824 protein-coding genes, 1 tRNA gene, 2 pseudogenes and 4 riboswitches (2 of these 831 running past the window's edge) are annotated in these 884,210 nt (G+C 69.3%); of the genes and pseudogenes, 416 read left to right on the top strand and 411 right to left on the bottom strand.

Going from position 1 to position 884,210, the window contains the following annotated elements:
* On the top strand, window positions 1–84 hold the 3' portion of the coding sequence (locus tag QWJ38_RS04835) for a c-type cytochrome (protein WP_290358061.1). The gene continues 366 nt to the left of window position 1, outside the view; 84 of the gene's 450 nt are visible here — the last part of the coding sequence; its start codon lies beyond the left edge, outside the window; its stop codon occupies window positions 82–84.
* A 140-nt stretch (window positions 85–224) separates the two neighbouring features.
* Here the strand turns inward: QWJ38_RS04835 and QWJ38_RS04830 are convergent, their stop codons facing one another.
* The 7 genes from QWJ38_RS04830 to QWJ38_RS04800 form a co-directional block, all read right to left on the bottom strand.
* Window positions 225–836, bottom strand: coding sequence for a glutathione S-transferase family protein (locus QWJ38_RS04830; RefSeq protein ID WP_290357903.1), 612 nt, complete (start codon window positions 834–836; stop codon window positions 225–227).
* On the bottom strand, window positions 833–1,549 hold the full coding sequence (locus tag QWJ38_RS04825) for an alanyl-tRNA editing protein (protein ID WP_290357902.1): 717 nt from the start codon (window positions 1,547–1,549) through the stop codon (window positions 833–835). The genes QWJ38_RS04830 and QWJ38_RS04825 overlap by 4 nt, the downstream gene beginning before the upstream one ends.
* Window positions 1,546–2,136, bottom strand: a complete 591-nt coding sequence (locus tag QWJ38_RS04820) for a VOC family protein (RefSeq protein ID WP_290357901.1) — start codon at window positions 2,134–2,136, stop codon at window positions 1,546–1,548. The genes QWJ38_RS04825 and QWJ38_RS04820 overlap by 4 nt, the downstream gene beginning before the upstream one ends.
* Window positions 2,136–2,978: a PhzF family phenazine biosynthesis protein gene (locus tag QWJ38_RS04815; protein WP_290357900.1), complete on the bottom strand. Its 843-nt coding sequence runs from the start codon at window positions 2,976–2,978 to the stop codon at window positions 2,136–2,138. Before QWJ38_RS04815 ends, QWJ38_RS04820 begins: the two co-directional genes overlap by 1 nt.
* 84 nt (window positions 2,979–3,062) lie before the next feature.
* On the bottom strand, window positions 3,063–4,271 hold the full coding sequence (locus QWJ38_RS04810) for an aminotransferase-like domain-containing protein (RefSeq protein WP_290357899.1): 1,209 nt from the start codon (window positions 4,269–4,271) through the stop codon (window positions 3,063–3,065).
* Between the two features lie 35 nt (window positions 4,272–4,306).
* Complete coding sequence (locus QWJ38_RS04805) at window positions 4,307–5,011, bottom strand: aspartate/glutamate racemase family protein (protein ID WP_290357898.1); 705 nt, start codon at window positions 5,009–5,011, stop codon at window positions 4,307–4,309.
* The gene (locus QWJ38_RS04800; RefSeq protein ID WP_290357897.1) at window positions 5,008–5,934 is read right to left on the bottom strand and encodes a DMT family transporter; all 927 of its coding nucleotides are present in this window, start codon (window positions 5,932–5,934) and stop codon (window positions 5,008–5,010) included. Before QWJ38_RS04800 ends, QWJ38_RS04805 begins: the two co-directional genes overlap by 4 nt.
* A gap of 73 nt (window positions 5,935–6,007) precedes the next feature.
* On the opposite strand from QWJ38_RS04800, the gene QWJ38_RS04795 reads away from it, so the two are divergent.
* Both QWJ38_RS04795 and QWJ38_RS04790 read left to right on the top strand, forming a co-directional pair.
* Window positions 6,008–7,483: an aminotransferase-like domain-containing protein gene (locus tag QWJ38_RS04795; protein WP_290357896.1), complete on the top strand. Its 1,476-nt coding sequence runs from the start codon at window positions 6,008–6,010 to the stop codon at window positions 7,481–7,483.
* 53 nt (window positions 7,484–7,536) lie between these two features.
* The gene (locus QWJ38_RS04790) at window positions 7,537–8,340 is read left to right on the top strand and encodes a fumarylacetoacetate hydrolase family protein (protein ID WP_290357895.1); all 804 of its coding nucleotides are present in this window, start codon (window positions 7,537–7,539) and stop codon (window positions 8,338–8,340) included.
* A gap of 106 nt (window positions 8,341–8,446) precedes the next feature.
* Here QWJ38_RS04790 and QWJ38_RS04785 read toward each other — a convergent pair whose 3' ends face one another.
* The 4 genes from QWJ38_RS04785 to QWJ38_RS04770 form a co-directional block, all read right to left on the bottom strand.
* Window positions 8,447–10,318: an ATP-binding cassette domain-containing protein gene (locus tag QWJ38_RS04785; protein ID WP_290357894.1), complete on the bottom strand. Its 1,872-nt coding sequence runs from the start codon at window positions 10,316–10,318 to the stop codon at window positions 8,447–8,449.
* 37 nt (window positions 10,319–10,355) lie between these two features.
* Window positions 10,356–11,324: an HDOD domain-containing protein gene (locus tag QWJ38_RS04780; RefSeq protein ID WP_290357893.1), complete on the bottom strand. Its 969-nt coding sequence runs from the start codon at window positions 11,322–11,324 to the stop codon at window positions 10,356–10,358.
* Between the two features lie 132 nt (window positions 11,325–11,456).
* The gene (locus QWJ38_RS04775; protein ID WP_290357892.1) at window positions 11,457–12,437 is read right to left on the bottom strand and encodes a Bug family tripartite tricarboxylate transporter substrate binding protein; all 981 of its coding nucleotides are present in this window, start codon (window positions 12,435–12,437) and stop codon (window positions 11,457–11,459) included.
* A 44-nt stretch (window positions 12,438–12,481) separates the two neighbouring features.
* A complete protein-coding gene (locus QWJ38_RS04770; protein ID WP_290357891.1) occupies window positions 12,482–13,009 on the bottom strand; it encodes a MarR family winged helix-turn-helix transcriptional regulator in 528 nt (175 codons plus the stop codon).
* An 80-nt stretch (window positions 13,010–13,089) separates the two neighbouring features.
* Between QWJ38_RS04770 and QWJ38_RS04765 the strand changes: the two genes are divergently transcribed.
* Window positions 13,090–14,340 carry a flavin-dependent oxidoreductase gene (locus QWJ38_RS04765; protein WP_290357890.1) on the top strand — a complete coding sequence of 417 codons (1,251 nt, stop codon included), beginning with the start codon at window positions 13,090–13,092 and terminating at the stop codon, window positions 14,338–14,340.
* Window positions 14,341–14,351: 11 nt separating this feature from the next.
* Here the strand turns inward: QWJ38_RS04765 and fghA are convergent, their stop codons facing one another.
* Window positions 14,352–15,185, bottom strand: coding sequence for an S-formylglutathione hydrolase (fghA, locus tag QWJ38_RS04760; RefSeq protein WP_434063940.1), 834 nt, complete (start codon window positions 15,183–15,185; stop codon window positions 14,352–14,354).
* An 11-nt stretch (window positions 15,186–15,196) separates the two neighbouring features.
* On the bottom strand, window positions 15,197–16,306 hold the full coding sequence (locus tag QWJ38_RS04755; protein ID WP_290358060.1) for an S-(hydroxymethyl)glutathione dehydrogenase/class III alcohol dehydrogenase: 1,110 nt from the start codon (window positions 16,304–16,306) through the stop codon (window positions 15,197–15,199).
* A gap of 172 nt (window positions 16,307–16,478) precedes the next feature.
* Between QWJ38_RS04755 and QWJ38_RS04750 the strand changes: the two genes are divergently transcribed.
* On the top strand, window positions 16,479–16,997 hold the full coding sequence (locus QWJ38_RS04750) for a cupin domain-containing protein (protein WP_290357888.1): 519 nt from the start codon (window positions 16,479–16,481) through the stop codon (window positions 16,995–16,997).
* Here QWJ38_RS04750 and QWJ38_RS04745 read toward each other — a convergent pair.
* Genes QWJ38_RS04745 through QWJ38_RS04735 form a run of 3 tightly spaced genes read right to left on the bottom strand, consistent with a single transcriptional unit; the run spans window position 16,994 to window position 21,274 of the window.
* On the bottom strand, window positions 16,994–19,135 hold the full coding sequence (locus QWJ38_RS04745; protein WP_290357887.1) for an FUSC family protein: 2,142 nt from the start codon (window positions 19,133–19,135) through the stop codon (window positions 16,994–16,996). The genes QWJ38_RS04750 and QWJ38_RS04745 overlap by 4 nt on opposite strands.
* On the bottom strand, window positions 19,132–20,082 hold the full coding sequence (gene gshB, locus QWJ38_RS04740) for a glutathione synthase (protein ID WP_290357886.1): 951 nt from the start codon (window positions 20,080–20,082) through the stop codon (window positions 19,132–19,134). Before gshB ends, QWJ38_RS04745 begins: the two co-directional genes overlap by 4 nt.
* Before the next feature lie 19 nt (window positions 20,083–20,101).
* Window positions 20,102–21,274 carry a benzoate/H(+) symporter BenE family transporter gene (locus QWJ38_RS04735; protein ID WP_290357885.1) on the bottom strand — a complete coding sequence of 391 codons (1,173 nt, stop codon included), beginning with the start codon at window positions 21,272–21,274 and terminating at the stop codon, window positions 20,102–20,104.
* A 67-nt stretch (window positions 21,275–21,341) separates the two neighbouring features.
* Here QWJ38_RS04735 and QWJ38_RS04730 point away from each other — a divergent pair, with 67 nt between their 5' ends.
* Window positions 21,342–22,115 carry a class II glutamine amidotransferase gene (locus tag QWJ38_RS04730; RefSeq protein WP_290357884.1) on the top strand — a complete coding sequence of 258 codons (774 nt, stop codon included), beginning with the start codon at window positions 21,342–21,344 and terminating at the stop codon, window positions 22,113–22,115.
* Here QWJ38_RS04730 and QWJ38_RS04725 read toward each other — a convergent pair.
* The 6 genes from QWJ38_RS04725 to QWJ38_RS04700 all read right to left on the bottom strand — a co-directional run bounded on the left by QWJ38_RS04725 (window position 22,104) and on the right by QWJ38_RS04700 (window position 29,075).
* Entirely contained in the window at window positions 22,104–22,838 is a 735-nt protein-coding gene (locus QWJ38_RS04725; RefSeq protein ID WP_290357883.1) for a PEP-CTERM/exosortase system-associated acyltransferase, read from the bottom strand. The genes QWJ38_RS04730 and QWJ38_RS04725 overlap by 12 nt on opposite strands.
* A 155-nt stretch (window positions 22,839–22,993) precedes the next feature.
* Window positions 22,994–24,877, bottom strand: coding sequence for a potassium transporter Kup (locus tag QWJ38_RS04720; RefSeq protein ID WP_290357882.1), 1,884 nt, complete (start codon window positions 24,875–24,877; stop codon window positions 22,994–22,996).
* 140 nt (window positions 24,878–25,017) lie between these two features.
* Entirely contained in the window at window positions 25,018–26,313 is a 1,296-nt protein-coding gene (gene gshA / locus QWJ38_RS04715) for a glutamate--cysteine ligase (RefSeq protein ID WP_290357881.1), read from the bottom strand.
* A gap of 107 nt (window positions 26,314–26,420) precedes the next feature.
* Entirely contained in the window at window positions 26,421–27,947 is a 1,527-nt protein-coding gene (gene amt / locus QWJ38_RS04710) for an ammonium transporter (protein WP_290357880.1), read from the bottom strand.
* A 30-nt stretch (window positions 27,948–27,977) separates the two neighbouring features.
* Complete coding sequence (gene glnK, locus QWJ38_RS04705; protein WP_290357879.1) at window positions 27,978–28,316, bottom strand: P-II family nitrogen regulator; 339 nt, start codon at window positions 28,314–28,316, stop codon at window positions 27,978–27,980.
* Between the two features lie 24 nt (window positions 28,317–28,340).
* Window positions 28,341–29,075, bottom strand: coding sequence for a TorF family putative porin (locus QWJ38_RS04700; protein WP_290357878.1), 735 nt, complete (start codon window positions 29,073–29,075; stop codon window positions 28,341–28,343).
* Window positions 29,076–29,392: 317 nt separating this feature from the next.
* Here QWJ38_RS04700 and QWJ38_RS04695 point away from each other — a divergent pair, with 317 nt between their 5' ends.
* On the top strand, window positions 29,393–30,910 hold the full coding sequence (locus tag QWJ38_RS04695; protein WP_290357877.1) for a YifB family Mg chelatase-like AAA ATPase: 1,518 nt from the start codon (window positions 29,393–29,395) through the stop codon (window positions 30,908–30,910).
* Window positions 30,911–30,971: 61 nt separating this feature from the next.
* Here QWJ38_RS04695 and QWJ38_RS04690 read toward each other — a convergent pair whose 3' ends face one another.
* Both QWJ38_RS04690 and metH read right to left on the bottom strand, forming a co-directional pair.
* The gene (locus tag QWJ38_RS04690; RefSeq protein ID WP_290357876.1) at window positions 30,972–31,580 is read right to left on the bottom strand and encodes a glycine zipper 2TM domain-containing protein; all 609 of its coding nucleotides are present in this window, start codon (window positions 31,578–31,580) and stop codon (window positions 30,972–30,974) included.
* Between the two features lie 95 nt (window positions 31,581–31,675).
* Complete coding sequence (gene metH, locus QWJ38_RS04685) at window positions 31,676–34,408, bottom strand: methionine synthase (RefSeq protein WP_290357875.1); 2,733 nt, start codon at window positions 34,406–34,408, stop codon at window positions 31,676–31,678.
* A 56-nt stretch (window positions 34,409–34,464) separates the two neighbouring features.
* Window positions 34,465–34,563, bottom strand: a riboswitch (S-adenosyl-L-homocysteine riboswitch).
* Window positions 34,564–34,668: 105 nt separating this feature from the next.
* Between metH and QWJ38_RS04680 the strand changes: the two genes are divergently transcribed.
* Window positions 34,669–35,871, top strand: coding sequence for an HD-GYP domain-containing protein (locus QWJ38_RS04680; RefSeq protein WP_290357874.1), 1,203 nt, complete (start codon window positions 34,669–34,671; stop codon window positions 35,869–35,871).
* Between the two features lie 3 nt (window positions 35,872–35,874).
* Here QWJ38_RS04680 and QWJ38_RS04675 read toward each other — a convergent pair whose 3' ends face one another.
* On the bottom strand, window positions 35,875–36,936 hold the full coding sequence (locus QWJ38_RS04675) for a homocysteine S-methyltransferase family protein (protein WP_290357873.1): 1,062 nt from the start codon (window positions 36,934–36,936) through the stop codon (window positions 35,875–35,877).
* A gap of 24 nt (window positions 36,937–36,960) precedes the next feature.
* Here QWJ38_RS04675 and QWJ38_RS04670 point away from each other — a divergent pair, with 24 nt between their 5' ends.
* Both QWJ38_RS04670 and QWJ38_RS04665 read left to right on the top strand, forming a co-directional pair.
* Complete coding sequence (locus QWJ38_RS04670) at window positions 36,961–37,356, top strand: rhodanese-like domain-containing protein (RefSeq protein WP_290357872.1); 396 nt, start codon at window positions 36,961–36,963, stop codon at window positions 37,354–37,356.
* Between the two features lie 93 nt (window positions 37,357–37,449).
* Window positions 37,450–38,289, top strand: a complete 840-nt coding sequence (locus tag QWJ38_RS04665) for a prohibitin family protein (protein ID WP_290357871.1) — start codon at window positions 37,450–37,452, stop codon at window positions 38,287–38,289.
* A gap of 6 nt (window positions 38,290–38,295) precedes the next feature.
* Here QWJ38_RS04665 and QWJ38_RS04660 read toward each other — a convergent pair whose 3' ends face one another.
* From QWJ38_RS04660 to QWJ38_RS04645, 4 genes are all read right to left on the bottom strand, one after another.
* Window positions 38,296–39,153: a ProQ/FINO family protein gene (locus QWJ38_RS04660; protein WP_290357870.1), complete on the bottom strand. Its 858-nt coding sequence runs from the start codon at window positions 39,151–39,153 to the stop codon at window positions 38,296–38,298.
* A gap of 69 nt (window positions 39,154–39,222) precedes the next feature.
* Window positions 39,223–39,897: a DUF4197 domain-containing protein gene (locus QWJ38_RS04655; RefSeq protein ID WP_290357869.1), complete on the bottom strand. Its 675-nt coding sequence runs from the start codon at window positions 39,895–39,897 to the stop codon at window positions 39,223–39,225.
* Window positions 39,898–39,908: 11 nt separating this feature from the next.
* Window positions 39,909–40,856, bottom strand: a complete 948-nt coding sequence (locus QWJ38_RS04650) for a nucleoside hydrolase (protein ID WP_290357868.1) — start codon at window positions 40,854–40,856, stop codon at window positions 39,909–39,911.
* A gap of 1 nt (window position 40,857) precedes the next feature.
* Window positions 40,858–41,853, bottom strand: a complete 996-nt coding sequence (locus QWJ38_RS04645; RefSeq protein ID WP_290357867.1) for a fumarylacetoacetate hydrolase family protein — start codon at window positions 41,851–41,853, stop codon at window positions 40,858–40,860.
* 48 nt (window positions 41,854–41,901) lie between these two features.
* Here QWJ38_RS04645 and QWJ38_RS04640 point away from each other — a divergent pair, with 48 nt between their 5' ends.
* The 3 genes from QWJ38_RS04640 to QWJ38_RS04630 all read left to right on the top strand — a co-directional run bounded on the left by QWJ38_RS04640 (window position 41,902) and on the right by QWJ38_RS04630 (window position 45,792).
* Window positions 41,902–42,885, top strand: a complete 984-nt coding sequence (locus tag QWJ38_RS04640; protein WP_290357866.1) for a DUF3108 domain-containing protein — start codon at window positions 41,902–41,904, stop codon at window positions 42,883–42,885.
* Window positions 42,886–43,057: 172 nt separating this feature from the next.
* On the top strand, window positions 43,058–43,351 hold the full coding sequence (locus QWJ38_RS04635) for a BTH_I0359 family protein (RefSeq protein WP_290357865.1): 294 nt from the start codon (window positions 43,058–43,060) through the stop codon (window positions 43,349–43,351).
* Between the two features lie 140 nt (window positions 43,352–43,491).
* Window positions 43,492–45,792 carry an ATP-binding protein gene (locus QWJ38_RS04630; protein ID WP_290357864.1) on the top strand — a complete coding sequence of 767 codons (2,301 nt, stop codon included), beginning with the start codon at window positions 43,492–43,494 and terminating at the stop codon, window positions 45,790–45,792.
* 142 nt (window positions 45,793–45,934) lie between these two features.
* On the opposite strand, the gene QWJ38_RS04625 is transcribed toward QWJ38_RS04630, so the two are convergent.
* A complete protein-coding gene (locus tag QWJ38_RS04625) occupies window positions 45,935–46,354 on the bottom strand; it encodes a VOC family protein (RefSeq protein WP_290357863.1) in 420 nt (139 codons plus the stop codon).
* Window positions 46,355–46,386: 32 nt separating this feature from the next.
* On the opposite strand from QWJ38_RS04625, the gene QWJ38_RS04620 reads away from it, so the two are divergent.
* From QWJ38_RS04620 to QWJ38_RS04595, 6 genes are all read left to right on the top strand, one after another.
* Entirely contained in the window at window positions 46,387–46,893 is a 507-nt protein-coding gene (locus QWJ38_RS04620) for a retropepsin-like aspartic protease family protein (RefSeq protein ID WP_290357862.1), read from the top strand.
* Complete coding sequence (locus tag QWJ38_RS04615; protein WP_290357861.1) at window positions 46,890–47,825, top strand: TraB/GumN family protein; 936 nt, start codon at window positions 46,890–46,892, stop codon at window positions 47,823–47,825. Before QWJ38_RS04620 ends, QWJ38_RS04615 begins: the two co-directional genes overlap by 4 nt.
* A 67-nt stretch (window positions 47,826–47,892) precedes the next feature.
* Window positions 47,893–48,567 (top strand): MarC family protein, encoded by a 675-nt coding sequence (locus QWJ38_RS04610; RefSeq protein WP_290357860.1) that lies wholly within the window; start codon window positions 47,893–47,895, stop codon window positions 48,565–48,567.
* A gap of 21 nt (window positions 48,568–48,588) precedes the next feature.
* Window positions 48,589–49,308, top strand: coding sequence for a PhaM family polyhydroxyalkanoate granule multifunctional regulatory protein (locus QWJ38_RS04605; protein ID WP_290357859.1), 720 nt, complete (start codon window positions 48,589–48,591; stop codon window positions 49,306–49,308).
* Window positions 49,309–49,321: 13 nt separating this feature from the next.
* Window positions 49,322–50,503 (top strand): FIST signal transduction protein, encoded by a 1,182-nt coding sequence (locus QWJ38_RS04600; protein WP_290357858.1) that lies wholly within the window; start codon window positions 49,322–49,324, stop codon window positions 50,501–50,503.
* Complete coding sequence (locus QWJ38_RS04595; protein WP_290357857.1) at window positions 50,500–50,922, top strand: hypothetical protein; 423 nt, start codon at window positions 50,500–50,502, stop codon at window positions 50,920–50,922. Before QWJ38_RS04600 ends, QWJ38_RS04595 begins: the two co-directional genes overlap by 4 nt.
* A gap of 109 nt (window positions 50,923–51,031) precedes the next feature.
* On the opposite strand, the gene QWJ38_RS04590 is transcribed toward QWJ38_RS04595, so the two are convergent.
* Genes QWJ38_RS04590 through QWJ38_RS04570 form a run of 5 tightly spaced genes read right to left on the bottom strand, consistent with a single transcriptional unit; the run spans window position 51,032 to window position 55,980 of the window.
* A complete protein-coding gene (locus QWJ38_RS04590; protein ID WP_290357856.1) occupies window positions 51,032–51,922 on the bottom strand; it encodes an EamA family transporter in 891 nt (296 codons plus the stop codon).
* Between the two features lie 14 nt (window positions 51,923–51,936).
* Window positions 51,937–52,911, bottom strand: coding sequence for an SDR family oxidoreductase (locus QWJ38_RS04585; RefSeq protein WP_290357855.1), 975 nt, complete (start codon window positions 52,909–52,911; stop codon window positions 51,937–51,939).
* Entirely contained in the window at window positions 52,908–53,831 is a 924-nt protein-coding gene (locus QWJ38_RS04580; RefSeq protein ID WP_290357854.1) for a bile acid:sodium symporter family protein, read from the bottom strand. Before QWJ38_RS04580 ends, QWJ38_RS04585 begins: the two co-directional genes overlap by 4 nt.
* Window positions 53,828–55,141, bottom strand: coding sequence for a flavin-containing monooxygenase (locus tag QWJ38_RS04575; protein WP_290357853.1), 1,314 nt, complete (start codon window positions 55,139–55,141; stop codon window positions 53,828–53,830). The genes QWJ38_RS04580 and QWJ38_RS04575 overlap by 4 nt, the downstream gene beginning before the upstream one ends.
* Before the next feature lie 5 nt (window positions 55,142–55,146).
* Complete coding sequence (locus tag QWJ38_RS04570; RefSeq protein WP_290357852.1) at window positions 55,147–55,980, bottom strand: SDR family oxidoreductase; 834 nt, start codon at window positions 55,978–55,980, stop codon at window positions 55,147–55,149.
* 71 nt (window positions 55,981–56,051) lie between these two features.
* On the opposite strand from QWJ38_RS04570, the gene QWJ38_RS04565 reads away from it, so the two are divergent.
* Window positions 56,052–56,828: an IclR family transcriptional regulator gene (locus QWJ38_RS04565; protein ID WP_290357851.1), complete on the top strand. Its 777-nt coding sequence runs from the start codon at window positions 56,052–56,054 to the stop codon at window positions 56,826–56,828.
* Between the two features lie 62 nt (window positions 56,829–56,890).
* On the top strand, window positions 56,891–57,178 hold the full coding sequence (locus QWJ38_RS04560; protein ID WP_290357850.1) for a hypothetical protein: 288 nt from the start codon (window positions 56,891–56,893) through the stop codon (window positions 57,176–57,178).
* Window positions 57,179–57,191: 13 nt separating this feature from the next.
* On the opposite strand, the gene QWJ38_RS04555 is transcribed toward QWJ38_RS04560, so the two are convergent.
* The 5 genes from QWJ38_RS04555 to QWJ38_RS04535 form a co-directional block, all read right to left on the bottom strand.
* Window positions 57,192–58,697, bottom strand: a complete 1,506-nt coding sequence (locus tag QWJ38_RS04555; RefSeq protein WP_290357849.1) for a CYTH and CHAD domain-containing protein — start codon at window positions 58,695–58,697, stop codon at window positions 57,192–57,194.
* Between the two features lie 70 nt (window positions 58,698–58,767).
* Window positions 58,768–59,400 (bottom strand): LysE family translocator, encoded by a 633-nt coding sequence (locus QWJ38_RS04550; protein WP_290357848.1) that lies wholly within the window; start codon window positions 59,398–59,400, stop codon window positions 58,768–58,770.
* A 50-nt stretch (window positions 59,401–59,450) separates the two neighbouring features.
* The gene (locus QWJ38_RS04545; RefSeq protein ID WP_290357847.1) at window positions 59,451–59,909 is read right to left on the bottom strand and encodes a Rid family detoxifying hydrolase; all 459 of its coding nucleotides are present in this window, start codon (window positions 59,907–59,909) and stop codon (window positions 59,451–59,453) included.
* A gap of 87 nt (window positions 59,910–59,996) precedes the next feature.
* Window positions 59,997–61,526, bottom strand: coding sequence for an aminotransferase class V-fold PLP-dependent enzyme (locus QWJ38_RS04540; protein WP_290357846.1), 1,530 nt, complete (start codon window positions 61,524–61,526; stop codon window positions 59,997–59,999).
* Window positions 61,527–61,689: 163 nt separating this feature from the next.
* Window positions 61,690–62,322 (bottom strand): pre-peptidase C-terminal domain-containing protein, encoded by a 633-nt coding sequence (locus QWJ38_RS04535; protein WP_290357845.1) that lies wholly within the window; start codon window positions 62,320–62,322, stop codon window positions 61,690–61,692.
* A gap of 320 nt (window positions 62,323–62,642) precedes the next feature.
* Here QWJ38_RS04535 and QWJ38_RS04530 point away from each other — a divergent pair, with 320 nt between their 5' ends.
* From QWJ38_RS04530 to QWJ38_RS04475, 12 genes are all read left to right on the top strand, one after another.
* Complete coding sequence (locus QWJ38_RS04530; protein ID WP_290357844.1) at window positions 62,643–63,023, top strand: hypothetical protein; 381 nt, start codon at window positions 62,643–62,645, stop codon at window positions 63,021–63,023.
* 99 nt (window positions 63,024–63,122) lie between these two features.
* Window positions 63,123–65,210, top strand: coding sequence for a tetratricopeptide repeat protein (locus tag QWJ38_RS04525; protein ID WP_290357843.1), 2,088 nt, complete (start codon window positions 63,123–63,125; stop codon window positions 65,208–65,210).
* Between the two features lie 307 nt (window positions 65,211–65,517).
* Entirely contained in the window at window positions 65,518–66,279 is a 762-nt protein-coding gene (locus QWJ38_RS04520) for an ABC transporter substrate-binding protein (RefSeq protein ID WP_290358059.1), read from the top strand.
* A 93-nt stretch (window positions 66,280–66,372) separates the two neighbouring features.
* On the top strand, window positions 66,373–67,329 hold the full coding sequence (locus tag QWJ38_RS04515; protein ID WP_290357842.1) for an HlyD family secretion protein: 957 nt from the start codon (window positions 66,373–66,375) through the stop codon (window positions 67,327–67,329).
* Window positions 67,326–68,273 (top strand): ABC transporter ATP-binding protein, encoded by a 948-nt coding sequence (locus QWJ38_RS04510; protein WP_290357841.1) that lies wholly within the window; start codon window positions 67,326–67,328, stop codon window positions 68,271–68,273. The genes QWJ38_RS04515 and QWJ38_RS04510 overlap by 4 nt, the downstream gene beginning before the upstream one ends.
* Window positions 68,270–69,406, top strand: a complete 1,137-nt coding sequence (locus QWJ38_RS04505) for an ABC transporter permease (RefSeq protein ID WP_290357840.1) — start codon at window positions 68,270–68,272, stop codon at window positions 69,404–69,406. Before QWJ38_RS04510 ends, QWJ38_RS04505 begins: the two co-directional genes overlap by 4 nt.
* 2 nt (window positions 69,407–69,408) lie before the next feature.
* On the top strand, window positions 69,409–70,833 hold the full coding sequence (locus tag QWJ38_RS04500; RefSeq protein WP_290357839.1) for an efflux transporter outer membrane subunit: 1,425 nt from the start codon (window positions 69,409–69,411) through the stop codon (window positions 70,831–70,833).
* A 72-nt stretch (window positions 70,834–70,905) separates the two neighbouring features.
* A complete protein-coding gene (locus QWJ38_RS04495) occupies window positions 70,906–71,550 on the top strand; it encodes a glutathione S-transferase family protein (RefSeq protein WP_290357838.1) in 645 nt (214 codons plus the stop codon).
* A 90-nt stretch (window positions 71,551–71,640) separates the two neighbouring features.
* Window positions 71,641–72,567, top strand: coding sequence for a LysR family transcriptional regulator (locus tag QWJ38_RS04490; protein ID WP_290357837.1), 927 nt, complete (start codon window positions 71,641–71,643; stop codon window positions 72,565–72,567).
* Window positions 72,568–72,640: 73 nt separating this feature from the next.
* On the top strand, window positions 72,641–74,053 hold the full coding sequence (tcuA, locus tag QWJ38_RS04485; RefSeq protein WP_290357836.1) for an FAD-dependent tricarballylate dehydrogenase TcuA: 1,413 nt from the start codon (window positions 72,641–72,643) through the stop codon (window positions 74,051–74,053).
* Window positions 74,040–75,218, top strand: a complete 1,179-nt coding sequence (tcuB, locus tag QWJ38_RS04480; protein WP_290357835.1) for a tricarballylate utilization 4Fe-4S protein TcuB — start codon at window positions 74,040–74,042, stop codon at window positions 75,216–75,218. The genes tcuA and tcuB overlap by 14 nt, the downstream gene beginning before the upstream one ends.
* Window positions 75,219–75,296: 78 nt before the next feature.
* Window positions 75,297–76,271: a Bug family tripartite tricarboxylate transporter substrate binding protein gene (locus QWJ38_RS04475; RefSeq protein ID WP_290357834.1), complete on the top strand. Its 975-nt coding sequence runs from the start codon at window positions 75,297–75,299 to the stop codon at window positions 76,269–76,271.
* 70 nt (window positions 76,272–76,341) lie between these two features.
* Here the strand turns inward: QWJ38_RS04475 and QWJ38_RS04470 are convergent, their stop codons facing one another.
* Window positions 76,342–77,997: an FAD-dependent oxidoreductase gene (locus QWJ38_RS04470; RefSeq protein WP_290357833.1), complete on the bottom strand. Its 1,656-nt coding sequence runs from the start codon at window positions 77,995–77,997 to the stop codon at window positions 76,342–76,344.
* Window positions 77,998–78,173: 176 nt separating this feature from the next.
* On the opposite strand from QWJ38_RS04470, the gene QWJ38_RS04465 reads away from it, so the two are divergent.
* The 6 genes from QWJ38_RS04465 (at window position 78,174) to glcF (ending at window position 84,556) form a co-directional block, all read left to right on the top strand.
* A complete protein-coding gene (locus tag QWJ38_RS04465; protein ID WP_290357832.1) occupies window positions 78,174–78,734 on the top strand; it encodes a hypothetical protein in 561 nt (186 codons plus the stop codon).
* 85 nt (window positions 78,735–78,819) lie between these two features.
* Window positions 78,820–79,926 carry a calcium/proton exchanger gene (gene cax / locus QWJ38_RS04460; protein ID WP_290357831.1) on the top strand — a complete coding sequence of 369 codons (1,107 nt, stop codon included), beginning with the start codon at window positions 78,820–78,822 and terminating at the stop codon, window positions 79,924–79,926.
* 78 nt (window positions 79,927–80,004) lie between these two features.
* Complete coding sequence (locus QWJ38_RS04455; RefSeq protein WP_290357830.1) at window positions 80,005–81,513, top strand: FAD-linked oxidase C-terminal domain-containing protein; 1,509 nt, start codon at window positions 80,005–80,007, stop codon at window positions 81,511–81,513.
* 4 nt (window positions 81,514–81,517) lie between these two features.
* Window positions 81,518–82,612: a glycolate oxidase subunit GlcE gene (gene glcE, locus QWJ38_RS04450; RefSeq protein WP_290357829.1), complete on the top strand. Its 1,095-nt coding sequence runs from the start codon at window positions 81,518–81,520 to the stop codon at window positions 82,610–82,612.
* Complete coding sequence (locus QWJ38_RS04445) at window positions 82,603–83,289, top strand: class I SAM-dependent methyltransferase (protein ID WP_290357828.1); 687 nt, start codon at window positions 82,603–82,605, stop codon at window positions 83,287–83,289. Before glcE ends, QWJ38_RS04445 begins: the two co-directional genes overlap by 10 nt.
* Before the next feature lie 16 nt (window positions 83,290–83,305).
* The gene (gene glcF, locus QWJ38_RS04440) at window positions 83,306–84,556 is read left to right on the top strand and encodes a glycolate oxidase subunit GlcF (RefSeq protein WP_290357827.1); all 1,251 of its coding nucleotides are present in this window, start codon (window positions 83,306–83,308) and stop codon (window positions 84,554–84,556) included.
* Window positions 84,557–84,777: 221 nt separating this feature from the next.
* Here glcF and QWJ38_RS04435 read toward each other — a convergent pair whose 3' ends face one another.
* Window positions 84,778–85,698 (bottom strand): hypothetical protein, encoded by a 921-nt coding sequence (locus tag QWJ38_RS04435; RefSeq protein WP_290357826.1) that lies wholly within the window; start codon window positions 85,696–85,698, stop codon window positions 84,778–84,780.
* A 54-nt stretch (window positions 85,699–85,752) separates the two neighbouring features.
* Between QWJ38_RS04435 and QWJ38_RS04430 the strand changes: the two genes are divergently transcribed.
* The 3 genes from QWJ38_RS04430 (at window position 85,753) to QWJ38_RS04420 (ending at window position 88,166) form a co-directional block, all read left to right on the top strand.
* Entirely contained in the window at window positions 85,753–87,426 is a 1,674-nt protein-coding gene (locus tag QWJ38_RS04430) for an alkaline phosphatase family protein (protein ID WP_290357825.1), read from the top strand.
* Window positions 87,427–87,507: 81 nt separating this feature from the next.
* Window positions 87,508–87,696: a hypothetical protein gene (locus tag QWJ38_RS04425; RefSeq protein WP_290357824.1), complete on the top strand. Its 189-nt coding sequence runs from the start codon at window positions 87,508–87,510 to the stop codon at window positions 87,694–87,696.
* Window positions 87,693–88,166: a hypothetical protein gene (locus tag QWJ38_RS04420; RefSeq protein ID WP_290357823.1), complete on the top strand. Its 474-nt coding sequence runs from the start codon at window positions 87,693–87,695 to the stop codon at window positions 88,164–88,166. Before QWJ38_RS04425 ends, QWJ38_RS04420 begins: the two co-directional genes overlap by 4 nt.
* Window positions 88,167–88,425: 259 nt before the next feature.
* Here QWJ38_RS04420 and QWJ38_RS04415 read toward each other — a convergent pair whose 3' ends face one another.
* Entirely contained in the window at window positions 88,426–89,352 is a 927-nt protein-coding gene (locus QWJ38_RS04415; protein WP_290357822.1) for a GGDEF domain-containing protein, read from the bottom strand.
* 106 nt (window positions 89,353–89,458) lie between these two features.
* Between QWJ38_RS04415 and ypfJ the strand changes: the two genes are divergently transcribed.
* Entirely contained in the window at window positions 89,459–90,349 is an 891-nt protein-coding gene (ypfJ, locus tag QWJ38_RS04410; protein ID WP_290357821.1) for a KPN_02809 family neutral zinc metallopeptidase, read from the top strand.
* 18 nt (window positions 90,350–90,367) lie between these two features.
* Here the strand turns inward: ypfJ and QWJ38_RS04405 are convergent, their stop codons facing one another.
* The 5 genes from QWJ38_RS04405 to QWJ38_RS04385 form a co-directional block, all read right to left on the bottom strand.
* Window positions 90,368–91,180: a substrate-binding periplasmic protein gene (locus QWJ38_RS04405; protein ID WP_290357820.1), complete on the bottom strand. Its 813-nt coding sequence runs from the start codon at window positions 91,178–91,180 to the stop codon at window positions 90,368–90,370.
* 78 nt (window positions 91,181–91,258) lie between these two features.
* Entirely contained in the window at window positions 91,259–92,356 is a 1,098-nt protein-coding gene (locus QWJ38_RS04400) for a nucleotidyltransferase domain-containing protein (protein WP_290357819.1), read from the bottom strand.
* A complete protein-coding gene (locus QWJ38_RS04395; protein WP_290357818.1) occupies window positions 92,349–93,278 on the bottom strand; it encodes an HprK-related kinase A in 930 nt (309 codons plus the stop codon). The genes QWJ38_RS04400 and QWJ38_RS04395 overlap by 8 nt, the downstream gene beginning before the upstream one ends.
* Window positions 93,275–93,556, bottom strand: a complete 282-nt coding sequence (locus tag QWJ38_RS04390; RefSeq protein WP_290357817.1) for an HPr-rel-A system PqqD family peptide chaperone — start codon at window positions 93,554–93,556, stop codon at window positions 93,275–93,277. Before QWJ38_RS04390 ends, QWJ38_RS04395 begins: the two co-directional genes overlap by 4 nt.
* Before the next feature lie 44 nt (window positions 93,557–93,600).
* Window positions 93,601–94,254, bottom strand: coding sequence for a hypothetical protein (locus QWJ38_RS04385; protein WP_290357816.1), 654 nt, complete (start codon window positions 94,252–94,254; stop codon window positions 93,601–93,603).
* A gap of 389 nt (window positions 94,255–94,643) precedes the next feature.
* Between QWJ38_RS04385 and pssA the strand changes: the two genes are divergently transcribed.
* Complete coding sequence (gene pssA, locus QWJ38_RS04380) at window positions 94,644–95,261, top strand: CDP-diacylglycerol--serine O-phosphatidyltransferase (RefSeq protein ID WP_290357815.1); 618 nt, start codon at window positions 94,644–94,646, stop codon at window positions 95,259–95,261.
* Window positions 95,262–95,264: 3 nt separating this feature from the next.
* Here the strand turns inward: pssA and QWJ38_RS04375 are convergent, their stop codons facing one another.
* Window positions 95,265–96,227 (bottom strand): DMT family transporter, encoded by a 963-nt coding sequence (locus tag QWJ38_RS04375; protein ID WP_290357814.1) that lies wholly within the window; start codon window positions 96,225–96,227, stop codon window positions 95,265–95,267.
* A 113-nt stretch (window positions 96,228–96,340) separates the two neighbouring features.
* Between QWJ38_RS04375 and QWJ38_RS04370 the strand changes: the two genes are divergently transcribed.
* Window positions 96,341–96,865 carry an outer membrane protein assembly factor BamE gene (locus QWJ38_RS04370; protein ID WP_290357813.1) on the top strand — a complete coding sequence of 175 codons (525 nt, stop codon included), beginning with the start codon at window positions 96,341–96,343 and terminating at the stop codon, window positions 96,863–96,865.
* Here QWJ38_RS04370 and QWJ38_RS04365 read toward each other — a convergent pair whose 3' ends face one another.
* From QWJ38_RS04365 to glpD, 9 genes are all read right to left on the bottom strand, one after another.
* Window positions 96,866–97,648 carry a substrate-binding periplasmic protein gene (locus tag QWJ38_RS04365; RefSeq protein ID WP_290357812.1) on the bottom strand — a complete coding sequence of 261 codons (783 nt, stop codon included), beginning with the start codon at window positions 97,646–97,648 and terminating at the stop codon, window positions 96,866–96,868. It lies immediately after the preceding gene.
* Window positions 97,645–98,163 carry a YgjV family protein gene (locus tag QWJ38_RS04360; protein ID WP_290357811.1) on the bottom strand — a complete coding sequence of 173 codons (519 nt, stop codon included), beginning with the start codon at window positions 98,161–98,163 and terminating at the stop codon, window positions 97,645–97,647. The genes QWJ38_RS04365 and QWJ38_RS04360 overlap by 4 nt, the downstream gene beginning before the upstream one ends.
* A gap of 296 nt (window positions 98,164–98,459) precedes the next feature.
* A complete protein-coding gene (locus QWJ38_RS04355; RefSeq protein WP_290357810.1) occupies window positions 98,460–100,199 on the bottom strand; it encodes an ABC transporter substrate-binding protein in 1,740 nt (579 codons plus the stop codon).
* A 105-nt stretch (window positions 100,200–100,304) separates the two neighbouring features.
* Window positions 100,305–100,613 carry a DUF2160 domain-containing protein gene (locus QWJ38_RS04350; protein ID WP_290357809.1) on the bottom strand — a complete coding sequence of 103 codons (309 nt, stop codon included), beginning with the start codon at window positions 100,611–100,613 and terminating at the stop codon, window positions 100,305–100,307.
* Window positions 100,614–100,623: 10 nt separating this feature from the next.
* Window positions 100,624–101,439: a carbohydrate ABC transporter permease gene (locus tag QWJ38_RS04345; protein WP_290357808.1), complete on the bottom strand. Its 816-nt coding sequence runs from the start codon at window positions 101,437–101,439 to the stop codon at window positions 100,624–100,626.
* Window positions 101,432–102,319: a carbohydrate ABC transporter permease gene (locus tag QWJ38_RS04340; protein ID WP_290357807.1), complete on the bottom strand. Its 888-nt coding sequence runs from the start codon at window positions 102,317–102,319 to the stop codon at window positions 101,432–101,434. Before QWJ38_RS04340 ends, QWJ38_RS04345 begins: the two co-directional genes overlap by 8 nt.
* Window positions 102,316–103,404, bottom strand: a complete 1,089-nt coding sequence (locus QWJ38_RS04335; RefSeq protein ID WP_290357806.1) for an ABC transporter ATP-binding protein — start codon at window positions 103,402–103,404, stop codon at window positions 102,316–102,318. Before QWJ38_RS04335 ends, QWJ38_RS04340 begins: the two co-directional genes overlap by 4 nt.
* On the bottom strand, window positions 103,404–104,447 hold the full coding sequence (locus QWJ38_RS04330) for an ABC transporter ATP-binding protein (protein ID WP_290357805.1): 1,044 nt from the start codon (window positions 104,445–104,447) through the stop codon (window positions 103,404–103,406). Before QWJ38_RS04330 ends, QWJ38_RS04335 begins: the two co-directional genes overlap by 1 nt.
* A complete protein-coding gene (gene glpD, locus QWJ38_RS04325; RefSeq protein WP_290357804.1) occupies window positions 104,444–106,051 on the bottom strand; it encodes a glycerol-3-phosphate dehydrogenase in 1,608 nt (535 codons plus the stop codon). Before glpD ends, QWJ38_RS04330 begins: the two co-directional genes overlap by 4 nt.
* Before the next feature lie 116 nt (window positions 106,052–106,167).
* Between glpD and QWJ38_RS04320 the strand changes: the two genes are divergently transcribed.
* Both QWJ38_RS04320 and glpK read left to right on the top strand, forming a co-directional pair.
* The gene (locus QWJ38_RS04320) at window positions 106,168–106,932 is read left to right on the top strand and encodes a DeoR/GlpR family DNA-binding transcription regulator (RefSeq protein WP_290357803.1); all 765 of its coding nucleotides are present in this window, start codon (window positions 106,168–106,170) and stop codon (window positions 106,930–106,932) included.
* A 23-nt stretch (window positions 106,933–106,955) separates the two neighbouring features.
* A complete protein-coding gene (gene glpK, locus QWJ38_RS04315) occupies window positions 106,956–108,449 on the top strand; it encodes a glycerol kinase GlpK (RefSeq protein WP_290357802.1) in 1,494 nt (497 codons plus the stop codon).
* A 22-nt stretch (window positions 108,450–108,471) separates the two neighbouring features.
* On the opposite strand, the gene QWJ38_RS04310 is transcribed toward glpK, so the two are convergent.
* The 3 genes from QWJ38_RS04310 to QWJ38_RS04300 form a co-directional block, all read right to left on the bottom strand.
* The gene (locus QWJ38_RS04310; protein WP_290357801.1) at window positions 108,472–111,225 is read right to left on the bottom strand and encodes a TonB-dependent receptor plug domain-containing protein; all 2,754 of its coding nucleotides are present in this window, start codon (window positions 111,223–111,225) and stop codon (window positions 108,472–108,474) included.
* A gap of 149 nt (window positions 111,226–111,374) precedes the next feature.
* On the bottom strand, window positions 111,375–111,962 hold the full coding sequence (locus QWJ38_RS04305) for a TMEM165/GDT1 family protein (protein ID WP_290357800.1): 588 nt from the start codon (window positions 111,960–111,962) through the stop codon (window positions 111,375–111,377).
* A 28-nt stretch (window positions 111,963–111,990) separates the two neighbouring features.
* Window positions 111,991–112,189: riboswitch (yybP-ykoY riboswitch) on the bottom strand.
* A gap of 4 nt (window positions 112,190–112,193) precedes the next feature.
* Complete coding sequence (locus QWJ38_RS04300; protein WP_290357799.1) at window positions 112,194–112,649, bottom strand: DUF1801 domain-containing protein; 456 nt, start codon at window positions 112,647–112,649, stop codon at window positions 112,194–112,196.
* Between the two features lie 75 nt (window positions 112,650–112,724).
* On the opposite strand from QWJ38_RS04300, the gene QWJ38_RS04295 reads away from it, so the two are divergent.
* A complete protein-coding gene (locus tag QWJ38_RS04295; protein ID WP_290357798.1) occupies window positions 112,725–113,111 on the top strand; it encodes a VOC family protein in 387 nt (128 codons plus the stop codon).
* Between the two features lie 8 nt (window positions 113,112–113,119).
* The gene (locus QWJ38_RS04290; RefSeq protein ID WP_290357797.1) at window positions 113,120–113,731 is read left to right on the top strand and encodes a DinB family protein; all 612 of its coding nucleotides are present in this window, start codon (window positions 113,120–113,122) and stop codon (window positions 113,729–113,731) included.
* Here the strand turns inward: QWJ38_RS04290 and QWJ38_RS04285 are convergent.
* Window positions 113,629–114,987 (bottom strand): NAD(P)/FAD-dependent oxidoreductase, encoded by a 1,359-nt coding sequence (locus tag QWJ38_RS04285; protein WP_290357796.1) that lies wholly within the window; start codon window positions 114,985–114,987, stop codon window positions 113,629–113,631. The two genes, QWJ38_RS04290 and QWJ38_RS04285, sit on opposite strands and share 103 nt — an antisense overlap.
* A gap of 49 nt (window positions 114,988–115,036) precedes the next feature.
* Here QWJ38_RS04285 and QWJ38_RS04280 point away from each other — a divergent pair, with 49 nt between their 5' ends.
* Together QWJ38_RS04280 and QWJ38_RS04275 are read left to right on the top strand one after the other, a co-directional pair.
* A complete protein-coding gene (locus QWJ38_RS04280) occupies window positions 115,037–115,732 on the top strand; it encodes a helix-turn-helix transcriptional regulator (protein ID WP_290357795.1) in 696 nt (231 codons plus the stop codon).
* A gap of 7 nt (window positions 115,733–115,739) precedes the next feature.
* On the top strand, window positions 115,740–116,663 hold the full coding sequence (locus tag QWJ38_RS04275) for an FUSC family protein (RefSeq protein WP_290357794.1): 924 nt from the start codon (window positions 115,740–115,742) through the stop codon (window positions 116,661–116,663).
* Window positions 116,664–116,686: 23 nt separating this feature from the next.
* Here the strand turns inward: QWJ38_RS04275 and QWJ38_RS04270 are convergent, their stop codons facing one another.
* The 7 genes from QWJ38_RS04270 to QWJ38_RS04240 form a co-directional block, all read right to left on the bottom strand.
* A complete protein-coding gene (locus tag QWJ38_RS04270) occupies window positions 116,687–117,760 on the bottom strand; it encodes an acyltransferase family protein (RefSeq protein ID WP_290357793.1) in 1,074 nt (357 codons plus the stop codon).
* Window positions 117,761–117,893: 133 nt separating this feature from the next.
* Window positions 117,894–118,448 carry an SRPBCC family protein gene (locus QWJ38_RS04265; protein WP_290357792.1) on the bottom strand — a complete coding sequence of 185 codons (555 nt, stop codon included), beginning with the start codon at window positions 118,446–118,448 and terminating at the stop codon, window positions 117,894–117,896.
* The gene (locus QWJ38_RS04260) at window positions 118,439–119,608 is read right to left on the bottom strand and encodes a vWA domain-containing protein (protein WP_290357791.1); all 1,170 of its coding nucleotides are present in this window, start codon (window positions 119,606–119,608) and stop codon (window positions 118,439–118,441) included. Before QWJ38_RS04260 ends, QWJ38_RS04265 begins: the two co-directional genes overlap by 10 nt.
* Window positions 119,601–120,452 (bottom strand): AAA family ATPase, encoded by an 852-nt coding sequence (locus tag QWJ38_RS04255; protein WP_290358058.1) that lies wholly within the window; start codon window positions 120,450–120,452, stop codon window positions 119,601–119,603. The genes QWJ38_RS04260 and QWJ38_RS04255 overlap by 8 nt, the downstream gene beginning before the upstream one ends.
* A gap of 44 nt (window positions 120,453–120,496) precedes the next feature.
* Entirely contained in the window at window positions 120,497–121,285 is a 789-nt protein-coding gene (locus tag QWJ38_RS04250; protein ID WP_290357790.1) for an FAD binding domain-containing protein, read from the bottom strand.
* Between the two features lie 14 nt (window positions 121,286–121,299).
* Entirely contained in the window at window positions 121,300–123,654 is a 2,355-nt protein-coding gene (locus QWJ38_RS04245; RefSeq protein ID WP_290357789.1) for a xanthine dehydrogenase family protein molybdopterin-binding subunit, read from the bottom strand.
* A gap of 15 nt (window positions 123,655–123,669) precedes the next feature.
* Window positions 123,670–124,146: a (2Fe-2S)-binding protein gene (locus QWJ38_RS04240; protein WP_290357788.1), complete on the bottom strand. Its 477-nt coding sequence runs from the start codon at window positions 124,144–124,146 to the stop codon at window positions 123,670–123,672.
* A gap of 173 nt (window positions 124,147–124,319) precedes the next feature.
* On the opposite strand from QWJ38_RS04240, the gene QWJ38_RS04235 reads away from it, so the two are divergent.
* Window positions 124,320–125,318, top strand: coding sequence for an XdhC family protein (locus QWJ38_RS04235; RefSeq protein WP_290357787.1), 999 nt, complete (start codon window positions 124,320–124,322; stop codon window positions 125,316–125,318).
* Between the two features lie 13 nt (window positions 125,319–125,331).
* Here QWJ38_RS04235 and QWJ38_RS04230 read toward each other — a convergent pair whose 3' ends face one another.
* Window positions 125,332–125,586 (bottom strand): hypothetical protein, encoded by a 255-nt coding sequence (locus tag QWJ38_RS04230; protein ID WP_290357786.1) that lies wholly within the window; start codon window positions 125,584–125,586, stop codon window positions 125,332–125,334.
* Window positions 125,587–125,691: 105 nt separating this feature from the next.
* Here QWJ38_RS04230 and QWJ38_RS04225 point away from each other — a divergent pair, with 105 nt between their 5' ends.
* From QWJ38_RS04225 to QWJ38_RS04205, 5 genes are all read left to right on the top strand, one after another.
* Window positions 125,692–126,234, top strand: a complete 543-nt coding sequence (locus QWJ38_RS04225; RefSeq protein ID WP_290357785.1) for a hemerythrin domain-containing protein — start codon at window positions 125,692–125,694, stop codon at window positions 126,232–126,234.
* Between the two features lie 83 nt (window positions 126,235–126,317).
* Entirely contained in the window at window positions 126,318–126,587 is a 270-nt protein-coding gene (locus QWJ38_RS04220; protein ID WP_290357784.1) for a GlsB/YeaQ/YmgE family stress response membrane protein, read from the top strand.
* A 92-nt stretch (window positions 126,588–126,679) separates the two neighbouring features.
* Window positions 126,680–128,224 (top strand): DUF7125 family protein, encoded by a 1,545-nt coding sequence (locus QWJ38_RS04215; protein WP_290357783.1) that lies wholly within the window; start codon window positions 126,680–126,682, stop codon window positions 128,222–128,224.
* Window positions 128,221–129,798 carry a hybrid sensor histidine kinase/response regulator gene (locus QWJ38_RS04210; protein WP_290357782.1) on the top strand — a complete coding sequence of 526 codons (1,578 nt, stop codon included), beginning with the start codon at window positions 128,221–128,223 and terminating at the stop codon, window positions 129,796–129,798. Before QWJ38_RS04215 ends, QWJ38_RS04210 begins: the two co-directional genes overlap by 4 nt.
* 33 nt (window positions 129,799–129,831) lie before the next feature.
* Window positions 129,832–130,080, top strand: a complete 249-nt coding sequence (locus tag QWJ38_RS04205; RefSeq protein WP_290357781.1) for a DUF3820 family protein — start codon at window positions 129,832–129,834, stop codon at window positions 130,078–130,080.
* Here the strand turns inward: QWJ38_RS04205 and QWJ38_RS04200 are convergent.
* Entirely contained in the window at window positions 130,061–130,750 is a 690-nt protein-coding gene (locus QWJ38_RS04200; protein ID WP_290357780.1) for a VIT1/CCC1 transporter family protein, read from the bottom strand. The genes QWJ38_RS04205 and QWJ38_RS04200 overlap by 20 nt on opposite strands.
* A gap of 22 nt (window positions 130,751–130,772) precedes the next feature.
* Window positions 130,773–132,164 carry a DcaP family trimeric outer membrane transporter gene (locus QWJ38_RS04195; RefSeq protein WP_290357779.1) on the bottom strand — a complete coding sequence of 464 codons (1,392 nt, stop codon included), beginning with the start codon at window positions 132,162–132,164 and terminating at the stop codon, window positions 130,773–130,775.
* 157 nt (window positions 132,165–132,321) lie between these two features.
* Between QWJ38_RS04195 and QWJ38_RS04190 the strand changes: the two genes are divergently transcribed.
* The 4 genes from QWJ38_RS04190 (at window position 132,322) to QWJ38_RS04175 (ending at window position 136,157) form a co-directional block, all read left to right on the top strand.
* Complete coding sequence (locus QWJ38_RS04190; RefSeq protein WP_290357778.1) at window positions 132,322–132,990, top strand: glutathione S-transferase family protein; 669 nt, start codon at window positions 132,322–132,324, stop codon at window positions 132,988–132,990.
* Between the two features lie 4 nt (window positions 132,991–132,994).
* Window positions 132,995–133,630, top strand: coding sequence for a histidine phosphatase family protein (locus QWJ38_RS04185; protein ID WP_290357777.1), 636 nt, complete (start codon window positions 132,995–132,997; stop codon window positions 133,628–133,630).
* Window positions 133,631–133,644: 14 nt separating this feature from the next.
* Window positions 133,645–134,754: an NADP-dependent oxidoreductase gene (locus QWJ38_RS04180; RefSeq protein ID WP_290357776.1), complete on the top strand. Its 1,110-nt coding sequence runs from the start codon at window positions 133,645–133,647 to the stop codon at window positions 134,752–134,754.
* 116 nt (window positions 134,755–134,870) lie between these two features.
* Complete coding sequence (locus QWJ38_RS04175) at window positions 134,871–136,157, top strand: DUF3422 family protein (protein ID WP_290357775.1); 1,287 nt, start codon at window positions 134,871–134,873, stop codon at window positions 136,155–136,157.
* A 42-nt stretch (window positions 136,158–136,199) separates the two neighbouring features.
* Here the strand turns inward: QWJ38_RS04175 and QWJ38_RS04170 are convergent, their stop codons facing one another.
* From QWJ38_RS04170 to QWJ38_RS04115, 12 genes are all read right to left on the bottom strand, one after another.
* Complete coding sequence (locus tag QWJ38_RS04170) at window positions 136,200–138,587, bottom strand: penicillin acylase family protein (RefSeq protein ID WP_290357774.1); 2,388 nt, start codon at window positions 138,585–138,587, stop codon at window positions 136,200–136,202.
* A 51-nt stretch (window positions 138,588–138,638) separates the two neighbouring features.
* Window positions 138,639–139,208 (bottom strand): response regulator, encoded by a 570-nt coding sequence (locus QWJ38_RS04165; protein ID WP_290357773.1) that lies wholly within the window; start codon window positions 139,206–139,208, stop codon window positions 138,639–138,641.
* A 68-nt stretch (window positions 139,209–139,276) separates the two neighbouring features.
* A complete protein-coding gene (locus QWJ38_RS04160; RefSeq protein ID WP_290357772.1) occupies window positions 139,277–139,921 on the bottom strand; it encodes a glutathione S-transferase in 645 nt (214 codons plus the stop codon).
* Window positions 139,922–139,938: 17 nt separating this feature from the next.
* Entirely contained in the window at window positions 139,939–140,514 is a 576-nt protein-coding gene (locus QWJ38_RS04155; RefSeq protein WP_290357771.1) for a sugar O-acetyltransferase, read from the bottom strand.
* Window positions 140,511–141,890, bottom strand: coding sequence for an amidase (locus tag QWJ38_RS04150; protein ID WP_290357770.1), 1,380 nt, complete (start codon window positions 141,888–141,890; stop codon window positions 140,511–140,513). The genes QWJ38_RS04155 and QWJ38_RS04150 overlap by 4 nt, the downstream gene beginning before the upstream one ends.
* Window positions 141,891–141,898: 8 nt before the next feature.
* Entirely contained in the window at window positions 141,899–143,389 is a 1,491-nt protein-coding gene (locus QWJ38_RS04145; protein WP_290357769.1) for an ABC transporter substrate-binding protein, read from the bottom strand.
* 16 nt (window positions 143,390–143,405) lie between these two features.
* On the bottom strand, window positions 143,406–144,254 hold the full coding sequence (locus QWJ38_RS04140) for an ATP-binding cassette domain-containing protein (RefSeq protein ID WP_434063939.1): 849 nt from the start codon (window positions 144,252–144,254) through the stop codon (window positions 143,406–143,408).
* Window positions 144,202–145,170: an ABC transporter ATP-binding protein gene (locus QWJ38_RS04135; protein WP_290357767.1), complete on the bottom strand. Its 969-nt coding sequence runs from the start codon at window positions 145,168–145,170 to the stop codon at window positions 144,202–144,204. Before QWJ38_RS04135 ends, QWJ38_RS04140 begins: the two co-directional genes overlap by 53 nt.
* Window positions 145,167–145,991 (bottom strand): ABC transporter permease, encoded by an 825-nt coding sequence (locus QWJ38_RS04130; protein WP_290357766.1) that lies wholly within the window; start codon window positions 145,989–145,991, stop codon window positions 145,167–145,169. The genes QWJ38_RS04135 and QWJ38_RS04130 overlap by 4 nt, the downstream gene beginning before the upstream one ends.
* Window positions 145,975–146,943, bottom strand: coding sequence for an ABC transporter permease (locus tag QWJ38_RS04125; protein ID WP_290357765.1), 969 nt, complete (start codon window positions 146,941–146,943; stop codon window positions 145,975–145,977). Before QWJ38_RS04125 ends, QWJ38_RS04130 begins: the two co-directional genes overlap by 17 nt.
* Window positions 146,940–147,746 (bottom strand): GntR family transcriptional regulator, encoded by an 807-nt coding sequence (locus QWJ38_RS04120; protein ID WP_290357764.1) that lies wholly within the window; start codon window positions 147,744–147,746, stop codon window positions 146,940–146,942. The genes QWJ38_RS04125 and QWJ38_RS04120 overlap by 4 nt, the downstream gene beginning before the upstream one ends.
* Window positions 147,747–147,789: 43 nt before the next feature.
* Entirely contained in the window at window positions 147,790–148,344 is a 555-nt protein-coding gene (locus QWJ38_RS04115) for a peroxiredoxin (RefSeq protein ID WP_290357763.1), read from the bottom strand.
* A gap of 205 nt (window positions 148,345–148,549) precedes the next feature.
* Here QWJ38_RS04115 and QWJ38_RS04110 point away from each other — a divergent pair, with 205 nt between their 5' ends.
* Genes QWJ38_RS04110 through QWJ38_RS04095 form a run of 4 tightly spaced genes read left to right on the top strand, consistent with a single transcriptional unit; the run spans window position 148,550 to window position 153,413 of the window.
* Window positions 148,550–149,431: an N-acetylmuramic acid 6-phosphate etherase gene (locus QWJ38_RS04110; RefSeq protein WP_290357762.1), complete on the top strand. Its 882-nt coding sequence runs from the start codon at window positions 148,550–148,552 to the stop codon at window positions 149,429–149,431.
* Window positions 149,432–149,453: 22 nt separating this feature from the next.
* Window positions 149,454–150,746 (top strand): MFS transporter, encoded by a 1,293-nt coding sequence (locus QWJ38_RS04105; protein ID WP_290357761.1) that lies wholly within the window; start codon window positions 149,454–149,456, stop codon window positions 150,744–150,746.
* Window positions 150,743–151,879: an acyltransferase family protein gene (locus tag QWJ38_RS04100; protein WP_290357760.1), complete on the top strand. Its 1,137-nt coding sequence runs from the start codon at window positions 150,743–150,745 to the stop codon at window positions 151,877–151,879. Before QWJ38_RS04105 ends, QWJ38_RS04100 begins: the two co-directional genes overlap by 4 nt.
* A 4-nt stretch (window positions 151,880–151,883) precedes the next feature.
* Window positions 151,884–153,413 (top strand): glycoside hydrolase family 10-like protein, encoded by a 1,530-nt coding sequence (locus QWJ38_RS04095; RefSeq protein ID WP_290357759.1) that lies wholly within the window; start codon window positions 151,884–151,886, stop codon window positions 153,411–153,413.
* Here QWJ38_RS04095 and QWJ38_RS04090 read toward each other — a convergent pair.
* The gene (locus QWJ38_RS04090) at window positions 153,398–154,939 is read right to left on the bottom strand and encodes a hypothetical protein (RefSeq protein ID WP_290357758.1); all 1,542 of its coding nucleotides are present in this window, start codon (window positions 154,937–154,939) and stop codon (window positions 153,398–153,400) included. The two genes, QWJ38_RS04095 and QWJ38_RS04090, sit on opposite strands and share 16 nt — an antisense overlap.
* 204 nt (window positions 154,940–155,143) lie before the next feature.
* Between QWJ38_RS04090 and QWJ38_RS04085 the strand changes: the two genes are divergently transcribed.
* The 8 genes from QWJ38_RS04085 to QWJ38_RS04050 all read left to right on the top strand — a co-directional run bounded on the left by QWJ38_RS04085 (window position 155,144) and on the right by QWJ38_RS04050 (window position 160,695).
* Window positions 155,144–155,281 (top strand): hypothetical protein, encoded by a 138-nt coding sequence (locus QWJ38_RS04085; protein WP_290357757.1) that lies wholly within the window; start codon window positions 155,144–155,146, stop codon window positions 155,279–155,281.
* Entirely contained in the window at window positions 155,278–156,120 is an 843-nt protein-coding gene (locus tag QWJ38_RS04080; protein WP_290357756.1) for an N-acetylmuramoyl-L-alanine amidase, read from the top strand. The genes QWJ38_RS04085 and QWJ38_RS04080 overlap by 4 nt, the downstream gene beginning before the upstream one ends.
* 19 nt (window positions 156,121–156,139) lie before the next feature.
* Window positions 156,140–157,150, top strand: coding sequence for an ABC transporter permease (locus QWJ38_RS04075; protein ID WP_290357755.1), 1,011 nt, complete (start codon window positions 156,140–156,142; stop codon window positions 157,148–157,150).
* Window positions 157,150–158,058 (top strand): ABC transporter permease subunit, encoded by a 909-nt coding sequence (locus QWJ38_RS04070; RefSeq protein ID WP_290357754.1) that lies wholly within the window; start codon window positions 157,150–157,152, stop codon window positions 158,056–158,058. Before QWJ38_RS04075 ends, QWJ38_RS04070 begins: the two co-directional genes overlap by 1 nt.
* Window position 158,059: 1 nt before the next feature.
* Window positions 158,060–159,001 (top strand): ABC transporter ATP-binding protein, encoded by a 942-nt coding sequence (locus tag QWJ38_RS04065; protein WP_290357753.1) that lies wholly within the window; start codon window positions 158,060–158,062, stop codon window positions 158,999–159,001.
* On the top strand, window positions 158,998–159,960 hold the full coding sequence (locus QWJ38_RS04060; protein ID WP_290357752.1) for a peptide ABC transporter ATP-binding protein: 963 nt from the start codon (window positions 158,998–159,000) through the stop codon (window positions 159,958–159,960). Before QWJ38_RS04065 ends, QWJ38_RS04060 begins: the two co-directional genes overlap by 4 nt.
* Before the next feature lie 49 nt (window positions 159,961–160,009).
* Window positions 160,010–160,357, top strand: coding sequence for a hypothetical protein (locus tag QWJ38_RS04055; protein ID WP_290357751.1), 348 nt, complete (start codon window positions 160,010–160,012; stop codon window positions 160,355–160,357).
* 62 nt (window positions 160,358–160,419) lie between these two features.
* Window positions 160,420–160,695 carry an HU family DNA-binding protein gene (locus QWJ38_RS04050; RefSeq protein ID WP_290357750.1) on the top strand — a complete coding sequence of 92 codons (276 nt, stop codon included), beginning with the start codon at window positions 160,420–160,422 and terminating at the stop codon, window positions 160,693–160,695.
* A gap of 59 nt (window positions 160,696–160,754) precedes the next feature.
* Here the strand turns inward: QWJ38_RS04050 and QWJ38_RS04045 are convergent, their stop codons facing one another.
* A complete protein-coding gene (locus QWJ38_RS04045; protein WP_290357749.1) occupies window positions 160,755–161,642 on the bottom strand; it encodes a DUF2145 domain-containing protein in 888 nt (295 codons plus the stop codon).
* Between the two features lie 14 nt (window positions 161,643–161,656).
* Window positions 161,657–162,133, bottom strand: coding sequence for a hypothetical protein (locus QWJ38_RS04040; RefSeq protein ID WP_290357748.1), 477 nt, complete (start codon window positions 162,131–162,133; stop codon window positions 161,657–161,659).
* Window positions 162,134–162,330: 197 nt separating this feature from the next.
* Here QWJ38_RS04040 and QWJ38_RS04035 point away from each other — a divergent pair, with 197 nt between their 5' ends.
* The 4 genes from QWJ38_RS04035 (at window position 162,331) to QWJ38_RS04020 (ending at window position 166,634) form a co-directional block, all read left to right on the top strand.
* The gene (locus tag QWJ38_RS04035; RefSeq protein WP_290357747.1) at window positions 162,331–163,950 is read left to right on the top strand and encodes an ABC transporter substrate-binding protein; all 1,620 of its coding nucleotides are present in this window, start codon (window positions 162,331–162,333) and stop codon (window positions 163,948–163,950) included.
* A gap of 6 nt (window positions 163,951–163,956) precedes the next feature.
* The gene (locus QWJ38_RS04030) at window positions 163,957–164,859 is read left to right on the top strand and encodes a LysR family transcriptional regulator (RefSeq protein ID WP_290357746.1); all 903 of its coding nucleotides are present in this window, start codon (window positions 163,957–163,959) and stop codon (window positions 164,857–164,859) included.
* Window positions 164,860–164,962: 103 nt separating this feature from the next.
* On the top strand, window positions 164,963–165,565 hold the full coding sequence (locus QWJ38_RS04025) for a M15 family metallopeptidase (protein WP_290357745.1): 603 nt from the start codon (window positions 164,963–164,965) through the stop codon (window positions 165,563–165,565).
* 25 nt (window positions 165,566–165,590) lie between these two features.
* On the top strand, window positions 165,591–166,634 hold the full coding sequence (locus tag QWJ38_RS04020) for a S66 peptidase family protein (RefSeq protein ID WP_290357744.1): 1,044 nt from the start codon (window positions 165,591–165,593) through the stop codon (window positions 166,632–166,634).
* Window positions 166,635–166,910: 276 nt separating this feature from the next.
* On the opposite strand, the gene dacB is transcribed toward QWJ38_RS04020, so the two are convergent.
* Window positions 166,911–168,359 carry a D-alanyl-D-alanine carboxypeptidase/D-alanyl-D-alanine endopeptidase gene (gene dacB / locus QWJ38_RS04015; RefSeq protein ID WP_290357743.1) on the bottom strand — a complete coding sequence of 483 codons (1,449 nt, stop codon included), beginning with the start codon at window positions 168,357–168,359 and terminating at the stop codon, window positions 166,911–166,913.
* On the bottom strand, window positions 168,356–169,279 hold the full coding sequence (locus QWJ38_RS04010; protein ID WP_290357742.1) for an ornithine cyclodeaminase family protein: 924 nt from the start codon (window positions 169,277–169,279) through the stop codon (window positions 168,356–168,358). Before QWJ38_RS04010 ends, dacB begins: the two co-directional genes overlap by 4 nt.
* Before the next feature lie 332 nt (window positions 169,280–169,611).
* Between QWJ38_RS04010 and QWJ38_RS04005 the strand changes: the two genes are divergently transcribed.
* From QWJ38_RS04005 to QWJ38_RS03990, 4 genes are all read left to right on the top strand, one after another.
* On the top strand, window positions 169,612–172,470 hold the full coding sequence (locus QWJ38_RS04005; RefSeq protein ID WP_290357741.1) for a TonB-dependent receptor domain-containing protein: 2,859 nt from the start codon (window positions 169,612–169,614) through the stop codon (window positions 172,468–172,470).
* Window positions 172,471–172,875: 405 nt separating this feature from the next.
* On the top strand, window positions 172,876–173,304 hold the full coding sequence (locus QWJ38_RS04000) for a VOC family protein (protein WP_290357740.1): 429 nt from the start codon (window positions 172,876–172,878) through the stop codon (window positions 173,302–173,304).
* Window positions 173,294–173,656, top strand: a complete 363-nt coding sequence (locus QWJ38_RS03995; protein WP_290357739.1) for a hypothetical protein — start codon at window positions 173,294–173,296, stop codon at window positions 173,654–173,656. The genes QWJ38_RS04000 and QWJ38_RS03995 overlap by 11 nt, the downstream gene beginning before the upstream one ends.
* A gap of 38 nt (window positions 173,657–173,694) precedes the next feature.
* The gene (locus QWJ38_RS03990) at window positions 173,695–174,153 is read left to right on the top strand and encodes a cupin domain-containing protein (protein ID WP_290357738.1); all 459 of its coding nucleotides are present in this window, start codon (window positions 173,695–173,697) and stop codon (window positions 174,151–174,153) included.
* A gap of 40 nt (window positions 174,154–174,193) precedes the next feature.
* On the opposite strand, the gene QWJ38_RS03985 is transcribed toward QWJ38_RS03990, so the two are convergent.
* The 4 genes from QWJ38_RS03985 to QWJ38_RS03970 form a co-directional block, all read right to left on the bottom strand.
* Window positions 174,194–175,099, bottom strand: a complete 906-nt coding sequence (locus tag QWJ38_RS03985) for a S66 peptidase family protein (RefSeq protein ID WP_290357737.1) — start codon at window positions 175,097–175,099, stop codon at window positions 174,194–174,196.
* 4 nt (window positions 175,100–175,103) lie between these two features.
* Complete coding sequence (locus QWJ38_RS03980; RefSeq protein WP_290357736.1) at window positions 175,104–176,276, bottom strand: serine hydrolase; 1,173 nt, start codon at window positions 176,274–176,276, stop codon at window positions 175,104–175,106.
* Complete coding sequence (locus QWJ38_RS03975; protein WP_290357735.1) at window positions 176,273–177,529, bottom strand: D-amino acid dehydrogenase; 1,257 nt, start codon at window positions 177,527–177,529, stop codon at window positions 176,273–176,275. The genes QWJ38_RS03980 and QWJ38_RS03975 overlap by 4 nt, the downstream gene beginning before the upstream one ends.
* A gap of 129 nt (window positions 177,530–177,658) precedes the next feature.
* On the bottom strand, window positions 177,659–178,846 hold the full coding sequence (locus QWJ38_RS03970) for an amino acid aminotransferase (protein ID WP_290357734.1): 1,188 nt from the start codon (window positions 178,844–178,846) through the stop codon (window positions 177,659–177,661).
* A gap of 115 nt (window positions 178,847–178,961) precedes the next feature.
* Between QWJ38_RS03970 and QWJ38_RS03965 the strand changes: the two genes are divergently transcribed.
* The gene (locus tag QWJ38_RS03965; protein ID WP_290357733.1) at window positions 178,962–179,420 is read left to right on the top strand and encodes a DUF3597 domain-containing protein; all 459 of its coding nucleotides are present in this window, start codon (window positions 178,962–178,964) and stop codon (window positions 179,418–179,420) included.
* A gap of 68 nt (window positions 179,421–179,488) precedes the next feature.
* Entirely contained in the window at window positions 179,489–179,758 is a 270-nt protein-coding gene (locus tag QWJ38_RS03960; RefSeq protein ID WP_290357732.1) for a DUF2277 domain-containing protein, read from the top strand.
* 1 nt (window position 179,759) lies between these two features.
* On the opposite strand, the gene QWJ38_RS03955 is transcribed toward QWJ38_RS03960, so the two are convergent.
* From QWJ38_RS03955 to QWJ38_RS23960, 3 genes and pseudogenes are all read right to left on the bottom strand, one after another.
* Complete coding sequence (locus tag QWJ38_RS03955) at window positions 179,760–180,836, bottom strand: DUF2332 domain-containing protein (RefSeq protein WP_290357731.1); 1,077 nt, start codon at window positions 180,834–180,836, stop codon at window positions 179,760–179,762.
* Window positions 180,833–181,327 (bottom strand): glutathione peroxidase, encoded by a 495-nt coding sequence (locus QWJ38_RS03950; protein WP_290358057.1) that lies wholly within the window; start codon window positions 181,325–181,327, stop codon window positions 180,833–180,835. The genes QWJ38_RS03955 and QWJ38_RS03950 overlap by 4 nt, the downstream gene beginning before the upstream one ends.
* Window positions 181,328–181,822: 495 nt before the next feature.
* Window positions 181,823–182,227 (bottom strand): annotated as a pseudogene (locus tag QWJ38_RS23960) (EamA family transporter); the annotation flags it as partial.
* Window positions 182,228–182,417: 190 nt separating this feature from the next.
* On the opposite strand from QWJ38_RS23960, the gene QWJ38_RS03940 reads away from it, so the two are divergent.
* Window positions 182,418–183,344, top strand: coding sequence for a hypothetical protein (locus QWJ38_RS03940; protein WP_290357730.1), 927 nt, complete (start codon window positions 182,418–182,420; stop codon window positions 183,342–183,344).
* Window positions 183,345–183,490: 146 nt separating this feature from the next.
* On the opposite strand, the gene lplT is transcribed toward QWJ38_RS03940, so the two are convergent.
* Window positions 183,491–184,771: a lysophospholipid transporter LplT gene (gene lplT, locus QWJ38_RS03935; protein WP_290357729.1), complete on the bottom strand. Its 1,281-nt coding sequence runs from the start codon at window positions 184,769–184,771 to the stop codon at window positions 183,491–183,493.
* 231 nt (window positions 184,772–185,002) lie between these two features.
* On the opposite strand from lplT, the gene alr reads away from it, so the two are divergent.
* From alr to arfB, 3 genes are read left to right on the top strand one after another with little or no spacing between them, the layout of a single operon-like run.
* Window positions 185,003–186,112, top strand: coding sequence for an alanine racemase (alr, locus tag QWJ38_RS03930; protein WP_290357728.1), 1,110 nt, complete (start codon window positions 185,003–185,005; stop codon window positions 186,110–186,112).
* 4 nt (window positions 186,113–186,116) lie between these two features.
* The gene (locus QWJ38_RS03925; protein WP_290357727.1) at window positions 186,117–186,605 is read left to right on the top strand and encodes an acyl-CoA thioesterase; all 489 of its coding nucleotides are present in this window, start codon (window positions 186,117–186,119) and stop codon (window positions 186,603–186,605) included.
* A gap of 15 nt (window positions 186,606–186,620) precedes the next feature.
* Window positions 186,621–187,034, top strand: coding sequence for an alternative ribosome rescue aminoacyl-tRNA hydrolase ArfB (gene arfB, locus QWJ38_RS03920; RefSeq protein ID WP_290357726.1), 414 nt, complete (start codon window positions 186,621–186,623; stop codon window positions 187,032–187,034).
* On the opposite strand, the gene QWJ38_RS03915 is transcribed toward arfB, so the two are convergent.
* Both QWJ38_RS03915 and QWJ38_RS03910 read right to left on the bottom strand, forming a co-directional pair.
* Window positions 187,015–187,905: a DMT family transporter gene (locus QWJ38_RS03915; protein WP_290357725.1), complete on the bottom strand. Its 891-nt coding sequence runs from the start codon at window positions 187,903–187,905 to the stop codon at window positions 187,015–187,017. The two genes, arfB and QWJ38_RS03915, sit on opposite strands and share 20 nt — an antisense overlap.
* Window positions 187,906–188,034: 129 nt before the next feature.
* Window positions 188,035–188,664 (bottom strand): LysE family transporter, encoded by a 630-nt coding sequence (locus QWJ38_RS03910; RefSeq protein WP_290357724.1) that lies wholly within the window; start codon window positions 188,662–188,664, stop codon window positions 188,035–188,037.
* A 76-nt stretch (window positions 188,665–188,740) separates the two neighbouring features.
* Here QWJ38_RS03910 and radA point away from each other — a divergent pair, with 76 nt between their 5' ends.
* Together radA and QWJ38_RS03900 are read left to right on the top strand one after the other, a co-directional pair.
* The gene (gene radA, locus QWJ38_RS03905; protein WP_290357723.1) at window positions 188,741–190,105 is read left to right on the top strand and encodes a DNA repair protein RadA; all 1,365 of its coding nucleotides are present in this window, start codon (window positions 188,741–188,743) and stop codon (window positions 190,103–190,105) included.
* A 1-nt stretch (window position 190,106) separates the two neighbouring features.
* Window positions 190,107–190,484, top strand: a complete 378-nt coding sequence (locus QWJ38_RS03900) for an antibiotic biosynthesis monooxygenase family protein (protein ID WP_290357722.1) — start codon at window positions 190,107–190,109, stop codon at window positions 190,482–190,484.
* Between the two features lie 69 nt (window positions 190,485–190,553).
* Here the strand turns inward: QWJ38_RS03900 and QWJ38_RS03895 are convergent, their stop codons facing one another.
* Entirely contained in the window at window positions 190,554–192,620 is a 2,067-nt protein-coding gene (locus QWJ38_RS03895) for a PKD domain-containing protein (RefSeq protein WP_290357721.1), read from the bottom strand.
* Window positions 192,621–192,888: 268 nt separating this feature from the next.
* Window positions 192,889–192,984, bottom strand: a riboswitch (cyclic di-GMP riboswitch).
* 132 nt (window positions 192,985–193,116) lie between these two features.
* Here QWJ38_RS03895 and QWJ38_RS03890 point away from each other — a divergent pair.
* Window positions 193,117–193,512 carry a hypothetical protein gene (locus tag QWJ38_RS03890; RefSeq protein WP_290357720.1) on the top strand — a complete coding sequence of 132 codons (396 nt, stop codon included), beginning with the start codon at window positions 193,117–193,119 and terminating at the stop codon, window positions 193,510–193,512.
* Between the two features lie 12 nt (window positions 193,513–193,524).
* On the opposite strand, the gene QWJ38_RS03885 is transcribed toward QWJ38_RS03890, so the two are convergent.
* The gene (locus QWJ38_RS03885) at window positions 193,525–194,112 is read right to left on the bottom strand and encodes a PEP-CTERM sorting domain-containing protein (RefSeq protein WP_290357719.1); all 588 of its coding nucleotides are present in this window, start codon (window positions 194,110–194,112) and stop codon (window positions 193,525–193,527) included.
* Between the two features lie 227 nt (window positions 194,113–194,339).
* Between QWJ38_RS03885 and QWJ38_RS03880 the strand changes: the two genes are divergently transcribed.
* The 5 genes from QWJ38_RS03880 to QWJ38_RS03860 all read left to right on the top strand — a co-directional run bounded on the left by QWJ38_RS03880 (window position 194,340) and on the right by QWJ38_RS03860 (window position 197,624).
* Complete coding sequence (locus tag QWJ38_RS03880; RefSeq protein WP_290357718.1) at window positions 194,340–195,263, top strand: branched-chain amino acid transaminase; 924 nt, start codon at window positions 194,340–194,342, stop codon at window positions 195,261–195,263.
* Between the two features lie 39 nt (window positions 195,264–195,302).
* Window positions 195,303–195,524, top strand: a complete 222-nt coding sequence (locus QWJ38_RS03875; RefSeq protein WP_290357717.1) for a zinc-finger domain-containing protein — start codon at window positions 195,303–195,305, stop codon at window positions 195,522–195,524.
* Between the two features lie 45 nt (window positions 195,525–195,569).
* Window positions 195,570–196,019 (top strand): YybH family protein, encoded by a 450-nt coding sequence (locus QWJ38_RS03870; RefSeq protein ID WP_290357716.1) that lies wholly within the window; start codon window positions 195,570–195,572, stop codon window positions 196,017–196,019.
* Between the two features lie 90 nt (window positions 196,020–196,109).
* A complete protein-coding gene (locus tag QWJ38_RS03865) occupies window positions 196,110–197,084 on the top strand; it encodes a YheT family hydrolase (RefSeq protein WP_290358056.1) in 975 nt (324 codons plus the stop codon).
* Between the two features lie 18 nt (window positions 197,085–197,102).
* Window positions 197,103–197,624 (top strand): DUF2946 family protein, encoded by a 522-nt coding sequence (locus QWJ38_RS03860; protein WP_290357715.1) that lies wholly within the window; start codon window positions 197,103–197,105, stop codon window positions 197,622–197,624.
* Between the two features lie 10 nt (window positions 197,625–197,634).
* Here QWJ38_RS03860 and QWJ38_RS03855 read toward each other — a convergent pair whose 3' ends face one another.
* Both QWJ38_RS03855 and QWJ38_RS03850 read right to left on the bottom strand, forming a co-directional pair.
* Window positions 197,635–198,444 carry a type 2 periplasmic-binding domain-containing protein gene (locus QWJ38_RS03855; RefSeq protein ID WP_290357714.1) on the bottom strand — a complete coding sequence of 270 codons (810 nt, stop codon included), beginning with the start codon at window positions 198,442–198,444 and terminating at the stop codon, window positions 197,635–197,637.
* 49 nt (window positions 198,445–198,493) lie between these two features.
* Window positions 198,494–199,381 carry an MBL fold metallo-hydrolase gene (locus QWJ38_RS03850; RefSeq protein ID WP_290357713.1) on the bottom strand — a complete coding sequence of 296 codons (888 nt, stop codon included), beginning with the start codon at window positions 199,379–199,381 and terminating at the stop codon, window positions 198,494–198,496.
* Between the two features lie 64 nt (window positions 199,382–199,445).
* On the opposite strand from QWJ38_RS03850, the gene QWJ38_RS03845 reads away from it, so the two are divergent.
* Entirely contained in the window at window positions 199,446–199,886 is a 441-nt protein-coding gene (locus QWJ38_RS03845; RefSeq protein ID WP_290357712.1) for a YeeE/YedE family protein, read from the top strand.
* Entirely contained in the window at window positions 199,883–200,317 is a 435-nt protein-coding gene (locus tag QWJ38_RS03840) for a DUF6691 family protein (protein ID WP_290357711.1), read from the top strand. The genes QWJ38_RS03845 and QWJ38_RS03840 overlap by 4 nt, the downstream gene beginning before the upstream one ends.
* Before the next feature lie 51 nt (window positions 200,318–200,368).
* On the opposite strand, the gene QWJ38_RS03835 is transcribed toward QWJ38_RS03840, so the two are convergent.
* On the bottom strand, window positions 200,369–200,926 hold the full coding sequence (locus QWJ38_RS03835; protein WP_290357710.1) for a c-type cytochrome: 558 nt from the start codon (window positions 200,924–200,926) through the stop codon (window positions 200,369–200,371).
* A 132-nt stretch (window positions 200,927–201,058) separates the two neighbouring features.
* Between QWJ38_RS03835 and QWJ38_RS03830 the strand changes: the two genes are divergently transcribed.
* Window positions 201,059–201,134 (top strand) — tRNA-Arg (locus QWJ38_RS03830).
* Between the two features lie 139 nt (window positions 201,135–201,273).
* On the opposite strand, the gene QWJ38_RS03825 is transcribed toward QWJ38_RS03830, so the two are convergent.
* The 3 genes from QWJ38_RS03825 to QWJ38_RS03815 are packed head-to-tail and all read right to left on the bottom strand — an operon-like array spanning window position 201,274 to window position 206,721.
* Complete coding sequence (locus QWJ38_RS03825) at window positions 201,274–202,680, bottom strand: TniQ family protein (protein ID WP_290357709.1); 1,407 nt, start codon at window positions 202,678–202,680, stop codon at window positions 201,274–201,276.
* A complete protein-coding gene (locus QWJ38_RS03820; protein ID WP_290357708.1) occupies window positions 202,673–203,890 on the bottom strand; it encodes an ATP-binding protein in 1,218 nt (405 codons plus the stop codon). Before QWJ38_RS03820 ends, QWJ38_RS03825 begins: the two co-directional genes overlap by 8 nt.
* Before the next feature lie 11 nt (window positions 203,891–203,901).
* Window positions 203,902–206,721 (bottom strand): TnsB C-terminal domain-containing protein, encoded by a 2,820-nt coding sequence (locus QWJ38_RS03815; protein WP_290357707.1) that lies wholly within the window; start codon window positions 206,719–206,721, stop codon window positions 203,902–203,904.
* Window positions 206,722–206,862: 141 nt separating this feature from the next.
* On the opposite strand from QWJ38_RS03815, the gene QWJ38_RS03810 reads away from it, so the two are divergent.
* The 3 genes from QWJ38_RS03810 (at window position 206,863) to QWJ38_RS03800 (ending at window position 209,023) form a co-directional block, all read left to right on the top strand.
* Complete coding sequence (locus QWJ38_RS03810) at window positions 206,863–207,177, top strand: DUF6471 domain-containing protein (RefSeq protein WP_290357706.1); 315 nt, start codon at window positions 206,863–206,865, stop codon at window positions 207,175–207,177.
* A 199-nt stretch (window positions 207,178–207,376) separates the two neighbouring features.
* Window positions 207,377–208,036, top strand: coding sequence for a hypothetical protein (locus tag QWJ38_RS03805; RefSeq protein WP_290357705.1), 660 nt, complete (start codon window positions 207,377–207,379; stop codon window positions 208,034–208,036).
* A 105-nt stretch (window positions 208,037–208,141) separates the two neighbouring features.
* On the top strand, window positions 208,142–209,023 hold the full coding sequence (locus QWJ38_RS03800; RefSeq protein WP_290357704.1) for a TniQ family protein: 882 nt from the start codon (window positions 208,142–208,144) through the stop codon (window positions 209,021–209,023).
* Window positions 209,024–209,473: 450 nt separating this feature from the next.
* On the opposite strand, the gene QWJ38_RS03795 is transcribed toward QWJ38_RS03800, so the two are convergent.
* Genes QWJ38_RS03795 through QWJ38_RS03780 form a run of 4 tightly spaced genes read right to left on the bottom strand, consistent with a single transcriptional unit; the run spans window position 209,474 to window position 214,133 of the window.
* Window positions 209,474–210,454, bottom strand: coding sequence for a tripartite tricarboxylate transporter substrate-binding protein (locus tag QWJ38_RS03795; protein WP_290357703.1), 981 nt, complete (start codon window positions 210,452–210,454; stop codon window positions 209,474–209,476).
* A 22-nt stretch (window positions 210,455–210,476) separates the two neighbouring features.
* Window positions 210,477–211,736 (bottom strand): hypothetical protein, encoded by a 1,260-nt coding sequence (locus QWJ38_RS03790; RefSeq protein ID WP_290357702.1) that lies wholly within the window; start codon window positions 211,734–211,736, stop codon window positions 210,477–210,479.
* A gap of 24 nt (window positions 211,737–211,760) precedes the next feature.
* Window positions 211,761–213,005: an MBL fold metallo-hydrolase gene (locus tag QWJ38_RS03785; RefSeq protein ID WP_290357701.1), complete on the bottom strand. Its 1,245-nt coding sequence runs from the start codon at window positions 213,003–213,005 to the stop codon at window positions 211,761–211,763.
* Window positions 213,006–213,047: 42 nt separating this feature from the next.
* Window positions 213,048–214,133: a tartrate dehydrogenase gene (locus QWJ38_RS03780; protein ID WP_290357700.1), complete on the bottom strand. Its 1,086-nt coding sequence runs from the start codon at window positions 214,131–214,133 to the stop codon at window positions 213,048–213,050.
* A 96-nt stretch (window positions 214,134–214,229) separates the two neighbouring features.
* On the opposite strand from QWJ38_RS03780, the gene QWJ38_RS03775 reads away from it, so the two are divergent.
* The 3 genes from QWJ38_RS03775 (at window position 214,230) to QWJ38_RS03765 (ending at window position 217,568) form a co-directional block, all read left to right on the top strand.
* Window positions 214,230–215,150, top strand: coding sequence for a LysR substrate-binding domain-containing protein (locus QWJ38_RS03775; protein WP_290357699.1), 921 nt, complete (start codon window positions 214,230–214,232; stop codon window positions 215,148–215,150).
* Window positions 215,151–215,561: 411 nt separating this feature from the next.
* Entirely contained in the window at window positions 215,562–216,878 is a 1,317-nt protein-coding gene (locus QWJ38_RS03770; protein WP_290357698.1) for an MBL fold metallo-hydrolase, read from the top strand.
* 135 nt (window positions 216,879–217,013) lie between these two features.
* Window positions 217,014–217,568, top strand: a complete 555-nt coding sequence (locus QWJ38_RS03765; protein WP_290357697.1) for a DUF3299 domain-containing protein — start codon at window positions 217,014–217,016, stop codon at window positions 217,566–217,568.
* 631 nt (window positions 217,569–218,199) lie between these two features.
* On the opposite strand, the gene QWJ38_RS03760 is transcribed toward QWJ38_RS03765, so the two are convergent.
* The 24 genes from QWJ38_RS03760 to QWJ38_RS03650 form a co-directional block, all read right to left on the bottom strand.
* The gene (locus QWJ38_RS03760) at window positions 218,200–220,539 is read right to left on the bottom strand and encodes a hypothetical protein (RefSeq protein ID WP_290357696.1); all 2,340 of its coding nucleotides are present in this window, start codon (window positions 220,537–220,539) and stop codon (window positions 218,200–218,202) included.
* A gap of 96 nt (window positions 220,540–220,635) precedes the next feature.
* Window positions 220,636–220,956 (bottom strand): LysR family transcriptional regulator, encoded by a 321-nt coding sequence (locus QWJ38_RS24005; protein ID WP_350340433.1) that lies wholly within the window; start codon window positions 220,954–220,956, stop codon window positions 220,636–220,638.
* A 199-nt stretch (window positions 220,957–221,155) separates the two neighbouring features.
* Entirely contained in the window at window positions 221,156–221,929 is a 774-nt protein-coding gene (locus tag QWJ38_RS03755; RefSeq protein ID WP_290357695.1) for an HpcH/HpaI aldolase family protein, read from the bottom strand.
* Window positions 221,926–222,642 (bottom strand): alpha/beta fold hydrolase, encoded by a 717-nt coding sequence (locus QWJ38_RS03750; RefSeq protein WP_290357694.1) that lies wholly within the window; start codon window positions 222,640–222,642, stop codon window positions 221,926–221,928. The genes QWJ38_RS03755 and QWJ38_RS03750 overlap by 4 nt, the downstream gene beginning before the upstream one ends.
* A complete protein-coding gene (locus tag QWJ38_RS03745; protein WP_290357693.1) occupies window positions 222,639–223,772 on the bottom strand; it encodes a cupin domain-containing protein in 1,134 nt (377 codons plus the stop codon). The genes QWJ38_RS03750 and QWJ38_RS03745 overlap by 4 nt, the downstream gene beginning before the upstream one ends.
* A gap of 143 nt (window positions 223,773–223,915) precedes the next feature.
* A complete protein-coding gene (locus tag QWJ38_RS03740) occupies window positions 223,916–225,106 on the bottom strand; it encodes a LacI family DNA-binding transcriptional regulator (RefSeq protein ID WP_290357692.1) in 1,191 nt (396 codons plus the stop codon).
* On the bottom strand, window positions 225,103–225,879 hold the full coding sequence (locus tag QWJ38_RS03735) for an SDR family NAD(P)-dependent oxidoreductase (RefSeq protein ID WP_290357691.1): 777 nt from the start codon (window positions 225,877–225,879) through the stop codon (window positions 225,103–225,105). Before QWJ38_RS03735 ends, QWJ38_RS03740 begins: the two co-directional genes overlap by 4 nt.
* A 5-nt stretch (window positions 225,880–225,884) precedes the next feature.
* Window positions 225,885–227,204 carry a histidinol dehydrogenase gene (hisD, locus tag QWJ38_RS03730; RefSeq protein ID WP_290357690.1) on the bottom strand — a complete coding sequence of 440 codons (1,320 nt, stop codon included), beginning with the start codon at window positions 227,202–227,204 and terminating at the stop codon, window positions 225,885–225,887.
* Window positions 227,205–227,287: 83 nt separating this feature from the next.
* A complete protein-coding gene (locus QWJ38_RS03725) occupies window positions 227,288–228,355 on the bottom strand; it encodes a nuclear transport factor 2 family protein (protein WP_290357689.1) in 1,068 nt (355 codons plus the stop codon).
* Complete coding sequence (locus QWJ38_RS03720) at window positions 228,352–229,986, bottom strand: MFS transporter (protein ID WP_290357688.1); 1,635 nt, start codon at window positions 229,984–229,986, stop codon at window positions 228,352–228,354. Before QWJ38_RS03720 ends, QWJ38_RS03725 begins: the two co-directional genes overlap by 4 nt.
* Window positions 229,910–232,723, bottom strand: a complete 2,814-nt coding sequence (locus QWJ38_RS03715) for a TonB-dependent receptor (protein ID WP_290357687.1) — start codon at window positions 232,721–232,723, stop codon at window positions 229,910–229,912. The genes QWJ38_RS03720 and QWJ38_RS03715 overlap by 77 nt, the downstream gene beginning before the upstream one ends.
* A 49-nt stretch (window positions 232,724–232,772) precedes the next feature.
* Window positions 232,773–233,477, bottom strand: a complete 705-nt coding sequence (locus tag QWJ38_RS03710; RefSeq protein WP_290357686.1) for a hypothetical protein — start codon at window positions 233,475–233,477, stop codon at window positions 232,773–232,775.
* Complete coding sequence (locus QWJ38_RS03705; RefSeq protein ID WP_290357685.1) at window positions 233,474–234,589, bottom strand: nuclear transport factor 2 family protein; 1,116 nt, start codon at window positions 234,587–234,589, stop codon at window positions 233,474–233,476. Before QWJ38_RS03705 ends, QWJ38_RS03710 begins: the two co-directional genes overlap by 4 nt.
* Complete coding sequence (locus tag QWJ38_RS03700; protein WP_290357684.1) at window positions 234,586–235,680, bottom strand: nuclear transport factor 2 family protein; 1,095 nt, start codon at window positions 235,678–235,680, stop codon at window positions 234,586–234,588. Before QWJ38_RS03700 ends, QWJ38_RS03705 begins: the two co-directional genes overlap by 4 nt.
* A gap of 832 nt (window positions 235,681–236,512) precedes the next feature.
* Window positions 236,513–237,541 carry a UDP-glucose 4-epimerase GalE gene (galE, locus tag QWJ38_RS03695; RefSeq protein ID WP_290357683.1) on the bottom strand — a complete coding sequence of 343 codons (1,029 nt, stop codon included), beginning with the start codon at window positions 237,539–237,541 and terminating at the stop codon, window positions 236,513–236,515.
* Window positions 237,542–237,563: 22 nt separating this feature from the next.
* Window positions 237,564–238,562: an aldose epimerase family protein gene (locus tag QWJ38_RS03690; RefSeq protein WP_290357682.1), complete on the bottom strand. Its 999-nt coding sequence runs from the start codon at window positions 238,560–238,562 to the stop codon at window positions 237,564–237,566.
* A gap of 5 nt (window positions 238,563–238,567) precedes the next feature.
* Entirely contained in the window at window positions 238,568–239,725 is a 1,158-nt protein-coding gene (galK, locus tag QWJ38_RS03685) for a galactokinase (protein WP_290357681.1), read from the bottom strand.
* Window positions 239,722–240,777 (bottom strand): UDP-glucose--hexose-1-phosphate uridylyltransferase, encoded by a 1,056-nt coding sequence (locus QWJ38_RS03680; protein WP_290357680.1) that lies wholly within the window; start codon window positions 240,775–240,777, stop codon window positions 239,722–239,724. The genes galK and QWJ38_RS03680 overlap by 4 nt, the downstream gene beginning before the upstream one ends.
* Before the next feature lie 7 nt (window positions 240,778–240,784).
* Window positions 240,785–241,681, bottom strand: coding sequence for an alpha/beta hydrolase (locus tag QWJ38_RS03675; RefSeq protein WP_290357679.1), 897 nt, complete (start codon window positions 241,679–241,681; stop codon window positions 240,785–240,787).
* 218 nt (window positions 241,682–241,899) lie between these two features.
* On the bottom strand, window positions 241,900–244,290 hold the full coding sequence (locus QWJ38_RS03670; protein ID WP_290357678.1) for a polysaccharide lyase 8 family protein: 2,391 nt from the start codon (window positions 244,288–244,290) through the stop codon (window positions 241,900–241,902).
* Between the two features lie 11 nt (window positions 244,291–244,301).
* Window positions 244,302–246,602 (bottom strand): TonB-dependent receptor, encoded by a 2,301-nt coding sequence (locus QWJ38_RS03665; protein WP_290357677.1) that lies wholly within the window; start codon window positions 246,600–246,602, stop codon window positions 244,302–244,304.
* A gap of 383 nt (window positions 246,603–246,985) precedes the next feature.
* On the bottom strand, window positions 246,986–248,155 hold the full coding sequence (locus QWJ38_RS03660) for a glycoside hydrolase family 88 protein (protein ID WP_290357676.1): 1,170 nt from the start codon (window positions 248,153–248,155) through the stop codon (window positions 246,986–246,988).
* A gap of 42 nt (window positions 248,156–248,197) precedes the next feature.
* Window positions 248,198–248,959: a 2-dehydro-3-deoxy-D-gluconate 5-dehydrogenase KduD gene (gene kduD / locus QWJ38_RS03655; protein WP_290357675.1), complete on the bottom strand. Its 762-nt coding sequence runs from the start codon at window positions 248,957–248,959 to the stop codon at window positions 248,198–248,200.
* A 38-nt stretch (window positions 248,960–248,997) separates the two neighbouring features.
* On the bottom strand, window positions 248,998–250,041 hold the full coding sequence (locus QWJ38_RS03650; protein WP_290357674.1) for a LacI family DNA-binding transcriptional regulator: 1,044 nt from the start codon (window positions 250,039–250,041) through the stop codon (window positions 248,998–249,000).
* A 214-nt stretch (window positions 250,042–250,255) separates the two neighbouring features.
* Here QWJ38_RS03650 and QWJ38_RS03645 point away from each other — a divergent pair, with 214 nt between their 5' ends.
* Window positions 250,256–251,638, top strand: a complete 1,383-nt coding sequence (locus tag QWJ38_RS03645) for an MFS transporter (protein ID WP_290357673.1) — start codon at window positions 250,256–250,258, stop codon at window positions 251,636–251,638.
* Window positions 251,639–252,087: 449 nt separating this feature from the next.
* Here the strand turns inward: QWJ38_RS03645 and QWJ38_RS03640 are convergent.
* Together QWJ38_RS03640 and QWJ38_RS03635 are read right to left on the bottom strand one after the other, a co-directional pair.
* A pseudogene (locus QWJ38_RS03640) lies at window positions 252,088–252,342 on the bottom strand (Y-family DNA polymerase); the annotation flags it as partial.
* Window positions 252,343–252,351: 9 nt separating this feature from the next.
* Window positions 252,352–252,795 (bottom strand): LexA family protein, encoded by a 444-nt coding sequence (locus QWJ38_RS03635; protein WP_290357672.1) that lies wholly within the window; start codon window positions 252,793–252,795, stop codon window positions 252,352–252,354.
* 78 nt (window positions 252,796–252,873) lie between these two features.
* Here QWJ38_RS03635 and QWJ38_RS03630 point away from each other — a divergent pair, with 78 nt between their 5' ends.
* Entirely contained in the window at window positions 252,874–253,107 is a 234-nt protein-coding gene (locus QWJ38_RS03630; RefSeq protein ID WP_290357671.1) for a hypothetical protein, read from the top strand.
* Between the two features lie 63 nt (window positions 253,108–253,170).
* On the opposite strand, the gene QWJ38_RS03625 is transcribed toward QWJ38_RS03630, so the two are convergent.
* Window positions 253,171–255,705, bottom strand: coding sequence for a S8 family peptidase (locus QWJ38_RS03625; RefSeq protein WP_290357670.1), 2,535 nt, complete (start codon window positions 255,703–255,705; stop codon window positions 253,171–253,173).
* Window positions 255,706–255,756: 51 nt separating this feature from the next.
* On the bottom strand, window positions 255,757–256,740 hold the full coding sequence (locus tag QWJ38_RS03620) for an AAA family ATPase (RefSeq protein WP_290357669.1): 984 nt from the start codon (window positions 256,738–256,740) through the stop codon (window positions 255,757–255,759).
* Window positions 256,741–256,828: 88 nt separating this feature from the next.
* Here QWJ38_RS03620 and QWJ38_RS03615 point away from each other — a divergent pair, with 88 nt between their 5' ends.
* Window positions 256,829–257,116, top strand: coding sequence for a helix-turn-helix domain-containing protein (locus QWJ38_RS03615; RefSeq protein ID WP_290357668.1), 288 nt, complete (start codon window positions 256,829–256,831; stop codon window positions 257,114–257,116).
* A 449-nt stretch (window positions 257,117–257,565) separates the two neighbouring features.
* Here the strand turns inward: QWJ38_RS03615 and QWJ38_RS03610 are convergent, their stop codons facing one another.
* A complete protein-coding gene (locus QWJ38_RS03610; protein ID WP_290357667.1) occupies window positions 257,566–259,116 on the bottom strand; it encodes an EAL domain-containing protein in 1,551 nt (516 codons plus the stop codon).
* 265 nt (window positions 259,117–259,381) lie between these two features.
* Here QWJ38_RS03610 and QWJ38_RS03605 point away from each other — a divergent pair, with 265 nt between their 5' ends.
* The 4 genes from QWJ38_RS03605 (at window position 259,382) to QWJ38_RS03590 (ending at window position 264,393) form a co-directional block, all read left to right on the top strand.
* Complete coding sequence (locus QWJ38_RS03605; protein ID WP_290357666.1) at window positions 259,382–260,374, top strand: SDR family oxidoreductase; 993 nt, start codon at window positions 259,382–259,384, stop codon at window positions 260,372–260,374.
* Window positions 260,375–260,388: 14 nt separating this feature from the next.
* Window positions 260,389–261,231 carry a non-homologous end joining protein Ku gene (gene ku, locus QWJ38_RS03600; RefSeq protein WP_290357665.1) on the top strand — a complete coding sequence of 281 codons (843 nt, stop codon included), beginning with the start codon at window positions 260,389–260,391 and terminating at the stop codon, window positions 261,229–261,231.
* Between the two features lie 3 nt (window positions 261,232–261,234).
* Window positions 261,235–263,754, top strand: coding sequence for a DNA ligase D (ligD, locus tag QWJ38_RS03595; protein WP_290357664.1), 2,520 nt, complete (start codon window positions 261,235–261,237; stop codon window positions 263,752–263,754).
* Window positions 263,755–263,979: 225 nt separating this feature from the next.
* Complete coding sequence (locus QWJ38_RS03590) at window positions 263,980–264,393, top strand: DUF1801 domain-containing protein (protein WP_290357663.1); 414 nt, start codon at window positions 263,980–263,982, stop codon at window positions 264,391–264,393.
* A gap of 30 nt (window positions 264,394–264,423) precedes the next feature.
* On the opposite strand, the gene QWJ38_RS03585 is transcribed toward QWJ38_RS03590, so the two are convergent.
* The 5 genes from QWJ38_RS03585 to QWJ38_RS03565 form a co-directional block, all read right to left on the bottom strand.
* On the bottom strand, window positions 264,424–265,869 hold the full coding sequence (locus tag QWJ38_RS03585; protein WP_290357662.1) for a cytochrome P450: 1,446 nt from the start codon (window positions 265,867–265,869) through the stop codon (window positions 264,424–264,426).
* A 96-nt stretch (window positions 265,870–265,965) separates the two neighbouring features.
* Entirely contained in the window at window positions 265,966–266,766 is an 801-nt protein-coding gene (locus QWJ38_RS03580; protein WP_290357661.1) for an isocitrate lyase/PEP mutase family protein, read from the bottom strand.
* 106 nt (window positions 266,767–266,872) lie between these two features.
* Complete coding sequence (locus tag QWJ38_RS03575) at window positions 266,873–267,196, bottom strand: plasmid stabilization protein (RefSeq protein WP_290357660.1); 324 nt, start codon at window positions 267,194–267,196, stop codon at window positions 266,873–266,875.
* Window positions 267,197–267,251: 55 nt separating this feature from the next.
* A complete protein-coding gene (gene nadC / locus QWJ38_RS03570; RefSeq protein ID WP_290357659.1) occupies window positions 267,252–268,118 on the bottom strand; it encodes a carboxylating nicotinate-nucleotide diphosphorylase in 867 nt (288 codons plus the stop codon).
* A gap of 13 nt (window positions 268,119–268,131) precedes the next feature.
* On the bottom strand, window positions 268,132–268,833 hold the full coding sequence (locus QWJ38_RS03565; protein WP_290357658.1) for a fumarylacetoacetate hydrolase family protein: 702 nt from the start codon (window positions 268,831–268,833) through the stop codon (window positions 268,132–268,134).
* A 118-nt stretch (window positions 268,834–268,951) separates the two neighbouring features.
* On the opposite strand from QWJ38_RS03565, the gene QWJ38_RS03560 reads away from it, so the two are divergent.
* The gene (locus QWJ38_RS03560; protein ID WP_290357657.1) at window positions 268,952–269,869 is read left to right on the top strand and encodes a septal ring lytic transglycosylase RlpA family protein; all 918 of its coding nucleotides are present in this window, start codon (window positions 268,952–268,954) and stop codon (window positions 269,867–269,869) included.
* A gap of 10 nt (window positions 269,870–269,879) precedes the next feature.
* Here the strand turns inward: QWJ38_RS03560 and QWJ38_RS03555 are convergent, their stop codons facing one another.
* Window positions 269,880–270,629 carry an SDR family oxidoreductase gene (locus QWJ38_RS03555; protein ID WP_290357656.1) on the bottom strand — a complete coding sequence of 250 codons (750 nt, stop codon included), beginning with the start codon at window positions 270,627–270,629 and terminating at the stop codon, window positions 269,880–269,882.
* Between the two features lie 57 nt (window positions 270,630–270,686).
* Here QWJ38_RS03555 and QWJ38_RS03550 point away from each other — a divergent pair, with 57 nt between their 5' ends.
* Window positions 270,687–271,904 carry a GGDEF domain-containing protein gene (locus tag QWJ38_RS03550; RefSeq protein ID WP_290357655.1) on the top strand — a complete coding sequence of 406 codons (1,218 nt, stop codon included), beginning with the start codon at window positions 270,687–270,689 and terminating at the stop codon, window positions 271,902–271,904.
* Between the two features lie 5 nt (window positions 271,905–271,909).
* Complete coding sequence (locus QWJ38_RS03545) at window positions 271,910–273,109, top strand: GGDEF domain-containing protein (protein WP_290357654.1); 1,200 nt, start codon at window positions 271,910–271,912, stop codon at window positions 273,107–273,109.
* A gap of 4 nt (window positions 273,110–273,113) precedes the next feature.
* Here the strand turns inward: QWJ38_RS03545 and QWJ38_RS03540 are convergent, their stop codons facing one another.
* Window positions 273,114–274,742 (bottom strand): GGDEF domain-containing protein, encoded by a 1,629-nt coding sequence (locus QWJ38_RS03540; protein ID WP_290357653.1) that lies wholly within the window; start codon window positions 274,740–274,742, stop codon window positions 273,114–273,116.
* A 112-nt stretch (window positions 274,743–274,854) separates the two neighbouring features.
* Window positions 274,855–276,375, bottom strand: a complete 1,521-nt coding sequence (locus QWJ38_RS03535; protein ID WP_290357652.1) for a CoA-acylating methylmalonate-semialdehyde dehydrogenase — start codon at window positions 276,373–276,375, stop codon at window positions 274,855–274,857.
* A gap of 89 nt (window positions 276,376–276,464) precedes the next feature.
* Between QWJ38_RS03535 and QWJ38_RS03530 the strand changes: the two genes are divergently transcribed.
* From QWJ38_RS03530 to QWJ38_RS03520, 3 genes are all read left to right on the top strand, one after another.
* On the top strand, window positions 276,465–277,388 hold the full coding sequence (locus QWJ38_RS03530) for a LysR family transcriptional regulator (protein ID WP_290357651.1): 924 nt from the start codon (window positions 276,465–276,467) through the stop codon (window positions 277,386–277,388).
* A 280-nt stretch (window positions 277,389–277,668) separates the two neighbouring features.
* Entirely contained in the window at window positions 277,669–278,010 is a 342-nt protein-coding gene (locus tag QWJ38_RS03525) for a PRC-barrel domain-containing protein (protein WP_290357650.1), read from the top strand.
* Between the two features lie 37 nt (window positions 278,011–278,047).
* Entirely contained in the window at window positions 278,048–278,803 is a 756-nt protein-coding gene (locus tag QWJ38_RS03520) for a YecA/YgfB family protein (protein ID WP_290357649.1), read from the top strand.
* Between the two features lie 5 nt (window positions 278,804–278,808).
* On the opposite strand, the gene QWJ38_RS03515 is transcribed toward QWJ38_RS03520, so the two are convergent.
* Window positions 278,809–280,119 (bottom strand): Hsp70 family protein, encoded by a 1,311-nt coding sequence (locus QWJ38_RS03515; RefSeq protein WP_290357648.1) that lies wholly within the window; start codon window positions 280,117–280,119, stop codon window positions 278,809–278,811.
* 136 nt (window positions 280,120–280,255) lie between these two features.
* On the opposite strand from QWJ38_RS03515, the gene QWJ38_RS03510 reads away from it, so the two are divergent.
* Entirely contained in the window at window positions 280,256–281,131 is an 876-nt protein-coding gene (locus QWJ38_RS03510) for a serine hydrolase (RefSeq protein WP_290357647.1), read from the top strand.
* A gap of 57 nt (window positions 281,132–281,188) precedes the next feature.
* Here the strand turns inward: QWJ38_RS03510 and QWJ38_RS03505 are convergent, their stop codons facing one another.
* The 3 genes from QWJ38_RS03505 to QWJ38_RS03495 all read right to left on the bottom strand — a co-directional run bounded on the left by QWJ38_RS03505 (window position 281,189) and on the right by QWJ38_RS03495 (window position 283,711).
* Entirely contained in the window at window positions 281,189–281,629 is a 441-nt protein-coding gene (locus QWJ38_RS03505) for a hypothetical protein (RefSeq protein ID WP_290357646.1), read from the bottom strand.
* 146 nt (window positions 281,630–281,775) lie between these two features.
* Window positions 281,776–283,065, bottom strand: a complete 1,290-nt coding sequence (locus tag QWJ38_RS03500; protein ID WP_290357645.1) for a D-amino acid dehydrogenase — start codon at window positions 283,063–283,065, stop codon at window positions 281,776–281,778.
* A 13-nt stretch (window positions 283,066–283,078) separates the two neighbouring features.
* Window positions 283,079–283,711, bottom strand: a complete 633-nt coding sequence (locus QWJ38_RS03495; RefSeq protein ID WP_290357644.1) for a LysE/ArgO family amino acid transporter — start codon at window positions 283,709–283,711, stop codon at window positions 283,079–283,081.
* A gap of 76 nt (window positions 283,712–283,787) precedes the next feature.
* Between QWJ38_RS03495 and QWJ38_RS03490 the strand changes: the two genes are divergently transcribed.
* Window positions 283,788–284,717: a LysR family transcriptional regulator ArgP gene (locus QWJ38_RS03490; RefSeq protein ID WP_290357643.1), complete on the top strand. Its 930-nt coding sequence runs from the start codon at window positions 283,788–283,790 to the stop codon at window positions 284,715–284,717.
* Here QWJ38_RS03490 and QWJ38_RS03485 read toward each other — a convergent pair.
* A complete protein-coding gene (locus tag QWJ38_RS03485) occupies window positions 284,714–284,944 on the bottom strand; it encodes a hypothetical protein (protein ID WP_290357642.1) in 231 nt (76 codons plus the stop codon). The two genes, QWJ38_RS03490 and QWJ38_RS03485, sit on opposite strands and share 4 nt — an antisense overlap.
* Before the next feature lie 255 nt (window positions 284,945–285,199).
* Here QWJ38_RS03485 and QWJ38_RS03480 point away from each other — a divergent pair, with 255 nt between their 5' ends.
* Window positions 285,200–285,415, top strand: coding sequence for a hypothetical protein (locus QWJ38_RS03480; protein WP_290357641.1), 216 nt, complete (start codon window positions 285,200–285,202; stop codon window positions 285,413–285,415).
* Window positions 285,416–285,449: 34 nt separating this feature from the next.
* On the opposite strand, the gene QWJ38_RS03475 is transcribed toward QWJ38_RS03480, so the two are convergent.
* The 4 genes from QWJ38_RS03475 to QWJ38_RS03460 form a co-directional block, all read right to left on the bottom strand.
* The gene (locus tag QWJ38_RS03475; RefSeq protein ID WP_290357640.1) at window positions 285,450–285,875 is read right to left on the bottom strand and encodes a universal stress protein; all 426 of its coding nucleotides are present in this window, start codon (window positions 285,873–285,875) and stop codon (window positions 285,450–285,452) included.
* A gap of 61 nt (window positions 285,876–285,936) precedes the next feature.
* Window positions 285,937–286,731 (bottom strand): metallophosphoesterase, encoded by a 795-nt coding sequence (locus QWJ38_RS03470; protein ID WP_290357639.1) that lies wholly within the window; start codon window positions 286,729–286,731, stop codon window positions 285,937–285,939.
* Window positions 286,732–286,735: 4 nt separating this feature from the next.
* A complete protein-coding gene (locus tag QWJ38_RS03465; RefSeq protein ID WP_290357638.1) occupies window positions 286,736–287,506 on the bottom strand; it encodes a UPF0149 family protein in 771 nt (256 codons plus the stop codon).
* Window positions 287,503–288,474, bottom strand: coding sequence for a LysR family transcriptional regulator (locus tag QWJ38_RS03460; protein ID WP_290357637.1), 972 nt, complete (start codon window positions 288,472–288,474; stop codon window positions 287,503–287,505). The genes QWJ38_RS03465 and QWJ38_RS03460 overlap by 4 nt, the downstream gene beginning before the upstream one ends.
* Window positions 288,475–288,603: 129 nt before the next feature.
* On the opposite strand from QWJ38_RS03460, the gene QWJ38_RS03455 reads away from it, so the two are divergent.
* The gene (locus QWJ38_RS03455) at window positions 288,604–288,840 is read left to right on the top strand and encodes a hypothetical protein (protein ID WP_290357636.1); all 237 of its coding nucleotides are present in this window, start codon (window positions 288,604–288,606) and stop codon (window positions 288,838–288,840) included.
* A gap of 91 nt (window positions 288,841–288,931) precedes the next feature.
* On the opposite strand, the gene QWJ38_RS03450 is transcribed toward QWJ38_RS03455, so the two are convergent.
* A complete protein-coding gene (locus tag QWJ38_RS03450; protein ID WP_290357635.1) occupies window positions 288,932–290,800 on the bottom strand; it encodes a phosphoenolpyruvate carboxykinase (GTP) in 1,869 nt (622 codons plus the stop codon).
* A gap of 418 nt (window positions 290,801–291,218) precedes the next feature.
* Between QWJ38_RS03450 and QWJ38_RS03445 the strand changes: the two genes are divergently transcribed.
* The 3 genes from QWJ38_RS03445 to QWJ38_RS03435 all read left to right on the top strand — a co-directional run bounded on the left by QWJ38_RS03445 (window position 291,219) and on the right by QWJ38_RS03435 (window position 294,591).
* Window positions 291,219–292,361, top strand: a complete 1,143-nt coding sequence (locus QWJ38_RS03445) for an AI-2E family transporter (protein ID WP_290357634.1) — start codon at window positions 291,219–291,221, stop codon at window positions 292,359–292,361.
* 64 nt (window positions 292,362–292,425) lie between these two features.
* Window positions 292,426–294,012: an MCP four helix bundle domain-containing protein gene (locus QWJ38_RS03440; protein ID WP_290357633.1), complete on the top strand. Its 1,587-nt coding sequence runs from the start codon at window positions 292,426–292,428 to the stop codon at window positions 294,010–294,012.
* A 3-nt stretch (window positions 294,013–294,015) separates the two neighbouring features.
* Window positions 294,016–294,591 carry an MOSC domain-containing protein gene (locus QWJ38_RS03435; protein ID WP_290357632.1) on the top strand — a complete coding sequence of 192 codons (576 nt, stop codon included), beginning with the start codon at window positions 294,016–294,018 and terminating at the stop codon, window positions 294,589–294,591.
* Window positions 294,592–294,595: 4 nt separating this feature from the next.
* On the opposite strand, the gene QWJ38_RS03430 is transcribed toward QWJ38_RS03435, so the two are convergent.
* Window positions 294,596–295,675, bottom strand: coding sequence for an alkene reductase (locus QWJ38_RS03430; protein WP_290357631.1), 1,080 nt, complete (start codon window positions 295,673–295,675; stop codon window positions 294,596–294,598).
* A gap of 116 nt (window positions 295,676–295,791) precedes the next feature.
* Between QWJ38_RS03430 and QWJ38_RS03425 the strand changes: the two genes are divergently transcribed.
* The 5 genes from QWJ38_RS03425 to QWJ38_RS03405 all read left to right on the top strand — a co-directional run bounded on the left by QWJ38_RS03425 (window position 295,792) and on the right by QWJ38_RS03405 (window position 299,941).
* On the top strand, window positions 295,792–296,985 hold the full coding sequence (locus QWJ38_RS03425) for a right-handed parallel beta-helix repeat-containing protein (RefSeq protein ID WP_290357630.1): 1,194 nt from the start codon (window positions 295,792–295,794) through the stop codon (window positions 296,983–296,985).
* Window positions 296,986–297,014: 29 nt separating this feature from the next.
* The gene (locus QWJ38_RS03420; RefSeq protein ID WP_290357629.1) at window positions 297,015–297,875 is read left to right on the top strand and encodes a 23S rRNA (adenine(2030)-N(6))-methyltransferase RlmJ; all 861 of its coding nucleotides are present in this window, start codon (window positions 297,015–297,017) and stop codon (window positions 297,873–297,875) included.
* A gap of 33 nt (window positions 297,876–297,908) precedes the next feature.
* Window positions 297,909–298,493: a GNAT family N-acetyltransferase gene (locus QWJ38_RS03415; RefSeq protein ID WP_290357628.1), complete on the top strand. Its 585-nt coding sequence runs from the start codon at window positions 297,909–297,911 to the stop codon at window positions 298,491–298,493.
* A gap of 3 nt (window positions 298,494–298,496) precedes the next feature.
* Complete coding sequence (locus tag QWJ38_RS03410; protein WP_290357627.1) at window positions 298,497–299,129, top strand: lysozyme inhibitor LprI family protein; 633 nt, start codon at window positions 298,497–298,499, stop codon at window positions 299,127–299,129.
* A gap of 131 nt (window positions 299,130–299,260) precedes the next feature.
* The gene (locus QWJ38_RS03405; protein ID WP_290357626.1) at window positions 299,261–299,941 is read left to right on the top strand and encodes a CAAX prenyl protease-related protein; all 681 of its coding nucleotides are present in this window, start codon (window positions 299,261–299,263) and stop codon (window positions 299,939–299,941) included.
* Here the strand turns inward: QWJ38_RS03405 and QWJ38_RS03400 are convergent.
* Entirely contained in the window at window positions 299,916–300,086 is a 171-nt protein-coding gene (locus tag QWJ38_RS03400) for a hypothetical protein (protein WP_290357625.1), read from the bottom strand. The two genes, QWJ38_RS03405 and QWJ38_RS03400, sit on opposite strands and share 26 nt — an antisense overlap.
* Window positions 300,087–300,343: 257 nt before the next feature.
* On the opposite strand from QWJ38_RS03400, the gene QWJ38_RS03395 reads away from it, so the two are divergent.
* Entirely contained in the window at window positions 300,344–302,236 is a 1,893-nt protein-coding gene (locus QWJ38_RS03395) for an MFS transporter (protein ID WP_290357624.1), read from the top strand.
* Between the two features lie 15 nt (window positions 302,237–302,251).
* Here QWJ38_RS03395 and QWJ38_RS03390 read toward each other — a convergent pair whose 3' ends face one another.
* From QWJ38_RS03390 to tgt, 3 genes are read right to left on the bottom strand one after another with little or no spacing between them, the layout of a single operon-like run.
* On the bottom strand, window positions 302,252–303,103 hold the full coding sequence (locus tag QWJ38_RS03390; protein ID WP_290357623.1) for a type 2 periplasmic-binding domain-containing protein: 852 nt from the start codon (window positions 303,101–303,103) through the stop codon (window positions 302,252–302,254).
* Between the two features lie 30 nt (window positions 303,104–303,133).
* On the bottom strand, window positions 303,134–303,658 hold the full coding sequence (locus tag QWJ38_RS03385) for a hypothetical protein (RefSeq protein WP_290357622.1): 525 nt from the start codon (window positions 303,656–303,658) through the stop codon (window positions 303,134–303,136).
* Window positions 303,659–303,665: 7 nt separating this feature from the next.
* On the bottom strand, window positions 303,666–304,793 hold the full coding sequence (tgt, locus tag QWJ38_RS03380) for a tRNA guanosine(34) transglycosylase Tgt (RefSeq protein WP_290357621.1): 1,128 nt from the start codon (window positions 304,791–304,793) through the stop codon (window positions 303,666–303,668).
* Window positions 304,794–304,859: 66 nt separating this feature from the next.
* Here tgt and QWJ38_RS03375 point away from each other — a divergent pair, with 66 nt between their 5' ends.
* The 5 genes from QWJ38_RS03375 (at window position 304,860) to cutA (ending at window position 307,611) form a co-directional block, all read left to right on the top strand.
* Complete coding sequence (locus QWJ38_RS03375; RefSeq protein ID WP_290357620.1) at window positions 304,860–305,462, top strand: IMPACT family protein; 603 nt, start codon at window positions 304,860–304,862, stop codon at window positions 305,460–305,462.
* Window positions 305,463–305,530: 68 nt separating this feature from the next.
* Window positions 305,531–306,109: an isochorismatase family protein gene (locus tag QWJ38_RS03370; RefSeq protein ID WP_290357619.1), complete on the top strand. Its 579-nt coding sequence runs from the start codon at window positions 305,531–305,533 to the stop codon at window positions 306,107–306,109.
* A gap of 152 nt (window positions 306,110–306,261) precedes the next feature.
* Complete coding sequence (locus QWJ38_RS03365) at window positions 306,262–306,660, top strand: DUF1761 domain-containing protein (protein WP_290357618.1); 399 nt, start codon at window positions 306,262–306,264, stop codon at window positions 306,658–306,660.
* Between the two features lie 34 nt (window positions 306,661–306,694).
* A complete protein-coding gene (locus QWJ38_RS03360; protein WP_290357617.1) occupies window positions 306,695–307,240 on the top strand; it encodes a DUF7010 family protein in 546 nt (181 codons plus the stop codon).
* 14 nt (window positions 307,241–307,254) lie between these two features.
* Window positions 307,255–307,611, top strand: coding sequence for a divalent-cation tolerance protein CutA (gene cutA / locus QWJ38_RS03355; RefSeq protein WP_290357616.1), 357 nt, complete (start codon window positions 307,255–307,257; stop codon window positions 307,609–307,611).
* A gap of 24 nt (window positions 307,612–307,635) precedes the next feature.
* On the opposite strand, the gene QWJ38_RS03350 is transcribed toward cutA, so the two are convergent.
* The 4 genes from QWJ38_RS03350 to QWJ38_RS03335 all read right to left on the bottom strand — a co-directional run bounded on the left by QWJ38_RS03350 (window position 307,636) and on the right by QWJ38_RS03335 (window position 311,446).
* Window positions 307,636–308,118, bottom strand: coding sequence for a carboxymuconolactone decarboxylase family protein (locus tag QWJ38_RS03350; protein WP_290357615.1), 483 nt, complete (start codon window positions 308,116–308,118; stop codon window positions 307,636–307,638).
* Window positions 308,119–308,165: 47 nt separating this feature from the next.
* Entirely contained in the window at window positions 308,166–309,116 is a 951-nt protein-coding gene (locus QWJ38_RS03345; RefSeq protein ID WP_290357614.1) for an RNA polymerase sigma-70 factor, read from the bottom strand.
* A gap of 36 nt (window positions 309,117–309,152) precedes the next feature.
* Window positions 309,153–310,211, bottom strand: a complete 1,059-nt coding sequence (gene queA, locus QWJ38_RS03340) for a tRNA preQ1(34) S-adenosylmethionine ribosyltransferase-isomerase QueA (protein ID WP_290357613.1) — start codon at window positions 310,209–310,211, stop codon at window positions 309,153–309,155.
* 83 nt (window positions 310,212–310,294) lie between these two features.
* Window positions 310,295–311,446 carry an aminotransferase class V-fold PLP-dependent enzyme gene (locus tag QWJ38_RS03335; protein WP_290357612.1) on the bottom strand — a complete coding sequence of 384 codons (1,152 nt, stop codon included), beginning with the start codon at window positions 311,444–311,446 and terminating at the stop codon, window positions 310,295–310,297.
* Window positions 311,447–311,498: 52 nt separating this feature from the next.
* On the opposite strand from QWJ38_RS03335, the gene recG reads away from it, so the two are divergent.
* From recG to QWJ38_RS03320, 3 genes are all read left to right on the top strand, one after another.
* Entirely contained in the window at window positions 311,499–313,565 is a 2,067-nt protein-coding gene (recG, locus tag QWJ38_RS03330; protein WP_434063938.1) for an ATP-dependent DNA helicase RecG, read from the top strand.
* A 124-nt stretch (window positions 313,566–313,689) separates the two neighbouring features.
* Window positions 313,690–314,775, top strand: coding sequence for a glycosyltransferase (locus QWJ38_RS03325; RefSeq protein ID WP_290357610.1), 1,086 nt, complete (start codon window positions 313,690–313,692; stop codon window positions 314,773–314,775).
* Window positions 314,768–315,739 carry a glucosamine inositolphosphorylceramide transferase family protein gene (locus tag QWJ38_RS03320; RefSeq protein WP_290357609.1) on the top strand — a complete coding sequence of 324 codons (972 nt, stop codon included), beginning with the start codon at window positions 314,768–314,770 and terminating at the stop codon, window positions 315,737–315,739. The genes QWJ38_RS03325 and QWJ38_RS03320 overlap by 8 nt, the downstream gene beginning before the upstream one ends.
* Here the strand turns inward: QWJ38_RS03320 and QWJ38_RS03315 are convergent.
* From QWJ38_RS03315 to panB, 3 genes are all read right to left on the bottom strand, one after another.
* Complete coding sequence (locus tag QWJ38_RS03315) at window positions 315,732–316,421, bottom strand: peptidylprolyl isomerase (protein ID WP_290357608.1); 690 nt, start codon at window positions 316,419–316,421, stop codon at window positions 315,732–315,734. The two genes, QWJ38_RS03320 and QWJ38_RS03315, sit on opposite strands and share 8 nt — an antisense overlap.
* An 82-nt stretch (window positions 316,422–316,503) precedes the next feature.
* The gene (gene panC, locus QWJ38_RS03310; RefSeq protein WP_290357607.1) at window positions 316,504–317,337 is read right to left on the bottom strand and encodes a pantoate--beta-alanine ligase; all 834 of its coding nucleotides are present in this window, start codon (window positions 317,335–317,337) and stop codon (window positions 316,504–316,506) included.
* A 4-nt stretch (window positions 317,338–317,341) separates the two neighbouring features.
* Window positions 317,342–318,148, bottom strand: coding sequence for a 3-methyl-2-oxobutanoate hydroxymethyltransferase (panB, locus tag QWJ38_RS03305; RefSeq protein WP_290357606.1), 807 nt, complete (start codon window positions 318,146–318,148; stop codon window positions 317,342–317,344).
* A gap of 109 nt (window positions 318,149–318,257) precedes the next feature.
* Here panB and QWJ38_RS03300 point away from each other — a divergent pair, with 109 nt between their 5' ends.
* The 3 genes from QWJ38_RS03300 (at window position 318,258) to QWJ38_RS03290 (ending at window position 322,109) form a co-directional block, all read left to right on the top strand.
* Window positions 318,258–319,178 (top strand): hydrogen peroxide-inducible genes activator, encoded by a 921-nt coding sequence (locus tag QWJ38_RS03300; protein ID WP_290357605.1) that lies wholly within the window; start codon window positions 318,258–318,260, stop codon window positions 319,176–319,178.
* A gap of 132 nt (window positions 319,179–319,310) precedes the next feature.
* Complete coding sequence (gene katG, locus QWJ38_RS03295) at window positions 319,311–321,464, top strand: catalase/peroxidase HPI (RefSeq protein WP_290357604.1); 2,154 nt, start codon at window positions 319,311–319,313, stop codon at window positions 321,462–321,464.
* Window positions 321,465–321,590: 126 nt separating this feature from the next.
* Window positions 321,591–322,109: a Dps family protein gene (locus QWJ38_RS03290; RefSeq protein WP_290357603.1), complete on the top strand. Its 519-nt coding sequence runs from the start codon at window positions 321,591–321,593 to the stop codon at window positions 322,107–322,109.
* A gap of 103 nt (window positions 322,110–322,212) precedes the next feature.
* Here the strand turns inward: QWJ38_RS03290 and QWJ38_RS03285 are convergent, their stop codons facing one another.
* A complete protein-coding gene (locus QWJ38_RS03285) occupies window positions 322,213–324,024 on the bottom strand; it encodes an OPT/YSL family transporter (protein ID WP_290357602.1) in 1,812 nt (603 codons plus the stop codon).
* Between the two features lie 50 nt (window positions 324,025–324,074).
* On the opposite strand from QWJ38_RS03285, the gene QWJ38_RS03280 reads away from it, so the two are divergent.
* Window positions 324,075–324,689 carry a type 1 glutamine amidotransferase family protein gene (locus QWJ38_RS03280; protein WP_290357601.1) on the top strand — a complete coding sequence of 205 codons (615 nt, stop codon included), beginning with the start codon at window positions 324,075–324,077 and terminating at the stop codon, window positions 324,687–324,689.
* 23 nt (window positions 324,690–324,712) lie between these two features.
* Here QWJ38_RS03280 and QWJ38_RS03275 read toward each other — a convergent pair whose 3' ends face one another.
* Window positions 324,713–325,366: a glutathione S-transferase family protein gene (locus QWJ38_RS03275; RefSeq protein WP_290357600.1), complete on the bottom strand. Its 654-nt coding sequence runs from the start codon at window positions 325,364–325,366 to the stop codon at window positions 324,713–324,715.
* Between the two features lie 127 nt (window positions 325,367–325,493).
* Window positions 325,494–327,074 carry a methyl-accepting chemotaxis protein gene (locus tag QWJ38_RS03270; RefSeq protein WP_290357599.1) on the bottom strand — a complete coding sequence of 527 codons (1,581 nt, stop codon included), beginning with the start codon at window positions 327,072–327,074 and terminating at the stop codon, window positions 325,494–325,496.
* A 211-nt stretch (window positions 327,075–327,285) separates the two neighbouring features.
* Between QWJ38_RS03270 and QWJ38_RS03265 the strand changes: the two genes are divergently transcribed.
* Window positions 327,286–327,984, top strand: coding sequence for a winged helix-turn-helix domain-containing protein (locus QWJ38_RS03265; protein ID WP_290357598.1), 699 nt, complete (start codon window positions 327,286–327,288; stop codon window positions 327,982–327,984).
* A gap of 14 nt (window positions 327,985–327,998) precedes the next feature.
* Here QWJ38_RS03265 and QWJ38_RS03260 read toward each other — a convergent pair whose 3' ends face one another.
* The gene (locus QWJ38_RS03260) at window positions 327,999–328,388 is read right to left on the bottom strand and encodes a BLUF domain-containing protein (protein WP_290357597.1); all 390 of its coding nucleotides are present in this window, start codon (window positions 328,386–328,388) and stop codon (window positions 327,999–328,001) included.
* A gap of 126 nt (window positions 328,389–328,514) precedes the next feature.
* Here QWJ38_RS03260 and QWJ38_RS03255 point away from each other — a divergent pair, with 126 nt between their 5' ends.
* The 4 genes from QWJ38_RS03255 (at window position 328,515) to QWJ38_RS03240 (ending at window position 332,105) form a co-directional block, all read left to right on the top strand.
* The gene (locus QWJ38_RS03255; protein WP_290357596.1) at window positions 328,515–330,161 is read left to right on the top strand and encodes a peptide chain release factor 3; all 1,647 of its coding nucleotides are present in this window, start codon (window positions 328,515–328,517) and stop codon (window positions 330,159–330,161) included.
* Between the two features lie 95 nt (window positions 330,162–330,256).
* Window positions 330,257–331,360, top strand: coding sequence for a PQQ-dependent sugar dehydrogenase (locus QWJ38_RS03250; protein ID WP_290357595.1), 1,104 nt, complete (start codon window positions 330,257–330,259; stop codon window positions 331,358–331,360).
* Between the two features lie 142 nt (window positions 331,361–331,502).
* Window positions 331,503–331,778 (top strand): DUF3303 domain-containing protein, encoded by a 276-nt coding sequence (locus tag QWJ38_RS03245; RefSeq protein ID WP_290357594.1) that lies wholly within the window; start codon window positions 331,503–331,505, stop codon window positions 331,776–331,778.
* Between the two features lie 138 nt (window positions 331,779–331,916).
* Window positions 331,917–332,105, top strand: coding sequence for a hypothetical protein (locus QWJ38_RS03240; RefSeq protein WP_290357593.1), 189 nt, complete (start codon window positions 331,917–331,919; stop codon window positions 332,103–332,105).
* A gap of 87 nt (window positions 332,106–332,192) precedes the next feature.
* Here the strand turns inward: QWJ38_RS03240 and QWJ38_RS03235 are convergent, their stop codons facing one another.
* Together QWJ38_RS03235 and QWJ38_RS03230 are read right to left on the bottom strand one after the other, a co-directional pair.
* Window positions 332,193–333,176 carry an MBL fold metallo-hydrolase gene (locus tag QWJ38_RS03235; RefSeq protein ID WP_290357592.1) on the bottom strand — a complete coding sequence of 328 codons (984 nt, stop codon included), beginning with the start codon at window positions 333,174–333,176 and terminating at the stop codon, window positions 332,193–332,195.
* Window positions 333,177–333,265: 89 nt separating this feature from the next.
* Window positions 333,266–335,455, bottom strand: a complete 2,190-nt coding sequence (locus QWJ38_RS03230; RefSeq protein ID WP_434063947.1) for a 3-hydroxybutyrate oligomer hydrolase family protein — start codon at window positions 335,453–335,455, stop codon at window positions 333,266–333,268.
* 104 nt (window positions 335,456–335,559) lie between these two features.
* On the opposite strand from QWJ38_RS03230, the gene QWJ38_RS03225 reads away from it, so the two are divergent.
* Complete coding sequence (locus QWJ38_RS03225) at window positions 335,560–336,129, top strand: helix-turn-helix transcriptional regulator (RefSeq protein ID WP_290357590.1); 570 nt, start codon at window positions 335,560–335,562, stop codon at window positions 336,127–336,129.
* Between the two features lie 13 nt (window positions 336,130–336,142).
* Here the strand turns inward: QWJ38_RS03225 and QWJ38_RS03220 are convergent, their stop codons facing one another.
* Entirely contained in the window at window positions 336,143–337,972 is a 1,830-nt protein-coding gene (locus QWJ38_RS03220) for a DUF885 domain-containing protein (RefSeq protein ID WP_290357589.1), read from the bottom strand.
* Window positions 337,973–338,205: 233 nt separating this feature from the next.
* On the opposite strand from QWJ38_RS03220, the gene QWJ38_RS03215 reads away from it, so the two are divergent.
* The 5 genes from QWJ38_RS03215 (at window position 338,206) to QWJ38_RS03195 (ending at window position 342,967) form a co-directional block, all read left to right on the top strand.
* Window positions 338,206–338,982, top strand: coding sequence for an ABC transporter ATP-binding protein (locus QWJ38_RS03215; protein WP_290358055.1), 777 nt, complete (start codon window positions 338,206–338,208; stop codon window positions 338,980–338,982).
* The gene (locus QWJ38_RS03210; RefSeq protein WP_290357588.1) at window positions 338,982–339,692 is read left to right on the top strand and encodes an ABC transporter ATP-binding protein; all 711 of its coding nucleotides are present in this window, start codon (window positions 338,982–338,984) and stop codon (window positions 339,690–339,692) included. Before QWJ38_RS03215 ends, QWJ38_RS03210 begins: the two co-directional genes overlap by 1 nt.
* Window positions 339,693–339,729: 37 nt before the next feature.
* Window positions 339,730–340,938 carry an ABC transporter substrate-binding protein gene (locus tag QWJ38_RS03205; protein ID WP_290357587.1) on the top strand — a complete coding sequence of 403 codons (1,209 nt, stop codon included), beginning with the start codon at window positions 339,730–339,732 and terminating at the stop codon, window positions 340,936–340,938.
* A 149-nt stretch (window positions 340,939–341,087) separates the two neighbouring features.
* Entirely contained in the window at window positions 341,088–341,975 is an 888-nt protein-coding gene (locus QWJ38_RS03200) for a branched-chain amino acid ABC transporter permease (RefSeq protein WP_290357586.1), read from the top strand.
* A 2-nt stretch (window positions 341,976–341,977) separates the two neighbouring features.
* Window positions 341,978–342,967 (top strand): branched-chain amino acid ABC transporter permease, encoded by a 990-nt coding sequence (locus tag QWJ38_RS03195; protein ID WP_434063937.1) that lies wholly within the window; start codon window positions 341,978–341,980, stop codon window positions 342,965–342,967.
* Window positions 342,968–343,096: 129 nt separating this feature from the next.
* On the opposite strand, the gene QWJ38_RS03190 is transcribed toward QWJ38_RS03195, so the two are convergent.
* The gene (locus tag QWJ38_RS03190; protein WP_290357584.1) at window positions 343,097–343,813 is read right to left on the bottom strand and encodes a YebC/PmpR family DNA-binding transcriptional regulator; all 717 of its coding nucleotides are present in this window, start codon (window positions 343,811–343,813) and stop codon (window positions 343,097–343,099) included.
* A 140-nt stretch (window positions 343,814–343,953) separates the two neighbouring features.
* Between QWJ38_RS03190 and QWJ38_RS03185 the strand changes: the two genes are divergently transcribed.
* From QWJ38_RS03185 to QWJ38_RS03175, 3 genes are read left to right on the top strand one after another with little or no spacing between them, the layout of a single operon-like run.
* On the top strand, window positions 343,954–344,724 hold the full coding sequence (locus QWJ38_RS03185; protein ID WP_290357583.1) for a substrate-binding periplasmic protein: 771 nt from the start codon (window positions 343,954–343,956) through the stop codon (window positions 344,722–344,724).
* Window positions 344,725–344,741: 17 nt separating this feature from the next.
* Window positions 344,742–345,659, top strand: a complete 918-nt coding sequence (ubiA, locus tag QWJ38_RS03180) for a 4-hydroxybenzoate octaprenyltransferase (RefSeq protein WP_290357582.1) — start codon at window positions 344,742–344,744, stop codon at window positions 345,657–345,659.
* A gap of 23 nt (window positions 345,660–345,682) precedes the next feature.
* On the top strand, window positions 345,683–346,072 hold the full coding sequence (locus tag QWJ38_RS03175; protein ID WP_290357581.1) for a DUF1801 domain-containing protein: 390 nt from the start codon (window positions 345,683–345,685) through the stop codon (window positions 346,070–346,072).
* Window positions 346,073–346,078: 6 nt separating this feature from the next.
* Here QWJ38_RS03175 and QWJ38_RS03170 read toward each other — a convergent pair whose 3' ends face one another.
* From QWJ38_RS03170 to QWJ38_RS03115, 12 genes are all read right to left on the bottom strand, one after another.
* Window positions 346,079–346,534 (bottom strand): MOSC domain-containing protein, encoded by a 456-nt coding sequence (locus QWJ38_RS03170; protein WP_290357580.1) that lies wholly within the window; start codon window positions 346,532–346,534, stop codon window positions 346,079–346,081.
* Between the two features lie 57 nt (window positions 346,535–346,591).
* Complete coding sequence (locus QWJ38_RS03165) at window positions 346,592–347,500, bottom strand: ATP-binding cassette domain-containing protein (protein WP_434063936.1); 909 nt, start codon at window positions 347,498–347,500, stop codon at window positions 346,592–346,594.
* 29 nt (window positions 347,501–347,529) lie between these two features.
* Window positions 347,530–348,333: an aliphatic sulfonate ABC transporter permease SsuC gene (ssuC, locus tag QWJ38_RS03160; protein WP_290357579.1), complete on the bottom strand. Its 804-nt coding sequence runs from the start codon at window positions 348,331–348,333 to the stop codon at window positions 347,530–347,532.
* 11 nt (window positions 348,334–348,344) lie between these two features.
* On the bottom strand, window positions 348,345–349,514 hold the full coding sequence (gene ssuD, locus QWJ38_RS03155; protein ID WP_290357578.1) for an FMNH2-dependent alkanesulfonate monooxygenase: 1,170 nt from the start codon (window positions 349,512–349,514) through the stop codon (window positions 348,345–348,347).
* A 38-nt stretch (window positions 349,515–349,552) separates the two neighbouring features.
* Window positions 349,553–350,572 (bottom strand): aliphatic sulfonate ABC transporter substrate-binding protein, encoded by a 1,020-nt coding sequence (locus QWJ38_RS03150; RefSeq protein ID WP_290357577.1) that lies wholly within the window; start codon window positions 350,570–350,572, stop codon window positions 349,553–349,555.
* A gap of 10 nt (window positions 350,573–350,582) precedes the next feature.
* Window positions 350,583–351,542 carry a sulfonate ABC transporter substrate-binding protein gene (locus tag QWJ38_RS03145; protein WP_290357576.1) on the bottom strand — a complete coding sequence of 320 codons (960 nt, stop codon included), beginning with the start codon at window positions 351,540–351,542 and terminating at the stop codon, window positions 350,583–350,585.
* 128 nt (window positions 351,543–351,670) lie between these two features.
* A complete protein-coding gene (gene ssuE, locus QWJ38_RS03140) occupies window positions 351,671–352,255 on the bottom strand; it encodes an NADPH-dependent FMN reductase (protein ID WP_290357575.1) in 585 nt (194 codons plus the stop codon).
* Window positions 352,256–352,353: 98 nt separating this feature from the next.
* Window positions 352,354–353,136, bottom strand: a complete 783-nt coding sequence (gene fabI, locus QWJ38_RS03135; protein WP_290357574.1) for an enoyl-ACP reductase FabI — start codon at window positions 353,134–353,136, stop codon at window positions 352,354–352,356.
* Window positions 353,137–353,153: 17 nt separating this feature from the next.
* A complete protein-coding gene (locus QWJ38_RS03130) occupies window positions 353,154–355,457 on the bottom strand; it encodes a DUF3141 domain-containing protein (protein WP_290357573.1) in 2,304 nt (767 codons plus the stop codon).
* Between the two features lie 35 nt (window positions 355,458–355,492).
* The gene (locus QWJ38_RS03125) at window positions 355,493–356,668 is read right to left on the bottom strand and encodes an acetate/propionate family kinase (protein ID WP_290357572.1); all 1,176 of its coding nucleotides are present in this window, start codon (window positions 356,666–356,668) and stop codon (window positions 355,493–355,495) included.
* 3 nt (window positions 356,669–356,671) lie between these two features.
* Window positions 356,672–357,610, bottom strand: coding sequence for a phosphate acetyltransferase (locus tag QWJ38_RS03120; RefSeq protein WP_290357571.1), 939 nt, complete (start codon window positions 357,608–357,610; stop codon window positions 356,672–356,674).
* Window positions 357,611–357,766: 156 nt separating this feature from the next.
* Complete coding sequence (locus QWJ38_RS03115) at window positions 357,767–358,285, bottom strand: GNAT family N-acetyltransferase (RefSeq protein WP_290357570.1); 519 nt, start codon at window positions 358,283–358,285, stop codon at window positions 357,767–357,769.
* Between the two features lie 96 nt (window positions 358,286–358,381).
* Between QWJ38_RS03115 and QWJ38_RS03110 the strand changes: the two genes are divergently transcribed.
* Window positions 358,382–358,711, top strand: coding sequence for a hypothetical protein (locus tag QWJ38_RS03110; RefSeq protein ID WP_290357569.1), 330 nt, complete (start codon window positions 358,382–358,384; stop codon window positions 358,709–358,711).
* 7 nt (window positions 358,712–358,718) lie between these two features.
* Here the strand turns inward: QWJ38_RS03110 and QWJ38_RS03105 are convergent, their stop codons facing one another.
* Window positions 358,719–359,780 carry a serine hydrolase domain-containing protein gene (locus QWJ38_RS03105; protein ID WP_290357568.1) on the bottom strand — a complete coding sequence of 354 codons (1,062 nt, stop codon included), beginning with the start codon at window positions 359,778–359,780 and terminating at the stop codon, window positions 358,719–358,721.
* Window positions 359,781–359,819: 39 nt separating this feature from the next.
* On the opposite strand from QWJ38_RS03105, the gene QWJ38_RS03100 reads away from it, so the two are divergent.
* Window positions 359,820–360,329: a GFA family protein gene (locus QWJ38_RS03100; RefSeq protein ID WP_290357567.1), complete on the top strand. Its 510-nt coding sequence runs from the start codon at window positions 359,820–359,822 to the stop codon at window positions 360,327–360,329.
* Here QWJ38_RS03100 and QWJ38_RS03095 read toward each other — a convergent pair.
* The 3 genes from QWJ38_RS03095 to QWJ38_RS03085 all read right to left on the bottom strand — a co-directional run bounded on the left by QWJ38_RS03095 (window position 360,314) and on the right by QWJ38_RS03085 (window position 363,151).
* A complete protein-coding gene (locus tag QWJ38_RS03095; RefSeq protein ID WP_290357566.1) occupies window positions 360,314–361,354 on the bottom strand; it encodes a Gfo/Idh/MocA family protein in 1,041 nt (346 codons plus the stop codon). The genes QWJ38_RS03100 and QWJ38_RS03095 overlap by 16 nt on opposite strands.
* Complete coding sequence (locus QWJ38_RS03090; protein ID WP_290357565.1) at window positions 361,351–361,899, bottom strand: hypothetical protein; 549 nt, start codon at window positions 361,897–361,899, stop codon at window positions 361,351–361,353. Before QWJ38_RS03090 ends, QWJ38_RS03095 begins: the two co-directional genes overlap by 4 nt.
* A gap of 94 nt (window positions 361,900–361,993) precedes the next feature.
* The gene (locus tag QWJ38_RS03085) at window positions 361,994–363,151 is read right to left on the bottom strand and encodes an HPP family protein (protein WP_434063935.1); all 1,158 of its coding nucleotides are present in this window, start codon (window positions 363,149–363,151) and stop codon (window positions 361,994–361,996) included.
* Between the two features lie 147 nt (window positions 363,152–363,298).
* Here QWJ38_RS03085 and QWJ38_RS03080 point away from each other — a divergent pair, with 147 nt between their 5' ends.
* Complete coding sequence (locus tag QWJ38_RS03080) at window positions 363,299–363,733, top strand: DUF6678 family protein (RefSeq protein WP_290357564.1); 435 nt, start codon at window positions 363,299–363,301, stop codon at window positions 363,731–363,733.
* A gap of 76 nt (window positions 363,734–363,809) precedes the next feature.
* Here the strand turns inward: QWJ38_RS03080 and QWJ38_RS03075 are convergent, their stop codons facing one another.
* From QWJ38_RS03075 to QWJ38_RS03055, 5 genes are all read right to left on the bottom strand, one after another.
* Entirely contained in the window at window positions 363,810–364,394 is a 585-nt protein-coding gene (locus QWJ38_RS03075; RefSeq protein ID WP_290357563.1) for a histidine phosphatase family protein, read from the bottom strand.
* 62 nt (window positions 364,395–364,456) lie between these two features.
* On the bottom strand, window positions 364,457–364,990 hold the full coding sequence (locus QWJ38_RS03070; RefSeq protein ID WP_290357562.1) for a chorismate--pyruvate lyase family protein: 534 nt from the start codon (window positions 364,988–364,990) through the stop codon (window positions 364,457–364,459).
* 142 nt (window positions 364,991–365,132) lie between these two features.
* Entirely contained in the window at window positions 365,133–365,948 is an 816-nt protein-coding gene (proC, locus tag QWJ38_RS03065) for a pyrroline-5-carboxylate reductase (protein WP_290357561.1), read from the bottom strand.
* A 121-nt stretch (window positions 365,949–366,069) separates the two neighbouring features.
* Window positions 366,070–366,675 carry a DUF4136 domain-containing protein gene (locus tag QWJ38_RS03060; protein ID WP_290357560.1) on the bottom strand — a complete coding sequence of 202 codons (606 nt, stop codon included), beginning with the start codon at window positions 366,673–366,675 and terminating at the stop codon, window positions 366,070–366,072.
* 126 nt (window positions 366,676–366,801) lie between these two features.
* Window positions 366,802–370,323 carry an L-glutamate gamma-semialdehyde dehydrogenase gene (locus QWJ38_RS03055; protein WP_434063934.1) on the bottom strand — a complete coding sequence of 1,174 codons (3,522 nt, stop codon included), beginning with the start codon at window positions 370,321–370,323 and terminating at the stop codon, window positions 366,802–366,804.
* Window positions 370,324–370,416: 93 nt separating this feature from the next.
* Here QWJ38_RS03055 and QWJ38_RS03050 point away from each other — a divergent pair, with 93 nt between their 5' ends.
* Both QWJ38_RS03050 and QWJ38_RS03045 read left to right on the top strand, forming a co-directional pair.
* Window positions 370,417–370,887, top strand: a complete 471-nt coding sequence (locus QWJ38_RS03050; protein ID WP_290357559.1) for an Lrp/AsnC ligand binding domain-containing protein — start codon at window positions 370,417–370,419, stop codon at window positions 370,885–370,887.
* A 147-nt stretch (window positions 370,888–371,034) separates the two neighbouring features.
* Complete coding sequence (locus tag QWJ38_RS03045) at window positions 371,035–371,292, top strand: hypothetical protein (protein ID WP_290357558.1); 258 nt, start codon at window positions 371,035–371,037, stop codon at window positions 371,290–371,292.
* Here QWJ38_RS03045 and QWJ38_RS03040 read toward each other — a convergent pair.
* The 4 genes from QWJ38_RS03040 to QWJ38_RS03025 form a co-directional block, all read right to left on the bottom strand.
* Window positions 371,257–371,931: a phosphatase PAP2 family protein gene (locus tag QWJ38_RS03040; protein WP_290357557.1), complete on the bottom strand. Its 675-nt coding sequence runs from the start codon at window positions 371,929–371,931 to the stop codon at window positions 371,257–371,259. The genes QWJ38_RS03045 and QWJ38_RS03040 overlap by 36 nt on opposite strands.
* A gap of 89 nt (window positions 371,932–372,020) precedes the next feature.
* Window positions 372,021–372,248: a YgdI/YgdR family lipoprotein gene (locus QWJ38_RS03035; protein WP_290357556.1), complete on the bottom strand. Its 228-nt coding sequence runs from the start codon at window positions 372,246–372,248 to the stop codon at window positions 372,021–372,023.
* A gap of 124 nt (window positions 372,249–372,372) precedes the next feature.
* Window positions 372,373–374,700, bottom strand: coding sequence for a putative bifunctional diguanylate cyclase/phosphodiesterase (locus QWJ38_RS03030; protein ID WP_290357555.1), 2,328 nt, complete (start codon window positions 374,698–374,700; stop codon window positions 372,373–372,375).
* Window positions 374,701–374,855: 155 nt separating this feature from the next.
* Complete coding sequence (locus QWJ38_RS03025) at window positions 374,856–376,928, bottom strand: NADPH-dependent 2,4-dienoyl-CoA reductase (RefSeq protein WP_290357554.1); 2,073 nt, start codon at window positions 376,926–376,928, stop codon at window positions 374,856–374,858.
* Window positions 376,929–377,068: 140 nt separating this feature from the next.
* Between QWJ38_RS03025 and QWJ38_RS03020 the strand changes: the two genes are divergently transcribed.
* The 4 genes from QWJ38_RS03020 to QWJ38_RS03005 all read left to right on the top strand — a co-directional run bounded on the left by QWJ38_RS03020 (window position 377,069) and on the right by QWJ38_RS03005 (window position 381,179).
* On the top strand, window positions 377,069–378,388 hold the full coding sequence (locus QWJ38_RS03020; RefSeq protein ID WP_290357553.1) for a DUF4397 domain-containing protein: 1,320 nt from the start codon (window positions 377,069–377,071) through the stop codon (window positions 378,386–378,388).
* Between the two features lie 170 nt (window positions 378,389–378,558).
* Window positions 378,559–379,431, top strand: a complete 873-nt coding sequence (locus QWJ38_RS03015) for a double zinc ribbon domain-containing protein (RefSeq protein WP_290357552.1) — start codon at window positions 378,559–378,561, stop codon at window positions 379,429–379,431.
* Window positions 379,432–379,477: 46 nt separating this feature from the next.
* Entirely contained in the window at window positions 379,478–380,479 is a 1,002-nt protein-coding gene (locus QWJ38_RS03010) for a TAXI family TRAP transporter solute-binding subunit (RefSeq protein ID WP_290357551.1), read from the top strand.
* A gap of 127 nt (window positions 380,480–380,606) precedes the next feature.
* A complete protein-coding gene (locus tag QWJ38_RS03005; protein WP_290357550.1) occupies window positions 380,607–381,179 on the top strand; it encodes a hypothetical protein in 573 nt (190 codons plus the stop codon).
* A gap of 3 nt (window positions 381,180–381,182) precedes the next feature.
* Here the strand turns inward: QWJ38_RS03005 and QWJ38_RS03000 are convergent, their stop codons facing one another.
* The gene (locus QWJ38_RS03000) at window positions 381,183–381,866 is read right to left on the bottom strand and encodes a DNA alkylation repair protein (protein WP_290357549.1); all 684 of its coding nucleotides are present in this window, start codon (window positions 381,864–381,866) and stop codon (window positions 381,183–381,185) included.
* A gap of 61 nt (window positions 381,867–381,927) precedes the next feature.
* Between QWJ38_RS03000 and QWJ38_RS02995 the strand changes: the two genes are divergently transcribed.
* Complete coding sequence (locus tag QWJ38_RS02995) at window positions 381,928–382,485, top strand: DUF1697 domain-containing protein (RefSeq protein ID WP_290357548.1); 558 nt, start codon at window positions 381,928–381,930, stop codon at window positions 382,483–382,485.
* Between the two features lie 131 nt (window positions 382,486–382,616).
* Complete coding sequence (locus QWJ38_RS02990) at window positions 382,617–384,197, top strand: thioredoxin family protein (RefSeq protein WP_290357547.1); 1,581 nt, start codon at window positions 382,617–382,619, stop codon at window positions 384,195–384,197.
* On the opposite strand, the gene QWJ38_RS02985 is transcribed toward QWJ38_RS02990, so the two are convergent.
* Both QWJ38_RS02985 and gstA read right to left on the bottom strand, forming a co-directional pair.
* Window positions 384,172–384,759, bottom strand: coding sequence for an NUDIX hydrolase (locus tag QWJ38_RS02985; RefSeq protein ID WP_290357546.1), 588 nt, complete (start codon window positions 384,757–384,759; stop codon window positions 384,172–384,174). The genes QWJ38_RS02990 and QWJ38_RS02985 overlap by 26 nt on opposite strands.
* A complete protein-coding gene (gene gstA, locus QWJ38_RS02980; protein WP_290357545.1) occupies window positions 384,756–385,364 on the bottom strand; it encodes a glutathione transferase GstA in 609 nt (202 codons plus the stop codon). The genes QWJ38_RS02985 and gstA overlap by 4 nt, the downstream gene beginning before the upstream one ends.
* Window positions 385,365–385,500: 136 nt before the next feature.
* Here gstA and QWJ38_RS02975 point away from each other — a divergent pair, with 136 nt between their 5' ends.
* The 5 genes from QWJ38_RS02975 to QWJ38_RS02955 all read left to right on the top strand — a co-directional run bounded on the left by QWJ38_RS02975 (window position 385,501) and on the right by QWJ38_RS02955 (window position 390,053).
* The gene (locus tag QWJ38_RS02975; RefSeq protein ID WP_290357544.1) at window positions 385,501–385,971 is read left to right on the top strand and encodes a MaoC family dehydratase; all 471 of its coding nucleotides are present in this window, start codon (window positions 385,501–385,503) and stop codon (window positions 385,969–385,971) included.
* Window positions 385,968–386,387: a DUF5329 family protein gene (locus tag QWJ38_RS02970; RefSeq protein ID WP_290357543.1), complete on the top strand. Its 420-nt coding sequence runs from the start codon at window positions 385,968–385,970 to the stop codon at window positions 386,385–386,387. The genes QWJ38_RS02975 and QWJ38_RS02970 overlap by 4 nt, the downstream gene beginning before the upstream one ends.
* 218 nt (window positions 386,388–386,605) lie before the next feature.
* Window positions 386,606–388,078: an alpha/beta hydrolase gene (locus tag QWJ38_RS02965; protein ID WP_290357542.1), complete on the top strand. Its 1,473-nt coding sequence runs from the start codon at window positions 386,606–386,608 to the stop codon at window positions 388,076–388,078.
* Window positions 388,075–388,875 carry an ABC transporter ATP-binding protein gene (locus QWJ38_RS02960; protein WP_290357541.1) on the top strand — a complete coding sequence of 267 codons (801 nt, stop codon included), beginning with the start codon at window positions 388,075–388,077 and terminating at the stop codon, window positions 388,873–388,875. The genes QWJ38_RS02965 and QWJ38_RS02960 overlap by 4 nt, the downstream gene beginning before the upstream one ends.
* Complete coding sequence (locus QWJ38_RS02955; protein WP_290357540.1) at window positions 388,872–390,053, top strand: ABC transporter permease; 1,182 nt, start codon at window positions 388,872–388,874, stop codon at window positions 390,051–390,053. Before QWJ38_RS02960 ends, QWJ38_RS02955 begins: the two co-directional genes overlap by 4 nt.
* A gap of 389 nt (window positions 390,054–390,442) precedes the next feature.
* On the opposite strand, the gene QWJ38_RS02950 is transcribed toward QWJ38_RS02955, so the two are convergent.
* Complete coding sequence (locus tag QWJ38_RS02950) at window positions 390,443–391,147, bottom strand: helix-turn-helix transcriptional regulator (RefSeq protein WP_290357539.1); 705 nt, start codon at window positions 391,145–391,147, stop codon at window positions 390,443–390,445.
* A gap of 105 nt (window positions 391,148–391,252) precedes the next feature.
* Between QWJ38_RS02950 and QWJ38_RS02945 the strand changes: the two genes are divergently transcribed.
* Both QWJ38_RS02945 and QWJ38_RS02940 read left to right on the top strand, forming a co-directional pair.
* Window positions 391,253–391,639, top strand: a complete 387-nt coding sequence (locus QWJ38_RS02945) for a DUF4902 domain-containing protein (protein WP_290357538.1) — start codon at window positions 391,253–391,255, stop codon at window positions 391,637–391,639.
* 194 nt (window positions 391,640–391,833) lie between these two features.
* Entirely contained in the window at window positions 391,834–392,088 is a 255-nt protein-coding gene (locus QWJ38_RS02940; RefSeq protein ID WP_290357537.1) for a DUF2061 domain-containing protein, read from the top strand.
* Here QWJ38_RS02940 and QWJ38_RS02935 read toward each other — a convergent pair.
* Together QWJ38_RS02935 and QWJ38_RS02930 are read right to left on the bottom strand one after the other, a co-directional pair.
* Complete coding sequence (locus QWJ38_RS02935; protein WP_290357536.1) at window positions 392,024–393,007, bottom strand: Bug family tripartite tricarboxylate transporter substrate binding protein; 984 nt, start codon at window positions 393,005–393,007, stop codon at window positions 392,024–392,026. The two genes, QWJ38_RS02940 and QWJ38_RS02935, sit on opposite strands and share 65 nt — an antisense overlap.
* Before the next feature lie 83 nt (window positions 393,008–393,090).
* The gene (locus QWJ38_RS02930; protein ID WP_290357535.1) at window positions 393,091–393,345 is read right to left on the bottom strand and encodes a YkgJ family cysteine cluster protein; all 255 of its coding nucleotides are present in this window, start codon (window positions 393,343–393,345) and stop codon (window positions 393,091–393,093) included.
* A 113-nt stretch (window positions 393,346–393,458) separates the two neighbouring features.
* Here QWJ38_RS02930 and mnmG point away from each other — a divergent pair, with 113 nt between their 5' ends.
* From mnmG to QWJ38_RS02910, 4 genes are read left to right on the top strand one after another with little or no spacing between them, the layout of a single operon-like run.
* Entirely contained in the window at window positions 393,459–395,444 is a 1,986-nt protein-coding gene (gene mnmG, locus QWJ38_RS02925; RefSeq protein ID WP_290357534.1) for a tRNA uridine-5-carboxymethylaminomethyl(34) synthesis enzyme MnmG, read from the top strand.
* 10 nt (window positions 395,445–395,454) lie between these two features.
* Window positions 395,455–396,114, top strand: coding sequence for a 16S rRNA (guanine(527)-N(7))-methyltransferase RsmG (gene rsmG / locus QWJ38_RS02920; RefSeq protein ID WP_290357533.1), 660 nt, complete (start codon window positions 395,455–395,457; stop codon window positions 396,112–396,114).
* 58 nt (window positions 396,115–396,172) lie between these two features.
* A complete protein-coding gene (locus tag QWJ38_RS02915) occupies window positions 396,173–396,943 on the top strand; it encodes a ParA family protein (RefSeq protein ID WP_290357532.1) in 771 nt (256 codons plus the stop codon).
* A 6-nt stretch (window positions 396,944–396,949) separates the two neighbouring features.
* Window positions 396,950–397,717 carry a GNAT family N-acetyltransferase gene (locus QWJ38_RS02910; protein WP_290357531.1) on the top strand — a complete coding sequence of 256 codons (768 nt, stop codon included), beginning with the start codon at window positions 396,950–396,952 and terminating at the stop codon, window positions 397,715–397,717.
* A gap of 9 nt (window positions 397,718–397,726) precedes the next feature.
* On the opposite strand, the gene QWJ38_RS02905 is transcribed toward QWJ38_RS02910, so the two are convergent.
* Together QWJ38_RS02905 and argC are read right to left on the bottom strand one after the other, a co-directional pair.
* Window positions 397,727–398,164: a GNAT family N-acetyltransferase gene (locus QWJ38_RS02905; protein ID WP_290357530.1), complete on the bottom strand. Its 438-nt coding sequence runs from the start codon at window positions 398,162–398,164 to the stop codon at window positions 397,727–397,729.
* On the bottom strand, window positions 398,161–399,102 hold the full coding sequence (gene argC, locus QWJ38_RS02900; protein ID WP_290357529.1) for an N-acetyl-gamma-glutamyl-phosphate reductase: 942 nt from the start codon (window positions 399,100–399,102) through the stop codon (window positions 398,161–398,163). Before argC ends, QWJ38_RS02905 begins: the two co-directional genes overlap by 4 nt.
* Before the next feature lie 53 nt (window positions 399,103–399,155).
* On the opposite strand from argC, the gene QWJ38_RS02895 reads away from it, so the two are divergent.
* The 6 genes from QWJ38_RS02895 (at window position 399,156) to QWJ38_RS02870 (ending at window position 406,827) form a co-directional block, all read left to right on the top strand.
* The gene (locus QWJ38_RS02895) at window positions 399,156–399,692 is read left to right on the top strand and encodes an RBBP9/YdeN family alpha/beta hydrolase (RefSeq protein WP_290357528.1); all 537 of its coding nucleotides are present in this window, start codon (window positions 399,156–399,158) and stop codon (window positions 399,690–399,692) included.
* 14 nt (window positions 399,693–399,706) lie between these two features.
* Entirely contained in the window at window positions 399,707–400,618 is a 912-nt protein-coding gene (locus QWJ38_RS02890; protein ID WP_290357527.1) for a ParB/RepB/Spo0J family partition protein, read from the top strand.
* A gap of 423 nt (window positions 400,619–401,041) precedes the next feature.
* Window positions 401,042–402,964, top strand: coding sequence for a PrkA family serine protein kinase (locus QWJ38_RS02885; RefSeq protein ID WP_290357526.1), 1,923 nt, complete (start codon window positions 401,042–401,044; stop codon window positions 402,962–402,964).
* A 14-nt stretch (window positions 402,965–402,978) separates the two neighbouring features.
* Window positions 402,979–404,259 (top strand): YeaH/YhbH family protein, encoded by a 1,281-nt coding sequence (locus QWJ38_RS02880; protein ID WP_290357525.1) that lies wholly within the window; start codon window positions 402,979–402,981, stop codon window positions 404,257–404,259.
* Window positions 404,260–404,345: 86 nt separating this feature from the next.
* Complete coding sequence (locus QWJ38_RS02875) at window positions 404,346–405,854, top strand: SpoVR family protein (protein ID WP_290358052.1); 1,509 nt, start codon at window positions 404,346–404,348, stop codon at window positions 405,852–405,854.
* Window positions 405,855–406,053: 199 nt separating this feature from the next.
* Window positions 406,054–406,827 (top strand): PEP-CTERM/exosortase system-associated acyltransferase, encoded by a 774-nt coding sequence (locus tag QWJ38_RS02870; protein ID WP_290357524.1) that lies wholly within the window; start codon window positions 406,054–406,056, stop codon window positions 406,825–406,827.
* A gap of 127 nt (window positions 406,828–406,954) precedes the next feature.
* Here QWJ38_RS02870 and QWJ38_RS02865 read toward each other — a convergent pair whose 3' ends face one another.
* The gene (locus tag QWJ38_RS02865; protein WP_290357523.1) at window positions 406,955–408,385 is read right to left on the bottom strand and encodes an FAD-binding oxidoreductase; all 1,431 of its coding nucleotides are present in this window, start codon (window positions 408,383–408,385) and stop codon (window positions 406,955–406,957) included.
* 99 nt (window positions 408,386–408,484) lie between these two features.
* On the opposite strand from QWJ38_RS02865, the gene QWJ38_RS02860 reads away from it, so the two are divergent.
* Window positions 408,485–408,688: a hypothetical protein gene (locus QWJ38_RS02860; protein WP_290357522.1), complete on the top strand. Its 204-nt coding sequence runs from the start codon at window positions 408,485–408,487 to the stop codon at window positions 408,686–408,688.
* A 41-nt stretch (window positions 408,689–408,729) separates the two neighbouring features.
* Window positions 408,730–409,317: a cob(I)yrinic acid a,c-diamide adenosyltransferase gene (locus tag QWJ38_RS02855; protein ID WP_290357521.1), complete on the top strand. Its 588-nt coding sequence runs from the start codon at window positions 408,730–408,732 to the stop codon at window positions 409,315–409,317.
* On the opposite strand, the gene QWJ38_RS02850 is transcribed toward QWJ38_RS02855, so the two are convergent.
* Window positions 409,293–410,285 carry a helix-turn-helix transcriptional regulator gene (locus tag QWJ38_RS02850; protein ID WP_290357520.1) on the bottom strand — a complete coding sequence of 331 codons (993 nt, stop codon included), beginning with the start codon at window positions 410,283–410,285 and terminating at the stop codon, window positions 409,293–409,295. The genes QWJ38_RS02855 and QWJ38_RS02850 overlap by 25 nt on opposite strands.
* Before the next feature lie 76 nt (window positions 410,286–410,361).
* Between QWJ38_RS02850 and QWJ38_RS02845 the strand changes: the two genes are divergently transcribed.
* A complete protein-coding gene (locus QWJ38_RS02845; RefSeq protein ID WP_290357519.1) occupies window positions 410,362–411,447 on the top strand; it encodes a hypothetical protein in 1,086 nt (361 codons plus the stop codon).
* A 4-nt stretch (window positions 411,448–411,451) separates the two neighbouring features.
* On the opposite strand, the gene QWJ38_RS02840 is transcribed toward QWJ38_RS02845, so the two are convergent.
* The 6 genes from QWJ38_RS02840 to QWJ38_RS02815 form a co-directional block, all read right to left on the bottom strand.
* Entirely contained in the window at window positions 411,452–411,670 is a 219-nt protein-coding gene (locus tag QWJ38_RS02840) for a hypothetical protein (protein ID WP_290357518.1), read from the bottom strand.
* A gap of 51 nt (window positions 411,671–411,721) precedes the next feature.
* A complete protein-coding gene (locus tag QWJ38_RS02835; RefSeq protein WP_290357517.1) occupies window positions 411,722–412,162 on the bottom strand; it encodes a PIN domain-containing protein in 441 nt (146 codons plus the stop codon).
* A complete protein-coding gene (locus QWJ38_RS02830) occupies window positions 412,159–412,488 on the bottom strand; it encodes an AbrB/MazE/SpoVT family DNA-binding domain-containing protein (protein ID WP_290357516.1) in 330 nt (109 codons plus the stop codon). Before QWJ38_RS02830 ends, QWJ38_RS02835 begins: the two co-directional genes overlap by 4 nt.
* A 174-nt stretch (window positions 412,489–412,662) precedes the next feature.
* On the bottom strand, window positions 412,663–413,181 hold the full coding sequence (locus tag QWJ38_RS02825; protein WP_290357515.1) for a GNAT family N-acetyltransferase: 519 nt from the start codon (window positions 413,179–413,181) through the stop codon (window positions 412,663–412,665).
* Between the two features lie 123 nt (window positions 413,182–413,304).
* A complete protein-coding gene (locus QWJ38_RS02820) occupies window positions 413,305–413,970 on the bottom strand; it encodes a 3'-5' exonuclease (protein ID WP_290357514.1) in 666 nt (221 codons plus the stop codon).
* Window positions 413,971–413,982: 12 nt separating this feature from the next.
* Window positions 413,983–414,297 carry a nucleotide pyrophosphohydrolase gene (locus QWJ38_RS02815; RefSeq protein WP_290357513.1) on the bottom strand — a complete coding sequence of 105 codons (315 nt, stop codon included), beginning with the start codon at window positions 414,295–414,297 and terminating at the stop codon, window positions 413,983–413,985.
* A 505-nt stretch (window positions 414,298–414,802) separates the two neighbouring features.
* Here QWJ38_RS02815 and QWJ38_RS02810 point away from each other — a divergent pair.
* The 4 genes from QWJ38_RS02810 (at window position 414,803) to QWJ38_RS02795 (ending at window position 418,804) form a co-directional block, all read left to right on the top strand.
* Window positions 414,803–415,918 (top strand): SGNH/GDSL hydrolase family protein, encoded by a 1,116-nt coding sequence (locus tag QWJ38_RS02810; RefSeq protein WP_290357512.1) that lies wholly within the window; start codon window positions 414,803–414,805, stop codon window positions 415,916–415,918.
* Window positions 415,919–415,942: 24 nt separating this feature from the next.
* Window positions 415,943–416,614, top strand: coding sequence for an OmpW/AlkL family protein (locus tag QWJ38_RS02805; RefSeq protein ID WP_290357511.1), 672 nt, complete (start codon window positions 415,943–415,945; stop codon window positions 416,612–416,614).
* Between the two features lie 142 nt (window positions 416,615–416,756).
* Window positions 416,757–418,076 carry a dicarboxylate/amino acid:cation symporter gene (locus QWJ38_RS02800; RefSeq protein ID WP_290357510.1) on the top strand — a complete coding sequence of 440 codons (1,320 nt, stop codon included), beginning with the start codon at window positions 416,757–416,759 and terminating at the stop codon, window positions 418,074–418,076.
* 2 nt (window positions 418,077–418,078) lie between these two features.
* On the top strand, window positions 418,079–418,804 hold the full coding sequence (locus QWJ38_RS02795; protein ID WP_290357509.1) for a DUF1223 domain-containing protein: 726 nt from the start codon (window positions 418,079–418,081) through the stop codon (window positions 418,802–418,804).
* Window positions 418,805–418,816: 12 nt separating this feature from the next.
* On the opposite strand, the gene queE is transcribed toward QWJ38_RS02795, so the two are convergent.
* The 5 genes from queE to QWJ38_RS02770 form a co-directional block, all read right to left on the bottom strand.
* On the bottom strand, window positions 418,817–419,452 hold the full coding sequence (gene queE / locus QWJ38_RS02790) for a 7-carboxy-7-deazaguanine synthase (protein ID WP_290357508.1): 636 nt from the start codon (window positions 419,450–419,452) through the stop codon (window positions 418,817–418,819).
* Entirely contained in the window at window positions 419,449–420,573 is a 1,125-nt protein-coding gene (locus QWJ38_RS02785) for a 6-carboxytetrahydropterin synthase (protein ID WP_290357507.1), read from the bottom strand. Before QWJ38_RS02785 ends, queE begins: the two co-directional genes overlap by 4 nt.
* Window positions 420,574–420,992: 419 nt before the next feature.
* On the bottom strand, window positions 420,993–421,319 hold the full coding sequence (locus QWJ38_RS02780; protein WP_290357506.1) for a BON domain-containing protein: 327 nt from the start codon (window positions 421,317–421,319) through the stop codon (window positions 420,993–420,995).
* A gap of 49 nt (window positions 421,320–421,368) precedes the next feature.
* Window positions 421,369–421,953 (bottom strand): ferritin-like domain-containing protein, encoded by a 585-nt coding sequence (locus tag QWJ38_RS02775; RefSeq protein WP_290357505.1) that lies wholly within the window; start codon window positions 421,951–421,953, stop codon window positions 421,369–421,371.
* Between the two features lie 131 nt (window positions 421,954–422,084).
* Window positions 422,085–422,489, bottom strand: a complete 405-nt coding sequence (locus QWJ38_RS02770; protein WP_290357504.1) for a response regulator — start codon at window positions 422,487–422,489, stop codon at window positions 422,085–422,087.
* 214 nt (window positions 422,490–422,703) lie between these two features.
* Here QWJ38_RS02770 and QWJ38_RS02765 point away from each other — a divergent pair, with 214 nt between their 5' ends.
* Entirely contained in the window at window positions 422,704–423,522 is an 819-nt protein-coding gene (locus tag QWJ38_RS02765; RefSeq protein ID WP_290357503.1) for a beta/gamma crystallin-related protein, read from the top strand.
* 49 nt (window positions 423,523–423,571) lie between these two features.
* Window positions 423,572–424,135, top strand: coding sequence for a hypothetical protein (locus tag QWJ38_RS02760; protein ID WP_290357502.1), 564 nt, complete (start codon window positions 423,572–423,574; stop codon window positions 424,133–424,135).
* A 67-nt stretch (window positions 424,136–424,202) separates the two neighbouring features.
* Here the strand turns inward: QWJ38_RS02760 and QWJ38_RS02755 are convergent, their stop codons facing one another.
* Window positions 424,203–425,021, bottom strand: coding sequence for an alpha/beta fold hydrolase (locus QWJ38_RS02755; RefSeq protein WP_290357501.1), 819 nt, complete (start codon window positions 425,019–425,021; stop codon window positions 424,203–424,205).
* A 165-nt stretch (window positions 425,022–425,186) separates the two neighbouring features.
* On the opposite strand from QWJ38_RS02755, the gene QWJ38_RS02750 reads away from it, so the two are divergent.
* Both QWJ38_RS02750 and QWJ38_RS02745 read left to right on the top strand, forming a co-directional pair.
* The gene (locus QWJ38_RS02750; RefSeq protein WP_290357500.1) at window positions 425,187–426,020 is read left to right on the top strand and encodes an endonuclease/exonuclease/phosphatase family protein; all 834 of its coding nucleotides are present in this window, start codon (window positions 425,187–425,189) and stop codon (window positions 426,018–426,020) included.
* 65 nt (window positions 426,021–426,085) lie between these two features.
* Window positions 426,086–426,574, top strand: coding sequence for a hypothetical protein (locus tag QWJ38_RS02745; protein WP_290357499.1), 489 nt, complete (start codon window positions 426,086–426,088; stop codon window positions 426,572–426,574).
* 12 nt (window positions 426,575–426,586) lie between these two features.
* Here QWJ38_RS02745 and QWJ38_RS02740 read toward each other — a convergent pair whose 3' ends face one another.
* The gene (locus QWJ38_RS02740) at window positions 426,587–428,842 is read right to left on the bottom strand and encodes a helicase-related protein (protein WP_290357498.1); all 2,256 of its coding nucleotides are present in this window, start codon (window positions 428,840–428,842) and stop codon (window positions 426,587–426,589) included.
* Between the two features lie 50 nt (window positions 428,843–428,892).
* On the bottom strand, window positions 428,893–429,636 hold the full coding sequence (locus tag QWJ38_RS02735) for a hypothetical protein (RefSeq protein ID WP_290357497.1): 744 nt from the start codon (window positions 429,634–429,636) through the stop codon (window positions 428,893–428,895).
* A gap of 92 nt (window positions 429,637–429,728) precedes the next feature.
* Between QWJ38_RS02735 and QWJ38_RS02730 the strand changes: the two genes are divergently transcribed.
* Window positions 429,729–430,877, top strand: a complete 1,149-nt coding sequence (locus QWJ38_RS02730; protein ID WP_290357496.1) for a DSD1 family PLP-dependent enzyme — start codon at window positions 429,729–429,731, stop codon at window positions 430,875–430,877.
* 9 nt (window positions 430,878–430,886) lie between these two features.
* Here QWJ38_RS02730 and QWJ38_RS02725 read toward each other — a convergent pair whose 3' ends face one another.
* Window positions 430,887–431,252: a DUF1428 domain-containing protein gene (locus tag QWJ38_RS02725; RefSeq protein ID WP_290357495.1), complete on the bottom strand. Its 366-nt coding sequence runs from the start codon at window positions 431,250–431,252 to the stop codon at window positions 430,887–430,889.
* A 175-nt stretch (window positions 431,253–431,427) separates the two neighbouring features.
* Here QWJ38_RS02725 and QWJ38_RS02720 point away from each other — a divergent pair, with 175 nt between their 5' ends.
* From QWJ38_RS02720 to QWJ38_RS24075, 16 genes are all read left to right on the top strand, one after another.
* Window positions 431,428–431,826, top strand: coding sequence for a hypothetical protein (locus QWJ38_RS02720; RefSeq protein ID WP_290357494.1), 399 nt, complete (start codon window positions 431,428–431,430; stop codon window positions 431,824–431,826).
* A gap of 43 nt (window positions 431,827–431,869) precedes the next feature.
* Window positions 431,870–432,766, top strand: coding sequence for a LysR substrate-binding domain-containing protein (locus QWJ38_RS02715; RefSeq protein WP_290357493.1), 897 nt, complete (start codon window positions 431,870–431,872; stop codon window positions 432,764–432,766).
* A gap of 86 nt (window positions 432,767–432,852) precedes the next feature.
* A complete protein-coding gene (locus QWJ38_RS02710) occupies window positions 432,853–434,064 on the top strand; it encodes a CaiB/BaiF CoA transferase family protein (RefSeq protein WP_290357492.1) in 1,212 nt (403 codons plus the stop codon).
* The gene (locus tag QWJ38_RS02705) at window positions 434,061–435,038 is read left to right on the top strand and encodes a hydroxymethylglutaryl-CoA lyase (RefSeq protein ID WP_290357491.1); all 978 of its coding nucleotides are present in this window, start codon (window positions 434,061–434,063) and stop codon (window positions 435,036–435,038) included. The genes QWJ38_RS02710 and QWJ38_RS02705 overlap by 4 nt, the downstream gene beginning before the upstream one ends.
* Window positions 435,039–435,058: 20 nt before the next feature.
* On the top strand, window positions 435,059–436,021 hold the full coding sequence (locus QWJ38_RS02700) for a Bug family tripartite tricarboxylate transporter substrate binding protein (RefSeq protein ID WP_434063933.1): 963 nt from the start codon (window positions 435,059–435,061) through the stop codon (window positions 436,019–436,021).
* Between the two features lie 180 nt (window positions 436,022–436,201).
* Window positions 436,202–436,957 carry a metallophosphoesterase family protein gene (locus tag QWJ38_RS02695; RefSeq protein WP_290357490.1) on the top strand — a complete coding sequence of 252 codons (756 nt, stop codon included), beginning with the start codon at window positions 436,202–436,204 and terminating at the stop codon, window positions 436,955–436,957.
* A gap of 25 nt (window positions 436,958–436,982) precedes the next feature.
* Window positions 436,983–437,336 (top strand): GFA family protein, encoded by a 354-nt coding sequence (locus QWJ38_RS02690; RefSeq protein ID WP_290357489.1) that lies wholly within the window; start codon window positions 436,983–436,985, stop codon window positions 437,334–437,336.
* A 5-nt stretch (window positions 437,337–437,341) separates the two neighbouring features.
* A complete protein-coding gene (locus tag QWJ38_RS02685; protein ID WP_290357488.1) occupies window positions 437,342–437,839 on the top strand; it encodes a GFA family protein in 498 nt (165 codons plus the stop codon).
* The gene (locus tag QWJ38_RS02680) at window positions 437,836–438,462 is read left to right on the top strand and encodes a 3'-5' exonuclease (RefSeq protein WP_290357487.1); all 627 of its coding nucleotides are present in this window, start codon (window positions 437,836–437,838) and stop codon (window positions 438,460–438,462) included. Before QWJ38_RS02685 ends, QWJ38_RS02680 begins: the two co-directional genes overlap by 4 nt.
* A gap of 41 nt (window positions 438,463–438,503) precedes the next feature.
* On the top strand, window positions 438,504–438,860 hold the full coding sequence (locus tag QWJ38_RS02675) for a YciI family protein (RefSeq protein WP_290357486.1): 357 nt from the start codon (window positions 438,504–438,506) through the stop codon (window positions 438,858–438,860).
* A gap of 96 nt (window positions 438,861–438,956) precedes the next feature.
* The gene (locus QWJ38_RS02670; RefSeq protein WP_290357485.1) at window positions 438,957–439,355 is read left to right on the top strand and encodes a YciI family protein; all 399 of its coding nucleotides are present in this window, start codon (window positions 438,957–438,959) and stop codon (window positions 439,353–439,355) included.
* A 24-nt stretch (window positions 439,356–439,379) separates the two neighbouring features.
* Window positions 439,380–439,910 (top strand): SRPBCC family protein, encoded by a 531-nt coding sequence (locus tag QWJ38_RS02665; RefSeq protein ID WP_290357484.1) that lies wholly within the window; start codon window positions 439,380–439,382, stop codon window positions 439,908–439,910.
* A gap of 20 nt (window positions 439,911–439,930) precedes the next feature.
* Window positions 439,931–440,323: a VOC family protein gene (locus QWJ38_RS02660; RefSeq protein WP_290357483.1), complete on the top strand. Its 393-nt coding sequence runs from the start codon at window positions 439,931–439,933 to the stop codon at window positions 440,321–440,323.
* A 13-nt stretch (window positions 440,324–440,336) separates the two neighbouring features.
* On the top strand, window positions 440,337–440,756 hold the full coding sequence (locus QWJ38_RS02655; RefSeq protein WP_290357482.1) for a VOC family protein: 420 nt from the start codon (window positions 440,337–440,339) through the stop codon (window positions 440,754–440,756).
* Window positions 440,749–442,065, top strand: coding sequence for an RNA polymerase sigma factor (locus QWJ38_RS02650; protein ID WP_290357481.1), 1,317 nt, complete (start codon window positions 440,749–440,751; stop codon window positions 442,063–442,065). Before QWJ38_RS02655 ends, QWJ38_RS02650 begins: the two co-directional genes overlap by 8 nt.
* Window positions 442,066–442,129: 64 nt before the next feature.
* Window positions 442,130–442,276: a GFA family protein gene (locus tag QWJ38_RS24075; protein WP_491572018.1), complete on the top strand. Its 147-nt coding sequence runs from the start codon at window positions 442,130–442,132 to the stop codon at window positions 442,274–442,276.
* A gap of 54 nt (window positions 442,277–442,330) precedes the next feature.
* On the opposite strand, the gene QWJ38_RS02645 is transcribed toward QWJ38_RS24075, so the two are convergent.
* Window positions 442,331–442,504, bottom strand: coding sequence for a hypothetical protein (locus QWJ38_RS02645; protein WP_290357480.1), 174 nt, complete (start codon window positions 442,502–442,504; stop codon window positions 442,331–442,333).
* Between the two features lie 154 nt (window positions 442,505–442,658).
* On the opposite strand from QWJ38_RS02645, the gene QWJ38_RS02640 reads away from it, so the two are divergent.
* The gene (locus tag QWJ38_RS02640; RefSeq protein WP_290357479.1) at window positions 442,659–443,693 is read left to right on the top strand and encodes a ligase-associated DNA damage response exonuclease; all 1,035 of its coding nucleotides are present in this window, start codon (window positions 442,659–442,661) and stop codon (window positions 443,691–443,693) included.
* Entirely contained in the window at window positions 443,690–445,369 is a 1,680-nt protein-coding gene (locus tag QWJ38_RS02635) for an ATP-dependent DNA ligase (RefSeq protein ID WP_290357478.1), read from the top strand. Before QWJ38_RS02640 ends, QWJ38_RS02635 begins: the two co-directional genes overlap by 4 nt.
* A 130-nt stretch (window positions 445,370–445,499) precedes the next feature.
* On the opposite strand, the gene QWJ38_RS02630 is transcribed toward QWJ38_RS02635, so the two are convergent.
* The 3 genes from QWJ38_RS02630 to QWJ38_RS02620 form a co-directional block, all read right to left on the bottom strand.
* A complete protein-coding gene (locus tag QWJ38_RS02630) occupies window positions 445,500–445,838 on the bottom strand; it encodes a hypothetical protein (RefSeq protein WP_290357477.1) in 339 nt (112 codons plus the stop codon).
* Window positions 445,839–445,845: 7 nt separating this feature from the next.
* Window positions 445,846–446,574 carry a DUF3047 domain-containing protein gene (locus QWJ38_RS02625; protein ID WP_290357476.1) on the bottom strand — a complete coding sequence of 243 codons (729 nt, stop codon included), beginning with the start codon at window positions 446,572–446,574 and terminating at the stop codon, window positions 445,846–445,848.
* A 64-nt stretch (window positions 446,575–446,638) separates the two neighbouring features.
* The gene (locus QWJ38_RS02620) at window positions 446,639–447,208 is read right to left on the bottom strand and encodes a DUF2242 domain-containing protein (protein ID WP_290357475.1); all 570 of its coding nucleotides are present in this window, start codon (window positions 447,206–447,208) and stop codon (window positions 446,639–446,641) included.
* Between the two features lie 126 nt (window positions 447,209–447,334).
* On the opposite strand from QWJ38_RS02620, the gene QWJ38_RS02615 reads away from it, so the two are divergent.
* The 8 genes from QWJ38_RS02615 (at window position 447,335) to QWJ38_RS02580 (ending at window position 457,847) form a co-directional block, all read left to right on the top strand.
* Window positions 447,335–449,140 (top strand): DUF885 domain-containing protein, encoded by a 1,806-nt coding sequence (locus tag QWJ38_RS02615; protein ID WP_290357474.1) that lies wholly within the window; start codon window positions 447,335–447,337, stop codon window positions 449,138–449,140.
* A complete protein-coding gene (locus tag QWJ38_RS02610; RefSeq protein WP_290357473.1) occupies window positions 449,140–450,192 on the top strand; it encodes an ABC transporter substrate-binding protein in 1,053 nt (350 codons plus the stop codon). Before QWJ38_RS02615 ends, QWJ38_RS02610 begins: the two co-directional genes overlap by 1 nt.
* A gap of 147 nt (window positions 450,193–450,339) precedes the next feature.
* Window positions 450,340–452,223 carry an FAD-dependent oxidoreductase gene (locus tag QWJ38_RS02605; protein ID WP_290357472.1) on the top strand — a complete coding sequence of 628 codons (1,884 nt, stop codon included), beginning with the start codon at window positions 450,340–450,342 and terminating at the stop codon, window positions 452,221–452,223.
* Window positions 452,220–454,043: a 2-oxoacid:acceptor oxidoreductase subunit alpha gene (locus tag QWJ38_RS02600; RefSeq protein ID WP_290357471.1), complete on the top strand. Its 1,824-nt coding sequence runs from the start codon at window positions 452,220–452,222 to the stop codon at window positions 454,041–454,043. Before QWJ38_RS02605 ends, QWJ38_RS02600 begins: the two co-directional genes overlap by 4 nt.
* Window positions 454,044–454,048: 5 nt before the next feature.
* Entirely contained in the window at window positions 454,049–455,101 is a 1,053-nt protein-coding gene (locus tag QWJ38_RS02595; RefSeq protein ID WP_290357470.1) for a 2-oxoacid:ferredoxin oxidoreductase subunit beta, read from the top strand.
* A 181-nt stretch (window positions 455,102–455,282) separates the two neighbouring features.
* Complete coding sequence (locus tag QWJ38_RS02590; RefSeq protein WP_290357469.1) at window positions 455,283–455,888, top strand: TetR/AcrR family transcriptional regulator; 606 nt, start codon at window positions 455,283–455,285, stop codon at window positions 455,886–455,888.
* A 127-nt stretch (window positions 455,889–456,015) separates the two neighbouring features.
* A complete protein-coding gene (locus QWJ38_RS02585) occupies window positions 456,016–456,843 on the top strand; it encodes an oxidoreductase (protein WP_434063946.1) in 828 nt (275 codons plus the stop codon).
* Window positions 456,844–456,845: 2 nt separating this feature from the next.
* Window positions 456,846–457,847: an NADP-dependent oxidoreductase gene (locus QWJ38_RS02580; RefSeq protein ID WP_290358050.1), complete on the top strand. Its 1,002-nt coding sequence runs from the start codon at window positions 456,846–456,848 to the stop codon at window positions 457,845–457,847.
* A 336-nt stretch (window positions 457,848–458,183) separates the two neighbouring features.
* Here the strand turns inward: QWJ38_RS02580 and QWJ38_RS02575 are convergent, their stop codons facing one another.
* Complete coding sequence (locus QWJ38_RS02575) at window positions 458,184–459,143, bottom strand: 2-hydroxyacid dehydrogenase (protein ID WP_290357467.1); 960 nt, start codon at window positions 459,141–459,143, stop codon at window positions 458,184–458,186.
* Window positions 459,144–459,345: 202 nt separating this feature from the next.
* On the opposite strand from QWJ38_RS02575, the gene QWJ38_RS02570 reads away from it, so the two are divergent.
* The 7 genes from QWJ38_RS02570 to QWJ38_RS02540 all read left to right on the top strand — a co-directional run bounded on the left by QWJ38_RS02570 (window position 459,346) and on the right by QWJ38_RS02540 (window position 464,803).
* A complete protein-coding gene (locus QWJ38_RS02570; RefSeq protein WP_290357466.1) occupies window positions 459,346–459,819 on the top strand; it encodes a nuclear transport factor 2 family protein in 474 nt (157 codons plus the stop codon).
* A 121-nt stretch (window positions 459,820–459,940) separates the two neighbouring features.
* A complete protein-coding gene (locus QWJ38_RS02565) occupies window positions 459,941–460,546 on the top strand; it encodes a hypothetical protein (RefSeq protein WP_290357465.1) in 606 nt (201 codons plus the stop codon).
* A gap of 139 nt (window positions 460,547–460,685) precedes the next feature.
* Window positions 460,686–460,841, top strand: a complete 156-nt coding sequence (gene napE / locus QWJ38_RS02560) for a periplasmic nitrate reductase, NapE protein (RefSeq protein WP_290357464.1) — start codon at window positions 460,686–460,688, stop codon at window positions 460,839–460,841.
* Window positions 460,842–460,861: 20 nt separating this feature from the next.
* Window positions 460,862–461,149, top strand: a complete 288-nt coding sequence (locus QWJ38_RS02555) for a chaperone NapD (protein WP_290357463.1) — start codon at window positions 460,862–460,864, stop codon at window positions 461,147–461,149.
* Complete coding sequence (gene napA, locus QWJ38_RS02550; protein ID WP_290357462.1) at window positions 461,130–463,622, top strand: periplasmic nitrate reductase subunit alpha; 2,493 nt, start codon at window positions 461,130–461,132, stop codon at window positions 463,620–463,622. Before QWJ38_RS02555 ends, napA begins: the two co-directional genes overlap by 20 nt.
* A 61-nt stretch (window positions 463,623–463,683) precedes the next feature.
* Window positions 463,684–464,127: a nitrate reductase cytochrome c-type subunit gene (locus QWJ38_RS02545; protein ID WP_434063945.1), complete on the top strand. Its 444-nt coding sequence runs from the start codon at window positions 463,684–463,686 to the stop codon at window positions 464,125–464,127.
* A gap of 22 nt (window positions 464,128–464,149) precedes the next feature.
* The gene (locus tag QWJ38_RS02540; RefSeq protein ID WP_434063932.1) at window positions 464,150–464,803 is read left to right on the top strand and encodes a cytochrome c3 family protein; all 654 of its coding nucleotides are present in this window, start codon (window positions 464,150–464,152) and stop codon (window positions 464,801–464,803) included.
* A 9-nt stretch (window positions 464,804–464,812) separates the two neighbouring features.
* Here the strand turns inward: QWJ38_RS02540 and QWJ38_RS02535 are convergent, their stop codons facing one another.
* From QWJ38_RS02535 to QWJ38_RS02490, 10 genes are all read right to left on the bottom strand, one after another.
* Complete coding sequence (locus QWJ38_RS02535) at window positions 464,813–465,787, bottom strand: tetratricopeptide repeat protein (RefSeq protein WP_290357460.1); 975 nt, start codon at window positions 465,785–465,787, stop codon at window positions 464,813–464,815.
* Complete coding sequence (locus QWJ38_RS02530) at window positions 465,771–466,142, bottom strand: cytochrome c-type biogenesis protein (RefSeq protein ID WP_290357459.1); 372 nt, start codon at window positions 466,140–466,142, stop codon at window positions 465,771–465,773. Before QWJ38_RS02530 ends, QWJ38_RS02535 begins: the two co-directional genes overlap by 17 nt.
* On the bottom strand, window positions 466,135–466,668 hold the full coding sequence (locus QWJ38_RS02525) for a DsbE family thiol:disulfide interchange protein (protein ID WP_290357458.1): 534 nt from the start codon (window positions 466,666–466,668) through the stop codon (window positions 466,135–466,137). The genes QWJ38_RS02530 and QWJ38_RS02525 overlap by 8 nt, the downstream gene beginning before the upstream one ends.
* Window positions 466,665–468,650, bottom strand: a complete 1,986-nt coding sequence (locus QWJ38_RS02520) for a heme lyase CcmF/NrfE family subunit (protein ID WP_290357457.1) — start codon at window positions 468,648–468,650, stop codon at window positions 466,665–466,667. Before QWJ38_RS02520 ends, QWJ38_RS02525 begins: the two co-directional genes overlap by 4 nt.
* The gene (gene ccmE / locus QWJ38_RS02515) at window positions 468,647–469,090 is read right to left on the bottom strand and encodes a cytochrome c maturation protein CcmE (protein ID WP_290357456.1); all 444 of its coding nucleotides are present in this window, start codon (window positions 469,088–469,090) and stop codon (window positions 468,647–468,649) included. The genes QWJ38_RS02520 and ccmE overlap by 4 nt, the downstream gene beginning before the upstream one ends.
* Window positions 469,087–469,263, bottom strand: coding sequence for a heme exporter protein CcmD (gene ccmD, locus QWJ38_RS02510; protein WP_290357455.1), 177 nt, complete (start codon window positions 469,261–469,263; stop codon window positions 469,087–469,089). Before ccmD ends, ccmE begins: the two co-directional genes overlap by 4 nt.
* 7 nt (window positions 469,264–469,270) lie before the next feature.
* A complete protein-coding gene (ccmC, locus tag QWJ38_RS02505) occupies window positions 469,271–470,038 on the bottom strand; it encodes a heme ABC transporter permease CcmC (RefSeq protein WP_290357454.1) in 768 nt (255 codons plus the stop codon).
* Between the two features lie 7 nt (window positions 470,039–470,045).
* Complete coding sequence (gene ccmB, locus QWJ38_RS02500) at window positions 470,046–470,726, bottom strand: heme exporter protein CcmB (protein WP_290357453.1); 681 nt, start codon at window positions 470,724–470,726, stop codon at window positions 470,046–470,048.
* Complete coding sequence (gene ccmA / locus QWJ38_RS02495; protein ID WP_290357452.1) at window positions 470,723–471,343, bottom strand: cytochrome c biogenesis heme-transporting ATPase CcmA; 621 nt, start codon at window positions 471,341–471,343, stop codon at window positions 470,723–470,725. The genes ccmB and ccmA overlap by 4 nt, the downstream gene beginning before the upstream one ends.
* A gap of 138 nt (window positions 471,344–471,481) precedes the next feature.
* Window positions 471,482–471,865: a hypothetical protein gene (locus QWJ38_RS02490; RefSeq protein ID WP_290357451.1), complete on the bottom strand. Its 384-nt coding sequence runs from the start codon at window positions 471,863–471,865 to the stop codon at window positions 471,482–471,484.
* Between the two features lie 727 nt (window positions 471,866–472,592).
* On the opposite strand from QWJ38_RS02490, the gene QWJ38_RS02485 reads away from it, so the two are divergent.
* The 5 genes from QWJ38_RS02485 to QWJ38_RS02465 all read left to right on the top strand — a co-directional run bounded on the left by QWJ38_RS02485 (window position 472,593) and on the right by QWJ38_RS02465 (window position 477,710).
* Window positions 472,593–473,822 carry an RtcB family protein gene (locus tag QWJ38_RS02485; RefSeq protein ID WP_290358048.1) on the top strand — a complete coding sequence of 410 codons (1,230 nt, stop codon included), beginning with the start codon at window positions 472,593–472,595 and terminating at the stop codon, window positions 473,820–473,822.
* A gap of 91 nt (window positions 473,823–473,913) precedes the next feature.
* Entirely contained in the window at window positions 473,914–474,333 is a 420-nt protein-coding gene (locus QWJ38_RS02480; protein WP_341850473.1) for a hypothetical protein, read from the top strand.
* 67 nt (window positions 474,334–474,400) lie between these two features.
* On the top strand, window positions 474,401–474,820 hold the full coding sequence (locus QWJ38_RS02475; RefSeq protein WP_290357450.1) for a VOC family protein: 420 nt from the start codon (window positions 474,401–474,403) through the stop codon (window positions 474,818–474,820).
* Between the two features lie 142 nt (window positions 474,821–474,962).
* Window positions 474,963–476,978 (top strand): winged helix-turn-helix domain-containing protein, encoded by a 2,016-nt coding sequence (locus QWJ38_RS02470; RefSeq protein WP_290357449.1) that lies wholly within the window; start codon window positions 474,963–474,965, stop codon window positions 476,976–476,978.
* Window positions 476,979–477,098: 120 nt separating this feature from the next.
* Window positions 477,099–477,710: a PEP-CTERM sorting domain-containing protein gene (locus QWJ38_RS02465; RefSeq protein WP_290357448.1), complete on the top strand. Its 612-nt coding sequence runs from the start codon at window positions 477,099–477,101 to the stop codon at window positions 477,708–477,710.
* Window positions 477,711–477,719: 9 nt separating this feature from the next.
* Here QWJ38_RS02465 and QWJ38_RS02460 read toward each other — a convergent pair whose 3' ends face one another.
* Together QWJ38_RS02460 and QWJ38_RS02455 are read right to left on the bottom strand one after the other, a co-directional pair.
* Window positions 477,720–480,908 carry a ligand-binding sensor domain-containing diguanylate cyclase gene (locus QWJ38_RS02460; RefSeq protein ID WP_290357447.1) on the bottom strand — a complete coding sequence of 1,063 codons (3,189 nt, stop codon included), beginning with the start codon at window positions 480,906–480,908 and terminating at the stop codon, window positions 477,720–477,722.
* A gap of 134 nt (window positions 480,909–481,042) precedes the next feature.
* Complete coding sequence (locus tag QWJ38_RS02455; RefSeq protein WP_290357446.1) at window positions 481,043–482,179, bottom strand: NAD(P)/FAD-dependent oxidoreductase; 1,137 nt, start codon at window positions 482,177–482,179, stop codon at window positions 481,043–481,045.
* A 65-nt stretch (window positions 482,180–482,244) separates the two neighbouring features.
* On the opposite strand from QWJ38_RS02455, the gene QWJ38_RS02450 reads away from it, so the two are divergent.
* Entirely contained in the window at window positions 482,245–483,579 is a 1,335-nt protein-coding gene (locus tag QWJ38_RS02450; protein ID WP_290357445.1) for a peptide MFS transporter, read from the top strand.
* Between the two features lie 4 nt (window positions 483,580–483,583).
* Here QWJ38_RS02450 and QWJ38_RS02445 read toward each other — a convergent pair whose 3' ends face one another.
* Entirely contained in the window at window positions 483,584–484,339 is a 756-nt protein-coding gene (locus QWJ38_RS02445; RefSeq protein WP_290357444.1) for a helix-turn-helix domain-containing protein, read from the bottom strand.
* Window positions 484,340–484,531: 192 nt separating this feature from the next.
* Between QWJ38_RS02445 and QWJ38_RS02440 the strand changes: the two genes are divergently transcribed.
* The 3 genes from QWJ38_RS02440 (at window position 484,532) to QWJ38_RS02430 (ending at window position 490,305) form a co-directional block, all read left to right on the top strand.
* On the top strand, window positions 484,532–486,787 hold the full coding sequence (locus QWJ38_RS02440; RefSeq protein WP_290357443.1) for a TonB-dependent receptor: 2,256 nt from the start codon (window positions 484,532–484,534) through the stop codon (window positions 486,785–486,787).
* Between the two features lie 19 nt (window positions 486,788–486,806).
* The gene (locus tag QWJ38_RS02435) at window positions 486,807–488,747 is read left to right on the top strand and encodes a serine hydrolase domain-containing protein (RefSeq protein ID WP_290357442.1); all 1,941 of its coding nucleotides are present in this window, start codon (window positions 486,807–486,809) and stop codon (window positions 488,745–488,747) included.
* Window positions 488,748–488,850: 103 nt separating this feature from the next.
* Window positions 488,851–490,305, top strand: a complete 1,455-nt coding sequence (locus QWJ38_RS02430) for a M81 family metallopeptidase (protein WP_290357441.1) — start codon at window positions 488,851–488,853, stop codon at window positions 490,303–490,305.
* On the opposite strand, the gene ilvB is transcribed toward QWJ38_RS02430, so the two are convergent.
* On the bottom strand, window positions 490,290–492,116 hold the full coding sequence (gene ilvB / locus QWJ38_RS02425; protein ID WP_290357440.1) for a biosynthetic-type acetolactate synthase large subunit: 1,827 nt from the start codon (window positions 492,114–492,116) through the stop codon (window positions 490,290–490,292). The genes QWJ38_RS02430 and ilvB overlap by 16 nt on opposite strands.
* Before the next feature lie 99 nt (window positions 492,117–492,215).
* Here ilvB and QWJ38_RS02420 point away from each other — a divergent pair, with 99 nt between their 5' ends.
* Window positions 492,216–492,674, top strand: a complete 459-nt coding sequence (locus tag QWJ38_RS02420) for an Lrp/AsnC family transcriptional regulator (RefSeq protein ID WP_290357439.1) — start codon at window positions 492,216–492,218, stop codon at window positions 492,672–492,674.
* A 25-nt stretch (window positions 492,675–492,699) separates the two neighbouring features.
* Here QWJ38_RS02420 and QWJ38_RS02415 read toward each other — a convergent pair whose 3' ends face one another.
* The 5 genes from QWJ38_RS02415 to dnaA all read right to left on the bottom strand — a co-directional run bounded on the left by QWJ38_RS02415 (window position 492,700) and on the right by dnaA (window position 500,849).
* Entirely contained in the window at window positions 492,700–494,214 is a 1,515-nt protein-coding gene (locus tag QWJ38_RS02415; RefSeq protein ID WP_290357438.1) for a M48 family metalloprotease, read from the bottom strand.
* A gap of 127 nt (window positions 494,215–494,341) precedes the next feature.
* On the bottom strand, window positions 494,342–495,205 hold the full coding sequence (locus QWJ38_RS24000; protein ID WP_350340432.1) for a GIY-YIG nuclease family protein: 864 nt from the start codon (window positions 495,203–495,205) through the stop codon (window positions 494,342–494,344).
* 292 nt (window positions 495,206–495,497) lie between these two features.
* Window positions 495,498–498,002 carry a DNA topoisomerase (ATP-hydrolyzing) subunit B gene (gene gyrB / locus QWJ38_RS02405; RefSeq protein ID WP_290357436.1) on the bottom strand — a complete coding sequence of 835 codons (2,505 nt, stop codon included), beginning with the start codon at window positions 498,000–498,002 and terminating at the stop codon, window positions 495,498–495,500.
* 112 nt (window positions 498,003–498,114) lie between these two features.
* Window positions 498,115–499,239: a DNA polymerase III subunit beta gene (gene dnaN, locus QWJ38_RS02400; protein WP_290357435.1), complete on the bottom strand. Its 1,125-nt coding sequence runs from the start codon at window positions 499,237–499,239 to the stop codon at window positions 498,115–498,117.
* 158 nt (window positions 499,240–499,397) lie between these two features.
* Window positions 499,398–500,849: a chromosomal replication initiator protein DnaA gene (gene dnaA / locus QWJ38_RS02395; protein ID WP_290357434.1), complete on the bottom strand. Its 1,452-nt coding sequence runs from the start codon at window positions 500,847–500,849 to the stop codon at window positions 499,398–499,400.
* A 493-nt stretch (window positions 500,850–501,342) separates the two neighbouring features.
* Between dnaA and rpmH the strand changes: the two genes are divergently transcribed.
* From rpmH to QWJ38_RS02355, 8 genes are all read left to right on the top strand, one after another.
* The gene (rpmH, locus tag QWJ38_RS02390; protein ID WP_054021782.1) at window positions 501,343–501,477 is read left to right on the top strand and encodes a 50S ribosomal protein L34; all 135 of its coding nucleotides are present in this window, start codon (window positions 501,343–501,345) and stop codon (window positions 501,475–501,477) included.
* Between the two features lie 14 nt (window positions 501,478–501,491).
* Window positions 501,492–501,950: a ribonuclease P protein component gene (locus QWJ38_RS02385; protein ID WP_290357433.1), complete on the top strand. Its 459-nt coding sequence runs from the start codon at window positions 501,492–501,494 to the stop codon at window positions 501,948–501,950.
* Between the two features lie 4 nt (window positions 501,951–501,954).
* Window positions 501,955–502,287 carry a membrane protein insertion efficiency factor YidD gene (yidD, locus tag QWJ38_RS02380; protein WP_290357432.1) on the top strand — a complete coding sequence of 111 codons (333 nt, stop codon included), beginning with the start codon at window positions 501,955–501,957 and terminating at the stop codon, window positions 502,285–502,287.
* On the top strand, window positions 502,284–504,008 hold the full coding sequence (yidC, locus tag QWJ38_RS02375) for a membrane protein insertase YidC (RefSeq protein ID WP_290357431.1): 1,725 nt from the start codon (window positions 502,284–502,286) through the stop codon (window positions 504,006–504,008). The genes yidD and yidC overlap by 4 nt, the downstream gene beginning before the upstream one ends.
* 275 nt (window positions 504,009–504,283) lie before the next feature.
* The gene (mnmE, locus tag QWJ38_RS02370) at window positions 504,284–505,651 is read left to right on the top strand and encodes a tRNA uridine-5-carboxymethylaminomethyl(34) synthesis GTPase MnmE (RefSeq protein WP_290357430.1); all 1,368 of its coding nucleotides are present in this window, start codon (window positions 504,284–504,286) and stop codon (window positions 505,649–505,651) included.
* 185 nt (window positions 505,652–505,836) lie between these two features.
* Complete coding sequence (locus QWJ38_RS02365) at window positions 505,837–507,060, top strand: tyrosine-type recombinase/integrase (RefSeq protein WP_290357429.1); 1,224 nt, start codon at window positions 505,837–505,839, stop codon at window positions 507,058–507,060.
* Window positions 507,061–507,152: 92 nt separating this feature from the next.
* Window positions 507,153–507,392 carry a helix-turn-helix transcriptional regulator gene (locus tag QWJ38_RS02360; RefSeq protein WP_290357428.1) on the top strand — a complete coding sequence of 80 codons (240 nt, stop codon included), beginning with the start codon at window positions 507,153–507,155 and terminating at the stop codon, window positions 507,390–507,392.
* Window positions 507,393–507,803: 411 nt separating this feature from the next.
* Window positions 507,804–509,279 (top strand): hypothetical protein, encoded by a 1,476-nt coding sequence (locus QWJ38_RS02355; RefSeq protein ID WP_290357427.1) that lies wholly within the window; start codon window positions 507,804–507,806, stop codon window positions 509,277–509,279.
* 129 nt (window positions 509,280–509,408) lie between these two features.
* Here the strand turns inward: QWJ38_RS02355 and QWJ38_RS02350 are convergent, their stop codons facing one another.
* The 9 genes from QWJ38_RS02350 to QWJ38_RS02310 form a co-directional block, all read right to left on the bottom strand.
* Window positions 509,409–509,678 (bottom strand): hypothetical protein, encoded by a 270-nt coding sequence (locus tag QWJ38_RS02350; RefSeq protein ID WP_290357426.1) that lies wholly within the window; start codon window positions 509,676–509,678, stop codon window positions 509,409–509,411.
* Between the two features lie 413 nt (window positions 509,679–510,091).
* Window positions 510,092–510,463 carry a hypothetical protein gene (locus tag QWJ38_RS02345; RefSeq protein ID WP_290357425.1) on the bottom strand — a complete coding sequence of 124 codons (372 nt, stop codon included), beginning with the start codon at window positions 510,461–510,463 and terminating at the stop codon, window positions 510,092–510,094.
* Between the two features lie 418 nt (window positions 510,464–510,881).
* Entirely contained in the window at window positions 510,882–511,082 is a 201-nt protein-coding gene (locus tag QWJ38_RS02340) for a hypothetical protein (RefSeq protein WP_290357424.1), read from the bottom strand.
* Between the two features lie 65 nt (window positions 511,083–511,147).
* Window positions 511,148–511,336: a hypothetical protein gene (locus QWJ38_RS02335; RefSeq protein WP_290357423.1), complete on the bottom strand. Its 189-nt coding sequence runs from the start codon at window positions 511,334–511,336 to the stop codon at window positions 511,148–511,150.
* Window positions 511,337–511,619: 283 nt separating this feature from the next.
* Window positions 511,620–512,069: a DUF3293 domain-containing protein gene (locus QWJ38_RS02330; protein WP_290357422.1), complete on the bottom strand. Its 450-nt coding sequence runs from the start codon at window positions 512,067–512,069 to the stop codon at window positions 511,620–511,622.
* Window positions 512,070–512,139: 70 nt separating this feature from the next.
* Window positions 512,140–515,337, bottom strand: coding sequence for a type I restriction endonuclease subunit R (locus tag QWJ38_RS02325; RefSeq protein WP_290357421.1), 3,198 nt, complete (start codon window positions 515,335–515,337; stop codon window positions 512,140–512,142).
* A gap of 172 nt (window positions 515,338–515,509) precedes the next feature.
* On the bottom strand, window positions 515,510–516,907 hold the full coding sequence (locus QWJ38_RS02320) for a restriction endonuclease subunit S (RefSeq protein WP_290357420.1): 1,398 nt from the start codon (window positions 516,905–516,907) through the stop codon (window positions 515,510–515,512).
* Window positions 516,897–518,465: a class I SAM-dependent DNA methyltransferase gene (locus tag QWJ38_RS02315; protein ID WP_290357419.1), complete on the bottom strand. Its 1,569-nt coding sequence runs from the start codon at window positions 518,463–518,465 to the stop codon at window positions 516,897–516,899. Before QWJ38_RS02315 ends, QWJ38_RS02320 begins: the two co-directional genes overlap by 11 nt.
* 22 nt (window positions 518,466–518,487) lie before the next feature.
* The gene (locus QWJ38_RS02310; protein ID WP_290357418.1) at window positions 518,488–519,264 is read right to left on the bottom strand and encodes an NYN domain-containing protein; all 777 of its coding nucleotides are present in this window, start codon (window positions 519,262–519,264) and stop codon (window positions 518,488–518,490) included.
* Between the two features lie 113 nt (window positions 519,265–519,377).
* On the opposite strand from QWJ38_RS02310, the gene QWJ38_RS02305 reads away from it, so the two are divergent.
* Complete coding sequence (locus tag QWJ38_RS02305; RefSeq protein WP_290357417.1) at window positions 519,378–519,674, top strand: hypothetical protein; 297 nt, start codon at window positions 519,378–519,380, stop codon at window positions 519,672–519,674.
* Between the two features lie 224 nt (window positions 519,675–519,898).
* Here the strand turns inward: QWJ38_RS02305 and QWJ38_RS02300 are convergent, their stop codons facing one another.
* From QWJ38_RS02300 to QWJ38_RS02260, 9 genes are all read right to left on the bottom strand, one after another.
* Window positions 519,899–520,093, bottom strand: a complete 195-nt coding sequence (locus tag QWJ38_RS02300) for a hypothetical protein (RefSeq protein WP_290357416.1) — start codon at window positions 520,091–520,093, stop codon at window positions 519,899–519,901.
* A 139-nt stretch (window positions 520,094–520,232) separates the two neighbouring features.
* Window positions 520,233–520,466, bottom strand: a complete 234-nt coding sequence (locus QWJ38_RS02295) for a DUF2805 domain-containing protein (RefSeq protein WP_290357415.1) — start codon at window positions 520,464–520,466, stop codon at window positions 520,233–520,235.
* A 14-nt stretch (window positions 520,467–520,480) separates the two neighbouring features.
* Window positions 520,481–521,737: an AGE family epimerase/isomerase gene (locus QWJ38_RS02290; RefSeq protein ID WP_290357414.1), complete on the bottom strand. Its 1,257-nt coding sequence runs from the start codon at window positions 521,735–521,737 to the stop codon at window positions 520,481–520,483.
* The gene (locus QWJ38_RS02285) at window positions 521,734–522,282 is read right to left on the bottom strand and encodes an adenine phosphoribosyltransferase (RefSeq protein ID WP_290357413.1); all 549 of its coding nucleotides are present in this window, start codon (window positions 522,280–522,282) and stop codon (window positions 521,734–521,736) included. The genes QWJ38_RS02290 and QWJ38_RS02285 overlap by 4 nt, the downstream gene beginning before the upstream one ends.
* A gap of 88 nt (window positions 522,283–522,370) precedes the next feature.
* On the bottom strand, window positions 522,371–523,051 hold the full coding sequence (locus QWJ38_RS02280; RefSeq protein ID WP_290357412.1) for a PEP-CTERM sorting domain-containing protein: 681 nt from the start codon (window positions 523,049–523,051) through the stop codon (window positions 522,371–522,373).
* A 185-nt stretch (window positions 523,052–523,236) separates the two neighbouring features.
* The gene (locus QWJ38_RS02275) at window positions 523,237–524,736 is read right to left on the bottom strand and encodes a GGDEF domain-containing protein (protein WP_290357411.1); all 1,500 of its coding nucleotides are present in this window, start codon (window positions 524,734–524,736) and stop codon (window positions 523,237–523,239) included.
* 104 nt (window positions 524,737–524,840) lie between these two features.
* On the bottom strand, window positions 524,841–526,103 hold the full coding sequence (locus QWJ38_RS02270; protein WP_290357410.1) for an acyl-CoA dehydrogenase family protein: 1,263 nt from the start codon (window positions 526,101–526,103) through the stop codon (window positions 524,841–524,843).
* Between the two features lie 104 nt (window positions 526,104–526,207).
* On the bottom strand, window positions 526,208–527,287 hold the full coding sequence (locus QWJ38_RS02265) for a cyanophycinase (RefSeq protein WP_290357409.1): 1,080 nt from the start codon (window positions 527,285–527,287) through the stop codon (window positions 526,208–526,210).
* Between the two features lie 89 nt (window positions 527,288–527,376).
* The gene (locus QWJ38_RS02260; RefSeq protein ID WP_434063931.1) at window positions 527,377–529,380 is read right to left on the bottom strand and encodes a monovalent cation:proton antiporter family protein; all 2,004 of its coding nucleotides are present in this window, start codon (window positions 529,378–529,380) and stop codon (window positions 527,377–527,379) included.
* Between the two features lie 95 nt (window positions 529,381–529,475).
* On the opposite strand from QWJ38_RS02260, the gene QWJ38_RS02255 reads away from it, so the two are divergent.
* The 3 genes from QWJ38_RS02255 (at window position 529,476) to QWJ38_RS02245 (ending at window position 533,349) form a co-directional block, all read left to right on the top strand.
* The gene (locus QWJ38_RS02255) at window positions 529,476–530,306 is read left to right on the top strand and encodes a trypsin-like serine protease (RefSeq protein ID WP_290357408.1); all 831 of its coding nucleotides are present in this window, start codon (window positions 529,476–529,478) and stop codon (window positions 530,304–530,306) included.
* A gap of 126 nt (window positions 530,307–530,432) precedes the next feature.
* Window positions 530,433–531,926: a YncE family protein gene (locus QWJ38_RS02250; protein ID WP_290357407.1), complete on the top strand. Its 1,494-nt coding sequence runs from the start codon at window positions 530,433–530,435 to the stop codon at window positions 531,924–531,926.
* Between the two features lie 151 nt (window positions 531,927–532,077).
* On the top strand, window positions 532,078–533,349 hold the full coding sequence (locus QWJ38_RS02245) for a Glu/Leu/Phe/Val family dehydrogenase (protein WP_290357406.1): 1,272 nt from the start codon (window positions 532,078–532,080) through the stop codon (window positions 533,347–533,349).
* Between the two features lie 48 nt (window positions 533,350–533,397).
* Here the strand turns inward: QWJ38_RS02245 and QWJ38_RS02240 are convergent, their stop codons facing one another.
* Complete coding sequence (locus QWJ38_RS02240; protein WP_290357405.1) at window positions 533,398–534,132, bottom strand: phosphatase PAP2 family protein; 735 nt, start codon at window positions 534,130–534,132, stop codon at window positions 533,398–533,400.
* A gap of 124 nt (window positions 534,133–534,256) precedes the next feature.
* Here QWJ38_RS02240 and QWJ38_RS02235 point away from each other — a divergent pair, with 124 nt between their 5' ends.
* Genes QWJ38_RS02235 through QWJ38_RS02210 form a run of 6 tightly spaced genes read left to right on the top strand, consistent with a single transcriptional unit; the run spans window position 534,257 to window position 539,275 of the window.
* Entirely contained in the window at window positions 534,257–534,916 is a 660-nt protein-coding gene (locus tag QWJ38_RS02235) for a response regulator transcription factor (RefSeq protein WP_290358045.1), read from the top strand.
* Window positions 534,917–534,918: 2 nt separating this feature from the next.
* Window positions 534,919–536,196, top strand: a complete 1,278-nt coding sequence (locus tag QWJ38_RS02230) for a sensor histidine kinase (RefSeq protein WP_290357404.1) — start codon at window positions 534,919–534,921, stop codon at window positions 536,194–536,196.
* A gap of 40 nt (window positions 536,197–536,236) precedes the next feature.
* Window positions 536,237–537,226, top strand: coding sequence for a KpsF/GutQ family sugar-phosphate isomerase (locus QWJ38_RS02225; RefSeq protein ID WP_290357403.1), 990 nt, complete (start codon window positions 536,237–536,239; stop codon window positions 537,224–537,226).
* Window positions 537,226–537,807: a KdsC family phosphatase gene (locus tag QWJ38_RS02220; RefSeq protein WP_290357402.1), complete on the top strand. Its 582-nt coding sequence runs from the start codon at window positions 537,226–537,228 to the stop codon at window positions 537,805–537,807. The genes QWJ38_RS02225 and QWJ38_RS02220 overlap by 1 nt, the downstream gene beginning before the upstream one ends.
* Complete coding sequence (lptC, locus tag QWJ38_RS02215; protein ID WP_290357401.1) at window positions 537,807–538,496, top strand: LPS export ABC transporter periplasmic protein LptC; 690 nt, start codon at window positions 537,807–537,809, stop codon at window positions 538,494–538,496. The genes QWJ38_RS02220 and lptC overlap by 1 nt, the downstream gene beginning before the upstream one ends.
* Window positions 538,493–539,275 (top strand): SDR family oxidoreductase, encoded by a 783-nt coding sequence (locus tag QWJ38_RS02210; RefSeq protein WP_290357400.1) that lies wholly within the window; start codon window positions 538,493–538,495, stop codon window positions 539,273–539,275. Before lptC ends, QWJ38_RS02210 begins: the two co-directional genes overlap by 4 nt.
* Before the next feature lie 63 nt (window positions 539,276–539,338).
* On the opposite strand, the gene rbp (QWJ38_RS02205) is transcribed toward QWJ38_RS02210, so the two are convergent.
* Window positions 539,339–539,830 carry an RNA-binding regulator gene (rbp, locus tag QWJ38_RS02205; RefSeq protein WP_290357399.1) on the bottom strand — a complete coding sequence of 164 codons (492 nt, stop codon included), beginning with the start codon at window positions 539,828–539,830 and terminating at the stop codon, window positions 539,339–539,341.
* Window positions 539,831–540,076: 246 nt separating this feature from the next.
* Between rbp (QWJ38_RS02205) and QWJ38_RS02200 the strand changes: the two genes are divergently transcribed.
* From QWJ38_RS02200 to QWJ38_RS02170, 7 genes are all read left to right on the top strand, one after another.
* Window positions 540,077–540,979: a hypothetical protein gene (locus QWJ38_RS02200; RefSeq protein WP_290357398.1), complete on the top strand. Its 903-nt coding sequence runs from the start codon at window positions 540,077–540,079 to the stop codon at window positions 540,977–540,979.
* Window positions 540,979–541,749, top strand: coding sequence for a helical backbone metal receptor (locus QWJ38_RS02195; protein ID WP_290357397.1), 771 nt, complete (start codon window positions 540,979–540,981; stop codon window positions 541,747–541,749). Before QWJ38_RS02200 ends, QWJ38_RS02195 begins: the two co-directional genes overlap by 1 nt.
* Before the next feature lie 37 nt (window positions 541,750–541,786).
* Window positions 541,787–542,428, top strand: a complete 642-nt coding sequence (locus QWJ38_RS02190; protein ID WP_290357396.1) for a MarC family protein — start codon at window positions 541,787–541,789, stop codon at window positions 542,426–542,428.
* Window positions 542,425–543,108, top strand: coding sequence for a two-component system response regulator CreB (gene creB, locus QWJ38_RS02185; RefSeq protein ID WP_290357395.1), 684 nt, complete (start codon window positions 542,425–542,427; stop codon window positions 543,106–543,108). Before QWJ38_RS02190 ends, creB begins: the two co-directional genes overlap by 4 nt.
* Window positions 543,109–543,114: 6 nt before the next feature.
* Window positions 543,115–544,554: a two-component system sensor histidine kinase CreC gene (creC, locus tag QWJ38_RS02180; protein WP_290357394.1), complete on the top strand. Its 1,440-nt coding sequence runs from the start codon at window positions 543,115–543,117 to the stop codon at window positions 544,552–544,554.
* Between the two features lie 83 nt (window positions 544,555–544,637).
* Complete coding sequence (gene creD / locus QWJ38_RS02175; protein ID WP_290357393.1) at window positions 544,638–545,990, top strand: cell envelope integrity protein CreD; 1,353 nt, start codon at window positions 544,638–544,640, stop codon at window positions 545,988–545,990.
* Between the two features lie 43 nt (window positions 545,991–546,033).
* On the top strand, window positions 546,034–547,707 hold the full coding sequence (locus QWJ38_RS02170) for a GMC family oxidoreductase (RefSeq protein WP_290357392.1): 1,674 nt from the start codon (window positions 546,034–546,036) through the stop codon (window positions 547,705–547,707).
* A gap of 3 nt (window positions 547,708–547,710) precedes the next feature.
* Here QWJ38_RS02170 and QWJ38_RS02165 read toward each other — a convergent pair whose 3' ends face one another.
* From QWJ38_RS02165 to QWJ38_RS02155, 3 genes are all read right to left on the bottom strand, one after another.
* Complete coding sequence (locus tag QWJ38_RS02165; RefSeq protein ID WP_290357391.1) at window positions 547,711–548,166, bottom strand: DUF2214 family protein; 456 nt, start codon at window positions 548,164–548,166, stop codon at window positions 547,711–547,713.
* Window positions 548,167–548,265: 99 nt separating this feature from the next.
* A complete protein-coding gene (locus QWJ38_RS02160; protein WP_290357390.1) occupies window positions 548,266–549,645 on the bottom strand; it encodes a leucyl aminopeptidase family protein in 1,380 nt (459 codons plus the stop codon).
* Window positions 549,646–549,713: 68 nt separating this feature from the next.
* Complete coding sequence (locus QWJ38_RS02155) at window positions 549,714–550,067, bottom strand: thioredoxin family protein (protein ID WP_290357389.1); 354 nt, start codon at window positions 550,065–550,067, stop codon at window positions 549,714–549,716.
* Between the two features lie 195 nt (window positions 550,068–550,262).
* Between QWJ38_RS02155 and QWJ38_RS02150 the strand changes: the two genes are divergently transcribed.
* Entirely contained in the window at window positions 550,263–550,424 is a 162-nt protein-coding gene (locus QWJ38_RS02150) for a hypothetical protein (RefSeq protein ID WP_290357388.1), read from the top strand.
* Between the two features lie 26 nt (window positions 550,425–550,450).
* Here QWJ38_RS02150 and QWJ38_RS02145 read toward each other — a convergent pair whose 3' ends face one another.
* Window positions 550,451–553,318: a DEAD/DEAH box helicase gene (locus QWJ38_RS02145; RefSeq protein WP_434063930.1), complete on the bottom strand. Its 2,868-nt coding sequence runs from the start codon at window positions 553,316–553,318 to the stop codon at window positions 550,451–550,453.
* Window positions 553,319–553,419: 101 nt separating this feature from the next.
* Between QWJ38_RS02145 and QWJ38_RS02140 the strand changes: the two genes are divergently transcribed.
* A complete protein-coding gene (locus QWJ38_RS02140; protein WP_290357387.1) occupies window positions 553,420–554,412 on the top strand; it encodes an MBL fold metallo-hydrolase in 993 nt (330 codons plus the stop codon).
* The gene (locus QWJ38_RS02135; protein ID WP_290357386.1) at window positions 554,409–555,281 is read left to right on the top strand and encodes a LysR family transcriptional regulator; all 873 of its coding nucleotides are present in this window, start codon (window positions 554,409–554,411) and stop codon (window positions 555,279–555,281) included. Before QWJ38_RS02140 ends, QWJ38_RS02135 begins: the two co-directional genes overlap by 4 nt.
* On the opposite strand, the gene QWJ38_RS02130 is transcribed toward QWJ38_RS02135, so the two are convergent.
* The gene (locus QWJ38_RS02130; RefSeq protein ID WP_290357385.1) at window positions 555,259–556,590 is read right to left on the bottom strand and encodes an APC family permease; all 1,332 of its coding nucleotides are present in this window, start codon (window positions 556,588–556,590) and stop codon (window positions 555,259–555,261) included. The genes QWJ38_RS02135 and QWJ38_RS02130 overlap by 23 nt on opposite strands.
* Window positions 556,591–556,634: 44 nt before the next feature.
* On the opposite strand from QWJ38_RS02130, the gene QWJ38_RS02125 reads away from it, so the two are divergent.
* The 6 genes from QWJ38_RS02125 to QWJ38_RS02100 all read left to right on the top strand — a co-directional run bounded on the left by QWJ38_RS02125 (window position 556,635) and on the right by QWJ38_RS02100 (window position 563,110).
* Window positions 556,635–557,906: a hypothetical protein gene (locus QWJ38_RS02125; protein WP_290357384.1), complete on the top strand. Its 1,272-nt coding sequence runs from the start codon at window positions 556,635–556,637 to the stop codon at window positions 557,904–557,906.
* 123 nt (window positions 557,907–558,029) lie between these two features.
* The gene (locus QWJ38_RS02120) at window positions 558,030–559,034 is read left to right on the top strand and encodes a sulfate ABC transporter substrate-binding protein (RefSeq protein WP_290358043.1); all 1,005 of its coding nucleotides are present in this window, start codon (window positions 558,030–558,032) and stop codon (window positions 559,032–559,034) included.
* Between the two features lie 195 nt (window positions 559,035–559,229).
* Complete coding sequence (locus tag QWJ38_RS02115) at window positions 559,230–559,724, top strand: hypothetical protein (protein ID WP_290357383.1); 495 nt, start codon at window positions 559,230–559,232, stop codon at window positions 559,722–559,724.
* A gap of 35 nt (window positions 559,725–559,759) precedes the next feature.
* Window positions 559,760–560,377, top strand: coding sequence for a tRNA-uridine aminocarboxypropyltransferase (locus QWJ38_RS02110; protein ID WP_290357382.1), 618 nt, complete (start codon window positions 559,760–559,762; stop codon window positions 560,375–560,377).
* Window positions 560,378–560,387: 10 nt separating this feature from the next.
* Window positions 560,388–562,478: a protein-disulfide reductase DsbD family protein gene (locus tag QWJ38_RS02105; protein WP_290357381.1), complete on the top strand. Its 2,091-nt coding sequence runs from the start codon at window positions 560,388–560,390 to the stop codon at window positions 562,476–562,478.
* Between the two features lie 11 nt (window positions 562,479–562,489).
* A complete protein-coding gene (locus QWJ38_RS02100; protein ID WP_341850472.1) occupies window positions 562,490–563,110 on the top strand; it encodes a redoxin domain-containing protein in 621 nt (206 codons plus the stop codon).
* 15 nt (window positions 563,111–563,125) lie between these two features.
* Here QWJ38_RS02100 and QWJ38_RS02095 read toward each other — a convergent pair whose 3' ends face one another.
* Entirely contained in the window at window positions 563,126–565,834 is a 2,709-nt protein-coding gene (locus tag QWJ38_RS02095) for a patatin-like phospholipase family protein (RefSeq protein ID WP_290357380.1), read from the bottom strand.
* A 95-nt stretch (window positions 565,835–565,929) separates the two neighbouring features.
* Window positions 565,930–566,820, bottom strand: a complete 891-nt coding sequence (locus QWJ38_RS02090) for a dienelactone hydrolase family protein (RefSeq protein WP_290357379.1) — start codon at window positions 566,818–566,820, stop codon at window positions 565,930–565,932.
* Between the two features lie 80 nt (window positions 566,821–566,900).
* On the opposite strand from QWJ38_RS02090, the gene QWJ38_RS02085 reads away from it, so the two are divergent.
* A complete protein-coding gene (locus QWJ38_RS02085; RefSeq protein ID WP_290357378.1) occupies window positions 566,901–567,572 on the top strand; it encodes an ion channel in 672 nt (223 codons plus the stop codon).
* 30 nt (window positions 567,573–567,602) lie between these two features.
* Here the strand turns inward: QWJ38_RS02085 and QWJ38_RS02080 are convergent, their stop codons facing one another.
* The 6 genes from QWJ38_RS02080 to QWJ38_RS02055 all read right to left on the bottom strand — a co-directional run bounded on the left by QWJ38_RS02080 (window position 567,603) and on the right by QWJ38_RS02055 (window position 575,247).
* A complete protein-coding gene (locus QWJ38_RS02080) occupies window positions 567,603–569,027 on the bottom strand; it encodes a M16 family metallopeptidase (RefSeq protein WP_290357377.1) in 1,425 nt (474 codons plus the stop codon).
* Window positions 569,024–570,406 (bottom strand): M16 family metallopeptidase, encoded by a 1,383-nt coding sequence (locus tag QWJ38_RS02075; protein ID WP_290357376.1) that lies wholly within the window; start codon window positions 570,404–570,406, stop codon window positions 569,024–569,026. Before QWJ38_RS02075 ends, QWJ38_RS02080 begins: the two co-directional genes overlap by 4 nt.
* 107 nt (window positions 570,407–570,513) lie before the next feature.
* A complete protein-coding gene (gene pepF / locus QWJ38_RS02070) occupies window positions 570,514–572,388 on the bottom strand; it encodes an oligoendopeptidase F (protein WP_290357375.1) in 1,875 nt (624 codons plus the stop codon).
* A gap of 98 nt (window positions 572,389–572,486) precedes the next feature.
* Window positions 572,487–573,653 carry an ATP-binding protein gene (locus QWJ38_RS02065; protein WP_290357374.1) on the bottom strand — a complete coding sequence of 389 codons (1,167 nt, stop codon included), beginning with the start codon at window positions 573,651–573,653 and terminating at the stop codon, window positions 572,487–572,489.
* 2 nt (window positions 573,654–573,655) lie between these two features.
* The gene (locus QWJ38_RS02060; RefSeq protein WP_290357373.1) at window positions 573,656–574,411 is read right to left on the bottom strand and encodes a response regulator; all 756 of its coding nucleotides are present in this window, start codon (window positions 574,409–574,411) and stop codon (window positions 573,656–573,658) included.
* Window positions 574,412–574,422: 11 nt separating this feature from the next.
* Window positions 574,423–575,247: a dioxygenase family protein gene (locus tag QWJ38_RS02055; RefSeq protein WP_290357372.1), complete on the bottom strand. Its 825-nt coding sequence runs from the start codon at window positions 575,245–575,247 to the stop codon at window positions 574,423–574,425.
* A gap of 158 nt (window positions 575,248–575,405) precedes the next feature.
* Between QWJ38_RS02055 and QWJ38_RS02050 the strand changes: the two genes are divergently transcribed.
* The 3 genes from QWJ38_RS02050 (at window position 575,406) to rbp (QWJ38_RS02040) (ending at window position 578,199) form a co-directional block, all read left to right on the top strand.
* Window positions 575,406–576,977 carry an ABC transporter substrate-binding protein gene (locus QWJ38_RS02050; protein WP_290357371.1) on the top strand — a complete coding sequence of 524 codons (1,572 nt, stop codon included), beginning with the start codon at window positions 575,406–575,408 and terminating at the stop codon, window positions 576,975–576,977.
* Window positions 576,978–577,553: 576 nt separating this feature from the next.
* The gene (locus QWJ38_RS02045; RefSeq protein WP_434063944.1) at window positions 577,554–577,763 is read left to right on the top strand and encodes a hypothetical protein; all 210 of its coding nucleotides are present in this window, start codon (window positions 577,554–577,556) and stop codon (window positions 577,761–577,763) included.
* An 88-nt stretch (window positions 577,764–577,851) separates the two neighbouring features.
* The gene (gene rbp, locus QWJ38_RS02040) at window positions 577,852–578,199 is read left to right on the top strand and encodes an RNA-binding regulator (protein ID WP_290357370.1); all 348 of its coding nucleotides are present in this window, start codon (window positions 577,852–577,854) and stop codon (window positions 578,197–578,199) included.
* A 150-nt stretch (window positions 578,200–578,349) separates the two neighbouring features.
* On the opposite strand, the gene QWJ38_RS02035 is transcribed toward rbp (QWJ38_RS02040), so the two are convergent.
* From QWJ38_RS02035 to QWJ38_RS01975, 13 genes are all read right to left on the bottom strand, one after another.
* The gene (locus QWJ38_RS02035) at window positions 578,350–579,363 is read right to left on the bottom strand and encodes a serine protease (RefSeq protein ID WP_290357369.1); all 1,014 of its coding nucleotides are present in this window, start codon (window positions 579,361–579,363) and stop codon (window positions 578,350–578,352) included.
* Window positions 579,364–579,454: 91 nt separating this feature from the next.
* Window positions 579,455–579,667 carry a transcription antiterminator/RNA stability regulator CspE gene (gene cspE / locus QWJ38_RS02030; protein ID WP_290357368.1) on the bottom strand — a complete coding sequence of 71 codons (213 nt, stop codon included), beginning with the start codon at window positions 579,665–579,667 and terminating at the stop codon, window positions 579,455–579,457.
* A gap of 928 nt (window positions 579,668–580,595) precedes the next feature.
* Entirely contained in the window at window positions 580,596–580,778 is a 183-nt protein-coding gene (locus QWJ38_RS02025; protein WP_290357367.1) for a hypothetical protein, read from the bottom strand.
* 151 nt (window positions 580,779–580,929) lie between these two features.
* Window positions 580,930–582,546, bottom strand: a complete 1,617-nt coding sequence (gene groL, locus QWJ38_RS02020) for a chaperonin GroEL (protein WP_290357366.1) — start codon at window positions 582,544–582,546, stop codon at window positions 580,930–580,932.
* Between the two features lie 58 nt (window positions 582,547–582,604).
* A complete protein-coding gene (locus tag QWJ38_RS02015; protein WP_290357365.1) occupies window positions 582,605–582,925 on the bottom strand; it encodes a co-chaperone GroES in 321 nt (106 codons plus the stop codon).
* Window positions 582,926–583,092: 167 nt separating this feature from the next.
* Window positions 583,093–583,734 carry a diguanylate cyclase gene (locus tag QWJ38_RS02010; RefSeq protein WP_290357364.1) on the bottom strand — a complete coding sequence of 214 codons (642 nt, stop codon included), beginning with the start codon at window positions 583,732–583,734 and terminating at the stop codon, window positions 583,093–583,095.
* A gap of 180 nt (window positions 583,735–583,914) precedes the next feature.
* Window positions 583,915–584,445, bottom strand: coding sequence for an Hsp20/alpha crystallin family protein (locus QWJ38_RS02005; RefSeq protein WP_290357363.1), 531 nt, complete (start codon window positions 584,443–584,445; stop codon window positions 583,915–583,917).
* A 16-nt stretch (window positions 584,446–584,461) separates the two neighbouring features.
* Window positions 584,462–584,854: an Hsp20/alpha crystallin family protein gene (locus QWJ38_RS02000; protein WP_290357362.1), complete on the bottom strand. Its 393-nt coding sequence runs from the start codon at window positions 584,852–584,854 to the stop codon at window positions 584,462–584,464.
* Between the two features lie 25 nt (window positions 584,855–584,879).
* Window positions 584,880–585,329 carry an Hsp20/alpha crystallin family protein gene (locus tag QWJ38_RS01995; protein ID WP_290357361.1) on the bottom strand — a complete coding sequence of 150 codons (450 nt, stop codon included), beginning with the start codon at window positions 585,327–585,329 and terminating at the stop codon, window positions 584,880–584,882.
* Window positions 585,330–585,886: 557 nt separating this feature from the next.
* Window positions 585,887–586,411 (bottom strand): hypothetical protein, encoded by a 525-nt coding sequence (locus tag QWJ38_RS01990; RefSeq protein ID WP_290357360.1) that lies wholly within the window; start codon window positions 586,409–586,411, stop codon window positions 585,887–585,889.
* A gap of 182 nt (window positions 586,412–586,593) precedes the next feature.
* Window positions 586,594–587,775: a trans-sulfuration enzyme family protein gene (locus tag QWJ38_RS01985; protein WP_290357359.1), complete on the bottom strand. Its 1,182-nt coding sequence runs from the start codon at window positions 587,773–587,775 to the stop codon at window positions 586,594–586,596.
* Window positions 587,772–589,166 carry a cystathionine beta-synthase gene (locus QWJ38_RS01980; RefSeq protein WP_290357358.1) on the bottom strand — a complete coding sequence of 465 codons (1,395 nt, stop codon included), beginning with the start codon at window positions 589,164–589,166 and terminating at the stop codon, window positions 587,772–587,774. The genes QWJ38_RS01985 and QWJ38_RS01980 overlap by 4 nt, the downstream gene beginning before the upstream one ends.
* Window positions 589,167–589,262: 96 nt before the next feature.
* A complete protein-coding gene (locus tag QWJ38_RS01975) occupies window positions 589,263–591,128 on the bottom strand; it encodes a B12-binding domain-containing radical SAM protein (protein ID WP_290357357.1) in 1,866 nt (621 codons plus the stop codon).
* A 130-nt stretch (window positions 591,129–591,258) separates the two neighbouring features.
* Here QWJ38_RS01975 and QWJ38_RS01970 point away from each other — a divergent pair, with 130 nt between their 5' ends.
* The 3 genes from QWJ38_RS01970 (at window position 591,259) to QWJ38_RS01960 (ending at window position 595,574) form a co-directional block, all read left to right on the top strand.
* Window positions 591,259–593,574, top strand: a complete 2,316-nt coding sequence (locus QWJ38_RS01970) for an FdhF/YdeP family oxidoreductase (protein WP_290357356.1) — start codon at window positions 591,259–591,261, stop codon at window positions 593,572–593,574.
* Window positions 593,552–594,598: a formate dehydrogenase accessory sulfurtransferase FdhD gene (gene fdhD, locus QWJ38_RS01965; protein ID WP_290357355.1), complete on the top strand. Its 1,047-nt coding sequence runs from the start codon at window positions 593,552–593,554 to the stop codon at window positions 594,596–594,598. The genes QWJ38_RS01970 and fdhD overlap by 23 nt, the downstream gene beginning before the upstream one ends.
* A 157-nt stretch (window positions 594,599–594,755) precedes the next feature.
* Window positions 594,756–595,574 carry a glycosyl transferase gene (locus QWJ38_RS01960; RefSeq protein WP_290357354.1) on the top strand — a complete coding sequence of 273 codons (819 nt, stop codon included), beginning with the start codon at window positions 594,756–594,758 and terminating at the stop codon, window positions 595,572–595,574.
* A 148-nt stretch (window positions 595,575–595,722) separates the two neighbouring features.
* Here the strand turns inward: QWJ38_RS01960 and QWJ38_RS01955 are convergent, their stop codons facing one another.
* Genes QWJ38_RS01955 through QWJ38_RS01945 form a run of 3 tightly spaced genes read right to left on the bottom strand, consistent with a single transcriptional unit; the run spans window position 595,723 to window position 598,118 of the window.
* The gene (locus QWJ38_RS01955; protein WP_290357353.1) at window positions 595,723–596,922 is read right to left on the bottom strand and encodes a hypothetical protein; all 1,200 of its coding nucleotides are present in this window, start codon (window positions 596,920–596,922) and stop codon (window positions 595,723–595,725) included.
* Window positions 596,923–596,955: 33 nt separating this feature from the next.
* Window positions 596,956–597,501, bottom strand: a complete 546-nt coding sequence (locus QWJ38_RS01950; protein WP_290357352.1) for a hypothetical protein — start codon at window positions 597,499–597,501, stop codon at window positions 596,956–596,958.
* On the bottom strand, window positions 597,498–598,118 hold the full coding sequence (locus QWJ38_RS01945) for an RNA polymerase sigma factor (protein WP_290357351.1): 621 nt from the start codon (window positions 598,116–598,118) through the stop codon (window positions 597,498–597,500). The genes QWJ38_RS01950 and QWJ38_RS01945 overlap by 4 nt, the downstream gene beginning before the upstream one ends.
* A 226-nt stretch (window positions 598,119–598,344) precedes the next feature.
* Here QWJ38_RS01945 and cysT point away from each other — a divergent pair, with 226 nt between their 5' ends.
* The 6 genes from cysT to QWJ38_RS01915 all read left to right on the top strand — a co-directional run bounded on the left by cysT (window position 598,345) and on the right by QWJ38_RS01915 (window position 603,936).
* Window positions 598,345–599,229, top strand: coding sequence for a sulfate ABC transporter permease subunit CysT (gene cysT, locus QWJ38_RS01940; RefSeq protein ID WP_290357350.1), 885 nt, complete (start codon window positions 598,345–598,347; stop codon window positions 599,227–599,229).
* Window position 599,230: 1 nt separating this feature from the next.
* The gene (cysW, locus tag QWJ38_RS01935; RefSeq protein ID WP_290357349.1) at window positions 599,231–600,106 is read left to right on the top strand and encodes a sulfate ABC transporter permease subunit CysW; all 876 of its coding nucleotides are present in this window, start codon (window positions 599,231–599,233) and stop codon (window positions 600,104–600,106) included.
* Entirely contained in the window at window positions 600,103–601,113 is a 1,011-nt protein-coding gene (locus tag QWJ38_RS01930; protein ID WP_290357348.1) for a sulfate/molybdate ABC transporter ATP-binding protein, read from the top strand. The genes cysW and QWJ38_RS01930 overlap by 4 nt, the downstream gene beginning before the upstream one ends.
* Entirely contained in the window at window positions 601,110–602,033 is a 924-nt protein-coding gene (locus QWJ38_RS01925; RefSeq protein WP_290357347.1) for a CysB family HTH-type transcriptional regulator, read from the top strand. The genes QWJ38_RS01930 and QWJ38_RS01925 overlap by 4 nt, the downstream gene beginning before the upstream one ends.
* Before the next feature lie 282 nt (window positions 602,034–602,315).
* A complete protein-coding gene (locus QWJ38_RS01920) occupies window positions 602,316–603,077 on the top strand; it encodes a sulfite exporter TauE/SafE family protein (protein ID WP_434063929.1) in 762 nt (253 codons plus the stop codon).
* Between the two features lie 40 nt (window positions 603,078–603,117).
* Window positions 603,118–603,936: an HDOD domain-containing protein gene (locus QWJ38_RS01915; protein WP_290357346.1), complete on the top strand. Its 819-nt coding sequence runs from the start codon at window positions 603,118–603,120 to the stop codon at window positions 603,934–603,936.
* Here QWJ38_RS01915 and QWJ38_RS01910 read toward each other — a convergent pair whose 3' ends face one another.
* Complete coding sequence (locus QWJ38_RS01910) at window positions 603,937–604,998, bottom strand: GGDEF domain-containing protein (RefSeq protein ID WP_290357345.1); 1,062 nt, start codon at window positions 604,996–604,998, stop codon at window positions 603,937–603,939.
* Between the two features lie 148 nt (window positions 604,999–605,146).
* On the opposite strand from QWJ38_RS01910, the gene QWJ38_RS01905 reads away from it, so the two are divergent.
* The 10 genes from QWJ38_RS01905 to QWJ38_RS01860 all read left to right on the top strand — a co-directional run bounded on the left by QWJ38_RS01905 (window position 605,147) and on the right by QWJ38_RS01860 (window position 613,666).
* Window positions 605,147–605,521 carry an ArsR/SmtB family transcription factor gene (locus QWJ38_RS01905; protein ID WP_290357344.1) on the top strand — a complete coding sequence of 125 codons (375 nt, stop codon included), beginning with the start codon at window positions 605,147–605,149 and terminating at the stop codon, window positions 605,519–605,521.
* Between the two features lie 16 nt (window positions 605,522–605,537).
* Window positions 605,538–606,887 carry a sulfite dehydrogenase gene (soxC, locus tag QWJ38_RS01900; protein ID WP_290357343.1) on the top strand — a complete coding sequence of 450 codons (1,350 nt, stop codon included), beginning with the start codon at window positions 605,538–605,540 and terminating at the stop codon, window positions 606,885–606,887.
* Window positions 606,871–607,920, top strand: a complete 1,050-nt coding sequence (locus QWJ38_RS01895) for a c-type cytochrome (protein ID WP_290357342.1) — start codon at window positions 606,871–606,873, stop codon at window positions 607,918–607,920. Before soxC ends, QWJ38_RS01895 begins: the two co-directional genes overlap by 17 nt.
* 30 nt (window positions 607,921–607,950) lie before the next feature.
* Window positions 607,951–608,418: a thiosulfate oxidation carrier protein SoxY gene (soxY, locus tag QWJ38_RS01890; RefSeq protein WP_290358039.1), complete on the top strand. Its 468-nt coding sequence runs from the start codon at window positions 607,951–607,953 to the stop codon at window positions 608,416–608,418.
* A gap of 156 nt (window positions 608,419–608,574) precedes the next feature.
* A complete protein-coding gene (soxZ, locus tag QWJ38_RS01885) occupies window positions 608,575–608,886 on the top strand; it encodes a thiosulfate oxidation carrier complex protein SoxZ (protein ID WP_290357341.1) in 312 nt (103 codons plus the stop codon).
* Between the two features lie 42 nt (window positions 608,887–608,928).
* Window positions 608,929–609,729 carry a sulfur oxidation c-type cytochrome SoxA gene (gene soxA / locus QWJ38_RS01880; RefSeq protein ID WP_290357340.1) on the top strand — a complete coding sequence of 267 codons (801 nt, stop codon included), beginning with the start codon at window positions 608,929–608,931 and terminating at the stop codon, window positions 609,727–609,729.
* 13 nt (window positions 609,730–609,742) lie between these two features.
* The gene (gene soxX / locus QWJ38_RS01875; RefSeq protein WP_290357339.1) at window positions 609,743–610,396 is read left to right on the top strand and encodes a sulfur oxidation c-type cytochrome SoxX; all 654 of its coding nucleotides are present in this window, start codon (window positions 609,743–609,745) and stop codon (window positions 610,394–610,396) included.
* A 94-nt stretch (window positions 610,397–610,490) separates the two neighbouring features.
* Window positions 610,491–612,221: a thiosulfohydrolase SoxB gene (gene soxB, locus QWJ38_RS01870; RefSeq protein ID WP_290357338.1), complete on the top strand. Its 1,731-nt coding sequence runs from the start codon at window positions 610,491–610,493 to the stop codon at window positions 612,219–612,221.
* A 100-nt stretch (window positions 612,222–612,321) separates the two neighbouring features.
* Window positions 612,322–613,143, top strand: a complete 822-nt coding sequence (locus tag QWJ38_RS01865; protein WP_290357337.1) for a 2-keto-4-pentenoate hydratase — start codon at window positions 612,322–612,324, stop codon at window positions 613,141–613,143.
* A 28-nt stretch (window positions 613,144–613,171) separates the two neighbouring features.
* A complete protein-coding gene (locus tag QWJ38_RS01860) occupies window positions 613,172–613,666 on the top strand; it encodes a hypothetical protein (protein ID WP_290357336.1) in 495 nt (164 codons plus the stop codon).
* A 32-nt stretch (window positions 613,667–613,698) separates the two neighbouring features.
* Here QWJ38_RS01860 and QWJ38_RS01855 read toward each other — a convergent pair whose 3' ends face one another.
* The 6 genes from QWJ38_RS01855 to QWJ38_RS01830 form a co-directional block, all read right to left on the bottom strand.
* Window positions 613,699–614,529, bottom strand: coding sequence for a hypothetical protein (locus QWJ38_RS01855; protein WP_290357335.1), 831 nt, complete (start codon window positions 614,527–614,529; stop codon window positions 613,699–613,701).
* A 107-nt stretch (window positions 614,530–614,636) separates the two neighbouring features.
* Window positions 614,637–615,080 carry a GNAT family N-acetyltransferase gene (locus QWJ38_RS01850; protein WP_290357334.1) on the bottom strand — a complete coding sequence of 148 codons (444 nt, stop codon included), beginning with the start codon at window positions 615,078–615,080 and terminating at the stop codon, window positions 614,637–614,639.
* Window positions 615,081–615,178: 98 nt separating this feature from the next.
* The gene (locus QWJ38_RS01845; RefSeq protein WP_290357333.1) at window positions 615,179–616,099 is read right to left on the bottom strand and encodes a pseudouridine synthase; all 921 of its coding nucleotides are present in this window, start codon (window positions 616,097–616,099) and stop codon (window positions 615,179–615,181) included.
* Window positions 616,100–616,110: 11 nt separating this feature from the next.
* Window positions 616,111–617,052 carry a hypothetical protein gene (locus QWJ38_RS01840; protein ID WP_290357332.1) on the bottom strand — a complete coding sequence of 314 codons (942 nt, stop codon included), beginning with the start codon at window positions 617,050–617,052 and terminating at the stop codon, window positions 616,111–616,113.
* Window positions 617,049–617,876 carry an oxygen-dependent tRNA uridine(34) hydroxylase TrhO gene (gene trhO / locus QWJ38_RS01835; RefSeq protein WP_290357331.1) on the bottom strand — a complete coding sequence of 276 codons (828 nt, stop codon included), beginning with the start codon at window positions 617,874–617,876 and terminating at the stop codon, window positions 617,049–617,051. Before trhO ends, QWJ38_RS01840 begins: the two co-directional genes overlap by 4 nt.
* A gap of 4 nt (window positions 617,877–617,880) precedes the next feature.
* Window positions 617,881–619,425: an aminotransferase class V-fold PLP-dependent enzyme gene (locus QWJ38_RS01830; protein ID WP_290357330.1), complete on the bottom strand. Its 1,545-nt coding sequence runs from the start codon at window positions 619,423–619,425 to the stop codon at window positions 617,881–617,883.
* A gap of 120 nt (window positions 619,426–619,545) precedes the next feature.
* Here QWJ38_RS01830 and asd point away from each other — a divergent pair, with 120 nt between their 5' ends.
* The gene (gene asd, locus QWJ38_RS01825; RefSeq protein ID WP_290357329.1) at window positions 619,546–620,388 is read left to right on the top strand and encodes an archaetidylserine decarboxylase; all 843 of its coding nucleotides are present in this window, start codon (window positions 619,546–619,548) and stop codon (window positions 620,386–620,388) included.
* On the opposite strand, the gene QWJ38_RS01820 is transcribed toward asd, so the two are convergent.
* Window positions 620,382–622,661, bottom strand: a complete 2,280-nt coding sequence (locus QWJ38_RS01820) for a putative bifunctional diguanylate cyclase/phosphodiesterase (RefSeq protein WP_290357328.1) — start codon at window positions 622,659–622,661, stop codon at window positions 620,382–620,384. The two genes, asd and QWJ38_RS01820, sit on opposite strands and share 7 nt — an antisense overlap.
* Before the next feature lie 148 nt (window positions 622,662–622,809).
* Here QWJ38_RS01820 and QWJ38_RS01815 point away from each other — a divergent pair, with 148 nt between their 5' ends.
* From QWJ38_RS01815 to QWJ38_RS01780, 8 genes are all read left to right on the top strand, one after another.
* Window positions 622,810–624,120, top strand: coding sequence for a tryptophan--tRNA ligase (locus QWJ38_RS01815; protein WP_290357327.1), 1,311 nt, complete (start codon window positions 622,810–622,812; stop codon window positions 624,118–624,120).
* Window positions 624,121–624,182: 62 nt separating this feature from the next.
* Window positions 624,183–625,874: an AMP-binding protein gene (locus QWJ38_RS01810; protein ID WP_290357326.1), complete on the top strand. Its 1,692-nt coding sequence runs from the start codon at window positions 624,183–624,185 to the stop codon at window positions 625,872–625,874.
* A gap of 3 nt (window positions 625,875–625,877) precedes the next feature.
* A complete protein-coding gene (locus tag QWJ38_RS01805; RefSeq protein ID WP_290357325.1) occupies window positions 625,878–626,267 on the top strand; it encodes a DUF1232 domain-containing protein in 390 nt (129 codons plus the stop codon).
* Window positions 626,267–626,818 carry a GNAT family N-acetyltransferase gene (locus QWJ38_RS01800; RefSeq protein ID WP_290357324.1) on the top strand — a complete coding sequence of 184 codons (552 nt, stop codon included), beginning with the start codon at window positions 626,267–626,269 and terminating at the stop codon, window positions 626,816–626,818. Before QWJ38_RS01805 ends, QWJ38_RS01800 begins: the two co-directional genes overlap by 1 nt.
* A gap of 22 nt (window positions 626,819–626,840) precedes the next feature.
* On the top strand, window positions 626,841–627,491 hold the full coding sequence (locus tag QWJ38_RS01795; protein ID WP_290357323.1) for a LysE family translocator: 651 nt from the start codon (window positions 626,841–626,843) through the stop codon (window positions 627,489–627,491).
* A complete protein-coding gene (locus tag QWJ38_RS01790; protein WP_290357322.1) occupies window positions 627,488–627,817 on the top strand; it encodes a DnaJ family domain-containing protein in 330 nt (109 codons plus the stop codon). The genes QWJ38_RS01795 and QWJ38_RS01790 overlap by 4 nt, the downstream gene beginning before the upstream one ends.
* 10 nt (window positions 627,818–627,827) lie before the next feature.
* A complete protein-coding gene (locus tag QWJ38_RS01785) occupies window positions 627,828–628,382 on the top strand; it encodes a DUF2939 domain-containing protein (protein ID WP_290357321.1) in 555 nt (184 codons plus the stop codon).
* Window positions 628,383–628,416: 34 nt separating this feature from the next.
* Window positions 628,417–628,875 carry a DsrE family protein gene (locus QWJ38_RS01780; RefSeq protein WP_290357320.1) on the top strand — a complete coding sequence of 153 codons (459 nt, stop codon included), beginning with the start codon at window positions 628,417–628,419 and terminating at the stop codon, window positions 628,873–628,875.
* 61 nt (window positions 628,876–628,936) lie between these two features.
* Here QWJ38_RS01780 and gshA (QWJ38_RS01775) read toward each other — a convergent pair whose 3' ends face one another.
* Window positions 628,937–630,475 (bottom strand): glutamate--cysteine ligase, encoded by a 1,539-nt coding sequence (gene gshA, locus QWJ38_RS01775; protein WP_290357319.1) that lies wholly within the window; start codon window positions 630,473–630,475, stop codon window positions 628,937–628,939.
* 445 nt (window positions 630,476–630,920) lie between these two features.
* Between gshA (QWJ38_RS01775) and QWJ38_RS01770 the strand changes: the two genes are divergently transcribed.
* Complete coding sequence (locus QWJ38_RS01770; protein WP_341850471.1) at window positions 630,921–632,252, top strand: NRAMP family divalent metal transporter; 1,332 nt, start codon at window positions 630,921–630,923, stop codon at window positions 632,250–632,252.
* Between the two features lie 4 nt (window positions 632,253–632,256).
* On the opposite strand, the gene cadR is transcribed toward QWJ38_RS01770, so the two are convergent.
* Window positions 632,257–632,715: a Cd(II)/Pb(II)-responsive transcriptional regulator gene (gene cadR, locus QWJ38_RS01765; protein WP_290357318.1), complete on the bottom strand. Its 459-nt coding sequence runs from the start codon at window positions 632,713–632,715 to the stop codon at window positions 632,257–632,259.
* Window positions 632,716–632,725: 10 nt separating this feature from the next.
* Window positions 632,726–633,682: an MBL fold metallo-hydrolase gene (locus QWJ38_RS01760; protein WP_290357317.1), complete on the bottom strand. Its 957-nt coding sequence runs from the start codon at window positions 633,680–633,682 to the stop codon at window positions 632,726–632,728.
* An 82-nt stretch (window positions 633,683–633,764) separates the two neighbouring features.
* Here QWJ38_RS01760 and QWJ38_RS01755 point away from each other — a divergent pair, with 82 nt between their 5' ends.
* Window positions 633,765–636,368: a PAS domain-containing protein gene (locus tag QWJ38_RS01755; RefSeq protein WP_290357316.1), complete on the top strand. Its 2,604-nt coding sequence runs from the start codon at window positions 633,765–633,767 to the stop codon at window positions 636,366–636,368.
* A 9-nt stretch (window positions 636,369–636,377) separates the two neighbouring features.
* Here the strand turns inward: QWJ38_RS01755 and QWJ38_RS01750 are convergent, their stop codons facing one another.
* From QWJ38_RS01750 to QWJ38_RS01720, 7 genes are all read right to left on the bottom strand, one after another.
* On the bottom strand, window positions 636,378–638,018 hold the full coding sequence (locus QWJ38_RS01750; protein ID WP_290357315.1) for a SulP family inorganic anion transporter: 1,641 nt from the start codon (window positions 638,016–638,018) through the stop codon (window positions 636,378–636,380).
* 72 nt (window positions 638,019–638,090) lie between these two features.
* On the bottom strand, window positions 638,091–639,104 hold the full coding sequence (locus QWJ38_RS01745) for a Bug family tripartite tricarboxylate transporter substrate binding protein (RefSeq protein ID WP_290357314.1): 1,014 nt from the start codon (window positions 639,102–639,104) through the stop codon (window positions 638,091–638,093).
* Window positions 639,105–639,170: 66 nt separating this feature from the next.
* Entirely contained in the window at window positions 639,171–641,243 is a 2,073-nt protein-coding gene (locus QWJ38_RS01740; protein WP_290357313.1) for a diguanylate cyclase, read from the bottom strand.
* Window positions 641,240–643,336: a GGDEF domain-containing protein gene (locus QWJ38_RS01735; RefSeq protein WP_290357312.1), complete on the bottom strand. Its 2,097-nt coding sequence runs from the start codon at window positions 643,334–643,336 to the stop codon at window positions 641,240–641,242. Before QWJ38_RS01735 ends, QWJ38_RS01740 begins: the two co-directional genes overlap by 4 nt.
* Window positions 643,337–643,713: 377 nt before the next feature.
* Window positions 643,714–645,405: an ABC transporter ATP-binding protein gene (locus tag QWJ38_RS01730; protein WP_290357311.1), complete on the bottom strand. Its 1,692-nt coding sequence runs from the start codon at window positions 645,403–645,405 to the stop codon at window positions 643,714–643,716.
* Between the two features lie 6 nt (window positions 645,406–645,411).
* Complete coding sequence (locus QWJ38_RS01725; RefSeq protein WP_290357310.1) at window positions 645,412–646,464, bottom strand: ABC transporter permease; 1,053 nt, start codon at window positions 646,462–646,464, stop codon at window positions 645,412–645,414.
* On the bottom strand, window positions 646,461–647,399 hold the full coding sequence (locus QWJ38_RS01720) for an ABC transporter permease (RefSeq protein ID WP_290357309.1): 939 nt from the start codon (window positions 647,397–647,399) through the stop codon (window positions 646,461–646,463). The genes QWJ38_RS01725 and QWJ38_RS01720 overlap by 4 nt, the downstream gene beginning before the upstream one ends.
* Window positions 647,400–647,771: 372 nt before the next feature.
* Between QWJ38_RS01720 and QWJ38_RS01715 the strand changes: the two genes are divergently transcribed.
* The 6 genes from QWJ38_RS01715 to QWJ38_RS01690 are packed head-to-tail and all read left to right on the top strand — an operon-like array spanning window position 647,772 to window position 658,712.
* Window positions 647,772–649,613 (top strand): ABC transporter substrate-binding protein, encoded by a 1,842-nt coding sequence (locus QWJ38_RS01715; protein WP_290358037.1) that lies wholly within the window; start codon window positions 647,772–647,774, stop codon window positions 649,611–649,613.
* 36 nt (window positions 649,614–649,649) lie between these two features.
* Window positions 649,650–651,452 carry an ABC transporter substrate-binding protein gene (locus QWJ38_RS01710; RefSeq protein WP_290357308.1) on the top strand — a complete coding sequence of 601 codons (1,803 nt, stop codon included), beginning with the start codon at window positions 649,650–649,652 and terminating at the stop codon, window positions 651,450–651,452.
* 25 nt (window positions 651,453–651,477) lie between these two features.
* Window positions 651,478–653,301 (top strand): ABC transporter substrate-binding protein, encoded by a 1,824-nt coding sequence (locus QWJ38_RS01705; protein ID WP_290357307.1) that lies wholly within the window; start codon window positions 651,478–651,480, stop codon window positions 653,299–653,301.
* Window positions 653,298–655,118: an ABC transporter substrate-binding protein gene (locus QWJ38_RS01700; RefSeq protein WP_290357306.1), complete on the top strand. Its 1,821-nt coding sequence runs from the start codon at window positions 653,298–653,300 to the stop codon at window positions 655,116–655,118. Before QWJ38_RS01705 ends, QWJ38_RS01700 begins: the two co-directional genes overlap by 4 nt.
* On the top strand, window positions 655,115–656,926 hold the full coding sequence (locus QWJ38_RS01695; protein ID WP_290357305.1) for an ABC transporter substrate-binding protein: 1,812 nt from the start codon (window positions 655,115–655,117) through the stop codon (window positions 656,924–656,926). Before QWJ38_RS01700 ends, QWJ38_RS01695 begins: the two co-directional genes overlap by 4 nt.
* Window positions 656,927–656,936: 10 nt before the next feature.
* Window positions 656,937–658,712, top strand: a complete 1,776-nt coding sequence (locus QWJ38_RS01690; protein ID WP_290357304.1) for an ABC transporter substrate-binding protein — start codon at window positions 656,937–656,939, stop codon at window positions 658,710–658,712.
* 10 nt (window positions 658,713–658,722) lie between these two features.
* Here QWJ38_RS01690 and QWJ38_RS01685 read toward each other — a convergent pair whose 3' ends face one another.
* The 4 genes from QWJ38_RS01685 to QWJ38_RS01670 all read right to left on the bottom strand — a co-directional run bounded on the left by QWJ38_RS01685 (window position 658,723) and on the right by QWJ38_RS01670 (window position 662,701).
* On the bottom strand, window positions 658,723–659,652 hold the full coding sequence (locus QWJ38_RS01685; RefSeq protein WP_290357303.1) for a transporter: 930 nt from the start codon (window positions 659,650–659,652) through the stop codon (window positions 658,723–658,725).
* 41 nt (window positions 659,653–659,693) lie between these two features.
* Window positions 659,694–660,455: a glutathione S-transferase family protein gene (locus QWJ38_RS01680; RefSeq protein ID WP_290357302.1), complete on the bottom strand. Its 762-nt coding sequence runs from the start codon at window positions 660,453–660,455 to the stop codon at window positions 659,694–659,696.
* Between the two features lie 393 nt (window positions 660,456–660,848).
* Entirely contained in the window at window positions 660,849–662,156 is a 1,308-nt protein-coding gene (locus QWJ38_RS01675; protein ID WP_290357301.1) for a M16 family metallopeptidase, read from the bottom strand.
* On the bottom strand, window positions 662,156–662,701 hold the full coding sequence (locus QWJ38_RS01670; protein ID WP_290357300.1) for a SixA phosphatase family protein: 546 nt from the start codon (window positions 662,699–662,701) through the stop codon (window positions 662,156–662,158). The genes QWJ38_RS01675 and QWJ38_RS01670 overlap by 1 nt, the downstream gene beginning before the upstream one ends.
* Window positions 662,702–662,784: 83 nt before the next feature.
* Here QWJ38_RS01670 and QWJ38_RS01665 point away from each other — a divergent pair, with 83 nt between their 5' ends.
* Together QWJ38_RS01665 and QWJ38_RS01660 are read left to right on the top strand one after the other, a co-directional pair.
* On the top strand, window positions 662,785–664,854 hold the full coding sequence (locus tag QWJ38_RS01665; RefSeq protein ID WP_290357299.1) for an acetoacetate--CoA ligase: 2,070 nt from the start codon (window positions 662,785–662,787) through the stop codon (window positions 664,852–664,854).
* A gap of 81 nt (window positions 664,855–664,935) precedes the next feature.
* A complete protein-coding gene (locus QWJ38_RS01660; protein WP_290357298.1) occupies window positions 664,936–665,727 on the top strand; it encodes a S1/P1 nuclease in 792 nt (263 codons plus the stop codon).
* On the opposite strand, the gene QWJ38_RS01655 is transcribed toward QWJ38_RS01660, so the two are convergent.
* Window positions 665,702–666,967 carry a cyanophycinase gene (locus tag QWJ38_RS01655; RefSeq protein WP_290357297.1) on the bottom strand — a complete coding sequence of 422 codons (1,266 nt, stop codon included), beginning with the start codon at window positions 666,965–666,967 and terminating at the stop codon, window positions 665,702–665,704. The two genes, QWJ38_RS01660 and QWJ38_RS01655, sit on opposite strands and share 26 nt — an antisense overlap.
* A gap of 133 nt (window positions 666,968–667,100) precedes the next feature.
* Between QWJ38_RS01655 and QWJ38_RS01650 the strand changes: the two genes are divergently transcribed.
* From QWJ38_RS01650 to QWJ38_RS01630, 5 genes are all read left to right on the top strand, one after another.
* Complete coding sequence (locus QWJ38_RS01650) at window positions 667,101–667,580, top strand: MgtC/SapB family protein (protein ID WP_290358036.1); 480 nt, start codon at window positions 667,101–667,103, stop codon at window positions 667,578–667,580.
* Window positions 667,581–667,634: 54 nt separating this feature from the next.
* The gene (locus QWJ38_RS01645; protein WP_290357296.1) at window positions 667,635–668,093 is read left to right on the top strand and encodes an SRPBCC family protein; all 459 of its coding nucleotides are present in this window, start codon (window positions 667,635–667,637) and stop codon (window positions 668,091–668,093) included.
* Between the two features lie 68 nt (window positions 668,094–668,161).
* A complete protein-coding gene (locus QWJ38_RS01640; RefSeq protein WP_290357295.1) occupies window positions 668,162–669,718 on the top strand; it encodes a sensor histidine kinase in 1,557 nt (518 codons plus the stop codon).
* Window positions 669,715–670,395, top strand: coding sequence for a response regulator (locus QWJ38_RS01635; protein WP_290357294.1), 681 nt, complete (start codon window positions 669,715–669,717; stop codon window positions 670,393–670,395). The genes QWJ38_RS01640 and QWJ38_RS01635 overlap by 4 nt, the downstream gene beginning before the upstream one ends.
* Before the next feature lie 34 nt (window positions 670,396–670,429).
* Window positions 670,430–672,355: a potassium transporter Kup gene (locus QWJ38_RS01630; protein WP_434063928.1), complete on the top strand. Its 1,926-nt coding sequence runs from the start codon at window positions 670,430–670,432 to the stop codon at window positions 672,353–672,355.
* On the opposite strand, the gene QWJ38_RS01625 is transcribed toward QWJ38_RS01630, so the two are convergent.
* A complete protein-coding gene (locus QWJ38_RS01625) occupies window positions 672,352–672,861 on the bottom strand; it encodes a flavin reductase family protein (protein WP_290357292.1) in 510 nt (169 codons plus the stop codon). The two genes, QWJ38_RS01630 and QWJ38_RS01625, sit on opposite strands and share 4 nt — an antisense overlap.
* A gap of 68 nt (window positions 672,862–672,929) precedes the next feature.
* Here QWJ38_RS01625 and QWJ38_RS01620 point away from each other — a divergent pair, with 68 nt between their 5' ends.
* Window positions 672,930–673,847: a M48 family metallopeptidase gene (locus tag QWJ38_RS01620; RefSeq protein ID WP_290357291.1), complete on the top strand. Its 918-nt coding sequence runs from the start codon at window positions 672,930–672,932 to the stop codon at window positions 673,845–673,847.
* A gap of 7 nt (window positions 673,848–673,854) precedes the next feature.
* On the opposite strand, the gene QWJ38_RS01615 is transcribed toward QWJ38_RS01620, so the two are convergent.
* From QWJ38_RS01615 to QWJ38_RS01585, 7 genes are all read right to left on the bottom strand, one after another.
* Window positions 673,855–674,490, bottom strand: a complete 636-nt coding sequence (locus tag QWJ38_RS01615; protein WP_290357290.1) for a Crp/Fnr family transcriptional regulator — start codon at window positions 674,488–674,490, stop codon at window positions 673,855–673,857.
* Between the two features lie 79 nt (window positions 674,491–674,569).
* Window positions 674,570–675,229: a helix-turn-helix transcriptional regulator gene (locus QWJ38_RS01610; RefSeq protein WP_290357289.1), complete on the bottom strand. Its 660-nt coding sequence runs from the start codon at window positions 675,227–675,229 to the stop codon at window positions 674,570–674,572.
* Between the two features lie 247 nt (window positions 675,230–675,476).
* Entirely contained in the window at window positions 675,477–677,012 is a 1,536-nt protein-coding gene (locus tag QWJ38_RS01605; RefSeq protein WP_290357288.1) for a peptide MFS transporter, read from the bottom strand.
* A 149-nt stretch (window positions 677,013–677,161) separates the two neighbouring features.
* Entirely contained in the window at window positions 677,162–677,821 is a 660-nt protein-coding gene (locus tag QWJ38_RS01600; protein ID WP_290357287.1) for a peroxiredoxin, read from the bottom strand.
* A gap of 79 nt (window positions 677,822–677,900) precedes the next feature.
* Window positions 677,901–678,851, bottom strand: coding sequence for an alpha/beta fold hydrolase (locus QWJ38_RS01595; protein ID WP_290357286.1), 951 nt, complete (start codon window positions 678,849–678,851; stop codon window positions 677,901–677,903).
* Between the two features lie 15 nt (window positions 678,852–678,866).
* On the bottom strand, window positions 678,867–679,682 hold the full coding sequence (locus QWJ38_RS01590) for an SDR family NAD(P)-dependent oxidoreductase (protein WP_290357285.1): 816 nt from the start codon (window positions 679,680–679,682) through the stop codon (window positions 678,867–678,869).
* Window positions 679,679–681,196 (bottom strand): flavin-containing monooxygenase, encoded by a 1,518-nt coding sequence (locus tag QWJ38_RS01585; RefSeq protein ID WP_290357284.1) that lies wholly within the window; start codon window positions 681,194–681,196, stop codon window positions 679,679–679,681. Before QWJ38_RS01585 ends, QWJ38_RS01590 begins: the two co-directional genes overlap by 4 nt.
* Before the next feature lie 296 nt (window positions 681,197–681,492).
* On the opposite strand from QWJ38_RS01585, the gene QWJ38_RS01580 reads away from it, so the two are divergent.
* Window positions 681,493–682,590 (top strand): HD-GYP domain-containing protein, encoded by a 1,098-nt coding sequence (locus tag QWJ38_RS01580; protein WP_290357283.1) that lies wholly within the window; start codon window positions 681,493–681,495, stop codon window positions 682,588–682,590.
* 148 nt (window positions 682,591–682,738) lie between these two features.
* Here the strand turns inward: QWJ38_RS01580 and QWJ38_RS01575 are convergent, their stop codons facing one another.
* The gene (locus QWJ38_RS01575) at window positions 682,739–682,861 is read right to left on the bottom strand and encodes a hypothetical protein (protein ID WP_290357282.1); all 123 of its coding nucleotides are present in this window, start codon (window positions 682,859–682,861) and stop codon (window positions 682,739–682,741) included.
* Between the two features lie 127 nt (window positions 682,862–682,988).
* Between QWJ38_RS01575 and QWJ38_RS01570 the strand changes: the two genes are divergently transcribed.
* Window positions 682,989–683,510 carry a hypothetical protein gene (locus QWJ38_RS01570; protein WP_290357281.1) on the top strand — a complete coding sequence of 174 codons (522 nt, stop codon included), beginning with the start codon at window positions 682,989–682,991 and terminating at the stop codon, window positions 683,508–683,510.
* On the opposite strand, the gene QWJ38_RS01565 is transcribed toward QWJ38_RS01570, so the two are convergent.
* Window positions 683,500–684,300: an exodeoxyribonuclease III gene (locus QWJ38_RS01565; RefSeq protein ID WP_290357280.1), complete on the bottom strand. Its 801-nt coding sequence runs from the start codon at window positions 684,298–684,300 to the stop codon at window positions 683,500–683,502. The genes QWJ38_RS01570 and QWJ38_RS01565 overlap by 11 nt on opposite strands.
* Window positions 684,301–684,484: 184 nt before the next feature.
* Here QWJ38_RS01565 and QWJ38_RS01560 point away from each other — a divergent pair, with 184 nt between their 5' ends.
* The 3 genes from QWJ38_RS01560 to QWJ38_RS01550 all read left to right on the top strand — a co-directional run bounded on the left by QWJ38_RS01560 (window position 684,485) and on the right by QWJ38_RS01550 (window position 688,191).
* A complete protein-coding gene (locus QWJ38_RS01560) occupies window positions 684,485–686,737 on the top strand; it encodes a TonB-dependent receptor (protein ID WP_290357279.1) in 2,253 nt (750 codons plus the stop codon).
* 72 nt (window positions 686,738–686,809) lie between these two features.
* Complete coding sequence (gene pyrE, locus QWJ38_RS01555; RefSeq protein WP_290357278.1) at window positions 686,810–687,484, top strand: orotate phosphoribosyltransferase; 675 nt, start codon at window positions 686,810–686,812, stop codon at window positions 687,482–687,484.
* Window positions 687,484–688,191 carry a hypothetical protein gene (locus QWJ38_RS01550; protein WP_290357277.1) on the top strand — a complete coding sequence of 236 codons (708 nt, stop codon included), beginning with the start codon at window positions 687,484–687,486 and terminating at the stop codon, window positions 688,189–688,191. The genes pyrE and QWJ38_RS01550 overlap by 1 nt, the downstream gene beginning before the upstream one ends.
* A 212-nt stretch (window positions 688,192–688,403) precedes the next feature.
* Here the strand turns inward: QWJ38_RS01550 and gatB are convergent, their stop codons facing one another.
* From gatB to gatC, 3 genes are read right to left on the bottom strand one after another with little or no spacing between them, the layout of a single operon-like run.
* On the bottom strand, window positions 688,404–689,852 hold the full coding sequence (gene gatB, locus QWJ38_RS01545; protein WP_290357276.1) for an Asp-tRNA(Asn)/Glu-tRNA(Gln) amidotransferase subunit GatB: 1,449 nt from the start codon (window positions 689,850–689,852) through the stop codon (window positions 688,404–688,406).
* A 3-nt stretch (window positions 689,853–689,855) separates the two neighbouring features.
* A complete protein-coding gene (gene gatA, locus QWJ38_RS01540) occupies window positions 689,856–691,358 on the bottom strand; it encodes an Asp-tRNA(Asn)/Glu-tRNA(Gln) amidotransferase subunit GatA (RefSeq protein ID WP_290357275.1) in 1,503 nt (500 codons plus the stop codon).
* Window positions 691,355–691,654: an Asp-tRNA(Asn)/Glu-tRNA(Gln) amidotransferase subunit GatC gene (gatC, locus tag QWJ38_RS01535; RefSeq protein WP_290357274.1), complete on the bottom strand. Its 300-nt coding sequence runs from the start codon at window positions 691,652–691,654 to the stop codon at window positions 691,355–691,357. The genes gatA and gatC overlap by 4 nt, the downstream gene beginning before the upstream one ends.
* A gap of 291 nt (window positions 691,655–691,945) precedes the next feature.
* Here gatC and QWJ38_RS01530 point away from each other — a divergent pair, with 291 nt between their 5' ends.
* The 5 genes from QWJ38_RS01530 (at window position 691,946) to rodA (ending at window position 697,912) form a co-directional block, all read left to right on the top strand.
* Window positions 691,946–692,989 carry a rod shape-determining protein gene (locus tag QWJ38_RS01530; protein ID WP_290357273.1) on the top strand — a complete coding sequence of 348 codons (1,044 nt, stop codon included), beginning with the start codon at window positions 691,946–691,948 and terminating at the stop codon, window positions 692,987–692,989.
* Window positions 692,990–693,069: 80 nt separating this feature from the next.
* Window positions 693,070–694,077, top strand: a complete 1,008-nt coding sequence (gene mreC, locus QWJ38_RS01525) for a rod shape-determining protein MreC (protein ID WP_290357272.1) — start codon at window positions 693,070–693,072, stop codon at window positions 694,075–694,077.
* Window positions 694,074–694,595, top strand: coding sequence for a rod shape-determining protein MreD (mreD, locus tag QWJ38_RS01520; protein WP_290357271.1), 522 nt, complete (start codon window positions 694,074–694,076; stop codon window positions 694,593–694,595). The genes mreC and mreD overlap by 4 nt, the downstream gene beginning before the upstream one ends.
* 147 nt (window positions 694,596–694,742) lie before the next feature.
* Entirely contained in the window at window positions 694,743–696,764 is a 2,022-nt protein-coding gene (gene mrdA / locus QWJ38_RS01515; protein ID WP_290357270.1) for a penicillin-binding protein 2, read from the top strand.
* Window positions 696,761–697,912, top strand: coding sequence for a rod shape-determining protein RodA (gene rodA / locus QWJ38_RS01510; RefSeq protein WP_290357269.1), 1,152 nt, complete (start codon window positions 696,761–696,763; stop codon window positions 697,910–697,912). Before mrdA ends, rodA begins: the two co-directional genes overlap by 4 nt.
* Before the next feature lie 62 nt (window positions 697,913–697,974).
* Here rodA and QWJ38_RS01505 read toward each other — a convergent pair whose 3' ends face one another.
* Together QWJ38_RS01505 and QWJ38_RS01500 are read right to left on the bottom strand one after the other, a co-directional pair.
* Window positions 697,975–699,483, bottom strand: coding sequence for a sensor histidine kinase (locus QWJ38_RS01505; RefSeq protein ID WP_290357268.1), 1,509 nt, complete (start codon window positions 699,481–699,483; stop codon window positions 697,975–697,977).
* 63 nt (window positions 699,484–699,546) lie between these two features.
* Window positions 699,547–700,218, bottom strand: coding sequence for a response regulator (locus tag QWJ38_RS01500; protein WP_290357267.1), 672 nt, complete (start codon window positions 700,216–700,218; stop codon window positions 699,547–699,549).
* 223 nt (window positions 700,219–700,441) lie between these two features.
* Between QWJ38_RS01500 and recA the strand changes: the two genes are divergently transcribed.
* Both recA and recX read left to right on the top strand, forming a co-directional pair.
* Complete coding sequence (recA, locus tag QWJ38_RS01495; protein WP_290357266.1) at window positions 700,442–701,485, top strand: recombinase RecA; 1,044 nt, start codon at window positions 700,442–700,444, stop codon at window positions 701,483–701,485.
* 72 nt (window positions 701,486–701,557) lie between these two features.
* Window positions 701,558–702,073 carry a recombination regulator RecX gene (recX, locus tag QWJ38_RS01490; protein ID WP_290357265.1) on the top strand — a complete coding sequence of 172 codons (516 nt, stop codon included), beginning with the start codon at window positions 701,558–701,560 and terminating at the stop codon, window positions 702,071–702,073.
* A gap of 58 nt (window positions 702,074–702,131) precedes the next feature.
* Here the strand turns inward: recX and QWJ38_RS01485 are convergent, their stop codons facing one another.
* Window positions 702,132–703,061, bottom strand: coding sequence for a hypothetical protein (locus tag QWJ38_RS01485; RefSeq protein WP_290357264.1), 930 nt, complete (start codon window positions 703,059–703,061; stop codon window positions 702,132–702,134).
* A gap of 359 nt (window positions 703,062–703,420) precedes the next feature.
* Here QWJ38_RS01485 and QWJ38_RS01480 point away from each other — a divergent pair, with 359 nt between their 5' ends.
* The 12 genes from QWJ38_RS01480 to QWJ38_RS01425 all read left to right on the top strand — a co-directional run bounded on the left by QWJ38_RS01480 (window position 703,421) and on the right by QWJ38_RS01425 (window position 715,638).
* Window positions 703,421–704,017 (top strand): DUF2889 domain-containing protein, encoded by a 597-nt coding sequence (locus QWJ38_RS01480; protein ID WP_290357263.1) that lies wholly within the window; start codon window positions 703,421–703,423, stop codon window positions 704,015–704,017.
* A gap of 25 nt (window positions 704,018–704,042) precedes the next feature.
* On the top strand, window positions 704,043–705,203 hold the full coding sequence (gene sucC / locus QWJ38_RS01475; protein ID WP_290357262.1) for an ADP-forming succinate--CoA ligase subunit beta: 1,161 nt from the start codon (window positions 704,043–704,045) through the stop codon (window positions 705,201–705,203).
* Between the two features lie 20 nt (window positions 705,204–705,223).
* Complete coding sequence (sucD, locus tag QWJ38_RS01470; protein ID WP_290357261.1) at window positions 705,224–706,120, top strand: succinate--CoA ligase subunit alpha; 897 nt, start codon at window positions 705,224–705,226, stop codon at window positions 706,118–706,120.
* A gap of 167 nt (window positions 706,121–706,287) precedes the next feature.
* A complete protein-coding gene (locus QWJ38_RS01465; RefSeq protein WP_290357260.1) occupies window positions 706,288–706,992 on the top strand; it encodes a TerC family protein in 705 nt (234 codons plus the stop codon).
* A 63-nt stretch (window positions 706,993–707,055) separates the two neighbouring features.
* The gene (locus tag QWJ38_RS01460) at window positions 707,056–707,790 is read left to right on the top strand and encodes a TerC family protein (protein ID WP_290357259.1); all 735 of its coding nucleotides are present in this window, start codon (window positions 707,056–707,058) and stop codon (window positions 707,788–707,790) included.
* Between the two features lie 21 nt (window positions 707,791–707,811).
* Window positions 707,812–708,921, top strand: coding sequence for a serine/threonine-protein kinase (locus QWJ38_RS01455; RefSeq protein WP_290357258.1), 1,110 nt, complete (start codon window positions 707,812–707,814; stop codon window positions 708,919–708,921).
* Window positions 708,918–709,706 carry a Stp1/IreP family PP2C-type Ser/Thr phosphatase gene (locus QWJ38_RS01450; protein ID WP_290357257.1) on the top strand — a complete coding sequence of 263 codons (789 nt, stop codon included), beginning with the start codon at window positions 708,918–708,920 and terminating at the stop codon, window positions 709,704–709,706. Before QWJ38_RS01455 ends, QWJ38_RS01450 begins: the two co-directional genes overlap by 4 nt.
* A 121-nt stretch (window positions 709,707–709,827) precedes the next feature.
* Window positions 709,828–710,478 (top strand): FHA domain-containing protein, encoded by a 651-nt coding sequence (locus tag QWJ38_RS01445; protein WP_290357256.1) that lies wholly within the window; start codon window positions 709,828–709,830, stop codon window positions 710,476–710,478.
* A 164-nt stretch (window positions 710,479–710,642) separates the two neighbouring features.
* The gene (locus QWJ38_RS01440) at window positions 710,643–711,419 is read left to right on the top strand and encodes an MBL fold metallo-hydrolase (RefSeq protein WP_290357255.1); all 777 of its coding nucleotides are present in this window, start codon (window positions 710,643–710,645) and stop codon (window positions 711,417–711,419) included.
* A 200-nt stretch (window positions 711,420–711,619) separates the two neighbouring features.
* A complete protein-coding gene (locus QWJ38_RS01435) occupies window positions 711,620–712,066 on the top strand; it encodes a pilin (RefSeq protein WP_341850470.1) in 447 nt (148 codons plus the stop codon).
* A 29-nt stretch (window positions 712,067–712,095) separates the two neighbouring features.
* The gene (locus tag QWJ38_RS01430; RefSeq protein ID WP_290357254.1) at window positions 712,096–713,856 is read left to right on the top strand and encodes a PglL family O-oligosaccharyltransferase; all 1,761 of its coding nucleotides are present in this window, start codon (window positions 712,096–712,098) and stop codon (window positions 713,854–713,856) included.
* 252 nt (window positions 713,857–714,108) lie between these two features.
* Window positions 714,109–715,638, top strand: coding sequence for a PglL family O-oligosaccharyltransferase (locus tag QWJ38_RS01425; RefSeq protein WP_290357253.1), 1,530 nt, complete (start codon window positions 714,109–714,111; stop codon window positions 715,636–715,638).
* Window positions 715,639–715,645: 7 nt separating this feature from the next.
* Here the strand turns inward: QWJ38_RS01425 and moaC are convergent, their stop codons facing one another.
* The gene (gene moaC / locus QWJ38_RS01420) at window positions 715,646–716,131 is read right to left on the bottom strand and encodes a cyclic pyranopterin monophosphate synthase MoaC (protein WP_290357252.1); all 486 of its coding nucleotides are present in this window, start codon (window positions 716,129–716,131) and stop codon (window positions 715,646–715,648) included.
* A gap of 79 nt (window positions 716,132–716,210) precedes the next feature.
* Between moaC and QWJ38_RS01415 the strand changes: the two genes are divergently transcribed.
* Complete coding sequence (locus QWJ38_RS01415) at window positions 716,211–717,806, top strand: M48 family metalloprotease (protein ID WP_290357251.1); 1,596 nt, start codon at window positions 716,211–716,213, stop codon at window positions 717,804–717,806.
* Window positions 717,807–717,812: 6 nt separating this feature from the next.
* Here QWJ38_RS01415 and QWJ38_RS01410 read toward each other — a convergent pair whose 3' ends face one another.
* Window positions 717,813–718,169: a phage holin family protein gene (locus QWJ38_RS01410; RefSeq protein ID WP_290358034.1), complete on the bottom strand. Its 357-nt coding sequence runs from the start codon at window positions 718,167–718,169 to the stop codon at window positions 717,813–717,815.
* A 181-nt stretch (window positions 718,170–718,350) separates the two neighbouring features.
* Here QWJ38_RS01410 and QWJ38_RS01405 point away from each other — a divergent pair, with 181 nt between their 5' ends.
* The 9 genes from QWJ38_RS01405 to QWJ38_RS01365 all read left to right on the top strand — a co-directional run bounded on the left by QWJ38_RS01405 (window position 718,351) and on the right by QWJ38_RS01365 (window position 726,155).
* Window positions 718,351–719,109 carry an energy transducer TonB gene (locus tag QWJ38_RS01405; protein ID WP_290357250.1) on the top strand — a complete coding sequence of 253 codons (759 nt, stop codon included), beginning with the start codon at window positions 718,351–718,353 and terminating at the stop codon, window positions 719,107–719,109.
* Between the two features lie 9 nt (window positions 719,110–719,118).
* A complete protein-coding gene (locus QWJ38_RS01400) occupies window positions 719,119–719,868 on the top strand; it encodes a MotA/TolQ/ExbB proton channel family protein (protein ID WP_290357249.1) in 750 nt (249 codons plus the stop codon).
* An 18-nt stretch (window positions 719,869–719,886) separates the two neighbouring features.
* The gene (locus QWJ38_RS01395) at window positions 719,887–720,306 is read left to right on the top strand and encodes an ExbD/TolR family protein (protein ID WP_290357248.1); all 420 of its coding nucleotides are present in this window, start codon (window positions 719,887–719,889) and stop codon (window positions 720,304–720,306) included.
* 112 nt (window positions 720,307–720,418) lie between these two features.
* Window positions 720,419–722,737: a TonB-dependent receptor gene (locus QWJ38_RS01390; protein ID WP_290357247.1), complete on the top strand. Its 2,319-nt coding sequence runs from the start codon at window positions 720,419–720,421 to the stop codon at window positions 722,735–722,737.
* Window positions 722,738–722,791: 54 nt separating this feature from the next.
* Window positions 722,792–723,475, top strand: coding sequence for a Fe2+-dependent dioxygenase (locus QWJ38_RS01385; RefSeq protein ID WP_290357246.1), 684 nt, complete (start codon window positions 722,792–722,794; stop codon window positions 723,473–723,475).
* Window positions 723,472–724,587, top strand: coding sequence for an alpha-hydroxy acid oxidase (locus tag QWJ38_RS01380; protein WP_290357245.1), 1,116 nt, complete (start codon window positions 723,472–723,474; stop codon window positions 724,585–724,587). The genes QWJ38_RS01385 and QWJ38_RS01380 overlap by 4 nt, the downstream gene beginning before the upstream one ends.
* Before the next feature lie 38 nt (window positions 724,588–724,625).
* Window positions 724,626–724,910 carry a PepSY domain-containing protein gene (locus QWJ38_RS01375; RefSeq protein WP_290357244.1) on the top strand — a complete coding sequence of 95 codons (285 nt, stop codon included), beginning with the start codon at window positions 724,626–724,628 and terminating at the stop codon, window positions 724,908–724,910.
* A 14-nt stretch (window positions 724,911–724,924) separates the two neighbouring features.
* The gene (locus QWJ38_RS01370; RefSeq protein WP_290357243.1) at window positions 724,925–725,476 is read left to right on the top strand and encodes a cytochrome b/b6 domain-containing protein; all 552 of its coding nucleotides are present in this window, start codon (window positions 724,925–724,927) and stop codon (window positions 725,474–725,476) included.
* A 244-nt stretch (window positions 725,477–725,720) separates the two neighbouring features.
* A complete protein-coding gene (locus QWJ38_RS01365; protein WP_290357242.1) occupies window positions 725,721–726,155 on the top strand; it encodes an SWIB/MDM2 domain-containing protein in 435 nt (144 codons plus the stop codon).
* Window positions 726,156–726,233: 78 nt separating this feature from the next.
* Here QWJ38_RS01365 and QWJ38_RS01360 read toward each other — a convergent pair whose 3' ends face one another.
* On the bottom strand, window positions 726,234–726,629 hold the full coding sequence (locus QWJ38_RS01360; protein ID WP_290357241.1) for a response regulator: 396 nt from the start codon (window positions 726,627–726,629) through the stop codon (window positions 726,234–726,236).
* 312 nt (window positions 726,630–726,941) lie between these two features.
* Here QWJ38_RS01360 and QWJ38_RS01355 point away from each other — a divergent pair, with 312 nt between their 5' ends.
* Window positions 726,942–727,778, top strand: coding sequence for an MHFG family PEP-CTERM protein (locus tag QWJ38_RS01355; RefSeq protein ID WP_290357240.1), 837 nt, complete (start codon window positions 726,942–726,944; stop codon window positions 727,776–727,778).
* 79 nt (window positions 727,779–727,857) lie between these two features.
* On the opposite strand, the gene uvrA is transcribed toward QWJ38_RS01355, so the two are convergent.
* Window positions 727,858–730,752, bottom strand: coding sequence for an excinuclease ABC subunit UvrA (uvrA, locus tag QWJ38_RS01350; protein ID WP_290357239.1), 2,895 nt, complete (start codon window positions 730,750–730,752; stop codon window positions 727,858–727,860).
* 166 nt (window positions 730,753–730,918) lie between these two features.
* Here uvrA and QWJ38_RS01345 point away from each other — a divergent pair, with 166 nt between their 5' ends.
* The 4 genes from QWJ38_RS01345 (at window position 730,919) to QWJ38_RS01330 (ending at window position 737,791) form a co-directional block, all read left to right on the top strand.
* On the top strand, window positions 730,919–732,955 hold the full coding sequence (locus tag QWJ38_RS01345) for an alpha/beta hydrolase family protein (protein ID WP_290357238.1): 2,037 nt from the start codon (window positions 730,919–730,921) through the stop codon (window positions 732,953–732,955).
* A 134-nt stretch (window positions 732,956–733,089) separates the two neighbouring features.
* Window positions 733,090–733,344: a hypothetical protein gene (locus QWJ38_RS01340; protein ID WP_290357237.1), complete on the top strand. Its 255-nt coding sequence runs from the start codon at window positions 733,090–733,092 to the stop codon at window positions 733,342–733,344.
* A 131-nt stretch (window positions 733,345–733,475) separates the two neighbouring features.
* Window positions 733,476–734,708: a hypothetical protein gene (locus QWJ38_RS01335; RefSeq protein ID WP_290357236.1), complete on the top strand. Its 1,233-nt coding sequence runs from the start codon at window positions 733,476–733,478 to the stop codon at window positions 734,706–734,708.
* A gap of 77 nt (window positions 734,709–734,785) precedes the next feature.
* Window positions 734,786–737,791 carry an AAA family ATPase gene (locus tag QWJ38_RS01330; RefSeq protein WP_290357235.1) on the top strand — a complete coding sequence of 1,002 codons (3,006 nt, stop codon included), beginning with the start codon at window positions 734,786–734,788 and terminating at the stop codon, window positions 737,789–737,791.
* Window positions 737,792–737,797: 6 nt separating this feature from the next.
* Here the strand turns inward: QWJ38_RS01330 and QWJ38_RS01325 are convergent, their stop codons facing one another.
* The 6 genes from QWJ38_RS01325 to QWJ38_RS01300 all read right to left on the bottom strand — a co-directional run bounded on the left by QWJ38_RS01325 (window position 737,798) and on the right by QWJ38_RS01300 (window position 745,564).
* Window positions 737,798–741,265, bottom strand: a complete 3,468-nt coding sequence (locus QWJ38_RS01325; RefSeq protein WP_290357234.1) for a Dyp-type peroxidase — start codon at window positions 741,263–741,265, stop codon at window positions 737,798–737,800.
* 101 nt (window positions 741,266–741,366) lie between these two features.
* Window positions 741,367–741,981: a CHRD domain-containing protein gene (locus tag QWJ38_RS01320; RefSeq protein ID WP_290357233.1), complete on the bottom strand. Its 615-nt coding sequence runs from the start codon at window positions 741,979–741,981 to the stop codon at window positions 741,367–741,369.
* 63 nt (window positions 741,982–742,044) lie between these two features.
* Window positions 742,045–743,319 (bottom strand): amidohydrolase family protein, encoded by a 1,275-nt coding sequence (locus tag QWJ38_RS01315; RefSeq protein ID WP_290357232.1) that lies wholly within the window; start codon window positions 743,317–743,319, stop codon window positions 742,045–742,047.
* 1 nt (window position 743,320) lies between these two features.
* On the bottom strand, window positions 743,321–744,409 hold the full coding sequence (locus QWJ38_RS01310) for an AI-2E family transporter (RefSeq protein ID WP_290357231.1): 1,089 nt from the start codon (window positions 744,407–744,409) through the stop codon (window positions 743,321–743,323).
* A gap of 101 nt (window positions 744,410–744,510) precedes the next feature.
* Window positions 744,511–745,434 (bottom strand): YihY/virulence factor BrkB family protein, encoded by a 924-nt coding sequence (locus QWJ38_RS01305; protein WP_290357230.1) that lies wholly within the window; start codon window positions 745,432–745,434, stop codon window positions 744,511–744,513.
* Window positions 745,406–745,564, bottom strand: coding sequence for a hypothetical protein (locus QWJ38_RS01300; protein WP_290357229.1), 159 nt, complete (start codon window positions 745,562–745,564; stop codon window positions 745,406–745,408). Before QWJ38_RS01300 ends, QWJ38_RS01305 begins: the two co-directional genes overlap by 29 nt.
* Before the next feature lie 137 nt (window positions 745,565–745,701).
* Between QWJ38_RS01300 and purB the strand changes: the two genes are divergently transcribed.
* A complete protein-coding gene (gene purB / locus QWJ38_RS01295) occupies window positions 745,702–747,069 on the top strand; it encodes an adenylosuccinate lyase (RefSeq protein WP_290357228.1) in 1,368 nt (455 codons plus the stop codon).
* 6 nt (window positions 747,070–747,075) lie between these two features.
* Here purB and QWJ38_RS01290 read toward each other — a convergent pair whose 3' ends face one another.
* Window positions 747,076–747,594 (bottom strand): GNAT family N-acetyltransferase, encoded by a 519-nt coding sequence (locus QWJ38_RS01290; protein ID WP_290357227.1) that lies wholly within the window; start codon window positions 747,592–747,594, stop codon window positions 747,076–747,078.
* 62 nt (window positions 747,595–747,656) lie between these two features.
* Between QWJ38_RS01290 and pyrF the strand changes: the two genes are divergently transcribed.
* The 3 genes from pyrF to QWJ38_RS01275 all read left to right on the top strand — a co-directional run bounded on the left by pyrF (window position 747,657) and on the right by QWJ38_RS01275 (window position 752,946).
* On the top strand, window positions 747,657–748,481 hold the full coding sequence (gene pyrF / locus QWJ38_RS01285; protein ID WP_290357226.1) for an orotidine-5'-phosphate decarboxylase: 825 nt from the start codon (window positions 747,657–747,659) through the stop codon (window positions 748,479–748,481).
* Window positions 748,482–748,635: 154 nt separating this feature from the next.
* Window positions 748,636–751,929 (top strand): PAS domain-containing hybrid sensor histidine kinase/response regulator, encoded by a 3,294-nt coding sequence (locus QWJ38_RS01280; RefSeq protein ID WP_290357225.1) that lies wholly within the window; start codon window positions 748,636–748,638, stop codon window positions 751,927–751,929.
* Window positions 751,930–752,235: 306 nt separating this feature from the next.
* On the top strand, window positions 752,236–752,946 hold the full coding sequence (locus tag QWJ38_RS01275; RefSeq protein WP_290357224.1) for a queuosine precursor transporter: 711 nt from the start codon (window positions 752,236–752,238) through the stop codon (window positions 752,944–752,946).
* A 7-nt stretch (window positions 752,947–752,953) separates the two neighbouring features.
* Here QWJ38_RS01275 and QWJ38_RS01270 read toward each other — a convergent pair whose 3' ends face one another.
* The 3 genes from QWJ38_RS01270 to QWJ38_RS01260 all read right to left on the bottom strand — a co-directional run bounded on the left by QWJ38_RS01270 (window position 752,954) and on the right by QWJ38_RS01260 (window position 756,000).
* Window positions 752,954–753,175 carry a hypothetical protein gene (locus QWJ38_RS01270; protein WP_290357223.1) on the bottom strand — a complete coding sequence of 74 codons (222 nt, stop codon included), beginning with the start codon at window positions 753,173–753,175 and terminating at the stop codon, window positions 752,954–752,956.
* An 81-nt stretch (window positions 753,176–753,256) separates the two neighbouring features.
* Complete coding sequence (locus QWJ38_RS01265) at window positions 753,257–755,533, bottom strand: xanthine dehydrogenase family protein molybdopterin-binding subunit (RefSeq protein WP_290357222.1); 2,277 nt, start codon at window positions 755,531–755,533, stop codon at window positions 753,257–753,259.
* Window positions 755,530–756,000, bottom strand: a complete 471-nt coding sequence (locus tag QWJ38_RS01260) for a (2Fe-2S)-binding protein (protein ID WP_290358033.1) — start codon at window positions 755,998–756,000, stop codon at window positions 755,530–755,532. Before QWJ38_RS01260 ends, QWJ38_RS01265 begins: the two co-directional genes overlap by 4 nt.
* An 80-nt stretch (window positions 756,001–756,080) precedes the next feature.
* Here QWJ38_RS01260 and ypfH point away from each other — a divergent pair, with 80 nt between their 5' ends.
* Window positions 756,081–756,782 (top strand): esterase, encoded by a 702-nt coding sequence (gene ypfH / locus QWJ38_RS01255; RefSeq protein WP_290357221.1) that lies wholly within the window; start codon window positions 756,081–756,083, stop codon window positions 756,780–756,782.
* Between the two features lie 19 nt (window positions 756,783–756,801).
* Window positions 756,802–757,311 (top strand): DinB family protein, encoded by a 510-nt coding sequence (locus QWJ38_RS01250; RefSeq protein WP_290357220.1) that lies wholly within the window; start codon window positions 756,802–756,804, stop codon window positions 757,309–757,311.
* 4 nt (window positions 757,312–757,315) lie between these two features.
* Here QWJ38_RS01250 and QWJ38_RS01245 read toward each other — a convergent pair whose 3' ends face one another.
* The 6 genes from QWJ38_RS01245 to QWJ38_RS01220 all read right to left on the bottom strand — a co-directional run bounded on the left by QWJ38_RS01245 (window position 757,316) and on the right by QWJ38_RS01220 (window position 765,772).
* Entirely contained in the window at window positions 757,316–759,019 is a 1,704-nt protein-coding gene (locus tag QWJ38_RS01245) for a M14 family metallopeptidase (protein WP_290357219.1), read from the bottom strand.
* A 97-nt stretch (window positions 759,020–759,116) separates the two neighbouring features.
* Window positions 759,117–759,863, bottom strand: a complete 747-nt coding sequence (locus QWJ38_RS01240; protein ID WP_290357218.1) for a LytR/AlgR family response regulator transcription factor — start codon at window positions 759,861–759,863, stop codon at window positions 759,117–759,119.
* Window positions 759,860–760,951 (bottom strand): sensor histidine kinase, encoded by a 1,092-nt coding sequence (locus QWJ38_RS01235; RefSeq protein ID WP_290357217.1) that lies wholly within the window; start codon window positions 760,949–760,951, stop codon window positions 759,860–759,862. The genes QWJ38_RS01240 and QWJ38_RS01235 overlap by 4 nt, the downstream gene beginning before the upstream one ends.
* An 84-nt stretch (window positions 760,952–761,035) precedes the next feature.
* Window positions 761,036–761,794: a class II glutamine amidotransferase gene (locus tag QWJ38_RS01230; protein WP_290357216.1), complete on the bottom strand. Its 759-nt coding sequence runs from the start codon at window positions 761,792–761,794 to the stop codon at window positions 761,036–761,038.
* 9 nt (window positions 761,795–761,803) lie between these two features.
* Window positions 761,804–763,042, bottom strand: a complete 1,239-nt coding sequence (locus QWJ38_RS01225) for an NAD(P)/FAD-dependent oxidoreductase (RefSeq protein ID WP_290357215.1) — start codon at window positions 763,040–763,042, stop codon at window positions 761,804–761,806.
* A 57-nt stretch (window positions 763,043–763,099) separates the two neighbouring features.
* Window positions 763,100–765,772, bottom strand: a complete 2,673-nt coding sequence (locus QWJ38_RS01220; RefSeq protein ID WP_290357214.1) for a TonB-dependent receptor plug domain-containing protein — start codon at window positions 765,770–765,772, stop codon at window positions 763,100–763,102.
* 667 nt (window positions 765,773–766,439) lie between these two features.
* Between QWJ38_RS01220 and QWJ38_RS01215 the strand changes: the two genes are divergently transcribed.
* A complete protein-coding gene (locus QWJ38_RS01215) occupies window positions 766,440–769,388 on the top strand; it encodes a TonB-dependent receptor plug domain-containing protein (protein WP_290357213.1) in 2,949 nt (982 codons plus the stop codon).
* A 151-nt stretch (window positions 769,389–769,539) separates the two neighbouring features.
* Here the strand turns inward: QWJ38_RS01215 and QWJ38_RS01210 are convergent, their stop codons facing one another.
* Both QWJ38_RS01210 and QWJ38_RS01205 read right to left on the bottom strand, forming a co-directional pair.
* Window positions 769,540–772,320 (bottom strand): TonB-dependent receptor plug domain-containing protein, encoded by a 2,781-nt coding sequence (locus QWJ38_RS01210; protein ID WP_290357212.1) that lies wholly within the window; start codon window positions 772,318–772,320, stop codon window positions 769,540–769,542.
* A 233-nt stretch (window positions 772,321–772,553) separates the two neighbouring features.
* On the bottom strand, window positions 772,554–774,731 hold the full coding sequence (locus QWJ38_RS01205) for a malate synthase G (RefSeq protein ID WP_290357211.1): 2,178 nt from the start codon (window positions 774,729–774,731) through the stop codon (window positions 772,554–772,556).
* A 130-nt stretch (window positions 774,732–774,861) separates the two neighbouring features.
* Here QWJ38_RS01205 and QWJ38_RS01200 point away from each other — a divergent pair, with 130 nt between their 5' ends.
* Complete coding sequence (locus tag QWJ38_RS01200; protein ID WP_290357210.1) at window positions 774,862–775,782, top strand: LysR family transcriptional regulator; 921 nt, start codon at window positions 774,862–774,864, stop codon at window positions 775,780–775,782.
* 46 nt (window positions 775,783–775,828) lie between these two features.
* Here the strand turns inward: QWJ38_RS01200 and QWJ38_RS01195 are convergent, their stop codons facing one another.
* Window positions 775,829–776,146 (bottom strand): PsiF family protein, encoded by a 318-nt coding sequence (locus tag QWJ38_RS01195; RefSeq protein WP_290357209.1) that lies wholly within the window; start codon window positions 776,144–776,146, stop codon window positions 775,829–775,831.
* A 208-nt stretch (window positions 776,147–776,354) separates the two neighbouring features.
* Between QWJ38_RS01195 and QWJ38_RS01190 the strand changes: the two genes are divergently transcribed.
* On the top strand, window positions 776,355–777,569 hold the full coding sequence (locus QWJ38_RS01190) for a PEPxxWA-CTERM sorting domain-containing protein (protein WP_290357208.1): 1,215 nt from the start codon (window positions 776,355–776,357) through the stop codon (window positions 777,567–777,569).
* Here the strand turns inward: QWJ38_RS01190 and QWJ38_RS01185 are convergent.
* Window positions 777,566–778,930: a serine/threonine-protein kinase gene (locus tag QWJ38_RS01185; RefSeq protein ID WP_290357207.1), complete on the bottom strand. Its 1,365-nt coding sequence runs from the start codon at window positions 778,928–778,930 to the stop codon at window positions 777,566–777,568. The genes QWJ38_RS01190 and QWJ38_RS01185 overlap by 4 nt on opposite strands.
* Before the next feature lie 39 nt (window positions 778,931–778,969).
* Between QWJ38_RS01185 and argS the strand changes: the two genes are divergently transcribed.
* The 8 genes from argS (at window position 778,970) to QWJ38_RS01145 (ending at window position 787,066) form a co-directional block, all read left to right on the top strand.
* On the top strand, window positions 778,970–780,679 hold the full coding sequence (gene argS, locus QWJ38_RS01180; RefSeq protein WP_290357206.1) for an arginine--tRNA ligase: 1,710 nt from the start codon (window positions 778,970–778,972) through the stop codon (window positions 780,677–780,679).
* Window positions 780,676–781,329, top strand: coding sequence for an SPOR domain-containing protein (locus tag QWJ38_RS01175; protein WP_290357205.1), 654 nt, complete (start codon window positions 780,676–780,678; stop codon window positions 781,327–781,329). Before argS ends, QWJ38_RS01175 begins: the two co-directional genes overlap by 4 nt.
* Before the next feature lie 79 nt (window positions 781,330–781,408).
* Window positions 781,409–782,074, top strand: coding sequence for a thiol:disulfide interchange protein DsbA/DsbL (locus QWJ38_RS01170; RefSeq protein ID WP_290357204.1), 666 nt, complete (start codon window positions 781,409–781,411; stop codon window positions 782,072–782,074).
* A gap of 73 nt (window positions 782,075–782,147) precedes the next feature.
* A complete protein-coding gene (lptA, locus tag QWJ38_RS01165; protein WP_290357203.1) occupies window positions 782,148–782,789 on the top strand; it encodes a lipopolysaccharide transport periplasmic protein LptA in 642 nt (213 codons plus the stop codon).
* The gene (lptB, locus tag QWJ38_RS01160) at window positions 782,786–783,562 is read left to right on the top strand and encodes an LPS export ABC transporter ATP-binding protein (RefSeq protein WP_290357202.1); all 777 of its coding nucleotides are present in this window, start codon (window positions 782,786–782,788) and stop codon (window positions 783,560–783,562) included. Before lptA ends, lptB begins: the two co-directional genes overlap by 4 nt.
* 8 nt (window positions 783,563–783,570) lie before the next feature.
* Complete coding sequence (locus tag QWJ38_RS01155) at window positions 783,571–785,076, top strand: RNA polymerase factor sigma-54 (protein WP_290357201.1); 1,506 nt, start codon at window positions 783,571–783,573, stop codon at window positions 785,074–785,076.
* A 16-nt stretch (window positions 785,077–785,092) separates the two neighbouring features.
* On the top strand, window positions 785,093–785,629 hold the full coding sequence (locus QWJ38_RS01150; RefSeq protein ID WP_290357200.1) for a hypothetical protein: 537 nt from the start codon (window positions 785,093–785,095) through the stop codon (window positions 785,627–785,629).
* 147 nt (window positions 785,630–785,776) lie between these two features.
* Window positions 785,777–787,066: a THUMP domain-containing class I SAM-dependent RNA methyltransferase gene (locus QWJ38_RS01145; RefSeq protein ID WP_290357199.1), complete on the top strand. Its 1,290-nt coding sequence runs from the start codon at window positions 785,777–785,779 to the stop codon at window positions 787,064–787,066.
* On the opposite strand, the gene QWJ38_RS01140 is transcribed toward QWJ38_RS01145, so the two are convergent.
* The 7 genes from QWJ38_RS01140 to QWJ38_RS01110 all read right to left on the bottom strand — a co-directional run bounded on the left by QWJ38_RS01140 (window position 787,055) and on the right by QWJ38_RS01110 (window position 794,948).
* Window positions 787,055–787,783: a 16S rRNA (uracil(1498)-N(3))-methyltransferase gene (locus tag QWJ38_RS01140; RefSeq protein WP_290357198.1), complete on the bottom strand. Its 729-nt coding sequence runs from the start codon at window positions 787,781–787,783 to the stop codon at window positions 787,055–787,057. The two genes, QWJ38_RS01145 and QWJ38_RS01140, sit on opposite strands and share 12 nt — an antisense overlap.
* 32 nt (window positions 787,784–787,815) lie before the next feature.
* On the bottom strand, window positions 787,816–788,328 hold the full coding sequence (locus QWJ38_RS01135; RefSeq protein ID WP_290357197.1) for a hypothetical protein: 513 nt from the start codon (window positions 788,326–788,328) through the stop codon (window positions 787,816–787,818).
* A gap of 72 nt (window positions 788,329–788,400) precedes the next feature.
* Window positions 788,401–790,086: a long-chain-fatty-acid--CoA ligase gene (locus tag QWJ38_RS01130; RefSeq protein WP_290357196.1), complete on the bottom strand. Its 1,686-nt coding sequence runs from the start codon at window positions 790,084–790,086 to the stop codon at window positions 788,401–788,403.
* Window positions 790,087–790,239: 153 nt separating this feature from the next.
* Complete coding sequence (locus tag QWJ38_RS01125; protein ID WP_290357195.1) at window positions 790,240–791,928, bottom strand: hypothetical protein; 1,689 nt, start codon at window positions 791,926–791,928, stop codon at window positions 790,240–790,242.
* A gap of 160 nt (window positions 791,929–792,088) precedes the next feature.
* The gene (locus tag QWJ38_RS01120) at window positions 792,089–793,513 is read right to left on the bottom strand and encodes an NAD(P)(+) transhydrogenase (Re/Si-specific) subunit beta (protein WP_290357194.1); all 1,425 of its coding nucleotides are present in this window, start codon (window positions 793,511–793,513) and stop codon (window positions 792,089–792,091) included.
* Window positions 793,510–793,824, bottom strand: coding sequence for an NAD(P) transhydrogenase subunit alpha part 2 (locus tag QWJ38_RS01115; RefSeq protein ID WP_290357193.1), 315 nt, complete (start codon window positions 793,822–793,824; stop codon window positions 793,510–793,512). The genes QWJ38_RS01120 and QWJ38_RS01115 overlap by 4 nt, the downstream gene beginning before the upstream one ends.
* Before the next feature lie 5 nt (window positions 793,825–793,829).
* On the bottom strand, window positions 793,830–794,948 hold the full coding sequence (locus QWJ38_RS01110) for a Re/Si-specific NAD(P)(+) transhydrogenase subunit alpha (RefSeq protein ID WP_290357192.1): 1,119 nt from the start codon (window positions 794,946–794,948) through the stop codon (window positions 793,830–793,832).
* Window positions 794,949–795,041: 93 nt separating this feature from the next.
* On the opposite strand from QWJ38_RS01110, the gene QWJ38_RS01105 reads away from it, so the two are divergent.
* The 5 genes from QWJ38_RS01105 to QWJ38_RS01085 all read left to right on the top strand — a co-directional run bounded on the left by QWJ38_RS01105 (window position 795,042) and on the right by QWJ38_RS01085 (window position 799,193).
* Complete coding sequence (locus QWJ38_RS01105) at window positions 795,042–795,536, top strand: NUDIX hydrolase (protein WP_290357191.1); 495 nt, start codon at window positions 795,042–795,044, stop codon at window positions 795,534–795,536.
* A gap of 103 nt (window positions 795,537–795,639) precedes the next feature.
* The gene (locus QWJ38_RS01100; protein WP_290357190.1) at window positions 795,640–796,029 is read left to right on the top strand and encodes a hypothetical protein; all 390 of its coding nucleotides are present in this window, start codon (window positions 795,640–795,642) and stop codon (window positions 796,027–796,029) included.
* Between the two features lie 53 nt (window positions 796,030–796,082).
* Window positions 796,083–797,210, top strand: coding sequence for a tRNA 2-thiouridine(34) synthase MnmA (gene mnmA / locus QWJ38_RS01095; protein WP_290357189.1), 1,128 nt, complete (start codon window positions 796,083–796,085; stop codon window positions 797,208–797,210).
* 64 nt (window positions 797,211–797,274) lie between these two features.
* The gene (locus QWJ38_RS01090; protein WP_290357188.1) at window positions 797,275–798,528 is read left to right on the top strand and encodes a sensor histidine kinase; all 1,254 of its coding nucleotides are present in this window, start codon (window positions 797,275–797,277) and stop codon (window positions 798,526–798,528) included.
* On the top strand, window positions 798,525–799,193 hold the full coding sequence (locus tag QWJ38_RS01085) for a response regulator (protein ID WP_290357187.1): 669 nt from the start codon (window positions 798,525–798,527) through the stop codon (window positions 799,191–799,193). The genes QWJ38_RS01090 and QWJ38_RS01085 overlap by 4 nt, the downstream gene beginning before the upstream one ends.
* A gap of 9 nt (window positions 799,194–799,202) precedes the next feature.
* Here the strand turns inward: QWJ38_RS01085 and QWJ38_RS01080 are convergent, their stop codons facing one another.
* A complete protein-coding gene (locus QWJ38_RS01080) occupies window positions 799,203–799,709 on the bottom strand; it encodes a CAP domain-containing protein (protein ID WP_290357186.1) in 507 nt (168 codons plus the stop codon).
* Between the two features lie 59 nt (window positions 799,710–799,768).
* On the opposite strand from QWJ38_RS01080, the gene QWJ38_RS01075 reads away from it, so the two are divergent.
* The gene (locus tag QWJ38_RS01075) at window positions 799,769–800,212 is read left to right on the top strand and encodes a hypothetical protein (protein ID WP_290357185.1); all 444 of its coding nucleotides are present in this window, start codon (window positions 799,769–799,771) and stop codon (window positions 800,210–800,212) included.
* A gap of 65 nt (window positions 800,213–800,277) precedes the next feature.
* Here QWJ38_RS01075 and QWJ38_RS01070 read toward each other — a convergent pair whose 3' ends face one another.
* Complete coding sequence (locus QWJ38_RS01070) at window positions 800,278–802,935, bottom strand: S8 family serine peptidase (protein ID WP_290357184.1); 2,658 nt, start codon at window positions 802,933–802,935, stop codon at window positions 800,278–800,280.
* A gap of 398 nt (window positions 802,936–803,333) precedes the next feature.
* Here QWJ38_RS01070 and QWJ38_RS01065 point away from each other — a divergent pair, with 398 nt between their 5' ends.
* On the top strand, window positions 803,334–803,834 hold the full coding sequence (locus QWJ38_RS01065) for a PEP-CTERM sorting domain-containing protein (RefSeq protein WP_290357183.1): 501 nt from the start codon (window positions 803,334–803,336) through the stop codon (window positions 803,832–803,834).
* Window positions 803,835–803,914: 80 nt separating this feature from the next.
* Here QWJ38_RS01065 and QWJ38_RS01060 read toward each other — a convergent pair whose 3' ends face one another.
* Window positions 803,915–804,352, bottom strand: coding sequence for a DUF8738 domain-containing protein (locus QWJ38_RS01060; protein WP_290357182.1), 438 nt, complete (start codon window positions 804,350–804,352; stop codon window positions 803,915–803,917).
* Window positions 804,353–804,626: 274 nt separating this feature from the next.
* Here QWJ38_RS01060 and ppk2 point away from each other — a divergent pair, with 274 nt between their 5' ends.
* Complete coding sequence (ppk2, locus tag QWJ38_RS01055) at window positions 804,627–805,493, top strand: polyphosphate kinase 2 (RefSeq protein WP_290357181.1); 867 nt, start codon at window positions 804,627–804,629, stop codon at window positions 805,491–805,493.
* On the opposite strand, the gene QWJ38_RS01050 is transcribed toward ppk2, so the two are convergent.
* Window positions 805,487–807,157, bottom strand: coding sequence for a SulP family inorganic anion transporter (locus tag QWJ38_RS01050; RefSeq protein WP_290357180.1), 1,671 nt, complete (start codon window positions 807,155–807,157; stop codon window positions 805,487–805,489). The genes ppk2 and QWJ38_RS01050 overlap by 7 nt on opposite strands.
* An 89-nt stretch (window positions 807,158–807,246) precedes the next feature.
* Complete coding sequence (gene ssb, locus QWJ38_RS01045; protein WP_290357179.1) at window positions 807,247–807,780, bottom strand: single-stranded DNA-binding protein; 534 nt, start codon at window positions 807,778–807,780, stop codon at window positions 807,247–807,249.
* A 158-nt stretch (window positions 807,781–807,938) separates the two neighbouring features.
* On the opposite strand from ssb, the gene QWJ38_RS01040 reads away from it, so the two are divergent.
* The 3 genes from QWJ38_RS01040 to QWJ38_RS01030 are packed head-to-tail and all read left to right on the top strand — an operon-like array spanning window position 807,939 to window position 810,561.
* A complete protein-coding gene (locus QWJ38_RS01040; protein ID WP_290357178.1) occupies window positions 807,939–809,090 on the top strand; it encodes a sensor histidine kinase in 1,152 nt (383 codons plus the stop codon).
* Entirely contained in the window at window positions 809,087–809,842 is a 756-nt protein-coding gene (locus QWJ38_RS01035; protein WP_290357177.1) for a LytR/AlgR family response regulator transcription factor, read from the top strand. The genes QWJ38_RS01040 and QWJ38_RS01035 overlap by 4 nt, the downstream gene beginning before the upstream one ends.
* A complete protein-coding gene (locus QWJ38_RS01030; protein WP_290357176.1) occupies window positions 809,839–810,561 on the top strand; it encodes a head GIN domain-containing protein in 723 nt (240 codons plus the stop codon). Before QWJ38_RS01035 ends, QWJ38_RS01030 begins: the two co-directional genes overlap by 4 nt.
* Window positions 810,562–810,744: 183 nt before the next feature.
* On the opposite strand, the gene QWJ38_RS01025 is transcribed toward QWJ38_RS01030, so the two are convergent.
* From QWJ38_RS01025 to QWJ38_RS01015, 3 genes are all read right to left on the bottom strand, one after another.
* Window positions 810,745–810,966 (bottom strand): hypothetical protein, encoded by a 222-nt coding sequence (locus tag QWJ38_RS01025; RefSeq protein ID WP_290357175.1) that lies wholly within the window; start codon window positions 810,964–810,966, stop codon window positions 810,745–810,747.
* 199 nt (window positions 810,967–811,165) lie between these two features.
* A complete protein-coding gene (locus QWJ38_RS01020) occupies window positions 811,166–811,708 on the bottom strand; it encodes a Swt1 family HEPN domain-containing protein (RefSeq protein WP_290357174.1) in 543 nt (180 codons plus the stop codon).
* Window positions 811,709–811,751: 43 nt separating this feature from the next.
* On the bottom strand, window positions 811,752–812,393 hold the full coding sequence (locus tag QWJ38_RS01015) for a DUF5343 domain-containing protein (RefSeq protein ID WP_290357173.1): 642 nt from the start codon (window positions 812,391–812,393) through the stop codon (window positions 811,752–811,754).
* 418 nt (window positions 812,394–812,811) lie between these two features.
* Here QWJ38_RS01015 and recQ point away from each other — a divergent pair, with 418 nt between their 5' ends.
* Window positions 812,812–814,686 (top strand): DNA helicase RecQ, encoded by a 1,875-nt coding sequence (recQ, locus tag QWJ38_RS01010; RefSeq protein WP_290357172.1) that lies wholly within the window; start codon window positions 812,812–812,814, stop codon window positions 814,684–814,686.
* A gap of 15 nt (window positions 814,687–814,701) precedes the next feature.
* Here recQ and QWJ38_RS01005 read toward each other — a convergent pair whose 3' ends face one another.
* From QWJ38_RS01005 to QWJ38_RS00995, 3 genes are all read right to left on the bottom strand, one after another.
* Window positions 814,702–815,604: a hypothetical protein gene (locus tag QWJ38_RS01005; RefSeq protein WP_290357171.1), complete on the bottom strand. Its 903-nt coding sequence runs from the start codon at window positions 815,602–815,604 to the stop codon at window positions 814,702–814,704.
* 172 nt (window positions 815,605–815,776) lie between these two features.
* Complete coding sequence (locus tag QWJ38_RS01000) at window positions 815,777–816,055, bottom strand: hypothetical protein (RefSeq protein WP_290357170.1); 279 nt, start codon at window positions 816,053–816,055, stop codon at window positions 815,777–815,779.
* Between the two features lie 239 nt (window positions 816,056–816,294).
* Window positions 816,295–816,576: a hypothetical protein gene (locus QWJ38_RS00995; protein ID WP_290357169.1), complete on the bottom strand. Its 282-nt coding sequence runs from the start codon at window positions 816,574–816,576 to the stop codon at window positions 816,295–816,297.
* Window positions 816,577–816,757: 181 nt separating this feature from the next.
* Between QWJ38_RS00995 and QWJ38_RS00990 the strand changes: the two genes are divergently transcribed.
* Window positions 816,758–818,056, top strand: a complete 1,299-nt coding sequence (locus tag QWJ38_RS00990; protein ID WP_290357168.1) for an MFS transporter — start codon at window positions 816,758–816,760, stop codon at window positions 818,054–818,056.
* A gap of 37 nt (window positions 818,057–818,093) precedes the next feature.
* Here the strand turns inward: QWJ38_RS00990 and QWJ38_RS00985 are convergent, their stop codons facing one another.
* Window positions 818,094–818,333 (bottom strand): hypothetical protein, encoded by a 240-nt coding sequence (locus tag QWJ38_RS00985; protein ID WP_290357167.1) that lies wholly within the window; start codon window positions 818,331–818,333, stop codon window positions 818,094–818,096.
* A gap of 270 nt (window positions 818,334–818,603) precedes the next feature.
* Between QWJ38_RS00985 and QWJ38_RS00980 the strand changes: the two genes are divergently transcribed.
* On the top strand, window positions 818,604–819,227 hold the full coding sequence (locus tag QWJ38_RS00980) for a glutathione S-transferase family protein (protein ID WP_290357166.1): 624 nt from the start codon (window positions 818,604–818,606) through the stop codon (window positions 819,225–819,227).
* Window positions 819,228–819,327: 100 nt separating this feature from the next.
* Here the strand turns inward: QWJ38_RS00980 and QWJ38_RS00975 are convergent, their stop codons facing one another.
* Complete coding sequence (locus QWJ38_RS00975; RefSeq protein WP_290357165.1) at window positions 819,328–820,014, bottom strand: response regulator; 687 nt, start codon at window positions 820,012–820,014, stop codon at window positions 819,328–819,330.
* A gap of 155 nt (window positions 820,015–820,169) precedes the next feature.
* On the opposite strand from QWJ38_RS00975, the gene sppA reads away from it, so the two are divergent.
* The 6 genes from sppA (at window position 820,170) to QWJ38_RS00945 (ending at window position 826,111) form a co-directional block, all read left to right on the top strand.
* Entirely contained in the window at window positions 820,170–822,056 is a 1,887-nt protein-coding gene (gene sppA / locus QWJ38_RS00970) for a signal peptide peptidase SppA (protein WP_290357164.1), read from the top strand.
* A gap of 63 nt (window positions 822,057–822,119) precedes the next feature.
* A riboswitch (SAM riboswitch) is annotated at window positions 822,120–822,195 on the top strand.
* Between the two features lie 51 nt (window positions 822,196–822,246).
* Complete coding sequence (gene metX, locus QWJ38_RS00965; protein ID WP_290357163.1) at window positions 822,247–823,377, top strand: homoserine O-succinyltransferase MetX; 1,131 nt, start codon at window positions 822,247–822,249, stop codon at window positions 823,375–823,377.
* A complete protein-coding gene (gene metW, locus QWJ38_RS00960) occupies window positions 823,374–823,958 on the top strand; it encodes a methionine biosynthesis protein MetW (RefSeq protein ID WP_290357162.1) in 585 nt (194 codons plus the stop codon). The genes metX and metW overlap by 4 nt, the downstream gene beginning before the upstream one ends.
* A gap of 52 nt (window positions 823,959–824,010) precedes the next feature.
* Window positions 824,011–824,826 (top strand): substrate-binding periplasmic protein, encoded by an 816-nt coding sequence (locus QWJ38_RS00955; protein ID WP_290357161.1) that lies wholly within the window; start codon window positions 824,011–824,013, stop codon window positions 824,824–824,826.
* Window positions 824,827–824,937: 111 nt separating this feature from the next.
* The gene (locus QWJ38_RS00950) at window positions 824,938–825,306 is read left to right on the top strand and encodes a VOC family protein (RefSeq protein ID WP_290357160.1); all 369 of its coding nucleotides are present in this window, start codon (window positions 824,938–824,940) and stop codon (window positions 825,304–825,306) included.
* A 70-nt stretch (window positions 825,307–825,376) separates the two neighbouring features.
* Window positions 825,377–826,111, top strand: coding sequence for a substrate-binding periplasmic protein (locus QWJ38_RS00945; protein WP_290357159.1), 735 nt, complete (start codon window positions 825,377–825,379; stop codon window positions 826,109–826,111).
* A 9-nt stretch (window positions 826,112–826,120) separates the two neighbouring features.
* On the opposite strand, the gene QWJ38_RS00940 is transcribed toward QWJ38_RS00945, so the two are convergent.
* Both QWJ38_RS00940 and QWJ38_RS00935 read right to left on the bottom strand, forming a co-directional pair.
* A complete protein-coding gene (locus tag QWJ38_RS00940; RefSeq protein ID WP_290357158.1) occupies window positions 826,121–827,080 on the bottom strand; it encodes a M14 family metallopeptidase in 960 nt (319 codons plus the stop codon).
* A complete protein-coding gene (locus tag QWJ38_RS00935) occupies window positions 827,077–827,913 on the bottom strand; it encodes an enoyl-CoA hydratase-related protein (protein WP_290357157.1) in 837 nt (278 codons plus the stop codon). Before QWJ38_RS00935 ends, QWJ38_RS00940 begins: the two co-directional genes overlap by 4 nt.
* A gap of 90 nt (window positions 827,914–828,003) precedes the next feature.
* On the opposite strand from QWJ38_RS00935, the gene QWJ38_RS00930 reads away from it, so the two are divergent.
* Genes QWJ38_RS00930 through QWJ38_RS00920 form a run of 3 tightly spaced genes read left to right on the top strand, consistent with a single transcriptional unit; the run spans window position 828,004 to window position 831,378 of the window.
* Window positions 828,004–828,870: an alpha/beta hydrolase gene (locus tag QWJ38_RS00930; RefSeq protein WP_290357156.1), complete on the top strand. Its 867-nt coding sequence runs from the start codon at window positions 828,004–828,006 to the stop codon at window positions 828,868–828,870.
* A gap of 34 nt (window positions 828,871–828,904) precedes the next feature.
* Window positions 828,905–830,380 carry a M20 family metallopeptidase gene (locus tag QWJ38_RS00925; protein ID WP_290357155.1) on the top strand — a complete coding sequence of 492 codons (1,476 nt, stop codon included), beginning with the start codon at window positions 828,905–828,907 and terminating at the stop codon, window positions 830,378–830,380.
* A gap of 14 nt (window positions 830,381–830,394) precedes the next feature.
* Window positions 830,395–831,378 (top strand): LysR family transcriptional regulator, encoded by a 984-nt coding sequence (locus QWJ38_RS00920; protein WP_290357154.1) that lies wholly within the window; start codon window positions 830,395–830,397, stop codon window positions 831,376–831,378.
* 2 nt (window positions 831,379–831,380) lie between these two features.
* On the opposite strand, the gene QWJ38_RS00915 is transcribed toward QWJ38_RS00920, so the two are convergent.
* Window positions 831,381–832,094 carry a hypothetical protein gene (locus QWJ38_RS00915; protein WP_290357153.1) on the bottom strand — a complete coding sequence of 238 codons (714 nt, stop codon included), beginning with the start codon at window positions 832,092–832,094 and terminating at the stop codon, window positions 831,381–831,383.
* A 165-nt stretch (window positions 832,095–832,259) separates the two neighbouring features.
* Here QWJ38_RS00915 and QWJ38_RS00910 point away from each other — a divergent pair, with 165 nt between their 5' ends.
* The 3 genes from QWJ38_RS00910 to rsmA all read left to right on the top strand — a co-directional run bounded on the left by QWJ38_RS00910 (window position 832,260) and on the right by rsmA (window position 836,961).
* Entirely contained in the window at window positions 832,260–834,671 is a 2,412-nt protein-coding gene (locus tag QWJ38_RS00910) for an LPS-assembly protein LptD (protein ID WP_290357152.1), read from the top strand.
* The gene (locus QWJ38_RS00905; RefSeq protein WP_290357151.1) at window positions 834,664–836,043 is read left to right on the top strand and encodes a peptidylprolyl isomerase; all 1,380 of its coding nucleotides are present in this window, start codon (window positions 834,664–834,666) and stop codon (window positions 836,041–836,043) included. The genes QWJ38_RS00910 and QWJ38_RS00905 overlap by 8 nt, the downstream gene beginning before the upstream one ends.
* Window positions 836,044–836,190: 147 nt before the next feature.
* A complete protein-coding gene (rsmA, locus tag QWJ38_RS00900; protein ID WP_290357150.1) occupies window positions 836,191–836,961 on the top strand; it encodes a 16S rRNA (adenine(1518)-N(6)/adenine(1519)-N(6))-dimethyltransferase RsmA in 771 nt (256 codons plus the stop codon).
* A 234-nt stretch (window positions 836,962–837,195) separates the two neighbouring features.
* On the opposite strand, the gene QWJ38_RS00895 is transcribed toward rsmA, so the two are convergent.
* The 3 genes from QWJ38_RS00895 to QWJ38_RS00885 form a co-directional block, all read right to left on the bottom strand.
* Window positions 837,196–837,591, bottom strand: a complete 396-nt coding sequence (locus QWJ38_RS00895) for a barstar family protein (protein ID WP_290357149.1) — start codon at window positions 837,589–837,591, stop codon at window positions 837,196–837,198.
* A 46-nt stretch (window positions 837,592–837,637) separates the two neighbouring features.
* The gene (locus QWJ38_RS00890; protein WP_290358032.1) at window positions 837,638–837,979 is read right to left on the bottom strand and encodes a guanyl-specific ribonuclease; all 342 of its coding nucleotides are present in this window, start codon (window positions 837,977–837,979) and stop codon (window positions 837,638–837,640) included.
* 329 nt (window positions 837,980–838,308) lie between these two features.
* The gene (locus QWJ38_RS00885; protein WP_290357148.1) at window positions 838,309–840,603 is read right to left on the bottom strand and encodes an NADP-dependent malic enzyme; all 2,295 of its coding nucleotides are present in this window, start codon (window positions 840,601–840,603) and stop codon (window positions 838,309–838,311) included.
* Window positions 840,604–840,745: 142 nt separating this feature from the next.
* Between QWJ38_RS00885 and QWJ38_RS00880 the strand changes: the two genes are divergently transcribed.
* The 7 genes from QWJ38_RS00880 (at window position 840,746) to QWJ38_RS00850 (ending at window position 849,179) form a co-directional block, all read left to right on the top strand.
* Window positions 840,746–842,788: a PAS domain-containing sensor histidine kinase gene (locus QWJ38_RS00880; RefSeq protein WP_290357147.1), complete on the top strand. Its 2,043-nt coding sequence runs from the start codon at window positions 840,746–840,748 to the stop codon at window positions 842,786–842,788.
* Window positions 842,785–843,453 (top strand): response regulator transcription factor, encoded by a 669-nt coding sequence (locus tag QWJ38_RS00875; RefSeq protein WP_290357146.1) that lies wholly within the window; start codon window positions 842,785–842,787, stop codon window positions 843,451–843,453. The genes QWJ38_RS00880 and QWJ38_RS00875 overlap by 4 nt, the downstream gene beginning before the upstream one ends.
* A gap of 36 nt (window positions 843,454–843,489) precedes the next feature.
* Window positions 843,490–844,455, top strand: coding sequence for a thiamine-phosphate kinase (gene thiL / locus QWJ38_RS00870; RefSeq protein WP_290357145.1), 966 nt, complete (start codon window positions 843,490–843,492; stop codon window positions 844,453–844,455).
* Complete coding sequence (locus QWJ38_RS00865; RefSeq protein ID WP_290357144.1) at window positions 844,452–845,003, top strand: phosphatidylglycerophosphatase A family protein; 552 nt, start codon at window positions 844,452–844,454, stop codon at window positions 845,001–845,003. Before thiL ends, QWJ38_RS00865 begins: the two co-directional genes overlap by 4 nt.
* A gap of 84 nt (window positions 845,004–845,087) precedes the next feature.
* Window positions 845,088–845,588, top strand: a complete 501-nt coding sequence (locus QWJ38_RS00860) for a CinA family protein (RefSeq protein ID WP_290357143.1) — start codon at window positions 845,088–845,090, stop codon at window positions 845,586–845,588.
* Window positions 845,588–846,472, top strand: a complete 885-nt coding sequence (locus tag QWJ38_RS00855; RefSeq protein ID WP_290357142.1) for a 2-hydroxyacid dehydrogenase — start codon at window positions 845,588–845,590, stop codon at window positions 846,470–846,472. Before QWJ38_RS00860 ends, QWJ38_RS00855 begins: the two co-directional genes overlap by 1 nt.
* 7 nt (window positions 846,473–846,479) lie before the next feature.
* Entirely contained in the window at window positions 846,480–849,179 is a 2,700-nt protein-coding gene (locus QWJ38_RS00850) for an ATP-binding protein (RefSeq protein ID WP_290357141.1), read from the top strand.
* Here QWJ38_RS00850 and QWJ38_RS00845 read toward each other — a convergent pair.
* The 9 genes from QWJ38_RS00845 to QWJ38_RS00805 all read right to left on the bottom strand — a co-directional run bounded on the left by QWJ38_RS00845 (window position 849,176) and on the right by QWJ38_RS00805 (window position 859,175).
* Window positions 849,176–851,599 carry a putative bifunctional diguanylate cyclase/phosphodiesterase gene (locus QWJ38_RS00845; RefSeq protein WP_290357140.1) on the bottom strand — a complete coding sequence of 808 codons (2,424 nt, stop codon included), beginning with the start codon at window positions 851,597–851,599 and terminating at the stop codon, window positions 849,176–849,178. The genes QWJ38_RS00850 and QWJ38_RS00845 overlap by 4 nt on opposite strands.
* A gap of 8 nt (window positions 851,600–851,607) precedes the next feature.
* The gene (locus QWJ38_RS00840; RefSeq protein WP_290357139.1) at window positions 851,608–852,240 is read right to left on the bottom strand and encodes a methylamine utilization protein; all 633 of its coding nucleotides are present in this window, start codon (window positions 852,238–852,240) and stop codon (window positions 851,608–851,610) included.
* Window positions 852,241–852,371: 131 nt separating this feature from the next.
* On the bottom strand, window positions 852,372–853,442 hold the full coding sequence (gene holA / locus QWJ38_RS00835) for a DNA polymerase III subunit delta (protein ID WP_290357138.1): 1,071 nt from the start codon (window positions 853,440–853,442) through the stop codon (window positions 852,372–852,374).
* Window positions 853,443–853,455: 13 nt separating this feature from the next.
* Entirely contained in the window at window positions 853,456–853,944 is a 489-nt protein-coding gene (locus tag QWJ38_RS00830) for an LPS-assembly lipoprotein LptE (RefSeq protein WP_290357137.1), read from the bottom strand.
* A gap of 78 nt (window positions 853,945–854,022) precedes the next feature.
* Window positions 854,023–856,659 carry a leucine--tRNA ligase gene (leuS, locus tag QWJ38_RS00825; RefSeq protein WP_290357136.1) on the bottom strand — a complete coding sequence of 879 codons (2,637 nt, stop codon included), beginning with the start codon at window positions 856,657–856,659 and terminating at the stop codon, window positions 854,023–854,025.
* Window positions 856,660–856,718: 59 nt separating this feature from the next.
* Window positions 856,719–857,135, bottom strand: a complete 417-nt coding sequence (locus QWJ38_RS00820) for an ExbD/TolR family protein (RefSeq protein WP_290357135.1) — start codon at window positions 857,133–857,135, stop codon at window positions 856,719–856,721.
* Between the two features lie 5 nt (window positions 857,136–857,140).
* Window positions 857,141–857,785: a MotA/TolQ/ExbB proton channel family protein gene (locus QWJ38_RS00815; RefSeq protein WP_290357134.1), complete on the bottom strand. Its 645-nt coding sequence runs from the start codon at window positions 857,783–857,785 to the stop codon at window positions 857,141–857,143.
* Window positions 857,785–858,618 (bottom strand): 4-hydroxy-tetrahydrodipicolinate reductase, encoded by an 834-nt coding sequence (gene dapB / locus QWJ38_RS00810; protein WP_290357133.1) that lies wholly within the window; start codon window positions 858,616–858,618, stop codon window positions 857,785–857,787. Before dapB ends, QWJ38_RS00815 begins: the two co-directional genes overlap by 1 nt.
* On the bottom strand, window positions 858,618–859,175 hold the full coding sequence (locus QWJ38_RS00805; protein ID WP_290357132.1) for an outer membrane protein assembly factor BamE: 558 nt from the start codon (window positions 859,173–859,175) through the stop codon (window positions 858,618–858,620). Before QWJ38_RS00805 ends, dapB begins: the two co-directional genes overlap by 1 nt.
* A 105-nt stretch (window positions 859,176–859,280) precedes the next feature.
* Here QWJ38_RS00805 and fur point away from each other — a divergent pair, with 105 nt between their 5' ends.
* Window positions 859,281–859,706 (top strand): ferric iron uptake transcriptional regulator, encoded by a 426-nt coding sequence (gene fur, locus QWJ38_RS00800; RefSeq protein WP_290357131.1) that lies wholly within the window; start codon window positions 859,281–859,283, stop codon window positions 859,704–859,706.
* Between the two features lie 39 nt (window positions 859,707–859,745).
* Here the strand turns inward: fur and hprK are convergent, their stop codons facing one another.
* From hprK to hpf, 3 genes are all read right to left on the bottom strand, one after another.
* Window positions 859,746–860,708 (bottom strand): HPr(Ser) kinase/phosphatase, encoded by a 963-nt coding sequence (hprK, locus tag QWJ38_RS00795; protein WP_290357130.1) that lies wholly within the window; start codon window positions 860,706–860,708, stop codon window positions 859,746–859,748.
* A 100-nt stretch (window positions 860,709–860,808) separates the two neighbouring features.
* The gene (locus QWJ38_RS00790; protein WP_290357129.1) at window positions 860,809–861,279 is read right to left on the bottom strand and encodes a PTS sugar transporter subunit IIA; all 471 of its coding nucleotides are present in this window, start codon (window positions 861,277–861,279) and stop codon (window positions 860,809–860,811) included.
* Window positions 861,280–861,546: 267 nt separating this feature from the next.
* Entirely contained in the window at window positions 861,547–861,888 is a 342-nt protein-coding gene (hpf, locus tag QWJ38_RS00785) for a ribosome hibernation-promoting factor, HPF/YfiA family (RefSeq protein ID WP_290357128.1), read from the bottom strand.
* A 476-nt stretch (window positions 861,889–862,364) separates the two neighbouring features.
* Between hpf and corA the strand changes: the two genes are divergently transcribed.
* Together corA and QWJ38_RS00775 are read left to right on the top strand one after the other, a co-directional pair.
* Window positions 862,365–863,354 carry a magnesium/cobalt transporter CorA gene (gene corA / locus QWJ38_RS00780; RefSeq protein WP_290357127.1) on the top strand — a complete coding sequence of 330 codons (990 nt, stop codon included), beginning with the start codon at window positions 862,365–862,367 and terminating at the stop codon, window positions 863,352–863,354.
* Between the two features lie 450 nt (window positions 863,355–863,804).
* Window positions 863,805–864,668: a ferritin family protein gene (locus tag QWJ38_RS00775; RefSeq protein WP_290357126.1), complete on the top strand. Its 864-nt coding sequence runs from the start codon at window positions 863,805–863,807 to the stop codon at window positions 864,666–864,668.
* Between the two features lie 65 nt (window positions 864,669–864,733).
* On the opposite strand, the gene QWJ38_RS00770 is transcribed toward QWJ38_RS00775, so the two are convergent.
* The 3 genes from QWJ38_RS00770 to QWJ38_RS00760 are packed head-to-tail and all read right to left on the bottom strand — an operon-like array spanning window position 864,734 to window position 866,864.
* Window positions 864,734–865,621, bottom strand: coding sequence for a hypothetical protein (locus QWJ38_RS00770; RefSeq protein ID WP_290357125.1), 888 nt, complete (start codon window positions 865,619–865,621; stop codon window positions 864,734–864,736).
* An 11-nt stretch (window positions 865,622–865,632) separates the two neighbouring features.
* Window positions 865,633–866,514: an ABC transporter ATP-binding protein gene (locus QWJ38_RS00765; protein ID WP_290357124.1), complete on the bottom strand. Its 882-nt coding sequence runs from the start codon at window positions 866,512–866,514 to the stop codon at window positions 865,633–865,635.
* The gene (locus tag QWJ38_RS00760; protein ID WP_290357123.1) at window positions 866,511–866,864 is read right to left on the bottom strand and encodes a GntR family transcriptional regulator; all 354 of its coding nucleotides are present in this window, start codon (window positions 866,862–866,864) and stop codon (window positions 866,511–866,513) included. Before QWJ38_RS00760 ends, QWJ38_RS00765 begins: the two co-directional genes overlap by 4 nt.
* A 109-nt stretch (window positions 866,865–866,973) precedes the next feature.
* Between QWJ38_RS00760 and QWJ38_RS00755 the strand changes: the two genes are divergently transcribed.
* Window positions 866,974–870,147: a hypothetical protein gene (locus QWJ38_RS00755; protein ID WP_290357122.1), complete on the top strand. Its 3,174-nt coding sequence runs from the start codon at window positions 866,974–866,976 to the stop codon at window positions 870,145–870,147.
* A gap of 59 nt (window positions 870,148–870,206) precedes the next feature.
* On the opposite strand, the gene QWJ38_RS00750 is transcribed toward QWJ38_RS00755, so the two are convergent.
* The 5 genes from QWJ38_RS00750 to rrtA all read right to left on the bottom strand — a co-directional run bounded on the left by QWJ38_RS00750 (window position 870,207) and on the right by rrtA (window position 876,443).
* Entirely contained in the window at window positions 870,207–872,504 is a 2,298-nt protein-coding gene (locus tag QWJ38_RS00750; protein WP_290357121.1) for an immune inhibitor A domain-containing protein, read from the bottom strand.
* Window positions 872,505–872,761: 257 nt separating this feature from the next.
* Window positions 872,762–873,442, bottom strand: a complete 681-nt coding sequence (locus QWJ38_RS00745; protein WP_290357120.1) for a glutathione S-transferase — start codon at window positions 873,440–873,442, stop codon at window positions 872,762–872,764.
* A 30-nt stretch (window positions 873,443–873,472) separates the two neighbouring features.
* A complete protein-coding gene (locus QWJ38_RS00740; RefSeq protein WP_290357119.1) occupies window positions 873,473–874,363 on the bottom strand; it encodes a DMT family transporter in 891 nt (296 codons plus the stop codon).
* Window positions 874,360–875,823, bottom strand: coding sequence for a peptide MFS transporter (locus tag QWJ38_RS00735; protein WP_290357118.1), 1,464 nt, complete (start codon window positions 875,821–875,823; stop codon window positions 874,360–874,362). The genes QWJ38_RS00740 and QWJ38_RS00735 overlap by 4 nt, the downstream gene beginning before the upstream one ends.
* A gap of 23 nt (window positions 875,824–875,846) precedes the next feature.
* On the bottom strand, window positions 875,847–876,443 hold the full coding sequence (gene rrtA, locus QWJ38_RS00730) for a rhombosortase (RefSeq protein WP_290357117.1): 597 nt from the start codon (window positions 876,441–876,443) through the stop codon (window positions 875,847–875,849).
* Window positions 876,444–876,518: 75 nt separating this feature from the next.
* Between rrtA and QWJ38_RS00725 the strand changes: the two genes are divergently transcribed.
* Window positions 876,519–879,590, top strand: a complete 3,072-nt coding sequence (locus tag QWJ38_RS00725; RefSeq protein ID WP_290357116.1) for a ligand-binding sensor domain-containing diguanylate cyclase — start codon at window positions 876,519–876,521, stop codon at window positions 879,588–879,590.
* On the opposite strand, the gene glnE is transcribed toward QWJ38_RS00725, so the two are convergent.
* Complete coding sequence (gene glnE / locus QWJ38_RS00720) at window positions 879,583–882,405, bottom strand: bifunctional [glutamate--ammonia ligase]-adenylyl-L-tyrosine phosphorylase/[glutamate--ammonia-ligase] adenylyltransferase (protein ID WP_290357115.1); 2,823 nt, start codon at window positions 882,403–882,405, stop codon at window positions 879,583–879,585. The two genes, QWJ38_RS00725 and glnE, sit on opposite strands and share 8 nt — an antisense overlap.
* Before the next feature lie 119 nt (window positions 882,406–882,524).
* On the opposite strand from glnE, the gene QWJ38_RS00715 reads away from it, so the two are divergent.
* Window positions 882,525–884,210, top strand: the 5' portion of a protein-coding gene (locus QWJ38_RS00715) for a YhdP family protein (RefSeq protein ID WP_290357114.1). The gene runs 2,484 nt beyond the window's last position; 1,686 of the gene's 4,170 nt are visible here — the first part of the coding sequence; it begins with the start codon at window positions 882,525–882,527; its stop codon lies beyond the right edge, outside the window.

Here is an 884,210-nt window from a genome sequence, read left to right as displayed (position 1 = left end):
GGCAGCTTGGACCAGATCAAGGTCGCCGTCGGCGAGGTGGGCAAGAGCTGCAAGGCCTGCCACGACAACTACCGGGAGAAGTGAACCCCTCGCCTGTGCCCTCGTGCTGAACGCCGAGGGCGCAGTCGGTCCCCCGAGGAGACGGCGATGCTTGCCGGATCGACCGGCAAGCGCATCGCCAGGCGGGCCGGCTTGGGAGCGGCCCGGCGCTCGGCCCGAAGAATTCAAGGTCCGCCGTTCAGGCCCCAGCGGACAAAACCCTCTCGCTCGCCCAGTCGCTCAAGATAGCGTTCGAGCGCCGGCAACGCCGGCCGCTCGGGCAGCGGCGCGGCGCGCCAGCGGTGCACCGACAGACCCAGCACCACGTCGGCCAGCGTGAAGCGCTCCCCGGCCGCATAGGCGCCGGTTTCATCCAGCCGGCGCGCCAGGATCGCCGCATGGCGGTGCCAGCCGGCGACGCCGGCGGCCAGCAGGGCCGGGTCTTGATGGGCGGGGCTTTGCCGCACCAGGCTCATGAAGGCATAGCGCCAGCTGTTGTTGAACTCGCCGGCCTGCCAGTCCATCCACTGCTCGACCCGCGCCCGCTCGCGCGGCTCGCTCGGCAGCAGATCGCTGCGTCCCGCGCGGCCGGCCAGATAGCGGCAGATGCTGTTCGACTCCCACAGCACGAAGTCGCCATCGAGCAGCACCGGCACCATCGCGTTCGGGTTCAGCGCCCGGAAGGCCGGCGCGGCCAGATCGGGTTGTTCCTCGCGCTCGGGCGCCAGGCCCAGTTCGGCACAGGTCCACAAGACCTTGCGGACATTGATCGACGCCGACTTGCCGATCAGTTTCATGACGCGAAGCCCAGCACGACCCTGCGGGTCATCGCACTCTTCTTCTCAATCTTGGTGACCACGACCGAACCGATCTCGGCGGTATTCGACACATGCGTCCCGCCACAAGGCTGCAGATCGACGCCGTCGATCTTCAGCACACGCACCCGGCCCATGCCGCGCGGCGGTTGCACGCTCATGCTGCGCACCAGGCCCGGATTGGCGTCGAGTTCCTCCTCGCTGATCCAGCTGTGGCCGACCGGATGCGCCTCGGCGACCAGGCGCGCGAGGCCGGCGCTGAGCTGCTCCTTGTCCAGCGCCTCGCTCATATGGAAGTCCAGCCGCGCATAGCCGGCCGTGATCGAGCAGCCGTCGACCGGATGCGGCACCAGCGCGCACAGCAGATGCGTGGCCGTGTGGAAGCGCATATGGGCAAAGCGGCGCGACCAGTCGATGCGCGCGCGCACGATGGCGCCGGTCTGCAGAGCGCTCAGGTCCTGGCCGCCGGCGGGCAGGTGCAGGATCTCGCCGCCCTCGCCCTTCCTGGTATCGGCGATGACGATCAGCCGGCCGTCCGCCAGCTCCAGCACGCCGGCATCGCCGGCCTGGCCGCCGCCCTGCGGATAGAAGACCGTGCGATCGAGCAGCAGGCCGCGCTCGTCAGCGCGCAGCAGCTGCGCCCTGCATTCGCGCAGCTGCGCATCCTCGCGGAACAGGTCCAGGGTGGCCGTCATGCCAGCAGCTCCAGCCGCAGCTCGCCGCCTGGCGTCGCCAGCCGGGCCGACAGGCCGTCGCGCGCCTCGAAGCTGAGCAATTGCACGCCGCAGGCCGGCAGCGTGTCGCTCGGATGCGCGGCGCCCCATTCGATCAGCAGCGGCAGGCCCTCGCGGCGCAGGCGCCGGCCATCGGGCCGCAGCGCGATGCGCCAGCTCAAGCTCCCGCGCGAGGCCGCGACCGGCTCGCCGCCGTCTATGCCCTCGCCCTGCCATTGCGCCAGGCTCGCGTCAAGGCTGGCGACGCGCGAGACCCAGTGGATCAGGCCCGGCCCGCGCTCGCGCAGCGCCGCCTGCAGCGCCGGCTGATCCAGATCGAACCAGCGCGCGCGGCCCTGCGGCCCGGGCGCCTCCGGATCGATCGCGATGATCTCCAGATAGGTGCGCGGATAGGCCGGTGCGCTGATGTTCAGCAGCCGGTTGTGCGTGCCCATCAGCGCATGCCGGCCGCCTGGCGCGGGCGTGACGCCCAGCACCCGTTCGCACCAGGCAATGCCTTCATCGAGCGTGGCGGCACCGACGACCAGATGATCGAGCTCCATCACCATCAGAGCCTCAACTGGCCATGGACCAGCGGCTGCACGTCGCCGCCTATCCAGCAATGCCCGCCCTCGCGCAGCACATGCACCTTGCCGGCCCGGCCCAGCGCGGCACCCTGGCCGGCGATGTAGCGATCGGGCGCAAGACCCGCCCCCTGCAGCCACAAGGCCAGACCGGCGTTCAGGCTGCCGGTCACCGGATCCTCGGGCACGCCCAGGTCGGGCACGAAGGCGCGCACCTCGAACTGCTCGGGGGCGCCGGCCGGATAGGCGCCGACGACGCCCAGCTTCAGCCCCTTCATCGCGACGAAATCGGGCTGCAGCGCCAGCACCGTCGCCGCGTCGCGCAAGCGCGCGGCCATCCAGCCCGGGCCGTTGTCGACCCAGACCAGGTCCAGCAGCTCGTCCTCGGCCAGGCGCAGCGAGCGCGCCGCCTGCGCGCGCAGCGCCGCGTCCTCGACCGGGCCGCTCCTCTTCAGCGGCGGCGCGTCGAAGGCCAGGCGCGCGCCCTCGCGCCGGATCGTCACCAGGCCGATCGCGCATTGCTGGACCAGGCGGCCCGGCTTCTTCGCATCGCCACCGCTGGCGATGAAGGCATGGGCCGAGCCCAGGGTCGGATGGCCGGCAAAGGGCAGCTCGCCGCCCGGCGTGAAGATGCGCACGCGGTAGTCGGCCGTCGGATCGGTCGGCGGCAGCAGAAAGGTGGTCTCGCTGAGATTGGTCCAGCGCGCGAATGCGGCCATCTCGGCCTCGCTCAGGCCTTCGGCATCGACGACGACGGCCAGCGGATTGCCCTTCAGCGGCTGATCGGTGAACACATCGACTTGCAGGAAACGGCGCAGCTGACTCATCACGACCTCATGGAAGATTCGTTTGCAGAAAAGGCAGCGGCCGGGCAGTCTCTCTGCTGGATATCGCCCGCGCCGCCGCCCTCATCACGGGGTCGGCTCTTGCGGCGCGTTCAGCGCCTCGCGCAGCACGCGGCCGAGGATGGCGACGCCGTCGCGGATCAGTTCGGGCGTCAGCGTGACGAAGGACAGGCGCATCGTGCGCAGATCGGGCTGCTGCGCATAGAAGGCAGCGCCGGGCACGAAGGCGATGCCGGCATCGACGGCCTTCGGCAGCAGCGCCATCGCGTCGAAGCCCTCGGGCAGGCGGATCCAGAAGAACATGCCGCCGCGCGGGCTCTGCCACTCGCAGCCCTCGGGCAGATGCTGACGCAGCGCCTCGGCCATCGCGTCGCGATTGGCCTTGTAGAGCGCGCTGATCTTGGGCACATGCTGGTCGAGGAAGCCGCTCTTGACGACCTCGTGCACGACGCGCTGGTTGAAGCCCGGCGTGTGCAGATCGGCCGCCTGCTTGGCCTGCAGCAGCTTCGGGTACAGCTCGGTCGGCGCGATGATGTAGCCGAGGCGGAAGCCCGGCGTCAGCACCTTGGAGAAAGAGCCCAGGTAGATGCTGCCCTCGGGCCACAGCGAGCTCAGTGCCTGCGGCGGTGCCTCGTCGAACCACAGATCGCCGTAAGGGTTGTCCTCGACGATGGGCACGCCGGCGGCCCGGGCCGCGGCCATCACGGCCTGGCGGCGCTCGAGGCTCATCACGCGGCCGGTCGGGTTCTGGTAGTTCGGCAGCAGGTACATGAAACGCGTGCCCGGCGCATCGTGCGGCAGCTTGCCGATCGCCTCGGGCAGCGGGCCCTGATCGTCGCTAGCGAGACTGGTGAAGATCGGCTCATAGGGCGTGAAGGCCTGCAGCGCGCCGAGATAGGTCGGCGTCTCGACGGCCACCGGCGCGCCGGCGTCGCACAGCACCTTGCCGACCAGATCCAGGCCCTGCTGCGAGCCGGTGGTGATCAGCACCTGATCGGGCGAGACGTTCAGGCCCAGCGCCTTGACGCGCTCGGCCACCCATTGGCGCAGCGGCGCGAAACCCTCGCTGGCCGCGTACTGCAGCGCCTCCTTGGCGTTCTGGCTCAACACCTTGTCGCAGGCCGCCTTCAAGGCCTCGACCGGGAAGGTGTCGGCCGAGGGCAGGCCGCCGGCCATCGACAGCACGCCGGGCTTTTCGGTGACCTTGAGGATCTCGCGGATGATCGAGGGGTTCATGCGCGCGGCGCGGCGGGCTTGGGTCCAGGGTGAGCTCATACGGTTCTCGTTCACTTCGTGGCGGGTATCAAAAATCAGTCGTTCTTCAGCATCCAGTCGACGGCGGCCCGCGCATGCAGGGCCGTGCCGTCGAACAGCGGCAGCGCGCTGCCCTCATCGGCGGGGTCCAGCAGCAGGCAGATCTCGGTGCAGCCGAGGATCACCGCCTGCGCCCCGCAAGACGCCAAGTCTCGCACCGTCCGGCGGTAGAAGTCGCGCGAGGCCGCGAGGATGCGGCCGCGGCACAGCTCCTCGTAGATGATGCGGTGCACCTCCGCGCGCGCCGGCGGCTCCGGCGTCAGCAGCTCGATGCCATGGCGCTCGGCCATGCGGCGGCGGTAGAAGTCCTGCTCCATCGTGTAGCGGGTGGCCAGCAGGCCGGCACGCGTGACGCCGGCCGCTTTCAGGGCCGCCGCGGTCGCATCGACGATATGGATCAGCGGCAGGCCGGCGATGGCCTCGACCTCGTCGGCCACCTTGTGCATGGTGTTGGTCGCGATCAGCAGCCCCTCGGCGCCGGCGGCGCGCAGGCCGCGGCCGGCCTCGCCGAGCAGGCGCGCGGCCTCGGCCCAGTCGCCGGCGCGCTGCAGCGGCTCGATCGCGCCGAAGTCGACGCTGCGGATCAGCAGGTCGGCGCTGTGCAGGCCGCCCAGGCGCGCGGCGACCTCGCGGTTCAGCAACCGGTACAGATGGGCGGTCGATTCCCAGCTCATGCCGCCGAGGATGCCGAGTCTTTTCATGGCTGCGTCTCCACCGGCATCTTCTTGCCCACCCAGACGACCGCGATGACGGCACAAGCGAACAGCAGGGTGGTCGGGTCGAGCCGCTCGCCCAGCAGGGGCACGGCCAGCAGCATCGAGGCGAAGGGCTGCAGCACCTGCACCTGGCTGACCCGCACGGTGCCGCCGATGGCCAGCGCGCGGTACCAGGCAAAGAAGCCGATCCACATCGAGAACAGCGAGACATAGGCGAAGCCGGCCCAGGCACTGAAAGCGACCGGCCGCGCGGGCCAGTTGAGCGCGGCGATCGGCAGGGTCAGCGGCAGGCTCAGCACCAGCACCCAGCAGATCACCTGCTCGGCCGTCAGCTGCTTGCTGATGCCGGCGCCCGAGACATAGCCGGCCGAGGCGCTCAGCACCGCCAGCAGCAGCAGGGCATCGGCCCACTGGAAGCCGGCCGCGCCGCGCCACCATGCAAAACTCAGCACCAGGGTCAGGCCCAGCAGCGCGCAAAGCCAGAAGCCCAGCGAGGGCCGCTGGCGCAGCACCAGCGCGGCGATCACCGCCGTGGCCAGCGGCAGCACGCCGGAGATCACCGAGGCATGGATCGCATCGACATGGCGCACCGCCCAGCCCAGGAACAGCGGCCAGCCGAACACGACGCCGGCGGCGGTCAGCGCCAGCACGCGCAGCTCGGCGCGCGTCGGCCGGCGCGCGCCGGTCGCCCACAGATAGACGATGGACAGCAGGCCGGCCAGCGCCGCCCGGCCCATGGCGACAAAGACCGGATCCAGCTGCGGCGCCTCGGCGCTGCCGCCGGCCAGCCGCGTCATCGGGATGCTCAGCGCGAAGATGAACACGCCGACGGCACCCAGCAGCAGGCCGCGACCGGCATCGGTGGCCGGGCTCGTGGGGCCGGTCGGGCGGGTGGCAAGGCTGGGCATCGGCCCAGTCTAGCCGCCACAACCAGTACAGAACCAGTACACTTTTCCATACAAACACGCGATCTGTATTGGCATGGATACCGGCACAAGCGTCCCCTCCCCCACCCGCGCGCCCAGCGGCGCCTCGGCCGGCAGCGCGCTGTCGCGCGCGTCCAGCGAACCGCTGGCCCAGCAGCTGGCGCGGCGCTTTGCCGAGCGCATCGCCCAGCGCCTGATCCTGCCCGGCACCCGCCTGCCCTCGGTGCGCGAATGCGCGCGCCACCATGGCGTCAGCCCCTACACCGTGGTCGCCGCCTACGACCAGCTGCTGGCCCAGGGCCTGCTGGAAGCGCGCAAGCAGCGCGGCTTCTTCGTGCGCGAGCTGGCCCAGCCGGCGCGCCGCCCTGTGCCCGCGGCGAGCAGCGCGCCGCCGGCGGCGCTGGCTTCGCGGCCGGTCGACGCGACCGCGCTGATCCGCGGCATGTTCCAGGCCGATGCGCGCAGCGCGCCGGGCCTGGGCACCCTGCCGGCCGACTGGCTGGACCTGCCGATGCTGCAGAGCGCGATGCGCAAGGTGCTGACGCAAAGCGAGGGCCCGGACCAGCTCGCCCAGCATTACGGCGAGCCCGGCGGCGACGCGCGGCTGCGCGAGGCGCTGGCCCGGCGGCTGGCGGACCTGGGCGTCGCCGCGGCACCCGAGCAGTTGGTGACCACCGTCGGCGCCACCCATGCGCTGGACCTGATCACCCGCAGCCTGCTGCAGCCCGGCGACGCGGTGCTGGTCGACGACCCGGGCTGGGCGATCGAGTACGCGCGGCTGAGCCAGGCCGGCATGCGCCTGCTGCCGGTGCCGCGCGCCGCCGACGGGCCCGATCTGGCGGTGATGCAGAGCCTGATCGAGCAGCACCGGCCGCGCATGTATGTGACCGTCTCGGTGCTGCACAACCCGACCGGCAACAGCCTGACCCTGGCGCAGGCGCACCAGATCCTGCGCCTGGCCGAGGCGGCCGATCTGACCATCGTCGAGGACGACACCTATGCCTTCATGGCGCCCAACCATGCGCCCCGGCTGTCGGCCCTGGACGGACTGCGCCGCACCGTCTACGTGTCCGGCTTCTCCAAGATCATGACCCCGGCCTGGCGCGTCGGCTATCTGGCCGCCAGCGCCGACCGGGTGCAGAAGCTGACCGATCTGAAGCTGCTGTCGACCTTGACGACCAGCCCGCTGACCGAACGGGCGGTGGCGCTGTGCCTGGAGCAGGGCCAGCTGCGCCGCCATGCCGAGCGGGTGCTGGGCCGGCTCGACGCGGCGCGCCAGCGCGTCGTGCGCCTATGCCACGAGGCCGGCTGCCGCTTCGTCACCCCGCCGCAGGGCCTGTTCGGCTGGATCGACGTCGGCCTCGACACCGAGCGCCTGGCCCAGCGCCTGCTCGACGCCGGCTGGCTGACCGCGCCGGGTCTGCTGTTCAGCGCGACCCGCCAGGCCGGCAGCCTGATGCGCATCAATTTCGCGACCTCGCAGGACGCGCGCTTCTGGGCCCTGCTGCAGCGCCTGCGCGACGGCGGCTGAGCCAGGCACGGCATCCGGCTACGATCGCTGGCCTGACTCGCGAATCGATGACCATGTCCGTCCCATCCTCAGCCCATCCCGCCCCCGATGCCCGCCTGGTCGAAGCGCTCAGCGAGGCCTGGCGCCTGGGCCGGCGGCTCGATGCCGAGGCCTTTGCCGGCAGCGTGCCGGACGAGGCGGCCGCCTATGCGGTCCATGACGGTCTGGCCGCCGCGCTCGGCTGGCTGCCGGCCGGCCAGCCGCAGCACTGGAAGTCCGGCGGCGCCTCGCGCGCGGCGGCCATCCTGCATGCGCCGCTGGCGCCGAAGGGCGTGCGTGGCGCCGTGGACGGCGGGGCCGTCGAGGTCGCCGATCTGCGGCTGCACGCGCCGGCCATCGAGGCCGAGATCGCCTTGCGCCTGGGCTCCACAGTGACGGCCGAACAGGCCGCCGCGCTGACGCGCGAAGAGGCGCTGGCGCTGATCGACGCGATGACCGTTTCGGCCGAGCTGGTCAGCTCCCGCTGGCAGCAAGGTGGCGAGGCGCCGGCCCTGCTGCGCATGGCCGATGCGCAATCGCATGGCGCCTTGGCGCTGGCGCCCTGGTTGCCGCTGCGCCGCGATGTCGACTGGTCGGCGCAGCGCTGCTCGATCGCGATCAATGGCGCCGCCGCGCAGAGCGCTCGCGGCAGCCACGCGCTGGGCGATCCGGGCTGGCTGGTGCTGGACTGGCTGCGCCACGCGAGCCGCCACGGCCAGGCGCTGCCGGCCGGCAGCGTGGTCACGACCGGCGCCTGGCTGGTCGTCAAGGGCCTGCAGGCCGGCGATCGCGCGCGCGTCGCCTTCGACGGCATCGCGGCCGTCGAAGTCCGGATTTGAACTCGAGTCGTTCGCCGGGCAGTCCCAAGAACGACTTGATCGACCGACCGGCGGGCGGCCGAGTCCCCTCGGGGGACCGCCCGGGTAAGCCCTGGGCGAGGGGCTGCTACTTCGCCTCGAGCACTTCCCAGCGCTCCATCAGCGCCAGCAGCTCCTCGTCGATCTGGCCGGCGCGTTCGGTCACCTCGGCGATGCGGGCCGCGCCCTGGGTGTAGAGCTCGCTGCCGTTCAGCAGCGCATTGATCTGCAGCTGCTCGGCCTCCAGCGCGGCGATCTTGCCGGGCAGTTCGTCCAGCTCGCGCTGCTCCTTGTAGCTGAGCTTCTTCTTGGTGGCGACGACCGGCGCAGGGACGGGAGCCGGCGCGGGCGGCGGGGCCGACGCGGGCGCCGGCCTGGCCTGGATGGCCGCGGCGCGCTTGCTCTGGATCAGCCAGTCCTCGATGCCGCCCTCGTACTCGCGCCAGCGGCCCTCGCCCTCGCTGACGATGGTCGAGGTGACGACGTTGTCGAGAAAGCGCCGGTCGTGGCTGACCAGGAAGACGGTGCCGTCGTAGTCGGCCAGCAACTCCTCCAGCAGCTCCAGGGTCTCGATGTCCAGATCGTTGGTCGGCTCGTCCAGCACCAGCACATTGGCCGGCCGCGCGAACAGGCGCGCCAGCAAGAGGCGGTTGCGCTCGCCGCCCGACAGGCTCTTGACCGGCGAGTCGGCGCGCGCCGGCGAGAACAGGAAGTCGCCCAGATAGCTCTTCACATGCTTTTTCTGCGTGCCGATCTCGATCCATTCGCTGCCGGGGCTGATCGTGTCGGCCAGGGTCGCCTCCAGATTCAGCGCGTCGCGCATCTGATCGAAATAGGCAACGGCCATCTTGCTGCCCAGCTTGACCGTGCCGCTGTCCGGCGCCAGCTCGCCGAGGATCAGCTTCAAAAGCGTGGTCTTGCCGGCGCCGTTGGGGCCCACCAGGCCGACCTTGTCGCCGCGCAGGATGGTGGCCGTGAAGTCGCGCACGATGTCGCGCTCGCCATAGCGCTTGGACACCTTGTCCAGCTCGGCGACGATCTTGCCGCTGGCCGCGCCGGTGTCGATGTCCAGCCGCACCTTGCCCTGCACATCGCGGCGCGCCGCGTGCTCGGCCCGCATCTGCTGCAGGCGCTGCACGCGCGCGACCGAGCGGGTGCGTCGCGCCTCCACGCCCTTGCGTATCCAGACCTCCTCCTGCGCCAGCAGCTTGTCGAAGCGCGCATTGGCCAGCGCCTCGTTCTCCAGCTCATAGGCCTTGGCGGCCTGGAAGGCGGCGAAGTTGCCCGGGTAGCCGCGCAGCTGGCCACGGTCCAGCTCGACGATGCGGTTGGCCACGTTGTCGAGGAAGGCGCGGTCGTGGGTGATCAGCAGCAGCGAGCCCTGGAAATTGTTCAGCAGCTCCTCCAGCCAGCGGATCGCCTCCAGATCGAGGTGGTTGGTCGGCTCGTCGAGCAGCAGCACGTCGGGCTGCGCGACCAGGGCGCGCGCCAGGGCGACGCGCTTCTTCAGCCCGCCGGACAGCGCGCCGACGATGCGCGCGCCGTCCAGGCCCAGGCGGTGCAGGGTCTCGTCGACGCGCTGTTCCCAGTTCCAGGCGCCGATATGCTCGATGCGCTCCTGCACCCAGGCCAGATCGTCGCCTTCCTCGTGGCGCTCGTAGCGCGCGCGCAAGGCCTTGTGCTCGGCCACGCCCTCGCTGACGACCTCGAAGATCGTCGCCTCGGCGCGCAGCGCCGGCTCCTGCGGCACGTAGACGCTGCTCAGGCCCTGCTGCAGCTGCAGCAGGCCGTCGTCGAGCTTCTCGAGGCCGGCCAGGATCTTCAGCAGCGAGGACTTGCCAGTGCCGTTGCGGCCGATCAGGCCGACGCGCTCGCCGGTCTCGAGCGCGAAATTGGCGCCATCGAGCAGCGGCACATGACCGTAGGCGAGATGGGCGTTGGAGATGGAGAGGACTGCCATAGCCCTCCATTGTCGTTGAGGCCGCCGGAAGCCGGCCTCAGGGGCTGAAGACCCGCTGCAACTCCTGCCAGCAGCGCTGCTCGTCGGCCGCCAGCGACGCCGGTGCCGGCAGGCCCAGCAGATGCAGCTTGGCGAGCCGGTCGGCGCGCAGCAGGTCGGCGGCCAGGCTGCCGGGACGCGGCGGCGCCTCGCGGCGCGCGCGCAGCTGCAGGGCCTCGACCACGCTGGGCGGGAAGTCCCACAGCCCGGCGATATGGACCGACAGCCGCGCGGTCACCTCGATCAGCGCCGCATGGAACTGCGGCGAGCTCGACAGCACCGGCGCGAGGTAGTCCTGGTCCAGCACGCGCAGCGCGGCGATCAGGCCGGCATTGGCCAGCATGCCGGCCAGATAGGCGTCGAAATGATCGGCCTGGCCCAGGCGCAGAAAGGCGCAGGCCAGCGCGCAGCGTTCGGCATGGGCCCACAGATGGGTGCTGGCGCTGCGGCTGAAATGGCCTTGCTGGCGGTTGAACACCGGCCCCATCAGCACGCGGCTGACCAGCTGCTGCAGGCCGCTCTGGCCCAGCAGCTGCACGGCCGCCTCCAGATTGGCGATGCGGCCCTGGCCGCGGTAGCGCGGCGAATTGGCCAGGCGGATCACCTCGCCCAGCAGCGCGGTGTCGCGCGCCAGATGGGCGGCCAGCTCGCGGTTGGAGACATCGTCGCGGCGCACCAGGGTCAGCAGGCGCGGCAGGGTCACGGGCAGCCGCGACACCAGGCCGCTGGCCAGACCGGCGCGGTTCAGGTCCTCGAGCCGGGTCAGCAGCGCCCGCTCGGCGCGGGCGATCTCGGCCGGATCGGCCAGCTCGACGTCCAGCAGCCGGGCGCTGAAGCGCGCATCGAGATCGGGCTCGGCCGGCAGCGGCATGGCGGCAAGAGCTGCGGCCGCCGGCGCCGGGATGAGCGGCGCGGCGGCATTGGCGTGGGCGCCGCGCGAAGCGCGACGCGAGAAGAAGTTCCACATGGCCGGGCGAGGGATGCCAGATTGACGCGAGTTTGCTCTGCCTGCTGTTGCAGGCGCCGCGATGATGCCCGGACTCGCGCGGCCTAACCGTTAATTTCGTCGCACCACGGCCCGAATGTGATTGTTCACCTGTCAGTCATCCGAGGAGAAACCCGAGGCCTTGACGATGGGCCCCCATTGCTCGCGCTCGCTGGCCAGCCGGCGCGCATAGTCGGCCGAGCCCATCTGGAAGGGCTCGAAGCCGAGCTTGGCCAGGCCCTCGGTGACGGCGCTCTCGCGCAGCGCGACACGGGCCAGATCGGCCAGACGATCGACCAACGGCTGCGGCGTCTTGGCCGGCAGGAAGAGGCCGTAGCTCTCGACCCCGTCGATGCCCTTGAAGCCCTGCTCCTCGAAGGTCGCCGCCTCGGGCGCGAAGCGCGAGCGCTTGGCATCGGTGACGCCCAAGAGGCGCACCCGGCCGCCGGCCAGATGCGGCAGGAAGTCCCCGATGCTGAAGCAGCCGGAGGCGATCTGGCCGCCCATCAGGTCCTGCATGCCGGGCGCCGCGCCGCGGTAGGGCACATGGGTCAGCTTCATGCCGGCCGCGCGCTCGAACTGGTTGCCCAGGAAATGCGGCATCGCGCCGGCCGCCGGCGAGGCATAGGCGGCGCTCTGCGGATTGGCCTTGGCCCAGTCGACGAACTGGGCCAGGGTCTTCACCGAGGCCGGCACCATGGGCCCGACGCCGAAGCCGCAGGTCGACAAGGCCAGCGGCGCGACCGGGATCACATCCGACTCCGGCTTGTAGGCCAGCTTGCGGTAGGCATGGGGGTAGATCGTGAACATCGAGGACGGGCTCAGCAGCATGGTCTGGCCGTCCGGCGCCGCGTCCTTCAGCGCGCCGATGGCCAGGCGGCCGCCGGCGCCGACCTTCTGCTCGACGATCACCGACTCGGCCATGCGGCCGCGCCAGGCATCGGCGACGCGGCGCGCCGTCGTGTCCACCGAGCCGCCGGCCGGAAAGCCGACCAGGATGCGCGGCAGCCCGGCCTGGGCCGCCACGCGGCTGCCGACACCGGCCAGCAAAGCGGCCAGGGCCAGCGATACATCGCGTCTGTTGATCATGGTCATCGTCGTCTCCTGTTGTGGTTGGCGTCTCGATTCGTCCCGTGGGCTCAGCCGGCCCGGTTGGTCTGCGCCGCCGTGGCCACCCAGGCCAGGCGTTCCAGATCGGTCTTCAGCCCGGCGCCGCGCTCGCCCAGGCCGAGCAGCAGCGCCTGGTCGTGCGCGCGCACCGCCTGCTCCAGCTTGCTCAGCGCGCGCCGGCCGGCGGCGGTCAGGTGCAGGCCCCAGCTGCGCGCGTCGGCCGGGTCGTCGCGGCGCTCGACCCAGCCCTGCTCGGTCAGCCAGTCGGTCAGGCGCAGCGCGCCGCTGCGGTGCAGGCCCATGGCCTGGGCCAGCAGGCCCTGGCGCATGCCGGGGTTGTTGGCCACCAGCACCAGGGCGGCAAAGCGCTGCGGGCTGACCTCGGCCGGGCCGCCCTGCTGGGCGATCGCGCGGTAGAAGTCCAGATAGAGCGCGTTCTGCGCGCGCCGCAAGGCATAGCCCAGCAGCTGGTCCAGCACGCCATAGGCCAGGCCGGGCACCGGCAGCAGCAGGCCTTCGGGTGCCGGGCCTTCGGTCGAGGGAGTCTTGCTGGCCATGCTGCCAGCTTAGATACCGTTGCATAGCGCAACAATCTCGCTTACCCTAGGCCCGCCCTCCACTCACCGGCTCCAGCTCCATGAACATCCTGATTTCCGGCGGCGGCATCGGCGGCCTGACGGCCGCGCTGGCCCTGCATGCCCGCGGCCACCAGGTCACCGTCTGCGAGGCCACGGCCCAGCTGCGGCCGCTGGGCGTGGGCATCAATCTGCTGCCGCATGCGGTGGCGGTGCTGGCGGAGCTGAGCCTGCTGCCGGCGCTGAAAGCGATGGCGGTCGAGACCTCGGCCCTGGTCTTCGCCAACCGCCATGGGCAGACGATCTACAGCGACACCCGCGGCCTGGCCGGCGGCTACAGCCATCCGCAGCTGAGCATCCACCGCGGCGAGCTGCAGCTGCGGCTGTGGGACGAGGCGGTGGCGCGGCTGGGCGCCGAGCGCCTGCGCGCCGGCCGGCGCATCGTCGCGGCGCGCATGGATGGCGGGCAGGTGCTCGCCGAGGTCGAGCGCAGCGAGGGCGGCCGCGAGGAGCAGCGCGCCGATCTGCTGATCGCCGCCGACGGCATCCATTCAGCGCTGCGCCGCCAGTTCTATCCGGACGAGGGCGCGCCGCGCTGGAACGGCATGATGATGTGGCGCGGCACCAGCTGGGCCAGGCCCTTTCTGGACGGCCGCACGATGGTGCAGGCCGGCCACCGGCGCGCCAAGTTCGTCGTCTATCCGATCGCGCCGCCGCGCCCGGACGGGCTGCAGCTGATCAACTGGATCTGCGATCGCCGCCTGCGCGAGGACGGCATCGGCGGCGGCCTGACGGCGCCCAGCCGCGAGGACTGGAGCAAGCCCGGCTCGCTCGACGATCTGCTGCCGACCTTCGGCGGCTGGCGCTTCGACTGGCTGGACGTGCCGGGCCTGATCAAGAGCGCGACCCAGCTGCTGGAATGGCCGATGGTCGACCGCGACCCGCTGCCGCGCTGGGCCCAGGGCCGCATCACCCTGCTCGGCGACGCCGCCCATCCGATGTACCCGATAGGCTCGAACGGCGCGACCCAGGCCATCCTCGACGCGCAGGCGATCGCCGCGCGCCTGGGCGAGACGCCCTCGGTCGAGCAGGCGCTGGCCGCTTACGAGGCCGAGCGCCTGCCGCTGTGCGCCCGCATCGTCGAGATGAACCGCCAGGAGGGGCTGGACGCGATCCTGGACATGGTCGAGGAGCGCGCGCCGGACGGCTTCAAGCGCCTGGAGGACGTGATCGACCCGGCCGAGGTCGCCGCCTTCGTGCAGCGTTACAAGGCGGCCGCCGGGCACCGGCAGCAGCAGCAGCCCCCGCGCTGAGGCGGCCGGGCTCAGCCCAGCAGCTGGTGCGCGTGGTGCTGCAGATGATCGTCGACGAAGCTGGCGACGAAGTAGTAGCCGTGGTCATAGCCCTCGTGCCGGCGCAGCGTCAGCGGCTGGCCGACGGCGGCGCAGGCGGCCTCGAAGAGCTCCGGCCGCAGCTGCTCGGCGAGGAATTTGTCGGCCAGACCCTGGTCGATCAGGATGCCGCCCGGATAGGGCGGCCGGGGCTGCACGCGCATCAGCAGGCTGGCGTCGTGCGCGGCCCAGGCCCTCTCGTCCGCGCCCAGATAGCCGGCGAAGGCCTTGCGGCCCCAGGGGCATTGCGTCGGTGCGCAGACCGGCGCAAAGGCCGAGACGCTGCCGAAACGGCCCGGATGGCGCAGCGCCAGGGTCAGCGCGCCATGGCCGCCCATCGAATGGCCGAACAGGCCCAGCGGCAGCGCGGCCAGACCGAACTCGGCGCCCACCCGCGGCAGCAGTTCCTCGAGCAGATAGCTTTCCATCCGCCAATGGCGGTTCCAGGGCGGCTCGGTCGCATCGAGATAGAAACTGGCCGCCAGGCCGAAGTCCCAGCTCTCGGCCTCGCCGGGGATGTTGGCGCCGCGCGGGCTGGTGTCCGGCATCAAGAGCGCCAGGCCCAGCTCGGCCGCCATCTGCTGCGCGCCGGCCTTCATCGTGAAGGTCTCCTCGCTGCAAGTCAGGCCGGCCAGATAGACCAGCAGCGCGCGCGGCCGCGGCGGCAGGAAGAGCGCGAAGCGCATGGGCAGGCCGATCTCGCGCGAGTCGTGGCGGTAGAAGCGCTGGCTGCCGCCGAAGGCCGCGTGCTGGCTGAGCAGTTCCATCATCGCCATCGTCAGAACTCGACCACCGAGCGGATGGACTCGCCGCGCTCCATCAGCGCAAAGCCCTCGTTGATGTCCTCCAGCCGCAGCTTGTGCGTGATCAGCTCGTCGATCTTCAGCTTGCCGTCCATATACCAGTCGACGATGCGGGGTACGTCGGTCCGACCGCGGGCGCCGCCGAAGGCGCTGCCTTCCCATTTGCGGCCGGTAACCAGCTGGAAGGGCCGCGTGCTGATCTCGGCACCGGCCGGCGCGACGCCGATGATGATGGAGCGGCCCCAGCCCTTGTGCGTGCATTCCAGCGCCTGGCGCATCAGCGGCGTATGGCCCACGCATTCGAAGCTGTAGTCGGCGCCGCCATCGGTCAGCTGGACGATGTGGTCGACCACATTGCCCACCTCCGTCGGGTTGACGAAATGCGTCATGCCGAAGCGGCGCGCCATCGCCTCGCGCGCCGGGTTGATGTCCACGCCGATGATCTTGTCGGCGCCGACCATCCTGGCGCCCTGGATCACGTTCAGGCCGATGCCGCCCAGGCCGAAGACCGCGACGGTGGCGCCGGCCTCGACCTTGGCCGTGAATAGCACCGCGCCGACGCCGGTGGTCACGCCGCAGCCGATGTAGCAGACCTTGTCGAAGGGCGCGTCCTCGCGGATCTTGGCCAGGGCGATGCCGGGCACGACGATGTGGTTGGCGAAGGTCGAGGTGCCCATGTAATGGAACAGCGGCTGGCCGTCGGCCGACTTGAAGCGCGAGCTGCCGTCCGGCATCAGGCCCTTGCCCTGGGTGGCGCGGATCGCCTGGCAGAGATTGGTCTTGCGCGACAGGCAGAACTTGCACTGCCGGCATTCCGGCGTGTAGAGCGGGATCACATGGTCGCCGGGCTTCAGCCAGGGGACGCCTTCGCCCACCTCCAGCACGATGCCGGCGCCCTCGTGGCCCAAGATGGCCGGGAACAGGCCTTCCGGGTCGGCGCCGGACAAGGTGTAGTGGTCGGTATGGCAGATGCCGGTGGCCTTGACCTCGACCAGCACCTCGCCGGCGCGCGGGCCGTCCAGATGAACCTCCTCGATCGTTAGCGGGGAGCCGGCCTTCCAGGCGACGGCGGCACGGGTCTTGATCATCGGGGACTCCTGTTCGGATGGATACGGCCGCGGCCGTGCACCGAACATAGCCGAGATCGGGCCGCTGCGCAGCGGGGCGGGTCCGGACAGGCTCGATCAGCGCACGCCGCGCCGTGGCAGGTCGTTCATTAAGCTATCGTTCCATCGCCATCATCCGACGGAGTCCGCCATGCGCGAAGCGATCAAGCCGCTGATGAACCTCGACGAGGTCGAGTTCGACGATATCGAGGACAACGGCTACTTCACATCCCGCCGCGGCCAGATCAGCGACCATATCGGCGCGCGGCGGCTCGGCTACAACCTGACCGAGCTGCCGCCCGGCAAGGCGCAATGCCCGTTCCACAACCACCATGGCGAGGAGGAGATGTTCCTGATCCTCGAGGGCGAGGGCGAGCTGCGCTTCGGCGACCAACGCTTTTCCGTCCGCCGGCACGACGTGATCGCCTGCCCGACCGGCGGGCCCGAGACCGCGCACCAGATCATCAACACCGGCAGCACGACGATGCGCTATCTGGCGCTGTCCAATGTGGTCGACATCGAGGTCTGCGAGTACCCGGACTCCGGCAAGCTGCTGGTGGCCTCCGGCCCGCGCGGCCAGCGCGGCCTGCGCAAGATCTACCGCGCGGAGGACGAGGTCGACTATTACGAGCGCGAGAGCAATGTCGCGCCGCCGCGCGACGCCGGCTAGGCTGCCGGCGGCAGCCGCAGCAGCGCCGCGCTGAGCGCGCGCGCCTCGCGCCGGCACAGGCGCAGGCGGCGCAGCAGCCAGGGCGTCAGGTCCTGCTGGCCCAGGTGCTCGGGCCAGACGCCGGCATCGGCATCGGGCTCTTCGAGCAGCTCTCGTGCCTCGCCGGCGACGGCCGCCGCCGGCATCCCGGCTTCCTGCTTCAAGGCCGCCACGCAGTCGCGCAGTGCCGGACCCAGCGCCGCCTGCGCCTGCTCGGCGTCGAGCTTCTCGCCGCGCCGGCCCATCAGATGCTGCAGCGCGCCCAGCAGCGCCATCAGCCGGTAGCCATGGCTCAGCACGGCCTCGATGCGGTCCTCGGGCAGGCGCACATGGGCGGGCTCGACGCGAGTGCGCTGGGCTGCCGCGGCCAGCGCCGCCAGCGCCGCATAGGCCTGCTGGCGGCTCAGGCGTGCGCTCAGCTGCTGCTCGGGCGTCGGCGCCCAGCGCAGCATGTTCGCCGCATGGCGGGCCAGCGCGCCGCGCAAGAGCGGGACCAGGCGCGCCAGCGAGCGCCGCTCCCAGGACGGCAGCACAAAGCAGAAGGCCCAGGCCAAGAGCGCGCCGATGACGGTGTCGGCCAGGCGCTCGGCGATGGCCGGATTGCTGCCCGGCGCCAGCATCAGCGGCTGCAGCAGGGCCATCAAGGTGGCGGCGGTCGCGGCCACGCGGTAGCGCCGGTTGACATAGGCGTGGGCCGTGCCGACGGCGGCAATGAAGACGAGGCTCAGCAGATGGCGCTCGTGCACCTGCGCGATCAGCAGCACCAGCAGGCAGCCGAGCACGGTGCCGATGATGCGCTCGTTGCGGCGGGACAGCGTCTGCTCCAGATTGCCGCGCAGCACGACGGCGACGCTGAGCATCAGCCAGTAGGGGTGCGCGGCCCAGGGCAAGACATGGCCCAGCGCATAGGCCAGCGACAGTGCCAGGCCGGCCCGCAAGGCATGGCGCATCACCGGCGAGCCCAGGTTCAGATGCGCTTTCAGCGCCGCCAGCGGCCAGCCCTCGGGCGAGACGAACATCTGCAGCTGCTCGGCGCTCCAGGCGCTGCTGGCAAGTTCATCACCGGCCAGGCGCCGGCCCATCGCCTCGACATCGTCCAGCATATGGCCGAGCCGCGCCTGCAGGGCGTCGACCAGATGGTGGCGCGCATCGTCGGCCGGCGCCGCCACGCCGGCCAGCCGCGCGGCCAGCTCCTCGCGCCAGCGCGCGGCCGAGACCTGGCACAGCGGCGCGCCCAGGGCCACCGCATCGGCAAAGCCGGCCAGCGCATCGGCCAGGTGCAGAAGCGTCGTCGCCAGCGCCGCGCGCCATTGGCGGCCAGGCTCGTCGGCGCCCAGCAGCTCGGTGTCCAGCCGACTGGCCAAGAGCAGATCGCGCAGCTCGATCAGGCCCAGCAGCGCCTCGGTCTGGCGGCGGCTGCGTGGCGAGGGCGGCGCGGCAAAGACCTGGTCGCGCGCCGCCTGCAAGGCCTCGGCCAGCAGCACGTCGTCGGCGATCGAGGCGCGGATGCTGGCCTCGGCCGGCGTCACCGTGCCGGCGATGCGCACGGCGCGCGAGCGCAGCCGCCGCTCGGTCGCACGCAGCGCGCCGGCCAGCGCCAGCTCGCCGTAGCGCCGCTGCAGCAGCAGCGACATCGCGCGCGCCCACAGCGCATAGACCAGACCGCCCAGCAGCACCCAGCCGGCATGGGCGGCGATCGCCGCCGCATCGGCCGGCGCGTGCCAGGCCATCGCGAACACCATGGCCAGCACGGCGCTGAAGGACAGCGGGCCGGCGCGCGGACCCCAGGCCATGCTCAGCAGCGACACAAAGCTGATCAGGGCGACCAGGGCGATCATCAGCGGCAGCGAGCGCTGGCCGAAGCCGATCAGGGCGGTGACCAGGGCGGCGGCGAAGGCGGCCGGCAGCACGCGCGGCCAGATGCGGCGCGGCGGATTCGGCAGATCGGGCAGGCTGGCGCAGACGGCGCCGCCGACGGCGGCCAGGCCGGCCGGCATGCCGAACAGCGCGGCGATCAGCGCCTGCGTCAGCGCCACACCCAGGGCGACGGCGATGCCGTTCAGCTGCGCCGCGCTCAGGCGCCGCCAGGGCCGGCTCATTGCAACTGGCGTTCCAATGCGTCGATGAAGAGCGCGGCAACGTCGATGCCGCTCTGCTTCGTGATCTCCTGGAAGCCGGTCGGGCTGGTGACGTTAATCTCGGTCAGGCAGTCGCCGATCACGTCCAGGCCCATCAAGAGCATGCCGCGCGGTGCCAGCTTGGCGGCGACGCCCTCGGCGATCTCGCGGTCGCGCGCGCTGATGGGCTGGGCCACGCCCTTGCCGCCGGCGGCCAGATTGCCACGGATCTCCGTGCCCTGCGGGATGCGCGCCAGGCACCATGGCACGACCTCGCCGCCGATCACCAGCACGCGCTTGTCACCCTGGACGATCTCGGGCACATAGCGCTGCACCATCACCGTCTCGGCGCCGTCCTTGTTGAGCGTCTCGATGATGGAGCCGAGATTCAGCGCGTCGGGGCCGACGCGGAAGATGCCCATGCCGCCCATGCCGTCCAGCGGCTTGAGGATGATGTCCCGGTGCTCGGCGTGGAAGGCCTTGATCGCCTCGGCGCTGCGCGTCACCAGGGTCGGCGCGATGAATTGCGGGAACTCCATGATGGCCAGCTTTTCCGGATGGTCGCGCAGCGCGGCGGCCCGGTTGAAGACGCGGGCGCCCTCGCGCTCGGCCTGGCTCAGCAGATGGGTCGCGTAGAAGAACTCGCTGTCGAAGGGCGGGTCCTTGCGCATGATGACGGCGTCGCTGCCCACGGCCAGCACCAGATCCCGGGTCTCCTCGACCTTGAACCAGTCCTGTGCGTCGCCGGTCAGGCTCACGCGGCGCGCCGCCCGCGCCGTCACCTGGGCGCCGCGCACCCAGACCAGATCGGCCGGGTGGCAGGCCCACAGCTGGTGCCCGCGCCGCGCGGCCTCGCGCATCATCGAGAAGGTCGTGTCCTTGTAGGTCTTGAAGCCCTCGAGCGGATCGGCAACGAACAGCAGATTCATGGATGGGTGTCTTTCGTTCTCAGTGTCTGGCCCTGAAGTGTTGCACCGTTAGCGCAATCGTGCCGGCGACGACGCCCCAGAAGGCCGAGCCTATGCCCAAGAGCGAGACGCCCGACAGCGTGACCAGAAAGGTCAGGATCGCCGCGTCGCGGTGCCGCTCCTCCTTCAGCGCGGCGGCCAGGCCGCCGGCGATCGTGCCGAGCAGGGCCAGGCCCGCCACCGCGGCGACCAGCTCGCGCGGGAAGGCGGCCAGCAGGCCGACCACCGCGCCGCCGGCCAGGCCCACCGCGATATAGAAGACGCCGGCCATGGCCGAGGCGGTGTAGCGCCGCGCCGGATCCTCGTGCGCCTCGCGGCCCATGCAGATCGCCGCGGTGATCGCCGCCAGATTGAAGGCATAGCCGCCGAAGGGCGCCAGCAGCACGGTGGCAAGACCCGTCACCGAGATGGTCGGCGAGACCGGCGTCTGGTAGCCCGAGGCACGCTGGGCCGCCACGCCGGGCAGGTTCTGCGAGGCCATCGTCACCAGGAACAGCGGCAGCGCGACGCCGACCAGGGCCGCGATGCTGAAGCTGGGCGTGGTCCACACCGGCAGCGCCCAGCCCCAGTCGACGGCGGACAGCCGCAGCCGCCCCTGAGCCGCCGCCACCGCGATGCCGGCCGCCAGCACACCGGGCACCGCATAGCGCGGGAAGAAGCGCTTGCCGAGCAGGTAGCCGGCCGCCATCGTCAGCACCAGCAGCGGCGCGCTTTTGACCGTCAGCACCGCGTCCAGGCCGAAGCGGGCCAGCACGCCGGCCAGCAGCGCCGAGGCGACGGCCAGCGGGATGCGATCCATCAGCCGCTCGAACCAGCGGGTCAGACCGAACAGCAGGATCAGCGCGCCGCAGACCAGGAAGGCGCCGACCGCCTCCGGCATGCTGACCCCCGCCGTGCCGGCCAGCAGCGCGGCACCCGGCGTCGACCAGGCGGTCAGCACCGGCTGGCGGGTCCACAGCGACAGGCCCAGGCTGGTGATGCCCATGCCCAGGCCCAGCGCCCACATCCAGGAGCTGGTCTGCGCCGGCGTCGCGCCGAGCGCCTGGGCGGCCTGGAAGACGATGGCGACCGAGCTGGTGAAGCCCACCAGCACGGCAACGAAGCCGGCCACGGCGGCCGACAAAGACAGCTCGCGGAGCCAAATCTTGCGCATTTGGCAAGCATAGCCGGCCCTTCTTCGCTTGCTGGGCGCGCTGCGCAAGGCTTAAGCTCGCCGGCGCATGTGCCGTTTTCTCGCCTATCTCGGTGAAGCCATCTTTCTGGACGACTTGGTCTGCGCGCCGCAGCGCTCGCTGGTCAAGCAGTCGCTGCGCGCCGAGGAGGCCAAGGCCGTCACCCATGGCGATGGTTTCGGCATCGGCTGGTATGGCGAGCGCGAGGCGCCGGGCGTCTACCGCGAGGTGATGCCGGCCTGGTCGGACGAGAACCTGCTGGGCCTGTGCGCCAGCGTGCGCTCGCGGCTCTTCTTCGCCCATGTGCGGGCCGCCACCGGCACGGCAATAGCCCGGCAGAACTGCCACCCCTTCCGCTACGGCCGCTGGCTGTTCATGCACAACGGCCAGATCGGCGGCTATGGTCAGCTGCGCCGCGCGCTGGAGGCGCGCCTGCCCGACCATCTCTATGCCGAGCGCCGTGGCGCCACCGACTCGGAGCTGCTGTTCCTGCTGATCGTGAACCGGCTGGAGATCGGCGACACGGTGGCCGAGGCGGTCGCCCAGGTGCTGCGCGAGACGCGGGCGATGATGCAGGTGCTGCAGATCACCCAGCCGCTGCGCTTCGCCGCGGCGCTGGCCGATGGCGAGCGGCTTTACGCGGTGCGCTATTCGAGCGACAAGCGCGCGCCCTCGCTGTACCTGCACCGGCATGCGCAGCAGGGCCTGGTCGTCGCCTCCGAGCCGCTGGAGGACGAGCACAGCGGCTGGGAGCCGATCGCGCCGGGCACGCTGATGCGCCTGGACGCCGGCGGCTGCAGCAGCGAGCCGCTAATGCAATAGCCGCGAGCGGATCGCCTCGGGGTGCGCCTCGAAGGCCGCCTCGACCCCATCCTCGATCACCTCGTACAGCGGCTGGATCAAGGGCCGCAGGCCGGCGACCACCTTGCTGGAGCTGAGCACCGAGGGCACGCGCGCGCCGCGGTGCTCGATGCCCGAGCCGATGCTGCGGATGTCGAAGCCGATGCGCTCGAAATGGCTGGCCAGGCGCGGCTCGGTCAGCACGAACACATACTCGACCTGCAGATGGCGCGCGATCGCGGCCGCACCCAGGTAGAGACTCACCGGGATGAAGGGAAAGCGGCGCGTATGGCCGGCGCGCGGCACGAAATCCTCGCCGGCGACGGCTGCCGCCTTGTCCTCCTCGCCGCGGCGCTGGCGGAAGCGGTGCAGCACGGCCAGGCGCGAGACCTCGCCCAGCGCATGGCGCGGCAGCCGCGCCGGATCGACGACCGAGCGGTCGATCACGTCGCGGCAGCTCTGCTCGAAGGGCAGCGGCGCGCCCGGCGCATCCGGGCGGGTCAGGATCAGGCGCGTGCAGCCGACCGGCTCGCCGCTGCCGCGCCGGCGCAGCAGGCAATGGACCGAATGGCGGTCGTAGACGTCGCACTCGAGGCCGTTCTCGCGCACCGGCTCCCAGCCGAGGTCGCGGCAATAGACCTCGTGGCGGATGCGGTAGACCGATTCGACGCTGGCCTCATCCAGCGCCGGAACCAGCTCGAACATCTCGCGAAAGGTCCGGCCCAGATTGCGTCGGTTCGGAACCGGTGAAGAAGAAGCTGGATCCACGCGCGCTCCTCGGTGGCTGGGCGGCGGCCCCCGCCGCCTCCGGCTGCGAACCATAGACCAATTCGACCAGCGCTGCCAAGGGGCGGCGCCGCCTAGATCTCCACCTTGGAGCCCAACTCGACGATGCGGTTCGTCGGCAGGTGCAGGAAGTCGGCCGCGGCGGCGGCGTTGCGGTGCATGCTGGCGAACAGCTTCTCGCGCCACAGCGCCATGCCCTCGCCGACGGTCGGGATGACGATGTCGCGTGACAGGAAGTAGCTGGTCTCCATCTCGTCCAGATGGACGCCGCGCGATTCCAGCAGCTTCAGTGCCTCGGGCACATCGGGCTCGTTCTTGAAGCCGAAGTTCAGCGCCACCGCCCAGCAGTCGTTGCCAAGCGCCTCGACCTTGACGCGGTGTTCGTAGCCGACCCAGGGCACCTCGTGGTGCTTGACGCTCACGAACAGGTTCTGCTCGTGCAGCACCTTGTTGTGCTTCAGATTGTGCAAGAGCGCATTGGGCGTCATGCCGGCCTCGGCCGAGAGGAAGACGGCCGAGCCGGGCACGCGCACCGGCGGGCTGACGAAGACCGCGTCGAGAAAGCTCTTCAGGTCGATCGCGTCCTCGCGCAGCTTGTTGCTGAGCTGGCGGCGGCCCTGCTTCCAGGTCAGCATCAGCATGAACATGCCGATGCCTATCATCAGCGGGAACCAGCCGCCATGCAGCAGCTTCAAGAGGTTGGAGGCCAGGAAGGTGACGTCGATGATGAAGAAGAAACCGGTCACCAGCGCGCACAGCGCCAGCGGATAGCGCCAGCCATAGCGGATCACGAAGAAGGTCATCACCGTCGTGATCGTCATGTCGATGGTCACCGCCACGCCGTAGGCGCCGGCCAGGCGGCTGGACGAGCCGAAGAACACCACCGCCATCACGACGAAGACGAACAGGCCCCAGTTGACGAAGGGCACATAGATCTGGCCGGTGTCGCGCTCCGAGGTGTGCAGGATGCGCATGCGCGGCAGGATGCCCAGCTGCACCGCCTGCTTGGTGACCGAGAAGGCGGCCGTGATCAACGCCTGCGAGGCGACGATGGCGGCCAAGGTCGCGAGGCCGAACAGCGGCATCTCGGCCCAGCCCGGCGCGATCAGGAAGAAGGGGTTCTTGATCGCCCCGGGGTCCTTCAGCAGCAGCGCGCCCTGGCCGAAGTAGTTGATCACCAGGGCCGGCATCACGAAGCCGTACCAGGCGATGCGAATCGGCTTCTTGCCGAAGTGGCCCAGATCGGCATACAGCGCCTCGCCGCCGGTGACCACCAGCACGACGGCGCCCAGCGCGACAAAGGCCACCCACTGATAGTGCAGGCAGAACTCGATCGCATAGAGCGGGTTGACCGCGCGCAAAACCTCCGGATTGGCGGCAATCTGCGGCAGGCCCAAGAGGGCCAGGCAGGAGAACCAGACCAGCATCACCGGCCCGAAGGCCTTGCCGACGCCGCCGGTGCCGAAGCGCTGCACGCCGAACAGGCCGGCCAGCACGACCAGGGCCACCGGCACGATCGCATCGTCGTACTGCGGCGCATAGACGTCGATGCCCTCGACCGCGCTGAGCACCGTCATCGCCGGCGTGATCACCGCATCGCCGAAGAAGATCGCCGTGCCGAACAGGCCCACCAGCATCAGCGCGCGGCGCAGCGGCGGCTTGTCGTTCACCGCATTGGTGGCCAGCGCCAGCATCGCGATCAGGCCGCCCTCGCCGTTGTTGTCGGCGCGCAGGATCAGCAGCACGTACTTCAGCGAGACCACCAGCGTCATGGTCCAGAACAGCAGCGACAGCACGCCCAGGATATTGGCCTGGGCCAGCGGCACATGGCCGCCGTGGAAGACCTCCTTCAGCGCATACAGCGGGCTGGTGCCGATGTCGCCGTAGACGACGCCAAGGGCGCCGAGGGTCAGGCCCGCCAGCGCCGAGGGGCTGCGGGCCGCATTGGAAGAACTCACGGGAAGCTGCGGCCGGTCGGGGTCGCGGGAGCCAAAACCGCTATTTTGCGCCGCGATTTGTGCAGCGCGTCAAGACGCTTACCCGGAGCTCGGGGGGCGTTGCGGCCGCCCCACCGCGGCCGGCTTGACGCGCGGGCGGCTTATTCGTAGACCTCGGCCTCGGGGTCGGTGACCTCCAGCTCGTAGCTGGCGGCCAGCATCGCCAGCCGGGCGATCACGCCATACATATAGAAGCGGTTCGGCGCGCTGGCGCCGGGCTTCTCGCCGCGGCGCGGCAGATGCGGCGACTCGGCAAAGGCCAGCGGCACAAAGCTGGAACCGGGCGCATTGAGGTTCTCGTCGGCACCCCGGTCGGCGTGCACCCGGTAGAAGCCGCCGACCACATAGCGGTCCATCATGTAGACAACCGGCTCGGCGACGGCGTCATTGACCCGCTCGTAGGTCGGCACGCCCTCCTGGATGATGACCTCGGTGACCTCCTGGCCGTCCTTGATCACGCTCATCTTGTTGCGCGCGCGGCTGGACAGCTCGGCCAGCTCCTTGGCGTCGCGCACCATCATGATGCCCATGCCATAGGTGCCGGCATCGGGCTTGATGACGACGAAGGGCTTCTCCTGGATGCCGTATTCCTTGTACTTGCGCCGCACCTTGGCCAGCAGCGCATCGGCCTGGGTCTGCAGCGCCTCCAGGCCCTGGCCCTCGGCGAAGTCCAGTTCGCCGGCGCTGGCGAACATCGGGTTGATCAGCCAGGGGTCCATGCCCATCAGCTTGGAGAACTTCTTCGCCACCTCCTCGTAGGCGCGGAAATGCTGGCGCTTGCGGCGCAGCGCCCAGCCGGCATGCAGCGGCGGCAGCAGGTACTGCTCGTGCAGGCCCTCCAGCACCGAGGGGATGCCGGCCGACAGATCGTTGTTCAGCAGAATGGTGCAGGGATCGAAGTCCTTCAAGCCCAGGCGGCCGCGGTTGCGCACCAGCGGCTCGACGGTCAGGCTGCTGCCGTCGGCGAGAGCCAGCGGGGTCGGCTCGGCGATCGCCGGGTCCAGCGTGCCCAGGCGCACGTTCAGGCCCGCCTGGTTGAAGATGCGCACCAGGGTGCCGACATTGCTCAGGTAGAAGCTGTTGCGCGTGTGCTTCTCGGGCACCAGCAAGAGGTTCTTGGCCTCCGGGCAGATCTTCTCGATCGCCGCCATCGCCGCCTGCACCGCCAGCGGCAGCATCTCGTTGGTCAGGTTATTGAAGCCGCCCGGGAAGAGATTGGTGTCGACCGGCGCCAGCTTGAAGCCGGCATTGCGCAGGTCGACCGAGCTGTAGAAGGGCGGCGTGTGCTCCATCCATTCGAGCCGGAACCAGCGCTCGATCGCCGGCGTCGACTCCAGGAGACGCTGCTCCAGTTCGTTGATCGGGCCATTCAGGGCGGTGATGAGATGGGGGACCATGGCGTGCTCGGTTTTGTCTTCTGATTCTATGGACTCCTTAGATAGGGTCGGACACGGCAATAAAAAGAGCCGCCCGAAGGCGGCTCCGAAATGAGGCAAGTGCCCGTTTACTTGTGATACGCGGTCTCGCCGTGCGAGCTAATGTCCAGGCCCTCGCGCTCGGCATCCTCGCTGACGCGCAGGCCGATCACCAGGTCGACGATCTTGTAGGCGATCAGCGAGACGACGCCGGACCAGACGATGGTCACCAGCACCGCCTTCAGCTGTGTCCAGACCTGGGCGCCGATCGAGTAGGCGTCCGGCGCGATCATCGCGGCCGTGACCCAGTCGCCGACGGCGCTGGGGCCGCCCAGCGAGGGCGAGTTGAACACGCCGGTCAGCAGGGCGCCGACGATGCCGCCGACGCCGTGCACGCCGAACACGTCCAGCGAGTCGTCCGCGCCGAGCAGCTTCTTCAGGCCGTTGACGCCCCACAGGCAGGCGAAGCCGGCGACCGCGCCGATGATCAGCGCGCCACCGATGCCGACATTGCCGGCGGCCGGGGTGATCGCCACCAGGCCGGCGACGGCGCCCGAGGCCGCACCCAGCATCGAGGCCTTGCCCTTCAAGAGCGCCTCGCCGACGCACCAGGCCAGCACGGCCGCGGCCGTGGCGACGAAGGTGTTGATGAAGGCCAGCGCGGCGAAGCCGTTCGCCTCCAGCGCCGAGCCGGCGTTGAAGCCGAACCAGCCCACCCACAGCAGCGAGGCGCCGACCATCGTCAGCGTCAGGCTGTGCGGCGTGAACGCTTCCTTGCCGTAGCCGATGCGCTTGCCGACCATGAAGGCGCCGACCAGGCCGGCCATCGCGGCGTTGATGTGCACGACGGTGCCGCCGGCGAAGTCCAGCGCGCCCCATTGCCAGATCATGCCGGCCTTGCTGTTCATCTCGTCGACGACGCCGGCGGCCGTGTAGGCATCCGGACCCATCCAGAACCAGACCATGTGGGCGATCGGCAGATAGCTGAAGGTGAACCACAGGGCCAGGAACAGCAGCACGGCCGAGAACTTGATGCGCTCGGCGAAGGCGCCGACGATCAGGCAGGCGGTGATGCCGGCGAAGGTCGCCTGGAAGGCGGCGAACACGATCTCGGGGATCACGACGCCCTTGGAGAAGGTCGCGCCATTGGCGAAGCTGCCGGCGACGTTGTCCCAGATGCCCTTCATCAGGATGCGGTCGGTGCCGCCGATGAACTTGTTGCCCTCGGTGAAGGCGAAGCTGTAGCCATAGATGACCCACAGCACGACGATCAACGAGAAGGCCACCATCACCTGCATCAGCACCGACAGCATGTTTTTGCTGCGCACCAGGCCGCCGTAGAACAGCGCAAGACCCGGCACCGTCATCATGATGACCAGCAGGGTCGAGACCATCATCCAGGCGGTGTCGCCCTTGTTGGGCACCGGCGCCGGCGCGGCAGCGGCCGAGGCGGCATCCGCAGGGGCCGAGGCCGCAGCGGCGGCCGGCGCGGCCTCGGAAGCGGCGGTGGCCACCGCCGCGGCGGCGGCCGGCGCCGAGGCCGCCGTGTCCTGCGCCCAGGCAGCCGGCGCGAACACCGCCACGGCCAGGGCCAGAGAGGCAATCAGTTTCTTCATTGCTTGATCTCCAGGGGTTTCGTTCTTGGTTTACAGGGCGTCCTGGCCCGTTTCACCGGTGCGGATGCGCACCACCTGATCCAGCGGCGAGACGAAGATCTTGCCGTCGCCGATCTTGCCGGTGCGGGCGGCGGCCTCGATCGCCTCGATCACCTGCTCGACGACGGCGTCGCCGACGGCCGCCTCGATCTTGACCTTGGGCAGGAAGTCGACGACGTATTCGGCGCCGCGGTACAGCTCGGTATGGCCCTTCTGGCGGCCGAAGCCCTTGACCTCGGTGACGGTCAGGCCCTGCACGCCGATCGCGCTGAGGGCTTCGCGCACTTCGTCAAGCTTGAAGGGCTTGATGACGGCGGTGATCAGTTTCATGGCTCTCTCCTCGTTGTCCGTAAATCAGAAGACCTTCTTGACCGCGACGACCACGGAGGTCTTGCCCAGGTCCTTGCCCTTGGCGGTGTAGAAGCCGTCGGCATCGGTGCCGACGACGGCGGCCGAGAAGCTCAGGCCCCACCAGTCCTTGGTGACGGCCAGCGAGTAGTCGGTGTAGGACGCCGCGCTGTTGTTCTTGACCGTCTGGTGGCCCACGTGCGGCACCAGATTGAAGCCCTCGCCGAGCTCGAAGGTGGCGCTGACGTCGAAGTAGCCGCTGCCCTTGCTGTCGGCAAAGCCGAACAGATTGGTCGTGCTGTGCGAGTACTTGGCCGTCACCGGGCCGAAGCTCAGAGCGCCGTAGACCTCGAAGGTGTTGGGGCTGGGATTCAGGTCATGGCTGGGGTAGTAGTACTGCAGCACGCCGACGTCGACCGTCAGGCCCTTGGCGATCTCGGTCTTGTAGCCACCGTAGAAATCCCACTCGAAATTGGCATTGCCGCCGCCGTCCTTGATCCAGGTGATCGTCGAGGCCCAGCTGCCGATGTAGAAGCCGCTCTCGTGCGCGTAGTCGACGCCGCCCTGCAGGGCCGGCTTGAGCCGGCTCTGCGAGATGCCGCGATAGCGGTAGTCGGTGGTGCCGCTGATATTGAAGGACAGCGGGCTGGCGGCCTCGGGGGCCGCCTCCTGGGCCTGCGCCGGCAGGGCGGCGCCGACAAGACTGAGGGCCAGGGTCGCAAGAATCGACTTCATGCTCATACGGATTTCCTCGATGGTTTGTTCGATGGCGGGCGGCGGTCCGCGAAGACCGCCGGGGGTCGCTGAGGCTTTGCAGCTTCCGTGCCAGCGGCGTCTCGGCCCAAGCCGGGGCATGGCGGCGCAGGGCGCGCACCAAAGCCCGGAGACGGCCGCGGGCCGCGCGCGACTCGCACCATCTTGGTTCCGGACGCCGGCCGGGCCGCGCCGCACACGTGCACCGCTTTCGTGCACGATCAGCGATGGCGCCGCGCCGGCCGCGCCTGCACAATCGGGCCGGGCCCGTCGATGCGGGCCGATCGGGGAGTGGGGTAACGCACATGTCCTTGGCCATCGTTCACAGCCGCGCGCTGGACGGGCTGGCCGCCGCGGCGGTCAGCGTCGAGGTGCATCTGGCCAATGGCCTGCCCTCCTTCACCCTGGTCGGCCTCGCCGAGACCGAGGTGAAGGAATCGCGCGAGCGCGTGCGCGCGGCGCTGCAGAACAACGGCCTGTCCTTCCCGCACAACAAGCGCATCGTGGTCAATCTGGCGCCGGCCGAGCTGCCCAAGGAGGGCGGCTGCTTCGACCTGCCGATCGCGCTGGGCATCCTGGCCGCCAGCGGCCAGATCGATGCGGCGGCGCTCGCCGGCTTCGAATGCGCGGGCGAGCTGTCCCTGGCCGGCGAGCTGCGGCCGGTGCGCGGCGCGCTGGCGATGGGCCTGGCGCTGCGCCGCGAAAGCAGCGCGCGCCGGCTGATCCTGCCCGAGGCCAGTGCGGCCGAGGCGGCGCTGGTCGACGGGGTCGGCGTGCAGTTCGCCAAGCACCTGCTCGATCTGGTCGCCGCGCTGCAACCGGGCAGCGAGCAGCCGCTGGCCGCGGCGGTCGCATTGCCGCGGGCGGCGGCGGCCGAGGCTTCCGATCTGCGTGACATCCGCGGCCAGGCCGGCGCCAAGCGGGCGCTGGAGATCGCCGCCGCCGGTGCTCATTCGCTGCTGCTGGTCGGGCCGCCGGGCACCGGCAAGTCCATGCTGGCGCAGCGCCTGGCCGGGTTGCTGCCGCCGCTGACCACCGAGGAGGCACTGGAATCGGCCGCGGTGCTGAGCCTGGCCGGCCAGTTCGATCCGGCGCGCTGGGGCTGGCGCGTGCTGCGCAGCCCGCATCACAGCGCGTCCAGCATCGCCCTGGTGGGCGGTGGTTCACCGCCGCGGCCGGGCGAGATCTCGCTGGCCCAGCATGGGGTCCTGTTCCTGGACGAATTGCCCGAATACAACCGCGCGGCGCTGGAGGCCTTGCGCGAGCCGCTGGAGAGCGGCCGCATCCTGATCTCGCGGGCGGCGCGGCAGGCCGAGTTCCCGGCGCGCTTCCAGCTGGTGGCGGCGATGAACCCCTGCCCCTGCGGCCATCTGGGCAATCCGCTGCGCGAATGCCGCTGCACGCCGGATCAGGTGGCGCGCTATCGCGGCCGGCTCAGCGGCCCCTTCCTCGACCGGCTCGATCTGCAGATCGAGGTGCCGGTGATCGCGCCGGCGGCCCTGGCCGGCGTGCCCGATGGCGAGGCCAGCGCGCGGGTCGCCGAGCGGGTGGCCGCCGCGCGCGCGCGGGCGCTGGCGCGCCAGGGCTGCAGCAATGCCTTGCTGCCGGCGCAGGCGCTGGACCGCCAGGCGCGCTGCGACAAGGCCGCGATGGATCTGCTGCTGAAGGCCGCCGCGCGGCTGGGCTGGTCGGGCCGCAGCTACCACCGCGTGATGCGGGTCGCGCGCAGCATCGCCGACCTGGCCGGCAGCGAGGTGATCGCCCCGGCGCAGATGGCCGAGGCGGTGCAGCTGCGCCGCGGCCTCGGCGGCGGGCTGGTCTAGGGCCTGTTAACACTACGGCAATGGGCCGCGTTGCCGTAGTGTTAACAGGCCCTAGCTTGTCCTAGCGGCGCTCGAGCCGGCCGTCGCGGATCACGACGATGTCGCCGGCGCGCAGCTGCGGGTCGCTGGCCTGCTCATGGCGCTGCGTGACGCCATCGCGGTTGGTCAGGCTGACGATCCAGACCTGCGAGCTCTTGCTGCGCTTCTCGACCTCGTTGCCGGCAAAGCCGCCCGCCACGGCGCCGCCGACGGTGGCGATCTTCTTGCCGGTGCCGCCGCCGATCTGGTGGCCCAGCACCCCGCCCAGCACCGCGCCGCCGACGGCGCCGAGGCCGCTGGCCTGGCCCTGGCGCGCCTCGCTGTGCACATTGCCGACGCGCCAGCATTCCTGGCAGAGCTGCGGCGCGGCCGCTGCATGCTCGACGGCCGGCTTGGCTGCCGGGGCCGGTGCGGGAGCCGGGGCCGGCTTGGCCTCGGGCGTCTGGGCCAGCACCGTTGCCGGCTTGCCGGTCGGCGCCGGCGCCTCGGTGGCAGCGACTGCCGGCGGCTCAGCCGGCGGGCTCGCCTTCTCGGCGCCGCCGACGCGGCCCAGGGCATAGGCGCCGCCCAGCAGGGCGACGGCGATCGCGACAACGGCGATGGATTGGCTGGAATTGAGCGGTAGTTTCATTGTTCGTGGGGCTCCGGTCGAAAGCATGACATCGAAACGGCTGGCGCCGCCCGCCGGCCGACCGTCAGATGTAAGCGAGCGTCAGTGGCAGCCGTTCAACCCAGCAAGGGCGCCAGCGCCCGCCCGGCCGCGGCCGGGTCCAGCGCCATCCGCGCGGCCCAGTCCTGCAGCTGGTCCTCGCCGATGCGGCCGACGTTGAAATAGCTGGCCTCCGGGTGCGCCAGATAGAAGCCGCTGACGCTGGCGGCCGGCGTCATCGCCATCGCCTCGGTCAGGCCCATGCCGATCTCCTCCGGCGCCAGCGCCCGGAACAGCTCGCGCTTGGCCAGGTGGTCGGGGCAGGCCGGATAGCCGGGCGCCGGGCGGATGCCGCGGTACTGCTCGGCGATCAGCTGCTCGTTCGTCATGTGCTCGTCCGGCGCATAGGCCCAGAACTCTTGGCGCACGCGCTGGTGCAGGCGCTCGGCAAAGGCCTCGGCCAGGCGGTCGGCCAGGGCCTTCAGCATGATGGCCGAGTAGTCGTCCAGATCGGCGATGAAGGCGGCCTCCTTCTTGTCGACGCCCAGACCGGCGGTGACGGCGAACAGGCCGATGTAATCCGGCACCGTGCCCTTGGGCGCGATGTAGTCGGCCAGCGCGCGGTTGGGCCGCATCTGGCCGTCGACGACCGGCCGCTCCGACTGCATGCGCAGGCCGCGCCAAGTCATCAAGACCTCGCTGCGCGATTCGTCGGTGTAGATCTCGATGTCGTCGTCATTGACCTGGGCGGCCGGATAGAGGCCGAACACGCCATTAGCCTGCAGCCAGCGGCCCTCGATCAGGCGCTGCAGCATGCGCTTGCCGTCGCTGAACACGCGCTGCGCCTCGGCGCCGACGATCTCGTCCTTGAGGATCTGCGGGAAGGGACCCGCCAGGTCCCAGGTCTGGAAGAAGGGCCCCCAATCGATGTGCTGGGCCAGCTCGGCCAGGTCGTAGTTCTTGAACACGCGCCGGCCGATGAACTTGGGCACCGGCGGCGCATAGGCGACCCAGTCGATCGCCACCTTGTTCGCCCGCGCGGCGGCCAGGCTCACCAGCGGCGTCTGCTTCTTGTTCGCGTGCAGCTGGCGCACCTTCTCGTAATCGGCCTTCAACTCGTCGATATAGGCGCTGGCGCGCTCGTCGCTGAGCAGCTCGGTGCAGACGCCGACCGAGCGCGAGGCATCGGGCACGTAGACGACCGGGCCCTCGTAATGCGGCGAGATCTTGACGGCCGTGTGCACGCGGCTGGTGGTCGCGCCGCCGATCAAGAGCGGGATCTTCTTGACGCGGAAATAGTCGTCGCGCTGCATCTCGGCGGCCACATGCTGCATCTCCTCGAGGCTGGGCGTGATCAGGCCCGAGAGGCCGATGATGTCGGCGCCCTCGACCTTGGCGCGGGCCAAGATGTCCTGGCAGGCCACCATCACGCCCATGTTCACCACCTCGTAGTTGTTGCACTGCAGGACCACGGTGACGATGTTCTTGCCGATGTCGTGCACATCGCCCTTGACGGTGGCGATGACGATCTTGCCCTTGGGTTTCACGTCGCCGCCGGCCGCCTCCAGCTGGCGCTTCTCTTCCTCGATATAGGGCACCAGATGCGCGACGGCGGACTTCATCACGCGCGCGCTCTTGACCACCTGGGGCAGGAACATCTTGCCGGCACCAAACAGGTCGCCGACGATATTCATGCCGGCCATCAGCGGTCCCTCGATCACGTGCAGCGGCCGGCCGCCACCGGCGCTGATCTGCTGCCAGGCCTCCTCGGTGTCCGCGACGATGAAGTCGGTGATGCCATGCACCAGCGCATGCGAGAGCCGCTCGTTGACATTGCCGGCACGCCAGGCCAGGCGGGCCGAATCATCCTTGGCCATGCCCTTGGCGCGCTCGGCGATCTCGATCAGGCGCTCGCCGCTGTCGGCGCGGCGGTTCAGCACCACGTCTTCGACCCGCTCGCGCAGCTCGGCGTCCAGGTCGTCGTAGACGCCGATCATGCCGGCGTTGACGATGCCCATGTCCAGGCCCGCCTGGATCGCGTGGTAGAGGAAGACGGTGTGGATGGCCTCGCGCACCGGCTCGTTGCCGCGGAAGCTGAAGCTGACGTTGGACACGCCGCCGCTGACCTTGGCGCCGGGCAGGTTCTGCTTGATCCAGCGCGTCGCCTCGATGAAGTCGACCGCGTAGTTGTCATGCTCCTCGATGCCGGTCGCGATCGCGAAGATATTCGGGTCGAAGATGATGTCCTCGGCGGGGAAGCCGACCTCGTCGACCAGGATGCGGTAGGCGCGCTGGCAGATCTCGATCTTGCGCTCGAAGGTGTCGGCCTGACCCTTTTCGTCGAAGGCCATCACGACGGCGGCGGCGCCGTAGCGGCGCACCAGCTTGGCCTGGCGGCGGAATTCCTCCTCGCCCTCCTTCATCGAAATCGAGTTGACGATGCCCTTGCCCTGGATGCACTTGAGGCCGGCCTCGATCACGTCCCATTTTGACGAGTCGATCATGATGGGCACGCGGGCGATCTCGGGCTCGGAGGCGATCAGGTTCAGGAAGCGCACCATCGCCGCCTGGCTGTCCAGCATCGCCTCGTCCATATTGACGTCGATGATCTGGGCGCCGTTCTCGACCTGCTGGCGAGCGACGGCCAGCGCCTCCTCGAACTGGCCGTTCAGGATCAGGCGGGCAAAGGCCTTGGAGCCGGTGACATTGGTGCGCTCGCCGATATTGACGAACAGGGTGCCGGCGCCGATCTGCACGGGCTCCAGGCCCGACAGCTTCATCGGCGACATCAGGGGGGTGGCGAGGGTCATGGCGGCCTTGGGTCTCGAGCGGGCCGCAACTCACCGCGGCCACGAAGGGATTCATGGATCGGTGAGCGCCGTTGTCGCAGCGCCGCTCCGGTCGGAGAACGGCCCTGATCGTCCGAGCCTGGCGGGTCTTTTCCGTCGCAGCGCTCCTCGAACTGTGAGGATTTTACGGGCTGAGCGGGCGGCGGCCTCAATCCGGCGCGGAAGCGGTCGACAATGCTTCTGGTTGCAAGCGCTTACAACGGCAAACGACGACAAGAAACTTGGAACTGCTTCCCCTGCCCCCTCACAGCCTGCGCGTCGGCCAGCTGCTGAACTTCTCGGTCCGCGATGCCGACGGCACCCTGCTGATTGCCAGCGGCCAGCTGCTCGGCGACACGCCGCTGGTGCATGCGCTGATCCAGCGCGGCGCCTGGGTGCAGGCGCACGAGACGCCGGCCTACCAGCGTGCGCTGGTCCACAAGATGGACACCATGCTGCACCAGGGCGCGACGCTGGGCGCGATTGCCAGGGTGCAGGCCGACAGCAGCCTGCCGCCCGAGCGCCCACGGCCGCTGCTGCCGCTGGAGCTGCACCGGCGCTGGGCCGATCTGCAATTGCGCGCGCACAGCCTGCTGCGCGAGCCGCGCGCCGAGGATTTCCTGCCGCGGCTGGAGGCACTGCATGCGGAGGCGCTGGCGCGGCTGCAGGGCCAGCCGGACGCCAGCCTGACCCTGCTGATCTTCGAGGCCAGCCAGGCCTACCAGCGCTACAGCGCCGGCCACGGACTGCTGAGCCTGGTGCTGGCCGAGCTGTGCGCGCGCCAGCTGGGCTGGAGCGAGGAATGGCGCGGCGCGCTGAGCCGCGCGGCGCTGACGATGAACATCAGCATCAGCAGCCAGCAGGACAAGATGGCCGCCCAGGCCGAGCGGCTCAGCGAGGCGCAGCGCCTGGCCCTCAACCAACATGGCCGCGACGGTGCCGAGCTGCTGATGCAGCTGGGCGTGCGCTCGGGCCTGTGGCTGCACACGGTGCGGCGCCACCACGAGGCCGGCCCGGGGCCGCTGGACGGCCGCGAGCCGGCCGAGCAGCTGGCGCGCCTGCTGCGCCGCATCGACATCTTCGGCGCGCGCCTGAGCCCGCGCCGCGGCCGCCGCGCGCTGGCCGGCGCCTCGGCCGCCCGCGCCGTCTATCTGGACGAGAACCGGCAGCCCGACGAGGCCGGCGCCGCGCTGGTGAAGGCGGTCGGCCTGTATCCGCCGGGCAGCCTGGTGCGCCTGGCCAACGAGGAGGTCGGCATCGTCTTCAAGCGCGGCCACAGCGCCAACGAGCCGATGGTGGCGGCGCTATTGGGCAGGAGCGGCGCGCCGCTGTCCGAGCCGGTGCCGCGCGACACGCGGCTGGCGATGCAGGCGATCGTCGCCAGCCTCGCGCCGCACGAGATGAAGCTGCTGCTGAATGTGGAGAAGCTGCTGAAGCTCTACTGAGCTTCAGGCGGCGTCCGGCAGCAGATCGCTGAGGAACTTGCTGCCGCAGGGGCGCGGGCGGTAGGCCGAGACCTGCTGCGCGATCGCGGCGATATGGTCCGGCGTCGTGCCGCAGCAGCCGCCGGCGATATTGAGGAAGCCGCTGGCGGCGAATTCCTCCATCAGGCGGCCGGTCACGTCCGGCGTCTCGTCGAAGCCAGTCTCGCTCATTGGATTCGGCAGGCCGGCATTCGGATAGCAGCTGATCGCGGTGGCGCCGGCCGCCTTGGCCAGCTCCTCGATATAGGGCCGCATCAGCGTCGCACCTAAAGCGCAGTTCAGGCCCACGGCCAGCGGCCGCGCATGGCGAACCGAATGCCAGAAGGCCGTCACCGTCTGGCCCGAGAGAATGCGGCCGGAGGCATCGGTGACGGTGCCGGAGATGATCACCGGCAGGCGCTCGCCGCTGTCTTCCATCAGCTCGTCCAGCGCGAAGATGGCCGCCTTGGCGTTCAGGGTGTCGAAGATGGTCTCGACCAGGAACAGGTCGACGCCGCCGTCCAGCAGGCCCTTGGCCTGCTCGTAATAGGCGGCGCGCAAGGTGTCGAAATCGACATTGCGCGCGCCCGGATCGTTGACGTCGGGGCTGATCGAGGCGGTGCGCGGCGTCGGGCCCAGCGCGCCGGCGGCAAAGCGCGGCTTGTCGGCGGTGGCGTACTTGTCGCAGGCCGCGCGCGCCAGCTTGGCCGCGGCGACGTTCATCTCATAGGCGTATTCCGCCAGGCCATAGTCCTCCTGCGCGACCGAGGTCGTGCCGAAGGTATTGGTCTCGATGATGTCGGCGCCGGCGGCCAGGTACTGCTCGTGGATCTCGGCGATCACCTCGGGCTTGGTCAGCACCAGCAGGTCGTTGTTGCCCTTCAGCTCCCGGCCATGGCCGGCAAAGCGCGCACCGCGGTAATCGTCCTCGCCAAGGCGGTAACGCTGGATCATCGTGCCCATCGCGCCGTCCAGGATGGCGATCCGATGTTGCAGAATGCCGGGCAGCGCGGCAGCGCGCGTATAGGAAATGGGAGCGACCTTCATGCGCCCATTGTAAGAAGCCGATCGATGAAGCACCTAAGCCCCAAGGAAACCCACGCCTATCTGCAGGCCCATCCGGAGGCTCTGTTCGTGGACGTGCGGATGGAGCTCGAGTACCTCTATGTCGGCCACCCGCCCGGCATCGTCCATGTGGCCTGGTACGAATACCCGGAGATGCAGCCCGATGTGCCGCGCTTCGTGGCCCAGGTCCGCCGCGAGGCCGGCGGCGACAGCGAACGGCCGGTCGTGCTGCTGTGCCGCTCCGGCACGCGCACGCTGGCCGCCGGCGAGGCGCTGGAGGCGGCCGGCTTCCGCAATGTCGTCAATGTGCTGCACGGCTTCGAGGGCGACACGGACGCGAACTTCCAGCGCGGCAAGCTCAACGGCTGGCGCCACGACGGCCTGCCCTGGGAACAGATGTAGCGCGCCCGCCGCACCACCCTTCGGTGCCATGTCCATCCGGCGGCGGCGCTGCTAGCCTGCGTTCGCGGTCGGCTTGACCGCTTGAGGAACGCTATGAACTCGAGTGTCATTTCCTGGCTGCTGAAGGTCGTCGCCCTGCTGATCGGCGCCTTGCTGCTGCTGTCCCTGATCAACCCGGTGCGCATCGTGCAGTCGGGCACGCGCGGCGTGATCACGACCTTCGGCAAGGTCGATCCGCAGCCGCTGGACGAGGGCATCCATTTCGTCGTCCCGCTGGTCAACAGCGTGCACATGATCGACGTGCGGCTGCAGAAGAGCGAGGGCAAGGGGGTGGCCGCCTCGCGCGATCTGCAGCAGGTGGCCGTCTCGGCGGCGCTGAACTGGCGGCTGGAGCCGGCGCTGGTCGCCCAGACCTACCAGGCGATCGGCGACCAGAATGCCGTCGCCGCGCGCGTGATCGAGCCGGCGGCCCAGGAGTCGACCAAGGCGATCACCGCCCAGTACACGGCCGAGGAACTGGTCACCAAGCGCACCGAGGTCAGCGGCAAAATCCGCGACGCGCTGGAGCAGCGGCTGAAACGCCATGGCGTCATCGTCGACTCGCTGGCCGCCGTCAACTACGACTTCTCGGCCGTCTTCGACAAGGCAATCGAGGCCAAGGTCGAGGCCGAGCAGAAGAAGCTGACGGCCGAGCGCGATCTGGAGCGCATCAAGGTCGAGGCCGAACAGGCGCTGGCCAAGGCGCGCGGCGAGGCCGAGGCGCTGAAGGCCAAGCGGCTCGAGATCACGCCCGATCTGCTGCGGCTGAAGCAGCTGGAGAACGAGTCGGAAGCGATCCGCAAATGGGACGGCCGGCTGCCGCAGTACACCGGCGCCGGCACGCCCTTCGTCCAGCTGTCGCCGGCCGCGGGGGCCAAGTCCCGCGGCGACTGAGAGCGATCAGCCGCGCGGCGGCTGCGGCTTGCGCGGCGGCCGCTGTTGCTGCTGCGGTCCGTCCCTGCCCTCGGGCCGCGCGTCGCGGCGCTGGTTGGGGCGGCCCTCGGGTCGACCCTCCGGCCGGCTTCCGGGCCGGCCACCGCGGTCGTCGCGGCGCGGCTCCGGTCGCGGCGGCTGCTCGGCGCGCTCCTGCTTGGCGATCTCCAAGAGGCCCGGCAGCTCTTCGGGCGTCACGCCCTTCAGCACGCAGAAGTTGGCCAGGGTCAGCGTCGTGCGCTCGTAGTCGTAGAGCAGGCCCGCGCGATTGCGGCGCTGCTGCTGGGCCAGGGCCATCTGCTCGCGCTCGGCATGGATGCGTTCCTGCTGCAGGCCCTTGCGGCGCGCCAGCTCCTCGCGGGCGGCGTTGCGGTGCTCCTCGCTGAGCTCGCCGGCCTCCTGGCCGTCGAGATCGAAGCGCTGCGTCGCCTTGCCCAGTGCGATCAGGTAGCCGGTATTGCCGGTGTAGCGGCGCAGAAAGGCCGAGAGCTGGGCGCGGCTGAAGATGCCCGGCGCGCGCTGCTGGATATCGGCCTGCACGCGCAGCTTCAGCGGCTTGAAGCCCGGGCCGCCGAACAGCGCCGGGAACAGCTCTTTCAGCTTGGCGGCGACGGCGGCCGGCGACATCTCGGCCGGGGCTGCGGCATCGGTGGCAGCGGCCTCGCCGGCCTCGCCGGCCTCAGCGGCCTCAACGGCCTCGGCGGCAGGCGCAGCCGCCTCTTCCGCGGCCTGCGGCGCGTCGGCCGGGCTCTCGATCAGCGGAGCCGGGTCCTGCGAAGTCGTCGTCGGTGCCGGCTCGCCGGCCGGGGTCGGGGTCTCGTTCATGGGCGTGCGCACGGGGGTGGCGCGAAAGAAAGAATCAGCACGTATTGTCCACCGGAGTCCACCGGACGCTCAGAAGCCGCCGAACACCTTCTTCAGCAGCGCGCTGCCGGTGCCGACCGGGTCCTTGCGGATCTTCTTTTCTTCCTCGGCGATCATCAGGAACAGGCCGTCCAGCGCCTTGCCGGTCACGTACTGCTGGATGTTGGCGTCTTCCTTCTTCACCAGGCCGAAGCCGGCTGCCTTGCCGGCGACCGCGTTGTACTTCTCGGCCAGCGAGACCTTCTCGGTCGCCCGGGTGACGATGGGCAGGAACTGCTCGGCCAGCGGTGCGCGCGTCTTGGCGGCGAAGAACTGCGTCGCCGCATCGTCGCCGCCCTGCAGCAGGCGCAGGCCGTCCTCGACGCTCATGTTCTTGATCGCATTCACCAGCAGCGGCTTGGCGGCCGGCACGGCGCCTTCCGCCGCGCGGTTCATCGCCAGCAGCAGATCGTCGATCTTCTTGCCCTGGCCGGTCGCCTTCATCAGCTTGGCGCCATCCTTCAGATAGCCGGGCAGCTCGATGCGCACGGCCGGATTGCCCAGAAAGCCGTCCTGGCGGCCGAGCAGATCGACGGCCGCCGCCGCGCCGCGCTCCAGCGCCACGCGGATGCCGGAGACCGCATCCGCCTCGCCGACCGCGGCGCGCGCCAGCGGCCCCGCCAGCAGCAGGCCGCCGCCCAGCACCAGATCCCTGCGTTTGATCATGCTCTTCTGCATCACAAGTCCTTCCGCAAACGCGCCAGGCGCTCGGCTATTAGCGCATAAAAACCATCGGCATCGATGCCGCCCAGCACCAGCGCATTGGCCGGCTTGCCGGTCACGCCCCACCAGTCGATCACGCTCATGCCCATGGTCAGCTCGCTCTGCGTCTCGATCGCCACATGGCAGCGCCGGCCCGTGAACAGCTCGGGCCGCAGCAGCCAGGCGACCACGCAGGGATCGTGCAGCGGGCCGCCCTCCTGGCCGTACTTCTGCTCGTCGAAGCGCTCGAAGAATTCCATCCACAGCGCGACCGCCTCGGCCACCGGCGTGCGCAGCGCCCGGATCGCCGCCACGCGCGCGCGCGTGGTCAGCGCCTGGTGCGTGACGTCCAGCGGCGCCATCGTGATGGGCACGCCCGAGCGGAAGACCAGATCGGCCGCCTGCGGATCGACATAGAAATTGAACTCGGCCGCCGGCGTGATGTTGCCGCCCTCGAAGCAGCCGCCGCCCATCAGCACGATCTGCTTGATGCGCGCGGCAATCCGCGGCTCGCGCTGCAGGGCCAGCGCGATATTGCTCAGCGGGCCCAGCGGGCACAGGGTCACCGTGCCGGGCTCGCGCTGCATCAGCGTGTCGACGATGAAGTCGACCGCATGGCCATCGGTCAGCGCCAGCGTCGGCTCGGGCAGATCGGCGCCATCGAGCCCGGTCTTGCCGTGGACGAACTCGGCCGTCACCAGGGGGCGCTGCAGCGGCCGCTCGGCACCGGCAAAGACCGGGACATCGCGCCGGTCCGCCAGCTCCAGCACGATGCGCGCATTGCGGCTGGTCAGCGCCAGCGGCACATTGCCGGCCACCGTCGTGATGCCCAGCAGCTCCAGCTCGGGGCTGGCCAGCGCCAGCAGGATGGCGATCGCATCGTCCTGCCCGGGATCGGTGTCGATGATGATGGGCTGGCTCATCTCAGGCCTGCGGCTCGTGCAGCGGCGCCACGTCCTGGTCGATGGCGCCGAAGATGCTCTGCCCGTCACGGCCCTTCATCTCGATGCGTATCGTGTCGCCGAACTTCATGAACTCGGTCTTCGCTTCGCCCGCTTCGATGGTCTCGATCGCGCGCTTCTCGGCGATGCAGCTGTAGCCGTTCTTCCAGTCCTTGTTCGAGACGGTGCCGGAGCCGACGATGGAGCCGGCGCGCACATGGCGCGTCTTGGCGATATGGGCGATCAGCTGGCCGAAATGGAAGGTCATCTCGGGCCCGGCCTCGCATTGCCCGACCTTGCGGCCGTTCCACATCGATTGCAGCGCCAGCTCGACGCGGCCGCCGACCCAGGCGCCGCCCAGCTCGTCCGGCGTCACCGCGACCGGGCTGAAGGCCGTGGCCGGCTTGCTCTGGAAGAAGCCGAAGCCCTTGGCCAGCTCGGCCGGGATCAGATGGCGCAGGCTCCAGTCATTGGCCAGCATCAGCAGGCGCACGCCCTCCAGCGCCTGCTCGGGGCCGGCGCCCATCGCGACGTCGCCGGTGACGACGGCGATCTCGGCCTCGAAGTCGATGCCCATCGCCTCGCTGACGAAGCGGGCCGGCTCGCAGGGGCCGAGGAAGTCGTCGCTGCCGCCCTGGTACATCAGCGGGTCGGTGTAGAAGCTGGCCGGCACCTCGGCGCCGCGCGCCTTGCGCACCAGCTCCACATGGTTGATGAAGGCCGAGCCGTCGGCCCATTGATAGGCGCGCGGCAGCGGCGCCATGCATTGCTTGGGATCGAAGGCAAAGGCATGGCGCAACTTGCCGTGGTTCAGCTGGACGTAGAGATCCTCCAGCTGCGGCGACAGAAAGCCCCAGTCGTCCAGCACCTGCTGCAGCCGCGTCGCGATGCCGTTGGCGTAATGGGCCTGGCTCAGGTCGCGCGAGACGACCAGCAATTGGCCGTCGCGCGATCCGTCCCGGTAGGTGGCGAGTTTCATCGTGGATTGAGGGCTGCAAAGCCCGTTGTGCAATGGCAGCATTGTCCAATGAGCAGCGCCGCGCCTCCCGCCCCGCCCGCCCGCCGCGGGCTGGCCTGGCTCGCCGCGCTGGGCCTGAGCCTGCTGCTGCATGCGGCACTGCTGTGGCCGCGGTCGATCCCGCAGCCGTCGCCGCGGCCGGCCGGCGTCGCGCTGCAGACGCGGCCGATGCCGCTGCCATCGACCGCAGCGGCCTTGCCCCCCGAGCCGGTCGCGATCGCCCGGTCGCCGCCTCGACGCGCGGCCGCCCGCATGGCTCCCGGGCTGCCGGCAGCCACCGCGCCGCCGCCGGCGGCCGAACCTGTCCCGCCCGCGCCGCCGCTGGCCATCGCCCCGCCGCTGGAGTGGCTTTATCTGCTGAGCCAGCAGGGTCGGCAAGGCCTGGCACGACTCAGCTGGCAGCCGCAGCTGGAGCGGGGCGCCTATGTGCTGAGCCTGGAGCGCGAGCTGGACGGCCGCGCGCTGCCCGGCTGGCGCAGCCAGGGCGCGCTCGATGCGCAGCAGGGCCTGAGCCCGCAGCGCTATGCCCTGCAGCGGCCCGGGCGCGACGGCCTGCCGCGCGATCGGCAGGCGACCAATTTCCGCCGCGACGAGGGCCTGATCAGCTTCTCGGCCAGCGCCGAGCTGGTCGCGCTGCCGGCCGGCGTGCAGGACCGGCTCAGCAGCTGGCTGCAGCTGGCGGCCCTGGTCGCCGGCGCGCCGCAGCGCTTCGGACCGGGCAGCGAGATCCGGCTGCCGGTGGTCGGTCTGCGCGGCGAGGCGCGCGAACAGCTGTTCGAGGTGGTCGGCGAAGAGGCGCTGACGCTGCCGCGGCAGCTGCTGGCCTCGACCCTGCATCTGCGCCGCGCGCCGCTGGGGCCTTATGAAAGCGGGCTGGAGCTCTGGCTCGATCCGGCGCGCGGCCATTTGCCGGTGCGCCTGCTGGCCAGCGGCGGCCTCGAGGGCGCGCCCGGCTGGGAGCTGCAACTGATCGAGGATAACGGCAAGCGCTGAGCGATGGGGCGGGCGCGTGATCTTGTGACGCTTCCACCACAAATCGGCGCCGCGGAGGCCCCCAACAGCGGGGCGTTCTGAGACTATTTGTCCAGGGCCGGTGCCGCGCACAAGCCGCTGGACTTGAAGCGAAACCGCCCGCCCCCAGATGGAACTGAAAGGAGCGAGCCTCATGCACATGCTTTACAACTCCAGCAGTTTCGTCGTCGTCCAGTTCGAAGTTCAGGTCGACGAGCCGCGTCCCGGCGAGCTGCTGAAGGCGAACCCGGAGCTGCAGCTGCACCGCGGCGGCTTCGAGATCGTCGACAAGTTCGCGCGCAAGGAGATCTTCATCGAGGGCGCCTTGGCCCAGCAATTCCAGGACGGCGTCGAGGCCTTGATCGAACAGGACCCGTCCGAGGAAGACCTCGACGACTTCATCGAACACTATGCGCGCATGGGCCACCAACCGGTGGTGATGCACTAAACCCTCAGCAACGCCCTCCGGGGCGTTTTTCATTTCGGCCAGCGCGGCGCGAGACCCTGCACCGCGCAGGGCTTGTTTCTCGCGCCCGGCTGCGACAAGATCGGGCGGCGCCATGCAGGCAGTGGCGCGAGGAGTCGCCCATGGTCAAGCGTTTGGCTGCCGAGCCGAGAGTGCTGCCCTCACCGGGTCTGAAGGACGCACCGGTGCTGGACCGTCTGTGCTCGCAGTTCGTGCTGACCCTGACCGTCAAGCATGCCGGCCGCTTCAATCTGCGTCGCGACTTCAACGGCCTGCTGTCCTTCACCGGCCGCCATCTGGTCTGGCCGCTGCGCGTGCTGGCGCGGCTGCGTGCCTATCTGGCCCTGCGCTGTCAGGGCAACGAGTTATGGGCCGGCCACGAGGCGCTGGACGACGCCGCCTTCGTCGCCCGCCATGGCGTCTGGAACGGCCCCTTTGCCGAGGCGACGCTGTTCTTCTATCTGGACGAATACGCGAAGGACGCGCCCAAGGACATGCTGGCCCTGCTGGCGACCACCAGCGAATGGCTGGACCGCGAGCTCAAGCGCGAATCGACCCTGGTCGAGAAGAACATCGCCGCCCTCGGCACGCTGCTGCAGCTGAACCCGGCCGAGCGCGCGATCCTGCTCTACGGCACGCTGGCGCGCTACCAGCGCGAGCTGCGCGGCGCCCTGGTCGAGTTCAAGGTCAACACGGCGCAGGAGGCCTTCGCGGCGATCGCCGCGGTGGCCGGCGTCAACGAGCAGGAGGTCGCCGAGGCCCTGCGCGCGGGCTCGCGGCTCGAGCGCATCGGCATGGTCGAGAACCTGATCTCCGAGCACAACATCACCGACCTGGCCGATCTGATGAAGGTCAGCGATCAGCTGCCGCCGGTGCTGATGCGCGAGTACCAGGGGCCGCACGATCTGATGGCCGTGTTCACCCGGCCGGCAAGCAAGAGCCCGCTGAGCACCGCCGACTTCCAGTTCGTCGCCGAGGACCTGGGCGTGCTGTGCACGCTCTTGCGCGAGGCGGTGTCGCGCCACGAGGCCGGCGTCAACGTGCTGCTCTACGGCCCGCCGGGCACCGGCAAGACCGAGCTGGCCAAGGTTGCCGCGGCGGCCGCCGAGCTCGATCTCTACGAGGTCGAGTATGCCGACCGCGACGGCAACTCGCTGTCCGGCCGCGACCGCTACCGCTCGCTGCAGATCAGCCAGGTCTTCCTGAAGGCCAGCGAGAACGTGGCGCTGCTGTTCGACGAGGTCGAGGACGTGTTCCCGCCGCTGTCCAGCGACACCGCGCATCTGATCGCGCGGCTCGATTCGGCGCTGGAGGCGCCGGCCAGCTCCTCGGTCAACGGCAAGGCCTGGGTCAACCAGATCCTCGAGACCAATCCGGTACCAGTGATCTGGATCACCAACCGCATCGAGCAGATCGACCCGGCCTTCCGCCGCCGCTTCCAGTACCACCTGGAGCTGAAGTCGCCGCCGCCGGGCGCCCGCCTGGGCCTGGTGACGCGGGCGCTGGCCGATGTGCGGGTCTCGCCCGAGTTCAGCGCGCGTCTGGCCGAACGGCGCGGCCTGACGCCGGCGCAGATCCGCACCGCGGTGCGCTTCTCGCAACTGGTGATCCAGTCCGGCGGGCCGGAGGAATGCGAGCGCCTGATCGAGCGCCAGCTGCTCAATGCCGACAAGGCGCTGGGCCATCTGGCGCACGAGCGCGGCGCGCGCGCCGTCGTCACCCAGTACACGCTGGACCTGCTGAACTGCGAGTCGCGCTTCGAGATCCCGCGCATCGTCGCCGCCCTGCGCCAGCGCGGCGTCGGCAATCTCTGCTTCTACGGCCCGCCGGGCAGCGGCAAGACGGCGCTGGCCGAGCACATCGCGCAGGCGCTGGGCCGGCCGCTGATGATCCGCCAGGCCAGCGATCTGGCCAGCAAATTCGTCGGCGAGACCGAGCAGAACATGGCCCGCATGTTCGAGAGCGCCGCCAACGAAGGCGCGGTGCTGCTGCTGGACGAGGCCGACAGCTTTCTGCGCAGCCGCCGCATGGCCGAGCGCAATTACGAGATCTCCGAGGTCAACGAGATGCTGGCCGGCATGGAGCGCTTTGCCGGCGTCTTCATCTGCACGACCAATCTGTTCGAAGACCTGGACGAGGCGGCGCTGCGCCGCTTCGCCTTCAAGATCCGCTTCAAGCCGCTGCGCGCCGAGCAGCGCCTCACCATGTTCGCGCGCGAGGCCGGCGCCGAGCCCGATGCCGCGCAGGCGGCCCGGCTGGCCGAGCTGGACCAGCTGACGCCGGGCGATTTCGCCGCCGTGCGCCAGCAGGTCGAGATTCTCGGCGAGTCGCTGGGCCCGGATGAATTCCTCTTGCAGCTGGAGGCCGAGCACCGCATCAAGCCCGAGGTGCGGGCCAGACGCTCGATTGGCTTCCGGCACTGATTGATATCAGTGTTCCCTTGCGGGCCGAGCGCCGGGCCGCTCCCAAGCCGGCCCGCCTTGGGCGTGTGCTTGCCGGTCGATCCGGCAAGCATCGCCGTCCCTCGGGGACCGGCCAAGGTACGCCTTGGACGAGGGGCTCAGTTCATGCACTGAAGACGGTCGCCAGCGACTTGAAACCCTTGATCTCGAGCGGATTGCCGCTCGGATCGAGCAGGAACATCGTCCACTGCTCGCCCGGCTGATCCCTGAACCGGCATTGTGGCGGCATGACGAACTCGGTGCCGGCCGCCTCCAGCCGCGCCGCCAGCGCCTGCCAGGCCGGCAGCTCGAGGATCACGCCCAGATGCGGCATCGGCACCAGGGCGTCGCCGACCTTGCCGCTGCGCGTGGTCGCGAAGGGCTCGCCCAGGTGCAGCGAAATCTGGTGGCCGAAGAAGTCGAAGTCGACCCAGCTGGCGGTGCTGCGGCCCTCGCGGCAACCGAGCAGCCGACCATAGAAGCGACGCGCCTCGTCGAGGTCGCGGACGTGGAAGGCGAGATGGAAGATGCTGGCTGCGCTCATGACGGGACCCTCTTTCGTGGCATCGTAGCGGCATGAATGATGCAAACAAGGCGAACCGGGAGCTGCCGGGCGCTCTGAAGATCGCCACCGTCTGGCTGCTGATCGGCCTGGCCGTCTTTCTTGCCTTCCAGGCCTGGGAGCGCCAGCGCCTGCAAAGCCGCTTCAGCCTGAGCCCGCAGGGTCAGATCGTGCTGCAGCGCGGGCCCGACGGGCATTTCCACTGGCCCGGCACGCTCAACGGCATCGCGGTCGACTTCCTGGTCGACACCGGCGCGAGCAGCAGCGCGGTGCCGGAGGCGCTGGCGCGCCGCGCCGGCCTGCGCTCCGAGGGCGATTCGCTGTCGCATACGGCCGGCGGCGTCGCCCGCGGCTGGCTGGCGCGCGGCGATCTGGCGCTGCAGGGCGGGGTCGGGGTCGAGCGGCTGCGCCTGACCGTGCTGCCGCAGCTGGGCGCGCCGCTGCTGGGCATGGACGTGCTGGCCAAGCTGCAGTTCACCCAGCAGGGCGGCGAGCTGCGCATCGAGGCGGCGCGGCCATGAAGGCCCTGGCCGCCTGGGGGCTGGCGCTGGCCCTGCTCGTGGGCCCGGCGCCAGCGCGCGCCGACTGCCCGCCGCCGGTCGCGGCGCCGACGGCGGCCGAGTTGCAGACGCTGGCGGCGACGGCCGTCGACCACGGCTTCCTGTGGCGGCTGCGGCGCGACGGCCACGAGTCCTGGCTGTTCGGCAGCCTGCACCTGGGCCGGCCGGCCTGGGCGCTGCCGGGGCCGGCCCTGCGCGAGGCCTGGCGCCGCAGCGAGCTGCTGGCGGTCGAGCTGGACGCCGGCGACCCGGCCACGCTCCAGGCGCTAAGAGAGGCTGCGCGTCCCGCCGCGCCGCTGAGCCCGGCCCTGCAGCAGCGCCTGGCGGCGCAGGCGCGTGCCGCCTGCCTGCCCGAGCAGGCGCTGGCCGCCCTGCATCCGATCCTGCAGCTGAGCGCGCTGACCATGCTGGCGGCGCGCCACGATGGGCTGGACGCCGGCTTCGGCCAGGAGGCGGTGCTGCTGGCGCTGGCGCGCGCCGAGGGCCGCCCCATCGTCGCGCTGGAAAGCGCGGCCGAGCAGATGCGGGCGCTGATCCCGGCCGACCCGGCCGAGCAGCGGCGCGCGCTTGCCGCCGGTCTCGAGCAGCTGGAGCGCGAGGCGGTGCGCGCGCCGATGCGGCGCCTGGCCGAGGCCTGGGCGCGCGGCGACCTGGCCGAGCTGCAGGACTATGCGCGCTGGTGCGACTGCGTGCACGACGAGGAGGACCGGCGCTGGCTGAAGCGCGTCAACGACGATCGCAATGGGCCGCTGGCCGCGCGCATCGCCGCCCTGCATGGCGGCGGCCAGCGCCTGCTGGTCGCGGTCGGCGCGCTGCATATGAGCGGGCCGCAGGCGCTGCCGCGGCTGCTGGCCGAACTCGGCTTCGAGGTCGAGCGGGTCAAGCCGCACTGAGAAGCTGTGAGCGGCGGCCGCGCATGCGGCACACTGCAGCATCGACACGAAGCCCCGAGCGCCCGGCATGGAAATCCAGCCTTCCTCCATCCTGCAATCGCTGCTGCTGGTGCCGCTGACCCTGCTGCCCATCATGAATCCGCTCGGCACCGCGCCCATCGTGCTGGACGCGGCGCGCGGCAAGGACCATGTGCTGAAGCGGCTGTCGCGCCAGGTGGCGATCAACTGCTGGTTCCTGATCGTCGGCTCGATGCTGATCGGCACCTATGTGCTGGACCTGTTCGGCATCTCGCTGCCCATCGTGCGCGTCGGCGGCGGCCTGCTGGTCGCCTCCAGCGCCTGGCGCCTGCTGCAGGGCCATGACAGCGACGAGGTCACCGACGCGGTGGCCGAGGCCTCCAGCCCCGACCTCAGCGAGACCGAGATCGCGCGCCGCAGCTTCTTCCCGCTGACCTTTCCGCTGACTACCGGCCCCGGCTCGATCGCGGCGGCGATCGCGCTGGGCGCGCAGCTGCCGCGCACGCCGCTGCTGTACGTGACCGGCGCCGGCATCGCCGCGCTCGGCGCCGCGCTGACCGCGGCGGTCGTCTACCTGGTCTACCGCAACGGCGGGCGGCTGATGATGCGCCTGGGCGAGGTGGGCACGCTGGTGATGATGCGCATGATGGCCTTTGTGCTACTGTGCATTGGCATCCAGATCATGTGGACCGGCTGGGCGGAACTGAACCATCTGAACCCCTGAACGACAGCGAGGAGACGCGCAATGGCCGACAACAGCTTCAGCAAATTCGTCCCAGGTTTCGAGTTCCTGCAAGGCCTGGTCAAGAACGCCGGCGCCGCCCTGCCCGGCATCGGCCAATGGGTGGCGCCGACGCTGAACCCGGAGGAGCTGAGCAAGCGCATCGAGGAGTTGCGCACCGTGCAGTTCTGGCTCGAGCAGAACGCCCGCATGCTGGGCGCGACGATCCAGGCGCTGGAGGTGCAGCGGATGACCTTGTCGACCCTGCAGACGATGAATGTGCCGCTGACCGAGCTGCGTGACAGCCTCAAGGTGGCCACGCCCGATCCGGCCGCCTGGCCGGGCGTCGCCGAGGCCCAGTCGGCGGCCCGGTCCGAGCCGGCGATCAAGCCGCCGGTCAAGGCCAAGCCGGCGGCCCAGAGCGCCAGCAAGGCCGGCGCCGCCAAGACGGCCGAGGCACCGGTCGCGCCGCCCATCGACCCGCTGCAATGGTGGGGGGCGCTGAGCCAGCAGTTCACCCAGCTGGCCACCAATGCCATGAAGGACACGGCCACCGACGCGGCCAAGAACCTGGCCGGCACCCTGGTCAAGCAGTCCTTCGACGCCGCCGGCGACACCTTGCGCAAGGCCGCCAGCGGCGCCGGCACCCTGGCCGGCAATGTGGTCGGCACGGCCGCCAAGGGCCTGGCACCGAAGGCCGCGGCCAAGCGCGCCGCGCCGCGCAAGCGCGGCAGCAAGAGCTAGCCCGGCCCCAGCAATGAAGGCTTTCGCGCACGCCCACGCGACCCACCCGGACGCCCATCTGGCGCTGGCGCTGGCGGCGGTGCAGATCGAGGCGCAGCGCGTCGACAGCGGCCTGCAGCCGACCCTGGGCTGGCTCTATTTCACCGAGGCCTATCTGCCGCAGGCCGAGGCGCTGCTGGCCGAGGTGCGCCAGCGCTGGCCCGGCGTCGCCTGGCTGGGCGCCAGCGGCGTCGGGATCTGCGCCGGCGGCGTCGAGTACTTCGACGAACCGGCGCTGGCGCTGATGCTGGCCGAATTGCCGCGCGAGCAGTTCCGGCTCTTCTCCGGCGCGCGGCCGCTGGGCGGCTGGGGCGCCGAACTGGCCCAGGTCCATGCCGATGCCGGCACGCCCGATCTGCAGGAGCTGCTGCAGGAGCTGGCCGGCCAGACCGGCAGCGGCTATCTGTTCGGCGGCCTCGCCTCGGGGCGCGCCGACAGCGTGCACCTGGCCGACGGTATCTGGCGCGGCGGCCTGTCCGGCGCCGCCTTTGCCGGCGACCCCGCGGACTGGCGCCTGCTCTCGCGCGTCAGCCAGGGCTGCCGGGCGCTGGGCCCGTTGCGCCGGGTCAGCGCCTGCGAGGGGCCGCTGCTGACCGGGCTGGACGACCGGCCGGCGCTGGATTGCCTGCTGCAAGACCTGGCCCTGCCGGTCGGCACGGCGGCGGCCGAGCAGGGCCTGCGCGAGGCGGTGCCGCGCCTGCGCCGCACCCTGGTCGGCCTGCATGCGGAGGGCGCGGAATCGGCAGGAACGTCGGCGCGCGACTACGGCGAGCAGGTGCGCGTGCGGCATCTGATCGGCGTCGACCCGAGCCGGCGCGGCATCGCGGTCGCCGAGCGCCTGCAGCCGGGCCAGCGCCTGAGCTTCTGCGAACGCAATCCGGAGGCGGCGCGGCGCGATCTGCTGCGCATCTGCACCGAGCTGCGCGGCGAGGCCGAGGACGCCGGCCAGACCATTGCCGGCGCCATCTTCGTCAGCTGCGCCGGACGCGGCGGCCCGCATTTCGGCCACCCCTCGGCCGAGCTGCAATGGGTGCAGCACGGGCTGGGTGCCGTCCCCCTGGTCGGCTTCTTTGCCGGCGGCGAGATCGCCCATGCCAGCCTGCATGGCTATACCGGCGTGCTGAGCGTCTTCCTGGCGGCGACCGCCGCCTCATGATCGGGCGCCGCGCGCTGATCGGCGGAGGCCTGGGTTTCGCCGGCCTGGCGGGCGCGGCCGCCGGCGAAGCCGACAGCGTCGTCTATCCGCGCCACGAATCGCTGCAGGACGCACGCAGCGGCTATATCCAGGCGCTGATGCTGATGCATGCGGCGCTGGCGCGCAGCGGCCGGCGCTACCGCACGCGGCAGTCGGAGAGCTTGATGGTGCAGAGCCGCGCGCTGATCGAGCTGGCGCGGCCCGAGCCGCCAATCGATCTGTTCTGGACCATGACCAATCCGGAATCTGCTGCTGCAGTACCCGGCGGCGCTGTACTTCTTCGTCACGCCGACACGGCCGCGCCTGGCCGAGGACCTGCGCCTGGGACTGGAACGCATGCAGGCCGACGGCAGCTTCGAGCGCCTGTTCGCCAGCATTAGGCCGCGGTGCTGGAGCGCTCCGATCCGGGCCAGCGCCGCATCCTGCGCCTGCGCAATCCGCTGCTGCCGCCGGCCACGCCGGTGCAGCGCAAGGAACTGTGGTGGATGCCTAGGCTCTGAGCCGGCGCGCGAACCAGGCGCCGGCCTGGTTGATCAGCAGGCCGGCCAGCACGGCGGCCGTGCCCAGCCATTGCAGCGGCAGCGGCCGCTCGCCGAAGGCAGCGGCCGCCGCCCACAGGCCGACCACCGGCACCAGCAGCGACCAGGGCACGACGCGGCCGGCCGGGTGGCGTTTCAGCAGCCGCGTCCAGAGGCTGTAGGCCAGCAGGGTCGCCAGCAGGCCCAGATAAAGCACCGCGGCCGCGCCGCGCGCATCGATCTGCAGGATCTGCGCGCCCACTTCGCCGGCGCCCTGCTGCCATAACGCCAGCGCGAAAAAGGGCCCGATGGGCACCAGGCTGGTCCAGACGATGAAGTTGAAGGGTTCGTAATCGGCCACCCGCGCGGCCAGGCGCCCGACCAGATTGGAGACCGCCCACATCAGCGCCGCGCCCAGGGTCAGCACGAAGCCGATCAAGCTCATCTGCCCCGGCCCCTGGCCATGCGCGCTGGCGATGGCGATCAGGCCGGCCAGCGCGACCGTCAGGCCCAGCCATTGCGCCGGCCGCGTGCGCTCGTGCAGCAGCGGCATCGCCAGCAGCAGGGTGAAGAAGGCCTGGGTCTGCATGACGACCGAGGCCATGCCGGCCGTCATGCCCAGCTGCAGGCCCATGAAGAGCAGGCCGAACTGGCCCAGGCCCTGGGCCAGGCCGTAGGCCAGCAGATAGCGCCAGGGCAGGCGCGGCGGCCGGACCAGCAGCAGTGGCAGCGCGGCGACGCAAAAGCGCAGGCCCCCCATCACGAAGGGCGAGAGGCCCTGCAGCCCCAGCTTCATCACGACGAAGTTCAGGCCCCAGATCAGGATCACCGCGGCCAGGCGCAAGGCGTCGCCGCGGCTCATCGCCGGCGCCGCGCTCACAAGGGCCGCCCGGCAGCGGCGCGCGCGGCGATGAAGGCGAGCAAGGCCTCGCGGCTGGTCTTGGACGGCACATAGCCGAGTTCCTGCTTCAGCCGCCGGTTCAGCAGCACCGGCCGGTAGCGCAGGAAGTCCAGCTGCTCGGGCCCGTAGCGGCTGATGCCCAGCCGCGAGCCCAGCCACAGCAGCGCCGTCAGCAGGCCAGCCGGGAACCTCGTCGTCCGCTTGCCCAGCAGCGCGGCGATCTCGTCCATCGTCAGGGCGCCGTCGCCGGCCAGATTGAAGATGCCCTGCCCCCGCTCCGGGCCGCTGCGCAGCGCGTGCAGGAAGGCGCCGGTCACGTCGCGGTCCCAGACGAAGACAAAGGGGCTGTCGCTGCCGCGGATGGCAATCAGCTTGCTTTTCTCGAACAGCGCGGTGATCTGGTTGTCCACCGTCTCGCCCAGGATGGTGCCGATGCGAAAGATGGTCTGCTTCAGCTGCGGCTGCACCTGGCGGTACAGCGCCAGCGTCTCCTCGACCAGGCGCTTGTGGTGCGAATAGGCGAAGACCTCGTTGCCGCGCAGCGGATCGGTCTCGACCAGCCAGTCCGGGTTGTCCGCGTGATAGCCATAGGCGGCGCCGCTGCTGCTGACCAGCAGGTGCCGGACACCGGTCGCGACGCAGGCCTGCAGCAGGTTCTGCGTGCCCAGCACGTCGACCGAATACTCGAACTCGCGGCTGGAGCCGCGGCCCGGGGTGACGATGGAGGCCAGGTGGACGACGGTGTCGATCCGGTGCCGGCGCAGCGTCTCGACCAGATCGGCCGCGCGCACGTCCTGCCGCTCGTAGACGACGCCTTGCAGCCGCCGCTCGGCCGGCACCTCGCGCACGTCCTGCGCGAGCAGCAGCTCGCACTCGCCGCTACCCGCCAGCGCGGCCACCAGGCTGCGGCCGAGAAAGCCATCGGCGCCGGTGATCAGAATTCTGCTCATTCGCCGACGCCCTCGAAGCGCGTGCGCGCGGCCGGCCGTCGCGCCCACCAGCCGGCCAGGGCCATGCCGGCAATGATGTCCCAGAAGCCCCAGACGCCGGCGACGACCGCCATGCCGCCCAGGCCGCCGAAGAAGCCGAAGATCAGCACCAGGCCCAGGCCCGCATTGCGGATGCCGACCTCGACCGAGACCGCGCGGCGGTCGTATTCCTTCAGCCCCACCGCCTTGGCGGTGAAATAGCCCAGGCCATAGGCCAGGCCGTCGTGCAGCACGACGGCCAGCAGCACCAGGCCGACATAGTCGATGAAGTAGCGCCAGTTGCCGGCGATCGCGGCGACGATGAAGACGACCAGGCAGACAAAGCTCAGCGTGCGCGCCGGCTTCTTGATGCGCTCGGTCAATGCCGGCCAGCGACGCGCGAAGGCGATGCCAAGCACGAAAGGAAGGCCGATGATGATGACGATGTGCAGGCCCATCTCCAGCGGGTCCAGGGCGATCGTCTTCAGCAGCGGCGCGGCCGTCGGATGCAGGCTGCCCCAGAAGGCCAGGTTCAGCGGCATCAGCACGATGGCCAGCGCGTTCGAGATTGCCGTCATCGACACCGACAGCGCGACATTGCCGCCGGCGCGGTGCGTGATGATGTTGGAGATATTGCCGGGCGGGCAGCAGGCGACCAGGATCATGCCCAGCGCGATGCTGGGCGAGGGCTTGAGGACCAGCGTCAGCACGAAGGTCAGCGCCGGCAGCAGCAGGAACTGCGCGGCGATGCCGGCGCCCATCGCCAGCGGCATCTTCAGCACGCGTTTGAAATCGGCGATGCGCGTGTCCAGCGCGATGCCGAACATCAGGAAGGCCAGCACCGCGTTCAGCGCCTGCAGCGAGGCCGGGTTGAAGTTGAGGCGGACCTCGTCGACGTTCATGCCAGCGCCTTCGCCGCCGCGCGCACGGCGCCGCGATAGCTGTCCTTGTGGACGTAGTAGGCCATGCGCTCGAGCTTCAGGTACTTGTAGCCGCCGCTCAGATCGGGCGGCGGGCCCGCCTTGGCCTTGGCGAACTCGGTCGCCTTGGCCGTGCCCTGCGCCTTGAACACGCGCGCGATCAGCTCGCCCTGCTCGTAGCGGCCCTGCCAGCCGATGCCGCTGGCCTCGATCATGCCCATCACCGCCAGGTTGTCGAACAGCGGCGCGAAGATGTTCAGGTAGAGCTGCGGCGCCATGCCCTGCCAGTTCAGCAGCTCGGGCGCGATGAAGGGGTAATGCAGCTTGTAGCCGGTGGCGGCCAGCACCAGGTCGTAGTCCTGGCGGCGGCCGTCCTTGAAGACGACCGTCGAGCCCTCGAAGCGCTCGATGTCCGGCTTGACCTGGATGTCGCCATGACCCAGGTGGTGCAGGATCAGCGAGTTCACCACCGGGTGCGACTCGTACATCTTGTAGTCCGGCTTGGGGAAGCCGAAGCGCACCGGATCGCCGGTGAACCATTGCAGCACGGTCGAGTCGATCTTCTGCTTCAGCCAGGCCGGCAATCGGATCTTGCCGCCTATCGTGTCGGCCGGCTTGCCGAACACATACTTGGGCACGAAGTAGTAGCCGCGCCGCACCGAGATGTCCACGCTCTTCGCGTAATGGACCGCATCGACGGCGATGTCGCAGCCCGAGTTGCCGGCACCGATGATCAGCACGCGCTTCTCCGAGAACTGGCGCGCGCTCTTGTACTGGCTGGTGTGCAGCAGCTCGCCCTCGAAGCGGCCCTTGAAGCGCGGCATGCTCGGCTCGGCCAGGGTGCCGTTGGCGATGATCACGCCCTTGTAGATCGCCTCGCGCTCGCGGCCCTCGGCGTCGCGCCAGCGGACACGCCACAAGGGGCTGGTGCCCTCGCCCAGCGGCTCGATCCGCAGCACCCGCGCATTGAAGAGGAAATGCCGGCGCAGATCGAAGTGGTCGGCGAAACGGCCGAAGTAGTCGTTCAGCTCGCGATGGCTCGGGTAGTCGGCCACCTCCTCGCCCATCGGGAACTCGGCGAACTCGGTCGTGCGCTTGCTCGAGATCAGATGCGCCGATTCGTAAACCGTGCTGCGCGGGTTGCCGATATTCCACAGCCCACCGACATCGGCATAGGCCTCGAAGCCCTGGAAGGCCAGGCCCTCCTTCTGCAGATTGCGCGCGGCGGCCAGGCCCGAGGGCCCGGCGCCGATCAGCGCGTATTGTTCTTCGCTCGCGATCGTCGTGCTCATCGTCATCAATGCTTTGCTTCGTCAAGTCCCGGCACCGGCGTGGCGCCCGGTTCGCCGGGCCGCGGCTTGCGTGGCTGGCCCAGCAGGATGCGGTCGTGCATCGGCGCCGGCAGCAGCGCCAGTGCCCGCGCCAGCCAGCCGACCCGCCGCGGCAGCACCACCTGCTCGGCGCCGCGGGCCACGCGCGCCAGCAGGGTTGCGGCCGCCACCTCCGGCGCCATCAGGCCCGGCATCGCGAAGCGGTTGCCGGCCGTCATCGCGGTGCGCAGATAGCCGGGGCTGACGGTGCTGACTTGCAGGCCGCTGTCGCGCAAATCGGCGCGCAGGCTCTGCAGATAGGCGATCAGCCCGGCCTTGCTGGCGCAGTAGGCGCCATTGCCCGGCATGCCGCGCCAGCCGGCCAGGCTGGCCACGCCGACCAGCGCACGGCGGCGCTGCGGCTCGGCCCGGCGCGCCGCCAGCATCGGCGCCAGAAAGGGCTGGAAGGTGCTCGCCACACCCAGCAGATTGATCTCCAGCGCGCGGCGGAAGAAAGCGAGATCGGCCGCCTCTTCGGTGCGATAGCCGCCGGCCACGCCGGCATTGGCGATCACCAGATCGGGCGCGCCCTGGCGCGCGATCCAGTCGGCCGCGCAGGCCTGCATCGCCGCCGTGTCGCTGACATCGGGCGTGTAGACGGTCGTGCGCCCGGGCGCCAGGCGCTGCAACTCGTCCAGCGCGCTGCGGTTCAGCCCTAGCAGCGCGACGGCCGCGCCCTGGTCCAGCAGCCGCCGCGCCAGCGCCTGGCCGAAGCCGCCGCAGGCGCCGGTGATGACGGCGTTGGCAAACATGGTTTTCATTGCGGTCAGCTTAATCGGCGGCGACAATCATCTCGATTTCTTTCGTTTGTTCGTCTCGTATTTCGAGATTCATGCCCGCCGATCCCGATTCCACCACGCCCGGACTGCGCCTGCTCGAACTGCTGGAGCTGATGGCCGGCCTCGGCCGCCCGCAAAGCCTGGCCGAGCTGCAGGCGCGGCCGGAGATCGCCTGGCCCAAGCCCACCCTGCACCGCATGTTGCAGCAGCTGGAAAGCGCCGGCCTGCTGCAGCGCGAGCCGGACGGCCGCCGCTATGCGCTGGGCGGCCGCGCACTGCGCATGGCCGAGGCGATGCTGGCCGGCAGCGCGCAGCAGGGCGTGCGCCATGCGGTGCTGCGCAGCCTGGTCAACGACATCGGCGAGAGCTGCAATCTGACCGCCCTGTCCGGCGCCGACGTGATCTATCTCGACCGGGTGGAGGCGGCCTTTCCGCTGCGCATGGAATTGCGTGCCGGCACCCGCGTGCCGCTGCACGCCTCGGCCAGCGGCAAGCTGTTCCTGGCCTTCATGCCGGCGCGCCAGCGCCGGCAGCTGCTGCAAGGCCTGACGCTGAGCCGGCATACGGCGACCACGCTGGCCAGCGCCGCCGCGCTGGAGACCGAGCTGGAGCGCATACGCCGCGAGGGCTATGCGGTCGACGACCAGGAATTCGTCGAGGGCCTGAACTGCGTGGCCGTGCCGGTGCGCGAGCCCGGTGCCGGCGAGCAGCAGCCGGTGCGCTGCGCGGTCGCGCTGCAGGCGCCGGCCGCACGCCTGCCGCTGGCGCAGGCGCTGGGCCTGGTGCCGCGCCTGCGCGAGGCGGCGGCGGCGTTGGCACGCAGCCTGTAAGCGGCTGCGCCGCTCGGCTTGTCACAGCCGCGCCATCTGCGTCGCCGATGCTGGGGGCCATCATGATTGCAAGCACCGACCAGGCCGCGCGCTGGGCCGAACTGGCCAGCACCCTGACCCTCGCCGGCTTCGAACCGGCCGATTTCGAGTTGTCCGGCGGCGCACCCTCGGCCGATCTTGGCGCCCTGGGCCTGCCCGACCGCCTGATCACCGTGCGCCGCCGCTCGACCGGCCACCGCCAGCTCTATGCGCTCGCGCCCGGCTGCCCCTGGTTGTTCACCGCCTTCGCCGACCTGACGGCCGGCCGCTTCGGTGCACCCAGCCGCGAGCGGCGCTACGGAAAGGGTTGAAGCGCAGGATCCGCTAGGCCTTGGGCCTGCCGCGCCAGAAAGGCCGGGCGTCGGCGGCACGCGCCAGCGCCGCGGCCGCCGCAGCGACACCCGGCCGGTGTTGCGCGGCCAGCCAGCCGATCGCGAACCATTGGCCCGCCGACTCGCCAGCCAAGCCGCGGCAGGCATGCAGCGCGACGACGCGGTCGTTCAGCGCGCCCAGCGCCTCCTGTGCCGGCTCCAGCGCCTGCAGATAGCGGGCGACCGCCTTGCGCCGGAACAGCGGCGCGATGAACTCCGCCAGATAGCGCAGGCGCTTCAGGCGCTTGCGCGCGCGGTGCTGCTTCGCGGCGGGCGCCGCTTCGAAGCGCCGGGCCGCGCGCCGGACCCTGCGGTGCAACTCGTCGAGCCGCGGCGTCAGCGCCTCGAGCACCGAGCCCTCGAAGGCGGCCTGCCCGGCCTCGTCCTCTTCCTCGCCATGGGCGAAGGCCGCGATCGCCAGCAGCAGCGACTGGAACCCGGCACGTCGGACGCACTCGCCGGCATCGTCCGCATCGTCCGGCCCAGGCCTCGCCCTCATCATTGCCGGCGGCAGCACCGGCGCGCCGGCGGCCTGCAGCAACTGCTGGCGCGCCAGCCGGGCCAGCATCGCCGCATCGCGGCCGGCACCGAGCCGGCGGAAGGTCTCGGCCAGCAGCGGCGCCCAGTTCGGATCGATGCCGCTGTTCAGCTCGGCCAGTTCCTCGATCGCGATGCGCAGCCGGCGCAGGCCGATGCGCAGCTGGTGCAGATGCTCGTCCTCGGCGTGGTGGCGGCCGGCGGCGACGCAGGCCGCATTGGCCAGCACCTGCTGCAGGCAGCCGGCGATCACGCGGCGGGCGAAGCGCGCGGCCGGCATGCCGGCCTCCACGGCCGGCGCGACCGCCCGGGCCGGCGGGGCCTGATCATTGCCCTGTTCGGCCAGGCGCGTGCCGCGCGCCGACTTGGAGCCCGGATCGAGCCAGAGCCCGTGGCGCTGCTGCCGGCGCGCGGCCTCGGCGAACAGCGCGCGGGTCGGCCCCTGCTTCAGCTCGATCTCCAGCTCGCAGATCGTCAGCGGCTCGCGGGCGGCGCCCGCGCGCAGGGTGCCGAGGTCGTAGGCCAGCTCCAGCTCGGCGCCCTCGCGCCGCAGCGTCAGGATGCGCCGCTGGACCTCGATGCAGAAGCGCTCGCGCAGCCGCTCTCCGGCGGCCGCCAGCGCGGCGTGCAGCGCCGGGCAGTCCGCGCGATGGCGCTCGATGTCCAGCCGCGGCGGCTCGGGCGAATGTCCCAGCTCGACGTTGTGCTCGATCCGGTTCGGAAAGCCGCCGCCCTTCAGGGTCTGCACCCAGCCCGCGGGCTCCAGACGCAGCCGCAGCGCGATGGCCTGGCGCGCCAGCGCGCCGTCCTCGGTGTCGAAGTAATGCGCGCGCAGCGGCGCGCGGCGGGCCTTGGCAAAAGCGGCCTGCAGCGCCGCCCGCCGGGCGGCCGGCACCTGGAACTTCAGTTCGATTTCGCGCATCGTCTTTTTTCCTGCTGCTCGCTCGACCCGGCGCAGGGCGAGTCGTGACGCTCTTTATCGATCTGTCTCGTCAGGAGGCGCGCGCGCGCCACTCCTGCAGCGTCGTGGCGAGCAGGCGTGCGCCGAAGGCGCCGACGATGGCGGCCGAGAGCTGGTTGAGGCGCTGGAAGTGGCGCAGATAGGCGCGCTGGACCGTCGGCTGCGACAGCGCATAGGCCAGCGAGGAATGCCAGACCACCGAGTTGACGAAGACCAGCGCGACCGCGCCGGCCGACATTGCCAGGCTCGGCTGCGCCGGCATTGCGGTGGCGAAGACGCTGCCGTAGAAGAGCGCGATCTTGGGGTTCAGCATGCTGGTGAAGAAGCCGGCGCGAAAGGCGCCGGCATGCGACAGCGCCCGCTCGTTCGCCGCCACCGGCTGCTTGCGCGAGACCCACAGCTTCCAGGCCAGCTGCAGCAGGTAGAGGCCGCCGGCCAGCTGCGCCAGCTGGCGCAGCGCCGGCTGCGCGGTGAACACGACGCCCACGCCCAGCACGGCCAGCAGCGCCCAGCTGAGCGTTGCCAGCGTCATGCCGCCGACCGCCGCCAAGGCCTTGGGCCGCGCCCCGCCCGCCGCCAGCTGGCCGATCAGCACGAAGTTGAAGCCGGGGATCAGCAGCACGGCCCAGTGCAGAACGGCGATGGTGGCGAGCGTCGCGAGCATGATGCCCGGACTCTACAGCAGGGCTGCCACCGGCGCGGCGCCGGGCTGCGCTACTTGACCGCGATCACCGCGATCTCGATCCTCACGTCGCGCGGCAGACGCGCCACTTCGACGGTCGCGCGGCTGGGCGGCGCGCTCTTGAAGAACTCGCCGTAGACCGCGTTCATCTTCGCGAACTCGTTCAGGTCCTTCATGAAGACATTGGACATCACCACGTTCTCATGGCTCATGCCCTGCGCCTTCAGGATCTCGCCGATATAGCCGAGCACCAGCCGCGTCTGCTCCTCGATGCTGCTGCCTTCGACGGCATTGCCGGCCTTGTTCAGCGGAATGACGCCGGACAGGTAGTAGGTATTGCCGGATTGCACCATCTGCGAATACGGGCCGATGGCCGGGTAGACGTTGCCGGTGGTGTGCACCGTGCGTCCGCCCGTCGGGGCGGCACAGCCCAGCAGCGCCACCGAGGCCGCCGCCGTCACGATCGTCAGGCCGATGCTGCGCAGACTCATCGCGTCTCCTTTCATGGTTCGTTTGGTCGGGCGGGTGATGGCTCCCCTGCACCGGGGCCGGCAGCAACACCCGCCGCCCTTTCTTTCTCAGGGATGCGGCACCACCAGCAGCAGCTTGGCGACCAGGTTGTCCACGTCAGCCATGTTGTGGAACAGATGGGTCGAGATGCGCAGCGGATGCGACATCGTGGTCGGGTCGGCATTGGCGGCCGGATTGCCACGCAGGCTGTGCGGGACGGCCGTGTTGCGGACCACCACCGCATGCGTGTCGCGCAGCGTGGCCACCGCCGCGTTCGATGCCGCGGTCTGCGCCGTCGCCTGCGCCGGGCTCAGCACCGCGTTGTAGTCGTAACCCGGCGAGAACGGATTGAACGAGGTCAGCGCGATGCGCGCATGGTGCGGCGTGTTGGCGTCGTACACGGTGGCCAGGCAGCGGCTGCCCCAGATCGCGGTCAGCCGGCTGCGCAGGTATTGCGCCAGCGCGACGATGTAGTTCTCGATGTTCTGGCGGCCCCAGCTGTCCCACATCGAGCAGCATTCCTGCAGCGCGCGCAGCGCCGGGTAGGAGGGGTTGCCGATGCTCATCAGGGTCGCCGCGACATTGTCGGCCGGATCGCGCACGCCACCTTGCAGCGTGCTGCCCGCGACCATCGAGTAGCCGCCCGATATCGTCGGCCAGAACGGCCGCAAAGCCGTCGTGTTGGTGTAGCCGGGCAGCGTCAGCGTGCGGGTCTCGCCGCCGATGGTGACGCTCTTGGTGTAGGTCGTCGGCGCCGCGGGCGTGGTGTTGTTGCGCACGTACAGGATGCCGGTCTGCCCCGGTCCGCACTGCCACTTGTGGCCGGCGCCGGCATAGAAGTCGCAACCGATGTCGTGGAAGTTCAGGGCCAGCATGCCGGGGCCGTGGGCGCCGTCGATGACCGAGGCCAGGCCCTGGGCGGCGGCCCACTGGCAGAGCATCTTCTCGGGCAGGCGGATGCCGGTCAGATAGGGCGGCGACGAGAACACGATCGCCTTGGTATTGCCGGTCAGCAGCGCCTGGAAGCGCGCCAGCACGGTGGCGTCGCTGTAGGCGTCGTTGGTCGGCAGATTGATGCGCTTGAGCACCACGCCCCGGCGGTCGGCGGTGATCGCCATCGGCGAATTGCCGCCCGGGTGCTCCATATTGGTGGTGATGATCTCGTCGCCGGCATTGAACTGCATGCCGTTGAGGATCTTGCTCATGCCGTCGGTCGTGTTGAAGCTCATCACGAGCTCGAACGGATCGGCACCGAAGCCGGGCGCGATGATGTTGCGCATGTCCTGCGTGTTGAAGGTCATCGTCGGATCGCGCGCGATCAGTGCGTTGTTGGCGGCCAGCGCCTTCAGCACCGCGATCGGGGTCGAGCCGGTGGTGCCGATGTTCATGAAGGTGCGGCCAGGATCCAGCCCGAAGGCGGCCGCGTAGGGGCCGCCATAGGCGAGCGCCGGCGTGCTGTGCAGCGCCGCGCCGAGGCCGCTGGCGGCGGTGGCGCCGACGCCCAGCACCTTGAAGAAATTGCGGCGGCCCTCGTGCAGACGTTCCTGCGCGTCGAGCACCGCATCCCTGGCTTGCGATTCACTGAAATTTGAGCTCATGGCCTTGAAATCCTTCCATGTGATTGCCGGCGCGGAGCACGCGGCAAAGCCGCGCCCAGGGCCGCCCGCGCCGGCGGGACGGCCTCCGTTCTAACTTGTCAATAACTGCTTCGATCAGCGGGCCTGAAACGCAGGCCGCCGACCGGACGCCGCCGCCTCGCCGTCAGCGCGCGGGGTCCCGGCGCCTTCGCAGCAGGGCCAAGGCGGCCAGTCCGGGCAGGAACAGCAGCGCTGCTTGCGGTTCGGGCACGAGTGCCACCCCGCTCAGCGAGATCCGGTAATCCCAGCCGGTGCTGCCACCGGCACCACCGCCGGCGACAAAGGTATCGAAGACGAGGTCGTTGTCGGTGTCGTAGCAGCTTGTCACCGTGCCGGTGCAGCTCAGCAGGCCCGGGTTGTAGCCGGAGAAGCCGATGGAGTAGGTGCCGGGAGCGCTGATATTGAACACGATGGTCGACATCGACCCGCTGCCATCGTCGTTCGAGGCCAGCAGCGTGCCGCCGGAGTTGAACAGGCCCATGATCGAATCGGCGGCAGCATCGCTGCTGCTCGATTCGATTCGCAGCACACCGCTGCCGCGGACCATGAACGAGAAGAAGTCGTCCGATGGATTGGCAAAGCTGCGACTGCCGTCGATGACGAAGTCGCCGCTGGCATTGACGAGGGACTGCGCCGCAGCCCAGGCGTCATTGGGTTCTGTCTCGTTGACAGCCCAGGCGGTGCCGGACAAGCCGGCGAGCAAGGGGACGATGGCGGCCAAAGGTCGCCGCATCCGCGATCCGAGAACGGGGGCCATATTGTCTCCAATCTTTTTGATTTGCGAGCAGCGAATGCCCAGAAGAAGTCATGCTGCGAGACCAGTATTGGTCGGCCCCGTCGGCCACGAAAATCCCTAGCAAGACCCGGCGATCGGCACGTCGATTGCTCAATGGCCGAATGAATTTTTTAGCACGTGCGGCTTGCGCACAAGGCTCGCGGCCAATAGACATAACTCCACAAGTAAGCGTCATATTGTCGACATCTCCGAAGCTTCGACGATGCCGACCTTGCCGGCGCATCGGCGAGCGCTCGGCACCGCGCTTTAGTTCGTGCGCACCGCGGTCGCCTTGGACAGCCATGCGCGCCGCCGACATCTATCGCTTCCCGGTTCGAAGCTCACCGTTCGACTACGACCCGATCCGCGAGCATCGCCGGGCGGCCCAGGCGGCGCTCGCGGCCGGTCCGCAGCCCGAGCTGCGCCTGGACACGACGATGTTCACGTCCTCGCCGCTCCGGGACTTCGCGGACGCCGCGCTGCGCGATGTCCGGCTCGGGCTGAAGCCCTTGGGCCGATCGGCCGAATCGGTGAAGGCCGTCCATACGCCGGCTTATTCGCGCGGCAGCTTCACGCTCTTCGCCAGCGACGAGCTTCGGATCTCCGTCGACCTCGGGCCCTTGATGTGGCATCACACGCAGCGGGGCCGCGGCATCGGCGGACTGGTGGACACCTACGCCTAGGGCGCCGGTGAGGCAAATTGCACGGCGGGCGGCCATCGCCTCGAGGGCCATGAGAAAGCCGTCGGTAGACTGGCTTGCAAAGTCCCTCTCCCTACCGAAATGAACCGACAAACGGCACTTCCGCGCGCATTGCTGATCGCATCGCTTCTGTTGGTGTCGTATGGCCCGGGCCCGGCGCTGGCCTCTGATGGGCCGTCGATGAAGGAGTTGCTGCGCAGGAGCATGAACAAGGTGCTCGACGAGGAACACGCGAAACTGACGGTTCGAATCGCAGCCGGGGACATGGATGCGCGCCTGGAACGAGCGCTACTCTTCAGGCAGGCGGGGCAGTTCGAGGCTGCGCAGGCCGAGCTGCGCGCGGCCGACGATCTCGGTGACGCCCGCGCCCACTGGCAGCTCGTCAAGGGCTACGAGTACGGAACTTGGCCCCATGAGCCGACCGCGGAATCGACCGCGATCGAACAGGCCGCACGCCAAGGGAAGGCCGCCGCCATGTTCCACCTCGGGCTCATGCTCGAGCATGGGCTGGGCCAGAAGCAGGACCTGGCCGCTGCGCGGAGCTGGTACCAGCAGGCGGCGGAGCGCGGCGACAAGCGGGGCCTGGCCTTTGTCGGCCGGAGCTATGACCCGGATACCAGCAAGCTGACGCCCAATCGGGAAACGGCACTGGCCTGGTACGACAGGGCGGCGGCCGCCAACGATGCACGCGGGCTGTACAACTGGGCGATCACCATGAAGGTGGACCTGAAGGCGCCCGCGGACCAGTACCTGCCCAGAATGCGGAAATCGGCCGCGCTCGGCTACCCGCCGGCGCAGTCCGCCCTCGCAGCGCTTTATTTCGAAGGCACGGCGCTTGCGCGGTCGGATGCGCAGGCGCTGGAGCTCGCGGAGCGTGCCGCGAAGGCCGGCGATGCCAAGGGCTTTGTCGTCATGGCCCAGGTCCACCAGCGCAACGGCAAGCTGGCCGAGGCCCGGGACGCCCTCGACCAAGGCTCCCGTTTGCCCTTCGGCTGGGGCGAAAGCGCGCTGCGCCTGGGCCGCCTGCTGGTGACCGAGGACAGCTCCGAGCTCGCGCGCGACTGGAAGCGAAAAGTAATCCGTCGCCTCGACGAGTTCGCGGTGCAGCAGCCGGACAACAAGGAGATCGCCGAGGTGCTGCTGAAGCTGCGCATCGTGGAAACGATGCAGCGGGCGAAGGCGGCGCGCTTCGACACCGGCTTGCAGGGCCGGGCCGCCGCGCAGCAGTTGATCTGCCTGCAGGCCGATTTGCCGTCCATGGAGAAACCGGTGATCGAGGAGGACCTGTTCAGCCTGTTCGCGACGGTCGAGTCCCATGGCGTGAAGCTCGAGGAAGTCATTGCTTCCACCGTATGCACCTGGTCCATGGAGGAATCCGGCAACGCGCTGGTGGTGGCCTTCGATCAGGCCCAGGCCTCGCAGACCTGGGCGCTGGCTGCGAACTGGTTTCCTGCTCTGGACCGCTACTTCACCAGGACACGCGGCACGAACGCGCCCATCGACGAGCTGCTGCAGCTGCGAAACAAGGAGGGCCAGACGGAGCTGGCCGTCCTCGACGAGGAAATGCGCGAATCGGTGAAGCGCTTGCTCGATGCCGAACGGGGGTACAGGAAGGCGTTTCGCTCGGCACCGACGAGCGTGACGAATGCGTTCGTGGTGAACGAGTCGCGGCTCCAGCTCGATACGGCGGCGGCCTCCCGCGCCCTGGGTGTCGACGACGATCCGGTCCTGTGGCGCTCCTGCTCCTGGTTCGTGCAGCCTCGAATGCGCGAGCTCTGGACGAAGAATTCCGATCTCGAGCGGCAGGGGAAGTGGCGCGGCAATATCGGCGATTCGATGATGCTGGCGGATATGCAGAAGTGCGAGGCCGTGCCGAACTGGCGCGGCAAGCTGGATCGGATCGCGCCCTATGTGGTGCTCGACAAGCAGTTGCAGCGCTACAGCGAGATTGCCGACAAGGCAGTCCGCAACATCAGCTTCCTGCAGCGAAAGCATGGGCAATGGTGCAAGTTCGACGGCCGCAGTTCGCCGCGCTCCGCCGCCTGCAAGTTCGACATCGGCAAGGCCTCCAATTTCGCCGTGCAGTGGACCGACAACAGGAAATCCGGAACCTCGCTTGAGCAGTTCGAGGCGGCCGCCAGCGAGCTCCAGAGCTGGTCGAGTCCCTGAGCAAGCAAGCTGGCAGTCGAATCCCCAGCTCAGGGCGAGGCGCCTGGCTTGGCGTTCTGACGCCGACGGCGCCGGGCCTTGGGCCGCGTCGGGCACGGGTTTTGCTCCCACCGACAATCGATCGACCAAGTGTTGACACCCGGCCTGGCATCAACCAACACTGCAGCGACCGGACTTGAGGAGCGACGCGATGAGCAGTAGCAGCAGCCGAACCCGCAGCGCCAAGCCGATCTTCGATACCGACGCCGAGCAACGCCGCGGCCTCTGCGCCGCCGGCCTGGCCGCGCTGCTGCTTCCGGGCTGCGCGATGAGCCCGCATCCCGGCCCGGCCGATCCGAAACGCGATGCGGCGATCAGCGAGCTCGGCGGCCGGCTGCGCGCCGCGATCAATTACGGCAACCCGATCCTGGCCCGGCGCGGCGAGGGCAGCGGCGAGCCGCAGGGCCTGTCGGTCGATCTGGCGCGCGAGGCGGCACGGCGCCTGGGCCTGCCGGTCGAGCTGGTCGCCTTCGAATCGGCCGGCAAGGTCGTCGAGGCGGTCAAGGGTCGGCAGATCGACATCGCCTTCGTCGCGATCGACCCGGTGCGCGGCGCGGACCTCGACTACACCCCGCCCTATGTGCTCATCGAAGGCGCCTATCTGGTGCGACAGGACTCGGCGCTGCAGCGCATGGAGGAGGTCGACCGCCCCGGCACCCGCGTCGTCGTCGGCCGCGGCAGCGCCTACGACTTGTACCTGTCGCGCGCGCTGAAGTCCGCCAGCCTGGTGCGCGCACCGAGTTCGCCGGCGGTGACCGATCTGTTCATCGCCGAGCGCCTGGACGTCGCCGCCGGCGTCCGGCAGCAGCTGGAGGCCGACGCGCAGCGCCTGCCGGGCCTGCGCCTGCTGCCGGGCCGCTTCATGGTGATCGAGCAGGCGATGGCGATGCCCAAGTTCCGCAGCGGCTCGCAGGCCTGGCTCACCGCCTTCGTCGAGGAGATGAAGGCGAGCGGCTTCGTCGCCGACAGCCTGCGCCGCCACGGCATCGAAGGTGCGACGGTGGCGCAGCCCGCCGGCCGGCCCCTCTAAGCACGCAACACCCGGCACTGGACGCCGGTCGCCAATCGGCCAAAATCCGCGCAGCCGCTCGTCCCGCGATCGGGGCGCTGGAGGACAAAGCTGATGCGAACAATCATCGGGCCCGCGCTGTCCGTCGCGGCCCTGCTGTGCTGCAGCGCCTGCTCGGACAGCGGGCCGCCGGGCTACCAGGGCTATGTCGAGGGCGAGTACGTGCACATCGCCGCACCGATCGGCGGCCGCCTGCAGAAGCTGCAGGTGCAGCGCGGCCAGACGGTGGCCGCGCGGGCGGCGCTGTTCAGCCTCGAATCGGACGAGGAGCAGGCGGCGCGCGCCCAGGCCGAGCAGCAGCTGAAGGCCGCGCAGGCGCAATTGGCCGATCTGCGCCAGGGCCGGCGCAGCCCCGAGCTGGAGGTCGTGCAGGCGCAGCTGGCGCAGGCCCAGGCGGCCGAGGCCCAGGCGGCGCAGCAGCTGAAGCGCGACGAAGACCAGTTCGAGGCCGGCGGCATCGCCCGCGCGCAGCTCGACGATGCGCGCGCAAACCTGGCGATCCGGCAGGCGCGGGTGCGCGAGCTGGCCGGGCAGCTGCAGGTCTCGCGGCTGCCGGCGCGCGAGGAACAGATCCGCGCGCAGGACGCGCAGGTCGCCGCGGCGCGCGCGGCGCTGAGCCAGCTCGACTGGCGGCTGGGCCAGAAGCAGCTGCTGGCGGGCCAGGCCGGCCTGGTCGTGGACACCCTGTACCGCGAGGGCGAATGGGTGCCGGCCGGCAGCCCGGTGGTGCGCCTGCTGCCGCCTGGGCATGTCAAGCTGCGCTTCTTCGTACCCGAGCCGCAGCTGGGCGGGCTGAAGCCGGGCGCCCGGCTGCGCATCCAGTGCGAAGGCTGCCCGGCCGAGCTGGCGGCCCAGGTCAGCTATGTGGCCAGCGAGGCCGAGTACACGCCGCCGGTCATCTACAGCAAGGACACGCGCGCCAAGCTGGTCTTCATGGTCGAGGCGCGGCCCGCCGAGGCCGATGCGGCGCGGCTGCGCGTCGGCCAGCCGGTGACGGTGACGCTGCCATGAACGTCGCTGCCGACGCGCCGGCGATCGATGTGCAGGGCCTGAGCAAGCGCTTCGGCGACAAGCAGGTCGTCAGCGATCTGTCGATGCGCGCGAACCGCGGCGAGATCCTCGGCTTCCTCGGCCCCAACGGCAGCGGCAAGACCACCTCGATCCGCCTGATGTGCGGGCTGCTGACGCCCGACGCCGGCTCGGGCACCTGCCTGGGCTACGACATCCGCACCCAGAGCGACCTGATCAAGCAGCATGTCGGCTATATGACGCAGCGCTTCTCGTTCTGGGACGATCTGTCGATCCGCGAGAACCTGGACTTCGTCGCCCGCATGTACGAGATGCCCGGCCGGCGCGAGGCGGTGGCGCGCGCGCTGGCCGATCTGAATCTGACGGCGCGCGCCGACCAGCTGGCCGGTTCGCTGTCGGGCGGCTGGAAGCAGCGGCTGGCGCTGGCCGCCTGCATGCTGCACCAGCCGCAGCTGCTGCTGCTGGACGAGCCGACCGCCGGCGTCGACCCGAAGGCGCGGCGCGAGTTCTGGGCCGAGCTGCACGAGCTGGCCGCGCGCGGCATCTCCATCCTGGTCAGCACGCACTATATGGACGAGGCCGAGCGCTGCCACAAGCTGGTCTATATCGCCTATGGCCGGCTGATGGCCCAGGGCCGGGCCGCCGACATCATCGCCGCGCAGGGCCTGAGCACCTGGGAGGTCACCGGCGGCGATCTGCGCGCGGTCGCCGAGCGGCTGGAGGGCGCGCCGGGCGTCGAGCAGATCGCGCCGTTCGGCTCGGCCCTGCATGTGACCGGCCGCGACGGCGCGGCGCTGGAGGCCGCGCTGCGCGGCGCCACCGCCGACGGCGGCAGCCGCATCGCGCCGGCCGAGACCGGGCTGGAGGACGTGTTCATCCACCTGATGAGCCGCTCCTCGGACAATTACGGAGCGCCGCCCCCGTGAGGCGCTTCTCGCCGAGCCGCTGGTGGGCCGTGGTGCGCAAGGAATTCATCCAGCTGCGCCGCGACCGCATCACCTTCGCCATGGTGGTCGGCATCCCGGTCGTGCAGCTGCTGCTGTTCGGCTACGCGATCAATACCGAGCCGCGCCATCTGCCGACGGCCGTCGTCGTCGCCGAGCCCAGCGAGTTCAGCCGCAGCTTTCTGGCCGCGATGCGCAACAGCGGCTATTTCGAGATCGTCGAGGAGCTCGACAGCGAGGCGGCCGCGCGCGCGGCGCTGCAGCGCGGCCGGGTCAAGTTCCTACTGACCGTACCGGCCGATTTCAGCCGCCGGCTCTTGCGCGGCGAACGGCCGGCGCTGCTGATCGAGGCCGACGCCACCGACCCCGCGGCCGCGGGCGCCGCGCTGGCCAGCGTGCGCGAACTGGGCACGGCGGTCGCGAAGAAGGATCTGCAGGGCGCGCTGGCGCCGCTGGCCGGCGCCGCCGCGCCGCCCTTCGAGCTGCGCGTGCACCGGCTCTACAACCCCGAGGGCCTGACCCAGCACAATATCGTGCCGGGCCTGATGGGCGTGATCCTGGCGATGACCATGGTGATGATGACCGGGCTGGCAATGACGCGCGAGCGCGAGCGCGGCACGATGGAGAACATGCTGGCGATGCCGCTGCGGCCGCTGGAGGTGATGACCGGCAAGCTGGTGCCCTATGTGCTGATCGGCCTGGTGCAAGCCTCCATCATCCTGCTGGCGGCGCGCTGGCTCTTCGACGTGCCCTTCCTCGGCAGCGTGCCCCTGCTCTACGCGGTGGCGCTGATCTACATCAGCGCCAATCTGACCGTGGGCATCACCCTGTCCTCGCTGGCGCGCAACCAGCTGCAAGCGATGCAGCTGACCTTCTTCTACTTCCTGCCGTCCATCCTGCTGTCGGGCTTCATGTTCCCCTTCGAGGGCATGCCGCGCTGGGCGCAGGCGATCGGCTCGGCGATCCCGGCCACCTACTTCATGCGCGCGGTGCGCGGCATCCTGCTCAAGGGCAATGGCTGGGTCGATGTCTGGCCCCATGTCTGGCCGATGCTGCTGTTCGCGACCCTCGTGATGGGGATCGCGTTGCGCTTCTACCGCCGGACCCTGGACTGATGATGAGGTACCACCCCCTTGCCCTTGTCACGCTGCTGGCCGGCTGCGCCGGCGCGCCGCCGCCGCTGCCGCCGCCGCCGGCGCCCAGCGCCTATCTGGCCCGGCCGGCCGAGCTCGGTGAGGCGCAGCGCCTGCTGCCGGGCCAGGACATCCCGGCGCAATGGTGGACCCTGTTCCGCTCGCCGGCGCTCGACGCGCTGCTGCGCCAGGCGCTGGCCGACAGCCCCAGCCTGGCCCGCTCCAGCGCCCGCCTGCGCCAGGCCGAGTACGAGCACGCGGCACAGGCCGGCGCCAGCCGCTATCCGCGCGTCGATGCGCGGCTGTCGGCCAATCGCATCGATGTCGAGCCGCAGGCGCTGGGCGCGCCGGCGCTGCCGCTGCAGACGCCGTTCAATCTGTTCCTCGCCTCGGTCGGCGTGTCCTACCAGTTCGATCTGTTCGGCGCCAATCGCCAGGCCTTGGCGGCGCTGCAGGCCGGCGTCGACCAGCAGCGTTACGAGCTGGAGGCGGCGCGGCTGATGCTGGCCGGCAATCTCGTCACCGCGGCGATCCGCGAGGCGGCGCTGCGCGAGCAGATCGCCGGCAGCGAGGCGCTGTTGGCCCTGCGCGAGCGCCAGCTGGCCATCGTCGAGCGGCTGGAGCAGCTGGGCGGGGCCGCCCGCGACGAGCTGGCCCGGCAGCGCCAGGAGCTGGCCCAGCAGCGCGCGCAGCTGCCCGAGTTGCGCCGCCAGCTCGAACAGCTGCGCCACCGGCTCGCGGTGCTGAGCGGCCAGACGCCCGGCGAGGCGCGGCTGCCCGAGTTCCGCCTCGCCGATCTGCAGCTGCCGGCCGAACTGCCGCTGAGCCTGCCCTCCGAGCTGGCGCGCCAGCGGCCCGATATCCGCGCCGCCGAGGCGCTGCTGCAGCAGGCCGGCGCGCGCCTGGGCGTGGCGACGGCGAATCTGTATCCGCAGATCACGCTGTCGGCGAATCTCGGCTCATTGAGCCCCCATGCCGGCGATCTGTTCGGCGCCGGCAGCGCCTTCTACCTGCTCGGCGCCTCGCTGACGCAGCCGATCTTCCGCGGCGGCGAACTGCAGGCGCGGCGCAGCGCCGCCCAGGCCGGCTGGGAACAGGCCGGCGCCGCCTATCGCGAGGCGGTGCTGCAGGGCCTGCAGAACGTCGCCGACGTGCTGCGCGCGCTGGAGGCCGACGCCCAGCGCCTGCGCGAGCGCGAGGAGGCCGCGGCGCAGGCGCGCCGCCACCGCGAGATCCTGGTCGCCCGCCAGCGCGCCGGCGGTGTCAGCCAGCTGGCCCTGCTGGACGGCGAGTGGCGGTTGCAGACGGCCCTGCTGGAACGGAGCCAAGCCCTGGCCGATCGCCATGCCGACAGCGCCGCCCTGCTGCAGGCGCTGGGTGGCGGCTGGTGGGCGGCGCCGGCCCCATGACAGCGAATGCCTGAGAGACGTCGATTCGGGCCGGCCTCGAACGTCGAGGCCATGAGCGATCAGGAGCTTGCCATGACGACTTCCGCCCTTCCCGTCCTCACCGCCTTCGAACAATCGCCCGACGGCGGCCGCGGCCTGGCGCGCGATATGCGCGTGCGCTGGGCGCTCGAGGAAGTCGGCCAGCCCTACGAGCTGCGCCCGCTGTCCTTCGCAGCGATGAAGTCCGCCGCGCACCGGGCCCTGCATCCCTTCGGCCAGATCCCGACCTATCAGGACGGCGAGCTGCGGCTGTTCGAGTCGGGAGCGATCGTGCTGCACCTGGCCGAGCGACACCCGGGCCTGCTGCCCGCCGAGGCGAATGCCCGCGCCCGCGCAATCGCCTGGATCTTCGCCGCGCTGAACACGGTGGAGCCGCCCATCCTCGATCTCTTCAACGCCAAGGTGCTGGAGCGCGAGCAGCCCTGGCACCGGCAGCGCCTACCCCTGGTCGAGGAGCGCGTGCGCCAGCGCCTGGACGATTTGTCCGCCCGGCTCGGCGGGGCCGACTGGCTCGAGGCCGGCTTCAGCGCCGGCGATCTGATGATGATCTCGGTGCTGCTGAGGCTGCGGCCCTCGGGCCTGCTGGACGGCAATCCGGCGCTGGGCGCCTATATCGCCCGCGGCGAGTCGCGGCCCGCCTACCAGCGCGCCTTTGCCTCGCAAGCGCTGCCCTCATAGCGCGCCAGGGCGATGGTTGCCGACCGCATCGATACTGAGGTGCTCAAGGCCGCGTCAAGCACGCCCAGATCAGCCCTATACGGAGCCCGCATGGAACTGCGACAGTTGCGCTACTTCGTCCGCGTCGTCGAGCTCGGCAGCATGGGCCGCGCCGCCGGTGACCTCGGGCTCGTGACCTCGGCGCTGAGCCAGCAGATCAGCCGGCTCGAGGGCGAGCTGTCGACCCGTCTGCTGCAGCGCGGTGCCGGCGGCGTGGTTCCGACCGACGCCGGCGTGGCCTTCTTCCGCCAGGCGCAACTCGCGCTGCGCCATGTCGACGACGCGGCGCGGGCGGCGAAGCAGGCGCGCCTGGCCGGGCATGTCAGCGTCGGGCTCCCACCGTCGACCTCCGCCGTGCTGGCCCTGCCCTTCCTGCGCGCGATGCGCGAACGTTATCCGGATGTGCGCCTGCATCTGGTGGAAAGCCTGTCGGGCAATCTCGTGGCCATGCTCAACGCGCGCCAGCTCGATCTGGCGGTCCTGTTCGAAACCGGCTCGGCTCGACGGCTGAGCGTGCAGCCGCTGCTCGACGAGCGCCTGTTCGTGGTCGGCCGACGCGATCTGGCCGGCATGCCGGGCGGCAAGACGGTGGCGATCGCGCGCCTGGCCGAGCTGCCGCTGCTGCTGCCCAGCGCCGGCCATGGCCTGCGCGAGATCGTCGACGCGGCCTTCGCGCGTGCGCAAAGCGTGCCGCGCATCGCGCTCGAGATCGACGGGCTGGCGGTGCTGATGGACGCGGTGCGCGCCGGCGTCGGCGCGACGATACAGCCCGGCGCGGCGACCTCGCGGGTGTCCGACGAGGCCGTCGCGCTGGTCGGCATCAGCGATCGGGGCGCACGCCGGCGCAACGTGCTGGCCAGCCTGTCCGACGACGAGCTGGCCCCCGCTGCGCTGGCGGCGCGGGTCGTGCTGAAGAGCGTCGCCGCGACGCTGGTGGGCGAGCAGCACTGGCCCGGCGCGACTCTTCACGAAGCCTGAACACCGCTTGCCGCTTGGAGCACTACCGCGGCCGCAGCACGCGGCCTAGAGTCGTCGCCAGCAAGGAGACGATATGGTGGACGTTCTGGTCATCGGCGGCGGCAACGCCGCCCTGTGCGCCGCGCTGATGGCGCGCGAGGCGGGCGCGTCGGTGCTGCTGCTCGAAGCCTCGCCGCGCGAATGGCGCGGCGGCAACTCGCAGCACACGCGCAATCTGCGCTGCATGCACGACGCGCCGCAGGACGTGCTGGTCGATGCCTACCCGGAAGAGGAGTACTGGCAGGATCTGCTGAAGGTCACCGGCGGCGCCACCGACGAGGCGCTGGCGCGGCTGGTCATCCGCGCCTCGTCGCGCTGCCGGCCCTGGATGCGCAAGCACGGCGTGCGCTTCCAGCCCTCGCTGTCCGGCGCGCTGCACACCGCGCGCACCAATGCCTTCTTCATGGGCGGCGGCAAGGCGCTGGTCAACGCCTACTTCCGCAGCGCCGAGGCGCTGGGCGTGCGCATCCGCTACGAGGCGCCGGTCCAGCGGCTCGAGCTGCGCGAGGGCCGCTTCGTGGCCGCGTTCGTCGGCGACGAGCGCATCGAGGCCCGCGCCTGCGTGCTTGCCGCGGGCGGCTTCGAGTCCAACCGCGATTGGCTGCGCGAGGCCTGGGGCGTGAATGCGCGCGGCGAGCACCCGGCCGACAACTTCCTGATCCGCGGCACGCGCTTCAACACCGGCGTGCTGCTGAAGCACATGATCGATGCCGGCGCGGACACTATCGGAGACCCGACCCAGGCGCATATGGTGGCGATCGACGCGCGCGCGCCGCTCTACGACGGTGGCATCTGCACGCGCATCGACTGCGTCTCGCTGGGCGTGGTCGTCAACCGCGACGCCGAGCGCTTCTATGACGAAGGCGAGGACTTCTGGCCCAAGCGCTATGCGATCTGGGGTCGCCTGGTCGCGCAGCAGCCCGGGCAGATTGCCTGGTCCATCATCGATGCCAAGGCGGTCGGCCGCTTCATGCCGCCGGTCTTTCCGGGCACACAGGCGGGGACGCTGGGCGAGCTGGCGCGCGGGCTGGGGCTCGATGAAGCGCGCTTCGTGCAGACGATCGAGCAGTACAACGCCGCCTGCCGCGGGGGCAGGTTCGACCACACCGCGCTCGACGACTGCAGGACGGTCGGCCTCGCGCCGGCGAAGACGCATTGGGCGCGCCCCATCGACACGCCGCCCTTCTACGGCTATGCGCTGCGGCCCGGCGTGACCTTCACCTACCTCGGACTGAAGGTCGACGCGCGCGCCAGCGTGCACTTCGGCGGCCGTCCCAGCTCCAACCTCTTCGTCGCCGGCGAGATGATGGCCGGCAATGTGCTCGGCAAGGGCTATACCGCCGGCGTCGGCATGTCGATCGGCACCGCCTTCGGCCGCATCGCCGGCACGGAAGCCGCGCGGGCGGCGCGCACCCCACAAAAGGAGCCCGTCCATGCAGCAGCTTGAGGCCCTGAGCCGCGAGGCCGCGGCACTTGCCGGCGGCGGCCCGCGCGTGATCCCTATCCGCGCCATCACCGCCGAGGAGTCCGAAGTCGCGCGCGTGATGCAGATCTGCAATGCCTGCCGCTATTGCGAGGGCTTCTGCGCCGTCTTCCCGGCGATGACGCGGCGGCTGGACTTCGGCAAGGCCGACGTCAACTTCCTGGCTAATCTGTGCCACAACTGCGGCGCCTGCCTGCATGCCTGCCAGTACGCGCCGCCGCACGAGTTTGCGGTCAATGTGCCGCAGGCGATGGCCAAGGTGCGGCTGCAGACCTATGCCGAATACGCCTGGCCGCCAAAGCTGGGCGCGCTGTACAAGCGCAACGGGCTGACGCTGGCGCTGGCGCTGGCCGGCGGTCTGGCGCTGTTCATGGCGTTGGCGGTCGCCCTGCACGGCAGCCTGTGGCGGCAGCTGCCGGCCGGCGACTTCTACGCCATCTTCCCGCACAAGCTGATGGTCGCGCTGTTCGCGCCGATCTTCCTGTTCGCGACGCTGGCGCTGGCGCTCGGCGTGCGCCGCTTCTGGACCGACGACACGCCGGGTCCCGTGACCGCCGCGGCCGGCGCCGAGGCGACGCAGGACGTGCTGCGCCTGAAATACCTGGACGGCGGCCACGGCGACGGCTGCAACAACGAAGACGATGCGTTCACACGCTCGCGCCGCCGCTTCCATCACCTGAGCTTTTACGGCTTCATGCTGTGCTTCGCCGCCACCGCCGTGGCGACGCTGTACCACTACGTCTTCGGCTGGAGCGCGCCCTACGACTTCAGCAGCCTGCCCAAGCTGCTCGGCACGGTCGGCGGCCTGTCCCTGATGGTCGGCAGCGCCGGGCTGCTGCGGCTGAACCTGCGGCGTCATCCGCTGCAGCAAGACCTGACCCAGCGGCCGATGGACCGCGGCTTCATCGTGCTGCTGTTCCTGGTCGCGAGCAGCGGCCTGACCCTGATGCTGCTGCGCCAGACGCCGGCGCTGCCGCTGCTGCTGTGCCTGCACCTGGGCTGCGTGATGGCACTGTTCGCGACGCTGCCCTACGGCAAGTTCGCGCACGGCATCTACCGCAGCGCGGCGCTGCTGAAGTGGGCGGTCGAACGGCGCCGGCCGAGCCGCCTGCAGCTCGCAGACGACTGAGCCCTATTCCCCGTACCCCGATCAACCCGTCGGGCAAGGCAGCGCCGTGCCCGCCCCGAGAACCCAAGGAGACTTTCCATGCAAGCCCGAGCAATGTTGGCCGCCTGCCTGGCCGCCGCCCTGCTGCCTGTTACCGCCACCCCGGCGTCGGCGCAGCAGCTGCCGAAGAAGACGCTGACCCTGGTCGTCGGCTTCGCCGCCGGCGGCGCGGCCGATGCCGCCGCGCGCATCATCGCGAAGAGGCTGCAGGACCAGCTCGGCCAGACCGTGGTGGTCGACAACCGTGCCGGCGCCGGCGGCAATCTGGCCCACCAGTACGTGGCCGGCGCGCCGGCCGACGGCTCTGTGATCCTGCTCGGCTCGATCGGGCCGCTGGCGATCGCGCCGCATCTGATGAAGCTCGGCTATGACCCGCAGAAGGACCTGGCGCCGCTGACGATGGGCCTGAGCTTCCCGAACGTGCTGGTGGTTCACACCGGGGTCGGCGTCAGGACGCTGGCCGAGTTCGTCGCCAAGGCGAAGGCCAAGCCCGGCTCGCTCGACTTCGCGTCCACCGGCAGCGGCTCGGCCTCGCACCTAGCGGGCGAACTGCTGAACCAGCGCGCCGGCATCGACACCGTGCACATCCCGTACAAGGGCGGCGCGCCGGCCCTGCAGGACCTGCTGGGCGGGCGCGTCGCGGCCTACTACTCGACGCCGGCAACGGCCGCGCCGCATATCGAGGCGGGCAAGCTGATCGCGCTGGCCACCACCGGGCTGACACGCCCGGCCTTCATGCCCAAGGTGCCGACCATCGCCGAGTCCGGCTATCCCGGCTTCAACGCGAGCAACTGGTACGCCTTCGTCGCGCCGGCCAAGACGCCGGTGCCGGTGCTCGAGCGCTGGAACGCCGAGCTCGTCAAGGTGCTGAACGCCGAGGACGTGAAGAACGAGCTGAACAAGCACGGCCTGACACCGGCACCCGGCACGCGCGAGGAGCTGGCCAGCTTCATCGACGCCGAGTCGAAGTCCTGGGGCCGGCTGGTCAGGGAGCGCGGGATCAAGGCGGACTGAGCGCAGCGGCCGCTCGATCCATGGGTGAAACGCATATCCGCTTGGGGCCGAAAGCGCCCCCGCAACAGCGCTAGCTTCGGCCCGCCTGCGCCAGGAACTGGTGGACGAAGGCGATCGCCATGCTGCCCTCGCCGACCGCCGCCGCGACCCGCTTGACCGGGCTGGCGCGCACATCGCCGCAGGCGAAGATGCCGGGCACGCTGGTCTCCAGCAGATAGGGATCGCGCTCCAGCGGCCAGCGGCCCGAGCGCGCCGCCGCCTCGCCGGTGTGCAGATAGCCGCGCGCATCGCGGGCGATGGCCTCGGGCAGCCAGCCGGTCTCGGCATCGGCGCCGATGAAGACGAACACGCCCCCACTGGCCAGGCGCTGCACGCTGCCGCCGGCCCGGTCGGCCAGGTCAATCCCGGCCAGCTGCTTGTCGCCATGCAGGGCCTGCACCTCGCTGTGCAGGGCGACGGCGATGTTCGGCTTGCCGCGCAACTGCTCGATCAGGTAATGCGACATGCTTTTCTCCAGCGCATCGCCGCGCACGACCAGGGTCACGCTCTTCGCATGGTTGGCGAAGAACATCGCCGCCTGGCCGGCCGAGTTGCCGGCGCCGATCAGGTGGATGTCCTGGCCCTGGGTGCGGCCGGCCTCGCTGCGCGAGGCGCCGTAGAACACGCCCTTGCCCAGCAGGCGCTCGAAGCCTGGCGTCGCCAGCCGCCGCCAGCTGACGCCGGTGGCGACGATCAGGGACCGCGCGCGCACCGTCTCGTCGCCATCCAGCGTGATCGTCTTCGTCTGCGGGTCGATGGCGGTGACGGTGCGCGTCACCATCACCTCGGCGCCCAGCCGGCTGGCCTGCTGCAGCGCGCGGCGCGCCAGTTCGTCGCCGGAGACGCCGGTCGGAAAGCCCAGGTAGTTCTCGATCCGCGACGAGGTCTCGGCCTGGCCGCCGGGCGCCTCGCGCTCGATCACCAGGGTGCGCAGGCCCTCGGACGCGCCGTAGACCGCGGCGGCCAGGCCGGCCGGGCCACCGCCGATGATGACGGTGTCGTATTCATGGCTGCGCGCTCGCGTCTGCAGGCCCAGGTGCTCGGCCACATCGCGGCTGCAGGCGCGCCTGATCAGGCTGCCGTCGTCGCAGGCCAGCGCGGGCAGTTCCTCGTCGGCCAGCGCCGGGCCGCTCCAGCGCGCGGCGCGGTCGGGCGCGTCGGGGCGGATCCACTCGTGCGAGATCTGGTTGCGGCTCAGGAAGGCGCGCAGCGCCTGCGCGCCGGCATCGTCGGCATGGGCCAGCATCAGCGCCCGCGCCTTCGGCGGCGCCGTCGCGATGCCGCGCAGGCCGCCGATGCGCTCGGCCGCCAGCGTGGCGATCTCGGTCAGCACGGCCGGCCGCGCGGCCGCCAGCGCATGGAACTGCCGCGCCGTGATGTGCATCAGCCGCGTCGGCACGGTCGCGCGGTAGCTGCCCTGGTAGGGCGTGCCGAAGGTGATCGGGATCTCGCCGAAGACCTGGCCCGGCAGGCGCTGGCCGATCGCGCGCTCGATGCCGTCGATGATCTTGGTCACCTCGATGCGGCCGGCCAGCACGACGAAGAGCGAGCGCTCGTCGCCCTCGTGCACCGCATAGTCGCCGGCGGCCAGGCGCACGTCGCCGGCCGACTGCGCCAGCCGCGCCAGCTCGTCCGGCGGCACCGAGGCCAGCACGGCAATCGCGGGCAGGTCTTCGAGCGAGATCATCGGGACTCCCAGGCAATGCGGACGACGCCGAGCGCATCGTCGGCCAGCCGGGCCCGGTGGCGTAGCTGGGGCAAACCCGCGCCAGGCGCCCGTTTCCCCTTCTTCACCGTCGCTTCACACAGCGCTCCCGCTGCGCTCACCGGCCGCCCGCACAATGGGCCCATGGAGGTTAAGCGATGAAGCATCGGGAGCAAATGCTGCGCGTCGGCGGCCATCATCAGCGACGCTGGCGGATCGCCGTCTGGGGCCTGGCGGCGGCCCTGCTGGCCCTGCCGGGGCTGGCGATGCAGTTCAGCAGCGAGGTGCGCTGGGGCGTCTTCGACTTCATCGTCTTCGCGCTGATGCTGCTGTGCGCCTGCGGCGGCTACGAGCTGGCGCAGCAGCTGCGGCCCGGCAATGGCAGCCAGCGGGCGGCCGTCTGCGTCGCGATCGCGGGCGGCTTCCTGCTGGTCTGGATGAATCTGGCCGTCGGCCTGATCGGCGAGCCCGATGATCCGGCCAATCTGATGTTTGCCGGCGTGCTGCTCATCGGCCTGCTCGGCGCGGCACTGACGCGGCTGCGGCCCGGGGCGATGGCCGGCGTGCTGCTGGCGATGGCGGCGGCGCAGGCGCTGGCGGCCGGGGTGGCGGCGCTGGCCGGCTGGCGGCTGCCGCCACTGGCGAGCCTGTTCTTCATTGCGCTGTGGCTGCTGTCGGCGCAGCTGTTCCGGCGCGCGGCGGCGCGGGCCGCGGTGTAGCGAGAAACGCAAAGCCGCCGTTGCCGGCGGCGGGCCCGCCGTGACAAGATGGTGTCGACCTGACCCCATCAAGGACCGGCAGCCCATGAATTCACTGCTCGCGGAAATCCGCCACAACCGCATGCTCTGGTTGCTGGTCTTCGTGCCGATCACCTTCATCGCCAAGCAGCTCAACCACGAGGCGCACACGCTGCTGTTCATCCTGTCGGTGCTGGCCATCGTGCCGCTGGCCGCGCTGCTGAGCCATGCGACCGAGTCGGTGGCGGCCAAGACCGGCGACGCCGCCGGCGGCCTGCTCAACGCAACCTTGGGCAATCTGACCGAGCTGGTGATCGCGCTGACCGCCCTGCGCGCCGGCGAGTACATGCTGGTCAAGGCCTCGATCGCCGGCGTCATCGTCACCAACACCCTGTTCATGCTGGGCATGTGCTTCCTGCTCGGCGGGCTCAAGCACCATGTGCAGGAGTTCAACCGGCTCAGCGCGCGCACGCAGGCGGGCCTGCTGTTCCTGGCGACGATCGCGCTGATGCTGCCCTCGGCGATCGCCGGCGTCGATGCGATCGACACCGTTGCGCAGGCCGGCTATATCCGCGAGCTGAGCCTGGGCCTGGCCGTCGTGCTGATCGCTGCCTACGCGCTGGGCATGCTGTTCTCGCTGAAGACGCACCGCGATCTGTTCGCCAGCGCCGCGCACGGCGAGGAGGACGGCGAGGCGCCGCTGCCGATCGGCGTCGCGCTGGCGACGCTGGCCGGCGTGACGGTGCTGGTCGCGCTGACCAGCGAGGTCTTCGTCGAATCGGTCCAGCAGGCGGCCGAGGACTTCGGCATGAGCCAGGCCTTTGTCGGCTTCATCGTCGTCGCCCTGGTCGGCGGCGCGGCCGAGATGGCCTCGGCCTTCTCCGGCGCGCGCAAGAACCGGCTCGATCTGAGCGTCGGCATCGCCCTGGGCAGCGCCTCGCAGATCGCGCTGTTCGTCGCGCCGGTGATGGTGCTGCTGAGCTATTTCATTGGACCGGCGCCGATGGATCTGCAGTTCTGGCCCGGCGCCGTGCTGATGATGTTCGTCGCGACGCTGGCCGCCGCCTTCATCACCGTCGGCGGCCGCTCGGCCTGGTTCGTCGGCGTGCTGCTGCTGATGGTCTATCTGGTGTTCGCGATGACGCTGTACCTGCTGCCGCCCAAGGTGGCCTGAGCACGCATTTCCCCGCACGGCGGCGAGCCCGCCTCAGGCTACAGTCGGTCCTGAGCCTCGAGGAAAGAACCGCCCGCCGTGAACGCCGCCGTCGCCAGCCCTGCCGCCACCGATCCCGCCCAGCGCCGCCATGCGCAGACACGCCTGGTCCAGGCCCTGCAGGCGGCCGGCCTGCCGGCCCATGCGCTGCTGTGGCAGCAGGAGGACACCATCCCCTATGAGTGCGACGGCCTGACCGCCTACCGCGAGCGGCCGCTGCTGGTGGCGCTGCCGGAGGACGAGGCCCAGGTCGCGGCGGTGCTGCGGACCTGCCATGCCATGAGCATCCCGGTCGTCGCGCGCGGCGCCGGCACCGGCCTGTCCGGCGGCGCGATGCCGCATGCGCAGGGCGTGACGCTGGCGCTGGCCAAGTTCAGGCAGATCCTCAAGATCGACCCGCTGGCGCGCACGGCCACCGTGCAATGCGGCGTACGCAATCTGGCAATCTCCGAAGCGGCCGCGCCGCATGGGCTCTATTACGCGCCCGACCCGAGCAGCCAGATCGCCTGCACCATCGGCGGCAATGTGGCCGAGAACTCGGGCGGCGTGCACTGCCTCAAATACGGGCTGACCCTGCACAATGTGCTGCGCGTGCGCGGCTTCACCGTCGAGGGCGAGGCGCTCGAGTTCGGCTCCGAGGCGCTGGACGCGGCCGGGCTCGATCTGCTGTCGGTGATCGTCGGCAGCGAGGGCATGCTGGCCGTGATCACCGAGGTGACGGTCAAGCTGGTGCCCAAGCCGCGGCTGGCGCGCTGCATCATGGCCAGCTTCGACGATGTGCGAAAGGCCGGCGACGCGGTCGCCAACATCATCGCCGCCGGCATCATCCCGGCCGGCCTGGAGATGATGGACAAGCCGATGACGGCGGCGGTCGAGGACTTCGTCCACGCCGGCTACGACCTCAGCGCCGAGGCCATCCTGCTCTGCGAGAGCGACGGCACGCCCGAGGAGGTGGCCGAGGAGATAGCGCGCATGCTCGCGGTGCTGCTTGAGAGCGGCGCGACGCAGTGCGAGGTCAGCGAGGACGAGGCGCAGCGCCTGAAGTTCTGGAGCGGGCGCAAGAACGCCTTCCCCGCCTCGGGCCGCATCAGCCCCGACTACATGTGCATGGACTCGACCATCCCGCGCAAGAAGCTGGCCGACATCCTCTTGGCCATCACCGAGATGGAGAAGAAATACGGCCTGCGCTGCGCCAATGTCTTCCATGCCGGCGACGGCAATCTGCATCCGCTGATCCTGTTCGACGCCAAGGACCCCGATCAGCTGCATCGCTGCGAGCTGTTCGGCGCCGAGATCCTGGAGACCAGCGTCGCGCTGGGCGGCACGGTCACCGGCGAGCATGGCGTCGGCGTCGAGAAGCTGAACAGCATGTGCGTGCAGTTCTCCCAAGCCGAGCGCGAGCAGATGCTGGCGCTGAAAAGCGCCTTCGATCCGGCCGGCCTCTTGAACCCCGGCAAGGTGATCCCGACCCTGCACCGCTGCGCCGAATACGGCCGCATGCATGTCAGCAAGGGGCTCTTGGCCTTTCCCGAGCTGCCGAGGTTCTGAGCCGATGACATTGCAGCAATTGCAGGACCAGGTCCGCGACGCCGCCGCGCGCGGCGCCCAACTCGACATCCGCGGCCACGGCAGCAAGGCCTTCTACGGCGAGGCGCCGCGGGGCGAGCCGCTGTCCACCCTGGGCTTTGCCGGCATCAGCAGCTACGAACCGAGCGAGCTGGTCGTCACCGTCAAGGCCGGCACGCGCATCGCCGAGCTGGAACAGGTGCTGGCCGCGCAGGGCCAGCACCTGCCCTTCGAGCCGCCGCGTTTTGACAATGGTTCGGGAGGCCGCGGCACCGTCGGCGGCATGGTCGCCGCCGGCCTGAGCGGCCCGGCGCGCGCCGCGGCGGGTTCGCTGCGTGACCATGTGCTGGGCCTGACCCTGCTGAACGGCAAGGCCGAGGCGATGAGCTTCGGCGGCACGGTGATGAAGAACGTGGCCGGCTACGACGTCGCCCGGCTGATGGCCGGCGCCCTGGGCAGCCTGGGCCTGATCCTGGAGGTCTCGCTGAAGGTGCTCCCGCGGCCGGTCGCCGAGGCGACCCTGCGCTTCGAGCTCGACCAGGCCCAGGCGCTGGCCCGGCTGAACCGCTGGGGCGGCCAGCCGCTGCCCATCCATGCCAGCGCCTGGTGGGACGGTGCGCTGGTGCTGCGCCTGGCCGGCGCCCAGGCGGCGGTGCAGGCGGCGACCGCCCAGCTGGGCGGCGAGCTGATAGCGGATGCGCTGGCGCGGCCCTTCTGGGAGGGCTTGCGCGATCAGCGCGACGAGTTCTTCCAGGGCGCCGAGCGCGCGGTGCAGGGCGGCGCTTCGCTGTGGCGGCTGTCGCTGCCGCAGACGGCGCCGGCCCTGCAGCAGCTGCATGGCGAGCAGCTGATCGAATGGGGCGGCGCCCAGCGCTGGGTGACGACGCCGCTGCCGGCCGCGCAGATCCGCGAGGCGGCGGCCCGAGTCGGCGGCCATGCGACGCTGTTCCGCGCGCTGGACAAGCAGCCGGGGGCCTTTGCACCGCTGGCGCCGCCGCTGGAGCGCATCCACCGCGAACTGAAAAACGCCTTCGACCCGCAGCGCCTGTTCAACCCGGGGAGGTTGTACCGATGGATGTGAGCAATCCGCCGCCGACGCCGGCGGCCGATATGGTCGACTACTACCGGCGCCGCGCCGCCTACTACGAGCGGGTCTATCAGAAGCCGGAGCGGCAGGCCGATCTGCGCGCGATGGAGGCCTGGGTGGCTGAGGCCTTTCGCGGCCGGCGCGTACTCGAGCTGGCCTGCGGCACCGGCTGGTGGACGCCCCATGGCGCGCGCCATTGCGAGCATTGGCTGGCCACCGATCTGAACCCGGAGACGATGGCGCTGGCGCGCGAGAAGCCGCTGCCGCCCGGCAAGGTCGAGTTCGCGATCGCCGATGCCTATGCGCTGGCCGGCCTGGGCGAGCGGCGCTTCGACGCCGGCTTTGCCGGCTTCTGGTGGAGCCATGTGCCGCTGGGGCGGCTGTCGGCCTGGATCGATACCTTGCACGCGCGGCTCGAAGACGGCGCGCGCGTCGTCGTGATGGACAACCGCTTCGTGCCGGGCAGCAGCCTGCCGCTGGACCGGCTCGACGCCGAGGGCAATAGCTACCAGACCCGCGAGCTCGACGACGGCAGCCTGCACGAGGTGCTGAAGAACTTCCCGACGCGCGAGCAGGTGCAGGCGCTGCTCGGCGCGCGCGCCAGCGACTTCGGCTGGACCGAATGGACCCATTACTGGGCCGCGTCCTGGCGCGTCGCGCCGCGCGGCTGAAGCGACCGACGATCCGATGCAAACCCAACTCGCCCCCGAATTCCAGTCCACACCCGAGGGCGCGCAGGCCGAGGCCATCCTGGGCCGCTGCGTGCACTGCGGCTTCTGCACGGCGACCTGCCCGACCTACCAGCTGCTGGGCGACGAGCTCGACGGGCCGCGCGGCCGCATCTACCTGATCAAGCAGGTGCTCGAAGGTGCCGAGCCGACGCGCAGCACCCAGCTGCATCTGGACCGCTGCCTGACTTGCCGCAACTGCGAGAGCACCTGCCCCTCGGGCGTGCAGTACGGCCAGCTGGTCGAGATCGGCCGCAATGTCGTCGAGGCCAAGGTGCAGCGCCCGGCCGGCGAGCGCGCGGTCCGCTGGCTGCTGAAGGAAGGCCTGCCCTCGCCCGCCTTCAAGCCGGCGATGAAGCTGGGCCAATGGCTGCGGCCGCTGGTGCCGGCGGCGCTGAAGGACAAGCTGCCGGGCCCGGCGCCGAAAGGCGCGCACGACTGGCCGACCCGCACGCATGCGCGCAAGGTCGGCCTGCTGCTGGGCTGCGTGCAGCCGGCGATGCTGCCGAACATCAACAGCGCGACCGCGCGCGTGCTCGATGCCGCCGGCATCCAGACCCTGGTCGCCGACGAAGCCGGCTGCTGCGGCGCGATCCGCAGCCATCTGAACGACCACGAGGGCGGCCTGGCCGATATGCGCCGCAATATCGACGCCTGGTGGCCGCTGGTCGAGGGTCTGACCGCGGCCGGCAAGGTCGAGGCGCTGGTGATGAACGCGTCCGGCTGTGGCGTGACGGTGAAGGACTACGGCCGCGCGCTGGCGCATGACCCGGCCTATGCGGACAAGGCGGCCAAGGTCAGCGCGCTGACGCGCGACCTGAGCGAGCTGCTGCCGGAGCTGGTACCGCTCCTCAAGCCCCGGCTGGCCGGCCACCCGCGCGGCGGCCAGCTCGCCTACCACCCGCCCTGCACCTTGCAGCACGGCCAGCAGCTGCGCGGCCAGGTCGAGGCGGGGCTCACCGAGCTGGGCTTCGCGATCGCGCGCGCGCCCTGCGACAGCCATCTGTGCTGCGGCTCGGCCGGCACCTATTCGGTGCTGCAGCCGGCGCTGGCCAAGCAGCTGCGCGAGCAGAAGCTGCAGGCACTGGCACCGCTGCAGGCCGAGGCCATCGTCTCGGGCAATATCGGCTGCATCCAGCATCTGCAAAGCGGCACCGAAACGCCGGTGCGCCATTGGGTCGAGGTGCTCGACGAGGCGCTCCGCGCCTGATCTTCAGCGTTCGCATAGCGCCCAATCGAGGGCAAATGCGTAGCGCTGACTATGAAACACTTTTTCACAATAGCGCCCAAACCATAACAGGAGGAGGAGTTGCGAGACTCCTTGACCGGCCCGGGCGTCCGCCACCGAGCGAGCGGCACGCCCCAGCCTCGGTCCGCTCGGGTCGCCGGCCTAGCCGCCGGCCCGTTTTTTTTGGCCGCGCCGGCCCCGCCTCATGCAGGCGGGCGCCGCAACGCGCCGCCGGCCGGCGCCGGCTGGTAGGCATTGTTCAGCCGCTCGAAGCGCTGCAGGCGATCGGATTCGGTCAGCGCGCGCAAGGCCTCGATCTGGAAGGGCTGCAGGCTGGCGTCGTGCAGCAGCACCAGCTCGGCCAGCAGCGCCCAGTCGGCATCGAGCTCCCCGATCCACAGCGGCGCCGTCGCCGGCACCGCCTGCTGCAGCAGCAGCTGGGCGGCCGCGACCGACTGCTGCGCCGGCAGCAGCATGGCCCGCTCGGGCCAGCGGCTCAGCAGCGGCATCTCCAGGCCCTGCGGCGGCCAGACGGCCAGCAGCCATTGCGGTGGCCGCGTCTCGACCAGCGGGCCCTGCGGCGTGCTGACCAGCTCGGTGCTGGCGCCGATCAAGCGCCGGCGCACACCGACCCAGGCGCCCGGCCGCCACTGGCGCAGCAGGCGCGGATCGGCGCTGGTCTCGGCGCGCGCGCTCAGCGGCAGGTCGATGCGCGGTTCGGCAGCGCCGCGGCCCTGCTGCTGGGCGATGCCGGCGGCGGCGCTGAGCGCCTGGTCCAGCCCGGCGGTGTCCAGCGCCGGCGTGGTTTCAACGATGGGCATGACGATCTCGGGCAGTTCGACGTCCTCGATATCGTCCATCTCGAAGCCGCGCTTCTTCAGCCGCGCGAGGCGCTCGGCATCGAGCCGCGGCTCGGGCGGCCGCTGCCGCGGTTCGGCATGCAGGGCCGACAGATCGAGCTCCGGCGGCGCCACCGGCCGGGCCGGCTCGGACGGCCGCCAGCCGTCGAGCAGATGGGTGGGATCGAAATCGTCCTTGCGCGCGTCCTGCATGATGCGGGGCGGGCCGTCGCCGCGGCGCGGCAGGCGCGCCATTCGCGCCGAGGCCGCGGCCAACAGGCCCATCGGTGATGCTGTTCGGCTAATCTTGCACCCCTCCTCGCTGATCCGCAACCGACCATGAACAAGAAGCCCATCGCCATCACGATCGCCATCGCCGCGCTGCTGCTGGCCGGCTGCGCCGGCACGCCCTCGACGCCCGCGCCGGTTGCCACGACGGCGGCCACGGGCAGCGCCGCCCCGCCGCCGAAGCTGCTGGTCTTCATCGTCATCGACGGCCTGCCGATGCGCCAGGTGCTGGCCTATCGCGATCAGTTGCAGCCGGACGGCTTCAAGCGCTTCCTGGACCGCGGCCGCTGGTACGCGAACGCGCATTACGGCCATGGCCACACGGTCACCGCGGCCGGCCACGCGACCATGCTGACCGGCGCCTACCCGCAGCGCAGCGGCATCATCAGCAACGAGTGGCGCGACCCCAAGACCGGGGCCGAGGTCTACAACACGCAGGACGAGACCGCGCATTACCTGGACAACGAGACCAAGCCGCTGTCGGGCACCAGCCCGCGCATGCTGCTGGCCGAGACGGTCGGAGACGTGCTGCGCTCGGCCGATCCGGCCTCCAAGGTGATCGGCATCTCGGGCAAGGACCGCGGCGCCATCCTGCCGGCCGGCCACAAGGGAACGGCCTATATGTATATGAGCGAGTCGGGCCAGTTCGCCTCGAGCAGCTACTACATGGCCGCCCATCCGGCCTGGGTCAAGGCCTTCAATGCGGCCAAGCCGGCCGACGCCTTCTTCGGCAAGGTCTGGTCCCCGCTGCTGCCGGAGTCTGCCTATGCGCGCTCGGTGCCGGACGGCCAGGCCTGGCAGAGCAATAGCGGCAACGGCAACCGCCTGCCGGCCAAGCTGGGCGACCAGATGGAGGCCCCCGGCCCGCGCTTCTACGCCAACATCCTGCCCTCGCCCTTCGGCGACGAGCTGACCCTGGCCTTCGCGCGCGCGGCGATCGAGGGCGAGCAGCTGGGCGCCGATGCGAAGCCGGACATCCTGTCGGTCAGCCTGTCCAGCCACGACTACATCAACCATGCCTTCGGCCCCGAGTCGCGGCTCTCGCACGACCATTTCCTGCAGCTGGACCGCTATCTGCAGGGCTTCTTTCAGTATCTCGACGCCACTCTCGGCGCCGGCAACTACCTGGCCATGCTGACCGCCGATCATGGCTTTGCCGACACGCCGGAATGGGCGAAGACCCAGGGCCGGGACGCCGCCCGCCTGAACCCCTCGACCCTGCTGAGCCAGCTGAACGCCGGCCTGGTCAAGCAGTACGGCGAGGGCAAGTGGGCGACGGCGATGTCGGCCTCGGGCGTGCTGTTCGACGAGCAGCTGATCGCCGCGCGCGGCCTGAAGTCGGCCGATGTCTACCAGCAGGCCAAGACCCTGCTGCTGCAGCAGGACGGCGTGGCCGCCGTGTTCACCCAGCAGCAGCTGCAGGGCAGCGACACCTCGACCCCGTACCTGGAGCAGATGCGCAAGTCCTGGCACCCGGCCCGCTCGGCGCCGCTGATCGTCGTCATCAAGGAGAACTGGCTGTTCGGTTCGCGGCCGCTGGGCAGCTCGCATGGCACGCCCTATCCCTACGACACCCAGGTGCCCATCCTGACCTGGGGGCCGCAATGGGTCGGCGCCGGCGAGGTGACGCAGCGCGTCGAGGTCGCCGACATCGCGCCGACCCTGGCCGCGATCCTGCAGATCCGCACACCGGCGCAGGCGCAGGGCAAGCCGCTGCCGCGCTGACGCCGGGGCCGGGCCGGAACTCCGCAACAAAGAGGAGCCCGGCTCTATCGGCGGCCGCGAGCCGCTTCTAGAGTCGGCAGCATGAAGCCCCTCGCCGAGCTCGTTCGCAGCATCGACACCGCCCTGACCGGCCTGCCCAGCGCAGGCCTGGGCCTGGCGCTGGCGCTCGCACTGATCGCCGCGGATGAACCGCCGGCGCCGCGCGATGCCGCGCCGGCGGCCGTGCATTGCTTGCCGGCCGCAGCCCCCGGCCCTAGCATCGGCGAGTGAATCAGCACAGCAACGACAGGAAGCCGGCGAAGAAGCGCAGCATCGACGCCTATGCGAGCAGCGCCTTTCGTCCGCATGGGCGCATCGAGTTCTGGGCCGAGGGGCCGGTGATCCGCATCGCCGCCGAGGGACCGTTCAACCGCGAGGCGGTGCAGGCCGTCGGCCTGGCGATGCGCGATCTGTTCGCGACCATGCCGCCGGCGCCGCGCTTTGCCGACCTGCTCGAATTCCGCGGCAGCCTGCTGGCCTCGCCCGATGCGCTGGCCGCCTTCGGCGACTTTCTCGCCGCGATGAGCGCGGCCAAGACGGCGCCGATCGCCGTCGCCTTTGTCGTTGCGCCCGAGGTCGAGGGCCGCAGCCTGATGCTGCCGATCTTCGCCAAGCTCTATGCCGAGCACCGCCGCCAGTTCAGCGCCTTCGAGACCAGCGAGGCGGCCGAGGCCTGGCTGCGCGAGCGCCTGGGCGCCTAGGAGTCTGGGCGGCAGAGCGCATGGTCCGCGTTGAGCCTGGCAAGGGCGCAGGCAAGGCGTGAGGAGGCCGCGGGCTCGTGCCCGCAACGACGAGCAACGCCGCATGCGCCCTTGCCAGGCCCAACCCGAAGGGCCGGGACGATTTGCGTGCCATGCGGCGTTGCCGGCTCGTTGTGGGTCCCGACCCACGCTTCGCCGGCGCCTTACCTGGCCCCGCAACTCGTCCCGGCGCGGGCCATGCGCGCTGCCGCCCAGACTCCTAGGCTTCGGCCAGCACGCAGCGATCGCGCCCCTCGTCCTTGGCGCGGTGCAGCGCCGCCTCGGCCCGCCGCAGCAGGGCGCCGGCCTCCTCGCCCCAGACCGCCTCGGCCAAGCCGACCGAGCAGCTGTAGCCCCGGCCGGGCTGCTCGGCGAGCGGCCGCGCGCGCCGCACGCGGGCCAGCAGCCGCTCGATGATGGCGCCGGCCTGGGCGGCAGCGGCGGCCGGCAGGATCAGCAGGAACTCCTCGCCGCCGACGCGGGCGCAGCCATCCTCGCGGCGGATGCTGGCCTGCAGCTGGCGGGCGAAGTCGCACAGCACCGCATCGCCGGCCGCAGGGCCCAGGCCGTCGTTGATCTGCTTGAAGTGGTCGATGTCCAGGGTGGCAACGCACAGCGGCCAGCCCTCGCCGTGCCGCAGCGCGCGCTGCAGCAGCTGCATGCCGTGCTGGCGGTTGCCGATGCCGGTCAGCGCGTCGCTGTGGGCGGCGGTCAGCGCTTCGGCGCGGGCCTGGCGCAGCGCGCCTTGGTCGCGGCGCAGGCTGCTGATGTCGCTGGCGACGCACAGCAGCCAGCCCTGCGGCTGCGCGGTCTCGGTGACCCAGAGCCAGCGGCCGTCGCTCAAATCGGCTTCGAAGGCGCGGAAAGGCTTCTTGCGGCGGTGCGAACTGACCGAGTGCAGCCAGGCTTCGATATCGTCGGCCTCGACGCAGGCGCCCTCGCCGCTGGCATGGCTTTGCCGCATCATGTCGGCCCAGGTCTGCCGGCCGTCGGGCTCGACCTTGTAGGCCTGGCAGAAGGCCGGGTTGGCATAGCGCAGCATGTCCTGCGGGTCGTACAGCGCAACCAGCTGCTGGCTGTGCTGCTGCAGCGCCAGCAGGGTCTCGGCCAGGCCGGCCGGCATCGCCTCGTCGTCTCGCTTGCTCATCGATCCCTTCTCTTTTGCGCGTGCTTGCATTCTGCTGCAGCGCCGGGCGGCCCGGCGGCTTACGATAGTCCACGATGGGCGGCACGCAGCCGCGAAGGAGTTACCAATGAAATGGGAAGGCCAGCGCGAGAGCGACAACATCGAGGACCGCCGCGACAGCGGCGGCGGAGGCGGCTTTCCGGGCCTCGGCGGCCTGGGCGGTGGCCGCGGCCTGGGCATCGGCGGCATCGCGATCGCCTTGATCGCCTCCTGGGCACTGGGCATCAATCCGCTGACGGTGCTGGGCCTGCTGGGCGGTGGCGGCGGCCCGGCGCCGGTGCCGCAACAGCAGCAGGGCCCGGGGCCCAAGCCGCAGGATCCCGGCGCGCGTTTCGTCAGCACGGTGCTGGCCGATACCGAGGACGTCTGGGGCGCCTATTTCGCGCAGCGCCAGCAGCGCTACCAGGCACCGCATCTGGTACTGTTCCGCGGCCGCTACCCGACCGGCTGCGGCACCGGCGAGGCGGCGATGGGGCCGTTCTACTGCCCCGCCGACGCCAAGGTCTATATCGATCTGAGCTTCTATGACACCTTGAAGACCCGCCTCGGCGCGCCCGGCGACTTCGCCCAGGCCTATGTGATCGCGCACGAGGTCGGCCACCACCTGCAGAACCTGATGGGCACGACGGCCAAGATGGACGATGCCCGACGGCGCGTCTCCGAGCGCGAGTACAACGCGCTGAGCGTGCGGCTGGAGCTGCAGGCCGACTGCTTCGCCGGCGTCTGGGCCATGCATTCGCAGCAGGGCAAGGGCTGGCTCGAGCAGGGCGATATCGAGGAGGCGCTGAACGCCGCCTCGCAGATCGGCGACGACACCTTGCAGCGCCGCTCGCAGGGCACCGTCGTGCCGGAGAGCTTCACCCATGGCAGCAGCGCGCAGCGGGTGCGCTGGTTCAAGCGCGGCCTGGAGAGCGGCGAGCTGAAGAGCTGCAACACCTTCGGCGGCGAAGCGCTCTAGCGGAGCGCCGCGCCGGGCTCAGTCCGGCAGATTGACATGCGGATGGCGGGCGGCGGTCGCGGCCACCGTGCCGTCGCGCTTCATCGCTTCCCAGGCACGCAGCAGATTCGCGTGCAGCGCCTCGCCGCTGCCGCGGCTCAGCGCCATGAACAGCCGCGTCTCCGAGATCTTGACCAGCGGCTCGATCTGGTTGAAGTCGTAGCCGAACTGGGCCAGGGTCGCGGCCGCCACCGTGCTGTTCAGCGCCGCCAGATCGTCGCGCTCGGCGAACAGCTTGCGCAGCATGGCCGCATGGTCGGGACTGCGGTCCAGATGGGTGCCAAGCTCGAAACCGCGCGCCAGCAGATCGCGCTCGGCCGCGTCGTCGCGGATCACCGCGATCCGGTAGGCCTTGGCCGCCTCCAGGCTGGAGGCGCGAACCTCGGGGCGTGATTTCAGCCGGTACAGATAGGCGCGCCGCGCCGCCGTCGGGCCGATCCAGAAGAAATGCGGCTCGCGCTCGTCCAGCCGCGCCATGCTGACGACCAGCACCCGGGCATCCTTGATCGCGCGCTGGTAGATGCGGGTCCAGGAATTGAATTCGATGTTTGCCTTCAGATGGCAGCGGCGCAGCATCTCCTGCGCCAGCTCGACCGCATAGCCGGCCGGCTTACCGTCGGCGTCCTGGTAGGAAAACGGCGGCACCGGCTCCAGCAGCACGGTCAGCGGCTCGCCGCCCGGGGCGCCCGCCCCGCCGCCTGCAGAGGCGGCCGCGCCGACCGCTGGCGCTGCCACGGCCCAGGGACCGGACAGCAGGCCTAGCGCTGCAAGCAGTTTCCTACGGTCCAGCATCCTTGTTCTTCCTCTCCGGACGGCCCCCACGGCCGCCCGCACGCAAGCCGCGATTATCGGCGACACCCGGCGTCCGGCTCAGGCCGGCGGCTGCGGTAGCGCGGCAACGGCGGGAAAACGACTCATATATGCCTTGCGCAGCAGATGCGGCAGCAGCAGGTGCAGCGGCATGCGCAAGCGGTGCGAGCGGACATAGAGCAGCCAGCGCGCGGCCCGGCTGGCGGCATCGTCGCAGCTCGGGTGATGCGGTCGCAGCGCCAGCCGCAGCAGCCGCCCGAGGGCCCAGCGCCGCAGCGGCCCTGGGCGCAGCGCGGCCAGGGCCGGCGTGCAGTCGGCCGGCGGTCGGCGGCCGAACAGGCGGCAGCGCTGATCCAGCAGCAGGAACAGCGGCTCGCCCAGGCCCAGCTCGGCCGCGCGGGCAAGCAGGCCGGGCCAGAAGCCCGGCTCGCGGCCGAAATGCTCGAGCAGATCGTCCAGGTCGAGCAGATCGCGCAGGCCGCGGTCGAACTCGCCCTCCTGGTACAGATGGGCGGCGCTGTGCAGCACCATGTCCTCGGGCGCCAGCATGTGGAAGCCGCTGGCGCCGATCGGGCGGATCCGCTCGAACAGCTTGGCGGCGTCGATGCGAAAGCGCGAGGTTGGCGGCGCGATCGTGTGGTGCAGATCGACGACGCTGTGCCGCTGCACATGTTCCAGCGGCGGGATCTCGTGCATCCACTGCCGGTAATAGCGCTGGTTGTAGGCATCGCGCTCCTGGCTGATCCAGCCGGCCGCAAACAGCAGGCCCTCGGCCCGCAGCAGATGGCTGCGCTCGACCAGCAGATCGACGTCGGAGAACAGGCGGCCGCGCGCCGGCGGCAGGCCGGCCAGCTGGTAGGCCGCGCCCTTCAGCAGCACCACCGGGCCATCCAGCCCGCGCAGCGCCCGCCGCAGCTGCGCCAGCTCTGCCAGCACCTCGTGGCGCTGACGCTCGACGATGGCCAGCGAGGCGCGCAGCAGGCGCGCGGGCGCTTCCGGCAGCGCCGCCAGGCCGCCGTCTGCCGCCTCTAGCCGCAAGGCCAGCCGGGCCAGCAAGCCGGCGCGGCGCGCCTGACCCAGCAGCAGCTCCCAGTCGCGCGGGCGTAGCGCCGGCCGCGCAGGCGCGCCGGACCAGAGCCCGCTGAGCAGATCAGCCATGGCCCGCCTCCGCCGCCGCGCGCGCCAGCTGGTCGAAGACGGCGATCGCATCGTCGAGCCGGCTGTAGTCGAAGCGGTAGCAATCGCAGGCCGACACCACCCGGGCCAAGGCCTCGAAGCCCTGCAGACCCAGCAAGGTGTAGTTGAAGGAGTTGGCGCCCAGATCGAGCATGCTGCGGCCGCGCGGCTGCGGCTGCAGGCTCGGCGCCGCGCCAGCGACGTATTTGGGAAAGACCACCCAGCGCGGCCGGGCCGATTCGTCCATGCGCGCCAGCTGCGCGCCGGGCACGCGCAGATGCGCGACCGATCCCTTGCTGGTGCCATGGGTCACCGGGCTCAGCACCGCCTCCGGCGCATAGGCCTGCAAGAGCGGAATCGACTGGTTCTTCAGGCCGATCGGCCGCACGGCCGGCGTGATCAGCGCTTCGTCCAGCGAAATCAGCGCCAGCTCGTCCGACAGCAGGCGCCAGCCGCGGTGTACCAGGGCCGCGCACAGGGTGCTCTTGCCGGAGCCCGGCGGCGCCGGCAGGATGGCGGCGAAGCCCTCGCGCTCGACCACCGCCGCATGCAGCATCAGGTAGTGATGCGCCTGCGTGGAGACGCACCAGTTCATCGCCCACTCGAGCTGCGCGTAGGCATGGCCCTGCGGCAGCGGCTCGAAGGGGTAGACACCGTCGCTGCTGAAGCGCACCTGGCGCCGCCACCAACGGTGCAAGCCGGCGCCCTCCTCCATCTTCAGCGAAAAGTCCGCGAACTCGTCCGGCTCGGCGAGCGGATAGTCGGCATAGAGCAGCGCCAGACCCTGCTCGATGCCGGCGAGCCGGCTTTCGATGCGGTAGCGGAAGGGGCCCGCACGGATCACCAGCTCGCCCTGCGCGAGCCGCTGGCGGCGCTCCCGCGCGCTCAGTTCGCCGAGCTTCATGAAGCAGGCGGCTCGACCAGACCCAGCTCGGCCAGGAAGCGCAGGCTCTGCTCAACCCGCTGGTCCAGGGCCGCCGCGTCGCCGATCTGCAAGTCGGCGGCGACCTGCTCGAGCAGCGCGGGCTGCGCCAGGCCGCCAGCCTCGAGCGCCATCAGGCTTGCCGCGGCGACAGCGTCGATCGAAAAGGTCTGGCCCGATCCCTCGTCAAAGACGACCCAGTCGTCGGCGTCCCATTGGCGCCAGTGCAGTGCCGCCAGGGCGTTCAGTTGCCATTGCATCGGTGGGAACGAGGGCGCTCAGCGGCGAGCGCCCGTCTCGGGCGTCACGGCAGGTTTTCCATATAGGTAGTGAAGAAGGTATAGGCCTTGTCACGAGTGACGCCTGGGAAAACGCCGTTGTACATGTCCACGACCTGACTGGCCGAGTAAGGGAAGGTTCCCAACGGATAGAACTTCAGGGCGTTCAGGTAGGCGACGGTCCAATGCGCTTCGGCGCTGGCAGACCGGGTGCCCAGCAGACCCAGCATGGTGTAGTTGCCATAGGCCGAACCGGCGGCCCAAGGCAGGGTCGTGTTCTTCAGCTTGGTCGACGGCAACAGGCCCGTGGGCCAGGCATTGGCCGGCGTCATCGACAGGCTGCTGCAACTGCCACCACTGCAGGAGCCGTACCAGGACACCTTCTTGCCGCCGGCCGGGACCTGGGTGACGTTGAGAAAGGAGTGCGCCGCCGAATTGGTGCCGGACACCGAGCACAGCCCGACCTTGCCGCCGACGCCGGTGCAGGTCAGCACGGTCGAACCGCCGGTGCCGGCAGCGCGCGCGCCCAGCGGCGTCAACGCGGCCAGGGCGCTGGCACCGCCGGTGGCGCCGCGCAGCAGCAGTCGCCGGCGGGCCAGCGCATCGCCGGCCAAGGTCCGCTGCGGCGACAAGGGGTCGCCACGCTGGGAGTTTTCCGATTCCGATGACTGTTTGTTCATTTTGAACCTCAACCTGACCGACTGTGAACGGACCTGCTCCGGCACCACGCTGCCGGCGAACGCGGCAGATCCTGCCAGTCGCTTGCATACAAAGCATCGTAGCAAGGTCCGGGCCCACCGGACAGACGGCATTTTCATCAACAATATCAACTGCTTGCCGACGGCCCAACAGCGGCCTCGGATGCCCCGGGCGGTGACTGTCAAGATTCCCGACAGGTCGGCGCGGCGGCGCGAGTCCGCAGTGATCGCCCGGCCATTTGAACTCATTGCGCCGCGTTTGCGGGGCTCCGCGCCCCCCTGCCTCAGGGGATCGGCGGTGGCGATTGCGTCCGAGCCCGCCGTCGTTCAACAATTCCTCCCTATCGACGATCAGCAATTCATCGCTCGCCATGAACCGCCCCAAACCGTTTTCGATGATCCGCGAGTTCCATCTGGCCGACTGGTTCACGCTCGGCAACGCCTTTGCCGGCGTCGGGGCGCTGTTCTCGGTGATGACCTATCTGCAGGAACAGGCGATCGTCCATCTGTACTACGCCTGCTGGCTGATTCCGCTGGCCCTGATCTTCGACGTGCTCGACGGTCGCATCGCCCGCTGGCGCCAGAAAAGCTCGGCGATGGGACGCGAGCTCGATTCGCTGGCCGACGTGATCTCCTTTGGCGTCGCACCGGCGGCAATCGCCTATGGCTGCGGCATGCAGGGTCTTTACGACCGCATCGTGCTGGTCTTCTTCGTCGCCTGCGGCGTCTCGCGGCTGGCGCGCTACAACGTGACGGCGGAGAAGCTGTCCGAGGGCAGCGACAAGGTCAAGTACTTCGAGGGCACCCCGATCCCGACCTCGCTGGTGCTGGTCGCGATCCTGGGTGCCGCGGCGGCGCAGGGCGCGATCGGCGAGCGCCTGTGGGGCGGCGTTATCACGCTGGGCGGCTTCCAGCTGCATCCGCTGGTGCTGCTGTTCGCGCTGTCCGGCTCCTTGATGGTCAGCCGGATCCGCATCCCGAAGATCTGAGCCTCAGGACGGTGTCGGCTGCGGCTTGATGCGCAGCGCCCACAGAACGCCGGCCACCAGCAGCGCGATGCCCAGCAGGCTCAAGGGCTGCGGCGGACGCCCGCTCAGCACGAAGGCATAGGCCAGCGCCGACAGCGTCTCGAACACGATCAGCTGGCCGACCAGGCTGGTGGGCAGGCGCTGGCTGGCCTCGTTCCAGCACAGCGTGCCGAGCCAGGAGGCGAACAGGCCGACGGCCAGCATCAGGCCGGTGAAGGCCAGCGGCCGCGGCCCCAGCGGCAGCTCGAAGCCGGCCGGCAGCAGCCAGCGTTGCAGCAGCGTCAGCAGGGCCAGGCCAAGCAGCGCCATCGGCAGGGTGACCAGGCCCTGGGCCGTCGCCCAGACGCGCGGGCTGCGCTCGGCATGCGCGCGCAACCAGTCGGCATTGCGGATCGGATACCAGGTCCAGCAGGCGACGGCGGCGACGGCCAGCGCCGCGCCCTCGGCATAGCGGCGCAGTTCGGCGCCGCTGCGCTGCGCCTGCAGCAGCGCGGCCAGCTCGACCTGGTTGACGCAGGCGATGCCGGTTGCAATCAGCAGCAGCGAGGGCAGCAGGCGCAGCCAGGGCAGGCGGCCGTCACGGCGGTGGTCGCGCAGATTCGAGCTGATCGCGATGACGACCGGCAGGGTGCCGATGATGACGGTCGGCAGCGGCCCGCCGGCGCGCTGGATCGCCGCCGCCAGGCAGAGGTAGTAGAGGAAGTTGCCGATCGCGCTGAGCTTGCAGGCCTCGCGCCAGTCGGCGGCGGCCAGCTCGCGCAGCGCACGCCTGTCGATCAGCGCCAGCGGCAGCGCGATCAGGCCGAAGGCCAGATAGCGACCGACGGCCAGCAAGGCGGCCGGGTAGTCGGGCAGCAGCAGCGGCGCAACGAAGACCAGGCCCCACATCAGGCCGGCGGCCAGGGCAAATAAGAGTCCGAACCACATCGCCCACACTATCGCAGAGTCCGTCGCGGCTCCCGTCCGCCGCGGGCGGTTTGTGTCGGCCACGGCGCTTTGCTAAGGTAGCGGTGCATGCCTATAGCCAGGAGCGGGACATCATGGTCTTCATACGCAAACTCGATTGGCGCCTGATGCTCGCCGCGGCTGCGCTGGCGCTGTCGGCCTGCGCCAGCGACCCGGGCCGCGACCGCAGCCTGCAGCCCGGCGTCAGCGGCGAGGCCGAGGTGCTGAGCCGTTTTGGCAAGCCGGTCCAGGTCTGGGACGACGGCGGCGGCGCGCGCACGCTGGAATATTCCTCGCAACCGTTCGGCCAGACCTGCTACATGATCCATATCGGCGCCGACGGCAAGCTGATCGGCATCGAGGACACCCTGCTCTACGCCAGCCGCTTCGCGATCACGCCCGGCATGACGCAGGAGCAGGTCAGCCGCCGGCTCGGCAAGGAACGGCGCCGCGTCAGCTATTCGCTCAGCGGCGAGGAGGTCTGGGACTGGAACGTCGAGCCCGACCAGACCGGCAGCAGCTATCTGCTGCGCTTCAATGTGCACTTCAAGAACGGCGTCGTCGTGCGCCTGAGCCAGAGCATGGTGTTTCCGGACCGGATGGGCTTCGGCCGCGATTGACTAGGCCTGCACGCCATAGCGACGGAAGACCTCGCCGTATTCGGGCCCCTGCTTGAAGCGCCGCAGCGCCCGGCTGAAGTCCGGCAGCATCGGCAGATGGGCCGAGGCCCGGCTGACAAGCAGCTGGAAATGTGCCTGGTCCATGCGGTTCGGCAGCATGCGGATCTCGTCGCCGCCGGTCAGTCGCCGCAGGCTGTACTGCATGGTCAGCGCGTTCTCGATCATCAAGTCGCCGCGCCGCGCGACCAGCATCTTCAGCGAGCTCTGGAAATCATTGCCCCACAGCACATTGAAGCCGCCCAGCCGTTCGCGCGCCCAGCCATTGGCCGCATAGGACAGCACCGAAGGCTGCAGCTCGCGCAGCTCGGCCAGATCGCGGGCGGCGCTGAAGGCGGCCAGGCGTGGATGGTCGGCACGCACGAACACGGTGGTCGGCGCGGTCACCACCGGCTCCTCGGCCGCCTGCGCATACGCGAGCCGCGCCGGCGTCGCGATCGTGCAGATCGCATCGCGCTCGCCGCGCTGCACCAGCGCCTGCGCGCGCGGCCAGGGGAAGCCCTCGTGGCTGCGCGGCAGACCGAGCCGGCGGTGGATCACCTCGTCCAGCACGTCGACGAGGATGCCCTTGATGGCGCCGGCCTCGGTGAAGCTCAAGGGACTGTAGGTTTCGAAATAGGCAATGCGGAACGGCGGTGCCGTTTCGGCGCGTGCCTCAAGAGTTAAGGCCGCGCCCAGCGCCCAGGCCGCTGCCGTCTTGATCGCATCGCGCCGCTGACCGTTCATTGCTTCACCAGCATAGAGCCCCGCCCCATGCGCCAGATCGTCCAGCCATTGACGCCGGCCGCCACCAGCTCCAGCAAGCTGCCGCCGACCGAGCCGACGCAGAGATTATTGAGCACCCACAGCAAGGTGCCCAGCAGCATCAAGAGTCGCATCCGCAGGCCCTTCAGCAGGAACAGCGCCGTCGTGCCGATGCAGGACGCCGCGATCGGCAGCAGCGACACCCAGCCGCTCGCCAGCCAGGCGCCCAGGCCCAGACTCAGGCCGACGAAGAACAGCGCCACCCAGGGCGAACGGCTGCGCATCGCGGCCAGCGAGCGCCCCAGCGAGACCAGATTGCTGGCCACCGCCGTGGGCTGGCCAAGCAGCCAGAAATGCAGCACATAGCTCAGGCATTCCAGCGCCATGAAGGTCTTGAAGCGGCGGTCGTCGGTCTGCAGAAAGCAGCCAACGCCGAAGATCAGCGCCAGATAGCCGAGCAGTTGGGCCGGCGACAGCAGTTCTTGAACGAGGGGCATGGACAGGATGAGCACGAGGGCCGCTATTGTGGCCGCCCGAGGCGGCCTGGGACCCGTGCTTCGTGTGCCGCGCATTAGGCGGGCATGGCAGCCGCGTAGAGATCAGCGGAAGCTCACCCCCGCCGGCCGCTGACGCCAGGCTCGATCAGCTTCAATCACCGACCAGCGTCTGCTCCGAGGTCAAGAGAATGGTGTCCGGCACCATCGCCCGCCGAGCGAGGCGCGCGCCCAACCAGACGCGCAGACAAAGAACCGCGCCTAAAAGGCGCGGCCTCTATAGGCAGGCTTCGCGCCGCTCAGCGCACCCGCCCCTCCTTCCAGGCATTGAGCAGCTTGTCATAGGCGATCGTCTCGCCCTTGGGCTTTTCGTTGGCGAGCTTCGCCCAGGGCGCGCCCTTGTCGGACAGCCACTTCTTCGCGTCCTCCTTCTTGTTCAGCTTGGGCGCGCAACGCGCCATGCCGGCGCGCTCCAGCCGGGCCAGCACCTGGTCCATTTCCTCGGCCAGGCTGTCCATTGCCGCCTGCGGCGTCTTCTCGCCGGTCACCGCCTGGGCCACGTTCTTCCACCACAGCTGGGCCAGCTTCGGGTAGTCGGGCACATTGGTGCCGGTCGGCGTCCAGGCGACGCGCGCCGGGCTGCGGTAGAACTCGACCAGGCCGCCGAGCTTGGGCGCCAGATCGGTCATCGCCTTCGAGCGGATGTCGCTCTCGCGGATCGGCGTCAGGCCGACGATGGTCTTCTTCAGGCTCGTGGTCTTGGCGGTGACGAACTGCGCGTAGAGCCAGGCGGCGGCGACCTTGTTCGGGTCGTGGTCCTTGAAGAAGGTCCACGAGCCGACGTCCTGGTAGCCGTTCTGCATGCCCTGCTTCCAGTAGGGGCCGTTCGGGCCCGGCGCCATCCGCCACTTGGGCGTGCCGTCGGCGTTGACGACCGGCAGACCCGGCTTGGTCATGTCGGCGGTGAAGGCCGTGTACCAGAAGATCTGCTGCGCGATCTGGCCCTGGGCCGGCACCGGGCCGGCCTCGCCGAAGGTCATGCCGGTGGCTTCCTTGGGCGCGTACTTCTTCATCCAGTCGACATACTTGGTCAGCGCGTAAACGGCGGCCGGCGAGTTGGTCGCGCCGCCGCGGCTGACCGAGGCGCCGACCGGCGTGCACTTGTCGTCGGCGACGCGGATGCCCCATTCGTCGACCGGCATGCCGTTCGGGATGCCCTTGTCGGCCGTGCCGGCCATCGACAGCCAGGCATCGGTGAAGCGCCAGCCCAGGCTCGGATCCTTCTTGCCGTAGTCCATATGGCCGTAGATGGGCTTGCCGTCGATGGTCTTCACGTCGACGCTGAAGAACTCGGCGATATCCTCGTAGGCGCTCCAGTTCAATGGCACGCCGAGCTCGTAGCCGTACTTGGCCTTGAACTTGTCCTGCAGGTCCTTGCGCGCGAACAGGTCGGCGCGGAACCAATAGAGATTGGCGAACTGCTGATCGGGCAGCTGGTAGAGCTTGCCGTCCGGCGCCGTCGTGAAGCTGGTGCCGATGAAGTCCTTGACGTCCAGGCCGGGGTTGGTGAACTCCTTGCCGGCGCCGTTCATATAGTCGGTCAGCGCGAGGATCTTGCCGTAGCGGTAATGCGTGCCGATCAGGTCCGAATCGCTGATCCAGCCGTCGTAGATCGACTTGCCCGACTGCATCGAGGTCTGCAGCTTCTCGACGACATCGCCCTCCTGGATCAGGTCGTGCTTGACCGTGATGCCGGTGATCTCGCCGAAGGCCTTGGCCAGCGTCTTGCTCTCGTACTCGTGCGTCGTGATCGTCTCGGAGACGACCGAGATTTCCTTGACGCCCTTGGCCTGCAACTTCTTGGCCGCCTCGATGAACCACTTCATCTCGGCCATCTGCTGGTCCTTGCTGAGCGTCGAGGGCTGGAACTCGCTGTCCACCCATTTCTTGGCCTCGGCCTCGCCGGCCCGGGCCGTCTGGCCCGCCAGCAGCAGCATCGAGGCCAGGGCCAGCGGCGTGTAGCGCAGATAACTCGTCATCGCTTGTCTCCTTGTCGTACCCCCCAGCAGGTCGTCGGCGGATCACGCGGCCCCGGGGAGCTTCTGGGCCGGATCGGTCAGTAAACTGTTCTCTGTTTCGTGGGCTCAGCCCTTGCGCATCAGCAGGGCCAGCACGGCCATCGAGATCGCGAAGCTGATCCAGACGCTGGGCTCGACGTCCAGCTGCAGCCACTCCATCAGCCGGCCCGACAGGCCGACGAAGGCGAGGTTGATATAGGCGGCCACGAGCAGGCCGATGAACAGCCGGTCGCCGCGCGTCGTCGCGATCGGCAGCCAGCCCTTGCGCAAGGTCGTCGGCGACCTCAACTCCCACAGCGTCATGCCGATCAGCATCAGCACGATGCACGCGAAGAACACGGCCACCGGCGTCGTCCAGGACATCCAATCGAACATCGCGGCGCTCCTAAACGCGTCCCATCGCGAAGCCCTTCGCGATGTAGTGGCGCACGAACCAGATCACGACGGCACCGGGCACGATGGTCAGGGTGCCGGCGGCGGCCAGGGTCGCCCAGTCCATGCCGGAGGCACTGACCGTGCGCGTCATCGTCGCGACGATGGGCTTGGCATTGACGCTGGTCAGGGTGCGGGCCAGCAGCAGCTCGACCCAGCTGAACATGAAGCAGAAGAAGGCCGTCACGCCGACCCCTGCCTTGATCAGTGGCAGGAAGATGGCGACGAAGAAGCGCGGGAAGGAATAGCCATCGATATAGGCGGTCTCGTCGATCTCGCGCGGCACGCCGCTCATGAAGCCCTCGAGGATCCAGACCGCCAGCGGCACATTGAACAGCAGATGCGCCAGCGCGACGGCGATGTGCGTGTCCATCAGGCCCAGCGTCGTGTAGAGCTGGAAGAAGGGCAGGAGGAAGACCGCCGGCGGCGTCATCCGGTTGGTCAGCAGCCAGAAGAACACATGCTTGTCGCCCAGGAAGGAATAGCGGCTGAAGGCATAGGCGGCCGGCAGGGCGACCAGCACCGAGATCAGCGTGTTGATGCCCACATAGATCAGGCTATTGATATAGCCCGAGTACCAGGCCGGGTCGGTGAAGATGGTGCGGTAGTTGTCCCAGGTCCAGTGCTGCGGCAGGAAGCTGAAGCTGGACAGGATCTCCTGGTTGGTCCGGAAGCTCATATTGACCATCCAGTAGATCGGCAGCAGCGCGAACAGCAGATAGGCGATCAGAAAGATCGTCCGCTTCCTGAAGCGCCGGGTCTCATCCATGGCTGGCCTCCTTCTCGCTCTGCCCCAGCGCCTGCATCCAGTTGTAGAGGATGAAGCAGAGCAGCAGGATGATCAGGAAATAGATCAGCGAGAAGGCGGCGGCCGGGCCGAGGTCGAACTGGCCGACCGCCTTCTGCGTCAGGTACTGGCTGAGGAAGGTCGTCGCATTGCCGGGCCCGCCGCCGGTCAGCACGAAGGGCTCGGTGTAGATCATGAAGCTGTCCATGAAGCGCAGCAGCACCGCGATCATCAGTACGCCGCGCATCTTGGGCAGCTGGATGTAGCGAAACACGGCGAACTTGCTCGCGCCGTCGATGCGCGCCGCCTGGTAATAGGCATCGGGGATCGCGCGCAGGCCCGCATAGGCCAGCAGCGCGACCAGCGGCGTCCAGTGCCAGACATCCATCACCAGAACGGTCAGCCAGGCATCGGTGGCGTTGCCGGTGTAGTTGTAGTCGACGCCCAGCGCCTGCAGCGCCGCGCCGAGCAGGCCGATGTCGGCGCGGCCGTAGATCTGCCAGATCGTGCCGACGACGTTCCACGGAATCAGCAGGGACAGCGCGACGATGACCAGCACCAGAGAGGCGCGCCAGCCCTGCGCCGGCATGGACAGCGCCAGCGCGATGCCCAGCGGGATCTCGATCGCCAGCACGGCAAAGGAGAAGCCCAGCTGCCGCCACAGCGCCGCATGCAGCTCCTCGTCGCGCATCACGCTGGCGAACCATTCGGTGCCGACGAAGACGCGGCGCTCCGGCGAGATGATGTCCTGCACCGAGTAGTTGACGACCGTCATCAGCGGCAGGATGGCCGAGAAGGCGACGCACAGGATCACCGGCAGCACCAGCAGCCAGGCCTTCTGGTTCAGCGGCTTGGCCGTCATCGCAGCAGCTCCTCGTTCTCGCCATAGAAGCAGGTATGCGGGCCCAGCACCTGCAGCCAGACCGCCTCGCCGGGGGCCGGCGGCCGCGCGCCGGCCGGCAGGCGCAGCTTGAGCAGCTGCTCGCTGCCGCCCTCGCCGACGCTGGCGCCGATCAGCCAGAAGGTGCCGATGTCCTGCACCCGCCGCACGGTGGCGCGCAGCGCGCCGGGCCCGGCCTCGCCGCGCAGCTCCACATATTCGGGCCGCACGCCCAGCGTGAAGCGCTCGGGCAGCGCCGGCCCCGGCGGCAGGGCCAGGCCTTGCCCGGCCACCTCGATCCCCTCGCCGGCGCGGCGGCCGGGCAGGAAGTTCATGCCCGGCGAGCCGATGAACAGGCCGACGAAGCGGTGCTGCGGCCGCTCGAACAGCGCATCGGCCGAACCGGTCTGCACCGCCCGGCCCTGGCTCATCACGACCGTCTGCTCGGCGAAGGTCAGCGCCTCCACCTGGTCATGGGTCACGTAGATCAGGGTCAGCTTCAGTTCCTGGTGGATCTGCTTGAGCTTGCGGCGCAGCTGCCATTTCAGATGCGGGTCGATCACCGTCAGCGGCTCGTCGAACAGCACCGCCGACACGTCCTCGCGCACCAGGCCGCGGCCCAGCGAGATCTTCTGCTTGGCGTCGGCAGCGAGGTTGGCCGCGCGCTGCTGCAGCTGGCCGCTGAGCTCCAGCATCTCGGCGATGCGCCCGACGCGCTGGCGGATGCGCTCGGCCGGCAGGCCGCGGTTCTTCAGCGGAAAGGCCAGGTTCTCGGCCACCGTCATCGTGTCGTAGATGACCGGGAACTGAAACACCTGGGCGATATTGCGCGCCTGCGGCGACAGCGCGGTGACGTCGCGGCCGTCGAAGGACACCGTCCCCTGCGAGGGCCGCAGCAGGCCCGAGATCAGGTTGAGCATCGTCGTCTTGCCGCAACCCGAGGGGCCCAAGAGGGCATAGGCGCCGCCGTCGTCGAAGCTCATCGCCAGCGGCAGCAGCGCATAGTCGCTGTCCTGCCGCGGATCGGCCTTGTAGGAATGCGCCAGGCGCAGCTCGATGCGGGCCATCAGCCGGCCCTCCGCAGCGCCGGGGCGAGCAACAGCCGGCCCTGGGCATCGAAGGCATAGGCCTCGGCCGGGTCCAGATGCAGCTCGATCGCGGCGCCGAGCTCGAAGTAATGGACGCCGGCCAGCTGGGCCACCAGCGGGCCGACCGCGCTGGCCACATGGACGAAGCTGTCCGAGCCCGAAATCTCCGACAGCTCGACCCGCCCCGCGATCGCCAGATCGCCGGGCCGCGCCTGCGGCCGCAGCGCATGCGCGCGCAGGCCCAGCGTCGCGGCGGCGGCGGGCAGCGAGGGCAGCGGCAAGGCCCCGGCCGGCAGCAGGTTCATCGGCGGATCGCTGAAGGCACGCGCGACGCGCAGCGAGGCCGGCCGGTGGAAGACCTCGGCCGTCGGCCCGTATTGCAAGAGTTCGCCCGCATCGAGCACGGCCGTCCAGCCGCCCAGCAGCAGCGCCTCGGCCGGCTCGGTCGTCGCATAGACGACGGTGGCCTCGCCGCCGGCAAACATCTCGCCGAGCTCCTCGCGCAGCTGCTCGCGCAGCTTGTAGTCCAGGTTCACCAGCGGCTCGTCCAGCAGCATCAGCGGCGCGTTCTTGGCCAGCGCGCGGGCCAGCGCGACGCGCTGCTGCTGGCCGCCCGAGAGCTGGGCCGGCAGCTTGTCCAGATGCGGCTCGATATGCAGGCGCTCGGCCAGCTGCTGCACGCGCTGGCGCAGCGCCGGGCCGGCCAGGCTGCCGCGCAGGCGCAGCGGCGAAGCGATGTTGTCGAACACGGTCATCGACGGGTAGTTGATGAACTGCTGGTAGACCATCGCGACATCGCGCCGGCGCACCGGCCAGCCGGTCACGTCGACGCCATCGACCTGGATCTGGCCGCCGCTGGGCCGGTCCAGCCCGGCCATCAGACGCAGGAGGCTGGTCTTGCCGGCCTGCGTCGCACCGAGCAGCACCGTCACCGCGCCCGGCTGCGGCTCCAGCGTCAGCGGATACAGATGCTGCTGCGCGCCGACGCGCTGGCTGACGCCCTGCAGACTGAGGCGCGTCATGATGATCGCTCCGCCGCGATCCAGCGCGCCACCGCCGCGCGCTGCGCCGCGTCGTAATGCAGGCCCAGCTTGGAGCGCCGCCACAGCGCGTCGTCGGCCTCGCGGACCAGCTCCTCGCGCATCAGATAGCGCAGCTCCGCCTCGTAAAGCCCCGGCGCCAGCTGCGCCCCCAGATCGGCCAGCGAGTGCGCCGCGCCGAGCAGGCGGCCGATGCGGCTGCCATAGGCGCGCGCCAGCCGCCGCGCCAGCGCCGGCGGCAGCCAGTCATGGCGCGCCTGGACCGCCTCGACCAGGCGCTCGAAGTCCTGGTCGGGCCGCCCGCTCGAACCGTTCGCGCCCAGCCATTCGCTCAGGTCGCCGCCGGGCAGCCGGGAACCCTCGGTCCAGGCCTGGCGCTTGTCGCCCAGCATCGCGCCGACCAGGTCGGCCGCGTCCTCGGCCAGCTTGCGAAAGGTCGTGATCTTGCCGCCCCAGACGCTCAGCAGCGGCGCGCCGCCATCGTCCTCATGCGTCTCGAGCAGGTAGTCGCGGGTGACGGCCGAGGGGTCGCCGGCCGCATCGTCCAGCAGCGGCCGCACGCCGGCATAGCTCCAGACCACGTCGCCGCTTCGCACCGGCCGCACGAAGTAACGGCTGGCCTGCTCGCACAGGTAGTCGATCTCCTCGTCGTCGATCTGCGCTTTCGACAGGCCGGCCAGCGCTTCGGGCGGCAGTTCGATGTCGGTGGTGCCGATCAGGGTGTAGTCGCCCTCGTAGGGGATGGCAAAGATGATGCGCTTGTCCGGGTTCTGGAAGATATAGGCGTGGTCGTGCTGGAAGCAGCGCTTGACGACGATATGGCTGCCCTTGACCAGGCGCAGGCTCTTGGTCGCCAGCGCCTCGCCGCGCGCCGGCCGCGCGACCCCGCGCAGGAAGGACTCGGCCCAGGGCCCGGCCGCGTTGACCAGCGCGCGGGCGCGCACCCGGCGCTCGCCGCCAGCGGTCGCGATCGTCGCCGTCCAGCCCTCGCCGTCCTGAGCCGAATGGCGCTGCGCCGCCACCACCTCGCTGCGCGTCAGCAGCTCGGCGCCCTTGTCGCGCGCATCGAGCGCGTTCAGGACCACCAGGCGCGCATCGTCGACCCAGCCGTCCGAATAGACAAAGCCGCGCGTGTAGCGCTCCTTCAGCGGCTCGCCCAGCGGCGAGGCGCGCAGGTCGACGCCGTTGGAGCCCGGCAGCACCTCGCGCCGCGCCAGATGGTCGTAGAGGAAGAGGCCGATGCGCACCATCCAGGCCGGCCGCATCGCCGCATCGTGCGGCATCACGAAGCGCAGCGGCCGGATGATGTGCGGCGCGCTCTTCAAGAGCACCTCGCGCTCCTGCAGCGCCTTGCGCACCAGCGAGAACTCGTAGTACTCCAGATAGCGCAGGCCGCCATGGATTAGCTTGGTCGAGGCCGAGGAGGTGTGCGAGGCCAGGTCGTCGCGCTCGGCCAGCAGCACCTTCCAGCCGCGCCCGGCCAGGTCGCGCGCGATGCCGGCGCCATTGATGCCACCGCCGACGACCAGCACGTCGACATGGTCGCGTTCGCTCAGTGGCGCGGCGGTGGCGTTGGGCGGCAGCAAGGCAGGCGTCTCCAGAAAGCGAATACGCAGCGCGATCTTTTTAGCGCGTTTCGGCGCGTTTATAGCAAGGGTTAACCCGTTGTCATTTTCGTTTTCATTCGCTTTAGTCTCGCCGCATGATCCCGAACCCGCGTCAGAACGAGCTGCTGCAGGAGGTGCGCGTGCGCGGCTCGGTCAGCGTCGAGGCGCTGGCCGAGCAGTTCGGCGTCACCCTGCAGACGGTGCGCCGCGATGTGCAGCGCCTGGCCGAGGCGGGCCTGGTGGCGCGCTTCCATGGCGGCGTGCGCGTGCCGGCCTCGACCACCGAGAACATCGCCTACCGCCAGCGCCAGGCGCTGCAGGCCGAGGGCAAGGCGCGCATCGCCCGCGCGATCGCCGCGCGCGTGCCGGCCGGCTGCTCGCTGATCCTCAATCTGGGCACGACCACCGAGGCGGTCGCCCGCGAGCTGCTGCACCACAAGGGCCTGCGGGTGATCACCAACAATCTCAACGTCGCGATGATCCTGGCCGACAACCCGGACTGCGAGCTGGTGATGGTGGGCGGCGTCGTGCGCTCGCGCGACCGCGGCGTCGTAGGCGAGGCGGCGGTCGACTTCATCCGCCAGTTCAAGGTCGACATCGGCCTGATCGGCATCTCGGGCATCGAGGAGGATGGCTCGCTGCGCGACTTCGACTACCGCGAGGTGATGGTGGCGCGAACCATCATCGAGCATTCGCGCGAGGTCTGGCTGGTCGCCGACCACACGAAGTTCAACCGCCCGGCGATGGCCGAGGTCGCCCGCCTGCCGCAGATCGACCGGCTGATCACCGATGCCGTGCCGCCGCCGCCCTTCGGTGCGCTGCTGGCCGAGGCGGGTGTGGAACTCGTCGTCGCAGAATAGAAGCGCGACCACGGAGACACGCGATGACCTATCTGCTCGCCCTTGACCAGGGCACCTCCAGTTCCCGCTCCATCGTCTTCGATGCCGAGGGCCGCATCGTCGCGATGGCGCAGCGCGAGTTCCGCCAGCTCTATCCGCAGCCGGGCTGGGTCGAGCACGACGCGATGGAGATCTGGCAGAGCCAGCTGGCCACCGCGCAGGAGGCGCTGGCGAAAGCGAATCTGCAGGCCGCCGACATCCGGGCGCTGGGCATCACCAACCAGCGCGAGACGACGGTGGTCTGGAACCGCAAGACCGGCCAGCCCATCCACCATGCGATCGTCTGGCAGGACCGGCGCGCCGAACCGGCCTGCGCGGCGCTGCGCGAGCAAGGCCTGGCCCCGCTGGTGCAGCGCAAGACCGGCCTGGTCATCGACGCCTATTTCTCAGGCAGCAAACTGAAGTGGATCCTCGACCATGTCGCCGGCGCGCGCGAGCAGGCCGCGCGGGGCGAGCTCGCCTTCGGCACCATCGATAGCTGGCTGGTCTGGCGGCTGACCAAGGGCGCGGTCCATGCGACCGATGTCAGCAATGCCTCGCGCACCATGCTGTTCAATGTGCGCGAGAACCGCTGGGACGAGGAGCTGCTGGCCGCGCTGGACATCCCGGCCGCGATCCTGCCGGCCGTTCATCCGTCCGCCCACGACTACGGCCGCGTCGCGGCCGAGCACCTGGGCGGCGCGATCGCCATCGGCGGCATCGCCGGCGACCAGCAGGCCGCGCTGTTCGGCCAGGCCTGCTTCAAGGCCGGCATGGCCAAGAACACCTATGGCACCGGCTGCTTCATGCTGATGCACACCGGCGCGCACTTCCAGAGCTCGGCCAACGGCCTGATCACGACCAGCGCGGCGCAGCCCAGCGCCACGCCGGAGTTCGCCCTGGAGGGCAGCGTCTTCATCGGCGGCGCCGTCGTGCAATGGCTGCGCGACGGCCTGCAGGCCATCCATGCCAGCGGCGAGATCGAGGCGCTGGCGCGCAGCGTGCCCGATGCCGGCGGCGTGATGTTCGTGCCGGCCTTCACCGGCCTCGGCGCGCCCTATTGGGACGCGCAGGCGCGCGGCACCATCACCGGCCTGACGCGCGGCTCGACAGTCGCCCATATCGCCCGCGCGGCGCTGGAGTCGATCGCCTTCCAGAGCGCCGCGCTCTTGCAGGCGATGAGCCGCGATGCGCTGGCCGCCGGCGGCGCGGCGGTCAGCGAGCTGCGCGTCGACGGCGGCGCCTGCGTCAACAACCTCTTGATGCAGTTCCAGGCCGATCTCCTGGGCATCCCGGTCGTGCGGCCGCAGGTGATCGAGACCACGGCGCTGGGCGCCGCCTGCCTGGCGGGCCTGGGCTGCGGCGTCTACAGCGGCGTCGAGGAGCTGGCCCGCATCTGGCGCGCCGAGCGCGTCTTCCATCCGACCCTGCCGCGCGAGCGCGCCGAGGCGCTGATGGCGGACTGGGAGCGCGCGGTGCGGCAGGCCACCGCGCGCTGATCATCGCCAGGGAACCTGCCGCCTACTTGAACTGGTAGGTGGCGGTCACGTACCAGAAACGGTCGCGCGGATCGACGAAGGAGCCGGCGAAACCGGTCGCGTGCGAGCCATAGCTCGACACGGCCGTGAACGGCGCTGCCTGGTCGAAGAGATTGCGCGCGCCGAGCCGCAGGGTCAGACCCTTCAAGGCCTTCCAGCTGACCGAGGCATTCCAGCGGCTGCTGTCCTTGACCTTGTGCTCCTGGGCCACGCCGACGTTCGCCTCGACCAGGCCGGCCGATTCGGTCCAGCCCTTGACATAGACGTTCTCCAGCGCGAACACCCAGTCGCCGAAGCCGTAGTCGAAGCCCAGCGTGTGCTGCCAGGTCGGCACCGGCTGCACATTGGCGCCGTCGCCGGCCGTGCCCTCGTAGCTGGTGAAGGGCTCGCCCTTGCCGTTCTGCTGCTTGCGGTCGAACACATAGGTGCCGGTGAAGCTGGCGCCCAGGCGCCCGCCGCCGAGCGGCCAGTTGCCGCGCACCTCGAGGTCCAGGCCCGAGGTCTTCAGGTCGCCGAGGTTCTCGACCGGCGTCTCGATATAGCTGATGAAGCCGTTGGCCAGCCGGTGGATGCGGCTCTTGTACTTCTCGTACAGCACCGGGTCGGCCATGATCGCGTCGCCGCCTATGGTGCCGATCTGGTCGGTCTTCTCGATATACCAGTAGTCCAGCGAGGCGGTCACATTGCGCGAGGGCTCGACGACGATGCCGGCGGTGGACTGGCGCGACTTCTCCGGCTTCAGGTTGGGGTCCGAGGACAGGCGCACATTGAACTGCGTCTCGCAGCGCGGATCGCCCTCGAAGCCGGCCGGGCAGTCCGGGTCGACCAGCGAGTTGGCCGTGTTGGTGAAGGCGGTCGGGCTGTTGACGTCCCACAGCGTCGGCGCGCGGAAGCCCGTGCCCACGCTGCCGCGCAGCAGCACTTCCTTGGTCGGCTGGAAGCGCAGCGAGGCCTGCGGATTGAAGGTGCCGCCGAAGTCGCTGTACTTGTCGTAGCGCGCCGCCAGGGTCGCCTCCCAGCCCTTGGCGAAGGGCATCGACAGCTCGCCGAATACCGCATAGATATTGCGCGAGGCGACGGTGCGCGGCACCGAGCCCTCGCCGCCGATATGCAGTCCGGCCTCGTAGTCGGCGTTGACCGGGATGTCCTCGGCCTTCTCGCGGCGCAGGTCGGCGCCGATCGCGATGGCCATATTGCCGCCGGCCATCGCCATCAGCTCCTTGCTGATCTTGCCGTCCCAGGCGATCGTCGTGCTCTTGGACTCGCGCATCCGGCCTTCCATGCGGGCCGCATCGAGCAGGGCGATGCCGGCGGCGTCGTTGGGCCCGAAGGGGTTGACGTTGCCCGTCGCCAGGGCGGCGATGTAGCGGCCCTCGTGCAGGTAGTTGAAGTAGTCCAGCGAGCCCTTGGCCTGCGCCAGATTGATGGCGGTGTCGTAGTCCCAGCCGGACACCAGGCCGGTGGCGCCGACGGCCAGGCGCATCTGGTCGTTGGTGTTCTCGTTGGTGCGCGGACCCACATCGACCGAACGGGTGGCGATCTCGGTGAAGCCATTGCCCAGGGAGTTGAAATCGGCCGGCGTGTAGCCGAGGCTGCTCAGCAGCGCGCTGGGGAAGTACTTGCTGGTGATCGGCAGGGCAAAGGACGGGTAGGTGCCGTCGGGCTTCACATGGCCGGCGGTCGAGTCGATCGGCACGGCGGCCGTGCGGCCGATGCTGTGGTTGCGCGCGAAAGAGGCCTCGACGAAGAGCTGGTGCTCGGCGTTCAGCGCGACGTTCAGGCGGCCGAACAGATCGTACTTGGTCGAGTCCGGCAGGTTCTCCTGCGCGGCCGGGTAGATGTACCGGCAGCGCATCTTCGTCGTGCCGTTCGGCGTCGTCTGGCCCGTCAGCGTCTGGATGACGTTGTAATTGGGGTCGCAGGGTGCGAAGGCGGCGCCGGCATTGGCAAAGGCACCCGGCGTGATGTTGAAGTCGACCAGGCGGCCAGGGAAGGAGCGGCCCGAGGTCGGGGGATCGGAGCCGGGCACTTCCTCGGCATTGCGCAGGTAGAGCTTCTGCTCCAGCGCGCTGATCTTGGTCAGCTTCCTGAAGTTGCCGGTCAGCAGCAGGTTGTAGCGGTCGGCCGAGAGGTCGCCCATGCCGAAGGCGATCGAGGCGCCGGTCTCGCGGCCGCCGATGCCGTCCTCGGTATCGCCATAGCGCGCGGTGATCTCGCCGTTGCGGTAGTCCTTGCGGGTGATGAAGTTGATCACGCCGGCGACCGCATCGGTGCCATAGATCGCCGAGGCGCCGTCGCGCAGCACCTCGATGCGCTCGATCGCCGCGAAGGGGATGCTGTTCAGGTCGACGGCGATATTGCCGCCGATCGAGCCGAAGGGGTGGTTGGCCAGGCGGCGGCCGTTCAAGAGCACCAGGGTCGAATTGGCGCCGAGACCGCGCAGATTGGCATTGCTGGTCGCGTAGCCGGCGCCCTGCGTGCTGTCCGAGACCATGGCGGAGCTGGCCGAGACGCGGCGCAGGATGTCCTCGACATTGACGGCGCCGCTGCGCTCGATCTGTTCGCGCGTGATCACCGAGACCGGCAGCGCCGTCTCGGCGTCCAGGCGCTTGATCGAGGTGCCGGTGACGGTGACGCGCTGCAGGGTCTCCTGCGCCAGCGCCGGCGTGCCGGCCAGCATCGCCAGGCCGCCGAAGGCCAGCGTCAGCGCCGTGCCGAGGGTCGATGTCTTGTGCATGGTGAGCCTCCTTGTGCGGGGTGTCTGCGGCCATCTTTCGACGCCGCATGCGCCCAAGTCGACTCTGGGTAAACCCTCGCAGTTGCGCCCCGGCATCGCCGCGGCGCCGCTGTCACCTTTGACACTTGCGCTCGGTTTTTGCGCCTCGCTCAGAAGCCCAGACGCGCGCCGGCGCCAAGCAGGGTGGCCAGGCCCAGGGCCGCGAAAATCGCCGCCGCCACCCCGTGCACCAGGCGCAGCGGGATGCGACCGGCAAGCCGCTCGCCGATCAGCACCGCGGGTACGTTCGCGATCATCATGCCCAGCGTCGTGCCGGCCACAACGGCCGCAAAAGCATCGAAACGGGCCGCCAGCGCTACGGTGGCGATCTGGGTCTTGTCACCCATCTCGGCGATGAAGAAGGTCACGATGGTCGTGCCCAGCACGCCCAGGCGGCGCCAGCGGCCCTGCGCCTGGACCTCCTCGTCGTCGATCTGGTCCGGCACCAAGGTCCAGGCCGCCATCGCCAGAAAGCCCAGGCCCAGCACCCAGCGCAGGGTCTGCGGGCTCACCATCGAGCTGACCCAGGCGCCGAAAGCGCCGGCGCCGGCATGGTTGACGATGGTGGCGATGAAGATGCCGGCGCAGATCGGCCAGGGCTTGCGAAAGCGCGCCGCCAGCAAAAAGGCCAGCAGCTGCGTCTTGTCGCCGATTTCGGCCAGCGCGACGAGGCCGGTGGAGACGAGGAAGGCTTCCATGATTTCTTCTGACGCGGCCGGCAAGAACAAGAACCGATGACCACGCACACGCCGGCCGCGAAGCAGGTGTGGGTGGTCAAAGGTCTTGCCAGGCGCCGATGGACAGCGGCTTGCGCTCCATCGGTACTGCCCGCGCCATGATCGAAGACCGATCAAGTGTGTTGACGCGGGCCCGCGCGAAGGCCTGATGGCCTCTCGTGCGGCGGCTACTCCCCAGTGACGGACCGCATTTTAACCCGGGCCGCCGTGGCGGCCCCGCAGCGCGGCGATCGAGCCGGCGATCAGCGCCTGCAGCACGCCGGCATCGAGCTCGGCCAGGCGCTTGAAGTAGAGGCAGGACTTGCCCATCCGGTAGCTGCCCAGCCGGGCCAGCAGCGCCTGTTGCGCCTCGCCCTCGGCGTCCAGATAGACGACGGTCTCGCGCCCGCGCAGCGCGAAGCCGACCAGGCACATCTCGCCGCTGCGCCCGCTCTCGTAGACGTAGCGGTAGCGGCCGTAGCCGACGATGCTGGGGCCCCACATCAGCGGAGGCTCGCCCGTCAGCCGGGCCAGCATTTCCATCAGCGCCGCGCAGTCCGCCCGCTGCGCCTCGCTGGCGCGCGCGGCGATATAAGCCTCGACAGGGGCGTCGTTGGCCCGGGTCTTGTTTTCTGCCATCGCCCACAGCTCCAGCCGATCTGCTGCCATCTTGCCTTGCTGCCAGCACGCTGTCAGCAGACCACGCGGAGCATCGGCCCATCCGGAACCCGAGGAGCGCTCGCCATGCAATTCGCCTACACCATCGTCTACGTCGCCGACGTCGCCGGCTCGCTGGCCTTCTACGAGGCGGCCTTCGGCCTGCAGCGCGCCTTCCTGCACGAGTCCGGCGCCTATGGCGAGCTGGCGACCGGCGCAACCAAGCTGGCCTTCGTCGACCATGCGACCGCGCGCGACAGCGTCGGTCTCGACTATGTGGTCGCCGCCGACAGCGCGGCGCCGCTGGGCATGGAGATCGGCCTCGCCACGGCCGACGTGCCGGCCGCCTTTGCGCGCGCCGTCCGGGCCGGCGCGACCCCGCTGGCCGAGCCCGTCACCAAGCCCTGGGGCCAGACGGTGGCCTATGTGCGCTGCCCCGATGGCAGCCTGGTCGAGTTGTGCACGCCGATGTGAGGGCGGCGATGCCTGCGCTGGCCCACCATCTGCTGACCCAGGCCTACAACAATGCCTGGGCCAACCACCGCCTGCTGGGCGCCTGCGCGCAGCTGAGCGCCGCCGACTTCGGCGCGCCGCGGGTCGGCTTCTTTCCCTCGCTGCGCGCGACGCTCAACCACATCCTGACGGTGGACTGCTTCTATCTCGGCGCGCTGGAGCGCGAGCTGCGCGGCGAGGCGCCGGATCCGCAGGCTTACGAGGATTGCTTCGCGGTCGATCAGCCCTTCCAGGACTGCGCCGGCCTGGCCGCCGCGCAGCGGGAAGCGGACCGCCGGCTGCTCGCCTATTGCGCCGCCCAGCGCAGCGATGCCGAGCTGCAGCGACCGGTGACGGTGCTGCGGCCCGGCGGGCGGGTGCAGGTGGACACGCGCTTGCGCCTGCTGGCGCATCTGTTCCAGCACCAGATCCACCACCGCGGCCAGGTCCACGCGATGCTGGCCGGCACGCCACTCGCGCCGCCTCAGCTGGACGAGTTCTACTGCGCCGGCGAGGCCTCGCTGCGGGCGGCCGACTTCGCGGCGCTGGGCTGGACCGAGGCGGCGATCTGGGGCGCCGGCTCCGACACCACGCGCGCATAGCGCTGGAAGCTCCAGTAGGCCCAGGCCCAGTCCATCAGCACGACCAGGCGGTTGCGGAAGCCGATCAGGAAGTAGATGTGGACGAAGAGCCAGAACAGCCAGGCGAAGTAGCCGCTGAAGCGCAGGCGCCCCACATCGGCAACCGCGGCCTTGCGGCCTATGGTCGCCAGCGCGCCATAGTCGATGTAGCGGAACGGCGCCGGCTCGGGCCGGCCGGCCAGGCGGGCGACGAGGGTTCGCGCCGCGTGCCGGCCCATCTGCTTGGCGCCGGGGCTCACGCCGGGCACCGGGCGGCTGCTGCCGTCGGGCTCCAGGCTTTGCGCCGCGGCCAGATCGCCGACGACGAAGATCTCCGCATGGCCGGGCACGTTAAGCCGGCCATCGACGATCACGCGGCCGGCGCGATCGAGCGGCACCTCCAGCGTGCGGCCCAGCGGCGAGGCGGCGACGCCGGCGGCCCAGACCACGGTGCGCGCGGCAATGCGCTCGCGCCGGCCGTCGGTGTTCTCCAGCTCCACCCCCTCGGCATCGATCGCGACCACGCGCGCCTCGCAGCGCACCTGCACGCCCAGGCCCTCCAGCTGCGCCTGGGCCCGGGCCGAGAGCTCGGGCTTGAAGGCCTGCAGCACCCGCGCCGAGCCCTCCAGCAGCAGCACCTGGGCGCGGCTCGGGTCGATGCGGCGGAACTCGTTCTTCAGAGTGTGGCGGGCGATCTCGGCCAAGGTGCCCGCCATCTCGACACCGGTCGGGCCGGCTCCGATGACGACGAAGTTCAGCCAGGGCCGGCGCTCCTCCTCGCGCTGCAGCAGCTCCGCCTGCTCGAAGGCCAGCAGCACCTTGGCGCGCAGCTTGAACGCGTCGGCCAGGGTCTTCAGCCCCGGCGCATGCTCGGCCCAGTCCTCGCGGCCGAAATAGCTGTGCGTGGCGCCGGTGGCCACGATCAGCTGGTCGTAGTGCAGTGCCTGGCCGTCCGCCAGGCGCACGCAGCGCGCCGCCTTGTCGATGCGCTCGACCTCGGCCATCAGCACGGTGACATTGCGCTGCTTGCGCAGCATGTGCCGGATCGGCGCGGCGATCGAGGGCGCCGACAGGCCGGCGGTGGCGACCTGGTAGAGCAGCGGCTGGAACAGATGGTGGTTGCTGCGGTCGATCAGGGTGATGCGGACCGGGGCGCGGGCCAGGCTGCGGGCGGCCTCCAGGCCGCCGAAGCCGCAACCGATGATCAGGACATGGGGAAGATCGCTGGCGGTTTGCATCGGACCATTGTGGCCGAGCCCCGCGCGCGCTGCCGCACAATGCTCAGCCATGCGCCGCGCCGACCGCCTGTTCCAGCTCGTCCAGTTGATCCGTGGACGCCGTCTGTCCACCGCCGAGTTCCTGGCCCAGCGCCTGGAGGTGTCGGCGCGCACCGTCTATCGCGATGTGGCGGCGCTGCAGCAGCAGGGCGTGCCGATCGAGGGCGAGGCCGGCGTCGGCTACCGGATGCGGGCCGGCTTTGACCTGCCGCCGCTGATGTTCACCAAGGACGAGGCCCAGGCCCTGGTCGCCGCGGTGCGGCTGGCCCAGCCGCAGCTGGACCGGGCGCTGGGCGCGCAGGCCGAGGGCGCGCTGTCCAAGATCCTGGCCGTGCTGCCGCCGGCCGCGCGCGCCGCCGCCGAGAGCCTGCCGATCTATGCGCCGCTGGGCGGCATGACGCCGCAGATGAGCGAGCGCATGGTGCAGCTGCGCGAGGCGACCGAGAGCCGCCACAAGCTGCGCCTGCAGTATCTGGACCTGAACGAGGTGCCGACCGAGCGCGTGGTGCGTCCGCTGGCCTGCTTCTTCTGGGGCCCGGTCTGGACCATGGCCGCCTGGTGCGAGCTGCGCAGCGACTTTCGCAGCTTCCGCGTCGACCGTATCCAGGCGCTGGCGCTGCTGGACGAGCGCTTCCGCGACGAGCCCGGCAAGACCCTGGCCGATATGAACCGCGCGATGGCCGAGCGCGAGGCCGCGTCGAATTGAGGCGCCGATGCCGCGCCGGCTAGGCTGGAAATGGCCGCGCGACAGCGCGCTGCTGTACTGCGCCAAGGTCGCCGCGGCGACGCTGCTGGGCTATCTGCTGGCCGTGGGCGAGGCCTGGTACGCGGTCTACGCCGCCTTCAGCGCCGCGCTGATCGTCGGCCCCAGCCGCGGCGAGGACACCGGCGGCGCGGCCAACCGCGTGCGCGGCAGCCTGGCCGGCATGCTGATCGGCGTGCTGTTCAGCCATCTGGGCGTGCCGCCGGCGCTGTCGGTGGCGCTGAGCATCGGCACGGTCGCCTATCTGTGCATGGGCATGAGCTGGGGCATCCCGGCCGTGCGCGTCGGCGCCTCGCTGGCGGCGGTGACGGTGCTGACGCATCGCGGCGATGCGCTGGACTATCTGGCGATGCGCGCGCTCAACACGCTGATCGGCATCGCCGCCGGCCTGGCGGTCAGCTATCTGCTGCTGCCGGTCGGCGGCCAGGCCGCGCTGGCGCGCAGCCTCGAGCGTGCGCTGGCCGCCGTCGAACGCCTGCTGACGGCGCTGGTCCGGTCCGCGCCGCCGCCGGATGAGGACGACTACCTGGCCGTCATCGAGGCGCTGGCCGATCTGGAGAAGGTCGTGCGCGACGCCGACAAGGAGATCGGCGGCGACCCCGGCGCACTGCGCAACACCGCCCGCATGGCCGCGCTGGCCTGCGCCGGCGCGCTGAGCGCGGCGCTGGCGCATCGGGAGCTGCTCGAATCGATGGGGCCGGCGCAGGCCGCCCTGCACTGCGGGCGGGCGGCCGAGCTGGCCCGGCGCGCCGGCGGCAAGGCAGCGCTGCCGCCGTCCGGCGAAGAGCCGGAACCGGCCGATCAGGCGGCGCTGCAGGCCTTCGCGCTGGCCCTGCGCAAGATCGACGAGGCGCTGCGGGCGCTGGGCCGTTAGGCCCCGTTAGGCGCTCACGGCGCTCAGGCCGAGGCCGTCGACACGCGCTTGCGGAAGAAGCGCAGCCGGCCGGCCGGCGCCTCGATCCAGCGGTAGAAGGGCAGCGAGGCCAGATTGCTCAGCGCCCAGGCCAGTGCCATCGCGGCGACGGCCAGCGGCGCGCTGTCGGCATCGCCCTTGCGCTCGAACAGCGCATTGACCAGCAGGCAGATCGGGAAATGCACGAGGAAGAGCGCATAGGAATGCGTGCCCGCCTGCGCGACCAGCTCGGCCAGACGCTCCGGCAGCAGCAGGGGTTGACCCTGCTGATGGCGGCGCTGCAGCCAGGCCAGCAGCAGCGCCGTCGCCGCCGCCAGCAGGATGCGGCCGCGGAATTCGTAGACCAGCGCGCCCAGCACCAGGGCGACCAGCAGCAGGCCCCAGCCCCAGCGTCGGCGCGTGCCCAGGTTCAGCCAGTGCACCAGCGCACCGAGGCCGTAGGCGCCAAAGAAATAGGGGGCGTAGTTGTCCAGCTCGGCATCGAGGTTGAACACCCACAGCGAGGCCACCGCCAGCACCAGCACCAGCAGCGGCGCCAGCGCGCGCGGGCCGCGCCGCGCGATCCACAGCAGGCCGACCAGCAGCGCGAACAGCTGCAGATCGATGGCCACATACCAGGCGCCGACGGTCAGCGCCTCGTAGCCCAGCACGCCGTGCAGCAGCAACGCATGCGAGAGCAGTTGCGGCAGGCTGACCGAGGCCGGCACCAGTTCGGGCAGCCAGCGTTCCACCAGGGCCGAGCACAGCAGGGTCAGGCCCACCGCGGCCATGAAGGGCAGTGCCAGACGCAGCCAGCGCCGCAGCAAGAGCGGCAACGCCGCCTCCTGCAGCGGCCGGCCCTGCGGCGCCAGCGCGCGCGCGCTCAGGAAGCCGCCCAGCACCAGGAAGATCTGCACCGCCATGCGGCCGTAGTCGAACAGCGCGGCGATCAGCAGCGGCCACAGGGTCTGGACGGTTTCGGCGATCGGGCCGTAGGCGGCCAGGTGATGCAGCACGATGGCCTGGGCCGCCAGCGCCTTCAGCGCATCGATATGCAGCAGTCGGGAATTCGGTTTCATCGGCGGGGCCGGCGGGGAGCCGGCGGGGGCAGCAAAGGCCCGAAGGAGCGGATTTTAGCGTTTGTGTCGATTCGATGACCATGGCCGCCGCGTCAGCCAGGCCTGCCGGTCATCGGCCCGGTCTCGCGCCGGCTCAAGGCGCGCTCTTGAAGATCCGGCCCAGCCAGCCCAGATACCAGTCCAGAAAACGCCGGCCCAGCGGCTTCTTCTCCGGCGGCGGCTCGGCCGGTGCCGGCGCCGCATGGCGCTGGCGCAGCGCCTCGGTGAAGCTGGCGAAGAAGTCATTGGCCATCTTCTGCGCGGCCATGTCCACCAGGCGCGAGCCGAGCTGGGCGATCTTGCCGCCGACGCTGGCGACCACCGTGTAGTGCAAGAGCGTCTGCGCCGGGCCCAGGGTCTCCAGGCGAACCTGGGCCGAGCCCTTGCCATGGCCGGCCGCGCCGCCGCTGCCCTCGAAGGCCAGCTGGTAGCCGCTGGGCGGCCGCAGGTCCGACAGCTTCAGCTTGCCCTTGAACCGCGCCTTGACCGGGCCGATCGAGACGGCCAGCAGCGCCTCGTACTCGTTCTCGCCGCTGGCGACCAGCGATTCGCAGCCGGCGATCGAGGCCTTCAGCATCTCGATATCGTTCAGCGCCGCCCAGGCCTGGGCCTGGGAGACGGGCAGGGTTTGCTGGCCGTTCAGTTGCATAGCAGTTCGCTCAGATGTTCGAGGCTGGCCAGATTGTGCGCCGGCAGGTGCAGGCTGACCTCGGGCAGCAGGGCGCGCACGCCGGCCGCCTTAGCCTCGAAGCCCTGGTAGCGCAGCAGCGGGTTCAGCCAGATCAGGCGCCGGCAGGCCAGGCGCAGGCGCCGCGCCTCGAAGCCCAGGCGCTCGGCCTCGTCCGCGCCCTGCTCCAGCCCGTCGCTGATCAGCAGCACCGTCGCATCGCTGCCCAGCACGCGGCGCGCCCAGTGTCGGTTGAACTCGTGCAGGCAGGCCGCCAGCCGGGTGCCGCCGGACCAGTCGACGACCCGCCGCGACACCCCCGCGACGGCCAGGTCCGGATCGCGCTGGCGCAGCAGCCGGCTGATCGGCGTCAGCCGCGTGCCGAAGACGAAGCTGTGGACCCGCGGCGCATGGCGGCGCTCGGCCGGATTCGCCAGGCCATGGGCCAGGTGCAGCAGCATGCGCGAATAGCGGCTCATCGAGCCCGAGATGTCGGCCAGCACGATCAGCGGCGCGACGCGCCGGCGCGGCCGCTCGAAGCGCAGCGCCGCCGCCTCGCCGCGCCCCTGCGCGCGCAGGCTGGCGCGCCAGGCGACGCGGCCGCGCGTAGCGCGCTCATGGCGGCGCGTCGGCCGCAGGTCGAAGAAGGGCCGCAGCCGCGCCAGCACCTGCTTGGCCTGCGCCCATTCCTCGGCCGTCATGGTCTCGAAGTCGCGCCGGAACAGGCGCTCGCGCTCGCTCCAGCTGAGCGTTGCGTCCAGTTCGAGCCGCTGCTGCGGCGCCGGCGGCGGCCGCACCGCGTCCGGCCCGTGGGGAAACAGCGCCCCGGCCAGGCGCCGGTTCTCCGGCGGCGGCGCGCCGACCCGGCCCTCGGCCCGGGGCAGCAGCATGGCCATCACGCGGCCCAGCAGGTCCGGGTCGCGCCAGAAGATGTGGAAGGCCTGCTCGAACAGCGGCCGGTGCTCGGCGCGGTCGAGCATGCAGGCGGCCAAGGTCGCCTGGAAATCGCGCCGCGAGGCCAGGCCGGCCAGCTGCAGCGCCTGCAGGCTCAGCAGCACCCGGTCGGTGCCGACCGGCATGCCGGCCTCGCGCAGCACGCGGGCGAAATGCATCACATTGGCGGCCAGCCGGTCCTCAGCCATGGCCCTGCTCGGCCCGGATCTGCGCCAGCAGCCGGGCCGCCTCCGAGCCCTGCACGCGCGCGATATCGTCCTGGTACTTCAAGAGCACGCCCAGCGTCGACTGCACGGTCTCCGGATCGAGCTCCAGCGCATTGAGCTCCAGGAGCGCGCGCGACCATTCGATCGTCTCGGCGACGCCCGGCAGCTTGTACAGGTCCAGCGCGCGCAGGCCCTGGATGAAGGCGACGATCTGGCGTGAAAGCCGCTCGGGCGCGCCGGGCACGCGCAGGCGCAGGATCTCCAGCTCGCGCGCGGCCGAGGGGAAGTCGACCCAGTGGTAGAGGCAGCGGCGCTTGACCGCGTCGTGGATCTCGCGCGTGCGGTTGGAGGTGATGAGGACGATGGGTGGCTCGGCGGCCCGGATCACGCCGAGCTCGGGGATCGTGATCTGGAACTCGCTGAGCACCTCCAGCAGATAGGCCTCGAAGGGTTCGTCGGCGCGATCGAGCTCGTCGATCAGGAGCACCGGCGGGCCCGGCTGCTGCAGCGCCTGCAACAGCGCGCGCGGGATCAGAAAGCGCGGCGCGAACAGATCGTCGCCGGCCAGCTGCCCGAGCTTGATCTCCAGCATCTGCCGCGCATAGTTCCACTCGTAGGCCGCGCCGGCCAGGTCCAGGCCCTCGTAGCACTGCAGGCGAATCAGCGGCCGGCCCAGCAGCGCGGCCAGCGTCTTGGCGATCTCGGTCTTGCCGGTGCCCGGCTCGCCCTCGAGGAACAGCGGGCGCTGCAGGCGCAGCGCCAGAAAGGCCGCCGTCGCCAGCTCGCGCTGGGCCACATAGCCCTGCGCCAGCAGGCCGGCGGCCATCGCGTCGATCGAGGCCGGCAGCGGCTGCGGTTCGGGCGTGGCCGTCAAGTCGCCGCCGCCACCGCGCGCGCGGCCAGCACCGGGATCAGCGCCGCGCGGTATTCGGCCGAGCCGTGCAGATCGGTGTTGAGGCCCTCGGCCGAGATCGCCACCTTCTGCGCCGCGGCCGCGCTCCAATCGGCCGCCAGCGCCGCCTCCAGCGCCGCCGCGCGGAACACGCCGGGCCCGGCGCCGGTGACGGCGACGCGCACGCCGGAGCTCGTTTGGGCGACGAAGACACCGACGATGGAGAAGCGCGAGGCCGGCTGCTTGAACTTCTGCCAGCCGGCCTTCTGCGGCCGCGGGAAGCTGACCGCGGTGATGATCTCGCCGTCCTGCAGCGCCGTCTGGTACAGGCCGAGGAAGAAATCGCCGGCGTCTATAGCCCGGCGGTCGGTGCGTATGGTCGCGCCCAGGCCCAGCACCGCCGCCGGATAACAGGCAGCCGGGTCGTTGTTGGCCAGGCTGCCGCCCAAGGTGCCGCGGTTGCGCACCTGGCGGTCGCCGATATGGCCGGCCAGATCGGCCAGCGCCGGGATCGCCTGCTGCACGACGCTGGACGCGGCCACCTCGGCATGGGTGCTCATCGCGCCGATGACGACGTTGTCGCCCTCGAGCTTGATGCCCTTCAGCTCGGCCAGGGCGCCCAGGTCGACCAGGGTCTGGGGCGCGGCCAGGCCCAGCTTGACGGCGGCCAGCAAGGACTGCCCCCCGGCCAGGATCTTGGCATCGGGCCCGCCGGCGGCGCGGGCGGCATCGGCCAGCGAGCCGGCCTGTTCGTATGCGAATGTCATGCTCGTCTCCCCGCTCAACGTGTCGATTGGATCGCCTGCCACACGGTGTGCGGCGTCGCCGGCATCGGCAGGTCCTTGACGCCCAGCGCGTCGCAGATCGCATTGATCGCCGCCGCCGGCGAGCCGATCGCGCCGGCCTCTCCGCAACCCTTGACCCCCAGCGGGTTGTGCGTGCAGGGCGTGCCCTTGGCGGTGCGCACCTGGAAGCTGGGCAGGTCGTCGGCGCGCGGCATCGCATAGTCCATATAGCTGCCGCTGAGCAGCTGGCCGCTGTCGACGTCGTAGATGCCATGCTCCAGCAGCGCCTGGCCCAGGCCCTGGGCGATGCCGCCATGGACCTGGCCCTCGACGATCATCGGATTGACGATATTGCCGAAGTCGTCGACGGCGCTGAAGCGGTCCACGCGCACCGCGCCGGTGGCCGGGTCGACCTCGACCTCGCAGACATAGCTGCCGGCCGGATAGGTGAAGTTCGTCGGGTCGTAGAAGGCGTTCTCGTTCAGGCCCGGCTCCAGCTTGTCCAGCGGGTAGTTGTGGGGCACATAGGCGGTCAGCGAGACCGAGGCAAAGGGCACGGCCTTGTCGGTGCCGGCGATCTTGAACTGGCCGTTCTCGAATTCGACATCGCCCTCGGCCGCCTCCAGCAGATGGGCGGCGATCTTCTTGCCCTTGGCGATCACCTTGTCGACCGCCTTCAGGATCGCCGTGCCGCCGACCGCCAGCGAGCGGCTGCCATAGGTGCCCATGCCGAACAGCACCTTGCCGGTGTCGCCATGCTGGATGTCGACATCGTCCAGCGGGATGCCCAGCTTGTCGGCCACCAGCTGGGCAAAGGTGGTCTCGTGGCCCTGGCCATGCGAATGGCTGCCGGTGAAGATGGTCACCTTGCCGGTCGGGTGCACGCGCACCTCGCCGGCCTCGAACAGGCCGGCGCGCGCGCCCAGGGCACCGGCGATGTTCGACGGCGCCAGGCCGCAGGCCTCGATATAGGTCGAGTAGCCGAGGCCGCGCTTGAGCCCCTTGGCCTCGCTGGCCGCACGGCGCGCCGGGAAGCCCGCCACATCGGCCAGCTCGATCACGCTGTTCAAGGTCGCCTCGTAGTCGCCGGTGTCGTAGCTGAGGCCGACCGGCGTCGCATAGGGGAAGCTCCGGATGAAATTGCGCCGGCGCAGCTCGGCCGGGTCGATCTTCAGCTCGCGCGCCGCCGTCTCGACCAGGCGCTCGACCACATAGGTCGCCTCGGGCCGGCCGGCGCCGCGGTAGGCATCGACCGGCGCGGTATTGCTGAACACGCCGGTCACCTCGGCATAGATGGCCGGCGTCGTGTACTGGCCGGCCAGCAGGGTCGCGTAGAGGATGGTCGGCACGCTGGAGGCGAAGGTGGACAGATAGGCGCCCAGGTTCGCCGTCGTCGTCACCCGCATCGCCAGGAACTTGCCGTTCGCGTCCAGGCCCAGCTCGGCCAGCGTCGCATGATCGCGGCCATGGGCGTCGCTGAGGAAGGCCTCGCTGCGGTCGGCGGTCCATTTGATCGGCCGGGCCAGCTGCTTGCTGGCCCAGACGATGGCCGTCTCCTCGTTGTAGAGAAAGATCTTGGAGCCGAAGCCGCCGCCCACGTCGGGCGCCACGACGCGCATCTTGTGCTCCGGGATGCCCAGCACGAAGGCGCACATCAGGAGCCGCGCCACATGCGGGTTCTGGCTGGTCACATAGAGCGTGTAGCTGTCCTCGGCCGGGTTGTAGCTGGCGTTGGCCGCGCGCGGCTCGATCGCGTTGGGGATCAGCCGGTTGTTGCGGAACTCCAGCCGCGTCACATGGGCGGCCCCGGCCATCGCGGCGTCGGTCGCCGCCTTGTCGCCGCAGCCCCAGGTGTAGCAGACGTTGTCGGGCGCCTCCTCGTGCACCTGGCCGGCATGGCCCTTGGCGGCGGCGGTGTCGACCGCGGCCGGCAGTTCCTCGTAGTCGATCTCGATCAGCTGCGCCGCGGCCTTGGCCTCGGCATAGCTCTCGGCGACGACCAGGGCGACCGGATCGCCGACATAGCGCACCTTGCCGTCGGCCAGCACCGGATGCTTGGGCTCGCGCATCGGCGTGCCGTCGATGCTGGTGATCAGCCAGCCGCAGGGCAGGCCGCCGACGGCGCGGAAGTCCTCGCCGGTGTAAACACCCAGCACGCCCTCGGCCGCCGCGGCGGCGCTCTTGTCCAGGCTGCGGATGCGCGCATGCGCATAGGGCGAGCGCAGGAAGAAGGCATAGCTCTGGCGCGGCAGCACGATGTCATCGGTGTACTGGCCGCGGCCGGTCAGGAAGCGGGCGTCCTCGCGGCGCTTGATCGATTGGCCGATCAGGCCTTGTTGCGGAGCATTCATGGCTTGCGTCTCCCCTCAGGCCTTCATGGCGTTCGCGCCGGCCTGCACCGCGCGCACGATGTTCTGGTAGCCGGTGCAGCGGCAGAGATTGCCGTCCAGGCCCTCGCGGATCTCGGCCTCCGAGCCGCAGCGGTGGTGCTGCACCAGATCAACTGCACTCATCACCATGCCCGGCGTGCAGAAGCCGCATTGCAGGCCGTGGCATTCCTTGAAGGCCGCCTGCATCGGATGCAGCTCGCCGTTCGCGCCGGCCAGGCCCTCGATCGTCGTCAGCTCGGCGCCCTGGGCCTGCACGGCCAGCAGCGAGCAGCTCTTCACCGCGCGCCCGTTCAGGTGCACGGTGCAGGCGCCGCACTGGCTGGTGTCGCAGCCGATATGGGTGCCGGTGAGCGCGAGCTCCTCGCGCAGGAACTGCACCAGCAGGCGGTCCGCCGCGACCTCGCGCGTGACCGTCTTGCCGTTGACCTTGAGCGTGATTCGATGGCTGCTCATCTCGTCTCCTGGTGTTGTCTGTCAAGGACCGAGTCCAATCCTCGCGGCAGCGCCGCTCAGGCGCCATCTCAGGGTTTCCCGCATGTATGCCCATACATAGAAAGCCGGCGACCCGGGTTCGGAAAAGCGCGGCGCCGGGCAGGCCGGCGGCAAAGCCCTTAAGCTGCCACCCCATGGACAATGTCGACCTGAATGTGCTGCGCCAGGTGGCCAGCTGGTTGCGCGAGGAGCGCCGCGTCGTGCTGGGCACCATCACCCGCACCTGGGGCTCGGCGCCGCGGCCGATCGGTTCGGTCGTCGCGGTGCGCGACGACGGCCAGATCGCCGGCTCGGTGTCCGGCGGCTGCATCGAGGACGATCTGATCGCCAAGGTGCGCGAGGGCGCGCTGCGCCTGCGCAAGCCCGAGCTGCTGCGCTACGGCGTCGGCGCCGAGGAGGCGACCCGCTTCGGCCTGCCCTGTGGCGGCACCTTGGAGCTGATGCTGGAGCCGCTGACGCCGGCCTCGCAGATCGAGGAGCTGCTGGCGCGCCTGGACCGCGGCGAGCGCGTGCAGCGCGAGCTGGAACTGGCCAGCGGCGCGGTGCGGCTGGCCGCGCCGGCGCGCGATGCCGACGTGCTGCGCCTGAGCGACACGCATCTGAGCACCCACCATGGCCCGCAATGGCGCCTCCTGATCATCGGCGCCGGCCAGATGACGCAGTACCTGGCCGGCATGGCGCTGGCGCTGGACTACCAGGTGCTGATCTGCGATCCGCGCGAGGAATATGCCGACGGTTTCGCCGTCGCCGGCGTGCAGCTGACGCGCGAGATGCCGGACGACGTCGTGCTGCGCTTCGCACCGGATGGCCACAGCGCCGTCATCGCCTTGACCCACGATCCCAAGCTCGACGATCTGGCGCTGATGGAGGCGCTGAAAAGCCCGGCCTTCTATGTCGGCGCGATCGGCTCGCGCGTCAACCAGGGCAAGCGCAAGGCGCGCCTGGCCGAGCACTTCGGCCTCGGCGAGGCGGAGCTGGCGCGGCTGCACGGCCCGGTGGGCCTGCATATCGGTGCGCGCACGCCGCCCGAGATCGCGTTGGCCATCCTGGCGCATATGACGGCCGAGCGCTACGGCGTGCAGATCGGCGCCACGCCCAGCGGCTACGGCGCCGACGGCGGCTGCGCCGTCTGATCGGGCCGCGGCGTCAGCTTTCCGCGCCGCGGCTCGCCAGCAGCGCATCGATCGCCGCCTGCGCCCCCTCGCTGGCGTTGGTACGGGCCTCGTTCTCGGTCGCCCAGGCCGGCTCCAGCGGCACCCATTGCAGGCGCGCCTGATCGGCCGCCTCGGCGGCCTCGGCCTCGGACAGGCCCAGCAGCAGGTAATGGCCGACCCAGGCCGGCCCGGCGCGCCGCGCCTCGACGCGGTAGCGCATGCCGCGGTATTCGCTCGTCTCATCCATGCCCCGGCGGGCGGCAAGGGACATGCCCGTGTCGGGCAAGGCCGCGGGAACGGGCCTTGCCGGGTTGCTCCACCCTTTTCACCCAGCAACCAGCAAGGAGAAACCATGGCGACCGCAAAAAAGACCACCGCTCGCAAATCGAGCAGCAGCAGCGAGTCCGGCTCCGAAGACGCGATCAAGCTGCTGACGCAGGACCACAAGGAAGTCGAGGCGCTGTTCAAGCAGTATGAAAAGCTCGTCGACGAGGAGGCCGAGGACGAGGAGAAGCAGGAGATCGCCCAGCAGATCTGCATGCTGCTGAGCGCGCACGCGACGGTTGAGGAGGAAATCTTCTACCCGGCCGCGCGCGAGGTGCTCGGCGAGGACGAGGACCTGGTCGACGAGGCCGAGGTCGAGCATTCGACCGCCAAGGACCTGATCGCCCAGCTCGAATCGGCCTCGCCGGCCGACGAGCTCTACGACGCCAAGGTCAAGGTGCTCGGCGAATACATTCGCCACCACGTCAAGGAGGAGGAAGGCGAAATGTTCCCGAAGCTGAAGAAGCTCAAGGACGAGGACTTCGACCTGGCCGCGCTCGGCGACGAAATTGCCGCACGCAAGGAGGAATTGCTGGGCGAACAAAGCGATGAGGAGGCCGAAGAGGCCTGAAACCCGACCCCCGCCCCGGCCGGCCATGGAACACCGATTGCCGCAGCCAGGGGACCATTTCCATCATTATTAGGAGGCCTTTCATGAATCTCGTCATATGGCTCGTCGTCGGCGGCCTGATCGGCTGGGTCGCCAGCATGATCATGCGTACCGATGCGCAGCAGGGCATCGTCCTGAACGTGGTCGTCGGCATCGTCGGCGCGCTGCTGGGCGGCTGGCTGCTGGCACCGCTGTTCGGCATCGGCACGATCAACCAGGGCGACTTCAGCGTGGCCGGCCTGGGCCTGTCGCTGCTGGGCGCCATCATCCTGCTTGCCATCGTCAATCTGTTCCGCCGCGGCACCGCCCGCTAGCGGCGCGGATCATCCCAGTCCTACAAGCCGGCGGCCGTCGCACTGACGGCCGCTTCGGCGCGCCTGTCTGAAGATCGCCCGCAGAACGATCGATGGGATTTGCCATGGAGAACATCCACCAGACGCCGCCACCCGCCCTGCAGCCCGAAGCGCCCGAGCAGGCCGGCGCCGAGCAGGTGCTGCAACTGGGCGTGCCGGGACTGGATGACGTCCTCGGCGGCGGCCTGACCGCCGAGCGGCTCTATCTGCTCGAAGGCTCGCCCGGCACCGGCAAGACGACGATCGCGATGCAGTTCCTGTTCGAGGGACGGCGGCGCGGCGAGTCGATGCTCTACGTCACCCTGTCCGAGACCATCGGCGAGCTGCGCGGCGTCGCCCGCTCGCATGGCTGGGACCTCGCCGGCATCCATGTGCGCGAGCTGCTGCCGTCGGCCGAAGCGCTGGAGCCGGACGAGAACTACACGATCTTCCATCCGTCCGAGGTCGAACTCGGCGAGACGACCCTGAAGATCCTCAGCGAGGTCGACCAGATCAAGCCCAGCCGCGTCGTCTTCGATTCGCTGTCCGAGCTGCGCCTGCTGGCCGGCAACTCGCTGCGCTACCGCCGCCAGATCCTGGCGCTGAAGCAGTTCTTCGCCGGCCGCCAGTGCACGGTGCTGCTGCTGGACGATATGACGGCCATGGAGCATGACCTGCAGGTGCAGAGCATCGCCCATGCGGTGATCCGGCTGGAGAGCCTGAGCGTGGACTACGGCACGGCGCGGCGCCGGCTGATGGTCTGCAAATACCGCGGCCGCCAGTTCCGTGGTGGCTTCCACGATTACAAGATCCTGCGCGGCGGGCTGCAGGTCTTTCCGCGCCTGGTGGCGGCCGAGCATCCGATGCCGGCGTCGCAGCAGCGCCTGGCCAGCGGCCTGCCGGCACTGGACGAGCTGCTGGGAGGCGGCATCGAAGAAGGCACCAGCACCTTGCTGCTCGGCGCGCCGGGCACCGGCAAGTCCTCGCTGGCCGTGCATTTCGCGCTGGCCGCGGCCGAACGCGGCCAGGCGGCGGCGCTGTTCATCTTCGACGAGAGCAGCCAGACGCTGCGCAGCCGCGCCGCCGGCATGGGCATGGACCTGGCGCCGCAGATCGCCGCCGGCCGCATCACCGTGCGCCAGGTCGACCCGGCCGAGCTGTCGCCGGGCGAATTCGTCGACGCGATCCGCCGCTCGGTCGAGCAGGACCGGGTCAAGGTCGTCGTCATCGACAGCCTGAACGGCTATCTGAACGCGATGCCCGACGAGCGCTTCCTGATCGCGCAGCTGCACGAGCTGCTGACCTATCTGGGCCAGGCCAGCGTCGCCACCCTGCTGGTCGGCGCCCAGCACGGGCTGATCGGCATGCAGATGCAGACCCCGGTCGACGCCAGCTATCTGGCCGACGGGGTGGTGTTGTTGCGCTATTTCGAGCATGCCGGGGAGGTGCGGCAGGCGATCTCGGTGCTGAAGAAGCGTGGCGGCGCACACGAGCGCAGCATCCGCGAGTTCTCGCTGACCGCGCAGGGCGTGCGCGTCGGCGAACCGCTGCGCCATTTCCGCGGCATCCTGACCGGCGTGCCGACCCCCACCAACGGCACGCCGCCGTCGCAATCGTGAATGCCCGCAGCGGCGAGCAGGCGCCCGAAACCCGCATCCTGCTGCGCACCGCCACCAGCCGCGACGCCTTGATGGCCTGCGCGGTGCTCGAGCACGCCGGCCTCCAGCCGCGGGTCTGCGCCGATATGGCAAGCTTGCTGCAGCAGTTCCAGGACGGCGCCGGCGCGCTGATGCTGGCCGAGGAGACCCTGGCCGACGATGCCAGCGCCGGCGCGCTGGGCCAGCTGCTGGCCGCGCAGCCGCCCTGGTCCGATGTGCCGGTGCTGGTGCTGGCGCGCAGCGGCGCCGATTCGCGCGCGATCACGCGGGCGATGGCGCAGCCGGCCAATATCACCGTGATCGAGCGGCCGGTGCGCGTCGCCGCCCTGGTCAGCGCCGCGCGCAGCGCCCTGCGCGCGCGCAGCCGCCAGTACGAGGTGCGTGCGCTGCTGCGCGACCTGAACGAGGCCGACCGGCGCAAGACCGAATTCCTGGCCACGCTGGCGCACGAGCTGCGCAATCCGCTGGCGCCGCTGAGCACCGCGCTGGCACTGCTGACGCGGCGCCAGATCGACGCGGCCGACAGCGCCCATTACTACGCGCTGATGCAGCGCCAGGTCGAGCATATGGCGCGCCTGGTCGACGACCTGATGGAGGTCTCGCGCATCACGCGCGGCAAGATCGAATTGCGCATGGACGCGGTGCCGCTGGAGGCGGTGCTGAACGACGCGATCGAGCAGAGCCGGCCCTATATCCGCGGCGCCGGCCACCAGCTCGACCGGCAGCTGCCGGCGCGCCCGCTGCTGCTGCGCGGCGATGCGGTGCGGCTGACCCAGATCTTCGCCAATCTGCTGAACAACGCCGCCAAGTACACGGCGGCCGGCGGTCGCATCGGGATCGCCGCACGCGAGCTGGACGGCGAGGCCCGCATCGAGGTCAGCGACACCGGCATGGGCATCGAGCCCTCGATGCTGGACTCGGTCTTCGATATGTTCGTGCAGGCCAACGGCAGCGCGCGCAGGGCCCAGGGCGGCCTCGGCATCGGCCTGACCCTGGTCAAGAGCCTGGTCGAGCTGCATGGCGGCCGCGTCGCCGCGCGCAGCGCCGGCCTCGGCCAGGGCAGCACCGTGGTCGTCCACCTGCCGCTGCTGGAGCCGGACCAAGCCGGCGCAGCGCCCGCGCCGCTGAACGGCAGCGCCGCAGGGCCGGCGCCGGAACCGGGCGATCAGACGGTGCTGATCGTCGACGACAACCACGACGCCGCCGACACGCTGGCCGAGCTGCTCGGTGCGCTGGGCGCGCGCCCCGCTATCGCCTACAGCGGCGCGCAGGCGCTGCGCCTGGTGCACGAGCAGATGCCGCGGCTGGCCATCCTCGACCTGGGCATGCCCGATATGGACGGCTACGAGCTGGCCCGCCGCCTGCGCGAGCTGCCGCGGGGCGCCGACATCCTGCTGGTCGCGCTGAGCGGCTGGGGGCAGGCCGACGACCGCGAACGCGCCGCCGCCGCCGGCTTCGACCGCCATCTGCTGAAGCCGGCCGAACTCGAGCAATTGCGCGCGCTGCTGGACTGGCACGCCAATGCGCTAAGGTGATCGCTCTCCGAAGCCACCGAGCCCGCCACCCCGATGAGCGCCCCACAAGCCGACGATCTGCAAAAACTCGTCACCATGCCCATGCCCTTCGGCAAGCACCAGGGCACGCTGCTGGCCGACCTGCCGGGCAACTACCTGAACTGGTTCGCCCGCGAAGGCTTTCCCAAGGGCGAACTCGGCCGCCTGCTGGCGCTGATGCACGAGATCGACCACAACGGCCTGGGCGAGCTGCTGCGGCCGCTGCGCCGCGGCGCCCGGCCGCTCAGCCCCCCAAGGCGATGATCGCCGCCGTCAGCCCGCAGCCGAGCAGGATCATCGTCAGCCCCGACTTCCAGCCGCCGCCGCCGGCGTAGCGGCCCAGGGCCAGGCCGCAGGCGAACAGCATCGCCAGGGTCAGCACGCGCGAGACCAGCAGGGCCGGCTTGGGCTCGAAGATCAGGAAGGGCAGCGCGACCGGGAAGGTGCCCAGCACGACGATCACGAACACCGCGCCGGCGGCCTGGAAGTCGCGCAGATTGAGCCGCGCGCGCGGCGGCAGCTCGGGCAGGCCGATCAGGCGCCGGCGGATCGCAGCGAGCTCGGCGTTGCCGACCAGATTGCGCATCACGCCGCTCAACTCGCCGCGCAGGCTGTCGATGCCGCGCGCCTCGTCGGCCTCGGCACGGATGGCGGTCGCCAGCCAGAGCCGGCGCGCGCGCTCGGTCAAGGTGCGCACCAGGTACATCACGCCGTCGGCCAGGCCCCAGGCCAGATTGCAGCCCAGCGCGGTGTAGAACATCAGCTGGCCGGCCTCGCGCTGCTCGGCATGGGTGGCGGCCGACACGGCGCCGACGAAGGTCAGCGCCATGAAGAGGCCGAAGCACAGCTCGCAGACCCGGTCGATCGGGCTCAGCACCGGCTCGCGTGTCTCTGCGGCCGATGCGATGCCCGGCAGTTCAGCGGTGGCGTTCATTCGATGGTCCCCCTCGTTCGGTTCAGAAATTGACGCGGGTCGAGAACTGGAAGCGGCTGTCGATGGCGCTGGCGCCGTCCTTGTTCTCGCGCCGGCCCCAGATGTATTCGCCGCCCAGGAGCACATGGGTGTTCAGCGCGTAGAGCAGGTTCGCCGACGCATAGCTGCCTGTGTGCAGCGCATTGCCGGCCTGGCCGGCCGTGTTGTCCTGGCGGTGCTGGCTGACGCCGATCGAGCTCGTCAGCTTGTCGTCCCAGGCGCGGCCGTAGTAGACGAAGTAGCCCAGCGAGCCGACCGCCTGCGCGCGCAGCCGGGCGTCCGGCGCCAGATCGGTGCCGCCGTCGCTGATATAGCTGGCGATCGCCTTGCCGCCGGCCAGGTCCCAGCCGAGCGTGCCGCGCTCGGACAGCTTCAGCGCACCGCTGAGGTTCAGGCCGTAGCCGGTCTGCTCCTTTGCCGGCTGGCCGTTCGGCGTGGTCGTGGTCTGGAAGCCGACCCGGCGCAGGATCGCGGCCGCCTTCAGATGCCCCCAGTCGCCCTCGATGCGCAGCGAGCCGGTCAGGTCCGGCAGGCGGTTGTGCGGCGCGATGCCGCTGCCCAGCGCCGGATCGAGCTGCGAGAGCTTGCCGGTGTCGATGACCGAGTTCGGCGCCTCCAGTGACACGGCCCAGACCCGGCCCTCGCCGGCCGGGGCGGCATAGCGGACCTGCGGGTTGCGCAGGAAGACGGCACCGGAGGGACCCCAGTAGTCGATCACGCTGGGGAAGGCGTCGATGTTCATGAAGTTCGAGTCGTTCTGCCCGACACCCCAGCGGCCCAGCTCGGCCCAGGCGCGCTGCCAGTGGATATTGGTGCCGCCATCGGTGCCGAACAGGTCGAAGAACAGATCGGTCTTCAGCTCGCCCCATTCGGTCGGCAAGCTCGCGCGCAGGCCCAGCGAGGACTGGCGCACGCTGGCGACGAAGGCACCGTCCTGGCCGCAGCCGGGATCGGCCGGGCAATTGACCGGGATCTGCGAGGGCCGCATGGTCGCCTGGTAGGCCGGGTTCATTCGCCTGGCGTCGTAGATGGCGTCCAGCATCACCTGGCCATAGGGCTCGAGCCGGGTCTTGGCGGCGGCAACCGTGGTGTCGGCGGCCGAAGCGGCGGGCGCGGCTGGCGCGGCGGCGGCGGCGACCGCTGCGGCCGGCGGCGGGGTCAGGACTTGCGCCGGCGGCGCTGCGCTGGCGGCGGCGGCCGGTCTGGCCGGCGGCTGCTGCGCCGCTTCGAGCGCCTGCACGCGCGCCTGCAGATCCTGGATCGTGCGCAGCGCCTGTTCGAGCCGCTTGCTCAGTTCCTCACTGCTCGGCTGCGCCTGCGCGCCGCCGGCGGCCAAGGCCAGCGCCAAGGCGATCGAGCCTCCCATCTGCCTCATCGAGCTGCTCCCCGTGCGTGTTTCGTTCGGGCCGCGAGCCCGTCAAAGAAAAAAACCGGCGCCGCCCCGCGCTTTTACCTCAGGGCCGCGCCGGCCGGCCCGATCGTCGCGCCGCCGCGACGCCGGGGCTCGGCGGCGTGCTTGCAATAATGGCCCGATGAGCAGCCCTACCCCGCCCACCATCACCCTGCACTACCACCCCAGCAACGCCAGCATGGCGCCGCACATCGTGCTGGAGGAGCTGCAGCGCCCCTTCCAGCTCGAGCTGGTGCGCCGCGATGTCGGCGCGCACAAGTCGCCGGCCTATCTGGCGATGAACCCGAACGGCCTGATCCCGGTGCTGGTCGATGGCGGCCAGGTGCTCTACGAGACGGCCGCCATCCTGCTGCACCTGGCCGACACCCATGCCGACGCGAATCTGGCGCCGGCGCTGGGCACGGCCGCCCGCGCGCAGTTCTACAAATGGCTGGTCTGGCTGACCAACACGCTGCAGCCGCTGCTGATCGCCTACTACTACCCCGAGCGCTGGGTCGACGAGGGCAATGTCGAGGGCGTGGCCCAGGTGAAGCAACATGCCGAGGCGCGCATCGCCCCGCTGCTCGATCAGCTCGAGGCGCAGCTGGCGCGCAGCGGCGGCCCCTGGCTGCTCGGCGCTCAATACACGGTCGCCGATCCGATGGCCTTCATGCTGTGCCGCTGGACGCGCGGCTTCGCCCGCCCGGCGCGCAGCCTGCCGGCCATCGCCGCCTATCTGCAGCGCATGCTGGCCCGGCCGGCCGTGCAGCGCGCGATCGCCACCGAGCAGCTGCCGCAGCCCTGGATCTGAACCCTTGTTGCCGACGCCGCCCACCGAGCTGCTGCTGATCCGCCACGGCGAGACCGACTGGAACCGGCGCCCCTGCTTCCAGGGTCAGATCGACACCGCGCTGAACGCGCAGGGCCTGGCCCAGGCGCAAGACCTGGCCCGGCGCCTGCTCGATGAGCATGGCCGAGGACCGATAGACGGCCTGGTCGTCAGCGATCTGTTGCGCGCCCGCCAGACGGCCGAGCCGGTCGCGCGGGCGCTGCGGCTGCCGGCGCAGCTCGCGCCGGCGCTGCGCGAGCAGGCCTTCGGCATCCTCGAGGGCCTCAGCTTCGAGGAGATCCGTGCCAAGCACCCGGCCGAGTTCGAGCGCTGGGCGCGGCATCAGCCGGACTACGCCTTGCCCGGCGGCGCCGAGAGCCGGCAGGCCTTTCATGCGCGCGTCTCGGCGGCGCTGGCGCAGCTGGCCGCGGCCTGGCCGGGCCGGCGCCTGGCCGTCGTCACCCATGGCGGCGTGCTGGACATCGTCTGGCGCCTGGCCCATGGGCTGGACCTTCAGGGACCGCGCGTCTGCGCGATCCCGAACGCCGGCATCAACCGCGTGCAGGTCCGCGGCGAACGCTTCGAGATCGTCGACTGGGCCGACGAAAGGCAGCCGGGCTAGCAAAGGCTTGTTTCATGGGCGGCAGCCCCCTGCTGCAGGCCTGCGCCGATCGGGGTAACCTCGCGGCGCGGGGCTGGCTTTCACATCCTTCCATTCACCATGAGGCACGGCTGATGCGCGCGTTGATGCTGACCCGCTACGGCGGACCCGAAGCCACCGAATTGCGGGACGACGTCCCCCCTCCTCGGCCCGGGCCTGCCGAGGTCCTGGTCCGCGTGCGGGCGGCGGGCCTGAACCCGGTGGACTTCAAGACCAGGGAAGGCCAGCTCAAGGTGATCCGGCGCTATCCGCTGCCGGCGGTGATGGGCAACGAGATCGCCGGCGTGGTGGATGCGGTGGGCAGCGACGTCAGGCGCTTTTCGCCTGGCGACCGCGTCTATGCCCGCCTCGACAAGGACCGGATGGGCGGGCTGGCCGAGTGGGCCTCGGTGCATGAGGACCATCTTGCAAGAATGCCGGCCTCGCTGAGCTTCGAGGCGGCCGCCGCCGTTCCGCTCGCGGCCCTGACCGCCCTGCAGGCACTGCGCGACGAGCTGCGACTCGCGAAGGGGCAGCGCGTCTTCATTTCCGGCGGCGCGGGGGGTGTCGGCACCTTCGCCATCCAGATTGCCAAGCACCTCGGTGCGACGGTGGCGACCACGGCCTCGCCGCGCGGCGAGGCGCTGGTGCGCCGTCTCGGTGCCGATCTGGTGGTCGACTACACGCGGGAGCGATTTCAGGACCTGCTCCACGACTACGACGCGGCCTTCGATCTGCTCGGTGGACCCACCCTTGCCAGCAGTTTCTCGGTGCTCAAGCGCGGAGCGACGGTGGTGTCGATTGCAGGCCTGCCCGAACCGGAGACGGCGCGGCGCGACCTCCGGCGCGGCGCCGCTCTGACCGCGCTTTTCTGGCTCATCAGTTTCGCCACGCGACGCACCGCGGCCCGGCACGGCGTTCGCTACCGCTACCTGTTCATGCATCCGAGCGGCGCCGATCTGGAAACGATCGCCGCCCTCATCGACGGCAAGGCGATCGAGGTCGTCGTCGACAAGATATTCCCCTTCGACCAGGCCAAGGAGGCGCTCGGCTATCTGGAGGGGGGCAGGGCGAAGGGGAAGGTCGTCGTCAGCGTGTCGAGCTGAAGCGTCTGCGGCGGCTGGTCGTGATCCCAGGCCTTGGGGTGCGTGCACAACAGCAAGGTCCCCAGAACGCTCGCCTTGGGCTATGCTGCAATGCAACATAGCCGAAAGGGGTTTCGATGTACGGTGCGCTGACCCAGCACGCGCAGAGGATACGGCTGCACAACGAGGTCCATGAGCGCCCTCCGGAGCCGCTGAGCGCGCCCCTGTCGATCTCGCACATCGTGATGCTCTGCGACCGCGAGCAATTGCTGGCCAGCCGCGAGCATCTGGCCCGGCTGCTGCGCGATCAGCACCTGGCCGAGCCGGGGCCCGACACGACCCACCTGCGCATGGACCTGGGCAGCTACCGGCTGCGCTGGGAATTGCATACCGAGTTCGTCAGCTGGACCTTCTCGCGCACGTTGGCCGACGAGCGATTCGATGCGCAGCAGCCGGCCACCGCCTTGGCCGTGCTGCCGCAAGACTGGCTGGCCGCCCTGCCCGGTGCCTGTCTGGTGGGCCTGCATCTGTGGCTGCTGGCGGACGGCCGCTGGGCGGCGCAGGATCTCGCCCGCGGCCTGTTGAGCGAGGACAGCCTACTGGGCTCCGCGGTCGCCGGCGGCGAGGGGCAGGTCTTCACCGATTTCGCCACCCATGCCGATGGCTTCTCCAGGATGCTGGTACTGCCCGGCAAGATGGCGCCGCGCCGCCTGGGGCGGCTGGTTCAGCGCCTGCTGGAGATCGAGACCTACCGGATGGCGGCCCTGCTGGGACTGCCCGTCGCGCGTGAGGCCTCGGCCATGCTGGGCGCGGCGGAGCACGAGCTGGCGGAATTGGCGCAGGCGATCCGCAGCGCCCGGCGCGAGCAGGAGCCGGAGCTGCTCGACCGCCTGACGCGACTGGCGGCCAAGGTCGAGGGCGGTTATGCCGCGACACATTCGCGCTTTTCCGCCAGCACCGCCTACTTCGAGCTGATGGAAAAACGCATCGCCGACATCGCCGAAACGCGGCTGCCGGGCCTGCAGACGATTGCCGAGTTCATGGAGCGCCGGCTGACGCCCGCCAAGAGCACCTGCGAATGGGCGGCGCGCCGGCAGACCGCCTTGTCGGAACGCATCTCGCGCGTCAGCAACCTGCTGCGCACACGGGTCGAGATCGAGCAGCAGGTCGGCATCCAGGCGCTGCTGGCGGCGATGAACCGGCGCCAGGATCTGCAGCTGAAGCTGCAGGCGATGGTGGAGGGCCTGTCGGTCGCCGCGATCAGCTACTACATCGTGGGGCTGATCAGCTATCTGGCCAAGGGGGCGCAGAAGATCGGCTGGCCCTTCGGCGTCGAGACGACCAGTGCCGTGGCCGTGCCCGTGGTGGCGCTGGTCGTCTGGGCCCTGGTGCGACGCGCGCATCGCGTGATCGTCGGGCATTGAGAGCGCGGGGCGACAGGAGGCCCGCGACGCCGCGGCGCCGACTCAGGGCCTGAGCTGCAGGCGGCTGCGCGTGTGCGCCGCCACATCGGCCTCGTCCAGATACTGCTGCCGGTATTGGCCGCTCACATGGCGCTCGGCCTGGTCGGCGTAATGCGGGTCGCCCCAGACGCCGCTCTGGCCGACCGGGTTGATGCCCAGCGCCTGCCCGGGCGCGGCGAAGTCGATGATGCGCCGCGTTGACGGCCCGTAGACCACCGTCCAGGGCGCCGGTCCGAGCCGGGCGGCCAGATTGTTGGGCATCTCGTGGGAGCCCGGCGCGGCAAAGGGGCCGACGTTGAAAATCTTGTCCAGCGGCGCCTGCTGGCCCAGCGGATGGCCATGGGTCAGCGTGTGGGCGCGGCCCCAGGTCCAGTCCTTGGGCTCGGCACCGAAGCTCTGGCGCAGATGATCGATCGTCCGGGCCCAGGCCTCGGCGACGATCTCCGCCTGCGTCTCCACCTGCGGCGTGCCGCGCTTGTCCCACCAGGGCGAGGCCGCGTCGGCCATCAGGCGCGGCAAGGCATGGTCGAGCGCACGGGTGCGGCGCAGATTGTCGAACCAGGCCTCGCCGAGCTCGTCGGCCATGGCCGCGCGAGCCAGCTCGTAGTGCAGCTGCTGGAACAGCACCGGCGCGCGCTGCTCGATCGTGTAGCGGCCGTTCCAGGCGATCAGCTCCTCGATCAGCAGGCGGTCCTCGTCGTTGCGCGCCGCCTGGCGCAGGGCCGCCAGCAGCGGCCGCAGGATGCGCCGGCTGTAGCCGCTCTCCACGTCCAGCTGCAGGGCCTTGCTATTGGCCGTCGCCCACTTGATCGCCGGGTCGCGTAGGACCGAGTCCAGCCGCTCGGCGCGGTCCCAGAGGTTGTAGTAGCCGGGCACCGGCTCGCTGCCGGCCGGCTGGTGGTTGGCCGAGACGATGTAGCCGCGCGCCGGGTTCTCCTCCTGCGGATTGCGCTCGAAGGGCGCGAAGCCGAGCTTGTCCGACTCGGCGCTGGCGCCGTCGAGGATGAAGCTCGGATCGACGCCGGCCGGCCGCAGCGGCAGCTTGGCCGCGGCCCACCAGCCGATGTCGCCGGCCGCATTGGCCCAGACGATGTTCAGCCCCGGCGCATGGACCTTGGCCGCCGCCGCGCGCGCCTTGTCCAGCGTGTCGGCGCGGTTCAGCTCGTAGAAGGCCTGCAGCACCGGGTTCTCGGTCTCGGCAAAAGCCCACCACATCGCGATCGGCGTCCTGCCGGCGGCGCCGGCCAAGGCGTCGTTGACGATGGGCCCGTGCGGCGAGCGGCGCAGCGCCAGCCTGACCGGCGCCGCGCCCTTGACGGCAATCTGCTCCTCGCGCGTCTGCAAGGCGACCCAGCGGCCTTGGTACCAAACCTCGTTGGCATTGGCCGGGTTGAGCTTCTCGGCGATTAGGTCCAGATCGTCGTTCTGGAACATCGTCAGGCTCCAGCCAAAGGCCTGGTTATGGCCCAGCAGGGCCATCGGGTTCAGCGCCTGGTAGTGGCCGTAGAGCTCGAAGCCGGGCGCCTTCAGATGCGCCTCGTACCAGACCGCCGGCACGCTGAACTGGATATGCGGGTCGCCGGCCAGCAGCGCGCGGCCGCTGGCCGTGCGGCTGCCCGAGACCGCCCAGGCATTGCTGCCCTCGAACAGCGGCTGGCCAGCGGCTTCCAGCGCGTCCTGGCTCAGCCGCGCCAGGCGGCCGAGGTCCTGCCAGTCGCCCGGGCGCAGATCGCGGCGCACGACGCCGTCCGGGTGCCAGGCCAGGTCGAAGATCTTCAGATAGTCGGCGCCCAGCTTGTCGCGCAGCTCGCTCAGCGCCGGCTCGGTGCGGAAGGCCGCGGCGAAGCTGTAGGCCAGATAGCCGGCCACGCTGACCGTGTCGGCCGGCGTGAACGGCCGCTTGGGGATGCCGAGGAGGTCGAACTCCAGCGGCGCCGGGCGCGTCGCCTGGTACTGGTTGATGCCGTCCAGATAGGCCAGCAGCGCGCGCTTGGCCGGCGTGTCGGCGTTGGCGAACTCGCGCGCCGCATAGGCGTCGGCATAGGCACGGATGCCCAGGGTGCGGAACAGCCGGTCGGTGTCGACCAGCTTGGGGCCCAGCACCTCGGCCAGCTCGCCGCGCGACAGGCGGCGCAGCATCTCCATCTGGAACAGCCGGTCCTGCGCATGGAGATAGCCGAGCGCGCGGTACAGATCGGCCTCGCTGCGCGCCTCGATATGCGGCACGCCGGCCTCGTCCCAGCGCACGCCGACGGCCGCGCTCAGGCCGGCCAGCCGCAGCTCGGCGTCGCGCTGCGGGCGCTTGCCGTGCAGATACCAGGCCAGCACGGCCGCGGCAAGCAGAAACAGGGCCAGCAGCCCGGCGATGAGGATCTTCAGCAGGCGTTTCATGCGGCCGAAGCATAGCGACAGGCGGGCCCGCCGGGGCCTGGTCTTGAGCCGCTAGTGGCGCAGATGCGCCAGCGCCTCGACGCGCTTGAGCAGCTCGCGGTCGTTCCAGGGCTTTTTGAAGATGCCGTAGACGCCCTGGATCTGGTGCACCCGCGCCTGCAGCTCGTCGTGGCCGGTGATCGCGATGATGGGCAGGTCCTCGGTCTCCATCGCGCCCTGGACGGCGGCGATCAGCTCGAAGCCGTCCTTGTTGGGCATCTCGAGGTCGGTGACCATCACCTGGAAGCGCTGCTCGGCCAGGCGCTCCAGCGCCTCGACGCCATCGCGCGCCAGGGTCGTGCGGTAGCCGGCGCCGTCGAACAGCCGGCCCAGCTTGGCGCGTGCGACCGCCGAATCGTCGACCAGCAGCACGGCGGCCGGCTCGACGGCGGCGGTCGGCGCGGGAGCAGCCGCGGCGACGGGCGTCGGCGCGGGCACCGGTGCCGGCGGGGGCAGCTGCTCCTCGGGCTCCTGGCGGCGGCTGATGAAATAGACCAGCAGCGCCAGCGGCACGGCGATCAGCAGCGGCAGCAAATAGATGCTCAAGCCATCGGGCAGCTCGATGAACATGATGGAATTCATTCTCCTCCGGTCGTCTTCGGCCGGCCGGCGCGTCCGCTTGAGCGGAGATCGACCGGCAACGGCGTGAATTATGGTGCCGGCCAGTGGCGCGCGAACAGCGGGGCCAACCTGGGGTGCTGCTCGACGCGCTGCAGCAGCGCATGGAAGCCCGGCCGCTGCTGCTGCAGATGCTTGCGTGCGCCCGACCATTTGGAGACCACCGTGGCGAGCAGATCCAGCGCGCCGGGCTGCTCGCCGCCCAGGAAGGGGCGCCCTTCGGCAAAAAACTGGTCGGCGAAGATCTCCCAGTGCTTGTGCAGGCGCGCGCGCGAGCCGGCAATGATGCGCTCCTGCACCGGCTTGTCCTCCTCGGCATCGGCGCACCAGCGCTGCGGGTAGTCGATGATGCTGATGGCCGAATAGCAGTTGGCCGCGATGAAGACCAGGCCGCGGATCGCCAGCGCCCGCGCCGAAGCCTCGGCCGGCAGCAGGCCGGAAGCCGGATGCGCCAGCCCCAGATGGATCAGGATGGCCGCGCTCTCGGTCAGCACCGTGCCGTCTTCCAGGCGCAGGGTCGGGATCTGCTGCAAGGGGTTGACCTGGGCCAGCTCGTCCAGGCCCGGGCCGGGCTTCCAGGACGCGGCATCGACGAAGCGGACGGGCAGGCCGGCCCATGCCAGCGCGGCCTCGACCGCGGCCGAGCCCGAACCCTGGGTGCCATAAAGCGTGAGCATCGCGAATCTCCTTGTGTTCAGGCCGACGCGTCGCCGAGCCGGCGTATCACCCGGCAGGGATTGCCGGCGGCGAAGACGCCGGGCGGCACATCGCGGGTGACGACGCTGCCGGCGCCGATCACCGCGCCCGCACCGATGGTCACGCCGGGGCAGATCACCGCCGCGCCGCCGATCCAGACATCGTCGCCAATGGCAACCGGCGCGCCGGACTCGACGCCGGCGCGGCGCCGCCGGGCGTCCAGCGGATGCAGGGCGGTGTAGATCTGCACCGCCGGGCCGATCAGCACATGCTCGCCGATGGTCACCGGCGCGACGTCGAGCACGGTGCAGCCGGCGTTGAAATAGGCGCGGGCGCCCAGCTTCAGGTGCAGGCCGTAGTCGCAGAAGAAGGGCGGCGTGATGAAGGCGTCGCTGCTGTCGACGCCCAGCAGCTCGGCGGTCAGCGCCTGCTGCGTCGCGGTGTCGGCCGGATCGAGCGCGTTCAGGCGCTGGCAGAGCCGGCGCGCGCGCTGGCGCAGCGCGAGCAGTTCGGCATCGCCGGCGTCGTAGTCGGCGCCGGCCAGCATCTTCTCGCGCTCGCTGCCGTCGCTCATGGCTGCGGCCAGGGCTGCTGCGGCGCACGCAGGCGCTCGAACTCGGCCGACAGCTGCAGCACGCCCAGGTCGTCGAAGCGCCGGCCGGTGATCTGCAGGCCGATCGGCAAGCCGGTCGCGGTGTAGCCGCAGTTGATGCTGGCCGAGGGCTGCTCGCTCATATTGAAGGGCAGCGTGAAGGCAATGTGCTCGAAGGGCCGCTGCGGATCGTTGATCGGACTGGCCCATTCGGCCTTGAAGGCCGGCACCGGGCTGACCGGCGAGAGCACGAAGTCGAAGGGCTGGCAGGCCGACACCGCCGCCTCGCGCAGCGCCGCCATCTGCGCATGGCCGTGGAACAGCTCGGCGGCGCCGATGCCGGCCGCGCCGGCGGCCCAGTCGCGGATATAGGGGAGGATGCGGTCCTGCCGCTCGGCCGGCAGCGCGGCGATGTCCAGCCAGCAGCGCAGGCGCCAGAAGCGGTCCAGGCCCTCGATCATCGAACGGGTCGTGAACGCTTGCAGCGGCTCGACGATGGCGCCGGCCTGCTCGAACAGCCGCGCCGCCGCCTGCACCGCCGCGGCCGTCTCGGGCTCGACCGCCAGGCCCCAGCCGGCGTCCATCTGCAGGCCCAGCCTCAGGCCGCGCAGCTCGCGGCGCAGCGCCGTCCAGGCTATGTCCTGCGGCGGCAGGCTGGTCGGATCGCGCCAGTCGGGCCGGCTCAAGGCCCCCATCATCAGCGCCGCATCGGCCACCGTACGCGTCATGGGCCCCGCCACGCGGCCGGCATAGGCCGGCTTGATCGGAATGCGGCCCAGGCTGGGCTTGAGGCCGAACACCCCGCACCAGCCGGCCGGCAGGCGGATCGAGCCGCCGATATCGGTGCCCACATGCAGCGGCCCGTAGCCTGCCGCGGCCGCCGCGGCGGCACCGGCGCTGGAACCGCCCGGGTTCTTGTCCAGGTCCCAGGGATTGCGCGTCAGCGGGTGGAAGCTCGACAGGCCCGAGCTGAGCATGCCGTAGTCCGGCATCGTCGTCTTGGCCAGCAGCACCGCGCCGGCCTCGCGCATGCGCGCCGCCGGCGGCGCGTCCTCGGCGGCCGGCTGCAGCACGGTCGCGGCGCTGCCCAGCGGCGCCGGCGTGCCGCGGCTGGCGATGTTCTCCTTCAGCGTCAGCGGCAGGCCATCCAGGGCCAAGGCCTCGCCGCGCCGCCAGCGCGCCTCCGATGCGCGCGCCTGGGCCAGCGCCGCCTCGGGATCGAAGGCATAGAGCGCGCGCAACCGCGGCTCCCAGCGCTCGATATGGGCCAAGGTGGCCTGCAGCACCTCGACCGGCGACAGCGTCCGCGCGCGATAGGCCTGCAGCAGTTCGACGGCGCTCAGTTCATGGAGGCTCATGCTCATCCTCATTCCCAGCTCAGTGCCGACAGATCGTTGACGAAGATCGGCATCTCGGTCCACAGGCCTTTCACCGATTTCTTCGCCACCGTGATCCACAGCGGCTGGTACAGCCAGACATTGACCGCGTCGCGCGCCAGCAGGCGCTGCGCGTCGCCGAGCAGGCGCAGGCGCTCGGCCTCATTGGGCGCATTCAGGGTCTTGGCGTAGAGCGCGGCGAACTCGGCGCTCTCGTAGCCCCAGTAATAACCGGGCTTGGCGTAGTTGCCGAGGTCCAGCGGCTCGACGTGCGAGATCAGCGTCAAGTCGTAGTTGCGGTTCGCGTAGACGCCGGACAGCCATTGCGCCCACTCGATGTTCTCGATCTTCAGCTTGATGCCGACCTGGGCCAGCTGTGCCGCGATCAGCTCGCCGCCCTGGCGCGCATAGGGCGTCGGCGGCAGCTTGAGGCTCAGCTCTAGCGGCAAGCCCACCCCCGCCTCCTTGAGCAGCGCCCGGGCCGCGGCCGGGTCGTAGCGATTGAGCGCCGTCAGGTCCACATAGCCGGGGGCGCCGGGCACATAGTGGCTGCCGATCGGCACACCGAAGCCGTCGGCCGCGACCTCGATCACCGCCTTGCGGTCGATCGCGGCCGCGATCGCGCGCCGCACGCGCACATCGTCGAGCGGCCTGCGCTTGTTGTTGAGCGCCAGCATGGTCTTCGCCCGCGAGGGATTGCTCAGCACCTGGAAGCGCTGCGGCTGGTTCTTGAACTGCGCCAGGCTGCGCGCCGCCGCCACGCGCGGGAAGGCGTCGACATCGCCGGACAGCAGGGCCGCAACCTGGGCCGCCGGCTCGGCGATGAAGCGGAAGCTCACCCGGGGGATCTTCACCGCCGCAGCGGCGCGGTAGCCGGGCCAGGCCTTCAGGCTCAGCGCGGCGCCCTTGGCCCAGTGCTCCAGCTGGTAGGGCCCGGTACCCACCGGCGCCGTCGCATTGCCGGCCGCGCTCTTGGGCTCGACGATGGCCGCCGTCGCCTGGCCCAGCAGGAACAGCAGGTCCGGCTCCAGCTCCTTGAGCGTGATCACGACCGTCCCGGGGTCGGGCGTTGCGATCGCCTGCATCGCGGCGAACACGCGCCGGTCCTTGTTGCTGCTCTGCGCGCCGGCCGCGCGCTCGAAGGAGAACTTCACCGCCGCCGCGTCGAAGGGCTCGCCGTTCTGGAAGCGCGCATCGCGGCGCAGCCGGAAGGTGTAGGTCTTGCGGTCGGGCGAGATTTCCCAGCTCTGCGCCAGCAGCGGCTGCACGCCGCCCGAGGGCGTGATCTTGGTCAGCGTCTCGAACACGTTGTAGTGCACGACCTCGGCGATCGCCGAGGCCGCGCCGGCGGTCGGGTCCAGGCCCGGCGGCTCCAGGGTCATGCCGAGCACGAGGTTCGGCTTGGCGGCCTGGGCGAGCGCGGCCGCCAGCAGGCCCAGGGTCAGCAGCAGGCCGCGGAGGGCCGGTTCGATCCAGGTCATGAGGGCGATGATGACATCAGGGCATGGCTGCCACCAGCCGGCGCGTGTAGGGATGTTCCGGCGCGCCGAACACCTGCGCCGGCGTGCCGCGCTCGACGATGCGGCCCTGGTAGAGCACCAGCACCTGGTCGGCCAGGTGGTCGACGACGGCCAGGTCGTGGCTGATCAGCAGATAGGCCAGGCCGTACTGCCGCGCCAGCTCCTGCATCAGATTCAGCACCTGGGCCTGGATGGAGACGTCGAGCGCGCTGACCGGCTCGTCGGCGACGATCAGCTTGGGCCGGCTGACCAGGGCGCGCGCGATCGCGATGCGCTGGCGCTGGCCGCCGGAGAATTCGTGTGGATAACGGTTCATGTCGGCGGCACGCAGGCCCACCGCCTCCAGGCTGTCGCGCACCCGCTCGTGGCGGCCGCGCGGGCCCAGGCCGCCGTGCAAGGCGGCCAGCGGCTCGGCGACGATGCGGCCGATGCTCATGCGCGGATCGAGCGAGGCATAGGGGTCCTGGAACACCATCTGCATGTCCTGGCGGGCGCGCCGCAAGGCCTTGGCGTCCAGCGCCTGCAGGTCCTGGCCCTTCAGCAGCACGCGGCCGGCGTCGTGCCGGCGCTGTGGCCGGTCCAGCGCCAGCACCGCGCGCGCCAGGGTGCTCTTGCCCGAGCCGGACTCCCCGATCACGCCCAGGCATTGGCCGGCCTCGATCTGGAAGGCAATGTCCTGCAGCGCCTGCAGCCGCGGCGGCGCGCGAAACAGGCTTTGGCGCGGCAGCGCATAGCTGCGGCTCAGGCCCTCGACGCGCAGCAGCGGTGCCTGTTCAGCCACGGTGCAGCGCCTCCCCGGCCCGCAGGCAGCGTATCCAGTGCGCATGCCCCTCGACGGCGACCGGCGCCGGATCCTGCCGGCAGATCTCGGCCGCCAGCGGGCAGCGCGGCCGGAAGCTGCAGCCGGCGCCGGCGCGCAGCTCGCCCGGCGCGGGCACCTGGCCCGGCAGCGCGGCCAGGCGCTGGCCGCGGCCGACGCCGAGCCGGGGCCGCGCCGCCAGCAGCGCACGCGTGTAGGGATGAGCCTGGCGCGTGAGCACGGCGGCCGTCGGCCCGCTGTCGACGGCCTGGCCGGCATACATGACGACCAGGCGCTGCACCTGGCGCGCGATCAGGGCCATGTCGTGCGAGATCATCAGGAGGCCCATGCCGCGCTCGGCCACCAGGCCGGCCAGCAACTCCAGCACCTGGCCCTGCAGGCTGGCGTCCAGCGCGGTGGTCGGCTCGTCGGCGATCAGCAGCTGCGGCCCGGCCGCCAGCGCGATCGCGATCATCACGCGCTGGCGCTGGCCGCCGGAGAGCTGGTGCGGATAGCGCTGGGCCGCCTGTTCGTCCAGGCCCACGCGGGCCAGCAGTCGCCCCGCCTCGGCCTGCGCCGCCGCGGCCGGCAGCCGGCGCTGCAGGCGCAGCGGCTCGGCCACCTGGCGGCCGACGCGATGCAGCGGGTTCAGCGCCGTCATCGGCTCCTGGAACACCATCGCGATGCGGCCGCCGCGCAGCGCGCACCAGCCGCGCTCGTCGAGCGCCAGCAGATCCTGGCCGGCGAAGCGCAAGCGCCCCGCGAGCTCGGCGCCCTCCGGCAGCAGGCCCATCAGGGCCAGCGCGGTGAGCGTCTTGCCGCTGCCCGACTCGCCGATCAGGCCCAGGGTCTCGCCTGGAGCCAGCGAGAAGCTCAGGCCGCGCAGCAGCTCGAGCCCGCCGAGGCGGATGCGCAGGTCCTCGACCTCCAGCAGCGCGCTCATCGCCGCGCCCCCCGCCGCTTCGGATCGCTGAGATCGCGCAAGCCGTCGCCGAGCAGGTTCAGGCCCAGCACGGCCAGCATGATGGCCAGGCCCGGGAACACGGCCAGCAGCGGCGCGTTGAACAGCTGCGTCTGCGCCTCGGCCAGCATGCGGCCCCAGGAGGCCTGCGGCGCCTGCGTGCCCAGGCCCAGGAAGGACAGCGCCGCCTCGGCCAGGATGGCCAGCGCGAACTGGATCGTCGCCTGCACGATCAGCAGCGGCGCGATATTCGGCAGCACATGCTGCAGGCTGATCGCCAGGGCGCTCTTGCCGCAGGCGCGCGCGGCCAGGCAGTAGTCGCGCGCCCAGGCCGCATGCGCGCCGTTGCGGGCGACGCGGGCGAAGGTGGGCACATTGTGCAGGCCGATGGCGACGATGGCGCCGACGATGCCGGGCCCCCAGACCGCGGCGATCAGCAGCGCGGTCAGAATGGCCGGAAAGGCGAAGCCGAGGTCGGCCGCGCGCATGATGACCTCCTCCACCCAGCCGCCGCGCGCCGCCGCCAGCAGGCCCAGCGCGACGCCCAGCACGAGGCCGATCGCGACGGCGATCACGCCCACTAGCAGGGAGACCTGCGCGCCGGCCAAGAGCAGGCTGGCGACATCGCGGCCCAGGCTGTCGGTGCCCAGCCAATGCGCGGCGCTGGGACCCTTCAGCTTGGCGGCCAGGTCGATTTCCTGCACCGGCCAGGGCGTCCACAAGAGCGACAGGCCGGCCGCCAGCAACAGGGCCAGGCTCAGCACCAGGCCGATCGCCAGGCCGCGCTCAGGACGCCGCCGCATGCAGGCGCAGCCTCGGGTCGATGACGGCGGCCAGCACGTCCACGCAGAAATTGACGAGCACCACCAGGCCGGCGAGCAGCATCACGCAGTTGCGCACCACGACCAGGTCGCGGTTGGCGATCGCCTGGAAGATCAGCCGACCCAGGCCCGGCAGGGTGAACACGTTCTCGATCACGATGGTGCCGGCCAGCAGATTGGCGAACTGCAGGCCCATCACCGTCAGCACCGGCGGCAGCGCATTGCGCAGCACATGACGCCACAGCGCCTGCCGGCACGTCAGGCCCTTGGCGCGCGCGGTGCGGACGAAATCCTCGCCCAGCAGGTCCAGCACCGCGCCGCGGGTGACGCGCGCCAGGATGGCCGCCTGCACCAGGGCCAGCGCGAGCGCCGGCAGCAGCAGTGCCTGCAGCGCCGGCCACCAGCCGCCGCCGGCGGCTTCGTTCCAGCCGGGGAAGCCACCGGCCGGCAGCCATTGCAGGCCGACCGAGAAGGCCAGGATCAAGAGGATCGCGAACCAGAAATTGGGCACGGCGATGCCCAGTTGCGTCAGGCCCATCACCGCCCAGTCCCCGGCCCGGCCCTGGCGCGCGGCGGCATAGACGCCGGCCGTCAGCGCCAGCAGCGTCGTCAGCGCCATCGCCAGCAGGGCCAGCGGCACCGTCAGCGTCAGCCGCTCGGCGATCAGCGCGCGCACCGGCGTGCTGTAGGCATAGCTGTCGCCGAACTCGCCCTGCGCCATGCCGGCCAGCCAGCGGCCGTAGCGCAGCAGGGCGCTCTCGTTCAGGCCCAGCTTCTCGGCCAGCGCGGCCACCGCCTCGGGCGCGGCCTCCGGGCCCATCAAGGCCTGCGCCGCATTGCCGGGCAGCAGCTCCAGCACGCCGAACACCAGGGCCGAGGCCGCCAGCAGGGTGGCCAGCAGGGTGAAGGCGCGGCGGAGCAGGAACAGCGTCATGCCGCCCAGGCGGGGGGCGCGGCGGGCGCAATCGTCGCGGCGGCGCCGCGCCCGGCCAGCAGGCAGGCGATGGTCTCGCGGATGTGCTGGCGGGCCAGGCGCTCGGCCGCCTCGCCGTCGCCGGCGGCGATCGCCTGGACGACCAGCGCATGCTCGTCGACGGCCGGCCGCGCGCGGTCGCGGCTGACCAGCACCGCCGGCGCGAACACGGTCGAGGTCAGGCGCACGACCGCCATCTGGCCGCTGAGGAATTCGTTGTCGGCCAGCTCGATGATGGCCGCATGGAAGTCGACGTTGAAGCGCACATAGTCGGCCGGCGACCAGGGCTCCAGCGTGCCCAGCTGCTGCTCGATCAGCGGCATCAGCCGCGCCCGCGCGCGCGCCGCCTGGCGCTCGGCCGCCTGGCGCGCGGCCAAGCCGTCGATCATCTCGCGCAGCGCATAGGCATTGAGCAGGCGCTGGCGGTCGGCGCGGGCGACGCAGACGCCGCGCGGCCCGTCGGCCTCCACCAGGCCCTCGCTTTGCAGCATGCGCAGGGCCTCGCGCAAGGGCGTGCGGCTGACGTTGAGCTGCTGCGACAGCTGCACCTGGCGCAGCAGCTCGCCGGGCGCATGGGCGCCGCTGTAGATGCGCTGGCGCAGCACATGGGCGACCTCGTCGACCAGGCGCACGCGGCCGGCTCCGTCGCCCACCAGCTCGTCCAGCGCGCCGGGCAGGGTGTCCTCGGCCACGCGCCGCCGCACCGGCCTGGTCGACAGCGGCGGCGATGCCTGCCCGTGGTGATCCTGCTGCTGCTTGCTCATCGGGCTGGATTGTTCCAGATCGCCGGCGTGATTCCCTGCGCGCTCAGCGCTTGGCGCCGGCCTTCCATTGCTCGACCGCCTTCAGCATCGCCTCCACATGGCCGTCCGGGTTCAGGCTGGCGAAGACGGCGCCGACCTTGCCCTCCGGCGTGATCAGGTAGGAGATGCGGTCGGCGACGCCCGGGTACTTCAGCAGCGCCGCGTCATAGTCCTTCATCACCTTGGCGCCGGCATCGGCGGCGACGGCGAACTTGTTGCGGCAGGCCTCGACCGAGAACTTCTTCAGCGTGTCGATATCGTCGTTGGAGATGCCGATGACGGTGGCGCCCATGGCCTTGAACTTGTCCGTCGCCTCGGCGAAGTTGTGCGCCTCGACGGTGCAGCCGCTGGTGAAGGCCTTGGGATAGAAGTACAGCACGACCGGGCCCTGTTTCAGGGTGCCGGCCAGATTGAACTTGAAGGGCTGGCCGCCGACGGCGGCATCGGCCGAGAAATCGGGCGCCGCGGCGCCGACGGCCAGCGCGGCCAGCGCCGGGGCGCTGACCAGCGCGCCGCTCAGCGCTGCAGCCAGCAGGAAACGGGTGTTGATACGGGGCATGGGGTGCAACTCCGGACGGTGAGGTTCACATCATGCCCGCGTCGCGCCCGCGCCGCATCCTGGCTTGTGCCGATCCATGCGCGGCGGACGGAAGCCGCGGGCATGCCCAGGATCACCTGCAGTTATGGGGACAATGGCGCTCGTCATTGGCCGCCTCCGGCCGAGACCCCTAGAGTCGCTCCGTCCGCCCGTCCCTGGATTCCCCATGCTCAAGACCGAAACGCCCAGCAGCCGCCATCCCGATCTCGACCAGTACGAGCTGCCCGCGCTGATCGGCGCCTTCGTCGAGGACCAGGTGGAGGCGGTCAATGCGGTGCGCGCGGCCGCGCCGCAGCTGGCCGAGGCGGTCGCGCGGGCGCTGCCGCGCATCGAGGCCGGCGGCCGCATCCTCTATGCCGGTGCCGGCACCTCTGGGCGGCTGGGCGTGCTGGACAGCGTCGAGCTGTACCCGACCTTCTCCTGGCCGCGCGAGCGTGCGCTGGCCATCCTGGCCGGCGGTCAATCGGCGATGTTCGTCGCCGTCGAGGGCGCGGAGGACGATGCCGTGCAGGGCCAGGCCGACCTCAATGCGCTGCAGCCCGGCCCGAACGACGTGCTGCTGGCCCTGGCCGCCTCGGGCGGCACGCCCTATGTGCTGGGCGCTATTCGCGCCGCCCGCGCCGCCGGCGCGCTCGTGATCGGCTTTGCCAACAACGCCGACGCGCCGGTCACCCGCGAGGCCGAGGTCGGCATCACGCTGGACACCGGCCCCGAGGTGATTTCCGGCTCCACGCGGCTGAAGGCTGGCAGCGCACAGAAGATGGCGCTGAACACCTTCTCCAGCGCGCTGATGGTGAAGATGAACAAGGTCTACGGCAATCTGATGGTCGATCTGAAGGCCACCAATGCCAAGCTGGTGCGGCGCGCGCTGGCGCTGACCATGCGCGCCAGCGGCGCCGACGAGGCGACGGCCCAGGCGGCGCTGCAGGCCTGCGACCACCATGTGAAGACGGCGCTGGTGATGATCAAGAAGGGCGTGGACGCGGCGGCCGCGCGCGCCCTGCTCGACGCCGCCCGGGGCAGCGTGCGCCAGGCGCTGGCCGCCTGAAGGCCTGCTAGGCTCGCGCCGCATGACGCACCCCATCGCCGCCGAAACCCCGCAACGCAATCCCTGGGCCTGGATCCCGACGCTCTACTTCGGCCAAGGCATTCCCTATGTGGTCGTGATGACGCTGTCGGTCATCATGTACAAGAACCTCGGCATCTCGAACACCGAGATCGCGCTCTACACCAGCTGGCTCTATCTGCCCTGGGTGATCAAGCCGCTGTGGAGCCCGCTGATCGAGCTGCTGGGCACCAAGCGGCGCTGGATCTGGGCGCTGCAGTTTCTGATTGGCGCCGCGCTGGCCGGCGTCGCGCTGACCATTCCCGGCCCCAAGGCCTTCCAGATGACGCTGGCCGTGTTCTGGCTGATGGCCTTCGCCTCGGCCTCGCACGATATCGCCGCCGACGGCTTCTACATGCTGGCGCTGCCGCAGCACAGCCAAGCGGCCTTCGTCGGCGTGCGCTCGACCTTCTACCGGCTGGCCAATATCGGCGGCCAGGGCGGCCTGGTCTATCTGGCCGGCGAGCTGCAGGAGCGCACGGGCAGCATGGCGATGGCCTGGTCCATCGTGTTTGCCGTGCTGGCCCTGCTGTTCGTCGCCATGGCCGCCTACCACCTGGGGGTGCTGCCGCGGCCGAGCAGTGACACCCGCGGCGAAGGCAAGGCCGGCCATCTGGTGGCCGAGTTCTTTGCCGTCTTTGCCGAGTTTTTCAGGAAGCCCGGCATCTTGGTGATCCTCGGCTTCCTGCTGCTCTACCGCTTTCCCGAGGCGCAGCTCTTGAAGCTGGCCACGCCCTTTCTGCTCGACAAGCTGGAGGCCGGGGGCCTGGGCCTGACGACCAAGGAGGTCGGCATCGCCTACGGCACGGTGGGCCTGATCGCCCTGACCCTGGGCGGCCTCTTGGGCGGCTGGATCGTCTCGCGCATCGGCCTGAAGCGGGCGCTGTGGCCGCTAATCCTCGCCATGCACCTGCCCAATATCGTCTTCCTGCTGATGGCCTGGCAGCACCCGGGCAGCCTGTGGATCATCTGCAGCGGCCTGGCCGTCGAGCAGTTCGGCTATGGCCTGGGCTTCACCGCCTATCTGATGTACATGATCCATGTGGCCGAGGGGCCGCACAAGACCGCGCACTATGCGATCTGCACCGGCTTCATGGCCCTGGGCATGATGATCCCGGGCATGTGGAGCGGCTGGCTGCAGCAGCAGCTCGGCTATCTGCACTTCTTCGGCTGGGTGCTGCTGGCGACCCTGCCCTCCTTCCTGATGACGGCGCTGATCCGGGTGCCCGAGGGCTTCGGCAAAAAGGCCGCGGCATGAACGGCCAGCGCCTGCTCTCGCTCGACGCCTTCCGCGGCTTCACCATCGCCGCGATGCTCTTGGTCAACAACCCGGGCGACTGGGGCCATCTCTACGGCCCGCTGGCCCATGCGGCCTGGCATGGCTGGACCTTCACCGACTGGATCTTTCCCTTCTTCGTCTTCATCAGCGGCATCTCGATGACGATCAGCCTGGGCCGCCGCGCGGCGCTGGGCGATTCGAAGCGCTCGCTGCTGCTGCAGACCTGGCGCCGCGGCCTGATCATCATCGCGATCGGTCTGGCGCTGAACCTGATTCCGAGCTTCAGCTTCGAGACGCTGCGCATCCCCGGCGTGCTGCAGCGCCTGGGCTTGTGCACCCTCCTCGCCGCGCCGCTGGTGCTGTGGTTCAACTGGAAGCAGCAAGTGGCCTGGATCGTCGGGCTGCTGACGGCCTATAGCGTGCTGATGCTGTGCGTCACGGTGCCCGATGCCCTGGGCGTGCTGCACACCGGCTCGCTCAACAAGGGCGAGGACACCGGTGCCTGGCTGGACCGGCTGCTGATGAACGGCCATCTCTGGGCGCAGGCCAAGACCTGGGATCCGGAGGGCCTGCTGTCGACGCTGCCGGCCGTGGCCAGCCAGCTGACCGGTGTGCTGGTCGGCCATTGGCTGGCAAGCAAGCGCCAGCCGATCGAGAAGGCGATGTGGCTGATGGTGGCGGGTCTTGCCTGCCTGTGGCTGGGCCAGCTCGGCGATGCCTGGCTGATGCCGATCAACAAGAGCCTGTGGACGCCGTCCTACGTGGCGCTGATGGCCGGCTGGTCCTGCCTGGTCTTCGGTGTCTTCTTCTGGCTGCTCGATGCGATGCCGCTGCCGCTGGCCCGCCAGCGCGTCGCGCGCTGGTCGCTGCCGCTGGTGCAGTTCGGCATGAATGCGCTGTTCCTGTTCGCGCTGTCGGGCCTGGTGGCCAAGATCTTGGGCTTCATCAAGCTGGGCGATGGCCGCAGCCTGAAGGCGGCGCTGTACGCGCCGATTCAGGCGCTGGACATCGCGCCGGTCAATGCCTCGCTCTTGTTTGCCATCGCTTTCCTCGCCCTGATGTATCTCGTCGCCTGGGCCATGTGGCGCAAGCGCTGGTTTGTGAGGGTCTGAACCCATGGTCCTGTCCCGTCGCACCCTGCTGGCCGCACCGCTCGCGCTGAGCGCCTGCGCCGAGCGCCCTCTCTTCGGCCCGAGCCTGAAGCCGGCGCCCGAGCTGGCCGCGCTGGCGCCGGCCGCGCCGCGCGAATTCCGCGCCGCCTGGGTGGCGACGGTGGCCAATATCGACTGGCCCAGCAAGAAGGGTCTGAGCACGGCCGAACAGCAGGCCGAGATGCACGCGATGCTGGACCGCGCCGTCGAGCTGAAGCTCAACGCGATCATCTTCCAGGTTCGCACCAGCGCCGACGCGCTCTACGACTCGAAGCTTGAGCCCTGGAGCGAGTACCTGAGCGGCAGCCAGGGCCAGGCGCCGGAGCCCTTCTACGACCCGCTGGCGCTGTGGATCGCCGAGGCCCACAAGCGCGGCCTGGAGCTGCATGCCTGGTTCAACCCCTTCCGCGCCCGCCAGAGCGGCGCCAGGAGCGCGCTGGCCGCCACACACCTGGGCAAGACCCGGCCCGACTGGGTCAAGTCCTATGGCGACCAGCTCTGGCTGGACCCGGGCGAGCCCGGCGCCGCCGAGCACAGCCTGGCCGTGTTCAAGGACGTGCTGCAGCGCTACGACGTCGACGGCATTCATATCGACGACTATTTCTATCCCTATGCGGTCAACGACCCGGCTACCAAGCAGGAGATCGACTTTCCGGACGAGCCATCCTGGCAGCGCTATCTGAAGAGCGGCGGCACGCTGGGCCGCGCCGACTGGCGGCGCCAGAACGTCGACACGCTGATCGTGCGCATCTACAAGATGGTCGCGGCGACCAAGCCGCAGGTCCGCTTCGGCATCAGCCCCTTCGGCATCGGCAAGCCGGCGCTGCGCCCCGCGGGCATCGCCGGCTTCAGCCAGTACGACAAGCTCTATGCCGACGTGGAGCGCTGGCTGGCCGAGGGCTGGCTCGACTATCTGGTGCCGCAGCTCTACTGGCCGCGGGCGCAGCAGGCCCAGGCCTTCGGCCCCCTGCTCGATTACTGGCATGGACAGAACGCCAGGGCGCGCCATGTCTGGCCGGGGCTGTACACCAGCAGGATCACCGACAAGCCCGAGAGCTGGCCGGTCGACGAGATCACCGGCCAGATCGCCCTGCAGCGCCAGCGGGCACCGGCCAACGGCACGGGCGCCGGCCATGTGCACTTCAGCATGATCGCCTTGCAGCAGAACCGTCGCGGCCTCGTCGATGCGCTGAAGGCCGGCACTTACACCGACGCAGCCCTGGTGCCGGCCACGCCCTGGCTGGCCGCCGCGGGCAGCGTGCCGCCGGCCGCGCCGCAGCCGGGCCTGGCCAGGCAGTCCAATGGCCAGTGGCAGCTGAGCCTGGCGGCCGGCAGCGGCCAGCGCTGCGCCTGCTGGCTGCGCTATGGCGAGCGCTGGGAGTTCCGCGCCGGCAGCGAGCTGCTGCTGTCGGCACAGGGGCTGGACGCCATCGTCGTCTCGGCGATCGACCGGCTGGGCATCGAGGGGCCGCGGGTCGCCTACCGCTTGGCCTGAACCTTGGCCGCCTGGGCGCGCTGCTGCAACACGCGCAGCTGGCAGCGCAGGCCAAAGAGGCTTTCGGCCATCGCATAGGTGAAGGGATCGGTCTCGGCAAAGTTCAGCAGCTCCTTGATCCGATCGCCGAGGCGCGCACAGCCGCGCTCGGCCAGCGCCTGGTCCTCCTCGTCGAGCTGCATCTCGGCGCGCGTCGAGCAGGCGGCCAGGGTCCAGGGATACCAGAGAAAGCTGCTGCCCTCCAGCAGCACGCGCGCGCCGGGCAGGTGGACGTCGCTGTCGTGCGTGCGGTCATTCGCGTCGATGCGGCGCTGCGCGAGCTCCTGCGTGTCGCCGGCGCCGGCGGTCTCGATCCCTATCAGGAACTCGCGCCGCGCATTCAGATAGTGCTGAGTCTGCAGCGCATTGGCATAGGGCCGGGCCCGCTCCAGCACATAGAGCACCTGGGCACTCAGGCCCGCATAGCGCTCGGTATTGCCGCTGCGCTTGGGGTTCGGCACCCAGCTGCGCAGCGCGATCTGATAGGTACCGATCAGCCAGCCGACGCCGTTGCGGATCTTCGCCAGCGCGAGATCACGCTGCTCGGGCGCCAGCAGGCCGGCGCGCTGCGCCTCGACCAGCGCCCACAGCGCGATCGCGCTCGAATAGCTGCGCTGGTGCTCGGCCTCGCGCTCCTTCAGCTCCTTTTTCTTCGCCGCATCGTCGCCCAGCATGCCCGCGTCGCCGAGCGGGCTCCAGGCGCCGCTGTCCAGCTGCTGAGCGATCAAGAGCTGCACATCGCGCTGCAAGCGCGCCCGCGCCTGCGCCTGCTGATCGCCCCAGATCGCCCCGGCCACCGCCGGCCGCAAGGCCGCCACCTGGGCCAGCACCACCCAGCCGTTGACCTCGGTGATGCCGTAGTCGAGCTGGCCCATATAGGCCCAGCCCTCGTCGCCGGGCAGGCGCTTGCCCTCGATATAGGTCAGCGCCGCGCGCATCGTCTTCGCGTCGGCGGCGGTCGGTGGCGCTCCGCCCTCGGGCAGCATCGCCCACAGCCCCTGGGCCGTGCTCCAGACCTGCGGCTTCACCGCCCGATCGAGCCGGTTGTAGCGCAGGCCCTCGCCCGCCACCCCGGCCTCGGCCTTGCCCAGCTCCAGCAGCAGGCGATCCCAGTTCTGCGCATTGCGCTGCAGCTCGCTGGCGTCGGGCGGCTTGGGCAGCGCCACATAGATGCTGCAGCCGGTGATCAAGAGGCCGACCAGGACCAGGGCCGCCAGAAACAGATGGCGGCGCCGGTGCCTTGCCAGATAGCGCCGATAGAGCCAGACGCCCAGCGCCGAATAGCCGGCGACGAACAGCAGCGTGACGAGGGCGCTGACGCCGATCTGCAGCGAGCGGATCCAGTCGGGGCCGACCAGCGAGGTCAGCGCGTTATGGACCTCGGCGGCATGGACCAGCCAGCCCAGCAGCACGGTGACCGCGCCGAATCCGGCCGAGGCACCGCGCCAGGCACTGCCTTTCTCGGGCTCCTGTTTGCTGGTGATCATGTCGCGCCCTCCACAAGCCAGCCCGCAGCCTAGAGGGAGGGCGGCAGCGCCGGAATCCTGCGCCCTGGGGATCGGGGTTCGCCCCGGCTTCAGGGTTAACGCGAGGATTTCGGGCCAAACAGGGCCCGGGCCGCAAAAAAAGTTATGCCCCGCGGCGGCATTGACATTTGCCGGCCGCGGCCGCTGCGCCCAAACTGCCGCGCAATGACGATGATGAAGTCCGCCCCGGTCGCCGCGGCCGCCGGATCGGTGGCCGGCCAAGCCTGCAACAATGGCACCCTCGCGCAGCGCCGCCCCGCCGGCCGCGCTTTCCGCTTTCCTGCGAGCCTCGACGACGAATGAATCACAAGCTCTTTCTAGGCGCCGCCTGCGCGCTGCTGCTGAGCGCCTGCGCCACCGGACCGCAGACGCCGGTGATCCGCCATGACTACGTCTCGCAGAACCAGGACAGCCGCAGCCTGTTCATCGTGCTGCACTACACGGTGCTGGACTGGGAGAAGTCGCTGAAGGTGCTGACCACCGGCGGCCAGGTGAGCGCGCACTACCTGGTGCGCGAGGAGCCGGCCGAGATCTACCAGCTGGTCGACGAGAACCGCCGCTCCTGGCATGCCGGCGCCAGCTACTGGGCCGGCAACCAGAACCTCAATTCCTCCTCGATCGGCATCGAGATCGTCAACGCCGGTTGGGTGGACACGCCGGGCGGCCGCGTTTACGCGCCCTTCCCGCAGAAGCAGATCGAAGAGGTGATCAAGCTGGTGCGCGACATCCAGAAGCGCCACAACGTCAAGCCGGAGCGCATCATCGGCCATGCCGACATCGCGCCTGGCCGCAAGCAGGACCCGGGCCCGATGTTCCCCTGGAAGCAGCTGCACGAGGCCGGCCTGATCCCCTGGCCGGACCCGGTGCAGGTTGCGGCCAGGAAGACCGCTTACGAAGCCGTGCCGGCCGACATCGGCTGGGCGCAGGACCGCCTGGGCCGCTATGGATTCAATATCGCGCGCAGCGGTCAGCCGGACAAGCTGACCAGCGACGCGATCGCGACCTTCCAGATGAAGTACCGCCCGGCCGACTACGGCGGCGTGCTGGACGCCGAGACGGCCGCGCTGATCGACGTCGCGACGACGCCCGGCGGCATGCTGATGGCGCCGGCGCCGGCGCCGACGGGCACCGGCAAGCCCTGACCCGATTTCCTCCTTTCCCGTGCTGACCTTTCTGCTCAAGAAACTGGCGACCCTGATCCCGACCCTGGTCGGCATCACCATCGTCGCCTTCGGCCTGATCCGCCTGGTGCCCGGCGACCCGATCGAGGTGATGATGGGCGAGCGCCGGCTCGACCCCGAGGCCCACGCGGCCCTGGTCAAGCGCATGGGCCTGGACCAGCCGCTGCCGGTGCAGTACTTCGACTATGTGGCCAAGCTGGCCCAGGGCGACCTCGGCCAGTCCCTGGTCAGCCGCGAGCCGGTGGCCAAGGAATTCGCCGCCCTGTTCCCGGCCACCGTCGAGCTGGCGCTGGCCGCGCTCTTGCTGGCCGTCACCCTGGGCCTCTTGCTGGGCATGATGGCCGGGCTCAAGCGCGGCTCGCTACTGGACCAGGGCGTGATGGGCATGGCCACCGTCGGCTATTCGATGCCGGTGTTCTGGTGGGGCCTGATCCTGATCATGTTCTTCTCGGTCAATCTGGGCTGGACGCCGGTCTCGGGCCGCATCGGCATCGAGTACGACGTCGCCCGCGTCACCGGCTTCCTGCTGGTCGACGCCTGGCTGTCCGGCGAGGAAGGCGCCTTGGCCTCGGCCGCCGCGCATCTGCTGCTGCCGGCCCTGGTGCTGGGCACCAGCACGATGGCCGTCGTCGCGCGCATGACGCGCTCCTCGATGCTGGAGGTGCTGCGCGAGGACTACATCCGCACCGCGCGCGCCAAGGGCCTGGACCCGAAGCGCGTCGTCATCGTCCATGCCTTGCGCAATGCCTTGATCCCGGTGCTGACGGTCGTCGGCATGCAGACCGGCAGCCTCCTGGCCGGCGCGGTGCTGACCGAGACCATCTTCTCCTGGCCGGGCATCGGCAAATGGCTGATCGACTCGATCGCCCGCCGCGACTATCCCGTCGTGCAGGCCGGCATCCTGATCTCGGCCGCCACCTTCATCGGCGTCAATCTGGTCGTCGACATCCTCTATGGCGTGGTCAATCCGCGCATCCGTTCCCAGCACTGATGTCCAGCGCCGTCGCAGAAACAAGCCCCGTCGTGCCCGACCACCCTTCGCCGCTGCGCGAGTTCTGGTCGGGCTTCAGCGCCAATCGCGGCGCCCTCATTGCGCTGATCGTGTTCGCCCTGATCGCGCTGGCTGCCATCCTGAGCCCGCTGATCGCGCCGCACAGCCCGATCGAGCAGTTCCGCGAGCACATGCTGCAGCCGCCGGTCTGGGCCGAGGGCGGCAGCTGGCGCTTCATCCTCGGCACCGACGAGCTGGGCCGCGACATCCTCTCGCGCCTGCTGCACGGCGGCCGCGTCTCGCTGGGCATCGGCCTGGCCTCGGTCTTTTTGTCGCTACTGCCCGGCGTGCTCTTGGGCCTCTTGGCCGCCTTCTACCAGCACAGCTTCTCGCCGGTGATCATGCGGGTGATGGACATCATGCTGGCCCTGCCGGCCCTGCTGCTGGCGATCTGCGTGATCACGGTGCTGGGCCCGGGCCTCATCAATACCGTCATCGCGATCGCTATCGGCGCGCTGCCCGGCTACACGCGCCTGACCCGCGCCGCCGCCCTGGCCGAGATCGGCCGCGACTATGTGACGGCCAGCCGCGTCGCCGGCGCCGGCGTCTGGCGGCTGATGTTCATCACCGTGCTGCCCAACTGCATGGCGCCGCTGATCGTCAACGCGACCTTGAGCTTCTCCTCGGCCATCCTCGAGACCGCCGGTCTCGGTTTCCTGGGCCTGGGCGTGCAGGCGCCGACGCCCGAGTGGGGCACGATGCTGTCCGCCGCGCGCGACTACATCGAGCGCGCGCCCTGGGTCGTCACCCTGCCCGGCCTGACCATCCTGGTCAGCGTGCTGGCGATCAATCTGATGGGCGACGGCCTGCGCGACGCGCTGGACCCCAAACTGAAGCGCGTGAGCTGAGATGGCCCTGCTCGATATCAAGAATCTGCGCGTCGAGTTCGGGCGCTTCCCGGCCGTCGATGGCGTCGACCTGACGCTGGAGGCCGGCGAATTGCTGGGCATCGTCGGCGAATCGGGCTCGGGCAAGTCGGTGACCATGCTGGCCCTGATGGGCCTGATCGACGCGCCGGGCAAGGTGACGGCCGACAAGCTCGAGTTCCAGGGTCAGGACTTGCTGAAGCTCAACGCTAAGCAGCGCCGCGCGCTGATCGGCCGCGATATGGCGATGGTCTTCCAGGACGCCCTGTCCAGCTTGAACCCAAGCTATACGGTCGGCTACCAGATTGCCGAGGTGCTCAAGGCCCATCTGGGCCTGCGCGGCGCGGCAGCGGAGAAGCGCGTGCTGGAGCTGCTGGAGCTGGTCGAGATCCCCGATGCGAGGAACCGCATGCGGGCCTATCCGCACCAGCTCTCGGGCGGCATGAACCAGCGCGTGATGATCGCGATGGCGATTGCCTGCGGGCCCAAGCTCTTGATCGCCGACGAGCCGACCACCGCGCTGGACGTGACCATCCAGGCCCAGATCATGGACCTGCTCTTGCGCCTGCAGCGCGAGCAGGGCATGGGCCTGGTGATGATCACGCACGACCTGGCCATCGTCGCCGAGATGGCGCAGCGCATCGCGGTGATGTACGCCGGCCAGATCGTCGAAACGGCCGCCGTGCCGGCGATCTTCGACGCGCCGCGCCACCCGTACACCGAGGCGCTGCTGGCCGCGATCCCCGAACACAACAAGGGCACGGCCCGCCTGGCCGCCCTGCCCGGCATCGTGCCCGGCGCGCTGGACCGCCCCGGCGGCTGCCTGCTGTCGCCGCGCTGCCCCTATATGCAGCCGCGCTGCCGCAACGAGCGCCCGGCGCTGGCCGAGGGCGTACGCTGCTTCTTCCCGAGGAGCGCCGCATGAGCGCCGCACCGCTGCTGCAAGCGCAAGACCTGGCCCGCCATTACAAGGTCGGCCAGGGCCTGTTCAAGCCCAAGGCGACCGTCAAGGCCTTGAATGGCGTCTCCTTCACGCTGGAGGCCCGCAGGACGCTGGCCGTCGTCGGCGAATCGGGCTGCGGCAAGTCGACCCTGGCGCGCCAGCTGACCCTGATCGAGGCGCCGACCTCGGGCGCGCTGCGACTTTCGGGCACCGATGCGGCCCATGCCGACAAGGCGCAGCTGAAGGCTCTGCGCCAGCAGGTGCAGATGGTGTTCCAGAACCCTTTTGCCTCGCTAAACCCGCGCAAGAGCATCGCCACGACCCTGGACGAGCCGCTGCTGATCAACACGAGCCTGACGAAGGCCGAGCGGCGCGAGCGCGTCGAGGCCCTGGTCGCCAAGGTGGGCCTGCGGCCCGAGCATCTGCGCCGCTATCCGCACATGTTCTCGGGCGGCCAGCGCCAGCGGATCGCGATCGCGCGCGCGATGATCCTGAACCCGAAGATCGTCGTCGCGGACGAGCCGGTGTCGGCGCTGGACGTGTCGATCCAGGCGCAGATCCTGAACCTGTTCATGGACCTGCAGGCCGAGTTCGGCACCGGCTATGTGTTCATCTCGCACAACCTCAGCGTCGTCGAGCACATGGCCGACGATCTGATGGTCATGTACCTGGGCGCGGCGGTCGAGTACGGCGACAAGAAAACCATCTTCGCCCGCCCGCTGCACCCCTACACGCGCGCGCTGATGAGCGCGACGCCGGCCCTGCGTGCGGCCGACCGCCGCGAGCGCATCAAGATTCACGGCGAACTGCCCAGCCCCCTGAACCCACCGAGCGGCTGCGCCTTCCACAAGCGCTGCCCGCTGGCCGTCGAGCGCTGCAAGGTGGAGACGCCGCGACTGCGGGAGGTCGAGGGCCGGCAGGTCGCCTGCCACGTGGTTTGAGCACCGGGCCGCTAAATTAGCGGCAACCCCTATCCACCGGAGTCCGACCATGCGCATCCGCCGTCTCCTGTTTCCGACCCTCGTCCTGGGTCACGTCCTGGGCCTCATGCCGGCGCTGGGCCTGGCCCAGAGTTCCGCGCCACCGTCCGCGCGCGAGGAAAACATCCGCCGCATGATGGAAAGCACGGCCAGCCCGGTGGTGCCGAATGCGGCGCGCATGGCCGACGCCATCCTCGATGCCGAGCTGCGATTCGCCGAGCGCCCGGAGACGGCCGCGCGCATCGCCAGCTTCAAGCGCAATCTGTTCGAGGCCCTCGTGAAGAAGGGCTTCAGCGCCGAGCAGGCGCTGCAGATCGTGCTGCACACGCCGCTGCCCTCGGCGGCGGGCGACCGCTGAGGCGCCGGAAGCCGCGATAATCGGCGCCCCTTCGGGGAACTCCCTGTTTCAATGGATCACTGATGAACAAAACCGAACTGATCGAAAGCATCGCCAGCAAGGCCGGCGTCACCCGCGCCGTCGCCACCACGATGCTGGATGCCACCCTGAGCACGATCACCGAAGCCCTCGCCGCCGGCGACGCCGTCGCCCTGGTCGGCTTCGGCACCTTCAAGACCAGCGCGCGCGCCGCCCGCACCGGCAAGAACCCCGCCACCGGCGAGGCGCTGGAAATCGCCGCCTCGACCGCGGCCAAGTTCAGCCCCGGCAAGGCGCTGAAGGACGCGCTGAACAAGTAAGCAGGCCGGTCGCAAGACCCGACCCCGCCAAGAGACGCTCGCGCGTCTCTTTTTTTTGCCTATTGCTGGAGCGCGATCACCTCGTCGCCGTCGCCGGCGACGCAGCCGTCCGCGAGCGGCTGCCAGCCGTGGCGCACGACGATCCGGCTGTCGGTGTGGCAGAGCTCGATCCGCCTCGCGCCGGGCAGGCGCTCGCGCACGAAGCCCTCGATGGCCACCGGCAGGCTGAGGCGGTAGCGACCGGCGGCAATATCGTCCTGCGGATGGTCGGCCATATGCACCCAGGGCACGAACAGGCTGGCCAGCATCAGCACCGGGCCGAGCTCGATCTCGCTGGGCCGGTAGCGCTGCTCGCGCAGCCATTGCTGCGCGGCGGCGCGGTCGGCTGCGGCGCCCCAGGCGCTGGCCAGCAGCTCGACCAGCCATTGATTGCAGTTCTGGTAGCGCAGGCCCCAGGCATGGGCGTTGGCGCTGTAGTCGCCGCCCAGCAGCGCCAGCGCGCGGCGGTCGTCCAGCGCGGTGCGCTCCAGCGCCGCGGCCGCCTCGGCCGGCAGCAGGACCAGCGAGACATAGCCCAGCGCCGGCTCGCTGGTTCCCATCACGAAGCCGGCCATGCCCTGGTCGAACAGGCGCGGCCGGCCCTCGTCGCAAGCGTAGTAGAGCTGGCGCACCGACCAGGGCGTGTTGCCGCTGGCCCGCAGGCTCAGGCCGGCATGCGAATAGCGCTGGCCCAACCGTTCGAGGTCCAGGCCGGAGCGGGCGATCAGCGCGCTGTCGGCACCGGAGCGTTCGAGCTCCTGCTTGACGACGGCGCCGAAGCGCAGCATCCGGTCCTGCTCGGCGGCCGTCAGCGCGGCCGGCTTGTCGCAAAAGCGCAGCGAGGCGGCCTGGGCCGCCGCCAGGCCGGCGCCGAGCAGCAGCGGCAGTGCCGGCAGCAGCCGGCGCAAGGCCCGCCGCGGCCTCAAAGCAGGACCGGGCGGCTGTCCAGTTCGCGCTGCCATCCGTCCTCCAGCACCAGGAAGAAGGTGGTCCGCGTGTCGGCGGCGGCGAATTCGAGGCCGTAGGGGCGCTGCTGCGCGCTGACGATCTTGCCCTCGGCCAGGCGGCCGACCTGGGCCGCCTCGCGCGGCAGCAGCAGGAAGAACTCGTCGCGCTCGCCGGCCAGCGCCTGCAGCCGCAGGCGCAGCAGGCCCGGGCGCCCGGCCGCCTCGGCCATCTCGATCAGCTGGTAATCGCCGGCGGCGACCTTCTTGTCGCCGGTGGACGAGGCGCTGGACTTCTCGATCGAGGTGGAGGAACTGCCCACCGAGGTGGAGGCGCTGTCGGAGGCCGAGGAGGCGGCCGAGCTGCCGGCCAGCGCCGGCAGCGCGGGCAAAGCCGTCGCCAGCGCGGCGGCAAACACGAGGGAAGTCTTGACCAGCTTGTCGTTCATCATCATCAGGGGAGCGGGCTTCGCGGCGCGAAGCGGGAGGGGGAAGAAGAGGCCGAAACCGGCGCAGCCGGAAGGATAGCGCGTCGAAGCGGGTCTTCCATAAGCAGAAGTTATAGACTCCACCGGACTTCTCAGTTGTGGGCCTTGATGCGCGTTTCAAAATGCGCTTCATTGTCCCGCCAAGCCCCGCTGCCGCCGCCACGATGAAAACCACGCCCACCCTGCTGCTCCCCCTGCCCCGCTTGGCCGCCCTGTCGGCCGCCGCCCTGGCGCTGACGACCCTGCCCGTGCTGACGGCCCAGGCGGCCGGCAAGCCGCTGGTCTATTGCGCCGACGCCAGCCCCGAGGGCTTCGACCCCGGCATGTGGGACAGCGCCAGCACCAACAACGTCAGCCGGCAGATGTTCCAGGGCCTGCTGGACTTCAAGCGCGGCACCACCGAGCTGGTGCCCAAGCTGGCGACCGCCTGGACCATCTCGCCGGACGCGAAGACCTTCACCTTCACCCTGCGCCGCGGCGTCAAGTTCCACAAGACGCCCTACTTCACGCCGACGCGCGAGCTCAATGCCGACGACGTGCTGTTCACCTTCCAGCGCTTCGTCGACCCCGAGCACCCGTTCAACAAGGCCTTCCCGGCCAACTTCGTCTATCCGAACAATCTGGGCCTGGCCAAGCTGCTGGACGGCATCGACAAGGTCGACGACTACACGGTGCGCTTCCGCCTGAAGGCGCCCAACGTCACCTTTGCCGCCAATTTCGCGATGGCCTGGGCCGGCATCCATTCGGCCGAGTACGGCGCGCAGCTCTTGAAGAAGGGCGAGGCCGGCCAGATCAACAATCAGCCGGTCGGCACTGGGCCCTACCGCTTCAAGTCCTATGCCAAGGACGATGTGATCCGCATGGAGCCCAACCCCGACTACTGGGGCAGCAAGCAGCAGAGCTCGGCCCTGGTGTTCAGTATCAGCCGCGAGCCGAATGTGCGGGTGCAGAAGCTGGCGGCCGGCGAATGCCATGTGACGGCGGCCATCCGCGACGTCGACGTCGCCGCGCTGGACGGCAAGCCCGACATCAAGGTCGAGAAGATCCAGGCGCTGAACATCTCCTACCTGTCCTTCAATATGAAGAACGCGCCGACCGACAAGCGCGAGGTGCGCGAGGCGCTGGACATCTCCATCGACCGCAACGCGATCTTCAAGGCGCTGTTCCCGCGCGGCGACGCGATGCAGGCGGTCAGCGCCTTCCCGCCGGCCATCCCCGGCTACAACAAGAAGCTGAAGAACGAGTACAACCCCACGCGCGCCAAGGAGCTGCTGGCCAAGGCCGGCTACAAGGACGGGCTGGAGCTGGACCTGTGGGCGCTGCCGGTGACGCGGCCGACCAATCCGAACGGCCAGCTGATGGCCCAGCTGATCCAGCAGGACTGGGCCAAGATCGGCGTCAAGGCGAACATCAAGACCTATGAGTGGGGCGAGTACCTGAAGCGCGCCAACAACGGCGAGCACAGCGTCTATATGAGTGGCTGGTCCGGCGAGACCGGCGACGCCGACGAGTTCCTGACGCCCAACCTCAGCTGCGCGGCCAACAAGAGCGGCGTCAAGTTCTGCAACAAGGATTTCGAGAAGCTGATCGACGAGGCCCGCGCGACCACCGACACCAAGAAGCGCCTGGCCCTGTACGAGCAGGCGCAGGAGGTCTTCAAGCGCGAGCGCCCCTGGATCACGATGGCGCATTCGACCGTCTACATCCCGGTGCGCAAGGACGTGGTCGGCTTCATCATGGCGCCGAACGGCTCGGTCGACTTCGAGAACGTCTACCGGAAGTAATCGGGCATGAGGCTGCGCCATATCGAAGTCTTCCACGCGATCATGCAGGCCGGCACGATCAGCGGCGCGGCGCAGCTGCTGCATATCTCGCAGCCGGCCGTTACCAAGGTGCTGCAGCATTGCGAGCTGCAGCTGGGCATGCCGCTGTTCGACCGCGTGCGTGGCAAGCTCTACCCGACGCCGGAGGCGCAGCGCCTGTTCGTCGAGATCGACAAGCTGAACCGCGATCTGGTCGGCATCCGGCGCCTGGCCGCCAATCTGCGCAGCGGCGAATCGGAGCAGGTGCGCCTGGTCGCGACGCCGACCCTGGCCGCCGCCGTCGTGCCGGCGGCGATGACGCAATGGTGCCGCGCCTTTCCGCTGGGCCACTGCTCGCTGGCCACCAACCACACGCGCGAGATCGTCGCCGCACTGCTGCTCGGCGAGGCCGATCTGGCCCTGTCGCTGCAGGACCCGCGCCATCCCGGCATCAAGGCCGAACCGCTGGCCAGCGGCACGATGATGGCGCTGTGCCCGGTCGGCAGCCCCGAGGCGCAGGGCCAGGGCCCGCTGTCGATCGCCGAGATCACCAGCGAGCTGGTCGGCCTGGCCGGCGACGACCCGCTGGCCAATGTCGTGCAGAACGCCAGCGAAGCCCAGGGTGCGCCGCTGCACAGCCGCATCAGCGTGCAGACCTACCAGCTGGCGCGCGCGCTGGTCGAGGCCGGCGTCGGCATGACCGTCGTCGACCCCTTCACCGCCGCCTCGGCCGACCGCGCGCGCGTGCGCCTGCGGCCGCTGGCGCCGGCGATGCCGGTGCATCTTTACCTGCTGACCGCGGCCAGCGCGCCGCTGGCGCAGACGGCGCGCCGCCTGGTCAAGTACCTGGGCGATGCGGCACGCGAGAACCTCGAGAGTTTGAACACATGAACGCGAGCGCAGCGAAGCGCCGGGCCGCCGCGCCGGGCCGCCCCAAACAAGGCCCGTCCCTCACGGAGGGTCGATCGCCGTACCCGGCGAGCGGGGAGCCAACATGATTCCTTGCGAAGACGTGCCGTCGCATCCGGACTTCCGTTCGCTGCTGAGCATCCCCGGCATCAGCGTCGAGCTGCGCTACGCGACACCCGACAACTTCGTCGGCCATGACGTCTATGGCGGCCTCGACTGCGCCTGGCTGCGCCGCGAGGCGGCCGATGCGCTGGAGCGCGCCGCCGCCTGGCTGGCCGAAAAGCGCCCCGGCTATTCGCTGCGCGTGCTGGACGCGCTACGGCCGCAGCGCGTGCAGGAAGTGCTGTGGGCCGAGCTGCAGGGCACGCCGCTGACCATGTACCTGGCCAACCCGGAGCGTGGCTCCATCCACTCCTTCGGCATGGCCGTCGACGTCACCGTCATCGATCCCGAGGGCCGCGATGTCGATATGGGCTCGGGCTTCGACGAGATGAGCCTGAACTCGCACCCCGACCACGAGGTCGAGCATCTGGCGCTGGGCCTGCTGCAGCCGCAGCATCTGCTCGAGCGCGGCTGGCTGCGCGCGGCCATGCGCCATGCGGGCTTCCAGAGCATCAGCACCGAATGGTGGCACTTCGACTTCGGCGACCGTGTCGCCGTGCGGCGCGATCTGCCGCGCGTGATGTAGAAAAAAGAAATCCGCACCGAACTCCATGACGACTTCCCGACGCCATTTCGGCCAAGCCCTGCTGGCGGCCGCTGCCGCCGCGCCCGCTCTTGCCCACGCCGCCGCCGGCCCCCGGCCTGCGATCCACGCCAGGCGCCTGCGGCCCGGCGACACCATCGGCCTGGTCAGCCCGGCCAACGCCACCTATGAGCGCGAGCCGCTGCAGATCGCGATCGAGCTGCTGCAGGCGCTGGGCTTCAAGGTCAAGCTCGGCGCCAGCGTCGCCGCGCGCTACGGCCAGTTTGCCGGCACGGATGCGCAGCGCGCGGCGGACATCAACGCGATGTTTGCCGACGACGCGGTGGCCGGCATCATCGCGATGACCGGCGGCTCGGGCTGCAACCGCATCGTCGACAAGCTGGACTACAAGCTGATCGCTGCCAAGCCCAAGTTCTTCGGCGGCTTCTCGGACCTGACCTCGCTGATCAACGCGATCCACACGCAGACCGGCCTGGTCACCTTCCACTGCCCGGTCGCGGGCTCGGAATGGAACGGCTTCAGCCTGGCCAGCTTCCGCGCCATCGTGATGGAGGGTCAGGCCTACACCTTGCGCAACCCCAGCGGCGAGCGCGGCGACAACCTGGTGCAGACGCAGGACCGCATCACGACGATACGCGGCGGCAAGGCGCGCGGGCGCCTGCTCGGCGGCAATCTGGCCGTGCTCAGCTCGCTGGCCGGCTCGGCCTACTACCCGGACTTCCGCGGCGCGGTGCTGTTCCTGGAAGAGATCAACGAGTACATCTACCGCTGCGACCGCATGCTGTCGACCCTGCGCCTGGCCGGCTCGCTCGACGCGCTGGCCGGCGTCGTGATCGGCAAGTTCACCAAGTGCGAGCCGGGCGAAGGCAATTACGGCACCCTGACCCTGGACGAGGTCTTCGACGACTACTTCAAGGGCCTGAACGTGCCGGTGTTCCGCGGCGCGATGATCGGCCACATCAAGCGCAAGCACACGCTGCCGGTCGGCGCCGAGGTCGAGATCGACGCCGACGCCGGCACGATCGAGCTGCTGCGCCCGGCGACCGTCTGAGCTGAAGCCCCTCGTCCAAGGAGTACCTTGGCCGGCCATCGGCGGCACGCCGATGGCGCTCGTGCCGTCCAATCCCGCGCAGGCGGGATTGGAGCCGCGGCACTCGCTCCCCGTGGGGACCGAGAGCGGACACAAACAGTCCTGAGGACTGTTTGTGCCAGCGAGGGCCATCAGCCTCTGGCTGATGGCGGCGATGCTTGCCGGATCGACGGGCAGGCACATCGCCGAGGCCGGCCGGCTTGGGAGCGGCCCGGCGCTCGGCCCGCAAGGCGCCGCTCAGCGCTGGCGCGCCACCCAGTCGACCAGCGCGTCGATCACCGGTCGGCCGTTCTTCGAGGCCAGTTCGTCGTTGAGCATGGCGACGACGATCCAGGGCCGATCGGCGGCGTCCGGTACATAGCCGGCCAGCGCGACGGCGCTGTGCAGGGTGCCGGTCTTCAGGCGCGCGCGGCCCTCGGCCGGCGTGCCCTTCAGGCGCCGGCTCAGGGTGCCGTCGACGCCGGCGATCGGCAGGGTGCCGAGCAGCTCGGGCGCCTGGCGGCCGTCCCAGGCGACGGCCAGGAGCCCGGCCAGCTGCGCCGGCTTGATCTTCTCGATGCGCGACAGGCCCGAACCGTTCTCGAGCACCAGGCCCTCGGCGTCCAGGCCCTTGGCCGCGAACCAGTCGCGCACGACGCGCTCCGAAGCGGCCAGCGTCGTCTCCTCGGCGCGGGCAACGGCGGCACCCAGGCGCAGATAGGTCAGCCTTGTTGCCGGGTTGTCCGAGCTCTTCATCATGCCGCGCAGCACCTCGGCCAGCGGCCGGCCGCGGTGGCTGGCGACGATGCGGGCCTGCTCGGGCGTTGCCGCCTCGCGGTCGCCGCCGGCGATCGTGCCGCCCAGCTCGCGCCAGAGCTGGCGCACGGCGGTGGCGGTCAGCCATTGGCGCTCGACCAGGTTCAGCTCGGGCTTTTGCGTGCAGTTGCGCGGGAAGGTGCCCAGCAGGCGCACGCGCTGGATGCCGCCCGCCGTCTCGGTGACCGGCACCCGCCACTCGTTCTCCCAGTCCTTGCAGGGCAGCTCGTTCAGCGTCAGGCCGCGCGCATCGATCTCGATGCCGGGCCAGGCCGGGCTGACCCGGGCGCTGATGCCCTTGGCGTCGGCGCTGATCGTGTAGTCGAGCACGCTGGTGTTCAGCTGCAGCGCGTCGGGGATCACGTTGTACTGGAACTCCGGCTGCTCGTCGAAGCGCGGCACGCCGATGTCCATGCGCGCCGGGCGGAACAGCGTGCGGTCGACCACCAGGCCGCCCCGGATCTCGCGCAGGCCCGCTTCGCGCAGCTGGCGCAGCAGCATGTGCAGGGCACCCCAGTCCAGATCGGTGTCGGCGCCGCCGCGCAGATAGAGCGCGCCGGGCAGCACGTCGCCGACCGGCGTGCTGTCGATCAGCAGATCGGTGCGGCCGCGCGCATTGGCTCCCAGGCGATCCAGCGCGACGATGCTGGTCAGCAGCTTCATCGTCGAGGCCGGCTGCATCGGCCGCTCGGCGTTGAAGCGCAGGCCGCGATCGCGCTGGTGCAAGGGGAAGGCGACGATGCCCAGCACGCCCTCGCTCATCTGCGCCTTGTCCAGCGCCTGCCGGACCTCGGCCGGCAGCGGCGAAGCGGTCGGCGGCGTCGTCGCCTGCTGGGTCGCACAGCCGGCCAGCAGCAGGCCGGCCGCGAGCAGGCTCAGCGCGGCCCTCATGCCGCGGCTCCGCCCTGCAGGCGGCGGTAGATCCAGTGCGCGATCGCGACGTCCTCGAGGCCGATGCCGACGCTCTTGTAGACGACGATGTCCCGCTCGCCGCGCGGCCGCGGCGCGGCCAGCAGCGCGCCCAGCTCGGCGACGCGTGCCGGGTCGATCACGCCGGCGGCAGCGCGCTTGAACTCGCCCGCCTCGCCCTCGGCGGCCGGTTTCCATTCGACGGCGATCAGCGCAGCGCGCGCCAGCAGCGCATCGTCCAGCTCGCGCGCGACCGGCTTGCTGGAGCCGACCGCGGCGACGAAGCTGCCCGGCTTGACCCAGGCGCCGTCGAACAGCGGCTCGGTGGCGCGGGTGCAGGTGGCGATCACCTCGGCCTGGCTGGCGGCCGTCTGTGCGTCGACCGCCTGCGCCGGCAGGCCATGGGTGGCGGCGAGCTCGGCGGCAAACTCTCCCGCGCCGCTGCGCGCGCAGACCAAAACGCGCTCGAACTTGCGCAGCGGCAGCAGCGCCTGGGCATGCGCGCGGGCCTGCGTGCCGGCGCCGAAGATGGCCAGCGTCTTCGACTCGGGCAGCGCCAGCGCCTCGGCGGCGACCGCGGTGGCGGCGGCGGTGCGCAGCCGGGTCAGCTCGTTGGCCTCCAGCGTCGCCAGCGGCGCGCCGGTCTTGCTGCAGAACAGCGTGATGACGAACTGGAACTGGCCGTTCAGGGTCGAATAGACCTTGGTGCCCAGCACCTCGGGCAGCACGGCGCCCATCGCGCTGACCATCAGAGCCCGGCCGTCCAGGGTGGCGGCGGCGCGGCCGCGCGCCAGCACGCTGGCCAGGCCCTGGCCCTGCTGCAAAAAGGCCTGGCGCAGCGCCTGCACGGCGGCGTCCAGGGTGAGGGTCGCGCGGACTTGCGCTTCGGTGATCAGTTGCATGGCGGGCTGCGCGGCTGGGACGATGTGGCCCGCACTGTATCGGCCCGCGGGCCCGCGCGGCAGGGGGCCGGCCCGCAGCGGCCATAACTGTTTGAGCGCCTTGCCAGCAGCGGCGGAATGGGCGCTTCGACTGGGCGAAGGGCGCGCCGGCATCGCGCGCATTCCCCCAGGTTATGCATGCCCGACAAGCATTCATTGCGCGCGCCGCAACAAATGCGGTCCGCCCCTATGGCTTCGTGCCGGATTCCTCACCGATCATGCTGCAAAGCTATGCAAAGAAATGCTGCCTGCGCTTTGCGCCGCCCCACAACGTCGTTGAAGGAGATACTTCCGTGAAACTGAAGAAACTGACGCGCAGTCTGGCCCTGGTCGGCCTCGGCTCGCAATTGCTGGGCGTGGCGCTGGCGCAGACCACCCCGACCGCGCCGGTGCAGAAGGTCGAGAGAGTCGAGGTCACCGGCTCCAGCATCAAGCGCCTGGCCAACGAGGGCGCGGTGCCGATCCAGGTCATCACCGCCAGCGACCTGAACGCCAAGGGCATCACCTCGGCCGAGGAAATGCTGCGCCAGCTGGCCGCCAACGGCGTCGGCGCCGACAACGCGACCTCGAACAACAATGTCTTCGGCTCCGACACCGACCGCCTGACCGGCGGCGCCTCGAACGCCAATCTGCGCGGCCTGGGCCCGAGCAGCACGCTGGTGCTGCTGAACGGCCGCCGCATCGCCGCCCAGGGCATGAGCGGCGGCGCGGTCGACCTGAACGCGATCCCGATGGCGGCCGTGTCCCGCATCGAGGTGCTGAAGGACGGCGCCTCGGCCATCTACGGCACCGATGCGATCGGCGGCGTGATCAACTTCATCCTGAAGAAGGACATGGAGGGCGTCGACGTCAAGGTCGACTGGGCCCAGCCGCTGGAAAACAGCGCCGGCACGACCCGCCGCGCCAGCATCACCGGCGGCATCGGCTCGCTGGAGCGCGACAAGTTCAATCTGATGGCCAGCCTGACGCTGGACAAGAACGACATCCTGCGCGGCAGCGACCGCGAATGGGCGAACGGCTTCCAGCCGGATCGATTCCTGTCGCCGGATTCGTCCAGCCACCCCTTCGCCAACGTCCTCGGCAACTCCTCGACCGTGGCCGGCACCGCCCTGGGCGGCGCCAACGGCACGACCGGCTCCACCGTCGGCACCGGCGACCCGCTGAAGTACACCCGCATCAACCTGCTGGCGCTGGCCGGCCAAGCCGGCTGCGATTCGATCGACACCGGGGTGAAGTACCAGCCGCAGCTGTGGAACGCCACCGTCACGCCGGCGGTGAACGCCTCGACCAAGTACCTGTGCAACACCGACTACGGCGCGCAGTACATGCTGGCCCCGGCCAAGGAGGCCTACAACCTGGTGACGCGCGGCAATCTGCAGATCGCCGACAACCATACCGCCTTCATCGAGCTGAGCGCCTCGCGCAGCGAGGTGACCGCCGAGCTGGTGCCCAGCCAGTTCAGCACCACCAATGCCTCGGGCACGCATTACCCGGTCAACGGCCCCTACTACCTGAACCTGAAGAACTACGGCGTCAACGAGTTCGACCCGACCAAGCCGATCGCCTACCGCTGGCGCATGCAGGACTTCGGCTACCGCACGCAGGAGCAAGTGGCCGAGAACGCCCGACTGCTGGTCGGTGTCGACGGCACCGTCGGCGAATACGATTACAAGCTGGGCCTGTCGACGGCCAAGGGCGAGGCCTGGACCAATCTGGTCGACGGCTACGCCTATCTGGGCAAGCTGGTCGACGCCTTGAAGACCGGCACCATCAACCCCTGGGTCAAGCCGGGCGAGAAGCAGACGCAGGCCGCGATGGACCTGATCGAGTCGACCAAGGCGCGCGGCAAGCTGCAGGGCGGCGAGACCACGCTGCAGCAGTTCGACGGCGCGATCTCGGGCAATCTGATGAAGCTGCCGGCCGGCCCGCTGGACTTCGCCGTCGGCTTCGACCTGCGCAAGGAAAGCTTCAAGTTCGCGCCCGAGACCGGCAGCTTCACCTGCAGCGACAGCCTCGCGCCGACCATCAACGCCGACAACCCCGTCTACGCCAACATCGTCTACAACTGCCCGGGCAACACGGCCATTCCGAAGATGTCGCGCGACGTCAACGCGCTGTATGGCGAGCTGGCCGTGCCGGTGATGAAGGGCCTGGACCTGCAGCTGGCGATCCGCTATGACAAGTACAGCGACTTCGGCGGCACGACCAACCCCAAGATCGCCTTCCGCTACCAGCCGAACGACGTGATCCTGTTCCGCGGCTCGGTGAACACCGGCTTCCGCGCCCCGAGCTTCCAGCAACTGGCGCTGAACACCGCGCCGCTGCTGGACACGGCGGACTTCTCCGATCCGGTGCTGTGCCCGACCGATCCGACCCAGTGCGCGATCCGCCTGAACTACACCAACTCGGGCAACCCGGGCCTGTCGGCCGAGAAGTCCAAGCAGGGCACCTTGGGCATCGTGCTGTCGCCGGTGCGCGACCTGACCATGTTCGCCGACTACTGGCGCGTCGACCTGGACGAGCGGATCAAGAAGCTGACGCTGGGTGAGCTGAAGGCCAACTACAACCTGTTCGCCGAGCATTTCCTGCGCGACCCGGCCACCAACAAGATCCGCCTGGTCGAGGCCGGCTGGATCAACGCGGCCGACAGCTCGACCCAGGGCCTGGACTACGGCGCCAGCTACGCGCTGAAGCTGTCCTCGGGCCTGTGGACCGCCAAGCTGGACGGCACGCACATGATCAGCCACAAGGAGCGCGCGATCGCCAGCCAGCCGCTGCAGCAATATGTCGGCGCCTTCGGCCTGCGCACCCTGTACCTGAAGGACAAGTTCAGCTTCGACATCGGCTGGGCGGGCGATGCCTGGGCCACGACCTTCAGCACGATCTACAAGTCGGGCTACAAGGACCAGGACATGACGCGCTTCAACATCCCGCTGCGCGACATCCCGAGCTACACAACCTTCAATCTGTTCGGCAGCTACACCGGCGTCAAGAACCTGACGCTGACGGCCGGCCTGCGCAATCTCTTCGACAAGGCGCCCAACTTCACCTACCACAACGTCGACGACGTGGTCGGTGCCGGCTGGGATCCGCGCGTCGCCGACCCCTTCGGCCGCACGCTGGTGCTGTCGGCCAGCTACAGCTTCCGCTGATCCGGCAGCGGCACCCGGGCTGCGGCCCGGGTGGCCGTCGATACCCAAAGCCCCGCGGCGAGAACCAGCGGGGCTTTTTTTTGCGCTCGTGCGCGGCGCTGTGCGGGGCCGGGTCTTGCCGCGCGGCTCTTACCGTGTATTTGCCGTGTATCTTTAGTACGCTAGCAATGCGCACGCTGCCTTGTCATACGGACGGATCCGGTATCAGAGCGACAGCAGCGGTCTCTCGGATTTCAAGCCAGCATCATGATCGTCAGACGCCATCAAGTCCCCACGGGATCAATCCGGCCACTAGGTCTCCGATCCGGATGTACCGGTCGCGAATGATGTCTAGGCCCGCCGCCAAGGGGACGCGCCTGCGGCCAGCCCCTTGCCGACCCTAGGCCGCAGTGAAGGCGTCATGCCATGGAATCCAATCGCTCCATGCCTCGGTCCCAGATCATTCCCGAGCTTGCCTACCCGGACGTCCACGCCGCAACTCAATGGCTGATCGAGGCCTTCGGTTTCTCCGTTCGCCTGCGCATCGGCTCTCATCGCGCACAACTCGAGTTCGGCAGCGGTGCCCTTGTGCTGAGAGCCGGTCCCGCCCCCACGGCAGCGGAAAGCGCCTGCCACTCGATCATGGTCAGGGTCGACGACGTCGACGCGCATTACGCCCGGGCCGTGGCCGCAGGGGCCAAGGTGTTCGGCATCCCCACCACCCATCCCTACGGAGAGCGCCAGTACGCGGCGCAAGACCTGGCTGGGCATTGCTGGGTCTTCTCTCAGTCGGTGGCGGACGTGCCGCCCAGCGAGTGGGGCGGCGAGCTGGTGAGCAAGCCGGATGCGGATTAAGCGGATCGCGATCTGGGCCCTGGCGCACGCCGCCCTGAGTGCCCTGCTTTGGATCTGGTCGCTCGGCGTGGCCATGGGGCTGGGCTTCAAGGATCGCGCGCTGTGGACCGTCTGGGACCAGGTCCAGTCGGCGGTCGTGCCGGCGCTCGCGTTCACGCTGACGCTGCCGGGACGCTTGTGCTTCGACCTGGACCTTGGCTGGGCCGGTTTCCTGCTCGCCTGGGCAAGCAACAGCCTGCTGTGGGCGACTGTCTTGACGAGTGTCCACTCAATGGTGCGAAGGCGGCGCCATGCGAGACAAGCGGTCGATCGACACGCAAGCCTTGTCGGCGAGCGTTCATCTTCGCCTTAGCCCGCAGCAAGCATCGCGCAACGATGCCGGAGGACCCCATGCCCAAGCTCGATGTCAGTCGATGGACGGAGCACGCCGGCGCCGTCAATCGCTTGTCCGGCCAGAATGACGGGCCGTTTTCCGAACTGGTGCTCGGCGAGCAAGAGAGGCTCACGCAGTTCGGCGTGCGCCTGGAGCGCCTGCCGCCGGGCTCGCGTTCTTCGCATCGGCATTGGCATGAGACGGAGGACGAGTTCGCCTATGTGCTGGCCGGGGAACTGGTGCTTGTTGAAGACCAGGAGACCGTGCTGCGCGCCGGCGATGCCGCGGCCTGGGCCGCCGGCGATGCGCTTGCGCACTGCCTGGAGAATCGGTCGAGCGAGGATGCCGTCTACCTGGTCATCGGTGCAAGAGCCCACAGCGGCGTCGTGCACTATCCGGATCACGGCATCGTCTTGCATCACGAGGGCGAAGTCCGCCGCTTCACGAGGACGGACGGTTCACCGATCGAGCCCTGAGCCCGGTGAGCCCCGGGCCTCCCGTCCGGCACCAGCAGCCTCAGCGCGGGGCCATCGGCAAGGCGAGCCGCCTTTGCGCCACATCCATCACGAGCCGCAGTCCCAGCGGCAGCGGCTCGTTGGGTCGGCAATGGCCGGACGGCCAGCCGGCCAGGATGGGCTTGCCCAGCGGGCGCAGATAGTCGGCCAGCACCTCGTCCGGCGCCTCGGCCTCGCTGAAGCTGCCGACCAGGAAGCCGGCCGCCTGGTCCAGCACGCCGACCAGGCGCAGCTGGGCCAGCATGCGGTCGACGCGGTAGGGGTCCTCGCCGATGTCCTCCATGAAGAGGATGGCGCCGCGCGCGTCGGGCAGCCAGCGCGTGCCGACCAGGGCGGCCAGCACGGCCAGATTGCCACCGATCAGCCGGCCCTCGGCGCGCTCGCCCTGGCTCAGCGTATGCGGCGCCATCGCCGGCGCGATCACATCGCCGGCCGCGTAGCCGCGCCGCAGGCGCTCGAACAGGGTGCGCGCGTCGGCCGCGCCCTCCGGCGCCAAGAGGTCCGAGGTCGGCATCGGCGCATGCAGGCCCGGCAGGCCCAGCGTGTCCAGCAGGCCGTGCAGCGAGGTGATGTCGCTGTAGCCGATCAGCAGTTTCGGATGGCGGCGCAGCAGTTCGGTGTCGATGCGGTCGAGCAGGCGCGCGCAGCCATAGCCGCCGCGCAGGCACAGCACCGCCTCGACCTCGGGGTCGGCGAAGGCGGCGTGCAGATCGGCCAGGCGCTGTGCGTCGTCGGCGGCCAGGAAGCCCAGCCGGGACGGGCCGGCGCAGCCGGGGAAGACCCTCGCCTTGAAGCCATGCGCCTCGAGCAGGGCCGGCACCTGCTCCAGCTGGCCCGGCTTGGGCGGGCCGGCCGGCGCGATCAGGCCGAGGGTGGCGCCGGGGCGCAGGGCGGCGATCCGGGTCATCGCATCAGTCTCCGAGGAATTCGCGCAGCCGCGCATCGACGGCCGCGCCCAGCGCCGGCAGGCGCCAGTCGGCGACGCAGCGGCCCGAAGAGTCGGCCGGTGCGTAGCGGCTGCCCAGATTGCTGGTCAGCGCGATCAGGTAATGGCGCCGCGCCGGGGCAATGCCCTGCACGATACCGGCATCGGCGCTGTAGTTTTCGGTATTGCCGGTCTTGTGGGCGAAGCGCACATCGCCGCCGCTGGCCGCGCCGGGCATGCGCGCCGGCAGGCCCGCCACCCAGCCCGGCAGCTCGGTGATCGCGCTGCTGGAGAGGATCTGGTGCAGGCGTTGCTCGGCCAGGCAGTGCAGCACATGGGCGCGGCTGGCGCCCAGCAGCGGTGGCGCATCGGCGGGCCGCCAGGGCGCGGGGGGCGCCGCCGGGTCGAGCAGCCACAGCAGGCGCACCGTGTCCCAGGCCGTCATCTGCAGCTGGCCGACGCCGGCGCCGGCCGCATTGCCCCAGCCGCCATCGGGCTGCGTATTGGCCAGGCGCAGGCCCGGCAGGCCCAGCGCCTCGAACAGGCCGTGCAGCTCGTTGTGCGTCTCGATGCCGTCGGCGCGGCGGATCGCGCCCGTGGCGTGCAGGAGCGTGACCAGGGCCGAGGTCGAGCGGTTGCAGCTGATCACGGTCATGTCGAAGGCCCAGTCGCCGACCGGGCGTTCGCTGCCGTCATAGCTCAGCGCCTGCTCCCATCTCGCGCGGCCCTGGTCCACCAGGCGCGCAATGCCGACCAGCACCATCAGCTTCAGCAGCGAAGCCGGATAGGGCGCGACGAAGCGCCGCGGGCCGTTGCCGAACAGCGGCTTCCAGTCCATGCGCGTCCAGTCGGCGCCGGGCAGCCAGGCGATCGAGCGGCCGTCTCCGTCCTGCTGGTCGGCCAGAAAGGCGATATTGCGCACCGGCCCGGCCTCGGCGCCGATGTCGGCGATCAGGCCGTCCGGATGCTCGCGCGAGAACAGCACATTGGCGAACAGGGGCCGCCCGTCGGCCGGGAAGGCGGCGACGGCCAGGTCGATGCTCGGATGGACGCCGACCGGCGCGCCGCCCTGCATCGAATCGGGCACCCGGGTGAAGCGCTGCGCGCGCACGGCGCCGAGCAGCGCCTCGGCCAGCACGGCCTGCAAGGTCGGCGTCATGACTGCGGCAGCCTCAGGCCGTCCAGTGCCACCGGGCTGGCGCGACCGGCGATCAGCTCGGCGACGATCTCGGCGGTGCCGAAGGAGAAGGTGAAGCCCAGAGCGCCATGGCCGACATTGAGCCAGAGATTGGGCAGGCCGGAGGCGCCCAGGATCGGCGCACCGCTGGGCGTGGCCGGCCGCAGCCCGGCCCAGGCGACGGCCTGGTCATAGTCGGCCGCCTGCGGAAAGGTCGCGCGCACCGCGCGCTGCAGCGAGGCGATGCGCTGCGGATCCAGGCGCAGGTCGTCGCCGACCAGATCGACCATGGCCGCCACGCGCAGCTGCTCGCCGATGCGGGCGTAGAGGATCTTCTTTTCGAAATCGGTGACGCTGACGACCGGTGGCCGGTGAGCGGCGGCTATCGGCGCGGTCAGGCTGTAGCCCTTGAGCGGATAGATCGGCAGCTCGATGCCGGCCGTCTGCGCCAGCGCGCGGCTCTGCAGGCCGGCGGCGATGACGAACTCGTCGGCGGCGATCTCGCCGGCCGAACTTTTCAGCGCCACCACGCGGCCCTGGCGCTGCACGAAGCCCTGCGCCTCGGCCGTGACGAAGCCGCGGAAATTTCCATGCTCGCGCAAGGCTTTAGCCAGCTGCAGGCAGAGCTTGTAGCAGTCGGCGACCGCCTCGCCCTCGGTGAAGATACCGCCGGCCAGCGTCGCCTCGGTCGACTCCAGCGCCGGCTCCAGCGCCACGCATTCGTCATGCGACAGCGCCCGCTCGGGACCGCCGGCGGGGCGGCGCTGCAGCTTGGCGGCGACGCGGGCGAACTCGGCCGGCTTGCGGTAGACGACCAGCTTGCCTGGCGTGCGCAGCGAGATGCATTCGAGCCGCGCCGCCTCGTTCAGCTTGCCGAAGGCGGCCTGGCTGTAGGCACCCAGCTCCAGGAGGCGAGCCGTCATGCGCTGGTTGACCGGCCCGCGGCAGGCGCGCAGGAAGGCGAACAGCCAGGACCACTGATGCAGGCTGAACTCGGGCTTGAAGCGCAGCGGGCCGTCCGGATCGAGCAGCCAGCGCAGCGCCTTCAGCGGCACGCCCTCGTCGGCCAGCGGCGAGACATAGCGGTAGCTGAGCTGTCCACCGTTGGCGCGGCTGGCCCCGGTGGCCACCTCGGCTTCGCGCTCGACCAGCGTCACCGCATGGCCACGCTCGGCCAGGGACCAGGCCGTCGTCAAGCCGACGACCCCTCCCCCAATCACCACACAATGCTTCATCCTGAATCTTGGGCTTCAACCGATTGCCGGCAGCGTAAGGATGAAGCGGCCGCCTCGCCAATGAAAGCGGCGCTGGCAGCCATAACCCTGTCGAATGCCCCCCGGGGGGCCTGGCAGGGTAGGCGCTCGCTAGCCCAGCACGGCGGCCATCGCGACCGCGGTCGTCTCGACATTGCGGCTGTTCAGGCCGGCCACGCACATGCGGCCGGAGCGCACCAGGTAGACGGCGAACTCGTCCTTCAGCCGGTCGACCTGGGACGCGGCGAGGCCGGTGTAGCTGAACATGCCGCGCTGGGTCAGGAAGTAGTCGAAGTTGCGGCCGGGCAGCTTGGCCGACAGCACCTCGTGCAGGCTCTTGCGCATGGCCTGGATGCGCTCGCGCATCTCGGCCACCTCGCTCTCCCATTGCGCGCGCAGCGCCGGGTCGCTGAGCACGCGCGCGACCAGCTGGCCGCCGTGCAGCGGCGGGTTCGAGTAGTTGCGCCGGATCATGAACTTCAGCTGGCCCAGCACATTGGCGGCCTGCGCCGCGTCGGGGCAGACCACCGACAGCGCGCCGCAGCGCTCGCCGTACAGGCTCATGCTCTTGGAGAAGCTGTTGGCGACGAAGAAGGACAGGCCGGCCGCCGCCAGTGCGCGCACCGCGAAGGCATCCTCCTCGATGCCGTCGCCATAGCCCTGGTAGGCCAGGTCCAGGAAGGGCAGCAGCTCACGCTGCTTCAAGACCGCGATCAGCTCGGTCCACTGCGCCTGCGTCAGGTCGACCCCGGTCGGGTTGTGGCAGCAGGCGTGCAGCAGCACGACGCTCCTGGCCGGCAGCTGGGCAATCGCCGCCAGCATGTCGGCAAAGCGCACACCGCCGGTGGCCGGGTCGTAATAGGGATAGGTCTTGACCGCGATGCCCGAGCCCTCGAAGACGGCGCGGTGGTTGTCCCAGGTCGGGTCGGAGACGTAGATCGCGCTGTCGGGGAAGTAGCGCTTGATGAAATCGGCGCCGACCTTCAGGCCGCCGCTGGAGCCGACGCTCTGGATCGTCACCGTGCGTTCGCGCACCGGATTGTCCGCGCCGAACAGAAGCGCCTGCACGGCGCTGCGGAAATTGGCCGCGCCCTCCATCGGCAGATAGGGCCGGGCGCCGGCCTCGGCGACCACGGCCAGCTCGGCGCGGCGCACCGAGTCCAGCATCGGGATGGTCCCGGCGTCGTCGAAATAGATGCCGATCGAGAGATTGACTTTGCCGGCGCGGGGGTCCTTCTGGAAGGCCTCGTTGAGACTCAGGATGGGATCGCCGGCATAGGCGTCAACGTGCTGGAACATGGGCGGGAACTCCGAAAGCTGCGGACGGTTGCGTGGCCCATTATCGGCGCGCCGCCCGGCCCGGGAACGGCGCCTGCCCCGCGGGAGGACTTCCACTCGACCACGGAGCGATGCCATGAGCATCTTCAGCAAGATCCTGTCCAAGCTAGGTTTCGGCGCGGACGCGGCGGCCACGCCGGCGGCCACTCCCGCCAACACCACCACACCCACGGCCACGGCCGCGCCCGGCACCCCGGCCGCGGCGCCACCGGCCGGCGCGGCGCCGGCAGCTGCACCGGCACCGGCGGCCGCCGCACCGAGGCCGGCGGCGATCAGCGAGGTCGACGTCGTCGCCAAGCTCGAGGGCCTAGCCGCCCAGCATGCCGAGCGGCTCAACTGGAAGACCTCCATCGTCGACCTGATGAAGCTCTTGGGCCTGGACAGCAGCCTGGCCGCGCGCAAGGAGCTGGCCGCCGAGCTCGGCTGCCCGCCGGAGAAGATGGCGGATTCCGCGCAGATGAATATATGGCTGCACAAGACGGTGCTGACCAAGCTAGCCGCCAATGGCGGCAACATCCCGCCGGAACTGCTCTGAGCTTGCGCGGATCGAGCGGCGCGGCCGGCGCCCGAGCGTAGGATGGCCTCAACCCTGGAGGCGTACCCATGTGCAGGAATATCCGCACCCTGTTCAATTTCGAACCGCCGGCCACCGAGCTCGAGATCCGCGACGCGGCCCTGCAGTTCGTGCGCAAGCTGAGCGGATTCACCGTGCCGTCCAAGGCCAACGAGGCGGCCTTCGAGCGCGCGGTGGCCGAGATCGCCGCCTCGGCGCGCGTGCTGATCGCCGATCTGAAGACCACGGCCGCGCCGCGCGACCGCGAGATCGAGGCGGCCAAGGCGCGCGAGCGATCGGCGCTGCGCTTCGGCAACTAGCTCATCCGAGCCACTGCAGCCAGCGCCCATGCGGGTGCGACCAGGCCAGCGCGCGGACGCCCGTGGCCGACTGCAGGGTCCACAGCGTCGAGGGCTCGGCGCCTGGGGCCAGCGGCGGCAGTGCCAGGCCCGGTGGCCGCTGCGCCGGCGATTCGGCGCTGAGCCAGAGCAGGCCGCGCTCGCGCACCAGCCGCCCCAGCCGCTCGCGCAGCCGCGTCAGTTCCTCCGCCGAGAAGTAGTACAGCACCCAGCTGTTGAACAGCAGCGGCTGCACGCCGGCCGGCAGACCGTCGAGCCAGGGCTCGACCGCCGCCAGGCAGTCCTCGGCCTGCTGAACCCGCCAGCCGGCCCGCCGCGCCAGGGCCAGCGCCTGGTCCAGCCGCAGCGCGCGCTCGCGGTCATGCGGCCACAGGCAGGCGCGCAGCCAGCGCACGGCCGCCTCATCGCCCACATCGATCGGTGCCGGATCCAGGCCCGCGCGGGCGGCCAGTCGCCAGGGCCGGGCCGGCGGCGGCGCTGCGTCGCCGAGCCAGTCGCAGGCAATGGTCGGACGCCCGGCCGCGGCCGGCGCGCCGAGCGCGAAGCGGCCGTAGTCGTAGCGGTACTCGTCGACGCCCAGGTTCAGGCCGGCGCTGGCGCCGAAGTCCAGCAGGGCCAGCTCCTGCCGGCCCGTCAGCACGGCGATCTGCTGCAGCGCCGGCCACAGCACCGCGCAGCGGCCGATCTCGTTGGTCTGCGTGCTGCGCTGGCGCAGATGCTCGATCAGGCGCGGCCGCTCGAGGCGGGCGAAGTCCAGCAGCGCGGCCGGCAGCGCGGCATCCGGCAGGCGCGTTCCGCCGACGCTGGGGTAGTAATCGCGCAAGGGATGCGCGACGCCGGCCAGCACCCCCTCGTGCAGCGCCGCCAGCAGCAGGTTCGGCTTGCGCTGCGTCGCCGGCGCCTCGGCCATCAGCGCCAGCAGCTCGGGCGCCTCGGCCACCGCCTGGCAGATCGCCACATAGAGCGGGTCCTGCGTGCAGTCGACGGCGGCGAAGCGGCGGAAGGGCGCCGCCAGCGCGGGCCCGGCGCCGGCGCTCAAGCCTGCAGCGCCGCCTCGATATCGGCGCGCATCTTTTCCGGCGCCTCATTGGGCGCATAGCGCTTCAGCACCTGGCCGTCGCGGCCGACCAGGAATTTTGTGAAGTTCCACTTGATCGCCTCGGTGCCGAGGAAGCCGGGCTTCTCGCCCTTCAGCCATTTCCACAGCGGATGGGCATCGGCGCCGTTGACCTTGACCTTGCTCATCATCGGGAAGCTGACACCGTAGTTCAGCTGGCAGAAGGAGGCGATCTCGTCGTTGCTGCCCGGATCCTGGGCGCCGAACTCGTTGCTCGGGAAGCCGAGGACGACCAGGCCGCGCTCGGCATAGTCCTTCCACAGCTGCTCCAGCCCGGCGAACTGCGGGGTGAAACCGCAGGCGCTGGCGGTGTTGACGATCAGCAGCACCTTGCCGCGCTGGCTGGCCAGATCGGCCGGCTGGCCCGTGATGGAAAGGGCCTGGAAATCGTAGACGCTGGGACTCGAACTCATTGCTGACGCTCCTTGACGTGCCCGCGATGGTAGCGCCGCCAGCAAGGCGGCGCCGAGGATGCAGGCGCCGCCGGCCGCGGTGCGTGCGTCGAGCGCGCCGCCGCCCAGCCAGATCGCCGACAGCGCCGCCGCCGGCACCTCGGTCAGCATGACCACCGCCGTCACATTGGCCGGCAGCCGGCCGGCGCCGTACTGCAGCGCCAGATTGGACAGCAGGAACAGCAGCGCCATCGCCGTCAGCGGCAGCAGCCACAGCGTGCCCGGCAACGCCGGCCAGCCGATCAGGCCGCCGGCGGCCATTGCGCTGGCGGCCGCGCCGGCGACCAGCACGCCGCCACCGAACATGGCCAGCGCGCGGGCGCCGGCGCCGCGTGCCGCCTCGCGACGCAGCATCACATTGTTGAAGGCGAAGCTGAAGCCGCCCAGCACGCCCAGCCAGTCGGCCAAGCTGGCCGGCAGCGGGAAGCCCCCGCCGGCGGGCGCCAGCACGATGGCCGCGCCGGCCAGGGCCAGCGCCATGCGCAGCGCCGCCGCGGCGCCGAAACGCTCGTGCAGGATCAGGCGCGCCAGCAGCACCGCCCACAGCGGCATCAGATAGAACAGCAGCACCACGCGCACCACGTCGCCGATCGCCACAGCCCAGTTGAAGGCGGTGTTGGTGATGCCGGCGGCGGCCATGATCAGCCACAGGCTGGGCGTGCGCAGGAATTCGAGCCAGGCAGCGCGCTGGCGCAGCGAGATCACGGCCAGCGAGATCAGGTAGAGCACGACCGTGGTCCACAGCGGATGCAGGCCGCCGGCCTGAAACTGGCGGAACGGCCACCAGGACAGGCCCCAGACCAGGGCGTTGAACATCAGGGCCAGGATGGCCAGTGGCGGCGCAGACGAGCGGGAGGACATCGAGCGGGAGACGGGGCCGCGGTTGGCCGGCCGCAACACCCCGGGGCAAGTTCACTGCCCGGGAAAGCCCGTCGACTTGCCCTGGGTTTATAGCATGGCACACTGCGCCGGCCGGCCGTCCAATGGCACGCAGCCCGGGCGGCCGGCCGCCCGTGAAACCAGTTGTTCATCGACAAAGGGAGAGCCGCTCTTGGATCATCTGGCCTGTTTCACCCCGGGGGACCTGCAATCGGCCCGGGCGCCCGACCTGTCCAGCTATCACTGGCGCCTGCTGGCCCAGGGCGACTCCTGGTTCTCGAACGCGACGGCCAAGCTGAATGCCCATGCGAATCTGCTGCAGGAGCTGGTGCTGAAGGAGAAGGCCTGCGTGGTCAACTGCGCCGGCACCGGCGAGGCGCTGGCCCATATGGTGGATCTGGAATCGGCGCCCGACTTCGTGCGCCTGCTGTCCAGCCCCGAGGCGCCGGTCTGGGACGGCGTGCTGCTGTCGGTGGGCGGCAACGACCTGATCGCCGCCGCGCAGACGCCGGCGCACACGGCCGACGGCAAGGAAGTGCCGCTGCATCTGCGCCTCCTGCGCCGCCAGACCGAGTGGGGCCCGCCCTCGGCCGGCGTCGCGCGCTATTTCTCCGAGCCGGGCTGGGCCACCTATGCCGACTATCTGCGCAGCAATGTCCGCCATCTGCTGACGCTGCGCGACCAGGGCCCCTCTGCGGCTAAGCCGGTCTTCATGCATTGCTACGCGGTGCCGATGCCGCGCCCGGCCGGCTCCGAGGACGGCGGCCTGGGCAGCAGCGGGCCCTGGCTCTATCCGGCGCTGAAGGCCTATGCCCTGCCCGGCGCCGACTGGGCAGCGATCAGCCGGCTGATGGTCTTCCACCTGGCCCAGCTGCTGAAGGCGATGGCGGCCGACAAGGCGCAGTTCCCCGGCCTGCATGTGTTCGACTCGACCGCCGTGCCGCTGGCGCTGGCGACGCCGGGCTCCAGCGGCAATAGCGGCGACTGGCACAACGAGATCCACCTGAACCACAGCGGCAGCTTCAAGATCGCCCGTGCCTGGTCCGAGCACATCCAGAACGTGCTGGCGCCCCCCGCGCCGGTCGGCAAGCAGCGTTAGCCCCTCGCCCAGGGAATACCTGGTCGGTCCCCCGAGGGGACGCGGATGATCGCGGGGGGTGCCCCGCGATCACATCCGCTCAAGCCGCCCTTGGGGCGGCCCGGCGGGCGGCTTGAGTTGAATGCATTGAGCCCTGCGGGCTCAAGTCAATGCATCTCGTCGCTGCGCGCCAGCAGCAGCAGGCGCTCGACTTCCTCGCGGTGCTCGACGCAGTTGCGCTGATGCCAGCGGCGGATCGCCCACATGGTGCCGGCGACCAGGGTGCCGAAGACGGCGATGCAGATATAGGCCGACAGGCCCAGCCGCGTCATGCCGGTGTAGAGCGCGCCCAGGCCCAGGATGCAGGCCTGCTCGTTGAAGTTCTGCACGGCGATGGAGCGGCCGGCGCCCATCAGGTTGTGGCCGCGGTGCTGCAAGAGCGCGTTCATCGGCACGACCAGATAGCCGCCGACCAGGCCCAGCATCATCAGGAAGGGCGCGGCGATCCAGACGTTCTGCATCAGGTTTAGGCCGACGATCAGCACGCCCATCACGATGCCCAGCGGGATCACCCGGGTCGCCTTGTCCAGCCGCATATAGACCGAGGCGGCCACCGCCCCGAAGGCGGTGCCCAGCGCGACCACGCCGCTGAGGTTGGAGGCCTGCGTGGTCGTGTAGCCCAGCGCCACCGCGGCCCAGGGGAAGACGATGATGCGCAGATTGCCGGACACGCCCCAGAACAGCGTCGTCGTGGCCAGCGAGATCTGGCCCAGCTTGTCCTGCCAGAGCCGCGAGTTGCAGGCGGCGAAATCGCGCACCAGGCCGGCCGCGCTGTGCGCCACCGGCTGCAGCGGGGTGTCGGTGCGCGGGATGTAGAGATTGAAGCCGGCCGCAATCACATAGAGCAGCACCAGCGTGGCGATCGCCGCCTCGGGCGGCGTGTCGATGCTGGTCGTGATCAGCGGGAAGTCCAGGCCCAGCAGCTTGGGCGCCAGCACCGGGCCGACCAGATTGCCGCCCAGCAGGATGCCCAGGATGATGGAGGCGATCGTCAGGCCCTCGATCCAGCCATTGGCCTTGACCAGCTGCGAGGGCGGCAGCAGCTCGGTCAGGATGCCGTACTTGGCTGGCGAGTAGGCCGCGGCGCCCAGGCCGACGATGGCATAGGACAGCAGCGGATGCGTGCCGAACAGCATCATCAGGCAGCCGACCACCTTGATGAGGTTCGAATAGAACATCACCTTGCCCTTGGGCACCGCGTCGGCGAAGGCGCCGACGAAGGGCGCCAGCACCACGTAAAAGAGCGCGAACATCGGGCCCAGCGCCGGGATCTGCCAGGCCGGCGCCCCGGTGCTCTTCAGCAGTTCGATCGCGCCGACCAGCAGGGCTTGATCCGCCAGCGAGCTGAAGAACTGCGCCGACATGATGGTGTAGAAGCCCTTCTTCATGACAGCGTGCGCGGCAATGAGGGGCGCCATGCGAGGGCCGCATGCAGCCGGCCCGGCATCGTGGAGAAACGCGCTAGAAGTCTGTTCATGTACCCGATAGCTACTACTGACAGCGCCCGCCGGCGGGGCGCCAAGCGCAGGAGCACTGCGGCGGGTTTATAGCATGCACCCCCTTTGGGGGACAGCCATCAGGCAGGGCGGTGAGATTGCTGCAATGCCACAATTCAAGCCATGCCACGTCCGATCGAAGCCCTGATTCATATTCCCGCGCTGGCCCACAATCTGGCCCGCGCGCGCGCCTGCGCACCCGACGCCAAGGTCTGGGCCGTCGTCAAGGCCAATGCCTACGGCCATGGCATCGCCAACGCCTTCGAGGGCCTGCGCGCCGCCGACGGCTTCGCGCTCTTGGACCTCGACGAGGCTAAAGTCCTGCGCGAGCTGGGCTGGCGCGGCCCCATCCTCTTGCTGGAGGGCTGCTTCGAGATGCGCGACCTCGAGCTGTGCTCGCGGCTCAAGCTCTGGCACGCGGTGCACTGCGAGCAGCAGATCGACTGGCTGGCCATGCACAAGACGCACGAGCCGCACCGGGTCTTCCTCAAGCTCAACAGCGGCATGAACCGCCTCGGCTTCACGCCCTCGGCCTTCCGCGCCGCCTGGAACCGGCTGAACGCCCTGCCCCAGGTCGACGAGATCTCGTTGATGACGCATTTCTCGGATGCCGACAGCGAGCGCCTCGGCGCCGACGGCATCGCGCACCAGCTGGAAGCCTTCGAGGCCGTCGCCGCCGACCTGCCCGGCGAACGCTCGCTGAGCAACAGCGCGGCCATCCTGCGCCACAGCGCCCGCGTGCGCAGCGACTGGGTGCGCGCCGGCATCATGAGCTATGGCGGCATCCCCGACTTCCCCGAGCACGACCAGGCCTTCTGGGATCTGCGCCCGGCCATGACCCTGCGTTCCAAGCTGATCGCGACCCAACAGCTGCAGCCGGGCGACACGGTCGGCTACGGCAGCAGCTTCACTGCCGACAAGGCCATGCGCATCGGCATCGTCGCCTGCGGCTATGCCGACGGCTATCCGCGCCATGCCGGCAGCGGCACGCCGGTGCTGGTCGACGGCCGGCGCACGGCGACGGTGGGCCGCGTCTCGATGGACATGCTGGCCGTCGATCTCGACGGCCAGCCCGAGGCCGGCTTCGGCAGCGAGGTCACGCTGTGGGGCCAGGGCCCGCGCGGCTCCGTGCTGCCGATCGACGAGGTCGCGCGCGCGGCCGGCACGATCGGCTACGAGCTGATGTGCGCGCCGACGCGGCGCGTGCCGGTCACCGCGCTGCACCAGGACTGAAGCGATGGACATGCCCGCCCACCAGCTGAGCATGACGGTGCTGATGACGCCGGACATGGCCAATTTCTCCGGCAATGTGCATGGCGGCACGATCCTGAAGCTGCTCGACCAGGCCGCCTACGCCTGCGCCAGCCGCTATGCCGGCCGCTATGTGGTCACCCTGTCGGTCGACCAAGTGATGTTCCGCCAGCCGATCCATGTCGGCGAGCTGGTCACCTTGCTGGCCTCGGTCAACTACACCGGCACCTCCTCGATGGAGATCGGCATCAAGGTCGTCGCCGAGAACATCCGCACCCAGGTCGTGCGCCACGCCAACAGCTGCTTCTTCACCATGGTGGCCGTCGACGAGGCCGGCAAGCCGGCCAAGGTGCCGGCGCTGCGACCGCAAAGCGCGGACGAGCAGCGCCGTTATGCGGCGGCCCAGCTGCGCCGGCAGCTGCGCGCCGAACTCGAGCAGCGCTACCAGCAGATCCGCCAGCCGGGCGCCGTCTAGGCGGCCGCCACGGCGATGCAGCTCGACTGGCGGCCGGCCGACTGGGAACTGGACTTCGGCTTCGTGCGTGCCCAGGGCGCAGGGGGCCAGAACGTCAACAAGGTCGCCAGCGCCGCCCATCTGCGCTTCGACATCGCCCGCTCGACCCTGCCCACCGTCATCAAGGAACGGCTGCTGCGGCTGAACGACCAGCGCATCAGCAAGGACGGCGTCGTCGTCATCAAGGCGCAGGAACACCGCAGCCAGGAGATGAACCGCGCCGAGGCCATAGCCCGCCTGGTCGCCCTGGTGCAGAGCGTCGCGCACGTGCCCAAGGCCCGCAAGCCCACCAAGCCGACCTGGGGCTCGCAGCAGCGGCGGCTCGAGGGCAAGGCGCAGCGCAGCGGCGTCAAGGCCGGGCGGGGCAAAGTCAGCGGCTCGGACGCGTAGCGATATAGATGCTGCCCAGGCACAGCGCCATGCCGGCCAGCGCCAGGCCGTTCGGCCGCCAGCCCTCCAGCGCCGCCGAGATCGCCAGCGCGATGACCGGGATCACCACGCCGGTCAGCGCCGCGCGCGCCGGCCCCTGGGCTTGAGCCAGATTGAAATACAGCACGAAGGCGATCACCGAGCCGAACACAGCCAGGTAGAGAAGCGACAGCAGATAGGGCGGCCGCGCATCGATGTGCAGGCCGGCGCCGCTGGCGAGGGACAGGCCCATCAGGAACAGCGCGCCATAGCCCATGCTCCAGGCCAGGATGGGCACCAGGGGCAGGCCGCGGCGGGTCAGCGTCAGGGTCAGCACATTGCCGATGCAGGCGGCCAGCACGGCGGCCAGGCCCAGCGCCAGGCCGTAGGCGGCGGTCGGCCGCGCGCCGGTGGCGGCGATCTCGGGCCAGAAGATCAGCACCACGCCCAGCACGCCGCCGCTGGCCGCCAACAGAAAGCGCCGCGTCACCTGCTGGCCGAAGAAGATCCGGCCCGACAGCGCATTGCCGAACACCATCAGGCAGAACAGCACCGCGACCAGGCCGCTGGGGATGTGGCGCTCGGCCTCGTAGACGCTCCAGTAATTGCCGCTGTACTGGACGATGCCGGTGGCGGCCATCAGGCCGTGCGCCCCCCAGGGCAGGCCCAGTGAATCGCCGCGCCAGCGGGCGAAGGCCAGCAGCAGCAGCGCCGCCAGCGCAAAGCGCCAGGCGACCGAGTTCAGCACCGGCACGCCGGAATCCAACTGGTAGAGGATCACATGCCAGGTGCTGGCCCAGATCAGGGTCGGGCCCCAGAACAGCCAGCGGGTCGAGAGAGCTTGCGTGGTCATTTGTATTTTTCTTGTGCCGCTCGCCGGGCCGCTCCAAAGGCGGCACAAGTCGATGTCATTGCCGGCCTTCGTCGGCAATGATCGACATCCCCGCGGGGGATCGCCCAGCTACGCCTGGGCGAGGGGTCGTCAGGCAGCGCGCTTGAAGGTCGCCAGCAGCGCGCCGGCGGCGATGAACAGGGAACCGAAGCTGCGGTTCATGATCCGGATCTGGCGTGCCGAACGCAGCATCGACAGCACGCGCGCGGCCAGCGCCGTGTAACCGGCCATCACGACGGCATCGGTGAAGGCCAGGGTCGCACCGATCACCAGGTATTGATGGGCGAGGCTGGCATGCAGGTCGAGGAACTGCGGCACGACGGCCAGCAGGAAGACCGTGCCCTTGGGGTTGACGGCATTGATCGCCCAGCCGCGCAGCACCAGTTGGCCGCGCGTCACCGTCGGCTGGTCGGCATCGGCCGCCACCAGCGGCTTGGCCGGCGCGCGCCATTGCTGGATGCCCAGATAGACCAGATAGGCCACGCCCAGCCATTTGACGATCAGAAAGCCCAGCGAGGAGGCGGCGATCAGCGCGCCCAGGCCGGCGCCGACGACGACGATCTGGGTCAGGATGCCCAGGATCAGGCCCACCGTCGTGAAGTAGCCGCGGCGGAAGCCATGGTTCAGGCCCGAGCTCATCGCGGCGATCGCGCCGGCGCCGGGGGACAGGCTGATGGCCCAGGAGGCGGCAAAGAAGGCCAGCCACACCGATATTTCCATGCTCGAACTCCAAAACTGCAGGCCGGTGTTTTAGCACAGCGGCCGGGCCGCACCGCCGCGGCCCGACAATGCCCCCATGGCCAAGGAAAAATCGAACTACACCTGCTCCGAATGCGGCGGCGTCAGCCCCAAGTGGCTGGGCAAATGCCCGGCTTGCGGAGCCTGGAACACGCTGGTCGAGGGCATCGCCGAGCCCAGCGGCGGCGCCGGCAAGAACCGCTACCAGGCGCTGGCCAGGAGCCAGCCGGTTTCGACGCTCTCGGAGATCGAGGCCACCGATTTCGAGCGCACGCCGACCGGCCAGGAGGAACTGGACCGGGTGCTGGGCGGCGGCATCGTCGCCGGCGGGGTGGTGCTGATCGGCGGCGATCCCGGCATCGGCAAGTCGACCCTGCTGCTGCAGGCAATCGACGAGCTCTCACGCAAGCTGCCGGTGCTCTATGTCAGCGGCGAGGAAAGCGGCGCGCAGATCGCGATGCGCGCGCGCCGCCTGGGCCTGCCCGGCAATCAGGTGAGGGTGCTGCCGGAGATCAATCTGGAAAAGATCCTCGCGACGATCGAGGCCGAGAAGCCGGCCTTCTGCGTGATCGACTCGATCCAGACCCTTTATTCCGAGCAGCTCAGCTCCGCGCCCGGCTCGGTGGCCCAGGTGCGCGAATGCGCGGCCCAGCTGACGCGCACGGCCAAGGCCGGTGGCTGCGCGATGGTGCTGGTCGGCCATGTGACCAAGGAGGGCGCCTTGGCCGGCCCGCGCGTGCTGGAGCACATCGTCGACACGGTGCTGTATTTCGAGGGCGACACGCATTCGAGCTTCCGCCTGGTGCGCGCGATCAAGAACCGCTTCGGGGCCGTCAACGAGATCGGTGTGTTCGCGATGACCGAGAAGGGGCTCAAGGGCGTCGCCAATCCGAGCGCGATCTTTCTGTCCACCCACGGCGAGCCGGTGCCGGGCAGCTGCGTGCTGGTGACGCTGGAGGGCACGCGGCCCATGCTGGTCGAGCTGCAAGCCCTGGTCGACAGCGGCGGGCCCAGCCCGCGGCGGCTGTCGGTGGGCCTGGACCGCGACCGGCTGGCGATGCTCCTGGCCGTGCTGCACCGCCATGCCGGTGTCGCGACGATGGACCAGGACGTGTTCGTTAACGCGGTCGGCGGCGTGCGCATCGGCGAGCCGGCGGCCGACCTGGCCGTGCTGCTGGCCATCCAGAGCTCGCTGCGCGGCCGGCCGCTGCCCAAGGGCTTCATCGCCTTCGGCGAGGTCGGCCTCGCCGGCGAGGTGCGGCCGGCGCCGCGCGGCCAGGAGCGGCTGAAGGAAGCGGCCAAGCTCGGCTTCAGCGTTGCCGTCGTGCCGAAAGCGAACGCGCCGAAGAAAGCGATCGAGGGCCTGACCGTGCATGCGGTCGAGCGCATCGAGGAAGCGATGGATTTGCTCAGAGGGCTTTGACATGAACGATCGGGACGCATTGCCCGGCCTCGCGCCGCTGTTCGAGCCGCCCTATTACGCCGTCATCTTCACCAGCCTGCGCACGACCGTCGACGCGGGCTATGGCGAGATGGCCGAGCGCATGGTCGCGTTGGCGGCCGAGCAGCCCGGCTATCTGGGCGTCGAGAGCACGCGCGGCGCCGACGGCCTGGGCATCACCGTGTCCTACTGGCAAAGCCTGGAAGCGATCCAGGCCTGGCGCGCGGTCGCCGAGCACCGCGCCGCGCGCGACCAGGGCCGCGCCGACTGGTACCGGCATTACGCGCTGCGCATCGCCCGGGTCGAGCGCAGCTACGGCTGGTCGCGCGCGGACGGCGTCGAGGATCCGACGCTGCGCTGAAGAAAAGAAAAAGCCCCGGCAGTGATCTGCGGGGGCTTCGGGCTTCAGCGCCAGCGCCTGGCGCGCCGGTCAGCGGGCAATGGAGTCGCTGGTCTCGGTATTCGTCGCCGGTGCGTAGCTGTAGCCGTTCAGGCTCACGCCGGTGACGCCGAAGACGAAGCTGCCGCTGCGGACGCGCGTGCTGGGCGAGCCGAAGCGGGCGACGCCGCTGGCGTCGGTGACGGCCGTGGCGCCGCTGCGCGAGACGATGCCGCTCCAGTTGCCGGTCACCGTCGCGCCGACGACCGGCAGGCCGTTGGCGCCCAGCACCTTGACCGCCGCGCCGGCCTGGGCATTGCCGTTCCTGTTGACCGTCAGGCTCATCGCGATATCGCTGACGCGCATCGCGATCACGCTGACGGCCGGGTCGACGACGACGGTCACAGCGCTGGACGAGCTCAGGCCGCTGTTGTCGGTCACGCGCAGCTGCGCGCTGTAGCTGCCCGGCGTCGCATAGGCATGCGCCAGGGTCGCCCCGCTGCCGCTACCGCTGTCGCCGAAGTTCCAGTCATAGGCGACGACGCTGCCGTCCGCATCGCTGGAGCCGCTGCCGCTGAAATTGACGGTCAGCGGTGCCGTGCCGCGCAGCGTCGAGGCGGCGATGACGGCCTTGGGCGCCTGGCCGGCCGCGCCCGGATAGCTGGCGCTGAGCGTGTACTGGCCGAGGCTGCCGTAGTTCGAGTAGCCGGTGCTCAGCGGATCGCCCTTGCCGGTGCCCTGCACGGCCAGGTAGTAGGTGCCGGCGGCCGGCAGCGTGAGGCTGAGGCTGGCGTCCAGCGCGTCGGCCGGGTTGGCGGTGGCCAGCACGCTGCCGGCGGCGTTGCGCAGGCTCAGCACGGCGTCCAGATTGGCCGAGCGGGCGGCCGGGCTCAGCTTGAAGCTGGCGGCGCCGGCGGCGGCCGTGAAGGCAAACATATCGATGTCGCCGGGCCGCTCGATCACGCCGGTGGCGGTGGCCGTGCTGATGCCGCCGCTGCTGGTGGCGACCAGCACCGTCGCCGTGGCCGGCGTGTTGCCGTGGTCGTCGGCGCGCAGCGGCAGGCCATTGCTCTGCATGACGGCATAGTCGTCCTGCACATTGTTGGCGCCGGCGTACTCGCCCTTGCTCCACTGCGTCAGTGGCTGGTAGTAGCCGACGCCCATGATGGGCGCCCAGCCGGTCGCGCCACTGCCCTGGCCCTGGTAGTAGCCGACGGTCGAGGTGCCGTCGTGCGAGAGGCCCATATTGTGGCCAGCCTCGTGCGAGATCGCCTCGGCCACGTACTTCTCGTTGCCGCTGCCCAGCGCGTCGTAGAAGACCAGGGCCGGCTTGTAGAACTCGCTGCTGTCGTCGAAGACGCCGACATAGGCGATGCCGCCGCAGCTGCAGCTGTAGACGCCGGCCCGGGTGGTGATCACGACCGTGGTGCCGAAGACCTGGTCGGTGGAGCCGGCGCGCGCAATCAGCTCCAGCGGCACGGCCTCGGTCGTCACGTCGACGTCGAAGGGCGCGTAGTCCTCGGCCACGCGCTGCCAGATGTACTGGATGCGCTCGAGCTCGGCCTGCGAGAAGCTGTAGGGCAGGCCGTCGGTATCGAAGGGCGGCGCGATGATGCTGCCGCCGCTGCCGTTCCAGGCGGTGCCGGTCAGCGTCGCGCCCTTGAAGTTCAGGTAGATCGTGCGCTTGGCACCGGCGCGGCTGTGCAGGAGAAAGGTCTGGTCCAGCGGCGCCAGCGTGCCGTCGAGCAGGCCGGTGGAGGCCGCCGAAGCCGGTGTGGCCGGCAGCGGCTGGTCGAGCTCTTCGACGACGAACAGGCGGCCGCGCTGGTCCAGGCGCATGCGCTTGTCGTTCAGCAGCAGCGCGCGGAATTCGTCCGGCGACTTGCCGTACCAGTCTGCGACCTCGGGCAGGCGGCTGCCCAGCGCATCGAGCGCGCGCTGGCCGCCAAGCTGGCGCTCGGGCAGGGTGATCTGCGGGAAGGGGCGCTTGACCCGGTGCGGCACGACCTCGGCCGCCGGTGTGCCGGGCGGCGCGGCATGGGCGGTCGAGACATGGGCGGCCGTGGCCGCAGCCAGCGCCAGCAGCAGCGGGCGGATCAGCTTGGAATTCAATTTCATCGGAGAGCCCCTCGAGGGATTGAATGAAACCGTCCGTGCGCGGGACGGCACGCGTCGGTCAAACCTGGATCGGACAGAAAGGTGGTCGAGGGGAGCCCCCTAAGGCGGCGCGGCGCAGGCTCGAGCTCGGGACGGGCGGTGCGGGCGGCGTCGGTACGAGCGCCGCGGCAATGCGAGGAGGCGGATGCTGCATATCGAACTGTCCTTGCCGACCGGATGAGCAGAGCTCAGCGGGAGCGACAGCCGACGCTTGCCCATGCTTGCGTCCGCAGGCGGCCCCGCTGTCCTGGCCGCGCCGAACGGGCGCGCTGTAGACCGGGAACTTTGCGACCCCGACTTTCGTACGGGTGTGCCAAGGGACCGGATGGTAGGGGCGGCCGGGCGCTTCGGGGCGGCACCTTACCGGAAGTTACCCCGATTAACCATCGGTGGTGGCGCGGGGGTGTGGGGCCGGAGCGATTCGACCGAGGCGGCGCTTCGCTTAGGATTCCGCCCCATGAACAAATGGATTGGTGGCGCGCTGGCGCTGGCCGCGCTCTTCGTCGGCGGGCTTTTCTATGGCTGGCAGGGCGTGATCCTGGCGCTGACGGTGATCGTCTTCTGGCTGCTCTTGCAGTTCTCGCGCCTGATGCGGGTGATGAAGGCGGCCGGCGAAAAGCCGGTCGGCCGGATCGACAGCGCGGTGATGCTCAACGCCAAGCTGCGCGAGGGCATGCGCCTGGTGGAGGTGATCCCGCTGACACGCAGCCTGGGCGAGAAGATCGCGGCCGAGCCGGAAACCTATCGCTGGACCGATGCGGGCGGCGTCAGCGTCGAGCTGCAGCTGGCCGACGGGCGGCTGCAGCGCTGGCAGCTGCTGCGGCCGGCGGAGACGCCCTCAAGCGAAGCCTGAGGCCGCGCCTGTTCAGCCGCGGGCGCGGCGGCGGGCAATGAAGCCGATGGCGCCGAGACCGGCCAGCAGCAGCGCATAGCTCTGCGGCTCCGGCACGGCCTGGGGCACGACGCTCAGCGCATTGCCGATATAGACCGCATGGCCCAGGTCGCCGAACTGGCCGCCGAGCTTGATCTCGCCGATGCCGGCCGTGCCGCCATCGAACAGGTAGAAGCTGTAGCGGTTGGCCTGCTTCAGGCCGATGACGAACAGGCCGGTCGCCTTGGCACCATTGTCGAAGGACAGGCTCAGGTCCTTGCCGTTGTCGCTGAACACGCCGAAATCGGCGGCGTCGCTCTTGCTGTAGAGCATCTGGGACTGGTACTGGAAGCCCTGGGCGCCGAACTCGCTGTTCAGCAGCTCGATCTGCCCGGTCGTCAGGCTGCCGCCCAGATTGCCGCTGAAGGAGCCGGCGCAGTCGCTGAAGGCGACGCTGGTCGAGGTCAGGCCGCAGGCGGGCGAACCGGCCGTCGGCAGCTCGTCGCTGTTCTTGGCCGCGGCGTTCTGTCCCAGGGCCATGGCCAGAACGGCGCTCAGTGCGATGCAGACTTTCTTGTTCATGACGGGGCTTCCTTGCTTTGCGGGCTACGGCTTGAACTTTACCGAGGCCGGGCCCGCCGCCGGGCCTGCCGCACCCCCGCGGACGGGGGGCGGCGCGACAAGGCGGGCGCGGATCGCGTGAACTTCATCACGCCGATCGGCCCGCCCATGACGGCCGCGATGGATAGTCCCGGCTTGCATAAAATCGTCCGTTCCGCCGAGACGGCAACAATCATCAGGAGTTCCTCATGTCCATGGACGACCGCGACGGCAAGATCTGGATGGATGGCGAGCTGGTGGACTGGCGCGACGCCAAGATCCATGTGCTCTCCCACACGCTGCACTATGGCTGCGGCGCCTTCGAGGGCGTGCGCGCCTACAAGACCGACAAGGGCACGGCCATCTTCCGCCTGCGCGAGCACACCGAGCGCCTGTTCAACAGCGCCAAGATCCTGCGCATGAAGATCCCCTTCTCGATCGAGCAGGTCGAGCAGGCGCAGCGCCAGGTCGTGCGCGAAAACAATCTCGAGAGCTGCTACCTGCGCCCGCTGACCTGGATCGGCTCCGAGAAGCTGGGCGTCTCGCCCAAGGGCAACAAGATCCACCTGATGGTGGCCGCCTGGGCCTGGGGCGCCTATCTGGGCGAGGAAGGCATGCGGCGCGGCATCCGCGTCAAGACCAGCAGCTACACCCGCCACCACGTCAACATCACGATGACGCAGGCCAAGGCGGTGTCCAACTACACCAACTCCATCCTGGCCAATATGGAGGCGCTGGACGACGGCTACGACGAGGCCCTGCTGCTCGACGCCGCGGGCTTCGTCTCCGAGGGCGCCGGCGAGAACCTGTTCGTGATCAAGAACGGCGTGGTCTACACGCCCGATCTGTCGGCCGGCGCGCTGAACGGCATCACCCGCAACACCATCTTCCACATCTGCCAGGACCTGGGCCTGAAGCTGGTCGAGAAGCGCATCACCCGCGACGAGGTCTATATCTGTGACGAGGCCTTCTTCACCGGCACCGCCGCCGAGGTGACGCCGATCCGCGAGCTGGACCGCATCGAGCTGGGCAGCGGCAGCCGCGGCCCGATCACCGAGAAGATCCAGGCGGCCTTCTTCGACATCGTCAACGGCCGCAATCCGAAGTACGCCGAATGGCTGAGCCTGGTCTGAGCCGGCCGCAGCACGCAACAAGAAAGAAAGAAGCAAGCCATGAGCGAAGCAACGACAAAGAAGCCCGCCGCGGTCGTCGAGGTGACGGCCGCCGATGTGCAGGACAACGGCACCGTGTTCTGCCCCAACCCCAAGATGCCGCTGTGGAGCTCGCATCCGCGCGTCTTCATCGACCTCAGCCACGAAGGCCAGGGCAAGTGCTCCTACTGCGGCACCGTCTACAAGCTGAAGGCCGGCGAAGTGCTGCACGGCGGGCATTGAGGCGCGCCGATCCCGGGGCCGTCGCGCCCTTTCTACAATAGCGGCATGCACCGTCCCAAAGCCCAGACCGCCGCCCTGCTGGCCTCGCCCGAAGACACCGAACAGCAGTTCTACGAAGCGCTGCAGCATGCCGATATGCAGCGACTGATCGAGGTCTGGGCCGACGAAGAGGACATCTGCTGCGTCCATCCGGGCGGCCCGCGCCTGATCGGCCTGGCGGCCATACGCGCCAGCTTCGAGACCCTGTTCGCGCAGGGCGCGCTGAATGTGCATCCGGAGCGGGTGCGCAAGCTGCGCAGCGGCGACAGCGCGATCCACCAGGTGCTCGAGCGGGTGCAGGTCGGCGGCGCCGACGGCCGCCAGCAGGCCTGGGTGGTCGTCACCAATGTCTATCTGAAGACCGCGCAGGGCTGGCGCCTGGTCGTCCATCACGCCAGCCCCGGCAGCGCACAGGACCTGCCGGACGTCGCCGACGAGCCGGCCACTTTGCACTGAGATGAAGCGCCTCCACGCTCTCTTCGATCGCTGCCCCCCGTGGGGGCGCTCAGCCGCCTTCGGGCGGCCGGATGGCGGCTGATGCCCAGGATGACAGCCATGCAGTACCAAGCCCCCTACTGGCTGCCCGGCGGACAGGCGCAGACCATCTGGCCGGCGCTGTTCTCGCGCAGCCGCGGCGGGCCCGAGCTGAGCTTCCGGCGCGAGCGCTGGAACACGCCGGACGGCGATTTCGTCGACGTCGACTGGATAGACGGCGCCGACGCCGAGGCGCCGCTGCTGGTGCTCTTTCACGGCCTGGAGGGCAGCTCGCAAAGCCATTACGCGCAGGCCTTCGCGACCATCGCCCGCTCGCGCGGCTGGGCGATTGCGATCCCGCATTTCCGCGGCTGCTCGGGCGAGCTGAACTTGGCGCCGCGCGCCTACCACTCGGGCGACTTCGAGGAAGTCGGCTGGATGCTGGAGCAATGCCGCGAGGCGCACGAGGGCCCGCTGATCGCGGCCGGCGTCTCGCTGGGCGGCAATGCGCTCTTGCGCTGGGCGGAGGAGCATGGCCAGAGCGCCGCCGCCACCGCGCGGGCGGTCTGCTCGATCTGCTCGCCGGTCGACCTGGCCGCCGCCGGCCATGCGATCGGCCAGGGCTTCAACCGCCTGGTCTACACCCGCATGTTCCTGCGCACCATGGTGCCCAAGGCGCTGCGCAAGCTGGCCCAGCACCCGGGCCTGTTCGACGGCGAGCGGCTGCGCCAGGCGCGCGATCTGTACGAGTTCGACAACCTGTTCACCGCGCCGCTGCACGGCTTCCGCAACACCGAGGACTACTGGTCGCGCTGCTCGGCCAAGCCGCATCTGAAGCGCATCCGCATCCCCGCCCTGGTGCTGAATGCGCGGAACGACCCCTTCGTGCCGGCCGCCAGCCTGCCGCGCGCGCAGGACGCCGGCTCCTATGTGACCCTGTGGCAGCCGGCGCATGGCGGCCATGTCGGCTTTGCCGACGGGCGCCTGCCCGGCCATGTGTTCAGCATGCCGGAGCAGGTCTGCGACTGGCTGGGCAAGGCGCTCTAGCAGCGCACGGAGGCCGCCATGGATGAGATCGTCAAGGCTGCGCTGAAGAAATGGCCCAATGTGCCGCATTGCTACGGCTGGCTGGCGCTGGACGCGCGCGGCGACTGGTATATGCGCGACGAGCGCATCCAGGCCGCCGGCCCCTTCCCGCAAATCAAGGGCAGCCGCATCAACCACGAGAAGCTGCGCGAGTTCATAGCACGCAATTACGCGGCCGACGAGGCCGGCTGCTGGTTCTTCCAGAACGGCCCGCAGCGCGTCTATCTGCAGCTGGAGGCCGCACCCTGGATCTGGCGGCTGGACGAGCAGCTGCGCCTGCAGAGCCACACCGGCCTGGCGACCGAAGTCGAGGCCGCCTGGCTGGACGAGGCCGATCGCCTCTTCCTCTCGACGCCGCTGGGCCTGGGCCTGGTGCACACGGCCGATATGCATCTGGCCGCGCGGGCGGTCGAGCAGGGGCTGTGGCAGCCCGAGCCCACCACCCACGCCGAGCTGCTGCGGCGCCACGGCGTCGTGCTGGAGCCGCGCCCGGCCGGCTGAGCGCCCGCGATCAGCGGACGCGGTACTCGGGCGACTCGCGCAAGCGGCCGATCGCCGTCCACCAGGCCTCGACCTTGTCCTGCAGCTCCGGCGCCAGATGCGGGCGCACGGCCGCGTAGTAGTCGCTGCTGGAGAAGGCGCGCGGCAGCACGACCAGCGACTTGACCCCGACCTCGCTCAGCGCGAACTCGACCTCCTCCTGCATGCCCACGGCCAAGTCGACGCGCCGCGCCGCCACCTTCATCAGCAGCTGGCGCGTGCTGATCGCCGTGTCGTCGACCTCGAAGCCGCGCGTGCGCAGCGGCTCGATCACCGAGTTCATGACCGCGCGCGTGCCGACCAGCGGCGGCTTGCCCGGCGACACGCCGGTCAACGCCGTGCCGTCCCAGTTGAGCGTCGCATCGGCGCGCCGCACCCAGACCAGATTGACGCGCGCCAGCCGCCGCGCCGCGTCGACGGCGCCGCCCCTGCTCTGCGGGAACTGCATGGCCTTGGCCTGGTTGCGCGCGACCGGCGAGGCCAACATCGCGTCGACGCCCTCGCCGTCCAGCATCGCAGCGCAGCGCCGCACCGGATAGCGCAAGAACATCACGCCCAGGCCCGCCTCGCGGCCGGCATCGAGCAGGATGCGCTCGGCCACGCCCAGGCGCTGCGGATCGTTGTTCAGATAGGGCGGCACCGCCAGATCGGTGATGCAGACGCGCCAGATGCGCGCCGGCTCGGGCTGGGCCGGCGCCGGCCCGGCCGCCAGCGCGAGCGCGGCCAGCAGCAGACGCAGGGTCAGCGAGCGCGGGCGGCGACAGCGCGGCGGCTTGTCCATGGGCCCAGCATAGCGCGCAGCCGGCCGGCGCGGCGGCGCGCCGGCCCGCTCAGTTGCGGGGCAGCGTGTTCAGCGGGATGCGCAGGTAGGCGATGCCGTTGTCGTCCGCCGGCGGCAGCCGGCCGGCGCGCACATTGATCTGGATCGCCGGCAGGATCAGCGTCGGCACCTCCAGCGTCGCGTCGCGCGCCCGGCGCATCGCGACGAACTGCGCCTCGTCGATGCCATCGCGCACATGGATGTTGGCGGCGCGCTGCTCGGCCACCGTCGTGCACCAGCGCGCCTCGCGGCCCGGCGGCGGGTAGTCGTGGCAGACATAGATGCGCGTGGCGGGCGGCAGCGCGAGGATGCGCCGCATCGAGCGGTAGAGCTGGTGCGCGTCGCCGCCGGGGAAATCGGCGCGTGCGCTGCCGACATCGGGCATGAACAGGGTATCGCCGACGAAGACATCACCCCCATCGACGACATAGGCCATATCGGCCGGCGTGTGGCCGGGCACCAGCATCGCGATGGCCTCCAGCGCGCCGATATTGAAGGCCTCGCCGTCCTTGAACAGATGGTCGAACTGGCTGCCGTCGGGCAGGAAGCTGCGCTCGAGGTTGTAGATCTTCTTGAAGGTGGCCTGCACCTCGCGGATCCGCTCGCCGATCGCGATGCGCCCGCCCAGGCGCTGCTGCAGATGGCGCGCCGCCGACAGATGGTCGGCATGGGCATGGGTCTCGAGGATCCAGTCGACCGCCAGCCCCTGCGCGCGCACATGGGCCTCGATGCGGTCGGCCGACTCGGTCGAGGTGTGGCCGGACTTGAAGTCGAAATCCAGCACCGGGTCGACGATGGCCGCGCGGCGGCTGCCCGGATCGGCCAGCACATAGCTGACCGTGCCGGTCCTTGCGTCGTAAAAGGCTTCAACCGAGAGGCGGCGCGCGTCAACATCCATGGCTCGACAATGTAGCCTCAATCGGCCGCCCGCCCGGGGCGCCACGCCAACAAGAGGACCTTGGATGCTCACGATCGACTGGCCCGTCTTCACCCCGCTGGCCGCCCTCGCCGGCGGCGCGCTGATCGGCCTGGCGGCCGTGCTGTTCGCGCTGCTGAACGGCCGCATCGCCGGCATCAGCGGCATCGTCGGCGGCCTGCTGCGGCCGCGCCGCGGCGACATCGGCTGGCGCCTGGCCTTCGTGCTGGGCCTGGCCGCCGCGCCGCTGGCCTATGCCTTGCTGGCGCAGCTGCCGGCGCTGCACATCGAGGCCGGCTATCCGGCCCTGATTGCCGCCGGGCTGCTGGTCGGCATCGGCACCGGCTATGGCTCGGGCTGCACCAGCGGCCATGGCGTCTGCGGCTTGTCGCGCCTGTCGCCGCGCTCGCTGGCCGCGACGCTGGCCTTCATGGCCGCCGGCTTCGCCAGCGTCTTCGTGCTGCGCCATCTGCTGAGCGCGGCATGAAGGCGCTGTTTGCCGCCCTCGCCGGGCTGATCTTCGGACTGGGCCTGCTGGTCTCCGGCATGGCCGATCCCGCCAAGGTGCTGGGCTTTCTGGACCTGGCCGGCGCCTGGGACCCCTCGCTGGCCCTGGTGATGGCCGGCGCCATCGGCGTCGGCAGCCTCGGCTTCGCGCTGGCGGGTCGGCGGCCGCGCTCGCTGCTCGGCGAGGCCATGCAGCTGCCGTCGAGGACGCAGCCGGTCGACCGCCGCCTGCTGCTGGGCAGCGCGCTGTTCGGTGTCGGCTGGGGCATCGCCGGCTTCTGCCCCGGTCCCTCGCTGGTCGCGCTGGGCCTGGGCGAGCCGAAGGCGTTGGTCTTCGTGCTGGCCATGCTGCTGGGCATGGCGATCTTCGAATGGCGCGAGCGCCGCGGGCGCCGATCGCAGCAGGCATAAAAAAACCGACCCATCGGGTCGGTTCCTGCGGAGCGTGAAGCGCTCGGCTTCTTAGTTGGCGGCCGAGGCGGCCGGGGCCGGAGCCTTGGGCTCGTCGAACTTGGCGCCACCCTGGTTGGCCATGTAGACGACCGCGCGGGCGATCTCGAAGTCGTTGAAATCGCCGCCACCCTGCGGGCCCATATTGCCCTTGCCCTTCAGCGCCGAGTGCAGCAGCGTGTCGAAGCCGCTCTTCACGCGCGGGCCCCAGGCCGCGGCATCGCCGAGCTTGGGAGCGCCGGCAGCGCCGGTCGCGTGGCAGGCCGAGCATTGGGCCTGGAACACCTGCTCGCCGGTCTTTAGCGAGCCGAGGTCGTTAGCGTCCTTGATCTCGATGCTGCCGACCGGCTGGATGCGGCCGGCCAGCGCCTGGCCCGCCAGCGCATCGCTGCCGGCGGCCGGCTTGGTTTCGGTCGTCACATAGCTGGCCAGCATGACGATCACCAGCACCGGCACCACGAAGGCGAAGAACACGGCCCAGGCCAGTTGCTTGGGCGTGCGGATCGGGCCTTCATGGGCGTCGTCGTGCGAAACGTCGTTGGAATGCGCGTGATCTGGGGTTCCGCTCATGAAATCCTCTTGGCTTGGCTGGCTCGGCAGAATGAAAATTCAGCAGCGCCCCATTCGCGAGGCGCAAAACCGCGGGATTATATCTAGCCTCAAACGAAGGCCCGCCGCGGCGCTGCTAGAATGCACCGCGCTGCGCCCGTAGCTCAATGGATAGAGTACTGCCCTCCGAAGGCAGGGGTTGCTGGTTCGATCCCAGCCGGGCGCGCCAAGGACATCAAGACATCAGCCACCTCCCGGTGTGGCAAGTAAGGCGATAAGTGGCCGTTGTGCAAGCTAATGCTTGAATACAGACTTCGCCACGTATTGCTTGAACTTTGTCGTCACGGCCGTGCGCTGCTCGCGCCCCCTCAAGCCGCAACAAATCCCAGGGTCGTCCGCAGCCGTTCAGCGCTCAGGGCCAGCATGTTGCGGTACTCCCGACTGGAGACGAACATCCTGGGCGGGATCGATACACGCTGATCGCCCAGCCTGTAACGCAACATCATCAGCGACTGCGCACGCAGTTGGGACGGGTACCATTTAGTTCCCGTCAGCTCGGAGGCCTCGCGCAACGACGGCGTGATCCCCGCCGGCACAAGCACCTCAAGCACAACTTCAGCCTCCTGCACGGCCTTCTGGCGGCGCTCGGTGGCCTCGGCGTCGAGTCCATCCTGGGTACGCTCGCGAATCTCCATGTAGAGATCCTCGTGCTTGGCCACCGTCGAGATGTCGACGCCCGCATCCTGGGCCACCTCCGATATCTTCTTGCCCTGGACCAAGGCGGCCTTGAGGCGCCAATGAAGCTCCTGGTGATCGACGTGGTGGCAATGCCGCTTCACCCGGCATGGCTCACGGCTCCCGGGAACAGGCTCCTTCTGCAGGGTGCCCAGGAGCAACTGAGTCAGGTCGAACTGCTCGACACGCGCAATGTCCAGCATCTGAGCAATTGACGTCCTCGCCGGCTTTGTTCGAAGCCAATAGCTCATCTGCGATTTCGTCATATTGGCCCTTTGCGCCAGCGCCCCGCGGCCATCTCCCGCCGCGCAATAGTGCGCAAGCTGATCCTTCATATGCAGGTGGTCGGCCTCAGCGATGCGAGGCAGGCTGGCGATCAGTTCGCGCACCTGGCGCGCAGCCCAAAGATCCTCTTGCGTTGGAAGGGGCGTGTTCTGCTCGCCATGACACTCATGCCCGACCGATCCGCAGGTCGAACACACCCCAGGGTGCTTGGGGAACCAGACCGCCGATTTCTCGGGCGGTTGCTTGCACTCGGGTTCGACGAGCTGGCAGATATGAATCGGGCAGCACTTCACGGCAGCTACACGCCACCAAAGCCGCTCGTAGGGCATCTCGCCGGCGGCGGCATCGTCGGAGAGACAAGCCAGGCAGACGCGCGGACGGTGAGCGACGAGCCCGATGCCGCAGATGAATCGAGACAGCCCGGACAGTGTGCAGCGTTCCAGCCCCTCTACGCCCGTTGCCGCGGTAAGCAGTGACGCCCAGCGGCGGCTGACATTGCAGACGCCAACGAGATCCGCTCCATGGCGGCTATCCCAATAGCGCCCCAGCGAATGCCCGAGGTCGCCCCACGCTGGTAGCTTGGACATGTGCTCAAGCAGCGCTCGCATCGGAACTGAGTGCTCATGCCGTAATCTCAGCAAATAGCTGTAGAGGCTCTCCACATCGGCACTTTCCTCGCCTCGTGGCCTGAGCCGGTAGAGCGCAGAGGGTTGTCCACGCTGCAGCGGCAGCGAGAGCATTTCGAGGTTAGACATTTGCCGGCGCCTCCGTCGGCTGCTGCGCCTGGGCGGCAGGCGCGTTGGACGGGGCTGGTGGGGCTAAGAGCGACTTCAAGAGGCCATCAAAGTCCGCACCGAGCCGCGATTCTCCATAGCAGGCGTGGGCCAAGGTTTCACGACCGCGCTCCAACTCGATAGACAGCTTGTCCAGCGCCTTCATGCTCTTGCCGGCCTTTTTGAACATTGCCTCGGTCACCTTCCCAGAGGCGCTTTCCATCTGGAGTGCAGCCAGGCGCAGGAGATACATCTTCAGCAGACCAATCGAGCCGAGACACACCTTCATCAGTTGCCACCAAATCGGCAAAAGATTGGGTGCCGATTCGGACGGCCACATGTCGAGGTTTTTCTGAAGCGCGCAATAAAACTCAACCGCATCCGTCGACTGCGAGCAGTTCTTGGGGTTCTTCGGAACGTCCTGCTGCACCTGTTCTGAGCCGACATGCGGCGGCGTCACATAGGGCTGAAAATGCACGATCTCGGATCGCCGAGCGACCTGGCCGTACTCCAGCATGAGTTCCGCGATGTCGTAGGAACCGATGATGATGATCTTCAAACCGTTGATGTCCGACAGGCTCTTGAAGGTGTCCATGACTGCGTCGTTCATCTTGAATCGCATCAGATGCAGCGCTTCGTCGATGATGATGGCGCGTACGCCACGATTGCGAACCATGGTCTCAATGAACTCCCGGAGTTCGGCAACTGCAGCCCGGCCGTGGCTGGAGATCAGCCGCCCATTGACCACTCGTGCTTTACGCATCGACGGCACCGCGAACTCGCCCCCGGCGTGAAGGATGCGCTGGAAAACTACCCGCCAGGACAGCGAGCCAGGCCCGTTTGCCGGGGCCTCGACATACAGCACGGGGAGATCCCCTTCCGCCGCTTCATCCTTGTATCTGACCAACAGATTTCCGCGGATAAGCTTTGACGCCGTGGTCTTCCCCACGCCGGACAGCCCAATCAGCGAGATGATGCTGACGTCGTTGTTTGGCTCCGCCAGTTCCAACACATCGCAGGTAACCCGATCCAGCTCGCGGTGCCTAATGGGCCGAAGGTAGAACCAGCGCAGGCGCGTCTTGGGCCGAAGCTTCAGCACATCCTTCCGAGCCATGTTCTGGAGCTGTTGGTCTTCGAGGCCGGTCTCGACACGCGTGGCATCGCTCACCATGTCATCGGTCTTGGTGGTCATTTCCGATCTCCTTAGAAGAAGCCAGTCGTGACAAGCGTGCGCGTCGGCGCTTCGGACATGTTCTCCTGATTGGCTGCCGCCATCGGCTGCACAACCGGAGCCGCAGCCATCGGTGTCGCGGTAGGCTCCGGCGGCGGCTGAGTCACGGCGGGTTCCGTCTTATTGGCCTCTCGTGCGGGTGACAGCTCAGGCGCGCGCATGATGTCGAAGGCCTCCTCACCGTCCAGCAGATCAGGATCCACCTTGATGGCGCCGAGAAGGCCCAGCTGATTCAGCAGTTCCTTCACTTCTGCCTGTTGCGCGCGAAGACGATGGTCGTAGTCCTCTGGCCGCAGGCTACGCGGGTTGCCGTCCTTGGTTCCCCCATAGATGCGCGTCTTTCGCGAGTTGTTAGCAGCTTCCTTCGCGTTCTTCCGGCGAGCCATCTCGGTCTCTCGGACGGTCCGACCATCCATTACGCGGGAGTTCCTGCCGACGGCCGCATGCCATCGCCCCTTCACCTCGACATAAACAACTCGCGAAGCGAACGGCTCGATTCGAACCCGGACCTTGGTGTCCTTCGGCAAACCGCGAAGCTGAGGATGCCGATACCACATGTTGTCCACCCAGACGCCGCGACGAGGGCAGACCAAGTGAAGGACTCGTGTGGCAAACGGGCTCGTGGCCAGCATCAGGTTGTCGTCGTAGCGGACATAGGTATGGAGCCGTTCGCCGCAGTTCGCAAACCCTTCCAGCTCCAGTTCGTTCGGTGTCTTGTTCAACGTGGGATGCGGACGCTCATTGCGGTCGACGAACAGGTACTGTTCGATGATCTTGTAGGCGCTGATCAGCGTGTGCTCGGCGCGATTGAAGCCGTTGACCGATTTCGTGACCAGCCGCGCGTTCTTGAGCAAGATCGTGTTTCCCTTCATGCCGGACACGACTTCCTTTTCGATGGCACCAATGAGGCTCTCAACAGGCGCCCCGCCGCGCGGCTGGCCGGGAGCCCGAAATCGCAGGTCGATTCCAAACATCTCGCAGAAGGCTCGCAAGCCACTGCCCCGGAACTCCTTGGCATTGTCGAGCGACAGCATCGTGGGCAGGCGCTTGTAGCGACGCACGTAATCGCGCAGGATCAGCAGTACCGTAGTCGTTGACGGCGGGTCGTAGGTCAAGATCAGCGCACGAGCCTGTGTGGTGTACCCGTCCTGCGCCACCGAGAGGTAGGCCTTGCCCAGGTCGATCTCCTCCTGGCCGCTCGTCAACGCCAGATTCATGGTGGTGTGGTCGATGTAGCAGATCTCATGCGGTCTCACACCATGAACCGGATAGGGATCGCTGACCGTTGAGATGATGGGTTTCTGCTGATAGCCGATCCGCTTGCCCTTGCGCGCTACGACGTCTCCTTGGACCCTGGCTCGCAGACAGAAGGTCGTGAAGGAAACCCGCGTCGGCTTGGGCTTCTCAGGATGGTTGCTTTCGTAGGCCTGGCAAAGGTCGTTGTAGTCGCTGAAGGCCTTGGTCAGAGAGCACCCCTCCGGCTGGTTGTATTTCTCCTCGATAGCCTTGGAAATGAGTTCCTCATCGGCCTCGGTAAAGCGCGGCCGCCGGTGCCCGCGATTGCGGACCTGATCGACCAGTGCCATCAGTTTTCCGAAGCGCGTAGGGATGTTCTCGGTCTTCAACCTGTATCGGCTGAGACTGCGCTCCGAATAGAAGCTGGTGTCGTTCTTGTCCATGGCGTTGAGACGCCGAAGGGCGTCTGTCAACTCCAGCTCGGAACAGTCGGCCAACGCGCGCGCGCCTGCGGCGGGCATGATGCCGTCAACTTCGATCTCCTTTCTGTCGAACGCCATCTTCAGAAAGTCGATTGAGAACGTCCTGGCATTGCCGTCGGAATCGCGCACCTCGATATCGCGCTCGCCGCACAGCACGACGTAGTGCTCCCTTCCTTGCAGTACGAACCGCGTGCCCGTCCGCAGATGCATCGAGCCCGGAATCGGTTCAATCGGACCGAGCTCCTGCAGCTCTTTGACGCGGAAAACCTCGCGCACCTGCTTGTTCTCGTAGATCGACAAAGCGTCCGCCCGGTCGACGCGATCCGTCGTCAGGTCGACATACACCAGCTGATTCGCTATGGCGTAGAGGACCTGATCGGCGGTGAGCTTGTAGTCGTCGATCGCACGGAAGTAGCTGATGCGCTTCTCGCTCGCGAGGGCATTGCGCAGCCGTTGCAAAGCCAGGTCGTCGATCGCTTCGGCTTTGTCCGACAAGAAGTCTTCAAGGAACCGGGTGTTGTTGACCAGCGTGCTGTCGATCTGCCGATTGGCAATCAGCTGGAACTCGATGCCCATCGCCGCGAAATGATCTTCGGCGGCGCGATAGCTCCACCGGTCGGACTTGCCGTCGTAATGGAATTGTTCGGGGTTTTTGGCGTAGAGCGCTGTCAACACGCTCTCGTCACGGGTCTCAATGGCGACGATCTTGTCCTTGCGCACGACAAGAAAGTCGAGAGTGTACGGGGTCCGGGCATAGCGTGTACCGTCGGGACGCTTGAAGTCCAGCGTCTGCTGCGGGGCCTGGCACAGCCACATCACCACGTCCGGATCGTTTTCGAGCAGGATGGCCTGGGGATACTCGCCACTGCGGCTTTCCAGTTCCATCGGGCGATGGTTCTTGCCGCTCATGAACTTGAACATCACGTTGCCGCGATGGTTGTCCACAGGTCGGCACGGACTTAGTCGAATCGTCTCGTTGACGAAGACTCGCCCCTCTTGCGGCATGTTGAGCCGGATGAAGAGGTTTTCCAGGTGGGCCTCTTGCGCCTGTGTAGGCTTCCATTCTTGCGACATGACCATTGCTCCTTGATTCAGTAGGGGCGAACGCGCCCATGCGGATGAAGTGATTCACCGCATAAACTTCGGAAACGTGTTTAATAAACTGAATACCGTTTATTCAAGAGGGCGTGAACTTGTCCTCATTAGCCTGTGTCGATGACCATCGATCGACAGGGAACTGCCGCGCAGAGCGAGCTGACAGGCCGGGATTCGGAGCCGTTTGCCGAGGAGGCCAAGCGGATCCTGAAGGCGGAGATGGTGCGGCGAGGCTTCAGCTTCAAGCGACTGGCCGCCGTCCTCGCCACACAAGACGACGGGCCCACCGAGTCGACACAGACCTTGATCAACAAGGTCAATCGCGGTCGCTTCTCCTTCGCGTTCTTCATCCGGGTTTGCCGAGCCATGGGCATGAAGACCGTGGACATCGCTCCGTTGAAGTTCGCGCCCGAGCAGTCGGAGCCCAGCGAGTAGCTGGCCTGCGACTGGCGTTGTCTGCTCGCTGTCGATACTGGCCTGGAGTTCATTGCGAGGTCACTCGATGGTTGGTTGACGTGCAGCGCAGGTCATAGCGCCCTGAATGCACATTACGCTGCGAGACTTGACCCCTTGTTTCGTTCTTAGAACGGAGGCCGCCAATGGCAGTGAGTCGATTGACGCCATGGAGCAGTACATGACGGAGAAGAAGAAGCAGTCGCCGCCAGTGAAGACGCAGAAGCCACCAGCGAAGACGGCAAAAGAGCGCAAAGATGACTATGTAAATCGCATGCGCAATCGAGGCGGCTCCGCCGATCCGACCAGACCTGAGCGCTGGGCTGTCGTTGTTCACCTCACGAAAGAGGCCAAAGACCGACTGAAGTCGCTAAGAACGCAGAACACTCTGGATGGTTCGGACCCAACAACCAACGACGCCATCGTCGAAGAACTGCTGCTGTCGGAACGATCATCGACAGCAACGGCAGCGGTTGCTCCTCGCGATCTCACTCCTTCGCAAGCAGCAAGGATCACAAAGCTGCTAGAAGCTTTGGAAGAGAAGCTACCGGCACCAGCCCAGCTCCTTCAGGTGCTCATTGATAACCACAGGGCAGCGATGCTGCGCGCGGCCGGCGAGATCACCGAGACCGCGAGGTCGATGTTCGCGGAAGGCGTCGCGGCTTCCGACCTCAAGTGGACCGTCAGCGACCTGCTCGACAAGTATGTTCATGACCTCGTGGACGGCTTGATCGACGATTTGGAACCAGCGATCGACGGCAACAAAGTCATGCTGCTGAAGGCCTTGATCGCCCACATCAAACGGCAGCACCAGCGGCAGCATCCGGTCGCCAACAGGTAATTAGCCATTTCGACGGCTGTGCGCTCGCGAGAAAGTGTTCGCCGCTTAGTGGGGGAGGCTCCATCAGCACTCTAGGAAGACCCAAACCCTTCCGACGGAGCTGACGTGGACCACCCTCAAGTACCTCGCTTTGCCACCACGCTATCGGTGGTGAATGCATGGGGCCGTGCTGGCCACTTTGGGAACGCGAGGGTCGCCAACGAGCGAGCCGGCTTCCCCCGACATTTCGACCATCAGTTCGGTTGGGCTGCCGATCAGCTGAGCAAGTTCGCCTTCGCGGGGCGCATCTCGGGAGACGCGCTGATGGATCAACATAGCCATCTTCCGCTCCAGCTCTCGATCATGGCGGCCAACGATGCCGTCGAAATGCGCAACGGCATGCGCTCCGCCGACATGCACAAGTACCATCAGCTCAACCAGTTTTTCGCGTGGGACCCTCTCGAAGCGCCGAATCTGCGTCGCTGCCCCACGTGCGTCGAAGAAGACCTCGCACGCTACGGCGTCGCGCACTGGCGCCTACATCACCAGTGGCCGTTCACGCGCCATTGCGCCGAGCACCGAACGCCGCTGCAGCAAGCATGCGTGCGGTGCAAGAAGTCGCCGTTCGTAGAGAAGGTCGCCATTCAGTTGGCACACGACGACTGCCTACTATGTGGGCACCACGCCCACTTCACGCCGTTGATTGACGAGTCGCCCGTCAAGGGTCCTGCTGAAGCGTACTGGTCGCTCCTGGACCTGGCTTTTCGGGCGCTCAAAGGCGAGGCGCTCGAAATCAGAAGCTTCGACGAAGCGGCCTTGCGCCGCCGGGGCATCACGATGGATCACGTGGTCTCGAAGACACTGACCCGCTGGAACTGCCGTTCCGGCGTTGAGCTGGCTGCCAAGCTTGACATCGTGGTGCAGGAGGACAACGGCGCTCGCAAGCTGAAAAACGCCTCGCCGCTGATGATGAAGCTGGCCGTGCTGAACTGCGGTCTGGAAATGTGACGCGGCCCGTTTCACGGTTCCGCATCCCCTCGATCCTGTTCCGCCGGATAGAGGATCCGAGTGCGGTTGGCGGCTCTAGAACTACGCGCTCAAGGCGTCTAACCGCCCAGATCGAGGCGCTTCGGCTGGCGTCCAGTTTGTCTGGCCACCCCCACTGACCTTTCTACTATGCAACCGCTGTGAAAGGAGGAAGGGCGGCCTCCCATGTGAGACCGCTAAGTAGTGCTTCTTCGTACTCACGCATTCGGCCACAAGCAGCCGTAGACGAGCGGCAGCTTTCCGACCATCTCGACGCTAGCGTCTGCTGTTGGGGAAACTCACACTGAAAGTCAACCTCGGCAGCCTGTCAATTTTGCAAACGTAAATGGACTCGCCGAGCACTGCCTTTTCGGCCGTGCTCGGCGGTGCTAGCTCTCGCCCTCCAGTAGTGGAGAACAGCACTGCTCTTGGTCAGTCTGCGTAGGTGCCGGCTTGACGGATAAGCGCGCCCCAGCGATCGATCTCCGACGAGAGCTGAGTACGCAAAGCTTCCGGCGTCTGCAACGATTCCTTCACGACTTGAACTCCAACCTCATCGAGCTTCCCGATGAGCGCTGGATCCTTCAATGCCGCTCTGAGCGCCTTGTTCAGCGTCGCCAAGGCCGCCGGAGGCGTACCCTTCGGCGCATAGAGGCCGTGCCAGACCACTACCTCGAAGTCCTTCAGTCCCGCCTCTCGCATGGTCGGAGCATCTGCCAGCGGCTTGAGCCGGTCCCGCGTTGTCACGCCATAGAGCTTGACCTTGCCGGCCCTGATGTGCGGCACCGTTTGCATCGTCTGATCGCACATCACATCGACCTGACCTCCAATCAATGCTGTGAGTGCAGGGGCCGTGCCCTGAAAAGGCACCGTCGTACTTTCCGCGCCTACAGCTTGCTGGAGCAGCATGCCGCAAAGCTGCGATGCTGCGCCGAGGCCCGCATGAGCAAGGTTCACTTTATTACCCTGTTGCTTGAGGTAGCTCAGGAGCTCTTGTGGCGACTTTGCAGGAAGGTCCGGCCTGCCGATCACAGTCATCGGAACATCGGCCACCTGGCCGAGATACTCGAAGTCCGCAAGCGGGTTATAGGGCAGTTTGCGGTAGAGCCCGGGCGCTGTCGACATACCGATGTGATGCAGCAGCACCGTGTACCCGTCCTTGTTGGCGCGCGCCACGAAGTTGCTCGCCAGCGTGCCACCTGCGCCGGCACGGTTCTCGACCACCACCGTCTGGCCGAGAGACGCGCCCATGGATTGAGCGAGCACCCGGCCGAGGAGGTCGGTAGGCCCACCGGCCGCGAACGGAATCACCAGTGTTACCGGCCGCGAAGGAAATGTTTCTGCCTGAGCCGAGAGCGGGGCTGCAACTGCAGCGCCAATAGTCAGGGTGGCAATGATTCGATGAAGTTTCATGTTTAGCCTTTCTTCAGGTCAATTAGCTGCAGGCCGCTGCTGTGGGCTTGTCGCCGGTTTGATTCCATCCCGCAGCCGCGGGATCGAAGGTCATGTAGTGGGGGCGCAGGTAATCGGTTGGGTCGAAATTGATGCGCAAGATGGGCGATTGGGCAATGCCAACGTTGGCGATGGCCGTCTCCAGCGCGCGTCTCATCAACTCGCCGGTATTGAAGGCCCCGGCGCGCTGGGAGGCGGCGTCATGACCTGCGGCCACGAACAGCTTGGGCTTCACCGCCTCGATGTAGAGCGCCGCGTCGCGCAGGCCGTTGGATGCCGCATTGCCGACATCGACCGAACCGATATGGACGTCCGTCTTCGGAAGCGCCCGTAGGAGGGATGCGACTGTGGGCGCAAGCTCCTTTAGCGATCCAACTCGGTCGTTCCAGACCAGTCCGAAGCTTCGGCCCTGGCCGATGGTGAGGTGGTAAGCCACGGCCGCGCCCGTCGCGGCACCCGTAGTCGTCACACCGTCAGTAGCCGCAGTGCCGACGGGCCACCATTTCGCGTCACGCGGGTCGCTGAGCTTGCTCCAGTCAAAGCTTGCCTGTGCCAATGTCGGATCGGGTGCTGTGACAGCCTGGTCGGTGTTCTTCACCGCGCGCAGACAGACATTCAGATCCGGGAAGTTCACCGCAGCAACGCTGGCGCCAACGGCATGGTCTTTGGGCACGACGGCTTGGCACTTCAGCAGCTTCGCGCTGCCGGTCCAGTTCTTTTGGCGACGGGCGTCGGCTTCCACCGCGTCGCAGTGTTCCTGCGCGCCCACCACCGTCGCACCCGTCCTGAAGGCGATGTCCGCTGCCAGATCGGCATGGCCGGGCGCGGCCTTGCCGAGCAAGACGTACGACGGCATCAGGGCGACCATCTCGGTCAGCGTGGTTGGTGTACGGCCCGGCGCCTGTTCACGCCGCACGAGCGAAGCATCCATCAGCACTACCTTGCCGTTGATAGCAGCGGCATAGGTCGTGTTCGACGCCCAGGACATGATGACGAGATCTGTACGCACCTCGCCGGTTGCAGCGTCCACGTTCTCGGCTCCGAAGTAATGAATGCGTGCAGCGATTCGCTCTGCGAGCGCTGGTGCCGGCGGCGCTGCAGGCGCCTGCGGCTCCTGCGTGACCGGAGGCGGCGGCGCACTTTCGCCATCGCTACCCCCGCAGGCCACCATCGTCGCCGCTAATGCGGCACTCATTCCACTCAATGCAATCAGCCGACCGCCGAGCTTTTTGTTCCAACGCATGGTTGTCTCCTTTAGTGTTATTGCTCAGTTGCAGCCAGGGTTCGTCCGCGCACTGCTCTTTGCCCATCGGGCAGAAGACGGATCGAACGTCAGCAGAGAAGGACGCACGTAGTCGTAGGGATCGTTCAGCCAGCGCACCTCGGGCTGCTCGGCGGCCGGGATTCCGATGCTGGTCATCGACGTCATGAGGTTGCGCTTCCACCATTCGCCGGAGTTGCCCGCCGCACCGCGTCGGCGCTGGGATTCGTCGTGGTGGCTTGGGACGAAGACCTTGGGCTGGATGTCGCGGATGTAGATCGCGGCGTCTCGCATGCCGTTGGTCGGGTTGTTTGCGCCGCTTACGGCGCCGATCAGCACGTCGGTAGCGGGCCAGGCCTTCAGGGCCGGGATCAACTCGGGAGCAAGTTCCTTGTAGGGACCGACGCTGTCGTACACGGAGAACGAGAAGGCGCGGGAACCAGGAACCGTGAACTGGTACAGAAGGCTGAGGCTGCCGCCGCCACCGGATGCTCTTACCTGCGGATAGGCCGCCGGCCCTGTGCCCCAGAGTTCGAACTCTCGTGGATCTTCCCCGTCGCGGAACTCGATGCCGTTGGGCGGGATCGATGTGTCGGCCGGAGTTGCAGCACCATGCAAGTGACGCATGACATTGAGGCACAAAGCGGGCTTCAAGTCAGGCAAGTTCATCGCCGTCGTCGCGATGGGAACGCCGGCGGCCAGCACTGCGGTGCACTTAACCGAGGCGCCACTGCCAAACTGCGTGCGGGCATCGACCTGCATGCCGGCGCAGTGCTCTTGAGCGCCAAAGATCATCGCTCCGGTTCGGTAGGCGACGTTGGCGACGTAGTCGGTATGGTCGCCGTGCCCGTGACCGATGAAGATCCACTCCGGCTTCAGATCGACCAGTTCCTGCAGACCGGTCGGCGTGCGCTTGCGGGCTGGGGGAGTGACGATATCGTCGTCATTGATGAAGGCATCCAGTAGGAAGACCTTGCCGTTTGCAGCGACGGCGAAGGTCGTCGTGGTCAGCCAGGAGATCACGACGCGGTCCCGTCGCACATCACCATTAGCGGGATTGACGTTCTCAAGGCCGAACATGTGCTGCCGTGCCTTGATGGTCGCCGCGAGGGACGTTGGGCCGCCCGTCGGAATGCCAGCCGCCTGAGCCGCCGCGACGGACGGCGCGACCACGGTCGCGGTGGCCAGACTCACGGCGGCAAGGCTCCGCCATCCCGCGGCCGCCGGCCGCGTTTTCTTGCTCGATTTCATGTTGTCTCCTTTGAGTGTTTTTGCAGAGCTTTGAAGGGGCGATTACGAGGAGGCCGTCCCTTCAAGGACCAGTTGCTCGATGGCTCTGCCGATTTGCTCGGTAGAAGCCTTCCCTCCCAGGTCCGGGGTATGGGGGCCGTCCCTCAAGACGGCCTCGATGGCGCGCAGGATCGCGTCGTGAGCCTGCCGATGCCCGAGGAAGTCCAGCATCAGGGCGCCGGACCAGATCATTGCTATTGGGTTCGCGATCCCCTTGCCGTAGATGTCGGGCGCTGAACCGTGAACCGGCTCGAACAGAGACGGGAAGTTGCGCTCCGGGTTCAGGTTTGCCGAGGGCGCCAGGCCGATGGTGCCGGTGGTCGCCGGTCCGAGATCGGAGAGGATGTCACCAAACAGGTTGCTGGCTACGACGACGTCGAAACGACCGGGTTGCAGGACGAAGCGCGCGCTCAGAATGTCGATGTGCTGTTTGTCCACGGCCACTGTCGGATAGTTGTCGCCGACGGCATCGGCGCGGCTGTCCCACCACGGCATGGAGATGGCAATGCCATTGCTCTTGGTCGCCACCGTCAGGTGCTTGCGCTCACGACCCGCGGCCAGCTCAAACGCATACTTCAACACCCGATCTGCACCGTAGCGGGAGTAGACCGATTCCTGAATCACGATCTCGCGGTCCGTGCCTGGATACATCACGCCACCGAGATTGGTGTATTCGCCCTCGGTGTTCTCTCGCACCACAAAGTAATTGATGTCACCCGGCTTTCGATTGGACAGGGGGCAAGGCACGCCTTCGAAGAGGCGGACGGGACGCAGGTTGATGTACTGATCAAACTCGCGGCGGAACTTCAGCAGTGAGCCCCACAGTGAGATGTGGTCCGGCACCGTTGCAGGCCAACCCACCGCGCCAAAGTAGATCGCGTCCATGGACTGCAACTGGCTCTTCCAGTTGCTCGGCATCATCGAACCGGTCGCCGCGTAGTAGTCGCAACTTGCCCATTCGATGTGCTCGACCGACAGGTCGATATCGAATCGCGTGGCTGCCGCTTGTACGACCCGCAGCCCTTCCGGCATCACTTCCTTGCCGATTCCGTCGCCTGGAATCGCAGCAACTCTTAGCAGCTTGCCCATCTCTGTCCTCGATTCAAAAAGCTTGATGGGGTGGGATGCTATCCAGACACGATCTACATACAATCCATCCAAATGTGAACTCGCTATGCACATATCATGAATAGTGATCCTTTGCCGGAAGACCTGCGGGTATTCAGTGCAGTGGTGAGAAAGGCCAGCTTCTCTGGCGCGGCAGAGGAACTGGGCGTCTCTGCCTCTTACGTGACCAAGCGAATACGTATCCTTGAGGAGACGCTGACCACACGGCTATTCCACCGCACAACGCGGCGCGTGGTCGTGACCGAAGAAGGGGAGCGCGTTTACCACTGGGCTCTCAAGATCCTCGATGATGTCGATCACCTGGTCGAAGAGATCGGCATCACGCGCTTGGCGCCCCGAGGCTCGCTTCGCGTGTGCAGCAGCTTCGGATTTGGCCGGAGGGTCGTCGCTCCGGCGCTTGCAGCTCTCGTGGAGGAACATCCATCGCTGCGGGTGCGGTTCGAGGTCTTTGACAGGCTGGTCGACGTGGCCACTGAAGGCTTTGACCTCGACGTGCGGGTCGGCGACGAAATTGCGCCTCACCTGATCGCAAAGCGCCTTGCATCGAACCACCGTGTGCTGTGCGCAGCCCCGTCGTATTTGGAGAAGCACGGCGTTCCCGGCACGCTATCGGACCTTGCGGCACATGACTGTCTGATCATCAAGGAACGCGATCATCCTTTTGGGGTTTGGCGTCTGCGGAATGGCAAGCAGGAGAGCACCATAAAAGTTCGCGGCCCGCTGTCATCGAACAACGGAGAGATGGTTGTGAACTGGGCCGTGAAGGGCCGTGGTGTCGCGTTGAGATCGACCTGGGATGTGGGGTCGCTTATCGCCGGTGGCAAGCTGGTTCATATTCTTCCGGAATACTCGCAGGAAGCGAACGTCTGGGCCGTATACCCGTCCCGCCTGAGCACCTCTGCGAAGGTGAGAGTCTGCGTCGACTACCTCCAATCTCACATCGGCGAGTTTCTGCAGCACGCCGAGGAATGGCACTAGTCGTGTGCCGTGAAAGCAGCACCGCTGATCCGGCCTTTGAACACCAGGGAGCCCTGCGTTAACACCAGCAGGACCCACGACTTGTCTCCGGATGGCGGCGCTGCCTTCGTCACGTAGCCAGGTGGCGCCGTATCTTGGGCAACCAGTGTGGACCGCCAACACCTGAAGTAAGGCCGGAACCCTCGCCGGCGCAGAGGTTCACATAGCCTCGCGATGCTCCGCTGTAGATTATTTACGAACCGTGCATTTCATATTCCCAATTGCGTCCATTGTGGGCGGCATGGCATGAAGCGAAGATCAGCCGCAAATAACAACAGACGTGCCAGCTACCGCTCCTGAGCGCTGCGTCTCTGGGCCGGTCCAAGCACCCTCACGGGAGTCACGGTTTACCCGCCACCATAGGAGACGACAGTGAAGCATTTGAAGAGATTGATCCGGCTAACCGCGCTGTTTGGCGCGGTCAGCGCTGCAGCGTTAAGTTCAGCGCAGCAAACCCAGGCCGACTTGCACATGGAAGCGACCCGGTTGAACACCGGCGACATCGCACAGATGACCTTTCCCTGGCGAGCCTTCTATTGCAACCTGGCCGATAACAACAATCAGCTCATCATCAACGAGCGCACCAAGAACAGCATCCGCGTTCCGCTGACCAAGATCTACGACGACATCTGGTACATCGGGTCCGAATATGTCGGTCAGTACCTCGTGCGTACCGACACCGGCTGGGTGATGGTCGATGGCGGCAATAACTCGGCCGAAATGCTCAACTACAACATCCCGGCGTTGCAGTCGTTGGGCATGGGGCCGGCGGCCCCGTTGCACGGTGTGTTGGTCACTCATGGTCACGGCGATCACGACGGCGGCGCGGCACAGATGAAGGCGAGCACCGGCGCGCCGATCTACTTGGGCTCGGGCGACGCGAACAACAAGTCGTATGCGCCCATCCCGTTGGATTCCACTGCTACCGCGCCCTTCGACCTGCAGGTGGGTGGCCGTACCTTCACCGTGCTGCCAACGCCCGGCCATACGGCAGGTGCAACCGGCTTCGTCGTTCGCGGCCATGACGGTGGGAAGGAAGTGAAGTTGTTCGTGGCCGGCGGCTCTTCGTTGCCGGGCAGCCTCACCGGAATAGCCAACTACCTGACCTCCAGCGAGCGCACATACAACATGATCAAGGCGCTGAAGGTGGACGCGACGTCGAACCCGCATATCTCGTGGGACGGTTCGCGCGACCGCATCAAGCAAATTCAGACCGAAGGGCTGAGCTCACCGAGCCAGTTCACGATTGGCAATGAGTTGCTGCTGCGCGGCTTCGCCATCGTGCGCGAGTGCACGGCTACCCGACTTGCGCAGCTTGATCCCACCTTCTCAGCGCCGGTCTGGCGCGTCAGCCAGATCGAGTTCATGCCGGGCAGTCCATCGACGAGCCAGATCTCGGCCAAGCTGAAGAACGGCTGGGGACCGATGGCGGATCGCACCGTGACCTTCTCGCTGGACGGCAGCGGCGCAGCCTGTACCGCCACGACTGACGCAGAGGGTGTGGCCACTTGCTCAAGCCGGTTCGGGCCGTTCCGTCCGCGCGTTGATACGATCACGGCGACGTTCGCTGGCGGCACAAGCCCGGGTATCGTCGATCTAGGTGCCGAACGCACGGCAAAGGTGAGCAGCGGGTGCAGCGACCTTGCGCACGCAAAGTCGATTCCGCCAGGACAGAACTGCAAACCCTGAACTGGACCTCGCTTCCGCGGCTAGGGGGCTCAAGAAAAGGCTCCCTGGGTGCGGAAGCGGCTTGCTTGATGGCTTCCATAGTTCGAGACGTTTGCTGGATGGTCGCTGTGCCGATCGTCCCATGAGGAGCAACGGATGAGCACCCATGAACGCCAACTGAACCAAGTGCGCCGGGCGCTTGTGATGAGCTGGATCGCTGCGGCCGTCATACCAGCGCAAGCGCGCGCTAACGCGTATCGGGACATCGGCTGGTCAGCCTTATCGCCACCGGGGTGGAACCACATGGAGGGACTGAGCGACTTGGTTGCCGAGGCGGAGGACCTGCCGGACGACGATCCGCGGGCGAAGGCGTTGATGGACAAGCTTCGGGCAGCGGGCAATCAATCGCCGACCGTGGATGCGATGAATGGAGTCGATGTGATGCTGCCAGGGTACGCGGTGGCGCCTGACGACGCGGTCATGCCCGGCCTGAGCCAGTTCTTGCTGGTGCCCTACTTAGGCTCCTGCATCCATTCGCCTCCACCGCCTTCCAACCAGACCCTGAACTGTCGTGCGACCGAACCGATCATCGGGCTGCGCTCCATGGACGCCATTTGGGTGTTCGGGCGACTCCGCATCGAGCGGACCGTTTCACCGACCGGGGTGGCAGCATATTCTTTGCAGGTCGCCCGAGTCGAAAGGCAGAGCTAGTCAAGCAACCTCGATGTAGACGTCGAAGACCGCTCGAGCAGCCTTGCACAACTGACCCTGGCTGCAGTTTGCAGTATGCGGCGCGTGCTGCGCGGCGGGCCGGACCCACTGCGGCTGCTGTTCAATGCTGAGCGGGACTCCTTCGGGTACCTGTTTGCGAGTTGAGATGGCAGCTTTGAGGCGCCGGGATCAGGACAGCGAATGTCTGAATAGGGTCGAGATGTTGAGCTCGACGCCTCGAAGACCGGACGTTCAATGAGCGTCCGACCGAATGACCGCTGTCGGCGGTGGCTGCGAGCGGGCAGTCCCGGCCACAAGCGGGTATAGACGAGCGGCGGCTTTGTGGTGGCGCAAGCGACAGGGCTCTAGAGCCCCCGGTAACCGCCAGCGGGTTCAATTGCAGATGGGTTGCAGAACTCTTCTGAATCGAAAATCCGCTTGCTGTCTGCAGCTGAGTGCCGAACGGCCGAGCGAGCTGCGGGAGCTTCCTGCGTGGGAAGCGTCTGCATCACTTCTGTGAGCTTCGGCGCTATGCGTCACAAAGCGCCGATGCCTGGCACTCACAACGGCCTCAGAGGTTCGCTCGCGGGTGTCAGGACTTGGTCCGTCCGCCCTCCTTCGCGCATGCGGCTCACCTCTTGCAATGCAACAGCTCGCTGCCCTGAGGCGGCAGGTCCAGCCGGATCTGCGCGGTGCCCACGGCGACAGGCATCACAGCTCCATCCGGATGCCAACGACAGGCGCGCCAGGACTGCGGCAGGCTCAGCGTCATTCGTCGCGAGCGATCGGCGTCGTCGCGAAGTCCTTCCTCCAGATTTCCGGCCAGCATGCGCACGCTACCATCACGCCTGATCCACGCCGATACAGTCCCTGACTGCGCCAGGTCAACCTCAGCCGCGGCGAACGCCCCAGCTCGTGCAAGCTGTGCGTTGAGCGTGGCCGCCACGACCGCATAGGGCGTAGGGTCGCCGTTGAGCAGATCCTTGAGCGGCCGATACCAGTAGTCGAAAAAGGGCACCGGATCCCAGAGGGCCAAGTTGCGCCCTCCCGCCTGATCCAGCACCAGTCCTGCCGTCTCACCGAAACCATAGACCACGGCCGCGGCTGGGGCCCTCACCTGTGTGGCGGGCGGCGGCGCATTGAACGCCCCCGCGTTGGCGAGACGCGTCGGCCAGGCGGCGCCGGGCGTCGCGCGCAGCATGCGGTCCTGAAGCCGGGGCTTGTGCGGCAGGCTCGTAACGCCCAGCAGTCCCGACAGCTTTGGATGGGTGCCACTTGTCACCGACCCGAAGAAGGCCAGTGCCTGCCCTTGTTCAGCCAGGTGCTCGATAGCGGCGAGTTGGGCGGGCGGCAGGTCGGTGGAGGCGCCGAACACAAAGAGGTCCGACTTGACCTGCGGCAGCCATTCAGCGCGCGTCGCCGACAGCACGGGCAGCGGCCACTTGATGAGCGTGCCCACCTGCTCGTCGAGGCGGTCACGAGGATCGAAGCCCGGCGCGAGACGAGACATCTGACCGGCAGCGGCATCGCGCGAGTAGACGAGCGTCGGGCCTGCGATGTCGACGGTCTGCGCTGCGTCCTCCGCGGCGGCGTCGAGTTCGCTACTGAGGAAGGCGACGTCTTCTTCGCCCAGAAGATCCTCCCCGTGATGCGCCCAGGCAATATAGGCGCCCTCCGCCATGCGCAGGCCCTTGGGCGTCTTGACTCCGGCATGCGAGTACGCCCAGATCGCCCATCGCAGCCGCTCGGGCGCCGTGTGGATGGTGTCCCAACTCTCCCAGGCGTCGAATGTCTCGATCACCGGGTAGTGCCGCACCGGTGTGTCCGCAAGCACCGCAGCATGCATCAGCAGCGTTCCGAGCTGGTAGGTCCAGCCCAGGATCGGCGCATTCCAAAAGGTCTGCTCGCGCACACCGACCTCGCCCCAGGCCCCGGCCCAGGTCTGGTCCACAAAGATATCAAGGTGGCCGTCTCGGGCGACGCGCTCCAGGTCGATGCCGTTGGCGCGCCAGTCCGACGTGGCTGACCCGGCCGTCGACCACATCATCGTCAGGGTTCGCGGGCTGGCCTTTTTTACTCCGCGGAGCAGCGCCGCCAGTCCTTCGGTGTTGCGCTCGGCGCGGGTGGCGTCCGGTACGTAGACGCCCCAGGGCCCGTACCGAGTGAAGGCGCGCGGGAAGCTGAGAAAGTCGCGCAGCATCAGTGCGTCGAAGCCACTGTCCCTGGACAAAGCGCCCCACTGCGCCGCAAATAGCGCATGAACAGGCAAACCCTCGGGGATGCCCTGAGGCAGTGCGGCGAGGGCCTCGGGATGGGCGTGCAGCAGGTTGGATGGGTCCAAGTGGCTGCTCGATCCCAAGGCGCCGGGGGCCTGTTCGCCCCAGCGCGTGAAGGCCTCAGGATGCCGCCGGGCGAATGGCATCTGTCCGCTGTAGGCACCGTCGCCCCCGACGCTGAACGCCCCTACGCGGAAGTCCTCGATGCCTTCGCGCCTCGCGCGTTCGCGCAGTGCGTCGGTCAGTCGACGGAGGTCGCCGTAGCGCCACGGGGCGTAGCCCACCTTGCGCTTGGCCGAAGCAGGCCCCTTGGATGCGAAGCGCTCCCGCCAGCCAAGCTGACGTTGCGCCGTATCGCCATCGAGCTGCCCCCGCAGGGAGTGACCAATCTCCTGCTCGGCAGCCTGCGGTAGCGGGACTTCCTGCATCGGATCACCGCGATAGGACACGATGTAGTCCGCCGTGAACCCGATTCCGAGCACCAGGCCCTTGTAGCCTGACACGCCGCGGTAGAGCGGTGCAAAGCGGGCCCAGAAGCGATCGGCAGAGCGTTCGGGATGAGCGCGATCGAACCAGTACAGGTCCATCTCCAGCCATCGGTCGGAAGCTACCGTGGGTACGGTGGCGGACCAAGCGGGCATCGCGCAAGCGATGAGAAACACAAGCGCCGCCGCGATACGGAACAAAGTCGTCACTTGAAGGTCCTCCGGATTTCTGGGGTACGCGGAATGGCAAGGTGGCTTGACAACTCACCTTTCAGCTAGATGGCATGCCGCTACAAAGTGTTTGCATCAGCCCTCAGGGCGGCCGCCCTCGGCGTGGGCGCGAGCAGTCCCGTAACGCACTGACGAGTGCTGTGCAGCCTCACGATTGAAGGCGTCCAGTCCCGATCGAATCGTCTGAATGTGTCCAAGCAGCGATCGACAGGCTTCCGTAGGCTCAACGCCGCGAGCTTTTCGGATAAACAGATTGACCCGAAGCCGGGCTTCCATGTCCGTGATGCGCCTGCTGGCCGCTGCAACGGCAAGATGAACTGCTTCTGCCCCGCGGGTGACGGAGCGTTCCTGTGCCACGGCAAGCAGAAGCTCCAGCGTAATCAAGTCATGACGCATGTCAGCGATATGAGTTCTCGGAGGTGAAGCTGGTGCGGCTGGTCCAGCAGCCGGAGCGACGAATGGTCTTGAGGGAAGGTCCGCACCCAACAGCTCGTCGGCGCGCAGAGAGGCCGGTCGGCGGGGCACCTTGTCGCCAATGCGAACCGACGCCAAGTCGGCTGAGCGGCCGGCTTTTCGCGCCAGCGCGGCAAGGTGGCTAGTCTTGCGACCGGAGAACGGCCAGCCGGCGCGCGATCTCGGCCTTGAGCCAGATCGCGTCGTGCCCCGGCACCACGAGATCCATGCCCTGGGCCCGCATGGCGCGCGCCATCTCGGCCGTGGAGCACCAGATGCAGGTCACCTTGCCGGCCGCGCGAGCGGCCTCCTGGATGCGCCGGATGGCGTTGGCAAGCACCGGATGCTCGTGATTGGCGCCGGGACCGAGGCCAAGCGCGATTCCAAGGTCGCTGGGCCCGATGAAGAGCCCGTCGATCTGCGGCACGGCGGCGATCGCTTCAACCGCGTCCAGGCCGGACAAGGTCTCGATCATGGCCAGCGCCAGGATCTGCTCGTTGGCGTGCTGCGGGTAGTCGGCGCCACCCACCAGCAAGCCGCGGGCCGGACCGAAGGAGCGGTCGCCCTCCACACCGCCCAGCGGATAGCGACAGGCGCGACCGAAGGCCTGGGCTTCAGCCGCCGAGTTCACCAGCGGGCAGATGATGCCGTAGGCCCCCGCATCGAGGGCACGATTGATCTCCGCGAGACTGTTCTGGCTGACCCGCACCAGCGGTACGGCAGGGGTGTGCGACAAGGCCTGCAGCATGGCGACCATCTGGGCATGGCCAGCCATGCCGTGCTGGCAGTCGACGACCACCGAATCGAAACCGCTGCAGCCCACCAGTTCGGCGGCGTAGGCCGAGTCGATGCTCATCCAACCGGCCACGGCGGTCTTCCGCTGGCGAAAGATCTCGAGCAGATGGTTGTTCTTCATATGACGCTTTCTTCGATTGAGCTCAGGAAGCGGCGCAGGTGTTCCGCCACCCGGCCGGCCTGCTGCATCGGAAACAGATGGCCCACGCCGTCCAACATGTGATGGGCGGCGTGGCCTGGCGGCTGCATCAGGGCGAGGATCTCGTCGCTCTGCACGGGCGGGCACAGCGCGTCGAGTTCTCCGCTGAGCACCAGCGCCGGGCAGGACAGGTGCTGCGGAGGCTCCATCAGGCCGGGACGCTGCCGGGCATAGCCGAGCTGATGGGCGAATCGCTGCAAGCCGACGGCCTCGGCCTGTTCCACCAGCGATGTCAGCAAGGCATCTTCGATGCCGCGCTCGGCCAGACCGTAGCTCGGCGCCAGTTCCTTGCGCACCAGCGTGTCCAACCCTTCCTCCTGTGCGACCGCCCATTGCGCGGCACGTCTCGTCTCGTTGGTCGTGTAGCCCGCGCGCGCGTTGGTGCCCAGCAGCACGAGCGCCGCCACGCTGGCGGGATGCCGCCGTGCAAGATGGAGGGCCACGATGCCGCCCAAGGAATGACCGACCCAGATCGCCGGCACCGGCGCTTGTGCCGCCAGGCGATCGACTTCCTCGTCGAGGCTGGCAGCCTCGCCAAGGATCAATGTTCGGGGCTGCAGACCGGCCAGCGCTTCCGTCAGGCTTCGGCCGTCGAGCAAGGTGCCCGGCAGCGCGATCAACGGCGAGGCGTTCACACGCCCATCGCAGGCGGCAGCAGACTCTTTCGAGCCAGTCGACCGCCAGCATCCAAAGTCATGTCGACGCGCTCCGCCGCCGCGTGCACGCTGGCGTCGAAACGCGGCGTCTTGCGACCATCGCCGGCCACCACGAGCAGCGCATGGGCGTCCCGGCTGCCGTGGTTGACGAACTGGCGCGAGCAGCCGGCCGGCATTGATAGCGTGTCCCAGGCGCCCAATTCGGTGCGCACCACGTCCGCGTCCCGGTTGAAGTCCACGGCCAGCGGCCCGTCGGCGTGCAACAGCACGGCGGCCTGCTCAAGCTGGAAGACTGCGCTGCGCTGCCCCGCCGGCACCTTGATCCATTCGACGGAGAAGCCCAGCGGCTCCGCGACGGCCGGGCGATGGTCGCGGTGCTGGCTGATGCCCCAACCGATGAAGGGCGCCAACTGCCAGGCGTGGCCCGGCAGCGCGCTGTCCAGCGTCGCGGGCCGGAAGTCCCGCTGTGCGGGCCGAATGCAGCGGTGCAAAAGCTCTTCCTTTGACCAGCGCCGCAGCGCCGCCACCTCCTCGGCGGGCATCAGCGGCAGCAGGTCGTCCTCGGCAGGCGGCGCGGCGCCCGCGGGAACGTCGATGAGCTGATTGTCCCGTCCGAGATACAAGCCGGTGGCGCGCGCGCGGCGTATCACCTCGGGGCTCCAGATGATGCCGCCGGTGTCATCGCCGCCCAGCACCGTCATCAGGAAACCATGGCGGCTGCCGCTGTTCGAGAAACCGCGGAACATCCAGGTCGGCATGCAGATCACGTCGCCCTCTTCCAGCACCGCCTCGCCTTCCTCCCCATCGGCGCCCCAGCGCAGCGTGAAGCGGCCCTCGCAGGCGATGAAGACCTCGGCGGTGAAGTGCAGGTGCAGGCTGTTGGTGATGCCCGGCGCCATGCCGGCCGCGCCGATGTTGAAGCCATGCGCCTCGCGTAGGTTGACGACCTGGTTCGGGTTCTGCGTCACGCCCGGCCCGACGATGGAGTAGTTCTCCTTGGGCGTGCTGCCAGGCAACCGGACGTCGATGAATGCCTCGTTGCAACTCACATAGTCCGCGCGGCGGATGTGACGTCGTTGGACATCTTGCCGAGTCAAATCCTTGTTCATTTATACCTTTCGTCGCTGCCGGCCCTGTTCGGCCCGGGCAGCAAGTGAATGAGCGCGGCAGCCGCAGATGCAGCATCTGCCGGCCCTCCGATCCTCTTTGCTTCATTCGACGGCTCGATACCGTCGATAAAGAACTTCGCGATTCAGCGGCTGGACTTCCTTCGAGCGGGCGCCGGCCCCTGGGTATCGCCGGTCGCCGGCGCCGTAGCGGATGCAGCAGCGCCCTCGCCGCGAGAGGCCTTCGTTGGCGAGCGGTTCGCCTGCGGCCCGTCCGTCCCAGGCTGCGGCAGCCGGGCCGATCCCCGCACGACCAAGCGCGTTGCCACCGTCACGTGATCGCGGGTGACGACGTCGTTCTCCAACTGCTGCAGCAGCATCCGCACCGTGGCGTCAATCATGCTGTCCACGTCCTGCTCGACGGTGGTCAACCGGTACGCCCCCCAGTCGGCTTGGGGGACGTTGTCAAAACCGACCACAGAAACGTCCTCGGGCACCCGCAGACCCAGCGCACCACGCAAGGTGTCGATGGCGGCAAAAGCCATGTGATCGCTGGCGACGAACAAGGCGTCGGGCCGGTCCGACTCGAGGCCGTGCGTGAACATCTCCAGCGTGGCCTGCGCGGCCCGTTCGAAGTTGTAGTTTCCGTTGGCGCGAGCGGCAATGCGCAGACCGCGCTCGGCCAGGCCATCGATCAGGCCGCGCTCGCGGTCGCTATTGGTCGACGAATCTTCCGCGCCGGCCAGGTAGGCAACGCGCCGATGGCCGGTGTCGGCCAGGTAATGCGCGACGGCGCGCGCGCCGCCATGGTTGTCGCTGCTGACCGTACTGATGCTGCCGGCGCGGCTGACGCGGTTGAACATCACCACCGGCACGCGAGCCTCGGCAATCTGCTGCGCCAGCCCCGAGGAGAGCTGGGTCGAGGCCATGACGATGCCGTCGACCTGGTAGCGCATCAGCTCGACCAGCAGCTCGTCGGCGTCCTCGGTGTCGGTGATGAACAGCAGCACGTGGTAGCCGTTGCTCTGCAGCTGCTTGGACAGGCGCTCGATGACGACCGGGTAGAACTGATTCTGCAGGTCCGACACCACGACGGCGATCATGCGGGAGAGCCGGGTCGACAAGGTGCGGGCGATCGCGTTCGGGCGATAGCCGAGTTTGCGAGCGGCCTCCATCACCCGCTCGCGCGTCTCCGGAGAAACGCTGGCGCCGGGGGTGAAGGTGCGGCTGACCGCCGACTGCGACACCTCGGCCAGGCGAGCCACGTCGTTGGAGGTCACACTGTTCTTGCTCGGGGGCATGGTCGGTCGGCGTGCTGGTTTCGAAGTCTTCATCATGCCGCCGTCCAGCCACCGTCCACCATCAGGGCCGAACCCGTGACCAGGGCCGAGGCATCGCAGGCCAGGAACAGCACCGCGCCCATCACGTCTTCCACCCTGCCAACCCGACCCAGCGCAATCTTGCCGAGCACCTGATCCCGAAAGGCCGGCGTTGCCAGCCAGTCGTGGGTCATCGGCGTTTCGATGAAGGTCGGGCAGATCGTGTTGACGCGGATGCCCTGCGGCCCGAGCTCCAGCGCCAGGGCCTTGCTCATGCCTTCCAGCGCGTGCTTGGTCGTGCAGTAGATGCTGCGGTTCACGCCGCCCACATGGCCCATCTGCGAGGACATCTGCACGATGCTTCCCGGCAGCCCGGCCTTCTTGAGCCCGCTGGCCACGGCCCGAGCCACGAAGAAGGCCGCCTTGGTGTTCAGCGCCAGCAGGGTGTCGACATCGTCTTCGGTGACTTCCTCGAGCGGCTTGGGCCGGTTGGTGCCGGCGTTGTTGACCAGCACCTGGAACGGCCCGTGTTCGGCCACCGCCTTGTCCACCGCGGCGGTGTCGGTCACGTCCAGCAGCAGCGCGTGCGCACGATCGCCACGTGCCCGCAGTTCCGCCGCCGCGGCCTCGACCTCGACGGCGCTGCGGGCCGCCAGCCATACCTCGGCCCCGGCCTCGGCCAGGGCCGCCGCACAGGCAAGGCCGAGCCCCCGCCCGGCGCCGGTGACCAGCGCGCGTCGGCCGTCCAGGCGCAGACTGGGGGTGCGCGGCAGGGTGGCTGAGTGGGTCATGGCGTTCAGCCCTGCGCCGGCACGGGCTGGTACCAGGGCAGATCCGGCTGCTGGCCATAGCGGCGCACGCGGATATTGGCCTGCTCGCCGTGACCGGCGAAGTTTTCCATATGGCACAGGCGCGAGCACACGGCGCCGATGGCCGCGCTGGCCGCGTCGGTCGTGACACGCTGGTAGGTGCAGGTCTTCATGAACTTGCCGACCCACAGGCCGCCGGTGTAGCGCGCGGCCTTGTTGGTCGGCAGCGTGTGGTTGGTGCCGATGCACTTGTCGCCAAAGCTCACGTTCGTGCGCGGGCCGAGGAACAGGGCGCCGTAGTTGGTCATGCGCTGCAGGAACCAGTCCGGGTCGCGCGTCATCACCTGCACATGCTCGCTGGCGATGCGGTCGGCCTCGGCCAGCATCTCCTCGTCGCCGTCGCAGACGATGACCTCGCCGTGCACGGCCCAGGCCTGGCGGGCGATGCCGGCGGTGGGCAGGCGCTCGAGCTGGCGCTCGACCGCGGCCATCGTGTCGCGGGCCAGCTTCTCGCTGGTGGTCAGCAGCACGGCCGGCGTCGTCGGACCATGCTCGGCCTGGCCCAGCAGGTCCACCGCGCAGATCTCGCCGTCCACCGAGTCGTCGGCAATCACCAGGGTCTCGGTCGGGCCGGCGAACAGGTCGATGCCGACGCGACCGAACAGCTGCCGCTTGGCCTCGGCCACAAACATATTGCCCGGGCCCACCAGCATGTCCACCGGCTTGACGCTCTCGGTGCCGATGGCCATGGCGGCCACGGCCTGCACGCCGCCGAGCACCAGGATCTGGTCGGCACCGGCGAAGTGCATGGCGGCCACGATGGCCGGGTGCGGCGCGCCCTGGTAGGGCGGCGCGGTGGCGACGATACGTTTCACGCCGGCCACCTTGGCCGTCAGCACGCTCATATGGGCCGAGGCGATCAGCGGGTATTTGCCACCGGGGATGTAGCAGCCCACGTTGTTGACCGGGACATGCTTGTGGCCCAGCACCACGCCGGGCAGCGTCTCGACCTCGACCTCCTTCATCGAATCGCGCTGGATCTGCGCGAAGCGGCGCACCTGGTCCTGGGCGAAGCGGATGTCCTCCAGTTCGCGCGGGCTCAGCTGCTTGACGGCGGCCTCGATGGCGGCCTGCGACAGCGTGAAGTCGGCCGGATCCCACTGGTCGAACTGCTGCGAGTAGCGGCGCACGGCGGCATCGCCATTCGCCTCGACATCCTTCAGGATGCCTTCGACGGTGCTGCGGACCTTGGCATCGGCCTCGGCAAGAGCGGTGGCGCTGGCGCCGCGCTTGAGATAACGGATCATGGGGTACTCCTAAGTTGACCAAGACGCGGCCGCGGCCGCGTGCAGAAAAATGAAGGGGTGGGCTGGCCTGCGGTGGCCGGCGCTCAGCCGGGCCAGCGGTTCAGGCTCGGGTCGGCGATGTAGCGGAGGTCGTCGAGGACGTCCAGGCCGGCCTGGTGCAGGATGTGCAGCACATCGATCATGACCCAGTTGTCGATGATCTTGCCGTCGCGGTCGGTGCGGTACCAGTCGGCCACGCGCATCTCCACCCGCTTGCCCGACGGCGCCATGCCCAGCCACTGGCCGCCCAGATGGGTGCCATAGAGCGAGGGCCAGCCGGCGGTGACGGCATAGTGGCCGTCACCGACGCGAATGTAGTGGCCGGGGCCGTCTTCCGGGCCGTTGTGGTCGCGCACGATGCCTTCCCGGTCGGGGAAGGCCTGGATGAACAGGGCGCCGTGGAAGTCCAGGAAGCCCTTCTGGCCGCGGCTGCTGCCGATGCCGGCGGGGCCGTACCACATCATGTTCTTGTGCCAGTGCGGGCTGTGCTTGCTGCGCGTGCCGGCCAGGTTCTTCAGGTCGTCGCCCTTGGCGAGACCGGTCTGCATCTCGCGCACATGCGTCAGCGTGATGGCGCCCAGCTCGTGATCCACGCTTTCGGCGGTGGCACCACTGTCGCAGGGCGGGAAGGCCCAGGCCTCGGCCGAACCGGGCATGCGGCGGAAGGGATAGACGCCCGCCTGGCGCATCAGGTCAGGGATGTCCAGGAGCACATAGACCTTGACGATACGGCCTTCGCGGAACACCACGTTCAGGCCCAGACGCAGCGCGCACAGGCCATGCGTCGCCGGGATGCTCAGCCAGGGTTTAGTCAGATTGCCCATCAGCACGCCCCAGCTGCTGACGCATTCGCGGCCCTCGTACTCGCCGCCCAGGAAGAAGGCCATGCGCGCCTCCCAGTCGGGGAAGGCCTCGCGCAGCGGTGCCCACAGCTTGTCGGCCGCTTCCGCATTGCCCTTCAGATCGTTGAAGGGGTGGAAGACGCGCCAGACGGTGTCGGGCGCGCAATGCGCATCGAGCACGCTTTCGATGCCGGCGCCGTTCGCTTCGGAGAGTTCGTTCAGAAACGCGGCCAGGCGGCGCTTGTTCGCAGCAAGGTCAGTGGTGTTCATGGAATGCTCAGCTCGTTGTCGGCCCTGGGGCCGGTGGTGGTGGTTGCGCCGGTTGCGGCGGAGGTATTCGCGGCAGTTGCCACCCGCTTGCGGGCGTCGATGGCTTCGCGCGTGGCATCGTGGGTGGCACGGGTCACTTTAAGCATCCCGTAGAACACGCTGGCCACGATGCCGGGAATGACGGACAGCATGAAGGCTAGCGCCAGGCCCTTCAGCACCGAATCAGGCACCTGGCCGGGGGTGGCCTTGGCCGGGAATGCAACGATGGACAGCACCCAGCCGGCCAGCCCTGTGCCGAGCGCCTGGTCGACCCGCGAAAAGAAGGTGCGCGTCGCATACAGCGTGCCTTCCTGCCGCAGACCGTACTTCAGCTCGCATTCGTCGGCGATGTCGGCCAGCGCCGAGTACACGGTCGTCGTCATGATGCTGTAGGGCGCATGCTGCAGCAGCGAGAAGGCGATCAGGATCACCAGCAGCCCCGGCGTCTGCGCCGACAGGATGCCGAAGTAGCCCAGCGCCAGCGGGATCGCCGGGCCGATGCAATAGACCAGCAGGGCGACCATGCCGGTCCAGCGCTTGTCGAAGCGCGCATGCAGCCGCTTGACGCAGAAGGCGGCGAACAGATAGCCGAACAGGCTGCCGACGGCAAAGAAGGCCAGCTGGTCGTTGCTGAGTTCCCAGAAGTAAGTCGCGTTGTAGATCCAGAGCCCGCCGCGCACGCCGGTCATCAGCGACAGGAAGAAGAAGCCGATCAGCAAGACCACGTAATTGCGGTTGCGCAGCACGCGCCAGATGTCCCGAGCCCATTCGCGCGCGCTGAAACCGGGCGTGGCGGCAGCCGGTTGCAGCAGGTAGGGAATGCGGCGCTTGGTGACCTGGCTCGAGAAGAACAGGCACAGCAGGACAAGGCAGGCAATGGCGACAGAGAACAGCGGCCAGCGGCTGGGATCGAGTGCGCCGTTGGGGAACTCGGCCGTGGCACGGAAGAACAGCAGGAAGCACAGCAGCCAACCGGTCGTGTCGCCGATCCACAGAAAGAACGTGTTCACGTTCATGATGCTGGTGCGCTCGAGATAGTCCTCGCTCATCTCGCTGCCGAGCGCCAGGTGCGGGGTGTGGAACACCGTCATCGCCTGCAGCAGCAGCACGTTGAAGGCGGTCAGCCACACCAGTTGGCCGGTGCTGCTCAGCGATTCGGGCGGATTGAAAAGCGCATAGAACAGCAGCGCCGCCGGCAGGATCGACGCAAACATGAATGGATGCCGACGCCCCCATCGGCCGCGCGTCCGATCCGACCATGAGCCGACCAGCGGATCGAAAACGGCGTTGACGGCCAGGCCAATGGCCAGCGCAATGCCGATCATGGCCGGGTCAAGTCCACGCACCTGGTTGTAGAACAGCATCAAGAACATGCTGGTCGTCGTGATGACGATCGACTCGGCGGTGCTACCGATCCCGTACGCGTACTTCATGCGCCAGGTAATCGGCGGGGCAATGGCGCTCGTCATGCTGCGTGGCTCGACATGGGTGTACCGGCCTTGTGCCCGCACTCGCTCAGAAGCGTGCCGACAAGCGCGCGCCGTAGCTGCGCGGCGGCGCGTAGCTGACGAGCAGCGAACGGTGGTTGCCATACACAGCCCGCGAGATGGTGGCCTCGTCCTCGACGTTGTTGACATAGAGCTGGACGGTGTAGTCGCCGTCGGACGTCTGGTAGGTCAACCGCAGATCGGTCTTGGTGAAGGCCTCGTTGTTGCCGTAGCCCGGTGTCAGGTCGGTGAGGATGTAGCCGGAGTTGTAATAGGTCTGGAACTCGGGCGTCAGCGTGCCATAGCCACCCAGTTGCAGGGTATAGGCCATGCCGAACTGGAGCGTGTGCTTGGGCGAGAACGCGCGCTGGGCGGTGTACTTGGTGCCGTCACGCCCGGTGCCGGCCAACACGTAGCGGTACTGCGGAACGCCGCCCGAGACCACCTGGTTGCCGTTCGCATCGAGCACCGGCACGAAACGATTCGGATCGGTTCGCGAGTTCGGGAACGGCGTGCCTTGCACCGTGTTCTGCTCGCCGCTGCCCGGCACGCAGCTCGGCGTGATGCCGCAGAAGCTGGCCTCGCCGCCGAAGTTGAAGGTGTTGACGCCGTAATCTAGCTGTTTGGCGTTCAGGTAGTTATAGGCAAGCGACATGCGCAGCTCACGCGTCGGACGGAAGCCCGCTTCGATGTCAAAGCCATAGGCCCGGTCCTTGCCAACGTTCTGCACCAAGGCGATGACCGAGGTCTGAGGTGCATTCGGATTGGGGATCGAGGTCTGGGCGTGCAGATCGCGGTAGTCGTTGACGTAGGCCGCGGCGTTCAGCGTCAGCTTGCGATCCAGCAGCGTGCTCTTGAAGCCCAGCTCGAAGGCCTTGACCTTTTCGGGGGCGAAAGGCAGCAGCGTGGGCACGCCGCCAATCGTCACTGCGCCGGAGTTGAAGCCGCCCGCATGCGTGCCCGTCGAGTAGCTGGTGTAGCCCATCAGATCGGCGTTGAACTTGTAGTCGGCTGCCACGCGGTAGTTCGTGTAGCTGTAGACGTTGCCGGCACAGACAAAGTTGTAGGCTTGGTCAATCGCCGTCTGGGACTGCGACACCGAAGCGGCGTTCGCCGCGATGAAACCGCCACAGGCGTAGTTGACCGGGTCGTCGATGCTGTGCACGAAGTAAGCGCCGGGGCCGGTGGGGCTGGTGTTGAAGCGCGCCGACAGCACATTCTTCTCGTCGCGTGTGTAGCGCAGCCCGCCGGTCAGCGTGAGCTTGTCGAACAGTGTGTACGACAGTTGTCCATAGCCAGCCGTCGACCGCGCCTTCTGCTGGTAAGCGCTGAAGCTGTCGAAGGCGGTGCTCTGGTTGAGTCCGGTTCCGGACGGCAGCAGCGTGAAGCCGAACGGGTAGTACTGTTGCCCGGGAGGTGCTGTGGCCGCGACGTAGGCGCGGTTGACGTTCGTGACGCTGCGATCCGTCGCGGTATCGTCAAAGAAATACGCGCCAACGATCCAGCGCAGCGCGTCCGCCTTGTCGTCATTGGACAGCAGCTGGAACTCCTGCGTGTAGGTCTTGGCCAGCGTCTGTTGGTAGGAGTAGTTCAGCAGCACCGGGGTCAGGCTGTTGCCGGTGCGGATCAGGTCGAAGTCGGCAAAGCTGGTGATCGAGCGAAACCGGACCGGGCCGTTGCCGTAATTGAGGGTGGCGCCAAAGTTCTTTTGCGAGCCGGTCCGGAAGATGTCGCCCGCGAAATTCACCTGGTAGGGGTCTTCCGACACCGGAATGCCGATATCGGCGCCGTTGATGTCGGGAATGCCATCGCGGTAGCGCGAGTCGACCGGCAGCGGCGTGCCGGTGAAGCTGTTGCCGTTGAAGCCCTTGGGCAGCTGGTAGGTGATGCCGTTGTAGGTCAGCGACTCGCCCGGCGCGCGTATCAGGCTGGCATCGACCAGTGTGCCCTTGTACTTCTGTCCAAATCCACCCTGGCCCGCGCCGCCGAGGTCTTGATAGCTGGCGCGCAGCAGGACCTCCAGGTCGCGGACCGACGGCGGCGCGATGCGCAGCGTGCCGCGAATGTACTTCTGCGACTCGCCGCCAATGTCGTTGCCACTGCCGACGTTCTCGACATAGCCGTGCGTGCGCTCGGAAAGCGCTGCAATTCGCATCGCGATGCCCTTGGAAAGCGGCACGTTGACGAAGCCCTCGGCCCGGTGCTCGAGGAAGTTGCCGAAGCCCAGATCGATGCCGCCTTCGAGCTCGTCCGTTGGCAGCGCGGAGTGGAAGACCAGGTTGCCGCCAAAGCTGTTGCGGCCGTAGAGCGTGCCTTGCGGGCCCTTCTGAACCTCGACGCGCGCCAGGTCGATCATCGGCGGGACCTGACTGGTGCGCGACTGGTAGATATCGTCGACATAGACGCCAAAACGCGGGTCGCTGGTGGCCGACACGTTCTCGGTGTAGGTGCCGCGCATGGCGGGCCGCACGTCGGAGCCGGAGCGTCCCATCCGCAGGCCGGGAACCAGCTGCTCCAGCCGTTCCGGCGAATTCACGTTCGCGTTTTTGATCTGTGCGCCCGTCAGGGCGGTAACCGAAAGCGGTACCGACTGCAGGGTCTCGGCGCGGCGCTGCACGGTGACGACCACCTGATCAAGAGACACCGGGACCTCGCGTGGCGTGGACGATGCCGCTGCCGCTTGCGCCGCACTCGGGACAGCCGCTTGCTCAGCAGGCGCACCCGCGGGTGCCGCAGGCGGCGCTACCGTCTGCGCTGCCAGCGGCAGGCCGAAGGTCGTCAACAGAATCGATGCGAGCGCGGTCGGGCGCAGGCGGGAATGGCGTGCAATGGAGCGGGGCATGGCTTTGTCTCTGTGTCTCTGTTTATGGAATCAAGCGCTGCAGGTTTCGTCAGAAGAACACGTGCGCAGGCACGGGCCAGGCATCCGAGACCGCGATCCGACGGTGCAGCAGGGCACCATCCGCGCCGATGCGGCCGACCGCCACCGCCCAGCGGCGGTGAGCGACTCGGGGAACTTCGGGCGACAGCACCCGCAGTGCGTACAGCACCGCAAAGCCGTCACCACTGCTGAACGCGCGTACGACAACCGCGCGGCTGCTGCTGGCTGCCGCAGGCTCGGCGACCGTCTGCAGCGCCTCCGCTGCGCAGGCCTGCACCTGAGGCCAGGCCAAAGCATCCAGCGATGGGAAATCGATCGGATCACCGGCACAGTGCGTGCGGTCCTGGGTCAGGAAGTCGTCGCTGGCCACCGGCACGCCGGGCTCGGTCGCAGCGTCATCGACCACCGGGCCGGCGACCCACAGCCGGGCGAGCACGCCATCCATCACATCGGCGAACACCCCGACCGGGCGCCCCTCCGGCGTCACGTCCAGCACGGCCAGCGCCCCCGGAGCGCTCAGCACATGCGGCGAGGGCGACAAGGCCAGCGGGTGGCGCGCGAGCAGATCCACCGCGTCGGTGCGCCCGAAGACTTGGAAGCCCATGGCCTGCACGGTGAGTGCATTGGCCAGTGGCGCCGCGCTGCCAGGCAGCCCCCGCAGCAGACCGCTCAGTTCGGCCAGCAGCTGCGGTGTCGATTTGCTTGCGGCGTTCATTGCGCCCCTTTCGTCGGCGCGTCGGCGCCCAGACCACCCAGGATCTGGCGCAGAACGGCCAGCTCGTCGAAAACCGTCTGATCACGCACGATGCGGCCCTGGCGCAGAACGTAGTGACTGCTGCCCGCAACGAGGATCCGTCGCCCGCTGGCCGGTCCCCACGCGCCCTGGCTGGCATGCACGCCACAGGCGGCCCAACGCAGCGCCACCGCCACTTCGTCGTTGGGCAGCGGGCGGGCCGCCCAGTGTTCGATCGTGAAGCTGAAGTCGTGCAGCTGGGCACGCAGCTGCACCAGGCAGCCGATCAGGTAGCCGCGACCCCAACCCCGGCGCCCCGTGGGCCAGCGCACCTCGACGCTTGGCGAGACCGTGGCCATCGCCTCTCCATACAGGTCATCTACCAGGGCCGCGCGCAGCATGCGCATCGGCACTTCGGCCGGGTCCCCGGCTTCGGGCCAGGCTTGCGCGGCGTTGCACACCTGATCCATCCACTGCTGGCGCCAGAGGTGGCGTTGCGGATCGCCGGCGCGGTCCGCCTCGGCCTGGGCCAGCGCCACCGCGCGGGGCGAATGCCCCATCTGCAGGGCCGCCCTGGCGTTGTCGCGGTACAGCCATTCCTCGACGATCAGGTTGTCGCGCACCAGGCAGTCCGCCACCGTGGTGGCCATCTGCGCCGCGCCGTTGGCCGCGCCATACAGGGCATCGCTGCCTTCCAGCGTCGAGCGGCTGGTGATGCGGTGCGAGGAATAGAACAGCGCCGGGGCGTCTTCGCTCCAGATCACATCCTCGGCCACCACCTGCCGATCGGCATAAGCCGCCAGCGCACCCAAGGTGCCCTGCACGACCGCCTCGCGCCCGCGGCTGGGGCCGGCCAGGGTGTGCATGACCACGTCGTCGGCATAGTGGGTGCGGCAAAGGCCGATGTCCTTCTCCTCCCAGATGCGATGGGTGCAGCGGACGATGTAGTCGACGAAGTCGCTGTACACCTCATCGAAGCCGTCCAGCGGCTGCTGCCGCGGACGCGTTGCCAGCAGGTCGCCGATGGTTCGTCCGACCGGCGACAGCACCTGCGGGTGCTGGTTCCAGGGAATGGGTTTCAGGGCTGCATTCATGCGCGGTAGACGCCGGCCAGGGCGCCGATTTCGTCAAAAATCATCCAGTGCTCGACCACCTGCGCGCCGTTCAGGCGCAGATGGCTCATGCCATTGAGCAGCACCGGCTTGTTCACGGGGCATTCGCCGAACAGCGCGCCGGCCTGGCTGCTGCCCTCCAGCCGCCAGCGCACGGCCACGATGACGCCGTCGGTCTCGTCGGACCAGCTCACCTTGTCGATCTGCATGACGGCGTCGGGCATGGCACCGAGGATCAGCAGCATCAGCGCCTGCTGGTTGCGCAAGCCCTCGGCGACACGGCCGCCGCCCGCATGGCAGATGGAATCGGTGCTGAAGTAATGGCCCAGGCGATCCAGGCGGCGCTGGTTCCACAGCTGGTCGAACATCACGCGCACCCAGCTCTCCACGCCATCGTCGACCGGCTGCAGGCTCGGCCGCGGGGCCTGGCCAAGCAGAGCGGTAGGGCTGGAATGCACGCGCTGGCTGGTCGGCTGGCTGTCCGCGATGCGGCGCGCCACCACATGCGGGTCGAGGCCCAGCTGGCGCACCGCGGCGCCGTTGTCCCGCACCAGCCATTCGGTATGCACGAAGTTGCCGCGCGTCACGCAGTCGGCGACGAAGTGAACGCCGATGCGCCGCCCGGTGGCCGGCCCCCAGTTGGATGCACCGAGATTGGTCGAGCGGCTGAAGCCCAGGTGAGAGGTATAGAAGCCCTGCGTCTCGTCGCCATCCCAGGCGACGTTCAGGTGGTGCAGCTCACCATCGGGAAAGCCGTTCAGCGTCGTCACCGTGGACGCCACCACTTCCTGCACCGAACGCACGACGCCGTAGGGCGAGTAGATCGTGCAGGCGTGGTCATAGGTCTCGTAGATGCGCCCGATGGCGCGGTCGACCCAGATCTCTTCGGTAATGCGGACGATGTAATCGACGATGTCGGCATAGCCTTCGTCGAAGCCTTCCATCGGCTGAAGCCGTGCCGGCTTGGCTGCGCGCAGCGCGAGCGGATCGACCTGGCGCACTCGTGTGACCTGCGGGCGCTGCGGCAACTTGAAGGGCAGACCTTCGTGCCTCGAACGTGGGTTGATTTCCATCATGTGTCCAATAATAGAAAAAACATTGCATACGTATGCATAAGGAAAACCCTTAGCAGAGGATCATCGGTGTAGCGTTGATTTACATCACGTTTGTCTCCTTTCAAAAACGGCGACGAATCGGACTTACATCGCACATTGCATTCGAATGCAAGCTTGCTGCTCGGAACGCTCGTCGCCGACGATTGAGCAGTGTCGACCTTTCATACCGTTGTCTGGTACTGCCGGAGCAATGCCTGCATGAAAGCCGCAAGATCGCAAGGAAAAGGAGATGAGCACTCCGTTGGCCTTACGGCACCATCGCCAGTGCCAGTTGTAGGCTCCGACCATCGCCGATGGGCGCAAATTGGCGACAAGACTCCGTTACGTGGCTCTGCGCAAGGATCTGTCAGAACTCATCGGTGCCCATGAGGCGTTCGAATTCAAGCGGGCAGCTCCGCTAATCAAGTTCAGCAGGGAACTCGAGTTGCCGCCTTCAACTCTTCGAGTGGAGCGGTAGGGCGCCACAGGCCGGGTGCCGCTTGGCCCTGGTTGCATTGGCTCGGCGGCCCTACCTGAATGGCGGCCGTCCTCTTCCCGGCGTCGAGAATGGCGAGGTGCAGATCAGCAAAGGATCGCGAGGCGGCCGTTCAATCGACGTCGGATCGAAAGGCAGCTGTCGGCGTTAGGCGCGAGCTGGCAGTCGCGGCCATCAGCAGACACTCCCGACAGACTGCTCTAGGGAAGCGAATTTTCCATAGGGCGGCCGACCAAGGCGGTTGTAGCAAGCCAAGCTGGATCAGTGCACGGCTGGACCCGGCGTGCTAGCTGCGAGCGAGCAATGCCGGTTGTTCTAAAGGCTAGTCGCCCGGTCAACCGACGCCCTTGGATTGGCGGACTGCCAGCGCCAGCTGTCGGCGCACATCTGCGCCAAGCCAAGCTCGGCACGCCAGCCCAGCACCCGCTGCGCGCGGCTTGGATCGGCCCAGCTCATCGCGACATCGCCCGGACGACGGGGCGCGAACTCGCGCGGGACCGGCTTGCCGCTGGCCGCCTCGTAGGCCGCCACCATCTCGAGCACCGAGTGGCCGCAACCGGTGCCAAGGTTGAAGACATGCCAGCCCGGGCTGCCATGCACATGCTTCAGCGCCGCAAGATGGCCCCGCGCCAGGTCCTGCACATGGATGTAGTCGCGCACGCCGATGCCGTCGGCGGTCGGATAGTCCTTGCCGAAAACCTGCAGGAAGTGGCGCCGTCCGACCGCGACCTGGGCGATATAGGGCATCAGGTTGTTCGGGATGCCTTGCGGATCGTCGCCGAGCTGGCCGCTGGGATGGGCGCCCACCGGGTTGAAATAGCGCAGCGCACACAGCGACCAGGCGGGATCGGAGGTCGCCAGATCGGCCAGTATCTGCTCGACGATCAGCTTGCTGCGGCCATAGGGGTTGGTGGCGCCGGTGGCCGCATCCTCGTGCAGCGGCATCGCGTCGGCTTGGCCGTAGACCGTGGCGGACGAGCTGAACACCAGCGTGCGTGCGCTGCCCGCCTGCATCGCGCGCAGCAGACTGAGCGTGCCCTGGACGTTGTTGTCGAAGTAGTCCAGCAGCAACCGAACGGAATCGCCGACCGCCTTCAAGCCGGCGAAGTGGACGACAGCCTCGATCGCATGCTCTTGCATTAGTCGATGCAGCAGCGCGGTGTCGCGCACATCCCCTTGCTCGAAGGTGGGTCGTCGTCCCGCGAGTGCGGCGATGCGTTCCAGCACGCCGGGCTTGGCGTTGCAGAGGTTGTCGAGGACAAGAACCTGGTGGCCCGCCTCGAGCAGCTGCAAGGTCGTGATGCTGCCGATATAGCCGGCCCCGCCGGTCACCAGAATGCGCATGATCGTTTTACTCCTGTCGCTGCTACCGCTGCTCGAAGCGGATGCGGATCCAATGGCGCTGCGTCTGCCCGGGGCGCAGCACGAAGCCCGCCTGAGGCCAGTCAGGCTCGCCGAGGTGATGCACGGTGTCCGGCGGGTACTGGGCTTCGATCGCCAGGCCGGCACGGGGCGCGAACGGTCGGCCCAGGCGGTCGCGGCTGCGGTCCAGGTACTGGCCGCCATAGATCTGCAGCGCCGGGTAGCTGGTGTCCAGGCAGAGCGAGCGCCGTTCGTCGGCAGACACGAGCTGCAACGCGGGGCCGAGGCCCGGCTGCAGCAGCCAGCAGTGGTCGTAGCCGCCGGCGCGTTGCAGTTGCTCGTGCTGCATCGCCAGCCCTTCGCCTAGGCTGCGAGGCTGCCGGAAGTCGAAGGGCGTGCCCGCGACGTTCATGAACTCCCCCGTCGGCAACAAATCGGGGCATACCGGCAGGACCTTGTCGGCCTGCAAGCACAGCGTTTGCCCCAGCACACCCTGCTCAGGTCCATCGAGACCGAAATAGGCGTGGCTGGTCAGCCCGGCGACCGTGTCGATCGCCCCCAGGTTCTCGACCTCGAAATGGATTTCGACCTGCTGAGCCGCGGTGATGCGGTAACTCGCCGTGGCCCGCAGCCTCGAAGGAAAGCCCTGGTCGCCATCGGCGGAGTCGAGCGTGAAGTCGACCCGCGTGGACGAATGCCGCAAGCCGCGCCAGGCACGGTTATGGAAGCCGCCGGGGCCGCCGTGGAGCTGGTTGACGCCCTCATTGGCGGCCAAGCGGTGCTGGCGCCCCTGCAGCGAAAAGGCGGCCCCGGCGATGCGATTGGCGACGCGTCCGACGATGGCCCCCATATAGGCGGACTGTTCCCGATAGGCTGCCGGATCCGCATGACCAAGCAGCAGTTCGCGGCCGTGCAGGCGCGCGCTGAGCCAGCTGGCGCCCCAGTCCATCAGCTCCAGTTGCAGGCCGCATCCGTCGTCGAGCGCGAAGCGCTGGATCCGCACAGCACTCACGCCCGGCCAGCCCCGTCGGCGGCGCCGGTCAGGTGGATACGCGCCGGTTCGCCCTGGGCATTGCGATAGTTGCGTGCCAGTGCGTCCTTCATCGCCGGCACGGCGTCGAGGGGCCCCAGCGCGACGACACAGCCGCCGAAGCCGCCACCGGTCATCCGTGCGCCGCCGGATCGGCCCAGGACCTGGTTCAGCAGCTCGGCAATGCGGTCGGTCTGCGGGACCGTGACCTCGAAGTCCTCGCGAAGCGAGGTGTGCGAGGTCCGCATCAGCTCGCCCATCTGCACCAGGTCGCCCGCCTGCAGGGCGTCGGCGGCGGCTAGTGTGCGCGCGTTCTCGCTGACGATGTGACGGGCGCGACGCGCGATCACCTCGGGCAATTCATGCCAGCGCTGCTGCAGCGTGGCCATGTCGAGGTCGCGCAGCATGGGCACGCCGAAGTGGCATGCGGCGGCCTCGCAATGCTCGCGGCGAAGGTTGTATTCGCTGTCGGCCAGGCCGCGCGACACCCTGGAGTCGACGATCAGCAGGGCGGCGCCGGCCGGCAGCGGCACCAGGCGGGACGACAGGCTGCGCATGTCCAGCAGCATCGCGTGGCCGGCACGTCCGGTGGCGATCGAGAGCTGGTCCATCAGCCCGCACATGCAGCCGGCGAACCGGTGCTCGGCGCTCTGGCCGGCGCGCGCCAGCTGTTCCGGCGTGACCGGCAGCTGGTAGAGCAGCTTGAAGGCCTGACCGATGGCCAGCTCCAGGGCGGCCGAGCTGGACAGGCCGGCACCCAGCGGTACGTCACCGGCGATGGCCAGCTCGGCGCCGCCGAACTGCAGGCCCTGGGCCTGCAGCGCCGCCAGCACGCCGCGCACATAGTTGGCGAATTGCGGCTGCTTGACCGGCGCAAGCGGTGTGTCCAGCGTGAAGCGGTCCTGCTGGTGCTGCTCGTCGGCGGCGACCACATGGACGATGCCGTCGCGCCGCGCCCGGATCGCGACGACGCAGTCACGTTCGATGGCGGCCGGCAGGCAGAAGCCCTCGTTGTAGTCGGTGAACTCGCCGATCAGGTTGACGCGGCCCGGGGCACGCGCCAGCATCTGCGGCTCACCGCCAAAGAACTGGGCGAAGGTCGCGCTTGCACGCTGCGCCGCGGACATCGGCTTCATGCGGCCTCCTCGGTGTAGTGACGGTCGTCGGGAACGGCGCGCAGCATCGCCGCCGCCTGCTCGGGGGTCAGGTCGCGCTGAGCCTCGCCGAGCATCTCGAAGCCGACCATGAACTTGCGCACGCTGGCGGAGCGCAGCAGCGGCGGATGGAAATGGGCATGCAGGGTCCAGGCCTGCGGGTCAAGAGCGTCGAAGGGCGCGCCATGCCAGCCCATGCTGTAGGGGAAGCTGGTCCGGAACAGGTTGTCGTAGCGCGTTGTCAGGCGCTTGACCGCCAGCGCCAGGTCGCTTGCGCGGGCCGGGTCGAGTTCGGACATCCGGGACAACGGGGCCTTGGGCAGCAGCAGGGTCTCAAAGGGCCAGGCGGCCCACCAGGGGACCACGGCCAGCCAATGCGCCGTCTCCACGACAGTACGCTCGCCGGCCTCGATCTCCGCCTGCACATAGTCCAGCAGCAGCGGTTGGCCGCGCTGGGCGAAGTAGGCGCGCTGTCGCTCGTCCTCGCGCGCCGGCTCGTCCGGGATGAAGTCGCTGGCCCAGACCTGGCCGTGCGGGTGGGGGTTGCTGCAACCCATCATCTCGCCCTTGTTCTCGAACACCTGCACCCAGGCCCATCGCATCCCCAGGTCCAGGGTCTGGTCGCGCCAAGTGCGGACGACATCGGCGATGGCCGCCACCGGCAGTTCCGGCAGGCTGAGCGAATGGTCGGGCGAGAAGCAGATCACCCGCGCCTCTCCGGCTACGGGCTCGCTGGTGAAGAAGGCGTTGTCCGCCAGGGGCGCTTCGGCCGCATCGGCCAGCAACGCCGGGAAGTCGTTGGGGAAGACATGGGCGCCGCGGTAGTCTGCGTTGTGCTGCCCGCCTATGCGCGCGTTGCCCGGGCACAGGTAGCACTGCGGGTCGTGGCGGGCACCGTTGCGTGGCTGGGGCGGGTGCTGGGCGCCTTGCCAGGGGCGCCGGTTGCGTTGCGGTGACACCAGCACATGGGTGCCCGTCAACGGGTTGAAGCGCCGGTGCGGGTGCAGATGGGGTTGGAACAGAGGTGCATCCATGAGAGGGTCAGACATCAGGAGGAGGTGAAAGACGGGCCTCGCGCAGCAGCTGGCCGGCCCGGGCCAGCGCCTGCCGGCCTTGCGCCAGCTCGGGGTAAAAGCTGGGCCAGACGTGGAGCATCTCGGGCCAGACCTCCAGGTGCACGGGCACGCCGGCCTGCTCCGCGACGCGGGCCAGGGCCAGCGAGTCGTCCAGCAGCGTCTCGGCGTCGCCCACGAAGATGGTCAACGGCGCAATGCCGGCTAGATCGGCGAACACCGGCGAAGCCAGCGGCAATTGGCGCGGAAGCGGCCCGAGGTACTGCGCGGCCAGGAACTCGATGCCTTCGCGGCTGATGATGGGGTCGCGCTCGGCGTTGTGGCGGTAGCTGTCGGCCGTGGCCGTCATGTCCACCCAGGGCGAGAACAGCAGCGCGCCCGCGGGCTGGGGCAGGCCCTGCTCGCGCAGCCTCAGCAGCAGGGCCATAGAGAGCCCGCCGCCGGCACTGTCCCCGACCACCGTGATGCGGCGCGGGTCGTAGCCGGTCTCCAGCAGGAAGCGGTAGCCATCCACGGCGTCTTCCAGCGCACAGGGGTAAGGGAACTCCGGCGCGAGCCGGTAATCCAGTGCCAGTGTCTTCATGCCCGCCTGGCGGCCCAGTTCGCTGGCGAAGTGGCGATGACTCTTGAGCGAGCCCAGCACGTAGCCGCCGCCGTGCAAGTAGAGGATCACGTCACCTTCGCCGGCGGCGGGCGTGGACGTCCATTCCGCGGACACGCCGCGCGCCGAGACCGGCTCCACGCGCACGTCCGCCGCCACGGGGTAGCGCTCGCTGGTGGCGTCGACCCGGGCCCGGCGCTCGCCGATGTTGAGGCCCTGCGGCAGCGCGCGCAGCATGGCAATCACTTGCTGAAGTTCGTTCATCGCCACGCTCAATAGTTGAAGGCTGCAACGACGTTGCGGCCACGCGCGCGAGCCATCACGCGCGCAGTTGCGGCCAGCGCGCCATTCAGAGTGGTGAACCAGAACTTCTTCATCAGCATGACAGATATCTCCACCTTGTTTTCCATGAAAGTCCAGGCAAGGGCCTGCCGCTGGCGCTCGCCTTCGGCAGCGGCGCCATGGGTCTCGGGGTTGGGTGTTCAGCCGCCGCAGGCGGGGTCGGGCAGTCTCGATGCTTTGAAGCGCGCAACGACGGACGCTCCCGCCAGCCCGTCGAAGCGCACCGCGAGGCGCAGCGTGGGCTGGGTCTGCTCCACCGTGATGCGCGGGTCGGCCGCGAGCGTCTCCAGCACCGCTTCGCCGAGTTCGATGTGCACGGCTTGGGTGATGCGTTGCGTCGGGTCGGCCAGCGCGAGCTCCAGCACATCGCCCTGGCGCCGCAGCACCAGCGCCAGTGCGCTGTCGGCCCGCAGCCAGTCGTGGCCGGCGATGCGCAGGGGCGCCTTCAGCGGGGCCCAGACGTTGGCACCGGTCGCATGGGTCTCTGCATCGCAGGCGACCGCGGCCTCGGCCGTGTTCAGCAGAACGGCGACGGAGGGCTTCTTCGCAAAGGCCTCGGTCTGCGCCGCCGAGCGGCCGGGCAGGATGGCGTAGGCATAGCTGGCCTGCTGCGGTGCATCGCCATGGTCGATGGACAGGCCCGCGAACTGGCGCGTCAGCAGCTCGTCGTTGGCAGGGTCTGGCGCGAGGCCGGGGCCTACGTCGCTCCAGCGGCCCTGGCGCTGCTCGCGCCAGGCGGTGAGCTTGGCGCCGCCGGGGAAGACATAGCCCACGCCGGCATCGAAGCCGCCGCCGCCCCTGTGCGCCCAGCGCGCAGCGTCCAGGTTGCGCGTCCAGCCGATGGTGTCAGGCTGTGTCTTGCCGTCCACCTGCAGCAGGCGCGGATGCGCGGCATCCAGCATGCGGTTGTCGACGATGGTCTCCACCGCCGCCTTGTCCGGCGTGGCGATGCCAGAACCCAGGGCCAGGACCTTGTCGCCGAACAGGAACCAGCTCTTGCGGCCCTGCAGCCGGCTGCCGGTCACCTGCGCCGTCGAAAACTCCATGCCCAGCGCCGCAACCTGGCCGCCCAGCACGGCACCGCCCACCCAGGCGCTGGTGTTGGGCTGCATCGTGAACGGCTTGGGCACGCCCTGGCCGCTGTGGTCTGTCGTGGTGCCGGGCAGGCGCTTCATGTCCACCGTGGCCCAGTAGCTGTCGCCCTGGGGCGAGGGGCCGGCCTGGTAGAGCTGGGCCGTGCCCATGCCCACCCACCAGCCGCGCAGGTTCTCGCCATTGCCCGAGCTGAAGGCGGAGATGCGGTCCGAGAACAGGCTGAGCTGCCAGACGAAGCCAGGCCCACGCAGTTGCGCCCGGTCCTGGCTCGCGAACAGGCGCACACCCTGGGGCTCGTCGGCCGGGCGGATGCTGTCGTCGCTGGCAATGGCCTGCAGCGACGGGCTCAAAGGCTGCGCCGGGCCGGCCTCGCGCAAAAGCCAGCCCTTGACAATGGCGCGCAGTTCCTGGGCCTTGGCCGGCGGCGCCACCTCGGCCAATCGCGCCACGGCGCCAACCACGCCGCGCCCGGTGGCCCGCTCGTCCTCGGTGCGCCGCGTGATCTTCCTGCCACTGACGGCGTCGAGCATGATGCCGTTGAAGACGAAGGGCCGAAAGCTGTTCTCCACCCAGTCGTAGACGTTGGCGAGTTGGGGGTCGCGGATGGCCCAGCTCGTGCCGTTGAGCAGGTACATCAGCTGCGCCATGTCGTTGAGCGCGACGACGCCGTAGCCGCCCGCATAGGGCACGGCGTGGTGCTGGATGAAGCTGCCGTCGCGGTAGAAGCCGTCGTCGCGGTCCACGTACTGCAGGACCTGGCTGACGGCGTCGCGCCCGGCGGCGATCTTGTCGGCGCGCTTGCCCAGCACGCCGCGCAAGGCCACCACCATGGCCTTGTCCAGGCGGTTGGCGCCGGTTTCCTCGATCAAGCGCCCGTCGGCCAATTGCTTGTGGGTCGGGTCGGGCACGAAGTGGTCGATGGCGGCGAGGTAGCGCGCGAGGCGCTCCTCGCCCAGCTCGGCATGCAGCAGCACGCCGATGTCGGCCAGGATCAGCGGGCTGCCGATCTGCCAGTCCCACCAGTTGCCGAAGTCGCGCCCTGACGGGTTGTAGTGATGCTGATACAGCCAGTCGAGCCCGGCGATCACGTCCCGCAGCAGCTCGGCGTTGCGGTAGAGCGGGGAGCCTGGCCTGCTGTAGGCCAGGGCCAGGGCGCGCAGGCGGCGGTAGCTTTCAGTCATGCGGCCCGAGGTGGTGGGGACCAGTTCGGGCCAGAGCGCCTGCCGGGCGACGGTGCGCTCCATGCTGCGCCAGCTGCGCTGGGCTGCATCAATCGGCCTTGCCTCGCCGTCAGGGCGCACCGTGGTGGGCCCTGCGGTCAGGCGCGACAGCCAGCGCTGACGCAGCTCGTCGTACTCGTCCGCGCGGGCCAGGGTGGCCACCAGCGCGAGAGCCCCGGCTGCAGCCCGTGTCCAGTCGAAGATTGGCCGTCCCATGCCTGCCCCGCTCAGAAGCTCAGGTCGAGGCGCGCGCCGAAGTAGCGGGCGTAGTCACGCGGCGGGGTCCAGTTCTGCGAGGCCACGTTCACCGTGCTGCTGCTCCATTGGCCGTTGCGCGGCGCGTACTGCAGGTCCGCCGCGTAGAGCTTGTCGAGCAGATTCTTCGCGAAGATCGTGAAGGTGTAGTGGCGCTTCTTGTCCTTCAAGCCGAAGCCGGCGTCGAGGATGCCATAGGCTTTCTGCGTGACCCCGATCGGATCCTGGTTGTGACGGAACAGGACGTCGTCCTGCCAGCGGTAGGCGCCGTTGACGAAGAGATCGAAGCTCTGCTCGGCCAGGGCGATGTCGTAGTTGCCGCCGACATTGAATTTGTACTTCGGTGCATTCGGCAGTGGCAGGCCCTTCATGTCGCGGACGCTGGCGGTGCCGCCGCCGGGGGCGGTCACAGTGACGCAGCCTGGGCCGAGGACCTGCCCGGTGCCGGCGGCGTTCAGCGTGTTGTAGCAGGGGCCGTTAGCGAAGTCCGTGTAAATGGCCTTGGTGTATGCGAAGCTGCCGTTAAGCTGGAATTCACGGCTGACGCGGAAGCTGCCGTCCACCTCGACGCCCTTGGTCTGCATGGCAGGGATGCTGGACAGGAAGGTGACGAAGCGGCCGGTGGCAGAGTCGATATAGCTGGCCGATTGCTGGAAGTCCTCGAAGTCGGTCTTGAACAGCGCCACGCTGATCGACGCACGGTTGTCCAGCAGCATCGCCTTGGCGCCGATCTCGAAGTTCTTGGCGCTTTCGCTGGGGATCGGGAAGGTGGCGGCCTGCTGGGCCGTGAGGCCGCTGACCAGGTCATAGGCCACGCCCTTATGGCCGGTCGAGTAGAGGCCGTAGGCCATCACGTCCTTGTTGAAGCGATGCTCGAGGCCCAGCTTGCCGGTGTGGCTGCTCTCCGAGTCGTCGCGGCTGGACACCAGCGTGCCGACACCGTTGTTGGTCTCGGTCCGCGCGTAGTCGTAGCCGGTGTTCTCCCGATTCAAGCGCAGTCCGGCGACCAGGCTGGTGCTTGCCGTGAGGTCGTACGTGGCCTGGCCGAACAGGGCATAGGACTGGTTGTAGGAGGTGGTCGCGTAGTTGGTCGCGTAAGGGATGCCGAAGGGCTCGCGGACCAGGCTGCGGCTCAGATCGTTCTTGGCGTACCAGAAGCCTGCCACGTAACGCAGGGCCTGACTTTCCGGAGAGACCAGGCGGAACTCCTGAGTGACGGACTTCACGCCGAAGCTGCCGTACTGGATCGGGCCATTCGCATAGTTGCGCACGCTGGCCGTGTTGGAGTGCTGCAGGATGTTGTAGTCGAAGGCGTCGCCATCCTGGAAGTCGTTCGCCTCGTACTTGCTGTAGGACGTGATCGAACTGAACAGGTGCTTGGCCAGCGGACCACTCTCGGGCGCATAGTCGACGCGGAAGCCGACGCCGTAATCGGTCGATTCGGCACCCGCGGCATAGTTGTTGCGCACGGAGACGTTGCGCGGACCGATCGGGATGCCGCCCAGCAGGTTGTTGTTCGAGAGCGCCGGGTTCGTGTTGGCGGGAATGTTGAACTGGGAGTTGCTGTAATACAGGGGCGTGCCGGCGGCGGCATTGGTGGGGGACAGCAGCGACAGGGGCTGCACGCAGCAGTTCTTCTCCTGACGGTTGTAGCGCGGAGCCAGCGTAAGCGTTACGTCGTCCGCGGGCGCCCACTCGAGCTTGGCCATCACCGTCTGGCCCTTGCTGCCGTTGAGATTCCCGCCATCGCTCAAGTTCCTGACAACGCCGGGGTAGTCGGTGGTGCTGGCGGAGATGCGCATCCTGAATTGGTCGTTCACCACGGCTCCGTAGGAGGCGCCAAGCCGCGTCTCGCCGTCGCTGGTGAGCAGCAGGCTGGCCTTGGCCTCGTCCGTGATCGGACGGGTCGTGATGTTGAGGGCGCCGGCGATGGCACTCTTGCCAAACAGCGTGCTCTGCGGGCCCTTCAGCACTTCGATGCGGGCCACGTCCGCCAGGTCCTTGAAGGCATTGGCCTGCAGCGCTAGCGGGATGTCGTCGATGATGACGGACACATCGGCCTCAACGCCGATGCCCAGCGAGAAGGTGCCGATGCCGCGCATATTGATGCTGAAGTTGCCGGGCTGGGTGCTGTACGAGATGGTCAGTGCGGGCGACAGGTTGGGCAGATCGTCCATTTCCTTGACGTTGGCCCGCTCCAGCGTGGCCTCGTCCAGCACCGAGATGGCGGCCGGCACCTCCATCAGCTTTTCCTTGCGCTTGTTGGCCGTCACCACAACGGCTTCAAGCTTGGCCGGCTCTGCCTTCTGAGCCTGGGACGCCTGCGGGGCTTGCTCGACCTCAGGGGCTGGAGCCTGCTGCTGCCCCCGTTGCGCTTGCTCCTGCGCCAAGCAGGTGGCCGGCAGCGCCAGCGCGATGGCCGAGGCCAGGGGGCTGAGCCGATGAATTTGTGCGAATTGAAAAGCCCTCATCTTGTCTCCAGTCTGGATTGAATCAAAGTTCTTCGGTCTTGCAGCGCCCCGGGAGGCTCATCAGTCGTTTTGAGGAAACGTTACCATGGATACGTTTCCATAATAGTGATCGCTGCGATTGGCGTAAAGGTGTTTATGAGCCAAGCAGCTGGGTTTAAACCCTAGGTCGGCCGGCGTTCAGCGACTTACCAATGCCCGTGCCAACCGCGTGCCACGCGGGCCAGCGCCTCGAGATAGAAGTAGTCGCCCCACAGCGACGCTTCGTCGACGCCCTTGCCACAGGGCTTGCTGTAGACGCCATGCAGCAACAGCGCATTGGACGTTGTGCCCGCGCCCTGGCAATGCAGGACCAACCCTTCCAGGATGCGTAGCGCCTCGTGGCGGTAGTGCGCACCTTCGCCGGCCGGCAGATGGGACGCCAGTTCGAGCAGACCGCACACGGCGATCGCTGATGCTGAGCTGTCCCAGGGCTCGCCGCTGCCTTCCACGTAGGCCAGGTCCCAGTAGGCGATGCCGTTCTTTGGCAGTCGGGCGAGGAAGTAGTCGGCCTGGCGGCGCGAGACAGCCAGCAGCCCGAGGTCAGGTGCAAAGCGATGATTCAGCGCGAAGCCGTAAATGCCCCAGGCCTGGCCCCGCGCCCAGCAGGAGTCGTCGGCCGCGCCCTGGGCCGTGCTGCCGCGCAGCGGCTCTCCGGTTTCGACGTCGAAGTGAAACGTATGAAAGCTGGACGCATCCGGGCGGACCAGATGGTCGCGGGACTTCAGCAGATGGCTGCGTGCGACATTGCGGTACGCGGAATCGCCGCTCACCTCGCAGGCCCAGGACAGCAGGGGCAGGTTAAGCAGGCAATCGATGATGATGCGACCACGCTGTGCGAGGTCCTGCAGGTCGCCCCAGGCCTGGATGATGCCGGCCTGCGGCAGGTAGCGCTGCATCAGCAAGTCGGCCGCGGCCAGAGCAGCATCTTGCGCTGCCCCATCCGCCGTCAGCCGCCATGCCGCCACGCACGACGGGGTGTAGAGGAAACCCATATCGTGGTGATCGACCTGGATCCGGTCGCGAATGCGCTGGGCGAAGCTGCCGACGTGCCGAGCCGCCGACATCCGGCATTCGACATCGCCGTCAAGCTCGAAGGCCAGCCACAGGAGTCCGGTCCAGAAGCCGGTGGTCCAGCCAACATTGGAGCCGGGCGCGAATCCGTCCAGGTCTCGCGTCAGGTAGCGATTGCTCTGGGTCCAGCCATGGGGAAAGACTTCGGGGAATTCGTCGCGTAGGCGGCGAACCTGGCCCAGTGCTTGCGCCAGCGGTGCTTCGAACCGCGCGGCGACGGAAGGGGCGATTGCTGGAGATTTCATGTAGGATAACGTTTCCATATTGGAGCCAAAAAAAGGATCTCATCAGCGGGCCAACCAGCCGCCATCGACCGCCAGGACATGGCCGTGCACATAGGCGGCCGCTTCCGACGCCAGGAAGACGGCAGCGCCGCCGAGGTCGCTTGCTTGCCCCCATCGGCCGGCCGGAATGCGATCCATGATTTGTCGCTGCCTGGTCGCATCGGCGCGCAGCGGGGCCGTGTTGGCTGTTTCGATATAACCCGGCGCGATGGCGTTGACGTTGACGCCCCGGCAAGCCCATTCGTTCGCGAGCGCGCGGGTCAGGCCCAGCACCGCATGCTTGGCCGCTGTATACGACGGCACCCGGACGCCACCCTGGAAGCTCAGCAGCGATGCAATGTTGATGATCTTTCCACGCCCGTGCCGCAGCATGTGGCGCCCGGCCTGCTGCGACAACTGCCAGACCGCGTCCAGATTGACGTTCAGGACCTCGTCCCAGTCGCTTGTGCGGTGTGCATCGGCCTCGGCGCGCCGGATCACGCCGGCATTGTTGACAAGAATGTCCAGCCCGCCAAGTGCTTCGATCGTCTCGCCGATGACGGATGCGGCCGCACCGGGCTCCGTCAGATTGCCTTGGACAGCAATGCAGCGACCGCCTGCGTCCTCAACGGCAGCCAGCGTGCTATTGGCTGGCTGGCTATTGAAGGTGATGGCCACATTCGCCCCAGCCTGAGCAAGGGCCACAGCAATCGCCTGCCCGATGCCGGTTGCCCCGCCGGTCACCAGCGCGGAGCGTCCTTCCAAGGAAAAGAGTTGAGCTGTCATGGAATCAATGCCTCACTGTCAAGGAACCACGATCGACTTCAAGCGAGCCCGGCCGTCGGGGCAGGGCCGCAGGAGTCACGAATCACGAGCGCGCTGGGCAACTCGATCAGAGAATCGTCGGCGACCGGCTGCGCAGCCTCTGGACGGATGCGGCGCATGATCAGGCGAACTGCCTGCGTGCTGATCTCCGCCAGCGGCTGCCGCACTGTCGACAGGCGCGGATAGACATGGTTGGACGCCGGAATATCGTCAAAGCCGATGACTGATACGTGGCCAGGGATCTGCAAACCCCTTTCCTTCAGGGCATCCATCACGCCAAAGGACATCGAATCATTGGCGGCAAAGATGGCCGTCGGCGGCTTGGGCAATGCCATCAATTGCTGCGCGGCGTTGAACCCGCTCGACTGCGAGAAGTCGCCCTGCACGATGAGCCCCTTGACCGGTCGGATACCAGCCTGCTTCAGTGCGTCCTGATAGCCGCGTTGGCGCTCGTGGCTTTGCCCTGTGTAGCTGGAGCCGGTGATGAAGGCGATTCGGTTGTGGCCCAGACCGATCAGATGCTCGACCGCAGCACGCGCGCCGTGATAGTTGTCGGCCCGCACCGTGGGCAGCCCCGTCTGATTGCGCCAGTAGTTGAGCAGCACGACGGGCACCTTGCTCGACTCGAACTCAGCGAGTTGCCCCTCTTGTGCCGTTGGCAGCGCCAACAGAATGCCCTCGCATAGGCTGCCGAGCACCCGGTGAATGTCCTGCTGCTTGGTCACGCCGAGCTCGGTGCTGGCGTTGTAGATGATCAGGTCTAAGCCAGCCTGTTTCACCGCCAGGCTGACAGCGGCAATGACCTCGATGATCGGGGCTGAATGCAGGTTGCTGACCACGAGCCCCAGCAAATTGGTGCGGCCGCCCTTCAGGATCTTCGCGGTCAGATTGGGCGAATAGCCCAAGGCCTTCGCAGCGGCGACAACCTTATTGCGCGTCTCGTCGGAAACGAACCCCGTGCCGTTCAATGCGCGCGAGGTGGTCACCAGCGCAACGCCTGCCTTCTTTGCGACGTCGACCAGGGTGACAGAGCTTTTTGGCATGCGTGTTCCTCTAGAGGTTCGTTGGAGCCCGAGATTTTGTCTGCAATCCAAAGTCGGGTCCGACCCCGCCCGGGATGCAAACGACTACGGTGAAACCTCTGTTTGACAAGTGATAGGGAAACGTTACCATCAATCGCGACCACAATCAACCCTGACAACTCCGATCAATCCTTGATGGCGCTCAAGCGGACATTAAAGGTGGGGCACCACAGACATGACAACGACTGAAATCCCTCGTGAGTCTCCGGTCCTCATCGAGGCCAGTCTCGGTGGACGCCGGTGGAAGCGGGGCACTCTCATCTACAGCGCCGGTGGCCTGTTCACGCTGTTCATATTTCTGCTGATCGGCGACTTCGCCTGGAGCGTCAAGGAAAGAGCAGTCATGCCAGTGGCGCAGGTCTTCCTCAAACAACAGGAGGCGAGCAACTTCTTCGTTGCCCTGGTCGTTGGCTCGCTTCCATGGGCGCTGAGCATGCTGCTGGGGCCCATCATCAGCGTGCGCTCCGATCGCCATCGCGGCCGGTGGGGACGACGAATTCCCTTCCTGCTGCTGCCGACGCCGGTGCTGGTGCTGGGCTTGCTCGGCATGGCCTTCACGCCTCAGGCCGGTGAGCTACTGCACGCATTGCTGGGCACCACATCGCCGGGCCAACGTTGGTGCACGCTGGGATGGTTCGCCATCATGTGGTGCCTTTTCGAACTCGCCTCGGTGACGGCGAACGCCGTGTTCACCGGCCTGATCGCCGACGTCGTCCCCGACAGCCTGACAGGCCGCTTCTACGGCATGTTCCGGGTCATCAGTCTGCTGGCCGGAATCGCCTTCACCTACGGCATTGTCGGCAAGGCCGCGCAGTATTTCGCGGCGATCTTCATCGGAGTCGCCGTGATCTACGGGCTCGGATTCCTGTTGATGTGCTGGCGCGTGCGCGAGGGCAGCTACCCGCCGCCCCCGCCAGCTACCACCGAGGGATCCGCGGAGATCAAGCGCTATATGCGCGAATGCTTCAGCCACCGCTTCTACGTCGGACTGTTCCTTGCGATGATGCTGGGACTGATCTCGTTCAGCCCGGTCAACAACTTCGGCGTCTTCTATGCACAGAAGATCGGGCTGGGGCTCGATGGCTATGGCAAGGCCTTGGCGCTCACCTTTACTTGCTCGCTGGTGTTGGCCTTGCCGGTTGGCTGGTTGGCGGACCGCTGGCATCCGCTGAACGTCGGTTTGGGCAGCATTGCCCTGTATGCCGCCACCATGATTCCGGCCGGATTTTTGGTCCGCGATGCGTCGCAGTTTGCTGTGGCCTTCGTCGCGCACGGCGTGCTTTCCGGCTTGTATGTCACAGGCGTGGCCGCAATCGGCCAATACCTGTTCCCGCGTGATCGCTTCGCGCAGTTCCAATCGGCAGCGAACCTTCTCTCGGCGCTCGGCTACACGCTGGTGCCGCCGCTGATGGGAGGCTGGCTGGACCTGACGGGGCAGTCCTATGAGCACACCTTCATCGCCAGCGGCGCACTGGCCGCGGCCTCCGCCCTAATCTATTGCTGGCTGCTACGCCCATTTAGGGCGCTGGGCGGCCGGCGGGCCTATAGCCCGCCGTGATCGCGGCCCCGTCGAGGGGCCCGCTGAACTTGGAAGTTGAACGACTGCTTTCCGGACGCGAGTCCCGCGAACTGAAGGTCAGCAGTGGGTCGGCTGCGTGAGTTCCTGTCGGCAGGAAGCGGTCATCAATGCGCGGGGACGCCGTTGAGCCAGTGGCGTCACTCACGGCCTCCGCACCACCTTGCCTCCCGGCGCGCGAAGTCGCGGCATACATCCGGCTGTATCAGGCGCTGCGCCAACCTTGAATGGGTGGCCTTGTAAGCAGCGGACACGCGTGCCGAACGCGAAATTGGAAGAGTGCCGCCGAAAGCTACGGGATGAAGCCCGGGCCCGCATGGGTGGGGCCGGTGGCGGCCACTGGACGCGCGCGGAGCTCGAGGAAGACGCTAGGCTACCGAACACCGGCTGAAATGTTCAGCCTCTCTGTTGCGTCGACCGATTGAATCCGCACTCATCATGCGGTCGCTGAGGTCGCCGTACAGCTCGAAGTTCGCCGACAGAGCCACCAGGCCCTTGGCCTCCAGCCCCTTGCATTGGAACCAGGGCTCGCCCATCTTGACGCCCATGGCCTTGGCCTCGTTGCTGCGCGCGATGGCGCAGCCGTCGTTGTTGCTCAGCACGATCACCGGCCGGCCGTTCAAGGACGGGCGGAACACCCGCTCGCAGCTCACATAGAAATTGTTCCCATCGACCAGCGCGTACACGGCATCGCCTCAGACCGGCATGGGCTTGATGCAGTGGCGCACGACACCCCAGATCTCGATCGTCTGGCCGTCGCCGGGCACGATGTCCGGGTAGGTCGGGTTGGCGGCCTGCAGCTTGATCCGGCCATGCCGCTGGAACAGGCGCTTGATGGTGAACTCGCCGTCGACGACGGCCACCACGATGTGCCCGTGGGCAGCCTTCACGGCGCGGTCGACGAGCACGACGTCGCCGTCATCGATGCCAGCGTCTCGCATCGACTGGCCGCTGACGCGCAGGGTGTAGGTGGCCAGCGGGTGCTTGATCAGGATCTCGTTCAGGTCGATGCGCTTCGCCCCCAGGTCCTCCGCCGGCGAGGGGAAGCCGGCCGACACTCCGTTGGGCAGCGCGAACACCAGCGCCGGTGCCAGATTCAAGATCGGCGTCGGTGCGCTCGACGGCAATACACTGTACATATATACAGTTTAGTGCATTGACGAATTGGTTCTAGGATCAGATGGCTGTGCCCCGAGCCTTTCGGATGGAGACGCCCTATGAGCCGATCGCCCGCCCAGATCCTCGATTCCATCCGCCGAGCCACGGAGTTGAGGGCCGCGTTGGAACTCCGCGCATCGAACCCGAGCATCGCTGACAAGGCGGAGTACTCGGTGCTCGGTACGACGATTCGCAGGATCGAAGAGTTGCTGCAGATCGCCAGCGAATATGACGAAATCCTGCGGCGGCAGGTGGCCGCCACCAGCGCACGCATCGAGGCGGAGTCGCGATGATGTGTACCGCTCGACCAGTCATACTGGGGAGAACCAGATGACGATGCTCCATGAGCGACTGTCTTAGGGCTGCGTATCGATCTCGATTTCGTTGGCTACAGCGATCGCCGTCCGTATCGGGGTGTACAGATCGATCTCGGCCGCGATGGCATCCACGGGGCGTATCGAAACGATCAGCGAGTACCCGACGGGGACGCCGGCGCGATTGCTTCCGCTCCAGTCCTTCCACCACCCACCGACTGGGAACACCGCGACGTGGGACTTCTCCGCCAGGGCCGCGGCTGTGCCGGTCCAGACGTCGGAATGCAGCGATCCGCGAGACCGCAACTGCGCTCCGACCTCCCAGGCCGTGCGATCCGGGTCTGGCATTGATTCGTCACCGTCGAGTTCCGCCTCCTCGCGATCTACCTTGTTGATCCGCTGATTGAATCGAGCCTCAGTCTCGGTCGCGCCCTTAACGGCAAATCGCAGCCCATGCGACTGGTAACGGAATTTGCTCTGCCAACCGCGCCGACTCGGGTTCGGCTCGATGAAGTACGAGAGCGTGATACGCATCTCGACGGTCGTACCACCCAGCGCCCGCAGCACATCCGCCGGCCAGGGCAATTCATGCAGCTTGAGTTCGTTCAGCTGAATGGCGCTGCCCACGGCCTTGTACGGGACGATGGTGTCCTGAATCACCAACGTAGGCGCGTGCTCGCTGGAGTACAAAGAGTTGGGTAACGAGACCTTGCCGAACCCGAAGGTCCTCAGCAGATTCTTGATATCCGCCTTGTCGTGATTGAGCGGCAACTGCGCCCGCATCAGAGGGGTGTGCCTGGCGCCGTGGACAACCAGCGCCCTGATGGTCGACTCCGAATACGTCGGGTACTGGGCGCGCAGGTGGCCGCAGATGCGTCCGACCTCGGCAGCTGCGGCGCTCGTGTCGCCGCTTTCAGCGAACGGTGAGTCATGCTGCTGATGGGATGTCGTCAGCACGCGCAGACTCTCCGGCCCGACGGTGACATGGGGCAGCGGATCGAGTGAACCGTTCCCGCCCTCGGCCACCACATCCGGCTTGATCGGCCACGAGTTCGCCCATAGCAGTGAGGTGGTCGATGCGGGGCTTAGTCCGCCTTCTTGGGCAATCGGCACCGCAGTCGGCCATTTGACACGATCCACGTCGGTGAAGTGGGTGCAAGCGCCGACGGTCAGCGCATTCCACGATTGCCCTGGATCTTCGACCGAAGTCCGTTGGTTAATGGTCGGATAGGCGTTCCAGCCCACCCACGGCACGTTGCCTGTCGACAGGACGAACAGCCGCGGACGCAGGCCACCAGGCGACCAGTCGACGCCGTTGGCATACGGCACCAGACCGTTGAGACCGAACGCCATCTGATCAATCGCGGCCGACCATTCGCTGGGCTTGCCCGCTCCCGGACCAATCGCGGTCGTCATAGTTGCGAATACGCGCTGCCTCTGCGGGCGGTGCGTCTCTACGATGTCAACCGCCTGCGCGAGGACCCAGCCGTACAGGTGCGGCGGGTTCACACCTTGAGGCGGGAAGATGTTGACCGACTCCAGTCGGTGGGGAATCGCGATTCCGCCGGTGGCAGCCAAGGCGTCCATCAAATTGCCGTGGCAAACAAGGCCGGCCATCTCGGTCCCATGCCCGTCGTGATCGGCGCCGCCCCATGCAGGCATGACGGCATGAACATCCGCAGCGGAAAGTGCATCGCGCAGCAGCAGGTGGCCGTGATTCACGCCCGTGTCCAACAAGGTGACATAGGGGCCTGCATCGGGCACCTCGAACGTGCAGCGGCCGTGCAAGTCCTGCGTCCAGTTCGCCTGTTCACGCGGTGCCAGATTGGAGAGGAAGAACTCGGCGCTGGGCTGAACTGATCGTATCTCCGCGATCACGTCGAGAAGCGTCATCGCCTGCTCCAGTGCACGCCGCGTGCTGCGAACCGCCAGCACAACGCGGCCGGGGAAGTTCACGTATCCAGGCTCGACCTCGATCTGCAACGGCTCGGCCGCGGCCGCAAAGTCCATGGCGACGTCGCGGGCGATCCGACCTCCATGGCGGATCCAGAGCTGATACCAGCGCACCTCGTCAAGCTGCACCGGTGCTGGCTCGTCTTCAGTCCAAAGCTGCTCGAAGGCGGCCCGGCGAATCCCATCGATCGAGTTCACCAACTTGGCATTCTTCGGCTTGCCCGTCTTGGTGTCCTCGTTGAGGTATTCCCGAACACGCTTCTCTAGTGCGGTCAGCTTGCCATCGGGCACATAAACGGCGACAACGGGGCCGGCCCCCGAGTCGACGACGCTGAGCACCTCCACGCCATCACGCTTCCACTCCAACAACATGTAGTCGTAGTCGGCGGCTGGCGAGAACTGGATCGCGATCGTCATCCCTGCGGCTTCATCGAAGCCCCGCTCTCTGCGCTCTCGAGACAGTTGCTCGGAATTCAGGCGCATCAATTCGAGCTGGCGCAGCAGTGCGTTCCCATGCGGACCACGGTTTCGCTGCGGCGATGCACCGCTGCGCCCTGACAGATTCGACCTGAACGGTCGGTCCTGGGTGAAACCAGAGACGAGCAAATGGTCGAGGTCTGCCATGTCGGGTTAACGCGTTATGTCGTTAACCCAATGTAACGCAAGACCTGCCCCTTATTGGTGCAACTGACTCGCCGCCCGTTCCTTCAGATGCAGTACGACGCTTTGCTCGCTGACCTGGTCCTGCTCCTCAAGGACGGAGTCCTTGATGGCGTCCTCGCACGCGCGCACGATGTCGGAGTGCGCCAGGCCACGAGCATGCGCGACCAAGCCAGCGTAGGACATGTTCGGCGGCGCCATCAGCGTCAGGCGATTGCGGAGTAGTTCCTCGATCTGCAGATCATCGGGGGCGGTATATCGAATGACGTCGTCGAAGCGGCGGAACAGGGCCGAGTCGAGCGACGCGCCGTGGTTCGTCGCCGCCACGATCACGCTGTCGGAAGCGTCCTGCTCAATGAGCTGGAGGAACATGTTCAGCGTACGCCGCATCTCGGCCACGTCATGCTGGCTGCCTCGCTGCAGGCCTAGCGAGTCGAACTCGTCGAAGAGGTAGACGCCGCGGGTGGACTTCAGCGCCTCGAACACCAGGCGGAGCTTCGAAGCGCTCTCACCCATGAACTTTGTGATGAGGCTGTCAAAACGCGCCGTGAAGAGCGGAAGCTTCAGCTCGGTCGCCAGAACGGCGGCCGTCAGCGTCTTGCCAGTACCTGGCGGCCCAACCAGAAGCAACTTCCGCCGCGCGGACAGTCCATGGCCAATGAGGCGTTCGTGCTGACGTTGCTCCCGCAGGACGCGCTGGAGCTTTTGCTCGACCTCAGCCGACAGCACCATTTGCTTCAGATGCTGCTGCGGGTAATGCGCCGTCAGTAACTCGGCAAGTTCGCCCCGAGGCTGAACAAGCGGCAACGTCCTGGCTCTGGCGCGGGGTGCTGCAGGCGCGCGAGCTGTTTCGATCAGTTCGCGAAGTTCGGCTGCAAGCTTTGAGTGTCCACGTCGCGCCTCCTCGGCGGCAACCTGCAGTGCGACCGAGATGAACTGCGCATCTTCATTGCCGGCGTAGGCCCTAAAGAGCGCCTTGATCTGTTCGGCTCGTGCCATGTTCTCTCCCGTCGCGCATGTTAGGGCCGAGCCCTGGGACATATGTGCTATTGTTGCACTATTGTTCGATAGTAGCAACAATGATTCGATGAATAGTTCGACCTTTCCAACCCGGCAAGGTGAGTTGATCAAGCGGGCCCGCGGCACCAGGGCGCAGGCGGATTTCGCTGAGGCTTTGAAGATCAGCCGCTCATGCCTGTCGCGCTACGAAAACGAGAAGCTCGGCGCACCTACCAAGGTGATCAACCACTGCCTAAGTGCGATAGCTGCACAGTTGGCCGGCATTGATCCAGCCGATCCGATAGAGACGGCTTTGAATCTCAGCAGAAGCACCACGCGCCAGCTGGAACTAGCCAAGTCGAAGAGGAGCGGCTGAAGCAATGCCGCCACAGCCCACCGAGAAGATGGTCGCATCGCGCTCGCTCACGAAGTGAGCCAGCGCGATCAGCCGCGGCCTGGAGCGAATTCAATCTCTCGACAGCTGGGAGCGGCTCAGAAGTTCGATCCGTCAGTCCCGAACGCGCGCTGGTAGGGATACTTGGCGGGACTTGCTAGCCCGTAGAGGCTGGGGTCGAGAACCGATTAAATGGCTGCCGCGAACTTGACACCGACCTCATTGGAGAAACGCTCGGTGCTCCAAAATTCGCCACTTACTACTGCACAGGCTTCAAGCGGTGCCACTTATTGGGTGAAATCGTCGCGGAAGGGGTGAAGGATCCGGCCAAGTTTCGCCAGCAACTGCCTTACTTCCGGTCAGGACATGCCGGAACTTTCACGGTGGCTTTTTGTTTTACCCCTGCACCTCGCCGCCGCCCCGGGGCCGGCCTAGCCCCGGCGCAGATAGGCAATGAACTGCGGCGCCGGCATCGCCTTGGCGAACAGCCAGCCCTGGCCGCCGTCGACGCCCTGCGCGCGCAGATAGTCGAGCTGCGCCTGCGTCTCCACGCCCTCGGCAATGATGGCCAGGCCCAGGGTCTTGGCCATGCTGATGATGTGCGGGACGACCGAGCTGGTCACCGTTTCGCGGCCCAGCACGTCGACGAAGGACTTGTCGATCTTCAGCGCGTCCAGCGGCAGGCCCTGCAGGTATTGCAGGCTGGAGAAGCCGGTGCCGAAATCGTCGATCGCCACCTTGTGCCCGCGTCGCCGGGCCTGCTCGATCACGCTGCTGGCGGAGCTGACGTCGACGAAGCCGCGCTCGGTCGCCTCCAGCCAGACCTGCTGCGGCGCGATGCCGCTGTCTTGCAGCAGCCGGTCCAGCACCGGCAGGAAGCGGCCGCTGCGGATGTCGTCGGCCCCCAGATTGATCGCGATATGCACGTTCGGATCGCTGCGCAGCAGCTCGCCCAGCTCGGCGACGACGGCCGCCATCACCTGGTCGGTGATGGCCTGGATCAGCCCATGCTCCTCGGCCAGCGGGATGAAGAGATCGGGCCGCGTCAGGCTGCCGTCGGAGCGCCGCCAGCGCACCAGCGCCTCGGCGCCGACGCAGCACCGGCTGGCCAGATCGATCAGCGGCTGGTACTCGACGACGAAGGCCCGCGCCTGCACCGCGCGGCGCAGCTGCGCCAGCTCCGACAGCTGGCGACGCGACAGCCAGACCGCCAGCCAGCTCATGCCTATCGCCAGCGCCGCCCCGACCGGCAGCAGCAGCGCCTGCTGCGCCCGCAGCCGCTCGACCGCCGCCGCGCGCGAGGCGCCGACCAGCGCGATCCAGCCGTCGCCGCGCGCCACCGCATACATCAGGTCGCCGTCGATGCCGCGCTCGGGGCGCTGCGGGATGCCGCTCAGCAGCGCCGGCGCCGCCTCCTTCGAGGCCTGGATCACCCGCCCCTGCTCGTTGGCGACGACCAGGCTCAGGTCGCGGCGGCCGACGATCAGGTCGACCAGGCGCTCCGGATCGAACAGGGCGTTGTGATGGCCCCAGCGCAGCTCCATCATCGAATTGCCGCCCGAGACCCTGGGCCGCGCCGTCACCTTGACGCCGATGCCGTCCGCGCGCTCGAAGTCGACCGGCGTGCGCGCTATCCGCCGATCCGTCGGCCACCAGGAGGTGCAGCGCAGCAGGCCCTGTGCGTCGAAGTAACCGATTTCTTCGATCGTACGGACGTTCATCGTCAGCAGCCGCATGCGCGCGATGTGCTCGCTCGAGCAGGGGGTGAAGCCCGCGACGTCGATCTCGCGCAAGGCCGCCTCGGAGGCCTCGACCGAGCGGCTGGCGCGGCGCAGCAGATGGCCGGCCGTCTGCGTCAGCACTTCCATCTCGCCCTGCAGGGCGATCTGCCAGGAGGCATAGAGCAGCACCAGCCGGGCGAGCAGCGTACTGCCGATCGCCAGCATGATGCCCAGGGCAACGATACGGATGCGGCGCCGCATAGACCCCCTTTCCTCAAGCTTTCGCAGCCTCATGCCGGCGCATGGAGTTTTCCGGCGGGCTCGTACAGAGGGCGCGGCGTGGGCGCTGGCGATGTCAGCGGATCGCACCGGCCGGCTCTAAGGCCCGCCGGCGCGGCCTGCGGGCGCCCTGCGCGCGGCGCAAGCCCTGACCCTGCGCTGCGCCGGCCTCGTCTGACAGCGGCCCGGCCGCTCGTCCGACCGGCATGCGGCTTGCCCCACGAATGGTCGAAAGGACGGGACAGCCATGAGCAAAGCGCAAGATTCCGAGGCCACGGCCGAGCAGCAAAGGGCGATCCAGAGCCGGCAGGACCAGCGCGACGAAGCCGCGCCGAAGCAGGGCGAGAAGGAGGACGAGGGCAAGCCGGCCGTGCAGGCCGGCGACCGTCCGCATCCGGACCGGCTGCCGCCGCAGCACATCGCCAAGCCGGGCAGCGAGGCGCAGCTGCGGCCGCGGCCGCAATTCCTGGCTCCCGGCTACCAGGGCAGCGGCAAGCTGCAGGACATGGCGGCGCTGATCACCGGCGGCGACTCGGGCATCGGCCGCGCGGTGGCGGTGCTGTTCGCGCGCGAGGGCGCCGACGTGGCGATCGCCTATCTGAACGAGCACGAGGACGCCGAGGAGACGCGGCGCTGCATCGAGGCCGAGGGCCGGCGCGGCCTGTGCATCGCCGGCGACGTCAAGGATCCGGACTTCTGCCGGCAGGCGGTGGAGCAGACCGTCGAGGCCTTCGGCAAGCTCGACGTGCTGGTCAACAACGCGGCCTTCCAGGAGCATGCGAAGTCGCTTGAGGACATCAGCGAGGAGCGCTTCGACGAGACCCTGCGCACCAATGTCTACGGCTATTTCCATATGGCCAAGGCGGCGCTGCCGCATCTGGGCCGGGGCGCCTCCATCATCAACACCGGCTCGACGACCGGACTCAAGGGCAGCGCGCAGCTGCTGGACTATTCGACCACCAAGGGCGCGATCCATGCGTTCACCAAGGCGCTGGCGCAGAACCTCTTGCCCAAGGGCATACGCGTCAACGCGGTCGCGCCGGGTCCGGTCTGGACGCCGCTGAATCCGGCCGACGCGCCGGCCGAGAAGGTCGCCGAGTTCGGCAGCAAGACCGATATGGGCCGGCCGGCCCAGCCGGAGGAGCTGTCGCCGGCCTATGTCTTCCTGGCCGCGCCGGTCTGCTCCGGCTATATCAGCGGCATCGTGCTGCCGGTGACCGGCAGCGTCGGCGAGATCTGAGCCGGAGCGCGGCCATGGCACGCATCATCTGGAAGGGCGCGATCAGCTTCGGCCTCGTTCACGTCCCGGTGGCGCTGTACCCCGCCACGCGCGAGGACGATATCGACTTCGACTGGCTGGACAAGCGCTCGATGGACCCGGTCGGCTACCAGCGCATCAACAAGCGCACCGGCCGCGCGATCAAGAAGGAGGACATCGTCAAGGGCGTCAAGCAGGATGACGGCGACTATGTGCTGATCAGCGACGAGGAGATCAAGGCCGCCTATCCGCAAACGACGCAGACGATAGAGATCGAGGCCTTCGTGACCGCCGCCGAGATTCCCTTCCTCTTCCTCGAGCGGCCCTTCTATCTGGAGCCGCTGGGCAAGGCGGCCAAGGTCTATGCGCTCTTGCGCGAGGCGATGCTGGCCGACGGCAGCATCGGCATCGCGCGCGTCGTCATGCACAACAAGCAGCACCTGGCCGCCCTGATCCCCAGCGGCCCGGCGCTGCTGCTGAACACCTTGCGCTGGCCGGACGAGATCCGGCCCTGGGACGAGCTGAAGTTTCCGGCCGAAGGCAAGAGCGCCGCCGGCATCAAGGACGCCGAGCTGAAGATGGCGCGCCAGCTGATCGAGGAGATGAAGACGCAGTGGCAGGCCGACGATTACCACGACGAGTTCAAGGCCGCGATCGGCACGCTGATCGCCGCCAAGGCCGAGGCCGGCCAAACCAAGCGGGTGACGCCGCTGGAGGCCACGCCCGGCGAGGAGAGCGGCTCCAATGTCGTCGACCTGACCGATCTGCTCAAGCGCAGCCTGGCGGCCGGCAAGAGCGGTTCAGGGGGCGCGGGCGGCAGCAAGCGCAAGAAGGCCTGAGCGATGGCGGCCGAGAAGCGCTCCGATGGCCTGCAGGAATACCGCCGCAAGCGCGACTTCGCGCAGACCCGCGAGCCGGCCGGCGGGCCGCCGGCCAAGGCGCCGCGCGGCCAGGCCGGCCAGGCACTGAGCTTCGTCGTGCAGAAGCATGCGGCGCGCGCGCTGCACTACGACTTCCGGCTCGAGCTGGACGGCACGCTGAAGAGCTGGGCCGTGCCCAAGGGGCCCAGCCTCGATCCGCAGGACAAGCGCATGGCGGTGCAGGTCGAGGATCATCCGCTCGCCTACGCCGGCTTCGAGGGCGTGATCCCGCCGGGCCAGTACGGCGCCGGCACGGTGATCGTCTGGGACCGCGGCGTCTGGCTGCCGCAGGGCGATCCGCGCGCCGCCTACGCGGCCGGCAAGCTCAAGTTCGAGCTGCGCGGCGAGAAGCTGCAGGGCCATTGGACCCTGGTGCGCATGCACGGGCGCGCCAGCGAGCGCCAGCCGCCCTGGCTGCTGATCAAGGAACGCGACGACGACGCGCGGCCGGCCGCCGACTACTCGATCGTCGAGGCGCTGCCCGACAGCGTGCTGGGCAAGGCCGCCACCCCAGCAGTGAAGCGGAAGAAGACAGCGAAAAAGGCCAAGCAGGACGCGCTGCCGCTGAGCCTGGCGCCGCAGCTGGCCACCCTGGTCGAGGCGGCGCCGCGCGAGGCCGGCTGGCAGTGGGAGCTGAAGTTCGACGGCTACCGCCTGCTGGCCCGCGTCGAGGGCGAGGATGTGCGCCTGTTCACCCGCAACGGCCATGACTGGACGGCCAAGCTGAAGCCGCTGGCACGCGCGATCACGCGGCTGCAGCTGGGCACGGCCTGGCTGGACGGCGAGATCGTCGTGCAGGACAAGGAGGGCGCGCCGGACTTCCAGGCGCTGCAGAACAGCCTGGAGGCGGCGCGCAGCGGCGACATCCTCTACTACCTGTTCGACCTGATGTTCCATGCCGGCCGCGACCTGCGCGAGACGCCGCTCGCCGAGCGCCGCGCGGCGCTGCGCGAACTGCTCCGCGAGGCCGCGCCGCCGCTGCGCTTCAGCGAGGACTTCGCGGTCGCGCCCGAGCATCTTCTGCACACCGCCTGCCAGCTGCGCATGGAGGGCCTGATCGGCAAGCGCGCCGATGGGCGCTACCAGTCGCGCCGCAGCAGCGACTGGATCAAGCTGAAGTGCACCCAGCGGCAGGAATTCGTCATCGTCGGCTACACCGACCCCAAGGGCAGCCGCCAGGGCCTGGGCGCCCTGCTGCTGGCCGTGCACGACGAGGCCGGCGCGCTGCGCTATGCCGGCAATGTCGGCAGCGGCTTCGGCAACACCGCACTGCGCGAGCTGGCGCAGCGGCTGCAGGAGCTGGCCCAGGCCAAGCCGACCCTGAACCCGCCGCCACCCGACCAGCGCGGCGTGCACTGGGTGCGGCCCAAGCTGGTGGCCGAGATCTCGTTCTCGGAATGGACGCGCGAGGGCCGGGTGCGGCATGCGGTCTTCCACGGCCTGCGCGGCGACAAGCCGGCCGCCGCGATCACGCGCGAGCGGCCGCAGCAGCCGGCGCCGGCAGGCAAACGCGCCGCCGCCGCGGCGCCGGCCAGGGCCGCGCTGCCGGCCGGCCTGCGCCTGAGCCATCCGACGCGGGTCATCGACGCGTCCAGCGGCATCAGCAAGCTGGAGCTGGCCGAGTACTACGCGGCGGCCGCCGCGCGCATGCTGCCGCATCTGAAGCAGCGGCCGGTCTCGCTGGTGCGCGGGCCCGATGGCGTCGGTGGCGAGCTGTTCTTCCAGAAGCATGGCGACACGCTGAAGATCCCGGGCCTGAAGCAGCTCGACCCCAAGCTCGACCCCGGCCACGCGCCGCTGCTGGAGATAGACAGCGCCCGGGCCCTGCTCGGCGCGGTGCAGATGAATGTGCTGGAGTTGCACACCTGGAACGGCCGCAGCGACGCGATCGAGCAGCCGGACCGCATGTTCTTCGACCTCGACCCCGGCGAGGGCGTCGCCTGGCCGCAGATCCAGGAGGCGGCCTCGCTCTTGCGCGCGCTGCTGCAGGAGCTGCAGCTGCAGGCCTTTCTGAAGACCAGCGGCGGCAAGGGCCTGCACCTGCTGGTGCCGCTGCGCCGCGGGCCCGGCTGGGCCGAGGTCAAGGGCCTGTCGCGCGCGATCGTCGCGCACCTGGCCGCCACCCTGCCGCAGCGCTTCGTCGTCAAGAGCGGGCCGCGCAACCGCGTCGGCAAGATCTTCATCGACTATCTGCGCAATGGCCGCGGCGCGACGACGGCCTGCGCCTGGTCGGCGCGGGCAAGACCCGGCATCGGCATCTCGGTGCCGGTGGCCTGGGACGAGCTCGACGCCCTGACGAGCGGCGCCCACTGGCATCTGCGCAATATCGGCGAGCGCCTGGCGCTGAAGAGCGATCCCTGGGCCGAAATGAAGGCCGTCGCCGGGCGGCAAGGCCTGGCGACGGCGATGCGGGTGCTGGACTTCGTGCCGAGCGCTCGCTGAACGGGCGAAGGAACGCCCTCAGTGGAAGATCAGATAGGCCAGGATCAGCAGGCCGGCGGGAACGCCGAGGATCCAGGCGAACAGGTACTTGCCCATAATGCCTCCGGTTAACAAGCTATCGAAGCTAACGGTCACGCGACAAGCTTAGGCAGGCGAGCCGGGCCCGGCTGCGGGCCGAGCGCGCGTTGCCGCGTAGGACGAGGCGCTGGCCCTGGAGGACGACGGATGAGCAGGACGACGGAATCGAAGGACCCGACCACGGCCACGGCGCAGATCGACCGCAGGATCGCCGAGCTGGGCGACTGGCGCGGCTCGACGCTGAGCCGCATGCGCGCGCTGATCCACGAGGCCGATCCCGGCATCGTCGAGGAGCTCAAGTGGATGGGCACGCCGGTCTGGTCGCACGAGGGCATCGTCTGCACCGGCGAGTCCTACAAGGCGGTGGTCAAGCTGACCTTCGCCAAGGGCGCCTCGCTGAGCGACCCGAGCCGGCTCTTCAACGCGAGCCTGGACGGCAACACCCGGCGCGCGATCGACATCCGCGAGGGCGAGCAGCTCGATGCCGAGGCCTTCAAGGCGCTGATCCGCGCCGCGGTCGCCCTCAACGGCGCGAAGGCGAAGAAGCCCAAGGCCAAGTAGCGCCGCGAGGGCCTCAAAACCCGCGGCGGCTCAGCGCTCCCGCAGCCTCATCGTCAGCCCCAGCGGCGCCATGGTGAAGGCCAGGCGCTCCTGCGGCTCGGCACCGTCGGGCGTGTCGACCGCCGCGATCTCGAAGCGGCTCAGCAGGGTCGCCATCGCCAGCTTGATCTCCAGCAGGGCCAGATAGCGGCCCGGGCAGATGCGCGGGCCGGCGCCGAAGGGCATCGCGATGCGCTTGGCCGCATGGGCGCGGGCGGCCACGCTCTCTTCGCCGAGCAGCCAGCGCTGCGGCTCGAACCTGCCCGCGTGCGCGCCCATATGCGCGTCGCTGACGCTGTCGCGGCGCAGCAGGCAGATCACGACCGTGTCGGCCGGGATGCGCACATCGCCGACGGTGATCTCGTGGAGCGACTGCAGCGGCAGCACCGGCGCGACCGGCTTCAGCCGCATGGTCTCGTGCGCGCAGGCCTCCAGATAGTCGAGCCGGCCCAGCTGCTCCTGCGTGATCGGCGCGCCCTCGACGATCAGGCCGCGCACCTCGGCGGCCGCGCGGGCCAGCGTTTCCGGATGACGCCACAGCAGGGCCGTCATCCAGGCCAGGGTGTTGGCCGTCGTGTCCTCGCCGGCCAGCAGCATGGTCAGCACATTGCCGGCCACGCCCTCGTCGTCGATGCCGCTGCCCTCGGCATCGGCGGCGGCGATCATCGCCTCCAGCAGGTTCTCCGGATGCTCGCGGCGCTGCGGCTGGGCCTGCATGCGAGCGCGCGCCTGGGCGATGAAGCCGGCCACGGCGGCCTTGACCTCGACGATCGCGGCCTCCAGCTCGCGGTCGGCGGCCGATCGATGCCAGCGCCACAGCGGGATCGGCGACAGGATGCGGCGGAACAGGGCCGGAAAGATCTTGTCCAGATGGCGCTGGATCACGTCCTCGTCCGACTGCAGGGTGTTGACCTGCTCGCCGAAGGCCAGGCCGGCGATCGTGTCGACCGTGTAGCGCATCAGATCGGCCTGCAGATCGATCGCCCGGCCGGCGCGCGCGGCCGCCTGCCAGCGCGCGCCGAGATTGGCCGCGACGCGCTGCATGGCCGGGTAGTAGCGCCGCACATGGGCCGGGTCGAAGCCGGCCATCACCATGCGGCGCTGGCGCGCCCAGGTTTCGCCATGGGCGCCGAAGACGCCGATCGGCAGTCCCATCTCGACCCAGATGCGCTCCATCTTGCTGGTGCGGCGAAAGCCCTCGGGCCGGTCGCGCAGCACCGCCGCGACCTGTTCATGGTCGCCGACGACCAGCAGGCGGCGCTCGTTCAGCCGCAGCTTGTACAGCGGGCCGAAGTCCCGCGCCCACTGCTCGAGCTGCTGGTGAAAGCGCAGCGCCCGGACCTGCAGCGCATTGCCCAGCAGCGGCAGGCCGCGCGGGCCGGGCAGATCCTCCCAGCGGCGCAGCGCGGTGGCGGGGGCGACTTCGGTGATGTCCATGAGCGGCCTCCATCGGGCTTGCGGTCGGGCGGCCCGATGATGCGCCGCGCCCCCGCGGCCGGCAAGCCGCTGTCCCTCAACAATGGGGACGGCGGCTCAGCCCGACATCAGGGCGTTCAGCTCGCCATAGGGCAGCGCCTGGCGGGACAGCGCCGCGCCATCGCCCTCGCGCAGGAAATCGCAGCCCAGCTCGGCGATGCGCGCATAGACCGACTCGGCGATGCCCGAGCCGGCGCTGAGCCGCCGCACGCCCAGCCGCGCCAGCTCGGCCGCCGGCGGCACGCCGGCCAGGGCCAGCACATTCAGCGGCAGCGGCGTGCCGGCGACCAGGGCGGCGATCTCGTCCGGCGCCCGCGCGCCGGCGGCAAAGAAGCCGTCGGCGCCGGCCGCGCGGTACAGCGCGGCACGGCGCAGCGATTCGGCCACGCGCTGCTCGGGCGGCGCCAGACCCTTCAGATAGACGTCGCAGCGCGCATTGATGAAGAGTCGCACGCCGGCGCGCTCGGCCGCCGCCCGCGCCTGCTCGATCTTGCGGCACAGCAGCGCCGGCTCGGCGCGACCGTCCTCGATATTGATGCCGACCGCGCCGGCGCCGATGAGGGCGGCGACCGTCTCGCCGACGGCCGCCGGGTCGTCCGAGTAGCCGCCCTCGATGTCCACGCTCAGCGGCGCCGTCAGCCGGCGCGCGATGGCGCGCACGCAGTCGAGCAGGCGTGCCACCGGCAGCTGGTCGCCATCGCCATAGCCCTGCGCCCAGGCGACGGCGGCGCTGCTGGTCGCGACGGCCGGCGCGCCCAGGCTCTGCATCATCAGCGCGCTGCCGGCGTCCCAGCAGTTCAGCAGCAGCAATAGGCGGTCGGTGCCCCGGTGCAGCGCATGAAAGTCCTGGTCACGCATCGTCGTCTCCTTGTTGCGGCCGGCCATCCTGCCACGGACCGGGGCCGGCCGCTGGACGTTTGCGGACATCTGAGCGCCGGCCGGGGGCCAGGACTTGCCGCTGCGCTCAGCGCTTCAGGGCCGCCTCCAGCTGGGCCTTGTTCATCGTCGAGCGGCCCTTGATGCCGCGCTGGCGCGCCTCGTTCCTCAGCTGGGCCAGCGTGCGGCCGCCGGGCCCCCGATGCGCATGCAGGCCGCCGCGGCGGCCGGCCGGCATGTCCTCGACCGAGCTGCGGCTGGCCTCCTTGGCCTCGCCGTGCTGGGCGCGCTCCTTGTTGACGGTGCGGGCGGCGATCTCCTCGGCCAGCTGCTCCGACTTGCCGCTTTTCTTCAGGCCCGATTTGATGTGCTGGTACTGGCGTTCGCGCTTGGCGCTCCATGACTGAGGCATGCGGGTCTCCGGTGGACGGGACCCGGGGGCGGGCAAGCGCGATGCCCGCCGCGCCTCAGACCGGGCCCAGCACCCGCATCGAGTAGTCGACCGCCTTGACGTCCTTGGTCAGGCGGCCGATCGAGATGCGGTCGACGCCGGTGGCGGCGATCCATCGCAATTGCTCCAGTTCGACGCCGCCGGACACCTCCAGCAGCGCACGGCCGGCGTTCAGCGCCACCGCCTCGACCATCATCGCCTCGCTGAAGTTGTCGAGCAGCACGCTGCCGGCGCCGGCGTCCAGCGCCTCGCGCAACTCGGCAATCGACTCGACCTCGATCTGGATGTCGACGCCGGCGTTCAGCGCCTGCGCCGCGCGCAGCGCCGCGGCGACGCCGCCGGCCGCGGCGATATGGTTTTCCTTGATCAGGATGCCGGCGTAGAGGGCCAGGCGCTGGTTGGCGCCGCCGCCGACGCGCACCGCGTATTTCTGCGCCAGGCGCAGACCCGGGAGGGTCTTGCGCGTGTCCAGCACCGCGCAGCCGCGCGGATTGGGGCTGGCGCCGGCGATCGCCTGCACATGGCGGTAGGTGACCGTCGCCGTCGCCGACAGCAGCTGCAAAAAGTTCAGCGCCGGCCGCTCGGCCGAGAGCAGCGCCCGGCCATCGCCCTCGATGTCGCAGACGATGCTGTCGGCGGCCATGGCTGCGCCCTCCTCGTAGCGCCAGGCGATGGTCGCCGTGGCGTCGAGCGCGGCAAAGACGCCGTCGAACCAATGCCGGCCGCAGAGCACCGCGTCCTCGCGCACGCGGACCTGGGCACGCACGCGCCGGCCGGCCGGCACCAGCCGCGCGGTCCAGTCGGCGACGCCGATGTCCTCGCTCAGCGCGTCGCGGATATTGCGCTGGCGCGCCTGGTCTAGGGTCTCGTTGTGCTCGAACATGGTCGGGGGAAAACTATTCCGGGGCCCCGATTGTCAGGCTCAAGTCGCCCAGGCCCTCGATCCGGCCGCTCAGCAGGTCGCCGGGCTGGACCGCGCCGACGCCCTCGGGCGTGCCGGTGTAGATCAGATCGCCGGGCTGCAGGTGGTAGTACTGCGAGAGATTGGCGACGATCTCGGCCTGGCTCCAGATCATGTCCGACAGATCGCCGCGCTGCTTCTCGACGCCGTTGACGGCCAGGGTGATCGCGCCAGCCTCCAGCAGGCCGATATCGGCGACGCGCGCCAGCTCGGTGATGACGGCCGACTGCTCGAAGCCCTTGGCCGTGTCCCAGGGCCGGCCGGCCGCCTTGGCCTCGGCCTGCAGATCGCGGCGCGTCATGTCCAGGCCCGCCGCATAGCCCCAGATGGCGGCGCGCGCCGCCTCGGGCGTCGCCTTGAACACCGGCGCGCCGATCGCGATCACCAGCTCCATCTCGTAGTGGTAGTTCTTGGTGCCGGGCGGATAGGGCACCGTCGAGCCCGAGGGCACCAGGGCGCTGGGCGGCTTGGTGAAGTAGAAGGGCAGCTCGCGATCGGGGTTGCCGCCCATCTCGCGCGCATGGGCCGCGTAGTTGCGGCCGACGCAGAAGATGCGCGCGACCGCGTAGCGCGCGCTGCTGCCGCGCACGGCGACGCTGGGGATCTCGGCGGGCGGGAAGATATAGCTGCTGCTCATGGCGTCCAAGGCTGGGATGTGAGCGCCCAGCATACGACCACGCGCCGGCCGTGATGTTGTGGGCATTGCGGATCGGGGCGTTTTGCGGCGGCCGCGCGAATCGTTTAGGGTGGCGGCCATGCCGCCGAACCGATCCCTGCTCGCCGCCCTTTTTCTCGCCGGCCTGGCCCTGCTGGCCGGCTGCGCCAGCCGCCCGGCGGAACCGGCCGGCGGCAGCGAGCGCGACGGCCCCGAGCTGCAGGTGCCGCCCGATCTGCACCTGACCCCGAATGCCGAGCCGAAGCTGGAACCGATACGCAAGGGCGGGCCGAACAAGCCCTACGAGGTGCTGGGCCAGCGCTACGAGCCGCTGACCGAGGACCGGCCGCTGGCCGAGCGCGGCCTGGCCTCCTGGTACGGCAAGAAATTCCACGGCCGGCCGACCTCCAGCGGCGAGGTCTACAACATGTACGCGATGACGGCCGCGCACGCGACCATGCCCATTCCCAGCTATGCGCGGGTGCGCAACCCGGCCAATGGCCGCGAGGTGATCGTGCGCATCAACGACCGCGGGCCCTTTCATTCGGGCCGCATCATCGACCTCAGCTACACGGCGGCGTTGAAGCTCGACGTGCTGCGCGGCGTCTCGACGGTCGAGGTCGAGCGCATCACCTACGAGGAGATCCGCAGCGGGGCCTGGCAGCGCAACGGCGATCCGCCGGTCTACGCCGCCGCGCCCGCCGTCGGCGCGCCGCCGCCGCTGACGACGGCGCAGATCGCCGCCACGCCGGTGCCGGACACGCCACCGCCGCCCTATGCCGCGGCGGGCTTCTGGGTCCAGCTGGGCGCCTTCAGCCGGCTCGACGGCGCCGAGCAGATGCGCGCGCGCCTGGTGCGCGAGCTGGACTGGCTGGCGCCGATGATGGCGATCTTCAAGGACAGCCGCATGCACCGGCTGCAGGCCGGCCCCTACCGCTCGCGCGAGGAGGCGCGCCAGGCGGCGACGCGGGTGCAGCAGGCGGTGGGGATGAACGCCGTGGTCGTCGAGCGCAAGTAAACGCCGCGACTCAGCGCCCGCCGGCCACGTCCAGCATCGCGCCGACCGTGTAGCTGGCGGCATCGGACAGCAGCCACAGCACGGCCGCGGCAACCTCGTCGGCGCGGCCCAGGCGCCCGATCGGGATCGTCCTGACGGCGGCGGGCAGCATGTCGCCCATGCCGCCCGAAGCATGGATCTCGGTGTCGATGATGCCGGGCCGCACGCCGTTGACGCGGATGCCCTCCTCGATCAGCTCGCGCGCCAGGCCGACGGTCAGCGTATCGATCGCGCCCTTGCTGGCCGCATAGTCGACATAGAGGCCCGGCGAGCCGAGCTGGGCCGCGCGGGACGACAGGTTGACGATGGCGCCGCCGGCGCCGCCGTGGCGACGGCTCATCCGCCGGGCCGCCTCGCGGCTGCACAAGAGCGTGCCCATCACATTGACGTCGAACAGGCGATGCCAGCGCGCGAGGTCCATATCCTCCAGCCGCGCGGCCGGCGCGACGATGCCGGCGTTGTTGACCAGGGCCGTCAGCGGCCCCAGCTCGGCATCGATGCGCGCGAACATCGCCAGCACCTGGGCCTCGTCGGCCACATCGGCCTGCATGGCGATCACGCGCCGGCCGGTCTCGCGGCGCAGGCGCCCGGCCAGCGCCTCGGCGGCGCCGGCGTCGCGCGCATAGTTCAGGGCCAGGTCGTAACCGGCGCGCGCGCAGTCTTCGGCGATGGCGGCGCCGATGCCGCGGCCGGCGCCGGTGATCAGGGCAATGTGGTGCATCGGCCCATTGTGTCAGCCCCGGTGCTCGGGGATGATGGGTCCGCCGCCTCGTCCTCCATGAACGCCCTCGACGCCCCGACCCTGCTGATCGCGAACGCCATCTTCAACGGCTTCGCGAGCTTTTGCTGGGTGCTGCTGGCCGGCCTGTTCCGCATCGCGCCGCGTGCCAGCTGGCTGATGGCGGGCGCCCATCTGTGCTGCATGGCGGCGGCGCTGCGCTGCGAGGACTGCGCGCCGCTGCCGATCGAGGGCTTCGCCGATCTGGCGGCGCTGGCGACAGTCGCCCTGCTGGCGCTGGCCCTGCGCCGCATGCTGCGGCTGCGCCAGCACTGGCTGGACATCGCGCTGATCGGCGGCGCCGGCGCGCTGGCCGTGCTGTGGCCGCTGCCGGGCCGCTCGGCGCCGCTGATCGCCACCTCGGCCTGCATGAGCCTGCTGGCGCTGCGCGCAACGCGCGACGTCGTCTCCGGCGCGGGGCCGGGTCTTGCGCGCCCGGTGACGGTGCTGATCGCGCTGCCGCACCTGCTGCTGGGCCTGGCGACCGGCGCGCGCGCCGCGGTGCTGCTGTTCGCGCCGCAATGGACCGGCCTGTTCCAGGTCGACGGTGCGGCCAGCGGCCTGCTGGCCGGGCTGTGGCTGGCGCTCAGCGGCGCGATCGCGATCAGCCTGATGGCCCTGCTGCTGTGGCGGCTGATCGCGCGCATCCAGCATCTGTCGCACCACGATTCGATGACCGGCAGCCTCAACCGCCGCGCCTTCGATGCCGAGCTGCGCAAGCTGCAGGCGCTGCGGCGGCGCGGCCACGAGCATGCGATCGTGCTGATCGATATCGACCATTTCAAGCGCATCAACGACCGGCTCGGCCACGCCGCCGGCGATGCGGCGCTGATCCATGCGGTGAAAGTGCTGCGCGGCTGCCTGCGCGATCTGGACCTGCTGGGCCGCCTCGGCGGCGAGGAGTTCTGCGCGCTGCTGCCGCACACGCCGCTGGCGCCGGCGGCCCAGGTCGCCGAACGGATGCGCGCCGCGCTGGAGCAGCGGCCGCTGGCCTGGCGGGGCAGCGAGACGATCGCGCTGACGGCCAGCTTCGGCGTCGCGCCGGCGCAGGGTGACGACCCGCTCGGCACGGCCGGCCTGGCCCTGGCCGACCGCCTGGTCTACCGCGCCAAGGCCGAGGGCCGCAACCGCGTCTGCGTGGCCGACGCAGCGCCGGTGCCGGCCGCCGCGGCGCCCTCGTTTTCCGCCTCCTCTTCTTCCGCCCGCCCGGCGGTCTGACGGCAATGCTGACCACGACGCTGCTGCAGCAGACCGACGTGCCGACGCTGATGCTGGCGATCACCCTGATGTTCTTCGCCGCCGCCCAGGTCTGGTGGGCGCTGGCCGTCGGCGCGCGGCTGACGCGGCGCGCCTCGCACTGTCTGGCCCTGGGCAATGCGCTGCTGGGCGGCTCGCTGGCCGCCGATGCCTTGCGCGGCCAGATGCTGCCGCTGCTGGCCTTCTGGGGTTCGGACGCGATGGCGATCACCGCCTTCGCGCTGCTGCGCGCGGCGGTGCCGGCGATCGCCGACCGACCGCTGGCCTGGCGCTCGGCGGCGGCCATCGCCGTGCCGGCCCTGCTGCTGCTGGCCGCCATGCCCTATGGCGGCGACACGCGCTGGCATGTGCGCTGCGTCTACTTGTGCCTGAGCCTGCTGGTGCTGCTGGCCGCCGGCGACGGCTGGCGGCAGCTGCGCGAACGCACGCTGCGGCCAGCCGTCGCCGCCCTCCTGGTGAGCCCGCTGTTCGCGATCGCGGCGCTGCTGCTGACGCGATTGATCGAGTCGCTGCTGGCGCCGTCGAACGCCAATCGGCTCAGCCAGGCCAGCGACTTCAACATCGTCTGGCTGTGGTCGGCGATGCTGCTGTGCCTGCTGCTGAACGCGACCATGGGCCTGCTGGTGCTAATGAAGCTGATCCTGCGCATCCAGCGGCTGACGCGGCAGGATCCGCTGACCGATGTCCTGAACCATGGCGCACTTTGCGCGGCCATCGAGCTGGAGCATGCGCGGCGGCAGCGCGGCAAGCCCTATGCGCTGGTGATGATCGATATGGACCGCTTCAAGCAGCTGAACGACACGCTGGGCCATGCGGCCGGCGACGCGGCGCTGCTGCGCCTGATCGAGGTGCTGCGGCCCTGCGTGCGCGAGATCGACCGGCTCGGCCGCCTCGGCGGCGAGGAGTTCTGCGCGCTGCTGCCGCTGACCGATCTGGCCGGCGCCGGCGTCGTCGCGGAACGGATGCGCGCCAGCCTGGAGGGCTGCGAATTCGACTGGGACGGCGAGCGCTGGCCGCTGACCGCCAGCTTCGGCGTCGCCGAGGCCCGGCCGGACGACGCCAGCGCCGATGCGGTGCTGGCCCGCGCCGACGCGGCCATGTACCGGGCCAAGGAGCTCGGCCGCAACCGGGTGCAGGCTCAGGCGGAGCGCCTGGCCCTGCCCTAGCCGGCTAGGCGAGTGCGACGCGGTTGCGGCCCAGATGTTTGGCGCGGTACATCGCGCTCTCCGCGCGCGCGACCAGCAGATCGGTCGAATAGGGCGGCGCGTTCGCCAGGCCTATGCTCAGCGTCACGTCCAGGCCCGGCGCCAGCTCGTCCCAGCGGAACAGCTCGACCGCCTGGCGCAGCCGTTCGCAGACTTCGAAGGCGCGGTCGGCGACGGTGTCGGGCAGCACGACGAGGATCTCCTCGCCGCCCCAGCGCATCAGCAGATCGCTGGCGCGGGTGTTGTCGAGCAGCATCTGCGCCAGCACCTGCAGCACGCGGTCGCCGACCGCCTGGCCATGCTCGTCGTTGATCGCCTGCAGGCGGTCGATATCGATCAGGGCCACGGTCAGCGCGGCGCCGCTGCGCTGCGCCGCCTGCATCAGCGCCGGCATGCGCGCCTCCATGCAGCGGCGGTTGCCCAGGCCGGTCAGCGGGTCGCGGCGCGCCTGCTCCTCGCTGCCGCAATCGGCGCGCGCCAGGCCGCCACCGGGCGCCGGCGCGACGCGCTGCTCGGCCTCCAGCCGGCTGACGAAGAAGCGCGCCTGCGCCATCAGCTGGGCGACGCTGCGCGCGCGCTCCAGCGCCTGGTACTGCTCCAGATGGGCCAGCGCCAGCGCGGGGTCGCCCAGCGCCTTGCCGGCCCGGTAGGCGGCATGGCGCAGGCGCAGGCCGGTGGCGCCCAGATTGCGGCCGGCCGTCTCGGCCAGCAAGGCGTTCAGCTCGGCCAGCGCGTCCTGCGCCTGGCCGCGCGCCAGCCACAGCTCGGCCAGCGAGCAGCGCACGCGCCAGCCCAGCATCACGAAGCCCGCGCGCCGGTCCAGCGCCAGCGCCTCGTGCAGCACCGCCTCGGCCTCGTCCAGCCGCTCCAGATGCAGCAGGATCTCGCCGCGGTTGCCGTCGGTCAGCGCCAGCGCGAACGGGTCGCGCAGCGCCAGCGCATGCGGCCGCGTCTGCAGCGCATGCTGCAGCGCGCGCTGCAGCGCCTCCGCACATTCGCGCTCGTGGCCGCTGTGGCGCAGCAGATGGAAGGTGTCCAGCGCGACGGTGGCCAGATTGTTCGAATTGACGACGCGCTCGTAATCGGTCGCCTGCTGGCCGATCAGCGCGGCCGCCTCGTTCATCAAGCGCTCGGCCTGCCAGGGATCGCCCATGCGGTCGAAGCAGGCGCCGACCGCATTCAGCGCGACGCTGGTCAGGCGCAGGTCGTCCAGCTCGCGGGCACGCGCCAGGCCCTCGTTGACGCAGGCCAGCGCGGTCTCGAAATCGCTCAGCTCGGCCGCCGCGAGGCCCATGCCGCGCAGCAGCTCGCACAGCGCCGCATGACTGCCCTGGCCGCGCAGCAGCGGCAGCAGCTGCTGGCCGATGGCCAGCATCTCGGCGAATTCGCCGCGGCGCAGATGGAAGAAGGTCAGCAACCGCCCGGCCTCCAGCTGCTCGCTCAGAAAGCCCTGGGCGATGGCCGCGTCCCAGACCTGGCGCGCGGCCGCCAGCCCCAGCGGCAGATTGCCATGGCGCTCGGCTCGCGCGGCGTCCAGCGCCGCGGCGAGGGTCGTCTCGCCGCTCGCAGCTTCGCTGGGCTGGGTGTCTAGCATCGGTTTCGCCAAGGGCGCGAACAGAACGGGGAGCGCAAGATTAGCCCATCCGCCCCGGGGCGGCGAGCACTTGGATGCGGGTGTTGCGCGGGCGCCCCTGCGCCCGCGCGACTCACTGGCTGGTCGGCATCACGAACTCGGCGCCCTTGGCGATGCTGGAGCTCCAGCGCTGCATCACGCTCTTCTGCTTGGTGTAGAAGCGCACGCCCTCCTCGCCATAGGCATGCATGTCGCCGAACAGGCTCTTCTTCCAGCCGCCAAAGCCATGCCAGGCCATCGGCACCGGGATCGGCACATTGATGCCGACCATGCCGACCTGGACCCGGCGGGCGAACTCGCGCGCGACATTGCCGTCGCTGGTGAAGCAGGCGACGCCATTGCCGTATTCATGCCCGTTGACCAGCTGCAGCGCCTCGGCAAAGTCGTGCACGCGCACGCAGACCAGCACCGGGCCAAAGATCTCTTCCTTGTAGATGCGCATGGTCGGCTTGACCTGGTCGAACAGGGTGCCGCCGGTGAAGAAGCCGTTCTCGAAGCCGGCGACCCGGTGGCCGCGGCCGTCGACGACCAGTTTGGCGCCCTCCTCGACGCCCAGCGCGATGTAGTTCTCGATGCGGTCGCGCGCCTCGCGGGTGACGATGGGCCCCATCTCGGCATCGGGCTCCATGCCGTTCTTGATCTTCAGCGCCCGCGCGCGCTCGGCCAGCCTGGGCATGATCTTGTCGGCCACGTCGCCGACCAGCACCGCCACCGAGATCGCCATGCAGCGCTCGCCGGCCGAGCCGTAGGCGGCGCCGATCAGCGCGTCGACCGCCTGCTCGATGTCGGCATCGGGCATCACCACCATATGGTTCTTGGCGCCGCCCAGCGCCTGCACCCGCTTGCCGTGGCGGGCGCCGGTCTCGTAGATGTACTGCGCGATCGGCGTCGAGCCGACGAAGGACAGCGCCCGCACGTCCGGATGGTGCAGCAGCGCGTCGACCGCGATCTTGTCGCCCTGCACGACATTGAAGATGCCGTCCGGCAGGCCGGCCTGCCTGAACAGCTCGGCAATGAACAGGCTGGGCGAGGGATCGCGCTCGCTGGGCTTGAGGATGAAGGCATTGCCGGTGGCGATCGCCAGCGGCGCCATCCACATCGGCACCATGAAGGGGAAGTTGAAGGGCGTGATGCCGGCGACCACGCCCAAGGGCTGGCGCAGGGTCCAGTTGTCGATGCCGGTCGAGACCTGCTCGGTGTAGTCGCCCTTCAGCAGCTGCGGCACGCCGCAGGCGAATTCGACGATGTCGATGCCACGCATCACCTCGCCCTGGGCATCGCTGAACACCTTGCCATGTTCGGCGGTGATCATGGCGGCGATCTCGTCCTTGTGGCGGTTCAGCAGCTGCAGAAAACCCTGCATCACCCGCGCGCGGCGCAGCGGCGGCGCCTCGGCCCAGGCCGGGAAGGCCGCCTGGGCGGCGGCGACGGCAGCGTTGACGTCCTCGACGCTGGCCAGCTGCAGCTGGCGCGCGACGGCCCCGGTCGTCGGGTTGTAGACCGCCTGGCTGCGGCCGGACGTGGCGGCGACCGGCTTGCCGCCGATGAAGTGGGTGAGGTCTTCGCTGCGGGTATAGGGGCTGGCGCTGCTCATCGTGCTCTCCTGTGATCCGCTCAGTCTAGGCATCGCTGCTCGCGCTGCCAATCGGCTTTCGACGATTTGATTGTTCGTTAATATGAACAATGGCCACGACACCCGAACTCCGCCACGAGCTGCTCTGGGGGCAGCTGCATGCGCTGACCGTGATCGCCCAGCTGGGCAGCTTCACCAAGGCGGCGCAGCGGCTTTCGCTGTCCAAGGCCGCGGTCAGCCAGCGCATCGCCGAGCTCGAGCGGGCGATGGGCACCACCCTGGTCCTGCGCACGACGCGCTCGGTGCGCCTGTCCGAGGCCGGCCGCCGTCTGGTCGAGGAGACCGAGGCCAGCTTTGCCCACATCACCGAGGCGCTCGGTGCCGCCCGCGACGCGGCCGGCCAGCCGCGCGGGCTCTTGCGCGTCACCGCGCCGGTGGCGCTGGGCCGCCAGCACCTGGCGCCGCTGCTGAGCGGCTTCTTTCTTGCCTATCCGGAGATCCGCATCGAGCTGGACCTCAGCGACCGCCTGGTCTCGCTGGCGCCGGAGGGTTTCGATCTGGCGATCCGCCACACCAGCGCGCCGCCCGACAACCAGGTCGCGACCCGGCTGTGCGCGTCCCGGACCCTGCTGGTCGCCAGCCCGGCCTATCTGGCGGCCCAGGGCGGGCCGCGCCATCCGGACGAGCTGGCCCGCCATGCCTGCCTGCCCTATCTGCGGCCGGGGCCGGCGGTCTGGCTGTTCGAGAAGGCGCGCCAGCGCCTGCGCATCCCGGTACAGGGGCCGCTGCGCGCGGGCAATAGCGAGGTGCTGCGCGACGCGGCGCTGGCCGGCCTGGGCCTGGCCCTGCTGCCCGACTTCAGCGCCGCCACCGCCTTGCGCGAGGGCCGCCTGATCGAGGTGCTGCCCGACTGGCGGCCGGTCGGCTTCTTCGGCGACGCGGTCTATGCGATCCACCGCTGGAGCACGACGACGCCGCGGCCGCTGCGGCTCTTGATCGAGCACCTGCGCGAGCACCTGGCCGGCGGCTTCTAGGGCCCTATCGGCCGCGCGAACCAAAAAAAACGCCCACCCGGAGCGGGTGAGCGTCGAAAGTCCTCGGAAGGACGTCGTTGGGACTTTGGACTCTAGGGACTCGAAGGGCTACGGGATATCCCCAGGAAGAGGGATCGCCAGCGCGCGGGCGGCAACCGTAGGGCAGGTCCTACAGCGCGGTCCTGCCTGGGCTGATATTCGCCGCCGCCGCGAAGACCGATAAAGAAGTCCAGGCCGGCCGGCATATCGCCAGCCGCAGCACATCTCAAGGAGTTTCACGATGAGCAACCCCTGCATCTCCTCCGACAAGGTCGAAGGCACCAATGTCTACAACGGCAACGGCGACAAGCTCGGCTCGATCGACAACCTCGTCATCGACAAGCGCTCGGGCCAGGTCCGCTATGCGGCGCTGGAGTTCGGCGGGTTCCTGGGCATGGGCACCGATCGCTATCCGATCCCCTGGAGCATGCTGAAGTACGACACCAATCTGGACGGCTATGTCGTGCCGCTGACCGAGAGCCAGCTCGAGAAGGCGCCGCGCTATGCCGAGGACGAGCGTCCCGAGTACGGCGAGGACTATGGCCGCAAGGTCTATGACTACTACGGCGTGGCCTGGCTCTGAGCTTTAAGCCCGCCCCGAATGGCGGGACAATCGCGGCATGAGCCATGACCCGCGCCGCAGTCCCGCCAAGAAACACCCCGCCCGGTCGGGCCCCTCGTCCGCCAGGACGACGCGGCCCACCGCGGCTTCCCAGCCCAAGCCCCAGCCCCAGCCCAAACCGGCCGAGCCGCTGAACGAGCAGGAGCTGGGCGAGCTCGAAGCGCTGCTGGATGCGCTGCCCGCGCCGCTGGAACCGCTGGACCTGAGCATGCTGGACGGCTATCTGGTCGGCGTGCTGCTGCAGCCCAAGCAGGTGCCGGCCTTTCGCTGGACACCGCATGTGCTCGATGCCGAGGAGGGCCGCAGCCCGCCCGAGGGATTCGACACGCGGCCGCTGCTGGCCCTGGTCAAGCGCCGCTACAGCGAGCTGAACCAGGCCATCGTCGAGCGCCAATGGTTCGATCCGCTGGTGTTCGAGCTCGACGATGCCGACAGCCCGTCCGAGGTGGTGCTGCCCTGGGTGGCCGGCTTCGCGCTGGCGGCCGAGCTGTTCCCCGAGCTGATGCAGCAAAAGGCCGCCGAGTTGCTGGAGCCGCTGGCCTCGCTGTACATGCATCTGGACCCGGACGATCTGGAAGACGCCGACGAGTTGCTCGAGGAGATCGAGACGCTGGAGCCGCCGGCCGACGTGGCCGAGGCGGTCGAGAGCCTGGTGCGCTCGACCCTGCTGCTGGCCGACATCACGCGGCCGCAGCCGGCCCGGCATGCGGCGCCGCCGGCGCGCCGCGGCCCGCCGCAGCGCAAGCGCTACTGAACCGGCTAGCGCGCGAACAGCCGCGCCGCATGCAGGCCCAGGCCGGTCGCCACCGAGGCGAAGCGGTCGCCGCGCACCTGGGCGGCACGCGGGTAGTCGGCCGCGATGCGCTCGGCCAGCAGGCGCAGGCCGGTCGAGCCGCCGGTGAAATAGAGCGCGTCGATCTGCTCGGGCCGCAGGCCCGCCTGGGCCACCGTCTCGCGGCCGGCGGCGACGATGCGGCCGATATCGCCGTCCAGCGCCTCGACGGCGACCCGCTCGCCCAGCGCGATCTGCAGGCCGGTCTCAACGGCAGCCAGATCGATGACGGTGTCGCCGCCGCCCGAGACGGCGATCTTGGCGGCCTCGGCGCGCCCGGCCAGCTCATGGCCCAGGCGCTCTTCCAGCACCGTCATCAGCCGCTGGTGGTGCAGCGGATTGCCGTAGAAGCTCTTCATCTGGCGCAGCTCGGCAACGCGCGCCGGGCTGTAGACGGTGTTGATCAGATGCCAGGTGGCCAGGTCGAAGTAGATGCCGCTGGGCACCTCGCGCGCCGGCGCGCCGGCCCGCTCGGGGCCGAAGCTGCGGTAGCCGAACTCGCGCAGGATGCCGGCCAGCTCGATATGGCGGTCGAAGTCGGTGCCGGCGATGTGCACGCCATGGTTGGCCAGGATGTCGTCGCGGCGGTCCAGGCGCTGCATGCGCTCGGGGCCGACGCGCACTACCGAGAAGTCCGAGGTGCCGCCACCGATATCGGCGACCAGCACGATGCGCTCGCTGTCGATCTGGCTCTCGTAGTCGAAGGCGGCGGCGATCGGCTCGAACTGGAAATGCACCTCCTCGAAGCCGACCGCGCGCGCGGCCGCCTCCAGCGAGCGCTGCGCGGCCGCGTCGCGCTCCGGCTCGCCGTCGACGAAGAAGACCGGCCGGCCCAGCACCGCCTTGTTCAGCGGCGCGGCCGCGCCGGCGGCCAGGGCCGACTGGCGCAGCCGCTTCAGATAGCCGGCCAGGATGTCGAAATACTTGGCGCCGCGGCCGCCGCCGACATCGGTGGTCTGCTCGATCAGGCCGGAGCCGAGGATGCTCTTCATCGAGCGCATCAGCCGCCCGTCGGTGCCCTCGACATAGGCGGCGATCGCGGCGCGGCCGAAGGCACGCGGCGGGCCGTCGGCATCATGGCGGCCCTCGGCGAAATAGAACACCGCGGTCGGCATGGTCAGCTGGCCGGGCTCCAGCTCGACCAGGCGCATGCGGCCGGCCCCGGCGGGGATGGCGATGGCCGAATTCGAGGTGCCGAAGTCGATGGCGCAGAAGGAGGCAGGGAAAGAGGCGGTCATGGCGGCACAGGCTCGAAGGGGCGCGGATTTTATTTAGTTTTGCAAAAGCGCCGGCAAGCCTCTATGCTCGCGGCCGCCAAAAACGACGGGGGCCGCCACCGCGGCGAGCCACCCGTCCTGTCCATCGGGGGATTGTTTGTTCTCGTTCCATCGCATCGAAAGAGCCGCCCGTCAGCCGCTGCTGGCGCTGTCGTTGGCCGCCGCCAGCCTGTTCGCGCAGGCGGCCCCCCCCTCGTCCGCCACCGGTGCCGGCACGGCCGCCGGCCCCCGCCTGCCGGCGCTGAATGCCCGCCATGTGCTGGTGCTGGAGGACGGCAGCGGCCGCGTGGTGCTGGCCAAGGATGCCGACGCGGTCGTGCCGATCGCCTCGCTGACCAAGCTGATGACGGCGATGGTCGTGCTCGATGCCAAGCTCGATCCGCTGGAGAAGCTGACCATCGAACGCGATGACGTCGACACGCTCAAGCACAGCGCCTCGCGCCTGCGCGTCGGCGCCGAGATGTCGCGGCTCGACGCCCTGAAGCTGGCGCTGATGGCCTCGGAGAACCGCGCGGCGGCGGCGCTGGCGCGCACCTTCCCGGGCGGCAGCGCCGCCTTCGCGCTGGCGATGCAGGCCAAGATCCGCAGTCTCGGCCTGAGCCGCACGACGCTGGCCGACCCGACCGGCCTGTCGCCGGCCAATCTGTCGACCGCCACCGAGGTGGCCAAGATCACGGCCGCAGCGGCTCGCTATCCGGAGATCGTCCGCATCACCAGCGACAAGACGACCAAGGTGCCGATCAGCGGGCGACCGCGCGAGCTGCACAACACCAACCGCCTGGTCGGCGCCAAGGGCTGGGACATCCAGCTCTCCAAGACCGGCTACACCGAGGAGGCCGGCCGCTGCCTGACGATGCGCATGGAAAGCCGCGGCCGCGGCTTCACCGTCGTGATGCTCGACGCCGACGGTTCGGCCCAGCGCCTGCGCGATGCGCTGCGGATCCGGCAGTCGCTGACCAATCTTCCGCTCTGAAAACGAATCGGCGGGCGCCCGGGCCCGCCGATGACCACAGCGCAGCGGCATCGCGATCTACTTGAACTTCAGCTCCTGCAGCAGCTGGCTACCCTCGATCTCGCGGATCTCGAGCCGGTCGCCGGACTCCTTCTGCATCTGGGCCGTGCTCTTTTTTTTCCAGGCCATGTACTCGTCGTCGCGCTTCTCGGACTCGGCGCCGGTCACCAGCCGGTCGGTGATGGTGACCAGATAGAGATCGGGCTCGCCCTTGCGGTTGTAGACGTTGCTGAGCACCGCATAGCCCTTGATCCAGCCCTTGGACTTGGCGAACTCCTGGTTGGCCTTCCACTCGCCGGCCAGGAACTTCGCGTAGCCCAGCGCGCCGCCGTCCTTCAGGCGGACGCCGGTCATCTCCCAGTAGTCGCCCGGGCTCATCGGCCAGTCGCTGGACCAGGCCGGCGATGCGGACAAAAGCGCGGCCATCGACAGCAGTCCGCTCATCAGCGCCTTCTTCATACCGTTCTCCTTTGCAGCCACCATGGCTGCGCCCCAAGCTAGCACCGGGGTCCGGTGCAAACAATGGCGGGGCGGGTGCGCGGCGGCCAGGGCGGCGGCACGTCGTCCTCTCGATTGAGGAGGAGCGGAGAAGGGCCCGGAGCGGCTCAGGCCGCCGCGGCGACCTCGCCGTAGAAATCGAAGTCGATGCGCGGGCGGCGGCCGGCCATCAGCTCGGCCAGCGCCAGACCCGAGCCGGCGCCATGGGTCCAGCCCAGCGTGCCGTGGCCGGCATTGACCCAGAGATTGGCGGCCTTCTTGCTGCGCCCGATATAGGGGATGTTGCTGGGCGTGCTGGGCCGCAGGCCGGTCCAGTAATTGCGCTCGGACAGGTCCGCAACGCCGGGGAATAGTTCCTCGTAGCGCTTGACCAGCGCATCGCAGCGCACCTTGGCGGTCGGCGTGTCCAGGCTCAGGTCAAAGCCGCTCAGCTCGGCCGTGCCGGCGATCCGGATGTGGTCGCCCAGCCGGGAAATGGCGATCTTGCGGGTGTCGTCGAGCAGGCTGACGACGCTGGCCGCCTCGGGCTTTTTCAGCCGCAAGGTGGCCGAGTAGCCCTTGGCCGGATAGATATTGAAGAACTCGCCGACCTGCTTCATCAGCGCCGGCGTGTAGGAACCCATCGCGACGACGAAGGCGTCGGCCTTCAATGTCTGCTTCTGGCCAGTCGCGCGCGAGGCGACTTGCACGCCGTCGATCGCCTGGCCGCTCCGGGACAGCGCCAGCACGTCGTGGCCGTAGAGGAAGGTAGCGCCGCGCTCGGCGCAGCGCTGCGCCAGCTTCTGCGTGAACACGCGCGCATCGCCGCTCTCGTCGCTGGGCGTGTAGGTGCCGCCATAGACGCGGCCGCCGAAGTTGGCCAGCGCCGGCTCGATCTGCAGCACCTCGTCGTGGTTGAGGATGCGGCGGTCGACGCCGTGGCGGCGCATGATCTCGGCGGCGACGACGCCGTTGTCGAAGTCCTGCTGGCTGGAGAAGAAATGCAGGATGCCCTTCTCGAGCCGGTCGTATTCGATGCCGGTCTGCGCGACCAGCGCCTTCAGCGCCGCATGGCTGTAGCGGCCCAGCTGCACCAGCTCCTCGACATTGCGCTCGAAGGCGGCCGTCGTGCACTGCGTCAGGAAGCTCAGGCCGTAGCGCCATTGGGCCAATTCCAGGCGCGGGCGGAACAGCAGCGGCGAGTCGTCGCGCAACAGCCATTTGGCCACCTTGAAGGGCGCGCCGGCATTGGCCCAGGGCTCGCAGAAGCAGACCGAGATCTGGGCGCCGTTGGCGAAACTGGTCTCCAGCGCCGCGTCGGCCTGGCGGTCGACAACGATGACCTCATGGCCCTGCTCGAGCAGATACCAGGCGGTGCTGATGCCGATGATGCCGGCTCCGAGGACGACGACTTTCATTCTTCTTGCTCCATCAGGCCGCCAGCGGACCCGTCAACAGTTTGAACCCCAGCGCGAACATCAGCAAAGCGATGGCCGCATCGATCGCACGCCAGATCTGCGGCCGGCGCAGCGGCCCCGCCACCGCCGCCGCGCCAAAGCCCAGCAGCGAGAACCACATCGTCGAGGCCAGCGAGGCGCCGGCCGCAAAGGCCCAGCGCTGCTCGGCCGGGTGCTGGGCGCCCAGGGTGCCCAGCAGCACGACGGTGTCCAGATAGACATGCGGATTCAGATAGGTCATTGCCAGCGCCGCCAGCAGCGTGGCGGCCAGGCCGGCCGAAGCGGCTTCGGGCTGCAGGCCGGCGCTGCCGGTCCAGGCCCGCTGCGCGGCGCGCAGGCCGTAAAGCAGCAGGAACAGCGCGCCGCCCCAGCGGAAGGCTTCCATCAGCAGCGGGCTGGCGGCAATCGCATGTCCCAGGCCGAACACGCCCAGGCAGATCAGCAGCACGTCGGAGACGGTGCAGACCAGCACCACCGGCGCCAGATGGCCGCGCAGCAAGCCCTGGCGCAGCACCAGCGCGTTCTGCGCGCCGATGGCCATGATCAGGCTGGCTCCGCTGAGCCAGCCTTCGGTCATGGTGCTGAGGGTGAGGGGCGACGCGAGCATGGGCGCCGGATTGTCGGCAGCAGCGCGGCAAACAAGAAGGGCAATTCATATTTCTCGTCGTACATTAGTGTTTCTTATGAAAGACCTGGATCCCGCCGGCCTAGACTGCCTGGCCGCCCTGGCCGACGAGCGCGGCTTCGAGCGCGCCGCCCAGCGGCTGGCGATCACGCAGAGCGCCGTCTCGCAACGCCTGCGCAGCCTGGAGGCGCAGGTCGGGCAGCTGCTGGTCGTGCGCTCGCGGCCCTTGCGGCTGACCGAGGCGGGCAAGGTACTGCTGCGCTTCGCCCGCCAGCTGCAGGCGCTGCGCACCGATGTCGCGCGCGAACTGGGCGCCCAGGTCGCGCCGAATGAGCGGATCGCGATCGCCGTCAATGCCGACAGCCTGGCGACCTGGGTGCTGCCGGCGCTCGATCCGGTCGTGCAGGCCGGTCTGAAGGACGGTTTCGGCCTGGAACTGGTCGTCGACGACCAGGATTTCACCCACGATTGGCTGCGCCAGGGCGAGGTGCTGGGCTGCGTCAGCACGGTGAAGCAGGCCTTGCGCGGCTGCCTGGTGCGGCCGCTGGGCGTGATGCGCTATGTGGCGGTGGCCAGCCCCGCCTTCATGGCCAAGGTGCTGCCCGAGGGGCTGAACGGCGGCAATTTCTCCACGACGCCCTTCCTGGTCTTCAACCGCAAGGACGACAGCCAGGCGCAATGGGTGTCCAAGGCCTTCGGCGTGCGCGCGCCGCGGCTGCAGGAACGCTATGTGCCGTCGAGCGAAGCCTATGTGCGCGCGGTCTGCAGCGGCTGGGGCGTCGGTGTGGCGCCGGAGCTACAGGTTCGGCCGCTGATCGCCAGCGGCGCGCTCGTGGCACTGCGGCCCGAGCTCAGCGTGGACGTGGCGCTGTACTGGCATCAGTGGAAGCTGGTGTCTGAACTGAGCGGGGCACCGGCGCGGGTCGCCTTGCTTGACCAGATCGGCCAGGCTCTGGCAGCGGGTGCCAGCGCAGCGCTGGAAAGTTAGCGCACGCCTACGGTGCGAACAAGGGAAGCCGAGGCGGCGCGCTCGGCCGGCAGGGCTGCGACCAGCAGCATCGGCTTGCCGCTCTTCTGCGGCACGGCGGTGGGTGCCGCCACCAGGCGCGGCGCGGACGGGCGGCTCGTCTGCAGCGAACCGGCCAGCCAGACGGCGCTGGAGACTGCCAGCGCGATGACGCCGACGGTGGAGGTCTTCAGGACTGCTTCGTTCATGGGAAAGCCGGGCCGGCAGGGCGGGGCTGTTAAGGAAGGCCGGAGCATAGCGAGGGCGTCAAAAAGTCTCTATCCACCTTAAGTTGGGCCTAGGGTTATTACTAGACGTAACGGTTGTTGCCAAAGGTGGCCAATGCGTGCGTTTCTTGCAACTGGCCCCGTATTTCCACTTAGTTCGGGGATCCACCCTGTACCTTGATCGCGCACACTTGGCTCATACCGCTACGCAACAGGCGGTCCTGCTCGAGGTCTGATATGCGATTCGCTCCCGCACTGCGCTTCTTCCGCCGCGACCCCGCCGCCGCCCATCCGCAAGATCCGGCCGATCTGGGCACCGCCTTCGGCATGGAGGCCAGCCTCGACGACAGCGACTTCTACCGCGCCAGCGTGCCGCAGACCGAGCTGGAGTCGCAGCGCACGCAGGCGACGCAGGAGTCCCCGCTGGCCTGGCTGTCCCGGCGCAGCAGCTGACAGCAAGCCCCGGACGGCGCCCCGCCGTCGACCCTCAGCGCACCAACAGCACCGGCACGCCGCAATGTGCCATCACCTTGGTGGCGACCGAACCCATCACCAGATTGCCCAATGAGCTGTGGCCATGCGAGCCCAGCATCAGCAGGTCATAGTGCTCCGCCTCGGCCGTCGACGAGATAACGCTGGCCGGTGAACCGACCTTGCAGACGAACTCGGCCTCGAAGCCATGCTTGGCGAAAAACTCGCGCGCCGGCTGCAAGACCTTCTCGCCCTCTTCGCGGTAGTAGTCCTTCAGCAGGTTCCGGTCGAGCATCGAAGCCGCGTGCGGCGGCACCGGCAGCACCGCATGCAGCAGGGTGCAGCGATTGCTACTGCCCAGCCAGGCCTCGCGGTTGGCGGCCAGATAGTCCAGCAGGCGCTGGCTGTAGACGCTGCCGTCAATGGCGACGAGTATCTTCATGGCGGGCTCCGCGGCGGTGTTCGATACCGATGTCCGGAGTCTGACACAGGCCCCGGCCCGCTCACTGCGCCTGATCAAAGACCTCGATCAGCGAGCTTGGCTGGAAGCCGGCCGGCTCGCCCTTGCGTGCATGGCCGCGCGCATTGCAGACCACGCGGGTGCTGCGACCGTCGGCCTGGGCGACGCGGTAGTCGTGCTGGCAATGCAGATGGCCGTGCAGCCACAGCCGCGCGCCACCCAGCAGGGCCTCGTCGTCGTTGCAGAAGCTGGCCGTGCCCGGCTGGCGGCCGTAGCGCGGATCGGCACTGCGGAGGCTGGGCGCGAAATGGGTGATGACGACGGTGGCGTCCCAGTCCTCGCCGCTCTCGCCCAGGGTCAGGGCTTGCGCCAGCCATTCCCGGCAGCGCAGCCCCTCCTCGCGCACGGCGGCCGCATCGAAGGGCCGGCCATGGCGGCTGGCATTCATCACGCGCTGGAAATAGCCGGCCGCGCGCATCGCGCGCTCGCGCTCCTTCTCGCCGAACAGATCGAAGTCGCTCCAGCGCGTGCTGCCCAGCAGGCGCACCCGGCGGCCCGCCGCATCGCTGCGCACGCAGGCCGCATCGTCCAGCATGGTGAAGCCGAGCTCGGCCGCCCACGCATGCAGGCCGGCACGCGCCTCGTCGATGTCGCGGCCGTCGTATTCGTGGTTGCCGGGCACGAAGACGACCGGCACCGGCCAGTCGCGAAAGCGCGCCAGGCCGTCCCAGCGGCTGTCGACGTCGCCGGCCAGGATCAGCAGCTCGGCACCCCGCGCCGGTTCGGGATCGAAGGCCTCGGTCTCCAGATGGAGATCCGAGAGCAGTTGCAGCTTCACGCCTTCAGTTGGCGCCGTGGCACTGCTTGTACTTGCGGCCCGAGCCGCAGTGGCAGGGATCGTTGCGGCCCAGCTTCGGACCCTCGCGCCGGATGGTCTCGACCGCGTAGCGCCGCTCCTGGGTCAGGTCGGCCAGATCGGCGACGCTGACGATCAGCTCCTCGATCGCGTCGTCCAGATCCTTCAGCGGATGTTCGCGATCCAGGGTCGCGACGACTTCCTTCTCCTCGTCCGTCTCGGCCGGCAGGTGGCGGTACAGCCGTGCCAGCGCCGCCATCACGGCCTGGTCGTCGATCTCGGACAGCTCCGGGAAGCACAGGCAGGCATGCTGGAAACCGGCCACCCAGGGCATCAGGGTGCGCGAGATCGGGCTCATCGCCGCATAGGTCTGGCGCGCCTGCGCCGCCTCGGCGTCCTCGTCCGCCGGCGGCGGCTCCTCGGGCTCGGCCGAGGGCTCGTCCAGATCGAGCACGACCGGATCGAACCAGCCGTCCTCGACCAGCGAGCGGTTCAGCGCCGCATGACGGCGCTCGACCAGCTCGCGGATGCGGGCCAGCCAGGCGGCGTCGACATCGTCGGGCAGCACGCCGCCGTCGTAGTCGAAGATATTCGGCAGCCACTCGTCGCTGTCGATCAGGCGCGGCTGGACCAGCACGCCGCACAGATAGCCGTCCAGCATGGAGGCATCGAGCGCTTGCAGCGGCGCCGGCGTCGTCGCCAGCAATTCGTCGAGTTCGGCGAACTCGGCGTCTGTCAAATCATGGGGGGTGCTCATGGCGCGATTGTCGCCGCTGTTGCGCGGGCCACGCCAGCCTTGGCCCTTCTGGCGGCCTCGATCAGGCGCTCGCGCATCCAGGCGTCGGCGCTGCGGCCCTCGCTGCGCAGATGCCAGAGCATGTCCACATGCACCGTGGACAGCGGCATCGGCAGCGGCCGCTCGAGCAGCTGCGATTTGTAGCCGGTCGCCTCGACAAAGGTCGCCGGCAGCACCGTCAGCAGGTCGGACTGCGCCACGATGCGGCCGGCGGTGAAGAACTGGTTGACGGTCAGCATGATGCGTCGGCTGCGCTTCAGCGCGCTGAGCGCCTCGTCGACGAAGCCATGCGGCCGGCCCGAGAAGCTGACCAGCAGATGGTGGGCCGCGCAGTAGCTGTCCAGGTCCAGCTCGAGCTCGGCCAGCGGATGGCCGCGCCGCATCACGCAGACATATTCGCTGTCGTAGAGCCGGTGCTGGCGGATCGAGGACAGGCTGCCCTGTGCCTGCAGCGCCGCGACCGCGCCGGGAAAGTAGCCGACGGCGAGATCGGCCTCGCCCTGCTCCAGCAGCGCGCGGGGGTCGCGCGTGGTCAGCGGCAGCACATGAACATTGGCCAGCGCCCGCTGCTCCTCCAGTTGCGCCACCAGGGCCGGCAGCAGCAGCGCCGCCGTGGCGTCGGCCATCGCGACGCGGAAGGTGTGTTCCTGTACCTCGGGCCGGTAGTCGCCGGGGTCGAGCAGGCTCTGCAGCCGCGCCAGGATGGTTCGCACCTCGGGCCACAGGCTTTCGGCGCGCGGGCTGGGCTTCATGCCGAAGGCCTGGCGCTGGAACAGCTCCTCGCCCAGCGCCTCGCGCAGGCGCTTCAGCGCATGGCTGACGGCCGGCTGCGTCATCGCCAGGCGCTCGGCCGCGCGGGTCAGATTGCGCTCGGCCATCACCGCGTCGAACACCTTCAGCAGATTCAGGTCGATATGGCGGAAGTTCATCCTCGTGGCCGCAAAGATATTCTCTTTGTTTATACAACAGATTCAATCAATTCATTGGCATCATTTCTAGGGTTTACCCGATACTCTCGTCATCGACTCCACAAGAGTGTCTGCACAAGGAAAAAAGCCATGAGCGTTGCCACCCAAACCTTCGGTCTGCCGCTGAGCCGTCGAGGCTCCAAGGGCAGCTACTTCTCCGTCACCGGCGCCCGCGTCTGGTCGCTGCTGATCGCCTCGATCAAGGCCCGCATGGCCGCCGCCGCCGAGCGCCGCGCCGAGCGCGAACTGCTCGAGCTGGCCGCCCAGTACGACCAGAGCATGCCCTCCTTCGCCGCCGAGCTGCGCGCCGCGAACTGCCGCCGCTGATAACCGTCAGGCGCATACGGCGCTTCGAGCGCCGCGCCGACGGCAATGAAAAAGCCCGCTGCAAGCGGGCTTTTGTTTGGGCAACCGGACCTCAGAGCGCCGCCAGGCGCTGCTCGATCTTGGCCTTGGTCGCCGGCAGCTCGGCCGGCAGATGGTGGGCCAGCTGCTGGAACAGCTCCGCGTGCAGGCCCATCTCGGTCGCCCAGGCGGCCTTGTCGATGCCGGTCACCTGCTCGTACTGCTCGGCGCTGAAGTCCAGGCCGCTCCAATTGATGTCGGCATAGCGGGGTGTCACGCCGAACACGTTCTCGCTGCCCTGGCCCCGGCCCTCGACGCGGTCCAGCATCCACTTCAGCACGCGCATGTTCTCGCCATAGCCGGGCCAGACGAACTTGCCGTCGGCGCCCTTGCGGAACCAGTTGACGCAGTAGATCTTGGGCAGCGTCGCGCCGCTGGCCTGCAGCTGCTTGCCCAGATCGAGCCAGTGCTGGAAGTAGTCGGCCATGTTGTAGCCCATGAAGGGCAGCATGGCGAAGGGGTCGCGGCGCACCACGCCCTGCTGGCCGGCGGCCGCGGCGGTCGTCTCCGAACCCATGGTCGCGGCCATGTAGACGCCCTCGGTCCAGTCGCGCGCCTCGGTCACCAGCGGCACCGTGGTCGAGCGGCGGCCGCCGAAGATGAAGGCGTCGATCGCCACGCCGGCCGGGTTGTCCCACTCGGGGTCCAGCGCCGGGTTGTTGGTCGCGGCCACGGTGAAGCGGGCGTTCGGGTGCGCGGCCTTGGCGCCCGTCTCCTTGGCGATGGCCGGGGTCCAGTCCTTGCCCTGCCAGTCGATCAGGTGCGCCGGCGGCGTGTCCGTCATGCCCTCCCACCAGACGTCGCCGTCGTCGGTCAGCGCGACATTGGTGAAGATCACGTCGCGGCCCAGGCTGGCCATGCAGTTGGCATTGGTCAGTGCATTGGTGCCCGGGGCGACGCCGAAATAGCCGGCCTCGGGGTTGATCGCGTACAGACGGCCGTCCTTGCCCGGCTTGATCCAGGCGATGTCGTCGCCGATCGTCGTCACCTTCCAGCCCTCGAAGGCCTTGGGCGGGATCAGCATCGCGAAATTGGTCTTGCCGCAAGCGCTGGGGAAGGCGGCGGCGACATGGTGCTTCTTGCCCTCGGGGCTTTCGACGCCCAGCACCAGCATGTGCTCGGCCAGCCAGCCCTGGTCGCGACCCATGGTCGAGGCGATGCGCAGGGCGAAGCACTTCTTGCCCAGCAGCGCATTGCCGCCGTAGCCCGAGCCGTAGGACCAGATCTCGCGCGTGGCCGGGTAGTGGACGATGTACTTGGTCTTGTTGCAGGGCCACTTGACGTCGGCCTGTCCGGCTTCCAGCGGGCTGCCTACCGTGTGCACGCAGGGCACGAAGTCGCCGTCGATGCCCAGCACGTCCAGCACCGCACGACCCATGCGGGTCATGATGCGCATATTGACGGCCACATAGGGGCTGTCCGACAGCTCGACACCGATGTGCGCGATCGGCGAGCCCAGCGGGCCCATGCTGAAGGGCACGACGTAGAGCGTCCGGCCGCGCATGCTGCCCCTGAACAAGGCCTTGTCACCGGTCTGCAGCAGGCTGCGCATCTCGGCCGGGGCCATCCAGTTGTTGGTCGGGCCGGCGTCTTCCTTCTTGTCGGTGCAGATGAAGGTGCGGTCCTCGACGCGGGCGACGTCACTCGGGTCCGAGCAGGCCAGATAACTGTTCGGGCGCAGCGCCGGGTTGAGTTTCTTGAAGGTACCGGCGGCCACCAGTTGCTGGCAGAGCCGGTCGTACTCGGCCTGGCTGCCGTCGCACCAGTAGACCTCGCGCGCCTCGGTCAGCGCGGCGATCTCGGCGACCCAGGCGATCAGGCGCGGGTGCTTCACATAGGCAGGCGTATTCAAGCGCAGCCCTTCCATCACGGGTTGGTTCATGGCGGTCCCATTCAATATAAAAAGCGGAATTGGGCAAGCCTCGAGAGCGGGCGCCGGGACTGCGCGCGCGGGCCGGGGCTGGCCCAATGCCGCTCGTTGCCGCCGCCGGGGCTTGCCGGTCGGCTTGATCGAGCACTCGCCATGCCGCGGTCGGCATGGCCCCCAGGAACGGCCCGATGGGGCCAGGGGGATTGATTGTCGATCCAATGTAACCACGCCGTAACCCGGCCTGGAGCCAACACTATGCAAAACATGAATAAAGTCATGCGGCAAACGGCCGGGCCGGGCGCTGCATGAACGCGGCGGCATTTGCGTGATTCCGACATGGATCCGGCCGGTTCGCAGGCACACTGCGAAAGTCCGGCCGGGCGCGCAGTTCCGAACAAGCTTGGGGCCGGTTCATCCAGAGGGGCTGCCGATGAACGAGCACAGCGCTTACCGACCCAATCTCGAGCTGGAGACGCGCCTGTCCAAGCGCCTGCTCGACGTGCTGATCCGCGCGGGCCTGCTGGTCGTGCTGGTCACGCTGTGCTACCGGATCTTCTCGCCCTTCATCGCCCTGATGTCCTGGGCCCTGGTGCTGGCCGTCACCCTGTATCCGGCGCAGCAATGGCTGGCCCGGCGGCTGGGCGGGCGTTCCGGCCTGTCCTCGACGCTGCTGGTGCTGCTGATCGTCGTCGTGCTGGTGCTGCCGACCGCGGTGCTAATGTCCTCGGTGGCCGATTCGGTCCATCTGCTGCTGGCCGAGCTGCAGCAGAACACCCTGCAGATCCCGCCGCCCCATGCCAGCGTCGCCGGCTGGCCGCTGGTCGGCGACAAGCTCTACGCGCTGTGGGAGCTGGCGCACAACGACCTCCCGGCGGCGATCGCCAGCCTGCAACCCAAGATCGGCAATCTGGCCAAGACGGCACTGGCCCTGGTCGCCGGCGTGGCCGGCGCCGTGCTGTCCTTCCTGGCCTCGGTCATCATCGCCGGCGTCTTCATGGCCTATGGCGATGCCGGCGAGCGGCGCGGCCGCTCGATCTTCAACCGCATCGTCGGCGGCCGGCGCGGCGACGAATTCGCCCAGCTGTGCTCGGCGACGATACGCGCGGTGGCGCTGGGCGTCGTCGGCGTTGCGCTGATCCAGGCCATCGTCGCCGGCCTGGTGCTGCTGGTCGCCGGCGTGCCCTTCGCCGGCGTGCTGGCCGCGCTGGTGCTGGTGCTGGCGATCGCGCAGCTGCCGGCGCTGCTGATCACCCTGCCGGCGATCGCCTATATCTGGTGGTCCGGCATGCATGGCACGGCGCTGGCCGTCGTCTACACGGCGCTGCTGCTGCTGGTGGGCGTGATCGACAATGTGCTGAAGCCGCTGCTGCTGGGCCGCGGCGTCGATGCGCCGATGCCGGTCATCCTGCTCGGCGCGATCGGCGGGCTGGCCGGCGCCGGCATCCTCGGCATGTTCGTCGGCGCAGTGCTGCTGGCGCTGGGCTACCAGGTGCTGATCTGGTGGGTCGACTCGAACCCGGATCTGGAGGTGGTGACCGAGCTGCCGCCGGCGCCGCTGCAGCCCCCGGAATGAGTCCGCGCCTGCGACACAATCGCGACATTGCCCTAGCCAGGGCTCGATTGCCGCCCGCGACTGGATGGATCTGCCGAAGAGTTTCACGCTGAAGACGCGTCTGGCGCTGCTGGTCGGCCTGGTGCTGCTGCTGATGGCGGCGACCGGGCTGCTGACCCTGCTGCAGCTGCACGGCCTGTCGCGCTCGGTCGACTCGCTGTACCAGGACCGGCTGCGACCGATGCAGCAGTTGCGCCTGGTGTCGAAGTCCTTCAGCGTCGATCTGCAGTCCAGCGCGCAGCGCCTGGCCGACGGCCGGCTTTCCGCCGTGCCGGCGCGCAGCGAGCTGGACGCCATCGAGCGCCAGGTGCGCGCGCAATGGGCGGCCTACAAGGCCACCTTTCTGGTCGAGGCCGAGCAGCGCCTGATCGCACGCGCCGAGCCGCTGCTGGCCACCGGCCTGCAGCGCCTGGCCCAGCTGCGCGAGCTCAGCGAGCGCGGCGACACCGAGGCGCTGCGGCGCTTCCCGGCGCTGCAGCTGCAGCCGGCCGCCGAGGCGATCGCAAACGTGATCGGCGAGCTGATCGAGGTGCAGCTGGACGTCGGCCGGCGCGAGGCCAGCGCCGCGCGCGAGGCCTTCGAGCTGGCGCTGTGGCTGGTCCTGGGCCTGCTGCTGGCGACCCTGGCGCTGGCGCTGGGCTTGGCCGCCTCGGTGGCGATGCTGCACCGGCGCGAGCAGGGCAGCGCCGAGGCGGCCCGCGCGCGGCTGCAGCGCTTTTATGTGGCGCTGTCGCAGACCAGCCAGCTGATGGTGCGTGCCCCCGCATCGGCGCAGCTGCTCTATGAGGGCCTGTGTCGCATCTGCGTGGACAGCGGCGGCGCGCTGCTGGCGGCAGTGGTGCAGTCCGACGGCGAGCAGTTCGAGCGCGTCGCCGTTCATGGCCCGGTCGAGCGGCTGATGCCCGGCGTGCCGACGCGCTGGCAGCTGGACTCGGCCTTCGCCCAGGCCTCGCTGAGCACCGAGGCGGTGCGCAGCGGCCGCCATGCGCTGAGCAACCGGGTGATGGACGACGCCAAGCTCTCGCAATGGCGGGCCGGTGTGATCCCGCCCGGCGTCGAGGCGATGGCGGCCTTCCCGCTGCGCCGCGGCGGGCGCGTGATGGGCGCGCTGACCCTGCTGGCCGGCGAACGCGATTTCTTCGACGCCGAGATGACCGCCCTGCTCGACGAGATGGTCGACGACGTCTCCTTCGCGCTCGACAACCTCGACCGCGAACAGGCGCGCCGCCAGGCGCTGCGTGAGGCCGAGGACGGGCGCGCGCTGTTCCAGCTGCTGTTCAATGCCGCGGCGGTCTCCTGCGCGCTGACGACCCTGGCCGAGGGCCGCGTGGTCGAGGTCAACGAGACCTTGTGCCAGCGCTATGGCTACAGCCGCGAGGAACTGCTCGGCCGGCGCTTCGGCGAGCTCCGTGTCGGGCTGGGCAAGCTGGCGCGCGAGCGCTTCTACCAGCTGCTGCAGACCGAGGGCCGGGTCCGCAACTTCGAGACCGAGATCCGCAACCGTGCCGGCGAGCCGCTGCGCTCGCTAGTCAATGCCGATGTGATCGACTACCGCGGCGAGGTCTGCGTGCTGTCGAGCAGCATCGACATCAGCAGCATGCCCAGGGCCTGACCCATGCCTCATCTGATCAGCCTCAATACCGCCGCCGCCGCCCCGCTGCAGACCGAGCAGGGCCCGGTGCCAAGCGGCATCCGCAAGCGCGCCCGCGACGGCGCCATCACCGTCGGCCCGCTGGGCCTGGCCGGCGACGAGCAGGCCGACCTCAGCGTGCACGGCGGCCCGGCCAAGGCCGTCTATGCCTATCCCAGCGAGCATTACGCCTTCTGGCAGACGGTGCGCGCGCAGGCGCGCGCGGCCGGCTGGGACGAGGCCTTGCCGCCCGGCAGCCTGGGCGAGAACCTGACGATCGCGGGCCTGCTGGAGAAGCAGGCCTGGGTCGGCGACCGCCTGCGCTTTCCCGACTGCGAACTGATCGTCAGCGAGCCGCGCTTCCCCTGCTTCAAGTTCAATGCGGTGATGGGCTTCAAGCAGGCCGCCAAGCTGATGGTGCAGAGCGGCTGGTGCGGCTTCTACCTGTCGGTGCTGCGGCCCGGCAGCCTGGCCGCCGGCCAGGACTTCGAGCTGCTGCCGGGCCCGCGCGAGGTCGGCATTGCCGAGCTGTTCCGCGCGCGGATGGCCGGCAAGGGCTGAGCCCTCACGCCGTGGCCAGCGCGGGATAGTCGGTATAGCCCTTGGCCTCGCCGCCGTACAGCGTCGCCTTGTCCAGCGGCTGCAGCGGCGCGTTCAGCCGCAGACGGCGCACCAGGTCCGGGTTGGAGATGAAGTCGCGGCCGAAGGCGACCAGGTCGGCGCGGCCCTCGGCCACCGCCTGCAGCGCCATCTCGCGGGTGTAGCCGTTGTTGGCGATCCAGGCGCCCTGGAAGCGCGCGCGCATTGCCGCGTAGTCGAAGGGCGCGATATCGCGCGCGCCGCCGGTCTGGCCCTCGATCACATGCAGAAAGGCCAGCTTCAGCGGCGCCAGGCGCTCGGCCACATGGTTGAACAGGGCCTGGGCGTCGCTGTCCTGGCCGGCATCGTTGACCGGCGTCACCGGCGAGAGCCGCAGGCCCGTGCGATCGGCGCCGATCTCGGCGGCGATGGCCGTCATCACCTCGATCAAGAGGCGGGCCCGGTTCTCGATGGCGCCGCCGTAGGCGTCGGTCCGGTCGTTGATGCTGTCGCGCAGGAACTGGTCGATCAGATAGCCGTTGGCGCCATGGACCTCGACCGCATCGAAGCCGGCCTCGACCGCGCAGCGCGCGGCATGGGCGAAGGCGGCGACGACGCTGGGAATCTCCTCCAGCGCCAGCGCGCGCGGCGCCGAGATGTCAACAAATCCGTCCGCGGTGAAGGTCTTGCCCTTGGCCGCCCGGTCGGTCGAGGACAGCGGCGCGCGGCCCTCGGGCTGGAACTGGGTGTGCGAGATGCGGCCCACATGCCAGAGCTGCACGGCGATCTTGCCGCCCTCGGCATGGACGGCGTCGGTGACCTTCTTCCAGGCGGCGATCTGCTCGGGCGTGTGGATGCCCGGCGTGTCCAGATAGCCCTGACCCTCGCGGCTGATCTGCGCGCCCTCGCTGATGATCAGGCCGGCGCTGGCGCGCTGGCGGTAGTACTCGACGGCCAAGGGGCCGGGCAGAAGGCCGCGCGAGCGGCTGCGCGTCAGCGGCGCCATGACGATGCGGTTGGCGAGCTGCAGTGCGCCGATCTGGAGAGGGTCGAACAGGCTTGGCATGGTTCTTTCTTGTTGGTGGAAGCAGGGATGCGAGCCTAAACGCTGCGCCGCTAAGCTGCTGTCCGCTGGCGGACAGCCCCACGACCGATACAACTTGGGCGGGAGTTCAAGCACAGATGGACGAAAACCGTTATGGCGACCCGGCGCCGCACGGCTGCACGCGGCGCCAGGGCCTGCAATGGGGCGCCGCGCTGGCCGCCGGCCTGGCCCTGCCGACGGCCGCGGCGGCCGAGGCGCCGGCGACGCTGCGCGTCGGCCGCACGCTGCCGATCAAGACCCTGGCCGGCGCGGCCCGCCAGGCCCGCGACGGCATGGTGATCGAGGTGGAGACCGGCGACTATGTATCCGATGTCGCCGTCTGGACGCAGAGCGACCTGACCCTGCGGGCGGTCGGCCGCGTGCGCATGGTGGCCAATGGCCCGCTGGCCCAGGGCAAGGCGATCTTCGTCTGCAGCGGCGAGCGCATGCGCATCGAGGGCTTCGAGTTTGTCGGCGCCAAGACGCGCGACCGCAATGGCGCCGGCGTCAGGCTCGAGTCCGGCTCGCTGCGCCTGGTCGACTGCGTATTCCGCGACAACGAGACCGGCCTCCTGACCAGCAATGACAAGAACGCCCGGCTGGAGATCGAGAACTGCGATTTCGGCGCCATCGTGCGGCGCGAGGGCCAGACGCACAATCTCTATGTCGGCGAGATCGCCCAGCTGAAGGTCAGCGGCAGCTATTTCCACCATGGCCAGCTGGGCCATCTGCTGAAGAGCCGGGCGGCGGTCAACCACATCTTCTACAACCGGCTCAGCGACGAGATCGGCGGCGAGGCCAGCTACGAGCTCGAGTTCCCGAACGGCGGCCAGGCCCTGGTGGTCGGCAATCTGATCCAGCAGAGCTCGACCACGCAGAACCCGCAGCTGATCTCCTTCGGCTCCGAGGGCTACACCTGGCCGCGCCAGGAACTGCAACTGATCAACAACACCCTGGTCGACCGCCTGCCCAGCGGCGGCATCTATCTGCGCGTCGCGCCCGGGCCGGCCCAGGTGCGGGTGCTCAACAATGTGCTGGCCGGCAATCCGTATTTCGCCAGCAATGGCTACTGGGAGCAGCGCAACAACTTCATCGTCGACTGGGACGCCTTCGTGCTGGCCGCGCGCGACGACTACAGCCTGCGGCCCGACTCGCCGCTGCGCGGCAAGGCGATCGACCCGGGCCGCAGCGGCGAGCTGGCGCTGCTGCCCAGCCGCCAGTACAAGCACCCCTGCGGCACGCTGGCGCTGAGCGGGCCGGCGCGGCATCCGGGCGCCTTCCAGCAGCCCTGAAGGCGGCGGCGACAGGCGACAATCGCGCCATGCTCGCCTACCGACACGCCTTCCACGCCGGCAACCATGCCGATGTCCTCAAGCATCTGGTGCTGACCCAGGTGCTTCGCTATATGGCGGAGAAGGACAAGCCCTACACCTTGATCGACACCCACGCCGGCGCCGGCGGCTATTCGATCGAGGGCCGCTATGCGCAGAAGAAGGGCGAGTACTCGCTGGGCGTCGCGCGGCTGTGGGACGAGCGCGAGCTGCCGGCGGCGCTGGCCGAGTACATGAGCCTGGTCAAGGCCTTCAACCCGGACGGCCAGCTGCGCCAGTACCCGGGCTCGCCGGCGCTGGCCAATATGCTGATGCGCGAGGAGGACCGGCTGCGCGTCTACGAGCTGCACCCGACCGACCAGCGCATCCTGGCCAGCTATCTGGAGACCCGGCCCAACACCCAGGTGGCCGACAGCGACGGCTTCGCCAGCCTGCGCGCCGAGCTGCCGCCGCCGGCCTCGCGCCGCGCCGTCGTGCTGATGGACCCGAGCTATGAACTGAAGACCGACTACGCCAAGGTGCTGGCCGCCCTGCGCGAGGGCCTGCAGCGCATGGCCGAGACGGTCTTCATCGTCTGGTATCCGCAATTGCAGCTGCTCGAATCGGCCCAGCTGGCCAACCGCCTGAAGGCGGCCGCCGACACGGCCGCCAAGAAGGGGTGGCTGCACGTGCGGCTGACGGTGCGCCAGCAGGACAACGAGCGCGGCGTCGGCATGCTGGGCAGCGGCATGTTCGTCGCCAATCCGCCCTTCACCCTGCACGACGAGCTGCAGGAATGCCTGCCGCTGCTGGTCGACAAGCTGGGCCAGTACGACGGCGCGAACTTCGTGCTGGAACAGAAGGCGGTCTAGGGCCAGGCCCGCGATGCCCCGGCGGAGTTGGCCATGTCGCTGCAGATCCATCCGCTGACGCCGGCGCGCTGGCCCGATCTGGAGGCGATCTTCGAGGCGCGCGGCTGCAGCGTCGCGCGCGGCTGCTGGTGCATGTACTACCGCGTCAGCGGCAAGGGCGCGCTGACGCGGCCCGGCGAGGAGCAGCGTGCCGGCGCAAAGCGGGCGCTGCGCGCGCTGGCCGAGCAGGACCCGCCGCCGGGCCTGCTCGGCTATCGCGCCGGCCTGCCGATCGGCTGGATCGCGCTGGGCCCGCGGCAGGACTTCGCCAAGCTGGCCCGCTCGCCGGTGATGAAGCCCGTCGACGCGCGGCCGGTCTGGTCCATCGTCTGCTTCGTCGTGCCGGCCGCCTATCGACGCCACGGCGTCGCGCGCGAGCTGCTCGCCGGCGCCGTCGACTATGCGCGCTCGCGCGGCGTCGAGCTGCTCGAGGCCTATCCGGTCGACAAGCAGGCGCCCGGCGCCGCCGAGGCCTCCTGGTTCGGCTCCAAGCGCATGTTCGACGAGGCCGGCTTCGAGGAAGTGGCGCGCCGCCGCGCCGACCGTCCCATCGTGCGCCTGCAGCTGCTGCGCGACTGAGCGATGCGGAAGCCCCTGTCACGAACGCCGCGAACGCCGGGCTGGATCGCCGCGCTGCTGCTGGCGCCGCTGGGCGCCGCCGCGCTGGACTGCGCCAGGCTGGCGGCCGCCACCGAGCCGACGCTGCGCCTGATCTGCGCCGAGCCCGAGCTGCGCGCCGCCGACGATCTGCTCAACCAGCTCTATCGCGCCGCCCTCGCCAAGGCCGGCCCGGCGGCGCCGCTGCGGGCCGAGCAGCTGAGCTGGATCCGCTCGGCCCAGGCGCCCTGCCGCGACGCCGCCTGCCTGCGCGAAGCCTATGCCCAGCGGATCGCCGCGCTGCGCCGCGCGCTGTCGCCCTGGTGCGCGACCCAGCGGGGGGCCATCGTCGGCGACTGGGCGCGGGCCGGCGAAGCGGGTTTCTTCGAGGAGTTCTCGGCCGGGCCCCAGGGCGAGTTCGACTCCTGGCAACAGCAGCGCCCGCAGATCAGCGGCGGCCGCTGGATCTGGCGGCCGGACTGCGGCATCACCATCGCCAGCGAGGTCGGCCTCGGCGTCGAATGGATCCTCATCGATGCCAAGAAGAACGCCGAGTTCAGCGTGCTCGAGCCCGGCGTGCCGGGCGTGGCGCGCTATCGCCTGCTGAAGGCGCCCTGAGGGTGCTTGCGCCGGCCCGGGGGAAGGCGGACCCTGGACAGGCGGCCGCGGGCTGGTAGGCTGGAGGGGCCGGCGGGACAAGCGCTGCGCCGGCCACGAGAACAAAGACTTCGAGACAAGCCCACCGCCGCATGACCGTCGCCGCCTCGCTCAGCCCCGCCGCGCTCGCTCGCATCATTCCCTTCGCCGCCTTCATGGCCCTGCTGGCCCTGCGGGGCTTCATGCCCGACAGCGCACAGCTGGACACGCGCTGGATCTACGGCGCCAGCGTCGTGCTGGTCGGCGCCCTGCTGATCTGGTACTGGCGCGGCTATGGCGAGCTGGCGCGGCAGAACTGGCCCGAGCGCGAGGAACTGCTGCTGGGCATCGTCGTCGGCACCGCGGTGTTCGGGCTCTGGATCCTGCTCGATGCGCCCTGGATGCAACTGACCGAACCGACCGCCAGCTTCGTGCCGCTGGACGAACAGGGGCGGCCGATCTGGTCGCTGATCGTGCTGCGCTGGATCGGCGCGGCGCTGATCGTGCCGCTGATGGAGGAACTGTTCTGGCGCAGCTTCCTGATGCGCTGGATCGAGCAGGCCAGCTTCGAGCGCGTGGACCCGCAGCGCGTGGGCCTCAAGGCCATCGTGCTGTCGACCTTCATCTTCATGCTGGCCCACACGCTGTGGCTGGCCGCCATCGTCGCCGGCCTCGCCTATGCCTGGCTCTACCGCCGCAGCGGCCGCCTCTGGACCGCCGTGATCGCCCATGCGGTGACCAACGGGCTGCTGGGGATCTGGGTCGTCGTCACCGGCCGCTGGGAATTCTGGTGATTGCAGGCGCGGCTGCAGCCGGTCGCTGCAGATGGCGGAAGGCTTCGAACACCGAGGAACGCATACCCATCACCAGCGTATAGGGCTTCTTCTGCTCGTCGGGCAGGCTGTGGGTGCTGGTCGCCAACGCATTCAGCGTGGCCATCGCCTTCGCGAGTCTATGGATTTGGCCCGTCAGTTACTGAGTCGGGCTGGACCCGGCGACTCCGATCGCGGCCGATGACAGGAGCAGGAGATGAAAGCGAGGAACCCGCAGGTGTTAGCACTGACGCGCGCCGCCACCTTGAAGGCATGGGCCGTCGGCTCACCGTCGACTCGGTGTTTGCCTGGATGCCGCGCGCCGGCCTGCGGCAGCGCGCGATACTCGTGCGGCAATAGCCGCGCCGCCTTGAAAGCCCGCCGATGACCCACGCCCAGCCCAGCAGCCAGTTCCAGCTGCTGACCGAACGCCGCTTCGCGCCCTTCTTCTGGACGCAGTTCCTCGGCGCCGGCAATGACAATCTGTTCAAGTTCGCCTTCACCGTGCTGGTCACCTACCAGCTGCAACTGGCCTGGCTGCCGCCGGCGATGGCGGGGCTGGTGATCGGCGCGCTGTTCATCCTGCCCTTCGTGCTGTTCTCGGCGACCAGCGGGCAGCTGGCCGACAAGCACGACAAGGCGCGGCTGATGCGCCTGGTCAAGAACCTCGAGATCGTCATCATGGCGCTGGCGGCCTGGGGCTTCGTCGCCCGGAACGTGCCGCTGCTGCTGGCCTGCGTGTTCCTGATGGGCCTGCACTCGACCCTGTTCGGCCCGGTCAAGTTCGCCTATCTGCCGCAGCAGCTGAAGGAGAGCGAGCTGACCGGCGGCAACGGCATGGTGGAAATGGGCACCTTCGTCGCCATCCTGCTGGGCAATGTGGCCGGCGGCCTGCTGATCGCCGTGCCCGAGGTCGGCGCGCGCTATGCGGCGCTGGCCTGCGTCGGCGTGGCCCTGCTGGGCCGGCTGACGGCGCAGGCGATTCCGGCCTCGCCCCCGACCGACCCGGGCCTGAAGATCAACTGGAACCCGGTCAGCGAGACCTGGCGCAATCTGAAGCTGGCCCACACCCAGCTGGCGGTGTTCCGCTCGCTGCTGGGCATCTCCTGGATGTGGTTCTTCGGCGCCGTCTTCCTGGCCAGCTTCCCGGCCTTCGCCAAGGAGGTGCTGCATGGCGACGAGCAGGTCGCCTCGCTGCTGCTGGTGGTGTTCTCGATCGGCATCGGCGTCGGCTCGCTGTCCTGCGAGCTGCTGTCGCGGCGCCATGTGGAGATCGGCCTGGTGCCGCTGGGCGCGATCGGCATGAGCGTGTTCGCCATCGATCTGTACTTCGCCTCGCGCGCGCTGCCGGCGGGCCCGAGCGTGGGCCTGGCGGCCTTTCTCGGCGTCGCCGCGCATTGGCGCGTGCTGGCCGATCTGTGCCTGCTGGCGCTGTTCGCCGGCCTGTACAGCGTGCCGATGTATGCGCTGATCCAGCTGCGCTCGCAGCCGACCCACCGCGCCCGCATCATCGCGGCCAACAACATCCTCAACGCGCTGTTCATGATCGCCAGCTCGCTGCTGGCCGGCGCGCTGCTGGGCGCCGGCTTCAGCATCCCGCAGCTCTTCCTCACCGTCGGCCTGCTCAATGCGGCGGTGGCGGCCTATATCTTCCTGGTCGTGCCCGAATACCTGCTGCGCTTCGTCGCCTTCATCGTCTCGCGGCTGATCTACCGTTTCCGCATCGAGGGCGAGCAGCACATCCCGCTGCAGGGCCCGGCGCTGCTGGTCTGCAACCATGTGTCCTTCATCGACGCGGTGCTCTTGATGGCGGCCAGCCCGCGGCCGATCCGCTTCCTGATGGACCACCGCATCTTCGCGCTGCCGCTGCTGGGCTGGCTGTTCCGCCTGGCCAAGGCGATTCCGATCGCGCCGCAGAAGGAGGACCCGGCCGCCTACGAGGCCGCCTTCGTCCAGGCCCGCGCCGTGCTGGCCGAGGGCGAGCTGCTGTGCATCTTCCCCGAGGGCGGCATCACCCGCGACGGTCGGCTGCAGCCCTTCAAGGGCGGCGTGATGAAGATCCTCGACGGCCAGCCCGGCGTGCCGGTCGTGCCGCTGGCGCTGCTGAATCTCTGGGGCTCCTTCTTCTCGCGCATCGAGCAGGGCACGGCCATGGTGCGGCCTTTCCGCCGCGGTCTGTTCAGCCGCGTCGGCCTGCGCGCCGGCGCGCCGCTGGGGCCGCAGGAGCTCAGCCCCGAGCGGCTGCAGACGCGGGTGTCGGAGCTGCTGGCCGGCTGAGCCGCCGGCCGGCGCTCAGCGCGGCCGCAGCGATTCGCTCAGCCGCTCGTCCGGGTAGTGGCGCTGGAATTCGCGCCAGGCCGCACCCGAGCGGCCCATCTTCTGCAGCCACTCGCGCAGCAGCGCCCTATCGTCCGCGCCGAGCTCGGCGCGCGAGGAGATGTAGACGCCGCTGTCGCCCCAGGCCAGCTCGTCGACGGCCTCGTAGCGCAGCCGGGCCAGCAGCGGCTGCAGCTTGGGATCGCCGCGCAGGCTGCCGTTCAGGACGGTCGGCGTGATGATGGCCAGATCGGCGATCGCGCCCTCCAGCATGCGCGCCAGCGAGATCGGATTCGGCGCCCACAGCAGCCGGCCCTGGACCTCCAGCGTCTTCAGCGCGGCCTGGTAGGCCGCGTCGTAGTCGTAGCCGCGCACCACGACGACGCGCAGCTCGCTGCGCTTGAGCAGCTCGGCCAGGCTGTGCACGCCGGCCCGCTCGGAGGGCAGCGAGACCAGCATCGCGCGGCTCTGGATCATCGGCACGAACTGGCCCAGCTTGTCGCGCCGCGCCGAGCGCCGCGCCGGCAGCAGCAGATCGGCCTGGCCGGTCTCGAACATCATCTCCTGCCGCGCACGCGGCACCACCGGGAAGTTGATCCAGCAGCCGTCCCGGGCCGCCGCGCTGCGCAGCAGATCGGGATAGATGCCGCCGACGCGCTCGCCCTCGCCGACGGTGACGGCCATGCCGATCGGCGCCACCGGCACCTCCAGCACGCGCGAGCATTTGGCCGGCGCAGCGGCCGGCGCCAGCGCGGGCAGCAGGCCGGCCAGCAGCAGGCCCGCGATTCGAGTCGGCAGGCGGCGCGCGGGCTTCGGGCTGGTCGGCATCGGCAGCAACTTACACCATTTGCCCATCATTCAATAGCGATGCGGCTGCTCGCGCACCGCCTCGCGGCGCCAGAGCCGGCGCAGGCGCAGCTTCAGCGCGCGTGCCCCGCGCCAGGCCGCGCTGGCGCGCAGCCAGTCGAGCAGACCCTGCTTCCAGGCCGACCAGCGCGCATACAGCCGCGCGAACCAGGCCAGGCGCAGCAGCGCCGGCTGGGTCAGCTGGAACAGGCGCGCGACGACGGCCGTGCCCAGCAGCTTGGCCAGCACGATCAGGGCCAGGCCGAGGCCGGCGCGGCCGATGCCGATCAGCCACAGCGCCGCCAGCTTGACCGGCAGCAGCAGCAGGCCGGGCAGCAGAAACAGCAAGAGCGCCGCATAGGGCGGCAGGCCACGGATCAGCGGCCCCAGCCGGCGCAGCGGCGGCAGCGCGCCGATGCGTGCCATCAGCCGGGCCAGCGGCTCCCAGCCCCATTCCTCGAACAGGATGATCAGCGCCAGCAGCAGGCGCAGCCCGCCGCGCAGCAGCGACCAGAGCCAGCGCAGCGGCGCCTTCATGCCATTCCTAGACGCCGCGCGCCCGATCGGCGGCGAACTTGGCACGGAAGGCCTCGAAGCCGCCGGCATCGAGCGCCTCGCGGACTTCCTTCATCAGGTTCAGGTAGTAGTGCAGGTTGTGCACCGAGGTCAGCATCGGGCCCAGCATCTCGCCGCAGCGGTCGAGGTGGTGCAGATAGGCGCGGCTGAAATTTGAGCAGCAGTAGCAGGAGCAGGTCTCATCGACCGGGCGCTCGTCGGCCTTGTAGCGCGCATTGCGCAGGCGCAGATCGCCGAAGCGGGTGAACAGATGGCCGTTGCGCGCATTGCGGGTCGGCATCACGCAATCGAACATGTCGACGCCTTTGCCAACGCCCTCGACCAGATCCTCCGGCGTGCCCACACCCATCAGATAGCGCGGCTTGTGCGCCGGCAGCTGGTGGCCGATATGGGCCAGCACGCGCTGCATGTCCGCCTTGGGCTCGCCCACCGACAGGCCGCCGATCGCATAGCCGGGCAGGTCCAGCGCGGCCAGGCCCGCCAAGGATTCGCTGCGCAGGTTCTCGAACATGCCGCCCTGCACGATGCCGAACAGCGCGTTCGGGTTCTCCAGCCGCGCGAATTCATCCTGGCAGCGCCTGGCCCAGCGCAGGCTCATCTCCATCGACTTGCGCGCCTCGAGCTCGGTCGTGATATGGCCCTTGGTTTCGTAGGGCGTGCACTCGTCGAACTGCATGACGATGTCGCTGTTCAGGATGGTCTGGATCTGCATCGAGATCTCGGGCGTCAGGAAGAGCTTGTCGCCGTTGACCGGCGAGGCGAACTTGACGCCCTCCTCGCTGATCTTGCGCATCTCGCCCAGGCTCCAGACCTGGAAGCCGCCCGAGTCGGTCAGGATGGGCTTGTCCCAGCTCTCGAATTTATGCAGGCCGCCGAACTGCTTCATGATGTCCAGGCCCGGCCGCATCCACAGATGGAAGGTGTTGCCGAGGATGATCTGCGCGCCCATCTCCTCCAGCGAGCGCGGCATCACGCCCTTGACCGTGCCATAGGTGCCGACCGGCATGAAGATCGGCGTCTGCACGAGGCCATGGTTCAGGGTCAGCGTGCCGCGGCGTGCGCGGCCCTCGGTCTTGAGCAGTTCGAACTTCAGCATGATGGGGCGATTGTCGCAGGCGGGCGATTTCGGAGCTGGCAACTCGGCCGGACAATCGGGCCCACGATGGCTTCACCGTCCTGCCTGGCCCGCGCCGCCCATAGCGAGCTGATCATCAAGAAGAGCCGCTTCATCGGCTGCGTCGAGCCCTGCGCCGACCGCGCGGCGGCCTTGCGCCGGGTCGCGGAACTGCGCGCACAGCACCCGGGCGCCGTTCACGTCTGCTGGGCGCTGCTGGCCGGAGGGCAGTCGGCCGCCAACGACGACGGCGAGCCCGGCGGCACGGCCGGGCGACCGATGCTGGAGGTGCTGCGCCACCAGGATCTGGAAGGCGTGCTGGCCACCGTCGTGCGCTACTGGGGCGGCGTCAAGCTGGGTGCCGGCGGCCTCGTGCGCGCCTATACCGACGCGGTGGCCCAGGCACTGATCGGCGCCGACAAGGTAGCGCTGGTTCGGCAGACGCTGCTGCGCTGCACCCTGCCCTATGCGCTGGAGGGCCTGCTGCGGCGCGAGCTCGAGCTGGCCGGCGCGCGGCTGCTCGACTCGCGCCACGGCGCGCAGGTGGAACTGCGCTTCGGCCTGGCCGAGGATGCCGCGACGCGGCTGGTCGCGCGGCTGAACGAGGCGGGCCAGGGGCGGATCGGCTGGCTGAGCCCCGAGGCTTCCTAGGAGGCTGGTCGGCACGCCCGGCCCGAATTGGCCGACACTCGCTGCTCATTCGACCGAAGGCCGCGACCATGAACACCGCCCTCCTCGTCATCGACCTGCAGCGCGGCGCCTTCGACGGCGTCCGCTGCCCGGCCATCGATGCGCCCGAACGCCTGCTCGGCCATGCGCGGCGTCTGCTCGACGCGGCGCGTGCCGGCGGGCGGACCATCGTCTTCGTCCAGCACAGCGAGAACGTCGCCGGCGAAGTGTTCGAGGAAGCGACCGAGCACTGGCGGCTGCACGAGACGCTGCAGCCGGACGGCGGGCCGCGCGAGAGCTCCCTGCGAAAGTACGCGTCCAGCGCCTTCGAGAACACCGATCTGGACGCCCGGCTGAAGGCGCAGGGCGCCGACGAGCTGGTGATCTGCGGCCTGCAGAGCGAGTTCTGCGTCAGCAACACCAGCCGCGCGGCGCTGGCGCTGGGCTACCGCGTGCGCCTGGCGCAGGACGCGCATGGCACCTGGCCATCCGAGGGCCGCAGCGCCGAAGCGATCCGCGCCGAGGTCAATGCCGCGCTGTCGGCGGCGGGCGCCGAGCCCGCGACGACGGCGGAACTGGAGCGGCTGCTGAGCGGATCGCTATCGTCGTCGTCTTCATCGCTGCGCTGATCAGCGCTCCGGCGCTGGTGCAAGCCGCGCCATCTTTCCACCGAGCACGAGACCGCAGGCCAGCTGCTTGGTGCCGGCAGGGCTCTCCCGCTTGTGCACCGGCCCGGCTCGGGCCCTAATGGCGGCTTCTTGTTCGAATCCCGGAGCGCTTCTTGTCGCAAATCAATTTCCTCGCCGTCCTGGTCGCCGCCGTCTCCAGCTTCATGATTGGCGGGCTCTGGTACTCGCCGGCCCTGTTCGGCACCGTCTGGCAGCGCGAGGCCGGCGACACGCGCAAGCCGGGCGACAAGGCGCACCCGGCCCGGGTCTTCGGCCTGAGCCTTATCTTTGCGCTGTTCAGCGCGATCGCCTACGCGCTGCTGATCGCGCCGCCGGCCTCGGCGGCGATCGCGCTCGGCCAGGGCCTGCTCGTCGGGGCGGCGATCGTCGCGGCCAGCTTCGGCATCAACTACCAATTCGCCAATCGCAGCACCACGCTCTGGCTGATCGACGGCGGTTACCACACGCTGCAGTTCGCGCTCTACGGCCTGATCATCGGCCTGTGGCGCTGAGCGCGCGCCCACCCCATCGTTATCTCGGACCTCCATGAATAGTCTCGACGACGCGCAAGCCGATATGCGGCGCTCCTATCTGTCGGGCGCGCCCGGTATGCTGGCCTCGGCCCTGGCCTGGCTGGTGGCCGGCGCCGTCGCGCTATGGGGCTCGCCGGCCGGCGCGGTGCTGGCCCTGTTCGCCGGCGGCATGCTGATCCATCCGCTGGGCGTGCTGCTGTGCAGGGCGCTGGGGCGTCCCGGCCGGCATGCGAAATCGAACCCGCTCGGCGCGCTGGCCCTGGAAAGCACCGCCTGGCTGATCCTCGGCCTGCCGCTCGCCTATGCGGTGGCGCAGCACCATATGCCGTGGTTCTTTCCGGCAATGCTGCTGCTCATCGGCGGCCGCTATTTCTCGTTCCAGACCCTGTACGGCCTGCGCAGCTACTGGGCCTGCGGCGCGGCGCTGGCCCTGGCCGGCTATCTGCTGGCGGCGGCCAAGGCGCCGCCGCATCTGGCCGCGTTTGCCGGCGCCGCCATCGAGACGGCATTCGCAGCAGCCCTCCTGCTGCAGTCCCGGCGCGCCGCCGCGGCCACCTGACCGATCGCCCTCGGATGAAGCTGATCGCCGTCTTCACCACCGTCGCCAGCACGGAACAGGCGCAGGCCCTGGCCCGTGCCGCGCTCGAAAGCGGCCTGGCCGCCTGCGTGCAGAGCGAGACCATCGGCAGCAGCTACCGCTGGCAGGGCCGGCTGCTGATCGACGAGCCCGAGCTCCGGCTGCTGTTCAAGACCCGCGCGACGCTGTATGCGCCGCTGGAGCGCCTGCTGCTGGAACTGCATCCCTATGAGCTGCCGGCCATCTTCGCGCTGCCGGTGACGGCGGCGACGCCCGACTATGCGGCCTGGGTCGCCGCCTCGACGCCGGCGGAGACGCCCGCTACGGCCGGCAAGCTATCGAAGGCTGATTGACCACCGGATGAGCGCTGACGGCGCTCAGGCCAGGCCGGCCTTGTCGAGGCCGTAGAGCTTGTCCTGCGCGCCGGGCACGGCGGCGAAGCCGATGGCCAGCCGGTTCCAGCCATTGATGCCCACGATGGCAAAGCTCAGCTCGGCGATCTCCGGCTCGCTGAAATGCTCGCGCAGGGCCTGAAAGGCCTCGTCCGACACGCCCTGCGCCGGCAGCCGGGTCAGCAGCTCGACCCAGGCCAGGGCGGCGCGCTCGCGCGGCGAGAACAGCGGTGATTCCTGCCAGACGGCCACATGATGCAGGCGCAGCGCGCGCTCGCCGTGGATCGTCGCTTCCTTGACATGCATGTCCACGCAGAAGGCGCAGCCATTGAGCTGCGAGGCGCGCAAGGTGATCAGGTCCTGCAGCGAGGTCTCCAGCGAGCCCTTCTTGATCGACTGGCTGAAGTCCAGGTACTTCTTGAACTGCTCGGGGGCTTGCTGGGTGTAGTTGAGGCGTTGCTGCGTCATGGTGAGGAACTCCGTGTTGATGGCTTGAGACTTGCGGTGCTCAGGACTCAAGACGAAGCAGCCTCCGCTTTTGTGACGGCCGCGGCCCAGGCCTGGGCCAGACGCTGCAGTTTCTCGGGGTTGCGCTGGGTGTGGATGCGGGTGATGCGCGCGCCATCGGTCTCGACGCTCTGCGCCGATTCGAGCCGCCCGTCGATGAAGCGCAGCAGGCCCCATTCGCCGTTCAGCCGCACCAGCTCCAAGCGCTGGCGCGCCTCGCCCCGCTCGCTGCGGCGCCAGACGGCGAAGTAGAGCTGGGCGATGCGCGCGGCGCCGGCCAGCGCCTTGCCGAAGCTGGGCACCAGGCCGCCGCCGTCGCTGATCAGCTCGGCATCCTCGGCCAGCAGCGCCTGCAGGCCGGCGAAATCGCCCTTGCGCGCGGCCTCGGCGAAGCCGGCCAGCAGGCGGTAATGGCTGTCCGGCGACACCGCCTGGCGCGGCCGGCCGTCTTTCAGCTGGACCTTGGCGCGCGAAACGATCTGGCGGCAGGCCGCCTCGCTCTTGCCCAGGGCCTGCGCCACCTCGGCATAGTCGGCATCGAAGACCTCGCGCAGCAGAAAGGCGGCGCGCGCCTCCGGGGAGAGCCGCTCCAGCAGCGCCAGGAAGGCGACCGAGATGTCGTCGGCCCGCTCGAGCAACTGCTCGGGCGTCGCGGGCCGCTCCTCGCCGGCCGGCGGCGGGCCTTGCCCGTCCAGTTCCAGCCAGGGCTCGGGCAGCCAGAAGCCGACGTAATGGGCGCGCTGCGCCTTGGCGCTGCGCAGCCGGTCGATGGCCAGCCGGGTCGTCACCGTGACCAGCCAGGCCTCGGCATTGTCCAGGCCCGCCGGATCGGCCTCATGCCAGCGCAGCCAGACGTCCTGCACCAGCTCCTCGGCATCGGCCCGGGAGCCCAGCATGCGGTAGGCGATGCCCTGCAGCCGAGGGCGCAGGCGGTCAAAGATTCGGGTGGCGTCGTCCATGGATCGTCAGACGTTTGACACCACCGCCTTGTGACATCAGTCGGGCGCGCGGCGCTCCAGCAGCATCGCATCCCCATAGCTGAAGAAGCGGTAGCGCTGGCGAATAGCGTGGCGGTACAGGCCCATGATGTGGGCGTGGCCGGCAAAGGCGCTGACCAGCATCATCAAGGTGCTCTTGGGCAGGTGGAAGTTGGTCACCAGCCGGTCGACGACCTTGAAGTCGAAGCCGGGCGTGATGAAGATGTCGGTCTCGCGCGCGCCGGCCTGCAGGCGGCCGGTCTCGCGCGCCGCCGATTCCAGTGCGCGCAGGGTCGTCGTGCCGACCGCGACGACCTTGCCGCCGCGTGCCTGGGTCCGCGCGATCGCTTCGACGGTCTGGGCCGAGACCTCGAACCATTCGCTGTGCATCTTGTGCTCGGACAGCTGCTCGACCCGCACCGGCTGGAAGGTGCCGGCGCCGACATGCAGGGTCACATGCGCGGTGTCCACGCCGCGTTCGGCCAGCCGGGCCAGCAGCGCCTCGTCGAAATGCAGGGCCGCGGTCGGCGCGGCGACGGCGCCGGGCTCCTTGGCGAAGACGGTCTGGTAGCGGCGCACGTCATCGGCCGTGTCGCCATGCTCGATATAGGGCGGCAAGGGCACATGGCCGTGCTGCTCCAGCAGCGCGAACGGGTCGGCGTCAAAGCGCAGATGGAACATGCCGCCATCGGGCCCGCAGCGGCCCAGCACCTCGGCATCGAAGGCCTCGTTGAAGCGGACGACGGAGCCGGGCTTGGGCGACTTGCTGGCGCGCAGATGGGCATGGACCTCGTTCGTGCCGGCGATGACCCGCTCGACCAGCGCCTCGACCGCGCCGCCGCTGGCCTTGGCGCCGTAGAGCCGCGCCTTGATCACCTTGGTGTTGTTGAAGACCAGCAGGTCGCCGGGGTTCAGCAGCGCCGGCAGCTCGCGGAAGACGCGGTCGACCGGCTCGGCACCGCGGCCGTCGAGCAGGCGCGAGGCGCTGCGCTCGGCGGCGGGGTGCTGGGCGATCAGCTCGGGAGGGAGCTCGAAATCGAAATCGCTGACGGTGTAGGGGCGGGGAGATGCAGACATCGGATTGAGGGCCGGACGGACCCGTGCCAAACGGAAAGGGGCCGGATTTTCCCATGCGGCCCGGTCAGGGCCACCGCCCGCGCTCAGTCGGCGGCGGCCGCCTGCGGATTCAGGATGCGCTGCAGCGCCGCGTCGAGATGGGCGACGGTGCGCTGCGGATCGTGCAGCTTGTCCAGGCCGAACAGGCCGATGCGGAAGCTCTTGAAGTCCGGGCCCTCGTCGCATTGCAGCGGCACGCCCGCCGCGCTCTGCACGCCCTCGGCCAGGAAGGCGCTGCCCTTGTGCAGGCCCTCGTGCTCGGTGAAGCTGACCACCACGCCGGGCGCCTGGTAGCCCTCGGCGGCGACGCTGCGCAGGCCCCTGGCCTCGAGCAGCGCGCGCACCTGCCGGCCCAGTGCCAGCTGTTCCTGGCGCAGGCGCTCGAAGCCGTAGTCGCGCGTCTCCAGCATCACGTCGCGGCAGCGCGTCAGCGCATCGGTGGGCATGGTCGCGTGATAGGCATGGCCGCCCGCTTCGTAGGCCTCCATGATCTGCAGCCATTTCTTCAGGTCGGCGGCGAAGCTGCTGCTGCTGGTGGCCTCGATCGCCGCGCGGGCGCGCTCGCCCAGCATCACGAAGGCGCAGCAGGGCGAGCCGCTCCAGCCCTTCTGCGGCGCGCTGATCAGCACATCGATGCCGCAGGCCTGCATATCGACCCATAGCGCGCCGGAGGCGATGCAGTCCAGCACGAACAGCGCGCCGACCTCCTGCGCCGCCGCGGCCACCGCGCGCAGATAGTCGTCCGGCAGCAGCATGCCGGCGGCCGTCTCCACATGGGCGGCAAACACCAGCTCGGGCCGCTGCTCGCGTATCGTCGCCACCACCTGCTCGATGGGCGCCGGCGCGAAGGCGGCGCGCGGCGCACTGGTGACCGGCCGCGCCTTCAGCACGATCTGCTCGGACGGGATGCGCCCGGCCTCGAAGATCTGCGTCCAGCGGTAGCTGAACCAGCCATTGCGGATCACCAGGGTCTTGCGGCCGTGGGCGAACTGCCGCGCCACCGCCTCCATGCCGAAGGTGCCGCTGCCCGGCACCACGATGGCCGAGCGGGCGCGGTAGACCTCTTTCAGCGTCGCCGAGATATCCCGCATCACTTGCTGGAACTTCTTCGACATATGGTTCAGCGCGCGGTCGGTGAAGACGACCGAGTATTCGAGCAGGCCGTCGGGATCGACATCGGGCAGCAGTCCGGGCATGGGCATCACCTTGTCTTCAGCGCGGGCGACGAGCTTAGCACCAGCAGGCAGAATGCCGCCCATGCCCGAGGCCTCCCCCGCCACCGCCAGCAAACCCAAATCCGCGCCGCAGAAGGCGATGGAGAAGATGGGCCTGCTGCGCGATATCGATCTGGCCCTGCACCTGCCGCTGCGCTACGAGGACGAGACGCGGATCACGCCGATCGCGCAAGCCGAGGAGGGGGAAACGGTCCAGTGCGAGGGCCTCGTCACCGAGAGCCGCATCGAGCTGCGTGGTCGCCGGCAGCTGCTGGTGCGCATCGCCGACGACAGCGGCGAATCGCTGCTGCTGCGCTTCCTGCATTTCTACCCTTCGCACCAGAAGACTCTTGGCGTCGGCCAGCGCCTGCGCGTGCGCGGCGAGCTGCGCGGCGGCTTCTTCGGCCGCGAGATGGTGCACCCGAGCTTCCGCGCGGTCGACGAGGACACGCCGCTGGCGCAAAGCCTGACCCCGGTCTACCCGAGCAGCGCCAGCCTGCCGCAGGCCTATCTGCGCAAGGCGGTGGCGGCCGGCCTGCGCCGCGCTTCGCTGGAGGAGCTGCTGCCGCCGGGCAGCGTGCCGCCGCAGCTGCCCCCGCTGCGCGAGGCGCTGAACTTCCTGCACCATCCGCCGCCGCAGGCGCGGCTGAACACGCTGGAGGACCACAGCCATCCGGCCTGGCAGCGGCTGAAGTTCGAGGAGCTGCTGGCCCAGCAGCTGTCACAGCTGCAGGCGCAGCGCGAGCGCGCACGGCTCAAGGCGCCGGCCCTGCGCGCCGCGCGCGGCGGCCTGCACGAGAAGCTCTTGGCCGCCCTGCCCTTCGGCCTGACGGCGGCGCAGCAGCGCGTCGGCGAGGAGATTGCGCAGGACCTGGCCCGGCCGCAACCGATGCACCGGCTGCTGCAGGGCGATGTCGGCGCCGGCAAGACCGTCGTCGCCGCGCTGGCCGCCGCGGTCGCGATCGACGCCGGCTGGCAATGCGCGCTGATGGCGCCGACCGAGATCCTGGCCGAGCAGCATTTCCGCAAGCTGGTCGGCTGGCTGGAGCCCTTGGGCCTGACCGTCGCCTGGCTGACCGGCAGCGTCAAGGGCAAGGCGCGGCAGAAGATGCTCGACGCCGCGGCCAGCGGCGAGGCGCAGCTGGTGATCGGCACCCATGCGGTGATCGAGGACAAGGTGCGCTTCAGGAAGCTGGGCCTGGCCATCATCGACGAGCAGCACCGCTTCGGCGTCGCGCAGCGGCTGGCCCTGCGCAAGAAGCTGGCCTCGCAGGCGCTGGAGCCGCATCTGCTGATGATGAGCGCGACGCCGATCCCGCGCACCTTGGCGATGACCTATTTCGCCGATCTGGACGTGTCGACCATCGACGAGCTGCCGCCGGGCCGCACGCCCATCGTCACCAAGGTCTTTGCCGACGGCAAGCGCGGCAATGTGATCCAGAAGATCGTCGACGAGGTCGCCAAGGGCGCCCAGGTCTACTGGGTCTGTCCGCTGATCGAGGAATCCGAGACGCTGGACCTGAAGAACGCCACCGAGACCCATGCCGAGCTGAGCCTGGCCCTGCCCGGCCGCATGGTGGGCCTGCTGCACGGGCGGATGCCACCGGGCGAGAAGGCGGCGGCGATGAGCTTGTTCAGCGGCGGGCAGATGAGCGTGCTGGTCGCGACGACGGTGATCGAGGTCGGCGTCGACGTGCCCAATGCCAGCCTGATGGTGATCGAGCATGCCGAGCGCTTCGGCCTCTCGCAGCTGCACCAGCTGCGCGGCCGGGTCGGCCGCGGCGCCGTCGCCAGCGTCTGCGTGCTGCTCTACACCGGCCCGCTGTCGCCGACCGGCAAGGACCGCCTGCGCGCGATGGCCGAGACCAATGACGGTTTCGAAATCGCGCGCCGCGATCTGGACATCCGCGGTCCGGGCGAGTTCATGGGCTCGCGCCAGAGCGGCGCCGAACTCCTGCGCTTTGCCGATCTGCAGGAGGACGCGCCGCTCTTGCAGGCGGCGCGGCGGCTGGCGCCGCTGCTGCTGGACCGCCATCCGCAGGCGGCTCGCGCCCAGGTCGAGCGCTGGCTCGGCGGCAAGGCCGAGTTCCTCAAGGCCTGAAGAGCCCGCCCCCGCGAACCGGTGGCGCCGCCGGCGCGCCCGCAAGCTTGGCAGGCCCCGCCAGCAAGCCTTCTGAATGTAAAGATTTGTAGCATGCGCCGCACCCTTGTTCCGGCCGTTGCCCATGTCCTCCGCCCCGCTGACCATCGTCCACGTCGTTTTCTCGTCCCATATCGCCGGCGGAGAGCAATATTGCATCGACCTCGCCCAGGCCCAGCAGGCGCTGGGGCATGAGGTCCATGTGGTCGGGCCTAGCCGCTCGGCCATCGCCGGCGCGCTGGCGGCGGGCATCACTTATCACGGCCTGGCGCTGCCGCTGCTGCGCGGCGCGCGCCTGCGCCGACTGGCGCGCCGCCTCGACGCCGATGTCTGCCACGGCCACCTGGGCCCGGCCTGCAAGGCGGTGGCCCAGATGCGCGGCTGCGTGCGCATCGGCACGCTGCATGTCGGCTACAAGCCGCACCAGCATGCGCAGCTGGACGGCCTGATCTGCGTCAACCGCGCGCAGGGCCAGCAGCTGGCGCGCTACGAAGGTGCCTACCGCACGATCTACAACTGGGCGCCGCTGCGCCCGGCCGCGCCGGCCGGCACCGATCTGCGCGCCGAGCTGGGCCTGAGCCCGGCGCAGCTGCTGGTCGGCGGCGTCGGCCGCCTGCATCCGAGCAAGGGCATGGACCTGCTGGTCGCCGCCTTCCGCGCCCATGCGCCGCAGGACGCGGTGCTGGCCATCCTCGGCGAGGGCAAGCAGCGCGCCGAGCTGGAGCGCCTGGCCGGCGGCGATGCGCGCATCCGCCTGCTCGGCTTCCGCCGCGATGTCGATGCGGCCCTGCAGGCGATGGATCTGTTCGTCTCGCCCTCGCGCGAGGAGGCCTTCCCGCTGGCCATCCTGGAGGCGATGCGCGCCGGCCTGCCCATCCTGGCCACCGAGACGCAGGGGCCGCGCGAGATGCTGCGCGAGCAGCCGAGCGGCGACCTGCTGCCCGTCGGCAATGTGCCGGCGCTGGGCCGGGCACTGGAGGACGCGCTGGTCGGGCTGCGCCGCCAGGGCCACCATGGCCAGCGGCCGCGCATCGCCTATGCGCTGGAGGCCTACCAGCGCGACGAGGCGGTGCGCCAGGTGCTCAGCTTCTATGCCGAGGTGCAGCGCCGCGGCCAGCCGCTGGCCATCGACGCCGTTGCGGCGCCGCGCCAAGCCGGCGCCCATGTTTAAGCGGCCGCGCAGCGATTTCTGGCGGGTCGGCATCGTGCCGGCGCCGATCGCCGCCCTCGTCGAGCCGGCGGCGCTGGCGGCCCAGCGTTCGCGCATCTGCTGGCTGCCGCCGGCCGGCCCCTGGCGCTATCTGGCCGATCCCTTCGGCCTCCCGCGCGGCGATGCGCTGCATGTCTTCGTCGAGGCCTATGACTACCGCAGCAAGCATGCGGTGATCGAGCGCCACGAGTTCGGCGCCGGCGATCTGCGCTGGCGCGCCAAGCGCACGGTGCTGGCCCGGCCCTTCCACCTGTCCTACCCCTATGTGTTCGAGCATCAGGGCGAGGTCTTCATGGTGCCGGAGAGCCACCAGGCGAACGAGATTGCGCTGTACAAGGCGCGCGGCGGCTCGCTCGATCATTGGGAGCGCCAGCAGGCGCTGCTGGACGGCCTGCCGGGCGCCGACGCCTCGCTGATCGAGCACGCGGGCCGCTGGTGGATGTTCTACACGGTCGTCGGCAGCGGCGCGCGCGACCAGCGCGAGCTGCATGTCGCCCATGCGCCCGATCTGCGCGGGCCCTGGCAGCGCTGCGCCGGCAATCCGCTGCGGGTCGACCGCAGCGGCGCGCGGCCGGCCGGGCGGCCCTTTGTCGGCGCCGACGGCTGCGTGCTGCTGCCGGTGCAGGACAGCTCGCAGGGCTATGGCAGCGCGACGCGCTGGCTGCGCTTCACGCGGCTGGAGCCGGACCGGATCGAGATCGAGGCGCTGGCCGCGCGGCTCAGCGGCGAGCTGGTGTCGGATGACTACCAGGCGGGGCTGCACACCGTCTCGGCCTGCGGGCCCTGGACCCTGATCGACGTCAAGCGCGTGGAGCGCTCGCGCATGCGGCAGTGGCTGGACTTCAAGCGCCGGCTGCGGCGCCTGGCGCGCCGCTTCGGCGGCCGGCCGAAGCCGGCCGGCGCGCCCCTGTCGGCGATTACTTGACCTGCTTGGCCCAGTACAGCACGACCTCGGTGGCCGGGGTGTCGGCACCGGTGTAGAACTGGGTCTCGCCATTGATCTTGTTGATCGTGGCGGTCGACTCGGCGGTGATCACCTTGCCGAAGACGGCATAACCCGGCGCGGCGTCGTTCTTGTAGTCGAGGCTGGCCGAGTTGTCCACGGTGTTGAAGTAGAACTGGCTGGTGGCCGAATCGGCAGCCGAGGTACGCGCCATCGCGATCGTGCCGGCCTTGTTCGACAGGCCGACATTGCTTTCCAGCTTGATCGCGGCGGACTGGCCGGTCTTCTCGACGAAGCCGGTCGTCATGCCGCCGCCCTGGACGACGAAGTTGGGCACGACGCGGTGGAAGATCGTGTTGTCGTAGAACTTGTTGTTCACATAGGCCAGGAAGTTGGCGGTCGTGATCGGTGCCTTCGCCTTGTCCAGCTCGACGACGATCTCGCCATCGCTGGTCAGCATGCACACCACGGCGCCGGCGGTGCTGGCGTTGGCGGCGGTGATGCCCGCAGCGCTGCAGGCGGTCACCGTCGTCGTCGGGTTCGGATTGGCCTTGGGCTTGGTCGGCGTCGAGCCGCCGCTGCTGCTGTCACCACCACCGCCGCAGGCGGCGAGAAACAGGACGGCGCTCATCGCACTGGCGCGCAGGATCAGGGACTTGTTCATACGGGTACAGCCAACATTCGTTGCAAAAGAAGCGCGAGTATCGACGCTTCGCCGCCCCCGTTTGGGCGCATAGCGCACCGATTTACAACTCGAGATTGTCGATCAGCCGGGTCTTGCCCAGTTTTGCGGCGGCCAGCGCGACCAGCGGTTGGCCCTCCGCCGGCGCGCCCAGATCGAGCTGGCGGCGCAGGCAGACATAGTCGGGCTGCCAGCCATGGGCGCTCAGCTGCTGCAGCGCGGCCGCTTCCAGCGCCGCTACGTCGCGCTGGCCGGCGCGCCAGCCGGCGATTAGTTCCTTCAGCGTGCGGCTCAGGCGCAGCGCCTCCGCGCGTTCGGCCTCGCTCAGATAGCCGTTGCGCGAGGACAGGGCCAGGCCTTGCTCGCTGCGCGCCGTCTCGCCGGCCAGGATCTGCACCGGCAGCGCCATCTGCGCGACCATGCGGCGGATCACCATCAGCTGCTGGTAGTCCTTCTTGCCGAACACGGCCAGCGTGGGCTGGACGATGTTGAACAGCTTGTGCACGACGGTGCAGACGCCGGTGAAGAAGCCGGGGCGGAAATGGCCTTCCAGGATGTCGGCCAGCTCGGTCGGCGGCTGCAGCTTGTAGCCCTGCGGCTCCGGGTACAGCTCGGCCTCGCTGGGCGCGAACAGATAGTCGCAGCCGGCCGCCTGCAGCAGCTCGGCGTCGCGGGTCAGGGTGCGCGGATAGGTGTCGAAGTCCTCGTGCGGCGCGAACTGCAGGCGGTTGACGAAGATGCTGGCGATCACCGCGCCTTCGGCACCAACGGCCACGCGGGCCTGGCGCACCAGGGCCAGATGGCCCTCGTGCAGATTGCCCATGGTCGGCACGAAGGCGCGCCGCGGCTGCCCGGCCAGCGCCGCGCGCAGCTCGGCGATCGTGTGGATCAGCTTCATGAACTCAGAACCCGTGGACGGCGTCGACCGGGAAGGTCCCGGCCTTCACCTCCTCGACATAGCGGCGCACCGCCTGCTGGATGCTGCTGCTGCCTTCCATGAAGTTGCGCACGAAGCGCGGATGGCGGCCATGGCTGATGCCCAGCATGTCGTGCAGCACCAGCACCTGGCCCGAGCAGCCGACGCCGGCGCCGATGCCGATCACCGGGATGGGCAGGCTTTCGGTGATCTCCTTGGCCAGGGCCGCGGGCACCATCTCCAGCACCAGCATCTGCGCGCCGGCTTCGACCAGCTCCTGCGCATGGCGCTTCAGGAGCGCCGCGCCGGCCTCGCTGCGGCCCTGCACCTTGAAGCCGCCCAAGGAGGTGACCGTCTGCGGCGTGAAGCCCAGATGGGCGCAGACCGGGATGCCACGCTCGGTGATGAAGCGCACGGTCTCGTTGGTCCAGCCGCCGCCCTCCAGCTTGACCATGTGCGCGCCGAGCTTGAACAGCTCGGCCGCGTTCTTCCAGGCCTCTTCCTTGGACGCGTGGTAGCTGTCGAAGGGCAGGTCGCCGACGATCCAGGCCTTGTTGCTGCCGCGGGCGACGCTGCGCGTGTGGTACAGCATGGAGTCCATCGACACCGCCACCGTCGAGGAGGCGCCATGCAGCACATTGCCCAGCGAATCGCCGACCAGCATCACGTCGACGCCGGCCTCGTCCAGCACATGGGCGAAGCTCGCGTCGTAGCAGGTCAGCATCGCGATCTTCTCGCCGCCGGCATGCATCTCGAGCAGGCGCGGCAGGGTGACGGGTTTGCGTTCGGTCATGGTCGGACGGGGCTGGGGTGAAAGCGCCAGCAGTGTAGCGGGACGCCCCGGGTTTGCATGGGGGGTCGGACAATGTACGCTTTGCCGTCTCTGAGGAGGAGAAGCCCCGATGACCTTGACCGAGTTGCGCTACATCGTCGCCGTGGCCCGCGAGCGCCATTTCGGCCGCGCCGCCGAGGCCTGCTTCGTGTCGCAACCGACCTTGTCCGTGGCGATCAAGAAGCTGGAGGAGGAGCTGGACGTCAAGATCTTCGAACGCGGCGCCACCGAGGTCAGCGTCACCCCGCTGGGCGAGGACATAGTGCGCCAGGCGCAGTCGGTGATCGAGCAGGCCGGCGCCATCAAGGAGATCGCCAAGCGCGGCAAGGACCCGCTGGCCGGCGCGCTGCGCCTGGGCATCATCTACACGATAGGCCCTTATCTGCTGCCCGAGCTGGTCAAGGCGGTGATCGACCGCTATCCGCAGATGCCGCTGATGCTGCAGGAGAACTTCACCGTCAAGCTCCTCGAGATGCTGCGCGTGGGCGAGCTGGACTGCGCCATCATGGCCGAGCCCTTCCCCGACACGGGCCTGGCGATCGCGCCGCTCTACGACGAGCCCTTCGTGATCGCCGCGCCGACCACCCATCCCTTCGCCAGCCGCGACAGGATCAGCGCGCAGGAGCTCAAGAACGAGACCATGCTGCTGCTGGGCACCGGCCACTGCTTCCGCGACCAGGTGCTGGAGGTCTGCCCCGAGTTCGCCCGCTTCTCCAGCGACGCCGAGGGCATACGCAAAAGCTTCGAAGGCTCCTCGCTGGAGACGATCAAACATATGGTCGCCTCCGGCATGGGGGTCACCGTGGTGCCGGCCCTGTCGGTGCCCAAGGAGCCGCAGCCGCATCTGCGCTTCGTGCCCTTCGAGGAGCCGGTGCCGACGCGCCGGGTCGTGCTGGCCTGGCGCCGCACCTTCACCCGCTACGAGGCGATCGCCGCGCTGCGCAACGCGGTCTACGACTGCCAGCTGGGCAGCGTGACGCGGCTGTCCTAGGAGTCTGGGCGGCAGCTTCGAATTGCACCGCGCCCTGACTATCGCCGTCTTCAAATGATTTGATTGGGCAAGCGCTCGACCGCGGCCTACGCTCGGGTCTCCCCTGTTTCAACAATATCAAGGAGTCGAGCGATGAGCAGCAGCAGCGAAGCCCAATGCCCCTTCCACCATACGGCCGGCAGCGGCACCTCGAACAAGGATTGGTGGCCCAATCAGCTGCGCGTGGATCTGCTGAACCAGCATTCCGAGCGCTCCAATCCGCTGGGCGCCAAATTCGACTATGCCGAGGAATTCAAGAAGCTCGACTACAAGGCGCTGAAGGCCGATCTGGTCCGGCTGATGACCGACAGCCAGGACTGGTGGCCGGCCGACTTCGGCCACTACGGCCCGCAGATGATCCGCATGGCTTGGCACAGCGCCGGCACCTACCGCACGACCGACGGCCGCGGCGGCGGCGGGCGCGGCCAGCAGCGCTTCGCCCCGCTGAACTCCTGGCCCGACAACGTCAATATCGACAAGACGCGCCGCCTGCTGTGGCCGATCAAGCAGAAATACGGCCAGCAGATCTCCTGGGCCGACCTCTTCATCCTGGCCGGCAATGTGGCGCTGGAATCGATGGGCTTCCGCACCTTCGGCTTCGCCGGCGGCCGCGAGGACGTCTGGGAACCGGATATGGACGTCAGCTGGGGCGCCGAGACCAAGTGGCTGGGCGACGACCGCCGCTTCGAGGGCGACCGGGTGCTGATCAAGAGCCTGGGCGCCACGCATATGGGCCTGATCTACGTCAATCCGGAAGGCCCCAATGCCAGCGGCGACTATATGGCGGCGGCCAAGGACATCCGCGCCACCTTCGGCCGCATGGCGATGGACGACGAGGAGACCGTGGCCCTGATCGCCGGCGGCCACACCTTCGGCAAGGCGCATGGCGCCGCGCCCGAGTCGCACAAGGGCGCCGAGCCCGAGGGCGGCGCCATCGAGGCGCAGGGCCTGGGCTGGAGCAGCAGCTTCGGCGGCGGCCATGGCAAGGACACGATCTCCAGCGGCCTGGAGGTCACCTGGACCAAGACCCCGGCGCTGTGGAGCAACAACTTCTTCGAGAACCTGTTCAAGTTCGAGTGGGAGGCGACGAAGTCGCCGGCCGGCGCCAAGCAATGGGTGGCCAAGGACGCGCCGGAGATCATTCCGGACGCCCACATCCCCGGCAAATTCCACAAGCCGACGATGCTGACCACCGACCTGACGCTGCGCTTCGACCCCGAGTTCGGCAAGATCTCCAGGCGCTTCCTGGAGGATCCGCAGGCCTTCGCCGAGGCCTTCGCGCGCGCCTGGTTCAAGCTGACCCACCGCGATATGGGCCCCAAGGCCCGTTATCTGGGCCCGGAGGTGCCGAAGGAAGACCTGATTTGGCAGGACCCGCTTCCCGCGCCCAGCCACCAGCCGAGCCCGGCCGATATCGAGGAGCTGAAGGCGCGCATCGCCGCCTCGGGCCTGTCGGTCGGCGAGCTGGTCTCGGTGGCCTGGGCCTCGGCCTCGACCTTCCGCGGCGGCGACAAGCGCGGCGGCGCCAATGGCGCGCGCCTGGCACTGGCGCCGCAGAAGGACTGGGCGGTCAACCGCCGCGCCGTCGAGACCCTGCCCAAGCTGGTCGAGATCCAGCAGGCCTCGGGCAAGGCCTCGCTGGCCGATGTGATCGTGCTGGCCGGCAGCGTCGGCATCGAGCAGGCGGCCAAGGCGGCCGGCATCGCGGTCGAGGTGCCCTTCATCCCGGGACGGGTCGACGCGACGCAGGCGCAGACCGATATCGAGTCCTTCGGCGTGCTGGAGCCGGCGGCCGACGGCTTCCGCAACTACCGCCAGGCCCCGGCCGGCGCCTCGACCGAGGCGCTGCTGATCGACCGCGCGCAGCTGCTGACCCTGAGCGCGCCGGAGCTGACCGCCCTGGTCGGCGGTCTGCGCGTGCTCGGTGCCAATGCCGACGGCGGCTCGCAGGGCGTGCTGACCGACAAGCTCGGCATCCTGTCCAACGACTTCTTCGTCAATCTGCTCGACATGAACACCGTCTGGACGCCGCTCGACCCGGCCGCCGAGTTGTTCGAGGGCAAGGACCGCAAGAGCGGCGCGAGCAGGTACAAGGCCACCCGGGCCGACCTGATCTTCGGCTCCAACTCGGTGCTGCGCGCCTATGCCGAGGTCTACGCCAGCGCCGACGGCAAGCAGAAGTTCGTGCGGGACTTCGTCGCGGCCTGGGCCAAGGTGATGAACCTGGACCGCTTCGATCTGGCTTGAGCCAGGCGGCCAAGGTCGGGGCCGGGTCTTGCCCTCGGGCCGGACCTTTGCCCGTGCAATCATGCGCGGGCGCCGGTCCCGACTCTATAGTCGGGTCCATCGACCACAGCAGCAGGAGTCATTCGCATGGCCAAGAAACCAGCAAGTTCGAAGGGCGTCGGCCCGACCGCCGCCGCGATCAACATCGGCATCAGCGACAAGGACCGCGCCACCATCGCCGGCGGCCTGTCGCGCCTGCTGGCCGACACCTATACGCTGTACCTGACCACGCACAACTTCCACTGGAATGTGTCGGGCCCGATGTTCAACTCGCTGCATGCGATGTTCATGGCGCAGTACACCGAGCTGTGGAACGCGGTCGACCCGATCGCCGAGCGCATCCGCGCGCTGGGCCATGCGGCGCCGGGCTCCTATGCCCAGTTCGCCCAGCTGAGCAGCCTGAAGGACGCGCCGATCACGCCGCCCAAGGCCATGGAGATGGTGCGCATCCTGGTCGAGGGCCACGAGGGCGTCGCCCGCACCGCGCGCGCGCTGTTCCCGGCCGTCGACAAGGCCAGCGACGAGCCGAGCGCCGACCTCCTGACGCAACGGCTCGCCGTGCATGAACAAACGGCTTGGATGCTCAGGAGTCTTCTGGAAGACTGAGCGTCCACGGGCCGCCGGGCCCGCTGGCGCGCCAGCGCCAGGCGTTTGGCGGCGAAGCCAACAAACGGCTTGGATGCTCAGGAGTCTTCTGGAAGAGTAAGGCTCAGAGCACCGCCAGCAGCCCGGCGATGCCCAGGCCCAGCGCAGCCAGCGCGTCGCCGGCGATCAGGCCGCCGCCGGCCAGCGAGGTCGTGCTCATATCGGCCGGCAGCGCCTCGGCCTGCACGCCCTTGGGCCTCAGCGTGTTGACCAGGCTGGACGCGATGCCGCCGGCGCCGAACCACAGCGAGGTCGGCAGATTGACGAAGCCGCCGAAGGAGGAGGCATAGGGGCTGGGCAGCAGCACCGCGTCGACGACGAAGTCGGTGGCGAAGCCGGCGCGGCTGCTCGCGGCCCAGCGGCGCCAGGTCTTGTTGAGCAGGATGGCCTTGCGCAGCAGCTCGGTCGCCAGGCCGACGCCCAGGCCGATCCAGATCGCCGTGATCTGGAAGGGCTTGGGGTCATGCAGGCTGCGCAGCGCGCCGACGAATTTATAGGTCATCGCCGAGGTCCATTGCACCGGCGCCTCGTCGGCGCTCATCACCGTCTGGTCCAGCTTCAGCACCGGGTAGGCGGCCATGAAGAGCTGCGCGGACGCGACGACCAGCACGGCGCCCAGCACCAGGCCCACCGCCTGGAAGCGGAACTGCAGCGCGCGATTGGAGCCCAAGCGCCAGCCGGTCGAGCGGTCCTGCTGCATGTCGCCGGCGGTGCTGCAGGCGACGAAGACGACGGTGCCGGCCATCAGGCTGAGGCCCGGATCGTTCAGGCCCAAGGTGGCCAGGATCAGCACCGCGACGACAAAGGCCGAGGAGATCGGATTCCAGTCGGTCAGGCCCAGCGAGATGCCGTTGACCAGGGCGAAGATCGCCACCAGCACGATGGCGGCCAGCATGATCGGCAGCGGCTCGTCGAAGAAGCTCATGCCGCAGGCGATGGTGGCAACGCTCCAGAACGCCACCCACAGCAGCAGCCGCGGCACGCTGGCGCGCGGGCCGGTGCGTTGTTCCTCGGGCACCTCGATGCCGTCGTCCGGCAGCGGGTCGCTGAGCCGGCGCACGGCGCGCCACAGGATCAGGGCCATGTCGATCGCCGCCGCGCCCAGGGTCATGCCCAGGGCGACGAGAAAGGCGATCTTGCGAAACGGCTCCCCCGGCTGCAGCCAGCCGGCGGCGATGAAGGCCGGAGTCAGGGCCCAGAAGGCCAGGCCGCCGACGATGGCCGGGATGCCGACGCGCGCGCCGACGATCAGGCCGGCGCCGAAGGTCGAGCAGCTGAACTCGGTCGCCGCGACGGCCGCGATCTTGGCCGCTGCCAGACCACCGGCCAGGCCCGCGGCCATGCCGCCGAACAGGCGCGCGACCGAGCGGCGCAAGAGCGCCGGATCGGTCAGCGCGCGCAGGATGTTGGCGACCGCCAGGCCCGAGGGAAAGGTCAGCCGCATGCGCTCGACCAGGATGGGCGTGTAGAGCATGCCGATGCCGGCCGCCATCATCGCGATGCTGAGCATGTAGATGATCAGCTGCCAGGCGGGCTTGGGCGGCATGCCCATCCAGACCATGGCCTGGATCAGCGCGCTCATCGCCATCATGCCGGCCACCGAGGCGGCCGTCGTCTGGATGTAGTTGGCGCCATGCCGCCCCTCGGCGCCATAGCCATAGGTGACGACCGAGCCGAGGATGCCGGCCAGCACCTGGCCGCCGACGAAGAAGCCGACCGAGAAATTCATATAGGCGGCCGTGATGCCGCCCAGCGGGCCCAGCACCAGCATGCCGATCGCGCCGAGCAGCAGGTAATAGCCCCAGCCCCCGACCGGCGGCAGCCAGGCCCAGCGACGGGCGTCGCCGGAAGAAGGCACTTGTGCGGGAGGCGGCATGGCGCGCATATTGCCCTCGCAAGAACGGCGCTTCGCTACACAATAACCCCATGCCCGACGTCCGCATCGCGATCCTGACCTTCGATGGCTTCAACGAGCTGGACAGCTTCATCGCGCTGGGCCTTCTGAACCGATTGCGGCCGCTGGGCTTCAGCGCCGAGCTGTGCGGGCCGAACGGCCATGCCAGCTCGATGAACGGCGTCAAGGTCGAGCTGCAGCGGCCGCTGGAATGGGCCAACGAGGCCGAGGTCGTGCTATTCGGCTCGGGTCTGTACACCCGCGCGATAGCCGCCAATTCGGCGCTGCTGGACCGGCTGCAGCTGGACCCGCTGCGTCAGCTGCTCGGCGCGCAATGCTCGGGCGCCCTGCTGCTGGCGCGGCTGGGCCTGCTGGGCGATATGCCGGCCTGCACCGACACCAGCACGCGCCCTTGGCTGATCCAGACGGGCGCCGTCGTGCTCGACGAGGAAGCCTTCCATGCGCGCGGGCCGGTGGCCACCGCCGGCGGCTGCCTGGCCTCGCAATACCTGGCCAGCTGGGTGATGCTGAAGAAGGCCGGCGAGGCCGCCGCGCGCGAGGCCCTGCTCTATGTGGCGCCGGTCGGCGAAAAGGAAGACTATGCCGAGCGCCTGCTGGCCAGGGTCCGGCCCTTCGTCGACAAGTAGGCCCATCTGGCCGGGCGTTCAGCTCACCACTTCGGCGCGACCCGCTCGCCCGGCAGCAGCTCGTAAGGCCCGGCCCAGTCCGGCAGCGCACGCAGGCGCGCGAGCCAGGCGCCGATCTGCGGGTAGTCGGCGGCCACATCGATGCCGCTCTCCTCGACCGGGTAATAGAGATAGCCGCACAGCGACAGATCGGCGATGGTCGGCGCGGCGCCGACCAGGAACTCACGGCCCTGCAGATGGCGCTCGACGACGCCGAAGGCATTGCGCACGCGCGTCAGCAGAAAGGCCGCCACCGCCGGAGCGGCCGGCTGAGGCGCAAAACTCTTCATGAAGCGCAGCGTGGAGAAATAGGAGGTGAACTTGTGGTTGTCGAACAGCAGCCAGCGCAGCACCTCGTAACGCTCGTCGGCGTCCGCGCCGCCCAGGCGGCCGTGGCGATCGGCCAGCAGGCTCATGATCGCGCCCGACTGCGTCAGCCGCCGGCCGTCCTCCAGCTCGAGCACCGGCACCTCGCCCATCTCGTTGACCCGCTCGCGCCAGCCGGCGTCGCGCGTGGCGCCGCCCAGGAACTCGGCAAAGGGCAGATGGACTGCCTCGAAGGGCTGGTCCAGCAGGCGCAGCGTCAGCCCGACCTTGTAGGCATTGCCCGATTGGGAGAAGCAGTGCAGGCGGTACATGGGGATCTCCTTTCGAGCACCATTCGACCACAGCGCGATCACCAGGCTCGGCGCGCGAGGCGCTCGCGTATCTGGAGCGGCTGATCGGTGAGGCGGGGCAGCGCTCAGCAAAGACGCCCCGGGCAAGTCACTCGGCCGCGCCCTGGAGCTTGAAGACATTGACCGCCTGAGCCAGCCAGCTCGCCTGATTCTGCAGGCTGGCGGAGGCGGCGGTGCTCTGCTCGACCAGGGCCGCGTTCTGCTGGGTAACCCGGTCAAGCGCGCTCACCGCCTGCCCGACCTGGGCCACGCCCTCGGCCTGCTCGGCCGTCGCCCGCGAGATCTGTTCGATGAAATCGCTGACATGCCGGATCTGCGCCACGATCAGCTCCATCGATTTCCCGGCGTCATCGACCTGGCGGGCGCCACCCTCCACGCGCTCGACGCTGTCGCTGATCAGGGCCTTGATCTCCCGCGCCGCGCTGGCCGAGCGCTGCGCCAGCGAACGCACCTCGCTGGCCACCACCGCAAAGCCCCGGCCCTGGTCGCCGGCCCGGGCCGCCTCCACGGCCGCATTGAGCGCCAGGATATTGGTCTGGAAGGCGATGCCGTCAATGACGCCGATGATGTCGGCGATCTTTTTCGAGGAGCTCGCGATGCCCTGCATGGCGAGGACGACCTGGCCCATCGACGCCCCGCCCTCGGTCGCCGTCAGCGCGGCCCGCGCGGCGAGCTGGTGCGCCTCCTTGGCGGTGCCCGCGTTATTGCTGACGGTGCTGGTCAGTTGCTCCATCGACGCTGCCGTCTGCAGCAGGCTGCCGGCCTGCTGCTCGGTGCGCCGGTGCAGATCCTGGTTCCCCATGGCGATCTGCACCGAGCCGGAGGCGATCGACTCGGAGGCGAGGCGCACCTGCCCGACCAGCTCGGCCAGGCTCGCGCGCATGGCCGCCAGCGAGGCGAGCACGCTGCCGGCCGGCGCATGTTCGGCGCTGGCAATCGGCCGCAGGTCACCGTCGGCGACACGCCGTGCAAAGACGCGCAACTCCGTCGGTTCGGCGCCCAAGGCGCGGGAGATGCCGCGCGTGATGATCAGCCCGCCCAGCGCGGCGGCCGCGAAGGTCAGCAGACAGGCGGCGAGCAGCCAGCGGCGCTGGGCAGCGTACTGAGCGGCCGCCTCGGCCGTCAGCTCCCGCGCACGGCCGTCGGTGTAGCGGCTGAAGTCCTCGCTGGCCTTGACCAGCGCGGCAAGCAGCGGGCGGCACTCTTCGTTCATCTTCCTGATCGCCTCTTCCTGCCGCTGGGCCAGCGCCAGATCGACGATCTGCAGGGCGACCGGGCCATAGGCGCGCTCGACCTTGCCCAACTCGGCCACCAGGCGACGGGCGGCCTCGCTGACGCCCGGCTGCTCGGCCATCATGCGGTTCAAGTCGCTCAGCGCCTGCTGGACATCTTGATGCGCCGCCACCACGGCTGCCTTCTCCTTGTCGAGCTCGGCGGGCGCGGTGACCAGCACCAGATTGCGGGCGGCGATCGCGCGGCGGTCGACCGCGGTGCGCAGATGCGCGGCCAGGTTGGCGCGGGCATTGATCCCGTCGACATAGCCAGTGAATCGCTCGTTGGCCTCCGCCAGGTAGGCCAGCGAGAGCACGGTCACGCAAAGCATCAGCGCTGCGAGCCCGCCAAAGGCGGCGATCAGTTGATTTCTCACCGTGAAGTTCTTGAAGCTCATGTGTGTGCCGGAGAAAGGGACGAATCTGGGGTCGCAGACGATTCTTGCATCATATCTGACGAATTGTTACGTCAGATATGATGGATGTGAAATTCACCACGGAACTCAGCCAAAGCCGTCGAAGTCCTAAGGCCATGACGCCTCACTGCGTTGAAATTACAAATAATCCTGCGTCACAACTGTCAGACGAGTCTTGGCCTCCCCATGTCCGATGAGCATCACGACTAGAGCAGCGCCGCGGTCCGGGCCGGACGCGATGGCATGGATAGGGAACGGCGCAGGCCACTTGGCGCTCGGCAGCGAATGCGCGCTGTTCGAGGACAGCGACGATTTCCTGCTGTCCCCCGACCCCTTCGGATTCGGGTTCTATCTGGTCGAGCTGGCTCAGCGTGGCGTGCAGGGCATCGACCTGGTCCGGCTGATCCGCAAGCGCTGCCCAGCCGGCGTGATCGCCCTGTCTGACGGGAGCGAAGACGCCTTCGTGCCGGCGCTCGAAGCCGGGGCGGACATGGTGCTGGACCGGGCCGCCCCCGCCCCCCATCTGGCCGCCGCCGTCGCGGCCGTGCGGCGCCGCTTGCAGCGGCAGCCTGCCCCAGCGCAGGCGCTGCAGGGCTGGCGCCTGCTGGACGCGGAGGCGGTGCTGCAAGCGCCCGACGGCACCCGCATTCCGCTGAGCGAGAGCGATATGGTGATCATGGGCTGCCTCGCCACGGCGAAAGATCGCCGGACCGACCGCAGGACGCTGGTCGAATCGCTCTGGGGGCCGGGCGCCTCCGCCATGGACAATGCCCTGCACGCCACCGTCTATCGCCTGCGCAAGCGCATCGAGCAGGCGGGGCAGCCGGTGGTGCCGGTGCACGCGGTGGCGCGGATCGGCTACGAGTTTCGCGCCCCCCTGAGCCGCGGCTGAGGACGCCGCCCGGCTCAGCGCGGCGAGGTTTCGAGCATCAGCGTCAGGATGCGCTCGGCCCGCTCGGTGCTGATCGCCGGGGAGGCCAGCAGCTGCTCGATCAGCTCATCGGCGCCCGGCGACTCCATATAGGCCATGGTCCAGTCGGCGAAGCGGCGCTGCTCGATATCGCTCTCGATCAGACGGGTCAGCGCCTCATGCCGGGGGTCCGCCTCGATCACGGCCATCGTCGTCGCCAGCGCCTGCGGCGAGCCTTCCAGGAGCTGGGCGAAATGCCCCCCGGTGAACAGCAGCGCCCCTGACACCCCGGAGCGCTGATTGCGCAGCCGGGCGCCGACGAGGATCTGCTCGGTTTGCTCCGGCGTCGCCAGCGAACGGCTGATGTAGAAGACGCGGCGCTCCATGGGCGGTGATGGCGGTAACGGCATTGCGGGCGGTGGCTGGAGGGCGCGATTATGGACCGGGAGGCTCATGCCGGATGCGGGCTGCCCCCTGCGATAATCCGGCGCCTTCCCGCCCAAGCCCTCACCATGTCCGCCGACAGTCCCATCGCCTCGCGCATCGAAAGCGAAGTCAAGCGCCGCCGCACCTTCGCCATCATTTCCCACCCCGACGCGGGCAAGACCACCTTGACCGAGAAGCTGCTGCTGTTCTCGGGCGCGATCCAGATCGCCGGCTCGGTGAAGGCGCGCAAGGCCTCGCGCCATGCGACCTCGGACTGGATGGAGATCGAGAAGCAGCGCGGCATCTCGGTCGCCTCCTCGGTGATGCAGATGGAGTACCGCGACTGCGTGATCAATCTGCTCGACACGCCGGGCCACCAGGATTTCTCCGAAGACACCTACCGCGTGCTGACCGCCGTCGACGCGGCGCTGATGGTGATCGACGCGGCCAACGGCGTGGAGCCGCAGACGCGCCGCCTGCTGCAGGTCTGCCGCGCGCGCAACACGCCCATCGTCACCTTCGTCAACAAGCTGGACCGCGAGGTGCAGGAGCCGCTGGCGCTGATGGACGAGATCGAGCGCGAGCTGGGCATGACCGTCGTGCCCTTCACCTGGCCGGTCGGCATGGGCAAGCATTTCCACGGCGTGATGGACCTGCGGCAAGAGCGCATGCGCGTGTTCTCGCCCGGCGAGGACCGCGTGGCCGGCGACGAGGAGGTGCTGGACGGCCTGGACAACCCGGCCTATGCCCAGCGCTTCGGCATGCAGTACGAGCAGGCGCAGGGCGAGATCGAGCTGGTGCGCGAGGCCGCGCCCGAATTCAGCCTCGATGAATTCCTGGCCGGCCGGCAGACGCCGATGTTCTTCGGCTCGGCCGTCAACAATTTCGGCGTGCAGGAGATCCTCGACGCGCTGGTGGAGCTAGCGCCGCAGCCGGGCGAGCGCGCGGCGCTGCAGCGCGTGGTCCAGCCCGAGGAGCCCAAGTTCAGCGGCGTGGTGTTCAAGATCCAGGCCAATATGGATCCGGCGCACCGCGACCGCATCGCCTTCCTGCGCGTGGCCTCCGGCCACTTCGAGCGCGGCATGCGGCTGAAGGTCGTGCGCTCGGGCAAGGAGCTGCGGCCCAACACCGTGGTGAGCTTCCTGTCGCAGCGCCGCGAGCTGCTGGACGAGGCCTTTGCCGGCGACATCATCGGCATCCCCAACCATGGCGTGCTGCAGCTCGGCGACACCATCACCGAGGGCGAGGCGCTGCAGTACACCGGCCTGCCCTTCTTCGCGCCCGAGATGTTCCGCTCGGTCGAGGTGGCCGACCCGTTGAAGACCAAGCAGCTGAAGGCCGGCCTGCAGCAGCTGGGCGAGGAAGGCGCGATCCAGGTGTTCCGGCCCATCGCGGGCTCGGTGCTGCTGCTGGGCGCGGTCGGCCAGCTGCAGTTCGAGGTGGTCGCGCACCGGCTCGAGCATGAATACGGCGTCAAGGCGCGCATCACGGCCAGCCGCTTCCAGGTGGCGCGCTGGGTCAGCTGCAGCCCGGAGGATGGGGGCGAGAAGGAGCTCAAGCGCTTCATCGACGCCAACGACCACCGCATGGCCTACGACGCGGTCGACGCGCCGACGGTGCTGGTCGAATACGCGCCGGAGTTGCGCGCGATCGAATCGAACTGGCCCAAGATTAAGTTCCACGCGCTGCGCGAGCACGCGGGCCTGGTGTTCCAGAAGCAGCTGGACGGCTGAGGCCGCGGCGACCGGCAACACCAAGCCGGCCGGGGCGCCCTCCCCAGCCCTGAGGACGGCGGGCTGCGATGATGCGGCCTCATCTTCAAGCTCCCATGAACAAGCGCATCCTTTCCCTCGCCATTGCCATGGCCCTGGTCAGCAGCCTGGCCCAGGCCCAGTCCTCGCGGCTGGAAACCATCGTCGAAGGCCTGAAGACGCCCTGGGCGCTGGCCTTCCTGCCGGGCGGCCAGCTGCTGATCACCGAGCGCGACGGCCAGTTGCGCACAGCCCAGCCCGGCGGCAGGCCCAGCGCGCCCATCCAGGGCTTGCCGGCCATCGAGGCGACCGGCCAGGGCGGCCTGCTGGACGTCCAGCCGGACAGTGACTTCGCGCGCAACCGCACCATCTATCTCTGCTTTGCCGAGGCCGGCGCCGACGGCAAGAGCAATGGCACGGCCCTGGCCAGCGCCCGGCTGAGCGAGGACGCCACCAAGCTCGGCGATGTGAAGGTGATCTTCCGCCAGCAGCCCAAGCTCGACAGCCGCCTGCACTTCGGCTGCCGCATCGCCGAGATGCCCGACGGCAGGCTGGTGCTGAGCCTGGGCGAGCGCTACTTCAGCATGCAGCGCGCGCAGACGCTGGACAACCACCTCGGCAAGCTGGTGCGCATCGCCAAGGACGGCAGCGTGCCGGCCGACAATCCCTTCGTGAACACGCCCGGCGCCCTGCCCGAGATCTGGAGCCTGGGCCACCGCAATCCGCAGGGCCTGACGGTCGATGCCCAGGGGCGGCTGTGGGAGCACGAGCATGGCCCGCAGGGCGGCGACGAGCTGAACCTGATCCGCCCCAGGCTGAACTACGGCTGGCCCGTCATCACCTATGGCGAGAACTACGGCGGCGGCAAGATCGGCGAAGGCATCACGGCCCGGGAAGGCATGGAGCAGCCCCTCGTCAAATGGGTGCCCTCGATCGCGCCCTCGGGCCTGGTGCGGCTGAAGAGCGCGCGCTACGGCGCCGCCTGGCAGGGCAGCTTCTTCATCGGCTCGCTGAAGTTCGGCCATGTGGAGCGGGTCAAGCTCGATGCCGACAACAAGATCGTCGAGCAGGAGCGCCTCTTCCCCGATACCGGCCGCCTGCGCGATGTGCGCGAGGGCCCGGACGGCCTGCTCTATCTGGTGCTTGAAACGGCCGGCCGCGTGCTGCGGGTGAAGCCCTGAGGGCGGTGGAACATGGGGGTTCCGACCTCGATCGGGTCGGCGTAGCGTAGCCCTTCCTTGCTGGGCCGAAGGCCCGGGCCGCTGCGGGCCCAGGGGCCATGCCGCGGCGGCTCGTCGACGAAGAGCTGTGGAGGCATCCACGATGAAGTACCTGATCAGCTGGACCATTCCGCAAGACACGTTCACCGCGAGCGCGAGCAGATTCCTGGAGACCGGTGGCGCCCCGCCGCCGGGCGTCAAGCTGCTGGGCCGCTGGCACGGCATGAGCGGCCAGGGCTTTGCCGTCGCCGAATCGGACGACGGCAAGGCGATGTATCTGTACCGGGCCCAATGGGCCGATGTGCTGACGATCCAGGTCACGCCCTGCCTCGACGACGCCGAGGCCGGCCCGGTGATCGCTTCGCTGCTGAAGCGCTAGCGCGCCGCGACGCAGCCGGCGGCTGGCGCGCCGATGCGAGACCGATGACACGGTCTACGCCATTGCGCGTAGCGACCGGCTGCCTGGTTCGTGAGACAGTCGGGGTGACGACGGCGCGACGCGCCAGGAGGACGCCCCATGCAGACGCTCGACGAGATGCTGTCGCTGAAGCTGCTGACCCCCGATCAGCATGCCGAGATCCATGCCTGGACCGCGCGCGCCAAGACGCCCGAGAAGATCATGCAGATGCCCGCGCATCTGTGGCGGGCGCTGGAACTGGCCAGCCTGCTGATCGACTTCGACGCCGGACCGGCGCCGGCGCATTAGGGAGGCGGGCGCCTGGCGGGCTGCTGAAAAACGTAGCGAGGACGGCCTCGACGCAGCGGGTCGCCGCAGCGGTTTTTCAACAGCCTGCTAGGGCTTGCTGCTGTAGTTCAGCGGCACCCACACATAGCCGCCCTTGCCATCGGCGCGCAGGCGGCCGAGGCCGGGGAAGCTGATGTGGGCGACGGCGACCAGATAGCCGTTCTTGGCGGCGTCGGCATAGGCCTGCTGGCGCTGCGGCATCGCGGACGCCGAGTCGGTGTCGAAGGAGATCGTCACCGTCGGGTCGGGGAACTGCACCGCCGCCACATGCATCAGATCGCCCCAGACGGCCATCTTCTGGCCCTTGCTCTCGACCATATAGACGGTGTGGCCGGGCGTGTGGCCGTAGCTGGGCAGCGCGCGCACGCCGGGCACCAGCTCGGTCGCACCGTCGAAGGGCTTCAGCCGGCCGGCGTCCTGGTAGGGCTTGAGCAGGCTCTGTGCCGCCTTGAAGCCGCCGCGCGCCGCCTCGGGCGCCTGCGCCATCTTCTCGGCGCTGAGCCAGTGATCGGCCTCGCGCTTGTCGATGCGCACGACGGCGTTCGGGAAGGCCGGCTTGCCGTCGGCCACCAGGCCGCCGGCATGGTCGCTATGCAGATGGGTGATGTAGACCTCGTCGACCTGCTCGGGCTGGTAGCCGGCGGCGCGCAGATTGGCGGCGAGGCGACCCAGGGTCGGGCCGAACAACGCGGCGGCGCCGGTGTCGATCAGCACCAGCTTGCTGCCGGTATTGATCAGATAGCCATTGACCGAGGTCTCCACCTGGCCGTCCAGATAGGCGTTCTTCAGCGCCTGCTGAATCTGCTCCGGCTTGGCGCCGGTCAGCAGCTTGTCCATCGGCAGCACGACGCTGCCGTCCGACAAGGCCGTCACCTCGATGTCGCCGAGCATCAGCCGGTAGTAGCCGGGCGCCTGGGTCTTGACCTGGGGCGCGGCGGCCCGGGCCGCCGGTGCCGCGGCCAGGTTCAGGCCCAGGATGGCCGCGGCGGCGGCCACGGTGCTCAGGAATCGCTTGCTGCTGCTGGTCTTCATCGCGCGTTTCTCCACTGCCGAGGCGCGCCAGCATAGCAAGGCGCGGCCGGCCTTGCCATGACCGGCCGCGCCCGGGGGCTAACGCGGGCTTACTGCGGCACCGTCAGCGTGCCGGCGGCAAAGCCGATGGTGTCGCCGGCCGCCGGCGTCGCCGACCAGGGCGGCACGTTCGTCGCCGCCAGTGCCGCACCGCCGGCACGCGGGGTCGTGCGCACGACCTGGCTGGCCGGCAGCGCCGTGCCGTTCTTCAGATGGGCCCACATCTGGTCCATCGCCCGCACGAAGTAGACGTGCAGTGGCACGAACCTGGCGTCGTAGCCGAGCAGGGTGGCGGCCGGCAGGAAGGAGTCGAAGTGCTGGGCGTTCGTCACTTCGTAGTAGCGGGTCTTGGCCGTCGCCGCCTCGTTGAGCTGATTCTTGCCGTAGTAGGCGCGCGCGGCGTGGTTGACCGGGATCAGCGTGTCGCTGCGGCCGGCGACGATGATGGTCGGCAGGCCGCGCAGCTTGGCCGTCGCCTGCACCTCGGCCACGCCGGCCAGCACGCGGTCGGACCAGCTCTTCATATTGCCGAACAGGGTCGCGCCGCTGACCGGGTCCTTGCCGGTCGCCAGCGCGCGCATGCACAGCGCGCCGTCGAGGCCGAAGTCGGCCGTCGCGCTGGTCGGTGAGACGGCCAGGAAGTCCAGCTTGGCGCCGCCGACCGAGTCGTTCCAGACGATGTTGATGCCGCCGCTGGGCGGCACGCCGTTGCCGGTGGAGAACAGGCCGGCCTGGGTGGCGGGAAGCTGGGCGATCACGTCGCCGCTGGCGCTGGTGTTCGCGAAGCTGTAGCCGCAGACGTTGTCGGTGACCTTGAAGCGGCCGTAGCTGTTCACATAGGTCATGACGATCGAGTTCGTCGCCAGGCGGAAATGCGACATCTGCGTGAAGTTGGTCGCCGTGCTCCAGCCGTAGTCGTTCATCTTCGCCAGCGCCTCGTCGGCCTGGGCGGCCAGGGTCGTGCCGGCCAGCAGGCCACGTGCCTTCAGCGCCGCGCAGCGGTTCTGCGCCGCCGCGGCATAGGCGGCCGGCCAGTAGAAGGCGTGCAGCGACTGGTCGGCCTGGGACGACAGCGCGGCGCAGGGCTGGTAGACATTGGCGAAGGTGAAGTAGTCGACCAGCGGCTTGCTGTGGTTGTTGACCATGTCCGCGCCGAACTTGATCGTCAGCCCGCTGTTGGCGGCCGGCTGGATCTGCGGCTCGGTGACGGCGACGCCGTCGATCAGGCCCTCGCTGTCCTGCTCGGCGGCCAGCAGCGCGGCGCCGGCGCCGTTGCTGATCGAGGAGGCGATGACGAGGGTGTTAGCCGGGGTCAGCACGACTTCCTTGCTTGTGCCGCCCGCGATCGGATTGCCGTATTTCTCGTTCAGCACATAGAAGGCCAGCTTGACCGCGCGCAGGGTGTCGCGGCCCCAGTCCTTCTCGGGGTTCTGCTGCGAATGCGCATGCTTGTAGGCGACCCGGTTCGGGAAGGCCGCGTTGTAGCTGGCGCGCTCGCCGTCGCCGATATCGGCCTTGAAATGCGCCTTCTTGCCGGCGGCCGTGGCGCTGGCCAGCGTGCCGTCGATCTGGATCACCGTGTCGCTCATCAGGTCGTGCAGGCCGTTGCCCGAGCCCTTGTCGGCATAGGCGACCGCGCAGCCATGCTTGAGCCCCCAGTCGCCCGAGCTGCCGATCGCGCCATAGATGCCGCGCGAGCCGGACGAGGTGGCGGTGACGATGCAGGGATTCTTGGCGTCGAAGCTATTGGGCACCTGCACCATCAGCACGACGTTCTGCTTGCCGGTGCCGTCGTCGGCGACGGCGATGTACTCGGTGCCGGCGATCTTGCCCTCGCCCAGCGTGTCGTTGCCCGCATTGTCGATATTGGGGCCGTAGAGCCGGCCGAAGCCGCCGGCGGCCGAGTAGTCGAGCACCGCCCGGTAGTTGGTGAAGATGGCATTGCGCCGCAGCTCGGCCGGCGTCGGCGCCAGCGGGTTGGCAAAGGCCGGCGCGGCGGCGGCCAGCAGGCCGGTCTTGCCCAGGCCGCCGGTCAGCAGATCGTCGGCATTGCCGTCGTAGCCGGTCTGGGCGATGGCGCCGGCCAGGAAGTTCGGCGCGGTGTTGACCACCGGCGCCGGCGGCGGCGGGGGTGGCGGCGGCGGTGCGGCAACATCGGGGCCACCGCAGGCCGTCAGCAGGCCCAGCAGCGTCAGCGCCGTCCAGGCGGCGGCCGGCGGCCGCGGGCAGGGATTCGTCATCGTCATGCTCGTCTCCTTGTTATGGGCGGCCGGTCGCTTGCGGGCGCCCTCATTGCGGTTAATCCGCAGCGCCACTTGCCGGCAACTTGTTAGCCTATGCAGCGATGAATGCGATCGAAAGTCCCAAGACTACGCCCGGGTTTTCCCCCGCCGAGCTGTTTGCCGCGCTGAGCCCCCTGGGCCTGGCGCTGTCGCGCGACCGCGTGCTGCTGTGGGTCAACGAGGCCTTTGCCGCGATGTTCGGCTACCGCGCCGAGGAGCTGGTGGGCCAGAGCTTTGCGCTGCTGTTCGCCACCGAAAGCGAGTTCCGCCGCATCGGCCTGCGCATCCAGGCCGAGATGCAGGGCAGCGGCAGCTACCGCGACGAGCGCCTGATGCGCTGCCGCGACGGCCGCCTGCAATGGTTCCGCGTCCACGGCCATGCGCGCGACATCGACGCGCCCTTCCGCGAGGCGGCCTGGGTGTTCGAGCCGCTGATCAGCGGCTGCGAGCCGGAGAAGCTGACCCCGCGCGAACGCGAGGTGCTGGTGGCGCTGGCCGCCGGCCAGACGGCCAAGGAATGCGCGAAGACGCTGGAGCTGAGTCCGCGCACGATCGAGAAGCTGCGCGCGCGGCTGCGGCGGCGCTACGGCGTGAACAACGCGACGGCCCTGGTGGGCCGGGTGCGCGGCTAGGAGTCCGGGCGGATCAGGTTTTCGCCTGCCTCGCCACCCACTCGTCGACCACCTGGCTGAGCACGGCCAGCGGCACATTGCCGGTCTGCAGCAGCAGGCTGTGGAAGGCCTTCAGCGAGAAGCGCTCGCCCAGCGCCTGCTGCGCCTTGCCGCGCAGGGCCAGGATGTGCAGCTGGCCGATCTTGTAGGCGCAGGCCTGGCCCGGGTTGACCACATAGCGGTCGACCTCGTGCGCCGGGATGCCGTAGTCGATCGCCTGCTGGCGGGTCCACTTCATCGCGTGCAGGCCGGTGTCGACCACCAGGCGGCGCGCGCGGAACAGCTCGGCGCTGAGCTGGCCCAGGCGGCCGGCGATGTCGGGGCCCTTGTCGGCTGCCGGTTCGCCGACTTTTTCCTCGTACCAGCCGCTCTCGGCCGCCAGCTGCTCCGCATACAGCGCCCAGCCCTCGGCAAAGGCCGAGCCGCCGGCAAACACGCCGTCGCGGCGGTAGCGCGGCAGGCTGGTGGTCTCCTGCTGCAGCGCGATCTGGAAGTGGTGGCCCGGCACGCCCTCGTGATAGGCCAGGGTGCGCATATCGGCGATGCGGTAGCCGGGGCCCGGCAGCGGCGCCCAGAAGATGCCGGGCAGCGAACCGTCCTTGGCCGGCGAGGAGTAATGCGCGGCGGCCGTCTTCTCGGTGAAGAGCGGCTCGCGCCTGACGACCAGCGGCGCCTTGGGCGTGATGTCGAACAGCAGCCTGGCACGCTGCTCGGCGTCGCGCAGCAGGGTGTCGAAGCGGGCCAGCAGCGCCGGCCGCGGGTCGCCCTCCCCCTTCGGTTGCAGATCCGCCTCGAGCTTCTCGTAGCGGTCCTTGACGCTGCCGTCGCGGTAGCCGAGCCGGCGCAGCAGCGTGTCCATCTGGCCCTCGATGCGGGCGACCTCGGCCAGGCCCAGCCGATGGATCTGCTCGGGCAGGTAGTCGGTGGTCGTGTTGCGGCGCAGCTCGTAGGCATAGGCCTTGTCGCCGCCGGGCAGGCGCCACAGGCCGGCGTCCATGCCGCTGCGCGGCAGCTGCTCCTGCAGCAGCGCCTGGGCGCGGCGGAAGGCCGGGATGATGGACTCGGCGACGATCTTCTCGGCCGCGGCGACCGCCTGGGCACGCGCCTCGGGCGTCACCGTGCTCAGCCGGGCGGCGCGCTGTTCCAGCGAGACGACCAGCACATTGCGCGCCGGCACATCGGCCAGGAAGCGCTCGAACTGGCCCAGCGAGGCCTCGGTGATGAAGCGCGGCATCAGGAAGCCGCGGCCGGCCGCGTCCTTGGCGCGGGCGATGCCGCTGTCCATGCGATCGGCTACCTGGCCCAGCCGCGCCAGGTAGTTGTCGATGTCCTGCGCATTGCGGATCGGATGCGCCTGGCTGAGGAAATTCACCAGGTTCACATGCAGGCCGCGGAACTGGTTGAAGACGAACTCGTAGTCGGCAAAGGGCTCGGCCTCGATCGCACCGCGCAGCGACCACTCGATCACCGCCGCCGAACTGCGCTGCTGCGGCGTCAGCCGGGCGCGCTCGAAGCGCTCCAGCTGCTGCAGGTTCGTGCGCGCGACGGCGATGCGCTCGGCGCGGTAGGCCGGCGTGTTGGGCGTCAGCTGGCGGTCCAGCAGCTGCTGCTCGGCCGGCGGCAGGTACTGGCGGAAGGTCGAGCCGGTCGGCTCGGCGCGCATGCGCTCGACGGCGACGCCCTCGGCCCAGGCATCGAAATCGGCCGGCTGCTGCTGCTGCGCCCGCGCCAGCGGGGCGATGGCGAGGACGCCCAGCAGGCCCAGCAGCCAGATCATCGAGGCCTTGTTCTTTTCTTGCTTCATCGCGGACGGTGTCGGTGGAGGGGCGCGCCGATCCTAGGGCCGGCCCGGCCGTGGCGCCTGCGCGCTTTCCCCGCCCGGCCGCTCGGCCGTGCGCACAGCGCTCATTGGGCTACGGGTTAACCCTGGCGCAAAGCTACCCAAAGGGTAGGCCCGAAGGGATCGCGTCAGTTTCTGGCCCTACATTCAATCTCCCTCTGCCACTTCGGCGCTCGATGAAGACAGCGCCCGTGCCGATGAGCGAAGCATCACTGATTCTCGAGACCCGCGGACTGACGAAGGAATTCAAGGGCTTCACCGCCGTCGACGGCGTGGACCTGCAGGTCCGGCGCGGCCATATCCATGCGCTGATCGGCCCCAACGGCGCCGGCAAGACGACCTGCTTCAATCTGCTGACCAAGTTCCTGACGCCGACGCGCGGCAGCATCGTCTTCAACGGCACCGACATCACCGGCGAAAAGCCGGCCGAGATCGCCCGCCGCGGCGTGATCCGCTCCTTCCAGATCTCGGCCGTCTTCCCGCATCTGACGGTGCTGGAGAACGTGCGCATCGGCCTGCAGCGCTTCACCGGCACCAGCTTCCATTTCTGGAAGGGCCTGACCGGCCTGCAGCAGCTCGACGCCAAGGTGCTGGCCCTGCTTGAGCTGGTCGATCTGCGCGAGATGGCGCACTTGAAGGCCGGCGACCTGCCCTATGGCCGCAAGCGCGCGCTGGAGATCGCCACGACCATGGCGATGGAGCCGACCCTGATGCTCCTGGACGAGCCGACCCAGGGCATGGGCCACGAGGACGTCGAGCGCGTGACGACGCTGATCAAGCGCGTCGCCGAGGGGCGCACCGTCCTGATGGTCGAACACAATATGAAGGTCGTCTCGCGCATCGCCGACCGCATCACCGTGCTGGCGCGCGGCGCGGTGCTGGCCGAGGGTGACTATGCCGAGGTGTCCAAGCATCCGGCCGTGCTGGAGGCCTATATGGGCAGCGAAGCCGCCGAACTGCAGGGAGCGCATTGATGACGGCCGCGCTGGAAATCACCGATCTGCACGCCTGGTATGGCGAGAGCCACATCCTGCACGGCATCAATCTGCGTGTCGAAAAGGGCCAGGTCTTGACCCTGCTCGGCCGCAACGGCGCCGGCCGCACGACCACCTTGCGCGCGATCATGGGCCTGACCGGCGAGCGCCGCGGTTCGATCAAGGTCCATGGCGTCGAGACCATAGGCCTGGCGACGCACCGCATCGCCCATCTGGGCATTGGCTACTGCCCGGAGGAGCGCGGCATCTTCGCCTCGCTGTCGACCGAGGAGAACCTGCGCCTGCCGCCGGCCCTGAAGGGCGGCCGCGGCAAGCCGATGAGCGAGGACGAGATCTACGCGATGTTCCCCAACCTCGCCGAGCGGCGCGCGAGCCAGGGCACGCGGCTGTCGGGCGGCGAGCAGCAGATGCTGGCCGTCGCGCGCATTCTGCGCACAGGCGCCGACATCCTGCTGCTCGACGAGATCTCCGAGGGCCTGGCGCCGGTCATCGTGCAGGCGCTGGCGCGCATGATCCGCACACTCAAGAGCCAGGGCTTCACGATCGTGATGGTGGAACAGAACTTCCGCTTCGCCGCGCCGCTGGCCGACCATTTCCTGGTCGTCGAGCATGGCGAGGTGGTCGAATCGTTCGCCGCCGCCGAACTGGCCGCCAAGCAGGCGGTGCTCGATGAACTGCTCAGTGTTTGAACCCGTCCCACAACAAGCCCCCGAAGGAGACTGTCCCATGAACCATGCAATCAAACGCATCGCCCTCGCCGCCGTGATCGCCTGCGGCGGCGCCGCGGCCCAGGCCCAGGTTTCGGGCGACGTGGTGAAGATCGGCATCATCACCGACATGTCCGGCCTGTACGCCGACATCGACGGCGCCGGCGGCGTCGAGGCGATCAAGATGGCCATCGCCGACATGAAGGGCATGGCCGGCGGCAAGAAGATCGAGCTGATCTATGCCGACCACCAGAACAAGGCCGATGTCGCCTCCGCCAAGGCGCGCGAGTGGTTCGACACCCAGGGCGTCGACATGCTGGTCGGCGGCACCAATTCGGGCGCCAATCTGGCCATGGCCAAGGTCGCGGCCGAGAAGAAGAAGCCCTTCGTCTCGATCGGCGCCGCCTCGGCCCGGCTGACCAACGAGGACTGCACGCCCTACACGATCCACTACGCCTACGACACCGTGGCGCTGGCCAACGGCACCGGCAACGCGGTCGTCAAGAGCGGCGGCAAGACCTGGTACTTCCTGACCGCCGACTACGCCTTCGGCGCCTCGCTGCAGAGCGACGCGACGGCCGTCGTGCAGAAGGCCGGCGGCACGGTGGTGGGCAGCGTCAAGCACCCGCTGTCGGCCAGCGACTTCTCCTCCTTCCTGCTGCAGGCGCAGTCCAGCAAGGCGCAGATCCTGGGCCTGGCCAACGCCGGCGGCGACACGATCAACTCGATCAAGGCGGCCAACGAGTTCGGCATCACCAAGACCATGAAGCTGGCCGGTCTGCTGATGTTCATCAATGACGTGCACTCGCTGGGCCTGAAGGCGACCGAGGGCATGTACCTGACCGACGGCTGGTACTGGAACCAGAGCCCCGAGTCGCGCGCCTGGAGCCGCCGCTTCTTCGAGAAGATGAAGCGCATGCCCTCGATGCTGCAGGCGGCCGACTACTCGGCGACGATGCATTACCTGAAGGCGGTCGACGCGACCAAGACCGACGAGGCCGAGAAGGTCATCGCCCAGATGAAGAAGACCAAGATCAACGACTTCTTCGCCAAGGACGGCGAGATCGGCCCCGACGGCCGCATGCGCTATGACATGTACCTGATGCAGGTGAAGTCGCAGAAGGAGTCGACCGAGCCCTGGGACTACTACAAGGTCGTGCAGAAGATCCCGGCCGCCGAGGCCTACACCAAGCTGGCGGACAGCAAGTGCCCTCTCGTCAAGAAATAACTGTTGGCCCCTCGCCCGCGGGTACGCGGGCGATCCCCCGGGGGGATGCCGATCGATGCCGGCGTGGGCCGGCATCGACATCGGCTCAAGCCGGGCTTGGGGCGGCCCGGCGCCCGGCTTGAGTCGAATACAGAGATCGTGCGAGCTTCATGACCGAGATTTTTGGTATCCCGCTGTCGGCCTTCCTGAGCCAGCTGCTGCTGGGGCTGGTGAACGGCTCCTTCTACGCGATGCTGTCGCTGGGCCTGGCCGTCATCTTCGGCATGCTCAACATCATCAACTTCGCGCATGGCGCGCTGTACATGATGGGCGCCTTCCTGGCCTGGATGGGGCTGGAATACCTGGGCCTCAGCTACTGGGCGATGCTCATCCTGGCGCCGCTGGTGGTCGGCGTGCTGGGCATCGCGATCGAACGCCTGCTCCTGCAGTGGCTGTACAAGCTCGACCACCTCTACGGCCTGCTGCTGACCTTCGGCATCACCCTGGTCACCGAGGGCGTCTTCCGCAGCTTCTACGGCGTCTCGGGCCAGCCCTATGCGGTGCCGGATGCGCTGCAGGGCGCCACCAATCTGGGCTTCATGATCCTGCCGAACTACCGAGCCTGGGTCGTCGTCGCCTCGATCACCGTCTGTCTGGCCGTCTGGGCCCTGATCGAGAAGACCTCGCTCGGCGCGACCCTGCGCGCCGGCACTGAGAACGCCAAGCTGGTGCAGGCTTTCGGCATCAATGTGCCGCGCATGATCACCCTGACCTATGCCGGCGGCGTCGCGCTGGCGGCCTTCGCCGGCGTGCTGGCCGCGCCGATCCTGCAGGTCTCGGCGCTGATGGGCAGCAATCTGATCATCGTCGTGTTCGCTGTCGTCGTGATCGGCGGCATGGGCTCCATCCTCGGCTCCATCCTGACCGGCCTGGGCCTGGGCCTGATCGAGGGCCTGACCAAGGTCTTCTATCCCGAGGCGTCCAACACGGTCGTGTTCGTCGTGATGGCGATCGTGCTGCTCGTCCGCCCGGCGGGTCTGTTCGGCAAAGAGAAATGATCTTGAAGAAGAACCCCGTCTACGGCTACGCCGCGCTGTTCGCCGCGATCGCCCTGCTGCCCCTGCTCGGCGCCTATCCGATCTTCGTGATGAAGGTGCTGTGCTACGCGCTCTTCGCCTGCGCCTTCAATCTGCTGATCGGCTTCACCGGCCTCTTGAGCTTCGGCCACGCGGCCTTCCTCGGCACGGCCGGCTATGCGGCCGGCCATGCGCTGAAGGTCTGGGGCTTCCCGCCGCTCTTGGGCCTGGCCTTCGGCGGGCTGGCGGCGGCCGGCGTCGGCCTGGTGTTCGGCCTGCTGGCGATCAAGCGCAGCGGCATCTACTTCTCGATGATCACGCTGGCGCTGTCGCAGATGCTGTTCTTCTTCTTCCTGCAGGCCAAGTTCACCGGCGGCGAGGACGGCCTGCAGTCGGTGCCGCGCGGCCAGGTGCTGGGCATCGACATGGGCAATGACCTGACCCTGTACTACGTGGTGCTGGCCGTCTTCATCGCCGCCTTCTGGCTGATCTACCGCACCGTCAACTCGCCCTTCGGCCAGGTCTTGACCTCGATCCGCGAGAACGAGCCGCGGGCGATCTCGCTGGGCTACGACGTCGACCGCTTCAAGCTGCTGGCCTTCGTGCTGTCCGCCGGCCTCGCCGGCCTGGCGGGGGCGATGAAGACCTGGGTGCTGGGCTTCGCGACCCTGACCGACGCCGTCTGGACCACCTCGGGCGCCGTCATCCTGATGACCCTGGTCGGCGGCATGGGCACCCTGGTCGGCCCCATCGTCGGCGCCCTGGTCATCATCGCGCTGGAAAACAAGATCGGCGACTTCGGCCAGGCCCTGGCCGGCTTGACCGGCGTGCAGTGGTTCAACGGCCTGGGCGAATCGGTCAGCCTGGTCACCGGCCTGATCTTCATCGTCTGCGTGCTGGCCTTCCGCCGCGGCCTGGTCGGCGAGGCGGCCGCGCTGTGGGAGCGCTGGGGCGCCAACAGGCGCGGCGCCTAACCGGGCCGAGCGCCGGGCCGCTCCCAAGCCGGCCCACCCTGGCGATGCGCTGGACGGTCGATCCGCCCAGCATCGCCGTCCCCGCGGGGGACCGGCCAAGGTACTCCTTGGACGAGGGGCTGTTTCAGCTCAGCCGGCCAGCCCCACGTAGACCTCCTGCACATCGTCGTGCGCGTCGATGGCCGCCAGAAAGGCCTCGACCTCCTCCAGCTCCGCCGCGCCCAGGCCCTCGACCGGGTTCTTGGGCCGGTAGCCCAGCTTGGCCGACGTGACGTTGAAGCCCTGGGCCGGCAGCGCCTTGACGACCAGATCCAGATCGGCCGGATCGGTGATGAACAGCGTGCTGCCCTCCTCCTCGCCGGGCTCGAAGTCCTGCGCGCCGGCCTCGATCGCCGCCAGTTCGGCATCGGCGCCAGCCGCGGACTGAGCGATGGGCGTGCCCTCGACCAGGCCCACATGATCGAAGTCCCAGGCCACCGAGCCGGCCGCGCCGAGCTGGCCCTTGCGGAACAGCACGCGGATCTCGGAGACCGTGCGGTTGACGTTGTCCGTCAGGCATTCGACGATCAGCGGCACGCGGTGCGGCGCGAAGCCCTCGTAGGTGACCCGCTCGAAGTTGACCGCCTCGCCCAAGAGGCCGGCGCCCTTCTTGATCGCGCGCTCCAGCGTGTCGCGCGGCATCGAGGCCTTCTTGGCCTGCTCGACCACCATGCGCAGGCGCGCATTCATGTCCGGATCGGCGCCGCCGCGCGCGGCCTGCATGATTTCCTTGGACAGCTTGGTGAAGACGCGTCCCTTGGCGTTGGCGGCGATGTCCTTGTGCTTGGCTTTCCACTGTGCGCCCATGGCGACGGCTCCTTCTGTTCTGCTGGGGCGCGGTTATACACCGGGCGCGCCGGCCTGGGGTTGATCCCGGCCCGAGGCCGGGAGGGCAGCGGGTAAGCTGCCGGTGGCGGGCGTGCAAGAAGCCCGCCCGCACCGAGCCGATGTCCTCTTCTCCCGATCTCCTGCGCCGGCGCCTGCTGGGCGCCACGCTGCTGGCCCCCTTGCCCGGCCTGCCGCTCCACGCGAGCGCCGCGTCCGCGCCGCTGCGCATGGTCAACGCCGTCCATCCGCCCTTTGTCAACCCGAGCGATCATCCGCGCGGAGAGGGCATCGACATCGAGATCGCCCGCGAGGCGCTGCGCCGCGGCGGCGACTACCGCTTCGAGCTCGAGCTGCTGCCCTGGAAGCGGGCCCTGCTGATGCTGGAGCGCGGCGAGGCCGACCTGACCACGACGATCAGCCGCAACGGCGATCGCGACCGCTACCTGGCCTGGTCCAGCGCCTACCGGCTCGCCGCCGGCTACAGCTTCTTTGCGCGCCCGGGCAGCCGGCCGCGCCTGGAAGGCCTGGAGGGCCTGGCCGGCAAGACCATCGGCGTCCTGGCCGGCTACTTCTACCCGCCCAATATCGTCGAGCAGGCGGGCGTCGTGCTCGAGCCGGCCCGCACCCCCGCCCAGCTGGCCCAGAAGCTGGGCGCCGGACGCGCCGATCTGATCGTGATCTCGACCCGGGTCGCGGACGTCGAGCTGCGCGAGCAGGAGCTAGCCCGGCAGATCGAACGCCAGCCCTACCAGTACCCCGCCAGCAGCCCCAACTACATGGCCTTCTCCAAGCTGCGGCCCCATGCCCAGCCGCTGGCGGCCATGGAGGCCGGCCTGGCCAGCATGGCCCGCGACGGCAGCCTGCGCCGCATCGAACAGAAGTACCTGTGACGGCGACAATCGGGGGCATGAGTTCCACGAACGCTGCCGCCTCCCGCCCGAGCCGCCCAAGCCTCTACCTCGACCTGATCCGCTGGAACCGCCCGGCCGGCTGGCTGCTGCTGCTGTGGCCGACGCTGTCCGCGCTGTGGATCGCCGCCGACGGCTGGCCGGGCTGGCATCTGCTGGCGGTGTTCACCCTGGGCACCATCCTGATGCGCAGCGCCGGCTGCTGCATCAACGACGTGGCCGACCGCGAGTTCGACAAGCATGTGAAGCGCACCGCCAATCGCCCGGTCACCAGCGGCGCGATCTCGGTCCGGGAGGCGCTAGCGGTCGGCGCCGTGCTGGCGCTGCTCGCCTTCGCCCTGGTGCTGACGACCAATGCGCCGACCATCGTGCTGTCCTTTGCCGCGCTGGCCGTCGCGATGATCTATCCCTATGCCAAGCGCGCGGTCTCGATGCCGCAGGCGGTGCTGGGCGTGGCCTTCAGCTTCGGCATCCCGATGGCCTTCGCCGCCGCTTTAGGCGGCAGCGAATGGAGCCTGGCCGCGATCAATGCGGCCGTGCCGCTGTCGGCCTGGGCGCTGCTGCTATCGAACCTGTTCTGGGTGCTGGCCTACGACACCGAGTACGCGATGGTCGACCGCGACGACGACATCCGCATCGGCATCAAGACCTCGGCGCTGACCCTGGGCCGCTACGACGTTGCCGGCGTGATGGCCTTCTATCTCGTCTATCTGGGCAGCTGGACCGCGCTGAGCCTGCGCCTGGGCCTGGGCAAGGTGTTCCTGCTGGGCGTCGCCGCCGCCGCTGCCCAGGTCGCCTGGCACTACACGCTGATCAAGGACCGCGGCCGCGAGGGCTGCTTCAAGGCCTTCAGGCAGAACCACTGGCTGGGCTTCGCGGTGTTTGCCGGCACCGTCGCCGATCTGGCGCTGCGCTAGGCAGCGCGACAGGGAGAGTCGCCATGAAGATGATCCTCACCGCCGCCCGCGATCCCGACGACTATGTGGCCTGCCTGCAGGGCTGGCAGCAGGCCGCCGTCGCCGCGCTGCGGGCCGAGGTCCGGCGTGCCGAGCCGGCGCTGGACGAGCGGCTCAAATGGGGCCATCTGGTCTTCTTCGTCCAGGGCCCGCTGCTGCTGATCCGCGCCGAGCCGACGCGCGTGCTGTTCGGCTTCTGGCGCGGCCAGCGCCTGCGCGAGATCGAGCCGCGGCTCAGGCCCGGTGGCAAGTACGAGATGGCGACGCTGGAGCTCAAGCCCGACACGCCGCTGCGCCGCGAGACGGTGGCCGAACTGGTGCTGGCCGCCGCCGCGCTGAACCGCTCGCACGGCGACCCGACGGCGCTCGCCTAGCCTCGCCTAGGCAGCCCCGCCGAGCGCGGCACCGACCGCAATGCTGCCGCTGGACAGCACATCGGCCCGCAAGCCGGCCCGGTGGACGAAGAACTTGACCACCGCCGCGGGCGTCAGCCCGTCCTCGGCCAGCGCCTGGCCCAGGCCGAGGCAGGGCTCGCAGAGCTCGACGCCGCGCAGCCGCACCGCGCCGACCATGAACTCGCGGCCGACCAGCTCGTTCAGGCGCACGCCGCGGGTGACCAGATTCCGGCCGGTGATGGACAGATCCTGCGGCCGACCGTGGGCGGCGATGAAGCGCTCGATCTCCTCGGCCTCGATCAGGGTGAGGTTCTGGCCCGGCTCCTCGTGCTTGTCGAAATAGCGGTCGCCGACGATGCCGGCGCCGGCGCGCAGCTCGACCTCGCGGTGCTCATGAGGGGCGCCATCGGCGGGCGAGCGGGTGAAGATTCTTTCGATCACGGTGGACTTCCGGCCAGGACTCGGGGCCGCTCTTATACCCCGTCCGGCCCCGCGCCCTCAGACCGCGAAGCGCAGCGCCGCGAGCGGCAGCGGCTGTTCGGGCCAGACGCTGTCGGCCGCCAAGGGCGCGGCCTCGCCGGCCGGCTGCTGCAGCACCCGCTGCAGGATGCGCGCCTCGATCTCCGCCAGGCGGGCGTCGCCGCGGCGGCGCGGGCGCGGCAGCGGCACCGGCTCGTCCAGCGCGATGCGGCCGTCCTCGATCAGCAGCACGCGGTCGGCCAGTGCGACGGCCTCGGCCACGTCATGGGTGACCAGCAGGGCGGTGAAGCCACGCTCGCGCCACAGCGACTCGATCAGCGCCTGCATCTCCAGCCGGGTCAGCGCATCGAGCGCGCCGAGCGGCTCGTCGAGCAGCAGCAGGCGCGGCGCATGGACCAGCGCCCGCGCCAGGGCGACGCGCTGGCGCTGGCCGCCGGACAGCACGGCCGGCCAGTCGCCCGCGCGGTCGAGCAGGCCGACCTGGGCCAGCGCGGCGCGGGCGCGTTCGCGCACGCCGGCGCCGTCCAGGCCCAGGGTCACGTTGTCGAGCACGCGCTTCCAGGGCAGCAGGCGCGAGTCCTGGTACATGATGCGTACGTCCTCGGCATGGGCGGCCAGCGCCTGGCCACCCGAGCGCAGCGCGCCCTCGCTAGCGGCGTCCAGGCCGGCCAGCAGGCGCAGCAGGGTGCTCTTGCCGCAGCCGCTGCGGCCGACGACGGCGATGAACTCGCCCGGACGTATGCGCAGCGCGATATCGCGCAGCACCGCGCGCTCGCCGAAGCGCTTGGACAGGCCCTGGACCTCGACGGCCAGGCCGGCGCCGTGGCCCGCGCCGACGCGCGGCGCCACGGCCGGCTCGTCCGGCCGTGCCGCGCTCTCGCGGAAATAGCCCTGCGGCAGGGTTTCGAGATCGTTCAACAGCAGCATCGCTTGCATCTCCATGCCTTTTGCCTTGTTCAAGCGGCGCTGGCGCCGCGGTAGCCCGGGTGCCATTGCAGCCACCAGCGCTCCAGCCCGCGGGCGACCACATCGGCCAGCTTGCCCAGCAGCGCGTAGAGCAGGATGCCAACCAGCACCACATCGGTCTGCAGGAACTCGCGCGCGTTCATCGTCAGGTAGCCGATGCCGGACTGCGCCGAGATCGTCTCGGCCACGATCAGCAGCGCCCAGGTCAGGCCCAGCGCGAAGCGCAGGCCGACCAGGATGGACGGCAGCGCGCCGGGCAGGATGACCTGGCGGTAGAGCTGCCAGCCGGAGAGGCCATAGCTGCGCGCCATCTCGATCAGGCCGGCGTCGACCGAGCGGATGCCGTGGAAGGTGTTCAGATAGATGGGGAAGAACACGCCGACGGCGACCAGGAAGAGCTTGGCGCTCTCGTCGATGCCGAACCACAGGATCACCAGCGGGATCAGCGCCAGCGCCGGGATATTGCGCAGCATCTGCAGGCTGGTGTCGAGCAGGGTCTCGGCAAGCCGCAGGCTGCCGGTCAAGAGACCCAGCAGCAGGCCCAGGCCGCCGCCGATCGCCAGGCCCGCCAGCGCGCGGCCGCTGCTGACGGCCACATGCTGCCAGAGCTCGCCCGAGCTCAGCAGGCGGCCAAAGGCCTGCAGCACGGCCAAGGGCTCCGGCAGCACGCGGCTGGACAGCCAGCCGGCACGCGAGGCGAGCTGCCAGACCGCCAGCAGGGCGAGCGGCAGCAGCCAGGGCGGCAGGCGCGCGGCCAGGGCGCGCAGCGGACGGTTCGGGGTTTGCTCTGCCATGCGGACCTCCGTCAGCTCTGCGACGCGCGCGGGATATAGGTGTTGGCGACGACCTCGCCGAAAGGCCCGCTCAGTTGTCGGCCGGCCAGCTTGTCGCGCAGCGCCAGCGGCAGCAGCGGGAACACCAGCTCGGCAAAGCGATGCGCCTCCTCCAGATGTGGATAGCCGGACAGCACGAAGTACTCGAGGCCCAGGGCCGCGTATTCCTTGATGCGGTCCGCCACCTGCTGCGGATTGCCGACCAGGGCCGTGCCGGCCCCGCCGCGCACCAGGCCGACGCCGGCCCAGAGATTGGGCGCGATCTCCAGGCCCTCGCGCACATTGGCCTTGTTGAAGCGGCCGCCATGCAGCTCGGCCATGCGGCGCTGGCCGACCGAGTCCATGCCGGCGAACTTGCGCTGGGCGGCAGCGACGGTCGCCTCGTCCAGCTCCGACACCAGCTCGGCGGCGGCGCGCCAGGCCTCGTCCTCGGTCTCGCGCACGACCACATGCAGGCGGATGCCGAAGCTCAGGCGCCGGCCATGCCTTTCGGCGCGCGCGCGGAGGTCGACCAGCTTGGCGGCCACCGCCGCTGGCGGCTCGCCCCAGCTCAGATAGGTATCGACCTGCTCGGCCGCCAGCTCGTGCGCCGGCTCCGAGGAGCCGCCGAAGAAGACCTGCGGATAGGGTCGGCTGAGCGGCGGGTAGAGGATCTTGCCGCCCTGCACGCGCAGATGCTCGCCCTCGAAGTCCAGGCTCTGGTCGAGGTGCGAGCGGGCCAGCAGCTCGCGCCAGATGCGGATGAACTCGGCCGACTGCGCATAGCGCTCGGCATGCGGCAGGAACTGGCCGTCGCCGGCCAGCTCCTCGGCATCACCGCCGGTGACCAGATTGACCAGCAGGCGGCCGCCCGAGAGCCGGTCCAAGGTCGCGGCCATGCGCGCCGACTGCGAGGGCTGGACCAGGCCCGGCCGCAGCGCGACCAGGAACTTCAGGTCGCGGGTCGCGTCGATCAGGCTGGCCGCGACGATCCAGGAGTCCTCGCAGGAGCGGCCGGTGGGCAGCAGCACGCCTTCGTAGCCGAGGCTGTCGGCGGCGATCGCCACCTGCTTGAAGTAGGCGTGATCGGCCTGGCGCGCGCCCTTGCTGCTGCCGAGATAGCGCGAGTCGCCATGGGTGGGGATGAACCAGAGGATCTTCATGAAGGCCGTGTTGGTGAAAGGAAGGAAGCGGAACGCGCTCAGCGCTGCGCGACGAGGCTCTGGCCCGGGCGCCAGACGATCTCGGCCACCTGCAGGGTCTTGGGGATCAGGCCCAGCTGGGTGAAGGCATCGGCGACCTGCTGCTGCTCGCGCACCAGCTCGGCCGTCAGCGGCCCGACCGGCGAGGGCGGCCGGCGCTCCAGCACCCGTTGCACGGTCGCCGGGTCGAGGCCGGAGAACTGCACGAAGCGCTGGGCAGCATCCTTGCGCTGGGTCTGCAGATAGCGGTCGGCCTCGGTCAGCGCGGCGAACAGCTCGCGCAGCGCCGCCTCGTTGCCGGCCAGGCCGCGCGAGGCGAGGTAGAAGCTGTTGTTGTTCGTCAGGCCGCGGCTGGTGGCCAGCACGCGCACCGGGCTGTCGATCTCGGCCGCGGCGTAGTACGGATCCCAGATCGCCCAGGCATCGACGCTGCCGCGCTCGAAGGCGGCGCGCGCATCGGCCGGCGCCAGATAGACCGGCTGGATCTCGCCCCAGGCGAGGCCGCCGCGGCGCACCGCCTGCACCAGCAGGAAATGCGCGCTGGAGCCCTTCTGCAGCGCGATGCGCCGGCCCTTCAGGTCGGCCAGGGTCTTCAGCGGCGAATCGGGCCGCACCAGCAGGGCCGAGCTGTCCGGCTTGGGCGGCTCGGCGCCGACATAGAACAGATCCTTGCCGGCCGCCTGGGCGAACACCGGCGGCGAATCGCCGGTAGCGCCGAAGTCGATGCTGCCGACGGCCAGCGCCTCCAGCAATTGCGGCCCGGCCGGAAACTCGATCCAGCTGACGCTGCCGGCCGGGAAGCGCTTCTCCAGCAGGCCCAGGCTCTTGGCCAGCACCAGATTGATCGAGCCCTTCTGGAAGCCGATGCGCAGCGGCCCGGCCTTGGGCGCGGCGGCGTTGGGACTGCCCTGGGCCCGCACGCTGCCATGGCCCAGCCAGCTGGCCGCCGTCAGCGCCAGCACGCGCAGCGCGGCGCGGCGCTCGGCCGCATGCCGGAGTTGGAAGATCGTCGCACTCATGGTCGACTCCTTATTGCGGCGCCGGCAGCGCGTCGGCGATGCGGATCGGCTTGGGGATCAGGGCCAGGCCATGGAAGGCGTCGGCGATCTTCTGCTGCTCGCCGGCCACGCCCGAGGTCAGTGGCTTGACGCCGAACTGGTAGCGCTGCAGCGCGCGCTCCACGACCTCGGTCTCCAGGCCCTGCAGCGGCGCGATCACTGCCGCCGCCTGCGCGAGATTGCCCTTCAGCCAGCGCGCCTGGGCGGCGGTGTCCTCGAACAGCAGCTGGATCACCTGCGGGTTGCGGGCCGCATAGCCGCGCTCGGCCAGGTAGTAGGCGTAGTTGTGGACCAGCTCGCGGCCGTCGACCAGCTGGCGCGCCTGGCTCTGCTTCTCGACCGCGGCCAGGAAGGGATCCCAGATCGCCCAGGCATCGACGGCACCGCGCTCGAAGGCGGCGCGCGCATCGGCCGGCGGCAGGAAGACCGGCTGCACATCGCTGTACTTCAGGCCCGCACGCTCCAGCGCCCGCACCAGCAGGTAATGCACATTGCTGCCCTTGTTCAGCGCGATCTTCTTGCCCTTCAGCTCGGCCACGCTCCTGATGCTGGAGTCCTTGGGCACGACGATGGCCTCGGCCTCCGGCGCGGCCGGGTCGTTGCCGATGTAGACGAACTGGGCGCCGGCCGCCTGGGCAAAGATCGGCGGCGCCTCGCCGACATAGCCGATGTCGACGGCGCCGACATTGAGCCCCTCCAGCAGCTGCGGGCCGGCCGGGAACTCCACCCATTTGACCGTCACGCCCAGCGGCGCAAGGCGCTTTTCCAGGCTGCCCTGCGATTTCTGCAGGGTCAGCAGGCTGGCCGATTTCTGGAAGCCGATGCGCAGCTGCTTGCCGTCCTGCGCCTGGGCGGCGCTCAGCGGCAGCAACAGGGTGGCGGCCAGCGCAAGGACGAGGCGGCGGCCGAGTGTCGAATGGATCTTGGGCATGGGAACTCTCTGCAGGATTCGAAGAAAAAAGGTCCCTGGCAACGCCGGCGCACGGCGTCGCATGGCGGTCGCCAGGGACGGAACACCCCGCCAGGGGTGAGGAGACAAGGGGTGGGCGTGCCGGCGGCTCAGCGCATCAGCGCGGCGCCGGCCGCGGCCAGGCCGGCCGGCCGACATCGCGGCAGCGGCGCCTCGGCCAGGCCCTGCAGCGCGCGGTCCAGGCGCTGCAGCAGCGCGGCCTCGGGCACATAGCCGCCGGTCTCGTGCGGCTGCAGCTGCGCATCGGTGGCAAACACGCCGTCGAGGATGTGGCGCGCGCCGAGCGCGCTGAGCACCGGCCGCAGGCTGTAGTCCAGGGCCAGCAGATGGGCGCTGCTGCCGCCGGTGGCCAGCGGCAGCACGGTCTTGCCGCGCAGCGCGTCCTGCGGCAGCAGGTCCAGAAAGGTCTTCAAAAGCCCGCTGTAGGCGGCCTTGTAGATCGGCGTGGCGACGACGACCAGATCGGCCGCCGCGATCGCCTCGATGGCGGCGCGGATCTGCGCCTGCCCGGCATCGGCGCCCAGCAGCGCCGCCGGCGGCAGCTCGCGCAGATGGATGGCGTGCTGCGAGGCCGCCTCGCCCTCCAGCCGCATCAGCGCCAGCTGCAGCAGCGCACCGGAGCGCGAACGCAGCGAGGGGCTTCCGGAAATGGCGGCGATGTGCGGGTGAGACATGGAATGGGCGCTCGGCAGGGGCATGACTGGCACGATAGCCAGCGGCGAGCGCCGCGCCAAACAAGAAATTCGCAGATCGATATACGGATCGATGCGCGCTAAGCGACGATGTTCACGCCGCCGTCGATGTACAGCGTCTGCCCGGTCAGGCGCCGCGCGTAGGGCGTCGCCAGAAAGGCGCAGCTGAAGCCGACGTCCATGATGTCGACCAGCTCGCCGACCGGCGCGCGCCGGGCCGCGTCGTTCAGCAGCAGGTCGAAGTCCTTCAGCCCCGAGGCGGCACGGGTCTTCAGCGGGCCGGGCGAGATCGGGTGCACGCGGATGCCCCGCGGGCCCAGCTCATGGGCGAGGTAGCGGGCGGCGGCCTCCAGCGCCGCCTTCACCGGGCCCATCACGTTGTAGTTCGGCACCACCTTGTTGGCGCCGTAATAGCTCATCGCGAACAGGCTGCCGCCGTCCTTCATCAGCGGCGCGGCCAGGCGCGCCATGCGGATGAAGGAATGGCAGGACACGTCCATGGCCTTGGCAAAGCCCTCGGCCGAGCAGTGCAGCAGGCCGCCCTGCAGATCGTCCTTGGGCGCCCAGGCGATCGAGTGCACGACCACGTCGAGCCGGCCCCAGGTCTTGTCGATGGCCTCGAACACGGCCTCCAGCTCGCCCGGCTGCGAGACGTCCAGCGGCAGCAGCAGCGGCGCCTGCAGCTGCCGGGCCAGCGGCTCGACATGGGGGCGTGCCTTCTCGTTCAGGTAGGTGATGGCCAGATCGGCGCCGAGCTCGCGGAAGGCCTTGGCGCAGCCATAGGCAATCGAATGCTCGTTGGCAATGCCGCAGACCAGCACCTTGGCGCCGGTCAGCAGCTGCTCGGGGGGTTTGTCGCTCACGCGGGGGTTCTCCTCATTCAGGCGCGGCGCGCGGCCGGCGCTCGCTTGGCGGACGGCCGGGCGCGCGCCGGCGCCAGCAGCTTGCGGATGCGGGCCAGCATGGCCGTCTGCGCGGCGCTGGGCGCGGCGGCCTGCACGCGCTTGTCGGCCAGCAGCTTGTCGAGCAGGGCCAGCAGGCGGCGGCGGTCGGCGCGGTCCTCGAGCAGGCGCGGCAGGGTCTCGAGCGCGCGCTCCGGCGCATGGCGGCAGATGATCTCCTGCTCGCCGCGAATGCGGCGCCAGTCGTGCGGCGACATGCCGGGCAGATGGTCCGCATAGTCGGCCACCAGCTCCTGCTTGAGCTCCAGCCGCGACAGCGGCAGCGGCTCGCCGCGGCGCTTGAGCAGAAAGGCGACCCGGGCCAGCGCCTCGACATAGCCGCCATGCTCGATCGAGGCCAGCGCCTCGCGCACGACCGGCGATGAGGCCTCGGGCTCCTCGGTCTGCGGCTGCGGCGCAGGCGTCTCGGCCTCGGGCCGGCCGATATTGGCGTAGATGCCGAAGAAGCCGGCCTCGCTCATCGCGTCGCGCACCGCGCGGTAATAGTCCAGGGTCGCGCTGAGCAGATCGGCGCTGCGCTGCTCGGCCCGGCGCAGCGGATGCGCGTCCTCGAGCGCGCGGCGCTCCTCGCGCACCGTCTGCGCGGCCGGCGCCAGCCAGGCCAGCCAGGGGTTCAGCTGCGAGACCGCCCAGTTCTGCACCCGCAGCGGATGGAAGGCGCGCAGCAGCTTGGCCGTCGGATCGTTGGCCATCGCCTGCACCCAGGGCCGGGCGAACAGCTCGTAAGCGCGCTGGTTCAGCTCCGAGATCTCGGCGGCCGCCTGGAAGGGCCTCTCGTCCACGCGCTGGAAGCGGTTCAGCCTTGCGCTGATCTCCTCCAGGCTGTGCTCGCGGAACTCGACCTCGTACTGCGGCTCGCCGTCGCGGCCCTCGCCGCTGGCCGTGATCGCCATGCCGTAGAGGCCGGGCGGCAGCGACTCGATGGTCTCCAGCACCGAGACGATCTGCGCGTGCTCCTTCTTCGCCACCTTGCCGGAGACGAAGATGCCCAGATGGCCGACGTCCTCGTGCAGCAGGCCGACGATGACCTGGCCGCGCGCCTTGATCTCGGCCGTGCTGCGGTAGACGTCGGCAACCCAGTTGAAGGCCTGCTGCGGCGGCGTGATGTTGTCGCCCATGGAGGCGAACAGGATGATGGGCGCGCGGATCTTGCGCAGGTCCAGCACCTCGCCGCCGGCGTCCTTGACCCCGCCCTGCCAGAGCTTGTTGCCGACGAAGAGATTGCGGGTGATCCACTCGATCTCCTCGCGGTTCATCAGGTAATAGGCGCCCCACCAGCGCTCGAATTCCAGAAAGCGCCGCGGCTCGGTGTCGGCCTTGTTGTAGAGGTGGTAGTACTTGTCCCAGAGGCTGTTGGCCGGGTTCAGGTTCTCGAAGTTCTGCACCAGGTGGGCGCCGTCGAAGATGCCGTTGCCGAGATCGGCGGCCAGCGAGGCCAGCCAGCTGCCGCCCAGCATGCCGCCGGCATAGCGCATCGGGTTGTCGCTGGCGCCATCGGTCCAGGAACCACCCCAGTAGGACATCGGCGCACCGTTGATGACGATGGGGCCGGTGTCCTCCGGGTCGGAGGCGGCCAGCATCATCGCCGCCCAGCCGCCCTGGCAGTTGCCGATCAGCGCCGGCTTGGCGCTGCGCGGGTGCAGCTCGCGCACCTTCTTGACGAAGCGCTGCTCGGCCGCGCAGACGTCCAGCAGGGTCTGGCCCGGCTCGGGGTCGCGGAAGAAGATGACGAAGTAGACCGGGTGCCCGGCGCGCAGCGCGACGCCGACCTGCGAATCGTCCTTGAAGCCGCCGATGCCGGGCCCATGGCCGGCGCGCGGGTCGATGATCAGGTAGGGCCGCCGGCGCGCATCGACGCGCACGCCGGCCGGCGGCGTGATGCGCAGCAGCGCGTAGTTGACGGGGCGCTCGAAGCCGCGGCCATCGAGCACCATCTCGGAATCGAAATGCAGCACCGGCTTGAAGCCCTGCGTGCTGTTCTCGACGAAGTGGTCGCCGCGCTGCTTCAGCGTGTCCCAGAACAGGATGGCGCGCTGCGCCGCATCGACCGCATAGGCGATCCAGTCCTGCGCATCGGCCGGCGCGCTGCCGTCGGCGCCGGCGAAGGCCGTATTGACGCGGCGGCTGAATTTGTCGTTGGCCGCCTGCATGCGCTTGTTGAACACCGTCACCAGCTTGGCGCCGACCTGCTGGCTGCGCGCCAGCCGCGCTGCTGCGTCCATATCGAGACCTCCGATCAATGGATCAATGGGCAAACCTAGAGCGCGGCCAGGGTGTGGCGCGCGATCATCGTCTCCTCGTCGGTCGGGATCACCCAGGCCGAGACGCGGCTGGCCGCGCTGCTGATGCGCGGGCCGCCGGCGGCGTTGGCGGCCGGATCCAGTTGCAGGCCCAGCCAGGCCGCATGGCGGCAGATCTTTTCGCGGATCGCCGGCGCATGCTCGCCGATGCCGGCAGTGAAGACCAGTGCGTCGATGCCGCCGGCGGCGGCGGCCAGCGAGCCCAGCTCGCGCCCGCAGCGGTAGCAGAACAGCTCGATCGCGAAGCGGGCGCGCTCGTCCTCGCTGGCCAGCAGCGCGCGCATATCGCTGGAGAGGCCCGACACACCCAGCAGGCCCGACTGCTTGTAGACCAGCGCCTCGATCGCGCGGGCGTCCATGCCCAGCTCGTCCATCAGGTAGAGGATCACGCCCGGGTCGAGGCTGCCGCAGCGCGTGCCCATGGGCAGGCCGTCGACGGCGGTGAAGCCCATGGTGCTGGCGACACTGCGGCCGCCGACCATCGCGCACATGCTGCTGCCATTGCCCAGATGCGCGACCAGGCTGCGGCCGGCCGCCGCGCCGGCGTCGTAGTCGCCCAGCACGCCGGCGATGTACTCGTAGGACAGGCCGTGGAAGCCGTAGCGGCGCACGCCGCGCTCGGTGATGGCCGCCGGCAGCGCGAAGGCCTGGGCCAGCTCGGGTTGGCTGCGGTGGAAGGCGGTGTCGAAGCAGGCGACCTGCGGCAGGCCGGGGCGCAGCGCGGCGACGATCGCTATCGGCTTCAGATTGTGCGGCTGGTGCAGCGGTGCCAGCGGGGCGAGCGTCGCCAGCTCCTCGACGATGCCGGGGCCTATGCGCTGCGCCCGCACGAACTTCAGCCCTCCATGGACGACGCGGTGGCCGACCGCGACCAGGCGGTGCTCGCCGCGACGGCTCTGCAGGAAGTCGACCAGATGGGCGATCGCGCCCTGATGGCCCAGTTCGACGCCGGCGCCCCAGTCCTTGGCCTCCAGCAGCTGGCCGTCGGCCGTCTTGGCGGCAAAGCGCGGCGCCGTGTACAGGCCCTCGACCTGGCCCTTCAGCTGCAGCGACAGCGCCGGCAGGCCGGCATCGAAGAGGCTGAACTTGATGCTGGAGGAGCCGGCGTTCAGGACCAGGATCAGATCGGCCATCGCTCAGCCCGCCAGCTTGTTCTGTTCGCGCCGCGCCAGCGCGACCAGGGCCGCGACCGCGCAGGAGGCCAGCCGGCTCAGCACCGAATCGGCGCGGCTGGTCAGGATGATGGGCACGCGCGCGCCCAGCACGATGCCGGCCGCATCGGCACCGGCCAGGAAGGACAGGCTTTTGGCCAGCATATTGCCGGCCTCCAGATCGGGCACCAGCAGCACATTGGCGCGGCCGGCCACCGGCGAGTGGATCTGCTTGATCGCCGCCGCCTCCGGGTTGATCGCGTTGTCCAGCGCCAGCGGCCCGTCGATCAGCGCGCCGCTGATCTGGTGCCGGTCCATCATCTTGCACAGCGCGGCCGCCTCCACCGTCGACGGCACCTTCGGATTGACGGTCTCCATCGCCGACAGCACGGCGACGCGGACCTCCTGGAACTTGATCGCATGCGCCAGCTCGATCGCGTTCTGCACGATGTCGGCCTTGTCCTCCAGGCTCGGCGCGATATTGATCGCCGCGTCGGTGATGATCAGCGCGTCCGGATGGCCGGGCACGTCCATCACGAAGCAATGGCTGACCCGGCGCGCGGTGCGCAGGCCGGTGTCGCGGCGCACGACGGCGGCCATCAGCTCGTCGGTGTGCAGGCTGCCCTTCATCAGCGCCTCGGCGCGGCCCTCGCGCACCAGCTCGACCGCCTTCTCGGCCGAGGCATGGCTGAACGGGGCCTCGACGATCTCTAGGCCCCCGAGATCGATGCCGCTCGCCTCGGCGACGGCCTGGATCCGTTCGCGCGGCCCGACCAGGATGGGCGTGATCAGGCCCATGCGCCCCGCCTCGATCGCGCCGGCCAGCGCGCTTGCATCGCAGGGATGGGCGACCGCGGTCGGCATCGGCGTCAGCGTCTTCGCATAGTCGATCAGGCGCTGGTACTTGGCATGTTGGGTATCCACATCGCTCCCTTCAGCATGCGCGAGACGGGCCGCAGGCGCGCGCCCGGTCGAAAAAAATATACAGCGCGGGCGATGACGGCGTCTAGCGCCGCGGGGCCGGATTTCGCATCGCGAAGTCGATGTCGATTTGCCACGGTGCCAGGTCTTGCTTCCACCTCAGGCCAGCGCCTTGCGGCAGACAAGGACCGAGGGATCCTCGGCATCGGCGTCGATCTCGAAGCCCAGCCGCCGGGCCAGGCCCAGCATCGAGGCGTTCTGCTTCAGCACGAAGCCCTCCATCGTGCGCAGGCCGCGCTGCCGCGCCGCGTCCATCAGCCGCGTCATCAGCAGATGGCCGAGGCCGAGCCCGCCGTAGGCGGCGTCGACATTGATCGCGAACTCGCAGACGCCGGGGCCGCCGCCGATCAGCGCGATCGCGCTGCCGGCGATGTCGTAGCCATCGGCGGCCGGCACCGTCGCGACCAGGGCCACGCCCGATTCGGGCAGCGAGGCCAGCGCCGCCTGCAGGCGCAGCCGGTCCGGCTCGCGCACCACGCGCATGAAACGCATATAGCGCGCCACCTCGCTCATGCGATCGAAGGCCTGCAGCAGCTCCTGCTCGTCGGAAGGCCGCATCGCGCGCAGCTGCACGGCGCGCCCGTCGCGCAGCACGGCTTCGTCGGAGGAGGTGCTCATGCGGCGAGGCTAGCGCATGGCCCGACACCTGGCAATTGGCGGCGCGCCGCGCTAAGCTGGGGCTTCCACTTTCCTCAGGCCATCGAGGTCGCCACCATGGTTGACAAAGTCCGAGCGAATTTCTGGGGCTCTCAGATCGACGACGTGATGTCGGAGATCGCGAGCAAGGCGGCCATCTGCAAGGTCCGCCTGCTCGATCCGGGCGTGATCGAAGCGGTGCTGCAGAACAACCCGGCCGTCTGCGGCAGCGACAACCCGCGCGCCTTCCAGAAGCTGCGCGAGCTGCTGATGCTGGGCTTCATGGTGCGCGAGAAATCGGTGGAGAAGCTGGGCGCCGGCGAGACCGAGGCGCTGATCGCCACCATACGCGAGCGCCTGCAGGAGAAGCTCGGCGACCGCCTCGGCGGGCCGCCGGCGGCGCGCTAAGGGCCCGCTAAGGACCTAAGGCCGCGGCGATCTGCCGCATGGTCGCGGCGGCCTGCGCGCCATCGAGCCAGCGCAGCACGATCACCGCCTCCAGCGCCGGCTCGATCCAGACATAGTTGCCACCGGCGCCGACCATCAGATAGGCCTCGGTGGAGGCGCCCGGGAAGCTTTGGCCGTCGCCGTTGAGCCAGACCAGGCGGCCGTAGAAGGGCGCGATCGCGCAGGGCTGGCGCATCTTCGTGATCCAGTCGCGCGGGATCAGCGGGCGGCCCGCGTGCAGGCCGCCATCGAGCAGCAGCTGGCCGATGCGCGCCTGATCGCGCGCGCTGATCGAGACACCGCCGCCCCAGTGCGTGCCACCGGGCACCGACTGCACGCGCCGGCCATCGGGCAGGCTCAGCCAGGCATCGTCATAGCCGCGCCAGGCGAAGCCCTCGCCGCCGCCCAGCGGACGCAGGATCTCGTCGAGAAAGACCTCGGGCAGCGGCCGGCCGAACAGGTGCAGCAACGCCAGCGCCAGCTGGTTGATGCGCACATCGTTGTATTCCCAGTAGCTGCCGGGCCGCTGCAGCGGCCGCGCGCCACCCTTGGGCCCGCCGGCCGGCCGCGGATCGTTGCTGACCTTGCGCCAGCGGTCGACCCGGTCGGGCAGGCCGAAGCAGCTGCCTTCCCATTCGCTGGTCTGCTCCAGCAGCATCGCCCAGCTGATCGCGCGGTTGTGCGCGCTGTCGAAGCCGATGCCGGGCAGGCGCTCGACCACCGGCCGCTGCTCGTCGGGCAGCAGGCCCTCGCGCTGGGCGATGCCGGCCAGCAGGGCCAGATAGCTCTTGGCGACGCTGAAGCTCAGGTCGGCGCGCGCCGGCTCGCCCCAGGCGGCGATCTCGCGGCCGCCCTGCCAGATCACGCCGCCCTGCGGCCCGCGCGCATGGACCGGGCCGCGCAGGCGGTCGTAGGGCGGCGTGTCCTCGTGGTGCACGCCCCAGCGCGCCGGATCGGCGGCCGGATCGCGCGGCCAGGCGATTTCATGGGCGGATGCAAAATCGATGGCGGCGGCGAGGGCGTTGTTCATCGGCGTCATGGCAGCGGGGCAGCAAGGCAGGAGCATCGCATGGACGGACCTTCATCGCCGGTTTTCTTCGACGGCGGCTGCGATTGCCGCACGATCCGCTACCGCATGGACAGCGCGCCGCTGTTCGTCCATTGCTGCCATTGCCGCTGGTGCCAGCGCGAGAGCGGCGCCTCCTTCGCGCTGAACGCGATGATCGAGAGCGCGCGCCTGCGCCTGCTGGCCGGCGAACCGGAGCTGGTCGACACGCCCTCGGAGAGCGGGTCGGGCCAGCTGATCGCGCGCTGCCCGCGCTGCCGGCTCGCGCTGTGGAGCCACTACGCCGGCGCCGGCCGCCGGGTGGCCTTCGTGCGCGTCGGCACGCTGGACGAGCCGGACCGGCTGCCGCCCGACATCCATATCTTCACCGCCTCCAAGCAGCCCTGGCTGCAGCTGCCGCCGGGCGTGCCGGCGGTGGCCGAGTACTACGAGCGCGAGCAGCACTGGCCGGCCGCGAGCCTGGCGCGGCGCGCGGCGATGCTGGCCGGCACGGCCGCTCACTCGAAGGGGTAGCGCACGCCCAGCTGGCGGCGGATCTCGTCCATCCAGCCGAGCACGGCCAGCGTTTCCGCATGCGGCATCACGGCGCTCTCGAGGCGACCGGCGGCGATGCATTGCTGCGCCTCCTCGATCTCGCCTTCGAAGCCGTTGATGCGCAGCGGCGCGGCGACGCGCTGCGGCTCGCCGCCGCGCCGCTGCAGCACCGCCTCGCTGGCCTGCGAGAACCAGCGCGGCAGCGTGATCGTGCCGCGCTCGCCGAAGACGGTCAGCGCGTTGTCGGCGGCGCTGTCGAAGGCGCAGATGAACTGCGAACTCAGCCCGCCCTCGAATGTCAGCATGGCATTGACGCGCTGGTCGACGCCGGTCGGCGCTAGCAGGCCGCGGGCGTCGATCGAGGTCGGCGCCGGGCAGTCGCCCCAGGCCTGCTGCAGCACCCAGCGCGTCAGGTTCAGGTTGTAGACGCCCAGGTCCAGCAGCGCGCCGCCGGCCAGCGCCGGATTGAACAGCCGGCTCTCCGCCTCGTAGGGCGCCGGGAAGCAGAAGCTCGACTGGATGCCGCGCAGCGGCCCGATCGCCTGCTCGCGCAACCAGCGCCCGGCGACGGCGTAGGCGGGCAGGAAGCGCGTCCACAGCGCTTCCATCAGAAAGACCTGGCGCTGCCGCGCCAGCGCCACCAGGGCCTCGGCCTCGGCCAGGGTCGGCACCAGCGGTTTCTCGCACAGCACCGGCTTGCCGGCCTCCAGGCAGGCGCGGATCGCCGCGCCATGCTGGGCATGCGGAGTGGCGATATAGATCGCGTCGATGTCCGGATCGGCCAGCAGCTCGGACAGTTCCCGCGCGACGCGCGGCGGCGGCCTGTCGGCGACGCTCCAGCGCGCGGCGAAGGCGCCGGCCCGGCCGGCATCGCGGCCATGCACGAGGGCCAGGCGGCTGCCGGGCAGGCGCTGCACGACCTCGGCGAACTGGTGCGCGATCGCCCCGGGGCCGATCAGGCCCCAGCGGAACTCCGCGCCCGCGACGGACAGGGCCTCGTTCACAGGCCGGGGAGCAGCTTGCTCATCTTTTCGCGCAGCGCCTTGCCCTCGGCGCGGCGCGCGCGCGTGGCGGCGCGCTGGTAGGCGGCCTCGGCCTTCTCGCGCAGCTCGACCGCGCGGGCCAGCGCCGCCTGGTACTTCTCCACCGTGTAGGTGTTCTCGGTGCCGATGTAGACGCTGCGGCCGCGCGGCGAGCCGCCGAAGTTGGGCAGCGAGACGGCGAAGCTGCAGTCGCGCACGCGGCTGCCGGCGCGCTGGCGCACGACCGGCCCGGAGATGCCCACCGGCAGGTCATTGGCCTTGTTGCCGCTGGGCACGCGCTGCAGCTTGGAGGGCGCCGGCAGCTTGTTGATGCGGATCAGCAGCGCGCGCGTCGCCGCCGCCAGCGCGGCCTTGGCGCCGCTGCCGTCCTGGGAGTGGTCGGAAAAAAGCTTGGTACCGCCGTAGCGCAACTGCCAGCCATGGGTCGATTGATGATCGATGCGCTGGATGCACTGCGGCACCACATAGCGCTCACCGGTGAAGATGACAACCTCTCGCGTTTTCATGAGATTCCTCAGATGTCTGATGAACCTCCCTGTCACGCTAGTGTAGAGACAATTTGCTAACGCGGCGGCGAGCCGGGGGCGCGCCTTGCGCCCCTCAAACCGGGGCCCGGCTGAGCGCCGCCACCAGGTCCGATTGGGTCAGGATGCCGACCAGCCGCGCCTCCTCGCCGACGATGGGAATATGGTGGTGGCCGGTGGCGGCAAACAGCGGCACCAGCTCGGCGATCGGCCGCTCGGCGCTGGCCACGCGCACCTGCTTGCTCATGATCTGGCCGACCACCTCGGGCTTGTCGCCGTGGCTCAGGCCGCTGGGCCGGACCAGCTCGCGCAGGCGCCCGACGAGGCCCTCGTGCCGCTCGCTCGAGGCGGCTCGCATGAAGTCGGCCAGGGTGACGATGCCGGTCACGCGGCGCGCGCGGTCGACCACCGGCAGCGCCTTGATGTGGTGCCGCTGCAGCAGCGCCCAGGCCTCCTGCAGGGGCGTGCCGAACTCGACCGTCTTCGGCTCGCGCGACATGACGTCGGCGCAGCGCAGGGCGCCGAAGCGGCGCTGATAGGCCAGCAGCTCCGCCTCGTGCAGCAGATGGCTGAGGTCGTCGCGTGGCAGGTCCAGCACCTGGTTGTAGCGGGCCAGCACCGCGTCCAGCTCGGCCTCGCCGAACAGCGGCATCTGGTCCGCGGCGGCCGGCGCCGGCGCGACTTGCACATGCGGATAGCGGCGCCCGGTCGCGTTGTTGTAGGCGATGCCGGCCAGCGCCAGCAGCAGCGAATCGAGCAGCACCGGAAACAGCGCGAAGCGCCAGTCCAGCGTGCCGGCGATCACCATCAGCAGCGCCGCCGCGCCGCCGGGCGGATGCAGGCAACGCAGCGCGAACATCAGGGCGATCGCCCCCGCGACGGCCAGGGCCGCGGCCGGCGCCGTCGAGCCGAGCAGGTGCACGCAGGCAATGCCGACCAGGGCCGACAGCGTATTGCCGCCGACCACCGCCCAGGGCTGCGCCAGCGGGCTGGCCGGCACGCCGAAGACCAGCACGGCCGAGGCCCCCAGCGGCGCCACCAGCCACAGCGCCTGCGGCGGCCCGCCGGCCAGCCAGCGCGCCAGCAGGCCGGTCAGCAGCAGGCCCAGGCCCGCGCCCAGCACGACCCGCCAGCGTTCGCGCGCATTGACGGCCATCGGCGCCGGCCGCAGCGCGTGCAGCCAGGTCCGCAAGGACCAGGCGGCTTCGGATCTGATGGGAGGCGGGACGGACATGCGGGTGAAAGAATGGGCGCTGGCGCGAGGGCGCAAAGCGCTCATTGTCGCCCGGGCCCCAGCGGGCCAAATACGATCAGCGGCATGACCCGCAGATGCCAAACTGCGAGCCCGCCCTGGGCGGAACTCGAGATAGGGAGAGCAAGCGTGAGCGACTTAGCGATGGCAGACGCCGGCAACGATGAGCGCCTGCGCGCGAAGACGCGGGCGGCGGTGAGGGCCCGCAATCTGGCGAGCGCCTCGAACAACACCCGCTGGAACGAACTCATCAGCCACTTCCGCTCGCTCGAGGACTGGCGCCCCTCCTATCGATCCAAGTCGGTGACGGGCTTTGTTTCGGGCTGGGACAGCGAATGGTTTGCCCATCTGCCCTTCCCTTTTGAAACGGTGGAATGGTTCGATATCGGCCTGCTCGAGGACGGCCCCTTCCTGGGCCATCTCTTGCCAGCAACGACCATCGACCACGGTCCGGAAATCCTGCCGGTGCTGGAACAGATCGGTTTCGAGTTCGAGCGGCGCGAGGATGTCGTGCGCATCTGGGGTTATCTGCCGAAATCCTATGAGGACTTTCCGCCCCGCTAGTCCGAGCCCTCGCTTCGCTAACGCTCAGTTCCACCGCCACCACGCAAATCCTGCCGTCAGCTTGGCGGCCACCCGCTCAGGCGACCAGCAGCCGCCCCAGAAGCCGCGGCGCGCCGTCGGCGCCTAGGCCCAGCACAAGGCCTTCGCCGGCGGCGGTGCCAACGTTCAGCAGCGCGCTCAGCACGAACATATGGGTGACCCAGGCCTCGAAGCGACCGGGGTGGGCGGCGGCCTCGCTCAGCGCGCCGCGTAGCTGGATCAGCGCGGCGGCATTGGCGCTGTCGCTGCCGGCGCGCGGCGATCCGAGCGCCGGCCAGGGCTCGGCCTCGCCAAAGGCCAGGCGCGCGGTCTCCAGGCAGCGGCACCAGGGGCTGGAACGAACGCGCGCCGGGTGCAGGCCGCGCTCGGCCAGCCAGGCGCCCAGGCGGCGCGCCTGCGCCCGGCCCTCCTCGTTCAGATTGCGCTGCGTGCCGCAATCGCCGAGGCGGAAGTTCGGCGGGTCCTGCGTGCCCGGCGCCAGCGCATGGCGCAGCGCCAGCACCACGCCGCCGGCTTGCAGCAAGGCCTGCGCATCGGGCGCCGGCTGGGCCGCGGCGCTGAGCCAGGGCGCGGCGAGGCCGGCAACAAGCAAATGGCGGCGGTCGATATTCTTCGGCAGCATCGCTAGGTCCCTCCTTGCTCGGGCGGTTCTGTTCATCATGCGGCCGCCGGCCGAAACCCTGCTCAGCGCCGGGCTTTGAAGTGCGCCAGCTCGGGCGCGAACAGCTCCATCACGCGCAGCTGCGCGCCGCCCCGGCTGAATACCGAGTTGCGCGACCACAGCATCTGCGCGGAGGCCGGCGCGCCGGTGGCGGCCCGCCATTGCTTGCACATCTGCCGCCGCGTATGGCCGTGGCGGGCCAGGCGGCGCGGCTGCAGCTCGCTGCGCGCGACGCGCGGATCGGCATAGAGCAGATGGCCCAGCGGCTTGCTGCCCAGGCCCTTCAGCGCGCGCCAGGGCCCGGCCAGCGCGCTCTGGTGCAAGGAGGAGCGCGCCCAGACCAGCGGCCGACCGTCGACGCGCAGGATCACCTCGCGCACGACCGTGCAGCCGCGCCGCGGCATGCCCAGCGCGCGCCGTTCGGCATGGCGCAGCGGGCTGACCTGTTGACGCAGCAGCTGCACCTCGTAGCGCTCGCCCAGCGCGGCCAGGCGCCGGCTCAGCGAACCGGGCGCGCGCAACCAGTCGCGCAAGCTGTCGCGGCTCGATATGCCCATCAAACAGCCGGCCTACTTGCGAGCGAGCGCCTGGCCGCTCCCAAGCCGCTCGCTCCGGCGATGTGCGTGCGGCTCGACGCCGCACGCATCGCCGTCCCCTCGGGGGACCGGCCAAGGTACTCCTTGGACGAGGGGCTCCACCTCAGTTGCCGAACTCGTCGCCCAGTTCGCGGGCGCGGCGCTGCGCGGCCAGCACGGCGCGCTGGATCGCCTCGCCGACGCCCTCGGCCTGCAGGCTGCTGATGGCGGCGTGCGTGGTGCCGCCCTTGGAGGTGACCTTCTCGCGCAACAGCGTCGGCGAGTCCTCGGACTGCAGGCCCAGAGCCGCTGCGCCGCCGCAGGTGGCCAGCGCCAGGCGCCGGCCTTGCTCGGCGCTGAGGCCCATCTGCTGGGCGGCCGTCATCATCGCCTCGACGACGTAGAAGAAATAGGCCGGGCCGGAGCCGGACAGCGCGGTCACGGCGTCCAGATCGTCCTCGCCCTCGACCCACAGCGTCGCGCCGGTGGGCGCCAGCACCGCCTCCACCTCCACGCGGTCGGCCGGCGAGACGGCCGCGCGCGCGTACAGGCCCGCAATGCCCCGGCCGATCAGCGCCGGCGTGTTGGGCATCGCGCGCACGACGCGCTCGCTGCCCGTGGCGCGCACGATGGCGGTGCTGCGGATGCCGGCCATCACCGACAGCTGCAGCGCGCCGCCCACAAGGCCGGCGCAGGGCGCGGCGGCCTCGGCAAACAGCTGCGGCTTGACCGCCCAGACCACCAGCCCCGCCTGCGCGAGGCTCGCCTCGGCGCCGGCCAGGCAGCGCAGGCCCGGGAACTGCTGGGCCAGGCGCTCGCGCTGCGCCTCGAACGGTTCGACGACCTGCAGCGACCCGACCGGACGGCCGGCGCGCAAAAGGCCGCCGAGGATGGCGCTGGCCATATTGCCGCCGCCGATGAATGCGATGCTTGAACTCATGGGCCGGTTCGGGTGCTGGTGAAGAAGGTGTCGGACAAGAAAAAGGGCTGCAAGTATCGCAGCCCCGTCCTGCTGGTGCAGCCGGCGTTTCAGCCGGCCGCCGATCGCAGCATGGTCAAGCTCACTTGGCCGCTGCGGAGGCCGGCGCTGCCGGCGCCGCGACCGGGAACTTGGCCATTGCCGCGACGACCAGCCGGTCCAGCGTGGCCTGGATCTGCTGCATGTCCTTCTGCTCGACCTCCTCGGTGACCACGCCTTCCCAGACCAGCTGCTTGCGCGCAGCGTCGACGACGTCGATGTTCAGCGTGCCTTCCTTGTACTGGTAGACCGTCGTGTTGTCGACATAGGCCGGCCAGGCGCCGTACAGGCCGCGGCGGTAGCCGTAGTAGCCAGCGCCATAGACCGGCGTCGGCGTGCTGCTCACATGGACCTTGTCGCTGAGCCGGCCGTTGAAGTTGACCAGCAGCTGGGGCGAGCTCTCGTCATAGCGCAGGCCGCGGGCCTGCAGCTCGCGCGTCGTCGCCGCCTTCAGCTGCTGCGACACGATGCTCTGGTAGCCGCTCTTGTCGGTGCCCAGCGGGTTCACATAACCGAAGGTCTTGTACTGCGAGAAATTGACCGAGCTGTCGCTGTTGGCGCGCACCTCGGGGCCGCTGGCGCATCCTCCAAGGACCAGCAGCGCGCCCGCGAGGGCCAGACTCAGACTTATGCTCTTGATGCTTGGCATGGTCGATCCATCTCCGTATCGGTTGAGAGTTCGGAGCTGCCGGCGGGGCCGGCCGCGCTTGAATCCTAATCCGCGACCGGCCGTTCCGCCAGCCTGGCAACTTGCCTGCTTCCCGAGCCCGCCGCCTCAGTGAGTACCGGCCAGCAGCGCTGCGTTGCCGCCGGCCGCCGCCGTATTGACGGTCAGGGTCTGTTCGGCAACGAAACGGTAGAGCTGGCGCGGCTGGCCGGCCGCGGCGATCAGCGGCAGGATGGCGCCGCTGCGCCGTGCCAGCCGGCGCTGCAACTGACGGGCCAGCGGCTCGTTGCCCTGCGCCAGCGCGACGCCGGCCAGACCGGCCGCGTCGAGCAGGCCGTCCAGCGCCGTCAGCGGCGCGGCGCGCAACGCCGCCGCCGGCACGCCGGCCTTGATGAAGGCCGGGCAGCGCTGGGCCGCATCGTCGGCCAGCCAGAGCACGCTGTTGCCGGCCAGCAGCGCGGCGGCCACCGCGGCCGCGCCGGCCTCGCCGCCGCCGACGACGGCGAACAGACCGCGCGCATGCAGGCGCAGGCGATTGCTCTCGCCGGTCGGGCCGGGCAGCTCCTGCTCGGCAAAGCTGCGCTCGGCCTCGCTGCACAGCGCGGCAAAGGCTGGCGCCGCGCGGCGCAGCAGCTGGATGCGCTCGATCAGCGGCGTCGCGGCCCAGGCCGCATCGACCGTGGCCGGCGGCGTCTCGCCGCCGCCGGCCGGCAGCGCCAGGCTTGCGGAGGCCGTGCCCGCCGCGCTGGCCGGCTCGGCGCCGAAACGCTTCAGGTAATTGGGACCGCCGGCCTTGGGGCCGGTGCCCGAGAGGCCCTCGCCGCCGAACGGTTGCACGCCGACGACGGCGCCGATGATGTTGCGGTTGACGTAGACATTGCCGACGCGCGCCTTGTCGGCCAGGCGCTGGGCGCGGCTGTCGATGCGGGTCTGGATGCCCAGGGTCAGGCCGTAACCGAGCGCGTTGATGCGCTCGACGACGGCGTCGACGTCGCCGCTCCAGCGCACCACGTGCAGCACCGGGCCGAAGATCTCGGCGCCCAGCTGCTCGATGCGCTGGAGCTCGAAGGCGACCGGGCGGACCAGGCGCGGCAGCTCGTCGTGCACCGGCGCCTCGGCGATCAGCCTCGCCTCGCGCTTGAGCCGCTCGACATGGCCGGCGATGTTCGCGAAGGCCTCGTCGTCGATGACGGGGCCGCAGTCGGTGGCCAGATCGGCCGGGCGGCCGACCCAGAGCTGCTGCAGCGCGCCCTCGAGCATCTCGATCAGGCCGTCGGCGATCGAGTCCTGCACGCACAGCAGGCGCAGCGCCGAGCAGCGCTGGCCGGCCGAGCGGAAGGCGCTCTGCACGACCGCGTCGACGACCTGCTCGGGCAGGGCGGTCGAGTCGACAATCATCGCGTTGATGCCGCCGGTCTCGGCGATCAGCGGCACCGGCGCGCCGTCCTTGGCGGCCAGCGTGCGGTTGATGATCTGCGCCACCTGGGTGGAGCCGGTGAAGCAGACGCCGGCCGTCGCCGCATGGGCGACCAGGCCCGCGCCGACCGTCTCGCCGGGGCCGTGCAGCAGCGCCAGCACGTCCTGCGGCACACCGGCCGCATGCAGCAGCTCGACCATCTTCAGCGCCACGAAGGGCGTCTGCTCGGCCGGCTTGGCGGCCACCGTGTTGCCGGCGACCAGCGCGGCGACGACCTGGCCGGCAAAGATCGCCAGCGGGAAGTTCCAGGGGCTGATGCAGACGAAGACGCCGCGGCCGCGCAGCTGCGGATCGAGCTCGGCCTGGTCGGCGTAATAGCGCAGGAAGTCGACCGCCTCGCGCACCTCGGCGACGCAATCGGCCTGGGTCTTGTAGGCCTCCTTGACCAGCAGCGCGCAGAACTCGGGCAGGGCCGCGTCCAGCGCGTCGGCGGCGCGGCGCAGCACCGCCGCGCGCTCGGCCACCGGCCGCGCGTTCCAGGCCGGGAAGCCGAAGGCCAGCCGCTCCATCGCGGCGGCCACATCGTCGGCATCGGCCTCGGCGACCGGCTGCACGACCGCGCGCTGCAGCGCCTGCTGGATCGCGACGCGCTGCGCCGGCGCCGTCAGGTCCAGGCCGGTGGAATTCGGCCGGCCCGGGTAGATCGCCGCCGGCAGCGGCAGCGCGCCGGCGTCGGCCAGCTCCGCGAGCGGCGAGCCCAGCAGCTCCGGCAGATCGACATTGGCATCGGCCAGCTGGTGGACAAAGGAGGAATTGGCGCCGTTCTCGAGCAGGCGGCGCACCAGATAGGCCAGCAGGTCGCGGTGCTCGCCGACCGGGGCGTAGACGCGGCAGGGAATGCTGCCGTCCTTCAGCACCTCGCGGTAGACGCCCTCGCCCATGCCATGCAGGCGCTGCATCTCGAACTTGGCGCCGGCCGTGCGCGCCATCTGCACGATCGCCGCGATCGTGCCGGCGTTGTGGCTGGCGAACTGCGGGTAGATCACATCGGCATGCGCGATAAGGCGCTGCGCGCAGGCCAGATAGGACACGTCGGTGTGCTGCTTGTGGGTGAACACCGGATAGGCGGCGAGGCCCAGCTCCTGGGCGCGCTTGATCTCGCCGTCCCAGTAGGCGCCCTTGACCAGGCGCACCATGAATTTCAGGCCATGCTTGCGGGCGATCGCAGCGACCTCGTCGACGACGGCCAGGGCCCGCGTCTGATAGGCCTGCACCGCCAGGCCGAAGCCGCGCCACTGCGGATAGGCGCCGGCAATGCGCTGGGCCAGCACGTCCAGTACGTCCAGCGAGAGCTCCAGGCGGTCCACCTCCTCGGCGTCGATGGTCAGATTGATATTGGCTTGTGCCGCCAGCTCGATCAGCCGCCAGACGCGCGGCAGGAGCTCGGCGAACACCCGCTCGCGCTGCAGCACCTCGTAGCGCGAGAACAGCGCGGAGAGCTTGATCGAGATGCCATCGGCGCTCTCGGGCGCCTCGGCACGGCGGCCGCCGGCGATCGCCTCGATCGCGGCGACATAGGCGGCGTGGTAGCGGCGTGCATCGTCCTCGGTGCGGGCGCCCTCGCCCAGCATGTCGTAGCTGAAGCGCAGCATGCCCTGAACCTTGCGCGCGCCGGCCGCCTCGCCCATCGCCTCGCCGATATTGCGCCCCAGCACGAACTGCCGGCCCAGCAGCTGGATCGCCCGCACCGTGGCGGCCACGACCGTCTGCGCGCCCAGGCGCTTCAAGAGGCCGCCCTCCTCGTCGGCGCCGGGCAGGAACTTCTTCGACAGGCCGATCGCCGAGGCCGACAGGCTGGCCAGCATCTTGTGCGGGCCGTCCGAGGCGCCGTCGAAATCGGCGCGGCCCAGCTGGTCGGCCGTCAGCGCGATCGCGGTCGGCGCATCGGGCACGCGCAAGAGCGCTTCGGCCAGGCGCATCAGGGCCAGGCCCTCGGCGCTGGTGATCGGGTACTCGCGCAGCAGCGACTCCATCGCCCAGAACGGCGCCGGGTTGGCGCGCACCTGCTGCACCCAGGGCGAGGCCTGGGCGATCACGCCCGGCCAGTCCAGCGCGCGGCCCAGGCCCTGGGCCAGCTGGCGCACGACGGCGATCTCCTCGCGATAGGGGTCGGGTAGGCGCTGGGTTTCGGGCGGCATGGCGAAGTTGCTCATAAAAAGGTCCTGTCTTGAATGATCGGCACTTTAAGAGCGGTTGCGATGGATTAAATTCGCATCATTGCCACTTCACTAGTTATAAATTCTGAAATGGACATCGAAAACAAGCTGGATGCGATCGATGCACGAATTCTGCGCGCGCTGCAGGCCGACGGGCGCATCTCCAACCTGAAGCTGGCCGAGGCGGTGCATCTGTCGCCGACCGCCGTGCTGGAGCGCGTCAAGCGCCTGACCCGCGAGGGCTACATCCTCGGCTACGAGGCGCGGCTGAACCCGGAGAAGCTGGGCGCGGCGATGCTGGTCTTCATCGAGATCCTGCTCGACCGCACGGTGCAGGACGTGATGGACAACTTCAAGGCCGCCGTCCAGGCCCGGCCCGAGATCCTCGAATGCCATCTGGTGGCCGGCGGCTTCGACTACCTGCTGAAGACGCGGGTCTCGAATATGAGCGCCTACCGCGAGTTCATCGGCAGCGTGATCTGGACCCTGCCGGGCGTGCGCGAGACCCGCACCTATGCGGTGATGGAAGAGGTCAAGAACACGACGGCGCTGGTGATCTGAACGAGCGGCGGGGGAAGAGCCGGGAGGCCCCCCCTTTTGGTGGGCCGGGTCTACCCCTCCCCCGCAGAACCGCCGCGCGAGTGATGGGCGGCGGGGCGGCCGTCGCCGAATATCTGCTCAAGCTTTTTCGTTCGGGAGCAGACCACCATGCAAGCCGCCGCCAGCCTCCATGCCGCCCCGCTGCAAGCCCTCGCGCCGCATGCGCTGAAGGCCCTCGACGCCGCCGACGCGGCGGCGCTGGTCGCGATGGGGGAGAAGCAGGAAACGGTGAACGAGCGCCAGGGCTGCGGCTGGTTCGAGTCGAGCTACGAGCTGAGCGCCGGCCTGGAGGTCACCGAGCAGGCGGACCGCTGCCTGTTCGATCTCTGGTCACTGGTCCAGCAGGGCGGGCAGGGGCTGCATTGAGGAGGGCATGGCCGCCGGCTCGCGCAGCAGCGATTCGCGGGTATAGGGCTGTTCGCGGCCCGACAGCTGCAGCGACAAGGCCATCACCCAGTCATGGGTGCGCGAGCGCGGCGCCGACACCGGCAGGATCAGCAGGGCCGCGGCCAGGGCGGCCGGCAGCCGGTGCGGCAAGCGGGGCAGCTGCCGCGGCAGGCCGGCCAGGCTGACGAGGCTGGCCGCCGCGCCGAGGGCGAAGCCCAGCAGCAGCTCCGACGGCGAATGGGCGCGCAGCGGCAGGCGCGAATAGGCGATCGCCGCGGCCAGGGCAAAGGCCAGCGCCACGCCGGCGCGGCGCACGAGCGGCCGCCGGCAGCGCGCCAGCGCCACCCAGGCCAGCATCGGCAGGCAGGCGGCGGCGAACATCGCGTGGCCCGAAAGCCCGGTGAAGTCCCAGTCGGCCACGCCCCAGGCCCAGCCCATGAAGGCCAGCTTGCTGAGCGTGGTCAGCGCCGCCACGAAGGCCAGACTCAGCAGCCAGCGCAGCGCCAGCCGGCCCTGGCCGGCGCCGCGCCACAGCCAGGCGGCAGCCAGCAGCACCAGGGGCAGCAGGATCTGCGCCTCGCCGAGCCGGCTCAGCCATTGCCAAGAGAAAAACGCCATGCCGCCATGCTAAGCGGTGGCGTGGAGGGCAAGGCTGGAAAAAGACCGCTTTCGGGCGGTCTTGCGGCGCGAAACGTCCGGAAAGGCGCTCAGCGCTCCATGATCTGGACGACGTCGCTCTTCAGGATCGTCGCCTTGCGGCCTTCCGAGTCGCGGTAGACGTACATGCCGGTCTTCTCGTCGAGATCGGGCTTGCCGTCGACGGCGATCATCCGGCCTTCCTTGGTGCTGATGATGTACTGCGTGCTGCCGCAGGCGACCAGCAGGACGGTGGCGGCGAGAGCGGACAGCAGGGTCGTGACTTTCTTCGTCGTCATTGCGCACTCCAGGGATGGATGGGGTCAGATCATGCCAGGCCGCAAGACCGGGCACCAGAGGTCCCAACGCTGCGCGCGAACGCGGCGCTTGTCAAGCGGCCGCGCGCCGTCCGCTCACAGCGTCTCAGGCGAGCTGCAGATGCTTGCCGGCGCGCTGCGGCGGCGCCTCGTGGACGATGAGGCTGAAGTCCTCGGCCGGCGCGGGGCGGCCGTAGTACCAGCCCTGCGCCCAGTCGCAGCCCTCGCGGCGCAGCCAGGCGGCCTGCTCGGCCGTCTCGACGCCCTCGGCCAGCACGTCCAGGCCCAGGCTGCGCGCCAGCACGATGACGGTGCGCGCGATCGCGGCGACGTTGGCATCGCTGCTCAGCTCGCTGACGAAGCTGCGGTCGATCTTCAGGGTCTGCACCGGCATGCGCTTCAGATAGCTGAGCGAGGAGTAGCCGGTGCCGAAGTCGTCGATCGCGACGCGCACGCCGCGGCTGCTGAGCCGGCCCAGCAGCTCGATCGCGCCTTCGGCGTCCTCCAGCAGCAGGCTCTCGGTGACCTCCAGCTCCAGCGCCTGCGGCGGGCAGCCGGTCTCGTGCAAGATCTGGTCGACCGTCTCGACGAAATCGGGCTGGCGCAGCTGGCGCGCCGACACATTGACGGCCACCTGCTGCGGCTTGCCCGGCTGGCCCTGCCAGCGCGCCGCCTGCGCGCAGGCGGTCTCCAGCACCCAGCGGCCGATCGGCACGATCAGGCCGGTGTCCTCGGCCAGCGGGATGAACTCGGCCGGCGAGATCGGGCCGCGGGTCGGATGGCGCCAGCGCAGCAGCGCCTCGGCGCCGATCAGCGCGCCGTCCGACAGGCGCACCTGCGGCTGGTAGTCGAGGCGGAACTGCGCCGCCTCGTTGGCCAGGCGCAGCGCGTGGGTCAGCTCGAAGCGCTGCTGCACGGCCAGGGTCAGCTCGGGCCGGTAGGCCTGCACCGTGTTGCGCGCATGGGCCTTGGCGCGGCACATCGCCGCCTCGGCATTGCGCAGGAGTTCGTCGACGTTGACGCCGTCGGTCGGGAACAGGGCCAGGCCGATGCTGGCGCCGAGCTGGAAGCGGCGGCCGTCGACGACGATGGGCTCGTCCATGGCCTGGATCAGGCGGTCGCCCAGGCGCATCGAGGTCTCCTCGTCGACCAGGCCCGAGAGCACGATGACGAACTCGTCGGCGCCGACGCGGGCGACCGAGTCGCTGGCGCGCACGACATTGATGAAGCGCTCGGTGGTCTCCTTCAGCACCGCGTCGCCGGCGGCATGGCCGGCGATGTCGTTGACGTCGCGGAAGCCGTCCAGATCGATATAGAGCACGGCCACGCAGGTGTGGTCGCGCTGGGCGATGCCGATCTGGCGGCCGATGCGGTCGCGCAAGAGGGCCAGATTGGGCAGGCCGGTCAGGCGGTCGTGCAGCGACTGGTGCAGCAGCTCGGCCTCGGTCTGCTTGATGCGGGAGATGTCGGTCAGCACCGACAGATAGTGCGGCGCGCTGCCCGGCTCGGTGGCGGGCACGCAGACCATGGTGGCCCAGACCGGGATGCTGTTGCCGTTCTTGTGGCGGTTGACCAGCTCGCCGCTCCACTTGCCCTGGGCGCCGACCTCGGCCCAGAGCTTCTTCAGCACCTCGGGATCCTGCTCGTCGGGCTGCAGCCAGCGCGGCAGCGTGCCCAGCAACTCCTCGCATTCGTAGCCGGTGATCGCGCACAGCGCCGGGTTGACGTCCTGGATGCGCAGGCCGGCATCCATCACCATGATGCCCTCGCCGCAATGCTCGAAGACGGTGACCGCGCGGTGCAGCTTGGTCATCGCATCGCGCAGCGCCGTCACGTCGCGCGCCACGCCGACGGCGCCCAGGCATTGCTCCTCGTCGAAGACCGGTGCCTGCACGACGTCCAGGCAGACGCGCTCGCCATTCGGCTGCGTGACCCAGCTCAGCGTGCGCTGCGTCGAGACCGAGGCGGCGCCACCCAGCGCGCCGCTCCAGGCCGGCCGGCGCTCGAGCTGCTCGTCACGGCGGCCCAGCAATTCCGCCTCGGCCAGACCCAGGCATTGCTCGAAGGCCGGGTTGCAACCCTCGTAGGCGCCGCTGGCGTCCTTGAAGAAGACCGGGTCGGGGATGGCGTTCAGCAGCGCGCTCAGCTTGGTGCGCTCGCGCCGCACGCGCATCAACTCGGCACGCCGCTGGCGCAGCCGCAGGCGCTGCCATTGCAGCAGGCCCAGCACCAGGCTCATCGCCAGCGCGCCCAGCACGCACAGCGCGGCCAGCCAGAACACCGGGCTGTGCAGGTCGATGGCGCCCACCGCCGCGCCCTGGCCCGTCCCGCTCGCCATGGCCGGCCCGGCGCCGAATGCCTCCAGGGCCAGCAGCGCCATCCAGGCGCAAGCCAGCCCTGCCGCCCGCCAACTACCGTTGATCAAGAAGCTCATCGCTCTCAGACCTTATCCGTCGCACCATTCGGCAGGCCTTCCGAGCCCGCCGCCGGTGCTGCGTTTGTGAATACGTCGACCTCCCCGGACAGCGGGACGTCCCCTCGTTTCGACGATTCGGTAGTGTCTGGGCCTCGCTTGAGCCTGGCTAGGGTTTACAGAGAAGCCGCAAGCCGCGTTCCCTGCAAAATTGCACGCTTTGCATCCAATTCGCCGGCTTCCAGCGCGCCGCCGATCAGATGCACGCGTGCGCCTGCCGCCCGCAGCGGCGCTTCGAGCTCGCGCAGGGGCTCCTGGCCGGCACACAGCACGATGGTGTCGGCGGCGATCAGCTGGCTGTCCTTGCGCTGCTCGCCATAGCTGACCCACAGACCCTCGGCGGTGATCGCCTCGTAGTTGACGCCGGCCAGCATCTCGACGCCCTTCATCTTCAGCGCCGCGCGGTGGATCCAGCCGGTGGTCTTGCCTAAGGATGCGCCGAGCTTGCCGCTCTTGCGCTGCAGCAGCGTGATCTCGCGCGCCGGCGCCGCCGGCTGCGCGCGCACGAGGCCGCCGCGCACCTCGGCCGGATCGGCCACGCCCCATTCGCGCCGCCAGGCCGCGGGGTCGAGGGTCAGGCTGTGCCCCTCTTCGGCGCCGGCCTCGGCCAGGTATTCGGCGACGTCGAAGCCGATGCCGCCGGCGCCGACGATGGCGACCCGGCGGCCGACCGGCTTGCCGTGCAGCAGCACGTCGATATAGCTGAGCACCTTGCCGGCCAAGGCCGGATCGTCCTGGCCCTTGATGCGCGGATCGCGCGGCGTCACGCCGGTCGCCAGCAGCACCTCGTCGAAGCCGCGCAGGTCCTCGGCGGCAACGCGTCGGTTCAGGCGCAGCCTCACGCCGGTCGTCTCGATGCGGCGGCCGAAGTAGCGCAGGGTCTCGGCGAACTCCTCCTTGCCGGGGATGCGCCTTGCCATATTGAACTGGCCGCCGATCTGCGCCGCCGCGTCGAACAGCTCGACCGCATGGCCGCGCTCGGCCAGGGTGGTCGCCGCGGCCAGGCCGGCCGGGCCGGCGCCAACGACGGCGATCTTCTTGCGCGGCTGGCTGGTCGCCGCGATTGGCACGATGCGCAGCTCCTGCTCGTAGGCCGCGCGCGGGTTGACCAGGCAGGTCGAGATCTTCTGCGCGAAGGTGTGATCCAGGCAGGCTTGGTTGCAGGCAATGCAGGTATTGATCTCGTCGGCGCGGTTCTCTCGCGCCTTCTTGACGAAGTCCGGGTCGGCCAGGAAGGGCCGCGCCATGCTGACCATGTCGGCGCTGCCCTCGGCCAGCACGTTCTCGGCCACCTCGGGCGTGTTGATGCGGTTGCTGGTGATCAGCGGCGTCGTGATGCCGGCGGCACGCAGCTCGGTCCGCAGCTTCTGCGTGACCCAGGCGAAGCCGGCGCGGGGCACGCTGGTCGCGATCGTCGGGATGCGCGCCTCGTGCCAGCCGATGCCGGTGTTGATGATGGTCGCGCCGCCGGCGGCGACGCGCTTGGCCAGTTCGACGACCTCGTCCCAGCTGCTGCCGTTGGGGATCAGGTCCAGCATCGACAGCCGGTAGATGATGATGAAGTCGGGCCCGACCGCCGCGCGCATGCGCGCCAGGATCTCCAGCGGCAGGCGCATGCGGTTTTCGTAGCTGCCGCCCCAGCCGTCCTGGCGCTGGTTGGTGTGCGCGACCAGGAACTGGTTGATGAAATAGCCCTCGGAGCCCATCACCTCGACGCCGTCGTAGCCGGCCTCGCGCGCCAGCTTCGCGCAGCGGACGAAGGCGCGGATCTGGCGCTCGATGCCGCGCTCGGAGAGCTCGCGCGGCGTGAACGGCGAGATCGGCGACTGGATGCGCGAGGGCGCGACGCAGAAGGGCTGATAGCCATAGCGGCCGGTGTGCAGGATCTGCAAGGCGATCTTGCCGCCCTCGTCGTGGACGGCCTTGGTGATCAGGTGGTGGCGGCGTGCCGCGCCGCTGCTGGCCAGCGTGCCGGCAAAGGGCTTGGCCCAGCCCTCGATATTCGGCGCGAAGCCGCCGGTGACGATCAGGCCGACCTCGCCGCGCGCGCGCTCGGCGAAATAGTGGGCCATGCGCTCGAAATGCTTGCGCCCGTCCTCCAGCCCGGTGTGCATGCTGCCCATCAGCACGCGGTTCTTGAGCGTGGTGAAGCCGAGGTCCAGCGGGGCCAGCAAATGCGGATAGCTCATGGCGGTGGGCGTTGTTGAGGGCCGCCGATGCTAGCAACGAATCTTCACGGCCGGTACACAAGCGGCAAAGCCGCAGCAACGCCGCCCCACTCCAATCGCCGCAAGCGCAATCGGGCGCGAGACGCACAGGAGAAAGTTTCATGGGTTTCATCAGCCACGGACGGATGGCGGCGACGGCGCTCGGGCTCGGCGCGGCAGTGTTGCTGGCCGGCTGCGGCGGCGGTGGCAGCGGCGACGACAAGAAGGTCGAGATTCGTCTGGTCAATGCCAGCGCCAGCTACGCCTCGCTGGATCTGAAGGTCGCCGACAACACGGTCAACAGCAACGTCGCCTATGGCTCGGCCGGCAGCTATGCCTCGGTCAGCACCTCGGACACCGCCTCGCAGCTGGTCAGCGGCGGCACCGCGCTGGCGACGACGACACCGACCCTGACCGCCGGCTACAAATACAGTCTGATCGGCTATGGCTGGGCCGGCGCGATGCGCACCGCGCTGCTGCAGGAGGGCGAGACCGCCCCGGCCTCAGGCTCGACCAAGCTGCTGGTGCTGAACCTGGCGCCCGATGCCGGCGCACTGGACATCTATTTGAGCGCCAGCTGCAGCGAATCGCTGGACAACGCGACCGCCCTGGCGGCCAGCATCGCCGGCGGCAGCGGCAGCGGCTACACGACCACGACGGCCGGCACCTATTGCCTGCGCGTCACCGGCGCCGGCCGCAAGGACGATCTGCGCCTGACAATCCCCGCGCTCTCGCTGCCCAGCACCCAGGTCGCGACCCTGGTGGTCAGTTCGACCAGCGGCGGCGTGCTGGTCAACGGCATCACCATCGTGCAGACCGGTGCGGTCAGCAACTACGCCGGCACGAATGCGCGTGCCCGCGTCGTCGGCGCCCTGGGCGGCGGCAACAAGGTGGCGGTGACCCGCGGCGGCATCAGCCTGCTGCAGAACTCGGCCACGCCGACGATAGGCGAATACACGACCGTCGCCGCCGGCGCCGACTCGGTGAGCATCAGCGTCAACGGCGCGGCGCTGCCGGTGCAGACGCCGCAGCTGAACAGCGGTGGCGACTACACGCTGCAGGTCTGGGGCACGGCCGCCGAGCCCAAGGTCTCGGTGATCGCCGACGACAACCGCCTGCCGACGACCAGCGGCACGGCCAAGCTGCGGCTGATCAACGGCATCGGCAATATGGACGCCGGCCTGACCGCGACGCTGGACTACAGCGCCATCGCCAGCAATATCGCGCCCGGCAGCGCCTCCAGCTACGCCACCATCTCGGCCAGCACCTCCTCGCAGCTGACGATCAGCTCGCCGAGCTTCTCGGATCCGGTGTTCAGCCAGCCGGCCACCACCTCGTCGGCGGCGCTGGCCATCGTCTCGGGCGGCATCTACAACATCTTCCTAATGGGCGACGGCAGCGCGCTGAGCACGATCAAGGGCGTGCTGCGCAAGGAGCGCTGAGGCCGCGAGGCCGATGGCTTCCTCGGCAAGACAGGTGCCGGACCGGCGGGTCCGGCACTTTTTTTAGCCGCCGGCAGCTCCGGTCCCGCCCACATGGGTGGCTGGCGTGGGTCCGGGAACGGCCCTATAGTGGGGCGACACGGTGCTTGCGCCCCGTCCAGCTGTTGCCTATGTCACCGATACGACTGCCCGCCAAGCTGCCCACGCGCTGCCCGTATTGCGCCCACGTCAGCCCGGTCGACTCGAAGTTCTGCAATGAGTGCGGCGCGGCGCTGCATCTGCAGCCCTGCCCGCATTGCGGCGCGGTCAACGACCTGACCTTGACCGAGGTCTGCGGCCGCTGCGGCGGCGATCTGCAGCAGGCCGGCGCAACGGCCGAGGCCGCTGCCAACGATCCGCCGGCACTGGACCTGCCCGGCATTGCCGCCGCGGCCGCCGCCGCCGAGTCGGCGCCGCCGGACGAGCTGGACTCCGCCTTCCTGCACGCGCAGTCCGATTCGCTGCGCCCGCCGGCCCCGCGCGCGCTGCCGCTGCTGGTGATGCTCAGCAGCGCCGCCGTCGTGCTGCTGGCGGCCGCCGCCGGCTATTACTTCTACGAAGGCCGCACACCGGCCCCCTCGGCCAAGGCGACGGCCGTGATCGACTCGGTGGTGCGCGACGCGCTGTCCACCCAGCCGCCGGCCGAGCCGCCCGGCAGGTCCACCGCAAGCAGCACGCCTGGCGCGAGCCCCACTCCCCCCGTCGCGCCCGAGCGCAGCGAGGCCGCCGAGCCCTCGCCGCCGCCGACCCAGACCGCCGCCGCCAGCGAAGCGCTGCCCGGCATCGCGCCCGGCCCGGCGCCGCGCCGCAGCGAACGCCCGCCGCGCATGACCATCGCGCCGGCCAACGACGCCAATCTGCCGCCGATTGCGCTGCCGCCGACCCGCGCCGGCCCGAGCGGCAATAGCGCGATCGAACCGCCGCCGCCCCGGATCGGTGCCTGCACCGAGGCCGTCGCGGCGCTCGGCCTGTGCAACCCGAACGCCCCGTCCAACCAGAGGTAAAGCCATGCCCCAGGTCACGTCCTTGCCCCGCTCGATCGCTGCCGCCATGCTCCTCGGCCTGCTGCTGCTGGGCCGCGCCGGGCCGGCGCAGGCGGCGGCCGAGTACAAGATCGTGACCGCCTCGGACAAGGGCACCTATTACGCGATCGGCAAGGACCTGGCCCGGTTCGTCGCTCCCGAGGCCGATGTGCAGCTGGAGGTGCTGGCCACCTCGGGCTCGGCGGCCAATGTCAAGCTGCTGCGCTACGAGCCCGGCGTCAAGCTGGCCGTCGTGCAGGCCGATGTGTTCCAGGCCTTCGTCGACCGCGCCGGCGCCGGCAATCCGGAGGCGAACGCGCTGATCAAGCCGCTGCGCGTGATCCTGCCGCTGTACAACACCGAGATCCACTACATCGTGCGCGCCGACTCGCCGCTGAACTATCTGCACGACATCAAGGACGCCAAGATCAATGGCGGCCTGGTCGGCAGCGGCGCCGCGCTGATCACCCACACCCTGTACCGGATGATGTTCAACGAGCCGATCCCGGAGGCGCAGGCCAGCTTCATGTCCAACGAGGAGGCGCTGGTCAAGCTGATCGGCGACAAGTCGGTGGACGTCGTCGTCGTCGCCGCCGGCCAGCCGGCGCCGCTGATCGCGAACATGAAGCCGGAGGCGCAGAAGTTCATCAAGCTCTTGAAGTTCGACCCCAACAGCCCCTACAGCAGGCAGGCGCTGGGCACCTACGCGCCGGCCACCGTGCGCGCGGCCAGTTATCCGAACCTGCTGAGCGAGGATTTCACGACCATTTCGGTGGGCGCCTTCCTGGTCACCTACGACTTCAATCTGAAGGACACGGTCGGCCACCTGAGCAAGCTGGGCCGCTCGCTGTGCAACAACTTCTCGCGCCTGCAGGCCGACGGCCATCCGAAATGGAAGGAAGTCAGCCTCAAGCTGCCCGAGCTGGGCAGCGGCTGGACCTACTACGCTCCGACGGCCCGCGAGCTGCGCAACTGCACGCCGAGAAAGCGCTGCTCGAACGAGGAACGCATCCTCGGGCTCTGCAACTAGCGCCCGGGCCGATGGCCCGATGGAGCCAGGGCGCCGCGCGCCCCGGCCTCGCCGATTGGCCCGTCGGAGCGATGCGCGCCGGCCTGCACGCTGGCGACACTGGCGACCCATTCTTCGGGAGCCTTCGATGTCGATCTCGTCTCATTCCGTCCTTGCGCGCTGGGCCACGGCCGGCCTGCTGCTTCTTGCCCTGAGCCCCGCCGCCCGCGCGCTGAGCTTCAATTTCCATCAGGGTGGCTACGCCGGCGGCGCCTTCGTCAGCGGCCACTTCGGCGGCCAGGACCTGGACGGCGATGGCTGGCTGTACGGCTACGAGATCGATGATTTCGAGTTGAGCTTCTCCGGCAACTACGCGGTGCCCGCCTTCACCCACCACCTGGGGGATCTGAGCGGGATCGAGTACCGGCTCGACAAGGGCGGCGCCCTGCTCGGCGACGACGAGGGCGAGCACCTCGGCAGCAGCAATGCGACGCCCGTCTTCGCGCCCGGCCTCGACGAAGCGCCGCTCAGCGAGTACTCGGCGATGGGCTGGCCGAGCTACAGCATTCCGGGCAGCGTCACCCGGCAGCCCGACTGGGTCGCCTCGATGAGCGGCGAGTTCATCCAGATCAGCGCCGTGCCGGATGCGCAGAGCTGGGCCCTGATGCTGGCCGGCCTGGGCCTGATCGGCGCGCGGCTGCGGCAGCGCCACGCGCGCTGAAACTCAGCGGCCCATCGCCCCTTGCGCACGCGGCCGCAGCTCGTGCAGCGCATCCGCCGCGATCCAGCGGGCGCCCTTGCCGGGCTGTGCCTGCAACCGCTCGGCACAGGCGATCGCCTCGGCCCGCAAGGCGGGCGAGCGCTTGCCGATCTGGCGCAGCGCCCAGTTGACCGCCTTCCTGACGAAGTTGCGCTCGTCGTCGACCGCCACCTCGGCGATCAGCGGCAGCAGCGCGATGAAATCGGCGTCGGCGCGTTGCCTGTCGTGCACCGCCAGCAGCGCCAGCAGGGCGAAGGCGGCGCGGCGGACGAACTCCTCGTGACCGCGCGCCCAGACCGGAATCCGCCCCCAGGCCAGCGGCGACTTGCGGAACGCATTGCCGCAGGCCTGGTCGCAGACATCCCAGGCCTGCATGCCGCGGGTCCAGTGGTTCATCTGCGTCACCGTCAGCCGCGCCGGCTCCGCCAGCAGCGAGGCGACGATCTGCGCATCCGGGATGCCGGTGTCCCACAGCGCCAGCGCCAGCTCGTGATCGGGGCCGATCTGTCTGCCCAGCGCGCGCATCTGCGGCACCGACAGGCCCAGCCGCGTCGCGCCGGTCAGGCCGAAGCCGGCCATGGCCGCCAGCTGGTCCGGCCGGGCCTGGGCGCGCAGCTGCTGCAGGGTGACGGCAAGGCGGTCGTTCATCGGCGTTTCGCGTAGGCGCTCGCCGCATAATGCCAGCGTTAGGCCGTCGAACCAAGGCGCGATGAGCAAATACGCCGCCCTCTTCCGCAATCTCAACCTCGGCCGGCGCCATTGCCCGGACAAGGCGCTGTTCGAGCAGGCCTTTGCCGAGGCCGGCGCGCAGCGGCCGGCCTCATTCCAGGTCAATGGCAGCTTGGTCTTCGAGGCGCGCGGCGACGCGGCGGCGCGGCGCATCGTGGCCGGCGCCCGCGAGCGGCTGCATGCGGCTTGCGGACTGGCCGAGCCGGCCTTCCTGCGCCGCGTCGAGGCGCTGCGTGCGCTGGTCGACGCGCAGCCCTTTGCCGGCCTCGATCCGGCGGACGAGATCTATGACCGCTGCATCTGCTTTCTTTCGCAAGCAACGCCGCCGCCGGACCCCGCCACCCTGCCCTGGCGCTCGCCGCGCGGCGATGCCGAGATCATTGCCTACAGCGCCGCCGCCCATGCGGCGCTGGGTCTATCGCGCAAGCTGGGTGCCAGCCCTGGCAGCCCGAATGCGCTGCTCGAGCGGCGGCTGGGCGCACCGTCGACGATGCGCAACTGGGGCACGCTGAACCGGCTGGTCGACCGGCATGGCTGAAGCGGCGGCGCGCAAGGCCAAGGACTGCATAAGCTAGCGCTATCCCCGCATAGGCAGGGCCCAAGGCTTGGGCGCACAATGGCGCCATCCCTGTCCATGGCCGCCCCACGAGGGCGGCGCACCACGTCCGCATGAAGCTGAAGAGAAGCAACGCCGTCCTGTCGGCCCTGGCTGCCGCCATCGCGCTGACCCTGTCCTCCCCCGCCTCGGCCGCCTCGGCGCCCGGCAACGCGGCCCAGGTCGCCTGGCAGCAGGCCGCCGGCGATGCCGATATCGAGCGCGCCTTCGCCCAGGCCAAGAGCGAGAAGAAGCCGGTGCTGCTGTACTGGGGCGCCAAATGGTGCCCGCCCTGCAACCAGCTGAAGGCGACCCTGTTCAACCGCCAGGACTTCATCGAGCAGTCGCGCGCCTTCGTCGCCGTGCACATCGACGGCGACCTGCCCGGCGCGCAGAAGCTGGGCAGCCGCTTCAAGGTGCGCGGCTACCCGACCATGATCCTATTCAGCCCCGAGGCCAACGAGATCACCCGCCTGCCCGGCGAGGTCGATGCGCCGCAGGTGCTGAAGGTGTTGCAGCTGGGCCTGGCCGGCGGCCGCCCGATCAAGACGGTGCTGGCCGATGCCAAGGCCGGCAAGAAGCTCGGCGCCAACGAATGGAAGCTGCTGGCCTTCTATTCCTGGGAGACCGACGAGCAGCAGCTGGTCTCGCCGATCGAGCGACCGGGCCTGCTGGCCCAGCTGGCCGTGGCCAGCGCCGGTATCGATGCAGACACGACGACACGGCTGTGGCTGAAGGCGCTGGCCGCCAGCGACGAGGGCAAGGGCGTCAAGCCCGACGCCGCGCTGCAGCAGCGCGTGTCGGCCGTGCTGGCCAGCCCGGCCGAGGCGCATGCGCAGATGGACGTGCTGACCAACGGCGCGGCCGACATCGTCAAGACCCTGGCGCCGGAGCCGGGGGCGACGCGCGACAAGCTGCTGGCCGAGTTCGAGACGGCGCTCAAGCGGCTGGAGGCCGACACCTCGCTGTCGCGCGCCGACCGCATGACGGCGCTGCAGGCGCGCGTCGAGCTGGCGCGGCTGGACCAGCCCCGGGACGCGCTCACCCCGAAGCTGCCGCCGGCGCTGATCAAGGACGTGCGCGAGCATGTCGCCCGCGCCGACCGCGAGATCAGCGACGGCTACGAGCGCCAGGCCGTCATCACCGGCGGCGCCTATCTGCTGGGCCTGGCCGGCCTGTGGAAGGAGAGCGACGAGCTCTTGAAGGCCAATCTGGCCAAGAGCCATTCGCCCTATTACCTGATGAGCCAGCTGGGCGGCAATGCGCGCAAGCAGGGCCGCAAGGACGAGGCGCTGCGCTGGTACGAGGAGGCCTTCCAGAAGAGCGAGGGCCCGGCCACGCGCCTGCAATGGGGCTCCAACTACTTCGCCGCCCTGGTCGAGCTGGCGCCGCAGGACGCCGGCAAGATCGAGAAGACCGCCGCCCAGCTGTTCAGCGAGGCGGCCGCCGACAAGAGCGCCTTCTACGAGCGCAGCGCGCGCTCGCTGCAGAAGGTGGGCGCCAAGCTGAACAGCTGGAACGCCGAGGGCCAGCACGCGGCCGCGGTCGGCCGGCTGAAGACGCAGCTGGACGGCGTCTGCGCCAAGGTCGACACGGCCGACAGGCAGCGCGCGACCTGCGAGGCGCTGATCAAGACGCCGGTGAAGAAGGGCTGAGGCCCTTCAGCTTGGCCGCCAGGCCCTGCAGGCGCGGCTCGTCGCCGCCGCTTGCCAGCCATTCGTCCAGCGGCCACCAGGCCGCCGCGTGCACCTCGTCGAGCTGGGCGCGCAGCCGCCCCGGCTCGCGCTGCGCGATCAGCAGATAGGCATAGTCGTGATGCCAGTGCGCGCCTTCGCCCTTGGCCGGGTTGGCGGCGATCGCATGGCTGTCGATGTCCAGCGGCAAGTCCTGACCCCAGGCCGGATGGGCCGCCAGCGCGCTGACGCCGGTCTCCTCGGCCACCTCGCGCAGCGCCGAGTCCCACAGGCTCTGCCCCGCCTCGTGATGGCCGCCTGGCTGCAGCCAGCGGCCGATCACGCGGTGGTGGATCAGCAGGACCTGGCTCAAAGTCGGGTCCAGCACCAGCGCGCTGGTCGTCACATGGCCGCGCATATTGGCGCGGGCCATCGGGTCGCCGGCATCGTCGTCCAGCTGTTCGCGCAGCGCTGCCAGGCGAGCGTGCTCCGCGGGAAAGCGCGCCAGGTACAGCGCCAGCTGCCGGCGCGCCTCGTCCCTCACTTCAGCAGGCCTTCGGCCTTCATCGCCTCCTGCACCGCTGGGCGTGCCGCGATGCGGGCGCGGTAGGCGTTCAGGGTCGCATAGGGCGCCAGGTCGACGCCGACGTGCGGCGCCCAGTTGGTGACGGTGAACAGATAGCCGTCGGCGACGCTGAACTGGTCGCCCAGCAGGAACTGCTTGCCCTGCAGCTGCTGCTCGACCCAGGCCAGGCGATCGGCCAGCTTGGCGCGGAAGATGGCCTTCGCCTCCTCTGGCATGGCCGGATTGAACAGCGGCGAGAAGCCCTTGTGCAGCTCGGTGCCGATGAAGGTCAGCCATTCCTGCAGCCGGTAGCGCTCCAGCGTGCCATGGGCCGGCGCCAGCTTGGAGGCGGGCGCCTGGTCGGCGATGTACTGGACGATGGCAGGGCCCTCGGTCAGGCGCTGGCCGTCGTCAAGCTCCAGCAGCGGCACATAGCCGCGCGGGTTGATCGTGTAGTAGTCGGTGCCGTCCTGCAGCCGGTGCGTCTTGGTGCTGGCCAGGACCGGCTCGAAGGCCACGCCCGCCTCGCGCAGCGCGATATGCGGGGACAGGGAACAGGCGCCAGGGCTGTAATAGAGCTTCATCGTCGGGAACTCCTTGTTCGAATTGAGAATCGCGGCGGCGACCATACGACGGAATCGAAAACTCTGCAGGCGCCGGGTCGAATCGGCTGGTCCATGGCCGGTTCATGATGTGCAAGCCGCGCCTTATAGTGGGCCGATGGACGAGACAAAGAAAACCTACGCCTTCGAAGACTTCCCGGTCGGCGCGGTGCGCGAGTTCGGCGGCCGCCAGGTCGGGCGCGAGGAGGTGCTGGCCTTCGCCGCCGCCTACGATCCGCAGCCGCTGCACCTGGACGAGGCCGCCGCCAATGCATCGATCCTCGGCGGCCTGTCGGCCAGCGGCTGGCACACCTGCGCGATGGTGATGCGGATGATGTGCGACAACTACCTGCTGGACTCGACCAGCCAGGGCTCGCCCGGCATCGACAATCTGCGCTGGCTGAAGCCGGTGCGGCCCGGCGACACCCTGAACGTGCGCATGACGGTGCTGGAAGCCCGCGAGAGCAAGAGCCGGCCGCAGATCGGCCTGGTGCGCTCGAGCTGGGCCGTCTTCAACCAGCATGGCGAGCAGGTGCTGAGCATGGAAGGCTGGGGCATGTTCGGCCGCCGCCACCCCGCCGGCGCATGAACTCCCGGCGCCGGGCCGCGGCCCTGTTCGCTGCGCTGCTGCTGGCGGGCGGCGCCGCGCAGGCCGCGCCGCTGCCGCCGCCGGTGCGCGCCGAGGTCGACGCGCTCCTGGACCGGCTGCAGCGCTCGGGCTGCCAGTTCGGCCGCAACGGCAGCTGGTACGAGGCCGGCGAGGCGCGCGCGCATCTGCTGAAGAAGCTCGCCTATCTGGAGGACAAGAACCTGGTCGCCAGCAGCGAGGATTTCATTGAGCGCGCCGCCACGCGCAGCAGCGTCAGCGGCCAGGCCTATCTGGTGCGCTGCGGCGGCAGCCAGGCCGCGCCGGTCGAGAGCCGCGCCTGGCTGAGCGCCGAGCTGAAGGCGCTGCGCGCGGCCGCAGCGCCGGCCGGCCCGAGCGGCTCGTCCGCCAGGCGCTGAGCGCCAGGCCGGCAGCGCGATCAAGACCAGCATCTGCGTCGAGAAGAACAAAGACGCCCGAGGCCCGCCCGTCGCGCCGGGCCGCCATTCATCGCCGGCCCCCGCCATCCACCGCAGCCATGCCGGCGCGGCCGCAGGCGGCCCACATAATCGCCCGCATCAGACGAGGAGAGCCGCCGATGCGCTTGCGAAGAAGAACAGCAGTCCGAACGAGGGTGATGCCCGGCCTGGCAGTTGCAGCGCTGATGGCGATGGCAGGCGGCGCGCGGGCGGCCGATGCGGATCCGCCGACCCACCCCTGCCGCATCGAGGGCATGCCCAATGAGCTGCAGTGCGGCCAGCTGCGGCGGCCGCTCGACCCGGCCCGGCCGGCCGGCACGCAGATCGAGATCCACTACATGATCGTGCCGGCAATGGCGCGCAACAAGCAGCCGGACCCGGTGCTGCTGCTGGCCGGCGGGCCGGGGCAGAGCGCGATCGACATCGCGCCGCTGGTGCTGCCACGGCTGGCGCGGCTGAACAACCGGCGCGATCTGGTCTTCATCGACCAGCGCGGCACCGGCCGCTCGGCGCCGCTGCAATGCGCGGACGAGAGCAGGCTGCCGATCAAGGAGGCGCTCGATCCGGCCGCCCAGTTCGCCCGCATGAAGCAATGCGCGCTGGACCTGGCCAGGCTGCCGCACGGCGATCTGCGCTTCTACACGACAACGATCGCGATGCAGGACTTCGAGGCGGTGCGCCAGCGCCTGGGCGTGCCGCAATGGAATCTGGTCGGCGCCAGCTACGGCACGCGCGCCGCGCTCGAATACCAGCGCCAGTTCCCGCATCAGGTGCGCCGCACGGTGATGGACGGCGTAGCACCGCCGGACATGGCGCTGCCGGCCAGCTTCTCCACCGATTCCCAGGCGGCGCTGGACGAAGTGTTCGCCAGCTGCGAGCAGGACCGCGAGGGCTGCGCCCGACGCTATCCGGCGCTGCGCCGCGACTGGGCCGCGCTGCTGGCCGGCCTGCCGCGCGAGGTGACGGTGCAGCATCCGCTGAGCGGCGAACCGGAGCGCTTCACGCTGCGCCGCGAACTGCTGATGAGCGCCGTGCGCGTGCCGCTGTATGCGCCGGCGCTGGCCGCCGGCCTGCCCGCGGCGATCACGGCCGCGGCGGCCGGCCGCTACGAGGGCCTGTTCGGCCTGGCCAACACTCTGGGAGGCAGTGGCAAGGCGATGAAGCTGGCCGCCGGCATGCACTTCTCGGTGATTTGCGCCGAGGACCTGCCGCGTCTGGAGGCGGCCGGCGACCGGCCCGGCGCCGATTTCGCCGAGCAGTACCGCGAGCAATACCGCCGCAGCTGCCGGGACTGGCCGCGCGGCGAGGTCGCGCCGGACTTCTACACGATCCCGCCGGCGCAGACGCCGGTGCTGCTGCTCAGCGGCGGCGCCGATCCGGCCACACCGCCGCGCCATGGCGAGAGGGTCGCGAAGGCGCTGGGCGCGCGCGCGCAGCACATCGTCGTGCCACAGGCCGGCCATGGCGTGTTGAGCATCGCCTGCATGCGCGACGTGCTGTTCCGCTTCATCGATGCGAAGAGCGACGCGGCAGCGCTACCGCAGGACGCCGCCTGTGCCACCCGCATCCCGCGCCCGCCGGCCTTCCAGCCGGTGCAGCCCGGCGCCTCCTCTTCCAGGGCCTCCTCATGATCGCGATCGACCAGGTCAGCAAGTCCTTTGTTTCCCGCGTCGGCGGCTCGGTGTTCAAGCGCGGCGGCAAGAGGATCGTCCACGCGGTGCAGGGCGTGTCGCTGCACGCGCCCAACGGCCGCATCACCGGCCTGCTGGGGCCCAATGGCGCCGGCAAGACGACGACCTTGCGCATGCTGGGCGGGCTGTTCGCGCCCGACGCCGGCCACATCGCCGTCGACGGCATCGCGGTGGCCGAGCGGCCGCGCGCGGCATTGGCCCGCATGGGCCTGCTGGGCGACGCGCACGGGCTCTATCCGCGCCTGTCGGCGCGCGAGAACATCATCTACTTCGGCCGCCTGCAGGGCATGGAGCAGGACGCCGCCAATGCGCGCGCGGTGGAACTGGCGCGGTTGCTGGACATGGGTGCCATCCTGGACCGCCGCGCCGAGGGCTTCAGCCAGGGCGAGCGCATGAAGACGGCGCTGGCCCGTGCGCTGGTGCACGACCCGGCCAATATCGTGCTGGACGAGCCGACCAACGGCCTGGACGTGCTGGCCACCCGCGCCCTGCGCGAGGCGCTGCGGCATCTGAAGAGCCCCGCCGGCGGCGGCAAGTGCATCGTGTTCTCCACCCACATCATGCAGGAGGTGGAGCTGCTGTGCGAGCACGTGGTGGTCGTCGCCAGGGGCCGCAGCGTGGCCGAGGGCACGGTCGAGCAGCTGCTGGACCAGGCCGGCGCAAGCGGTTTCGAGGATGCCTTCGTGAAGCTGGCCTTTGCCGATGCGCGGGAACAGGAAGAGCAGGTGGCCGCATGAAGGCGCGCGAATGGTCGAGGAATTGCGGCATCGTTTTTGGCAAGGAGATCGTGGACGCGCTGCGCGACCGCCGCACCCTGCTGCGCCTGCTGATCCCGGCGGTGCTGATGGGGCCGCTGCTGCTGCTGGCGCTGTCGGGCCTGATCGCCTCGCTGGAGGAGCGCGCCGACAAGCGCGAGCTGCTGGTTGTCGGCATCGAGCATGCGCCCAGCCTGCGCAACTTCCTCGAGCGCCAGACCTACACGGTCAAGCCGGCGCCGGCCGACTACGAGGCGCGGTTGCGTGCGACGACGCTGCTGGAGCCGGTGATGGTGATCGCCAGGGACTTCGAGCAGGCGCTGCGCGCGGGCGAGCGGCCGACGGTGGAGCTGGTCAGCGACAGCGCCAACCAGCGCGCCAATGCGGGCATCGGCCAGCTGCAGCGCCTGCTGGCCGGCTTCAACCGCGAGCAGGCGACGCTGAACCTGGCGCTGCGCGGCGTCTCGACCGAGCTGCTGCAGCCGGTCGAGGTGCAGGAGCGCGACCTGGCCAGCGCTCAGGCCCGCGCGGCGCGCATCACCAGCATCATTCCGATGTTCATCATCATGGCCGTGCTCTATGGCGCGCTGACCGCGGCGCTGGACAGCACGGCCGGCGAACGCGAGCGCGGCTCGCTAGAGCCGCTGCTGATGAACCCGGTGCAGCCCTTTGCCCTGGTGCTGGGCAAATGGGGCGCGGTGGCCGCGCTGGGCATGGCGGTGGCGCTGCTGTCCAACCTCGGCTTCATCCCGGCGCAATGGCTGCTGAAGAGCGACAGCCTGCAGGCGATGTTCCAGTTCGGCGGCCGTGAGGTGCTGGCCTTTCTGCTGCTGCAGCTGCCGCTGGCCGCGGGCCTGGGCGCGCTGCTGATGGCGCTGGCGATCCGCTCCAAGACCTTCAAGGAGGCGCAGGCCGGCAGCGCGCTGGTGATCACCCTGGTCGGCCTGGCGCCCATGGTCAGCATCCTGAACCCCAGCGGCGACGCGCCCTGGTATTTGTGGGTGCCGGGCCTGGCCCAGAACACCTTGATGATGCTGGTGCTGAAGGGCGAGGCGCTGCGCGCGGATCAGGTGCTGCCTTCGGTGATCGTCGGCCTGGCGCTGACCCTCATCTGCCTGGGCTATGTGGCGCGCTCGATGCGGGCGGCGGTGGCACGCTGAGGGCGCGGCCGGCGGACGGTGTCCAAATACGAATGGCCGCCATCCCTGCGGAACGGCGGCCATCGGCGATGACAGCGTTTATTTTCTTTTTGATTCAACAGCCCGGGATTTCACAATACCCGCTTCTTCATCTGCCGCCCGGTGTGTATATATCCGGGCTCTCCCGACAGATACTAGCGCATAGTTTGAAACACCGGTCTGGATAAGTAATTACCGGCCTGCGGAAATCCTATTTACCAACCACCGACGCGCGGAATATTCGGGGTCGTTTGCGAGGTCTTGAATGCATTCATTCGAAACTCCTGTTGCCATCGAGATTGCGATGGAAGAAGTTTCACTGCGCATTCAAATGCTGTATAGCTACACGAACATGTAGTTTTTGCCGCAGCTCAGATCAGATTGTGGCGCACGGCCAGCGCGATCGCCTGCTGCTTCTTCGTGACATTGAGCTTCTTGAAGATCGAGCGCATGTGGTAGGACACGGTCGAGGCAGAGCAGTGACAGATCAGCGCGGTCTCCTCGACGGACTTGCCTTCCATCGCCCAACGCAGCACTTCCTTCTCACGCGGGCTCAGGCCCTTGAGGCTGTCGATTCGCGGCGGAGTGAGCACTTCCATGGCCGCTGACTGCGCATGCACCGCCAGCAGCTGCAGATCGGCCATCATACGCACCAGCTGGCCGTCCTCACTGGGCAAGGCCTGATCACGGTCCATGCCGAGCAGGAAATGCTTGCCATTGCCCAGGTGCAGGGCCACGCAGACGCCGGCTCGATAGCCGAACTGCGCCTGCCGCTCCCACAGGTCGACCGCGTTCTCCTTCAGGTACAGCGCCTGGTCGTAGATGAAGGGGACGCTGAGCTTCTTGAACAGCTGATTGACCGGATCGCGTGCCGAATCCCCGGGGTCAAGGCTCTGCTCGATATAGGCCTGCGGGGTATTGCCGAGCGAGACGAATTCGGCGCCCTGTCCATTCAGACGGTCGTAGACGACCACGGCATTGACGAGGCCGAAATCCATGTCATGGGCAAATGAAACCAGCTTGCTCTGCAAGCTGTCCAGATCCTTGGTCTGGCTGATATCGAGAAACCGTCTCAACTCCATATTAGTTCTCGCCCTCGGCCCCGCCCCTACAGGAATATGCAGCTACCGCCGCGACGTGGGGGATGCAAAACTGTTTTTCCCAACCTTTGGAGCTCCGCTATGTTCGCACATGCATGGCAGGTCACGACCTGGAAACCGGTGCAACTTACCCCCACACAATTCTCGGAACTGCTGGAAAAATTTGAAAAGATCAGCAGCAATGTCTTGCGCTCACCACGAAGCACGCTGCGCTGCGGCCAGGCGCTGTGGGCCGCGCCGGTCGAAGGCCGGCACCGCGGCGATCGCATCGGCATCGCCTGGGACTGGGCCGAAGTCCGCGAGGGCGTCGTCGCCCTGGTCGATCCGATGCGTCTTCTGTCCAATCTGCAGCTGGTCGACGACGACGGCATCTGTCTCGACGAGAGCGCGTTGGTGGTTCATCTGAACACGGCCCTGTACGCGCTGGACTGGCAGTCCAGCGCGATGGAGCAGCGCAGACCCAGCTAGCAGGCCGTGTTCGGATGCATCGCCGCGCATTGTCCCGGATCGCGCTGGCCGGCCGGTGCGGGTCGATCAAATCCCGCGCCGCGTGCTTTGCCTATCGCCCACGCGAGCTATCGCCGCGATCGGTGAATGCAAATCGACCTTGGCGCGCATGTTAAGTAGCATTTAGCTATTGAATAACCAATTCACATAGCGACATGGCAAAGACGGCAAGTTTCGGAGCGCTCCACCTCTGCACCTCCTTCGGCGTCACCTATGCGCTGACCGGCAATATCGCCGTGGCCGGCGCGGTGACCTTTGTCGAGCCGCTGCTCAACACGGTGGTGCATTACTTCTTCGACAAGTACTGGGATCACCCCCGCCTGCGCGCGGGCCGGCAGTGGTTGCTCAATCGGCGCGGATCTTGGCGCGTGTCACCACCGCCTTCCAGCGCTGCTGCTCCTGGGCGATGAATTGCGCGAACTGAGCCGGGGTGTTGCCGACCGCCTCGGCGGCATCGCCGCTCAGCCGCTCGCGCGAGGAGCTGGAGCGGATGGCCTTGGCCGCCTCGGCGGCCAGCTTGTCGGCGTTGGCCGGCGCCAGATTGGCCGGCGCCATCAGCCCATACCACTGCGTCATCTCGAAGCCGGGGAAGCCCTGCTCGGCCACCGTCGGCACCTCGGGCAGCTGGGCCAGGCGCTCCTTGGAGCCGGTGGCGATGCAGCGCAGCTTGCCGGCCTTGATGAACTGCATCACCGCCGGCGCACCGACCGAGGCGGCGTCCAGGCGGCCGGCCAGCAGGTCGGTCAGCTGCGGGCCGGTGCCGCGGTAGGGCACGTGCAGGATGAAGAGATTGCCGACCATCTTCAGGTATTCCATCGCCAGATGGCCGGCGCTGCCATTGCCGGCCGAGCCGTAGTTCAGCTGCCCCGGCTTCTTGCGCACCAGGGCGACGAACTCCTTCAAATCCTTGACCGGCAGGTCCGGATGGACCACATAGAGGCTGGGCACCTTGGCCAGCAAGGTGATCGGCTTGAAGTCCTTGACCGGGTCGTAAGGAAGCTTCTCGTACATATAGGGGTTCACCGCCAGCGTGCCGATATGGCCGAGGATCAAGGTGTGCTGGTCGTCGGCGCGCGCCACCTCGCCCATCGCGATATTGCCGCCGCCGCCCGGCTTGTTCTCCACATAGACGGTCTGGCCCAGGGTCTTGCTGAGCTCCACCGCGGTTGCGCGGGCCACGATCTCGCTGCTGCCGCCCGGCGCGAAGGGGACGACCAGGCGGATCGAGCGGCTGGGCCAGGCGGCTTGCGCGGCGGCCGGCGACAGGCCGAGCGCCGCGAGGCCGGCGCCGAGAAGGAGTTGGCGGCGATCGAGTTCGGCGGAATACATGCGACGGCTCCTGGACAAACGGTGATGCGCCAGTCTAGGCAGGGGCCGCGCGCCGGGCATCCGTGATGCCCACATCGGCAGTGTCAGGGCCGGGTCGCCTGTTCCATCCAGCCCAGCCAGCGCATCGCCTGCTCGCGGCTGTCCCCGCACATCAGCTCGCCGGGCTGCAAGGAGGCGCAGACCGCCGGCCGCTCCGGCCGGCCGAAGATGCGGCAGCGGTCGGCCTCGTCGAGCTGGATGCAGCGCACACCGGCCGGCTTGCCGGCGGGCATGCCCGGTATCGGCGAGCTGATCGAGGGCGCGATGCAGCAGGCGGCGCAATGGTCGCGGCAATTCATGCCGATATTGTGCGGCCGGCTAGGGTCCATGCCCGTGACTTATCCACAGGGCGCCGCTAAAATTCAGGGTTTGCCCGCGCCGCTGTCCGGCGCCTCTCTGCCTGGGTGCACCGATGCTTTATCCGAAGGAATTCGACGTCATCGTCGTTGGCGGCGGCCATGCCGGCACCGAGGCCGCCTTGGCCGCGGCGCGCATGGGCTGCGCGACGCTGCTGCTGACCCACAATATCGAGACGCTGGGCCAGATGAGCTGCAACCCCTCGATCGGCGGCATCGGCAAGGGCCATCTGGTCAAGGAGGTCGATGCGCTGGGCGGCGCGATGGCCGCGGCGACCGACGAGTCGGGCATCCAGTTCCGCATCCTCAACGGTTCCAAGGGTCCGGCCGTGCGCGCCACCCGCGCCCAGGCCGACCGCGTGCTGTACAAGGCGGCGATCCGCCGGCGGCTGGAGAACCAGCCGAACCTGATGCTGTTCCAGCAGGCGGTCGACGACCTGATGGTCGAGGGCGACCGGGTCGTCGGCGCCGTCACCCAGGCCGGCATCGCGTTTCGCGCCCGCGCCGTCGTGCTGACGGCCGGCACCTTCCTGGACGGCCGCATCCATGTCGGCCTGGAGAACTACAGCGCCGGCCGCGCCGGCGATCCGCCGGCGGTCTCGCTGTCGGCGCGGCTGAAGGAGCTGAAGCTGCCGCAGGGCCGGCTCAAGACCGGCACGCCGCCGCGGCTGGACGGCCGCACGATCGATTTCTCGAAATGCGAGGAGCAGCCGGGCGACCTCGATCCGGTACCGGTGTTCAGCTTCCTCGGCAACGCCGCCCAGCATCCGCACCAACTGCCCTGCTGGATCACCCACACCAGCGAGCGCACACACGAGATCATCCGCTCCGGCTTCGACCGCAGCCCGATGTTCACCGGCGTGATCGAGGGCGTCGGCCCGCGCTACTGTCCCTCGATCGAGGACAAGGTCAACCGCTTTGCCGACAAGGACTCGCACCAGATCTTCCTCGAGCCCGAGGGCCTGACCACGCACGAGTTCTATCCGAACGGCATCTCCACCTCCCTGCCCTTTGATGTGCAGCTGGCCGCCGTGCGCTCGATCCCCGGCCTGGAGAACGCCCACATCCTGCGCCCCGGCTATGCGATCGAGTACGACTACTTCGACCCGCGCGGCCTGAAGTCCAGTTTCGAGACACGCGCGATTCAGGGCCTGTTCTTCGCCGGCCAGATCAACGGCACGACCGGCTATGAGGAGGCGGCCGCCCAAGGCCTGTTCGCCGGCATGAACGCAGCGCTGCAGGTCCGCGGCGACGGCCCCTGGCTGCCGGGCCGCGACCAGGCCTATCTGGGCGTGCTGGTCGACGATCTGATCACCAAGGGCGTGACCGAGCCCTATCGCATGTTCACCAGCCGCGCAGAGTTCCGCCTGCAGCTGCGTGAGGACAATGCCGACCTCCGGCTGACCGAGATCGGCCGTCACATGGGCTTGGTCGACGACGTCCGCTGGGATGCTTTCAACCGCAAGCGCGATGCTGTTTCACGTGAAACAGAGAAGCTGAAGTCCACCTGGGTTCATCCCGGCACCCTCCCGGCGGCCGATGCCGAACGTCTGGTCGGCAAGGCGCTGGAGCGTGAATACAACCTGATCGACCTGCTGCGCCGACCGGGCGTCGTGTTCGACACCGTGGCCGAGGTCGCCTCGATCGCCCGGCCGGAGGCTGGCATATCACGTGCGGCACTCACCGCCGATCTCGGCGAAACCTTGTCGGAGGCGGTCATCGAGCAGATCGAGACCAGCGTCAAATACGCCGGCTATATCAACAAGCAGGTCGAAGACGTGGCCCGCGCCGCGCATTTCGAGAACCTGAAGCTGCCAGCCGAACTGGACTATGCACAGGTCCAGGCCCTGTCCTTCGAGGTGCGGCAAAAGCTCGGCCAGCAGCGGCCCGAGACCCTCGGCCAGGCCTCGCGCATCTCCGGCGTCACGCCCGCGGCGATCTCGCTGCTGCTGGTCCATCTGAAAAAGGGCCGCTTCAAGGGCTTCGCCGACGATGCCCCGGCCAAGGCCTCCAACAACGACACGAACAGCGCGGCCGCCTGACCCCCCGCCCATGACCGACACCTCTACCCTGCGCGAGCCGCTGCTCGCGGCCGCGCAGACGCTGAAGCTCGAACTCAGCGACGCACAGATCGACAAATTGCTGGCTTATCTGGGGCTGATCCAGAAATGGAACAAGGTCTACAACCTGACCGCCGTCCGCGATCCGCGGGCGATGCTGACCCAGCATCTGGTCGACAGCCTGAGCTTGGTGCCGGCGCTGCGTCGACATGCGGCCGGTCGGCCGCTGCGGCTCATGGACGTCGGCAGCGGCGGCGGCCTGCCTGGCGTCGTCCTTGCGATCTGCGATCCAACCCTGGACGTGACCTGCGTGGACGCGGTCGCCAAGAAAGCCAGCTTCATCAAGCAAGTGGCGGCCGAACTGGGCTTGGCCAATCTGCATGGCGAGCACTCGCGCGTCGAACAGCTGAAGGCCCCGGCCTTTGACCTGATCACCTCGCGCGCCTTCGCATCGCTGCTCGACTTCACCGCCCTGACCCGCTCACATCTGAAGCCCGGTGCCATCTGGCTGGCAATGAAGGGCCAACACCCGGCCGACGAACTGGCCGCCCTGCCCGCAGACCTCGACGTGTTTCACGTGGAACAACTGCAGGTGCCGGGCCTTGAAGCGCAACGCTGCCTGATCTGGATCCGACCCAAAACCGAGGGCTGATCCCGCCTTGCCGCCCGGCGGCCCGGGCTAATATCTGCCTGCTTAGAAAAACCAGACCATGGCCAAAATCTTCTGCGTCGCGAACCAAAAAGGCGGGGTCGGCAAGACCACGACCACCGTCAATCTGGCCGCCGGCCTGGCCCAGGTCGGCCAGCGGGTGCTGGTCGTCGATCTCGATCCGCAGGGCAACGCGACCATGGGTTCCGGCATCGACAAGCGTGCGCTGGAATTGACCGTCTACGACGTGCTGCTCGAGTCGGCGACGATTGCCGAGGCCCGGGCCCGCAGCGAGAAGGCCGGCTATGACGTGCTAGGCGCCAACCGCGAACTGGCCGGCGCCGAGGTCGAACTGGTCGAGCTGGAGCGCCGCGAGCGCCGGTTGAAGGCGGCCCTGGCCGCTGTGGCAGATGACTACGACTTCGTGCTGATCGACTGCCCGCCATCCCTCTCGATGCTGACCTTGAACGGCCTATGCTCGGCCCATGGCGTCGTCGTGCCGATGCAGTGCGAGTACTTCGCGCTGGAGGGCCTGTCCGATCTGGTCAACACGATCAAGCAGGTGCATGCGAACCTGAACCCGGACCTGCAGATCATCGGCCTGCTGCGCGTGATGTTCGATCCGCGCATCACCTTGCAGCAGCAGGTCAGCGAACAGCTGAAGAGCCATTTCGGCGAGAAGGTCTTCGACACGGTGATCCCGCGCAATGTGCGTCTGGCCGAGGCGCCCAGCTACGGCCTGCCCGGCGTCGTCTTCGATCCGGCCTCCAAGGGTGCCCAGTCCTTCGTCGACTTCGCCCGCGAGATGGTGCGGCGCGTCACCACGATGTAAGACGTCATGGAGACGACGCTGGCGGAACGGGCGGAACTTGCCGGGCTGAATGCCTCGGCACCGCCTCAGCAGGCCCGCGTCGACGGCTGGCTGATCCGCCTCTCCCCCGGCAAGGCCAAGCGATCGCGTTGCGTCAATGCGATCGCCGCCGGCGAGATGCCGCTGGATGAGGTGCTGCGCCGCTGCCGCGACAGCTTCGGCGCCGCCGGCCTGCCCCTGATCGTGCGCATCACCCCGTTCAGCCAGCCGGCCGATCTCGATGCGCAGCTGGCGGCGCGCGGCTGGTACAGCTTCGACCCGACCGATGTGATGGTGCTGGATGCGCTGCCACCCTGCGTGCCAGGCACGCCGGCGGCGCCGCTGCGGGCGCTCAGCGGCCCGGACTATGCGCGCCTGGTCGGCCAGCTGCGCGGCTCCAGCGGCCAGGCGATCGCCGCCCATGCCGAACGGATGGCCGCCTCGCCGGTGCCCTACCAGGGCTACGCCCTGTACGACGCCGACGCGGCCACGCTGCTGTGCTGCGGCCAGATCGCGCGCGAGGGTGAGCTGGTCGGGCTCTACGACATCTTCACGCCGCCGGCCCAGCGCGGCCGCGGCCATGCGGCGCGGCTGTGCGGGGCCCTGCTCGAACAGGCGCGTGCCGACGGCGCCCGCCAGGCCTATCTGCAGGTCAGTGCCGACAACCTCGCGGCCCAGCGCGTCTATGCCCGCCTGGGCTTCCGCCCGGCCTATCGCTACCACTACCGCAGCGACGACCCGGCCGCATGCGCATGAACGCAGCCCTCAGTCGCGCGGCCGCCAGACCTTGATCAGGATGTAGCGGGTGAAGCCCGGCACATAGTCGTGCACATGGGCCATCATCGCGTAGCCCAGACGCTCGTAAAGCTCGGCATGGCGGTCCGACAGGGTCTCGATCAGCGCATCGACGCAGCCGCGCTTGAGCGCCTGCGCCTCCAGCCGGCGCAGCAGCTCGCTGCCCAGGCCATGGCCGCGCAGTTCCTCGTCCACCCACAGGTAGTTGATGAACAGGCGGCGGAATTCGGTGCGGCCCAGCGCGCCGGCGATCAGGCGGCCCTGCTCGTCATGCAGCCCGCAGGCAATGTCCTGCGCCTGGCCGCCGGCGGCCAGCGCGCGGCCGTAGGCGGTGACGCCATCGCGGACGCGCGCCGCGTCGGCGGGGGCCAGCTCTTGCGACCAACGCCGGCCGGCGTCCTCGGTCAAAGCCCCAGGCCTTCGTCGACGCCCAGATGGACGTTCATCGCCTGCACGGCGGCGCCGCTGGCGCCCTTGCCCAGATTGTCCAGGCGGGCCATTAGCAGGATCTGCTGATCGTTGCCGAACACGGCCAGATCGACGCGATTGGTGTCGTTGCAGGCCTGCACGTCGAAGGCGCCCTCTTCCAGCGTGGCCGGGTCGCGCAGCGGCAGCACGCGGACGAAGCGCTCGCCCTCGTAATGCGCGGCCAATGCCTGCTGGACATCCTCCGGGCGCGCGCCGGCGCGCAGCTGGCTCAGGTGCAGCGGCACGGTGACGGCCAGGCCCTTGTAGAAATTGCCGACGATGGGCATGAAGACCGGCGCGTTCTTCAGGCCGGTGTGGGCCATCATCTCGGGCAGGTGCTTGTGGGTCAGGCCCAGCGCATAGGGGCGCGGCGAAGTGAGCTTGGGCTCACTTGCCGCTTCGTACTGGGCGATCATGCTCTTGCCGCCACCCGAATACCCGGTGATCGAGGTGGCCGAGATCAGCGCGTCCGGGCTCAAGAGGCCGGCATCGACCAGCGGCCGCACGGCTAGGATGAAGGCGCTCGCATGGCAGCCCGGATTGGCGATGCGCTTGGCGCCGCGGATCTTCGTGCGCTGGCCGCGGTCGAGCTCGGGCAGGCCGAAGGCCCAGCCGGGCGTCGTCCGATGCGCGGTGCTGGCATCGATCAGGCAGGTGTTGGAGTTGTTCACCATGAAGGCCGCCTCGCGCGAGGCGACATCGGGCAGGCACAGAAACGCCACGTCGGCCGCGTTCAGCAGGCGCGAGCGTTCGGCCGCGTCCTTGCGCTTGTCGGCATCGATGCGCAGCACCTCGATATCGCCGCGCGCGGCCAGGTATTCATGAATGCGCAGGCCCGTCGTGCCCTCTTGTCCATCCACAAACACCTTGTAAGTCATGACTACTTCTCCAGCACAATCGAATCGAAGGACCGAAAGCATAAAGCCAAACGATGGATGATCGACGTGTACTGCTATTGCCCGGCTGGTTGAACTCCGACCCCGCGCATTGGCAAAGCCGCTGGGAGCGGCTGTTCGGCTATCAGCGGGTGGAGCAGGCCGACTGGCAATGGCCGCGCCGCGGCGACTGGATGGCACGGCTGGAGGAGGTGCTGCTGGCCGACCCTCGACCGGCGCTGCTGGTCGCCCATTCGCTCGGCTGCCAGCTGGTGGCCAGCTGGGCCGAGCACACGCGCCATGCCGAGCGCGTCGCCGGCGCGCTGCTGGTCGCGCCGCCGGACACCGAGCGCACCGACACGCCGCCGCAGCTGCATAACTGGCGGCCGATACGCCGCAGCCGCCTGCCCTTTCCCAGCATCGCCGTCGTCAGCGGCGACGACCCCTTCTGCGCGCCCGAGCGCGCCACGCAGATGGCGGCCGACTGGGGCGCGCAACTGCTGCTGGCCGGCCCGCGCGGTCATCTGAACAGCGAGTCCGGACTGGGCGACTGGCCCGAGGGTCAGGCCCTGCTGGCCGAACTGCAGCGGTAGGGGACAATCGCGCCATGGTCACGAAAAAACCCAAAGGCCTCGGCCTGGGCCTGGAGGCGCTGCTGGGCCCCAAGGTCAGCGACAACCCGGCGCCGGTCCCGTCCGGCCGCGACGGCGAACCCGGCACCCTGAAGCTGGAGCAGATGCAGGCCGGCAAGTACCAGCCACGCACGCGCATGGATGAGGGTTCACTGTACGAGCTGGCCGAGAGCATCAAGGGCCAGGGCATCATGCAGCCCATCCTGGTGCGGCCGATCACGCCGAACGGGCATGTGGCCTACGAGATCATCGCCGGCGAGCGGCGCTTCCGTGCCGCCAAGCTGGCCGGTCTGCGCGAGGTGCCGGTGCTGGTCAAGGCGGTACCCGACGAGGCCGCCGCCGCGATGGCGCTGATCGAGAACATCCAGCGCGAGGACCTGAACCCGCTCGAAGAGGCGCAGGGCCTGCAGCGCCTGGTCAACGAATTCCATCTGACCCACGAGCAGGCGGCGCAGGCGGTCGGCCGCTCGCGCAGCGCTGCTAGCAATCTCTTGCGCCTGCTGCAACTGGCCGCGCCGGTGCAGAACATGCTGATGGCCGGCGACCTGGACATGGGCCATGCACGCGCGCTGCTGCCGCTGGAAGGCGCGCAGCAGATCACCACGGCCACCGAGATCGCGGCCAAGAAGCTGAGCGTGCGCGAGGCCGAGCGCCTGGTGGCGCGCGCCGGCGCCGGCCGCCAGAAGCCGCTGCTGCGCGTGCGCGGCGACAAGAGCCGCGATGTGCTGAGCCTCGAGGAGGAGCTGTCCGATCTGCTGACCGCACAGGTCGAGATCCGGGTGAAGAAGCGCACCAAGCGCGGCGAACAGGGCGAACTGTCCATCCAGTTCGGCTCGCTGGACGAGCTCAACGGCCTGATCGACCGCCTGCGCGGGCCGCAGGCATAAACAATCGCCAGCTAAGCAAAGCACCGCGCGCGCAAAGCGCTTCTCGAAGCCGTGAGCCCTTCACGGCTTTTTTGTTACCGTCCCTGGGGCCAAGGCCATGGCTGGCACGCCGAATGCATGGGATCGGAACATGCGCCCACCACCCATTCGAGGGTGAGGTTAAGCGCAACAGGTGCCAGGTGTTGCCTACACCGGCCACGCCAGTTCGGCGTAGCATGGTGTCAACGCTTGGTGGGTTCCAACTGTTGAGGAAGACAGGCACGGTTCATACCGCCCATCGAGCCCTGCGTTGAAGCTGTCCACGTCGGATCTCGGAAAGCTCTGATGACGCCTCGCACCCGCGGTCGGGGTGCCATCAGAACTTCCCAGCAGATGCCGGGCGCGCTGCGCCCCGCGTCTCTGGACCCCAACAGGAGGTCGAGCATGGACGTGATCAGCAAGTTCGCAGAACGCTACGAACGCACCCGGGTCGAGGAGCTCTCGCTGGAGGACTACCTCGCCGAGTGCAAGCGCAATCCCCTCGCTTACGCAACCGCAGCGGAGCGCATGCTGCAGGCGATCGGCGAGCCGCAGATGGTCGACACGCGCAACGATCCGCGGCTGTCGCGCATCTTCGCCAACAAGACGATCAAGATCTATCCGGCCTTCGCCGAGTTCTATGGCATGGAGGACGCGATCGAGCAGGTCGTCAGCTATTTCCGCCATGCCGCACAGGGCCTGGAGGAAAAGAAGCAGATCCTCTATCTCTTGGGCCCGGTCGGCGGCGGCAAGAGCTCGATCGCCGAGCGGCTCAAGCAGCTGATGGAACAGGTGCCCTTCTACGCGCTGCAGGGCTCGCCCGTAAACGAGAGCCCCCTGGGCCTGTTCGACGCGCTGGAGGACGGGCCGCTGCTGGAGCAGGAGTTCGGCATTCCGCGCCGCTATCTGAACCGCATCCTGAGCCCCTGGGCGGTCAAGCGCCTGGACGAATACGGCGGCGACATCCGCCGCTTCAAGGTGGTCAAGAAGTACCCCAGCGTGCTCAAGCAGATCGCCGTCTCCAAGACCGAGCCCGGCGACGAGAACAACCAGGACATCTCCTCGCTGGTCGGCAAGGTCGACATCCGCAAGCTCGAGACCTATGCGCAGGACGATCCCGATGCCTACAGCTATTCGGGCGGCCTGTGTCTGGCCAACCAGGGCCTGCTGGAGTTCGTCGAGATGTTCAAGGCGCCGATCAAGGTGCTGCACCCGTTGCTGACGGCGACGCAGGAAGGCAACTACAAGGGCACCGAGGGCTTCGGCGCCGTGCCCTTCGACGGCATCGTGCTGGCGCACAGCAACGAGAGCGAGTGGAAGACCTTCCGCAACAACAAGAACAACGAGGCCTTCCTCGACCGCATCTACATCGTCAAGGTGCCCTACTGCCTGCGCGTCAGCGAGGAGATCAAGATCTACGAGAAGCTGATCCGCGGCTCCTCGCTGGCCTATGCCAAGTGCGCGCCCGGCACCCTGAAGATGATGAGCCAGTTCGCGATCCTGACCCGGCTGAAGGAGCCCGAGAACAGCTCGCTGTATTCGAAGATGCTGGTCTACGACGGCGAGAACCTGAAGGACACCGACCCGCGCGCGAAGAGCTACCAGGAGTACCGCGACTATGCCGGTGTCGACGAGGGCATGAGCGGCATCAGCACGCGCTTCGCCTACAAGATCCTGTCCAAGGTCTTCAACTTCGACAGCGCCGAGGTGGCGGCCAATCCGGTCCATCTGATGTATGTGCTGGAGCAGCAGATCGAGCGCGAGCAGTTCCCGAAGGAGTTCGAGGAGAAGTACATCGGCTTCATCAAGGAGGCCTTGTCACCGCGCTACGCCGAGTTCATCGGCAAGGAGATCCAGACCGCCTATCTGGAAAGCTATAGCGAGTACGGCCAGAACATCTTCGACCGCTACGTCACCTATGCCGACTACTGGATCCAGGACCAGGAGTACCGCGACACCGATACCGGCGAGGTCTTCGACCGTTCGGCGCTGAACGCCGAGCTGGAGAAGATCGAGAAGCCGGCCGGCATCAGCAACCCCAAGGACTTCCGCAACGAGATCGTCAACTTCGTGCTGCGCGCGCGCGCCAACAACGCCGGCAAGAACCCGGCCTGGACCAGCTACGAGAAGCTGCGCACGGTGATCGAGAAGAAGATGTTCTCCAACACCGAGGAGTTGCTGCCGGTGATCAGCTTCAACGCCAAGGCCAGCGCCGACGAGGCCAAGAAGCACGAGGACTTCGTCAACCGCATGGTCAACAAGGGCTACACGGCCAAGCAGGTGCGTCTGCTGTGCGAGTGGTACCTGAGGGTGCGCAAGAGCAGCTAAAGGAGCTTGACTCGATGCTTCAGCAAATCATCGATCGCCGGCTGTCGGGCAAGAACAAGTCGATCGGCAACCGCGAGCGCTTTCTGCGCCGCCACAAGGACCAGATCCGCGAGGCGGTGCGGCGCGCGGTCGACGGCCGCGGCATCCGCGATATGGAGCGCGGCGAGGATGTGCACATCCCGAAGAAGGACCTGACCGAACCCATCTTCGGCCATGGCGAGGGCGGCGTGCGCGAGGTCGTGCGGCCCGGCAATGCCGAGTACGTGAAGGGCGACCGCGTCGCCAAGCCGCAGGGTGGCGGCCAGGGCCAGGGCGGCGGCCAGGCCAGCGATTCCGGCGAGGGCGAGGACGACTTCGTTTTCCACCTCACCAAGGAAGAGTTCATGCAGGTCTTCTTCGAGGACCTGGCGCTGCCGAATCTGGAGCGCACCCAGCTGGCCGAGACGCCCGAATGGAAGAGCCAGCGCGCCGGCTTCACCAACGACGGCATGCCGACCAATCTGCATGTGGTGCGCTCGATGCGCGGCGCCCTGGGCCGGCGCATCGCGCTGGGCACCGACAAGCGGCGCGAGCTGCTCGAGCTGGAGGAGCGGCTGGCCCTGCTGCAGCACGAGAACCCGAACGACCACGAGGTCCAGCGCATGCTGCTGGAGACCGAGGCGCGCATCGTCCATCTGCGCGGCCGGCTCAAGGCCATCCCCTTCCTCGACCCGATCGATCTGCGCTTCCGCAACCGGGTGCGGGTGCCGATGCCGACCAGCCGCGCGGTGATGTTCTGCCTGATGGACGTGTCGGGCTCGATGGACGAGGGGCGCAAGGACCTGGCCAAGCGCTTCTTCATCCTGCTCTACCTCTTCCTGACCCGGCATTACGACAAGATCGACGTCGTCTTCATCCGCCACCACACGCAGGCGCAGGAGGTCGACGAGCAGAACTTCTTCCACGCCACCGAGACCGGCGGCACCGTCGTCTCCTCGGCCCTGGTGCTGATGGAGGAGATCATCCGCGCCCGCTATCCGAGCAACGAGTGGAATATCTACGGCGCCCAGGCCAGCGATGGCGACAACTGGCACCACGACAGCGGCCGCTGCCGCGAGCTGCTGGCGCGGCAGATCCTGCCGCTGTGCCGCTACTTTGCCTACGTTCAGGTGGCCGAGGCCGAGCAGAACCTGTGGGAGGAGTACAGCAAGCTCAGCGAGGAGTCGCGCCACTTCGCGATGCGCAAGGCCACCGAGGTGGCGCAGATCTATCCGGTCTTCCGGGACTTGTTCAGGAAGGAAGGAGCCCCCCCATGACTTCGCTGGAGAACCGTCGCGCGATCGGCGTCGCGCCGCTCAACGACGAATACGGCGGCCGCCGCAGCAAGCAGCCGCTGCTGCGGATGAAGCCGCTGGCCAACCGCCCGACCCTGCCGCTGCCCTCGCCCAGCGACTGGACCTTCGAGCTGATCGACCAGTACCACGAGGTCATCCGCGCGACCGCCGAGCGCTTCGGCCTGGACACCTACCCGAACCAGCTGGAGGTCATCACGGCCGAGCAGATGATGGATGCCTATGCCTCGGTCGGCATGCCGGTCAATTACCGGCATTGGAGCTATGGCAAGGAGTTCATCGCCACCGAACGCAACTACAAGCGCGGCCAGATGGGCCTGGCCTACGAGATCGTCATCAACTCCGATCCCTGCATCGCCTACCTGATGGAGGAGAACACGATGGCGATGCAGGCCCTGGTCATCGCCCATGCCTGCTACGGCCACAACAGCTTCTTCAAGGGCAACTACCTGTTCCGCATGTGGACCGATGCCTCCTCCATCATCGACTACCTCGTCTATGCGAAGAACTTCGTCGCCGAATGCGAGGAGCGCCATGGCGTCGATGCGGTCGAGACCCTGCTCGATTCCTGCCATGCGCTGATGAACCATGGCGTCGACCGCTACCGCCGCCCGGCCAAGCTTTCGCTGGCGCAGGAGAAGGCGCGCCTGGCCGATCGCGAGGCGCATGCGCAGCAGCAGATCAACGAGCTCTGGCGCACCCTGCCCAGAAAGGCCGACGCAGCGGCGGAGGCGGCCGCCTTGCGACGCTTCCCCGAGGAGCCGCAGGAGAACCTCCTCTACTTCATCGAGAAGAACGCGCCGCTCTTGGAGCCCTGGCAGCGGGAAATCGTCCGCATCGTGCGCAAGATCGCGCAGTACTTTTATCCGCAGCGCCAGACCCAGGTGATGAACGAGGGTTGGGCCACCTTCTGGCATCACCGGCTGCTGAACCAGATGTACGACGACGGCTATCTGAGCGACGGGATGATGATCGAGTGGCTGAAGTCGCACACCAATGTGATCGCGCAGCAGCCGATGGCGAATCTGAATCCCTATGCGCTGGGCTTCGCGATGTACACCGACATCAAGCGCATCTGCGAGCACCCGACCGAGGAGGACCGCCGCTGGTTCCCCGATCTGGCCGGCCGCGACTGGCTGCCGACGCTGGACCATGCGATGCGCAACTTCAAGGACGAGAGCTTCATCGGCCAGTATCTGAGCCCGCATCTGATGCGCGAGTTCCGCCTGTTTTCCATCGTCGACGACGAGGCCGAGAGCGAATACGAGATCTCGGCCATCCACGACGAGCTCGGCTACCAGCATGTGCGCGAGGCGCTGTCGCGGCAGTACGACCTCAGCACCCGCGAGCCGAACATCCAGGTCTGGAACGTCAATCTGCGCGGAGACCGCTCGCTGACCCTGCGCCATACGCAGCATATGAACCGGCCGCTGCACGACGGCGCGCAGGAGGTGCTCAAGCATGTGGCGCGGCTGTGGGGTTTCGGCGTCCATCTGGAGAGCATCAACGAGCGCGGCGACGTCACACGGCGCTGGAACGTACCCGCGCCTTCACACTGACCGGGCGAAGCGAGCCAGGGCCTGCACACCCCCGATTCGAGCATCAGGACAAACCCCGAATTGCATCGGAACCTCGTGACTTATTTGTGCTTCTGTCATCATCAGACCCCTAGACTCGGACCTTGAGACCCGGCGGCATGTTCGCCGGGCAGCCGAGGCCCGCATGCAAGCCAAGCCAACCGATACGCAAGGATTCGCCGTGAACCCCTCTTCCAGCCGAAGGAATCTGGGAGGCACCTTCAATGAGCTGTTCAAGCTCGAGCCGGCGCTGGACACGGCCAGCAAGCAAGAGGTCTATCGGATCAGGCACGAGGTCTACTGCCGCGACCTCGGCTGGGAGCCGGTGCGCGAGGACGGCATGGAGACCGATGCCTACGACGAGCATTCGATTCACTGCCTGCTGCGCCGCCGCGACAGCGGCCTGGCGGTCGGCTGCACGCGGCTGATCCTGACCCAGCCCGAGGCGCCCGCCACGCTGCTGCCGATGGAGATCAGCTGCGCAGACGTGATCGACCGCCAGCTGGTCGACCCGGCGGCCCTGCCGCGCGACACCATCGGCGAGGTCTCGCGGCTGGCCGTCGTCAACAGCTTCCGGCAGCGCAAGGGCGAGTCCGGCACGCCGATGGCACTGGCCGAGGACGACTTCGGCAGCAACGCCGGCATGCCGCGTTTTCCCTTCATCCCGGTCAGCCTCTATCTGGGCGCGGCGGCGATCGCCCGCCATATGGGCGTCGAGCATGTGTTCGTGCTGACCGAGCCGCGTCTGGCGGCGCACTTCAACCGCATCGGCTTCGACATCCGCTCGATCGGCGGCACCATCGAGCACCGCGGCACCCGCGTTCCCTCGGTGCTCAGCTCCAGCAAGGTGGTCGCCGAGTTGCGGCCGCTGATCAAGCCGCTTTACGAGGTGATCGAGGCCTCGGTCAAGGAAGGCTTTCGCAAGCATCCGGACGCGGCGAAACGCGGGCATTGAGGCCCCTCGTCCAAGAAGTACCTTGGCCGGCCATCGGCGAGACGCCGATAGCGCTTGCGGCGTCGAGCCGCAAGCCCATCACCACAGCGGCCCGGCGCTCGGCACGCGGGCGCCACGGACGCCTGGTTCAGAGCGTGAAGATCTTGCCGGGGTTCATGATGTTGTGCGGGTCGAGCGCGCGCTTCAGCGAACGCATCACCTCGACGGCGCCCTCGCCGGCCTCGTCGAGCAGAAAGCCCTGCTTGTGCAGGCCGACGCCATGCTCGCCGGTGCAGGTGCCTTCCAGCCGCAGCGCGCGCTGCACCATCTGCGCCGACAGGCGCTCGGCCGTCTCGCGCTCGGCCGGGACATTCGGATCGATCAGATAGGCGAGGTGGAAATTGCCGTCGCCGACATGGCCGACGATGAAATAGGGCAGGCCGGCCTCTTGCACCTCCCGGACCGATTCATTGATCGATTCGGCCAGGCGCGAGATCGGCACGCAGGTGTCGGTGGTCACCGCGCGGCAGCCGGGTCGCATCTGCAGGCCCGATAGATAGGCGTGGTGGCGCGCGGTCCAGAGCTTGGTGCGCGCCTCCGGCGTCGTTGCCCAGTCGAAGTCCTCGCCGCCGAATTCGCGCGCGACCTCCTGCACGGTGCCGGCCTGCTCGGCGACGCCGGCCTCCGAGCCGTGGAATTCCATCAGCAGCATCGGCGCCTCGCGCAGGCCCAGGCGGTCGTGCGCATTGACGGCGCGCACCGCATTGGCGTCCAGCAACTCGCAGCGCGCGATCGGTACGCCGATCTGGATGATCTGTATCGTCGCCTGCACCGCGGCATCGATGGAGGGGAAGAAGCAGACCGCCGCGGAGATCGCCTCGGGCAGCGGATACAGCTTCAGCGTCAGCTCGCAGATCACGCCCAAAGTGCCCTCGCTGCCGATATAGAGCCGGCTGAGGTCGTAGCCGGCGCTGCTCTTGCGCGCCCGGGTGCCGGTCTGTATCAGTTCGCCCTGCGGCGTGACGACGGCCAGCGCCAGCACGTTCTCGCGCATCGTGCCGTAGCGCACCGCGTTCGTGCCGCTGGCCCGCGTCGCCGCCATGCCGCCCAGCGAGGCGTCCGCCCCCGGGTCGATCGGGAAGAACAGGCCCTGGTGGCGGATCTCGGCATTCAGCTGGTTGCGGGTGACGCCGGCCTGCACGGTGACGGTCAGGTCCTCGGCATTGACGCGCAGGATCTTGTTCATGCGCGAGAGATCGAGGCTGACCCCGCCCTGCACCGCCAGCAGATGGCCTTCCAGCGAGGAGCCGGCGCCATACGGAATCACCGGCACCCGGTGGCGCTGTGCCAGCGCGACGACGAAGGCGACCTCCTCGCTGCTCTCGGCATAGACGACGACCTCGGGCGGCGGCACGTCGAACACCGACTCGTCGCGGCCATGCTGCTCGCGCACCGCCAGCGCGGTCGAGCAGCGCTGGGCGCCGAAGCGCGCCTTCAGCGCCTCCAGCATCTCGGCCGGCAGCGGCCGCGGCGTGAGTTGCGGCTGCATCAGATGGGCGTGGGGCGCGCTGGCATTCATGGTCGGTCTCCGGGCTGTTGCTTCGACGATTCTGGCAGCACTTGCATGCCGGCGCCGGCGGTGCCACGATGGCCGCCTGGGCATCCGATGGAGACGGACATGATGGTCACCAACCATGCTCTCGAATGGCTCTTGCTGCTGGCGGTGCTGCTGCTGGCCCTGGCTGGCGCGCTGCGCTGGGACGTCTTGAAGCTCTGGTGGCGCGGCCTGTTCACACCCAAGCAGGAGCCGCATCTGAGCCTGTGGCAGCAGCCGACCGAGCGGCACCGCCACCTGCACCGCCACCCGCCCCCGCAGACCTGAGTTGGGGCAAGATGCGGGTTTCGCCCGACGAACCCGCACCCATGGCCAACCGACTTTCACAAATCGCGACCCGCACCGGCGACGACGGCACGACCGGCCTCGGCGACGGCACGCGCGTGCCCAAGGACCACCTGCGCGTGCAGGCCATGGGCGATGTCGACGAACTGAACTCGCAGATCGGCGTGCTGCTGGCTGAGCCACTGTCCGACGATGTGTGCGAACTGCTGATCACGATCCAGCACGAGCTGTTCAATCTGGGCGGCGAGCTGTGCATGCCCGGCTACGAACTGCTGAAGATGGACGCGGTGCTGCGCCTGGACGAGGCCCTGGCCCATTACAACGCCAACCTGCCGCGGCTGAAGGAATTCATCCTGCCGGCCGGCACGCGCAGCGCGGCGATCTCGCATGTCTGCCGCACGGTCGCCCGCCGCGCCGAGCGCGCCGTCGTCACCTTGGCCGGCACGGAGGCGATCAATGCCGCGCCGCGCCAGTACCTGAACCGCCTGTCCGACCTGCTGTTCGTGCTGGCCCGGGTGCTGAACCGCGCCAATCTGGACGGCCTGGGCGGCGACGACGTCTACTGGCACAGCGAGCGGCTCAAGCGTCAGGAAGATCCTTCGTCCAACTGAGCGGCCGCCGCGCGCAGCCGCTGGGCATAGGCCTCGCGCAGCTCGGCCGGCGCCAGCACCTGGACCTCGCCGGCATGGCGCAAGAGGTCCATCAGCAGCTCGGTCGCATCGACATACGGCACCAGCAGGCGCCAGCGGCCGTCCGCCAGCCATTCGCTGCGCTGGGCCGGATGCCATTCCTCCCGCGCCACCCATTGCGCCGCCTCGGCGCTGAAGATCAGCTCGGCGTGTCGCGCCTGGCCGCCGGCAAAGATGCCGTAGCCCTGGTCCAGCTGCGCCTCCAGCTCCTTCGTCGACACGGTGCGCGCCGCTTCGGACAAGAGCTCGGCACCCTCCATGGCGTCGAGCGCAAAGCGGCGGAAGCCTTCGCTGCGATGGCACCAGGCGTCCAGGTACCAGGTGTTGCGGTAATGGACCAGGCGCTGCGGTGAGACGACGCGCTCGCTGGCGGCCGGCTCGCCCTGGCCGCCGCGCCGGCGGTAGTGCAGGCGCAGGCGCTGGCGCTTGACGACGGCGCTGCCGACCGTCTCGAAGAACTCGGACGGTGCCTTGCGCCGCGCGGTGCTGATCAGCTTGACCCGCCGCGTCAGCTCCTGCGCCTCGGCCGCGTCGGCGCCCATCATGCCGGTCAGCTTGTCGAACATCGGCTGCAGATGGCGGCTCAGGATGCCCTCCTCGTCCAGGCTGGCCAGCATCTGGTGCATGGTCAGCAGCGCGTGCAGCTCCTTCTCGCTGAACCAGACGCCCGGCAGCTCATGCTTCTGGCCGCGCCATTGCTGGCCGAAGCGGTAGCCGTTGGCGGCGGCGTCGTACTCGATCGGCGCGTCCATGCGCTCGCGCAGGTATTGCAGATCGCGCTTCAGCGTCGCCGGCGACACCTCCAGCGCCTCCAGCAGGGCGGCGAAGCTGACGCATTCGCGGCTGCGGATCAGCATCTCTATCTTGTAGAAACGTTCGGTGCGGTCCATTTGTTTTTTACTGGCTCACGCCATGAGCTACATACGATCCACACTGTGCCATACGCAAACCGCAAGGAGCATGACCATGGCACAGATCGCAGCAGTTTCCGCTTCCGCATCCACGGCGCCATGCGCCGTCCAGTACGAGCTCGAGATGCAGGCCGCGCCGGCCCATTCGAGCCTGGGCCTGGCCCTGGGCTGGGACTTCGCCCACCATGGTCTGCGCCCGCCGGTCGAGCACCTGTTCGCCGCCTCGCCCCTGCGCCAGGGCTGGCATGCCGGCAGCGCCACCTTCGGCCGCCGCACCCTGCGCGCCCACCGCCACACGCAGATGTGGCTGCTGCTGCGCACCCATGCCTGGGCGCGCGGCCGCAGCTTCGAGGAGGTGCAGCTGACGCCCAACTATCTGCAGCAGATCGACGTCGAGCATTGCCCGATCACCCGTCGCCCGCTGAACGACCGGGCCGGCGACAACGCCCAGCGCTCGGTCGACCGCGTGCGCAACGACGCCGGCTATGCGGCCGGCAATCTGGCCGTGATGAGCCGTGCCGCCAATGCGGCCAAGGGCGAACAGGGCCATGCCCAGCTGAACGCGCTGGCGCAAAGCGTCGCCCGCGGCCCGATCCAGCGCATCGCCGGCCTGGGCCCGGCCGAATGGCAGCGCCTCGCGACGCTGGCCAGCTTCGTCACCGAACTGACGCACGAAGAGGCGGCGCAGATCCCGCTGGCCGTGCTGCCGCCGAACCGCCTGCGCCTGTTCAACCCGATCCAGGCGCTGCAGGCGCTGGTGACGCGCCAGCTGGCGACGCCCGGCTGGAGCCAGCGCCTGGCCCGCATCGAGGCCCTGCTGCCCGGCGACGCGATCCGCGCCGATTTCAACCGCTTCGTGCTGGCCCTGGCGCCGCGCGTGCTGGCGGTCAAGGAGCTGAACGATGCGCAGCAGATCCGCTGGGCGCTGGAGGACGCCTGGCTGCAGCCGCTGCTGCAAAAGCGCTGGGCCCGCTTCGCGCTGCAGCTGACGCCGGCCCAGGCCGAGGCTCTGGTCCAGCGCGCGGCCGCCAAGCGCCTGGCGACCGTCCATGTGCAGCGCCATGCCGACGCGATTGCCACCGAGGGTTGGGCGCTGGAGCGCAAGGGTTTCAACGGCAGAGGCCTGGCGCCGCTGCACTGAGCGCTCAGCTCGGCAGGCCGTTGCTGATGCGGTCGAGCCCGCCCGACTGGTCCTGCAGCGCGACGTGATAGCCCCGCTGCAGAAACCAGTCCGCCCATTGCTGGGCCAGCCTGCGGGTCGGCAGCCAGGGACCGGTGCGGTCCAGGCGCACGCGATTGCCCACGCGCTCATAAAAAATGACGCGCCACATGCCCGTGGCGACGCCCTGATCGAAACGATTCATACTGGGCCGGGAATCTAGCAGAGCAGCACGCGCTTTTCGCTCGGGATTAGCTCATAGCGATGTCAAAAATTCCTCGCTGCACAGCAGTCCGCAGGGGACCGCGCCGAGACGCGAAAACGCCCCCCGCGTGCGGCCGCAATCGCTGACCAGCTGCTCGGCCCGCGCCGCCGTCGAGACGGCCAATTGCAGGCTTGCCGAGGCCTGCCCGCGCGAGCGCGGCGCCGGATCGGCGACCACCTCGGCATAGGGCAGGAAATCGGCCAGCAACTCCTGCTGCTGGGCGGCGTTGAGCTTCAACGCCGGGCAGGCCAGCGCCCGCATCAGCAGCTGCGCGGTGGCGGCGGCGATCAGCGGCCGGCAGGCGCCGCCCTGCCAGGCCTGACGCAGCCGCCTGGCCTTGTCGTCGCCCAGCAGCAGCGCATGCAGCAGCAAACCGGTGTCGAGCACGACGCGGGGCGCACTCGCGCCGCCTTTCTTGCTGCGCCGGCTCATCGCGCGGCGGCCTTCTTGGTGGCGGCCGGTTTCTTCCTGGCCACCGCGGTTTTGGCCGCGAGCGGCTTCTTGACGGCCGGTTTTTTGACTGCCGGTTTTTTCTTCGCCACCGGCTGCGCCCAGCTCAAGGCCTGGGCCAGCGTTTTCTCGTCGATCGCCAGCTCGGCCAGCTTGGCGCGCACGGCATCGCCGCGCTGAATGCGCACCGGCGTCAGGATGATTTGCCCGGCCCTGGCCTGGACCTCGAAATACTGCACCGGCCCCAGTGCTTCGGTCACGCTTTTCGGCAGCGTCAATTGATTCTTGGAGGTGAGCTTGGCCAGCACGTGAAGGACTTCCGAAAGTAAGGGGCCATTACTTTATCCTTTCCTTGCCGCGCGACCGGCTTTAGGCAAGACTTGACCCTTGGTTGAAGAAAAAGCGAAATAAACAGGAGAAAGCAGACGAAAAAAAACCAGCGACCCCGAGGGCGCTGGTTTCCTGCAGGCTCTGGCGCGGGTTCAGACCAGCGAGCGCTGCAGGCGCAGCTCCTCGAGCCGGACGCCGCCGACCTCGGTGGTCTTGGCGCTGCCCAGCTCGCGCTTGAAGCCGGCCAGCTCGAAGAAGCGCAGCGCGCGCTCGTTGCGCAGCCAGGTCCACAGCGTGACCTTGGTGCAGCCCTCTTCCTGCAGGCCGTCGCGCGCGGCGTCCCACAGCGCCAGGCCGACGCCCTTGTCCCAGTGCACCGGGTTCGCGTACATTGCCCAGATCTCGCCGGTGGTCGAGGGCGTGCCCTTGTCGCGCGAGCGATCGAAGCCGACGAAGCCCATCAGCTCGTTGTCGATATGGGCGACCAGCACCTGCGGCTCGCACAGATCGATGGCCTCGCGCCAGAAGGCCTGGCGCTTCTGCACCGACAGCGCATCCAGCACCGCATCGGGCAGCAAGCCCCGATAGGCGTCTTGCCAGGCCGAGACATGAATCTCGGCGATGCCCTTGGCATCACGCAAGGTGGCGGGGCGAACCTGAATACTCGACATACGGAATCAAAAACCTAGCGGAACATGAAACGGGAAAGGGCAAGATTGTGCGCGCCAAAGGGCCGCCGCGGCGGGCTTGACAGCGCGATTTTTTGCCTTCTCCTTCCGCCCTTGCTTCGTCGCTCAGGCCGGCGTGAGGCATGCCTGGCGCTCGGCGGCAAAGTCGCGCACACAGCGTTGCAGCGCCGCGCGGCCGGCACGCTGCAGGCGCAGCAGCAGCGCATGCTCGACAACCAGCGCCCCGAGCTCGCCCGCGAAGCGCAGCGCCAGATCGGACTGCATGCGCGCCAGCAGAAGGGCGGCCATCTGCGCATCGGCCAGCGCGCGGTGGGCACGACCGGTGGCCGGCAGGCGGTGATGGGCGGCCAGGGTGCCGAGCCGGCAGTTGGGCGCCTCCGGATAAAGCCGGCGCGCCAGCAGCAGGGTGCAGGCGAACTGATGGGCCGGATCGGGCTCGCAGCCGGCGCGCGCCAGTTCGGCCTGCCAGAAGCCACGGTCGAAGGCCGCGTTGTGTGCGACCAGCGGGCAGCCCTGGGTGAAGCGCGCGACCTCCCTCATCACCGTTGCCGCCGGCGGCGCCGCGGCCAGCATCTCGTTGCTGATGCCGGTCAGCTGTTCGATGAAGGGCGGCACCCAGGCGCCGCTGTTCATCAGGCTCTGGTAGCTGTCGACGAGCTGGCCATCGCGCAGCAGCACGGCGGCGATCTCGGTGGCGCGGCCGCCGCCGGTCGGCGACAGGCCGGTGGTTTCGAAGTCGATCACGGCGACCGTTTGAGATCTTCGGCTCATCAGCCCCCCCGCTCAGCGCACCGGATGCTTGATCGCATTCAGCGCCAGCTTGCGCTCCAGCGCCGCGGCGACGTCGACCTGGCATTGGTCGGCGATCTGCAGCAGGTAGAGCATCACATCGGCGATCTCCTCGCCCACATGCTGGTGGCGCGCCGCATCGTCGGCGATCGCCAGCGATTCCTCCGGCGTCAGCCACTGGAAGATCTCGACCAGCTCGGCCGCCTCGACCACCATCGCCATCGCCAGGTTCTTCGGGGTCTGATAGGGCTCCCAGCGCCGTGCCGCGGCGAAGTCGCGCAGCCGCCGCTGCAGTTGTTCGATATCCATGGGGCGCAAGTGTGGCATGGCCCGGCGGCGTCAGCGCGCGCCTGTGCACAGTCAAAAGATTTCTGCCTCTTTCTTATTCACGGTGTTTTCAATGGATCTCATTGGTAGTCTTGGTAGAGGGGCCGCCTTGCTGTGGACAAGCTGATTTTCGTCAGCAACGACAAGCAGTTGGCGCGATCAAAAGCTTGTGGGCGGCGGTACCGAATCGACGTGCACGGAGCGATAACAAGCCGCGCCGCGGCGCCCAGTCTGTGGATAAGCAATAGCTTGTACTTTTTTTATCCACAGCTTTGTGCCTTGACAGGGGCCCGCGGCCGCGTTCCGGCGTTTCAGCGCCTGTCGCGCCGGTGACAGGCGTGGTGCGATAGCGCGCCCAAGCGGTGCAAGCGCACGAACTTCGGGCGGTTTTGAAGGGCAAATCCTCAGACAATTCGCCCCTAGCGATCGCTACAGTCAGGCGCGCAATGCACAAGCCCGAGCACGGGCATCCCCGAAGGAGAACGAAATGACAAGAACTTTCCAGACCACGGCAGCCGCCCTGGCGACGGCCCTGCTGCTGGCGGCCTGCGGCGGTGGCGATTCGGCCGACACGACGCCCAAGCTCAAGATCGGCGCGGTCAAGGTCTTCGGCGACAGCCTGGCCGATTCCGGCACCTTCGGCTACAAGTTCACCGTTCAGAGCTCGGACAATCTGATCTTCCCCGAGCGCGTCGCCGCCAGCTACGGCGCCACGCTGTGCAACTACTACAGCGCCACCGGCGCGAACAGCTTCGTGCCCAACTCCAAGGCCGGCTGCACGAACTACGCGATCGGCGGTGGCCGCCTCAACTACTACAGCAACCCGGCCGACCCGCGCGGCGTGACCGTGCAGCTGGCCCAGGCCGCCACGACCGGCTTTGCCGCCACCGACATGGCCCTGATCGATGGCGGCGGCAATGACGCGGCCGACCTGGTCGGCGCCTTCCTGAAGGCTTCCAGCGATGGCGGCGCCAGCTTCGTCGCCCTGGTCGGCACCTTGGGCGTCAAGGTGACGGCACCCGGCGCCGCCGGTCTCGCGGCGGCGGGCACCGCCTATATGCAGGCACTGGCCGACAAGCTGGCCAAGTCCGTCTCGGACAATGTGCTGGGCAAGGGCGGCCAGCAGGTCGTGATCCTGAACATGCCCGGCGTCACCAACACGCCGAAGTTCCAGATGGTGCTCGCCAGCCTCGAGGCCAGTCTCGGCGCGGCCAAGCGCGCCGAGTACGAGGCTCTGTTCAAGAGCTGGATCGTCGCCTTCAACACCCAGCTGGACGGCAAGTTCTCCGGCGAGGCCCGCGTCGCGGTGGTCGATTTCTATACCGCCTTCAACGACCAGATCGCCACGCCGGCCCAGTTCGGCCTGACCAATGTCAAGACCCCGGCCTGCCCGATCACCGGCCAGGGCAGCGACGGCCTGCCGACCTACGACTTCCCGACTTGCACGGCGACGGCCCTGTCGGCCAAGCCGCCCGCCGGTGTCAGCGACCCGGACTGGTGGAAGAGCTATGGCTTTGCCGACAGCTTCCACCCGACGCCCTATGGCCATCAGCTGACCGGTCAGCTGATCTCGAAGACGCTGGCGATCAAGGGCTGGCTGTAAGCGCGGCCCCTCAGGAGAACATAGATGAACAAGAACAGCATTCTTTGCGCGGCCGCCCTGGCCCTGCTCGGCGCCAGCGCGGCCCAGGCCCAGTCGGCCGGGAGCTTCGTCGTCCGTGCCGGTGGCACGACCATCATGCCCCAGGTCGAAAGCGGCGATCTGAGCGCGCCGAGCCTCGCCGGCACCAAGATCGACGTCAAGAAGGCCAGCCAGTTCACCGGCGGCATCACCTGGATGTGGACCGACAATATCGCGATCGATCTGCCGCTGGGCCTGCCCTTCGAGCATGACGTGGTCGGCGACGGCGCGATTGCCGGCGTCGGCGTGCTGGGCACCGTCAAGTCGCTGCCGATGACCCTGCTGGCCCAGTACCGCTTCGGCCAGGCCAGCAGCCAGATCCGTCCCTATGTCGGCGCCGGTGCGACCTATGCCTACTTCTACGACAGCGAGGGCACGGCCGTGCTGTCGGGCCTGACCGGCGGCTCGCCAAGCAAGCCGACCACGCTGTCGATGAAGAACGCCTTCGGCCCGGCGCTGCAGGCCGGCCTGTCGGTCAATCTGACCGAGCGCTGGTCGCTGGACGCCTCGGTGATGAAGGTCTTTGTCAAGACGACCGGCACCCTGTCGACCGGCCAGACCATCGATGCGACGCTGGACCCGGTGGCCGTCTCGATCGCGGTCGGCTACCGCTTCTGACGCAGCCGGCTTCGGCCTGCACCAAGCACGGGGAGCCTGCGGGCTCCCTTTTCTTTTGTGACGTCGATCTGCAAAACCACCTATGCGGATCGCGCCGCTCGGGCGCAAGATGCGGGCATCGCCATTGCCCGGGGGTTTCGAGATGGCCGCAAAAAAAATCTACCGCTCGCTCTATGCCCAGGTGATCGTGGCCATCATCGTGGGCGTACTGCTCGGGCATTTCTGGCCCGAGACCGGCGCAGCGATGAAGCCGCTGGGCGATGGCTTCATCAAGCTGATCAAGATGCTGATCGCGCCCATCATCTTCTGCACCGTCGTGGTCGGCATCGCCGGCATGGAGGACATGAAGAAGGTTGGCAAGACCGGCGGCCTGGCCCTGCTGTACTTCGAGATCGTGTCCAGCATCGCCCTGGTCATCGGCCTGCTCGTCGTCAACCTGCTGCAGCCGGGCACCGGCATGCATGTGGACCCAGCCACGCTGGATACCAAGGCGCTCTCGGCCTATACCGGCCCCGGCAAGATGCAGGGCACGGTCGAATTCCTCCTGGCCATCATCCCGACGACCCTGGTCGACGCCTTTGCCAAGGGCGAGATGCTGCAGGTGCTGCTGATTGCCCTGCTGTTCGGCTTTGCCCTGCACCGCTTCGGCGGCCGCGGCACCCTGGTCTTCGACCTGATCGAGAAGAGCTCGCATGTGCTCTTCGTCATCGTCGGCTACATCATGAAGCTGGCGCCGATCGGCGCCTTCGGCGCCATGGCCTTCACCATCGGCAAGTACGGCCTGGGCTCGCTGGTGCAGCTGGGCAAGCTGATGGGCAGCTTCTACCTGACCTGCCTGCTGTTCATCTTCATCGTGCTGGGCGCGATCGCGCGCTTCCACGGCTTCTCGATCTGGAAGTTCATCAGGTACATCAAGGAGGAGCTGCTGATCGTGCTGGGCACCTCCTCCTCCGAATCGGTGCTGCCGCGCATGATGGCCAAGATGGAGAACCTCGGCGCGCGCAAGACGACCGTCGGCCTGGTGATCCCGACCGGCTATTCCTTCAATCTGGACGGCACCTCCATCTATCTGACGATGGCCGCCGTCTTCATCGCCCAGGCGACCGACACGCCGCTGAGCCTCACGCAGGAACTGACCCTGCTGGCCGTGCTGCTGCTGACCAGCAAGGGCGCCGCCGGCGTCACCGGCAGCGGCTTCATCGTGCTGGCCGCGACCCTGGGCGCCGTCGGCCATGTGCCGGTGGCCGGCCTGGCCCTGATCCTGGGCATCGACCGCTTCATGAGCGAGGCGCGCGCGCTGACCAATCTGATCGGCAATGGCGTCGCCACCCTGGTCGTCGCCAAATGGACCGGCGACCTGGACATGGCGCGGCTGCAGAGCCAGCTGAACAACGAGACCGAGCTGGAGGCGGCCTCGCCCGAGCAGGTGCTGGACGAGGTCGACCAGCATATGAAGGCCTGAAGATGGGCCTCGTCCACCGACTTGTCCTTGGCCTGCTGCTCGCGGGCAACCTCGCCGCCGCACAGGCGCAGAGTTGCGCCGCGCAGTCGGGCATGACGCCGCCGCTGGTCGTCGAGCTCTACACCTCGGAGGGCTGCGATTCCTGCCCGCCCGCCGACCGCTGGCTCAGCGGCCTGCGCGGCCGGCCCGGCGTGTTCGCCGCCGCCTTCCATGTCGACTACTGGGACCGCCTGGGCTGGAGGGACCGCTTTGCCAGCCCGCTCTACACGGCGCGCCAGCAGCAGAACGTCGCGCAGTCGGGCGCGCGCTTCGCCTACACGCCGCAGATCGTCGTCAATGGCCGCGACTGGCGCGACGGTGAGCTGCCGACTCCGTCGGCAAGCGAGAAGGCCGTCATCGCGCTGAAGCTGCAGCGCGACGGCGAGGAACAGGTCGCCGTCGAATCGCGCGCGCTGCCGGGGGCGCCGGCCCGGGTCCAGCTCTGGTGGGCGCAGCTGGAGGACGGCCACAGCAGCGAGGTGCGCGCCGGCGAAAACCGCGGCGCGACGCTGAGGCACGACGCCGTGGTGCGCGCCTACGCCAGCCTGCCGGCCGGTGGCGCCGATCAGCAATGGCTGCTGAAGAAGGCCCCGGCCAAGGGCGAGGACGGCCGGCCGCGCCGCCTGCTGCTGGTCGCCACCGATGCGGCCAATGGCCGCGTGCTGCAGGCGGCCCAGCTGGGCTGCTGAGCGCGGCGAACCTCAGTCGATGCCGATGACCTTGTGCATCTGCACCGACAGCCGCCATTGCGGATGGGCCATGCAGTAGGCGACTGCCTCGCGCGTGTGCTGGGTCTTCAGCACGCTGTCCAGCGGCTGCAGGAAGAAATGCTCGAAGTCCAGGCCGGCAAAGCGCTCGGGCCGGGCGAGCGGCTGCGGGTAGACCAGCTTCAGCTCGTTGCCGCGGGTCAGCACGATCTCGCTGTCGGCCTTGGGGCTGACGCAGATCCAGTCCAGGCCGTCCGGTGCCGGCTGCGTGCCATTGGTCTCGACCGCGATCTCGAAGCCCTGCGCATGCAGCGCGTCGATCAGCGGCTTGTCCAGCTGCAAGAGCGGCTCGCCGCCGGTGCAAACCACATAGGGCTTGCCAGGCACGTCCTGCGGCCATTTCGAGGCGATGCTCGCGGCCAGCTGCTCGGCCGTCGCGAACTTGCCGCCGCCCTGGCCGTCGGTGCCGACGAAGTCGGTGTCGCAGAAATTGCAGACGGCCGTGGCGCGGTCCTGCTCGCGCCCGCTCCACAGATTGCAGCCGGCAAAGCGGCAGAACACCGAGGCGCGGCCCGCCTGCGCGCCCTCGCCCTGCAGCGTGTAGAACATTTCCTTGACGGCGTAAGTCATACCGGTATCAGTTGGTCGTTGAGTCCGGCGCTGACGATGGAGCCCGAGCCGCGCGTTTCATACATATCGACCCGGTCCAGCTGCGGCAGCACCGCCCGGCCCTTGGCCAGCACCCAGGCGGCCAGGCTGGCGGTGTCGCCATCGGGCAGATCGGCGATCTCGTACAGCGGTCGGTGGTCGATGGCCTTGAAGATCGGATCGAACAGGGTCTTCACATCGCCGAAGTCCACGGTCCAGCCCTGCACCTCGTCCAGCGGCGCGCTCAGGTGCAGGCGTAGCGTGTAGGTGTGGCCGTGGATGCCGCGCAGCGGGCTGTCGGCGGGCGCGCGCTTGAGCTGGATCGCACTGTCCAGGGTCAGCTCTTTCCAGATCCGGTAATGCCGGCCGTCGTAGTTGGCGCCGCAGGAGCCGGTCTCGTAGACGGTGATCCAGGAGAGCTCCGGCAGCTGCGGCTTCAGCCGCGCCCACAGCCAGGACGAGATCACCTCGCTGGTCGGGTTGGCGAGGCCCTCGATCCGGTTCAGGCACTGGTAGTTCAAGAGCATGTGGAAGGGCGCCCAGACCTCGTCCAGATGGTCGTAGTCGATCGAGATGTCGCGCCCGCCCAGGTCCTGGTTCGCATGGATGATGACCTCGAAGCCATGGCCGTGCATGCGGCCGCATTTATGGCCCGGCGGCACATGGGGCAGCTGGTGCGCGGCCTGGAAGCGGTAGCGCCGCCAGACATGGGCCAGGCCCGCCGCGTCCAGATCGACGCCTTCCTGCGCCGTGCTCTGGATGCCGACCTGCTGGATGCCCGGCACGCCGAACTCGCCCTCCAGGCGCTGGCGTATCCAGCGCGCAATGTTCTCGTCGGTCGGCTGCTCCAGCGTGTCGTTCAGCAGCGTGTAATCCAGCGGCGCGATGCAGGCCTCCAGCCGGCGGCGCAGTTCCTCGACCTCGCCGCCCGGGAAGGGCGCCCAGCCGGCCGGCAGCAGCGCCCGCACGGTGGCGAAATAGCTGTGGCCATGCAGGCCGCGGCTGCGGTGCCCGGCCGGCAGCGCCGGAATCCGGCAGGCGGACTCGAAGCCGCTGGAGGCGGAGTAAAGCGTGGTGCTGCGATCGGTTTGGGCTGGATTCATCGGGCGTGGCGCGCTGCAAGTGGATGCCGTCGGGCGCGGGGGCGAGAGTGTGACATGGGGCGCCCGGTCGCGCCGGCGCAGGCCTTTTCCTCAACGGCGGCGCTTGCCAACAACGAGCAAGAGGATTGTCCGGGATAGATGGTCGTAGTGGTAGGGGCGCCGCCGCGCTGTGGACAAGGCCGATTTTCCAAGCCGCGGCAAGGGTTTGCGCGGCCGCCAACGGTGTGGACGGAGGGCGGTGAACGGCGGGACTGGCAGACAACAAGTCGGCCGGAGGCAGCGGCGCTGTGGACAAGTCCAAACTTGTCCCGGACTTGTTCACAGCCCGGCGCGCAAAGAAAAAACCCCGGCAGCGGGGCTGCCGGGGGAGAAACGGCTCGAGGCCGGTGGGGGATGATCGGTGCGGGAAAAGCCGGTAGTCAGTTCGTGCCGGGACGCACGGCGATCTCGTTCTTGACCGCCTTCACGCCATCGACCTGGCGGGCCAGCTTGCCGGCGTTGTCCTTCTCGGCCGCGTTCTTGGCGAAGCCGGACAGCATCACGGTGCCGTTCAGCGTCTCCACACTGATCGAGGAGGCCGAGACGGTCTGGTCGTCGGCGAACTTGGCCTTGACGGCGGTCGTGATCGCCGCGTCGTCGATATAGGCGCCGACCGATTGCTGACCGCGGCCGACCGAGCAGCCGGCGGTGGCGATCAGGGCGAAAACGGTGGCGGCGGTGGCGAGAGTGCTGCGAATGGTCGTCATGATGGTTCTCCTTGTGGGTTTGTCGGTCTATGGCTCAATCGATCACTCATCAGCTGCTGGAGTCGGCGAGCCAATCCTTCAGCTCCTCGGCGTGCTCCTGCTCGACGCTGAGGATGTCCTCAAGCAGGCGGCGGGTCGTCGAGTCCTTGTCGCCGATCAGGCTGATCATCTGGCTGTAGCTTTCGATCGCCACCCGCTCGGCGACCAGATTGGCGCGGATCATCGACTTCAGGTCGCGCGACTCGTCGTAGTCGGCATGCGAGCGCCGGCTCAGCGTGTCGGGCGAGAAGTCCGGCTCGCCGCCCAGCTGCACGATGCGCTCCGCGATGCGGTTGGCGTGATCGCTTTCCTCGTTGGCATGGACGAGGAACTCCTCGGCAATCTTCGGCGAGGCCAAGCCCTCGGCGGTGAAGTAGTGGCGCCGGTAGCGCAGCACGCAGACCAGCTCGGTCGCCAGCGCGTCGTTCAGCAGCTGGACGATGTCCGCGGTCCAGGGGCCGGCATGCGGAGTCACCGCACCCTCCTCGGGATTGCGGCGCGCCGCTTCCAGGGCGGTCTCGTCCAGCCGCAGCGACTGCTGCGCCTCGCCCTCGGGGCGGAACTGCGCCTGACTGATTTCCTTCGCTGCGCCCATGTGATGCTTCCTTCTTGGTCCGTCGGCCCGCCCGGTCGGGGCGGCGCCTTGAGCACAATGTAGGGAGCGGGCGGCCCGCTGAGCATCGGCCGGCGACGCCTGGGCGTGTAGGACGGCGACCCGCGCCGCTGTCAGCCCGCCGACGCGGCGCCGGCGGCAAGCTGGCGGCAGAACAGGATCAGCGCCTCGATCTCGTTGGATTTGTCGAACACCCGATCGGCGCCCAGATCCAGGCAGCGGCGGCGCATATCGGGCGTCGCGTAATTGCTCAGCACCACCACCATCGCCTGCGGCGGCAGCAGCGGCCGCGCGCCGCGCAGCACGCCCAGGCCCGAGCCCTTCTTCAGGAAGATGTCGACGATCAGCAGATCGACCCGGCCCGGCAGGGCGGCCAGCGCCTGCAGCGCCGCCTGCTCCTCGTCGGCATCGCCAAGCAGCTCGACAGCCGCCAGCTCCTCCAGCGTGGCCACCAGGTTGTCGCGGATCACCGCGCTGTCTTCCACCAGAAAGGTCTTGATCGTTGTCGTCGGGCGCATGCGTGCGGGTCGGGGGACATGCCGACGCCAGTGTGCTCCGCTTGGCCGGCAAATGCCATCGCCTGCCGGCACCCGGTTGCGCCGGCGCATCGTCGCCGTAGGACATCTACTACCTCTTTGCGCGGCGGCGTCCGCTGTGCGCACGACCCGCTGCTGCCCAAACTGGCGAGGACGGCAAACCGGATTCCGGTGCGCCGTTCGACAAGGAGAAGCCATGAAGAACAGCAAGATATCGAGGACGACGATGAAAGGCCTGACCCTGGCCGCGCTGCTCGCTGCCGGCCCGGCGGCGCTGGCGCAGATCACCTTCTACGAGCATCCGGACTTCCACGGCCGCTCGTTCACCGCCGAGGGCAAGGTCGGCAACTTCGAGCGCTACGGTTTCAACGACCGCGCCTCCTCGGCCATCGTCACCAGCGAGCGCTGGGAAGTGTGCGAGCACCAGCGCTACGAGGGCCGCTGCGTCGTGCTGCGGCGCGGCAACTACCCCTCGCTGCAGGCCATGGGCCTGGATGACCGCATCTCGTCGGTGCGCGCGGTGCGCCGCGACGCCCAGGTCGACGAGGACCGCTACGCACCGCCGCCGGTAAGCGTCTATGACGGCCGGCGCCGGCCGAACGAGCGCCTGTACCAGGCCGATGTGGTCGCCGTGCGCGCCATCGTCGGCCCGCCGCAGCAGCGCTGCTGGGTCGAGCAGCAGCAGGTCAACGAGCGCGAGAACGCCAATGTCGGCGGCGCCGTTGCCGGCGCCATCATCGGCGGCATCCTGGGCCACCAGGTCGGCGGCGGCAACGGCCGCGACATCGCCACCGCCGGCGGCGTGCTGGCCGGCGCGGCGCTGGGCGCCAATGTCGGCCGCGACGACCGCGTCGTGACCCGCGACGTGCAGCGCTGCAGCGATGTTTCCAGCCAGGCCCGTCCCGACTACTGGGACGTGACCTATGTGTTCCGCGGTCAAGAACACCACGCGCAGATGACCGCGCCGCCGGGCCGCACGCTGACCGTCAATGCCAACGGCGAGCCGCGTGCCTGAGCGATTTCCGTCCGTTCCAACCCCAACGCTTGATCATCAAGGAGATCCGATGAACACCTCTGCCAAGACCCATCCCCTGAAGGCTTCGCTGATCGTCGCCGCCCTGCTGGCCATGCCGCTGGCCTCGCAGGCCGCCGCGATGAACAAATCCGAATACCAGGCCGCGAAGTCGCGCATCAGCACCGAGTACGACAACGCCAAGTCGGCCTGCGGCAATCTGGCCGGCAATGCCAAGGACATCTGCGTCGAGGAAGCCAAGGCGCACGAGAAGGTCGCCAAGGCCGAGCTCGAGTACAACTACACCGGCAAGCCGGCCGACTGGACCAAGCTGCAGAAGACCAAGGCCGAGACCGCCTACGAGGTCGCCAAGGAACGCTGCGACGACAAGTCCGGCAATGACAAGGACGTCTGCCTCAAGGAGGCCAAGGCCGCCGAGACCAAGGCCCTGGCCGATGCCAAGATGAACAAGAAGGTCGGCGAGGCCAAGCACGACGCCGCCGAGGACAAGCGCGACGCCGAGTACAAGGTGCAGGTCGAGAAGTGCGATGCGCTGGCCGGCGATGCGAAGAGCAATTGCGTGGCCACCGCCAAGGCGAACTTCGGCAAGAGCTGATCGCCCCGACGCGCATTGAACAGGCAGGGCCCGCTTCGGCGGGCCTTTCTTCTTGCCCCTTCTTGCCTTAGGCGGCCGCGGGCTCGCGCTGGACGAAGTCGGCGATCAGCTCGGCGACCTGGCTCGCATGCGTCAGCGGGCCCAGATGGCCGGCGCGGGTCAGCCAGTGCTGGCGCGCATCGGGCAGCCAGGCGGCCAGCAGTTCGCTGACCCGGCGCGCCGGCTCGCGCGTCAGCACGCCGCCGACCAGCAGCACCGGCATGCGCAGGCGCTGCAGCTCCGGCCGGCCCCAATCGGCCGCGAACAGCGCATTGAAATGGCGGCTCACGGTCGCGATGCGCTCGGCGATCGTCGCCTGCTGCGCCGTGTTCAGCTGCAGCCAGCCGCTGCCGCCGCTCCAGTAATCGGTGAACAGCCGCGCCGCCTCCTCGCGCGGCTTGTCGGCCACCATCGCGGCGATGCGGCGGATCTGCTGCCAGGCCTCGCCCTGCGGTTCATAGCGGCGCAGCAGGCCGAAGGCGACCGGCTCGTAGAGCAGCAGCGAGCGCACCCGCTGCGGCTGCAGCAGCGCCAGCTGCAGCGCGACCGCGCCGCCATAGGAATGCCCGACCAGATCCACCGGCTCCTCGACGCCGTCCAGGCAGGCCAGCGCCGCCAGCGCGTCGATGCGCAGGCTGTCCGCCGCCTGGGCGGGCCAGGCCGGGCTGCGGCCGTGACCGTGCAGATCGGGCATCAGCAGCTGATGGCCGCCGCGGCGGGTGAGCAGCTCGGCCAGCGCGCGCCATTGCGCATGGCTGCCGCTGCTCGAATGCAGGCTCAGCAGCGGGCGGCCCTGCCCCTGGCTTTGCAGGTGCAGGCGGACGGACGGGGAGACGGGAGCGTTCATGCGGCGGGTCCAAAGGGGCTTCGGCGAGGCCCGCAGTCTGGGCCGGGCGCGTTTCAGGCGCGCTGCGCGGCGCGGCCGCTGCGTTTCATTTGTTGTGGGGAACGGGGCTTGCGCGGGGGTGTCAGGCTGCGCAAGATCCGGCTCTGGCAGCCAAGGAGGTGTGCGATGGCCAAGGCGTTTTCGGTCGCTTCGTGGAATGTCGAGCACTTCAAGGACGATCCGAGCCGGGTCGGCCGCGTCGTCGAGTTCATGAACAGCCAGTCGCCCGATGTGTTCGGGCTCTACGAGGTCGAGGGCGCGACCATCTTTGCCGAACTGGTGCAGCGCATGCCCGGCTATACCTTCCAGATCACCGAGGGCCTGGAGACGCAGGAGATCCTGATCGGCGTCCGCAAGGGCCTGACCGCCTTCATCACGCAGAAGACCGAGTTCCGCTCCGGCACCACCCATATGCGGCCGGGCCAGCTGGTGACCGTCAACAAGAACGGGCTGAACTACAGCCTCCTCTTCCTGCACCTGGCCAGCGGCCCCGATCCACGCGGCATGGGCCTGCGCGACGACATGCTGCAGCGCGCGCTGGACTTCCGCCGCGAGCTGGACAAGGCCTATGGCGGCCCGGGCCAGGCGCGCTACCTCTTCCTCGGCGACCTCAACACCATGGGCTTCGACTACCCCTTCGGCCGCGCCTTCGATGCCGGCGTCGAGCTGCAGAAATGGGACCGCGAGGCCAGGAAAAGCCGCTACGCGATGCGCAGGCTCAGCAAGACCCACGACGCCAGCTGGAGCAATGGCTCGCGCTCCGGCCTGGCGCCGGCCAATCTGGACCATGTATTCGCCAGCAGCAATCTGGCCTTCCGGAGCTTCCGGCGGCCGCTCGATGGCCTGGAGGCCCAGGTCGCGCTGCGCGGCTGGGTCGAGGCGGCGACGCCGGCCGCCGCCGATGCCTGGATCCGTGATTACTCGGACCATTCGCTGATGTATTTCGAGGTCCAGGCCTAGCAACGGGCCCGGCGGGCCGCCGGCCCATGCCACACTGCCGGCGCGAAGAACCGGCCCGAATCCCCATGCGCTCCACCGAACCGCTCTACCGTTCCGTCAACACCCGCACGCAGCGCGTCCACCATGGCGTCGGCGGCGAGTTCCGCCATGGGCGCAATAGCAAGGACGCGCGCCGGCTCGAGGACGCGCCGCGTACGCCCATGCATGGCCGGCACCGCCATGGGCGCGACTACACGCCGCTGTACCGCTTTCTGCTCTCGCGCGTCGGCCGGCCCTGGGACGAGGTCTATGCCGAGGTCAAGCCGCGCATGGACGGCGACGAGCCGATCTTCTGGATGGTCGCCCGCCCCGGCGAGGAGCGGCGCGAAAGGGTGCGTGTCGGCGAGTCCAGCTATTTCAGCGGCCTCTATATCGACGAGGCCGACGGCGTGCTGCGCCTGGTCAATCCCGGGCTGGACGCCGACACGATGTGGCCCAGCTGCCCCTGCTGCACCCACACCTTCAACGGCAAGCGCTTCGGCCTGACGTTCGAGCAGGGCCTGGCAGGCGCCTAGCGGAGCAAGGCCTCAGCGCCTTCCGCCGCGCGCGCTCGAGCGCCACAACGGCTTCTTGCCCTTCAGGTGCCGCTCGATGCCGTCATTGAGCCGGCTGCGAAGATCGACGACCTCGTCCACATGGCCATAGATGCCGGGGAAGCGCAGGTCCAGCCACAGCCACAAAGTGCAGGAGCGCAGCGCCTGCTCCATGCGGTCGAGCCGGCTGTGCTCGTCGACGTCCTGCAGGAACCAGGGCTCGCCGGCCCGGCCGGTCAGCGCATGGCGCTGGGTCCAGTCGAGAAACTCCTGCTGCGCGCTGGGCGTGCGGCTGTCGACCGGCGCCTGCGCATAGATGAAGCGCGTCTTCAGCGGCAGCTGGCCGCAGCTGTGGTCCAGCGCCTCGGCCAGCTCCAGCATCTGGTCCAGCTCGGCGACGGCGAAATGCGCATCGTCCAGGCGCAGCTGGTCGACGAAGACATCCAGCACCGCACGCAGCCGGCGCAGGCCCAGGCGCTGCGCGATGGTCTCCACATGCCACCAGTTCGGCGCCACCGCCGCCTTGAAGCCGCGCGGCGCCCGCGGCTGCTTGGGCAGGGTCTCCTTCAGCGCGCGGGCCGCCCCCGGCTCGGCCTCGCGCAGCACGCCGCAGAAGCCCTCGTCGTGCATGCCGTAGCGTCCGGCGCGGCCGGCGATCTGGTGCGTCTCTGAAACGTCCAGCGGCCGGTCGCCCTGGCCGTCGAACTTGGTCATGGTGCTGAACAAGACGCGGCGTATCGGCAGGTTCAGGCCCATGCCGATCGCATCGGTGGCGACCAGGATATGCGACTTGCCATTCGCGAAGCGCTCGGCCTCGCGGCGCCGCACCTCGGGCGGCAGCGCGCCGTAGATGACCGAGACCGGATGGCCGCCGTTCTCGGCGCTGGCGATCTGGTCGCGCAGCATCAGCACCTCGCGGCGGCTGAAGGCGACGACCGCGTCACCGCGCTGCAGCGCCGCGATCGGCACCGGCGCGCTGAGCAGCTGCACCTGCTGCTTGCGCTCGAAGTGGCGCACCGTGCAGCGCTCGCCGCACAGGCCCAGCAGGTTCTCGATCGCCGGCACCGCATAGGCGCTGCAGATGATGATCAGCTCATTGGCCGGCGTGCCGACGATGGCCTGGGTCCAGGCCCAGCCGCGCGAGGCGTCGAACAGCATCTGCGCCTCGTCGATCACCGCGACGTCGATCGCCTTGCCGGTGTTAACCATCTCGATCGTGCTGGAGACCACGCGTGCCTGCTCGGCCGGCACGTTCTCCTCGCCGGTCAGCAGCGAGCAGGGCACGCCGCGCGCCACCAGGCGGTCGCGGCCCTCCAGCGCCAGCAGGCGCAGCGGCGCCAGATAGGCGCCGTCATGCGCCTGCGCCAGGCGCTCGAAGGCCGCATGGGTCTTGCCGCTATTGGGCGCGCCGACGTACAGCGTCACCGTGCGCTGCATGCGCCGCGCGGTCTCGAAGCTGTCCGGATAGCCGCGGAAGGCCAGGTCGGCGGTCAGGCCGGCCAGAGCATGCAGCTCGGCGACCTGGTGCTCCCAGCGGTCCTGCGCGCGGGTGCAGGCGGCCTTCAGCGCGTCCAGGTCCTGCGGTGTCGCGCATTCGGCCTGCAGGCGCGGCAGCAGGGAGTCCAGATGCTCCGGATGGCCCGATTCGCTGCGCGCCAGCAGCGCTTCGAGATGCGCATGCAGCGCCTCGGCCTCGGCATAGGGTGGCCGCTGGCCCAGCGCCGCCTTCAGCGCCGCCAGGTCGCCATCGCGGTAGAAATCCCAGATCGCGCTGTCGTCGGCCAGCTCGACCCGGTAGCTGACGGTCGGCTGCCAGGCGATGGTCTTCGACAGCCTCAACACCTGCTTGCACAGCCGCGTCCAGACCAGGCCTTCGCGGCTCAGGCCCAGTCCATCCAGCGCGGCGTTGCGCTGCTGCATCAGCGCGCGCACGGTCGGCGCGCTGCCGACGGCGTCCAGATGGCGCAGGGCCACCGCGATCAGCCGCGGCGCGATCCAGCGGCTGGGCCGCGCGCCGGAAACGGCCTTCTGGATCAGGACCAGGCCGGCCCGCTCCAGCAGCGCCGCGCCCTCGCTGGCCTCGTCGTCGAGGTCGGCCGGGCTCAGCACCTGCGGCAGCTGGTAGGCGGCCTGGCGGATGCGCTGCCATTGCTCGGGGCTCAGCTCGGCCGGCAGGCGGGCGGCGTGGCGCGGGTTCGGCAGCGCGATCGCGGCCGGGGTATCTGGATTGGAAATGTTCGATTCGGGCACAGCCGAAGTGGAACACAAGGCCGGGGCCCCGCGTCGCGCCGCGGCTGCGTTCAGAAGGGGATCAGCAGCTGGGCGCTGAACATCTCGGCCTTGCGGCCATAGACCTTGCCCCAGAGATAGGCGGCCTGCAGCTCGACGGTCTCGCCCAGGCCCAGGCGCATCATCGGCCCCGCGCGGTGCGATTGCCGGTCCGACCAGTCCTTCCAGGGACCCAGCTCGCCGAAGCCCTGCAGGCCCACGCGCAGGCCGGGCTGCAGGCGGCGCATCAGCTGCCACTGGTATTTCAGCTGCGTGCCCTTGTTCGAGGCCCAGTCGTGTTCGAACACCAGATTGGCGTTGATCTGGGTGAAGCCCCAGTCGGTCTGGAACACCGGGCCGACTTCCAGCGCATTGCCGACATTGACATTGCGGATCAGCTGCGCGTGGAGGGCCAGATCGAAGGGCAGCTGGCCCTGGGTCAGCAGATAGGAGTTCTGCCAGTTCCAGGAGCTGAGCGCCTGCTCGCCCCAGGATTCGCCGATATAGCTGAGGAAGAGCTCGGTGGTCCAGCGGCTGTCGACGCCATAGCGCAGGCCGGCCTCCGGCCACAGCACGGCCGGCTGCTTGGGCATCTTGACGGTCCAGTAGCGCAGGTCGAGGGCCGCCACGCCCGGCGTGCTGTAGGGCGTCAGCAGGTAGTAGCCCGGATCGGCCTGGGCCGGCGCGGCCGGCAGCAGGCCGCCGAGCAGGCCGGCGAGCAGGCCGGCAGGGAGGGCGGACAGGCGGGCCTGGACGGATTTCGGGCTTCGTTTCACCGCGCGCAGCATAGCGACGCTATCGGCGGTATCCGTCCGGGCCTGAGTCGCAGCGCTTATGCTGGGCGTCGATGCATGCACAAAGCCACGAAATGACGCTCCCGCCCCATCCCCTGCCCCAGCTGCCCGCCCTGCCACCGGCCGCCCGCATCGGCGACGCGCTGGCCGATGTCGACACGCCGGCCCTGCTGCTGGAGCTGGACGCCTTCGAGCGCAATCTGGCGAAGATGCAGGCCGCCGCCGATGCCGCCGGCATGGCGCTGCGCCCGCATGCCAAGGCGCACAAATGCCCGTCCATCTCGCTGGCCCAGATCGAGCGCGGCGCGGTCGGCATCTGCTGCCAGAAGGTCAGCGAGGCCCTGCCCTTCGTCGCCGCCGGCGTGCGCGACATCCACGTCAGCAACGAGATCGTCGCGCCGGCCAAGGCCGCGCTGCTGGCCCGGCTGGCGCTGCAGGCGCGCTTCAGCGTCTGCGTGGACGATCAGCAGCAGGTCGAGCTGCTGGCGGCGGCGACGGCCGAGGCCGGCAGCCGGCTCGACCTCTTCATCGAGATCAATATCGGCCAGGACCGCTGCGGCGTGTCCGATGTGGCGGCCGTGCAGCGCCTGCTGGAACGCATTGCGCCGCGCGCCCAGCTGCGCTTTGCCGGCCTGCAGGCCTACCAGGGCAGCATCCAGCATCTGCGCGGCCACGCCGAGCGGCGGCTGGCGGCGGCGCGGGCGGCCGAGCGCACGGCCGAGGTCGTCGCGGCGCTGGCGCGCGCCGGCGTGCCCTGTCCGGTGGTCACCGGCGGCGGCAGCGGCAGCGTCGAGTTCGACCTGGCCAGCGGGGTCTACACCGAGGTCCAGCCGGGCTCCTATGTGTTCATGGACGGCGACTACGGCCGCAACGAATACGCGGGCACGCTGCGCTTCGAGCATGCGCTGTTCCTGGCGACGACGGTGATCAGCAGCGGCGGCGGCGAGCGGACCATCATCGACGCCGGCCTGAAGTCGCTGGCCGTCGATTCCGGCCTGCCCGAGGTCTGGGGCGCGCCGCTGGACTATGTGGCCGCCAGCGACGAGCACGGGACCCTGCGGCCGCGCGAGGCGACGGCCGCCCGCGCGCCGCTTGGCACCCAGATCCTGCTGGTGCCCGGCCATTGCGACCCGACGCTGAACCTGCACGACGAACTGATCGCCTACCGCGGCGGCATCGTCGAGGCGATCTGGCCCATCGCCGCGCGCGGGCTCAGCCGCTGAACGGATCGCTCACGCTTCCACGAGCACCTGGAAGCCGCCGAAGATCATGCGCTGACCGTCGAAGGGCATCGGCTTCATCAAGGCCTCGAAACGCGGGTCTTCCATCGATTTCTTCATGCCCTCGTCGCGCACCTGGCGCGAGGGCCAGACGATCCACGAGAACACGATGGACTCGTCCGGCTTGCGCTGCACGGCCATCGTGAACGAGGTGACTTTGCCCTCGGGCACGTCGTCGCCCCAGCACTCGACCACGCTCAAGGCGCCGAACTCCTTGAAGATGGCCGCGCCCGCCGTCGCGATCTCGCGGTAGCGCTCGCGGTTGGCGTTCGGCACGGCGATCACATAGCCGTCGACATAGTTCGTCTGTTCGCTCATCGCTGTTTCTCCTTCGCTTGAGGTTTGCCAGGGGACGACGAATGGCACCGGCCGCGATCGACATGGCGCCGGTCGACCCCAATGATCGGTCAGGAGCGTGCCTAGTTAACGGATGCGGCCTTTTGCTGCGCCGCCGCCCTGCCCGCGCCGGGGCGGCAGCCGCTATCTTTTTCGCATGGACGCCCTGCACCCGCAAACCCGCCATCAGGAACTGGCCGAGATCCAGAACAACCCGGATCTGCTCTTCGTCGACATCGTCGAGGGCCGGCTCTGGCTGTCCGAGGATGCGCGCTGCGACATCGAGGGCTATGCCGGCGACTGCCCCGAGACCGAGAGCCCGCTGCAGATGCTGGAGTTCCTGCAGAGCCGCTGCGCCGCGATGCAGGCCGATTACGCCGACGACGAGGGCGGCGCCAGCAACGACTTCATGGCCTTCTGCGTGCTGAAGGGCATCGAGCATGCGATCGAGACCCTGCTCTACGGCCAGGCCCTCATCGGCCAGTTCCGCCCCGAGGGCCTGATCGAGGCCTTCAAGCGCGGCCCCGACGCACTGCCCAGCTACACCTTGCACTGAGCGGGCGCTGTCCGCGGCCGCGCCGGCGCACAATGCGGCCACCGTGAACCTGCACCGCCTCGATCTCGTCTCGCTGTCCCTGTTCAATCTGGTGGCCCGCACGGGCAGCATCAGCCGCGGCGCCGAGCTGGCCAATCTGGCCGTCGGCGCGGCCAGCAAGCGCATCAGCGATCTGGAAGCCGCCGTCGGCGCGCCGCTGCTGGAGCGCCATTCGCGCGGCGTCACCGTGACGGTGGCCGGCCAGGCGCTCTTGGGCCATGCGCAGCGCATCCTCAGCGACGTCGACCAGCTGGCGGCCGATCTGTCCGACTACGCGGCCGGCATCGTCGGCGTCGTGCGCCTGTGGGCCAATACCTCGGCGGTGACGCAGTTCCTGCCGCAGGATATTGCCGGCTTCGCCGAGGCCAACCCCGGCGTGCGCATCGAGCTGGAGGAGGAGAACAGCAGCGAGACGGTGCTGGCCGTGCTGGACGGTCGCGCCGATCTGGGCATCTTCGCCGACCGCACGCCGACCCTGGGCCTGCATGTGCAGCGCTACCGCGAGGACCGGCTGGTGCTGGTCGTGCCGCAGGGCCATGCGCTGGACGGGCGCGAGCGCCTGCGCTTCGAGGAGGCGGTCGACTATGACTTCGCCAGCCTGCCGCGCGGCACCTCGCTGGCCCGCCGCCTGCAGGCCGAGACCGAGGCGCTGGGCCGGCGGCTGAAGATCCGCATCCATGTGCGCAGCTTCGACGCGATGTGCCAGATGGTGGCCGCCGGCATGGGCGTGGCCGTGCTGCCGCGCGACGCGATCCAGGCGCAGCTGCGCGTGCTGCCGCTGCGCCAGATCGAGCTGGAGGACGACTGGGCCAGCCGGCGCCTCTTGATCGGCCTGCGAGACGCGGCGGCGGTGCCGCGCCATGTGCGGCTGCTGATCGAACACCTGTCCCGCCAGGCGTAAACCCGCACTCGCTTTCACGTTCGGCGAAAGCTGGGATGGCGGCTTTGTCATTCCGCCCGGGGCCGCGGCTGCGCAGAATCGCCGCCATGGACACATCCCAACTGACTCCCGGCGCCCTGCAGGGCCTGCGCGTGATCGAGATGGGCCAGTTGATCGCCGGCCCCTTTGCCGGCAAGACGCTGGGCGATTTCGGCGCCGAGGTGATCAAGATCGAGCCGCCCGGCGTCGGCGACCCGCTGCGCAGCTGGCGCCTGCTGGACGAGGGCGGCACCTCGGTCTGGTGGCAGGTGCAGTCGCGCAACAAGCGCTCGATCGCGCTGGACCTGCGCCAGGCCGAGGGCCAGGACATCGCCCGCCGGCTGATCGCCGGCGCCGATGTGCTGATCGAGAACTTCCGCCCCGGCACCTTGGAGGGCTGGGGCATGAGTTACGAGGAGCTCGCCCAGCTGAACCCCGGCCTGATCATGCTGCGCATCTCCGGCTACGGCCAGACCGGGCCCTACCGCGACCTGCCCGGCTTCGGCGCGATCGGCGAGGCCATGGGCGGCCTGCGCCACCTGACCGGCGAGCCGGGCCGGGTGCCGGTGCGCTGCGGCATCTCGATCGGCGACACCTTGGCGGCGCTGCACGGCACGATCGGCGTGCTCACCGCGCTCTACCACCGCAAGGTCAACGGCGGCCGCGGCCAGGTGATCGACGTGGCCCTGCACGAGGCGGTCTTCAATGTGATGGAAAGCCTCTTGCCCGAGTACAGCGCCTTCGGCGCCGTGCGCGAGGCGGCCGGCAGCGCCCTGCCCGGCATCGCGCCCAGCAATGCCTACCGCTGCGCCGACGGCTACGTCCTGATCGCGGGAAATGGCGACAGCATCTTCAAGCGGCTGATGAGCACGATAGGCCGCGAGGACCTGGGCAAGGATCCGGCCCTGGCCGGCAATGCCGGCCGCGTCGCAAGAGTCGCCGAGATCGATGCGGCCATCGAGGCCTGGTCGCAGGCGCTGCCGATCGCGACCGTGCTGGAACTGCTTGGCGCCGCCAAGGTGCCGGCCGGCAAGGTCTACACGGCCAGGGACATCGCCGAAGACCCCCATTACCGCGCCCGCGAGATGATCCAGACACAGACGACCCGCGACGGCGCCAGCATCGAGGTGCCCGGCGTCGTGCCCAAGCTGCTCGGCACGCCGGGCAGCCTGCGCACGCCGGCGCCGCGCCTGGGCGAGGACACCGACGCGGTGCTGGCCGAGCTGGGCCTGGACGCGGCGCAGATCGGCGCGCTGCACGAGAAGCAGGTGGTCGCATGAGCGGCGCGGTCTGGAACGGCGCCGGCCGCCGCATCCATATGCAGGAGGTTGGCACCCGCGACGGCCTGCAGATCGAGGCGCAGTTTGTGGCTACCGCCGACAAGATCGCCCTGGTCGATGCCTTGTCGGCGACCGGCCTCTCCAAGATCGAGGTCAGCGCCTTCGTCTCGCCGCAGGCGATCCCGCAGCTGCGCGATGCCGAGATCGTGCTGCGCGAGATCCAGCGCCGGCCCGGCGTCGTCTACAGCGCGCTGGTGCCCAATGCGCGCGGCGCCGAGCGGGCGGTCGATGCTCAGGTCGACGAGATGAACCTGGTGATGTCGGCCAGCGAGAGCCACAACCTGGCCAATCTGCGCATGACGCGCGAGCAGTCGTTTGCCGCGCTGTCGGCGGTCAACACGATCGCCCGCACGGCCGGCAAATCGGTCAATGTCTCGCTGTCCTGCGTGTTCGGCTGCCCGATCGAAGGCGAGGTGCCGGTTCCGACGGTGATGGACTGGTGTGCCCGCTTCGTCGACGAGCTCGGCGCCGGTGGCGTCACGCTGTGCGACACGACCGGCATGGCCTATCCGGGCCAGGTCGCGTCTATCACCGCGGCCTTCCGCCAGCGCTGGCCCGACACCGAGCTGACCCTGCACTTCCACAACACGCGCGGCATGGGCCTGGCCAATGTGCTGGCCGCCATCGATGCCGGCGCCGAGCGCTTCGACGCCTCCTTGGGCGGGCTCGGCGGTTGCCCCTATGCGCCGGGCGCCAGCGGCAATGTCTGCAGCGAGGAGATCGTCCATGCGCTGCAGCTGATGGGCTTTGATACCGGCATCGACCTCGCCGCCCTGATCGCCGCCGCAGCGCGCCTGCCGGCCCTGATCGGCCACGAGATCCCGAGCCAGATCGTCAAGGCCGGCCGCCGCCTCGATCTGCATCCGCCGCCGCCCGATTTCGAAGCGATACGCCAGCGCGCGCTGGCCCGATAACAGTGAACGGAGACAAGGACATGATGAAACGATTTCTGATGCTGACCCTGGCCCTGATGGCTACCGGCGCGATGGCCCAGGGCGGCTATCCGAACAAGCCGATCACCCTGATCGTGCCGACCGCCGCCGGCGGCACGACCGATATCGCCGCGCGCATGCTGGCCGAGCCGCTGGGCAAGGCGCTGGGCCAGACCATCGTCGTCGACAACCGCGGCGGCGCCAACGGCGTGATCGGCGCGGTGGCGGTCAAGCGGGCCGAGCCGGACGGCTACACCTTGCTGATGCAGTACTCCGGCTACCACGTGATCACGCCGAACGTCACTCGCCAGGCGCCGCAGTGGAAGCCCGAGGATCTGCAGGCGGTCGCCAATGTGCTCAGCGCGCCGCAGCTGATCGTCGTGCGCGAGGGCCTGCCGGCCAAGACCCTGGGCGAGCTGGTCACGCAGGCCAAGGCCAATCCCGGCAAGCTCAGCTACGGGTCGTCGGGCATCGGCTCCTTGCAGCATGTGACCGGCGCGATGCTGGAGCAGCAGGCCGGCATCGAGATGATCCACGTGCCCTATAAGGGCACCGGCCCGACCCTGCAGGACCTGCTGGGCGGCCAGCTGGACATGAGCTTCGGCACGCCGCCGCCCTTCATGCCCCATGTGCAGGCCGGCAAGCTGCGGGCGCTGGCGGTCACCGGCAAGTCGCGCCTGCCCTCGCTGCCGAACGTGCCGACCGCCGCCGAGGCCGGCCTGCCCAAGCTCGACGCCACCTCCTGGTTCGCCGTCTTCGCGCCGGCCAAGACCCCGCAGCCCATCATCGACAGGCTGACGACCGAGATCGCCAAGATCATGGCCACGCCGGCCTTCAAGCAGAAGGCCGCCGAGCAGGGCGCGGTGGCCGAGTACATGAACCCGCAGCAACTGAACGACTACGCCAAGGCCGAGCTGGCTCGGTGGGGACAAGTGGTGAAGGCCTCGAAGATCGAAGCCGACTGAACTGGCGCCCCTCGCCCAGCCGCGCCGCGCTGGACGCGGGCGCGGCTGGGCGGTCCCCCGAAGGGACGGTGAAGCCCGCGGCGTCGAGCCACGGGCTTCACCAGATGGGCCGGCTTGGGGCGGCCCGGCGCTCGGCCCGGAATACTTGGGCTTCATGTGCCGGCTTGCTATGCTGGCCCGATGCGCATCGCCCTGCTGTCCGACATCCACGGCAATCTGCCGGCGCTGGAAGCCGTCGTGGCCGACATCGCCCGGCGCGGCGGCGTCGAGCGCATCGTCAATCTCGGCGACAGCCTGTCGGGTCCGCTGCTGCCGCTGGAGACGGCGCGCTATCTGATCGACAAGGGCTGGCTCTCGCTGGCCGGCAACCATGAGCGGCAGGTCCTCGAGGTCCATGCCGGCCGCGCCGGCGGCGCCTCCGACACCTATGCCCATGGCTGCCTCGGCGAGCCCGAACTCGACTGGCTGCGCCTGCAGCGCCCGGCGCTGCGGCTCGACGACGAGGTCTTGCTCTGCCATGGCACGCCGCGCAGCGACTGCGAGTACTTCCTCGACAGCCATGACCCGGCCGCCGGCTGGGCGCTGGGTCTGGCGACGGCCGACGAGGTCGACGCGCGCTGTGCCGGCGAGGCGGCGGCCGTGATCGCCTGCGGCCATACCCATGTGGCCCGCGCCTTGCGCTCGCGCGCGGGCCAGCTGCTGGTCAATCCGGGCAGCGTTGGCCTGCAGGCCTGGCAATCGGAGCTGCCGGCGCCGCATGGCATCGAGACCGGCTCGCCCGATGCGCGTTACGCGATCATCGAGCGGAGCGCCGATGGCTGTTGGCACGCCGAGCTGATCGCCGTGCCCTATGACTTTGCACCGATGGCGGCGCTGGCGCGCCGCAACAGCCGGCCCGAATGGGAGCGTGCGCTGCTCACCGGTTATATCCGTTGATGCTTGTTATTGAGCGGAGGTTGACATGACGACGAAGTACCGTGGAAGCTGCCATTGCGGCCGCGTCGCCTTCGAGGTGGACGGCGAGATCGGCAGCGCGCTGGCCTGCAACTGCTCGATGTGCCAGCGCAAGGGTTCGCTGCTGTGGTTCGTGCCGCAGGCGGACCTGAAGCTGCTCACGCCGGAGGCCAGCGCCAGCGACTACCAGTTCAACAAGCATGTGATCCACCATCGCTTCTGCCCGGTCTGCGGCATTCACCCCTACGGCGAGGGCGTCGATCCCAAGGGCAACAAGGTGGCGGCGATCAATGTGCGCTGCCTCGAGGGCATAGACCTGGACAAGATCCCGGTCACGCATTTCGACGGCCGCGCGCTCTGAGCCCCATGCATCTGGAAGGCTCCTGCCACTGCGGCGCCATCGCGTTCTCGGTCGAGTCGGCCGAGCCCTATCCCTTCATGCGCTGCTACTGCGCGATCTGCCGCAAGACGGCCGGCAGCGGCGGCTATGCGGTCAATCTGGGCGCCGATTTCCGCACGTTCAAGCTGATCCGCGGCAAGCGCCATCTGCGCGTCTACCAGGCGCAGATCGAGCGCGAGGGCAAGACCGAGAGCAGCAGCGGCCAGCGCCATTTCTGCGCGCGCTGCGGCAGCGCGCTGTGGCTCTACGACCCGAGCTGGCCCGAGCTGATCCACCCGCATGCCGGCGCGATCGACACGCCGCTGCCGACGCCGCCGGCCTTCGTGCACATGATGCTGGGCTCGGGCGCGGCCTGGGCCGAGCCCGAGGGCCGGCCCGGCGATGCGCGCTTCGACGCCTATCCGGACTGCTCGCTGGCCGAATGGCATGAGCGGCGCGGCCTGCACGCGGCGGCCGGCGAATGAGCGGCGAGCCGCAAGCGCGGCGCCTGTCGGCGCCGTCCAAGGACGAGACCGCGCTGCTGCCGCCGTTCGAGGGCCTGGGCCTGGCGCAGATCGTCGTGCCGCGGACGGCCGCGCAGTTCGAGGCGGCCGTCGACGAGCTGCTGGCCAGCGGCGTCGCCGGCTTCGACACCGAGGCCAAGCCGACCTTTGCCGCGGGCCAGGCCAGCGAGGGGCCGCATGTGCTGCAGTTCGCGCTGGCCGACAAGGCCTTCATCATCCAGCCACAGCGCGAGGGCGCGACGGCGGCGCTGACCCGCCTGCTCGAGGCGGAGTCGCTGACCAAGGTCGGCTTCGGCCTGCAGTCCGACCGCAGCCAGATTCAGGCGCGCTTCGGGCTGACGATGCGCGCCGTGCTGGACCTGGACGGCGTGTTCCGCCGGCTCGGCTATCCGAAGTCGATCGGCGTGCGCGCGGCGGTGGGCCTGATGCTGGGGCTGCGCTTCCACAAGTCCAAGAAGACGACGACCTCCAACTGGGCCCTGCCGCGGCTCGGCGAGCGGCAGCTGCTGTATGCGGCCAACGATGCCTATGCGGCGCTGATGGTGTACCGGGCACTGCAGCGCGACGGAGCGGCGCTGCGCTAGGATGCGGCCCGTTCATCAAGACGCGCAAGCAGGGAGCACCGATGTCCTACATGCTGTTGATTCTCGAACCGACCGGCCAGCGCGCCGAGCGCGGGCGCGAGGCGGGCGAGCAGGTCTATGCGCGCATGCTGCAGTTCACCGCCGAGCTTCAGCAGCGCGGCGTGCTGGAGGCGAGCAATTCGCTGGCCTCGACCCGGCGGGCCGTGCGCCTGCAGAAGCGCGAGGGCCGGCAGACGCTGATCGACGGCCCCTTTGCCGAAGCCAAGGAGATGGTCGGCGGCTTCTTCCTCTTGAACTGCGAGACCCGCGAGGAGGCGCTGGCGATCGCCGCCAGCTGCCCGGCCGCCGAATGGGCGACGATCGAGGTGCGCGGGGTCGGGCCTTGCTACGACGACTGATCAAAAAATTCTTCGCCCCCGCTGTCGATTCCGGCCCGGCCCGTTCGTCGTGCAGACAGGAGCCGACGAAAGGCTCCCGACACCAGGAGAGAAGCGATGCGATTCATGATCATGGTCAAGGCCACGGCGATCAGCGAGGCGGGCGAGATGCCGGCCGATATGGAGCAGCTGAAGGACCAGATGGATGCGTACCACCAGGAGCTGGCTCAGGCCGGCGTGCTGCTGGACGGCGCCGGCCTGCGGCCCAGCCGCCAGGGCTGGCGTATCCATTACGCGGCCGACGGCCAGCGCAGCATCATCGACGGCCCCTTCGCCGAGACCAAGGAACTGCTGGCCGGCTACACGCTGATCCAGGTGCGCAGCCGCGAAGAGGCGATGGAATGGGCGCGGCGCTTCCCGGCGCCCTTCGGCCGCGGCAACGAGTGCGAGATCGAGGTCAGGCCGCTCTACGAGCAGGAGGACTTCGAACCCGGCGGCGCGCTGTCGCCGGTTTGAAGTCCTGAGCCCGGAGAGGTCACCATGCTGAAGAAGATCCTGATCGTTCTGCTCGTCGCCGTCCTCGGCCTGCTGGGCGTGGCGGCGACCCGGCCCGACAGCTTCCGCGTCGAACGCAGTGCCCGCATCGAGGCCGCGCCCGACAAGGTCTTCGGCCTGATCCAGGACCTGAAGCAGTTCAACCGCTGGAACCCCTGGCTGCGCAAGGACCCGTCGACCGAGGGCCGCTACGGCAACAACAGCGAAGGCCCGGGCGCGCGCTACAGCTGGGTCAGCAAGGAAGTCGGCAGCGGCAGCATGGAGATCACCGAGGTAACGGCGCCGAGCCGGATGGTGATGCGGCTGGAGTTCCTCGAGCCGATGCAGACGCAGAGCCAGGCCGAGTTCACGCTGCGCCCGCTGGCCGGCGGCAGCACCGAGGTCCGCTGGGCGATGCAGGGCCCGGCGCCCTACATCAGCAAGCTGATGGGCCTGCTCTTCGACATGGACAAGCTGATCGGCAAGGACTTCGAGGACGGCCTGGCCAAGCTGAAGGCGCTGGCCGAACAGCGCTAGACCAACAACAAGGAAACCCTATGCAGATCAAGATCGCCAGCGTGATGGTCGACGACCAGGACAAGGCGCTGCGCTTCTATACCGAGCAGCTCGGCTTCACGAAGATGGCCGACATCCCGATGGGCCCGCAGTACCGCTGGCTGACCGTCGTCTCGCCCGAGGGGGTGGACGGCGTCGAGCTGGCGCTGGAGCCCATGGGCTTCGCGCCGGCCCGGGTCTACCAGAAGGCCTTGTACGAGGCGGGCATCCCGGCCACCGCCTTCATCACGCAGGACCTGGCCGGCGAGGTCGAGCGCCTGCGCGCACGCGGCGTCGTCTTCCGCGGCGAGGTGCAGGACATGGGGCCGATCGCCGGCATCATGTTCGAGGACGGCTGCGGCAATCTGATCCATCTGGTCCAGCCCAAGGTTTGAACGGGAGCGAGGCATGCACCAACAGATCTTCGTCAACCTGCCCATCAAGGACATGGCCCGTTCGCAGGCCTTCTTCCGCGCGCTGGGCTACGAGTTCGATCCGCATTTCACCAACGAGAAGGGGGCCAGCCTGGTGCTGGGCGAGAACCTCTACGCGATGCTGCTGGTCGAGGACTTCTTCCAGGGCTTCACCGGCAAGCCGATCGCCGATGCGCGGCAGACGACCGAGGTGATCGTCTGCCTGTCCTGCGCGAGCCGGGCCGAGGTCGACGCGCTGGTGGCCAAGGCGGTCGCTGCCGGCGGCACGGCGCCGCGCGCGCCGCAGGACCATGGTTTCATGTATGCGCATGGCTTCGAGGACCCGGACGGCCATGTCTGGGAGCTGGTGCATATGGACGCCAGCGCCGCCGCCAATCCGGGCAAGGATGCCTGAGCACCGCGCCGCGACCGAGCGCGCGATCGACGCGGTCTGGCGCATCGAGTCGGCCAAGATCATCGCCGGCGTCGCGCGCATCGTGCGCGATGTCGGCCTGGCCGAGGAGCTGGCGCAGGACGCGCTGGTCGCGGCGCTCGAGCATTGGCCGGCCGAGGGCGTGCCCGACAAGCCCGGCGCCTGGCTGATGGCCACGGCCAAGAACCGCGCGCTGGACCGCCTGCGCCAGCATGCGCTGCATGCGCGCAAGCAGGAGGAGCTGGGTCAGGACATGGAGGCGATGGGCACGCATCGGCAGCCGGACTTCGCTGACGACGTCATTTCGGCGCTCGATGCGGCGCGGCAGGACGATATCGGCGACGAGCTGCTGAGCCTGATCTTCACCGCCTGCCATCCGGTGCTGTCCACCGAGGCGCGCGTCGCGCTGACCCTGCGCCTGCTGGGCGGCCTGTCGACCGAGGAGATCGCGCGCGCCTTCCTGGCCGCCGAGCCGACGATCGCGCAGCGCATCGTGCGCGCCAAGCGCAGCCTGGCCGCCGCCAAGGTGCCCTTCGAGGTGCCGCGCGGCGCGGACCGCGACCAGCGCCTGGCCTCGGTGCTGGAGGTGATCTACCTGATCTTCAACGAGGGCTACTCGGCCACCGCCGGCGAGGACTGGATGCGCCCGGCGCTGTGCGAGGAGGCGCAGCGCCTGGGTCGCGTGCTGGCCGAACTCGCCGCCGACGAGCCCGAGGTGCACGGCCTGCTGGCGCTGATGGAGATCCAGGCCTCGCGCAGCCGTGCCCGGCTCGATGCCAGCGGCCGCCCGGTGCTGCTGCTGGACCAGGACCGCGGGCGCTGGGACCCGCTGCTGATCCGCCGCGGCCTGGCCGCTCTGGCGCGCGCCGAGGCGCTGGTCGGCGGCCGCGCGGCCCTGGGCGTCTATGCCCTGCAGGGCGCGATCGCCGCCTGCCATGCGCGCGCGCGCCGCGCCGAGGACACCGACTGGGCGGAGATCGTCGCGCTCTACGACGCGCTGGCCCAGATCGCACCCTCGCCGGTGGTCGAGCTGAACCGGGCGGTGGCCGTCGGCATGGCCTTCGGGCCGGCGGCGGCGCTGGAGCTGGTCGAGGGCCTGGCCGCGCATCCGCAGCTGAGGAGCTACCACTGGTTGCCCAGCGTGCGCGGCGACCTGCTGCTGAAGCTGGGCCGGCGCGCCGAGGCGCGCGGCGAGTTCGAACGCGCCGCCGCGCTGACCCGCAATGCGCGCGAGCGCGCGCTGCTGCTGGAGCGTGCGCTGGAGGCGGCGGACACGGCGCGGCGGCATTGAGCCGGCTTGACAGCGCCGGGCGCCAAGGCTGCAATCCGCTCGATCGACTGCCGGAGGATTACCGATGCAAGGTCATTGCCTGTGCGGCGCCGTCCGCTTCAGCTGTCCCGATGCGCGCGAGATCGGCGTCTGCCATTGCGGCTTCTGCCGGCGCTGGGGCGGCGGGCCGCTGCTGGCTGAGCACGCCTGGCCAATCAAACGACGATGCTGACCGAGCAGCAGGTCAACGAGCGCTATGCGCCGCCGGGCGGGTAGCCGAGGCAGCTCAGGCCGGTGGATCCTTGGCGCGGGTGCGCGAGACGGCCATCATGATGCCGATGCCCAGCACGATCAGACAGACGATGGCGATATAGGTCGTGCCCAGGCCGGCGACCGACAGGCCCCAGGCGAGGCCGCCGAGCAGGACCGCGAGTCCGAGGATGTAGAGGACGAAGGACATAGAGAGCCTCCATGTGCGAGCCCGGCCGCGGGATCGCGCGCCGTCGTCAGATCACTCTAGCCAGGCCGCGATGCCGCCTCGGTCGGTGGTCGGCCCGGCCTGCCGTAGGCCGCGGCCTACACCGGCGGCGGCCGCGATCGGGCACCATGCAGCGATGGCTGCTGATCTGGTCACGCGCCGCCCGCAGGGCCTGTTCTGCGAGCCCGGCGGCTTCTACATCGATCCCTGGTTGCCGGTCGAGCGCGCGCTGATCACCCATGCGCATGGCGACCATTGCCGCCCGGGCCATGGCGCCTATCTGGCGCAGCGCGATGCGCTGGGCCTGATGCGCGCGCGGCTGGGCGACGAGGCGCTGCTGGAGGGCATCGCCTACGGCGAGTCGCGCCGCATCGGCGAGGTGACGGTGAGCCTGCATCCGGCCGGCCATGTGCTGGGCTCGGCGCAGATCCGCATCGAGCAGCGCGGCGAGGTCTGGGTCGTCGCCGGCGATTACTTCGTCAGCGGCGCCGGCGACAGCAACCCCACCTGCGCGCCCTTCGAGCCGGTGCGCTGCGAGGTCTTCATCAGCGAGAGCACCTTCGGCCTGCCGATCTACCGCTGGGCGCCGCAGGCCGAGGTGCTGGAGGAGATGCGGGCCTGGTGGGCCGGCTGCGCGGCCGAGGGCCGGCATGCGCTGCTGATGGGCTATAGCCTGGGCAAGGCGCAGCGCCTGCTGGCCGGCCTGGCGACGCCCGATGCGCCCGGGCCGGTGCTGGTGCACCCGGCCGTCGCGCGGCTGAACGCCGCCTACCGCGAGGCCGGCGTCGCCCTGCCCGCGGCCGAGACGGTCACGCCGGAAACGAAGTTCAAGGCCTTGCGCGGCGCGCTGGTGATCGCGCCGCCGGCCGTGCAGGACAGCCGCTGGGCGCGGGCGCTGGGCCCGCACAGCGACGCCTTCGCCAGCGGCTGGATGCGCTTGCGCGGCGCGCGCCGGCGCCGCAGCGTCGATCGCGGCTTCGTCTTCAGCGACCATGCCGACTGGCCGGGCCTGCTGGCAGCGATAGCGGCCAGCGGGGCCCGGCGCGTGATCGTCACGCATGGGGACGAGGATGCGCTGGTGCGCTATCTGGGCGAGCGCGGCCTGGCGGCCGAGGCGCTGGCCACCGAGTTCGGCGACGAGGCGCAGCAGGGCGCGGAAGGCGCCGCATGAAGGGCTTTGTCGCGCTCTATCTGGCGCTCGATGCCAGCACCTCGACCTTGGCCAAGGTGGCCGCGCTGAAGCGTTATCTGGCCGCCGCGCCGGCACGCGACGCGGCCTGGGCTGTCTACCTGCTGGCCGGCGGCTCGCCGCGCCGCGCGGTGCCGACCAGGGAGCTGCGCGCGCTGGCCTGCGAGGCGGCCGCGCTGCCCGAGTGGCTGTTCGAGGCCGGCTACGCAGCCACCGGCGACCTGGCCGAGGCGATCGCCTATGTGCTGCCCGATCCCGAGGACCGGCTCGACGAGCCGCTGGCCGACTGGATGGAGCGGCGCATCCTGCCGCTGCGCGCGCTCGACGCGGCCGCGCGGCGCGAGGCGGTGCTGGCCGCCTGGCGCGGGCTGTCGGCCGACGAGCGCTTCATGTTCGTCAAGCTGGTCGGCGGCGGCTTCCGCGTCGGCGTCAGCAAGCTGCTGGTGCAGCGCGCGCTGGCCGAATGGTCGGGCCGCGACCTCGCCACCATCGCGCAGCGGATGATGGGCTATACCGATATCGACACGCCGCCGACGGCGGCGCGCTTCGAGGCGCTGTTCGGCGATCGACCGGAAGACGCTGGCGGCGCGCGCGGCGGCCAGCCCTATCCCTTCTTCCTTGCCCATGCGCTGCCGGGCGAGCCGGCGGCCTCGCTGGGCGAGCGCGGCGACTGGCTGGCCGAGTGGAAGTACGACGGCATCCGCGCCCAGGTCGTCAAGCGCGAGGGTCAGGTCTGGATCTGGTCGCGCGGTGAGGAGCTGGTGAGCGAGCGCTTCCCCGAGGTCGCGCTGGCGGCCAGCAGCTGGCCCGATGGCACCGTCGTCGACGGCGAGCTGCTGGCCTGGCGCCCTGGCGACGATCACCCGGCGCCGTTCGCCCTGCTGCAAAAGCGCATCGGCCGCACCCGGCTGTCCAAGACCATCCTCGCCGAGGCGCCGGTGCGGCTGCTGGCCTACGACCTGCTGGAGAGCGAGGGCGAGGACCGGCGCCAGGAGCCGCTGCGGCAGCGCCGCGCGCGGCTGGAGCGCCTGGAAGGACTGGGGATGGCGGTCTCGCCGCTGGTCGAGGCCGCCGACTGGGCTACGCTGGCCGGCGCCCGCGAGCGCTCGCGCGAGCGCCGCGTCGAGGGCCTGATGCTCAAGCACCGCGACTCGGCCTATGGCATCGGCCGCACCGTCGGCGCCTGGTGGAAATGGAAGGTCGCGCCGCTGAGCGTCGACGCGGTGCTGATCTACGCCCAGGCCGGCCATGGCCGGCGCGCCAATCTGTTCACCGACTACAGCTTCGCCGTCTGGAACCGCGCGCCGCGCGATGCGGCCGAGGCGGCGGCGGCGCTGGACGAGGCGGGCGGCGAGCTGGCCCTGGTGCCCTTCGCCAAGGCCTATTCGGGCCTGACCGACGAGGAGATCCGTCGCGTCGACCGCCTGGTGCGCCAGACCACGGTCGAGAAGTTCGGCCCGGTGCGGCGCCTGCGGCCCAGCCTGGTGTTCGAGCTCGGCTTCGAGGGCATCCAGGCCAGCACGCGGCACAAGAGCGGCATCGCGGTGCGCTTCCCGCGCATGCTGCGCATCCGCGACGACAAGCCGCTGCACGAGGCCGACACCTTGGACAGGCTGCGGGCGCTGATGCAGGCCGCCCCACCTTTAGCAGGCCGGTGAAAAACGTAGCGAGGACGGCCCGCGGCTAGGCGCCCGGAGCGCAGGAACCGGAACGTACTTCCTGTACGTGAGGATTCCGAGCACCGCGCAACGACGCAGCGGGTCGCCGCAGTAGTTTTGCTCCGGCCTGCTAGGCCTGCCAGACCGCATAGCCGGCCTCGCGCAGCGCAATCGCCAGCTCGACCTCCATCTCGCGCGCGGCCTCGTAAGGCATCGGGTTGTAGACCTCGTAGAGCTGGGGCAGCAGGCGCAGGCCGTACTTCAGCACGAAGCGGTTGGCTTGCACGCCGGCCATATGGCGGTCGAAGCGCAGGTCGGGGTCCAGGCCGGTCATGCCGACGTAGACGCAGGGCTTGAGGATGTCGTGCTCGGGATTGGCGCGGCGGAAGGCCGGCTCGTTCCAGACGCGTTCGCTCAGCTCGACGACGTAGACATGATGGTGGTGGTGCCGGCGAGGCGCGCGAGCCATCGAGCCATCAGCCGGCGGCGCAGGCGAGCCGCAGATGGGCGTAGTCGCCGACCGCCTTGCCGCCGGTGTTGTCGGTGTCGGTCATCACCGCGATGCCGGTCACCGGGCCGGCCTCGCCGCCGTAGGCGAGCCGGTAGTCCTCGGCCAGATTGCGCTGCAGCGACTGCCAGGTGCCGAGGCCCTCGCGGCCGGAGGCGACCACCAGCATCTTGACCTGGCTGGTATGGGCGGACGGAATCACCGTGCCGACCGGCACGAAGTCGCTCCAGATGTACATCAGCACCGCATAGGGAATGTCCTTGCCGCTGAGCTTCTTGGCGCGCTTGAAGCGCTTCTGCTCGTCCGCCGGCAAAGTGGCCGGGTCGCCGCCGAAGGAGACGACGATGCGCAGCGGCGCGTCCTCGCGCGATTTGACGCGGTTGTCGGCGCGCTCGACCAGCGCATCGGTCTTCCATTCCCAGCTCAGGGTCAGCGGCATCGCCAGTGCCGGCTGCAGCCGGGCCGCGTAGAGCGAGGCCGAGCGATCGGCGCTGGCGCGCAGCACGCCGCGGCGCTCGCCGTCGGGCAGCAGGGTGTAGACGGTGTCGTTCTTCAGCTTGGACAGCGGCGTGTGCGTCCAGCCGACCTCGGGACGCTCGAAGCCGAGATCGCGCGCCTCGCAGCCGGCAGCGGCCGCCGCATTCCAGGCCGGGCCCGCGAGAAGAAAGCCGAGCAATGCGCCGCGAAAGACTTGCATAGGACCTCGTATCGGATCAGGCCAGATGGCCGGACACAGTATGCCCAGGCCGGCGGCCGCGGCGCTACTGGTCGGCGCGCTGCTCGCGCAGCATGTGTTGCATCAGCGCGAAGAAGCGGTCGTAGAACTGGCCGGCCGGTATCGTCTCCGAGGCGACCTTGACCAGCGATTCCTGCGTCGAGGACAGCGGCACCGAGATCGAGCCGATCGCGCTGACGCCGATGCTGGTGGAGTTGGTGCTGCGCTTGACCGCATAGCGGTCCTGCAGCGCCGACACATAGGCGGTGGTCAGCTCGCCGTTCTTGCCGTCGGGCACGCAGACGATGGTGAAGCTGATCTCCACATGGGTCTCGCCCTCGGGCTGGAAGCGCTTGCTGCCGCTGATCTGGCCCGGCTGCATCTGGTTGATCACATAGCCGGCGCTGAGCAGCGCGCGGCGCGCGGCCTCGCAGGTGTCGTCGAGGCCGGCATCGAAGAGGCGCGAGAAGGTCTCGTCGGACTGGAAGCGCTCGCGCTGGTAGACCGCCATCGGCCCGCCCGCCGCCTCTTCCTGCTTGTTCTTGAACAGGCCGCAGCCGCCCAGAAAGAGGGCCGCCAGCAGGACGAGGGCGGCGCGCGGTCGACTCAATGGCATGGGCATGGATGCGGTGCTGCTCCGTGATATCGATCGATGAGGGACGGATGAGGGTTGTTCCCCATTATCCCGTGCCGGCGCGGCGCACAATGCGGCGGTCGCCCAAAGCCCCCGCTTCCGTTCCCGATGCACAAGAAGAATGCCGCCCGCGCGGCCGCCCTGCCTTCGCCACGCCGCCGCCGCCTGCTGGCCGCCGGCCTGCTGTCCCCGCTGATGCCTTGGCCGGCGCTGGCCGCTTCCACGCAAGCGGACTTCGAGGCCGAGATCGATGCCTTTCTGAAGGCCTACTGGTCGCTGCAGCCCGACGCCGCGGTGCAGGCCGGCGAATACGCGGCCGCCGCGCGGCTGCCGGCGCCGACCGAGGCGGCCGGCCAGGCGCTGGTGCGCTTCGGCGAGCGCTGGATCGCTCGCCTGCAGCAGCTGGCGCAGCGCCTGCCGCTGAACGAGGCGCAGCAGGGCGACCTGGCCCTGCTGGACAACCATCTGCGCGGCCTCGTGTGGGCGCAGCGCGAGCTGCGCGCCGAGCGCTGGGATGCCTCGCTCTATAACGTCGCGATGCCATTCGGCGAGCTGCTGCACAAGGACTTCGCGCCGCTGCCCCAGCGCCTGGCCCTGATCGAGCAGCGGCTGCGCCAGGTGCCGGCCTATTACCACGCCGCGCTGGCGCGCCTGGTCGAGCCCAGCCCGGTCCATCTGCGCCTGGCGATCAAGCAGAACCAGGGCGCGCTGGAGACCTTCAGGACCGAGATCCCGCAGGCGCTCGACAAGTCCGGCCTGGGCGAGCAAGAGCGCGCGCGCATCGCCGCCCACAATGCGGCCGCCCTGCGCGCGCTGCAGGACTTCATTGCCGGCCTGCAGCGGCTGGAGGCCGGCATCCCGGCCGGCGGCGGGCGCAGCTGGCGCATCGGCCGCGAGCTGTTCGAGGCCAAGTTCCGCTACGAGATCCAGGCCAGCGTCGATGCGGACACCCTCTACCGCCGCGCGCTGGAAGAGAAGGAGGCGCTGCATGCGCGCATGGACGGGCTGGCCGGCCAGCTCTGGCCCGGCCTGTTCCCGGCCGAGCCGGCGCCGGCCGAGCGCCTGGACAAGATCGCCCGCGTGATCGACAAGCTGTCCGAGCGCCATGTGGCGCCGGCTGCCTATGTCGAGGAGATCAAGGCGCAGATCCCGGCGTTGGCGCGCTGGGTCGAGGAGCATGATCTGCTGAGCCTCGATCCGAGCCGGCCGCTGCTGGTGCGCGCCACGCCCAGCTGGATGCGCGGCGTCGCCGGCGCCTCGATTAGCGCGCCGGGACCGCTCGATCCGCAGGGCGTCACCTATTACAACGTCGACCCGCTGGACGACTACACGCCCGAGCAGGCCGAATCCTTTCTGCGCGAATACAACCACTGGGTGCTGCAGATCCTCAATATCCACGAGGCGATTCCCGGCCACTATCTGCAGCTGCTACATGCGAACAAGTCGCCGTCCAAGGTCAAGGCGCTGTTCGGCAATGGCGCGATGGTCGAGGGCTGGGCCGTCTATGCCGAGCGCATGATGATCGAGAGCGGCTGGGGTGGCGGGGCAGCGGAGATGGGCCTGATGTACGCCAAGTGGAATCTGCGCGTGGTCTGCAACGCCATCCTCGACCACGGCGTGCATGTGCTGGGCATGACGCAGCAGCAGGCGCAGCAGCTGCTCGAGCGCGAGGCCTTCCAGGCCAAGACCGAGGCGACCGAGAAATGGCACCGCGCCCAGGTCAGCTCGGTGCAGCTGAGCAGCTATTTCGCCGGCTTCTCCGAGATCCTGGCGCTGCGCGAGCAGCTGAAGGCGCGGCAGGGCGAACGCTTCCGGCTGAAGGCCTTTCACGAGGCCTTTCTGGCCCATGGCAGCGCGCCGGTGGCCATGGTCAGCCGGCTGATGCTGGCGCAGGCGGCGGGGGCGCCCGGCTGATGCAGCGCCGCGCCGCGCTGCTTGCCCTGCTGTGCGCACCGGCGCTGGCGCAGCAGACGGCGGATCGGCGCGCGCTGGAGGCGGCGGCGCGTGCCGAGGGCCGCATTGTCAGCGTCGGCATGCCCGATGGCTGGGCCAACTGGCGCGCGACCTGGGCCGATCTGAAGCGGCTCTACGGCCTCGAGCACCAGGACCTGAACATGAGCAGCGCCGAGGAGATCGAGCGCATGGCGGCCGACGGCCGCAAGGGCACGGTCGACATCGGCGATGTGGGCTTCGAATACGCCGCCGTCGCGCGCGGCCGCGGCGTCAGCCTGCCGGTCAAGCCGGCGCTGTGGGAGCAGATCCCGGACTGGGCCAAGGACGCCGACGGCTACTGGGCGCTGGCCTATACCGGCACGATCGCCTTTGCCGTCAACAGGAAGCGCGTCGCCCGGCCGCCGGTCACTTGGGCCGAGCTGTTCGGCGGCAGCCACACGGTGCTGATCGGCCATGTCGGCTCCTCGGCCCAGGGCAATGCGGCGGTGCTGGCCGCGGCGGTCGCGCTGGGCGGCAGCGAGACGCAGCTGACGCCGGCGCTGGCGCAGTTCGCGCGGCTGCAGCGCGAGGGCCGGCTGATCGTCGAGCAGCCCTCGCTCAAGCTGCTGGAGCGCGGCGAGATCGATGTGCTGCTGCTGTGGGACTTCCAGGCGCTGGGCATGCGCTCGCGGCTGGCGCGCGGCGCGCCCGAGTACGAGGTGCTGATCCCGGCCGACGGCTCGATCACCAGCGGCTACACGCCCATCATCAACCGCCATGCGCCGCATCCCAATGCGGCGCTGCTGGTGCGCGAATTCATCTTCAGCGACGCCGGCCAGCTGAACCTGGCGCGCGGCTATGCGCGGCCGATACGGCTCGCGCAGCTGAACCTGCCCGAGCCGCTGCGCCAGGGCCTGCTCGACGAGGCCCAGTACGCGAAGGCGCGCCTGGTGCAGCCGGCGATCTGGGCCTGGGAGGCGAAGAAGCTGGGGCCGATCTGGCAACGCGAGGTCCTGCAGCAGGCGAGGCGCTAGCCGTTTGCGGCGCCGGGGCGAATGGCGCCATCCCGCAGCGGCCGGGTTTGCCCGCTTGCCCGCAGCCGCCGTGCCCGGCGTAGACTGAATGCGGACAGCGGCGGGAACAAACCGTTCCCGCCCGGTCGAGCACAGGAGGATCCCCCAGTGCAGCGTAGCGATATCGCGGACCCGGCCTATTTCCACAAGGTCGTCGACTGTCAGTGGGCCTGCCCGGCCCACACCCCCGTGCCGGAGTACATCCGGCTGATCGCCCAGGGTCGTTACGACGACGCCTATATGGTCAACTGGGTTTCCAATGTCTTTCCCGGCGTGCTGGGCCGCACCTGCGACCGGCCCTGCGAACCGGCCTGCCGGCGCGGGCGGGTCGAGGAGCGCAATGCCGAAAAGCCGGAGGCGGTGGCGATCTGCCGGCTCAAGCGCGTGGCGGCCGACCACAAGAGCGACGAGTTGCGCGCGCAGTTGCCCAAGCCGCTGCCGCGCAATGGCAAGCGCGTGGCCTGCGTCGGCGCCGGCCCGGCCTCGCTGACGGTGGCGCGCGATCTGGCGGCGCAGGGCTATGCGGTGACGGTGTTCGACGGCGAGGCCAAGGCCGGCGGCTTCATCCGCACGCAGATCCCGCGCTTTCGCCTGCCCGAATCGGTCATCGACGAGGAATGCGGCTACATCCTCGGCCTCGGCGTCGAGTTCCGCAGCGGCCAGCGGGTCGAGTCGATGCAGGCCCTGCTGGCCGAGGGCTGGGACGCCGTCTTCGTCGGCTGCGGCGCGCCGCGGGGCCGCGATCTGCCGCTGCCCGGTCGCCAGGAGGCGGCAGACAGCATCCACATCGGCATCGACTGGCTGGCCTCGGTCTCCTTCGGCCATGTGACGAGCGTCAAGCCACGCGTGATCGTGCTGGGCGGCGGCAACACGGCGATGGACTGCTGCCGCTCGGCGCGGCGCCTTGGCGCCACATCGGTGACGGTGGCCGTGCGCAGCGGCTATGCGCAGATGAAGGCCTCGCCCTGGGAGAAGGAGGACGCGCAGCACGAGGGCATCCCCATCCTCGACTTCCATGTACCGCTGGCCTTCGTCCATGAAGACGGCAAGCTCGTCGCGATGCGCTTCAAGCGCGTGGGACCCGCGCCCCTCGCCCGCGAGTACGCGGGCGGTCCCCCGGGGGGACCCGGCGGTTCTTGGGAGCGGCCCGGCGAACCGCCGGACGACGAGATCGAGATCCCCTGCGACGAGGTGCTGATCGCCGTCGGCCAGGAGAACGCCTTCCCCTGGATCGAGCGCGATGCGAGCATCGAGTTCGGCGAGAACGGCCTGCCGCTGCTGGACGCCGTCAGCCTGCAGTCGAGCCGGCCAGAGGTCTTCTTCGGTGGCGATGCCGCCTTCGGCCCGAAGAACATCATCTGGGCCGTCGCCCATGGCCACGAGGCGGCGGTGTCGATCGACCGCTTCCTGCACCGCGAGCCGGTTGCCAAGCGGCCGGCCCCGCATGTGAACTTGCTGTCGCAGAAGATGGGCATCCACGAGTGGAGCTATGACAACGGCCCGGTCAACGACCTGCGCCACAAGGTGCCGTGGACGGCGGCCGAGAAGGCGCTGGCCAGCATCAAGGTCGAGGTCGAGCTGGGCTTCGACGCGGCCACCGCCTTCAAGGAGGCGCAGCGCTGCCTGAACTGCGATGTGCAGACGGTCTTCACCGACAAACTCTGCATCGAGTGCGATGCCTGCGTGGACATCTGCCCGATGGACTGCATCACGTTCACCGAGAACGGCGAGGAGGCCGATCTGCGCCAGCGGCTGAAGGCACCGGCGCCGAACGAGAGCCAGGACCTGTACGTGTCGGGCCCGCTGAAGACCGCACGCGTGATGGTCAAGGACGAGGACGTCTGCCTGCACTGCGGCCTGTGCGCCGAGCGCTGCCCCACCGGCGCCTGGGACATGCAGAAGTTCCTCTTGCTGACCACCAAGGCCGGGCCCGGCTGCCGCGATCATCAGGTGCGCGTGGTGATGCCGACCGAAAGAAAGGCCACGGTATGAGTCGCATCGACGCCACGAACGACTTCGTCGTCAAGTTCGCCAATGTCAACGGCAGCGGCTCGGCCTCGGCCAACGAGCTGTTCGCCAAGGCCATCCTGCGCATGGGCGTGCCGGTCAGCCCGCGCAATATCTTCCCCAGCAATATCCAGGGCCTGCCCACCTGGTACGAGGTGCGCGTGTCCGAGGCCGGCTGGCTGGGCCGGCGCGGCGGTGTCGACATGATGGTGGCGATGAACCCGCAGACCTGGAAGCAGGACCTGGCGGAGATCGAGCCGGGCGGCTATCTGTTCTACGACAGCAGCAAGCCCTTGCCGCCCTCGGAGTTCCGCGAGGGCGTGCATGTGATCGGCATGCCGGTGACGGCCATCTGCAATGCGACCTACGAGGACTCGCGCCAGCGCCAGCTGTTCAAGAACATCATGGTGCTGGGCGCGCTGTCCCAGCTGATGGAGATCGAGGCCGGCGTGATCGAGAAGCTGTTTGCCGAGCAGTACCGCGGCAAGGAGAAGCTGCTCGACTCAAATGTGCGCGCGCTGCATGCCGGGCGCGGCTTCGCGCGCGACCATCTGGGCGAGGTGCTGGGCCTGAAGGTGCGGCGCGCCGACCTGATCGGCGAGCGCATCTTTCTGGAGGGCAATGCGGCGACGGCGCTGGGCTGCGTCTATGGCGGCGCCACCGTCTGCGCCTGGTATCCGATCACGCCATCCTCGTCGGTGGCCGAGGCCTTCCAGAAATACTGCGCCAAGTACCGCGTCGACCCCGAGACCGGGCAGCAGCGCTATGCGATCGTGCAGGCCGAGGACGAGATCGCCTCGATCGGCATGATCACCGGCGCCGGCTGGAACGGCGCGCGCGCCTTCACGGCAACGTCCGGCCCCGGCGTCTCGCTGATGACCGAGTTCCTGGGCCTGGCCTATTTCGCCGAGATCCCGCTGACCATCATCGACGTGCAGCGCGGCGGGCCCTCGACCGGCATGCCGACGCGCACGCAGCAGGCCGATCTGCTGAGCAGCGCCTATGCCTCGCATGGCGACACCAAGCATGTGCTGCTGCTGCCCGAGGACCCGAAGGAATGCTTCGAGCATGCGGCCGCCGCGCTGGACCTGGCCGACCGGCTGCAGACGCCGGTCTTCGTGCTGAGCGATCTGGACATCGGCATGAACCAGCGCCTGTGCGAACCGCTGCAATGGGACGAGGGCCGCACTTATGACCGCGGCAAGCTGATGAGCGCCGAGGAGCTGGAGGCCGGGCGCGACTTCGGCCGCTACAAGGACGTGGACGGCGACGGCATCCCCTGGCGCACCCTGCCCGGCACGCATCCCAGCCGCGGCGCCTACTTCACCCGCGGCACCACGCGCGACGAATACGCGCGCTACTCCGAGGCCGGCAAGGACTACACCTACAACGTCGAGCGACTGCTGAAGAAGTTCGCCACCGCCGCGACCCTGGTGCCGCAGCCGGTGCTCAGGAAGGCCGCCGCCAAGACGGTGCTGGGCGTCATCTACTTCGGCTCGACCGCGCCGGCCATGGACGAGGCGCTGGCCGCGCTGGCCGAGGCCGGCATCCATCTGGACGGCCTGCGCCTGCGCGCGTTTCCGTTCCCGGACAGCGTGCGGGACTTCGTCGCTGCGCACGAGCAGGTCTTCGTCGTCGAGCAGAACCGCGACGCGCAGATGCGCGCGCTGCTGATCAACGAGCTGGAGATCGCGCCGTCCCGGCTGACCAAGATCCTGCACTTCGACGGCACGCCGATCACCGCGCGCTTCATCACGCAGGCGATCACCCGCCTTGTGCACAAACTGGCCACGGCCCCGAGGTAGCCGCCATGACCTATATCGCCAAACCGAAACTCCACCATCCCTCGCTGCAGAAGAACGCCGTCGGCTACACGCGGCGCGACTACGAGGGCAAGGTCTCGACCCTGTGCGCCGGCTGCGGCCACGACTCGATCTCGGCCGCCATCGTGCAGGCCTGCTGGCAGCTGGACATCGCGCCGCACCGCGTCGCCAAGCTCAGCGGCATCGGCTGCAGTTCGAAGACGCCCGACTACTTCCTCGGTGCCAGCCACGGCTTCAACACCGTGCACGGCCGCATGCCCAGCGTGCTGACCGGCGCCAATCTCGCCAACCGCGAGCTGCTCTACCTGGGCGTGTCCGGCGACGGCGATTCCGCCTCGATCGGCCTGGGCCAGTTCGCCCATGCGATGCGCCGCGGCGTGCGCATGGTCTATATCGTCGAGAACAACGGCGTCTACGGCTTGACCAAGGGCCAGTTCAGCGCGACGGCCGACCGCGGCTCGGTGGCCAAGAAGGGCGCTGTCAATGCCGACGCGGCCATCGATCTGGTCGGCATGGCGCTGCAGCTGGGCGCGAGCTATGTGGCGCGCTCCTTCAGCGGCGACAAGGCCCAGCTGGTACCGCTGATCGAGGGCGCGATCCGCCATGGCGGCGCCGCCTTCATCGATGTGATCAGCCCCTGCGTCGCGTTCAACAACCATGCCGGCAGCACGCGCAGCTATGACCATGTGCGCGAGCACAACGAGGCGGTCAACCGCATCGACTTCATCGATCTGGCGCCGGAGCAGCAGGCGATCGGCGACGAGGCGGTGATCACCGTGCCGCAGGCCGACGGCACGCTGATGCGGCTGCGCCGGATGAAGTCCGACTACGACCCGACCGACCGCATCGCCGCGATGAACCAGGTGCAGGCCCTCGCCGCCGCCGGCGAGATCGCCACCGGCCTGCTCTACGTCGACCCGCAGGCGCGCGATATGCACCAGGGCCTGAACACGGTGGCGACGCCGCTGAACGCGCTGGGCGAGCGGGAGCTGTGCCCGGGGGCGGCGGTGCTGGAGAAGATCAACGCGGGGTTGCGCTGAGGTCTAGCGGGCGGCGCAGTCGTCTGAATTGCAGCGCTTGCAGCCGCTGGCCACAAGCGCGCGAATGTCCGCAACTCAACAACAAGCTGCCATTCGGACCTGTCCGGCCATGTCGGTCTGACTTATTCCTGCAAGCCTCTGCCTAAGCCGCCCTGGCTTGCCGAAGTTGTTGGGTTTACGTATGATGATCATCATGCGAAAGTCAACGATGAATGCCAGAGCCGCTGCAAAAGACGCCACGCACGAGCGCATCGTGTCCGTGGCCGCCCGAGCCATTCGTCGAAGTGGTTACGACGGCACCGGCGTCGCCGACATCATGAAGGAAGCCGGCCTGACGCATGGCGCCTTCTACTCGCACTTCGCCTCACGTGAGGCCATGTTGGCCGAAGCGGCAACTAAGGCCTGCGCGGAGTCCGCAGCTGCGGCGGCTGATGTCGTGGCCAAGCAGCCCCCCGGAACCGCCATGGCCGCCATGCTGGACGCTTACCTCTCCAAAGCGCATGTCGAGAATGTCGAGCAGGGATGCCCCCTGGCAGCCCTTGGCTCCGAAACTTCGCGCCAGGCGCCCGAGGTGCGTCGCGTGGCGACTCGCCACATCAAGGAAATGATCGACCTTGTCGCCCGGCAGTCTCCCGACTGGGGGCAGCCCGGCGCTCATGAACGAGCGCTCGTGACGCTGTCCACGATGGTCGGCGCCCTGCTCCTGGCGCGTGCGGTTGACGACCCTGGGTTGTCGGACGGCCTGCGCGAAGCAGCGCTCAGGCATCTGCTGGCCCCCACTCACTGAGCCCGTTGAAGAACATGGGCATTCCGCTCGAATTTGCACATGATGATCATCATGTGAGTTTTGGTTTGAAGCCTTTGGCTGACGCCGAGCTTCCGAACCTGCAACCCTGACGGAGATATTCATGACCATGAAGAAGCGCAAGATCGCCCTCGTGACCGGCGCCTCGTCGGGCATCGGCCGGGCCACCGCGGAGCTGCTCGCCAAGGCGGGCTACCAGGTCTATGGCACGAGCCGACGGGGCGCCGAGGCAAATGGCGGCGCCTTCGAGATGCTGCCGCTCGATGTGACCAGCGACGTATCGGTTGACGCGGCGGTCGGGCGGCTGCTGCAACTGGAAGGCCGCATCGACCTGCTGGTCAACAACGCCGGCTTCGGGGTCGCCCCTGCCGGCGCCGAGGAAAGCTCGATGGAGCAGGCCCGGTCCATCTTCGACACCAACTTTTTCGGGCTCATCCGGATGACGCGCGCGGTGTTGCCGCACATGCGCCAGCAGGGTTCGGGCCGCATCATCAACATCGGCTCGGTGCTGGGCTTCCTGCCCATGCCCTACGGGGCCCTCTATGCCGCGACCAAGCATGCCATCGAAGGCTATTCCGAATCGCTGGACCATGAACTGCGCACGCGAGGCATCCGGGTCTCGGTCATCGAGCCCGCCTACACCAAGACACCGTTCGACGCGAACCTCCTGGAGCCCGACGCCAAGCTAGAGGAGTACCGTGAGATTCGCACCGCAGTGAACCAGCGCGTGAAGGAGGTGATGGCCACGGCAGACCTGCCCGACGTCGTGGCCGAGGTGGTGCTGAAAGCTGCCAACGCCACCCAGCCGAAGCTCCGCTACACAGCCGGCGGGCTCGCGAGCCGCCTGCGGCTGCTGCGCAAGTATGCGCCGGCCGGTCTGGTGGATGCCGGCATTCGCAAGGACCTGCGGCTCGACGCGGCACGAGGGGTGAAATGATCATGAAGGCATTTGTCGCTGATCGCTATGAAAGAAAGAGCGCCTTGCGCCTGGCGGACATGCCGGTGCCTGAGATGCGCGACGACGAGGTCCTGATCGAGGTCCACGCCGCCGGTGTGAACCAGCTGGACTTCAAGCTCAGGGACGGCGAGTTCAAGCTCATCCTGCCGTACAGGCTGCCCCTCATCCTGGGCCACGATGTGGCGGGCGTCGTCGTCAAGGCGGGCCCGCGGGCGCGCAAGTTCAAGTTGGGCGATGAGGTCTATGCGCGAGTCGATGACTTCCGGATCGGCAGCTTCGCGGAGTTTGTCCCCGTCAAAGAATCGTCGCTGGCGCTCAAACCCAGAGGGCTCACGATGGAAGAGGCCGCGTCCATCCCGCTGGTCGGTTTGACGGCCTGGCAGGCGCTCGTCGAGAGAGCCCAGCTTCAGCAAGGGCAGAAGGTCTTCATCCAGGCCGGTTCCGGCGGCGTGGGCACCTTCGCCATACAGCTGGCCAAGCACCTGGGCGCGAGCGTCGCGACGACAACGAGCGCGGCCAATGTTGCGCTCGTGAAGAGCCTGGGCGCCGATGTGGTCGTCGACTACAAGACCCAGGACTTTGAAGAGGTCCTGCGCGGCTACGATCTGGTGCTGAACAGCCAGGACGGCAAGACGCTGGACAAGTCGCTTCGGGTGCTCAAGCGCGGCGGCAAGCTGATTTCAATCTCCGGGCCGCCGGACCCCGAGTTCGGGGCGCAGATCAACGCACCGGGGTTCGTGAGGCTGGTCATGCGCATGCTGAGCGCAGGCGTCAGGCGAAAAGCACGCCGTCGCGGTCTGGGCTATGCCTTCCTTTTCATGAAGGCGAACGGCGCCCAGTTGCACGAGATTGCCCGTCTCATCGAAGAAGGCACGATCCGTCCCGTCATCGACAAGGTGTTCCCGTTCGAATCCACCAATGAAGCCCTGGCCTATGTCGAGTCCGGGCGCGCGAAGGGCAAGGTCGTCATCAAGGTCAAGTGATTGCGAGCCCCGTGGGCCAGCAAAGGACGGCAGGCTGTGGCGAGTGTTGGCCTATTTCATGGCTGCAATGGCTCGGCAGCGCGAGCTGGTGCGACGACCAGGCCGGTTTCGTTCAAGACTGTCTTGTCAGCGCGCCGCGTCGAAGGCCTTGTCCCGGGTGCACAGTCTTCATACGTGTCGTTACCAGCGAATGACCGGTGACGATGGCAACAGCCACTCGGGTCGTTGACGCGAGTGACTGAGATCAGCCTAAGCCCGCCTTCGCGCCTGTTCGGAAAACGCTCTTGCTATCTAGCCCAATGCCACCGTTGAGCGCCGTGCCGCCCGAAGAACCCATCACAACGGCGTCAGCACCGGCCTCCCCGCCTCCCAGGCCTGCACATTCGCGATGAACAGATCGATCGTCGCCCGGATCGACTCCGGCGACCAGCCGGCGATGTGCGGGGTCAGGATCACATTGTCGAAACCGAGCAGGGTCTCCGGCGGCTTGGGCTCGCTCTCGTAGACGTCGAGCGCCGCGCCGGCGATGCGGCCGGCGGCCAGGGCCTCGGCCAGGGCCGCCGTGTCGACCAGGCTGCCGCGCGCGATATTGACCAGATGGCCCTGCGGGCCCAGGGCGGCCAGCACCTCGGCATTGACCGCATGGCGGGTGGCGGGGCCGCCCGGTGCGGCGACGACGAGGAAGTCGGCCCATTCGGCCAGCGCGACCAGGCTGTCGAAGTAGCGGCAGCCCGCCGCGTCCTCGCGCGGGCGGCGGTTGTGATAGCCGATCTCCATCTCGAAGGCCTGGGCGCGGCGCGCGATCTTGCGGCCTATCGCGCCCATGCCGAAGATGCCCAGGCGCCGCCCGTTGACGCTGGGCCGCAGCGGCAGATCGTCGCGCCAGATGCCGGCGCGCAGCGCCTTCTCCTGCTGCGGCAGCGCGCGCACGCTGGCCAGCAGCAGGGCCAGCGTGTGGTCGGCGACGCAGCTGTCGTTGGTGCCGGCGCCGTTGCAGACGGCGATGCCACGCGCCTTGGCCGCCGCGATATCGAGGTTCTCGTAGCCGGCGCCCTGGGCCGCGGCCAGGCCCAGGCGCGGCAGTGCGGCGATATCGTCGGCGCGCAAGCCGGTCGCGCCATTGGTCAGCACCAGCTCGATCTCGGCGCCGCGGCCGGCGATCGCCGCGGCGCGCGCGGCCGGGTCGGGCGCATCGATCAATTCGAAGCGCTCGCGCAGCAGCGCCTTGAAGTCATCGGCCAGCGGGATCAATAGGAGCAGCACGAGGCGGCGCTTGGCGGTGTTGTCGGTCGTCATCGTTACAGCGTTCGTCGAAAGCGGGAAGGGGATCGAGCGATCATAGAAAAGGAACGATCGCGGCGGCGGCTCGCCGGCGAAGGGATTGCGAATGGCGAGCGCTCTCGAATCACGGGTGCCCGATGGACAGGTCCGCTTTCGGCGAGCGGGTTTCAATGCCGGGCCTAGGATCGCCAGGCACTCAATCATCCGGGGAAGCGCCATGAATCCAAAGGAGACGGTTCTTGCGTTCTACCGCGCATTCGGGTCCGCCGAGCCGGCACGGATCGCCGATCTGCTGGACGATGAGGTCGTCTGGACGGCGCCGGCGGGCAATGCCACCCAGGTCGCCTTCGGGCTGGGAAGGCCGGAAGACGCCGGTGCGCCGGATGGCTCGAACCAGCTGGGAAAGCAGCAGATTGTCCAGTTCATGGCCCACAACTTTTCGCGCTTCTTCGTGGCCGCGAAGAACGAGTTGCGCAGCATGGTGGCGGAAGGCCCCATCGTGTTTGTCGAACACCGCCTTTGCGCGACGCTGCCGAATGGCCGGTCCTATGTGAACGACTACTGCTTTGTCTATGAGGTGCGCGAGGGCAGGATCCATCGCATTCGCGAGTACATGGACACCCGCGGCGGCTGGGCGCAGGTGTTCGGGGACGGTGAAGCGCGGACGCTGCTGGAGTTTGTCGAGCGCTGAATGCTTGTTGCGCCGGATCGGGGGCAGCGGCATTCCGTTATATTGGCCCCCAACACGCCACGGCAACGCCGCGGTCGGCAACGGATACAGCGATTCCTTCACTCCACAGGAGAGTCTCGTTATGCGTAGTCTGCTCATTGCTTCGGCCTGCGTCGCCGCCCTGTCCCTGCCGCATGCGGCCTTTTCGCAGGGGGCTGCCGTCGGCGCGGCCTCGGTCAGCGCCGACGGCGTGCGCGCCCGCGGCGGCGAGATTGCCGTCAGCGCCAAGATCATCGAGCTGGACAAGGCCAACCGCAGCGCCGTGCTGCAGGGCCCGCGCGGGGAACTGTTCTCGCTGGACGTGCCGGCGGACGTGAAGAACTTCGATCAGGTGCAGGTCGGCGACGAGCTGACGATCCGCTACGTCGTCGCGCTGGCCACCAAGATCGAGCCGGCCGGCAGCAACAACGGCATCCGCGAACGGGTGGAATCGCAGACGGCCAGCAAGGCCGCCGCCGGCGGCATGCCGGGCGTCGGCGCCGGCCGCACGATCGAGGCGCTGGGCGTGATCGACAAGCTCGATCGCAAGACCCGCATGGTCACCCTGCGCGGCGCCAAGCGCAGCGTCACCCTGGCGGTGCCCGAAGACATCGACTTGACCAAGCTGAAGACCGGCATGCAGGTGCGTGCGGTGTTCGCCGAGGCCGCCCTGCTCAACGTCGAGCGCAAGGCCGCCGCCGCCAAGTAAGGCGACCGACCGCGGCAACCCAGTAAAAGGGTCGGGTCTTGCACAGGGCTGGACGCGGCCCCGTCGCTGCACTATTCTGTGGCCGGATGGTGCCGCGGCTCAGCGGCGCCCCTTGGCGGAGCTCAGCTGGGAGACGGCCGTGGACGGTGACGACAGCAGAAGACGCTCGGAGGAGCTGCGCAGCTTCCTGTTCCTGTCGGTGGTGATGGCGCCGGCCCTGGCCGTCATCATCGTGACCGGCTACGGCTTCCTGGTCTGGATGCTGCAGATCTTCACCGGCCCGCCGGGCAGCTGAAGCCGGCAAGGAGCGCAGCGATGCTTGCGGAACTGCATATCAGCAGCCTGGTCGTGCATTCGACGCCGAAGCGGATCGAGCGGGTCGCCGAGGCGATCGCCGCCATTCCCGGCGCCGAGGTGCACGCCCGCTCGGCCGCCGGCAAGCTGGTCGTCACGCTGGAGACCGACACGGCGCAGCAGATGAGCGCCATCGTCGCCGAGATCCAACGCACCGAGGGCGTGCTGTCGGCGGCGCTGGTCTATCAATGCGTCGACAGCCTCGACGCGATGAACGAGGAGATGCCTGATGGCTATGCTCAGGCGTGACTTCATCCGGCGCAGTGCCGCGGCCGCGGCCGGCGCCGCGGCCGGGATCCCCTTGCCGGGCCAGGCCGCCGAGGCGGCGCTCGCGCTCGATCCGCAGGTCAAATGGTCGAAGGCGCCCTGCCGCTTCTGCGGCACCGGTTGCGGCGTCAATGTCGCGGTCAAGGACAACCGCGTCGTTGCCACCCATGGCGACCCGCAGGCCGAGGTCAACAAGGGCTTGAACTGCGTCAAGGGCTATTACCTGTCCAAGATCATGTACGGCGAGGACCGGCTGACGACGCCGCTCTTGCGCATGAAGAATGGCCAATACGCCAAGGACGGCGAGTTCACGCCGGTGTCCTGGGACAAGGCCTTCGACGTGATGGCCGAGCAGTTCAAGCGCGTGATCAAGGACAAGGGCCCGACGGCGGTCGGCATGTTCGGCTCGGGCCAATGGACGGTCTGGGAGGGCTATGCGGCGTCCAAGCTGATGAAGGCGGGCTTCCGCACAAACAATATCGATCCGAACGCGCGCCACTGCATGGCCTCGGCCGTGGCCGGCTTCATGCGCAGCTTCGGCATGGACGAGCCGATGGGCTGCTATGACGATATCGAGGCCGCCGACGCCTTCGTGCTCTGGGGCGCGAACATGGCCGAGATGCATCCGGTGCTGTGGACCCGCGTCACCGACCGGCGTCTCTCCGCGCCGCATGTGCGGGTGGCCGTGCTGTCGACCTTCGAGACGCGCTCCTACGAGCTGGCCGATATCGAGCTGACCTTCACGCCGCAGACCGATCTGGCGATCCTGAACTACATCGCCCACCACATCATCACGAGCGGCAAGGTCAACAAGGACTTCGTCGAGAAACACACGACCTTCTGGGTGGGCAATCCCGACATCGGCTATGGCCTGCGCCCCGAGCATCCGCTGCAGAAGGCGGCAAAGAATGCCGGCGACGCCGGCGGCGCCAAGGCCAGCACCTTCGACGAGTTCGCCAAGTTCGTCTCGACCTACGACCTCGAGTACACGCACAAGCTCAGCGGCGTGCCGAAGAGCCGGCTGCAGGCGCTGGCCGAACTCTATGCCGACCCGAAGACCAAGGTGATGTCCTTCTGGACCATGGGTTTCAACCAGCACACGCGCGGTGTTTGGTGCAACAACATGGTCTACAACATCCATCTGCTGACCGGCAAGATCTCGACGCCCGGCAACAGTCCCTTCTCGCTGACCGGCCAGCCCTCGGCCTGCGGCACCGCGCGCGAGGTCGGCACCTTCTCGCACCGGCTGCCGGCCGATATGGTGGTGACCAACCCCAAGCACCGCGCCCATACCGAGGAGATCTGGAAGCTGCCCGAGGGCACGATCCCCGACAAGAACGGCTATCACGCGGTGTTGCAGAACCGCATGCTCAAGGACGGCAAGCTCAATGCCTACTGGGTGATGGTCAACAACAATATGCAGGCGGCGGCCAATCTGATGCAGGAGGGCTATCCCGGCTATCGCAACCCGGCCAACTTCATCGTCGTCTCCGACGCCTATCCGACGGTGACGACCTTGGCGGCCGATCTGGTGCTGCCGGCGGCGATGTGGGTCGAGAAGGAAGGCGCCTACGGCAATGCCGAGCGCCGCACCCATTTCTGGCACCAGCTGGTGTCGGCCCCCGGCGAGGCGCGCTCGGACCTGTGGCAGCTGATGGAGTTCTCCAAGCGCTTCAAGATCGAGGAGGTCTGGCCGGCCGAGCTCTTGGCCAAGAAGCCCGAGTACAGGGGCAAGACCCTGTACGAGGTGCTGTTCCGCAATGGCCAGGTCGACAAGTTCCCGCTCTCCGACATCGAGGCCGGCTACGCCAACGACGAGTCCAAGGCCTTCGGCTTCTATGTGCAGAAGGGCCTGTTCGAGGAATACGCGATCTTCGGCCGCGGCCACGGGCATGACCTGGCCCCGTTCGACAGCTATCACAAGGTCCGCGGCCAGCGCTGGCCGGTCGTCAACGGCAAGGAGACGCTGTGGCGCTACCGCGAGGGCAGCGACCCCTATGTGAAGGCCGGCACGGGCTTCCAGTTCTATGGCTTCCCGGACAACAAGGCGCGCATCTTCGCCCTGCCCTACGAGCCGCCGGCCGAGGTGCCGGACAAGGAATACCCGTTCTGGCTCTCGACCGGCCGGGTGCTCGAGCATTGGCATTCGGGCTCGATGACGCGGCGCGTGCCCGAGCTCTATCGCGCGGTGCCCAACGCCGTCTGCTATATGCATCCGGACGACGCGAAGGCGCTGGGCCTGCGGCGCGGCGTCGAGATCGAGATCGCCTCGCGGCGCGGCAGCATGCGCACCCGCGTCGAGACGCGCGGTCGCAACAAGCCGCCGCCGGGCCTGGTCTACGTGCCCTGGTTCGACGCCAGCCAGCTGATCAACAAGCTCACGCTGGATGCCACCGACCCCATCTCGCTGCAGACGGACTTCAAGAAATGTGCCGTCAAGATCACCAAGGTCTGAGGTCGCCGCCATGAAGAAGCTCTGTCTACGCCAGCTGCTGCTGCCTCCGTTCGCGCTGCTGATGCTCGCCGCGGCGCAGGTCGGCGCGCAGCCGCAAGCGGCCTCGGCGCCGCCGGTACTCAGCGATCCGATGCGCGGGCCGGTGGCGATTCCCGACACGACCAAGCCGCCGCTGCTGCGCAACTGGGTCAACGACGACCAGCGGCTCAAGCGCAACTACGATATGCAGCCGCCGGTCATCCCGCACCGCGTGGACGGCTACCAGATCGACCGCAACTTCAACAAATGCCTGGACTGCCACGCGCGCGGCAAGACCGAGTTCTCGCAGGCGATCCCGGTCAGCCCGACGCATTACGTCGACCGCAGCGGCAAGGTGCTGCCGCAGATCTCGACGCGACGCTATTTCTGCATGCAGTGCCATGTGGCGCAGGAGCCGCTGGCGGCACTGGTCGGCAATGGCTTCCGCGGCGCCGACGCGCTGCCGGCCCCGACGGCCAAGAAGTAAGAAGAAGGAAGAGGAGCCGAGCATGATCGTCGAACTCCTGAAGCGCTACTGGCGGACCATCCGCCGGCCCAGCGTTCATTTCAGCCTGGGTTTTCTGACCCTGGGCGGCTTCATCGGCGGCATCATCTTCTGGGGCGCCTTCAACACGGCGATGGAGGCGACCAATACCGAGGCCTTCTGCACCGGCTGCCACGAGATGCGCGACAACGTCTTCGCCGAGCTGAAGACGACGATCCACTACAGCAACCGCTCGGGCGTGCGCGCGATGTGCTCGAACTGCCATGTGCCGCACGACTGGACCGACAAGATCGCGCGCAAGATGCAGGCGTCCAAGGAGGTCTGGGGCAAGATCTTCGGCACGATCGATACGCAGGACAAGTTCCGCGAGAAGCGGCTCGAGCTGGCCCAGCACGAATGGGCGCGGATGAAGGCCAACGACTCGCTCGAGTGCCGCAACTGCCACCAGTACGAGTCGATGGACTTCACCCGCCAGAGCCTGCGCGCGCAGAACATGCACAGCACCTATCTGGCCAACAAGGAAAAGACCTGCATCGACTGCCACAAGGGCATCGCCCACCACCTGCCGCATATCCCGCCGGGCCGCGCGCCGACCGACACGCCGGGGCAGGTCGGCCCGGCGCCGGAGGCCGAGGCCGCCAGCGGTCCGAGCCGCTGAACGCGGGCCTCAGCGCAGGGTCTCGGCGATCTGCAGCTGCAGGCCGCGCGTGCCGACGGCGACCGGCGCGCTGAGCGCCTGCAGATCGCCCGGCTGCGGCAGCGCCTGGCCGCTCTTGCTGATGCGCGCGCCGACGATCACCTGGCCGGCGCCAGAGAGCTTGGCCGCCGGGCTCATCGCCAGGCTGTCGTCGAGGCGGAAGTCCAGCGGCAGCTCGCGCGCGGTCTTGCGCAGGATGGCCAGCGGCATCGGCGGCCCCTGCACCGCGCGCGCGAAGATGAACAGCGTGTCGCCGGGCGCCACCTGCGCGGCCAGCGCCGGCGCCAGCGTGACGCGGCCCTCGATCACCGCGCCGCTCGCGGCGGCCGGCTCCTGCCGGGTGCTGGCGACCTGCGCCTGCGTGGCCGCTTCGGTGTCGGCGATCATCGCCTCGAACTCGCGCGCCAGCTCGCTGCCCGGCTCGGACAAGGCCAGCGCGCGCTGCCAATGCCGGCGCGCCAAGGCCGGCTCGCCGCGCCGCAGCGCTGCGCTGCCGGCCAAGGCCAGCGCCTTCTGGTTGTCCGGGTCCAGTGACAGCGCCTGCTCGACCAGACGCAGCGGCTCGCCCTGCAGCTCGCCGCCATGGGCCGAGGCCAGCATGTCGGCATAGTCGGCCAGCGCCTGCGCATCACGCGGCCGCAGCGCGATCAGCTGGCGGTAGGCCTGCACCGCCTCCGGGAAGCGGCCCAGCACGGCGTAGGAGCGGCCCAGCATCGCCCAGCCCTGGGCATCGTCGGGCTGGCGCGCCAGGCGCTGGGCCAGGCGATCGACCATCTCGTCCAGCGCCGCCTGCTGCGGCTCCGGCGGCGGCACTTCCAGCCCGGCCGGGTTGCCGAGCCAGGCATAGCCGCCGGCCGCGAACAGCGCGACGAAGGCGCCCACGCCCAGCCACAGCTTGAGGCCCGGCCGTGCCGCGGCGCCGCCGGCATCAATCTCGCTCGCCATCGGCGTTCTCCTCGTCCTCGGGCTCGAAGGCCTCGTCGGCCAGGCGCTGGCGGCGCCGCAAGGTGATCGCCAGCGCGGCCAGCGCGCCGCCCGCTAGCAGCGCCGGGCCGCCCCACAGCAGGGCGGTCGTCGCCTTCAGCGGCGGGCGGTAGAGCACGAAGTCGCCGTAGCGCTGCGTCATGTAGTCAAGGATCTCGCGTTCGCTCATGCCGCGGTCCAGCATCTCGCCGATCTGGCGGCGCAGGTCCTCGGCCAGGCCGGCCTGCGAATCGGCGATGGTCTGGTTCTGGCAGACCAGGCAGCGCAGCTCGGCCGCCAGCGCCATCACCCGTGCCTCGCGCTGCGCCTTATCCATGGCCCTGCAGCTCCTTCAGCAGGGGCTCGATCTTCTCGCGCAGCAGCTGCGGCGTCAGCGGGCCGATCTGCTTGTAGCGCACGCGGCCGGCGCGATCGATGACGAAGGTCTCCGGCACGCCATAGACGCCGAAGTCGATGCCGATGCGGCCCTCCGGGTCGAACAGCGAGTCGCGGTAGGGGTCGCCCTGCTGGCGCAGCCAGTCCAGGCCGGCCTCGCGCCGGTCCTTGTAGTTCAGGCCGTAGATCGGCAACTGCTGGCTGCGCGCGAACTCGAGCAGCAGCGGATGCTCGTCGCGGCAGGCGCCGCACCAGGAGGCCCAGACATTGAGCAGCCAGACCTGACCCCGCAGGTCCTCGCTGCGCAGCATCCGATCCGGCTCGGCCAGCGCCGTCGCCGCGAAGGCGGGCGCCGGCTTGCCGATCAGCGGCGAGGGCACCTCGCGCGGATCGAGCCGCAGACCGGCGGCCAGGAAGCCGGCCAGCAGCAGGAACAGGCCCAGCGGCCACAGAAAGCGGCTCTTCATGCGGAGCCGCCCTCGCCCAGCGCGCCGCCGGCCGCCTCTTGCGTCTGCGCGCGGCGCTGCCGGTAGCGCCGGTCGCTGGCGGCCAGCGCGCCACCGGCCATCATGACCAGGCAGCCGACCCAGATCCAGCCGATGAAGGGCTTGATCTGCAGGCGCAGGATCCAGGCGCCGCTGGGCAGCGGCTCGCCCAGCGAGATATAGACGTCGCGCGTCGGCCGGGTGTCGATCGCGGCCTCGGTCATGGGGTTCTCGGAGCCGCCGTAGCGGCGCTTCTCCGGCGCCAGCATCGCGATGAGGCGGCCCTCGCGGCTCAGCGCGATGCGCGCCTGCACCGCCTGGTAGTTGGGCCCCTGCACCTCGCGCAGGCCCTGCAGCTCGAAGCGGTAACCGGCCAGCTCGCTGCTGGCGCCGACGGCCAGCTCGACGTCGCGGCTGTGCTCATAGGTCTTGACCATGGCGACGCCAAAGGCGAACAGGGCCACGCCCAGGTGCGCGATCCACATGCCGATCAGCGCGCGCGGCAGCAGCGCGGCGCGGCCCAGCCAGTTGTCGGCGCCGCCATGGCGCAGCCGCGCCAGCAGGTCGACCGCGATGCCGGCGACGATCCAGTAGGCGAGGAAGAGGCCGGCCGTCGTCAGCAGCTCGATGCGGCCGGCCAGCGCGCCGGTGGCCAGCGCCGCCGCCAGTGCCGCCAGCGGCGCCCAGCGCAGCCGCCGCCACAGTGCGCGCGCCTCGTCCTGCTTCCAGCGCGCCAGCGGGCCGGCGCCCAGCAGCAGCAGCAGCGGCGCCATCAAGAGGCCGAAGACGCTGTCGAAATAGGGCGGGCCGACGCTGATCTTGCCGCCGCCCAGCGCGTCCAGAAGCAGCGGGTACAAGGTGCCCAGCAGCACCGCGCCGGCCGCCGCAGCCAGCAGCATATTGTTGGTCAGCAGCATCGCCTCGCGCGACAGCGCGCCGAAGCGCTGGCCCAGGCCGATGCGCGGCGCGCGCCAGGCATAGAGCAGCAGCGAGATGCCGATCACCAGCACCAGCAGCAGCAGGATGAAGAGGCCGCGGCGCGGGTCCGTCGCGAAGGCATGGACCGAGGACAGCACGCCGGAGCGGACCAGGAAGGTACCCAGGAGCGACAGCGAGAAGGCCAGGATGGCCAGCAGCACGGTCCAGGCCTTGAAGGCGCCGCGCTTCTCGGTGACGGCCAGCGAATGCAAGAGCGCCGTGCCGACCAGCCAGGGCATGAAGGAGGCGTTCTCGACCGGATCCCAGAACCACCAGCCGCCCCAGCCCAGCTCGTTATAGGCCCACCAGCTGCCCAGGCCGATGCCGAAGGTCAGGAAGATCCAGGCCGCCGCGGTCCAGGGCCGGGTCCAGCGCGCCCAGGCCGCGTCGAGCTGGCCGCCGATCAGCGCCGCCAGCGCAAAGGCGAAGGCGACCGCGAAGCCGACATAGCCCATATAGAGCATCGGCGGGTGGATCACCATGCCCGGGTCCTGCAAGAGCGGGTTCAGGTCGCGGCCTTCGGCGGCCGGCGGCAGCAGGCGCTCGAAGGGGTTGGAGGTCAGGATGGTGAACAGCAGCAGCCCGGCCGAGACCAGGCCCAGCACGGCCAGGATGCGCGCCAGGAAGGGCCGCGGCAGGCCGCGGCTGAAGGCGGCGACGGCGACGGTCCACAGGCCCAGCATCAAGAGCCACAGCAGCAGCGAGCCCTCGTGCCCGCCCCAGACGGCGGCCAGCCGGTAGGCCAGCGGCAGCGCCCGGTTGGAGTTCGCGGCGACATAGAGCACCGAGAAGTCGTAGCGGACGAAGCACGCCGCCAGGCAGGCGAGAGCGGCCAGCAGCAGCAGGAACTGCAGCAGGGCCAGCGGCCGGCCCAGCGCCATCCAGTCGGCGCGGCCGCGCTGCGCGCCGGCCAGCGGCAGCACCCCCAGCGCCAGCGCGACCGCCAGGGCCATCAGCAGCAGCAGCTGACCGAGCTCGGGGATCATGGCTTCGTTCCCTCCTTGCCCGCGCGGCCCGCCTGACGCAAGGCCTCGGCCGCCTCGGGCGGCATGTAGTTCTCGTCGTGCTTGGCCAGCACCTCGCGCGCGGCGAACACGCCGTCGCTGCCGAGCTGGCCCTGGGCGACGACGCCGCGGCCCTCGCGGAACAGATCCGGCAGGATGCCCTCGTAGCGCACCGGCACCGTGCGCGCCATATCGGTGACCAGGAAGCGCACCGTCACGCCCTCGCGCTGCAGGCTGCCTTGCTGCACCAGGCCGCCGATGCGGAAGGAGCGCCCGGCCGGCGCCTCGCGCGCGGCCACCTGGCTGGGCGTGTAGAAGAAGACCAGATTGCTGTTGAAGGCGTTCAGCACCAGCGCGCTAGCGACGCCCAGCGCGCCCAGCGCAGCCAGCACGATCAGCGCGCGGCGCCGGCGCGGCGTCATCGCGGCGCCTCCTCGTCCTCGAAATCGGCCAGGCCCGCGCGGGCGGTGCGCAGCCGCTGCCGCACGCGCCAGGCCTCGACCGCCAGGGCCGCCAGCGTGACGCCGTAGGAGCCCCAGACATAGAGGCCGTAGCCGCCCATCGCGAGGAAGTCGTCCAGCGATCGCCAGTTCATTGCGTCATCACCTCCTGCCCGTCTCGCCGCGCAGCGCCTGCGCCCAATGGCTGTCGCCTTCCTGCTCGAGCACGATCGCGCGCGCCCGGGTGAAGGCGACGGCGAAGCTGTAGGCCCAGAAGCTCAGGGTCATCAGCAGCATCGCCGTCAGCATCGTGCCGGCCATCTTCGGCGCCGCGCTGAAACTGATTGTCGCGCCCTGGTGCAAGGTGTTCCACCAGCGCACCGAGAAATAGATGATGGGGATGTTGACCACCCCGATCAGCGCCAGCAGGGCGCCGGCATCGGCGGCGCGGCGCGCGTCGTCGATCGCCTCGGTCAGCGCGATATAGCCCAGGTAGAGCAGCAGCAGGATCAGCTCGGAGGTCAGCCGCGCGTCCCAGACCCACCAGGTGCCCCAGGTCGGCCGGCCCCACAGCGCGCCGGTCCACAGCGCGATGAAGGTGAACAGCGCGCCGGTCGGGGCCAGCGCGCGCGCATACATGGCCGCCATGCGCGCCTTCAGCATCCAGCCGCAGGCGGCCCAGAAGGCCAGCACCAGATAGATCAGCATCGACATCCAGGCGGCCGGCACATGGATGAAGATGATGCGGTAGGACTCGCCCTGCTGGTAGTCGGTCGGCGCGACGAAGAAGCCGATGTACAGGCCCGCCAGGCCGGTCAGCAGCGCCAGCGCCCAGCACCAGGGCGCGGCCGCACCGGCGAAGGCGTAAAAGCGCGCCGGCGCGGCCAGCCGGGTCCAGCGCAGCGGGGCTTGGGTGCTGATCGTCTGCATGGCGGGCTCAATCCAGCGAGATGCGCAGCGCCGCCGCCGTCGCCCAGGGCGCGCCCAGCGCGGTGACGATCAGCAAGGCGCCCAGCAGCGACAGGTGCGGCCGCGGCGACAGGCCGGCATCGGCCGCGGCGACGGCCGCGCTGCCGAAGATCAGCGCCGGCACCGTCAGCGGCAGCACCAGCAGGAACAGCAGCGCCGCGCCGCTGCGCAGGCCCAGGGTCAGCGCGGCGCCGACCGCGCCCAGCAGGCTCAGCACCGGCGTGCCGAGCAGCAGCGAGGCCAGCAGGGTCGCGATCGCCGGCCCCGGCAGACCGAACATCAGGCCCAGCAGCGGTGCCAGCAGCAGCAGGGGCAGGCCGGTCGTCAGCCAGTTCGCCAGCACCTTGCCCAGCACGATGGACACCAGGGGCTGCGGCGACAGCAGCATCTGCTCCAGCGAGCCGTCCTGGTGGTCGCCGGCGAACATCGGCGTCACTGCCAGCAGCGCCGCCAGCAGCGCGCAGACCCACAGCAGGCCCGGTGCGATCTGGCGCAGGGTCTGCGGCTCCGGCCCGACGCCGAGCGGGAACAGGCCGGCGGCGACGATGAAGAAGCCCAGCGGCAGCAGCGCCTCGGCGCGGCGCCGCCCGGCCAGGCGCAGATCGCGCCGCGCCACGGCCAGCAGCATGCCCATGCCGCTGCCGCTCATGCGAGCGCGCTCCAGCGCTGCAGATCGATCTCGCGGGCGCCGGCCAGCGTCAGCGGCTGGTGGCTGGCCAGCAGCACCGCGCCGCCGCGCGCCGCATGCGCCTCGATCAGCGCCGACAGCGCGGCGGCGCTGGCCGCATCGAGCGCCTCATAGGGTTCGTCGAGCAGCCAGCAGCGCGCCGCGCTGCCGCCCTCGTCGAGCGCCAGCCGCGCCAGCGCGCCGCGCCGCCGCTGGCCCTGCGACAGGGTGCGCACCGGCGCCTGCCGGCGCGAGGCCAGGCCGAGACGGGCCAGCGCGCCTTCGCAGTCGCCGCCCTGCCCGCCCAGCCGGCCGAGAAAGTCCAGCGCCTCGCCGAGGCTCAGATCGTCCTTCAGCGCGTTCGCGTGTCCGATATAGACGATGCCGGCGCGCGAGCGCGCATCGAGCGGCGCATCGTTCCACAAGACCTGACCCTCGGCCGGCCGCGACAGGCCGGCCAGGATGCGCAGCAGGCTGGTCTTGCCGCCGCCGTTCGGGCCGCGCAGGCAGTGGATGCTGCCAGGGCTCAGGCGCAGCTCGAGGCCGCGGAACAAGAGGCGCCGGCCGCGTCGGCAGGCCAGCGATTGCGCGCTCAGCATGGGATTGGGTGCGGCTGCTCGTGTCTTGCGTTCATCTCAGGGCGGCTCAGGCGGCCGGCGACGATGGGATGAGTCTACGGGCCGGCCGTGCCCGCAGCAACCGGCGCCGGGCGCCGGCCGCAACACCCGGCCCTGCGCTCAGCCGGTGGCCAAGCCCGCGATGCCGCGCAGCTGCTCGCGCAGCGCCTTGCGGGCGGGCGATTTGCTGGCCCGCCAGGCGGCCAGCGCCAGCTCCATGAAGGCGCGCTCGGCGGCATTGGGCAGCTCGGCCACGGCGCCGGCGCGCGCCTCGTCCAGCCAGCCGACGGGCTTGCCGCCATGGCTTTCGATCTGGCGCGCCAGCTTGTCGCCGATCGGGCGGGCGGACTTGATCTGGCTCCACATGCTGGGCGAGATCTGCAGGCTGGCGGCGAAGGCCTGCTCGAGGCCCTTGGGCGGCGCACCCGCGGCCAGCGCGCGCTCGGCATAGGCCTGGAACAGCGCCAGCGCGTTCTGTCTTCGGAGAAGGGTGATATTGGCCAAGGCGATGCAAAACAACAACAGCGGATTCGAGCGCGATTGTCGCAAGCGCTTGACGATGAAGTAAAGACTATTTACAGTGTGCCCCATCGTTCAACGCGCTGCCCGACCTTGTCGAGTGGCCCCATCCAACAGAAAGGTTTCATCGTGAACAGCGCCAGCCTCATCAACGCCAAGCAGGAGTCCCGTACGGGTCTGCCGGCGTTCATGTGCGCTGCTGCCATCGCCTTGACACCGCTGGCGGGCTCGGCCCCCAGTCATCCGGGAGAGGATCACGCCTTCGTGTAGGCGCGCCTCCCAGCTCTGTTCCACAGAGGCCCGGATTCTGCAAAGGATCCGGGCCTCTTGCTTTTCGGCGCGTCTTGGCGCCTGGCAGCAGTACATCGTCGTCCGACTTCGGCTGTGTCCTTGCACTCCGTTGCCGCACTGAAAGTCTTGGTGTTGGCGGCACGGGATGTGCGCGGGGCCGATCGCAATGGGCCAGCCCCACGTGCAGCGACACACCGCCTCCGACGGGAGGGTCGCGCTTGGGCACAGCCGAAGTCGGTCAGAAGTCCCGCGTCGAGCTCAGGCCTCGCGGGACGCAAACCGGCCGCAAGGATTGGGCGGCGCCGGAACCCGTGACCGGCATCTATTTGCGCGCCCGGCCGCGAACACGGAATGCGGAATGCCCGCCGGCCGGAAAGCCGGCGCTTCCGAGAACAAGCAAACAAGGAGAAGAATCATGAACATGATGAACAGCGAGGAGGCCCGGCACCTGACCGAAACCGTCCCCGGCGGGGTGCCGATCAAGATGTGGACACGGGGCGTGCCGGTCGAGGAGGCGGCCAAGCGCCAGCTGGCCAATGCCGCGCGCCTGCCCATCGTGTTCAAGCACATCGCCGCGATGCCGGACGTTCATCTGGGCATAGGCGCGACGGTCGGTTCGGTGATCCCGACGCTGCGCGCCATCATCCCGGCGGCGGTCGGCGTCGACATCGGCTGCGGCATGATGGCCGCCAAGACGACGCTGCGTGCCGAGGACCTGCCCGACAACCTGGCGCCGCTGCGCGCCGCGATCGAGCGCGCGGTGCCGCATGGCCGCTCGCCCGGTGCGCGCGATCCCGGCGCCTGGCAGAAGACGCCCGGCGCGGTGAACACCGCCTGGGCGCAGCTGGAGCCCGAGTTCAAGGAACTGTGCCGCGACTACCCCAAGCTGGCCAAGACCAACCACCTGAACCATCTCGGTACGCTGGGCTCGGGCAACCACTTCATCGAGGTCTGCCTGGACGAGCAGGGTGCGGTCTGGTTCATGCTGCACTCGGGTTCGCGCGGCGTCGGCAATGCGATCGGCACCATGTTCATCGAGCTGGCCAAGCAGGACGCGCTGCGCAACAACGCCAAGCTGCCGGACCGCGACCTGGCCTACTTCGAGGAAGGCGCGCGCTACTTCGGCGACTATGTGCGCGCGGTCGGCTGGGCGCAGAAGTTCGCCGCGCTGAACCGCGAGGTGATGATGCGCCGCGTCATCGAGGCGGCCAAGACGGTGATCCACAAGAACTTCCAGTCGCATATCGAGGCGGTCAACTGCCACCACAACTATGTGCAGAAGGAGCGCCATTTCGGCGAGGAGGTCTACGTCACCCGCAAGGGCGCCGTCAGCGCCAAGGCCGGCCAGCTGGGCATCATCCCCGGCAGCATGGGCGCGCGCAGCTATATCGTGCGCGGCAAGGGCCACGCGGACAGCTTCGAGAGCTGCTCGCACGGCGCCGGCCGGGTGATGAGCCGGGGCGACGCCAAGCGCAGCTTCACGCTGGCCCAGCACCGCGCGGCAACCGAGGGCGTCGAATGCCGCAAGGACAAGGACGTGCTCGACGAGACGCCGGCCGCCTACAAGGACATCGACGCCGTGATGGCCGCCCAGGCGGAGCTGGTGGACATCGTGCACACGCTCAAGCAGGTGGTCTGCATCAAAGGGTGAACGGGCCGGAAGCATTCCTTTACATGCCGGCGGTAGGCCGGCGCGGCGGGCGCTGCGTTGTACATCCACAGCCCGTTCGAAGGAGGCTCGCATGAACACCATTGCAAACCGCTCGCGCACCCGCATCCTGCTGGGAGGGGCGGCCCTGGTCCTGTTCGGTGCCCTGGGCGCCAAGGCCGCGCAGGCGCATACCGATGTGCGCTGGTCGGTCAGCATCGGCCTGCCGGCGCTGCCGGTCTATGTTGCCCCGGCGCCGGTCTACGCTCCGCCGCCTCCGCCGGTCGTCTATGCGCCCGCGCCGGTCTATGTGCCGCCGGCCCCGGTCGTCGTCTATGGCGGCGCGCCGGTGCGCAGCTACTACGGCGGCAATTACGGGGGCTACTACGGCGGCGGCTACGGCCATCGCGGCGGCCATCACCATGGCCAGCCGCAGCAGGTGCGCTGGGACCGCGACCGCGACGGCGTGCCGGACCGCTGGGACCGCCGTCCGGACAATCCGTACCGGCGCTGAACGAACAAGGGGGATGGGTTTGCAGGCCGCGGGACTACAGTAGTCGCTCCGATCCAAGGAGCCCGCGATGCGAATCGATCCCTATCTGTTCTTCAACGGCCGCTGCGAAGAGGCGATCAATTTCTACAAGGCCGAGCTCGGCGCGGAGTTGCAGATGATGATGCGCAACTCCGAAAGCCCCGAGCCGCCACCACCGGGCATGCTGCCGCCGGGCAGCGAGAACAAGATCATGCATGCCTCGCTGCTGATCGGCGGCGCGCTGGTGATGATGTCGGACGGCCGCGCCGACGGCGACACATCGTTCAAGGGCTTCTCGCTGTCGCTGGACTGCGCCGACGAGGCCGAGGCGCGTCGCGCCTTCGATGCGCTGGCCCGGGGCGGCCGCGTCGACATGCCGCTGGGCAAGACCTTCTGGGCGCCGCTGTTCGGCATGGTGGCCGACAAGTTCGGCGTCGCCTGGATGGTCGGCGTTTCCGGGCAAAGCTAGGCAGCGGGCGCCGCCGGCTGCCCGCGACCGGCGGCGCCCGGAGGCGATGGGTCAACGCGCCTCCTATCGATTGGGGATGGACGCGTTGAAGCATGGAGGGGCCGCTGATACGGTCCTCTCCAGCCGCTCGCAAATCCTGGTGATGAACGATCGCTCCGCCCTGTCGCAGTCATGGCCGTCGCGCCAGGGCGGGCTGAACTTGGCGCAGGAGCCCGACTTCCGGCTGGGCACGCTGAAGATCCAGCCGTCCACGCTGCAGGTGGAGCACGACACGGGGCTGCGCAGAAGCCTGGAGCGCCGCGTCATGCAGGTGCTGGTGGTGCTGGTGCACTCCGAAGGGCGGGTCGTGTCGCGCGATGAGCTGATCGAGCGCTGCTGGGCTGGGCGCGTCGTCGGCGACAACGCCATCAACCGTGTCATCTCGCGCATCCGGCTGCTGGCGGCCGCGATAGGCGGGACCGGCTTCGAGATCGAGACGATCCCCCGGGTCGGCTACCGCCTGAAGCGGGTCGAGCCCGGCCAGCCACCGACGGGCTCGAAGTTGGAAGAGTCCTCGAACGAAACCGGCGGCGGCCCCTCGCGTGGGCCGGAGCGGCGCTTGGGGGCGAGGCGCGCGTCGGCGCCGAGCTCGGCGGCGCGCCGCTTATGGCTGGCCGCGCCGATTGCCGCCGGCACGGTGGCCGCGCTGGCGGGTGCCGGCTGGTGGTTCGGTCGCCGGGAGCCGGTCGTCGCCGAGGCGGCACGCGGCGTCACGCTGGCGGTGCTGCCGTTCAAGCCGCTGGCCGAGCAGGAGCGCGAGAAGCTGCTCGAGCTGGGCATGGCGGACAGCTTGATCATGCGTCTGTCCAGGGTGCCCGGGCTGGTGGTCAGATCCACCGGCTCGACGCTGCGCTATGCCGGGCCGCAGCAGGACACGATGCGCGCCGCACGCGAACTCGATGTCGACTGGATCGTCGACGGCTCGCTGATGCGCGACGGCGCGCAGCTGCGGGCCACGGCCAGGCTGCTGCGCAGCGCGGACGGCGTCGCCGTATGGAGCGGCAGCTTCGACGAGAAGATCAACAATATCTTCGATGTGCAGGACCAGATCTCGCAGCGCCTGATGCAGGCGCTGGCGCCCCTGATCCAATCGGCGGTGCAGGCCGCGCCGGCCACCGCGGCGCCGGGCGGGGGCACCCGCAACGCCGAGGCCTACCAGCTCTACCTGGCGGCGATGTGGCGCGCTCAGGGCCAGCGCCTGGCCGATATCGAAAGAGCGCTGCAGCTGCTCGACCAGGCCTTGAGCCTCGATCCGGGCTATGCGCTGGCCTGGACCGGCCTGGCCTGGACCCACCGGCGCGGGCTGTGGATCGACGCCCGCCCCAGCGCCGTGTTCGAGCCGGCCAACCGGGCGCTGAAGAACGCGCTCGCGCTGGCACCGGACCTGGCCGAGACGCGCGCCGGCATCGGCTTCAGCCTGTACTGGTTCGACTTCCACTGGTCGGCGGCGGAGCGCGAATTCCGCGCCGCGCTGCGCAGCAACCCGAACTCGGCCATCGCCCATTTTGGACTGGCCCAGCTGCTGCTCACGCAGGACCGCATCGACGAGGGCCTGGCCCATATGCGCCAGACGCGCGAGCTCGACCCTATGTCGGCCGTTTTCAACACGCTGGAAGCCAGCTTCCTGCTCGACGCGGGCCGGCTGGCCGAGGCCGGCCGCAGGCTGGATCGGGCGCTGGAGTTCGGCCCGCAACTGTGGCTGACGCATCTGACCCTGGGGCTGCTGCGCATCGCCTCCGGGCAGGACGACCAGGGGCTGGCGGCGCTGCGCCGGGCCGTCGAGCTGGGCGGCGACATCTCGCGTCCCAAGGCCGTGCTGGGTGTGCGGCTGGCGGGCATCGGGCAGCGCGAGGAGGCGCGCGCGCTGCTCGACGGCTTGCTGCAGCAGGCGCAATCGCGCTATGTGCCGCCGACCTCGCTGGCGGCCCTGCATGCCGCGCTGGGCCAGGAGCTGCCGGCCCTCGATGCGCTGGAGCGGGCCTGGCTCGAGCGCGACACCCGCCTGATCTACCTGAAGGACGACCCCCACTGGCGCAGCCTGCAGCAGCAGCCGCGCTTCCGGGCCCTGAAGGCAAAGCTGCGGCTGGATGGCTTCGGGCGGGGCCTGTCGCCCGTCTGAGAAGCCGAGCCGACGAAATCACCTCGCCATCACCGATTCATCACCTGCAAGATATCGCCGCCGCGCCGCTTGGCGGCCAGACTCGGCTTGCGCCGACTCGGCGCGCAGCAGGAGCATTCCATGATCGACAAGACCTTGCGCGGCCTTGGCGCCGCAAGCCTGGCAGCTCTCGCCCTGGCCACGTCGATGCCGGCCGCGGCGCTGACCATGCCACTCGATGGCACGATCTACCTCGCCGGCGGCGGGGCCGCCCCCGGCGGGCGCTGCGCGCCGGATCTGACCATCTTCAACACCAATATCGGCACGACGAATTCGAACCACGGCGTCTTCATCTTCAACTCGAGCGAGTGCATCAAGCCGCCGCCGCCGACGACCACCTACGACGGCATGTTCAGCTTCCAGTTCGCCACCGGCTCCCTGGAGGGAACCACCTTCAGCGTGCTGACGGACAGTGGCACGCCGGGCGTTTTCAATCTCGACGGCCTGTTCGTGGTCACCGGCGGCACCGGCAGCTTCGCCGGTGCGACCGGCGAGCTGCGCAAGCGCGGCATCCTCGACCGCCGGGAATTCCCGCCCAATGCCACGGCCCTGATCGGCTTTGTCGGCACCGTCAGCCTCGTTCCCGAGCCGGCCAGCTACGGCCTGATGCTGAGCGGCCTGGGCCTGCTAGCCCTCGGGCTGCGGCGCAGGCGCGCGGGCGCGGCGGCCGGTCCCGAGACGACGGCCGGATAGCGTCCGCCCTCAGCCGAGCACCGCCTCGCGGCTGCTGCTGCGCCGGATCGCGAGCCGGCTGGCCGTTTGCCAGCCCTCGGCATCGCGCGGCGCCTCGCGCGGCGTCAGGCCGTCGGCGCGCACGGCGCCCACAAAGCCGTCGCGACCCTGGGCCTTGGCCGCATAGAGTGCCGAGTCGGCCAGCGCCAGGCTGGCCTGCCAGTCCCAGGCGCGCGGCTGGCGCGGATCGAGCGGGAAGGCGGCGAAGCCGATCGAGACGCTGACGTTCACCTGCTGGCCGAAGCCGATGTCGAAGGGCTGCTCGCGCACCGCGGCGCAGGCGCGCTCGGCCAGCTCGGCGGCCTCCTCCCGATTCGTTTCGCGCACCAGCACCAGCACCTCCTCGCCGCCCCAGCGCACCAGCGCGTCGGTCTCGCGGAACACGCGCCGCAGCCGCGCCGCCAGCTGCACCAGCACGGCGTCGCCGGCCGCATGGCCATGGGCGTCGTTGACGCGCTTGAAATGGTCGAGGTCCAGCAGCATCACCAGCAGATCGCTGTCCGGCCCCGGCAGTCCGGCGTCGACCGCGGTGGCAGTCTCGAAACGGCGCAGGCACAGGCGCAGATCGTCCTGCAGGCGCAGCTCCAGATAGCGGCGGTTGCGCAGGCCGGTCAGCGCATCGGTGATGCTGGCCTCGCGCAGCTCCGCGGTGCGCGCATCGACCAGCGCCTGCAGCTCGACCTCGCGCCGGCGCAGCCGCCGCGTGCGCCAGCGCACCCAGGCCCACAGCGCCAGCAGCAGCAGTGCCGCGCCGGCCAGCTGGGCCGCCAGGGTCTCCCACCAGGCCGGCAGCCGCTCGATCGGCAGCTCCAGCTGCGGCGGGCCCCAGGGCGCCAGCGGCGCCGCCGCGCGCACCTGCAGCAGGTAGCGGCCCGGCTTCAGCGGCCCGAAGCTGGGGCTGCGCGCACTGGCGTCGACGGTGGTCCAGTCGGCGTCCAGGCCCTGCAGCCGGTACTGGTAGCGCAGCCGTTCCGGTTCGGCAAAGTCGAGGCCGGCGAATTCGACGCCCAGCGTGCGCGTGCCGGCCGGCAGGGTGAGGCCGGCATGCAGGCGCTGCGGCTGGTAGGGCTGGCCGTTGACGCGCAGCGCGCTGATCAGCAGCGGCGTGTCGCGCGGCGTGGTCTTGTAGGCGCCCGGCTCCACGCGCAGCAGGCCGCGGCTGCCGCCGAACAGCAGCGCGCCGCCGGGCAGCTCGGCGCTGGCGAAGAACCAGAAGCTGCCGAAGGAGGCGCCCTCGGCCGCGCCGAAGCCGTCCAGCCGGTCGCTGCGCGGGTCGTAGACATGCAGCTGGCTCCAGATGCGGCCCTGCGCGTCCTCGTGCAGATTGCCGCCGAACACGCCCTCGCTGCCCAGGCGCTCGCCGATGCGCTCGAAGCGCGCGCGGCCCTGCCCGTCCCAGCCGAGCAGGCGGCTCAGGCCGGCCACCGGCTGGTCGATCCAGAGCGTGCCGTCGCGCGCGCGCAGCAGGCCGATGATGATGGGGCTGCTCAGGCCGGCGTCCGGGGCCGGCGTCACCGTCTCCAGCCGGCCCGCCCCGCCCTGCTCGCGGAACAGGCCCTGCTGGCCGCCGACCCAGAGCTCGGCCTCGCGGCCCTCGCCGGCCGGCGCCTCGATCAGCGCATAGATGCCGCCATGCAGCGGCGCGCCGCCGGCCAGATGGACGCGCTGCAGCGCGCCGGCCGCCGGGCCGGCCAGCTTGTACAGGCCCTCCTGCATGCCCAGCCAGACCTCGCCGTTGGCGCGCAGCAGCAGGCGCTGCGCGCGGCCGCCGTCCAGCGGCCAGTCGCGCAGCAGCCGGCCGTCGGCGCTGCGCCGCTCGAGCCGGCCGCCGCCGGCCAGCCAGATGCTGCCGTCGGCCGCCTCGGCCAGCGATTCGACGATGCTCGTGCGCTCGCGCGGCCAGACGCCCAGCGAGGCCAGGCCGTGGCCGGGCCGGCCGTCCAGGCGCACGACGCGGCCCAGCTGCGTCGGCGCCAGCACCTCGCCGTTGCGCAGGCTCAGCAGCGCGCGCACATCAGGCTCGGCCAGCGGGCCGGCCGCATCGACGTCGGCGCCGCGCACGGCCAGCGCCGCGTGCTGCTGATGGCGTTGCAGGCCCAGGCCGTAGCCGGTCACCCACATGGCGCCGCTGCGGTCGCGCAGCAGGCCGCTGATGTCGTTGCCGGCCAGGCTGGTCGTGCGACGCGGGTCGTGGCGCAGCCGCGCCTCGATCTCGCCGCTGGCCGGGTCCACCCACAGCAGGCCGACCTTGGTGCCCACCCACAGCCGGCCGTCGGCCGCCTGGGCCAGGGCCTGCACCGGCATGCCCAGCTGCTGCACCCAGCGCAGCCGGCCGGCGCCGCCCTGCTTGGCCTTCTCGTAGACGCCCAGCCGGCCGTCCTGCGTGCCCAGCCAGAGCCGGCCGTCGCGGTCCTCGGCCAAGGCCAGCACCGGCGCACCGCTGGCTTCCCGGCCCGGCAGCGGCAGCGTTTCCCATTCGCCGTCGGGCTGGCGTCGCGCCAGGCCGCGCCAGTGGCCGGCCCAGACGCTGCCGTCGCTGGCCACGCACAGCGCCAGCACGCGGGACTCCGGCTCGTCGCCCCAGCGCAGCTTCTCTTGCTCGAAGCGGCCGCTGCCGGGCCGGTAGCGGAACAGGCCCTGGCCGACGGTGCCGACCCAGATCGCGCCGTCGGCGTCCTCGGCCAGCGCGCGGATCGGCGTGTGGATCGGGCTGCTCTTGGCCCCGCCGTGCTGCGGCTCCACCCGGTCACGCTCGGCGTCGTAGACCATCAGGCCCATGAACTCGGTGCCTATCCACATGCGGCCGTCGCGCGCCGCTGCCAGCGCGCGCACCCAGCCGAGGCTGCGCTGTGCCGGCGGCTGCTGCGTGCCGGCCGCGTCGTCCTGGCGCTCGATCGGCCGCAGCCGGTAGCCGTCGTAGCGGGTCAGGCCCTTGCTGGTCGCGACCCAGATGAAGCCGGCCTTGTCCTGCGCCAGGGTCGGCGCGGTGTTCTGCGGGATCTGTACGCTGCGGAACTGCACCTCCAGCGTGTCGCCGGGGGCGGCTGCTGCGCCGGCGGCCGGGCCGAGTGCCGACAGGGCGGCGGCCAGCAGCAGGGCGGCGAGGCGGGCGGCAAGGGGACGCAGCGAACCGGCGGGGCTCCTGGACGGCAATCTCATGAAGGGAACGGCAGAGGGCGCAGGATGCCGAGCTTACCCTGGCGCGGCGACTTGACGCCGCCGCGCCAGGGGGCTTCTCCTCCAGCCTCCTCCAAGGCTCCTCTCTTGCTCCTTGCTGCGGCTCGGGCGCTGTCTCAGTTCGAACGGAAACGCTGTGGCGACAGCTGGCGCGCCTGCACGCCCAGCGCCTGCAGGTCCTCCGGCAGCGGCCGGCCCAGCGCCAGCGCGGCGGCCGTGCGGCCCAGCGCCGGCGAGGTCTGGATGCCATAGCCGCCCTGGCCGGCGCACCAGAAGAAGCCCGGCGCCGTCGGCTCGAAGCCGATCACCGGCGTGCGGTCGGGCGCGAACACGCGCAGCCCGGCCCAGCTGTGGCGCACGCGCGGCACCGGCCGGCCGATCAGGGTCTCGAAGCGGTCGACGGCGACGGCCACGTCCAGTTCCTCCGGCTGCGCGTCGCAGGGCGCGCTGGGATGTTCGTCGGCCGCCGAGATCAGCAGCAGGCCGGCGTCCGGCTTGAAATACTGGCTCTCGTCGATCGCCACCAGGGCCGGCCAGGCGCTGCCGTCCAGGCCATCCGGCATGTCGATCAGCACCGCCGTGCGGCGCAGCGGCTGCAGCGGCACCGGCGCGATGCCGGCCAGCGCGGCGACGCCGTCGGCCCAGGCGCCGGCCGCGTTGACGATGACGGGCGCGCGCAGGCTGCCCCTGGCGGTCTCGGCCCGCCAGCCGCTGCCCTCGCGCTGCAGCGCGCGCAGGCCGGCGTCCAGCAGCAGCTGCGCGCCATGAGCGCGCGCATGGCGCAGAAAGCCCTGGTGCAGCGCGTCGGCCTCGATGTCGGCCGAGCCGGCATCGAGCAGCGCACCGGCGACGCGCTCGCGGCGCAGCACCGGCACGCGCGCCATCACCTCGTCCACCTCCATCCAGCGCGTCAGCTCGCGCACATCGGCATCGGCGCGGAAGTCCTCGACCAGCGCCTCCTGGCCGCGGCCGACCAGGAACAGCGTGTCGCGCGGGCGCAGCAGCGGCGTGCCGGCCAGCGCCGGCGGCGGCGCCTGGAAGAAAGGCAGGCTGGCGCGGGTCAGCGCGCGGATCACGCCATTGCCGTAGATCGTCGAATACAGCGCCGCCGAACGGCCGGTCGAGTGGTAGCCGGCCTGCGGCTCCGCCTCGACGATCGCGACGCGCGCCTGCTCGGACAGGAAGGCGGCGATCGAGGCGCCGGCGATGCCGGCACCGATGACGAGAAAGTCGAAGTCCTGGCTGCTGTTCATCCGATTTTCCAATTTGGAAAATAAATGTACCATCGCGAAAATCACTTGGCAACGACGATAGCCCGATGTCAGCCCACAGCACCGAAGCCACCACGATCCCGACCCCGCCGGCCCGCCCGGCCGCCGAGCGCGGCGCCAGCTGGTTCGGCCAGCCGCGCGGCCTGGTGATCCTGTTCCTGACCGAGATGTGGGAGAAGTTCTCCTTCTATGGCATGCGGACCCTGCAGATCTACTACATGATCAAGCAGCTGCAGTTCTCGCAGGCCGACGCCTCGCTGATCTACGGCCTCTATGCCGGCGGCGTCTACCTGACGCCCATCTTCGGCGGCTATGCGGCCGACCGCTGGCTGGGCCGGCGCCGCGCGATCATCGCCGGCGGCCTGCTGATGGCGCTGGGGCATTTCACCCTGGCCTCGGAGTCGCTGTTCTTCCCAGCCCTGGTCCTGATCGCGCTGGGCAACGGCCTCTTCCTGCCGAATCTGCCCAGCCAGGTCGGCGATCTCTACGCCGCCGACGATCCGCGCCGCGGCGGCGCCTACAACATCTACTACGTCGGCGTGAACCTGGGCGCGCTCTTGGCGCCGCTGGTCTGCGGCACCTTGGGCGAGCTCTATGGCTGGCATGTGGGCTTCGGTGCCGCCGGCATCGGCATGTGCCTGGGCCTGGCGATCTACATCCTGGGCGGCAAGCACCTGCCGGCCGACCGGCCGCGCGCGGCGCAAGCCCAGCCGGCCCGGCCCGCCGAGGCGGTGCCCTCGGCACCGCAGGGGCGTGGCGCCTTCCTGCCGCTGCTGCTGGTGGCGCTGACGGTGATCGTGTTCCGCAGCGCCTACGAGCAGAGCGGCAACACCCTGGCCGTCTGGGTCGACGGCGGCGTCGACCTGCAGGTCTTTGGTTTCGCGGTGCCGGTGACCTGGGTGCAGGCGCTGAACCCGCTGTTCGTCTTCCTGTTCACGCCCCTGGTCGTCGGCCTGTGGCGGCGCGCGGCCGGCCGCGGCCGCGAGCCGGCGCCGCTCACCAAGATGGCGATCGGCGCGGCCGGCGTCGGCCTGTCCTATCTGCTGCTGGCCCTGGTCGCCGGCAGCAGCGGCGGCCAGCCGGTGCACGGCCTGTGGCTGCTGCTCTTCTTCATGCTCTACACGCTGGGCGAGCTCTACATCCTGCCGGTGGGCCTGGGCCTGTTCGCGCGCCTGGCGCCGGTGGGCATGGGCGCGACGGTGATCGCGGCCTGGTTCCTGGCCTCCTTCGGCGGCAATCTGCTGTCGGGCGTGGTCGGCCGTGGCTATGCCTGGCTCGGCGCCGGTGGCTTCTTCCTGGCGCTGGCCGGCATTGCCGGCTGTGCCGCCGCGGCGCTGCTGGCGCTGCGGCCGCTGCTGAAGGGTGGCGGCGCGCCGCGCTGAGCGCTCAGCGGCGGGCCGTGCGGCCCGCCTTGGCAGCCGGCTTGGCGGCGACGCTCCTGCCGGCCTTGCCCGCTTTGCCGGCATTCGGTGCCGGGTCGTTCGCCGGCGGCGTCGCCAGCCTTTGCGAGGCCTCGAGGAAGGGCTGGGCGACCGCCGTCTCGCCCTGGCCATGGCGCGGCGCGCAGGTGCCGACCAGGCGGCAGGGGCCCTCGGCCGCCTTCAGATAGGCGTGGCCCATCTCGCTGTCGAAATAGATCGAGTCGCCGGTCTTCAGGTTCACCGGCGCATAGAGCTCGGAGTGGAAGGTGATCTCGCCCTCCAGCACATAGACGAACTCCTCGCCCGGGTGGCGGATCAGGTCGCCGAACTCGGCCTTGAACTCTTCGATCGTGCGCGCGCAGACCTCGACCACCATCGGCGTGAAGCGCTTGTTCAGCAGCTCCGAGGCCAGGTAGAGCTGCTGGTAGCTGCGCGTCTGCACCGCCTGACCCTCGCCGGCGCGGTGCACGACGCGGCGGCCGCCGCCGCCCGGCGTCGGCCGCGCGCTCGGCGCGTCGCTGAGCAGCTCGGCCATGTCCACGCCCAGGCCCTTGCTGAGCAGCATCAGCTTGTCGTAGGACAGCGAGACATTGCCTTTTTCCAATTTGGACAAGGTCGACACCGCCAGCCCGGTGCGCGCGCTCAGCTCGCTCAGGGTCAGGCCGAGACGCTTGCGCACGCTGCGGATGTGGTCGCCAGGATTCACGGTCGTTGGGGCCATGGTGCTTGGAAGTGACGGGCCATCATAGGCCAGGAGGGCGGAGCCGGTCTCCCTACATGCCCTAGGCGACGGCGTCGCGCTGCGGCGGCGGGCGACAGCCGTTATGGGCTAAGGTTTACACCGATGGGAAATAATTTTCCAAATTGGAAACTATATCGATCGAATTCTAATCGCCATCGTCTGGAGAGACCAATGAGTCGATCGAACCGCTCGCGCCTGCGCAAGGCGCCCTCCCAGCAACGCAAGCTCGTCGCCCTGTTGCTACCCTGCCTGGCCGCGCTGGGCACGCCATCGGCCTGGGCGCAAACGGCGCCGGCCGACAAGCCGGCCGATGCGGCGCCCGCCGATGCCAAGGCCAGGCCATCCGCGCAGGATCCGGAGCGGCTGGACACCATCACCGTCACCGCGACGCGCCGCCGCGAGCCGGTGCGCGAGGTGCCGCTGCGGGTCGAGATTCTCGGCACCGAGAACCTCGAGCGTTCCGGCGCCGCCTCGCTGATCGACTATGTCGGTTCCCTGCCCGGCGTCGATGTCAAGACCGGCGGTGGCCCGGGCCGCGGGGCGGTGACGATGCGCGGCGTCAGCGTCGGCGAGCAGCAGATCGCCACCGTCGGCATGTACGTCGACGAGGTCGCCTTCGGCTCCAGCAGTGCCTTCGTCCATGGCGGCACGACGGCGCTGGACCTCTCGCTCTTGGACCTGAACCATATCGAGGTGCTGCGTGGGCCGCAGGGCACCCTCTACGGCGCCGGCGCGATGGGCGGCCTCTTGAAGTACGTGACCAACGAGCCCGACAGCTCGGCCTTCGGCGGCAAGATCGGCCTGGGCGTGCGCGGCACCAAGAACGGCGGCATCGGCCACACCGAGAACGCGGTGCTGAACGTGCCGCTGTCGCAGGATGTCGCGGCGCTGCGCGTCGCGGCCTTCAACGACCATGAGGGCGGCTACATCACCGCCGTGGGCCCGGCCTCCGGCGAGCACATCAACGATGGCGACACGCGCGGGGCGCGGGTCTCGCTGCTGCTCGAGCCGATGTCCAAGATGAAGGTCCGCCTGGCCGCGACGACGCAGCAGATCGAGCGCAACGGCACCAACACCGTCGAGTACGACATCGACACCGGCCGGCCCATCTATGGCGACCTGACCCGCCATCTGGCCACCGGCGAGCCCTATACGACCAAGACGACGCTGGGCTCGGCCGATTTCGAGTACGACTTCGGCTGGGCGCGCTTCAACGCGATCTTGGCGACCCAGCGCTTCGACAGCGATACCGCCCAGGACGCGACCGCGCTGGTGCCGCCGGGTGCCTTCGACTTCGTCCGGCTCGACAACAAGATCAGCCTGCGCAAGAAGACGCAGGAACTGCGCCTGACCTCGGCGCGCGGCACGGTCGAATGGCTGCTCGGCTTCTACAACGACCAGGAAGAGGGCAATGTCGGCCAGCGCCTGTGGGGGCAGCTGGCCGGCGGCGGCGGCGCGATGGATCTGCAGGCGCTGAATCAGCCGTCCACCTACGACGAACGCGCCTTCTACGGCGACCTGACCTGGAACTGGAGCCCGGCCTGGTCGGTGACGGTCGGCGCGCGCGTGGCCAAGAACGAGCAGCGCTACAGCGTTGTTGGCGCCGGCCCGCTCGACTCCGACTCGTCCAGCGAGGACACCGCCAAGACCTATCTGGGCACCTTGCGCTACAACGTCGACAAGGACAGCGCCGTCTACTTCCGCGCCGCGAGCGGCTACCGCCCGGGCGGCCCGAACCCGCCGGCGCTGGACGGCAATCTGCAGGTCATCCCCGGCACGCCGACCTCGTTCTCGCATGACACCTTGTGGAGCTACGAGCTCGGCTACAAGGCCGATCTGCTCGACCGGCGCCTGAACATCGAGGCCGCGCTCTTCGACATCCACTGGAAGGACCTGCAGCAGCCGCAGGCCCTGGGCATCAGCACCATCGTCGTCAATGCCGGCAAGGCGCGCGTCAAGGGCCTGGAACTGGCCGCCCGCTATGCGCTGGACGCGCACTGGAACCTCGACGGCACGCTGGCGCTGATGGATGCCAAGCTGACCGAGGACGCCTCGCTGGGCCCGGCCGGTTCACGCATGCCCAACACCGCCAAGCTCGGCTACACGCTGGGCCTGCGCTATGCGTTCGATCTGGCCAGCCACCCGTCCTGGGCGAGCCTGGGCCTGCGCCACGCCGGCCAGCGCAATGCCGGCTTCGACTCGGCGGACAGCTCGGTGCCCAACTTCAGCATGCCGGCCTACACCCTGGTCGATGCGAGCTGGGGCTTGGACCTGGGCCAGTGGCAGCTCACCGCCTTCGTGCGCAACCTCGGCGACAAGCGCGCCATCATGGCCGCCGATACCGCCCTGCTTGCCTTCGGCCTGCCGCTGAACGTCACCAATGCCCAGCCGCGCACGATAGGCGCGACCCTGCACTACAACTTCTAAGAAAAAGAGCGCAACCCGCATGAAGACCCTGATGTTCAAGAAACTGCGCGTGCTGGCGCTTGCCCTGTGCGCCGGCGCCCTGCAGCCGGTGCTGGCGCAGACGGCGTCGGCCCCGAGCCAGACGCCCAATGGCGCGGCCGGCGTGGCGCTGAGTGCCGTCGATGCCGAGGCCTGGCTGGACGGCCTGCTACCGGCGGCGCTGCGCACCGCGCGCGTGCCCGGCGCCGTCGTCGTCGTCGTCAAGGACGGGCAGGTGCTGGTACAGAAAGGCTATGGCTTCGCCGACTGGGAGAAGAACATCGCCGTCGATGCGCAGCGCACGCTGTTTCGCCCCGGCTCGGTTTCCAAGCTGTTCACCTGGGTGGCGGTGATGCAGCAGGTCGAGGCCGGCAAGCTCGACCTCGACGCCGACCTGAACCAGTACCTGGACTTCAAGATCCCCGCCTACAAGAGCGGCAAGGCGCTGACGCTGCGCCATGTGATGCAGCACACGAGCGGCTTCGAGGAGACCGCGCGCGATCTGCTGACCTATGCGGACAAGGGCCCGAACCTCGGCGGCGTGCTGAAGGCCTATGTCCCGCCCTATGTCTACGAGCCCGGCAGCACGCCCGGCTACTCGAACTACGCGACCGCGCTGGCCGGCTACATCGTCGAGCGCGTCAGCGGCCTGCCCTTCGACGACTACATCGAGCAGAAGGTGCTGCACCCGATCGGCATGAAGCAGGCGACCTTCCGCCAGCCGCTGCCCGAGGCGCTGAAGCCGCAGATGTCGCTCGGCTATCACAGCCAGGACAAGGCCGGCACCGGCTTCGAGATCATCAGCCTGCCGCCGGCCGGCAGCCTCTCGGCCACCGGCGAGGACATGGGCCGCTTCATGCTGGCCATGCTGAACCAGGGCAGGCTCGGCGACGCCCAGCTGCTCAAGCCCGAGACGCTGAAGCAAATGTTCACCCAGGTCTACCGCCCGCTGCCCGAGGTCAGCGGCATCGGCCTGGGCTTCTACCAGAAGGACATCAACGGCCACCGCGCCTTCGGCCATGGCGGCGACACGGTGCTGTTCCACACCGACCTGGCGCTGTTCCCAGAGCAGAACATCGGCGTCTACGTCTCCTTCAATGCCGGCGGCGAGCGCGGCATGGGCAAATGGCTGCGCGACCGCGTGTTCGAGGGCTTTGCCGACCGCTATCTGCCCGACGCACGCGCGGCCGCCAAGCCGCAGGTCGACGAAGCGACGGCCAAGGCCCATGCGCAGCTGATGGCCGGCGCCCACCGCACGACGCGCCGCGAGGATTCCACCTTCCTGTCGCTGCTGGCGCTGTTGAGCCCGCTGAAGGTCGAGGCGCTGAAGGACGGCCGCATCGCCGTCGACCTGGCCGGCGCGCGCAGCGTGTTCCGGGAGATCAGCCCCTTCGTCTGGGACGAGGAGCATGGCAAGCGCCGCATCCAGGCGCAGGTCGAAAACGGCAAGGTCACACGCTGGGCGATGCAGCCCTATGCCTTCGCCTTCGTCTTCGAGCCGGTGCCGGCGCTGGCCAGCCCGGCGGCGCTGCTGCTGCTGTGCGGCGCGGCGCTGGTGACGGCGCTGACCGCGCTGCTGTGGCCGCTGGTGGCCGTGCTGCGCCGCCAGCATGGCGTGGCCGCGCCGGCCAGCAGCGTCGGCTGGGTGCGCTGGGCCTGCGTCGGCGTGCTGGTCGCGCTGGGCCTGTGGACCGCCTGCGTGATGGCGCTGGAGAACCTGGACGACACCACGGTGCTGCTGCCGCTGGCGCAGATCGCCACGCTCGTGGCCTTCGGCGGCGGCCTGCTGGCCTCGGCCTGGCATGCCAAGTCGGTGTTCCAGGCCGGCTCGGCGCATAGCAAGTGGGCACGCCTGCTGGCCCTGCTGTGGCTGCTGTCCTTCGCCGTGCTGCTGGGGTTGGGCCTGGCGCACCACATGATCGGCTTCAATCAATGGTATTGATTTGAACCACGCCCGCAGACGCGCCGCGTCTGCGCCGCGCGAGCACCCGACGGACTGGCCCGGCCAGCTCCCCGGGTGCTGTTTGATTTCTGGAGGGACAGCGATGCGTTTATTTCTCGGCGGCCTGATCCACGAGACCAACAGCTTCTCGCCGCTGCCGACCAGCCGGCAGTCCTTCGAGGAGGGCGTGCTGATCCGCGGCAGCGAGCCGCAGGCGCTGGCGCGCTTGCGCGAGCAGGCGGTGCTCGGCGGCGTGTTCGAGGCCGCCAAGCGCCAGGGCGACACCCTGCTGCCGGGTCTGTTCGCCCAGGCCGAGCCGGCCGGGCCGCTGCCGCGCGCCGACTACGAGCGCCTGCGCGACGAGCTGCTGGCCGATCTGCAGGCTGCCATGCCCGTCGACGCGGTGCTGCTGGTGCTGCACGGTGCCATGCTGGCCGAGGGCTATCCGGACTGCGAGGGCGATCTGCTGCAGCGCGTGCGCGCCCTGGTCGGCGAGCAGGTGCCGGTCGGCGCGCTGCTGGACCTGCACTGCAATCTGAGCCCGGCCATGGTCGACTCCGGCGCCGTGCTGATCGCCTGCAAGGAATATCCGCATACCGACTACGCGCCGCGCGGCGTCGAGCTGCACGGCCTCTTGAGCCGCATGGCGCGCGGCGAGCTGAAGGCGCTGCGCGCGCAATGGCGCCGGGTGCCGATGACCGGCATCTTCGGCACCACCGAATCGCCGATGCGCGAATTCGTCCAGCGCCTGCAGGACAGCGAGCGCTGCGCCGGCCTGCTGACGGTGTCGGCGCTGCACGGCTTTCCCTGGTCCGACACCGAGCACACCGGCGCGGCCCTGCTGGCCTATGCCGAGCAGGACGTCGTCGCGATCGTCCAGGCGCTGGCCGAGGAGTTCTATGCGCTGCGCCAGCGCGCCAGCAGCCCGCGCCTGCCGATGGACGAGGCGATCAACGCGGCGCTGGCCGCGCCGCCGGGCCTGGTGGTGCTGGCCGACAGCGCCGACAACCCCGGCGGCGGCGCCGCCTGCGACAGCAGCTTCATCCTGCGCGCGCTGCTGCAGCGCGGCGTGCGCGATGCGGCCCTGGGCATGATCTGGGATCCGCAGGCGGTGGCGATTGCCACGGCGGCCGGCGTCGGCGCGCGGCTGGCACTGCGCGTCGGCGGCAAGGTCGGGCCGATGTCGGGCGATCCGCTGGATCTGGAGGTCGAGGTGCTGGCCTGCCGCAGCGATGCGACGCAGCGCGGCCTGGTGCCCGGCTCGCGCGATCCGCTGGGTGCCGCCGTCGCCCTGCGCGTCCAGGGTGTCGACCTCGTGCTGAACAGCCTGCGCCAGCAGGTCTTCTCGCCCGACTGCTTCAGCGAGCTGGGCATAGCTCTGCAGGCCAAGCGCCTGGTGGTCGTCAAGTCGACCCAGCATTTCCGCGCCGGCTTCGATCCGCTGGCCGTGGCCAGCTTCTATGCCGACACGCCGGGCAGCCTGCGCGTGGACCTGACCGGGCTGCCCTACCGGCATCTGCGCCGGCCGCTGTGGCCGCTCGATCAGGACGGCCGATAGGGCCTGTCCGCGCCGAGCAGGATCTCGTGGTGGCCGCGGCCCGCCGGCATCATCGGGAAGCAGTTCTCCTCGCCGGCGACGCGCACGTCGAGGAAGAAGGGCCCCGGCGCCGCCAGGCATTCGGCCAGCGCGGCGTCGAGTTCCTCGCGCCGCTCGACCCGCCCCGCCTGCCAGCCGAAGCCGCGCGCGACGGCGACGAAGTCCGGCAGCGCGGCCGTGTAGCTGTGGCTGTAGCGGCCGCCGTGGATCAGCTCCTGCCACTGCCGCACCATGCCCATATAGCCGTTGTTGCACAAGACCAGCTTGACCGGCGTGCGGTGCTGGACGGCCGTCGACAGCTCCTGGATGTTCATCAGCACCGAGGCGTCGCCGCTGACGCAGACCACCGTCTTGTCCGGGTGCGCAATCTGCGCGCCGATGGCGGCCGGCAGGCCGTAGCCCATGGTGCCGGCGCCGCCCGAGGTGAGCCAGCGCAGCGGCGCCTCGAAGCGCAGATGCTGGGCGGCCCACATCTGGTGCTGGCCGACGTCGGTCGACACGATCGCATCGCGGCCGGCCAGCGCCGCCTGCAGCCGTGTCATCAGCGCCTGCGGCACGATGCAGTCGGCGCGGTCCTCGAAGCCCAGGCTGCGCTTGGCGCGCCACTGCTCGATGCGCGCCCACCAGGGCGCCAGCAGGGCCGGGTCGGGCGGCGCGCGGCGGCAGGCCTGCAGCAGCGACGGCACGACCTCGGCGCAGTCGCCGACGATGGGCAGGTCGGCGCGCACGATCTTGTTGATCGAGGCGGCGTCGATGTCGATATGGGCGATGCGCGCCTGCGGGCAGAAATCGGCCAGGCGGCCGGTGACGCGGTCGTCGAAGCGCGCGCCCACGCAGACCACTAGGTCCGCCTCGTGCATCGCCAGGTTCGCCTCCAGCGTGCCGTGCATGCCCAGCATGCCCAGCCATTGCGGATCGGAGGCCGGGTAGGCGCCCAGGCCCATCAGGGTCAGGGTGACCGGCGCGCCGGTGAGCCGCGCCAGCTCGGTGAAGGCCTGGCAGGCCGGCGCGCCGGCATTGATCAGGCCGCCGCCGCCATAGAGCACCGGCCGCCGCGCCGCGCGCAGCGCCGCCGCGACCGCCTCGATCTGGCCCTGCGCCGGCGGCTTGCGCGCCGCCATCGTCGCCAGCTGCGCCTGCCGGGCGGGCGGCCGCCAGGCGGGCGCGGCCGCTGCGGTCGGCATCGGCTGCTGCTGCAGATCCTTGGGGAAGTCCACCAGCACCGGCCCCGGCCGCCCGCCGCGCGCCGCCGCCACGGCGATGCGCAGCTTCTGCTCGATCTGCCGCAGGTCGCGCAGCTGCACATTCCACTTGGTCACCGGCCGCGAGATGCCCAGCGCATCGCATTCCTGGAAGGCGTCGCTGCCGATTGCATGGGTGGCGACCTGGCCGGCGATGCACAGCAGCGGCACCGAGTCGCTGAGCGCGTCCAGCAGGCCGCTGGTCGTGTTGGCCACGCCTGGCCCCGAGGTGACCAGCACCACGCCCAGGCGCCCGGTCGTGCGCGCATAGCCCTGCGCCGCATGCACGGCCGCCTGCTCGTGGCGCACCAGCACATGGCGCAGCCGCGGCTCGCCGTGCAGCGCGTCGTACAGCGGCAGCACCGCGCCGCCGGGGTAGCCGAACACGGTGTCGACGCCCAGCTCGATCAGCGTGTCGAGCAGGACCTGGGCGCCATTGCGCGCCGGGCGGGGGAGGCGGGGCGCGGCCGGCGTGGCGGTGACGGTGGCGACGGCGGTGGCCTTGGGGGCATCAACGAGCAAACTATCCATGCAGACAATGTCGGCGATTGAGCGCAGAAAAGGCTTCCGTATTTGCTGTGGCTGAACGACACTGCAGCAAAGTTTTCTGAATCGAGCCGAGATCGCAAAATGGACCTGGACAAATTCGACATCGCCATCCTCGAAGCGCTGCAGCGCGATGCGCGCATCAGCCTGAACGAGCTGAGCAGTCAGGTCGGGCTGACCAGCTCGCCCTGCTGGACCCGCATCAAGCGCATGGAGGAGGCCGGCGTGATCGAGGGCTACTCGGTGCGCATCAACGCCGCCAAGTCCGGCCGTGGCGACACCGTGATCGTGCAGGCCACCCTGGACAGCCATACCGACGACGCGCTGATCCGCTTCGGCCAGGCGCTGGAGGCCATCCCCGAGGTGCTCGACGCCTATCTGGTCTCGGGCGACTACGACTACCTGATCCGCATCGCCGTCAGCGGCACCGCCGACTACGAGCGCCTCTTGCGCGAGCAGCTCTACAAGATCCCCGGCATCCGGCACACGAAGTCGAGCTTCGTGCTGCGGCAGCTGAAGGCAGGAAAGCTGCCGTTGAGGTGAGGCGGCCGGCGGGCCGGCGCGCCCCTCAGCGCACGACCTTGACCATGGCGCCCGGCCTGGGCTCGGGGCCGCCGCCGTAGACGCCGTTCATCAGCCGCAGCTGGGCCTCGGCCGTCGCCGCCGGCAGCGGCGAGGCCTTCGCCAGCTCGGCGAAGCCGCCGCGCGGATAAGGCACGGCCTGCACGCTCCAGGGCTGGGCCGCCTGGCGGTCGGCCGCGCTCAGCGCGCGGAAGGAGTTCTCGGCCTCGGCCAGCTCGGCCTGCGCGCGCTGGCCGGCCTCGGCGCTCTTGGCCGCATGCTGCAGCCAGTAGGTGCGCTCGCCGGGGCCGCTGACCAGGGTCAGCGTCACCGGGCGCGTCTGGCCCTGCTGGTTGCGCACGGTGCCGGTGAAATGCGTGGCGGCCAGGCCGTGGATCGTGCGGCGCTCGGTGCGGCCGTCGACGGGCTCCAGCACCTTGCGGATCACCTCCTCGTGCGTGCTGCCGGCCTTGGGCGGCACCATGCGCAGCACCAGGGCCGCGTCGGCGGCGCCGTTGACCAGCAGGATTGCGTCCTGCCCGTTCTGGATGGTCCAGCCCGGCGGGGCGGTCAGCGCGATGCCCAGCTGCTCGTGATAGAAGTTGCGCCCGCGCACCAGGCCCTGCTCGGCGCTGTCGCCGAAGCTCATGCCGGCGATCGCCTGCAGATAGCGCTCGCGGCCGTCGTCGGCATAGCCGGTCTGGGCCTTGTAGCGCGCCGCGTACTCGCGGATATCGGCCAGCCGCTTGTCGTTGGCCGGGTGCGAGGCCAGCCAGCCCGAGCCCGAGGGCGCCGCCTTGCCCTCGGCCTTGGCGCGGTCGGCGGCGAATTGCTCCTGGCGCTTGAGCACCTGGATCACGTCGATCATGTTCTGCGGGTCGTAATGGTTGCGCGACAGGTACTCGGCGCCGAGCTGGTCGGCCTGCGATTCCTGGTCGCGGCTGTAGGACGCGATATAGCCGGCCGCCGCCGTCTGCGAGACCTGGCTCGCCAGATTGCCGGCCCCGCTGAGGCCGCCCGCCTCCAGCACCGCGCCCAGCACGCTGGCCGCCAGCACGCCGATGCCGGCCGCCTGCTGGCGCGTCGCGCGCTGCGCGCCATGGCGCGCGGTGACATGGCCGATCTCGTGGCCCATCACGCCGGCCAGCTCGGCCTCGCTCTCCAGATAGGCCATGATGCCGCGCGTCACATAGACATAGCCGCCGGGCAGGGCGAAGGCATTGATCTCCGGGCTGTCGAGCACGGTGAAGGTCCACTTCAGGTTGGCGCGATGCGACTGCGCTGCCAGCTTCTGGCCCAGCCCGTCCACATAGGCCTGCAGCCGCGGGTTCGCGTAGACGCCGTACTCCTTTAGCACCTCGGCATGGCCCTTGGCGCCCTCCTGCACCTCGGCCGCCTCGTCCATCACCGAGCGCTCGGTCTTGCCCGTGACCGGGTTGACGACCTGGGTGCCGCAGGCGGACAGCAGCAGCAGGGGGGCGGCCAGCAGCAGCGGATAAAGGGGGCGCAAGGTCTTGCTCATCGCGATCCTCCATCGAGGCGGCCCGGGGTGGGCGCTGGGGTGGAGCATAGAGCGCATTGGGGGCAATCGGCGGGCCATATGGGCCGGGCCGATCGTCCCCCAACGCAGGGCTGTCGCGAAGAGTCGTCTAGCGCGAAGCCATCGCTTCCGACGCGCGCGACTCGTGTTGGCGGAGGAGGGTCAACAGCGGGTCGCCGCTGCGGTCCTCTTCGTTTCCGTTCGCAGCGTGGGGGAGGCCTTCCGGCATTGCCGTGCTTGCGGATGTCGCTGGCGCGCGTGCCTGTGAACCGTTTGAAGCGGCTGTCGAGCGCTTCGATTGGAGATTGGGGCTGCGTTCTGCAGGAGCTTTCTGACCTCTTGCCGTCGTGCGTTCAGCCGCCATCGACGACTGCGACTGCCGATCCGCTCGGTCCGAACTTTGCGAAGCGATCCAAATGACGCCAAATACCAATGAGGCCAGCACCAAGCGTCTGAAGCGTACGGGTCGGCGGCCTCCAAATCGATTGCGCAGAACCCTGGGAAGCGGCGAAGCCTGAGGGGCCGGTACCGGCAGCGCGGCCGGGGGCTGCGGTTGAGCACGGAATGTCGGGTACGGCCTTGGCGCCATCGAGGCCCTAGCTTGTGGGGCGGGCAGGGCCGCCGCCGCTTGATCTACCGCTGCGCAGATGCGGCGAATGACCGCTTGGGCGCGGCCGAGGTCGACCTCGAAGAACTCCTGACCCCGCTTGCCGCGGCGATGGACGGCGAGCTCGGTGAAGACATGCTGTTCGGCGAGACCACAATCGAGAGTGCGGGCCTCGAATACGCAGCGGAAGGTGCCCGGCGTTCCGGTGTTCGCATCGATATTCAGGTCGCGGGCGCGGGCACCGCCAGAGCGCTTGCTGCATCCGATCTTGATCCAGCCCTCCCGGAGTCCGTCGTTCTCCAGGATGTATACGACCCCTGCTACGCCGATGTTTTGGGCATAACCACCATTGGCGCTTTCCGCCAATTACCCCTCTTCATGGACTTTCTCTTCCTGCCAACCGCTTCGCTGCGGTCTTCGCGCGAGCTTAAAGGGAAGCTCGCGAGTCACCTCGGGCGCACATCACGGAACCCTTCGTCGAGCGCCGCCTCGACCGTGAAAAGCCAGATGCTTCGGTAGCAGTTAACGGAAGCAGCCGCCAAGACGGACGGCTTGCTTGGGCGTTACGACTCGCCAGGGTACCTACAATTGCGCAATGGCAGCCGCTACCAAACGGTGGCGACCTGCGGCCTGGGCAGTTCGACAATGATCAATCAGATCAAACGTCGATATTCGCCGCCCTCAGCGCATTGGTCTCAATGAAATCCCTGCGTGGTTCAACTTCGTCGCCCATGAGCATCGTGAACACCCGATCCGCCTCGATCGCGTCCTCGATCTGCACGCGCAGCAGGCGGCGCACCTTCGGGTCCATCGTCGTTTCCCACAGCTGCTCGGGGTTCATCTCGCCCAGGCCCTTGTAGCGCTGGCGGCCGACGCTGTTTTCGGCCTGCTGCATCAGCCAGCCCATCGCGGCGCGGAAGTCGCTGACGGCGCTTTCCTTGGCCTTCTCGCCCTCGCCCTTCTTCACCAGGGCCCCCTCGCCCAGCAGGCCCTTGAAGGTGCGGCCGGCTTCGGCCAGCACCTCGTAGTCGGCGCCGTGGACGAAGTCGGCGTTGATGATGCTCGAGCGCACATTGCCGTGGTGGCGGCGGCTGATGCGCAGGAAGAGCTTGTCGGTGCGGGTGTCGTATTCGCTGGTGACCTCGGCCTCGTGCAGCGCGGCCTGCATCGCGGTGGCGGCTTCCTCGGCGCTTTCCTTGGTGTCGAGGTTGATGGCCAGGCCGCCGGCCAGCACGCGCAGCGCCTCGAAGTCCATCCAGTTGGACAGGCGCTCGATCACGTTCTCGGCCAGCACGTATTTGCGCGCCAGTTCCTCGAAGACCTCGCCCTTCAAGACCGCGTCGCCGATGCCGGTGAACAGCTGCGCGTCCTGCAGCGCGACCCGCAGCAGGAAGGCGTCGAGCTCGCTGCCGTCCTTCAGGTACTGCTCGTGCTTGCCGACCTTGACCTTGTACAGCGGCGGCTGCGCGATATAGATGTGGCCGCGCTCGCAGAGCTCGGGCATCTGGCGGTAGAAGAAGGTCAAGAGCAGCGTGCGGATGTGGGCGCCGTCGACGTCCGCATCGGTCATGATGATGATGCGGTGGTAGCGCAGCTTGTCCGGGTTGAAATCGTCGCCGCCGGCGCCGCGGCCGATGCCGGTGCCCAGGGCGGTGATCAAGGTCAGGATCTCATTGCTGGTCAGCAGCTTCTCATAACGCGCCTTCTCGACGTTCAGGATCTTGCCGCGCAGCGGCAGGATGGCCTGGAACTTCCGGTCGCGGCCCTGCTTGGCCGAGCCGCCGGCGGAGTCGCCCTCGACGATGTAGATCTCGCACAGCGCCGGGTCCTTCTCCTGGCAGTCGGCCAGCTTGCCGGGCAGGCCCAGGCCGTCGAGCACGCCCTTGCGGCGCGTCATCTCGCGCGCCTTGCGAGCGGCTTCGCGGGCGCGGGCGGCGTCGAGGATCTTGCCGCAGATGATCTTGGCGTCGATCGGGTTCTCGAGCAGGTAGTCGGTCAGCAGGCGCGAGACGATGTCTTCCACCGGCGCGCGCACTTCGGAGCTGACCAGCTTGTCCTTGGTCTGCGAGCTGAACTTGGGCTCGGGCACCTTGACCGAGACGACGCAGGCCAGGCCCTCGCGCATATCGTCGCCGGCCACCTCGACCTTGGCCTTCTTGGCCAGGTCGTTATCGACGATGTACTTGTTCAGCACACGGGTCATCGCGGCACGCAGGCCGGTCAGGTGGGTGCCGCCGTCGCGCTGCGGGATGTTGTTGGTGAAGCAGAGGACGTTCTCGTTGAAGCCGTCGTTCCACTGCATCGAGACCTCGACGCCGATGTTCGTGCCCTGCTCCGAGATCTTGTCGCCGACGGCGTGGAAGATGTTCGGGTGCAGGGTGTTCTTGCCCTTGTTGATGAACTCGACGAAGCCCTTGACGCCGCCGGCGTAGGCGAAGTTGTCTTCCTTGTTGTTGCGCTCGTCGACCAGGCGGATCTTGACGCCGTTGTTCAGGAAGGAGAGTTCCCGCAGGCGCTTGGCCAGGATGTCGTAATGGAAGTCGTTGTTTTGCTGGAAGATCTCGGTGTCGGGCAGGAAGTGCACCTCGGTGCCGCGCTTGTCGGTGTCGCCGACGATGTGCATCGGGCTGACCTCGAAGCCGTCGCGGATCTCGATCAGGCGGTCCTGCGGCACGCCCTTCTTGAACTCGATCTGGTGCACCTTGCCGTCGCGACGCACGGTCAGGCGCAGATGCTTGGACAGCGCGTTGACGCAGGACACGCCCACGCCGTGCAGGCCGCCCGAGACCTTGTAGCTGTTCTGGTTGAACTTGCCGCCGGCGTGCAACTCGGTCAGCGCGATCTCGGCGGCCGAGCGCTTGGGCTCGTGCTTGTCGTCCATCTTGACGCCGGTCGGGATGCCGCGGCCGTTGTCGATGACCGAGATCGAGTTGTCGGTGTGGATGGTGACGATGATGTCGTCGCAATGGCCGGCCAGGGCCTCGTCGATCGAGTTGTCGACGACCTCGAACACCAGGTGGTGCAGGCCGGTGCCGTCCGAGGTGTCGCCGATGTACATGCCGGGGCGCTTGCGCACCGCCTCCAGGCCTTCCAGGATCTGGATCGAGCTGGCGCCGTAATCGCCGCCGTCGGCGGGCTGTTGCGGGGTGGTGTTTTCGCTCATCGGGGACTCTTCTCTCTCACTGCGGGGCCGCTTGGGGCGGCCCTTTAAAAGCACTTAAGCGGGCTGGATTCAAAATCCAGGCCCGCTACTGTTCTGTTCTCTGCTGCCGGCCTCAGATCCGCATCGGCATGACCACGTACTTGAATCCGGTTTGTTCCGGGATCGTGATCAAGGCGCTGGCGGCGCTGTCGTTCAGGTCGATGGACACCATGTCCTGGCTCATGTTCTGCAGCGCGTCCATCAGGTAGGTGACGTTGAAGCCGGTCTCGATTACATCGCCGCCGTAGTCGATCTCGATTTCTTCCTTGGCCTCCTCCTGCTCGGCATTGCTGGAGGCGATCGACAGCAGGCCCGGCTCGAAGCTGAGGCGCACGGCCTTGAACTTCTCGCTGGTCAGGATGGCGGCGCGCTGCAGGCTGGCCAGCAGCGGGGCGCGGCCCAGGGTCACATTGAACTTGTGGTTCTTCGGGATCACGCGGTTGTAGTCGGGGAACTTGCCCTCGACCAGCTTGGTGACGAACTCCATGCCGCTGAAGGAGAACTTGGCCTGGTTGCCGGCAAAGCGCATCTCGATCGGCTGATCGTCTTCCTCGTTCTTGCCGCCGTCCTTCAACAGGCGCATCAGCTCCAGCACCGTTTTGCGCGGCAGGATCACCTCCTGCTTCGGAATCTCGGTTTCCAGCTGCGCCTGGGCCAGGGCCAGGCGGTGGCCGTCGGTGGCGACCAGGGTGAGGCTCTTGCCCTCGGCGACGAAGAGGATGCCGTTCAGGTAGTAGCGGATGTCGTGGACCGCCATCGCGAAGTGCACTTGGTTGATCAGCGCCTTCAGCGTCTTCTGCGGCACGCTGAAGGCGGGGCCGAAGTCGGCCGCTTCCTGCACCAGCGGGAAGTCGTCGGCCGGCAAGGTCTGCAAGGTGAAGCGGCTCTTGCCGCCCTGCAGGGTCAGCTTGGATGCGTTGGCGGTCAGCGAGACGGTCTGGTCGGCCGGCATCGAGCGCAGGATGTCGATCAGCTTGCGCGCGCCGACGGTGGTCGAGAAATTGCCCTCGTCGCCGCCCAGCTCGGCGCTGGTGCGCACCTGGATCTCCAGATCGCTGGTCGTCAGCTCCAGCATGCCGCCGCTCTTGCGAATCAGCACATTGGCCAGGATCGGCAGCGTGTGGCGGCGCTCGACGATGCCGGCCACCGCCTGCAGCGCGCTCAGCACCTTGTCCTGGGTGGCTTTCAACACGATCATGTTTGAACCTCTCTCCGCTTTGTTTCGCGTGGCACGGCGCCCGCTCGGGGCAACAGTGCATTTTCACCTACTTATGGGCCGTTTTCCGCCCGGGAAAGCGCGCGAAGCGCGCTTCGCTAGAGCGCGCGGCAACGCGCTTCGCTCACCTCAACCGACGATCAGCCCTTCAACGTCTGCTCCAGCACATGCAGCTGCTGGTTCAGCTCGGTGTTCTTCTGGCGCTCGCCGCCGATCTTGCGCACCGCGTGCAGCACCGTCGTGTGGTCGCGGCCGCCGAACAGCTCGCCGATCTCGGGCAGGCTCTTCTGGGTCATCTCCTTGGCCAGGTACATCGCGATCTGGCGCGGCCGGGCGATCGAGGCCGGGCGCTTCTTGCTGTACATATCGGCGATCTTGATCTTGTAGAAGTCGGCCACCGTCTTCTGGATGTTCTCCACCGAAACCTGGCGGTTCTGGATCGACAACAGGTCCTTCAGCGCCTCGCGCGCCAGCTGGATATTGATTTCCTTGTGGCTGAAGCGGCTGTAGGCCAGCACCTTGCGCAGCGCGCCCTCCAGCTCGCGGACGTTGGCGCGCACATTCTTGGCGATGAAGAAGGCGACGTCCTCGGGCATCGGCGTCTGCTCGGCCTCGGCCTTCTTGATCAGGATCGCGACCCGCATCTCCAGCTCGGGCGGCTCGATCGCCACCGTCAGGCCGGCGTCGAAGCGGCTGGTCAGGCGCTCGTCGATGTCCACCAGGCCCTTGGGATAGGTGTCCGAGGTCATGATGATGTGGGCGCGCTTGGCCAGCAGGGCCTCGAAGGCGTTGAAGAACTCCTCCTGCGTGCGGTCCTTGCCGGCAAAGAACTGCACATCGTCGATCAGCAGCAGGTCCAGCGAGTGGTACTTGGCCTTCAGCTCGTCGAAGGTCTTGCGCTGGTAGTTCTTGACCACGTCCGAGATGAACTGCTCGGCATGCAGATAGAGCACGCGCGCATCCGGCTTGTCCTTCAGCAGCGCATTGCCGACCGCATGGATCAAATGGGTCTTGCCCAGACCGACACCGCCGTAGATGAACAGCGGGTTGTACATCGCGCCCGGCGCGCCGGCCACATGCAGGGCGGCGGTGCGTGCCATCTGGTTGGCGCGGCCCGGCACCAGGGTGTCGAAGGTCAGCGCCGGGTTGATGCGATGCCGGCTGGCGCTGGGCGGCAGCTGGGCGAGCGCCGGCTCGGCGGGCGGCGCGCTGATCGCCGCCGGGGTGGCGGCCGGCGCTGCCGCCACCGGGCGCAGGCCGTTGTGCAGCACCTGGCCGACGGCGATCGGCTGGCTGGCCGGCGCCGCCGCCACGCGGGTCAGCGGTTCGCGCGCGGCCAGCGCCAGGTCCAGCTTGGCCGGCTTGCCGGCCAGCTCGCTCAGGATGGCCTCGATGCGGCCGGCGTACTGGTTGCGGATCCAGTCCAGCTTGAAGCGGTTCGGCACGCGCAGCGAGATCACCAGGCCGTCGCCGGCTCCGCCGTCGGCCACGGTGGCCGGCGGCAGCGGACGGATCCAGGTATTGAATTGTTGTTCGGGCAGCTCGGCAGCCAGGCGTTCACAGCCGCGCTGCCACAGGTCTGCGCCAAGCATGTCTGCGCTCATTGTGGAAAACTTGTTCTAGAGCGGCCGGATTGTACGGATTTTGGGCCGCGAGATCGGGGGTTATCCACAGATTTTTTGCGTCGGTCAATCCCCGGCAAACCCGGGTGGTCGGCCGCGCGGAATTGACCGAGGGCTGAATCTTTGGTGTAATTGCGGGTTTTCCGGACGCAGGAAAGAGTGCATGGCGCCCGCTTGAAGGCCTGATCAGGCCTCGGGCAGGACGGTCCGCAGCTCTTTTCGCACAGGCGCCGGCAGGTGTTGGGTCGGGCTTGTTCACAGCCCGGTCGAGCGGCTTGCAGGCGCGGTGAACGCATCAGCGGCGCCCCGGCGCGGCAGCCATCAGCGGGTGCCGGCTTCGATCGGCCTGCCGACGAGCCCGGTGTTCGGGATGCCCACCGCATCCTTTGACTGATTGCCAACAACAGCTAGAGCCGACGCTAAGCATTAGCCGACGTCCTTCGATCCCCGAGAGGTTTCCATCATGAAGCGCACCTACCAAGCATCCAAGACCCGCCGTGCCCGTACCCATGGCTTTCTGGTCCGCATGAAGACCCGCGGCGGCCGCGCCGTCATCGCCGCGCGCCGCGCCAAGGGCCGCAAGCGCCTGGCGGTCTGAGTCGGATCGACGACATGATCGGCCGCATCGTGCGATCGGCCGACTTTGAACGCGTGCTGGGCAAGCCCAGCCGCGTGCGCAGCCACCATTTCGCGGTGCACCACCTCGCCGCTTGCCCCAGCCAACCGAAAAAGCCTGCCAAGGCTTTATCCACAGCTGTGGGCGAGTTATCAACAGGCGACGCACAAGCGCTCCACACCGCTGTGGATGAGTCGCCGCAGGCCTGCTGGCTGGGCGCCATCGTGCCCAAGCGCCATGCGCGCCGCGCGGTCACCCGCTCGCTGCTGAAACGCCAGATCCGCGCGGCCTTCGACGGCCAACCCGAACTGCCGCCCGGCCTCTGGGTGGTGCGGCTGCGTGCGCCCTTCGACAGCAAGCTCTTTCCCAGCGCCTCGTCCGAGGCGCTGCGCTCGGCCGCGCGCAGCGAGCTGAGCCAGCTGGTTGGCCGGCTGCTGCCGCGCCCGGCCCCCTGACGCCATGGCGGCCGAACCGGGTTCCACCCTCATCCAGTCCGCGCTGATCGGCCTGGTGCGCGGCTACCGCCTGCTGCTGAGCCCCTGGCTGGGCGCCTCCTGCCGCTTCGAGCCGACCTGCTCGGTCTATGCGATCGGCGCGCTGCAGCGCCACGGCGCCGCCGCCGGCGGCTATCTGGCGGCCGCACGCATCCTGCGCTGCAATCCCTTCTGCGCGGGCGGCCACGACGGCGTGCCCGACAATCCGCCGGCCCTGTTCCGCCGCCTGCTGGGCGGCCGGGCGGCGGCGGATTCCGCTCCCTCCTCCTCCTCTACCAATCCCGAAGCCTCCTCATGACTGATATACGCCGCACCGTGCTGTGGGTGGTGTTCACGATGTCGCTCGTCCTGCTGTGGGACGGCTGGCAGAAGCACAACGGCCACCCGTCGATGTTCAGCCCGGCCCCGGCCAAGCCGGTCGCGGCCAGCGGCCCGGCCGGCACGCCCGGCGCCGCGCTGCCGGCGCCAAACGCGCTGCCCGCCGGCAGCACGACGCCCGCCGCGGCGGCCCCGGCCGTGGCCGCCAGCGAGAAGCTGACGATCACGACCGACGTGATGACGGTCACCCTGGACACCCTGGGCGGCGCGGTCAGCCGCGTCGAGCTGCCGAAGTACCTGCACGCGCCCGAGCCGGCGCTGTTCGATCCGCTGCTCGAGAAGCTCGGCATGAAGGAGAAGCGGCAGGCCGCCGAGCAGCCCATCGTGCTGATCGACCCGGCGCGCAGCTACCAGGCGCAGTCGGGTCTGCTGGGCAGCAAGGGCGAGCAGCTGCCGACGCACCTGACGCCGATGATGGCCCAGCCGGGCGAGCGCAAGCTGGCCGACGGCGCCAAGGAACTGGTCGTGCGCCTGGAGTCGGCCGAGGTCGGCGGCGTCAAGCTGGTCAAGACCTATACCTTCAAGCGCGGCGACTACGTGATCGACGTCAAGCACGAGATCGTCAACGCCGGCGCGGCGCCGGTCGTGCCGCAGCTGTACCTGCAGCTGGTGCGCGACGGCCATGTCGAGCACAGCGGCCCGTCGATGGCCCCCAGCGCCTTCACCGGCCCGGCCGTCTACACCGAGAAGAACGCCTTCCACACGATCAAGTTCGAGGACATCGCCAAGGACAAGGTCGACATCCAGAAGAGCGCCAACGACGGCTGGGTCGCGATGGTCCAGCATTACTTCGTCAGCGCCTGGCTGCCCAAGGACAATAGCGGCGCGCGCGAGTTCTTCGCCCGCAAGGTCGCCGGCAGCGTGCCCGAGCAGTACGCGGTGGGCATGGTCTTCACCCTGCCCAGCCTGGCGCCCGGCGCCAGCACGACGCAGAACGACCAGCTCTTCGTCGGCCCGGCCGAGGAGAACAAGCTGGCCGCGCTGGCCCCCGGCCTGCAGCTGGTCAAGGACTACGGCATCTTCAAGGTGCTGGCGCAGCCGCTGTTCTGGCTGCTGAACCAGCTGCACGGCATCCTGGGCAACTGGGGCTGGGCCATCATCGCCCTGGTGGTGCTGCTGAAGATCGCCTTCTACTGGCTCAACGCGAGCGCCTATCGCAGCATGGCCAAGATGAAGGCCATCAACCCGAAGATCCAGGCGATGCGCGAGCGGCTGAAGGACAAGCCGCAGGAGATGCAGCAGGAGATGATGCGCATCTACCGCGAGGAGAAGGTCAACCCGGTCGGCGGTTGCCTGCCGATCTTCCTGCAGATGCCCTTCTTCATCGCGCTGTACTGGGTGCTGCTGTCGAGCGTCGAGATGCGCGGCGCGCCCTGGCTGGGCTGGATCACCGACCTGTCGGTGCGCGATCCCTACTTCATCCTGCCGCTGCTGATGACGGCCTCCAGCCTGTTCCAGGTCTGGCTGAACCCGAAGGCGCCGGACCCGATGCAGCAGCGCATGATGTGGATCATGCCGCTGGCCTTCAGCGTGATGTTCTTCGTCTTCCCGTCCGGCCTGGTGCTGTACTGGCTGACCAACAACATCTTGTCGATCGCCCAGCAGTGGATGATCAACAAGCAGCTGGGCGTGCAGAACTGAGCCCGGCCCGCGCTGCCAAGTAGCGCACAAAGCCCCCGACTGCCCCCCGCAGTTGGGGGCTTTTTTCTTGCAGGGCGCGGGACTCCAATGGGTTCATGCGGGGCAGATATCCGCAGCCGCCGGCACCCTGCGGCGGTGAGCGGAAGGGCATGAGAACGGGGCTCGCGCGAGCGCCCGGTCTAGCCTCCCCCGCGCCATTCATGGTCGTGGCGCAGCAGAAAAAGATGGCGGCCCTTGCTCCAGCGAGCGACGGCCGCCGTCCATAAAATCGCCCGATGCTCTCCCGCCACCAGGATCCCATCGCCGCCATCGCCACCGCCCCCGGGCGCGGGGCCGTCGGCATCGTGCGCGTCTCGTCGAAGCAAGACCTGGCCCCGCTGGTGGCCGCCATCTGCGGCCGCGCGCTGCGGCCGCGCGAGGCGAGCTACCTGCCCTTTCGCGACGCACGCGGCGATGCGATCGACCAGGGCCTGGCCCTGCTGTTCCCGGCGCCGCATTCCTATACCGGCGAGCATGTGCTGGAGCTGCAGGCGCATGGCGGCCCGGTCGTGCTGCAGCTGCTGCTGGCGCGCTGCATGGAGGCCGGTGCCGAGCTGAACATCCGCCTGGCCGAGCCGGGTGAATTCACCCAGCGCGCCTTCCTGAACGGCAAGCTCGACCTGGCCCAGGCCGAGGCGGTCAGCGACCTGATCGACGCCAGCACCGAGGCGGCCGCACGCAGCGCCAGCCGCGCGCTGTCGGGCGCGCTCTCGGACGAGGTCGGGGTGCTGCGCGATGCGCTGATCAAGCTGCGCATGCTGGTCGAGGCGACCTTGGACTTCCCCGAGGAAGAGATCGACTTCCTGCAGCAGGCCGACGCGCTGGGCCAGCTCTCCAGGCTCAGTGCCCGGCTCGACGCGGTGCTGGACCGCACCCGCCAGGGCGCGCTGCTGCGCGAGGGCATCAAGGTGGTGCTGGCCGGCCAGCCGAACGTGGGCAAGAGCTCGCTCTTGAATGCGCTGGCCGGGGCCGAGCTGGCCATCGTCACGCCGATCCCGGGCACCACGCGCGACAAGGTCAGCCAGACCATACAGATCGAGGGCGTGCCGCTGCACATCAGCGACACCGCCGGCCTACGCGAGACCGAGGATGTGGTCGAGAAGATCGGCGTCGCGCGCAGCTGGGATGCGATTGCCGAGGCCGACGTCGTGCTCTTCCTGCACGACCTGACCCGCGTCGGCGCCGCCGACTACGAGGCCGAGGACGCGCAGATCCGCGCGCGACTGGCCGCCGTCGACCCGGCCCGCATCGTCGAGGTCTTCAACAAGGCCGATGCCGCCGGCGCGCCGGCGCAAGGCCTGGCCCTGTCGGCCCGCACCGGCGACGGCCTGGCCGAGCTGCGCCGCCGCCTGCTCGAGCAGGTCGGCTGGCATGCGACGCCGGAGGGCCTGTTCATCGCGCGCGAGCGCCATGTGCAGGCGCTCAAGCGCACGCGCGAACATCTGGCGCTGGCGCATGGCGTGGCGACGCAGCAGCCGCCGGCGCTGGACCTGCTGGCCGAGGAGCTGCGCCTGGCGCACGACGCACTCGGCGAGATCACCGGCGCCTTCAGTGCCGACGAATTGCTGGGCGAGATCTTCAGCCGCTTCTGCATCGGCAAGTAGGACGGCATCTAACGCCACCCAACACTCTCCCGCGATTCGCTGGTAACGCATTGGCCTACAAGGGAATTTCCGTACAAGAACGTCCAAGACGCGCTGCCTTGATCCGGAAGATAATGAGTACACATTCGTGAACACACCCATGTGCTCATGGTGAATTTCTCCAATGTGTACTCACCGGAGGACCGATGCCGCTCACCGACAGTGCGATCAGGGCCTTGAAGCCTAAGGACAAGCGGTACACCAAAACCGACGACAAGGGGTTGGCGCTTGAGGTGTATCCGACTGGAGGGATGCTCTGGCAATTCCGCTACCGGCTCGACGGCAAGCAGGAGCGGGTGACGCTCGGCCGCTACCCGGCGCTGTCGCTGAAGATCGCACGCGCCATGAGAGACGAGGCCGCGACGCAGGTGGCGTTGGGTCAGTCGCCAGCGGCGCAGAAACAGCGCGCCAAGGCCGCCCAGGGCGAGGCCGTCACCGTCTCGACGTTCGGCGAACGGTTCTTCAAGGAGATCGTGGCCAAGGATCGGCGTGACACCACAATCCCGCGCCGGTACTTCGACAAGAGCATCGTGCCGGCCATCGGCTCCAAACTTGTCCAGACCGTCACGACGGAAGACGTTCGAGCCATCATCTGGCGCAAGAAGGACGCAGGCTACGACGCCGCCGCCGGCCAAGTTCGCGGTCTGCTCAAGCGGCTGTTCGACTACGCGATGACCTGCGGCCTGGCGACATCGAACCCGGTGCTGGCGCTACCGATGAGGCACGTTCACAAGCCCAAGGCGCGTGACAGGGTACTGTCCTCTGACGAGATCCGCGCCTTTCTCAGGGCGACGTACGAGTCGAACATCCGTCGCCAGTTCAAGATCGGCGTGCATCTCCTCCTGCTGACCATGGTGCGGAAGTCGGCACTGCTCCAGGCGCGCTGGAGTGAGGTCGATCTGGATGAAGGCTTGTGGCACATCCCGCCGGCGGCCGAGGGGCGCAACACGAAGAGCGACAAGCCGCACCTGGTCTACCTGTCGCGCCAGGTGGTGGAGTTGTTCCGCCAACTGAAGCCGCTTGCCGGTGGCAGCGAACTGGTGATTCCCGGGCGCAGCAGCCTGAACAAGCCGTTCGCGCATAACGCAATCAACTCGGCACTGAAGGTGGCGCTCCAGGGCCAGGAAATCGCGGCGTTCGTGATCCACGATTTCCGGCGCACTGCGTCCACGACCCTTCATGAGACAGGCTGGCCGTCGGACGTTGTCGAGAAGGCGCTGAATCACGTCATCGGCGGTGTGCGCGGCGTTTACAACAAGGCCGAGTACGCCGACCAGCGACGCGAGATGCTGCAGGTCTGGGCCGACCACGTCGACAGCTTGTTGAACGACGGCACCGTGATCATGGGCCGGTTCCGGCAGAGGGCCTGACTCTTTTTCGCGACGCCGGCGAATCGCGGATTGAAAACAGCCGCAGGCGGTTGCAATGAGGGCTCTTCACCAACGTCCAACTGGATACCAGAATGACCTACACGATCCTGCGCTTGCCCACAGTCGTGGCCCGCTCCGGCTGTGCTCGCTCTACCCTCTATCTGCGCATGTCGCAGGGCCTCTGGCCGAAGCAGGTCAACCTCGGCGCGCGCTCGGTTGGCTGGCCGGCGCATGAAGTCGACGCGCTGAATGCGGCGCGCATCGCCGGCAAGTCGGACGGCGAGATCCGCTCCTTGGTCCGTAAGCTCGAAGCTGCGCGCACGTCCGAATAGGCAGCGGAGTGACAGTGCGATGACCGACTATGCCCCGTTCGTCACGATCATGAGGGCCGGGGTAGGCCCCCTCGGCCTGGACCTCAGGCCGAGGGAGGCCGGCACCGAGCCTCTCCACTTCTATCGCCTCTTGCACGACCAGCTGGACCCGCAAGGTGCCGTCCCGGCTTAAGTGCCGAGTCGAATCTTTTTAGCAGGAAGCTGGCATTGGAGAAGGACGGCTCCCCCATCCCTCCAGTTCGTGCCAGAACGGCTTCAGGCGGCCGACCTCGGCCCGGTGCCGACTCCCCCGCCCCTGCTAGGCACTCTAAGGCTGTATGCGAGGGCAGGCCCGATGCAAGCGGTCGTGGCGGACCGAAGGTCATTTTCAGCCCGACTGCGCCGGCCGGGTGCTGAGTCTGGGAACCTCCAATGCTGATCCCTTCACGACTCTTTCATCACATCGGTAATCACGTCCCCGAATATCGCATTCAGAAGCCTGAGCACCAGCGCCTGATTGCGACGATGTTGTGGCACTGGGTATGCCAGCCTCGGCGCCACCTCGAATATGTGGACTGGGTGCCCTTCAGCAAGCAGCACATCCGGGACCTATGGGGCTCTGACACCACGATGCGGCGTGTCTGCGGCTACTTGTACTTCGTCGTGCTGCCGGGCGACAACATCGTCGGCCGGTCTAGCGCGTTCTACCCCACGTCCGCGCTCAAACAGGCATTGCAGGACTGCCTCAACGACCTGAAGCCTGATGATCTTGTTCGGGCCGATGGGCGTGTGCTGCGCTCGCTACCTCGCGCGATCCGTTCGCGTTCGGCCGACGGCAACAACGCGAAGTGGCGCGGCGCGAAGTGTGCGAGTGCCGTGAAAATCGACCGGCCTGCACTCGTGACTCTGGCCGTCAGCACGGGCAACCATATCCATAGACGCGCAGCGCTGCAACTGCTCAAACTCTCCTACAACACCGTGTGCGACGGCTCGGTACCAGTGTCGTACGAGCAGCAGTCGACCGGCAGGATCTTCAGCGGGTTGCAGACGATGCCACGAGAGGTGAGGAACACGGCACTGGCGGGCTGCTGGGACTACGATATCGAGAATTGCCACTACGCCATCGTGAAGCAGATGGCAGCCGCTGCTGGCCGTGATTGCCCGATCATCGACACGTACCTGAAGCGGAAGCAGGCGATTCGCGCGTTGCTGGAAAATGCCACCGGCGCGTCGACCATCGACGTTAAGGCCGGGCTAATCGCGCTGCTCTACGGAGCAAGGCTTACCTCTTCGAAAAAGGCGGCCCTTGGCGACCTGCTCGGTCGGGAGGCGGCCGCCATCTTCATCGCCGACCCGTTTGTCAAAGCGCTGGCCGCCGATATCGTGACCGCGCGCAAGGCGATCCTGGCCGCGCAAGCGCGACGACGAGGCCGGTTTACGAACGCGATGGAACTGGAGATCGATCCAGCGGCGGCCGACGAGGCCCAAGTGCTATGCCATCTGCTACAAGGCGTCGAAGCTACCGCCCTGCGTGCCGTGCTGCGTAAGTACGGCGACCGAGTCGTGCTGGCCATGCACGATGGCTGGGTCAGCGACGCCGAACTTGACGTCGATGAGATCGAGCGTCTGATCAAGGACGCTACCGGCTACGACCTGAAGATCGAGGCCAGGCAGATCGTGCCACCGCCGGTCGATATTGCTGGCGCAGGAATGCAAAACGACGAGACACCGGACAACGAATTTTTATTTGAGAATCAATGGCTTGCCGACGCGGAGTTGGAGAACCGTGCCAGTAGTAGTGTCCAGCGTCCTGCCTCTATGCCTTCAGGCCTCCGCCTTTCTCCTCGACCACAGTGGAACTGTCCTCCTGGTTGGTCTGGGGCGAGGCGGCGCCGGGCTGATCCGTGATAAAAAAAACTGGCGGCGCCGCGCAGCAGCTGGATCGCGCGCAGGTCAATTCTCGAACGAAGCTAGTACTCGACCAGCCTCGGGTCAGGGGCATGGAAGCCGGGCACATTGGGTCGTCCGGCAGGGGCTTCAGTCGCCCTTTTTGATCCCGCTCTGCGCCTTGAATTGCGCGTTCTGGTGCTTGAACCGGGCGAGCCGCTTGGCGCCAATCTCGGGGCTGTCCTCGGTGCTGTCGGACGGGGCCGTCTTGCCCAGGCTCTGGACGAAGTCGATCATCGCCTCGGCTCGCTGCGTTGGCGACATCCCGACGAACAGGTTCTCCACCGCAGCGTGCAGCGGGTCGCTTGGGTCGATCACCCTCGGCGCTTGCTCGGAGGGCTTCTTCGAAGACGATGCCATTGCGTTCCTTCTTTGACAGCTTCTTGCTCGGCCGGCGAAGTCACGACGCCGGTCTGGGTGGCTGTGTCGAGGCTACTTCTTTGGCGGCTCCTTCGCGGCCGGGACGGCCGGGGTTGCCCCAGCCGTAGCGTTCGGAGAAGTCTTGGAAGACCGCTTGAACGCGAGGGGCGAGAACACCTGCGGCCCACCCGAAAACATCGGGTGATCCTGCGGCACCGGACCCCGCTCGATAACCTTCGCCATTCGGCTGCTCCTTCCAGTCGTTCGTGACCAAGTTGCCGCTACTGCCGAAATGCAGAAACTCAGCGGTCTTGTATTTGCCCCTTCCCTCACGGGCAGGGAGTCGCCGGGGAACTAGAAGCGGACGACGCGCATGCCGGTGGGCGACGAGACCAATCCAGTCTCGGTCATCTCTAGGCCGCGCGCAACACCCACATGTCCACCGTCACGCCTGCACAGCAGCGCGAGCAGCGTACACGTCGATCTAGCTCATCGGATTGAGGTGGAGGCTGGTCGTCTCGCGTCGTCCCAGTGCTCACCCTGTCGATCACGGAAACGGCTTGCCTGTCCTGCTGCTCGGCCTTCACCTTGATCGACTCGCCGGCCTTGTGATGCGCCGAAGTGCGTGCGGAGAAGATAGTGAAGCTGTCGGACTCGGCCTGCCGGCTGTAGATCGCCAGTAGGCACAGGTGCTGCAGCGGCTGGCTGGTCGACCGGCGCAGGCTCAGGCCAGGAGCGTGGGCGTCGAGTTGAATCGGAGCGTTCCAGGAAGGGTGGGCTTGCAACCCGGAAGGATGGTCACCCCGCCGGCGGCCCCCCATGCGGCCCCAAGCTCGATATCCCCGGGGCCTTGGGTTCCCATCCGGATTCCGCCTCGCACACCCTCTCTGCGATGTCTGTCGTATCTGCTCGCGGACTTCAACTCTGCCTTCCGCGCAACGAATTTCGCCGTAGCTGGATCGTGCAGGCCGCCTTGTCATTGCCTGACCCCGCAGCCCTTCAACCCGCCGGCGTTCAGGATGATCCCGGTGGTCCGCACTCGGCTAAGAACAGTGCTTGCCGGTAGTCACTCTTGAGCCAAACTGGCGGCGGCCTGATGGACACTGCCCGGCGTCATCTCGTAGACCTTGGGGGCAGAGAGGCCGATGGCCTCTGCGGCGTTGGCGAACTTGCGCGACGGGGCGAGCGCCGCCGCCTGCAGCCCTAGCGGGAGGCGAGCTTTTTGAGCCGCTCCACCAGCGGGTCCGTAGGCATCGCCTTGGAATCCGCCGAGGACTTTGTCGGCGAGGAAGCCTTGCTGTTCTTGCGCAGCAAAGCCTTCAGCTCGGAGTGAGGCGCCAGCTTCGCTGGCCGCCCCAGGTTCTCCTCGTCGTGCTGATCCTGCGCTGTCTCTGGCCGTGGCATGGTCGATCTCCTTCGCCGCGTGTACTTGCCCGGGTCATCCGGGTCGCCGGTGCGCTATGGGCGGCCTACTTCCGACCCGGCTGGCCGAACGTCATCCCGAAGACCTTCTGCTCCGTCTTGTAGTCCTGGCGCTGCTGGCGCTCCAGGCCCTGGATCTGCGCGTCCAACTGCTTCACGAACAGGTCGTCCTGCCCATGCTTCGCCACCTCGCGGTCGCGCAGATCCTTCAGGTGCTCCAGTTGCTTCATTGCCATACCCCTCGCGGAACTCAGCTTGCACAGCGCTGGCATCGCCACGTCGACGGCGGAAGGCCTCTTCCTCGCGGTCAGCCCCGGCCTGAGCTCGGTGACTGACCGCTGCGTCCAGCAGCTTGAAGACTATCGGTTCATCTTCCAGCTGTCATCCCCTGGGGGGGCGGACCAAGCAGTCGACCCCCGGGGGGCTTTGGGACCCGAAGTACCCTGCCTCGCGAGCGACGGGGAAGTGCCCGGCGGGCGATGCCCGTGGAGGCGTGATCAGTGGACCGGCGTTGCCGGATTAGAGGGTCACACCGGGATGCCAGCGCAGATGGCAGCCTTCAAAGTGGATCAGAACCACAGCCGCATATTGTTCGAACTCCTGCAGCCAGGCGTCGATCTGGTGCTCGTCCATGTCCAGCACGCAAAGGCTCGGCTCAGGTGGCCATTCGCCAGACGGGTCGCGACCCTGAGCCGGTAGCCAGCGCAGTGAGGCCGCTTCGATGCTAGCGAGCAGGCGCTGCTGCCGAGCGTGGTTCTGTTCCGGCAGTGTCGACGCGCTGAACGGGTTCCAGGCAGTGATGATGCAGGCCGAGCGCGCACCCACCGAGGCCAACCAGGCGTCGATGCAGGTGCCGCCATCGCCGATCCGGAACACGGCCGGCGCTGCCTCCAGCACCTCGAACAGAGTGGCCTCGTAGGATTGCCGTAGCGCCGCAGCTGGACGAGGGATTTGTTGCTCAACTGTCATGGTGTTCTGCCTGGCACGCGCAGGAGGCGCGACCCGGTGTTGTGAATGCCTGTAATCGTGGTGCCCTGTCTCAGACCCAGGCCTCGCCCAGCGCCTGCGCCTGCTGCAGCACCAGCTCCACCGCAGCCTCTTGCATGTCCGGCGGGTACCTGTACTTGCGCAGGATGCGCTTGACCATCAGCCGCAGGCTGGCTCGCACGCTCTCACGCTCTGACCAGTCCACGCTCAGGTTCTTGCGCAGGTTCTCGGTGAGCTCGTGCGCGATCTTCTTCAGCGTCTCGTCGGTCAGTTCCCTGACCGCCGATTCGTTGTTGGCCAAGGCGTCGTAGAAGCGGACCTCGTCGTCGGTCAGCCCCAGGTCCTCGCCGCGCGAGGCCGCCTCGCGGAACTTCTTGGCCATCTGAACCAGTTCTTCCATGACCTGGGCGGTCTCGATGGAGCGGTTCTGGTAGCGCGTGATCACATTGCCCAACAGCTCAGAGAATTTCTTCTGCTGAACGATGTTGGTGGCGAACTTGGACTTGATCTCACCTTCCAGCAGCCGCTCCAGCAGCTCGACGGCCAGATTGCGCTCGGGCAGGTTCTTCACCTGGGCCAGGAACTCGTCGTCAAGCAGGCCGATGTTCGGCTTGTCCAGGCCGACCGCATCGAAGATGTCGACCACGCTGTCGGACACGACGGCCTGGCTGATGATCTGGCGGATCGCCTGCTCGCGCTGCTCGTCGGTCTTCTTCTGCCGCGAGATGTCGGGCTTGGTCAGGATCACCTTGACGGCCTGCAGGAAGGCCACTTCCTCGCGCACGGCCTTGGCCTCGTCCAGCGTGCAGCACAGCGTGAACGCCTTGCTCATAGCCAGCGCGGCGTCGGCGAAGCGCTTCTTGCCGTCGCGGTTGCCCTCGACCTTCAGGCCCAGCACATGGTTGGCCGCGCCAGCCAAGGTCCTGTGGCCGCCGGTCAGGAAGCCGCTCCAGTCGTAGCCGTGCAGCATGGCACGCAGCACGTCGAGCTTCTCGGCCAGCACCGCGTAGGCCTCATGCGCATCGACGGTCGGCCGGCCCCGGCCCTTGCTGGCCGTGTACTCGCGCATGGCCTCCTTCAGCTCGTTGCCGATGCCGATGTAGTCGACCACCAGGCCGCCTTGCTTGTCCTTGAAGACGCGGTTCACGCGGGCGATGGCCTGCATGAGGTTGTGGCCCTTCATCGGCTTGTCCACGTACATGGTGTGCACGCAGGGGGCGTCGAAGCCGGTGAGCCACATGTCGCGCACGATCACAAGTTTGAGCGGGTCACCGGGGTCTTTGAAGCGCTTCTCCAGCCGCTTCTTGACCTGGCTACTGTAGATGTGCGGGCGCAGCAGGGCCTTGTCGCTGGCCGATCCGGTCATGACGATCTTGACGACGCCCTTCTCGGGGTCTGGGTCATGCCATTCCGGACGAAGCTTGACGATCTCGTCGTAGAGGTGGACGCAGATGTCGCGGCTCATCGCCACAACCATGGCCTTGCCGCGCTGGGCGGCGTCGCGAGACTCGAAGTGGGTCACCAGGTCGGCCGCCACGCTGGCCACGCGAGGCCCGGCCCCGACCACCTTCTCCAGCGCCGCCCAACGGCTCTTGAGCCTTGCTTGGGTGCTTTCCTCCTCGTCTTCGGCCAGTTCGTCCACCTCGTCGTCGATGGTGGTCAGCTCCTCTTCGTTCAGGCGCAGCTTGGCCAGGCGCGACTCGTAGTAGATGGCCACGGTGGCGCCATCTTCCTTGGCCTGCAGCATGTCGTAGACATGGATGTAGTTGCCGAACACGGCCCGGGTGTCGCGGTCGGTGGCCGACACTGGCGTGCCGGTGAAGGCCACGAAGGTGGCATGGGGCAGCGCGTCGCGCAGGTGCTGGGCGTAGCCGACCTGGTACTTGGTCTGGTATTCCGGGGATTCAAAATCGCCCGCCACACGCGCAGGATCCCCTCCATCGGCAAGCAACGCGGCCGACGCCTGCCCGCCGCGAGCCTTGACCTCCTTGAGCTTGGCTTCAAAGCCGTACTGCGTGCGGTGGGCCTCGTCGGCGATGACGACGATGTTGTGGCGGTTGGAGAGCGTCGGGAAGATGTCCTCATCCTCCCCGGGCATGAATTTCTGGATGGTCGCGAAGACGATGCCGCCCGAGGGCCGGTTGGCCAGCATGGCGCGCAGTTCCTGCCGCGTGCCGGCCTGCACGGGCTGCTCGCGCAGCAGGTCCTGAGCCAGGCTGAACACGCCGAACAACTGGCCGTCCAGGTCGTTGCGGTCGGTGATCACGACGATGGTGGGGTTCTCCATGGCCGGCTCTTGCATCACCCGGGCGGCGAAGCAGGTCATTGTGATGCTCTTGCCGCTGCCCTGGGTGTGCCAGACCACGCCGCCCTTGCCGCGCAGCACGGCACTGCTGTCGGGCCTGGAGGCCGCGACCACATGCTCGATGGCCGCCCGCACCGCATGGAACTGGTGGTAGCCGGCGATCTTCTTGATCAGACGACCGTCATCCTCGAAGAGAACGAAGTAGCGCAGGTAGTCCAGCAGCATCGCGGGGGCCAAGGCACCGCGCACCAGGGTTTCCAGTTCATTGAACTGGCCAAGCGGGTCCAGGTCGAAGCCGGTGATCGTGCGCCACTGCTGGAAGCGCTCCTCATCGGCCGAGAGCGAGCCCATGCGCGCCTGGCTGCCGTCCGAGATCACCAGCACCTCGTTGTACTGGAACACGTCGGGGATCTGGGCCTTGTAGGTCTGAATCTGGTCGAAGGCCTTCCAGATGTCGGCCTGCGTGTCGGCCGGGTTCTTCAGCTCGATCAGCACCAGCGGCATGCCGTTGACGAAGAGGACGATGTCCGGCCGGCGCGTGTGGTGCGCGCCCTTGATCGTGAACTGGTTGACCGCCCACCACTCGTTGCTGGCGACGTTGCCCCAGTCGATCAGGCGGACGAAGTCGCCACGGGTCTCGCCGTCCTTCTGGTACTGCACCGGCACGCCGCCGACCAGCAGCTTGTGGAAGGCGCGGTTGGCAGACAGCAGGGCCGGGATGCCGAGGTCCAGCACCCGTGAGATCGCATCCTCGCGGGCGCTGGCCGGGATGTTCGGGTTCAGACGATGGATGGCCAAGGCAAGCCGGTCGCGCAGCAGTACCTGGCGGAAGTCGCTGCGCTGGGGGTTCTCGCCGTCAGGTGCGATGGTCAGACCGTGATGGTGGACCCATCCCAGGTCTGCGAGCCAGCCCAAGGCTTCCTGTTCGAGTTGGTCTTCCGTCATCTGCTCCTCCCTGGACCTGGCTCTTCGGCCGAGGTGCTGGTCAAGACTGCCGCCGAAGTCTATGCGGCCCGCGATGTTTCGGTCACCCTCGTGCGCACAGACCGGACCTGGGCGGCTGCAGGCGGCTCCAGAGCGCCTGCAGACCTGCAAGGCTGGGGTGGTAGCGCTGCGGTCATGCCAGGGCTTCCTTGATGGCCTCTGCCACCTCTGACAATCGTAGCTGACCCGGTATCAGGCGGGGGAGGAGGGCGTCGCGCAGGTTTGTCAGTGTGGTGATGTGCTTTCGGTTGGCCATGACACCGTCTGTGATGGACGAGCAGACTTCGGCAAACCTGCTGCACAACACCGGGGGAGGGACCACCAATTGGATTGATCGAAGGTAGCTAACTGGTCGAGCGATAGAGGGCACGCCGACCTGCGATGTATTAGCCAGTAACTGATGCTGGCCAGCCGAGGTCTTGAAGTAGTGGGCTATCCACTCGGGCGTCATCAGCTCAGTTCTACATCTCAGGAAAAACTGACGTTGGGACAGCACGTACTTGCTGAAGGCAGCGTGCTTGTGAAGCAGGGCGACTTGGCCAATGCTACCGGCGTGCGTGAAGATGACATCACCGGCTTGAACGCAGGATTTCGTCAATCGTTCTGCATGGTCTTTGGTGATGAAGTTGAACGTTGTGTCCTCAACGAGGAACTGCTTCAGATGTTGGCCGCTGATCACCGGAATCCCTGAATCAACGAAGGTCTCGACCTTAATGTTGGAACCGAACGGCCCCATGCCTACTCGGTCTGCAAAGTCTTCGACGCGGCAAACGCGCCACCCCCTCGGCGCCGCCCCCAACTCCGAGCCCTCGAAGCTGTCGGGAAAGAGGGCAGCGGTGGCTTCGTCCATGCCGTCGGGTGCGCGGCCGTCGCGCTTGGCGCGCACGGGGTCGAAGTCCACGAACCACGACTTGAACAGCGCCTGGGCGATGGCTTCTAGGGTGGCGTTGGTTTCGCGAAGGAGGGTGATTCGGTCGTCGAGTTTGGCTAGAGCAAACGCCGCGTTTCGTTGAGTTGCAAGGTCGGGAAAGTAAATTGGTACATCGCTCAGAATCTTGGTGTTGAGAGAGGGCATAGTTGCCCCTACTGCAATGCTTCTGATGTACGCCTTAAAGGCCGGCAACCCGAAAAAGTACGACAGCCACTGTGCATCAAGCTCACTCGCATTCGGTCGAACTCGCAGGCAGCGGCCAGAAAACAGCCAACCATCTTCCGCCGGTTGAACTAGAGCGCGACGGTCAACCGATCCAACGCGACTAAACACTATGTCGCCAGCCTTGAGGGCATATTTATTAAGTCTGGCTTTGTCGTCGTCTGACACCTTCGGCAGGTTGGAGTGAACAATCCGATTTTCGCCAAGGTGTTCAACCGTGATGATGGGCGTTCCTTTTTCTACGTAGTCCTCCTGGTGAAGTTGACTACCGAACGGCCCGGTTTGTATTCCAGATTCGACACATAGGTCGCGCAACTTAGCGCAAGTTAAATTCGCGGGCATCGAGCCATAGACTGTCTCCACAGCTTTAGAACTCATACCCTAGCCCCCCCAGCGTCTGCCGAATCAGCACATCCAGCTCCGCACCCTTGGCCATCTGCTCACCGAGCTGCTCGGTTAGGCGGGTCATCTTGTCGGCAAAGGCCTCGTCGTCGTCCTCGACTTCTTCGGCGCCAACATAGCGACCCGGTGTCAGCACATGGCCATGCTGGGCGATCTCTGCCAGCGGCACGCTGCGGCAGTAGCCCGGTATGTCTGCGTACTCGGCCACAGCCTCGCCGGCCGGCGCTTCACCCCGCCAAGCGGCCACGGTGGCGGCGATGCGGGCGATGTCTTGCTCGGCCAGCTCGCGCTGCACGCGACTGATCATCCGGCCCAGCTTGCGGGCGTCGATGAACAAGACCTGGCCCTGTCGACCGGCGGGCTTGGTCTTGGCCAGGAACCAGAGGCAGGCAGGGATCTGGGTGTTGAAGAAGAGCTGGCCGGGCAGGGCGATCATGACCTCCACCCTGTCGGCATCGACCATGGCCGCTCGGATGACGCCCTCGTTGTTCTGGCTGGAACTCATGGAGCCGTTGGCCAGCACGATGCCGGCACGGCCGGTGTCCTTCAGGTGATGCAGCATGTGCTGCAGCCAGGCGTAGTTGGCATTGCCCTGCGGCGGGTCACCATGGACCCAGCGCGGGTCGCCCTCCAGGCTGCCGTGCCACCAGTCGCTGATGTTGAACGGCGGGTTGGCGAGGATGTAGTCGGCGCGCAGGTCGGGATGCTGGTTGCGGGTGAAGGTGTCTTGAGGCTCGCGGCCGAGATTGAAGTCGATGCCGCGGATGGCCAGGTTCATGGCTGCCAGCCGCCAGGTGGTGGGGTTGCTCTCCTGGCCGTAGATGGACACATCGCCCAGCTTGCCGCCGTGGGCCTCGATGAACTTCTCGCTCTGTACGAACATGCCCCCGGACCCGCAGCAGGGGTCGTAGACCTTGCCGTGGTGCGGGGCCAGGACGGCCACCAGCGTCCGCACGATGGAGGCCGGCGTGTAGAACTGCCCGCCCTTCTTGCCCTCGGCACTGGCGAACTGGCCCAGGAAGTATTCGTAGACCTGGCCCAGCACGTCGCGGGCCTGACCGGGGCCGTCGCCGAAGCCGATTGTGGAGACCAGGTCCACCAGTTCGCCAAGCTTGCCGTCTGGCAGCTGGGCACGGCCGTAGCGCTTGTCCAGGATGCCCTTGAGCTTGGGGTTGTCGGCTTCGATCAGGGTGAGGGCGTCATCGATGCTGCGGCCGATGGTGGGCTGCTTGGCCTGGCCGCGCAGATGCTCCCAGCGCGCGCCCGCGGGCACCCAGAAGACGTTGACGGAGGTGTAGTAGTCGCGGTCGTCGGCCTCGGCGGCCAGGTCGGCATCGCTGGCGCCGTCGTAGTAGTACTCGTCGGCCGGATCGCGAAGACGGGCGATCACTTCGGCCCGGCGGGCGGCGAAGGTGTCGGACACGTACTTCAGGAAGATCAGGCCGAGCACCAGATGCTTGTATTCGGCAGCGTCCATGTTGGCGCGCAGCTTGTCGGCGGCGGCCCAGAGGGTTTTCTTGATGTCGTCGAGCATGGGTCGAAAGGGAATGCGTAGATCAGTTGGCGGCGTCGATGGCGGCTACGGCCGGCGGAGCGTCTTTGGGCGCGGCGAGCGCGACCGTCCAGTGTCCACCGGGTTCCTGGCGGAGGCTCAGCAAGTCATAGGTCTTGAGCATGCTGACCAGGCCGGAGTGGCCAAGCGTCTGCGGCGTGAAGGCGGGGTCCGTCCGGCGCAAGTATGAGCCCAAGGTGCTGACATGCACCCGGCCATCGGCCGTCTCGGCGGCCATGAGCTTGACCGCGTTGACCACGGACCTGGGCCGCTGCTTGGGCTTGGGTGGCGAAGCGGGCTTGGCCACTTGGACGGATGTCTCGCCGGCCGAGGGCGCATCGGCCGGAGTCCACTCGAAGAACTGGTCGCTGGCGTTGCGCAGGGCTTCTGGCGTCTTGGCCTCGCCGACGATGTGGACGGTGGCGCCGCGTTCTCGCAGCTTGCGGCACAGGCCGGCGAAATCGGAGTCGCTGGTGACCAGGCAGAAGGTGTCGGCTCGCCGGTCGAACATGGCCTCGATGGCGTCCATGGCCAGGGCGATGTCCGAGGTGTTCTTGCCCGGCGAATAGGTGTACTGCAGGCAGGGCGTGAAGGCCCGCCTGACCAGCGCATCCTGCCATTTGTTGGCCAAGGTGCTGTGGTTGCCGAAGCCCCGGCGCAGCACCACCCGGCCGAACTGCGCGGCCACCTGCAAGGCGTACTCCAGCACGTCTGGAGATGCGTTCTCGCAGTCCACTAGCACCGCCACCTTGGCGTCTGTATTGAGCTCTGTCGGCCCCATATTGTTCTCCCCTATGCGGCGGGGATGATATGCGACCCCTTCATCAAATGGTCGCCCCGCTAGGGGTGTTCTCAGCACAATGAAAATCGTGCTCCGCTGCCTAAAATTTAGGCATGGCACTGGGCAGAAAAACCGGAGGCAGGGTCGCGGGCACCGTCAACCGCAGGACCGCCGACGTGATTGAGCGGCTGGAACAGCTCGGATGCGACCCCATCGAGGGTATGGCTGCCATCGCGATGGACCTGGACAATCCGCCAGAGCTGCGGGCTCGCATGTATGCCGAGCTGGCCCAGTATGTGGCGCCAAAGCGGCGGGCACTGGACGTGACGTCGGCGGAGGCCCCGGCGGTCAGCATACGTCTTGGGATCCCGATGAAGGCCGAGACGATGCCGCCGGCCGAGACCATCTAAAGTCGATCCGAGTAGATCGCTGCATGGCTGATGGTGCCGTTCAGGCCGTCATGTCGGAGATTGGTGCGGGGCGGTCCGGCCAGCCCGCTCCGCTGGCGAGGTGGCGGTCCGATTCGAGTACACACTTGAGTACACGCCGGCGCGAGTCTGTGGCCATCTCTAGTAGTGGCGCGGCTTTGCGGCGACTTTATAGCTTCTGCATCGGCAAGTGAGCGCCGCGGCGCTTACTTGCAGGTGAAGCTCTTCGCGTTCACTTCCTTGATCTGGCCGGCGCCGCAGGTCTGCGTCGCCTGCTCGCTCATCTTGGCCACGTCGGCCGGCTCGGAGATGCGCACGCTGGACGGCGGGACGATGACGCAGGCGCTGCAGAGGGCGGCCGCGGCGAGGGCGAGCGAGAACGGAAGGAGGCGAGAGTTCATGCGGGGGCTCCGTGTGAGGGGCGATGGCTACAGAAAGCACGCCACTGTAGGGAGACCCGGAACGCCCGGCACGCGCCGGCCGACGGTCCGGCGATCGCCGGTCACAGGCTGCAGCTGCGCACGATGAACGGTCGGGCCCTCAGCGCCCGTAGGGCCAGCGCGCCTTCACCGTCGGCGCCTTGGCGGCCTTGGCCCTGGCCGCCCATTGCTTGTAGGCGGCCGGGCTCAGCGCGCGCTTCATCAGCGCCACCAGCTCGCCGGGCCCGATGCCATGCTCCATCAGCACCCGGTTGTAGGGCGGCAGGTCGTCCCAGGCGGTGGCGACGACGCGCTGGGTCTCTTCGGGGCTGAGGCGGGGCGGAAGTTTGGCCATGGCCCGATTGTCGGTCAGCGGCCGGCCTCGATGGCGGCGCGGTGCATGCTGGTCATGTGATAGGGATCGAGCTGCTCGTCGCCGCAACTGATGCGCTGGCAGGTCTGCAGCGCGCCGCCCTTCCAGCCGCCCCTGGGGTCGATCAGCTCGTTGCGGATCAGCGCCAGCGTCTGCTCGTAGCGGCGCAGCAGATCGTTGCGGCCGGTGGTCTGGGCGCCGACGATCATCGCGTGCAGGCATTCGGCCTGCTGCCAGGCGAACTTCTCGCGCACCACGCGCTCGCCGTCCGGATCGGCGCGGTTGAAGGCGCCGCCGTCGACATCGTCATAGCCCTTCTGCAGCGCGTATTGCAGCAGGCGCTCGGCGACCGGGCCGTACAGCGGCGACACGCCCTGGCGCGCCGCCGTCTGCAGCAGATGGCTCCATTCGAACTGATGGCCCAGATCGACATAGCCGCCGGCCTCGCGCGTCGGCAGCGGCACCCAGCTGGCGTCGTACCACTCGGCGATCATCGCGCCGCCGTCGGGCCGGCCCTGCAGCAGCTTGTAGACGACGAAATCGCCCAGCTGCTTGGCGCCGGCCAGCGCTGCGGCGTCGCCGGTCGCCTCGTGCAGCGCCAGCAGCGCTTCGAACAGATGCATCAGCGGGTTCTGCGTGCGCGCACCGGTCATCGGGCTGAAGTTGCGCGTCGCCTCGTTGACGAAGCCGCCATTCGGTGCGCGCAAGCCGGCGGCGATCTCCTGCCAGCTGCGCAGCGCCGCCTTGCGGTAGCGCTCGTCCTGCGTCACCCGGTACAGATGCGACAGCGCATAGAGCGCGAAGGCCTGGCCATAGGTGCGCTTGATGTCGGCGACCAGCTTGCCGTCGGCGGCGACGACATGGAAGAAGCCGCCGTTGACCGGGTCGTGGAAATGCTCGAGCAGGAAGTCGCCGCCGCGCGTCGCCGCCTCCAGATAGCGGCGGTCGCGGCTCAGCTCGTAGCCTATCGCCATCGCATAGACCAGCCGAGCCTGCAGGGTCAGCTCGACGGCAGCCTGGTTCGGCCGCGGCCGCCAGTCGCGGTCGAACGCGGTCAGGAACATGCCCGAGGGCGTCGGCGCCAGCGCCAGCCATTTGGACAGATGGCCGTCCAGCAGCGCCTGGCGGTGCCATTGCGCGTCGATCGTCTGCGCCGTCTTGGCCTTGGGGTCGCAGCCGGCCAGCGGCAGCGACAGCAGCAGCGCCAGCGCGGCGGCCCCGGCCGAGCGCGCCAGCCGCCGCGCGGCCCTCATAAGCCCTCGAACTCCAGCAGGGTGAACAGCGGCAGGCCCGCCTCGCGCAGGCGCTGCGAGCCGCCGAGTTCGGGCAGGTCGACGATGGCCGCGCCCTCGACGATCTCGGCGCCCAGGCGCTGCAGCAGGCGCGCGCCGGCGCCCATGGTGCCGCCGGTGGCGATCAGGTCGTCGATCAGCACGATGCGCTCTCCCGGCCGCACCGCATCGGTATGGATCTCGACGCTGGCGCTGCCGTACTCGAGCTCGTAGCGCTCCTCGACGGTGGTGAAGGGCAGCTTGCCCTTCTTGCGGATCGGGATGAAGCCGATGTTCAGCTCGTAGGCGAGCACCGAGCCGATGATGAAGCCGCGCGCATCGAGCCCGGCGATCGCATCGGGCTTGCGGTCGAAGTAGCGGTGCACGAACTGGTCGATCAGCACGCGGAACACCCGCGGATTGGACAGCAGCGGCGTGATGTCGCGGAACTGCACGCCCGCATGCGGCCAGTCGGGCACGGTGCGGATGTGGCTGCGGATGTAGTCGGCGGCACTCGGTTCGGGCATGCGGCGATCGTAGTGGAAACCGGCGGCGCGCGGACCGGCGGCCAGCCCGCCTCGTCCCGCCGCCCCGCCGTCCCGCGGCTCCGGCGGGCTAGCGCATCCGACGCCGCGCCGCGATGCCGACGCCCAGCAGGCCCAGCGCCATCAGCGCATAGCTGGCCGGCTCGGGCACCGGGGTCGCGACGCCGAAGGTGCCGACGGTGAAGCCGTTCCAGTACTCGTTGGTCAGGCTGGTCCAGGTGATGGACGAGACGGCGCCGGTGAAGCGGATCACGCCATGCGGCTCGCCGGTGCCGTTCAGCTGGAACTGGCCGTTGCCGAGGTCGACCTTGCTCAGCGTGCCGCAGCCCCAGTAGCCGCAGCCGGTGCTGACGATCTCGAAATCGGAGTCGAAGCGGTAGCCGTTGCCGTTCAGGCTGACGACGGCGAAGAACAGGTTGTCGACCGGCTGCGAGAACTCCAGCGTCTTGGCCGTGTTGCGCGACAGGGCGATCATTTCCGCGGCCGGCGGCGGGTTGTCGATCAACGCGCTGACATAGGGCGTGCTGGGGATGTAGTAGCTGCCGCCGCTGCCGGTCTGCAGAAAGGCGACCTCGCCGCTGTAGCTGATGTCAACCTGGCCCGCGCTCGTCGCGAAGTGGCCGGCGGCGCTGCCGTTGACGCCGGCGGTGCCCGAGGTCCAGTCGGCCCAGTTGACCGGCAGCGCCTGGGCGCTGCCGAGCGCCGTGCCGGCAAGGAGGGCGATCGAGAGTTGTTGCGGAAAAAGACGCATGGTGGACTCCAGACTTGCAGCAAGACAGGGGCGCTGCGCGGCGTGGCCGCGAGCGGGCGAACAAGGCGCGCGTTGGGCGGCAAGCCGCGCACCCGTTGGCGCCGGTTCTGCAAGATCGGCCGGGGCTGAAGCTCGATTCGGGGACTTGTCGCTTGCCGGCCCGGGCGGTGGGCGGCTCAGGGGGCTCAGGCGGCCCGCGGCGCGGCGCAGACCATGCGCGCGCGGCCCTGCTGCTTGGCCTGGTAGAGCGCGGCGTCGGCCTGCTCGATCAGGCTTTGCGCCGGCTGCTGCGCATCGCCGCAGCGGGCGACCACGCCGATGCTCAGCGACACGGTGGGCCGTGTGGGCGCGCCGGCATGCTCGATCGCCGCCAGCCGCATGCTGTCCAGGCAGCGCTGGGCGACGACCTGGGCGCCGGCCAGATCGGTGTCGACCAGCAGGATGGCGAACTCCTCGCCGCCATAGCGGCAGACCGGCTCGCCGCTGCGGCCAACGCAGCTGCGCAAGAGGCTGGCGACGCGGCGCAGGCAGTCGTCGCCGGCGACATGGCCGTAGTGGTCGTTGTACTGCTTGAAATGGTCGATATCGACCAGCAGCAGCGCCAGCGAGCTGCCGGCGCGGGCGCTGCGCTGCCATTCCTGCAGCAGGGTCTGGTCGAACAGGCGGCGATTGCCGACGCCGGTCAGGCCGTCGGTGGTCGACTGCCGTGCCAGCAGTGCATTCGCCTCGCGCAGCCGCACCTCCTGCAGCTTGCGCTCGGTCAGGTCGGTGATGATGGCGACGAAGCGGTCGGTCGTCTCGGTGCGCACCTCGGCGACGCTGAGCTGCAGGGTCAACTCGCGGCCGTCGCGATGGCGGGCGGTCAGCTCGCGCGGGCCGCCGACCAGCGCCGCCGGCAGCAGGCGCTCGCCGCTGGCCGGGCCGTTCAGGCCGGCGCCGAACAGCAGCTCGATATGGCTGCCGCGCAACTCGTCGGCAACGAAGCCGAACAGCTGCTCGCAGGCCGGGTTCAGCTCCAGCACATGGCCGCTGCGGTCCAGCGTCAGCACGCCGTTTTGCGCGACGCGGATCAGCGCCTGCAGATGCGCCTGGCTGGCGGCCAGGCGCTGCTGCTCATGCACCAGGTCGCTGACGTCCAGGCGCACGCCGACGATGCCGCCGGAGGGCGTGCGGCGCTCGAAGATGCGCAGCCAGCGCTCGTCGTGCACGCGCTGCAGCAAGGGTTCGCGCTCGGTCTTGCGCGAGGCCAGGCGCTCCAGCAGCCATTCCTCCTCGCGGCCGACCGCGTCGGGAATGCCGCCGCGTGCCAGCGAGGCCCGCGCCAGCTCCTCGAAGCTGGCGCCGCGCTCGAACAGCGGCCGCATATGCGGATAGATCTCGACCAGGCGCTGGTTGTAGGCGACTAGGCGGTCGTGGCGGTCGAAGATCTCGACGCTGGCCGGCAGCGCGTCGATCGCCTCCTCCAGCGTGCGGCGCGCCTCGGCGGCCTGCTGGCGGGCGCTGCGCAGCGCCCGCAGCGCCAGCACGGCGGCCAGGCTGGTGGCCGCCAGGCTCAGCGCAGCGAGTGCCGGCACCGGCGCCTTCCAGCCGCCGGCAAGCGCGACCAGCAGCGCGCCCTGCGACAACGGCGCCAGCGCGATCAGCGGGGCGGTCCAGCGGGAGGCGGGGGTGGCGGGGCGTTTCATCGGCGACGGCGTGCTGAGGGCAATCTAGCCCAGGGCCGCGGCGCTGACCATAGTCGGGGGCGCGAAATGCCGCCGCCGTGGCGGCGCCGCCGCAAACCCGGCGCTCAGCCGCCGCGCGTGATCGGCATGCGCACTTCGCCGCCCGGCAGCTTCATGTGCTTGGACAGCTCGAGCTTGGCCAGCGAGTTGCGGTGCACCTCGTCCGGGCCATCGGCCAGGCGCAGGGTGCGCTGGTGCGCCCACATCATCGCCAGCGGCGTGTCCTGCGAGACGCCCATGCCGCCGAAGACCTGGATCGCCCAGTCGATCACCTTCAGCGCCATCGTCGGCGCGACGATCTTGATCATCGCGATCTCGGCCTTGGCGACCTTGTTGCCGACCGTGTCCATCATGTAAGCGGCCTTCAGCGTCAAGAGCCGCGCCTGCTCGATGCTGCAGCGCGCCTCGGCGATGCGCTCCTGCGTGACCGTCTGCTGGGCCACCGTCTTGCCGAAGGCGGTGCGGCTGATCGCGCGCTGGCACAAGAGCTCCAGCGCCCGTTCGGCCGCGCCGATCGAGCGCATGCAGTGGTGGATGCGGCCGGGGCCCAGGCGGCCTTGGGCGATCTCGAAGCCGCGGCCCTCGCCGAGCAGGATGTTGGTGACCGGCACGCGCACATTCTTCAGCTCGACCTCCATATGGCCGTGCGGCGCATCGTCGTAGCCGAACACCGAGAGGAAGCGCTTGACGGTGATGCCGGGCGTGTCGGCCGGCACGACGATCATCGACTGCTGCTCGTGGCGGCCGGCGTCCGGATTGGTCTTGCCCATCACGATGTAGACGGCGCAGCGCGGATCGCCGGCGCCGGAGGACCACCACTTGGTGCCGTTGATCACGTAGTCGTCGCCGTCACGCTCGATCCGGCACTCGATATTGGTCGCGTCGGAGGAGGCGACGGCCGGCTCGGTCATCAGAAAGGCCGAGCGGATCTCGCCGCGCAAGAGCGGCTCCAGCCAGCGGTCCTTCAGCGCCTCGCTGGCATAGCGCTCCAGCGTCTCCATATTGCCGGTGTCCGGCGCCGAGCAGTTGAAGACCTCGGGCGCCCAGTGCACGCGGCCCATGATCTCGCACAGCGGCGCGTATTCGAGATTGGACAGGCCCTCGGGCGCGCGCGAGGACTTCGGCAGGAACAGATTCCACAGCCCGGCCTGGCGGGCCAGCGGCTTCAGCTCCTCGATCAGCGTCGTCGGAATCCAGGCGTTGCCCTTCTGGCGGTTGGCCTCGATCTCGGCATGGAAGCGGTGCTCGTTCGGATAGATGTGCTGGTCCATGAAGGCCAGCAGACGGGCCCGCATCTGCTCCACCTTGGGGCTGTAGTCGAAGTTCATGCGGAAATCTCCTGTTGGGTGCTCTCGCGTGAACGCAGTGTGGCGCATCGACGCGGCAGCGGCTGTCGCCCAGGCGCCAGCCGGCCGCGGCCAGGGCGGGGCGATCAGTAGGGATTGCTGCTCAGCACGCCGCCGAGCGCGTCCACGTAATAGGGCGCGACGCCGTCCGAGCGGCTCCAGTTCAGGAGATCGAAGACGGCGCTGCCGGCGCGCATGCGGTCGATGCGGACATTGCGCATGGACAGCGGCTTCTTGGCCTGGATCAGGTCCGGCGCCAGCTGCGGCTGCACGAAGTAGGCGGTGCCGCCGCCGTAGACGCGGGCCTGGCCGTCGTCGACGACCAGGGCCGTGTTCTCGTCCAGACCGACGCCGCGCGCCTGCGTCGGCGCCAGTGCGCCGTCCTGGATATTGCGGGCCACGAAGCTGATCAGCCGGCCCATGCGGTCGCGCGTGACCAGATGCGCGTCGGTGATCGTGTTGGCCAGGCCGCGCAGCCCGCTCAGGAAGCCGCGGTCCAGGGTTTCGCGCCGGTCATAGGGATTGGCCAGTGCCTGGTCCGAGGTGATCGAGCCGTTCTCGGCCGAGAAGTCGATGTCGCCCAGCACGTCGAGGCCGGCGCTGGTGCCGCCGAAGGGCACCTTGCGCGCCAGCAGGGCCTGCAAGGTCGCGTCGAGCCTGCTGCCCTTCCAGTCGCGGATGTAGTCCCACTGGTCGCCGCCGGCGATGAAGAGCAGATCGGCGCGCGCGACGATCGCGTTGACGGTCGGGTCGTCCGCACCGGCGCGCGACTTGATCACCAGGGTCTCGACCGAGTCGACCGGATTGGGTGTGCCGGCCGGGTAGAGCTGGTTCAGCAGATAGTCGTTGTAGCCGTCGGCGCCGCTGGCGCGGATGACGACGATGTCGATCTTGCCGCCAGCGTTGCCGGCGGCCTTGGCGATCATCGCGCGGAAGGCCTCGTCGACATCGAGGCCGCCGCCCATCAGCACCAGCTGGCTGCTCGTCGGTGCGGCCGGCTGCATGTCCGCCGCATTGCCGCTCAGGTAGTAGTCGTAGAGCTTGCTGGTCGCCGTCGGCTTGCCGCTGACCTTGCCCTCGCTGCCGGCCGCCCAGGCCAGCGGCGGGGCGAGCAGCAGCGCGGCAGCGAGCAGCTGGCTGAGCAGCGAACGTCGAGTTGGGGTCATGGCGAGCTCCTGAAGGACGGTGCGCGATTCTCCGCGGGCGCCGCTGGCGGCGTCCATGCTCCAAAGCCCCCGGTCGAGCAGGCAGGCGGCTATTTGCGCGCGACGAGCAGCTTCTGCTCGGCCAGCGCCAGCGCCGCCGGCACGCCGGACAGCACCAGGGTGTCGCCGCCGCCCAGCAGCATCTCCTCGTCGGCCTGCACGACGGCGCCGTTGGCGCGCCGCACCGAGGCGACGGCGACGCCTATCGCATGCAGGGCCAGCGCGCCGAGCGGCTTGCCGGCCAGCGGCGAGGCCATCGGCAGGGTGACGGCGTTCAGCCGCGCATGCGAGCGCTCCTCGCTGCTGTCGTCGTCGGCGCCGTGGAAATAGCCGCGCAGGAGGCCGTAGCGCGCATCGCGTGCGGCCTGCGTCAGACGCAGGACGCGGCGCATCGGCACGCCGACCAGGGCCAGCGCATGGCTGGCCAGCATCAGCGAGCCCTCGATCGCCTCCGGCACCACCTCGGTCGCGCCGGCCGCGCGCAGCTTCTCCAGATCGCTGTCGTCGATCGTGCGCACGATCACCGGCACCTGCGGCGCATGGGCCTGGACCAGGTGCAGGATCTTCAGCGCCGAGGGCGTGTCGTGGTAGGTGACGACCACGGCGCTGGCGCGCGCCAGACCGGCCGCCATCAGGCTCTGCGGCCGCGCCGCGTCGCCGAAGACCACGCTCTGGCCGGCCGCGGCGGCCTGGCGCACCCGGTCCGGGTCCAGGTCCAGCGCCATGTACGGGATTTGCTCGCCTTCCAGCAGGCGGGCCAGGTTCTGGCCGCTGCGGCCGTAGCCGCAGATGATCACATGCGCATCGGCCTTGATCGACTTCTTGGCGATCGTCGTCAGCTGCAGCGACTGCAGCATCCAGTCGCTGGCCGACAGCTTCATCACGATGCGGTTGCTGTAGAGCACCAGCAGCGGCGTCGCCAGCATCGACAGCACCATGCTGGCCAGCACCGGGCTGATCCATTGCGGCGCCAGCAGCTGCTGCTGGGCGCCCAGCGCCAGGATCACGAAGCCGAATTCGCCCGCCTGGGCCAGGTAGAGGCCGGTGCGCAGCGCGACGCCGGTCGGCGCGCGGAACAGCTTGGCCAGACCGGAGATCAGCGCGAACTTGATCAGGATGGGGGCCAGGCTCAGCACGATCACCAGCGGCCAATGCGCCAGCAGCGGCCGCCAGTCCAGCCGCATGCCGATGGTGATGAAGAACAGGCCCAGCAGCACGTCGTGAAAGGGCCGGATGTCGGCCTCCACCTGGTGCTTGTACTCGGTCTCGGCGATCAGCATGCCGGCGATGAAGGCGCCCAGGGCCAAGGACAGGCCGGCATGCTCGGTCAGCCAGGCCAGGCCCAGGGTGACCAGCAAGAGGTTCAGCATGAACAGCTCGTCGCTCCTGCGCCGGGCCACCAGGGTCAGCCACCAGCGCATCAGCTTCTGCCCGCCCACCAGCAGCAGGCCCAGCAGGCCCACCGCCTTCAGCCCGGCCCAGGCCAGCTCCTCGGCCATCTCGCCGGCGCTGCTGTTCAGGGCCGGGATCATCACCAGCAGGGGCACGACGGCCAGATCCTGGAACAGCAGCACGCCGATCACACGCCGGCCATGCTCGCTTTCCAGCTCCAGCCGCTCGGCCATCAGCTTTACGACGATGGCGGTCGAGCTCATTGCCATCGCCGCGCCCAGCACCAGCGCGCCACGCCAGCCAAGCTGCCATTCGGAGCCCAGCACATGGAACAGCCAGGCCAGGCCGAGATGGCCCAGCATGGTGCCGGCGATCGTCAGCAGCACCTGCAGCAGGCCCAGGCCGAAGACCATGGTGCGCATGCTGCGCAGCTTGGGCAGATTGAACTCCAGGCCGATGACGAACATCAGGAAGACGACGCCGAACTCGGCCAGATAGAGCAGGCCGGCCGAGTTGCCGGCCAGGGCCTTGACCTGCGGCCCGATCAGCACGCCGACGACCAGATAGCCCAGCATCGGCGGCAGCTTCAGCAGCCGGCAGCTGACCACGCCCAGCACGGCGGCGATCAGATAGAGCAGGGCCAGATCCAGCGAGGTGATCATGGGGGCATGTTAATGAAGCCCGGACCATCCACGTTCGAGGGCTTGCGCCGACACGGCGCCGGCGCCTAGTCTTGCGGGCTCAGGAGGTGCCCGCCATGTCGTTCCCGCGCTGCCCGTCCCTGTTCGCCTGCCTGCTGCTGGCCCTGGCCGCGCCGGCCCATGCCATCGTCGGCGGCACGCCGACCACCGCCTTCGGCCAGGTCTCCAACGGCGTGCAGATCGCGCCGAACTGGGTGCTGACGGCCCGCCATGTCGGCTACGCGGTGGGCGGCGGCTATGCCAACGGCTACGGCGCCAGCACGGTGGCGGCGCGCTACGACGCGATCGACGCCGGCGTCCCCTTCCCCACGCTGGACCTGGCCCTATTGCGGCTGGCGACGCCCATCGCTGCGCCGGCGCTGAGCCTGAACAGCAGCATCCTGGCCGAGAGCGATGCCTACGCCATTCCCGCGACCATGGTCACGGCTCAGAACCAGGCGCCGCGCGGTTACGCGCCGACCACGGTGCGCGAATTCGCGCCGAAGGCCGACCCGGACGACGAGGGGCCGAAGACGCCGGTCGACGTGATGTGGCTGGTCAGCTATCCCGACGGCTTCGGCGCACCCTATGTGCAGAGCGGCGACAGCGGCGGCGCGCTCTTCATCGGCCATGTGAGCGACGCCCTGACACCGCTGTGGGGCATCACCTCGGCGCAGCTGTACGACGAGGATGAGCAGGGCCAGCGGAGCAATTTCCGCTCGGCCTTCGTGCAGCTGGGGAATTTCCGCAGCTGGATCGACACGACGATGAGTGCCGACCTGGCCGACACCCAGCTGGCCGCCTGGGTGCAGACCAGCGCCGTGCCAGAGGCCTCGCCGGCGACGCTGCTGGTCTTGGGCCTGCTGGCCTTGCTGCGTCTGTGCGGCCGGCGAAACCGGCTAGCGTAAGTACCGGCGCGATCGCAGAGCGCCAAGCCCTAGACTCCCGGCGCGCGGCTGCAAGTGCAGCGAGCAGCATAAGAAGAGCATGCGTTCGAGGCGCTCGACCTCGGCGCGATCGGGGGAGTGAATCGGATGGCAACAAAGCATGCCTGGCGCCGTATGGCGGTCGTCGGCTTTTCCTCTCTTATCGTCGCCTTGGCGGGCTGCGGCGGTGGTGGCGGTGGCGGGGGAGGTGGCGCCAGTTCGACCACGTCGCTGCAAGTCGCGCTTGAGCCGGCCAGCCTGGAAATATCGGGCACGCCGGCCCGCCCTGGGAGTGGCAACTACTTCGACGTCAAGCTGTCGAATGTTCCCGGCGCCGGCTACTACTACCGCATCGGCCACAGCGGCAATGCGATCGAGACCACGAGCTACGTCGGCGACTCGTCGCCGACGATCGCCATGCTCTATATCGGCTTCAAGAGCGCCGCGACGCTGAAGGAAGGCAGCTACGACGACACGATCACGATCGAGATCTGCGCCGATGCCGACTGCAGGCAGCCAGCGCGCGGCAGCCCGCTGACCGCGCGCGTCCGCTACACGATGAAGAGCATCCACCAGCCCGAACCCGAGGTCGCGGCGCTGACGCCGACATTGCGCGAAGCCTTGCCGCATGATGTGGTCGACGCCGAATTCAGCAAGGCCTTGAATGCCATCGTGATGGTGTCGACCTGGCCCGACAACGCGCTCTATGTCTACGACGCGGCGACCCGTGCCGAGCGCAAGATTGCGCTGAGCAAGGCGCCGCGAGGCGTCTCGGTCGGCCCGGACGGCCAGCGGGCCGCCGTCGGCCACGATGCGCGGGTCAGCGTGGTCGACCTGGGCGCCGGCACGGTTGCCAAGTTGCTGGACTTGAGCGCTGACACCAGCGATCTGGTGTTGGACGGCCAGGGGCATGTCCATGTCTTTGCGGCGAGCAGCGGCTCTGCCACCGTGCATTCGATTGATATCGCCAGCAGTAGCGTGACGGTGAACCCGGGCTCCTACTCCAGGAGTCGGGCCTTGTTGCATCCCGGTGGCTCGAGCATCTACCAGATGGACCTCGAGATCAGCCCCTCCGACATCCGCAACTTCGATATCAGCAGCGGCTCGGCCAGGCTGTCCTGGGATTCGCCCTATCACGGCGACTATGAGATGTGCGGCAATTTCTGGTTCGGCGCCGATCCCGGCATCGTCTATACCGCCTGCGGTCGCAGCTTCCGGGCGCCGGCATCGCGGCGCGAGGACTTCAGCTACGCCGGTACGCTGGCGCTGTCGACCAATTCGCCCAACGGCGGCTATCGCATCGAATCGCTGAGCGAATCGGCCGCCAAGAATGAATTGGCGCTGATCGAATATGCATCGTTTAGCTGCCTGGTGAACGACCCCGCGACCGCCCCCTGCTACTCCCATCTGAATCTTTACGACGGCAAGACCGGCAAGCGCAAGGCGATCTACTCGTTGCAGCCGCTGCAGTTTGCCGGCATCACCTATGCGCAGCGCGGCCGTTTCCTCTTTCACTCGAACGGCGGGGAGCTGCTGCTGATCAGCCAGGTGATCGGCAATCCGGACCGCGCCACCGCCTTCCAGATCAGCCGCATGCCGTGAGTTAGTTCCCGCAAGGCGCGGCTTTGGCGGCGCGATTCCGCAGGCTATGCGCAAGCCGCATGGCCGCATGTGCACTTGGCTTGGCAAATGCTGGCGAGACAGCGGTGGTTCGCGATACCGTTCGCGCCACCAAAAAGTCACGGAGCATTACATGCCCAATCTTTCCTTTGTCACGCCCTCGCGCAACAGTCCCTGGGGCACCTATCTGTCCCAGATCGACGCCGTCGAACCGTACCTCGGATCGCTGGCACGCTGGGTCGAGACGCTGCGCCGACCCAAGCGCGCGCTGATCGTCGACATCCCGATCGAACTCGACAACGGCACGATCGCCCATTACGAGGGCTACCGCGTCCAGCACAGCCTGACCCGCGGGCCCGGCAAGGGCGGCGTGCGCTACCACCCCGACGTCACGCTGGAAGAAGTGATGGCGCTGTCGGCCTGGATGACGATCAAGAACGCGGCCGTCAACCTGCCCTATGGCGGCGCCAAGGGCGGCATCCGCCTCGATCCGAAGACCTTGTCGATGAAGGAGCTGGAGAAGGTCACCCGCCGCTACACCAGCGAGATCGGCATCATCATCGGCCCGCAGCAGGACATCCCGGCCCCCGACGTCAACACCAACGGCCAGATCATGGCCTGGATGATGGACACCTACTCGATGAACGTCGGCGCCACGGCGACGGGCGTCGTCACCGGCAAGCCGATCCCGCTGGGCGGCTCGCTGGGTCGCGTGGCCGCCACCGGCCGCGGCGTGTTCGTGATCGGCCGCGAGGCGATGCGCCGCCTGAACGTGGCGATGGAGGGCGCGCGCGTCGCCGTCCAGGGCTTCGGCAATGTCGGCTCGATCGCCGCCAAGCTGTTTGCCGCCAACGGCGCCAAGATCGTCGCCGTGCAGGACCACAGCGGCACGATCCAGAACGAGCAGGGCTTCGACATGCAGAACCTGCTCGACCACGTCGCGCTGGCCGGCGGCGTGGCCGGCTTCAAGGGCGGTGACGCGATCGCCAACGAGAACTTCTGGGACATCAAGACCGATGTGCTGATCCCGGCCGCGCTGGAGGGCCAGATCACGGCCGAGCGCGCCCAGCGCCTGCACACCCGCATCGTGCTGGAGGGCGCCAACGGCCCGACGACGCCGGACGGCGACGCGGTGCTGGCCGATCGCGGCATCACCGTCGTGCCGGACGTGATCGCCAATGCCGGCGGCGTGACCGTGTCCTACTTCGAGTGGGTGCAGGACTTCTCGAGCTTCTTCTGGACCGAGGACGAGATCAATGTCCGCCTGGACAAGATCATCACCGGCGCCTTCAAGGGCATCTGGGAGACGGCCGAGCAGCACAGGATCTCGCTGCGCACGGCGGCCTTCACCGTCGCCTGCACGCGCGTGCTGCAGGCCCGCGAGGAGCGCGGCCTCTATCCTTGAAGAGACACTGACGAAGCAAGTGAAAGGCCCGCTGCCAGCGGGCCTTTTTCATGGGCGGCGGCGCAGCGCCAGCGCGCCGACGGCGCAGCAGCACCAGCAGATCCAGGCCGTCCACATCGTGTGGCTGGCGTAATGGGCGCCGCGCGCCATCTGGGTCCAGCCGAACAGCGTGCCGACCAGCAGGACGCCGAGCAGCCAGGCACGGGCGCTGCGCGGATAGGCGCGGCGCAGCGCGAAGAAGCCGCTCAGGAAGGCGAAGGCCGAGCTGGCGTGGCCGGAAGGGAAGCAGCGGCCCGGGCCGCCGTCGGCGACGCCGATATGCCAGTGCGAGACGTAGTGGGCGACGCCGCCGAACTCGGCCAGGTCCCAGGGGCAGCTGGTCTGGCTTTGATGTTTCAGCAGCGGGATCAGCACGACGCAGAAGACCGTCATCGCCAGCCATCCGAGCCGCTCGGTGCGCGTCTGCCGCGGCCACAGCGGCTTGAAGCAGTTGACGATCAGGACCAGGGCCAGCAGCCAGGCGGCGGCGCGGCCGCCCTCGTGCAGGACCTTGGCCGTCAGCCAATGCTCGCGCCAGGCGAAGCCTTGGGCGTCGCCCCAGTGGCGGACCAGCGCGAGGTCCAGGCCGCTGCCGTCCCAGGCCAGCAGCATGGCCAGGCCCAGCAGCGCGACCAGCAGATCGGACCAGAGGAAATGGCGGGACGGCGCCTGGGTGGCGGGGAGCGCGGGATGGGTAACAGTGGCCGGCAGCCGCATGCCGGCATTGCTGAGAGCTTCTTGCACGCTTGCGATTGAGCCGGCCGGGGCTGAAGACAAGCTGAAGTGAGCGGCCGCCAGCGGCAGGATCGCACGCTTGTTCGTGTTAGCGTAGCGCCGATCGATAGCGGCCCGATCAGGGCGAATGGCGATGCGACTGCTGCTGCTGGAAGACGACGATGTGCTGGGCGAGGGCCTGCGCGATTTTCTGCGCGGCGACGGCCATCATGTCGACTGGTTCACCCGCCTCGCCGATGCCAGCCTGATGCAGAAGAGCGAGCCCTACGACGCCCTGCTGGTCGACTGGCAATTGCCCGATGGCTCGGGCCTGCACTGGGTGCGCGCGCTGCGCCAGCGCAGCGTCGCGACACCGGTGCTGATGCTGACCGCGCGCGACCTGCTCAGCGACCGCATCGACGGCCTGGACAGCGGCGCCGACGACTACCTGGTCAAGCCCTTCGAGCCGGAGGAGCTGGTCGCGCGGCTGCGCGCGGTCGCCCGCCGGCGTGCCGGCGCCGCCAGTTCCAAGCGCCGGCTCGGCGCGGTCGAGCTCGATCTGGCGGCCAAGAGTGCGACGCTGGATGGCCAGCGCGTCGAGCTGACCGCGCGCGAATGGACGCTGCTGGAGGCGCTGACGCAGCGGGCCGGCCGCATCGTCGACAAGCGCGAGCTCGAGTCGCTGATGCTGGGCAGCGAGGCCGAGGTGTCCAGCAATGCGCTGGAGGTCCATGTCTCCAGCCTGCGCCGCAAGCTGGGCCGCGAACTGATCGAGACGGTGCGCGGCCTCGGCTACCGCCTCGTCGAGGGCTAGCGATGGCGGCGCCGTCGATCCGCCGTCGCCTGTCGCGCACGGTGCTGGCGCTGACCCTGCTCGGCGCGCTGCTGTCGACGCTGGCCGGCTGGGCCATCGTGCGGCGCGAGGTCAACGAGCTCTTGGACGACACCTTGCAGGCCTCGGCCGATGTGCTGGCCGAGCTGCTGGGCCCGGCGGAGCAGCAGCCGCTGCGGCCCGGGTCCGCCGTCACCGTGCGCGGGCCGGCGGCCGACAAGCATTTCGCCTGGCAGCTGGTCGGCGCCGACGGCCGGCTGCTGCTGCGCTCCAGCCTGGCGCCGCCGCAGCCCTGGCTGCCCCGCCCGACCGAGGGTTTCAGCGATCCGGACCCGCATTGGCGGGTCTACGGCCGCTGGCGCGGCGCGACCATGCTCTACGTCGCCCAGACCGGCGAGGAGCGCGACGAGGCGCAGCTGGAGGTCGGCATGGCCAGCGCCGGCACCGCCCTGCTGCTGAGCGTGCTGTGCGCGCTGTGGCTGCGCCGGCGCGTGCGCCAGGAGCTGCTGCCGCTGGCCGATCTGTCGCTGGCGATCGCCGCCCATGATCCGCTGGCCGAGGGCGCGACGCTGCCGCGGCCCGAGCGCGAGGAGCTGCTGCCCATCCACGACGCGATCGAGGAGCTGGGCCGGCGCCTGGCGCGCCGGGTCGCCAACGAGCGCGCCTTCAGCGCCCATGCCGCCCATGCCTTGCGCACGCCGCTGGCCGGCATGGATGCGCAGCTGGCCGTGGCCTTGCGCGAGAGCCCGCCGGCGCTGCGGCCGCGCCTGCTGCGCACGCGCGAGGCGACCGGCCGGCTGCGCCGCGTCGTCACCGCGCTGCTGACCCTGTTCCGCAGCGGCGTCGATCTGCGCTGGCAGTCGCTCGACGTGGCGGCCCTGCTGGCGCGCCTGCCGCTGGAGGGCCTGGAGCTGTCGGTGCGCGGCGAGCCGCGGCTGGCCGCCGACCCCGATCTGCTGGCCGCCGCCCTGATCAATCTGCTCGACAACTCGCTGCGCCATGGCAGCCGGCAGGTCGAGATCGAGGTCCGCCATGGCAGCGATGGCGTCGTCTGCATCGCCCTGCGGGACGACGGTCGCGGCGAGACGCCCGAGCGCCTGCAGGCGCTGCAGCAGGCGCTGGCCGCGCAGCACTACGAGGGCCAGATGGGCCTGGGCCTGATGATGGCCGATATGGTCGCCCGCGCGCACGGCGGGCGGCTGGCGTTGCCGGGGGCGGAACGCGGCTTTGCGGTCGAGCTCTGGCTGGGCCCGCCGCCCTGAAACCCTGGGGCCGAAAAGCCCCGCTTGCTACACTGACCGGATGAGCAATCTCCCCCAATTCGACGCGGCGCGCGCGGTGCAGATCGCCCAGCAGGCGCTGCAGATCGAGGCCGCCGCCTTGACCGGCCTGGGGCCGCGTCTGGGCGAGGCGTTTGCGGCCGCGGTGCAGGCGGTGCTGGCCTGCAGCGGCCGCGTCGCCGTGATGGGCATGGGCAAGAGCGGCCATGTGGGCCGCAAGATCGCCGCCACCCTGTCCTCGACCGGCACGCCGGCCCTGTTCGTCCATCCGGCCGAGGCCAGCCATGGCGACCTGGGCATGGTGACCCAGCAGGACGTGGTGCTGGCGCTGTCCAATTCGGGTGAGAGCGACGAGCTGAACGCGGTGCTGCCGGTGCTCAAGCGCCTGGGCGTCGTCATCATCGCGATGACCGGCCGCGCCGAATCGAGCCTGGCCCGCCATGCCAGCATCGTGCTGGACAGCGCGGTGGCCGAGGAGGCCTGCCCGCTGAATCTGGCGCCGACCGCCAGCACGACGGCGCAGATGGCGCTCGGCGATGCGCTGGCCGTCGCGCTGCTGGACGCGCGCGGCTTCCGCGCCGAGGACTTCGCCCGCTCGCACCCGGGCGGCGCGCTGGGCCGCAAGCTGCTGACCCATGTGCACGACCTGATGCGCAGCGGCGAGGCGCTGCCGCGCGTGAGCCCGGCGACGCCCTTCACCGAGATGATGCGCGAGATGTCGGCCAAGGGCCTGGGCGTGGCCATCGTCGTCGACGCCGAAGACCGGGTGCAGGGCATCTTCACCGACGGCGATCTGCGCCGTCTGGTCGAGAAGGGCCAGGACTTGCGCGCGCTCAGCGCGGGCGAGGTCATGCATGCGAATCCGCGCACCATGCGCGCCGATGCGCTGGCCGCCGATGCGGCCTCGTTGATGGAAGCGGCGCGCATCACTCTCGTGCTGGTGGTCGACGCCGGACAGCAGTTGCTCGGCGCGATCTCGATCAACGATCTGATGCGGGCCAAGGTGATCTGATGCGGCGGGCCGCATTGCGCTTCGCGCCCGAGCTGCTGGTCCAGGCGCAGGGCACCGGCCTGGGCGTCAAGGCCGCGATCTTCGATGTCGACGGCGTGCTGACCGACGGCCGCATCTATATCGGCGAGACCGGCGAGAGCTTCAAGGCCTTCTCGACCCTGGACGGCCAGGGGCTCAAGCTGCTCGACCAGGCCGGCATCACGCCCATCGTCATCACCGGGCGCGACTCGCCGGCGGTGCGCCGCCGCATCGCCGACCTCGGGCTCCGGCATGCCGCCTATGGCGCCAAGGACAAGCTGGCCGTGGCCCAGCCGCTGCTCGACGCCCTGGGCCTGCAATGGGCCGATATCGCGGTGATGGGCGACGACTGGCCCGATCTGCCGCTGATGAGCCGCGCCGGCTTCGCCTGCGCGCCCGCCCAGGCCCATGCCGAGGCCAAGGCGCTGGCCCATTACGTGACCCAGGCCGCCGGCGGCCATGGCGCGGCGCGCGAGTGCTGCGATCTGCTGCTGCAGGCCTGTGGCCGCTACGAGCCATTGCTGAACGGCCATTTGGACACGCTGGACGGAGGCCGCGGCTGATGGCCGCCAGCCTGGCGCCGCCGCGCGCGGCCGCCACGCCGCGACGACCGCAGCCCTGGATCTGGCGCCTGCAGTCGCTGCTGACCTCCTACCTGCCGCTCTTGCTGATGGCCTTTCTGGCCACCGGCACCTGGTGGCTGGTCAAGAACACCCCCGGTCAGGACGAGGAGCGCGAGGCAGCGCCGGCGCGCCATGAGCCCGACTACCGGATGCGCGATTTCGAGCTGCGCCGCATCGGCGCCGACGGCCGCCTGCGCGTGCGCATCGAGGGCGCCGAGATGCGCCACTATCCCGACACCGACACGCTGGAGATCGATGGCGTGCGCCTGCGCGCCTTCGCGCCCGACGGCAGCCTGACCCTGGCCACCGCGCGGCGCGCGACCAGCAATGCCGACGCCAGCGATCTGCAGCTGCTCGGCGATGTGCGGGTAACGCGCCATCTGCTCGGCCCCGGCGGCGAGCCGCTCGCCCAGCCGCAGCTGGTGGTCAGCGGCGAATTTCTGCAGGCCCTGGTCAACGAGGAACTGCTGCGCTCGCATCTGCCGGCCGTGCTGAGCTACTCCGGCGGCGAGGTGCATGCGCAGAGCTTCGAGTACGACCATCTGCACGGCAAGCTGCGCTTTGCCGGCCACACGACCGGGCGCTTCGAGATGCCACCGGCCAGGAATAGCAAGGGAAGGGGCCGATGAGCGGCGGGCAAGGATTGGTCTACATCACCGGCGCCTCCAGCGGCATCGGCCAGGCGCTGGCCCTGCACTACCAGCGCGCCGGCTGGCGGCTGGCCCTGGTCGCGCGCCGCGCGGCCGAGCTGCGCGCCTGGGCGGAGGCCCAGGGCATCCCGGCCGAGCGCTGCGCCGTCTATGGCGCCGATGTCTGCGACATCGCGTCGATCACCGCCGCCGGCCGCGCCTGCATCGAAGCACAGGGCCTGCCCGACGTGGTGATCGCCAATGCCGGCATCAGCATCGGCATCGACAGCGCCCTCTATGAAGACCTGGCCGTCATGCAGCGCGTCTACGCGACTAACAATATCGGCCTGGCGGCGACCTTCCAGCCCTTCATCGCGCCGATGAACGCGCGCCGCAGCGGCAGCCTGGTCGGCATCGCCAGCGTCGCGGGCATCCGCGGCCTGCCCGGCCACGCAGCCTACTGCTCCAGCAAGGCGGCGGTCATCAGCTATTGCGAAAGCCTGCGCGGCGAATGCCGGCCGCAAGGCGTCAGGGTGCTGACCATAGTGCCCGGCTATGTGGCGACGCCGCTGACCAGCCGCAACCGCTACGGCATGCCCTTTCTGCTGCAGCCGGAGCAGTTCGCCGAGCGGGCCTTCAAGGCAATCGCGGCCGGCGTCAGCTACCGCGTGATTCCCTGGCAGATGGGTGTGGTCGCCAAGGCGATGCGGCTGCTGCCGAACTGGCTGTTCGACCGTGCGCTGGCCGGTCGGCCGCGCAAGCACCGCGCCAGCGAATAAAACGCCGGAGCCAAAGCAAAAGGCGCCCGAGGGCGCCTTTCTGTCTTGCTGCTGTGTGAGGGCTTAGTAGCCGCCGCCGGAACGACCGCCGCCACCGAAGCCGCCGCCGCCCGAACGGCCACCGCCGCCGTAGCCGCCGCCGCCCGAACGGCCACCGCCGCCGTAGCCGCCGCCACCGCCGCCGTAACCACCGCCGCCGCCGCCGTAGCCGCCGCCACCACCGTAGCCGCCGCCGCCCGAGCGACCGCCGCCACCGTAGCCGCCGCCACCCGAACGACCGCCGCCGCCGAAGCCGCCCGGACGCTCTTCACGCGGACGTGCTTCGTTGACGACGATGGCGCGGCCTTCCAGCGCCTGACCGTTCATGCCGTTGATGGCGGCTTGCGCCTCGGCGTCCGAACCCATCTCGACGAAGCCGAAACCCTTCGAGCGGCCGGTATCACGGTCCATCATGACCTTTGCGGAGGTCACGGTGCCGAATTGCGAGAACGCCTCTTGCAGAGACTCGTCACGCACGCTGTAGGCCAGATTGCCCACATAAAGCTTGTTTCCCATGGGGAAGCCCTTTCAATACCAAAGAACCATGTGGAGCTTCAACCCATCGTGAACCATTCAAGCGAAGGTGCGGCGTCCAGACACAGATAAACGATTATGGGGTGAAGGATTTGGCATTGCGCACTGACCAGCGGCCGAGTGTTGTTTTTCGGCGCCAGGGGATAGACCGGAGCCGCGCCGGCGGCACGGCGATTGCTCCAGGCCCGCCCGCGGCCGCCCACAGGCCCTGACTATGATGGCCGCCCTATGCCGCAAAAACTGACTCACGAGGCGCTGAACCGGGTGCTTTCCAGCCTGGATGCGGCGCGCAACGGGGCGGCGCTGTATGCGCTGCTGAGCGCCTTCTGCGCCGCCGGCCTGCTGCTGGCGATGGCCGAATCGGCGCTGGCCCGGGGCCAGGGCGGCTGGGGCGCGATCTGGGCCGGCCTGGGACTCGCTGTCGCCTTTTTTGGGGTCAACGCCACCGGCCTGATGCTGATGGACCAGGCGCGGGGCCGGCCGGTTCGCGAGGTGGCCGACGCCTTCCACGACGCGCTGCTGAGCGGCCACCGGGTGCTGCTGTGCCTGCTGCTGCTGCTGCTGCCGGCCGCCGCGGTGCTGGGCTTGCTGCTGGCGCTGCTGTGGGCGGTGCGCCTGCCGGGCATCGGCGCGCCGCTGTATGCGCTGCTGGTGCCGCTGGGCGTGATCGTGCTGGGCCTGCTGAGCTTTGCCGCCACCATGCTGGTCGGGCCGCTGGCCGGGCCGGCGGTCTGGGACGGCCACGGCGCCGTCGCCACCGCGCGGCTGCTGCTGCGCCAGCTGCGCCAGCGCCTGCCCGAGGCGGCCATGCTGATGGCGCTGGTGCTGCTGCTGACGGCGGCGGTGACGGCGGCGATCAGCTTCATCGTGCTGGCCGGCGGCCGGGCGATGGCGCTGCTCTCGGTCTGGCTGCTGGGCATCGACGTGCCGGCCCAGCAATTGATGGCCGGCCTGTTCGGCCATGGCCTGCGCAGCCTTGGCGCGTCCGGCGCGCCGGTGGCCGGCAGCCCGCTGGGCGTCGCCGCCCTGGTCGGCGGCGGGGTCGTGTTCGCGCTGGCCCTGGTGCTGCCGACGCTGATCTATCTGCGCGGCTGCTGCGCCGTCTACCTGGCCCTGCGCGACGAGGCCTGATGAGGGCAGCGCCGCCCCGCATCGCCAGCCTGGTGCCCAGCATCACCGAGCTGCTGGTCGCGCTGGGCCTGGCGCCCTTCCTGGTCGCGCGCACGGGTTTCTGCATCCACCCGGCCGAGGCGCTGCGCGAGGTGCCCAAGGTCGGCGGTACCAAGGACGTCAATCTGGACAAGCTGCGCCGGCTCGCGCCCAGCCATGTGATCGTCAACATCGACGAGAACCGGCTCGAGACGGTGCAGGCGCTGCGCGAGTTCGTGCCTAATATCGTCGTCACCCATCCGCAGGGGCCGGCCGACAACCTCGTCCTGCTGGAACAGCTGCGCGAGTCTTTTGGCCACCTGCCCGGCGTGGCGGCGCGCGGCACGGAGCTGGCCGCCGAGCTGCAGGCGGCGTTGGCGCGCTGCCGCAGCAGGCCCTGGCCGGGCGAGCGGGTGCTCTATCTGATCTGGCGCGAGCCCTGGATGACGGTGGCGCGCGACACCTACATCTCGCGCATGCTGGCCGAGGTCGGCTGGCGCAGCTGGCCCGAAGTCGACGGTGGCGAGCGCGGCGCGGCGCGCTATCCGGTGCTCGGCGGCGAGGAATCCTGGCTGGCCGGCATCGAGCGCGTGCTGCTGAGCTCCGAGCCCTACCGCTTCGGCGCCAAGCACCTGCCGCTGGCCGCTGCGCTGTGTCCGAACGCAAGGGTGCAGCTGGTCGACGGCGAGCTGCTCAGCTGGTACGGCCCGCGCGCGGCGGCGGGCCTGGACTATCTGCGCGGGCTTGCCTGAATAGCCGCCGCGGCCGCCCCCGCCCCACAATCGACGCATGGACATCTACAAGCCCCTGGTCGCGCTGCTGGCCATCGTCAACCCGATCGGCGTCGTGCCCTTCTTCATCCACTTCACCGGTAATCTGACGCGCGAGCAGCGCCAGCGCACCATCGTCGTCAGCAGCTTCACCGCCTTCGTCGTCATCTCGAGCAGCGCGCTCCTGGGCCTGAAGGTGATCGAGTTCTTCAATATCTCGCTGGCCTCCTTCCAGGTCGGCGGCGGCGTGCTGCTGCTGATCAGCTCGCTGCAGATGCTCAATGCGCAGCCGCCGGCGGCGCGCAAGGAGGACGTGGCCGAGGGCGCGACCAAGGCCGATGCCGGCGACAGCATCGCCGTCGTGCCGCTGACCATCCCGCTGCTCACCGGGCCGGCGACGATCTCCACCATGGTGATCTATGCGGACAAGACCCGGCACTGGTGGGAGCTGGCCGTGCTGGTCGGCTACGGCATCGTCGTCGCCATCGTCACCTATCTGGTCTTCAGCGCCTCGGGCCGCATCGCCAAGGTGCTGGGCCAGACCGGCATCAACATCATGACCCGACTGATGGGCCTGATCCTGGCGGCGCTGGCGGTCGAGCTGCTGGCCGACGGGCTGATCAAGCTCTTCCCCATCCTCGCCCCGCATGCCGCGCAATGACGATTCTGCTGCTCGAGGATGATCCGGCGATCGCCGAGACCATCGCGTTCGCCTTGCGGCGCGAGGGTTTCGAGCTCGAGCACTACGGCTGGCTGCAGCAGCTGCGCGAACGGCTGGCGCGCGGCCTGCCCGAGCTGCTGATCCTCGACATCGGCCTGCCCGACGGCAACGGCCTGGACCTCTGCCGCGAGCTGCGCGCCGCGCCGGGGCCGGCGAGCCGGCTGCCGCTGATCGTGCTGAGCGCGCGCAGCGAGGAGTTCGACCGCGTGCTGGGCCTGGAGCTCGGCGCCGACGACTACCTGGCCAAGCCCTTCAGCCCGCGCGAGCTGCTGGCGCGCGTGCGTGCGCTGCTGCGGCGCGCGGCGCCGGCGGCGGCAGTGGCGGTCGCCTCGGCGGAGTCCGACTTTGTCGTCGAGGCCGAGGGCTCGCGCATCCGCTTTCGCGGCGAGCTGCTGGACCTGACCCGGCGCGAGCTGGGCCTGCTGAAGCGATTGCTGGCCGCGCCGACGCGCATCCATTCGCGGGAATCGCTGCTCGACGCGGTCTGGGGCTTCGATGCCGACAGCGCCGACCGCACCGTCGACACCCATATCAAGACCCTGCGCGCCAAGCTGCGCGCGATCAGCCCCGGGCTGGACCCGATCCGCACCCATCGCGGACTCGGCTATTCGCTCGAGTAGCCGGCGATGCGCCTGGGCCTGCGGCTTTTCTTCGCCTTCTTCCTGATCGCGGGCCTGTCCTCCTTCCTGCTGCTGCGCGTCGTGCTGACCGAGGTCAAGCCCAGCGTGCGCGAGGTGATGGAGGACATCATGGTCGACACCGCCAATCTGCTGGCCGAGCTGGCGCGTGACGACCTGGCCGCGCTGCCGAGCGGCGCGACGCTGACCGCCAGCCGCTTTGCCGAGCGCGTGCAGGACTATGCGCGTCGGCCGGTCGACGCGCGGATCTGGGGCCTGCGCAAGCAGCGGCTGGATTTCCGCATCTACGTGACCGACGCGCAGGGCCGGGTCTTGCTCGACACCGGCCCCGGCGCCGAGCTTGGCGCCGACTACTCGCGCTGGCGCGACGTCGCGCTGACCCTGCGTGGCGAATACGGCGCGCGCTCCAGCCGCGACGTCGACCATGACGACCGCAGCACCGTGCTCTATGTGGCCGCGCCGGTGCGCGACGGCGAGCGCGTGCTGGGCGTCGTCACCGTCGCCAAGCCGGTGGCGACGATACAGCCCTTCATCGACCGCGCCGAGCGCCGCATCCTGAACGCCGGCCTGGCCCTCCTGGCGCTGTCGCTGGCGGTCGGCGTCGCGGTGACCCTGTGGCTGGTGTTCAGCGTGCGGCGCCTGCGCGCCTATGCCCAGCAGGTGCAGGCCGGCCGGCGCGAGCCGCCGCCCGAGGTGCCCGGTGAGCTGGGCGAGCTGGCGCAGGCGATGGACGCGATGCGCGGGCGGCTGGACGGGCGCGAGCATATCGAGCACACGGTGCGCGCGCTGACGCATGAGCTGAAGAGCCCGCTGGCCGCGCTGCGCGGCGCCGGCGAGCTGCTGCAGGACGAACTGGCCGATGCCGACCGCCGGCGCTTCGCGGCCCAGGTCGTCGAGCAGAGCGAACGGATGGGCGAGCTGGTCGACCGCATGCTGGAGCTGTCCAAGCTGGAGATGCTGGAGGCGCCGGCCCATGCGCAGCCGCTGCGCCTGGACGAGCTGATCGACGCGGTGCTGGCCGCTCTGCAGGACCGGCTGGCCCAGGCGCGCCTGCGGTCCGAGTGGCTGGCGCGCGAGCCGCTGCGCGTCGAGGCCGACGCCGAGCTCTTGCGGCTGGCGATCAGCAATCTGCTTGGCAATGCGATCGACTTCGCGCCGCCGGACACGGCGCTGGCCCTGAGCCTGGCCGCCGCCGAGGGCCAGGTCTTGTTCACGCTGCGCGACCATGGCCCCGGCGTGCCCGCCGCCGCCTGGGCGCAGCTGGGCCAGCGCTTCTTCTCGACCGCGCGACCGGGCAGCACCAGCAAGGGCTCCGGCCTGGGCCTGGCCATCGTGCACCGGGTGGCGGCGCTGCACGGCGGCTCGCTGCGCTTCGAGCCGGCCGCGCCGGGCCTGCGCGTGATTCTGGCGCTGCCGGCCGCGCGCTAACGCTTCACGCCCGGCTCACAAACTTCGCGCTGCGTTCACCGGGCCGGCCCAGACTGGGCCGCACACCACAGGAGGAGCCCGGTATGGGAGCACGCGCCATGTTCTTCAAGCTGCTGATACTGGCGGCCGTCACGCTCTTGCTGGGCGTCGTGCTGGCGCGCATCGGCTGGCTGGTCGACGAACGCCAGCAAAGGCAGCAGGAGGCGGTGAGCAATGTCGAGCAGTCGCAGGCCGGCGCGCAGACCTTGCTGGGTCCGCTGCTGCTGCGCCGCTGCAGCGAGGAATGGGACACGGTCGGCGGCGAGGGCAGGGAACGCCAGCCCGGCACCGAAAAGCGCGACTTCCTGCTGGCCGCCGTGCCCAGCAGCCTGCAGGTCGGCGGCGCCTTGAACCAGGAGGCACGCTACCGCGGCCTGTTCAAGGTCAATGGCTATGCGGGCCAGTTGCAGTTCGATGCGCAGTGGACCTCGCTGGAGGCGTTGCGTCCGCGCACCCAGCATGCCGGTTCGCGCCTGCAGTGCGGTGAGCCGCAGCTGCTGCTGGCGAGCAGCGATCCGCGCGGCCTGCGCACGGCCGAGTTGCGGCGCGGCGAGCAGCGCCTGGAGGTCAGGCCCGGCACCCTGCACCCGCAGTATCCGCGCGGCCTGCATGCGGCGCTGCCCGAGCAGGCGCTGGACGCGCCGCTGCAGCTGCGGCTGACGCTGGAGCTGGCCGGCACCCAACGCTTTGCCCTGGTGCCGGCCGCGGCGGCAACCCGTCTGAACCTGCGCTCCGACTGGCCGCATCCGAGCTTCGGCGGTCGCTTCCTGCCCAGCGCGCGCGAGGTCGGCGAGGCCGGCTTCAGCGCGCAGTGGCGCGTCTCGGAGCTGGCCAGCACGGCCGCGGCCGATGTGCTCGATCAGAAGACCATCGCCGGCGTCGGCGGCAGCGGGCCCAACGAGGTCGACACCCTGGAGCTGGCGCTGATCGATCCGGTCAATCCTTATGTGATGAGCGACCGCGCGATCAAGTACGGGCTGATGTTCATCCTCCTGACCTTCGTCTGCGTGGGCCTGGTCGAGCTGCTGTCGGGCCGGCGCGTGCATCCGCTGCAATACCTGTTCGTCGGGCTGGCGCTGAGCGTGTTCTTCCTGCTCTTGCTGAGCCTGTCGGAGCAGCTGAGCTTCGGCCTGTCCTATCTGCTGGCCGGCGCCGCGGCGGTGCTGCTGCTGGGTCACTACGGCGCGGCAATGCTGGGCGGCTGGCGGCGCGGCGCGGCCTTCGGTGCGGGCATCGCCCTGCTCTATGCGGCGCTGTACCTGCTGCTGAGCCTGGAGCAGGCGGCCCTGCTGATCGGCGCGCTGCTGTTATTCGCGGTGCTGGCGGCTGTCATGACGCTGACGCGGCGCATCGACTGGTATGCGCTGGGCGCAACAGGCAGCGCCCCGTCTCCGTAGCAATGCCCTTGTCCGGCGTCGCCGGCTGGGCGAGCATGGCGGCATGAGTTCCAGGCCCTTCGACATCATCATCATCGGCGCCGGCACGGCCGGCTGCCTGCTGGCCAACCGGCTCAGCGCCGACCCGGACAAGCGCGTGCTGTTGCTGGAGGCGGGCGGCCACGACGACTACCACTGGATCCACATCCCGGTCGGCTATCTCTACTGCATCGGCAATCCGCGCACCGACTGGCTCTACCAGACCGAGCCCGACGCCGGCCTGAACGGGCGCAGCCTGCGCTATCCGCGCGGCAAGGTGCTGGGCGGCTCGTCCAGCATCAACGGCATGATCTACATGCGCGGCCAGTCGCGCGACTACGACGGCTGGGCCGCCGCGCTGGGCGATCCGGCCTGGCGCTGGGACGGCTGCCTGCCCTTCTTCAAGAAGCACGAGGACCATTGGCGGCTCGACGCCGGCCGCCAGCCGGCCGACGAGCGCTTCGCCGCGCTGCACGGCCGGGGCGGCGAATGGCGGGTCGAGAAGCAGCGCCTGCGCTGGGAGGTGCTGGACGCCTTCGCCAAGGCGGCGACCGAGGCCGGCATCCCGGCCAGCGAGGATTTCAACGGCGGCAACAACGAGGGCGTCGGCTATTTCGAGGTCAACCAGCGCGGCGGCTGGCGCTGGAACACGGCCAAGGCCTTTCTGCGCCCGGTCTGCTTCGGCCGGCCGAACTTCGAGCTGTGGACCGGCGCGCAGGTGCGGCGGCTGACGCTCGGGCGGGACGAGGGCGGCGCGCTGCGCTGCAGCGGCGCCGAGGTGCTGACGCCGCATGGCCTGGAGACGGTCGGGCTGGCGCCCGGCGGCGAACTGCTGCTGGCGGCCGGCGCGATCGGCTCGCCGCAGATCCTCCAGCTCTCGGGCCTGGGTCCGGCGGCGCTGCTGCAGCAGCATGGCATCCCCGTGCAGCAGGAGCTGCCCGGCGTCGGCGCCAATCTGCAGGACCATCTGCAGATCCGCGCGGTCTTCAAGCTGCAGGGCGCCAAGACCCTGAACACCCTGGCCAACAGCTGGTGGGGCAAGGCGAAGATCGGGCTCGAATACGCGCTGCGCCGCAGCGGGCCGATGAGCATGGCGCCCTCGCAGCTGGGGGCCTTCGCGAGGAGCGACACGGGCAAGACCTGGCCCGATCTGCAGTACCACGTGCAGCCGCTGTCGCTGGATGCCTTCGGCGAGCCGCTGCACGGCTTCAACGCCTTCACCGCCAGCGTCTGCAATCTGAACCCGACGAGCCGCGGCACGGTGCAGATCCGCTCGGCCGATGCCGGCGATGCGCCGGCGATCGCGCCGAACTATCTGAGCACCGAGGCGGACCGGCGGGTCGCCGCCGCCAGCCTGCGGCTGACGCGGCGCATCGTCGCCCAGCCGGCGCTGGCTCCCTACCGGCCCGAGGAGTTCCGTCCGGGGCCGCAGTTCCAGAGCGACGAGGAGCTGGCGCGCCTGGCCGGCGATATCGCGACGACGATCTTCCACCCGGTCGGCACCTGCCGCATGGGCCGCGCCGACGATGCGATGGCCGTCGTCGACGGCCGGCTGCGGGTGCGCGGCCCGGGCGGTTTCATTGGCGGCCTGCGCGTCGTCGATGCCAGCGTGATGCCGACGATCACCAGCGGCAACACCAACTCGCCGACCTTGATGATTGCCGAGCGGGCGGCCGACTGGATCCTCAACGGCGATTAGGGCTCAGCGCGCACCGAAGCCATGCGCCATCAGCGAGGCGCAGAGCGCGACCAGCGGCAGCATCAGCATCTGCAGGCGCAGGCACAGCGCGACCTGGCGGTATTGGGAGTCGCTGAGCGCCGGCGCGCGGCCGGCCTTCAGCTCGGGCCGCCAGCGCAGGAAGCGCAGGGTCGGCACGATGGACAGCAGGCCCATCGCCAGGAACAGACCCAGCTTGATCTGGAAGAAGAGATTGGCCTGGTAGTAGCCGAGGCCCTTCTCGAAGCCGTAGGCGCGCACGAAGCCGGCCACCAGCAGCAGCATCGCGCTGATGCCGTACCAGCGGTCGGCCGCCGCCAGGCGCCGCGCTTCGGCCAGGGTGGGCGCCGGGGAGAAGGTCAGCCATTCGAACACCAGCGTGGCGACGATGCCGAAGACGGCGGCGAAATGGGCGAAGGCAATCAGCGAGCTGTTCAGCATGACGGGCTCCTTGCAGCAATGGGCGCCAGTGTGCCGCGAGTCCGCCGCGCCGGCCCGGCCGATGCGACGAGCCGTTGCCGGCCGTCGCCAGCGGCCGTATCAGCGCGTGAAGCGCTGTTCCAGGTAGGCCAGCAGCGTGCGTATCGTCTGCGCCTCGCCGCCGATCGGGCGGCCGGCGCGGGCCGTGTCGTTCCAGGCGAACAGGTCGATGTGCAGCCAGTCCTGGTTCTCGGGCACGAAGTACTCGAGGAACAGCGCCGCGTTGATCGCGCCGGCCAGCGCGCTCTTGCCCGTGTTGACGATGTCGCCGATGCTGCTCTCGATGCCGGACTGGTAGGGCGCCCACAGCGGCATATGCCACATCGGGTCATCCAGCTTCAGGCCCAGGTCGACCAGATCGCGGGCGGTGTCGAAATGCTTGCTGAACAGCGCCGGCAGCTGCGCGCCCAGCGCCACGCGCGCGGCGCCCGTCAGCGTCGCCAGATCGATGATCAGCTCGGGCTTGCCCTCCGAGGCATAGGCCAGCGCATCGCTGAGCACGACCCGACCCTCGGCATCGGTGTTGCCGATCTCGATGTGCAGGCCCTTGCGCGTCTTGATCACGTCGCCGGGGCGGTAGGCATTGCCGGCGATCGCGTTCTCGACGGCCGGGATCAGCACTTGCAGCCGCAGCGGCAGCTTGAAGGCCATCACCAGCGCGGCCAGGCCCAGCGCATTGGCGGCGCCGCCCATGTCCTTCTTCATCTGGCGCATGCCGTCGGCCGGCTTGATGTCCAGACCGCCGGTGTCGAAGCAGACGCCCTTGCCGACGATGGTCAGCAGCGGGTCCCGGGCCTTGCCCCAGTTCAGCTCGATCAGCCGCGGCGCGCGCGTGCTGGCGCGGCCGACCGCATGGATGGCCGGGAAGTTCTTCTTCAGCAGCGCGTCGCCGACGATCTCGGTGAAAGTGGCGCCATGCTGCTTGGCCACCATCTTGGCGGCGGCGGCCAGCTCGGCCGGGCCCATGTGCTCGGCTGGCGTGTTGACCAGATCGCGGGTGGCGATGATGGCGGCCGCCTGGGCCAGGCCGCGCTGCGCGTCGGCACCATCGGGCAGGGCCAGGGTTGCCGGCGCGCGGCGGCGCGGCTTGTACAGATCGAACTGGTAGGCGCCCAGCTCCCAGGACAGCGCGGCCTGCTCGGCCGACAGACCCAGGCCGTCCTGCGCCAGCCGGTAGACGCCCTCGGGCAGCGCCTGCGGCAGGGCGGCGAGCGCGAAGGGATGGGCGGCATGGGCGACGCCGGCGAAGACCTGGCCCAGCTTGCCGTCGGCGCCGGGCACCAGGCAGAAGCTGTCAGGCGCGCCCTTGAAGCCATTGGCCGCCAGCCAGTGGCGGGTCGGGGTCGGCAGCCGGGCGCTGAGCGCCTGGAAGGCCGCGCGGTCGACGACGGTGATGGCGATGGCGCCGGCGGGGACGTTGTTCTTCAGTTGTACGGTCATGGTGACTGGCTGCTTCGGCGCCCGGCGGGCGAAGCGGCGATTGTCCCGCCTTTTGCCCGACAGCCTCCTCAGCAGCTGTGCTGCAGCCGCAGCAGCAAGGCCTGGGCGGCCGGGTCGGCCGCGCCGGGCTGGGCGGAGCCGGCCGCCTCGAGCAGGCGCCGGGCCGCGGCCGGCTGCGGGATCACCGGGCCGACGAAGCTCAGGCGTTCGCCCTGGCCGATTAGCAGGGTCGGGAAGGTCTCGACCTCCAGATCGCCGACCAGCTCGGCGTCGTCCTCGATGTCCACCCAGACGAAGCGGATCTCGGCGAACTCGCTGCGCAGCGCGGCGAAGGTCGCCCGGTAGGCCTGGCAGATATGGCACCAGTCGGCGCACAGGCAGGCGACCAGCGTGCGGGGCGGGGCGGCGGTGTCGGCTTCCATCGCCAGGGAGCTTAGCCGCAAGCCGGCCGGCGTCCGGGGCGGGCTTGTCCGCGTTGCGGGCAGGAGACGAAAGCGCGGCCGGGCGCAGATGCAAAGAATTGTTAGCGCGCTGTCAACCACGCCCGAGCGACTCGCGTTGTGCCAGCAAGCGCCGCGGCCCCACACCCGGCGAGGCATTGGAGAAGGTCCACCGTCATGAAAAGTCAACATCGCACCGAACCGCAACCGCGCCGCATCCCGCTGCCCGAGTGGAATGCCGACAAGGGCCGCAAGCACGAGGCCTTCGAGTCCGGCCTGAGCCTCGGTTGCGACCGCCGCAGCCTGGCCCGCGCCATGCGCTTCGACCGCAAGCGCTGAGTTTCCGAGAAAGTTAGCGCCTGCTTCTATGACGACAGCGGCGCCAGCAACAAGGCGAGATCCTCGGCGCCGAACTTGAGAGCATCGGCCTCGTCGGCGCCCAGCACCCCTTCCGCCAGCGCCTCCTTGCGCTGCTGCAACTCCAGCATCCGCTCCTCGATGCTGCCTTCCACCACCAGCTTGTAGACGAAGACCGGCCGGGTCTGGCCGATCCGATGCGCGCGTGCGCTCGCCTGCGCCTCGACGGCAGGATTCCACCAGGGATCGACATGGATCACCGTGTCGGCCGCCGTCAGATTCAGGCCGACACCCCCGGCCTTCAGGCTGATCAGCAGCAAGGGCACCTCCTCGGCCTGGAAGCGCTGCACCAAGTTGGCGCGCTGGGCGACCGGCGTCGCGCCGCTGAGCATCAGAAAGGGCAGGCCCCAGGCCGGCAGCTCGGCGGCGATCAGGTCCAGCATCTCGGTGAACTGCGAGAACAGCAGCACCCGCCGCCCCTCGGCGATCAGTTCCGGCAGCATCTGGGCCAGCAAGTCCAGCTTGGCCCGCTCGGGCGCCTCGGCAAATTCCTCGCTCTTGACCAGGCGCGGATCGCAGCAGACCTGGCGCAGCTTCAGCAAGGCATCGAGCACCGAGATCTGCGCGCCGGCGAAGCCCCGCCGCTGCAGCACCCGCCGCACCTGCTGGTCGGCCGCCACCCGCACGCTCTCGTACAAATCACGCTGCCGGCCCTGCAGCTGCAGCCGGCGGACCACCGTGGTCAGCGGCGGCAGCTCGGCCGCCACCTCGTCCTTGCGCCGGCGCAGGATGAAGGGCCGCACCCGCTGGGCCAGCAGTTGGGCGCGCAGGCTCTCGCCGTTGACCTCGATCGGCTTGCGCCACAGGCGCTGGAAGCTGCGCGCATCGCCCAGAAAGCCGGGCATCAGGAAGTCGAACTGCGCCCACAGCTCGCCCAGATGGTTTTCCAGCGGCGTGCCGGTCAGCGCCAGCCGGTGCCGGGCCGCGATCCGGCGCAGCGCCTTGGCCGCGCGGCTGGCGGCGTTCTTGACCGTCTGCGCCTCGTCGACGATCAGCAGATGCCAGCGCTGCGCGGCCAGCGCATCGATGTCGCGCCAGACCAGCGGATAGCTGGTCAGCACCAGGTCGTAGTCGGCCAGCCGGCCGAAATGCTGCGCCCGCTCCGGCCCCTGCAGCAGCAGCACGCGCAGGGAAGGCGCGATGCGTGCCGCCTCGGCCCGCCAGTTGAACAGCAGCGAGCTGGGCAGCACGGCCAGCGCCGGCCTGCTGCCGTCACCGCCGCCGCCGAGCCGGCCGGCCTGCTTCTCCAGCAGCAGATGGGCCAGCGCCTGCGCCGTCTTGCCCAGGCCCATATCGTCGGCCAGGATGCCGGCCAGCTTCTGCTCGCGCAGGTATTGCAGCCAGGCCAGGCCGGCCAGCTGGTAGGGCCGCAGCGCCAGGCCCAGGCCGGCGGGCGGGGCGACCGGCTGCGGTGTGCCGGCCGCCAGCAGGCGCCGGGCCATGCGGCGCAGATCGCCATCGCCATGGAACTGCCAGCCGCTGCGTTCATCAAGCGCGGCCAGCCGCGTCGCGTCCCAGTCGCTGAGCAGCAGCGGGCCGTCCGGCCGTTTCGGATCGCAGAGCAGGTCCACCATCGCGCCGACGATGGGCTTGAGCAGCTCGGCCGCTGCCTCGATCTGGCGCCCGCCCGGCGCGCGCAGCAGGATCAGCGACAGATCGTCGATCGCGGCGATCTGCTCGGCATCGAGCCAGCGCCCGTCGCGGCGCAGCAGATCGGCGATCATCGGCGCCAGGTCCAGGCGCTCGCCCTCGATCTCCACGCCCAGGCTCAGCAGCCAGGCGCCCTGGCGGGCCGGCAGCGCCAGCGGCGCGATGTCCACATGCCAGCCCTCGGGCACCGCCGGCCGGTGCGCGAAGCCGGGCAGCACGACGATCTGCCAGCCCAGGCGCTCCAGCTCCGGCACGCGCTCGATCCAGAAGGCGCCGAAGAACTCCTCCTGCGCCAGCGTCCACAGATGATCCATGCCCAGTGCCGCGGCCGGGCTGCGCCATTGCAGCAGCGCCGGGTCCAGCGGCAGCAGGTCCAGGCGCCAGAGCTGCTCGCGCGCCTCGGCCTCGGCCGGCAGATCACGCGCCAGCAGGCGCCCGGCGATCGCCTGCGTGGCCGGCGGCCGGCTGTTCAGCAGCGAGCGCGGCGCCGGCAGCGCCCAGGCCAGGCCGCCCTCGGCGCGGTAGGTCCAGTCGACCTGGGCCACGGTCACCGCATCGCCGCGCGGGCCCAGCTTGCGCTGCTTGCGGTCGGGCGCCAGGCCCAGCAGCCCGTCGCCACGGCTCAGCGTGCGCAGGGTCAGCCGCGGGCGGAAGCGGGCCGGCTCGCCGACCGGCGCCGGCGGCGGGGGCGCGGCCGGCTGCGGGGCCGGTGCGATCTCGGCATCGCCCTGCAGCAGGTCCATCAGCCGCGCCGCATCGGCGGCCGCCAGCTTGGGCAGCGCGCGCAACTCCTCGCGTCCGGCCTTGCGGCGCAAGGCCTCCACCCATTGGCGCATCGCCTGCTCGCGCAGTGGCGCGTCGGCCTCGGCCTGCAGCCTCAGCAGCACCGCCGCCGCGTGCTCGCAGAAGCGCTGCGTGCGGCAGCTGCACAGCGCGCTGTAATGCGGCCGGCCGTCGCCGCCCAGAACACCTTGCAGCGCCAGCTCGTAAACCTGCTCGCCGCCGCCCTGCACGCGCGCGCTGGCGCCCTGCGCATCGGCCTGCAGGTCCAGGATCCGCGCCTGCAGCGCCCGGCCCCGCTGCAGCCGTGCCCGCTCGAACAGGCGCGCCAGCTGCGCCTCGTCGGGCGGCCAGAGTCGGGCGGTCGAAGGCGTGGCGGTGGACATCGGCGGCCATTGTCCCCGCTCGCCTGTTATCAGCAATTCTTTGGCATTGGCACTGAAAAAACGACTTCTCTTATTACAGGCGCTTGGCTATCGTGCCGGCCATGCAAAACCTTGCCCGACACAGCCTTCTTCGCATCCTGCTCCCGCTGCTGATCCTGCTGGGGCTCGCCGCGCTGCTGCTGGCCTGGGCCGACCGGCCGCTGGACGTCGAGCGGATCCGCCAGGCGCGGCAGCTGCCCGAGATCCCGGCCGAGCTACCGCCGGCCCACCCGCCGGCGGGTCTGGACTTCAGCGTGATCCGGACGTCGCAGTCGCAGGGCACGCTGGAGGCGCTGATCGTCGGCGGCGGGCGCTGGCTGCAGCTGCGCCGGCCGGTCCATATGGCCGTGCTGGTCCGGCATCCGCAGGGCAATTTCCTCTTCGACCTGGGCCTGGGCCGCCAGGTCGATGCGCAGTTCGCCGTCAACACCGCCTTCCACCGGCAGCTGTTCGGCTATGCCGCCGTCGACCCGGTCAAGGACCAGCTGGCGCGCGCCGGCCTGGCCGCACTGCCGCTGGCCTTTGCCCTGCCCTCGCACATGCACTGGGACCATGTCAGCGGCCTGCCCGACTTCCCGGAGCTGCCGCTGCTGGCCCAGCCGGCCGAGCGCGAGCAGGCGCTGCGGGGCGAGGCTCCCTACTTCCTCGCCAGCCAGTTCGCCGCGCACCGGCCCTGGCGCGAGCTGCGCTTCAGCGGCGGGCCCTATCTCGGCTTTGCGCAAAGCCTGGACCTGTTCGGCGACGGCGCCGCCGTGCTGGTGCCGCTGGGCGGCCACACGGCCGGCCAGGTCGGCCTGTTCCTGAACCTGCCCTCCGGCGCGCGCTATCTGTTCAGCGGCGACGTCACTTGGACCCTGGAAGGCATCCGGCGCCCGGCCGACCGGGGCTGGCTGGCGCGCCACGCCCTGCATCTGGATCACGACGAGGCCGCCAACCAGGCCGCGATCGTCCAGCTGCACCGCCTGCTGCGCGCCCAGCCGCGCTTGCAGATCGTGCCGGCGCACGACGAGACCCTGTTGCCGCGCCTGCCCCTGTTCCCGCGCTTCGCCTCATGAACCCGCAGCTGAACCTGCGCCATCTGCGCTATTTCTGTGCCGCCTTCGAGGCGCGCAGCGCCCTCGGCGCCGCGCGCCTGTGCCATGTGAGCCAGCCGGCGATCTCGGGCGCGATCGCCCAGCTGGAGGCGGAGCTGGGCCAGCGGCTGTTCCTGCGCCAGCAGCGCGGCCTGGCCGCCACGCCGGCGGCGCAGCGGCTCTATCCGCTGGCGCAGAAGCTGCTGGCCGACGCGCGCGCGATCGGCGCCAGCTTCCGCCCCGGCGGCCAGCGGCCGGCGCTGGCGCTGCAGGTGCTGCCCTCGCTGAGCCTGGAGCGGCTGCGGGCGCTGTTCGCCCTGCTGCGGGAGGAGATCGAGCATCTGGCGCTGAACCTGGTCGCGCCCGGCCAGCCGGCCGATGCCTGGCTCAGCAGCCGCGCCTGCGCGCCGCCGGGCCTGGACTTCGTGCCGCTGTGGGAGGAGCGCTATGCGCTGGTGGTGCCGGCCGCCCATCCGCTGGCCGTGCAGCCGCAGCTGGGCCTGCAGGACCTGGATCAGGTCGACTTCATCGAGCGCAGCCATTGCGAGCTGGCCGCCGCCTGGCGGCAGGCGCTGGGCCAACAGTCGGTGCAGCCGCAGGTGCGCGCCTGGGCGCAGAGCGAGGAATGGGCGCTGGGCCTGGTGGCGGCCGGTATCGGGGTGACGATCGCGCCGGTCCACGCAGCCCAGGCGCAGGCCGGCGTCGTCGTGCGCCGCGACGTGCCGGCGCTGCAGGCCCACAAACGCGAGATCGGCTGGGCCTACCAGGCGCCGGCCGCCGGCGTGCTCGCCCAGGCGCTGGCGGCCTGCCGGGCAGGGCCCGGCCTGCTCAGCCCGCTGGCCGCCGCATGAGCGGCAGCAGCAGGGCGCCCAGCGCCAGCACGGCCAGGCCGACCAGCGCGCCGGCCTTCACATAGACCAGGCTGGCGTAGAACAGATAGGCGCTGCAGGCGATGAACAGCAGGGGCAGCAGCGGGTACAGCGGCACCGTGAAGGGCCGCGCCGCCTGCGGCTCGCGCCGGCGCAGCACGATCAGCGCGGCGCCGCTGAGCAGCAGAAAGAACCAGTAGACCGGCGACAGATAGTCGACCATGGTGGCGAAGCCGCCGCGCGTGGCGGCGCCGAAGCCGACCAGGGCCAGGGCGACCGCGCTGGTCGCCAGCGTGGCGGCGGTCGGCGTGCCGCGGCGCTCGTTCCAGCGGCCCAGGCGCAGGGACGGCGCCAGATCGCGCGCCGCCGCATAGCTGGTGCGCGGGCCGGCGATCAGGATGGCGTTCATCACCGACAGCGCGGTCAGGCTGACGATGGCGATCATCAGCAGTTCGCCGGGCCGGCCGAAGGCCAGGCGCATCAGATCCGCCGCCGGCGCGGCGCTGGCGGCCAGGCCCGTAAGCCCGAGGCCGCGCAGATAGGCCCAGGTGGCCAGCAAATAGAGCGCGGTCACCAGGGCGAGGCCGATCAGCAGCGCGCGCACGATGCCGCGGCGGGCATCGCGCATCTCGGCCGACAGGGTCGCCGCATCGCTCCAGCCGCCATAGGCGAGGAAGACGAAGACCATCGCCTGGCCCCAGTCGCTGGCGCCGCTCTCGGCCAGCCGCAGGGGCGTCAGCGGCGGCCGCTGCAGCGCCAGCCCGGCCGCGCCCAGCAGCAGCAGGCCGCCCAGCACGACCCCCATCAGGCCCAGCTGCGTGACCATGCCCACGCGCAGGCCGGCCAGGTTCAGCGCCGTCAGCAGCACGATCAGCGCCGCCGCCAGCCAGGCGCTGGCCTGGGCGCCGAGCCAGGGGCTCAGGTCGACCGCCTGCGCCAGATAGTCGCCGAAGACAAAGGCCAGCAGGGCCATCGAGCCGGTGTGGATGACGGCGAAGCGCGACCAGGCGAACAGGAAGCCGAGCCGCCGGCCATAGGCGCGGCGCAGGAAGAAATAGTCGCCGCCGGCGTCCGGGAAGGCGGCCGCCATCTCGGCAAAGCACAGCGCGCCGATCAGCGACAGCAGCCCGCCCAGCGCCCAGGCCGCGTAAAGCTGGCCGCTGCCGCTCAGCGCCGCGGCGGCCAGCGGCGCGGTCTTGAAGATGCCGGCGCCGATCACCATGCCGACGCAGACGGCCACCGCATGGCGGACGTCGAGCTGGCGCTGCGGTTGGGCGGGGGGCTGGGGCATGACAGGCGCGCATCGTAGCCCGGGCTTGCTGGCAGACTGCAGGCATGGCGAGAAGAATCAAGAACATGGTGTTGATCCTGCTGGCGCTGCTGCTGGCGGGCACCGCCCTGGCGCTGGCCCTGGCCTTCCAGTCGCAGCCGCTGCTGAAGGATTTGCCCGGCGAGCTGTCCCCGGCCCAGTTGCAGCTGGGCCGGGACTTCCTGCGCCGCAACGATCCGCGCCGGCTGGCCGGCAGCGCGCGGCGGCTGGAGATCAGCGAGGCCGAGCTGAACCTGCTGCTGGGCCAGATCGCGCGGCGGCGGCCGCAGACGGCGCTGGACGTGCGGCTGCAGCCGGGCTGGGCGGTGCTGCGCGCCAGCACCGCACTGCCGCTGGGCTGGCTCAATATCGAGGCGCTGCTGGCCGAGACGGCCACCCTGCCGGAGCTGCGCGAGCTGCGCATCGGCCGCCTGCCGGTGCCGGCCTGGCTGGCCAACGGCCTGCTGCGCCGCCTGCTGCTGCAGCAGCTGCAGCAGCACTACAGCGACGAGACGCGGCTGGCCGGCGAGCTGATCGACGGCATGGTCTTCGGCGCCCAGCGCCTGCGCATCAACTACCGCTGGCAGGCCGACAGCATGGAGCGCGTGCTGGCGGGCCTGTGGCCGGCCGCCGAGCAGGCCCGCGTCCGCGCGCATCACGAGCATCTGCGCGCGCTGGTCGCGGCGCTGCCGGCCGGCCAGCCGGTCTCGCTGGCGGCGCTGCTGCCGCAGATCTTCGCGCTGGTGCGCGAGCGCACGGCCCAAGGCCAGGACGCGGCGGCCGAGAACCGCGCGGCGCTGCTGACCCTGGCCCTGTATGCCAGCGGCAAGGGCTGGGCCGAGCTGATGCCGGCCGCGCGCGCCTGGCCGCCGGTGCGGCCGCTGCTGACGGTGACCCTGTTCGGCCGCGACGACTTCCCGCAGCATTTCCTCGTCTCGGCCTGCCTGGCGATCGACGGCGGCGGGCCGCTGGCCGACGCGATCGGCGTCTACAAGGAGGTCGCCGACGCGCGCGACGGCAGCGGCTTCAGCTTCAACGACATCGCCGCCGACCGCGCCGGCACGCGGCTGGGCCGGCTGGCCGTGCGCGAGCCGGCGCGGCTGCAGGCGGCCCTGGTCGAGGGCCTGCAGGAGCACGACTTCATGCCCGAGGTCGCCGACCTGCCGGAGTTCATGCGCGAGCAGGACTTCGTCCGGCGCTACGGTGGCATCGGCGCGCCGGCCTACCGCCAGATGATGAGCGATATCGAGGCGCGGCTCGATGCGATCCCGCTGCTGCATGGCGCGGCAAGCGAATAAGCAAGCCGGCCAGCGGCGATTCGCTGAATAAGCAAAGCAGAAGTTCTTGGTTCACGCGGCACCGCGGCCTGCCTACATTGGCCGTTCACCGCCACAGAACCGAAAGCGAGAACCGTGAACTTCCTGCGCCGCACCCTGACTCTTCTGACCCTGAGCGCCCTCGCCGGTGGCGCCTCCATCGCCCAGGCGCAGACCACCCTGCTGAACGTCTCCTACGACCCGACGCGCGAGCTCTACCAGGACTTCAACGCCGCCTTCATCAAGCAATGGAAGGCCAAGACCGGCGAGACCCTGACGATCCGCCAGTCGCATGGCGGCTCGGGCAAGCAGGCCCGCTCGGTGATCGACGGGCTGGAGGCCGATGTCGTCACCCTGGCCCTGGCCTACGACGTCGACGCGCTCTACGACCACGGCAAGCTGCTGCCGGTCGACTGGCAGAAGCGCCTGCCCAACAATGCCTCGCCCTACACCTCGACCATCGTGTTCCTGGTGCGCAAGGGCAACCCCAAGCAGATCGCCAACTGGCCCGACCTGGCGCGCAGCGGCGTCGACGTGATCACGCCCAACCCCAAGACCTCGGGCGGCGCGCGCTGGAACTACCTGGCCGCCTGGGCCTATGCGCTGAAGCAGCCGGGCGGCAATGCCGATTCGGCCAAGGCCTTCGTCAAGCGCATCTATGCCAACACCAAGGTGCTCGACTCCGGCGCGCGCGGCTCGACCACGACCTTTGTCGAGCGCGGCATCGGCGACGTGCTGATCGCCTGGGAGAACGAGGCCTATCTGGCCGTCAAGGAGCTGGGCAAGGACAAGTTCGAGATCGTCACGCCCAGCCTGTCCATCCTGGCCGAGCCGCCGGTCTCGGTCGTCGACAAGACGGTCGACAAGCGCGGCACCCGCAAGGTCGCCCAGGCCTATCTGGAGTATCTGTACACGCCCGAGGGCCAGGAGATCGCCGCGCGCAACTACTACCGGCCGCGCGACGCCAAGGTGGCGGCCAAGTATTCCAAGCAGTTCGCCAGCGTCAAGCTGTTCACCATCGACGAGCTGTTCGGCGGCTGGCGCACCGCGCAGAAGACCCACTTCGACGACGGTGGCGTGTTCGACCAGATCTACACGCCGGGGCGCTGAACCCCGCTCGCCGCACCGAGCCTCGCCGCAAGCCCTCCCCGCGAGGGCTTTTCGCTTTGCCGCCCTGGGTTTTCCCCGGGCGAGCCTGTCGACAATGTCACGCTTTCTCACAAGCGCAGGGCCCTTGCGCCGACAAACGGCCCGGGCGCGGCGCGCAGAATCGGGTCGTCACGACAAGTAGAGAGCGGACCCCGCATGCGCAAAGAGCGACGCCTCAAGGCCCTGGTCTCCGGCCTTCTGCTGTACACCGCAGCGGTCGGCATGGCCGTGCGCCTGGCCGAGCTGCAATTGCTGCAGCCGCTCTACGCCGGCTTCGGCGGCCCGCGCAGCGAGCTGTCCATCCTCTGCGAGGCGAGCTGGATCGCGCTGCTGATGTTCGTGCTGGCGCTGGGCTGGACCTACTGGACCGTGCGGCCCTCGTCGACCGGCCGCCGCCCGCAGACCGCCTGGTGCCTGGGCGGCATCGCGATCGCCTGGCTGGTCGGCGTCGTCTACGGCGTGCTGCAGGTCGCCAGCGGCCCCGGCGTCACCGACATGCCCGTCCTCGCCTGGCTGCTGTCGCCCGAAATGCCGCCGCTGTGGGGCCTGCTGAACACGCTGGCCCTGATCGCCGGCGTGCTGCTGGCCGGCCGGCGCCGCGCGACGACGCTCGCGGCGTCGGCGCCGACGCCACGGATGGCGCGCGGCTGAGCCGACCGGCGGCCTGTGTTCTCATGGCGGCTGCCATGAGCGCGCCCGCTTCCTCTGTCAGCACCCGAGCCCGCTGCCTGCGCTGCGAGCGGCCGCTGACCGCCTGCATTTGCCGCTTTGCCGCCAGGCCGCCGCTGGCCGGCGCGCTGGAGCTGCTGATCCTGCAGCATCCGCTGGAGCGCCACCAGCCCAAGGGCACGGCACGGCTGCTGCAGCTGGGCCTGGCGAACTGCAGACTGCTGTGCGGCGAGCGCTTCGAGCCACCGCCGGCGGACGGCCGCATCGGCCTGCTGCTCTATCCCGACACGCCCGACATGCCCGAGGCGCCGCCGCTGCCACAGCCGCTGCCGCCGCCGGAGCGGCTGCGCCTGGTCGTGCTCGACGGCAGCTGGCGCAAGAGCCGGGTCCTGCTGCATGCAAACCGCTGGCTGCAGGCGCTGCCGCGCCTGGCCCTGGACGGGCTGCCGGACCGCGCCTCGCCCTATGCGGCGCTGCGCAAGGCGCGCCGCGCCGGCCAGCTGTCGACCCTGGAGGCCGGCGCGCTGGCGCTGCAGCGGCTCGAACCGGGCCTGCCGCTCGATGCGCTGCGGCAGGGTTTCGAGGCCTTTGTCGCCTGGCAGCGGCAGCAAGCGGGATCGCGCCGCCTGCCCTAGCATTGGCGCCATGCCGATCGCCGTCCGTCTGCTGCTGCGCCTGGTCGTCGCCGCGCTCTTCCTGCCACCGACCGTCATCGCTGCAGCGCCGCAGGAGGCGCGCAGCGAGCAGGTCGAGCTGCGGCTGCTGAGCAGCCAGTCCAGCGTGCAGCCGGGCCAGCGCTTTCGCGTCGCGCTGCGCCAGCGCATCGCGACGCACTGGCATACCTACTGGCTGAACCCCGGGGATTCCGGCCAGGCGACCAGCATCGAATGGAGCTTGCCCGAGGGCGCGACGGCCGGCGCGATCGAATGGCCGGCGCCGAGCCGGCAGTCGCTGGGGCCGGTCACCAACTACGGCTACGAGGGCGAGGTGCTGCTGCTGAGCGAACTGGCCGTGCCCGCCGATGCGCAGCCGGGCGCCCGCTTCGCGGCGACGGCCCAGGTCGCCTGGCTGGTCTGCAAGGACATCTGCATCCCGCAGCAGGCCGAGCTGGGCCTGGACCTGCCGGTCGCGAGCAGCGCCGAGGCCTCGGCCGAGGCGGCGGCGATCGCCCGGGCCGAGGCGGCGCTGCCGGTCGCCAGCCCCTGGCCGCTGCGCCTGGCGGCCGGCAGCGGCGGGCCGCTGCTGAGCTGGCCGGCCAGCGGCCCCTTGGCCTCGGCCTGGTTCTTCGCCGAGCAATGGGGCCTGGTCGCGCACAGCGCGCCGCAGCCGCTGCAGCGCGTCGGCGATCGCTGGCAATTGCAGCTGCCCAATGGCGAAACGCCGCTGGCCGTCGGCAAGCCGCTGGCCGGCGTGCTGGTGCTGCAGGAGGGCGCCAACGGCCCGCGCCAGGCCTACCGGGTCGAGGCGGCCTTGAGCGCCGGGCCGCCCGCGCCGGCGCCCGTGGATGGCGAAGCGCCGGGCCTGGCGATGGCGATCGCACTGGCGCTCGCCGGCGGCCTGGTGCTGAACCTGATGCCCTGCGTGCTGCCGGTGCTGTCGATCAAGGCCCTGAGCCTGCTGAAGTACGCGCAGGGCTCGGCCGCGACGACGCGCCGCCATGGCCTGGCCTATACGGCCGGCGTGCTGGCCAGCTTCGCCGCGCTGGCGCTGCTCCTGCTGGGCCTGCGCGCGGCCGGGGCCGAGATCGGCTGGGGCTTCCAGTTCCAGTCGCCGGTCTTCGTGCTGCTGGTCGCCTATCTGCTGTTCGCGGTGGGCCTGAGCCTGTCGGGCCTGCTCGAGATCGGCGCGGCGGCCGCCGGCCTGGGGTCGGGTCTTGCCGACAAGCCCGGCTATGCCGGCAGCTTCTTCGGCGGCGTGCTGGCCAGCGTCGTCGCCACGCCCTGCACCGCGCCCTTCATGGGCGCCGCGCTGGCCTTTGCGCTGAGCCAGCCGGCGGCCTCGCTGCTGGCCGTGTTTCTCGGCCTGGGCCTGGGTCTGGCCCTGCCCTATCTGCTGCTCAGCTGCTGGCCGGCGCTGCAGCGCTGGCTGCCGCGGCCGGGGGCCTGGATGGAGACCCTGAAGCAGGCGCTGGCCTTCCCGATGTATGGCGCGGTGATCTGGCTGGTCTGGGTGCTGGCCCAGCAGAGCGGGCCCAATGGCGTGCTGCTGGCGCTGGCGGGCCTGCTGCTGATCGCGCTGGCCGCCTGGCTGCGGCGCGCGACGGCGGCGCGTCCGGCCGGCAGCGCAGCGGCGGCCGGCCTCGTGGTGGCCGCGCTGGCCGGCGCCGTCTGGCTGCCGGCCACGCACGCCGCGGCGCCGGCGGCGCCGGCCTCGGCCGCCAGCGAGCCCTACACGGCCGCGCGCCTGGCCGCGCTGCGCGCCGAGGGCCGGCCGGTGTTCGTCAACCTGACCGCCGCCTGGTGCATCAGCTGCTTGGTCAACGAGCGCGTCGCGCTGAGCCGGCCCGAGGTGCAGGCGGCCTTCGAACGCGGCGGCATCCGCTATCTGAAGGGCGACTGGACGCGGCGCGATCCGGCGATCTCGGCGCTGCTGGCCGACTACGGCCGCAGCGGCGTACCTTTGTACCTGTTCTTCCCGGCCGGTGCCGGGGAGGCTGCGGTCGTGCTGCCGCAGCTGTTGACGCCGGGCATCGTCATCGACGCGCTGGCCCGGCCTGCCTCTTCGGACAAGAGCTAAGGAGCGACACGATGACGACGATGAAGTTGAGCAAGCGCGCGCTGCTGGCGCTGGCGGCGGCCAGCCTCGGCGGCCTGGCCTTCGCGGCCGCGACGGTGGACCAGCCGGCCCCGGCCTTTACCGCCCAGACGGCCGATGGCCGCAGCATCGACCTGGCCTCGCTGCGCGGCAAGACGGTGGTGCTCGAGTGGACCAATCACGACTGCCCCTATGTGCGCAAGCATTACGAGAGCGGCAATATCCCGGCGCAGCAGAAGGAGGCGGCCGACAAGGGCGTGGTTTGGCTGCAGGTGATCTCCTCGGCGCCGGGCCAGCAGGGCTTTGTCGATGGCGCCACCGCGGTCAAGCTGAACGCCAGCCGCGCAGCGGCGCCCTCGGCAACCTTGCTGGACCCGACGGGCCAGATCGGCAAGGCCTATGGCGCGCAGACGACCCCGCATCTGTACGTGATCGCGCCGGACGGCCAGCTGGTCTACAAGGGCGGCATCGACAGCATCGCGACCTCCAAGAAGGAGGACATCGCCAAGGCCGAGCCCTATGTGCGCCTGGCCCTGGCCGATCTGGCCGCCGGCCGCAAGGTCGCGCAGCCGAACACGCGGCCCTATGGCTGCTCGATCAAGTACGCCAGTTAGGGCCTGGAGTTCGGCCTAGACATCCGAGCCCGGCGGGCGACCGTCGCGCTCGATGTACTGCTGCAGCGCGGCGTAGACATCGCTGCGCAGGATCTTGCGCGCGATGTGGTGGCCCAGCGCGCGATAGCTTTCCCACTGCGCCTCGTTGAAGAACTGGTCGGTGGTCGATTCCTGCGGGAAGCTCGGGTTCTCGCGCCCGTACTGCTGCACGTCGGCCGGCGCGTCGGCGTGCAGGCTGGGCTTGAGCAGCACGATCCAGCTCGGCGGCGCGTTGGCGCGGCGCGCGCGCAGCAGCAGCGCGCAGGGCTTGGGCACGCCGGTCGAGGCCGTGTCGCTGCGGAACTGCTCCGGCGTTCCGAACACGCCGGCCAGCACCGGCCAGGCGCTGAGGTCGCGCACCACGCCGATGTCCACGCCCAGATCGATGCGCGCCAGCCGGATCAGATTGGCCAGGTCCTTGAAGCCGTAGGTCGGATCGGCGCCGTTGTCGCTGGCGAGGATCAGGTCGATGCGGCGCGGCGCGCGCAGCAGCTCGTAGATGCCGGTGTTCTCGAAATGCCCGCCGTCGGACAGGTACTGCCATTGCCGCCGCAGGCCGAAGAAGCGGGCCAGGAATTCATAGGACAGATAGGTCTGGGTGCGGAACACCGCGCCCAGCGCCGCGCCCAGCAGCGGCAGCGGCCGCCAGCGCGTGATCTGGCGCCGGCCCTGGCCCGAGCCCCACCAGACGCCAAGGCGCACATTGGCCATGCCCATCAGCAGGGACATGCCCAGCGAGGTTTCGCGGCCGATGCCGGTCGAGAAGGCCGCGCCCGAGGTGCCTATCCATTGGCCCAGGCTCAGCGGCGAGTTGACCGAGGAGCCGCCCTGCTCGCTGAGGAAGGCGCTCATCTGGCCGTCGATCGCGAAGCCGAAGGGCAGCACCGCCATCGGCTGGCCCTTGCGGTCGCGCTGCACCAGCTGCTCGGCCGGATCCACGGTCTTGTTCAGGGTCACGTTGACGATGTGCAGCGGCGCCAGTGTCTTCAGCTGCTTGGCTTGCTTGGCGGACCAGAAGTTGTCCAGCCAGAGGTTGTCATCGGGCAGCGGCTCGGACACGGTGAGCGCCTTGGGATTGCTGCCGTCGAAGCGCCGGCCGTTGCTGGCGCCCAGATAGGCGCGGGTCAGGCGCGCGCTGTAGAAGCCCTGCAGGCTGGACAGATTGATAAAGGCCGGGAAGGCGCCGGTGATGATGGCGATCAGCAGCGCCGCCAGCAGCAGCACGCCCAGGTAGAGCCGCAGATCGGCGCCGCCCAGATCGCCGAGCACCGGCCGCTCGCCGGCCCAGGTCAGCGCCGTGACGGCCACCGACCACAGCGCCGCGGTCAGCAGAAAGATCGCCATGCCGGCCAGGCCGCCCAGGGTCGTCAGCGGCAGCTTCTGCAGCGCCGCGGGCTTGCTGCCGCTGCCGCCGCCCTTGTTCAGCAGGGCGGCGCCCTTGCGCCCCAGCCAGACCAGGGCCGCGACCAGGGCCGCCGGCGTCAGCAGCGGCGCCGGGCTGCCGCCGGCCAGCAGCAGGTAGAGCGTCTGCCCCACCGTCTCGATGCAGGCGATGACCAGCAGCGCCGCCACCGCCAGCAGGGCGGTCGACAGCTGCCGCGTCAGCTCGACGCTCTGCTCCGAGCCATGCGGGTTCAGCAGCGCGACCACGATGTAGTACAGCACGCCCAGCGAGGCCAGGCCGGCCAGGCCCAGCCACAGCCATTGCCGCGCGTGAAGCTGGCCGAGCAGGCTGCGATCGATCCAGGGCGCGTGCAGCATCAGCACGCCGCGCTGGCCGCCCGGATCGAACAGCGCCAGGCCCAGCAGCACGACGATGGCGGCCAGCATGCCCGCCACCGCGCGGTTCAGCGCGGCGCTGCGCCCATGCTTGCCCTGGAAGCTCAGCCAGAAGGCGACGCCGGCCGGCAGCGCCCACAGCAGCAGCGGCGCCAGCGCCAGCGCGAACAGCGAGCTCCACCAGATCGCGTCGCTCCAGCTCTTGCCGGCGTCCACGCCCTCGAGCGCATGGCTCAGCAGCCCGGTCTCCAGCCAGCCGATTGAGCCGGGCTGCCAGGCGATCAGCCATTGCCGCGCCAGCGCCAGCGCGGTCAGCAGGGCCAGCAGAATGGTGCCGATGACGAAATGCAGGGACAGCCAGCCGCGCAGGCCCAGCGCCGCCGCATAGAAGGCGTCGCCGACGCCGGTCGGCACCAGATAACGGCCGTTCTCGCGCAGCCAGGCCAGCGGCGCGCGCAGCCGCGCCTCGTCCGCATGGGAATCGGCCGAGCGGATGCGGCCCGGCGGCCCGCTGGCGAGCACCGCCACCGCGTCGTCGGCCGCCTTCAGCGCCGTATCGGCCGAGGGCCGCAGGCGCCCGGGCTGGAACAGGCTGCAGAGGAAGCCGCCGACGAAGCCACCGCCGCTGACGGTGGACAGATAGTCGAAGCGCGACAGCAGGGAATGGCGGAAGCGCCCGCCGGGCCGGGGGTCGGCCGCGAGGCCGGTGGCCACCGGCGTCTCGGCGATCGCCTGCAGCACGCCCAGCGCGAAGGTCGCGCTGCGGATGCCGCCGCCCGACAGGGCCAGGCCCTTGCGCGGGCCATCGTCCAGCGCCGGCGGCGGTTCGGAAGGCGGGTCGGCGATCTGCCGGCGCCGCTCGATGATCAGCTGGGCTTCGTCGGGAAGCACGCGCTCGTCGCTCATCGGCTGCTCCTGCCCGGCCCGGCGGTGTCAGGCCTTGCGCCCATTCTGCGGAGAAAGCAAGGGCGGCGGCATCCCCAGCAATGAGGGAGGGCGATCTAGGCTTGCAGCCGGGCCTTGAGGAACTCGATCGTGCGCTGCCAGGCCTGGCGGGCGGCCTCGGCGTCGTAGCGTGGCGTCGTGTCGTTGTTGAAGCCGTGCTGGGTGCCGGCATAGATCTGCGCCTCGTGGGGCACGCCGGCCGCCTTCAGCGCCGCCTCGTACTTCGGCCAGCCGGCATTGATGCGCTCGTCCTTGCCGGCATAGATGATCAGCAGCGGCGCCTTGATCCTGGCCACCTCGGCCTCGGGCGGCTGGCCGCCATAGAAGGGCACGCCGGCGGCCAGATCGGGCAGCTGGGTCGCCAGGTAGTTGACGATGCCGCCGCCCCAGCAGAAGCCGACCGCGCCGACCCGGCCATTGCCCTCGGGCAGCGCCTGCAGCCAACGCACCGCGGCGACCATGTCGGCGCGGGTCTTGGGCGCATCGAGCTTGCCGAACAGCTCGCGCGCCTTGTCCTCGTCGCCCGGATAGCCGCCCAGCGGGAACAGCGCATCCGGCGCGAAGGCAAGGAAGCCGGCCAGCGCCAGGCGGCGCGCGATGTCCTCGATATGCGGATTGAGGCCGCGGTTCTCGTGCACGACCAGCACGACCGGCAGCCTGGCCCTCACCAGTGCCGGCTTGACCAAGTAACCGCGCACCTTGCCGGTTCCTTCGGGCGAATCGAACTCGGCCCAGCGCGCGGCGATCAACGGATCGTCGGGCCTGACCTGCTGGGCGGCGGCGAACTGCGGGCTCAGCGCGGCCAGGAGGCCGGCCGCCGCGGCGGCGCTGCCGGCATGGGCGCCGGCCTGCTCGAGAAAGCCGCGCCGGCTGAGATCGCCGTGCACATAGCGGTCGAACAGCTGCAGCACTTCGGGCGCGAAATCGGCGGCGGTCTGGCGTTTCATCGGCGGACTCCTTGAGCTGGGGTCAAGTATTGCAGCGCGGCGGCGTAGGCGCCAGCGCGGCGCGGCCGCACAATGCCGGCATGCGCTACACCGAGCTGCTCTCGATGACGCGCCGCCATCCCTCGGCGGTGCTGCTGTTCGTGCAACTGGCCGGCCTGCTGCTCTATCCCTTTGCCGAGACGGCGCGCGGCGGCCCGGTGGTGCTGGGCGGCTTTGGCATCGTCGTGCTGATCATGACGACGCGCATGGTGCGCGCGACGCCGGGCCTGACCTGGATCAGCGTCTGCATCGCCTTGCCGGCCATCGTGCTGCTGGCGCTGCAGATGTTCGTCGAGGGCAGCGAATGGCTGCTGCCCTGGTCGGCCGCGCTGGAGGCGGTGTTCTATTTCTATGCCGCGGCCAGCCTGATCGCCTACATGATGGGCGATCTGCATGCGACCACCGACGAGCTGTTCGCCGCCGCCGCGACCTTCACCTTGCTGGCCTGGGGCTTCATGTACCTGATGGTGATCCTGCAGACCCTGCAGCCGGGCTGCTTCGCGGCGGCCGTCAACCCGCAGGCGCCGCGCAGCTGGACCGAGCTGATGTTCCTCAGCTTCGCGCTCTTGTCCAGCACCGGCATCGGCGACGTGATCCCGATCACGCCGCCGGCGCGCGCGCTGGCCAGCATCGAGATGTTCGTCGGCGTGATGTACCTGGCCGCCGTCGTCTCGCGCCTGATCGGCATCACCTTGCTGCGGCGCGATCGCTGAGCCCGACCGCGCCGCAACCGGGCTTCAGGCCTATTTCGCCTGCGGCGTGAACTCGCCCCAGGGCTTCAGCTGCTCGGCCACCGCCTTGTCGCCGACGACGACGATGGACTGCGTGGCCGGGTCGAAGTACTTCCTGCCGATCTCGCGCACCTGCTCGGCGGTGACCTTCTGCACCAGCGGCACATAGCTGCCGAGGAAGTCGCTGGGCAGGCCGATCAGCCAGTTGCCGGCCAGCTGGCGCGCCATCGAGCCCTGCAGCTGGGTGCTGATCAGATAGCCGCCGGCGACATAGCGCTTGTTCATCGCCATCTCCTCCTCGCCGACCAGCTCCTGGCCGAGGCGCTGGTACTCGGCGAAGAACTCCTTCAGCGAGGCGGCCGTCACCTCGTTGCGCACATCGGCGCCGCCGACGATGGCCCCGCCCTCGCGGTAGGAACGCGCGCCGGCCGAGGCGCCGTAGGTGTAGCCCTTCTCCTCGCGCAGGTTCAGGTTGACGCGGCTGCTGAAGCCGCCGCCGATGATGGTGCTGGCCAGGCGCAGCGGCACCAGGTCGGCGGCCGGCGCGGCGATGCCGGCGCGACCGATGCGCAGGGTCGACTGCACGCTGCCGGGTCGCTCGAGCAGCCGACGCGCCGGCGCGGCGCCGCTGGCCGCCACCGCGGCCGGGACGGCGGCCGGCGCCTCGCCCTGCGCCTTCCAGTCGCCGAAGGCGGCCTCGGCCAGCTTGATCGCCTCGGCCGGCGCGATGCGGCCGGTGACGACCAGCAGCGCGCGCCCGGGGCGGAAGCGGCGCGCATGCTCGGCGCGCAGCAGCTCGGGCGTGACGGACTCGATCGCCGCCGCCGTCGGCCGCGTGCTGCCGTAGGGATGGGCGCCGAAGATCGCCGCGTCGAGCGCGCGCTCGGCGCGGAACTGCGGATTCGCCTCGCTGGCCTTCAGGCTCTGCTGCGCATTGGCCTTGGCGAGCGCGACCTCGTTCTTCGGGAAGGCCGGCATGCGCGCGACCTCGGCCAGCAGCTCCATCAGCGCCGCCGCATTCGAGGGCAGGGCATTGGCGGCGACGGTGATGCCGTCCAGGCTGCTCGAGGCGGCGATCTCGCCGCCCAGGCCCTGGGTCGCCTCGGCAATCGCGCGCGAGTCGCGCCTGGCCGTGCCCTCGTTCAAGAGGCCGGCCAGCAGATTGGCGAAGCCCGGTTTGTCGGCCGCATCGGCCGCCAGGCCGGCACCGCGCAGCGCCAGCACATAGTCGACGCGCGGCAGGCCCTGGCGGGGCACGACCCAGATCTCCAGCCCGTTGGCCAGCGTCTTCTTCGTGATCTGCGGCACCGGCAGCGGCTTGTCCTGGCCAAAGGCCGGCAGCTCCTTGGGCAGCCTGGGCTCCGCCGCATGGGCCAGGCCGGCGGCCATCAGCGCGGCGACCAGCAGATGCGGGGTGGACTTGATGAGGCGGATCATTGCTTCTTCTCCTCGGCCTTGGCGGCGGCCACCGGCTTGCGGTCGATCACCGAGCGGTTGGCCCGGGTCAGATAGGTCTTGGCGGCGCGCTGCAGATCGGCGCTCGTGACGCCCTCGATCCAGCCGGGGATCTTGTTGACGACATTGGCGTCGCCCCACAGGGTCTGCAGCTTGGCCAGGGTGTCGGCGCGCGAGAGGAAGCTCTCCAGGCCGTTGTACCAGCCGGCCAGCAGGCCGGTCTTGATGCGCTTCAGCTCGGCCGGCGAGACGCCGTCCTCCACCACCTTGGCGATCTCCTCGTCCATCGCGGCCAGCAGCGCATCGGCATTGCTCGTCGGCTTGTAGAGCGCGAACACCGTGTACAGCGTCGGGCCCGCGTATTCCCAGGGGCTGGTCAGGCCGTAGAGCGAGCTGACGTTCAGCGCGATCTCGCGGCCCTTGACCAGGCCCTGGTAGAAGCGCGAGGCGTCGCCGCCGGCCAGCAGCTCGCCCAGCACGGCCATTGCCGCCTGGTCGGCGCTGCCGCGATCAGGCATCTTCCAGGCGGCGGCGATCGCCGGCACCTGCGCCAAGGCGTCGCTCTGCTCGAGGCGCTTCTCGGCCGTATTGAGCGGCTCGTGGAAGTCGGTGCCCTTGGGTACCGGCCGCGCGGCAATCTTGCCGAAGTACTTCTCGGCCAAGGCGAAGCCCTGCGCCGGGGTCAGGTCACCCGCAATCGACAGCACGGCGTTGTTGGGCCCGTAGTAATCGCGATGGAAGGCGCGCACATCGTCGAGATTGGCGGTCTCTAGATCCTCGAAGCTGCCGTAGCCATCATGGTTGTTCTCCCATTTCTGGAAGGCCAGCTGGCCGATGTCTATCCACATGAAGCCGCCATAGGGGCTGTTCTTCACATTGACGCGGATCTCCTCCTTGACCACGTCCTGCTGGTTCTTCAAGGTCGCGGCATTGAAGTCCAGCGTCTTCATCCGGTCGGCCTCCAGCCAGAGGATGGACTCCAGCGCCGAAACCGGCGCCGTCTCGATGTAGTTGGTGAAGTCGGGCCGGGTCGAGCCGTTCATGCGGCCGCCGCCGCTGGTGATGACCTTGTTGAACACGCCCTTGGTTGCCGTCGGCGTGCCCTGGAACATCAGGTGCTCGAACAGATGGGCGAAGCCGGTGCGGTTCCTGGGCTCCAGCCGCATGCCGACGTGGTAGACGACGCTGACGCCGACGGTGGGCGAGCTGTGGTCCTCGGAGACCAGCACGGTCAGGCCGTTGGCGAGCTTCTTGCTGGCCACCGGCAGCTGCCAGCGGTCGCTGTCCGCGGCCGGCGCCGCCTGGGCCGCCGCCGCCAGGGCCAGCCCGGACAGCAGCAGGGAGAGTTTGCGAATGCGCATGAACGACACCTCGTTGGATGGAGCCGATCGCGGCCCCGGCCGGCGCATTGTGCCGTCGCGTCGCGAGGGCGCCCCATGTCTTTCGGCATGGGTGAAGCCGCAAGGATTCAGCGTTCGGCGATCAGCGCTTCCAGCCGGTCCATGGTCTTGTTCATGCGCCGGATCAGCGCGCGGTAGGGCTCCGGCGTGGCCAGGTCGACGCCGGCCGCCGCCGCCAGCTTGTAGGGCTCGTCGGAACCGCCGGCCTTCAAGAGGCCGAAGAAGCGCTCGCGCAGCGCCGTGTCGCCCTGGGCGATGCCCTCGGCAAAGAAGGCGGCGGCGCTGATGCAGGTGGCGTACTGGTAGACGTAGAAGTCGCGGTAGAAATGCGGGATGTACGCCCATTCGACGCCGTAGAGCGGGTCGATCTTCATCACGCCCTGCGCATCGCCGTGATAGCGCTTCAGCAGGTCCAGATAGATCTTGCTCAGCTGCTCGCCGGTGATCGCCTCGCCCTTTTCCACCGCCTCGTGCGCGGCCAGCTCGAACTCGGCGAACATCGCCTGGCGGAAGAAGGTCGTGCGGGTGTTCTCCAGCTCCTGGCTCAGCGCGAAGATCTTCTCGCTGCGGTTCTTCGAGTTGGCGACCATATAGTCGGCCAGCAGCAGCTCGTTGGCCGTCGAGGGGATCTCGGCCAGGAAGGTCGCGTAGTCGGCCGTCTCGAAGGGCTGCGCGGCATTGGTGTAGACCGTGTGCATCGCATGGCCCCATTCATGCGCCAGGGTCGAGACGCTGTTGTAGTCCTGGTTGAAGCTCATCAGCAGATAGGGATGCACGTCGTAGGCGGCGCCGTTCATATAGGCGCCCGAGCGCTTGCCGCGCTGCGCCACCGAGTGCATCCAGCTTCCCTTGAAGGCCGCGGCCAGCTTGCCGGTGTAGTCGCTGCCCAGCGGCTTCAGCGCCTCCAGCGTGAGCGCCTCGGCCTCGGCCACCGTGTACTGGCGCGAGGGCTTGGCCAGCGGCACATAGACGTCCTGATAGCCGGCCGTCTTCAGGCCCAGCATCCTGCTGCGCAGCGCCAGATAGCGGTGCAGGGTCGGCAGGCCGGCATTGGCCTCCTGCACCAGGGTGCGATAGACGGCGGTGGGAATGTTGTCGCCACCCTGCGCCATCGCCACGCTGCTGGCGTATTTGCGCGCCCGGGCCTGGAACACCGTGCCGCGCAGATTGGCCGCGTAGATCGCGCCCAGGCTGCGCTCATAGGCCTTGAACACCGGCCAGAAGGCCTTGAAGACCTGCAGGCGCACGGCGGGGTCGGCGTCGGAGCGGTGCTTGACGTACTGCTCCTGGTCCAGCACCACCTCCTTGCCGCGGATGCGGATCTTGGGCCAGGGCAGGTCGGCATTGGCCAGCAGGTTGTAGATCGCCTGCGGCTGCTGCAGCGGTTCGGCGGCGCCGGCCAGCAGCGCCTCCTCGCGCGTGCTCAAGGTGTGCTCGGCCAGGCGCAGCATGGTCATCAAGGCATAGCGGTGCTTGGCCAGGCCCGGCTCCTGGGCCAGGAAGGCCTCGACCTTCTCGCGCCCCAGCGCGGCGACCTCGGCATTGACGAAGGAGGTCGCCTCGCCGAACTGGTTCATGGCCGCGTCGGCCAGCTGGTTGGCGGCCTGCTTGGCGGTGATCTGCGTGTTCTCGTCGGCCTGCAGGCTGGCATAGACCGACAGGCGCGCCAGGCGCTTGCGCAGGGCCGAGATCTGGTCGAGCGCGGCACGCAGGCCGGCTGCGCTGCTGCCCAGCGTGCCCTGCAAGGCCTGCAGCCTCGGCAGCTCGGCCAGGATGGCCTTGCGCTCGGCATCCCAGGCCTGCTCGTCGGCGTACAGCGGGCGCAGGTCCCAGACGCCGGCGGCGTTCTGGCTCGGCGCGGCGGCCGCGGATTGCGCCAGGGCGCCGGGGTGGACGGTGGTCAGCGCCAGGACGGCGGCCAGGGTCAGTGCGGTGATCTTCATCGGCTGCATCGCTCGCGGCAGTGTCAGTGCGCCGATTGTGCGGCGCCGCTTCGCCCCGCGCTTGCTGGAAAACGCGTGCCCTCGCTGCGTCGGGGCCTTCAGCGCCGCGGCAGGACCAGCTCGGCGCGCAGGCCGCCCTCGGGCCGGTTGCTGAGGCTCAGTCGGCCGCCCTGGCGCTGCGTCAGATCGCGCGCGATGAACAGGCCCAGGCCGGTGCCGCCGGTGTGCTGGCTGCGCGAGGCCTCGAGGCGGAAGAAGGGCTCGAAGACCTCGTCCAGCTGCGCGGCCGGGATGCCGGGGCCGGTGTCGTCGATGGTGATGCGGATCTCTGCGTCGCTCTGCGCGATCGCGATGTCGGCGCTGCCGCCGTAGCGCAGCGCATTGGCCAGCAGATTGCCGAGCACGCGGCGCAAGGCATCGGGCCGGGCGAGGGTGACGGCCGCCGCGCCGGGCGCTTCGAAGACCACCGGCTGGCCCTGCTCGACCAGATCGTCGGCGAGCGACTGCAGCAGCGCGCCGATATCGGTCTTCTGCGCCGGCTCGGCATGGGCGTCGCCGCGGAAGACCTCCAGCACATTGTCGATCAGCGCATTCATCTCGCGTACATCGGCCACCGACCTGGCGCGCAGCTCGCGGCCCTCGCGCGCATCGGGCTCGCTGTCCATCAGCTCCAGCCGCATGCGCAGCCGGGTCAGCGGCGTGCGCAGATCGTGCGAGATCGCCGCCACCATCAGGCTGCGCGCGCGGAACTGCTGGCGCAGCTGCCGCGCCATCGCGTTGAAGACCTTGGCCGTCTCGCGCACCTCGCGCGTGCCCTGCGCCTCGTCGAGCTCGGGCGGGCTCAGGTCCTGGTTCAGCGCCATGCCCAGCGATTGCGAGGCATCGACCAGCCGGCGCATCGGCCGCGCCAGCCAGCGCGAGCCGTACCAGGCGGCCAGCGCGATGACGAGCAGGCGCACGCCATAGTCGAGCAGCAGGATGTCGAAGGGCAGGCCGCCGGGGCGGCGCAGCAGCGGCGGCTGCTGCGGCCCGTCCTTCGGCAGCGCGTGCGGTGGAGGAGGCGGCAGGCGCGGCGCATCGAGGCCCGGCGTCGGCGGCAGCGAAGGAAAGGTCGGCAGCGGCCCGCCGCGCAGCGCCGGACCCGGAGCGGCCGAGAAATACACCAGCTGCACGGCCCCCCAGGCCAGCAGATGGCTCAGCACCAGCGCGCCCCAGATCAGCAGGAACAGGCGCCGGGCCAGCGTGGCGGTCAGCCAGGAGGCCATCGCTAACCCTGCACCCTGGCGTCGAACAGATAGCCCTCGCCGCGCAGGGTGCGGATCAGGCCCGGCTCGCGCGAGGAGTCGCCGAGCTTCTGGCGCAGACGCGAGACGGCCAGGTCGATGCTGCGGTCGTTGACGACGACGCCCGGCGCGCGGCTCAGCTCGATCAGCTGTTCGCGGCTGAGCACCCGGCCGGGCCGGTCGATGAAGGCGCTGAGCAGCCGGTACTCGGCATTGGACAGCATCACCAGCACATCGTCCGGCGAGCGCAGCTGGCGCAGCACCCGGTCGAAGCGCCAGCCCTCGAACTGCACCAGGCGGCGCCGCGCCGTCTCGGCCGGCCTGCCGCCGGCGGGACCCTGGCCATCCGGCTGACTGCGGCGCAGCACCGCCTTGATGCGCGCCACCAGCTCGCGCGGCTCGAAGGGCTTGCCCAGATAGTCGTCGGCGCCCATCTCCAGGCCCAGCACGCGGCTGATCGGATCGCCCTGCGCGGTCAGCATGATGATGGGCAGGCGCGGCGAATCGCGGCGCAGCCAGCGGCACAGCGAGAGCCCGTCCTCGTCCGGCAGCATCAGGTCCAGCACGACGATGTCGAACTCGTTCGAGCCGATCAGGCGCCGCATCTCGACGCCGTTGGCCGCGGCCCAGACGCGCAGCCCGAAGCGGCGCAGATAGTCGCCGACCGCCTGGCGGATCTCGGCATCGTCGTCGACGACCAGGCAGCGGGCTATGGCCTTGGCGGGCTCGGGCGGGTTCAATCGTTCTCCTGTCAGGCGGCGATGCCGACGGAAAGGCTCGCCCGGTAGCCGTTCGTGAGGTCGCCGCTGATCGTGGCCAGCTGGTTCGTCACCCCGTCGGCAAACACATTGTCGGTGGCGAAGCTGATCCGGGCCAGATTGGTGACGCTGGCCGAATAGCCGCTGGCCTGGCCGTAGACGGCGCTGCAGACCTCGACCGGGAAGCTCAGCTGCGAGGTGCGCAGCTTGGCCGCATAGGAGCCGGCGCTCGCCAGGCTGCGGAAGATCTCGAAATGCATATGCGGCATGCGGCCGTCGTAGCAGCCGGGGAAGATGGTGGTGAAAGTCACCGTGCCGTCGGCCCCGGTCTCCTGCACGCCGCGCAGGTAGTTCTGGTTCGTCACGCCGCTGGAATAGAGCGAGTAGCGGCCCTCGCGGTCGCAATGCCAGAGATAGATCGCATAGCCGGCCAGGCCGGCGCAGCCGCCGTTGAGATTGACGAGGCGCAGGGTCAGCGTCAGCGGCGCGCCGCCGGCCGTCGCGCTGGCGCCGGCGATGCTGGAGCGGATGTCGCTGCGCACGATGCCGGCCAGGGCCAGCGCATTGGCGCCGTTCGAGCCGTCGCCCGGATAGGGGCCGGCCGTCTCCTCGGGGATCAAGCTGCAGCCGGTGCTGCCGCCCGAGCTGCTGGAACTGCCGGAACTGCTGCTGGCGCCGGCCTCGCTGCCGCCGCCGCAGCCGAACAGCCCCATTGCGCCGGCGCCGGCCAGCCAGCCGAGCGCGCGGCGGCGGCGCAGCTGCTGGCCGCGGATCAGGTCGAGATCGCGGGCCAGGCCGAGGTCGTGGTCGTGTTGCATGGCGAGGCTCCTTGCTGCTTGCTGCTGATGATGAGCCGATTGGGCCCGGCCCGCTTGTCGCGCGTATCGCCGCTTTGTGTCCATGCGGAAACAAGGCCATGGCGCATCGGTCAGAATGAAACGCAGACAACGAACTTGAACAGATCGGGAGTTATTCGATGAAGTCTCTTGCCGCCCTCGGCCTGCTGCTGGCGCTGACGTCCGCCTCGGCCCAGACCCTGCGCTGGGCCAGCGCCGGCGATGTGCTGACCCTGGACCCCTACTCGCAGAACGAGACGCTGACCAACCAGATGAACGCCCAGGTTTACGAGTTCCTGGTGGCGCGCGACAAGAACCTGAACCTGGTGCCGCAGCTGGCCACCGAGTGGAAGCAGACCGGGCCGCTGAAGTGGACGTTCAAGCTGCGCCCTGGCGTCAAGTTCCACGACGGCCGCCCCTTCACGGCCGACGACGTGGTGTTCTCGATCAAGCGCGCCCAGCAGCCGAGTTCGCAGATCGCCCTGTATGCGAACGCGCTGGGCGAGCCGAAGAAGATCGATGCGCTGACGGTCGAATTCACGCTGCCGCAGGTGAACCCGATCTTTCTGCAGCACATCAACACCGTCTACATCATGAGCAAGGGCTGGGCGGAGGAGAACAAGGCGACGAAGACGCAGGACTTCGCCGCCAAGGAAGAGAGTTATGCCGCCTTCCACGCCAACGGCACCGGTCCCTTCCAGCTGGTCAACCGCGCCCCGGACAGCAAGACCGTCTACCAGCGCTTCGCCGGCTACTGGGGCAAGGTCGAGGGCAATGTGCAGCGGGTCGAATACACGCCGATCAAGAGCGACGCGACGCGCACCGCGGCCCTGGTCTCGGGCGAGGTCGACTTCGTGCTCGACCCCTCGCCGCGCGATCTGGAGCGCCTGGCCGCGACGCCGAACGTCAAGATCGTCAACGGCCCCGAGAACCGCGTGATCTTCCTGGGCCTGGACCAGGCCCGCGACGAGCTGCTCTACGGCAGCAAGGGCATCAAGAACCCGTTCAAGGACCTGCGCGTGCGCCGCGCGCTCTACCAGGCGATCGACATCGAGACGATCAGGAGCAAGCTGATGAACGGCCAGGCCAGCCCGACCGGCGCCGTCGTCGCCTCTCCGCTGGGCAGCTACAACGACCCGGAGATCGAGGCGCGCCTGCCCTACGACCCGGCCGCGGCCAAGAAGCTGCTGGCCGAGGCGGGCCTGGCCAACGGCTTCGAGTTCACGCTGGACTGCCCGAACAACCGCTACGTCAACGACGAGCGCATCTGCATCACCCTGGCCTCGCAATGGGCCAAGGTCGGCGTCAAGACCCGGGTCAATGCCCAGCCCAAGGCGCTGTTCTTCAGCAAGGTCGAGAACCTCGACACCTCGGCCTATCTGTTCGGCTGGGGCGGCTCGATCACCGATGCCGAAAGCGTGTTTGCGACCCACTTCCACAGCCGCGGTGACAAGGGCCTGGGCGAATACAACCGCGGCAACTTCAAGGACCCGGAGCTGGACGCGCTGGTCGAGGCCTCGGCCCGCGAAGCGGACCCCGAGAAGCGCAAGGTCCTGGTCAAGAAGGCCTTTATGCGCGAGAAGGAGCAGGTCCACTACATCCCGCTGCACCGCCAGTTCGTGCCCTGGGCCGCGCGCAGCCATGTCACGGTCGCGCACCGGCCGGACAACTGGCTGGAGTGGCGCTGGGTGACGGTGGCGGCGGGCAAGTAGACCTTGTGATGGAGCGGGCCCCGGCCGCGAGCCTGCTTCTTCGCCACAAACCGGCCCGCGCCGGGGCGACCGGCCAGCGTGCCGAAATTGGTTGACCGCGCACAGCTGACGACTACTGCCCTATATCCGTTTTGCAGCGATTGGAGCCATCGAAGTTGCTGACCTTGCTAGCTGAAAGCAGTCAGCCAATCTCTTCGCGCGCCACTTTCCAAGGCACGCCGCAAGGCCTGCCACGCGACTCTGCTGCCGGAGCTCGGGCGCCCGCGTTGTAGTCGTAGGGCTTCGCGAGTCGTTGGTGAGCCCCGCCCACGGGGCCACAGCTCCATGGCTCCAGAGCCTGGAAACTATAGAGCTATCAGAAATATTGATTGCGTTAACGATAATCACAATGCATAATTGTCGGAAGACGCTCACCAATTGCGCTCCGACAAGAGGCGCTTGGCAACGGTCTGTACCTCGCGACGCCCGTCGCGCTTTCGGCCTGCCGAGCTGCAGCCGACCGAGCCCATCTGCTTATGCGGAACCTGATGGATTCCGCGCCCCTGACTGCCCCCGATCACACACCTCGCCATCCCCATAGGCCCTTACGTCGTCTTGCCAGCGACACATCCGACCCACTGTGGGCGATTTCGAGCTTCGTTTGCGCTGCAGCGTGCTCGTGGGGAGGGGGACTACAGGCGTGTTTTCCGCTTCGACGCCACCTTTGTGTCGCGCGATGCCGCCAAGCTGTTTGCAGTGACCCAAGGCTGCCTGCAGACGTGTCTACGTGACCCGTTTGACCGCTAACCCCGCGAGCCCATCTGCTCCCATCGCGGCCTCATCCATGGCACGCTCAATTGCGCTTCCTGCGCCAACCGTTTTGAAAGGCTCTCCCATGAGCAAGATTTATGTGGGCAATCTGCCCTACTCCGTGACCGATGCAAGCCTCAAGAGCAACTTCTCGGAGTTCGGAGAGGTTGCGTCAGCTAAGGTCATGTTGGACCGAGACACCGGCCAGTCCAAGGGCTTTGGCTTCGTCGAGATGAAGTCTGCCGAGTTTGCTCAGGCGGCAATCGCTGCGTTGCATGGCATGTCGGTCGATGGCCGCTCCATCGTGGTGAACCTGGCTCGTCCGCGCGAGGACCGAGGATCATCCAGCGCATACAGCCCTGTCGGGTACCGGGTCAACAATCGGTCCGATATCGGCTACGGCAATGGCGGCTTCGGTGGCGGCCGCTACTGAGACTCGCCGCTTCGCTTGTCGGCCGGCTCATTGAGGCCGGTTTTTTTTGCTCGCTCTTGACGCACTGGGCTGTGCAGCATGGAGCCCCATGTGCTGGCCGCACCTCGCATGCACGGCATTTCGGCAAGCAATGAAGAGCACCCGAAAGCGCTAGCGCGCCTGAGGCGAGACACGCCAGCAACCGTCGGAAAGGGACATTAAGATGTCCGCGTACCAAGCTCGATGCAGAGCCGAGCTTGACCCGTCTTGGCTTGCTGCTGCGTCGTGGCTATGTATTCCGATCAGCTGCCATCCTTCAAGTCCCTTGCCTGTGCGGTCGACAGTCCGGCGACGGACAACCGCCGATCCAGCACTCGCGGGATGCGAAGGCATCTCGGTGAGGAAGCTGGCCGTGTCTTCGAAGCGCAGGCCGAAAGACGAGGCGATGGCACCGCGGCGCGCCAGAGGGATGCGCTGCGCGTGCGCGGAATCGCCGAGAGGAAAGCTGACGGTCGACACCGGGTCCCCGAGGCCAACGGCTTCTCCGAGGGAGTCGAGATGTGACTCATCGAACGCCAGCGGCATTGCCGAGGCGGGCAGCTCAGCAGGATCGAGGGCCATGACGGCCACATCGACGTCAGCAGCTCCGCGACATCGTCCGCGGCTTCCAGACGGCTGCATCGGAAAGCTCAATGTGTGGCACTTGTCACCCTTGGGGCCAACTGGCAGTTCGATGTCGATCCGGTCCGGCGGCGGTGTTCCGTGATGCCCGACGAGAGCCTGCCGCGTGCTGACCAAGAACAGTTGGGCGCCACGTCGGAAGAAGAAGCCTGTGTTGCGGCACAGCGGGGTTGTATCGACAAAGGCGCTCACACGTGTTGCGGTGAGGAGCAAAGGGTCCAAACCTGGCGGTGCAGTCACACTGGAGGCCAGCAGTTGGCTGCGGCGCAGCAGTGCGCTATTGCGCGCGACTTCCCTCTCGAAGGCTGCGAGCACCACGTCGGACATCTCCGAATTCAGCATCAGTGTTCGCGCGACCTCGGCATGGGCGTCAAACGAGGCTGTCAGCCGGCTCAGGCCGGCAGCTGAAAGGGTGTCGATGACGGCCGGCAGCAGTGCGTCAAGCGCGACCAGCCCGCCCTTCAGCTCGCAGATGCGTTCTGTTGCTTCTTGCAGATTTCTCATCGGAGGCTCCGTCCAGGCCAAAAAAAAGCGCGGCCTGGCCGCGCTTGGGTGGAGCGTCGAGAGCTGCTCGACGCTCGGTGAGGCACGGAACTCAGCTCACGCTGCGGATGTTCGACGCCTGCGGGCCCTTCTGGCCTTGGGTCACCTCGAACTGAACGCGCTGGTTCTCAGCTAGCGTCTTGAAGCCACCGCCCTGGATTTCCTTGAAGTGCGCGAAGAGATCCTTGCCGCCGTCATCGGGGGCGATGAAGCCAAAGCCCTTGCCTTCGTTGAACCATTTCACCGTACCAGTTTGAGTCGACATGTCGATTTCCTTAGAAAACAGCCAGGCGCGAAATTGCCCTAGCGAAGAGACGCCAAGAAAATCGTCAAGGGGGATTCGACTGGAGCGGCAGCAGAACGCTGGCGCGAGTGGAGAGACCTAAGAGCGGATGGTCTTGTGCATATCAGCGAGTCCATAGTAGCCGCAATCGGCCGGCGCCCGCATGTTTATTTCTGCCACCTCAGCGGAGCACAGCGCGTCCCCATTGCCGGCACAGCGTCGAGGAGGGCGATGTCTGCCAGGCCGAGCAGCAGCGAAGACCCCGGGACGATGCACTGTCAGCCGTGTGCTGCTGATACACGCTTGACTTTAGGCCGACTTCTTTTCGTCCGACTCGCTTCAACCCGCTGGCCGTACTGAAAGCAGACAGTGGCGAACTACCGCTATCAGCCTTGAACTGTCCTCCCCGTATCGACGGGCAGGTCCGCGTCGATTGCTGCCTTTCTGCACTCGCCGTCGCACAGATGTTGTCGGCCACTTGCTTGTCCCTGCCGGACATGAGCAGGTTCAATTCGAATGGACGATCTAGGCGGTGTCATCGCCATTCAAAAGTCCATGCAAGATGACAGCGAAATACTGGTCTGGGTGATCACTCTCGCCACCCAAGTACTCGCGCAGTCGTACCTATGCAGACATCAACATCCGCTGGTCGACTTCCGTTCTGGCTGCCAATCACGTGCAAAGCATGGGTTGGTCGAGCACTTGAGCCGCCGGATCGTCTCACGGGTAAGCAGATATGCCTGCAACTTTGGGGCCTCGAGTCGATCGGTCCGGCCTGCTTTCCTGCCCTGCCGGTCAGCGCGGGATGTATAAGAATAATCCATGATCGGAATGCTCATCGTGTTGGAATAGGGCGCCGGGTATCAAAGGTCTCCCGGCGCGCCCGAGTGCAAATGACGCCCAGCTTTCGCTAGTTGAGCATCAGCCGAAAGCCCATCTGAGCCCAGTTGGAAGCGCCCGCGACGCGTGCCTTCACGGCCCGCCAGTGCAAGGCCGGTTCGTCGACCAGCTGACGGCCGTCGACGGCCTGCTCCAGCAGGCGCCGGGCCTCATCAGGCCGCAACGCCGCAGAGCCTGCCAGCCACGCGCGCAAGGCCTGAAGTTCTCTTGCTGGAAGCGGGGCGGGCTGGAGCAAGACGGGCAACTGCCTGCTACGGGCAATCACCCTCGCGCCGCCCGCCCTACCCCAATGGCCCGCTTCCGTCGCGGACCGTTCGGGGCGCGAGGTCGTGGGCCGGTCCATGTCAGAACTCCGTGTCGGCCGGCACTGGCGACCTGGTCTCCTTCGGCTGCTCGGCCACCGTGGCGTCGGTGGTCAGGATCAGTCCGGCGACCGAGACCGCGTTTTGCAAGGCCGAGCGGGTCACCTTGGTGGGGTCGATGACACCCATGGCCAGCAGATCGCCGTACTCACTGGTGGCAGCGTTGTAGCCGTGGTTGCCTTCACCGCGCATGACGCGATCGACGACGACGGACGGCTCATCGCCGGCATTCGCGCTGATCGCCCGAAGTGGGGCTTCCAGCGCCCTCCGCACGATGCCGATGCCGGCATCCTGGTCGGCGTTCGAGCCGCGCAGCGCATCCAGTGAGCGGCAAGCGCGCAGCAGCGCCACGCCGCCGCCAGGGACGATGCCTTCCTCGACAGCCGCCCGCGTGGCATGCAGCGCATCGTCGACGCGGTCCTTCTTCTCCTTCATCTCGACCTCGGTGGCGGCGCCCACGCGGATAACGGCCACGCCGCCCGACAGCTTGGCTAGGCGCTCCTGCAGCTTCTCGCGGTCGTAGTCGGAACTGGCGTTCTCGATCTCGGCGGCAATGGTCTTGCGGCGGGCTTCGATCTGCTCGGGCGTTCCGGCGCCATCGATGATGGTCGTGGCGTCCTTGTGGATGTCCACGCGGCGCGCGCGGCCCAGGTCCGCCAGCGTTGCCTTCTCGAGCTGCTTGCCGACCTCCTCCGCGATCACCGTGGCACCGGTGAGCACCGCGATATCCTGGAGCATGGCCTTGCGGCGATCACCGAAGCCCGGTGCCTTCACCGCCGCGACCTTGAGGATGCCCCGCATGCTGTTGACCACCAGGGTGGCCAGCGCCTCGCCTTCCACTTCTTCCGCGACGATCAGCAGCGGTCGACCGGCCTTGGCGACCTCCTCGAGCACCGGCAAGAGTTCGCGGATGTTCGAGATCTTCTTGTCGCACAGCAGGATGGCCGGGTCGTCCAGCACGGCGGTCTGCTTATCGGGGTTGTTGATGAAGTAAGGTGACAGATAGCCGCGGTCGAACTGCATGCCCTCGACGACGTCGAGCTCACTCTCCAGCGACTTGCCGTCTTCGACCGTGATGACGCCGTGCTGCCCAACCTTCTCCATCGCCTGGGCAATCAGGTCGCCGATGGCAGGGTCGGAGTTGGCTGACAGCGCACCCACCTGCGCGATCTCCTTGCTCGTCGAGCAGGGCTTGGACAGCTTCTTGAGTTCCGCGACGACCGTTTCGCAGGCCTTGTCGATGCCGCGCTTGAGGTCCATCGGGTTCATACCGGTGGCCACGAGCTTCATGCCTTCGATCACGATGGCCTGCGCCAGCACGGTGGCCGTGGTGGTGCCATCGCCGGCCACGTCGCCAGTCTTGGAGGCGACCTGCTTCAGCATCTGCGCGCCCATGTTCTCGAGCTTGTCGCGCAGTTCGATCTCCTTGGCGACCGATACGCCATCCTTGGTGATCACTGGCGCGCCGAAGCTGCGCTCCAGCACGACGTTGCGCCCCTTGGGGCCGAGGGTGACCTTGACGGCCTCAGCGAGGATATTGACGCCCTTCACGATGCGGGCACGGGCTTCGTCACGGAATTGAACTTCCTTGGCAGCCATGGCTTTACTCCTTGAATCTCCTTGAAGTTGAGGGATGGGATTTGATGAATGAACTGTCTCAGGCGGCCCTGAGGGTCGGCGCCGCAGCGCTGGCCTCAATCACCCCGAGAACGTCTTCTTCGCGCAGGACCAGCAGTTCCTGGTCGTCGAGCTTGACCGTCTGGCCTGCGTACTTGCCGAACAGCACCCGCTCGCCGGGCTGGAGCTGCAGCGGCCGCACGGAGCCGTCCTGCAGCAGGCGGCCGGTGCCGACGGCGATGACCTCGCCCTGCTCGGGTTTCTCGGCGGCGGTGTCGGGGATGACGATGCCGGAGGCGGTCTGACGCAGCGGGTCGATGCGCTTGACAATGATGCGGTCGTAGAGGGGACGGATTTGCATCTTGGGTCTCCTTTCAGATGGCAGATGATTGACAAAGGTTGGCGGAACCGAGGCTGCGGTTGGGGACGTCAGCGCTGCCGATTCCGACCGGTCAGTGATCTAGTGCCGGCGCCGGAGATTTCAAGACCTCCCGCCTACGACGGCCTGATCTACAACCACCGGAGCGATCACGGCAAGACGATTCGATCCATGCGTCCTAGCTGATAGCTGCTGCGCGAGACTCGCGTGCCCACGGCGGCCTTGGGCGCCACCGGGCAAGGAGGCAGGCGGCGGCCATCTGGCATCAGGCTGTCGTCCTGCCCTGCGCCACGCCACAGGCCATCGGCCACCGGCCTGAAGTGCCAGCGCACATAGCCGGTTCGGGCCGCGATGTCCCGCATGGCTTCCCGGTCCGGCGCCTCGACGGCGCGTTGTGTCTCGTCGGCGGGATCGAACGGGTTGTCGCCGAACGCCTGTCGGCATGCAAGGGCCTCCTGCACCGAAGCGCCAACGACGTTGCAGCCGCGATGCTCTTCCCGCACCAGATTCCAGGCCCCCTGTTGCCACGCAGCGTCGAGTATCTGCTCGTCGATCTGCGCCAGATCGGCCCAGGCTTGGTTGAGCTGCAGCACCGAACTGGGCAGCGCCACCCGGGGCCAGGGGTCGGCCGAGTCATGCGGCGGCGCGCGTTGCCGCTCGTCGACCGCAAAGCCATGCCAATGAAGCAGGAGCAGCAAGGGCGAAGATCTGCGCGGGAGCGTGCTGAGCACGACGGCGGCCAGAGGCCTGCGCAAGACCTCCACCTGCTGCCGGATGATGTCGAAGATCATGGTCCACCAGATGGAAACTCGAACAGACGGCGCAATTTTTTGACATCTCCGCGCCAAAAATCAAGGGGGGCGACGCTCGCTATCGACCCCGACTTGCATTAGCGGAAGAACGCCGTGCCCACGGCCGTCCGCTGCAGGCGGAACTGGGCCGTGAGCACAGCAGGCTGCGCATGAGCAGCCTCAGGCGCCGCGCACCTCGATGCGGCGATGCGGTGCCAGCTGCTTGCGCGGCAGTTCGATGCGCAGCACGCCGGCCTCGTACGTGGCCTTCGCGCGATCGACGTCCACAGGCACCGGCAGCTGGATGTCCCGCCGGAAGGTGCCGTACGCGCACTGCAGCAGCGCATAGCTGCTATTCGCGCGCTCGGGGTCGTAGCGCTTGCGGCCCAGCACGCAGAGCATTTCGGGGGCGCTCATTTCTATCTGGAAGTCCTCCTGCGCCATGCCGGGCGCCTCGATGCGCACGACCAGCTTGTCGTGCGCGCCGTAGACGTCGACTGCCAGGAAGGCCCAGCGATTGGGAGGCAGCCCGAGGTCCCCGGCGCCGGTCGTGTCTGGTTTGTCGCCGCTGGCGTTGGACGCCTTGACGTCGTCGGCCCAGAAGCGCGTCAATGCGCCGCTGGCCCGCGCGCCGAGTTCGCGCCAGCCCTCCGTCAGCGAATCCCAGGCCTGGCCGGCGCCATGCTTCAACTGCTCGGCGAAGTTGGTCATGGTTTCGGCCCTCCGTTCAGCCCGCGCTGACGGCGATGCGCCTGGGCTGCGCATGCGCCTGTTTGGGAATGCGCAGCGTCAGCACGCCGTCCTTGAGGCTGGCATCGACCTTGGACGTGTCCAGTTCACGGCTGAGCGTGAAGCTGCGGCGCCAGCGCGGTACGCGCAGTTCGGCGTAGATGGCCTCCAGGCCGTTGGGCGTCTGCGGCTGGACCCGCCCCTCGATGAGGAGGGTGTCGCCCTCCACATGCAGCTCGAGCTGGTCACGTGGCACGCCGGGCATGTCGGCCAGCAGCGTGATGCAGGTCTCGTCCTCGAAGACGTCCACGGCCGGTGCCACCGCGCGCTCGTTGACCGTGCTGTCCAGGGCCGTCTGTTGCTTGTCGCTTTGTGTGATCTCCTTGCTCATGATGTTGGCTCCTCGATGAAGGCGATTACTGGATGGCGATGCGCTTGGGTTGCGCGGCTTCGCGGCGCGCGATGCTGACCTGCAGCACGCCGTCGCGGTAGCTGGCCTTGACGTGGTCGGGATCGACGTCATCCGGCAGCGTGACGCTGCGGTCGAAGCGCCCGGTGGCGCGCTCCCTTGCGTAGAAGCGCCGGCGCTCGCTGTCCGCGTCCGGTTGCACGTGTTCGCCGGCCAGGCGCAGCACGCCGCGATCCAGGGTGACCTCGATCTTGCTGACATCCAGGCCGGGGGCGAAGGCGTAGATCTCCACACTCTGAGGCGTGCGCCCCACGTTGATCTGCGGCACGGTGCCGCTCGCGACCGAGCGGATGCTGCTGGGCAGCCCTGACGTGCCGAAGATGTCGTCGAGTTCGCGTTGCAGGCGATCGAATTGTCCGAACAGGCTGTTCGGATGGGTCAGCAATGAATGAAACATGGCTTGATCTCCGTTCAGTGGTGTTCACCGGCCGGGACATCCAGCCGGTCGCATCGTAATTAGGAGCAGGCCAATGCATTTCAAGAGTGCGTCAGACGGCCGAAGAGCAACAAGGCGGCTCAGGTCGCCCTGCGGTGCGCCAGGTTTCGCGAAGGACTGAAATATCCAGCGGGCAACTCCGGCCGTAGTCCGATTGACCGGCATGGATCAGTAGCGTCAGTTCGATAGAGGCCGGACCGGTCATCCAGACCGACTCGGCCTCCGTCCCCATCGAGCGCTCGGTCTCGGGTGCACAGCGGTCATTCCAGTCGCGGTCACCGAATGGCCCGTGATATCAGCTGCAGTCGCTCAGGGTGCCGGCCTCGTATGACTTGGTTCAGCCTAGTACCGAAGTTCAATGAACTTCGGCTCTGGAGCGGAAGCTGCCGCTCGGGGCCTGACTCGCGAACGACTGAAATCAGCCTGGTGGCGACGTCACGTTGACCGTCGACCACTGCGCAGCGGAAGCGGCCATAGCCTCTGGGCGCTTGGTCCCGCGCCTCAGGACCTATCAACGTCTAAGCGTCTCGAAGCTTGCCCAGGATTCGCTCCAGAATCTGCATTTGGGCGTCAATCGCTGACGTTGGGCGTGTCGTCATGCTCCGCTTGGTCTGGGCCCTGTGCATCAACTCCACGACAAAGGACTCCACCTCCCGATGCCTAGCCAACAGCTTCGCAATTTCGGACTGGTTGCTCTCGATATGCCTGTTCAGTTCCTCGACGAGGCAGCGCAAATCCGAATCCAGATAGGCTGTCCGTCGGTAGGAGATTGACCGCCCGCGAAGTACGGCTGGCACATCGTCGTGCTCGGCCCAAAGCTCAACCGACTCTTCCAAAACGTCGAGGTCGATTAGGTACTCATCGCGGAAGCGATTGAGTTTGGCTTCGGCATCTGCGCTATCACTAGGTGCTTCCACCTCAAGGACGACCACTGGCGCTGCTACCTCTGCGCTGAAGTAATCTGGGACGAATCGAGCTCGCAAGCAGTCACCATCGCGTACGACGTCTCGAAGGATGTACCAAGTCTCCAATTGAACTTGCATGTCGTTGCTTCGGGGCTGGGGAGCCTGCGAATGAGTGGTTCGCGATTCTGACCCGGCATTGCGCACATGTAGAGCGGCGCGGGTTGGTACAAGCCCCCGGGTCCGCTAGCCACCTGCTGGTGCCCGGCCAGCGTCCGCCTTCAGCCTGAACCGCCAGCCCGGCGCGCTTGCCGTCGCCATCCCTAGATCGCGGCCAGACCGGCGGCCAGGTCGCGCCGCAGGTCCTCCACATCCTCGATCCCGACCGAGATGCGCACCAGCGCGTCGGTGATGCCCAGCGCGGCGCGCTTGTCGGGCGGGATCGAGGCATGGGTCATCAGCGCCGGCAGCGAGATCAGGCTTTCGACGCCGCCCAGGCTCTCGGCCAGCGCGAAGATCTCCACCCGTTCGAGGAGGCGGCGCGCGCCGGCCAGGTCGGTATCGAGCTGCACGCTGATCATGCCGCCGCCGCCACGGCTCTGGCGCCGACCCAGCGCATGCTGCGGATGGCTGGCCAGGCCCGGGTAATGGACGCGCCGCACCTTGGGTTCGGTCTGCAGCCATTCGGCCAGCTGCAGCGCGCTTTCGTTGTGGCGCTGCATGCGCAGGGCCAGCGTCTTCAGGCCGCGCAGGGCCAGGAAGCTGTCGAAGGGGCCGGCCACCGCGCCGACCGCGTTGTGCAGGAACTCCAGTTGCTCGCGCAGCGCCGCCTGGCGCGGCTCGCCGCCGACGACCAGCACGCCGCTGATCACGTCGCTGTGGCCGTTCAGGTACTTGGTCGCCGAATGCAGCACGACATCGAAGCCCTGCTCCAGCGGCCGCTGCGACCAGGGGCTGGCAAAGGTGTTGTCGGCCACCGCCAGCGCGCCGCCATGGGCGCGCGCGATCTGCCCAACCGCCGCCAGGTCGGTCAGCTTCAAGAGCGGATTGCTGGGCGTCTCGATCCAGATCAGCCGGGTCTCGGGCCGCAGCGCCGCGCGCACCGCCTCGGCCTCGCTGCTGTCGACATAAGTCACCGACAGGCCAGCGCTGTGCCGGCGCACGCGCTCGAACAGGCGGTAGCTGCCGCCATAGAGATCGTCGCCGGCGACGATGTGCGAGCCGGCCGGCAGGCTGTCCAGCAGGGTGGCCATCGCGGCCAGGCCCGAGGCGAAGGCATAGCCCTGCGCGCCGCCCTCCAGATCGGCGATCGCGCGTTCGTAGGCCTGGCGGGTCGGGTTGTGCGTGCGGCCGTATTCGTAGCCCTTGTGCACCCCGGGGCTTTGCTGGCGATAGGTCGAGGTCGCGTAGATCGGCGGCATCACCGCGCCGGTCAGCGGATCCGGATGCTGGCCGCCGTGGATCGCGCGGGTGTCGAAGGCGAGGGGCTTGCTATGGCTTGTCATGCCAGTCCTTTGCGCAGATGGTTGAGGAGGTCGAAGCGGGTGACCAGGCCGTAGAAGGCGCGCTCGTCGGCGATCACGGCGACCAGGCCGGTCTTCAGCTGGGCGATCAGCTCGGCCAGCGGCGCATCGGGCGCCAGGGTCGTCACCGCGGTGCTCATCGCCTCGGCGACGCGGTCCTTGAAGTGGCGCGAGTCCTCGTGCATCTGCGTCAGCAGGTCCGACTCGTCCAGCAGGCCGACCAGCCGCCCCTTGGACAGCACCGGCAGCTGCGAGACATCGGCCTGGCGCATGCGCGAGAAGGCGGTGGCCAGCGTGTCCTCGGGGCCGACGCTGATGACGGCGCCGTCCTCGACGCGGCGCGAGATCAGGTCGCGCAGATTGCCCAGTGTCTGGCGCTGCAACAGCCCCTGGTCGAACATCCAATGGTCGTTGTAGACCTTGGACAGATAGCGGGTGCCGGTGTCGCAGACGAAGCTGACCACGCGCCGCGGCTCGCTCTGCTCGCGGCAGAAGCGCAGCGCCGCCGCCAGCAGGGTGCCGCTGGACGAGCCGGCCAGGATGCCCTCGGCGCGGAACAGCTCGCGCGCGGCGGCGAAGCTGTCGGCGTCGCTGACGCTATAGGCCTGCCGCACGCGGCTGAGGTCGGCGATCGGCGGCACGAAGTCCTCGCCGATGCCCTCGACGGCCCAGGAACCGGCCTCGCCATAGGAGCCGGTCTCGACGAAGTCCTTCAGGATGGAGCCGGCCGGGTCGGCCAGCACCATCTCCACCGCCGGCTGCACCCGGGCGAAGAAGCGCGACAGGCCGGTGATCGTGCCGCCGGAGCCGACGCCGCAGACGATGGCGTCGAGCCGGTGGCCCATCTGCTGCCAGATCTCGGGCGCCGTGGTGGCCTCGTGGGCCAGCGGGTTGGCCGGGTTGTTGAACTGGTCGGCATACCAGGCGCCGGGCAGCTCGGCGGCCAGCCGCGCCGCATAGTCCTGGTAGTACTCGGGATGGCCCTTGCCGACATCGCTGCGGGTGATGCGCACCTCGGCGCCCAGCGCCTTCAGCTGCAGCACCTTCTCGCTGGCCATCTTGTCGGGCACGACCAGGGCGACGCGGTAGCCCTTGGCGCGCGCGACCAGGGCCAGGCCTAGACCGGTGTTGCCGGCGGTCGCCTCGACCACGGTGCCGCCGGGCTGCAGGCGCCCGTCGCGCTCGGCCGTTTCTATCATCGCCAGGCCGATGCGATCCTTGATCGAGCCGCCCGGGTTCTGCGATTCCAGCTTCAGGAAGAGCTGGCAGCGGCCGGTGTCCAGGCGCTGGATCGGCAGCAGCGGCGTGTTGCCGATCAGGTCGAGCACGGCGGGACGCGGCGGCGACGACGATGGCGCTTTTGGCTTGCTCATGCCTGCTTCCTTCGCAGGAGCGCGACGGGCTCCTCTTCGCCCCATCATCGCCACTTGGTGGCGACGAAACAACCGGCCCGCCGGCCGGGCCCAGGCTCAGTAGGGCTGAGCCAGCGCGCGCGCGATCCGGTGCCGGTGCACGCTAGGCTTGGGGACCTTGACGCTGAACCAGCTGCGCACGTCTTCTTCCAGGCCGATGCCGTGCATGAAGTTGTAGATCGCCTTCTTCAGCGCCTGGCCCATCGCATCGTGGTCGACGCCCGTCGGGTCGACGAAGCCGACGTCGTTCTTGGCAAACGGGCTGTCCGGCAGCGGCAGCAGCGTCACGCCATATTCCTCCGGCGCCTGGCCGACCGGCGAGTGCACGGTGCAGGCGAAGCGGTGGAAGAAGCCGCTCTGGATGCAGCCCTGCTCGAAGAGCTGGCGCACGTATTCGAGCGCGTCCACGGTGTCCTGCACCGTCTGCGTCGGGAAGCCGTACATCAGATAGGCATGGACCAGGATGCCGGCGTCGGTGAAGGCGCGCGTGACGCGCGCGACCTGCTCGACCGAGACGCCCTTTTTCATCAGCTTCAGCAAGCGGTCCGAGGCAACCTCCAGCCCGCCCGAGATCGCGATGCAGCCGCTGTCGGCCAGCTGCTGGCACAGCTCCGGCGTGAACGACTTCTCGAAGCGGATATTGCCCCACCAGGAGATGCCCAGCTGGCGCTGCTGCAGCTCGGCCGCCAAGGCCTTCAGCGCCTTCGGCGGCGCGGCCTCGTCGACGAAGTGGAAGCCGGTCTGGCCGGTCTCGGCGACGATCGCCTCGATGCGGTCCACCAGGGTCGCGGCCGAGGCGCCCTCGTAGCGCGAGATGTAGTCCAGCGAGACATCGCAGAAGCTGCACTTCTTCCAGTAGCAGCCATGCGCCACCGTCAGCTTGTTCCAGCGCCCGTCCGACCAGAGCCGGTTCATCGGGTTCAGCATGTCCAGCAGGGACAGGTACCGGTCCAGCGGCAGGCCGTCCCAGGTCGGCGTGCCGACCTCGGCGAAGGCGATGTCGGGCTCGACGAAGTTGATGTACTTCACCGCCCCGTCCTCGCGGACAAAGCTGCGGACCAGGCGCTGCCTGGAGCGCTTGCCGGCGACATGCTCGAGCAGCGCCAGCAGCGGCCGCTCGCCGGCATCCAGGGTCACGTAATCAAAGTAGTCGAACACGCGCGGCTCCTTCAGCTCGCGCAGCTCGGTGTTGACGAAGCCGCCGCCCAGCACGGTGACGATGGCCGGGTCCTGCGCCTTGATCGCCTGCGCGATGCGGAAGGCCGCGTAGACGGCGCCGGGGAAGGGCACCGAGACCAGCACCACCTGCGGCCGGTGCCGTTCGATAGCCGCCATCGTCAGCGCGCGCAGCTCCTCATCGACCAGATTCGGCGCCGCCGCCAGCGCCTGGGCCAGCGGCTCGAAGGTCGGCTGGCTGGTCGCCAGCTGCTCGGCATAGCGGACGAACTCGAAGCGCGGATCGACCGCCTCGCGCAGCACGTCGGCCAGATCGTTCAGATAGAGCGTCGCCAGATGGCGGGCGCGGTCCTGCAGGCCTAAAGCGCCGAAGGCCCAGGCCAAGGGATCGCCGCCGTCCTCGTCGATATAGACGTCCAGCGAGCCAAAGCGCGGTCCCTCGGGCAGGAACTGGCGGCCATTGATGCGGTGCGCCAGGGTCGGGTCCTTGCCCTGCAGAAAGGCGATCACCGGCGTGATCGTCGTGCGGTAGCGCTCGTACTCGGCCTCGAAAGCCTGCACGCTGGGCGTGCGCTGCGAATCGCCCAGCGCCCGCGCCTTCTCGTGCAGCGCCGCCAGGCCCTCGCGCGAGAACAGCCGCAGCATCAGCGCCAGCGCCAGGTCCTCCTGCCGCGCATCGAAGCCGCGCGAGCGCAGAAAGCCGGTCAGGTAGGCGGTCGAGGGGTAGGGCGTGTTCAGCTGCGTCATCGGCGGGATGAGCGAGAGCACGCGGAGGTCGGCAGGAAGCACGGCGGGCGGCAGGTCGGGGCGGAGGAGGGCCTCATTTTGCCAGCCGGGTCCGCGAGCAGGGCCGCGGCGCAATGGCGACAATGGCGCCATGAGCAAGAGCAGCAACGAGGGCAAGAAGATCGAGGCCTACGGCGGCCCGGCCGGCGGCTGGGGCGCGCTGAAGAGCGTCGCCGTCCATCTGCACCAGCAGGGCATCGCCGCCAAGGGCGCCAAGACCCTGCTGTCGGCCAACCAGCCGGACGGCTTCGACTGCCCCGGCTGCGCCTGGCCCGACCGCAAGCACACCTCGTCCTTCGAGTTCTGCGAAAACGGCGTCAAGGCCGTCGCCGCCGAAGCGACCGCGCGGCGCGCGACGCCGGCCGTGATCGGCGCGCGCACGGTCAGCGAATGGGCGCAGGAGTCGGACCATGCGCTGGAAGGCCTGGGCCGGCTGACCGAGCCCATGGTCTATGAGCAGAGCAGCGACCGCTACCGCGCAATCGCCTGGGACGAGGCCTTTGCCCTGATCGCCGGCGAGCTGCGTGCGCTGGCCGACCCGAACGAGGCGATCTTCTACACCTCGGGCCGCACCAGCAACGAGGCCGCCTTCCTCTACCAGCTCTTCGTGCGCGAGTTCGGCACCAACAACTTCCCCGACTGCTCGAATATGTGCCACGAGCCCAGCGGCGACGCGCTGAAGGCGGCGATCGGCGTCGGCAAGGGCACGGTGACACTGGACGATTTCGAGCTGGCCGACGCGATCTTCATCTTCGGCCAGAACCCCGGCACCAACCATCCGCGCATGCTGGGCGAGCTGCGCGAAGCCAGCAAGCGGGGCGCGAAGATCGTCAGCTTCAACCCGTTGCGCGAGCGCGGGCTGGAGCGCTTTGCCAATCCGCAGAACGCGCTGGAGATGGCGACGCTGGGCTCGACGCCGATCAGCAGCCACTACTACCAGCTGAAGATCGGCGGCGACCTGGCCGCGCTGAAGGGCATCTGCAAGCGCCTGATCGAGCTGGACGAGATCGAGCCCCTGCTGGACCGGGCGTTCATCGCCGCGCACACGAGCGGTATCGACGCGCTGCTCGAAGATCTGCGCGCCGAGTCCTGGGACTTGATCATTGCCGAGTCGGGCCTGACGAAGGCGCAAATCGACGAGGCGGCCGCGATCTATGCCAAAGCCGAGCGCGTGATCTGCTGCTGGGGCATGGGTATCACCCAGCACCGCCATGCGGTGGCGACGATCCAGATGATCGCCAATCTGCTGCTCTTGCGCGGCCATCTGGGCCGGCCCGGCGCCGGCGTCTGCCCGGTGCGCGGCCACAGCAATGTGCAGGGCGACCGCACGATGGGCATCTACGAGAAGCCGGCCGCGGCCTTTCTGGACCGGCTGGGCGAGGTGTTCCAGTTCGAGCCGCCGCGCGAGCCGGGCGTCGACACCATCGGCGCGATCGAAGCGATGCTGGCCGGCCGCGCCAAGGTCTTCATCGCGATGGGCGGCAATTTCGCCGCCGCGACGCCGGACACGGCGGCCACCTGGCGGGCCCTGGCCCGCTGCGAGCTGACCGTCCATGTGGCGACCAAGTTCAACCGCAGCCATCTGGTGCACGGCCGCCGCGCGCTGGTGCTGCCGGTGCTGGGCCGCACCGAGATCGATGTGCAGGCCGCGGGCCCGCAGGGCATCACCGTCGAGGATTCGATGAGCATGGTCCATCTGTCGATGGGCCTGAACGCGCCGGCCTCCGAGCATCTGCTGTCCGAGCCGATGCTGATCGCGCGCCTGGCTGTCGCGACCCTGCCCGAGAGCCGCACGCCCTGGCTGGCGCTGGCCGGCGACTATGCGCTGATCCGCGACAAGATCGCGGCGGTGTTCCCCGACTTCGCCGGCTTCAACGAGAAGATCAGGACGCCCGGCGGCTTCCGCCTGCGCAACACCGCCAGCGAGCGGGTCTGGGCCACCGATTCCGGCAAGGCCGAGTTCCGCGTCCATCCGGTGCCGACCGACACGGCGGTGCATCGCGCGCGCGACGCAACCGGCCGCGACACGCCGGTGTTCGCGCTGGCGACGGTGCGCTCGCACGACCAGTACAACACGACGATCTACGGCCTGGACGACCGCTACCGCGGCGTCTACGGCCATCGCCGGGTGGTCTTCATCAACGCCGAGGACCTGCGCGCGATCGGCCTCAAGGCCGGCGACTGGGTCGACCTGACCAGCCTCTACGCCGACGGCGCCGGCGGCTTCGAGCAGCGCCGGGCCGAGCGCTTCCTGCTGGTCGAGTACGACATCCCGCGCGGCTGCCTGGCCAGCTACTACCCGGAGACCAATCCGCTGGTGCCGCTGCAGAGCTTCGCGATCGGCGCGCGCACGCCGACCTCCAAGTCGATCCCGGTGACGCTCCGTGTCTCGACCGCCACCGCCTGAGAGCCTGCGCCTGCTGGCCGAGCTCGACGAAGGAGGCGGCCGCGGCGTCGCGCTGACCCGCCTGGCCAAGCGGCTGGGCGTCGGCGTCAGCGTGCTGATGCGCGAGTACAGCGGGCTGGGCGAGGCGGTGCTGGGCGGCCTCGAAGGCCCCGGCTGGGTGCGGCTGGAATGCGAGCCGGGCGGCCGCTGGCTGGCCCATCTGACCGAGCGCGGCCGCGCGCTGGCGGGCGCGGACGAGGCCGCCGCGCCGGCGCCGCTGCGCGCGCTGACGGTGCAGCGCCTGGCCGGCGCCGGCGGCCAAGCCGAGGCCGACGAGGTGGCCGTCGAGACGCCGGTGGCCCTGGTCTTCAACGGCATCTCGCAGGCGGTGATGATGGCCACGCCGGCCGATCTGGAGGCCTTCGCGCTGGGCTTCGCGCTGTCCGAGGGCCTGCTGCGGGCGCGCGAGGAATGCTTCGGCATCGAGCTGCGGAACGGGCCGGACGGCTGCGAGGTCCATCTGCAGGTGGCCGCCGCCGCCGAGATGCGGCTGAAGGAGCAGCGCCGCAATCTGGCCGGCCGCACCGGCTGCGGTCTCTGCGGCATCGACAGCCTGCGCAGCCTCGAACTGGACCCGGCGCCGCTGAGCCGGCCGGCGCCGGTGAGGCCGGACGCGGTGCGGCGCGCGATCGAGCAGCTGCCGGCCTGGCAGCCGCTCAATGCGCGCAGCGGTGCCCACCACGCGGCCGCCTGGGCCGGCCTGGACGGCGAGTTGCGGCTGGCGATGGAGGATGTCGGCCGGCATAACGCGCTGGACAAGCTGCTCGGCCGCCTGCTGCTGGAGCGCCGGCCCTGCGAGGACGGCTTCGTCGTGATGAGCAGCCGCGCCAGCTACGAGCTGGTGCTCAAGTGCGTGCGCCTGGGCGTGCCGGCGCTGGCGACGATCTCGGCGCCCACCTCGCTGGCCGTCGACATCGCGCGCCGCGCACGCCTGCAGCTGTACGGCTTCTGCCGCGGCGAGCAGACGGTGCGCTACACCGACTGAGCTCCGCGACGGCGGGCACGCCATCTGCTTGTCCATCCCACGACGCGCGTGCGATTGGGAGCGTGCTTTTTACGGATCTTTACCTTGCGGTTCATCCGGGAAACCCGTGCTTCCTAAAATTTTCGCAACAACAACGTTGCCCCGGGGAGAGCAGTACATGAAGCAGATCATCTGCGTGAAATGGGGCCAGAAGTTCGGCCCCGACTATGTGAATCGCCTCTACGGCATGGTCCGCCGCAATATCAGCGGGCCCTTCCGCCTGGTCTGCCTGACCGACGATGCGCGCGGCCTGCGCCGCGAGGTCGAGGCCTATGCGCTGCCCGAGCTGGGCTGCGCGGCGCCACAGCGCAGCATGGGCAAATGGCGCAAGCTGGTGCTCTGGGGCGCAGAGTTGCCGGCGCTGACCGGCCTCAGCGGCCCGGTGCTGTTCATCGATCTCGACTCGGTCATCGTCGACAACATCGATGGCTATTTTTCATACGGCGACCCTGAGGACGTGATCCTGGCGCGCAACTGGGCCAAGCCGCTGCAGCGCCTGGGCCAGACCTCGGTGTTCCGCTTCCCGGCCGGCCGCCATCCGCAGATCCTGGCGCATTTCCGCGCCAATCCGCAGGGCATCGCCGACCGCTGCCGCTTCGAGCAGCACTACATCACCGAGGCGGTGCCCGGCGGCATCAAGTTCTGGCCCGAGGCCTGGACCCGACATTTCCGCCTGCACTGCCTGCCGCCGTTTCCGCTGCGCTACTTCATGCCAGCCCGCCTGCCGCAAGGCGCCAAGATCGTCACCTTCCCAGGCGGGCCGAATCCCAGCGATGTGCAGCTGGGCCGCTGGTCCGAGGAACAGCCGGCCCATCCGGGGCGGCTCGCCCATCTGCGCGCCGGCTTCGGCCCCGGCCGCCACGAGGCCAAGCTCTGGCGCCACCTGACCCGCTTCGTGATGCCGGTCGGGTGGATCGGAGAGCATTGGATCGAGTGACTGTGGGCCCCCGCTCGCGCGCGGCCTGGGGCCGCGGCGCGAGCCGCCCCCCGAGGGGGCGCAGCTGAACGCGCGGCGTGCCGCGCGCTCAGCTGCCCCTGAAATCGTCCTTGGGGCGGCCCGGCGGACGATTTCAAATGCCTTGCGCTCAGCCCTTTGCCGTCGAGGCCGATGAGCCGGGCCTGGCCGGCATCGCCGGTGTCGCCGGCCGGGCCGCGGCGCGCGGCGTCACGATGCTGTAGTCGGCCGGCACCTTCATCAGTGCCGCATCGGGCTCGCCGCGCTTCAGGTTCTGCAGCCGGTAGTTGACCTCGCCGCTGCGCGGGTCGAAGTCGCGCGTGGCCACCGTCAGCATCAGCTCGGGCGAGGTCCAGACCTCGCGGGTGATGACGATGGGCTTCTCGTTGCCGACCTTGCCGGCTTCGATGGTCCAGCTGGTGCGTTCGCCATTGAGCTTCAGCCCTTCCATCTCCTTGCTGCCCAGCGAGCTCACCGTGCCGGCGCCGCGCGGCGCGAAATGGGCGGCGCGCAGCATGACGGCGGGCGGCGCCTGCACGGCCGGCAGCGGCGGCAAGCCGGGCGTGCCCTCGCCGTTGATGCGCATCACCTGCACCTGCACCTCGCGGCGCTCGCGGCCCTGGGCGTCCTTGCCGGCGTTCTCGGTCTGCGTGATGAGGACCGGCAGTGGGGCGGCCGGCGGCAGCGGCGCGGCGGGCGGCGCCGGCGGATGCGGCGGCAAGCTCGCGCCGGTCCTGAGCTGCTCGCGCACCTTCTGCGCCCATTCGCGCATGTGCTCGCCGTAATCGCGCCAGGCGGCGTTGTCGATCTCGGCATGCGCCATCACCGCGCCGAGCTTGCGCGCGGTCTTGCGCTCGACATCGAGCACCCAGCTTTCCTTGGCGACCGGGTCGCGCAGATAGACCAGATTGCGCCGGCCATTGCGCTCGAGCTCCTGGCGCGTGCGGCCCTCACCGTCGCGGCACAGCCGCGTGCTCTGGCTGCGCACGATGCGATTGCCGTCGGCCAGCGGCTGCACCGTCTCGTGCAGCGCATCGGCGCAGTAGGGCGCGCCCTTGACCAGGCGCTCCTGGCCCAGCTCATGGCGGACGAAGGCCATGTTCTCCTCGGCGGCCAGCGCGGCCGCCTGCGCCTCGGTGGCGGCGACCGTGGCGGCGGCCGCGGCCTGCGCATGAGCCTGGGCATGGACCTGCGCTTCCTGCGCCGCACGGGCGGCCTGGGCCGCCTGGGCATCGGGCGCCGGCGTCTGGGCGAAGGCGGCGGCGCAGCCGGCAGCCAGCAGCAGCGGCGCGAAGCGCGCGGCGGGGGGAAGCAGGGTGGAGGTGTTCATCGCGGGCCTCATCGTTGTCATAAAGAAATGGTTTCAGCGCAGCAGGCGCACGGCCAGCACATCGCCGGACGCATGCATCAGCAGTTCGGCCGGCACGCGCTCGCCGGCCTGGGCCGGGTCGTAGGGCAGGCCCAGCAGCGCCAGCCGTTCGCGCGGCAGCTCGGTGGCGACCACCCAGGCGGTGCCAACCTGGGCACCCTGGCCCTCGGCCTCCTGCAGATAGCTGGCCCAGCGCTCGCCGGAGACCAGGGGCAGGAAGCCGCTGGCGCTGCGGCGCTCGACCGCGTCCTGCGGCGCCGGCGGCTCCAGGCTCAGCAGCAGGCCGGCGCCCAGCAGCAAAAAGGCGCAGCAGGCGGCGCCCGACCAGGCCAGCGGCCGCGCCAGGCTCAGCCGCGGCCACCAGCGGGCCAGCCAGCTCTCGGGCTTCGCATCGCCGCGCAGCGCGCGCCGCATCGCCGCCAGGGTGGCGGCCTCCTGCGCCGGCGGAATCGGCTGGCGGGCCAGCTCGTCGGCGCCGGCCAGCAGCCAGTCGCCCAGCGGCCGCAGCGCCCGGCCGTCCTCGTTGATCTTGCTACTCATCGCTGCTGTACTCCTGCGGCGGCGCCGTTCAGCAAGGCCGCCAGACGCTGGCGGGCCCGGTGCAGCCGGGTCCGCAAGGTGTTGATCTCGACGCCGGCAATGCGGGCCGCCTCCATATAGGCGCGTTCCTGCAGGTCGACCAGCACCAGCGCCTCGCGAAAGGGCCAGGGCAGCGCCTGGATCGCGCGCCAGAGCTCGGCCTGGTCCTGGGCGCGCACCAGCAGCGCCTCCGGCGACTCGGCACCGCCGCCGGCGTCTGCCCTGCCTGCCTCGTCCTCGTCCGGCGCCTCGGCGAGCTGCTGGCGCGCCTCGCGCCAGCGCGCCAACAGGCTGTGGCGCGCCATGCCGGCCAGATAGGCGCCCAAGCTGCCGCGCAGCGGGTCGAAGCCCTCCGGCCGCGCCGCCAGCGCGACAAAGGCGTCCTGCATCGCGTCGCCGGCCCAGGCCGCGTTGCCGCTGAGCGCCAGCGCATAGCGGTAGACCGGCCCGGACTCGCGCCGGTACAGCGGCTCCAGCGCATCGGCATCGCCGCGCCGCAGCCGCGCCAGCAACTCGACCAGCTCGGCCGCACTCTGGGGCCCGGCGCCGCGCTGTTCCGCGGGGACGAAGCCCATCATGGACGGCGCCGCGGGCGGCGGCGAGGGGCGGTCGGGGTCGGCGGCATGGCGGTTCGGGCGGGTTTCCTGTCTCTATTGCAAGGCGGGCAGCAAAAGTTCCCGGCCATTGCAGCAATTTGGGAATGCTTTTTATGGATAAGCAAATTTGAAATGTGTAGTTCCTGGAATAAGCGCTTGTTGGCAAGCTGTCGGTCCCGCCCCGAAAAGCCCGACGACAAGACCCGCGATGAGCAATGCCGCCGCCCTGCCCCTGCCTGCCGCCGCCCGCGCGCCGGCCACGCGCCGCCTGCGCCGTCGCGTGCTGCCCGGCTTCGGCGCCAGCCTGGGCTTCACCCTGTTCTATCTGTCGCTGCTGGTGCTGATCCCGCTGTCGGCCATCTTTCTGAAGTCCTTTTCGGCCGGCTGGGATGCATTCTGGGCCGCCGCGAGCTCGCCGCGGGTGCTGGCCTCCTACCGGCTGAGCTTCGGCGCCTCGCTGCTGGCCGCGGCGATCAACACGGTGTTCGGCCTGATCCTGGCCTGGTCGCTGGTGCGCTATGAATTTCCCGGCAAGAAGATCGTCGATGCGCTGATCGACCTGCCCTTTGCCTTGCCGACCGCCGTCGCCGGCATCGCACTGACGGCGCTGTACGCCGGCAATGGCTGGCTGGGCAAACTGCTGGAGCCGCTGGGTGTGAAGGTCGCCTTCACGCCGCTGGGCGTGCTGGTGGCGCTGATCTTCATCGGCCTGCCCTTCGTCGTGCGCACCGTGCAGCCGGTGCTGCAGGATCTGGAAAGCGAGCTCGAGGAGGCGGCCGCCTCGCTGGGCGCCAGCCGCACGCAGACCCTGCGCCGCGTGGTGCTGCCGATGCTGACCCCGGCCCTGCTGACCGGCTTCGCGCTGGCCTTCGCGCGCGCCGTCGGCGAATACGGCTCGGTGATCTTCATCGCCGGCAACATCCCGCTGGTCTCCGAGATCACGCCGCTGATGATCATCTCCAAGCTGGAGCAGTACGACTATGTCGGCGCGACGGCGATCGCGGCGGTGATGCTGATCTTCTCCTTCGTGCTGCTGCTGGCCATCAACGGCCTGCAGGCCTGGAGCGGGCGGCGCCATGGGGAGGAGCTCTGAGATGCAGCTCGCCGCTTCCTCCACCCGCCGCCACCAGGACCATGCCGCCACCCGCGAGCCGGCCTGGGTGCGTCGCACGCTGCTGGCCATCGGCCTGGCCTTCTTCGTGCTGTTCCTGCTGCTGCCGCTGCTGACCGTCTTCGTCGAGGCCTTGCGCAAGGGCTGGGACGTCTACATCGCCGCCCTGGTCGAGCCCGATGCGGTGTCGGCGCTGCACCTGACCCTGCTGGCCGCCCTGATCGCGGTGCCGCTGAACCTGGTGTTCGGCGTCTGCGCCGCCTGGGCGGTGACCAAGCACGACTTCCGCGGCAAGCAGCTGCTGATCAGCCTGATCGACCTGCCCTTCTCGGTCTCGCCGGTGGTCGCCGGCCTGATCTACATCCTGCTGTTCGGCGCGAATGGCTGGTTCGGCCCCTGGCTGCAGGAACATGAGTGGAAGATCGTCTTTGCCGTGCCGGGCATCGTGCTGGCGACCATGTTCGTCACCGTGCCCTTCGTCGCCCGCGAGCTGATCCCGCTGATGCAGGCCCAGGGCCGCGACGAGGAGGAGGCGGCGACGGTGCTGGGCGCCGGGGGCTGGCAGACCTTCTGGCGCGTGACCCTGCCCAATGTCAAATGGGGCCTGCTCTATGGCGTCGTGCTCGCCAATGCGCGCGCCTTCGGCGAGTTCGGCGCCGTCTCGGTGGTCTCCGGCCATATCCGCGGCCAGACCAACACGCTGCCGCTGCATGTCGAGATCCTCTACAACGAGTACCAGTTCGCCGCCGCCTTCGCGGTGGCCTCGCTGCTGGCGCTGCTGGCGCTGGTGACCCTGGTGCTGAAGCAATTCATCGAATGGCGCGCGCAGATCGCGGCGCAGGAAGCAGTCGCCCCATGAGCATCCAGGTCCGCAATATCCATAAATCCTTCGGCGCCTTCACCGCGCTGGGCGACGTCTCGCTGGACTTCCCCAGCGGCGAGCTGGTCGCGCTGCTGGGCCCCTCGGGCTGCGGCAAGACGACCTTGCTGCGCATCATCGCCGGCCTGGAAACGGCCGACAGCGGCCAGGTGCTGCTGGACGGCGAGGACGCCTCCGACACCGATGTGCGCGAGCGCCAGGTCGGCTTCGTGTTCCAGCATTACGCGCTGTTCCGCCATATGACGGTGTTCGAGAACGTCGCCTTCGGCTTGCGCGTCAAGCCGCGCAAGCAGCGCCCGCCCGAGCACGTGATCCGCAAGAAGGTGATGGAGCTCTTGCAGCTGGTGCAGCTGGACTGGCTGGCCGACCGCTTCCCGCCGCAGCTCTCGGGCGGCCAGCGCCAGCGCATCGCGCTGGCCCGCGCGCTGGCCGTCGAGCCGCGCGTGCTGCTGCTCGACGAACCCTTCGGCGCGCTCGACGCCAAGGTGCGCAAGGAGCTGCGCCGCTGGCTGCGCCGCCTGCACGACGAGCTGCACATCACCAGCCTCTTCGTCACCCATGACCAGGAAGAGGCGCTCGAGGTGGCCGACCGCGTCGTGCTGATGGACCATGGCCAGGTCGAGCAGGTCGGCAGCCCGACCGAGGTCTACGAACACCCGGCCACGCCCTTCGTCTACGGCTTCCTGGGCGCGGTCAACCGCTTCGAGGGCGAGGGCCGGCAGGGCTTCGTGCGGCCGCACGATCTGCGCATCCACACGCTGGCCGACGGCGCCGGCGCCCACGAGGGCGAGGGCTGGGCGGCCGAGGTCGAGCGCGTGCTCAGCTTCGGCGTCGCCAGCCGGGTCGAGCTGCGCGGCCCCGGCGGCCAGCATCTGCAGGCCGAGCTGGGCCGCGAGGAGGCGCGCGCGCTGAATCTGCAGCCCGGCCAGCCGGTGCGCCTGACCGCCTCCCGCCTGAGCAGCTTCGAGCAAGAACGAGCGATATGAACTTCCAGCAACTGCGCATCATCCGCGAGGCGGTCCAGCAGGGCTTCAACCTGACCGAGGTCGCCGCCGCGCTGTTCACCTCGCAGTCGGGTGTGTCCAAGCACATCAAGGACTTGGAGGACGAGCTGGGCGTCGAGCTGTTCCAGCGCCGCGGCAAGCGCCTCCTGGGCCTGACCGAGCCGGGCAAGGAGCTGGCCATCATCGTCGACCGCATGCTGCTCGACGCGCGCAATATCAAGCGCCTGGCCGAGCAGTTCTCCAGCGCCGATGTCGGCCGCCTGACGATCGCGACCACCCACACGCAGGCCCGCTATGCGCTGCCGCAGATCATCGCCCGCTTCAAGGCCGAGTTCCCCAAGGTGCAGTTGGTGCTGCACCAGGGCAGCCCGGCCGAGATCGTCGCGCTGCTGCAATCGGGGGAGGCCGATGTCGGTATCGCCACCGAGGCGCTGGACGTGGTCGACCAGCTGGTGACCTTCCCCTTCTACGACTGGCACCACGCGCTGGTCGTGCCGACCGGCCACCCGCTGGCGCTGCTGGCGGCGCCGACGCTGGAGCAGGTCGCCGACTACCCGCTGATCACCTATCACGAGGGCTATACCGGCCGCGCCGGCATCGACGCCGCCTTTGCGGCCGCCGGCCTGGAGCCCGACATCGTCATGTCGGCGCTCGACGCCGATGTCATCAAAACCTATGTGCAGCTGGGCCTGGGCGTCGGCATCATCGCCGCGATGGCCTTCGATCCGACCCGCGACCCGGGCCTGCGCCTGCTGCCGACGCCGCATCTGTTTCGCTCAAACACGACAAAGATTGCCGTTCGACGTGGGCGCTATCTGCGCGGCTATGTCTACCGTTTTCTACAAGAGTGCATCGCCGACCTGGAGGAAACCACGGTCCGGGAAGCGATCACGGCAGAGTGAGCGCATGCACACGTCACCAAATTGGTGCGTGTCGCAAGTGAAAACCCCAAGTGCGTGCGCCTCGCCCGCGCCCTACATTGCGAAGCACTCGATGCGAGCGCTTGCGCAAGTGGGCGAATCGCGAGGCGGGGCTGAGGAGACAAACCAAACGCAGAGCAAGAGCAACGAATAAAAGTGACACTGTCACAATTCGCGGGCGCCGGAGCCAAGACTCCCGCGCCCGTTTTATTTGGGTCCGGCAAGCGGGCCCGGCTCGAGCCCTCCAAGTCCCTCTCCCCATCCATGCTGGAACTGCTTACCGTTGCGCTGGCCTCGCTGCTGGCCGGATTCGTCGATGCCGTCGTCGGAGGCGGCGGCCTGGTGCTGGTGCCGGCCCTGTTCGGCGTCTTTCCGCAGGCCGCGCCGGCCACCCTGTTCGGCACCAACAAGGGCGCCTCGGTCTGGGGCACCGCCTGGGCCACCGGCCAGTACGCGCGCCGGGTCGAGCTGAACTGGCGCGCGCTGCTGCCGGCCGCCGCGATCGCGCTCCTGGGCAGCTTTGCCGGCGCCTGGACCGTCACCCTGGTCAGCGCCGGCGGCTTGCGCAAGGCGCTTCCGCTGATCCTGCTGGCGGTGCTGCTCTACACGCTGGCGCGCAAGGACCTGGGCCGCTCGCATGCGCCGCGTTTCCACGGTGGCCGCGAGACCCTGGTGGCCGGCCCGATCGGCCTCATGATCGGTTTCTACGACGGCTTCTTCGGCCCTGGCACCGGCAGCTTCTTCGTCTTCCTCTTCGTGCGCCTGCTGGGCTACGACTTCCTGCACGCCTCGGCGACCGCCAAGCTGATGAACACGGCTACCAATGCGGCCGCGCTGGCGCTGTTTGCCTGGAAGGGCCATGTCTGGTGGCATGTGGCGGCGGTGATGGCCGTCACCAATATTGTCGGCAGCCTGATCGGCACCCGCATGGCGCTGGCGCGCGGCGCCGGCTTCGTGCGCGGCATGTTTGTGGTCGTCGTTACAGCGCTGATACTGAAAACCGGCTGGGATGCCTTCCTGCGCTGAACTACCATTGCGCTCCTGATCCAGCCGCCCCCTGACCGCCATGCCCGTCGATCCGCAACTGCGCTCGCTCGATATCGAGATCCCGACCCAGCCCGATGTGCTGGTCAAGCTGTCCCTGCTGATGGCGGCCGAGGACGTCGACCTGCAGGCGATCTCGGCCCTGGTCGAAAGCGATATGGCGCTGGCCGCCGCGGTGCTGAAAGCGGTCAACTCCTCGCTCTACGGCCTGCGCGGCCGCGTGCAGACGGTGCAGCAGGCGCTGACCTATCTGGGCATGCGCGAGGTGGCCGCGATCACGTTCGAGATGGGCCTGCGCGCGGCCTTCCCGCCGGCGCCCGAGCTGGAGCCGGTCTGGCAGCGTGCCTCGCTGCGCGGCCTGATGATGGGCCGCATGGGCCAGATGCTGGGCATTGACCCCTGGGCCGCGCATTCGGCCGGCCTGTTCGAGGAATGCGGCAAGGCGGTGCTGTACCGCCATGCGCCGGCGCATTACCCGGCCATGCTGCGCGCCGCCCGGCAGGACGCCGAGCTGATCCAGCTGGAGCACACCGCCTTCGGCGTCAGCCACGATGCGCTCGGCGCCGCCCTGTGCGAGAGCTGGGGCCTGGCGCCGGCGGCCGTCGCCAGCGTGCGCCACCACGTCGAGGTGCAAGGCCTGCTGCAGATGCCCGAGGCGCTGCAGCGCCGCAGCGTCAGCGCGATCTCGACCCTGGCCTGGGCGCTGCAGCAGGAGCCCGAGCGGCTCGAAGAAGTGGCGGCGGCGATCGCCCCGCAGGCGCAGCTGGACGAGACCCTGGTGCTGCGCGCGGCGCGCCGCGTCGCCGAGCAGCTGGAGCAGGCCGAGCAGCACGGCCGCTGATCAGTTCGGCTTGCTGGAGGCCAGGCTGATCCGGTCGCGGCCGGCATGCTTGGCAATGTAGAGCGCCTCGTCGGCCGCCTGCAGCAGGGCCAGCGGGCTCAGATAGGGATGGGCCGGGCTGTAAGCCGCCAGGCCGATGCTGATCGTCAGCACCCGCTCGGGGCCCAAGGCCGGCTGCGGCAGCGCCAGCACGCGCAGCTCCTCGCGCAGCGGCTCCAGCAGCGCCACCGCCTCCTCGATGCCCGAACCGGGCAGCAGGGCGACGAACTCCTCGCCGCCCAGCCGCGCGACCAGATCGGTATCGCGCTTGACCCGCTCGGCCAGCAGGCCGGCGAAGCGGCTCAGCGCGACGTCGCCGGCCACATTGCCGTGCACCTCGTTGAAGCGCTTGAAATGGTCGAGATCCAGCACCGCCAGCGCCAGCCGGCTGCGCAGGCGCTGGGCGCGCTTGAATTCGCGCCGCAGCGCCTCGTCGAACTCGCGCCGGTTCGGCAGGCCGGTCAAGGTGTCGACCCGGCTCAGGCTGCCGAGCTCGCGGCTCTTCAGCTCCAGCGCCTGCCGCGCCTGCTGCAGCGCCTCCTGCTGGCGCTCGATCTCGGCGCGCAGCTGGGCCGCGCGGTCCTGCTCGTCGCGCAGCTGCAGCCACAGGCGCTGGTGCACGCGGCTGATCGAATCGGAGATCTGCTGCAGCTCGGCCGGCTCGGCCGCCGGCGGCTCGGCCGCGACCAGCTCCGCCAGCGGCGGTGGCCGCGTCGGGTCGAAGGCCTCGGTGCTGGCCGCCAGCCGGCGCAGCGGCCGCAGCAGCAGCCGGTCCAGCGCCAGGCACAGGCACAGGCTCAGCAGCAGCACCAGGGCGATATCGCGCAGCAGCATCGACAGCATGTGGCGATCCAGCACCAGCTGGCGCCACTGGGCGTCGTTGGCGATGTGCAGCGCATCGGTCAGGGCAACCAGCAGCAGGCTCAGCAGCAGCACGGCCGCGGCCATGCGCCGCCGCATCGAGCCCAGGCGCCGCGCGGCGCCGCTGCTGCGGAAGTCGGGACGGGTACTCGAGGTACTCAAAGGACGGCGTGCCGGAGCGTGCGGGCGATAGGCGGTCGATTGTGCCCGCGGGCGGTCGCCGTGCGCTATGCACGGAAATCCGGGTATGTCCCAGGCCGGACGGCCGGCGGCCGGCTTTAAATTAGTAATTGCTTATATTCGCATATTCATGTCCGAGACCTCCTTCCCACCCGCAGAACCGGCCGAGGCCGAGCGCGTCTACGAGATCGCCGCCGAACTGTTCTCGCTGATGTCGACACCGATGCGGCTGAAGATCATCAGCGCGCTGTGCCGTTGCGAGAAGACCGTCGGCGAGCTGCTGCAGGAGATCGCGACCACTCAGCCAAATATGTCCCAGCACCTGAGCCAGCTCTATCGCGCCGGCATCCTGGCGCGCCGCCGCGAGGGCCAGCAGATCTTCTACCGCGTGCAGAACGAGCGCGCGGTGGCGCTGTGCCGGGCCGTCTGCACCCAGATCGCGATCGAGATCGACGATCCGGCCGCCGTCGAGCCGGCCGAGCGCCTGATCCCCTCGCGGGCCTGAAGCCAACACCCCAACGATGACCAACCACGATTCCACGCGCCCGGGACGCCTGCGCCGCGCGCCCGAGAACCTGCTCAGCGCCGAGCAGCTGGCGGCCACGCCGGCGCAGCGCCGCGGCTTTCTGCGCGGCGCCTTCGCCGCGGCCAGCGCGGCGCTGACGGCCGGTGCGGTGCGCGCCCAGCAGGCCGACGATCCGGCCATCGTCAATCTGCCGCCCCATGCGCTGGCCCTGGGCCAGCCGGTCGCGCTGGAGGGCTATGGCCATCCGTCCAAGTTCGAGGCCAATCTGCAGCGCCGCCAGAGCCCGGGCCTGACGCCGACGCGCCAGGCTTCGGTCTCCTTCGCGCCGCTGCAGGGCCTGTTCGGCATCGTCACGCCCAGCGGCCTGCATTTCGAGCGCCATCACCAGGGCTGGTGGGACATCGACCCCAGCCAGCACCGGCTGATGGTCAATGGCTCGGACGAGCAGATGCTCAAGCGCCCGATGGTGTTCACGATGGACGAGCTGATGCGCCTGCCCAGCGTGTCGCGCTTCCACTTCATCGAATGCGGCGCCAACACCGGCATGGAGTGGGGCAATGTGGCCGTGCCGACCGTGCAGTACACGCACGGCATGCTCAGCTGCAGCGAGTTCACCGGCGTGCGCCTGATCGACGTGCTGAATATGTGCGGCTTCGACGCCAAGCGCGCCCGCTTCGTGCTGGCCGAGGGCGGCGACGGTTCGGCGATGACGCGCACGATCCCGATCGAGCTGGTCACCAGCGGCCAGGTGCTGCTGGCCTATGGCCAGAACGGCGAGATGCTGCGACCCGAGAACGGCTATCCCTTGCGTCTGGTCGTGCCGGGCGTGCAGGGTGTCAGCTGGGTCAAGTGGCTGCGCCGCATCGAGGTCGGCGACCAGCCCTATGCCACCAAGGACGAGGACATCCACTACGTCGATCTGATGCCCGATGGGCAGCACCGCCAGTACACCTCGATCCAGGAAGTGAAGAGCGTCGTCACCACGCCCAGCGGCGGCCAGATCCTGCTCGACAAGGGTTTCTACAACATCAGCGGCCTGGCCTGGTCGGGCCGCGGCAAGATCGCCAAGGTCGACGTCTCGGTCGACGGCGGCCAGAACTGGAAGCCGGCCCGCCTGGAGACGCCGGTGCTGGACCGCTGCCTGAGCCGTTTCAATCTGCCCTGGACCTGGGACGGCAAGCCGGCCCTGGTGATGAGCCGCGCCACCGACGAGACCGGTCATGTGCAGCCGACCTATCGCCAGCTGCGCGAGGTGCGCGGCCGCCGCTCGATCTATCACAACAACAGCATCCAGACCTGGTTGGTGCAGGAGTCGGGGGAGGTGAAGAATGTTCAGCTCTCCTAAGCTGCTGCTCGCCCTGCTCGTCTTCTGCGGTGCCGCCCAGGCCCAGACGGACAAATTCCCCGGCATCGGCCGCACGGCCACCCAGAACGAGCTGAAGGCCTGGGACATCGATGTGCGCCCCGACTTCAAGGGCCTGCCGGCCGGCCGCGGCACCGTCGCCCAGGGCCAGGACCTGTGGGAAGCCAAGTGCGCCGGCTGCCACGGCGTGTTCGGGGAATCGAACGAGGTGTTCTCGGCCCTGGTCGGCGGCACCAGCAAGGACGACATCAGGACCGGCCATGTGGCGCGGCTGAAGGATCCGAGCTTCCCCGGCCGCACGACGCTGATGAAGGTCTCGCATGTGTCGACCTTGTGGGACTACATCAACCGCGCGATGCCCTGGACGGCGCCGAAGAGCCTGAAGCCGGACGAGGTCTATGCGGTCACCGCCTATCTGCTCTCGCTGGCCGATGTGCTGCCGGCCGATGGCGAGCTGTCTGACAAGAACATCGCCGAGGTTCAGCAGCGCCTGCCCAATCGCAAGGGCAAGACCAGCGATCACGCGATGTGGCCGGGCAAGGAGTTCAGCAAGAGGGCCAAACCCGACGCCCAGGGCAGCGCCTGCATGAGCAACTGCCGAATTGACAAGGAAAGCGAACCGAAGGTCGCCTCGCTGCTGCCCGACTTCGCCCGCAATGCGCACGGCAATCTGTCCCAGCAGCAGCGCCTGGTCGGCCCCCAGCGCGGCGTCGACACGCAGCCCAAGGCCGCCAATGCGACGGCCGCCGCCGCGCCGGCCAAGCCGGTGTCGGCCCTGCTGGCCCAGCATGCCTGCCTGGCCTGCCACCAGATCGAGACGAAGGTCGTCGGCCCCGCGTTCCGCGAGGTGGCGGCCAAGTACAAGGAGCGCAGCGATGCGCGCGACTATTTCCTCGCGCGCCTGAAGAGCGGCAGCACCGGTGTCTGGGGCAGCATCCCGATGCCTGCGCAGGAATTACCGGAATCCGATGCGGCCATGATTGCGGCCTGGCTGGCGGACGGCGCCAAACCCTGACAATTAGGACTTCTGCTGGAGATGATGACGATGATGATGACGACGACCAATCGCCGAGACCTGATGAAACACAGCGCCGTGGTCGCTGGCCTCTTGGCCGGCGTGCTGCCGATGGGCGCGCGCGCCGAGGGCCTCAACCGCGCCGCCTTCGATGCCAAGACCATCGACGAGCTGACCAAGGCCATGGGCATCGCCAAGCCGGTCGAGAGCCCGCTGGTCACGCTGACCGGCCCCGACATCGCCGAGAACGGCGCCGTCGTGCCGCTGGCCGCCGCCAGCACCGCGCCGGGCGTCAAGCGCCTGCTCTTGCTGGTCGAGAAGAACCCGGCCGTGCTGACCGCTTCCTTCGACGTCACCGATGCCGTCGAGCCGGCGATGTCCACCCGCGTCAAGATGGGCCAGACCTCGAACGTCTACGCCGTCGCAATCACGGCCGACAACAAGGTGCTGTTCGCGCAAAAAGAGGTCAAAGTAACCTTGGGCGGCTGCGGCGGTTGATGTGAGCCCCTCGCCCGCGGGTACGCGGGCGGTCCCCCTAGGGGACGCCGATCGCTGCCGGATTGACCGGCAGCGACATCGGCTCAAGTCTTTCTTGGGGCGGCCCGGCGAAAGACTTGAGTTCAATACCGAATACGAGAGATTAGGAGCGACAAAATGGCAGATCCGATGCGAATCCGCGCCCAGGCGCAAGGTGGCAACGCAGTCGTGCGCGTGCTGATGAGCCACGAGATGGAAACCGGCCAGCGCAAGGACGCGGCCGGCAAGACGATTCCGGCCTGGCACATCACCGATGTGACGGCGCAGCTGAACGGCAAGACGGTGATGACGGCCCAGTGGGGCCCGGCCGTGTCCAAGAACCCCTTCCTGCAGTTCACCGTCAAGGGCGCCAAGGCCGGCGACAAGATCACGGTACAGTGGGTCGACAACAAGGGCGACAAGCGCAGCGACGAAGCCGTCGTGTCCTGAGCGAGCCCCGCGCCCGAGACGACGAAACAAGAGGAGACAACGATGCGCCTAACCGTTCTTGCCTTGGCCAGCGGCACGATGATGATCGCCGCCGCTGCGCAGGCCCAGACCTCGTCCGCCGACGCGATCGCGCAATACCGCGCGATGCTGGCCGACGGCAATCCGGCCGAGCTGTTCGAGGCCAAGGGCGAAGACCTGTGGAAGACCAAGCGCGGTCCCAAGAACGCGTCGCTGGAGCAATGCGATCTGGGCAAGGGTCCCGGCGTCGTCAAGGGCGCTTTCGTCGAGCTGCCGCGCTACTTCAAGGACACCGGCCGCGTGCAGGATCTCGAGTCGCGCCTGCTGAGCTGCATGGAGACGCTGCAGGGCCTGGACGCGAAGAAGATCGCCGCCACGCCCTTCGGCCGCGAGGAGCAGGCCAATATCGAGGGCCTGGTCGCCTGGATCTCGTCCGAGTCGCGCGGCCTGAAGTTCAATCTGCCGCAGTCGCATCCGGAAGAGCAGAAGATGTATGCCGCCGGCAAGAAGCTGTTCTATTTCCGCGGCGGCCCCTACGACTTTGCCTGCGCCTCCTGCCACAGCGAGGAAGGCAAGCGCATCCGCCTGCAGGACCTGCCGGCCCTGAACAAGAACCCCGGCGATGGCGTCGGCTTCGCGGCCTGGCCTGCCTACCGCGTCTCCAGCGGTGAGCTGTGGGGCCTGCAGCGACGGCTCAACGACTGCTTCCGTCAGCAGCGCTTCCCCTATCCGGGCTATGCCTCGGACGTGACGGTGGCCCTGGCCACCTACATGGGTGTGAACAGCAAGGGCGCCGCGTCGATCGCGCCCTCGATCAAGCGCTGAAGAGGGGCGAGCGATGATGAAGAAGAACCATGTGCTGATCGGCGGCATTGCCGCCACCGTCCTGATCGCCGGCTGCGCCGGCATGGCCAGCAGCGGCCCCAGCGAGGCCGAGGCGGAAGCCGCGGCGCTGGCGATGGTGAAGAGCTCCTTCCGCGAGCAGGGCATCGCCAAGCTGGACCGCATCGAGCAGGACGCCGCGCAGAAGGCCTGCTCCAGCGAGACGCCGCCGCCGGCCGAGGTCGCGCAGAAGATCGAGGCGGCCCAGCTGGCCACGGTCAAGTGGCCCAGCGACGGCAAGTACCTCGGTGACTGGAAGGAAGGCGAGAAGCTGGCGCAGAACGGCCGCGGCATGACCTGGACCGACGCCGCCGGCGCCCCCAGCGGCGGCAACTGCTACAACTGCCACCAGATCAGCAAGGCCGAGATCAGCTTCGGCACCATCGGTCCCAGCCTCTACCAGTACGGCAAGATCCGCGGCGTCGCCAATCCGGCCGCGCCGGAGAGCGAGGCCATCGTCAAGTACACCTGGGGCAAGCTGTGGAACGCCAAGGCCTACAACGCCTGCTCCGGCATGCCGCGCTTCGGCCATGCGGGCGTGCTCAACGAAGGGCAGATTCGCGACCTGATGGCGCTGCTGCTCGACCCGAAGTCGCCCGTTAACCAGTAATCCCGCATTCAGCGGCGCCGCCGGCCGGCGAAGCCGGAACCCTGCGCCTTGCCGGGTTCTGGCGCTGCCGCATTCCCGATGGAGCAGTCTCATCATGAACCTCAGCAAACGCGAATTCGTCCAGCTGCTCGGCGCCGCCTCGGTGGCCGGCTTCAATGCCCGCGCCGCGCATGCGGCCGCAGCGGACCCCTATGAGCTCGCCCCACCGTTCAAGGGTGCCGGCGCCGTCTCGCTCTTGCACATGACCGACTGCCATGCGCAGCTGCTGCCCATCCATTTCCGCGAGCCCAGCGTCAATCTGGGCTTCGACGATCAGAAGGGCCGTCTGCCGCATCTGGTCGGCGAACATCTGCTGAAGGCGGCCGGCCTGCGGCCCGGCACGGCCGAGGCGCACGCCTTCACCTATCTGGATTTCGAGCGCGCCGCGCGCCGCTATGGCAAGGTCGGCGGCTTCGCCCATCTGGCCACCCTGGTCAAGCGCCTGAAGGCCAGCCGCCCCGGCGCGCTGCTGCTGGACGGCGGCGACACCTGGCAGGGCTCGGCCACCGCGCTGTGGACCAACGCGCAGGACATGGTCGAGGCCTGCAAGCTGCTGGGCGTCGACGTGATGACCGGCCACTGGGAGTTCACCTATGGCCAGGAGCGGGTCAAGCAGATCGTCGACAACGACTTCAAGGGCAGGATCGAATTCGTCGCCCACAACGTCAAGACCAATGACTTCGGCGACGAGGTGTTCGCGCCCTACACCTTGAAGGAAATCAACGGCGTGCCGGTGGCCATCATCGGCCAGGCCTTCCCCTACACGCCGATCGCCAACCCGCGCTATCTGGTCGCCGACTGGAGCTTCGGCATCCGCGAGCAGGAGCTGCAGCAGGTGATCGACGCGGTCCGGGCCAAGGGCGCGCAAGTGGTCGTGCTCTTGAGCCACAACGGCATGGATGTGGACCTGAAGCTGGCCAGCAAGGTGTCGGGTCTTGACGCCATCCTCGGCGGCCACACGCATGACGGCGTGCCGGTGCCGGTCACGGTGAGGAACCGCGGCGGCCAGACCCTGGTGACCAATGCCGGCAGCAACGGCAAGTTCCTGGGCGTGCTCGATGTGCAGGTGAAGAACGGCCGCGCCGCCGAGATCCGGTACAAGCTGCTGCCGGTGTTCGCCAATCTGCTGCCCGCCGATGCGGCGATGGCCGAGCTGATCAGCAAGGTGCGCGCCCCCTATCTCGCCAAGCTGAACGAGCCGCTGGCCGTCACCGAGGGCCTGCTCTATCGCCGCGGCAATTTCAATGGCAGCTGGGACCAGCTGCTCTGCGACGCCTTGATGGACGTGCAGGGCGCCGAGATCGCCTTCTCGCCGGGCTTCCGCTGGGGCACCAGCCTCTTGCCGGGCCAGACGATCACACGCGAGTTGCTGATGGACCAGACGGCGATCACCTACCCGCACACCACCGTCAGCGAGATGAGCGGCGAGACGATCAAGACCGTGCTCGAGGACGTGGCCGACAACCTCTTCAATCCCGACCCCTATTACCAGCAGGGCGGCGACATGGTGCGCGTCGGCGGCCTGAGCTACACCTGCACGCCGGGGGCCAAGATGGGCGCTCGCATCAGCGATATGCGCCTGGGCGGCAAGCCCATCGAGGCGGGCAAGAGCTACAAGGTCGCCGGCTGGGCGCCGGTCGCCGAGGAAGCGGCCAGGAGCGGCAGCAAGCCGGTGTGGGACCTGGTCGAGGGCTGGCTGAAGAGCCAGCAGGGCGCCAAGCTCAAGCCGCGCCGCATCAACACGCCCAAGCTCGTCGGCGCGCAAGGCAATCCGGGCATGGCCTAGGTCGAACGCTGCTCTGCGCGCGCCGGCCTCGGCGGGGGATCGAGCACTTCGCGGAGAATGGGCCCTTCGCCATGAGGCCAGTTTGCACGGAGGATGAAGCTTGCAGCCCGATCAGCGCAGTTTGGACGTCACGAGCCCGGAGGAAATCGCCAAAGGATTCACCGAGGCTCGCGCCGCGGGACGGTCGCTCGACCGCTATCCCGGAACACCACCGGCCAACCTCGAGACCGCCTACCAGGTGCAGGCGGCCGCGATTGCCGCCTGGCCCGACGCCATCAAGGGCTGGAAGGTCGCACGCGTGGCGCCTGCCTTCTCGGCGCAGTTTCCCGAGGAGCGCCTGATCGGCCCGGCCTTCGCCCGCAATGTCCATCAGCTCCAGAACGATGAGATCGCGCACTGCCCGGTATTCGACGGTGGGTTTGCGGCCGTCGAGGCCGAAGTGGTCATCGTCGTCGCGGCCGACTCGCCGGCGGGCAAGAGCGACTGGACGGCCGATTCCGTCATCCCGCTGGTGCGTTCCATGCATATCGGTGTCGAGGTCGCCAGCAGTCCGCTGGCCACCCTGAACGACCTAGGCCCCGGCGCCGTCATCTCGGACTTTGGCAACAACTGGGGCGTCGTCGTCGGTCCTGCCATCGAGAACTGGCAGCAGCTGGAAGCGATCGAGGTCGAGACCTTCATCGATGGTAAATCGGTCGGTCGCGGCAAGAGCGCGATCAAGGCCGGGCCCCTGGGCGCGCTGGCATTCACATTGAACAAGCGAGCCCAGCAGGGCGAGATCCTGAGGGCCGGCGATGTGATTTCGACCGGCATGATCACCGGCGTGCACGACATTCGCATCGGCCAGCAATCGCGCCATGTCTTTGCCGGTTTCGGCGAGGTGCGTGTGCAGGCCGGACGCGCCGCCGCCATCGCCGCCTAGCCAGGTCTCCAACCTGGTCTTCGAGCGCATGAACACAGCAGATTTTTCGGACGAAGAAGCAACCGCCATTCAGGAGCCACGCCTGTGGCGCGATGAGCGCTGGACGGCCCGGGTCATCAAGAACGAGGACGATGAGGGCTGGGCCGTGGCCATGACCCTGGCCGGCGAGGCCGAACCGGCCCTGGTGGGGCCGTGGACCATGGGGCGTGACAAGAAGAACCCCAAGCCGCTGGATGCCGCGGCCTTTCACACCCTGGTGAAGACGGCCTCCGAGGTGCTGCGTCGGCATGAGCAGCAACTGCATGCACAGCTGCACAAGAGCCTCGCAGTGGACACGGCCGCGGGCCGCATCAGGGTCCTGTTGGACGTCGTGCCCGACGAGGACAATCCCTATGCGCTCCTGAGCGCCCGGGACGAACAGGACGCGCAACTGGCCCAGGTTCGCGTGCCGGCCGGCTTCCGGCTCAACGAGGCCAGCGCAAGCGCATGGATTGAGAACGAGTTCAGGCGTCCGTCCTTGTAGAGCGTCCACCACAGGCGCGATCGGCCCGGGCTTCAGAAGGCGTCGCTGGTGGCGTCGTAGTCGGCGCCGGCCGCTACGTCGAGGCTGCCGACGTAGTTGGCCCCTTCGTATTTATGCACCTTGCCGGCTGCCGGCGTTTCGGCGCTGGTCTGCCCGGGAATCGTATCGACATGCTCGTCGTCACCCTGGCCCAGCACGCCGGTGTTCGTGAAGCTGACGAAGCTGACGTGGTTCGGATGCAGCCGCGTGCCGCCGTGGATGAAATCGCCGGTGCTGAAGGTGTAGATGAAGGGATCCCAGAACTGCGGTGGCCGGGCCGGCGGGGGCTTCTGCTCGAGGCGGAAGGTCACCGCGCTGGCGATGCGCAGGTCATGGAACTGATTGGCGAAGGAGCGGTAGCGCGTGGCATCGGCGGGATTCATCTCGATGCCGCTTTCGCAGGACATCAGCACGATGCGGCAGGCGCGCAAGGCTCGCCGGTAGCGGTCGGGCAATTTGCGCCAGCGCGCATCGTTGTTGAGCAGCCGGATCGCCTTCACGATGGCCCGCACATTGCGCCGGTGCGAGCGATGAAACATGAAGAGGATCTGGATCTTCACGACATCGACGAGGCGATCCTCGTCCAGGCATTGCTCGGCAAACTCGTAGATGCGGCGGTGCGTGCGCGAGGCCGATGCCAGGGCCACCGCGCCGAGCAGGCCGCCGTTGCCGCCCGCCACCATCGCCGCATCCGGGAAACCCTCGCCCCAGATGTCGAGCCGGTAGCCGGGATTGCCCATGAAGGGCGGCAGCACGAGCTTGGTGCCGGGATCCCGGAGGTCCAGCATGTCGGAGGAGCGCTCGATGATGACCAGGGTGTGCATGGCAACCCTCCTTGGGCGGTGGTGCCCGGTTCGCCACGATACGCCGCTCGGGCGGCTGCTGCCATCGACGTCCTGCAAGGGCATGCCCGCCGGCCGGAAGAGGCGGTTCAACAAGCCGGCGCGCGCTTGATGAATCGCAGCGGCCCGTCGACAGTGTCGTCGATCGTCCAGCCGAGGTGGCGGTAGAAACCGTTCGCGCGGATGTTTTCGTCGTCGTCCGTCACCAGCCAGATTTCCTTGCAGCCTTCGGCGAAGAGCCATCCCTCGGCCTCCTGCATCAGCCTGCGGCCCAGACCGCGGCGCTCGTGGCCGGGGCGCACGAACATGGCCACGATGCGCGCCTCGACGGAGCTTGCGAGCACAAAGGCAATCACCTGGCCCTCCTCATCGACCACCCAGGCGCGCGCGCGTTCGTCGAGCATGTCGGGCAGGGTCTGCGGCGTGATGCCCTGGGTGGCCAGCTCCTCCAGCGAAATCTCGTTCTCCCGTACGCTGGTCCGGATTTCGAACATGGCACGCAAATCGGCGGAGACGGCGGGGCGAATTCGCATGGGCTGAGCGCTGGCAGTGGATGTCCGCGCAAGTATCACGTTGGCAGCGACATCTGTGAATGCCAGGCCGGGGCAAAGCACGACGTCGATGCCGATCGCTAGCAGCCCAGCCGCAAGCCACTCTCGAAGCGCCGCCGCTCCCCGCTGCAGGGATCGACAAACCCGATCTCCCTGGCCAGCAGCTGCAGCGGGCGCCGGTAGTCCGGCACCGCCTGCTCCGGCTGCAGCGTCGGATAGATGCGGTCGCCGACGATGGGCAGTCCCAGCGCGCTCAGCTGCGCGCGCAGCTGGTGCTTCTGGCCGGTCGCCGGGCGCAGTTCGTAGCGGGCCAGGCCTTGCGGCAGCCGCTCCAGCAGGGCAATCGCCGTCTCGGCGTTCGGCGGCTCGCCGGACAGCTCCTCCATCTGCATGAAGGCATCGCCCGCTCGCTCGCGCAGATGGCTGCGGTAGACCATCGGCAGGGCCAGATCTTGCCGGTAGGGCGCGATCGCCTCGTAGACCTTGGCGACGGCGCGCTCGCGGAACAGCGACTGGTAGGCATCGCGCGTCTCGGGGCGGATGCTGAACAGGACCAGGCCGGCGGTTTCGCGGTCGATGCGGTGGATCGGCGTCAGCGTCGCCAGACCGGTCGCCTTCTTCAGCCGCGTCAGCAGGGTCTGCTGCACATAGCGGCCCTTGGGCGTGACCGGCAGGAAATGCGGCTTGTCGGCGACCAGCAGCAGCTCGTCCCTGAACAGGATGCGTTCCTCGAAGGGGATCGCGTCCTCGTGCGCCAGCAGCCGGTAGTAATAGAGCCGCGTGTTGGCGCGGTAGGGTGTGTCCGGCGCCAGTGGCCGGCCGGCGGCGTCGAGCACCTCGCCGCGCGCCATGCGGGCCCGCCAGTCCTGGCGCTCGACGCGCGGCAGGCGCTCGGCGAGGAAGTCCAGGGCCAGCGGCCAGGGGCCCGGCGGGCAGGCGACGGCGCTGGCGCCGACGCCGTCCAGCATCGGCAGCTGCGCCAGCTTGGGCGGCCGGCTCATCGCGGCCTTCCTTACTCGATCTGCGCGCCGCCGCGGGCGCGCTCGTCCATGTAGCGGTGCAGGCGTTGGCGGTCCTGCTCGTCCTGCTGATCGCCGCGCCAGCTGCGCAGCAGCGCCTCGCGCTGCGGGTCCTGGGCCAGGCGGCGCACGGCCGCGTCGATCGCCTCGATCGCGCGGCGGCCTTCGGGGTTGCGGCCGCAGGCGGCGGTGGCCACCGGCGTGCTGCGGCCCTCGGCGATCGGCAGCGCGACCAGGTCGGCATCGCCGCCACTGCCGCCGCCCCCGCTGCCGCCGTGCAGGAACTCGGCCAGCACCGCCGGGTATTCGAGCGTGTAGTCCATGCGGCCGGCGCGCAGCATCGGCAGCAGGTTCATCGTGCGCCCGGCGACCACGCGCTTGGGCGCCCGCTCGCCCTGCGCCAGCAAGAGCGCGTCGATGCGCGGCCCGAAGGCGCGGTCCTTGGGCAGCAGGCCGACCATGTCGCGCCGGCGCAGCAGCTCCGACAGCTGCAGCGCCTGGCCGTCGACCTCGAAGCGCGCCAGCCGGTCGCTGCGCACGACGACGTGCAGCTGGCGCGACAGCAGCGGCGGATAGAGATGGGTGAAATAGAGCCAGGACAGGCGCTCGGGCGTGCGCACATGCAGCAGCGAGCACAAGCCCTGACCCTGGCGCACCAGCGCCTCGAAGCGCGGCAGGCCGGCCTCGACGAATTCGTGGCGGTACTGCGGCATCTGGCCGATCAAGAGGCGCAGAAAGCCGTCGACCTCGCCATTGCCCAGATCGCTGACGCGCTGCGGCGGCCGCCCGGTCGGGTAGCTGAAGGCGGGCGGGATGTCCTGCACCATCCAGCGCATGGTCGGCGCGCCGGCATGCTGCTGCTCCTGCCCCAGCGCGGCGGTGCTGCTCAGCAGGGCGGTCAACAGCAGCAGAAAGGGCCGCAGCGTCGTCCTCATGCGCCCGGGTCCAGCCGCTTGGCCCGCGCCAGGCGCCAGGCGCCGTCCGGCTCGTCGGCATAGACCTGCTCGGCCGTCGTCGCGGTCTCCTCGAGCCGGCTGTCGATCGCGATGCGCTTGTCGAAGACGAAGCATTCGCCCTGCCAGTCGCGCTCCGCGTCCGGCATCGCGCGGAAGTAGTTCAGGATGCCGCCCTCGAGCTGGTAGACGCTCAGGCCCTGCTCCTGCATCCAGGCGGCCGTCTTCTCGCAGCGGATGCCGCCGGTGCAGTACATCGCGATGCGCTTGCCCTGGGCCTTCCAGTCCTCGGCATGAGCCTGCACATAGGCGGGGAAGTCGCGGAAGTTGCGTACCTCAGGGTCCACCGCCGCGCGGAAATGGCCCAGCCGGTATTCGAAGCTGTTGCGGTTGTCCAGCACCAGGACATCGGGCTCGTCGAGCAGCTCGCGCCAGCGCGCCGGCGACACATGGCTGTCCGGCCGCGCCGCATCGGGCAGGCCGCTGACGCCCTCGATGCCGAAGGCGACGATCTCGGGCTTCAGATGAACCTTGATCAGGCTGAAGGGCTTGCTTGTGCAGGCGCTGTGCTTGAAGTCCATGCCGGCGAAGGCGCCCTGGAAGACCGGGTCGCTCTGCAGCGCCGCCTCGAAGGCGTGGAGCACTTCAGGCGGGCCGCCGATCGCGCCGCTGATGCCCTCGGCCGCGACCAGGATGTTGCCGCCCAGGCCCTGGTCCTGAACCAGCTCGCGCAGCCGCTCGACGACGCGCTGCGGGTCGGCCAGCGCGACGAAGCGGTAGAAGGAGCTGTGGACCTGGCCGGACATCTGGTCAGCCGTGGCCGGCGGGATCGGGCAGCAGGGCCAGGCCGCCGGCCAGCGTCCAGCTCTGCTCGTGGCCGAGGCCGGCCAGGGTCTGCGCGGCCTGGCGGCTGCGGCCACCGCTGCGGCAGAAGAACAGCAGCGGCCTCCCTGAAGCCAGCCATTGCGGCGCCGCGGTGCCCAGGCAGCTCATCGGCACGGCCTGCATCTCGCGTGCGGCCAGCAGGGCCGGCAGCGGCAGCGCATGTTCGTAGGGCTCGCGCACGTCGACGATGACAAGATCCGGCTGGCGGCGCAGGAAATCCTCCAGCTGCGCGCCGATGACGGTGCGGCAGTCGACGGCATCGGCGCCACTGAGATCCAGCGCGTTCGGGTCGTCGCACCAGGGGCCATCGCCGGGGCTGTGCTGGCGCAGCGCCTCGCCGCAGGCGCGGATGCGGGCGCAGGCCTCGTCGACCAGCGCGGCCTCGGTGGCGGGGCCTATGGACAGGCGCACCGCGCCGGCCGCCTGCCATTCGGGCAGGCCCATGGCCTCCAGCACGAAGCTGGGCGCGGCCTTGGCGGCGCTGCAGGCCGAGCCGCCGGAGACACGCACGCCGCCGGCATCGAACAGATCCTGCAGCAGGCGCGAGGACAGGCCCGGCACGGCGAAGTTCAAGGTCGTGGGCAGCGTGCCCGCCAGCGGCGCATTGAGCACCAGGCCCGGCAGCGCCTCGGTCAGCGCGGCCAGCAGCCGCGCGCGCATCTGCGCCAGCTCGGCATGGCTGCGGAAGGTGCGGCCATCGTCCAGCGCCGCCAGCACCGCGCCCAGGGCCGCGATGCCCGACATGTTCTCGGTGCCGGCGCGTAGCGCGCCTTCCTGGCCGCCGCCGGCCATCAGCGGCGTCACCGGCGCGCCCTCGCGCACATAGAGCAGGCCGATGCCCTTGGGCGCATAGAGCTTGTGGCCCGAGAAGGGCGCGTAGTCGATGCGGGTCCGGGCCAGGCGCAGCGGCAGCTTGCCCAGGGCCTGCACGCCGTCGACCAGCCAGAAGGCCGGGCTGCCCGCGAGCGCCGCCTCGATGCCGGCCAGATCGCTGATGACGCCGGTCTCGTTGTTCGCCGCCATCGTGCAGACCAGGCCGGCGCGGGCGGCGTGGCGGCGCAGGAAGTCCAGGTCGTGCCGGCCGACGCCGTCGACCGGGATCGGCTTGATCTCGAAACCGAGGCCCAGCAGCTGGTTCCAATGCCTGAGCGCCTCGGGCACCGCCTTGTGCTCGGTCGCGCCGTAGAGCAGGCAGTCGACGCCGGGGCGGCCGCGCAAGGCGTTCAGCGCCGACAGCACGGCGGTCTGAATGCCCTCGGTCGCGCCGCTGGTGAACAGCAGCTGGCCGGCGCCGGTGTCCAGCAGGGCCTTGGCGCGCGCGCGTACCGCATCCATCAGCGCCCGGGCTTTCAGGCCGGTGCTGTGCACGCTGCTGGGGTTGCCGAAATCGTCGGCCATCGCCTGCAAGGCCGCCTGCGCGGCCTGCGCCAGCACCGGTGTGGTGGCATTGGCGTCGAGATAGATTTCCATGCGAATCGGGGTCGGCGCCTGGCCGGCGCGGGTATGCCAATGGTAACGGGGGCGCCGCCGGCACCGGCTGGGGACGGCCCTCTACAATCGCCCGGCTCCAAAAAACTCACAGGATTCCCCGTGTCCGACCGCCTGGCCGTGCTGCCGCAATACCTGATGCCCAAGCTGGCCCTGACCCGGCTGGCCGGCAAGCTGGCCTCGGCGCGCCTGGGCTGGATCACGACGGCGGTGATCCGCCGCTTCGTCGCGCGCTACCGCGTCGACATGGCCGAGGCGGCCGATCCCGACATCGCCAGCTACCCGAGCTTCAATGAATTCTTCACGCGCGCGCTGAAGCCGGGCGCCCGCCCGATCGCCGAGGCGCCGCTGATCTGCCCGGTCGACGGCGCGATCAGCCAGTACGGCGCCATAGCCCGCGATCAGATCTTCCAGGCCAAGGGCCACAGCTATTCGACGACGGCCCTGCTCGGCGGCGATGCGCAGCTGGCCGCGCAGTTCGAGGACGGGCATTTCGCCACGCTCTACCTCAGCCCGCGCGACTACCACCGCATCCACATGCCCTGCGCCGGGCGCCTGACGCGCATGATCCATGTGCCCGGCGATCTGTTCTCGGTCAACCCGACGACGGCGCGCGGCGTGCCGGGCCTGTTCGCCCGCAACGAGCGGGTCGTCTGCGTGTTCGAGGGCGAGCGCGGTCCCTGGGTGCTGGTGCTGGTCGGCGCCACCATCGTCGGCTCGATGGCCACCGTCTGGCATGGCCAGGTCAACCCGCCGCGCCCCGGCCATGTCCGCGACTGGCGCTATGCCGAGCAGCACATCACGCTGAAGCAGGGCGAGGAAATGGGCCGCTTCCTGCTCGGCTCCACCGTGGTGATGCTGTTTCCCAAGGGCCCGCTGAGCTTCAACGGTGCCTGGCAGCCCGGCGGCGCGATCCGCCTGGGCGAGCCGATGGCCGCCTACTGAGCGGCGAAGGCGAGCGTCAGCAGCTCGCCGGCCTGTTCCGGCGTCATCGGCCGGCCCAGGTGGTAGCCCTGCAGCTGGGTGCAGCCCAGCGCCTCGGCGGCCTCGGCCTGCTGCTCGGTCTCCACGCCTTCGGCCACGATCTCCAGGTTCAGCGACTGGCCCAGCGCGCAGGTCGCCATCACGACGGCGCTGGCCTGCACCTCGGGCAGCGGCTCGATCATGCTGCGGTCCAGCTTGACCGTGCTGATCGGCAGCTGGCGCAGCATGGTCAGCGAGGACTGGCCGGTGCCGAAATCGTCCAGCGCACAGGCCACGCCCTCGCTGCGCAGCCGGTTCAGCTGCGGCAGCACGCGGCCCAGATGGCCGATGGCGGCGGTCTCGGTGATCTCGATCTCCAGCGCGCCGCTGGGCAGGCCCAGCGCGGCCAGCCGGGCCAGCAGGCGACCGGCGAAGCCGGCGTCCTCGAACTGCAGCGGCGACACATTGATCGCCACCGAGGGCGCGCGGCCGAAGCGGCGCTGCCAGTCGAGCAGCTGCGTGCAGGCCAGCTCGACGATCAGCTCGCCCAGCGCCTTGATCTGGCCGGTGCGTTCGGCGGCCGGCACGAATTCGCCCGGGCTGACGCGGCCACGGCCGGGCCGCTCCCAGCGCACCAGCGCCTCGAAGCCGCTCAGCGTGCGCGTGCCGGCGCGGAACTTGGGCTGGTACTCGAGCAGGAACTCGCGCGCCGCGATCGCGCGGCCCAGTGCCTGCTCGGTGTCCAGGCGCGCGCGCGAGGCGCCGTTCATGCCCTGGTCGAAGAACAGCCAGGCTGCACCGGCGCGGCTCTTGGCGCGGTGCATGGCGGCCTCGGCGGCGCGCAGCAGCGCCGCGCCGTCGCGCGCGTCCTGCGGAAACAGCGCGACCCCGGCCGACATATGTACCAGCAGCTCGGTGCCCTCGACGGCGAAGGGCGTCTCCAGCATGCCCATCAGCTGCTCGACGACCTCCTGTGCCGCCGCACGCTCGGCCGTGCCCTCGATCAGCACCAGGAACTGGTCCTCGCCGAGCCGGGTCAGCGTCGCCTGCGGCGGCAGGCGCCGGGTCAGGCGCCGCGCGATCGCGCGCAGCAGGCCGTCGCCGACCTCGTAGCCAAGGCTTTCGTTGACCAGCTGGAAGCGGTCCAGATCGGCCGAGATCAGCGCGAAGGGCGGCGCGCCCAGATAGCTGAGCTCGCGCAGGCGCTCGACGGCAAAATTGCGGTTCGGCAGATCGGTCAGCTCGTCGTGCAGGGCCTGGCGGCGCAGCGCGTCGGTGGCGCGCTGGCGCGAGGTGTCGTCGATCATCACCAGCAGCTCGGCCGGCGCGCCGTCCCATTCCAGATGGCTGGACAGGCCGCGGATATGGATCACCCGGCCGTCGCGTGACAGCCGCGTGCTGTCCCATTCGATGCGGGCGCCGCGGTCGGCCAGCACCGCCGCATGGCGCTCGCGCGCCGCCGCCTGCAACTCCAGCGGCACCAGCTCGGCCAGCAGATCGGTCGGCTCGGGCGCCGGCACCGCGACCTCCTCGAAGCCGAACATCGTCAGCGCCGCCGGGTTGGCATAGACGGCGCGGTGGTTCTGCAGCACCACCAGGCCCTGCAGCGAATGCTCGGCCAGGCGGGTGAAGCGCTCGCCCTGGCGGCGCGTCTCGCGGTGCGCGCGGCCCACCGACAGCAGGATCAGGCCCAGGCTCAGCGCCGTCTGCACCAGCAGGCCAGCCGTGTAGGTGATGGCCGAGCGGCCCTGCGGATCGAGCAGGGGGCCGCTCAGGTGCACCAGGGCCAGCGCGGCGAAGCCGGCGGCGATCCAGCGCTCGAAGCGATGGCCGCCGCGCCACAGCAGCAGCGCGCTGCAGGCGCTGCCCACCGCCAGCAGCGCGGCGCCGAACCAGAGCGCCGCATGGAAGTCGCGCAGGCCCAGCACGGCCAGGGCCAGCACCGCCACCGCCAGCGCCGGCAGCGCCAGGCGCAGCCGCAGCGCATGGCCGCGGTAGGCCAGCGCACCGGCCAGCTGCAGCAGCTGCGAACCCATCAGCGCCGTCGCGCCCAGCAGCATCTGCAGATTGCGCAGCGGCCCGGCCGGCAGCGCATCCTGCAGCACCGGACCGAGGATCAGGCCCCCGCCCAGCAGCACCCAGCTCCAGCCCCATTGCCGCACATGCAGATAGCGCCGATCCAGGCGCCACAGCAGCAACAGGGCGCCGCCGAGCATCGCATTGAGGCCCGCGCTGATCAGCATCAAGGAGGTCATCGGCGCCTTTGCTACGGCTCTCGCTGTTTTGGGGTGTGCGAATGCTAGCGGTTCGGGCGCGGCTTGGGCGCCGGTCCCCTCCCCCGGCTGGCCGATCCCGTGCCGTCTTGCTCGACAATAGCCCTTCACTGTCTGCATTCCGCACACCATGACCCAGCGCGTCCTGACCGGCATCACCACCACCGGTACCCTGCATCTCGGCAATTACGTCGGCGCGATCCGGCCCGCGATCGCCGCCAGCCGCGAGGCCGGCGTCGAGAGCTTCTTCTTCATGGCCGACTACCACGCGCTGATCAAGTGCGACGAGCCGGACCGCATCGCCCGTTCGCGCCTGGAGATCGCCGCCACCTGGCTGGCCGCCGGCCTCGATCCGGCGCGCGTGGTGTTCTACCGGCAGAGCGACATCCCCGAGATCCCCGAGCTGACCTGGCTGCTGACCTGCGTCACCTCCAAGGGCCAGATGAACCGGGCGCATGCCTACAAGGCCGCCGTCGATGCCAATCTGGCCGAGGGCGAGGACGCCGACGCCGGCGTGACCATGGGCCTGTACAGCTACCCGATCCTGATGGCGGCCGACATCCTGATGTTCAACGCGCACCGCGTGCCGGTCGGCAAGGACCAGGTCCAGCACATCGAGATGGCGCGCGACGTCGCCCAGCGCTTCAACCATCTGTTCGGCCGGGGCCGCGAGTTCTTCGTGCTGCCCGAGGCGCAGACCGATGCCGAGATGGAGCTGCTGCCGGGCCTGGACGGCCGCAAGATGAGCAAGAGCTACGACAACGTCGTGCCGCTGTTCGAGGGCGGCGCCAAGGCCTTGCGCGAGGCGATCGCCCGCATCGTCACCGACTCCCGGCTGCCCGGCGAGCCCAAGGAGCCCGAGGGCCAGGCGCTGGTGACCATCTTCGACGCCTTTGCCACGCCCGAGCAGCGCGCGGCCTTCCGCGCCGAGCTGCGCGCCGGCCTGGCCTGGGGCGAGGCCAAGCAGCGCCTGTTCGATCAGATCGAATCGCAGATCGGCCCGATGCGCGCGCGCTATGCCGAGCTGATGGCGCATCCGGAGAAGATCGAGGCCATCCTGCAGGAAGGTGCCGCCAAGGCGCGCGCGCTGGCCGCGCCGCTGCTGGCGGAGCTGCGCGCGGCGGTCGGTCTGTCGCGTTTCAGCGCGGTCCCGCAGGCCGCGGCCAAGGTGGTGAAGGCCGACAAGCCGGCGCTGCCCGTGTTCAAGCAGTACCGCGAGGCCGATGGCCGCTTCTACTTCAAGCTCAATGCCGCCGATGGCTCGCTGCTGCTGCAGAGCGAGGGCTTCGAGGCCGGCCGCGAGGCCGGCCAGTGGGTCGCCCGCCTCAAGCGCGAGGGCGCGGCGGCGCTGGACCAGGCCCCGGTGCAGCGCGCCGAGGGCCTCGCACCCGAGGCGCTGCAGGCGGCGCTGGCCGCGCTGCAGGAGGCCGAGCAGGGCTGACCAGAGGGCGGGCGGCCCTGGCCGCGTGATAGAAAGGCGGCACATAAAAAAGGAGACCGCCGATGCCCGCCATCGCCACCGATTCGCTGGCGCTGCAGCGCCTGTACCACTGGGAGCGCCAGGCCCCCGATCGCCCGACGCTGACCCAGCCGCTGGGCGGCGGCCAGCTGCTGGAGCTGACTTGGGCCCAGGTCGCTGACGGCGTGCGCCGCATGGCCGCCCATCTGCAGGCGCAGGGCTGGGAGCCGGGCTCCAAGATCGCCATCCTGTCGAAGAACTGCGCCTGGTGGCTGATGAGCGACCTGGCGATCTGGATGGCCGGCCATGTCTCGGTGCCGCTTTATCCGACTCTGGCGCCGGAGACCATCCGCCAGATCCTCGAGCACAGCGAGGCCAAGGCGCTGTTTGTCGGCAAGCTCGACGGCTGGGAGACGATGAAGGCCGGTGTGCCGATGGGCCTGCCCTGCATCAGCTATCCGCTGTCGCCGGACGAGGCCAAGCAGCGCTACGAGGGCTGGGACGCGATCTGCGCGCGCACGCCGCCGCTGCAGGGCGAACCGGTGCGCGGCGCCGAGGAGCTGTGCACGCTGATCTACACCTCGGGCACGACCGGCCTGCCCAAGGGCGTGATGCACAGCTTCGGCGCCTTTGCGTGGGCGATCTCCACCGGCATCGAGCGCTTCCAGCTGAGTGGCTCGGACCGCATGCTGTCCTATCTGCCGCTGGCCCATGTGGTCGAGCGCATGCTGGTCGAGCATGGCTGGCTGCACACCGGCATGCGCATCTACTTCGCCGAGTCGCTGGACAGCTTTGCCGCCGATCTGCAGCGCGCGCGGCCGACCGTGTTCTTCTCGGTGCCGCGGCTGTGGGTCAAGTTCCAGCAAGGCATCCTGCAGAAGCTGCCGCAGAAGAAGCTGGACCTGCTGCTCTCGCTGCCGCTGATCGGCGGCCTGATCCGGCGCAAGGTGCAGAAGGCGCTGGGCCTGGACCAGTGCCGCATTGCCGCCGGCGGCGCCGCGCCGATGCCGCTGGCCCTGCTCGAGTGGTACGCGAAGCTGGGCCTGCCGATCAACGAGGGCTATGGCATGACCGAGAACCTGGCCGTCTCGCACATCACCATCCCGGGCCAGAACCAGCGCGGCACGGTCGGCAAGCCCTACGCCGGCGTGCAGACGCGCATCGATCCGGCCAGCGGCGAGCTGCAGATGCGCAGCCCGGCGGTGATGCTGGGCTACTACAAGGAGCCCGAGCAGAGCCGCGAGGCCTTCACGGCCGATGGCTGGCTGCGCACCGGCGACAAGGCCGCCGAGGACGCCAATGGCTGCCTGCGCATCACCGGCCGGGTCAAGGACCTGTTCAAGACCAGCAAGGGCAAGTACGTCGCGCCGGCGCCGATCGAGGACCGCCTGTGCATGCACCCGGCCGTCGAGGCCTGCGTGGTCACCGGCGCGAACCTGAGCCAGCCGCTGGGCGTGGTGATGCTGTCGGCCGATGCGGCCGAGCGCAGCGGCGGCAGCGCGGCCGCGCGCGCCGAACTCGACGCGCAGCTGAGCGCGCACCTGGACGAGATCAATGCGCGGCTCGACCCGCACGAGCAGCTCGAATGCCTGGTCGCGATCAAGACGCCCTGGACCGTCGACAACGGCTTCATCACGCCGACCTTCAAGGTCAAGCGCAACCGGATCGAGGAGGTCTATGCCGCGCATTACGACGAGTGGGTGGCCGGCAGGAAAAAAGTCGTCTGGGGTGATTGAGCGATGGGCCGGCGCCTTGGCCTGCTGAAGCGCTGGGCGCTGGCGCTGCGGTCCGAGGTGATCGCCGTCTTCTTTGCCGCGCGCGATCCGGCGGCGCCCTTGCTGCCACGGCTGCTGGCGCTGTTCATCGCGGCCTATGCGCTGAGCCCGATCGATCTGATCCCCGACTTCATCCCGGTGCTGGGCCTGCTGGACGAGCTGATCCTCTTGCCGCTGGGCCTGTGGCTGGTGCTGCGCTGGATGCCGGCTGCGGTGATGCAGCGCGCCCGCGCGCGTGCCGCGGCCCTGCTTGAAAAGCCGCGCAGCTGGCTGGCCGCGGCGGCGATCGTGCTGCTGTGGCTGCTGCTGCTGGCGGCCCTGCTGGCCTGGCTGGGGCTCTGGCCATGGCGCTGATGCGCGAACTGGCAAGCGCGCGCCTGCGGCTGGAACCGCAGCTTGCCGAGCATGCGCCGGCGATGTTCGTCGTGCTCAGCGATCCGGCGCTCTACGCCTACGAGAACGCGCCGCCGGACTCGGTCGAGGCGCTGCGCCAGCGCTATCTGCGGCTGGAGAGCCGGCGCTCGCCCGACGGCCGCCAGCTGTGGCTGAACTGGGTGCTGCGCGAGCAGGCATCGGCGGCGCTGATCGGCTATGTGCAGGCCAGCGTCGCCGCCGACAGCACGGCGATCGCCTACGAACTCGGCAGCACGCACTGGGGCCGCGGCCTCGCCTTCGAGGCCTGCAGCGCGATGATCGAGGAGTTGGCCCGGCAGTACCGCGCGCAGCGCCTGCATGCCATGCTCAAGCGCGCCAACTGGCGCTCGCTGCGCCTGCTCGGGCGACTGGGCTTTGTCGAGGCGACGCGGGCGCAGCGGCTGGCGCGCAACGGCCTCGCCGCCGACGAGCTGCTGATGCTGCGCGAGCTGCCAGCCGCGGACACGCCCGCGGCGGATCGGTTAGGCTGAGGGCTCGACGGAGTTGTTCCCCATGCTTGGCATCCACGACCTGAGCCTGTTCATTATTTCCGGCCTGCTCCTGAACATCGCGCCGGGCCCCGATTCGCTGCTGATCATGACGCGCAGCGCGACGCAGGGCTGGCGCGCCGGCTCGGCCGCCGCGCTGGGCATAGGCGCCGGCACCTGCGTCCATGTGCTGGCGGCGGCGCTGGGCCTGTCGGCGCTGCTGGCCGCCTCGAGCTGGGCCTTCAGCGTCGTCAAATGGCTGGGCGCCGCCTATCTGGTCTGGATCGGCCTGGCGATGCTGATCAGCCGGCGCAGCGAGGCGGCGAACGAGGGGGCGGGCGATGCGCCGCCGGCCCCGCCGCCGCTGCCCTATCGCAAGATCTTCAGCCAGGGCTTCTGGACCAATGTGCTGAATCCCAAGGTGGCGCTGTTCTTCCTCGCCTTCGTGCCGCAGTTCATCGCGCCGGAGGCGCCGCACAAGGCGCTGGCCTTCATCGTTCTGGGCGCGATCTTCAATTTCAACGGCATGCTGTGGTGCCATCTGCTGGCCGTCTCGACGGCGCTGGCCAGTCGCCGCTTGCGGCCCGGCGCGCTGCTGGCGCGCTGGCTGAACCGCGGCATCGGCGCGCTGTTCCTGTCCTTCGGCCTGCGCCTGGCGCTGAGCGAGCGCCCATGACCGACGAGGAAATCGCCCGCCATCTGCAGGCCGCGATCGCGTCCGGCGAGCTGGCCACGGCCGAGAGCTGGGGCCGGCCGCTGGCCGAGGACGCGGGCTGGGAGGCGACGCCCGAGGGCCTGCGAATGCCGTTCAAGATCCTCAAGAACGCCGGCTATGCGCCGCCGGAGCTGGGCCTGTTCCATGAGCGCGCCTGCCTGCGCGCGGCGCTGGCCGCGGCCGGCGACGAGGGCGAGACGCAGCAGCGGCTGCAGCGTGAGCTGGCCGAGCTCGAACAGCGGATCGCGCTGCGGCTGGAATCGCTGCGCCGCCACGCGAGCCTGTGAGGCGGCGGCGATGAAGAAGGGACGCTTGCCGATCAAGCCGCTGCTGCTGGGTGCACTGGCGCTGCTGCTTCTGCTGCTGGGCCTCTACCTGAGCCCCTATCTGGCCCTGCGCGAGATGCGCAGCGCGGCCGCCGCCCAGGACGCGCAGAAGCTGGCCGGCTATGTCGATGTCGAGGCGGTGCGCGAGAGCCTGAAGCGGGGCCTGCGCGGACGGCTGCTGGGCACGCGCACCGAGGCCGTCGAGGCCGAGCCGCCGACGCCGGCGCGCGCAATGGGCGCGGCCGTTGCCGCGGCGCTGCTGGGGCCCATGGTCGACGCGGCGATCACGCCGGCCAGCCTGGCCCGCGTGCTGCAGGGCCAGCGGCCGGCGGCGGCCGCCGTTGCGCTGCCCGCCTCCGAGCCGGCGCCGACGGACGAGGAATTGCTGACCGAGATGGGCTACGAAAGCCCGAACCGCTTTGTGGTCAGCGTCCGCAAGCGCGGCGCCGACGAGGAGCCGGTCGACCTGGTGCTGCGGCGCGACGGCGTCGTCAGCTGGAAGCTGGCAGAGTTGCGCCTGCCCTGAAACCGATACCCGCCCATCCCGAGGAGGACCCGATATGAGCCAGACCATCCCCAGCCGCCGCGCCGCGCTCGGCGCCGCCCTTGCTGCCGGCAGCGCCGCCGCGCTGGCGCAGACCCAAGCCGCCGCCCAGGGCGGCGACAAGGTCGTCTATCACATCGACAACACGGCCGGCCAGGCCACCAAGGGCCTGCGCAATATCCGCAACCATCTGGACGTGGCGCCGGACACCAAGATCCTGGTCGTCACCCATGCCGAGGGCGTCGACTTCCTGATGGAAGGCGCCAAGGACAAGGCCAATCCGAACATCGACTACGCCTCCCTGGTCTCGGCCCTGGTCGCGCGCGGCGTGGTCTTCGAGGTCTGCGAGATCACGCTGAAGAACCGCAATCTGGACAAGAAGCAGTTCGTGCTCGACGCCGCCTTCACCCCGTCCGGCGTGGTGCGCATCGCGCGCCTGCAGACGCGCGAGGGCTATGCCTATCTGAAACCTTGAGCCGCTCCGAGCACCGCACAACGCGGCAGATGGTCGCCGCAGTAGTTTTGCAGCAAGCTGCTCAGGCCAGCAGGCTCTCCGGCGCCAGATAGCGCCGGCGATAGCTCTCGAAATCGAGCGTGTCGGCCGCCTCGATGCGGGCCTGCTCGGCCAGCGATTCGCGCGCCTGCGCCTCGGCGCGGGCCAGCTGCTCGGCGCTCAGCGGCCGGGCCAGCATCTCGCGGCGGATGTCCTCGGAGCGCTGGCGTATGAAGCCGACATGGGAGTGATCGAAATCGCCGGCCATCGCCGCCAGCACCCGTGCCGAGGGCGTGCCCTCGGGCTCCTGCAGCGCGATCTTGGCGGCGCTGAGCGCCTGGCGGTAGGCCGCGCCGCCATGGGCCGCGTCCAGCGCGGCGGCCATCGGCTCGCATTCGTCCAGTAGCTCGGCGCCCCAGTCGACCAGGCTGCACTCGGCAGCGCCGCGTTCCAGCATCAGGCCGGGCTCGCGGCCGCGTGCGGCGACGCGGTGCTGGTTGCGCGCCAGCGCGGCGATCTCGGCCGGCGTGTCCGGCGGGCTGTCGCTGAGCAGGCAGTGCAGCAGGAAGACGTCGAGGAAGCGCATCGTCCCGCCGGTGATGCCAATGTCGACGAAGGGGTCGAGATCCATGCAGCGGACTTCCACGTACTCGACCCCGCGCTCGCGCAGCGCGTGCAGCGGGCGCTCGCCCGAGCGGATCACGCGCTTGGGGCGGATGGTGCCGTAGAACTCGTTCTCGATCTGTAGCAGGCTGGTCGAGAGCTGGTTGTAGTCGCCGCCCGGATTGCGCACGCCGACCGCCTCGTAGGCCGGGTAGGGCCGGGTCAGCGCCTCCTGCAGCGAGGCGGCATAGCTCTCCAGGCTGTTGTAGCTGACGGCCAGCGAGGCCTGGGCATCGCTCTGGTAGCCCAGCCGCCCCATGCGCAGCGAGGTGCCGTGCGGCATGTAGAAGCTGTGGTTGCCTAGCGCCTGCAGCTCGTGCTGGCGGCCGGCGACAAAGCTCGAACACAGGGCCGGCGAGGCGCCGAACAGGTACAGCAGCAGGAAGGAATGGCGGCGGAAGTTGCGGATCAGGGCGAAGTACTGCTCGCTCGTCACGCCCGGCATCGACCAGTTGTAGTGGATGCCCGAGATGGTCTGCATGCGCCGGCCGTAGCGCTGGCCCAGGCCCATGCGGTAGACGCTCTTGCTGCGGCCGACATTGGAATTGCCGTAGCGGCCCAGCGGGATCGTCTCGTCGGTCGGCAGGCCGCAGGGCATGGAGCCGACCCACAGGCGCTCGTCATGGCCATGGCCGCCCTCGTCGGCCAGCACCTTGTAGACGTACTGATGCACCTCGCGCAACTCGGCCAGGCAGTCCTCGATGCCGGCATGCACGCCGGTGATCAGCTCCAGCTGCGACTCGCTGTAGTCGGTGGTGATGTGCGGATGCGTCAGGGCCGAACCCAGGGCCTGCGGATGCGGCGTCAGCGCCAGACTGCCATTGGGCAGGGCGCGCAGGCTTTCCTTCTCGATGCCCCGGCGCATGCCCAGCAAACGGGCTTCGCCGAGGGCGCCCAGGCGCCGTTGGAGTTCGCTCATGCGGTGGTCCCTTTTTTAATTAGGCGCGCACGGTAACAGAGCAAGGCTACACCTGTCCTGTCCGGGGCTGATCGCCCTCGACCCTGCTCCCCGAATTGTCGGATCCGCACGGGGCGGCGGCCGGCGTGCTAGCGCTTGTTGCTCGAAGGTTAAGTTGGCCGGCGCGCGTTGACGCGCGCAAAAGCGCGGGGCGACAATCGCGCCACCTCAACAGACGGCCCTGCCATGAACCCAGCCCCTAGTCGCTGGCCTTCGCCGTCCAGTTTCTAAGCCCTCGACGACGCGAGGTGCGGAACCGGGCGGTGGGGGCAGCACCCATCCCCGGACCGCAGGCCGGCGCGAATCCCAGCGCCGCTGCTGCCCGGATCTTTCAGATGAATCGGCGCGCTGCCCTCTTGCGGCGCGCGCGCTTCCGCCCTGCTTGCCGGGGCGGCGGGAGACTCCCGTGCAAGAACTGATCCAACGCAAGCTCTTTCTGGCCGGCCGCGCGCTCGCCTTTGCGCGCCGCCAGCTGCCCCAGCCGCGCGAACTGGCCCGGCGCCTGGGCCCCGGCCTGATCACCGGCGCCGCCGACGACGATCCCAGCGGCATCGCCACCTATTCGCAGGCCGGCTCGCAGTTCCGCTTCGGCCTGGTCTGGACCCTGCTGCTGACGACGCCCTTGATGATTGGCATCCAGATGCTGTCGGCACGCATCGGCTGGGTCACCGGCGAGGGCCTGGCCGCCAATATCGCGCGCGTCTGCCCACGCTGGCTGAGCTTGGCGCTGGTGGGCCTGCTGGTGGTCGCCAACACCATCAATATCGCCGCCGACATCGGCGCGATGGCCGAGGCGGCGCGACTGCTGGCCGGTGGCTCGGCGCATCTCTACATCGTCGGCTTCGGCGCGCTGTGCGTCTTGGGCCAGGTCTGCTTCTCCTACGAGCGCTCGGTGCGCATCCTCAAGTGGCTGACCCTGGCGCTGTTCGCCTATTTCGCCGTCGTCCTGGTCGTCCAGGTGCCCTGGCGGCAGGCAACGCTGGAGTCGCTGCAGCCCTGGCGCTTCTTCCCCGAGGGCGCGACGCGCGGCGACTACGCCGGCATGGTCGTCGCGATGCTGGGCACGACGATCAGCCCCTATCTGTTCTTCTGGCAGGCGGCGCAGGAGGTCGAGGACGAGCGCCGGCGCCCGCAGCCGGCGGCGCGGCGCAGCGAGCCGGCCCATGCGCGCGAACACCTGCGGCGCATCAAGCAGGACACCTATGCCGGCATGCTGTTCTCCAACGCAATCGCGCTGTGCATCGTGCTGGCGACGGCCGTCACCCTCAATCTGCAGGGCGTCGCCGGCATCCAGACCGCCGCCCAGGCGGCCGAGGCGCTGCGGCCGGTGGCCGGCGAATTCGCCTTCGGCCTGTTCGCGCTGGGCATCATCGGCACCGGCCTGCTGGCCGTGCCGGTGCTGGCCGGCTCGGCCGCCTATGCGGTCAGCGAGGTCTTCGGCTGGCGCGCCGGGCTCTCGCACGGCTTTCACGAGGCGCGCGGCTTCTACGCCATCATCATCGCGGCCACCGGCATCGGCACCTTGATGAGCATCGTCGAGCTCGACCCGATCAAGGCGCTGCTCTGGAGCGCCATCGTCAACGGCGTGATCTCGGTGCCCATCATGGTGGTGATGATGTGGATCGGCCAGTCGCGCCGGCTGATGGGCGCCTGGACCATCACCGCCCGGCATCGCGTATTCGGCTGGGCCGCCACCGCCGTGATGGCGATCGCGGTGGCGGTGATGCTGGTGGCCTAGGCTGCTAGTTTTGGTGAACCGAGCGCAGATGGCCCGGCTCGCGGGCCGCCAGCGCCTGCGCTTCGCGCGCCGCCTCGGCCAGGCCGGCCAGGATGCCGCATTGCTCGCTGGCGCGCGGCGCCTCGCCGCAGCGCCGGCGCAGCGCCTTCAGCTGCCGCTCGAGCGCGCGCAGCTCCCGGATGCGGCGCGAGACATGGCCGATATGCTCGTCCAGCAGCGCGTTGACATCGCCGCAGTCGGCGCCCGGATCGTCCCGGAAGCGCAACAGCGCGCGCGCCTCGTCCAGCGACATGTCGAGGCCGCGGCAGTAGCGGATGAACTGCAGGCGCTCCAGATGCGCGGCCTCGTAGATGCGGAAATTGCCCTGCGTGCGCGCCGGCGGTGGCAGCAGGCCCTCGCGCTCGTAGTAGCGGATGGTCTCGACCGGCGTGGCGGCCGCGCGGGCAAGTTCACCGATCTTCATGGGCGGCTCCTCAGGGCTTCTCCTGCTCCATCAACAGATAGGTGTTGTAGGCATTCATGCGGTTGGCGACCTTGAACAGGGGCAGAGCCTCGTAGCGCGACCAGTCGGTCGCCGCATAGGCCTCGTCGAATGGCGTCATCTCGCGGGCGGCGCGGCCCATGGTCGCGCGCAGATAGGCGAGGTAGTCGCGCGTCAGCAGCAGATCCTGCAGCGCGTCGGTCGAAGCCGGGCCGTGGCCGGGCACGACGATGGCGGCCGGGCGGGTCAGGAGCCGGTCCAGCGAGGCGATCCAGCGCCGGCTGTCGGCCTGGCCGACGAAGGGCACGCGGCCGCGGAAGACCAGGTCGCCGGCAAAGATCAGCTTGTCCGACGCCAGCCAGATCGCCAGGTCCTCGGGCGTGTGCGCCGGGCCGACCGGCATCAGCTGCAGATCGAGCCCGGCCGCGCGCAGCGGCGTGTCGCCGTCTATCCAGCGGTCGGCCGGCACCAGCCGCGTCTGCGTTTCGACCAGGCCCTGCTCCTTGCTGGCCTGCAGGCGCTGGGCCGCCGTGTCGCTCTGCAGGTATTCGCGCGCCGCCTGGTGGGCGACGATGGTCGCGCCGGCCGCCTTCAGCACCTGCAGGCCGTAGACATGGTCGGCGTGGTAATGGGTGAGGATCACATGGGTCAGCGGCTTGTCGCTCATCGTCTTGATCAGCGCCAGCAGCTCGCGCGCCAGCGCCGGCGAGCCCAGCGCGTCGACCAGCACGACGCCCTCGGGCCCGATGATCAGGCCGGCATTGGAGATGTAGTTGCGGTTCTCGCGGCTGCCCAGCGCCGACTGGCCTTCCAGCAGCCAGACATGTTCGGACAGGCGCTGCGGCTTCAGCAGCGCCGGCTGCGCGGCCAGCGGCGCGCCGGCCAGCAGCGAGGCGACAAGCAGCAGCGCTTGCAGGCGACGGGCGAGCGATTCGATCAGGTGCGACATGCGCCGAGCTTAGCGTGTATGGCGCCACAGCGACCCGGCATGGGGCTTGCCAAGCGAACAGACTGCTGCGACTCTCACGGCCATGTCGGACCTCGAAGACTTCTGGCGGCTTGCTCCGCAGCCGGCGCTGCGCGTCTGGGCCGGCGCGCCGCTGCGCTGCGAGGCCAATGCGGCCGCGCGCGACTGGGCGCTGCACCAGGGCCTGGACGAGGCCGGCCTGGGCGGGCGCTGGCAGGCGCTGGCGGCCGATTGCCTGGCGCCCGGCGAGCCGCCGAACCGCCAGTTGGGGCCGGACGGGCCCTGGATCGAGGGCCGGCTGCTGCGGGTGACCGACGGCGCGCTGCTGTGGTGGCAGATCGACTCCTCGCTGGCGGCGACCCTGCGCGCGGCCGGCGTGACCGCCTGGCGCATCGATGCCAGCAACCAGATGCTCAGCATCGACCCCGATGCGGCGCCGGCCATCAGCGTCGAGCCGGGCTCGCGCAGCGTGCCGCTGGAGGAGGTGCGCGAGCGCATCCATCTGGAGGATCGCCAGCCTTCGTTCGAGGCGATGCGGCGCGCGCTGAAGAGCAACCAGATCGTCGACGTGGTCGCCCGCTATCTGCAGCGGGACAACAGCTGGCTGCCGCTGCTGACGCGGCGCGTCGCCGTGCGCGATGCCGAGGGCCGGCTGCAGGGCCTGGCCGGCATCTCGCTGGACATCAGCCAGCTGGTGCGCGAGCGCGAGGACCTGCTGCGCCTGCACGAGCGCATGGGCTCGGTCGCCGAGGCGCTGGGCCTGGGCCTGTGGAACCGCGACGAGCCCAGCGGCCGCATCGAGTGGAACGCGCAGATGTTCCGCATCCACCAGCGCGATCCGGCCGAGGGCGCGCCGGCGCTGGACGAATGGCTGAACCGCCATGTGCATCCGCTGGACCGGCTGCGCGTCGGCGAGGAGCTGGCCGAGGCCGACCGCCTGGTGACGCCAGTGCACCAGACCGAGTTCCGCGTGCTGCTGCCGGACGGCGGCACGCGCTGGACCTACAGCTGGGCGCGGCGTGAGCTGCGCGATGGCCGGGCGGTCGCCTTCGGCCTGCACCTGGACGTGACCGAGCGGCATGGCAAGGAGTTCGAGCTGCAGCAGGAGCGCGAGCGCGCGCTCTACTCGCTCAGCGCGGCCGGCGTCGGCGTCTGGCGCCGCATCGATGCGCAGCAGACCTTCTGGAGCGAGGCGATGTACCGGCTGCGCGGCCTCGATCCGGCCGATCCGCGCTCGCCGCACGAGCTGGGCTCGCTGTGCATCCATCCGGACGACCGCGCCGAGCTGGAGCGCGTGACCGAGCAGCACCAGCGCGACGGCCTGCCCTATGAATGCGAGTTCCGCGTCGTCTGGCCCGACGGCAGCCTGCGCTGGCTGGTCACGCGTGGCAAGGCGGTGCACGATGCCAACGGCCAGCTGCAGTACATGGCCGGCGTCAATGTCGACGTGACCGAGCGCCACCACGCCGAGGCGCTGGCGCTGGAGGGCAAGCGCCTCGAGCAGCTCAAGCGCACGCAGAGCGAATTCCTGGCCCGCGTCAGCCACGAGCTGCGCACGCCGATGAATGCCGTGCTCGGCTTCGCCCAGCTGATGGCGGTCGACGGCCGCGATCCGCTGAGCCCGCGCCAGGCCGAGCGGGTCGCCCGCATCGAGGCGGCCGGCCGCCACCTGCTGGCGCTGATCGACGATGTGCTGGACCTGGCGCGCATCGACGTCGACGAGCAGCCGCTGGCGGCCGATCCGGTCGAGCTCGACGATCTGGCGCGCGAGACCATGGACTGGGTGGCGGCGATGGCGGCCGAGGCCGGTATCGGGCTGCGCCTGCAGCGGCCGCATCTGCATGGCCGCGTGCGCGCCGACCGCCGGCGCATGGGCCAGATCGCGATCAATCTGCTGACCAATGCGATCAAGTACAACCGCGCCGGCGGCTGGGTCGAGGTCGGCACCGCCCGGCGCGGCGCCGACGAGAGCGAGCAGTGGGCGCTGGTCGTGCGCGACAGCGGCCGCGGCCTGCATCCGGAGCAGAAGAAGCGCATCTTCGAACCCTTCAACCGGCTCGGCGCCGAGCTGGAGGGCATCGCCGGCACCGGCATCGGCCTGGCCATCGTGCGCCAGCTGACCGAGCGCATGGGTGGCCAGATCGAGCTGGACAGCGAGCCCGGCGTCGGCAGCGAGTTCCGCATCTGGCTGCCGGCCGACACCGAGGCAACGCGGCCCGCCCCGCTGGACGAGCTGGATGCGCTGCCGACGCAGCAGCGCTGGGCCGACGGTCGGCGCGGCGCGGCCGGCTCGCGGCTGCGCCTGCTCTGCGTCGAGGACAACCCGGTCAATCAGCTGCTGGTGATGGAGCTGCTGGCGCTGCGGCCCGAGGTCGAGCTGCGCTGCGCCGGCACCGGCCAGGACGGCATCGAGCAGGCGCTGGAGTTCCTGCCCGACGTCGTGCTGCTGGACATGCAGCTGCCCGATCTGCACGGCAGCGCGGTGCTGGATGCGCTGCGCCACCGGCCGGTGCTGGCGCACTGCCGCTTCATCGCGCTGTCGGCCAATGCGCTGCCCAGCGATATCGAGGCCGCGCGCGCCAGCGGTTTCGACGATTACTGGACCAAGCCGATCAATGTCGCGCATTTCCTCGCCGGCATCGATGCGCTGCTGGAAAAGGTGCGCTGATCCGCTTGCTCAGTCCATCATGCCCTGGTGGTGGCTCAGATAGACCTGACCCTTGAACCAGCGCTGCCAGCCGCTGGCGCGCAGGCGGTCCAGCACCGGGCCCTTGACCTCGGACAGGTCCAGCCGCACCGACTGGCGCGCCAGGCTCTGGTGCAGCTCCTGCAGCGCGGCCAGGCCGCTGAAGTCGATGTTGTTGACCGGGGACATCAAGAGCACGACGCGGCGGGTGCCGGCATGCTGCTGCAGAAAGCCCTGCACCACCTCGGTCAGATTGCGCGCATTGGTGAACAGCAGGCTTTCGTCGATGCGCAGGCCCAGCACGCCGGGCAGGCATTCGACCGCATGCCGGTCGACATTGCGGTAATGCTCGGTGCCGGGCACGCGGCCGATCAGCGCCACATGCGGGCGTGCGGTGCGCTGCAGGAGCAGGGCGATGGAGCCGAGTACGCCCAGCGCCAGGCCGGCGGCAACGCTGACCAAGAGCACCAGCGCGGTGACGGCCAGCATCAGCAGGCCCTCGGCCGGCGCGTAGCGCCAGGCATCGCGGTAGGGTTCGAAGCGCAGGCCCGACAGCACGGCGACCATGATGGTCGCGGCCAGCACCGCCTTCGGCAGCCAGGCCAGCGGTGCGGCCAGCAGCAGCATGGCCAGCGCCATGAAGACGGCGATGAAGGCGCCGCTGGCGCGGGTGCGGCTGCCGGCATCGTGCAGCAGCACGCTGCGCGAGAAACTGCCGGCCACCGGCATGCCGCCGCTGGCCGCGGCGAGCAGGTTGGCGCCGGCCAGGCCGGCCAGCTCGCGCCGCGCATCGACCTTCTCGCCGCGCCGGCGCGCCAGCGATTCGGCGACGACCAGGCTGGACACATAGGCCATCAGCGCGACCAGCAGCGCATGCGGCAGCAGGGCCAGCCAGAGCGCGCCGTCCAGCCGCGGCAGGCCCAGTTCCAGCCGCAGGCGCGGCAGTGCGCCGACCAGGGCGACGCCGCGCGAGAGCGCATCGCTGTGCCAGGCCAGCGCGATCGTGCCGAGCAGCAGCAGCAGCGGCGCCAGCCGCCCCGGCGTGCCGGCCAGCCAGCGGCGCGCGGCCAGCAGCGCGGCGCAGGCGCCCAGACCGTAGAGCGCCGACAGACCGTGCCAGTCGAAGCCGCCCTGCCGGGCGTCCTGCCACAGTGCCGGCAGATCGAAGCCATGGGCGCGGCTGCCCAGCAGCACCGGCAGCTGGCTGAAGGCAATGGCCAGGGTCGCGCCGGTCTCGAAGCCATGCAGCACCGGCACCGACAGCAGCGAGGCCAGCGCGTCCAGGCGCAGCCAGGCGGCGATCGCCAGGATCAGGCCGGTCTCGGCGGCCAGCACCAGCGCGCCCTCGCTGGGCGCGACGCCCGCTGGCAGCTCGCCCAGGCCCTGCGCGATCATCAGCGCCAGCACGGCGACCGGCCCGACGCCCAGCACCGGGCTGGAACCGAGCGCCGCATAGGCCAGCAGCGGCAGCAGGCTGGCGTAGAGGCCGATCTGCGCCGGCAGGCCGGCGAGCATCGCGTAGGCCAGGCTTTGCGGGATCAGCAGCACGCTGACGATGAAGGCGGCCAGCAGGTCCTCGCGCAGCGGCCCCCGGGCGAAGTAGGCGCGGACGCCGTCGAGATCAACAGGCATGGGCGAGCAGGCGGGTCGGCAGCATGGCGGGCGCCGGGCAGTATAGGCGGCGCCCGTTGCCGGGCAGGGCCTTCAGTCGACCTTGGCGCCCGAGGTCTTGACGACCTTGGCCCATTTGGCCGTTTCGCTCTGGATCAGCGCGGCGAATTCGGCGCTCGTGATGCCGCTGGCGACGGCGCCCTGCGAGGCCAGGCGCTCCTTGATCGCCGGCGTGTGCAAGGCCTTGGCCGCCTCGCGCTGCAGCCGCGCCACCTGCTCGGCCGGCATGCTGGCCGGCGCCAGCAGGCCGAACCAGGAACTGGCCTCGTAGCCCTTCAGGAGCGGGCCGCCGGCCTCGGCGATGGTCGGCAGATCGGGCAGGGCCTCGCTGCGCGCGGCGCTGGTGACGGCAATGGCCTTCAGCTTGCCGCTCCTGATATGCGGCAGCGAGGACGGCAGGTTGTCGAACATCAGGTCGACATTGCCCGCCATCAGGTCCAAGAGGGCCGGGCCGGAGCCGCGGTAGGGGAAGTGCAGCATGAACGTGCCGGTCATGCTCTTGAACAGTTCGCCGGCCAGATGGATGGAGGTGCCATTGCCGCTGGAGGCCATGTTCAGCTTGCCCGGATTGGCCTTGGCGACGCGGATCAGGTCCTGCACCGTGTTGATGCCGTATTTCTGCGCCTGCGCCGGGTTGAGCACCAGCACATTGGGCACCGCGGCGACCAGGGTGATCGGCGTGAAGTCCTTGACCGGGTCATAGGGCAGCTTCTGCTGGTACAGCGCCTGGTTGATCGCATGGGTGCCGACGGTGCCCATCAGGATGGTGTGGCCATCGTTCGAGCGCGCGACCTCGGCCGCGCCGAGATTGCCGCCGGCGCCGGGCCTGTTCTCGACCACGAAGGGCTGGCCAAAGGCCTTCTGCAGCTCCGGCGCCATCGCGCGCGCCAGCAGATCGGTGGTGCCGGCCGGCGCGAAGGGCACGATGATGCGCACCGGTTTGGCGGGCCAGGCGGCCTGCGCCAGCGCCGCCGGCAGCGGCAGCGCGCCGAGGCCGGCCAGGGCCGACAGGCTCAACAGCCGGCGGCGGGTCAGGTCTTGAGTCATCGCGGTCTCCTGCTTGTTGTGCAGGCAGTATGCCGTCTTCCGGCGCCGGCGTGCCTCGGGAAGCGCTCAGGCGATGTCGGCGGTCGAGGGCTTGGCCGACGCGGCGGCGGCGGTGGTCAGCGGCGGCGGGCCCAGCACCTGGCGCAGGCTGACCCGCTCGGACGAGCAGGCGGCCTCGAAATCGGCCTCAATCTGCAGCAGCGCATCGGTGTCGCGCGCATCGACGGTGGCGATGCCCATCGCGCGGTTGCGGCCCTGCGCCTTGGCCGTGTAGAGCGCCATATCGGCCCAGTTGACCGCCTGTTCCCAGTGCACGCTCAGATGCATGGGCGGCAGCGGGAAATGGGCGAAGCCGATCGACACGGTGACGCGCAAGGGGCCGTCCTCGGTCTCGACCGGCAGGCTGCCGACGTTCAGCAGGATGCGCTCGGCCAGCAGCACCAGCTGGTGCTGGCTGACGTCCGGCGCGAAGACCAGGAACTCCTCGCCGCCCCAGCGCACCACCAGGTCCTCGCTGCGCACCGCATGCGAGAGGCGCCGCGCGACCTCGCAGATGACGACGTCGCCGACTGCATGGCCGTGCTCGTCGTTGACATGCTTGAAGTGATCGATGTCGATCATCAACAGCGCGCCGCTGAACTGCGCCTGCGGCTGCTGCTCCATCACGGCCAGGAAGTGGCGCCGATTGGCCAGCTCGGTCAGCGGGTCGCGCTCGCTCTGCAGGCGCAGCTGCGCCTGCTTGGCCTTCAGCCGCTTGTTGGCGGCGCGCACCTTGCGCACCATCACGGCCGCCAAGAGCAGCGACATGCCCAGCAGCAGCGCGACGGCAATGCCGACCTGCTGCGCGAGGCGGCGGTTGCCCAGCTGCTGGTCCTTGATCGTCTTGTCGCGCGTCAGCAGATCGAGGTCGCGCTGCTTGCGGCTGCTGTCGTACTTCTGCTCGAGTTCGCGCAGCGAGGCCTCGCGGTTGCGCGCATTGGCCTCGGCGGTCAGCTCGCGCTCCAGATGGAAGAGCGCGATCGCCTCGCGCGGCTGGCCGGCCTCGGCCCAGGCCTCGCCGAGCTCGCGCAGCTGGCGGATGCGCGAGGTGGTGTCGGCCTGGCCGCGGCGCAGCTCCTCGACGCGAGCGATCTCGCGCCGCGCCGCGTCGAACTGCTTCAGCCGCACCAGCGCCACCGACATATTGTGGCGAAGCAGGCGCTCGAAGCTCTGGTCCTTCAGGCGCAGGAAGACCGGCAGCGCCTCGCGCGCCAGCGCCAGCGCGCGCGCCGGTTCGCCCTGGTGCATGTAGTAGTCGGCCAGATTGTTCTGCGCGCGCGCGACCAGGCGATCGGCGCCGGCCTGGCGGGCCAGCTCCAGGCCTTCCATCTGCGCCCTGAACTGGCCGGGTTTGTCGCCGCTGCGGCCGGCCACGACGGCCTCGAAGGTCTTGGCCTGGGCCATCAGCAGCGCATCGCCCTCGGCCAGCTGGCGGGCACGGGCCAGCCATTGGCGGGCCTCGGGCAGCAGGTCCTGCGCCTGCAGGATCTGGGCGATCGCGCCCATGCTCTGCAGGCTGGCGTTCAGATCCTGGCCGACCTGCGCCAGCGCCAGCGCGCGCGTCGCCTGCGCCAGCGCCTGCGGCAGTGCGCCACGCAGCAGCTGGTCCTGCTGCAGCATGTGCAGGGCCAGCCAGGCGCTGCGGAAATCGCAGCCGCGCTTCAGGCTGGCCGCCTCGTCGCCGGGCGTGCATTGCTCGTTCAGGCGATCGAGCGCCAGCTGGGCCAGCGCGGCGACCTCCGAGCTCTGGCCCTGGCGCTCGGCAATGCCGGCGCGCACCAGCGCCGCCTGGGCGGCCATGTCCGGCCGCGCGGCCAGGCTCTCGGCCAGCTTGAGCGCGGCGGCATCGTCGCCGCCCAGCATGCGGATGCGCGCCTCGGCGAAGTCGAGCCGCGGCTGCTGCGCCTGCGGTGCATCGCGCAAGCGGTTCAGCTCGGCCAGCGCCGCTTCGGGCCGTTGCTGGCCCAGCTGCACCAGGCGGGCGAGCTGCTTTTCCAGCGCCTCGTCCAGTGCCGCGCGGGCGGCCAGCGGCAGCAGCGCCAGGGTCAGGCTCAGGCCGAGTCCGGCAAGCCGGCGGCGGCTGAAACGGCGGGCGCTCATGCGCACAACTCCTCGGTGGCCGGCGCCGGCGTGGGCGGCGGCGCCGCGCCCTGCAGGGCGACGAGCTTGACCTGGCCCTCGTGCCAGGCCGCTTCCATGCGGTTGGAGAGCTGGGCCAGCTGCGCCTCGTCGGCGGCTGCGATCTGCTCGATGCCATAGGCCTTGTTGCGGCCATGCGCCTTGGCCATATACATGACGGTGTCGACCAGATCGATCGCGCGCTCCCAGTTCAGCGTCAGCCCATGCGGCTCGATCGGGAAGCTGGCGAAGCCGATCGAGGCGGTGATCGCGATCGACTGCGTGCCGTGGCGCACCGGCGGCTGCGCGATCAGGTCCAGCAGGCGCTGGGCCAGCGTGCGGGCAAAGGCCGGGTCGCGCGCCTTGACGACGATCAGGAATTCCTCGCCGCCCCAGCGCACGACCAGATCGTCCTCGCGCAGCGCGCTGCGCAGGCGCTGCGCGACCTCGATCAGCACGCTGTCGCCGGCCGCATGGCCCTGCACGTCGTTGATGCGCTTGAAATGGTCGATGTCGATCAGGAAGACGGTGCCGGACAGGCGGCCCTCGGCGGCGAGCTCCTTGATCGCGGCCTGGAAATGGCGGCGGTTGGCGAGGCCGGTCAGCGGGTCGCGCTCGCTCTGCACCTTCAGGCGCTCGTTGGTGCTGGCCAGATCGGCATTGGTGCGGCGGATGCGGCGGTAGGCCATGCCCATCAGGGTGGCGAACAGCACGACGCAGCCGCCCAGCGCGGCCCACAGCTGCAGCTCCAGATCGCGGGCGCGGATCTGCTCGGCCTTCAGGCTGTTGTCGCGGTTCAGCAGCTCGATCTCCTTGGCGCGCTGCTCGGCGTCGTAGCGTTCCTGCGCGTCGAGCACCGCCTTGCGGGTGTCCTCGCGCAGCACCTGCTCGGCCAGGCGGCGGTATTCGTGGTGGGCCTCGATGGCGCCGATCAGGTCGCCGGCGCGCTCCAGATGCCGGCCCAGCTCCTGCCAGCTCTCGGCCACATAGGAGGTCGCGCCCTGCTGCTCGTCCAGCGTGATCGCGGCGCGCGCCTCGGCGCGGCCCTCGGCGACCTTGCCCAGCGCGATCTGCGCCATGCCGGTGTTCAGCCGGGCGACGATCTCGGCGTTCAGATTGCGCGTCGCGCGCGCCAGCGGCAGCGCCTCCTGCGCGATCTGCAGCGCGCGCGCATAGTCGCCGCGGTTCAGGTAGTAGTCGGACAGATTGGCCTGGCCCTGGGCACGCACCGAGTCGGCGCCGGCCTCGACCGCGTATTTCAGCGCCTCCAACTGCGCGCTCAGCTGGATATTGGAACCGGCGTCGCTTTGGTAAACCAGGGCCCGCGTCTGCTGCAGGATCATCAGCAGCGCCGGGTCGGGCTCGTGCTGGGCCTCCTGCAGCGCGTCGGCGATCGCCTGGCGTGCCCGCGCCCCCTGGTCGGTGCGGCGGTATTCATTAGCCAGCTCGCTCAGGGCCAGCGCGCGGCGCCAGGGCTGGCCGATGCCGTCGGCCAGGCGCAGCGCCTGCAGCGCATGGGCGATGGCCGCGTCCATCTCGCCGACGTCGGCCAGCACCGACGCCATGACCAGCAGGCAGCGCTGCCGCGCCAGAGCGCTGCCCTGCTCGAAGTCCTTCTCGCCGACGAGGGCGAGGCTCTTGCGCGCCTCGCGGAAGTCGCCGCGCGCCTTGTAGTACTGGCCCAGCACATGGGCCTGGGCCAGGCGCGCGTCGAGCTTGGTCGCGGCGACCGGCCAGTCGGCGAGCTGCTGGCTGATCTGCTCGACCAGCGTGCGGTCCTGCGCATAGGCGGCCAGCAGGCCGCGCAGGCCCAGAACCTCGATGCGCTCGAGGCTGCCCGGGGCGGTGCGCTCCTGCAGCGCGTGCAGCACCGGATCATGGCTGGCCGGGCGGGCGCGACCCTTGCGTTCGATCTGCTCGAGCTGCTGCCACAGCGCCGCATCGCGCGGCGCAGCGGCCTGGGCGGCCGGCTTGTCGGTGGACGAACCGGGGTCGCAGGCGCTCAGCAGCGCCAGCGACGGCAGCAATGCGAGCAGGCCGCAGCGCAGCGCATGCCGACCGCTCATTCGGGGCATGTGCATCCACCTCGTCGCTGCAAAGGCCTTGCTCATCGCTCGGACTATCGTCACCACAAGTCAACGCTTGAGGCTGGCATGGGCCGGTTCATGCATTGCGCGCGCGGGCCGCGACATAGTTCTCGTCTAGCGACCCCGCTCCGCATATCCCTCCGCTCCCACCTGATCCTCGTCCCGCCGTCTATCCGTCATGTATTTTTTTGTAACGGTGGAGTGTAGCGAGCACGGCGGCGCCAGAGACCGGGGATTCGCCTTAGAAATGTCGCTATTCGGCGCGGCCGACGTCCATTGCCAGGCGGGCGGCGTGGGAACGTGCGGAAGTTGGCAAGAAAAAAAAGCGGCCCGCCGGGGCCGCTTTCGTGCCGGGGACCGAGGCCTCAGGCCGTCGTGGCGGCCGCGCTGCCCTGGTAGCCGCGCGGCACGGCGCCAAGCAGGCGGCGCGTGTATTCCTGCTGGGGCGCGGCCAGCAGGCTGGGCGTGTCGTTCTGCTCGACCACGTCGCCGTTCTGCATCACCAGCACCTCGTCGGAGATGAACTTCACCACCGCCAGATCGTGGCTGATGAAGATGTAGCTCAGGCCGAACTCGTCCTGCAGGTCCTTCAAGAGGTTCAGCACCTGGGCCTGGACCGACACGTCAAGCGCCGACACCGCCTCGTCCAGCACCAGCACCTCGGGGTTCAGGGTCAGGCAGCGCGCGATCGCGATGCGCTGGCGCTGGCCGCCGGAGAACTCGTGCGGGTACTTGTTCAGCGCCGAGTCGTCGAGGCCGACCTTCTTCAGCAGCTCGCTGGCGCGGGCCTGGCGCTCGGCCGTCGAGGCGCCGATGCCGTGGATCTCCATCGGCTCCAGCAAGGTCTGGCCGATGGTGAAGCGCGGGTTCAGCGAGGCATAGGGGTTCTGGAACACGACCTGGATGCGGCGGCGCATCTTCTGCCACTCGTTGCCGCTCATCTTGAGCAGGTCCTTGCCCTCGAACAGCACCTGGCCGCCGCTGGGCTCGTGCAGGCGCAAGAGCGTCAGGCCCATGGTCGTCTTGCCCGAGCCGGACTCCCCGACGATGCCCAGCGTGTGGCCCTTCTTCAGCTGGAAGTCGACGTTCTTGACCGCCTTGAACTCCTTCTTGCCGAACAGGCCGGTCTTGAAGAAGAAGCTCTTCTGCAGGCCGCGCGCCTCCAGGATCACCGGCGCGTTCGGGTCCTTGGGCTTGGCCTGACCCTCGTGGCTGCTGCGGCCGGCGATGTGATCGTCGATCACCATCAGCCGCGCCGGGTTCTCGGTCAGAGACGGCCGGCAGGCCAGCAGCGCCTTGGTGTAGCTGTCCTGCGGGTGGTGGAAGATCTCGGCCACCGGGGCCTTCTCACGGATCTGGCCATGGCGCATCACGACGACATGGTCGGAGATCTCGCCGACCACGCCGAGGTCGTGCGAGATGAACAGCATGCTCATCTTGTGCGACTCCTTCAGCCTGGCCATCAGCTCCATCACCTGGCGCTGGATGGTGACGTCCAGGGCGGTGGTCGGCTCGTCGGCGATCAGCAGCTTGGGCGAGCAGGCCAGGGCCACGGCGATCATCACGCGCTGCTGCTGGCCGCCCGACATCTCGTGCGGATAGGCCTTCAGCCGGCGCTTGGGCTCGGGAATGCCGACCTCGTTGAGCAGCTCCTCGGCGCGCACCAGCGCCTGCTTGCGGCTCATGCCCATGTGCTTGATCAGCGGCTCCATGATCTGGTCGGCCACGGTGAACACCGGGTTCAGCGAGGTCATCGGATCCTGGAACACGCAGGCGATCTCGCGACCGCGCACCGTCTGCAGCTCGCTCAGCGAGGTGCGCAGCAGGTCGCGGCCCTGGAACAGGATCTTGCCCTCGCGCTCGGCATTGCTCGGCAAGAGGTTCAGGATCGACATCGCGGTGACGCTCTTGCCCGAGCCCGACTCGCCGACCAGGGCGACCGTCGAGTTCTCGGGGATGTCGAAGCTGACGCCCTTGACGGCCAGCTGGCGCTGCATCTGGCCGTCGACCTTGCCCATGCGGAAGGCAACCTTCAGGTCTTGAATGGATAGCAACATAGTGACTTACTCCAGCCCGCGCAGCTTCGGATCGAGCGCATCGCGCAGCGCATCGGTGAACAGCGCGAAGGCGGTCACGAATACCGCCATGAAGGCGGTCACGGCGGCCAGCTGCCACCAGTAGCCGAGGATCAGTTCGCTCTGGCTCTCGGCCAGCATCGTGCCCCAGGACACCTGGTCGACGCCGACGCCCAGGCCCAGATAGCTCAGGATCACCTCGCTCTTGATGAAGCCCACCACATGCAGCGACAGCTGCACCAGCGCGACGTGCGAGACGTTGGGCAGGATGTGCTTGAACATGCGGCTCATCTTGGAGGCGCCGATCGCCTCGGCCGAGCGCACGTACTCGCGCACCGAATGCTTCATGAACTCGGCGCGGATCAGCCGGTAGATGCCGGGCCAGCCGGCCAGGCCCAGGATCATCACGACCGAGAGCACGCCGCGGCCAAAGATCACCGCAAAGGCGAAGATCAGGAGGATCGACGGGATGGCGGTGAAGACGTTGTAGAGCCACTCGAGGAAGTCGCCGGCCTTGCCGCCGAAGAAGCCCGAGATCGCGCCCAGCACCGTGCCGATGATGGTCGCCACCACGGCGGCCAGCACGCCGACCATGATGGAGACCTCGGCGCCCTTGATCGCCTTGGACAGCACGTCGCGGCCCAGGCGGTCGCCGCCGAAGGGCAGGGTCTCCGCCTTGACCACTTCCTCGGTCTTGAACTGCTTGGCGCGCTCGTCCCATTCCTTGTAGCGCGGCGCCAGCGGGTCGATGTCGCTGAGATCGACGTTGGGGCCCTTGGGGGCGACGATGGCGCCGGTGGCCTCGGCCGGGGCCGGGCCCAGCAGCGTCGGCGGCGCGTTCGGCACGCCGACTTCCTTCTGCCAGTTCTTGGCGATCAGACCGGAGCCGGAGGCCAGCACCAGCAGCAGGAACAGGCCGACGATGGTCATGCAGACCATGCCGACCTTGTCGGCCTTCATGCGGCGCCAGGACGCGACCCAGACGCCTTCGGAGCGCTGCGGCTTGGTCGCGGCAGGGGTTTGGGAAAGCACTGCACTCATTTCAGCACCACGCGCGGGTCGACCAGCTTGTACAGCAGATCGGTGAGGAGGTTGACCACCATGGTCAGGAAGGCGATGTAGATCGCAAAAGCCTGGATCACCGGATAGTCGCTGCGGTTCACGGCCAGCAGGATCTCGCGGCCCAGGCCCGGGATCGAGAAGAAGACCTCGAGCAGGAACGAACCGACGAAGACGCCCGGCAGCGCGACGGCGACATTGGTCAGGATGGGGATCATCGCGTTGCGCAGCACATGCTTGAGCAGGATGGTGCGTTCGGTCATGCCCTTGGCGCGCGCGGTGCGCACATAGTCGTGGCCGATCTCGTCGAGGAAGAAGGTGCGGTACAGCCGCGTCTGCGGCGACAGCGCGACGGCCACGGCCACCAGCACCGGCAGCGGCGCATAGGTGGTCAGATTGGTCCAGACGCTGTCGGTCCAGCCCTGCACCGGAAACCAGCCGAGGCGGAAGGCGAACACATACTGCGCGACGATCACATAGACCAGCAGCGAGATCGAGACGGCCACCGTCGTGATGATCATCACCGTGCGGTCGGTCAGGCTGCCGCGCACATAGGCGACGGCCAGCGCGAACGGAATGGCCAGCAGCACTTCCAGCAGCAGGATCGGCAGCATCACCGTCAGCGTCGCCGGCAGGCGGCTGGCGAACAGGTTGGCGACCGACTCATTGGTCGCCCAGCTCTTGCCCCAGTCGAAGGTGACGATCTGCCGGATGAAGATCCACAGCTGCTCCCAGACCGGCTTGTTCAGACCCAGCTGTTCGCGGATGGCGTTGATCTGCTCGGGGCTGGCATTCAGGCCGCCGAGGATTTCGGCGGGGTCGCCGCCGAAGTACTTGAAGAGAAAGAACACCAGCAGCACGACGCCCAGCAGCGTGGGAATCATTTGCCACAGGCGCCTTATCAGGTATGCCGCCATCGCTGTCGGTCTCCATGCAAGGTCTAAAACGAAACCCCGGGCACTTGTGGCGACCGGGGTTCCCAGTGGAAAGCAGGCGCGAGTCTAATGGACGCGGGCTTGGTAACAACCCGCATTTGCCCTGGGTTCGCGGGGGCGGGCGGCCGAAAGGCCGCTGGCGATCGGGCTTGCGGCCGCTTTTGCGCCAAAATGCGCGACCAGCGCCCGCTTGCCGGCCCGACCCCGGGTTGGCGTCCATGGCCGCGCGGCCGGTGACGCCTTAGACTGCGCGGCTGTCCGCGCTGCGGGACCCCGGACCGCGGGCCCGCTGGATGTTCCGGCGCTGCGCCCACGAGGCGCGGCCGCTCTTGTTTGCTGAGGATTCTGATCGTGATGCGACGTGGTTTCGCGCACGCCGCCCTGCTCGCGACCCTGCTCGCGGTGGCCGTGCCGGCGCTGTCTGCCCCCCCTTCCGACGCCGATGCCGCCGCCGCGGCCAAGGTGTTGCGCTATTCCTTCCGCGTCGCCGAGACCGGCTTCGATCCGGCGCAGATCTCCGACCGCTATTCCAAGGCCGTCTCGGCCGGCATTTTCGAGGCGCCGCTGGAGTTCGCCTATCTGGCCCGGCCCTTCCAGATGCGGCCCTCGACGGCGGCGGCCATGCCCGAGGTGTCGGACGATTTCAAGAGCATCACCTTCCGCATCAAGCCCGGCATCTTCTTCGCCGACGATCCGGCCTTCAAGGGCAAGAAACGCGAGCTGGTCGCGGCGGACTACATCTATTCGATCAAGCGCCACTACGACCCGAAGCTGAACAGCCGCAATCTCTACCTGCTCGAGAACGTCAAGATCCTGGGCCTGTCGGAGCTGCGCAAGGAGCTGATGGCGGCGAAGAAGCCCTTCGACTACGACCGCCCGGTCGAGGGCCTGCAGCTGCTGGACCGCTACAGCTTCCGCGTCAAGCTGGGCATCGGCGACCCGCGCTTCATCAACCAGTTCGCCGACTCGGCCTTCCTCGGCGCGCTGGCGCGCGAGGTGGTCGAACACTATGGCGACAAGATCATGGAACACCCGGTCGGCACCGGGCCCTACCGGCTGGCCGAATGGCGGCGCAGCTCGAAGATCGTGCTCGAGAAGAACCCGAACTTCCGCGAGGAGTTCTACGACGAGCAACCGCCGGCCGATGCCGACCCGGTGCTGAAGGCCCAGGCCGCGACGCTGAAGGGCCGCCGCCTGCCCCTGGTCGACCGGGTCGAGATCGCCATCATCGAGGAGAACCAGCCGCGCTGGCTGTCCTTCCTGAACGGCGAGGCCGATGTGCTGGAGGAGGTGCCGGCCGAGTACGTCAGCATCGCCACGCCCAACGGCAAGCTGGCGCCCAACCTCGCCAAGAAGGGCCTGCGCGCGGTGCGCTTCCCCTATCCCGAGGTCGCGCTGAGCTATTTCAATATGGACGACCCGATCGTCGGCGGCTACACGGCGGACAAGGTGGCGCTGCGCCGCGCGATCAGCCTGGCCGTCGACGTCGACAAGGAGATCCGCCTGCCCCGGCGCGGCCAGGCAATGGCCGCGCAGGGCCCCTTCGGCCCCGGCACCTTCGGCTACCGCACCGACTACAAGTCCGAGATGAGCGAGTACAACCTGCCCAAGGCCAAGGCCCTGCTCGATATGTATGGCTATGTGGACAAGGACGGCGACGGCTGGCGCGATCTGCCGTCGGGCGAGCCGCTGGTGCTGGCCTACGCGACCCAGCCCGACAGCCAGAGCCGCCAGCTGATCGAGCAATGGCAGAAGAACATGGACGCGCTGCATGTGCGCATCGAGTTCAAGACCGCCAAATGGCCGGAGAACCTGAAGAGCGCCAATGCCGGCAAGCTGCAGATGTGGGGCGTCAGCTGGGTGGCCACCGCGCCGGACGGCGACACCTTCCTGGCGCTGGGCGACGGCCGCGCCAAGGGCTCGGCCAACAAGGCGCGCTTCGACCTGCCGGCCTACAACGCGCTGTACGAGAAGCAGAAGCTGCTGCCCGACGGCCCCGAGCGCCAGGCGGTGATGGAGGAGGCGGCCAAGCTGATGATCGCCTACATGCCCTACAAGATCTCGGTGCACCGCCTGTTCACCGACCTGGCCCAGCCCTGGGTGATCGGCTTCGACCGCAATGTCTTTCTGCGCGACTTCTGGCAGTACGTGGACATCGATACCGAGCGGCTGAAGCGCCAGCGCAAGGGCTCCTGAGAACGATAGAGATAGAGAAACGGATCGATCGCCGTGATGAAAAAGAATCTGCTGGCCCTGCTGATGAGCGCCCTGCTGGCCGCCGCACCGAGCTGGGCCGTCAACGAGGCGCCGCAGCCCAAGGTGCTGCGCTATGCCTTCCGTGTTGCCGAGACCGGCTTCGATCCGGCCAAGATCAGCGACATCTACTCGCGCGGCGTCACCGCCCATATCTTCGAGGGCCTGTACAGCTATGACCAGCTGGCCCGGCCGGCCAAGCTGATCCCGCTGACGGCCGAGGGCATGCCCGAGCACAGCGCCGACTTCAAGACCTGGACCATCCGCATCAAGCCGGGCATCCTGTTCGCCGACGATCCCGCCTTCGGCGGCAAGAAGCGCGAGCTGGTCGCCGAAGACTACATCTACGCCTTCAAGCGCGTCGCCGATCCCAAGGTCAACTCCTCGCACTGGAGCGAGATCGAGGAGCAGGGCTTCGTCGGCCTGGCCGAATACCGCAATGAGCTGCGCAAGAGCGGCAAGCCCTACGACTACGACAAGCCGATTCCGGGGCTGCGCGCGCTGGACCGCCACACGCTGCAGTTCCAGCTCGAGAAGCCGCGGCCGCGCCTGCCCGGCGTGCTGGCGCAGGGCGATCTCTATGGCGCGATGGCGCGCGAGGTGGTCGAGGCCTATCCGGACAAGGCGATGGAGCACCCGGTCGGCACCGGCCCCTTCGTGCTGAAGGAATGGCGGCGCAGCTCGCGCATCGTGCTGGAGCGCAACCCCAACTACCGCGAGCGCGTCTACGAGGCGCAGCCTGCCGCCGACGATGCCGAGGGCCAGGCCCTGCTGGCCAAGTTCAAGGGCCGCCGCCTGCCGATGATCGACCGCGTCGAGATCTCCATCATCGAGGAGAACCAGCCCCGCTGGCTGAGCTTCCTCGGCGGCGAGTTCGACTTCCTCGACCGCGTGCCCGACGAGTTCATCACCCAGGTGATGCCGCAGGGCAAGCTGGCGCCGAACCTGGCCAAGAAGGGCATGCGGGGCTATCGTGTGCTGAACGCCGACGTGCTCTTCAATGTCTTCAATATGGAAGACCCGGTGATCGGCGGTTACACGCCCGAGCGCGTCGCGCTACGCCGCGCGATCGGCCTGGCCACCGACGTCGAGCGCGAGATCCGCCAGGCACGGCGCGGCCAGGCAATCCCGGCGCAATCGATGTACATGCCCTATGTCGACGCCTACGATCCCGAGTACAAGAGCGAGATGAGCGAGTACGACCCGGCGCGGGCCAAGGCCCTGCTCGATCTGTATGGCTATGTCGACAAGGATGGCGACGGCTGGCGCGAGCAGCCCGATGGCAGCCCGCTGGTGCTGGAGAGCCTGACCACGCCCGATGGTGCGCAGCGCCAGATCGACGAGATCTGGCAGAAGGCGCTGGCCAAGGTCGGCCTCAGGGTGACCTTCAAGCCCGGCAAATGGCCGGAGAACCTGAAGGCGCTGCGCGCCGGCAAGTTCCAGATCTGGAGCCTGGGTGCCTCGGCCGCGATGCCGGACAGCCAGGATTTTCTGACCCAGCTCTACGGTCCGCATATCGGCGGCCAGAACTATGCGCGCTTCCGCCACGAGGCGGCCGACCGCATCTTCGAGCGCACCGGCGTGATGCCCGACGGCCCCGAGCGCGTCGCGCTGTTCCGCGAGACCAAGCGCATCGTCGCTGCCTACATGCCCTACAAGTACAAGGGCCACCGCTATGTGACCGACCTGGTGCAGGCGCAGCTGAGCGGCTACCGCCGCCACCCGTTCAAGCAGGACTGGTGGGAGTACGTGGACATCGAGGCGGCCAAGAAGCCGCACTGAGCACGCCGAACAAGGAGCCCCGCCGATGCGCCGTCTGAAGACCTTTGTTGCCGCCCTGCTGTGCGGCCTGGCCCTGACGGGCGCCGCGGCGGCGCCGTCCTCCCCGGCGGCGCAGCCCAAGGTCTTCCACTACGCCTTCCTGATCGCGGAGACCGGCTTCGATCCGGCCCAGGTCTCCGATCTGTACTCGCGCGTGGTCACCGGCCATATCTTCGACGCGCTCTACAAATACGACCATCTGGCGCGGCCCTACAAGGTCAAGCCCAATGTCGCCGCGGGCATGCCCGAGGTCAGCGAGGATTTCCGCGTCTGGATGGTGAAGATCCAGCCGGGCATCTACTTCGCACCGGACGCGGCCTTCAAGGGCGCCCGGCGCGAGCTGGTCGCCGAGGACTTCGTCTATGCGCTGAAGCGCTTCTTCGATCCGGTCACCAAGAGCCCGGCCTATTCCTATTTCAACGATGCCGGCATCCTGGGCCTGGACGAGCTGCGCCAGCAGGCGCTGAAGAGCAAGAAGCCCTTCGACTACGACCAGCCGGTCGAGGGCCTGCGCGCGCTCGACCGCTACACGATCCAGTTCCGTCTCAAGCAGCCGCGCCCGCGCTTCATCTACAGCTTGGCCGGCGGCGACCAGTACGGCGCCGTCGCGCGCGAGGTGATCGAGCATTACGGCCAGGACCATGCCATGGAGCACCCGGTCGGCAGCGGCCCCTTCATGCTGACGAAGTGGCGGCGCAGCTCGCAGATGGTGCTGGAGCGGAACCCCAACTTCCGCGAGCTGTTCTACGACGCCGAGCCGAATGCGGACGATGCCCAGGGCCAGGCCTTGCTGGCCCGCTTCAAGAGCCGGCGCCTGCCGATGGTCGACCGGATCGAGATCTCCATCATCGAGGAGAGCCAGCCGCGCTGGCTGTCCTTCCTGAACCGCCAGCTCGACTACATCAGCGTGCCCCTGGAGTTCTCCAGCGTGGCCGCCCCGAAGGGCCGGCTGGCGCCGAACCTGGCCAAGCAGGGCATCCAGATGGAGCGCGTGCTCAATTCGGACCGCACGCTCTACTACTTCAATATGGACGACCCGCTGGTCGGCGGCGATGCGCCGGAGAAGGTGGCGCTGCGCCGCGCGATCGCGCTGGGCACCGACACGCAGCGCGAGGTCGGCAGCGTGCGGCGCGGCCAGGCGGTGATCGCGCAATCGCTGGTCGCGCCGGGCACCTGGGGCTACGACCCGGCCTTCAAGAGCGAGAACGGCGACTACGACCTGGCGCGCGCCCGCGCGCTGCTCGACATGTACGGCTATGTGGACAAGGACGGGGACGGCTGGCGGGAGCAGCCCTCCGGCGCGCCGCTGCTGATCGAATACGCCAGCCAGCCCGATGCCTTGTCGCGCAGCTTCGACGAGCTGTGGAAGCGCAATATGGACAATCTGGGCCTGCGCCTGAACATCAAGGCGGCCAAATGGCCGGAGCAGCTGAAGGCCGCGCGCGCCGGCCAGCTGATGATCTGGCAGCTGGGCTTCACCGACTCGACGCCCGACGTGCAGCCGGACCTGGAGATCCTCTACGGCCCGACCGCCGGCGGCCAGAACCTGGGCCGTTTCCGCCACAAGCGCTTCGACGAGATCTACGAGGAGATGCAGCGCCTGCCGGACGGGCCCGAACGCGAGGCGCTGCTGCGCGAGGCGCAGAAGATCATCACCGCCTATATGCCGCAGAAATACCTGGTGCACCGCATCCTGACCGACCTGACCCAGCCCTGGGTGAGCGGCTACCGCCGTCCGCCCTTCGGCAACCAGTTCTGGCAGTACATCGATGTCGACATGGACCTGAAGAAGGTCAAGACCGGCTCATGAGGTCCGCCCTGCGATGCGGCGCCACGGCCTTGGCCGCGGCCGCGCTGATGCTGGGCGCGGCCGTCGCCCAGACGGCCGAGCCGCCCAAGGTGCAGCCGAAGGTCTTGAGGTATGCCTTCAACGCCGGCGAGACCGGCTTCGACCCGGCGCAGCTTTCCGATCTGTACTCGCGCATCGTCACCGGCCACATCTTCGACGGGCTCTATGACTACGACTACCTGGCGCGGCCCTACCTGCTGCGGCCCAATGTGGCCGAGGGCATGCCCCAGGTGTCGGAGGATTTCCGCGTCTGGACGGTGAAGCTGCGGCCCGGCATCTTCTTTGCCGACGATGCGGCCTTCAAGGGAGCCAAGCGCGAGCTGGTGGCCGAGGATTTCGTCTATGCGCTCAAGCGCTTTGCCGACCCGGTCAACAAGAGCCCCAACTACTCGAACCTGAACGACGCCGGCATCCTGGGCCTGGACGAACTGCGCCAGCAGGCCTTGAAGAGCAAGAAGCCCTTCGACTACGACCGGACGATCGAGGGCCTGCGTGCGCTCGACCGCTACACGCTGCAGTTCCGCCTGCGCGAGCCGCGGCCGCGCTTCCTGTTCACCCTGGCCCAGGGCGATCTGTTCGGCGCCGTCGCGCGCGAGGTGATCGAACATTACGGCCAGGACCATGCGATGGAGCACCCGGTCGGCACCGGGCCCTTCAGGCTGACGAAGTGGCGGCGCAACTCGCTGATCGTGCTGGAGAAGAACCCGGGCTACCGCGAGCAGCACTACGACGGCCAGCCGAGCCCCGACGATGCCTCCGCGCAGGCGCTGCTGGCCCGGTTCAAGGGCCGGCGCCTGCCGATGATCGACCGCGTCGAGCTGTCCATCATCGAGGAGGACCAGCCGCGCTGGCTGTCCTTCCTGAACGGCGAGGCCGATCTGTCCTGGCTGATTCCGGCGCCGTTCGCGCCACAGGCGATACCGAACGGCAAGCTGGCGCCGAACCTGGCCAAGCGCGGCATCCGGCTCGAGCGGGTGCTGAATCCGGACCGGTATATGTACTACTGGAACATGGACGATCCGGTCGTCGGCGGCTACACGCCCGAGAAGGTGGCGCTGCGCCGCGCGATCGCGCTGGGCAACGACGTCAGCCGCCAGATCGCCTCGGTCTGGCGCGGCCAGGCGGTGCCGGCGCAGAGCGTCGTCGCGCCGTCGACCTGGGGCTTCGATCCGGAGTTCAAGAGCGAGAACGGCGACTACGACCCGGCGCGCGCCCGCGCGCTGCTGGATCTCTATGGCTACACCGACAAGGACGGCGATGGCTGGCGCGACATGCCCGACGGGAGCCCGCTCGTGATCCAGTTCCACAGCCAGAGCGATGGCCGCTCGCGCGCCTTCCAGGAGATGTGGCGCCGCGACTTGACGGCGCTGGGCATCCGGCTCGAGATCAAGATCGGGCAATGGCCCGAGCAGCTGAAGGCCGCGCGCGCCGGCCAGCTGCAGCTCTGGCAGCTCGGCTACAGCGCCAGCACGCCGGACGCGCAATCGGGCCTGGAACTGCTCTACGGCCCGACGGCCGGCGGCCAGAATCTCGGCCGCTTCCGTCACGCGCGCTACGACGAGCTCTATGAGCGCATGCAGGCCCTGCCCGACGGTCCCGAACGCATGGCCCTGTTGCGCGAGGCGCAGCGCCTGACGACCGCCTATATGCCGCAGAAGTACCTGGTCCACCGCGTCGTCAGCGATCTGAGCCAGCCCTGGCTGATCGGCTACAAGCGTCCGCTGTTCAGCCTGCAGTTCTGGCAGTACGTCGACATCGATACGAGCATGAAGAAGTGAACCCGAATCGGACCGCCGGCCGGCTGCTGGCACTTGCCCTGGCCTTGATCGCGACGGCGACGGCGGCGGCACCGGCCGCCGAGCCCAAGGTGCTGCGCTATGCCTTCCAGATCGCCGAGACCGGCTTCGATCCGGCGCAGATCTCCGACACCTATTCGCGCACGATCACGCCGCATATCTTCGAGGCGCTCTATGGCTACGACTATCTGGCGCGGCCGGTCAAGGTCAGGCCGCTGACGGCGGCGGCGCTGCCCGAGGTGTCCGCCGACTACCGGAGCTGGACCGTGCGGCTGAAGCCCGGCATCTTCTTCACCGCCGATCCGGCCTTCGGCGGCAAGCCGCGCGAGCTGGTGGCCGAGGACTATGTCTACACGCTCAAGCGCATCGCCGACCCGGCCAACAAGAGCGCGGCCGGCTGGGCCTTTCTGCAGGAGCAGGGCGTGCTGGGCCTGGCCGAACTGCGCCAGGACGCGCTGACGACCAAGAAGCCCTTCGACTACGCCAGGCCGATCGAGGGCCTGCGCGCGCTGGACCGCTACACGCTGCAGATCCGCGTGCGCGAGCCGCGGCCGCGCCTGCTCTACCTGCTGGCGCAGAGCGATCTGTTCGGCGCCGTCGCGCGCGAGGTGATCGAGGCCTATCCGGGCGCGGCGATGGAGCATCCGGTCGGCACCGGCCCCTTCCAGCTGAAGGAATGGCGGCGCAGCTCGCTGATCGTGCTGGAGCGCAACCCCGGCTACCGCGAGCGCTATTTCGATGCCGAGCCGGCGGCCGACGATGCCGAGGGCCAGGCCATCCTGGCGCGCCTGAAGGGCCGCCGCCTGCCGATGATCGACCGGGTGCAGATCTCCATCATCGAGGAGAGCCAGCCGCGCTATCTGTCCTTCGTCAACGGCGAGCAGGACCTGCTGGAGCGCGTGCCGCCGGACTTCGTCAACGTCGCCCTGCCCGGCGGCAAGATCGCGCCCAATCTGGGCCGCCACGGCGTGCGCCTGCACCGCGTGCTGGGCGCCGAGAGCGCCTACACCTTCTTCAACCTGGAAGACCCGATGCTGGGCGGCTACACGCCCGACAAGGTGGCGCTGCGCCGCGCGATCTCGCTGGCGCTGGACATGGAGCGCGAGATCAACGGCGTGCGGCGCGGCCAGGCGGTGGTCGCGCAGTCGCCGCTGGTGCCGCATACCAGTGGCTACGACCCGGCTTACAAGAGCGTCAACGGCGACTTCGACCCGGCGCGCGCCAAGGCCCTGCTGGACCTGTTCGGCTATACCGACAAGGATGGCGACGGCTGGCGCGACATGCCCGACGGCTCGCCGCTGGTGATCGAGGTCGCGACCCAGCCCGACGCGCTGTCCCGCCAGTACGACGAGCTCTGGCAGCGCAATTTCAATGCGGTGCAGATCCGCACCCGCTTCTTCCCGGGCAAATGGCCGGAGCAATTGAAGCAGGCGCGCGCCGGCAAGCTGCAGCTGTGGATGCTGGCCAACAGCGCCAACTCGCCCGACGGCCTGGATCAGCTGCAGCGGCTCTACGGCCCGGCCACCGGCGCGCAGAACTATGCGCGCTTTCGCCTGCCGGCCTTCGACCGGCTCTACGAGCGCCTGCAGCTGCTGCCCGACGGCCCCGAGCGCGAGGCGCTGTTCCTCGAGGCCAAGCGCCTGCAGGCGGCCTATGTGCCCGAGAAGACGCATGTGCACCGCATCATCAACGACCTCAGCCAGCCCTGGCTGATCGGCTACCGGCGGCCGCTGTTTCGCACCGAGTTCTGGCACTTCGTCGACATCGACGAATCGCTGCGCAGGCGCTGAGAAGCCGTCGATGATCCAGCGGCGCGACCTGTTGCTGGCGGCTGCCGCCGCCACCGGCGCGCTGCCGGCCGGGGCCGAGGCGCCGCGCAAGGTGCTGCGCTGCTGCTACAACTCGGCCGAGGTCGGCTTCGACCCGCCGCAGGTCTCGGACCAGACCTCGGTGGCGGTCAACGCCCATATCTTCGAGTCGCCGCTGGCCTATGACGCGCTGGCCGAGCCGGCGCGCCTGGTGCCGCAGACGGCGGCGGCGCTGCCCGAGGTCTCGGCCGATTTCCGCCGCTTCGTCTTCACGCTGAAGCCCGGCATCATGTTTGCCGACGACCCGGCCTTCGGCGGCAGGCCGCGCGAGCTGGTGGCGGCCGACTATGTGTACACGATCAAGCGCTTCTACGACCCGCGGCTGAAGACCGAGCATCTCTACCAGTTCGAGACGGCGCGCATCCTCGGCCTCTCGGAGCTGCGCCAGCGGGCGATCCGGAGCAGGATGCCCTTCGACTACGACGCGCCGGTCGAGGGCCTGCGCGCGCTGGACCGCTATCGCTTCGAGCTGCGGCTGGCCGCGCCCGATCCGCGCTTCGTCCATCTGTTCGCCAATGCCGGCCTGACCGGCGCCGTCGCGCGCGAGGTGGTCGAACGCTATGGTGCCGACCTGATGGCGCATCCGGTCGGCACCGGGCCGTTCCGGCTCAGGCAGTGGCGGCGCAGCTCGCTGATCGTGCTGGAGAAGAACCCGAGGTTCCGCGAGCAATTCTTCGACGCGGTGGCGCCCGAGGGCGACGCGCATGCGCTGGCCATGCAGCGGCACCTGCAGGGCAAGCGACTGCCCGTGCTCGACGAGGTGCGCATCAGCATCATCGAGGAGGAGCAGCCGCGCTGGCTGGCCTTTGCCGGCGGCGAGCTCGACACGCTGGAGATGCCGCCCGGCGTCGCGCCGCTGGTGCTGCCGCGCGGCCGGCTGGCGCCGCATCTGCAGCGCCGCGGCGTGCAGGCGCGCGCCACCGTCGGCGCCAGCACGCGGCTGAGCTACTTCAACTTCGACGATGCGCAGATCGGCGGCTACACGCCCGAGAAGGTGGCGCTGCGCCGCGCGATCCTGATCGCCTACGACAACGCGGCCGAGATCCGCCTGGTGTTCAAGGGTCAGGCCTTGCCGGCGCAGTCGCTGCTGAGTCCCTCCGGCTATGGCTACGACCCGCTGCTGCGCAGCGAGATGAGCGCCGCCGACCCGGCCCGCGCCCGCGCCCTGCTCGACACCTGGGGCTATCTGGACCGCGACGGCGACGGCTGGCGCGAGAACCCCGACGGCAGCCCGCTGCTGCTGCGCCTGGCCGGCGTTGCCGATTCGCGCCAGCGCCAGATCAACGAGCTGTGGAGCAAGCAGATGCAGGCGATCGGCCTGCGCATCGTCTTCGAGACCGGCACCTTCGGCGAGCTGATCAAGCGCGCCCTGGCCGGCAAGCTGCAGATCTGGAGCTACAGCTGGAGCGTGTCGACGCCGGACGGCGATTTTTTCCTCGGCATGGCCTATGGTCCGAACGCCGAGCAGAGCAATGACGCGCGTTTCAGGCTGGCCGCCTACGACCGCCTCTACGAGCGCCAGCGCGTGCTGCCCGACGGCCCCGAGCGGCTGGCGCTGATGCAGCAATGCAACCGGCTGATGCTGGCCTACGCGCCCTATATCGCGCATTGGCACGCGATCCGCGTCGACCTGACTCAGCCCGCCGTGCGCGCCTACCGCCGTCATGCGTTCAACCGCGACTGGTGGCGCTACGCGGATCTGGTCTGAGCGGGCGGCGCTAGATTCCGGCGCCCCAACGGTATTGCCAGGCGACGCCCAGCGTGTCGAAGTCCGTGCCGGTGCGCGTGCTGATGCCGCCGCTGGCATTGAACTTGATCGAATGCCGCCGGTTGATCGGCAGCGCCAGCGTCAGGCCGACGCGGGTGTTGGCCAGCCCGTCGTCCTTGCGCACGCCATTCAGCGTCGTGCGGCCGCCGCTGTAGTAGGTGGCGCCCAGCGCGGCCCAGATGCCGCCGGCGAAGGCATGACTGATATTGGTCTGGATCGAATAGATCGGCGCCTGCTCCAGCCGCTGGCCGCCGAAGTAATCGTCATTGTGGCCAAACAGCGTGACGCCGGCCGTCAGGTCGACGGTCAGCGCGTCGAAGGTCTTGGAGAAGCCGATGTCCGGCTTCAGCGACCAGCGGTTGGTGCCCAGATTGATCAGCTTGCTCGGGTCGTACTGGCCGATCGGGATGCCCACTTGCACGCTGGCGCCGACGACCAGATCGGGCTGGAAGCCGGCGAACTCCTTGGTGGACAGCGCCGGCGCGCCGAGGAAGTTCATCGACAGGCGCAGGCGCGGATCGCCGCTGCCGCTGACCTCGCGCTCGCGCGGCTGGCCGGCGACGAGGGCGCTGCCCGACAGCTGCGAGACCGGCACGATCAGATCGACCTTGCCCGAACGGCCCCACAGGTCCAGCGAACGCGCGTAGGCGATCAGCGCGGTGTCGATCTGCAGATGCGCGTCCTCGACCGGCAGCGAGGGCTCCGTCGACAGGCCGCCGCGCGAATGCGCATAGGCGGCGATCAGGAAGTTCAGGCCGGTCGGCAGATTCGAGTAGGCCCGCGGCTCCAGCTCCTGGGCCGCCGCCGGTCCGGCCAGCAGTGCCAGCAGCGTGGCTGCACAGCGGTGGCGGGCGGGATGGGACGTCAATCGCAGCGGCATCGCGCCGCAGTCTAGCGAGGCCCCGCTGCGCTGTCGATTGCTCAGCGCTGCTGCGCGAACATGCGCAGCGCGAACTGGCCGGCCTCGGTCTCGCGCAGGCGCTGCACCTCGGCCCGCATCGCGGCCGGCACCTCGTCCAGCGTCGGGTAGGCGGCGCGGCAACCATCCGGGAACAGCACCGGCGCGGCCAGTGCGGCGAAGCTGAGGTCGGCGGCGGTGAAGCGGCCGCCGACCAGATAGCGGCGCCCGTCCCGCAGCATCGCGCCGACCTCCTCGAACAGCTCCCGCACGCGCGCCAGCGAGCGCTGCGTGCTCTCCGGCGTGATGCGGAAGGCCGAGCGGATCAGCCGGACCACGGCCGGCAGCAGCAGCGGCAGCAGCCAGGCCTCCAGCCGCGGCACGCCGCGCGACATCACCCGCCGCAGCAGGCGCTGCTGCGGCAGCAGCTGCGCATAGGCCCAGCGCCGCGTGTGCGGGCCCAGCTCGTCGTCGAAGCGCGCCTGCAGCCGCTCGACCTCCCGGCGCAGCGCCTCCTCGCGCGGGTAGAGCAGATCGCCGCCGCAGATCGCGTCGGCATGGCGGACGATGTCGGCCGAGTCGGTCAGCCGCGTCGCGCCATGGCGCAGCAGCGGCACGCTGCGGCCGCCATGCCGCCCGGTGGCGAGCCGGTGCAGCAGGGGCACATGCGGCTCCTCGCGATAAGGCAGGTTCAGCCAGTCCAGTGCCCAGCGGGCCTTCTCGCTGTAATGGCTGTGCGGCATCGTGATCAGCACGGCCGGGGCGGCGCTGGCCTTCTTGCTCATGGCAATCGCGGTCGTGAGGCGCTGCCGGACGGCGACCGGGACCTGGCCGCTGCGGTGGCTGGCCTGTTCCTTCACGGGCGGGTCCGGCGGCGCCTCAGCGCACGCTCTCGAAGGCGGCAGCGGTATCCGGCGCGTGTACGGCTTGCGGTCGGGACGGGGCGGGCATGGCGATCTCCGTTGCGCAAGACGTTGCGGGTACTGCGATGACCGGGCGGCCGGTCGGCTGGGCAAGGCTGGGGCCGCGGGTATGCGCGTACCCGGCGGCTCTTCCAACGGGCACTAGCGAGACTCATGCCAGCCAGCGCGGCGGCGCCAAGCCCTTGTTTTAGCGCGATATTTCAGCCGGGAAGGCGGCGAGGGCGGCGCCGCGGCGACGCGCTGTAAAGATTCTCGTCAGCATTTGAACAAGGCCTCCGCCCGCTCGCGCAGCCGCGCCGGCACGCTGCCGGCCAGCGCGATCGCCGGCGGACCCTGCAGCATGCTGCGGAAGACCGCGCCGACCTCCTCGGCGCCGACCTGCTGCAGCCGCTCCAGCCACGGCCCCGGTTCGCGCAGCCGGCCGAACACGAACAGGTCCTGCGCGGCGGCCTCCAGCCGGCGCGCCGGCTGCTCCTGCGCGCGCAGCGTGCGCACCAGCAACTGCTTGCGCGCGCGTTCCAGCCCGACCGGGTCGATCGCGCCCTCGGCATGCTCGCGCAGCAGCTGTGCGACCGCCTGCAGGAATTCCTCGGCCTGGGCCGGCGCCGTCGCCGCCTCGATGACGAACTGGCCCATCAGCGGATAGATGTCGGCCGTGCAGGCCAGGTAATAGGCGAGGCCGCGGCGCTCGCGGATCTCGTCCAGCAGCGGCGAGCTCATGCCCTCGCCGAGCAGGGCGGCGGCCAGCACATGGGGCGCGCTGGCCAGGCCGTCGGCCTGGTCGGCCAGCGCCGGCGCGGCAAAGCCCAGCACCATCTGGCATTGCGAACAGCCGGCCATGCGGCGCTGCTTCAGGCCGCCGAGCCAGTCCGGCGCCGAAACGAGATTGGGCTCGCCGGCCGGCATCGCGCCGAAGGCGGCCTCGACCGCGCGGCGGAAGGGCTCGAAGTCGGCGATCGGCCCGGCGACGGCGACGACCACATTGCGCGCCGTGTACTGGCGCCGCACATAGTCCAGCAGGTCTTCGCGGCCGAAGCGCCGCAGATTGGCGCGCTTGCCGATCACCGGCTGGCCGGCCGGGTGCGAGAGGCCGTAGCAGGCGCGGTCGAACAGCTGGAAGGCCATGCCGGCCGGGTCGTCCTCGAACTCGGTGAACTCATGCTCGATCACCTGGCGCTCGCGCTCCAGCTCCTCGGCCGGGAAGCTGCCGTTCAGCACGATGTCGGCCAGCATCGCGACGAACTCGGGCAGGTCCTGCGGCAGGCCCTCCAGATGGAAGGCCGTGTGGTCCTTGTCGGTATAGGCATTGACCTCGGCGCCGAGCCGCTCGGCATCGAGATTGATGCGCTGGCAGTCGCGCGTCGCCGTGCCCTTGAAGGCCATGTGCTCGACCACATGGCTGATGCCGTTCAGCCGCGGCGACTCGTGCAGGCTGCCGGTACGCACGAACACGCTCAGCGAGACGGTGCGGCGCCAGGGCATGGCGATGCCGACCGCGCGCAGGCCGTTGTCCAGGGTGGCGAGATAGCTGTCGGCCGGAAGGGTGGAATGGTTTGGAGTCATCACTGGCAATTGTCCTGCGGCGCCGCACTGTCCGGCTCGCCATAGCGCAGGCGCAGCAGATGCCCGCCCTGCACGGCCAGCAGCTGGGCGTAGCTGCTCTCGCAGAAATCGCGCAGCGGGCCTGCGCTGCCGGCCAGCGCCGCGGCGATCTGCGGCACCGTGTTCGCATGGCCGACCACCAGCACGACGCCGCTTTGCGCGCGCACGGCGGCCACCACCTCGCCGACATGGTCGCTGCCGCGCCGGGCCTCGATCGTGCGCGGCACGATGCCGCGCCGCTCGGCCAGCGGCGCCGCCGTCTGGCGCGTGCGCTGGTACTGCGTGGTCAGGATGGCCGTCACGCCGGCATCGGCCAGCGCCTCGGCCAGCTCGCGGGCGCGCGCCTGGCCGGCGGGGCTCAGCGCCGGGTCCTGCTTCGGTTCGGCGGCGCGCTCGGCATGGCGCACCAGCAGCACCAGCTCGGGCTCGGCGCGCGCGGCCGGCGCGCCCAGCAGCAGGCAGGCGGCCAGCAGTGCGGCGCGGCGCTTCATCGGTCTTGTCTTCATCGGCAGTCGGTTGGGGGCGAAAGCCGAAGTATCCGGTGCGGCGGCGCATGGCAAGGGCATGGGCCTTCGCTACCATCGTCCGCATGCCCCACCAGATCGAACGCTACCAACAGTTCCTGCGGCAAAGCCGCGGCCTCGAGTTCGACGACTACGAAGCGCTGTGGCGCTGGTCGGTGACCGAGCTCGACGCCTTCTGGCTGAGCCTGTGGGACTTCTTCGAGCTGCAGTCGGCGACACCCTTCGAGCGCGCGCTCTGCGAGGAACGCATGCCCGGCGCGCGCTGGTTCGAGGGCGCCAGCCTGAACCTGGCGGCCCAGGTGCTGCGCCACGCGGCGGCGGGCGAAGCGGCCGGCCGCCCGGCCCTGATCGCCTGCAACGAGAGCTTGCTGGCCCGCGGCGAGCTGCAGGAGCTGAGCTGGCCCGAGCTGCGCCGCCAGGTCGGCACGCTGGCGCACCGGCTGCGGCACGAGCTGGGCGTGCAGCGCGGCGATCGCGTCGTTGCCTATCTGCCCAATATCCCGCAGACCCTGGTCGCCTTCCTGGCCGTCGCCAGCGTGGGCGCGATCTGGTCGGTCTGCTCGCCGGACATGGGGCCGGTCGCGGTGCTCGACCGCTTCCGGCAAATCGAACCCAAGGTGCTGATCGCCGGCGATGGCTATGTCTATGGCGGCCAGTCCTTCGAGCGCCTGGGCCTGATCGCCGAGCTGCTCGATGCGCTGCCCAGCGTCGAGCATCTGCTGCTGGTGCCGGTGCTGGCGGCCGATGCCCCGGCGCCGCAAGGGCTGCGGCCCGCCGTGCACCGCTTCGACGATCTGCTCGCCGGCGCGCAGCGGCTGGAGCCCGAGCCGCTGCCCTTCGACCATCCGCTCTGGATCGTCTATTCCAGCGGCACGACCGGCCTGCCCAAGCCCATCGTCCACGGCCATGGCGGCATCGTGCTGGAGGCGCTCAAGGGCGGCGTGCTGCACAACGACGTCGGCCCCGCGGACCGCTACCACTGGTACAGCTCGACCGGCTGGATCATGTGGAACTCGCAGATCAATGCGCTGCTGGGCGGCGCCAGCGTCTGCGTCTACGACGGCAGCCCGTCCGGGCCGCGCCCGGAGCTGGGTGGGCCGGACTGGGGCACGCTGTGGCGCTTTGCCGCGCTGGCCAGGGTCTCCTTCTTCGGCGCCGGCGCGGCCTTCTACGCCAGCTGCCTGAAGGCCGGGGTGCGGCCGCAGCAGCTGGGCGATCTGTCGGCGCTGCGCGCGGTCGGCTCGACCGGCTCGCCGCTGTCCGACGAATGCTATGACTGGATCTGGGCGCAATGCCCGAAGGTCGATGGCCGCGACATCTGGATCGCCTGCATCAGCGGCGGCACCGATTTCGCCGGTGCCTTTCTGTGCGGCAACCCGAGCCTGCCGCTGCGGCGCGGCCAGATGCAATGCCGCGCGCTGGGCGCGGCGGTGCAGGCCTTCGACGAGCAGGGCCGCGCCCTGGTCGACGCGGTCGGCGAGTTGGTCTGCACCCGGCCGCTGCCCTCGATGCCGCTGTACTTCTGGAATGATGTGGACCCCCAAGGCGCCGATGGCGCCGCCCTCCCGAGGGGGAGCTCGCCCGGCTTGGGGCGGCCCGGCGCCGGGCTCATCGGTCAGCGCTATCACGACAGCTATTTCGACATGTACCCCGGCATCTGGCGCCATGGCGACTGGCTGCGCATCACGCCCGAGGGCGGCGGCATCATCTACGGCCGCTCCGACGCGACGATCAACCGCCACGGCATCCGCATGGGCACGGCCGAGCTGTACCGCGCGGTCGAGGCCCTGCCCGAGGTGCTGGACAGCCTGGTCGTCGATCTCGAATACCTGGGCCGCGACAGCTATATGCCGCTGTTCGTCCAGCTGCGCGAAGGCCTCGTGCTCGATGCGGCGCTGACGCAGCGGCTGAAGGAGGCGATCCGCACGGCGCTGTCGGCCCGCCATCTGCCCAGCGAGATCCTGCAGGTGGCGGCTATTCCGAGAACGCTGTCCGGCAAGAAGATGGAGCTGCCGGTCAAGAAGCTGCTGCTGGGTGCCGAGCCGGCCAGCGTGCTCAAGCGCGACGCGATGGCCAACGCCGACAGCATCGACTGGTTCGTCGCCTTCGCCGCCGGTCGCCGCGCCGGCGCCTGAGTCCTCGGGCGCACAGCGCACCGCCGGCGCGGCCGCCGGGCCGCCAGCGCTTATCGTCGGCGCTTTTTTCGCGCCCACGCCATGTCCCGCCCTGTCCAACCGCGCCTGCTCGGCGCCCTGGTCGCCGCCCTGGCCCTGCTCGGCCCGCTGCAGGCCGGCGCCTGGGGCTTCGAGGGACACCGCCTGATCGCCGCGCTGGCCGAGGCGCAGCTGAGCCCGGCCGCCCGCGCCGAGGCGCGGCGCCTGCTGGCGCTGGAGCCCGGTGCGACGCTGAGCTCGATCTCGACCTGGGCCGACGTGCATCGCTCGCCCCGCAGCGGGCGCTGGCACTACATCAACTTTCCCGAGGGCGATTGCAGCTACCGGCCGGCGCGCGACTGCGCCGACGGCGCCTGCGTCGTCGAGGCGCTGAACCGGCAGACCGCGCTGCTGGCCTCCGCGGCCGGCGATGCCGAGCGCCTGCTGGCGCTGAAATACGTCGTCCACATGGTCGGCGACGTGCACCAGCCGCTGCATGCCGGCCATGGCAGCGACAAGGGCGGCAACCGCCTGCAGCTGCAGGCCTTCGGCCGCGGCAGCAATCTGCATGCGCTGTGGGACAGCGGCCTGATCATGAACCGCGAGGGCGGTCCGCAGGCCCTGCGGGCCGCGCTGGCGCCGGCGCTGCAGGGCGAGGCCCGGCCGCAGGCACCGGCCGCCGCGGCCTGGGCGCTGGAGTCCTGCCGCATCGTCGAGGCGCCGGACTTCTATCCGGCCGCTCGCCATGTCGGCGCCGAGTACCGCGACGCGCAGCAGCCCAGGCTGGACGCGCGGCTGAAGGCCGCCGCCCAGCGCCTGGCCGCCACCCTCAACGAGGCGCTGAAGCCGCAGTAGAGGCGGCCAGCGGCAGGTAGAAGGGCCGCTGTATGCGCACCGGCTGCACGTCCAGGCGCAGCTTCAGCACCGTGTAGTCCTCGCCGCCGAAGGCGCCGGTCGACCAGCCGAGCGAGCCCTCGCCCTTGTAGAGCCGGAACTCGAAGCCCAGGTCCGGCTGCGCATCGGCCGGGTCGCGCCGGCCGGCGAAGGCGACGCCGCGCAGCTCGCTGGCCGCGCTGTCGATCAGATGCGCCATCGCATTGACGATGGTCGTGTCGCCCAGCATGTCCAGATAGAAGGGCGCGTCGTCGTGATAGGGCCGGTAGTCGGCCGCGGCCGGATCGAGCCGTGGCTCGCGCAGCTTGGCCGCCGAGGGCGTGGTGACGCCGCTCTTCAGATCGTGGCGGTCGCCGCGGTCCAGGTAGCTGAGCAGGGCGCCGCGCAGATTGAAGGCGGCGAGGCCGGCATCGCTGCGCGCCTGGCTCAGATCGACCAGCAGCGCGCCCTTGGCGCCGATCACCTCGAAGGCCTCGCCGCGCAGCACGACGGCGCTGTTCTCCTCGATGCCCAGGCCGAGCCGGTAGCCGGCGGCCTGCATCACCGGCAGCAGGCGCCCGATGCGGCCGCGCTTCAGAAAATGCTGGTCGACCAGCAGGCCGGCGCCGACGAAGCCCAGGCCCGGCGCGATCTCCAGGCCCTCGCGCAGGCGGCCCTTCATCACCTGCAGCGGATCGCGCGCGTCGCGGATCATCGTCGTGCTCATCACCGCCGCGCCGGCGCTGCTGCCGGCGACGACGCCGCCACGGCGGTAGACCGACCAGATCGCCTCCAGCATCGGCGTCGGCCGGCCGGCCGGTCGCAAGGTGTCGACGATCAGCGCCTGCGCGCCGCCGGAGAAATAGACGCCCTGCGCCGCCTCGACCTTGGCCAGCAGCGCCGGGTCGTCCAGCTGCCGCTGCAGGTCGACGCCGGCCAGCCGCGGCGCGACCGGAATCGCCTCGGCCCGCGCGCCATGGCGGTTCAGCGCCGCGACGATCTGGCCGGCGCTGCGCTCCGGGTTGGCGGCGGCCGTCGCGAACACGGCGAAGCGCGCGCCACGGCCGCCGGCCTCGTCGACGATGCGCTGCCAGACCACCTCGTTGTCGTACTTCAGCGCGCCGCCGATGATGATGGCCGTGCCCTGGGCCAGCGCGGCAGCGCGCGGGGCGAGCAAGAGGGCAAGCAGGAGCAGCAGCAGGCGGGCGGGGAGGCGCTTCATGCGCCCGAGGCTAACCCAGGTCGGCCGCCCGTCGGTCGGCGACCGCGCGATGGGCGCGCTGCGTGCGCTTGACGCCGCGCCCGCGGCGCTTGCAAGATGCGCCGCGGCCGGTGGACGGCCGGGGAGCGAGGCCTTGTTCGACACCGTGCTGGCGACCCTGCTCGCCGAGTTCTCCGATCTGCCCGATGCGGCCCAGCTGACCCGCACCCTGCTGCGCCTGGGCCTGGCGGCCCTGCTCGGCGGCGTGCTCGGCTACGAGCGCGAACAGCAGGGCAAGGCGGCCGGCGTGCGTACCCATATGCTGGTCGCGATGGGGGCGGCGCTGTTCGTGCTGGTGCCGCAGCTGGGCGGCATGCCGATCGGCGACATCAGCCGCGTGATCCAGGGCATCGTCACCGGCATCGGCTTCCTCGGCGCCGGTGCCATCATCAAGCGCGACAGCGAGGCCAGCGTGCAGGGCCTGACGACGGCGGCCGGCGTCTGGATGACGGCCGCGATCGGCGTGGCCTGCGGCCTGGGCCGCGAGGCGACGGCGCTGCTCAGCACCTTGCTGGCGCTGGCCGTCCTGGCGCTGCTGCCGCGCCTGTTCGAAGGCGGGCGGCCGAAAAAGTGAAGCCGGCCGAAGCGGTTCAGAATCGGCCCATCGTCCCGACAAGGAGCCCCGCCGATGTCCGCCATGAACGAAAGCCCGAGCGCCGGGCGCGAATTTGTCCACCAGCGCCTGATCGCCGCGCCGCCGGCGCAGGTCTTCGCGGCCCTGCTCGATCCGGCGCGGCTGGCGCGCTGGTGGGGCCCCGACGGTTTCAGCAGCAGCTTCGAGCTGTTCGAGCCGCGCGAGGGCGGCCGCTGGCGCTTCGTCATGCACGGGCCGGACGGCCGCGACTATCCGAACGAGAGCGTGTTCACCGAATGGCGCGCCAACGAGCGCGTCGTCATCGAGCATGTCAGCGGCCACCATTTCTTCCTGACGATCAGCTTCGAGCCCGCCCCCGAGGGCCAGACCCTGGTCGGCTGGCAGCAGCGCTTCGACACGGCCGAGCATGCGGCGCAGATCGCCGCCATCGTCGTGCCGGCCAATGAGCAGAACCTGGACCGGCTGAGCGCCGAGGTGCTGGGCGCGCGCTGAGCCGGCCCCGGTGCGCCGCCTATGCGCCGCTTATGCGCCGCTAACGCGGGGGCTGCTACCGTGCGCCCATGAACTCCTCGTCCCGCCTGCCCGAATCGCTGGCCCGCTGCTGGCCGGCCGCCGCAATCTGGGCACTGGCCTGGGCCCTGCTCGTCTGGCTGGACGGTCGGCCCGAGGCGGCCAATCTGGCCAATCTGGCCATGCTGCTGCTGCTGGCCTCGGCGCTGGGCAGCCCCTGGCTGCCGCTGGCCGGGGCGCTGCTCGTCAATCTGGCCGCGGTGATGGTCTTCAACTGGGCCTTCGTGCCGCCGCGCGGCAGTCTGCTGATCGATCTGCACCAGCATGCCTGGCTGCTGGCGACCATGCTGGGCGTCAGCTGGAGCACGGCCGGGCTGATGGCGCGGCTGCGCCGCCAGGTCGCGCTGGCGCAACGCCAGGCCGCCGATGCCGAGCAGCTGCGCGCCTTCAGCGAGGCCTTGCGCGACGCGGCCGAGCCGCATGCGCAGGCGGCGGCCCTGGCCGCGGCGCTGCAGCGCCTGCTGGCGGCGCCGGTGCAGCTGCTGCTGCTGAAGGACGCGCTGCCGGCCCGCGACGATGCCGAGGCCGTGCTCGTGCTCGGCGCGCCCGATGCCGACCAGTGGACCGGGCTGTGGGCCTGCCTGCGCGGCTCGACGCCCTTCGGCCCCGGCACCGGCCGCTACGAGGAGCAGCGCGCCTGGTACCTGCCGCTGCGCGGGCGCCGGCGCAGCCTGGGCGCGGCCCTGCTCGAGCTGGAGCCGGGCCGGCGCGCCGATCCGGCCCTGCGCGCGCAGGCGCAGCAGTTCTGCGACCAGATGGGCCAGGCGCTGGAGCGCAGCGCCAGCGAGCGGGCGGCGCAGCGCGCCCGCGAGGAGGCCGAGGCGCAGGGCCTGCGCAACACCTTGCTGGCGGCGATCTCGCACGACTACCGCACGCCGCTGGCCACCATCATGGGCGCCGCCTCGGCGCTGCAGGAGCAGGACGCGCGGCTCGACGCGGCGCAGCGCCAGCGCCTGGCCGCGACCGTCGTCGACGAGACCGCCGCGCTGAGCCGGCTGACCGACAACACCTTGCAGATCGCGCGCCTGGACGCGCCCGGCGTGGTGCTGCGCATGGACTGGGAATCGGCCGAGGAGATCGTCGGTGCCGCGCTGCGCCGCCTGCGCCAGCGCCATGCCGAGGCGCCGCTGCGCGCGCGCCTGGAGCCGGGCCTGCCGCTGCTGCGCTGCGACGCGCTGCTGCTGATGCAGCTGCTGGACAATCTGGTCGACAACGCGCTGCGCTATGGCGGCGGCCCGGTCGAGATCGTGGCCGAGCGCGCCGGGCCCGGGCATCTGCTGCTGGCGGTGCGCGACCGCGGGCCCGGTGTGCAGCCGGCCTGGCAGGAGCGCATCTTCGGCGCCTTCCAGCGCGGCGCCGAGGCCAATGCCGAGCGGCCGGACGGGGCGCCGCGCCGCGGCGTCGGCGTCGGCCTGGCCGCCTGCCGCGCGATCGCCCGCGCCCATGGCGGCGAGATCCGCTACCGCGCGCGCCACCGGGGCGGGGCCAGCTTCGAATGCCGGCTGCCGCTGACGCCGCAACCGGCCGCGCTGGTGGAGCCCTCGTGAGCCTGGCCGTGCTGCTGGTCGAGGACGAGCGCGAGCTGCGCGCCACCCTGGCCGAGAGCCTGCGCGTCGAGGGCTACCGGGTGCTGACCGCGGCCAGCCTGGCCGACGGGCTGGCGCTGCTGGCGAACAACCCGGTCGACCTGGTGCTGCTGGACCTGGGCCTGCCCGACGGCGACGGCGAGCAGCTGCTGCGCCAGCTGCGCGAACAGCGGCAGACGCCGCTGCTGGTGATCTCGGCGCGCGAGCAGGACGGGCTGAAGGTGCGCCTGCTCGATCTCGGCGCCGACGACTACCTGGTCAAGCCCTTCGGCGTGGCCGAGCTGCTGGCGCGCATGCGCGTCGCGCTGCGCCATCGCGGCCGCCTGCTGCAGCCGGCGCTGACGCGCTACGAGCAGGACGGCCTGCTCGTCGACCTGGCCGCGCACCGGGTCAGCTTGCACGGCCGGGAGCAGAAGCTGACCCCGACCGAGTTCAAGCTGCTGGCGCGGCTGGTGCGCAGCGCCGGCCAGGTCGTCACGCACCGCACGCTGCTGGCCGATGTCTGGGGGCCGGAGTTCAGCGAGCACACCCACTATCTGCGCCTGTACATGGCGCAGCTGCGCGCCAAGCTCGAGGAGGACAGCGCCGAGCCGCGGCGCCTGCTGACCGAGCCGGGCGTCGGCTACCGGCTGGCCTGAGCGATCCTTATGCGTTCCTGATGCGCGGCCGGAGATGCTGCGGCCGTCTCCACCACGACGGCATCCCATCTTGTCCACCGAACCCACATCCCACCCGCCTCGTCAGGGCCTGGCCGCCCTGACCCTGGGCGCCATCGGCGTCGTCTACGGCGATATCGGCACCAGCCCGCTGTACACGGTCAAGGAGGTCTTCCTGCCGGCCACCGGCATCGCGCTGAACGAGGCGAACCTGATCGGTGCCGTCTCGGCCATCCTGTGGGCGCTGATGCTGATCGTGACGCTCAAGTACATCGTGCTGATCCTGCGCGCCGACAACCGCGGCGAGGGCGGCGGCCTGGCGCTGACGGCGCTGGCCGCCCATGCGGTGCAGTCGAAGCCGGCGCTGCGCGGCGCGCTGCTGCTGCTGGGCGTGTTCGGCGCGACCCTGTTCTACGGCGACAGCGTGATCACGCCGGCGATCTCGGTGATGGGCGCGATCGAGGGCCTGGAGGTGCTGGCGCCGGGCCTGGCCGCCTATGTGCTGCCGATCTCGCTGGCGGTGCTGCTGGCGCTGTTCCTGGTGCAGCGCTTCGGCACCGGCGCGGTCGGCAAGGTCTTCGGCCCGCTGATCGTGCTGTGGTTCCTGGTCCTGGCGCTGACCGGAGCGCTGCAGATCGCGCGGCAGCCGGCCATCCTGGCCGCGCTGAACCCGCTGCACGCCTGGGCTTTCCTCGCCGAGCGCGGCTGGCATCTGTTCGCCGCCGTCGGCGCCATCGTGCTGGCCCTGACCGGCGCCGAGGCGCTGTACGCGGACATGGGCCATTTCGGCCGCCGGCCGATCCGCCTGGCCTGGGGACTGCTGGTGTTCCCGGCGCTGGCGCTGAACTATATGGGCCAGGGCGCGCTGCTGATGCGCGAGCCGACGGCGATAGAGAACCCCTTCTTCCGCCTTTTCCCGGCCGAGCTGCTGCTGCCGGCCGTGGTGCTGGCGACGCTGGCCGCGGTGATCGCCTCGCAGGCGGTGATCTCGGGCGCCTATTCGATGACGCAGCAGGCGATCCAACTCGGCTTCCTGCCGCGCATGGCGCTGCGCTACACCTCGGCGCGCGAGGCCGGCCAGATCTACATCCCGGCGGTCAACTGGGCGCTGCTGGCCGGCGTGGTCGGCGCGGTGCTGCTGTTCGGCAGCAGCTCGGCCCTGGCCGGCGCCTATGGCATCGCGGTCACGCTGACGATGCTGATCACGACGATGCTGACCTATTTCGTCGTGCGCGAGGGCTGGCGCCTGCCGGCCTGGATCGCCGCGCCGGCGACACTGGGCTTTCTGGCGCTGGACGCGCTGCTGGTGGCCGGCTGCGCGATCAAGTTCGTCGACGGCGGCTGGTTCCCGCTGGCCTTCGCGCTGGCTTTGTTCGCGCTGATGAGCACCTGGGCGCGCGGCCGCGAGCTGCTGCTGGCCAGCATCCGCCGCGAGGGCCTGGAGCTGCAACCCTTCGTCGCCGGCCTGGTCGACAGCGGCGCCGCCCGCGCACAGCGCTGGGCCGTCTATCCGGTCGCCAACCCGGACACCGTGCCGCAGGCGCTGCTGCACAACCTGAAGCACAACCAGGTGCTGCACGAGGCGAACGTGATCCTGACCGTCGTCTTCCACGAGCGGCCCTGGCTCGGCGAGGCGGAGCGGGTGGAACTGGAGGCGCTGGCGCCGGGCTTCTGGCGAGTGAGCCTGCACTTCGGCTTCATGGATCCGCCCGACGTGCCGCGCGCGCTGGCGCTGTGCGAGGCGCGGGGCCTGCGTCTGCCCATCTTCGAGACCAGCTACTTCCTCAGCCGCGAGACCGTCGTGCCGACGGACGGCAGCGGCATGGCGCGCTGGCGCGAGCGCCTGTTCGCGGCGATGAGCCGCAATGCCGTCGGCGCGGCCGACTTCTTCCGCCTGCCCGACAACGCGGTGGTGGAGCTGGGAACGCGGGTGCAGATCTAGAGCGGCAGCTCGGTGTAGTAGCGCCCGCCGTGGAAGATCAGCGGCAGCGCGCCCTCGCGGCGGCTGCAGCTCTCGACCTCGCCGACGAAGATCACATGGTCGCCTTCCTCGTACTGGCTGCGGTTCGCGCATTCGAAGACGGCGGCGCAGCCGTCCAGCACCGGCGCGCCGCCGGCGCCCTCGCGCCAGGCCAGACCGGCGAAGCGGTCGATGTCGCGGGTGGCAAAGCGCCGGGCCAGCTCCTGCTGCTCGGCGGCGAGGATGTTGATCGCGTAATGCGAGCCGCGGCTGAACACCGGCATCGAGCCGGCGCGCCGCGCCAGGCTCCACAGCACCAGCGGCGGCGACAGCGAGACCGAGTTGAAGGAATTGGCCGTCAGCCCGACCAGGCCGCCGTCCGGCGCGCGCGCGGTGACGATGGTGACCCCGGTGGCGAACATGCCCAGGGCGGCGCGGAACTGCTGGGCGTCCAGCGGCTGGGCGAGGGCGGAGGGCGTTGGCTGCATGCTGCATTGTCGCGTCTGCGGCCTCAGAATAGCGGGACGCCTTACCGCAAGCTTTTCACCGTCCCGCCATGCCCGCCGATTTCGATCCCGCCGCCTGTCCCGATCTGCCGACGCCGCTCGGCTGCGCCTGCTCGCGCCGCCGCTTCGGCGGCCTGCTGATGGGCGGCGCGCTGGCGCCGGCGGCCGCCTGGGCGCAGCGGGAGGGCGTCAACGTCGGCGAGACCAGCGGCTTCACCAAGCTGATCTCGGCCGAACAGATCGAGTCGGAAGGCGCCGAGCAGTACGCGAAGATGATGAGCCAGGCCCGTCAGCAGCGCGCGCTGGCGCCGGCCAACCATCCGCAGCTGATCCGCCTGCGCGAGATCGCCAAGCGCATCATCCCGCTGGCCGGCGACTGGAATCCGCGCGCCAAGCAATGGCGCTGGGAGGTCAATCTGCTGGGCAGCCCGCAGCTGAATGCCTTCTGCATGCCGGGCGGCAAGATCGCCTTCTACTACGGCATCCTCGAGAAGCTGAAGCTGGACGACGACGAGGTCGCGATGATCATGGGCCACGAGGTCGCCCATGCGCTGCGCGAGCATGCGCGCGAGCGCGTCGGCAAGAGCATGGCCACCAATGGCGTGATCGAGCTCGGCTCGGCCCTGCTGGGCCTGGGCAATCTGGGCCGCTTCGCCGCCGGCGTCGGCGGCCAGCTGCTGTCGATGACCTTCAGCCGCCAGGACGAGAGCGAAGCCGATCTGGTCGGCATGGAGCTGGCCGCGCGCGCCGGCTACAAGCCTTCGGCCGGCGTCACGCTGTGGCAGAAGATGGGTCAGGCCGCCAAGGGCGCGCCGCCGCAATGGCTGTCCACCCATCCGGCCGGGCCGACGCGCATCCGCGATATCGAGGCCAACCTGCCCAAGGTTGCGGGCCTTTACGAGCGCGCCGACAAGCCGGCGCAGCGCTTCGAGGTGGCGCCGCCGCTGAAGAGCTCCGCCGAGGGCTGAGGCGGTATTACCAGCGCGCCGGCAGGCCGCGCAGGCGCTGGTAGCGGCCGTTGGCGATGCGGGCCAGATAACCGCCGAGCTCCAGGTCCTTGATCAGCTTGGACACCATCTCGCGCGAGCAGCCCAGGCGCTGCGCCATCGCCTGGTGCGTCAGCTGCAGTTCCTCGCCGCCGGCGGTGCCGCTCTCCAGCAGGGACTTCAGGCGGCCGTAGACGTCGTTCAGCGCCAGCTGCTTGGTCGACAGCGTCGCGGCGCGGGCGCGGCGGATCACCTTGGTCAGCAGCTCGAAGGCGAACTCCGGATGCTCGGCGATATGTTCGAGCAGGCTGGCGCGGCTGATGATCAGGCAGCGCGAGGCCTGCTCGGTGATCACGCTGGCCGAGCGTGGGCCGCCGTCCAGGCTCATCTCGCCGACATACTCGCCGGCGCCGTAGACGCCGTAGGTGACCTCGCGGCCGCGCGCGTCGCAGCCGAAGGCGCGCAGCGAGCCCGACAGGATCAGGTAGAGGTTGTCGCCCTGCGAGCCTTCCTCGATCAGCAGCATGCCGCGGCGGTAGCTGCGGGCGACGCCGCGAGTGGCCAGCGCGGCCAGCGAGGGCGGCAGGTTCTCTATCGCTTGGGCGTCGGGATTTTCAAGTTCCATGTCGGCGTCGGGCGCGGCAGGACCGCGGCTAACGCCGAATATTAAGGGATAGCGCCGTGGTGCCGGCGCGACTGCGCGATCAGCTGAAATCCATGCGCAGCGCCGACATCAGCGGCGGCAGCATCGCCAGCTGGCGCAGCAGCTCGCCGATGCTGTCGGCACCGGACTTGGCGCGGATGCTCTGGATCTGCGTGCGCACGGTCGAGATCGCCACGCCCTGGCGCTCGGCCACGTCGGTCGGCCGCGCGCCGGAGGACAGCGCCTTCAGCACTTCGGTCTCGGTCGGGGTCAGGCCGTGCCGCAGCGCGAACCACTGCGCTGCCAGCTCGCCGCAGAGCTGGCGCCGCTCCAGCACCAGCAGCACGGCGGCCTGCTCGACATCGCGGTTCAGCGGCACGACGACGACGCTGCAGCGCTCGGCGCCCTCGCCCAGGCGCAGCAGGCAGCGCCGGCCGTCCTGCTCGGCGCCGCGCAGCGCATCGGCCAGCTGGGCGGCATCCTTGGCGTCGGCGGCGCGCAGCTGCGCGCCGGCCAGCTGCAGCGGATGGTGGGCATCGAGGCTGCGCCGGGCGGCCAGATTGCAATGCAGCACCCGGCCGGCGGCGTTCAGCAGCAGCACGCCGTAGTCCAGCTCCTCCAGCACCAGGCTCAGCCAGTGGCTGCTCAGCGAGGCGGCCTGGCGCCGCTCGGGCCGGCCGCTCGGCGCGGGCGGCGCCGTCAGTGACTCAAATCCTGGCACGCCCGCAAGGGGCGACGCGAGACCGGCAGCATGAGCGGAGGACCACATCGTTGAACTCCTTGCGGACGGCAGGTCCGCTGGCGCATCGGCAAAGGACTAGGGCCAGGTTTTGTGCGATTGTTGTAAATTTTCGGATACAAGTTTGCGAAGAATTCACTTTTCACGGGGGCTGCCCCCTAAAACGAAAGGCCCCGTCTAACGGGGCCTTGAAGCGGCAGCAGTGGCTGCCGGGGGGCGTGCGGCGCCTTCAGCGCACGCCGTGCATCTTCTTCAGCATCCACTTGTTCATCGCCATCAGCACCAGGCCGGCGCCGGCCGGGATGATGGTGAAGATCAGGAAGAACACCGCCATCGAGTAGCTTTCCGAGATCTTGTCGATATAGCTGCCGGTGAAGCCGGCCAGCTTGTTGGCGATGCCGGCATTGAGGAACCAGATGCCGAACATCAGGCCCAGCAGGCGCGCCGGCGCCAGCTTGGAGATATAGGACAGGCCCACCGGCGACAGGCACAGCTCGCCCATGGTGTGCAGCAGGTAGGCCAGGCACAGGAAGACCATGCTGACCTGCGCGGTCTTGGCGCCGGCGGGGATGCCCATCGCGCCATAGGCCAGGGCGGCGAAACCCAGGCCCAGGAGCACCAGGCCGACGCCGAACTTGACCGGGCCGCTCGGATTCCAGTGGCGCTCCCACATCTTCGAGAACATCGGCGCCAGCACCACCAGGAAGAAGCTGTTCAGCACACCGAACCAGGTGGCCGGGATCTCCGACTGCTCCATCTGGAACTCGCGGCCCAGCATCCACAGCGACAGCGCCCAGATCAGGGCCAGCGCGCCGACCAGCAGGGCATTGGACAGCACATAGCGGCTGCTGCCGCGCATCAGCTGCACCAGCAGCCAGGACAGGATGGCCACCGGGATCAGGGTCATCAGGCTGTTGACGACCTTGAAGACGAAGCCGCTGGTGCCGACCAGGGTGCGGTCGGTGTAGTCGGCCGCGAAGATCGTCATCGAGCCGCCGGCCTGCTCGAAGGCGAACCAGAAGAAGATGGTGAAGAAGGAGAACACGCCGATCGCGATCAGGCGGTCGCGGATGATGTGGGCGGGCGTGTCGTCCGGCGTCGCCTCGGCCAGGGCCGGCGCGTTCTTGCTGGGCGCGCCGCCGATCTCGCCGAAGATGCCCTGGCTGAAGTAGAACTGCAGCGCACCCAGGATCATGAAGATGCCGGCCAGGCCGAAACCGTAGTTCCAGCTGATCTTCTCGCCGATATAGCCGCACAGCGAGATGCCGAAGAAGGCGCCGGCGTTGACGCCCATATAGAAGAGCGTGTAACCGCCATCGCGCGAGGACTCGTTGTCCTTGCCGTAGAGCTGGCCGACGATGGCCGAGATGTTCGGCTTGAACAGGCCGGTGCCGGCGATCACCAGGCCCAGGCCGATGTAGAAGGAGCTGATCGTGTCCAGGAACAGCGAGACATGGCCGGCGGCGATGATGAAGCCGCCCAGCACAACCGCGCGGCGCGTGCCCAGATAGCGGTCGGCCAGGTAGCCGCCCAGGATGGGCGTGAAGTAGACCAGCATCGTGTACCAGCCGTACAGGGTGGTCGCCTCCTCGCGGGTCCAGCCCCAGCCGCCCTTGACGGTGGTCGAGATCAGGAACAGCACCAGCAGCGCGCGCATGCCGTAGTAGGAGAAGCGCTCCCACATCTCGGTGAAGAACAGCACGAACAGGCTGTCGGGGTGGCCGAGGATGGTGTGCGCGGTGGGCGCCTGGATGTTCTTGTTCAAACGGCTCTCCGTCGGGTAGGGCGGGCTGGCTCAAAGACGAGCCGCCAGCGCGGGTGGCGCTGGCGGCGGGTGTGAGGCATTGTCGCCGCTCGCCGGAGCCGGCTCAGCGCGGGTTCTCACTAGGTCGCGGCGCGGTGGCGCCGGCCGGCTCAGCCCGGCTGCTTGACGATGCGCAGATAGGGCTTCGGCGCCTTCCAGCCGTCCGGGAACAGGGTCTTCGCGTCCTCGTCCGAGACCGAGCCGGCGATGATGACGTCCTGGCCCTGCTGCCAGTTCGCCGGCGTGGCGACCTTGTGCTTGGCGGTCAGCTGCATCGAGTCGAGCACGCGCAGGATCTCGTCGAAGTTGCGGCCGGTCGTCATCGGATAGGTCAGCATCAGCTTGATCTTCTTGTCCGGGCCGATGATGAAGACCGAGCGCACCGTCGCATTGGTGGCGGCCGTGCGGCCCTCGGACGTGCCGGCCTCCTCGGCGGGCAGCATGTTGTAGAGCTTGGCCACGGCCAGATCGGTGTCGCCGATCATCGGGTACTTGACGCTGGCGCCCTGGGTCTCCTCGATGTCGCTGACCCAGCGGCTGTGGTTGTCGACCGGGTCGACCGACAGGCCGATCAGCTTGGTGTTGCGCTTGGTGAACTCGGGCTCGATCTTGGCCATATAGCCCAGCTCGGTCGTGCACACCGGGGTGAAGTCCTTCGGGTGCGAAAACAGCACCGCCCACTGGTCGCCGATCCACTGGTGGAAATCGATGCGGCCCTGGGTCGTCTCGGCCGTGAAATTGGGCGCGGTGTCATTGATGCGTAGCGACATGGGTGGCACTCCTGTTGTTGGTGAAGATCCTTGGTTCGGACCGAAAGGTTAGCTTATGCCGAGACCAAAAACCTTGCCTTCAGCTTGCCGCACGCGCGGCGACGCGGCGGACGAAGTCGGCGCAGGCTGCGGGCTGGGTCAGCGGCAGCATATGGCCGCCGTCGACCAGTTCCAGCGTCGCGCCCGGCAGCTTGTCGATCAGCGGCGTGCCCTGCTCCTCGGGCGCCAGCAGGCGGTCGCCGCGGCCATAGAGGGCGCCGACCGGCAGCGTCATGCCGGCATAGCCCTGTTCGAGCGTGGGCAGGTCCTGCGGCACGCTGACCAGATCGGCCGAGGCGCCGATGAAATGGCTGGGCCGCACGGTCAGGAGGCCGCCGCCGCTCAGCGCGAAGTCGCGCGGCACCGGCTCGGGCGCGAAGGCGAGGCCGAGTACGGCCTCGCTGCGCGCCTTGGCGATCGGCAGCGCGATCGTGTGGGCGACCAGGCGGCGCAGCCAAGCGCTGCCGATGTCCAGGCCGGCGAAGACCGGCGAGACGCGGCTCGGCGTATGCGTCAGCGGTGCGATCAGGGCCAGGGCGCCGACCTTGTCCGGATGCCGCTGCGCCAGTGCCAGCGCGACCGCGCCGCCCAGCGAATGGCCGGCGACGACCGGACGCTGCAGCCCCAACGCGGCGATCAAGGCCGCCATCGCGTCGGCCTGCGTCGGCAGGCCGGCCAAGGCGTCGGCGGCGCGGATCGAGTAGCCGGCGCCGGGCCGGTCGACGGCGATGACATGGAAGTCGGCAGCCAGCCGCTCGCTCATGCCATGGGTGAAATGGCGCAGATTGCCGCTCAGGCCATGGATCAGCAGCAGGGCCGGGCGGGTCTTGTCGCCCTGCTCGACGATGTGCAGCCGCGCGCCGGGCACCTCGACGAAGCGGCCCTGCGGCGGCAGCGCCGCCTCGACGCGGCGCACCGCCTGGCCGGTGAAGGCCCAGAGTGCGCCCAGCAGCAGGGCCAGAACAATCAGCAGCGAGATCAATACCATCATCGGCATCCACCTTCTTCAGTGCGGCACCAGCCGTCCCAGGACGCGCCAGTAGTGAACCGGGAACAGCCGCTCCAGCAGCGCGGCGACGCGCGCATCGGCGCCGACGATCACCCGATCGCGCCCGCCCTCGATGCCGCGGACGATGATCTCGGCCGCCCGGGCCGGCGGCATCCTCAGCAGGCGCTCGACGCGTGCCAGACGTTCGCGGATCTCGCCATCGGGTACGCCGGTGGGCAGCCGCGCGCTGCGCGCGATCGCCGTCGCGACGCCGCCCGGGTGGACGACGGTGACGCCGATCTTAGAGCCCTGCAGCTCGTGGCGCAGCGCATTCGAGAAGCCGCGCACGGCGAATTTGGCGGCCGAGTAGGCGCTCTGGCCCGGCGGCGCGACGATGCCGTAGATGCTGGAGATGTTGACGATGCGGCTGGCTGCGGACGGGCTGTCGCGCAGCAGCGGCAGGAAGGCGCGCGTCATCCGCACCAGGCCGTGGAAATTGATCTCCATCAGCCAGTCGAAATCGGCCTCGGCGATCTGCTCGAACAGGCCGCCCAGGGCGACGCCGGCGTTGTTGATCAGCAGATCGACCTGGCCATGGGTGTCCAGCACGGCAGCCGGCAGCGCGGCGACGGCGGTGCGCTCGGCGACGTCCAGCGCGTGCTGGCTGACCCGCACGCCCAGCAGCGCCGCCTCGGCGGCGGTCTCTGCCAGGCTGGCCGCTTTGATGTCGGCCAGCGCCAGATGGCAGCCGCGCCGGGCCAGGGCCAGCGCCAGCGCGCGGCCGATGCCGCTGCCGGCACCGGTCAGCACTGCGACTTGTCCGTCGGTCTTCATCGGCGCTTCTCCTTGATCGGCTGGGCGTCGGGGCTCAGCTGCAGCACGCCGTCGGCGATCCGGCCCCAGCGGATCGCGCGCAGATCGGCAAAGTAGTTCTGGTGCACCTGCCAGGGCCGGCGATTGCCCTGCTTGGGCAGCGCGGCGAGGGCGCGCTGCACATAGCCGGAGCTGAAGGACAGGAAGGGTTCGCTCGCCACCGACGGGTCGCGTCGCGGCACGGCGATGCGCTGGCCGTGGCGCCGCATATGGCGCAGCAGCCGGCAGACCCAGGCGGCGGTCAGGTCGGCCTTCAGCGTCCAGGAGGCATTGGTGTAGCCGAAGGCCATCACCATATTCGGCACCTCGCTGAGCATCATGCCCTTGTAGGCCATCTGTGCCGACGCATCGAGCGGCCGGCCGTCGATGCGCACCGCGATGTCGCCCAGCACATTGAGCTTCAGGCCGGTGGCCATGACGACGATGTCGGCCGCCAGCTCACGGCCGCCGGCCAGCCGCAGGCCGCCCGGCGTGAAGCGCTCTATGGTGTCGGTGACGATGGACGCGCGGCTCTCGCGCAGCGCCTGGAACAGATCGCCGTCGGGCGCGACGCACAGGCGCTGGTCCCAGGGCTCGTAGCGCGGCGTGAAGGCGGCGGCGGCCTGCTCGGCCGAGCCCAGCGCCGCGGCGGCCAGCTGCTGCAGGCGCTGCTTGAACAGGCCCGGCCGGCGGCGCGCCAGCCGGTAGTAGAAGCTGGTGATCGCGACGTTCTTCCAGCGCGTCAGCGCATAGGCCCAGGCCTCGGGCATGACGCGGCGCAGGCCCTGCGCGATTGCGTCGACCGAGGGCCGGCTGACCACATAGCTGGGCGAGCGCTGCAGCATCGTCACATGGGCGGCCGTGCGCGCCATCGCCGGCACCAGGGTCACGGCCGTGGCACCGCTGCCGATCACGACGACGCGCTGGCCCGCATGGTCCAGCTCGGCCGGCCAGAACTGCGGCAGCGCGATCGTGCCGCGGAACTCGGCCTCGCCCTCGAAGCTGGGGCGGTGGCCGCCGGCATAGCTGTAGTAGCCGCAGCACAGGTAGAGAAAGCGCGCGTTCAGCTGCCGGCGCCGGCCGTCGGCCTCCAGCTCGACCCGCCAGCAGGCGGCCTCGCTGGACCAGTCGGCGCCGACGACGCGGTGACCGTAGCGGATGCGTGCGGCAAGGCCGCCCTCCTCGGCCGTCTCGCGGATGTAGTCGAGGATGGCCGGGCCCTCGGTGATCGCCTGACGGCCGGTCCAGGGCTTGAAGCCATAGCCCAGCGTGTAGATGTCCGAATCGGAGCGCACGCCCGGATAGCGGAACAGGTCCCAGGTGCCGCCCAGCCGCTCGCGCGCCTCGACGATCTCGAAGCGCTGCTCGGGGCAGCGGCGCTGCAGATGGCGGGCCGCGCCGATGCCGGACAGGCCGGCGCCGACGATCAGCACGTCCAGCGCTGCGCCCGGTGGCTCGGTGGTGCGCTCGGGGTCGGGTCTTGCGGCGTCGTCCATGATGGCTTGGCGGGAGGTCGCGCGGATGTTCTGGCAATTGGCCGGGGCTGTAAATGCTCGCGCGCCCGAGGGCTGTCGTGCCCGCTGGATGGGCTGCGGCGGCGGACGGGTAGTTTTCACATTCGCGCGCTGGCCGTTCGCTGGCCGCTCGCCGGCCGTTTGTCGGCGGCTTTTGCGGCGATTGCGGCGCTGCGGCCGAGGTAGAGTGCGCCTGGCCCGTTTTTGCGCGGGGATAAGCCCGTATCTCGCTGTCATCGATGCGCGTCTGCACACTCTCCTCCGTCAAGAACAGGATCATGCTCGGCGCACCGCTGCCCTTCAGCGTGCGCGACGCCGGGCGCATGCTGCTGCTGGCGCGCGGGCAGGTGATCGCCGACGAGGAGCAGCTGGAGGCGCTGTTCAAGCGCGGTGCGCTGGTGGAGGTGGACGAACTGACCGAGGCGATCCAGCAGCCCGGGCGGCAGCGCGAATCGCTGCAGCAGCGGCTGGCGCGGCTGCCGGCCGCCTGGGAGCGCGGCGGCCGCGACGTGCGGCAGGCGCTGGGCCTGCCGCTGCCGCAGCTGCTCGATGCGCTGGACAGCGCGACCGACCTGCTGCTAAGCCTGATCGATGCTTCGCCCGACGTGGCGCTGTCGCAGGTGGTGCGCCAGCCGGACAGCGGCGGCCATTACGGCATCAACCATTCGATCCATGCGGCCACCGCCTGCCAGGCGGCGGCGCGCTATCTGGGCTGGGGCCCGGCCGAGCAGCGCCGCGCCTTCCAGGCCGCGCTGACGATGAATCTGTCGATGCTGGAACTGCAGGCGCGGCTGTCCTCGCAGGTCTCGCCGCTGACGGCCAAGCAGCGCGAGGCCATCCACGAGCACCCGATCCGCAGCGCCGAGATGCTGGGCGAGGCCGGCATCACCGACCAGGACTGGCTGGAGGCGGTGCTCACGCACCACGAGGTCGCCGACGGCTCCGGTTATCCGAACGGCAGCCGCGATGTCGGCGAGCTGGCCGAGATGTTGCGCTTCGCCGATGTCTACACGGCGCGGCTGAGCAGCCGCGCCAGCCGCCCGGCGATGAGCGCGCAGCAGGCCGGCGCCGAGTTGCTGCAGATGAGCGCCGAGAGCCCCCTGGCCGCCGCGCTGATCAAGGCCTTCGGCATCTTCCCGCCGGGCAGCGTCGTGCGCCTGGCCTCGGGCGAGCTCGGCATCGTCGTGCGCAATGGCGAGAAGGCGCACCGCCCGCTGGTCGCCAGCCTGACCAATGCCGCCGGCGAACCGCGGCTGACGCCTTTGCGCCGCGACAGCGCGCGCGACGAGCATGCGGTGGTCGCGCTACTGTCGGCGCAGTCGATGCCGATGCGGCTGACCGACGAGCGCGTCGCGAGCCTGATCGGCGAGGGCTGAGCGGCGCTCAGTCGCCCTTGCCCTCGCCCTTGCCGTCGTAATAGGCACGCACCGCCTGCCAGGCAACGCTCTGCAGATGGCGCGCCGTGGCCGCGTCGAGGCCGGCCGTGTAGGCGAGGCCTTCGGGCGAGCGGCCGAAGATCGCCGCCTAGACGCTGCAGGCGGCCAGATAGGTGCCGGCCAGGCTCGGGTGGCGTTTGTCGGGCGCGTGCAGGATCAGCTCGGGCTTTTGCGCCAGCGAGCGCGCGAAGGCCAGGCCGACCGGGATCACCAGCGCCTTGTTGGCATTGCCGGCCTCGGTATAGGCCTCGGCCAGCGCGGCCGTAGGCCCAGGACATGAAGAAGACCGGCTCGGCGCCGTGGCGGCGCGCGGTCTCGGCGTTCTTGCGCGCGTACTCGTGGAAGACCTTGCCCAGCTGCGGATGGATCGGGCACTGGCTGCAGTCCATCGTGATCAACAGATCCCAGAGCTTGCTTTTGCCCTTGTTGAAGACGATGTTGTTGTCGCGATCGAAGCTGTAAGCGCCGACCGCGTCGGGCCGGAAGTAGGACTCGACGTCGTGCCAGTCGAAGCCCGAGCCGCTGATCGTGATCGAGACGCTGCGCCAGGGCAGGGCCGGTTGCGTGGCCGCGGCCAGCTGGCCCACATGGCCGTGCAGGCTGTTGTTGTAATAGAAGAAGCTGTTGCCGACGTACATCGCGCTCGTCGGCCGCTCGGGGCCCAGGCTGGTGACCTCGGGCTTGCTTGCAGCGCCGGCCGGCCGCAGCAGCATCAGCATCGTGATCAGGCCGAGGCCGATGCCGCGGATCAGGCGCTTGCTCATCGTCATACGGGGCTCCTGGTGACGGCGGCCAGGATAGTGGCGGCGGCCGGCTTTGTATACCGATGCCGCCGACCGCTGGGCGATCTCAGAGCGTGAAGTCGTAGTCGATCGTCAGCGGCGCATGGTCGCTGAACTTCTGGTCCTTGTAGATCGCCTCGCGGCGCGCCAGCGCGGCCAGCGCCGGCGTGGCCAGGTGGTAGTCCAGACGCCAGCCGACGTTCTTCGCATAGGCCTGGCCGCGGTTGCTCCACCACGTATAGCAGGCGTCGGTGGTGTCGGGCTGCAGGCGGCGGTAGACGTCGACCAGGCCGCCCCCCTCCTTGTCCGTGGCAAAGAGCTTGCTCAGCCAGGCGCGCTCCTCGGGCAGGAAGCCGCTGTTCTTCTGGTTGCCCTTCCAGTTCTTCAGATCGGCTTCCTTGTGGGCGATATTGACGTCGGCCACCAGGATGAAGTCGCGCTCGGCCTTCAGCGCCTGCAGATGCGGATAGATCGCGGCCAGGAAGCGGTACTTGGCCTCCTGGCGCTCGGGGCCGCTGGAGCCGCTGGGGAAATAGCAGCTGATCAGGCTGAGCTTGCGGCCGGGCTTGTCGAAGCGCTTCTCGATATAGCGACCCTCGTCGTCGAACTCGGGCACGCCGATGCCGGTGATCAGATCGCTGGGCTCCTCGCGGGTGTAGAGACCCACGCCCGAATAGCCCTTCTTCTGCGCATAGTGGAAGTGACCCTTCAGCCCGCCGGGGCTGCAGAAGATATTGGCCACATGCTCGTCCTGCGCCTTGACCTCCTGCACGCCGACGGCGTCGGCCTGCTGCTGCGGCAGCCAGTCGAAGAAGCCCTTGTTGGCGGCCGAGCGGATGCCGTTCAGATTGGCGGTGATGAAGCGCATGGTGAGAGGAAAGAGTTGGGGGCCGGTTCGGCGAGGCCGCAGTATCGCAGCCGGTCCGAATGGAAAGGACTGCGGGGTTTTGGCAACAGTCGCCGGCTTTTTTCCGGGGCACCGGTACGGCTGTCACCGGATCGGGGCATGGCTCTTGCTAGATTCAGCGATCGCCCCTATCCCGGAGTTCCGCATGAACCCAATGCAAACGAAACAGCTCGCAGCCGCCATCACCGTGGCGCTGGCCGCCTGGCCCGCGCTGGCCCAGAGCCAGGACACGAGCGCCGCCACCAAGCCGGTCGAGAAGAACCAGCTCGAGACGGTGACCATCACCGCCGAGCGCCGCGTCGAGAACATCAAGGACGTGCCCAACGCCGTCTCCAGCCTCAGCGGCGAGAAGCTCGAGGTGCTGAACTCCAGCGGCCAGGACGTGCGCTTCCTCTCCGGCCGCGTGCCCAGCCTGAACATCGAATCGTCCTTCGGCCGCGCCTTCCCGCGTTTCTACATCCGCGGCTACGGCAACACCGACTTCCGCCTGAACGCCTCGCAGCCGGTCTCGCTGGTCTATGACGATGTGGTGCAGGAGAACCCGATCCTGAAGGGCTTCCCGGTCTTCGACCTGAAGGCGGTCGAAGTGATTGCCGGCCCGCAGGGCACCCTGTTCGGCCGCAACACGCCGGCCGGCGTCGTCAAGTTCGACTCGGTGCGCCCCTCGCAGAAGCAGGAGGGCTATTTCAACGCGTCCTACGGCAGCTACGGCACGATCAATGCCGACGGCGCCTTCAACCTGCCGCTGGGCGGCGACTGGTCGGCGCGCATCTCGGCGCAAATCCAGCACCGCGACGACTGGGTCGACAACCAGAACGCCACCAGCCCCACGCGCAAGACCGAGGGCTATGACGACCGCGCGGTCCGCGCGCAAGTGCTGTACGAGCCGAACAAGGACTTCTCGATGCTCCTGAACGCGCACAACCGCGAGCTCGATGGCAGCCCGCGCCTGTTCCGCGCCAGCATCATCAAGCCCGGCACCAACAATCTGATGGACGGCTTCGATCCGGAGAAGGCCTCGTTCGACGGCATCAACGAGCAACGCCTGCACGCCACCGGCGGCAGCGCCCGCCTGAAGTGGAATTTCGGTTCGGCGACGCTGAACTCGATCACCGGCATCGAGACGGTGCAGCCCTACAGCCGCGGCGACGTCGACGCCGGCGACGTCTACTTCGGCGGCGCCAGCTTCGCGCTGCCGCCCTATCCGAAGATGGGCATGGCCTTCTTCCCCTCGCAGACCTCGGACGCGCTGAAGGATCACCGCCAGCTGACGCAGGAGTTCCGCCTCGAGTCCAATGGCAGCGGCCCGCTGCGCTGGCAGGGCGGCGTCTACTTCTTCGACGAGCGCTACACGGTCGAGAGCATCAACTACAGCTCGCCGGCCAATGCCTATGTCGACTCGACGCGCACGCACCAGACCAACCGCGCCTACGCGGCCTTCGGCAACGTCAACTACAAGCTGACGAACGATCTGGAACTGCGCGGCGGCCTGCGATACACCGAGGACAAGAAGACGCTGTCGACCTCGACGGCCGATGGCGTGCTGGACGCTTCGCAAGGCCTGTCCGCCAACACCAAGGACTCGAAGTGGACCTGGGACCTGTCGAGCATTTACGCGCTGAGCAAGGACACCAATGTCTACGCCCGCATCGGTACCGGCTTCCGCGGCTCGGCCATCCTGCCGGCTTCGGCCTTCGGCCCGATGACGATCGCTAAGCCCGAGGAATTGATCTCCTACGAGGCCGGCATCAAGAGCGACTTCTGGAACCGCCGCGCGCGCATCTCGGCCGCCGTCTTCCATTACGACGTCGATGGCCTGCAGCTGACCGAGGTCGGCGGCAGCGGCAACAGCAATGCGGTCAAGAGCGCGAAGAAGGCAACAGGTCAGGGCATCGAGCTGAACCTCGACCTGCTGCCGATCGATGACCTGATCATCACGCTCTCCGGCAGCTACAACGACGCGAAGATCAAGGACAACAGCCTGTCGGTCGCCGGTTGCGGCGGCGGCTGCACGGTGACCGATCCCTCGGCCGGCGCCGGCCAGTTCTTCATCGGCGGCAACCAGCTGCCGCAGGCACCGAAGTACGTCGGCAACCTGACCGCCCGCTATGCGATCCCGACGGCGGCCGGCAACGAGTTCTTCATCTACACCGACTGGGTCTACCGCTCCAAGGTCAACTTCTTCCTCTACGAGTCGGTCGAGTTCACCGGCAAGTCGCTGACCGAAGGCGGCCTGCGCCTGGGCTATATCTGGAACAACGGCAAGTACGAGGCCGCGGTCTTCGGTCGCAACATCACCAACCAGGTCCGCGTCACCGGCGCGATCGACTTCAACAATCTGACCGGTTTCATCAACGATCCGCGCACCTACGGCGTGCAGTTCAAGGCGCTGTTCTAAGCACGGCAACGCCCCGAGAAGCCCGGCTTCCGCCCTGGAGCCGGGCTTTTTCTCGCCCCTACAATGCCGCGCATGAATGCATCGACCCCCGATCCCCTGGCCCAGCAATTTGTCGCCTTCGCGGTCGAGGCCGGCGTGCTGCGCTTCGGCGAGTTCAAGACCAAGGCCGGCCGGCTGTCGCCCTATTTCTTCAATGCCGGCCTGTTCGACGATGGCGCCAAGCTGGTGAAGCTGGCGCAGTTCTATGCGCAGCGCCTGCTGGCCTCGGGCCTGGACTTCGACATGATCTTCGGCCCGGCCTATAAGGGCATCACGCTGGCCGCGGCCGTGGCTATGGAGCTGGCGCGGCTGGGCCATAACAAGCCCTTTGCCTACAACCGCAAGGAAGCCAAGGACCACGGCGAGGGCGGCACCCTGGTCGGCGCGCCGGTGAAGGGCCGCGTGCTGATCATCGACGACGTGATCTCCGCCGGCACCTCGGTGCGCGAATCGATCGCGATGATCCAGGCCGCCGGCGCCACGCCCTGCGGCGTCGCGATCGCGCTGGACCGTCAGGAGAAGGCGGCCGAGAACGGCGTCGACATGGATTGGTCGGCCGTGCAGTATGTAACGAAGCACCTGCATTTGCCGGTGGCCTCGATTGCCGGCCTGTCGGACTTGCTGCAGTATCTGCGCACGGCCAGCGACCCGGCCGTCGTGGCCCATGCGGCCGCGGTCCAAGCCTATCGCGACCGCTACGGAGTCTGATGCGCAAGCCCGCCGGCACCCCCGCCGCCACCCCCTACGTCGCCGTTCTTGCCGCCGTCTGGCTTGCCAGCGTGCCGGCGCCGGTCCGGGCCAACGAGCAGGCGGCCAAGCCGGCGATCTTCACCTGCACGACCGCCGACGGCCGGCGCCTGACCTCGGACCGACCCATCGTCGAATGCTCGAGCCGCGAGCAGCGCATCCTGAACACCGACGGCTCGCTGCGCTCGGTGCTGCCGCCCTTTCTGTCGCCGGAGGAGCGCACCGTGCAGGAGGCGCGCGACCGGCGCCTGGCCGCCGAGCGCGCGGCCCAGCAGGATGCGGTGCGGCGCGATCGCAATTTGATGCAGCGCTTCCCCAACGAGGCTGCGCACCAGCGCGCGCGCAGCGGCGCGCTGGACGACGTCAACAAGTCGATGCGCATCTCCGAGGTCCGCATCCAGGGCCTGGCGCAGGAGCGCAAGCCGATGCTGGACGAGGCCGAGTTCTACAAGGGCAAGCCGTTGCCGGCCAAGCTCAAGCAGCAGCTCGATGCCAACGACGCCGCCGTCGAGGCGCAGCAGCAGCTGATAGAGAACCAGAAGGCCGAGCTGGTGCGCATCAACAACCGCTACGACGCCGAGCTGGCGCGGCTGAAGAAGCTGTGGGGCGGCGCCGCGCCGGGCAGCCTGGGGCCGATGGCCGATCCGGCCTCGGCGCCGCTGAAGTAAGCCCCTCCGTCCAAGGAGTACCTTGGCCGGTGCCCCGAGGGGACGGCGATGCTTGCGGCATTGAGCCGCAAGCACATCGCCACAGCGGGCCGGCTTGGCGGGCTGAGGCCGGACATAAACAGTCCCTGCGGACTGTTTATGCCTGCCGAAGGCCAACGGCCTCAGGCCGTTGGCGGCCCGGCGCTCGGCCCGCAAGAACCAACTGAAGCTGATCAGCCGCCCAGCTTCTTCCTCAGCAACTCGTTGACGGCGCTGGGGTTCGCCTTGCCCTTGGTCGCCTTCATCGCCTGGCCGACCAGCGCATTGAAGGCCTTGTCCTTGCCGGCGCGGTACTCCTCCACCGACTTGGCATTGGCCGCCAGCACTTCGTCGAGGATGCGCTCAAGCTCGCCGCTGTCGCTCATCTGCTTCAGGCCCTTGGCCTCGATCAGCGCGTCGACATCCGAGCCCTCGCCGCTCCACAGCGCCTCGAATACCTGCTTGGCGGCGTTGTTCGAGATCGTGCCGTCCTGGATGCGCTTGATCAGCGCGGCCAGGGTCATGGCCGGCACCGGGCTCGCATCGATCGCGCGCTCCTCCGCATTGAGCCGGCGCGAGATCTCGCCCATCACCCAGTTGGCGACCAGCTTCGGCGCGCCGCAGCCCTCGCGCGCCGCCTCGTAGAAGCGGGCGGTGGCCAGGCTCTGCGTCATCATCGTCGCGTCGTAGGCCGGCAGGCCGTCGACGTCCTGGAAGCGCTGCGCCATCACCGCCGGCAGCTCGGGCATCTCGGCCTTGACGCGTTCCACCCATTCCGGCGCGATCATCAGCGGCGGCAGGTCGGGGTCGGGGAAGTAGCGGTAATCGGCCGAGTCTTCCTTGCTGCGCATCGCGCGGGTCTCGCCGGTGTCGGGGTTGAACAGCACCGTGGCCTGCTGGATCGCCAGACCGTCCTCCAGCTGGTCGATCTGCCAGTTGACCTCGTAGTCGACCGCCTGCAGCAGATAGCGGAAGCTGTTCAGGTTCTTGATCTCGCGCCGCGTGCCATAGGGTTCGCCGGGCTTGCGCACCGAGACATTGACGTCGCAGCGGAAGGAGCCTTCCTGCATATTGCCGTCGCAGATGCCCAGCCACATCACCAGCGCATGCAGGGTCTTCGCATACTCGGCCGCCTCGGCGCCCGAGCGCATGTCCGGCTCGGAGACGATCTCCAGCAGCGGCGTGCCAGCGCGGTTCAGGTCGATGCCGCTCTGGCCGTGGTAGTCCTCGTGCAGGCTTTTTCCCGCGTCCTCTTCGAGGTGGGCGCGGGTCAGGTTGACGCTGTGCTTCTTGTCGCCGACGAAGAACTCGACCTTGCCGCCCTGCACGACCGGGATCTCGAACTGCGAGATCTGGTAGCCCTTGGGCAGGTCGGGATAGAAGTAGTTCTTGCGCGCGAAGATCGACAGCGGCGCGACCTTGGCGCCGACGGCCAGGCCGAAGCGGATCGCGCGCTCGACGGCGCCGCGGTTCAGCACCGGCAGGGTGCCCGGCAGCGCCAGGTCGACGGCCGAGGCCTGGGTGTTCGGCTCGGCGCCGAAGGCGGTCGAGCTGCCGCTGAAGATCTTGGACTGGGTGGACAGCTGGACATGGTTCTCCAGCCCGATCACGATCTCGTAGCCGCGTACTAGCTTGTTCGTCATAACTCAGTATCCGCTCGGAGCCTGTTGGTGCCAGTCGGTTGCCTGCTGCAGCGCATGGGCCGCATGCAGCAGCCGGCCTTCCTGGAAGTAGTTGCCCAGCAGCTGCAGGCCCACCGGCATGCCCCCCTCGCCGAAGCCGACCGGCACGCTCATGCCGGGCAGGCCGGCCAGCGAGCCCGGCAGCGTGAAGATGTCGGCCAGATAGGCCTTGACCGGATCGTCCTTGCCCTCGCCATGCTTCCAGGCCACCGTCGGCGCCACCGGGCCGGCGATCAGATCGCATTGCGTGAAGCATTGCTGGAAGTCGTCGGCGATCATGCGGCGCAGCTTCTGCGCCTGCAGGTAGTAGGCGTCGTAGTAGCCGTGGCTCAGCACATAGCTGCCGATCATGATGCGGCGTTTGACCTCGGCGCCGAAGCCTTCGGCGCGGGTCTTCTTGTACATGTCCAGCAGGTCGTCGTATTGCGCGGCGCGGTGGCCGAACTTGACGCCGTCGAAGCGGCTCAGGTTCGAGCTCGCCTCGGCCGGGGCGATGATGTAGTAGACCGGAATCGCCAGCTCGGTGCGCGGCAGGCTGACCTCGACCAGCGTGGCGCCGAGCTTCTCCATCTGCGACAGGCCCTCGCGCACGGCCTTGTCGACATCGCTGCTGAGGCCGGCCGGGAAGAACTCCTTCGGCAGGCCGATGCGCAGGCCCTTCAAGGGCTGCGCGGCCGTCGCGCCTTCGCGAGCCTGCTGCATCTGCGCATGGAAGTCCTGCGGCGGCCGCTCGACGCTGGTCGCGTCGCGCTCGTCGAAGCCGCTCATTGCCGACAGCAGCAGCGCGCAGTCCTCGGCGCTGCGCGCCATCGGGCCGGCCTGGTCGAGGCTGGAAGCGAAGGCGATCATGCCGTAGCGCGAGCACACGCCATAGGTCGGCTTGATGCCGGTGATGCCGGTGAAGCTGGCCGGCTGGCGGATCGAGCCGCCGGTGTCGGTGCCGGTCGCGGCCGGCACCAGGCGCGCGCTGACGGCCGCGGCCGAGCCGCCCGAGGAGCCGCCCGGCACGCGCGCGGCGTCCCAGGGGTTGGCGACCGGGCCATAGGCCGAGTTCTCGTTGGCCGAGCCCATCGCGAACTCGTCGCAGTTCAGCTTGCCCAGCGAGACGGTGCCGGCGGCGAACAGCCGGGCCAGCACGGTGGCATCGAAGGGGCTGCGGTAGCCGGCCAGGATCTTCGAGCCGGCCGTGGTCGGCATGTCGCGGGTGACGAAGATGTCCTTGTGCGCCAGCGGCACGCCGAGGAGGGCGCCGGTGTCGCCGCCGGCGCGGCGCGCGTCGGCCGCCTTGGCGGCGGCTAGGGCGGCGTCGGCGTCGACGTGCAGGAAGGCGCCGAGCGCCTCGTGCGAGGTAACACGTGCAAGAAGGTGTTGCGTCAATTCGGCGCTGGAAACGCTCTTCGCGGCCAGCGCGCGGCCCAGTTCGGCGACGCCGAGCTGGTGCAGGGGCTTTGGGTCAAGGCCGCTCATTCGATCACCTTCGGCACCAGGAACAGGCCGTCCTCGACGGCCGGGGCGCTGCGCTGATTCAGCTCGCGCTGATTGCTCTCGGTGACCCGGTCCTCCCTCAGGCGCAGGGCGACCTGCTGCACGGTGGACAGGGGCGTGTACAGGGGCTCGACGCCGCGCGTGTCGACCGCGCTCATCTGCTCGACGATGGAGAAGAAGCCGTTCAGCTGCGGCAGCAGGGCCGCGCTTTCGGCCTCCTGCAGTTCCAGCCGCGCCAGGTGGGCGATGCGGCTGACGTCTTGTGGGGTCAGGGCCATGGGCAAACCAAGTCCTAAAAGTGCGTCAAATGGGTCCGGATAGTTGGTCCGCGGCGGCCTGCGGCAGCGCGAATCCAGGGGGTGATCGGGTATTATCTCCGCTTATCTCATGCGCATCGGGGTCGCCGAACCGCAAGGTTTAGCGGCCTCGACGCTTATGTAGGAACAATTTGGCCGCCGCCGGCCCGGCCGGTGCGGCCCCGAAGAACCGCTTTCACCGATCAACGCGCGAGGCGCCGGCGATCTCGAGCCCGAAGGGCCCGGATGCCGGTCCGGACGCCGCAAACAAATATGTTCGCTTCCCTGCGTCGCTACATCTCGACCGATCTCGCCATCGACCTCGGCACCGCCAATACGCTGATCTATGTGCGAGGCAAGGGCATCGTGCTGGACGAGCCCTCGGTCGTCTCGATCCGCCACGAGGGCGGCCCGAACGGCAAGAAGACCATCCAGGCCGTCGGGCGCGAGGCCAAGGCCATGCTGGGCAAGGTGCCGGGCAATATCGAGGCGATCCGCCCGATGAAGGACGGCGTGATCGCCGACTTCACCGTCACCGAGCAGATGCTCAAGCAGTTCATCAAGATGGTGCACGACTCGAAGATGCTGCGGCCCAGCCCGCGCATCATCATCTGCGTGCCCTGCGGTTCGACCCAGGTGGAGCGTCGCGCCATTCGTGAATCCGCCCTGGGGGCGGGAGCTTCCGAGGTCTACCTGATCGAGGAGCCGATGGCCGCCGCGATCGGTGCCGGCCTGCCGGTCTCGGAGGCCTCGGGCTCGATGGTCGTCGACATCGGCGGCGGCACGACCGAGGTCGGCGTGATCTCGCTGGGCGGCATGGTCTACAAGGGCAGCGTGCGCGTCGGCGGCGACAAGTTCGACGAGGCCATCATCAACTACATCCGCCGCAACTACGGCATGCTGATCGGCGAGCCGACGGCCGAGGCGATCAAGAAGAGCATCGGCTCCGCCTTCCCGGGCTCCGAGGTCAAGGAGATGGAGGTCAAGGGCCGCAACCTCAGCGAAGGCGTGCCGCGCTCGTTCACGATCTCGAGCAACGAGATCCTGGAGGCGCTGACCGACCCGCTGAACCAGATCGTTTCCGCCGTCAAGAACGCGCTGGAGCAGACGCCGCCCGAACTGGGCGCCGACATCGCCGAGCGCGGCATGATGCTGACCGGCGGTGGCGCCTTGCTGCGCGACCTCGATCGCCTGCTGGCCGAGGAAACCGGCCTGCCGGTGCTGGTGGCCGAAGACCCGCTGACCTGCGTGGTGCGCGGCTGCGGCATGGCGCTGGAGCGCATGGAGCGCCTGGGCTCGATCTTCACCTCGGAATAAACGCCAGCGACGGGGCCTCAGGGCCCCTTGTTCATTGCCAGCTCCGTCATAGCCTTAGCGCGGTCTGAACCCCTTACGCCATGCCACTGGGCACCCTGGATCGCACCCCACCGCCGTTCTTCCGCCAAGGGCCGTCGGCGCTGACCAAGCTCTTGTTCTGCGCCGCTCTGGCCATCCTCCTGATGGTGGCCGATGCGCGCTTCAAGCTCGCCACGCCGGCGCGCGCCGCGCTGGCCCTGGCCCTGCATCCGGTGCAGCGCCTGCTGCTGACGCCGGTCGACGCCTGGGACAAGCTTGGCGACTATCTGCGCGGCACCGAGCGCGCGATGGCGGCCGAGAACCAGGCGCGGCTGCAGCTGGTGCAGCAGGCCGAGCGGCTGTCGCGGGCGCAGGAACTGCAGGCCGAGAACGAGCGCCTGCGCAAGCTCTTGGGCCTGCGCCCGGCGCTGCAGGTCGAGGCGCTGACGGCCGAGGTGCTGTACGAGACGCCCGACCCCTATTCGCGCAAGGTCGTCATCGACCGCGGCAGCCGCCAGGGCGTGCAGCCAGGTTCTCCGGTCATCAACGACGCCGGCGTGCTGGGCCAGGTCACCAGGGTCTACACCCTGTCCAGCGAGGTCACGCTGCTGAACGACAAGGACGCCGCGATTCCGGTGCTGAACATGCGCACGCAGCAGCGCAATGCCGCCTTCGGCAGCGCCGATGGTTCCAGCATGGAATTGCGCTTCCTGGCCGCCAATGCCGACATCAAGATCGGTGACCTGCTGACGACCTCGGGCCTGGACGGCGTCTATCCGTCCGGCCTGCCGGTGGCCAAGGTCACCAGTGTCGAGCGGCGCGGTGACACCAGCTTCGCCAGCGTCGGCCTGCAGCCGCTGGCCCAGCCCGACAGCGCCCGCCATGTGCTGGTGCTGCAGCCGCTGGCGGCCTTCGAGTCGGCGCGCGCCGAGGCGGCCGCCGCGGCGGCCAGCGAGGCGGCCAGCGCGCTGGCCGTCAAGGCCGCCAAGAAGGCCGAGAAGAAGGCCGAACGCGCCGAGAAGGCCGAGGCGCATGCCGCCCGCGCCGCCGCATCGGGAGCCTCGCGATGATCATGCCGCGCGGATCCGACCAGCTGCTGCTGCCGGTCAACCCCTTCTTCATCGCGCTGACGCTGCTGCTGGCGCTGATGGTCGATATGGTGCCGATCGGCCGCCTTGCGGCGATGCCGGATCTGCTGGCCGTCGTGCTGGTGTTCTGGGGCGTGCACCAGCCGCGCCGCGTTGGCGTCGTCTGGGCCTTCATCTTCGGGCTGCTGGTCGATGTCCACCATGGCTCGCTGCTCGGCCAGCATGCGCTGTCCTACAGCGTCTTGAGCTTCGGCGCGATCATGATGCACCGCCGCCTGCCCTGGTTCAGCCTGCCCGCGCAGGCGATGCAGGTGCTGCCGCTGTTCTTCGTCGCGCATGTGGTGGCGCTCTTGGTGCGGCTGGCCGTCGGCGGCATGTGGCCGGGCTGGTCGCTGCTGCTGGCCCCGCTGTTCGAGGCCTTGCTGTGGCCGCTGGCCACGCTGCTGTTGCTGGCTCCGCAACGCCGCGCGCCCGACCGCGATGCGAACCGTCCGCTTTGAAGTGAACCCCTCGTCCAAGGAATACCTTGGCCGGTCCCCCGAGGGGACGGCGATGCTTGCCGGATCGACCGGCAAGCACATCGCCATGGCGGGCCGGCTTGGGGCGGCCCGGCGCTCGGTCCGCAAATTCCACACGCGCGCGAAGCCATGGTCGTCCTGAAGAACCTCAAGCAGGAGCTGTCGCGCTTCCGCCTGCGCCTGCTCGCGGCGGCGGCCTTCGTGCTGTTCTGCTTCGGCCTGCTGCTGGCGCGGCTGGTCTTCCTGCAGGTGCTGCAGCACGACAGCCTGTCCGATCGCGCCGAGGCGAACCGCGTCACCGTCGTGCCCATCGTGCCGAATCGCGGCCTGATCAAGGACCGCAACGGCATCGTGCTGGCCAGCAACTACTCGGCCTACACGCTGGAGATCACGCCCGCCAAGGTCGCCGACCTCGATGCGACCATCGACCAGCTGGCCCAGGTGATCGAGATCCAGCAGCGCGACCGCCGTCGCTTCAAGCGCCTGATGGAAGAAAGCAAGAACTTCGAGTCGCTGCCGATCCGCACCAAGCTGAGCGACACCGAGGTCGCGCGCTTCACCGCGCAGCGCTTCCGCTTTCCGGGTGTCGACATCAAGGCGCGGCTGTTCCGCAACTATCCCTTCGGCGAGGTCGGCAGCCATCTGATCGGCTATATCGGCCGCATCAACCAGGCCGAGAAGAAGGCGATGGACGACTGGGAGGAAGAGGACCTCGCCAACTACCGCGGCACCGAGTACATCGGCAAGCTGGGCCTGGAGCAGAGCTACGAGCATGAGCTGCACGGCATCACCGGCTTCGAGCAGGTCGAGACCAGCGCGGCCGGCCGCGCGGTGCGGCGCCTCGCGCACCGGCCGCCGACGCCCGGCAATACCTTGCATCTGTCGATCGACATCCGGCTGCAGGCCCTGGTCGAGCAGCTGTTCGGCGAGCGTCGCGGCGCGCTGGTGGCGATCGATCCGCGCAGCGGCGAGGTGCTGGCCTTCGTCTCCAAGCCGACCTTCGACCCCAATCTGTTCGTCGACGGCATCGACGCCGACAGCTGGCGCGATCTGAACGAGAACATCGACAAGCCGCTGCTGAATCGCGCGCTGCGCGGCACCTACCCGCCCGGCTCGACCTTCAAGCCCTTCATGGCGATGGCGGCGCTGAATTCGGGCAAGCGCGACCCGCGCCTGGTGATCCAGGACAACCTGACCTTCAGCTTCGGCGGCCGCGTCTTCGGCAGTCCCGAGGTCGACCGGCCCGGCCCCAAGGACATGCGCCTGGCCATCGTCAGCTCCTCAAACGTCTATTTCTACAGCCTCGCCAACGAGATGGGCGTGGACCTGATCCACGACGAGCTGGAGCCCTTCGGCTTCGGCCGCAAGACCGAGATCGATCTGCAGGGCGAGGTGACCGGCGACCTGCCCTCGACCGAATGGAAGCGCCGCAAGTTCCGCCGCCCCGAGCAGCAGAAATGGTATGCCGGTGAGACCATCTCGCTGGGCATCGGCCAGGGCTACAACAACTTCACCATGCTGCAGATCGCCACCGCCGTGTCCACGCTGTCGACCGGCGGCCTGCGCTTCAAGCCGCGCCTGGTGCGCGAGATCGAGGACGTGGTCAAGCATGAGCAGCGCCGCGTCGCCAGCGATGCGCTGTCGCCGCTGCCGCTGCGGCCGGCCGACGTCGACGTGATCCGCAATGCCATGCATGGCGTGACCCTGGAAGGCACCTCGCGGACGGTGTTCGCCGGTGCCGGCTACACCAGCGGCGGCAAGACCGGCACCGCCCAGGCCATCGGCCTGAAGGCCGGCGAGAAATACAGCAGCATCAAGGCCGACGAGCGCAAGCGCGATCATTCGCTCTATGTCGCCTTCGCGCCGGCCGAGGCGCCGACGATCGCGCTGGCGCTGATCGTCGAGAACGCCGGCTTCGGTTCCACCTCGGCCGCACCGATCGCGCGCCGCGTGTTCGACTACATGCTGATGGGCCAGTACCCGAGCGAGGAAGACATCGCGCTGACCCAGCAGGGCAAGAGCGGGCCGCCGGTCGGCACGCCGCGCCGCGCGATCGAGGTGCCGCTGCCGGGGCAGCCGGCGGCCGCGTCGGCGCCGGCTTCGGGGGCGGCATCGGCCGCCGCCGCGGTGGCCTCGGGAGCATCGCGATGACCGTCATTGACAAACCGAGCCTCTTGCAGCGGATCAAGCCCTGGTTCCAGGGCTTCGACCTGCCGCTGCTGTTCGCGATCCTCTGGCTGATGGGCCTGGGCCTCCTGTGCATGTATTCGGCCGGCTACGACCATGGCACGCGCTTCGTCGACCATGGCCGCAATATGCTCCTGTCGCTGGCCATCATCTTCATCGTCGCCCAGGTGCCGCCGCAGCGCCTGATGGCGCTGGCGATTCCGCTCTACGCGGCCGGCGTGGCGCTGCTGGTCGCGACCGCGCTGTTCGGCATCACCAAGAAGGGCGCGACGCGCTGGCTCAATGTCGGCATCGTGATCCAGCCCTCGGAGCTCTTGAAGATCGCGATGCCGCTGATGCTGGCCTGGTGGTTCCAGAAGCGCGAGGGCGTGCTGCGCCTGCCCGACTTCTTCGCCGCCTTTGCCCTGCTGGCGATCCCGGTGGGCCTGGTCGCCAAGCAGCCGGACCTGGGCACGGCCATCCTGGTCGCCTCGGCCGGGTTGTACGTGATCTTCTTTGCCGGGCTGTCCTGGCGGCTGATCATTCCGGCCTTTGTTGTGGGTGCGATCGCCATCACCGCCCTGGTGATGAGCGAGGAGGCGATCTGCCAGCCGGAGGTCAAATGGCCGGTGCTGCGCGAATACCAGAAGAACCGCGTCTGCACGCTGCTGGACCCGACCAAGGACCCGCTGGGCAAGGGCTTCCACATTATCCAGGGCGAGATCGCGATCGGCTCCGGCGGCGTCACCGGCAAGGGCTTCATGAAGGGCACGCAGACGCATCTGGAGTTCATCCCCGAGCGCACCACCGACTTCATCTTCGCCGCATTCGGCGAGGAGTTCGGCCTGGCCGGCGCGCTGGCCCTGCTGGCCGGCTTCAGCGCGCTGATCCTGCGCGGGCTGATGATCGCCTCGGACGCGCCGGCGCTGTTCTCGCGCCTGCTGGCCGGGGCGGTGACGCTGTCCTTCTTCACCTATGTCTTCGTCAATATGGGCATGGTCAGCGGCATCCTGCCGGTGGTCGGCGTGCCGCTGCCCTTCATCAGCTATGGCGGCACGGCGATGGTGACCCTGGGCATCGGCCTGGGAATGCTGATGTCGATCTCGAAGAGCCGCCGCTTGATTCAGTCTTGAAATGAAACGCCCCGGGCCGGCCGGGGCTGGTCCCGCGCGCCCGCTACTGCGCGGCTGAGTCCTCACTTGTCCGCGGGATGCGCGTGAAAGCGAATGGTGAAGCGTGCGCCGGGCCCTTGGCCGTCCGCTTCGGCCAGGCCGGGGCGGCGCTGGCGGGCATCGTCGAGCGTGATCTCGGCCTCGTGCTGGTGGGCGATCTCGCGCACGATGGCCAGGCCCAGGCCGGAACCGTCGGTATTGGTGCCCAAGGCGCGGTAGAAGGGCTGGAACACCTTGTCGCGCTCGCTCTCCGGAATGCCCGGGCCCGAGTCCTCGACCTGCAAGACGCTGACCTGGCCGAACGGGTCTTCGACGACGCGCACCGTCACCGTGCCGCGCGGCGGCGTGTACAGCAGCGCGTTGTCGACCAGATTGCGGATCAGCTCGCGGATCAGCAGCGGATGGCCCAGCACGCGCAGGGTGCTGTGCTCGGCATCGGGGCCCTCGTAGCCGAGGTCCAGCGACTTGTCGAAGGCGCGCGGTACGAAGTCGCGCACCGTCTCCATCGCGATGCGCGCGATATTGACCTCGCTGCGCCGCGCCGCGTGTTCCTTGTCCTCGGCGCGCGCCATCGCCAAGAGCTGGTTGACCATATGGGCGGCGCGCTGGCTCGAGAGCGCGATCTGCTGCAGCGAGCGCTTCAGCTCGGCCGGCTGGCTGCGCCCCTCGTCGATCTCTCGCTGGGCGAATTCGGCCTGGGTGCGCAAGCCGGCCAGCGGTGTTTTCAGCTGATGCGCGGCGTCGGCAAGGAAATGCTTTTGCGCGCCGATCGACTGGTCGAGCCGGCCCAGCAGATCGTTGATCGCGCGCACCAGCGGGGCGACCTCGTCGGGGATGCGGCGCTCGTCGATCGGCGACAGGTCCGAGCTGTCGCGCGAGCGGATGCGGCGCTGCAACTCGTTCAGCGGCGCGATGCCGCGCGCCAGCGCCAACCAGACCAGCAGCACGGCCAGCGGCAGGATCACGAACTGCGGCAGGATCACGCCCTTGATGATCTCGTTGGTCAGGCGCGCGCGCTTGCCCAGGGTCTCGGCCACCTGCACCAGCATCAGCTTGCTGCTGCCGGCCTGGCCATTGATCTGGTTCTCGGGTGCCACCCACAGATAGGCCACGCGCACCCGCTCGTTGCCGACCTCGTCGTCGCGGTAGCGCAGCTCCCAGGGCACGATGGCGGCGCTGTCCTCGTCGCTGCTGGGCACCGGCAATTGCGCGTCGCCGCTGAGCAGTTCGCCGCGCAGGCCCAGCACCTGGTAGAACACCGTGTCGGTCTCGTCGGCGCGCAAGAGCGCCGCCGCCTCCGGCGCCAGCGCATAGCGGTTCTTCGCGCTGCGCCCGACCGGCGCCTCGGCGGCCACCTGCAGGCCCAGGCTGCGCGCCATCTCGCCGAGCTCGCGGTCGTAGGGGCGGTTGGCGATGCCCTGCGCCACCAGCCAGGTCAGCGCGACGCTGATCGGCCAGATCAGCAGCAGCGGCGCCAGCATCCAGTCGAGGATTTCGCCGAACAGCGAGCGGTTTCCGGCATTTGTGCTCATTGGCGCGCAGGATAACGCCCGGCCCGTCAGCGGCGCCGATGGCAGACCACTCCAGGCTCGCGCTCAGCCGGGGATTTTTTCCAGGCAATAGCCGAGGCCGCGCACGGTGGCGATGCGGATCGGGCCCTGCTCGATCTTCTTGCGCAGCCGGTGGATGTAAACCTCGATCGCGTTGTTGCTGACCTCTTCGCCCCATTCGCACAGGCGCTCGACCAGCTGATCCTTGCTGACCAGGCGGCCGGCGCGCTGCAAGAGCACCTCCAGCAGCGACAGCTCGCGCGCCGACAGCTCGATCATCTGCTCGTTGATATAGGCGACGCGGCCGGTGGCGTCGAAGCTCAAGGGCCCATGCTTGATGATGCTGGAGGCGGTGCCCAGGCCGCGGCGCGTCAATGCGCGCACGCGTGCCTCCAGCTCCTGCAGCGAGAAGGGCTTGGCCATGTAATCGTCGGCGCCTAGGTCCAGGCCCTTGACCCGCTGCTCGACGCTGTCGGCGGCCGTCAGGATCAGCACCGGCACGGCCGAGCCGCGCGCGCGCAGCTTGCGCAGCACCTCGTGGCCATGCAGCTTGGGCAGGCCCAGGTCGAGGATCACCAGATCGAACTCATGCGAGGCCAGCGCGGCATCGGCCTCGGTGCCGGTGCCGACTTGGTCGACCGCATAGCCGGAGGCCCGCAGCGAGCGCAACAGCCCGTCGGCCAGCACTTGGTCGTCTTCAGCAATGAGGATGCGCATGGGCCTATCTCCGAAATCGTCGTTCTTGTGCTGATTCTAAGAAGCAGCGCCGCCCCGCTTTTTCGATGCTGGCTCATCTGGTGAGCTAGCGACCCCCTACGATGAAGTCACACGCAGCAGGAATCCGGCCTCGGCAGGACTTGTCAAATGCACAATCGCCAAATACTGTACAAACATACAGATTGCGCGATAATCCGCCCCAGCCCTTTCAGGAGAACGACATATGGACGCCCCCGTCAAAGCCCTCAATACCGAAAAAGCCAAGGCCCTGCAGGCCGCCCTCGCCCAGATCGAAAAGCAGTTCGGCAAGGGTTCCATCATGCGCCTGGGCGAGGGCGAGGTGATCGAGGACATCCAGGTCGTCTCGACGGGCTCGCTGGGCCTGGACATCGCGCTGGGCGTCGGCGGCCTGCCGCGCGGCCGCGTGGTCGAGATCTACGGCCCGGAATCCTCGGGCAAGACGACGCTGACCTTGCAGGTGATCGCCGAGATGCAGAAGCTGCAGGGCACCTGCGCCTTCATCGATGCCGAGCATGCGCTGGACATCCAGTACGCGCAGAAGCTGGGCGTCAACCTGCAGGAGTTGCTGATCAGCCAGCCCGACACCGGCGAGCAGGCGCTCGAGATCGTCGACGCCCTGGTGCGCTCCGGCTCGGTCGACCTGATCGTCGTCGACTCGGTCGCCGCGCTGACACCGAAGGCCGAGCTGGAAGGCGAGATGGGCGACGCGCTGCCCGGCCTGCAGGCCCGATTGATGAGCCAGGCGCTGCGCAAACTGACCGCGACGATCAAGAAGACCAACTGCATGGTCATCTTCATCAACCAGATCCGCATGAAGATCGGCGTGATGTTCGGCAGCCCCGAGACGACGACCGGCGGCAATGCCTTGAAGTTCTACGCCTCGGTGCGCCTGGACATCCGCCGCATCGGCTCGATCAAGAAGGGCGAGGAGGTAATCGGCTCCGAGACCAAGGTCAAGGTCGTCAAGAACAAGGTTTCGCCGCCGTTCAAGACCGCCGAGTTCGACATCCTTTATGGCGAAGGCATCAGCCGCGAGGGCGAGATCATCGACATGGGCGTCGTCGCCAAGGTGGTCGAGAAGTCCGGCTCCTGGTACGCCTATGCCGGCGAGAAGATCGGTCAGGGCAAGGACAATGCGCGCGAGTTCCTGCGCGAGAACCCCGATATCGCTCAGGAGATCGAGAACAAGATCCGCGAATCGCTGGGCGTGCCGCTGCTGGGCAGCGACGGCGAGGCCGCCGAGTAAGCGGGCGGCGGCCTCGGTCGGCCCAACGCCGGCTGGCCGTGCCGCGCATCCGGCCGGATCGGTGGAGCATCAATGAAGCCGCTGTCGCTGAAGGCGCGTGCGATCGCGTTGCTGTCCCAGCGCGAGCACAGCCGTGCTGAACTGCGGCGCAAGCTGTGGCGCATCGCCCAGGCCGCGCCGGACGCGGGCGACGGCGATCCCGATGCCGCGGCCGAGCAGGCGTCGGCGGAGGTCGATGCGCTGCTGGACTGGCTGCAGACCCAGGGCTATCTCAGCGAGGCGCGCTTCGTCGAGTCGCGCCTGCATGCCCGCACGCAGCGCTACGGCAGCCTGCGCATCCGGCAGGAGTTGGCTCAGCATGGGCTGGCGCTGGACGAACGGCAGCAGGCCGAGCTGGGTGTGACGGAATTCGAGCGGGCGCGGCTGGTCTGGCGGCGCAAGTTCGGTGTCGGCCCATCGGCCTCGGTGGAAGGCCAGGCCATGGACCCGGCGCAACGGGCCAAGCAGATCCGTTTTCTGACGGTGCGTGGTTTCGCGCCGGAGATCGTGCGCCGGGTTTTGCGTGCCGCAGACGGCAGTAACGATTGAGGTGCGCCGCCGGGCCGCTGCTGGCGGCCGTCTGGCCGAGTCCGCCGGTGAGGCCGGCTCAGCCCGCGACCGAGCAGCTGCCCTTCTTGCCCTGGCGCAGATGCGGGTCGAAGGACTTCGCGTGCAGCTTGTTGCCGGCGCTGTCGATGACGATGAATTCGACCGCCAGCGCGGCCAGCGGACGCGGCGCGCCCTTCATCGCGACGCCGCGGGGGAAGCAGGTCGACGCGCCGGTCGCACGCAGCTGGACCTCCAGCAACTGGCTTGTCGCGGCCTTATCCTTCAGCAGGCGCTCGGCTAGCACCGTGTCCGGCGTGGGGATGCGGTAGAGCTCGACCGGGGCCTTCAGGCCGGGGCTGAGTTGCTGCACGCGCAGGTTCAGCAGCTGGATCGCACCGCTCGTGCCATGGTCCAGCGTGCCGAAGCGCAGCGCCGCATGTCCATAGTTGGGTTCGACCAGGCCGGCGTCGTTGAGCAACTCGCCATCCAGGTATTCATAGGACAGGAAACCCTGGCCGTTCAGCGGCAGGAAGTAGCGATCGGCGCTCAGCACGCGGGCGGCATAGCCGTCCACCAGGCTGACCAGCTGCTGGAAGTCGCGGGCGCGCTGGAAGGCGTTGCCAGCCAGCAGCAGGTTCTGCCAGGCCTTGCCGATCGCCTGGGCGTCCGGCGAGAGCTGGCTGGCGGTCGGACTGGCCAGCGGGTTGATGCCCAGCAGGCCGGTCGGGCCGCCGGCCTTCAGATAGTTGCGGATCTTCTGGCGGCTGGACCAGCTCGCGTCGCCGCGCGCATGGTGCAGGATCGCCAGCGCGATCGGGTCGAGAACGATGGCGCCCGGGCCGCCGAAATTCGCGGCCGAGATGGTGGCCGGGGTGCCGGCCGACGTCGCGGCATCGGTGCTTTGTGCATGGCACAGCGTCGTCAGCAGACCTCCGCCCGCGGCCAGCAGCAGCGCGCGGCGGCTGGGCTGGGGCAGGTCCGTGGACACAGCGCGAGCAGCGGCTTGCGGAGGGCGGTTGGCGTCGATTGTCACGATGATGGGCCTCAATATTCTGAGCGCATAACGGCGCTCTCGCTGTGCTCCGCGGGTGGCAACCCTCGGCTTGTGCGAACTTGTAACGGGTGCGAATGATAGCGCCCCCGGCTCGGCAAGCCGCTGCGCGATGGCGGCCAGGAGCCCGGCATGCGCAATAGTTGGCGCGCCGAAATCGCCCCGCCAGGCAGGCCGGGCGGGTGGGGCGAAAGCCTTGACGCGGCGCAGCATGCTACATTGCCGGCTGCGCCAAGCCCCTGCCTGCCGGCTTCAGTCCCCGCGGGCTTCGTTGGCGCGACCGTCGTTTTCCAGCCATGTCCTCGTCCAGCCCCTCCGAACAGCGCCGTTTGCTGCATCGCCGCATCCTCGATGTGCAGGTCTATGCGCGTGATGACGGCTTGTTCGATGTCGAGGCCGAGCTGGTCGACACCAAGGCCCGCGACCTGATGCTGGCCGGCGAACTGCGCAAGGCCGGCGAGCCGGTGCACGACATGCTGCTGCGACTGGTCGTCGACGCGCAGCTGAACATCCGCCAAGCCGGCTCGCAGACCCGCTGGATGCCCTATCCGGGAAGCTGTGACGAGCATGGCGACGCCTACGCGCGCCTGGTCGGCCTAAACCTGATGAAGGGCTTCCGCCTTGGCGTCAAGGAACGCCTCGGCGGCGTCAAGGGTTGCACCCATCTGACCGAGCTTTGCCAGGTCTTGCCGACGGCCGTGATCCAGGCCTTTGCCGGCATCGTCATCGACACCCGCGAAGGCGACGGCTCGGGCCAGCCGCCGTTCCAGCTCGACCGCTGCCATGCCTTGCGCAGTGACGGGCCGGTCGTGCAGACCCATTACCCCCGCTGGTACCGCAAGCCGGAGGCCGACCCGGCCGCCGCTGCGCTGCCCGCCTCTTCCTCATCCTGACCTTTTCCAAAAGAGCGAGACCCTTATGAAGATTCACGAGTACCAGGGCAAGGAAATCCTGCGCCAGTTCGGCGTGCCGGTGCCGCGCGGCATTCCCGCGTTCACCGTGCAAGAAGCGGTCGAGGCCGCGCAGAAGCTGGGCGGCCCGGTCTGGGTCGTGAAGGCGCAGATCCATGCCGGCGGCCGCGGCAAGGGCGGCGGCGTCAAGCTCGGCAAGAGCCTGGACGATGTGAAGTCGCTGTCCGAGCAGATCCTCGGCATGCAGCTGGTCACGCACCAGACCGGCCCCGAAGGCCAGAAGGTCCGCCGCCTGTACATCGAGGAAGGCGCCGACATCAAGAACGAGCTCTACGTCTCGCTGGTCACCGACCGCGGCACGCAGAAGGTCGCCTTCATCGCCTCGAGCGAGGGCGGCATGGACATCGAGGAGGTCGCCCACTCGACCCCCGAGAAGATCATCACCGAGATGATCGACCCGCTGACCGGCCTGACGGCCGAGCAGAGCAAGAAGATCGCCACGGCCATAGGCCTGACCGGCGCTTCGGTGGACCAGGCCGTCGACCTGTTCGCCAAGCTCTACAAGTGCTATATGGACACCGACGCCTCGCTGGTCGAGATCAACCCGCTGAACTGCGACAGCAAGGGCAATCTGATCGCGCTGGACGCAAAGTTCAACTTCGACGCCAACGCGCTGTTCCGCCACCCGGAGATCGTTGCCTACCGTGACCTCGACGAAGAGGATCCGGCCGAGGTCGAGGCCTCGAAGTTCGACCTGGCCTATATCTCGCTGGACGGCAATATCGGCTGCCTGGTGAACGGTGCCGGCCTGGCCATGGCCACGATGGACACGATCAAGCTGTTCGGCGGCGAGCCGGCCAACTTCCTCGACGTCGGCGGCGGCGCCACCGCCGAGAAGGTCACCGAGGCCTTCAAGATCATGCTGAAGAACAAGTCGGTCAAGGGCATCCTGGTCAACATCTTCGGCGGCATCATGAAGTGCGACACCATCGCCGAGGGCGTGATCACCGCCTGCAAGGCGGTCAACCTGTCCGTGCCGCTGGTCGTGCGCATGAAGGGCACCAACGAAGAGCTGGGCAAGAAGATGCTGGCCGACTCGGGTCTGCCGATCATCGCCGCCGACACCATGGCCGAAGCGGCCACGAAGATCGTCGCCGCCGTCAAGTAAGCCCTGCAAGGAAAGAAATCATGTCGATCTACATCAACAAGGACACCAAGGTCATCACCCAGGGCATCACGGGCAAGACCGGTCAATTCCACACCCTGGGCTGCCAGGCCTATGCGAACGGCAAGAACGCCTTCGTCGCGGGCGTGAACCCGAAGAAGGCGGGCGAGAAGTTCTCCGAAATCCCCATCTACGCAACCGTCAAGGAAGCCGCCTCGCAGACCGGCGCCACCGTGTCGGTGATCTATGTGCCGCCGGCCGGTGCCGCCGCCGCGATCTGGGAGGCCGTCGAGGCCGACCTGGACCTGGCGATCTGCATCACCGAAGGCATCCCGGTCCGTGACATGCTGGAAGTGCGCAACAAGATGAAGGCCAAGGAAGCCGCCGGTGGCAAGCGCACCCTGCTGCTGGGCCCCAACTGCCCCGGCCTGATCACGCCCGACGAGATCAAGATCGGCATCATGCCCGGCCACATCCATCGCAAGGGCCGCATCGGCGTGGTCTCGCGCTCTGGCACGCTGACCTATGAGGCGGTGGCCCAGCTGACCGAGATCGGCCTCGGCCAGAGCTCGGCCGTCGGCATCGGCGGCGACCCGATCAACGGCCTCAAGCACATCGACGTGATGAAGGCCTTCAACGACGATCCGGACACCGACGCCGTGATCATGATCGGCGAGATCGGCGGCCCGGACGAGGCCGAGGCGGCCCGCTGGTGCAAGGCCAATATGAAGAAGCCCATCGTCGGCTTCATCGCCGGCGTCACCGCCCCTCCGGGCAAGCGCATGGGCCATGCCGGCGCGCTGATCTCGGGCGGCGCCGACACCGCCGACGCCAAGCTGGCCATCATGGAAGAGTGCGGCTTCACCGTGACCCGCAACCCGTCCGAGATGGGCAAGCTGCTGAAGGCGCTGCTGAAGTAAGCCTTCGAGGCGCTTCCCCCGTCGAACAAGCCGCCTGCGGGCGGCTTGTTTCATTCGATGCGTAATACCCCGCACGGCCGCGGGTGTCGGCAGCGGCGACACTTGGGCCTCCCCATTGCTGCACGCTGCCTGGCCCGTCGCCCGGGCGGTTTCGAGGATTCATCACCATGGATTTCACATCGGCCTCTTTCTGGATCGCCCTGCTGAAGATCATCTGGGTCAATGTGCTGCTGTCCGGCGACAACGCGGTCGTGATCGCGCTGGCCGCCCGCAGCCTGCCGGCTCACCAGCAGGGCAAGGCCGTCTGGGCCGGCAGCGGTGCCGCCATCGTGCTGCGCGTGATCCTGACCCTGTTCGCCGTCACGCTGCTGCAGTTCCCCTATCTGAAGCTGGTCGGCTCGGCCCTGCTGCTGTGGATCGGCGTGCAGCTGCTGGTCGGCGACGATGGCGACGGCGAGGTCAAGGCGAGCGCCTCGCTGTGGTCGGCGGTGCGCACGATCCTGATCGCCGATCTGGTGATGAGCCTGGACAATGTGATTGCCGTCGCGGCCGCCGCCAACACGGCGCCGGAAGCCTCGCGCACGGTGCTGCTGGTCATCGGCCTGGGTCTGTCGATCCCGCTGATCATCTTCGGCAGCACCCTGCTGCTGAAGCTGATGCAGCGCTTCCCGGCCATCATCACCTTCGGCGCCGCGCTACTGGGCTTTGTCTCCGGCGAGATGGCGGTCGAGGATCTGGCCATCCACGACTGGTTCGAGGCCCATATGCACGGCATGAAGCTACCGGTCGCCTTTGCCTGCGCGCTGGGCGTCGTGCTGGTCGGCACCTGGATGGGGCGCCGCCAGCAGCGCCTGGCCAAGGCCGAGGAGTAAGGGTCAGGACCGGGGCGCAGGACGCGCACCGCCGGAGCCCCCGCGGGCTTAAGATCGCAGACCATGGAACAGTTTCTGTCCGCCGACTTCTGGCTGGCCGTCGCCCAGATCATCATGATCGACATCCTGCTGGGTGGCGACAACGCGGTCGTGATTGCGCTGGCCTGCCGCAAGCTGCCGGCGGCGCAGCGCACCAAGGGCATTCTGTGGGGCACGGTCGGCGCCATCCTGCTGCGCGTCGTGCTGATCTTCTTCGCGCTGGCGCTGCTGCAGGTGCCGTATCTGAAGATCGTTGGCGCCGCGCTGCTGCTGTGGATCGGCATCAAGCTGCTGCTGCCCGAACATGAGGACGGCCACACCCATATCGAGGCCAGCGACCGCCTGTGGGCGGCGGTGAAGACCGTCATCGTGGCTGACTTCGTGATGAGCCTGGACAATGTGATCGCGATCGCCGGCGCTGCCGAGGCGGCCGGCGGCGAGAACGAGATGGTGCTGGTCGTGTTCGGCCTGCTGGTCTCCATCCCCATCATCATTGGCGGCAGCCAGCTGGTGATCAAGCTGATGGACCGCTTCCCCGTCGTCATCACCCTGGGCGGCATGCTGCTCGGCTGGATCGCCGGCACCATGGTGGTCGGCGACCCGGTGCTGGCCGAATGGGTGCCGATGGAAACCAGCAGCGACGGCAAGAACCGCCATGTCTCCAGCGTGGCCGGCTATATCGCCGGCGCGATCGGCGCACTGACGGTGCTGGTCACCGGCCGCTGGCTGGCCGCGCGCCAGCAGCGCCTGGCCGCCTGAGACGCCCGCGCTTCCCGATCGATGAAAGACGACGACGCAGCGCCGGGCTTCTGGCGCCGCCTGCTGGGCCGAGCCAAGCGAACCGCAGCGCTCGCCGACGCCGGGCCGGGCGGCCTGGCACGCTACCGGCGGGAGCGCGAGCTCGGCCGCGGCTCGATGGGCGCCGTCTACCTGGCCACCGATCTGCAGACCGGCCGGCCGGTGGCGCTGAAGCTGCTGGCGCTGCAGCGCGAATGCTCGCCCGAGGACCTGGTCGAACTGCGCCAGCGCTTCATGCGCGAGGCGCGCGCCGCCGGCCGGCTCGAGCATCCGGACATCCCGCGCGTGCTCGATGCCGGCGAGATGGGCGACGATGCGTGGATCGCGATGGAATACGCCCGGGGTCAGGACTTGAGCGGCTACACCCGGCCCGGCCGCCTGCTGCCGATCAAGGAGGTGTTGCGGGTGGCGATCCGCGTCGCCCGGGTGCTCGGCTATGCGCACAGCCAGGGCGTCGTCCACCGCGACATCAAGCCGGCCAATGTGATGCTGGACCGCGAGAATGGCGGCCTGAAGGTGATGGACTTCGGCATCGCCCGCGTCGCCGACAGCAGCCGCACGCGCACCGGCGTCGTGCTCGGCACGCCGTCCTTCATGTCGCCGGAGCAGCTGGCGGGTCTTTCGGTCGACGGTCGCAGCGATCTGTATTCGTTGGGCGTGATGCTTTATCAACTGCTGACCGGCCAGTTGCCGCACCAGTCCGAGTCGATGGCCGGCCTGCTGCACCAGATCGCCAACCAGCCGGCGCCCGATGTGCGCAGCCATCGCCCCGAGCTGCCGGAGGCGCTGGCGCAGCTGCTGGCGCTGGCGCTGGAGAAGCGCCCCGAGCTGCGCTATGCCAGCGGCGAGCAGATGGCGCAGGACCTGGAGGCGGTGCTGGCCGCCGGGCTGGCGGCGGGCCGTGCCGAGCAGAGCGCGCAGCGGCAGGAGGTCAAGGCCCAGGCGCAGGCCGTGGCGGCGAGCAGCGAGGCCGGCGATTCCGTGGATCCTTACGCACAAACTGTGCGTCTGGACCCCGCTCGCACAGGGCAAAATCCGCCAGCACCTTCCCCCTCCCGCCAGCCCAGCCAGCGACCCGACGAGCCGACATGACCCTGGAGTTCTTCAGCGCCACCGACGTGGGCCGCGCGCGCGACAACAACGAGGATTCGGTGGCCGTCGAGGAGTCGGTCGGTCTGGTGGTGCTGGCCGACGGCATGGGCGGCTACAACGCCGGCGAGGTGGCCAGCCAGATGCTGACCAGCTTCATCCGCTCCGAGCTCGGCCGCTGGCTGAAGGAGTCCGGCAGCCTAGCCGCCGCCGCCGATGTGCGCCGCGCGATGGACATCTGCGTGGACAACGCCAACCGCGCGATCTTCAATGCCGCCAACACCAATCCGCGCTATGCCGGCATGGGCACGACCCTGGTGCTGGGCGTGTTTCGCAAGGAGGGGCTGCTGCTGGGCCATGTCGGCGACTCGCGCGCCTATCGCCTGCGCGGCGAGCAACTGGTGCAGATCACCCGCGATCACTCGCTGCTGCAGGAGCAGCTCGACGCCGGCCTGCTGACCCCGGAGGAGGCGCTTTTCTCCAGCAACAAGAACCTGGTGACGCGCGCCGTCGGCGTCGAGGACGCGGTCATGCTGGAGCTGCACCTGCACGAAGTGCAAGCAGGTGATACCTTCCTGTTCTGCTCGGACGGTCTGTCCGATATGCTGGACGACGATGCGCTCGCCCAGTTGCTCCTAAACCACCCTTCGCTGTCGGAAGCGGCCCAGGCCCTGATCGACGCAGCCAACGAGATGGGCGGCCGGGATAATATTGCGGTTGTGCTGGCCCGGGCCGAGGGGCGGGTGAAGCCCGAGGGCCGCGCCTGGTGGCCGTTCGGCCGGCGCTGAGCGACCCGCCCTTCCCGGCGCGGCCGGGCAGCAGTGGGGCGGTAAGGCAAAACTGAAGCGGCGATGTCCGGGGCGACGAGGCGGCGACCGGGCACGAAGACAACAGGACTTGAGGTCAAGCATGGGTAAGCTGGTGGTTTCACTGGACGGCGTGGTGATCAAGGAGGTGCAGCTCACCAAGGACAAGACCACGCTCGGTCGCCGGCCCTACAACGACATCGTGATCGACAACCTGGCGGTCAGCGGCGAGCATGCGGTGCTGCAGATGGTCGGCGCCGATGTCTTCATCGAGGACCTGAACTCGACCAACGGCACCTATATCAACGGCAAGGCGATCAAGAAGCAGCTGCTGGCCAATAACGACATCGTCGAGGTCGGCAAGTACAAGATCAAGTTCCTGCTCGAGGACAGCGCCGACTACGAAAAGACCATGATCCTGAAGCCGGGCGCCACACCCTCCGGCTTCGGCCTGCCCTCGGCCTTCGGCGCCCTGCCGGGCACGCCGGCCGCCGCACCTGCCGCGATCAAGGTGCTGACCGGCGTGGCCGCCGGCCGCGAGGTCAGCCTGACCAAGGTCGTCACCACCGTCGGCAAGCCCGGCGTGCAGGTGGCCTCGATCACCAAGCGCCCGAGCGGCTATGTGTTCGCCCATGTCGAGGGCGCGGCCCGCCCGACCGTCAACGGCATCCCGCTGACCGGCGAATCGATCGCGCTGCGCAGCGGCGACCTGATCGAACTGGCCGGCACGCAGATGCAGTTCATCCAGGGCTGAGAGCGGTCGCGCCTCACCTCCGCGGTGCTCGTGAAGCAAGTCACGCGGGGCTGCAGTCGCTGTAATTCATCCGTTGGTGCGTTGACAAAGACGGCATTGCTGCCTTGTTTGGCGCCCCCGGCCGCGTACATTGGGACCTCGATCCTCAAGAATCCCGCTCCTCCATGAAAATACGCGTCCTGGGTTGTTCCGGCGCCATCGCGGCCGGCTACAAGACCACCGCCTTTCTGCTCGACGACGATGTGCTGATCGATGCCGGCACCGGCGTCGGCGACCTGCCGCTGGACGCGCTGGCCCGCATCGACCACATCCTGGTCAGCCATTCGCACCTGGACCATGTGCTGGCGATCCCGCTGCTGGCCGATTCGGTGCTGCGCCTGCGCGAGCAGGCCGGCCGCCCGCCGATCCAGGTCCATGCACTGCCCGAGACGCTGCAGGCGATGCGCCAGCATCTGTTCAACGGGGTGATCTGGCCCGACTTCACCCGCCTGCCGAACGCCGAGAGGCCGGTGCTGAGCCTGCACCCGTTCGAGATCGGCCAGCGCCTGCAGCTCGGCGGCCGCATGATCGAGGTGCTCAGCGCCGAGCACACGGTGCCGGCGGTCGGCTTTGCCGTCGATGCCGGCGCGGCCGGCCACTGGGTCTATACCGGCGACACCGGGCCCAACCCGGCGCTGTGGCGCCGCCTGGCCGAGATCAAAGTCGCCCATCTGGTCATCGAGACCGCCTTCAGCGACGACGAGCGCCAACTCGCCCACGTCAGCCGCCATCTGTGTCCCTCGGTGCTGGGCCATGAGCTGGCCCAACTGGGTGGCAGCGTCGACGTCCACATTACCCATATCAAGCCGGGTGAGGTCGAGGCGGTGATGAGCGCGGTCGGCGCGCTGCAAAGCGGGCACCGCCTGCGCGCGCTGCAGGCCGGCGAGGTGATCGAGTTGTAAGAACGGTCGCCGGTGCTGTCAAAAATTGTCAGCCCCGGCCGATCTGGTCGCCCCGCAACTGACGAAATTTGTCGCCGGGCCGGCCGGCAGGCTTGGATTCGTGATCGATCACACGAATTCAGGGGTGTGGAAAGCTGGCACGACCCCTGCATTCAGGGGGGATGTTCCTCCCCCAACACCTGCACCAGGAGTTTCCCATCATGAGCATGAAGCGCGTCCAACAAGGTTTCACCCTGATCGAACTGATGATCGTCGTGGCGATCATCGGCATTCTGGCCGCCGTCGCGATTCCGGCCTACCAGAACTACATCAAGAAGGCGGCTTACTCTGAGGTCACCTCCGCGATGGGCCCGTACAAGCTGGCGGTTGACATCTGCTACCAGCAGGCGGACGGAGCGACCTCTGCGGCCAAGCTCCAGACCTGCGATGCGGGCTCGGCTGGCATTCCGGCTGCTCCGACTGCCGTTACTACCGGTGCATTCAATACGCTGACTGTTACCGACGGCGTGATCATTGCTACGCCCAACGCGGTCAAGGGCATCGCGGCTAGCGAGACTTGCACGTTCACGCCGGTCGCTGATGGCAACGATCGACTGCAGTGGACCTATTCTGGCGGCTGCTTGACTGCAGGCTATGTGAAGAACTAATTCACGATTGCATCAGACAAAGGCCGCCCATGGCGGCCTTTGTCATTTCCGGACAAAACATGACATCCGCAATACGTTGGTCGCTACAAGGCAAACTTCTGCAGCTTGCACTGTGCCTAGCCGTTTGTGTTCCATGTCTACTGATATTCAATCTTTTGCCGTCGAGCACCCTGTTCAACCAGGTCGTGGCCGCCGCTCTTTGGGGGCTCGTGCTTGTCTTTGTGCCGAGTTGGCCTGTTCAGCAACTCGCGCGGGATAACTGGCCCCCCGTCCTGCTGTGCATATGCATGGGAGCCGGGGCTGTGGTCAGTGCCTGGATCTCACGCGTGCCGCTGGACCATGCTTTGGGCACAGCGGCGATGATGGCTGCCACGCTTGCCGTGCTCCTGGGCGGGGCATCGATTCGCAGCTTCGGCATGACCGAACTGGCGCTGGATGGTTTGACCATTGGTTTGTACCTTGCTGCCTCGCTGAATCTCGTCGTCGCCCTTATTCAAATGTTTGCACCGCAGTGGGCCGATGGCGTATGGCTCGCTCAATCAGCGCTTCATGGGCGCGGAATCGGCAATCTGCGGCAGCCGAATCTGATGGCATTGCTGCTGCTTTGGGCCATGATCTCGGTGCTGTGGTGGGAGGGCTCAGGTCGACTGCGCCCGGTCACAGCGCTTCTGCTGACAGCGCCTTTGGTCCTCGGTGTGGCGGTTACGGCTTCCCGCGCTGGCGTGCTTGGCGTACTGGCATTGAGTGCATGGGCGTGGCTTCGTGGGCGAGGTCGGGCGCCCGGGCTTCAAGCGAACGGGTTGCGATATGCCCCTGTATTGCTTTTGCTCAGCTGGGGAGTGCTGTACCAACTTTCCTCGCTCTCGCACACCGACTTCGCGACCGCAAGCCGTGCAGCCGAAGGGGTTGCCTCGCCAGGTAGGGTCGCCATTCTTCGCGATGCTTGGGCTTTGATTCAGACTCATCCATGGTTCGGAGTTGGTTGGGGTGGGCTCAACTTCGCGTGGGCTCTGACGCCCAATCCGCAGCGTGCTAACTACAACTTCGACCATACCCACAACCTGATCGTTCAATGGGCGGTCGAATTGGGGTTGCCACTTGCCATCTTGCTTACAGGGCTACTCTTGGCAACACTTTGGCGCCTGCTGAGGCCGCTATGGATCGAGTCGGCTGAGCCGTCTGCAGCCCGAGTTTGCTGCGTGGCCGCCGTAGTCCTTATCGTGGGTCACAACCAGCTGGAGTTTCCGTTCTGGTACGCCTATTTCCTTTTGCCGACCGTTTTCTGCATCGGCTTGGCAAATCCGACCGGTTCAGTTCAGCAAGCAGCTGTGCTACCCAAGCGCAGCTCCCCCTTAAGAGCGACGGGCTTGCTCCTGATGCTAGGAGCCGCGCTCATCGTTTTTGACTTCATGCGTGTCGCCGCCATCTTCTCAATCTATTACGAGGATGATCCGATCAAGGAGCGTCTGGAGGCGGGGCGGCGCTCCTGGCTGTTTTCTTGGAGCGCGAACTATGCGGATGCCACGATGAAGCGCCCCAGTGATCAAACGCTGCGCTCTGCACCTTTGGCGGCCCATGGCATGGCTGACCCGAGGCTGCTGATCAAGTGGTCGCAAGCGTTCCATGCCGACGGCCAAGAGAATAAGGCGCGATATCTGGCGGCCAGGGCGAGGGAGTTTCGTCGCAAAGAAGACGCCGAGTTCTTTGCTCCCTGCCAGGGTCCGGCGCCGCTACCTTATCAATGCCAACCGGCGTCGGGTGACCTGAGTTACCAAGACTTCAAACCCTGAAGCTTTGACTATTGGCGATCGTCGGTTGATATCGTCTGCTTCATGTGATGATGCGGGCCCATGCGCGTCCCGAATCCATTCTTGCTCGGTCCGATTGTTCTGGCCGCTGCCTTTCCGCCGCTAGTCGCCTACAACCTGACCCCGTCGGCGACACTGTTCAATCAGCTGGCTTCGCTGGGTGGCTGGAGCGTCGTGCTGCTGTTGCTGATACCGCTAGGTCCGTCGGCGAGCGGTGTTCGTGGGACCTGGGCCTTGCCGATCCTGCTGATCGCACCGTGGGCATCGCTGCTCAGGGAGCAACTGCCGCTGTCGCTGGTCCTGTCGAGCAGCGCGCTGCTGGCAGCGGCGCTGCTGCTGCAACTGGCCGGTAGCGGGCTTCGCAGCGATGCCCGCCGGGCTGCATTCGAGGCGCTTTGCTGGGGACTGCTCGCCGCGGGCCTGCTGAGCCTTCTCGTCAGCCTGATCCAGGTCTTCCTTCCCGAGGTGCCCGACGGCCACTGGATCGCCCGTTCCGGCATCCCCGGCCGCGCCGTTGGCAGTATGCGCCAGCCGAATCATCTGGCCAGCCTCTTGATGTGGGCCTGCGTGGCCACCGTCTATCTGGTCGACGCTGGGCGCTTGGGCGCCAAAGCAGAGCGGATCGTGCTGCCGGCGCTGCTATTCGGCTTCGTCTTTGCCATCGTGCTGAGCGCCTCGCGCACCGGCATGCTGGGCGTGCTGATGCTGGCGGCCTGGGGCGGGCTCGATCGCAAGCTGCAGCGCGGCTCGCGGCTGGCGCTGCTGGCGACGCCGCTGATGCTGGCGCTGGCCTGGTGGGGCGTGTCGGCCTGGGCCAGTGCGGGCCACCATGCCTTCGGCGCCGAATCGCGCCTGGCCGAGGGCGCCGGCTCGCCGTCGCGGCTGGCGATCCTGGCCAATGCCTGGGAGCTGCTGAAGCGCAATCCCTGGCTGGGCGTCGGCTGGGGCGAGTTCAATCTGGCCTGGACGATGACGCCCTTCCCGAACCGGCCGATCGCCTTCTTCGACCATACCCACAATCTGCCGATGCAGCTGGCGGTCGAGCTGGGCCTGCCGCTCAGCCTGACGATGCTGGCCCTGCTGGGCTGGGCCTTGTGGTGGGCCTTGCGCGCCAGCATGCGAGCCAGCGGCAGCGATGCGGTCGTGCGGCGCTGCGCGGTGCTGCTGGTGCTGACCATAGGCCTGCACAGCCTGCTCGAGTACCCGCTCTGGTATGCCTATTTCCTGATGCCGGCGGCCTTTGCCTTCGGCATCGCGCTGGCGCCACTCGAGCCGGCTCCGTCCGGCGGATCGAGCGCGCTGAAGCGCCTGCTCGGCGCCGGCGGCGCGCTGCTGCTCGCCGGCAGCCTGTTCGCCGTCTGGGATTATCTGCAGGTGGTGGCGATCTATGTGCCGCCCGAGGAGGCGACGCCGCTGTCGCAGCGGATCGCCGTCGGCCAGCGCTCGCTGTTCTTCTCGACCCAGGCCGACTATGCGGCTGCCACGACCCTGCCGCCGGGCCCTCAGGCACTGGCCGCGACGCAGCGCACCGCGCACAACCTGATCGATGCGCGGCTGATGGTCGCCTGGGCGCGCTCGCTGCATGCGGTCGGCGACGACGACCGCGCGCGCTATGTGGTGCAGCGCCTGCGCGAGTTCCGCGGCTCCGAATACGCGCAGCTGACGGCCGAATGCGAGGCGCCGCCGGCCGAAGCGAAGGCGGTGCGCTCCTTCCAGTGCGATCCGCCGCAGCGCGACTATGAATGGCGCGAGATGCGCCGCTGAAGCGCGCTCAGGGCGCCGACCAGTCGCCGCTCTTGCCGCCCTGCTTCTCCAGCACGCGCACCCCGTCCATCACCATGCCGCGGTCGACGGCCTTGCACATGTCATAAATCGTCAGCAGGCCGATCTGCACGGCGGTCAGCGCCTCCATCTCGACGCCGGTGCGGCCCAGCGTCTCGACCTGGGCCGTGCAGTGCACGGCACTGCCGGCCTCGTCAAGCGCGAACTCGACGGCGACGCGGGTCAGCGGCAGCGGGTGGCACAGCGGGATCAGATCGGCGGTCCGCTTGGCGGCCTGGATCGCGGCGATGCGCGCGATGCCCAGCACATCGCCCTTCTTGGCGCTGCCCGACACGATCAGGGCCAGGGTCGCGGGCAGCATCCTGATACACCCGCTGGCGCGCGCTATTCTGTGTGTGACATCCTTGTTGGCAACGTCGACCATATGGGCTTGGCCCTGGGCGTCAAAATGCGTCAAACCTGGAGAAGAAGTCATCGCGAAGCTGCCGGCAATAATTGGGAAACCTTGACGCCGTCATCATAGTGAGGCCTCGACGCCACGCCGGAGATTCCTTGTGCTGAAGCCGCCATTCCCACGCCCGAGCCGCGTCGTCCTCGCCGTCGCCGCGGCCCTGCTCTTTGGCGCCGGCGCACCGCTGGGGCAGGCGCAGGTGAACCTGCCGGCTCTGGGCGATTCGGCCTCGGCCGATTTCGACGTGCCCACCGAGCGGCGCCTGGGCGAGCAGATCATGCGGCAGATCCGCGTCGATCCCGACTATGTCGACGACCCGCTGCTGCTCGAATACCTGCAGGGCATCTGGTCGCCGCTGGTGCAGTCGGCACAGCGGCTGGGCAATATCAGCGACGAGACCGCCGACCGCTTCGCCTGGGAGATCTTCCTGGTGCGCGACCGCACGATCAATGCCTTCGCCCTGCCCGGCGGCTTCGTCGGCGTGCACCTGGGCCTGATCGCGATGACGGTCTCGCGCGACGAGCTGGCCTCGGTGCTGGGGCACGAGCTTTCGCACGTGACGCAGCGCCATATCGCGCGGCGCATCGCCGGCGACTCGCGCAACAGCCTGCTGGCGACGGCCGCGATGATCGCCGGCCTGATCGCCGCCTCGCGCGCCGGCAGCACCGATATGGCCAATGCCGCCATCGTCGGTGGCCAGGCGGCCGCGGCCGCCGCCTCGCTGGCCTTCTCGCGCGATATGGAGCGCGAGGCCGACCGCGTCGGCTTCAATGTGATGACGCATGCCGGCTTTGCCGCCAGCGGCATGAGCAGCATGTTCGAGCGCATGGAGCAGGCCTACCACCTGATGGACTCGGGCAACTACCCCTATCTGCGCTCGCACCCGCTGACCAGCGAGCGGATCGGCGATGCGCGGCTGCGCCTGGGCACCGCCGAGTTCCTGCGCCCGCGCGGCCTGGCCGAGCATGCGCTGATGGCGGCGCGCGCGCGCGTGCTGATGGACCCGCGCGCCGAGACCTGGGCGCAGTTGCAGAACCTCGACGCCGGCGCGCGCGATCTGCAGAACCGGGGCCAGGACAAGGGCTTCGAGCAGCTCGGCGCGCGCTACGCCGCCGCGCTGGCCTCGATCAAGATGCGCAACTATCCGCGCGCCGAGAGCGCCTTGCGCAGCGCCGAGCAGATGCTGCAATCGCTGGGCGGCGATGCGCGCGCGCAGCGGGTGCTCAGCTATCTGGGCGCCGAGTTGGCGCAGGCGCGCGAACAGGCGGCGGCCGGCTATGCGGCGCTGCAGCCGCTGGCTGGCGAGCGCTCGCGCGTAATGCTGATGCAGCGCGCGCAGCTGGCGATGGTCGACCCCGATCCGGCCAAGGTGCGCGAGGCGGCCGAGACCCTGCAAACCTATGTCAGCCTGAACAGCCACGACGCGCTGGCCTGGAACCAGCTCGCGCAGCTGTGGGACAAGCTCGGCCAGCCCTTGCGCGCGGTGCGCGCGCAGGGCGAGGCGCGCGCCGCCGCGGGCGACCTGAACGGCGCGATCGACCGCCTGCGCTCGGGCCTGCGTCTGTCGCGCGGCCGCGATGCCGACCAGATCGAGGCCTCGGTCATCGATGCGCGCCTGCGCACCCTGCTCTACGAGCGCCGCCAGCTGCTGGCAGAGATGTATCCGCGCGGTGCGCCTCCCGGTGCCGAGCTGCCCTAGCCGGCCTCAGTCGCTGACCGGGAACATGCGCTCGATGAGCACGTCGATCAGCATGCCGCACAGGCTGTAGATCAGCGAGCCGATCAGCGCCGCGACGAAGCCGGCGACCGCGAAGCCGTCGAGCAGATGGGCGGCGGCCCAGAACATCAGCGCGTTGATGACGAAGAGGAAGAGCCCCAGGCTCAGCACCGTCACCGGCAAGGTCAGCAGCACCAGGATCGGCCGCAGCAAGGTGTTCAGCAAGCCCAGCACCAGAGCGGCGATCAGCGCCGAGGGGAAGCTGGTGACGGTCACGCCCGGGTAGAGGTGCGCCACCAGCAGCAGGGCGGCGGCAAGCAAAAGCCAGCGGGTCAGGGTTTTCATAAGCATGCTCGGTTGGTCGGTTCGGCCCGTCGCCGCGCCGGCCCTTGCTGCCCGGCCGCGCGTCCGATGATTGGTGCGGCAAGCATACAAGCGTGGCGCGCACGCCATCAAATGGGGCTGGAGAATGGGAATTGTTCTCATTCAATGCTACGATCCCGCTCGAACTGCTTTACGAACCGACGTGACCCAAGCCGCCCTCCGCCCCGACGAACTGCTGTCGCCGCCGACCCCGCCCGCTGCCGCGGCGCCGCTGCGGTTGGGCGCGCCGCCGGCCGCGCAGAGCGATGACCTGGGCCCCAACGGGCGCCGCTGGCTGACCGGCGGCGTGCTGCTGGCCCATGTGGTCGGCGGCTGGGCGCTGCTGCAGATCGACTCGGTGCGCCAGGTCATCAGCGGCACACCGCCGACCATCATCGTCGACATGATCGCGCCGGCGGAGCCGCCCAGGCCGGCCCCGCCGCCCCCGCCTGCGCCGCAGCCGCGCAAGATCGCCCCGGCGCCGGCCTCGCTGATCGCCGCCGCGCCGACGCCAACGCCGGCCCCGCCGAGCTTCGTCGCGCCGGCGCCGGAGCCGGCCCCGCCGACGCCGGTACAGGCCGCGCCCGCGCCGCCGGCCCCGCCGGCGCCGGTCGCCGCGCCGGCCGAAGCGCAGCCCAAGAAGGTGCCACCCGGCTCGGTGCGCTATCTGACTCAGCCCAAGCTGAACTTCCCGCTGCTGTCCAAGCGCCTGCACGAGTCGGGCATGGTGGTGCTGCGCATCGTCGTCGATGTGAACGGTCGCCTGAAGGACGCCTCGGTGCTGAAGAGCTCGGGCTTCGAGCGCCTGGACCAGCAGGCACTGCAGGACATCCGCAGCGCCCGCTTCGTGCCGCAGACCGAAGACGGCAAGCCCATCGAAATAGAAACCAAGGCCGCGCTGGCCTACGACCTCGACCGCTGAACAAGATCCATGGACACGACCGCTGTTAACAACCCGATCGGCTTCGGCCACTTCATTGCCCAGGCCGACGTCGTCGGCAAGTTCCTGCTCGGCGTGCTGATCGTCATGTCGATCGCTTCCTGGGGCCTGATCCTGGCCAAGGGCATCGCCCAGTTCCTGCGCAACAAGCGCGCCAACGCCTTCCTGGACTTCTTCTGGAATGCGCGCTCGCTGGATGCGGTGCAGGCCGAGATCAGCACCCATGGCGCGCGCGATCCGTTCTCGCACCTGAGCGCCCATGCAATGCATGCGCAGGCCCACCATGCGCGCCATGGCGCGGCCAAGCTGGCCGAGGCCGGCTCGGCCAACGACTTCATCACGCGCACCATCAAGAAGGTGCTCGACGAGGAGACGACGCGGCTCGAGTCGGGCCTGACCACGCTGGCGACCATAGGCGCGACCGCGCCCTTCGTCGGCCTGTTCGGCACCGTCTGGGGCGTCTACCACGCGCTGCTGGCGATCGGCATGAGCGGTGCCGGCACGCTGGACAAGGTCGCCGGCCCGGTCGGCGAGGCGCTGATCATGACCGGCATCGGCCTGGCTGTCGCCATCCCCGCCGTGATGGGCTACAACGCCTTCACCCGCGGCAACCGCGTGCTGACCGCAAGGCTGGACGCCTTCGCCTACGAGCTGCACAGCTTCCTGACCCTGGGCGAGGCGCCCGGTGCCGGTGTGGCGGCCAATGTGCGTCCGCTCAAGCAGCCGGCCAGCGCGGCCTGATCGCAGGGAGTCGCTGCCATGGCCTTCGCCTCCTTCGACAGCAAGCGCGCCAGCGCGCCGATGGCCGAGATCAATATGGTCCCGCTGATCGACGTGATGCTGGTGCTGCTGGTGATCTTCATCGTCACCGCGCCGCTGCTCACCAATGCGGTCAAGCTGGACCTGCCCAAGGTCAGCTCGCAGATCAACGAGCTGAAGCCGACCAAGGTCGAGTTCGCGATCGACGCGAGCGGCCAACGTTTCTGGGACGGCGTGCCGCTGAGCCGCGCCGAAAGCATCCAGCGCTTCGCTGCCGAGGGCGCGAAGCCGCAGCAAGCCGAAATCCATCTGCGCGCCGACCAGAACGTGGCCTACCGAGTGGTGGCCGAGACGCTGGCCGACGCGAGCAAGGCCGGTCTCACGCGAGTCGGCTTCGTCAGCGAGCCAGAGCGCCCCTGATCCGCCCGCCGGCGGATCCGGTCCAGCTTCAGCCAGCCACCTATCGTCAACAAGGCGCGCCTCCCGCAGGCAGGCGGCGCGCTGCCCTGCACAAGAAATCCGAGGAGTTCCCATGTCCCGCAAACACAAGCAGCGCGCCGCCCGCGCGGCCGCCGCTCCGCTGAGCACCCGTCTGCTGCCGCTGGGCGCGCTGGCCGCCGGCTTCGGCCTGGCCTCGGCCGCGCTGGCCCAGAGCGCGCCGCCGGCCGCCGCGCAGGCGCCCAAGCCGGCCGCCACCGCCGCGAAGACCGCCGCCGCCGACGACGAGGGCGTGCTGCCGGTCGTGCGCGTCAAGGCCGCGGCCGAGCGCCAGGGCAAGGACGACTACCAGGCCACCGAGACCCGCATCGGAAAGGGCCAGCAGGAGCTGCGCGACATTCCGCAGTCGGTCACCATCGTCACCGAGAAGGTGATGGACGACCGCAATCTGGACAACGTCAAGGAGGTGCTGAAGAACACCGCCGGCATCACCTTCCAGGCGGCCGAGGGCGGCGAAGAGGACATCCGCATCAACGGCTTCTCGCTGCAGGGCTCGGGCGACGTCTTCATCGACGGCATGCGCGATCCGGCCTTCTACGACCGCGACACCTTCTTCCTCGATCGCGTGGAGCTGCTGCGCGGCTCGGGCGCGCTGATGTTCGGCCGCGGCTCGACCGGCGGCGCGGTCAACCAGGTGACCAAGCAGGCCCAGCTGCTGAACGCGAACCAGATCGACGTCGGCATCGGCAGCCATGGCGATCTGCGCAGCGTCGGCGACTTCAATGTCCGCACCGGCGAGAGCTCGGCCCTGCGCGTCGGCGCGATGCTGAACCGCGCCGACAGCAACGGCGCCGGTAGCTCGATCGACAAGGGCGGCCTGGCCGGCTCCTACCGCTGGGGCATCGACGAGCAGGACGAGTTCGCGGCGACGATCTACGGCCTGAGCAACAAGAACGGTGTCAACTACGGCATCCCCTGGATCCGCCCGACGGCCAGCTCGCCGGTCGGCGAGTCGACCCTGGTGCCGATCGACCCGAACAACTACTACGGCATGGCCAGCGATATGAACGACGGCTCGGCCAACTTCGGCATGCTGAGCCACACGCACCGCTTCTCGGACAACGCGCAGCTGCAGACCCGCGTGCGCTATGCCGAGTACACCCGCGATATGCGCGCCAGCCTGGTGCGCTTCGCCGCCGCGGCGCAGCAGCCGGACCGTCAGGCCGTCTCGCTGGCGACGCTGAACGAGCGCACGGTGCTGAGCCGCAGCCTGCAGATCAAGAAGCAGGACATGCAGACCCTGACCGCGCAGAGCGACTTCAGCGGCCGCTTCAAGGCCTTCGATGTCGATCACTACCTGCTGGCGGGCGTCGACTTCGCCGATGAGAAGAAGCAGGTCTATGCGGCGCTGTCGGCGGCCCAGGGCGGTGTCGTGCCGCCGAAGCCGAACACCAGCATCGGCACGCCCTGGGACGGCGCCAGCAGCGACGAGAGCCTGCGCAGCTTCCGCACCAACAACGAGTACGTGTCCAAGGGCTGGGGCATCTATGCGCAGGACATGATCCAGGTCGCACCGGCCTGGAAGCTGGTCGCCGGCGCGCGCTACGACAATCTGGATGGCGACTACAAGCAGTACACGATCCCGAACAATGCGCCGGGCCCGGTCACGACCACGCCGTATTCGATGAAGGTGTCGGAGTGGAGCTATCGCGGCGCGGTGCTCTACCAGCCGAGCGCGCGCATGTCCTTCCACCTGATGGGCGCGACCTCGTTCAACACCTCGGGCGATGCCTATTCGCTGTCCGCGGCCAATCAGGACATCCCGCCGGAGGAATCGGTCAACGTCGAGCTGGGCGGCCAGATCGACTCGGCCGACGGCAAGCTGACGACCCGCTTCGGCATCTTCCGCACCACCAAGCTGCACGAGCGCAACACCGATCCGCTGGTCAATCTGGTCACGCTGTCGGGCAAGCGCCATGCGGCCGGCCTGAACGTGGACATGCTGGGCCGCGTCACGCCGGAATGGGAAATCTGGGCCAATTTCGCCTGGGTGCCGGTGGCCAAGATCGACGAGGGCGTGCCGGGTGCCGAAGGCGAGGGCACGCGTCCGTCGCTGACGCCGCGCTACTCGGGCAGCCTCTGGACGACCTATCTGTTCACGCCGCAGCTGCGCCTGGGCCTGGGCCTGAACGGCCGCAGCGGCCAGCAGCCCAACCGCAACCCCGGCTTCTATGCGCCGAAGTTCATCACCACCGACCTGATGGCCGAGTACGCGGTGATCCCGGAGGAACTGCTGTTCCGGCTCAATGTGAACAACGTTAGCAACAAGCTTTATGCTGACTCCCTGTACACCTCCTTCTATGTGCCCGGTACCGGCCGCACGGTGGCGCTGACCGGAACCTACAAGTTCTGATGTCGTGCACGGCCCGGGCTCGACCCGGGCCTTTTTGGCTATGAGTGCTTGCCGATGCTGCTGAAGATCGCGAACGTGCTGAGCCCGCAGGCGCTGCAGGAAGCGCGGGAATTGCTGGCGCGCGCGCGCTGGCAGGACGGCCGCGCGACGGCCGGCGCGCAGGCCGCGACGGTCAAGAACAACGAGCAGTTGCCGGCCGGCAGCGAAGAGGCGCGCGCGCTGCAGGCGCTCGTGTTGCAGGCGCTCGAGAAGCACCCGCTGTTCTTCTCGGCGACCCTGCCCAAGCGCGTGCTGCCGCCGCTGTTCAACCGCTATGCCGGCGCCAGCAACCATTACGGCCGGCATGTCGACCAGGCGGTGCGCTATCTGCCCGGCGGCACGCAGCGCGTGCGCACCGACATCTCCTGCACGCTGTTCCTGTCCGATCCCGGCGAGTACGAGGGCGGTGAGCTGGTCATCGCCGACACCTATGGCGAGCAGCGCATCAAGTTCGAGGCCGGCGACCTGGTCCTCTACCCGGGCACCAGCGTGCACAGCGTCGAGCCGGTGACGCGCGGCGAGCGGCTCGCGAGCTTCTTCTGGATCGAGAGCATGGTGCGCAGCAGCGAGCAGCGCCGCCTGCTCTACGAAATGGACATGAGCCTGATGCAGTTGCGCGCCGCGCATGGCGAGAGCGATGCGGTCGTGCAACTGACCGGCAGCTATCACAACCTCTTGCGCATGTGGGCCGATACATGACCGGGCCGGCGCCGCGCATCGAGGCGCTGCCCGAGGGCCTCGTCAACCTGGCCGATTTCGAAGCGGCCGCGCGCGCGCGGCTCGACGACGGCGCCTGGGCCTATCTGAGCGGCGGCGCCGCCGACGAGATCACGCTGCGCGCCAACCGCGCGGCCTGGGATGCGATCCGCCTGCAGCCTCGCGTGCTGCGCGATCTGGCCGGCGGCCATACGCGCGTCACGCTGCTGGGCCGCGAGATGCCGCATCCGATCCTGCTGGCGCCGATCGCCTACCAGCGCCTCTTCCATGCCGACGGCGAGCTGGCGATCGCGCATGCGGCCGCTGCGCAGGGCGCCGGTCTGCTGCTCAGCGCCCAGGCCAGCGTCGCGATGGAGGACATCGCCGCGCCGATGCGGGCGGAGTCGCAGGCGGGGCCGCTGTGGTTCCAGCTCTACTGGCGCGACGACCGCGGCTTCATGCAGGCGCTGCTGGAGCGCGTCGAGCGCGCCGGCTTCGAGGCGCTGGTGCTGACCGTCGACGCGCCGGTGCATGGCGCGCGAGACCGCGAACGCCGTGCCGGTTTCAAGCTGCCGGACGATGTCCGCGCGGTCAATCTGGGTGGGCGCAAGAAGCCGCTGGCGCTGCAGCCGGGCCAGAGCGCGCTGTTCGACGGCCTCTTGCCGCGTGCCGCCACCTGGGCGGAGATCGACTGGCTGCGCGCGCACAGCCGCCTGCCGCTGCTGCTGAAGGGCCTCACGCATGCCGACGATGCGCGCGAGGCGCTGGCCCGCGGCGTCAGCGGCTTCGTCGTATCCAACCACGGCGGCCGCGCGCTCGACACCCTGCCGGCCACGGCCGAGCTGCTGCCGCCGCTGCGCGCGGCGCTCGGCCCCGAGGTGCCGCTGCTGGTCGATGGCGGCATCCGCCGCGGCACCGATGTGCTGAAGGCGATCGCGCTCGGCGCCGACGCGGTGCTGCTGGGCCGGCCCTATGTGCATGCGCTGGCGGCGGCCGGCGCGCTGGGCGTCGCCCATGCCTTGCGCCTCCTGCGCGACGAGCTCGAGATCGCGATGGCGCTGAGCGGCTGCAGGACCCTGGCCGACGCGGATGCGCGCCTGCTGTGGCCCGGTTGACTGATTGTTCTTTGTTCCACCCGACCCGAAGGAAACCCATGAAGAAGTCCCTGATCACCATCGCTCTCTGCGCCGCCAGCCTCGGCGCCTTTGCCCACGGCAATGTCTCCTGCCCCGTCGTGCCCAAGGAAGAGAAGAAGCCGCAGATGGAACTGCAGCGCAAGCTCGAGTCCGAGGGCTGGAAGGTGCGCCAGGTGAAGAACTTCAACAACTGCTACGAGGTCTATGGCTTCGATGGCAAGGGCCAGAAGGCCGAAGCCTTCTTCCATCCGAAGACCTTCGAGCGCGTCTACCCGGAAGGCGAGCAGGCCCCGGCGAAGTGAGCGCAGGGCGGCCGATGCAGCGGGTCTGGGACCCGCTGGTGCGCGCGCTGCACTGGCTGCTGGCCGCCGCGGTGCTGACGAGCTGGATTAGCGGCCAGTGGCCCGAGGCGGTCGGCGGCCGCTTCGATCGGATCCACCATGGCGCCGGCTATGTCGCGCTGGCGGCGGTGACGATCCGCCTGCTGTGGGGCTTCGTCGGCCGCGGCCATGCCCGCTTCGCGCGCTTCGTGCGCGGGCCGCGCGCGACCTGGACCTATGCGCGGCGGCTGTGCGCCGCGCGCGAGCCGCGCCACCTCGGCCACAACCCGCTGGGCGGCTGGATGGTGCTGGGGCTGCTGACCAGCAGCGCGGCCGCCTCGGTCACCGGCATGCTCTATATCGGCGACTGGCTCTGGGGCTACCAGTGGCTGGCGGACCTGCATGCGGCGCTGGCCTGGCTGATCATGGCGCTGGTGCTTGCGCATTGGATGGGCGTCGCCTTCACCAGCTGGCGCCATCGCGAGAACCTCGTCGGCGCAATGATCAGCGGTGACAAGCGCGCCGCAAGACGCGATGACATCGCGTGATTGCGCGATGTCGGCGCGCGGCAAAAGCGCGATGCCGCCGCGCAAATGATGCGAGGCCGCGACAAACAAGGGTAAACAAGGGCCAAATCGATGTGCGATACGGCCTTCTTCCCCTATGAAAGCCTTCTCAATGCCAGAGGGGAGCAGTACCATTGCCGTCGCAGGGTGCTAGAGAGAATTGAAGGCTTATGCGGCCTTCACCCGTGACCCGGCACATCAACAACTTTTGATGGAGAGAATCGAAATGGCAACTGCGAAGAAGGCCGCGCCCGCGAAGAAAGCGGCTCCGGCCAAGAAGGCGGCTCCGGCCAAAAAGGCCGCGGCACCTGCGAAGAAGGCGGCACCGGCCAAGAAGGCCGCGCCCGCGAAGAAGGCCGCTCCGGCGAAGAAGGCGCCTGCTGCAAAGAAGGCAGCCGCTCCCGCCAAGAAGCGCACCCCGAACGCCGCCTTCATGAAGGCGATGACCCCCAGCGCGGCCCTGGCCGCCATCGTCGGCTCGGCCCCGCTGCCGCGCACCGACGTGACCAAGAAGGTCTGGGAGTACATCAAGAAGAACAAGCTGCAGGACGAGCTGCAAAAGCGCGTCATCAATGCCGACGCCAAGCTGAAGGAAATCTTCGGCAAGGCCAAGGCCGATATGTTCGAGATGACCAAGCTGATCAACAGCCACCTGAAGTGAGATCGCGCAATCGCCGGCTCGCGCTGGCGGTTCCACAAGAGGGCCCGGTTCACCGGGCCTTTTTTCTTGGGCCGACGCTCAGCGCAGCGAGGCTTCGAGCGCCTCGCGCAGGCGCGCGACGTCGATCGGCTTGAGCCAGTAGTCGACGAAGCCGGCAGCGCGCGCGGCGGCGATATCGGCCGGATCGTCGTCGGCCGACAGCGCGATGCAGCGCAGGTCGCGCAGCCGCGCATCGCCGCGCAGCCGGCCCAGCAGGGTCAGGCCGTCCATATCGGGCAGGTGCATGTCGATCATCACCAGCGCCGGCCGCAGTTCTTCGAGCAGCTGCAGCGCCTGCGCGCCGTCCTCCGCGCATTCGAGCCGCCAATCGCCCGGCAGGCGCCGGAACACCTCTTCCATCAGGATGATGTTGATGCGGTCGTCTTCGACATACAGCACATGCGGCGGCGTGGTGGCGGGGGCGGGAGCGGGCATGGTAGCGAGCGGAACGGCGAAGGCGGACGAAGAGGCGTGCGTGCGGCGTGCAGATTAGCAGAGCGGGCGCGCGCATCGAAGCGGCGCAAAACGTGACATAGCGCACTGATCGCGCTGTGGGGCGCTCCCCCGACCACGGGGGGCGCGCAAGCCGGAAAACCCTGATGCCTGCCTACACTGGCAGCACGCGAGACGCTCAAGGCCGGCCGAGTCCGGTCCAGGCGCGAGGGACGCAGACCAACAGCAAGCAACCTGGCATCTCGGTGGCCTCCACGGCCGCCGGGCGGCCGGACTCACACCTACGGGATCACCATGTCACTGATCGCATCGATTGCACTGGCCGCCTCCGGCGCGACATTGCCGGCATGCGCCTGGGACCGCCCGGGCGTGAATCCCTTCATGGGCGATGTCGTCGCCGCCGTGGACCGCTATGTCGACATCCCCGCCGCCGTGCGGGCCAAGCTGAAGGCACGCATGCAAAAGCGCGACTACGACGAGATCGTCAGCATCAAGCGCGACGAGATCAGCGGCCAGGCGCGCTACGGCAGCGAGATCCGCGACATGCACTTCGGCGCCGGCACCGTCTGCACGACCGTCACCCGCAGCAAGTGGACGGCGACGATGGAGGAGCGCGGCCTGGTCTATTGCGAGGACGGCCACTGCATCCTGGTACCGACCGTCTGCCGCAATGTCAGCCGCATCAATCGCCTCGCCGCCAGGCCGGCCGCCGCCGGACCGGCGACGACCCATCATGCCGCGGCCGAGCCGCAGACCGAGCTGGAGATGGAGCCGACCTCGGCCGGTGTGCCGGCCGCGCCGGAGCCCGAGCCGGCCGTCGTGCCGGGCAGCTTCGCCCAGCAGGCCAACCCGGGCGCCGAGAGCAGCCTGCTGGCCGCCGCGCCGCCGGGCGCCGGCAACTTCTTCATCGGCAACACGCCGGCACCCAGCCTGCCGGGCATGTCGGTGCCGACGCTGCCGCCCGGCCCCGAGCTGAGCACCAGCAATCCCGCCGATACGGTCGAGCCGATCCTGCCGCCGATCAATCCGCCGACGACGATGCCGGCGGTGCCCGAGCCGGGGACCTGGACGCTGCTGCTGTCCGGCCTGGCGGCGGTCGGCTACATCGCCAGGCGCCGCCGCGGCGCCTGAGCCTCAGCCCGCCCGCTTGCAGGCGGGAAGTCCTTCGCAAGGCGTCGGACAAGCCGCAGCGCTTGTCCTCGGTCCTTGCTCAGAGCAGGGGCTTCAGATAGCGGCCGGTATGGCTGCCCTCGAAGGCGGCCAGTTCTTCCGGCGTGCCGGCCAGCAGCAGGCGGCCGCCGCCCGCGCCGCCCTCGGGCCCCATATCGATCAGCCAGTCGGCCGTCTTGATCACATCCAGGTTGTGCTCGATGACGACGATGGTGTTGCCGGCGTCGCGCAGCTGGTGCAGCACGCGCAACAAGAGCGCGATGTCGGCGAAATGCAGGCCGGTGGTCGGCTCGTCGAGGATGTAGAGCGTGCGGCCGGTATCGCGCTTGCTCAGCTCCAGCGCCAGCTTGACCCGTTGCGCCTCGCCGCCCGATAGCGTCGTCGCGCTCTGGCCCAGCTTCACGTAACCGAGGCCGACGTCGAGCAGGGTCTGCAGCTTGCGGGCCAGGGTCGGCACGGCGCTGAAGAAGGCCGCCGCGTCCTCGATCGTCATGTCGAGCACCTGGGTGATGTTCTTGCCCTTGTAGAGCACCTCCAGCGTCTCGCGGTTGTAGCGCTTGCCGTGGCAGACGTCGCAGGGCACGTAGACATCGGGCAGGAAGTGCATCTCGACCTTCAGCACGCCATCGCCCTGGCAGGCCTCGCAGCGGCCGCCGGCGACGTTGAAGGAGAAGCGGCCGGGGCCGTAGCCGCGCTCGCGCGCGGTGTTCATCTCGGCGAACAGCTCGCGGATCGGCGTGAACAGGCCGGTGTAGGTGGCCGGGTTCGAGCGCGGCGTGCGGCCGATCGGCGACTGGTCGACATTGATCACCTTGTCGAACGCGTCCAGGCCCTCGATCTCGTCGTGCGGCGCCGGGTCGGCATGGCTGCCGTAGAGCTTCTTGGCGACCGCCGCGTACAAGGTGTCGTTGACCAGCGTCGACTTGCCCGAGCCGGAGACGCCGGTGACGCAGGTCAAGAGGCCGACCGGGATCTCGACCGTCACGCCCTTCAGATTATTGCCGCGCGCATTGACGATCTTCAGCTGGCCTTGGGCTGCCTCATGACGCTTCTTGGGCACGGCGATCTTTTCGGCGCCGCTCAGATAGCGGCCGGTCAGCGATTCGGGATTGGCCGCCACCTGGGCCGGCGTGCCCTGGGCGATGATGCGCCCGCCATGAACGCCGGCGCCGGGGCCCAGGTCCAGCACATGATCGGCGGCGCGGATCGCGTCCTCGTCATGCTCGACCACCAGCACCGAGTTGCCGAGGTCACGCAGGCGCCGCAGCGTCGCGATGAGGCGGTCGTTGTCGCGCTGGTGCAGGCCGATGCTGGGCTCGTCCAGCACATACATCACGCCGGTCAGTCCCGAGCCGATCTGCGAGGCCAGGCGGATGCGCTGCGCCTCGCCGCCCGAGAGCGTGTCGGCGCTGCGGTCCAGGCTCAGGTAGTTCAGCCCGACGTCGTTGAGGAAGCGCAGGCGCGAGCTGATCTCGCGCACGACCTTGTCGCCGATCTCGGCCTTGGCGCCCTTCAGCTTGAGGCCCTCGAAATAGTCCAGGCACTCGCGCAAGGTCGAATGCTCGACCTCGTAGATCGGCCGGCCCTTGAAGCCCTCCGGCGCATCGGCCGGCTGCAGCACGACGTGGCGCGCCTCGCGGCGCAGGCGCGAGCCCTCGCAATGCGGGCAGGGCTTGGGCGCCATATAGCGGGCCAGGTCCTCGCGCACCGCGGCCGAATCGGTTTCCTTGAAGCGGCGCTGCAGGTTCGGCAGGATGCCTTCGAAGGGGTGCGAACGCTTGACCGAGCGCTTCTTGCCGGTCGAGGTCTCGGCCGCGTAGACGAACTGGATCTCCTCGGCGCCCGAGCCATGCAGCAGCGCATGGCGCGCCGCCTCGGGCAGCTCCTCGAACGGCTGCTCGATGTCGAATTTGTAATGCGCCGCCACCGCCTCCAGCATCGAGAAGGTGTAGGCATTGCGGCGATCCCAGCCCTTCACCGCACCGCTGGCCAGGCTCAGCGAGGGAAAGGCAACGACGCGCTCGGGATCGAACACGGTCAGCTGGCCCAGGCCCTCGCAGCTGGGGCAGGCACCTACCGGCGAGTTGAAGGAGAACAGGCGCGGCTCCAGTTCCGGCAGCGAATAGCTGCAGATCGGGCAGGCGAACTTGCTCGAGAAGATGGTCTCCGCGCCGCTGTCCATATTCAGCACCAGCGCGCGCCCTTCGGCCTGGCGCAGCGCCGCCTCGAAGCTCTCGGCCAGACGCTGGCGCAGCTGCTCGTGCGCATCGGCCTTCAGCTTGATGCGGTCGATGACCACGTCGATATCGTGCTTCTCGGCCTTCTTCAGCGCCGGGAAGTCGGGCGCCTCGACGGTCCTGCCGTCGACGCGGAAGCGCACATAGCCCTGCGCCTGCAGCTCCTCGAACAGCTCGACGAACTCGCCCTTGCGGTCGCGCACGACCGGGGCCAGCAGCATCAGCTTCGATTCGTCCGCCATCGCCAGCACCGCATCCACCATCTGACTGACGCTCTGGGCCTCCAGCGGCAGATCGTGATTGGGGCAGAAGGGCGTGCCGGCGCGCGCATAGAGCAGGCGCAGATAGTCGTGGATCTCGGTGACGGTGCCGACCGTCGAGCGCGGGTTGTGGCTGGTGGCCTTCTGCTCGATCGAGATCGCCGGCGACAGGCCCTCGATCACGTCGACATCGGGCTTGTCCATCAGCTGCAGGAACTGCCGCGCATAGGCCGACAGGCTCTCCACATAGCGGCGCTGGCCCTCCGCATAGAGCGTGTCGAAGGCCAGGCTGGACTTGCCCGAGCCCGACAGTCCGGTGATCACGACCAGCTGGTTGCGCGGCAGGTCCACATCGATGTTCTTCAGATTGTGGGTGCGCGCGCCGCGCACGCGGATCATCGGCGCGTCGGCGGGAGGAGTCGTGGCGGAGTCGGACATGAGGCTCTGACGGGCGGGAAACCAGCCATCATAGGCCGGGCGCGGCGCCCGGACCATCCGCTGCTGACGGGGCTGTCAGCAGCGGCGGATGCGGGAAGCTACCCGGGCGGGCCACGGCGGCCAGCCAACAGAATGCGAGTCACGAAAAAAAATGGAGGGAGGGGTGATGAGGAGACTGGATTGGCCGCTCGTGCGTCGCGCGGCCGGCGGGCTGCTGGCGGCCCTTGTTCTTGCTGCACCGGTCGGCAAGCCGCGCGCCCAGACGACCGCGCCGCCACCCCCGATCGAGGACTTCTTCCGCGTGCCGCAGCTGATCAACCCGGTGCTCTCACCAGACGGCCGCTTTGTGGCGGCAGCGATCGGCGGCCCGACCGGCCGCAAGCGGCTGGGCATCATCGATCTGGAGCGGCTCGATGACTCGAAGATCGTCGCCGGCTTCCGCGACGGCGACGTCGAGCGCTACCAATGGGTGAACAACGAGCGCCTGGTGCTGACGGTCAGCGATCGCCAGAACGCCGGCCGCTGGCTGCCGCCGGGGCTGTGGGCGGTCAACCGCGACGGCAGCGACTTCCGCCAGCTGATCAAGGCCGAGCAGGACTGGCTCAGCGAGCGCGGCGGCAGGCTGGTGGACCGCCGCCTGAGCTATGAATGGCAGCTGCACAGCACGCTGCGCGACGGCTCCGACGATGTCGTCGTCGAGGGGGCGAGCTGGGGCAATAGCGGCGAGTTCAGCCATTTCCGCCTGGCGCGGCTCGATACCAAGACCGGCCTGACGCGCAATCTGTCCGAGGGCGCGCCCGAGAACGCCTGGCACTGGGTGCTCGATCGGCAGGGCGCGCCGGCGGCGGTCACGACGCACTCGCGCGGCCGCTATGCGTCCTACCTGAAGACCGGCTCGGGCTGGCAGCTCTGGGAGGAGGGCGATGCCTACAAGGGCAAATTCGCCGAGCCCTACTGGATCGGCCCCAAGGGCGAGCTGCTGGTGCTGGCCCGGCTGGGCAGCGACACCGATGCGCTGTTCCAGCTCGACCGCGCGACCTTGAAGCTGCCCGCGCAGCCGGTGCTGAGCCTGCAGGGCTACGACTTCAAGGGCCAGCCGATCTACGACCGCGGCAGCGAGCGCATCCTCGGCTATCACTATGAGAGCGATGCGCGGGGCACGGCCTGGGTCGACGCCGGCATGCGCGCGCTGCAGGCCGAGATCGACAAGCTGCTGCCGGGCACCGTCAACCGCATCGATTGCGAGCGCTGCAGCAGCGTGCCAACGGTGCTGATCAGCGCCAGCTCGGACCGCATGCCGCCGGTCTACTACCTGTACCAGCGCGAGACCCGGCAGATCCAGGTGCTGGGCAGTTCGCGGCCCTGGATCAAACCGGCGCAGATGGGGCTGCGCGATATGTACCGCTTCAAGGCCCGCGACGGGCTCGAGATCCCGGTGCTGGTGACGCAGCCGCCCGGCAAGGCCGGCGGACCGCGCCCGGCCGTCGTGCTGGTGCACGGCGGGCCCTGGGTGCGCGGCGCGCATTGGGAATGGGAGCAGCATGCGCAGTTCCTGGCCTCGCGCGGCTATGTCGTCATCGAACCCGAGTTCCGCGGCAGCACCGGCTATGGCGGGCGCCATTTCCGCGCCGGCTGGAAGCAATGGGGGCTGGCGATGCAGGACGACGTCGCCGATGCGCTGCAATGGGCGGTCGGCCAGGGCTGGGTCGACCCGCAGCGCGCCTGCATCGCCGGCGCCAGCTATGGCGGCTATGCGACGCTGATGGGCCTGATCAAGCATCCGGAGCTGTACCGCTGCGGCTTCCAGTGGGTCGGCGTCAGCGATATCGAGCTGATGTACACCATCAGCTGGAGCGACTTCTCGGCCGACTGGAAGGGCTACGGCATGCCGCAGCTGGTCGGCGACCGCGTCAAGGATGCCCAGCAGCTGAAAGACACCTCGCCGCTGGCACAGGCGCAGCGGCTCAAGCGTCCGCTGCTGATGGCCTATGGCGGCCAGGACCGGCGCGTGCCGATCAAGCATGGCAGCGACTTCCTGGACGCGCTCAGCACCGCCGGCAACAAGCAGGTCGAATGGATCGTCTATCCGGACGAGGGTCATGGCTGGTACGAGCTGAAGACGAACATCGACTTCTGGAGCCGCGTCGAGAAGTTCCTCGACCGCCATATCGGCCCCTCGGCCAGGACCGCCGCCGGCGGCTGATCGGCCGCGTCTGCAATCCAGCCGGCGCTGCTTGCGCTTCGTCGCAAGCGCCTGGCTGCCGGCGCCTGCGGCTCCGATACTGAGTTCATCGAGACAGCAAAGCGCTGCATCGACCCACCAGCAAGGAGCCCATCATGAGCAAGCAACAAGTTCTGTTCCAGACCCTGGTCGCCGGCGCCCTGCTGGCCGTCGGTGCCGCCCAGGCCGCGCCGCAGGAAGTCGTCAAGCTGCCGCGCGTCCTCATCACCGGCAAGTCGGCCCCGGCCGCCGAACAGCAGGTGGTGCAGCTGCCGCGCGTCGTCGTCACCGGCCTGAGCATCCAGAGCCAGCTGCAACAGCAGATGCTGGCCGCGGCCAAGAGCGAGTCCAAGCCCTATCGCCGCAGCTGAGCAGCGGCATGCGGATGATTCAGCAAACGCAGCGGCATCGAGCCGAGCCCCGGACGCATTGACCGCAGTGTTTCCCGGGCTCGGCTTGCCCGACAATGGCCGCAGCATGCCTTTGTCGGGGAAAGCGTCGAGTGAGCGCAGAGGAACAGCAGCACCGCCAGCGCCGGTCCTGGCTTGACGGCTTCATGGCCTATGCCTTGCCGCCTGGCATCGGCGAGCGGCAGCTGCGCGAGCACATCGTCGAGCTGGACCAGCGGCTCTACCAGCTCTGGAACCTGGGCGAGAACCTGGTCTTCGCCTGGATGCCGGTCGCCCATGGGCTGAGGGTGCTGCTGGCGCCGCCGACCCTGCTGACCGAATTCGCGCAGAGTGCCGGCATCGATGCGGCCGAGGCCGCGCGGCGCCGCGCCTTGCTGGAGGGGCTGCTGGCGACGCAGGAGCAATTGCCGGCGCCGCTGTTCGAGCAGAGGGCGGCCGAGCTGAAACTGCAGCCGCGGCTGCTCACCCTGCCCTTCGAGATCGAGCGCGGCCTGGGCCTGGCCCTGACCGCGGCGCTGATCGCGCGCTACGGCATCCGCCTGGTCGAGGATCGCGCGGTCGTGCTGCTCGATGCGGTCGGCTTCTCGCTCTTGAGCCCGCTGCAGCAGGTCGTGCAGCTGAACAGCCTGTCCTGCTCGGTCAATGCCGCCTACGCCAAGCTGCTCGACCGCGAGATCAACATCAATTTCGCCCGCACGACCACCGGCGACGGCTTCTACGTCTGGAACCGCATGCGCGGCATCGAGGCGAATGTCGAGCTGTACCAGCTGATGCAGTTCATCCTTGCCGACAACGCGCTGGCGCGCGAGCGGGCCAGCCGGCCCGAGTCGGTGCCGCGCCTGCGCGCCTGCTTCCATGTCGGTTCGCATTACGAGTTCTACCAGAGCGAGGGCCTGAATCCGACCTCGTTCAGCTACCTGGTCGGCCAGGTGACGATCGAGCTGGCGCGCATGATCGAGCGCGCCCTGCCGGGCCAGATCCTGGTCGGCAAGTTCAACACCCTGATGCGCGACGAGAGCAGCGGCGCGGTGCAGCCCATCGCCAGCCTCGATTTCGTCGAGCGCACGCGCCGGCCGATGCGCGCGCTGAACGGCCTGGCCCTGGCCGGCGCCGAGATCGACGAGATCGCCTGCTACCTGACCGGCCGGCCCGGCGGCGGCAGCGGCGAGTTCGGCATCAGCGAGTTCGAGATCGCCGACAAGCATGGCCTGCCGCACCGCGTCTACAACGCCAAGATCAATATCCACCGGCGCGCCGGCGAGCCCATCTATCTGGGCCTGCGCGAGGAGGATCTGACCGATTTCGGCGCGCGGCGCATCGTCTAGGGCAAGCACCCTGGCCGCCGTCATCCTGCAGCGCTAGGATGAAGCCCTATCCGCGCAGTCCTTCGTCCCCCAAGAGCATGAGCAGCCCAGCCTCCGACCGTGCACCCGCCACGCAAGGAACGGGGCAGCGGCGCAATCTGACCGTCGTCTTCGCCGATCTGTCCGGCTCGACGATGCTGGCCGAGGCCATGGAGGCCGAGCATTACGCGGCCATGCTGGCCCAGCTGCGCGCGCTCTACCAGAGCCTGATTCCCAAGCATGGCGGCATGGTGGTGCGCATCCAGGGCGACGGCATGCTGGCCATCTTCGGCCACCCGCAGACGCGCGAGGACGACGGCCGGCGCGCCTGCGAGGCGGCGCTGGAGCTGCACGAGGCGGTGCGCGCGCTGCGGCCCGAGGGCGGCGCCTGGCCGCGGCCGGCACAAGCCCTGACCCTGCATTCGGGCATCCATGCCGGCATGGTGCTGATCGACGCCGGCGACGAGGTGCGCGGCCGCTTCGAGCTGCTCGGCAACACGCCCAATGTCGCCGCCCGCCTGTCCGAGGCGGCGCGCGCCGACGAAATCCTCGTCAGCGAGGAGACGCTGGGCCTGCAGGCGCATTTCTTCGACACCAGCGAACGCCGCAGCCTGCTGCTGAAGGGCCGCGCGACGCCGCTGGCGGCCTATGCGCTGCATGGCCGCAGCACGGTGGAGCGCCGCTTCGAGGCCAGCCAGCGGCGCGGCCTGGCGCCCTTCGTCGGCCGCGCGGCCGAGCTGCGCGAGCTGCAGCACGCGCTGGACGAGGCCTGCAGCGGCCGGCCGCGCTGGGTCAGCGTGCGCGCCAACGCCGGCGTCGGCAAGACCCGGCTGACCGAGGAGTTCCTGCGCCGCGTCGCCGACGGGCCAGCTTGCCAGATCCAGCGCGGCTATTGCGAGAACTACCTGAGCGCCGAGCCGCTGCAGCCCTTCCTGCAGATGCTGCGCGCGCTGCAGGCGGCGCAGCCGCAGCTGCCGGGCCTGGCGGCCGTGCAGGCGAGCCGGCCGGACCAGCGGCTGGAGGCGCTGCTGGCGCTGTTCGAGGCGCTGGCGCGCGCGACGCCGCTGCTGCTGGCGATCGACGATCTGCAATGGGCCGACGATGCCAGCCTGACGCTCCTGCACCGGCTGCGCGCGCGGGCGGCCGAGCAGCGGCTGCCGCTGCTGCTGCTGACCGCCACGCGGCCACAGCTGGCCGGCGAGGGCCTGGGCATCCATGGCGACGGCGAGGCGCTGCAGCTGGAGCTGCAGCCCTTCGATGATGCCGAGGCCAGCGCGGCCGTCGTCCAGCTGCTGCCGCGTACCGATCCCTTCGTCACCGCCGAGGTGCAGCGTCATGCCGGTGGCAATGCGCTGTTCATCGAGGAACTCTGCCACGCGCTGGCGCACCAGGCGCAGACGCGCCAGGCGGGGCCCGGCCAGGCGGTCGCCCAGCCCGGCAGCGCCTGGCTGGCCGCGCTGGTCGAATCGCGGATGGCGCGCCTGCCGCTGCCGCAGCAGACGCTGCTGCGCAGCGCGGCGGTGATCGGCAATGTGATCCCGGCCTGGCTGCTGCAGGAGCTGGCCGGCTGCGCCGCCGACGATCCGGAGCTGCTGGCGCTGGCCGAGCAGGACTTCGTCTTCCCCGATGCGCGGCCCGGCCAGCTGCGCTTCAAGCACGGCCTGACCCGCGACATCGTCTATGCCGCCATCGGCCTGCACGAGCGCCAGCAGATGCACCGGCGCATCGCCGCCGCGCTGCGGGCGCGTGCCGTCGCCGCCCTTCCAGGTGCCGACGCGCCGGCCGACGAGCTGCTGGCCTATCACGACGGCGCGGCCGGCGACTGGGCGCGGGCGGCCGACCATGCCGAACGCGCCGGCGACCAGGCGCTGGCTGCCGCGGCGCTGGACCGCGCGAAGACGCAGTACCGCGCGGTGCTGACGGCGCTGGAGCATCTGCCCGACGACGAGGCGCAGTGCCGGCGCTGGATCTCGGTGGCGCAGCGCTTCGGCCTGGCCTGCGTGTTCTATGCCTCGCGCGACGATCTGCGCCTGCTGCAGCAGGCGGCCGAGCTGGCGCATGCCAGCGGCGATGCGGCGCTGATCGCGCGCGCCGAATACTGGATCGGCTATGTGGCCTATGCGCTCGGCGATGCGGGGCCGGGACTCAGCCATGTCGAGCGCGGCCTGGGCGCGGCCAAGCTTTGCGCCGACGCGGCGCTGAGCGCGCAGCTGCGCGGCACGCTGGGCCAGCTGCACGCGGCGGCCGGCAATTACGCGCCGGCGCTGGCGCTGCTCGACGAGGCGATCGCCATCCAGCGCCTGCTCAAGCGGCCTGGCCGCCTGCCGGTGGGCCTGGCCTATTCGCTGGCCTGCCGCGCCACCGTGCTGGGCGACCAGGGCCGCTTTGCCGATGCGCAGGCGCTGTTCGAGGAGGCGCTGCAGGACCTCGGCGGCAGCGGCCATGCGGTCGAGGCCTCGATCCAGGCGCTGCGCGCGGCGGTGCTGCTGTGGCAGGGCCGCTGGGCGGAGGCGCAGGCCAGCGCGGCCGAGGCCTGCCGGGTCGGCGCCCAGGTGCGCAGCCTCTACACCTTCTCCATGGGCCAGTCGACCGGCGCCTACGGCCGCTGGATGCTGAACCGCGCGGCCGATGCGCTGCCGGCGCTACGCGATGCGACCGGCTGGCTGCATACGCGCGGCGGCGGCCTGTTCAGCTCCTTCAGCCATGGCTGGATGGCCGACCTGCTGGCCGCCAGCGCTGCGCCCGAGCAGGCGCGCGGCCATATCGCCGCCGCGCTGCGGCGCGGCCGCCGGCACGACTGGCTGGGCGGCGCGATGGCCTATCGCGCGGCGGCGCGGCTGGCGCAGCCCGCGCAGGCGCAGCGTTATCTCAGCCTGGCCGATGCGGTGGCCGAGCGGCGCGGCGCCGTGCACGAGCGCGCGGTCAATGCGCTGTGCGCGGCCGAGCTGGCGCGCGCCCGCGGCCTGCCGCCGGACGAGCCGCTCGATCGCGCGGAAACCGCCTTCGAGGCGCTGGGCATGGCCTGGCACCTGGCGCGCGCGCGGGCGCTGCGCCAGGCCGCCTGACGAGCATCAGGCCGGCGGCAGCTGCAGCATCAGCACCGTCGGCGCACCGCCGGGCCGCAAGGTGCCGGCCTCCAGCAGCGCCGCGGCAACACCCTGCATCACGCCCATCGCCATCGCATAGCCGGGGCAGGCATGCAGCGGCGCCGGCTGGATCGCGTCGCGGCGGTCGCCGCCGAACATCGCGTAATGCTCGCCCGGGTTCTGCTGCGTCGCCGAGGCGATGCCGACGATGAGCGTATCGCCGACCTCCAGATCGACCTGCGCCAGCCGATGCGCGACGCGGGCGCGCCGCCAGACCATGGCCGGCGTCGGCATTTTCACCAGGGTGCCGACCATGCTCGGCCGCAGCACGGCGGCGGCCTGGGCATAGCGGTCGGGCGCCTCGGGCAGCCAGTCCTGCTGCAAATCCCAGAGCTTGCGGCTGAGCACCCAGGCGCCCAGGCAGGACAGCAGATTGCCATGCGTGGTCGGCGGGAAGCCCAGCATCACGCCGGTCAGCGTGCGGGCTATCAGGTCGGCGTCCTGGCTGCTGTCCGCCAGCGGCTGCAGCGCCTTGACGATGGCCTGGGTCAGCGGCGGCCGCGCGGCGCCGCTGGCCAGCCATTGCCGCACGCTGTGCAGCAAGGCCTGGCCCTTGAGCATGCCGCCCTGCTCGACAAGCGGCGAAGGATGGGGGCCGAACACATAGCGCGAGACGGCGAAGAAGTCGCGCGGGCAGCGGCCGGCCGGCGGCTCGCCGGCCGGGTGGAACTCGGGGCCCCACATCGCCCGCCCGTCGGGCAGGCCGAACCAGGTCGTGCACAGCCGCGCCAGCACCTGCTCGGACAGCAGCTCCAGGTCGATCGGCGTCTCCTGCTGCAGGGTTGCCGGCCGCTGCGCGAGCGCGCCCTGGGTGAGGGCGGTCAGCAAGGCCTTGGCGATGCGGTATGCGGCATCGAAGGCCTCGGGCTCGCCGATCGCCTCCAGCGCCGCGTTGACGCCGGGCGCCTGCTCGCGGTGGCCACCGTCCTCGTCCATGCCCAGAAAGCCGCGGCCGACCGACTTTTCCATCCGCTCGCCATAGCCGGCGACCGAGTAGCGCTGCCCGCGGTCACGGAACACCTCCATCACCCGCGCCGCCTCGCCGACCAACACACCGTAGGCGCTGCGCACAACGCCGCCCGGCTGGCTGCGCACCCAGGCCCAGGCGGCATCGCGCCGGCCGCTGTCCTCCAGCCATTGCTGCCAGCCCGCGGCATCGTCGAGCGCCGGCACCCGCGCCGGCGGCGCGATGGGCGCCGGCAGCGGCAGCTCGACCAGGGCCGGCAACTGCCGCAGCGCGGCGACCGAGGGCACGAAGAAATAGCCGCCCCATTGCAGCTCGACAAAGGGCTCGTCGCCCAGGTCGATATTGACCGTGTAGGGCTTGCCGTCGCGCGTCGTCTCGAAGCGGTAGTGGCGCGGCCGCCCCTTCTCGGCCAGGCCGACGATGGGATCGGTCTGGGCCGAGTAGCCGCCGCTGCTGTTGCCGCCGGCAATCCAGCGCTGGATCGTCTCGAACTGCTCGGAGATATGCGCGTTGTAGGCGAGGAAGATCAGGCCGCGGTCGCTCTCGTCCGGGCTCCTGGGCCAATACGGTTCGCCATAAGGCATGCCGCGGCGCAAGAGGCGGGGCGTGCGGGCGTCGATGCGCGGATTGCTGCGCCGCACATGGGCATGGAAGGGGCAGCGCGAGCCCTGCATATCGTCGCGGTAGTCGAAGTCGTTGACGCTGCCGGGCCGGGCCAGCGGGTCGCCGTCCAGCGTGCGGCCCATCAGCTTGGCCTTCAGCTCCGCCGGGCTGACCGAGACCCGGTCCGCCTCGCGGGCCAGCACCTTGTTGAAGCGGTCGACATACTGGCGCAGCTTGCGCACCACCAGGAAGGTGCCCCGATCGAGCAGCGCATCGGCCAGCTCGGGCACCGCATGGCGATCGCGCGAGGTCGGATAGCCGAGCAGCAGCTCGCCGCGGGGCACTTCATCGGAGTAGGCGTCGCCGCTGCCGCCTGCGCCGATGGCCGGCTGGCTGAGGCCGTCGACGAAACCGAAGCCTTCGTGCGCCTCCTCGCCCTGCTCCGGCTTGAGCTGGGCCGTGCGCCGCATGCGCTGCACCGACAGCACTTGCAGGCCGCTGCCCTCTTGTTCCAGCGCGGCGATCGCCGCATCGACCGCCTCGGCGCCGAGCTCCTCGCCATGGCGCAGCTGGATCAGCAGATGGACGGCGCCGAGATCCACCGTGCGGCCGCTGGGGCGGGGCCAGTTGCGCTCGGGCAGCTTCCAATGCTGCGGGTGGTTGTAGCGCAGATCGCCGAGCAGGCCGGCGCGCGCCTCCATGCCCTCGTAGAAGGCCTGCGGGAAACGCTCGAGCCGGCTCGCCGGCACGCCCAGCGCGCGCAGACCGGCCAGGCTCAGCGCCACATTGCGGTAGAAGCCCGCGATCGGGGCCGGGTCCGAGGCGAGGCTGACCTGCCAGCGGCTGAGCCAGGCAACCGCCTGCGCCCGGTTGACGATGCGCAGCAGCACCATCGCGCCGCCGGCCACGCCGGCATAGGGCGCCAGCATGCCCCCCTGGATGTCGGCGTCGCTGTAGCTGAGGGCGCGCGGCGTCACCGGGTACTGCCGCGGCGGCTGCTCGAACCAGCCCAGCATGCGGTGGTAGGTCTGGCGGATCGGATCCTCGGCCGGGAACAGCTGCTCGGTCTTCAGCTCGAGCAGCTCGGCCAGGATGTCGCGCGCCGCGCGCAGCAGGCAGTCGCCGTCCGGCGCGTCCTTGTAGAAATAGCGCTCAAGCCGGTACAGCGCGGCCAGCGCCGGCAGGCCCAGCAGGGCCTTGGCCTTGGGGCTGGCGGGCGCCGGCACGGGCGGCTCGCTCTCGCCGCTGAGCGGCGCATGGACCCGCGCCGCGTCCAGCTGGCCGAAGCCCGGCCGGTCGCGCTGCTGCTGTTCCAGCAGCGCCAGGTATTCGGCGTCGCTGACCGTGCGGCCCGATTCGATGAACAGGAAGTCCCCGGGGATCTCGTTGGCGCGCACCCATTCGCAGTAGCGCTCGAAGCTGGTCTGGCAGGCCAGCGGGTAGTCCTCGCAATGGCACAGGATCAGGTCCAGCATGCTGCCGAGCTGGTCCCAGATCACCCGCATATAGGGCTCCCAGCCGCCGTCGAAGCAGACATTGAGCAGCAGCTTGTGCTGCTCGGCGCTGCCGGGCTTGGGCTCGATGATGACCCAGCGGAAGGAGTGGACGATGCGGAAGCGGCTGACCACATCGGTATAGGGGCCGCGCGGATTGCTCGCCTCGCGCGCGCCCAGGCGCAGGCCGTTGAGCGTCTTCAGCACCGCGCGCAATCGGCCCACATGACTGATGGTGTCGGGGGCGGTGACGAAGCCGTTCCTGATCGGCGTGATCAAGGTCAGGTCGGTGATGCCCTGCAGCTGGGTATCGAAGCGGTTCGCGGACATGGCGTGAATCCCCCTTTTTTGCTTCTGATGGCGATGCCGCGCGCGATCATAAGAAAAGCCCGCGCGAGGCGGGCTTTTAATTTTTGGGGGCGCTGGGGTCGTCAGCGACGGCGGCGGGCCAGCAGGCCGACCAGGCCCAGCCCGGCCAGCAGCATCGCGTAGCTGGAGGGCTCGGGCACCGGCACCGCCTGCACTGCGGTCAGCTGACCTCGCGTCGCGCCTGCCGGCGCTGCGGCCGTGTGCACATTGACGTAGGCCAGGCCGCCTTGCAGCATGTCCAGGAAGGACATGGCCGGATGGCCGGCATTGGTGGGACTGGACGGTGTGGCGGGGATGAGGGCCGGCGGCGTCACATCGTTGCCCGACACCATCAAGGTCGCGCCGGAAAAGTTCTTGCTGAAGGCCGGGTCGCTGTCGATGGCGATGCGCACCGGGGCGTTCTCGGCCGCCGTCGCTGCGCCGTGGATGTGATAACCGGTGGGAGCGCTGGCGAGGCCGAATACGGCCAGCGTGAAGTCGTAGCTGTCGTCTGCCAGGCTGGCCGTGCCCTTGTCGTCATAGGCCAGCAGGGCCAAACCGGTGGCCGTCGAAGCGGGCGGCGGGCCGACTTCGTTGGCCGGGCTCAGTGTGGCGGTGAACTGATAGACCGTCGCCTGGGCGGCCAGCGGGGCGGCCAGCAGCGTGGCGAGGGCGAGCGCGAGCGGGAGTTGGCGCATGGCGGTTCCTTCCATGATGATGGGCCCCTTGTACGCCACTGCGGGCCGGCGGCAAGACCTAGTTCATGGTGGCGGCGCGGTCCAGTCGACCGTCGCCGGCCGGCCCGGCAGCGCCAGGCTCGCGCTGGCCGGCGGCTGCCGGGCAATCACCCGGCCGGCGCGCACCACCAGCAGGCGCGCCGCGCGCAGGCGGATCGCCTCGACCGGGTCGCGCGCCTGCAGCAGCACGAAGTCGGCGCGATGGCCGAGCTCGATGCCATAGCCGTCCAGCCCCATCACCCGCGCATTGTTGATGGTCACCGCGTCGAAGCAGGCGCGCATGCCGGCCTGCGAGCCCAGCTGCGCCACATGCAGGCCCATCGCGGCGACCTCCAGCATGTCGGCGCTGCCCAGGCTGTACCAGGGGTCCATCACGCAGTCGTGGCCGAAGCCGACATTGACGCCGGCCGCCATCAGCTCGGGCACGCGGGTCAGGCCGCGGCGCTTCGGATAGCTGTCGTGGCGGCCCTGCAGCATGATGTTGATCAGCGGGTTCGCGACCACATGCAGGCCCGCCTCGGCGATCAGCGGGATCAGCTTGGACGCGTAGTAGTTGTCCATCGAATGCATGGACGTCAGGTGCGAGCCGGTCACCCGGCCCTGCAGGCCCAGGCGCTGCGTCTCGGCGGCCAGGGTCTCGACATGGCGCGACAGCGGGTCGTCGCTCTCGTCGCAATGCAGGTCTACGGCCAAGCCGCGCTCGGCCGCCAGCTCGCACAGCAGGCGCACGCTGCTGGCGCCGTCGGCCATGGTGCGCTCGAAATGCGGTATGCCGCCGACCACGTCGACGCCGAGGTCCAGCGCCCGCTTCAGGTTCGCCAGCGCGCCGGGGCTGCGCAGCAGCCCGTCCTGCGGGAAGGCGACCAGCTGCAGGTCCAGATAGGGCCGCACCCGCTCGCGCACATGCAGCAGCGCCTCGACGGCCAGCAGGCGCTCATCGCAGACGTCGACATGGCTGCGGATCGCCAAGAGCCCTCGCGCTACCGCCCAGTCGCAGTAGCGCAGCGCGCGCTCGACCAGCGCGTCCTGCGTCAGCTGCGGCTTCAGCTCCCCCCACAGCGCGATGCCTTCCAGCAGGGTGCCACTGGCGTTGACGCGCGGCAGACCGTAGCTGAGCGTCGCGTCCATATGGAAATGCGCGTCGACGAAGGGCGGGCTCAGCAACCAGCCCTGGCCGTCGACGATCTCGACGCCCGCCGGCGCCGGCAGGGCCGGGCCGATGGCGGCGATGCGGCCATCCTGCACCAGCAGGTCCTGGGCCCTGCGGCCGTCGGGCAGGCGGACGTTGCGGATCAGCATCTCAAGGCCCCGAGCGCTTGCCGCCGGACTGCGGCTCGATCAGCGCCGGCCCGGTCGAGCGCGTCGTCCACAGCTGCACCAGGGTCAGCCCGACGGCCAGCACCGGCGGGCCGATGAAGACCCCGATGAAGCCGAAGGCGACGATGCCGCCGAAGACGCCGAATACGATCAGCAGCAGCGGCAGGCTGGAGGTGCGGCTGATCAGATAGGGTTTGACGAAGTTGTCGATGCTGCTGATGACCAAGAGGCCCCAGATCAGCATGAAGATCGCCCAGCCGACGCTGCCCTGGTAGAACAGCCAGGCGGCCGCGCCGCCCCAGATCAGCGGCGGACCGACCGGCACCATGGACAGGAAGAAGGTCGCCGTGCCGAGCAGCAGCGCGCCGGGCACGCCGGCGATCACGAAGCCGAGGATGGCCACCAGCGCCTGCGCCAGCGCGGTGCCGAAGATGCCCTGCACGACCCCGGTCACCGTGTTGTCGATGGTCGCCAGCAGCTCGTCGGCCAGCCCGCCGGCCAGGCGTGCCAAGATGCCGCGCGCCGACTGCACCAGCGCCTCGCCGTCGCGGTAGAAGAAGAAGCAGATGAAGGTGGCCAGCGCCATCTGCAGCAGGCCCGAGCCGATCGCCTTGCCGGCGACGACCACCACCGCGCGCGCCGGCTCGATCAGGCTTTTCAGCGCCGCCACCAGCTCCTCGCGGCTGCCGGCCAGCCGGTGCCAGTAGCCGTCCAGCGATTCGCCAACCAGCGGGATGGTCTTCAGCCATTCGGGCGGCTGCAGCGGGCCCTGCTCGAGCAGCTCCTTGATCGCCTGCACGGCGGCGCCGACATCGTCGGCCAGGCTGGCCGCCAGCGCCGTCGTCGGGCCGATCACCAGCACCACCAGGCCCAGGGTCATCAGCAGCGCGGCCAGGTTGGAGCGCCCGCGCAGCGCCCGCCGCAGCCGCGCATACAGCGGCCAGCTCGACGAGCAGGCGACGGCCGAGAACAGGATGGCCGGGATGAAGGGATGCAGGATCTGATAGCAGCCGAAGACGACGATGACGACGGCGGCGAGCTGGGCGTACTGCTGCAGGGTCTCGGTTTTCACGATGGCGGGGAAGCGCCCCGGATGGCGCGGCGTGGCGGAGTGGGAATCGGGAATTAGGTCTCGACGCAGCATAGCAACAAGCCGCCCCGCCGCCACCCTGCTCAGCCGCCCTCGGTGCTGAAGGCCTGCGGCGGCCGCTGCGCGGCGCCGCCGGCCACCTGGCGCTCGTACTCGGCGATCAGCTGCGCGCCGAACAGCAGCAGGGTCGCGGCCAGCTCCAGGCTCAGCAGCACCGCGATGGCCGTCGTCAGCGAGCCGTAGACGGTGCCGATCTGGGACAGGGTCGTGAAATACCAGACCAGCAGATGGCGCGACAGCTCCCACAGCAGCGCGGCCGCGACGGCCCCCAGCAGCGCATGGCGCAGCGAGAGCCGGCCGACCGGCATCACCAGATAGACGGAGGTCAGCACGAAGACCTCGCCGGCGAAGCCCAGCAGGTAGAGCAGCAGCCCCGAGACCCGGCCCAGCGACCAGCTGTGCCAGAGGAAGTCCAGGCGCTCGCGCCCCATGGCCTCCAGGCTGCCGGCGACCAGGGTCACCAGCAGCAGGCCCAGGCCCAGGCAGAGGATGTAGGCATAGGGGATCAGCGCCGAGACGAGGAAATGCCGGCGGCGGATCGCGACGCGGTGGTGGAAGATCACCGACATCGCGTTCTCCAGCACGGTGAAGGCCAGCGAGCTGAAAAACAGCATGCTGACCAGGAGCAGCCAGCCGATCACGTCGCGGTGGGCGAGGAAATGGGCCAGCTCGCCGACCATCACAGCGGACTGCCCGGGTACCAGCCACTCGAGGTAATGGCCCAGCGTCTGCAGCAGCTGCGCGCGCTCGACGAAATGCGACAGCGCGATCACCGTCAGGATCAGCAGCGGGACGATGGACAGCAGCGCGTAATAGGCGACCGCGCCGGCCAGCAACAGGCCCTGATTGGCGCGGAAGGCCTTCAGCGCCTGCAGCGCGAAAGCGCCCGGATGCCAGAGCGGGCCGGCGCCGGCCCGCTCAGCTGTCCGGCTCGATGATGCGGTCATGCTCGGGATCGTCGGGAATCAGCGGCGGGATCACGCCATCGTCGGGATCGATCGGCGGCAGGCCGGGTTCGAGCTCCTCGGGTTCGTCCAGCGGTCCGGGGCGGGGAATGGCGTGCATGGATTGGGGCATGGCGCTCTCCGGTTGCCGCACCATGGTCGTCCCGCTGCCGGCGTGGCGGGGTCGGACTGGGTCGCGTGCCGCTGTCGGCCGATGCCCACAGGGCGCCGGCTAAAATCTGCGGGTTAGCCCCAAGCCAAGACCCGCCCATGAACCTCTCCTCCCTGTCCGCCCTGTCGCCGCTGGACGGCCGCTACGCCAACCGCATGGGCAGCCTGCGTCCGCTGCTGTCCGAGTTCGGCCTGATGCACCGCCGCGTGCAGGTCGAGGTCGAGTGGTTCATCGCCCTGTCGGACGCCGGCTTCGCCGAGTTCGCACCGCTGTCCGAGGCCGCGCGCGGCCTGCTGCGCGGCCTGGTGGCGCGCTTCTCCGAGGCCGATGCGCAGGCGATCAAGGACATCGAGAAGACCACCAACCATGACGTCAAGGCGGTCGAGTACTGGCTGAAGTCGCGCTTTGAATCGCAGGCCGAGCTGAAGGCGGCCGGCGAGTTCGTGCACTTTGCCTGCACCAGCGAGGACATCAACAACACCAGCCATGGCCTGATGCTGAAGGCCGCGCGTGCCGAGGTGCTGCTGCCCACGGTCGACCGCATCGTCGCCAAGCTGGCCGAGATGTCGCACCAGCTGGCGGCCACGCCGATGCTGAGCCGCACGCACGGCCAGACGGCCAGCCCGACGACGGTCGGCAAGGAGATCGCCAACGTCGTCGCCCGCTTGCGCCATGCGCGCGAGCGCATCGCCGAGGTCAAGCTGCTGGCCAAGATGAACGGCGCGGTCGGCAACTACAACGCGCACCTCTCCGCCTGGCCCGAGTTCGACTGGGAAGCGTTCTCGCAGCGCGTCATCGAGAACCAACTGGGCCTGAGCTTCAACCCCTACACGATCCAGATCGAGCCGCACGACTACATGGCGGAGTTGTTCGACGCGGTGACCCGCGTCAACACCATCCTGATCGACTGGTCGCGCGATGTCTGGGGCTATGTGTCGCTGGGCTATTTCAAGCAGCGCACCAAGGCCGGTGAGATTGGTTCGTCGACGATGCCGCACAAGGTCAACCCGATCGACTTCGAGAATGCGGAGGGCAATTTCGGCCTCGCCAATGCCTTGCTGACGCATCTGAGCCAGAAGCTGCCGATCAGCCGCTGGCAGCGCGACCTGACCGACTCGACCGTCTTGCGCAATATGGGCGTGGCGCTGGGCTATGCGCTGCTCGGCTACGACTCGCTGCTGAAGGGCCTGGACAAGCTCGAGGTCAACGAGGCCGCGCTGGCCGCCGACCTCGATGCCGCCTGGGAAGTGCTGGCCGAGCCGATCCAGACGGTGATGCGCCGCTACGCGCTGCCCAACCCCTACGAGCGCCTGAAGGAGCTGACCCGCGGCAAGGCGATCACCGCCGATGCGATCCGCGACTTCATCGGCGGCCTGGAGCTGCCCGAGGCGGAGAAGCAGCGCCTCCTGGCGCTGACGCCGGGCGGCTATACCGGCAAGGCGGCCGAGCTGGCCCGCCGCATCTAGGCCGTATCAGTCGGTCGAGGCCTCCCAGGCGTAGAGCATCGACGGCCCGGTCTGGGCGTCCAGTTGCTGCACGCCCTGGGCGACCATGCCGATGGACTCCAGCACCCGCGCCGACGGGGTGTTGTCCGGCGCGATGATGGCCAGGATGCGGCGCAGGCCCAGCTGCTCACGGCCGTAGGCCAGGCAGGCGCCGGCCGCCTCGCGCGCATAGCCCTGGCCGCGGAAGGGGGCGGCCAGCGCATAGCCGACATCGACCTCGGGCAGCGAGTCGCGCTTGAACAGGCCACACATGCCGATCAGCTGGCCATCGCTGAGCCGCTCGACGGCCCAGAAGCCGTGGCCCAGGCGCTGGTAGGGCTCGAACAAGCGCGTTTCCATCCAGGCCAGCGCCTGCTCGCGGTCGCGCACGCCGGGGTCGTTGATATTGCGGTGCCAGTCCGGGTCGTTGACCAGGGCCAGCATGAAGTCGGCATCGGCCGGCGTGAACTGGCGCAGCCGCAGCCGCTCGGTTCGCAGTATTTCCATCGGTTCGGCGGGCAAAAGCTAGACAATACGGCACCTTAACCGATGCCCATGCCCGCCTGCCTATGAACTTCATCCAGCAGCTCCACCAAGCCGAAAGCCTGAACGACTCGCTCTTGTGTGTGGGACTGGATCCCGAGCCGGCCAAGTTCCCGGTCGGCTGGAAGGGCGATGCGGCGCGCATCTACGACTTCTGCGCCGCCATCGTCGATGCGACCAAGGACCTGGTCAACGCCTTCAAGCCGCAGATCGCCTACTTCGCCGCCCATCGCGCCGAGGAGCAGCTGGAGCGGCTGATCGCCCACATCAAGCGCGTGGCGCCGGCCGTGCCGGTGATCCTGGACGCCAAGCGCGGCGACATCGGCTCGACCGCCGAGCAATACGCCAGGGAAGCCTTCGAGCGCTACCAGGCCGATGCCGTCACCCTCTCGCCCTTCATGGGCTTCGACTCGGTGGAGCCCTATCTGCGCTATCCGGACAAGGGGGCGATCCTGCTGTGCCGCACCTCCAATACCGGCGGCAATGACTGGCAGATGCAGCGCCTGGCCGATGTGCCGGGCCAGCCGCGCCTGTTCGAGCATCTGGCCCGCCTGGCCGAGACCGAGTGGAACAAGAACGGCCAATTGGGCCTGGTCGTCGGCGCCACCTTCCCCGCCGAGATCGCCCGCGTGCGCGAGCTGGCACCCAGCCTGCCGCTGCTGATTCCCGGCGTCGGCGCCCAGGGCGGCGATGCCGAGGCGACGGTCCGGGCGGCCGGCCGCAGCGGCCCGGTGATCGTCAACTCCTCGCGCGCGGTGCTCTATGCCAGCGCCGGCGAGGACTTCGCCGCGGCCGCGCGCCGCGTGGCGCAGCAAACGCGCGAACAGCTCAATCGCGCTCGCGCCGGCTGAGAACTAATGCGCACATTGCCCGGCAGCCACCGATCTGCGGGGGATACCGGGGGCTGACTCTAGGCTCCGCGGTCGCCTTTCTCGGAGAGACTCCGCGCTCGGGCGGAGACTGTCTTCGCCCGGAGCGTTGAAGACAGTCGGAGCGATCGGCATTGTGAGCAAGGATTCCGTGGACGATTTGAGCAGCCTGGTGGGCCAGGAGCTGACGCCGGCCGAGCGCCGTGCGCTGCTGGAGCGCAGCGTGCGCTGGCGGGCGATGCGCCTGTTCCTGGCCGCCTGCGTCGCGCTCTTCCCGGTCGTCGCCATGGTGCTGCTGCTCAGCCGCGGCGCGGCCGAGCCGCTCGCCGGCGCGCTGCCGCCGCTGCTGGCGCTGGCGATCGCCGGTTTCAGCGCCGGCTGCCTGTGGAAGCTGCCGCGCCGCTATGGCGCGGAGGCGGTGCTGCTGGTGATGGGCCTGGTGCTGGCCCTGGTGCTGTCGGTGGCGATCTCGCGCCTGCTGGGGCTTTATTCGCTCAGCCTGACGGTGATGGGCCTGGTGGTGGCCCTGGGCACCGGCATGCTGGGCCTGCGCGCCGGCCTGTCGTTGGCGGCGGTCGCGCTGGCCGCGCTGGGCGGCCTGGCCTGGGCAGAGCTGGACGGCTGGGTCGTCAGCGATCTGGCCCTGCGCAGCCTGGCGCTGCGCGGCGGCACCCACGCCATGCTCTTGCTGGCCGGGCTGATGGTCGGCCTGGGCATGCTGCGCATGGTGACGCGCGCGACCCGCGAAGCCAGCGAGCGCAACGGCCGCTTCCGCGACCTGCTGGCGATGGCGGCCGACTGGTACTGGGAGATGGACCGCGACTACCGCTTCACCCATCTGGCCGAGGACAAGCCGGGCAGCTCGGGCCTGGACCTGGGCGCGCGCATCGGCAAGACGCCCTGGGAAATCGAGGGACTGGGCCTGTCGGACGAGGAGATGGACGCGCACCGCGCCGATCTCGAATCGCATCGCGCCTTCCACGGCGTGGTGGCGCGGCGCCGCGGCGGCGACGGCAGCAACCGCTATGTGTCGATCAGCGGTGAGCCGCGCTTCGATGCGGCCGGCAATTTCCGCGGTTACTGGGGCGTCGGCCGCGACGTCACCGGCGAGGTGCAGGCCGAGCAGGCCATCCACGCCACCGAGACGCGCTACCGCGAGCTGTTCCGCCGCTCGCCCAGCCCCCTGGTGCTGCACCGCTGGGGCCGGGTGCTCGATGCGAACCCGGCGGCGATGGCGATGTTCGGCTACACGCAGCGCTCGAGCATGATCGGCCAGGACCTGTTCTCGCATTACGAGCCCGGCGACGACGAACGCGGCCGCCAGCGCTCGGCCAAGATCGAGGCGATGGCGATCGGCGCGATGCTGCCGATGGCCGAGTTCCGCCTGCGCACCCTGTCGCGCCGGCGCCGCCTGGTGACGGCGACCAGCGTGCGCGTCGAGGCCGCCGGCGGCCCGGCGACCCTGAGCTTCTTCATCGACCAGACCGAGGCCTCGCGCGCGCAGGAGGCGCTGCGCCGCTCCGAGGGCCTGCTCTCGCATCTGGTCGCGACCAGCCCCGACGTGATCACGCTGACCGAGATGAACTCGGGCCGCTACGCGATGGTCAACAAGACCTTCGAGCAGCTGACCGGCTACAGCAGCGAGGAGGTGCTGGGCCGCACCGCGGACGAGCTGGGCATCTGGTACGACGCCGCCGACCGCCAGCGCGTCGTCGACGCGGTGCGCGGCCATGGCAAGCTCAGCGATCTGCCGGTCACCTTCGTCAGCAAGCGGGGCGAGCCGATCTCGATGGTGATGTCGGCCGCGCCCTTCGCGATGGACGGCCAGCAATACCTGGTCATCAATGCGCGCGACGTCACCGAGACCGAGCGCTCGCGCCTGGTCCACGAGGCCATCCTCTCGAACGCATCGATCGGCATCACCCTGACGCGCGACCAGCATTTCGTGATGGTCAACCGCCTGGTCGAGGAGATGTTCGGCTGGCCCGCCGGCAGCCTGGTCGGCCAGCATGGCAGCGTGGTCTGGCCCGGCCCGGAGGAGTACGAGGAGATCGGCCGCGACCTCGGCGCGCGCCTGGCCGCCGGCGAGCAGATCGAGACCGAGAAGCCGATGCGCCGCCGCGACGGCAGCACCTTTCTGTGCCGCATCCTGGCCAAGGCGGTCGACCCCAACCACCCGAGCCGCGGCGGCACGATCTGGATCATGGAAGACGTCACCGAGCGCCGCCGCGTCGAGGCGGCGCTGGCCCAGGCCAAGGACGAGGCCCAGGCGGCCAGCCGCGCCAAGAGCGCCTTCCTGGCCAATACCAGTCACGAGATCCGCACGCCGCTGAACGGCCTCTTGGGCCTGGCGCGGCTGGTGCAGCAGCCCGACCTCGACGAGGCGACGCGGCGCGGCTATCTGGACCAGATGCTGGACAGCGCCGAGAGCCTGTCCGGCCTGATCTCCGACATCCTCGACCTGTCCAAGATCGAGGCCGGGCGTCTGACGCTGGAGGCCGCGCCCTTCGCGCTGCGCGACATGCTGTCGACCATGCGCATGGCCTATCTGACCCTGGCGCAGGCGCGCGGTCTGGCCTTCAAGATCGAGGTCGACGAGGCGGTGCCGGCCTGGGTCGTCGGCGACCCGGTGCGCACGCGCCAGATCCTCTCCAACTACCTGACCAATGCGCTGAAGTTCACCGCCAGCGGCTCGGTCGCCGTGCGCGTGCTGGGCCTGGCCGGCGAGCGCGTGCGCATCGAGGTGGCCGACACCGGCCCCGGCATCGACGCCAGCCTGCACGAGCGCCTGTTCCAGCCCTTCACCCAGGCCGATGAGTCGACAACGCGGCGCTTCGGCGGCACCGGACTGGGCCTGTCGATCTGCCGCGAGTTGGCCCATCTGATGGGCGGCGAGGTCGGCCTCGTGAGCCGGCTGGGCGAGGGCTCGACCTTCTGGGCCGAGCTGCCGCTGCCGGCCGCGCCGACGCCGATCAGCAGCCAGCCGCGCGCGCTGCAGGACGGTCGCGACAATCGCGATCTGCAGGGCCTGCGCGTGCTGATGGTCGAGGACCATCCGGTCAATATGATGATCGCCGTCGCGCAGCTGCAGCAATGGGGACTGGAGGTCGCGCAGGCCAGCGATGGCAGCCAGGCGGTCGAGGCGATCCATGCCGCGGCCAGCATGGGCAAGCCCTTCGACGCGGTGCTGATGGACGTGCAGATGCCGGTGATGAGCGGCCACGAGGCCACGCGCCAGGTGCGCCGGCGCTTCGACGGCGAGGAACTGCCCATCGTCGCGCTGACGGCGGCGGCCCTGGTGTCCGAGCGCGACGAGGCGCTGGCCGCCGGCATGAACGACTTCCTGACCAAGCCGATCGACGCGCCGCGGCTGCGCCAGACGCTGGTGCGGCTGATCGGCCACAAGGAGAACGACCAAACGAGGAGTTGAAGCCCCTCGCCCAGCGGGTACGCTGGTCGGCCATCGGCGAGACGCCGATGGCGCTCGTGCCGTCCGATCCCGCGCAGGCGGGATCGGAGCCGCGGCACTCACTCCCCCGAGGGGAAGGCGATGCTCGCGGCGTCGAGCCGCAAGCACATCGTCAAGGCGGGCCGGCTTTGCGGGCTGGAGTCGGACACCGGCAGTCCCTGCGGACTGCCGGTGCCTACGGAAGGCCATCGGCCTCTGGCCGATGGCGGCCCGGCGCTCGGCCCGCGGTTATGCTGCGGGGCCGGATCTTGCGCCCGAACGAACGCCATGAACACCTCGCCCCGCAGCTACAAGTACTACGACCTGATCATGGCCGCCTTCGTGTGCGTGCTGCTGTGTTCGAACCTGATCGGGGCGGCCAAGGCGGCGCAAGTGACGCTGCCGCTGATCGGCACGGTGACCTTCGGTGCCGATCTGCTGTTCTTTCCGATCAGCTACATCTTCAGCGACATCCTGACCGAGGTCTATGGCTATGGCCGCGACCGCCGCGTCGTCTGGGCCGGTTTCGGCGCGCTGATCTTCGCCGCCTTCATGTCCTTCGTCGTCGTCCATCTGCCGCCGGCCAAGAACGGCTTCATGGACGTCTACCAGACCCAGCTCGAGGGCGTGTTCGGCAACACGCCGCGCATCGTCGCCGGCTCCATCATCGCCTTCTGCTGCGGCAGCTTCGCCAACAGCTATGTGATGGCGAAGATGAAGATCCTCAGCGGCGGCCGGCATCTGTGGGCGCGCACCATCGGCTCGACGGTGATCGGCCAGGCGGTCGATACGGGCCTGTTCTTCTTCATCGCCTTCTGGGGCATCTGGCCGCAGGAGCAGCTGCTGGCGGTGACCCTCACCCAGTACCTGTTCAAGACCTGCTGGGAGATCGTCATCACGCCCGTCACCGTGCGCGTGATCGGTTTCCTGAAGCGGGCCGAGGGTGAGGACTACTACGACACCGGCACCAACTTCACGCCCTTCACCCTGAAGGTCTGAGCGGCGCTCAGCGCTTGCGGCCGCCGACCAGCAGCAGGCCGCCGCCGGCGACGATGGCCGCGATGCCGGCCCAGGTCGGCACATTGACGGTCTGCTTTTCCTTGACCGACAGCTCGACCGGGCCTAGCTTGAGGTCGCGGCTGTCCTTGGTGTAGCTGAAGCCGCCGTAGAGCAGGGCCAGCACGCCGGCGATGATCAGACCGATGGCGGTGATGCGGATCGCATCCATGCTTGTTCTCCTTGTTGTCGGGCGGGCCCAGCTTAGGGCCGTCGCGGCGCCGGCCGCGTAGGAAGTCAGGCGCTTGCGGCGTCAGAACAGGGGCAGACGGCGGCGGCGCTCGCCGCTCAGCGCAAACAGCGCATTGGCCAGCGCCGGCGCCACCGGCGGCACGCCCGGCTCGCCGACGCCGCTGGGCGGACGCTCGCTGTCGATCAGATGGGTCTCGATCGCCGGCGTCTGCGCCAGGCTCAGCAGCGGATAGTCGTTGAAATTGCGCTGGCGGACCACGCCGGCGTCGATGTCGATGCGGCCGAACAGCGCGGCCGTCAGCCCGAAGACCACCGCGCCCTCGATCTGCTGGGCGACGATGCCGGGGTGGACGACGATGCCGCAGTCCAGCGCGCAGACGACCCGGTGCACGCGCGGCCGGCCGTTCGCGTCCAGCGACAGCTCGATCACCTGCGCGACGATGCTGCCGAAGCTCTCGTGCAGGGCCAGGCCTTGCGCCCGGCCCTGGGGCAGGGGCTGGCCCCAGCCCGCGCGTTCGGCCGCCAGCTGCAGCACCGCCGCATGGCGGGGCAGCCCGTCCAGCAGGGCCAGCCGGTAGGCCAGCGGGTCGGCGCCGGCCGCATGGGCCAGCTCGTCGACGAAGCTCTCGATGAAGAAGGCGTTGTGCGAATGGCCGACCGAGCGCCACATGCCGACCGGCACCGGATGACGGGTGGCCAGGTGGGCGATGCGCTGCGCGGCGATCGCATAGGGCTGGTCGAACAGGCCCTCGCTGGCCGTCTTGTCCGGCAGATCGACCGGGCCGGCCAGCGCCGGCAGCACCCGCTCCAGCCAGCGCGGCGCGATCGCGTCGCCGGCGCTGCCGATCTGCAGCGCCGTGGGCTTGCCGTCCGCGTCCAGCGCCGCCTGCAGCCAGGCCGCGCCGGCCGGGCGGTAGAAGTCCTGCGCCATGTCCTCCTCGCGCGCCCACAGCAGCTGCACCGGCGCGCCGCGCGTCTCCAGCGCCACGCGCAGCGCCTGGCCGATGAAGTCGATCTCCAGGCGCCGGCCGAAGCCGCCGCCCAGATAAGTGACATGGACGGTGACCGCGTCCGGCGCGACGCCGGCGATGCGCGCCGCCAGCTCGCGCGCAAGACCCGGCACCTGGGTCGGCGCCCAGATCTCGACCCGGCCATCGAGGATCTGCGCCGTGCAGTTGATCGGCTCCATCGCCGCATGGGCCAGATAGGGCGCCTCGTACAGGGCCTCGATCCGCTTCGGCGCGCGGGCCAGGGCCGCGGCCGCGTCGCCCTGCGAGACGAAGGCGAAACCGTCGGCGGCGGCGCGGCGCGCGGCCTCGGCCAGCGCGCTGGCGATCTGCGCGCTGTCCACCGCGCCGGCCGGGCGCGCCTGCCACTCGATGTCCAGCGCCCGCGCGGCGCGCAGCGCATGCCAGCTCGTGCGCGCAACGACGGCGATGGCCGGCTGGCTGCCGGCATAGGGGCCCAGCTGGACGACGCGCAGCACCCCCGGCTGCTGCAGCGCGGTATCGACCGGCACCGCGCCGGGCGCGCCGCCCAGCATGGGCGCATGCCGGACGGTGGCGTAGAGCAGGCCCGGCGGCCGCTGGTCGATGCCGAAGCGCGCCGTGCCCTTGACCTTGGCGGCCAGGTCCGCGCGCGGCAGCGGCTTGCCGATCAGCCGCCACTGGGCGGCGCTCTTCAGCTGCACCTCGCCGGGCGGGGTCAGCGCCGCCTCCTGGGCCAGTTCGCCGAAATGGGCGCGCGGGCCGGACGGGTGGCTGACCATGCCGTCCTTCAGCTGCAGCTCGTCCAGCGGCAGCTTCCAGCGCAGCGAGGCCGCGCCCAGCAGCTGCTGGCGCGCCGTCGCCGCCGCCCAGCGCAGCGGCTCCCAGGCGTCGGCGATGCTGGAACTGCCGCCGGTGGCGTTGATGCCCAGCTCGCGCGCCAGCTTGGCGATGCCCCAGGCGCCGAGCCGCGCCAGCGGCGTTTCGTGGCCCGGCTCGGTCGCGCGCGGGCCCAGCGGCAGCTGGCCGATGAACATGGCGACATTGCCATACAGCGAGTCGTGGCCGGCCGCGATCAGGAGCAGCCGCTCCAGCGAGGCCAGTTCCAGCTCCTCGGCGACCAGCTGGGCCAGCGCGGTGTGCACGCCCTGGCCCATCTCGCTGCGGTTCATCGCCAGCAGCACCGTGCCGTCGGCGGCGATCTTGATCCAGCCGTTCAGGCCGATCTCGCCCGCGCGCGCCGGCAAGGTGCCGGCCTTGCCGAGGCGGGCGCGCGGCGGCGCCACGCCAAAGCCGACCAGCAGGGCGGTGCCGCCCGCCAGGCCGCTGAGCAGCAGCGTGCGGCGCTTCACTTCTTCGCGCGCAGCTGCTCGGCCGCCGCCTTGATCGCGCGGCGCACGCGCGGATAGCTGCCGCAGCGGCACAGATTGGTGATCGCCGCGTCGATGTCGGCGTCGCTGGGCCGGCGGTTCTTCTCCAGCAGCGCGGCCGCCGCCATCAGCATGCCGCTCTGGCAGTAGCCGCATTGCGGCACCTGCTCGGCCAGCCAGGCGGTCTGCAGCGGATGCGGCCGGTCCGGGCTGCCCAGGCCCTCGATCGTGGTGATCGCGCGGCCCTGCACGGCCGCCAGCGGCGTCACGCAGGCGCGCGTGGCCTGGCCGTCGACCTGCACGGTGCAGGCGCCGCAGGCGGCGATGCCGCAGCCGTATTTGGTGCCGGTCAGGTCCAGCCCGTCCCGCAGCGCCCACAGCAGCGGCATCTCGGGGTCGCTGGCCTGCTCGGGCAGGCGGCGCAGCTGCCCATTGATCTTCAGCTCCATCCGGGTCAGCATAGCCCAGGCCTGCTGGCCGGGCCCGCCGACGCGAGACAATCGCTGTCACAGCTTGTCAGCGACGCATCATGAACGCCACATCCGATTCCCGCGCCATCGTCAGCCTGCCCGCCGGCGGGCAGGCCGCCAATCTGCTCTTCCTGCTGTTCCACGGCGTCGGCGCCCAGGCCGCGCAGATGGCACCGCTGGCGGCGGCGCTGCGCGAGCAGTACCCGCAGGCCGCCATCGTCTCGCTGAACGGGCCCGATCCCTTCGACGGCGTGCCGGGCGGGGGTGCCGGCTTCCAGTGGTTCTCGATCCAGGGCGTCGACGAGACGAACCGCGCCGAGCGCGTGGCCGCCGCGCTGCCGGCCTTCATCGCCCGCATCCGCAGCTGGGCCGCGCATTTCGGCCTCGAATGGGGCCGGGTCGCGCTGGCCGGCTTCTCGCAGGGCGCCATCATGGCGCTGGAGGCGGTGCAGGCCGAGCCGCAGCTGGCCGGCCGCGTGATCGCCGTCGGCGGCCGCTATGCCAGCCTCCCGCAGCAGGCGCCGCAGGACGTCTGCGTGCACCTGCTGCACGGCATGACGGACCAGGTGCTGCCCTATCGCGACATCGTCAGCGCCGCCCAGCAGCTGGTGATGCTGGGTGCCGACGTGACGGCCGATGTGCTGCCCGCCATCGGTCATGAGCTGCACCCCGAGCTGGTCGCCAAGGCGATGCTGCAGCTGCGTACATTCGTCCCGGCCAAGCTCTGGGCCGAGGCGATGAAGGCCGCACCGAAGGACTGAATGTGTTTGAATCGTCGGCATGCACCCAACGACGACGATCACGCTGAGCGCGCTGGAAGCCTTCCCGCGCCAGCTGCAGGCGCATTACGCGGCGATTCCGGTGCAGTTCAGGCATTGGGTGCCACCGTCCTGGGACGGCGTGCCCAGCGAGCCGCTGACCGCGATCGAGCAGCTCTGCCATGTCCGCGATATCGAGATCGAGGGCTACCAGCGCCGCCTGCACCGCACGCTCAGCGAGGACCGGCCGCTGCTGGCCTCCATCGACACCGAGCGGCTGGCGCGCGAGCGGCGCTATGGCGAGGCCGATGCGGCGCAGATGCTGGCCGAATTCGGCCGGGCGCGGGCGCAGACGGTGGCGCTGATCAAGAGCCTGGAGCCGCGCCAGCTTGACCGCCCCGCCGTGTTCGAGGGTTATGGCCCGCTGACCTTGCGCAGCCTGGTGCACTATCTGTGCAGCCACGACCAGCAGCATCTCGCCGGCCTGCAGTGGCTGCTTGGCAAGATCGAGGCGCTGCGCGCCGGGGTCTGAGCGCTCAGTCCAGCACGACCTCGGTGCGCACGGTGCCGGCGCGCTCGGCGCTGGCGCTCAGCGCCAGCCGCGTGCCCTTGGGGGCCTTGACCACCCATTCGCCGACGGCGCGGTCGGCCGTCACCTCGCGGCTGGGCAGGAAGGCCTGGGGCGAGTTCTTCGGCGCATGGCCCTCCAGTTGCGGGCCCTCCATCCGTTCCTTGCCGCCGAGCAGGCTTATCTCGGCATTGCCTGGCGGCAGATGGATCTCGAACATCACGCCGCGCACGATCTTGCGCTCCAGTGCGCGCCGCGTCACATAGGCCGGCAGCCAGCCGCTGTTGCCGACCGCCATGCGGATGCGCCAGGTGTCGTCGCCCAGCGCACGCACCTCGGTGCGCACCAGCTCCAGCCTGGGCAGGGACAGCGCGATCTGGTTCATCCAGGCCGGAAAGCGCGCCGCCTCGCGTTCGCGCAGCGCCGGCGGCGGATTGCGCCAGTAGTTCATCTTGTCCCAGCCGCCGATCTCGACCGCGCCGAGCTGCGGATGCTGGAAGGGCCGCCAGTCCACATGGGCCTGGCCGCCGCACTGCTCGTCGCTCCACTTCAAGAGCTTCAGATCGTCCTCGACCGGATGCTCGCGGTACCAGTCGATCCACTTGTAGCCCTCGATGCCGGCCTCCTTGTTCGGCGACCAGATCTCGACCACCCAGAACAGCGCGCCCAGGTGCTCGTAGACCCAATCCTGCGTGCCGGTAATCACTTCCTTGGGGTGGTACTTGAAGTCGTGCCAGATGCTGATCGCCGGATAGCCGGTGTGCTGCACGCCGAGCTCGGAGAAGCGCTTGTAGCTCCACAGGTCCTCGGGAATCATGTCGTCGTCGCTGTGGCCGCCCATCGGCCGCAGGATCACGCCGCTGTGCGTGTGATAGCTGATCGCGGCGCCGATATTCGGGTGGGCGATGATGAAGTCCACCATCGCGCGCACCTCGGGCTCGCTGGTCGGATAGGGCCCGGCGCCGACCTGCTTGTGCTCCTGCCGCCATTCGCTGGGGAAGTTGCGGTTCAGATCCAGGCCTTCGCGGTCCCTGTTGACGCTGACGGTCAGGCCATCGTGGTTCTTGATGAAGCCCTCGGGGATCAGCCGGTAGTACTCGCCGCCGAACTCGCCCGGCTCGCGCGCGATCATCAGGCGCGGATCGTCCGGATGTTTTTTGTAGCCGCCATGCGGATCGGGCAGGCGCATGGTCAGGATGCGGCCGTCGCCGTCGACGTCCTCGATGGTCAGGCCGTCGACCGGTTCCTCGTCGTAGGGGTAGGGTCGGGTGCTCGAGCGGATATGGCGCGGCCGCTCGGCCAGGGCCAGCTCGGCGCCGTCGGGGTTCAGGCGCGGCACCATGTAGACGACGCGGGTGTCGAGCAGGTGCGTGACCTGGGCGTCCGAGCCGTATTTGCTGACCAGCTCGTGCAGGTAGTACAGGCAGGTGGTCGAGGCGGTCAGCTCGGCGGCGTGGATATTGCCGTCCAGCCAGAAGGCCGGCTTGTCGATGTCGGCGCCGGTGGCGGTATTGGTCAGCACCACGACCCAGATGTCGCGACCCTCGTGGCTCTGGCCGATCGCACGCACCGAGACCAGGTTCGGCCGCGCCTCGGCATAGGCGAACAGCAGTGCGCTCAGCGCCTCGTAGCGGTAGAACTGGTCGAACTGCGGGGTCGGCAATGCGCTCATGGACGGGCTCGGCTGAAGCGGATGCCGGCGATTGTGCCGAAGCCGCGGCGCCGATGTCACCCAGGGCAGACCCCTGCGCAGCGAACACTCCGAGCGCTTACTGGCCCTTGAACAAGACCTGGAACTGGCGCGACACCGGCAGCCGCTCCTCGCGCCCGCGCAGGGTCACGACCATGCTGTTCTCGTCCACGCGGATCGCGCTGGCGATGCAGCGGCTGTTGACCAGCACCGAGCGGTGGATCTGCCAGAAGGTCTCGGCATCGAGCTGGCCCAGCAGCTCCTTCAGCGGCGTGCGGATCAGCGCCTCGCCGCCCTGGTGGACGACGCGGGTGTAGCGGTTGTCGCTCTCGAAATAGATCACGTCCTCCGGCGCGATCAGGCGGATCTCGCGGCCCAGGCTGGCCTGGATCGGCCGCGAGGCCGGCCGGGCCGCGGGCAGCAGCTCTTGCAGCAGGCGCTGCAGATCGGCCGCCGGCGCGGCCGTCGCCCGCTGGCGCAGGCGCTGCAGGGTCTGCGCCAGGCGCGCGTCTTCGACCGGCTTGAGCAGATAGTCGAAGGCGCCGGCCTCGAAGGCCGACAGCGCGTGATCGCCATAGGCGCTGACGAAGACGATCTGCGGCGGCCGCGCGAGCGCCGCGAGCCGGCGCGCGACCTCCAGGCCGCTCAGCCCTGGCATGCGGATGTCCAGAAAGCACAGCTCGGGTTCCAGCGCCAGGTAGTCGTCCCAGGCGTCGACGCCGTTCTCGCTGGCGGCGACGATGTTCAGCTCCGGCCACAGCCGGCTCAAAGCGCCGCGCAGCTGCTCGCGCGGGCCTTCCTCGTCGTCGGCGATCAAGGCATTCATTCGGGTCCGATCTCGATGCGGGCCAGGCAGCCCGGTGTTTGCGGCGCCAGCGTCAGCGCCGCGCGGGCGCCGAACTGCTGCTGCAGCCGGGCGCGGGTGTTGACCAGGCCGATGCCGGTCTCCGGGGCAGGCTCCTCGCACAGGCCGGCGCCATCGTCGGCGACCTCCAGCACGACGCGGCCGGCCTTGCGCGCGGCGCGCACATCGATGCGGCCGCCGCGCAGCGCCGGCTCGATGCCGTGGGCGATCGCGTTCTCGACCAGGGTCAGCAGCGTGCCGGGCGGCAGTTCGAAGCTGTCCAGCGCCGGCTCGGCATCGATGGCCCAGGCCAGGCGCGTGCCCAGCCGCGCCTGCATGATGTCCAGATAGCTGCGCACGATCTGCAGCTCCTCGACCAGCGACAGGGTCTCGCGCTCGAACATCGGCAGGGTGGCGCGCAGATAGCGGGTGAAGGCGCGCAGAGTGGTGGCCGCGCGCTCGTCGCGGGTGTCGACCCAGTGCTGCAGCGAGGCCAGGGTGTTGAAGAGGAAGTGCGGCTGGATCTGGGCCGCGGCCAGGCGGCGCGCCAGCTGCAGGCCGCGCTCGCGCTCGTCCAGCTCGCGCAGCCGCGCCTCGATCTGCTGGACGCGGTAGAGGGTCAGGAACCACCAGGAACTGAGCACGGCCACCAGCACCGTCAGCGCCATCACGGCCGGGTGCTTGAGCCCCGCATGGTCGATCTCCGGATTGCCGCGCAGCCACAGCGCCAGCGGCAGCAGCAGCAGGGCGGTGCCCAGGGTGGCCAGGTTCAGATTCAGCCGGGTCGGCCGCCGCCACAGCCAGCGCGCGACCCGCAGGGCCAGCCAGCTGAACGACAGCATGCCCGCCGCCATGCCCGGGAACCAGCTTCGGGGCATGAAGAGGCCGTTCAGCGCGACCAGCAGCAGCACATTGCTGAGTACATAGCCGTCGACGGCTCGTGGCCAGGGCTGGCCGCCGGCGCGTGCCATTTCCTCGGCGCTGAACAGCCGGCGCGGGCCCGGATACAGCCACTGGCTCCAGTCCAGGCCACCGTTGCCGCCAAGCTTGCTCGTGCGCGTCTCTTGCATGGGCGGCAGTCTAGGCCAGGGCCGCCGCGGCGCGCGGCGCCGGCGGGACGAATGGCGGCGGCGGCCGCTTCGGTGGCCGCCGGCTCAGATGGGCAGCGGCGCGCCGCCGACGAAGACCTTCAGCTCGCCCGGGGCGAAGGCGACCCAGGGCTCGTCGCGCGTCAGCGGCTCGGTGGCGACGACGGCGACGCGGTCCTGCGTCGTCGTCTGCGCTGCGAAGTCGACGCTGAGGTCCTCGTCCTTCAGATGGACGGCGCCGAAGGGATGCTTGCGCAGCAGATAGTGCAGATGGGTGGAGCCATGGGCCCACAGCGCTTGGCCATTGGACAGCAGCATATTGAAGGTGCCATGGCGGTTCAGCTGCGGCAGCAGCTCGGCCAGGGTGCGGCTGAGCTCCTCGATGCTGGGCACGGCGGCATGGGCCTTGGCCAGCTCCTGCATCAGCCAGCAGAAGGCGCGCTCGCTGTCGGTCTGGCCGACCGGCCTGAAGGCGGCGTGCAGGCGCGGATGGAAGTCGACCAGATTGCCGTTGTGCGCGAACACCCAGTAGCGGCCCCAGAGTTCGCGCTGGAAGGGATGGGTGTTCTCCAGCGAGACCTGACCCTGTGTCGCCTTGCGGATATGGGCAATCACGTTGCCGCTCTTGATCGGGTAATGCTTGACCAGCTCGGCCAGCGGCGAATGGCGGGCGCTGTGGTGGTCGACGAAATGGCGCAGGCCATGGCCCTCGAAGAAGGCGATGCCGAAGCCGTCCTTGTGCTCCTCGGCGCGCGTGGCCAGGCCGGTGAAGCTGAACATCACATCGGTCGGCGTGTTGGCATTCATGCCGAGGAGCTGGCACATGGTCTGCTGCTATTCGAGGAAAAGACGGCTCAGGCCCTTGAGGCTGACCAGATTGCCCGGATTGCTGGTTTCGTTCAAGACGCCGCCCATGCGCCGCAGCAGGCGCGGGCTGCGCTGCGCACGCCAGATCAGCAGATCGGCCAGCCAGGGGTAGGCATTGACGCGGTTGGCGCGCTGGTAGAGATCGAAGCGCGGCTTCAGCGCGCTCAGGCCGCGCTCGTAGCGCTGGCGCACCGCAGCATCGTTGCCGCCGGCCAGAATGGCCTCGGCCGCCAGCATGCCGGTCTCCATGGCCTTGCCGATGCCCTCGCCGGTGAAGGAGTAGGTGCTGCCGGCCGCCTCGCCGCTGACCAGCAGGCCGGGCCGGCTCCAGCGCGCGCCGCTCAGGCTGCAGCGCAGCGGCGCGCCCTTCAGCTCGCCCAGCAGCTCACCCTCGCGCATCAGCGCGGCGGCCGGCGCGTAGTCGGCGACGAAGGCGTCGAAGATGCTGCGCAGGTTCAGTTCCTTCTTGGCGCCCTTGCCCTGCACGGCGCTGTGGCTGTCGGTCACGCCGACGCCGATATTGAAGCAGCCGTCCGGCGCCGGAAAGATCCAGCCATAGCCGGGCCGCACCGCGCGGCTCCAGACCACGTCCAGCGTCTTGATGCGGCCGACCAGGCCGGGCGCCCGCACATAGCCGCGCAGCGCCACGCCGCTGGGCGTGTGGCGCTCGCACAGGCCGGCGGCGATCAGCGCCTTGGGCACGGCGCCGGTGGCCAGCAGCACCCAGTCGGCGCGGACCTCGTGCCGGCTCTCGCCGATCTTCAGCAGCGCGCCGACGACTTGCTCGCCTTCGAGCAGCGGCGCCTCGAAGCGCGCCGGCGCCAGGAAGCGCGCGCCGGCGTCCTGCGCGCCCTGGCACAGCAGGCGGTCGAGTTCGCGGCGCGGCAGCACGGCGAGATTTCCGGGCACGTCGATCTGCCCGCCGCGCGGGCCGACGCAGCGCACATGGCCGCTGGACTGCGCCCGGGCCATCACCGCGTCGAGCAGGCCCAGCTTGGCCAGCGCCGCATGGGCATCGGGGATCAGGCCGTCGCCGCAGACCTTGTCGCGGCCCTGCGGCTGCTGGTCGACCAGAAGCACGTCGATGCCGGCAAGGGCCAGCGTGCGCGCGGCGGCGCTGCCGGCCGGGCCGGCGCCGACGACGAGCACCTGGCAGCGTTCGGGCGGCGTCGTGGCGGAATCGGAAAGAGGCTGCTGCATGCTCATAAAAAAAGGGCCCCGAAGGGCCCTTTGTCGTCGCAGCCAGATCGGCTGCGGTCTTGCTTAGAAGTCGTACGAACCACGGACGTAGTACGAACGGCCGATCGGGCTGGTGAAGCGCGGATCGTAACCCGCCTGGAACACCTGGGTCTGGTAGCTCAGCGGCGGATCGCGGTCGGTGGCGTTGCGCACGCCCAGGGTCAGCGCCGCGCCCTTGACCGGACGCCAGGTGCCGAACAGATCCAGGGTCGCGTAGTCGCTCACCTTATTGGTCGGATCCGAGTCGATATAGCCCGACTTGTAGTAGGCGGTCGCGCCGGCCGTGAACTGGTCCTTGGCCCAGACGGCGGTCAGCGTGTGCTGCCAGCGGAAGACCGGGCCGGCACCGGAGTAGACGCCGACGTTCTGGTTCCAGGGGCCGTTCTGGAAGTCCTGGTACTCGTACTTGTTGACGTAGGTGCTGTTCAGGCCGAAGGTCCAGGTGCCGTAGGCGCTGCGCAGACGGTAGTTGCCGGTCAGGTCGATACCGTTGGTGTTGATGCCACCGAGGTTCTGCTGACGCACGTCCACATAGCCGCAGTTCGCGCCCGGGCACTGGTTGCCGTTGGTGGACAGCTGACCCTGCGGGTTGCGATGGTAGTACTGGCTGAAGTTGTTGTAGTTGGCCGGGTCGAACAGCGAGTCGTCACCGATCACGCCGATCAGGTTCTCGACCTTCAGCCACCAGAAGTCCATGCCCAGGCTCAGGTCGGCGACCGGCTGGACCAGCAGGCCCAGCGTGGCGGTCTTGCTTTCCTCGGGCTTCAGCTCGGTGTTGCCACCGTTGAGCACCATGAACTGGGCCTTGCAGACGGCCGGGCTGCCGGAACCGGTCGGGCACAGCAGCGGGTCGTTGACGGTGCCGGAGTTGGTGTAGGTCTGGGCGGCGTTCAGCTCATACAGCGAGGGGGCGCGGAAGCCGGTCGAGTAGGAGCCGCGCAGCAGCCATTCCTTGGACGGCTGGAAGCGGAAGCTGAACTTCGGGTTGGTCGTGCTGCCGAAGTCGTTGTAGTCGTCGTAACGGACGGCGGCCGTCACATCCAGCGACTTCATCAGCGGCACGTTCAACTCGCCGTACAGCGCGGAGACCTTGCGGCTGCCGGCGCTGTAGGTGGCCGGGTCGATACCGGTCGAGTCGACGACGATGGTCGCGTAATCCGGGTTGGCCTGCTGGGTGAACTTTTCCTTGCGGAATTCGGTACCGATGGCGAGGCCGGCGCCGCGGCCAGCGCCGAACCAGTCGCCCAGTTCGCGGCTGACGCGGGCGTCGAAGATCGTCGTCGTGCCCTTGGCATACATGATCAGGCCGGTGGCGCCGGCGTTGTTCAGCAGCGTCTGACCGGCGGCGCTCTGCTCGCCGAAGGGATTGATCACGCCGGTCAGCACGCCTTCATAGATCATCGGGCCGTTGCTGTAGCCGGAGATCAGCTCTTCGTCGACCTTGTTCTGGTTCTGGCTCAGGCCCACGGCGTAATCCCAGCCGGCGACCGTACCGTCCAGCGACAGCACCAGGCGCTGCTGCTTGTTGGTGTTGCTGTCGCCGCGCTGGCCGTTGGGCATGTCACGCCAGCGCGCGATCACATAGCCCGGGGCGATCAGGGCGCCGCCTTCGGTCATCGTTTCGCCGACCAGGCCGTCGTCGAAGGTCGGGCTCAGGGCGGGATTGTTCGGGTAGTAAGGGTTGGGCGTGCCGTCCGGGCGCAGGCGGTTCATCGGCAGGAAGCCATAGGGCACCGGCGCGATCAGCGTCTTCACATTGCTGCGGGTGATGAAGTACTCGGCACCCAGCACATGGTCGGCACCCAGCTTCAGCTCACCCTTGACCATGGCGGAGGCGCGCTCCGACTTCGGGATGTAGTCGACGAAGTTGGAGGTCGTCATGTAGCACGAGGTGCCATCGCCGGCCGGGATGATGAAGACGCCGTTCGTGCAGTCCGGCGCGGCCGGGTTGTACCAGACGTTCGGATCCTGGTAGTAGTTGCCCGGCATCGGCGAGCCCGACAGGCCGCCGGCGTAGCGCGTGTTGAAGGGGCGCTGCGAGCCGCTGATGTTGTCCTGCTTCTGGAAGTCGACGAAGCCGAAGACATTGAAGCCCTGCTTGTCCAGATCGCCGAAGCCGAAGCCGCCGTTGACCTGGCCACCCTTGCCGCCGCCGTGCTCGGGCACTTCGTACTGGGCCGACACCGTGCCGCCGACATAGTCCTTGCGGGTGATGAAGTTGATCACGCCGCCGATGGCGTCGGTGCCGTACAGCGAGGAGGCGCCGTCGCGCAGCACTTCGATGCGCTCGATCGCGGCGATCGGAATCATGTTCAGGTCGGGCGCCGAGCCGTCGAAGGCGTTGTTGGCGATACGGCGACCGTTCAGCAGCACCAGCGTCTTGTTGGCGCCGATGCCGCGCAGGTCGGCAAAGGAGGCGCCGCCGGTCGAGGAACCGACCGCCTGGCTGGTGCCGAGGCTTGCCTGGCTGGCGGTCAAGGTGCTCATGATCTGCTCGACCGTCGTCAGGCCTTGCTGCTTCATATCAGTCATCTTGAAGACGGTGACCGGCACGGCCGTCTCCGCATCCAGACGCTTGATCGCGGAACCGGTCACCGTGACCCGTTCCAGCTGGTTTTCTGCCTGCTGCTGGGCCAGCGCCGGCATGGCCGACAGCGAGGCGACAACCGCGAGGCTGAGCGCATTGAGCTTAAACATTGAGAACTCCTAGTTCGCTACAAGAACGGTCCGCCGCATCGGAGCGCGACCATCGCCAATAAGAAAAGCCCGTGGCGGAAGGCCCGGGCTTTTTCGTGACGTCAGTTTGCAGCGATTTAGTAGCGAAGGGTAAGTGCAAGGTTTTTGAAACCTTGATTTGTGCGAATAGCGGATAAAAGCATTGATTTATCAGTATTGACCCCTAGTCTGCAGCGCACAAATTTGCTCAAACGCAACAGATGCCATGACCTGATGCACTGGTATCGGGTAGCCGATCGCGCTTCGGAATCGCGTCGGTTTTGACGCAGGCGATCGGCTGGCCCTGACCCCTTTTGCGGCCATTCGGACCAGCCGAGCAGCGTCCGGAAGCACGCCCTCGATGTGTCCGCGGACACCCTCGTGTGAACGCCATGTGTCCATTTGTGTGGGCTTCAGACAACGCTTGACCCCGCCTGACCACTCATGTGCGGGTCGGTGAAAGCCCTCGGTTTTGGACCGTTTCGGGGTGCATTTAGTCATGTTCACCCCCCAATTGGGGACAACCCCGAGCGAGCAACAAGAGGTCCCTCTTCAGACTCTCGACGCGAAAGTGCGTTCTACGCGCATGTTTCCAAATCCTTTCCCCTCCGCAACTTTTTGTTGTGATCCTCCTCACGAAGGAATTTTCATGTTCAAACGCAACGCAATCAGCGCTGCAGCGTTGGTCACCATCAGCGCTTTCGCTGCAGTTCCTGCTTTCGCGCAAGATGCCCAGGAAAAACTGGAGCGCGTCGAAGTCACCGGCTCGCGTCTGAAGACGGTCGGCAATACCTCCAGCAGCCCTATCAGCTCGGTCGGCAAGGACGACATCGCCATCAGCCAGCCGATCGCGGTGGAAGAACTGATCCGCGGTCTGCCCTCGGCCTACCCCGCGATTGGTCCGGCCATGAACAACGGTTCGAACGGCACGGCCTCGATCGACCTGCGCGGTCTGGGCAGCAACCGGACCCTGGTGCTGATCAATGGCAAACGTTTCGTTCCGGCCACGCTGGGCGGTGTGGTCGACACCAACACGGTGCCGGTCTCGCTGCTCGAGCGCGTGGACCTGCTGACCGGCGGCGCTTCGGTTGTGTACGGTGCCGATGCCGTGTCGGGCGTCGTCAACTTCGTGACGAAGAAGAACTTCTCCGGCATCGAAGCCTCGACGCTGTACAGCATCTCCGAGCAGGGCGATGCCGCCCGCTACAACGCCAATGTGACGATGGGTGCCAACCTGGCCGATGGCCGCGGCAACGTCGCCCTGAACGTTGGCTCGACCCGCACCGACCCGCTGAAGGTCGGCCAGCGCGACTACGCGGCAACCATCATCAGCTCCAGCACCGGTGCGCCGGGCGGCTTCTCCGGCACCGCCGTGCCGGGCCAGTTCTCGGGCATGCCGGCGCCGATCAACGGCTCCAAGGTGATCGACGCGACCACCGGCCTGTTCCGTACCGCGGTCAATCCGGCCGACTTCTACAACACCAATCCGCCGAACTACTTCGAGACGCCGCTGGACCGCACCCAGGTGTCGGCGCTGGGCCATTTCCGCATCAATGACAACGCGGAAGCCTTTGCCGAGGTGTTCCACACCCGCAGCAATGTGACCTTGAACCTGGCGCCGTCGGGTACCTTCGGGGTGGGGCTGGACGTGCCGGTCGGCAACCCGTTCATCCCGCAAACCGTCCGCAGTCAGCTGTGCAGCGCGTACCTTGCCGCGGAACTGGCGAAACCGGCGGGTCAGCAAAGCGCAGCAAAGATCGCTGGACTGCAACCTGGCGCATGTGTGGCCGGTAATCCGACCGAAGTCCGCATGAACATCTCCCGCCGCTTCACCGAAGCCGGCCCGCGCGTCTACACCTACGACAACAACACGACCCAGTACACGGTCGGCCTGCGCGGCGATCTGCCGGTGCTGGATGGCTGGAACTACGAGACCTACTACCAGTCGGGCAAGTCCAACCAGCTGCAGCAGACGCAGAACGGCTTCTCGAACAGCAAGCTGCAACAGGCCGTGCGTGCGACCAACACGACGAGCTGCACGGTCACGACCGGCGGCTGCGTGCCGGTCAATCTGTTCGGCGGTGCCGGCACGATCACGCCGGAAATGCTGGCTTTCCTGAGCATCCCGACCTTCGCCACGACCGAGGTCCGCCAGGACATCATCTCGGCCTCGGCCAGCGGTGAGGTCGCCGTGGCCAAGAGCCCCTGGGCCAAGGCACCGCTGAACCTGTCCGTCGGTTACGAGAACCGCGAAGTCTTCGGTGGCAACAAGTCCGATGCCGTGATCCAGACCCAGGGCGAACTGCTGGGCAGCGGCGCACCGACTCCGGACCGCAACGGTACGCTGAAATTCGACGAGCTCTATACCGAAGCCAAGCTGCCGCTGATCCAGGGCGTGACCGGCATCCAGTCGCTGGAACTGGGCGGTGGCTATCGCTACACCAATTTCCGCACCTCGGGCGGCGCCAAGCAGGACTACGACAGCTGGAAGGGCGGCCTGGAATGGACCCCGTTCAAGGGCCTGCGCTTCCGCGGCGAGCAGCAGCGCGCCACCCGCGCTCCGAACGTGAACGAGCTGTACCAGCCGGTCACGACGGGCCTGGCCACGCTGTCGAACGACCTCTGCGCCGGCGGCGCGATCTCCAACACCGACCCGACCAAGGCCGGCCTGACGAACCTCTGCAAGCTGACCGGCGTGCCGAACAGCCAGGTCGGCGTCGTGGCCCAGCCCTCGTCGAACCAGGTCAACAACACGGCCGGCGGCAACCCGAACCTGGGCCCCGAGAAGGCCGACACGACGACCCTGGGCCTGGTCTGGGAGCCGAGCTTCGTCGACAACCTGTCGCTGACCCTCGACTACTGGAAGATCAAGGTCAATGGCGCCGTCTCCAGCCCGACCGTCGGTCAGGTGATGAGCGGTTGCTATGACCCGACCCTGAACCCTGGCTACGCCTACAACGTCTTCTGCGGCATGATCCAGCGCGATCCGGGCAACGGCGGCCTGAACGGCGTGGGCAGCAAGGGTATCGTGACCCAGTCGTCGAACCTCGGCACCTACAACTTCGACGGTATCGACGTCGGCGCCTACTACCGTCTGCCGCTGAAGAACGTCGGCGCTCCGAACTGGGGTCGCCTGGACTTCAACCTGCAGTACAGCTACCTCGGCAAGGCCGACTACCAGTCGCTGCCGGGCGTGGCCACGCTGCACTGGGCCGGCCACTATGGTGTGGACGTCGGTACGCCGTACATGAAGAACCGCTTCTCGCAGCGCACGACGTGGAACATCAACGACTTCACGTTCGGCTACAACTGGCGCTATGTCGGCGAGTCGACCGTGCAGGATCCGCTGCCGGCGAGCACCGACTATGTGGCTGCGTTCAAGAAGCTGCCCGCGGTCAACTACTTCGACCTGAACGGTGTCTATCGTCTGAGCAAGAACTTCAGCGTCTCGATGACGATCAACAACCTGTTCGACAAGCAGCCGCCGCTGATCGGTACCGGCATCGGTACCGGCGCGACCAACTTCGGCAACACCATGCCGGGCGTGTACGACGTGATCGGCCGCCGCTACACGGTCAACGCCACGGCGACGTTCTAAGCCAGCCAACAGGCCGCCGGTTCATCCGGTGGCTCGAAGCAAAGCGGGCCCTTCGGGGCCCGCTTTTTCTTGGTCCGTCCGGTCATCGGGACGAAAAAAAGCCCGCCGAAGCGGGCTCTTCTGAACCCTGCGCCAGGCAGGGCGCAGCGGCTTAGAAGTTGTAGCTGCCGGCCACGTAGACCGTGCGCAGCAGCGGGCTGGCGTAGCGCGGATCGTAGCCGACCTGGTGACCCGAAGAGTCGCGCAGCGTCAGCGGCGGCTTCTCGTTCAGCAGGTTGTTCACGCCCAGACGCAGCTCCAGCGCCTTGCTGTACTTCCAGACGCCCTGGTAGTCGAAGGTCAGGTACTCGGGCACGTCCAGCGTCACCTTGGTGTTCAGGCCGGTGACGGCGTCACGCACGGTCTGCGTGATGTCGGTGTAGCCCGAGCGGTACTTGGCGACGAACTGGTTGACGAAGGCGCCCGACTCGATCTTCAGCGTGGCCTGGGCGATGTTGCGGAAGGTCACCGCCGCGTTCTCGCCATAGTGGCCCATGCTGTCGGTGAAGTCGTCGCTGGTGCCCGGACGGGTATAGGCCGACTTCAGCATATAGGTGCCGGCGACATTCAGGGTCACGCGGCCCAGACCTTCGATCGGGGTGCGGCCCTCGAACTGCCAGTCGATGCCCTTGTTGATCACCTGACCGATATTGGTGCGCAGCGCCTTGAACGCGTAGTAGTCGTTCGTTTCGGCCGGCAGGCGGTAGGTGGTGAACAGCGAGGCGTACTTCTGCGGATCGGCAAAGGCCTGGTTCTCGGACACGCCGCTGATCGCGTCGGTCATCTTCACTTCCCAGTAGTCGGCACCGATGCTGAAGTGGTTGTTCGGCTCCAGATGCACACCGAAGGTGAACTGCTTCGACTGCTCGGGCTTGATGTTCTCGTTGCCGCCGGCCAGCTGGGTGTACTGCGACTTGCCGGGCTTGCACGGCGGGGCGCCGGTGCCGTCGCCGGGGAAGGGGCAGTCGTACTGCTTGGCCGTCACGCCATTGGTCACCAGCGGCTGGGCGATGTCCAGCATGTCGGGGGCCTTGAAGCCGGTGCCGTAGGAGCTGCGGATCAGCACTTCCTTGGTCGGCTGGTAACGGGCCGAGAGCTTGTAGGTCGTGGCGTCCAGTTTCTGGCCGAAGTCGCGCTTGTTGATCGCGTCCTTGACCGGATCGATCACGTCGTAGCGCAGGCCGGCATTCAGCTCCAGGCTCTTGGCGACCGGGATGATGAACTCGGTGTACAGGCCATAGTTGCTGCGCTCGAGGTCATAGGCCGGGTTGGCGGCGAAGTTGTAGATCACGCCATTGACCGCGTCGGCCGAGGGCGTCTGCAGGTAATGGTAGTTGCGCAGATCGGCGCCCACACCCATGCTGACCATGCCGGCCGGCAGCTTGTAGACGTCGCTGGAGGCGCGCGCGTCGATGCCCTTCAGCGTCGTCGAGCTCTCGCGGATGCTGCCGTGGTAGATCGAGTCGGCGATCAGCTTCTGCGTTGCGGCGCTCTGGTTGCCGGAGGGCACGAAGGGATCGAGCATGCCGCTGGCCACCAGGCTGGTGAACTCGGCCTTGCGCATATAGCCGTCGGTGTAGCTCTCGTCGAGCTTGTTGCGCGACCAGGTCACGGCGCTCTCGACGTCCCAGCCGGCCACGGTGCCGCGCAGGCCGCCGACGAAGTGGGTCGCGTCGGTCACCGTGTTCGAGGTGCGCGGACCGAAGTCGCTGGCGCGGTAGGAGGCGCTGACGCTGCTGACATTGGCCTGCTGGGCCGGCGTCAGATAGGGCATCACGTACTTGTTGTACAGGGCCGAGCCGACCGGGATATTGATCGGCACCGGGTTCGGCGCGATGCGGGCGATCACGTCGTAGCGCGAGAACGAGAAGTCCGAGAAAGCGCTGATGTTCTCGGTCAGCTTTGCCTCGCCGGTCAGGAACAGCGAGTCACGCGTGAACTCGGGGTAGATGTCGATCGTCGTGACGAAGTCGAACGCGCATTGCGCCGTGCCGGCGGTCGCGTTGCTGCCGGCCGGGATGGTGTTGGCCAGGCTGTAGTAGTTGTTCGGCGCGCACTGGCCGTTGGCCTTCAGATAGGGATTGAAGGAGTAGGCGCCCAGGCCCGAGCCGGTCTTGAAGGTGGCCGTGGCATTGGCCGGATCGGCCGAGGGGCTGGTGCGGTCGTAGATGTAGCTCTTGCCGTTCTGGCTGAAGGGCAGGTAGGCGTGCGCGGCGAAATCGCGCTCGCCCGACTTCAGCTGGCCCGAGTTGTCGTGGCGGAAGGTGCCCAGGATGTTGAAGCGATCCTTGTCCAGATCACCGAAGCCATACATCAGGCTGATGTTCTGCGACTCGGCGCCGCCTTCGGTCGGCTTGTTGGCCTGCACCGAGATCGTGCCGCCCTGGTGGTTCTTCTTCAGCACGAAGTTGACCACGCCGGCGATGGCGTCCGAACCGTACAGCGCCGAGGCGCCGTCGGTCAGCACCTCGACGCGCTCGATCGCGCTCATCGGGATGTTGTTCAGGTTGACGATATTGCCGTCGCCCAGCGGCGCGATGCGGCGGCCGTTGACCAGCACCAGGGTGTAACCCGAGCCCAGGTCGTGGATCGAGGCGGTCGCATAGCCGCCGGAGTTGGTGCCGATCGCCGTGTCGGCGATCGTGAAGCCCTGCATGGCCGGCAGGCGCTGGATCACGTCCTGCAGATTGGCGGCGCCGCTGGCGCGGATCTGTTCCGCCGTCACGACCTGCACCGGCAGCGCGCCTTCGGCGGCGATGCGCTTGATGCTGGAGCCGGTCACTTCGACCCGCTCGAGCTGGTTGTTCTGTTGGGCCAGGGCGGCCATGCTGAAGCTAGCGAGCGCGGCCAGCACGGCAGTGCCGATGACGCTGTTCTTCGGTTTCGTCGACATGAATACTTCGGGAATCAAAGGACAAAAAAAAGCCGCCTCCCGACAAGCGTCGGAATGCGACTGGCTACGAAAAAGAAATTTTGCCCTGAACCGGGAAGCGGACCGTGAGACAAAACAACGCTTGCGCCGCCCTTACAACGCAATGCGCACACGCCGACGCGAGTTCCTATAACTGGAGTAATACCCTATCAGTGACAACCCTAGGTTTTTCGGATCGGTGCTGAGCTGATTGCTCAGCCGCCCGCGGCCTTCACCCTCAGCCGCCAGGCATGCAGCAGCGGCTCCGTATAGCCCGAGGGCTGCTCCCGCCCCTTGAAGACCAGGTCCAGCGCCGCCTGCATCGCCGCGCCCTGCGGGTTCGCGGCCAGGCTGCGGTAGCCGGGCTCGCCGGCGTTCTGGCCGTCGACGACGGCGGCCATGCGCGCGAAGGTCTCCCGCACCTGGGCTTCGCTGACGACGCCGTGCTGCAGCCAGTTGGCGATGTGCTGGCTGGAGATGCGCAGGGTCGCGCGGTCTTCCATCAGGCCGACTCCGTTGATGTCGGGCACCTTGGAGCAGCCGACGCCGGCGTCGATCCAGCGCACCACATAGCCGAGGATGCCCTGGACGTTGTTGTCGAGCTCCTGCTGGCGCTCCGCCGCGCTCCAGCGCGCCTCGGCCACGACCGGAATCGTCAGCAGCGCATTCAGCAGCGGTTCGCGCTCGGCCTCGGCGTCCACGGCTTCCAGCTGCTGCTGGATCGCCGCCACGTCCACGCGGTGGTAGTGCAGCGCATGCAGGGTCGCGGCGGTGGGCGAGGGCACCCAGGCGGTGTTGGCGCCGGCCTTGGGATGCGCGATCTTCTGCTCCAGCATGGCCGCCATCAGGTCCGGCATCGCCCACATGCCCTTGCCGATCTGGGCGCGACCTCTCAATCCGCAGGCCAGGCCGGTCAGCACATTGCTGCGCTCATAGGCCTGGATCCAGGCGCTGCTCTTCATATCGCCCTTGCGCAGCATCGGTCCGGCCAGCATGGCCGTGTGCATCTCGTCGCCGGTGCGGTCCAGGAAGCCGGTGTTGATGAAGGCCACGCGCGCGCTGGCCGCCGCGATGCAGGCCTTCAGGTTGACGCTGGTGCGGCGCTCCTCGTCCATGATGCCCAGCTTGACCGTGTTTTCGGGCAGACCCAGCATCTGCTCGACCCGGCCGAACAGCTCGGAGGCAAAGGCCACCTCGGCCGGGCCGTGCATCTTCGGCTTGACGATGTAGACCGAGCCGCTGCGCGAGTTGCCCTTGCGCTGCAGATCGTGAATCGCGATCGTCGTCGTGATGACGGCGTCCATGATGCCTTCCGGAATCTCCTGGCCCACGCCATAGAGGATGGCCGGGTTCGTCATCAGATGGCCGACATTGCGCACGAACATCAGCGAGCGGCCATGCAGCTTCACTTCGCCGCCGGTGGCGCCGGTGTAGATGCGGTCGGGGTTCAGGCGGCGGGTGAAGGTCTTGCCGCCCTTGGCGACCTCCTCGGTCAGCGTGCCCTGCAGGATGCCCAGCCAGTTGCCATAGGCGGCGACCTTGTCCTCGGCGTCGACGACGGCGACCGAATCCTCCAGGTCCAGGATCGTCGACAGCGCCGCCTCCAGCACGATGTCGGCAACGCCGGCGGCGTCGCTCTTGCCGATCGCCGTGCTGCGGTCGATCTGGATGTCCAGGTGCAGGCCATGATGGCGCAGCAGCACCGAGGAGGGCGCGGCGGCCTCACCCTGGTAGCCGATGAACTGTGACGGGTCGGCCAGGCCGCTGCTCGCAGCGCCGAGGGCCACGACCAGCCGGCCGCCCTCGACCGCATAGCCGCTCGCATCCTTGTGCGAGCCCTGCGCCAGCGGCGCCGCCTGGTCGAGCAAGTCGCGCGCGAAGGCGATCACCTTGGCGCCGCGCGCGGGGTTGTAGCCCTTGCTGCCCTTCTCCGCGCCATCAGTCTCGGGAATCGCATCGGTGCCATACAGCGCGTCGTACAGCGAGCCCCAGCGCGCATTCGCGGCATTCAGCGCATAGCGGGCATTCAGGATGGGCACGACCAGCTGCGGGCCGGCCTGCAGGGCGAGCTCGGCATCGACATGGGCCGTCGTCGCCTGCACCGCGCCAGGCGCCGGCACCAGATAGCCGATCCGCTCCAGGAAGCCGCGGTAGGCCGGCATATCGCTGATCGGCCCCGGATGCGCGCGATGCCAGGCGTCGATCTCGCTTTGCAGCCGGTCGCGCTCGGCCAGCAGCGCGATGTTCTTAGGCGCCAGGTCGCGGACGATCGCATCGAAGCCGGCCCAGAAATCGGCGCTGGCGATGCCGGTGCCGGGCAGCACGCGGTCCTCGATGAAGCGATGCAGTTCGGCGGCGACCTGCAGGCCGTGGATGCGGGTGATTGTGCTCATGACGATAGGAGGAAGAGGAAGCGGATGCTCGAAATTTATGCGAGATTCCCCGCCGGATTCATACGGTCCAGGCGAGTGATTCAATGCAAAAAACGCACGAATCGAGGCCCGGCGCCCGCACAATGCAGCGATGGACCGACTCAAGCAGATCGAAACCTTTGCCGCCGTCGCCACCAAGGGCAGCCTGACGGCCGCGGCCGCGGCCGAGGGCGTCGCGCCGGCGGTGATGGGCCGGCGCATCGACGCGCTGGAGGCCCGGCTGGGCGTCAAGCTGCTGGTGCGCACGACGCGGCGCATCAGCCTGACCCATGAGGGCAGCGCCTTTCTGGAGGATTGCCAGCGCCTGCTGGCCGATTTCGCCAATGCCGAGGCGAGCGTCAGCGCCGGCGGGATCAAGGCCAGCGGCCATCTGCGCATCACCGCGCCGGCCGGCTTCGGCCGCCGCCATGTGGCGCCGCTGGTGCCCGAGTTCCTGGCCCGCCATCCGGAGGTCAGCCTGTCGCTGAACCTCAGCGACCGCGTCGTCGACATCGTCAACGAGGGCTTCGACTGCGCGGTGCGCGTCGGCGATCTGCCCGACTCCAGCCTGGTCAGCATGCGGCTGGCCGACAACCGGCGGCTGTGCGTCGCCGCGCCCGCCTATCTGAAGCGCGCCGGCCTGCCCAAGCATCCCGGCGACTTGAACCGCCACGCCTGCCTGATGCTCAGCTCCGACGCCAGCCAGACGCGCGGCTGGGCCTTCGAGGTCGATGGCCAGCTGACCCATGCGCGGCCGGCCGGCCGGCTCGACTGCAGCGATGGCCAGGTGCTGCATGACTGGTGCCTGGCCGGCCTGGGCCTGGCCTGGCGCAGCATCTGGGAGGTGCAGGCCGATCTCGAGGCCGGCCGGCTGCAGTCGGTGCTGGACGAGTTCGCCGCGCCGCCGAACGGCATCTTTGCCGTCTTCGCGCAGCGCAAGCATCTGCCGCTGCGGGTGCGGCTGTGGATCGACTTCCTGAAGCTGCACTACGGCAGCCCGGCCTACTGGAGCGCGCCGCGCGCGGCCGCCTGAAGAAGAAGGCCCTCTCGCGAGGGCCTGGAGGCGCGGTGGAAGCGGCTCAGGACTTCTTGGCCGACAGGCAGTCCTTCATGAAGGCCTTGCGCTCGTCGCCTTTCTTGTCGCCGGCGTCCTTGTTGCAGGTCTTCATCTTCTCCTGCTGGGCCGGCGTGGCCGAGGCCGACAGGCAGTCCTTCATGAAGGCCTTGCGCTCGTCGCCCTTCTTGTCGCCGGCGTCCTTGTTGCAGGCCTTCATCTTTTCCTGCTGGGCGGCCTGGGCGGGGCTGGGCGTCTTCGCCGCGCCGGAGGCCGCATCGGCGGCGAAGGCGCTGCCGGCGAAAAGGGCAGAGGCGGACAGGAAGAGCAGCACTTGTTTCATGGTTCGTATCCTTCGCAAGGGTTGGGATGCAGCAGAACGCCGGGGCATTCCAACATGCCAACGCAGCGGCGGCAAGGCGGTTGACGCGCAGGACCGTCGGCGCGACGGCGGCGGCGCACCTAGGCTTAGGGTTCGATTCGCCGCGGACGACTGATCAGAATGCACGGAGCCCCGCAAGCCGCGAGCGCGCACATCATGGAGGTCCGGCATGCACCCTGTGCTCCAACCCGCCTTGCTCGCCACCTTGCTGGCCCTGGCCGCGCCGGCGCTGGCCGAGCCGCCGCAGCTGGTGCCCGGCAGCGTCAATATGTTCAGGGACTGGCGCGGCGCCAACTCGGTGGGCCTGACCGCCGGCGACCGGCTGCAGTACGGCGCCAATATCGTCGGCGGCTCCAGCGATGTCTCGATCAGCGCCACCGCGGCGACCGGCTTCGTCAGCGCGGCGGCGCCCTGCTCGCCGCTGGCGGTCAGCCCGAACTTCTGCGCCAACGCGACCGGCTACAACGCCAACCGGCTGCAGCCCTGGACCCTGCATTTCAGCCGCGACGGCGAGACGACGAACGTGACGGGCCCGTCGATGGTCGGCGTGCAGCGTGTGCCGTTCCCGACCTCGGTGACGATGTCCGGCACCGGGCTGACGCCGACGATTTCCTGGCAGGTGCCCGGCGGTTTCGTCCCCGACGGGTTCCGGATTCAGATCTTTGACAAGAGCCTCTTTCGCGACAACGGCGTCAACGACATCATCTACGCGGCCTCGCTGCCCTCGACTGCCAGTTCGTTCAGCCTGCCCGGCAATATCGGTCTGTCCGGCAGCGGCAAGTACGCGATCAACTTCCAGCTGATCACGACGCGCAGCCATATCGCCTTCACCGGCAGCAATGCCGAGATCTTCTCGCGCTCGAACTCCTGGTTCGACTTCACGCCGCTGAGCGGCGATGCGCCCAGCGATATCGCCCTGCCGACGATAGACGCGAGCGGGGTCTACAACTTCCAGGTCGGCAATGTCGGCCCCGACCACATCACCTTCATCGATCCCGAGGTGGCGATCGGCTATCACTACGCGATCGGCGCCAGCGGCCCGAACTTCCAGTCGCTGCTGCTGCCCGACGTCGGCGACGGCGTCTACACGCTCAGCTACAGCGACGGCAGCGGCCCCCACCAGACGACGGTGCTGCAGGGCCAGCAGTTCCTCTTCGGGCCCGGCGGCGTGGCCGCCTTCACCGTCGAGGGCATCGAGACCTCCGCCGCGCTGGACCCGGGCAATGCCACCGCCTTCGTCACCGGCCTGACCTTTGCCGGCGCCGGTGACTTCAGCGGCACGATGACACCGATCACGGTCAATGTGCCGGTGCCCGAGCCGCAGGGCTGGGCCTTGCTGCTGGCCGGTCTGGGCGTTCTCGGCGCCGCGCTGCGCCGGCGCTAGAGAATCCGGCGCGGATGCGCCAGCGCCTCGTGCGCCGCGTGCAGGCGCCGCACCAGCACCTGGATGAAGGCGCGGTCGAAGCGGTGCTGGCATTCGGGGCTCAGCAGGCCCAGCGATTCCGGCGTGAACGAGATCGTCGTGCAGACCTGCCTGACCGTGATGTCGGTGCTGTGCCGGCGCAGCGCCGGGTTCGGCGCCAGATAGGCCATCTCGCCGACCGAGGTGCCCTGGCCCAGGGTCGCGACCAGCGTGCCGTCGCGGAAGACCTCGACCTCGCCCTGGGCGATGATGTGGAAGGTGTTGCCCTCCTGGCCCTTCTTGTACAGCGCATGCTGCTCGGGGAAGCGCCGCCAGCGCGCGCGGTGCACGACCTCCCAGAGCTCGACATCGCCGAAGTCGGCGAAGAACTCAAGCTCGCGCAGCATATTGAAGCGCTCCGAATCCTTGACCTCGTAGAGCCGGGCCAGCGGCACCAGCTGCTTGGCCACCAGCTCGGACAGCGCGCGGCCGAAGGCGTCCCAGTCGGCATGGCGCTCCTGCGGATGCTTGGCCAGCGCCTGCATGATCACCGCGTCGAGTTCGGCGCTGACGCCGCCGCGCAGGCCCACCAGCGAGGTCGGCGCCTGGTGGTAGATCTGGTGCATCAGCGCCATCTGATTCGGCGCGTCGAAGGGCGGGCGGCCGGCGACCAGATGGTAGAGCACCGCACCCAGCGAATAGATGTCGGCGCGGCTGTCGACGTCACCGCCCTCGATCTGCTCGGGCGGCATATAGGCCAGCGAGCCGACCCGGTGCACCTGGGTCGCGTCCGAGTTCAGGTTCAGCGAGGAGCCGAAGTCGCTCAGCTTGACGTCGGTGACCTGACCCTGGGCATCGAGCACGGCCAGCAGATTGGCCGGCTTGACGTCGCGGTGGATCAGGCCCTGGCGGAACACATAGCCGAGCGCCATCGCGCACTTGAAGCCGAGCTCGACGATCTGGTCCAGCGGCAGCAGGCGGTCGCTGCGGCAGAAGTGCTTCAGCGTCATGCCCGGCACGTATTCCATCACCAGATAGGGCGCGTCGGGGTCCGGTACCGCGTCGAGGATCTGCACCACGTTCGGATGCGAGAGCCGGCCGGCCAGCGCCGCCTCGGCGGCGAAGAAGCGGAAGCTGTAATCGCCGCGCTGGCGGCTGCGGCTGGCCACCGCCCAGGCCCGCATGCGCTTGATCGCGACCTCGCCGCCACCGAATTCATCGACGGCCAGGAACACGTCGCTGGTCGCGCCTTCGCCGAGCCGGCGCAGCACCTTGTAGCGGCCGATACGACCGGGCAGATCGGCGGGCGTGTCGAGCAGCGTGCTGGAGGAATCCATGGCCATGGCCGGCATCATACGCAGGCCGACCCGTAGAATCCGCGCATGATCCAAGCCAAGCAGGAATTGCTCGCCGCCCTCGGCGAAGCGATCCAAGAACTGAGCCCCGGCAGCGAACTGGCCGCGGCATTCGAATCCCCCAAGCAGGCCGCCCACGGCGATTTCGCCTGCACCGTCGCGATGCAGCTGGCGCGCCCGCTGAAGAAGAACCCGCGCGAGCTGGCGACGGCCCTGATCGAGGCGCTGCAGCGCCGCGCGGCCTTCCAGACCTGGGTCGAGGCCATGGAGATCGCCGGCCCCGGCTTCATCAATATCCGTCTGAAGCCGGCCGCCAAGCAGGCGGTCGTGGCCGAGGTGCTGGCCGGCGGCGACGCCTTCGGCCACCAGCCGGCCAACGAGCGCCATGTGATGGTGGAGTTCGTCTCCGCCAACCCGACCGGCCCGCTGCATGTGGGCCATGCCCGCCAGGCGGCGCTGGGCGACGCGCTGTGCAGCCTGTTCGCGACCCAGGGCAGCGAGGTCACCCGCGAGTTCTACTACAACGACGCCGGCGTGCAGATCGCGACCTTGGCGCAGTCGACGCAATGCCGGCTGCAGGGCCTGAAGCCGGGCATGGACGGCTGGCCCGAAGCCGCCTACAACGGCGACTACATCCAGGACATCGCCGACGCCTTCCTGCGCAAGGAGACCGTCAAGGCCGACGACCGCGAGTTCACCGCCTCGGGCGACATCGGCGATCTGGACGGCATCCGCCAGTTCGCCGTCGCCTATCTGCGCCACGAGCAGGACCTGGATCTGCAGGCCTTCGGCCTCAAGTTCGACAACTACTTCCTCGAGTCCAGCCTGTACACCAGCGGCGCGGTCGAGGATGCGGTCGCCAAGATGATCGCCTCGGGCAAGACCTACGAGGAGGGCGGGGCGCTCTGGCTGCGCTCGACCGACTACGGCGACGACAAGGACCGCGTGATGCGCAAGTCCGACGGCGGCTACACCTATTTCGTGCCCGACGTCGCCTACCACATCAACAAGTTCGGCCGCGGCTACACCAAGTGCATCAACGTCCAGGGCACCGACCACCACGGCACGATTGCGCGTGTGCGCGGCGGCCTGCAGGCGGCCGGCGTCGGCATCCCGGTCGGCTTCCCAGACTATGTGCTGCACAAGATGGTGACCGTGATGAAGGGCGGCGCCGAGGTCAAGATCTCCAAGCGCGCCGGCAGCTACGTGACCCTGCGTGACCTGGTCGACTGGACCAGCCGCGACGCGGTGCGCTTCTTCCTGATCAGCCGCAAGGCCGATACCGAGTTCGTCTTCGACGTCGATCTGGCGCTGAAGGCCAATGACGAGAACCCGGTCTTCTATGTGCAGTACGCGCATGCGCGCATCTGCTCGATCATCCGCAACTGGGGCGGCGACGAGGCAGGCCTGGCCGGCGCCGACCTGAGCCTGCTGACGGCGCCGACCGAGGCGGCGCTGATGCTGAAGCTGGCCGACTACCCGCGCATGCTGTCCGGCGCGGCCGAGGGCCTGGCGCCGCACGACGTGGCCTTCTATCTGCGCGATCTGGCCGGCGCCTTCCACAGCTACTATGCCGCCGAGCGCGTGCTGGACCAGGCGGCCGAGCTGACGCGGGCCCGCGTCGCCCTGCTGGCCGCGACCCGACAGGTGCTGCGCAATGCGCTGGCCGTGCTGGGCGTCAGCGCACCGCAGCAAATGGTCCGCGATGGCGCGGCGACGACGACGGAGAACGCATGAGCCAGGCTCGTTCCAGCAGCAGCAACCAGGGCAATAAGAAACAGCAGCAACGCGGTGGATTCGTGCTCGGCCTGATCGTCGGCCTGCTGGTCGGCCTGGCGGTGGCCCTGGGCGTGGCGCTGTACATCACCAAGGTGCCGGTGCCCTTCATCAACAAGGTGCCGCAGCGCACGGCCGAGCAGGACGCCGAGGAGGCGGCCCGCAACAAGAACTGGGATCCGAACGCGCCGCTGGCCAGCAAGCCCAGCGCCAAGATCGCCAGCGGCGTTGTCGGCGCGGCACCGGCGGCCGCACCGGCGGCCAGTGCCCCGGAGACCCGACCTACGGCTCCGACCGCTCCGGTCGCGGACGCCAGCCGCAAGCCCGATGCGCGCGCCGCCGCGGCCAGCGCCCTGCTCTCCGGTGGCAGCGACCCCTACCAGTACTTCGTCCAGGCCGGCGCCTTCACCCGCGCCGAAGACGCCGAGCAGCAGCGCGCCAAGCTGGCGATGCAGGGCTTCTCGGCCAAGGTGCTGGAGCGCGAGCAGAGCGGCCGCGCGGTGTTCCGCGTGCGCCTGGGCCCGCTGGACAGCCGCGACGAGGCCGAGGGCCTGCAGCGCAAGGTCGAGGCGGCCGGCATCGAGACCAATCTGGTCCGGGTCCAGCGCTGAACCCGGTCATTGCACCTGCCTTATATTCCGGGCCAAGCTTTTCAACCGCTTCCAAACCTCTGCCGCAAGGATTCCCGACATGTTGCTGCGCCGCCGCGATTTCTCCGCCCTGATGGGCGCCTCCGCCCTCTCCGCCAGCGGCCTGGCGCTGGCCCAGGGCGGGCCGGTCGAGGGCAAGCAGTACCAGCGCCTGGGCACGCCGCTGCCGACGCCGCCGGGCAAGATCGAGGTGGTCGAGTTCTTCTGGTACGGCTGCCCGCACTGCTTTGCCTTCGACCCGACCCTGGAGGCCTGGATCAAGACCCTGCCGGCCGACGTGGCCTTCCGTCGCGTCCATGTCGGCTTCAACGCGATGATCAAGCTGCACCAGAAGCTGTTCTACGCGCTGGAGGCAATGGGCAAGGAGGCCGAGGTCCACGACGCCGTCTTCAATGCCTTCCACCGCGAGAGCCGCGACCTGAACAGCGAGGCCGCCATCACCGCCATGGTCGGCAATCTGGGCATCGACAAGGACAAGTTCAAGCAGGCCTTCAACTCCTTCGGCGTCCAGACCAAGGCCTCGCAGGCGATCAAGCTCAGCGAGGCCTTCCGCATCGACGGCGTGCCGGCGCTGGGCATCGGCGGCCGCTTCTGGACCTCGCCCTCGATGGCGGGCGCCGGCCGGCCGGGCCAGTCCGAACTGGCCCTGGGCCAGCAGGCGGTCGCGATCGCCGACCACCTGATCAAGCTGGTGCGCAAGGGCTGAGGCCAGCCCCCTGACCGAATGCCTCGCCGCCATCGCGGCGCGGGCTAGAATGGTCTGCAAGAACTGTGCCGTCATGCCCCCGAGCTTCCACATCCCCGCCCCGACGACGATCGCGCTGAGCCTGCTGCTGGCGGCGACGGCGCTCGTGCCGGCGCGGGCCGAGAAGGCCGACCGGCTGAAGCCGCTGAACATCGTCGCCGAGCGCCAGGGCAGCATCGACCTGGTCAACCAGCGCACCGAGTTCATCGGCGACGTGACCCTCACCAAGGGCACGATGCTGCTGCGCGCCGACAAGGTCGATGTGCGTGAGACCAGCGAGGGCTATTTCCAGGCCTACGCCAACAGCCTGACCGGCCGCCAGGTCAGCTTCCGCCAGGCCAGCGATGCGCCCGGCGAGACGATCGAGGGCGCGGCCGACCAGCTCGAATACGACACCCGCGCCGACACCGTGCGCTTCATCGGCAATGCGGTCGTGCGCCATCTGCGCGGCAGCCTGGTCGCCAACGAGGTCAATGGCGCGGTCATCATCTACGACAACCGCACCGAGGTCTTCACCGTCGAGGGCGGTCCGGCCTCGCCCAACCCCTCGGGCAAGGTGCGGGTGGTGATGATGCCGCGCAATGTCGGCGCCCCGGCCGCATCGGCACCCGCCTCGGCCGCCTCCGCGGTGGGCCTGCAGCCGAGCCCGACCCTGCAGCCGCGCAAAGCTCCATGACGGTGCCGGCCGCCGCCCCCGAAGCCGCTCCGCTCAGCCGCCTCGAGGCCGAGGGGCTGGCCAAGAGCTATGGCGTGCGCAAGGTCGTCAAGAACGTGCACCTGGACGTACACAGCGGCGAGGTGGTCGGCCTCTTGGGGCCGAACGGCGCCGGCAAGACCACCAGCTTCTACATGATCGTCGGCCTGGTGCGCGCCGATGCCGGCGAAATCCGCGTCGACGGCCAGCCGGTGCAGCGCCTGCCCATCCATCAGCGCGCGCGCCTGGGTCTGTCCTATCTGCCGCAGGAGGCCTCGATCTTCCGCAAGCTCAGCGTCGAGGAGAACATCCGCGCGGTGCTGGAGCTGCAGCAGGATGGCGAGGGCCGCGCGCTGCCCAAGAAGCGCATCGACGAGCTGCTGAACAGCCTGCTGCACGATCTGAGCATCGAGAAGCTGCGCGACAGCCCGGCGCCGGCGCTGTCCGGGGGCGAGCGCCGCCGCGTCGAGATCGCGCGCGCGCTGGCCACCCAGCCGCGCTTCATCCTGCTGGACGAGCCCTTTGCCGGCGTCGACCCGATCGCCGTGCTGGAGATCCAGCGCATCATCGGTTTCCTGAAGGCGCGTGGCATCGGCGTGCTGATCACCGACCACAATGTGCGCGAGACGCTGGGCATCTGCGACCGCGCCTATATCATCAGCGAAGGGGCGGTGCTCGCCGAGGGCACGCCGGCCGAGATCGTCGACAACGCGGATGTGCGCAAGGTCTACCTCGGCGAAAACTTCCGGATGTGAGCGGCGGGATGAAGCAATCGCTCCAGGTCCGCCTGAGTCAGCATCTGGCGCTGACGCCGCAATTGCAGCAATCGATACGCCTGCTGCAGCTGTCGACCTTGGAACTGCACCAGGAGGTCGAGCAGATGCTGGCGCAGAACCCGCTGCTCGAAGCGGACGAGGAATTCGCGGTCGCCACGCCCGAGCTGGCCGATATCCGCGGCGCGGCCAGCAATGCCGAGGACGGCGCGGCCGGTGGCGGCGAGGCCGAGGGTGAGGCCAGCGCCGAGATCAAGGCGGAGGACTTCGGCACCACCGAGCGCGAGGACTGGGAGAACGGCACCGAGGGTGACGACTTCGACGGCATCCGCGAGCTGCCCGGCAGCGGTGGCAGCGGCGGCGACGAGGACGGCGAGCGCGGCGAGCAGGACAGCGGCGAGATCAGCCTGCAGGAACATCTGTGCCAGCAGCTGGCCGGCATGACGCTGTCCGAGGCCGACCATATGGCGCTGCGCGTGCTGATCGAGTCGCTCAACGAGGACGGCTATCTGGAGGACACGCTCGAGGAGATCGCCGCCTCGCTGATCGCCGAGGACGACGAGGAAGGCCGCGAGGATCTGCTGGACCATCTGCGCATCGCGCTGCGCTGGCTGCAGAACATGGACCCCAGCGGCGTCGGCGCACGCGACCTGGCCGAATGCCTGCTGCTGCAGCTGCGCGCGCTGCCGCGCAGCCCGGCGCAGGCGATCGCCATCCTGATCGCCAAGCAGCATCTGGAACTGCTGGCCAAGCGCGATCTGCGAAAGCTGATGGCGCTGACCGGCGCCGACGAGGGCCTGCTGCGCGAGGCGCAGGCGCTGATCACCACGCTGGAGCCCAAGCCCGGCCGGCGCTTCGCGCGCGGGCAGGCGCAGGCGGTGGTGCCGGACGTGATCGTGCGCAAGGTCGGCCGCGAGCTGCGCGTGATGCTGAACCCCGAGGTCGCGCCCAAGCTGCGCATCAACGAGCTCTATGCGAACGCGCTGCGCGCGACGCGCGGCGGCATCAGCAACTCGGCGCTGGGCGGCCAGCTGCAGGAGGCGCGCTGGTTCATCAAGAACATCCAGCAGCGCTTCGACACCATCCTGCGCGTCTCGCAGGCCATCGTCGAGCGGCAGAAGGGCTTCTTCACCCACGGCGAGCTGGCGATGAAGCCGCTGGTGCTGCGCGAGATCGCCGACGAGCTGGGCCTGCACGAGTCGACGATTTCGCGCGTGACGACGGCCAAGTACATGGCCACCAGCTTCGGCACCTTCGAGCTGAAGTATTTCTTCGGCTCCGGCCTGAACACCGAGGCCGGCGGCAATGCGTCCAGCACCGCGGTGCGCGCGCTGATCAAGCAGTTCGTCGCCGCCGAGAACGCGGCCAAGCCGCTGTCCGACAGCGCCCTGTCCAGCATGCTGGAGGAGCAGGGCATCCAGGTGGCGCGCCGCACGGTGGCCAAGTACCGCGAGGCGCTGAAGATCGCGCCGGCGAATCTGCGCAAGACGATGTGATGACGAGGAAGGCTCGATGAAGAAGAAGGCAATCTCCGTTCTGGCTGTCTCCGCGCTGGCAGCGGCCCCGGCCCTGGCCCAGGACGGCGGCGCGCTGCAGCGCTGCCGCGCGATCGCCGAGGCGCCCGCGCGCCTGGCCTGCTATGACGCGATTCCGCTGGCGGCGCCGGCTGCCCCGGCCGCCGCCGTCGCGCCTGCCGTCCCGGCCGCCGTGGTGGCGGCGCCGGTGGCTGCGGCCGCGGCCCCCGCGGTACCCGCGCCGGTCGTGGCCGCCGCCGCGCCGGCGGCCAGCAGCCAGTTCGGCCTCGACCGCCGCAATCCGGCGGCCGAGTCGCAGCAGGTCGAAAGCCAGATCGTCGGCACCTTCGAAGGCTGGGACGCGCGCAGCCTGATCAAGCTGGCCAATGGCCAGGTCTGGCAGATCGACGACGGCACGAGCGCCTCGTATGCGCTGCAAAGCCCCAAGGTCAAGATCAGCCGCACGATGCTGGGCGCCTACTACCTCGAGATCGAGGGCGCGAAGCGGATGCCGCGGGTGCGCCGGGTGCAGTAGGCCCCTCGCCCAGGAGTACCTGGTCGGTCCCCCGAGGGGACGCCGATGATCGCGGGGATGCCCCGCGATCACATCGGCCGAGGCCCCCTTGGGGCGGCCCGGCGGACGCCTCGGGTCCGGGGGGCGGCGGGATGGGACAATCGCCCGATGCCCAGCCCCTTCGACAAAGAAACCCTCCATCTGTTCCTGTCCTGCCCCAGCGGCGTCGAGCCCTGGCTGGAGCAGGAGGTGCGCGCCATCCTGCCCAAGGCGCATGTCGAGGCGCTGCGCGGCGGCGTCGCGGTCAAGAGCAATGCCGAGGGCGTGATGCGGCTCAATCTGGAGAGCCGGCTGGCGCAGCGCGTGCTGATCGAGCTGATCGACGGGCCCTACCGCCACGAGGACGATCTCTATGCGCTGACGCGCAAGATCGACTGGACGCAGTGGATCACGCCCGAGCACACGATACGGATCGACATCACGGCCCAGCGCTCGCCGCTGAAGAGCCTCAACTTCACGACCTTGCGCGTCAAGGACGCGATCTGCGACAGCCTGCGCGACGCGACCGGCGCGCGGCCCAGCGTCGACACGCGCCTGCCCGATCTGCCGGTGGTCATGCATGTCGGCCCCGAGTTCGCGACGATCTACATCGACAGCTCGGGCGAGCCGCTGTTCAAGCGCGGCTGGCGCGAGGACAAGGGCGATGCGCCGCTGAAGGAAACCTTGGCCGCCGCAATGCTGGCCGCCGCCGGCTGGAAGGGCACGCCCGAGAGCGGCGGCGCCTTGCACGACCCCTGCTGCGGCTCCGGCACCATCGCCGTCGAGGCGGCGCAGATCGCCTGCGGCATGGCCGCCGGCCAGCAGCGCCGCTTCGCCTTCGAGCGCCAGCTGCCGTTTGCGCCGCTGCGATCGCGCTGGCAGCAGATCAAGGCCGAGGCCAAGGCGCGCGAGCATGCGCCGGCCGTGCCGATCTTCTGCAGCGACGTGTCCTTCCGCATGGTCGACTTCGCGCGCCGCAACGCCACCCGCGCCGGCGTCGCCCAATACATCCAGTTCAACGGCGGCGATGCGCTGGAGCGGCCGGCGCCGTCCCTGCCCGAGGGCATGCCGGGCACCCTGATGCTGAACCCGCCCTATGGCGAGCGCATCGAGGTGCGCGGCAAGGCCGGCAACCCGCAATTCATGAGCCGCGATGCCGGCGGCTCCGAGGCGCGCGATGCCGGCGACGATTTCTTCCCGCGCCTGGCCGCGCATTGGAAGCGTGCCTACACGCAGAACCCGGCCGGCTGGACCGCCTGGCTCTTGTGCCCGGACATGAAGCTGCCGAGCAAGATGCGGCTCAAGGAGGCGCGCAAGATCCCGATGTGGAACGGGCCGATCGAATGCCGGATGTTCAAGTTCGAGCTGGTCGCCGGCTCGGCGCGGCGCGAAAAGACCGCTGCGCCCTCAGCCGACTGAGGACAGTGCCAGCCAGCCGAGCACGGCCAGCGGCGCGGTGTCGGCGCGCAGGATGCGCGGCCCCAGATTCATCGCCATGAAGCCCTGGGCGCGCGCCGCGTCTTCCTCGGCGGCGCTGAGACCGCCCTCCGGGCCGCTGAGCACCAGCGTCTGCGGCGCTGCGGTCTGGGCGCTCAAGGGCTCGGCCGCCATCGGGCTCAGCAGCCAGCGGCGCTGACCCTCGGGCCGCTCGCCCAGGCCGGACAGCCAGGCGGCCAAGCTCTGCACCGCTGCGATCCGCGGCACGACGCTGCGGCCGCTCTGCTCGCAGGCGGCGACGGCCACGCCCTGCCAATGGGCGACCTTCTTCTCGGCCCGCTCGCCGGCCAGGCGCAGCACCGAGCGCTCGGCGACCAGCGGCTGGATTGCCGCTGCGCCCAGCTCGGTGGCCTTCTCGACGATGCCGTCCATGCGGTCATTGGCCGGCATCACGACGGCCAGGGTCACCGCCTGGGCCAGCTCCCGCCGCGCCGGCTGGCGCTGCAGCAGCTGCACGCGCACCTCGCTGCGGCCCATGGCCAGCACCTCGGCCTGCCATTCGTCGCCCGTGCCGTCAAACAGCGTGATGGGAGCGCCGGGCTGCAGGCGCAGCACCTGCACATGGCGGGCGGACGAGGGCGGGAGGCTCAGCTCGCCGGGCTCGGCGAGCGGGGTATCGACATAGAAACGCGCGGGCATGGCCGCAAGTGTGCCATCGGCCAGCGCCGCGCTCAGGCCGTGCTCATGCCCATCGCGCGCCGCACCTGGCTGGCCAGTTCCTCGCCCTGCGATTCGCGCACCATGTCGACGAAGCGCAAGGCATAGGCCTGCAGCTCGGGCAGGCCGCTGCAGCGCTCGACATCGAGCACGACGCGGTAGCCGCGCATCAGACCCAGGTACTGCTTGGCATGGCGGGTCAGGTAGTCGTAGAGCTGCTCGTAGGCCAGCTGCGGCAGCGCGCTGCCGTCCAGCGCCGTCGCGGCGGCTGCCGTGGGTGCCGCGGCCGTGGGGGCGGCAGCGGGCGCCGCCTCGGCCGCGCCCGCCTGCGCCGTCAGCAGGCCCAGTTCCAGCAGCTGTTCGAAGTCGGCCGCCGTGGCGCCCTGTACCAGGGCGACCCATTGCTGCGCCGTCTTGCTGGCGTCCAGCACCAGCAGCAGATTGCGGGCGATGCGCGAGCTCACCAGCGCGCGCGACTTGATCTCGGCCCGGCCGGCCTCGGTCTTCAGATATCGTTGTTCAAGCACGCTCAGGTCTCCAGTGCTTGAAATTTAAGCACCGCCGGCACCCTCACGCGCGTCGCGCCGCTGGTAACTTTCTTAAGTTTTGTCGCGTAGTTCACGCCGCAGGATCTTGCCGACCGGGGTCTTGGGCAGCTCGGTGCGGAACTCGACGATCTTCGGCCGCTTGTAGCCGGTCAGATTGGCCTCGCAATAGGCGCGCACATCGGCCTCGCTGATATTGCCCAGCGCGCCCGGCTTCTTGACGATGACGACCTTGACCGCCTCGCCGGACTTGGAATCGGGCACGCCGACCGCGGCCGCCTCCAGCACGCCGTCCATCAAGGTCAGCACATCCTCGACCTCGTTCGGATAGACGTTGAAGCCGCTGACCAGGATCATGTCCTTCTTGCGGTCGACGATTTTGAAGTAGCCGCGCTCGTCGACGATGCCGACGTCGCCGGTGCGGAAATAGCCGTCGGCCGTCATCACCTTGGCCGTCTCGTCCGGGCGCTGCCAATAGCCGGCCATCACCTGCGGGCCGCGGATCGCGATCTCGCCAGTGGCGCCCGGCGCGACGACCTCGCGGCCCTCGTCGTCGAGCAGGCAGAGCTCGGTGCTGGACAGCGGCATGCCGATCGTCCCGGTGTAGGTCGTGCTGTCGGTCGGGTTGCAGCTGGCCACCGGCGAGGTCTCGGACAGGCCGTAGCCCTCGACGATGGGGCAGCCGGTCTTGTCCAGCCAGAGCTTGGCGGTCGCCTGCTGCACGGCCATGCCGCCGCCCACCGAGATCACCAGATGGCTCCAGTCCACGGTGTCGAAGTCGGCATGGTTGGCCATGGCCAGGAACAGGGTGTTGACGGCCGGCAGGCTGTGGATGCGGTGCTTGGACAGCTCCTTGAACAGGGCCGGCAGATCGCGCGGATTGGGGATCAAGACATTGCAGCCGCCCAGGTGCATGGACAGCATCATGTTCGTCGTGAAGCCGAAGATGTGATACAGCGGCAGCGCGCAGACGCTCATCAAGGGCTCGTCGGCCGGCACCTTCTTGAGCGCCGGCTGGTACCAGGCCTCGGCCTGCAAGGTGTTGGCGACCAGATTGCGGTGCAGCAGCACGGCGCCCTTGGAGATGCCGGTCGTGCCGCCGGTGTACTGCAGCACGGCGATGTCGCTGGGCCCCAGCTTGGGCGCCTTGTAGCTCTGCGCGCGGCCGCGCGCGACCGCATCGGCGTAGCGCACCGCGCCGGGCAGCTCGAAGGGCGGCACCAGCTTCTTCACCTTGCGCACGACGTAGTTGACGATCAGGCCCTTGGGGAAGCCCAGCAACTCGCCCATCGAGGCCAGGATCACATGCTTGGTCGGCACATTGGCCATCGCCTGCTGCAGGGTGGCGGCGAAGTTCTCCAGGATCACGATCGCCTTGGCGCCGGAGTCCTTCAGCTGGTGCTCGAGCTCGCGCGGCGTGTAGAGCGGATTGACGTTGACGACGACGAAGCCGGCGCGCAGCACCGCGGCGACGGCGATCGGGTACTGCATCACATTGGGCATCATGATGGCGACGCGGTCGCCCTTCTCGAGGCCCAGGCCCTGCAGATAGGCGGCCAGCGCCTTCGAGGCCTCGTCGATCTGCGCGAACGTGATCTGCCGGCCCATCATCTTGTAGGCCGCGCGTTGCGGAAACTTTCTGAACGCCGTCTCCATCAGGTCGACCAGGGTCGGATAGAGGTTGGCGTCGATCTCGGCTGGCACCCCCTCCGGGTAATTCTTGAGCCAGGTTTTCTGCATTACTTGTCTCCGTTCAATCCCCGAATTCTGACCGATAGCTGACAAGGCACTCATCAGGGGATTCGATAGCGGTGCGTAGAGAGCGTTCTCGGTGCGATGGGCAACCAAAAAACGGGGCCGCGCAAGCGCGGCCCCGCTTGTCGGCGCCCTGTTTCAGGGCGCGTTGACGGAGAAGCCGAGCCGGCTGGTCGCGGCGGTGCTGGCGCCGATGGTCGTGTTGAGCGTGATGCCCATGCCCTGCAGCGGCAGCACGAAGACGCCCAGGCAGTTCACCGGCGCGCCCTTCAGCGTGCAATCGCCCTGCGCCCGCGTGCGCCAGCCCTCACGCGGGCTGTTGATGCTGAAGCTGTCGACGCGATCGAGCGCGGCACCCTCGGCGGCGGTGAAGATGCGCGCATAGCGCTGGTTCGCGGCATCGACCGAGACGATGCGCTGCGCCTGCAGGGCCGGCGCGCTCAGCGCCAGCTTGCCCGTCATCGAGAAGTCCCAGAAGCTGTTGCTGGCGTCCACGGTCGGCAGCGCCGTCGCCTTCTTCGGCGTGCCGACGTTGAAGGCCTTGCCGTCGCTGGACAGCGAGACCAGCATCTTGCTGCCGCTCTCGGTCTTGAACAGATAGACGCGGTCGGTGACCTCGCCGCCCTCGACGACGTCGAAACCGCCCGCGGCATTGGCCCGTATCGTCGGGAAGGGGCCACTGCCCGGCGTGCAGGCGCCGCTGCCCGGGCATTCGGCAAAGGCGGTGATCTGGCCGCTGGCGTCGACCGTGACTTCGGTGGGCATGCTCAGCTTGCCGCTGCCGTCGTCCAGCGCTTCGGTGCGGATCAGGTTCCAGGTGCCGGCCAGTTCCGACAGCGGCAGCGTCTGCTCGGGCAGACCGAAGGTGATGGGCACACCGCCCTTGTGGAAGCCCATGATCACGCCGGCCGAGGACACCATCAGCTGGACGCTGCCCTCGTCATCGCTGATGCTGAAGCTGCAGGCATGGGCCGGATCCGCGGCGAGCGTGCCGGTCGAGCCGTCGAAGACGCTCACGCCCAGCGTCTGCGCGTTCAGGCTCAGCACATGGGCGCGCCAGGGCGGATCCTGCTCGAAGGGGCTGATCATGCGGAACTTGCCGCTGCGCAGGCTGGCGCAGCTGCTGGCCACCGGCTGCACCAGGCGCTTGACCGCATCGCCGGCGCCGGGATCGGTGGCAACGGCGCTCGTCAGCTCGGCCAGGCTGGTGTGCGCGGCCGTCAGCGCGGCGTTAAGCGCGTCGATCTTCTGGTCCAGCGCATTGCCGACCGCCAGCGGATCGGCGATCGGATTGGCGCCGCCGAGATCGACGACGCCGGCCAGCAGCGTGGCGAGACCGTTGACGGCCTGGGTGACCGTGGCGGTGCTCAGCGTCGTCGTCGCGCCGAAGCCCGTGTAGTAAGCGTCCGGCGCAGCGCCGGCCACGCTGGCCACCAGCAGCTCGGTCAGCGGGCTGATGTTGACCGTGTAGCTGGCCGTCGCGGCGCCGCTGCCGGCCTGCAGCGAGTGGTAGCTGGTCTTGCCGTCCGCGCTGACGGCGCGCACGACGCAGGGCAGGCTGGCGTCGGTGAGGGCGGCGCTGTAGCTGCCGTCGCTGCCGGCGCTGAGGCTCGCCGTGCCGCTGGCGCACTTGATGCCGATGGCGGCGCCGGCCATCGCGGCGCCCTGGGCGGCGGTGCCGGCCAGGGTCAGGGTCGTGCTGGCGGGCGTGGCGGCGGGCGGATCGCCGGCCTCGCCGCTGCCGCCCCCGCAGGCGACCAGGGCCAGGCCGGAGAACAGGCTCAGACAGGCGGACGCGACCGCCGTCGTGGAGGGGATCTTCAACATGGTGAGACTCCAATCCGAGGCGACTCATGGCTGGATAAGCCGAGTCACCGCGGCGCCTCACCCTCGGACCGGCCTGCGCCGGTCAGGCTCGTTCCGCCGACGCCTTGCCGAGTCTGTGGATTCCGCCGAAACGGAGAACCGCAGTTTTGTGGAGTCCCGCCTACTCCACCGCCTTCAGCATGTCCTCGACGACCTTCTTCGCGTCGCCGAACACCATCATGGTCTTGTCCATATAGAAGAGCTCGTTGTCGAGGCCGGCATAGCCCGCCGCCATCGAGCGCTTGTTGACGATGATGGTCTTGGCCTTGTAGGCCTCGAGGATGGGCATGCCGTAGATGGCGCTGCCCTTCACATGCGCGGCCGGGTTCACGACGTCGTTGGCGCCCAGGATGATGGCCACGTCGGCCTGGCCGAACTCGGCATTGATGTCCTCCATCTCGAAGACCTGGTCGTAGGGCACCTCGGCCTCGGCCAGCAGCACGTTCATATGGCCGGGCATGCGGCCGGCCACCGGGTGGATCGCGTACTTGACCGTCACGCCCTTCTCGATCAGCTTGGCCGCCAGCTCCTTGACCGCATGCTGGGCGCGCGCCACCGCCAGGCCGTAGCCGGGCACGATGATCACGCTCTCGGCATTGCCCATCACGAAGGCGGCGTCGTCGGCGCTGCCGCTCTTGACATTGCGTTGCGCACCGCCGCCGGCGGCGGCCGCCGTGGTATCCCCCCCGAAACCGCCGAGGATCACGTTGAAGAACGAGCGGTTCATCGCCTTGCACATGATGTACGAGAGGATGGCGCCCGAACTGCCGACCAGGGAGCCGGCGATGATCAGCATCGAGTTGTTCAGCGAGAAGCCGATGCCGGCCGCGGCCCAGCCCGAGTAGCTGTTCAGCATCGACACGACGACCGGCATGTCGGCGCCGCCGATCGGGATGATCAGCAGCACGCCGAGCAGAAAGCCCAGCGCCAGCACCAGGCCGAAATCCATCCACGAGGCCGAGTGCCAGAAGCCGAAGCAGAAGAACACCGCCGCCAGGCCGAGCGCCAGGTTCAGCTTGTGCTGGCCGGCGAAGGTCACCGGCGCGCCCTGGAACAGGCGGAACTTGTACTTGCCGCTGAGCTTGCCGAAGGCGATCACCGAGCCGCTGAAGGTGATCGCGCCGATGAAGGCGCCCAGGGCCAGCTCGATCCGGTTGCCGCCGGGAATGGTCTCGCGCGAGGCCGAGATGCCGAAGGCCTGCGGCTCCAGCACCGCCGTCGCGGCGATGAAGACCGCCGCCAGGCCGATCATGCTGTGCATGAAGGCGACCAGCTCCGGCATCTTGGTCATCTCGACCTTGTTGGCCATATAGGCACCGATGCCGCCGCCGATCACCAGGCCGGCCAGCACATAGCTGAGGCCGAAGCTGTGGCCACCGGCCAGCTTGACGATCAGCGCCGCCGTCGTGACGGTGGCGATCAGCATGCCGGCCATGCCGAACAGATTGCCGCGGATCGAGGTGGTCGGATGCGACAGGCCCTTCAGGGCCTGGATGAAGAAGACGCTGGCGATCAGGTAGAGCAGCGTGACGAGGTTCATGCTCATTTCTTCACCTCGCTCGTCTTCTTTTCCTTCTTCTTGAACATCTCCAGCATCCGCCTCGTCACGAGAAAGCCGCCGAACACATTGACGGCGGCCAGGGCCACGGCCAAGGTGCCCATGAACTTGCCGGCATCGGTCTCGGTCAGCGCCGCGGCCAGCATCGCGCCGACGATGACGATGGCCGAGATCGCGTTGGTGACGGCCATCAGCGGCGTGTGCAGGGCCGGCGTGACGGTCCAGACGACGTGGTAGCCGACATAGATGGCCAGCACGAAGATGATCAGATTGGTGATGGTTGGGCTTACCAGTTCCATTGCATTCAGCTCCCGCGCTTCACTTCATTGCCCTGCGTCATCAGGCAGGCCGCGACGATGTCGTCGTCCATCGGCACGTTGAACGCGCCTTCCTTGGTGATGACGAGCTTGAGGAAGTCCAGCACATTGCGCGCATAGAGCGCCGAGGCGTCCGCCGCCACCAGGGCCGGCAGATTGGTCTCGCCGACGATGGTCACGCCATGCTTCATCACCGTCTTGCCGGCCTCGGTCAGCGGGCAGTTGCCGCCATTGGGTGCCGCCAGGTCGACGATCACCGAACCCGGCTTCATCGCCCTGACCATGTCCTCGCTCACCAGCACCGGCGCGGCGCGGCCGGGGATCAGCGCGGTCGTGATGACGACATCGGCCTGGGCCACCCGCTTGGCGACCTCGATCTTCTGCCGGTCCAGCCAGCTCTGCGGCATCGGTCGCGCATAGCCGCCCACACCCTCGGCCGCTTCCTTCTCCTCGGCCGTCTCGTAGGGCACGTCGATGAATTTGGCGCCCAGCGACTCGACCTGTTCCTTCACCGAGGGCCGCACGTCGGAGGCCTCGATGACGGCGCCCAGGCGCTTGGCCGTGGCGATCGCCTGCAGGCCGGCCACGCCGACGCCGAGGATGACGACGCGCGCCGCCTTGACGGTGCCGGCGGCGGTCATCAGCATCGGGAAGAAGCGCTGGTAGCGGTCGGCCGCGATCATCACCGCCTTGTAGCCGGCGATATTGGCCTGCGAGGACAGCACGTCCATGCTCTGCGCGCGGGTCGTGCGCGGCGCCGCCTCCAGCGCGAAGCTGGTCAGGCCGGCGCCGGCCAGGGCTTCCAGGCCGGCGCGGTCGAAGGGGTTCAGCATGCCGACCAGGGCCGTGCCGGGCTTGACCAGCGTCAGCTCCTCGGCGCTGGGGCTCTTGACCTTCAAGAGCAGCTCGGCCGCGAAGGCCGAGGCGCGGTCGACGATCTCGGCGCCGGCTGCGGCATAGGCCTCGTCGGTGGCGCTGGCGGCGAGGCCGGCGCCGCTCTCGACGCGCAGCTGATGGCCCTGGGCCTTCAGCTTCTTGACCGTCTCCGGTGTCGCGGCGACACGCGTTTCTCCGGCCGCGCTTTCGCGCGGGACTCCTATCAGCATGAACAGTCCCTCCTGATGGATTGGCGAGCTTGCGAGGAGCTTACACAATAGAAATGACGCCCGACACCCGGGCAAGCGCGAAAGAGACAGTTGATGAATGACGAACGTTGGCGCCCGAATGTCACCGTCGCGGCCGTGATCGAGGAGGGCGGCCGCTACCTGCTGGTCGAGGAGGAAACGGCAGAAGGCCTGATGTTGAACAACCCGGCCGGCCATCTGGACCCGGGTGAATCGCCGTTGGAGGCGGTCGTGCGCGAGGCGCTGGAGGAGACCGCGCGGGCTTTCGTGCCCGAGGCCCTGCTGGGTCTCTATATGGCGCGCTTCGTGAGGCCCGTGCGCGGCGAGGATGTCACCTATCTGCGCCTGGCCTTCTGCGGCCGGGTCGGCGAGGCGATCGCCGGTCGCGCGCTCGACCGCGGCATCCATCGCACGCTGTGGATGGACATCGAGGACCTGCGCGCCAGCCAGGCGCGGCACCGCAGCCCGCTGCTGCTGCGCTGCATCGAGGATCACCGCGCCGGCCGCCGCCTGCCGCTGGACGCGGTGTCCGTCGACCCCTCGCTGTACGCGCCGCTGGTGAAGGGTTGATCAGAGGGGTTTGGCCGGCCGCCGCCGCGGTCCGCAGGATTGCCGGCGAGGCCTGCTCAGGAGTAAGGTGCGCCGGCCTTTCCATTTTCAGCGGGGGTGATGTATGAGCCTCAAGGATTTCGCTTCGAAGGTGGCGACGCAGGCCGCCTCGGCCGGCGAACTGGCCGGCGATCAGCTGAACACCTGGATGAACGACTACAAGAAGGCGACGGCGACCTTGCAGACGCTGGGCTTCGAGGTCGGCCGCTTCACCATCGGCATGGGCGTGCTGCCCGAGATCCACACCACGCTGGCCGGCAAGGTCGCCGCGATCGAGAAGGAGCGGGTCGAGCAGCTGATGCAGCAGCATCAGGATCACTCGTCGACGGTCACCCTGCGGAAGGGGCTGTTGCTGGCCAAGCGGGTGTCCGACCATCTGGACGGCAGGCTCGAGAGCGTCACCCTGCATATCAAGCTGGGCATTCCGCCCGGCGTCAATGTCGAGCTGCACTAGGCGTCTGCCGTAGCCGCGGGCCGATTGCCCCCGCGGCGGCGGCGTGCCGGGGCTTGCGGGACAATTGGGGCATGAGCTCCAAGCAACGCATCGTCGTCGGCCTGTCCGGCGGCGTCGATTCCGCCGTCACCGCCCATCTGCTGAAGAAGCAGGGCCATGAGGTGGTCGGCATCTTCATGAAGAACTGGGAAGACGACGACGACAGCGAGTACTGCTCGTCCAATGTCGACTTCGTGGACGCGGCCGCCGTCGCCGACGTGATCGGCATCGAGATCGAGCATGTCAATTTCGCGGCCGACTACAAGGACCGCGTGTTCGCCGCCTTTCTGCGCGAGTACCAGGCCGGCCGCACGCCGAACCCGGACGTGCTGTGCAATGCCGAGATCAAGTTCAAGGCCTTTCTGGACCATGCGATGCGCCTGGGCGCCGAGAAGATCGCCACCGGCCATTACGCCCGCGTGCGCGAACTGCCCTCGGGCGAGGTGCAGCTGCTCAAGGGCCTGGACGCGAGCAAGGACCAGAGCTACTTCCTGCACCGGCTGAACCAGGCGCAGCTGGCCAAGACCTTGTTCCCGGTCGGAGAGCTGCACAAGACCGAGGTGCGCCGCATTGCCGAGGAGATCGGCCTGCCGAATGCGAAGAAAAAGGATTCGACCGGCATCTGCTTCATCGGCGAGCGACCGTTCCGCGAATTCCTGAACCGCTATCTGGCGCACCAGCCGGGCGCGATCAAGGACGAGCGCGGCCGCAAGCTCGGCGAGCATGTCGGCCTGTCCTTCTACACCCTGGGCCAGCGCCAGGGCCTGGGCATCGGCGGCGTGAAGGACAAGGGCAGCCCGCGCGGCGGCGGCGAGCACCGGCCCTGGTTCGTCGCCCGCAAGGACCTGGACAGCAACACCCTGATCGTCGTGCAGGGCCACGAGCATCCGCTGCTGCAAAGCCATGCGCTGGTCGCCGACGACCTGAGCTGGACCTCCGGCGCGATGCCGGATTTCGGCGGCTATGGCGCCAAGACGCGCTACCGCCAGGCCGACGCCGCCTGCGTGCTGGAACCCGCAGCCGACACGATCGCGCTGCGCTTCCCGCAGCCGCAATGGGCGGTCACGCCGGGGCAGAGCGCGGTGCTCTACAGCGGCGAGGTCTGCCTGGGCGGTGGCGTGATCGCCGAGGCCAGCCCATGACCAGCGGCACGGGGCAAGACCTGGCCCGTGTGGCACGCTTACCGGCTTTGCCTTTACCTACCCCTTGAACAGCAACCGCCTCGACCGCCTGCTGAACCGCGTCGCCCAGCCCGGCGTCGTGCTGCGCGCGGCGGCGCTGGCGATCTGCCTGCTCGAGCTGGCCGCCGCGGTGGCGGCGCTGCTGGGCTTTCGCACCGATGCCTACGACGGCGCGGTGCCCATCCTCTACCGCCAGTTCGGCGGCGCCAGCAACGATCCGCTGCTGTTGCTGACCTGCCTGGCCCTGCTGCTGCTGTTCGGCTGGAGCTACTGGCGGCTGGCGCGCGACGGCCAGGCCGACCAGCCGCCGCCGCATGCGCTGGCGCGCGTGCTGCTGGTCGATCTGCTGGCGATCTGCGTGACGCCGGGCCTGCCCTTTCTGGTCACCGCGCTGGCGGCCGTGCTGCTGCAGGTGCGCACCGCCTTCCTGTTCGCGCTGGCCCAGGTGGCGCTCAATCTGCTGCTCTATGCCTTGCTGCCCGCGGCCAGCGGCAGCGTCAGCGACGTGCCCGCCTGGTTCGACGGCCTGGGCCTCTTGATGGCGATGCTGGCCCTGCACGGCATGGCCTTCGGCCTCGGCCGCATGGCCGCCGCCGAGGCCGAGAAGCGGCGCTGGCTGCAGGCAATGCTGGCCGAGCGCCTGTCGGCCGAGCAGCTGCAGGCCGAGCAGCTGCGCTATCACGAGCGCACCTTGATGGCGCGCGAGCTGCACGATCTGGTCGGCCACCACCTGACCGCGCTGAATCTGCAGCTGCAGCTCGGCTCGGCGCTCTTGCAGCGCAAGGACGAGGAGAGCGCCGCCGGCGCGGCGCAGGCCGTCGAGCGCGCGCGCGACGGCGCCGCGCGGCTGCTGGCCGATGTGCGCGAGGCGGTGTCGCAGCAGCGCGGCTCGCGCCGTATCGATCTGAGCCGGGCGCTCGAGGCGCTGGCCGAGGGCATTGCCAGCACCCGCATCGAGCTCGATATCGCGGCCGATGCGCGCGATCTGAGCCCGCGCGTCGCCCATGCGCTCCTGCGCTGCGTGCAGGAGGCGGTGACCAACAGCGTGCGCCATGCGCGCGCGGCGCGCGTCGCGATCCGCCTGGCCGTCAGCGGCGATGCGCACAGCGGCGAGGTCTGTGTCAGCATCGACGACGATGGCGCCGGCGCGGCCCATTACCGCGCCGGCAACGGCCTGCGCGGCATGGCCGAGCGCATGACCGAGCTGGGTGGCAGCATGCAGGTGCTGAGGCAAACTCCGGGTTTCCGAATCGAACTGCGTTGTCCGAGGACGGCATGAAGAGCAACACGATGATGACCATCAAGCTGCTGCTGGTCGAGGACCAGCAACTGGTGCGCGAAGGCCTCAAGGGCCTGCTGGCGCTGCACGAGGAGATCCGCATCGTCGGCGAGGCCAGCGATGGCGCCGAGGCGCTGGAGCTGCTGGCCGCGCTGCCGCCCGAGGCGATGCCGGATCTCGTGCTGTCCGATATGCGCATGCCGCGCATGGACGGCCTGGGCCTGATCCGCGCTCTGGCCGCGCGGGCGCTGCCGATCCCGGTCGTGCTGCTGACGACCTTCGACGACGCCGCCGCCTTCGACGAGGCGGTGCGCGCCGGTGCTCGCGGCTTCCTGCTGAAGGCGATCAGCCCCGACACCTTGCGGCAGGCCCTGCAGGACGTGGCCGCCGGCGGCACCGCGCTGCGCCCCTCGCTGACCACGCGGATGGAAGAGCGCCACGGCGAGCGCGCCTTCACCGCCGCCGACCAGCCCGATCCGCTGTCGCCCAAGGAGCTGCAGGTGCTGCGCCTGGTGGCCAGCGGGCGCAGCAACACCGAGATCGCCGCGCTGCTGGGCAATAGCGAGGGCGTGATCAAGAACCACTGCTCGGCGATCTTCTCCAAGATGGGCGTGCGCGACCGCACACAGGCGGTGCTCAGGGCGATCGATCTGGGCTGGATCTGAGCGCCCGGCTCATCGCTCGACGGCCGGGCGCCCGAGCTGCATGACCCAGTAGCGGCCGTAGCGATCCTCGGGCGCGGCGCCGATCGCGCAGGCCAGGCCCACGTCGCGGAACTCGGCCAGCATCAGGTTCTCGCAATGCCCGGGGCTGCTCAGCCATTGCTGCAGCACCTCGTTCAGCGTCTCGGCGCCGGCCGCCAGGTTCTCGCCGGCCAGCCGCATCGCATAGCCGCTGGCCTGCATGCGCTCGCGCATGCCGTGCAGTTGCTCGCCCTCGTGGGTCAGCAGACCGCGACGCGCTAGCTCCTGCGCGAAGCGCCGGGACGAGTCGGCCAGCGGGCCGCTCCAGCGCAGCGCGGCTGCGGCCGGCATGGCTTGCGCGCCGCAGGCGCGCGGCTCGGCACGCAGGGCATTGATCGCGCGCAGCGCCTGCTCGGCATCCGGCTGGCAGGGCTGCGGCCCGGCCAGCACCGTCGCGGCGCCGGCGCCGGCCAGCAGCGAGAGCAGGAACTTCCACATCGGCCCGATGCTAGCAAGAGGCGCACAATGAGCGGGAGCCGCCGACGAGGAGCGTCATGATGAATGAGAGCATCGCCGCAAGCCGGCGTGGAAAGAAGCGCTGGCTGACCTGCCTGGGCCTGCTGGCCCTCGGCGGCCTCGCGCTGGCCAGCGACGCCCCGCGCGGCGGGCCGGCCTCCGGCCCGGCGAGCCTCCTGCCGCAGATCAAGGCCCTGGTCGGCGATGCCGCCTGCGACGCGCCCGATCAATGCCGCACGATCGCCATCGGTGCCAAGTCTTGCGGTGGACCGAGCGCCTACCTGGCCTGGTCGGTGAAGCGCACGGACGAAGCGGCGCTGAAGGCCCTGGTGGCCAAGCAGGCCGCCGCCCAGCAGCTGGAAGACGCGCGCAGCGGCGCGGCCTCCGACTGTGCGCTGGTGACCGACCCCGGTGCGCGCTGCCAGGCCGGCCGCTGTGTGCTGCTGCCTCGCCCGGCGGGCGGCGGCGGCGAGTCGGCTCGCTAGCAGGCAAAAAAAAACGGGCCCCGCGGGGCCCGTTTGCCTGCGACCCGCGAGGGGCCGCTGCCGTCTCAAGGACGCGCGATGGTGACCGTGGACGAGGTCCAGGTTTCCCAGTGCGCGGGGTTGGCCGCATCGCCCAGCGCCTTCAGCACCGACATCTTGACGATGTAGCTGCCGTTCGGCAGCACGCCCTGGCTGGTCTTGCCGTCCCAGCCGTTGACGAAGGCGCCGCCGGGGGTCGAGTTGCGGCTCAGGTACTGATCCTCCCCGAAGGTGCCGCGCGAGGCGAGCGTGGTGGCGTCGAAGGCCTCCATCTTCATCGTGCGCGACAGGTGGTCGAGGTGATAGACGACGTACGGAATGTCGGCGCCGACCATGGTGTAGGTCTCGCCGGACGGGCGGTTGCCGTAGTTGTTCGTCGCGGGGAGGAACTTGGCCAGCCAGGGGAAGCCGTTGGTCGTCGGCGTCAGCACCTGGGTCGACTGGTAGTCGCCCTTGAAGCCGGCATACGCCACCTGGATCGGTGCGCCGTCCGTCTGCGGCGTGAAGGTGATGTAGCCGCCATAGAGGCCGCGGTTCACCAGTGCCGTATTGGCCGTGACGGTCACGGTCACCGTGGCCACGCCCTTGGCCGGCACGACGACGGTGGGGCTGCTGAAGCTCACGGTCGCCGGCGCGTTGAAGGTGCCGCTGATGTTGTAGCTGGCGCCCGTCTGCGTATTCGGGCCTGCCGCCAGGCTCGGCACATGGCCGAGCGTGTAGGTCACCGGCACCGCCGCATCGTTGCGCAGCGTCAGCTTCTGCACCGTCGGGCCGGCATCGCTTTCGCCGGTCGAGAACTTGCTCGGCAGCGCAAACTGCTGGGCCTTCACCGCGGCCACGATGTCGACCATGCCGGCGCCCTGGCGGAAGGAGTAGTCGAGCAAGCCCAGAGCCGGGCTGCCCGACCAGGGCTTCGGCTTGGCCGTGTTCTGCAGACGGGTCAGCATATTGATCATCGGCGGCGCGTTGCGGCCGACGACCACCGACTCGCGGCCCAGCGCCGCATTGGGCAGGGCCTGCAGGATCAGCGCGGTCGCACCGGCCACATGCGGGGACGACATAGAGGTGCCGCTCAGCGTCGTCGCGCCGCCCTTTTCCAGCGGATAGGACGAGAAGATGCCGCCGCCCGGCGCGCCGATATCGGGCTTGAAGCTCAGGTCGGCCGCCAGGCCGAAGGAGCTGAAGCCGGAAATCAGACCGCCCGTGCCATAGGGATAGCCGACGGCATTGTTGGTCCAGGTCAGCGTCGTGGGAGCGGCACCGATGGCGTTGTGCAAGGCGGCGCCTTGGTCGGCGGTGATCGCCACGACCGGGATCGTGATCGGCGTGGTGGCGGGCGCGACCGGCGCAACCGTCGGATTGATGGCTCCGGCCTGGTTGTTGTAGATGATGACCGCCGCGGCGCCGGCGTTCTGTGCGTTCAGCGCCTTGTCATAGAAGCCGCAGGAGCCGCGCCGGATCAGCACGGCGGTGCCGGTCAGGCTGCCGGCGGGCAGCGCGACGCAGCCGTCCGGTGCCGTCGTCGGCAGCGTCGGTTGGTTGGCCGCGCCGGTGCGCGACATCGGCATGCTGCCGCTGGTCGGCGGCAGCGGCGCGGCAGTGGCCGGGCCGTAGCCGTAGGGCGTGGCGTTGACGGTGAACGAGGTCTGAGCGTTGTCGAAGGAGGCGACGCCGATCACGCTCTCGCCGACGCCGGGCGCGCCGGCCGCGAACAAGGCGTCCGGCGAGCTGCCGCCGGGGCCGTTGTTGCCGATCGAGGCGACCATCACGACGCCCTTCTTGGCCAGGCGCGAGGAGGCCTGTGCCGTCGGGTACTGCGGCCACTGCCGGCCGGCACCCAGGCTCTGGTTGATCACCTGCATGCCGTCGGCCAGCGCGCGCTCCAGCGCTGCCAGGATGATGTCGGACTCGGTGCTGCCTTCGCAGCCAAAGACGCGATAGGCACCGAAGCTGACACCCGGCGCCACGCCCTTGATGCCGCCGCCATTGCCGCCGACGATGCCGGCCACGTGCGAGCCATGGCCCTGGCAGTCGTCCGGATTGCTGTCGGGACTCGGGATCGGGTTGTAGCTGGCGCTGCTCGAGTCCGCGTTGTAGGCATTGCCGACGAAGTCATAGCCGGCGATCACGCGGGCGCTGGGGAAGGGCGTCGTGCCGTTCACGCCGCTGCCGCCGAAGGCCGGATGGTCGATGTCGATGCCGGTGTCGATGATGCCGACCTTGACGCCCGCGCCGGTCAGGCCCAGCGAGTTCTGCGCGATGTCGGCGCCGGACAGTGCCAGCGCGCGGCTGAGTTCGATCGCCGAGCCGGCGGCCTGCTCGGGCGTCGGTGCCTGGATGGTTTCGATCGGGTGCAGGGCCTTCACGCCCGTCACACCCGCCAGCTTGGCGCGATCGGCGGGGCTGATGGAAACGGCCAGGCCGTTGAACAGCGAGTTGAACGAGCGCCGCTCGGTATAGCTCACATTGGCCGCCGCCGCCGCCGCGCGGAACGCCGCCTGCTCGGCCTGCACATCGGCCGGATTGGCGCCATCGGCGACCGGCTTGCCGGCGAATTCAATGAACCAAAGGCGCGAGCCTTCGATGCTCGAGGCCGGTATCGATTGAGCCATCGCCGCCGTGGCGGTCGACAGTGCGGCAACGGCAAGGACGATGGGTTTGCGACTGAAATTCCAGGTAGGCATGCGACTCTCCGGGTTTCGAAAGTCTGCATGCTCGCGACTTGTGTTCGCGTTTGGATTGGTGCTTACCCGATGGGGTGGCGCACGCGCAAACCGCTTACCAGTGAAATAGTGCATGTCCTGACCCCCGCGAATGAGGGTGTGCCCGCTTGAGCATGATCTGACCCCTCTGCTAGCGAAAGGTGGCCGGGGGTGCGGGTAAATCCGACCGCTGAATCGGGGGATAAGTCGCCCGCAGACCATGACTTCCAGCTTGCCGGCGGCAAGAGGGGATGGCAAATTGCGCCCACATCGTGTCCTCGCCCGGAACTGGCCGGCCAGGAGTCAACGATTCTGGAGATGACATGCAGATGAATCAATTCAAACGCGGCGTACTCGGCACGGCTTTGATTGCGGCTGCGATGGCGGCCGGAACCGCCCAGGCCGACACCGTCACGATCGACATCGGGGGGGCCTTGAGCAATGCCGAATTCGGCGATGCGTCGAACGAGACCCGCTTCGTCGACCTCTTTTCCAATGTCCACATCACGAACGTTTCTTGGAACGTCAATCTGTCGACCTTCGGCTCGAGCTGGCTGTCGGAGATGGGCTTCGACCTGAGCAACGACAGCGGCTCCGGTGCCTCCCTGTTCCCGGGCCTTGGCGACGATTCCGCGGGCTCCGGCAGCTACAGCGGCAGCGCCGATCTGGTCTCGCTGGGCGCCGACTTCTTCCTTGGCGCGGACGGACGCCTGAACCTGCAGTTCTTCGAATACTTCGACGACCTGATCGGCGCCGCCGATGGCATCTGGAATCGCGGCAGCAGCCTGACGGTCACCTATGTGCCCGAGCCGGCGACCTTCGGCCTGGCCGCCATCGCCTTGCTGGGCATGGGCCTGAGCTCGCGCCGCAAGAAGTCCTGATCGACGCGCCAAGGCGCGCATCGAACGACAAGGGCCGCAACGCGGCCCTTTGTCTTGGGCGGTTCCGCCCTTGCGAACCGTCAGCGTGCCGCGTCGGACGGCGGCGCCGCCGGTGCGCGCGGGCAGGGCAACCACTGACCCCGGTGGCTGGCGTGGTAGACGGCCTCCCGGGCGCCATCTCGCACGAGCAGGCGCCAGCCGGGCACCAGCGCCTGCGTGTAGCTCAGGCCCGGCCGCGGGCAACCGAGCGAAGCGTCGGCCCAGTCGACCGCGACGATTTCGACGCTCAGCGCCATCGGATCGCCGGCCTGCCAGGCCCGAGCCGCGTCGGCGCGCACCGCCCGCGCTATGGCCGCCAGCGTGGCGGCCTCATCGCTGCCCGGTGCGACGAAACCGCCGCGGCTGATGGCCGGCAAGGCGTTCTCGACACTGTCGGCCGGCAGGGTCTGGGCGGCCGTCATCGCGGCCCCCATCGTGCAGAGCAGCAGGCCGGCCAGGACATGCTCACGCCCGCCCATAGGGCGGCGGCGGCTGCGATCGCGGGGTCTTGCCCATGGGTGCTGCTCCTCCTGGCCTGTTGGGGGCTCAAGAATAGACGGCGATCAGCAGGCGGTCCAGCTTGGCTGTGCCAGGCCCGCAGATCCCTGGCGATCGCGCCGCCGCCAGTCGCGGTGGGGTGGCAGTTTCGCCGCCCGCGACGACAAAGCGTTGTGCAGCGCCGGCCCGCAGGGTAGGCTTTGCCGCAGCTTTCGCCCATTCGCCCACCATGGCCCAGCCCCAGGAGAACGATCGATGAGCGGGTATACCAAGAGCATCAACCGCGCCAGCGGCCGCGGCGAGGCCGCCGAAGAGCCCGTCGCCCATGGCGAGCGCGACGCCGACGAGGCGGATCTGTCCGACAAGGCCTATGAGAAGGCGCTGAAGAAGCTGCAGATCGAGCTGGTGAAGCTGCAGCTGTGGGTGCAGGCCAGCGGCGCCAAGGTCTGCATCCTGTTCGAGGGCCGCGACGGCGCCGGCAAGGGCGGCACGATCAAGGCGCTGACCGAGCGGGTCAGCCCGCGCGTATTCCGCGTCGTCGCGCTGGCGGCGCCGACCGAGCGCGAGAAGAGCCAGATGTATGTGCAGCGCTATCTGCCGCATCTGCCGGCGGCCGGCGAGGTCGTGATCTTCGACCGCAGCTGGTACAACCGCGCCGGCGTCGAGCGGGTGATGGGCTTCTGCACCGAGCAGGAGGCCGACGACTTTCTGCACGCCGTGCCCCTGGTCGAGAACGCGATCGTGCAGTCCGGCATCATCCTGCTCAAGTACTGGCTCGAGGTCAGCCCCGAGGAGCAGACGCGGCGGCTGAAGTCGCGGCTGGAGGACGGCCGCAAGCTCTGGAAGCTGACCGAGATGGACCTGCGCTCCTACAGCCGCTGGTACGACTACTCGCGGGCGCGCGACGCGATGTTCGCCGCCAGCAGCACCGAGTTCGCGCCCTGGCGGATCGCGCCGTCGAACAGCAAGAAGAAGGTGCGCCTGAACATCATCAGCGACATCCTGAGCCAGATTCCCTACGAGGAGCTGCCGCGCGCCAAGCTGAAGTTCCCGAAGCGGCAGAAGGCCGGCGGCTATGTCGAGCCCGACCACTCGCGCATGCAGATCGCCGCGCGCTACTGAGGCTGGCTCAGCTGCTGGTAGCGCTCGATCGCGTTGCGGGCATTGAAGAGCAGGCGATCGGGCCCCAGCTCGCGGTCGAAGCCGGCATTGCGCACGACCTCGAGCACGCGAGGATTCAGGCCGACCAGCCAGACGCTGCCGCCGGTCTCGCGGGCGCGCCGCTCGCAGTCGATCAGCTCCTGCAGCGCCGAATACTCGATATCGGGCACCCGGCTCAGGTCCAGCGCCAGCACGCGCGGGCGGTGTTCGGCGACCAGCGCGCGGATGCGCTCGACGACGATCTGGGCATTGGCGAAGAAGAGCCGCCCCTCGGGCCGCAGGATCAGGAGGCCCTCGAAGGTCTCGTCGTCCGGGTGCTCGGGTGATATGGGGCGCAGCACGTCGGCACCGCGCTTGCGGCCGATGATGTAGACGGCCGGTTGCGCGACCTGGCTGGACAGGCCCAAGAGCGAGATCACGATCGCCACCACGATGCCCTGCAGGGTGCCGAAGATCAGCACGCCCAGCATCGCCGCCAGCGCCCAGCGGAACTCCATCGTGCGCACCGCCCGGATCGCGCGGAATTCGCCCGGCTCGATCAGGCCCACCGAGTAGACGATCACCACCATGGCCAGGGTCGCGTTCGGCAACAGGCCCAGCAGCGGCGCCAGCACCAGCATGGTCGCCAGCGCCATCGCCGCGGTGACCAGCGAGGCCTTCTGCGAACGGCCGCCGGCCTGGCGCACGACGGCGGTCTGCGAGGCGCCGCCGCCGGCCGGCATCGCGCCGAAGAAGGCGCCGGCCAGATTGGCCGCGCCGGTGGCGACCAGCTCGCGGTTCGCGTCGACCGGCGGGTCCTCGGCATGGGCGAAGGCACGGCCGACGGCGATGGTCTCGGTGAAGCTCATCAAGGCGATGCCTAAAGCGCCCGGCGCCAGCTGGCGGATCAGCGTCGGGTCGGGCCAGCTCAGCGCCGGAAAGCCCTGCGGGATCAGGCCCACCGTCGACACGCCCAGCTGCTGCAGACCGAAATACCAGGAGGCCGCGATGCCGCCGCCGATCGCGACCAGCGGCGCCGGCGAATGCGGCCAGCGCCGCTCCATGCCGGCCAGCACGACGAGCGTCGCGCCGGCCACGGCCAAGGTCAGCGGCTTGGCATCGGGAAGGTGCTGGATCACGCTGAGCAGATCGGGGAAGAAGCCGGCCTTCTCGATCTTGATGCCCAAGAGCTTGGGCAGCTGGTCCAGCACGATCACCAGGCCGATGCCGGACTTGAAGCCGGTCAGCACCGGCGAGGAGATGAAGTTGGCGACGAAACCCAGGCGCAGCAGCCGCGCCAGCATCAGCAGCAGGCCGACCATCGCGGCCAGGGTGGCGGTCGCCGTCAGCAGCGCCGCCGGCTCGCCGCTGGGCACCGCGGCGCCCAACTCGGCGCCGGTCAGGATGGCCAGGGTCGTCGTCGAGCTGACGCTGAGCACCCGCGAGGAGCCCAGCAGCGCATAGACCACCATCGGCACGAAGGCGGTGTACAGGCCCACCGCCACCGGCAGGCCGGCGACGGTGGCATAGGCCATGGCCTTCGGCAGCACGACGGCCGCGGCGGTCAGGCCGGCGACGATGTCCAGGCGCAGCGTCGGGGCGGCGTCGGCGGCAGCCTGGGCAACAGGGAGGGGCGTGGTGCTCATGCGGGATCGGCCTCGGGGCGATGGGAAAGTAAAAAACCCCCGCAAGCCGGTGACTTACGGGGGTTGTTCATGCGGGCGTGCCGGCTGGATCAGAACGGGATGTCGTCGTCCATGTCATCGAAACCGGTCGAGGACTTCGGCGCCGGGGCCGGACGGGGCGCCGGAGCGCGCGGGGCCGGGGCGCGGGCGGCCGGCGCGCGGGCCGGGGCGTCGCCGTAGTCGCCACCACCGCCACCGCCGGCGCTGCGGCCATAGCCGCCACCGCCGCCACCCTCGTCACCGCCGCCGTCGCGGCTGCCCAGCAGCTGCATCTGGTCGGCGATGATTTCGGTCGTGTAGGTGTCGCGGCCTTCCTTGTCCTGCCATTTGCGGGTGCGCAGACGGCCCTCGACATAGAGCGGACGGCCCTTCTTGCAGTACTCGCCGACGATCTCGGCCAGCTTGTCATTGAAGACGACGCGGTGCCATTCGGTTTCTTCCTGGCGCTCGCCGGTCTCGCGGTTCTTCCAGTTGCGGGTGGTGGCGAGGCTGATCGTGCAGAAGGCGACGCCGCTGGGGTTGTAGCGCAGTTCCGGGTCGCGACCCAGATTGCCGATGAGGATGACTTTGTTGACGCTGGCCATGGCGGGCTCCGCTGACGATTCGGGCTTGAAAGGCCCGGATTATGCCGCCGCCCCGCAGCGCCGGCGCGGCGTCGCGCAAAACCGCAGATCGGGCATGCCGGCCGGCGCTTGGTCGCCCCGGCGCCCCGGCGCGGCGGGCGACTCCCTAAGATGCGCCCATGTCCAGCGATCCCCGTCTCTCCACGCCCCTGCCGCGCCTCGCGCCGCCGTCCTCCAACCGGCGCATCTGGTGGGCCTATGGCGGCGGCTGCCTGCTGGCCTGGCTGCTCTATGTGCTGGCCGGCGCCGAGTTCCAGCGCGGGCTGTGGCAGCTGTGGGAGGCGGTCTACCAGGCCAGCCTGAGCCTGTGGGCGCCGATGCTGCTGGGCGCGGCAATCTTCCCCTGGGTGCGCGGCCTGCAGGCGCTGGAGATCGCCCCGGCCGGCCTGGTGGCCCTGCATCTGGGCGCGGCCTTCCTGTTCGGCGCGCTCTGGCAGCTGTGCGAATTCGCGCTCGCCTGGGCGCTGTTCGGACTCGACCATGCGACCGCGGTGCTGGTGCAGACCCTGCTGTGGCGGGCGATCTGGGGCCTGGTCGTCTATGCGGCGATCGCCACCGCCTTCACCGCGCTGCTGCAGACGCAGCGGGCGCGCGCCGCCGCGCTGGCCGCGGCCCAGGCCGAGTCGGCGCTGGCGCGCGCCGAGTTGGCGGCGATCAGCGGCAAGCTGAACCCGCATTTCCTCTTCAACACCCTGAACTCGCTGATCGCGCTGACCCGCAAGGACGCACAGGCGGCCGAGGCGGCGCTCCTGCGCTTCTCCGGCATGCTGCGCTATGTGCTGGACACCAAGCGCAGCGCGGCCGACCGCGTCTCGCTGGCCGAGGAGGTCGAGTTCGTGCGCGACTACCTGGCGCTGGAGGCGCTGCGCCTGGGCCCGCGGCTGCAGATCGACTGGCAGCTCGACCCCGACACCCTGCAGGACGAGGTGCCGCCGCTGACCCTGCAGCCGCTGGTGGAGAACAGCATCCAGCATGGCGTGGCGCCGCGCCTGACCGGCGGCAGCATCCGCATCAGGAGCGGCCGCAATGTGATGAACCAGGGCCTGGAGCTGAGCGTCGAGGACGACGGCCCCGGCTGCGACCCGGCAAGGCTGGACGAGGCCGATGCGCCGCAGGCCGCATCCTCGCCGGCGGCACAGGGCCGGCGCCGCGGCATCGGCCTGTCGGCGCTGAAGCGCCGCTTCGCGATCGACTACGAAGGCCAGGCGCGGCTGCGCGTGCAGACGGCGCCGGGCGCGGGCTTTCGCGTCGACCTATGGATTCCGCAATGAACAATATGAAGACAAGAGTGCTGATCGCCGAGGACGAACCGCTGGCCGCCGAGGCGCTGGCCGACTGGGTGCGGCAGCTGCCGCAGCTGGAGCTGCTGGGGATCTGCGCCGATGGCGTCAGCGCGCTGGAGCAGATCCGCGCGCTCGCGCCCGAGCTGGTGCTGATGGACATCCAGATGCCGGGCCTAACCGGGCTGCAGGTGCTGCGCGCGCTGGCCGAGGACGATCTGCGGCCGGCGGTGATCTTCACCACCGCCTATGACGAGCATGCGCTGACCGCCTTCGAGCTGCATGCGGTCGACTATCTGCTCAAGCCCTTTGCGCGCGAGCGCTTCGTCGAGGCGGTCGAGCATGCACTGCAGCAGGGCGGCGGTGCGACGACCGCGTCGCTGGCCGCCGAGGCGCTGCAGCAGGCGCCCAGCGAGCCGCTGCGCCGCGTGCTGGTGCGCGACCAGGGCAAGATCTTCCCGCTGCAGGTCGAGCAGATCGAGTACCTGCGCTCCGACAACAAGTACACGGCGCTGGCCAGCCGCGGCCGCAGCTTTCTGGTGCGGCTGCCGATCGCCACCTTCGAGCAGCGCCTGGACCCGGCCCTGTTCCTGAAGCTGCAGCGCGGCTGCATCGTCAATCTGGATTTCGTCGAATCGATGACGCCGGACGACAACTCGCAGCTGGTCGTGCAGATGCGCGACGGCACGCGCATCACCGCCAGCCGCGAGGTCTCCAAGAAACTGAGGGAGCAATCGATATGAGGAGCAAGGCAGCCGCAGTGGCGTTTCTGTTCGGCCTGTGCGCTGCGCTGGCCCAGGCCCAGCCCAGCGAGGCCCGGCCCGAGGGCCGGCTTTACGAACCGGGCGCCTTCGACCGGCTGGAGCTGGACGGCTCGGCCAAGGTCAAGCTGGTGCAGGGCGAGCGCGACCAGGTCTTCATCGTCGGCGGTGAGGACGTGCAGCGCAATGTCGAGATCGAGCTGAACAACGGCCGCCTGCGCATCCACCCGTCCGGCGGCTGGAAGTTCTGGAGCAGCAGCCGGCTGCAGGTCGAGGTGCAGATGCGCCGCCTGAGCCAGCTGACGATCTCCGGCGCCAGCGACGTGCTGGCGGTGGGGCCGATCCGGGCCGAGAAGCTGTCGGTCCATATCTCCGGCGCCGGCCAGGTGCGGCTGGACGAGTTGAAGGCCGAGCAGCTGCGCTTCGACATCTCCGGCGCCGGCGACGGCCAGCTCGGCGGCCAGGTCGAGCAGCTGAGCCTGAGCGTCTCGGGCAAGGGCAAGCTCTTGGCCGAGCAGCTGCGCGCCAGCAGCGCCACCGTCTCGATCAGCGGCGTCGGCAATGCCAATCTCTGGGTCACCGATTCGCTGCGCGTCAGCATCTCGGGCATCGGCAACGTCGACTACTGGGGCCAGCCGCAGCAGGTGCGGCGCTCGACCTCGGGGCTAGGCTCGATCACCGCGCGCGGCGAGAAGCGCTGAGCCGGGGTGGCCGCTGGCGTCTCGTCTGTTTCGCGCCAATGTCTGTGCGAGGAACGGCCTGATCCCGAGCAAGCGGCTCCTGGCCGAGGCGCAGATGTCTTCTGCGCCCTGGCCTTGCAACTTAGCGGCGGCCGAGGGCGGTTCGCTGAAGCAAAAGGCTGACCGTCACCGACGGACATTGCTTCAAGAGGATCCCCATGGAATGAGCAGCGTAAGGAATGCAGCCCATGCCGATCGCTTTGCCGTCCTGGTCTCGTCCGGCGTGATCGGCATCAGCGGGGCCCGATGCTGACGCAAAAAGTAGTAGCCCACCGCAAGCGCGGCGCCGATCAGCAGCGGATAAGCGGCATGCACGGCGACGGCAGCAAAACCACCAAGCGTCATGAGCAGGATGGCCGCGGCCATGGTCCCTGCGGCATCAACGATGGCGATTGCGCAGCCTGAGCCGCATTTCTCGCAGCGCGCAGGGACCGCCGATGACGACGACCATTTGCGCGTGAAAGTGATTGAGCGAGTGGTGCAGGAAGGGCAGGCGTACATGTGACGGTTAGCGTTCAAATTCAGCGGACGCCGTTAGGCGTCCGCTGGAATGCAGGGTTAAACATCACTCCATCAAGCGGAACCAGTCTCGGACCGTCAACTGCAATCGCAACTCCTCGTCTTCGGCGAGGGGACTGCAATGCGCGATCGGATTCCGGAGTGCGTTGAGACTGGCCATCACCTTTTCCACCGCCTTCTTGCTGTTGAACAGTCCACCAAAGATGTCCCAGTTGGCAGCGATGATGACTGACAGTTCGCCGAACGTGGTGTAGTCCAACTCATCAAGCGACCGACGGGTTACCCCGGCATCCAACTCTTTCTGGATTCGACTGGCTACGTCGGCTTGAATGTTTGAGGGCACGCGGGTCGATGCCCACCAGTCCTCTCTCTTCTCTGCGGCCTCAATGGTCTGGGCAACAAGCTCTCGGATTGACTTCTCTAGCGAGTAAAAGACCTCGTAGTGCTTTGCCATAGCGGCCGCCTCGGCTCGGACAGCCGCGTCAAATTGCGGGTAATAAACATCTTCGACTGTTTGAGGAACGGTGGGCATATGCCCAAACTCGACCCCGTGCATTCTGGCTATGCGGCTCAGGTCTTCGGAGAGCATTTGGTTAGTCATGCCAAATGCTTTGACTCTCTCCAGCGCTGCCTTACTCATTGCCTGAAAGCAGATGCTCTTTGAGGCTGCGGAAGATCGCGTTGAAAACAGCTTGGTCTGCTGTGGCTGGGAGATTCAGGTTGATTGTGTAGGAGAGATTAAGCCCGACTTGCCCGTTGCGCCCTTGGTGGTTTTGCAGATCCAGTGCTCGTGGCCGAGTGTCAGTCGATTGAGGTTGCTCTGCGGACTCTCCAGAGGGCTCGACCGAGTCAAAGCTTGCAAAGGCCTTAAGGGCCTTAATTGCTGACAAGGTAAGTTGGGCCGCGCGATTGTTTGCTTCTACGCCAGTGACTTGCACAATAAGTGCCAGTAGGTCCTTGTCGGATAAACGGTAGAAGTACTCGTTAGCTTGTAGCAAGTCTTTGTATCCAAGGCGGATAGCATCCGCCACAGCCGCGCCGCCGGTGGCAGGATTTCGGAACCGCCTATACAGGTCCGTTGGTACTCCGTCGGAGCCAACAAAGCCGATGCGCTTCAGGAACGGGGGGAGGTTCCCACCAGTTCCGCCTTTGATCTGAAGTACGGTAGTGACGAAGTCCTTCGTAACCCGTTCTGGCGTTGCTGCCGAGCGAATCCTCTCTAGCGCGGTCTTGATCGAGCCAGGAGTAGAGACATACGGAAGATTTGCCGGCATGCAGTGTGCTCCGAGTGTTTGTGATGTTTAACTTGTTATAGGGAGACAGGTGCGTCCGTTTATCACATCGCCCCGTCCGCTTATTACGGCCGTCATGATCGGACTGGAAGCGGCGACCGATCTGGGTTTACTCGCAAAACTGTGGGTGCAAGCGCCACTATCAAATCAGTCAGAAGCGGCAGGGCGAGTTTGACATTCCTGGCGGACTCCGGCCTCGTGGTTAGCCCGGGCGGCGTCCGCATGCGGCTCGGCGGGGCGTCCAGGGTCATCCCCGGCCGAGAGCGCCCCCACACCTCATGCCGAGGCCGGCCGCCCCCATCGCAAGGCGGCTCCGGCGCTGCAGTTGGCGTGCTCGGCGCGCCTCCCGAACCGATGCTTTTCCGCCCCCGCGGCCGTCTCCGGGACAATAGCGGTCTTCATGAGTGCCTCTGACCAACTTTCCGTCCCCGCCCGCATCCTGCAAGAAGTCTTCGGCTACAGCGCCTTCCGCGGCGCCCAGGCCGACATCGTCGACCATGTGACGGCCGGCGGCGATGCGCTGGTGCTGATGCCTACCGGCGGCGGCAAGAGCCTGTGCTACCAGATCCCGGCCATTGCGCGGCACCGCGGCGGCCGCGGCGTCGCCGTCGTCGTCAGCCCGCTGATCGCGCTGATGCACGACCAGGTCGGCGCGCTGGAGGAGGCCGGCGTCCACGCGGCCTTCCTGAACTCGACGCTGAGCAGCGAGCAGGCGCTGCATGTCGAGCGCGAGATGATGAGCGGGCGGCTGGTGATGCTGTACGCGGCGCCCGAGCGCATCACCAATCCGCGCTTCCTGGCCCAGCTCGATTCGCTGCACGAGCGGGGGCTCCTGAGCCTGTTCGCGATCGACGAGGCGCATTGCGTCAGCCAGTGGGGCCACGACTTCCGCAGCGAATACCTGGCGCTGAGCCTCTTGCACGAGCGCTATGCGGACGTGCCGCGCATTGCCTTGACGGCCACCGCCGACGAGCTGACCCGGGCCGACATCATCGAGCGCCTGCGGCTGGAGGAAGCGCGCATCTTCATCTCCTCCTTCGACCGACCGAACATACGCTATGCGATCGTCGAGAAGGACGGCAAGCCGCGCGAGCAGCTGCTGCGCTTCATCCGCGACGAGCACGAGGACGAGGCCGGCGTCGTCTACTGCCAGAGCCGCAAGAAGGTCGAGGAGACCGCCGAGTGGCTGGAGGGCGAGGGCATCAAGGCCCTGCCCTATCACGCGGGCCTGGACGCGGCCCTGCGGCAGAAGCACCAAGACCGCTTCCTGCGCGAGGACGGCATCGTGATGGTGGCGACGATCGCCTTCGGCATGGGCATCGACAAGCCCGATGTGCGCTTCGTCGCGCACCTGGACCTGCCCAAGAACATCGAGAGCTACTACCAGGAGACCGGCCGCGCCGGCCGCGACGGCGAAGCGGCAGATGCCTGGATGGCCTATGGCCTGGCCGATGTCGTCAACCAACGCCGCATGATCGACGAGAGCCCGGCCGAGGAGGACTTCAAGCAAGGCCAGCGCGGCAAGCTCGATGCGCTCTTGGCCCTGGCCGAGGCGACCGACTGCCGCCGCGTGCGCCTGCTCGGCTATTTCGGCGAAGCGAGCACGGCCTGCGGCAACTGCGACAACTGCCTCAGCCCGCCGGCCACCTGGGACGCGACCGACGCCTCGCGCAAGCTCTTGTCCTGCATCTACCGCTTTCACCAGAACGGCGGCCAGCGCTTCGGCGCCGGCCATCTGATCGACGTGCTGCGCGGCAAGGCCACCGACAAGGTGGCGCAATACGGCCACGAGCGGCTCAGCACCTGGGGCATAGGCGCCGAACTGGCGGAGGCGCAGTGGCGCGCGGTGCTGCGCCAGCTGATCGCGCTGGGCCATGTCGTCACCGAGGGCGAGTACCACACGCTGGCCCTGGCCGACTCGGCCCGCGCGGTGCTGAAGGGCGAGACGCAGCTGCTGCTGCGCGTGCCGACGGTGCCGCCCAAGCGCGGCAAGAGCTCGCGCGTCGCTGCCGGCCGCTCGGGCAGCAAGCCCGCGCCTGTCGATCTCGACCTCGAGGCCCAGCGGCGCTTCGAGGCACTGAAGCACTGGCGCGCCGAAGTGGCCAAGGAGCATGGGCTGCCGGCCTATGTGATCTTCCAGAACGTCACGCTGGCCGAGATGGCGCGCCAGCAGCCCGACTCGCTCGACGCGCTGGCGCAGATCAGCGGCATCGGCGCGAAGAAGCTCGAGGCCTATGGGCGGGAGATTCTCCGCGTGCTGGAGGCGTCGCCCTGAGGGTTCAGCGGCCCGTCAGTGGGGCGGGCCGCCCGTCAGCGGCAGCCCGAACTTGGCCTCGATATCGTGGAACATGGCGGCCGGCGCCGCCGTGCCGGGCTCGATCGCGAGCTTGCCGTCCAGCGTCGCGAACTGGACCAGCGACAGCGCGGCCGAGGCGCCCGCGCCGAGCAGGCCGCCGGTCGCGAAACCGAGGCCGGCCTTGAAGAGCGTGAAGGCCAGCTTCCAGCCCAGCTTGACCTTCGCGGCCTCGACGGCCTCGTTGTACTGATCGGTCAGCTTGACCAGCAGCCCGACGGCGGCTTCCGGCGCCAGCCCCTTCTCGACCATTTGCTCCTGCCATTCGAACAGGGCGGCCCGCTTCGCCCGGAAGCTCTTGTCGCGCGACAGCTCCATCGCCAGGCGCAGATTGTCTTCGGCATCGTCAAGCGCTGGCAGGGCCAGCCGGCGGGTCAGCAGCAGCGCCTGCTGCGAGAGGTTGGCGCCGGCCGGCGCAATGCCGAAGTCCTGCGTCGCCGCCGCCGCCGAGTTGTAGGCCGCGATCACCTCGACATGGTCGACATCGGCGAGCTTTTCCTTGATCGGCTCCAGCGCCAGCATCGCTCGCGTCATTGCAAAGGCGTCGATATGTCGGGCGTCCTCACGCTCTGCATTCAGCAGTTCCAGACGGGTCTTGAACATCGCTCGCCGCTCGGCGTTCCAGGGCCGACAGATCGCCAGCTCTTCCAACTGGTCCAGGCGTTTGCGCTGCAGATCGGGATCCCAGCCTTGAGCGATCCAGTAGGCCCGCTCGTCGCGCTCGTCGTGGCTGCTCATCACCGGCATGACCAGGCGGTCGTAGAGCAGCACATTGGCGACCAGATCGGCGGTGTCGAGGTGATCGCGCACGGACAGGGAGCCCCAGCGTTCGATTGCCATACGTGCCTCCATTGGCCAGGGCTCAATCGTGGTGCCTAGGCCAACTTAGTCACTGCCTATCGCCCGCGCAAGTCCCCGATTGCTGGCACTCAATGGCAGAAGCCCGGCTGTGCCGGGCTTCTGCTGCTTGAAGGCGGTGAGGTTGCTGCGAATGCGGCTGCGCTGCAGTGCTTCAGCAGAGCGCCTGAGCGGCGCAGGCCTGGGCCAGCTGCAGCTCGGTCTCGCTGGTGGTGCGGCGGCCGACGACGACGACGCGGGGCAGTTGCTCGACGCGCTGTGCTCGAGCGATCTGCGTGTCGGCGCCGGCGCGCTTGCCGACGATGAGGACGCGCTCCAGCTTGACGATGGCCTGCTTGGGCGCGGCGACTTCGGCCTGCGCGAACATCAGGGCGATCAGGCCGAAGATGGCGGCGATCAGGAGGGCGGCGATGCGGTTGCTGAGGCTGTTCATGATGAGGTCCTTCCGTGCTGGCGTGTTGCTTTGTCCGTGCATGCAGTTTCGGCGCTGCTCCTGCTCATCGCCAGCCTCAGGTGACGAAGCGCGCGCCCGGCGGGATGGACTGCAGGCGGCGGCGATGAAGTCATGGCAAGCGAGCGTCGGCCAGCAGTCATCGGCGTGCCGCAAAAGAACAAGGCCCGGCAGTGCCGGGCCTTGCGGGGAGCGATCGAACCGTCAGCGCAGCGGCGCGTTCAGCACATCGCTTGCTGCGGCGCGCAGCTCTTGGCGACGGCCAGCTGCGTGTCGGCCGGTGCGCGGCGGCCTTCGACGACGACGCGCGGCAGCTTCACGATTTCCTGCTGCTGGGCGACTTGCGTCGCGGGCGCGGCGCGCTTGCCGACGATCACCACGCGCTCCAGCTTGACGATCTCCTGCTTGGGCGCGGCGGCATTCTCGGCGCTGATGACGAAGCCGGTGCTGCCGACGAGGGCGATCAGGCCGGCGACGAAGAGGGTCTTGCTGCTGGTGTTCATGGTGGGCTCCTGCGGGCTGCGTTGAAGGAGGGAAGGATCGTTCGGTGATTGCAGTTTGCGCGCCCGCCCCCCGCTTCTCCAGCCGCAAGCGACCAAGCGCGGCAATCGGCGCATCAACGGCAGCTGGGGGCGACAAATGGACGCGTGCGGCATGGCACACTGGCCCGCAGGGAGAGTCTTCTTGTCCTTTTTGCCATCGTCGCTGCGCGCCTTCGCCGGGCGCCGCCTGGGACCGCTGGGCCCTGCGTTTCAATTGTTGCTGCTCAGCGATGGGCTGATGCTGCTGTCGCTGATGGTCGGCCATGTGGCCGTGCCCTGGTGGGTCGCGCACGAGGGCGGCGCCGCGCAGCTGGCGATCTATGCGGCCGGCATGGCGGCCGGCTCCTTCATCGCGCTGCCGCTGCTGTCGCCGCTGGGCGACCGCGTCTCCAAACGCCGGCTGATCGCCGGCGGCCTGCTGCTGATGGCGCTCGAGGCGCTGGTGCTGGCGGCGCTGGCCCAGCTGGGCATCTACCGGCTGGCCTGGGTGATGGGGCTGGAGCTGCTGGCGGTGGTCGCGATGGCGGCCATCATGCCGGCCTCCTTCAGCATCGTCGCCGAGCTGCTGCCGGCCGAGCGCCTGACCGAGGGCCTGGGCCTGCAGAAGAGCGCGCAGGCGCTGGGCCGCCTGCTCGGCCCGGCGCTGGGCGGCCTGGTGCTGGCGGCGGCCAGCACCGCGGTCGCGCTGTGGCTGCATGCGGCCTTGCTGCTGCTGGCGGCCGCGCTGGCGGCGCGCATCCAGGCGCCGACGCCGCCCGCGCCCGCGCAGGCCTCGCACTGGCTGGCGGATCTGCGTGCCGGACTGGTGGCCAAATGGAAGATCCCGCTGGAGCGCGGCTGGACCTTCGTCTCCTTTCTGGTGATGATCTTCTTCACCCCCGGCATCGGCATGCTGGTGCCGCTGAAGGTGCAGTCGCTGGGCCTGTCGGCCGCCTGGCTGGGCGCCTGCGAGGCCGGGCTGTCGCTGGGCATGCTGCTGGGCTCGCTGGGCGGCTCGGTCTGGCTGGCGCAGCGCATCGGCCGCTTCAATGCCAGCTTCGCGGCCATCCTGCTCGAGGGGCTGTGCATGATCGCGATCGGCTTCAGCGAGGCGCCGTTGCTGATCGTCGCCGGCTTCGCGATGTTGGGCGCCTGCATCGCCACCGTGCAGATGGTCGGCCAGACGCACCGGATGCTGGCGATGCCGCAGGCCTTTCGCGCGCGCATGACGGCCGTCAACATGATGGTGATGCAGATCGCCGGCGTGCTGGGTCCGGGCCTGGCCGGCGGCCTGCTGCTGCAGGGCAGCGTCGGCGGCGCCTACGGCCTCTTCGGCCTGGGCCTGTTCCTGGTCGGCCTCGGCTATCTGTGGGTGCCCGGCTACCGCGAGTTCCTGAACCTGCCGCATGCGCAGGCCGAGGGGCGCTACGCGCGCGAACATCCGGGTCTGTTCAATCGCTGAGGGATAGGAGCGAGCGGCGCCGCTCGGCGGCGCTGCGCTATTCGGGCCGTGCCGTCTCGCCGGCCTGGCTCAGCGCGAGGCCGTCGACGCGCCGGCCTTCGACCACGACGCGCGGCAGTTGCTGGACCGTCGCGCGCTGGCCGACGACCGTCACCCGTTCGAGCCGCTGCGGCGGGCTGCTCTGCTCGGCCAGAGCAAGGGCCAGCGCGACGGCGGACGCGACGCTGCCGATGGCGATCAGCAGCAGCGAGGACGGACTGGCGTTCATCAACATCATGGCGGCTCCCGGGCTTTGGGCTGGACCGCAGTGTCGGCAGGCCGCGACCGGCAGGCCAGGGGCAGGCGATGAAGCGCCGGATCGGGCGCGCGAAACGCCTTCTACGGCGACGGATGGCCGCCCGGGCGGCTGCAGGGCGCCGTTAGTCTGGCCGGCTTGCGGCAGGCTGACAAGCCTGCGGCCCGGGGGGACTGTAGGCGCCGGGAGACAGGCTGGCGGCGGCGAATCGCTTGGCTAGAATCGTTCGCAGAGGGACGACGTCAAGCACATATGAAACTCATCGGATCGCTCTCCAGCCCCTACGTGCGCAAGGTGCGCGTCGTGATGGCCGAGAAGAAACTCGACTACCAGTTCGTGCTCGAGGACGTCTGGGGCAGCGACGCGATCCTCAAGATGAACCCGCTCGGCAAGGTGCCCTGCCTGGTGATGGAAGGCCAGGACTCGATCACCGGCGCCGTCTTCGATTCGCGCGTCATCGTCGAGTACGTGGACACGCTGTCGCCGGTCGGCAAGCTGATCCCCGAGCGCGGCCGCGAGCGCACCGAGGTGCGCACCTGGGAGGCGCTGGCCGACGGCGTGATGGACGCCGCCATCCTGGCCCGGCTGGAGCAGAACTGGTCCGGCCGCAGCAGCGAGCAGCGCAGCGAGGCCTGGGTGCAGCGCCAGATGGGCAAGGTGCTGGCCGCGGTGAAGGCGATGAACCAGGGCCTGGGCGACAAGAACTGGTGCTCGGGCAACCACTTCAGCCTGGCCGATATCGCGGTCGGCTGCGCGCTGGCCTATCTGGACTTCCGCTTCCCTGACCTCGACTGGCGCAGCGAGCACCCGAAGCTGACGCGGCACTACGAGAAGCTGGCCGCGCGCCCGAGCTTCGCCGATACCGTGCCGTCCTGAGGAGTCTGCGCGGCAGAGCGCGTAGCCCGCGTTGAGTCTGGCAAGGGCGCAGGCAAGGCGCGAGGAGGCAGCGGGTCCCTGCCCTCGCCTCGCCGGCGCCTTAGCTGGCCCCGCAACTCGCCCCGGCGCGGGCCACGTGCCCTGCCGCGCAGACTCCAAGCCGGTGCAGGCGCGGATAGACGCGCCAGAGCCGGCGCTCGACGTCGGCCGGCGTCATGTCCCAGCGCGCGGCGATCTCCACCCCCAGCAGGCCATGCGCCAGCAGGCTCAGCAGATGCTGCTCGGCGCGCGGCAGGCCATGGGCCATCGGGGTCACGTCTTGCGAGGCCTCGGGCGCCAGCGCCTCGTCCAGGCTGCTGCGGCCCAGGCCGTAGGCGTCCAGGATCTGGCGCGCGATCGCCGGCGACATGGTTGCGCGGCCGGCGTCCAGCTTGCGCAGGTCCAGCAGCAGGTTGACGCCGCGGTCGGCGTCGATGCAGTAGCCGTTGGCGCCCAGGCGCAGCGCCTCGAACAGCGCCAGCTCGTCGGCCATCGGCGCCAGCAGCAGCAGCTGCGGCCGCCGCGGCAGGCCGCGCAGCGACTGCGCCAGCTGCAGCGCGCGGCCGTCCAGCAGGCTCAGGTCGCAGGCGATGATGTCGGGCGCGCAGCCCGCCAGCGCCTCGCGCGTCTCGCGCAGCCGCATCGCGCTGCCGCAGACGCTCCAGTCCGCCATGCCGCTGCCGGTCAACAGATCTTGGGCTTTTTGCAGGGAGCTCGCGCAGCGGCGCAGCAGGAAGACGGCGGGCATGGGAATCGGTCAGCGGGTCTGCGCGGATTGTGCTCGGCCGCCCGTGGGCGACAAGCCCGCGAACGGGTGGCCCGCGCCTGAGGGGAGGGCCATGACTTCGTGCCCCAGCGCAGCGCTGGCGCACAATCATCGCGAACAAGTCTGCAGAGGACGCGATGAGCATCATCAACACGGTCGCCCGCCCGCTCGGGCGTTTCATTGCCAAGGCCTGGTGGCTGCTTGACGCCACCCGGCGGGCGATCCTCAACCTGCTGCTGCTGGCCCTGATCGTGGCGCTGCTCATCGCCTTGCTGACGCGGGGCCCGAAGCCGCTGCAGGACAAGACCACCCTGGTGCTGAGCCTGGACGGCCTGCTGGTCGAGCAGTATTCGGGCAGCCTGCGCGAGCAGGCGATGGCCCAGCTGCGTGGCGGCGTCGGCGGCCCGCCGCGGCAGACGCGGCTGCGCGACGCGCTGCAGGCGCTGGACGCGGCGGCGAAGGACGACAAGATCTGGGCGGTGCTGCTGGACCTGGACGACTTCGGCGGTGCCGGCCTGGCCGGCCTGCACGAGGTCGGCGCGGCCCTGCAGCGCTTCAAGGCCGCCGGCAAGCCGGTGCTGGCCTATGGCGACGGCTACAGCCAGCGCGCCTACTACCTGGCCGCCCAGGCCGACGAGGTCTATATGCACCCAATGGGCGCGGTGATGGTGCAGGGCCTGGGTCGCTACCGCAACTACTACAAGGACGCGCTGGACCGGCTGGGCGTCAGCGCCAATGTGCTGCGCGTCGGCACCTACAAGAACGCGGCCGAGCCCTATTTCGCCAATGCGCCGTCCAAGGCCTCGCTGGAGGCGGAGGACTATCTGTACGGCGATCTGTGGGCGCGCTACACCGGCGCGGTCGAGCAGGCGCGCAAGCTGCCGGCCGGCGCCCTGATGCAGGGCATCGAGCAATTGCCGCAGCGCCTGGCCGCGGCCGGCGGCGACTCGGCCAAGCTGGCGCTGCAGAGCCGGCTGATCGACGGCATCAAGACGCGCGACGAGATGCGCGAGCTCTTGATGAGCCGCGGCGCCAAGGACGAGAAGGGCAAGAGCTACCGGCGCGTCGGCCTGGGCGAGTACCTGGCCCATTCCAAGCCCAGGGCCAAAGCGGGCGCCGACGCGGTGGCCGTGGTCGTGGCCGAAGGCGAGATCGTCGACGGCGAGGCCGGCCCGGGCAAGGTCGGCGGCGACTCGACCGCGCGGCTGATCCGCCAGGCGCGCGAGGACGAGCAGATGAAGGCCGTTGTGCTGCGCGTCAACTCGCCCGGCGGCAGCGCCTTCGCCTCCGAGATCGTGCGGCGCGAGCTGGAGCTGACGCGCAAGGCCGGCAAGCCGGTCGTGGTCTCGATGGGCGATGTCGCCGCCTCGGGCGGCTACTGGATCGCCCTGAGCGCCGACCAGGTGATTGCCGACGCGGCGACGGTGACCGGCTCGATCGGCGTGTTCGGCATGCTGCCGACGGCCGACAAGCTGCTGGACAAGCTGTCCATCCGCACCGGCGGCCACACGACCAGCTGGCTGGCCGGCGGCTACGACCCGCGCCGCCCGCTCGATCCGCGCATGGCGGCGACGGTGCAGGCCGGCATCCAGCATGTCTACGACGAGTTCACCGCCAAGGCGGCGCAGGCGCGCGGCAAGCCGGTGGCCGCGATCGATGCGGTGGCCCAGGGCCGGGTCTGGAGCGGGGCCCAGGCGCTGGAGCGCGGCCTGGTCGACCGGCTCGGCAGCCTGGACGATGCGCTGCAGGCGGCGGCGCGCCTGGCCAAGATCGAGGGCGAACCGCGCATCGAGTACATCGAGCGCTCGCCCAGCCGCACCGAGCGCCTGCTGGCCGGCCTGGGCGATGTGCTGGCGCCGAGCCTGGTCGAGGCGCTGGGCGTCGGGCTGGGCCTGCAGCCGCCGGCCGCCCTGGTGGAGGCGGGCCAGGAACTGGCCTGGCTGGGCGCGCTCAGCGATCCGGCGCGCAGCCAGGGGCCGCTGCCCTTCGCGGCGCTGGTGCACTGCCTGTGCAAGGTGCCCTGATGGGCGCCTGGGGGCGCCTGAGGGGCTCTTGAGGGCGGGCCGGCTCCCTGGCGACGCTACAATCCGAGTCATAGCGCCGATTTGTTCCGAATTGCGGGCGCTTTAAAAATGCCGCTAAAGAGGACGCCTGCCACCGGTGTCCGCAGTCTGCAGCGGCACCGGTTTTGTTTTTCTGGATGGAGGCGTGGCGATGGCCAGCTTGGGGCATGTACTGCCGCAGACCCTGCATTTCGCAGACCCGCTGCCCTTGCGCAGCGGCGCGCAGCTGCGCGACTACACGCTGGTCTACGAGACCTATGGCCGGCTGAATGCGGACAAGTCGAACGCGGTGCTGGTCTGCCATGCACTGAATGCCAGCCACCATGTGGCCGGCACTTACGAGGGTCAGGACAAGAGCGAGGGCTGGTGGGACAACCTGATCGGCCCGGGCAAGCCGCTGGACACCGACCGCTTCTTCGTCATCGGCATCAACAACCCGGGCTCCTGCTTCGGCTCCACCGGGCCCATGCACCAGAACGCCGAGACCGGTCGCGTCTACGGCGCCGACTTTCCGGTCGTCACCGTGCAGGACTGGGTCGACGCGCAGGCCCGCGTGCTCGACCATCTGGGCATCGCGCAGCTGGCCGGTGTGCTGGGCGGCTCGCTGGGCGGCATGCAGGCGCTGGACTGGTCGCTGCGCTACCCCGAGCGCATGCGCCACTGCATCGCGATCGCGACGGCGCCCAGCCTGTCGGCGCAGAACATCGCCTTCAACGAGGTCGCGCGCCGCGCCATCATCACCGACCCCGATTTCCACGGCGGCCATTTCTACCAGCATGGCGTCGTGCCCAAGCGCGGTCTGCGGGTCGCGCGCATGATCGGCCACATCACCTATCTCAGCGACGACGTGATGGAGGAGAAGTTCGGCCGCCAGATGCGCGCCGCCGAACTGGGCTACACGACGCAGGACATCGAGTTCCAGATCGAGAGCTATCTGCGCTACCAGGGCGACAAGTTCAGCGAGTATTTCGACGCCAATACCTATCTGCTGATCACCCGCGCGCTCGACTACTTCGACCCGGCCAGCGAGCATGGCGGCGACCTCAGCCGCACCTTCGCCAGCGCCAGGTGCAAATACCTGCTGGCCAGCTTCACGACCGACTGGCGCTTCTCGCCGGCGCGCTCGCGCGAGATCGTCAAGGCCCTGCTCGACAACAAGCGCGATGTTTCCTACGCCGAGATAGCCGCGCCGCACGGGCATGACGCCTTCCTGCTCGACGATCCGCGCTATCACGGCGTGCTGAAGGCCTATTTCGCCCGCATGGCGGGAGAGTTCCAATGAGCGCAAGCGGCGTGATGAAACATATCGCGGCCCTGGTGCCCGAGGGCTCGCGGGTGCTGGACCTCGGTTGCGGCACCGGCGAGCTGCTGGCCTATCTGCAGCAGCACCGCGGCTGCAGCGGCTACGGCGTCGAGCTCGACGATGCGAACCTGCTGGCCTGCGTGCAGCGCGGCGTCAATGCGATCCAGCTGAACCTGGAAGAGGGGCTGTCGATCTTCGAGGACCAGAGCTTCGACGTCGTGCTGCAACTGGAGACCTTGCAGCATCTGCGCAATACCGAGCAGATGCTGAGGGAAACAGCGCGCGTCGGCCGCATCGGCATCGTCAGCTTCCCCAACTTCGCGCACTGGCCGAACCGCCTGCAGGTGCTCTTGGGCCGCATGCCGGTGACCCGCGTGCTGCCTTACGAGTGGTACGACACGCCGAACATCCGCGTCGGCACCTATGCCGACTTCGAGGTGCTGGCGCGCAAGAACAGCCTGCGCATCCTCGACAGCTTCGGCATCCAGGACGGCCAGCCGGTGCGCACGCTGCCGAACTTGCTTTCGAGCATGGCGGTGTTCAAATTCGATCGCGGTTGAGCGGGGCGGCGGTCGAGCCGCCCGCCGCCGCGAAAGCGGGGGAAGGAGCCGAATGCCTGCTGCAGCGATGGAGCCTCGACGCCGGTCCGGTGCGATGCCCGGCCGCCGGGCGCTGCTGGCGCTCTGCTGGCTGCTGCCGGCGCTGAGCGCCGCGGCCGGCTGCTCGCGGCCGCTGCGCGCACCGGTCTCGCCGGCCGGGCAGCTGGTCATCGTCGAGGGCGAGCGGGTCAGCGGCGTCTGGCCCGATCTGATGCGCGAGGTCGGTGCCGAGATCGGCTGCACGATCGAGTTCGCGGTCGTGCCGCGGGCGCGCATCGAGCGGGCGCTGCTGGAGGGCCGGGGCCTGGACCTGATGCTGCCGGCGACGCGCACCGCCGAGCGGGATCGCCACGGCCTCTTCGTCCCGCTGCTGCATCAGCCCTGGATGCTGCTGACCCGCAAGGCCGACGCCGGCCGGGTCCGCAGCCTGGACGAACTGCGCCGCAGCGGCTGGCGCACGGCCATCCTGCGCAGCTATGCCTTCAGCCCCGAATACCGGGCCTTGGTGGCCGAGCTCGACGCCGAGCACCGGGTCGACCATGTCAACGACTCCGACGGCATCGGCCGCATGCTGCGCGCCGGCCGCATCGACTTCGCCCTGCTGCCGCCGACCGGTGCCCACACGGCGATGGACGCCAGCCTGGCCCAGCGCCGCTTCGAGGCGCTGCCGATGGTGGCCGTGGGCGTCTACCTGTCGACCGACAGCCTGTCGGGCGCCGATCTGGCGCTGCTGCGCGAGGGCTTCAGCCGCTTTGCCCGCGACGGTCGGGCGCGGCGTGCGTTCCGGCCCTATTACCCGCCCGAGGTGGTCGAGCTGAACCGGCCCTGAATCTGGCGCTAAGCTGTCGGCCGCCGGCTTGCTTTCGGGCCCGGTGATGGTCAAATTCAAGCACTGCCGCGCCGAGGGTGGCGGCGGCATCCGTGGTTCGGGGAGACATCGATGATCGGCTACACCACGCTGGGTACCAACGACCTGCCGCGCGCCGCGGCCTTCTACGACGAGCTGTTCGCCGTCATCGGCGTGCGGCGGATGATGGACTTCGGCCGCGGCTATGCCTGGGGCAAGGCTATGGACCAGCCGGGCTTCGGCCTGATGAAGCCCTTCGACGGACAGGCGGCGACGGTTGGCAATGGGGTGATGGTCGCCCTGGTCGTCGACAGCAAGGACAAGGTCGACGCGCTGTACGCAAAGGCGCTGGAACTCGGCGGTCGCGACGAGGGTGCACCGGGCCAGCGCGGCGAGGGCTTCTATGCCGCCTACTTCCGCGATCTCGACGGCAACAAGCTGAATGCCTTCTGCACCGGCTGAGTCGCGCGGGCGTCGCCGAGCCGGGTCGACCCCGTCGGTCTGGGCAGGCCTCGCACTGCTGGTTGCCGCCTTGCTGCCGCCGGCCGCGCAGGCCGGCTGCACGCGCACGATACGCGCGCCGATGGCACCGTCGGCGCGGCTGGTGCTGGTCGAGAACGGCCAGCTGGGCGGGGTCTGGCCCGAGCTGCTGCGCCAGGTCGGCGAGGCCAGCGGCTGCCGCTTCGAGCTGCCGGTGATGCCGCGCGCGCGGTTGGAGATGGAATTTCTCAGCGGCCAGCAGCCGGACCTGATGATCTCGGCCACCCGCACCGAGGAGCGCGACCGCCACGGCCTGTTCGTGCCGCTGTACCGCCAGCCCATGGTGCTGCTGACGCGCAGCGCCGATGCCGGCAAGGTCGACAGCCTGGAGGCGCTGCGCAAGAGCGGCTGGCGCATGGCGGTGCCGCGCAGCTTCGCCTTCAGCGCCGACTACCGGGCGCTGGTGGCCGAGCTGGAGGCCGAGCGCCGCGTCGACACCGTCAACGACATCGACGCGGTCGCGCGCATGCTGCGCGCCGGCCGGGTCGACTTCGCCCTGCTGTCGCCGCCGCAGGCCCAGCCGGCCACCGGCGCCGGCATCGTGTTCCGTCGCTTCGACGGCCTGCCGCTGATGGAGGTCGGTTTCTATCTGTCGCGCCAGAATCTCGCGCCGGCCGACCAGGCCCTGCTGCGCGAGGCGCTGACGCGTGCCGCGCGCGAGGGGCAGCTGCGGCGCGCCTTTCTGCGCTACTACCCGGCCGAGGTGGCCGATCTGAACCTCCCCTGAGCGGCCGCGTCAGTCCTCGTAGCGGCCGAGCCGGACCATCGTGTGGCCCGGCTTGCCCGGCTTGAGGTTGGGCATCACCAGCACCGTGTCCTCGTGGTCGGTGTGGAACACCGTCTCGCCGTCCTGGGCGAAGGCGGTGCCGGCGCGTCCGATCACGTCCAGGCCGCGCACCGGGAACAGGAAATGGAAGTCGCCGCTCAGGGCGACGACCGGCCGGTCGACGCGGATCAGGCGCTGCCGCTCGGGCAGCGGCAGGCGCAGCCGCGGTGTGGCCCATGCCGCGTCGACGATGCCGGTCAGCAGCAGGAAGCGCACGACGGCATCGATCGCGACCTCGGCCGCGCTGCGATCCCAATGCTGGCCGCATTCGATCAGCAGCGCGTTCCTGGGCGAGGCCGGGTCGCCGAAACCGCCGCGGTCGCGCATGCGCAGGCCCGAGGGGTGGCCGGTGGCGATCAGCAGATCGCCGGGCATGCCCAGCCGGCGCGCGAATTCGGCGCTCTTGTCCAGCAGGCCGCAGACCATCAGCGGCCGGCAGGCGTCCTGCATCGAATGGATGTCCAAGAGCAGATCGGCGGCGTCGACGAAGGGCCGCAGCGCGCGGGCGCGCCGCAGCTCCAGCGAATCGCCGGGGCCCAGCAGCACCGCATCGTCCCAGACGCGGTTCAGATCCTCGTCCACGCAGCGCGAGGCGCCCGGATCGCGCGGATCGAAGCGCAGGAAGGCCTCGACATTGGCAAAGGCGACGATCAGCCGGCCGGCGCGCGGTTGCAGGCCGCGGCCCAGGCCCTGCTTGAACAGCCAGTCCAGCGCGATCGCGCCGCAGAGCTCGTTGCCATGGGTCAGCGCCTGCAGCATCACCGTCGGGCCAGGGCGGCCCGAGTCAAAGACGTGCACATAGTCGACGCCGACATTGCCCTGGCGATAGGGCGTGATGTCGGGCGGGCTCAGCTCGAGCGGCGCGTTCACAGCCGGCCGATCTCGGCCAGCGGCGCGAAGTCGGCGGCCGTCTTGCTCTTCCAGGCCAGGATCGCCTCGCCCATCTCGGCGGTGTCGAAGATCGCACTCTGCAGCAGCGTCATCTGCTGCAGCGAGGCGGCTACGCCATGGTCGCGCGCATGGTTCAGCGCCAGCTTGCTGCCGGCGATCGCCAGCGGCGACTTGGCGGCGATCTGCCGCGCCACCGCCAGCGCATGGGCCAGCAGGGCGTCGGCATCGGGCAGCACCGCGTTGACCAGACCGCAGGCCAGCGCCCGCTCGGCGCTCAGGCGCTCGCCGGTATAGGCGAGCTCGCGCGCCAGGCCGGCCGGCATGATCTGCTGCAGTCGCTGCAGCACGCCCAGATCGGCGGCCATGCCGATATTGATCTCCTGCACGCTGAAGAAGGCATCGGCCGCGACATAACGGATATCGCAGGCGGCGGCCAGATCCAGCGCGCCGCCGATGCAGCCGCCCTGGATCGCGCAGATGACCGGGAAGCGCGCCTCGTCCAGCGCCGTGAAGCAGTCCATCAGTCGGCGCAGCGAGTCCTGGAAGGACAGCCGCGCGCGCGCCGTGCGGGTGTCCAGCATCGCGCCCTGGCCGGCGAAGGTCTCCAGCGCCATGCCGGCGCAGAAATGCTTGCCGGTGGACGAGATCAGCAGCACGCGCGCCGCGCCGCTGTCGTGCAGGCCGCGCACCGCGTCGCGCAGCGCCGGGAAGAAGGCCGGCGCCATGGTGTTCAGCCGTTCGGGGCGGTTCAAGAGCAGATGGGCGACGCCGTCGTCCCCACAGCTCAGCGAAAAGAAATCCTTGCCGTCCATCGCTCGTCTCCGTCGTCGTGTTGGCGGGTATTTTTACCGATGGGTAAGCCCCGGGGTGGCGCCTCGGCGACGCTGCCTACACTGCGGGCCATGCGCACCCTGAAAACCGACGATGGCCTGCCGCTGCACTGGCGCCAATGGAGCAAGCCCGGGCTAGAACGCGCGCGCGGCACGGTGCTGATCGTCCACGGCCTGGGCGAGCACATCGGCCGTTACGAGGCGCTGGCGGCGCGGCTCAACCGCTGGGGCTGGCATGTGGTCGGCCACGACCAGCGCGGCCATGGCGCCTCCGGCGGGCCGCGCGGCGACATCGCCGACCCCGACTGCCTGCTGCGCGACCTGGCCCTGGTCATCGACGAAGTGCGCGCCGATGCCGGGCTCGGCGGCGGCCCGCTGCTGCTGCTGGGCCACAGCATGGGCGGCCTGCTCGCGGCGCGCTTCGTCGCCGGCGGCCTGGCCGCGCACAGCGGCGGCCCGCTGCCGGCCTGGTTCCGGCCGGTCGATGGCCTGGTGCTTTCCTCGCCGGCGCTCGATCCGGGCATGTCGGGCTGGCAGCGGCTGCAGCTGGCGCTCGGCGTCGCGCTGGCCCCGCATCTGGCCGTCGGCAACGGGTTGAAGCCGGCCTGGATCGCGCGCGATCCGGCCGTCGTTGCCGCCTACCAGCGCGACCCGCTGGTGCACGACCGCATCACCCCCAGCCTGGCCCGACTGATCGTCGACGCGGGCCGGCAGCTGCGCCAGCAGGACGCGCCGCACTGGCTGATGCCGACCCTGCTGCTCTGGGCCGGGCGGGACCGCTGCGTCGCACCCGCCGGCAGCGCCGAATTCGCCGCCGCCGCGCCGTCGGCGCTGGTGCGCGCGCATTGCTTCGACGCGCTGTTCCACGAGATCTTCAACGAGCCGGAGCGCGAGCAGGTGTTCGCGCGCCTGCAGGCATGGCTGGGCGATCGGTTCTAAACTCCGCTTTCCCCCGCCACAAGCTGGAACTGCCATGAATGCTCGCGACCCCTCGCTGCCGCTGCAGCGCGATGAAACCACTGCCCTGGGCGAATTCGCCGCCCGGGTCTGGGACGAGGAAATCGTCCCCGCCCTGACCGACTACATCGCTGTTCCCGCCAAGAGCCCGATGTTCGATGCCGACTGGGCGGCCAACGGCCATATCGAGAAGGTCTTGCGCGACGCCGCCAGCTGGGTCGAGAGCAAGAAGGTTGCCGGCCTCAAGCTGGAGGTCGTGCGCTTGGCCGGCCGCACGCCGGTGATCTTTTTCGAGGTGCCGGCCACCAAGCCCGACTCCCAGGACACCATCGTGCTCTACGGCCATCTGGACAAGCAGCCCGAGTTCAACGGCTGGCGCAATGACCTCGGCCCCTGGACGCCCAAGTACGAGAACGGCCTGCTCTACGGCCGCGGCGGCGCCGACGACGGCTATGCGGTCTACGCCTCGCTGACGGCCATCATGGCGCTGGACAAGCAGGGCATCCCGCGCCCGCGCTGCGTCGGCATCATCGAGACCTGCGAGGAAAGCGGCTCCTTCGACCTGCCGGCCTATATCGAGCTCTTGAAGCCGCGCCTGGGCAATGTGTCCCTGGTCGTCTGCCTCGATTCCGGCGCCGGCAACTACGAGCAGCTGTGGCTGACGACCTCGCTGCGCGGCATGGTGTCGGGCGTGCTCAAGGTCGAGGTGCTCAGCGAGGGCATCCACAGCGGCGACGCCTCGGGCCTGGTGCCGTCCAGCTTCCGCATCCTGCGCCAGGTGCTGGACCGGCTGGAGGATTCCAAGACCGGCCGCCTGCTGCCGGAGAGCTTCCACTGCGAGATTCCCGGCGCGCGCATCGAGCAGGCCAGGGCGACCGCGGCGATCCTGAAGGACGAGGTCTGGAAGCGCATGCCCTGGGCCTGTGGCGCCGATGGCGGCGCGGTGCTGCCGACGACGCAGGATCCGGTCGAGGGCCTCTTGAACCGCACCTGGCGGCCGACGCTGTCGGTGGTCGGCGTCGACGGCTTCCCCGAGCTGAAGAACGCCGGCAATGTGCTGCGGCCCTACACCGCCTTCAAGCTCTCGCTGCGGTTGCCGCCGCTGGTCGACGGCAACGAGGCGGCGCTGAAGCTGAAGGCCTTGCTGGAGGACAACGCGCCCTACAACGCCAAGGTCACCTTCGTGCCGGACGGCCGCGCCGGCGCCTATGGCGCCACCGGCTGGAACACGCCGGAGCTCTCGCCCTGGCTGTCGACGGCGCTCAACGAGGCCAGCCTGGCCCAGTTCGGCCAGCCGGTCGGCTATATCGGCCAGGGCGGCACGATCCCGCTGATGAGCATGCTGCAAAAAGGCTTCCCGGCCGCGCAGATGATGGTCTGCGGCGTCTTGGGCCCGAAGAGCAATGCCCATGGCCCGAACGAGTTCCTGCACGTGCCCTATGGCAAGCGCCTGACCGCGGCCGTCGCCCAGGTGATGGCCGCGCATCCCTGAGCGCCGCGCGCTGAATGGATCAGCTGCGCGCGCTGAAGGTCTTCATCCGCGTCATCGACGAGGGCAGCTTCGCGGCGGCGGCGCGTGCGCTCGATCAGGCGCCGGCCGTCGTGACGCGGCTGGTGGCGGAGCTGGAAGAACATCTGGGCGCGCGGCTGATCCACCGCACGACGCGCCGGCTGGCGCTGACCGAGGTCGGCGAGGCCTATTTGGAGCGGGCCCGGCGCATCGTCGGCGAGTTGGAGGAGGCGGCCGAGCTGGCGACCTCGTCGACCACCGAGCCGCGCGGCCATCTGCGCGTGCTGGCCCCGCCCTCGGTGGCGGTGCACCAGCTGGCCAAGCACCTGCCGCGCTTTCACAAGACCTATCCGCTGGTGACGCTGGAGCTGCACTCGCCGGGGCCGGTCAATGCGGTCGACGAGGGCTATGACATCACCATCATCACCGCCCGCGCGCCGCTGGACGGCGACTTCGTCGCGCGGCGCCTGGCGCGCTCCGAGGTCATCCTCTGCGCGGCGCCCGAATACCTGAGCGCACGCGGCCGGCCCGAGCATCCGCGCGACCTGGCCGCTCACGATGCGCTGCTGCCGCCCATCCTGGGCCTGCAGCGCGGCATCGAGTTCCACCGCGGCAGCTTCGGCGACGACGAGCCCGGCGGCGAGACCTTCACCCTGGTGCCGCGCCGGCCGCTGCTGGCCACCAGCCATATCGACACCAATTACGCCGCTGCCCTGCACGGCCTGGGCGTGGCCGGCCTGCCATCCTTCCTGATCGAGGACGCGCTGCTGGAACATGCGCTGGAGCGCGTGCTGCCCGAGTGGCGGCTCTACAGCTTCACGATCTGGGCCGCGATGCCGACGCGCAAATACCTGCCGGCGCGCACCCGCGTCTTCCTCGACTTCCTGCTCGAGATCTTCGGCGGCGAGGATCGCGACCCCTGGCTGGCCGCGGCCGGCTGCGAGACCTGGCCACACGCGCCGCCTTGCGCGGCCGATTAGCTTCAACGAAAAGCGGTCTGCACCAGCCCGCCCTGCAGGTCCTGCAGCAGCTGGGTCAGCGGCGACAGCTCGATATAGCGGGTGGAGACCTTGATCGCATAGGCGAACAGCCGCGGGCGGGGATCGTCCGCCGGCGCCTGGCCCCGCTGACCCTCGCGGCAGGCGGCGCCGAGCAGGGCCAGGTGGCGCTGCAGGCCGCTCAGCTCCAGCCGGCGCCAGAACTCGCCGAAATCGGCGTCCACCGGCAACTGCGCCTTGCGCGCCTGCTCCCAGTAGCGGATCGCCGCGTCGAGTTCCTGTTCTTCCTCGAAGGCCAGCGCCGGGCCGCGCAGCAGGGCGGCCAGCTCGTAGCCGAGCGGCCCCTGCAGCCGCGGCGCGGCGGCATCGATGGCATCGGCCAGCATCGGCAGCCGCGGCTGCTCGGCATGGTTGCGGGCCAGCACCTGGCAGCAATGGGCCCACCAGCGCTGCTGCGTCTCGGTCCACTGGCGCTGGTGCTCGCCGACCACGCAGGCGTCGACAAAGAGCTGCAACTCGCGCCGCAGTGCGGCTTCGTCGAAGGGCGGCAGGGCCAGCGCGGCACCGTCGAGCTGCCATTGCAGCAAGGACTGGGCGGCGGCACGCAGCAGCCGCTCGGCTTCGGCCGGCGGGGCTTCTTGCAGCGCACGCTGCCAGTCGGGCGAGCGCGAGTCCGGGGTCTGGTCGGACCAGGGCATGGGGTTCATATGCGGGGGGAGCGAGCGCTCGGGGTTTGGCAGGGCCGAGGCGCCGGCGGCCTCATGGAATAATGATTCGATTCTACAAACCGCCGGCCCGCGAGCATGCTGTCGGCCCTTGCCAACCCTCGCAGAAGGTGTCCCGCCGGGACCGATTCCGCCGCCGTGCCGCGTTTCCTGTCCAAGCCCTGCCCCTCTTCGTTCTCCCGCCTCTGGCTGGGCGTGCTGTGCCTGTGCGCGCCGGCCGTCCTGCGCGCGCAGACGGCCGGCCCGCCGGCGCCCGACGCCGAGGAGTTGCGGCTGAAGCCGGTGCGCACCCTGGGCGCGCATGCCAAGCCGGATGCCAAGCCGGCGATGGTGCTCAGCGCCAAGCGCCTGAGCAGCCAGGTCGACCAGCAGGCCAGCGCCGAGGGCGAGGCCGAGCTGCGCTATGGCGAGCTGCTGCTGCGCGCGCAGCGGCTCAGCTATGACCAGACCGAGGACCTGGCGCGCGCCAGCGGCGATGTGCAGATCAGCCATTCGGGCAACCGCTTCCGCGGCCCGGAGCTGCAGCTCTATGTCAGCCGCTTCGAGGGCGAGTTCCTGGATCCGAGCTATTTCTTCTCGCAGACTGGCGGCGGCGGCCGCGCCAAGCGGGTCAGCTTTCTCGATGCCAAGCATGTGCAGGCCGAGCAGGGCAACTACACCAGCTGCCCCATCGTTGCCGACCAGGAGCCGGCCTGGCAGATCATGGCCAGCAAGCTGGACATGGACTTCGAGAACAACCAGGGCGTGGCGACCGACGCGGTGCTGCGCTTCCAGGGCGTGCCCATCCTGGCCGCGCCGACGCTGAGTTTCCCGCTCGGCAGCGGCCGCAAGTCCGGCTGGCTGCCGCCCAAGATCGGCCTGGACAACCGCAGCGGTTTCGAGTTCGGCCTGCCCTACTACTGGAATATCGCGCCGCAGCGCGACGCCACGCTGACGCCCTTCATCATGACCAAGCGCGGCGTCGGCCTGGACAGCGAGTTCCGCTATCTGGAGCCCGAGCACAAGGGCCAGATCAATCTGGACCTGCTGCCGACCGACCGCGTCGCCGACCGCTCGCGCTGGGCGCTGCACCTGATGAACGACGGCCAGCTGCTGCGCGACTGGCAGTACCGGGTGCGCGCCGAGCGCGTCTCCGACGACGATTACTGGAAGGATCTGCCCGACCGCGTGCAGAGCCAGACCGAACGCCTGCTGATCGCCGATCTGCAGCTGAACCGGCGCCGCGAGCTGAGCTGGGGTGAGCTGCAAGCCTATGGCCGCATCCAGCAATGGCAGGCGCTGCAGGGCCTGGACCCGAGCGTGCAGTTCCAGACCCCTTATCAGCGCACGCCGCAGCTGGGCCTGCGGCTGACGACGGCGGCCGACGAGGCGGTGCTGGCCGGCTACAGCCCCTGGGGCCGCAGCGCGCGCCTGGAGGGCGCGGTCGAAGTCGAGTACAACCGCTTCGACCTGTCGCCGGACGCCCTGGTCGAGCAACTGCAGACCGGCCAGCGCGTGCACCTGCTGGGCCATGTCAGCGCACCGATGGGCGGGCCTGGCTGGTGGCTGATCCCGCGCGTCGCCGTCAATGCGGCCGCCTATGCGCTGGACCGCCCGCAGCTGGACGGCCGCACGTCGATGAATCGCACGATCCCGACCTTCAGCATCGACAACGGCTGGATCTTCGAGCGCGACACCCAGCTGCTGGGCCGCGAGCTGCGCCAGACCCTGGAGCCGCGGCTGCTGTTCGTCAACACGCCCTACCGCCGTCAGGACTCGCCCAACTTCGATTCGGCGCCGAAGGACTTCAACTTCGATTCGATTTACACCGACAACCTCTTCAACGGCATCGACCGCGTCTCCGACGCGCGCCAGCTGACGGCCGGTGCGATCAGCCGCTGGATCAATCCGCAGAAGGGCGAGGAGGTGCTGCGCCTGGGCCTGGTGCAGCGATATCTGTTCCGCGACCAGCAGATCACCGCCGACGGCGTGCCGCAGACGCAGCGCTTCTCGGACCTGCTGCTGCTCGGCGCGACCCATCTGACCGAGCGCTGGTGGGCCGACGGCACGCTGCAGTACAACTCCGAGACCGGCCGCTCCGAGCGCACGGTGCTGCGCGCGCGCTATTCGCCGGGGCCCTTCCGCACGGTCTCGGCCGCCTACCGGCTGGCGCGCGGGCAGAGCGAACAGGTCGAGCTGGCCTGGCAATGGCCGCTGTTCGGCCAGGGCCCGCTGCCCGGCCAGCCGCGTGCGGCGGCCAATGCCGGCGGCAGCACTTGCAGCGGCGCCTGGTACAGCGCCGGGCGGGTGCAGTACAGCCTGCGCGACAAGCGCTTCACCGACTCGGTGGTCGGCTTCGAGTACGACGCCGGCTGCTGGGTGCTGCGCACCGGCATCGAACGGCTGTCGACCGGCCGCGCAGAAACCAACACCCGCCTGATGCTGCAGCTGGAGCTGGTGGGCCTGTCCCAGCTGGGCTCCAACGCCTTGAAAGTCTTGAGGGACAATATCCCCGGTTACCGTCAGCTGAGCGCCGATCGCTCGGCAAGCCTTGAAGCCCCCTATGACTGATCTGTCGACTCGTTTCCTCTCGCTGACCGGCGCCGCTGTCCTGGCCGGGCTTCTGACGACAACGCAAGCACTGGCCCAGCAGGCCCCCCAGCCGGCGCAGACACCGCGCCCGGCGCCCATCGTGGCCAGCACGCCCTCGCAGCTGCAGCCGGGCGACTACATCGCGGCCGTCGTCAACCAGGACATCGTCGCCGCCAGCGAGGTGATCCAGCGCACCGAGCGCTTGCGCCAGGAGGCGCGCCAGCGCGGCGGCACGATGCCGGCCAAGGACCTGCTGCACAAGCAGGCGCTCGACTCGATGATCGACGAGCGGGTGCTGGTCACCTATGCACGCGAGAGCGGCGCCAAGGTGGACGAGGCCGAGCTGGACCGCGTCGTCGCCAACGTCGCCGCGCAGAACAAGCTGACCATGCCGCAGCTGATGGAACGCCTGAAGGCCGACGGCATGGACTACAAGCGCTTCCGCGAGAACCTGCGCGACCAGATCATGAGCGAGCGAGTGCGCGAGCGCGAGGTGCAGGGGCGCATTCGCATCACCGACGGCGACATCGACAAATTCCTCGAGCAGCGCAAGGAAGCGCTGGCCGCCGGCGGCCAGCTGAACCTGGCGCAGATCCTGGTCACCGTGCCCGAGAACGCGCCGGAGGCGGTCGTCAACGAGCGCCGCGAGCGTGCCCAGGCGGCGCTCGAGCGCGTCAAGGCCGGCGAGGACTTCGCCAAGGTCAACCGCGAGGTTTCCGAGGACGGCAACAAGCCGACCGGTGGCGAGATCGGCCTGCGTCCGATCGACCGCCTGCCCGATCTCTTCGTCGAGGCGGTCAAGGGCCTGTCCAGCGGCCAGCTGGCGCCGCAGCTGCTGCGCTCGGGCGCGGGCTTCCATGTGCTGAAGGTGGTCGAGCGCTCCGGCTCCTCCTCGCTGACCACGGTCACCCAGACCCATGCCCGCCACGTGCTCTTGCGTCCCTCGGCCCAGCTGCCGATGGAGCTGGCCGCACGCCGCCTGGCCGAGATGAAGCGGGCGATCGAGGCCGGCCGCGTATCCTTCGAGCAGGTCGCGCGCGAGAACTCCGAGGACGGCAGCGCGCCCGAGGGCGGCGATCTCGGCTGGGTCTCGCCGGGCGGCTTCGTGCCCGAGTTCGAGGAGGCGATGAACGCGCTGCCGCTGATGGGCATCTCGCAGCCGGTGCCCTCGCGCTTCGGCGTGCACCTGATCCAGGTGCTGGAGCGCCGCAGCGCGCAGATCGAGATGAAGCAGCTGCGCGAGCAGGCCCGCGCGGCGCTGCGCGAGCAAAAGTACGACGAGGCCTATGGCGAATGGGTCAAGGATCTGCGCTCGCGCGCCTTCATCGAAGTCCGCGAGTGGCTGGACTGAAGAGGATGCCCCTCGTCCAAGGCGTACCTTGGCCGGTCCCCCAAGGGGACGGCGATGCTTGCCGGATCGACCGGCAAGCACATCGCCATGGCGGGCCGGCTTGGGAACGGCCCGGCGCTTGGCCCGCAGACTGGATGGACACCTAAAGTGACCGAACACCGTGCCCGCAAGCGCTTCGGCCAGCATTTCCTGACCGACGCGGCGATCATCGACGCGATCATCGATGCGATCGATCCGCAGCCGGAGGAGGCCGTGGTGGAGATCGGCCCCGGCCTCGGCGCGATGACCTTGCCGCTGCTGCAGCGCATCCAGCCTTTCACGGTGATCGAGCTGGACCGCGACCTGGCCGCCCGGCTGCGCCAGCGCAAGGGGCTGGAGGTGATCGAGTCCGATGTGCTGAAGGTCGACTTCGCCGCCCTGGCCGCCGCCAAGGGCCAGAAGCTGCGCGTGGTCGGCAATCTGCCCTACAACATCTCGACGCCCATCCTGTTCCACCTGCTCGGCTTCGTCGAGCAGGTGGTCGACCAGCACTTCATGCTGCAGAAGGAGGTCGTCGACCGCATGGCTGCCTCGCCCGGCTGCAAGGACTATGGCCGGCTATCAGTGATGTTGCAGTGGCGCTATCGGGTCGAGTCGGTGCTGGACGTGCCGCCCGAGGCCTTCGATCCGCCGCCGCGGGTCGATTCGGCGATCGTGCGCATGCAGCCCTATGCCGAGCCACCGGCGCTCGATCCGGCGCTGCTTGGCGAGTTGGTCGCCGCCGCCTTCTCGCAGCGCCGCAAGCTGCTGCGCCACAGCCTTGGCGTGTGGCTCGCCGCGCGCGGCTTCGATGGCCATTTCGATCTGCAGCGCCGTGCCGAGGAAGTGCCGGTCGAGGAGTTTGTCGCGCTGGCCGCGCGGCTGAGCCGGCCGGCCTGAAATAGCGGCGCGCCAAAAGATAAGGGGCCCGATGGGCCCCTTCGTGCTTGCGTGCGGTGTTTGCGCCTCAGGCGGCGCTGAGCCACATCGAGGTGTCGAAGGCGCTGCTCATCATCGGCATATTCATGCCGAAGTTGGCGTTCGCGGCGGCCTTGGCGTTCTTGGCGGTCGGCTTGGCGGCCGGGGCGGGGGTCTCTTCGGTAGCCCGCTCCCAAGACGAATCTTGTGAGCGGGCTACTGAAAAGAATAGAAGCACCTGAACTGGACTTTGCGATCGGCCCAGTAGTCGGCCACATCGCGGAACACGTCGAGCAACTGCTCGCGCGCCTCGCGGTCGAACTTGCTGTTGTCCGGCAACTGCTCGAGCACGACGACGAAGCCGGGCTGCGCGCCGGACTTGTGGACCAGATCGGTCATGCAGTCGCTCAACGCGTCCAGGTTCTTGCCGAAATGCGCCGGGAACAGGAAGGACTGGGCAATCCCCTCCAGCACGTCCTGCTTCGACTGCGCGTCGGTCAGGTTGGCATACAGGAAATGCTGGCCGGCGTCCTGGGCGGCCTGCATCAAGTCCTCTACGCGGTAGGCCCGTATGGCCTGCACGATATTGGGACGGACGGTCTGCAAAAGCATGGTCGCAATCCTCCTATATAGTCACAGAACTTTTCGACTTCGCCGATCATTGCGTCAGCTGCTTGAAGCTGGCGTAATGGTCGTCGGTGTAATAGCAAACATCGGGTGTGGTCGGGGGCTTGCCACCGCAGACCAGCCGTCGGGCGCCGCGATTGCGAGCGCCGGGCGTGGTCACGGTGTACTCGTGGTAATAGCCTTTGGCTTTGCTGGGCAGAATGCGTTCGCGATTGCCGAATACGACGCCATCCTTGCCATGGGGGAACGGTCCCCCGGCAAGAATCAGGCGATGCGTTTCCTGGGCTTCGCGAGGCAAGGCCGACAGCGCCACCGTCTCCAGCCCGGAGCCTCCTTGCGGAGCCTCCTTGGCCTGACTCTGGGCGCCTGTCAAAAGCGAGGCCGCCAAAATAGCGGCCAAGCCTGACTCACGCCAAGAGGGCCACCGCAGTGGCCGAGAGAGCAAAGACACGGGTTTACCCTGTTCCTGAAAGCAACATGGTACCGAAGAGCCCCGAAAATCTCAAGTCAGCGTCATCCCGATGGGAGCTTGAGATGCTCTAGTTTGTGGGCACACACATCCGTTAAAGATGCTGGAAATCAATGCATCTTAAAGGTCGTTTGATTTGGGTGAGCTCTTACAAACTTTTGTAAACCGAAGGCGCAAAAGGCCGCAACGCGCACCATTCGGGTGCGCGTTGGCCATGAGTTCGTGACTTATTTTTAGCGGGCGGCGTTCGCGTCGGCGACCGTCAGCGCCGTCATATTGACGATGCGGCGCACCGTGGCCGAAGGGGTCAGCACATGGACCGGCTTGGCGGCGCCCAGCAGCACCGGGCCGATCGCGATACCGCCGCCGGCAGCCTGCTTCAGCAGGTTGTAGCTGATGTTGGCGGCGTCGATATTCGGCAGCACCAGCAGGTTCGCCTCGCCCGTCAGCGTGCTGCGCGGCATCAGCTCCTTGCGGTAGGCGGCATCCAGCGCGGCGTCGCCGTGCATCTCGCCATCGACCTCCAGCCAGGGCGCCTGCGTCTGGATCAGGCCCAGCGCCTCGCGCATCTTCAGCGCCGACGGGCAGTTGCTGGAGCCGAAATTGCTGTGCGAGAGCAGGGCGGCCTTGGGCCGGATGCCGAAGCGCATCAGCTCCTCGGCCGCCATCAGCGTGATCTCGGCCAATTGCTCGGCCGTGGGGTCGTAGTTGACGTGGGTGTCGACCAGGAAGACCTGGCGGCCCGGCAGGATCAGGCCGTTCATGCAGGCATAGTTCTTCACGCCCGGGCGCTTGCCGATCACCTGGTCGATGTACTGCAGGTGCATGGCCGTGGTCGACCAGGTGCCGCAGAGCATGCCGTCGACTTCGCCCTTGTGCAGCAGCATCGCGCTGATCAGGGTCAGGCGGCGGCGCATCTCGATCTTGGCCAGCTGCTGGGTGACACCTTTGCGCTCGGTCAGCCGGTGGTAGGTTTGCCAGTAGTCGCGGTAGCGCGCGTCATGCTCGACATTGACCGTGTCGTAGTCGCGGCCTTCCTGCAGGCGCAGGCCGAAGCGCTCGCAGCGCTGGGCGATCACCTCCGGCCGGCCGATCAGGGTCGGGCGCGCCAGGCCCTCGTCGACGACGACCTGCACCGCGCGCAGGATGCGCTCCTCCTCGCCCTCGGCATAGGCGACGCGCTTGTTCTTGGCGCGCTTGGCGACGTTGAAGATCGGCTTCATCGTCGTGCCCGAGGCGTAGACGAAGCTCTGCAGCTTCTCGCGGTAGGCGTCCATGTCGGCGATCGGCCGCGAGGCGACGCCGGAATCGGCGGCGGCCTGGGCGACGGCCGGCGCGATCTTCATCATCAGGCGCGGATCGAAGGGCTTGGGGATCAGGTACTCGGGGCCGAAGCTCAGATTGGCGCCGGCGTAGGCGGCGGCCACCACCTCGCTCTGCTCGGCCTGGGCCAGCTCGGCGATCGCGTGCACCGCCGCGATCTCCATTTCGTCATTGATGGTCGTCGCGCCCGAGTCCAGCGCGCCGCGGAAGATATAGGGGAAGCACAGAACGTTGTTGACCTGGTTCGGGTAGTCGGTGCGGCCGGTCGCCATCACCGCGTCCTCGCGCACCGCCTTGACGTCCTCGGGCAGGATCTCGGGCGTCGGATTGGCCAGCGCGAAGATCAGCGGCTTGTCGGCCATCGTCGCCACCATGTCCTGCTTCAGCACGCCGCCGGCCGACAGGCCCAGGAACACGTCCGCGCCCTGGATGACCTCGCGCAGCGAGCGCAGATCGGTCTTCTGCATGAACTCGGCCTTGTCCGGGTCCATCAGCTCGGTGCGGCCCTCGTAGACCACACCGGCCAGGTCGGTGACCCAGATGTTCTCGCGCGGCAGGCCCAGCTTCATCAAGAGGCCCAGGCAGGCCAGCGCGGCCGCGCCGGCCCCCGAGGTGACCAGCTTGACCGACTTGATGTCCTTGCCCAGCACCTTCAGGCCGTTCAGGAAGGCGGCGCCGACGACGATGGCCGTGCCATGCTGGTCGTCGTGGAAGACCGGGATCTTCATCCGCTCGCGCAGCTTGCGCTCGACGTAGAAGCAGTCCGGCGCCTTGATGTCCTCGAGGTTGATGCCGCCGAAGGTCGGCTCCAGCGCCGCGATCACGTCGACGAGCTTGTCGAGGTCCTTCTCCTGGATCTCAAGGTCGAAGACGTCGATGCCGGCGAACTTCTTGAACAGCACGCCCTTGCCTTCCATCACCGGCTTGCTGGCCAGCGGGCCGATGTCACCGAGGCCCAGCACGGCCGTGCCATTGGTGACGACGGCGACCAGATTGCCGCGTGAGGTGTAGCGGAAGGCATTGGCCGGGTCGGCGACGATCTCCTCGCAGGCGGCGGCGACGCCGGGCGAGTAGGCCAGCGCTAGGTCGCGCTGGTTGACCAGCTGCTTGGTCGCGGCGATCGCGACCTTGCCCGGCGTCGGGAACTCGTGATATTCGAGGGCGGCCCGGCGCAGCTCGGCGCGTTTTTCTTCGGCGTTCGACATGATGGATATTTCTCTTTGCAAGACGCGGCGAGGCCGGCGATTGTAGGAGCGTCCGCCTGCAGTGTCCCCGCGCCGAGGCGCGGGCGCGTACGCGAAACTGCGCATCATCGGGCCGCCGCTGCAAAGGATACTGCCAGCCGACATGGCCAACGTCCACCCGCCCAACCCCTCGCTCTTGCTGCCGCAGCGCCCCTGGGGCTGGCGGCGTGCGCTGCTGTGGGTCGTGCTGGTCGCGCTTCTGCTGGTGGCCCAGGTGCTGCTGGTCGCGCTGACGCTCAGCTACGAGGCGGCGCGCGCGCAGGAGCATGTCGAGCAGGTGGCGGCCGAGGTTGCGGCGCGCGCCAAGCAGATCGCCGGTCGCGATCTGCAGGGCATCCAGGGCCTGCTGTGGGAGGACCCGCAGCGCCCGCGCTGGCGCGACGACGCGGCCGAGCTGCTGCGGCGCACCAAGCCGCTGCTGCGCATCGAGTACCGCGACGCCGACCGCCGCGTCGTCTACGCGGTCGGCTCGCCCTATGTCTCGCCGCTGTTCCAGCGCATCGGCCGCGATCAGATGCAACTGGAGACCGAGCTGGCCTGCGTGGCCGCGCTGCGCCAGGGCGCCCAGCTCTATTCGCGCAGCTACTTCGTGCCAATGGCCGGCGGCGACGGGCTGGAGGTTGCCGATCTGTGCCTGCCGCAGTCGCGCTCGGGCGAGGTCACGGCCTTCGTTGTCGCCACCGTGGGCCTGCGCCAGCTGCTGGAGGAATCGACCTCGCCGGACCTGGCGCGCGGTCATGAGCTGAGCTTCATCGAAGGCGACGGCACGCGGCTGGCGCGCGCCGGCCTGACCCGCGGCGCCGGCTTCTACCAGGCCGAGCGCCTGGTCGATCTGCCCGGCCTGGCCCTGCAACTGCGCGTCGACAGCGCCCAGGGCCAGCCGCGCCTGATCCCGAACCTGGCCACCGCCCTGGTGCTGGGCCTGTCGCTGGCCCTGTTCGCCGTCGTCATCCTGCTGGCGCGCGACTGGCGCCGCCGCGCCTTTGCCGAGCAGAAGCTGGCCGAGGCGCTGGCCTTCCGCCAGGCGATGGAGAACTCGCTGATCACCGGCCTGCGCGCCCGCGACATGGCCGGCAACATCAGCTACGTGAACCCGGCCTTCTGTTCCATGGTCGGCTTCCGCCAGGACCAGCTGCTGGGCCAGAACACGCCGCCCTACTGGCCGCCCGAATTCGTCGACGAATACCGCAAGCGCCATCGCGACCGCAGCGCGCGCTGGCAGAACGACAACAAGCCCGGCGGCAACGATCCGCGCCAGGGCTTCGAGACGGTCTTCATGCGCAAGAACGGCGAGCGCTTCCCGGTGCTGATCTTCGAGGCGCCGCTGCTCGATGCACAGGGGCGCCAGACCGGCTGGATGAGCGCGGTGCTCGACGTGTCCGACCAGCGCCGCATGGAGGAGCTGTCGCGCCAGCAGCAGGAGCGGCTGCAGGCGACCGCGCGCCTGGCCACGGTCGGAGAGATGGCCTCGCTCCTGAGCCATGAGCTGAACCAGCCGCTGTCGGCGATCGCCAGCTATGCGACGGCGGCGCTGAACCTGCTCGCGCGCGAGGCCGACGACCCGCAGACGCCCGACATGGTGCGCCAGGCGACCGCCCGCATCGCCGAGCAGGCAGAGCGCGCCGGCCGCGTGATCAAGAGCGTGCACGACTTCGTGCGCCGGCGCGACCAGGCGCGCGAGGTGATCGGCGTCGACCGGCTGTTCGACGCGGTGCTGCCGCTGGTGCGTCTGCAGGCGCGCAAGAGCGGCACCCGGCTGGAGGTCGAGCTGCCGCAGCCGGCGCCCCGGGTGCGCTGCGACCGCACGATGGTCGAGCAGGTGCTGCTGAACCTGACCCGCAACGGCATCCAGGCGATGGAGGCGGCCGTGCCGCAGGAGCAGCGGGTGCTGACCCTGCGCGTGCAGCAGAACAGCCCGCGCTGGGTCGGCTTCTCGGTGCTGGACCGGGGCCCCGGCATCGCGCCCGAGGTCGGCCGCCAGCTGTTCACACCCTTCTTCACCACGCGCAGCGAGGGCATGGGCCTGGGCCTGTCGCTGTGCCGCACCGTCGTCGAGCAGCATGGCGGCGCGATGGACTTTGTCAACCACGAAGCCGGCGGCTGCGAATTCCGCTTCACGCTGCCGGTGGATACTAGCGATCCATGATGCCGACCACCCCCAGCGCCCTGCACAGCCGCCATCTGCCCATGGTCTATCTGGTCGACGACGAAGAGGTCGTGCGCGATGCGCTGGCCTGGCTGCTGCGCTCGCGCCGCCTGCTGTCGGAGGGCTATGGCAGCGCCGAGGCCTTCGAGGCCATGCTCGATGCGCGGCCCGGCCAGGCGCGCAGCGGCTGGCCCGATGCGCCGAGCTGCCTGCTGCTGGACGTGCGCATGCCCGGCATGAGCGGGCTGGCGCTGTTCGAGCGCCTGATCGAGCGCGGTCTGGTCGATGCCCTGCCGGTGATCTTCCTGACCGGCCATGGCGACGTGCCGACGGCGGTCGCCGCGGTCAAGCGCGGCGCCTTTGACTTCGTGGAGAAGCCCTTCTCCGACAACGCCCTGGTCGACCGCGTCGAGCAGGCGCTGCAGCTGAGCGAGCGTGCCATCGCCTCACGCCGCCAGCATGGCCAGCTGACCCAGCGCATGGCGGAGCTGACCGAGCGCGAGCGCGAGGTGATGAGCCTGGTGGTGCAGGGCCTGCCGAACAAGCTGATCGCCGACCAGCTGCACATCAGCGTGCGCACGGTCGAGGTCCACCGCGCACGGGTGTTCGAGAAGATGAACGTCAAGTCGGCGGTCGAGCTGTCCAACCTGCTGCGCGAAGGCTAGACCGATCCGGGCCGGCGGGGCTGAGAGAATCGCCCGATGGGTGAATTCGATCTGATCCAACGCTTCTTCACGCGCGAGCGGCCGCCCGGGGCCGACGTCGCGCTGGGCATCGGCGACGACTGCGCCTTGCTGAACACGACGCCGGGGGCGCAGCTGCTCATCTCCAGCGACATGCTGGTCGAGGGCCGGCATTTCCTGTCGACCGTCGCGCCCGAGCGCCTGGGCCACAAGGCGCTGGCGGTCAATCTGAGCGACCTGGCGGCCTGCGGGGCGCGGCCCAAGGCCTTCACCCTGGCGCTGAGCCTGCCGCGGGTGGACGAGCATTTCCTGGCCGGCTTTGCGGCGGGCCTGTTCGCGCTGGCCGATGCGCATGGCATCGAGCTGATCGGCGGCGACACGACGATGGGGCCGCTGAACATCTGCATCACCGTCTTCGGCGAGGCACCGGCCGGCACGGCGCTGCTGCGCGGCGGCGCGCGCGCCGGCGACGAGCTCTATGTCTCTGGCACGACGCTGGGCGATGCGCGGCTGGCGCTGGAGGTGTTCCGCGGCCATATCGGCCTGCCGGGCGAGCAGTTCGAGGCGGTGCGGCGCGCGATGGAGCTGCCGCAGCCGCGCGTCGCGCTGGGCCAGGCGCTGCGCGGCCTGGCGAGCAGCGCGATCGACATCTCGGACGGCCTGGTCGGCGATCTCGCCCATATCCTGCGCCGCTCCGGCGTCGGCGCCAGCCTCGAGGTCGATGCGCTGCCGGCCAGCGCGGTGCTGGCCGCGCAGCCGCCCGCGCTGCGCCGCGAGATGGGCCTGGCCGGCGGTGACGACTACGAGCTGCTGTTCAGCGCGCCGGCGGCGGCGCGCGAGGCGGTGCTGGAGGCCGGCCGGCGCAGCGCGACCGCCGTCACCCGCATCGGCCGCATCGAGGCCGAGCCGGGCCTGCGCCTGCTCGATGCCGAGGGCCGGGTCTTGCCCTTGCAGCCGCGCGGCTTCGACCACTTCAAGCCATGATCGACCCAGCGCAATCAAGCCAGCAAGCCCCGCGTCGCGCCAGCGCGCGCTTCATGCTCGCCCATCCGGCGCACTGGATCGCGCTCGGCTTTGGCAGCGGTCTGTCGCCGAAGGCGCCGGGCACGGTCGGCACGCTGTGGGCCTGGATCGCCTTCCTGGTGCTGGACCGCTGGCTGCTCGACTGGCAATGGGCGCTGCTGATCGCTGCAGGCACCCTCGTCGGCTGGTGGGCCTGTACGCTGAGCGCACGGCATCTGCGCATCCCCGACCCGGGCGCCATCGTCTGGGACGAGGTGCTGGCCTTCTGGCTGGTGCTGTGGCTGGCCATGCCCATGGGCTGGCTGGGCCAGGCGATCGCCTTCGGCCTGTTCCGCTTCTTCGACGCGGCCAAGCCGGGCCCGGTGGGCTGGGCCGACCGGCTGTTCAAGGGCGAGCGCGGCAAGCCGGTGGGCTGGGCCCAGGGCTTCGGGATTCTCTTTGACGATTTCGTCGCCGCCGGATGTACGCTTGTCGTGATCGCGCTGTGGCGTTCCATCATCGGAGTCTGAAATGAAACGAGCCTCCCACTCACTTCGTTCATTGCCCCCCGAGGGGGCGCATCAGCCCCTTCGGGCGGCCGTGCGGAGCTGATCATGCTGTTTCCCGAAGAGCACGAACTGATCGACCGCATCGCCGTCGCCCTGATCCAGCGCAAGGAGCGCATGGGCACGGCCGAGTCCTGCACCGGCGGCCTGATCGCCGCCGCCTGCACCGAGCTGCCCGGCTCCAGCCAGTGGTTCGAGCGCGGCGTCGTCGCCTACAGCAACCAGGCCAAGAACGAGCTGCTGGGCGTGCCGGCGCCGCTGCTGGAGCTGCATGGCGCCGTCAGCGGCGAGGTCGCCCAGCACATGGCGCGCGGCCTGATGGCCCATGCGCCGATCGACTGGGCGCTGGCCGTCACCGGCATTGCCGGCCCGGCCGGCGGCAGCGATGCCAAGCCGGTCGGCACGGTCTGGCTGGCGCTGGCGCATGACGGCAAGATCGTGCGCGCCTGGCAGGAGTTCTTTGCCGGCGACCGCCACGATGTGCGCATCGCGACCCTGCGCGCCGGCCTGATGGCGCTGTGCGAGGCGCTCGAAGACAAGGCCAGTTGATGCGGGTGCTGCTGCTGGGCGACTGGCCGGATGGCGAACGCGATCGCTGGCTGGCCCTGCTGCGCGCGGCCGCGCCCGAGCAGGACTGGCTGCTGGTCCCGGACGACGGCGTTGAGGTGGCCGTCGTCGCCAACCCGCCGCCGGGCAGCCTGGTCGGCCTGCCGCGGCTGCGCCTGATTCAGTCGCTGTGGGCCGGCGTCGACCGGCTGCTGCAGGACGCCAGCCTGCCGGCGGGCGTGCCGCTGGCGCGCATGGTCGACCCGGCGATGAACGAGGCCATGGTGCAGACGGCGCTGTGGGCGGTGCTGTCCCTGCAGCGCAGCTTCTTCACGCTGCAGGCGCAGCAGCGCGAGCGGCTCTGGCGCCAGCCGGCCCAGCCGCGCGCGGCCGAATGGTCGGTGCTGGTCCTGGGCCAGGGCGAGCTGGGCGGCCGCGTGGCCGCGGCGCTGGCCGCGCTCGGCTATGCGGCGCGGGCCTGGAGCCGCCGCGACGGCGCCGAGCCGCCGCTGGAGACGGCCGACACGGTGATCAATCTGCTGCCGCTGACTGCGGCCACGCGCGGTTTCTTCGATGCGGCGCGGCTGGCGCGGATGAAGCGCGGCGCCGGCCTGGTCAATCTGGCGCGTGGCGCGCATGTCGTCGAGGCGGACCTGCTGCAGGCGCTGGACGCGGGGCGGCTCGGCCACGCGGTGCTCGATGTGTTCGAGCGCGAGCCGCTGCCGCCCGAGCATCGCTTCTGGAACCACCCGCGCGTGACGGTGCTGCCGCATTGCGCGGCGCAGACCGATCCGCGCAGCGCGGCCACCGTCGTCGCGGCCAATCTGCGCGCGCTGCGCGAGGGCGCGCCGCTGCAGCACCTGGTCGACCGCGGCCGCGGCTATTGAGACGGCGATGACGCCCACGGCGCCCGACTTGTTCCCCGGCGACGTCGAGCTCGCGCAGGCCGAGGCGCAGGGCGAGCGCACGCCGGCGCTGCGGGCCTGGCTGGCCTGGGCGCTGCGCCAGCGCGAACCCGAGCGGGCGCTGGCCCTGGCCGACGAGGCCGAGCCCGCGCTGGCGCCGGCCGAGCAGCCGCGGCTGCGCTTGCTGCGCGCCGAGGTGGCGCTGCTGGGCCTGGACTTCGGGCGCGCGCAGGCGCTGCAGCGCGAGGCGCTGGACGCCTTCAGCGCCGCCGGCGACGAGATCGGCCGCGCCGATGCCTGCTGGCTGGCCGCCAATATCGCGGCCGACCGCGGCGAGTTCGAGGCGCAGCGGCGCTGCCTCGGCGAGGCGATCGCCTGCGCCACCGCGGCCGGCGACGAGGCGCGCCGGCTGTTCCTGCAGGCGGTGCTGGGGCGGGCCGACGCCTTCCGCGACCTGGCGGCGACCCGGCGCGAATGGGCAGCCCGGCTGCCGGCCGACAGCAGCGGCCTGCCGACCTATGTGGCCGCCGCGATCGAGGACCTGCGCGGCCTCTTGTCCGGCATGAGCAGCGAGTTCCTGCCCTCGGTGCGCGCGCTGGTGCTGGCCTACGAGCTGGCGCAGCGCAGCGGGCAGCTGCGCCGCGCGATCGCCTTGACCAGCAATCTGGGCCGCGCCTATGTCGGCATCAGCGATTTCGATTCGGCCATGAGCTGGCTGACCCGCGGCCTGGAGCTGGCGCGGCGCGCGCGCTGGCCGGCCTCGGTCGCGCTGTGCCTGGCGCAGCTGGGCGAGACCCTGCGCCTGCTCGGCCGGCTCGGCGAGGCGCGCGAGGCGCTGGAGGAATGCCTGCGCCTGCTGGTCGCGCAGCCGGCCTCGCGCACGACCCTGCTGGCGCTGAAATACCTGGCCCACGCCGAGCAGGACGACGGCCGCAGCGCCGAGGCCCTGCGCGCCTTCGACGCGCTGATGGCGCGCGCGCTGGAGGCCGGCACCAAGGATCTGCAGACCGATGCGCAGCTGGGCCGCGCCGAGGCCTTGCTGGCGCTGGGCTGGCCGGCGCAGGCGCGCGAGGCCGCGGAGGCGGGGCTGGCCTCGGCCGCCGGCCAGACGGCGCGGGTCGAGCTGCTGTGGGTGCTCGGCGATATCGCCCAGGCCGAGCTGGGCGCGCCGGCCGAGGCGCTGCGCTACTACCGCCAGGCGCTGGACGCCGGCTATGCGGTCGAGGCCTTCGTGCCGCCGCCCAAGCTGCTCGACGCCTGCGCCCGCGCGCATGCGGGCCTGGGCGACTTCGAGCGCGCCTACCAGTTCGGCCTGCGCGCCGCCGAGCTGCGCCAGCAGCATTTCAATGCCGAGTCCGGCCAGCGGGCGCTGGCCCTGCACGCGGCCTCGGAGGCGGCGCGCTACGAGGCGCTGCGCGACACCCACGAGGTGCTGCTGCACCTCAGCGAGGTCGGCCGCGAGCTGACCGCCGAGCTCGAGGCGGAGCGCGTGCTGGCCGTGCTGGAGCGCCATGTCCACGCGCTGCTGAGCGTCGACAGCATGGCCGTCTACGTGCTGGACGACAGCCGCGAGCAGCTGCATTGCAGCTTCGGCATGGAGGACGGCGAGCGCTTTGCCGATCCGGCCATCCCGCTGGCCGATCCGCGCAGCTTCTTCGCGCTGAGCGCGCGCGAAAACCGCGAGCTGGCCTTCTCCGGCCCGCAGGTGCTGGAGCGCGCGGTGCCCGGCACCAGCGACATGCTGTCGGTGCTGTTCGGCCCGCTGCGGGTGGCCGAGCGCGTTACCGGCGTGATGACGGTGCAGGCCAAGCGCATCGATGCCTATGGCGAGCGCGAGCGCCTGGTGTTCCGCAGCCTGTGCGCCTATGCGGCGATCGGACTGGAGAACGCGCGCGCCTACCAGCGCCTGTCGGATCTGCAGCGCCAGCTGATGGCGCAGGAGAAGCTGGCCGCGCTGGGCGCGATGGTGGCCGGCGTCGCGCATGAGCTGAACACGCCGATCGGCAACAGCCTGCTGGTCGCCAACACCCTGCTCAGCAGCACGCGCGAATTCCAGCAGCGCATTGCCGGCCAGGCGCTGCGCCGCTCCGACTGGCAGCGCTTTGCCGAGCAGACCATCGAGGGCCTGCAGGTGATGGAGCGCAGCATGGAGAGCGCCGCCTCGCTGGTACGCAGCTTCAAGCAGGTGGCCGTCGACCGCAGCTCGGAGAACCGCCGCGCCTTCGATCTGGCCGAGGTCTGCGAGCAATGCGGCCAGACCCTGGGCCTGGCGCTGCGCCGCGCCGGCCTGACGCTGCGCATCGAGGTGCCGGCCGGGCTGCGGCTGGACGGCTATCCGGGCGCGCTGGGTCAGGTCTTGCTGATCCTGCTGAACAACGCGATGGCCCATGCCTTCGCGCCGCAGCAGGCCGGCAGCATCACCATCGCCGCGCAGGCGCTGGCCGGCGGCGAACGCATCGCGCTGTCCATCGCCGACGACGGCAAGGGCATGAGCGAGGCGGTGCTGGAGCGCATCTTCGAGCCCTTCTTCACCACCCGCTTCGGCCAGGGCGGCAGCGGCCTGGGCCTGAGCATCTGCCACAACATCGTCGAGACCCTGCTCGGCGGCACGGTGCGGGTGACGAGCGAGATCGGCAAGGGCAGCCGCTTCACGCTGGAGCTGCCGCAGGTGGCACCCGCGGGCGCCTAGCCGAGTTCGGAAAAGGCCGTGTCCGGCAGCGCCTCGCCCAGCGCCGGCGGCTGCCAGCCGGCCAGCCAGGCGACGAACTGCGCATGCGGCATCGGCCTGCTGACGAAGAAGCCCTGGCCCTCGTCGCAGCCGTATTTGGCCAGCAGCTGCCAGGCCTCGGCCGTCTCGATGCCCTCGGCGACCACGCTGAGGTCGAGGTTGTGCGCCAGCTCGATGGTCGAGCGGACGATGCGGCGATCGGCGCGGCTGCTGGCCATCGCCTTGACGAAGCTCATGTCGATCTTCAGCTCGTCGACCGGCAGGTCCTTCAGATAGGCCAGCGAGGAATGGCCGGTGCCGAAGTCGTCGATCGAGAGCTTGAAGCCCATGCTGCTGAGCTGCTGCAAGGTGCTGCGCGCGCGCTGCTGGTCCAGCATGATGGCCGTCTCGGTGATCTCCAGGCACAGCGCGCCGGGCGCGACCTCGAATTCCGCGATCAGGGCGGCGATCTTGCCCGGCAGTTCCTGGTCCATCAGGTCGCGGGTCGACAGATTGATGCTCAGGGGCAGGTTGATGCCGGCATCGGCCGCCGCTCGCCAGGCGCGCGCCGCCTCGGCGATCACCCATTGGGTCAGCTCGCGGATGAAGCCGGTCTGCTCGGCGAAGGGAATGAACTGTGCCGGCGGCACCAGGCCGCCGCTCGGATGCTGCCAGCGCACCAGCGCCTCGGCGCTGATCACCCGGCCGCTCTTCAGCTCGACCTTGGGCTGCAGATACAGGCGCAGCTCCTGGTCGTCGATCGCGCGACGCAGATCGCTGAGCAGGGACAGCGAGGCCGGGCTGGCCGCGTCGAGCTGGGCGTTGTAGGCGAGGCTGCCGCACTGGCGCTGCTTGGCCGCGTGCATGGCCAGCTCGGCGCGCGACAGCAGCTGCATCGCGTCGGCGCCGTCGCGCGGATGCAGGGCGATGCCGATGCCGGCGCTCAGATCGACCGTGTGGCTGCCGATGCGCAGCGGCCGCACGAAGTCCTGCAGGATGGCCGCGGCCATCGCCAGCGCGGCCGACTCGCCGGCGCCGTCCAGCGCCAGCGCGAACTGGTCGCCGCCGACGCGGGCCAGCTGCGTCGCGTGCGCCGGATGGGCGGCGCCCAGCTGCTGCAGCCGGAGGCCGACGCCCTGCAGCAGCGCATCCCCGAAGTCGTGGCCCAGCACGTCGTTGACATGCTTGAAGCGGTCCAGGTTCAGCATCAGCACGGCAAAGGGCCGGCGGCTTGCCAGCTGCTGCTCCAGCGCCGTCCTGAAACGCGCGCGGTTCGGCAGGCCGGTCAGCTCGTCCCAGTAGGCCAGGCGCTCGGCCTTGGCGGTCTGCGTGCGAATGCCCTGGCGCATCAGCTCGAAGGCGCGCGCCAGCTCGCCGACCTCGTCGCGCGCGGTGCTGAGGATGGGCGTGTCGTAGTCGCCGCGGCCCAGGCGCTCGGCCGATTCGCTGAGCGCGCGGATCGGGCCGCTGATGCGCCGCGCCAGCAGCACGCTCAGCAGCGCGAACACCAGCGCGCCGACCACGGTCAGCGCCAGCAGGATCAGCTGCAGCGAGCGATAGGGGGCGATCGCGGCGTCGAAGGAGCGCAGCAGCACGACGCCAAGCCGGTACTGCTGCTCGCGCTCCAGCGGCGCCAGCCGGCCGCGCCATTGCTCGCCGCCGACATCGGCCGGGAACAGGCCGCTGGCCGTAGGGATCTGTGCGCTGAGCAGCGCGGCCTCCTCGCGCTCGATGCTGCTGACCAGCGGGGTCCAGTGCCGGCCGTCGTTGCGCACGACGACCACGCCCTGCAGCTCGGACAGGCTGCGCAGGTCCTTCAGCGCCGCGCCGTCGAGCGCGAAGCCCATCAGGATCCAGCCGGCCGGCGCCGGCGTGTGGACCGGCACGGCGACGACCTGGTAGGCGCGGCCGTCCAGCAGCGCCAGCTGCACATCGTCGTCGCCCTGCCGCGGATCGGCGCCGGCGGCGGTCTTCTGCTTCAGCAGCTCGGCAAAGCGGCCGGCGTCGTCGCGCGTGCTGGCGACCAGCTTCAGCCGGGTGTCGAAATAGGCGACGACGCTGGCGCCAATGCGCTGGCCCTGGTTGGCGAGTGCGTCCTTGATCGTCTCCACCGTCTCGGTGTCTGCCTGGGCCAGCGCCAGGCCGATCGCCCGCTTGAAGCCGTAGTCCTGGGCCAGCAGGGCGGCGGAATCGCTGCGCTTCTCGGCCTCCTGCACCAGCAGGCGGCGGAACACCCGCTCGCCGGTCTTCAGCTCGGCGGCAATGGCGGTGTCGGCATTGCGCTCGATGCTGGAGCGGATGAAGGCGAAGCTGGCCAGCTGCACGGCCAGCAGCAGGGCCAGGAACAGGCCGACGATGCGGCCCTCGAGCCGGCGCAGGTTCAGGAAGGAAGGCAGGCGCATCGCGATCCTCAGTCGCCGACGACGACGCTGCTCTGGCCGCTGCCGCCGGCCGTCACCGTCAGTGCCTGGCTCTGCAGGCTGGGCGCCTTCATGCCGGCGTGCCAGATCTTCAGCTGGTGCTCGCCCGGCGGCAGATCGAAGCGGACGATCCCGGCGGCGTCGCTGCGGGCGAAGACCGGCGTGTCGACGACGACGATGTGGGCGCTCATGCGGTCGTGGATATTGCAACCCAGGGCGGCGACGCCGGGCTTGTCGAAGACGATGGGTTCGGCCGGCGTGCCCGAGTACAGCTTGGTCTCGAAGACCTTTGTCGGCGAGAAGCTGTAGACATGGTGGCGCACCGTGTCGAAATTCGGGAAGTTGACCGCGGTGCCGGTCTGCACGATCAGCAGGCGCGGCGCGAACTGGCGCTCGCGCTGGTCCATCTGGGCCTTGGCGCTGCCCGTCCGGCTGGGCTTGCCGGCGATCTCGACGGCCACCGCCGTATCGGCCAGCGGCTGGCCGGCCGCATTGCGCAGCTGCAGCGTCCAGGGCAGCGCCTGCGCGGGCAGGCTGGCGCCGGCAAGCAGGCTCAGGAGGGCGGGCAGGCCCCGGCGCAGGGTGGCCGGGATGCGGAAGGCGGTCGATCGATGGGGCGGCATGGTGTCTCGGGACGCGGCTCATCGACTGTATCGGCCGGCCCGGCGGCGGCTTGAGCGGCCGGCCGGGTCGGGCGCCGGAAGCAGGGCTTTTTTCTCGGCCCGGCGCGCTTTGTGACGCGGTCCGCCTGCGCTCAGGCCTTCAGCACCAGCCGGCCGGGCTTGCCGGCCGCCGTCTCGACCAGCATCAGCGCCAGCTTGCGCAGACCGGCCCAGGCGTCCATCGGCCAGCCGGGGTGGCGCAGTCCCTTGACCAGGCCGTCGCAGATCTGCGCGGCCTCGACCAGGGGCGCCAGCTCGGCACTGTGCAGGCCCGGTACCAGGCGCTCGAACAAGCGCTCCTTGGCGCCCCAGACGCGCGCCTCGCGCAGGGCCATCGGCAGCGGCTTGCCGGCGTCGACGCCGTCGCGCACCCGCTTCAGCGCGCGGATGTCCTCGGCCAGGCTCCAGTGCACCAGCACGGCGGCCTCGCCCTCGGCCTCCAGGCCATCCAACATGCGCAGCACGCGGGCGACCTGGCCCGAGAGCACCGCCTCGCTGAGCTTGAACACATCGAAGCGGGCCACGTCGAGCACGGCCGCCTCGACCTGATCGAAGCTCAGCGTGCCGGCCGGGTGCAGCAGCGCGAGCTTCTGCAGTTCCTGATGCGCGGCCAGCAGATTGCCCTCCACCCGGTCGGCAAAGAAGGCCAGCGTGCGCTGGCCCATCTCGCCGTCCTCGACCCGCTGGCCCTGGGCCGCCAGGCGCTGCGCGATCCATTGCGGCAGCGCGCGGCGCTCGACCGGGTCGACCCGGATGCTGAGGCCGGCACCATCCAGCGCCATGAACCAGGCGCTGGACTGCTGGGTCTTGTCCAGCTTGGGCAGGGTCACCAGGGTCACCACGTCCTCGGGCAGGCGCTCGCAGTAACGCTGCAGCGCCTCGGAGCCGTCCTTGCCCGGCTTGCCGGACGGGATGCGGATCTCGATGAACTGGCGCTCGGCGAACAGGCTCAGCGCCTGGGCGGCGCCGAGCACCGGGCCCCAGTCGAAATAGGCGCCGGCGACGGTGAAGATCTTGCGCTCGCCATAGCCCTGCTCGCGCGCGGCCTTGCGGATCGCGTCGGCCGCCTCCTGCGCGAGCAGGGGCTCGTCGCCATGGACGGTGTAGAGCGGCTTCAGGCCCTTGGCGAGCTGCGGGGCGAGGGCGTCGGGGCGGATCTGCATGGCGCTTACTCGATCAGCCGGGCAGGCGCACGGCGGCCAGCCGGCGCATCACCTGGTTGATCGCGTCGGACTGCATCGCGCGGTACAGCTGAGCCTCCTCCTGCTCCTTGGCCAGGGCCTGGCTTTCGGTGTAGTTCATCTCGCGCGTCATCGTCAGCTCGGTGCGCGGCAGCAGCAGCTCGCCCGAGGGCGTGCGCAAGAGATAGTCCATGCGCAGGCGCAGCTGCCATTCGCGCACCTGGCCGGCGCTGGTCGACACGACGACGGTCTTGTCGCGCGTGTCGCGCACCGCCTCGATCACGACCTCGGCACGGTTCTGGTCGCTCTCCAGCTTCAGCTTGCTGCGGCCCAGCTGCTGCCTCAGATCGGCGGCCAGCGGCGAGTCGGCCTTGAAGCCGGCCAGCGCGACGGAGTGGAAATGGAACTCCGGCTCGCGGCGCAGCTCGAAGCCGCAGCCGGCCAGGGCCAGCATTACCAGCAGCACGGCACGGCGCGTCGGCAAGCCAGCGCCGGGCCGCCCCAAGCCGGCTTGCGCCCCCTCGGGGGGCAGTGAGCGAAGCGAGCGTGGGGGCGCCATGATTCAGGCGACGACGTTGACCAGGCGGCCGGGCACGACCACGACCTTTTTCGGCGGGCGGCCCTCGCTGAACTTGGCCGTTTCCGGGTGCGCCAGCGCCGCCGCCTCGATGGCGGCCTTGTCGGCGCCGGCCGGCACCTTGACGCTGCCGCGCAGCTTGCCGTTGACCTGCAGCATCAGCTCGATCTCGTCCTGCACCAGGGCGGTCTCGTCGACCTGCGGCCAGGGCGCGTCCAGCAGATCGCCCAGCTCGGCGGCAAAGCCCAGCTCCACCCACAGCGCATGCGCGATATGCGGGCAGGCCGGGTAGAGCACGCGCAAGAGCACCGAGAAGCCTTCGCGGACCGCGGCGTCCTGGCCGGCGGCCTTGAAGCCTTCCAGCGCATTGAGCAGCTTCATCGCGCCGGAGACCACGGTGTTGTACTGCATGCGCTCGTAGTCGTAGCTGACCTGCTTGAGCACCAGATGCACCTCGCGGCGCAGCGCCTTGCCTTCGCCGCTCAGCGAGGAGAAGTCCTGGCCGGCGGCCTTGATGCTCGCGGCGTTCTTCGCGCCGAAGCCCCAGACGCGCTTGAGGAAGCGGTGCGCGCCCTCGACGCCGGCGTCGTTCCACTCCAGCGTCTGCTCCGGCGGCGAGGCGAACATGACGAACAGGCGCGCGGTGTCGGCGCCCTGCTCGTTGATCAGCTGCTGCGGGTCGACGCCGTTGTTCTTGGACTTGGACATCGTGCCCACGCCCTCGTAGTCGACCGCCGAGCCGTCGCTCTTGAGCCTGGCGCCGACGATCTTGCCGCTGGCGTCGTGGAGGTCCTCGACCTCGTGCGGCCAGAAGTACTCGATGCCGCCCTTCTCGCCGCGGCGCGAGTAGATGTGGTTCAAGACCATGCCCTGGGTCAGCAGCCTGGTGAAGGGTTCGTCGACCTTGACCAGGCCCAGATCGCGCATCACCTTGGTCCAGAAGCGCGCGTAGAGCAGGTGCAGGATCGCGTGCTCGATGCCGCCGATGTACTGGTCCATGGGCATCCAGTACTGGGTGCCCTCGGCGACCATGGCCTCGCTGTTTTTCGCGTCGCAATAGCGCATGAAGTACCAAGACGAGTCCACGAAGGTGTCCATCGTGTCGGTCTCGCGCTGGGCCGGCTTGCCGCACTTGGGGCAGCTGCAGTTCAGGAAGTCGGCGCGCTTGTTCAGCGGGTTGCCGCTGCCGTCGGGGATGCAGTCCTCGGGCAGCACGACGGGCAGGTCTTTCTCGGGCACCGGCACCGAGCCGCAATCGTCGCAGTGGATGATGGGGATCGGCGTGCCCCAGTAGCGCTGGCGGCTGATGCCCCAGTCGCGCAGGCGCCAGGTCGTCTTCTTCGCGCCCAGGCCCTGCTCGCCGAGCAGTTCGGCGACCTTGTCGACGGCGGCCTTGTAGGACAGGCCGTTCAGCACGCCGGACTCGATGCAGACGCCGCGCTGCTTGTCGCCATACCACTCGGCCCAGGCGGCGGTGCTGTAGGTCTCGCCCTCGACGGCGACGACCTGCTTGATGGGCAGGCCGTACTTCTTCGCGAACTCGAAATCGCGCTCGTCATGCGCCGGCACGCCCATCACCGCGCCGTCGCCATAGCTCATCAGCACATAGTTGCCGACCCAGACCTCGACCTGGGCACCGGTCAGCGGATGGGTGACGACGAGGCCGGTGGGCTTGCCTTTCTTTTCCTGCGTGGCCAGCTCGGCCTCGGTCGTGCCGCCGCTCTTGCACTCCTCGATGAAGGCGGCCAGCTGGGCGTTGCCGGCGGCGGCATGCGTCGCCAGCGGGTGCTCGGGCGCGACGGCGCAGAAGGTCACGCCCATGATGGTGTCGGCACGGGTCGTGAACACATAGAGCTTGCCGTCCTGGATCAGACTGCCGCTCGCGTCCTTGATCTGGTGCGGGAAGGCGAAGCGCAGGCCCTCGCTCTTGCCGATCCAGTTCTCCTGCATCAGGCGCACGCGCTCGGGCCAGCCGTGCAGATAGCTCTTGTCGCTGGGGTCAGCGACGGCGGCCAGCAGCTCGTCCGCGTACTTGACGATGTTCAGGTAGTAGCCGGGGATCTCGCGCTTCTCGACCAGCGCGCCCGAGCGCCAGCCGCGGCCGTCGACGACCTGCTCGTTGGCCAGCACGGTCTGGTCGACCGGATCCCAGTTGACGACCTGGGTGCGGCGCTCGGCGATGCCGGCCTCCAGCATCTTCAGGAACAGCCACTGGTTCCACTTGTAGTAGTCGGGCTTGCAGGTGGCGATCTCGCGCGACCAGTCGATCGCCAGGCCCATCGCCTGCATCTGGCCCTTCATATAGGCGATGTTCTCGTAGGTCCACTTCGCCGGCGGCACCTTGTTCTTCATCGCCGCGTTCTCGGCCGGCAGGCCGAAAGCATCCCAGCCCATCGGCATCAGGACGTTGTAGCCCTTCATGCGCAGCTGACGCGTCAGCATGTCGTTGATCGTGTAGTTGCGCACATGGCCCATGTGCAGCTTGCCGCTGGGGTAGGGCAGCATCGAGCAGGCGTAGAACTTGGGCTTGCTGTCGTCTTCCGTGACGCGGTAGGCGTCGCGCTCGTTCCAGTGCTGGCGCGCGGCGGCTTCGATCTCGTTGGGGGCGTACTTGTCGTTCATGATGGGCAGGGGCGCTTGAGGCGCCGATTGTAGGAGGCGCGCGTGCGTGCGCCGCAGCCTTAGCGGGCCGCTTCGGCGACGAAGGCGATGCGCGACAGCCCGGCCGCCTGGCACCAGCCGATCAGCTCGGCCACCTGGCCATAGGGCACGGCCTTGTCGGCCCGCAGCTGCACCTCGAGCTGCGGATTGGCCTGGGCCAGCGCGGCGACGCGCTGCTGGAAGGCCTTGGCCTCGAGCTTGTCCTCGCCGAGATACAGCGTGCCGTCCGGCGCGATCGACACCGCGATGAACTGCGGCGCCTCGGAGGGCGTGGCCGCCTCGCTCTGCGGCAGCTCCAGGCGCAGCGAGGACGTCATCAGCGGCGCGGCGATCATGAAGATCACCAGGAGCACCAGCATGACGTCGATCAAGGGCGTCATATTGATCTCGCCCATCGGCCGGGGCTGCTCGGTGCGTTCCAGACGTCCGAAGGCCATGGCGATCAGTCGTGATCGAGCATCTCGCGCAGATCGTGCGCGAAGCCCTCCAGCTCGGCCTCGCAAGTGCCGACCTGCTTGCCGAAGATGTTGTAGGCCAGCACCGCGGGAATCGCCACCGCCAGGCCGGCCGCCGTCATGATCAGCGCCTCGCCGACCGGGCCCGAGATCTTCTCGATCGAGAGGTTGCCACCGGCCGACATGCCGACCAGCGCATGGTAGATGCCCCAGACGGTGCCGAACAGGCCGACGAAGGGAGCGGTGGCACCGATCGAGGCCAAGAGCACCTGGCCGAACTGCAGGCGCTGGATGACGCCGTGCAGCGCGTCGCGCAGGCGGCGCGTCAGGCGCGACTCGCGCTTGCCGGCGGCGTCCAGCGTGCCGGGGCCGGTGGCCGTCGTCGCGGCGTCCAGCAGGGGCAGCAGCACCGCCTCGCGGTCGAAGTTCTGCAGCGCCTGGCGGCCGCCGTCCAGATCGGGCGCGGCCCAGAAGGCGGCGAGCGCGCGGGCCAGGCCGCGGCGCGCGCGGGTCAGCGTCCAGCCCTTCCAGAGGATGACGACCCAGGCGCTGACCGACATCGCCAGCAGCAGCACGGCGACCGCGCGGGCCACCGCATCGCCGAGGTCCCAGAACGCGGCGAAGCCGCTCATCAGGAAACCGAGGCCTTCTTGTCGAAGCCCAGCACGTCGCCCATGTCGTAGAGACCGGCGCCATGGGCCGCGAGGAAGCGGGAGGCGCGCAGCGCGCCCTGGGCGAAGGTGTTGCGGCTGCTCGCCTTGTGGCTGATCTCGATGCGCTCGCCGATGCCGGCGAACAGGACGGTGTGGTCGCCGACGACATCGCCGCCGCGCACGGTGGCGAAGCCGATGGTCGACGGATCGCGCTCGCCGGTGACGCCCTCGCGGCCGTAGACCGCGCATTGCTTCAGATCGCGGCCCAGCGCGGCGGCGACGACCTCGCCCATCTGCAGCGCGGTGCCGCTGGGCGCATCGACCTTGTGGCGGTGATGGGCCTCGATGATCTCGATGTCGTAGCCCTCGTTCAGCGCGCGCGCCGCCTGCTCCAGCAGGCGCAGCACGACGTTGACGCCGACGCTCATATTGGGCGCCAGCATGATGCCGATGTCGGCCGCGGCGGCGCCGATCTGCGCCTTCTGCTGCGCATCGAAACCGGTCGTGCCGATCACCAGCTTGACGCCCAGCTCGCGGCAGACCGCCAGATGGGCCAGCGTGCCTTCGGGGCGGGTGAAGTCGATCAGCACGTCGGCGTCGGCCAGGCCTTCACGCAGATCGGCGGTGATCTTGACGCCGCTGGCCTTGCCCAGGAAGGCCGCCGCGTCGCTGCCCAGGGCCGGACTGCCGGCCAGGTCCAGCGCCCCGGCGAGCCGGCAATCGGGGCTCATGACCACCGCTTCGATCAGCATGCGACCCATCCGGCCCGAGCTACCGGCAATGGCAATCCTCAAAGGGGCAGGCAAGCTCATTACCTGCCCTCCAGCGGCGGGTAGCTGCGCTGTACGCCCATCGCCTCCGGCGTCGGGGCCGGCGGACGCACCGGCACCGGCAGCGCCTTGCGCTCTTCCTCGCTCAGCTCGAGCTTGGGTGCCTTGCCGCTGGGGAAGGTCGTGATGGCGGCGACGAATTCGTTCTCGCTGGGCAGGTCGTCCGGCACCTCGAGCGACTTCAGCTGGTCGCCGTCGAACCAGGCGACGACGCGGCGCTGCTGGTAGGGCGCGCCCTGGCGGCGGATCGCGAAGGAATAGTCCCAGCGATTGTCGTGGAACATATCGGTCAGCAGCGGCGAACCGAGCAGATCGCGCACCTGGGCGCGGCTCATGCCGGGCTTGACCCGGGAGACCAGTTCCTTGGTCAGCACATTGCCCTGTACGACCTCGACCCGGTAGGGCCGCACAAAGCCGAGCACCGTGTCACCGGACTTGGCCAGCTCCGGCTGGGACGAGGTGCCGGAGCAGGCGCTCAGCGCCGCACACAGCGCAAGCAGGCCCGGCAGCGGGCGGGCGGTTCGGAAATTCAGGCGCATGAGAATGGCTTTTGGGGGCAGGGGCTCGGTGCTCGGCGCAGAGCTGGCTATGATGGACTCATTCTAGCGGCAGGCCATTCCGGGCCCGCCGGCCCCTGACGCACGATGAACCGGACCGACGAAATCAAGAACAGCGGCCTCAAGGCCACGCTGCCCCGCATCAAGATTCTGGAGATCTTCCAGAAGACGGCGCAGCGCCATATGACGGCCGAAGACGTCTACAAGGCCCTGCTGACCGAAGGCGCCGACATCGGCCTGGCCACCGTCTACCGCGTGCTGACCCAGTTCGAACAGGCCGGCCTGCTGTCGCGCAACCATTTCGAGTCCGGCAAGGCGGTGTTCGAGCTCAACGAGGGCCATCACCACGACCATCTGGTCTGTCTCAGCTGCGGCAAGGTCGAGGAGTTCTTCGACCCGGCGATCGAGGAGCGCCAGCACGCGATCGCGCGCGAGCGCGGCTTCGAGCTGCAGGAGCATTCGCTGGCGCTGTACGCCAATTGCGTGAAGAAGGATTGTCCGAACCGGGGCTGACGGTTTTCGCGGGCCGTTTTGCGGGGTACCGCGAAACGGTCAGCTCTCGTCGAGCTGACCGTTCTCGATCGCGCGTTGGTGGCGCTCGACGAACTCGCGGTAGGTGTCGATGCCTCGCAGCTGCAGGATGGTGTTGCGCACCGCCGCCTCGACCAGCACGGCCAGGTTGCGGCCGGCATCGACGGCGATGACGACCTTGCGCACCGGCATGCTCAGCACTTCCTCGTACAGCGGCTCGTAGGGCAGGCGCTCGAAGTCGCGCTCCATCGTCTCCTTGCGCACCAGATGGACGATCAGCTTGAGCCGCATCTTGCGGCGCACCGCCGTCTCGCCAAAGATGGCCTTGATGTCCAAGAGGCCGATGCCGCGCACCTCGAGCAGATTCATCAGCAGGTCGGGGCAGCGGCCCTCGATCGCCGTCTGCGAGATGCGGAACAGGTCGACCGCGTCGTCGGCCACCAGGCCATGGCCGCGCGAGATCAGCTCCAGGCCCAGCTCGCTCTTGCCCAGGCCCGATTCGCCGGTCAGCAGCACGCCCAGGCCCAGGATGTCCATGAACACGCCGTGGCGCGTGGTCCGGTTGGCGAACAGATGGCCCAGATAGGCGCGCACGACGTCGATCACATGGCCGGCCGACTCGTTGGTGACGAACAGCGGGATCTCGGCGCGGTCGCACATCGCCACCAGACGGTCCGGCGGCACCTGCTTGTCGGCGACGATGATGACCGGTGGCTCCAGCGTGACGATGCGCGCGATGCGGCGGTCCAGCACCTCGCCCGAGGCCTGGCTCAGGTAGGCGACCTCGCGGCGGCCGACGATCTGGACCCGATAGGGATGGATGTAGTTCAGGTAGCCGACCAGGTCGGCGGCCGATTGCGCGTCGCGGACGGCGGTCTCGTCGAAGCGGCGCTCCGGGTGCGCATGGCCGGCGATCCATTCCCAGCGCAGCGACTCGCGGTGCTCTTCGAAGAGCCTGTCGGCGCTGATCGAGGTCGGTTTCATGGCGTCCCTCGTTCGCCGGGTACGGCGACCGGTCCCCCGAGGGGACGGCGTGCCGGCTTGGGGCGGCCCGGCGCTCGGCCCGCCAAGCTCAGGCGGCTCATCAGGCGACCGACTTCAGCGGTTCCCAGGCGGCGATCAGCCGGTGCACGGCGGCGGCGTCCGGCTCGCTCTTCAGGCGCTCGCGCAGTTCGCGGTCCGACAGCATCTCGGCGATCTCGGACAGGATCTCCAGATGACGCTGGGTCGCGGCCTCGGGCACCAGCAGGAAGATCAGCAGATTGACCGGCTCGTCGTCCGGCGCGTCGAAGCCGATCGCCTGGCCGACCCGCAGCACGGCGGCCAGCGGATTCTTCAGGCCCTTGATGCGGCCATGCGGGATCGCCACGCCGTGGCCGAGGCCGGTGGAGCCCAGGCGCTCGCGGGCAAACAGATTGTCGGTGACCAGCGCGCGCGAAATCGCGTGGTTGTTCTCGAACAGCAGGCCGGCCTGTTCGAAGACCCGCTTCTTGCTGGAGGCGTCCACATTCACCAGCACATTGCTGGCGGGCAGGATGGCGGCGAGACGGTTCATGTGGTCACAGCGCCGATTACGGCTGGTGAGGCCTTGGGCGGGACGCTTTTTCGGTATCTAAGGGGTCGATTATAGAAAGTTGCCGGATGCAGGGTGTTCGCCCGGTACCCGGCCAGTGAACAATTGCGCAATTTTGCGGCGGCGCAGCAACATCGTATCGCGCATTGCCGGATAGCGCTGTCGCTGCCGTTCGGGCAGCAAAAAGGCGACCCTCGGGTCGCCTTGTGCTGGGGCGGCAGGCGGGATGCCTGCAGCGGGATTGGGCTGTCAGGGAGCCGGCATCTCAAGGCGCTTCGCGGAGGTGTGGTGATGATCCTGCACGCGGTCCTTGTGGCGGCAGACCTGGCGGTCTAGCTTGTCCATCAGTTGGTCGATGGCGGCATAGAGGTCTTCGTTCGACTGTTCGACGAAGATGTCGCGACCCTTGACATGCAGGGTCACTTCGGCACGTTGCCTGCGTTCCTTTTCCTTTTGCTTCTCCACGGTGAGCAAGACGTTGATGTCGACGACTTGATCAAAGTGACGGGTCACCCTGTCCAGCTTGGTGAGCACGTACTCACGCAAGGCCGGCGTTACTTCAAGATGGTGGCCGCTGATAGTCAGGTTCATAAAGCCTCCTTTCACAAGGACTGGGGTCGGAACAAGAGAAATATGACGGGACCAAAGAACGAAGGGAAGGGGATTTCTGTAGCGGAGTTTCGAGGCTTGAGTGGGGGAATTCGCAAAACCAGTGTGCTCCTGAAGCCTGCCTGTGACAAGAGAATTAAGCCCGCTTCGGAAGGCCTTATTGGGCAAGGCTTGACGCTGCCCAAGGAGCATGTCGCAATGGCTGGCGCCGGGTAAGGACCGATCTGAGCGCCTACGGGCGATGTGATAATCGCCGCACCTCAGCCTCGGAGACATTCTTGGACAGCGATCACTCTCGGTGACCGTCCACTCCAGCGTTGAAGCGGTCCGCCCTCGCGGTTTCGCTTTGTCCGGAGTGAGACGGGTTCCCTCCCCCCACCCACCCGGACGGCCATGCGCCCGTCCAGAGCCTTCGAACAAGACCTCAAGACGGCGCCGCTGCGCTGGAGATCATCCGCATGCTGAATGTGTTCACCTTGGACAACGGCCGCCTGAAGGGCGGGCTGTTCCAGGAAGAAATCGAAACCGCCGAGGACCTGGCGCTGACACGCCCGATCTGGGTCGACCTGGAGTCGCCCAGCGAGGAGGAAAAGGGCTGGATCCTGGACCGCTTCGGCCTGCGCATCCCGGCCGACATCGTCGACGAGGATCTGGAGGAGTCGGCGCGTTTCTACGAGGAAGACAACGGCGAGTTGCACATCCGCTCGGACTTCCTGATCGACGGCGACGACGAACTCGAGGGGCGGCCGGCGCGCAATGTGCGCGTCGCCTTCATCCTCTTCAACAATGTGCTGTTCTCGATCCACAACGAGGATCTGCCGGTGTTCCGCCTGCTGCGCCTGCGCGCGCGGCGCATCCCGGCGCTGATCGAGGATGCCAAGGACGTGCTGCTGAAGCTCTACGACGCCGACGCCGAGTATTCGGCCGACGTGCTCGAACGCATCTACGACAACCTGGAGAAGGTCAGCGCCCGCGTGCTGAAGAAGGACGTCAGCGACGCCGAGGCGGGTGAGGTGCTGTCAGCCATCGCGCGCGAGGAGGACTTGAACGGCCGCATCCGCCGCAATGTGATGGACACGCGCCGCGCTGTCAGCTTCATGATGCGCAGCCGCATGCTCAATGCCGAGCAGTTCGAGGAGTCGCGCCAGATCTTGCGCGACATCGATTCGCTCGACTCGCACACGGCCTTTCTGTTCGACAAGATCAACTTCCTGATGGACGCCACCGTCGGCTTTATCAACATCAACCAGAACAAGATCATCAAGATCTTCTCCGTCGCCAGCGTCGCCTTGCTGCCGCCCACGCTGATCGCCAGCATCTACGGCATGAACTTCAAGCTGATGCCCGAGCTGGACTGGCAGCTGGGCTACCCGTTCGCGCTGGGCCTGATGGCGGCCTCGGTGGCCGCGCCCTTCATCTACTTCCGCCGCAAGGGCTGGCTGGCCTGACAAAAACAAGGGGCTTCCGCATTGCGCGGAAGCCCCGGTCATAAAAGTAGCCGCAAGACGCCTCGAAGCCAACGAGGGAGGGAGGGAGGAGGAGGAGAAGGGCTTGGAGATTGCAACCCCGGTCAAGGGGAGGTCCTGCGACTGAAATTCTCTAGATACTAATGTCTTATTGGCGTTTTGATCCGATTCCTGCACAGCTTGCTCGGTTTTAGGCGCTCTGTGCCCCCCGAAACCGCCGGACTGCTCTATGTACCTTGAGAGCCCCTGCGCGGACAGAAGTTCCAGGCGTTTGTCCCAGCTAGACGGGACAGGGTTCGGCACTGGAACAACATGGTGCCTGGCGGCCCGATTTCAAGCCCGGCGCCAGCTATTACCGCCGCAGCGGGCCCGCCGACGCGGCACCGCTCCGGGCGCCGACATAGAATCGTCGGCTGCAACCCTAGGACCACCATGCTTTATCCCGAACTGTTCAAGCAGCTTGAAGCCGTGCGCTGGAATATGGATACGGACATCCCTTGGGACAAGTTCGACGCCAGCCTACTGACCGACGACCAGGCCCGCACGATCAAGATGAACGCGATCACCGAGTGGTCGGCGCTGCCGGCCACCGAGATGTTCCTGCGTGACAACCGGGATGACAGCGATTTCTCGGCCTTCATGAGCGTCTGGTTCTTCGAGGAGCAGAAGCACTCGCTGGTGCTGATGGAATACCTGCGCCGCTTCCGCCCCGACATGGTGCCGACCGAGGCCGAACTGCATGAGGTGCGCTTCGAGTTCGACCCGGCCCCGGCCCTGGAAACCTTGATGCTGCATTTCTGCGGCGAGATCCGCCTGAACCACTGGTACCGCCGTGCCGCCGAATGGCATACCGAGCCGGTCATCAAGGCGATCTACGAGACCCTGTCGCGCGACGAGGCCCGCCATGGCGGCGCCTATCTGCGCTATATGAAGCGGGCGATGACGAAGTTCGGCGATGAGGCGCGCGCTGCCTTCGCCAAGGTCGGCGTGCTGATGGCCTCGGCCCGCCGCACCGCCCAGGCGCTGCATCCGACCAATCTGCATGTGAACGCCAAGCTGTTCCCGCGCGACACGATCCAGAGCCGCCTGCCCGACCCCGAGTGGCTCGAGCACTGGCTGGACAAGCAGATCCAGTTCGACGCGATCTGGGAGAACAAGGTCGTCGAGCGCATTCTCCACAATATGAGCCTGCTGATGGAGCGCAGCTTCAGCAGCGTGCAGGAGCTGAACCGCTTCCGCAAGGAACTGACCACCAAGCTGGCCGCCGCGGCAGGCGCCCAGCCGCAAGCGAGCTGAGTCCGACGGCCCGTCAACGAAAGAAGCCCGCGCAAGCGGGCTTTCTTGTTTCTGGAACGGCGGGTTCAGCCGCTGCGCTGGCGTTTGAGGACCAGCAGCGCGAAGCAGCCGGCCGCGACAAGCAGGCCGCCGATCAGATGTGGCGAGGCCAGGTTGGCAACGGCGCCCAGCGCGTCCCGCAGCGCCCAGGCGCCGGCTTGAAAGGCGCCGCCGCTCTCGTCGAGCTGCTGCAGGCTTTGCTTCAGCGCCAGTGGGTCGGCCAGCAGCGCGCGGCCGGCGCCGCGGAACTGCGCTTGCAGCAGGTCGAAGACGATGCGGTTGTCGTAGACCTTGTCCAGGATCGCGCCGCCGATGCCGAAGACGACGGCCACCGCGGGCACGCCCCAGCGCTTCAGCCAGGCCGAGGCCGTCATCACGATCAGCATCAGCGGTGCCAGCCACAAGCTCATCAGGAGCAAGCCGAACAGGCCACGCAGCAGCGCCGGCAGCGCCAGCGACAGCGCGCCCAGCCAGGGCACCTCGGCCAGCGCCGCCAGGCCGCCCTGCTTGGCGATCAGCGCCGGCGCGATCAGGCCGCCGAAGGCGAAGCCAACCAGCGCCGCGGCCAGCGGCACCAGCAGCGCGTGCGTCAGCAAGGTCGCGCCGATGCTCTCGCCATGGCCGGCCGGCAGCGACAGCCAGAACTCGATCGAGCGGTCCTGCTGGTCGCGCCGCGCCAGGCCGGGCAGCTGGAACATCGCGACCATATAGCTGATGACGAAGACCACCATCGTGCTGACCAGCATCAGCACCGCGGCGATCGGCAGCGGCCGGTCCACCGGCATGCCGTGCACCTGGCCGAAGGGCAGCAGCGCCAGGAATAGCAGCGGCGGCAGCAGCAGGGTGATCAACCAGCCGCGCTTGTGCTGCATCCATTCGCGCAGCAGCAGGGTCGGGAAGCGGGATGCGCTCATCGTGATTCTCCTTAGGCCTCTTTGCGGTGCAGGGCCGGGTTGCGCGTCAGCGCCATGAACAGATCGACCAGGCTGGGCCGGATGCGCTCGCCGAGTTCGGCCACATGGGCCGGCGGCGCGCCGTCGAAGATCGCCGCGCCGCGGCCGCCGCTCTGGCGGTAGCGCAAGAGCGGATGGGCGGCGGCGATCGCCTCGGCGGTGGCCGGGTCGTGCGAGAGCGCGACGAAGCGGCGGTCCATGTCCTCCAGGCTGATGTTCAGCACCAGGCGGCCCTCGTCCAGCATCATCACGTCGGACAGCAGCGACTCGACCTCCTCGACCTGGTGGGTCGAGATCAGCACGCTGCGCTCGCCGTCGCACCATTCGTCGATCAGCATCTCGTAGAAGCTCTTGCGCGAGACCACGTCCAGGCCCAGGGTCGGCTCGTCCAGCACCATCAGCCGCGCATCGATCGCGGCGATCAGCGCCAGATGCAGCTGCACGACCATGCCCTTGGACAGGCTCTTGACCTTGTCGTTCAGGCCGACGCTGGTGCGCTTGAGCAGCTCGCGGGCCCGCAGGGCCGAGAAGCGCGGCTGCAGCCCGCTCATCAGCGTGATCAGCTCCGACACGCGGGCCCAGCGCGGCAGCACGGCGACGTCGGGGATGTAGCAGAGCTGCTCCAGTAGCGCGCCGCGCTGGCGGCGCGGATCGAGCCCCAGCACGCTCAGCTCGCCCTCGGCCGGCAGCAGGCCGACCAGCGCCTTCATCAGCGAGGTCTTGCCGGCGCCGTTGTGGCCCAGCAGGCCGACGACCCGGCCCTTGGGGATGACGAAGCTGGCGCGCTCCAGCGCCGTCTTCTTGCCGTAGCGCAGGCTCATCTCGCGCGCCTCGACCAGATTGATGTTGTTCATTGCTGCTCCTCCCAGTTCAGATCATCGGGCCGCAGGCCCAGGCGGCGCAGTTTCGCGCGCAGCGCCGGCCATTCCTTCTGCAGAAAGCGTTCGCGTTCGCTGCGCAAGAGCCGCTGGCGCGCGCCGGCCACCACATACATGCCCATGCCGCGCCGGCTCTCGACCAGGCCGTTGTCGACCAGGGCCTGCAGCGCGCGGCTGACCGTCAGCGGATTGATCAGGTACTGGCTGGCCAGATTGCGGACCGAGGGCATCGCCTCGCCCTCGGGTGGCGCGCCGTCGAGCAGCTGCACCGCCAGGCGGTCGGCCAACTGCTGGTAGATCGGCGCGGAGTCGTTCCAGGTATGCATATCAACGGGGCTCGGCGCGGGACGAGCCGGTGTGTTGCTGATGTAGCACACCATAACAAGCGCGGCCCGGGGCGCCCAGGCCACGGCGACAGTCTGCAGAAATCGGGGGATGAACCGTCATGGCGGACCGGTGGTCTACAACCGCCTGGTCGCGGCGGCGATGGCGGTCGAGGACCGCGGCCTGGCCGCCAGCAGCTACGCCAACCGGCGCGACCACCTGGGCAATGCGGTGGCCGCCGCCGCCAGCCCCGACATCGTCATCGACGCGCCGCTGGCCGGCGCCTATCAGTCCTCGCCCAATCTGGGCCTGAACCATGTCGGCTTCGCGGCGCTGAGCGATCGCAGCGCGCAGGTGGCCGTGCATGCCTCGGGCGTGCTCAACCGCGTCCATGTGCAGGTGCAGAACACCGGCGCCGAGCCCTGCGCCGGCGCCGTCGTGCTGCTGCTGCTGGCCGAGGCCGTCGCCGGCAGCCCGCCGCCGCTGCCGGCCGACTTCGCCGGCGCGCTGCGCGCCGGCCTGCCGATCAGCGGCGGCGGCTGGTCCACCGTGGGCCTGCGCCGCCTGGGCACGCTGGACGCGCGCGAGCCGCTCATTGCCTCCTTCGACCTGCATTCCTCGCTGCTGCCCGCGCCGGCGGCGCTGGCCGGTCATGCGAGCTGGTTCCTGCTGGCCCTGGCCTCGCACGAGCTCGATCCCTTTGCCGATGTCACGCTGCCAGTGCAGGCCCTGGTCGATGCGCAGCGCCAGGCCGCGCTGCGCGCCATCACCATCGTGCCGCTGGCGGGCGACCCGCCGCTGGACCAGCTGCCGCCGCGCGCCCTGCCTACCGCGCTGCCGCTGGCGGTGGCCATGGCCTGCGATCGCCGGCTCGCCGAGCTGCTGCGCGACGCCGACATCCGCGGCGTTTCCGGCGACGCGCTGCAGGACGTGGACCGCGCGCTGCAGGTGCTGCTGCGCGGGGCGCAGCGCCATCTGCGCGGCGGCGCGCCGCTGCTGGCGGCCGGCCCCGGCGCCACGATCAGCCGCATGGCCGCGCTGGGCGCGATGGGCTTCGATCTGCCCGAATGGGCCGACTACCTCGAGCCCGGTCCCGGCTGGCTGCGCGAGGCGCTGCGCCGTGGCAGCGCCGATGCCGATGTCTCCGTGACGGTGGCCGACGCGCTGACCGTCATCGGCCGCACCGCGCAATACGCACTGGCCGATGCCGAGATCGCCGGCCATGCCAATCGCATCCAGGAGACGCGCGCCTTCTGCGCCGGCCTGGCCTGCGGCGTGGCGGCCGACTGGATCATCGGCCCGGTGCTGCGCGGCGCCGCGGCGGCGCGCGGGCCGGCCGATGCACCCTCGGTCGATCGCATGATTGCCGAGACCTGGGTCAGCCGCGTGCTGCTGAACCGCGTGCCCGAGACCGATGCCTTCGTCGAATGGCTGCCCGAGCAGATGCCCGCCGCGCTGCGCCGCGCCTTCGCCAGGGCGATCCGCGAGGTGGCCAGCGACGCGATGCGCGGCCTGCGGGTGGACACCACGCCCGACCATGCGCCAACGCTGTCCGAGGACGAGTTCGAGGAAGGCTACGGCCTGATGGTCAAGGTGCTGCACCAGCAGCACTGGGGCATGGGGCTGTGGTTCCTGGTGCTGATGCCGGTGTTCCTGGCGCCCTCGCTGGGCCTGATGTTCGCGCGCCTGGGCGAGCACAGCGGCCGGCTGCTGAAGATCGCGGACGACAGCAAGGGCCCCGACGATCCCGCCAACGACAGCGACGAGAAGAGCTGGTACCAGGCGGCCAACTTCCTGCTGGCGGCCGGCGCGCCGATGCCCTTTGCCTACGGCCTGGCGCTGTGGGCGATGGTGCCGCGGCGCGATGCCGATTTCGTGCAGTTCACCGTGGCCGGCGGTCTGCGCATCGTGCTGGCGGTGGTGACGGCGGCCACGATGTCGGCCGACACGGGCATCCGCTGGGGCCTGCTGTTCGCGCCCTGGATCGCCACCGACCTCTACTTCCTGGTGCGCAGCATCGTGCACTACGCGAAGGGGCGGCCCGGCTCCGGCTTCATGTACCTGATGCAAACCCTGCCGATGATGGGGCTGGCCATCGGCTGGCTGTTCTGCCTGCTGATCCGCGGCGCCAACCTGCGCAGCGACGGCGCGTTCTGGGGCCTGTGGGCGCTGTTCACCGGCCTGCTGCTGGGCGGCGCGGCTTTCATGGCCTGGCGCCTCTCGGTGGGCGGTGGCCTGATCGCGATGCTGCGCGACCGGCGCGATCCGCTGCTGACGCTGGATGCCTTCGGCGGCGCCGAGCTGCGCCAGCTGCCGCCGGCCCGCGCGCTGGTGTATCCGGATCACCAGCTCTGGCAGCAGTCGGCCGGCATCGCGGGCCAGCGTTTCCCGGCCGGCATGCGCCCGCTGCTGAAGCTCTGGCATGCCGACGCGGGCTGGCAGATCCGCCCGGCGGCCGGCCAGGTGGAATTCCGGCAGAACGCCGGCGCGCCCATGACCGTCACCTTGCCCAAGGTGCAGGACGCCGCCGCGCTGCTGGCGCAGCTGCAGGGCGCGGTGGCCGGCCTGCAGGGCAGCGTCGTGGCGCCGGCCGGCTTCGAGCTGCCCTGGCCGGTGCGCCTGGCCGACCATGGCGACGCCAAGCCGACCTGGGCGCTGCACGATCAGCGCGCGCAGGACTGGCGCGAGCTTCCCGACAGCGAGGCCAAGGCCTATCTGCTGCGCCATGCGCCGCGCAGCCGGACCGCCGCGCTGCTCGGCGCGCCCAGCGGGGCCTGGTCGCCGGCCGCAGGGCCGCTGAAGCCGGTGCCCGGTTTCGATGCCGTCGATCCGCTGGGCAGCGATCTCGACGGCACCGCGCTGGGCCTGGCCGGCAATCTGGCCGCGGCCTTCCAGATGGCGCTGGCGCCGGTGTTCGACGCCACGCTCAGCGCCAACGCCGCCAGCCTGACCGCCGGCCGCGAGGTGCTGCGGCGCTGGAATCTGGACGAGCGGCGCGAGGCCGAATGGCGCCTGCTGGTGGGCCTGGACGCGGCCAGCGAGATCGAGGCCGATCGCCTGGCGCCCGGTGCCGGCGCGGTGTCGGATGGCAGGGCGATCGCGCGCACCGGCCTGCTGCCGGCCTTCGACGCCTGGCGGCGCGTGCTGCGCGACGACCGCATCGACCTGTCCCAGGACATCAGCTCGCCGGCCATGCCGCTCGTGCGCCCGCGCGGCGAGGCGCCGCGCCAGGCCACGCATGCCGAGCTGGCGGCGACGCTGAAGGCGATGTTCAAGCTGCCCTGAACACGCGGGCGCCGAGGAGCCTCGGCCAGCGGCCGGATCCTCGGCGCCGGGCCGCGGCGCTACTTGTTCACATGCACCTGCATGAAACTGCCGTCCGCCGAGGTGTTCAGCACGCGGATCTTGGTGCCGGTCTTGGGCACCTGCACGCCGGACCAGCCGAGATGGCCGATGGCCGGATTCGGTGCCACCCAGTAGTCCTGCGTGTCGTCGAACAGCGGGTTGCCGGGCAGGCCGCCATAGCATTGCTGCTGGCTGTTGGCGTTCAGGCAGACGACGTCGGTGGACTTGAGGCCGAAGCTGGAGTCATAGGACTGGACGCGCGGCCGCCAGACCTTGCCGTTGTCCGGCCGCAGCAGCAGCGCCGGATGCGCGTCGATGGGCAGGTAGAGGCCGCCGCAGCGCCCGGCCAGGCAGTGATCGCCGATATTGTTGTCGCCAAACGAGGTGTCGTAGTACCAGATCAGCAACCCGTCTTGATAGGGGAAATGCTCGACCCAGTCGCCCAGCGCCGGGTTGTTCAGGAAGCCGAAGTTGTAGGGCCCGGTGCGCAGCCCGTCGTCGTAGCCGCGGTAGTTGCGGTATTCGGCGAAATAGGCATTGAAGTAGGACTGCACCGCGCTGGCGCCGGCGCGGCTGAAACCGGCATAGGCCCAGCCCGCTTCGGTCTCGGCGCCGTCCAGCGCCTGGCCGCTGATCATCAGGTTGTCGGCAAGCAGGCCGTCTTCGACGGTCGCGCCATCGGTCCAGTAGCGCAGGCCCAGCGTCACCGTCTGTCCGGCCCAGGCGCTCAGATCGGCCGTCAGGTCGACCCAGTTGCCGCCGCTGTTGCCGGTGATGCCGTTGCCGAAGTTCTGCCCGTTGGGATTGGTTCCGGTCGAGCGGTTGGTCGCCACCGGCGTGCCGTTGACGGTCAGATAGGCATAGTCCCAGTCGGTCTCGATCGCGTACTTGACCTTGGCGCTGAAGCTGGCGCCGGCCGGCAGGGTGACCGTGCGGCTCATCCGGTTGTCCAGATTGTTGCCGGCGCCGGAGTAGTACTGGTAGCTGCCGGCGAAGGGCGTGCCGATCGGCGTGGCCACCTGCTTGTCCGGCAGCAGCACGATCAGCTGCTGCGCCTGCTTGGTATTGGCCGAGGCCGGTCCCAGCTTCAGCGAGGCCGACTGCCCGGCGTTGACCACCTCGTAGTTCGACCAGTCGAGGAAGATCTTCTCGTAGGCGCTCATCGGGATCGGCTTGCTGCCGATGCCATCCTCGGGCCGGCCGCTGCTGCCGTAGGAGCCGGACGAGTAGAGCGTCCAGAAGCCGGTCGAGTTCTCGGCGCCGCCGGTATTGCCGCTGGTGTCGTAGAGATCGGGCAGGCCCAGGTCATGGCCGAACTCGTGCGCGAACACGCCGACGCCGCCGTTCTCCGGCTCGACCGTGTAGTCGCCGATCCAGTAGTCGCTCTCGCCGATGCGGATGCCGCCCAGCTTGGCGCCGTCCGGGCCGGTCTGGCCCTGCTGCGTGTAGAAGGCATACCAGCGATGGCTCCAGATCGCGTCGGTGCCCTGGGCGCCGCCGCCGGTCTCCTCGCCCTCGCCGGCGTGGACGATCTGGAAGTGGTCGATGTAGTGGTCGGGCTGGTTGAAGTTGCCGTCGCCATTGGCGTCGTAGCGGTCCCAGACATCGAACTGCGACAGATAGGCATTGATCTGCGCCTTGGTCTTGCCGGCCGCGATCTGCGCGGCATACCAGGCGTTGGCCGCGTCCCGGATCAGCAGCCAGGTGCGCGCGCAGACGATGCCGCCGCAGTAGTTGGCGCCGTAATTCGCCTCGTTCATGGGCACCTTGACCCAGTCGCTGACCTCGCCGTTGACCGTGTAGCGGTTCGACGATTGCTCGATGTAGAAATTGCGCATCGAGACGGCGCCGGGCGTGCCGTCGAACAGCAGCTTCTCGAAATAGGGGCGGCTGAAGTCCGCGGTCCAGATCGTCGTGTTGTCGACCGCGCGGTTCGGCTGCGGAATCTGGTTGTGCAGCGGCCCCGGCGTGCCGCCGTAGCTCGGATTGATCTGCGGGCCGAACTCGACCAGGATGGTGAAGATCTTGTCCTCGCCCTGACGCGCCAGCTCCACATACTGGCCCTTGGCGACCTGCACGACCTTGTTGGGCCCCTTGGCCGTCGCCTTGCCCTGCAGCAGCTTGTGCAGGCCCTGCTTGCGCAGTTCGGCCTGCTTCTTGCCGAGCGGATGTTCCGGGTTGTCGGAACGGTGACCGGCGCTGTCCTTCTGGGGCGCGGCCGCCGAACCCTGGGCCAGTGCCGCCGGCGCGATCAGCGCCGAGGCCAGGGCCAGCGATAGAACCGTTTGGATCCTCATGCTTGCACTCCTTGCTGCTGCACCGCAGGCGCCGGTGGCATGCGCCCGGCCTCCGTGCCATCGCGCGCGGGCGTGACGGCGGGGCCAGGTCAAGGAGGCTAAGCAGCGGCCCGCGGGCCGGCAAGAGGCCACACCCGCGGATTGCGCACCATCTCCCTAGCTTGTCCGCGGGCCATCCGCTCGATTGGGGACGCCCTGGGTCGTCCTCAGACTGGCTTCAGCCTGGATTGGCGGTGAGTGCAGGCTAGGCGGGGCGCTCAGCCCTGCGCCCGCAGCGCGGCGATGCGCTCCTGGTCGACCTTGCGGTCGGCCGCCACCTTCTGCGCATGCGGGCGCTCGCCGATGAACTTCGCATAGGACTTCCAATCGACGCCGCCGGCGGCCAGCAGGTCCTCGCCAAGCACGAGCTTGCTCGCCTGGGCGACCAGCGGCAGGCTCACCCAGGCGGCGCAATCGGCCATCGTGAAGCTGTCGCCGGCCACATAGGGCGCGAACCGGGCCAGGCGCTTGAAGCCCTCGATATTCGCCGTCAGCAGCTTGCGGGCGCGCTTTTGCGTGCCCTCGCTGACCTGGCCGCCGAAGAAGGCCTGCGGATAGAGCTCGCGCGCGACCAGCTCCAGATGCAGGTCGATGAACTGCACCAGCTCGCGCACCTTGGCCGCCTGGTAGGGGTCGGCCGGGATCAAGGCCGGGTAGTCCGGCGCAGGATGCGTCGCCTCCAGATAGTCGACGATCACCTGGCTCTCGCACAGCGCGCCCTGCGGCGTGCGGATGAAGGGCACCTTGCCCAGCGGCGTGCAGTCGAGCACCGCCTCCTCGTGCGAATGCGTCATCACCGTCTCTTCGGTGAAGGGGATGCCCTTTTCCAGCAGGACGAACTTGACCTTGTTGTAGTAGTTCGAGAGCGAAAAGCCGCAGAGCGTGATCGGGGTCGTCATGACGGTTGTCTCCTGTGATGGAGCCGCAGTCTACTTATTCACCAGCAACACGCCTGCCGCCAGCGCGACAAGGGCGAGGATCAGGCGCGCGGTGACCGGCTCGCCCAGCAGCAGCGCGCCGGCCAGCAGGCCGAACAGCGGCGTCGCGAGCGTGAAGCTGGCCAGCTTGGTCGCCGGATAGTGGCGGATCATCCAGAACCAGAGCAGGTAGCTGGCAAAGCTGACGACGACCGCCTGGAACAGGAACAGGCCGCCGAGCCGCAACGACCAGGCCAGCGGCGCCGCCTCGCCGGCCAGCAGCGCGCCGGCCGTCAGGCCCAGGCCCGAGATGCCCAGCTGGTAGAGCAGGGTCTTCTCGGCGCCGGCCTGCGACAGCCGCGTGCCGCGGATCGCCAAGGTCGTGCCGCCCCATAGCAGCGCCGACAAGAGGCCCAGCCCATCGCCCAGCCATTGCAGCGAGGAGGTGCTGGCCTGGCCGAAGCCCTCGGCAAAGGCCCAGGCGACCGCGCCGAAGGCCAGCAGCAGGCCGCCCATCTGGCGCGGGCGCAGGCGCTCGGAGGCGGCGATGAAGGGCATGCCCAGGGCGACGACAAAGGGGCTCAGATAGATGAAGACCACCATGCGGGAGGCGGTCGTGTACTGCAGGCCGATGAAGATGCAGGCGAACTCCAGGCCGAACAGGCTGCCGGCCAGCAGGCCGCCCCTGAGGCTGCCGTCGCGCTCGAACAACTTGATGCCGCGCCAGCCGGCCCAGAGCGCGACCAGCGCTGCCGCCACCAGCGAGCGCAGTCCCGCCTGCCACAGCGGTCCGATCTCGCTCAACGCCGCCTTGGCCGCCACCTGGTTGAGACCCCACAGCAGGCAGCACAGCAGCAGGGCGCCGACGGCGAAGCCGTCCAGATGGCTCTTGCGTTCGCTCATGCCCGGCCTTCGATCAGTCGGCGCAGCCGCGGGATCAGCAGCAGCATCACGACGCCCACGCCGACCGTGCCCCAGCCGAGGCGGCCGAACAGCACGGAATAGAAGCCGTTGGTCAGCCGCGGGTCATTGCCCGGCGCCTGCGGGATGGAGCCCGAGAAGTCGTTGGCGAACAGCGAGGCCAGCCCGGTCGCCAGCATCCACGCGCCCATCATCACGCCCTGGTACTGGCGCGGCGCCAGGCGGCCGATCATCGCGTAGCCCACCGGCGAGATCAGCAGCTCGCCCACGCTCTGCAGCACATAGCACAGGCCGATCCAGGCGAAGGCCGAGCGGCCCGTCGCCGGATCCGCCAGGCCGATGCCCAGCGGCAGCACGACGAAGCTCAGCCCCATCAGCAGCACGGCCGCGGCGAACTGCCTGGGCACGTCGATGGCCCAGCCGCGCGCGCGCAGCCGGGTGAACAGCCAGGCCAGCAGCGGCCCGCCGATGACGATCACCACCGTGTTGATGTTCTGCACCCACTGCGGCGCGATCTGCACGCGGCCTATCATCGGATCGACATTGCGGTCGTAGAACAGCTGCAGCCCGCTGAAGGCCATCTGGTAGAGCGACCAGAAGGCCAGCGAGCCGAGCGAGAGGATCAGATAGGCGGCCATGCGGCGCCGCTCCTCGAGCACCGGATGGCGCAGCGTCAGCAGCAGCAGGCCCAGGAACACCAGCACGCCAATCGCCTTGACGATCAGGCCGGCCCAGTCCGGCGCCTGCAGCATCAGCCACAGCGCCGGCACCAGGCCGATCAGGATGGCCGCGCCGGCCGCGAAGCGCCGCCGCCAGGCGCGTGGCGTGGCGGCCAGCAGCGGGGTGTCGAGGTCGCGGATCTGGGGCCAGAACAGGGCGGCCAGCAGGACCGCGAGCAGATTGCCGGCAGTGGCGAACGTGAACAGCGTCGCGTAGTCCTGACTCAGCTGGAACTGGCCGGCGACCGTGAAGCCGATGAAGAAGCCGACGTTCATGCCCGCGTAGTTCCATAGAAAGGCCGACTCGCGGCGCTCGTCCTCGGGCGCGAAGCGCTGGGTCAGCATCATGTTGATGCAGGTGACGTTGAGGCCGCTGCCGGTCAGGAACAGCGCCAGGCCCCAGTACATCAGCGCCGCGGTGCCGCCGGCGATCGCGGCGCAGCCCAGCACCTGCAGCAGCATCCCGCCGACGAACAGATTGCGGTTGGACAGGAAGCGCCCACCCAGATAGCCGCCGAACAGGTGCAGGCCGTAGTTGAAGGCGCCGAACACGCCCATCAGCGCCGTGGCCAGGCGGTCGCTGAAGCCCAGGTGCTTGGTGGCATAGAGCACCAGCGTGGACTGCAGCACGGCAAAGCCCAGCGTGGAGAAGACCTGGATGAAGAACAGCGCGCGGGCGCCGGGCACGGGCGCGGCGGCCGGGGCAAGGGGCGTGGAGGACATGGGGCGTGGCAGAAGCCGCAGGATCAGCGGCGGCGATGATAGCGGGCGGCCCCCAGCAGCAGCAGGGCGCACAGCGCCCCGGCCAGCGCGCCGCTCAGGTGGGCAAACGGCAGCAGCGGGATGTCCCAGCCCGGCACCGTGCGCAGCGGCGGACCCAGCGGCTGCTCCAGCAGCAGCTTCAGCGCCAGTCCCAGGCCGATCAGCGCGCCGATCGTCCGTTCGCGGCCGCGCCGGCGCAGCAGCAGCTCGAGCGCCGCGATCGCGACACCCGCATGCAGCACGCCCGAGAGCCCGCCGAAATGCCGCAGCGCGGCGGGCTCGGGCAGGGCCAGCAGGCCCAGCTGGGTGGCCGGCCAGGCGAGCAGCCAGGCGAGGCTGCAGCGCGCGCCCAACCGGGCCTGGCGGCCCAGCAGCGCCAGCATCGCGCAACCGGCCAGATTGGCCGCCAGGTGCTGGCCGCTCCAGTGCACCAGCGCCGCGCTGAGCGCCCGCCAGGGCTGCCGCGGCCACAGCGCAGGCTGCCAGTCGAGCGCCGCTGCCGGCGCGAAGAAGAAGGCGGCCAGGGCCAACCCGGCCAGGGTCAGGCTGATGCCGGTCCAGCTCGACAACGGTGTGCGCATGTCGCCAGCATAGGGGCAGGCATGCTGGCATCCACCACTACGCCGACCGGCCGGGCGATGCGATAGTGGCGCGACATGAGGTTTTTTTTTCGAGCGCTGCTGTGTGCGGTCCTGTGGCTTGCCGTACTCGCGCCGCTGCAGGCCGCGGTGTCCGACCCGGCCGGACGCCTGCCTTTCCAGGTCTACGGCCGCGAGGCGGGTCTGGGCAATCTGCGTGTCAACCTGCTGCTGCAGGACCTCGAGGGCTTCATCTGGGTGGCCACCGACCGCGGCCTGTACCGCTTCGACGGCCGCCAGTTCCAGGCCTTCGGCCTGGCGCAGGGCCTGCCCTCGCTGGAGGTCAATGCGCTGCGCCTGGACGCGGCGGGCCGCATGTGGGTCGGCACGCGGCAGGGCCTCGCGCGCTGGACCGGCCAGCGCTTCGATGCGCAGCCGCCGGGCTTGCCCGCCGATCTGGCGGTGAACGAGATCGCCGCGGGGCCCGACGGCCAGCTGTGGGTCGCCACCCGCTCGGGCCTGTACCGCGGCGACGCGGCCGGCTTCAAGCCGGATCCGCAGTGGCCGGGCCGCGGGCTCAACACCATCGCCGCCTCGCCCGACGGCAAGACGCTATGGGCCGGCACGCGCAAGACGCTCTGGCGCTGGACCGCCGAGCAGGGCTGGCAGGCCTTCGAGGGCCGTCCGTCGCTGGACGGCGAGGAGCTCGACCAGTTGCTGGCCGCCGCCGACGGGCGCGTATGGCTGCGCAGCTCGCGCCACACCTATGTGCTCGATCCGGGCGCCAGCCGGTTCCGCACGATGGCGGAGCTGCCGCCGGCGGACACCTTCCTGTCCCGCCTGCACCAGGGCGCGGACGGGGCCGTATGGATCCCGACCGGGAAAGGCATCTACCGCTACTTCCAGGGTGAGCTGAGCAGCATCGGCCTGGCGCACGGGCTGCCGACCGATTTCACGCGGGCGCTGCTGCTCGACCGCGAGGGCAATCTGTGGTGCGGCAGCCTGGGCCTGCACCGGCTGATGGGGCGTGGCGCTTGGCGGGCGCATACGCCCAAGGAGGGCCTGCCCGCCTATGTCTGGTCGCTGCTGCGCGCCCGCGACGGCCGGCTCTGGGTGGGCACCGAGAAAGGCCTGGCCCGCGGCGCCGAGTCGCCGCCGGCCCAGCACGATGCGCAGAGCTGGGAGATCGTCCCCGGCACCGAGGAACGGCTGGTGCGCGCGATCGTGCAGACCGCCGACGGCGGCCTGGTCTTCGGCGGCGAGCCCTACGGCCTGCAGCGCCTCGACGCCCGCGGCCGCAAGCTCGAAAGCCTCGGCTTGCCGAGCGCCGGGGGGCGCAAGGTGCTGAGCCTGCTGCTGGACGGCGAGCAGCAGCTGTGGGTCGGCACCCACCGCGGTGGCCTGCTGCGCGGCCGGCCCGACGGGAGCAGCTGGGTCTTCGAGCCGGTGCCCCTGCCCGGCGCCCCGCCCGACGAGATCATCTCCCACCTGATGAGCGACCGGCGGGGCCGGCTCTGGGCCGCCGGCAGCGCCGGCCTGCTGCTGTACAGCGGCGGGCGCTGGCAGCGCTTCGGCCCGGCCGACGGCCTGGCCTCGGCACAGGCGCTGTACGTGAGCGCCGGCCGCGGCGACGAGATCTGGCTGGCCTACCGGGACAAGCCCGGCGTCGTCTCGCGGCTGCGCCATGCGGATGGCCGGCTCCAGCTGCTGCAGGCGCTGGCGCCGCCGGCGCTGCCGGCGGTGGACCTGACGCTGATCGGCGAGGACGCCGCCGGCCGGCTGTGGCTGGGCAGCCATGCCGGCCTCGAGCTGGTGGAGCGGCCGCGCGAGGCGCAGCCGGCGCTCTACCACTTCGGCGTCGAGGACGGCCTGGTCGACGAGGAGGCCAATGCGATGGCCTTCCTGGCCGAGCCGGACGGCCGCGTCTGGATCGGCACGCGCGGCGGGCTGGCGCAGTTCGATTCCGGCCGCTACACCGGCGCACCGCCGCCGCCGCGGGTCGCCGTGCTGGCCGCCAGCCTGGGCGGCCAGCCCATTGACGCGGCAGGCGCGCCGCGCGTCGGCGCCGAGCAGAACACCTTCGAGATCCGCTTCGCGGCGCTGAGCTATCTGGACACCGGCGGCATCGGCCTTCAGGCGCGGTTGCTCGGGCTGGAAAGCGACTGGCATGAAGCGCCGACGCGCGAGGCGCGCTATGCCGGCCTGCCGCCCGGCGACTACACGATGGAGCTGCAGGCGCGCTTCCGTACCGGACCCTGGGGGCCGGCCACTCGGCTCGGCTTCACCATCCTGCCGCCCTGGTGGCAGACCTGGTGGTTCCGGGCGCTGGCGGCGGCCGCGGCGCTGCTGGCGCTGTGGCTGTTCGAGCAATACCGGGCACGCCGCCTGCTGCGGCGCACCGCCACGCTGGAGGCGCTGGTGGCGGCGCGCACGCAGGAACTCGAGGCCGCCAACCAGGCCCTGAAGGACCAGAGCCTGACCGACGCGCTCACCCGGCTGCACAACCGCCGCTATTTGCAGGAGGTCATGCCCGAGCATGTCTCGATGGCCCTGCGGGGGCAGATAGACCAGCGCCTGGGCCAGGCCCGGCGCGAGGTGTCCTGCAGCGACCTGGCGCTGATCATGGTGGACATCGACAAGTTCAAGAGCATCAACGACGGCTTCGGCCACGCCGCCGGCGACCTGGTGCTGCAGCAGGTGGCGCAGATCCTGCGCGAGTGCACCCGCGAGGCCGATTCGGTGGTGCGCTGGGGCGGCGAGGAGTTCGTGGTGGTGGCGCGGCAGACCTGCCGGGACGATGCCGCGCGCCTGCCCGAGCGCATCCGCGCGCGCTTCGAGGCGCATCGCTTCGATCTGGGCAACGGCCAGAGCCTGATGCGCAGCTGCTCGCTGGGCTTCGTGCTCTACCCCTTCTTCCCGGCCGCGCCGCGCCGCCTCGGCTGGGAGCAGCTGCTGGACCTGGCCGACCAGTGCCTCTACGTGGCCAAGCGCAGCGGCCGCAATGCCTGGGTCGGCGTGCTGCCGGCGGCGGATGCCGAGCCGGCCGCCGTGGCGGAGCGGCTTGCCGACGAGCTGGAGGACCTGGTCGGCGAGGGGCTGCTGGAGCTGCAGACCTCGCTGCCGCCCGCAACGCCGCTGCGTTTCAGCTGAACACCGCCCGCCACAGCGCCAGCACGGCATCACGCTCGGCCACCAGCTCGGTGTCCGGCACGGCGGTCGGCTGCTCGTCCAGCCGCGCGCGGTGCTGGACGCGGCGCAGCTCGCGGTAGGCATCGGCCGCGGCGAGGCCGATACCGGCCGGCAGCAGGCCGGCCGCCTCGGCGCGCTGCAGCAAGGCGATCGCGCCGGCGTTGTCGAGCAGGGCAGCATGCTCGCGGCCATGGGCGAGGATCAGGTACTGCAGCGCGAACTCGGCGTCCATCATGCCGCCGGGGCTGTGCTTCAGATCGAACTGCCCGGCCTTGACCGGCCGCGCCGCGCGCACCTTCTCGCGCATGGCCTGCACCTCCTGGCGCAGCGCCGCATGGTCGCGCGGGGCGGTCAGCACCTGACGGCGCACGGCCTCGAAGCGCCCGGCCAGGCTGGCATCGCCGGCGCAGAAGCGCGCGCGCGTGATCGCCTGGTGTTCCCAAGTCCAGGCGGTGTTGCCGCCGCGGCCGATCTGGTAGTTCTCGAAGGAGGCGATCGAGGTGACCAGCATGCCGGAGTTGCCGTTGGGCCGCAGCGCCGTGTCGATGTCGAACAGCTCGCCGGCGGCGGTGCGCAGGGTCAGCCAGGTGATCAGCTTGCGCACGAAGGCGCCGTAGACCTCGGCCGCGTTCTCGTCGGCATCGTCGAAGAGGAAGACCACGTCCAGGTCGCCGCCGTAGCCCAGCTCCTTGCCGCCCAGCTTGCCGTACGCGATGACGGCGAATTGCGGCCGCGGCCGGTGCGCCTGCTTCAGCCGCGACCAGGACCAGTGGATCGCGCATTGCAGCACCGCATCGGCCAGCGCCGACAGATCGTCGGCGACCTGCTCGACCGTGGTGCCGCCCTCGACGTCGCGCACCAGGATGCGGAAGACCTCGGCATGGTGGGCGCGCCGCAAGGTGTCCAGCAGCGCCTCCTCGTCGGCCTCGCCGGAGCGGGCCCAGGCCGCGTGGCGCTCCTCCAGGTCGGCGATGAAGGCCGGCCCGTCGAAGCGCTCATGCAGCAGCCGCGTGTCGGCCAGCTCGTCGATGACGCCCGGATGCAGCATCAGATAGCGCATCGGCCAGCGCGCCAGGCCCAAGAGGCGCAAGAGCCGCTGCTGCACCGCCGGCCGCTCGACCAGCAGGGCCAGATAGCTCTCGCGCCGCAGCAGCGGCTCGACCCAGTCGACGAAGCGCAGCGCCGCGTCCAGGGTCGCCTGCTCCTCGCGCACCGCCTTGGCCGCGCGGCCGACCAGCTTGGCCAGGCGCAGGCGCGATTCCTCGCGCAGGTTCTGCACGCGCGGCTGCTGCGCCCAGCGGCGCACCGCCTCGGCCAGCTCCGGCTGCAGCTGGGCCAGGAAGTCCTCGGCATCGATGGGCAGTGCCGGCCCGCCGCAGCCCTTGCAGCCGCCATTGGGCGCCGGCGCCTGGCCGTCGTGCAGCAGCGCGTCGAACTCGGTGGCCACCGTCTCGCGCACTTCCAGGAGCTTGTCCAGCAGCTCGCAGGCATCGGCCCGGCAGGCCAGGCCCAGGCTGCGAGCGATCCAGGCCAGGTCTTCATCGACGCCGGGCAGGCAATGCGTCTGCTGGTCGTCGAGGAACTGGATGCGGTGCTCGACGCGGCGCAGGAAGTCGTAGGCCTCGGCCAGCTTGGCGGCGGTGGCCGGCTTCATCAGGCCGCGCGCGGCCAGGCGGCCCAGCGCCTTGACCGTCGAGCGGGTGCGGATCTCGGGGAACTGGCCGCCGCGCACGACCTGCAGCAACTGCACGGTGAACTCGATCTCGCGGATGCCGCCGCGCGAGAGCTTGACGTCGTTGGCCCGCTCGGGCCGGCCGGCGGCGCGGCGCTGCGCCTCGTCGCGGATCTTGCGGTGCAGCTGGCGCAGGCCCTCGAAGACGCCGTAGTCCAGGTATTTGCGGTAGACAAAGGGCGTCACCAGCGACTTCAGCGCCAGCACGCGGGAACCGCTCACGCTTTCCAGCGGCGCGACGACGCGGCTCTTCAGCCAGGCGAAGCGCTCCCATTCGCGGCCCTGGACGAGGAGGTACTCCTCCAGCATCTGCAGGCTGACCGCCGGCGGGCCCGAGTTGCCGTTCGGCCGCAGGGCCAGGTCGACGCGGAAGACCTGGCCGTCCTCGGTGATGTCGCCGATCAGCGCATACAGGCGCTTGCAGACGCGGGCGAAGTATTCATGTGCAGAAATGGAGCCCCCCGGCGCCTGCAGCGCCGAGCCCCCCGCGGGGGCTGTCGCCCGAGCTTGGGGCGGCCCGGCGCTCGGGCTCTGCGGCAGCAGTCCGTCCGTCTGGCCCTCGTCCTCGTAGACATAGATCAGGTCGATGTCGGAGGAGACGTTCAGCTCGCGTGCGCCGAGCTTGCCCATGCCCAGCACCCAGAACTCGATCACCTCGCCCTCGGCATTGCGCGGCACGCCGTTGATCGCGTCCTGCTCGGCGCGCGCGGCGGCCAGGGCCAGGCACAGCGCGACCTCGGCCAGCGAGCTCATCGCCTCGGTGATCTCGTGCATCGCCGCGCCCTGCTCGATGTCCAGCACCGCCAGACGCTCCAGCACCAGCTGGCGGGCGACGCGCAGCGCGCTGGCCAAGGGCCGGCCACCGGCCTGCAGGGTGGCGACCAGGGCCTCGATGGCGGCGCGGTCCGGCAGTCCGGGCGGCAGCAGCGGCAGCTCGGCCGCATAGCGGCGGCGCACCCGCTGGACGAAGCGGCTGTGCGCGGCTTCGGCGACCCCCGCCGGGGCCGGCGTTACGGGCGGTAAAGTAGGTCTGGCCTCGGTCATACGATCATGCGCTGTGCTAGATTGAGCGCGATTGCGGGCACCGGTCGACTCCCGGCATCCATCAAGAAATACAAACGGCAATCGACTTCACGGCGAGCGCTTTCCCTCTCCATTTTTTCGTGCTTGCAACCGCCTCCGCCGCCGCACCGTTCTGGCTCACCCGCCCCGCCCGCCTGATCTGGCGCGGCGCGCGCTGGCTGCTGGGCCTGCTGGCCATCGTCTGGCTGCTGCTGCTGACGGCCTGGCTGCTGTTGCACTGGGCGATTCTGCCGCACATCGACGAATGGCGTCCGACCCTGGAGCGGGAGGCCTCGCAAAGCCTGGGCGTGCCGGTGCGCCTGGGCCAGATCAGCGTGCGCTCGGGCGGCTGGATTCCGGCGCTGGAGTTGCGCGAGGTGCGCCTGCTCGACCGCCAGGGCCGCGAGGCGCTGCGCCTGCCGCGCGTGGCCGCGGCGCTGTCGGTGCGCTCGCTGCTGGCGCTGGAGCTGCGCTTCGACCAGCTGCTGATCGACGGCCCGCAGCTGGAGATCCGCCGCGATGCGCAGGGCCGGCTTTTCGTCGCCGGCCTGTCGGTCGACACGGCCGAGGAGCGGCCCGAGGCCGGCGGCCGGGCCGAGGAATGGGCCGACTGGTTCTTCTCGCAGCACGAGTTCGTCGTGCTGAACGGCCGCGTGCGCTGGATCGACGAGCGCCGCCAGGCGCCCCCGCTGGAGCTCTCGGACCTGAACCTGGTGCTGCGCAACGGCCTGCGCGCCCATGCGCTGCGGCTCGACGCGACGCCGCCGCCGGCCTGGGGCCAGCGCTTCGGCCTGCGCGGCCGCTTCACGCAGAAGCTGCTGAAGCGGCCCGGCGATCTCGCGCACTGGAGCGGCCAGCTCTATGCCGACCTGCCGCGCGCCGATCTGCGCGAGCTGCGCCGCCATCTGGACCTGCCCTTCGAGCTGAGCGAGGGCGACGGCGCGCTGCGCAGCTGGATCGACATCAAGGAAGGCGGCCTGGTCGGCGCGACGGTCGACATGGGCCTGCGCGCGGTGCGGCTGCGCGTCTCGCCCAAGGCCGATCCGCTGCAGCTGGAGCAGATCGAGGGCCGGCTGCAGCTGCAGCGCGAGCCGCAGAAGCTGAGCCTGCGGGCGAGCCAGCTCGGCTTCGTCGGCGCCGGACCGGAGGGCAAGGGCATCGTCTGGCCCCGCTCGGACTGGGGCGTGCAGCTGCGCATGGCGGCGCCGCCCAAGGGCGCCAAGCCGGCCTCGGGCCTGGACGCCGAGCTTGCTCCGCTGGTCGGCGGCGAGCTGAACGCGCAGCGGCTCGACTTCGCGCTGATGGCGCAGATCGCCGAGCGCCTGCCGGTCGGCGAGGTGCCGCGCGCGCTGCTGGCCCGGCTGGCGCCGCAGGGCGTGCTAAGCGAGCTGAACGCGCGCTGGGACGGCCCGCTGGAGGCGCCCAAGAACTACCGGCTGAAGGCGCGGCTGGACGGCCTGCGCCTGAGCGCCGCGCCGGCCGCGGCGCCGTATGCGATCGGCCGGCCCGGCGTCGTCGGCGCCAGCGTGCTGCTGGAGGCCAGCGAGCGTGGCGGCCAGGCTGTGATCGGCATCGCCGACGGCAGCCTGGAGCTGCCGGGCCTGTTCGAGGAGCCGCTGCTGCCGCTGCAGCGCCTCTCGGCGACGCTGGACTGGAAGATCGAGCCGCACAAGGACCAGCAGCCGCCGCAGCTGGAGTTCAGGCTGGGTGCGCTGAAGCTCGTCACGGCCGATCTGCAGGGCGAGTTCGACGGCGTCTGGCGCAGCGGCGAGGGCACGGCCGCCAGC

Origin of the sequence: Roseateles violae (assembly GCF_030410485.1) — a bacterium.
Lineage (GTDB): Bacteria > Pseudomonadota > Gammaproteobacteria > Burkholderiales > Burkholderiaceae_C > Roseateles_D > Roseateles_D violae.
This window is presented reverse-complemented; position numbering and strand designations above follow the sequence as displayed.

What these genes read in the sequence shown, in the direction of transcription:
- QWJ38_RS04370 (WP_290357813.1), top strand. Translation starts at nt 96,341, where the DNA reads ATGGTCTTCATACGCAAACTCGATTGGCGCCTGATGCTCGCCGCGGCT.
- soxB (WP_290357338.1), top strand. Translation starts at nt 610,491, where the DNA reads ATGAACCTCAGCAAACGCGAATTCGTCCAGCTGCTCGGCGCCGCCTCG.
- QWJ38_RS03415 (WP_290357628.1), top strand. Translation starts at nt 297,909, where the DNA reads ATGTCGCTGCAGATCCATCCGCTGACGCCGGCGCGCTGGCCCGATCTG.
- QWJ38_RS03260 (WP_290357597.1), bottom strand. Translation starts at nt 328,388, where the DNA reads ATGGAGCGCCGCGTCTTCTACATCAGCCGTTCGCTGGCGACGCCGGAG.
- QWJ38_RS04600 (WP_290357858.1), top strand. Translation starts at nt 49,322, where the DNA reads ATGAAGGCTTTCGCGCACGCCCACGCGACCCACCCGGACGCCCATCTG.
- lptA (WP_290357203.1), top strand. Translation starts at nt 782,148, where the DNA reads ATGCCCCCGAGCTTCCACATCCCCGCCCCGACGACGATCGCGCTGAGC.
- QWJ38_RS03870 (WP_290357716.1), top strand. Translation starts at nt 195,570, where the DNA reads ATGCACCGTCCCAAAGCCCAGACCGCCGCCCTGCTGGCCTCGCCCGAA.
- cax (WP_290357831.1), top strand. Translation starts at nt 78,820, where the DNA reads ATGAATTCACTGCTCGCGGAAATCCGCCACAACCGCATGCTCTGGTTG.
- QWJ38_RS03645 (WP_290357673.1), top strand. Translation starts at nt 250,256, where the DNA reads ATGACAACGACTGAAATCCCTCGTGAGTCTCCGGTCCTCATCGAGGCC.
- QWJ38_RS00935 (WP_290357157.1), bottom strand. Translation starts at nt 827,913, where the DNA reads ATGGACGGCAAGGATTTCTTTTCGCTGAGCTGTGGGGACGACGGCGTC.
- QWJ38_RS02675 (WP_290357486.1), top strand. Translation starts at nt 438,504, where the DNA reads ATGTCCTACATGCTGTTGATTCTCGAACCGACCGGCCAGCGCGCCGAG.
- QWJ38_RS02935 (WP_290357536.1), bottom strand. Translation starts at nt 393,007, where the DNA reads ATGTATTCCGCCGAACTCGATCGCCGCCAACTCCTTCTCGGCGCCGGC.
- QWJ38_RS02340 (WP_290357424.1), bottom strand. Translation starts at nt 511,082, where the DNA reads ATGCCACGGCCAGAGACAGCGCAGGATCAGCACGACGAGGAGAACCTG.
- trhO (WP_290357331.1), bottom strand. Translation starts at nt 617,876, where the DNA reads ATGTCCGGCCAGGTCCACAGCTCCTTCTACCGCTTCGTCGCGCTGGCC.
- QWJ38_RS03035 (WP_290357556.1), bottom strand. Translation starts at nt 372,248, where the DNA reads ATGACGACGAAGAAAGTCACGACCCTGCTGTCCGCTCTCGCCGCCACC.
- QWJ38_RS04250 (WP_290357790.1), bottom strand. Translation starts at nt 121,285, where the DNA reads ATGACATTCGCATACGAACAGGCCGGCTCGCTGGCCGATGCCGCCCGC.
- QWJ38_RS04195 (WP_290357779.1), bottom strand. Translation starts at nt 132,164, where the DNA reads ATGAGGCAGATGGGAGGCTCGATCGCCTTGGCGCTGGCCTTGGCCGCC.
- QWJ38_RS03705 (WP_290357685.1), bottom strand. Translation starts at nt 234,589, where the DNA reads ATGAATGCAGCCCTGAAACCCATTCCCTGGAACCAGCACCCGCAGGTG.
- ccmC (WP_290357454.1), bottom strand. Translation starts at nt 470,038, where the DNA reads ATGCAGACGATCAGCACCCAAGCCCCGCTGCGCTGGACCCGGCTGGCC.
- QWJ38_RS02000 (WP_290357362.1), bottom strand. Translation starts at nt 584,854, where the DNA reads ATGAGCAAGGAGATCACACAAAGCGACAAGCAACAGACGGCCCTGGAC.
- QWJ38_RS00975 (WP_290357165.1), bottom strand. Translation starts at nt 820,014, where the DNA reads ATGCCCGCCGTCTTCCTGCTGCGCCGCTGCGCGAGCTCCCTGCAAAAA.
- QWJ38_RS01740 (WP_290357313.1), bottom strand. Translation starts at nt 641,243, where the DNA reads ATGAGCGCCCGCCGTTTCAGCCGCCGCCGGCTTGCCGGACTCGGCCTG.
- QWJ38_RS04535 (WP_290357845.1), bottom strand. Translation starts at nt 62,322, where the DNA reads ATGGCCCCCGTTCTCGGATCGCGGATGCGGCGACCTTTGGCCGCCATC.
- QWJ38_RS03210 (WP_290357588.1), top strand. Translation starts at nt 338,982, where the DNA reads ATGACGGCCGCGCTGGAAATCACCGATCTGCACGCCTGGTATGGCGAG.
- QWJ38_RS00920 (WP_290357154.1), top strand. Translation starts at nt 830,395, where the DNA reads ATGGATCAGCTGCGCGCGCTGAAGGTCTTCATCCGCGTCATCGACGAG.
- QWJ38_RS02335 (WP_290357423.1), bottom strand. Translation starts at nt 511,336, where the DNA reads ATGGCAATGAAGCAACTGGAGCACCTGAAGGATCTGCGCGACCGCGAG.
- QWJ38_RS02200 (WP_290357398.1), top strand. Translation starts at nt 540,077, where the DNA reads ATGCCGCAAAAACTGACTCACGAGGCGCTGAACCGGGTGCTTTCCAGC.
- QWJ38_RS01250 (WP_290357220.1), top strand. Translation starts at nt 756,802, where the DNA reads ATGCACCCAACGACGACGATCACGCTGAGCGCGCTGGAAGCCTTCCCG.
- QWJ38_RS02125 (WP_290357384.1), top strand. Translation starts at nt 556,635, where the DNA reads ATGGCGAGAAGAATCAAGAACATGGTGTTGATCCTGCTGGCGCTGCTG.
- QWJ38_RS01805 (WP_290357325.1), top strand. Translation starts at nt 625,878, where the DNA reads ATGGGCCGGCGCCTTGGCCTGCTGAAGCGCTGGGCGCTGGCGCTGCGG.
- ku (WP_290357665.1), top strand. Translation starts at nt 260,389, where the DNA reads ATGGCACGCATCATCTGGAAGGGCGCGATCAGCTTCGGCCTCGTTCAC.
- QWJ38_RS00740 (WP_290357119.1), bottom strand. Translation starts at nt 874,363, where the DNA reads ATGAGCGAACGCAAGAGCCATCTGGACGGCTTCGCCGTCGGCGCCCTG.
- QWJ38_RS04795 (WP_290357896.1), top strand. Translation starts at nt 6,008, where the DNA reads ATGGATACCGGCACAAGCGTCCCCTCCCCCACCCGCGCGCCCAGCGGC.
- ligD (WP_290357664.1), top strand. Translation starts at nt 261,235, where the DNA reads ATGGCGGCCGAGAAGCGCTCCGATGGCCTGCAGGAATACCGCCGCAAG.
- QWJ38_RS02965 (WP_290357542.1), top strand. Translation starts at nt 386,606, where the DNA reads ATGCCCGGCCTGGCAGTTGCAGCGCTGATGGCGATGGCAGGCGGCGCG.
- QWJ38_RS03610 (WP_290357667.1), bottom strand. Translation starts at nt 259,116, where the DNA reads ATGCGGCGCCGCATCCGTATCGTTGCCCTGGGCATCATGCTGGCGATC.
- QWJ38_RS02620 (WP_290357475.1), bottom strand. Translation starts at nt 447,208, where the DNA reads ATGCCATTGAGTCGACCGCGCGCCGCCCTCGTCCTGCTGGCGGCCCTC.
- QWJ38_RS01585 (WP_290357284.1), bottom strand. Translation starts at nt 681,196, where the DNA reads ATGGACGACGCCGCAAGACCCGACCCCGAGCGCACCACCGAGCCACCG.
- gatA (WP_290357275.1), bottom strand. Translation starts at nt 691,358, where the DNA reads ATGAGCGGCCTTGACCCAAAGCCCCTGCACCAGCTCGGCGTCGCCGAA.
- QWJ38_RS02610 (WP_290357473.1), top strand. Translation starts at nt 449,140, where the DNA reads ATGCAGCGCCGCGCCGCGCTGCTTGCCCTGCTGTGCGCACCGGCGCTG.
- QWJ38_RS01150 (WP_290357200.1), top strand. Translation starts at nt 785,093, where the DNA reads ATGAAGAAGAAGGCAATCTCCGTTCTGGCTGTCTCCGCGCTGGCAGCG.
- QWJ38_RS01065 (WP_290357183.1), top strand. Translation starts at nt 803,334, where the DNA reads ATGGCGGCCGGAACCGCCCAGGCCGACACCGTCACGATCGACATCGGG.
- QWJ38_RS02430 (WP_290357441.1), top strand. Translation starts at nt 488,851, where the DNA reads ATGCGTTTATTTCTCGGCGGCCTGATCCACGAGACCAACAGCTTCTCG.
- QWJ38_RS00885 (WP_290357148.1), bottom strand. Translation starts at nt 840,603, where the DNA reads ATGTCGAACGCCGAAGAAAAACGCGCCGAGCTGCGCCGGGCCGCCCTC.
- QWJ38_RS03335 (WP_290357612.1), bottom strand. Translation starts at nt 311,446, where the DNA reads ATGCCCGGACTGCTGCCCGATGTCGATCCCGACGGCCTGCTCGAATAC.
- QWJ38_RS00850 (WP_290357141.1), top strand. Translation starts at nt 846,480, where the DNA reads ATGACGCCCACGGCGCCCGACTTGTTCCCCGGCGACGTCGAGCTCGCG.
- QWJ38_RS04345 (WP_290357808.1), bottom strand. Translation starts at nt 101,439, where the DNA reads ATGGATGAGACCCGGCGCTTCAGGAAGCGGACGATCTTTCTGATCGCC.
- recQ (WP_290357172.1), top strand. Translation starts at nt 812,812, where the DNA reads ATGAGTGCCTCTGACCAACTTTCCGTCCCCGCCCGCATCCTGCAAGAA.
- QWJ38_RS00930 (WP_290357156.1), top strand. Translation starts at nt 828,004, where the DNA reads ATGCGCACCCTGAAAACCGACGATGGCCTGCCGCTGCACTGGCGCCAA.
- QWJ38_RS04545 (WP_290357847.1), bottom strand. Translation starts at nt 59,909, where the DNA reads ATGAGTCTGCGCAGCATCGGCCTGACGATCGTGACGGCGGCGGCCTCG.
- QWJ38_RS03620 (WP_290357669.1), bottom strand. Translation starts at nt 256,740, where the DNA reads ATGGCACGAGCCGAACAGATCAAGGCGCTCTTTAGGGCCTACGCCGGC.
- QWJ38_RS04255 (WP_290358058.1), bottom strand. Translation starts at nt 120,452, where the DNA reads ATGGCCGCCGGCCTGCTGGCGCAGGGCTATGTGGCCCAGCGCGAGCTG.
- QWJ38_RS02930 (WP_290357535.1), bottom strand. Translation starts at nt 393,345, where the DNA reads ATGAATTGCCGCGACCATTGCGCCGCCTGCTGCATCGCGCCCTCGATC.
- QWJ38_RS03900 (WP_290357722.1), top strand. Translation starts at nt 190,107, where the DNA reads ATGAACGATCGGGACGCATTGCCCGGCCTCGCGCCGCTGTTCGAGCCG.
- glcE (WP_290357829.1), top strand. Translation starts at nt 81,518, where the DNA reads ATGACATTGCAGCAATTGCAGGACCAGGTCCGCGACGCCGCCGCGCGC.
- QWJ38_RS02960 (WP_290357541.1), top strand. Translation starts at nt 388,075, where the DNA reads ATGATCGCGATCGACCAGGTCAGCAAGTCCTTTGTTTCCCGCGTCGGC.
- QWJ38_RS04100 (WP_290357760.1), top strand. Translation starts at nt 150,743, where the DNA reads ATGAACGGCCAGCGCCTGCTCTCGCTCGACGCCTTCCGCGGCTTCACC.
- QWJ38_RS02065 (WP_290357374.1), bottom strand. Translation starts at nt 573,653, where the DNA reads ATGGCCTCCTGGCTGACCGCCACGCTGGCCCGGCGCCTGTTCCTGCTG.
- QWJ38_RS04560 (WP_290357850.1), top strand. Translation starts at nt 56,891, where the DNA reads ATGATTGCAAGCACCGACCAGGCCGCGCGCTGGGCCGAACTGGCCAGC.
- QWJ38_RS04745 (WP_290357887.1), bottom strand. Translation starts at nt 19,135, where the DNA reads ATGAGCCGGCCCTGGCGGCGCCTGAGCGCGGCGCAGCTGAACGGCATC.
- QWJ38_RS04620 (WP_290357862.1), top strand. Translation starts at nt 46,387, where the DNA reads ATGAATGATGCAAACAAGGCGAACCGGGAGCTGCCGGGCGCTCTGAAG.
- QWJ38_RS03550 (WP_290357655.1), top strand. Translation starts at nt 270,687, where the DNA reads ATGAACGCCCTCGACGCCCCGACCCTGCTGATCGCGAACGCCATCTTC.
- QWJ38_RS04800 (WP_290357897.1), bottom strand. Translation starts at nt 5,934, where the DNA reads ATGCCCAGCCTTGCCACCCGCCCGACCGGCCCCACGAGCCCGGCCACC.
- QWJ38_RS01080 (WP_290357186.1), bottom strand. Translation starts at nt 799,709, where the DNA reads ATGTGGAAGTTCCTGCTCTCGCTGCTGGCCGGCGCCGGCGCCGCGACG.
- QWJ38_RS03890 (WP_290357720.1), top strand. Translation starts at nt 193,117, where the DNA reads ATGAACAAATGGATTGGTGGCGCGCTGGCGCTGGCCGCGCTCTTCGTC.
- QWJ38_RS02755 (WP_290357501.1), bottom strand. Translation starts at nt 425,021, where the DNA reads ATGAACGCTCCCGTCTCCCCGTCCGTCCGCCTGCACCTGCAAAGCCAG.
- QWJ38_RS00755 (WP_290357122.1), top strand. Translation starts at nt 866,974, where the DNA reads ATGAACCGTCATGGCGGACCGGTGGTCTACAACCGCCTGGTCGCGGCG.
- QWJ38_RS01850 (WP_290357334.1), bottom strand. Translation starts at nt 615,080, where the DNA reads ATGCGAATTCGCCCCGCCGTCTCCGCCGATTTGCGTGCCATGTTCGAA.
- ubiA (WP_290357582.1), top strand. Translation starts at nt 344,742, where the DNA reads ATGAGTTCCACGAACGCTGCCGCCTCCCGCCCGAGCCGCCCAAGCCTC.
- QWJ38_RS00770 (WP_290357125.1), bottom strand. Translation starts at nt 865,621, where the DNA reads ATGAGCGCATCCCGCTTCCCGACCCTGCTGCTGCGCGAATGGATGCAG.
- QWJ38_RS01050 (WP_290357180.1), bottom strand. Translation starts at nt 807,157, where the DNA reads ATGAGCACCACGCCCCTCCCTGTTGCCCAGGCTGCCGCCGACGCCGCC.
- QWJ38_RS00855 (WP_290357142.1), top strand. Translation starts at nt 845,588, where the DNA reads ATGCGGGTGCTGCTGCTGGGCGACTGGCCGGATGGCGAACGCGATCGC.
- metW (WP_290357162.1), top strand. Translation starts at nt 823,374, where the DNA reads ATGAGCGCAAGCGGCGTGATGAAACATATCGCGGCCCTGGTGCCCGAG.
- QWJ38_RS00980 (WP_290357166.1), top strand. Translation starts at nt 818,604, where the DNA reads ATGAAACTCATCGGATCGCTCTCCAGCCCCTACGTGCGCAAGGTGCGC.
- QWJ38_RS03360 (WP_290357617.1), top strand. Translation starts at nt 306,695, where the DNA reads ATGAATAGTCTCGACGACGCGCAAGCCGATATGCGGCGCTCCTATCTG.
- QWJ38_RS01590 (WP_290357285.1), bottom strand. Translation starts at nt 679,682, where the DNA reads ATGAAGACCGACGGACAAGTCGCAGTGCTGACCGGTGCCGGCAGCGGC.
- QWJ38_RS02720 (WP_290357494.1), top strand. Translation starts at nt 431,428, where the DNA reads ATGGACGCCCTGCACCCGCAAACCCGCCATCAGGAACTGGCCGAGATC.
- QWJ38_RS01020 (WP_290357174.1), bottom strand. Translation starts at nt 811,708, where the DNA reads ATGCTCTCCGAAGACCTGAGCCGCATAGCCAGAATGCACGGGGTCGAG.
- QWJ38_RS03060 (WP_290357560.1), bottom strand. Translation starts at nt 366,675, where the DNA reads ATGCCAAGCATCAAGAGCATAAGTCTGAGTCTGGCCCTCGCGGGCGCG.
- QWJ38_RS03110 (WP_290357569.1), top strand. Translation starts at nt 358,382, where the DNA reads ATGGTTGACAAAGTCCGAGCGAATTTCTGGGGCTCTCAGATCGACGAC.
- QWJ38_RS01780 (WP_290357320.1), top strand. Translation starts at nt 628,417, where the DNA reads ATGAGCCAGACCATCCCCAGCCGCCGCGCCGCGCTCGGCGCCGCCCTT.
- QWJ38_RS04820 (WP_290357901.1), bottom strand. Translation starts at nt 2,136, where the DNA reads ATGGTGATGGAGCTCGATCATCTGGTCGTCGGTGCCGCCACGCTCGAT.
- recA (WP_290357266.1), top strand. Translation starts at nt 700,442, where the DNA reads ATGGACGCCCCCGTCAAAGCCCTCAATACCGAAAAAGCCAAGGCCCTG.
- ssuC (WP_290357579.1), bottom strand. Translation starts at nt 348,333, where the DNA reads ATGGCAGAGCAAACCCCGAACCGTCCGCTGCGCGCCCTGGCCGCGCGC.
- QWJ38_RS03735 (WP_290357691.1), bottom strand. Translation starts at nt 225,879, where the DNA reads ATGACCCACTCAGCCACCCTGCCGCGCACCCCCAGTCTGCGCCTGGAC.
- QWJ38_RS03025 (WP_290357554.1), bottom strand. Translation starts at nt 376,928, where the DNA reads ATGAGCTATCCGCATTTGCTGGCCCCGCTGGACCTCGGCTTCACCACG.
- QWJ38_RS02815 (WP_290357513.1), bottom strand. Translation starts at nt 414,297, where the DNA reads ATGGATATCGAACAACTGCAGCGGCGGCTGCGCGACTTCGCCGCGGCA.
- tcuA (WP_290357836.1), top strand. Translation starts at nt 72,641, where the DNA reads ATGGTGGACGTTCTGGTCATCGGCGGCGGCAACGCCGCCCTGTGCGCC.
- QWJ38_RS03855 (WP_290357714.1), bottom strand. Translation starts at nt 198,444, where the DNA reads ATGGACAAGCCGCCGCGCTGTCGCCGCCCGCGCTCGCTGACCCTGCGT.
- QWJ38_RS04390 (WP_290357817.1), bottom strand. Translation starts at nt 93,556, where the DNA reads ATGCAATGGCAACTGAACGCCCTGGCGGCACTGCACTGGCGCCAATGG.
- QWJ38_RS03625 (WP_290357670.1), bottom strand. Translation starts at nt 255,705, where the DNA reads ATGGCAGACCTCGACCATTTGCTCGTCTCTGGTTTCACCCAGGACCGA.
- QWJ38_RS02855 (WP_290357521.1), top strand. Translation starts at nt 408,730, where the DNA reads ATGGCCAACCGACTTTCACAAATCGCGACCCGCACCGGCGACGACGGC.
- QWJ38_RS03720 (WP_290357688.1), bottom strand. Translation starts at nt 229,986, where the DNA reads ATGGCAACCACCGTTCGCTGCTCGTCAGCTACGCGCCGCCGCGCAGCT.
- QWJ38_RS02835 (WP_290357517.1), bottom strand. Translation starts at nt 412,162, where the DNA reads ATGAGCCGGCGCAGCAAGAAAGGCGGCGCGAGTGCGCCCCGCGTCGTG.
- QWJ38_RS03675 (WP_290357679.1), bottom strand. Translation starts at nt 241,681, where the DNA reads ATGAACGAACTTCAGCAAGTGATTGCCATGCTGCGCGCGCTGCCGCAG.
- QWJ38_RS03130 (WP_290357573.1), bottom strand. Translation starts at nt 355,457, where the DNA reads ATGGACGCAGCAGCGCGGCTGGCGCGCAGCCAGCAGGTCGGCGCCAAG.
- QWJ38_RS03320 (WP_290357609.1), top strand. Translation starts at nt 314,768, where the DNA reads ATGTTTAAGCGGCCGCGCAGCGATTTCTGGCGGGTCGGCATCGTGCCG.
- QWJ38_RS03075 (WP_290357563.1), bottom strand. Translation starts at nt 364,394, where the DNA reads ATGCTGCCGAAGAATATCGACCGCCGCCATTTGCTTGTTGCCGGCCTC.
- QWJ38_RS04540 (WP_290357846.1), bottom strand. Translation starts at nt 61,526, where the DNA reads ATGAGCTCAAATTTCAGTGAATCGCAAGCCAGGGATGCGGTGCTCGAC.
- QWJ38_RS04555 (WP_290357849.1), bottom strand. Translation starts at nt 58,697, where the DNA reads ATGCGCGAAATCGAACTGAAGTTCCAGGTGCCGGCCGCCCGGCGGGCG.
- glpK (WP_290357802.1), top strand. Translation starts at nt 106,956, where the DNA reads ATGACCTATCTGCTCGCCCTTGACCAGGGCACCTCCAGTTCCCGCTCC.
- ccmA (WP_290357452.1), bottom strand. Translation starts at nt 471,343, where the DNA reads ATGCTGAGCGCGCAATCGCTGGCCTGCCGACGCGGCCGGCGCCTCTTG.
- QWJ38_RS04510 (WP_290357841.1), top strand. Translation starts at nt 67,326, where the DNA reads ATGAACGTCGCTGCCGACGCGCCGGCGATCGATGTGCAGGGCCTGAGC.
- QWJ38_RS01530 (WP_290357273.1), top strand. Translation starts at nt 691,946, where the DNA reads ATGTTCGCTTCCCTGCGTCGCTACATCTCGACCGATCTCGCCATCGAC.
- QWJ38_RS01110 (WP_290357192.1), bottom strand. Translation starts at nt 794,948, where the DNA reads ATGCTGATAGGAGTCCCGCGCGAAAGCGCGGCCGGAGAAACGCGTGTC.
- QWJ38_RS02365 (WP_290357429.1), top strand. Translation starts at nt 505,837, where the DNA reads ATGCCGCTCACCGACAGTGCGATCAGGGCCTTGAAGCCTAAGGACAAG.
- QWJ38_RS02075 (WP_290357376.1), bottom strand. Translation starts at nt 570,406, where the DNA reads ATGCGCATTCGCAAACTCTCCCTGCTGCTGTCCGGGCTGGCCCTGGCG.
- moaC (WP_290357252.1), bottom strand. Translation starts at nt 716,131, where the DNA reads ATGACTTCTTCTCCAGGTTTGACGCATTTTGACGCCCAGGGCCAAGCC.
- QWJ38_RS01205 (WP_290357211.1), bottom strand. Translation starts at nt 774,731, where the DNA reads ATGAGCACAATCACCCGCATCCACGGCCTGCAGGTCGCCGCCGAACTG.
- QWJ38_RS02955 (WP_290357540.1), top strand. Translation starts at nt 388,872, where the DNA reads ATGAAGGCGCGCGAATGGTCGAGGAATTGCGGCATCGTTTTTGGCAAG.
- QWJ38_RS03835 (WP_290357710.1), bottom strand. Translation starts at nt 200,926, where the DNA reads ATGAGCGGAACCCCAGATCACGCGCATTCCAACGACGTTTCGCACGAC.
- QWJ38_RS02455 (WP_290357446.1), bottom strand. Translation starts at nt 482,179, where the DNA reads ATGAACAGCAGCCAGGACTTCGACTTTCTCGTCATCGGTGCCGGCATC.
- QWJ38_RS00840 (WP_290357139.1), bottom strand. Translation starts at nt 852,240, where the DNA reads ATGCCGCCCCATCGATCGACCGCCTTCCGCATCCCGGCCACCCTGCGC.
- QWJ38_RS00775 (WP_290357126.1), top strand. Translation starts at nt 863,805, where the DNA reads ATGCTTTATCCCGAACTGTTCAAGCAGCTTGAAGCCGTGCGCTGGAAT.
- QWJ38_RS02420 (WP_290357439.1), top strand. Translation starts at nt 492,216, where the DNA reads ATGGACCTGGACAAATTCGACATCGCCATCCTCGAAGCGCTGCAGCGC.
- QWJ38_RS04725 (WP_290357883.1), bottom strand. Translation starts at nt 22,838, where the DNA reads ATGTTCGAGCTGGTTCCGGCGCTGGATGAGGCCAGCGTCGAATCGGTC.
- rbp (WP_290357370.1), top strand. Translation starts at nt 577,852, where the DNA reads ATGAGCAAGATTTATGTGGGCAATCTGCCCTACTCCGTGACCGATGCA.
- QWJ38_RS04475 (WP_290357834.1), top strand. Translation starts at nt 75,297, where the DNA reads ATGCAAGCCCGAGCAATGTTGGCCGCCTGCCTGGCCGCCGCCCTGCTG.
- QWJ38_RS01225 (WP_290357215.1), bottom strand. Translation starts at nt 763,042, where the DNA reads ATGAGCATGCAGCAGCCTCTTTCCGATTCCGCCACGACGCCGCCCGAA.
- QWJ38_RS01260 (WP_290358033.1), bottom strand. Translation starts at nt 756,000, where the DNA reads ATGGAGCTGAAGATCAATGGGCAGCTGCGCCGCCTGCCCGAGCAGGCC.
- nadC (WP_290357659.1), bottom strand. Translation starts at nt 268,118, where the DNA reads ATGTTCGAGCACAACGAGACCCTAGACCAGGCGCGCCAGCGCAATATC.
- QWJ38_RS01600 (WP_290357287.1), bottom strand. Translation starts at nt 677,821, where the DNA reads ATGTCGCTACGCATCAATGACACCGCGCCCAATTTCACGGCCGAGACG.
- QWJ38_RS04035 (WP_290357747.1), top strand. Translation starts at nt 162,331, where the DNA reads ATGAAAACCACGCCCACCCTGCTGCTCCCCCTGCCCCGCTTGGCCGCC.
- QWJ38_RS03050 (WP_290357559.1), top strand. Translation starts at nt 370,417, where the DNA reads ATGGACATCGAAAACAAGCTGGATGCGATCGATGCACGAATTCTGCGC.
- QWJ38_RS04385 (WP_290357816.1), bottom strand. Translation starts at nt 94,254, where the DNA reads ATGAACAAACAGTCATCGGAATCGGAAAACTCCCAGCGTGGCGACCCC.
- QWJ38_RS01755 (WP_290357316.1), top strand. Translation starts at nt 633,765, where the DNA reads ATGTCGGACCTCGAAGACTTCTGGCGGCTTGCTCCGCAGCCGGCGCTG.
- QWJ38_RS01235 (WP_290357217.1), bottom strand. Translation starts at nt 760,951, where the DNA reads ATGCAAGAGACGCGCACGAGCAAGCTTGGCGGCAACGGTGGCCTGGAC.
- gstA (WP_290357545.1), bottom strand. Translation starts at nt 385,364, where the DNA reads ATGAAGCTCTATTACAGCCCTGGCGCCTGTTCCCTGTCCCCGCATATC.
- QWJ38_RS00985 (WP_290357167.1), bottom strand. Translation starts at nt 818,333, where the DNA reads ATGATGTTGATGAACGCCAGTCCGTCCTCGCTGCTGCTGATCGCCATC.
- QWJ38_RS02090 (WP_290357379.1), bottom strand. Translation starts at nt 566,820, where the DNA reads ATGAAACGCCAGACCGCCGCCGATTTCGCGCCCGAAGTGCTGCAGCTG.
- QWJ38_RS02650 (WP_290357481.1), top strand. Translation starts at nt 440,749, where the DNA reads ATGCCTGAGCACCGCGCCGCGACCGAGCGCGCGATCGACGCGGTCTGG.
- QWJ38_RS02145 (WP_434063930.1), bottom strand. Translation starts at nt 553,318, where the DNA reads ATGTCCACCGCCACGCCTTCGACCGCCCGACTCTGGCCGCCCGACGAG.
- QWJ38_RS01140 (WP_290357198.1), bottom strand. Translation starts at nt 787,783, where the DNA reads ATGCCCGCGCGTTTCTATGTCGATACCCCGCTCGCCGAGCCCGGCGAG.
- QWJ38_RS01155 (WP_290357201.1), top strand. Translation starts at nt 783,571, where the DNA reads ATGAAGCAATCGCTCCAGGTCCGCCTGAGTCAGCATCTGGCGCTGACG.
- QWJ38_RS01040 (WP_290357178.1), top strand. Translation starts at nt 807,939, where the DNA reads ATGTCCAGCGATCCCCGTCTCTCCACGCCCCTGCCGCGCCTCGCGCCG.
- QWJ38_RS03175 (WP_290357581.1), top strand. Translation starts at nt 345,683, where the DNA reads ATGAAGATGATCCTCACCGCCGCCCGCGATCCCGACGACTATGTGGCC.
- QWJ38_RS01840 (WP_290357332.1), bottom strand. Translation starts at nt 617,052, where the DNA reads ATGAGGACGACGCTGCGGCCCTTTCTGCTGCTGTTGACCGCCCTGCTG.
- QWJ38_RS03495 (WP_290357644.1), bottom strand. Translation starts at nt 283,711, where the DNA reads ATGCTCGCGTCGCCCCTCACCCTCAGCACCATGACCGAAGGCTGGCTC.
- QWJ38_RS02895 (WP_290357528.1), top strand. Translation starts at nt 399,156, where the DNA reads ATGGATGATCGACGTGTACTGCTATTGCCCGGCTGGTTGAACTCCGAC.
- QWJ38_RS01190 (WP_290357208.1), top strand. Translation starts at nt 776,355, where the DNA reads ATGCACCCTGTGCTCCAACCCGCCTTGCTCGCCACCTTGCTGGCCCTG.
- recG (WP_434063938.1), top strand. Translation starts at nt 311,499, where the DNA reads ATGCCGCCCATGCCCGAGGCCTCCCCCGCCACCGCCAGCAAACCCAAA.
- hprK (WP_290357130.1), bottom strand. Translation starts at nt 860,708, where the DNA reads ATGAAACCGACCTCGATCAGCGCCGACAGGCTCTTCGAAGAGCACCGC.
- QWJ38_RS02725 (WP_290357495.1), bottom strand. Translation starts at nt 431,252, where the DNA reads ATGAGCGAACAGACGAACTATGTCGACGGCTATGTGATCGCCGTGCCG.
- corA (WP_290357127.1), top strand. Translation starts at nt 862,365, where the DNA reads ATGCTGAATGTGTTCACCTTGGACAACGGCCGCCTGAAGGGCGGGCTG.
- QWJ38_RS00820 (WP_290357135.1), bottom strand. Translation starts at nt 857,135, where the DNA reads ATGGCCTTCGGACGTCTGGAACGCACCGAGCAGCCCCGGCCGATGGGC.
- soxZ (WP_290357341.1), top strand. Translation starts at nt 608,575, where the DNA reads ATGGCAGATCCGATGCGAATCCGCGCCCAGGCGCAAGGTGGCAACGCA.
- recX (WP_290357265.1), top strand. Translation starts at nt 701,558, where the DNA reads ATGAAGCCGCTGTCGCTGAAGGCGCGTGCGATCGCGTTGCTGTCCCAG.
- creB (WP_290357395.1), top strand. Translation starts at nt 542,425, where the DNA reads ATGACGATTCTGCTGCTCGAGGATGATCCGGCGATCGCCGAGACCATC.
- QWJ38_RS03490 (WP_290357643.1), top strand. Translation starts at nt 283,788, where the DNA reads ATGAAAGACCTGGATCCCGCCGGCCTAGACTGCCTGGCCGCCCTGGCC.
- QWJ38_RS01220 (WP_290357214.1), bottom strand. Translation starts at nt 765,772, where the DNA reads ATGTTTAAGCTCAATGCGCTCAGCCTCGCGGTTGTCGCCTCGCTGTCG.
- QWJ38_RS03040 (WP_290357557.1), bottom strand. Translation starts at nt 371,931, where the DNA reads ATGGCGTTTTTCTCTTGGCAATGGCTGAGCCGGCTCGGCGAGGCGCAG.
- QWJ38_RS02645 (WP_290357480.1), bottom strand. Translation starts at nt 442,504, where the DNA reads ATGTCCTTCGTCCTCTACATCCTCGGACTCGCGGTCCTGCTCGGCGGC.
- QWJ38_RS03715 (WP_290357687.1), bottom strand. Translation starts at nt 232,723, where the DNA reads ATGCCCCGCTCCATTGCACGCCATTCCCGCCTGCGCCCGACCGCGCTC.
- QWJ38_RS02270 (WP_290357410.1), bottom strand. Translation starts at nt 526,103, where the DNA reads ATGAACTTCGACTACAGCCCCAAGGTGGAGCAGATGCGGGCCCGTCTG.
- QWJ38_RS02350 (WP_290357426.1), bottom strand. Translation starts at nt 509,678, where the DNA reads ATGGCATCGTCTTCGAAGAAGCCCTCCGAGCAAGCGCCGAGGGTGATC.
- QWJ38_RS04220 (WP_290357784.1), top strand. Translation starts at nt 126,318, where the DNA reads ATGAATCTCGTCATATGGCTCGTCGTCGGCGGCCTGATCGGCTGGGTC.
- QWJ38_RS01565 (WP_290357280.1), bottom strand. Translation starts at nt 684,300, where the DNA reads ATGCGCTTCATCACCGCCAATCTGAACGGCATCCGCTCGGCCGCCAAC.
- QWJ38_RS03005 (WP_290357550.1), top strand. Translation starts at nt 380,607, where the DNA reads ATGTCGATCTCGTCTCATTCCGTCCTTGCGCGCTGGGCCACGGCCGGC.
- QWJ38_RS04060 (WP_290357752.1), top strand. Translation starts at nt 158,998, where the DNA reads ATGAGCGCCGCACCGCTGCTGCAAGCGCAAGACCTGGCCCGCCATTAC.
- QWJ38_RS03970 (WP_290357734.1), bottom strand. Translation starts at nt 178,846, where the DNA reads ATGTTCCAGCACGTTGACGCCTATGCCGGCGATCCCATCCTGAGTCTC.
- cysW (WP_290357349.1), top strand. Translation starts at nt 599,231, where the DNA reads ATGCAGCTCGCCGCTTCCTCCACCCGCCGCCACCAGGACCATGCCGCC.
- QWJ38_RS04580 (WP_290357854.1), bottom strand. Translation starts at nt 53,831, where the DNA reads ATGAACGTCGACGAGGTCCGCCTCAACTTCAACCCGGCCTCGCTGCAG.
- QWJ38_RS03585 (WP_290357662.1), bottom strand. Translation starts at nt 265,869, where the DNA reads ATGGACATCACCGAAGTCGCCCCCGCCACCGCGCTGCGCCGCTGGGAG.
- QWJ38_RS01705 (WP_290357307.1), top strand. Translation starts at nt 651,478, where the DNA reads ATGCGCCGTCTGAAGACCTTTGTTGCCGCCCTGCTGTGCGGCCTGGCC.
- QWJ38_RS04615 (WP_290357861.1), top strand. Translation starts at nt 46,890, where the DNA reads ATGAAGGCCCTGGCCGCCTGGGGGCTGGCGCTGGCCCTGCTCGTGGGC.
- QWJ38_RS04135 (WP_290357767.1), bottom strand. Translation starts at nt 145,170, where the DNA reads ATGAGCGCGCTGCTGGAGGTCGAGGACCTGCGCATCCGCCTCGGCGGG.
- QWJ38_RS02690 (WP_290357489.1), top strand. Translation starts at nt 436,983, where the DNA reads ATGACGACGAAGTACCGTGGAAGCTGCCATTGCGGCCGCGTCGCCTTC.
- QWJ38_RS01195 (WP_290357209.1), bottom strand. Translation starts at nt 776,146, where the DNA reads ATGAAACAAGTGCTGCTCTTCCTGTCCGCCTCTGCCCTTTTCGCCGGC.
- QWJ38_RS01145 (WP_290357199.1), top strand. Translation starts at nt 785,777, where the DNA reads ATGCCCAGCCCCTTCGACAAAGAAACCCTCCATCTGTTCCTGTCCTGC.
- QWJ38_RS03840 (WP_290357711.1), top strand. Translation starts at nt 199,883, where the DNA reads ATGAAGGCGCTGTTTGCCGCCCTCGCCGGGCTGATCTTCGGACTGGGC.
- QWJ38_RS01480 (WP_290357263.1), top strand. Translation starts at nt 703,421, where the DNA reads ATGTCCTCGTCCAGCCCCTCCGAACAGCGCCGTTTGCTGCATCGCCGC.
- QWJ38_RS04425 (WP_290357824.1), top strand. Translation starts at nt 87,508, where the DNA reads ATGAAGCCCCTCGCCGAGCTCGTTCGCAGCATCGACACCGCCCTGACC.
- QWJ38_RS03285 (WP_290357602.1), bottom strand. Translation starts at nt 324,024, where the DNA reads ATGCCGCCTCCCGCACAAGTGCCTTCTTCCGGCGACGCCCGTCGCTGG.
- QWJ38_RS02915 (WP_290357532.1), top strand. Translation starts at nt 396,173, where the DNA reads ATGGCCAAAATCTTCTGCGTCGCGAACCAAAAAGGCGGGGTCGGCAAG.
- mrdA (WP_290357270.1), top strand. Translation starts at nt 694,743, where the DNA reads ATGGTCGTCCTGAAGAACCTCAAGCAGGAGCTGTCGCGCTTCCGCCTG.
- QWJ38_RS04445 (WP_290357828.1), top strand. Translation starts at nt 82,603, where the DNA reads ATGGATGTGAGCAATCCGCCGCCGACGCCGGCGGCCGATATGGTCGAC.
- QWJ38_RS03375 (WP_290357620.1), top strand. Translation starts at nt 304,860, where the DNA reads ATGGCTTCACCGTCCTGCCTGGCCCGCGCCGCCCATAGCGAGCTGATC.
- QWJ38_RS01450 (WP_290357257.1), top strand. Translation starts at nt 708,918, where the DNA reads ATGACCCTGGAGTTCTTCAGCGCCACCGACGTGGGCCGCGCGCGCGAC.
- QWJ38_RS04590 (WP_290357856.1), bottom strand. Translation starts at nt 51,922, where the DNA reads ATGAGCCGCGGCGACGCCTTGCGCCTGGCCGCGGTGATCCTGATCTGG.
- QWJ38_RS03850 (WP_290357713.1), bottom strand. Translation starts at nt 199,381, where the DNA reads ATGGATGTTGACGCGCGCCGCCTCTCGGTTGAAGCCTTTTACGACGCA.
- QWJ38_RS00745 (WP_290357120.1), bottom strand. Translation starts at nt 873,442, where the DNA reads ATGACGACCCCGATCACGCTCTGCGGCTTTTCGCTCTCGAACTACTAC.
- QWJ38_RS02555 (WP_290357463.1), top strand. Translation starts at nt 460,862, where the DNA reads ATGCTTGCGGAACTGCATATCAGCAGCCTGGTCGTGCATTCGACGCCG.
- QWJ38_RS03345 (WP_290357614.1), bottom strand. Translation starts at nt 309,116, where the DNA reads ATGGACGACGCCACCCGAATCTTTGACCGCCTGCGCCCTCGGCTGCAG.
- QWJ38_RS01690 (WP_290357304.1), top strand. Translation starts at nt 656,937, where the DNA reads ATGATCCAGCGGCGCGACCTGTTGCTGGCGGCTGCCGCCGCCACCGGC.
- QWJ38_RS01230 (WP_290357216.1), bottom strand. Translation starts at nt 761,794, where the DNA reads ATGTGCCAGCTCCTCGGCATGAATGCCAACACGCCGACCGATGTGATG.
- QWJ38_RS01390 (WP_290357247.1), top strand. Translation starts at nt 720,419, where the DNA reads ATGTCCCGCAAACACAAGCAGCGCGCCGCCCGCGCGGCCGCCGCTCCG.
- QWJ38_RS01815 (WP_290357327.1), top strand. Translation starts at nt 622,810, where the DNA reads ATGACCCAGCGCGTCCTGACCGGCATCACCACCACCGGTACCCTGCAT.
- QWJ38_RS01035 (WP_290357177.1), top strand. Translation starts at nt 809,087, where the DNA reads ATGAACAATATGAAGACAAGAGTGCTGATCGCCGAGGACGAACCGCTG.
- QWJ38_RS02170 (WP_290357392.1), top strand. Translation starts at nt 546,034, where the DNA reads ATGAGTTCCAGGCCCTTCGACATCATCATCATCGGCGCCGGCACGGCC.
- QWJ38_RS04785 (WP_290357894.1), bottom strand. Translation starts at nt 10,318, where the DNA reads ATGGCAGTCCTCTCCATCTCCAACGCCCATCTCGCCTACGGTCATGTG.
- QWJ38_RS01950 (WP_290357352.1), bottom strand. Translation starts at nt 597,501, where the DNA reads ATGAGTAGCAAGATCAACGAGGACGGCCGGGCGCTGCGGCCGCTGGGC.
- QWJ38_RS04520 (WP_290358059.1), top strand. Translation starts at nt 65,518, where the DNA reads ATGAGCCCGCATCCCGGCCCGGCCGATCCGAAACGCGATGCGGCGATC.
- QWJ38_RS02580 (WP_290358050.1), top strand. Translation starts at nt 456,846, where the DNA reads ATGAAGGCATTTGTCGCTGATCGCTATGAAAGAAAGAGCGCCTTGCGC.
- QWJ38_RS04750 (WP_290357888.1), top strand. Translation starts at nt 16,479, where the DNA reads ATGCGCGAAGCGATCAAGCCGCTGATGAACCTCGACGAGGTCGAGTTC.
- QWJ38_RS01700 (WP_290357306.1), top strand. Translation starts at nt 653,298, where the DNA reads ATGAGGTCCGCCCTGCGATGCGGCGCCACGGCCTTGGCCGCGGCCGCG.
- QWJ38_RS02640 (WP_290357479.1), top strand. Translation starts at nt 442,659, where the DNA reads ATGGCTGCTGATCTGGTCACGCGCCGCCCGCAGGGCCTGTTCTGCGAG.
- gyrB (WP_290357436.1), bottom strand. Translation starts at nt 498,002, where the DNA reads ATGAGCGAAAACACCACCCCGCAACAGCCCGCCGACGGCGGCGATTAC.
- QWJ38_RS03755 (WP_290357695.1), bottom strand. Translation starts at nt 221,929, where the DNA reads ATGAAGAACAACCATCTGCTCGAGATCTTTCGCCAGCGGAAGACCGCC.
- dnaA (WP_290357434.1), bottom strand. Translation starts at nt 500,849, where the DNA reads ATGCTTGGCGCAGACCTGTGGCAGCGCGGCTGTGAACGCCTGGCTGCC.
- QWJ38_RS02445 (WP_290357444.1), bottom strand. Translation starts at nt 484,339, where the DNA reads ATGGCCCCAACGACCGTGAATCCTGGCGACCACATCCGCAGCGTGCGC.
- QWJ38_RS03425 (WP_290357630.1), top strand. Translation starts at nt 295,792, where the DNA reads ATGGACGAAAACCGTTATGGCGACCCGGCGCCGCACGGCTGCACGCGG.
- QWJ38_RS04435 (WP_290357826.1), bottom strand. Translation starts at nt 85,698, where the DNA reads ATGGGCCTGTTGGCCGCGGCCTCGGCGCGAATGGCGCGCCTGCCGCGC.
- QWJ38_RS03325 (WP_290357610.1), top strand. Translation starts at nt 313,690, where the DNA reads ATGTCCTCCGCCCCGCTGACCATCGTCCACGTCGTTTTCTCGTCCCAT.
- QWJ38_RS01370 (WP_290357243.1), top strand. Translation starts at nt 724,925, where the DNA reads ATGCAGCGGGTCTGGGACCCGCTGGTGCGCGCGCTGCACTGGCTGCTG.
- QWJ38_RS02165 (WP_290357391.1), bottom strand. Translation starts at nt 548,166, where the DNA reads ATGCTGAACAGCTCGCTGATTGCCTTCGCCCATTTCGCCGCCGTCTTC.
- QWJ38_RS03215 (WP_290358055.1), top strand. Translation starts at nt 338,206, where the DNA reads ATGAGCGAAGCATCACTGATTCTCGAGACCCGCGGACTGACGAAGGAA.
- QWJ38_RS02820 (WP_290357514.1), bottom strand. Translation starts at nt 413,970, where the DNA reads ATGAGCCGAAGATCTCAAACGGTCGCCGTGATCGACTTCGAAACCACC.
- QWJ38_RS01620 (WP_290357291.1), top strand. Translation starts at nt 672,930, where the DNA reads ATGCCCGCCGATTTCGATCCCGCCGCCTGTCCCGATCTGCCGACGCCG.
- QWJ38_RS01400 (WP_290357249.1), top strand. Translation starts at nt 719,119, where the DNA reads ATGGACACGACCGCTGTTAACAACCCGATCGGCTTCGGCCACTTCATT.
- purB (WP_290357228.1), top strand. Translation starts at nt 745,702, where the DNA reads ATGAACCTCTCCTCCCTGTCCGCCCTGTCGCCGCTGGACGGCCGCTAC.
- QWJ38_RS03950 (WP_290358057.1), bottom strand. Translation starts at nt 181,327, where the DNA reads ATGAGTTCGAGTCCCAGCGTCTACGATTTCCAGGCCCTTTCCATCACG.
- QWJ38_RS03700 (WP_290357684.1), bottom strand. Translation starts at nt 235,680, where the DNA reads ATGGAAATCAACCCACGTTCGAGGCACGAAGGTCTGCCCTTCAAGTTG.
- pssA (WP_290357815.1), top strand. Translation starts at nt 94,644, where the DNA reads ATGAACCGCCCCAAACCGTTTTCGATGATCCGCGAGTTCCATCTGGCC.
- QWJ38_RS03125 (WP_290357572.1), bottom strand. Translation starts at nt 356,668, where the DNA reads ATGGCCGATCTGATCCTGGTCCTGAACGCCGGCTCCTCCAGCATCAAG.
- QWJ38_RS01730 (WP_290357311.1), bottom strand. Translation starts at nt 645,405, where the DNA reads ATGTTGCTATCCATTCAAGACCTGAAGGTTGCCTTCCGCATGGGCAAG.
- QWJ38_RS02660 (WP_290357483.1), top strand. Translation starts at nt 439,931, where the DNA reads ATGCAGATCAAGATCGCCAGCGTGATGGTCGACGACCAGGACAAGGCG.
- QWJ38_RS04295 (WP_290357798.1), top strand. Translation starts at nt 112,725, where the DNA reads ATGCAATTCGCCTACACCATCGTCTACGTCGCCGACGTCGCCGGCTCG.
- QWJ38_RS02360 (WP_290357428.1), top strand. Translation starts at nt 507,153, where the DNA reads ATGACCTACACGATCCTGCGCTTGCCCACAGTCGTGGCCCGCTCCGGC.
- QWJ38_RS02275 (WP_290357411.1), bottom strand. Translation starts at nt 524,736, where the DNA reads ATGAAACGCCCCGCCACCCCCGCCTCCCGCTGGACCGCCCCGCTGATC.
- QWJ38_RS03820 (WP_290357708.1), bottom strand. Translation starts at nt 203,890, where the DNA reads ATGACCACCAAGACCGATGACATGGTGAGCGATGCCACGCGTGTCGAG.
- QWJ38_RS01085 (WP_290357187.1), top strand. Translation starts at nt 798,525, where the DNA reads ATGAAGAGCAACACGATGATGACCATCAAGCTGCTGCTGGTCGAGGAC.
- QWJ38_RS01665 (WP_290357299.1), top strand. Translation starts at nt 662,785, where the DNA reads ATGCCCCACCAGATCGAACGCTACCAACAGTTCCTGCGGCAAAGCCGC.
- QWJ38_RS04180 (WP_290357776.1), top strand. Translation starts at nt 133,645, where the DNA reads ATGGGCGGCAGCCCCCTGCTGCAGGCCTGCGCCGATCGGGGTAACCTC.
- QWJ38_RS04290 (WP_290357797.1), top strand. Translation starts at nt 113,120, where the DNA reads ATGCCTGCGCTGGCCCACCATCTGCTGACCCAGGCCTACAACAATGCC.
- QWJ38_RS03105 (WP_290357568.1), bottom strand. Translation starts at nt 359,780, where the DNA reads ATGAACAACGCCCTCGCCGCCGCCATCGATTTTGCATCCGCCCATGAA.
- tgt (WP_290357621.1), bottom strand. Translation starts at nt 304,793, where the DNA reads ATGCTGAAGTTCGAACTGCTCAAGACCGAGGGCCGCGCACGCCGCGGC.
- QWJ38_RS03165 (WP_434063936.1), bottom strand. Translation starts at nt 347,500, where the DNA reads ATGCTGCTGTTGAACGATCTCGAAACCCTGCCGCAGGGCTATTTCCGC.
- QWJ38_RS03445 (WP_290357634.1), top strand. Translation starts at nt 291,219, where the DNA reads ATGAACGAGCACAGCGCTTACCGACCCAATCTCGAGCTGGAGACGCGC.
- QWJ38_RS02520 (WP_290357457.1), bottom strand. Translation starts at nt 468,650, where the DNA reads ATGATCCCCGAGCTCGGTCAGCTGCTGCTGCTGATGGCCCTGGCGGTC.
- QWJ38_RS02825 (WP_290357515.1), bottom strand. Translation starts at nt 413,181, where the DNA reads ATGTCGAGTATTCAGGTTCGCCCCGCCACCTTGCGTGATGCCAAGGGC.
- soxA (WP_290357340.1), top strand. Translation starts at nt 608,929, where the DNA reads ATGCGCCTAACCGTTCTTGCCTTGGCCAGCGGCACGATGATGATCGCC.
- QWJ38_RS03055 (WP_434063934.1), bottom strand. Translation starts at nt 370,323, where the DNA reads ATGAGCAACTTCGCCATGCCGCCCGAAACCCAGCGCCTACCCGACCCC.
- QWJ38_RS01670 (WP_290357300.1), bottom strand. Translation starts at nt 662,701, where the DNA reads ATGAAGACAAGACCGATGAAGCGCCGCGCCGCACTGCTGGCCGCCTGC.
- QWJ38_RS03845 (WP_290357712.1), top strand. Translation starts at nt 199,446, where the DNA reads ATGCTCACGATCGACTGGCCCGTCTTCACCCCGCTGGCCGCCCTCGCC.
- QWJ38_RS04665 (WP_290357871.1), top strand. Translation starts at nt 37,450, where the DNA reads ATGAACTCGAGTGTCATTTCCTGGCTGCTGAAGGTCGTCGCCCTGCTG.
- QWJ38_RS01445 (WP_290357256.1), top strand. Translation starts at nt 709,828, where the DNA reads ATGGGTAAGCTGGTGGTTTCACTGGACGGCGTGGTGATCAAGGAGGTG.
- QWJ38_RS03865 (WP_290358056.1), top strand. Translation starts at nt 196,110, where the DNA reads ATGACAGCCATGCAGTACCAAGCCCCCTACTGGCTGCCCGGCGGACAG.
- holA (WP_290357138.1), bottom strand. Translation starts at nt 853,442, where the DNA reads ATGCAGATCCGCCCCGACGCCCTCGCCCCGCAGCTCGCCAAGGGCCTG.
- QWJ38_RS01925 (WP_290357347.1), top strand. Translation starts at nt 601,110, where the DNA reads ATGAACTTCCAGCAACTGCGCATCATCCGCGAGGCGGTCCAGCAGGGC.
- argS (WP_290357206.1), top strand. Translation starts at nt 778,970, where the DNA reads ATGATCCAAGCCAAGCAGGAATTGCTCGCCGCCCTCGGCGAAGCGATC.
- QWJ38_RS03670 (WP_290357678.1), bottom strand. Translation starts at nt 244,290, where the DNA reads ATGGGACGGCCAATCTTCGACTGGACACGGGCTGCAGCCGGGGCTCTC.
- QWJ38_RS04050 (WP_290357750.1), top strand. Translation starts at nt 160,420, where the DNA reads ATGAACAAAACCGAACTGATCGAAAGCATCGCCAGCAAGGCCGGCGTC.
- QWJ38_RS03775 (WP_290357699.1), top strand. Translation starts at nt 214,230, where the DNA reads ATGAATAGTGATCCTTTGCCGGAAGACCTGCGGGTATTCAGTGCAGTG.
- rodA (WP_290357269.1), top strand. Translation starts at nt 696,761, where the DNA reads ATGACCGTCATTGACAAACCGAGCCTCTTGCAGCGGATCAAGCCCTGG.
- arfB (WP_290357726.1), top strand. Translation starts at nt 186,621, where the DNA reads ATGCAGCTCGACTGGCGGCCGGCCGACTGGGAACTGGACTTCGGCTTC.
- QWJ38_RS02485 (WP_290358048.1), top strand. Translation starts at nt 472,593, where the DNA reads ATGATGAACAGCGAGGAGGCCCGGCACCTGACCGAAACCGTCCCCGGC.
- QWJ38_RS01070 (WP_290357184.1), bottom strand. Translation starts at nt 802,935, where the DNA reads ATGCCTACCTGGAATTTCAGTCGCAAACCCATCGTCCTTGCCGTTGCC.
- QWJ38_RS02260 (WP_434063931.1), bottom strand. Translation starts at nt 529,380, where the DNA reads ATGATCACCTCGCTGGATCTGGCCCTGCTCTATCTGATCGCCGCCGTG.
- QWJ38_RS02760 (WP_290357502.1), top strand. Translation starts at nt 423,572, where the DNA reads ATGAACACCTCTGCCAAGACCCATCCCCTGAAGGCTTCGCTGATCGTC.
- QWJ38_RS00805 (WP_290357132.1), bottom strand. Translation starts at nt 859,175, where the DNA reads ATGCGCCTGAATTTCCGAACCGCCCGCCCGCTGCCGGGCCTGCTTGCG.
- panB (WP_290357606.1), bottom strand. Translation starts at nt 318,148, where the DNA reads ATGACCGAACGCAAACCCGTCACCCTGCCGCGCCTGCTCGAGATGCAT.
- QWJ38_RS04405 (WP_290357820.1), bottom strand. Translation starts at nt 91,180, where the DNA reads ATGCTGGACCGTAGGAAACTGCTTGCAGCGCTAGGCCTGCTGTCCGGT.
- QWJ38_RS01980 (WP_290357358.1), bottom strand. Translation starts at nt 589,166, where the DNA reads ATGAGCAAGCCAAAAGCGCCATCGTCGTCGCCGCCGCGTCCCGCCGTG.
- QWJ38_RS04320 (WP_290357803.1), top strand. Translation starts at nt 106,168, where the DNA reads ATGATCCCGAACCCGCGTCAGAACGAGCTGCTGCAGGAGGTGCGCGTG.
- QWJ38_RS03410 (WP_290357627.1), top strand. Translation starts at nt 298,497, where the DNA reads ATGCGGAAGCCCCTGTCACGAACGCCGCGAACGCCGGGCTGGATCGCC.
- QWJ38_RS03115 (WP_290357570.1), bottom strand. Translation starts at nt 358,285, where the DNA reads ATGAGCACCTCCTCCGACGAAGCCGTGCTGCGCGACGGGCGCGCCGTG.
- QWJ38_RS01185 (WP_290357207.1), bottom strand. Translation starts at nt 778,930, where the DNA reads ATGGCCATGGATTCCTCCAGCACGCTGCTCGACACGCCCGCCGATCTG.
- katG (WP_290357604.1), top strand. Translation starts at nt 319,311, where the DNA reads ATGAGCAGCAGCAGCGAAGCCCAATGCCCCTTCCACCATACGGCCGGC.
- QWJ38_RS03190 (WP_290357584.1), bottom strand. Translation starts at nt 343,813, where the DNA reads ATGGGCGCACAGTGGAAAGCCAAGCACAAGGACATCGCCGCCAACGCC.
- QWJ38_RS02570 (WP_290357466.1), top strand. Translation starts at nt 459,346, where the DNA reads ATGAATCCAAAGGAGACGGTTCTTGCGTTCTACCGCGCATTCGGGTCC.
- ssuD (WP_290357578.1), bottom strand. Translation starts at nt 349,514, where the DNA reads ATGAAGATCCTCTGGTTCATCCCCACCCATGGCGACTCGCGCTATCTC.
- QWJ38_RS04260 (WP_290357791.1), bottom strand. Translation starts at nt 119,608, where the DNA reads ATGGCTGAGGACCGGCTGGCCGCCAATGTGATGCATTTCGCCCGCGTG.
- QWJ38_RS00925 (WP_290357155.1), top strand. Translation starts at nt 828,905, where the DNA reads ATGAATGCTCGCGACCCCTCGCTGCCGCTGCAGCGCGATGAAACCACT.
- QWJ38_RS01000 (WP_290357170.1), bottom strand. Translation starts at nt 816,055, where the DNA reads ATGAACAGCCTCAGCAACCGCATCGCCGCCCTCCTGATCGCCGCCATC.
- QWJ38_RS02195 (WP_290357397.1), top strand. Translation starts at nt 540,979, where the DNA reads ATGAGGGCAGCGCCGCCCCGCATCGCCAGCCTGGTGCCCAGCATCACC.
- QWJ38_RS04085 (WP_290357757.1), top strand. Translation starts at nt 155,144, where the DNA reads ATGACGATGATGAAGTCCGCCCCGGTCGCCGCGGCCGCCGGATCGGTG.
- QWJ38_RS02470 (WP_290357449.1), top strand. Translation starts at nt 474,963, where the DNA reads ATGAACGATCGCTCCGCCCTGTCGCAGTCATGGCCGTCGCGCCAGGGC.
- QWJ38_RS03300 (WP_290357605.1), top strand. Translation starts at nt 318,258, where the DNA reads ATGACCTTGACCGAGTTGCGCTACATCGTCGCCGTGGCCCGCGAGCGC.
- QWJ38_RS02055 (WP_290357372.1), bottom strand. Translation starts at nt 575,247, where the DNA reads ATGCAACACGACCACGACCTCGGCCTGGCCCGCGATCTCGACCTGATC.
- QWJ38_RS02865 (WP_290357523.1), bottom strand. Translation starts at nt 408,385, where the DNA reads ATGAATGCCAGCGCGCCCCACGCCCATCTGATGCAGCCGCAACTCACG.
- QWJ38_RS02140 (WP_290357387.1), top strand. Translation starts at nt 553,420, where the DNA reads ATGCAAAACCTTGCCCGACACAGCCTTCTTCGCATCCTGCTCCCGCTG.
- metH (WP_290357875.1), bottom strand. Translation starts at nt 34,408, where the DNA reads ATGACCCTCGCCACCCCCCTGATGTCGCCGATGAAGCTGTCGGGCCTG.
- QWJ38_RS01660 (WP_290357298.1), top strand. Translation starts at nt 664,936, where the DNA reads ATGTCCCGCCCTGTCCAACCGCGCCTGCTCGGCGCCCTGGTCGCCGCC.
- QWJ38_RS02785 (WP_290357507.1), bottom strand. Translation starts at nt 420,573, where the DNA reads ATGAATCCAGCCCAAACCGATCGCAGCACCACGCTTTACTCCGCCTCC.
- QWJ38_RS04330 (WP_290357805.1), bottom strand. Translation starts at nt 104,447, where the DNA reads ATGACGCGCCTCAGTCTGCAGGGCGTCAGCCAGCGCGTCGGCGCGCAG.
- QWJ38_RS04040 (WP_290357748.1), bottom strand. Translation starts at nt 162,133, where the DNA reads ATGATGATGAACGACAAGCTGGTCAAGACTTCCCTCGTGTTTGCCGCC.
- QWJ38_RS01955 (WP_290357353.1), bottom strand. Translation starts at nt 596,922, where the DNA reads ATGAACACCTCCACCCTGCTTCCCCCCGCCGCGCGCTTCGCGCCGCTG.
- QWJ38_RS03290 (WP_290357603.1), top strand. Translation starts at nt 321,591, where the DNA reads ATGGCCAAGAAACCAGCAAGTTCGAAGGGCGTCGGCCCGACCGCCGCC.
- QWJ38_RS03530 (WP_290357651.1), top strand. Translation starts at nt 276,465, where the DNA reads ATGGCCACGACACCCGAACTCCGCCACGAGCTGCTCTGGGGGCAGCTG.
- QWJ38_RS02245 (WP_290357406.1), top strand. Translation starts at nt 532,078, where the DNA reads ATGCCCAATCTTTCCTTTGTCACGCCCTCGCGCAACAGTCCCTGGGGC.
- QWJ38_RS04660 (WP_290357870.1), bottom strand. Translation starts at nt 39,153, where the DNA reads ATGAACGAGACCCCGACCCCGGCCGGCGAGCCGGCACCGACGACGACT.
- QWJ38_RS03860 (WP_290357715.1), top strand. Translation starts at nt 197,103, where the DNA reads ATGGATGAGATCGTCAAGGCTGCGCTGAAGAAATGGCCCAATGTGCCG.
- QWJ38_RS03810 (WP_290357706.1), top strand. Translation starts at nt 206,863, where the DNA reads ATGACCATCGATCGACAGGGAACTGCCGCGCAGAGCGAGCTGACAGGC.
- QWJ38_RS04230 (WP_290357786.1), bottom strand. Translation starts at nt 125,586, where the DNA reads ATGGATGAGACGAGCGAATACCGCGGCATGCGCTACCGCGTCGAGGCG.
- groL (WP_290357366.1), bottom strand. Translation starts at nt 582,546, where the DNA reads ATGGCTGCCAAGGAAGTTCAATTCCGTGACGAAGCCCGTGCCCGCATC.
- QWJ38_RS03875 (WP_290357717.1), top strand. Translation starts at nt 195,303, where the DNA reads ATGAGCGAAGCAACGACAAAGAAGCCCGCCGCGGTCGTCGAGGTGACG.
- ccmE (WP_290357456.1), bottom strand. Translation starts at nt 469,090, where the DNA reads ATGACGCCGCGCCGGCGCCGCGCGCTGATCGTGCTGGCTGCGCTGGGC.
- QWJ38_RS03020 (WP_290357553.1), top strand. Translation starts at nt 377,069, where the DNA reads ATGGGTTTCATCAGCCACGGACGGATGGCGGCGACGGCGCTCGGGCTC.
- QWJ38_RS02085 (WP_290357378.1), top strand. Translation starts at nt 566,901, where the DNA reads ATGCGCTACACCGAGCTGCTCTCGATGACGCGCCGCCATCCCTCGGCG.
- QWJ38_RS04340 (WP_290357807.1), bottom strand. Translation starts at nt 102,319, where the DNA reads ATGACGGCCAAGCCGCTGAACCAGAAGGCCTGGCTGCTGGTGCTGCCG.
- QWJ38_RS04310 (WP_290357801.1), bottom strand. Translation starts at nt 111,225, where the DNA reads ATGCACAAGACATCGACCCTCGGCACGGCGCTGACGCTGGCCTTCGGC.
- QWJ38_RS03915 (WP_290357725.1), bottom strand. Translation starts at nt 187,905, where the DNA reads ATGACCACGCAAGCTCTCTCGACCCGCTGGCTGTTCTGGGGCCCGACC.
- rbp (WP_290357399.1), bottom strand. Translation starts at nt 539,830, where the DNA reads ATGGGAAACAAGCTTTATGTGGGCAATCTGGCCTACAGCGTGCGTGAC.
- QWJ38_RS02745 (WP_290357499.1), top strand. Translation starts at nt 426,086, where the DNA reads ATGCGCTCCACCGAACCGCTCTACCGTTCCGTCAACACCCGCACGCAG.
- QWJ38_RS04395 (WP_290357818.1), bottom strand. Translation starts at nt 93,278, where the DNA reads ATGAAGCTCGGCGAACTGAGCGCGCGGGAGCGCCGCCAGCGGCTCGCG.
- gatB (WP_290357276.1), bottom strand. Translation starts at nt 689,852, where the DNA reads ATGACGAACAAGCTAGTACGCGGCTACGAGATCGTGATCGGGCTGGAG.
- QWJ38_RS04190 (WP_290357778.1), top strand. Translation starts at nt 132,322, where the DNA reads ATGAGCAGCCCTACCCCGCCCACCATCACCCTGCACTACCACCCCAGC.
- QWJ38_RS02885 (WP_290357526.1), top strand. Translation starts at nt 401,042, where the DNA reads ATGGACGTGATCAGCAAGTTCGCAGAACGCTACGAACGCACCCGGGTC.
- QWJ38_RS03505 (WP_290357646.1), bottom strand. Translation starts at nt 281,629, where the DNA reads ATGAAGAAGGCGCTGATGAGCGGACTGCTGTCGATGGCCGCGCTTTTG.
- QWJ38_RS03740 (WP_290357692.1), bottom strand. Translation starts at nt 225,106, where the DNA reads ATGATGAAGACTTCGAAACCAGCACGCCGACCGACCATGCCCCCGAGC.
- QWJ38_RS02685 (WP_290357488.1), top strand. Translation starts at nt 437,342, where the DNA reads ATGCATCTGGAAGGCTCCTGCCACTGCGGCGCCATCGCGTTCTCGGTC.
- QWJ38_RS01580 (WP_290357283.1), top strand. Translation starts at nt 681,493, where the DNA reads ATGCTCGGCGCACCGCTGCCCTTCAGCGTGCGCGACGCCGGGCGCATG.
- QWJ38_RS04830 (WP_290357903.1), bottom strand. Translation starts at nt 836, where the DNA reads ATGAAACTGATCGGCAAGTCGGCGTCGATCAATGTCCGCAAGGTCTTG.
- QWJ38_RS01860 (WP_290357336.1), top strand. Translation starts at nt 613,172, where the DNA reads ATGAACACAGCAGATTTTTCGGACGAAGAAGCAACCGCCATTCAGGAG.
- QWJ38_RS03710 (WP_290357686.1), bottom strand. Translation starts at nt 233,477, where the DNA reads ATGAACGCCGCAAGCAAATCGACACCGCAGCTGCTGGCCGAACTGAGC.
- amt (WP_290357880.1), bottom strand. Translation starts at nt 27,947, where the DNA reads ATGAAGAAACTGATTGCCTCTCTGGCCCTGGCCGTGGCGGTGTTCGCG.
- QWJ38_RS04070 (WP_290357754.1), top strand. Translation starts at nt 157,150, where the DNA reads ATGTCCAGCGCCGTCGCAGAAACAAGCCCCGTCGTGCCCGACCACCCT.
- QWJ38_RS01435 (WP_341850470.1), top strand. Translation starts at nt 711,620, where the DNA reads ATGAGCATGAAGCGCGTCCAACAAGGTTTCACCCTGATCGAACTGATG.
- QWJ38_RS04235 (WP_290357787.1), top strand. Translation starts at nt 124,320, where the DNA reads ATGGACAATGTCGACCTGAATGTGCTGCGCCAGGTGGCCAGCTGGTTG.
- QWJ38_RS03535 (WP_290357652.1), bottom strand. Translation starts at nt 276,375, where the DNA reads ATGAGCAGCGCCAGCCCCTATACCCGCAGCGAAGACCTCACCCACTTC.
- QWJ38_RS01750 (WP_290357315.1), bottom strand. Translation starts at nt 638,018, where the DNA reads ATGCCTGTTGATCTCGACGGCGTCCGCGCCTACTTCGCCCGGGGGCCG.
- QWJ38_RS02005 (WP_290357363.1), bottom strand. Translation starts at nt 584,445, where the DNA reads ATGACCAACTTCGCCGAGCAGTTGAAGCATGGCGCCGGCCAGGCCTGG.
- ssuE (WP_290357575.1), bottom strand. Translation starts at nt 352,255, where the DNA reads ATGTCTCACCCGCACATCGCCGCCATTTCCGGAAGCCCCTCGCTGCGT.
- QWJ38_RS03605 (WP_290357666.1), top strand. Translation starts at nt 259,382, where the DNA reads ATGAGCAAAGCGCAAGATTCCGAGGCCACGGCCGAGCAGCAAAGGGCG.
- ypfJ (WP_290357821.1), top strand. Translation starts at nt 89,459, where the DNA reads ATGAAATGGGAAGGCCAGCGCGAGAGCGACAACATCGAGGACCGCCGC.
- QWJ38_RS03045 (WP_290357558.1), top strand. Translation starts at nt 371,035, where the DNA reads ATGCAAGCCGCCGCCAGCCTCCATGCCGCCCCGCTGCAAGCCCTCGCG.
- QWJ38_RS04065 (WP_290357753.1), top strand. Translation starts at nt 158,060, where the DNA reads ATGGCCCTGCTCGATATCAAGAATCTGCGCGTCGAGTTCGGGCGCTTC.
- QWJ38_RS02035 (WP_290357369.1), bottom strand. Translation starts at nt 579,363, where the DNA reads ATGAGAAATCTGCAAGAAGCAACAGAACGCATCTGCGAGCTGAAGGGC.
- QWJ38_RS01710 (WP_290357308.1), top strand. Translation starts at nt 649,650, where the DNA reads ATGAAAAAGAATCTGCTGGCCCTGCTGATGAGCGCCCTGCTGGCCGCC.
- QWJ38_RS01760 (WP_290357317.1), bottom strand. Translation starts at nt 633,682, where the DNA reads ATGTCGCACCTGATCGAATCGCTCGCCCGTCGCCTGCAAGCGCTGCTG.
- QWJ38_RS03350 (WP_290357615.1), bottom strand. Translation starts at nt 308,118, where the DNA reads ATGACGCAGCAACGCCTCAACTACACCCAGCAAGCCCCCGAGCAGTTC.
- QWJ38_RS01005 (WP_290357171.1), bottom strand. Translation starts at nt 815,604, where the DNA reads ATGGCAATCGAACGCTGGGGCTCCCTGTCCGTGCGCGATCACCTCGAC.
- QWJ38_RS04300 (WP_290357799.1), bottom strand. Translation starts at nt 112,649, where the DNA reads ATGGCAGCAGATCGGCTGGAGCTGTGGGCGATGGCAGAAAACAAGACC.
- glnK (WP_290357879.1), bottom strand. Translation starts at nt 28,316, where the DNA reads ATGAAACTGATCACCGCCGTCATCAAGCCCTTCAAGCTTGACGAAGTG.
- QWJ38_RS00895 (WP_290357149.1), bottom strand. Translation starts at nt 837,591, where the DNA reads ATGCTTTTGCAGACCGTCCGTCCCAATATCGTGCAGGCCATACGGGCC.
- QWJ38_RS03980 (WP_290357736.1), bottom strand. Translation starts at nt 176,276, where the DNA reads ATGACGCCGACCTTGCAGGCCGTGCTGGCCGAGGCGCTGCTCGGCGCC.
- QWJ38_RS01855 (WP_290357335.1), bottom strand. Translation starts at nt 614,529, where the DNA reads ATGCACACCCTGGTCATCATCGAGCGCTCCTCCGACATGCTGGACCTC.
- QWJ38_RS01785 (WP_290357321.1), top strand. Translation starts at nt 627,828, where the DNA reads ATGAAGAAGGGACGCTTGCCGATCAAGCCGCTGCTGCTGGGTGCACTG.
- thiL (WP_290357145.1), top strand. Translation starts at nt 843,490, where the DNA reads ATGGGTGAATTCGATCTGATCCAACGCTTCTTCACGCGCGAGCGGCCG.
- QWJ38_RS02015 (WP_290357365.1), bottom strand. Translation starts at nt 582,925, where the DNA reads ATGCAAATCCGTCCCCTCTACGACCGCATCATTGTCAAGCGCATCGAC.
- QWJ38_RS24005 (WP_350340433.1), bottom strand. Translation starts at nt 220,956, where the DNA reads ATGCGTCATGACTTGATTACGCTGGAGCTTCTGCTTGCCGTGGCACAG.
- QWJ38_RS01735 (WP_290357312.1), bottom strand. Translation starts at nt 643,336, where the DNA reads ATGCCCCGAATGAGCGGTCGGCATGCGCTGCGCTGCGGCCTGCTCGCA.
- QWJ38_RS02385 (WP_290357433.1), top strand. Translation starts at nt 501,492, where the DNA reads ATGATCGGCCGCATCGTGCGATCGGCCGACTTTGAACGCGTGCTGGGC.
- QWJ38_RS03100 (WP_290357567.1), top strand. Translation starts at nt 359,820, where the DNA reads ATGGACGGACCTTCATCGCCGGTTTTCTTCGACGGCGGCTGCGATTGC.
- QWJ38_RS02875 (WP_290358052.1), top strand. Translation starts at nt 404,346, where the DNA reads ATGAAGCCGCTGGCCAACCGCCCGACCCTGCCGCTGCCCTCGCCCAGC.
- uvrA (WP_290357239.1), bottom strand. Translation starts at nt 730,752, where the DNA reads ATGTCCGACTCCGCCACGACTCCTCCCGCCGACGCGCCGATGATCCGC.
- QWJ38_RS03525 (WP_290357650.1), top strand. Translation starts at nt 277,669, where the DNA reads ATGAGCAACCCCTGCATCTCCTCCGACAAGGTCGAAGGCACCAATGTC.
- QWJ38_RS02600 (WP_290357471.1), top strand. Translation starts at nt 452,220, where the DNA reads ATGAGTCGCATCGACGCCACGAACGACTTCGTCGTCAAGTTCGCCAAT.
- QWJ38_RS03450 (WP_290357635.1), bottom strand. Translation starts at nt 290,800, where the DNA reads ATGAACCAACCCGTGATGGAAGGGCTGCGCTTGAATACGCCTGCCTAT.
- QWJ38_RS04585 (WP_290357855.1), bottom strand. Translation starts at nt 52,911, where the DNA reads ATGAGCAGAATTCTGATCACCGGCGCCGATGGCTTTCTCGGCCGCAGC.
- QWJ38_RS01240 (WP_290357218.1), bottom strand. Translation starts at nt 759,863, where the DNA reads ATGAATGCCTTGATCGCCGACGACGAGGAAGGCCCGCGCGAGCAGCTG.
- QWJ38_RS04595 (WP_290357857.1), top strand. Translation starts at nt 50,500, where the DNA reads ATGATCGGGCGCCGCGCGCTGATCGGCGGAGGCCTGGGTTTCGCCGGC.
- QWJ38_RS04825 (WP_290357902.1), bottom strand. Translation starts at nt 1,549, where the DNA reads ATGACGGCCACCCTGGACCTGTTCCGCGAGGATGCGCAGCTGCGCGAA.
- QWJ38_RS03280 (WP_290357601.1), top strand. Translation starts at nt 324,075, where the DNA reads ATGCCCGACGTCCGCATCGCGATCCTGACCTTCGATGGCTTCAACGAG.
- QWJ38_RS04730 (WP_290357884.1), top strand. Translation starts at nt 21,342, where the DNA reads ATGTGCCGTTTTCTCGCCTATCTCGGTGAAGCCATCTTTCTGGACGAC.
- QWJ38_RS03085 (WP_434063935.1), bottom strand. Translation starts at nt 363,151, where the DNA reads ATGTCCGTCCCGCCTCCCATCAGATCCGAAGCCGCCTGGTCCTTGCGG.
- QWJ38_RS02635 (WP_290357478.1), top strand. Translation starts at nt 443,690, where the DNA reads ATGAAGGGCTTTGTCGCGCTCTATCTGGCGCTCGATGCCAGCACCTCG.
- QWJ38_RS03565 (WP_290357658.1), bottom strand. Translation starts at nt 268,833, where the DNA reads ATGAGCAGCAGCTATATCTTCCCGCCCGCCGAGATCCCCAGCGTCGCC.
- QWJ38_RS00860 (WP_290357143.1), top strand. Translation starts at nt 845,088, where the DNA reads ATGCTGTTTCCCGAAGAGCACGAACTGATCGACCGCATCGCCGTCGCC.
- QWJ38_RS03615 (WP_290357668.1), top strand. Translation starts at nt 256,829, where the DNA reads ATGAATAGTTCGACCTTTCCAACCCGGCAAGGTGAGTTGATCAAGCGG.
- QWJ38_RS04245 (WP_290357789.1), bottom strand. Translation starts at nt 123,654, where the DNA reads ATGAATGCTCCGCAACAAGGCCTGATCGGCCAATCGATCAAGCGCCGC.
- fghA (WP_434063940.1), bottom strand. Translation starts at nt 15,185, where the DNA reads ATGGAACTGCTCAGCCAGCACGCGGCCTTCGGCGGCAGCCAGCGCTTC.
- QWJ38_RS01365 (WP_290357242.1), top strand. Translation starts at nt 725,721, where the DNA reads ATGGCAACTGCGAAGAAGGCCGCGCCCGCGAAGAAAGCGGCTCCGGCC.
- QWJ38_RS01630 (WP_434063928.1), top strand. Translation starts at nt 670,430, where the DNA reads ATGCTGCGGCCGTCTCCACCACGACGGCATCCCATCTTGTCCACCGAA.
- QWJ38_RS01505 (WP_290357268.1), bottom strand. Translation starts at nt 699,483, where the DNA reads ATGAGCACAAATGCCGGAAACCGCTCGCTGTTCGGCGAAATCCTCGAC.
- QWJ38_RS04465 (WP_290357832.1), top strand. Translation starts at nt 78,174, where the DNA reads ATGAAGCATCGGGAGCAAATGCTGCGCGTCGGCGGCCATCATCAGCGA.
- QWJ38_RS03580 (WP_290357661.1), bottom strand. Translation starts at nt 266,766, where the DNA reads ATGCGTGACCAGGACTTTCATGCGCTGCACCGGGGCACCGACCGCCTA.
- QWJ38_RS01800 (WP_290357324.1), top strand. Translation starts at nt 626,267, where the DNA reads ATGCGCGAACTGGCAAGCGCGCGCCTGCGGCTGGAACCGCAGCTTGCC.
- QWJ38_RS04360 (WP_290357811.1), bottom strand. Translation starts at nt 98,163, where the DNA reads ATGCCCCTCGTTCAAGAACTGCTGTCGCCGGCCCAACTGCTCGGCTAT.
- QWJ38_RS03010 (WP_290357551.1), top strand. Translation starts at nt 379,478, where the DNA reads ATGCTCCTCGGCCTGCTGCTGCTGGGCCGCGCCGGGCCGGCGCAGGCG.
- QWJ38_RS02665 (WP_290357484.1), top strand. Translation starts at nt 439,380, where the DNA reads ATGCTGAAGAAGATCCTGATCGTTCTGCTCGTCGCCGTCCTCGGCCTG.
- QWJ38_RS02255 (WP_290357408.1), top strand. Translation starts at nt 529,476, where the DNA reads ATGTCGTTCCCGCGCTGCCCGTCCCTGTTCGCCTGCCTGCTGCTGGCC.
- QWJ38_RS01015 (WP_290357173.1), bottom strand. Translation starts at nt 812,393, where the DNA reads ATGCCGGCAAATCTTCCGTATGTCTCTACTCCTGGCTCGATCAAGACC.
- QWJ38_RS04375 (WP_290357814.1), bottom strand. Translation starts at nt 96,227, where the DNA reads ATGTGGTTCGGACTCTTATTTGCCCTGGCCGCCGGCCTGATGTGGGGC.
- QWJ38_RS01625 (WP_290357292.1), bottom strand. Translation starts at nt 672,861, where the DNA reads ATGCAGCCAACGCCCTCCGCCCTCGCCCAGCCGCTGGACGCCCAGCAG.
- QWJ38_RS03630 (WP_290357671.1), top strand. Translation starts at nt 252,874, where the DNA reads ATGAGCCGATCGCCCGCCCAGATCCTCGATTCCATCCGCCGAGCCACG.
- QWJ38_RS03225 (WP_290357590.1), top strand. Translation starts at nt 335,560, where the DNA reads ATGAATGCGATCGAAAGTCCCAAGACTACGCCCGGGTTTTCCCCCGCC.
- QWJ38_RS02330 (WP_290357422.1), bottom strand. Translation starts at nt 512,069, where the DNA reads ATGACAGTTGAGCAACAAATCCCTCGTCCAGCTGCGGCGCTACGGCAA.
- QWJ38_RS01430 (WP_290357254.1), top strand. Translation starts at nt 712,096, where the DNA reads ATGGCGGCCTTTGTCATTTCCGGACAAAACATGACATCCGCAATACGT.
- QWJ38_RS03925 (WP_290357727.1), top strand. Translation starts at nt 186,117, where the DNA reads ATGGACATGCCCGCCCACCAGCTGAGCATGACGGTGCTGATGACGCCG.
- QWJ38_RS02230 (WP_290357404.1), top strand. Translation starts at nt 534,919, where the DNA reads ATGGCGGCGCCGTCGATCCGCCGTCGCCTGTCGCGCACGGTGCTGGCG.
- QWJ38_RS04240 (WP_290357788.1), bottom strand. Translation starts at nt 124,146, where the DNA reads ATGAGCAGCCATCGAATCACGCTCAAGGTCAACGGCAAGACGGTCACG.
- QWJ38_RS04805 (WP_290357898.1), bottom strand. Translation starts at nt 5,011, where the DNA reads ATGAAAAGACTCGGCATCCTCGGCGGCATGAGCTGGGAATCGACCGCC.
- QWJ38_RS04140 (WP_434063939.1), bottom strand. Translation starts at nt 144,254, where the DNA reads ATGCGCACTGGATACGCTGCCTGCGGGCCGGGGAGGCGCTGCACCGTG.
- QWJ38_RS01175 (WP_290357205.1), top strand. Translation starts at nt 780,676, where the DNA reads ATGAGCCAGGCTCGTTCCAGCAGCAGCAACCAGGGCAATAAGAAACAG.
- queA (WP_290357613.1), bottom strand. Translation starts at nt 310,211, where the DNA reads ATGTCTGCATCTCCCCGCCCCTACACCGTCAGCGATTTCGATTTCGAG.
- QWJ38_RS04625 (WP_290357863.1), bottom strand. Translation starts at nt 46,354, where the DNA reads ATGAGCGCAGCCAGCATCTTCCATCTCGCCTTCCACGTCCGCGACCTC.
- lptB (WP_290357202.1), top strand. Translation starts at nt 782,786, where the DNA reads ATGACGGTGCCGGCCGCCGCCCCCGAAGCCGCTCCGCTCAGCCGCCTC.
- QWJ38_RS01895 (WP_290357342.1), top strand. Translation starts at nt 606,871, where the DNA reads ATGTTCAGCTCTCCTAAGCTGCTGCTCGCCCTGCTCGTCTTCTGCGGT.
- panC (WP_290357607.1), bottom strand. Translation starts at nt 317,337, where the DNA reads ATGAAGCTGATCCACACGATCGCCGAGCTGCGCGCGGCGCTGGCCGGG.
- QWJ38_RS01300 (WP_290357229.1), bottom strand. Translation starts at nt 745,564, where the DNA reads ATGCCCCAATCCATGCACGCCATTCCCCGCCCCGGACCGCTGGACGAA.
- QWJ38_RS02910 (WP_290357531.1), top strand. Translation starts at nt 396,950, where the DNA reads ATGGAGACGACGCTGGCGGAACGGGCGGAACTTGCCGGGCTGAATGCC.
- QWJ38_RS04265 (WP_290357792.1), bottom strand. Translation starts at nt 118,448, where the DNA reads ATGCAACTGAACGGCCAGCAAACCCTGCCCGTCTCCCAGGCCCAGGCC.
- QWJ38_RS01130 (WP_290357196.1), bottom strand. Translation starts at nt 790,086, where the DNA reads ATGCAGAAAACCTGGCTCAAGAATTACCCGGAGGGGGTGCCAGCCGAG.
- QWJ38_RS00765 (WP_290357124.1), bottom strand. Translation starts at nt 866,514, where the DNA reads ATGAACAACATCAATCTGGTCGAGGCGCGCGAGATGAGCCTGCGCTAC.
- QWJ38_RS02265 (WP_290357409.1), bottom strand. Translation starts at nt 527,287, where the DNA reads ATGACCCCAACTCGACGTTCGCTGCTCAGCCAGCTGCTCGCTGCCGCG.
- QWJ38_RS02095 (WP_290357380.1), bottom strand. Translation starts at nt 565,834, where the DNA reads ATGAGCGACGAGCGCGTGCTTCCCGACGAAGCCCAGCTGATCATCGAG.
- QWJ38_RS02190 (WP_290357396.1), top strand. Translation starts at nt 541,787, where the DNA reads ATGGACATCTACAAGCCCCTGGTCGCGCTGCTGGCCATCGTCAACCCG.
- QWJ38_RS03815 (WP_290357707.1), bottom strand. Translation starts at nt 206,721, where the DNA reads ATGTCGCAAGAATGGAAGCCTACACAGGCGCAAGAGGCCCACCTGGAA.
- QWJ38_RS01245 (WP_290357219.1), bottom strand. Translation starts at nt 759,019, where the DNA reads ATGAGCGCATTGCCGACCCCGCAGTTCGACCAGTTCTACCGCTACGAG.
- glnE (WP_290357115.1), bottom strand. Translation starts at nt 882,405, where the DNA reads ATGACCGAGGCCAGACCTACTTTACCGCCCGTAACGCCGGCCCCGGCG.
- mnmG (WP_290357534.1), top strand. Translation starts at nt 393,459, where the DNA reads ATGCTTTATCCGAAGGAATTCGACGTCATCGTCGTTGGCGGCGGCCAT.
- QWJ38_RS01790 (WP_290357322.1), top strand. Translation starts at nt 627,488, where the DNA reads ATGACCGACGAGGAAATCGCCCGCCATCTGCAGGCCGCGATCGCGTCC.
- QWJ38_RS01200 (WP_290357210.1), top strand. Translation starts at nt 774,862, where the DNA reads ATGGACCGACTCAAGCAGATCGAAACCTTTGCCGCCGTCGCCACCAAG.
- sppA (WP_290357164.1), top strand. Translation starts at nt 820,170, where the DNA reads ATGAGCATCATCAACACGGTCGCCCGCCCGCTCGGGCGTTTCATTGCC.
- QWJ38_RS03385 (WP_290357622.1), bottom strand. Translation starts at nt 303,658, where the DNA reads ATGAAGGCGCCGCTGCGCTGGCTCTGGTCGCTGCTGCGCGGCGGGCTG.
- QWJ38_RS04025 (WP_290357745.1), top strand. Translation starts at nt 164,963, where the DNA reads ATGATTCCTTGCGAAGACGTGCCGTCGCATCCGGACTTCCGTTCGCTG.
- QWJ38_RS02625 (WP_290357476.1), bottom strand. Translation starts at nt 446,574, where the DNA reads ATGCAAGTCTTTCGCGGCGCATTGCTCGGCTTTCTTCTCGCGGGCCCG.
- QWJ38_RS02810 (WP_290357512.1), top strand. Translation starts at nt 414,803, where the DNA reads ATGACAAGAACTTTCCAGACCACGGCAGCCGCCCTGGCGACGGCCCTG.
- alr (WP_290357728.1), top strand. Translation starts at nt 185,003, where the DNA reads ATGCCACGTCCGATCGAAGCCCTGATTCATATTCCCGCGCTGGCCCAC.
- QWJ38_RS00880 (WP_290357147.1), top strand. Translation starts at nt 840,746, where the DNA reads ATGGCCAACGTCCACCCGCCCAACCCCTCGCTCTTGCTGCCGCAGCGC.
- QWJ38_RS04500 (WP_290357839.1), top strand. Translation starts at nt 69,409, where the DNA reads ATGAGGTACCACCCCCTTGCCCTTGTCACGCTGCTGGCCGGCTGCGCC.
- QWJ38_RS04275 (WP_290357794.1), top strand. Translation starts at nt 115,740, where the DNA reads ATGCCGCGCCGGCTAGGCTGGAAATGGCCGCGCGACAGCGCGCTGCTG.
- QWJ38_RS03635 (WP_290357672.1), bottom strand. Translation starts at nt 252,795, where the DNA reads ATGTACAGTGTATTGCCGTCGAGCGCACCGACGCCGATCTTGAATCTG.
- QWJ38_RS00760 (WP_290357123.1), bottom strand. Translation starts at nt 866,864, where the DNA reads ATGCATACCTGGAACGACTCCGCGCCGATCTACCAGCAGTTGGCCGAC.
- QWJ38_RS01640 (WP_290357295.1), top strand. Translation starts at nt 668,162, where the DNA reads ATGAACTCCTCGTCCCGCCTGCCCGAATCGCTGGCCCGCTGCTGGCCG.
- QWJ38_RS03270 (WP_290357599.1), bottom strand. Translation starts at nt 327,074, where the DNA reads ATGAGCTTCAAGAACTTCACGGTGAGAAATCAACTGATCGCCGCCTTT.
- QWJ38_RS01320 (WP_290357233.1), bottom strand. Translation starts at nt 741,981, where the DNA reads ATGCGCCAACTCCCGCTCGCGCTCGCCCTCGCCACGCTGCTGGCCGCC.
- QWJ38_RS02670 (WP_290357485.1), top strand. Translation starts at nt 438,957, where the DNA reads ATGCGATTCATGATCATGGTCAAGGCCACGGCGATCAGCGAGGCGGGC.
- QWJ38_RS03885 (WP_290357719.1), bottom strand. Translation starts at nt 194,112, where the DNA reads ATGAACAAGAAAGTCTGCATCGCACTGAGCGCCGTTCTGGCCATGGCC.
- QWJ38_RS03240 (WP_290357593.1), top strand. Translation starts at nt 331,917, where the DNA reads ATGCAGACGCTCGACGAGATGCTGTCGCTGAAGCTGCTGACCCCCGAT.
- QWJ38_RS04470 (WP_290357833.1), bottom strand. Translation starts at nt 77,997, where the DNA reads ATGATCTCGCTCGAAGACCTGCCCGCGATTGCCGTGCTGGCCTCGGTG.
- creD (WP_290357393.1), top strand. Translation starts at nt 544,638, where the DNA reads ATGGGAGCACGCGCCATGTTCTTCAAGCTGCTGATACTGGCGGCCGTC.
- QWJ38_RS04650 (WP_290357868.1), bottom strand. Translation starts at nt 40,856, where the DNA reads ATGAGCCAGCCCATCATCATCGACACCGATCCCGGGCAGGACGATGCG.
- queE (WP_290357508.1), bottom strand. Translation starts at nt 419,452, where the DNA reads ATGACTTACGCCGTCAAGGAAATGTTCTACACGCTGCAGGGCGAGGGC.
- QWJ38_RS02435 (WP_290357442.1), top strand. Translation starts at nt 486,807, where the DNA reads ATGAAGACCCTGATGTTCAAGAAACTGCGCGTGCTGGCGCTTGCCCTG.
- QWJ38_RS00995 (WP_290357169.1), bottom strand. Translation starts at nt 816,576, where the DNA reads ATGAACACCAGCAGCAAGACCCTCTTCGTCGCCGGCCTGATCGCCCTC.
- QWJ38_RS02970 (WP_290357543.1), top strand. Translation starts at nt 385,968, where the DNA reads ATGAACTCCCGGCGCCGGGCCGCGGCCCTGTTCGCTGCGCTGCTGCTG.
- QWJ38_RS03245 (WP_290357594.1), top strand. Translation starts at nt 331,503, where the DNA reads ATGAAGTACCTGATCAGCTGGACCATTCCGCAAGACACGTTCACCGCG.
- QWJ38_RS04780 (WP_290357893.1), bottom strand. Translation starts at nt 11,324, where the DNA reads ATGTGGAACTTCTTCTCGCGTCGCGCTTCGCGCGGCGCCCACGCCAAT.
- QWJ38_RS02150 (WP_290357388.1), top strand. Translation starts at nt 550,263, where the DNA reads ATGAAAAGTCAACATCGCACCGAACCGCAACCGCGCCGCATCCCGCTG.
- QWJ38_RS04700 (WP_290357878.1), bottom strand. Translation starts at nt 29,075, where the DNA reads ATGAGCATGAAGTCGATTCTTGCGACCCTGGCCCTCAGTCTTGTCGGC.
- QWJ38_RS04400 (WP_290357819.1), bottom strand. Translation starts at nt 92,356, where the DNA reads ATGGCTGATCTGCTCAGCGGGCTCTGGTCCGGCGCGCCTGCGCGGCCG.
- QWJ38_RS02525 (WP_290357458.1), bottom strand. Translation starts at nt 466,668, where the DNA reads ATGAAGAGCCGCTTTCTGTGGCCGCTGGGCCTGTTCCTGCTGCTGGCC.
- cadR (WP_290357318.1), bottom strand. Translation starts at nt 632,715, where the DNA reads ATGAAGATCGGTGAACTTGCCCGCGCGGCCGCCACGCCGGTCGAGACC.
- QWJ38_RS01905 (WP_290357344.1), top strand. Translation starts at nt 605,147, where the DNA reads ATGTCCGAGACCTCCTTCCCACCCGCAGAACCGGCCGAGGCCGAGCGC.
- QWJ38_RS02285 (WP_290357413.1), bottom strand. Translation starts at nt 522,282, where the DNA reads ATGCCCGAACCGAGTGCCGCCGACTACATCCGCAGCCACATCCGCACC.
- lplT (WP_290357729.1), bottom strand. Translation starts at nt 184,771, where the DNA reads ATGAAGAAGGGCTTCTACACCATCATGTCGGCGCAGTTCTTCAGCTCG.
- QWJ38_RS03070 (WP_290357562.1), bottom strand. Translation starts at nt 364,990, where the DNA reads ATGGGCATATCGAGCCGCGACAGCTTGCGCGACTGGTTGCGCGCGCCC.
- QWJ38_RS03185 (WP_290357583.1), top strand. Translation starts at nt 343,954, where the DNA reads ATGTCCTCTTCTCCCGATCTCCTGCGCCGGCGCCTGCTGGGCGCCACG.
- QWJ38_RS04790 (WP_290357895.1), top strand. Translation starts at nt 7,537, where the DNA reads ATGTCCGTCCCATCCTCAGCCCATCCCGCCCCCGATGCCCGCCTGGTC.
- QWJ38_RS01120 (WP_290357194.1), bottom strand. Translation starts at nt 793,513, where the DNA reads ATGAGCATGAACCTCGTCACGCTGCTCTACCTGATCGCCAGCGTCTTC.
- QWJ38_RS03250 (WP_290357595.1), top strand. Translation starts at nt 330,257, where the DNA reads ATGAACAAGCGCATCCTTTCCCTCGCCATTGCCATGGCCCTGGTCAGC.
- QWJ38_RS02440 (WP_290357443.1), top strand. Translation starts at nt 484,532, where the DNA reads ATGAGTCGATCGAACCGCTCGCGCCTGCGCAAGGCGCCCTCCCAGCAA.
- QWJ38_RS03485 (WP_290357642.1), bottom strand. Translation starts at nt 284,944, where the DNA reads ATGAACGAAGCAGTCCTGAAGACCTCCACCGTCGGCGTCATCGCGCTG.
- QWJ38_RS03990 (WP_290357738.1), top strand. Translation starts at nt 173,695, where the DNA reads ATGCCCAAGCTCGATGTCAGTCGATGGACGGAGCACGCCGGCGCCGTC.
- QWJ38_RS04125 (WP_290357765.1), bottom strand. Translation starts at nt 146,943, where the DNA reads ATGACGCTGTTCCTGCTCCGCCGCGCCTTCACCCTGCTGGCCACCCTG.
- QWJ38_RS02415 (WP_290357438.1), bottom strand. Translation starts at nt 494,214, where the DNA reads ATGAGCAAGACCTTGCGCCCCCTTTATCCGCTGCTGCTGGCCGCCCCC.
- QWJ38_RS03475 (WP_290357640.1), bottom strand. Translation starts at nt 285,875, where the DNA reads ATGAAGATACTCGTCGCCATTGACGGCAGCGTCTACAGCCAGCGCCTG.
- QWJ38_RS04770 (WP_290357891.1), bottom strand. Translation starts at nt 13,009, where the DNA reads ATGGCCAGCAAGACTCCCTCGACCGAAGGCCCGGCACCCGAAGGCCTG.
- QWJ38_RS04145 (WP_290357769.1), bottom strand. Translation starts at nt 143,389, where the DNA reads ATGACCTGGATCGAACCGGCCCTCCGCGGCCTGCTGCTGACCCTGGGC.
- QWJ38_RS03555 (WP_290357656.1), bottom strand. Translation starts at nt 270,629, where the DNA reads ATGCACCACATTGCCCTGATCACCGGCGCCGGCCGCGGCATCGGCGCC.
- QWJ38_RS02590 (WP_290357469.1), top strand. Translation starts at nt 455,283, where the DNA reads ATGATGATCATCATGCGAAAGTCAACGATGAATGCCAGAGCCGCTGCA.
- QWJ38_RS04030 (WP_290357746.1), top strand. Translation starts at nt 163,957, where the DNA reads ATGAGGCTGCGCCATATCGAAGTCTTCCACGCGATCATGCAGGCCGGC.
- QWJ38_RS24075 (WP_491572018.1), top strand. Translation starts at nt 442,130, where the DNA reads ATGCAAGGTCATTGCCTGTGCGGCGCCGTCCGCTTCAGCTGTCCCGAT.
- QWJ38_RS02535 (WP_290357460.1), bottom strand. Translation starts at nt 465,787, where the DNA reads ATGGCGAGCGAGATTGATGCCGGCGGCGCCGCGGCACGGCCGGGCCTC.
- ccmB (WP_290357453.1), bottom strand. Translation starts at nt 470,726, where the DNA reads ATGAGCGGCAGCGGCATGGGCATGCTGCTGGCCGTGGCGCGGCGCGAT.
- QWJ38_RS03520 (WP_290357649.1), top strand. Translation starts at nt 278,048, where the DNA reads ATGAGCCATGACCCGCGCCGCAGTCCCGCCAAGAAACACCCCGCCCGG.
- QWJ38_RS03435 (WP_290357632.1), top strand. Translation starts at nt 294,016, where the DNA reads ATGCCTCATCTGATCAGCCTCAATACCGCCGCCGCCGCCCCGCTGCAG.
- QWJ38_RS02530 (WP_290357459.1), bottom strand. Translation starts at nt 466,142, where the DNA reads ATGGATAAGGCGCAGCGCGAGGCACGGGTGATGGCGCTGGCGGCCGAG.
- QWJ38_RS04120 (WP_290357764.1), bottom strand. Translation starts at nt 147,746, where the DNA reads ATGAGCAAGCAGCAGCAGGATCACCACGGGCAGGCATCGCCGCCGCTG.
- pyrF (WP_290357226.1), top strand. Translation starts at nt 747,657, where the DNA reads ATGAACTTCATCCAGCAGCTCCACCAAGCCGAAAGCCTGAACGACTCG.
- rpmH (WP_054021782.1), top strand. Translation starts at nt 501,343, where the DNA reads ATGAAGCGCACCTACCAAGCATCCAAGACCCGCCGTGCCCGTACCCAT.
- QWJ38_RS03370 (WP_290357619.1), top strand. Translation starts at nt 305,531, where the DNA reads ATGAACACCGCCCTCCTCGTCATCGACCTGCAGCGCGGCGCCTTCGAC.
- QWJ38_RS04130 (WP_290357766.1), bottom strand. Translation starts at nt 145,991, where the DNA reads ATGCGGCGGCGTCCTGAGCGCGGCCTGGCGATCGGCCTGGTGCTGAGC.
- QWJ38_RS02225 (WP_290357403.1), top strand. Translation starts at nt 536,237, where the DNA reads ATGAGCAATCTCCCCCAATTCGACGCGGCGCGCGCGGTGCAGATCGCC.
- QWJ38_RS04115 (WP_290357763.1), bottom strand. Translation starts at nt 148,344, where the DNA reads ATGCCCCGTATCAACACCCGTTTCCTGCTGGCTGCAGCGCTGAGCGGC.
- QWJ38_RS02750 (WP_290357500.1), top strand. Translation starts at nt 425,187, where the DNA reads ATGGCCAAGGCGTTTTCGGTCGCTTCGTGGAATGTCGAGCACTTCAAG.
- QWJ38_RS04335 (WP_290357806.1), bottom strand. Translation starts at nt 103,404, where the DNA reads ATGGCCCGCATCGAGCTGCGCCTGGCGCATTCCTACAAGGCCGATCCG.
- QWJ38_RS01975 (WP_290357357.1), bottom strand. Translation starts at nt 591,128, where the DNA reads ATGACGCAGCTGAACACGCCCTACCCCTCGACCGCCTACCTGACCGGC.
- QWJ38_RS03460 (WP_290357637.1), bottom strand. Translation starts at nt 288,474, where the DNA reads ATGAACTTCCGCCATATCGACCTGAATCTGCTGAAGGTGTTCGACGCG.
- QWJ38_RS02160 (WP_290357390.1), bottom strand. Translation starts at nt 549,645, where the DNA reads ATGACCGTACAACTGAAGAACAACGTCCCCGCCGGCGCCATCGCCATC.
- QWJ38_RS01375 (WP_290357244.1), top strand. Translation starts at nt 724,626, where the DNA reads ATGAAGAAGTCCCTGATCACCATCGCTCTCTGCGCCGCCAGCCTCGGC.
- QWJ38_RS04565 (WP_290357851.1), top strand. Translation starts at nt 56,052, where the DNA reads ATGCCCGCCGATCCCGATTCCACCACGCCCGGACTGCGCCTGCTCGAA.
- QWJ38_RS01290 (WP_290357227.1), bottom strand. Translation starts at nt 747,594, where the DNA reads ATGGAAATACTGCGAACCGAGCGGCTGCGGCTGCGCCAGTTCACGCCG.
- QWJ38_RS03790 (WP_290357702.1), bottom strand. Translation starts at nt 211,736, where the DNA reads ATGCGTTGGAACAAAAAGCTCGGCGGTCGGCTGATTGCATTGAGTGGA.
- QWJ38_RS02540 (WP_434063932.1), top strand. Translation starts at nt 464,150, where the DNA reads ATGATCGTCGAACTCCTGAAGCGCTACTGGCGGACCATCCGCCGGCCC.
- ypfH (WP_290357221.1), top strand. Translation starts at nt 756,081, where the DNA reads ATGAACGCCACATCCGATTCCCGCGCCATCGTCAGCCTGCCCGCCGGC.
- cspE (WP_290357368.1), bottom strand. Translation starts at nt 579,667, where the DNA reads ATGTCGACTCAAACTGGTACGGTGAAATGGTTCAACGAAGGCAAGGGC.
- QWJ38_RS04280 (WP_290357795.1), top strand. Translation starts at nt 115,037, where the DNA reads ATGCGCCGCGCCGACCGCCTGTTCCAGCTCGTCCAGTTGATCCGTGGA.
- QWJ38_RS01075 (WP_290357185.1), top strand. Translation starts at nt 799,769, where the DNA reads ATGAATGAGAGCATCGCCGCAAGCCGGCGTGGAAAGAAGCGCTGGCTG.
- QWJ38_RS03500 (WP_290357645.1), bottom strand. Translation starts at nt 283,065, where the DNA reads ATGAAAGTCGTCGTCCTCGGAGCCGGCATCATCGGCATCAGCACCGCC.
- glcF (WP_290357827.1), top strand. Translation starts at nt 83,306, where the DNA reads ATGCAAACCCAACTCGCCCCCGAATTCCAGTCCACACCCGAGGGCGCG.
- QWJ38_RS02770 (WP_290357504.1), bottom strand. Translation starts at nt 422,489, where the DNA reads ATGCGCCCGACGACAACGATCAAGACCTTTCTGGTGGAAGACAGCGCG.
- QWJ38_RS01460 (WP_290357259.1), top strand. Translation starts at nt 707,056, where the DNA reads ATGGAACAGTTTCTGTCCGCCGACTTCTGGCTGGCCGTCGCCCAGATC.
- hpf (WP_290357128.1), bottom strand. Translation starts at nt 861,888, where the DNA reads ATGAACCTGACTATCAGCGGCCACCATCTTGAAGTAACGCCGGCCTTG.
- QWJ38_RS04550 (WP_290357848.1), bottom strand. Translation starts at nt 59,400, where the DNA reads ATGCTCGCGACGCTCGCCACCATCGCCGTTCTGCACTGGGCCGTGCTG.
- QWJ38_RS01920 (WP_434063929.1), top strand. Translation starts at nt 602,316, where the DNA reads ATGCTGGAACTGCTTACCGTTGCGCTGGCCTCGCTGCTGGCCGGATTC.
- QWJ38_RS04080 (WP_290357756.1), top strand. Translation starts at nt 155,278, where the DNA reads ATGAATCACAAGCTCTTTCTAGGCGCCGCCTGCGCGCTGCTGCTGAGC.
- sucD (WP_290357261.1), top strand. Translation starts at nt 705,224, where the DNA reads ATGTCGATCTACATCAACAAGGACACCAAGGTCATCACCCAGGGCATC.
- QWJ38_RS01215 (WP_290357213.1), top strand. Translation starts at nt 766,440, where the DNA reads ATGTTCAAACGCAACGCAATCAGCGCTGCAGCGTTGGTCACCATCAGC.
- gshA (WP_290357881.1), bottom strand. Translation starts at nt 26,313, where the DNA reads ATGGTCCCCCATCTCATCACCGCCCTGAATGGCCCGATCAACGAACTG.
- QWJ38_RS03150 (WP_290357577.1), bottom strand. Translation starts at nt 350,572, where the DNA reads ATGAGTGCGACGATCTTCCAACTCCGGCATGCGGCCGAGCGCCGCGCC.
- QWJ38_RS02990 (WP_290357547.1), top strand. Translation starts at nt 382,617, where the DNA reads ATGAAGCTGAAGAGAAGCAACGCCGTCCTGTCGGCCCTGGCTGCCGCC.
- QWJ38_RS02975 (WP_290357544.1), top strand. Translation starts at nt 385,501, where the DNA reads ATGGACGAGACAAAGAAAACCTACGCCTTCGAAGACTTCCCGGTCGGC.
- QWJ38_RS02220 (WP_290357402.1), top strand. Translation starts at nt 537,226, where the DNA reads ATGCGGCGGGCCGCATTGCGCTTCGCGCCCGAGCTGCTGGTCCAGGCG.
- QWJ38_RS01960 (WP_290357354.1), top strand. Translation starts at nt 594,756, where the DNA reads ATGAAGCAGATCATCTGCGTGAAATGGGGCCAGAAGTTCGGCCCCGAC.
- QWJ38_RS04570 (WP_290357852.1), bottom strand. Translation starts at nt 55,980, where the DNA reads ATGAAAACCATGTTTGCCAACGCCGTCATCACCGGCGCCTGCGGCGGC.
- QWJ38_RS01385 (WP_290357246.1), top strand. Translation starts at nt 722,792, where the DNA reads ATGCTGCTGAAGATCGCGAACGTGCTGAGCCCGCAGGCGCTGCAGGAA.
- QWJ38_RS01845 (WP_290357333.1), bottom strand. Translation starts at nt 616,099, where the DNA reads ATGAGCCGGCCGCCCAAGCTGGCGCAGCTGCCGATGCTGGACGGCGTC.
- QWJ38_RS01810 (WP_290357326.1), top strand. Translation starts at nt 624,183, where the DNA reads ATGCCCGCCATCGCCACCGATTCGCTGGCGCTGCAGCGCCTGTACCAC.
- mnmE (WP_290357430.1), top strand. Translation starts at nt 504,284, where the DNA reads ATGCTCTCCCGCCACCAGGATCCCATCGCCGCCATCGCCACCGCCCCC.
- galE (WP_290357683.1), bottom strand. Translation starts at nt 237,541, where the DNA reads ATGCGCATTCTGGTGACCGGCGGGGCCGGCTATATCGGCAGCATCACG.
- QWJ38_RS02940 (WP_290357537.1), top strand. Translation starts at nt 391,834, where the DNA reads ATGGCAAAGACGGCAAGTTTCGGAGCGCTCCACCTCTGCACCTCCTTC.
- QWJ38_RS02585 (WP_434063946.1), top strand. Translation starts at nt 456,016, where the DNA reads ATGAAGAAGCGCAAGATCGCCCTCGTGACCGGCGCCTCGTCGGGCATC.
- galK (WP_290357681.1), bottom strand. Translation starts at nt 239,725, where the DNA reads ATGAAGCCGATGTCCGCGGCGCAGCGTGCAAGCGCGACCTTCGCCCAG.
- QWJ38_RS01125 (WP_290357195.1), bottom strand. Translation starts at nt 791,928, where the DNA reads ATGTTGAAGATCCCCTCCACGACGGCGGTCGCGTCCGCCTGTCTGAGC.
- QWJ38_RS01930 (WP_290357348.1), top strand. Translation starts at nt 600,103, where the DNA reads ATGAGCATCCAGGTCCGCAATATCCATAAATCCTTCGGCGCCTTCACC.
- QWJ38_RS03515 (WP_290357648.1), bottom strand. Translation starts at nt 280,119, where the DNA reads ATGACCGCCTCTTTCCCTGCCTCCTTCTGCGCCATCGACTTCGGCACC.
- QWJ38_RS04815 (WP_290357900.1), bottom strand. Translation starts at nt 2,978, where the DNA reads ATGAGTCAGCTGCGCCGTTTCCTGCAAGTCGATGTGTTCACCGATCAG.
- QWJ38_RS03265 (WP_290357598.1), top strand. Translation starts at nt 327,286, where the DNA reads ATGAGCATCACGACTAGAGCAGCGCCGCGGTCCGGGCCGGACGCGATG.
- QWJ38_RS02695 (WP_290357490.1), top strand. Translation starts at nt 436,202, where the DNA reads ATGCGCATCGCCCTGCTGTCCGACATCCACGGCAATCTGCCGGCGCTG.
- cutA (WP_290357616.1), top strand. Translation starts at nt 307,255, where the DNA reads ATGAAGCTGATCGCCGTCTTCACCACCGTCGCCAGCACGGAACAGGCG.
- QWJ38_RS02210 (WP_290357400.1), top strand. Translation starts at nt 538,493, where the DNA reads ATGAGCGGCGGGCAAGGATTGGTCTACATCACCGGCGCCTCCAGCGGC.
- QWJ38_RS03480 (WP_290357641.1), top strand. Translation starts at nt 285,200, where the DNA reads ATGCGATTCGCTCCCGCACTGCGCTTCTTCCGCCGCGACCCCGCCGCC.
- QWJ38_RS03400 (WP_290357625.1), bottom strand. Translation starts at nt 300,086, where the DNA reads ATGGCCACGCTGAATGCGTTGGCGACCAGCACCCACAGCCTGCCCGAC.
- QWJ38_RS04305 (WP_290357800.1), bottom strand. Translation starts at nt 111,962, where the DNA reads ATGGAAGCCTTCCTCGTCTCCACCGGCCTCGTCGCGCTGGCCGAAATC.
- QWJ38_RS01595 (WP_290357286.1), bottom strand. Translation starts at nt 678,851, where the DNA reads ATGATGGTATTGATCTCGCTGCTGATTGTTCTGGCCCTGCTGCTGGGC.
- mreC (WP_290357272.1), top strand. Translation starts at nt 693,070, where the DNA reads ATGCCACTGGGCACCCTGGATCGCACCCCACCGCCGTTCTTCCGCCAA.
- QWJ38_RS03985 (WP_290357737.1), bottom strand. Translation starts at nt 175,099, where the DNA reads ATGACCCGGATCGCCGCCCTGCGCCCCGGCGCCACCCTCGGCCTGATC.
- QWJ38_RS01100 (WP_290357190.1), top strand. Translation starts at nt 795,640, where the DNA reads ATGAGCCTCAAGGATTTCGCTTCGAAGGTGGCGACGCAGGCCGCCTCG.
- QWJ38_RS00750 (WP_290357121.1), bottom strand. Translation starts at nt 872,504, where the DNA reads ATGAGGATCCAAACGGTTCTATCGCTGGCCCTGGCCTCGGCGCTGATC.
- QWJ38_RS04000 (WP_290357740.1), top strand. Translation starts at nt 172,876, where the DNA reads ATGGAATCCAATCGCTCCATGCCTCGGTCCCAGATCATTCCCGAGCTT.
- QWJ38_RS01915 (WP_290357346.1), top strand. Translation starts at nt 603,118, where the DNA reads ATGCCCGTCGATCCGCAACTGCGCTCGCTCGATATCGAGATCCCGACC.
- QWJ38_RS03995 (WP_290357739.1), top strand. Translation starts at nt 173,294, where the DNA reads ATGCGGATTAAGCGGATCGCGATCTGGGCCCTGGCGCACGCCGCCCTG.
- QWJ38_RS02105 (WP_290357381.1), top strand. Translation starts at nt 560,388, where the DNA reads ATGCCGATCGCCGTCCGTCTGCTGCTGCGCCTGGTCGTCGCCGCGCTC.
- QWJ38_RS03725 (WP_290357689.1), bottom strand. Translation starts at nt 228,355, where the DNA reads ATGAACACCACTGACCTTGCTGCGAACAAGCGCCGCCTGGCCGCGTTT.
- QWJ38_RS02050 (WP_290357371.1), top strand. Translation starts at nt 575,406, where the DNA reads ATGAAGTCTCTTGCCGCCCTCGGCCTGCTGCTGGCGCTGACGTCCGCC.
- yidD (WP_290357432.1), top strand. Translation starts at nt 501,955, where the DNA reads ATGGCGGCCGAACCGGGTTCCACCCTCATCCAGTCCGCGCTGATCGGC.
- QWJ38_RS03975 (WP_290357735.1), bottom strand. Translation starts at nt 177,529, where the DNA reads ATGAAGCATTGTGTGGTGATTGGGGGAGGGGTCGTCGGCTTGACGACG.
- QWJ38_RS02130 (WP_290357385.1), bottom strand. Translation starts at nt 556,590, where the DNA reads ATGCCCCAGCCCCCCGCCCAACCGCAGCGCCAGCTCGACGTCCGCCAT.
- QWJ38_RS03965 (WP_290357733.1), top strand. Translation starts at nt 178,962, where the DNA reads ATGAGCATCTTCAGCAAGATCCTGTCCAAGCTAGGTTTCGGCGCGGAC.
- creC (WP_290357394.1), top strand. Translation starts at nt 543,115, where the DNA reads ATGCGCCTGGGCCTGCGGCTTTTCTTCGCCTTCTTCCTGATCGCGGGC.
- QWJ38_RS04090 (WP_290357758.1), bottom strand. Translation starts at nt 154,939, where the DNA reads ATGATCACCAGCAAACAGGAGCCCGAGAAAGGCAGTGCCTGGCGCGGT.
- QWJ38_RS03785 (WP_290357701.1), bottom strand. Translation starts at nt 213,005, where the DNA reads ATGAAATCGAGCAAGAAAACGCGGCCGGCGGCCGCGGGATGGCGGAGC.
- QWJ38_RS02700 (WP_434063933.1), top strand. Translation starts at nt 435,059, where the DNA reads ATGATGAAACGATTTCTGATGCTGACCCTGGCCCTGATGGCTACCGGC.
- QWJ38_RS01995 (WP_290357361.1), bottom strand. Translation starts at nt 585,329, where the DNA reads ATGTTTCATTCATTGCTGACCCATCCGAACAGCCTGTTCGGACAATTC.
- QWJ38_RS04215 (WP_290357783.1), top strand. Translation starts at nt 126,680, where the DNA reads ATGGGATTTGCCATGGAGAACATCCACCAGACGCCGCCACCCGCCCTG.
- QWJ38_RS04610 (WP_290357860.1), top strand. Translation starts at nt 47,893, where the DNA reads ATGGAAATCCAGCCTTCCTCCATCCTGCAATCGCTGCTGCTGGTGCCG.
- QWJ38_RS02880 (WP_290357525.1), top strand. Translation starts at nt 402,979, where the DNA reads ATGCTTCAGCAAATCATCGATCGCCGGCTGTCGGGCAAGAACAAGTCG.
- QWJ38_RS01465 (WP_290357260.1), top strand. Translation starts at nt 706,288, where the DNA reads ATGGATTTCACATCGGCCTCTTTCTGGATCGCCCTGCTGAAGATCATC.
- QWJ38_RS01615 (WP_290357290.1), bottom strand. Translation starts at nt 674,490, where the DNA reads ATGGAACTTGAAAATCCCGACGCCCAAGCGATAGAGAACCTGCCGCCC.
- QWJ38_RS00875 (WP_290357146.1), top strand. Translation starts at nt 842,785, where the DNA reads ATGATGCCGACCACCCCCAGCGCCCTGCACAGCCGCCATCTGCCCATG.
- QWJ38_RS04105 (WP_290357761.1), top strand. Translation starts at nt 149,454, where the DNA reads ATGACGCACCCCATCGCCGCCGAAACCCCGCAACGCAATCCCTGGGCC.
- QWJ38_RS02295 (WP_290357415.1), bottom strand. Translation starts at nt 520,466, where the DNA reads ATGGCCAAACTTCCGCCCCGCCTCAGCCCCGAAGAGACCCAGCGCGTC.
- QWJ38_RS04810 (WP_290357899.1), bottom strand. Translation starts at nt 4,271, where the DNA reads ATGAGCTCACCCTGGACCCAAGCCCGCCGCGCCGCGCGCATGAACCCC.
- QWJ38_RS02480 (WP_341850473.1), top strand. Translation starts at nt 473,914, where the DNA reads ATGAACACCATTGCAAACCGCTCGCGCACCCGCATCCTGCTGGGAGGG.
- QWJ38_RS01550 (WP_290357277.1), top strand. Translation starts at nt 687,484, where the DNA reads ATGCGCAAGCCCGCCGGCACCCCCGCCGCCACCCCCTACGTCGCCGTT.
- QWJ38_RS03000 (WP_290357549.1), bottom strand. Translation starts at nt 381,866, where the DNA reads ATGAACGACCGCCTTGCCGTCACCCTGCAGCAGCTGCGCGCCCAGGCC.
- QWJ38_RS02780 (WP_290357506.1), bottom strand. Translation starts at nt 421,319, where the DNA reads ATGACGACCATTCGCAGCACTCTCGCCACCGCCGCCACCGTTTTCGCC.
- QWJ38_RS03680 (WP_290357680.1), bottom strand. Translation starts at nt 240,777, where the DNA reads ATGGATGCACCTCTGTTCCAACCCCATCTGCACCCGCACCGGCGCTTC.
- proC (WP_290357561.1), bottom strand. Translation starts at nt 365,948, where the DNA reads ATGAGTTCAAGCATCGCATTCATCGGCGGCGGCAATATGGCCAGCGCC.
- dnaN (WP_290357435.1), bottom strand. Translation starts at nt 499,239, where the DNA reads ATGATCGTGTTGAAAGCCACCCAGGACAAGGTGCTGAGCGCGCTGCAG.
- QWJ38_RS03200 (WP_290357586.1), top strand. Translation starts at nt 341,088, where the DNA reads ATGACCGAGATTTTTGGTATCCCGCTGTCGGCCTTCCTGAGCCAGCTG.
- QWJ38_RS02290 (WP_290357414.1), bottom strand. Translation starts at nt 521,737, where the DNA reads ATGAGGGCCGCGCGGCGGCTGGCGCGCTCGGCCGGGGCCGCCGCGCTG.
- ccmD (WP_290357455.1), bottom strand. Translation starts at nt 469,263, where the DNA reads ATGAACTGGCGATCGCTGGACGACTTCCTCGCGATGGGCGGCTACGGC.
- QWJ38_RS01030 (WP_290357176.1), top strand. Translation starts at nt 809,839, where the DNA reads ATGAGGAGCAAGGCAGCCGCAGTGGCGTTTCTGTTCGGCCTGTGCGCT.
- QWJ38_RS02890 (WP_290357527.1), top strand. Translation starts at nt 399,707, where the DNA reads ATGGTCACGAAAAAACCCAAAGGCCTCGGCCTGGGCCTGGAGGCGCTG.
- QWJ38_RS01990 (WP_290357360.1), bottom strand. Translation starts at nt 586,411, where the DNA reads ATGCAAGTTCAATTGGAGACTTGGTACATCCTTCGAGACGTCGTACGC.
- pepF (WP_290357375.1), bottom strand. Translation starts at nt 572,388, where the DNA reads ATGAAGATCACCGCACTGACCCTGGCCGCCGTCCTGGCGCTGACCACC.
- rsmG (WP_290357533.1), top strand. Translation starts at nt 395,455, where the DNA reads ATGACCGACACCTCTACCCTGCGCGAGCCGCTGCTCGCGGCCGCGCAG.
- QWJ38_RS03895 (WP_290357721.1), bottom strand. Translation starts at nt 192,620, where the DNA reads ATGAAATTGAATTCCAAGCTGATCCGCCCGCTGCTGCTGGCGCTGGCT.
- QWJ38_RS01395 (WP_290357248.1), top strand. Translation starts at nt 719,887, where the DNA reads ATGGCCTTCGCCTCCTTCGACAGCAAGCGCGCCAGCGCGCCGATGGCC.
- QWJ38_RS01345 (WP_290357238.1), top strand. Translation starts at nt 730,919, where the DNA reads ATGAGGAGACTGGATTGGCCGCTCGTGCGTCGCGCGGCCGGCGGGCTG.
- QWJ38_RS00735 (WP_290357118.1), bottom strand. Translation starts at nt 875,823, where the DNA reads ATGTCCTCCACGCCCCTTGCCCCGGCCGCCGCGCCCGTGCCCGGCGCC.
- QWJ38_RS04670 (WP_290357872.1), top strand. Translation starts at nt 36,961, where the DNA reads ATGAAGCACCTAAGCCCCAAGGAAACCCACGCCTATCTGCAGGCCCAT.
- QWJ38_RS00725 (WP_290357116.1), top strand. Translation starts at nt 876,519, where the DNA reads ATGAGGTTTTTTTTTCGAGCGCTGCTGTGTGCGGTCCTGTGGCTTGCC.
- ilvB (WP_290357440.1), bottom strand. Translation starts at nt 492,116, where the DNA reads ATGGATAGTTTGCTCGTTGATGCCCCCAAGGCCACCGCCGTCGCCACC.
- QWJ38_RS03230 (WP_434063947.1), bottom strand. Translation starts at nt 335,455, where the DNA reads ATGACGAATCCCTGCCCGCGGCCGCCGGCCGCCGCCTGGACGGCGCTG.
- QWJ38_RS02280 (WP_290357412.1), bottom strand. Translation starts at nt 523,051, where the DNA reads ATGCGTCTTTTTCCGCAACAACTCTCGATCGCCCTCCTTGCCGGCACG.
- QWJ38_RS03315 (WP_290357608.1), bottom strand. Translation starts at nt 316,421, where the DNA reads ATGAACAAGTCCCTGATCCTGCGCGCCAGTGCGATGAGCGCCGTCCTG.
- QWJ38_RS02080 (WP_290357377.1), bottom strand. Translation starts at nt 569,027, where the DNA reads ATGATCCGCCTCATCAAGTCCACCCCGCATCTGCTGGTCGCCGCGCTG.
- rrtA (WP_290357117.1), bottom strand. Translation starts at nt 876,443, where the DNA reads ATGCGCACACCGTTGTCGAGCTGGACCGGCATCAGCCTGACCCTGGCC.
- QWJ38_RS00845 (WP_290357140.1), bottom strand. Translation starts at nt 851,599, where the DNA reads ATGCGCCTGCCTTCCTTCCTGAACCTGCGCCGGCTCGAGGGCCGCATC.
- QWJ38_RS01745 (WP_290357314.1), bottom strand. Translation starts at nt 639,104, where the DNA reads ATGACTCAAGACCTGACCCGCCGCCGGCTGTTGAGCCTGTCGGCCCTG.
- QWJ38_RS01305 (WP_290357230.1), bottom strand. Translation starts at nt 745,434, where the DNA reads ATGACCGCATCATCGAGCCGGACAGCTGAGCGGGCCGGCGCCGGCCCG.
- QWJ38_RS02840 (WP_290357518.1), bottom strand. Translation starts at nt 411,670, where the DNA reads ATGAATCGTTTCGATCAGGGCGTCGCCACGGGCATGTGGCGCGTCATT.
- QWJ38_RS03465 (WP_290357638.1), bottom strand. Translation starts at nt 287,506, where the DNA reads ATGAGCACCCCCCATGATTTGACAGACGCCGAGTTCGCCGAACTCGAC.
- QWJ38_RS03560 (WP_290357657.1), top strand. Translation starts at nt 268,952, where the DNA reads ATGCCGCCGAACCGATCCCTGCTCGCCGCCCTTTTTCTCGCCGGCCTG.
- QWJ38_RS02995 (WP_290357548.1), top strand. Translation starts at nt 381,928, where the DNA reads ATGAGCAAATACGCCGCCCTCTTCCGCAATCTCAACCTCGGCCGGCGC.
- QWJ38_RS02010 (WP_290357364.1), bottom strand. Translation starts at nt 583,734, where the DNA reads ATGATCTTCGACATCATCCGGCAGCAGGTGGAGGTCTTGCGCAGGCCT.
- QWJ38_RS04630 (WP_290357864.1), top strand. Translation starts at nt 43,492, where the DNA reads ATGGTCAAGCGTTTGGCTGCCGAGCCGAGAGTGCTGCCCTCACCGGGT.
- QWJ38_RS04165 (WP_290357773.1), bottom strand. Translation starts at nt 139,208, where the DNA reads ATGAATTCCATCATGTTCATCGAGCTGCCCGATGGCTTGAGCATCTAT.
- QWJ38_RS01360 (WP_290357241.1), bottom strand. Translation starts at nt 726,629, where the DNA reads ATGCCCGCTCCCGCCCCCGCCACCACGCCGCCGCATGTGCTGTATGTC.
- soxY (WP_290358039.1), top strand. Translation starts at nt 607,951, where the DNA reads ATGATGATGACGACGACCAATCGCCGAGACCTGATGAAACACAGCGCC.
- QWJ38_RS04415 (WP_290357822.1), bottom strand. Translation starts at nt 89,352, where the DNA reads ATGAGCAAGCGAGACGACGAGGCGATGCCGGCCGGCCTGGCCGAGACC.
- QWJ38_RS01675 (WP_290357301.1), bottom strand. Translation starts at nt 662,156, where the DNA reads ATGACTCCAAACCATTCCACCCTTCCGGCCGACAGCTATCTCGCCACC.
- QWJ38_RS02565 (WP_290357465.1), top strand. Translation starts at nt 459,941, where the DNA reads ATGCGTAGTCTGCTCATTGCTTCGGCCTGCGTCGCCGCCCTGTCCCTG.
- QWJ38_RS00915 (WP_290357153.1), bottom strand. Translation starts at nt 832,094, where the DNA reads ATGCCCTGGTCCGACCAGACCCCGGACTCGCGCTCGCCCGACTGGCAG.
- ppk2 (WP_290357181.1), top strand. Translation starts at nt 804,627, where the DNA reads ATGAGCGGGTATACCAAGAGCATCAACCGCGCCAGCGGCCGCGGCGAG.
- QWJ38_RS03650 (WP_290357674.1), bottom strand. Translation starts at nt 250,041, where the DNA reads ATGCCAAAAAGCTCTGTCACCCTGGTCGACGTCGCAAAGAAGGCAGGC.
- QWJ38_RS04640 (WP_290357866.1), top strand. Translation starts at nt 41,902, where the DNA reads ATGAGCAGCGCCGCGCCTCCCGCCCCGCCCGCCCGCCGCGGGCTGGCC.
- QWJ38_RS04170 (WP_290357774.1), bottom strand. Translation starts at nt 138,587, where the DNA reads ATGAAACGCCTGCTGAAGATCCTCATCGCCGGGCTGCTGGCCCTGTTT.
- gatC (WP_290357274.1), bottom strand. Translation starts at nt 691,654, where the DNA reads ATGGCCCTGACCCCACAAGACGTCAGCCGCATCGCCCACCTGGCGCGG.
- QWJ38_RS03780 (WP_290357700.1), bottom strand. Translation starts at nt 214,133, where the DNA reads ATGGGCAAGCTGCTAAGAGTTGCTGCGATTCCAGGCGACGGAATCGGC.
- QWJ38_RS04490 (WP_290357837.1), top strand. Translation starts at nt 71,641, where the DNA reads ATGGAACTGCGACAGTTGCGCTACTTCGTCCGCGTCGTCGAGCTCGGC.
- QWJ38_RS04495 (WP_290357838.1), top strand. Translation starts at nt 70,906, where the DNA reads ATGACGACTTCCGCCCTTCCCGTCCTCACCGCCTTCGAACAATCGCCC.
- QWJ38_RS00905 (WP_290357151.1), top strand. Translation starts at nt 834,664, where the DNA reads ATGACTGATCTGTCGACTCGTTTCCTCTCGCTGACCGGCGCCGCTGTC.
- QWJ38_RS04355 (WP_290357810.1), bottom strand. Translation starts at nt 100,199, where the DNA reads ATGACGAGTTATCTGCGCTACACGCCGCTGGCCCTGGCCTCGATGCTG.
- QWJ38_RS03275 (WP_290357600.1), bottom strand. Translation starts at nt 325,366, where the DNA reads ATGTACCGCCTGCACTGCTTCTCCCAATCGGGCAATGCCTACAAGGTC.
- QWJ38_RS01720 (WP_290357309.1), bottom strand. Translation starts at nt 647,399, where the DNA reads ATGGCGGCATACCTGATAAGGCGCCTGTGGCAAATGATTCCCACGCTG.
- QWJ38_RS01330 (WP_290357235.1), top strand. Translation starts at nt 734,786, where the DNA reads ATGAGCAGCCCAGCCTCCGACCGTGCACCCGCCACGCAAGGAACGGGG.
- cysT (WP_290357350.1), top strand. Translation starts at nt 598,345, where the DNA reads ATGAGCAATGCCGCCGCCCTGCCCCTGCCTGCCGCCGCCCGCGCGCCG.
- QWJ38_RS01340 (WP_290357237.1), top strand. Translation starts at nt 733,090, where the DNA reads ATGAGCAAGCAACAAGTTCTGTTCCAGACCCTGGTCGCCGGCGCCCTG.
- QWJ38_RS03795 (WP_290357703.1), bottom strand. Translation starts at nt 210,454, where the DNA reads ATGAAACTTCATCGAATCATTGCCACCCTGACTATTGGCGCTGCAGTT.
- QWJ38_RS03880 (WP_290357718.1), top strand. Translation starts at nt 194,340, where the DNA reads ATGTCCATGGACGACCGCGACGGCAAGATCTGGATGGATGGCGAGCTG.
- QWJ38_RS03540 (WP_290357653.1), bottom strand. Translation starts at nt 274,742, where the DNA reads ATGCTAGACACCCAGCCCAGCGAAGCTGCGAGCGGCGAGACGACCCTC.
- QWJ38_RS02805 (WP_290357511.1), top strand. Translation starts at nt 415,943, where the DNA reads ATGAACAAGAACAGCATTCTTTGCGCGGCCGCCCTGGCCCTGCTCGGC.
- QWJ38_RS03015 (WP_290357552.1), top strand. Translation starts at nt 378,559, where the DNA reads ATGTCACCGATACGACTGCCCGCCAAGCTGCCCACGCGCTGCCCGTAT.
- tcuB (WP_290357835.1), top strand. Translation starts at nt 74,040, where the DNA reads ATGCAGCAGCTTGAGGCCCTGAGCCGCGAGGCCGCGGCACTTGCCGGC.
- QWJ38_RS02710 (WP_290357492.1), top strand. Translation starts at nt 432,853, where the DNA reads ATGGACACATCCCAACTGACTCCCGGCGCCCTGCAGGGCCTGCGCGTG.
- QWJ38_RS04205 (WP_290357781.1), top strand. Translation starts at nt 129,832, where the DNA reads ATGAGCGCCCCACAAGCCGACGATCTGCAAAAACTCGTCACCATGCCC.
- QWJ38_RS02775 (WP_290357505.1), bottom strand. Translation starts at nt 421,953, where the DNA reads ATGGGCGCAGCGAAGGAAATCAGTCAGGCGCAGTTCCGCCCCGAGGGC.
- QWJ38_RS02110 (WP_290357382.1), top strand. Translation starts at nt 559,760, where the DNA reads ATGAGCGCGCCCGCTTCCTCTGTCAGCACCCGAGCCCGCTGCCTGCGC.
- leuS (WP_290357136.1), bottom strand. Translation starts at nt 856,659, where the DNA reads ATGAACGACAAGTACGCCCCCAACGAGATCGAAGCCGCCGCGCGCCAG.
- napA (WP_290357462.1), top strand. Translation starts at nt 461,130, where the DNA reads ATGGCTATGCTCAGGCGTGACTTCATCCGGCGCAGTGCCGCGGCCGCG.
- QWJ38_RS03145 (WP_290357576.1), bottom strand. Translation starts at nt 351,542, where the DNA reads ATGCCCAAGATCCATTCGACACTCGGCCGCCGCCTCGTCCTTGCGCTG.
- QWJ38_RS04155 (WP_290357771.1), bottom strand. Translation starts at nt 140,514, where the DNA reads ATGAGCGACGGCAGCGAGCGCGAGAAGATGCTGGCCGGCGCCGACTAC.
- QWJ38_RS01270 (WP_290357223.1), bottom strand. Translation starts at nt 753,175, where the DNA reads ATGGATGCGATCCGCATCACCGCCATCGGTCTGATCATCGCCGGCGTG.
- QWJ38_RS01820 (WP_290357328.1), bottom strand. Translation starts at nt 622,661, where the DNA reads ATGACCTCCTTGATGCTGATCAGCGCGGGCCTCAATGCGATGCTCGGC.
- QWJ38_RS02765 (WP_290357503.1), top strand. Translation starts at nt 422,704, where the DNA reads ATGAAGAACAGCAAGATATCGAGGACGACGATGAAAGGCCTGACCCTG.
- kduD (WP_290357675.1), bottom strand. Translation starts at nt 248,959, where the DNA reads ATGACAGCTCAACTCTTTTCCTTGGAAGGACGCTCCGCGCTGGTGACC.
- QWJ38_RS04735 (WP_290357885.1), bottom strand. Translation starts at nt 21,274, where the DNA reads ATGCGCAAGATTTGGCTCCGCGAGCTGTCTTTGTCGGCCGCCGTGGCC.
- QWJ38_RS03660 (WP_290357676.1), bottom strand. Translation starts at nt 248,155, where the DNA reads ATGAAATCTCCAGCAATCGCCCCTTCCGTCGCCGCGCGGTTCGAAGCA.
- QWJ38_RS02155 (WP_290357389.1), bottom strand. Translation starts at nt 550,067, where the DNA reads ATGGAAGCCGACACCGCCGCCCCGCCCCGCACGCTGGTCGCCTGCCTG.
- QWJ38_RS01680 (WP_290357302.1), bottom strand. Translation starts at nt 660,455, where the DNA reads ATGAGCAAGAAGGCCAGCGCCGCCCCGGCCGTGCTGATCACGATGCCG.
- QWJ38_RS01355 (WP_290357240.1), top strand. Translation starts at nt 726,942, where the DNA reads ATGTCACTGATCGCATCGATTGCACTGGCCGCCTCCGGCGCGACATTG.
- QWJ38_RS04530 (WP_290357844.1), top strand. Translation starts at nt 62,643, where the DNA reads ATGCGCGCCGCCGACATCTATCGCTTCCCGGTTCGAAGCTCACCGTTC.
- QWJ38_RS04175 (WP_290357775.1), top strand. Translation starts at nt 134,871, where the DNA reads ATGTACGGTGCGCTGACCCAGCACGCGCAGAGGATACGGCTGCACAAC.
- QWJ38_RS03090 (WP_290357565.1), bottom strand. Translation starts at nt 361,899, where the DNA reads ATGAAAACGCGAGAGGTTGTCATCTTCACCGGTGAGCGCTATGTGGTG.
- QWJ38_RS02595 (WP_290357470.1), top strand. Translation starts at nt 454,049, where the DNA reads ATGACCTATATCGCCAAACCGAAACTCCACCATCCCTCGCTGCAGAAG.
- QWJ38_RS01410 (WP_290358034.1), bottom strand. Translation starts at nt 718,169, where the DNA reads ATGAAAACCCTGACCCGCTGGCTTTTGCTTGCCGCCGCCCTGCTGCTG.
- QWJ38_RS02355 (WP_290357427.1), top strand. Translation starts at nt 507,804, where the DNA reads ATGCTGATCCCTTCACGACTCTTTCATCACATCGGTAATCACGTCCCC.
- QWJ38_RS01645 (WP_290357296.1), top strand. Translation starts at nt 667,635, where the DNA reads ATGTCCGCCATGAACGAAAGCCCGAGCGCCGGGCGCGAATTTGTCCAC.
- QWJ38_RS00950 (WP_290357160.1), top strand. Translation starts at nt 824,938, where the DNA reads ATGATCGGCTACACCACGCTGGGTACCAACGACCTGCCGCGCGCCGCG.
- hisD (WP_290357690.1), bottom strand. Translation starts at nt 227,204, where the DNA reads ATGATCCGTTATCTCAAGCGCGGCGCCAGCGCCACCGCTCTTGCCGAG.
- QWJ38_RS03910 (WP_290357724.1), bottom strand. Translation starts at nt 188,664, where the DNA reads ATGGAAATATCGGTGTGGCTGGCCTTCTTTGCCGCCTCCTGGGCCATC.
- QWJ38_RS03030 (WP_290357555.1), bottom strand. Translation starts at nt 374,700, where the DNA reads ATGAGCTTCTTGATCAACGGTAGTTGGCGGGCGGCAGGGCTGGCTTGC.
- sucC (WP_290357262.1), top strand. Translation starts at nt 704,043, where the DNA reads ATGAAGATTCACGAGTACCAGGGCAAGGAAATCCTGCGCCAGTTCGGC.
- QWJ38_RS01170 (WP_290357204.1), top strand. Translation starts at nt 781,409, where the DNA reads ATGTTGCTGCGCCGCCGCGATTTCTCCGCCCTGATGGGCGCCTCCGCC.
- QWJ38_RS02655 (WP_290357482.1), top strand. Translation starts at nt 440,337, where the DNA reads ATGCACCAACAGATCTTCGTCAACCTGCCCATCAAGGACATGGCCCGT.
- QWJ38_RS01325 (WP_290357234.1), bottom strand. Translation starts at nt 741,265, where the DNA reads ATGTCCGCGAACCGCTTCGATACCCAGCTGCAGGGCATCACCGACCTG.
- QWJ38_RS01725 (WP_290357310.1), bottom strand. Translation starts at nt 646,464, where the DNA reads ATGAGTGCAGTGCTTTCCCAAACCCCTGCCGCGACCAAGCCGCAGCGC.
- QWJ38_RS03390 (WP_290357623.1), bottom strand. Translation starts at nt 303,103, where the DNA reads ATGCCGACCAGCCCGAAGCCCGCGCGCCGCCTGCCGACTCGAATCGCG.
- QWJ38_RS03440 (WP_290357633.1), top strand. Translation starts at nt 292,426, where the DNA reads ATGGATCTGCCGAAGAGTTTCACGCTGAAGACGCGTCTGGCGCTGCTG.
- QWJ38_RS03220 (WP_290357589.1), bottom strand. Translation starts at nt 337,972, where the DNA reads ATGAAGCAAGAAAAGAACAAGGCCTCGATGATCTGGCTGCTGGGCCTG.
- QWJ38_RS04515 (WP_290357842.1), top strand. Translation starts at nt 66,373, where the DNA reads ATGCGAACAATCATCGGGCCCGCGCTGTCCGTCGCGGCCCTGCTGTGC.
- QWJ38_RS03395 (WP_290357624.1), top strand. Translation starts at nt 300,344, where the DNA reads ATGACCCACGCCCAGCCCAGCAGCCAGTTCCAGCTGCTGACCGAACGC.
- QWJ38_RS02705 (WP_290357491.1), top strand. Translation starts at nt 434,061, where the DNA reads ATGAGCGGCGCGGTCTGGAACGGCGCCGGCCGCCGCATCCATATGCAG.
- QWJ38_RS04575 (WP_290357853.1), bottom strand. Translation starts at nt 55,141, where the DNA reads ATGAGCACGACGATCGCGAGCGAAGAACAATACGCGCTGATCGGCGCC.
- QWJ38_RS01275 (WP_290357224.1), top strand. Translation starts at nt 752,236, where the DNA reads ATGAACACCTCGCCCCGCAGCTACAAGTACTACGACCTGATCATGGCC.
- QWJ38_RS03405 (WP_290357626.1), top strand. Translation starts at nt 299,261, where the DNA reads ATGACCGTCGCCGCCTCGCTCAGCCCCGCCGCGCTCGCTCGCATCATT.
- QWJ38_RS02795 (WP_290357509.1), top strand. Translation starts at nt 418,079, where the DNA reads ATGGGCCTCGTCCACCGACTTGTCCTTGGCCTGCTGCTCGCGGGCAAC.
- QWJ38_RS03765 (WP_290357697.1), top strand. Translation starts at nt 217,014, where the DNA reads ATGAGCACCCATGAACGCCAACTGAACCAAGTGCGCCGGGCGCTTGTG.
- QWJ38_RS00815 (WP_290357134.1), bottom strand. Translation starts at nt 857,785, where the DNA reads ATGAGCGGCTTCGCCGCGTTCTGGGACCTCGGCGATGCGGTGGCCCGC.
- QWJ38_RS02450 (WP_290357445.1), top strand. Translation starts at nt 482,245, where the DNA reads ATGTCAGCCCACAGCACCGAAGCCACCACGATCCCGACCCCGCCGGCC.
- mreD (WP_290357271.1), top strand. Translation starts at nt 694,074, where the DNA reads ATGATCATGCCGCGCGGATCCGACCAGCTGCTGCTGCCGGTCAACCCC.
- QWJ38_RS02845 (WP_290357519.1), top strand. Translation starts at nt 410,362, where the DNA reads ATGGCACAGATCGCAGCAGTTTCCGCTTCCGCATCCACGGCGCCATGC.
- QWJ38_RS01560 (WP_290357279.1), top strand. Translation starts at nt 684,485, where the DNA reads ATGAACCCAATGCAAACGAAACAGCTCGCAGCCGCCATCACCGTGGCG.
- QWJ38_RS02475 (WP_290357450.1), top strand. Translation starts at nt 474,401, where the DNA reads ATGCGAATCGATCCCTATCTGTTCTTCAACGGCCGCTGCGAAGAGGCG.
- QWJ38_RS01685 (WP_290357303.1), bottom strand. Translation starts at nt 659,652, where the DNA reads ATGCCGCTGCGATTGACGTCCCATCCCGCCCGCCACCGCTGTGCAGCC.
- soxC (WP_290357343.1), top strand. Translation starts at nt 605,538, where the DNA reads ATGACCAACCACGATTCCACGCGCCCGGGACGCCTGCGCCGCGCGCCC.
- QWJ38_RS01025 (WP_290357175.1), bottom strand. Translation starts at nt 810,966, where the DNA reads ATGGCCGCGGCCATCCTGCTCATGACGCTTGGTGGTTTTGCTGCCGTC.
- QWJ38_RS02800 (WP_290357510.1), top strand. Translation starts at nt 416,757, where the DNA reads ATGGCCGCAAAAAAAATCTACCGCTCGCTCTATGCCCAGGTGATCGTG.
- QWJ38_RS02460 (WP_290357447.1), bottom strand. Translation starts at nt 480,908, where the DNA reads ATGAGATTGCCGTCCAGGAGCCCCGCCGGTTCGCTGCGTCCCCTTGCC.
- QWJ38_RS01440 (WP_290357255.1), top strand. Translation starts at nt 710,643, where the DNA reads ATGAAAATACGCGTCCTGGGTTGTTCCGGCGCCATCGCGGCCGGCTAC.
- QWJ38_RS01500 (WP_290357267.1), bottom strand. Translation starts at nt 700,218, where the DNA reads ATGCGCATCCTCATTGCTGAAGACGACCAAGTGCTGGCCGACGGGCTG.
- QWJ38_RS04645 (WP_290357867.1), bottom strand. Translation starts at nt 41,853, where the DNA reads ATGAAACTCGCCACCTACCGGGACGGATCGCGCGACGGCCAATTGCTG.
- QWJ38_RS02860 (WP_290357522.1), top strand. Translation starts at nt 408,485, where the DNA reads ATGATGGTCACCAACCATGCTCTCGAATGGCTCTTGCTGCTGGCGGTG.
- QWJ38_RS02250 (WP_290357407.1), top strand. Translation starts at nt 530,433, where the DNA reads ATGGCAACAAAGCATGCCTGGCGCCGTATGGCGGTCGTCGGCTTTTCC.
- QWJ38_RS04690 (WP_290357876.1), bottom strand. Translation starts at nt 31,580, where the DNA reads ATGAAACTACCGCTCAATTCCAGCCAATCCATCGCCGTTGTCGCGATC.
- QWJ38_RS04605 (WP_290357859.1), top strand. Translation starts at nt 48,589, where the DNA reads ATGGCCGACAACAGCTTCAGCAAATTCGTCCCAGGTTTCGAGTTCCTG.
- dacB (WP_290357743.1), bottom strand. Translation starts at nt 168,359, where the DNA reads ATGAGGGCCGCGCTGAGCCTGCTCGCGGCCGGCCTGCTGCTGGCCGGC.
- QWJ38_RS02100 (WP_341850472.1), top strand. Translation starts at nt 562,490, where the DNA reads ATGACGACGATGAAGTTGAGCAAGCGCGCGCTGCTGGCGCTGGCGGCG.
- QWJ38_RS02300 (WP_290357416.1), bottom strand. Translation starts at nt 520,093, where the DNA reads ATGAACTCTCGCCTCCTTCCGTTCTCGCTCGCCCTCGCCGCGGCCGCC.
- QWJ38_RS00955 (WP_290357161.1), top strand. Translation starts at nt 824,011, where the DNA reads ATGCCTGCTGCAGCGATGGAGCCTCGACGCCGGTCCGGTGCGATGCCC.
- QWJ38_RS04055 (WP_290357751.1), top strand. Translation starts at nt 160,010, where the DNA reads ATGCGCATCCGCCGTCTCCTGTTTCCGACCCTCGTCCTGGGTCACGTC.
- QWJ38_RS04365 (WP_290357812.1), bottom strand. Translation starts at nt 97,648, where the DNA reads ATGAACGGTCAGCGGCGCGATGCGATCAAGACGGCAGCGGCCTGGGCG.
- QWJ38_RS02315 (WP_290357419.1), bottom strand. Translation starts at nt 518,465, where the DNA reads ATGCTCGACGACATCAAGAAAACCCTCTGGGCCGCCGCCGACAAGCTG.
- QWJ38_RS02115 (WP_290357383.1), top strand. Translation starts at nt 559,230, where the DNA reads ATGCGCAAAGAGCGACGCCTCAAGGCCCTGGTCTCCGGCCTTCTGCTG.
- QWJ38_RS03805 (WP_290357705.1), top strand. Translation starts at nt 207,377, where the DNA reads ATGACGGAGAAGAAGAAGCAGTCGCCGCCAGTGAAGACGCAGAAGCCA.
- QWJ38_RS04765 (WP_290357890.1), top strand. Translation starts at nt 13,090, where the DNA reads ATGAACATCCTGATTTCCGGCGGCGGCATCGGCGGCCTGACGGCCGCG.
- QWJ38_RS01380 (WP_290357245.1), top strand. Translation starts at nt 723,472, where the DNA reads ATGACCGGGCCGGCGCCGCGCATCGAGGCGCTGCCCGAGGGCCTCGTC.
- QWJ38_RS01210 (WP_290357212.1), bottom strand. Translation starts at nt 772,320, where the DNA reads ATGTCGACGAAACCGAAGAACAGCGTCATCGGCACTGCCGTGCTGGCC.
- QWJ38_RS03235 (WP_290357592.1), bottom strand. Translation starts at nt 333,176, where the DNA reads ATGAAGACCAGCAGCAGCAAGCGATTCCTGAGCACCGTGGCCGCCGCC.
- gshB (WP_290357886.1), bottom strand. Translation starts at nt 20,082, where the DNA reads ATGAATCTGCTGTTCGTTGCCGATCCGCTCGAGGGCTTCAAGACCTAC.
- metX (WP_290357163.1), top strand. Translation starts at nt 822,247, where the DNA reads ATGGCCAGCTTGGGGCATGTACTGCCGCAGACCCTGCATTTCGCAGAC.
- QWJ38_RS02465 (WP_290357448.1), top strand. Translation starts at nt 477,099, where the DNA reads ATGATCGACAAGACCTTGCGCGGCCTTGGCGCCGCAAGCCTGGCAGCT.
- QWJ38_RS02680 (WP_290357487.1), top strand. Translation starts at nt 437,836, where the DNA reads ATGAGCGGCGAGCCGCAAGCGCGGCGCCTGTCGGCGCCGTCCAAGGAC.
- QWJ38_RS02320 (WP_290357420.1), bottom strand. Translation starts at nt 516,907, where the DNA reads ATGAGTTCTAAAGCTGTGGAGACAGTCTATGGCTCGATGCCCGCGAAT.
- radA (WP_290357723.1), top strand. Translation starts at nt 188,741, where the DNA reads ATGGCCAAGGAAAAATCGAACTACACCTGCTCCGAATGCGGCGGCGTC.
- QWJ38_RS02310 (WP_290357418.1), bottom strand. Translation starts at nt 519,264, where the DNA reads ATGGGGCCGACAGAGCTCAATACAGACGCCAAGGTGGCGGTGCTAGTG.
- QWJ38_RS04160 (WP_290357772.1), bottom strand. Translation starts at nt 139,921, where the DNA reads ATGCTCACGCTTTATGGCACCCAGGGTTCGGGCTCGGCCGCGGTCGAG.
- QWJ38_RS02545 (WP_434063945.1), top strand. Translation starts at nt 463,684, where the DNA reads ATGCTCGCCGCGGCGCAGGTCGGCGCGCAGCCGCAAGCGGCCTCGGCG.
- QWJ38_RS03825 (WP_290357709.1), bottom strand. Translation starts at nt 202,680, where the DNA reads ATGTCTAACCTCGAAATGCTCTCGCTGCCGCTGCAGCGTGGACAACCC.
- yidC (WP_290357431.1), top strand. Translation starts at nt 502,284, where the DNA reads ATGACTGATATACGCCGCACCGTGCTGTGGGTGGTGTTCACGATGTCG.
- QWJ38_RS04695 (WP_290357877.1), top strand. Translation starts at nt 29,393, where the DNA reads ATGTCCTTGGCCATCGTTCACAGCCGCGCGCTGGACGGGCTGGCCGCC.
- QWJ38_RS03575 (WP_290357660.1), bottom strand. Translation starts at nt 267,196, where the DNA reads ATGCCTCAGTCATGGAGCGCCAAGCGCGAACGCCAGTACCAGCACATC.
- QWJ38_RS01060 (WP_290357182.1), bottom strand. Translation starts at nt 804,352, where the DNA reads ATGGGCGGGCGTGAGCATGTCCTGGCCGGCCTGCTGCTCTGCACGATG.
- QWJ38_RS01455 (WP_290357258.1), top strand. Translation starts at nt 707,812, where the DNA reads ATGAAAGACGACGACGCAGCGCCGGGCTTCTGGCGCCGCCTGCTGGGC.
- QWJ38_RS01985 (WP_290357359.1), bottom strand. Translation starts at nt 587,775, where the DNA reads ATGACAAGCCATAGCAAGCCCCTCGCCTTCGACACCCGCGCGATCCAC.
- QWJ38_RS04150 (WP_290357770.1), bottom strand. Translation starts at nt 141,890, where the DNA reads ATGAGCCTCCATGAACTGAGCGCCGTCGAACTGCTGCAGGCCTATCGC.
- QWJ38_RS04095 (WP_290357759.1), top strand. Translation starts at nt 151,884, where the DNA reads ATGGTCCTGTCCCGTCGCACCCTGCTGGCCGCACCGCTCGCGCTGAGC.
- soxX (WP_290357339.1), top strand. Translation starts at nt 609,743, where the DNA reads ATGATGAAGAAGAACCATGTGCTGATCGGCGGCATTGCCGCCACCGTC.
- QWJ38_RS04200 (WP_290357780.1), bottom strand. Translation starts at nt 130,750, where the DNA reads ATGAACGCCACCGCTGAACTGCCGGGCATCGCATCGGCCGCAGAGACA.
- fur (WP_290357131.1), top strand. Translation starts at nt 859,281, where the DNA reads ATGAACCGGACCGACGAAATCAAGAACAGCGGCCTCAAGGCCACGCTG.
- pyrE (WP_290357278.1), top strand. Translation starts at nt 686,810, where the DNA reads ATGAATGCATCGACCCCCGATCCCCTGGCCCAGCAATTTGTCGCCTTC.
- QWJ38_RS04635 (WP_290357865.1), top strand. Translation starts at nt 43,058, where the DNA reads ATGCACATGCTTTACAACTCCAGCAGTTTCGTCGTCGTCCAGTTCGAA.
- QWJ38_RS03255 (WP_290357596.1), top strand. Translation starts at nt 328,515, where the DNA reads ATGTCCGCCGACAGTCCCATCGCCTCGCGCATCGAAAGCGAAGTCAAG.
- ssb (WP_290357179.1), bottom strand. Translation starts at nt 807,780, where the DNA reads ATGGCCAGCGTCAACAAAGTCATCCTCATCGGCAATCTGGGTCGCGAC.
- QWJ38_RS02325 (WP_290357421.1), bottom strand. Translation starts at nt 515,337, where the DNA reads ATGACGGAAGACCAACTCGAACAGGAAGCCTTGGGCTGGCTCGCAGAC.
- QWJ38_RS00790 (WP_290357129.1), bottom strand. Translation starts at nt 861,279, where the DNA reads ATGAACCGTCTCGCCGCCATCCTGCCCGCCAGCAATGTGCTGGTGAAT.
- gshA (WP_290357319.1), bottom strand. Translation starts at nt 630,475, where the DNA reads ATGAGCGAACTCCAACGGCGCCTGGGCGCCCTCGGCGAAGCCCGTTTG.
- QWJ38_RS02305 (WP_290357417.1), top strand. Translation starts at nt 519,378, where the DNA reads ATGGCACTGGGCAGAAAAACCGGAGGCAGGGTCGCGGGCACCGTCAAC.
- QWJ38_RS01655 (WP_290357297.1), bottom strand. Translation starts at nt 666,967, where the DNA reads ATGAAGCGCCTCCCCGCCCGCCTGCTGCTGCTCCTGCTTGCCCTCTTG.
- QWJ38_RS01115 (WP_290357193.1), bottom strand. Translation starts at nt 793,824, where the DNA reads ATGGAACTGGTAAGCCCAACCATCACCAATCTGATCATCTTCGTGCTG.
- QWJ38_RS02575 (WP_290357467.1), bottom strand. Translation starts at nt 459,143, where the DNA reads ATGACGACCGACAACACCGCCAAGCGCCGCCTCGTGCTGCTCCTATTG.
- QWJ38_RS03745 (WP_290357693.1), bottom strand. Translation starts at nt 223,772, where the DNA reads ATGAACAAGGATTTGACTCGGCAAGATGTCCAACGACGTCACATCCGC.
- QWJ38_RS04430 (WP_290357825.1), top strand. Translation starts at nt 85,753, where the DNA reads ATGAACAAGAAGCCCATCGCCATCACGATCGCCATCGCCGCGCTGCTG.
- argC (WP_290357529.1), bottom strand. Translation starts at nt 399,102, where the DNA reads ATGACTTACAAGGTGTTTGTGGATGGACAAGAGGGCACGACGGGCCTG.
- QWJ38_RS00865 (WP_290357144.1), top strand. Translation starts at nt 844,452, where the DNA reads ATGATCGACCCAGCGCAATCAAGCCAGCAAGCCCCGCGTCGCGCCAGC.
- lptC (WP_290357401.1), top strand. Translation starts at nt 537,807, where the DNA reads ATGGCCGCCAGCCTGGCGCCGCCGCGCGCGGCCGCCACGCCGCGACGA.
- QWJ38_RS02235 (WP_290358045.1), top strand. Translation starts at nt 534,257, where the DNA reads ATGCGACTGCTGCTGCTGGAAGACGACGATGTGCTGGGCGAGGGCCTG.
- QWJ38_RS02135 (WP_290357386.1), top strand. Translation starts at nt 554,409, where the DNA reads ATGAACCCGCAGCTGAACCTGCGCCATCTGCGCTATTTCTGTGCCGCC.
- QWJ38_RS03590 (WP_290357663.1), top strand. Translation starts at nt 263,980, where the DNA reads ATGAGCAGGACGACGGAATCGAAGGACCCGACCACGGCCACGGCGCAG.
- QWJ38_RS02850 (WP_290357520.1), bottom strand. Translation starts at nt 410,285, where the DNA reads ATGGACCGCACCGAACGTTTCTACAAGATAGAGATGCTGATCCGCAGC.
- QWJ38_RS01945 (WP_290357351.1), bottom strand. Translation starts at nt 598,118, where the DNA reads ATGATGGGCTTCGTCCCCGCGGAACAGCGCGGCGCCGGGCCCCAGAGT.
- QWJ38_RS04110 (WP_290357762.1), top strand. Translation starts at nt 148,550, where the DNA reads ATGCTCAAGACCGAAACGCCCAGCAGCCGCCATCCCGATCTCGACCAG.
- QWJ38_RS03455 (WP_290357636.1), top strand. Translation starts at nt 288,604, where the DNA reads ATGAGCGTTGCCACCCAAACCTTCGGTCTGCCGCTGAGCCGTCGAGGC.
- QWJ38_RS04675 (WP_290357873.1), bottom strand. Translation starts at nt 36,936, where the DNA reads ATGAAGGTCGCTCCCATTTCCTATACGCGCGCTGCCGCGCTGCCCGGC.
- QWJ38_RS04655 (WP_290357869.1), bottom strand. Translation starts at nt 39,897, where the DNA reads ATGATCAAACGCAGGGATCTGGTGCTGGGCGGCGGCCTGCTGCTGGCG.
- QWJ38_RS04020 (WP_290357744.1), top strand. Translation starts at nt 165,591, where the DNA reads ATGACGACTTCCCGACGCCATTTCGGCCAAGCCCTGCTGGCGGCCGCT.
- QWJ38_RS01830 (WP_290357330.1), bottom strand. Translation starts at nt 619,425, where the DNA reads ATGGAAATCTATCTCGACGCCAATGCCACCACACCGGTGCTGGCGCAG.
- QWJ38_RS02945 (WP_290357538.1), top strand. Translation starts at nt 391,253, where the DNA reads ATGTTCGCACATGCATGGCAGGTCACGACCTGGAAACCGGTGCAACTT.
- QWJ38_RS01795 (WP_290357323.1), top strand. Translation starts at nt 626,841, where the DNA reads ATGCTTGGCATCCACGACCTGAGCCTGTTCATTATTTCCGGCCTGCTC.
- QWJ38_RS03545 (WP_290357654.1), top strand. Translation starts at nt 271,910, where the DNA reads ATGCTGACCACGACGCTGCTGCAGCAGACCGACGTGCCGACGCTGATG.
- QWJ38_RS04225 (WP_290357785.1), top strand. Translation starts at nt 125,692, where the DNA reads ATGGCGACCGCAAAAAAGACCACCGCTCGCAAATCGAGCAGCAGCAGC.
- QWJ38_RS03420 (WP_290357629.1), top strand. Translation starts at nt 297,015, where the DNA reads ATGCTCGCCTACCGACACGCCTTCCACGCCGGCAACCATGCCGATGTC.
- QWJ38_RS01715 (WP_290358037.1), top strand. Translation starts at nt 647,772, where the DNA reads ATGCGACGTGGTTTCGCGCACGCCGCCCTGCTCGCGACCCTGCTCGCG.
- QWJ38_RS01970 (WP_290357356.1), top strand. Translation starts at nt 591,259, where the DNA reads ATGAGCAAGAGCAGCAACGAGGGCAAGAAGATCGAGGCCTACGGCGGC.
- QWJ38_RS03205 (WP_290357587.1), top strand. Translation starts at nt 339,730, where the DNA reads ATGAACCATGCAATCAAACGCATCGCCCTCGCCGCCGTGATCGCCTGC.
- QWJ38_RS04010 (WP_290357742.1), bottom strand. Translation starts at nt 169,279, where the DNA reads ATGCAACTGATCACCGAAGCGCAAGTCCGCGCGACCCTCACCCTGGAC.
- QWJ38_RS03430 (WP_290357631.1), bottom strand. Translation starts at nt 295,675, where the DNA reads ATGCCAAGCCTGTTCGACCCTCTCCAGATCGGCGCACTGCAGCTCGCC.
- QWJ38_RS04285 (WP_290357796.1), bottom strand. Translation starts at nt 114,987, where the DNA reads ATGCAAACCGCCAGCGATCTTCCCCATGTCCTGATCATCGGTTGCGGC.
- QWJ38_RS01315 (WP_290357232.1), bottom strand. Translation starts at nt 743,319, where the DNA reads ATGCTGATCCGCAACGTCCGCCTGCCCGACGGCCGCAGGGCCCAGGAC.
- dapB (WP_290357133.1), bottom strand. Translation starts at nt 858,618, where the DNA reads ATGAGCTTGCCTGCCCCTTTGAGGATTGCCATTGCCGGTAGCTCGGGC.
- QWJ38_RS02730 (WP_290357496.1), top strand. Translation starts at nt 429,729, where the DNA reads ATGACGCTCCCGCCCCATCCCCTGCCCCAGCTGCCCGCCCTGCCACCG.
- QWJ38_RS04270 (WP_290357793.1), bottom strand. Translation starts at nt 117,760, where the DNA reads ATGAAACCGAATTCCCGACTGCTGCATATCGATGCGCTGAAGGCGCTG.
- QWJ38_RS02615 (WP_290357474.1), top strand. Translation starts at nt 447,335, where the DNA reads ATGCACAAGAAGAATGCCGCCCGCGCGGCCGCCCTGCCTTCGCCACGC.
- QWJ38_RS04775 (WP_290357892.1), bottom strand. Translation starts at nt 12,437, where the DNA reads ATGACCATGATCAACAGACGCGATGTATCGCTGGCCCTGGCCGCTTTG.
- QWJ38_RS01105 (WP_290357191.1), top strand. Translation starts at nt 795,042, where the DNA reads ATGAATGACGAACGTTGGCGCCCGAATGTCACCGTCGCGGCCGTGATC.
- QWJ38_RS02630 (WP_290357477.1), bottom strand. Translation starts at nt 445,838, where the DNA reads ATGGCTCGCGCGCCTCGCCGGCACCACCACCATCATGTCTACGTCGTC.
- QWJ38_RS04525 (WP_290357843.1), top strand. Translation starts at nt 63,123, where the DNA reads ATGAACCGACAAACGGCACTTCCGCGCGCATTGCTGATCGCATCGCTT.
- QWJ38_RS03960 (WP_290357732.1), top strand. Translation starts at nt 179,489, where the DNA reads ATGTGCAGGAATATCCGCACCCTGTTCAATTTCGAACCGCCGGCCACC.
- QWJ38_RS04350 (WP_290357809.1), bottom strand. Translation starts at nt 100,613, where the DNA reads ATGTTCGATTGGATGTCCTGGACGACGCCGGTGGCCGTGTTCTTCGCG.